At 61.2% G+C, this 916423-nt stretch carries 864 protein-coding genes, 14 tRNA genes, 3 rRNA genes, 1 other RNA gene, 10 pseudogenes and 2 riboswitches (2 of these 894 cut by a window edge); of the genes and pseudogenes, 491 read left to right on the top strand and 401 right to left on the bottom strand.

The window, feature by feature from the left end; genetic code table 11:
* Positions 1–1160: the 5' portion of a cytochrome P450 gene (locus tag R1T45_RS19305; protein WP_317389956.1), read on the bottom strand. 82 nt of this gene lie to the left of the window's left edge; the window shows 1160 of its 1242 coding nt (coding positions 1–1160); its start codon is at positions 1158–1160; the stop codon falls past the left edge of the window.
* 224 nt (positions 1161–1384) lie between these two features.
* Between R1T45_RS19305 and R1T45_RS19300 the strand changes: the two genes are divergently transcribed.
* From R1T45_RS19300 to R1T45_RS19270, 7 genes are all read left to right on the top strand, one after another.
* The gene (locus R1T45_RS19300; protein ID WP_317389955.1) at positions 1385–2146 is read left to right on the top strand and encodes an SDR family NAD(P)-dependent oxidoreductase; all 762 of its coding nucleotides are present in this window, start codon (positions 1385–1387) and stop codon (positions 2144–2146) included.
* Positions 2143–3336 carry an acyl-CoA dehydrogenase family protein gene (locus R1T45_RS19295; protein WP_317389954.1) on the top strand — a complete coding sequence of 398 codons (1194 nt, stop codon included), beginning with the start codon at positions 2143–2145 and terminating at the stop codon, positions 3334–3336. The genes R1T45_RS19300 and R1T45_RS19295 overlap by 4 nt, the downstream gene beginning before the upstream one ends.
* 60 nt (positions 3337–3396) lie before the next feature.
* Positions 3397–4158 (top strand): SDR family NAD(P)-dependent oxidoreductase, encoded by a 762-nt coding sequence (locus R1T45_RS19290; protein WP_317389953.1) that lies wholly within the window; start codon positions 3397–3399, stop codon positions 4156–4158.
* Between the two features lie 194 nt (positions 4159–4352).
* The gene (dctP, locus tag R1T45_RS19285) at positions 4353–5393 is read left to right on the top strand and encodes a TRAP transporter substrate-binding protein DctP (protein WP_317389952.1); all 1041 of its coding nucleotides are present in this window, start codon (positions 4353–4355) and stop codon (positions 5391–5393) included.
* A gap of 3 nt (positions 5394–5396) precedes the next feature.
* On the top strand, positions 5397–5936 hold the full coding sequence (locus R1T45_RS19280; protein ID WP_317389951.1) for a TRAP transporter small permease: 540 nt from the start codon (positions 5397–5399) through the stop codon (positions 5934–5936).
* Positions 5936–7240 (top strand): TRAP transporter large permease, encoded by a 1305-nt coding sequence (locus R1T45_RS19275; protein WP_317389950.1) that lies wholly within the window; start codon positions 5936–5938, stop codon positions 7238–7240. Before R1T45_RS19280 ends, R1T45_RS19275 begins: the two co-directional genes overlap by 1 nt.
* 77 nt (positions 7241–7317) lie before the next feature.
* Entirely contained in the window at positions 7318–8520 is a 1203-nt protein-coding gene (locus R1T45_RS19270; RefSeq protein ID WP_317389949.1) for an NAD(P)/FAD-dependent oxidoreductase, read from the top strand.
* 111 nt (positions 8521–8631) lie between these two features.
* Here R1T45_RS19270 and R1T45_RS19265 read toward each other — a convergent pair whose 3' ends face one another.
* On the bottom strand, positions 8632–9324 hold the full coding sequence (locus R1T45_RS19265) for a hypothetical protein (RefSeq protein WP_317389948.1): 693 nt from the start codon (positions 9322–9324) through the stop codon (positions 8632–8634).
* 253 nt (positions 9325–9577) lie between these two features.
* On the opposite strand from R1T45_RS19265, the pseudogene R1T45_RS19260 reads away from it, so the two are divergent.
* Positions 9578–9782 (top strand): annotated as a pseudogene (locus tag R1T45_RS19260) (transposase); the annotation flags it as partial.
* Between the two features lie 269 nt (positions 9783–10051).
* Here the strand turns inward: R1T45_RS19260 and R1T45_RS19255 are convergent.
* Together R1T45_RS19255 and dinB are read right to left on the bottom strand one after the other, a co-directional pair.
* Positions 10052–10999, bottom strand: coding sequence for a hypothetical protein (locus tag R1T45_RS19255; protein ID WP_317389947.1), 948 nt, complete (start codon positions 10997–10999; stop codon positions 10052–10054).
* A gap of 116 nt (positions 11000–11115) precedes the next feature.
* Positions 11116–12195: a DNA polymerase IV gene (dinB, locus tag R1T45_RS19250; RefSeq protein WP_317391134.1), complete on the bottom strand. Its 1080-nt coding sequence runs from the start codon at positions 12193–12195 to the stop codon at positions 11116–11118.
* Positions 12196–12796: 601 nt separating this feature from the next.
* On the opposite strand from dinB, the gene R1T45_RS19245 reads away from it, so the two are divergent.
* The 4 genes from R1T45_RS19245 (at position 12797) to R1T45_RS19230 (ending at position 17761) form a co-directional block, all read left to right on the top strand.
* Positions 12797–13306, top strand: a complete 510-nt coding sequence (locus tag R1T45_RS19245; protein ID WP_317389946.1) for a DUF6634 family protein — start codon at positions 12797–12799, stop codon at positions 13304–13306.
* A 272-nt stretch (positions 13307–13578) separates the two neighbouring features.
* Entirely contained in the window at positions 13579–14442 is an 864-nt protein-coding gene (locus R1T45_RS19240) for a hypothetical protein (RefSeq protein ID WP_317389945.1), read from the top strand.
* Entirely contained in the window at positions 14439–16802 is a 2364-nt protein-coding gene (locus R1T45_RS19235) for a Mu transposase C-terminal domain-containing protein (RefSeq protein ID WP_317389944.1), read from the top strand. Before R1T45_RS19240 ends, R1T45_RS19235 begins: the two co-directional genes overlap by 4 nt.
* Positions 16799–17761: an ATP-binding protein gene (locus R1T45_RS19230; RefSeq protein WP_317389943.1), complete on the top strand. Its 963-nt coding sequence runs from the start codon at positions 16799–16801 to the stop codon at positions 17759–17761. Before R1T45_RS19235 ends, R1T45_RS19230 begins: the two co-directional genes overlap by 4 nt.
* Positions 17762–18796: 1035 nt before the next feature.
* Here the strand turns inward: R1T45_RS19230 and R1T45_RS19225 are convergent.
* The 7 genes from R1T45_RS19225 to R1T45_RS19195 form a co-directional block, all read right to left on the bottom strand.
* Complete coding sequence (locus tag R1T45_RS19225; protein ID WP_317389942.1) at positions 18797–19141, bottom strand: hypothetical protein; 345 nt, start codon at positions 19139–19141, stop codon at positions 18797–18799.
* 294 nt (positions 19142–19435) lie between these two features.
* On the bottom strand, positions 19436–20782 hold the full coding sequence (locus R1T45_RS19220; protein ID WP_317389941.1) for an NAD(P)/FAD-dependent oxidoreductase: 1347 nt from the start codon (positions 20780–20782) through the stop codon (positions 19436–19438).
* Between the two features lie 48 nt (positions 20783–20830).
* On the bottom strand, positions 20831–21187 hold the full coding sequence (locus R1T45_RS19215; RefSeq protein ID WP_317389940.1) for a hypothetical protein: 357 nt from the start codon (positions 21185–21187) through the stop codon (positions 20831–20833).
* Positions 21188–21190: 3 nt separating this feature from the next.
* Positions 21191–22600 (bottom strand): mercury(II) reductase, encoded by a 1410-nt coding sequence (gene merA / locus R1T45_RS19210; RefSeq protein ID WP_317389939.1) that lies wholly within the window; start codon positions 22598–22600, stop codon positions 21191–21193.
* 12 nt (positions 22601–22612) lie between these two features.
* Complete coding sequence (gene merF / locus R1T45_RS19205; RefSeq protein WP_317389938.1) at positions 22613–22843, bottom strand: mercury resistance system transport protein MerF; 231 nt, start codon at positions 22841–22843, stop codon at positions 22613–22615.
* Positions 22840–23136: a hypothetical protein gene (locus tag R1T45_RS19200; RefSeq protein WP_317389937.1), complete on the bottom strand. Its 297-nt coding sequence runs from the start codon at positions 23134–23136 to the stop codon at positions 22840–22842. Before R1T45_RS19200 ends, merF begins: the two co-directional genes overlap by 4 nt.
* Positions 23137–23149: 13 nt before the next feature.
* Positions 23150–23536 carry a mercuric transporter MerT family protein gene (locus tag R1T45_RS19195; protein WP_317391133.1) on the bottom strand — a complete coding sequence of 129 codons (387 nt, stop codon included), beginning with the start codon at positions 23534–23536 and terminating at the stop codon, positions 23150–23152.
* 83 nt (positions 23537–23619) lie between these two features.
* Here R1T45_RS19195 and R1T45_RS19190 point away from each other — a divergent pair, with 83 nt between their 5' ends.
* A complete protein-coding gene (locus R1T45_RS19190; RefSeq protein ID WP_317389936.1) occupies positions 23620–24075 on the top strand; it encodes a helix-turn-helix domain-containing protein in 456 nt (151 codons plus the stop codon).
* Between the two features lie 920 nt (positions 24076–24995).
* On the opposite strand, the gene R1T45_RS19185 is transcribed toward R1T45_RS19190, so the two are convergent.
* The 6 genes and pseudogenes from R1T45_RS19185 to R1T45_RS19160 form a co-directional block, all read right to left on the bottom strand.
* Entirely contained in the window at positions 24996–25580 is a 585-nt protein-coding gene (locus R1T45_RS19185; protein WP_317389935.1) for a gamma-glutamylcyclotransferase family protein, read from the bottom strand.
* On the bottom strand, positions 25577–26842 hold the full coding sequence (locus R1T45_RS19180) for an MFS transporter (protein WP_317389934.1): 1266 nt from the start codon (positions 26840–26842) through the stop codon (positions 25577–25579). Before R1T45_RS19180 ends, R1T45_RS19185 begins: the two co-directional genes overlap by 4 nt.
* On the bottom strand, positions 26835–27953 hold the full coding sequence (locus R1T45_RS19175) for a lysylphosphatidylglycerol synthase transmembrane domain-containing protein (protein ID WP_165935565.1): 1119 nt from the start codon (positions 27951–27953) through the stop codon (positions 26835–26837). Before R1T45_RS19175 ends, R1T45_RS19180 begins: the two co-directional genes overlap by 8 nt.
* A gap of 203 nt (positions 27954–28156) precedes the next feature.
* Positions 28157–29139, bottom strand: a pseudogene (locus tag R1T45_RS21040) (IS1595 family transposase).
* Between the two features lie 193 nt (positions 29140–29332).
* Positions 29333–29737 (bottom strand): GFA family protein, encoded by a 405-nt coding sequence (locus R1T45_RS21035; protein WP_411041349.1) that lies wholly within the window; start codon positions 29735–29737, stop codon positions 29333–29335.
* 237 nt (positions 29738–29974) lie between these two features.
* Positions 29975–30862, bottom strand: a complete 888-nt coding sequence (locus tag R1T45_RS19160) for a LysR substrate-binding domain-containing protein (RefSeq protein ID WP_165935566.1) — start codon at positions 30860–30862, stop codon at positions 29975–29977.
* Between the two features lie 197 nt (positions 30863–31059).
* On the opposite strand from R1T45_RS19160, the gene R1T45_RS19155 reads away from it, so the two are divergent.
* From R1T45_RS19155 to R1T45_RS19075, 17 genes are all read left to right on the top strand, one after another.
* On the top strand, positions 31060–32589 hold the full coding sequence (locus R1T45_RS19155; RefSeq protein ID WP_317389933.1) for an ABC transporter substrate-binding protein: 1530 nt from the start codon (positions 31060–31062) through the stop codon (positions 32587–32589).
* A gap of 133 nt (positions 32590–32722) precedes the next feature.
* Positions 32723–33640: an ABC transporter permease gene (locus R1T45_RS19150; RefSeq protein ID WP_317389932.1), complete on the top strand. Its 918-nt coding sequence runs from the start codon at positions 32723–32725 to the stop codon at positions 33638–33640.
* Between the two features lies 1 nt (position 33641).
* Positions 33642–34556 carry an ABC transporter permease gene (locus tag R1T45_RS19145; RefSeq protein WP_317389931.1) on the top strand — a complete coding sequence of 305 codons (915 nt, stop codon included), beginning with the start codon at positions 33642–33644 and terminating at the stop codon, positions 34554–34556.
* Positions 34556–36274: an ABC transporter ATP-binding protein gene (locus R1T45_RS19140; protein WP_348429706.1), complete on the top strand. Its 1719-nt coding sequence runs from the start codon at positions 34556–34558 to the stop codon at positions 36272–36274. Before R1T45_RS19145 ends, R1T45_RS19140 begins: the two co-directional genes overlap by 1 nt.
* A complete protein-coding gene (locus R1T45_RS19135; protein WP_317389930.1) occupies positions 36271–37875 on the top strand; it encodes a choline dehydrogenase in 1605 nt (534 codons plus the stop codon). The genes R1T45_RS19140 and R1T45_RS19135 overlap by 4 nt, the downstream gene beginning before the upstream one ends.
* Before the next feature lie 36 nt (positions 37876–37911).
* The gene (locus R1T45_RS19130) at positions 37912–39102 is read left to right on the top strand and encodes a mandelate racemase/muconate lactonizing enzyme family protein (protein ID WP_317389929.1); all 1191 of its coding nucleotides are present in this window, start codon (positions 37912–37914) and stop codon (positions 39100–39102) included.
* Positions 39099–39896, top strand: a complete 798-nt coding sequence (locus tag R1T45_RS19125; RefSeq protein ID WP_317389928.1) for an SDR family oxidoreductase — start codon at positions 39099–39101, stop codon at positions 39894–39896. Before R1T45_RS19130 ends, R1T45_RS19125 begins: the two co-directional genes overlap by 4 nt.
* 122 nt (positions 39897–40018) lie before the next feature.
* Positions 40019–41254 (top strand): acyl-CoA dehydrogenase family protein, encoded by a 1236-nt coding sequence (locus R1T45_RS19120; RefSeq protein ID WP_317389927.1) that lies wholly within the window; start codon positions 40019–40021, stop codon positions 41252–41254.
* Between the two features lies 1 nt (position 41255).
* On the top strand, positions 41256–42128 hold the full coding sequence (locus R1T45_RS19115; protein WP_317389926.1) for an NAD(P)-dependent oxidoreductase: 873 nt from the start codon (positions 41256–41258) through the stop codon (positions 42126–42128).
* A complete protein-coding gene (locus tag R1T45_RS19110; RefSeq protein WP_317389925.1) occupies positions 42125–43297 on the top strand; it encodes a CoA transferase in 1173 nt (390 codons plus the stop codon). Before R1T45_RS19115 ends, R1T45_RS19110 begins: the two co-directional genes overlap by 4 nt.
* A gap of 36 nt (positions 43298–43333) precedes the next feature.
* Positions 43334–43729, top strand: coding sequence for a carboxymuconolactone decarboxylase family protein (locus R1T45_RS19105; protein WP_067627552.1), 396 nt, complete (start codon positions 43334–43336; stop codon positions 43727–43729).
* Between the two features lie 17 nt (positions 43730–43746).
* A complete protein-coding gene (locus R1T45_RS19100; RefSeq protein ID WP_317389924.1) occupies positions 43747–45207 on the top strand; it encodes an aldehyde dehydrogenase family protein in 1461 nt (486 codons plus the stop codon).
* Positions 45208–45230: 23 nt separating this feature from the next.
* Positions 45231–46421 (top strand): acetyl-CoA C-acyltransferase, encoded by a 1191-nt coding sequence (locus R1T45_RS19095; RefSeq protein WP_317389923.1) that lies wholly within the window; start codon positions 45231–45233, stop codon positions 46419–46421.
* A gap of 20 nt (positions 46422–46441) precedes the next feature.
* Positions 46442–48565, top strand: coding sequence for a 3-hydroxyacyl-CoA dehydrogenase NAD-binding domain-containing protein (locus tag R1T45_RS19090; RefSeq protein ID WP_317389922.1), 2124 nt, complete (start codon positions 46442–46444; stop codon positions 48563–48565).
* Entirely contained in the window at positions 48562–49617 is a 1056-nt protein-coding gene (locus R1T45_RS19085) for a phosphotransferase family protein (RefSeq protein ID WP_317389921.1), read from the top strand. Before R1T45_RS19090 ends, R1T45_RS19085 begins: the two co-directional genes overlap by 4 nt.
* 104 nt (positions 49618–49721) lie before the next feature.
* Positions 49722–50876 (top strand): CaiB/BaiF CoA-transferase family protein, encoded by a 1155-nt coding sequence (locus tag R1T45_RS19080; RefSeq protein ID WP_317389920.1) that lies wholly within the window; start codon positions 49722–49724, stop codon positions 50874–50876.
* Positions 50877–51214: 338 nt separating this feature from the next.
* The gene (locus R1T45_RS19075) at positions 51215–52147 is read left to right on the top strand and encodes an IS5 family transposase (protein WP_317389919.1); all 933 of its coding nucleotides are present in this window, start codon (positions 51215–51217) and stop codon (positions 52145–52147) included.
* Between the two features lie 58 nt (positions 52148–52205).
* Here R1T45_RS19075 and R1T45_RS19070 read toward each other — a convergent pair whose 3' ends face one another.
* The 5 genes from R1T45_RS19070 to R1T45_RS19050 all read right to left on the bottom strand — a co-directional run bounded on the left by R1T45_RS19070 (position 52206) and on the right by R1T45_RS19050 (position 56918).
* Complete coding sequence (locus tag R1T45_RS19070; RefSeq protein ID WP_317389918.1) at positions 52206–52628, bottom strand: glucokinase; 423 nt, start codon at positions 52626–52628, stop codon at positions 52206–52208.
* A 123-nt stretch (positions 52629–52751) separates the two neighbouring features.
* On the bottom strand, positions 52752–53849 hold the full coding sequence (locus tag R1T45_RS19065; protein ID WP_132444857.1) for an ABC transporter ATP-binding protein: 1098 nt from the start codon (positions 53847–53849) through the stop codon (positions 52752–52754).
* A gap of 4 nt (positions 53850–53853) precedes the next feature.
* The gene (locus R1T45_RS19060; protein ID WP_120350314.1) at positions 53854–54753 is read right to left on the bottom strand and encodes a carbohydrate ABC transporter permease; all 900 of its coding nucleotides are present in this window, start codon (positions 54751–54753) and stop codon (positions 53854–53856) included.
* The gene (locus tag R1T45_RS19055; protein ID WP_120350315.1) at positions 54746–55618 is read right to left on the bottom strand and encodes a carbohydrate ABC transporter permease; all 873 of its coding nucleotides are present in this window, start codon (positions 55616–55618) and stop codon (positions 54746–54748) included. The genes R1T45_RS19060 and R1T45_RS19055 overlap by 8 nt, the downstream gene beginning before the upstream one ends.
* A gap of 55 nt (positions 55619–55673) precedes the next feature.
* Positions 55674–56918, bottom strand: coding sequence for an ABC transporter substrate-binding protein (locus R1T45_RS19050; RefSeq protein WP_120350316.1), 1245 nt, complete (start codon positions 56916–56918; stop codon positions 55674–55676).
* A gap of 225 nt (positions 56919–57143) precedes the next feature.
* Here R1T45_RS19050 and R1T45_RS19045 point away from each other — a divergent pair, with 225 nt between their 5' ends.
* The 8 genes from R1T45_RS19045 (at position 57144) to R1T45_RS19010 (ending at position 65269) form a co-directional block, all read left to right on the top strand.
* Positions 57144–57881: a response regulator transcription factor gene (locus R1T45_RS19045; RefSeq protein WP_120350317.1), complete on the top strand. Its 738-nt coding sequence runs from the start codon at positions 57144–57146 to the stop codon at positions 57879–57881.
* Complete coding sequence (locus R1T45_RS19040) at positions 57878–59326, top strand: HAMP domain-containing sensor histidine kinase (protein WP_317389917.1); 1449 nt, start codon at positions 57878–57880, stop codon at positions 59324–59326. The genes R1T45_RS19045 and R1T45_RS19040 overlap by 4 nt, the downstream gene beginning before the upstream one ends.
* Positions 59327–59941: 615 nt before the next feature.
* Complete coding sequence (locus R1T45_RS19035) at positions 59942–60931, top strand: DctP family TRAP transporter solute-binding subunit (RefSeq protein ID WP_120350319.1); 990 nt, start codon at positions 59942–59944, stop codon at positions 60929–60931.
* Positions 60928–61302: a cupin domain-containing protein gene (locus R1T45_RS19030; RefSeq protein ID WP_240791598.1), complete on the top strand. Its 375-nt coding sequence runs from the start codon at positions 60928–60930 to the stop codon at positions 61300–61302. Before R1T45_RS19035 ends, R1T45_RS19030 begins: the two co-directional genes overlap by 4 nt.
* A complete protein-coding gene (locus tag R1T45_RS19025; protein ID WP_120350320.1) occupies positions 61299–61772 on the top strand; it encodes a TRAP transporter small permease in 474 nt (157 codons plus the stop codon). Before R1T45_RS19030 ends, R1T45_RS19025 begins: the two co-directional genes overlap by 4 nt.
* Entirely contained in the window at positions 61769–63052 is a 1284-nt protein-coding gene (locus R1T45_RS19020; protein WP_317389916.1) for a TRAP transporter large permease, read from the top strand. Before R1T45_RS19025 ends, R1T45_RS19020 begins: the two co-directional genes overlap by 4 nt.
* A 28-nt stretch (positions 63053–63080) precedes the next feature.
* Positions 63081–64325 carry a Zn-dependent hydrolase gene (locus R1T45_RS19015; RefSeq protein WP_317389915.1) on the top strand — a complete coding sequence of 415 codons (1245 nt, stop codon included), beginning with the start codon at positions 63081–63083 and terminating at the stop codon, positions 64323–64325.
* Positions 64322–65269 carry an ornithine cyclodeaminase family protein gene (locus tag R1T45_RS19010; RefSeq protein ID WP_317389914.1) on the top strand — a complete coding sequence of 316 codons (948 nt, stop codon included), beginning with the start codon at positions 64322–64324 and terminating at the stop codon, positions 65267–65269. Before R1T45_RS19015 ends, R1T45_RS19010 begins: the two co-directional genes overlap by 4 nt.
* Here the strand turns inward: R1T45_RS19010 and R1T45_RS19005 are convergent.
* Complete coding sequence (locus R1T45_RS19005) at positions 65251–66183, bottom strand: LysR family transcriptional regulator (protein ID WP_317389913.1); 933 nt, start codon at positions 66181–66183, stop codon at positions 65251–65253. The two genes, R1T45_RS19010 and R1T45_RS19005, sit on opposite strands and share 19 nt — an antisense overlap.
* Positions 66184–66349: 166 nt before the next feature.
* On the opposite strand from R1T45_RS19005, the gene R1T45_RS19000 reads away from it, so the two are divergent.
* The 7 genes from R1T45_RS19000 to R1T45_RS18970 all read left to right on the top strand — a co-directional run bounded on the left by R1T45_RS19000 (position 66350) and on the right by R1T45_RS18970 (position 72790).
* Positions 66350–66694 (top strand): RidA family protein, encoded by a 345-nt coding sequence (locus R1T45_RS19000; protein WP_317389912.1) that lies wholly within the window; start codon positions 66350–66352, stop codon positions 66692–66694.
* A 108-nt stretch (positions 66695–66802) separates the two neighbouring features.
* On the top strand, positions 66803–67417 hold the full coding sequence (locus R1T45_RS18995; protein WP_317389911.1) for an RraA family protein: 615 nt from the start codon (positions 66803–66805) through the stop codon (positions 67415–67417).
* A 54-nt stretch (positions 67418–67471) separates the two neighbouring features.
* On the top strand, positions 67472–69004 hold the full coding sequence (locus R1T45_RS18990; RefSeq protein ID WP_317389910.1) for an ABC transporter substrate-binding protein: 1533 nt from the start codon (positions 67472–67474) through the stop codon (positions 69002–69004).
* Between the two features lie 72 nt (positions 69005–69076).
* Positions 69077–69997: an ABC transporter permease gene (locus R1T45_RS18985; RefSeq protein ID WP_120350328.1), complete on the top strand. Its 921-nt coding sequence runs from the start codon at positions 69077–69079 to the stop codon at positions 69995–69997.
* Positions 69997–70869: an ABC transporter permease gene (locus R1T45_RS18980; protein WP_132444870.1), complete on the top strand. Its 873-nt coding sequence runs from the start codon at positions 69997–69999 to the stop codon at positions 70867–70869. Before R1T45_RS18985 ends, R1T45_RS18980 begins: the two co-directional genes overlap by 1 nt.
* Before the next feature lie 5 nt (positions 70870–70874).
* Positions 70875–71849, top strand: a complete 975-nt coding sequence (locus tag R1T45_RS18975) for an ABC transporter ATP-binding protein (RefSeq protein WP_120350330.1) — start codon at positions 70875–70877, stop codon at positions 71847–71849.
* Entirely contained in the window at positions 71846–72790 is a 945-nt protein-coding gene (locus tag R1T45_RS18970; RefSeq protein ID WP_317389909.1) for an oligopeptide/dipeptide ABC transporter ATP-binding protein, read from the top strand. Before R1T45_RS18975 ends, R1T45_RS18970 begins: the two co-directional genes overlap by 4 nt.
* Before the next feature lie 160 nt (positions 72791–72950).
* Here R1T45_RS18970 and guaD read toward each other — a convergent pair whose 3' ends face one another.
* From guaD to xdhA, 5 genes are read right to left on the bottom strand one after another with little or no spacing between them, the layout of a single operon-like run.
* A complete protein-coding gene (gene guaD / locus R1T45_RS18965) occupies positions 72951–74294 on the bottom strand; it encodes a guanine deaminase (RefSeq protein WP_317389908.1) in 1344 nt (447 codons plus the stop codon).
* A gap of 59 nt (positions 74295–74353) precedes the next feature.
* Positions 74354–75955 carry a xanthine/uracil/vitamin C permease gene (locus tag R1T45_RS18960; protein ID WP_317389907.1) on the bottom strand — a complete coding sequence of 534 codons (1602 nt, stop codon included), beginning with the start codon at positions 75953–75955 and terminating at the stop codon, positions 74354–74356.
* Positions 75956–75996: 41 nt separating this feature from the next.
* Positions 75997–76878, bottom strand: coding sequence for a xanthine dehydrogenase accessory protein XdhC (gene xdhC / locus R1T45_RS18955; protein WP_317389906.1), 882 nt, complete (start codon positions 76876–76878; stop codon positions 75997–75999).
* 3 nt (positions 76879–76881) lie between these two features.
* Positions 76882–79200, bottom strand: coding sequence for a xanthine dehydrogenase molybdopterin binding subunit (gene xdhB, locus R1T45_RS18950; RefSeq protein WP_317389905.1), 2319 nt, complete (start codon positions 79198–79200; stop codon positions 76882–76884).
* A gap of 17 nt (positions 79201–79217) precedes the next feature.
* Positions 79218–80681 carry a xanthine dehydrogenase small subunit gene (xdhA, locus tag R1T45_RS18945; protein ID WP_317389904.1) on the bottom strand — a complete coding sequence of 488 codons (1464 nt, stop codon included), beginning with the start codon at positions 80679–80681 and terminating at the stop codon, positions 79218–79220.
* Between the two features lie 157 nt (positions 80682–80838).
* Between xdhA and R1T45_RS18940 the strand changes: the two genes are divergently transcribed.
* Positions 80839–81741: a LysR family transcriptional regulator gene (locus tag R1T45_RS18940; RefSeq protein ID WP_120350337.1), complete on the top strand. Its 903-nt coding sequence runs from the start codon at positions 80839–80841 to the stop codon at positions 81739–81741.
* 144 nt (positions 81742–81885) lie between these two features.
* Here R1T45_RS18940 and R1T45_RS18935 read toward each other — a convergent pair whose 3' ends face one another.
* Positions 81886–83118, bottom strand: a complete 1233-nt coding sequence (locus R1T45_RS18935; protein WP_317389903.1) for a urate hydroxylase PuuD — start codon at positions 83116–83118, stop codon at positions 81886–81888.
* Positions 83119–83218: 100 nt separating this feature from the next.
* Between R1T45_RS18935 and R1T45_RS18930 the strand changes: the two genes are divergently transcribed.
* Complete coding sequence (locus tag R1T45_RS18930; RefSeq protein WP_120350339.1) at positions 83219–84118, top strand: LysR family transcriptional regulator; 900 nt, start codon at positions 83219–83221, stop codon at positions 84116–84118.
* A 24-nt stretch (positions 84119–84142) separates the two neighbouring features.
* On the opposite strand, the gene uraH is transcribed toward R1T45_RS18930, so the two are convergent.
* Positions 84143–84496 carry a hydroxyisourate hydrolase gene (gene uraH, locus R1T45_RS18925; RefSeq protein ID WP_067628535.1) on the bottom strand — a complete coding sequence of 118 codons (354 nt, stop codon included), beginning with the start codon at positions 84494–84496 and terminating at the stop codon, positions 84143–84145.
* A gap of 150 nt (positions 84497–84646) precedes the next feature.
* Between uraH and puuE the strand changes: the two genes are divergently transcribed.
* The 3 genes from puuE to R1T45_RS18910 are packed head-to-tail and all read left to right on the top strand — an operon-like array spanning position 84647 to position 88020.
* Complete coding sequence (puuE, locus tag R1T45_RS18920) at positions 84647–86059, top strand: allantoinase PuuE (RefSeq protein ID WP_120350340.1); 1413 nt, start codon at positions 84647–84649, stop codon at positions 86057–86059.
* Positions 86056–86538 carry an ureidoglycolate lyase gene (locus R1T45_RS18915; protein WP_120350341.1) on the top strand — a complete coding sequence of 161 codons (483 nt, stop codon included), beginning with the start codon at positions 86056–86058 and terminating at the stop codon, positions 86536–86538. The genes puuE and R1T45_RS18915 overlap by 4 nt, the downstream gene beginning before the upstream one ends.
* 57 nt (positions 86539–86595) lie before the next feature.
* Positions 86596–88020, top strand: coding sequence for a nucleobase:cation symporter-2 family protein (locus R1T45_RS18910; protein WP_317389902.1), 1425 nt, complete (start codon positions 86596–86598; stop codon positions 88018–88020).
* Positions 88021–88393: 373 nt separating this feature from the next.
* Here the strand turns inward: R1T45_RS18910 and R1T45_RS18905 are convergent, their stop codons facing one another.
* The 6 genes from R1T45_RS18905 to bhcA form a co-directional block, all read right to left on the bottom strand.
* Positions 88394–89395 carry a type I glyceraldehyde-3-phosphate dehydrogenase gene (locus R1T45_RS18905; RefSeq protein WP_317389901.1) on the bottom strand — a complete coding sequence of 334 codons (1002 nt, stop codon included), beginning with the start codon at positions 89393–89395 and terminating at the stop codon, positions 88394–88396.
* 2 nt (positions 89396–89397) lie between these two features.
* The gene (locus R1T45_RS18900) at positions 89398–89904 is read right to left on the bottom strand and encodes an AmiS/UreI family transporter (RefSeq protein WP_132444889.1); all 507 of its coding nucleotides are present in this window, start codon (positions 89902–89904) and stop codon (positions 89398–89400) included.
* Positions 89905–89970: 66 nt separating this feature from the next.
* On the bottom strand, positions 89971–90936 hold the full coding sequence (bhcD, locus tag R1T45_RS18895; protein WP_120350345.1) for an iminosuccinate reductase BhcD: 966 nt from the start codon (positions 90934–90936) through the stop codon (positions 89971–89973).
* A gap of 169 nt (positions 90937–91105) precedes the next feature.
* A complete protein-coding gene (gene bhcC, locus R1T45_RS18890) occupies positions 91106–92269 on the bottom strand; it encodes a 3-hydroxy-D-aspartate aldolase BhcC (RefSeq protein ID WP_120350346.1) in 1164 nt (387 codons plus the stop codon).
* Between the two features lie 36 nt (positions 92270–92305).
* A complete protein-coding gene (gene bhcB / locus R1T45_RS18885; RefSeq protein WP_120350347.1) occupies positions 92306–93277 on the bottom strand; it encodes a beta-hydroxyaspartate dehydratase BhcB in 972 nt (323 codons plus the stop codon).
* Complete coding sequence (gene bhcA, locus R1T45_RS18880; RefSeq protein ID WP_317389900.1) at positions 93277–94467, bottom strand: L-aspartate--glyoxylate aminotransferase BhcA; 1191 nt, start codon at positions 94465–94467, stop codon at positions 93277–93279. Before bhcA ends, bhcB begins: the two co-directional genes overlap by 1 nt.
* A 169-nt stretch (positions 94468–94636) precedes the next feature.
* Between bhcA and bhcR the strand changes: the two genes are divergently transcribed.
* Positions 94637–95485: an HTH-type transcriptional regulator BhcR gene (gene bhcR, locus R1T45_RS18875; RefSeq protein ID WP_317389899.1), complete on the top strand. Its 849-nt coding sequence runs from the start codon at positions 94637–94639 to the stop codon at positions 95483–95485.
* Here bhcR and R1T45_RS18870 read toward each other — a convergent pair.
* The 4 genes from R1T45_RS18870 to R1T45_RS18855 all read right to left on the bottom strand — a co-directional run bounded on the left by R1T45_RS18870 (position 95466) and on the right by R1T45_RS18855 (position 98560).
* Complete coding sequence (locus tag R1T45_RS18870) at positions 95466–96335, bottom strand: bifunctional allantoicase/(S)-ureidoglycine aminohydrolase (protein ID WP_120350349.1); 870 nt, start codon at positions 96333–96335, stop codon at positions 95466–95468. The genes bhcR and R1T45_RS18870 overlap by 20 nt on opposite strands.
* 264 nt (positions 96336–96599) lie before the next feature.
* Entirely contained in the window at positions 96600–97235 is a 636-nt protein-coding gene (gene maiA, locus R1T45_RS18865) for a maleylacetoacetate isomerase (protein ID WP_132444897.1), read from the bottom strand.
* A gap of 4 nt (positions 97236–97239) precedes the next feature.
* On the bottom strand, positions 97240–97491 hold the full coding sequence (locus tag R1T45_RS18860; protein ID WP_411041348.1) for a homogentisate 1,2-dioxygenase: 252 nt from the start codon (positions 97489–97491) through the stop codon (positions 97240–97242).
* Between the two features lie 283 nt (positions 97492–97774).
* Positions 97775–98560: an IclR family transcriptional regulator gene (locus tag R1T45_RS18855; protein ID WP_317389898.1), complete on the bottom strand. Its 786-nt coding sequence runs from the start codon at positions 98558–98560 to the stop codon at positions 97775–97777.
* Between the two features lie 123 nt (positions 98561–98683).
* Between R1T45_RS18855 and R1T45_RS18850 the strand changes: the two genes are divergently transcribed.
* The 3 genes from R1T45_RS18850 (at position 98684) to R1T45_RS18840 (ending at position 103297) form a co-directional block, all read left to right on the top strand.
* Positions 98684–100543, top strand: coding sequence for a TRAP transporter fused permease subunit (locus tag R1T45_RS18850; protein ID WP_317389897.1), 1860 nt, complete (start codon positions 98684–98686; stop codon positions 100541–100543).
* 18 nt (positions 100544–100561) lie between these two features.
* The gene (locus tag R1T45_RS18845; protein WP_317389896.1) at positions 100562–101593 is read left to right on the top strand and encodes a TAXI family TRAP transporter solute-binding subunit; all 1032 of its coding nucleotides are present in this window, start codon (positions 100562–100564) and stop codon (positions 101591–101593) included.
* A 75-nt stretch (positions 101594–101668) separates the two neighbouring features.
* Positions 101669–103297 carry an alkaline phosphatase family protein gene (locus tag R1T45_RS18840; protein WP_317389895.1) on the top strand — a complete coding sequence of 543 codons (1629 nt, stop codon included), beginning with the start codon at positions 101669–101671 and terminating at the stop codon, positions 103295–103297.
* Positions 103298–103398: 101 nt separating this feature from the next.
* On the opposite strand, the gene R1T45_RS18835 is transcribed toward R1T45_RS18840, so the two are convergent.
* The 10 genes from R1T45_RS18835 to R1T45_RS18790 form a co-directional block, all read right to left on the bottom strand.
* Positions 103399–103824, bottom strand: coding sequence for a c-type cytochrome (locus tag R1T45_RS18835; RefSeq protein ID WP_269343479.1), 426 nt, complete (start codon positions 103822–103824; stop codon positions 103399–103401).
* Positions 103821–105119 (bottom strand): multicopper oxidase family protein, encoded by a 1299-nt coding sequence (locus tag R1T45_RS18830; RefSeq protein WP_317389894.1) that lies wholly within the window; start codon positions 105117–105119, stop codon positions 103821–103823. Before R1T45_RS18830 ends, R1T45_RS18835 begins: the two co-directional genes overlap by 4 nt.
* A 175-nt stretch (positions 105120–105294) precedes the next feature.
* The gene (locus R1T45_RS18825; protein WP_317389893.1) at positions 105295–105744 is read right to left on the bottom strand and encodes an ion channel; all 450 of its coding nucleotides are present in this window, start codon (positions 105742–105744) and stop codon (positions 105295–105297) included.
* A gap of 41 nt (positions 105745–105785) precedes the next feature.
* Positions 105786–106358: a helix-turn-helix transcriptional regulator gene (locus R1T45_RS18820; RefSeq protein ID WP_132444915.1), complete on the bottom strand. Its 573-nt coding sequence runs from the start codon at positions 106356–106358 to the stop codon at positions 105786–105788.
* A gap of 67 nt (positions 106359–106425) precedes the next feature.
* Positions 106426–107160, bottom strand: coding sequence for a copper-binding protein (locus R1T45_RS18815; RefSeq protein ID WP_317389892.1), 735 nt, complete (start codon positions 107158–107160; stop codon positions 106426–106428).
* A gap of 45 nt (positions 107161–107205) precedes the next feature.
* Positions 107206–108564 (bottom strand): copper oxidase, encoded by a 1359-nt coding sequence (locus R1T45_RS18810; RefSeq protein WP_317389891.1) that lies wholly within the window; start codon positions 108562–108564, stop codon positions 107206–107208.
* A gap of 17 nt (positions 108565–108581) precedes the next feature.
* Positions 108582–110045 carry a TolC family protein gene (locus R1T45_RS18805; RefSeq protein WP_132444921.1) on the bottom strand — a complete coding sequence of 488 codons (1464 nt, stop codon included), beginning with the start codon at positions 110043–110045 and terminating at the stop codon, positions 108582–108584.
* Entirely contained in the window at positions 110045–110335 is a 291-nt protein-coding gene (locus R1T45_RS18800; RefSeq protein ID WP_120350362.1) for a hypothetical protein, read from the bottom strand. Before R1T45_RS18800 ends, R1T45_RS18805 begins: the two co-directional genes overlap by 1 nt.
* Before the next feature lie 82 nt (positions 110336–110417).
* A complete protein-coding gene (locus R1T45_RS18795) occupies positions 110418–110798 on the bottom strand; it encodes a hypothetical protein (protein ID WP_317389890.1) in 381 nt (126 codons plus the stop codon).
* Positions 110799–110940: 142 nt separating this feature from the next.
* A complete protein-coding gene (locus R1T45_RS18790; RefSeq protein WP_317389889.1) occupies positions 110941–111843 on the bottom strand; it encodes a DUF305 domain-containing protein in 903 nt (300 codons plus the stop codon).
* 199 nt (positions 111844–112042) lie between these two features.
* On the opposite strand from R1T45_RS18790, the gene R1T45_RS18785 reads away from it, so the two are divergent.
* Both R1T45_RS18785 and R1T45_RS18780 read left to right on the top strand, forming a co-directional pair.
* Entirely contained in the window at positions 112043–112321 is a 279-nt protein-coding gene (locus tag R1T45_RS18785; protein WP_067630970.1) for a metal-sensitive transcriptional regulator, read from the top strand.
* 315 nt (positions 112322–112636) lie between these two features.
* On the top strand, positions 112637–113491 hold the full coding sequence (locus R1T45_RS18780) for an SDR family oxidoreductase (RefSeq protein WP_317389888.1): 855 nt from the start codon (positions 112637–112639) through the stop codon (positions 113489–113491).
* A 134-nt stretch (positions 113492–113625) separates the two neighbouring features.
* On the opposite strand, the gene R1T45_RS18775 is transcribed toward R1T45_RS18780, so the two are convergent.
* Both R1T45_RS18775 and R1T45_RS18770 read right to left on the bottom strand, forming a co-directional pair.
* Entirely contained in the window at positions 113626–114642 is a 1017-nt protein-coding gene (locus tag R1T45_RS18775) for a cation transporter (RefSeq protein ID WP_317389887.1), read from the bottom strand.
* Positions 114639–115394 (bottom strand): transporter substrate-binding domain-containing protein, encoded by a 756-nt coding sequence (locus tag R1T45_RS18770; RefSeq protein WP_317389886.1) that lies wholly within the window; start codon positions 115392–115394, stop codon positions 114639–114641. Before R1T45_RS18770 ends, R1T45_RS18775 begins: the two co-directional genes overlap by 4 nt.
* Positions 115395–115710: 316 nt before the next feature.
* On the opposite strand from R1T45_RS18770, the gene R1T45_RS18765 reads away from it, so the two are divergent.
* The 5 genes from R1T45_RS18765 to R1T45_RS18745 all read left to right on the top strand — a co-directional run bounded on the left by R1T45_RS18765 (position 115711) and on the right by R1T45_RS18745 (position 121409).
* A complete protein-coding gene (locus R1T45_RS18765) occupies positions 115711–115857 on the top strand; it encodes a hypothetical protein (protein WP_162931808.1) in 147 nt (48 codons plus the stop codon).
* 484 nt (positions 115858–116341) lie between these two features.
* On the top strand, positions 116342–117913 hold the full coding sequence (locus R1T45_RS18760) for an ABC transporter substrate-binding protein (protein WP_132444933.1): 1572 nt from the start codon (positions 116342–116344) through the stop codon (positions 117911–117913).
* Positions 117914–117995: 82 nt separating this feature from the next.
* Complete coding sequence (locus R1T45_RS18755; RefSeq protein WP_317389885.1) at positions 117996–118952, top strand: ABC transporter permease; 957 nt, start codon at positions 117996–117998, stop codon at positions 118950–118952.
* 2 nt (positions 118953–118954) lie between these two features.
* A complete protein-coding gene (locus tag R1T45_RS18750; RefSeq protein WP_206054308.1) occupies positions 118955–119773 on the top strand; it encodes an ABC transporter permease in 819 nt (272 codons plus the stop codon).
* 19 nt (positions 119774–119792) lie between these two features.
* Positions 119793–121409, top strand: coding sequence for an ABC transporter ATP-binding protein (locus tag R1T45_RS18745; RefSeq protein ID WP_317389884.1), 1617 nt, complete (start codon positions 119793–119795; stop codon positions 121407–121409).
* Between the two features lie 12 nt (positions 121410–121421).
* Here the strand turns inward: R1T45_RS18745 and R1T45_RS18740 are convergent, their stop codons facing one another.
* Genes R1T45_RS18740 through R1T45_RS18720 form a run of 5 tightly spaced genes read right to left on the bottom strand, consistent with a single transcriptional unit; the run spans position 121422 to position 127761 of the window.
* Positions 121422–122753 carry an aspartate aminotransferase family protein gene (locus tag R1T45_RS18740; protein ID WP_317389883.1) on the bottom strand — a complete coding sequence of 444 codons (1332 nt, stop codon included), beginning with the start codon at positions 122751–122753 and terminating at the stop codon, positions 121422–121424.
* Between the two features lie 3 nt (positions 122754–122756).
* Positions 122757–123869: a phosphotransferase gene (locus R1T45_RS18735; RefSeq protein ID WP_317389882.1), complete on the bottom strand. Its 1113-nt coding sequence runs from the start codon at positions 123867–123869 to the stop codon at positions 122757–122759.
* Positions 123866–125155 (bottom strand): ArgE/DapE family deacylase, encoded by a 1290-nt coding sequence (locus R1T45_RS18730; RefSeq protein ID WP_317389881.1) that lies wholly within the window; start codon positions 125153–125155, stop codon positions 123866–123868. The genes R1T45_RS18735 and R1T45_RS18730 overlap by 4 nt, the downstream gene beginning before the upstream one ends.
* 18 nt (positions 125156–125173) lie before the next feature.
* Complete coding sequence (locus R1T45_RS18725; protein ID WP_317389880.1) at positions 125174–126736, bottom strand: acetolactate synthase large subunit; 1563 nt, start codon at positions 126734–126736, stop codon at positions 125174–125176.
* The gene (locus R1T45_RS18720) at positions 126733–127761 is read right to left on the bottom strand and encodes a histone deacetylase family protein (RefSeq protein ID WP_120350376.1); all 1029 of its coding nucleotides are present in this window, start codon (positions 127759–127761) and stop codon (positions 126733–126735) included. The genes R1T45_RS18725 and R1T45_RS18720 overlap by 4 nt, the downstream gene beginning before the upstream one ends.
* Before the next feature lie 123 nt (positions 127762–127884).
* Here R1T45_RS18720 and R1T45_RS18715 point away from each other — a divergent pair, with 123 nt between their 5' ends.
* From R1T45_RS18715 to R1T45_RS18640, 16 genes are all read left to right on the top strand, one after another.
* The gene (locus tag R1T45_RS18715) at positions 127885–128544 is read left to right on the top strand and encodes a GntR family transcriptional regulator (RefSeq protein WP_317389879.1); all 660 of its coding nucleotides are present in this window, start codon (positions 127885–127887) and stop codon (positions 128542–128544) included.
* Positions 128545–128643: 99 nt separating this feature from the next.
* Positions 128644–130218: an ABC transporter substrate-binding protein gene (locus R1T45_RS18710; RefSeq protein ID WP_411041347.1), complete on the top strand. Its 1575-nt coding sequence runs from the start codon at positions 128644–128646 to the stop codon at positions 130216–130218.
* 75 nt (positions 130219–130293) lie between these two features.
* Entirely contained in the window at positions 130294–131265 is a 972-nt protein-coding gene (locus R1T45_RS18705; RefSeq protein WP_120350379.1) for an ABC transporter permease, read from the top strand.
* Positions 131262–132101: an ABC transporter permease gene (locus R1T45_RS18700; RefSeq protein ID WP_082849458.1), complete on the top strand. Its 840-nt coding sequence runs from the start codon at positions 131262–131264 to the stop codon at positions 132099–132101. Before R1T45_RS18705 ends, R1T45_RS18700 begins: the two co-directional genes overlap by 4 nt.
* Positions 132098–133720, top strand: coding sequence for an ABC transporter ATP-binding protein (locus R1T45_RS18695; protein WP_317389877.1), 1623 nt, complete (start codon positions 132098–132100; stop codon positions 133718–133720). Before R1T45_RS18700 ends, R1T45_RS18695 begins: the two co-directional genes overlap by 4 nt.
* A gap of 39 nt (positions 133721–133759) precedes the next feature.
* Positions 133760–134506, top strand: coding sequence for an SDR family oxidoreductase (locus R1T45_RS18690; RefSeq protein ID WP_317389876.1), 747 nt, complete (start codon positions 133760–133762; stop codon positions 134504–134506).
* 149 nt (positions 134507–134655) lie between these two features.
* Positions 134656–135126: a (2Fe-2S)-binding protein gene (locus R1T45_RS18685; protein ID WP_317389875.1), complete on the top strand. Its 471-nt coding sequence runs from the start codon at positions 134656–134658 to the stop codon at positions 135124–135126.
* Positions 135119–137431, top strand: coding sequence for a xanthine dehydrogenase family protein molybdopterin-binding subunit (locus R1T45_RS18680; RefSeq protein WP_317389874.1), 2313 nt, complete (start codon positions 135119–135121; stop codon positions 137429–137431). The genes R1T45_RS18685 and R1T45_RS18680 overlap by 8 nt, the downstream gene beginning before the upstream one ends.
* A 244-nt stretch (positions 137432–137675) precedes the next feature.
* Positions 137676–138011, top strand: a complete 336-nt coding sequence (locus R1T45_RS18675) for an Hpt domain-containing protein (protein ID WP_120350384.1) — start codon at positions 137676–137678, stop codon at positions 138009–138011.
* 12 nt (positions 138012–138023) lie between these two features.
* A complete protein-coding gene (locus tag R1T45_RS18670) occupies positions 138024–139967 on the top strand; it encodes a cellulose biosynthesis cyclic di-GMP-binding regulatory protein BcsB (RefSeq protein ID WP_317389873.1) in 1944 nt (647 codons plus the stop codon).
* Between the two features lie 6 nt (positions 139968–139973).
* Positions 139974–141866, top strand: a complete 1893-nt coding sequence (locus R1T45_RS18665) for a glycosyltransferase family 2 protein (protein WP_132444961.1) — start codon at positions 139974–139976, stop codon at positions 141864–141866.
* A complete protein-coding gene (locus R1T45_RS18660) occupies positions 141863–143278 on the top strand; it encodes a hypothetical protein (protein ID WP_317389872.1) in 1416 nt (471 codons plus the stop codon). Before R1T45_RS18665 ends, R1T45_RS18660 begins: the two co-directional genes overlap by 4 nt.
* A 4-nt stretch (positions 143279–143282) precedes the next feature.
* Complete coding sequence (locus R1T45_RS18655) at positions 143283–144248, top strand: PleD family two-component system response regulator (RefSeq protein WP_317389871.1); 966 nt, start codon at positions 143283–143285, stop codon at positions 144246–144248.
* Positions 144235–146238 carry an ATP-binding protein gene (locus R1T45_RS18650; protein ID WP_317389870.1) on the top strand — a complete coding sequence of 668 codons (2004 nt, stop codon included), beginning with the start codon at positions 144235–144237 and terminating at the stop codon, positions 146236–146238. The genes R1T45_RS18655 and R1T45_RS18650 overlap by 14 nt, the downstream gene beginning before the upstream one ends.
* Entirely contained in the window at positions 146235–146594 is a 360-nt protein-coding gene (locus R1T45_RS18645; protein WP_067630899.1) for a response regulator, read from the top strand. The genes R1T45_RS18650 and R1T45_RS18645 overlap by 4 nt, the downstream gene beginning before the upstream one ends.
* A 47-nt stretch (positions 146595–146641) precedes the next feature.
* Positions 146642–147355 (top strand): hypothetical protein, encoded by a 714-nt coding sequence (locus R1T45_RS18640; RefSeq protein WP_317389869.1) that lies wholly within the window; start codon positions 146642–146644, stop codon positions 147353–147355.
* A gap of 18 nt (positions 147356–147373) precedes the next feature.
* Here the strand turns inward: R1T45_RS18640 and R1T45_RS18635 are convergent, their stop codons facing one another.
* A complete protein-coding gene (locus tag R1T45_RS18635) occupies positions 147374–148279 on the bottom strand; it encodes a LysR family transcriptional regulator (RefSeq protein ID WP_317389868.1) in 906 nt (301 codons plus the stop codon).
* 157 nt (positions 148280–148436) lie between these two features.
* On the opposite strand from R1T45_RS18635, the gene R1T45_RS18630 reads away from it, so the two are divergent.
* The 11 genes from R1T45_RS18630 (at position 148437) to R1T45_RS18580 (ending at position 162840) form a co-directional block, all read left to right on the top strand.
* Entirely contained in the window at positions 148437–149423 is a 987-nt protein-coding gene (locus R1T45_RS18630) for a zinc-dependent alcohol dehydrogenase family protein (protein ID WP_317389867.1), read from the top strand.
* A 287-nt stretch (positions 149424–149710) separates the two neighbouring features.
* Positions 149711–150691: a TAXI family TRAP transporter solute-binding subunit gene (locus R1T45_RS18625; protein WP_317389866.1), complete on the top strand. Its 981-nt coding sequence runs from the start codon at positions 149711–149713 to the stop codon at positions 150689–150691.
* 88 nt (positions 150692–150779) lie between these two features.
* Positions 150780–153020 (top strand): TRAP transporter fused permease subunit, encoded by a 2241-nt coding sequence (locus tag R1T45_RS18620; protein ID WP_317389865.1) that lies wholly within the window; start codon positions 150780–150782, stop codon positions 153018–153020.
* A 110-nt stretch (positions 153021–153130) separates the two neighbouring features.
* Complete coding sequence (locus tag R1T45_RS18615) at positions 153131–154042, top strand: AEC family transporter (protein WP_317389864.1); 912 nt, start codon at positions 153131–153133, stop codon at positions 154040–154042.
* A 118-nt stretch (positions 154043–154160) separates the two neighbouring features.
* Positions 154161–154751: a helix-turn-helix domain-containing protein gene (locus R1T45_RS18610; protein ID WP_317389863.1), complete on the top strand. Its 591-nt coding sequence runs from the start codon at positions 154161–154163 to the stop codon at positions 154749–154751.
* Positions 154752–154753: 2 nt separating this feature from the next.
* Positions 154754–155833 (top strand): efflux RND transporter periplasmic adaptor subunit, encoded by a 1080-nt coding sequence (locus tag R1T45_RS18605; RefSeq protein ID WP_132444973.1) that lies wholly within the window; start codon positions 154754–154756, stop codon positions 155831–155833.
* 4 nt (positions 155834–155837) lie between these two features.
* Positions 155838–158888 (top strand): efflux RND transporter permease subunit, encoded by a 3051-nt coding sequence (locus R1T45_RS18600; RefSeq protein ID WP_317389862.1) that lies wholly within the window; start codon positions 155838–155840, stop codon positions 158886–158888.
* Between the two features lie 190 nt (positions 158889–159078).
* Complete coding sequence (locus tag R1T45_RS18595) at positions 159079–159993, top strand: ABC transporter substrate-binding protein (RefSeq protein ID WP_317389861.1); 915 nt, start codon at positions 159079–159081, stop codon at positions 159991–159993.
* Positions 159994–160010: 17 nt separating this feature from the next.
* On the top strand, positions 160011–161177 hold the full coding sequence (locus tag R1T45_RS18590; protein ID WP_317389860.1) for an ABC transporter permease: 1167 nt from the start codon (positions 160011–160013) through the stop codon (positions 161175–161177).
* A complete protein-coding gene (locus R1T45_RS18585) occupies positions 161174–162109 on the top strand; it encodes an ABC transporter ATP-binding protein (protein WP_067935691.1) in 936 nt (311 codons plus the stop codon). The genes R1T45_RS18590 and R1T45_RS18585 overlap by 4 nt, the downstream gene beginning before the upstream one ends.
* Entirely contained in the window at positions 162106–162840 is a 735-nt protein-coding gene (locus R1T45_RS18580) for an ABC transporter permease (protein ID WP_120350400.1), read from the top strand. Before R1T45_RS18585 ends, R1T45_RS18580 begins: the two co-directional genes overlap by 4 nt.
* Before the next feature lie 3 nt (positions 162841–162843).
* Here the strand turns inward: R1T45_RS18580 and R1T45_RS18575 are convergent, their stop codons facing one another.
* From R1T45_RS18575 to R1T45_RS18565, 3 genes are all read right to left on the bottom strand, one after another.
* The gene (locus tag R1T45_RS18575) at positions 162844–163539 is read right to left on the bottom strand and encodes a haloacid dehalogenase type II (RefSeq protein WP_317389859.1); all 696 of its coding nucleotides are present in this window, start codon (positions 163537–163539) and stop codon (positions 162844–162846) included.
* Positions 163540–163611: 72 nt separating this feature from the next.
* Positions 163612–164916 (bottom strand): FAD-binding oxidoreductase, encoded by a 1305-nt coding sequence (locus R1T45_RS18570; RefSeq protein ID WP_317389858.1) that lies wholly within the window; start codon positions 164914–164916, stop codon positions 163612–163614.
* A complete protein-coding gene (locus R1T45_RS18565) occupies positions 164916–166265 on the bottom strand; it encodes a glutamine synthetase family protein (protein ID WP_120350403.1) in 1350 nt (449 codons plus the stop codon). Before R1T45_RS18565 ends, R1T45_RS18570 begins: the two co-directional genes overlap by 1 nt.
* A gap of 124 nt (positions 166266–166389) precedes the next feature.
* On the opposite strand from R1T45_RS18565, the gene R1T45_RS18560 reads away from it, so the two are divergent.
* The 3 genes from R1T45_RS18560 (at position 166390) to R1T45_RS18550 (ending at position 169298) form a co-directional block, all read left to right on the top strand.
* Complete coding sequence (locus R1T45_RS18560) at positions 166390–167106, top strand: GntR family transcriptional regulator (protein WP_317389857.1); 717 nt, start codon at positions 166390–166392, stop codon at positions 167104–167106.
* A 98-nt stretch (positions 167107–167204) separates the two neighbouring features.
* Positions 167205–168287 (top strand): alpha/beta hydrolase, encoded by a 1083-nt coding sequence (locus tag R1T45_RS18555; RefSeq protein WP_317389856.1) that lies wholly within the window; start codon positions 167205–167207, stop codon positions 168285–168287.
* 93 nt (positions 168288–168380) lie between these two features.
* Entirely contained in the window at positions 168381–169298 is a 918-nt protein-coding gene (locus R1T45_RS18550) for an MYG1 family protein (RefSeq protein ID WP_317389855.1), read from the top strand.
* Positions 169299–169328: 30 nt separating this feature from the next.
* Here the strand turns inward: R1T45_RS18550 and R1T45_RS18545 are convergent, their stop codons facing one another.
* From R1T45_RS18545 to motA, 4 genes are all read right to left on the bottom strand, one after another.
* Positions 169329–169667, bottom strand: a complete 339-nt coding sequence (locus tag R1T45_RS18545; RefSeq protein ID WP_132444995.1) for a peptidoglycan-binding domain-containing protein — start codon at positions 169665–169667, stop codon at positions 169329–169331.
* A gap of 176 nt (positions 169668–169843) precedes the next feature.
* Positions 169844–170269 carry a hypothetical protein gene (locus tag R1T45_RS18540; protein WP_067629259.1) on the bottom strand — a complete coding sequence of 142 codons (426 nt, stop codon included), beginning with the start codon at positions 170267–170269 and terminating at the stop codon, positions 169844–169846.
* On the bottom strand, positions 170266–170529 hold the full coding sequence (locus tag R1T45_RS18535) for a hypothetical protein (protein ID WP_317389854.1): 264 nt from the start codon (positions 170527–170529) through the stop codon (positions 170266–170268). Before R1T45_RS18535 ends, R1T45_RS18540 begins: the two co-directional genes overlap by 4 nt.
* Entirely contained in the window at positions 170526–171392 is an 867-nt protein-coding gene (gene motA / locus R1T45_RS18530) for a flagellar motor stator protein MotA (RefSeq protein WP_317389853.1), read from the bottom strand. The genes R1T45_RS18535 and motA overlap by 4 nt, the downstream gene beginning before the upstream one ends.
* Before the next feature lie 93 nt (positions 171393–171485).
* Between motA and R1T45_RS18525 the strand changes: the two genes are divergently transcribed.
* The 6 genes from R1T45_RS18525 to R1T45_RS18500 all read left to right on the top strand — a co-directional run bounded on the left by R1T45_RS18525 (position 171486) and on the right by R1T45_RS18500 (position 177242).
* Positions 171486–172586, top strand: coding sequence for a hypothetical protein (locus R1T45_RS18525; protein WP_317389852.1), 1101 nt, complete (start codon positions 171486–171488; stop codon positions 172584–172586).
* A gap of 186 nt (positions 172587–172772) precedes the next feature.
* The gene (locus tag R1T45_RS18520; RefSeq protein WP_120350411.1) at positions 172773–173240 is read left to right on the top strand and encodes a MucR family transcriptional regulator; all 468 of its coding nucleotides are present in this window, start codon (positions 172773–172775) and stop codon (positions 173238–173240) included.
* Positions 173241–173282: 42 nt separating this feature from the next.
* Positions 173283–174212 carry a flagellar motor protein MotB gene (locus tag R1T45_RS18515; RefSeq protein ID WP_067938892.1) on the top strand — a complete coding sequence of 310 codons (930 nt, stop codon included), beginning with the start codon at positions 173283–173285 and terminating at the stop codon, positions 174210–174212.
* 275 nt (positions 174213–174487) lie between these two features.
* Complete coding sequence (locus R1T45_RS18510; RefSeq protein WP_067938894.1) at positions 174488–175120, top strand: hypothetical protein; 633 nt, start codon at positions 174488–174490, stop codon at positions 175118–175120.
* Positions 175121–175173: 53 nt separating this feature from the next.
* Complete coding sequence (locus tag R1T45_RS18505; RefSeq protein WP_317389851.1) at positions 175174–176562, top strand: flagellar hook-length control protein FliK; 1389 nt, start codon at positions 175174–175176, stop codon at positions 176560–176562.
* 11 nt (positions 176563–176573) lie between these two features.
* A complete protein-coding gene (locus R1T45_RS18500; RefSeq protein ID WP_317389850.1) occupies positions 176574–177242 on the top strand; it encodes a flagellar hook assembly protein FlgD in 669 nt (222 codons plus the stop codon).
* Between the two features lie 19 nt (positions 177243–177261).
* Here the strand turns inward: R1T45_RS18500 and R1T45_RS18495 are convergent, their stop codons facing one another.
* The 5 genes from R1T45_RS18495 to flgF all read right to left on the bottom strand — a co-directional run bounded on the left by R1T45_RS18495 (position 177262) and on the right by flgF (position 180900).
* Positions 177262–177831, bottom strand: a complete 570-nt coding sequence (locus tag R1T45_RS18495; protein WP_067629242.1) for a hypothetical protein — start codon at positions 177829–177831, stop codon at positions 177262–177264.
* Between the two features lie 80 nt (positions 177832–177911).
* Positions 177912–178682: a flagellar basal body L-ring protein FlgH gene (locus R1T45_RS18490; protein WP_120350413.1), complete on the bottom strand. Its 771-nt coding sequence runs from the start codon at positions 178680–178682 to the stop codon at positions 177912–177914.
* Positions 178679–179338, bottom strand: coding sequence for a flagellar basal body P-ring formation chaperone FlgA (gene flgA, locus R1T45_RS18485; protein ID WP_317389849.1), 660 nt, complete (start codon positions 179336–179338; stop codon positions 178679–178681). The genes R1T45_RS18490 and flgA overlap by 4 nt, the downstream gene beginning before the upstream one ends.
* Positions 179338–180123, bottom strand: a complete 786-nt coding sequence (gene flgG, locus R1T45_RS18480) for a flagellar basal-body rod protein FlgG (protein ID WP_317389848.1) — start codon at positions 180121–180123, stop codon at positions 179338–179340. Before flgG ends, flgA begins: the two co-directional genes overlap by 1 nt.
* A gap of 33 nt (positions 180124–180156) precedes the next feature.
* Positions 180157–180900, bottom strand: a complete 744-nt coding sequence (gene flgF / locus R1T45_RS18475) for a flagellar basal-body rod protein FlgF (RefSeq protein ID WP_067629234.1) — start codon at positions 180898–180900, stop codon at positions 180157–180159.
* Between the two features lie 99 nt (positions 180901–180999).
* On the opposite strand from flgF, the gene R1T45_RS18470 reads away from it, so the two are divergent.
* The 11 genes from R1T45_RS18470 to R1T45_RS18420 all read left to right on the top strand — a co-directional run bounded on the left by R1T45_RS18470 (position 181000) and on the right by R1T45_RS18420 (position 191248).
* Positions 181000–182766: a hypothetical protein gene (locus R1T45_RS18470; protein WP_317389847.1), complete on the top strand. Its 1767-nt coding sequence runs from the start codon at positions 181000–181002 to the stop codon at positions 182764–182766.
* A gap of 98 nt (positions 182767–182864) precedes the next feature.
* Entirely contained in the window at positions 182865–184133 is a 1269-nt protein-coding gene (locus tag R1T45_RS18465; RefSeq protein WP_317389846.1) for a flagellar hook protein FlgE, read from the top strand.
* 12 nt (positions 184134–184145) lie between these two features.
* Positions 184146–185561, top strand: coding sequence for a flagellar hook-associated protein FlgK (gene flgK / locus R1T45_RS18460; RefSeq protein ID WP_317389845.1), 1416 nt, complete (start codon positions 184146–184148; stop codon positions 185559–185561).
* Positions 185562–185568: 7 nt separating this feature from the next.
* Complete coding sequence (locus R1T45_RS18455; RefSeq protein WP_132445012.1) at positions 185569–186630, top strand: flagellin; 1062 nt, start codon at positions 185569–185571, stop codon at positions 186628–186630.
* 15 nt (positions 186631–186645) lie between these two features.
* The gene (locus R1T45_RS18450) at positions 186646–187746 is read left to right on the top strand and encodes a flagellar basal body P-ring protein FlgI (RefSeq protein ID WP_260011716.1); all 1101 of its coding nucleotides are present in this window, start codon (positions 186646–186648) and stop codon (positions 187744–187746) included.
* A gap of 9 nt (positions 187747–187755) precedes the next feature.
* Entirely contained in the window at positions 187756–188058 is a 303-nt protein-coding gene (locus R1T45_RS18445; protein ID WP_317389844.1) for a rod-binding protein, read from the top strand.
* Positions 188059–188084: 26 nt separating this feature from the next.
* Positions 188085–188432 carry a hypothetical protein gene (locus R1T45_RS18440; RefSeq protein ID WP_162931812.1) on the top strand — a complete coding sequence of 116 codons (348 nt, stop codon included), beginning with the start codon at positions 188085–188087 and terminating at the stop codon, positions 188430–188432.
* 107 nt (positions 188433–188539) lie between these two features.
* The gene (locus tag R1T45_RS18435) at positions 188540–189481 is read left to right on the top strand and encodes a flagellin (RefSeq protein ID WP_120350422.1); all 942 of its coding nucleotides are present in this window, start codon (positions 188540–188542) and stop codon (positions 189479–189481) included.
* Between the two features lie 105 nt (positions 189482–189586).
* Complete coding sequence (flaF, locus tag R1T45_RS18430; RefSeq protein ID WP_260011719.1) at positions 189587–189991, top strand: flagellar biosynthesis regulator FlaF; 405 nt, start codon at positions 189587–189589, stop codon at positions 189989–189991.
* 1 nt (position 189992) lies between these two features.
* Positions 189993–190418 carry a flagellar biosynthesis repressor FlbT gene (locus tag R1T45_RS18425; RefSeq protein WP_269343615.1) on the top strand — a complete coding sequence of 142 codons (426 nt, stop codon included), beginning with the start codon at positions 189993–189995 and terminating at the stop codon, positions 190416–190418.
* Positions 190415–191248, top strand: a complete 834-nt coding sequence (locus R1T45_RS18420; protein ID WP_317389843.1) for a DUF1217 domain-containing protein — start codon at positions 190415–190417, stop codon at positions 191246–191248. Before R1T45_RS18425 ends, R1T45_RS18420 begins: the two co-directional genes overlap by 4 nt.
* Positions 191249–191254: 6 nt before the next feature.
* Here the strand turns inward: R1T45_RS18420 and R1T45_RS18415 are convergent, their stop codons facing one another.
* From R1T45_RS18415 to fliF, 5 genes are read right to left on the bottom strand one after another with little or no spacing between them, the layout of a single operon-like run.
* Positions 191255–192304 carry a flagellar motor switch protein FliG gene (locus R1T45_RS18415; protein ID WP_067629210.1) on the bottom strand — a complete coding sequence of 350 codons (1050 nt, stop codon included), beginning with the start codon at positions 192302–192304 and terminating at the stop codon, positions 191255–191257.
* A 22-nt stretch (positions 192305–192326) separates the two neighbouring features.
* Positions 192327–193163 (bottom strand): flagellar type III secretion system pore protein FliP, encoded by an 837-nt coding sequence (gene fliP, locus R1T45_RS18410; protein WP_269343619.1) that lies wholly within the window; start codon positions 193161–193163, stop codon positions 192327–192329.
* Complete coding sequence (locus tag R1T45_RS18405) at positions 193150–193608, bottom strand: FliM/FliN family flagellar motor switch protein (RefSeq protein WP_317389842.1); 459 nt, start codon at positions 193606–193608, stop codon at positions 193150–193152. Before R1T45_RS18405 ends, fliP begins: the two co-directional genes overlap by 14 nt.
* Complete coding sequence (locus R1T45_RS18400; RefSeq protein WP_317389841.1) at positions 193595–194257, bottom strand: FliH/SctL family protein; 663 nt, start codon at positions 194255–194257, stop codon at positions 193595–193597. Before R1T45_RS18400 ends, R1T45_RS18405 begins: the two co-directional genes overlap by 14 nt.
* A complete protein-coding gene (fliF, locus tag R1T45_RS18395) occupies positions 194254–195957 on the bottom strand; it encodes a flagellar basal-body MS-ring/collar protein FliF (RefSeq protein WP_317389840.1) in 1704 nt (567 codons plus the stop codon). Before fliF ends, R1T45_RS18400 begins: the two co-directional genes overlap by 4 nt.
* A 182-nt stretch (positions 195958–196139) precedes the next feature.
* Between fliF and fliL the strand changes: the two genes are divergently transcribed.
* Genes fliL through R1T45_RS18375 form a run of 4 tightly spaced genes read left to right on the top strand, consistent with a single transcriptional unit; the run spans position 196140 to position 198625 of the window.
* Positions 196140–196673, top strand: coding sequence for a flagellar basal body-associated protein FliL (gene fliL, locus R1T45_RS18390; RefSeq protein WP_317389839.1), 534 nt, complete (start codon positions 196140–196142; stop codon positions 196671–196673).
* Positions 196670–197617: a flagellar motor switch protein FliM gene (locus tag R1T45_RS18385; protein WP_067938964.1), complete on the top strand. Its 948-nt coding sequence runs from the start codon at positions 196670–196672 to the stop codon at positions 197615–197617. Before fliL ends, R1T45_RS18385 begins: the two co-directional genes overlap by 4 nt.
* Positions 197598–197999: a flagellar motor switch protein gene (locus R1T45_RS18380; protein WP_317389838.1), complete on the top strand. Its 402-nt coding sequence runs from the start codon at positions 197598–197600 to the stop codon at positions 197997–197999. The genes R1T45_RS18385 and R1T45_RS18380 overlap by 20 nt, the downstream gene beginning before the upstream one ends.
* The gene (locus R1T45_RS18375) at positions 197996–198625 is read left to right on the top strand and encodes a hypothetical protein (RefSeq protein WP_317389837.1); all 630 of its coding nucleotides are present in this window, start codon (positions 197996–197998) and stop codon (positions 198623–198625) included. Before R1T45_RS18380 ends, R1T45_RS18375 begins: the two co-directional genes overlap by 4 nt.
* An 11-nt stretch (positions 198626–198636) precedes the next feature.
* Here the strand turns inward: R1T45_RS18375 and flhB are convergent, their stop codons facing one another.
* Genes flhB through flgB form a run of 8 tightly spaced genes read right to left on the bottom strand, consistent with a single transcriptional unit; the run spans position 198637 to position 204938 of the window.
* A complete protein-coding gene (gene flhB / locus R1T45_RS18370; RefSeq protein ID WP_132445027.1) occupies positions 198637–199755 on the bottom strand; it encodes a flagellar biosynthesis protein FlhB in 1119 nt (372 codons plus the stop codon).
* A gap of 3 nt (positions 199756–199758) precedes the next feature.
* The gene (locus tag R1T45_RS18365) at positions 199759–200514 is read right to left on the bottom strand and encodes a flagellar biosynthetic protein FliR (protein ID WP_120350435.1); all 756 of its coding nucleotides are present in this window, start codon (positions 200512–200514) and stop codon (positions 199759–199761) included.
* 2 nt (positions 200515–200516) lie between these two features.
* Positions 200517–202601: a flagellar biosynthesis protein FlhA gene (gene flhA / locus R1T45_RS18360; RefSeq protein WP_132445029.1), complete on the bottom strand. Its 2085-nt coding sequence runs from the start codon at positions 202599–202601 to the stop codon at positions 200517–200519.
* Positions 202598–203428 (bottom strand): lytic transglycosylase domain-containing protein, encoded by an 831-nt coding sequence (locus R1T45_RS18355; protein ID WP_132445031.1) that lies wholly within the window; start codon positions 203426–203428, stop codon positions 202598–202600. The genes flhA and R1T45_RS18355 overlap by 4 nt, the downstream gene beginning before the upstream one ends.
* Positions 203425–203694 carry a flagellar biosynthesis protein FliQ gene (fliQ, locus tag R1T45_RS18350; RefSeq protein ID WP_067261035.1) on the bottom strand — a complete coding sequence of 90 codons (270 nt, stop codon included), beginning with the start codon at positions 203692–203694 and terminating at the stop codon, positions 203425–203427. The genes R1T45_RS18355 and fliQ overlap by 4 nt, the downstream gene beginning before the upstream one ends.
* Before the next feature lie 3 nt (positions 203695–203697).
* Positions 203698–204030 (bottom strand): flagellar hook-basal body complex protein FliE, encoded by a 333-nt coding sequence (locus R1T45_RS18345; RefSeq protein ID WP_120350438.1) that lies wholly within the window; start codon positions 204028–204030, stop codon positions 203698–203700.
* Between the two features lie 11 nt (positions 204031–204041).
* Positions 204042–204452: a flagellar basal body rod protein FlgC gene (gene flgC / locus R1T45_RS18340; RefSeq protein WP_067630405.1), complete on the bottom strand. Its 411-nt coding sequence runs from the start codon at positions 204450–204452 to the stop codon at positions 204042–204044.
* A 9-nt stretch (positions 204453–204461) separates the two neighbouring features.
* Positions 204462–204938 (bottom strand): flagellar basal body rod protein FlgB, encoded by a 477-nt coding sequence (gene flgB / locus R1T45_RS18335; protein ID WP_317389836.1) that lies wholly within the window; start codon positions 204936–204938, stop codon positions 204462–204464.
* On the opposite strand from flgB, the gene R1T45_RS18330 reads away from it, so the two are divergent.
* On the top strand, positions 204937–206277 hold the full coding sequence (locus R1T45_RS18330) for a FliI/YscN family ATPase (RefSeq protein WP_243265342.1): 1341 nt from the start codon (positions 204937–204939) through the stop codon (positions 206275–206277). The genes flgB and R1T45_RS18330 overlap by 2 nt on opposite strands.
* Positions 206278–206283: 6 nt before the next feature.
* On the opposite strand, the gene R1T45_RS18325 is transcribed toward R1T45_RS18330, so the two are convergent.
* The 6 genes from R1T45_RS18325 to R1T45_RS18300 form a co-directional block, all read right to left on the bottom strand.
* Positions 206284–207432 carry a lytic murein transglycosylase gene (locus tag R1T45_RS18325; protein ID WP_317389835.1) on the bottom strand — a complete coding sequence of 383 codons (1149 nt, stop codon included), beginning with the start codon at positions 207430–207432 and terminating at the stop codon, positions 206284–206286.
* Between the two features lie 116 nt (positions 207433–207548).
* Entirely contained in the window at positions 207549–208013 is a 465-nt protein-coding gene (locus R1T45_RS18320) for a CreA family protein (protein WP_317389834.1), read from the bottom strand.
* A 61-nt stretch (positions 208014–208074) separates the two neighbouring features.
* On the bottom strand, positions 208075–209796 hold the full coding sequence (locus tag R1T45_RS18315) for a sulfate permease (RefSeq protein ID WP_317389833.1): 1722 nt from the start codon (positions 209794–209796) through the stop codon (positions 208075–208077).
* 54 nt (positions 209797–209850) lie between these two features.
* A complete protein-coding gene (locus R1T45_RS18310) occupies positions 209851–210768 on the bottom strand; it encodes an MBL fold metallo-hydrolase (RefSeq protein WP_317389832.1) in 918 nt (305 codons plus the stop codon).
* Entirely contained in the window at positions 210768–211208 is a 441-nt protein-coding gene (locus R1T45_RS18305) for a YeeE/YedE family protein (protein ID WP_132445045.1), read from the bottom strand. The genes R1T45_RS18310 and R1T45_RS18305 overlap by 1 nt, the downstream gene beginning before the upstream one ends.
* 1 nt (position 211209) lies before the next feature.
* Positions 211210–211644: a YeeE/YedE family protein gene (locus R1T45_RS18300; protein WP_067628499.1), complete on the bottom strand. Its 435-nt coding sequence runs from the start codon at positions 211642–211644 to the stop codon at positions 211210–211212.
* Positions 211645–211738: 94 nt separating this feature from the next.
* On the opposite strand from R1T45_RS18300, the gene R1T45_RS18295 reads away from it, so the two are divergent.
* Entirely contained in the window at positions 211739–212044 is a 306-nt protein-coding gene (locus tag R1T45_RS18295) for an ArsR/SmtB family transcription factor (protein WP_067628498.1), read from the top strand.
* 27 nt (positions 212045–212071) lie between these two features.
* On the opposite strand, the gene R1T45_RS18290 is transcribed toward R1T45_RS18295, so the two are convergent.
* Positions 212072–212530 (bottom strand): beta-lactamase hydrolase domain-containing protein, encoded by a 459-nt coding sequence (locus R1T45_RS18290; RefSeq protein WP_317389831.1) that lies wholly within the window; start codon positions 212528–212530, stop codon positions 212072–212074.
* 279 nt (positions 212531–212809) lie between these two features.
* On the opposite strand from R1T45_RS18290, the gene R1T45_RS18285 reads away from it, so the two are divergent.
* From R1T45_RS18285 to R1T45_RS18265, 5 genes are read left to right on the top strand one after another with little or no spacing between them, the layout of a single operon-like run.
* Positions 212810–213256, top strand: coding sequence for a hypothetical protein (locus R1T45_RS18285; RefSeq protein WP_317389830.1), 447 nt, complete (start codon positions 212810–212812; stop codon positions 213254–213256).
* Entirely contained in the window at positions 213256–213942 is a 687-nt protein-coding gene (locus tag R1T45_RS18280) for a MotA/TolQ/ExbB proton channel family protein (RefSeq protein WP_317389829.1), read from the top strand. The genes R1T45_RS18285 and R1T45_RS18280 overlap by 1 nt, the downstream gene beginning before the upstream one ends.
* A complete protein-coding gene (locus R1T45_RS18275) occupies positions 213935–214312 on the top strand; it encodes a biopolymer transporter ExbD (protein ID WP_132445053.1) in 378 nt (125 codons plus the stop codon). Before R1T45_RS18280 ends, R1T45_RS18275 begins: the two co-directional genes overlap by 8 nt.
* 2 nt (positions 214313–214314) lie before the next feature.
* On the top strand, positions 214315–214704 hold the full coding sequence (locus R1T45_RS18270; RefSeq protein ID WP_120350451.1) for an ExbD/TolR family protein: 390 nt from the start codon (positions 214315–214317) through the stop codon (positions 214702–214704).
* The gene (locus R1T45_RS18265; protein WP_317389828.1) at positions 214701–215666 is read left to right on the top strand and encodes a TonB family protein; all 966 of its coding nucleotides are present in this window, start codon (positions 214701–214703) and stop codon (positions 215664–215666) included. Before R1T45_RS18270 ends, R1T45_RS18265 begins: the two co-directional genes overlap by 4 nt.
* A 13-nt stretch (positions 215667–215679) precedes the next feature.
* On the opposite strand, the gene R1T45_RS18260 is transcribed toward R1T45_RS18265, so the two are convergent.
* Entirely contained in the window at positions 215680–217014 is a 1335-nt protein-coding gene (locus R1T45_RS18260) for an aspartate aminotransferase family protein (protein WP_317389827.1), read from the bottom strand.
* A 174-nt stretch (positions 217015–217188) separates the two neighbouring features.
* Here R1T45_RS18260 and R1T45_RS18255 point away from each other — a divergent pair, with 174 nt between their 5' ends.
* From R1T45_RS18255 to gap (R1T45_RS18230), 6 genes are all read left to right on the top strand, one after another.
* A complete protein-coding gene (locus R1T45_RS18255; RefSeq protein ID WP_317389826.1) occupies positions 217189–218196 on the top strand; it encodes a BMP family protein in 1008 nt (335 codons plus the stop codon).
* Complete coding sequence (locus tag R1T45_RS18250; protein ID WP_317389825.1) at positions 218196–219743, top strand: ABC transporter ATP-binding protein; 1548 nt, start codon at positions 218196–218198, stop codon at positions 219741–219743. Before R1T45_RS18255 ends, R1T45_RS18250 begins: the two co-directional genes overlap by 1 nt.
* Complete coding sequence (locus R1T45_RS18245; RefSeq protein WP_317389824.1) at positions 219733–220782, top strand: ABC transporter permease; 1050 nt, start codon at positions 219733–219735, stop codon at positions 220780–220782. Before R1T45_RS18250 ends, R1T45_RS18245 begins: the two co-directional genes overlap by 11 nt.
* Complete coding sequence (locus R1T45_RS18240; RefSeq protein ID WP_132446521.1) at positions 220782–221726, top strand: ABC transporter permease; 945 nt, start codon at positions 220782–220784, stop codon at positions 221724–221726. Before R1T45_RS18245 ends, R1T45_RS18240 begins: the two co-directional genes overlap by 1 nt.
* Positions 221727–221782: 56 nt before the next feature.
* Complete coding sequence (locus tag R1T45_RS18235; protein ID WP_132446523.1) at positions 221783–223063, top strand: amidohydrolase family protein; 1281 nt, start codon at positions 221783–221785, stop codon at positions 223061–223063.
* A gap of 145 nt (positions 223064–223208) precedes the next feature.
* Positions 223209–224210, top strand: coding sequence for a type I glyceraldehyde-3-phosphate dehydrogenase (gene gap / locus R1T45_RS18230; protein ID WP_132446525.1), 1002 nt, complete (start codon positions 223209–223211; stop codon positions 224208–224210).
* Between the two features lie 44 nt (positions 224211–224254).
* Here gap (R1T45_RS18230) and R1T45_RS18225 read toward each other — a convergent pair whose 3' ends face one another.
* Complete coding sequence (locus tag R1T45_RS18225; protein ID WP_120350460.1) at positions 224255–224782, bottom strand: winged helix DNA-binding protein; 528 nt, start codon at positions 224780–224782, stop codon at positions 224255–224257.
* A gap of 191 nt (positions 224783–224973) precedes the next feature.
* Here R1T45_RS18225 and R1T45_RS18220 point away from each other — a divergent pair, with 191 nt between their 5' ends.
* A complete protein-coding gene (locus R1T45_RS18220) occupies positions 224974–226047 on the top strand; it encodes a Hint domain-containing protein (RefSeq protein WP_317389823.1) in 1074 nt (357 codons plus the stop codon).
* A gap of 36 nt (positions 226048–226083) precedes the next feature.
* Here the strand turns inward: R1T45_RS18220 and R1T45_RS18215 are convergent, their stop codons facing one another.
* Positions 226084–226653 carry a TlpA family protein disulfide reductase gene (locus R1T45_RS18215; RefSeq protein WP_317389822.1) on the bottom strand — a complete coding sequence of 190 codons (570 nt, stop codon included), beginning with the start codon at positions 226651–226653 and terminating at the stop codon, positions 226084–226086.
* Between the two features lie 23 nt (positions 226654–226676).
* Between R1T45_RS18215 and argH the strand changes: the two genes are divergently transcribed.
* From argH to R1T45_RS18185, 6 genes are read left to right on the top strand one after another with little or no spacing between them, the layout of a single operon-like run.
* A complete protein-coding gene (gene argH / locus R1T45_RS18210) occupies positions 226677–228068 on the top strand; it encodes an argininosuccinate lyase (RefSeq protein WP_317389821.1) in 1392 nt (463 codons plus the stop codon).
* Positions 228065–228244 (top strand): hypothetical protein, encoded by a 180-nt coding sequence (locus tag R1T45_RS18205; protein ID WP_067628460.1) that lies wholly within the window; start codon positions 228065–228067, stop codon positions 228242–228244. The genes argH and R1T45_RS18205 overlap by 4 nt, the downstream gene beginning before the upstream one ends.
* Positions 228241–228399: a hypothetical protein gene (locus tag R1T45_RS18200; RefSeq protein WP_161487440.1), complete on the top strand. Its 159-nt coding sequence runs from the start codon at positions 228241–228243 to the stop codon at positions 228397–228399. The genes R1T45_RS18205 and R1T45_RS18200 overlap by 4 nt, the downstream gene beginning before the upstream one ends.
* Entirely contained in the window at positions 228399–228716 is a 318-nt protein-coding gene (locus tag R1T45_RS18195) for a DUF2834 domain-containing protein (RefSeq protein ID WP_317389820.1), read from the top strand. The genes R1T45_RS18200 and R1T45_RS18195 overlap by 1 nt, the downstream gene beginning before the upstream one ends.
* Positions 228717–228744: 28 nt before the next feature.
* Positions 228745–230010: a diaminopimelate decarboxylase gene (gene lysA, locus R1T45_RS18190; protein ID WP_120350465.1), complete on the top strand. Its 1266-nt coding sequence runs from the start codon at positions 228745–228747 to the stop codon at positions 230008–230010.
* A 35-nt stretch (positions 230011–230045) separates the two neighbouring features.
* Positions 230046–232595: a DUF4175 domain-containing protein gene (locus tag R1T45_RS18185; protein ID WP_317389819.1), complete on the top strand. Its 2550-nt coding sequence runs from the start codon at positions 230046–230048 to the stop codon at positions 232593–232595.
* Positions 232596–232601: 6 nt separating this feature from the next.
* Here R1T45_RS18185 and R1T45_RS18180 read toward each other — a convergent pair whose 3' ends face one another.
* Positions 232602–233681, bottom strand: a complete 1080-nt coding sequence (locus R1T45_RS18180) for a zinc-ribbon domain-containing protein (protein ID WP_317389818.1) — start codon at positions 233679–233681, stop codon at positions 232602–232604.
* A gap of 156 nt (positions 233682–233837) precedes the next feature.
* On the opposite strand from R1T45_RS18180, the gene R1T45_RS18175 reads away from it, so the two are divergent.
* From R1T45_RS18175 to R1T45_RS18165, 3 genes are read left to right on the top strand one after another with little or no spacing between them, the layout of a single operon-like run.
* Positions 233838–234515 carry a cell division ATP-binding protein FtsE gene (locus tag R1T45_RS18175; RefSeq protein WP_317389817.1) on the top strand — a complete coding sequence of 226 codons (678 nt, stop codon included), beginning with the start codon at positions 233838–233840 and terminating at the stop codon, positions 234513–234515.
* An 11-nt stretch (positions 234516–234526) separates the two neighbouring features.
* A complete protein-coding gene (locus R1T45_RS18170) occupies positions 234527–235420 on the top strand; it encodes a cell division protein FtsX (protein WP_067942216.1) in 894 nt (297 codons plus the stop codon).
* Positions 235417–236154 (top strand): lysophospholipid acyltransferase family protein, encoded by a 738-nt coding sequence (locus R1T45_RS18165; RefSeq protein WP_317389816.1) that lies wholly within the window; start codon positions 235417–235419, stop codon positions 236152–236154. Before R1T45_RS18170 ends, R1T45_RS18165 begins: the two co-directional genes overlap by 4 nt.
* Before the next feature lie 326 nt (positions 236155–236480).
* Here R1T45_RS18165 and lpdA (R1T45_RS18160) read toward each other — a convergent pair whose 3' ends face one another.
* The 15 genes from lpdA (R1T45_RS18160) to R1T45_RS18090 all read right to left on the bottom strand — a co-directional run bounded on the left by lpdA (R1T45_RS18160) (position 236481) and on the right by R1T45_RS18090 (position 250178).
* A complete protein-coding gene (gene lpdA / locus R1T45_RS18160) occupies positions 236481–237869 on the bottom strand; it encodes a dihydrolipoyl dehydrogenase (protein WP_317389815.1) in 1389 nt (462 codons plus the stop codon).
* Between the two features lie 93 nt (positions 237870–237962).
* The gene (locus tag R1T45_RS18155; RefSeq protein WP_317389814.1) at positions 237963–238358 is read right to left on the bottom strand and encodes an MAPEG family protein; all 396 of its coding nucleotides are present in this window, start codon (positions 238356–238358) and stop codon (positions 237963–237965) included.
* Positions 238355–238618, bottom strand: coding sequence for a hypothetical protein (locus R1T45_RS18150; RefSeq protein WP_120350472.1), 264 nt, complete (start codon positions 238616–238618; stop codon positions 238355–238357). The genes R1T45_RS18155 and R1T45_RS18150 overlap by 4 nt, the downstream gene beginning before the upstream one ends.
* 12 nt (positions 238619–238630) lie before the next feature.
* Positions 238631–239014, bottom strand: coding sequence for an MAPEG family protein (locus R1T45_RS18145; protein ID WP_317389813.1), 384 nt, complete (start codon positions 239012–239014; stop codon positions 238631–238633).
* Positions 239015–239093: 79 nt separating this feature from the next.
* On the bottom strand, positions 239094–240680 hold the full coding sequence (gene odhB, locus R1T45_RS18140; RefSeq protein WP_317389812.1) for a 2-oxoglutarate dehydrogenase complex dihydrolipoyllysine-residue succinyltransferase: 1587 nt from the start codon (positions 240678–240680) through the stop codon (positions 239094–239096).
* Positions 240681–240684: 4 nt separating this feature from the next.
* Positions 240685–243645 carry a 2-oxoglutarate dehydrogenase E1 component gene (locus R1T45_RS18135; RefSeq protein WP_317389811.1) on the bottom strand — a complete coding sequence of 987 codons (2961 nt, stop codon included), beginning with the start codon at positions 243643–243645 and terminating at the stop codon, positions 240685–240687.
* A 60-nt stretch (positions 243646–243705) separates the two neighbouring features.
* The gene (locus tag R1T45_RS18130) at positions 243706–243840 is read right to left on the bottom strand and encodes a hypothetical protein (RefSeq protein ID WP_317389810.1); all 135 of its coding nucleotides are present in this window, start codon (positions 243838–243840) and stop codon (positions 243706–243708) included.
* Between the two features lie 111 nt (positions 243841–243951).
* On the bottom strand, positions 243952–244839 hold the full coding sequence (gene sucD / locus R1T45_RS18125; RefSeq protein WP_317389809.1) for a succinate--CoA ligase subunit alpha: 888 nt from the start codon (positions 244837–244839) through the stop codon (positions 243952–243954).
* Positions 244840–244891: 52 nt separating this feature from the next.
* Positions 244892–245578: a hypothetical protein gene (locus R1T45_RS18120; RefSeq protein WP_317389808.1), complete on the bottom strand. Its 687-nt coding sequence runs from the start codon at positions 245576–245578 to the stop codon at positions 244892–244894.
* A gap of 73 nt (positions 245579–245651) precedes the next feature.
* Entirely contained in the window at positions 245652–245945 is a 294-nt protein-coding gene (locus R1T45_RS18115) for a hypothetical protein (RefSeq protein WP_269343722.1), read from the bottom strand.
* A gap of 147 nt (positions 245946–246092) precedes the next feature.
* Positions 246093–247286 (bottom strand): ADP-forming succinate--CoA ligase subunit beta, encoded by a 1194-nt coding sequence (gene sucC / locus R1T45_RS18110; RefSeq protein ID WP_067630482.1) that lies wholly within the window; start codon positions 247284–247286, stop codon positions 246093–246095.
* Positions 247287–247509: 223 nt separating this feature from the next.
* A complete protein-coding gene (locus R1T45_RS18105; RefSeq protein WP_317389807.1) occupies positions 247510–248541 on the bottom strand; it encodes a MaoC family dehydratase in 1032 nt (343 codons plus the stop codon).
* Positions 248541–248744, bottom strand: a complete 204-nt coding sequence (locus R1T45_RS18100) for a DUF1737 domain-containing protein (protein ID WP_067630476.1) — start codon at positions 248742–248744, stop codon at positions 248541–248543. The genes R1T45_RS18105 and R1T45_RS18100 overlap by 1 nt, the downstream gene beginning before the upstream one ends.
* Before the next feature lie 13 nt (positions 248745–248757).
* Complete coding sequence (locus R1T45_RS18095; protein ID WP_317389806.1) at positions 248758–249315, bottom strand: NnrU family protein; 558 nt, start codon at positions 249313–249315, stop codon at positions 248758–248760.
* On the bottom strand, positions 249312–250178 hold the full coding sequence (locus R1T45_RS18090) for a CoA ester lyase (protein ID WP_317389805.1): 867 nt from the start codon (positions 250176–250178) through the stop codon (positions 249312–249314). Before R1T45_RS18090 ends, R1T45_RS18095 begins: the two co-directional genes overlap by 4 nt.
* A gap of 302 nt (positions 250179–250480) precedes the next feature.
* Here R1T45_RS18090 and R1T45_RS18085 point away from each other — a divergent pair, with 302 nt between their 5' ends.
* The 10 genes from R1T45_RS18085 to R1T45_RS18040 all read left to right on the top strand — a co-directional run bounded on the left by R1T45_RS18085 (position 250481) and on the right by R1T45_RS18040 (position 259121).
* Positions 250481–250807, top strand: a complete 327-nt coding sequence (locus R1T45_RS18085) for a hypothetical protein (protein WP_067630467.1) — start codon at positions 250481–250483, stop codon at positions 250805–250807.
* 166 nt (positions 250808–250973) lie between these two features.
* Complete coding sequence (locus tag R1T45_RS18080) at positions 250974–252059, top strand: PRC-barrel domain-containing protein (RefSeq protein ID WP_132446568.1); 1086 nt, start codon at positions 250974–250976, stop codon at positions 252057–252059.
* 154 nt (positions 252060–252213) lie between these two features.
* Entirely contained in the window at positions 252214–253176 is a 963-nt protein-coding gene (gene mdh / locus R1T45_RS18075; protein ID WP_120352152.1) for a malate dehydrogenase, read from the top strand.
* Positions 253177–253429: 253 nt separating this feature from the next.
* Complete coding sequence (gene sdhC / locus R1T45_RS18070; RefSeq protein WP_317389804.1) at positions 253430–253813, top strand: succinate dehydrogenase, cytochrome b556 subunit; 384 nt, start codon at positions 253430–253432, stop codon at positions 253811–253813.
* A gap of 11 nt (positions 253814–253824) precedes the next feature.
* On the top strand, positions 253825–254196 hold the full coding sequence (gene sdhD, locus R1T45_RS18065; protein ID WP_132446572.1) for a succinate dehydrogenase, hydrophobic membrane anchor protein: 372 nt from the start codon (positions 253825–253827) through the stop codon (positions 254194–254196).
* Between the two features lie 29 nt (positions 254197–254225).
* The gene (gene sdhA / locus R1T45_RS18060) at positions 254226–256031 is read left to right on the top strand and encodes a succinate dehydrogenase flavoprotein subunit (RefSeq protein WP_067630456.1); all 1806 of its coding nucleotides are present in this window, start codon (positions 254226–254228) and stop codon (positions 256029–256031) included.
* Positions 256031–256366: a hypothetical protein gene (locus tag R1T45_RS18055; protein WP_132446574.1), complete on the top strand. Its 336-nt coding sequence runs from the start codon at positions 256031–256033 to the stop codon at positions 256364–256366. Before sdhA ends, R1T45_RS18055 begins: the two co-directional genes overlap by 1 nt.
* A gap of 10 nt (positions 256367–256376) precedes the next feature.
* The gene (locus R1T45_RS18050; RefSeq protein WP_317389803.1) at positions 256377–257156 is read left to right on the top strand and encodes a succinate dehydrogenase iron-sulfur subunit; all 780 of its coding nucleotides are present in this window, start codon (positions 256377–256379) and stop codon (positions 257154–257156) included.
* 42 nt (positions 257157–257198) lie between these two features.
* On the top strand, positions 257199–257414 hold the full coding sequence (locus tag R1T45_RS18045) for a hypothetical protein (protein ID WP_317389802.1): 216 nt from the start codon (positions 257199–257201) through the stop codon (positions 257412–257414).
* A 54-nt stretch (positions 257415–257468) separates the two neighbouring features.
* A complete protein-coding gene (locus R1T45_RS18040) occupies positions 257469–259121 on the top strand; it encodes an FAD-binding dehydrogenase (RefSeq protein WP_317389801.1) in 1653 nt (550 codons plus the stop codon).
* Positions 259122–259211: 90 nt separating this feature from the next.
* Here the strand turns inward: R1T45_RS18040 and deoD are convergent, their stop codons facing one another.
* From deoD to R1T45_RS18025, 3 genes are all read right to left on the bottom strand, one after another.
* On the bottom strand, positions 259212–259916 hold the full coding sequence (gene deoD, locus R1T45_RS18035) for a purine-nucleoside phosphorylase (protein ID WP_120350486.1): 705 nt from the start codon (positions 259914–259916) through the stop codon (positions 259212–259214).
* Positions 259917–260134: 218 nt separating this feature from the next.
* Positions 260135–260479, bottom strand: a complete 345-nt coding sequence (locus tag R1T45_RS18030; RefSeq protein ID WP_120350487.1) for an H-NS family nucleoid-associated regulatory protein — start codon at positions 260477–260479, stop codon at positions 260135–260137.
* A gap of 83 nt (positions 260480–260562) precedes the next feature.
* A complete protein-coding gene (locus tag R1T45_RS18025; protein WP_317389800.1) occupies positions 260563–262530 on the bottom strand; it encodes a protein meaA in 1968 nt (655 codons plus the stop codon).
* A 164-nt stretch (positions 262531–262694) separates the two neighbouring features.
* On the opposite strand from R1T45_RS18025, the gene R1T45_RS18020 reads away from it, so the two are divergent.
* The 5 genes from R1T45_RS18020 to R1T45_RS18000 all read left to right on the top strand — a co-directional run bounded on the left by R1T45_RS18020 (position 262695) and on the right by R1T45_RS18000 (position 268186).
* A complete protein-coding gene (locus tag R1T45_RS18020; protein WP_317389799.1) occupies positions 262695–264092 on the top strand; it encodes a 1-acyl-sn-glycerol-3-phosphate acyltransferase in 1398 nt (465 codons plus the stop codon).
* A 125-nt stretch (positions 264093–264217) separates the two neighbouring features.
* Positions 264218–265498, top strand: coding sequence for a crotonyl-CoA carboxylase/reductase (gene ccrA / locus R1T45_RS18015; protein ID WP_067630432.1), 1281 nt, complete (start codon positions 264218–264220; stop codon positions 265496–265498).
* A 195-nt stretch (positions 265499–265693) separates the two neighbouring features.
* A complete protein-coding gene (locus R1T45_RS18010; protein ID WP_317389798.1) occupies positions 265694–265900 on the top strand; it encodes a hypothetical protein in 207 nt (68 codons plus the stop codon).
* Entirely contained in the window at positions 265848–266567 is a 720-nt protein-coding gene (locus tag R1T45_RS18005; RefSeq protein ID WP_317389797.1) for a LuxR family transcriptional regulator, read from the top strand. The genes R1T45_RS18010 and R1T45_RS18005 overlap by 53 nt, the downstream gene beginning before the upstream one ends.
* A gap of 80 nt (positions 266568–266647) precedes the next feature.
* Entirely contained in the window at positions 266648–268186 is a 1539-nt protein-coding gene (locus R1T45_RS18000; protein ID WP_317389796.1) for an ATP-dependent RecD-like DNA helicase, read from the top strand.
* On the opposite strand, the gene R1T45_RS17995 is transcribed toward R1T45_RS18000, so the two are convergent.
* The 12 genes from R1T45_RS17995 to R1T45_RS17940 all read right to left on the bottom strand — a co-directional run bounded on the left by R1T45_RS17995 (position 268183) and on the right by R1T45_RS17940 (position 278464).
* The gene (locus tag R1T45_RS17995) at positions 268183–268950 is read right to left on the bottom strand and encodes a TIGR02186 family protein (RefSeq protein WP_067628105.1); all 768 of its coding nucleotides are present in this window, start codon (positions 268948–268950) and stop codon (positions 268183–268185) included. The genes R1T45_RS18000 and R1T45_RS17995 overlap by 4 nt on opposite strands.
* Positions 268947–269861: a sulfite exporter TauE/SafE family protein gene (locus tag R1T45_RS17990; RefSeq protein ID WP_120350492.1), complete on the bottom strand. Its 915-nt coding sequence runs from the start codon at positions 269859–269861 to the stop codon at positions 268947–268949. Before R1T45_RS17990 ends, R1T45_RS17995 begins: the two co-directional genes overlap by 4 nt.
* A 114-nt stretch (positions 269862–269975) precedes the next feature.
* Positions 269976–270944 carry an ABC transporter permease gene (locus R1T45_RS17985; protein ID WP_120350493.1) on the bottom strand — a complete coding sequence of 323 codons (969 nt, stop codon included), beginning with the start codon at positions 270942–270944 and terminating at the stop codon, positions 269976–269978.
* A 35-nt stretch (positions 270945–270979) separates the two neighbouring features.
* A complete protein-coding gene (locus tag R1T45_RS17980) occupies positions 270980–272140 on the bottom strand; it encodes an ABC transporter permease (RefSeq protein WP_067916375.1) in 1161 nt (386 codons plus the stop codon).
* Between the two features lies 1 nt (position 272141).
* Positions 272142–273779: an ABC transporter ATP-binding protein gene (locus R1T45_RS17975; protein WP_260011832.1), complete on the bottom strand. Its 1638-nt coding sequence runs from the start codon at positions 273777–273779 to the stop codon at positions 272142–272144.
* A 135-nt stretch (positions 273780–273914) separates the two neighbouring features.
* The gene (locus tag R1T45_RS17970) at positions 273915–274916 is read right to left on the bottom strand and encodes a BMP family protein (RefSeq protein ID WP_120350495.1); all 1002 of its coding nucleotides are present in this window, start codon (positions 274914–274916) and stop codon (positions 273915–273917) included.
* A 107-nt stretch (positions 274917–275023) separates the two neighbouring features.
* The gene (locus R1T45_RS17965; protein WP_317389795.1) at positions 275024–275479 is read right to left on the bottom strand and encodes a GNAT family N-acetyltransferase; all 456 of its coding nucleotides are present in this window, start codon (positions 275477–275479) and stop codon (positions 275024–275026) included.
* Complete coding sequence (gene tsaB, locus R1T45_RS17960) at positions 275476–276099, bottom strand: tRNA (adenosine(37)-N6)-threonylcarbamoyltransferase complex dimerization subunit type 1 TsaB (RefSeq protein ID WP_317389794.1); 624 nt, start codon at positions 276097–276099, stop codon at positions 275476–275478. Before tsaB ends, R1T45_RS17965 begins: the two co-directional genes overlap by 4 nt.
* Positions 276092–276652, bottom strand: coding sequence for a NifU family protein (locus R1T45_RS17955; protein ID WP_067942740.1), 561 nt, complete (start codon positions 276650–276652; stop codon positions 276092–276094). Before R1T45_RS17955 ends, tsaB begins: the two co-directional genes overlap by 8 nt.
* A 136-nt stretch (positions 276653–276788) precedes the next feature.
* Positions 276789–277247 carry a universal stress protein gene (locus R1T45_RS17950; RefSeq protein WP_040700546.1) on the bottom strand — a complete coding sequence of 153 codons (459 nt, stop codon included), beginning with the start codon at positions 277245–277247 and terminating at the stop codon, positions 276789–276791.
* A gap of 97 nt (positions 277248–277344) precedes the next feature.
* Positions 277345–278223 (bottom strand): branched-chain amino acid aminotransferase, encoded by an 879-nt coding sequence (locus R1T45_RS17945; protein WP_067942742.1) that lies wholly within the window; start codon positions 278221–278223, stop codon positions 277345–277347.
* Positions 278224–278233: 10 nt separating this feature from the next.
* Positions 278234–278464 (bottom strand): hypothetical protein, encoded by a 231-nt coding sequence (locus R1T45_RS17940; protein ID WP_317389793.1) that lies wholly within the window; start codon positions 278462–278464, stop codon positions 278234–278236.
* A gap of 138 nt (positions 278465–278602) precedes the next feature.
* On the opposite strand from R1T45_RS17940, the gene R1T45_RS17935 reads away from it, so the two are divergent.
* Positions 278603–279337 carry a M48 family metallopeptidase gene (locus tag R1T45_RS17935; protein ID WP_409202624.1) on the top strand — a complete coding sequence of 245 codons (735 nt, stop codon included), beginning with the start codon at positions 278603–278605 and terminating at the stop codon, positions 279335–279337.
* Positions 279338–279341: 4 nt separating this feature from the next.
* Positions 279342–279698, top strand: coding sequence for a YigZ family protein (locus R1T45_RS17930; RefSeq protein ID WP_120350499.1), 357 nt, complete (start codon positions 279342–279344; stop codon positions 279696–279698).
* On the opposite strand, the gene trhA is transcribed toward R1T45_RS17930, so the two are convergent.
* The 3 genes from trhA to R1T45_RS17915 all read right to left on the bottom strand — a co-directional run bounded on the left by trhA (position 279695) and on the right by R1T45_RS17915 (position 281798).
* Positions 279695–280315 (bottom strand): PAQR family membrane homeostasis protein TrhA, encoded by a 621-nt coding sequence (trhA, locus tag R1T45_RS17925; protein ID WP_259949973.1) that lies wholly within the window; start codon positions 280313–280315, stop codon positions 279695–279697. The genes R1T45_RS17930 and trhA overlap by 4 nt on opposite strands.
* Positions 280316–280384: 69 nt before the next feature.
* Positions 280385–280768 carry a hypothetical protein gene (locus R1T45_RS17920; RefSeq protein WP_132446849.1) on the bottom strand — a complete coding sequence of 128 codons (384 nt, stop codon included), beginning with the start codon at positions 280766–280768 and terminating at the stop codon, positions 280385–280387.
* Between the two features lie 139 nt (positions 280769–280907).
* Positions 280908–281798: a LysR family transcriptional regulator gene (locus R1T45_RS17915; protein ID WP_317389792.1), complete on the bottom strand. Its 891-nt coding sequence runs from the start codon at positions 281796–281798 to the stop codon at positions 280908–280910.
* A 95-nt stretch (positions 281799–281893) separates the two neighbouring features.
* Here R1T45_RS17915 and R1T45_RS17910 point away from each other — a divergent pair, with 95 nt between their 5' ends.
* A complete protein-coding gene (locus R1T45_RS17910; RefSeq protein ID WP_317389791.1) occupies positions 281894–282388 on the top strand; it encodes a lactoylglutathione lyase family protein in 495 nt (164 codons plus the stop codon).
* 17 nt (positions 282389–282405) lie between these two features.
* Here the strand turns inward: R1T45_RS17910 and rimO are convergent, their stop codons facing one another.
* Positions 282406–283779 carry a 30S ribosomal protein S12 methylthiotransferase RimO gene (gene rimO, locus R1T45_RS17905; protein ID WP_317389790.1) on the bottom strand — a complete coding sequence of 458 codons (1374 nt, stop codon included), beginning with the start codon at positions 283777–283779 and terminating at the stop codon, positions 282406–282408.
* 62 nt (positions 283780–283841) lie between these two features.
* Between rimO and R1T45_RS17900 the strand changes: the two genes are divergently transcribed.
* The 6 genes from R1T45_RS17900 to R1T45_RS17875 all read left to right on the top strand — a co-directional run bounded on the left by R1T45_RS17900 (position 283842) and on the right by R1T45_RS17875 (position 289154).
* Complete coding sequence (locus R1T45_RS17900) at positions 283842–285782, top strand: AsmA family protein (RefSeq protein WP_317389789.1); 1941 nt, start codon at positions 283842–283844, stop codon at positions 285780–285782.
* Between the two features lie 88 nt (positions 285783–285870).
* The gene (gene trpB / locus R1T45_RS17895) at positions 285871–287103 is read left to right on the top strand and encodes a tryptophan synthase subunit beta (protein ID WP_067625961.1); all 1233 of its coding nucleotides are present in this window, start codon (positions 285871–285873) and stop codon (positions 287101–287103) included.
* Positions 287104–287537: 434 nt separating this feature from the next.
* On the top strand, positions 287538–287804 hold the full coding sequence (locus R1T45_RS17890) for a tryptophan synthase subunit beta (protein ID WP_317389788.1): 267 nt from the start codon (positions 287538–287540) through the stop codon (positions 287802–287804).
* 40 nt (positions 287805–287844) lie between these two features.
* A complete protein-coding gene (locus tag R1T45_RS17885; protein ID WP_317389787.1) occupies positions 287845–288111 on the top strand; it encodes a tryptophan synthase subunit beta in 267 nt (88 codons plus the stop codon).
* Positions 288112–288150: 39 nt separating this feature from the next.
* Positions 288151–288417 carry a tryptophan synthase subunit beta gene (locus tag R1T45_RS17880; protein ID WP_317389786.1) on the top strand — a complete coding sequence of 89 codons (267 nt, stop codon included), beginning with the start codon at positions 288151–288153 and terminating at the stop codon, positions 288415–288417.
* Between the two features lie 203 nt (positions 288418–288620).
* Positions 288621–289154: a helix-turn-helix transcriptional regulator gene (locus tag R1T45_RS17875; protein WP_067625949.1), complete on the top strand. Its 534-nt coding sequence runs from the start codon at positions 288621–288623 to the stop codon at positions 289152–289154.
* Between the two features lie 15 nt (positions 289155–289169).
* Here R1T45_RS17875 and R1T45_RS17870 read toward each other — a convergent pair whose 3' ends face one another.
* From R1T45_RS17870 to trpA, 8 genes are all read right to left on the bottom strand, one after another.
* Entirely contained in the window at positions 289170–289748 is a 579-nt protein-coding gene (locus R1T45_RS17870; RefSeq protein WP_120350507.1) for a DUF4893 domain-containing protein, read from the bottom strand.
* A gap of 2 nt (positions 289749–289750) precedes the next feature.
* Positions 289751–290134, bottom strand: coding sequence for a DUF2237 family protein (locus tag R1T45_RS17865; protein WP_120350508.1), 384 nt, complete (start codon positions 290132–290134; stop codon positions 289751–289753).
* Positions 290135–290150: 16 nt separating this feature from the next.
* The gene (locus tag R1T45_RS17860) at positions 290151–291326 is read right to left on the bottom strand and encodes a serine hydrolase (protein WP_317389785.1); all 1176 of its coding nucleotides are present in this window, start codon (positions 291324–291326) and stop codon (positions 290151–290153) included.
* A gap of 105 nt (positions 291327–291431) precedes the next feature.
* Positions 291432–292145 carry an aminoacyl-tRNA hydrolase gene (gene pth, locus R1T45_RS17855; protein ID WP_317389784.1) on the bottom strand — a complete coding sequence of 238 codons (714 nt, stop codon included), beginning with the start codon at positions 292143–292145 and terminating at the stop codon, positions 291432–291434.
* 181 nt (positions 292146–292326) lie between these two features.
* Positions 292327–292983, bottom strand: a complete 657-nt coding sequence (locus R1T45_RS17850) for a 50S ribosomal protein L25/general stress protein Ctc (protein ID WP_317389783.1) — start codon at positions 292981–292983, stop codon at positions 292327–292329.
* Positions 292984–293095: 112 nt separating this feature from the next.
* Positions 293096–293737 carry a hypothetical protein gene (locus R1T45_RS17845; protein ID WP_240791681.1) on the bottom strand — a complete coding sequence of 214 codons (642 nt, stop codon included), beginning with the start codon at positions 293735–293737 and terminating at the stop codon, positions 293096–293098.
* The gene (locus tag R1T45_RS17840; RefSeq protein ID WP_120350513.1) at positions 293710–294900 is read right to left on the bottom strand and encodes an alpha-hydroxy acid oxidase; all 1191 of its coding nucleotides are present in this window, start codon (positions 294898–294900) and stop codon (positions 293710–293712) included. Before R1T45_RS17840 ends, R1T45_RS17845 begins: the two co-directional genes overlap by 28 nt.
* A 139-nt stretch (positions 294901–295039) precedes the next feature.
* Positions 295040–295831 carry a tryptophan synthase subunit alpha gene (gene trpA / locus R1T45_RS17835; protein ID WP_317389782.1) on the bottom strand — a complete coding sequence of 264 codons (792 nt, stop codon included), beginning with the start codon at positions 295829–295831 and terminating at the stop codon, positions 295040–295042.
* Between the two features lie 154 nt (positions 295832–295985).
* On the opposite strand from trpA, the gene R1T45_RS17830 reads away from it, so the two are divergent.
* Together R1T45_RS17830 and ychF are read left to right on the top strand one after the other, a co-directional pair.
* Entirely contained in the window at positions 295986–296177 is a 192-nt protein-coding gene (locus R1T45_RS17830; protein ID WP_067261693.1) for a hypothetical protein, read from the top strand.
* Positions 296178–296236: 59 nt separating this feature from the next.
* A complete protein-coding gene (gene ychF / locus R1T45_RS17825) occupies positions 296237–297334 on the top strand; it encodes a redox-regulated ATPase YchF (RefSeq protein ID WP_067623025.1) in 1098 nt (365 codons plus the stop codon).
* A gap of 85 nt (positions 297335–297419) precedes the next feature.
* On the opposite strand, the gene R1T45_RS17820 is transcribed toward ychF, so the two are convergent.
* Complete coding sequence (locus tag R1T45_RS17820; protein WP_317389781.1) at positions 297420–297722, bottom strand: hypothetical protein; 303 nt, start codon at positions 297720–297722, stop codon at positions 297420–297422.
* Positions 297723–298157: 435 nt separating this feature from the next.
* Here R1T45_RS17820 and R1T45_RS17815 point away from each other — a divergent pair.
* Both R1T45_RS17815 and R1T45_RS17810 read left to right on the top strand, forming a co-directional pair.
* A tRNA-Ser gene (locus R1T45_RS17815) sits at positions 298158–298247 on the top strand.
* A gap of 597 nt (positions 298248–298844) precedes the next feature.
* Positions 298845–300431 carry a gamma-glutamyltransferase family protein gene (locus tag R1T45_RS17810; RefSeq protein ID WP_317389780.1) on the top strand — a complete coding sequence of 529 codons (1587 nt, stop codon included), beginning with the start codon at positions 298845–298847 and terminating at the stop codon, positions 300429–300431.
* A 69-nt stretch (positions 300432–300500) separates the two neighbouring features.
* Here R1T45_RS17810 and R1T45_RS17805 read toward each other — a convergent pair whose 3' ends face one another.
* Positions 300501–300803 carry a DoxX family protein gene (locus tag R1T45_RS17805; RefSeq protein WP_206054348.1) on the bottom strand — a complete coding sequence of 101 codons (303 nt, stop codon included), beginning with the start codon at positions 300801–300803 and terminating at the stop codon, positions 300501–300503.
* Between the two features lie 275 nt (positions 300804–301078).
* On the opposite strand from R1T45_RS17805, the gene R1T45_RS17800 reads away from it, so the two are divergent.
* Positions 301079–301153, top strand: a tRNA-Asn gene (locus R1T45_RS17800).
* Between the two features lie 150 nt (positions 301154–301303).
* Positions 301304–303547 (top strand): hypothetical protein, encoded by a 2244-nt coding sequence (locus tag R1T45_RS17795; protein WP_317389779.1) that lies wholly within the window; start codon positions 301304–301306, stop codon positions 303545–303547.
* A gap of 343 nt (positions 303548–303890) precedes the next feature.
* Here R1T45_RS17795 and R1T45_RS17790 read toward each other — a convergent pair whose 3' ends face one another.
* The 7 genes from R1T45_RS17790 to R1T45_RS17760 all read right to left on the bottom strand — a co-directional run bounded on the left by R1T45_RS17790 (position 303891) and on the right by R1T45_RS17760 (position 310186).
* Positions 303891–304415, bottom strand: coding sequence for a hypothetical protein (locus R1T45_RS17790; protein ID WP_317389778.1), 525 nt, complete (start codon positions 304413–304415; stop codon positions 303891–303893).
* Positions 304412–304801 carry a hypothetical protein gene (locus R1T45_RS17785; RefSeq protein ID WP_317389777.1) on the bottom strand — a complete coding sequence of 130 codons (390 nt, stop codon included), beginning with the start codon at positions 304799–304801 and terminating at the stop codon, positions 304412–304414. The genes R1T45_RS17790 and R1T45_RS17785 overlap by 4 nt, the downstream gene beginning before the upstream one ends.
* Before the next feature lie 435 nt (positions 304802–305236).
* On the bottom strand, positions 305237–306661 hold the full coding sequence (hydA, locus tag R1T45_RS17780; protein WP_317389776.1) for a dihydropyrimidinase: 1425 nt from the start codon (positions 306659–306661) through the stop codon (positions 305237–305239).
* The gene (locus R1T45_RS17775; RefSeq protein ID WP_317389775.1) at positions 306658–307914 is read right to left on the bottom strand and encodes an aminotransferase class V-fold PLP-dependent enzyme; all 1257 of its coding nucleotides are present in this window, start codon (positions 307912–307914) and stop codon (positions 306658–306660) included. Before R1T45_RS17775 ends, hydA begins: the two co-directional genes overlap by 4 nt.
* Before the next feature lie 17 nt (positions 307915–307931).
* Positions 307932–308669, bottom strand: a complete 738-nt coding sequence (locus R1T45_RS17770) for an amino acid ABC transporter ATP-binding protein (RefSeq protein ID WP_317389774.1) — start codon at positions 308667–308669, stop codon at positions 307932–307934.
* Positions 308669–309340, bottom strand: a complete 672-nt coding sequence (locus tag R1T45_RS17765; RefSeq protein WP_317389773.1) for an amino acid ABC transporter permease — start codon at positions 309338–309340, stop codon at positions 308669–308671. Before R1T45_RS17765 ends, R1T45_RS17770 begins: the two co-directional genes overlap by 1 nt.
* Before the next feature lie 63 nt (positions 309341–309403).
* Entirely contained in the window at positions 309404–310186 is a 783-nt protein-coding gene (locus R1T45_RS17760) for a transporter substrate-binding domain-containing protein (protein WP_317389772.1), read from the bottom strand.
* A gap of 168 nt (positions 310187–310354) precedes the next feature.
* On the opposite strand from R1T45_RS17760, the gene R1T45_RS17755 reads away from it, so the two are divergent.
* The 8 genes from R1T45_RS17755 to R1T45_RS17720 all read left to right on the top strand — a co-directional run bounded on the left by R1T45_RS17755 (position 310355) and on the right by R1T45_RS17720 (position 319244).
* Complete coding sequence (locus tag R1T45_RS17755; RefSeq protein WP_317389771.1) at positions 310355–311047, top strand: FadR/GntR family transcriptional regulator; 693 nt, start codon at positions 310355–310357, stop codon at positions 311045–311047.
* A gap of 337 nt (positions 311048–311384) precedes the next feature.
* On the top strand, positions 311385–312461 hold the full coding sequence (locus R1T45_RS17750; protein WP_317389770.1) for a transporter substrate-binding protein: 1077 nt from the start codon (positions 311385–311387) through the stop codon (positions 312459–312461).
* Positions 312461–313060 carry an ANTAR domain-containing response regulator gene (locus R1T45_RS17745; RefSeq protein ID WP_317389769.1) on the top strand — a complete coding sequence of 200 codons (600 nt, stop codon included), beginning with the start codon at positions 312461–312463 and terminating at the stop codon, positions 313058–313060. The genes R1T45_RS17750 and R1T45_RS17745 overlap by 1 nt, the downstream gene beginning before the upstream one ends.
* A complete protein-coding gene (locus tag R1T45_RS17740; RefSeq protein WP_317389768.1) occupies positions 313047–313937 on the top strand; it encodes an ABC transporter permease in 891 nt (296 codons plus the stop codon). Before R1T45_RS17745 ends, R1T45_RS17740 begins: the two co-directional genes overlap by 14 nt.
* The gene (locus R1T45_RS17735) at positions 313934–314854 is read left to right on the top strand and encodes an ABC transporter permease (protein ID WP_317389767.1); all 921 of its coding nucleotides are present in this window, start codon (positions 313934–313936) and stop codon (positions 314852–314854) included. The genes R1T45_RS17740 and R1T45_RS17735 overlap by 4 nt, the downstream gene beginning before the upstream one ends.
* Before the next feature lie 40 nt (positions 314855–314894).
* Entirely contained in the window at positions 314895–316535 is a 1641-nt protein-coding gene (locus R1T45_RS17730) for an ABC transporter substrate-binding protein (protein ID WP_317389766.1), read from the top strand.
* Complete coding sequence (locus R1T45_RS17725; RefSeq protein ID WP_317389765.1) at positions 316525–317472, top strand: acetamidase/formamidase family protein; 948 nt, start codon at positions 316525–316527, stop codon at positions 317470–317472. The genes R1T45_RS17730 and R1T45_RS17725 overlap by 11 nt, the downstream gene beginning before the upstream one ends.
* On the top strand, positions 317469–319244 hold the full coding sequence (locus tag R1T45_RS17720) for an ABC transporter ATP-binding protein (RefSeq protein ID WP_317389764.1): 1776 nt from the start codon (positions 317469–317471) through the stop codon (positions 319242–319244). The genes R1T45_RS17725 and R1T45_RS17720 overlap by 4 nt, the downstream gene beginning before the upstream one ends.
* Positions 319245–319520: 276 nt before the next feature.
* On the opposite strand, the gene R1T45_RS17715 is transcribed toward R1T45_RS17720, so the two are convergent.
* Together R1T45_RS17715 and R1T45_RS17710 are read right to left on the bottom strand one after the other, a co-directional pair.
* Positions 319521–320891 carry a hypothetical protein gene (locus tag R1T45_RS17715; protein ID WP_317389763.1) on the bottom strand — a complete coding sequence of 457 codons (1371 nt, stop codon included), beginning with the start codon at positions 320889–320891 and terminating at the stop codon, positions 319521–319523.
* Positions 320888–322993 carry a site-specific integrase gene (locus R1T45_RS17710; RefSeq protein ID WP_317389762.1) on the bottom strand — a complete coding sequence of 702 codons (2106 nt, stop codon included), beginning with the start codon at positions 322991–322993 and terminating at the stop codon, positions 320888–320890. The genes R1T45_RS17715 and R1T45_RS17710 overlap by 4 nt, the downstream gene beginning before the upstream one ends.
* Positions 322994–324613: 1620 nt before the next feature.
* Between R1T45_RS17710 and R1T45_RS17705 the strand changes: the two genes are divergently transcribed.
* Genes R1T45_RS17705 through brxL form a run of 8 tightly spaced genes read left to right on the top strand, consistent with a single transcriptional unit; the run spans position 324614 to position 338804 of the window.
* Positions 324614–325012, top strand: coding sequence for a hypothetical protein (locus tag R1T45_RS17705; RefSeq protein WP_317389761.1), 399 nt, complete (start codon positions 324614–324616; stop codon positions 325010–325012).
* A complete protein-coding gene (locus R1T45_RS17700; protein WP_317389760.1) occupies positions 324991–325491 on the top strand; it encodes a WYL domain-containing protein in 501 nt (166 codons plus the stop codon). The genes R1T45_RS17705 and R1T45_RS17700 overlap by 22 nt, the downstream gene beginning before the upstream one ends.
* Complete coding sequence (locus R1T45_RS17695; RefSeq protein ID WP_317389759.1) at positions 325488–326102, top strand: DUF1819 family protein; 615 nt, start codon at positions 325488–325490, stop codon at positions 326100–326102. Before R1T45_RS17700 ends, R1T45_RS17695 begins: the two co-directional genes overlap by 4 nt.
* Before the next feature lie 14 nt (positions 326103–326116).
* Complete coding sequence (locus tag R1T45_RS17690) at positions 326117–326707, top strand: DUF1788 domain-containing protein (RefSeq protein WP_411041400.1); 591 nt, start codon at positions 326117–326119, stop codon at positions 326705–326707.
* 4 nt (positions 326708–326711) lie between these two features.
* A complete protein-coding gene (gene brxC / locus R1T45_RS17685; RefSeq protein WP_317389757.1) occupies positions 326712–330233 on the top strand; it encodes a BREX system P-loop protein BrxC in 3522 nt (1173 codons plus the stop codon).
* Positions 330234–330235: 2 nt separating this feature from the next.
* Entirely contained in the window at positions 330236–334225 is a 3990-nt protein-coding gene (gene pglX, locus R1T45_RS17680; protein ID WP_317389756.1) for a BREX-1 system adenine-specific DNA-methyltransferase PglX, read from the top strand.
* Positions 334226–334238: 13 nt separating this feature from the next.
* Positions 334239–336734, top strand: a complete 2496-nt coding sequence (gene pglZ, locus R1T45_RS17675) for a BREX-1 system phosphatase PglZ type A (protein WP_317389755.1) — start codon at positions 334239–334241, stop codon at positions 336732–336734.
* 9 nt (positions 336735–336743) lie between these two features.
* Positions 336744–338804: a BREX system Lon protease-like protein BrxL gene (gene brxL / locus R1T45_RS17670; RefSeq protein WP_317389754.1), complete on the top strand. Its 2061-nt coding sequence runs from the start codon at positions 336744–336746 to the stop codon at positions 338802–338804.
* 174 nt (positions 338805–338978) lie between these two features.
* Here brxL and R1T45_RS17665 read toward each other — a convergent pair whose 3' ends face one another.
* Together R1T45_RS17665 and R1T45_RS17660 are read right to left on the bottom strand one after the other, a co-directional pair.
* The gene (locus R1T45_RS17665; RefSeq protein WP_317389753.1) at positions 338979–339554 is read right to left on the bottom strand and encodes an IS630 family transposase; all 576 of its coding nucleotides are present in this window, start codon (positions 339552–339554) and stop codon (positions 338979–338981) included.
* On the bottom strand, positions 339551–339859 hold the full coding sequence (locus R1T45_RS17660; RefSeq protein WP_317389752.1) for a hypothetical protein: 309 nt from the start codon (positions 339857–339859) through the stop codon (positions 339551–339553). The genes R1T45_RS17665 and R1T45_RS17660 overlap by 4 nt, the downstream gene beginning before the upstream one ends.
* On the opposite strand from R1T45_RS17660, the gene R1T45_RS17655 reads away from it, so the two are divergent.
* From R1T45_RS17655 to tnpC, 4 genes are all read left to right on the top strand, one after another.
* Positions 339858–340901 (top strand): IS5 family transposase, encoded by a 1044-nt coding sequence (locus R1T45_RS17655; RefSeq protein WP_317389285.1) that lies wholly within the window; start codon positions 339858–339860, stop codon positions 340899–340901. The genes R1T45_RS17660 and R1T45_RS17655 overlap by 2 nt on opposite strands.
* A gap of 227 nt (positions 340902–341128) precedes the next feature.
* Positions 341129–341497 carry a transposase gene (locus R1T45_RS17650; protein WP_317389751.1) on the top strand — a complete coding sequence of 123 codons (369 nt, stop codon included), beginning with the start codon at positions 341129–341131 and terminating at the stop codon, positions 341495–341497.
* Positions 341494–341841: an IS66 family insertion sequence element accessory protein TnpB gene (gene tnpB / locus R1T45_RS17645; RefSeq protein WP_209274002.1), complete on the top strand. Its 348-nt coding sequence runs from the start codon at positions 341494–341496 to the stop codon at positions 341839–341841. The genes R1T45_RS17650 and tnpB overlap by 4 nt, the downstream gene beginning before the upstream one ends.
* Before the next feature lie 62 nt (positions 341842–341903).
* Entirely contained in the window at positions 341904–343541 is a 1638-nt protein-coding gene (gene tnpC / locus R1T45_RS17640; protein ID WP_317389750.1) for an IS66 family transposase, read from the top strand.
* Here the strand turns inward: tnpC and R1T45_RS21030 are convergent.
* The 6 genes from R1T45_RS21030 to R1T45_RS17615 all read right to left on the bottom strand — a co-directional run bounded on the left by R1T45_RS21030 (position 343468) and on the right by R1T45_RS17615 (position 348436).
* Positions 343468–343779 (bottom strand): helix-turn-helix domain-containing protein, encoded by a 312-nt coding sequence (locus tag R1T45_RS21030; RefSeq protein WP_411041346.1) that lies wholly within the window; start codon positions 343777–343779, stop codon positions 343468–343470. The two genes, tnpC and R1T45_RS21030, sit on opposite strands and share 74 nt — an antisense overlap.
* Before the next feature lie 190 nt (positions 343780–343969).
* The gene (locus R1T45_RS17635; RefSeq protein ID WP_317389749.1) at positions 343970–344632 is read right to left on the bottom strand and encodes a hypothetical protein; all 663 of its coding nucleotides are present in this window, start codon (positions 344630–344632) and stop codon (positions 343970–343972) included.
* On the bottom strand, positions 344629–345252 hold the full coding sequence (locus tag R1T45_RS17630) for a 7-cyano-7-deazaguanine synthase (RefSeq protein WP_317389748.1): 624 nt from the start codon (positions 345250–345252) through the stop codon (positions 344629–344631). The genes R1T45_RS17635 and R1T45_RS17630 overlap by 4 nt, the downstream gene beginning before the upstream one ends.
* The gene (locus tag R1T45_RS17625; RefSeq protein WP_317389747.1) at positions 345249–346577 is read right to left on the bottom strand and encodes a nucleoside 2-deoxyribosyltransferase; all 1329 of its coding nucleotides are present in this window, start codon (positions 346575–346577) and stop codon (positions 345249–345251) included. The genes R1T45_RS17630 and R1T45_RS17625 overlap by 4 nt, the downstream gene beginning before the upstream one ends.
* Entirely contained in the window at positions 346574–346960 is a 387-nt protein-coding gene (locus R1T45_RS17620; RefSeq protein WP_317389746.1) for a hypothetical protein, read from the bottom strand. The genes R1T45_RS17625 and R1T45_RS17620 overlap by 4 nt, the downstream gene beginning before the upstream one ends.
* Before the next feature lie 576 nt (positions 346961–347536).
* A complete protein-coding gene (locus R1T45_RS17615) occupies positions 347537–348436 on the bottom strand; it encodes a hypothetical protein (protein ID WP_317389745.1) in 900 nt (299 codons plus the stop codon).
* A gap of 547 nt (positions 348437–348983) precedes the next feature.
* On the opposite strand from R1T45_RS17615, the gene R1T45_RS21025 reads away from it, so the two are divergent.
* The 5 genes from R1T45_RS21025 (at position 348984) to R1T45_RS17590 (ending at position 351848) form a co-directional block, all read left to right on the top strand.
* A complete protein-coding gene (locus R1T45_RS21025) occupies positions 348984–349418 on the top strand; it encodes a DUF6538 domain-containing protein (RefSeq protein WP_348409828.1) in 435 nt (144 codons plus the stop codon).
* A gap of 456 nt (positions 349419–349874) precedes the next feature.
* Positions 349875–350006, top strand: a complete 132-nt coding sequence (locus R1T45_RS17605; RefSeq protein WP_317389743.1) for a hypothetical protein — start codon at positions 349875–349877, stop codon at positions 350004–350006.
* Positions 350007–350667: 661 nt separating this feature from the next.
* Entirely contained in the window at positions 350668–351096 is a 429-nt protein-coding gene (locus R1T45_RS17600) for an MFS transporter (protein ID WP_317389742.1), read from the top strand.
* A 136-nt stretch (positions 351097–351232) separates the two neighbouring features.
* On the top strand, positions 351233–351460 hold the full coding sequence (locus R1T45_RS17595) for a hypothetical protein (protein WP_317389741.1): 228 nt from the start codon (positions 351233–351235) through the stop codon (positions 351458–351460).
* A gap of 169 nt (positions 351461–351629) precedes the next feature.
* The gene (locus tag R1T45_RS17590; RefSeq protein WP_317389740.1) at positions 351630–351848 is read left to right on the top strand and encodes a hypothetical protein; all 219 of its coding nucleotides are present in this window, start codon (positions 351630–351632) and stop codon (positions 351846–351848) included.
* Positions 351849–352048: 200 nt separating this feature from the next.
* Here R1T45_RS17590 and R1T45_RS17585 read toward each other — a convergent pair whose 3' ends face one another.
* The 8 genes from R1T45_RS17585 to R1T45_RS17550 form a co-directional block, all read right to left on the bottom strand.
* Positions 352049–355153 (bottom strand): ABC transporter transmembrane domain-containing protein, encoded by a 3105-nt coding sequence (locus R1T45_RS17585; protein WP_317389739.1) that lies wholly within the window; start codon positions 355151–355153, stop codon positions 352049–352051.
* 105 nt (positions 355154–355258) lie between these two features.
* On the bottom strand, positions 355259–355996 hold the full coding sequence (locus tag R1T45_RS17580) for a polysaccharide deacetylase family protein (RefSeq protein WP_317389738.1): 738 nt from the start codon (positions 355994–355996) through the stop codon (positions 355259–355261).
* Between the two features lie 17 nt (positions 355997–356013).
* Complete coding sequence (locus tag R1T45_RS17575; RefSeq protein ID WP_317389737.1) at positions 356014–357150, bottom strand: glycosyltransferase family protein; 1137 nt, start codon at positions 357148–357150, stop codon at positions 356014–356016.
* Positions 357147–357731: a histidine phosphatase family protein gene (locus R1T45_RS17570; protein WP_317389736.1), complete on the bottom strand. Its 585-nt coding sequence runs from the start codon at positions 357729–357731 to the stop codon at positions 357147–357149. The genes R1T45_RS17575 and R1T45_RS17570 overlap by 4 nt, the downstream gene beginning before the upstream one ends.
* Positions 357731–358807, bottom strand: coding sequence for a glycosyltransferase family 4 protein (locus R1T45_RS17565; protein ID WP_317389735.1), 1077 nt, complete (start codon positions 358805–358807; stop codon positions 357731–357733). Before R1T45_RS17565 ends, R1T45_RS17570 begins: the two co-directional genes overlap by 1 nt.
* A complete protein-coding gene (locus R1T45_RS17560) occupies positions 358804–360048 on the bottom strand; it encodes a glycosyltransferase family 4 protein (protein WP_317389734.1) in 1245 nt (414 codons plus the stop codon). Before R1T45_RS17560 ends, R1T45_RS17565 begins: the two co-directional genes overlap by 4 nt.
* Positions 360045–361268 carry a glycosyltransferase family protein gene (locus tag R1T45_RS17555; protein WP_317389733.1) on the bottom strand — a complete coding sequence of 408 codons (1224 nt, stop codon included), beginning with the start codon at positions 361266–361268 and terminating at the stop codon, positions 360045–360047. The genes R1T45_RS17560 and R1T45_RS17555 overlap by 4 nt, the downstream gene beginning before the upstream one ends.
* A gap of 11 nt (positions 361269–361279) precedes the next feature.
* The gene (locus R1T45_RS17550; protein ID WP_317389732.1) at positions 361280–362560 is read right to left on the bottom strand and encodes a nucleotide sugar dehydrogenase; all 1281 of its coding nucleotides are present in this window, start codon (positions 362558–362560) and stop codon (positions 361280–361282) included.
* 163 nt (positions 362561–362723) lie between these two features.
* On the opposite strand from R1T45_RS17550, the gene R1T45_RS17545 reads away from it, so the two are divergent.
* Positions 362724–365141 carry a mechanosensitive ion channel family protein gene (locus R1T45_RS17545; protein ID WP_317389731.1) on the top strand — a complete coding sequence of 806 codons (2418 nt, stop codon included), beginning with the start codon at positions 362724–362726 and terminating at the stop codon, positions 365139–365141.
* A gap of 12 nt (positions 365142–365153) precedes the next feature.
* Here the strand turns inward: R1T45_RS17545 and R1T45_RS17540 are convergent, their stop codons facing one another.
* Genes R1T45_RS17540 through R1T45_RS17525 form a run of 4 tightly spaced genes read right to left on the bottom strand, consistent with a single transcriptional unit; the run spans position 365154 to position 371002 of the window.
* On the bottom strand, positions 365154–366308 hold the full coding sequence (locus tag R1T45_RS17540; RefSeq protein ID WP_317389730.1) for an ABC transporter permease: 1155 nt from the start codon (positions 366306–366308) through the stop codon (positions 365154–365156).
* Positions 366305–367333 carry an ABC transporter permease gene (locus tag R1T45_RS17535; protein ID WP_317389729.1) on the bottom strand — a complete coding sequence of 343 codons (1029 nt, stop codon included), beginning with the start codon at positions 367331–367333 and terminating at the stop codon, positions 366305–366307. The genes R1T45_RS17540 and R1T45_RS17535 overlap by 4 nt, the downstream gene beginning before the upstream one ends.
* A complete protein-coding gene (locus tag R1T45_RS17530) occupies positions 367330–369240 on the bottom strand; it encodes an ABC transporter substrate-binding protein (RefSeq protein ID WP_317389728.1) in 1911 nt (636 codons plus the stop codon). The genes R1T45_RS17535 and R1T45_RS17530 overlap by 4 nt, the downstream gene beginning before the upstream one ends.
* On the bottom strand, positions 369233–371002 hold the full coding sequence (locus R1T45_RS17525; protein WP_317389727.1) for an ABC transporter ATP-binding protein: 1770 nt from the start codon (positions 371000–371002) through the stop codon (positions 369233–369235). Before R1T45_RS17525 ends, R1T45_RS17530 begins: the two co-directional genes overlap by 8 nt.
* Before the next feature lie 203 nt (positions 371003–371205).
* Here R1T45_RS17525 and R1T45_RS17520 point away from each other — a divergent pair, with 203 nt between their 5' ends.
* Both R1T45_RS17520 and R1T45_RS17515 read left to right on the top strand, forming a co-directional pair.
* Positions 371206–371976, top strand: coding sequence for a polysaccharide deacetylase family protein (locus tag R1T45_RS17520; protein ID WP_317389726.1), 771 nt, complete (start codon positions 371206–371208; stop codon positions 371974–371976).
* 12 nt (positions 371977–371988) lie between these two features.
* Positions 371989–372843 carry a GNAT family N-acetyltransferase gene (locus R1T45_RS17515; RefSeq protein WP_317389725.1) on the top strand — a complete coding sequence of 285 codons (855 nt, stop codon included), beginning with the start codon at positions 371989–371991 and terminating at the stop codon, positions 372841–372843.
* A gap of 28 nt (positions 372844–372871) precedes the next feature.
* On the opposite strand, the gene R1T45_RS17510 is transcribed toward R1T45_RS17515, so the two are convergent.
* The gene (locus tag R1T45_RS17510) at positions 372872–373873 is read right to left on the bottom strand and encodes an NAD-dependent epimerase/dehydratase family protein (RefSeq protein WP_317389724.1); all 1002 of its coding nucleotides are present in this window, start codon (positions 373871–373873) and stop codon (positions 372872–372874) included.
* Positions 373874–374157: 284 nt separating this feature from the next.
* On the opposite strand from R1T45_RS17510, the pseudogene R1T45_RS17505 reads away from it, so the two are divergent.
* Positions 374158–374836: pseudogene (locus R1T45_RS17505) on the top strand (IS3 family transposase); the annotation flags it as partial.
* A gap of 194 nt (positions 374837–375030) precedes the next feature.
* Here the strand turns inward: R1T45_RS17505 and R1T45_RS17500 are convergent.
* Entirely contained in the window at positions 375031–376212 is a 1182-nt protein-coding gene (locus R1T45_RS17500) for an MFS transporter (RefSeq protein ID WP_317389723.1), read from the bottom strand.
* A gap of 84 nt (positions 376213–376296) precedes the next feature.
* Between R1T45_RS17500 and R1T45_RS17495 the strand changes: the two genes are divergently transcribed.
* The 11 genes and pseudogenes from R1T45_RS17495 (at position 376297) to R1T45_RS17445 (ending at position 387854) form a co-directional block, all read left to right on the top strand.
* Positions 376297–377193, top strand: a complete 897-nt coding sequence (locus R1T45_RS17495) for a LysR family transcriptional regulator (protein WP_317389722.1) — start codon at positions 376297–376299, stop codon at positions 377191–377193.
* A gap of 584 nt (positions 377194–377777) precedes the next feature.
* Complete coding sequence (locus R1T45_RS17490; protein WP_317389721.1) at positions 377778–378530, top strand: FadR/GntR family transcriptional regulator; 753 nt, start codon at positions 377778–377780, stop codon at positions 378528–378530.
* Positions 378527–379513, top strand: coding sequence for a D-erythronate dehydrogenase (gene denD, locus R1T45_RS17485; RefSeq protein ID WP_317389720.1), 987 nt, complete (start codon positions 378527–378529; stop codon positions 379511–379513). Before R1T45_RS17490 ends, denD begins: the two co-directional genes overlap by 4 nt.
* Before the next feature lie 71 nt (positions 379514–379584).
* Positions 379585–380556: a TRAP transporter substrate-binding protein gene (locus R1T45_RS17480; protein ID WP_317389719.1), complete on the top strand. Its 972-nt coding sequence runs from the start codon at positions 379585–379587 to the stop codon at positions 380554–380556.
* Positions 380557–380626: 70 nt separating this feature from the next.
* Complete coding sequence (locus R1T45_RS17475) at positions 380627–381133, top strand: TRAP transporter small permease (RefSeq protein ID WP_317389718.1); 507 nt, start codon at positions 380627–380629, stop codon at positions 381131–381133.
* Positions 381130–382410 carry a TRAP transporter large permease gene (locus R1T45_RS17470; RefSeq protein WP_317389717.1) on the top strand — a complete coding sequence of 427 codons (1281 nt, stop codon included), beginning with the start codon at positions 381130–381132 and terminating at the stop codon, positions 382408–382410. Before R1T45_RS17475 ends, R1T45_RS17470 begins: the two co-directional genes overlap by 4 nt.
* 3 nt (positions 382411–382413) lie before the next feature.
* Positions 382414–383298: an L-threonate dehydrogenase gene (ltnD, locus tag R1T45_RS17465; RefSeq protein WP_317389716.1), complete on the top strand. Its 885-nt coding sequence runs from the start codon at positions 382414–382416 to the stop codon at positions 383296–383298.
* Positions 383298–384542, top strand: a complete 1245-nt coding sequence (gene otnK, locus R1T45_RS17460; protein WP_317389715.1) for a 3-oxo-tetronate kinase — start codon at positions 383298–383300, stop codon at positions 384540–384542. The genes ltnD and otnK overlap by 1 nt, the downstream gene beginning before the upstream one ends.
* Positions 384539–385183, top strand: a complete 645-nt coding sequence (locus tag R1T45_RS17455; RefSeq protein ID WP_317389714.1) for an aldolase — start codon at positions 384539–384541, stop codon at positions 385181–385183. The genes otnK and R1T45_RS17455 overlap by 4 nt, the downstream gene beginning before the upstream one ends.
* On the top strand, positions 385183–385950 hold the full coding sequence (locus R1T45_RS17450) for a hydroxypyruvate isomerase family protein (protein ID WP_317389713.1): 768 nt from the start codon (positions 385183–385185) through the stop codon (positions 385948–385950). The genes R1T45_RS17455 and R1T45_RS17450 overlap by 1 nt, the downstream gene beginning before the upstream one ends.
* 777 nt (positions 385951–386727) lie before the next feature.
* A pseudogene (locus R1T45_RS17445) lies at positions 386728–387854 on the top strand (IS3 family transposase).
* Between the two features lie 952 nt (positions 387855–388806).
* On the opposite strand, the gene R1T45_RS17440 reads toward R1T45_RS17445, so the two are convergent.
* Genes R1T45_RS17440 through R1T45_RS17420 form a run of 5 tightly spaced genes read right to left on the bottom strand, consistent with a single transcriptional unit; the run spans position 388807 to position 394141 of the window.
* Entirely contained in the window at positions 388807–390318 is a 1512-nt protein-coding gene (locus R1T45_RS17440) for an aldehyde dehydrogenase (NADP(+)) (protein WP_317389712.1), read from the bottom strand.
* Entirely contained in the window at positions 390315–391322 is a 1008-nt protein-coding gene (locus R1T45_RS17435) for a 4-hydroxythreonine-4-phosphate dehydrogenase PdxA (RefSeq protein ID WP_317389711.1), read from the bottom strand. The genes R1T45_RS17440 and R1T45_RS17435 overlap by 4 nt, the downstream gene beginning before the upstream one ends.
* A 2-nt stretch (positions 391323–391324) precedes the next feature.
* Positions 391325–392056 (bottom strand): GntR family transcriptional regulator, encoded by a 732-nt coding sequence (locus R1T45_RS17430; protein WP_120350525.1) that lies wholly within the window; start codon positions 392054–392056, stop codon positions 391325–391327.
* A gap of 1 nt (position 392057) precedes the next feature.
* Positions 392058–392969 carry a dihydrodipicolinate synthase family protein gene (locus R1T45_RS17425; RefSeq protein ID WP_120350526.1) on the bottom strand — a complete coding sequence of 304 codons (912 nt, stop codon included), beginning with the start codon at positions 392967–392969 and terminating at the stop codon, positions 392058–392060.
* Positions 392966–394141: an L-rhamnonate dehydratase gene (locus R1T45_RS17420; protein WP_120350527.1), complete on the bottom strand. Its 1176-nt coding sequence runs from the start codon at positions 394139–394141 to the stop codon at positions 392966–392968. Before R1T45_RS17420 ends, R1T45_RS17425 begins: the two co-directional genes overlap by 4 nt.
* A 243-nt stretch (positions 394142–394384) precedes the next feature.
* Between R1T45_RS17420 and R1T45_RS17415 the strand changes: the two genes are divergently transcribed.
* The 7 genes from R1T45_RS17415 to R1T45_RS17385 all read left to right on the top strand — a co-directional run bounded on the left by R1T45_RS17415 (position 394385) and on the right by R1T45_RS17385 (position 401592).
* Positions 394385–395365 (top strand): TRAP transporter substrate-binding protein, encoded by a 981-nt coding sequence (locus R1T45_RS17415; protein ID WP_120350528.1) that lies wholly within the window; start codon positions 394385–394387, stop codon positions 395363–395365.
* A 59-nt stretch (positions 395366–395424) separates the two neighbouring features.
* Positions 395425–395988 carry a TRAP transporter small permease gene (locus R1T45_RS17410; RefSeq protein ID WP_120350529.1) on the top strand — a complete coding sequence of 188 codons (564 nt, stop codon included), beginning with the start codon at positions 395425–395427 and terminating at the stop codon, positions 395986–395988.
* Positions 395985–397265 (top strand): TRAP transporter large permease, encoded by a 1281-nt coding sequence (locus R1T45_RS17405; protein WP_132445639.1) that lies wholly within the window; start codon positions 395985–395987, stop codon positions 397263–397265. Before R1T45_RS17410 ends, R1T45_RS17405 begins: the two co-directional genes overlap by 4 nt.
* 405 nt (positions 397266–397670) lie before the next feature.
* On the top strand, positions 397671–398732 hold the full coding sequence (locus tag R1T45_RS17400; RefSeq protein ID WP_317389710.1) for an extracellular solute-binding protein: 1062 nt from the start codon (positions 397671–397673) through the stop codon (positions 398730–398732).
* A gap of 61 nt (positions 398733–398793) precedes the next feature.
* A complete protein-coding gene (locus tag R1T45_RS17395) occupies positions 398794–399879 on the top strand; it encodes an ABC transporter ATP-binding protein (RefSeq protein ID WP_317389709.1) in 1086 nt (361 codons plus the stop codon).
* Entirely contained in the window at positions 399879–400736 is an 858-nt protein-coding gene (locus R1T45_RS17390; protein ID WP_067623229.1) for an ABC transporter permease, read from the top strand. Before R1T45_RS17395 ends, R1T45_RS17390 begins: the two co-directional genes overlap by 1 nt.
* A gap of 4 nt (positions 400737–400740) precedes the next feature.
* Positions 400741–401592 carry an ABC transporter permease gene (locus R1T45_RS17385; protein ID WP_317389708.1) on the top strand — a complete coding sequence of 284 codons (852 nt, stop codon included), beginning with the start codon at positions 400741–400743 and terminating at the stop codon, positions 401590–401592.
* A gap of 37 nt (positions 401593–401629) precedes the next feature.
* Here the strand turns inward: R1T45_RS17385 and R1T45_RS17380 are convergent, their stop codons facing one another.
* From R1T45_RS17380 to R1T45_RS17360, 5 genes are all read right to left on the bottom strand, one after another.
* Complete coding sequence (locus tag R1T45_RS17380) at positions 401630–402196, bottom strand: poly-gamma-glutamate hydrolase family protein (RefSeq protein WP_317389707.1); 567 nt, start codon at positions 402194–402196, stop codon at positions 401630–401632.
* A 36-nt stretch (positions 402197–402232) separates the two neighbouring features.
* A complete protein-coding gene (locus R1T45_RS17375; RefSeq protein WP_317389706.1) occupies positions 402233–403168 on the bottom strand; it encodes a class II glutamine amidotransferase in 936 nt (311 codons plus the stop codon).
* Positions 403169–403409: 241 nt separating this feature from the next.
* Positions 403410–403697 (bottom strand): SH3 domain-containing protein, encoded by a 288-nt coding sequence (locus tag R1T45_RS17370; RefSeq protein WP_120350536.1) that lies wholly within the window; start codon positions 403695–403697, stop codon positions 403410–403412.
* Positions 403698–403758: 61 nt separating this feature from the next.
* Positions 403759–406158: a PAS domain S-box protein gene (locus R1T45_RS17365; protein WP_317389705.1), complete on the bottom strand. Its 2400-nt coding sequence runs from the start codon at positions 406156–406158 to the stop codon at positions 403759–403761.
* Positions 406159–406367: 209 nt separating this feature from the next.
* Positions 406368–407516, bottom strand: a complete 1149-nt coding sequence (locus R1T45_RS17360) for an alpha-D-ribose 1-methylphosphonate 5-triphosphate diphosphatase (RefSeq protein ID WP_317389704.1) — start codon at positions 407514–407516, stop codon at positions 406368–406370.
* 47 nt (positions 407517–407563) lie between these two features.
* Between R1T45_RS17360 and R1T45_RS17355 the strand changes: the two genes are divergently transcribed.
* Positions 407564–408241: a DUF1045 domain-containing protein gene (locus R1T45_RS17355; RefSeq protein WP_317389703.1), complete on the top strand. Its 678-nt coding sequence runs from the start codon at positions 407564–407566 to the stop codon at positions 408239–408241.
* Here R1T45_RS17355 and phnN read toward each other — a convergent pair.
* The 7 genes from phnN to phnG all read right to left on the bottom strand — a co-directional run bounded on the left by phnN (position 408217) and on the right by phnG (position 413319).
* Positions 408217–408765 (bottom strand): phosphonate metabolism protein/1,5-bisphosphokinase (PRPP-forming) PhnN, encoded by a 549-nt coding sequence (gene phnN, locus R1T45_RS17350; protein ID WP_317389702.1) that lies wholly within the window; start codon positions 408763–408765, stop codon positions 408217–408219. The genes R1T45_RS17355 and phnN overlap by 25 nt on opposite strands.
* Positions 408762–409445, bottom strand: coding sequence for a phosphonate C-P lyase system protein PhnL (phnL, locus tag R1T45_RS17345; RefSeq protein WP_317389701.1), 684 nt, complete (start codon positions 409443–409445; stop codon positions 408762–408764). Before phnL ends, phnN begins: the two co-directional genes overlap by 4 nt.
* A gap of 71 nt (positions 409446–409516) precedes the next feature.
* Entirely contained in the window at positions 409517–410287 is a 771-nt protein-coding gene (phnK, locus tag R1T45_RS17340; RefSeq protein WP_317389700.1) for a phosphonate C-P lyase system protein PhnK, read from the bottom strand.
* A complete protein-coding gene (locus R1T45_RS17335) occupies positions 410284–411153 on the bottom strand; it encodes an alpha-D-ribose 1-methylphosphonate 5-phosphate C-P-lyase PhnJ (RefSeq protein WP_132445850.1) in 870 nt (289 codons plus the stop codon). Before R1T45_RS17335 ends, phnK begins: the two co-directional genes overlap by 4 nt.
* Positions 411154–411200: 47 nt before the next feature.
* Positions 411201–412301, bottom strand: coding sequence for a carbon-phosphorus lyase complex subunit PhnI (locus R1T45_RS17330; protein WP_317389699.1), 1101 nt, complete (start codon positions 412299–412301; stop codon positions 411201–411203).
* Positions 412301–412861, bottom strand: coding sequence for a phosphonate C-P lyase system protein PhnH (gene phnH / locus R1T45_RS17325; protein ID WP_317389698.1), 561 nt, complete (start codon positions 412859–412861; stop codon positions 412301–412303). Before phnH ends, R1T45_RS17330 begins: the two co-directional genes overlap by 1 nt.
* Positions 412861–413319, bottom strand: coding sequence for a phosphonate C-P lyase system protein PhnG (phnG, locus tag R1T45_RS17320; RefSeq protein ID WP_317389697.1), 459 nt, complete (start codon positions 413317–413319; stop codon positions 412861–412863). Before phnG ends, phnH begins: the two co-directional genes overlap by 1 nt.
* Positions 413320–413420: 101 nt before the next feature.
* Between phnG and phnF the strand changes: the two genes are divergently transcribed.
* Positions 413421–414134, top strand: a complete 714-nt coding sequence (gene phnF / locus R1T45_RS17315) for a phosphonate metabolism transcriptional regulator PhnF (protein WP_317389696.1) — start codon at positions 413421–413423, stop codon at positions 414132–414134.
* A 9-nt stretch (positions 414135–414143) separates the two neighbouring features.
* Here phnF and phnE (R1T45_RS17310) read toward each other — a convergent pair whose 3' ends face one another.
* The 4 genes from phnE (R1T45_RS17310) to phnC all read right to left on the bottom strand — a co-directional run bounded on the left by phnE (R1T45_RS17310) (position 414144) and on the right by phnC (position 418145).
* Positions 414144–415379 carry a phosphonate ABC transporter, permease protein PhnE gene (phnE, locus tag R1T45_RS17310; protein ID WP_317391123.1) on the bottom strand — a complete coding sequence of 412 codons (1236 nt, stop codon included), beginning with the start codon at positions 415377–415379 and terminating at the stop codon, positions 414144–414146.
* Positions 415380–415444: 65 nt separating this feature from the next.
* The gene (phnE, locus tag R1T45_RS17305) at positions 415445–416323 is read right to left on the bottom strand and encodes a phosphonate ABC transporter, permease protein PhnE (protein ID WP_317389695.1); all 879 of its coding nucleotides are present in this window, start codon (positions 416321–416323) and stop codon (positions 415445–415447) included.
* A gap of 73 nt (positions 416324–416396) precedes the next feature.
* A complete protein-coding gene (phnD, locus tag R1T45_RS17300) occupies positions 416397–417305 on the bottom strand; it encodes a phosphonate ABC transporter substrate-binding protein (protein WP_120350548.1) in 909 nt (302 codons plus the stop codon).
* Positions 417306–417350: 45 nt separating this feature from the next.
* The gene (phnC, locus tag R1T45_RS17295) at positions 417351–418145 is read right to left on the bottom strand and encodes a phosphonate ABC transporter ATP-binding protein (RefSeq protein ID WP_317389694.1); all 795 of its coding nucleotides are present in this window, start codon (positions 418143–418145) and stop codon (positions 417351–417353) included.
* 434 nt (positions 418146–418579) lie between these two features.
* Between phnC and R1T45_RS17290 the strand changes: the two genes are divergently transcribed.
* The 6 genes from R1T45_RS17290 (at position 418580) to R1T45_RS17265 (ending at position 420985) form a co-directional block, all read left to right on the top strand.
* Entirely contained in the window at positions 418580–418834 is a 255-nt protein-coding gene (locus R1T45_RS17290) for a hypothetical protein (protein WP_067623293.1), read from the top strand.
* The gene (locus R1T45_RS17285; protein WP_317389693.1) at positions 418831–419592 is read left to right on the top strand and encodes a ChaN family lipoprotein; all 762 of its coding nucleotides are present in this window, start codon (positions 418831–418833) and stop codon (positions 419590–419592) included. The genes R1T45_RS17290 and R1T45_RS17285 overlap by 4 nt, the downstream gene beginning before the upstream one ends.
* An 11-nt stretch (positions 419593–419603) precedes the next feature.
* Entirely contained in the window at positions 419604–419921 is a 318-nt protein-coding gene (locus R1T45_RS17280; protein WP_120350552.1) for an antibiotic biosynthesis monooxygenase family protein, read from the top strand.
* Positions 419922–420083: 162 nt separating this feature from the next.
* On the top strand, positions 420084–420260 hold the full coding sequence (locus tag R1T45_RS17275) for a hypothetical protein (protein WP_161487453.1): 177 nt from the start codon (positions 420084–420086) through the stop codon (positions 420258–420260).
* A gap of 5 nt (positions 420261–420265) precedes the next feature.
* Positions 420266–420430 carry a hemin uptake protein HemP gene (locus R1T45_RS17270; RefSeq protein WP_082849466.1) on the top strand — a complete coding sequence of 55 codons (165 nt, stop codon included), beginning with the start codon at positions 420266–420268 and terminating at the stop codon, positions 420428–420430.
* A gap of 126 nt (positions 420431–420556) precedes the next feature.
* On the top strand, positions 420557–420985 hold the full coding sequence (locus R1T45_RS17265) for a YqaA family protein (protein WP_120352159.1): 429 nt from the start codon (positions 420557–420559) through the stop codon (positions 420983–420985).
* Between the two features lie 3 nt (positions 420986–420988).
* On the opposite strand, the gene R1T45_RS17260 is transcribed toward R1T45_RS17265, so the two are convergent.
* Positions 420989–421510: a cell wall hydrolase gene (locus tag R1T45_RS17260; RefSeq protein WP_317389692.1), complete on the bottom strand. Its 522-nt coding sequence runs from the start codon at positions 421508–421510 to the stop codon at positions 420989–420991.
* Positions 421511–421694: 184 nt separating this feature from the next.
* Between R1T45_RS17260 and R1T45_RS17255 the strand changes: the two genes are divergently transcribed.
* A complete protein-coding gene (locus tag R1T45_RS17255) occupies positions 421695–422384 on the top strand; it encodes a UTRA domain-containing protein (RefSeq protein WP_317389691.1) in 690 nt (229 codons plus the stop codon).
* Positions 422385–422418: 34 nt separating this feature from the next.
* Here R1T45_RS17255 and hutU read toward each other — a convergent pair whose 3' ends face one another.
* From hutU to hutI, 4 genes are read right to left on the bottom strand one after another with little or no spacing between them, the layout of a single operon-like run.
* Positions 422419–424086, bottom strand: a complete 1668-nt coding sequence (gene hutU / locus R1T45_RS17250) for a urocanate hydratase (RefSeq protein ID WP_317389690.1) — start codon at positions 424084–424086, stop codon at positions 422419–422421.
* Positions 424083–424883, bottom strand: a complete 801-nt coding sequence (gene hutG, locus R1T45_RS17245) for an N-formylglutamate deformylase (RefSeq protein ID WP_120350555.1) — start codon at positions 424881–424883, stop codon at positions 424083–424085. Before hutG ends, hutU begins: the two co-directional genes overlap by 4 nt.
* On the bottom strand, positions 424880–426418 hold the full coding sequence (gene hutH, locus R1T45_RS17240) for a histidine ammonia-lyase (protein WP_317389689.1): 1539 nt from the start codon (positions 426416–426418) through the stop codon (positions 424880–424882). Before hutH ends, hutG begins: the two co-directional genes overlap by 4 nt.
* Positions 426415–427623, bottom strand: coding sequence for an imidazolonepropionase (gene hutI / locus R1T45_RS17235; protein ID WP_317389688.1), 1209 nt, complete (start codon positions 427621–427623; stop codon positions 426415–426417). The genes hutH and hutI overlap by 4 nt, the downstream gene beginning before the upstream one ends.
* Before the next feature lie 86 nt (positions 427624–427709).
* Between hutI and R1T45_RS17230 the strand changes: the two genes are divergently transcribed.
* The 4 genes from R1T45_RS17230 (at position 427710) to R1T45_RS17215 (ending at position 431839) form a co-directional block, all read left to right on the top strand.
* The gene (locus tag R1T45_RS17230) at positions 427710–429068 is read left to right on the top strand and encodes a formimidoylglutamate deiminase (RefSeq protein ID WP_317389687.1); all 1359 of its coding nucleotides are present in this window, start codon (positions 427710–427712) and stop codon (positions 429066–429068) included.
* A gap of 115 nt (positions 429069–429183) precedes the next feature.
* The gene (locus R1T45_RS17225) at positions 429184–429402 is read left to right on the top strand and encodes a hypothetical protein (RefSeq protein ID WP_067935872.1); all 219 of its coding nucleotides are present in this window, start codon (positions 429184–429186) and stop codon (positions 429400–429402) included.
* 122 nt (positions 429403–429524) lie between these two features.
* Positions 429525–430514, top strand: a complete 990-nt coding sequence (locus R1T45_RS17220) for an ROK family protein (RefSeq protein WP_132445717.1) — start codon at positions 429525–429527, stop codon at positions 430512–430514.
* Between the two features lie 47 nt (positions 430515–430561).
* The gene (locus R1T45_RS17215) at positions 430562–431839 is read left to right on the top strand and encodes a glycerate kinase (protein WP_317389686.1); all 1278 of its coding nucleotides are present in this window, start codon (positions 430562–430564) and stop codon (positions 431837–431839) included.
* A gap of 17 nt (positions 431840–431856) precedes the next feature.
* On the opposite strand, the gene R1T45_RS17210 is transcribed toward R1T45_RS17215, so the two are convergent.
* The 6 genes from R1T45_RS17210 to R1T45_RS17185 form a co-directional block, all read right to left on the bottom strand.
* Positions 431857–432945: a zinc-binding dehydrogenase gene (locus R1T45_RS17210; protein WP_317389685.1), complete on the bottom strand. Its 1089-nt coding sequence runs from the start codon at positions 432943–432945 to the stop codon at positions 431857–431859.
* 72 nt (positions 432946–433017) lie between these two features.
* The gene (locus R1T45_RS17205; RefSeq protein ID WP_317389684.1) at positions 433018–434238 is read right to left on the bottom strand and encodes a TCR/Tet family MFS transporter; all 1221 of its coding nucleotides are present in this window, start codon (positions 434236–434238) and stop codon (positions 433018–433020) included.
* 120 nt (positions 434239–434358) lie between these two features.
* Positions 434359–435162: a 3-oxoadipate enol-lactonase gene (gene pcaD, locus R1T45_RS17200; protein WP_317389683.1), complete on the bottom strand. Its 804-nt coding sequence runs from the start codon at positions 435160–435162 to the stop codon at positions 434359–434361.
* A 107-nt stretch (positions 435163–435269) separates the two neighbouring features.
* Complete coding sequence (locus R1T45_RS17195) at positions 435270–436241, bottom strand: threonine/serine dehydratase (protein ID WP_317389682.1); 972 nt, start codon at positions 436239–436241, stop codon at positions 435270–435272.
* Entirely contained in the window at positions 436238–437059 is an 822-nt protein-coding gene (locus tag R1T45_RS17190; protein WP_317389681.1) for an alpha/beta hydrolase, read from the bottom strand. Before R1T45_RS17190 ends, R1T45_RS17195 begins: the two co-directional genes overlap by 4 nt.
* Positions 437059–437745, bottom strand: coding sequence for a haloacid dehalogenase type II (locus R1T45_RS17185; protein ID WP_317389680.1), 687 nt, complete (start codon positions 437743–437745; stop codon positions 437059–437061). Before R1T45_RS17185 ends, R1T45_RS17190 begins: the two co-directional genes overlap by 1 nt.
* Positions 437746–437939: 194 nt before the next feature.
* On the opposite strand from R1T45_RS17185, the gene R1T45_RS17180 reads away from it, so the two are divergent.
* Together R1T45_RS17180 and R1T45_RS17175 are read left to right on the top strand one after the other, a co-directional pair.
* On the top strand, positions 437940–438368 hold the full coding sequence (locus tag R1T45_RS17180) for a peptidylprolyl isomerase (RefSeq protein ID WP_120350568.1): 429 nt from the start codon (positions 437940–437942) through the stop codon (positions 438366–438368).
* Between the two features lie 107 nt (positions 438369–438475).
* Entirely contained in the window at positions 438476–439591 is a 1116-nt protein-coding gene (locus R1T45_RS17175; protein WP_317389679.1) for a class I SAM-dependent RNA methyltransferase, read from the top strand.
* 186 nt (positions 439592–439777) lie between these two features.
* On the opposite strand, the gene R1T45_RS17170 is transcribed toward R1T45_RS17175, so the two are convergent.
* Both R1T45_RS17170 and fabB read right to left on the bottom strand, forming a co-directional pair.
* The gene (locus R1T45_RS17170) at positions 439778–440569 is read right to left on the bottom strand and encodes an enoyl-ACP reductase (RefSeq protein WP_317389678.1); all 792 of its coding nucleotides are present in this window, start codon (positions 440567–440569) and stop codon (positions 439778–439780) included.
* A gap of 9 nt (positions 440570–440578) precedes the next feature.
* A complete protein-coding gene (gene fabB / locus R1T45_RS17165; protein WP_132445741.1) occupies positions 440579–441808 on the bottom strand; it encodes a beta-ketoacyl-ACP synthase I in 1230 nt (409 codons plus the stop codon).
* 163 nt (positions 441809–441971) lie between these two features.
* On the opposite strand from fabB, the gene R1T45_RS17160 reads away from it, so the two are divergent.
* Positions 441972–443351, top strand: a complete 1380-nt coding sequence (locus R1T45_RS17160; RefSeq protein ID WP_317389677.1) for an NAD-dependent succinate-semialdehyde dehydrogenase — start codon at positions 441972–441974, stop codon at positions 443349–443351.
* Between the two features lie 67 nt (positions 443352–443418).
* Positions 443419–444021, top strand: coding sequence for an SDR family oxidoreductase (locus R1T45_RS17155; protein ID WP_411041344.1), 603 nt, complete (start codon positions 443419–443421; stop codon positions 444019–444021).
* Between the two features lie 68 nt (positions 444022–444089).
* On the opposite strand, the gene fabA is transcribed toward R1T45_RS17155, so the two are convergent.
* Positions 444090–444599 (bottom strand): bifunctional 3-hydroxydecanoyl-ACP dehydratase/trans-2-decenoyl-ACP isomerase, encoded by a 510-nt coding sequence (gene fabA / locus R1T45_RS17150; protein ID WP_120350573.1) that lies wholly within the window; start codon positions 444597–444599, stop codon positions 444090–444092.
* Positions 444600–444762: 163 nt separating this feature from the next.
* Between fabA and irrA the strand changes: the two genes are divergently transcribed.
* Positions 444763–445182: an iron response transcriptional regulator IrrA gene (gene irrA / locus R1T45_RS17145; RefSeq protein WP_120350574.1), complete on the top strand. Its 420-nt coding sequence runs from the start codon at positions 444763–444765 to the stop codon at positions 445180–445182.
* Between the two features lie 31 nt (positions 445183–445213).
* On the opposite strand, the gene R1T45_RS17140 is transcribed toward irrA, so the two are convergent.
* The 4 genes from R1T45_RS17140 to R1T45_RS17125 all read right to left on the bottom strand — a co-directional run bounded on the left by R1T45_RS17140 (position 445214) and on the right by R1T45_RS17125 (position 448458).
* Positions 445214–445831: a class I SAM-dependent methyltransferase gene (locus R1T45_RS17140; protein WP_317389676.1), complete on the bottom strand. Its 618-nt coding sequence runs from the start codon at positions 445829–445831 to the stop codon at positions 445214–445216.
* Between the two features lies 1 nt (position 445832).
* Positions 445833–446612 carry a CDP-diacylglycerol--serine O-phosphatidyltransferase gene (gene pssA / locus R1T45_RS17135; RefSeq protein WP_259948618.1) on the bottom strand — a complete coding sequence of 260 codons (780 nt, stop codon included), beginning with the start codon at positions 446610–446612 and terminating at the stop codon, positions 445833–445835.
* Positions 446613–446622: 10 nt separating this feature from the next.
* A complete protein-coding gene (locus tag R1T45_RS17130) occupies positions 446623–447315 on the bottom strand; it encodes a phosphatidylserine decarboxylase (protein ID WP_317389675.1) in 693 nt (230 codons plus the stop codon).
* A 273-nt stretch (positions 447316–447588) separates the two neighbouring features.
* Positions 447589–448458, bottom strand: a complete 870-nt coding sequence (locus tag R1T45_RS17125) for a hypothetical protein (protein WP_317389674.1) — start codon at positions 448456–448458, stop codon at positions 447589–447591.
* Positions 448459–448580: 122 nt separating this feature from the next.
* On the opposite strand from R1T45_RS17125, the gene miaB reads away from it, so the two are divergent.
* The gene (gene miaB, locus R1T45_RS17120; protein ID WP_317389673.1) at positions 448581–449885 is read left to right on the top strand and encodes a tRNA (N6-isopentenyl adenosine(37)-C2)-methylthiotransferase MiaB; all 1305 of its coding nucleotides are present in this window, start codon (positions 448581–448583) and stop codon (positions 449883–449885) included.
* Positions 449886–449938: 53 nt separating this feature from the next.
* Here miaB and R1T45_RS17115 read toward each other — a convergent pair whose 3' ends face one another.
* Entirely contained in the window at positions 449939–450283 is a 345-nt protein-coding gene (locus R1T45_RS17115) for a hypothetical protein (protein ID WP_067627307.1), read from the bottom strand.
* A 457-nt stretch (positions 450284–450740) separates the two neighbouring features.
* Between R1T45_RS17115 and R1T45_RS17110 the strand changes: the two genes are divergently transcribed.
* The 7 genes from R1T45_RS17110 (at position 450741) to metK (ending at position 456969) form a co-directional block, all read left to right on the top strand.
* A complete protein-coding gene (locus tag R1T45_RS17110; RefSeq protein WP_386283763.1) occupies positions 450741–451283 on the top strand; it encodes an OmpA family protein in 543 nt (180 codons plus the stop codon).
* Between the two features lie 34 nt (positions 451284–451317).
* Positions 451318–451620 (top strand): hypothetical protein, encoded by a 303-nt coding sequence (locus tag R1T45_RS17105; protein WP_386283760.1) that lies wholly within the window; start codon positions 451318–451320, stop codon positions 451618–451620.
* 147 nt (positions 451621–451767) lie between these two features.
* Complete coding sequence (locus tag R1T45_RS17100; RefSeq protein WP_067627305.1) at positions 451768–452757, top strand: PhoH family protein; 990 nt, start codon at positions 451768–451770, stop codon at positions 452755–452757.
* Entirely contained in the window at positions 452732–453277 is a 546-nt protein-coding gene (ybeY, locus tag R1T45_RS17095) for an rRNA maturation RNase YbeY (protein WP_317389672.1), read from the top strand. Before R1T45_RS17100 ends, ybeY begins: the two co-directional genes overlap by 26 nt.
* A gap of 27 nt (positions 453278–453304) precedes the next feature.
* Positions 453305–454207 carry a hemolysin family protein gene (locus tag R1T45_RS17090; protein WP_007120802.1) on the top strand — a complete coding sequence of 301 codons (903 nt, stop codon included), beginning with the start codon at positions 453305–453307 and terminating at the stop codon, positions 454205–454207.
* Positions 454204–455703, top strand: coding sequence for an apolipoprotein N-acyltransferase (lnt, locus tag R1T45_RS17085; RefSeq protein WP_317389671.1), 1500 nt, complete (start codon positions 454204–454206; stop codon positions 455701–455703). Before R1T45_RS17090 ends, lnt begins: the two co-directional genes overlap by 4 nt.
* Positions 455704–455734: 31 nt before the next feature.
* Positions 455735–455783: riboswitch (SAM-SAH riboswitch) on the top strand.
* A gap of 4 nt (positions 455784–455787) precedes the next feature.
* Positions 455788–456969 carry a methionine adenosyltransferase gene (gene metK, locus R1T45_RS17080; protein WP_067627299.1) on the top strand — a complete coding sequence of 394 codons (1182 nt, stop codon included), beginning with the start codon at positions 455788–455790 and terminating at the stop codon, positions 456967–456969.
* A 47-nt stretch (positions 456970–457016) separates the two neighbouring features.
* Here the strand turns inward: metK and R1T45_RS17075 are convergent, their stop codons facing one another.
* The 4 genes from R1T45_RS17075 to trmB all read right to left on the bottom strand — a co-directional run bounded on the left by R1T45_RS17075 (position 457017) and on the right by trmB (position 460309).
* On the bottom strand, positions 457017–457652 hold the full coding sequence (locus R1T45_RS17075) for a d(CMP) kinase (protein ID WP_317389670.1): 636 nt from the start codon (positions 457650–457652) through the stop codon (positions 457017–457019).
* The gene (locus R1T45_RS17070; RefSeq protein ID WP_317389669.1) at positions 457649–458152 is read right to left on the bottom strand and encodes a hypothetical protein; all 504 of its coding nucleotides are present in this window, start codon (positions 458150–458152) and stop codon (positions 457649–457651) included. The genes R1T45_RS17075 and R1T45_RS17070 overlap by 4 nt, the downstream gene beginning before the upstream one ends.
* Complete coding sequence (gene aroA / locus R1T45_RS17065; protein ID WP_317389668.1) at positions 458149–459501, bottom strand: 3-phosphoshikimate 1-carboxyvinyltransferase; 1353 nt, start codon at positions 459499–459501, stop codon at positions 458149–458151. The genes R1T45_RS17070 and aroA overlap by 4 nt, the downstream gene beginning before the upstream one ends.
* Before the next feature lie 106 nt (positions 459502–459607).
* Positions 459608–460309 carry a tRNA (guanine(46)-N(7))-methyltransferase TrmB gene (gene trmB, locus R1T45_RS17060; protein ID WP_120350584.1) on the bottom strand — a complete coding sequence of 234 codons (702 nt, stop codon included), beginning with the start codon at positions 460307–460309 and terminating at the stop codon, positions 459608–459610.
* A gap of 130 nt (positions 460310–460439) precedes the next feature.
* Between trmB and R1T45_RS17055 the strand changes: the two genes are divergently transcribed.
* The 5 genes from R1T45_RS17055 to R1T45_RS17035 all read left to right on the top strand — a co-directional run bounded on the left by R1T45_RS17055 (position 460440) and on the right by R1T45_RS17035 (position 464901).
* A complete protein-coding gene (locus tag R1T45_RS17055) occupies positions 460440–461201 on the top strand; it encodes a response regulator (protein WP_317389667.1) in 762 nt (253 codons plus the stop codon).
* Between the two features lie 180 nt (positions 461202–461381).
* Positions 461382–463325: a 30S ribosomal protein S1 gene (rpsA, locus tag R1T45_RS17050; RefSeq protein ID WP_260012292.1), complete on the top strand. Its 1944-nt coding sequence runs from the start codon at positions 461382–461384 to the stop codon at positions 463323–463325.
* 284 nt (positions 463326–463609) lie between these two features.
* Complete coding sequence (gene ihfB, locus R1T45_RS17045; protein ID WP_067626061.1) at positions 463610–463894, top strand: integration host factor subunit beta; 285 nt, start codon at positions 463610–463612, stop codon at positions 463892–463894.
* Positions 463894–464244, top strand: a complete 351-nt coding sequence (locus R1T45_RS17040; RefSeq protein WP_067626059.1) for a lipopolysaccharide assembly protein LapA domain-containing protein — start codon at positions 463894–463896, stop codon at positions 464242–464244. Before ihfB ends, R1T45_RS17040 begins: the two co-directional genes overlap by 1 nt.
* A gap of 9 nt (positions 464245–464253) precedes the next feature.
* Entirely contained in the window at positions 464254–464901 is a 648-nt protein-coding gene (locus R1T45_RS17035) for a phosphoribosylanthranilate isomerase (RefSeq protein WP_120350586.1), read from the top strand.
* A 77-nt stretch (positions 464902–464978) separates the two neighbouring features.
* Here R1T45_RS17035 and R1T45_RS17030 read toward each other — a convergent pair whose 3' ends face one another.
* From R1T45_RS17030 to R1T45_RS17010, 5 genes are all read right to left on the bottom strand, one after another.
* Entirely contained in the window at positions 464979–466475 is a 1497-nt protein-coding gene (locus tag R1T45_RS17030; RefSeq protein ID WP_317389666.1) for a phosphomannomutase/phosphoglucomutase, read from the bottom strand.
* Positions 466476–466502: 27 nt separating this feature from the next.
* Positions 466503–467336, bottom strand: coding sequence for a 3-deoxy-8-phosphooctulonate synthase (gene kdsA / locus R1T45_RS17025; protein ID WP_067942157.1), 834 nt, complete (start codon positions 467334–467336; stop codon positions 466503–466505).
* The gene (locus R1T45_RS17020) at positions 467333–469069 is read right to left on the bottom strand and encodes a capsule biosynthesis protein (protein WP_260012303.1); all 1737 of its coding nucleotides are present in this window, start codon (positions 469067–469069) and stop codon (positions 467333–467335) included. Before R1T45_RS17020 ends, kdsA begins: the two co-directional genes overlap by 4 nt.
* Positions 469047–469706 carry an ABC transporter ATP-binding protein gene (locus R1T45_RS17015; protein ID WP_067628983.1) on the bottom strand — a complete coding sequence of 220 codons (660 nt, stop codon included), beginning with the start codon at positions 469704–469706 and terminating at the stop codon, positions 469047–469049. Before R1T45_RS17015 ends, R1T45_RS17020 begins: the two co-directional genes overlap by 23 nt.
* Before the next feature lie 244 nt (positions 469707–469950).
* On the bottom strand, positions 469951–470544 hold the full coding sequence (locus tag R1T45_RS17010; RefSeq protein ID WP_317391119.1) for an acyl-homoserine-lactone synthase: 594 nt from the start codon (positions 470542–470544) through the stop codon (positions 469951–469953).
* A 495-nt stretch (positions 470545–471039) separates the two neighbouring features.
* Between R1T45_RS17010 and R1T45_RS17005 the strand changes: the two genes are divergently transcribed.
* On the top strand, positions 471040–472443 hold the full coding sequence (locus R1T45_RS17005) for a sensor histidine kinase (protein WP_240791632.1): 1404 nt from the start codon (positions 471040–471042) through the stop codon (positions 472441–472443).
* Positions 472444–472466: 23 nt separating this feature from the next.
* On the opposite strand, the gene R1T45_RS17000 is transcribed toward R1T45_RS17005, so the two are convergent.
* Genes R1T45_RS17000 through R1T45_RS16990 form a run of 3 tightly spaced genes read right to left on the bottom strand, consistent with a single transcriptional unit; the run spans position 472467 to position 473972 of the window.
* Positions 472467–472607, bottom strand: coding sequence for a hypothetical protein (locus tag R1T45_RS17000; RefSeq protein WP_165935589.1), 141 nt, complete (start codon positions 472605–472607; stop codon positions 472467–472469).
* On the bottom strand, positions 472607–473638 hold the full coding sequence (locus R1T45_RS16995) for a permease (protein WP_317389665.1): 1032 nt from the start codon (positions 473636–473638) through the stop codon (positions 472607–472609). Before R1T45_RS16995 ends, R1T45_RS17000 begins: the two co-directional genes overlap by 1 nt.
* Complete coding sequence (locus R1T45_RS16990) at positions 473631–473972, bottom strand: ArsR/SmtB family transcription factor (protein WP_120350593.1); 342 nt, start codon at positions 473970–473972, stop codon at positions 473631–473633. The genes R1T45_RS16995 and R1T45_RS16990 overlap by 8 nt, the downstream gene beginning before the upstream one ends.
* A gap of 109 nt (positions 473973–474081) precedes the next feature.
* On the opposite strand from R1T45_RS16990, the gene R1T45_RS16985 reads away from it, so the two are divergent.
* Together R1T45_RS16985 and R1T45_RS16980 are read left to right on the top strand one after the other, a co-directional pair.
* Complete coding sequence (locus R1T45_RS16985) at positions 474082–474681, top strand: uracil-DNA glycosylase family protein (RefSeq protein WP_209217339.1); 600 nt, start codon at positions 474082–474084, stop codon at positions 474679–474681.
* A gap of 28 nt (positions 474682–474709) precedes the next feature.
* Positions 474710–475492 (top strand): SseB family protein, encoded by a 783-nt coding sequence (locus R1T45_RS16980; RefSeq protein ID WP_317391117.1) that lies wholly within the window; start codon positions 474710–474712, stop codon positions 475490–475492.
* 74 nt (positions 475493–475566) lie between these two features.
* On the opposite strand, the gene R1T45_RS16975 is transcribed toward R1T45_RS16980, so the two are convergent.
* Entirely contained in the window at positions 475567–476181 is a 615-nt protein-coding gene (locus R1T45_RS16975; protein ID WP_120350595.1) for a GcrA family cell cycle regulator, read from the bottom strand.
* 363 nt (positions 476182–476544) lie between these two features.
* Between R1T45_RS16975 and R1T45_RS16970 the strand changes: the two genes are divergently transcribed.
* The 3 genes from R1T45_RS16970 (at position 476545) to R1T45_RS16960 (ending at position 479728) form a co-directional block, all read left to right on the top strand.
* Positions 476545–477720 carry an aspartate aminotransferase family protein gene (locus R1T45_RS16970; RefSeq protein WP_120350596.1) on the top strand — a complete coding sequence of 392 codons (1176 nt, stop codon included), beginning with the start codon at positions 476545–476547 and terminating at the stop codon, positions 477718–477720.
* Between the two features lie 71 nt (positions 477721–477791).
* A complete protein-coding gene (argF, locus tag R1T45_RS16965) occupies positions 477792–478697 on the top strand; it encodes an ornithine carbamoyltransferase (protein WP_132445797.1) in 906 nt (301 codons plus the stop codon).
* Entirely contained in the window at positions 478694–479728 is a 1035-nt protein-coding gene (locus tag R1T45_RS16960; RefSeq protein ID WP_317389664.1) for a 2-dehydropantoate 2-reductase, read from the top strand. Before argF ends, R1T45_RS16960 begins: the two co-directional genes overlap by 4 nt.
* Positions 479729–479747: 19 nt before the next feature.
* Here the strand turns inward: R1T45_RS16960 and R1T45_RS16955 are convergent, their stop codons facing one another.
* Positions 479748–481229, bottom strand: coding sequence for an inorganic phosphate transporter (locus R1T45_RS16955; protein WP_120350598.1), 1482 nt, complete (start codon positions 481227–481229; stop codon positions 479748–479750).
* Positions 481230–481393: 164 nt separating this feature from the next.
* Positions 481394–481855 (bottom strand): NUDIX hydrolase, encoded by a 462-nt coding sequence (locus R1T45_RS16950; RefSeq protein WP_120350599.1) that lies wholly within the window; start codon positions 481853–481855, stop codon positions 481394–481396.
* Between the two features lie 136 nt (positions 481856–481991).
* On the opposite strand from R1T45_RS16950, the gene gndA reads away from it, so the two are divergent.
* On the top strand, positions 481992–483440 hold the full coding sequence (gndA, locus tag R1T45_RS16945) for an NADP-dependent phosphogluconate dehydrogenase (protein WP_317391115.1): 1449 nt from the start codon (positions 481992–481994) through the stop codon (positions 483438–483440).
* Between the two features lie 175 nt (positions 483441–483615).
* Here the strand turns inward: gndA and truA are convergent, their stop codons facing one another.
* Positions 483616–484389: a tRNA pseudouridine(38-40) synthase TruA gene (truA, locus tag R1T45_RS16940; RefSeq protein WP_317389663.1), complete on the bottom strand. Its 774-nt coding sequence runs from the start codon at positions 484387–484389 to the stop codon at positions 483616–483618.
* 89 nt (positions 484390–484478) lie between these two features.
* Between truA and R1T45_RS16935 the strand changes: the two genes are divergently transcribed.
* From R1T45_RS16935 to R1T45_RS16925, 3 genes are read left to right on the top strand one after another with little or no spacing between them, the layout of a single operon-like run.
* Complete coding sequence (locus R1T45_RS16935; protein WP_120350601.1) at positions 484479–485906, top strand: YcjX family protein; 1428 nt, start codon at positions 484479–484481, stop codon at positions 485904–485906.
* Positions 485903–486367: a GNAT family N-acetyltransferase gene (locus tag R1T45_RS16930; RefSeq protein WP_132445809.1), complete on the top strand. Its 465-nt coding sequence runs from the start codon at positions 485903–485905 to the stop codon at positions 486365–486367. The genes R1T45_RS16935 and R1T45_RS16930 overlap by 4 nt, the downstream gene beginning before the upstream one ends.
* The gene (locus tag R1T45_RS16925; RefSeq protein WP_067942646.1) at positions 486367–487371 is read left to right on the top strand and encodes a YcjF family protein; all 1005 of its coding nucleotides are present in this window, start codon (positions 486367–486369) and stop codon (positions 487369–487371) included. Before R1T45_RS16930 ends, R1T45_RS16925 begins: the two co-directional genes overlap by 1 nt.
* A gap of 4 nt (positions 487372–487375) precedes the next feature.
* Here R1T45_RS16925 and R1T45_RS16920 read toward each other — a convergent pair whose 3' ends face one another.
* Complete coding sequence (locus R1T45_RS16920; RefSeq protein ID WP_317389662.1) at positions 487376–488155, bottom strand: sulfotransferase; 780 nt, start codon at positions 488153–488155, stop codon at positions 487376–487378.
* A 146-nt stretch (positions 488156–488301) separates the two neighbouring features.
* On the opposite strand from R1T45_RS16920, the gene R1T45_RS16915 reads away from it, so the two are divergent.
* The 4 genes from R1T45_RS16915 to R1T45_RS16900 are packed head-to-tail and all read left to right on the top strand — an operon-like array spanning position 488302 to position 493577.
* Positions 488302–490353, top strand: coding sequence for an HAD-IIB family hydrolase (locus tag R1T45_RS16915; protein WP_317389661.1), 2052 nt, complete (start codon positions 488302–488304; stop codon positions 490351–490353).
* Complete coding sequence (locus R1T45_RS16910) at positions 490350–491507, top strand: glycosyltransferase (RefSeq protein WP_317389660.1); 1158 nt, start codon at positions 490350–490352, stop codon at positions 491505–491507. The genes R1T45_RS16915 and R1T45_RS16910 overlap by 4 nt, the downstream gene beginning before the upstream one ends.
* Complete coding sequence (locus tag R1T45_RS16905) at positions 491479–492423, top strand: glycosyltransferase family 2 protein (RefSeq protein ID WP_317389659.1); 945 nt, start codon at positions 491479–491481, stop codon at positions 492421–492423. Before R1T45_RS16910 ends, R1T45_RS16905 begins: the two co-directional genes overlap by 29 nt.
* On the top strand, positions 492420–493577 hold the full coding sequence (locus R1T45_RS16900; RefSeq protein ID WP_317389658.1) for a glycosyltransferase: 1158 nt from the start codon (positions 492420–492422) through the stop codon (positions 493575–493577). Before R1T45_RS16905 ends, R1T45_RS16900 begins: the two co-directional genes overlap by 4 nt.
* Here the strand turns inward: R1T45_RS16900 and R1T45_RS16895 are convergent.
* Positions 493574–494323 (bottom strand): Crp/Fnr family transcriptional regulator, encoded by a 750-nt coding sequence (locus tag R1T45_RS16895; protein ID WP_132445830.1) that lies wholly within the window; start codon positions 494321–494323, stop codon positions 493574–493576. The two genes, R1T45_RS16900 and R1T45_RS16895, sit on opposite strands and share 4 nt — an antisense overlap.
* 371 nt (positions 494324–494694) lie before the next feature.
* Here R1T45_RS16895 and ileS point away from each other — a divergent pair, with 371 nt between their 5' ends.
* Positions 494695–497616: an isoleucine--tRNA ligase gene (gene ileS / locus R1T45_RS16890; RefSeq protein ID WP_317389657.1), complete on the top strand. Its 2922-nt coding sequence runs from the start codon at positions 494695–494697 to the stop codon at positions 497614–497616.
* Positions 497617–497853: 237 nt separating this feature from the next.
* A complete protein-coding gene (locus R1T45_RS16885) occupies positions 497854–498309 on the top strand; it encodes a methylated-DNA--[protein]-cysteine S-methyltransferase (protein WP_120350611.1) in 456 nt (151 codons plus the stop codon).
* A 15-nt stretch (positions 498310–498324) separates the two neighbouring features.
* Here the strand turns inward: R1T45_RS16885 and R1T45_RS16880 are convergent, their stop codons facing one another.
* Positions 498325–499020 carry a CDP-alcohol phosphatidyltransferase family protein gene (locus R1T45_RS16880; protein ID WP_120350612.1) on the bottom strand — a complete coding sequence of 232 codons (696 nt, stop codon included), beginning with the start codon at positions 499018–499020 and terminating at the stop codon, positions 498325–498327.
* 268 nt (positions 499021–499288) lie between these two features.
* On the opposite strand from R1T45_RS16880, the gene rpmB reads away from it, so the two are divergent.
* Together rpmB and R1T45_RS16870 are read left to right on the top strand one after the other, a co-directional pair.
* Positions 499289–499588, top strand: coding sequence for a 50S ribosomal protein L28 (gene rpmB / locus R1T45_RS16875; RefSeq protein ID WP_067625199.1), 300 nt, complete (start codon positions 499289–499291; stop codon positions 499586–499588).
* A 256-nt stretch (positions 499589–499844) separates the two neighbouring features.
* Complete coding sequence (locus tag R1T45_RS16870; RefSeq protein ID WP_067625202.1) at positions 499845–501497, top strand: BCCT family transporter; 1653 nt, start codon at positions 499845–499847, stop codon at positions 501495–501497.
* Positions 501498–501518: 21 nt separating this feature from the next.
* Here R1T45_RS16870 and R1T45_RS16865 read toward each other — a convergent pair whose 3' ends face one another.
* Positions 501519–502217: an NAD-dependent deacylase gene (locus tag R1T45_RS16865; RefSeq protein WP_317389656.1), complete on the bottom strand. Its 699-nt coding sequence runs from the start codon at positions 502215–502217 to the stop codon at positions 501519–501521.
* Positions 502218–502223: 6 nt separating this feature from the next.
* A complete protein-coding gene (locus tag R1T45_RS16860; RefSeq protein WP_317389655.1) occupies positions 502224–503219 on the bottom strand; it encodes a LysR family transcriptional regulator in 996 nt (331 codons plus the stop codon).
* 191 nt (positions 503220–503410) lie between these two features.
* Between R1T45_RS16860 and R1T45_RS16855 the strand changes: the two genes are divergently transcribed.
* The 7 genes from R1T45_RS16855 to R1T45_RS16825 all read left to right on the top strand — a co-directional run bounded on the left by R1T45_RS16855 (position 503411) and on the right by R1T45_RS16825 (position 506959).
* Complete coding sequence (locus R1T45_RS16855; RefSeq protein WP_269344085.1) at positions 503411–504286, top strand: carbon-nitrogen hydrolase family protein; 876 nt, start codon at positions 503411–503413, stop codon at positions 504284–504286.
* An 81-nt stretch (positions 504287–504367) separates the two neighbouring features.
* Positions 504368–504586, top strand: a complete 219-nt coding sequence (infA, locus tag R1T45_RS16850; protein WP_005978431.1) for a translation initiation factor IF-1 — start codon at positions 504368–504370, stop codon at positions 504584–504586.
* An 89-nt stretch (positions 504587–504675) separates the two neighbouring features.
* Positions 504676–505254, top strand: a complete 579-nt coding sequence (locus R1T45_RS16845) for a Maf family protein (protein WP_317389654.1) — start codon at positions 504676–504678, stop codon at positions 505252–505254.
* Positions 505251–506285 carry a ribonuclease E/G gene (locus R1T45_RS16840; RefSeq protein ID WP_260012334.1) on the top strand — a complete coding sequence of 345 codons (1035 nt, stop codon included), beginning with the start codon at positions 505251–505253 and terminating at the stop codon, positions 506283–506285. Before R1T45_RS16845 ends, R1T45_RS16840 begins: the two co-directional genes overlap by 4 nt.
* Complete coding sequence (locus R1T45_RS16835) at positions 506282–506473, top strand: DNA gyrase inhibitor YacG (RefSeq protein ID WP_317389653.1); 192 nt, start codon at positions 506282–506284, stop codon at positions 506471–506473. The genes R1T45_RS16840 and R1T45_RS16835 overlap by 4 nt, the downstream gene beginning before the upstream one ends.
* Positions 506474–506588: 115 nt before the next feature.
* A tRNA-Phe gene (locus tag R1T45_RS16830) sits at positions 506589–506663 on the top strand.
* A gap of 122 nt (positions 506664–506785) precedes the next feature.
* On the top strand, positions 506786–506959 hold the full coding sequence (locus tag R1T45_RS16825; RefSeq protein ID WP_082849461.1) for a CsbD family protein: 174 nt from the start codon (positions 506786–506788) through the stop codon (positions 506957–506959).
* Positions 506960–507022: 63 nt separating this feature from the next.
* Here R1T45_RS16825 and R1T45_RS16820 read toward each other — a convergent pair whose 3' ends face one another.
* Positions 507023–507181 (bottom strand): YqaE/Pmp3 family membrane protein, encoded by a 159-nt coding sequence (locus tag R1T45_RS16820; protein ID WP_120350618.1) that lies wholly within the window; start codon positions 507179–507181, stop codon positions 507023–507025.
* A 185-nt stretch (positions 507182–507366) separates the two neighbouring features.
* On the opposite strand from R1T45_RS16820, the gene R1T45_RS16815 reads away from it, so the two are divergent.
* The 10 genes from R1T45_RS16815 to R1T45_RS16770 all read left to right on the top strand — a co-directional run bounded on the left by R1T45_RS16815 (position 507367) and on the right by R1T45_RS16770 (position 518446).
* Positions 507367–508227 carry a mechanosensitive ion channel gene (locus R1T45_RS16815; RefSeq protein ID WP_317389652.1) on the top strand — a complete coding sequence of 287 codons (861 nt, stop codon included), beginning with the start codon at positions 507367–507369 and terminating at the stop codon, positions 508225–508227.
* Positions 508228–508881: 654 nt separating this feature from the next.
* A 16S ribosomal RNA gene (locus R1T45_RS16810) occupies positions 508882–510345 on the top strand.
* A 145-nt stretch (positions 510346–510490) separates the two neighbouring features.
* A tRNA-Ala gene (locus R1T45_RS16805) sits at positions 510491–510566 on the top strand.
* Positions 510567–510800: 234 nt separating this feature from the next.
* A tRNA-Ile gene (locus R1T45_RS16800) sits at positions 510801–510877 on the top strand.
* A 432-nt stretch (positions 510878–511309) separates the two neighbouring features.
* Positions 511310–514168, top strand: a 23S ribosomal RNA gene (locus tag R1T45_RS16795).
* A gap of 119 nt (positions 514169–514287) precedes the next feature.
* A 5S ribosomal RNA gene (gene rrf, locus R1T45_RS16790) occupies positions 514288–514402 on the top strand.
* Together the 16S, 23S and 5S rRNA genes with 2 tRNA genes alongside form the textbook arrangement of a ribosomal RNA operon.
* 213 nt (positions 514403–514615) lie before the next feature.
* Positions 514616–515437 carry an SDR family oxidoreductase gene (locus R1T45_RS16785; protein WP_120350620.1) on the top strand — a complete coding sequence of 274 codons (822 nt, stop codon included), beginning with the start codon at positions 514616–514618 and terminating at the stop codon, positions 515435–515437.
* 30 nt (positions 515438–515467) lie between these two features.
* The gene (locus R1T45_RS16780; protein ID WP_132446996.1) at positions 515468–516460 is read left to right on the top strand and encodes an NAD(P)H-dependent flavin oxidoreductase; all 993 of its coding nucleotides are present in this window, start codon (positions 515468–515470) and stop codon (positions 516458–516460) included.
* On the top strand, positions 516457–517491 hold the full coding sequence (locus R1T45_RS16775; protein ID WP_317389651.1) for a phosphotransferase family protein: 1035 nt from the start codon (positions 516457–516459) through the stop codon (positions 517489–517491). Before R1T45_RS16780 ends, R1T45_RS16775 begins: the two co-directional genes overlap by 4 nt.
* An 85-nt stretch (positions 517492–517576) precedes the next feature.
* A complete protein-coding gene (locus tag R1T45_RS16770; RefSeq protein WP_317389650.1) occupies positions 517577–518446 on the top strand; it encodes an acyl-CoA thioesterase II in 870 nt (289 codons plus the stop codon).
* A gap of 58 nt (positions 518447–518504) precedes the next feature.
* Here the strand turns inward: R1T45_RS16770 and R1T45_RS16765 are convergent, their stop codons facing one another.
* Positions 518505–519281, bottom strand: a complete 777-nt coding sequence (locus R1T45_RS16765) for an SDR family oxidoreductase (RefSeq protein ID WP_317389649.1) — start codon at positions 519279–519281, stop codon at positions 518505–518507.
* 1 nt (position 519282) lies between these two features.
* Positions 519283–520557 carry an acyl-CoA dehydrogenase family protein gene (locus R1T45_RS16760; protein ID WP_409202467.1) on the bottom strand — a complete coding sequence of 425 codons (1275 nt, stop codon included), beginning with the start codon at positions 520555–520557 and terminating at the stop codon, positions 519283–519285.
* Positions 520558–520731: 174 nt separating this feature from the next.
* On the opposite strand from R1T45_RS16760, the gene R1T45_RS16755 reads away from it, so the two are divergent.
* Positions 520732–521145 carry a CoA-binding protein gene (locus tag R1T45_RS16755; protein ID WP_317389648.1) on the top strand — a complete coding sequence of 138 codons (414 nt, stop codon included), beginning with the start codon at positions 520732–520734 and terminating at the stop codon, positions 521143–521145.
* Positions 521146–521147: 2 nt separating this feature from the next.
* Here the strand turns inward: R1T45_RS16755 and R1T45_RS16750 are convergent, their stop codons facing one another.
* The 3 genes from R1T45_RS16750 to hisA are packed head-to-tail and all read right to left on the bottom strand — an operon-like array spanning position 521148 to position 522937.
* Complete coding sequence (locus tag R1T45_RS16750) at positions 521148–521456, bottom strand: phosphoribosyl-ATP diphosphatase (RefSeq protein ID WP_120350626.1); 309 nt, start codon at positions 521454–521456, stop codon at positions 521148–521150.
* Positions 521453–522214, bottom strand: coding sequence for an imidazole glycerol phosphate synthase subunit HisF (gene hisF / locus R1T45_RS16745; protein ID WP_120350627.1), 762 nt, complete (start codon positions 522212–522214; stop codon positions 521453–521455). The genes R1T45_RS16750 and hisF overlap by 4 nt, the downstream gene beginning before the upstream one ends.
* A 3-nt stretch (positions 522215–522217) precedes the next feature.
* Positions 522218–522937, bottom strand: coding sequence for a 1-(5-phosphoribosyl)-5-[(5-phosphoribosylamino)methylideneamino]imidazole-4-carboxamide isomerase (gene hisA, locus R1T45_RS16740; RefSeq protein WP_120350628.1), 720 nt, complete (start codon positions 522935–522937; stop codon positions 522218–522220).
* 129 nt (positions 522938–523066) lie between these two features.
* Between hisA and R1T45_RS16735 the strand changes: the two genes are divergently transcribed.
* Positions 523067–523456, top strand: a complete 390-nt coding sequence (locus R1T45_RS16735) for a DUF2147 domain-containing protein (protein ID WP_317389647.1) — start codon at positions 523067–523069, stop codon at positions 523454–523456.
* Positions 523457–523709: 253 nt separating this feature from the next.
* Positions 523710–524796, top strand: a protein-coding gene (locus R1T45_RS16730) for an IS3 family transposase (RefSeq protein ID WP_317389646.1) whose coding sequence is annotated in 2 segments (ribosomal slippage) — positions 523710–523966 and positions 523965–524796 — 1089 coding nt in all. Because the reading frame shifts where the segments join, the coding sequence is not laid out codon by codon here.
* Positions 524797–524835: 39 nt separating this feature from the next.
* On the opposite strand, the gene hisH is transcribed toward R1T45_RS16730, so the two are convergent.
* Together hisH and hisB are read right to left on the bottom strand one after the other, a co-directional pair.
* Complete coding sequence (gene hisH, locus R1T45_RS16725) at positions 524836–525474, bottom strand: imidazole glycerol phosphate synthase subunit HisH (RefSeq protein ID WP_120350630.1); 639 nt, start codon at positions 525472–525474, stop codon at positions 524836–524838.
* 4 nt (positions 525475–525478) lie between these two features.
* A complete protein-coding gene (gene hisB, locus R1T45_RS16720) occupies positions 525479–526066 on the bottom strand; it encodes an imidazoleglycerol-phosphate dehydratase HisB (RefSeq protein WP_067629332.1) in 588 nt (195 codons plus the stop codon).
* Positions 526067–526225: 159 nt separating this feature from the next.
* Between hisB and R1T45_RS16715 the strand changes: the two genes are divergently transcribed.
* Together R1T45_RS16715 and R1T45_RS16710 are read left to right on the top strand one after the other, a co-directional pair.
* On the top strand, positions 526226–526465 hold the full coding sequence (locus R1T45_RS16715; protein ID WP_007120503.1) for an Lrp/AsnC family transcriptional regulator: 240 nt from the start codon (positions 526226–526228) through the stop codon (positions 526463–526465).
* 1 nt (position 526466) lies between these two features.
* Positions 526467–526832, top strand: coding sequence for a hypothetical protein (locus tag R1T45_RS16710; RefSeq protein WP_120350631.1), 366 nt, complete (start codon positions 526467–526469; stop codon positions 526830–526832).
* Positions 526833–526881: 49 nt separating this feature from the next.
* Here R1T45_RS16710 and R1T45_RS16705 read toward each other — a convergent pair whose 3' ends face one another.
* Together R1T45_RS16705 and R1T45_RS16700 are read right to left on the bottom strand one after the other, a co-directional pair.
* The gene (locus R1T45_RS16705; RefSeq protein WP_120350632.1) at positions 526882–527859 is read right to left on the bottom strand and encodes a PleD family two-component system response regulator; all 978 of its coding nucleotides are present in this window, start codon (positions 527857–527859) and stop codon (positions 526882–526884) included.
* A 608-nt stretch (positions 527860–528467) separates the two neighbouring features.
* Positions 528468–531869, bottom strand: a complete 3402-nt coding sequence (locus R1T45_RS16700; RefSeq protein WP_317389645.1) for an indolepyruvate ferredoxin oxidoreductase family protein — start codon at positions 531867–531869, stop codon at positions 528468–528470.
* Between the two features lie 124 nt (positions 531870–531993).
* Between R1T45_RS16700 and R1T45_RS16695 the strand changes: the two genes are divergently transcribed.
* Together R1T45_RS16695 and R1T45_RS16690 are read left to right on the top strand one after the other, a co-directional pair.
* Positions 531994–532455: an Lrp/AsnC family transcriptional regulator gene (locus tag R1T45_RS16695; protein ID WP_067629340.1), complete on the top strand. Its 462-nt coding sequence runs from the start codon at positions 531994–531996 to the stop codon at positions 532453–532455.
* Between the two features lie 124 nt (positions 532456–532579).
* Entirely contained in the window at positions 532580–533692 is a 1113-nt protein-coding gene (locus R1T45_RS16690) for an S-(hydroxymethyl)glutathione dehydrogenase/class III alcohol dehydrogenase (RefSeq protein ID WP_120352167.1), read from the top strand.
* A 32-nt stretch (positions 533693–533724) separates the two neighbouring features.
* Here R1T45_RS16690 and R1T45_RS16685 read toward each other — a convergent pair whose 3' ends face one another.
* The gene (locus tag R1T45_RS16685; protein ID WP_317389644.1) at positions 533725–535182 is read right to left on the bottom strand and encodes a cobyric acid synthase; all 1458 of its coding nucleotides are present in this window, start codon (positions 535180–535182) and stop codon (positions 533725–533727) included.
* Between the two features lie 60 nt (positions 535183–535242).
* Between R1T45_RS16685 and R1T45_RS16680 the strand changes: the two genes are divergently transcribed.
* Positions 535243–535821, top strand: a complete 579-nt coding sequence (locus tag R1T45_RS16680; protein ID WP_132446978.1) for a cobalamin biosynthesis protein CobQ — start codon at positions 535243–535245, stop codon at positions 535819–535821.
* Positions 535822–535894: 73 nt separating this feature from the next.
* Here the strand turns inward: R1T45_RS16680 and R1T45_RS16675 are convergent, their stop codons facing one another.
* Entirely contained in the window at positions 535895–536215 is a 321-nt protein-coding gene (locus R1T45_RS16675) for a DUF6280 family protein (RefSeq protein ID WP_007120494.1), read from the bottom strand.
* A 222-nt stretch (positions 536216–536437) separates the two neighbouring features.
* Here R1T45_RS16675 and efp point away from each other — a divergent pair, with 222 nt between their 5' ends.
* Positions 536438–537001, top strand: a complete 564-nt coding sequence (efp, locus tag R1T45_RS16670) for an elongation factor P (protein WP_067629376.1) — start codon at positions 536438–536440, stop codon at positions 536999–537001.
* Between the two features lie 93 nt (positions 537002–537094).
* Positions 537095–537852 (top strand): IS5 family transposase gene (locus R1T45_RS16665; protein WP_317389643.1). Its coding sequence is split into 2 segments (ribosomal slippage): positions 537095–537431 and positions 537431–537852, totalling 759 coding nucleotides; the frame shifts between segments, so codons are not numbered across the junction.
* A gap of 60 nt (positions 537853–537912) precedes the next feature.
* Here the strand turns inward: R1T45_RS16665 and R1T45_RS16660 are convergent.
* Positions 537913–538659, bottom strand: a complete 747-nt coding sequence (locus R1T45_RS16660) for a YgfZ/GcvT domain-containing protein (protein WP_120350636.1) — start codon at positions 538657–538659, stop codon at positions 537913–537915.
* 64 nt (positions 538660–538723) lie between these two features.
* Between R1T45_RS16660 and R1T45_RS16655 the strand changes: the two genes are divergently transcribed.
* A complete protein-coding gene (locus R1T45_RS16655; protein WP_317389642.1) occupies positions 538724–539407 on the top strand; it encodes a TIGR04283 family arsenosugar biosynthesis glycosyltransferase in 684 nt (227 codons plus the stop codon).
* Positions 539408–539440: 33 nt separating this feature from the next.
* On the opposite strand, the gene R1T45_RS16650 is transcribed toward R1T45_RS16655, so the two are convergent.
* On the bottom strand, positions 539441–541297 hold the full coding sequence (locus R1T45_RS16650) for an ABC transporter ATP-binding protein (RefSeq protein WP_067938537.1): 1857 nt from the start codon (positions 541295–541297) through the stop codon (positions 539441–539443).
* 233 nt (positions 541298–541530) lie between these two features.
* Between R1T45_RS16650 and R1T45_RS16645 the strand changes: the two genes are divergently transcribed.
* Complete coding sequence (locus R1T45_RS16645; protein WP_317389641.1) at positions 541531–542739, top strand: pyridoxal-phosphate-dependent aminotransferase family protein; 1209 nt, start codon at positions 541531–541533, stop codon at positions 542737–542739.
* On the opposite strand, the gene R1T45_RS16640 is transcribed toward R1T45_RS16645, so the two are convergent.
* A complete protein-coding gene (locus R1T45_RS16640; protein ID WP_317389640.1) occupies positions 542736–543854 on the bottom strand; it encodes a pyridoxal phosphate-dependent aminotransferase in 1119 nt (372 codons plus the stop codon). The two genes, R1T45_RS16645 and R1T45_RS16640, sit on opposite strands and share 4 nt — an antisense overlap.
* Before the next feature lie 119 nt (positions 543855–543973).
* On the opposite strand from R1T45_RS16640, the gene R1T45_RS16635 reads away from it, so the two are divergent.
* Positions 543974–544765 (top strand): crotonase/enoyl-CoA hydratase family protein, encoded by a 792-nt coding sequence (locus R1T45_RS16635; RefSeq protein ID WP_120350640.1) that lies wholly within the window; start codon positions 543974–543976, stop codon positions 544763–544765.
* Between the two features lie 204 nt (positions 544766–544969).
* Here R1T45_RS16635 and R1T45_RS16630 read toward each other — a convergent pair.
* Both R1T45_RS16630 and R1T45_RS16625 read right to left on the bottom strand, forming a co-directional pair.
* A pseudogene (locus R1T45_RS16630) lies at positions 544970–547904 on the bottom strand (valine--tRNA ligase).
* A 90-nt stretch (positions 547905–547994) separates the two neighbouring features.
* Positions 547995–548435 carry an Lrp/AsnC family transcriptional regulator gene (locus R1T45_RS16625; RefSeq protein ID WP_317389639.1) on the bottom strand — a complete coding sequence of 147 codons (441 nt, stop codon included), beginning with the start codon at positions 548433–548435 and terminating at the stop codon, positions 547995–547997.
* A gap of 100 nt (positions 548436–548535) precedes the next feature.
* Here R1T45_RS16625 and R1T45_RS16620 point away from each other — a divergent pair, with 100 nt between their 5' ends.
* The 3 genes from R1T45_RS16620 (at position 548536) to R1T45_RS16610 (ending at position 553133) form a co-directional block, all read left to right on the top strand.
* Complete coding sequence (locus R1T45_RS16620) at positions 548536–549696, top strand: type III PLP-dependent enzyme (protein WP_317389638.1); 1161 nt, start codon at positions 548536–548538, stop codon at positions 549694–549696.
* A 70-nt stretch (positions 549697–549766) separates the two neighbouring features.
* Entirely contained in the window at positions 549767–552064 is a 2298-nt protein-coding gene (locus tag R1T45_RS16615) for a xanthine dehydrogenase family protein molybdopterin-binding subunit (protein WP_317389637.1), read from the top strand.
* Complete coding sequence (locus R1T45_RS16610; protein WP_120350645.1) at positions 552042–553133, top strand: DUF2235 domain-containing protein; 1092 nt, start codon at positions 552042–552044, stop codon at positions 553131–553133. Before R1T45_RS16615 ends, R1T45_RS16610 begins: the two co-directional genes overlap by 23 nt.
* Here the strand turns inward: R1T45_RS16610 and R1T45_RS16605 are convergent.
* The 4 genes from R1T45_RS16605 to putA all read right to left on the bottom strand — a co-directional run bounded on the left by R1T45_RS16605 (position 553130) and on the right by putA (position 558932).
* On the bottom strand, positions 553130–553516 hold the full coding sequence (locus tag R1T45_RS16605) for a GFA family protein (RefSeq protein WP_317389636.1): 387 nt from the start codon (positions 553514–553516) through the stop codon (positions 553130–553132). The genes R1T45_RS16610 and R1T45_RS16605 overlap by 4 nt on opposite strands.
* On the bottom strand, positions 553513–554256 hold the full coding sequence (locus R1T45_RS16600) for a rhomboid family intramembrane serine protease (RefSeq protein ID WP_120350647.1): 744 nt from the start codon (positions 554254–554256) through the stop codon (positions 553513–553515). Before R1T45_RS16600 ends, R1T45_RS16605 begins: the two co-directional genes overlap by 4 nt.
* 85 nt (positions 554257–554341) lie before the next feature.
* Positions 554342–555493, bottom strand: a complete 1152-nt coding sequence (locus tag R1T45_RS16595) for an amidohydrolase (protein WP_317389635.1) — start codon at positions 555491–555493, stop codon at positions 554342–554344.
* Positions 555494–555515: 22 nt separating this feature from the next.
* Positions 555516–558932, bottom strand: coding sequence for a bifunctional proline dehydrogenase/L-glutamate gamma-semialdehyde dehydrogenase PutA (gene putA / locus R1T45_RS16590; protein WP_317389634.1), 3417 nt, complete (start codon positions 558930–558932; stop codon positions 555516–555518).
* A 107-nt stretch (positions 558933–559039) separates the two neighbouring features.
* Between putA and R1T45_RS16585 the strand changes: the two genes are divergently transcribed.
* Positions 559040–559516: an Lrp/AsnC family transcriptional regulator gene (locus R1T45_RS16585; protein ID WP_067622609.1), complete on the top strand. Its 477-nt coding sequence runs from the start codon at positions 559040–559042 to the stop codon at positions 559514–559516.
* Positions 559517–559578: 62 nt separating this feature from the next.
* Positions 559579–559665 (top strand) — tRNA-Leu (locus R1T45_RS16580).
* A 14-nt stretch (positions 559666–559679) separates the two neighbouring features.
* On the opposite strand, the gene R1T45_RS16575 is transcribed toward R1T45_RS16580, so the two are convergent.
* Positions 559680–561221 (bottom strand): MHYT domain-containing protein, encoded by a 1542-nt coding sequence (locus tag R1T45_RS16575; RefSeq protein WP_260012510.1) that lies wholly within the window; start codon positions 561219–561221, stop codon positions 559680–559682.
* A gap of 400 nt (positions 561222–561621) precedes the next feature.
* On the opposite strand from R1T45_RS16575, the gene R1T45_RS16570 reads away from it, so the two are divergent.
* Positions 561622–562143, top strand: a complete 522-nt coding sequence (locus R1T45_RS16570) for a PAS domain-containing protein (protein ID WP_317389633.1) — start codon at positions 561622–561624, stop codon at positions 562141–562143.
* A 70-nt stretch (positions 562144–562213) separates the two neighbouring features.
* Here the strand turns inward: R1T45_RS16570 and metG are convergent, their stop codons facing one another.
* Positions 562214–563926, bottom strand: a complete 1713-nt coding sequence (metG, locus tag R1T45_RS16565) for a methionine--tRNA ligase (RefSeq protein ID WP_317389632.1) — start codon at positions 563924–563926, stop codon at positions 562214–562216.
* Positions 563927–563997: 71 nt separating this feature from the next.
* A complete protein-coding gene (locus R1T45_RS16560; protein WP_132446148.1) occupies positions 563998–565221 on the bottom strand; it encodes an MFS transporter in 1224 nt (407 codons plus the stop codon).
* Positions 565222–565375: 154 nt separating this feature from the next.
* Between R1T45_RS16560 and R1T45_RS16555 the strand changes: the two genes are divergently transcribed.
* The 3 genes from R1T45_RS16555 to R1T45_RS16545 are packed head-to-tail and all read left to right on the top strand — an operon-like array spanning position 565376 to position 567935.
* Positions 565376–566419: an aldo/keto reductase gene (locus tag R1T45_RS16555; RefSeq protein ID WP_317389631.1), complete on the top strand. Its 1044-nt coding sequence runs from the start codon at positions 565376–565378 to the stop codon at positions 566417–566419.
* Positions 566419–566967, top strand: coding sequence for a lipocalin family protein (locus R1T45_RS16550; protein WP_317389630.1), 549 nt, complete (start codon positions 566419–566421; stop codon positions 566965–566967). The genes R1T45_RS16555 and R1T45_RS16550 overlap by 1 nt, the downstream gene beginning before the upstream one ends.
* A 47-nt stretch (positions 566968–567014) precedes the next feature.
* The gene (locus R1T45_RS16545) at positions 567015–567935 is read left to right on the top strand and encodes a DMT family transporter (protein ID WP_067937832.1); all 921 of its coding nucleotides are present in this window, start codon (positions 567015–567017) and stop codon (positions 567933–567935) included.
* On the opposite strand, the gene R1T45_RS16540 is transcribed toward R1T45_RS16545, so the two are convergent.
* The gene (locus tag R1T45_RS16540; protein ID WP_317389629.1) at positions 567932–568627 is read right to left on the bottom strand and encodes an NUDIX hydrolase; all 696 of its coding nucleotides are present in this window, start codon (positions 568625–568627) and stop codon (positions 567932–567934) included. The genes R1T45_RS16545 and R1T45_RS16540 overlap by 4 nt on opposite strands.
* 42 nt (positions 568628–568669) lie before the next feature.
* Positions 568670–569086: a DUF983 domain-containing protein gene (locus tag R1T45_RS16535; protein ID WP_132446142.1), complete on the bottom strand. Its 417-nt coding sequence runs from the start codon at positions 569084–569086 to the stop codon at positions 568670–568672.
* 219 nt (positions 569087–569305) lie between these two features.
* Between R1T45_RS16535 and R1T45_RS16530 the strand changes: the two genes are divergently transcribed.
* From R1T45_RS16530 to R1T45_RS16510, 5 genes are all read left to right on the top strand, one after another.
* Entirely contained in the window at positions 569306–569908 is a 603-nt protein-coding gene (locus R1T45_RS16530; protein ID WP_317389628.1) for a calcium sensor EFh, read from the top strand.
* 46 nt (positions 569909–569954) lie between these two features.
* Positions 569955–570551, top strand: coding sequence for an RNA polymerase sigma factor (locus R1T45_RS16525; protein ID WP_067626641.1), 597 nt, complete (start codon positions 569955–569957; stop codon positions 570549–570551).
* A complete protein-coding gene (locus R1T45_RS16520; RefSeq protein WP_317389627.1) occupies positions 570544–570933 on the top strand; it encodes a hypothetical protein in 390 nt (129 codons plus the stop codon). Before R1T45_RS16525 ends, R1T45_RS16520 begins: the two co-directional genes overlap by 8 nt.
* Before the next feature lies 1 nt (position 570934).
* On the top strand, positions 570935–571453 hold the full coding sequence (locus R1T45_RS16515; protein ID WP_317389626.1) for a periplasmic heavy metal sensor: 519 nt from the start codon (positions 570935–570937) through the stop codon (positions 571451–571453).
* A gap of 125 nt (positions 571454–571578) precedes the next feature.
* Entirely contained in the window at positions 571579–572085 is a 507-nt protein-coding gene (locus R1T45_RS16510; protein WP_120350661.1) for a hypothetical protein, read from the top strand.
* Here R1T45_RS16510 and R1T45_RS16505 read toward each other — a convergent pair.
* Genes R1T45_RS16505 through R1T45_RS16495 form a run of 3 tightly spaced genes read right to left on the bottom strand, consistent with a single transcriptional unit; the run spans position 572082 to position 574596 of the window.
* A complete protein-coding gene (locus R1T45_RS16505) occupies positions 572082–572630 on the bottom strand; it encodes a TadE/TadG family type IV pilus assembly protein (protein ID WP_120350662.1) in 549 nt (182 codons plus the stop codon). The genes R1T45_RS16510 and R1T45_RS16505 overlap by 4 nt on opposite strands.
* Positions 572630–573169: a TadE/TadG family type IV pilus assembly protein gene (locus tag R1T45_RS16500; RefSeq protein ID WP_120350663.1), complete on the bottom strand. Its 540-nt coding sequence runs from the start codon at positions 573167–573169 to the stop codon at positions 572630–572632. The genes R1T45_RS16505 and R1T45_RS16500 overlap by 1 nt, the downstream gene beginning before the upstream one ends.
* A complete protein-coding gene (locus R1T45_RS16495) occupies positions 573166–574596 on the bottom strand; it encodes a Tad domain-containing protein (protein ID WP_317389625.1) in 1431 nt (476 codons plus the stop codon). Before R1T45_RS16495 ends, R1T45_RS16500 begins: the two co-directional genes overlap by 4 nt.
* 357 nt (positions 574597–574953) lie before the next feature.
* On the opposite strand from R1T45_RS16495, the gene R1T45_RS16490 reads away from it, so the two are divergent.
* The 11 genes from R1T45_RS16490 to R1T45_RS16440 all read left to right on the top strand — a co-directional run bounded on the left by R1T45_RS16490 (position 574954) and on the right by R1T45_RS16440 (position 587622).
* Positions 574954–576384, top strand: a complete 1431-nt coding sequence (locus R1T45_RS16490; RefSeq protein ID WP_120350664.1) for a Glu/Leu/Phe/Val family dehydrogenase — start codon at positions 574954–574956, stop codon at positions 576382–576384.
* Between the two features lie 151 nt (positions 576385–576535).
* Complete coding sequence (locus R1T45_RS16485; protein WP_317391114.1) at positions 576536–577789, top strand: sarcosine oxidase subunit beta family protein; 1254 nt, start codon at positions 576536–576538, stop codon at positions 577787–577789.
* A gap of 12 nt (positions 577790–577801) precedes the next feature.
* A complete protein-coding gene (locus tag R1T45_RS16480) occupies positions 577802–578074 on the top strand; it encodes a sarcosine oxidase subunit delta (RefSeq protein WP_317389624.1) in 273 nt (90 codons plus the stop codon).
* On the top strand, positions 578071–581007 hold the full coding sequence (locus tag R1T45_RS16475) for a sarcosine oxidase subunit alpha family protein (RefSeq protein WP_317389623.1): 2937 nt from the start codon (positions 578071–578073) through the stop codon (positions 581005–581007). The genes R1T45_RS16480 and R1T45_RS16475 overlap by 4 nt, the downstream gene beginning before the upstream one ends.
* A complete protein-coding gene (locus R1T45_RS16470; RefSeq protein ID WP_317389622.1) occupies positions 581000–581536 on the top strand; it encodes a sarcosine oxidase subunit gamma in 537 nt (178 codons plus the stop codon). The genes R1T45_RS16475 and R1T45_RS16470 overlap by 8 nt, the downstream gene beginning before the upstream one ends.
* A 51-nt stretch (positions 581537–581587) precedes the next feature.
* Positions 581588–581896, top strand: a complete 309-nt coding sequence (locus R1T45_RS16465; protein ID WP_259948929.1) for a hypothetical protein — start codon at positions 581588–581590, stop codon at positions 581894–581896.
* A gap of 114 nt (positions 581897–582010) precedes the next feature.
* Positions 582011–584011: a DNA primase gene (gene dnaG / locus R1T45_RS16460; RefSeq protein WP_317389621.1), complete on the top strand. Its 2001-nt coding sequence runs from the start codon at positions 582011–582013 to the stop codon at positions 584009–584011.
* A gap of 136 nt (positions 584012–584147) precedes the next feature.
* Positions 584148–586130 carry an RNA polymerase sigma factor RpoD gene (gene rpoD / locus R1T45_RS16455; RefSeq protein ID WP_120352171.1) on the top strand — a complete coding sequence of 661 codons (1983 nt, stop codon included), beginning with the start codon at positions 584148–584150 and terminating at the stop codon, positions 586128–586130.
* A 101-nt stretch (positions 586131–586231) separates the two neighbouring features.
* On the top strand, positions 586232–586645 hold the full coding sequence (locus tag R1T45_RS16450; protein WP_259948932.1) for a hypothetical protein: 414 nt from the start codon (positions 586232–586234) through the stop codon (positions 586643–586645).
* Positions 586646–586724: 79 nt separating this feature from the next.
* Entirely contained in the window at positions 586725–587204 is a 480-nt protein-coding gene (locus R1T45_RS16445; RefSeq protein WP_317389620.1) for a hypothetical protein, read from the top strand.
* A gap of 1 nt (position 587205) precedes the next feature.
* Complete coding sequence (locus tag R1T45_RS16440) at positions 587206–587622, top strand: secondary thiamine-phosphate synthase enzyme YjbQ (protein WP_120350670.1); 417 nt, start codon at positions 587206–587208, stop codon at positions 587620–587622.
* A gap of 18 nt (positions 587623–587640) precedes the next feature.
* On the opposite strand, the gene R1T45_RS16435 is transcribed toward R1T45_RS16440, so the two are convergent.
* Positions 587641–588312, bottom strand: coding sequence for an SDR family oxidoreductase (locus tag R1T45_RS16435; protein WP_120350671.1), 672 nt, complete (start codon positions 588310–588312; stop codon positions 587641–587643).
* 186 nt (positions 588313–588498) lie between these two features.
* On the opposite strand from R1T45_RS16435, the gene nrdR reads away from it, so the two are divergent.
* Positions 588499–588966: a transcriptional regulator NrdR gene (nrdR, locus tag R1T45_RS16430; RefSeq protein WP_067264800.1), complete on the top strand. Its 468-nt coding sequence runs from the start codon at positions 588499–588501 to the stop codon at positions 588964–588966.
* A 29-nt stretch (positions 588967–588995) separates the two neighbouring features.
* Positions 588996–590075 (top strand): bifunctional diaminohydroxyphosphoribosylaminopyrimidine deaminase/5-amino-6-(5-phosphoribosylamino)uracil reductase RibD, encoded by a 1080-nt coding sequence (gene ribD / locus R1T45_RS16425; protein WP_317391112.1) that lies wholly within the window; start codon positions 588996–588998, stop codon positions 590073–590075.
* Between the two features lie 3 nt (positions 590076–590078).
* On the opposite strand, the gene R1T45_RS16420 is transcribed toward ribD, so the two are convergent.
* The 3 genes from R1T45_RS16420 to R1T45_RS16410 form a co-directional block, all read right to left on the bottom strand.
* Complete coding sequence (locus R1T45_RS16420) at positions 590079–592103, bottom strand: capsular polysaccharide biosynthesis protein (RefSeq protein WP_120350672.1); 2025 nt, start codon at positions 592101–592103, stop codon at positions 590079–590081.
* Between the two features lie 9 nt (positions 592104–592112).
* Positions 592113–593246 (bottom strand): polysaccharide biosynthesis/export family protein, encoded by a 1134-nt coding sequence (locus R1T45_RS16415; protein ID WP_317389619.1) that lies wholly within the window; start codon positions 593244–593246, stop codon positions 592113–592115.
* Between the two features lie 114 nt (positions 593247–593360).
* On the bottom strand, positions 593361–594653 hold the full coding sequence (locus R1T45_RS16410) for a capsule biosynthesis protein (protein WP_260012537.1): 1293 nt from the start codon (positions 594651–594653) through the stop codon (positions 593361–593363).
* A 128-nt stretch (positions 594654–594781) separates the two neighbouring features.
* On the opposite strand from R1T45_RS16410, the gene R1T45_RS16405 reads away from it, so the two are divergent.
* The 4 genes from R1T45_RS16405 to nusB all read left to right on the top strand — a co-directional run bounded on the left by R1T45_RS16405 (position 594782) and on the right by nusB (position 597605).
* On the top strand, positions 594782–595369 hold the full coding sequence (locus R1T45_RS16405) for a riboflavin synthase (protein WP_317389618.1): 588 nt from the start codon (positions 594782–594784) through the stop codon (positions 595367–595369).
* 81 nt (positions 595370–595450) lie between these two features.
* Entirely contained in the window at positions 595451–596575 is a 1125-nt protein-coding gene (gene ribB, locus R1T45_RS16400) for a 3,4-dihydroxy-2-butanone-4-phosphate synthase (protein ID WP_132446112.1), read from the top strand.
* A 5-nt stretch (positions 596576–596580) separates the two neighbouring features.
* Entirely contained in the window at positions 596581–597132 is a 552-nt protein-coding gene (locus tag R1T45_RS16395) for a 6,7-dimethyl-8-ribityllumazine synthase (protein ID WP_120350677.1), read from the top strand.
* Positions 597129–597605: a transcription antitermination factor NusB gene (nusB, locus tag R1T45_RS16390; protein WP_120350678.1), complete on the top strand. Its 477-nt coding sequence runs from the start codon at positions 597129–597131 to the stop codon at positions 597603–597605. The genes R1T45_RS16395 and nusB overlap by 4 nt, the downstream gene beginning before the upstream one ends.
* A gap of 58 nt (positions 597606–597663) precedes the next feature.
* Here nusB and ssrS read toward each other — a convergent pair.
* From ssrS to R1T45_RS16375, 3 genes are all read right to left on the bottom strand, one after another.
* Positions 597664–597818, bottom strand: a non-coding RNA gene (ssrS, locus tag R1T45_RS16385) — 6S RNA.
* Positions 597819–597894: 76 nt separating this feature from the next.
* On the bottom strand, positions 597895–598671 hold the full coding sequence (locus R1T45_RS16380) for a hypothetical protein (RefSeq protein ID WP_317389617.1): 777 nt from the start codon (positions 598669–598671) through the stop codon (positions 597895–597897).
* Positions 598668–599996 carry a hypothetical protein gene (locus tag R1T45_RS16375; RefSeq protein WP_317389616.1) on the bottom strand — a complete coding sequence of 443 codons (1329 nt, stop codon included), beginning with the start codon at positions 599994–599996 and terminating at the stop codon, positions 598668–598670. Before R1T45_RS16375 ends, R1T45_RS16380 begins: the two co-directional genes overlap by 4 nt.
* A gap of 89 nt (positions 599997–600085) precedes the next feature.
* On the opposite strand from R1T45_RS16375, the gene R1T45_RS16370 reads away from it, so the two are divergent.
* Positions 600086–600562, top strand: a complete 477-nt coding sequence (locus R1T45_RS16370; protein ID WP_240791651.1) for an MmcB family DNA repair protein — start codon at positions 600086–600088, stop codon at positions 600560–600562.
* A gap of 96 nt (positions 600563–600658) precedes the next feature.
* Here R1T45_RS16370 and R1T45_RS16365 read toward each other — a convergent pair whose 3' ends face one another.
* On the bottom strand, positions 600659–600847 hold the full coding sequence (locus tag R1T45_RS16365; RefSeq protein ID WP_067624462.1) for a DUF6324 family protein: 189 nt from the start codon (positions 600845–600847) through the stop codon (positions 600659–600661).
* A 362-nt stretch (positions 600848–601209) separates the two neighbouring features.
* On the opposite strand from R1T45_RS16365, the gene R1T45_RS16360 reads away from it, so the two are divergent.
* Together R1T45_RS16360 and R1T45_RS16355 are read left to right on the top strand one after the other, a co-directional pair.
* Positions 601210–601286, top strand: a tRNA-His gene (locus R1T45_RS16360).
* A 180-nt stretch (positions 601287–601466) separates the two neighbouring features.
* Positions 601467–601922, top strand: a complete 456-nt coding sequence (locus R1T45_RS16355) for a PRC-barrel domain-containing protein (protein WP_120350682.1) — start codon at positions 601467–601469, stop codon at positions 601920–601922.
* An 80-nt stretch (positions 601923–602002) separates the two neighbouring features.
* On the opposite strand, the gene R1T45_RS16350 is transcribed toward R1T45_RS16355, so the two are convergent.
* Positions 602003–602485 (bottom strand): PaaI family thioesterase, encoded by a 483-nt coding sequence (locus R1T45_RS16350; RefSeq protein WP_120350683.1) that lies wholly within the window; start codon positions 602483–602485, stop codon positions 602003–602005.
* 81 nt (positions 602486–602566) lie between these two features.
* On the bottom strand, positions 602567–603433 hold the full coding sequence (gene metF / locus R1T45_RS16345) for a methylenetetrahydrofolate reductase [NAD(P)H] (protein ID WP_317389615.1): 867 nt from the start codon (positions 603431–603433) through the stop codon (positions 602567–602569).
* Positions 603434–603527: 94 nt separating this feature from the next.
* On the opposite strand from metF, the gene R1T45_RS16340 reads away from it, so the two are divergent.
* Positions 603528–604433, top strand: a complete 906-nt coding sequence (locus R1T45_RS16340; RefSeq protein ID WP_067624470.1) for a LysR family transcriptional regulator — start codon at positions 603528–603530, stop codon at positions 604431–604433.
* A gap of 111 nt (positions 604434–604544) precedes the next feature.
* On the opposite strand, the gene R1T45_RS16335 is transcribed toward R1T45_RS16340, so the two are convergent.
* Entirely contained in the window at positions 604545–605585 is a 1041-nt protein-coding gene (locus R1T45_RS16335; protein WP_317389614.1) for an NADP-dependent oxidoreductase, read from the bottom strand.
* 166 nt (positions 605586–605751) lie between these two features.
* Here R1T45_RS16335 and R1T45_RS16330 point away from each other — a divergent pair, with 166 nt between their 5' ends.
* The gene (locus R1T45_RS16330) at positions 605752–606537 is read left to right on the top strand and encodes an inositol monophosphatase family protein (protein WP_317389613.1); all 786 of its coding nucleotides are present in this window, start codon (positions 605752–605754) and stop codon (positions 606535–606537) included.
* On the opposite strand, the gene R1T45_RS16325 is transcribed toward R1T45_RS16330, so the two are convergent.
* On the bottom strand, positions 606538–606828 hold the full coding sequence (locus tag R1T45_RS16325) for a DUF6476 family protein (RefSeq protein ID WP_300056525.1): 291 nt from the start codon (positions 606826–606828) through the stop codon (positions 606538–606540).
* On the opposite strand from R1T45_RS16325, the gene R1T45_RS16320 reads away from it, so the two are divergent.
* Both R1T45_RS16320 and rpoH read left to right on the top strand, forming a co-directional pair.
* A complete protein-coding gene (locus R1T45_RS16320) occupies positions 606827–607873 on the top strand; it encodes an RluA family pseudouridine synthase (RefSeq protein WP_120350689.1) in 1047 nt (348 codons plus the stop codon). The two genes, R1T45_RS16325 and R1T45_RS16320, sit on opposite strands and share 2 nt — an antisense overlap.
* A 173-nt stretch (positions 607874–608046) precedes the next feature.
* Positions 608047–608943, top strand: coding sequence for an RNA polymerase sigma factor RpoH (rpoH, locus tag R1T45_RS16315; RefSeq protein WP_067624486.1), 897 nt, complete (start codon positions 608047–608049; stop codon positions 608941–608943).
* Positions 608944–608993: 50 nt separating this feature from the next.
* Here the strand turns inward: rpoH and R1T45_RS16310 are convergent, their stop codons facing one another.
* Positions 608994–609632 carry a GntR family transcriptional regulator gene (locus R1T45_RS16310; RefSeq protein WP_317389612.1) on the bottom strand — a complete coding sequence of 213 codons (639 nt, stop codon included), beginning with the start codon at positions 609630–609632 and terminating at the stop codon, positions 608994–608996.
* A gap of 89 nt (positions 609633–609721) precedes the next feature.
* Between R1T45_RS16310 and R1T45_RS16305 the strand changes: the two genes are divergently transcribed.
* The 3 genes from R1T45_RS16305 (at position 609722) to R1T45_RS16295 (ending at position 611402) form a co-directional block, all read left to right on the top strand.
* A complete protein-coding gene (locus R1T45_RS16305; RefSeq protein WP_317389611.1) occupies positions 609722–610282 on the top strand; it encodes a hypothetical protein in 561 nt (186 codons plus the stop codon).
* Between the two features lie 203 nt (positions 610283–610485).
* The gene (locus tag R1T45_RS16300; RefSeq protein ID WP_317389610.1) at positions 610486–610872 is read left to right on the top strand and encodes a hypothetical protein; all 387 of its coding nucleotides are present in this window, start codon (positions 610486–610488) and stop codon (positions 610870–610872) included.
* Positions 610873–611132: 260 nt separating this feature from the next.
* A complete protein-coding gene (locus R1T45_RS16295; protein WP_317389609.1) occupies positions 611133–611402 on the top strand; it encodes a DksA/TraR family C4-type zinc finger protein in 270 nt (89 codons plus the stop codon).
* Between the two features lie 2 nt (positions 611403–611404).
* On the opposite strand, the gene R1T45_RS16290 is transcribed toward R1T45_RS16295, so the two are convergent.
* Genes R1T45_RS16290 through R1T45_RS16265 form a run of 6 tightly spaced genes read right to left on the bottom strand, consistent with a single transcriptional unit; the run spans position 611405 to position 617418 of the window.
* On the bottom strand, positions 611405–611647 hold the full coding sequence (locus tag R1T45_RS16290; protein ID WP_317389608.1) for a hypothetical protein: 243 nt from the start codon (positions 611645–611647) through the stop codon (positions 611405–611407).
* Complete coding sequence (locus R1T45_RS16285) at positions 611647–613467, bottom strand: M3 family oligoendopeptidase (protein ID WP_317389607.1); 1821 nt, start codon at positions 613465–613467, stop codon at positions 611647–611649. The genes R1T45_RS16290 and R1T45_RS16285 overlap by 1 nt, the downstream gene beginning before the upstream one ends.
* Positions 613468–613523: 56 nt before the next feature.
* Positions 613524–615122, bottom strand: coding sequence for an ATP-dependent DNA ligase (locus R1T45_RS16280; protein WP_317389606.1), 1599 nt, complete (start codon positions 615120–615122; stop codon positions 613524–613526).
* Complete coding sequence (locus R1T45_RS16275; RefSeq protein ID WP_317389605.1) at positions 615119–616123, bottom strand: ligase-associated DNA damage response exonuclease; 1005 nt, start codon at positions 616121–616123, stop codon at positions 615119–615121. The genes R1T45_RS16280 and R1T45_RS16275 overlap by 4 nt, the downstream gene beginning before the upstream one ends.
* Positions 616124–616180: 57 nt before the next feature.
* Positions 616181–617128, bottom strand: a complete 948-nt coding sequence (locus R1T45_RS16270; RefSeq protein ID WP_317389604.1) for an alpha/beta hydrolase — start codon at positions 617126–617128, stop codon at positions 616181–616183.
* The gene (locus R1T45_RS16265; protein WP_067262473.1) at positions 617128–617418 is read right to left on the bottom strand and encodes an SCP2 sterol-binding domain-containing protein; all 291 of its coding nucleotides are present in this window, start codon (positions 617416–617418) and stop codon (positions 617128–617130) included. Before R1T45_RS16265 ends, R1T45_RS16270 begins: the two co-directional genes overlap by 1 nt.
* A 74-nt stretch (positions 617419–617492) precedes the next feature.
* On the opposite strand from R1T45_RS16265, the gene R1T45_RS16260 reads away from it, so the two are divergent.
* From R1T45_RS16260 to R1T45_RS16240, 5 genes are all read left to right on the top strand, one after another.
* Positions 617493–618050 (top strand): tetratricopeptide repeat protein, encoded by a 558-nt coding sequence (locus R1T45_RS16260; RefSeq protein ID WP_317389603.1) that lies wholly within the window; start codon positions 617493–617495, stop codon positions 618048–618050.
* A 15-nt stretch (positions 618051–618065) separates the two neighbouring features.
* Entirely contained in the window at positions 618066–621050 is a 2985-nt protein-coding gene (locus tag R1T45_RS16255; protein WP_317389602.1) for a helicase-related protein, read from the top strand.
* Complete coding sequence (locus tag R1T45_RS16250; protein WP_317389601.1) at positions 621051–621434, top strand: RNA-binding S4 domain-containing protein; 384 nt, start codon at positions 621051–621053, stop codon at positions 621432–621434. It abuts the gene before it with no gap.
* Between the two features lie 52 nt (positions 621435–621486).
* Complete coding sequence (fdxA, locus tag R1T45_RS16245) at positions 621487–621822, top strand: ferredoxin FdxA (protein ID WP_067262482.1); 336 nt, start codon at positions 621487–621489, stop codon at positions 621820–621822.
* Positions 621823–622136: 314 nt separating this feature from the next.
* Positions 622137–622649, top strand: coding sequence for a CarD family transcriptional regulator (locus tag R1T45_RS16240; RefSeq protein WP_007120274.1), 513 nt, complete (start codon positions 622137–622139; stop codon positions 622647–622649).
* A gap of 52 nt (positions 622650–622701) precedes the next feature.
* Here the strand turns inward: R1T45_RS16240 and cobS are convergent, their stop codons facing one another.
* On the bottom strand, positions 622702–623508 hold the full coding sequence (gene cobS / locus R1T45_RS16235) for an adenosylcobinamide-GDP ribazoletransferase (RefSeq protein WP_317389600.1): 807 nt from the start codon (positions 623506–623508) through the stop codon (positions 622702–622704).
* A 79-nt stretch (positions 623509–623587) separates the two neighbouring features.
* Here cobS and cobT point away from each other — a divergent pair, with 79 nt between their 5' ends.
* Positions 623588–624601, top strand: a complete 1014-nt coding sequence (gene cobT, locus R1T45_RS16230) for a nicotinate-nucleotide--dimethylbenzimidazole phosphoribosyltransferase (RefSeq protein ID WP_317389599.1) — start codon at positions 623588–623590, stop codon at positions 624599–624601.
* A gap of 44 nt (positions 624602–624645) precedes the next feature.
* Here the strand turns inward: cobT and R1T45_RS16225 are convergent, their stop codons facing one another.
* Both R1T45_RS16225 and R1T45_RS16220 read right to left on the bottom strand, forming a co-directional pair.
* Positions 624646–626559, bottom strand: coding sequence for a monovalent cation:proton antiporter-2 (CPA2) family protein (locus tag R1T45_RS16225; RefSeq protein ID WP_317389598.1), 1914 nt, complete (start codon positions 626557–626559; stop codon positions 624646–624648).
* A gap of 18 nt (positions 626560–626577) precedes the next feature.
* On the bottom strand, positions 626578–627033 hold the full coding sequence (locus R1T45_RS16220; protein WP_067626139.1) for an Lrp/AsnC family transcriptional regulator: 456 nt from the start codon (positions 627031–627033) through the stop codon (positions 626578–626580).
* A gap of 138 nt (positions 627034–627171) precedes the next feature.
* On the opposite strand from R1T45_RS16220, the gene hppD reads away from it, so the two are divergent.
* Positions 627172–628266, top strand: coding sequence for a 4-hydroxyphenylpyruvate dioxygenase (hppD, locus tag R1T45_RS16215; RefSeq protein ID WP_317389597.1), 1095 nt, complete (start codon positions 627172–627174; stop codon positions 628264–628266).
* Between the two features lie 78 nt (positions 628267–628344).
* Here hppD and R1T45_RS16210 read toward each other — a convergent pair whose 3' ends face one another.
* Positions 628345–631212: a hypothetical protein gene (locus R1T45_RS16210; protein WP_317389596.1), complete on the bottom strand. Its 2868-nt coding sequence runs from the start codon at positions 631210–631212 to the stop codon at positions 628345–628347.
* A 169-nt stretch (positions 631213–631381) separates the two neighbouring features.
* Here R1T45_RS16210 and R1T45_RS16205 point away from each other — a divergent pair, with 169 nt between their 5' ends.
* Positions 631382–632083: an SIMPL domain-containing protein gene (locus tag R1T45_RS16205; RefSeq protein WP_317389595.1), complete on the top strand. Its 702-nt coding sequence runs from the start codon at positions 631382–631384 to the stop codon at positions 632081–632083.
* 51 nt (positions 632084–632134) lie between these two features.
* Here R1T45_RS16205 and R1T45_RS16200 read toward each other — a convergent pair whose 3' ends face one another.
* The gene (locus tag R1T45_RS16200; protein WP_317389594.1) at positions 632135–633427 is read right to left on the bottom strand and encodes an O-acetylhomoserine aminocarboxypropyltransferase/cysteine synthase family protein; all 1293 of its coding nucleotides are present in this window, start codon (positions 633425–633427) and stop codon (positions 632135–632137) included.
* Positions 633428–633504: 77 nt separating this feature from the next.
* A complete protein-coding gene (locus tag R1T45_RS16195) occupies positions 633505–634509 on the bottom strand; it encodes a hypothetical protein (protein WP_317389593.1) in 1005 nt (334 codons plus the stop codon).
* Between the two features lie 93 nt (positions 634510–634602).
* Between R1T45_RS16195 and R1T45_RS16190 the strand changes: the two genes are divergently transcribed.
* The gene (locus tag R1T45_RS16190) at positions 634603–635178 is read left to right on the top strand and encodes a hypothetical protein (protein WP_317389592.1); all 576 of its coding nucleotides are present in this window, start codon (positions 634603–634605) and stop codon (positions 635176–635178) included.
* 585 nt (positions 635179–635763) lie between these two features.
* On the opposite strand, the gene R1T45_RS16185 is transcribed toward R1T45_RS16190, so the two are convergent.
* Positions 635764–635847 (bottom strand) — tRNA-Tyr (locus R1T45_RS16185).
* Positions 635848–635959: 112 nt separating this feature from the next.
* Here R1T45_RS16185 and rlmB point away from each other — a divergent pair.
* Entirely contained in the window at positions 635960–636736 is a 777-nt protein-coding gene (gene rlmB, locus R1T45_RS16180; RefSeq protein ID WP_067626569.1) for a 23S rRNA (guanosine(2251)-2'-O)-methyltransferase RlmB, read from the top strand.
* 257 nt (positions 636737–636993) lie between these two features.
* On the opposite strand, the gene R1T45_RS16175 is transcribed toward rlmB, so the two are convergent.
* From R1T45_RS16175 to R1T45_RS16150, 6 genes are all read right to left on the bottom strand, one after another.
* Positions 636994–637068, bottom strand: a tRNA-Gly gene (locus tag R1T45_RS16175).
* 156 nt (positions 637069–637224) lie between these two features.
* Positions 637225–637299, bottom strand: a tRNA-Gly gene (locus R1T45_RS16170).
* 133 nt (positions 637300–637432) lie between these two features.
* Positions 637433–637801 carry an MAPEG family protein gene (locus R1T45_RS16165; RefSeq protein WP_317391111.1) on the bottom strand — a complete coding sequence of 123 codons (369 nt, stop codon included), beginning with the start codon at positions 637799–637801 and terminating at the stop codon, positions 637433–637435.
* A 122-nt stretch (positions 637802–637923) separates the two neighbouring features.
* A complete protein-coding gene (gene ctaD / locus R1T45_RS16160) occupies positions 637924–639597 on the bottom strand; it encodes a cytochrome c oxidase subunit I (protein WP_067622408.1) in 1674 nt (557 codons plus the stop codon).
* Positions 639598–639783: 186 nt separating this feature from the next.
* Positions 639784–640464, bottom strand: coding sequence for a lipoyl(octanoyl) transferase LipB (gene lipB / locus R1T45_RS16155; RefSeq protein WP_317389591.1), 681 nt, complete (start codon positions 640462–640464; stop codon positions 639784–639786).
* A gap of 46 nt (positions 640465–640510) precedes the next feature.
* Positions 640511–641194 carry a DsbA family oxidoreductase gene (locus R1T45_RS16150; RefSeq protein ID WP_317389590.1) on the bottom strand — a complete coding sequence of 228 codons (684 nt, stop codon included), beginning with the start codon at positions 641192–641194 and terminating at the stop codon, positions 640511–640513.
* Between the two features lie 220 nt (positions 641195–641414).
* Here R1T45_RS16150 and R1T45_RS16145 point away from each other — a divergent pair.
* The 3 genes from R1T45_RS16145 (at position 641415) to R1T45_RS16135 (ending at position 647950) form a co-directional block, all read left to right on the top strand.
* Positions 641415–641500, top strand: a tRNA-Leu gene (locus R1T45_RS16145).
* 295 nt (positions 641501–641795) lie between these two features.
* Entirely contained in the window at positions 641796–643610 is a 1815-nt protein-coding gene (locus tag R1T45_RS16140; protein WP_317389589.1) for an autotransporter assembly complex family protein, read from the top strand.
* Positions 643610–647950: a translocation/assembly module TamB domain-containing protein gene (locus R1T45_RS16135; RefSeq protein ID WP_317389588.1), complete on the top strand. Its 4341-nt coding sequence runs from the start codon at positions 643610–643612 to the stop codon at positions 647948–647950. Before R1T45_RS16140 ends, R1T45_RS16135 begins: the two co-directional genes overlap by 1 nt.
* A gap of 36 nt (positions 647951–647986) precedes the next feature.
* Here R1T45_RS16135 and R1T45_RS16130 read toward each other — a convergent pair whose 3' ends face one another.
* Positions 647987–648523 (bottom strand): flavin reductase family protein, encoded by a 537-nt coding sequence (locus R1T45_RS16130; RefSeq protein ID WP_411041316.1) that lies wholly within the window; start codon positions 648521–648523, stop codon positions 647987–647989.
* A 263-nt stretch (positions 648524–648786) separates the two neighbouring features.
* Here R1T45_RS16130 and R1T45_RS16125 point away from each other — a divergent pair, with 263 nt between their 5' ends.
* Positions 648787–649293: a DUF992 domain-containing protein gene (locus tag R1T45_RS16125; protein WP_120350712.1), complete on the top strand. Its 507-nt coding sequence runs from the start codon at positions 648787–648789 to the stop codon at positions 649291–649293.
* Between the two features lie 86 nt (positions 649294–649379).
* On the opposite strand, the gene R1T45_RS16120 is transcribed toward R1T45_RS16125, so the two are convergent.
* Both R1T45_RS16120 and acs read right to left on the bottom strand, forming a co-directional pair.
* On the bottom strand, positions 649380–649952 hold the full coding sequence (locus R1T45_RS16120; protein WP_317389587.1) for an MOSC domain-containing protein: 573 nt from the start codon (positions 649950–649952) through the stop codon (positions 649380–649382).
* Between the two features lie 58 nt (positions 649953–650010).
* Positions 650011–651966: an acetate--CoA ligase gene (gene acs / locus R1T45_RS16115; RefSeq protein ID WP_317389586.1), complete on the bottom strand. Its 1956-nt coding sequence runs from the start codon at positions 651964–651966 to the stop codon at positions 650011–650013.
* Positions 651967–652317: 351 nt separating this feature from the next.
* Here acs and R1T45_RS16110 point away from each other — a divergent pair, with 351 nt between their 5' ends.
* The 3 genes from R1T45_RS16110 to R1T45_RS16100 all read left to right on the top strand — a co-directional run bounded on the left by R1T45_RS16110 (position 652318) and on the right by R1T45_RS16100 (position 655459).
* The gene (locus tag R1T45_RS16110; RefSeq protein ID WP_260012581.1) at positions 652318–653334 is read left to right on the top strand and encodes a C4-dicarboxylate TRAP transporter substrate-binding protein; all 1017 of its coding nucleotides are present in this window, start codon (positions 652318–652320) and stop codon (positions 653332–653334) included.
* Positions 653335–653429: 95 nt separating this feature from the next.
* Entirely contained in the window at positions 653430–654059 is a 630-nt protein-coding gene (locus R1T45_RS16105; protein ID WP_120350716.1) for a TRAP transporter small permease subunit, read from the top strand.
* Positions 654059–655459 (top strand): TRAP transporter large permease, encoded by a 1401-nt coding sequence (locus R1T45_RS16100; protein WP_317389585.1) that lies wholly within the window; start codon positions 654059–654061, stop codon positions 655457–655459. Before R1T45_RS16105 ends, R1T45_RS16100 begins: the two co-directional genes overlap by 1 nt.
* Positions 655460–655465: 6 nt before the next feature.
* Here the strand turns inward: R1T45_RS16100 and R1T45_RS16095 are convergent, their stop codons facing one another.
* From R1T45_RS16095 to R1T45_RS16085, 3 genes are all read right to left on the bottom strand, one after another.
* The gene (locus R1T45_RS16095; RefSeq protein ID WP_082849525.1) at positions 655466–656572 is read right to left on the bottom strand and encodes an AI-2E family transporter; all 1107 of its coding nucleotides are present in this window, start codon (positions 656570–656572) and stop codon (positions 655466–655468) included.
* A 95-nt stretch (positions 656573–656667) separates the two neighbouring features.
* Positions 656668–659268, bottom strand: a complete 2601-nt coding sequence (locus R1T45_RS16090) for an AAA family ATPase (RefSeq protein ID WP_317389584.1) — start codon at positions 659266–659268, stop codon at positions 656668–656670.
* Positions 659265–660395: an exonuclease SbcCD subunit D gene (locus R1T45_RS16085; protein WP_317389583.1), complete on the bottom strand. Its 1131-nt coding sequence runs from the start codon at positions 660393–660395 to the stop codon at positions 659265–659267. Before R1T45_RS16085 ends, R1T45_RS16090 begins: the two co-directional genes overlap by 4 nt.
* 423 nt (positions 660396–660818) lie before the next feature.
* Between R1T45_RS16085 and R1T45_RS16080 the strand changes: the two genes are divergently transcribed.
* The 3 genes and pseudogenes from R1T45_RS16080 (at position 660819) to R1T45_RS16070 (ending at position 668215) form a co-directional block, all read left to right on the top strand.
* Positions 660819–663695 carry a response regulator gene (locus tag R1T45_RS16080; protein WP_317389582.1) on the top strand — a complete coding sequence of 959 codons (2877 nt, stop codon included), beginning with the start codon at positions 660819–660821 and terminating at the stop codon, positions 663693–663695.
* A 308-nt stretch (positions 663696–664003) separates the two neighbouring features.
* Positions 664004–665130: pseudogene (locus R1T45_RS16075) on the top strand (IS3 family transposase).
* Positions 665131–665857: 727 nt separating this feature from the next.
* Complete coding sequence (locus R1T45_RS16070; protein ID WP_317389581.1) at positions 665858–668215, top strand: polysaccharide pyruvyl transferase family protein; 2358 nt, start codon at positions 665858–665860, stop codon at positions 668213–668215.
* Between the two features lie 109 nt (positions 668216–668324).
* On the opposite strand, the pseudogene R1T45_RS16065 reads toward R1T45_RS16070, so the two are convergent.
* A pseudogene (locus R1T45_RS16065) lies at positions 668325–668456 on the bottom strand (integrase core domain-containing protein); the annotation flags it as partial.
* Between the two features lie 88 nt (positions 668457–668544).
* Between R1T45_RS16065 and R1T45_RS16060 the strand changes: the two are divergent.
* A protein-coding gene (locus R1T45_RS16060; protein ID WP_317389580.1) for an IS3 family transposase occupies positions 668545–669896 on the top strand; the annotation gives its coding sequence in 2 pieces (ribosomal slippage) (positions 668545–668881 and positions 668881–669896; 1353 coding nt in all).
* Here the strand turns inward: R1T45_RS16060 and R1T45_RS16055 are convergent.
* Positions 669841–670722 (bottom strand): hypothetical protein, encoded by an 882-nt coding sequence (locus tag R1T45_RS16055; protein WP_317389579.1) that lies wholly within the window; start codon positions 670720–670722, stop codon positions 669841–669843. The genes R1T45_RS16060 and R1T45_RS16055 overlap by 56 nt on opposite strands.
* Positions 670723–670996: 274 nt before the next feature.
* Between R1T45_RS16055 and dusA the strand changes: the two genes are divergently transcribed.
* Entirely contained in the window at positions 670997–672004 is a 1008-nt protein-coding gene (dusA, locus tag R1T45_RS16050; protein ID WP_317389578.1) for a tRNA dihydrouridine(20/20a) synthase DusA, read from the top strand.
* Between the two features lie 2 nt (positions 672005–672006).
* Here the strand turns inward: dusA and R1T45_RS16045 are convergent, their stop codons facing one another.
* The gene (locus R1T45_RS16045) at positions 672007–673194 is read right to left on the bottom strand and encodes a multidrug effflux MFS transporter (RefSeq protein ID WP_317389577.1); all 1188 of its coding nucleotides are present in this window, start codon (positions 673192–673194) and stop codon (positions 672007–672009) included.
* Positions 673195–673378: 184 nt separating this feature from the next.
* Here R1T45_RS16045 and R1T45_RS16040 point away from each other — a divergent pair, with 184 nt between their 5' ends.
* Together R1T45_RS16040 and R1T45_RS16035 are read left to right on the top strand one after the other, a co-directional pair.
* On the top strand, positions 673379–674200 hold the full coding sequence (locus R1T45_RS16040; RefSeq protein WP_317389576.1) for a sulfite exporter TauE/SafE family protein: 822 nt from the start codon (positions 673379–673381) through the stop codon (positions 674198–674200).
* A gap of 151 nt (positions 674201–674351) precedes the next feature.
* Entirely contained in the window at positions 674352–674606 is a 255-nt protein-coding gene (locus tag R1T45_RS16035) for a hypothetical protein (RefSeq protein WP_120350741.1), read from the top strand.
* A gap of 7 nt (positions 674607–674613) precedes the next feature.
* Here the strand turns inward: R1T45_RS16035 and R1T45_RS16030 are convergent, their stop codons facing one another.
* The 3 genes from R1T45_RS16030 to ccmI are packed head-to-tail and all read right to left on the bottom strand — an operon-like array spanning position 674614 to position 676545.
* On the bottom strand, positions 674614–674853 hold the full coding sequence (locus R1T45_RS16030) for a DUF1289 domain-containing protein (RefSeq protein ID WP_120350742.1): 240 nt from the start codon (positions 674851–674853) through the stop codon (positions 674614–674616).
* Positions 674846–675319 (bottom strand): Holliday junction resolvase RuvX, encoded by a 474-nt coding sequence (ruvX, locus tag R1T45_RS16025; protein ID WP_120350743.1) that lies wholly within the window; start codon positions 675317–675319, stop codon positions 674846–674848. Before ruvX ends, R1T45_RS16030 begins: the two co-directional genes overlap by 8 nt.
* On the bottom strand, positions 675316–676545 hold the full coding sequence (ccmI, locus tag R1T45_RS16020; RefSeq protein WP_132443690.1) for a c-type cytochrome biogenesis protein CcmI: 1230 nt from the start codon (positions 676543–676545) through the stop codon (positions 675316–675318). The genes ruvX and ccmI overlap by 4 nt, the downstream gene beginning before the upstream one ends.
* Positions 676546–676741: 196 nt before the next feature.
* Here ccmI and R1T45_RS16015 point away from each other — a divergent pair.
* The 9 genes and pseudogenes from R1T45_RS16015 to rarD all read left to right on the top strand — a co-directional run bounded on the left by R1T45_RS16015 (position 676742) and on the right by rarD (position 684981).
* A pseudogene (locus R1T45_RS16015) lies at positions 676742–677986 on the top strand (sarcosine oxidase subunit beta family protein).
* Between the two features lie 103 nt (positions 677987–678089).
* Positions 678090–678380, top strand: a complete 291-nt coding sequence (locus R1T45_RS16010) for a hypothetical protein (RefSeq protein WP_067630669.1) — start codon at positions 678090–678092, stop codon at positions 678378–678380.
* Between the two features lie 111 nt (positions 678381–678491).
* Entirely contained in the window at positions 678492–678821 is a 330-nt protein-coding gene (locus tag R1T45_RS16005) for a sarcosine oxidase subunit delta (RefSeq protein ID WP_317389575.1), read from the top strand.
* A gap of 63 nt (positions 678822–678884) precedes the next feature.
* Positions 678885–681902, top strand: coding sequence for a sarcosine oxidase subunit alpha family protein (locus R1T45_RS16000; protein ID WP_317389574.1), 3018 nt, complete (start codon positions 678885–678887; stop codon positions 681900–681902).
* The gene (locus tag R1T45_RS15995; RefSeq protein ID WP_317389573.1) at positions 681895–682473 is read left to right on the top strand and encodes a sarcosine oxidase subunit gamma; all 579 of its coding nucleotides are present in this window, start codon (positions 681895–681897) and stop codon (positions 682471–682473) included. Before R1T45_RS16000 ends, R1T45_RS15995 begins: the two co-directional genes overlap by 8 nt.
* A gap of 122 nt (positions 682474–682595) precedes the next feature.
* Positions 682596–683195 carry a superoxide dismutase gene (locus tag R1T45_RS15990; protein ID WP_067942327.1) on the top strand — a complete coding sequence of 200 codons (600 nt, stop codon included), beginning with the start codon at positions 682596–682598 and terminating at the stop codon, positions 683193–683195.
* Positions 683196–683332: 137 nt separating this feature from the next.
* The gene (locus tag R1T45_RS15985; protein ID WP_067630683.1) at positions 683333–683542 is read left to right on the top strand and encodes a hypothetical protein; all 210 of its coding nucleotides are present in this window, start codon (positions 683333–683335) and stop codon (positions 683540–683542) included.
* On the top strand, positions 683539–683994 hold the full coding sequence (locus tag R1T45_RS15980) for a host attachment family protein (RefSeq protein ID WP_120350750.1): 456 nt from the start codon (positions 683539–683541) through the stop codon (positions 683992–683994). Before R1T45_RS15985 ends, R1T45_RS15980 begins: the two co-directional genes overlap by 4 nt.
* A gap of 66 nt (positions 683995–684060) precedes the next feature.
* On the top strand, positions 684061–684981 hold the full coding sequence (gene rarD / locus R1T45_RS15975; RefSeq protein ID WP_317389572.1) for an EamA family transporter RarD: 921 nt from the start codon (positions 684061–684063) through the stop codon (positions 684979–684981).
* Here rarD and R1T45_RS15970 read toward each other — a convergent pair.
* The gene (locus tag R1T45_RS15970) at positions 684918–685466 is read right to left on the bottom strand and encodes a TIGR00730 family Rossman fold protein (RefSeq protein ID WP_132443684.1); all 549 of its coding nucleotides are present in this window, start codon (positions 685464–685466) and stop codon (positions 684918–684920) included. The two genes, rarD and R1T45_RS15970, sit on opposite strands and share 64 nt — an antisense overlap.
* A gap of 104 nt (positions 685467–685570) precedes the next feature.
* Here R1T45_RS15970 and R1T45_RS15965 point away from each other — a divergent pair, with 104 nt between their 5' ends.
* The 3 genes from R1T45_RS15965 (at position 685571) to R1T45_RS15955 (ending at position 690789) form a co-directional block, all read left to right on the top strand.
* On the top strand, positions 685571–687856 hold the full coding sequence (locus R1T45_RS15965; protein ID WP_317389571.1) for a LysM peptidoglycan-binding domain-containing protein: 2286 nt from the start codon (positions 685571–685573) through the stop codon (positions 687854–687856).
* 216 nt (positions 687857–688072) lie between these two features.
* Positions 688073–689857 carry an ABC transporter ATP-binding protein/permease gene (locus R1T45_RS15960; RefSeq protein ID WP_317391108.1) on the top strand — a complete coding sequence of 595 codons (1785 nt, stop codon included), beginning with the start codon at positions 688073–688075 and terminating at the stop codon, positions 689855–689857.
* Positions 689858–689973: 116 nt separating this feature from the next.
* Positions 689974–690789: an ion transporter gene (locus R1T45_RS15955; protein ID WP_317389570.1), complete on the top strand. Its 816-nt coding sequence runs from the start codon at positions 689974–689976 to the stop codon at positions 690787–690789.
* A gap of 21 nt (positions 690790–690810) precedes the next feature.
* Here R1T45_RS15955 and R1T45_RS15950 read toward each other — a convergent pair whose 3' ends face one another.
* Positions 690811–691260, bottom strand: coding sequence for a DUF302 domain-containing protein (locus tag R1T45_RS15950; protein WP_132443683.1), 450 nt, complete (start codon positions 691258–691260; stop codon positions 690811–690813).
* Positions 691261–691408: 148 nt separating this feature from the next.
* Between R1T45_RS15950 and R1T45_RS15945 the strand changes: the two genes are divergently transcribed.
* The 3 genes from R1T45_RS15945 to der all read left to right on the top strand — a co-directional run bounded on the left by R1T45_RS15945 (position 691409) and on the right by der (position 695105).
* On the top strand, positions 691409–692113 hold the full coding sequence (locus R1T45_RS15945) for a tetratricopeptide repeat protein (protein WP_120350756.1): 705 nt from the start codon (positions 691409–691411) through the stop codon (positions 692111–692113).
* Between the two features lie 67 nt (positions 692114–692180).
* Positions 692181–693563: a PQQ-like beta-propeller repeat protein gene (locus R1T45_RS15940; protein WP_120350757.1), complete on the top strand. Its 1383-nt coding sequence runs from the start codon at positions 692181–692183 to the stop codon at positions 693561–693563.
* A gap of 60 nt (positions 693564–693623) precedes the next feature.
* A complete protein-coding gene (gene der, locus R1T45_RS15935; RefSeq protein WP_067630706.1) occupies positions 693624–695105 on the top strand; it encodes a ribosome biogenesis GTPase Der in 1482 nt (493 codons plus the stop codon).
* Positions 695106–695111: 6 nt separating this feature from the next.
* Here the strand turns inward: der and R1T45_RS15930 are convergent, their stop codons facing one another.
* The gene (locus tag R1T45_RS15930) at positions 695112–695828 is read right to left on the bottom strand and encodes a hypothetical protein (RefSeq protein WP_317389569.1); all 717 of its coding nucleotides are present in this window, start codon (positions 695826–695828) and stop codon (positions 695112–695114) included.
* Between the two features lie 151 nt (positions 695829–695979).
* Positions 695980–697272, bottom strand: a complete 1293-nt coding sequence (gene serS / locus R1T45_RS15925; RefSeq protein ID WP_317389568.1) for a serine--tRNA ligase — start codon at positions 697270–697272, stop codon at positions 695980–695982.
* A 217-nt stretch (positions 697273–697489) separates the two neighbouring features.
* Here serS and yajC point away from each other — a divergent pair, with 217 nt between their 5' ends.
* The 10 genes from yajC to R1T45_RS15875 all read left to right on the top strand — a co-directional run bounded on the left by yajC (position 697490) and on the right by R1T45_RS15875 (position 704309).
* Entirely contained in the window at positions 697490–697768 is a 279-nt protein-coding gene (gene yajC / locus R1T45_RS15920) for a preprotein translocase subunit YajC (protein WP_067627241.1), read from the top strand.
* A 35-nt stretch (positions 697769–697803) separates the two neighbouring features.
* Positions 697804–699453 (top strand): protein translocase subunit SecD, encoded by a 1650-nt coding sequence (secD, locus tag R1T45_RS15915; protein ID WP_317389567.1) that lies wholly within the window; start codon positions 697804–697806, stop codon positions 699451–699453.
* A gap of 1 nt (position 699454) precedes the next feature.
* Positions 699455–700423, top strand: a complete 969-nt coding sequence (gene secF, locus R1T45_RS15910) for a protein translocase subunit SecF (protein WP_120350762.1) — start codon at positions 699455–699457, stop codon at positions 700421–700423.
* 16 nt (positions 700424–700439) lie between these two features.
* A complete protein-coding gene (locus R1T45_RS15905) occupies positions 700440–701177 on the top strand; it encodes a sulfite exporter TauE/SafE family protein (protein ID WP_317389566.1) in 738 nt (245 codons plus the stop codon).
* A gap of 12 nt (positions 701178–701189) precedes the next feature.
* Complete coding sequence (locus R1T45_RS15900; protein WP_317389565.1) at positions 701190–701543, top strand: Mth938-like domain-containing protein; 354 nt, start codon at positions 701190–701192, stop codon at positions 701541–701543.
* A gap of 7 nt (positions 701544–701550) precedes the next feature.
* A complete protein-coding gene (gene ccmA / locus R1T45_RS15895) occupies positions 701551–702168 on the top strand; it encodes a heme ABC exporter ATP-binding protein CcmA (protein WP_317389564.1) in 618 nt (205 codons plus the stop codon).
* Entirely contained in the window at positions 702165–702821 is a 657-nt protein-coding gene (gene ccmB, locus R1T45_RS15890) for a heme exporter protein CcmB (protein WP_300056251.1), read from the top strand. The genes ccmA and ccmB overlap by 4 nt, the downstream gene beginning before the upstream one ends.
* Positions 702822–702887: 66 nt before the next feature.
* Positions 702888–703622, top strand: coding sequence for a heme ABC transporter permease (locus R1T45_RS15885; protein WP_132443674.1), 735 nt, complete (start codon positions 702888–702890; stop codon positions 703620–703622).
* A complete protein-coding gene (gene ccmD / locus R1T45_RS15880; protein WP_067627937.1) occupies positions 703622–703777 on the top strand; it encodes a heme exporter protein CcmD in 156 nt (51 codons plus the stop codon). The genes R1T45_RS15885 and ccmD overlap by 1 nt, the downstream gene beginning before the upstream one ends.
* Positions 703778–703790: 13 nt before the next feature.
* Positions 703791–704309: a DsbE family thiol:disulfide interchange protein gene (locus R1T45_RS15875; RefSeq protein WP_162931897.1), complete on the top strand. Its 519-nt coding sequence runs from the start codon at positions 703791–703793 to the stop codon at positions 704307–704309.
* On the opposite strand, the gene R1T45_RS15870 is transcribed toward R1T45_RS15875, so the two are convergent.
* From R1T45_RS15870 to acnA, 3 genes are all read right to left on the bottom strand, one after another.
* The gene (locus R1T45_RS15870) at positions 704299–704889 is read right to left on the bottom strand and encodes an NAD(P)H-dependent oxidoreductase (RefSeq protein WP_132443673.1); all 591 of its coding nucleotides are present in this window, start codon (positions 704887–704889) and stop codon (positions 704299–704301) included. The genes R1T45_RS15875 and R1T45_RS15870 overlap by 11 nt on opposite strands.
* Positions 704890–704952: 63 nt before the next feature.
* Positions 704953–705765, bottom strand: coding sequence for a hypothetical protein (locus R1T45_RS15865; protein ID WP_132443672.1), 813 nt, complete (start codon positions 705763–705765; stop codon positions 704953–704955).
* Positions 705766–705911: 146 nt separating this feature from the next.
* Entirely contained in the window at positions 705912–708686 is a 2775-nt protein-coding gene (acnA, locus tag R1T45_RS15860) for an aconitate hydratase AcnA (RefSeq protein WP_120350772.1), read from the bottom strand.
* Between the two features lie 251 nt (positions 708687–708937).
* On the opposite strand from acnA, the gene R1T45_RS15855 reads away from it, so the two are divergent.
* Complete coding sequence (locus R1T45_RS15855; RefSeq protein WP_317389563.1) at positions 708938–709648, top strand: DUF1223 domain-containing protein; 711 nt, start codon at positions 708938–708940, stop codon at positions 709646–709648.
* A gap of 13 nt (positions 709649–709661) precedes the next feature.
* On the opposite strand, the gene R1T45_RS15850 is transcribed toward R1T45_RS15855, so the two are convergent.
* From R1T45_RS15850 to R1T45_RS15835, 4 genes are all read right to left on the bottom strand, one after another.
* Positions 709662–710570, bottom strand: coding sequence for a lysophospholipid acyltransferase family protein (locus tag R1T45_RS15850; RefSeq protein WP_317389562.1), 909 nt, complete (start codon positions 710568–710570; stop codon positions 709662–709664).
* A gap of 179 nt (positions 710571–710749) precedes the next feature.
* The gene (locus tag R1T45_RS15845) at positions 710750–710908 is read right to left on the bottom strand and encodes a hypothetical protein (protein WP_317389561.1); all 159 of its coding nucleotides are present in this window, start codon (positions 710906–710908) and stop codon (positions 710750–710752) included.
* A gap of 74 nt (positions 710909–710982) precedes the next feature.
* Positions 710983–712287: an adenylosuccinate lyase gene (purB, locus tag R1T45_RS15840; RefSeq protein ID WP_120350775.1), complete on the bottom strand. Its 1305-nt coding sequence runs from the start codon at positions 712285–712287 to the stop codon at positions 710983–710985.
* Positions 712288–712592: 305 nt separating this feature from the next.
* Positions 712593–713804, bottom strand: coding sequence for a bifunctional alpha/beta hydrolase/OsmC family protein (locus R1T45_RS15835; RefSeq protein ID WP_317389560.1), 1212 nt, complete (start codon positions 713802–713804; stop codon positions 712593–712595).
* 168 nt (positions 713805–713972) lie between these two features.
* Between R1T45_RS15835 and R1T45_RS15830 the strand changes: the two genes are divergently transcribed.
* The gene (locus R1T45_RS15830) at positions 713973–715127 is read left to right on the top strand and encodes an aminotransferase class I/II-fold pyridoxal phosphate-dependent enzyme (protein ID WP_317389559.1); all 1155 of its coding nucleotides are present in this window, start codon (positions 713973–713975) and stop codon (positions 715125–715127) included.
* 80 nt (positions 715128–715207) lie between these two features.
* Here the strand turns inward: R1T45_RS15830 and ligD are convergent, their stop codons facing one another.
* The 11 genes from ligD to R1T45_RS15775 all read right to left on the bottom strand — a co-directional run bounded on the left by ligD (position 715208) and on the right by R1T45_RS15775 (position 725833).
* Positions 715208–717667, bottom strand: coding sequence for a DNA ligase D (gene ligD, locus R1T45_RS15825; protein WP_317389558.1), 2460 nt, complete (start codon positions 717665–717667; stop codon positions 715208–715210).
* The gene (locus tag R1T45_RS15820; RefSeq protein WP_317389557.1) at positions 717667–718503 is read right to left on the bottom strand and encodes a Ku protein; all 837 of its coding nucleotides are present in this window, start codon (positions 718501–718503) and stop codon (positions 717667–717669) included. Before R1T45_RS15820 ends, ligD begins: the two co-directional genes overlap by 1 nt.
* Before the next feature lie 11 nt (positions 718504–718514).
* On the bottom strand, positions 718515–719462 hold the full coding sequence (locus R1T45_RS15815; protein ID WP_067623518.1) for a YihY/virulence factor BrkB family protein: 948 nt from the start codon (positions 719460–719462) through the stop codon (positions 718515–718517).
* Between the two features lie 78 nt (positions 719463–719540).
* Positions 719541–720812, bottom strand: coding sequence for a DUF3618 domain-containing protein (locus R1T45_RS15810; protein WP_317389556.1), 1272 nt, complete (start codon positions 720810–720812; stop codon positions 719541–719543).
* Positions 720802–721200, bottom strand: a complete 399-nt coding sequence (locus R1T45_RS15805; RefSeq protein ID WP_120350781.1) for a phage holin family protein — start codon at positions 721198–721200, stop codon at positions 720802–720804. The genes R1T45_RS15810 and R1T45_RS15805 overlap by 11 nt, the downstream gene beginning before the upstream one ends.
* Entirely contained in the window at positions 721197–721814 is a 618-nt protein-coding gene (locus tag R1T45_RS15800; protein WP_120350782.1) for a hypothetical protein, read from the bottom strand. Before R1T45_RS15800 ends, R1T45_RS15805 begins: the two co-directional genes overlap by 4 nt.
* A gap of 283 nt (positions 721815–722097) precedes the next feature.
* Entirely contained in the window at positions 722098–722898 is an 801-nt protein-coding gene (locus R1T45_RS15795) for a lytic transglycosylase domain-containing protein (protein ID WP_067625783.1), read from the bottom strand.
* 96 nt (positions 722899–722994) lie between these two features.
* Complete coding sequence (locus R1T45_RS15790) at positions 722995–723225, bottom strand: hypothetical protein (RefSeq protein ID WP_120350783.1); 231 nt, start codon at positions 723223–723225, stop codon at positions 722995–722997.
* Positions 723226–723308: 83 nt separating this feature from the next.
* A complete protein-coding gene (locus R1T45_RS15785; RefSeq protein ID WP_317389555.1) occupies positions 723309–723899 on the bottom strand; it encodes an exopolysaccharide biosynthesis protein in 591 nt (196 codons plus the stop codon).
* Between the two features lie 139 nt (positions 723900–724038).
* Positions 724039–725445 carry a type I glutamate--ammonia ligase gene (glnA, locus tag R1T45_RS15780; protein WP_132443664.1) on the bottom strand — a complete coding sequence of 469 codons (1407 nt, stop codon included), beginning with the start codon at positions 725443–725445 and terminating at the stop codon, positions 724039–724041.
* A gap of 49 nt (positions 725446–725494) precedes the next feature.
* Positions 725495–725833, bottom strand: coding sequence for a P-II family nitrogen regulator (locus R1T45_RS15775; protein ID WP_067266338.1), 339 nt, complete (start codon positions 725831–725833; stop codon positions 725495–725497).
* 211 nt (positions 725834–726044) lie between these two features.
* On the opposite strand from R1T45_RS15775, the gene R1T45_RS15770 reads away from it, so the two are divergent.
* On the top strand, positions 726045–726899 hold the full coding sequence (locus R1T45_RS15770) for an NAD(P)H-hydrate dehydratase (protein ID WP_317389554.1): 855 nt from the start codon (positions 726045–726047) through the stop codon (positions 726897–726899).
* Here R1T45_RS15770 and R1T45_RS15765 read toward each other — a convergent pair.
* Positions 726896–727417 carry a Hint domain-containing protein gene (locus R1T45_RS15765; RefSeq protein ID WP_067625769.1) on the bottom strand — a complete coding sequence of 174 codons (522 nt, stop codon included), beginning with the start codon at positions 727415–727417 and terminating at the stop codon, positions 726896–726898. The two genes, R1T45_RS15770 and R1T45_RS15765, sit on opposite strands and share 4 nt — an antisense overlap.
* Positions 727418–727551: 134 nt before the next feature.
* Between R1T45_RS15765 and R1T45_RS15760 the strand changes: the two genes are divergently transcribed.
* Positions 727552–727635, top strand: a tRNA-Leu gene (locus R1T45_RS15760).
* 50 nt (positions 727636–727685) lie between these two features.
* Here the strand turns inward: R1T45_RS15760 and R1T45_RS15755 are convergent.
* The 7 genes from R1T45_RS15755 to R1T45_RS15725 all read right to left on the bottom strand — a co-directional run bounded on the left by R1T45_RS15755 (position 727686) and on the right by R1T45_RS15725 (position 734251).
* Entirely contained in the window at positions 727686–728615 is a 930-nt protein-coding gene (locus tag R1T45_RS15755; protein ID WP_067939491.1) for an AEC family transporter, read from the bottom strand.
* A gap of 63 nt (positions 728616–728678) precedes the next feature.
* Positions 728679–729488 carry an MBL fold metallo-hydrolase gene (locus R1T45_RS15750; RefSeq protein ID WP_317389553.1) on the bottom strand — a complete coding sequence of 270 codons (810 nt, stop codon included), beginning with the start codon at positions 729486–729488 and terminating at the stop codon, positions 728679–728681.
* Positions 729488–730294, bottom strand: coding sequence for a TatD family hydrolase (locus tag R1T45_RS15745; RefSeq protein ID WP_317389552.1), 807 nt, complete (start codon positions 730292–730294; stop codon positions 729488–729490). Before R1T45_RS15745 ends, R1T45_RS15750 begins: the two co-directional genes overlap by 1 nt.
* 13 nt (positions 730295–730307) lie before the next feature.
* Complete coding sequence (locus R1T45_RS15740) at positions 730308–731420, bottom strand: DNA polymerase III subunit delta' (protein ID WP_317389551.1); 1113 nt, start codon at positions 731418–731420, stop codon at positions 730308–730310.
* A 47-nt stretch (positions 731421–731467) separates the two neighbouring features.
* Entirely contained in the window at positions 731468–732112 is a 645-nt protein-coding gene (tmk, locus tag R1T45_RS15735; protein ID WP_132443659.1) for a dTMP kinase, read from the bottom strand.
* Positions 732109–733299 (bottom strand): D-alanyl-D-alanine carboxypeptidase family protein, encoded by a 1191-nt coding sequence (locus R1T45_RS15730; protein WP_317389550.1) that lies wholly within the window; start codon positions 733297–733299, stop codon positions 732109–732111. Before R1T45_RS15730 ends, tmk begins: the two co-directional genes overlap by 4 nt.
* A gap of 22 nt (positions 733300–733321) precedes the next feature.
* Positions 733322–734251, bottom strand: coding sequence for an SPOR domain-containing protein (locus R1T45_RS15725; protein WP_317389549.1), 930 nt, complete (start codon positions 734249–734251; stop codon positions 733322–733324).
* Between the two features lie 247 nt (positions 734252–734498).
* Here R1T45_RS15725 and R1T45_RS15720 point away from each other — a divergent pair.
* The 5 genes from R1T45_RS15720 (at position 734499) to R1T45_RS15700 (ending at position 738298) form a co-directional block, all read left to right on the top strand.
* A tRNA-Ser gene (locus tag R1T45_RS15720) sits at positions 734499–734588 on the top strand.
* A gap of 124 nt (positions 734589–734712) precedes the next feature.
* On the top strand, positions 734713–735588 hold the full coding sequence (locus R1T45_RS15715; protein WP_317389548.1) for a putative phage abortive infection protein: 876 nt from the start codon (positions 734713–734715) through the stop codon (positions 735586–735588).
* A 343-nt stretch (positions 735589–735931) separates the two neighbouring features.
* Positions 735932–736705 (top strand): ParB/RepB/Spo0J family partition protein, encoded by a 774-nt coding sequence (locus R1T45_RS15710; protein WP_317389547.1) that lies wholly within the window; start codon positions 735932–735934, stop codon positions 736703–736705.
* A 311-nt stretch (positions 736706–737016) separates the two neighbouring features.
* Positions 737017–737523 (top strand): hypothetical protein, encoded by a 507-nt coding sequence (locus R1T45_RS15705; protein ID WP_317389546.1) that lies wholly within the window; start codon positions 737017–737019, stop codon positions 737521–737523.
* 142 nt (positions 737524–737665) lie between these two features.
* Positions 737666–738298 (top strand): recombinase family protein, encoded by a 633-nt coding sequence (locus R1T45_RS15700; protein ID WP_317389545.1) that lies wholly within the window; start codon positions 737666–737668, stop codon positions 738296–738298.
* Positions 738299–738339: 41 nt separating this feature from the next.
* On the opposite strand, the gene R1T45_RS15695 is transcribed toward R1T45_RS15700, so the two are convergent.
* The 14 genes from R1T45_RS15695 to R1T45_RS15630 form a co-directional block, all read right to left on the bottom strand.
* Positions 738340–739737 carry a tyrosine-type recombinase/integrase gene (locus R1T45_RS15695; RefSeq protein WP_317389544.1) on the bottom strand — a complete coding sequence of 466 codons (1398 nt, stop codon included), beginning with the start codon at positions 739735–739737 and terminating at the stop codon, positions 738340–738342.
* Positions 739738–739770: 33 nt separating this feature from the next.
* Complete coding sequence (locus tag R1T45_RS15690; RefSeq protein WP_317389543.1) at positions 739771–740523, bottom strand: ABC transporter permease; 753 nt, start codon at positions 740521–740523, stop codon at positions 739771–739773.
* Positions 740523–741260, bottom strand: a complete 738-nt coding sequence (locus R1T45_RS15685; protein ID WP_317389542.1) for an ABC transporter ATP-binding protein — start codon at positions 741258–741260, stop codon at positions 740523–740525. The genes R1T45_RS15690 and R1T45_RS15685 overlap by 1 nt, the downstream gene beginning before the upstream one ends.
* Positions 741257–741940 (bottom strand): TenA family protein, encoded by a 684-nt coding sequence (locus tag R1T45_RS15680; protein WP_132443654.1) that lies wholly within the window; start codon positions 741938–741940, stop codon positions 741257–741259. Before R1T45_RS15680 ends, R1T45_RS15685 begins: the two co-directional genes overlap by 4 nt.
* Positions 741937–742884: an ABC transporter substrate-binding protein gene (locus R1T45_RS15675; protein ID WP_317389541.1), complete on the bottom strand. Its 948-nt coding sequence runs from the start codon at positions 742882–742884 to the stop codon at positions 741937–741939. The genes R1T45_RS15680 and R1T45_RS15675 overlap by 4 nt, the downstream gene beginning before the upstream one ends.
* Before the next feature lie 36 nt (positions 742885–742920).
* Positions 742921–743883, bottom strand: coding sequence for a HesA/MoeB/ThiF family protein (locus R1T45_RS15670; protein WP_317389540.1), 963 nt, complete (start codon positions 743881–743883; stop codon positions 742921–742923).
* Positions 743880–744476 (bottom strand): thiamine phosphate synthase, encoded by a 597-nt coding sequence (locus tag R1T45_RS15665; protein WP_317389539.1) that lies wholly within the window; start codon positions 744474–744476, stop codon positions 743880–743882. The genes R1T45_RS15670 and R1T45_RS15665 overlap by 4 nt, the downstream gene beginning before the upstream one ends.
* On the bottom strand, positions 744473–745234 hold the full coding sequence (locus R1T45_RS15660; RefSeq protein ID WP_317389538.1) for a thiazole synthase: 762 nt from the start codon (positions 745232–745234) through the stop codon (positions 744473–744475). Before R1T45_RS15660 ends, R1T45_RS15665 begins: the two co-directional genes overlap by 4 nt.
* Positions 745235–745237: 3 nt before the next feature.
* On the bottom strand, positions 745238–745435 hold the full coding sequence (thiS, locus tag R1T45_RS15655) for a sulfur carrier protein ThiS (protein WP_317389537.1): 198 nt from the start codon (positions 745433–745435) through the stop codon (positions 745238–745240).
* On the bottom strand, positions 745425–746405 hold the full coding sequence (locus R1T45_RS15650; protein ID WP_317389536.1) for an FAD-dependent oxidoreductase: 981 nt from the start codon (positions 746403–746405) through the stop codon (positions 745425–745427). Before R1T45_RS15650 ends, thiS begins: the two co-directional genes overlap by 11 nt.
* On the bottom strand, positions 746398–747201 hold the full coding sequence (thiD, locus tag R1T45_RS15645; RefSeq protein ID WP_317389535.1) for a bifunctional hydroxymethylpyrimidine kinase/phosphomethylpyrimidine kinase: 804 nt from the start codon (positions 747199–747201) through the stop codon (positions 746398–746400). The genes R1T45_RS15650 and thiD overlap by 8 nt, the downstream gene beginning before the upstream one ends.
* Positions 747202–747267: 66 nt before the next feature.
* A riboswitch (TPP riboswitch) is annotated at positions 747268–747364 on the bottom strand.
* A gap of 111 nt (positions 747365–747475) precedes the next feature.
* Positions 747476–750805, bottom strand: coding sequence for an error-prone DNA polymerase (locus R1T45_RS15640; RefSeq protein ID WP_317389534.1), 3330 nt, complete (start codon positions 750803–750805; stop codon positions 747476–747478).
* Positions 750805–752292 carry a Y-family DNA polymerase gene (locus tag R1T45_RS15635; RefSeq protein ID WP_120352185.1) on the bottom strand — a complete coding sequence of 496 codons (1488 nt, stop codon included), beginning with the start codon at positions 752290–752292 and terminating at the stop codon, positions 750805–750807. Before R1T45_RS15635 ends, R1T45_RS15640 begins: the two co-directional genes overlap by 1 nt.
* Positions 752240–752974, bottom strand: a complete 735-nt coding sequence (locus R1T45_RS15630; protein WP_317389533.1) for a hypothetical protein — start codon at positions 752972–752974, stop codon at positions 752240–752242. The genes R1T45_RS15635 and R1T45_RS15630 overlap by 53 nt, the downstream gene beginning before the upstream one ends.
* Positions 752975–753109: 135 nt before the next feature.
* On the opposite strand from R1T45_RS15630, the gene R1T45_RS15625 reads away from it, so the two are divergent.
* Positions 753110–753748 carry an SOS response-associated peptidase gene (locus tag R1T45_RS15625; protein ID WP_317389532.1) on the top strand — a complete coding sequence of 213 codons (639 nt, stop codon included), beginning with the start codon at positions 753110–753112 and terminating at the stop codon, positions 753746–753748.
* On the opposite strand, the gene R1T45_RS15620 is transcribed toward R1T45_RS15625, so the two are convergent.
* Entirely contained in the window at positions 753745–755175 is a 1431-nt protein-coding gene (locus R1T45_RS15620) for a UdgX family uracil-DNA binding protein (RefSeq protein WP_317389531.1), read from the bottom strand. The two genes, R1T45_RS15625 and R1T45_RS15620, sit on opposite strands and share 4 nt — an antisense overlap.
* On the bottom strand, positions 755175–756410 hold the full coding sequence (locus R1T45_RS15615) for a putative DNA modification/repair radical SAM protein (RefSeq protein ID WP_317389530.1): 1236 nt from the start codon (positions 756408–756410) through the stop codon (positions 755175–755177). Before R1T45_RS15615 ends, R1T45_RS15620 begins: the two co-directional genes overlap by 1 nt.
* A gap of 226 nt (positions 756411–756636) precedes the next feature.
* On the opposite strand from R1T45_RS15615, the gene dctP (R1T45_RS15610) reads away from it, so the two are divergent.
* The 14 genes and pseudogenes from dctP (R1T45_RS15610) to choV all read left to right on the top strand — a co-directional run bounded on the left by dctP (R1T45_RS15610) (position 756637) and on the right by choV (position 771948).
* Positions 756637–757608 (top strand): TRAP transporter substrate-binding protein DctP, encoded by a 972-nt coding sequence (gene dctP / locus R1T45_RS15610; RefSeq protein ID WP_120350809.1) that lies wholly within the window; start codon positions 756637–756639, stop codon positions 757606–757608.
* Between the two features lie 7 nt (positions 757609–757615).
* Positions 757616–758110 carry a TRAP transporter small permease gene (locus tag R1T45_RS15605; protein ID WP_007120055.1) on the top strand — a complete coding sequence of 165 codons (495 nt, stop codon included), beginning with the start codon at positions 757616–757618 and terminating at the stop codon, positions 758108–758110.
* A gap of 1 nt (position 758111) precedes the next feature.
* Positions 758112–759428: a TRAP transporter large permease subunit gene (locus tag R1T45_RS15600; RefSeq protein ID WP_120350810.1), complete on the top strand. Its 1317-nt coding sequence runs from the start codon at positions 758112–758114 to the stop codon at positions 759426–759428.
* Between the two features lie 175 nt (positions 759429–759603).
* Positions 759604–761121 (top strand): malonyl-CoA synthase, encoded by a 1518-nt coding sequence (locus R1T45_RS15595; RefSeq protein WP_317389529.1) that lies wholly within the window; start codon positions 759604–759606, stop codon positions 761119–761121.
* A gap of 174 nt (positions 761122–761295) precedes the next feature.
* A complete protein-coding gene (locus tag R1T45_RS15590; RefSeq protein WP_317389528.1) occupies positions 761296–764154 on the top strand; it encodes a monovalent cation/H+ antiporter subunit A in 2859 nt (952 codons plus the stop codon).
* A gap of 2 nt (positions 764155–764156) precedes the next feature.
* The gene (locus tag R1T45_RS15585; protein WP_120350813.1) at positions 764157–764504 is read left to right on the top strand and encodes a Na+/H+ antiporter subunit C; all 348 of its coding nucleotides are present in this window, start codon (positions 764157–764159) and stop codon (positions 764502–764504) included.
* Positions 764501–766045, top strand: a complete 1545-nt coding sequence (locus tag R1T45_RS15580; RefSeq protein WP_317389527.1) for a monovalent cation/H+ antiporter subunit D — start codon at positions 764501–764503, stop codon at positions 766043–766045. The genes R1T45_RS15585 and R1T45_RS15580 overlap by 4 nt, the downstream gene beginning before the upstream one ends.
* 1 nt (position 766046) lies before the next feature.
* On the top strand, positions 766047–766547 hold the full coding sequence (locus R1T45_RS15575) for a Na+/H+ antiporter subunit E (protein WP_067630869.1): 501 nt from the start codon (positions 766047–766049) through the stop codon (positions 766545–766547).
* Complete coding sequence (locus R1T45_RS15570) at positions 766544–766831, top strand: K+/H+ antiporter subunit F (RefSeq protein WP_067630872.1); 288 nt, start codon at positions 766544–766546, stop codon at positions 766829–766831. Before R1T45_RS15575 ends, R1T45_RS15570 begins: the two co-directional genes overlap by 4 nt.
* Positions 766828–767223, top strand: a complete 396-nt coding sequence (gene mnhG / locus R1T45_RS15565) for a monovalent cation/H(+) antiporter subunit G (RefSeq protein ID WP_067630875.1) — start codon at positions 766828–766830, stop codon at positions 767221–767223. Before R1T45_RS15570 ends, mnhG begins: the two co-directional genes overlap by 4 nt.
* A gap of 119 nt (positions 767224–767342) precedes the next feature.
* Positions 767343–768962, top strand: a complete 1620-nt coding sequence (locus tag R1T45_RS15560) for a caspase family protein (RefSeq protein WP_317389526.1) — start codon at positions 767343–767345, stop codon at positions 768960–768962.
* A 128-nt stretch (positions 768963–769090) separates the two neighbouring features.
* Positions 769091–770012 (top strand): annotated as a pseudogene (locus tag R1T45_RS15555) (choline ABC transporter substrate-binding protein).
* Between the two features lie 86 nt (positions 770013–770098).
* Complete coding sequence (gene choW / locus R1T45_RS15550) at positions 770099–770932, top strand: choline ABC transporter permease subunit (protein ID WP_067626912.1); 834 nt, start codon at positions 770099–770101, stop codon at positions 770930–770932.
* Complete coding sequence (gene choV / locus R1T45_RS15545) at positions 770929–771948, top strand: choline ABC transporter ATP-binding protein (protein WP_259949408.1); 1020 nt, start codon at positions 770929–770931, stop codon at positions 771946–771948. Before choW ends, choV begins: the two co-directional genes overlap by 4 nt.
* Before the next feature lie 74 nt (positions 771949–772022).
* Here choV and cueR read toward each other — a convergent pair whose 3' ends face one another.
* The gene (gene cueR, locus R1T45_RS15540; protein ID WP_120350818.1) at positions 772023–772418 is read right to left on the bottom strand and encodes a Cu(I)-responsive transcriptional regulator; all 396 of its coding nucleotides are present in this window, start codon (positions 772416–772418) and stop codon (positions 772023–772025) included.
* Positions 772419–772427: 9 nt separating this feature from the next.
* Complete coding sequence (locus tag R1T45_RS15535) at positions 772428–774935, bottom strand: heavy metal translocating P-type ATPase (protein ID WP_317389525.1); 2508 nt, start codon at positions 774933–774935, stop codon at positions 772428–772430.
* Positions 774936–775265: 330 nt separating this feature from the next.
* Here R1T45_RS15535 and R1T45_RS15530 point away from each other — a divergent pair, with 330 nt between their 5' ends.
* A complete protein-coding gene (locus R1T45_RS15530) occupies positions 775266–780485 on the top strand; it encodes a DUF6923 family protein (RefSeq protein WP_317389524.1) in 5220 nt (1739 codons plus the stop codon).
* Positions 780486–780604: 119 nt separating this feature from the next.
* On the opposite strand, the gene egtB is transcribed toward R1T45_RS15530, so the two are convergent.
* Positions 780605–781867 carry an ergothioneine biosynthesis protein EgtB gene (gene egtB / locus R1T45_RS15525; protein ID WP_317389523.1) on the bottom strand — a complete coding sequence of 421 codons (1263 nt, stop codon included), beginning with the start codon at positions 781865–781867 and terminating at the stop codon, positions 780605–780607.
* A 222-nt stretch (positions 781868–782089) separates the two neighbouring features.
* On the opposite strand from egtB, the gene purU reads away from it, so the two are divergent.
* Positions 782090–782974 (top strand): formyltetrahydrofolate deformylase, encoded by an 885-nt coding sequence (gene purU, locus R1T45_RS15520; RefSeq protein ID WP_317389522.1) that lies wholly within the window; start codon positions 782090–782092, stop codon positions 782972–782974.
* A gap of 138 nt (positions 782975–783112) precedes the next feature.
* On the opposite strand, the gene R1T45_RS15515 is transcribed toward purU, so the two are convergent.
* A tRNA-Thr gene (locus R1T45_RS15515) sits at positions 783113–783188 on the bottom strand.
* A gap of 127 nt (positions 783189–783315) precedes the next feature.
* On the opposite strand from R1T45_RS15515, the gene R1T45_RS15510 reads away from it, so the two are divergent.
* Positions 783316–784191 (top strand): hypothetical protein, encoded by an 876-nt coding sequence (locus R1T45_RS15510; RefSeq protein ID WP_317389521.1) that lies wholly within the window; start codon positions 783316–783318, stop codon positions 784189–784191.
* On the opposite strand, the gene R1T45_RS15505 is transcribed toward R1T45_RS15510, so the two are convergent.
* Positions 784188–785594, bottom strand: coding sequence for a pyridoxal phosphate-dependent decarboxylase family protein (locus tag R1T45_RS15505; protein WP_317389520.1), 1407 nt, complete (start codon positions 785592–785594; stop codon positions 784188–784190). The two genes, R1T45_RS15510 and R1T45_RS15505, sit on opposite strands and share 4 nt — an antisense overlap.
* A 186-nt stretch (positions 785595–785780) precedes the next feature.
* Between R1T45_RS15505 and hpaR the strand changes: the two genes are divergently transcribed.
* Positions 785781–786251 (top strand): homoprotocatechuate degradation operon regulator HpaR, encoded by a 471-nt coding sequence (gene hpaR, locus R1T45_RS15500; protein WP_236627358.1) that lies wholly within the window; start codon positions 785781–785783, stop codon positions 786249–786251.
* A gap of 11 nt (positions 786252–786262) precedes the next feature.
* Here the strand turns inward: hpaR and R1T45_RS15495 are convergent, their stop codons facing one another.
* Positions 786263–787141 carry a 2-dehydro-3-deoxygalactonokinase gene (locus R1T45_RS15495; RefSeq protein WP_317389519.1) on the bottom strand — a complete coding sequence of 293 codons (879 nt, stop codon included), beginning with the start codon at positions 787139–787141 and terminating at the stop codon, positions 786263–786265.
* A gap of 181 nt (positions 787142–787322) precedes the next feature.
* On the opposite strand from R1T45_RS15495, the gene R1T45_RS15490 reads away from it, so the two are divergent.
* The 14 genes from R1T45_RS15490 to R1T45_RS15425 all read left to right on the top strand — a co-directional run bounded on the left by R1T45_RS15490 (position 787323) and on the right by R1T45_RS15425 (position 801520).
* A complete protein-coding gene (locus tag R1T45_RS15490; protein ID WP_132443590.1) occupies positions 787323–789614 on the top strand; it encodes a bifunctional salicylyl-CoA 5-hydroxylase/oxidoreductase in 2292 nt (763 codons plus the stop codon).
* Positions 789611–790342: an SDR family NAD(P)-dependent oxidoreductase gene (locus R1T45_RS15485; RefSeq protein ID WP_317389518.1), complete on the top strand. Its 732-nt coding sequence runs from the start codon at positions 789611–789613 to the stop codon at positions 790340–790342. Before R1T45_RS15490 ends, R1T45_RS15485 begins: the two co-directional genes overlap by 4 nt.
* Complete coding sequence (locus R1T45_RS15480) at positions 790339–790800, top strand: MarR family winged helix-turn-helix transcriptional regulator (RefSeq protein WP_067627975.1); 462 nt, start codon at positions 790339–790341, stop codon at positions 790798–790800. Before R1T45_RS15485 ends, R1T45_RS15480 begins: the two co-directional genes overlap by 4 nt.
* On the top strand, positions 790790–791590 hold the full coding sequence (locus tag R1T45_RS15475) for an enoyl-CoA hydratase family protein (protein ID WP_317389517.1): 801 nt from the start codon (positions 790790–790792) through the stop codon (positions 791588–791590). The genes R1T45_RS15480 and R1T45_RS15475 overlap by 11 nt, the downstream gene beginning before the upstream one ends.
* A gap of 43 nt (positions 791591–791633) precedes the next feature.
* The gene (locus R1T45_RS15470; RefSeq protein ID WP_132443588.1) at positions 791634–792785 is read left to right on the top strand and encodes an acyl-CoA dehydrogenase family protein; all 1152 of its coding nucleotides are present in this window, start codon (positions 791634–791636) and stop codon (positions 792783–792785) included.
* Positions 792782–794404 carry an AMP-binding protein gene (locus R1T45_RS15465; RefSeq protein WP_317389516.1) on the top strand — a complete coding sequence of 541 codons (1623 nt, stop codon included), beginning with the start codon at positions 792782–792784 and terminating at the stop codon, positions 794402–794404. The genes R1T45_RS15470 and R1T45_RS15465 overlap by 4 nt, the downstream gene beginning before the upstream one ends.
* On the top strand, positions 794401–795228 hold the full coding sequence (locus R1T45_RS15460; protein ID WP_120350831.1) for a tryptophan 2,3-dioxygenase: 828 nt from the start codon (positions 794401–794403) through the stop codon (positions 795226–795228). The genes R1T45_RS15465 and R1T45_RS15460 overlap by 4 nt, the downstream gene beginning before the upstream one ends.
* On the top strand, positions 795229–796416 hold the full coding sequence (kynU, locus tag R1T45_RS15455; RefSeq protein WP_317389515.1) for a kynureninase: 1188 nt from the start codon (positions 795229–795231) through the stop codon (positions 796414–796416).
* Positions 796417–796503: 87 nt separating this feature from the next.
* The gene (locus R1T45_RS15450; protein ID WP_317389514.1) at positions 796504–797649 is read left to right on the top strand and encodes an ABC transporter substrate-binding protein; all 1146 of its coding nucleotides are present in this window, start codon (positions 796504–796506) and stop codon (positions 797647–797649) included.
* A 98-nt stretch (positions 797650–797747) separates the two neighbouring features.
* Positions 797748–798665, top strand: coding sequence for a branched-chain amino acid ABC transporter permease (locus R1T45_RS15445; RefSeq protein WP_132443585.1), 918 nt, complete (start codon positions 797748–797750; stop codon positions 798663–798665).
* Between the two features lie 3 nt (positions 798666–798668).
* On the top strand, positions 798669–799652 hold the full coding sequence (locus R1T45_RS15440) for a branched-chain amino acid ABC transporter permease (RefSeq protein WP_317389513.1): 984 nt from the start codon (positions 798669–798671) through the stop codon (positions 799650–799652).
* Positions 799653–799656: 4 nt separating this feature from the next.
* Entirely contained in the window at positions 799657–800412 is a 756-nt protein-coding gene (locus R1T45_RS15435) for an ABC transporter ATP-binding protein (RefSeq protein ID WP_120350835.1), read from the top strand.
* Positions 800409–801098, top strand: a complete 690-nt coding sequence (locus tag R1T45_RS15430) for an ABC transporter ATP-binding protein (protein WP_067626269.1) — start codon at positions 800409–800411, stop codon at positions 801096–801098. The genes R1T45_RS15435 and R1T45_RS15430 overlap by 4 nt, the downstream gene beginning before the upstream one ends.
* A gap of 23 nt (positions 801099–801121) precedes the next feature.
* Positions 801122–801520 carry a RidA family protein gene (locus R1T45_RS15425; RefSeq protein ID WP_317389512.1) on the top strand — a complete coding sequence of 133 codons (399 nt, stop codon included), beginning with the start codon at positions 801122–801124 and terminating at the stop codon, positions 801518–801520.
* An 18-nt stretch (positions 801521–801538) separates the two neighbouring features.
* Here R1T45_RS15425 and R1T45_RS15420 read toward each other — a convergent pair whose 3' ends face one another.
* The 3 genes from R1T45_RS15420 to R1T45_RS15410 are packed head-to-tail and all read right to left on the bottom strand — an operon-like array spanning position 801539 to position 803584.
* Positions 801539–802345 carry a metal ABC transporter permease gene (locus R1T45_RS15420; protein ID WP_317389511.1) on the bottom strand — a complete coding sequence of 269 codons (807 nt, stop codon included), beginning with the start codon at positions 802343–802345 and terminating at the stop codon, positions 801539–801541.
* Entirely contained in the window at positions 802338–803108 is a 771-nt protein-coding gene (locus tag R1T45_RS15415; protein ID WP_317389510.1) for a metal ABC transporter ATP-binding protein, read from the bottom strand. The genes R1T45_RS15420 and R1T45_RS15415 overlap by 8 nt, the downstream gene beginning before the upstream one ends.
* The gene (locus tag R1T45_RS15410) at positions 803105–803584 is read right to left on the bottom strand and encodes a Fur family transcriptional regulator (RefSeq protein ID WP_067628380.1); all 480 of its coding nucleotides are present in this window, start codon (positions 803582–803584) and stop codon (positions 803105–803107) included. The genes R1T45_RS15415 and R1T45_RS15410 overlap by 4 nt, the downstream gene beginning before the upstream one ends.
* 83 nt (positions 803585–803667) lie before the next feature.
* Between R1T45_RS15410 and R1T45_RS15405 the strand changes: the two genes are divergently transcribed.
* Positions 803668–804801, top strand: a complete 1134-nt coding sequence (locus R1T45_RS15405) for a zinc ABC transporter substrate-binding protein (RefSeq protein ID WP_317389509.1) — start codon at positions 803668–803670, stop codon at positions 804799–804801.
* An 84-nt stretch (positions 804802–804885) separates the two neighbouring features.
* Here R1T45_RS15405 and R1T45_RS15400 read toward each other — a convergent pair whose 3' ends face one another.
* The 4 genes from R1T45_RS15400 to R1T45_RS15385 form a co-directional block, all read right to left on the bottom strand.
* Complete coding sequence (locus R1T45_RS15400; RefSeq protein WP_317389508.1) at positions 804886–806907, bottom strand: PhoX family phosphatase; 2022 nt, start codon at positions 806905–806907, stop codon at positions 804886–804888.
* 65 nt (positions 806908–806972) lie between these two features.
* Entirely contained in the window at positions 806973–808031 is a 1059-nt protein-coding gene (locus R1T45_RS15395; RefSeq protein WP_317389507.1) for a YeeE/YedE family protein, read from the bottom strand.
* Positions 808024–808362: an ArsR/SmtB family transcription factor gene (locus R1T45_RS15390; RefSeq protein WP_067628371.1), complete on the bottom strand. Its 339-nt coding sequence runs from the start codon at positions 808360–808362 to the stop codon at positions 808024–808026. The genes R1T45_RS15395 and R1T45_RS15390 overlap by 8 nt, the downstream gene beginning before the upstream one ends.
* Positions 808359–808721, bottom strand: a complete 363-nt coding sequence (locus R1T45_RS15385; RefSeq protein WP_317389506.1) for a hypothetical protein — start codon at positions 808719–808721, stop codon at positions 808359–808361. Before R1T45_RS15385 ends, R1T45_RS15390 begins: the two co-directional genes overlap by 4 nt.
* 97 nt (positions 808722–808818) lie before the next feature.
* On the opposite strand from R1T45_RS15385, the gene R1T45_RS15380 reads away from it, so the two are divergent.
* The 12 genes from R1T45_RS15380 (at position 808819) to R1T45_RS15325 (ending at position 819340) form a co-directional block, all read left to right on the top strand.
* Positions 808819–809556, top strand: a complete 738-nt coding sequence (locus R1T45_RS15380) for a cytochrome c biogenesis CcdA family protein (protein WP_120350843.1) — start codon at positions 808819–808821, stop codon at positions 809554–809556.
* Between the two features lie 25 nt (positions 809557–809581).
* A complete protein-coding gene (locus tag R1T45_RS15375; RefSeq protein ID WP_120350844.1) occupies positions 809582–810166 on the top strand; it encodes a thioredoxin family protein in 585 nt (194 codons plus the stop codon).
* Positions 810167–810302: 136 nt separating this feature from the next.
* On the top strand, positions 810303–810776 hold the full coding sequence (gene soxX, locus R1T45_RS15370) for a sulfur oxidation c-type cytochrome SoxX (RefSeq protein WP_386279657.1): 474 nt from the start codon (positions 810303–810305) through the stop codon (positions 810774–810776).
* A 115-nt stretch (positions 810777–810891) separates the two neighbouring features.
* Positions 810892–811311, top strand: a complete 420-nt coding sequence (gene soxY, locus R1T45_RS15365; protein WP_067628363.1) for a thiosulfate oxidation carrier protein SoxY — start codon at positions 810892–810894, stop codon at positions 811309–811311.
* Between the two features lie 33 nt (positions 811312–811344).
* A complete protein-coding gene (gene soxZ, locus R1T45_RS15360) occupies positions 811345–811674 on the top strand; it encodes a thiosulfate oxidation carrier complex protein SoxZ (protein ID WP_120350845.1) in 330 nt (109 codons plus the stop codon).
* Positions 811675–811717: 43 nt separating this feature from the next.
* Positions 811718–812566 (top strand): sulfur oxidation c-type cytochrome SoxA, encoded by an 849-nt coding sequence (gene soxA / locus R1T45_RS15355; protein ID WP_132443576.1) that lies wholly within the window; start codon positions 811718–811720, stop codon positions 812564–812566.
* Positions 812567–812653: 87 nt separating this feature from the next.
* Complete coding sequence (soxB, locus tag R1T45_RS15350; protein ID WP_317389505.1) at positions 812654–814354, top strand: thiosulfohydrolase SoxB; 1701 nt, start codon at positions 812654–812656, stop codon at positions 814352–814354.
* 73 nt (positions 814355–814427) lie between these two features.
* On the top strand, positions 814428–815693 hold the full coding sequence (soxC, locus tag R1T45_RS15345) for a sulfite dehydrogenase (RefSeq protein ID WP_317389504.1): 1266 nt from the start codon (positions 814428–814430) through the stop codon (positions 815691–815693).
* Positions 815677–816732, top strand: a complete 1056-nt coding sequence (locus R1T45_RS15340) for a c-type cytochrome (protein WP_317389503.1) — start codon at positions 815677–815679, stop codon at positions 816730–816732. Before soxC ends, R1T45_RS15340 begins: the two co-directional genes overlap by 17 nt.
* A gap of 121 nt (positions 816733–816853) precedes the next feature.
* The gene (locus R1T45_RS15335; RefSeq protein WP_067939572.1) at positions 816854–817510 is read left to right on the top strand and encodes an ATP-dependent Clp protease proteolytic subunit; all 657 of its coding nucleotides are present in this window, start codon (positions 816854–816856) and stop codon (positions 817508–817510) included.
* Between the two features lie 123 nt (positions 817511–817633).
* Positions 817634–818902 carry an ATP-dependent Clp protease ATP-binding subunit ClpX gene (clpX, locus tag R1T45_RS15330; protein ID WP_067939575.1) on the top strand — a complete coding sequence of 423 codons (1269 nt, stop codon included), beginning with the start codon at positions 817634–817636 and terminating at the stop codon, positions 818900–818902.
* 63 nt (positions 818903–818965) lie between these two features.
* Entirely contained in the window at positions 818966–819340 is a 375-nt protein-coding gene (locus R1T45_RS15325) for a RidA family protein (RefSeq protein ID WP_317391106.1), read from the top strand.
* Here R1T45_RS15325 and R1T45_RS15320 read toward each other — a convergent pair.
* On the bottom strand, positions 819337–821112 hold the full coding sequence (locus tag R1T45_RS15320) for an FkbM family methyltransferase (RefSeq protein ID WP_317389502.1): 1776 nt from the start codon (positions 821110–821112) through the stop codon (positions 819337–819339). The genes R1T45_RS15325 and R1T45_RS15320 overlap by 4 nt on opposite strands.
* 124 nt (positions 821113–821236) lie before the next feature.
* On the opposite strand from R1T45_RS15320, the gene R1T45_RS15315 reads away from it, so the two are divergent.
* Positions 821237–821620, top strand: coding sequence for an NADH:ubiquinone oxidoreductase subunit NDUFA12 (locus R1T45_RS15315; protein ID WP_067628344.1), 384 nt, complete (start codon positions 821237–821239; stop codon positions 821618–821620).
* Positions 821621–821675: 55 nt separating this feature from the next.
* A complete protein-coding gene (locus R1T45_RS15310; RefSeq protein WP_067628342.1) occupies positions 821676–822038 on the top strand; it encodes a DUF2155 domain-containing protein in 363 nt (120 codons plus the stop codon).
* Here the strand turns inward: R1T45_RS15310 and aat are convergent.
* The 8 genes from aat to R1T45_RS15270 all read right to left on the bottom strand — a co-directional run bounded on the left by aat (position 822002) and on the right by R1T45_RS15270 (position 829950).
* Positions 822002–822637: a leucyl/phenylalanyl-tRNA--protein transferase gene (aat, locus tag R1T45_RS15305; RefSeq protein ID WP_120350851.1), complete on the bottom strand. Its 636-nt coding sequence runs from the start codon at positions 822635–822637 to the stop codon at positions 822002–822004. The two genes, R1T45_RS15310 and aat, sit on opposite strands and share 37 nt — an antisense overlap.
* A 5-nt stretch (positions 822638–822642) precedes the next feature.
* Entirely contained in the window at positions 822643–823995 is a 1353-nt protein-coding gene (accC, locus tag R1T45_RS15300; protein WP_120350852.1) for an acetyl-CoA carboxylase biotin carboxylase subunit, read from the bottom strand.
* 9 nt (positions 823996–824004) lie between these two features.
* A complete protein-coding gene (accB, locus tag R1T45_RS15295; protein ID WP_260012684.1) occupies positions 824005–824505 on the bottom strand; it encodes an acetyl-CoA carboxylase biotin carboxyl carrier protein in 501 nt (166 codons plus the stop codon).
* Positions 824506–824701: 196 nt separating this feature from the next.
* Positions 824702–825454, bottom strand: coding sequence for an ABC transporter ATP-binding protein (locus R1T45_RS15290; protein ID WP_067628335.1), 753 nt, complete (start codon positions 825452–825454; stop codon positions 824702–824704).
* Positions 825455–825487: 33 nt separating this feature from the next.
* Entirely contained in the window at positions 825488–826252 is a 765-nt protein-coding gene (locus R1T45_RS15285) for an ABC transporter ATP-binding protein (RefSeq protein ID WP_120350854.1), read from the bottom strand.
* A 10-nt stretch (positions 826253–826262) separates the two neighbouring features.
* On the bottom strand, positions 826263–827468 hold the full coding sequence (locus R1T45_RS15280; protein ID WP_120350855.1) for a branched-chain amino acid ABC transporter permease: 1206 nt from the start codon (positions 827466–827468) through the stop codon (positions 826263–826265).
* Positions 827469–827471: 3 nt separating this feature from the next.
* On the bottom strand, positions 827472–828500 hold the full coding sequence (locus tag R1T45_RS15275) for a branched-chain amino acid ABC transporter permease (protein ID WP_317389501.1): 1029 nt from the start codon (positions 828498–828500) through the stop codon (positions 827472–827474).
* A 103-nt stretch (positions 828501–828603) separates the two neighbouring features.
* Entirely contained in the window at positions 828604–829950 is a 1347-nt protein-coding gene (locus R1T45_RS15270; RefSeq protein WP_067628327.1) for a substrate-binding protein, read from the bottom strand.
* Between the two features lie 234 nt (positions 829951–830184).
* Here R1T45_RS15270 and R1T45_RS15265 point away from each other — a divergent pair, with 234 nt between their 5' ends.
* From R1T45_RS15265 to R1T45_RS15250, 4 genes are all read left to right on the top strand, one after another.
* Complete coding sequence (locus R1T45_RS15265; RefSeq protein ID WP_317389500.1) at positions 830185–831477, top strand: helix-turn-helix domain-containing protein; 1293 nt, start codon at positions 830185–830187, stop codon at positions 831475–831477.
* A 114-nt stretch (positions 831478–831591) separates the two neighbouring features.
* Positions 831592–831960: a response regulator transcription factor gene (locus R1T45_RS15260; RefSeq protein WP_067628389.1), complete on the top strand. Its 369-nt coding sequence runs from the start codon at positions 831592–831594 to the stop codon at positions 831958–831960.
* Positions 831961–831966: 6 nt separating this feature from the next.
* The gene (locus R1T45_RS15255) at positions 831967–832269 is read left to right on the top strand and encodes a hypothetical protein (RefSeq protein ID WP_317389499.1); all 303 of its coding nucleotides are present in this window, start codon (positions 831967–831969) and stop codon (positions 832267–832269) included.
* Positions 832269–835019 carry an ATP-binding protein gene (locus R1T45_RS15250; protein WP_317389498.1) on the top strand — a complete coding sequence of 917 codons (2751 nt, stop codon included), beginning with the start codon at positions 832269–832271 and terminating at the stop codon, positions 835017–835019. The genes R1T45_RS15255 and R1T45_RS15250 overlap by 1 nt, the downstream gene beginning before the upstream one ends.
* Here R1T45_RS15250 and R1T45_RS15245 read toward each other — a convergent pair.
* Together R1T45_RS15245 and R1T45_RS15240 are read right to left on the bottom strand one after the other, a co-directional pair.
* A complete protein-coding gene (locus tag R1T45_RS15245; protein ID WP_317389497.1) occupies positions 835016–835438 on the bottom strand; it encodes a TIGR01244 family sulfur transferase in 423 nt (140 codons plus the stop codon). The genes R1T45_RS15250 and R1T45_RS15245 overlap by 4 nt on opposite strands.
* Positions 835439–835505: 67 nt before the next feature.
* On the bottom strand, positions 835506–835745 hold the full coding sequence (locus R1T45_RS15240; protein WP_150120219.1) for a hypothetical protein: 240 nt from the start codon (positions 835743–835745) through the stop codon (positions 835506–835508).
* A gap of 108 nt (positions 835746–835853) precedes the next feature.
* Between R1T45_RS15240 and R1T45_RS15235 the strand changes: the two genes are divergently transcribed.
* Positions 835854–836138: a DUF2312 domain-containing protein gene (locus R1T45_RS15235; protein ID WP_067938722.1), complete on the top strand. Its 285-nt coding sequence runs from the start codon at positions 835854–835856 to the stop codon at positions 836136–836138.
* A gap of 670 nt (positions 836139–836808) precedes the next feature.
* Here R1T45_RS15235 and R1T45_RS15230 read toward each other — a convergent pair.
* Positions 836809–837923 (bottom strand): IS3 family transposase gene (locus R1T45_RS15230; protein ID WP_317389496.1). Its coding sequence is split into 2 segments (ribosomal slippage): positions 836809–837674 and positions 837674–837923, totalling 1116 coding nucleotides; the frame shifts between segments, so codons are not numbered across the junction.
* A gap of 424 nt (positions 837924–838347) precedes the next feature.
* Here R1T45_RS15230 and R1T45_RS15225 point away from each other — a divergent pair.
* On the top strand, positions 838348–839214 hold the full coding sequence (locus R1T45_RS15225; protein WP_317389495.1) for a hypothetical protein: 867 nt from the start codon (positions 838348–838350) through the stop codon (positions 839212–839214).
* Between the two features lie 254 nt (positions 839215–839468).
* Here R1T45_RS15225 and R1T45_RS15220 read toward each other — a convergent pair whose 3' ends face one another.
* The 4 genes from R1T45_RS15220 to R1T45_RS15210 all read right to left on the bottom strand — a co-directional run bounded on the left by R1T45_RS15220 (position 839469) and on the right by R1T45_RS15210 (position 842476).
* Positions 839469–840068 (bottom strand): GTP cyclohydrolase II, encoded by a 600-nt coding sequence (locus R1T45_RS15220; RefSeq protein ID WP_317389494.1) that lies wholly within the window; start codon positions 840066–840068, stop codon positions 839469–839471.
* Positions 840034–840567 carry a DUF4231 domain-containing protein gene (locus tag R1T45_RS15215; RefSeq protein ID WP_317389493.1) on the bottom strand — a complete coding sequence of 178 codons (534 nt, stop codon included), beginning with the start codon at positions 840565–840567 and terminating at the stop codon, positions 840034–840036. Before R1T45_RS15215 ends, R1T45_RS15220 begins: the two co-directional genes overlap by 35 nt.
* Before the next feature lie 475 nt (positions 840568–841042).
* Positions 841043–841228 carry a DUF559 domain-containing protein gene (locus tag R1T45_RS21020; RefSeq protein ID WP_411041285.1) on the bottom strand — a complete coding sequence of 62 codons (186 nt, stop codon included), beginning with the start codon at positions 841226–841228 and terminating at the stop codon, positions 841043–841045.
* Positions 841229–841234: 6 nt separating this feature from the next.
* The gene (locus R1T45_RS15210; protein WP_317389492.1) at positions 841235–842476 is read right to left on the bottom strand and encodes a hypothetical protein; all 1242 of its coding nucleotides are present in this window, start codon (positions 842474–842476) and stop codon (positions 841235–841237) included.
* A 74-nt stretch (positions 842477–842550) separates the two neighbouring features.
* Here R1T45_RS15210 and R1T45_RS15205 point away from each other — a divergent pair, with 74 nt between their 5' ends.
* From R1T45_RS15205 to R1T45_RS15170, 8 genes are all read left to right on the top strand, one after another.
* Positions 842551–842733, top strand: coding sequence for a hypothetical protein (locus tag R1T45_RS15205; protein WP_317389491.1), 183 nt, complete (start codon positions 842551–842553; stop codon positions 842731–842733).
* A 563-nt stretch (positions 842734–843296) separates the two neighbouring features.
* Complete coding sequence (locus tag R1T45_RS15200) at positions 843297–844217, top strand: calcium/sodium antiporter (RefSeq protein WP_120350860.1); 921 nt, start codon at positions 843297–843299, stop codon at positions 844215–844217.
* Between the two features lie 154 nt (positions 844218–844371).
* Positions 844372–845703 carry a trigger factor gene (tig, locus tag R1T45_RS15195; protein WP_120350861.1) on the top strand — a complete coding sequence of 444 codons (1332 nt, stop codon included), beginning with the start codon at positions 844372–844374 and terminating at the stop codon, positions 845701–845703.
* Between the two features lie 797 nt (positions 845704–846500).
* Positions 846501–848912 (top strand): hypothetical protein, encoded by a 2412-nt coding sequence (locus R1T45_RS15190; protein ID WP_317389490.1) that lies wholly within the window; start codon positions 846501–846503, stop codon positions 848910–848912.
* A 171-nt stretch (positions 848913–849083) separates the two neighbouring features.
* Positions 849084–850670, top strand: coding sequence for a hypothetical protein (locus R1T45_RS15185; RefSeq protein WP_317389489.1), 1587 nt, complete (start codon positions 849084–849086; stop codon positions 850668–850670).
* A 107-nt stretch (positions 850671–850777) separates the two neighbouring features.
* Entirely contained in the window at positions 850778–852346 is a 1569-nt protein-coding gene (gene istA / locus R1T45_RS15180; RefSeq protein ID WP_317388942.1) for an IS21 family transposase, read from the top strand.
* Positions 852276–853004 carry an IS21-like element ISPkr1 family helper ATPase IstB gene (gene istB, locus R1T45_RS15175; protein WP_317388941.1) on the top strand — a complete coding sequence of 243 codons (729 nt, stop codon included), beginning with the start codon at positions 852276–852278 and terminating at the stop codon, positions 853002–853004. Before istA ends, istB begins: the two co-directional genes overlap by 71 nt.
* A gap of 123 nt (positions 853005–853127) precedes the next feature.
* A complete protein-coding gene (locus R1T45_RS15170) occupies positions 853128–855515 on the top strand; it encodes a PIN domain-containing protein (protein ID WP_317389488.1) in 2388 nt (795 codons plus the stop codon).
* 222 nt (positions 855516–855737) lie between these two features.
* Here the strand turns inward: R1T45_RS15170 and R1T45_RS15165 are convergent, their stop codons facing one another.
* The 6 genes from R1T45_RS15165 to rpsF all read right to left on the bottom strand — a co-directional run bounded on the left by R1T45_RS15165 (position 855738) and on the right by rpsF (position 860077).
* Complete coding sequence (locus R1T45_RS15165; RefSeq protein WP_317389487.1) at positions 855738–857696, bottom strand: bifunctional 2',3'-cyclic-nucleotide 2'-phosphodiesterase/3'-nucleotidase; 1959 nt, start codon at positions 857694–857696, stop codon at positions 855738–855740.
* Between the two features lie 72 nt (positions 857697–857768).
* Complete coding sequence (locus R1T45_RS15160; protein WP_240791532.1) at positions 857769–858254, bottom strand: lytic transglycosylase domain-containing protein; 486 nt, start codon at positions 858252–858254, stop codon at positions 857769–857771.
* 127 nt (positions 858255–858381) lie between these two features.
* A complete protein-coding gene (locus R1T45_RS15155) occupies positions 858382–858672 on the bottom strand; it encodes a hypothetical protein (protein ID WP_317389486.1) in 291 nt (96 codons plus the stop codon).
* A 157-nt stretch (positions 858673–858829) separates the two neighbouring features.
* On the bottom strand, positions 858830–859456 hold the full coding sequence (gene rplI, locus R1T45_RS15150) for a 50S ribosomal protein L9 (protein ID WP_120350864.1): 627 nt from the start codon (positions 859454–859456) through the stop codon (positions 858830–858832).
* Between the two features lie 11 nt (positions 859457–859467).
* Positions 859468–859695: a 30S ribosomal protein S18 gene (gene rpsR / locus R1T45_RS15145; RefSeq protein ID WP_005852865.1), complete on the bottom strand. Its 228-nt coding sequence runs from the start codon at positions 859693–859695 to the stop codon at positions 859468–859470.
* A gap of 28 nt (positions 859696–859723) precedes the next feature.
* Complete coding sequence (gene rpsF, locus R1T45_RS15140; RefSeq protein ID WP_007119975.1) at positions 859724–860077, bottom strand: 30S ribosomal protein S6; 354 nt, start codon at positions 860075–860077, stop codon at positions 859724–859726.
* A gap of 214 nt (positions 860078–860291) precedes the next feature.
* On the opposite strand from rpsF, the gene fabD reads away from it, so the two are divergent.
* The 25 genes from fabD (at position 860292) to cysE (ending at position 881890) form a co-directional block, all read left to right on the top strand.
* Positions 860292–861224, top strand: a complete 933-nt coding sequence (gene fabD / locus R1T45_RS15135) for an ACP S-malonyltransferase (RefSeq protein WP_317389485.1) — start codon at positions 860292–860294, stop codon at positions 861222–861224.
* A 17-nt stretch (positions 861225–861241) separates the two neighbouring features.
* Positions 861242–861646 (top strand): hypothetical protein, encoded by a 405-nt coding sequence (locus tag R1T45_RS15130; RefSeq protein ID WP_317389484.1) that lies wholly within the window; start codon positions 861242–861244, stop codon positions 861644–861646.
* Positions 861643–862212, top strand: a complete 570-nt coding sequence (locus R1T45_RS15125; protein WP_317389483.1) for an alpha/beta hydrolase — start codon at positions 861643–861645, stop codon at positions 862210–862212. Before R1T45_RS15130 ends, R1T45_RS15125 begins: the two co-directional genes overlap by 4 nt.
* 22 nt (positions 862213–862234) lie before the next feature.
* The gene (gene fabG, locus R1T45_RS15120) at positions 862235–862972 is read left to right on the top strand and encodes a 3-oxoacyl-[acyl-carrier-protein] reductase (protein ID WP_067626654.1); all 738 of its coding nucleotides are present in this window, start codon (positions 862235–862237) and stop codon (positions 862970–862972) included.
* A gap of 202 nt (positions 862973–863174) precedes the next feature.
* Positions 863175–863408, top strand: coding sequence for an acyl carrier protein (locus tag R1T45_RS15115; RefSeq protein WP_067261852.1), 234 nt, complete (start codon positions 863175–863177; stop codon positions 863406–863408).
* A gap of 159 nt (positions 863409–863567) precedes the next feature.
* Positions 863568–864101 carry a GNAT family N-acetyltransferase gene (locus R1T45_RS15110; protein ID WP_317389482.1) on the top strand — a complete coding sequence of 178 codons (534 nt, stop codon included), beginning with the start codon at positions 863568–863570 and terminating at the stop codon, positions 864099–864101.
* A gap of 155 nt (positions 864102–864256) precedes the next feature.
* Positions 864257–865516: a beta-ketoacyl-ACP synthase II gene (gene fabF / locus R1T45_RS15105; protein WP_317389481.1), complete on the top strand. Its 1260-nt coding sequence runs from the start codon at positions 864257–864259 to the stop codon at positions 865514–865516.
* Positions 865517–866701: an endolytic transglycosylase MltG gene (gene mltG, locus R1T45_RS15100; RefSeq protein WP_132443559.1), complete on the top strand. Its 1185-nt coding sequence runs from the start codon at positions 865517–865519 to the stop codon at positions 866699–866701.
* 618 nt (positions 866702–867319) lie between these two features.
* A complete protein-coding gene (locus R1T45_RS15095) occupies positions 867320–868546 on the top strand; it encodes a DNA-packaging protein (RefSeq protein ID WP_317391105.1) in 1227 nt (408 codons plus the stop codon).
* A gap of 129 nt (positions 868547–868675) precedes the next feature.
* Positions 868676–869851 (top strand): phage portal protein, encoded by a 1176-nt coding sequence (locus R1T45_RS15090; RefSeq protein ID WP_317389480.1) that lies wholly within the window; start codon positions 868676–868678, stop codon positions 869849–869851.
* On the top strand, positions 869841–870068 hold the full coding sequence (locus R1T45_RS15085) for a hypothetical protein (RefSeq protein WP_386283658.1): 228 nt from the start codon (positions 869841–869843) through the stop codon (positions 870066–870068). Before R1T45_RS15090 ends, R1T45_RS15085 begins: the two co-directional genes overlap by 11 nt.
* A gap of 24 nt (positions 870069–870092) precedes the next feature.
* Positions 870093–870701: an HK97 family phage prohead protease gene (locus R1T45_RS15080; RefSeq protein ID WP_317389479.1), complete on the top strand. Its 609-nt coding sequence runs from the start codon at positions 870093–870095 to the stop codon at positions 870699–870701.
* 36 nt (positions 870702–870737) lie between these two features.
* Positions 870738–871916 carry a phage major capsid protein gene (locus R1T45_RS15075; RefSeq protein ID WP_317389478.1) on the top strand — a complete coding sequence of 393 codons (1179 nt, stop codon included), beginning with the start codon at positions 870738–870740 and terminating at the stop codon, positions 871914–871916.
* A gap of 166 nt (positions 871917–872082) precedes the next feature.
* Positions 872083–872682 carry a head-tail connector protein gene (locus R1T45_RS15070; protein WP_317389477.1) on the top strand — a complete coding sequence of 200 codons (600 nt, stop codon included), beginning with the start codon at positions 872083–872085 and terminating at the stop codon, positions 872680–872682.
* Positions 872679–873017, top strand: coding sequence for a phage head closure protein (locus R1T45_RS15065; RefSeq protein WP_317389476.1), 339 nt, complete (start codon positions 872679–872681; stop codon positions 873015–873017). Before R1T45_RS15070 ends, R1T45_RS15065 begins: the two co-directional genes overlap by 4 nt.
* A complete protein-coding gene (locus R1T45_RS15060) occupies positions 873014–873424 on the top strand; it encodes a DUF3168 domain-containing protein (RefSeq protein ID WP_132443554.1) in 411 nt (136 codons plus the stop codon). Before R1T45_RS15065 ends, R1T45_RS15060 begins: the two co-directional genes overlap by 4 nt.
* A 35-nt stretch (positions 873425–873459) precedes the next feature.
* Positions 873460–873882 carry a phage major tail protein, TP901-1 family gene (locus tag R1T45_RS15055; protein ID WP_067624345.1) on the top strand — a complete coding sequence of 141 codons (423 nt, stop codon included), beginning with the start codon at positions 873460–873462 and terminating at the stop codon, positions 873880–873882.
* 2 nt (positions 873883–873884) lie between these two features.
* A complete protein-coding gene (locus R1T45_RS15050) occupies positions 873885–874199 on the top strand; it encodes a gene transfer agent family protein (RefSeq protein ID WP_067938697.1) in 315 nt (104 codons plus the stop codon).
* The gene (locus tag R1T45_RS15045) at positions 874196–874408 is read left to right on the top strand and encodes a rcc01693 family protein (protein WP_317389475.1); all 213 of its coding nucleotides are present in this window, start codon (positions 874196–874198) and stop codon (positions 874406–874408) included. The genes R1T45_RS15050 and R1T45_RS15045 overlap by 4 nt, the downstream gene beginning before the upstream one ends.
* Positions 874401–875060, top strand: coding sequence for a phage tail tape measure protein (locus R1T45_RS15040; protein WP_317389474.1), 660 nt, complete (start codon positions 874401–874403; stop codon positions 875058–875060). Before R1T45_RS15045 ends, R1T45_RS15040 begins: the two co-directional genes overlap by 8 nt.
* 27 nt (positions 875061–875087) lie before the next feature.
* Positions 875088–875720, top strand: coding sequence for a DUF2460 domain-containing protein (locus R1T45_RS15035; RefSeq protein ID WP_120350880.1), 633 nt, complete (start codon positions 875088–875090; stop codon positions 875718–875720).
* Positions 875720–876607 carry a DUF2163 domain-containing protein gene (locus R1T45_RS15030; RefSeq protein WP_317389473.1) on the top strand — a complete coding sequence of 296 codons (888 nt, stop codon included), beginning with the start codon at positions 875720–875722 and terminating at the stop codon, positions 876605–876607. Before R1T45_RS15035 ends, R1T45_RS15030 begins: the two co-directional genes overlap by 1 nt.
* The gene (locus R1T45_RS15025) at positions 876604–877050 is read left to right on the top strand and encodes an NlpC/P60 family protein (RefSeq protein WP_317389472.1); all 447 of its coding nucleotides are present in this window, start codon (positions 876604–876606) and stop codon (positions 877048–877050) included. The genes R1T45_RS15030 and R1T45_RS15025 overlap by 4 nt, the downstream gene beginning before the upstream one ends.
* Positions 877050–880979, top strand: coding sequence for a glycoside hydrolase/phage tail family protein (locus R1T45_RS15020; RefSeq protein ID WP_317389471.1), 3930 nt, complete (start codon positions 877050–877052; stop codon positions 880977–880979). The genes R1T45_RS15025 and R1T45_RS15020 overlap by 1 nt, the downstream gene beginning before the upstream one ends.
* Positions 880980–881077: 98 nt before the next feature.
* Positions 881078–881890, top strand: coding sequence for a serine O-acetyltransferase (gene cysE / locus R1T45_RS15015; RefSeq protein ID WP_120350884.1), 813 nt, complete (start codon positions 881078–881080; stop codon positions 881888–881890).
* A gap of 71 nt (positions 881891–881961) precedes the next feature.
* On the opposite strand, the gene R1T45_RS15010 is transcribed toward cysE, so the two are convergent.
* From R1T45_RS15010 to R1T45_RS14990, 5 genes are all read right to left on the bottom strand, one after another.
* Positions 881962–883320, bottom strand: coding sequence for a pyruvate dehydrogenase complex dihydrolipoamide acetyltransferase (locus R1T45_RS15010; RefSeq protein WP_317389470.1), 1359 nt, complete (start codon positions 883318–883320; stop codon positions 881962–881964).
* A 10-nt stretch (positions 883321–883330) separates the two neighbouring features.
* Positions 883331–884722 carry a pyruvate dehydrogenase complex E1 component subunit beta gene (locus R1T45_RS15005; RefSeq protein ID WP_317389469.1) on the bottom strand — a complete coding sequence of 464 codons (1392 nt, stop codon included), beginning with the start codon at positions 884720–884722 and terminating at the stop codon, positions 883331–883333.
* 4 nt (positions 884723–884726) lie between these two features.
* Positions 884727–885734 carry a pyruvate dehydrogenase (acetyl-transferring) E1 component subunit alpha gene (gene pdhA, locus R1T45_RS15000; protein ID WP_120350887.1) on the bottom strand — a complete coding sequence of 336 codons (1008 nt, stop codon included), beginning with the start codon at positions 885732–885734 and terminating at the stop codon, positions 884727–884729.
* A 196-nt stretch (positions 885735–885930) separates the two neighbouring features.
* Positions 885931–886230 (bottom strand): FtsB family cell division protein, encoded by a 300-nt coding sequence (locus R1T45_RS14995; RefSeq protein ID WP_067265383.1) that lies wholly within the window; start codon positions 886228–886230, stop codon positions 885931–885933.
* 121 nt (positions 886231–886351) lie between these two features.
* A complete protein-coding gene (locus R1T45_RS14990; RefSeq protein ID WP_317389468.1) occupies positions 886352–887530 on the bottom strand; it encodes a phosphoglycerate kinase in 1179 nt (392 codons plus the stop codon).
* Between the two features lie 127 nt (positions 887531–887657).
* Here R1T45_RS14990 and R1T45_RS14985 point away from each other — a divergent pair, with 127 nt between their 5' ends.
* The 3 genes from R1T45_RS14985 (at position 887658) to R1T45_RS14975 (ending at position 889744) form a co-directional block, all read left to right on the top strand.
* Complete coding sequence (locus R1T45_RS14985) at positions 887658–888164, top strand: peptidylprolyl isomerase (RefSeq protein WP_317389467.1); 507 nt, start codon at positions 887658–887660, stop codon at positions 888162–888164.
* Positions 888157–888711, top strand: a complete 555-nt coding sequence (locus R1T45_RS14980; RefSeq protein ID WP_067623546.1) for a peptidylprolyl isomerase — start codon at positions 888157–888159, stop codon at positions 888709–888711. Before R1T45_RS14985 ends, R1T45_RS14980 begins: the two co-directional genes overlap by 8 nt.
* A 64-nt stretch (positions 888712–888775) precedes the next feature.
* Positions 888776–889744 (top strand): DUF3179 domain-containing protein, encoded by a 969-nt coding sequence (locus R1T45_RS14975; RefSeq protein ID WP_317389466.1) that lies wholly within the window; start codon positions 888776–888778, stop codon positions 889742–889744.
* Positions 889745–889825: 81 nt separating this feature from the next.
* Here the strand turns inward: R1T45_RS14975 and R1T45_RS14970 are convergent, their stop codons facing one another.
* The 4 genes from R1T45_RS14970 to R1T45_RS14955 form a co-directional block, all read right to left on the bottom strand.
* The gene (locus R1T45_RS14970) at positions 889826–890326 is read right to left on the bottom strand and encodes a polymer-forming cytoskeletal protein (RefSeq protein ID WP_067623551.1); all 501 of its coding nucleotides are present in this window, start codon (positions 890324–890326) and stop codon (positions 889826–889828) included.
* Positions 890316–891644, bottom strand: a complete 1329-nt coding sequence (locus R1T45_RS14965; RefSeq protein ID WP_067623553.1) for a M23 family metallopeptidase — start codon at positions 891642–891644, stop codon at positions 890316–890318. Before R1T45_RS14965 ends, R1T45_RS14970 begins: the two co-directional genes overlap by 11 nt.
* Positions 891645–891849: 205 nt before the next feature.
* The gene (locus R1T45_RS14960; protein ID WP_120350891.1) at positions 891850–892668 is read right to left on the bottom strand and encodes a ferritin-like domain-containing protein; all 819 of its coding nucleotides are present in this window, start codon (positions 892666–892668) and stop codon (positions 891850–891852) included.
* Positions 892665–893138, bottom strand: a complete 474-nt coding sequence (locus R1T45_RS14955) for a peroxiredoxin (RefSeq protein WP_317389465.1) — start codon at positions 893136–893138, stop codon at positions 892665–892667. The genes R1T45_RS14960 and R1T45_RS14955 overlap by 4 nt, the downstream gene beginning before the upstream one ends.
* 108 nt (positions 893139–893246) lie before the next feature.
* Between R1T45_RS14955 and R1T45_RS14950 the strand changes: the two genes are divergently transcribed.
* The 8 genes from R1T45_RS14950 to uvrA all read left to right on the top strand — a co-directional run bounded on the left by R1T45_RS14950 (position 893247) and on the right by uvrA (position 906064).
* On the top strand, positions 893247–896621 hold the full coding sequence (locus tag R1T45_RS14950) for a DUF3971 domain-containing protein (RefSeq protein ID WP_317389464.1): 3375 nt from the start codon (positions 893247–893249) through the stop codon (positions 896619–896621).
* A gap of 44 nt (positions 896622–896665) precedes the next feature.
* On the top strand, positions 896666–897730 hold the full coding sequence (gene queA, locus R1T45_RS14945) for a tRNA preQ1(34) S-adenosylmethionine ribosyltransferase-isomerase QueA (RefSeq protein WP_132443541.1): 1065 nt from the start codon (positions 896666–896668) through the stop codon (positions 897728–897730).
* Positions 897731–897802: 72 nt separating this feature from the next.
* Positions 897803–899137, top strand: a complete 1335-nt coding sequence (locus tag R1T45_RS14940) for an MFS transporter (protein ID WP_067938394.1) — start codon at positions 897803–897805, stop codon at positions 899135–899137.
* Positions 899138–899202: 65 nt separating this feature from the next.
* Positions 899203–899802, top strand: a complete 600-nt coding sequence (locus tag R1T45_RS14935) for a DUF924 family protein (protein WP_317389463.1) — start codon at positions 899203–899205, stop codon at positions 899800–899802.
* Positions 899803–899899: 97 nt separating this feature from the next.
* Positions 899900–901294 carry a dihydrolipoyl dehydrogenase gene (gene lpdA / locus R1T45_RS14930; RefSeq protein WP_132443540.1) on the top strand — a complete coding sequence of 465 codons (1395 nt, stop codon included), beginning with the start codon at positions 899900–899902 and terminating at the stop codon, positions 901292–901294.
* Between the two features lie 72 nt (positions 901295–901366).
* Positions 901367–901930 carry a methyltransferase domain-containing protein gene (locus R1T45_RS14925; protein WP_317389462.1) on the top strand — a complete coding sequence of 188 codons (564 nt, stop codon included), beginning with the start codon at positions 901367–901369 and terminating at the stop codon, positions 901928–901930.
* Positions 901931–901936: 6 nt separating this feature from the next.
* Positions 901937–903112, top strand: coding sequence for an MFS transporter (locus R1T45_RS14920; protein WP_317389461.1), 1176 nt, complete (start codon positions 901937–901939; stop codon positions 903110–903112).
* Between the two features lie 66 nt (positions 903113–903178).
* Positions 903179–906064: an excinuclease ABC subunit UvrA gene (uvrA, locus tag R1T45_RS14915; RefSeq protein WP_317389460.1), complete on the top strand. Its 2886-nt coding sequence runs from the start codon at positions 903179–903181 to the stop codon at positions 906062–906064.
* A 37-nt stretch (positions 906065–906101) separates the two neighbouring features.
* Here uvrA and R1T45_RS14910 read toward each other — a convergent pair whose 3' ends face one another.
* From R1T45_RS14910 to R1T45_RS14885, 6 genes and pseudogenes are all read right to left on the bottom strand, one after another.
* Positions 906102–907175, bottom strand: coding sequence for a transketolase (locus tag R1T45_RS14910; RefSeq protein ID WP_317389459.1), 1074 nt, complete (start codon positions 907173–907175; stop codon positions 906102–906104).
* Positions 907176–907255: 80 nt separating this feature from the next.
* Positions 907256–908233, bottom strand: coding sequence for a 3-hydroxyisobutyrate dehydrogenase (mmsB, locus tag R1T45_RS14905; protein ID WP_236627378.1), 978 nt, complete (start codon positions 908231–908233; stop codon positions 907256–907258).
* Complete coding sequence (locus R1T45_RS14900) at positions 908137–909180, bottom strand: enoyl-CoA hydratase/isomerase family protein (RefSeq protein WP_317389458.1); 1044 nt, start codon at positions 909178–909180, stop codon at positions 908137–908139. The genes mmsB and R1T45_RS14900 overlap by 97 nt, the downstream gene beginning before the upstream one ends.
* Before the next feature lie 7 nt (positions 909181–909187).
* Positions 909188–910331 (bottom strand): annotated as a pseudogene (locus R1T45_RS14895) (acyl-CoA dehydrogenase family protein).
* An 81-nt stretch (positions 910332–910412) separates the two neighbouring features.
* Positions 910413–911522, bottom strand: coding sequence for a carboxylate-amine ligase (locus tag R1T45_RS14890; protein WP_317389457.1), 1110 nt, complete (start codon positions 911520–911522; stop codon positions 910413–910415).
* Between the two features lie 52 nt (positions 911523–911574).
* The gene (locus tag R1T45_RS14885; RefSeq protein WP_317389456.1) at positions 911575–913074 is read right to left on the bottom strand and encodes a CoA-acylating methylmalonate-semialdehyde dehydrogenase; all 1500 of its coding nucleotides are present in this window, start codon (positions 913072–913074) and stop codon (positions 911575–911577) included.
* Between the two features lie 110 nt (positions 913075–913184).
* Between R1T45_RS14885 and R1T45_RS14880 the strand changes: the two genes are divergently transcribed.
* From R1T45_RS14880 to coaD, 3 genes are all read left to right on the top strand, one after another.
* Positions 913185–914105, top strand: a complete 921-nt coding sequence (locus R1T45_RS14880) for a LysR family transcriptional regulator (protein WP_132443533.1) — start codon at positions 913185–913187, stop codon at positions 914103–914105.
* A 61-nt stretch (positions 914106–914166) separates the two neighbouring features.
* The gene (locus R1T45_RS14875) at positions 914167–914601 is read left to right on the top strand and encodes a CBS domain-containing protein (protein WP_067941819.1); all 435 of its coding nucleotides are present in this window, start codon (positions 914167–914169) and stop codon (positions 914599–914601) included.
* Positions 914602–914733: 132 nt separating this feature from the next.
* On the top strand, positions 914734–915231 hold the full coding sequence (gene coaD / locus R1T45_RS14870) for a pantetheine-phosphate adenylyltransferase (RefSeq protein WP_067629160.1): 498 nt from the start codon (positions 914734–914736) through the stop codon (positions 915229–915231).
* A gap of 318 nt (positions 915232–915549) precedes the next feature.
* Here coaD and R1T45_RS14865 read toward each other — a convergent pair whose 3' ends face one another.
* Both R1T45_RS14865 and gap (R1T45_RS14860) read right to left on the bottom strand, forming a co-directional pair.
* Complete coding sequence (locus tag R1T45_RS14865) at positions 915550–915693, bottom strand: hypothetical protein (RefSeq protein WP_162931831.1); 144 nt, start codon at positions 915691–915693, stop codon at positions 915550–915552.
* A 59-nt stretch (positions 915694–915752) separates the two neighbouring features.
* Positions 915753–916423 carry the 3' portion of a type I glyceraldehyde-3-phosphate dehydrogenase gene (gap, locus tag R1T45_RS14860; protein ID WP_317389455.1) on the bottom strand. It continues 331 nt past the right edge of the window, so 671 of the gene's 1002 nt are visible here — the last part of the coding sequence; its start codon lies beyond the right edge, outside the window; the stop codon is at positions 915753–915755.

Below are 916423 nucleotides of genomic sequence, written 5' to 3'. Positions count from 1 at the left end.
AACGAAAGATCGGGAAAGCGTTCAAACAGCTTACTCACGGCGATACGGCCTTCCTCACGGGCAAGCTTGGCACCGAGGCACAGGTGGATCCCCTGTCCGAAAGTCAGATGCCGGTTTTGTTTCCGAGTAATGTCAAACTTCTCGGCGTCCTCGAACATGCGCGGATCGCGGTTAGCTGAATTGACCATGACGAAGACCCGTTCGCCCTCACGCAGCCTGCGTCCATGAAGTTCATGGTCCTTTGCCACCACCCGGACCAGACCGTTGGTCGGCCCATCAAAGCGGAGGACTTCCTCGATCATGCTGTCGACAAGTTCAGGAGACTCGCGCAGTTTCGACAGTTGTTCAGGATTGCTCAGCAGCAGCAGGGTGGCGTTTCCGATTAGGTTGGTGGTCGTCTCATGGCCCGCAAACAGAATGAGAATGCAAGTGGCCACGAGTTCATCGTCGCTCAGCTTGTCACCCTCATCTCGGGCATTGATGAGGTCCATAAGGAAGCCGGGTTTCGGGTTGGCCGCCCGCTCTTCGATCAATTTACGGAAATAGGCCGACATATGACGGCAGCCGCGCGCTGCACGTTCATATTTGTCACCGGAATTGCGCGCACCTCCAATGAAAACGGCCATATCATCCGACCATTCCTTGAATTCGTCGAGCATGTCACGCGGCACATCGAGCAGATCCATGATGACGAAGGCCGGCACTTGCAGCGCGTATTCGCGGATTAGATCAACGTCATTGGTGCCAGAAGCTTCAAGCCGGTCAAGCAACAGGTCGCTGATTTCGGCGATTTTTGGCCGCATTTCGGCGATCGCGTCAGTTGTGAAGGCATGGCGCATGATACGGCGGACCCGCGTGTGGTCTGGCGGGTCGCGGAACGCAAGCCACAGGCTGAGATAGCGAATAATGTCCTTAAGCAGCATCGCGTCCGCAGGTGGGAGCGATTTATAAAACTGCAGTAGCCGATTGACCGACAGCGTGTCGGACAAGAGCAAGTCGCGAACGTCAGTATAGCGGGTGATGATCCACGATTTGAGCGACGGGCTCCAATGCACAGGGTCTTCTTCGCGCAGCCGCGCGTAGGTGGGGAAAGGATTGGCCATCACCGAAGTGTCGGTGGGGTCGTAGACAAGATCCTCGGTACGCGGTGCTTCTGACATGAGCAGACCTCTCGATCAATGTTGACATCAACCAAACGTTCGTTTGATAAAGACAGGTGTACGCCGTGGCGTTTGAGATTTCAAGCGCGTTTGCGATAAGCAGTTGAGCGGGCGGTTTGTAGAGTGGCATGGCCAAGGGCTGTCAAAAAGAGACCGGCCAGCCTGGCGCTATGATCGAAGGAAGGTCCGCAGGTAGGATGACCCGGTCCAATGAGGAGTTGAAAATGAAGATAGAAGAGCAAAGCGCTATTGTGACCGGCGGCGCTTCGGGGCTGGGCGGTGCGACCGTCGACATGCTTGCGGAAGCTGGTGCCAAAGTTTCGATTTTTGATATGAATGAGGATCTTGGTAGAGCAAAAGCCAAAGCGGTGAACGGGGCATTTTTCAAGGTTGATGTTACCGATGCAACAAGCGTTGAGAGCGCAATTGCAGAGGCCGAAGGCCTGCACAGAACGGCCCGCATATTGGTAAACTGTGCGGGGATCGGTCCTGCCGCAAAGGTGATTGGGCGAGATGGGCTTGCCGCATCTCTCGAGACGTTCAATTCGGTGCTCAACGTCAATTTGTCAGGCACGTTTAACGTTTTGTCGAAGTTCGCCGTAGCCCTGCACAAGGCTGACCCGCTTGGGGAAGAACGGGGAATCGTCGTGAATACGGCCTCTGTCGCTGCTTTTGACGGGCAGATCGGTCAGGCGGCCTATTCCGCATCTAAAGGGGGGGTCGTAGGAATGACGCTGCCCATCGCGCGGGAACTGGCGCGTTATGGTATTCGCGTGATGACCGTGGCTCCGGGGTTGTTTCTGACGCCTATGCTGGAAACCCTGTCCGACGAAATACGAGCCTCCCTTGGCGCGCAAGTGCCGTTTCCAAGCCGCCTTGGCGCGCCTGCAGAGTTCGCGCAGCTTGTCGGTTCGATCATCTCTAACCCTATGCTGAACGGCGAAACGATCCGCCTAGACGGCGCAATCAGGATGGCGCCCAAATGAGCTTTGAAATGGAACGCCGCGGTATCTCGGACCGCGCTCTCGAAATCGCTGACCGGGTCGAAACCTTTGTTCGGCAGCAGGTCGTGCCCTATGAGCGCGACGACCGGCTTGGCGCGCATGGACCTTCGGAGGAGCTTTCGGACGAGTTGAAGGTGCTGGCTCGCGAAGCGGGGCTAATGACGCCGCATATTTTGGACGATGGCGACCACCTGACGCAGCGCGAAACCGCCGCAGTGCTGATCCGCTCGGGCCTTTCCCCATTGGGGCCATTGGCGGTGCATACTTGTGCGCCCGATGAGGGGAACATGTTTCTTTTGGGCAAAGTCGGTGCGCCGCACCTCAAGGGACGGTTCCTTGACCCGATGGTGCGCGGCGACATTCGTTCGGCGTTTTTCATGACTGAACCGGCCCAAGAGGGCGGTGCGGGCTCGGACCCGTCGATGATGCAAACCACCTGTGTGCAGGATGGCAATCATTGGGTCATCAATGGGCGCAAGACGTTCATCACCGGAGCCGATGGCGCCGGTATGGGGATTGTCATGGCGAAGGGTGCAGAGGGCGCCTGCATGTTCCTGGTGGACCTGCCCCATCCAGCCATCCGTATTGAGCGGGTACTGGATACAATCGACAGTTCCATGCCCGGTGGTCATGCCGAGATCACGATCGACAACCTCCGGCTGCCCGCCGACCAGATGTTGGGTGAGGCAGGCGAAGGCTTCAAATACGCGCAGGTTCGTCTGGCACCAGCGCGGTTGAGCCACTGTATGCGCTGGCTTGGCGCATGTATTCGATCGCACGAAATCGCTGTGAATTATGCCACGCGACGCCATGCCTTCGGCAAGCCCTTGATCGACCATGAAGGCGTGGGCTTCATGCTTGCGGACAACATGATGGACCTCAAGCAAGCCGAGTTGATGGTATATTGGTGCGCCGATGTGCTGGACAGCGGTGCAAACGGTTCTTCCGAAAGCTCGATGGCAAAGGTCGCTGTGTCGGAAGCGCTGATGCGTGTCGCTGACCGCTGTGTGCAATGTATGGGAGGGCAGGGCGTGTCAGGCGACACGATCGTGGAGCAAGTGTTCCGCGAAGTTCGCGCCTTTCGGATCTATGACGGCCCTACAGAGGTGCATAAGTGGAGCCTCGCGAAGAAAATCAAACGCGACATGAGGAACGCAGAGGGTCAGTCGTGATCTTCGCAAAATTGTTTCTGCAACCGTTCGGGCCCGCCGTATTTAGAAAGGTGACCCGTTATGCCTAGCCTAGAAAACCGCATAGCCTTTGTTACCGGGGCCGCTTCCGGTATCGGTCGTGCCATTGCGCTTAAACTTGCATGTCAGGGTGCGAGGGTTATTTGTTCAGATATCGATATCCAAGGCGCGCAATCTACTGCCGTGCTAATCAAGGATGGCGGTGGGCTCGCCTCGTCAGAGGATCTGGATACATCTGACGAAGATGCGGTCGAGGACGCCCTTGAACAGGTCGTTGCAAAGTACGGTCGTCTGGACATTCTAATTAATAACGCTGGTGTCGGTGGAAAGGATTGGGAGACGACAAACGCGATCAATCTTTCGGGCGTGTACTACGGATCGGTTCACGCATGTCCCATCATGGCCCGGCAAGGCGGTGGGGCAGTGTTGAACACATCTTCGATCGCGGGTCTAGGCGCGGTCAGTTGGGCTGATGAGTACCACGAAAACGAAGGCATTCTTGGCTCGCTCAGCGCTTATACCGCGAGCAAACACGGGATAATCGGTCTTACCAAGCAGTTTGCGGTGGCTTTCGCCAGGTCCAAGGTGCGGGTGAACGCGATATGTCCCGGCTATATCAATACCCCGATCATCACCGAGTTGCGCAGTAAAAAGCAGCAAAGCTTTCTGGAATCGCTGCATCCGATGGGGCGGCTTGGTGAGCCACAGGAAGTGGCCGAGGTCGCTTCTTTTCTTGTCAGTGACGCGGCGAGTTTTGTCACGGGTGCGGCGGTACCGGTCGATGGGGGATATACAGCAAAGTGAGCGCGGCGCGGGACGCTGAACTCGGCGCGCGCCGGTAAAATCATTGCATGCTAATTCTATACAAACAAACGTTTGGTTTTATGTGGACAAGTGATATTGCATCTGTAATCGTTGAGGTCTGATGTCCGACCCGCCGCAGTGAGGAACTTTATGGTGCGTAAGGTTGGGCCGCGCTTGATATACGGGAGGTACACATGCGCTCGATAAATAAGCTGACCCTGGGTGGGGCAATTCTTGGAATACTTGCGGCGTCGCAGGCGTTTGCGCAGGACTATCCTTCGCTGTCGTTGCGTATGGCGCATCCGCTGCCCGAGACGTGGCCCGCGGTGAGTTGGGATAAATGGTGGGCCGAAGAGGTCGAGCGCCGCAGTGATGGCAAGATCGACATCGAAATTTTCTGGTCCGGCCAGCTGGGCGGGCTTACCGAGATCAAGTCACTAGTCGGCGACGGTGCTGTTGAACTGGGCGTTTTTGCGCAGGCCGTCCATGCCGAAGAGTTGCCGATGATGGCGGTTTCGGCAGGTCTTTTAAACCGTGTTTCGGCAAATGCAGCGACCGCCAATACCTTGACCGGTGAAATGTATCAGCAAGATCTGGTAAAGGCCGAAACAGATGCCGCTGGCATCGTTCCGATCAAGTGGACTGTGCCATCGACCTACACCTTGCTGTGCAACAAGCCGGTGAACGAAATGGCCGACCTTAAAGGGCTGCGCGTCCGCGCCGTGGGTGGCGCCTATGTGCCAATTTGGATGGAAGAATATGGCATGGTGCCTACACGGGTTCAGGCTCCCGAATTACGCGAAGGACTTGAGCGGGGCACAATCGATTGCAACTTCGGCCCGATTGAATGGGCAACCTTCTCAGAATTGGAAGAAGTGGCGCCCTACTGGTCCGATATCAACACCGGTTCGTTCACTACCTTCCAAATGATCGCCTCCAAAGAGGCATGGGACAGTTGGCCACAAGAGGTCCGCGACCTGATGACCGAAGTCGCGCAGGAAGCGATGGACAAGGGGCAGGCTGAACTGGCTGAGGTCGAGCAGACAGCGATCAAAGAGTTTCAGGAAGCAGGCGGCCAAATCGTAAGGCTGAGCGATATGGACGCTTTTGTTGAACGGTCCCCTGATATGATCGCAATCTGGAAAGAGCGCACGCTGGAAGCAGGTGTGAGCGAAGCGGATATTGCCCCGATCATCGAGCTTCAGCGCAAAGCTGAGGCATCCTTCGAGAACTAAGACGTGCCTGACGTTACGAAATCTGCTAGCCCCGCTGCGTTTCAGACAGCGCTGCGGGGCGTGTCACTCGCCTTAAAGGTCGTGACCTTTGGCAGTGCGGTCGCGATCTTTGTTGTGATGGTGGTCGGGGTGGTCGATATCGTATTGGGCGAAACCCTTGGTTTCTACCTGCCGTTCAAGGTCGATATGTCCGGCACTCTAACGGCAGCGGCGGTCTTTCTGACTTGGCCTTTGGTGCAGTGGCGCAATGCGCACATCAGCGTTGATCTTTTCAATCCATTCATGTCGCCAGGTGTCGTACGGTTCCGCTGGTGGGTCGCCCAAGGAGCTGGGTTGGTCTTCGTTGCCCTGCTGACCTACGGAAGCTGGATTCTGGCCTTGGAAAGCATGGCAATCTGGGAGCAGTCCGCTGCAACGTTGGGCTACGCGATCTGGCCGGCAAAGCTGGCTTGCGCAATAGGGGCATCTCTAACCTGCCTGATCGTCTTGGTGCAGATGATTGCGCGCGCCACCGGCAATGACCAATCAGAGGATCTAGTTTAATGAGCGGATTGGCCGAAGGTAGCATCGGATTTGTAGCGCTGCTTTTTATGCTGGGGATCGGCGTGCCTGTGGCCTATGCAATGGGTTTGGTTGCGGCTGTAGGGATTTACCTCTCGGTCGGAGATCGTTTTCTGCTCACGACCTTCAAGTCGATGCCCTATGCGTTGACGAGCGACTATAATTTCGTCGTTATTCCGATGTTCGTGCTGATGGGCGCTATTGCCGGGCGCGCGGGTATCATTCGCGACCTATATACCGCCGCACAATACCTGATGAGCAGACTGCGCGGCAGCCTGTTGATGGCAACGATCTTTGCTCAGGCCGGATTTGCAGCTGCATCCGGCTCGACTGTCGTGGCCTCGAGCGTATTTACCCGCATGGCCCTCCCGGAAATGCTGCGGTTTGGGTATAACGGGGGCGTTGCCGGGGGCTGTATCGCCGCTGCCGGCACGTTGGCAGGGCTGATCCCGCCCTCCATCGCGATGGTTCTCTTTGCCATGCTGACGTCAGAGCCTGTTGGACAGCTGCTCGTTGCTGGCATCGTCCCGGGCGCGCTGACTGCATTCAGCTATGCGATCGGCATTCGCTTGTTTTTGATCGTCCGCCCCGAGTGGGCACCTAATGCCGATCAAAACGTCACCTGGGCCATGCGCGGGCGGGCGTTGTCGAAAGTGTGGAGCGTGCTGCTCTTGATGTTGCTGGTTATGGGGGGCATCTACCTCGGGTTTTACCCTCCTTCGGCTGCAGGCGCAGTCGGGGCAGCCGGTGCCTTAGTCATCGCGCTCTCCATGCGGCGAGTTAATGGAAAGGACATCTGGGACTCACTCCTCGAAGCTGTGCGGATGTCAGCCATCATCTTTGCGATTGTTATTGGCGGTCTTCTGTTCAGCCGGTTCCTGTTGATCAGCGGTTTTATTCCTGAGCTGCGCGGTGTGATTGTTGCGACCGAAATCGGCCCCTTTGGGTTCATCGCGATTACCATCGCCATCTTCATGCTGCTTGGGATGTTCGTCGATTCCGTATCACTCTTGGTGATCGCAGTACCTTTCCTCTATCCCATTTCACAATCTCTTGGGATCGACGCGATCTGGTTCGCGGTGCTCGTCGTCAAACTGATTGAGATCGCAGCAATCACCCCACCGGTAGGGCTGAACCTCTATGCCGTGCTGGCCGCTGCCGACGGTAAGCTTCGTGCCGGGGCTTTGTTCAAGGGCGTGTTGCCCTTCATCGCAATAGAGCTTGTGATACTTGCGCTGATTATCACCTTCCCCGAGATCGTCCTGTACCTGCCGCGCCAGATGTAAGCCGCAGCGTCGTTCGGCAATTGGCGGGCGACGCGTAGCCGCTCCAATCAGTTATCATTCAGAAGAGGGCATACCGCATGAGAAAGATTGTAATCATCGGTGGCGGGCAGGCGGGGGCCGCACTGGCCGCGAAGCTGCGTAAATTGGGGCATGAGGGTAGCATAACCTTGGTCTGTTCAGAGCCAGCCCTGCCATACCAACGGCCACCGTTGTCGAAAAAGTACCTGATGAAGGAAATGTCAGTCGAACAACTGTTCCTGCGTCCCGAACGCTTTTATGCCGAAAACGGGATTGAGGTGATCCTCGGCCAGCCTGTGACACAGATTGACCGGGCGCGCAGGGTAGTGTGGCTCGGCGCGCAGCAACTGGACTATGATGCACTGGCGATCACCACCGGTTCATCGCCCCGGCGTCTGCCAGCCGGGATGGGGGGCGATCTGGATCATGTCTATGGGGTGCGCAGCATCATTGATGTCGATCTGATTGCATCGGAGTTCGTACCGGACCGTCGGCTGCTAGTGGTCGGAGGGGGATACATCGGGCTTGAGGCCGCGGCGGTGGCTACAAAGCTAGGATTGCGGGTCACTTTGGTCGAGATGGCGCCGCGGATCCTGCAACGTGTCGCTGCACCCGAAACTTCCGACTTTTTCCGCAATTTGCATGAAAGTCATGGCGTTGAAGTCCGCGAAGGCATCGCCTTGGACAGCTTGGCGCCCGGACAATCCTTGAAGGCCCAGTTCACGAATGGTGACGCGCTTGAAGTGGATTTCGCAATTGTGGGGATAGGGGTAAGTTCCAATGACGCACTCGCGGAAACGGCGGACCTTCGCTGTGATGATGGCATTGTTGTCAACGCGCAGGGGCAGACCTCGGACCCGAATATCTGGGCGGCGGGGGACTGCACGCGGCTTCCCTACCGGGGGGCGTTGATACGTCTTGAGAGCGTGCAAAACGCCATCGATCAAGCCGAGGCGGTGGCGATGAATATGATGGGGCAGCAAGAGGATTACGTGCCAAAGCCGTGGTTCTGGTCAGATCAGTTCGATGTGAAGTTGCAGATCGCGGGGCTGAACGCAGGGTATAACCGGGTGGTCACACGCGAAGGGGCCGTGCCGACCAGTCGTTCTCACTGGTACTATGTCGACGACAAACTGCTCGCTGTGGACGCTATGAATGATCCGCGCGCCTATATGGTTGGCAAGCGGCTAATTGAAAGCGATCGGTCTCCGACGGCAGCGGATGTGGCGAATGGCGAGATCGATTTGAAATCGTTGCTTTGACCTGACGGCACATATCGCAGCCTTGTCCGCAGAGCTCAAACTGAATGGAAACGCGCCCCTAGAAGGTTTCCAGGGGCGCGCATCTGCGAAGCCTTGCCGCTGTCGTAGAGGTCAACGGGTGAAAGAGAACGTGCCGTCCTTCAACTGGCCGCCGCCGAGCATTTTGCTGACTTTCACCTGCGACAGTGCGGAGCCTTCGGGACCGGAGATATCTATCGACACAGGTTTGCCGGGGCAAAAGTTGCCGATGAACGGAATAACCATGCGGGTCATTTCACCATCGAGATAATTCAACACTCCGCCCCCGGCGGCGCAGTCATCAGAAGGCTCGATAACAATCTTGATCGAGCCGGTATCGTCTCCGCCTTCTCCGACCCAAGTATTTCCTTCAGCTTTCTGCTCGGAACTCCCGGGCTTCACAGGCGCACCGAAATGTTTATCCATCGCCGCGCTGACCTTTGGATCCGGTCCGTACCACCCCCCAAGAATATGGCGCGCAGTCGCCCCTTCGTTTTCCGGGTCTTTAACGTTGATATAGGCATAGGCGGATGAATAAACGCTCAATCCGACGGCATCGCCTACGTAATAGACGTTGATACCGCCAGAAAGATCTTCGGCGGCTGTCAGCGTTTCCGGTACTAGGTTTTTCACGCTCGCTTCTTCCCATTCAAGCGCGATAGTAACCGTATTTGCGCCTGTCATAAGATAAGGGGGGGCCTGCAGGCTTTCGGCTTGGGTCACGCTTGGCATCAAAGGCAAAACGCCGGCGACCATCGCGGCTTTCAAGAAATTATGTCGATACATCGTAAATCTCCTCCATGGGTTCCAAAGTGTCTCAGACCCCGCCCTCCGCGGAGACCGACACACAATAAAGACTACAGGTCGATAGAAAATAAAACAAACGATCGTTTTTTTAGTTTATAGTTGATGGTGATTGGAAGAGACAACAGATGCAAACTGATGTGCTTCGTGACTGAAGTCGTCCGGTAATCCCCCCCCCAAATTAGTGGTATTCAAAAGTAGAGTTTTCTCGGCAAGATATCCGAGGAGATTTACGATGAAGAACGGACGATACAGCGACGCGCAGATTATGGCGGTGTTGAAGCAGGCTGAGGGCGATGTGCCGGTCTCGGAGCTTTGCCGCGAGCATGGGGTGAGTAGCGCCATTTCTACAAATGGCGGGCCAAGTTTGGCGGCATGGAGACTCTTTGATGTCTGAGATGAAAGAAATGGCAGAAAAGAACCGTCGTCTGAAGCGCATGCCATGAGCAGATTTGCCTGGGACCGGGAGAACGCTCTGCCATTCATCGAGCGCGATCGGACCTCCAGGTCCTTCTCGGTCAACTTCTGACAGGAAGCCTATGTGCCAGTGGACAGCTCCTTCGCCAGTTACGTCGAGGGCAACCAGAAGGCAGATCTGCGCGTCGGTGTGAGATGGTACGCCATGTGGGATCCCGATACGCCTTTGAGCAGCTTCATTCGGTAGCCTGCGCTCCCACAAGGGGGCGGGGCGACCTCCCCAAGCCAGGCATCAGCAAATCCTCTGGACCCATGTCGCCACTTTAGGCGCACAGAAGTCGTCGAGAGCGGGTTCATACATCTCTTTCATCCCGGACCTCATCATCCAACCCAAGACGGGCACCGGATCGACTCCCATGGCCACCATGTATTCCGAGAGATGTCTGTAGACTTCGTCATCGAGCGGGACCTCGCCCGCGGGGGTGTAGACACGGTGAAAGCCAAGGTGCGGGCCCGGGCCCATCCAGATCGTCCGGGACTCTCCTCCCATGAAAACAAGCGGGCAGGCTGAATAGCAGGGGCCATAAAGGGTTGTGCTCAAACCGCGCTTTCGGATCTCCAGCCCAGACAGGAGAGCGCCCATGACATTGCCGCCGGCGCTTCCGAGAGATACTTCGGTAACCGCTGGATTTTTGTCGAGGGCCTCGACAAAACGCTCGTAAAAACCGAGATCGATGTCGCCATAGACCATCAATCTCTCCCCATCGACGGAGAAGTCACCCTGCAATTCTGGGTCGTCGATAAAAGCGGTTGTCGGAATTCCATGTTTACCTGGGCATTCGAGATTCCAAAGGCTCTTCCTTTGGGTTTCAGTCATCCCAAGCGCTGTACGTGCGGATGCAACCCATGCATCCAGAAACACGCTGTGCTCCATGAGCGCGAAGGGGTCTGCATCAGTTGTCATGGCAGGGCTGTCAAAGTTTTCAGCCTCATGGATCTCATCATGGAAGCCGAGCATACGACCGGTGATTGCACAGATGTGCCGATCAGATCCGATGCCGTTGAGCGCAGTGCCGGGATATCCGGACCCCAGCTCAAAGGCGTAGTCGAAATATTCCGATGACTTTGCCTCTACGGCTTCGATTGCCTTCTCCCAAGATGTCTCGGCGGTGGCGGCGGCAGGGGATTGAAGACCCAAGACCACCAGAAGGATCCGGGCGAATGGGGTAAGGGTCTTCATGTCATGTCCTGTGATCGAGCGGTGGTGCGAGGGTCGCTTGGCCTGTATTACGCTCCGCCCAAAAGAAAGAAACGGCCTTTCTGGGTTTTCGGAACGACAGGCTGATTTTATCGCAGTCAAAACAGCTCGAGCTGTGCCTCATCCTGAGAATCACGCACCTCAAACCCGGACATGCTCACCCCGAGAAGGCGGATGCCTTTCCTGAACGGGAATTCCCCGACCAGCAACTCGCGGGCGACTGCCATGATTGTCGCTGGGTCCCGGATCGCTGCGCTCAGCGTCATTCGTCGGGTGATTTGCTCGAAGTCGGCGAATTTGATCTTCAAGGTCACTGTCCTTCCGGCCACATCCTTTTCGCCGCAGCGCTTGACGACCTTAGCGATAATCGGCGCGAGGCGGGCGACGGCTTCATCGAGGTCGGTCAGGTCTTCGGCAAAGGTGTTCTCGGCGCCCACCGATTTGCGGATCCGGTTCGGCCGCACGGGGCGCGGATCTATGCCGCGCGAGATCGCGTGGTAATGCTCGGCCGAAGAGCCGAAGTGCTCAGCGAGGAAGGTCAGCGACTTCTCTCGAAGATCCGCACCGGTCAGGATGCCCAGCTTCTTCATCTTGGCTTCGGTGACGGGGCCGACCCCGTTAAAGCGCGCGACGGGGAGGGACGCCACGAAATCCGCTCCCTTGCGCGGCGTGATGACCGTGAGCCCATCTGGCTTGTCCTGATCCGAGGCCAGCTTGGCGAGGAACTTGTTGAAGCTGACGCCGGCCGAGGCCGTCAGCCCGGTCTCTGACTTGATGCCTTGTCGGATCGCCTGCGCAATCTCCGTGGCAGTGACGCCGGAGGCGCAGGCTTTGGTGACATCGAGATAGGCTTCATCGAGTGAAAGCGGCTCGATGAGATCAGTGGACCGTCGGAAGACCTCATGGATCTGCGCCGAGACCGCGCGGTAGACCTCAAAGCGGGGTAGGGCGAAGATGAGATCCGGGCATTGCCGGCGCGCAGTTACCGAAGGCATGGCAGAGCGCACGCCAAAGACCCGGGCTTCATAGCTCGCGGCCGCCACCACGCCACGCGCCTGGTCGCGGCCGACCGCCACAGGTTTGCCTCGCAGCTCTGGATGATCTCTCTGCTCAACCGATGCGAAAAAGGCATCCATATCTATATGTATGATGCGGCGTGCGGTCGATGGATATTGGATGTCGGTCAGCGAAATGCTCCATTTTGATACTAAATGGAGATAAGAAGTCGCAGCATTCGTTCAAATCGAAAATTAGATAATAGCGTAAGAGTTCATAGCTGAAACGCTATAGGCGGCACAGCCAAGATAACGCGATTAGCTCTTCAGCCCAGCGGGAGGTCAAAGAGTCGTTGGACGCTGAAAGCGACGCGGAATGGGAAGCCAGCGTCATCAAATCGAGCGGTCCTGAGATTGATGCCTCATGGGTAGCATTAGCGAATCAGGATCAAGATTTCGAGGCTGCGACTAGCTGAAGAAGGGCGTCTTTAGCTTTTCTATCCAAATATGCTTGCGAATTGCATGAGCTCACCGCAACTCAGGATTGCAAAATGCTTTGCGAATAAGTCCTTCAGAATCCGGTTATCCCCAAGAATCGCTCATCATACCTATAACAGATTGTTTTCATTGTGGTGTTTTTCGCATCGCTATCTGCTTTACGTTCTTTTCCGGCTGTCGTTAGAGCCGCCCTCGAACACGCGCGTTCATCCTAAAACTCTCGAACGTCCCCCCGCCCCGGAGCATGCCCGGAACGGGGCGACCCTTATTTGGACAGATGAACAAGATGCACGATGACCTGTACTACAACCTGCTGACGCGCAGTATCACCGCGTTCCAAGCTGCGATGAAAGGGCCGGACCCTCACGGCAAAGAACGTGACGCGCCAATGGTGGACGACTACCTGATCGTTCTTCAGGGGCAGAAGATGAAACTGCATGGGTGGGGGGCTAAGCACCCAAACCTTGGAACAACCTTTATCCAGACTTCATTGCTGATCCATGTGACCGAGAACCAAAAGTGGGCACATACATTGTCGCGGTGGTACCGGCTGGCCAACCCAGTAAAGTTGGACACTTCGCAGCTATCACCTGACATCGACCTCGCTGGATATTGTGTTCCAGTGGGCTTGGGTGGCGTCAGTGTTCCACTACATTTGGCACGTCGTGTAATGGCGCAGCAACCGACTCGCCTGTCTCGAATCGCGGAAGAGAAGGGGTTCAATGCACTGTCAGAGACCTTATCTGAAATCGCGAGGATTTGGCCTCCGAAAGGGGCGTTTAGCGTAAGTGACTGATAGTATATATTATTTTAGATACATATTTTTTCGAATATTTTCGCTCAGAACTTTCACGACCTCCGCTTACCTCTTGGTGAAGAAGAGATGAATAAGAGGAACGAGTAGAGATGAAATCCGGAATCCCCTGATTGATGCCCGGAGGACTGGGGCGCTCAAGTGAGCGCCCCGGTTAGCCCAGGAAACGATCAAACTTCAGCCAACGAGAGCACATGCCACTCGGCCGCCCTGCGGTTCGAGGCCAGCTAAACTGTGCCATCAAGCGAGACCAAATGACGATTACACATGAACATCGCGATACTCAGGAAATCGCAACACACACCACAATCGCGGCGCATGACCGCGCAGCTTCAAGCAACGGTGACGCAGTTAAGCAGCTGAATTTTTCTGATGCCGAGGGGATTGAAGGCCTCATTACCTTTGAAGGCCAAGTACACGTTGATGGGTATAGCGGCCTGGAGGATCTGCTTCCGTTCGATGGGAAAAGGGGCGTAGTCCACCGCAGTGCCTGGGCGAAGACCGGGCTGCTCGTCGGGTGGACAGCAGAAGATGGTCACCGTCCTCGCGTGATCGGTCATGAATCCGGTCTCGAACGGTCGGTGTCGCTTGATGCGTTGCTCCATCCCAACACCTACGGTTTGAAATGCCAGCCGAGGAAAGTTGAATTCTCGGAGCCCGTCGGAAAAGTAAAAAGCAATACGCTTGATTTTTTAGTAACACTGCGCAACGGGCGCCAAATCTACCTTTACGTGAAAAACGAAGACAATCTCAGCCGCCCCCGGCATGCGCTGATCTGCCAACAGGTTCGATTGGCTTTGCCGGAAGGTGTTGGGTTCGCAGCAATTTCCGAGGTTTGTTTCCCGGCCTGGCGGCGCGGCAACCTCGAACGGATGTTTCTGGCGAAACGGTTCACTGATCCAGAGGCTGATGCCCGATTGGTTGCCGTACTGAACGACAACATTAACACGCCCGCGTTCACCGTCGAAGAACTGGTGTTCCGTTGCGAAATGGGGCCCCGGAATGTGGATAAGGGTCGAGCGTTCGACGCGGTGCTGCGGTTCGTTGCGGACCGCCGGTTGATGCAGAAGCACCCGAGCATGATCGACTACCCCACCGTCATGGAGCGTGCCGCATGACCATACACGTTCAGCATTTCTCGCTCCCGACAGGCGCTTTGATCGAATACGAGGGCCAGTCGGTCGTGGTCGCCGGTCTGGCAAAGGACGGGATAATTGTGCGGGACCGGTATGTCGGTGACTCAGAGGAGGCGCGCTATTTTGTCATACAGGACAGCAAGGTACGTGAGCTCTTGTCTCGTCTGGATGTCACCATCGACACAGATTTCTCAAGCGACACAGTTGATCGAGAAACCAATACAAACGTTGCTGATGATGGGTGGCTTCACGCCAAATATACGGAACATCGGCTCGCGCAACAGCGCGAGGCGTGGTGTCTGGCAGCCCAGTCCATCCTCAAGGGCGGGTCGTACACGCCGACGTCAATAATTAAGAACTATGACAAGATTCGGGAGCGGGCGTTTGATCGTCAGCGCCTTTTGGCCTTGGGTTCCGACAAGGACGGTGAATTCCCGGCAAAAACCTGGGGGGCAAAGAGCGTCAGCAACTATTGCAAGCTGTACTTTGGCATGGAGAAGCCTCACCCGAAGGTATTCTTGCCGAAAAAGTTGAAAGGGAACACGCTTCCGCGTCTGACGCTGGCAGAAGATGTTCTGCTTGATAAATGCTGCCAGAAATACCTGAGCAAGGCACAGCCATCAAAGACGTCCATCGTCAAGCTTGTGACCATCGTTTTCGCAAAGGAGAATTGTGAGTTGCTTGAGCAAGGCCGCGGCACGCAGCTCACGGTTCCGCACCCAAATACAGTCTATCGACGGCTGAATAAGTTCAATGCTTTGCAGCTGGTACTTGGTCGGGAAGGCGTTCGCGCAGCGCAGAAGGAGTTCTCACCGACCCAGCACGGCGTCCGGGCTCTCAAAATTGGAGAAATGGTCGAGCTGGATTTTTGGACTGGCGACGTAATGACCTTCGCCAAAAAATCCGCCTTTTGGGATCTGCTAACCCCGGATCTACAGAAGGACCTTGCGAACGCCAACATGGCGAAGAAGGCAAAGGGGAAAGGTAGGCCGAGAACACGGCAAAGGCTTTTCATCTGCGCGGCCATCGACGTGGCGACCCGCGGCGTTCTGGGCGTCGGCGTATCTGAAAAACCGAACGCTAGGACGGTGATCGAAGTGCTTGATATGATCGGGCGTGATAAATCAGACATTAGCTGTTTGGCAGGCTGCCGCATGCCTTGGCACCAGCACTCCGGTATCGGGACAATTATCGTTGATACAGGGCCTGAGTTTTTCAACGAGGAGGTTCAGGCCGCCGTCGTCGCTTTGGGCGCATCCATTGTTTACGGACGTGCGGGTGTACCGACCGACAAGCCTTTCGTCGAGCGCTTGTTCGGTGGGTTCCGCACGCGTTTCGCAAACTCTTTGCCGGGCAAAACCGGTTACTCTGTTGACTGTCTTGTTGATTATGACAGCGAAAAGATGGCTGCCTTCAACGCAGATGAGCTGCGCCATTTGATCATCAGGTTCATCGTCGATGAATATCATCTTGAGCCCCATTCGGGATTGATGAACAAACGCCCGGTTGATGCGTGGAAACACCATGAACGTTACGGCATCGTGCATCCTGCGCCTCCTCGCATTCGGCGCAATGCAACTGGCGTGCGGATGCAGCGGATGCTGTCCAAGGAGGGGCTACGTATCTGTGGTATCCCCTTTGGTGATCAAGAAGCACTTTCAGCTGTTCTCAAGCGGAAGAAGCGCAAGGTCGAAGTGCGCATAGATCCGAACGACTTGCGGGAAGTTACTGCGATCGTCGATGGCAAGCCCGTGCATCTGACGAACCAGCGTCAGGATCTTGCCAAATTCACACTTCGGACCTGGATGGCGGCAATCAAGGAAATGACCCGTACCCGGCCTCAGGACCGCGTTTTCTACGAGCACGTTCTGCTCGAGCATACAAAGTGGTTCCAAGGCAAAATCGCATCGGCTGTCGAGAAACATGGTTTACCGTCTACCGAAATTGATGCGGACACTTTGTCTTGGTTTGAAAATAGCTTCTGTTTCAAGCTCCAGATTGACGCGGACCCTGAAGCCGTCTTTTCAGCTGATCTGGAAACATTGTTGGCCGATGGTGAAGGCAACGGCATTCACACGGCTGAGGATATTGCTGCTGAGAAAGCGGCCTATTTTGCTAAGCGCTCCAACTCGACTACAACTTCAAACCTTGAACCGGGCAGCATGAACCTATTCGCAGCTGAAGGTGGACAGGAGGCTCAGGAGCTCCCGCCGACTGCTGCTGCAGGTGACCCTCCAACCTCGTGGTCTGATTCGCCAACCAATGTATCTTCGGTAACCGACCAGTCATCAACTAGCTCTCGTTTCTCTGGCGCACCGAAAGGCAAAGGAACTCTTACATGACCGACCTTCTTATTCCGCGCCACCTTTCGATGGTTCAGCGGCGCGCGAAACTAAAAGCTCTGTTTTTTCAGATGTCGCGCGCGAACACTCTCGATGAAAAGCTGCGTGCCGTGATCCATGACTTCGACGCCGGTGTCCTCTCTGGCGAGCATTGGGAAGGCAACGGTTTGGTGGTGGTGGTCGGAGAAAGTAACTCCGGAAAGACGCGCGAAATTAATCGCGCGTTGAAGCGCTTCGCCGAACACACGACGAAGCTGGAATGCGGAAGGGACGTGAAGTTTCTGCAGATCGCACTTGATGGCGAGACTACATGGAAGGCGCTGGGGCTTTCCGTGGTACGCGAAGTTGGATACGAGATGACAGCCCGGAAGACCGAACACGAGATCTGGTCGCAAGTCCGCCGCCAGCTTGAACGGACGGGCACTTGGCTCATCCATATTGATGAATGTCAGCACATGTTCGAGACGCTTGGTGAGAAGGAGGCCCGCAAGGTTATTAACTCGATCAAGACCTTCATGAAGCATCGGCACTGGCCGGTCGTGGTCGTGCTCAGTGGTATCAACGACCTGCTCGACAAGGTGAACCTCGATCCTCAGTTCCGAAACCTGATGACTGCGTTCCACATGGGGACGATCAACCCGATGTTGGACACCGATCTCGACGAGGTGGACACTGCGTTTGTTGGCTATGCTGCCGCGGTTGGCATCGTCATTGACCAGGTTCGAAGCGAAGACATCTATCGCAGGCTCTGCTACGGCCACGGAAACCTGTTCGGTCGCGTTTTCAAGTTCATGGTCGACTTGTTCGCGAATTTGTCACCGGACTGCAATGAATTGACGCTCGAGATGCTAGCCAATCGATACGGCGCACGTACCGGGTGCATGCCAGGTCACAATCCATTCCTGCGGGAAGATTACCGTGCATGTGATGTCGATCATCTCTTGGCAGGCGTAGACTGACCTGCCTTTATTACCGTCTCGACAGCTCATTAAGGCCCCGGCTTGCAATAGCCGGGGCCTTTTTGTATTTCAGGACTTAGGAAAATCTTTTTCCTGCGTTTTTCGCATTCCAGACCACGGCCCCAAGAAAAGGTATGGTGGAATCCGGAAAGCCTATGCTGGTACCCAAGAAATGAAAATCCAATGATTTCAATGGGCCGAATTGGCGATTTGGAAAGTGGATGGTGTAACTGACAGTTGAGTTAGTGTGTCGCCAAGCAAAGTTTGCACTTTTTGGGCAATTTCGCGCACATTTTACAAGATATCGGCGCACATTGGCGATCTTGGAGTAAACCGGGAGAGCTGGCACCGCATCACCTTGCAGATGTAGGCCGGGGCCATGATCAGAACAAGTCACCTCTTCCGAGCCCGAATAACACGAAAAAGGGCCGCGGATTATCCGAGGCCCTTTCCGGTTTCGGTGCCAGCTTTAGCAGGCCCATGGGCCATCTCGAAAAAACGGCGTCTAAGTCTCGCAGTCAGGTGATGACGACGCCGATGGTTCCGCAGCGGCAACCACATGACGAGTTGCGAGCACCGCCCGCGCCGTGAGCAGATCGATGGAGCGCCACGCCCGGCAGCGGAACTCGTCGAGGCATTGAAGCAGGATTTCGACCCGTCGTCCGGATTCGGTCCCGTCTATGGTATAGGATCACCTTCCTCCGTATGGCACAGCATGGGGCCCTTCCCAACCCTCGAACCAAGGATCGAAGTCGCGACGATCTCTCTCTGGCCTCCTGCAAGCCAGATGGTGTCAGGAGCTTCTCCCGAGGCACATTGCATGCGCGATCTAAGGCGAAGCGCATCGAGAGGGGCAGATCATCGCGGACATCGAAAACCGCGTCTCGAAGCCGACGCTGCCATCCAATCGGGTCTGCCCCTTGGTTCCCCATCTCCGTTACGTTTGCCGTGGAAATGAGCTGCATATTGCTTGTCTTGTCTGGTGCCGACAACAAGCCGACACATCAATCTGGCGCGTGCATGCGCCAGATTGGCTCAGGCGGCCATGTCCGCCGATTGCGCTCGGGCTTGCCGCAAGCCGTCGAGGAGCAGGCAGATTTCCTCGACGACAGGAGCGCAGGGATCGATGCGTGCGAAGTGCTCCGCTTCTACGCTGTCGATATCCTGAACGTTCTCCAGGCTAAGCAGGTCTTCCAAAGCATTAAGCTCTCGTTCCATCCGGCTGGTGAGCGGTGATGCAAGGCTCACATCGTCGATGAGACGATGGACGCGCGCTTCGGCGACTGGTCCGCCCAAGAGCGAAGCCGACGAGCAAATTGCCGCAGCGTTGGTGACGATGAAGGCGGTGTGGGGAGGCGTGAAACAGAAGTCACGGGGCATAGGAAGTCTCCTTGCGGGTGCCGACCCAGCACGGTCGGCGTCAAGTTCCCCACGCCTCAAATCGGCGCTATAAAAAGAAGATTGGCCATTTTTCCGAGAGCGAAATATTTGGCTCTATTTTTTCACTTATAGCCGAAGAGGGGTTTCCGCCCGCTATCCCATGCGACCCGAGCTATGATTTATATAACGCCTCATCAATGCGTGCACGTGAACCAAAAGTTTCCTCTCAGCAATGAACGCTTCCGGCCCTCAGCTGCTGTTGAAATACTCCGCAGCGGAGGACCGCTGTTCGTTTCAAAACATTGAGCCGATGTCCGATGCCCCCGTCGGATAGGCGGCGGGCATCGACTTCACCTGGGCTGCCGTCAGCCCCAGCTTGATTGCCAGGGAGAAGACATTGATCAATTCGGCGTAGTCCGGGCCGAACATATGCGCGCCAAGGATCTTGCCGTCCTCGCCGGTAATGAGCTTCGCGCCCGCGTGACTTTCGCCCAACCGCTTCTGCGAGAACCAGCCCGAGGTGTTTGTGAAGCTGATGTCGACTTCGCCCTTTTCTCGTGCCTCGGCCTCGACGAGGCCGACCCGCGCCAGCTCGGGGATCGTGAACACGACGCTTGGCACGCCGGTGTAGTCGGGCTCGGTGCGCTTGTCTTTCAGCATGTTGGATGCTGCGATCTTGCCTTCGAACACCGCCACGGGGGTCAGCGGCTTACCCGGCGAGGCGGCGGCGTCGCCCGCTGCGAAGATGCGCGGGTTCGACGACGATTGCAGCCAGGGAGTGACCTTCACGCCGCCATGCTCGGTTTCGATGCCCGCAGCGGCGAGGTCAAGATGATCGATGGCAGGCACCCTTCCGGCGCCGTGAACGACGAGGTCGGCCTCAATGGCGTCAATGTCGTTCCCCTTTCGGTAGCTGACGCGGTGGGCTGCTTCCACATCCTCGACCCGCTCGATCGCGGCCTCAGGGATGATCTCGATCCCCGCGGCTCGGCTGCGCTCGAGCAGCATGTCGACCAAGTCCGGGTCGAACATCTTCAGCTGCCGCGCGCCACGGTCGAGGATTGTCACCTCCGCCCCCGCCCGCGCCGCGATATGGGCGAACTCGAAGGAGATGTAGCCGCCGCCGACGAAGACGATCCGGCGGGGCATCTCCGCGAGGTTCAGGAAGTCCGTGCTGTCGATCAGCTTCTCGGCGCCGGGAAACTCCAGCAGGCGTGGCTTCGCTCCCGTGGCAATAAGTGCATGGCGAAAGGCGATCTCGCCATGACCTTCGATCTCGATCCGGTCTTCAGCGGTGAACCGGGCGCGGCCATGCAGCGTTTGCACCCCGGCTACTTTGAGCCCGCTTTCCATGCTCTCCGGCACCGGGTCGGTGAAGCTCTCCTTGTGTTTCATCAGGGCAGGCCAGTCGATCCGGGTCACGCCCGTGATGCCCTTGCCCTCAAGACGCCGAGCGGCCTCGACCGCCTCGGCACCAGCACGCAGCATCTTCTTCGGATCGCAACCCCTGAGCGCGCAGGTGCCGCCGTAAGGTAGTTCATCGACAATGGCGACCGACCAGCCGGCCTTGCTGCATTTCTTCGCAGCGTTGATCCCGGCCATGCCGGCGCCGATGACGATCAGGTCGAGTGTTTCGGTCATACATGCTCCTCGTTTCTCACGTGTTGGGCTGGGGGGACTCTGGGCTTTTCAGCGGTATCTGCCCATGAAGCGCTCGCTCAGCTCCCAGATCGCCGCGGTGCCTCCGCCGACCGCGAGGCCGAGCCATCCCTCGTCGCCCAGCGGCATCAGCCCGGTGCCGTAGCCAAGCACTGGCAACGTCATTGCCAGCAGATAGGGCCCGGTGTAGCGGCAATGGACACGCCCGCAGCGTCGGGCGTTGAGCAAGCAAGCCCCGCCCATCCAGACCAGCGCCAATAGCCAGATCACCGTCTTGGGGCTATCGGACAACGGGATCGCCAGGAGCATAGCCCCGATGGGCAGCCACCAGGCGATGACCGAGCCGGTGGCGGAGCCGAGGAAATCTTGCGAAGACTTGTCACTCATGAGTCACCCTGCGCAGCAGCTAAGCGCGGCCACGTCCTTCTCGAAGGTCTGCGCAGCCAGCTTCAACCCCTCGACTGTGGTGAGATAAGGCATGATGGTGTCGCCCAATTCCTCATAGGTGAGCCTCGCCTTCAGCGCCATCGCTGCCGTCTGGATGCTGTCGGCCCCCTCGGGAGCGAGGATCTGCGCGCCCAGCAGCCGCTTGCTGCCCGCCTCCGCCACCAGTTTGATCAGCCCACGCACGTCACGGGCGGCAAGCGCACGGGGCACGGCGTCCAGCGGCAGGACCGAGGTAATCACCTCGTGCCCGGCAGCCCGCGCCTGCGCCTCGCTCAGCCCCACGCCCGCCACCTGTGGGTCAGAGAAGACTACCCAGGGCATCGTGGCGTTGTCATAGCTGCGCGCCTCGCCTGCCACCGCGTCCCGGGCCGCGAGCTTGGCGCCGTAGGCCGCCATATAGACGAACTGGTCGCGCTCGGTGACGTCGCCTGCGGCCCAGACCTTCGGATTGGCGGTGCGCATCTGCTCGTCCACGACGATCCCGCCATGCGCATCGGTTTCGATCCCGGCGGCGCCGAGGTTCAGACCATCGCTGTTCGGCACCCGTCCGGTGGCCAGCAGCAGCCGCTCGGCGTCGAAGGTTTTTCCGTCCGTGGCGGTCAGGCGCATGGTATTACCGGCGCGGGTCACGCTCTCATAGCCCATGACCCGCGCCAGTCGAATGGCTTCTTCGGCGAGGTAGCCCTCCAGCGCCTCGGAGATCTCTGGCTCGGCCTCCGGCAGCACGCCACGACGGCTGACCAGTGTCACCGCGACACCGGCGCGGGCGAAGAGTTGTGCCAACTCCACGCCGATGTAGCCAGCGCCAAGAACCAGCATGGAGGTGGGCAGCGTGGTCATCTCCAAGGCCGAGGTGCTGTCGAGCGCATCCACCCTTTCGATGCCGGGGATCGTCGGCACATGCGGGCGGGCGCCGGTCGCGATGATAATCTTCGCCGCCGGAAAGACCGCGCCGTCCACCGTCAAACGCCCCTCGTCGTCGAAGCGGGCGTGGCCCTCAATGTATTTAACACTCTCGTGCCGGGGCAACACGTCGGCGTATTTCGCTTGACGTAGCTCTTCCACCAGCGCCTGTTTCTGCGCCACTGTCGCGGCCCAATCGGTCACGCGGGCCTCGGCCTCGATGCCGTCGAAGCGGCTCTCGGCGCGGGCATGGTGCAGGCTCTCCACCGCACGGATCAGCGCCTTTGACGGCACGCAGCCCACGTTGACGCAGGTGCCGCCGATGGTCCCGTCGCCGATGAGTGCAACCCGCGCTCCGGCTTCGGCGGCGGTTATCGCGGCCGAGAACCCGGCCGAGCCGGCGCCGATCACGGCGAGGTCATAGGCACCGCCTTTACAGTAATCTTTCATATCAGTTTCACTTCAGTTGATGCGCCCGCGCCGCCAGAGCGCGTAGAGGGTTATCCCGATGAACACCGCAAGGGCCGGCAGCAGCACGAGGTCAAGCCATCCCAGCATCGCCGACAGCCCGACCACGCCCAACAGGATGACGAGGACCGGGGTGAAGCAGCACAGCGCCACGAGGACGGTGCCGATCAGCCCGTATTTCAGAAGGCGGTCGTTATTGCCCGAGGATGTCTCGGGCTCGGTCACGATCCGCTCCCGGCGGCGAGAGACGCGCCATAACCGACGCCAGTCACAACCGAGACCAGAGTTTCGGGATCAGTGACAGCGTCATCATAGCGGAGCAGGTAAGTGCCATCTTCGGCCTGACCCTGGGCGAATTCCGCGATCTCGACGCTCTCCACCTTTTTCAAAGCGGTGGCGACGATGTAGCTGCATGAGGGGCAGGTCAGGCCTGTGACATGCAGCCGGGTCTCGGCCTCGCCCGCCAACGACATTGCGGGAGCGAGCATAAGCGTCGCGGCAAGAAGGGTTCGTTTCATCGAAGTCTCCGTTTCAAAAGGACAGAATGCGCGGGGCGACATAAGGAAATGCCAGGGCGATCAGCACGATGGCGAGTGCGCTCCAGAGCAGCGTCCGCATCACGCCGCGATCCACTGGTCGTGCGCAGGCGCCGGTGCCGCAGGAATCGGCGGGCACCGGGCGATAGGCCTTCCAGAAGCCATAGCCGAGCGCCAACGCCGCGAGGGAAAAGGTCACCCATTTATAGGCGTAAAGCGCAGTAAGTTGGCCGATGAAGACGCCAGTGACGCCGAGGCTCACCAGCACAAGCGGCAGGATGCAACAGGAGGTCATTGCCAAAGCGCCGAGCACACCTGCGCCCGTAGCGGCCCAGCCCGACTTGTCCGGGTGGTCTCCTGCCTGTCGCTCGGTCTCTATCATTTCGCTCACCGTGTCACCTTGGTTGTCTCTCGATGACAGGTAAGATAGGGTCTGTAGTAACTACAGGATCAAGAGGTTTTCTTATGCCCGACGATCACGCCATCGCGAGCGACCTGAAGCGGTCGGATCTCGCGCGCCTGACCGGGTGCAATCTCGAGACGATCCGCTACTACGAAAACGTGGGCCTGATGCCCGATCCGCCCCGCACGGCGTCGGGCCATCGCCGCTACGGCGCGGCGCACGTGGAACGGCTGAACTTCGTCATGCGCGCCCGGGATCTTGGCTTCACCTTGGAAGAGATCCGCGGTCTGCTGTCCCTCGTCGATCGCGGAAGCCACACCTGCGCCGAAGTCGAGCGGATGGGGCGCCACCATCTTGACGTGGTCCGCGCCAAAATTCGCGACCTTCAGGCGATCGAAACCGTTCTCGCCGGAATCATTTCATGCTGCACAGGCGCCGACACCCCTGACTGCCCATTGCTTGACGTGCTCAATGAGGGGTCGACCAAGCCAGAATGGGTATTGAGCGCGTCCGAATAGCTGCCGTTCACGCGAGGTGCGGCAATAGCCCGTTTCCCCCCCAATTTGTATCGGCGGAAAACAAACGGTCCTTTCTGGAACTTCGTAGCAGAAGCAGCCAAGGTCAGCAGTGCGCTATGAGCGTCGGTAGACAGTGTGTGGGGGCTCGCGGGATGAGATCGCTCTGCTTGTGCCAAGTTGCCCAGCTTCGGCGCTCCTTTATCGGACATGTATTAGGCCATGAACGTGGCCACGCCGCCTTCTAACAGACCAGGCGCCTCGGTCTACTGATCGAGGACACATTGCCGAGAGGGAAGAAAGTGATCGCCGCGCTCATATGGCCCTCGTGAAATATATCCTGCAATACCACACGATGTGGGAATGGGGGGAGGGAAACACAAGGGAGTGTGTGTGGTTTCTTCTGTTCGAGCATGCATCGATCCGGGAGGTCTGTTGGCGGCTGCCAATCTCGAGCTTCAAATGACTGCGGCACATGTCGCTCGCCCGAGAGCTGATGGCTCCACAATGCGAGCACCTCGTGCAGCGCATCTCTTCTCCCCATCCAAATCAGTGACTACATGATTGGCCGATTCCCAGTAGACCGTGAGTGAGCGGGATGCTGCGACGGCGATATTAGCGCCTCCGATGCAATCTTCGGGAAAGGCTGCCCAGACATCAAGCAGATAGAAGTGATTGTTGTTCAAGTTGCCTTCTGTAAGGACAGAAAAGCCGACCAGTCGCTTACCCTGCTGGCTCGCATGCGTCGGTATCGTGAGAGGGGCGGGGCTTTCTTCTCCTGACGGAAGTTTCCTTGGGGTTTCCGGCCTTTCGATTACATCGAAGTCCTCTCCATCGGTCAGGATGACTGTGGGAGGCAGCGTCTTAGCTCCTTCGGCTTGGAGCACAACCCAAGTCTACAATCATCCTTGTTCCGATTCCGACTAACGCATGACCTCGGCGTGCCGGACGGCGTTCAGCTTCTCGATCCAGGGTTCAGGCAAACCGTGCTGGACGGCCCCCTCGCGGATCAAAGTGATATAGCGCAGCGACGGATTGCCGTCCTCGGGCAACCCGTCGGCGATCAGGCTGAAGGTGCGGAGCCTGTTGCCCTCACGATCCTCGACATCGAGCCAGACAGGATAGTATCGCCAGCCCGGCACGCCTTCGGTCGAGTGCAGCCAGACCATGTCGCGGCGGGTCATGCGGTAGAGCACGCCCCAGACCTCCGTCTCCGGGTCCGGCGCGATATTGGCCGGGGCGGACAATCCCTTGGGCCGCCCGTGCAGGTTGAAGCGCAGCCGATAGCCCGGCAGGCGGCCGACGCGCCATTCCAGGGGCGTCATCTTCCGCCGGTCCAGAAAAACGCTGTCGTTCATGTTGGCGCCGAAGGCGAAATACCAGACCTCGTCGTCTGGATGACCATCAAGCTGCAAGCCCCAGCCGCGATACCAGAGCCGCGCCAGCGGCCAGCTCCGCAGAATAATCGGCAGCCACAGGCGCTTGAGGAAACGGCGGAAGGCGATCATCGGGTTCCATTCGGCGCAAGTTTAGATATGCGCAGAAGCAGCACCAGTTGCAGCAGCGCGGCGAGGATGGCGGCGACGAACACCGCCTGGATCGAGACCAGCGAGACGAGCCCTGCGCCAAAGAGCGGCAGCAGCGCCGCGGGCGAGGCCATGGCGTTGAAATAGGCGGAATAGGCGGGGCGGCGATCGTCGGGAGAGATCTCCATCAAATAGCCGAGATAGCCGATGGTCACGCCGTTCATCATCGCGCCGATCACCACGAACAACGCCATGTAGCCGACAACGCCCGCCCCCAGCCCGAGCAGGACAAGGACGATCAGTGGCGGCAGCAATCTGATGGCCGCGACGGTTTGCAGCATTCGAAGTTTGCCCGCGCTGTCGCCGAGCTTGCCCCAGACCGGGTTCGAGGCAAGAGCGCCGGCGGTCTGCGCGCCAAGCAGCAGTCCCACATCCGCCGGTGTGACGCCGCTTTTGTCCGCCGCGACGACGTAGAAGGGCAGCGCCATCAGCGTCGCGCCCCCCAGCCATTGCGAATAAAGAAAAAGGCGGAAGCGGCCATCGCTGCTCAGAACATGCCAGCCGCCCCTGAGAAACGAGCGCACGTCCCCGGGTGTCTCTTGCCCGTCCTGGCGCGGCGGCATGGGCGGCTCTCCGGCCGAGACGAAGAGCGTCGATGACAGGATCAGGAGCATCGCCGCGAGCCCAAAGATCAAAGCATAGGCCTGAAGGTTCGGGAGGATGTCGAGGCTGAGGCTGACGAAGGCCGCGACGCCAAGAGCGAAGATCCCGCCGCCGAAGAACCGCCAGGCCAGCATCCGGCTGCGCGCCTCGGAGCGGATCGAACGCCCGACGATATCATTGTAGGGCACGGCAACGACGCCGCTCACGAAGGCGTAGACCGTCCAGAGCGCCAGGAACGCCACCCCCAGAAGGGCCGGGGACAGGCCGCCACCGAACCAAAGCAAAAGCGCGATCAACCCGGCCATGAGCGCCCGGCCATAGGCGCCGAAGACGTAGAACGGCATCCGCCGCTCGGCCCGCTCGGCAAGAAAGCCCACGACGAGCTGCGGCAGAAGCCAGCCCAGGCGCAGCACGGCGCTGGCGAAGCCCACGGCAAAGGCGCTGCCGGTCAGCTGGAAAACAAGGCTCGCCACGATGGTCGCGGAATCGATCGCCGAGGCGCCGGCCTGAAACGCGGCGCCGGCGCCGGCGATGCGCCAGAAGCGGCCACGCTCGCCGGGATGGGGGGCGGCTTCAGACACGGATATCGGCGGCCTCCGCCTCAATGCGCGCGCGGCGGATGTCGATGCCCGATTGCCAAAGCACGATGAGCCCGACTCCCACGACGAGGATAATCGACATCATCCAGTTGAACAGGATCATCAGCAAGGCCTGTTCCTCTGGCACGCCGAGGAGATCGAAGGCCAGCGCCGAGCCGATGACGAAGCCGCCGGGCACCCGCACGAAACGCGAGAGCACCAGCGAGAAGCCGGCGAAGACCATCAGGAAGAGATAGTCGAACGGCGCCAGAACCACGCCCACAGCCAGCCCCGCCCAGAGGTAATGTGTGGCCGAGACCAGCTTGGCCGCCACCGCGCCGATCAGAACGTTCAGCCGATGCCAACGGCTTTGCGGCCACACCACGCCGTCGCAAAGCGATCCGCGCAGGGCGGCGCCGTTCGCGCGGAACCACTTCGCCACCCAGTCGAAGAGCCGGCAGATCAGCGGCCCCTCGCGCGCGAAGAGCGCGCGGAACCGGAACATCGCCCAGAGGAGAGTGCCGAAAAGTGCGAAGTTCAACGCGCCGGCGACGGCGAGGCCGAGCTCGAGGTTGCCCGCGATCTGCGGCATCTTTCCCGCCATCGCCACCAGCCCGGCGAAAAGCGCGAAGACGACACCGTCGATGAACCGCGCGAGGACCGTGGTGGTCAGCACCGTGCCCATCTTCAGGTCCTCCATCCGCGCGATCAGCCAGGAGCGCACCAGCGGGCTGATCCCGAGCGGCACCAGCACATTGGCGCCGTAACCCGCGAGCAGCGCGCTGGTCAGCCGCAGTGTCCGCACCGGCTTGACGTCATGCAAGATCTGCCGCCACTTCCAGCCGTTGACGAGTTGCTCGAGCAGGATCGTCAGCCCCAGCATCGCGATCCAGCCGGCATGGGCCGCGCCGAGCCCTTCCACAAAGCGACCGAAGTCGAGGTCGCGATAGAGCCAGAAGATCAACGCCAATGCGACGACGCCGCCGACGAACGGAGGCAGCCATCGCGAGACAAGACGGCGCGTCCCGCCTTTAGACCGGGTGCTCGGCTCCATAAGGCGGGATTTGCGACCGGACCAGCCCGGCAGGTCATGATGTTCTATCTTTTCCGGCAAGTCAGCCCCCTGAAAAGGGACAGAATATCTTCTGTAGTATGCCGTCAAGGTGCTCAACGGGGCGCTCGCGATAAAGTTAACGTGTCGACTGAAGAAAAGAAGGTCTCTCGCAAATGTTGTTAAAAGGCTCGACGCCGACACCGCGCTTCGATTCTCTGACACGCTTATCGGGATATCTCGACCAACAGTGCATAGGGCAGCCATCACTGCCAGCATGGCCCGTATTCCTTCGAGCGCCGGAGTTGCTTATCGGCAGTTCCCCGAAGCAAGACGCGGATCTGGTCGAACGCCGGGATCGGCTCCCAGATCGTCGTAGATTTCTACCGCCCTGCACCGGCTTTCGTGGTCCATTGCTTGACCACTTCCCGGACGGGGTCGCGATGGTTTCACCGCCAGACGATCTCGTCGAGGTATCGCTGGAGGTGCTGTCGCCCCATGTTGTGGTAGATGCCGAACAGAGCACGCTGCATCTGGGAGATCTCCGCGTCGACCGTGTTCGCGTGGGTGCCGGTTTCCGGGTTGGCATATTCTTTCTGGCTGTGGATCACATACTGGTGGTCGGCCATGGTTTTTCCCAGGCCCCGGTAGCTCTTGCTTCCATCGGCCATTAGCCTCGTTGTCCCCGGGGCAAACCATTCCAAGAGAACCGGCTCGAGCGTTGCCCTTTTGTCATCAGAAACGGCCTTGACGCGCGCTTGCCCGTCCCGAGAGGCTGCTACGAAAATCATCGGCTTACCGGTGCCCTTGCCGCGTGGATAGTAGGCCCCTGAAAGGGATTTCGGGGCTCCCCCGACATATGCCTCGTCCACCTCGACGATGTCCTTTAATGGCAGTAGCTCGGCGTTGCACTCGTCCATCATTTCCCTGATGTCGTGTCCCCATCTTCCAGGCGGTCTTCTGGTTCACCCCGAGCAGCCGTGCCATCACGACCGAGGAGATGCCCTTTCTCGATGTTAGCATAAGGAACATCGAGCAGATACAGATATGCAGATCGAGCTCAATGCCGTGCATCGGGGTGAGCGTGGTGACCGTAACTGGAGCCAGCAGTCTCGGCACTGGAAGAGCCCGGTCGGCAGGTCCGGCCGCTTAGCGCCGAGTTGCCTATCGACCCACAATGCGGACAGTGCCTGCCAGTCGACCATATGATACCTTCCAGGAAGTTTCGCGCGTGCATCTCGCTCGGCATCCGCTTCCAGGTTTCTGGAATAAATTTCAGTTCGGTGATCAACAGGACTCTCCGCTCGTTCCGCCTGTCGTGCAATATTGGCCCGGTGCGTGTTCGGCGAAGAATAAACGTGAAAAATCGCGCAAAATGCGGCGGAATGGCGGAAAAGATCAGCTAAGTTTTCCATATAGGTGCGCAGGTAGATCAAGCCCTATCATCGACCATTCGACCATTCGACCATTCGACCATTCGACCATTCGACCTTTGACTGACACCAGCTCTCGTGTGTTGGTAGAACATAGGATTGATCGTCAATCACACCAGCTTTCACAAAAACGGTTTGGGGAAGGTGTTTAGATGTTCCGAATAGTGGAGCACCGCATCCGAGGCAAAAGTTACGGGTTAACTCTCTTCCCGCGTCCGAAACCTTAGTGAACGAACTAATTCTACCGGACATGACTTGAAAGCCGCTTGCTTCGAAAGGGACGGCGACACTGAATGCAGCGCCAGTGGATTTACGACAATCCGTGCAGTGGCAATAGCTGCCCGTTCCCAATGGACGGCCACATATCAGTCGTGCCTCGCCACAGAGGCAGGTAGCCGTAATTTCATCTGCCATATTACCCTCAAGCCTTCAGGACTTTACCAATATCTCACAGGCCTTCCTCTGTGACTATGGGCTCCAAGCGGACCTTTGCCGCGCTCACCACGAAGGGCCGCTAAGGACCGGAAACGGGCGATAGGCGTTAACGATGCTGCGGCAACGGATTATCTTCTATTGCGGGTAATCTGGCGGGCAGGATCGAGGTGGCGCGAAAGGCGGGCTTAGACCTATAAAGGCGGTAATCGCGCCCGCTCAGCGGGCACTTTCCATCAGTATCTCCACGAACGCTTGCGCGGGCGGCGCCAGCACCTGCGACTCGGGTAGCACCAGCTTCAATTCACAGGGTATACTGGGGCTGAAGGGACGTATTTCGATCTCAAGGTTCGAATAGGCGTCTGCTGTCAGAATGTCCATGATCGACACGCCCATCCCGCTCGCGACCAAGCTGCAGATTGGGCCTGTGTAGGTGGAGTCCAGAATGACGTTTGGCGTGACATTTGCCTCGTTGAACGCTTTCAGCAGTCGCTTTCGCATTAGGCTGCTCTCCGAAATCAGTAGCAGAGGGGTCTCTTTGAGATCCTGCGGCGCAACGGAGTTCAATTTGGCCAGAGCGTGGTCCTTTGGCATTACACAGACAAGGTTGGTCTCGGGCATCGTCTTGATGGCCACACCGTGGACATTAAGCGGCAAAAGCGCCAACCCGATGTCGCATCTGCCTTTTTCCACATGTTCGACGACCTCAGGCGATGGCCCGCTAACCAAGCTGATCACCACATCTGGCCAGCGCGCGTGAAAAGTCTTGATGACCTCGGGGAGAAAAAAATACGAATGCCCGACGGTAGAGGCGAGGCGCAGTCTCTTTTTGCGGTGAGCGCCGAGTTCAGTGGCGAACTTGACCATCTGTTCCAGTTCTCCATAACAGCGTTCGACTTCCGCATGGAGAGCAATAGCATCCTTGGTCGGGTCGATGCGGCCGGCATGACGGGCAAACAGCTGTAGACCATACTCTTCTTCAAGGTCGCGGATCAGGCGGCTGATGGCGGGCTGGGTGACGCCAAGCACTTCGCCCGCTTGCGTCATATTTCCAGTTTCAATCACTGCGCGAAACGCTTCGATCTGCCGAATGTTGAAACGTAGCATGAAATCCGACCCCATCAGGTTTTGTTATGATGTGATGCTAATTTAGAATTTGCTTTATGCCCAGCCCTAAGCAAAGTTTCTATCAGATCGACCGGTCAGATAAATATCAGGCGGTCGCACAGGCACAAATCGGGAGCTGCAGGGAGGCAGCTTTCGGTAGGAATGAGTGCCAATATATCTCTGGGAGGAGACCGCTGATGAGACCGATGTACCTTGCGCTTTCTGCGAGCCTTTTGGCCAGCACCGCCATGCCGGCGATGGCCGGTAAGGCGGATGACACATTGAATTGGGCCACCGACAAGGAAGTCGCCGTTGTCGACCCCTATTTCAGCGTGACCCGTGAACTCGTCATCATGGGGCATATGGGGTGGGACGGCCTTGTCCTTTTCAACAATGAGACCGGCGAGTTTGACCCGCTGTTGGCCACCTCGTGGGAGTGGAAAAGCAACACTGAGGTCGAGTTCGATCTGCGTGAGGGCGTCGTCTTCCACGATGGCAGTACCTTTGATGCGGATGACGTTGTCTATACGATCAATTTTTTGGCGGACGAAGCCAATGGCGTTCCTGCACAGTCTGTCGTCAACTGGATGAAAGGCGCGACCAAGATCGATCAGTACAAGGTTCGTCTGGAATTGGTTCAGCCTTTCCCGAACGCCTTTGCCTATCTGGCGAATGAAATCTCGATCATGCCCGAAGGCTACTACGAAAATTCAACAATCGGTGCAGATGGCACTCGGGATCTGTCGAAGGTGACGCCAATCGGGACGGGCCCCTATACGGTCAGTGATGTGAGAACAGGTAAATACGTCAACTGGGGGAAGAATGACCAGTATTTTGCCGACGGGCCGAAAGGCACTCCTCAAATTGGCAACATCAACTTCCGGACAATTGGCGAGTCGAACACGCAACTGGCCGAACTAATGACAGGCGGGCTCGATTGGGCATGGGACGTGCCGAAAGAGCAGGCTCTGCGCCTTGAGGAAAGCGGACAGGTGCAGGTGGTCAACGAAAAGACGCTGCGGATTTCTTATCTCGCCTTTGACGTCGATGGCAGTTCTGGTCAGGACTACTTTACAGATCAAAAGGTCCGCGCCGCTTTTGCCCATGCCATCAACCGCGAAGCCATTGCAAAAGAACTGGTCGGCCCGGCCTCTGTCGCCATCCATTCCGCCTGCCACCCTGAGCAGTTTGCCTGTTCTCAGGATGTGCCGCACTATGACTATAACCCGGAAAAGGCCAAAGAGCTGTTGGCTGAGGCGGGATACCCGGACGGTTTCAAGTTCGACCTTTATGGCTATCGGGAGCGCGAGTTCACCGAAGCGGTGATCGGCGACCTTGCGGCGGTTGGCATTCAGGCCAATCTGAACTGGCTGCAGTACAGCTCGCTGCTTGAAAAAGTTCAGAACGGCGAGACCCCGGTGAACCACATGACTTGGGGTTCAAGTTCGATCCCTGATGTCGCGGCGATCACCAGCCATTTCTTCTCGGGCAGCAGCGATGATCCGGCCAAGGATCCGCGTACTGCCGAAGCGCTGGCGCGCGGTGATACCTCGGTCGATCCCGAAGTGCGCAAAGAGGCCTATCAAGAGGCGCTGAATATCATCGCCGAAGAAGTCTATTGGCTGCCGATGTTCACCTACGCCAAATACTACGTGTTCTCCAATGATCTCAACTTCACGCCCACCGCGGATGAGATCCCCCGTCTCTATGAGGCGAGCTGGAAGTAACACGCCGCTTGAGGGCGGAGCCGTATGGGCTTCGCCCCATTAAGGCGCCCCCAAACCTGCGGGTACCCAGAACCTGGGTATCCGCAGACGGGGCAAACCCAATATCCACAGCATTAACAATCGAGGTTGACCGGTGCTTGCATTCCTTCTCAGGCGAATATCGACGGCTCTACTCGTCGCTTTGACCGTGTCGTCGCTCACCTTTTCGCTCAATTTCCTTTCGGGGGATCCGGCCATTGCCCTTGCGGGCGAAAGCGCCACCCAAGAGGACCTACAGACCATTCGCGAGGCTTATGGCTACGACAAACCTATCCCGGTCCAGTACTTCAACTGGCTGACCGGGGCGTTGCAGGGGGACTTGGGCCAGTCGCATTACCTCAACCAGCCGGTTGCAGATGAGATCTTCCAACGCCTGCCCACCACCATGACACTTGGGCTGAGCGCACTTGTCTTTGCGCTGGTCCTCTCGATCCCCTTGGGGGTGTTGGCCGCGATCCGACCCAACAGTCTGTTTGACCGATTTGCCCTGACCGTGGCCGTGGTGGGGCAGGCGATGCCCAGCTTCTGGTTCGCGCTGACGATGATGCTGTGGTTTGCCATCAACTGGCGCATCCTGCCGGTCTCTGGCAGCGATACCTGGCTGCATTTCGTCATGCCCTCCATTGCCCTTGGCTACTACATCACACCGGGCGTCATGCGCCTGACCCGAGCAGGAATGCTGGAAGTCCTGCGTTCCGACTACATTCGGACTGCCCGCGCCAAGGGGGTCAGTCGCTTCTCGCTGATGTTCAAACATGCGCTGCGCAACGCAATCATCCCGGTGGTATCACTGGCGGCCGTGCAATTCGGCTTCATGCTGGGCGGGTCCATCGTGATCGAGACGATCTTTGCGATCAACGGCCTTGGCTTCTTGGCTTGGGAGTCGATCCAACGGGCGGACCTGCCGATGATGCAGGCCATCGTGCTGGTTCTCAGCTTTTTTTACATCGCACTCACCTTCCTCGCCGACGTTCTGAACGCTTGGCTGGACCCGCGGATTAGGATCGGATGATATGAGCACGCTGCAAAACAACGCCCCCACGATGCCCAGCGAGGCGATCGTTCGCTCCCCACGGCAAATGATGTTCCAACACGCGAAGACCCATCGTGGCCTAATGCTCGGCGGGTTTGTCATCGCGGTTATTGTTCTGGTGGCCCTTCTTGCCCCGCTGATTGCACCGCATGATCCCTATGCGCAGATGCTGTCGCGCAAGCTGATCCCGCCGGTCTGGTTTGACAGCCCGAAAACAACTTGGGACCATATCCTTGGCACAGACCATCTGGGCCGCGACTACCTTTCCCGTCTGATGTATGGCGCGCGGATCTCGCTGATGATCGGCTTCTCCGCCATGCTGATTTCGGGTGTGATCGGCACCATCCTGGGCATCTGTGCCGGTTATTTCGGCGGCCGGGTGGATATGGTGATCAACTTCATCATCACCACGCGCCTGTCGATGCCAGTGGTGCTGGTGGCTCTGGCTGTCATCAGCATTGTCGGGTCTTCGCTGACGGTGGTGATCTGGGTGATTGGCCTTTTGATCTGGGACCGTTTCGCGGTGGTGGTGCGCAGTGCGACCCAGCAGGTGCGGGGGCTGGATTTCGTGGCCTCGGCGCAGGCTTTGGGAAGTTCCACACCGCGTATCCTTTTCAGTGATGTCCTGCCCAATATCTCTAACCATATCATCGTGATCGCCACCCTTGAGATGGCCCACGCCATCCTGCTCGAAGCGGCGCTGTCCTTCCTCGGGTTGGGGGTGCAGCCGCCCACACCAAGTTGGGGGCTGATGATCTCGGACGCCAAGGGGCTGATGTTCTTTGACGGGTGGCTGATCGCCGTGCCGGGGACTGCGCTCTTTATGTTGGTGCTGGCCATCAACCTGCTCGGCGATGGGCTGCGCGACGTGACCGCCCCGGAGGACCGCAGCTGATGGGCAATCTGATGAAACACTCTGGCAAGATCGGTGAGCACATGACCAATTCGACCAAGCCAATTCTTTCGATCCGCAACCTCACGGTGGCCTTGCCGGTTCAGGTGGAACGCGCCAACGCGGTCGAGAACCTGACCTTTGACGTCCGGCCCAAGGAAATCCTCTGCGTTGTGGGTGAATCCGGCTCCGGCAAGTCGATCACGTCGCTGGCCACGATGGGGCTCTTGGCCTCCAGCCTGAAGGTGACCGGGGGGGAGATCGAGTTTGACGGACGCGATGTTCTGAAACTCAGCGAAAGCGAGCATAACAAGCTTCGCGGCGACCGTATGGCGATGATCTTTCAGGAGCCGATGACCGCCCTCAACCCGGCCTATACCGTCGGCAACCAGATCGAAGAGGTCTTGCGCGTCCACCGGTCCTTTGATGCGGCAGAGCGGCGTGAGCGCACGTTGAAGCTGCTGGATGAGGTGCGGCTTCCGGACCCCGAGCGGCTGTTCAACTCATACCCACACCAGCTCTCAGGTGGCCAGCGGCAGCGGATCATGATCGCCATGGCGCTGGCGCTCGACCCCAAACTCCTGATCGCGGACGAGCCGACCACCGCGCTGGATGTCACGACGCAAAAGCAAATCCTGCATCTGCTGAAACAGCTCAACGCCAAACACGACGCCGGCATCATGTTCATCACCCATGACTTCGGCGTGGTGGCCGAGATCGCCGACCGTGTGGTCGTCATGCGCCACGGCCAGATCGTAGAGCAGGGCACCGCCGACGAGGTGCTCAACAATCCGCAACATCCCTACACCCGTGCGTTGATCGACGCGGTGCCGCGCCGTGCCGAAGACCGGGAGATGACGATCTCGGAAAACCCTGTTGTCGTTGACGTGCAGGGGCTGATGAAGACCTTTCACACCTCGGGCGGCATGTTCAAGAAAAGCCGGACCGTCGCCGCCGTGAACGATATTTCCTTTCAGGTGCGCCGGGGCGAGACACTGGGCATTGTGGGCGAATCCGGTTCGGGCAAGACCACGCTGGTGCGCTGTCTGATGCGTCTCATTGACCCCGACAGCGGGGCAATCAACATCTCGGGTGTGGACTTTGCCAGCAAGACCGCTGCCGAGTTGCGCCGCCACCGCAAGGACATTCAAATCGTCTTTCAGGACCCCTATGGCTCGCTCAATCCGCGCCGCACCATCGGCAGCCAGTTGATCCAAGGCGCGATCAATTTCGGAATGCCGCGCGAAGAAGCGTGGAAGCGAGTTTATGAACTGCTCGAAATCGTGCAGATGCCAAAATATTCCGTTCACCGCTATCCCAGCCAGTTCTCAGGCGGGCAGCGCCAGCGCCTGTGCATCGCACGCGCACTTGTGGTTAATCCAAAGGTGCTGATTGCGGATGAAGCGGTGTCGGCGCTGGATGTGTCGATCCAGCGCGAGGTGCTCAAGCTGATCAACGATATCCGCGACCGGCTTGGCCTTACCGTCATCTTCATCACCCATGATCTGCGGGTCGCGGCGCAGATCTGCAACGAAGTGCTGGTGATGAAACACGGCGAAGTGGTGGAGCGGGGCGGCGTTGGCCGCATCTTCACGGCTCCGCAACATGAATACACCAAGGCACTGATCGCCGCGCAGCCGGGGCAGGGATGGGAGATCCCGGACATGGCCGAATTCGCGCCCCAGACGCTGTCGGCTGGACATAAGGTGGTCAAGATATGAGCGACGCGGCTTATGACTTCATCATCGTCGGCGCGGGCTCGACCGGCTGCGTGCTGGCGAACCGGCTCTCGGCCAAACCGGGCTTGCGTGTTCTGCTACTCGAAGCCGGTCCGCGCGATTCAAATCCCTGGATCCACATTCCCATCGGCTACTACCGCACGATGGATGACACGCGCATCAACTGGCAGTACCAGACCGAAGACGTGCCGCAATCTGCCGGTCGGCGCTTTGACTGGCCGCGGGGCAAGGTGCTGGGCGGCTGCAGTTCGATCAACGGGCTGGTCTATGCCCGGGGGCAGGCGGCGGATTTTGATCATTGGCGGCAGCTTGGCAATCCGGGTTGGAGCTATGCAGATGTGTTGCCTTACTTCCGCCGGGCCGAGGGTGCGTCGATCGACGATATCGACGAGGAATTCCATGGTCGCGACGGCCCGCTCGGTGTCAGCCGCGCAAGTGCGAACCCGCTGTGCGACGCCTATATCGCCGCGGCGGATGAGGCGGGCATTCCACCAAATCCCGATTACAATGGTCGTGAGCAGGAAGGTGCCGGATACTTTCAGGTCACCACCCGTAACGGCTGGCGCAGCAGTGCAGCGACAGCCTATCTGAAACCCGCCCGCAAACGGCCCAATCTACATGTGCAGACCGACACGCTTGTACGCCGTCTGATCCTCGAAGGCACCCGCGTGGTTGGGGTCGAGGTCGAACAGGGCGGCAAGGTCGAAACCCTGCGCGCCGGGCGCGAAGTGCTGCTGGCGGCGGGGGCGATAAACTCGCCGCAGATCTTACAGGTTTCGGGCATCGGTGACGCCGAGATGCTGCGCAGGGCTGGCGTTGATGTGGAGCATGATCTGCCAGAGGTCGGTGAGAACCTTCAAGACCACTACACCTGCCGCAGCACCTACCGCTGCGCGCAGCCTGTCACCGTCAATGACGAGGTCCGCAGCTGGCCGCGCAAGGTCGGGGTCGCGCTGCAATGGCTAAAGGACCGCAGCGGCCCGATGTCGCTCAGCGCGGGGCAGGTCGGCGTCTTTGCCAAGACCCGCCCGGAATGCGCCACCCCGGATGTGCAATTCCACTTCTTGCGCTACAGCGCGCAGAAACGCGGCCGCACGCTGGACCCGTTTTCAGGCTTCACCGTGACCATGTGCCAGCTGCGCCCGGAAAGCCGTGGCCATGTGCGGATCACAGGCCCGGATCACCGGGCGAAACCGACGATCCAGCCAAATTACCTCGATACAACCACCGACCGCGACACCATGGTCGCTGGTATGAAACTGGTCCGCAAAGTCGCGGCGCAACCGTCGCTGGCCAATTACATCAGCGAAGAAATGTTGCCCGGTCAGGAGGTGACCAGCGATGACGCCCTGCTGGACTACGTTCGCGCCAATGGCTCGTCGATCTTTCACCCCAGTTCCACCTGCCGCATGGGGGTGGACACGGGCGCCGTGGTCGACCCGCGGCTCAGGGTGCATGGTCTGACCGGCCTACGGGTGGCGGACGCTTCGATTATGCCGACGTTGGTTTCGGCCAACACCAATGCCGCCTGCATCATGATTGGTGAAAAAGCCGCTGACATGATCCTCGAGGACATCGCCTGACATGACCCACATCGAACCCAAGAAGCGAGCAAGAAGATGAAGATCAAGGATATCAAGACCTTCGTGGTCGGCAATAAATCCATTCACCGGGGCGGTCCTTACTGGGTCTTCGTCAAGGTCACCACCGATTGCGGCACAGTGGGCTACGGCGAAATCTACGGCGTGGCGTTTCATCCCAAGGCGCTGACCGCGATGATCGACGACATGTTCGAGCGCCATTTCGCAGGCACGGATCCTTTCAAGATCGAACGCCACTTCCGACTGGTCTATTCGGCAGGCTTTTCCCAGCGTCCGGATCCGACGGTCATGGGCATCTTCAGCGGCATCGAGATGGCCCTGTGGGACATCATCGGCAAGGCGCTCGACAAGCCGGTCTATGAATTGCTCGGCGGGCAAGTGCATGAACGCCTGCGCAGCTACACCTATCTTAATGCCGCCCCCGATGCCGCGTCGAACCAGAAGGTCTATGACGATCCGGACGCTGCGGCAGAGCGGGCACTGGAATATGTCGCCCAAGGATTCACGGCACTGAAATTCGATCCGGCGCGGCCATATACTGCCTTTGATCCCCGCCAACTTTCGATGGAGACACTCGATTTTGCCGACCGCTACACTGCCCGTGTCCGTGAGGCGGTGGGCGCAAGCTGCGATATCCTGATTGGCACACATGGGGAGATGTCCCCCTCGGGCGCACTGCGTCTCGCGCGCAAGTTGGAGCCCCACGATCCGCTCTGGTTCGAGGAGCCGACACCGCCTGACAATATCTCTGGCATGGCCCTTGTCGCCGCCGGGACCCGCATCCCCGTGGCAACAGGCGAGCGGCTGACCACCAAATACGAATTCGCCGATCTGCTACGCCAGAATGCAGCGTCGATCCTGCAGATGAACCTAGGCCGCGTCGGTGGCATTCTGGAGGCCAAGAAGATCGCTTCCATGGGCGAGGCCTTTCACGCCCAAATCGCACCGCATCTGTTCTGCGGCCCGCTGGTCGGTGCGGCGAACATTCAGGTTTCTGCCTGTAGCCCGAACTTCCTCATCATGGAGGGGATCGAGCAATGGGGCGGCTTTCAGGCCGAAATTCTCAAGACCCCGATCCACTGGGAAGACGGCTATGTCATCCCGCCAACTGCGCCGGGATTGGGTGTCGAACTCGATGAGGCCGTGGCCGAAGCCAACCCCTACACCGGCGAACGTCTGCAATTGCGGATGAAGGACACGCCAGCATGACCCAACCGACTGGAGACAAACCCATGAAGAACCCATTCTCGCTTGAAGGCCGGGTCGCCATCGTGACTGGCGGCAGCAAAGGGATCGGCCTGTCCATCGCGCACCACCTTGCCGCCATGGGCGCCAAGGTCGCCATCGCCAGCCGCAAGATTGAGGCCTGCGAAGCCGCCGCACAGGAAATCCGCGATGCCGGGGGCGAGGCGATGGCCGTGGCTTGCAACATCTCGCGTCGCGACGAATGTGAAGCCTTGGCGGCCAAGACCCATGACACATGGGGCCGTCTGGACATTTTCGTCGCCAACGCGGCGGTGAACCCGGTCTATGGCCCGCTCGCCGACCTAACTGACGAGGCGTTCAACAAAGTAATGACCTCCAACGTCCACAGTGCGATCTGGTTCGCCAACGCCGCCATGCCGCATATGGCCGAAGCGGGTGGCGGGGCGTTCATCATCGTCTCCTCCATCGGCGGGCTGCGTGGCTCGGCCACCCTGGGGGCTTACGGCATTTCGAAAACGGCGGATGTCGGTGTCACGCGATCCCTCGCGGTGGAGTGGGGGCCGAAGAATATCACCGTCAACTGCATCATGCCGGGGCTGATCAAGACCGATTTCGCCCGCGCCCTTTGGGAGAACGACAGCCTGCGCGACGACCGTATTGCGCGGACCCCGGTCCGGCGACTTGGCGCGCCGGAAGACATCGGCGGGGTGGCGACTTTCTTGGCCGGACCATCGGCCCGGTTCATCACCGGCGAGGTCATCGTCGTGGACGGGGGGACAACCATCGTCGGGCCATAAGGCCGCGTTTCTGAGCAAAAACTGAACCCAAGCTGCAGGAGGTAGCGCAACGGCCGACTTTAGGCCGCGGCCTCTTGCACCTTGAAAACGGCCGCGGGCCGGAAAATAAAGGAGTAATATCAATGGATTTCGATCACAGCCCCAAGGTGAAAGACCTCTGCGACAGGCTCAACGCCTTCATGGAAGAGCACATCTACCCCAATCAGGAGCTTCACAATCAGCAGCTCCAGGAAATGGGCCACGGCATCGAGCACTGGGAAAACTGGGGCGGCGTACCGATCATCGAAGAGCTCAAACCCAAGGCCCGCGAGGCCGGGTTGTGGAACCTCTTTCTGCCCGAGAGCCGACGGGGTGGCGGACTGACCAACCTCGAATATGCACCGCTTTGCGAGATCATGGGGCGCGCACCTTGGTCGGCGGAAGTGTTCAACTGTTCCGCACCCGATACCGGGAATATGGAAACGCTGGAACGTTTTGGCACCGAGGCGCAGAAGAAAGAGTGGATGGAGCCGCTTTTGGCGGGCGAAATCCGCTCCTGCTTTTCCATGACAGAACCCGATGTCGCGTCCTCGGACGCGCGTAACATCAGCCTGACCATCACCCGCGAAGGCGATGAATACGTCATCAACGGGCGCAAATGGTGGACCTCAGGTTCGGGCGACTCGCGCTGCAAACTGTTCATCGTGATGGGTAAAACTGACCCAGAGGCCGAACCTTATCGCCAACAGAGCATGATCCTAGTGCCGCGTGACACACCGGGCCTGACGATCAAGCGGATGATCCCTGTCTTTGGTTTTTCCGATGCGCCGCATGGGCATGGTGAGATCATTTACGACAATGTTCGCGTGCCTGCGGAAAACATCCTGCTGGGCGAAGGGCGCGGCTTTGAGATCGCTCAAGGGCGGCTTGGACCCGGACGCATCCACCACTGCATGCGCATGATCGGGCAGGCCGAAGTGGCCCTTGAGAAGATGTGCAAACGTGCGCTTGAGCGGCGGCCCTTCGGCAAGCTCCTGTCTGATCAAGGCGTGACGCGCGAGCGGATCGCGGAATCCCGCATTATGATCGATCAGGCGCGTTTGCTGACGCTCAAGGCCGCGGACCGGATGGACAAGGTCGGAAACAAAGAGGCCCGCAAAGACATCGGCATGATCAAAGTCGTCGCCCCGCGCATGGCCGCACAGGTCATCGACTGGGCCATCCAAGTCCACGGTGCCGCCGGTATCTCCAGCGATTTTGGTCTCTCCTACGCCTATGCACGGGCCCGCGCGATCCGCTTGGCGGACGGGCCGGATGAGGTCCACCAGAACCAGATCGCCCGGTTGGAACTGAAGCCTTACACCAATGAAAGGGTTTGAAATGAGCGCTCCTAAAACCATCGGTTTCATCGGGTTGGGCCAAATGGGCGAACCCATGTGCGCCTTCATCTGCAAGGGGAACACCCCCGTATTGTGCTATGACCGGGTGCCGGACCGAACCCCTAAGGGCGGCACCGCCAAAGATAGCCTTGCCGAGGTTGTTGCGGGTGCCGACACGGTCTTCCTATCACTGCCCGACGGAAAGATCGTGAACGCCGTCGTTGAAGAGATCGCCGCCCTAACAAACGTCGCGGGCAAGGTCATCATCGACATGTCCACCATCGGCCCCGCCGCCGCAAAACAGGCCGCCGCCACCATCGAAGGCGCGGGCATGACTTATGTCGATGCGCCGGTCAGCGGCGGGCGGCAAGGCGCGCTCAAGGCTGCGATCACCATCATCTGGTCCGGTCCCAAGACCGAAATGGAGCGGCATCAGGCAATCCTCGATCTGTTCAGCAAGAATACTTTCCATGTCGGTGAAACGCCCGGACAGGGGCAGGCGGTGAAGCTTTTGAACAACTTCCTGTCGGCCACGGCCATGGCGGCCTCCTCCGAGGCGGTGTTGTTTGGCTTGGCGCATGGGGTCGAGATGAAAACCATCCTCGACGTGGTGAAGGTCTCGACCGGTAATAATACGGCCATTGAGGACAAGTTCCCCAATCGCGTCCTGCCCGGCACCTATGACGCAGGCTTCTTCGCGGAACTGCTAAACAAGGACGTCCGCCTCTACAACGAGTTCGTGAAAGAGGCGGGCACCTCCAACCTGATGGGCGAACGCGTGGCCGAGGTCTGGAACCTTGTTGAAGACAGTCTGCCACCGCAATCGGACTTCACCCGCGTGTTTGAGGTTTTGGAAAAGAGGAACCGGTCATGAGCTATGAAGGACCATATGAAGGGCTGAAGGTCGTTGACCTCTCCCAAGGACTGGCAGGGCCCTATTGCGGCATGCTGATGGCCCAGCAGGGCGCTGACGTGATCAAGATCGAACCGCATGGGGGCGATTGGGCCCGCCTGATCGGAGGCGTTTTTGGCGATCACACGGCCTATTCCATCGTTGCCAACACCGGCAAGCGGGCCCTGGCGATGAACCTCAAGAGCGAACCCAGCGGCGAGATCGTCGACAAACTGATTGCGCAGGCGGATGTCTTTATCGAAGGCTACCGCCCGGGCGTGGCCGAACGGCTGGGCTACGGCTACGAACGGCTGCGCGCGCTCAATCCGGGGCTGATCTATGTGTCGGTCTCTGGCTTCGGGCAATGCGGCCCCATGCGCGACCGGCCCGCGATGGACCCGATGTTGCAGGCGTTCAGCGGCTTTGTTGCAGAAAACACCGGCACCGACGGTACGCCTCACCACACACCGGTCAGCTATTTCGACATGTCTACCGGGCTTTATGCGCAACAGGCACTGGCCGCTGCACTTTACGCCCGACGCGATGGGGCGGAGGGCCGCAAGATCGAAGTGAGTCTGCTTGAAGCGGCCGCCAGCATCCAGGCCGTGCGCCTGCTTAGCGGCTATCGCACCGGGCCGCGCCGGGCCTCAACCGCGCCGTCGGGGACCTTTCAGACCAGCGATGGGCATATCCAGATCAACATCGTGCGCGACCGCGAGTTCAAGGTGTTCTGCGACCTGCTGAAGCTGGACGATCTTTGGGCCAACGAGAAGTATCACACCATTGCCGGACGCTTGGAGGATATCGACTTCCTCTACGACTACGTGCGCCGCTTCACCGCAAGCTGGAAAACGGCGGAACTGTCGGACCTGCTGAGCAAGGCCGGATTGCAGAACGAGGTCGTGCAGACCTACCGCGAGCTTGTACACCATCCGCAGGCCGAGGCTGTTGGCGTCTTCTCTTGGCTGCAGCAGGCCGGTGCCAATGATCCTTGGCCGGTGCCGAATATCCCCGGCCTGCCGGCCTTCGTTCCGGGCGATGATCGCGCCCAATCCCCCACCGTCGGCCAGCACACGCGCCAGATCCTCACGGAGCTGGGCTACGGCAACGACCAGATTGACACACTCTATGCGGATGGCGTGGTCGCCTGACCACCCCTGCAGGCACAAAGCAAAAGGAATAGACAAATGGACGAGAAACTTTTCGAACTGGGCCTTCAGCAACGCAAGAAGGTCGTCGGCGCAGAGTATGTCGAGAAGAACCTCGCGGCAGCCGATGACTTTTCGCTGCCGTTTCAGGAAGCGATGACCGCCTGGTGCTGGGGCTTTGGCTGGGGCGATGACACCATCGACCTCAAGACCCGCTCGATGCTCAATCTCGTGATGCTGGCCGCTTTGGGCAAGATGCACGAATGGGAGATCCATTGTAACGGCGCGATCAACAACGGCGTCACGAAGGAAGAGATCCGTTCGATCTTGCACATCATCGGCATCTACTGCGGCGTGCCCCAGTCGCTGGAATGTTTCCGCCATGCCCGCAAGGTACTGGAAGAACGCGGTCTTCTGGAGGTTGCAGCCAAGTGAACGGACATCAGGACGGCATGATCACAGTCGATAAACATTACATCGACGGCGCGTGGGTCGCAGGGCAGGGCGGCAAGCCCTTCCCAATTATGAACCCCGCCACGGAGGCGCAGTTCGGCACCGTCACTCTGGGCAGTGCCGCAGATGTTGACCATGCCGTCGCCGCCGCCACACGCGCGTTTGCCAGCTTTTCGCTGAGCTCCAAGGCCGAACGTCTGGGATATCTGCGCGCGCTGCAAAAGGCGCTGGAAGACCGCACTGACGACATGGGCCGGGCGATCAGTCAGGAGATGGGCGCTCCTATGACATTGGCGCGCAACGCGCAAGCCGGCTGCGGGCCGCGTCATGCCGCCGCCTATATCGCAGCGCTAGAGGTGCATGAGGAAGAATACACGCTGCCAAATGGCGATATCATCCGCAAAGAACCCATCGGTGTCTGCGGTCTGATCACGCCATGGAACTGGCCAATTAACCAGATCGCACAAAAGGTCATGCCGGCGCTTGCCGCCGGGGCGACCTGCGTGCTTAAACCGTCTGAGCACACGCCACTGTCGGCGGTTATCTTTGCCGAGTGCGTGCATGAAGCAGGCTACCCCGCCGGCGTGTTCAACCTTGTCTTTGGTGATGGGGCCGATGTGGGCAGCGCCATGTCGCGCCACCCGGATGTAGCGATGATGTCTTTCACCGGATCGACCCGCGCCGGGGCCATGGTATCGCGCGACAGTTCCGAGAGCGTGAAGCGCGTGGCATTGGAATTGGGAGGCAAATCGGCCAATCTGGTCTTTGCCGATGCCGATCTGGAAACGGTTGTTCCGGCGTCGGTCACGCGCTGCTTTCTCAACACAGGTCAGGGCTGCAACGCGCCGACGCGCATGTTGGTGGAACGCAGTTGCTATGACAAGGTCGTCGATCTAGCGCGCCAGACCGCCGAGGCGCAGGTGGTGGATGATCCGGCCAAGGAAGGCAGCCATATCGGCCCGCTCTTTGATGAGATGCAGTTCAATCGGGTGCAGTCAATGATCCAGCTTGGCATTGACGAGGGCGCACGGCTCTTGGCGGGCGGACTGGGGCGGCCAGAAGGGTTGGCCAAAGGCTGGTTCGCCAAGCCGACTATCTTTGCCGATGTGAACAACGACATGCGCATCGCTCGCGAGGAAATCTTTGGCCCCGTGCTTTCGATCATCCCCTTTGAAACCGAAGAAGACGCCATCCGCATCGCCAATGACAGCGACTACGGCCTTGCAGCCTATGTCCAAACCGGCAGCGCCGCTCGGGCGCAGCGCGTGGCCAACCAGTTGCGCGCGGGGGTCGTGGCGATCAACGGACAGGGCGCGGCCTATGGCTCGCCTTTCGGGGGCTTCAAACTTTCCGGAAACGGACGCGAAGGCGGTGCCTTTGGGCTGGAGGAATATCTTGAAGTCAAAGTGATGCCCTCGATCGATGCGATGGCCGAAGCTGGCCGTTTCACCACGGCCTGAGCCAATACCGCAAGGAGCAGAAGATGTTGGACGCCTATATCTATGACGGACTCCGCAGCCCCTTCGGACGGCACGGCGGGGCGCTAGCGGCGATCAGGCCCGATGATCTGATGGCACAGGTCATCAATGCACTGATGTCGCGCAGCACCTTGCAGGCCGAATGGGTCGAGGATGTGGTGCTTGGGAATGTTTGCCAATCCGGCGAGGACAGCCGCAATATTTCGCGTTTCTCGGCACTGCTCGCCGGCCTGCCGGAAGCGGTCGGCGGACAGACAGTGAACCGGCTGTGTGGATCGAGCATGTCTGCCGCGCTGGATGTGGCGCGGGCGGTGACCGTCGGTGAGGGTGAACTGTTTGTTGCAGGCGGTGTTGAAAGCATGACCCGTGCGCCTTTTGTCATGGGGAAGTCTGCGACCGCGTGGTCGCGTCAGGGCGAGATCCACGACGCGACTGCGGGCAAACCCTTTCCCAACCCACGCTTCCAAGCGGCCTTTGGCAGCGACAGCATGCCGCAAACGGCCGATAACCTCGCCGCCGATTACGGTTTGACACGCGCGGCCTGCGACGCTTTTGCCGCCAACAGCCAGCGCCGTTTTGAAACCGCTCGCAAAGGTGGGTTCTTCGACGGCGAGTTGATCCCGATTGAGATTGCTGGACGCAAAGGCGCGGTCACCACCGTGGCCGAGGACGAGCATCCGCGCCCGGACACCACGCTGGAAAAGATGGCCAGCCTGCGGCCGCTGGACCCGGCGGGTGTCGTGACCGCCGCGAATGCGTCAGGCATCAATGATGGCGCTGCGGCTTTGCTGATTGGCCAGAACGGCCTTGGCCCCGCGCCACGCGGGCGCATCCTCGCCGGGGCTGTATCGGGTGTGGCCCCTCGAGTGATGGGCATCGGCCCCGCGCTGGCCATCCCTAAGGCGCTCAGCCGGGCAGGGCTATCCCTTGAGCAAATGGATGTGATCGAGATCAACGAAGCTTTCGCGTCGCAGGTGCTTGCCTGCTGCAAGGCGCTCGACCTCTCGCCCGACGACAGTCGGCTCAACCCAAACGGCGGCGCCATCGCCGTGGGCCATCCGCTTGGTGCGTCAGGGGCGCGTCTCATGCTCACTGGGCTTCGACAGCTTGAAGCCAGCGGCGGGCGCTATGGCTGTCTGTCGATGTGCATCGGATTTGGTCAAGGCATTGCCGTGATCATCGAACGGTTGAAATGAACGCGGAAGGGGCACAGGCCATGAAAGATAACGTCAACAGATTGGTGGTCATCGAGACAGAGGGTGAGATCGGGTTGATCCGGCTGGCCAAGCCGCCCGTCAACGCCATCGGGCTGGCGCTGCGCAGCGCGATCTATGAGGGCTTCAAAACGCTGCAACAAGATCCCGCAGTGCGGGCCATCGTGCTCTACGGCGAAGGGCGCTTTTTCTCCGCAGGCGCCGACATCAAAGACTTTGGCAAGGCTGATATCCAACCCACTCTTCCGCACATCCTCAAGGCGCTGAATGACAGCGAAAAGCCAGTGATCGCGGCGCTGCACGGTGTGGCTTTTGGCGGTGCGCTGGAAGTGGCACTGGCCACCCATCTGCGCGTCGGCGTCGGGGATTTGCGCATCGGCCTGCCGGAAGTGAAGCTGGGGCTGCTGCCCGGCGCCGGGGGCGCGCAGCGACTGCCGAGGCTCTCTGGGCTGGCAGGGGCGATTGATATCATCTGTTCCGGGCGCGACGTGTCTGCGCGTGAGGCGCTGGACCTTGGCATTCTGGATCGACTTGCCGAAGGCGCGCCACGCGAGGCGGGCATCATCGCCGCGCGCGACGTGTTGGCCGGAAAGCTTGCTGCCCGCCGGACAGATACGCGCGATGTGGCCGAAGACCTTGCCGCAGTGAAGGCCGCAAAAGCGCGCTTGAAGGCTAAGCGCCCTGCCTTGCAAGCACCGCTCACAGCACTGGAGGCCGTCTGCGCCGCCACCCTGCCGATTGACGAAGGGCTCGCCAAAGAACGGGCGCTGTTCATGGAATTGATGGCGGGAGAGGAACGTGCCGCGCTGGTGCATGCGTTCTTTGCTGAACGCGCCACTGTCGATATTCCTGAGAAGGCCGCGCACCCCCGGCAAATAGACCGCATCGCCGTGATCGGCGGCGGGACGATGGGGGTCGGCATTGCCACGTCCCTGCTCATCGGCGGTTACCACGTCGACCTGATCGAAGCGCAGAGCGAACGAGTTGCGCAGGCGCGTACCGGGGTGGAGAGCAATCTTGCCGGCGCGCTGAAACGCGGCAAGCTGACCGAACAAGCGCATGATGCCGCTCTCGCTGCGCTGGACTGCGCTGACAGTCTGGATGCCGCAGGCCGGGCCGATCTGGTGATCGAGGCGATCTTTGAAGATATGTCAGCCAAGACGGCACTTTTCACCAAGCTGGATACGATCTGCAAACCCGGCGCGATCCTCGCCACCAACACCTCCTATCTCGATGTGAACGAGATCGCAGCCGCGACCAATCGGCCCCAAAGTGTGATCGGTCTGCACTTCTTTTCGCCCGCCCATATCATGCGGCTGATCGAAGTGGTGGTCGCGAAGGAGACCGCGCCGGACTGTGTTGCCTCGGCCTTCGCCTTCGCACGCAAACTCGGCAAGGTGCCGGTGCGCGCAGAGGTCTGCGACGGCTTCATCGGCAATCGCATTCTGACCCAATACCGCCGAGCGGCCGACTATTTGCTGCTCGACGGTGCCAGCTTCACAGAGATCGACGGCGCATTGGAGGATTTCGGCTTTGCCATGGGGCCTTTCGCGGTGTCAGACCTTGCGGGTCTCGACATCGCCAAGGGGACCCGCGATCGAAAGGCTGCCACGCGGCCGACGGAGGAACGCTATTCCCGCGTTGCTGATCTGATTTGCGATCAGGGTTGGTTTGGTCGAAAGACCGGGCTGGGCTATTACAACTACGAGGGTGGGAAGCAGCACGGTGGCAACCCCGGAACATTAGAGATTGTTGCAGCGGAGCGCCGCGCTCTGAACCTGCCCAAGCGCAGCTTCACCAGCGAAGAGATCGTTTCCCGCTGCCTCACGGCTATGATCGCCGAAGCTGTCCGCGTGCTCGAAGAGGGCATCGCCCTGCGCCCGGTGGATATCGATGCGGTCGAGCTGTTTGGCTACGGCTTTCCCCGCCATCGCGGCGGACCGATGCATCAGGCGGACCTGTTCGGTCCTACGGATCTGATCCGGCGGATCGAGCTTTATGCCAACGAAGACCCCCAGTTCTGGCAAGTGCCGCAATTGCTGCGCGAGATGGCACGGGAGGGCCGCAGTTTCGCGGATCTGAACGGCGCACTAACAGGACACGTCACAAAAGGAAGCACAAAATGAGCGAGAATGGTGGCCCCCCCCTTATCACCGTCAGCGAAGCCCTCAGCTTTGACGAGGTCGCGCTGAAGGCCTATCTGTCCGATCATCTGGAAAGATTTTCCGGCGACCTGCAGGTGCGTCAGTTCAATGCGGGCCAAAGCAATCCAACCTATCAACTGTCCGCCGGTGGGCGCAAATACGTCCTGCGCAAGAAACCCCCGGGCACGCTACTGCCTTCTGCCCATGCCGTTGATCGCGAATACCGGGTGATGGATGCCCTGCGCGACACGCCGGTCCCGGTGCCGAAGATGCTGCATCTCTGCACTGATCCATCGGTGATCGGCACTGATTTTTACGTGATGGAAATGGTCGAAGGTCGGGTCTTTCACGATCCCAGCCTGCCGGGATTGACCCCGTCTGAGCGCCGTGCCTTTTACGAAAGCTTCATCAAGGCTTTGGCTGACTTGCATGCGGTCAAGCCCGAGGCTGTGGGGTTGGGTGATTTCGGCCGTCCCGAAGGATATCTGTCGCGTCAGGTCGCCCGCTGGACCAAGCAATACAAAGCGACAGAAACCGAGACCATCATGGCGATGGACAAGCTGATGGAATGGCTGCCAGCCAATCTGCCTGCCGATGACGAGGCCGCGATCGTACATGGCGACTTCCGCCCTGGAAATGCGATCGTGCGCGACGGCACGCCCGAGGTAACTGCGCTGCTGGATTGGGAGCTTTGCACGCTGGGCCACCCGCTCGCCGATCTGGGGTATGTCTGCGCGAATTATCACGCCGACAACCTGCCCACGGGGCAGTTCAAGGGGCTGGACTTCGAGGCCTTGGGGATTCCGACCGAACAGGAGTTTCTTGATCTTTACTGCAGGTACTCAGGGCGCGACAATGTGTCGAACCATTTGTTTTTTGTGGTGTTTTCCTTCTTCCGCAGTGCCGCGATCATTCAAGGGGTCTACAAGCGCGGGCTCGACGGCAATGCCGCGTCGCAAAAGGCGTTGAAACTGGGCCATCTCGCCCGTGTGCGAGCCGAAAACGCATGGCGGATCGTGGAGCAGAACCTGTGATCTCTGCCCCGCAAAAGAGTGATCGGCAATGAAATACACCTCAAGATGAGTAGGGCTAAAATCATGCCATCCCTGTCCCACATCCATTCCGAGCCTCGCACCTGATGTCTGGGTTGGCGCCTCTGGCCGGGCTCAAGGTCGTCGAACTGGCGCGAATTCTCGCAGGGCCTTGGATCGGGCAAACGCTCGCGGATCTCGGGGCGGAGGTAATCAAGGTCGAAGCCCCGGAGGGCGACGATACCCGACGTTGGGGCCCGCCGTTCATTGAACGGATCCGGCCCGATGGCAGCACCGAAACGGTATCGGCTTATTTCCAATCGGCAAATCGTGGCAAGACCTCACTGACCTGCGACTTCACCAATCTCGCGGATCTGGCGGAACTGAAAGCGCTGATCGCGGAGGCCGATGTGGTGATCGAGAACTTCAAAGTCGGGGGGCTGGTCAAGTTTGGCTTGGACTACGCGTCAGTGGCAGCTGAGAACCCGGGTCTGGTTTATGCCTCAGTCAGTGGCTTTGGTCAGGACGGACCACGTGCCAAGGAGGCGGGTTATGATTTCCTGATCCAAGGCATGTGCGGGATCATGGACCTGACAGGCGAGCCAGACGGTGCGCCCCAGAAAGTCGGCGTGGCATGGGTGGATGTCTTTACCGGGCTTTACGGCGTGATCGGCATTCAGGCGGCGCTGGCCGAGCGTGCGCGGTCGGGGCAGGGGCAACATGTCGATCTGTCGCTGCTGGATTGTGGGGTTGGCGTTCTGGCCAATCAGGCGAGTAATTACCTCTTGGGCGATGCCGCCCCCAAGCGGCTCGGCAATGCGCACCCCAACATCGTACCCTATCAGGTGTTTCCGACCCAAGAGGGGCATTTGATTATTGCCTGCGGCAATGACCGGCAGTTCCGCAAACTCTGCGAGGTGCTGGATATGCCCGAGGCGGCTGGCGACACGCGATACGCGACAAACCCCGCCCGGGTTCGGCACCGGGATACGCTCTGTCGCCTGATTGCGGAACGCACCGCTCATCACACGAAAGCGTCTTTGATCGAACGGCTCACCGAATGCGGGGTGCCTGCCGGCCCGATCAATACGGTCGCGGAGGCGTTGAACGAGCCACAGATCGTGGCCCGCAGCATGCGGATTGACCCCGAGGGTATTGATGGGCTGCGCACGCCGGTGCGTTTTTCTCGGAGCCAACTGGCGCTGGATCGGGCAGCACCAATGTTAGCCACTGGTAGCCGCGGTTTTGGGTTTCGCAGGTAGATCAGATCTAATGCCAAGAAGCCATTCGCGACGTGACTGTTTCGCAAGGCGCGCCTTCTGCGGTTTTTATGAGCATGTCATGCCGATGATATCAAACGGCAATGTGGATACTGAGCAAAGTCGGATGCGAACCTTCTGTTGCGTACCGGTCTCAAGCTTCGCGGGTCCTGCGTTCTCTTTTGCGAATTTACTAGCTACCAACCCTATTCACGAGCGCCTGGATTGCGGAGAACAGCGGAAAACCCCTCTGGATGCCCACATTAGGCTGGAATACGGCTTTGTTGCACAAATCCTCGGGTGGGATTCACTGTATGTATCCAGCATGATAACTGGAAGGCATGAGCAGTTGGGCCCCTACCAAATATAAGACCACGAATTGGTCATCCTACAATGACAGCTTGAAGCAGCGCGGATTGTTGTCGATCTGGTTTGATCCTGAGATGGTTTGGACGCCTCCGCCGAGCGGCAAGCGCGGTCGGCAACAGCAGTTCAGTAACGCCGCCATTCAAACTTGTCTGACGCTGAAGGTCTTGTTTGGTATGCCGCTTCGGCAGACAACTGGGTTTGTCCAGAGCCTGTTGCAGTTGGTGGGACTGGACTGGGCAGTGCCGGACTTCAGCACCTTATGTCGCCGCCAGCGAACACTGAACGTGAGCTTGCCGTATCGCGGATCCGAGGGTCCGCTGAACCTCCTTATCGACAGCACCGGTATCAAAGCCGAAGGAGAAGGCGAATGGAATGCCCGTAAGCATGGTGGCACCAAACGGCGCATCTGGCGCAAGATACACATTGGGATCGATGAGAAAACTCTGGAAGTTCGGACGGTCGAGGTCACCAGCAGCAACGTCGGAGACGCTCCCATGCTGCCCGAACTCTTGAACCAAATTCCGCCCGATCAGGACATCGACAGCGTCACCGCAGATGGGGCGTATGACACGCGTAAATGCCACGAGGCGATTGCCGCCAGAAACGCCCATGCAGTGATCCCGCCGCGCAAGAATGCCAAGCCCTGGAAACCGACGAGCGCCGGAGCTAGTGCCCGAAACGACGCGGTCAGTGCGCAGCGATACCTGGGTCGCACTCTGTGGCGACGCTGGAGTGGATACCACCGCCGAAGTCGCGTCGAAACGAAGATGCATTGTATAAAACTACTCGGCCAATCGCTGATGGCGAGGGACTTCGAAAGGCAGGTTGCAGAGATCCACGTCAGTATCTCCGTCCTCAACAGCTACACTGCGCTTGGCATACCCGTCACCGAACCCGTAGGATAAATCCGTCCGGGGAAAGGGGAAGCCTGCCTAACATCGGGTTTGTGCAACAAAGCCGGGATTACCCATCCAGCGACACCAGCATGTCCGCGGTACCTTTTCCCAGATCAAATCGCACGCGGTCGCCGGTTTTCAAAAGAGCCAAGCCGCCGCCCTCCGCCGCTTCGGGTGAGGCTTTAGCGACGTTAAAGCCAGTCCCGATGCCTACCTCCAGTGACTGTCTATGGTCTGAACGTCTGGCGGCTCCGGCGCTGATTTCGCCAAGCTGCTCAGCTCGCAAGTATGGCATCGCATAGCCAAGCGCGGTCAGGTCGTTCAACAAGCGGACATGAGGGCAAGCGAATTGTCGGGCCAAGTCCTCGGCTATGATTGACCAGCCGCGGTTGGTCAATCTGGCGCTGCCCTCATGCACCGGACCCGCAACCGCGATGACAATTTCGGAAGGGGAGGCGGTGACCTGTCCTTGCAGATAGTCCTCAATCACCGCGTCGATGCTTGCCTAGTCCGTATTCGCCTATCTTTTGACGGAGCCAGCCTTCAACGCCCGTCTGGCAGAGCGCCAGACGGGCGTTGGTGCCGCCGATATCCGCAACAAGACGCAGGGACATCAGTTCAGACGCAGGCCGGTGTCGGGCGCAAAATAGGAGACTTTGCCCAGATCGAATGCCAACCGCTGTGTCACGCCGGGTGAAGCGGTGGTTTCGGCGTGCAACCGCGCGGTGACATGTTTGCCGCCCAACTCCATGACGGCATAGGTGTCAGCACCAGCAGGTTCCACAATGTCGATCACGCAGTCGGCTTCCTGCGAGTCCGAGCCGGATTGCGCCTTTGCATCCGCAATGTTCTCGGGGCGCACGCCGATGATCACATCCTCCGGCAGGCTGAGGTTCTTGCGGTCCGTTAGTACCATCGGCCCGCCCGACTTGCGGGCAATTTCGATCCGAGTTCCGGCACTGTCTGATTTGGCCTTTGCCGGGATCAGGTTCATCGCCGGGCTGCCCATGAAGTCCGCCACAAAGAGGTTCGCCGGGTGGTTATAGATCTCTGCCGGCGTGCCAATCTGCTGAATGATTCCGCCTTTCATCACGACGATCTTGGTGGCAAGGGTCATCGCCTCAATCTGGTCGTGGGTTACATAGACCATTGAGGCGCCCAAACGCTGGTGCAGGGACTTGATCTCGGTCCGCATTTCGACGCGCAGCTTTGCATCAAGGTTGGACAACGGCTCATCAAAAAGGAACAGCTTCGGATCGCGCACCAAGGCGCGGCCCATGGCCACCCGCTGGCGCTGGCCGCCCGACAGATGGCCGGGTTTGCGGTTGAGCAATTGCTCGATCTGCAACTGTTGCGCTACATAGGCGAGCTTCTTGTCCTGCGTCGCCTGATCCACACCGCGGACCTTCATGCCGAAGGTGATGTTCTTGGCCACGGTCATCGTCGGGTAGAGGGCGTAAGATTGGAACACCATGGCGATGTCCCGGTCCTTGGGGCTGACATTGGTCATGTCGCGCCCCCCGATATGGACTTCGCCGCCGCTGATCGGCTCAAGCCCGGCGATACAGTTGAGCAAAGTCGATTTGCCGCAGCCGGATGGGCCGACCAGTACAAGGAAGTCACCCTGTTCGATCGACACGTTAATGTCTTTGAGGATCTCAATCGAGCCATAGCTCTTGTAGAGGTTGTTGATTTCGAGAATCGGAGCCATTGGTTTATCCTTTCACGGATCCAGCGGTCAGACCGCGGACAAAGTATTTCCCGGCAATCACATAGACCAAGAGGGTCGGCAGACCTGCGATGATCGCGGCGGCCATGTCCACGTTGTATGCCTTGATGCCAGTGGTCGAATTGACGATGTTGTTGAGCGCCACGGTGACGGGCTGGGTGCCTGCCTGACTGAACGAAACGCCGAAGAGGAAGTCATTCCAGATTTGGGTGAACTGCCAGATCACAGTCACCACGATGATCGGCAGCGACAGCGGCAGGAAGATCGACCAGAATATGCGGAAGAACCCCGCGCCATCCACTTTGGCCGCCTTGGTCAGTTCGGACGGGATCGAGACATAGTAATTGCGGAAGAACAGCGTGGTGAAGCCGAGCCCATAGATCACATGAACGAAGATCAGCCCCGGAATGGTGCCCGCCATGCCCATCAGCCCCAGCACCCGCGCCATCGGCAAAAGCACCACCTGAAAGGGGATGAAGCAGCCGAACAACATCAGCGAAAAGAACAGGTTCGCGCCGCGAAAGCTCCATTGTGCCACGACATAGCCGTTCATCGCACCAAGCAGCGTCGAGATTGCCACCGCCGGAAGGGCGATCAGCACAGAGTTCCAGAAGAATGGCCGCACCCCTTCGCATTGGATGCCGGTGCAGGCTTCTGACCATGCCGTGCGCCATGCGGCGAAAGTCACCTCGCGGGGCAGGGCGATCAGATCACCGGTGCGGATCTCCTCAAGGCTTTTCAGCGAGGTCGTCAACATCACGAAAAGCGGCAGCAGGTAGAACAGTGCGAAGAGCACCAGTACGATGTAAAGCACCCACCGTAGGACGATCTTGCCTGTCTGGCGATCCGCCGGGGCCTGCGCCTGAGACATTGAGAGCTCAACCATCTTTGGACCTCAATTCCGAATAAAGATAAGGGACCACGATCGAGAAGACGACGAGCATCATAATCATGGCGGAACTGGCCGCTTGACCGATATCGCCGCGCGAAAACGCCATGGCATACATGTAGGTGGCAGGCAGATCGGTTGCATATCCCGGGCCGCCGCCGGTAAGCGCGATGACCAGATCAAAGCTTTTGACGGCAAGGTGTGACAGCACGATGAAGGCCGACAAGAAGATCGGCGCCATCGCCGGAATGATAATCGCGGTATAAACCCGCCATGTCGGGATACCGTCGACCTGAGCGGCCTTGATGATCTCGCCATCGACGGAGCGCAGACCGGCGAGAAACAGCGCCATCACGAAACCGGAGCTTTGCCAGATTGCCGCGAGGACGATCGTGTAAATCGCCATGTCGGGGTCAACAAGCCAGTCAAAGGTGAAATCTTCAAACCCCCAGCCGCGCACCATGGCCTCAAGACCAAGCCCCGGATTGAGGATCCATTTCCACGCCGTGCCGGTGACGATCATCGACAGCGCCATGGGGTAGAGGTAAATCGTGCGGATCGCGCCTTCGGTGCGGATGTTCTGGTCGAGTAAGATGGCCAGCGCGAGGCCCAGCACCATAGCGATTACGATAAACAAAATACCGAAGACGAAGAGGTTGCCAAAGGCCGTCTCCCAGCGGGGCGACGCAAACAGCCGCTCGTATTGAATGAAGCCTTCGATTTCATATTTTGGCAGCAGGCGCGAGCGCGTCAGCGAGACCCATGCGGTCCAGGCGATGAAGCCGTAGACGAAGATCAGAACTGCGATGAACGAGGGCGCCAGAACCAATTTGGGCGTGTTTTCTTCAAGCCACTTGATCATTTGATTGTCCCGGATTTGGCCTGCCCCCACGAAAACGCGGGGGCAGGAGCAGGCGTTACATGCTGTTCGCGATACCGTCTGCGAGCATCTGGACCGCATCGGCAGAGGACATGTCCGAGTTGAAATGCGCCGTCACCACATCGGTGATCGCACCGGCCTGCGCGCCGCGCAGGGCCATGCCATGTGCATAGCTTGGCAGCAGCGCATCACCGTCGGAACTGGCTTGCATGTCATCGGCGGAAAGACGGGCGCAGTCGTCGAATTCATCCAGCGCTACATCGGTGCGGGCGGGGATCGACCCTTTGTTGAGGTTGAACACCTTTTGGAAGTTCTGACCGACGACCAGTTCAGCAAGCAGTTGCTGCCCGGCTTTCTTGTCTTCGCCATCCACGTCGAACATCGCGAAGCTGTCTACGTTGTAGAGGAAGCCTTCGCCCGGCGCAGAGGCGCAGAGGAAGTCTTCGCCCGGCACTTTGCCTGCGGCCATAAACTCACCCTTGGCCCAGTCGCCCATGATCTGGAAGGCGGCTTCGCCGTTCATCACCATCGAGGTGGCGAGGTTCCAGTCACGGCCCGAGAAGTTGCTGTCGACAAAGCCACGCATGATGCGCATCTGGTCGAACACCGCAATCATAGCATCGGAAGTGAGTGTCTCTTTGTCGAGCTCTACAAAGGCCTTGCGATAGCCTTCTGGCCCGAGGATGCCCAGAGCCACAGCCTCAAAAACCGTGGCGTCTTGCCAAGCCTGTCCACCATGCGCCAGCGGGATGATCCCGGCCTCTTGCAGTTTCTCGGCGGCGGCGTTGAACCCTTCCCAAGTCGTCGGCATCTCAATGCCATTGGCGCTTAGTACTTCTGCATTGGCCCAGATCCAATCGACCCGGTGCACGTTAACGGGTGCGGCACACCATGTGCCTTCACACTTCATATGGCCGGCGATGGAGGCGGGCAGCACCGCGTCCCAGTTGTTGGCTTCAGCAACATCAGAGATATCGGCCAGAACGCCTTCTTCGTACCATTCCTGAATTGCGGGGCCTTTGAGCTGCACCGCCGTCGGCGCATTGCCCGACAGCACGCGGGCGCGCAGTGCGGTCATCGCCGCGTCACCACCGCCACCGGCCACTGGCATATCGGTCCAACTGCCGCCTTTGTCAGCGAATTCTTTTTGCAGAACGGCAACAGATTTGGCTTCGCCGCCAGATGTCCAATAGTGCAGCACTTCGGCGGTCGGTTCGGCAACAGCCGAAGTTGCTACAATCATCGACAGAGCAGAGACTGCCCCAGTTACATAGGCTTTCATTAGATGTCCTCCCGTGGAAATTACGGCCCTCCCAGACCGGATAACGGGAGACTGAGCCTGAAGGGCAAAGCATGCAATGCGGACATAGCGGGTATCTGCGCCCGACATGCATTTATTCCCGCCGCCCGTTACAGCTTGTTACTTAGCCGTGGATTTTGTTGCATCATATTACATAAACGAGGGGCGAGGCAGCGGTATCCCGCGCCAGCCTAAGGAGGAGAGCGGTTGACGATTCCCCGAATTCTGGTGGTCGATGACGACCCCGAAATGCGTCAGATGATGACGCAATTCCTCCGTAAACACGGGACAATCGCGCTGCCCGCTGCCACGGAAGCCGAGGTTGCGGCTCATCTCGAAGGCGGGCGGGTCGATCTGATTTTGTTAGACGTCATGCTGGGGGACGAAAACGGGCTCGATATCTGTGGGCGGCTGCGACAGGAGCAGGACGTGCCGATCATCATGGTGTCGGCCCTTTCGGCAGATCACCAGCGCATGGAGGGCTACGCGGTGGGGGCCGATGATTACATCGCCAAGCCTTTTAACCCCGAACTCCTGCTCGCCCGCGTAAAGGCCGTGCTGCACCGAACGCGGCGGTCGTCTTCGCTGGTGCATCGCCGCAACACCAAGACGTTCACCTTTTCCGGCTGGACCTATGACGCAAAGCACAACGAGGCGCGCTCTCCTACCGGGGTGCAGGTGTCCCTTTCCCGGCGCGAGACTGCCTTGCTGCGGGTGCTTCTTGCAAATCCCCACATACCCCTGACCCGCGAGGAGATCGCCGTCGCGCTTGACGTCACCGGCGAGGCAGAACCGCAGGGCGAAGGACTTGGTCGCGCCATCGACGTGCTGGTCGGGCGGCTGCGCTCAAAGATTGAGGCAGACCCCAAGCACCCCAAATTCCTCAAAACCGAACGCGGGGTCGGCTACGTTTTTGCGGTCGACGTGATGGAACAGGACACGTGATCAAGCGCCGCAGCCTTCGGACGATCGGCAGCCTCCTCGTTATCGCGGCCTTCATAGCGGGCGGGCTTGCCGTCTGGCTTTGGAGCAATTCAAATGCAAGCTGGCGGGCGCATCAGGAGCGGGCCTATGTCGCGGGCATCAACCTTTACTACGCCGTGCAAAACGGCACCGTCCCGGCCGAAGAGGTGCAAATTCGTGCCCTGTCACCGGAAGATCAGGTCCACGCCGCTAACGGGGCCTTTCGCCAGATTTCGCAGGCCCCTCACGCCGCGCGGGTGACCATCGTCTTGATCTCTGCCGACAGCGCCAACAGTCAGACCGGTGCGCCCCTCACCATGGCGATCCTGTCGCCCGACCTTACCTACAAACTGGCCGAGATTCCTAACCGGGCCTATCAAACGGCAGCGGAAAAGGCTGGCGAGGTGTTTCGACTGGTAGCCTCCTATTGCACCGATCCGGTCGTGCTTGCCCAGATGGGCAGCGCCCCGTGGTTTGAGATTGACGGCGCTTCGGTGCTCAACTGCGACGCAGCGCCCGCCGACCATCGCATGTGGGCAGTTCTGCTGGCCGCACTTTCCATGGGGGCGATCCTCACGGTGATCCTGAACCTCTCGGCTGAGTTTTCTCAATTCGCCGAACAATTGCGCAGCCGCCGACGCATCGGTGGCCCGGCGAGCTATGAGTTGCCCGGACCACAAGAATTGCAGGAGATCGTCGCCGCCGTGAACAGTTTCCTCGAAGATGAGCGCCAGCAATTGTCCAGCCGCGCTGCCGTCCTTTCAGGGGTCAGTCACGACCTTGGAACACCCGCCACGCGGCTTCGGCTGCGGACTGCGCTGATCCCGGATTCCGAATTGCGCCAGAAGCTTGAGGCCGATATCGACAGCATGACAGGCATTATCGAAAGCGTGCTGACCTATACGCGGGCCGAGATGAATGTCGAAGCGCCCCGCAAGCTCTCGCTCGGCTCGCTGATCGATTCAATCGTCGCGGACTATCAGGATATGGGCAAGGATGTGACCTTCCGCGAAGGCTCTGACATTATTGTGCAAGGCGCGCGCTCGGTCTTCACGTCGCGGCAGGGCCAAAGCGTATTCGCACCTGACCGGGATGTTACAGTGATGGGGCGGCCGATCTCGCTTGAACGTGCGGTAACAAACCTCATCGAAAACGCCCTCAAATACGGTCGACGCGCCACCGTCGCGTTGGAAGCCGATGCCCAGACGGCAACGATCGTTATCGAAGACGAGGGCTCGGAAAGCTCTGCTGCGGATATGGAAGCTCTGATGGCGCCATTCCAGCGCGGTACCAACACAGCAACGATCGACGGTTATGGCCTTGGCCTTACAATCGTCGCGGCGATTGCGAAAATGCACGGTGGATCGCTGTCGTTCAAGGACACGCCCGTCGGCCTATCCGCCTGCCTTTTGATCGATAGAGGGTGATTAAAGAGGTTAATTGGTGCCGCGTTTGGAACATTCACAGTGACGAAATGCGCGCCGTTGCAATCGCTGCACTTTATCGCGATTGGCAGCATCGCCATAGGCGCAGGTATCTCAACGCCGTTGCGCATTTCATTGCGTTTTATGATGGCGTATTGGTCGATGTCACAAGAGTTCCCAGCACTGATTTCAATCGCGTCCATTGGGGTGGGCACCGCGAATTGACGTTTCGCCCGATCTGTCGACCTTCACTCTTCGGAAATGTTGCGCCATGCATGGCCGGTTTGGTGAAGCTACACTGCAGCGCTCGGCCGTGAAGCGAACGGCAGGTAAGGGCCGGTATTACCTATCAAAGCGAGTAGAAAGTGGCTTGCCAACGTGACACTCGGCAGTCGAATACCCCGCAAGGGCTGGCATTGGCGGCGTGCTTGGCAAACCGGCCCTGAGGAAAATGGTTGCGACGATAGGCGGTGGGCCGATATTCCGACTAACTGGCGCGGCCCCAAGCGTTGAGGAGCATTGGCAAAAGCTCTCCCAACCATAGGCTGGGCCTATTTGCTTGGAATCCGTGATCGGTATTTCTTCTGCGGCAATCAATGCTCAACAGGAGAGACCCAAATGAAAGCCCCCACCACCCTTATCAAAGGCGGCCTGCTGGCGGTTAGCCTTGCGGCCTTTGCACCGGTTGCCGCCTTGGCTGCCGATGTGTCCATCCGACTTGGCCACGTTCTGCCGGAAAGCCACAGCTGGCACACCGCTGCAAGCGGGTTCGCGGACGAAGTGAACAGCCGCACCGAGGGCCGCGTCGCGATTGAGGTCTTCCCTTCAGGCCAACTTGGCAGCGAAAAAGAAGTGATCGAGGGCCTACAATTCGGCTCGGTTCAGGCCGGACTGATCGGCTCAGGCTCGTTTCAAGGGATTGAGCCACGCATGGGGATTATCGAGATGCCCTACGCATGGGGCGCCCGCGAACAGGCGTTTGCCGCGCTTGACGGCGATCTGGGTGCCGCGCTGGCCGAGATGATGGACGCCAAAGGCATCAAGGTTTTGGGTTGGTGGGAAAACGGCTTCCGCAACATCACCAATAATGTCCGCCCAATTGAAAATCCGGAAGACCTCGCCGGTCTAAAAATCCGCGTCACACCAGACAAGGTGCGGCTTGCTACGTTCGAAGGACTGGGCGCTGAGCCCGCACCGCTGTCCTTCGGTGAGCTATATTCAGCGCTGCAACAAGGTCTGTTCGACGCGCAGGAAAACCCGCTGGCGATCATCTACTCGGCCTCTTTCTTTGAGGTGCAGAAGTACGTCTCGCTGTCTGAGCACATCTGGGGGGCCGCGACGCTGACCATGTCGAGCGCGACGTGGGACAAAATCTCGCCCGAGGACCAGACCATCGTGATGGAGGCCGCCACTACTTGGGGTCTGAAACAGCGTGATATGGTTGCCGCCGCGAATGACGAGTTGATTGCGCAGCTTGAAGCGAAGGGCATGGCGTTCAACGAGGTCGACAAGGCTGCCTTTATCGAAGCGGTCGCGCCGATCTGGGAAAGCCAGAAGGACGTCTATGGCGAAGATCTTCTGACCATCCTTGACCAGTACCGCAAATGACCCTGCGGCCTGAAATCACAGAAGTTGCATCGGTGGAGCCGGTGCAACTTTTCGACTTTACACAGAAAGTGCTGTTTTCACCGGCGGCACGCGGAGAGGGCTTTATCAAGCTTTCCGTGACCACCGGCCGAAAGGGGGCGAAGTCCACCGCGCACAGCCATCCCCGTGACGAGGTTACGCTGACACTTAAAGGAGAGGCGATCCTACGGGCAGGGGGCGAGGAATACCATATGACCGAAGGCACCGCCGTACGCCTGCCGCCGGGGCTCGATCACACGGTCGAGGTGATCTCAGACGAATGGGTCGTTGTCGCGGCCTATTGCGACGAATGCATGCTCTGTCGCGGACCGGAAGGATTTCTGAAACCATGACACTCGGGACCGGGTCGCTGCGCGCGGCCACTTTGATCGACCGTGCTGCGCGCTGGTTTGGCGCCGCTCTGGTGGCGGGGTTTGCCGCGATGGTCGTCTACGTCGTCATCTCGCGCTACCTGTTTTCCTCCACACCGCGTTGGGCTGAGGAACTGCCCCGGCTGGCGTTGGTCTGGCTCACCTTCGTGGGCGCGATCTCGGGCTTTGTGCGCGGCTCGCATTTTCGCGCCGGGCTGCTCGACCTGATCGTCATGCCGCCGATGCTGCGCCGTGGGCTGGCCGTTCTTGCCTGGCTGGCGAGCTTTGTTTTTCTGGTGGTGTTTATCTGGACGGGCTGGAAACTGACCGGGATCACTTGGTCACACCAGACGACCGCACTCTCGCTACCCGTAGGTCTGTTCTACCTCTCCCTGCCGGTCTGCTGCGGTCTCGCCCTTCTGGGCCTCATCCTGAAAGGGGGCCGGACTTGAGCCTTGCGCTTGCTCTTCTTCTCGTGGTCTTCGTTGTATTGGTGCTGCTGGACGCGCCGATTGCCGTCGCGTTGGGCTTGTCGTCGATGTTCTACCTGCTGATTGCCGATGCTGCGCCGATGATCGTTGTGGCCCAGCGGGCCGTGGCAGGGATCAACAGCTTTACGCTGCTGGCAATCCCACTGTTTCTTTTGGCCGGGCTGTTAATGGTCCATGGCGGGCTCGCACCCCGGATCATTGCACTGTGTTCGGCGCTCATCGGGCGGCGCACCGGCGGGCTGGCGATGGTCATGATCATTGCTTGCATGATGTTCGGCTCGCTTTCCGGGTCTGGCGTGGCCGATGTGGTGGCGATCGGGACGATGATGCTGCCTGCAATGCGCGACCAAGGCTATGCGCCGGGGTTCAGCGCGGCAGCTCTGGGCTGCGCGGGGTCGCTCGGCACCGTGATACCGCCTTCAATCGTGCTGATCGTCTATGGCACCGCCACCAACAGCTCAATCGGCCAACTTTTCGTGGCCGCGATCATACCCGGCATCCTTCTGGGCCTCGGGCTGATGTTGGTAGCGTGGTGGATTTCGCGCCGCAACGGATGGCAGGGCGGAGAGCCGTTTTCTTGGGGTGAACTTGGCCGTGCCGCAAAGGGCTCGATCCTCGCGATGCTAGCGCCGATCATCATTGTCGGTGGGATCCGACTGGGGATATTTACCCCGACCGAAGCTGCGGGCATCGGCGTGGCCTATGCGCTTTTTATCGGCATTTTTGTCTATCGCGTGCTGAGCCTCAAGATGCTGGCCCAACTCTTGCGTGAGACTACGGAAATGACCGGTGTGATCTTGCTGGTGATTGCCGCGGCGTCGGTCTTTGGCTGGATCCTCGCTGCCGAACAGGTGCCGCAGATGGCCGTTGCAGGGATCACGCAGGCGACCGAAAGCGGCACTGTTGCCTTGCTGATGATGATGGCGGTCTTGTTGATCCTCGGCACGTTCATGGAAAGCATCGCGATCATTCTGATCCTCGCGCCGGTCTTCCTGCCAATCCTTGGCCACTACGGTATCGACCCCGTCTACTTTGGCATTTTGCTGACCATCAACCTTGCCATCGGCGCGAACACCCCACCGCTTGGCATTGACCTGATGGCCGCCTGTCGTGTGGGGCAAATTCCGCTTAGCGACTCGTTTAAATACCTCGTGCCGCTGCTTGGCGTGATGGTCGGCGTGTTGCTGCTTCTTGTCCTGTTTCCTGCTCTAATTACCGATCTTCCGGGCCTCCTGTTCTGATCCCGGCTCTCAAGAAAGAAAGTTTCTCATGTCAATAACTCCCGATACCCGCGTTGACCTCGATCGGTTCTGGTCGACCATTGAAGCCTCGGCAGAGATCGGCAAAGGCCGCCCGGGCGGGTTGTCGCGCCTGACGCTGAGCGATGACGACCAAGCCATGCGAGACCTGTTTCGTAGCTGGTGCGAAGAGGCAGGGCTGAGCGTCGAGGTGGACGCCGTCGGCAATATCTTTGGTCGCCGCGACGGCACCGATAACGACCTGCCGCCGATCCTGATCGGCAGCCATCTCGACACCCAGATTAACGGCGGGCGCTTTGATGGCATCGCAGGCGTGCTGGCCGGGCTGGAAGTGATCCGCAGCCTCAACGATGCGGGCCATGTCACCAAACGCCCTATCGTCGTTGTCGATTGGACCAATGAGGAAGGCGCGCGGTTCTCGCCGCCGATGGTCGCGTCGGGTTGTTTCATCGGAAAATACGATATCGATTGGGTGCATGACCTAGTCGGCGACGATGGCGCGCGCTTTGGGGATGAGCTGGAGCGGATCGGCTACAAGGGCGACCGCGCCTGCAATGCGGGGGAGATCGACGCCTATTTCGAGCTGCATATCGAGCAGGGGCCGATCCTTGACGCAGAAAATAGGCAGGTCGGAATCGTCACCGGCGGTTACCCTGTGCGCGGCATGCGGGCGTCTTTCAAGGGCCAGACCTCGCACACCGGGCCGACGCCGATGGATCTGCGCAAGAACGCACTGGCGGCAGGGGCGCGCTGGCTGACGGCGGTGGACGACATTGGCTGGGATTTCGCGGTTCATGACGGCAAGGCCACCGCCGCACGGTTGACCGCCTGGCCCAATAAACCGGGCATCCTGTCGGACAAGGCCGAGGCGGTTTGCGACGTCCGGCACCCCGATCCGATCACGACCCGTGCGATGGCGGAAAAGATGCGCCGTGCGCTTTATGAATCCGCTGCGCGCTGTGGTTGCGAGGCGCAGATCGAAGATGAATGGGAATGGGGTGGCGACATCTTCGATCACGAGATGATCGACGGCATCCGCGATGAGGCGATCCGAATGGGTTTCAACTGGCGGGATATCCATAGCCAAGCAGGCCATGACGCCTATTTCCTTGCCACCCATTGCCCGACCGCGATGATCTTCACGCCCTGCGAAAACGGCATCACCCACAATAACGAAGAAGATTGCACGCCCGAGAATTTCGTCGCCGGGCTGAATATCTTGCTGCATGCCGTCGTCAATCGGGCCGATCGATGAGCGCATTGATCGGACATGAGGCGCTTGAAGCCGCGCTGGGCTGGCCCGATCTGATCGGGCAATTGCGCGACTGGTACTGCGGCAACGCGGTGCAGGCCCCGGACCGGCAGGTGCTGAGCATCGCTCAGCCCGATGGCAGCGAAGCCTCGCTTCTGATCATGCCCGCATGGGTTCCGGGTGAAAGCATCGGCGTCAAGGTGGTGACCTTTTTTCCCGGCAACGCCGCCAAAGGGTGCCCGACGATCAATGCAGGGTATCTGTTGTTTAATGGCGAAACCGGACAGATGCAGGTGGCGCTGGATGGCGACGCATTGACCGCGCGGCGCACGGCGGCGGCCTCGGCACTGGCGGCGGATTTCCTCGCACGTAAGGACGCCCGTCATTTGCTGATCGTCGGCACCGGGCAGCTTTCGCTCGCCGTGGCGGCGGCGCATTGTGCGGTGCGGTCTTACACAACGGTGTCGATATGGGGGCGCAGCCGCGAAAAGGCGGTGGCTGTCGCCGAAGCGCTCCGCGCACAGGGTCTGCCTGCGCAAGCCGCGCGTGACCTCGAAGTGGCGTGCCGAGCCGCGGATGTGACCAGCACAGTCACCGCCTCGACAGCGCCGATCATCCATGGCCACTGGCTCAAACCCGGCAGTCACCTTGACCTGATTGGTGCCTTTAAGGGTGATATGCGCGAAAGCGACGATCAGGCGATCACGCAGGCGGAGCTGTTCGTTGATCTGCGCGCCGGGGCCTCGCTGGCGGGTGACCTTGCTCAGCCGCTGGACGCAGGGCAGATCACGCCGGGCCACATCCGTGCCGATCTGGCCGAATTGTGCCAAAGGGCGCATCCGGGCCGGAGGGATGACACAGCACGCACCGTTTTCAAATCCGCAGGCATGGCGCTTCAGGACTTGGCTGCGGCCAACCTAGCGCGCGATCACGCCATATCGGGGTAAAGCGCCAGTAGTTCCTCCGCGATATCGACGAATTTCTGCTCCGAGGGCGACAGCTTCTCTCTCGGGGCATGCACGAGATAGACATCGGCGCCGATGGCCTCATCGGTGATCTTGAGCGGCCAGAGATCGCCGCGCCGGATGTCGTCCTGCGCGGTCATCAGCGGCAGGATGCCAACGCCAAGGCCGGCCACGATCATCCTGCGAACCTCTTCGATGTTGGTGCTCAGCCCGTTGATGCGGCTGCCCAGCCGGGTGCCTTCGCGCAGAACCGACATCGGCTCGAGCCCCATGCCTTCGGTGGCGCAGGCGAAGCTGATGAAGGGCTCGTGCCTGAGATCCCGCAGTGCCACGGTCTCCTGCCCGAAGAGCGGATGCTCGGCACCGCAGAAGACAAGGAACTCTTCTCGAAATAGGCGGATCGACGGCAGATTGACCAACGGTTTGGCCAAGAGGCAAAATCCGATCGTGCCGCGCCCCTGTTGGATCGAGCGGACGATGGACTGGCTGTTCTGGACCTCGCTTTGAAAGGCCACGGAAGGATAGCGCTGATGATAAAGCCGCAGCAACTCGTCCAACATCGGTGACACCAGATTGCTGATGATCTGATACCGGACCTGCCCCCGTTCCTCTTCTTCAGCATTGCGCACCAGAAGGTTGATCCGCTCGGCACTGTGAAAGATATCGCGGCATTCCTGAAAAATCTTGTCGCCGCGTGTCGTCAGTTCGAAATGGCGGCTGTCGCGGAAGACCAACTGGCAATCGAGTTGTGCTTCGAGCTTTTGCAGCGCATTGCTGACCGAAGGCTGGCTTAGGCCCAGCTGCCTGGCCGCCTTGGTGATGCTCTGCTCTTTCGCAATCATGTAGAACATGCGCAGCAGGTTCCAGTTCAGGTCGGATTGCGATTGGGTGATCATGGGGGCGACTCGATTTTGTTCGGGTTGGCTGAGAATGCCCTATTTTTGGTCACTGGCCACATAGTCAATGCGAATGCCTGTGATTGACAGCGCCTATGTGGCGCAACTGTGCGCTTCGCCCGCCGTCGGATAGGCTTGCCGCTCATTTAATCGGAAAGCGAAAAGCATGAGCATCATACGACTGCACCCAGGCCCGCGCATGAGCCAGGCCGTCATTCACAACAACACCGTCTACCTCGCCGGCCAAGTCGGCACCGCCGGTGCGGATGTCGCCACCCAAACCCAGGACTGCCTGAATGCCATCGACCGCCTGCTGGATGAGGCAGGCAGCAGTAAATCCAAGCTGTTGCAGGTTATTATCTGGCTGGACGACATGGCAGATTTCCAAGAGATGAACGCGGTTTACGACGCATGGATTGATCCTGCCAATCCGGCCGCGCGCGCTTGTGGCGAGGCCAAACTGGCCACGCCTGACTACAAGGTGGAATTCATCGTCACCGCGGCGGTCTGAGCACCGCATCCCGGCCCGGGGGTTATGCCTGTCATAACTCCCGGCTATTTGACCCATTAGCTCTCTCGCCGCCATCCTTTTCCTAGAAAACAGGCGACAGGACAGAGCATGACATCCCAACTCGACCTCTCGGACATCGAAACGGCGACGCTGGGCCATTTCCTTGAAACCGGCTTCATGGCGCCGTCGCTGCAGGGGCTGTTGCCCGGCCGTCGGGTATTTGGCCCGGCGCTGACCGTGCGCATACAAGGCGACGATGGCGCGATGCTCACCGATGCACTCTCTGCCGCGAAACCCGGTCAGGTCATTGTCATCGACCGTTGCGGCGATCTGCGCCATGCCTGCTGGGGCGCGGTTACCACCGCCGCCGCCAAGGCGCGCGGCGTGGTGGGCGCGGTGATTGATGGCTTTGTCACCGACCGGTCCGCCATAGAGCACGAAGACTTCCCCGTCTGGTGCCGCGGTCGCTCGCCAATCACCACCAAGCCGCGCCGGCTTGGCGGCGACTTCAACGTGACCGTGGGCTGTGGCGGTGTCTCCGTCCGGCCTGGCGACATGATCCTCGCCGACGAAAACGGCGTTGTCGTGCTGGACAAGAAACAGGCCGCAAACCACGCGGCGCGCGCCCGCAAGATGCAGGAAGACGAGGTCGGGATTCTCGAACGCCTGCGCGCGGGCGAGACACTGGCCGACATCACGCGGGGCGCAAAGCAGCCTTCCTAGAACCGGAAAACCGGCACCACCTTTCTTCACTTCACTCAACCGACAGAGAGACCCATGATTCAAACTGTATCTAGAAAACGTTTCACCGGGATGGCGGCGCTTGCCGCCAGCACAGCGCTGATGCTGGGCACGCCCGCATTGGCCGACAAGGCATCCAATACGCTCAACGTGGCCTTCGCCGCCGAACCCGAGCCGCTTGACACCTATAAGATCGCCGGTCGTCAGGGCCTGATCCTCGCGCGGCACATCTATGACGGGTTGCTTTACAAGAACCTCGACACGGGAGAGATCGTGCCCGCCTTGGCGGAATCTTGGGAATTCACCGGCCCGCTGACGATGGAGTTCACTCTGCGTCAGGGTGTGAAGTTCCACAATGGCGCCGATTTCACCGCCGCCGACGTGGTCGAAACGCTCAACACCGTGATCACCCCGGAATACGGCACCCGCTATTCGATTTCGGTCGACTGGATCGACAACGTCGAGATGCTGGGCGATTACAAGGTGCGCATCAATATGTCCAAGCCCTTTGCCGGCGCGGTCGAGATGCTGGCCGATGCGCTTCCGATCTATCCGCATGAGTTCTTTGCTGAAAACGGGTCTGCCGGGATAGCCGCCACGCCGATCGGCACCGGGCCGTACAAGCTGGTGAGCCAAGAGCCGGGCATTCGATACGAGATGGAGCGGTTCGAAGATCACTACGCCGGCAGCCCCAAGGGTGGCGCGACCATCGACAAGATCACCGTCCGTACCATCCCCGAAATGAACACCCAGTATGCCGAGCTGATGTCGGGCTCGCTTGACTGGATCTGGCGCATTCCCCCGGATCAGGCGTCGCGTCTGGAAGGCCGGGTTCAAATCATCAGCGCGCCGATCATGCGCATCGGATATGTGGGTTTTGCTCCAGAAGCGATGGCAGGCGACACGCCGATTGCCGACAAGAAGGTACGTCAGGCGCTAATCCATGCCACCAACCGAGGCGCGATTGTCGAAGCTTTCGCGGGCGGCGCCTCCGAGGTGCTGAATACCCCCTGCAACCCGGCCCAATTCGGGTGCGCGCAGGACGTTGCGGCCTATGAATACGACCCGGAGAAAGCCAAGGCTCTGTTGGCCGAAGCAGGCTATGAAGACGGCTTCGAGATGGAAATGGTGTTTGCCGCCATGCCCCGCCCGACGGCCGAGGCTGTGGCTGCGGACCTCGCGAATGTCGGCGTGACGCTGGAGTTGAACGAACAGCAATATTCCTCGGGTATCGGCAAGTGGCGCGCCAAGGAGCTTCCGGCGTTCTTTTCGAACTGGGGCAGCTACGGCATTGGCGACACGGCGTTTATCCTGTCGAACTTCTTTGGCGGCGGCGCGGACGATCTTGTGCAGGACGCCGAACTGGCTGAATGGCTGACCGAGGCCGATACCGCATCCGACCGCGAGGTGCGCGCCGAGAACTACGCCAAGGCCGTCAAGAAGGTCGCGGACGAGGCCTATTGGATGCCGATGTACAACTTCAACGTCAACTACGGGCTGTCCAACGATCTGAACTTCACCCCGCACCCCGACGAGTTCGCCCGTTGGTGGGCGGCCAGCTGGAAATAGGCTGACCCCTCCTGCGGAACAGGGCCGGGCGGACCGCTCCCCACTGTCCGGCCCCTATTAATGGAAAGACCGATGCTCTCTTTCATCTCCAAACGCTTGGCCGTGGCGCTGCTGGTCTGTTTGACCGTTTCAGCGCTGAGCTTCGGGCTGATGTTCCTGTCGGGCGACCCGGCGATTGCCATCGCGGGCTCCGGCGGCAGGGCCGAGGACGCCGAGGCGGTCCGTATCGCCTATGGCTTCGATAGGCCGCTGATTGTGCAATATCTCGATTGGATCGGCAGCGCGCTGACCGGAAATCTGGGGCAGAGCATTTATTTCAACGTGCCGGTGACCGAAATCATCGGCAACCGTGTCGGCGTCACCCTGACGTTGGGGTTCGTCTCCTTCATCGTTGCCTTGGTGATCGCCGTGCCCTTGGGCGTCGCGGCGGCGCTGAGGCCGAATGGCTGGATTGACCGCCTCGCGCTGGTGATCGCCGTCTCGGGACAGGCGATCCCGAGCTTCTGGCTGGGGCTCATGGCCATCGTCGTCTTCGGCGTCTGGTACGGCATGGTGCCGATTTCAGGTGCGGACACGTGGCAGGGCTACATCCTGCCGGTAATCGTGCTGAGCTATTACGCCATTCCAGAACTTATGCGGATCACCCGCTCGGGCATGATCGATGTGCTGGCCACAGAGTACGTCCGAGCGGCCAAAGCCAAAGGGCTGCCAATGCACTTGGTGATTTCACGCCACGCGCTGCGCAACGCGGTGCTGCCGCTGGTATCGCTGGCGGCCGTGCAACTGGGCCAGCTTCTGTCCGGGTCCATCGTGATCGAGAGCGTTTTTGCGCTGAACGGGCTGGGGCGGCTGGCTTGGGAATCGCTGCTGCGCAGTGACCTGCCGGTGATGCAGGCGATTATCCTGATCCTGTCGCTGCTCTACGTCGTTCTGACCACACTGGCCGACATTCTAAACGCTGTACTTGATCCGCGCCTGCGGGGGGCTTCCTGATGTCCGAAGTCACCATGGAAACCGCACGGCCCAGCCTTTGGCGCAAGATGCGCGGCAATACCGGGGCGCTGATTGGCGGCACGCTGCTGGCGGGGATCATTCTGATCGCGCTGTTGGCGCCGTTGCTCGCCCCGCATGACCCGATCGCGCAGGACCTGACGCGCCGCCTTCTGCCGCCGTTCTGGCATGACCGTTCCGTGCCCGAACACCTTCTGGGCACCGATCACCTTGGCCGCGACTACCTGTCGCGCCTGATCTATGGCGCGCGGGTGTCTCTGGGTGTGGGGCTGGGGGTTATCCTCGTCTCGGGTGCCATCGGCATCACGCTGGGCCTTCTTGCAGGTTATTTTGGCGGCTGGATTGACATGGTTATCAGCTTTGCCATCACAACCCGGCTGTCGCTGCCCATCGTGCTGATCGCACTGGCGGCGGTGGCACTTGGCGGCGCGTCGCTGATCACGCTGATCACGGTTCTGGGTCTGCTGCTCTGGGATCGGTTCGCCGTCGTCACCCGCGCTGCCGCACAAAGCCTTCGACATCAGGAATTCATCATGGGCCTGCGGGCCATCGGGGCGAGCCGAACCCGCATCCTATTCCTCGAGATTCTGCCCAACATGCGCGCCACGATCCTTGTCGTCGTCTCGCTGGAGGTCGCAAACGTGATCCTTCTGGAAGCCGCGCTCTCCTTCCTCGGGCTGGGGGTGCGCCCACCGACGCCAAGCTGGGGGCTGATGATTTCCGAGGGTCGCGACAATATTCTGTTTGATCCGTGGCTGATCGCCCTTCCCGGATCGGCGCTCTGTCTGCTGGTGCTGGCTGTGAACCTCTTTGGCGACGGACTGCGCGATATAACGGGACCTGCACGGAAATGACCGAGATGATGCTTGATATTCGCAACCTGCGCGTTTCGATCCCCACCGACCGGGGCATCTTGAACGCGGTTCGCGGGGTGGATCTGCAAATTGCCAAGGGCGAGACGCTCTGCCTTGTGGGCGAGTCGGGCTGCGGCAAATCGCTGACCGCGACCTCGATCATGGGACTGCTGCCGCGCTACGCCAAGGTCACATCCGACCGCTTTCAGATGGCGGGTCAGGACCTGACCACGAGGACCGATGGCAAGCTGGCAAAGCTGCGTGGCCGTGACGTTGCGATGATCTTTCAGGATCCGACCAGCGCGCTGAACCCGACGCTGACCATCGGGCGACAGCTGACCGAAGGCGTCGTGCGCCACGAAAAGCTGAGCCGTAAGGACGCTGACACCCGCGCCATCGAGATGCTCGACCGCGTGGGCATCGCCAATCCGGCGGCGCGCCTGACGCAATATCCGCACGGGTTCTCCGGCGGCCAACGCCAGCGCATCATGATCGCTTCGGCGCTCATGGGGCGGCCCGGACTGCTGATCGCGGACGAGCCGACGACCGCGCTGGATGTAACCATTCAAGCCCAGATCTTGGCGCTTCTGGGCGAGCTGCAAAGCGATCTTGGCCTATCGCTTTTGCTAATCACGCATGATCTGGGCGTGGTCGCGGCCATCGCTGACGATGTCGCGGTGATGTACGCCGGACGCATCGCCGAACGCGCGCCCGCCGCTGACCTCTTTGCCGCGCCGCGCCACCCCTATACCCAAGGCCTACTTGCTGCGATCCCGGTGCCGGGCGTCACCCCGCGCGGGAGCGAATTGCCCGCCATTCCGGGGCGCGTGCCGGGGCTGATCGGCACAATGCAGGGCTGCGCCTTTCGCGACCGCTGCGCCCTTGCGGGACCGGGCTGCATCAATGACCCGGTGCCGCGCGTCGACACCGGTCCCGGCCATTTCGTTGAATGTGTCAAGGCAGCGGAGGTGGCAGCATGACGCCCCCCATGATCCGAATGACCAACATCCGCAAAGCCTACCGTCTGCGCCGCGGCATGTTCGCTCCGACCGAGGAGCTGGTGGCGGTCAACGACCTGTCGCTTGAGGTGTCCGAGGGCGAAACGCTTGGGCTCGTCGGCGAATCCGGTTGCGGCAAAAGCACGGCGGTCAGCATTATGCTGGGCCTGTTGCAGCCAGACCAAGGCGAGGTCGAGATCGCGGGCCAGAAGATCGGCGCCATGCCGGTGGCCGACCGCGTGCGGCTGATCCAACCGGTGTTTCAGAACCCCAATGCCTCGCTCAACCCGGTCAAGCGCATTCAGACCCTCGTCGGCCAGCCGCTGCGCCTGCACGGCGGCACAAATGTCGACGCCGAGGTCAAGCGAATGCTCGATCTGGTGGGGCTGCCCGCGCGATTGGCCGATGCCTATCCCGGCGAGCTTTCGGGCGGGCAAAGGCAGCGTGTCGCCATCGCCCGCGCGCTCATCCTCGGCCCACGTGTGCTGATCTGTGACGAGCCTACCTCGGCACTTGATGTCTCGGTACAGGCGCAGATCATCAATCTGCTGCTTTCGCTCAAGAAAGAGCTTGGCCTCACGATGGTTTTCGTCAGCCACAATCTGGCCGTGGTCGAGCATTTGGCCGACCACGTGGCTGTCATGTACCTTGGGCAAAAGATTGAAGAAGCCGGAACCGATACACTTTTCGAAAATCCCTGCCATCCCTATACACGTGCCCTTCTTGCCGCGACCTTGTTGCCGGACCCACAGGTAGGGCTGCCGGAACAAAAGCTGGGCGCGGCGGCGGCGGACCCGTTTGCCGCACGCCGCGGGTGCCTTTTCGCGCCGCGCTGTCCGGATGTGCGGGAAGGCTGCGTCAAAGGCCCGCAAGAGCTCCGGGAGTTGCGCGACACCCATGTCAGGTGCGAGCGGGCGGCATGACGTCGTGTTCCTTCTGCGGCTGAACCACGCCGGTGAGCATTTCGGCAAAGCGCTGTTTTGCTTTGCATGCAGGAACGAGACCCGCAGCCCCGAGCCCTTCGCCAAACATAAGGGCAGGCTGCGGTAAATCGCGATCAATCGGCAGAACCTGCGCGAGGCGCTAGGCGGTAATCCCCCCACTGAAGCGGACCACCCCTGCAGGCCGGTCTTGGCAAGCTTTTTGAGCAACGCCACTCACGTAGACTTCTTCGACAGCGCGGTCGTCCCCCATGATTTGCAGCACGAACAACTCCTCCGCGAGGCTCTCGGCGCGCTCCATGCGCAGGGCCATCGCGCTTGTGGCAGATGAGTTCAAGATCACAACGTCTGCCTCTGTTCCCGATGCCAACGTACCGATTTTGTCCTCCAGACCCAGAACATTGGCGTTGCCTCGTGTCGCCCAATCGAAAGCTTGGAGCGGATGCATAGATTGCCCCTGTAGCTGCAGAACTTTATAGCCCTCCTTCAGGGTTTGGAGCATCGAATAGCTTGTGCCCGCGCCCACGTCCGTCGCAATCCCGCTCTGAACGCCACGCGCAGTTAGGTTGGGATGATCAAACAGACCGCTGCCGAGAAAAAGGTTCGAAGTGGGGCAGAACACGGGATGCGCGCCGGTTTCCGCCAGCGCGTCAACCTCTCTAGGTTCGAGATGAATGGCGTGCCCTAACAGTGTGTTGTCCCGCAACAGGCCGTAGGACTGGTACACATCCAAATAATCACGCGCCTGCGGATAGAGCTCTCTGGTGAAGGCGATTTCATCTTTGTTTTCGGACAAATGCGTCTGGATGTGGCAGTCAGGATGCTCCGCACCGAGCGCCATCGCCGTTTCCATCTGCTCTGGCGATGACGTGATGCCGAACCGGGGCGTTATGACATAGCCGTTCCGGCCTTTGCTGTGCCATTCGGAGATCAACGCCTTTGTTTCATCATACCCTTTCTGCGGCGTGTCGAGAAGATCGGCTGGCGCATTGCGGTCCATCAAGACCTTACCGCCCAGCATCCGCAAATTGCGCCGCGTCGCTTCTGAGAAAAAAGCATCCGCCGAGGTCTTGTGAACCGAACAATATGCGGCGGCGCTGGTCGTGCCATGCGCAACCAACTGGTCAAAGAACGCCTGTGCCATGCGGTGACTGTGGTCTTCGCAGGCAAAGCGCGTTTCTTCCGGGAAAGTGTAATTGTTGAGCCAGTCCAGCAGTTGCGAACCCCATGAGGCGATCACCTGCACCTGCGGAAAGTGAATATGGGTGTCGATGAAACCTGCCATCATCAAATGAGGGCGGTGATCCGTGATCGGCACATCGGGGGCTTTGGCCAATATACTGTCCAAGGGACCACTGCCTTGAATGATGCCATCGCTGATCAACAAACCGGCATCTTCAAGGTAGGTGTAAGCTTGGGTATCAGAGCCATCTTGCGGCGCGCGGTGAAAGGTCAACAGGCGACCGCGAAGCAGTTTTTGGGTCATAGGTTTCTCAAATCTAGGGAAGAGTTTAGAGGGGCGGCGACCTGCCGCCCATCGTTTGGTTACGCCTGATGGGCGGGCATATCTTCGTCCATGAAGTCTGGCTCATCGGGCACAACAATGCGGTGCTCTAGGTCCTCTTTCGGTGCGACCAACGGATATAGGTACATGAAGGCGCCGACGATCAAGTAGCCTATGGTGATCGGGTCCAGCTGCGGCAGTTGCAGCTTGTAGGAATGAATGATCCCGACCGACGACATCAAAGACGCTGCGATTGCAAAACCGCCTGCCATTTTGAAGCGGCCGTCAATGATGTCAGCGACGATCGCACCCCAGATAAGTCCGGTGATAATCGCCCCCTGACTAAGCGCCAGATGGCCTTCGTAATGCGCGCCTTCCATCAAAAGCGCAGCGGTGAGCGCTTCGTCACCCAAAGATGGCAGACCCTCAACGCCGGAACTGCGCAGGGCATTCATCAACGAACCCCATTTGGTCACCAAGAAGGCCGAGATATGCGGCAGGATGGCGAAGGACACGGCGGCCATATGCATCGGCTTTACCGCCCATGCCGTATTGGTGATCAGGCTGACGGATACGAAGACCAAGACCGGTGCGGCCGCGGCAACCGGGATCAGACCCGCAAGGAACGACAAGAGCCCGACAAATGCGGCAGCGGCGATGACGACAGCAACACCAATGATATAGCCCGCATGTGCATCAAGCCGTTTGTAGGCGGGATGGCCGATGTAGACAGTCGTCGGAAAGGGCGATCCAAAGAGTGCGCCCAGCATCGTGCCCGCCCCATCGGTAACCTGACACAGACCGACCGGATAGTGGTCGCCTGCCGCTTCCGCAGATTCCACGTTGTTCATGGTTTCGATGAAGTTGTAGATCTGCACCGGGATCAGCACGAGGAACAGTTCAGGGTTCGCGAACAGGTACTGAATGCCGGCAAGCAGATCGCCGATGTAGGGAACCGGCGGGTAGAACCCGATTCCGCTCACGTCAACTTTGGACTCCCCCAAGACAATGGCGATCACTGTACCCGCAGCGATTGCCACCAGACCGGCAGGCAAGTTGCCCGGAAGGCGAAACCGTCCGATCAGCCCCCATAGGATGAACAACAACGACGTGAAGGCGATGATCGGGCTTTCGAAAATCTGCGCCAAGGGCACCGAGCCGATAAACACAAGCGCGATGCCGCATAGGGTGCCCAGCATGCCCGCGCGCGGCGTGATCTCTTTCAACCACGGCCCGACGATAGCCCCAAGTGCAGCGACGACACCGCCCATGAAGCCAGCCCCGATGCCGACCTGCCATGCCAGCAACGGGTCGTTCGTGGCCCAGTAGATTGGCCCGATGACTCCGAACAGATAGACGAACATCACGGGTGTCGAGATGCCATAGGGCAGGGCGGTCACGTCTTTGCCCTGTTTGTTGGCTGCCCATTTGGCCATATAGGTATAGACCGCAACACCGGCCAAAATGGCGATGGCCGCGCCGGGTACGATGCGGCCAAAAACGATCTCGGGTGGCATCTGAAACACGAACTGGCAAACGCCAGTCAGGATCAGCAAGTTCACAAGGTTGTCGGTAAATAACGCCCAAAAAGCGTTGAAATCGCTGCGTGCAAACAGCTTGTAGTTAAAAGTCCTCCCGTCCATGACGGTCTCCTCCACTGATAGGGCGGAACGCCTCTGGCCAATCAGGCCAGTCTCCCCGTTCGGCCCAGATATGCGCGCCCATGGGGCGCTTCTATTGCCCCGATCGGGGCGGTTGCGGCAGTTTCAGTGGTCAATTCAGCGATCACCTCGGCAACCACGAAGGCTGCAATGACGCTGGGCCGCTTGTCGCGGCTACCGCATGCCCCAATGGGGCAATTCAAATCTTCGATCGTTTGGCCGTCGCAGTGCATGCGCGCCCAGTTTTTAAATTTTGCGCGCTTGGTCGCTGAGCCGATCAGACCGACGTACAAGGCATCACCCCGTTCCAACGCGGCGGAGGTCAGCAGAAAGTCTAACGCATGATCATGGGTCAGAACGATAAAGGCACTGCCTGCTGGCGCGCTCCAGATATCGGCCTCTGGCAGCACGCTGATACGGGTCTCTACCGCTGCCGTATTGAGAGCGATCTCCTCGGTTCGGGTGTCAATCAGGATGCATCTGACGGGCAAATGTTGAAACAGGTCGGCCAAGGCCCGCCCGACATGACCGGCCCCCATGACATAGACCTGAGGCAGGGCGGCTTTTGTCTCGCGAGCCCGGTCCGCTGCGGCGCGCTTGTCTGATGACCGCATCCGTGTCAGGCGGATTTCGACCCTTCCCCCGCAGCATTGGCCGATCTCAGGGCCAAGCGGCACGTCCAACTCTCGCACCAAATCTCCACTCTGCAGCATGTCCCGCGCTGCTTGGATGGCCAGAAATTCCAGCTGGCCACCGCCTATCGTTCCCCAAAGCCCTTGGGCAGAGGCAAACATCTCAGTTCCCTCGTTCCGGGGGGAGGAGCCACGTACGCGGGTCAGTGCGACGCGAATGACCGATGCATGTGCCGCAAGAAATTCATCCAAAGAAACGGCGTTATTCGACATGGTTCACCCCTCGGCCTGCAACCGTGCCACAGCCAGCAACACCCGTTCCGGCGTGGCCGGCGCATCAAGACGCGGACACGCGCGGTAGTTGGCCACCGAAGCGACGGCCATCGACAGCGCTTCGAACACCGAAATGCCAAGCATGAAGGGCGGCTCTCCTACCGCCTTGGAGCGCTTCACGGTCAGTTCGCGGTTCTCCGACCAGTCGGCGAGGTTCACGTTGAATATGCGGGGGCGGTCGGAAGCGAGGGGAATTTTGTATGTAGAGGGCGCATGGGTCCGCAGTCGTCCGGCATTGTCCCACCATAACTCTTCGGTTGTGAGCCAGCCCATGCCTTGGATGAAGGCGCCCTCAACCTGACCCCGATCAAGTGCCGGATTAAGGGACCGGCCCACGTCATGCAGGATGTCTGTGCGCTCAACACGATATTCGCCCGTCAGCGTATCGATTGTCACCTCAGAGCATGCCGCGCCATAGGCATAGTAATAGAACGGGCGCCCTTGGCCTTTGCTGCGGTCCCAGTGGATCTTTGGTGTCTTGTAGAATCCAGCCGCCGAAAGCTGCACGCGGGCGAGATAGGCCTGTTTGATAAATGCATCAAAAGTCAGGATTTCTTTGCCGATGAACACTTTATTGGCGTGGAAACTCACCTCTTCTGCAGGAACATCCCAAGTTGTTGTCGCAAATTCGACGAGCCGCGCCTTGATCTGTTCTACCGCGTTGAGCGCGGCCATGCCGTTCAGGTCGGTTCCGCTGGAGGCGGCAGTCGCTGACGTGTTCGGCACTTTCTCAGTGGTGGTTTTGGTAATCTTGATCTGCTCAAAATCGACCTGAAACGCCTCGGCGACAATCTGTGCCACCTTGGTGTTCAACCCCTGACCCATCTCGGTGCCGCCATGGTTCAGGTGGATCGACCCGTCGTTATAGACATGTACTAATGCGCCGGCCTGATTGTACCACGTCGCCGTGAAGGAGATCCCGAACTTAACCGGGGTCAGCGCAATCCCCTTTTTAAGAACCGGCGAGGTCTTATTGAAGGCAATGATATCCTTTCGGCGCTGGCGGTAGTCGGAGGTGGTTTCCAACTCCTCGACAAGCCGTTCGAGAATGCTGTCTTCGACTTTCTGATGATAGGGCGTGATGTCTCGCCCTTCGCCGCCGTAGAAGTTCGCCTTGCGCACGTCCAGTGGATCTTGGCCTGTGGCATAGGCGATCTCTTCGATAATTCGTTCAGCCGCCACCACACCCTGCGGGCCGCCAAAGCCACGAAAAGCCGTGTTGGAGACTGTGTTGGTCTTCATCGGATGGCTTTCAAGCCGCACATTCGGGTAAAAATAAGCGTTATCGGCGTGAAAGAGGGCACGGTCGGTCACGGGGCCCGAGAGGTCGGATGAAAAACCGCACCGTGCAGCAAAGCTGCCATTCACCGCTTCGATGCGTCCCGCTGCGTCGAAAGACACATCGTAATCGATTACAAAATCGTGGCGTTTCCCCGTAGCCGTCATGTCTTGGTCCCGGTCGGGGCGGATCTTCACGGCGCGGTTCCACTTTTTCGCCGCCATTGCGGCAACAGCGCAGAACAGGTTCATCTGGCTTTCCTTGCCGCCGAACCCGCCGCCCATGCGGCGCACGTTCACCACAACCGCATTCGAGGGCACGCCGAGAACTTGAGCCACCATATGCTGCGCCTCGGAGGGGTGCTGCGTGGAGGAATGCACGATGATATCATCGTCTTCCCCGGGAATGGCCAAGGCGATATGCCCTTCGAGGTACATGTGGTCCTGTCCGCCTACAGCGATCCTGCCCTTGATCCGATTGCTGGCGGTTTCAAACGCCCCATCGACATCGCCGCGTTCGAGTTTCAACGGAGCGGTGACGTGTGGGTATCCCGCCTGTTGCGCCTGAATGGGATCAAGCGCATGGGGTAAAACATCACAGTTGATCTTGGCTTTTTCTGCGGCGTGGCGCGCAATGTCCCGTGTCTCTGCGATCACCGCAAACAGGGGTTGGCCATGAAATTGAATCAAATCAGTGGGGAAAACTGGCTCATCATTCAGTTCCGTGGGGCTTAGGTCGTTGACGCCTGGCACATCCTCGGCGGTTAGGATGCCGATCACGCCCGGAGTTGCCAGAACATCGGTATAGTCGATGTCCAAAAGCGTCGCATGGGCAACATCCGAGACACCTAGATAGGCATGCAACGTGCCTTCGGGCAGCGTAATGTCGTCGGTGTAGTCTGCCGCGCCCGTGACGTGTTTTGACGCGCTGTCATGAATGCGGTCGCTGTGGGCGGTGCCGGTAATGGAAACGTTGTCTTTCATTTTTGCGTCTCCTTGCTTTAAGCGTTGATGAGTTGAACGGGAGCGGCGCTTTGCGCATCCTGTTCCAGATAAAAACGGCGCAGAAGATTCTGAGCAGAGAGCTTTCGATACGCCGCGGAGGCGCGCCAGTCCGTAAGCGGTTCGAAATCCTCGGCCAGCGCTGCTGCGGCGGCCTCGAAGTTTTCTCGCGTCCAGCGCTGACCATTCAGCGCAGCTTCTGCCGCCGTCGCACGTTTGGGTGTCGCGGCCATGCCGCCAAAGGCAATGCGGGCATTGCTGATGACGTTTCCGGTTACCGTCATATGGATGCCAACGGCCACCGACGAGATATCCTCGTCGCGCCGTTTGGAGATTTTATAGGCGGCGTTCAAATCATCGGGGCCGGGCAGGGGAACCTGAATGCTCTCGACAAATTCCGCCGGTGCGCGGTCCTGCTTGCCATAGTCTATAAAGAACTTTTCAAGAGGCACGTTTCGACGGGCAGCACCGTGGCGGAGCGTGATCTCTGCGCCAAGCGCGATCAGGACGGGCGGGGTATCACCGATAGGAGAACCATTGGCGATATTGCCCCCGACCGTGCCCATGTTTCGCACCTGCCATCCCGCGATACGGTTCCAGTAGGGGAGAAGATGAGGCAGGTGCTCTGACAGAATGGCCTGACAATCGGTGTAGCTGGCCCCGGCCCCGATTTTTAGCTGCCCTCCTTGACGCTCAACTGTTTTCAGCGCGTTCAGATGGCCGGTGAAAATCGCGGGCCCGATTTTACGCAGAAATTTTGTCACCCAAAGCCCGACGTCTGTGGACCCCGCCACGATGGTTGCGTTCGGGTAGCTCAAAAGGCAATCGGCCAGATCATCCACGTTAGCCGGGATGATGCTCAGGTTGTCTTTGGGTCCGGAGACGATGCGCCTGCCATGCTGAAGCGCTTGCAGTTGCGTCGTTATCTGCGCGCGTTCGGCATTCAGAAGATCCGATGATGGCGTGCCATAGCGCGACACGGCCACCGCTGCCTTGATGATGGGCTCATAGCCGGTGCAGCGGCACAGGTTCCCCTGTAGGGCCGTCTCAACCTCTTGCGATGTTGGTTCGGGCGCCTGCATCCAGAGCGCATAAAGCGACATGACAAATCCGGGCGTGCAGAAACCACATTGGCTCCCGTGATGTTCAATCATTGCTTCCTGAACAGGGTGCAGCCGACCTTTCGGGCCGGAGAGATGCTCGACCGTGACCACATGACAACCGTTGATCGAGGCCAGAAACCGAATGCAGGCATTGATGGGCTCATAGACCAGCCCGGCATTGCCAAGCCGGCCCACCAGTACGGTACAGGCGCCGCAATCGCCTTCGGCGCAGCCTTCTTTTGACCCGGTCAGACGGCGTTCGAGCCGAAGAAAGTCCAAAAGCGTTTGGCTGGCTGAAACGTCGTCCAGCGCCACGTCTGTGCCGTTGAGAATGAAACGGATGTCGCGTTGATAGTCCAAGGGGTGCCTCCCAATCGCCAGTCTGGCTGTGATCGTCGCCGCTACGATAGACACAGTTGTTTAGGTAAAAAAATCACCGGAAACGCTAAATACTTTCAACAGAACGTTGAAAATTCATCGGACCTTGGGCATGTTATGTGGAAGGAGGGAGCGCTGTATGTCTTATATCGAAAGCTTGCGCGTCTTCGTTCGCGTGATGGACTTGGGAAGTATCACAGCGGGCGGGCGGGACCTGAGGCTGACGCCAGCAGTCGCCAGCAAGCGTTTGAAAGAGCTAGAGAAACATCTCGGCGTGCGCCTGTTTAACAGGACGACCCGCTCGATAACCCCGACAGAGGTCGGTACCGTTTTTTACGATGAGGCCCATGCTATTTTGCAGGCGCTGGATAACGCCGAGGCCCGGGTCGCCAGCTTTTCCGACGCCCCGCGAGGGGCCCTGCGGATCACGGCACCGCTTGGGGTCGGGCGTCGAATAGTTGCACCTTTGGTCCCGGAATTCTCTGAAACCTATCCTGACACTGAGATAAGGATGCGGCTGTCCGACCGACGGGTAGACATCATGGCAGACGGGCTCGATATCGCCTTCTTCATCGGGGAGCCGAGTGATTCCACGATGAAGCTGCGAAAGTTCGCGGATTGCGATCGGGTCTTATGTGCCTCTCCGGATTATCTTTCGCGTTGTGGAACGCCGATGACGCCTGACGATCTTCACGATCAGGCGCACAACTGCCTTTTGCTCCGGTATCCAAGATCGCCAGAGTATTATTGGACACTTCAGACCGATATGGGCCCCCGAAAGCTGGAGGTTCGCGGTCGGTTCGATGCCGATGACGGTGATGTACTGACCGATTGGGCGCTGGCCGGGCGTGGGATCATCAACAAGCCGCGCTTTGATGTGCGTGAACACCTCAAGTCGGGACGACTTGTCGAGGTATTACCGCACACTCCGCCAAAGCCGACCATTTTTGGCTGCCTGTATCCCCACAAAAAGCTTCAGGATCCAAAGGTTCGTCTGTTCGTTGATCACATCGCACGAAACAGCAAACGCTTCTTCGTCTGAGTTCGACGCCCGTTCAGCGTTGCACTCTGGTGTGACGGATGGCCGGGTGCCTGCCGCCGCGCCAAAGGTTTTTTGCCAATTGCAGTAGTGAACGCGCGCTGTCGGTGCCGATAAATCTTTGAAATAAATGCGGAATGCGGAGCGTTACTGGTTACGCACTTCGCGCACCCAAGCGACAATATTGCGTCGCGCTTCCTCGTCCATTTGTACGGCATTTGGCGGGGGCATGGCGTGGCTCACGCCCGCTTGGAGATAGATCTGGTCCGCATGACGCGCAACGTCGCCGGGGGTCTCAAGGTAGACCCCCTTTGGCGCCCACTGCATGTTGCCCCAGACTGGTTCTCGGGCATGGCACATAGAGCAATTGCCGATGACGGTATCGTAAGCGCTCTCGAACCCCTCAGCAGAGGCATAGGCCTGCTCATATGCCGTCAGATCTCGGGCTTCTGCGTCCTCCCATGTCTCCCCCGTTCTGATGGTGGAAAGCCATGCGATCAAAACCATAAGCAGCACGGTCACCGCCCAAGTCCAATGCGGACCGGAACCGGTTTTGTGCATCGTGTTGAAGTAGTGGCGAATGGTGACACCGGTCAAAAAGATCAGGCTTGCAATGATCCAGCTGAACTCTGTTCCAAATGCCAGCGGGTAATGGTTCGACAGCATCAGGAACACCACCGGCAAGGTAAGGTAGTTGTTGTGGGTCGAGCGCACCTTGGCGATCTTGCCGTATTTCGCGTCAGGTGTGCGACCGGCCTTAAGGTCTTCGACAACGACCCGTTGGTTGGGCATGATCTGGAAAAACACATTGGCGGTCATGATCGTCGCCGTGAAAGCGCCGAGATGCAACAACGCCGCCCTGCCGGTGAAAATTTGGTTGTATCCCCATGACATGATCACAAGGATTACGAACAAAAGCAGCATCAGAACTGTGGGGTGGTCGGCCAATTTGGATTTGCACATCGCATCATAGAGCAGCCAGCCAATCGTTAAGGAGCCGCCGGAGATCAGGATGCCCTGAAACAGCGAAATATCGGCTTTGGTGGGGTCGAGTAGGAACAATTCACCGCCGACCCAGTAGATGATCATCAAGAGCGCCGCCCCTGACAACCAAGTGCTGTAGCTTTGCCATTTGTGCCATGTCAGGTGCTCTGGCATCCGGGCGGGCGCGACCAGATATTTGACTGTGTGATAAAAACCCCCGCCATGTACTTCCCATTCTTCGCCGTAGGCGCCGTCGGGCAGGGCGTCGTTTGGTTTAAGCATTAGATCGAGCGCGATAAAATAGAACGACGCACCGATCCACGCCATTGCAGTGATCACATGTAGCCAGCGGACGCTGAACGCGATCCAGTCCCACAGAATTGCCAAATCGTACATGGCTGGTCTCCTTAGATTCGAATTTTCTAACACCCTAGGCGAGACGGGTTTGTTCTGGTATCGCCGTAAAGGACCAAGCAGCATCAAAAAAGACAGAATAATGTCCTACTTCGATAACATCCGCACTTTTGTGCGCGTCTATGAACTGGGCAGCATGTCTGCCGCGGGGCGGGATTTGCGGATATCTCCAGCTGTTACGTCATCACGGATTTCACAATTAGAAGAACGGCTTGGCGTCAGACTTTTTCAACGGACGACACGCAGTCTATCCCCGACCGAGCAGGGCAAGTCGTTCTACCGCGGGGCGACTGAAATCCTCGAAGCCGTCGAAAGCGCCGAGGCGCAGATCGTCAACATCACCGAGAACCTGAAAGGATCGCTCTATGTTGCGGCGCCTTTAGGTGTCGGTCGTAGGTTAATCGCCCCGCAGGTCCCGGGTTTCTTGAAGAACTATCCCGAAGTCAGCGTGAGGTTGCGTTTGTCCGACCGGAAAGTGGACTTGACCACAGAGGGTCTGGATTTGGCATTCTTTCTGGGGCAGCCCGAGGACAGCAATCTGCGCATCCGAAAAATTGCAGACGTGGAGCGGGTGCTCTGCGCATCGCCGGACTATATTGCGCGCCGTGGCATGCCCGACAGCGGAAGCGCGCTGGTGGCGGAGGGGCATGAATGCCTGAGCCTTCGCTTTCCGGGGGCGACCGAATTTCAATGGCGGCTAACGACACCGGACGGCCCCAAGCGATTTCGTGTCTCGGGGCGCTATGAGTCAGATGACGGGGACGTGCTCACCGATTGGGCACTTGCCGGTCATGGCGTCGCAATGAAGCCGGTTTTCGAAATTGCAGAACACTTGCGGACCGGCGCTTTGGTGCCTGTCGCTGAAAAGACGCCTCCCGAGCCGATTCAGATGGCGTGCCTATTTACGCATCGCCGTAGACAGGACCCGAAAACGCGCCTTTTCATGGAGTTCATGGTTGATCGCATCGCCGCGACAATCTAGCGAAGCAATCAGTGGGCCGAAGCCTCAGCTTCCGCGATATGTTGAGTATCCGAAAGGAGAAAGCAACAAGGGCACGTGGTAGTGCGATTGCTCGGACATCCCAAAGCGGATCGGTATGACGCCTAGAAACCGGGGGTCTTCAGGCGGCGTGCCGCTTGCATCCAGATAAGGGCCTGCGTGGAACACCAGTTCATATTCGCCCACTTCGAACTCTGCTTCAGGCAGGATTTGTTCGTCAGTGCGCCCGTCGTTGTTCGTCGTAAGCGTTTTCAACAGATGCCGTTCAACACCGCTGATGCGAAACAATTCAATTTTCAGCCCTTCGGCGGGGCACCCAAGGGCGGTGTCGAGGACATGGGTTGTAAGATAGCCGGCCATTTTTAACTTCTCCTGAAACGCTGTCTGTTTCTAGGCTGAATGCCTTTAAGTGACAAATCTCCACTAACAGAAGGCTCCTTTAAAATTTTTTTGAAAAACAGATCCATTTTTCCTGTTTAGGTTGGGTTTTAGAAGAAAAGGAATATTTGCGTGAAACGTTACCCAAGAGATATGACCGGCTATGGTGGCGCTGTACCAGCGGCGCAATGGCCGAATGGCGCAAAAATCGCCGTTCAGATCGTGCTGAACTATGAAGAAGGTGGGGAAAACAATATTCTCCACGGTGATGCTGCGTCTGAAGCGTTCCTATCGGAAATCACCGGGGCCGCTCCCTGGCAGGGTCAACGCCATTGGAACATGGAATCGATCTATGAATACGGCAGCCGCGCCGGGTTCTGGCGTGTTCACAAACTGCTCAAAAACACGCCAATTACTGTTTATGGTGTAGCAACCGCTCTTATGCGGGCGCCCCAGCAGCTCAAGGCGATGAAGGAGGCGGGCTGGGAGATTGCCAGCCATGGTCTGAAATGGATCGAACACAAGGATATGGAGCCGCAGGAAGAGCGCGCCCAGATCCGCGAGGCAATCCGCCTCCATACCGAAGTGGTGGGGGAGGCCCCGCGCGGCTGGTACACCGGACGCTGCTCTATGAACACTGTGGACCTTGCCGCCGAGGAGGGCGATTTCGCCTATATCGCCGACAGCTATGCTGATGATTTGCCCTACTGGGTGCGGGCTGGTGGTAAGGACCAGTTGATCGTGCCTTACACGATGGACTGCAACGACATGCGCTTTGCGATTCAAGCGGGATACACGAACGGTGATCAGTTTGAGAGCTATCTCAAGGATAGCTTTGACATGCTCTATGCCGAGGGGGCCGAAGGTGCGCCCAAGATGCTTTCGATCGGTTTGCACTGTCGTCTTATCGGGCGTCCGGGGCGCGCAATGGCGTTGAAGCGCGCCTTGGAACATTTCGCGAAACACGACGGGGTCTGGTTCGCCACAAGGGAACAGATCGCCGATCACTGGGCAAGCCTGCACCCGCCTGCCGAGGGGACCGCGCCATCTGATATGGACAGGGGAACCTTTGTCGCGGAATTTGGTGGCATGTTCGAACACAGCCCTTGGATTGCCGAGGGTGCCTTTGATCTTGAGCTTGGTGCGACCCATGACAATGCAGCAGGCATTCACAACGCACTGGCGCGTGTGTTCCGTAACGCATCCGAAGAACAGCGGCTGGGTGTGCTGACTGCCCACCCTGACTTGGCGGGAAAACTGGCGGCAGCCGGGCGCCTCACAAAGGAAAGCACCGCCGAACAGGCGGGTGCCGGACTGGATTTGCTGACCGACGAAGAACGGGAGACCTTCCAGAACCTCAACGCTGAATACGTTGAGCGGCACGGCTTTCCTTTCATCATCGCCGTGAAGGACAACACCAAATCGAGCATTCTTGAGGCATTTCACCGCCGTATCAAAAATGACCGCGATACCGAGTTCTCCGAAGCCTGCCGACAGGTTGAGCGAATTGCAGAACTGCGCCTGATTGAGAGGTTTGCATCATGAACAACGTTTTGACGGCAACCACAATTAATTCCGATGCCATTGCGGGGCTAGCAGAACTGATCGATGCATCAGACACGCCCGACAAGTTCATAAACCAAGGGCGTTGCGGACGTTTTCATGATCGGGCGACCCTCGACGTTGATGGTCGCGTAGGGGTCAGCGTCTTTCAATCCACATCGTTCTCCATGCCTTTCAAAATGGAAATGATGGAGCGTCATCCTTTGGGCAGCCAAGCTTTTCTGCCGATGCAGGAAGGCGAATATCTGGTCGTGCTAGCCGAAGATAAAGACGGTGCTCCGGTTGCGCCCCGGGCCTTTATTGCTGGGCCGGGGCAGGGCGTAAACATCGGGCGCAACGTCTGGCACGGGGTTTTGTGTCCGCTGTCCGATCCGGGGCTTTTCATGGTCGTCGACCGCGTCAGCGAGGGGCCAAATCTGGAGGAACATTGGTTCGATGAGCCATTCATCATCGAGCGATAATAAATAACTCGGCAAAAAAAGCGCCGGCTCACGCATCCATAGGGAGGGACAATTATAATGTCTGATGCATCCATCGGAACGCCGGACCAACTCCGCGATCCAAATTACACCCCGCCGCTCACAAAAGCGGTGCCGCTGGGGATCCAGCACGTGCTGGCGATGTTCGTATCGAACGTCACTCCGGCGATCATCGTGTGCGGCGCTGCAGGTTTCGGCTTTGGCTCAAACAGCCCTGATTTCTCGCAAATGATCTACATGATACAGATGTCCATGTTCTTTGCCGGGGTCGCGACGCTGTTTCAGTCGATCGGCGTAGGTCCGATTGGCGCGCGCTTGCCGATCGTGCAGGGGACATCGTTTGCCTTTATTCCAATTATGATCCCGCTTGTCGCCGGGAAGGGCGTGGACGCGATTGCGGTCCTGATGGGGGGTATCGTCGCCGGTGGCCTGTTCCACGCCTTTTTGGGGCTATTCATCGGCAAGCTTCGTTTTGCACTGCCGCCGCTGGTCACTGGCTTGGTCGTGACCATGATTGGCCTGGCTCTGGTCAAGGTCGGTGTTCAATATGCGGCAGGGGGTGTGCCTGCAATCGGCACCGAAGAATACGGCTCCGGGCTCAACTGGTTCATGGCAGGTACCGTGATTTTGGTGACCCTTGGCCTGAAGTTCTTTACCCGCGGCATGCTTTCTGTGTCGGCCGTTCTGATCGGCCTTTTGGTTGGCTATGTCGTCGCCTTTGCGCTTGGTCAGGTCAATCTTGGCAATGTAGGTCAAGCGGCAAGCTTTGCGCTGCCGAACCCGCTACACTTTGGCATCGAATTCTCGGCCGCCGCGGTCATCGGCTTTTGTGCCATGTCTTTCGTCTCGGCCATCGAAACTGTTGGCGATGTTTCCGGGATCACCAAAGGGGGCGCAGGCCGGGAGGCGAGCGACCGCGAAATCCAAGGGGCGACCTATGCAGATGGGATCGGCACGGCCATCTCGGGCATGTTCGGCGCGCTGCCCAATACGTCGTTCAGTCAGAACGTAGGTCTCATCGCCATGACGGGTGTGATGAGCCGGATGGTCGTTACAATCGGGGCGATTTTTCTGATCATATGCGGTCTTGTTCCCAAAATCGGTGCGGTGATCTCTTCGATCCCGATCGAAGTGCTGGGCGGTGGTGTCATCGTGATGTTCGGCATGGTGGTCGCGGCTGGTATCTCGATGCTGTCCGATGTGAACTGGAACCGTCGCAACATGGTCATTTTTGCCATCGCGCTGTCACTTGGTCTGGGCCTGCAGCTTGAGCCGGATGCGCTTCAGTATCTGCCGGGCACGCTGAAAGTCCTAGGGACTTCGGGCATTCTGCCTGCGGCCCTCATCGCCATCGTTCTTAATCTGGTACTGCCCGAGGAGCTTTCGGGTGAAGCCACCGAGGAAGTCTCTGGTGGTATGGCAGGACAGGGGAGCGGATCACTCGCGCAGAGTGACCGCGTCTGATGTCGCTTTCGCGGTGAGATGATTGCTGCGGAATAGGAATAGCAAATGCGGCGCAGGTCTCTGCGCCGCATTTTTTTCGTGGGTAACTGCTAGGGCTGGAAGAAGTGCGCGCCGAGATCGCCGGGTTCATTTCGGGACTTGGCCAGCCCGACGGAGAGCAGCGTCAAAGGGGGCGGCTCAAACAGATAAAGGATATATGGGGGTTTCAAAACACTAGGCGATGCCACCTCCAAAGGCCGCAACGATAGCTGCACCTGTGCCAGCGTGCAGCTCGCCTGCGCTGGTTTGCCCAAGGTTCAGACATAGCTCACAGAGCGGGGCCCTCATCTGAAATACATCTTCAACCTTTCAGAGGTGCGTCATTCCCGGCAGATCACCGGCTTCTCGCCGCGAGGCGTTCCGCCATTTCAAGCATGCGTGCTGAGAAGCCCCATTCGTTGTCGTACCACCCAAAGACGCGCAGCTGGCGCTGTTCGATCGATTGCGTTTCGGGAAGGGCGATCACCAGAGATTCAGGGCGGCTCCGAAAATCGGTCGAAACACAGGGGTCTTCTGTCAGACCAATGAGGGTCGAGTCTGCAAAGGCTTCGCGCAAGAACTCGACAAAAGAACCTTCGGGCCTTTCCAAGATTTGCAGCGTCGCATCGATTGCCGAAACTGAGATGCAGGGAACCCGGACGGCGCTGACACTGAGGCGTCCGTGAAATTCTGGCAAGACGTTAAAGATTTGATTAAGCGCGCTGGTTGTTGTCGGAACCATTGAGACAGCAGCAGCACGGCTTCTTTCAAGACTGGCACCGGGCTGGTCAACAGTCGGTTGGCTCCCGGTGTAGCAATGAATGGTCGTGACATGTGCTCTGGAAATTCCAAGCCCTAGATCAATCGTGCGGAGGAGGGGGGCGATCGCATTGGTCGTACAAGACGCATTGGACACGATCCGCGCATCGCCAAGTTCTTGTTCGTTGGCGCCTAAGACAACCGTCTGGTCGGCGACCTCGGACGGGCCGGAAATCAGAATATTCGATGCCCCAGCGTCGATGCCTGCTTCTGCAAAGTCTCTATCCCTGACCCTTCCGGTGCATTCCAAAACAACATCCACACCGCGTAAATCCAAGGCCCGCAGGTCCGGTTCGCAGGTAAATGGGATGGGGCGACCGCCAATTGTTATCTGGCGATCTCCCGTTTCCACTTGGAGAGGTAAAGGACCGAAAACACTGTCGTAGCGCAGCAGGTACGCGCAAGTTTCGAGTGGCGCGATATCGTTGATGCCAACGACTTTGACGGCGGACTGGCTTTCATTTTGTAAAATCTGGCGCAACAAAGTCCTGCCGATGCGACCAAAACCGTTGATAAAGACACTTAGCTGGCGGGTCACGTTCAAGCTCCGTACATCAGGAAAAGGGCGGGCAGCCAGGCGGTCAGCACGCCGCTTAGGAGTGTGGCAACTGCTGTTTGATCTTGAACCGGTTTCTTCAACGTCAAAGTGACGAAATACATGAACCAAAGACCCGACCAAATAAGCCAGCAAATGCCCAGCCAGATATCAATGAATTTCGCTGCAGAGGCGAGGGCTAAAAAGGCCTGAGGCAACACGGAAAGAGAGACAAACAGGCTGAACCATCCCAAACCGCGGCCATCGGCGCCATTCAACCGGTTAACCGCCACCCAAAGGTAGGTCGCGCTGAACAGCAGCGTCAGGGCAACAGAGCGGATTTCATCCCCGGTCGTGGCGCGCACGAGTGACACAGCGGCGACTGTGGCGGTAATTGCCGCTGTGGCAAAGTTGATGACAACAATCTCTCGATCCGAGATGCGCCCAGACATCCAAAGACCATTCAACACAAGAACTGCCCCCACAAACAGCAGGGATATTGGCAAAAACATGAAACCTACCGTTTGTGCGCTGAAAGAAAGTCTTTCGGTTTCTGGGCCAGTTCAATGTGCCTTGGCTTAGAAGTCCACGTCGATTGCGACGCCCTGTTCAACGGCCAAATCAACGACTTTGGCCGCCACCGCGAGGTCCTGAAGGCCCACGCCGGTCCCGTCGAACAGTGTGATTTGATGATCCGACGTGCGGCCCGGATTGGTCCCATTGATGACCGCGCCAAGCTGGGCGACATCCGTGTCCTTGATAAGCCCTTCAGCAATGGCATGTTGCGCCTCGCCGATGCTCACGGACTGTGCGACCTCATCGGTGAACACCGAGGCCCGTGCCAGCAAGGCCGCTTCGACCTCCTGTTTGCCTTTGGTGTCGGTGCCCATGCAGGCGATATGGGTTCCGGGGCTGACGTGATCGGCCATCAAAGACGGTGAAAAGGCGGAGGTGATCGAGATGATGACGTCGGCTTCGGTCATGCCGGGCAGATCGACGGCTTCAAAGGGAACCCCAGCCTCATGCGCGACTTTCTCGATATTGGGTAGCATCTCTGGGTGGTAGTTCCAGCCGATCACCTTCTCGAACTTTCGCTGCTCCAATGCGGCACGTAGCTGGAAGGTGGCTTGGTGGCCTGCGCCTACCATGCCGATGACGGTCGCGTTTTCACGTGCCAAGTGCTTGATCGAAACCGACGAAGCCGCCGCCGTACGCAACGCTGTCAGCAAATTGCCACCGACCATCGCTTTGACCTTGCCGGTGTCAGGATCGAACAGGAATACGGTGGACTGGTGGTTGATAAGGTTGCGTTTTTCAAGATTGTTCGGCCAGTATCCACCGGCCTTCAATCCCAAGCTCAACCCGGCGCGATCAAAACCGCCTTTGAACCCGTAAAGCGCATCTTCGTGCCCAATCGCTTCGCGTACGACGGGGAAGTTGTAGGCGTCGCCGGAGGCCATTGCGGCAAAGACTTTCTCGATAGCATCAAAAGCTGCCTCGCGGGTCATTAGGTTGGCGATCTCACGTTCAGGTACGATCAGCATGTGTCTCTCCAAATATTTCGTTTCAGAAGACTCCGAGAGGTTCGCCAATGGCTTGAGAACGTCGCGCCGCAGGTTGGGGCGGAAAAGAGTATTCTGACACGCTTCAAATCAGTTCGCCCATGTGCCCGCCGGAAGCAGACACATGGGGCAGTTGTCTTACATCGCTAGATCAGTAGGCGTGACCGCGTGCCGAAACTGGCCAGAGGCATTCAACCTTGCCGTTCCGAACACCAACATACCAATCATGGACGTTGGCGGTCGGATCGCAGTGACCCGGAACCAGCTTCAGCTTGTCGTTGACCTTCAACGCGCCGTTTGGGTCCATCACCACCCCATGCTCGTCCGAACACTTGATATATTCGACATCATCGCGCCCGTAGATCACTGGCAATCCGCTATCAACAGACTGAGCCTTGAGGCCAGCGTCGACGATCGCCTTGTCCGCCTTTGCATGGCTCATGACGCTTGTGAGGATGAAAAAGGCATTCTCCCATTCCCCTTGGTCGATGCGTTTGCCGTCTTTGTCGAGGATGCGCCCATAGTCCGCGTCCATGAAGGCATAGGAGCCGCACTGCAGTTCGTTATACACACCCGAGTTGGACTCGAAATAGTAGGAGCCAGTGCCGCCACCGCCGACGATGTCACAGTCCAAACCTTCGGCCTTCAACGTATCGACCGCATCTTTGACCATCGCCACGGCGATATCGATTTTCGCCTTGCGTTCGTCATAGCTGTCGAGGTGCTGCATTGCGCCTTGATAGGCTTGCAGGCCGGAAAACTTAAGCCCCTCGGCACCGTCGATGGCCTTGGCAATCGCCACCACGTCACGCGTGGTGGTCACACCGCAGCGCCCCGCGCCACAATCGATTTCGACAAGACATTCGATCTCGGTGCCATGTTTTTGCGCCGCCGATGACAGATCAGCCACATTGGCAAGGTCGTCAACGCAACAGATCGTGCGGGCGCCAAGCTTGGGCAGACGGGCGAGGCGGTCGATTTTGGCGGGATCGCGTACTTGGTTCGAGACGAGGATATCTTTGATGCCGCCCCGCGCAAAGACTTCGGCCTCTGAGACTTTTTGGCAGCAGACACCGCATGCACCGCCGAGCTTTTCTTGAAGCCTTTGGACATCGACCGACTTGTGCATCTTGCCGTGGGTCCGGTGGCGCATGCCGTGCGCCTTGGCGTAGTCTCCCATTTTCTTGATGTTGCGCTCCAGCGCGTCAAGATCAAGCACAAGGCTCGGGGTTTGGATGTCGGCCTCGTCCATGCCCGGTTTTGCCGGGATATCGTAGCCCACTTCGAATTCGTCGAGATTGGTCATATCTTTCATGTCCGTGCTCCTTCGTTTTTCAGTCGATATTTGAGATCAGGCGGCGTTCAGCCACGGCAGCTTGTCGAGGTCGACATTGCCGCCCGTGATGATCAGGCCGACGCGCTTGCCCCTAAAGGCTTCGGGGTTCTTGAGAACTGTCGCAAGCGGCACAGCAGAGGATGGCTCCATGACCACGCGCAGATGCTTCCAGGTCAGCTTCATCGCCTCAATGATCTCTTGCTCGGATGCCGTGTAGATTTCGGACACGTGGTTTGAGACAAAATGCCAAGTCAGGTCCTTGAGCGGGACCAGAAGCCCGTCGGCAATGGTCTTGGGGGCATCGTCGGCGATGATATGACCCGCCTTGAAGCTGCGGTAAGCGTCGTCTGCCTGTTCAGGCTCGGCCGCGATGATATGAGTTTCGGGCGCGAGGGTCGCGAGGGTGAGGCAGGTGCCCGATATCATGCCGCCACCACCGATTGGCGCCACCACAGCATCAAGGCCATCCGTCTGCTCAATGAATTCTTTCGAACATGTGCCCTGTCCGGCGATCACTCGGGGATCGTTGTAGGGGTGTACGAAATCGCCCCCTGTCGCAGCTTGCACCTCGGCAAAGGTCGCCTCACGGGAACTGGTCGACGGCTCGCATTCGGTAATGACACCGCCAAAACGGCGCACCGTATCCTTCTTTGCCTGAGGGGCTGTGCGGGGCATCACCACGTTGCATGGAATGCCGCGCTTCATAGCGGCATAAGACAGGCAGGATGCATGGTTGCCTGAGGAATGTGTTGCGACGCCTTTGGCCGCCTGCTCCTCGCTAAGCCCGAACACCGCGTTCGAGGCGCCCCTCACCTTAAAGGCACCCGGCTCTTGAAAGTTCTCGCATTTGAAGAACAGCTCGCAACCGGCAAGTTCGTTGAGGTAGTCCGAGGTGCGGATCGGCGTGCGGCGAATATAGGGGCCGATCCGCGCGTGGGCGTCCAACATGTCCTCGTACGTCGGGATGTACATCTGGTAATCCTTCATCACGCCGCGTCTTTTTGCGCTGCCGCGGTATGGCCGCGATAGTATTCTTGGGCCGCCGCGACCCCGGAGCCGAGTTTGATGTCCAATCCAAGATCGACCATGCACATTTCTGCGGTCGCGATGCCGGAGAGTGCCATGACATCCGTCAGGCTGCCGAGGTGGCCAATCCGGAAGACCTTGCCGGCGACCTCACCGAGCCCCACACCAAAGGCCACGCCATACTTGTTGGCGGCATGTGTCACGATATCGGTTGCGTTGAAGTCTTCGGGCGTCCGAATGGCGCTGACAGTGTCAGAGTAAACCGAAGGGTCCGTGGCGCAAAGTTCAAGGCCCCAAGCGCCCACCGCCGCGCGCACACCCTCCGCAATCCGGAAGTGCCGGGCAAACACGTTCTCCAGACCTTCGGTCAGCAGCATGTTGCAGGCTTGGTTCAGACCGTTCAGCAGTCCCACAGCAGGCGTATAGGGATAGGCGTTGTTTGCGTAGCCTTTGGCCATGTCGTGTGCGTCGAAAAACGTGCGGGGCAGAGTGGCGGTTTTGGTGGCCTCCATTGCCTTGGGTGAGAAGCCAACAATGGCGAGGCCAGCGGGCAGCATGAAGCCTTTTTGTGACCCGGTCACGGCAACATCCACGCCCCATTCGTCGAAACGGAAATCCATTGAGGCAATCGACGAAACACCATCCACCAACAGCATCGCTGGATGGCCCGATGCGTCCAGCGCACGGCGCACGGCCGCAATGTCTGATTTCACGCCGGTGGCTGTTTCATTATGCGTGGCGAGAACGGCCTTGATCTCATGGCTTTTGTCAGCGGTCAGGATCTCTTCGTAGCGATCCGCCGGGATCCCTGCGCCCCATGCGGTTTCGACTGTCTGCACAGCAAGACCATGACGCTGGCACATATCGATCCAACGATGGCTGAACATGCCGTTGCGTGCCGCAAGCACTTTGTCACCCGATGAGAGCGTGTTGGTCAGCGCAGTTTCCCACCCCCCCGTGCCGGTGGACGGAAAAATGAAGATTTCTGCGTTGTCGCTTTTGAGGATCTTACGAACACTTGCGCGAGCGGGATGTAGAATTTGCCCAAACAGCGGTGACCGGTGGTCGATCGTAGGCATGTCGCAAGCCTTGCGCAGGCTCTCGGGAATGTTGGTCGGGCCCGGGATGAAAACGGGATTTTGAAAGCTCATGGACGGTCTCCTTCCGTTGTTGGCTTCACAATAGACGGAACCAGCGCGAACCGATATTTTTTTGAAATAGGGTTTCAGTTTTTGGGTTCATGCGTAAAGATGAATGTTGTCAGTGCGTTATATTTTTCACATGGTGATTTCGTCTTTCACATAGAAACGAAAGGTTCTTATGGAATCTCAAGACAATGGTTCAGGAACTGGTCGGAAAGCACGCGGAAGGCCCCGTGGCTGGACGGACAAGACCGCGCAGAACACGATCAAATCGCTCGACCGGGCCATGGAGGTGTTCGAGTATCTCAGCGAAGCGCAGGGCAAGCCGCTCTCTAAGCTGGCAGATGAGATGCGCCAATCGCCAGCGACCGTCTACCGTATCCTTGTAACCCTTGAGGGCAGGGGGCTGGTCGAATTCGATCACGAAGAGCAGGTTTGGTACATTGGTCCGCGCGCGTTTGTGATCGGCGCGCGTTTCCTTCGGCGCACAAGTCTTGTCGATCGAGCGCGACCCATCATGCGAAAGCTGATGGAAACGACCGGTGAAACAGCTAATATCGGCGTCGGAAAAGAAGAGGCGGTCCTGTTTCTGAGCCAAGTGGAGACACATGCGAACATCCGCGCCTTTTTCCCGCCCGGCAGCCTTTCTCCGATGCATGCATCCGGCATTGGCAAGGCGTTGCTCGCATATATGGATCCTGAGCGTTTGGACAAACTACTCTCGAAGGGGCAGATGACGCGGTTTACCGCACATACGATCATCAATCCGACGGCCCTGCGCCAGAATCTCGAAGCCATTCGGGAAAGCGGCTTTTCAGTTGATAATGAAGAGAGGAACGAAGGCATGCGCTGTATCGCGGCGCCGGTATTCGACGTGAATGGCGAAGCTGTCGCGGGAATTTCGATATCCGGGCCAACCAGCAGGGTCGGCGCGTCCGAGGTCGAAGAATTGAGCCGCCCCGTCATCAAGGCGGCTCACCAATTGAGCTTCGCAATCGGGGGCAGCGTTACTCGGCCGCAGCCTTGAGGCGCTGATGTTGAGGGTATGACGCGGCGCCGGGACGGAGCGCCATATGGCGATTTACGTCCTTGTAAAGCAGGTACCGGAACCGCCCCGGGCCACCCGCATAGCATGCCTGGGGGCAAAAAGCGCGGAGCCACATGTAATCGCCAGCCTCGACCTCGACCCAATCATTGTTTAGATTGTAAACGGCTTTGCCCTCCAACACATAGAGCCCGTGCTCCATCACATGTGTCTCAAGAAAGGGAATGACGCCGCCCGGTTCGAATGTCACAATCGTGACATGCATGTCGTGGCGCAGGTCGGATGGGTCGACAAAGCGGGTCGTCGACCATTTGCCATCTGTGCCCGGCATGGGCGTCGGTTCGATGTCGTTTTCGTTCAGGACCAACACATCGGGCATATCCAACCCTTCGACGGCCTCATATGCCTTGCGCACCCAATGGAAGCGCAAGACTTCATCGCCTTCGTTTCGCAGGGTCCAGGCGCTCGACGGGGGCAGGTATGCGTAACCGCCCGGGCTCAGCTCGTAAGTCTCGCCCCCGACACGCAAAGTGGCCGCGCCTTCCACAACGAATAATACGCCCTCGGCTTCCGGATCCAATTCAGCCTTTTCAGAACCGCCTCCGGGCTGTACCTCCATGATGTATTGCGAAAATGTCTCGGCGAAGCCGCTCATCGGGCGCGCGATGACCCACAGGCGCGTATCCTCCCAAAAAGGCAAAAAGCTGGTGACGATATCCCGCATCGTACCTTTTGGGATGACCGCATAGGCATCCTTGAAAACTGCGCGATCAGTGAGAAGCTGCTCTTGCCCGGGATGTCCCCCGTGTGGCGCGAAATATTTGGTGCTCATGGATGCTCCGGAAGAAAAAGACTGTTTATGCGAGGGTATTCGATGCGGCTAGGGGGCGACCACCAGCAAAGTGACGACAACTCTATTCGGTGAGATTTGAAAATAGGCGTGATAGGGCCAATGTCGATTGCTTCAGGTTAGATGCCCGCCTGTTTTCAAGATCGCCAGAGGCGTTCGAGGTGTCGCCCCGGACGTCCATTGAGACACGCAGCATCAGTCCCGGCGGTATTGCCGCTTTCAGCCCATGAAGGCATGAGCTGCCCTTCAATTGGCGTCCGGCTGATTTTCGGGGCGTGCGGCGTCAAAGGCCGGGAGGCGCAGGGCCTGCTGTTCGATCTCAAGCAGCCGCGCGAAGGGTGTCATCTCAACGCCCCACCGGTGGGCGTTGTAAAGCTGCGGGATAAGGCAAAGGTCGCAAAGCAGCGGTTGATCGGCAAAGCTGAATTTCGGGCCGTCCGGCAGCAGCGCTTGATAGGCGTGCAGCCCTTCAGTCATCCAATGGCGCATCCATGCTGTTCCTTCATCCGCGGTCAGTCCGTGATGGGTTTTCAGGTGGCTGACCACCTTGAGGTTGTTGATCGGATGAATGTCCGTCGCGATCAACTGAGCGGCGGCCAGTACCTGAGCCCGCTCAAACGCAGGCTCGGGCAAAAGGGCAGGGTCTGGCGCGATCTCGTTCAGATAGGCCATGATTGCCAGCGATTGGGTCAACGCCCGCCCGTCTTCAAGAAGCAAGGTTGGCACCCCCTTGATGGGGTTCTTGGCCACATAGTCTGGGCTGCGTTGGTCCCCGGCCACGAGGTCCACCGGAACCACCCGATAGGGCAGGCCCTTGAGATTTAGCGCTATCCGCACGCGGTAAGATGTGGTCGAGCGCCAATAGGAATAAAGCGTAAGCATCGCGTTATTTCATGCCCGGCGTGCTGTCGAACTTCATTTTCATATCCGCCCAGCCGTCGATGTAATCATCCTGAGGCTGTGCCTCTCCTCTGGAAAGCGGCACCCCGTAAAGGCCATAGCTGCAGTTCTGCGGGCTGTTCATGATTTGGGGCAGGGCATCGGGGAGCGCTTTGGGCTCGAAATAGTCGCCACCGGGCATACAGCTGGGCCTGTCCCCTCTGGCCGGATTGAGCCCGTTTTTGTCAGTGCCAGTCATCAATCTTTCCCCTCCCCTCGATCCTTCATGCGTCGGCCATAAACCATGCCAGAACCGCCGTTTCAGAATCGTTACAATTGCAACTAATAGGGAGCCGTGGGACAATCCGTCAAGAAAATTCCAGGTGCAACGATCGCGGGAGGGCCATTCCGGATGGCATCGGATGACTTCAAACTATCGGATTTCCTCCCCTACAGACTGTCCGTATTGGCCGCGCACAACCCGGTTGCAGGGCGCTTTAGATGAACAAACGGACGAGCTCTGAACGGCAGGCCAACGCAAATTAGCCGACGTTGGCCGCGTGGAGCTTGCCGATTTCCTCTGCCGTCTCGGTCAGTTTTTTCAAATGCGCTTTGGCCACGGCGGCGACGCTATGCTGTTCGGCCAGCCAAATCAGGCTAACCGCGCCGACAGCATGACCCTGTGACCCTATGGCGACCGCAATCGCGCTTGGAATGCCGCCGTAATCCACCGCACGCCCCCAATAGCCGTCCTCTCGGATGGCGAAACCCTGCGCGCGCACCTCCCGCAACTTTGCTGGCAGCGCCAAGGCAGCGGTGCGGTCTTTGCCGGTGGTGTGGACGGCCAAACGGGCGGAATATTCTGCCTCCTGCTCAGGCTCCAGTGCCGCCAGAAAAGCGCAGCCCAGTGCAGAGCGGAAAGGCGAGGGCCTGTAGCCGATGCAATCGGGAAAGATACCGTGGGTGGAAAAGGTCCGCGTCGTATCCACAATCTCGACCCGGCCATTGCCGATGGGCGCGGCAAGGTCCACGCCAAGTCCCGTGGCATCAGAAAGGGAAAGGATCGCAGAGGCACCTGCTTCGACCAGCGTGTCTACCGACGTAGGGCGGGAATTCACCCGCGGGAAACGGGAGCCGACCCTGTAGCGGCTGTCGCTCCTGCTTTGGGTTAGCCAGCGCTGCTGAACCAATGTGGCGCATATTCGCAGGATTGTCGGCTTAGGCAAGCCGGTGCGCTCGGCCAGAAAGGCCAAGGAACACACGCCATTGCTGGAGATAACTTCGAGGATGTTGAGCCCGCGTTCAACGGAGCGATTTAATTTCGTCATAGCGTTCCACCTAGTGAAATCCATGTTGGACCGTTACCCCTTCGCTGTCTAGTTTTTGCGCAATCACGGCAGGGGCGGAGGAGGTCTTTGCCGGGGTGCCGCATTTAGGGGGGATGAGGACCGATGCAAAACCTGCTTTCAAAATCCGTGACCGGATTGAACCTTGCGCTATCGGGACTGATCATCGCCGTCGTTTTCTACGTTTCCGTCTTTGGCGTGTTCAGCGAGTCCTATCTGCGCGTCGGGATGCTGCTGGTCGGAGGGTTGTTGATCCTGTTGACCCAGATGGAACGCGGCCAAACTGGCGCAGAAAAACCTTTGGCCCTGCTTACGGCGGCGCTATTGGGGGTCTCGGTCTTTCAATACTTTCGCGCAGCGGCAGAGATCGAAACCGGGCTGTATTTCCTAACCTCCACCGACATTTGGCTGGGCACTTTGGGGCTGATCGCCGTGATCGACCTCACGCGCCGGTCTGTTGGCATGGTCATGGCAAGCGTGGCGGCCCTTGTGCTGCTTTATGGGGCCTTTGGGCAATATGCGCCGGGGTTCATGCGCCATGCGGGCATGACCTCAGAAGAGTTGATCCAAGTTCTATGGTATTCCTTTGACGGTGTGTTTGGCCGCCCCATGGCGACGGTCGTCTCGACCATCCTGATCTTTATCATTTTCGGCGCTTTCCTTGAGTTTCTCACGATCGATCGGGTGCTGGTAAAGCTGGCGCTTGCGGCGACCGGGCGGGTCCGCTCGGGGCCAGCGGCGGCGGCGACCATTGCCAGCGGATTGTTCGGCACGATTTCCGGCAGCGCGGTGGCCAATGTCGTCGGCACCGGCGTCATTACGATACCGCTGATCAAGAAACGCGGGTTCAAAGCGCATTTTGCCGGAGCGGTCGAAGCGGCGGCCTCAAGCGGGGGGCAGATCACGCCGCCCATCATGGGGGCCGTGGCCTTTATCATGGCCGATGTCACCGGTGAGCCCTATCTGACCATCTGCGCGGCGGCCGCCGTTCCGGCGATCCTTTATTACGTTGGGTTGTTCATGGCGACCTCAAGTGCGGCGCGGAGCATGGATCTGGACGTTTCCGAACAGCCAAAGCCCAGTTTCGTTTGGCGTGAGCTTGCGCAGATCATTGTCTTTATGCTGTCGCTGACGGCCATCGTCGTTGCCATGGTCGGCGGCTCTTCTCCGGCCTATGCAGGCTTTATCGGCGTGGCCTTTGCCGTCGTGCTGGGTTTCGCGATCAAGCCGGGCCTTTTGACCGATCTATCGTCGTGGGTCAGGTTCATTCGCTCGGCGGGCCTGATCTCAGCCCAGCTTGTGGTGATCGTGGGCGCGGTTGGTATCATCATCGGTATTTTGAACCTGACCGGCGTCGGCCTGCGGTTCGCGTCGCTGGTGGCGAGCTATGCGGATGGGCAGTTGGCGATTTCGCTGTTGCTGATGGCCGTGGCCTGTCTGCTTTTGGGCATGGGGATGCCCACCGTGCCTGCCTATCTGATCATCGTGCTGGTCATGGGGCCAGCGCTGCAACGGCTCGGCGTGCCGATCATTCACACGCATATGTTCGTGCTCTATTTCGGCGTGCTCTCTGCGGTGACGCCGCCTGTGGCGCTTGCGGCCTTTGCCGCGGCACCCATCGCGAGGGCAGGGGCCATGCGCACGGCGATCGAGGCGTCACGACTGGCAATGCCCGGTTTCGTGATCCCTTTCGCCTTTATCTACCAGCCGGCCATGCTGCTTGGGACGGGCTACCCGCTGGCACAATCCGCGCAGTCAATCCTGTTCGTTACTTTGGCGGTGCTGCATATCTCGCGCGCCTGCTACCCGGCGAAAGGCAAGGCGGGCTATGCGCCCTTGGGCCTCGGGATTGCCTTTGCCCTTTTGTTTTTCGGACCGCTGGTGTCGTGGATTGCCGTGGCAGCCACCGTGGCGCTTTGGTCCGCCGTTCGGTTCGGGGCGTTTTTGACACCCGAAGTTTCATAATCCAGAGGAGGACAACCCATGACCAACCCAACATTCTCACGCCGTGGTTTTCTAGGCACCGCCACAGGTGCTGCCGCGCTTGCCGCTTTGCCGGGCGCGGCTTTCGCAAAAGACATTCTGCGCATGTCGACGCTGGGGCCGGGCACCAGTCCGAACCTCGTGATGACCACCTTCGCGAGCATCGTGAACGGCGCGCTGCCGGATTATGAAATTCAGTTGAACGCGACCGGCGCGGCCACGCGCCATGTGCTGGAAGTGGCGATGGGGCGCAGCGATTTCTGCATGTCCTCGCCCGTGATCCATTCGTTGATGCGCCGTCAGGCGGCCATGTATGAGAAGATCGAACAGGCACCTGAACTGGTCAACAACCTGCGCACCGTGCTGAACTTCCCGATGGGCGTCTATCACATCGCGGTTTACGACTCCTCCGGCATTACGTCGATGGATCAGATCGCTGGCAAGCGCGTCTTCCTTGGCCCCCCCGGCGGCGCGGCCTACACCACCATGGCACGTCTGTTCAAAGCCGTGGCCGGGCTGGAAGAAGGCACCGATTACGAAGCCGTCAAGCTCGGCTGGGATGCGGCGGCAGCGGCTTTCCAAGACGGCAACCTCGACGTGTACTGCAACCCGACCAACGCGCCCAGTCCTGCGCTGACCCAAATCGCGGTGACCAACAAGATCCGCTTCCTTGGTATTCCTGCCGATGCGCTTGAAACCGAAGGCGTTCAGGCGCTTGTTGGCCGCCCGGGCTTCAGCGCGGCCACGCTGCCTGCGGGCATCTATGGCGACAATCAGGCCAATGAGGGGGATGTCACGACACTGGGCGTAATCGTTGGGATCGTAACCAACAAGGACGCGGACGAGGAGATGATCTATCAGATGACCAAAGCCTTCTACGACGGTGTCAAAGAGGCGGGCGAAAGTGCACCTTGGCTGCGGGCAATCACGCCAGCGGGCGCTGTGCAAGACATCAACCTGCTGCTGCACCCCGGCGCTTTGCGTGCCTTGACCGAACTGGGGGTCGAAATCCCTGACGCGGCGAAAGCCTAACCTCAAGGACCGGGGCGCGCCCAGCCCCGGTCCCCTCTGCTATAGCTTAAATACACCTCGGACCCGGACGCCATCATGACAAAAAACGTACTCTTCATCATGTGTGATCAACTGCGATGGGATTACCTGTCCTGCGCAGGGCATCCGGGGCTTGATACGCCGCATATTGACGCCTTGGCCAAACGCGGCGTGCGGTTTGATCGCGCCTATGTGCAGTCGACGATCTGCGGCCCATCGCGCATGTCTTTCTACACGGGCCGCTACGTCAGTTCGCATGGATCGACGTGGAACAACGTGCCGCTGAAAGTAGGCGAGATGACCCTGGGCGACCATTTGCGCCCCCTGGGCGTGCGCACGGCACTCTGCGGCAAGACCCATATGAGCGCCGATGCCGAGGGGATGAAACGCCTCGGTTTGGCCCCCGACAGCACCATCGGCGCTTTGGTGTCTGAATGTGGTTTCGAGCCTTATGAGCGCGACGACGGGCTGCACCCAAGCACCAGTTACGGCAAGCGCAACAAAGCCTATGATGACTACATGAAAGACCGCGGCTGGGAGGATGAAAATCCTTGGGACAGCGTCGCCAACAGTGGCGAGGATGCAGACGGCAACATCCTGAGCGGCTGGTTCCTCGACAATTCGGACGCCAAGGCCCGCGCCTCGGATGAAGAGAGTGAGACCCCCTATATCACCCGCCGTGCGATGGACTTCATTCAAGAGGCGGGCGACACGCCATGGTGCCTGCATCTTAGCTATATCAAACCGCATTGGCCCTATATCGTGCCGGAACCCTACCACGATATGTACCCGCCAGAGACCCATCAGCCGGTGCTGCGCAGCGACGCGGAACAGACGGACCCGCATCCGGTGTTTGGTGCCTTCATGGAAGAGCGGGTGTCTAAAGCCTTTACCAATGACATCACCCGGACGAAGGTGATCGGCGCCTATATGGGGTTGATCAAACAGATCGACGATCAGATGGGCGAACTCATGGCGTTTCTGGACGCCAAGGGTTTGACCGATGAGACGATGATCGTCTTCACCTCGGATCATGGCGACTATCTGGGCGATCACTGGCTTGGCGAGAAGGAGTTGTTTCACGACCCTTCGGCACGCATTCCCCTGATCGTTGTCGACCCCAGCAAAGAGGCGGATGCCACACGCGGCACGGTGTCAGACGCGCTGGTCGAAGCGATTGATGTGGTCCCGACCATCCTCGACTATTTCGATGGGGCCGCCATTCCGCATATCATCGAGGGCAAGTCCCTGCGTCCGCTCATGCAGGGCAAGGCGGACTCCTTGCGCGATTTTGTCATCTCCGAATATGACTACTCTTTCCGGCAAGCCCGCCGTCGTCTGGGCGTGAGCGTTGCCGAGGCCAAACTGACGATGCTTTTTGATGGACGTTGGAAATACGTCTTTGCCGAAGGCTTCCGCCCGATGCTGTTCGATTTGCAGGCTGATCCGGATGAGTTCAACGATCTGGGCGATGATCCGCATTCCGCGCAAGAATGCGAACGGCTGCAAAACCTGTTCTTTCAATGGACCCGCCGCATCAGCCAGCGCACCACGATGTCCGACGCTGAAATTGAACGGCGCGGGATCGACCTCAACGAAGCGCGGGCGGGTGTGCTGATCGGCTTTCCGACGGAGGCCGACCTTGAAGCTGCCTTTGCAGCGGCAGGCGAGAAGCCCAAGGGGTAGGGGCGGCTGCGCATGCCATAACACCGCGAAGGTCTGTGGCATGCGCACTTGGTCTGGGCCATTAACGCCACTGCTGGAGCTGGCGTTCTGAGGCTGGGGCCTCAATGTGGCCGGTTGCGACCTGCCTGAGCGGCCTGTTCGCGGGGCGGCCAAGTTGATCGGATGTAGGCGAGAATGTCCCAGATGTCCGCGTCCGACAGCACCCCTTCAAAGGCGGGCATTCCGCTGGCGAAATCATCAATCCCGCGCGCGGCCAATGCGGCGCTGCCGCCGCGCTTGGTATATTCAAAGAGCAGGGCATTGTCGTGGTGCCAGGTATGGCCTGTGGCATCATGAGGGGGTGCTGGCAGAATGCCGTCCTCATCCGGTGTCCGCCAGTCAGGCTGGCCTTCGAGGTTGGCGCCGTGACAGGCCGCGCAGGTCTCGGCATAGAGCGTGCGACCCGCATCGATGTCGCGGCCCTCAAGCTCGTGGCCCGCCTGCGCCGTGGTCGCCCAGACAAGGGCAAGCAGTGAATATCGTATCATGTGACCTCTACCCATGTTCGCATCCCTCCGATGGCATGGCTTAGCATATGGCAGTGGATCAGCCAGCGTCCCGGATTGTCAAAAACGCAAAGCACATCCCGGCTTTCACCTGCCGCCACCAAAGTTGTGTCGCGCAGATCACCAAGGCTGTCATCGGCGGCAAGTTCATAGAAATGATGGCCATGCAGATGGATGCCATGCGGAAAGGCGGTATCATTCACGAATGTGATCCGTACCGTTTCGCCGCGTTCGATGGCGGCAAAGGGGTCCTGTGGCAGGTCCGAGACATCGTTGAAGGACCAGATGTTGGCACCGCCGTGCCGCCCGCCCATGGCACCGCCCATCATGGTTAGCGTCAGGTGCTGGGCGGGGGCACCCGTTGCCGGGAGGTCCGGTGCCGCCAAGGTCGGCGGAGGCCCCGATTGCCGATCCGTATTCTCGCCAGAGATGGACAATTCGGCCAGACGGTAAGGCTCCTGCCGCGTGGGCATGTCAAAGCCGACCGGGCCGGTGACATCGACGATCAGGTCGGCCCGCTGGGCCGGCGCCAGAACGAGGTCAGAGGCCGCGCGGGGTTGGCGCAGTGCCATGCCGTCCAGGGCGACAACCGAACCAGAAACGCCAGAGATGCTTAGGGGGAAAATACGATTGGTCGCCGCATTGATCAGCCGCAGGCGGATGCGATCACCTTGCCGCACCTCGCTTCGCGATAGGAAGCCGCGGGCGAAATTGCCCATATAGCCCGCATGGGCGACGCTATGCATGTCGGTGAATTCATCAACAAGGCTGCCATCTTCGTCGATGATCCAATCGGACAGGATCACGGTGATGTCATGATCCAGATCGAGGGGGGCGTCGTCTTCGACGATCAGCGGCCCCATCAAGCCGCGCGCCACCTGCTCTTGCGAGATATAGTGCGAATGATACCAATAGGTCCCCGCATCGGGCGGCACGAAGCTGTAGGTCTTGCTGTCCCCGGGGTTGATCAGGTCTTGCGTCAGCACCGGGACGCCGTCCATCCGGTTTTCCAGCCGGATGCCGTGCCAGTGAACGGCGGTGCCCTCTTCAAGCCCGTTCTCGACCTCAATCGATGCCCGCGCACCCCGTTTAAGCCTGATCTCAGGTCCCGGCATCGAGCCGTTGAACCCCAGCATTGCGGTGGAGCCTTCGCCTTCGGGAAGGATTTGCTGGCTTACGGTTTCGGCCTTCAGCTTCAGTGGCGTCTGGCCAGCAAAGCCCGGAAGGGGCAGAACCGCGGCGGCGGAAACGCTGGCGAGGAATTGTCTTCTGTTCATGTCATGCCTTATCGGAATGAATTGCGGTTGATGCTGCCACGGGGGACGGCGCACGCCGATGTCCAAGGCATGTAGGTATGTCCTGCCGGGGCCAATTCCAACTGTCGGTGACGGGGTGGAGGTGGACCGCCTATGCGCTCTCTATCGGGAAAGAGAATGGGCCGAACCATTTGGGTCACCCCTTGTCCGACAGGGGCGCGCGTCCCGCCATGACCTGCAGCACGAAGCTGCCTGACGCCGTAATCATGAGAAAGCCGTGAAATGCCTCTATCCCGGTGATGAAGCGCAGGTGCCCCACGGGGGTCAAGTCGCCGCGCCCCAAGGTGGTGAAGTTGACCAGCGAGAAATAGAAATAATCCATCATCGTGGTGGGCTTGCCCGCCGGGCCGGATCCGTTCAGCGCGCCGATTTGCAAACCCTGCACGGCCCAAAGGAAGAACAGCGTATAGATGAAAGCCTCGATGACATGCGCGATTGTGATTGCGCCGACGGCCAAGCCAAGGTTCTGGCCATGCGCAGCACTTTTGCGCTGCGAGATGGTATCGGAAACCCGTTTGAGCAAGAGATAGTGGATCGCCGTGCAGATGCTGACGACCAGAACGGATAGAAGCATTGCTTGGATCATGAAGGGGCAACCTGTTTTGCGGGGGGCGTTTCCTCAAGCGATTACGCCGGGGCGGCGTTTGATCTGGTTGCAGGGCCTATCGCTGAGCCCTTCACAGCCGCAGTTTGCAGGGCCTCCGCAGGCATCAATGCGTCATCCATCAAATCCTCAATGAAGGTGCTGAGCAACTGGGTGCGCCCGGTAACGGCAGCCTTGCGATAAATCGCGTTTGTCTGCGCTTTGATCGTGCCTTCGGAGGTGCCGCGCAGGTCCGCAATGTCGCGGGTGCTCAGGCCCTTGACCAAAAACACCGCGACATCCCGCTCGGCGGGGGTCAGACGCCAATCCGTGAAATGCTGCGTCATCACCATCGAGAACTCCGAGGTGCAACGGCGCATCTTTTCTTCGGCGAGCCGGGCGCGTTGCAGGCTTGTTCTAAGGGCGATCCAGCCAAGTGCCACGCCGAGGTTCAACCCGATGGCCAGCACGGTCTGCTGATACTCATGGCTCTGCCAGATCAGAAATTCAGGCTCCAGTCCGACAGCGTCCAGCAAGAAGCAGACGGAAAAGAAGATTGCCACAATTGCCTGTAGTGCAGCGATGGCCCAAAGGGCGATGGTTCCACGCGTTCTCATTGCTCGAACTGCCTTTTTTTGGTGGAAAGAGCAGGGCCAGCCCGTTCGCCGGCCCTGCTGTCGGCGCTTACTTCATCGCTGTGACGGTCAGCTTGCCTTTCACACGGTCGGCCACGAATTCGATATTCTGGCCTTCCTTCATATTGGCAATCAGCGTCTCATCGGCTTTGAACACCATGGTCATCGACGGCATGTCGAGGTTTTCCAGCGGGCCGTGGATGATGGTGACCTTCTTGCCCTTGGCGTCGACCTTTTTGATCTTGCCGGTGGAGTAGACCGCGGGCGCTTCTGGCGCCTCATCAGACTGCGCCACGGTGATCGGGCCATGCATGCCGGATTCGTAGTGGCCGGGGATCAAGCAGGCGAACTCGAAGGAGCCTTCGTTGGCGAAGGTCCAGATCACCTCGCCCTCCATGCCGGAGTCGAGACGGACCGAATTCGGGTCGTCATGCTCCATGTCCATCTTGGCCATGGCTTCCTTGTGCTTGGCGTTGCCCTCCATCGTGTCGATCACGAACTCATGCTCGATCTCGCCTTTGTTGGTGACGGCAAAGCGGATCGTCTCGCCTTTCTTGATGTCGAACTCGGCGGGCTCAAAGATCATCTCGCCATCGTCGGTTTCGCGCATGGTCACGTCGATGGTGCGATCGACCGCCTCGGCCTTGCCAGGCATGCCGATGGCCATCTCTTTGTGCATGTCGCCGTGGCCATCATCGTCATGACCGCCGTCATGGGTGCCCGCGGCAAAGGCAGGGGCGGTGATGAGAAGGCTGAGGGCGGTCGAAAGAAGAAGTTTGTTCATGGTGTTTCCTGTATGGGTTGGTTGTCATTGTGGTCCGAGGGCCGCTTAGCCCTCGGAGGTTGGTTTCGGCGTGATTTGGGTTTTTGGGCTGTGGTTCTGCGCGAACTCTGGCAGCTCGCCCGTCCATTCATACGCCTCGGTGCCCGGAGGGTTTTTGTACCAGCCGGGATCTTCGTAGTCGTCCGCGTCGATGCCTTGGCGCACCTTCACGACCGAGAACATGCCGCCCATTTCTAGCGGGCCATGTGGCCCCCAACCGGCCATCATCGACACGGTGTTGTCGGGCAGGGGCATCGACATTTCGCCCATATCCGCCATGCCCGCCGTGCCCATGGGCATAAACTCGGGCTGCACGCGGCGGACCTGACGTGTCATGTTCGAACTGCTGGTGCCGATCAGCGTCGGCACGTCATGGCCCATGGCGTTCATCGTGTGGTGCGACTTGTGGCAATGGATTGCCCAGTCGCCCAGATGGTCGGCCACGAACTCATAGGCGCGCATGGCACCCACAGGGATGTCGATGGAGACCTCGGGCCATTGCGCCGATTCTGGCACCCAGCCGCCATCGGTGCAGGTAACCTTGAAGTCATAGCCGTGCATGTGGATCGGGTGGTTGGTCATCGTCAGGTTGCCGACGCGCACGCGCACCTTGTCCCCTTGATTGACCACCAGCGGGTCAATGTCGGGGAAGATGCGGCTGTTCCAAGTCCACAGGTTGAAATCCGTCATCGTCATGATGCGGGGTATGTAGGTGCCCGGATCAATATCAAAAGCGTTCAGCATGATCAGGAAATCCCGATCGACGCGCATGAAGTCGGGATCCTTCGGGTGGACCACGAACATGCCCATCATGCCCATCGCCATCTGCACCATCTCATCGCCGTGAGGGTGGTACATGAAGGTGCCGGATTTGGTCAGATCGAACTCATAGACAAAGGTCTTGCCCGGCGGAATGCCGGGATGGCTGAGCCCGCCGACACCGTCCATGCCCGAGGGCAGGATCAGACCGTGCCAATGGATCGTCGTATGCTCGGGCAGGCGGTTGGTGACGTAGATGCGCACCCGGTCGCCCTCGACGGCTTCGATGGTCGGGCCGGTGGATTGGCCGTTGTAGCCCCAAAGCCGCGCGACCATTCCGTCGGCCAGTTCACGTTCCACCGGTTCGGCAACAAGGTGGAATTCCTTGACGCCGTTGTTCATCCGGTGGGGTAGGGTCCAGCCGTTAAGCGTGACCACGGGGTTATAATCCGGCCCGCTGGTGGGACGGGTCGGGGCTTGGGTCAGCGCGCTGTCCATCACCGCGGCTTCGGGCAGGCCCATGTTCATGGTCTGGCCCCATGCTTTGGAGGACACGAGCGTTGCACCCGCAGCACCGGCCCCCAGAAGTTGACGTCTGTTGATCATGTGGTTGCTTCCTTGTCTCAATGTCCGGCGCCGCCACCGGCGGCGATTTGGGTTTCTCCACCGGCGCCACCGCCGCCGCTGCCACCGCCGTAGATCGCGGCAGTCAGACCAGCCGAGGCCAGCCAGAATTCACGCTTTGCGCTGGCTGCTTCGAGCTGGCTCGCGATCTTCTCGCGGGCGTCGTTCAGCAGATCGAATGTGCTGGTGATCATGCCGTTGTTGCTGAGCAGTGCTTCCTCGTCGATTGTGCGGCGCAGGGGCAGCACGACGTCTGAGTAGTGCCGCGCGATCTGGTGGCTTGATCGGTAGGCCGTGGCCGCCGCCCGCGCTTCGGAGCGGACGTTCACAGCCTGCTCGGCCAGCACATTGGCCGCCTGAAGATAGCTCAGCTCGGCCTTGCGCAGCCGCGCTTTGCCGCTGTCGAAGATTGGGATCACGAACTCAAACTCGACCTGCGGTGACACGCTGGTCTCAATCTCCCCGTTCTCTTCTTCACGCTCGATCTCGGCTCCGGCGATGACTTCCAAATCGGTCAGGGTCCGGGTGGCATCGGTCAGGCCATAGGCTTTGGCCGTGGCGGCAAGGCCAAGCCGCGCGACTTCCAGATCAACCCGATTGGCCAGTGCCAGCCGTTCGATGCCCCGGTGGCTGCTGACCGTGTTCGGCACACGCGGCAGGGCATCGGGCACGTAATAGGCCACGTCCTGCCCCCAAAGGCCCATAAGCCGGGTCAGTTGCTCCTTGGCCAATTGCGCGTCCAGCCGCGCCTGTGCCAATTGGCCCGCCATTTCGGCGTTGAACGCCTGCTCTCGGGCCTGCGCGGCTTTGTTAAGCGCGCCGGTCTTGCCCAGCTGCTGCGCCAGTTCCGCCGCCGCATCGGTGGTGACGGCCGCGCGTTTCAGATAGCTGACCGTTTCAAAGGCCGCGACCGCATTGACCCAAGCCTCGCGCGTTTCATTGGCCAGCGCCAGCGTGTCGCTGACGGCTTGCATCTGCGCGTGCTGGAACTCGGCCTCGGCAGCGGCGATGCGCTGTTTGCGGGTGCGGGCGTCCAGAAGGTTAACGGCGATCATGCTCTCCAAGGCGCGGTACAGCCCGACCTCGGGCGCACCGATGCCTAAAAGACCAATGGAAACGACAGGGTTTTCTGGCGTGGACTGTTGCCATGCTTCGGCCGCCGAAAGGCCGATCTGCGCATAGGATGCCTGAAGCCCTTTGTTGTTCAAAAGCGCGACCTGCACCGCGGTTTCGGCACTGATCGTCTTGCCCTGCACCATGGCGCGGACCTGTTTGGAGGCCGCGACGGTCTCGGCCTGCGACTGCGCCCAGACGGTGCGCTTGCCGATGGCCTTGGAGGTGCGCGCCTCAACGGCGGCAAAACCGGCATCGCGGGCCGAGTAATTTACCGGCAGCACCGGGGCCGTGCAGGCGCCCAAGATCAGAGGCGTAATGACGGCGGCGGTTTTCAGTTTCCAACGCATCAGTGGTTCATCCCTTGCATTGCGCCCGGCTTGGGGGCCTGTTCCGCATTCAGCCGCCGCCAATCGAGCGGTTCGACGACACCGCGACGACGGTAGCCTGAAAAGGGCTGTTCCTCGGCGGTGGCAGCACTGCCACGTGCGCTGTTGTCGGCGGCGGTCATCGCGGCGACTTGGGGCAGAGGCGTGGGCTGCTGCACATAGGCGGCAGTGACATCAGGAAGAGGCGGGAGCGCCGTGGCGCAGGCGCCAAGGGTCAGGGACAGCGTCCCTGCGATCAGTGGTAATTTCATTGGTATTTTGCCTGAGAAAGAGGTGATCTTACCCGCGGCTCGAAACCGCGGATGCAAAGGCCGTCAGGGGGCCGGGATCAACTCAGGCTCGAGGCGGACGCAATTGGCCCGTGGGCTGGCCAGAGGCGACAGAGTGGGACACGCTGGTATATTCAACGGATCGCACGGCCGTCATCTTGGCGTCCTGCGAAGTGGTCAGCGCTGCCGTCAGACAGATGCCACCACAGCAAGGCTCGCCTTCGAAACTCTCTGGTATGTCTGTCAGATCAGGTAGCGCCGCAACATCCTGTTGCAGGTCTGACGCTGCGGTCATCTGGTGGCCCGCGTGATGCGCCGCCTGCGCGCTTTCGTGCATTGCGCTTTCGGCATGAACCGAAGAGGGCGGAAGCAGCAGCAAACCACAGGCCAGAACCACACCCAGTAGGGCGCGGCAGAGGTTTGATATGTTTGCCAGAGCACGCATGGCCTTAGCAGTGTCGTAAGTCGCGATGCCTGTCAACGCGTCCAGCGCTGGAAGGATTGCAATTAAATCTTCGGCCTTTGCATCAAAGCCGCGAAAGTCGACGGGAGGCCCACCCGGTTCGGCAGGCCCCCCTTTGCGAGGGTCACATCTCGTTCGTGCAATCCAAGAACCCGCGGTAGCCAACGGTCAGCCCGCGGTCGAGATGGAATTTCATCTCGGCTTCCGAGCGGCGCAGGTTGCTTTCGGTATCGGTCCAATCCGCCCCGGCAAGGGGGGTGACGGTCACGTCAACGCCATCGGCGGTGAAACGGGCGCCATCGGCAAGCGCGGCTTGGTCAATGGCCTCATCGGATTGCAATTCGATCAAGGTGCCCGAGAGTTTGATGCCCCCGGCGTTGCCCGCCATCACGAGGCTTGGGTCGCCTTCGTTGGTGCGGCCAAACTCACAGGTGGCGGCGCTGCCAAGCAGGCTTCTGATATCCTCAGGGGTCAGCCCCGCCGGGTCGACTTTTGCGACCTCTGCGGAGGATAGCGCGTCGTCCACCGTACCGACTTCGGGCTGGCTTTCGGCCTCGCCCAGTTCCGGATCAACCGCGTCGCCGTTCTCTTCGATGTCGGCGATCAGGCTGCGCATCTCGGCGATCTCTTTGCGCTGTGCGGCGATGATGCCATCGGCCATCTTGCGCACGCGCGGGTCCGAAAGTTCTGCCCGTTCAGAGGTCATAATCGCGATCGAATGGTGCGGGATCATGGCGCGCATATAGCTGGTATCGCCCACGGTAACTTGGCTGCGCACCAGCCAAAGGGTCAGGGCGAAGACCGCGATGGAGCCGATATAGATGGCGATGTTGATGGCCTTGTTGGAATACATCGACAACATGAAGCTTAGCATGATGACCGCCATCACAGCCCCCATCAGCAGCGCCATATAGGTCCGCGTTTCGCTGAAAAAGACATGCTCAAATGCGTAGGTGTTCAGGTACATCAGGCCAAACATCACGATGGTCGAAGTCGCGATCATTGCGGCGAAACGCCAGTAGGACATGGGGTGTCTCCTCTTTCAAATTTCTGCGCGATTGCGGCGCGCACTGTGGCAATCAAGGGCATGGGGGGCTATGATCGCCAAAGCCAATGCGGGCCTTGCAACGCGCCGGCAAAGTGCGAATGAGGCGGCCCTAGATACCCCCCTATGGTATGTTAACTGGCCACGGTCGTCTTAGTTCCGATAGGTGGAGGCACCAAACGTGGAAGCAAAGCAGAACAAGGCAGCGATCCTTAAGCGACTGGCGCGGCTGGAAGGGCAGTTGCGCGGCGTCACACGGATGGTCGATGAGGGGCGCTATTGCGTGGACGTGCTGGTGCAAACCGCCGCCGTCCGCTCGGCACTGCGCGCGGTCGAGCGATTGGTGATCGAGGATCACGCCAACCACTGTATGGAAGAGGCGATCCTATCGGGCGACCGCGAAGAGCAGCGCCAGAAGTTCCGTGAATTGGTCGCCTTGCTGGAAAAGGCACGCGACTAGGGGTTCGTTTTGGAGGTGGGCGGTTTGCGCTTAATATCCTAGACGCGAGACCCGCGGGGTTGGCCGCGAATGTGATGCGCAAACCGCATGGCGACCGGCAAGCTACGCGGCGAAAGTCAGGCATGTGCCAAAGACGGCACGCGGTAGAGGCGCAGCCTCCCGATTGGCACCTGAGACAGGTGTTCATAATGCGCAAGTTTTCTCTCATCTCTGCCCCGTGGTGAAACCATAGCCATGGGGCGAACATTGGCCCTCTGTAGCCCTAGTTTTTTTGAACGCCCCGCTTTTCGGGGCCGCAACTGTTAGGAATGCGCCATGACAGATCAGAATTTTGATGCCCTCGACAGCCCGCAGAGCCAGCCCGGTCAGGAACATAAGATGGACCCTGCGCCCGAGTACACGCCGCGCTACCCCGGCTCGGATCGGCTCGAGGATAAGGTTGCGCTTATCACCGGGGGGGACAGCGGGATCGGACGGGCCACGGCGCTGCTCTATGCGCGCGAGGGGGCGGATGTCGCCATCGTTTACCGCAACGAAAGCCGTGATGCCGAAGAGACCAAACAGTTGGTCGAGGCCGAGGGCCGCCGGGCGCTGTTGCTGGAGGGCGATGTCGGCCAGAAAGACTTTTGCAAAGATGCCGTGCGCCGCACGATGGAGACCTTCGGCAAGATCGACATTCTGGTCAATGACGCCGGCGAACAGCACGCGCAGGAGCGCCTTGAGGATATCGAAGAAGCCCAGATTGAGCGCACGTTCCGCACCAATATCATTGGCATGATCTTGATGACGCAGGCGACGCTACCGCACCTGAAAAAGGGCGCGCGGATCATCTGTGTCACCTCGATTACCGCCTATAAAGGGCAGGATTTGCTGATCGACTATGCTTCGACCAAGGGGGCGATCCTGTCTTTCTTGCGCGCCATGGCAAGCAAGCTCGCGCCCGAGGGTATTTTGGTCAATGGTGTGGCACCGGGGCCGATCCGGACGCCCCTGATCCCGGCGTCCTTCCCCGCCGATAAAGTTGAGGAGTTTGGCCAGAACGCCCCCCTTGGCCGCCCCGGTCAGCCGAATGAGGTCGCGCCCTCCCTGCTGTTTCTCGCCTGCGAGGATTCGTCCTATATGAGCGGGCAGGTGTTGCACCCGAACGGCGGCACGCTGGTTGGGGGATAGACCAGTTGCCTTATGCCCCGCACAGTATGGCAGTTGCCGTGCGGGGTGATACCGGGGGGCGTTTCAGCGCACCCAGTGGAAAGACAACTGAGCCGGCCTGCGGCTCAGTTCAGCCTCTTTCACAGAGATCGTACTCAGCCCACCGGATGCCGCCGCGCCCCGGATCGCAAAGGCAAAGTGCCGTCATCGACGCCTTCAATCGTGACCGATGCCTCGATCTTGGTCCGTGGCATGATCGAGATGTCATGGATGCGCCAGTGCAGGTCCAGCAGCTTTGCCTCCGCCGCCTCGATCCTTTCCGCAGAACAACCGTTCTCATGGGCCACGACGTAGATCGTGCCGGTCAGAAAACGCCCTTCCTCATGCAGACGCAGGCGGCTTTCGCGCACCCACGGCAGCGCTCCAAAGGTCTTTTGAACCTCTTCGATCAGGGGATCGAACTCTTTGTCTTCGATCGTCCGGGGCATCTCATCGCTGAGGTCGCGGACCGCCGCGCCGGTATGCTTGAAGCCGTCGTGAAGCACGTCCAACGCAATCACGATGGCCGCGACAGCATCGGCCCACCACCAGCCCATCCCGATCCCGAGGATGCCCACGATCCCGGCAAGCCCCGTCATCCAGTCCGCCTTGTTCATCATGGCGTCCGCGTAGAGGGTCTTGTCATGCAACATCTTGGCGGGCTTCATCTTTAGATGGCCGAAAATGACCGGCATCACAACGCTATAGGCCAGCGCCGCGATCATCACCCAGCCGAACCAGATGGTGGCACCAAAGAGTTCGACACTGCCGATGGTCGGGTGCTCTTGTTTGATCAAGGCGATGGAGGAATCGACGATGAGAAATATCCCCACGCCGCCAAGGGCCACCGCGCTGATCAGATACGCGATTGAGGTGACACGGATATACCCCAGCGGGAAGTGGCGGTTCGGTTTCCACCCCTCGATCCACGATCCCACGAGAAAGGCGATGGGCGGTACAAAGCTGAGCAGGTCTTCGATCCATGCGGTTTTCATCGCTTGGCTGCTGCCCACCGCAAAGTAAATCGCGGCCACGATGGAGGCCAAGACGGCGAGCCAGATGGCCTCCAACCAACGGGCCCGGTGGAGCGCCTTCTTTTGCGCCTCGGGCATGGTGCGGATGGAACGGGTCACGGTGCATAGGCGCGCAAACGCGCCTCGATGGTCCCGGCCTCGCGCCGGAAGAAATCCTCGATCTTCATCAGCCAAGCGTTCTCGCCTTGCTGCACGGCGACGACATGTTCCGCCCGGTCCAGCGTCGTTTCGGTCGCGGCAAGGTCTTTCACCGCAAGTTGCCAATGCGGAAGGGCGGCGAGGGTCTGATCCTCGGTCCATTGGTCTACCGGAATGCCGCCTTCCTCCGCCACCAGTGCGGCGAGGGGGAGGTGGGGTGGTACGAAAACCTGCTGATCTTCGATGTCATGGGGCCGGGCGTTTGGCGTGCGGCTGCCTATGACAAAGGCTTCTTCGAAATAGGTATAGCTTGGCGCAGCACCTTTCACCGGGGTCACGTCTTTGCGGGCAAAGCCCCCGATGGCGAGGTCGATGTCGCCCTTTTCCAACCCCTCCAGCGCCGCGAATGCGCCGAGAGGCTTCCATTCGATGGCGACCCCTAATTCCGCGGCAAAGGCGCGCGCCAGATCGGCTTCGACACCCTGTGGCGGGCCACTGTCAGGCAACACGACCCATGGCGGGTTTTCCGATACCGCGACGGTCATTTCTTGGTCGGAGAGAACGGTTTCGAGGGTTCCTTCCACATCGCGAGGGAACCGCAGATCGTCGCAGGCGGCAAGCAGGCTCACCCCCGCGAGGAGCATTGCAGTCGTAAAGTTGAGTGGGTTTCCCACGCCTTTGGCACCGTGTGGCGTGGCTTTGCGGGGCGTCATCTCTTTATTCCTTAGGGCCGGATCGCAAGGGGATAACGGGCGGTTTATCAAAAGGTTCCGGGGCAGGAGGGCGGCCCGGGGCGGCGCTTAGGTCTCTGCGCACATCAACCACAGGTCGGTCATTTCCTGCCGGTAGGGGGGCGCTGACCAACTCTTTCGGAACACCGACCCCGATGTGGCGATTTATACCTTAGGAATGCCGCCCCACGGTGCCGCGCCCGATGAGTGACAACGCGCAGTAGATGGTCGGCGTCTATGCTGATGAAGCCTCGAATGCAGGCCGCTGACCGCATTAACAGCCCGAAAGGAGAACGTCATGCCAAACGAGCCAGATCACGCCAAAGAGAAACGCCCACCCCACCGGGAGCGCCACAATGCGCAGGATGACCACGAAGGCGCGGCGCACCGTCCTGAGGAGTTCGATCCAAAGAACCCGCAAAAGGCGGTGAAAAAAGAGAAGTGAACGCGAAAGCTGTGCGAAATTCCCGCGCTGCTTTCTCGCATCGCCCAGTTATTATTGTCGGGCGAAAAATACCCTAAGCGGTGCCGCGGACGGGGCGGGATCAGCCCCACGGTCTTGCGGCGCTCGCGGCAAAGGTCGATGCGCTCGGCGCATTCCTAGTCCGGCCACAACACTTTGTTCTCCCCGAAAAACCTCTCTAGCCGTAGCGTAACTTCGCGACACGCGCGCCGGGCATCTATACCCCGGCGGTGGAACCGGCTATGCCTATGACCAAGATCGTTGCGGCGGGCAAACTGCCGCGGCTGATCGCATTGCAGGCAGAGACGCGCTGTCGTTCAGCGATGGCGGTGTTTCGACCGCGATAGCAGGCGGGGCGACTGGCCCATGCCTCTGCGAGAGGCGGCGGCAAACGCCGCGTAACCGACCATTACGCCGAGCGCTTTGTCAGAGCGCTTGACCAAGAAAACAAACATAGGGGGATACAATGACCAATTTCACAAAACGTCAAAACGGACCGAGCCGTCGCAGTTTTCTAGCCGGGAGCGCGGCTGCGGTGGGGGCAGGGCTGATCTTGCCACAGGGCGCACGGGCACAGGCTCAGCCCAAAAAGGGTGGCACGCTGCGGGTTGGCTTCACCCAAGGGTCGACCTCCGACAGCCTTGATCCCGCAACCTTCAACAACGACTTCATGTTTGCCAGCGGCTATGCGGTCTTCAACACTCTGACGGAAATCGCCCCCGACGGCACCGCCCAGCCCGACTTGGCTGAGAGCTTTGAGGCCAGCAGCGATGCCGCCACATGGACCTTCCGCCTGCGCGACAACGCGCAATTCTCGGACGGCAAAACGGCGACAGCGAATGATGTGATCGCCTCGATCCGTCACCACATGGGGCCAGAGTCCAAATCCGGCATCAAACCGCTGCTTGAGCAGATCACCGACATCCGTGCCGATGGCGACAAGGTCGTGATCTTTGAACTGGCCGCAGGGAACGCGGATTTCCCGTTTATCTTCAATGACTACCACCTCGGGATTCGCCAAGACACCGGCGATGGCACGATCGACCCCAACAGCCGCATCGGCACAGGCGGCTATGTGATCGACGTTTTCGAGCCGGGCGTACGGGTCGAACTGACGCGCCGCGATGACTACTGGAAAGAGGGCCGCGCGCATTTCGACAAGGTCGTGATCTTGAAAGTCGGCGATCCGGCGGCCCGGATGAACGCGCTGATGACCGGCGAGGTTGACCTGATCGACCGGCCCGACCTCAAGACGATCAACCTGCTGGGCCGCGCGCCCAACGTGAAGATCCACACCCAAGACGGCACGCTGCATTACATCATGCCGATGCAGACCAACACGGCCCCGTTTGATGACGTGAACGTGCGGATGGCGTTGAAATACGGCATCAACCGCGAAGACATGATCGAAAAGGTTCTGCGCGGCTATGGTACCGTGGGCAACGACCAACCGATCTCGCGTTCCATGCCCTATTACAACGACGACCTTGAGCAGATCACCTATGATCCGGAGCGGGCGAAGTACCACCTGAAACAGGCGGGGCTTGAAAGCCTTGATGTGACGCTGTCCACCTCGGATGCTGCCTTTAACGGGGCGGTGGATGCCTCGGTTCTCTTTGCCGAAAACGCGCGGCCTGCGGGGCTGAACATCGAGGTGAAGCGTGAGCCGGATGACGGCTATTGGTCGAATGTCTGGCTGCAAAAGCCCTTCTGCTGCTCCTATTGGGGTGGCCGTCCGACGCCTGACCTGATGTTCTCGACCGGCTATGCCGCCGATGCGGAGTGGAACGAGACCAAATGGGACAACGAGCGCTTTAACGAGTTGCTGTTGCAAGCGCGGCCTGAGCTGGACCAGACCCGCCGCGCCGAGATGTACGGCGAGATGCAAAAGATCGTGAAAGAGCAGGGCGGCGCGCTGATCCCGGCCTTTGGTCAATATGTCTCGGCCATGAGCGAAAGCGTTCAGATGCCTGAGGAAGTGTCCGAGATGTGGGATCTCGACAGCCAGCGCTTCATCGAACGCTGGTGGATGTCCTAAGCCACAGCCTCATCCGGGCGGCCCCAAGGGGCCGTCCGTTTCCCGCACCAATGGCCCGATCCGGGCCGGAGAAAACCTTAAAATGTCCCGGCTTCAGAAGCTTGTTATCGGCCGAGTGTCCCTCGGCATTCTGACCCTCTTTGTCGTATCCGCCCTCATGTTCGTTGGCATCGAACTCTTGCCCGGTGATCTGGCGCAGCAGATCCTTGGCCAATCAGCGACCGAGTTGACCCTCGCGGCATTCCGCGCCGAACTGGGCCTCGATCAGCCCGCGCATCTTCGTTATTTCGATTGGCTGAGCGGCGTGCTGCGCGGTGATTTTGGCACCTCTTTGGCCTCGGGGCGCGAGGTGTCCGAGCTTTTGGGGCCGCGCCTTGCCAATACCATGTTCTTGGCCACCTATGCCGCCGTCATCGCCGCGCCGCTGGCGGTGATCTTGGGGCTGTTGGCCGCGCTGTGGCGCAACACGCTGTTTGACCGGGGCGTCAACCTGACCGCGCTTTCGGCGATCTCCATGCCGGAGTTTTTCGTGGGCTACGTGCTGATCCTGTTTTTGTCGATCAAGGCCGGCGTCTTTCCGACGCTGGCGCGGATCGACAGCGCCACGGGGCTGTGGGACGCGCTTTACCGCAGCTTTCTGCCCGCGCTGACGCTTATTCTGGTGGTCGTCGCTCATATGATGCGGATGACGCGGGCGGCCATCATCAACGTGCTCGCCTCGCCCTATATCGAGATGGCGCGCCTTAAAGGTGTGCCGCGCTGGCGCATCATCGTGCAGCACGCGCTGCCTAACGCATTGGCTCCGATCGTCAATGTCGTGGCCCTGAACCTTGCCTATCTGGTGGTCGGCGTGGTGGTGGTAGAGGTCGTCTTTTCCTACCCCGGTCTTGGGCAGTTGTTGGTGGATGCGGTCTCCAGCCGGGATTTCCCGGTGGTGCAGGCGGTGGGGCTGTTCTTTGCCGCTGTTTATATCACGCTCAACGTCTTGGCCGACATCATCTCGATCATGTCGAACCCGCGTCTGCGGCACGGGAGATAACGATGAAATCTTTGCTGAAATCCGCGCCCCCCTCGGCGATCTTTGGGATGGTGGTGCTGGCCATCGTCGCCTTTACGGGGATATTCGCGCCCATCGTCGCGCCCTATGGCGAGACGCAGGTGGTGGGCGATGCCTATTTGCCATGGAGTGCGGCGCATCCGCTGGGCACCGACAATCTGGGCCGCGATATGCTGTCGCGCATGATCTTTGGGGCGCGCAATACGGTCGGGCTGGCGCTGCTGACGACGGCTATTTCCTTTTCGGTCGGGTCAACGCTGGGGATGCTGGCCGCGCTCAAAGGCGGCTGGCTGGACGAAGTCCTGTCGCGCTTGGTCGATGTGCTGATGGCCGTGCCGCCGTTGATCTTGGCGCTGATGCTCTTGGCCATCGTCGGCCCGTCGATCCCGAATATGGTCGGGGTGATCGCGGTGATCTATGTGGCGCCGGTCTACCGGTTGTCGCGGGCTGCGGCGATGAATGTGGTCGGCCTTGATTTCGTCGAAGCCGCAAGGCTGCGCGGAGAGCGCACGCCATGGCTGCTACGGCGCGAGATTCTGCCCAACATCTGGTCGACCCTGATCGCCGAGTTTGGGGTGCGCTTTTGTTTTGTGTTCCTCTTTATCGCGGCGCTGTCCTTTCTTGGCATCGGGATCCAGCCACCCACGGCGGACTGGGGGTCGATGGTAAAGGAAAACGCCACCTTGATCAGTTTCGGGGATATCACCCCGCTGATCCCGGCGGCGGCCATCGCCTTGCTGACCGTTGCGATCAACCTGATCGTCGATTGGATGCTGCACCGCGCCAGCGGTCTGAAAAGTTAACCGAGCAGGGGCCAAGCATATGGGAAATCTTCTGAACATTCGCGGTCTCCGGCTTGAGGCAGGCAGCCGCGCGCGGCCCAGTGTGATTATCAAAGGGCTCGATCTGGAACTCGACCGAGGGGAGGTGCTGGGCCTTGTCGGTGAAAGCGGGGCGGGCAAAAGCTCAGCCGGGTTGGCGGCGATGGGCTATGTCCGCGACGGGGTGCGCTTTGCCGGGGGCAGCGTCGAATTCGACGGGACCGAATTGATCGGCATGGCGGGCGGGCAATTGCGCCGTCTGCACGGCAAGCGGATCGCCTATGTCGCCCAGTCCGCCGCGGCAAGCTTTAACCCTGCCAAGACGCTGATCGACCAATATACCGAAGCGCCGCGACTGCACGGTGTCTCTGGCCGCGCGGCGGCAGAGCAGGACGCCGTCGCACTCTACCGTCAGATGCAACTGCCCAACCCCGAAGAGATCGGCTTTCGCTATCCGCACCAAGTGTCGGGCGGCCAGTTGCAGCGGGCGATGACGGCCATGGCCATGGCCTGCCGCCCCGACCTGATCATCTTTGACGAGCCGACGACCGCCTTGGACGTCACCACCCAGATCGAAGTGCTGGGCGCCATCCGCGATATTGTCGAGCAATATGACACGGCGGCGATCTACATCACGCATGACCTTGCCGTGGTCAGCCAGATGGCCGACCGCATCTGCGTGATGAAAGACGGTGAGGCGGTCGAGACCGCGCCGACCAAAATCATGCTGGACGCCCCGCAAGAGGATTACACCCGGTCGCTCTGGGCCGTGCGGTCGTTTCGCCGCCCCGATGCAGAGGCCGGGGAAGCTCCGGCGCTGATCCGCTGCGAAGGGGTCTCGGCGGCCTATGGGCCGATGACCGTGTTGGACAATCTCAACTTCACCTTTCCGCGCGGCCAGACGACGGCGGTGGTGGGGGAAAGCGGGTCGGGGAAATCCACTCTCGCGCGGGTGATCGCGGGGCTGCTGCCCCCCGCCTCGGGGCAGTTTTTCTGGAACGACGCGCCGCTGGAGCCGCGGTTGGCCAAACGCGGGGCCGAGACGCTGCGCAATATCCAGATGATCTATCAATCGGCGGATACCTCGCTGAACCCGCGCCACAATATCCGCGAGATTTTGTCCCGCCCGGTGCGCAAGTTCACGGGCCGCAAGGGCCGGGTGCTTCGGGCGCGGGTGGAGGAACTGATGGATCTGGTCGACCTCGACCGCGCCTTTCTTGATCGCAAACCCAGCGAGCTTTCCGGCGGTCAGAAGCAGCGCGTTGGCATCGCCCGCGCGCTGGCCGCCGAGCCTGAATTCATCATCTGCGACGAGGTCACCAGTGCGCTCGATCAACTGGTGGCCGAGGGGATTCTGCGGCTGCTGGTGCGTTTGCAAACCGAGCTGGACCTGACCTTTATGTTTATCACCCATGACTTGGCCACGGTTGAGGCGATTGCCCATAAGGTGATCGTGCTCAAGAACGGCCAGATCGTCGAACAGGGCGGGCGCGATGAGATCTTCGGCGCGCCAAAGCAGGCCTATACCAAACGGTTGCTGACATCGGTGCCGCAGATGGATCCGGAATGGCTGACCGAGGCCCGCGCGCGGGAGCGGTCCTTGCGCGAGGCGGAGTAGGGCGCTGGCGGTTTATATACCCGCGGCGCGCGCCGCGGCAAAGGCGGCCTCTGCCACGTCGAGAAACAGAGCGGCTTCGGGCTGCTGCAACACAAGGGGCGGGCGGATCTTCAGCACATTGGCCCCCGGCCCGGTGGCGCTGATCAAGACGCCATTCTGGCGCATGTGGTTCACCACGAATTTCGCGCGGGCGGCGTCGGGGACATTGGTCGCGCGCGAAGTGACGCATTCAACGGCCAGAAACAGCCCCGCGCCGCGCACATGGCCGATCTCGGGGTAACGCGCCGCGATATCCTGCAGGCCGTTCTTGAGGGCCCCGCCGACCGTGGCAGCATTGTTCTGCAACCGCTCATCCGCGATCACGTCTAGCACCGCCATACCCGCAGCCGCGGCCACCGGGTTGCCACCAAAGGTGTTGAAATACCGCGCCTTTTCGCCGAACTCTTGCACCAACTCTGGCCGCATAGCGGTGCCGGAGAGGGGGAAGCCATTGCCCATTGGCTTGCCCATCGTGACCATGTCAGGCACCAGCCCGTGGCGCTGAAACCCCCAGAATGCGTCGCCCGTGCGGGCAAAGCCGGGTTGCACCTCATCGGCGATGAAAAGCCCGCCTTCGGCGCGGATCAGGTCGACCGCCGGTTGTAGGAACCCCGCCGGATCAGGGTGCAGCCCGTCGCTGGAAAAGATCGTATCGACGATGAAGGCCGCAGGCTCGATCCCATCGGCGCGCATTTCGGCAATCGCTTGAGACAGATCAGCGGCGAGTTTCGCGCCCTGCTGCGCCTCGGGGATGCGGAGCGTGTCGGGCGCGTCGATCAGACGGATGCGCGGGCTGCGCGGGGTGAAATCGCCCAAGGATGGGGACAGTTCCGCCACCGCCTCGGTCAGCCCATGATAGGCAAGGCGGGTGACGATGACCCCTTCGCGCCGGGTATAGCTGCGGGCGATGCGCAGGGCGATGTCATTCGCCTCGGACCCGGTGCAGGTGAACATCACATGGCCGAGTGCGTCGGGCATTGTGGCGAGCAGCCGTTCGGCGTAAGTCACCACGTTTTCATGCAGATAGCGGGTGTGGGTGTTGAGCACGCCCAATTGGCGGGTGATCGCCTCAACCACGCGCGGGTGGCAGTGACCGACCGAGGCGACGTTGTTATAGGCATCAAGGTATTTGCGCCCGTCCTTGTCCCACAGCCAGACGCCTTCGCTGCACTCAATGTGCAGCGGTTGGTCGTAAAACAGCCGGTAGGCGGGGCCGAGCGCCTTGGCACGGCGGTCGATCAGGGCGCGGTCGTCCGGGCTGAGGGCCTCGGCTTGGGCGCTGTCATAGGCGTTGATCATGGTCATCGGTCACTCCGTTCCCGCCGCACGGTGCAGGGCTTTGATCGCGGCGGCGTCGCCAATTTCGTCGAGTGCTGCCAGCCCGCGTTGCGAGGCGGCGGCGTTGCGCAGGATATAGGGGGCGTTGTCGGGATAGCGCCGGGCGCGGGAAGCGCCGATTGCCAAGGTGGTGGCATGGCGCAGGCGGATCAGACTGGGCAGAAGCGCGATTTCCTCGGCCTCCAGCGGCAGCCGTGCGGCAAAGCCCGCGACCATCTCGCAGACGTTTTGTAGCGGCTCAGCGCCTTGGCCGAGTTGATAGGAGCAAGCCACCGCCAGATCGCAGGCCAGCGGCGTATGCACCATGTCACCGAAATCAATCAGCCCGACGGGATGCCGGGCCTCCGGCCCATCGACCAGAATATTGTGCGGATTGAAGTCGTTATGAACGACCTGTGCCCGCAGATGTGGAAGCTGGGGCGCGACTTCTGCATCAAAGTGATCGAGGGTTCGCCCCAGTTGGGCGCGCAGGGCTGCGTCTTGCACATCCGCCAGCAGCGGGCGCAGATGGCCCGCCTGTTTGATGTCCCACTGCAGGAAATGCCCCCCCGCCGGATGGAAAAAACCGCGCAGACCCAGTGCCACCCGCGCGTGAAAATCCCCCAAAGCGCGGTGAAGGCCGGGCCGGGGCGTGGCATTGCTGAGGACAGTGCCGCCAAGGAAGGTCATGAGCCGCACGACATGGGGCTGACCGTCAGCCGCTGTGGCAACCTCGGCCGCCTTGCCATTGAGGCTGGCGCAGATGCGCTGCACCGGCAGATCGGGATCAGCAGAGGCCAGATGCATCAGGGCTGCGGTCTGCATATCGGTCACGGCACGCTCTTCGGCGGCATTGGTGATCTTCAGCAGCGCCTGTTGCCCGGTGGGCAGGGTGATCAGGAAATTCGCATCCTTTTCCGCCGCAAGCGGCTTGATTTCGCCTGAGATACCATAGCGCTGCAAGGCAACCTCTGCCGCGCGCGCCGCGTCAAAGGCGGGCGGATCTTGCGCAAGCAGGTCGGTTTTGTTTCCGCTCTCTTCGACCAACACGCCACTCAGGAGCGGGGGCAGGCCGCCCTGAGGCGTGATCCCGACCTCGGTCATGGGGTGATGTCCTCGGTCCCGCACCATTCGGCGATAAACAGCGCCATGGCTTGGGTGATTTTCTTGACCGAACTCAGGCTGACGGATTCATTGATCCCGTGGATGTTGCGCGACTTCGGCCCGTAACAAAGCGCCGGTATCTTGTTATACAGCGCATAGACCCGTGTATCGAGATAGCCCGCCGTCATGAAAGACTGCAGCGGCGCGCCGATGGCGTCTTCGTGGGCGCGTTCCAGCACCGCTTCGGCCTCGCTGCCCGGCTCCAGCACATAGCCTTCGGCGTGAAAGCCGTTAAAGACCACTTCGGGCGGGTTGTTGGACAGGAAGTTGTCGGTCTGGGCAAAGGCTTTGACCCGCTCGGTAATCTCGCGCGCGGCATCCTCGGCGCTTCGGCCCGGATAGATGGAAACGCGGCAGTCGATGTTGCACCATGACGGCACGGAGGACGCCCAATCGCCGCCTTCAATCTTGCCGATGTTGAGGTTGATCGGATGGGCTTCGTCTTCAAAATGCGGGTGGTCGCCTTTCTCGGCGTTCCAGTCCTCCTCCATCTCACGCAGGGCGGTCATCACGCGCGTGGCCGCGTCGATGGCGTTGGCGCCTTCGCCCATCTCGCGCACATGGACGGGTACGCCGCGCACTTGCACTTGAAACCAGATGACGCCGGTATTGGCGCGCACCAACATTTCTTCTTCGGGTTCGGGAATGAAAACCGCATCGGCGGTGTAGCCTTGTAGGAACGTCTGCAACGCGCCGTTGCCGGTGGATTCCTCTTCGACCACGGATTGCACATAGACGGTCGCCGCTGGTTGCAACCCAATGCGGCGCAGCGCGTCTAGGGCAAAGATATTCGCCGCAGCACCCGCCTTCATATCGCCTGCGCCCCGGCCATACATCCAGTCGCCGTCGATCTTGGCCGAGTAGGGCGGATCATCCCACATGTCGTGCAGCCCTTCGGGCACCACGTCGAGATGCGATTGCAGGATCAGCGAGCGGCCCGCCTCATCGCGCGGGCGGTGGATGCCCACGACGATGGGGGCGTCGGAGTGATCGTCAGAGTATTTCGAGCCGCCGGGATGTGCCTCGATCGCGGCGCGGTCCATCTTGAAGCGGTCCATCGCATAGCCACGGTTTTGCAGGTTGCGAAACAGCAGGTCTTGGATCGCATGTTCATGGCCGCGCAGGGAAGGGGTCTGCACCAGCTGCTGGGTAAAGCTCACTTGCTCAGCAAACCCATCTTCGACAGCCTGAAGGATGCGGGATTTCAGATCAGGATCGAGGGTCATGTCGTGTCCTTTCAAGGGTTAAAGCATCGCTTCGATGAGGAAGGGGCCGGGCTCTTTCGCCGCGTCCTCAATGGCACGCATCAGTTCGGCGATGTCTTCGACACGTTTGCCCGGTACGCCCATGCCCTTGGCCATGGCAACGAAATCCAATTGCGGACGGTCGAGGTTCAGCATGCTCAGCGCGTCGGGGCCGGGCTGCGCGCCGACGTTGTGCAGCTCACCCTTGAGGATCTCATAGGACTGATTGGCGAGGATGATCGTGGTGACGTTGGAGTTCTCGCGCGCTTGGGTCCAGAGTCCTTGGATGGTGTACATGGCCGAGCCATCTGCCTGCAGCGTGATGACCGGACGGTCGGGGCAGGCGATGGCCGCTCCGGCAGAAAGCGGGATACCGATGCCGATGGACCCGCCGGTCAGGGCCAGCCACGTGTTCGGCGCCGCACTGTCGCCCGCGGGGAAGGTGGCTCCGCCGGAGGAGACGGCTTCATCCACCACAATCGCGTCTTCCGGCAGCGCATTGGCCAAAGCCGCGCCGAGGTTTTGCAAGGTGATGCCGCCCGCCTGTGGTGCCGCGGGCCGTGCGTGGTCGCGCGGGGTGGCGGGTTTCGCGCCGATGCGGTCTGCGAGTGCGGCCAAAGCCGTAGGGCCGTCCGCATCGACGGCGGCCAATGTGACGGTGTGGCAATCGGCCGGCAGCAGCAGGCTCGGTTTGCCGGGATAGGCAAAGAAGGCCACGGGAGGTGGCGTCTCAATCAGGATCGCGCGGCTGTAGGGAGCAAGGCATTCAAGGGCCGCGTTGATCGGGTAGGGGACTTTGTTGATCGCAAAGCGGCCCTGTCCGCGCTCCATCCGGCGGTTCGAGGTGGGCGCGAGGATGTCGGCCCCGGTCTTGTCTGCGATGCCGTGCAGCAGGGCCATCGCCTCTTGGTTTTTCAGCACCTCGCTGCCGACCAGCAGAACGGTTTTCTCGCCGCTCTCCAAAGCGTTGATCGCGGCATCTAGCGCGCGTTCATCCAGCGGGGCAGGGGCAGCGGGGGCCACGGCCTCGGCCATCTTGCCGCCCGCGTCCCAGCCGATGTCCGCAGGGGCGATCAGTGTGGCGACCTTGCCGGGCTTGCTTTGCGCCACGGCGAGGGCGGTCATCGCATCCGCCGCAAAGCTGCCAGCATCCCGGCCCGAACGCACCCAATCGCTGAAGGGCGCACAGGCGCCTTCGACATCTGCCGAGAGGGGCGCGTCATACTTTTGGTGCCGCAGCGCGTGGTCGCCCACAAGGTTCACCATCGGCACCCGTGCCTTGCGGGCGTTGTGCAGGTTGGCGGCGGCGTTGGCAAAACCGGGCGCGAGGTGCAGCAGGGTCACCGCCGGTTTCCCGGCCATGCGCGCATAGCCATCGGCGGCACCGGTCACCACGCCTTCGAACAGGCCCAAGACGCAGCGCATCAGTTTGGTCCGGTCCAGCGCGTCGACAAACTGCATCTCGGAGGTGCCGGGATTGGCGAAACAGACCTCCACCCCGCCCGCGTGCAGGCTGCGGACAACGCTTTCAGCGCCATTCATCTCTTTGGGTGTCTTGCTCATGCTGTGGCCTCGCGGAATGTCGTGAGAAATGATTTTGCGTTATCGGCAAGGGAGGGGCCAAGGTAGCCGCCCTCTTGGATCAATGCTGTGGGAAGGTTGAGCGCCGCCAAGCGCCGCGCCATTTCGGCAAAGCCGTCGGGGTAGACGTTTACGGCGGCCAGCGGATCATCGGCGGCCATGTCAAAACCCAGTGAGACCACGAGCGCCTCGGCTCCGAAATCACGGATCGCGGCGATGCCTTTGTCGAGCAAGGCCAACACGTCATCTTGGCTCGCGCCCTGTTCCAGCAGCAGGTTCAACGATTTGCCCGCCCCGTCGCCTTCGCCCGTTTCATCCGCATGGCCAAGGTAGAAGGTGGGGTAGGTGGCCGGGTCGGGGTGCAGCGAGCAAAAGAAGATGTCGCCGCGTTCGTAGAGGATGTCGAGCGAGCCATTGCCGGTGTGCACGTCGATATCGATCAGTGCGACCTTTTTGTAGGTCTGGGTCAGATGCTCCGCCGCAATGCAGGCGTTGTTGAAAAAGCAAAACCCGTTCGCGCAATCGCGCATCGCGTGGTGGCCGGGCGGACGGCAAAGCGCATAGGCGGCGCGGGCACCGGCCGCCACGGTCTCGGCGGCCTCCACGGCGGTTTGGGCCGACCAATAGGCCGCGTCCCATGACCCTTCGGTCAGCGGGGTCGATGTGTCGGTCATCCACCAGCCCAACTGGCCGTGAATGTCTTTGGGTTCTTTGCCGCGCCGCACGCCGGGGTGCATGGTGGGAATGGCCAGCGCCTCTGGCCCCGCGCTTTCGACGAAGCGGGCATGGGCGTCGGGCAGGAAATCAACGTAATCGGGGTTGTGCACCGCCTTGATCGGGGCAAGCCCGTGGTCGTGGGGTTTGGCAATCTCAAACCCTTCGCCGATTAACATATCGCGTAGAATTTCAGCACGTTGTGGCTGTTCTTGATGCGGCATGGCCGCGCCGCGCCGAAAGTAGTGGGTCGGTGCGTGGCCAAGCTGGCGTTCGTCGAAAAAGACTTTCATCACATTCCCTGTGGTCTGATGTCGCTGCGGCGGAGCATTGCAGTTTTAATTTGCAGGCTCAATAGAAATGATGCATCATGCATCAAAACTGGCCACGGTTTGGTCGGTAAGGACGAGGGCGCGATGGCCGAGATCAGTCAAGTTTCATTGGGCGATGCGATCTATGATCGGGTCTGTCAGGACTTGGTGGAAGGCAAGCTGCGCCCGAATGAAAAGGTCACCATTCGCGGGTTGGCTGAGCGGTTGGGCACCAGTTCGACGCCAGTGCGCGACGCGGTGCAGCGGCTCTTGCGGGATGAGGCTTTGATCCAGCGCAGCATGCGCGACGTGCGCGTGCCGGTGCTGACAGAGGCGCAGTATCTTGAGATCGCAAGCATCCGGCGCGAGTTGGAGGGGTTCGCCGCAGGCCGCGCCGCCGAGATGGCGGGCCCCAAGGAAATCCGCCGCCTGAAAAAGATCGTGGAGCGGAATGAGGCCGCAGCCGTGGCCGGGCGTTGGCCGCAGGCGGTCAAGTACAATCAGGAGTTCCATTTCGCATTGGTGGAGGCGGCTGAGATGCCCATTCTGCTGGCGATACTCAGCGGGCTGTGGCTGCGCATGGGGCCGCTGATTGCCGGGTACTATGCGCGGGAGCAACTGGGGCTGGTCCGGCATCATCAGGCGATCATTGCCGCCTGTGAAAGTCGCGATCCTGCGGCGGCTGCCGCGGAGATGCGCGCAGACATAGATGACGCAAAGGAGGGGATCATCAGATACATCCAATCGTTCACCATAGACGAATGAGCAATTCAAGCGCTGCGCATCGCGCGGCCATCACCCGAGCGACTGCAAGAAGCCGACACCAGAGCGGACGCTGTCACTGGGCGAGTCAAAGCAAAACCAATGGGGATTTACATGCTACACACCACTAAATTAACCGCAGCCGTTCTGGCGCTGGCACTGGCCGGGCCACTGGCCGCGCAGGATGGCGAACCAAAGTCCGGCGGCACGCTCAACGTTGTGATCCAGCCCGAACCGCCCAGCCTGATGATCGGCCTTGTGCAGAACGGCCCGACACAGATGGTCGGCGGCGATATTTATGAAAGCCTGCTGCGCTATGATTTCGATCTGAAACCCGAAGGCCAATTGGCTGAATCTTGGGAGATTTCAGAGGACGGCAAGACCTATACCTTCAAGCTTCGCGAAGGCGTGGTTTTCCATGATGGAGAACCGTTCACCTCGGCGGATGTCGAATTCTCCATGGATAAGTTCCTGCGCGAAAGCCATTCGCGGATGCGCACCTATATGGAGCATGTCGAGAGCATCGAGACGCCCGACGATCACACGGTTGTCTTTAACCTAAAGCAGCCCTTCGGCCCCTTCATCGGTATCTTTGAGCCCGGCACCGCGCCGATGATCCCAAAGCACATCTACGAAGGCACGGATTTCGCCAACAATGAGGCGAACAACACGCCCATCGGCACCGGCCCGTTCAAGTTCGACGAATGGGAAAAGGGCAGCTTCATCCATCTGGTGAAGAACGAAGACTACTACATGGAGGGCAAGCCCTACGTCGACGAAGTCTATTACCACGTGATCCCCGATGCGGCCTCGCGCGCGGTGGCCTATGAGACCGGCAAGGTCGATGTGCTGCCCGGCGGCTCGGTCGAAAACTTCGACGTGGCGCGCATTCAGGCGATGGACAACACCTGCATCACCGACAAAGGCTGGGAATACTTTGGCCCGCTGTCTTGGATGTGGGTGAACAACGACAACGCGCCGCTTGATGATGTGAAGGTGCGCAAGGCGATCATGCATGGCGTCGACCGCCAGTTCGCCAAGGACGCGCTGTGGAATGGTTTGGGCAAGGTCTCGACCGGACCCCTGTCGTCTTCCACACGGTTCTATGATGGTGAGACACCGGACATCACCTTTGACCCGGAAAAGGCCAAGGCCCTGCTGGAAGAAAGCAGCTATGACGGCGAAACCATCCGCATTCTTGGTCTGCCTTACGGTGAGACTTGGCAGCGCTGGGCCGAAGCGGTCAAACAAAACCTGAGCGAGATCGGCATGACGACCGAGATTGTGCCCTCGGACGTAGCGGGTTGGAACCAGAAGGTTGCGGACCGTGACTATGATCTCGCCTTTACCTATCTCTACCAATACGGCGATCCGGCACTTGGCGTTTCGCGGACCTATATGGGCGACAATGCCGCTCCCGGTTCGCCTTGGAATAACGTGGCAAACTATCAAAACGCCGAGACGGACAAGCTGTTTGCCGAAGCGGCGCTGATGGCCAGCCCCGAAGAGCGCAAGGCGGCTTATAAGGAAATCCAAGACAAGATCGTCGAAGACGTGCCGAACATTTGGCTCTTGGAACTGGGTTTCCCCACGATCTACCGCTGTGACGTCAAAAACCCTGTTAACACCGCCTTTGGCGTGAACGACGGTTTCCGCGACGTGTGGCTCGACAAGTAAAAAAAGCGACAACGCTCAAGGCCCGAGCCGTTTCGGCGGCTCGGGCGGATCTTAGAACAACACGGGGCGGATAGCGTGATACGTTTCATATTGGGCAGGTTGGTCAAGGCGGTGTTTATCCTGCTGGCGATCCTTGTCTTCAATTTCCTGCTGATCCATGCGGCACCGGGTGACCCTGCGGCGGTCATGGCGGGCGAAGCCGGGGCGGCGGATGAGAAATTCCTTGCAGATCTGCGGGCGCGTTTCGGGCTGGACCAACCGCTCTACATGCAGCTTTGGCTCTATATCAAAGGCGCGGTGCAGCTTGATCTGGGCTATTCCTTCCGCCAGCAGATGCCGGTGGCCGAGATGATCGGCGACCGTCTGCCAGCGACGCTTTTGCTGACCGGCGTGGCCTTTGTGCTGTCGCTGGTCTTGGGTGTGACCGCCGGTGTCGCGGCCTCGGCCCGGCAGGGGCGGTGGGGTGACACGCTTATTTCGACCTTCGCGCTGCTGTTTTATGCCACGCCGCTGTTCTGGGTCGCGCTGATGGCGACGCTGGTGTTTTCAGTCTGGCTCGAATGGTTGCCGGGCTTTGGCTACTCGACCATTGGCGCGGGCTATACCGGTATGGCCCATGTGCTGGACGTGGCCAAACACCTCGTCCTCCCGGCCTCTACCTTGGGGCTGTTCTTTACCGCGATTTATATGCGCATGACGCGAGCTTCGATGCTGGAAGTGTCGCGGCTCGATTTCGTCAAAACCGCCCGTGCCAAGGGGCTGACCCGCGGCGTGATCCAGCGGCGCCACATCCTGCGCAACGCGCTTTTGCCGGTCATCACGCTGGCCGGGCTTCAGGCGGGGCAGATCTTTGGCGGGGCGATCCTGACCGAGACCGTCTTTGCATGGCCCGGCATCGGGCGGCTGATGTTCGAGGCGATCAACCAGCGAGATTACAACGTGATCCTTGGGGTCTTTTACATCTCGGCGGCCATGGTGCTGCTGTTCAACCTGATCACGGATGTCATCTATGTCATTGTTGATCCGCGGATAAGGCTGACAACATGATGAGCTTTTGGAAACGTTTTAGCTATAACCGGGGCGCGGTCATTGGTCTGGTCATCCTGACCTTCGTCGTGGCCGCGGCCATCCTCGCGCCCATCCTTTTCCCGCAAAGCCCGTGGAAAATGGTGCAGCGCCCCTTTCTGCCGCCATTTACCCAAGATGGGCTGATGTTGGGCACAGATGCGCTTGGCCGCAATGTGCTGGCGGGGCTGGCCCATGGCGCTTATGTGAGCCTGCTGGTTGGCTTGGTCTCAACCATCGTGGCGCTGGCCATCGGGGTGCCGGTCGGGGCGGCGGCGGGGTATTTCGCGGGGCGGATTGATGATGCGCTCATGCGCTTTACCGAGTTCTTTCAGACCATCCCCAGCTTCGCCTTGGCGATCGTGCTCTTGGCGATCTTTCAGCCCAGCCTGACTTTCGTGATCATCGCGATCTCCATCGTGTCATGGCCCCCGGTGGCGCGTCTGGTGCGGGGCGAGGTGCTGTCGCTCAGAACCCGCGAGTTTGTCGAGGCGGCAAGCCTGTCGGGCCTCGGCAACCTTCAGATCATCACCCGCCACATCCTGCCCAACGCGCTGCCGCCCATTATCGTGCTGGCCTCGCTCATGGTGGCGCAGGCGATCTTGCTGGAAAGCTCGCTGTCTTTCCTAGGGCTGGGCGATCCGAACATCATGTCTTGGGGCTATATGATCGGGGCCGCGCGGACTGTGATCCGCACCGCATGGTGGCTGTCGTTCCTGCCGGGGATGGCGATCCTTTTGACCGTGCTGGCGCTGAACCTGATCGGCGAGGGCCTGAACGACGCGCTGAACCCGCGATTGACGAGGAAATCCGAATGACCCTGCTTAGCATCCGTGATCTGTCTATCGCTTTGCCCGTGGGGGCGGACCGGCTCTATGCCGCCAAAGACATCAACTTTGACCTCGCACCGGGGGAGATCCTCTGCATCGTTGGCGAAAGCGGGTCGGGCAAATCCATGTCGGCCAATGCGGTGATGGGGCTGCTGCCGCAAGGTGTTGAACCCGACAAGGGCAGCATCACCTTTGACGGGCAGTCGATCCTCAACCTGTCTGAGAAAGAGATGTTGAAGCTGCGCGGTAGCCGCATTTCGATGATCTTTCAGGAACCGCTCAGCGCGCTGAACCCGCTGATGCGCGTCGGCGCGCAGATCGCTGAGGTGTTCGAGGCGCATGGCGCGCTCAACAGCTCGGAACGGCGTGCGCGGGCGTTGAAACTGTTGGAGGAGGTCGGCATTCCCGACCCGCGAGCGGCGATCCGGGCCTATCCCTTCCAACTGTCGGGCGGGCAGCGGCAACGGGTGATGATCGCGATGGCCTTGGCGCTGGAGCCTGATATCCTGATCGCGGATGAGCCGACGACGGCGCTTGATGTAACCACGCAGGCGCAGATCCTCACGCTGATCGAAGACCTGCGCCGCAAGCGTGGCATGGCGGTGATTTTCATCACCCATGACTTTGGCGTGGTGGCCGATATCGCCGACCGGGTCATCGTCATGAAAAAGGGCGAAATCGTCGAAGCTGGTCCGGCCCAAGAGGTGCTGCTGAAACCCCAGCACCCCTACACCCGCGCCCTGATCGACGCGATTCCCCGGTTGACCCAAACCGACGCGCCCGAGCAGGTAGAGCGCGCGCCGCTGCTCAAGGTCGAAGGGCTGCAAAAGACCTTTTCGACCGGCTCTGGCACGCTCTTTGGCAAGCGCCGCGTGGTGAAAGCCGTGCAGGACGTGAGCTTTGAGCTCTACGCAGGTGAAACCATCGGCATCGTCGGCGAGTCCGGTTCGGGCAAATCCACCGTTGGGCGTTGTCTGGTGCGCCTGCTGGACCCAGATGGCGGGCGGGTGCTGATGGATGATGTCGACATCGCCCATATGTCCGGCGCGGAATTGCGCGCGCAGCGGCGCAAGTTGCAGATGATCTTTCAAGACCCGTTCTCGTCGCTCAACCCGCGCGCCCGTGTCTCGCGTATCCTGACCGAAGGGCTGATCGCCTATGGCACGCCGGATAAAGAGGCAAAGGCCAAAGCGCGTGAACTGCTCGAACTGGTTGGGCTGGATGAAAGCGCGATGAAGCGTTTCCCGCATGAGTTCTCAGGCGGGCAGCGGCAGCGGATCGGCATTGCCCGTGCATTGGCGCTAGAGCCGTCGATCATCATCGCGGATGAGGCCGTCTCGGCGCTCGACGTGTCCATTCAGGCGCAGGTGCTGGACCTGCTGGCCGAGTTGAAAACACGGCTGAACCTATCAATGCTCTTTATCACCCACGACCTGCGGGTCGCGGCGCGGATTTGTGACCGGATCATCGTCATGCAAAAGGGCCAGATCGTCGAAGCCGGGCCGGTCAGCAAAGTGTTGCACGATCCCGATACCGCCTATACGCGCAGCCTGCTCGACGCTATTCCGGGGCAGGATTATGAACGCGCGCTGGCGGCTGCCGACTAGGGCGCTATGTCAGGCGTTACGCCAGATTTGGATCAAGCGATGGATACTGCGGTTCAAGACCAAAAGACGCTGCTTTTGACGGGGGCGAGCCGGGGCATCGGCCATGCCACGGCCAAGGCTTTCGCGGGCAAGGGCTGGCGGGTGATCGGTTGCTCGCGTCAGGCGTTTTCGCCCGAATGCCCTTGGCCCGGTGGGGCGCAGGATCATGTGCAGGTCGATCTCAGCGACCCGAACCAGACGATTGAGGCGGTCGCGCAGGTCAAGCGGCTGCTGAACGGTAACCCGCTGCATGCGCTGGTCAACAATGCAGGCATTTCGCCAAAGGGTGAAGATGGCGCGCGGCTCAGCACGCTCGACACCGATCTGCGGACGTGGGGGCAGGTGTTTCATGTGAATTTCTTTGCCTCCGTGGTGCTGGCGCGGGGGCTTCAGGATGAACTCTCTGCCGGGCGCGGATCGGTGGTGAATGTGACCTCTATCGCCGGGTCGCGGGTGCATCCCTTCGCCGGTGCGGCCTATGCGACATCCAAGGCGGCGCTTGCCGCGCTGACCCGTGAAATGGCCCATGATTTCGGCCCGCTGGGCGTGCGGGTGAACGCAATCGCGCCGGGCGAGGTGGAGACGGCGATCCTCAGCGAAGGCACCGACAAGATCGTGCGCGACATCCCCATGCGCCGCCTCGGCCAGCCGGATGAGGTGGCGCGGGCGATCTATTTCCTGTGTAGTGAGGAAAGCTCTTATGTCTCGGGCACCGAGATTGAGGTTAATGGCGGGCAGCACGTCTAAGGGGCGGCCCGGTTGATCTGACAATCGCGTGATCAGCGCAGTCTTGCGCTGTCATCTCAGGCCATTGGAACTATGTTCAGCCGTTCACATCAGGGCAGCTATACGCGCGCTCCCCTCAGGCAAATCATACCCCAAGGGACAATCACTTCATGATAAAATTCGAATTGAACGGGCGGCAAATCTCTGTCGACGCAGACCCGGACATGCCCCTGTTGTGGGCGATCCGCGATGAAATCGGTCTCACCGGCACCAAGTTTGGCTGCGGCATCGGCGCCTGCGGCGCTTGTACCGTGCATATCGACGGCACGGCGACACGGTCCTGCATCACCTATCTGGCGGATGTTGAGGGCCTGTCGGTCACCACTATCGAAGGGCTGGACGAGCAGGGCAACCACCCCGTTCAAGAAGCATGGCGCAACCTGCGCGTGCCGCAATGCGGCTACTGCCAGTCGGGTCAGATCATGCAGGCAGCATCGCTGTTGCAAGACACGCCCAACCCCAGCGACGAAGATATCGACGCGGTGATGACGGGCAACCTTTGCCGCTGCATGACCTACCCCCGTATCCGTCAAGCCGTGCGCGACGCCGCCACCGCAATGGGAGGCTCCGACAATGGCTAATCTTATGTCCCGCCTGAAAGGCTCCAACACTCAATCGCAGATGACCCGCCGTGGGTTTTTGGTGTCCATGACTGCCGCGGGCGTTGCCTTTGGCTTCCCACAGGCGTCGAATGCCGCGATGAACCCCGCCGTGCCGGATGGCACACCGATCGCGCCCAACGGCCAGCCCTTCGAGCCGTCGATGTGGTATTGGATCGACGCCGAGGGTCAGGTCAACGTCAACATCATCCGCGCCGAAATGGGCCAGCACGTCGGCACCGCCATCGCGCGTATTCTGGCGGATGAGTTGGAAGTCGCCTGGGAGAATGTTCACATCACCCACGTTGATACGGCTGAGAAATGGGGCTTGATGGTCACCGGCGGCAGCTGGTCGATCTGGCAAAGCTGGCCGGTCTACCGTCAGGCAGGCGCTGCGGGCCGTGCCGCGCTAATCGAAGCGGCGGCGGCCAAGTGGGGCGTTGATGCCTCTGGCCTGACCGCACGCGACGGTGCTGTGACCGATGGCACGCAAAGCATCAGCTACGGCGATCTGGTGGCCGAAGGGCTCGACCGGAGCTTTACCGAAGACGAATTGGCAGCCCTGCCGTTGAAACCCCATGCCGATCTGCGCCTTGTGGGCCAAGACGTGCATCCTCTTGATCTGGATACGAAGACCACCGGTCAGGCGATCTATGGCTTGGATGCCAAGGTCGATGGCATGGTCTACGGCGTGCCGATGCTGCCGCCGACGCGCTATGGCTCCAAGGTCAATTCAGTCGATGACAGCGCCGCGAAAGAGGTCAAAGGCTACCTTGAGACCGTGGTGCTGGATGACCCATCGGGCACCGTGCCCGGCTGGGTTGTGGTGCTGGGCAAAACGCTCCACGCCGCGCGGATAGCCACCTATGAGATCAGCGTCGATTGGACCGCAGGCGAAACGGCTGATGTGTCCGAGGACGATATCCAAACCCGTTCGCGCGAGTTGATCGGAAGCGATGCCGGGTCGATCCTGCACACGGAACAGCCCGAGACCAGCGCCGTTTTCGACGCCGCCACCGAGACGCTTGAGGCCGAGTACACCACGCAATCCGTGCTGCACTTCCAGATGGAGCCGGTGAACGCGACCGTCTTCCAGAACGCCGATGGCGTCTGGGAAACTCACGCGGGCAACCAGTGGCAGTCGTTGATCCTGCCGACGCTGGCCGTCGCGTTGGAGGTGCCCGCCGATAAGATCGTGATGCGCAGCTACATGCTGGGCGGGGGCTTTGGCCGCCGGTTGAACGGTGACTATATCGTGCCTGCAGCGCTGGCGTCCAAGGCTGTGGGCAAGCCCGTGAAACTGGTCTTCTCCCGCGAGGAAGACGCCCAGTTTGACAGCATTCGCTCGCCTTCGGTGCAGAAATTGCGCATGGCGTTTGACGATGGCAAAGCCGTCACGGGCATGGAACACCACGCCGCCGCCGGTTGGCCGACACAGGTGATGGCACCGGGTTTCATGCCCAAAGGTGTCAACGAAGAACCCTATGATCCCTTTGCCATCGACGGTGCGGATCACTGGTACAGCGTGGGCGCGCACCGCGTGCGGGCGATCTCCAACGATCTGGCGAATGCGACCTTCCGTCCGGGTTGGCTGCGCTCGGTCGGGCCGGGCTGGACCAACTTTGCTGTCGAAAGCTTCATGGACGAGGCCGCGCATAAGGTCGATGCCGATCCGTTGCAGTTCCGTTTGGATCACCTGAAGGCCGAAGGCATCAACGCGGGCTCTGCGCCCAATGCGGTTGGCGGTGCGTCGCGTCAGGCGGCTGTCTTGCAGCGCGTGGCCGAGATGTCAGGCTACGGCAAGACCGACTTGCCCGAGGGCACGGCAATCGGGATCGCCACCACCTTTGGTCAGTCGCGGACCATGCCAACTTGGACCGCAGCCGCGGTCAAACTGGCGGTGGATGCCGAAACGGGCGAGGTCGCTGTCGAGAAGATGTGGCTGGCCTTCGATTGTGGCACCGTGGTCGACCCCGACGGGGCGCGCGCGCAATGCGAAGGCGCGGCGCTCTGGGGCCTGTCCATGGCTCTGCATGAGGGCACGCGGATCGAAGACGGCAATGTCGTTGATCTCAACCTCGGGTCTTATACGCCGTTGCGGATGGTTGATGTGCCGGACATCGAAGTGGCCTTTGTCGAGAGCACGGAAGCGCCCGTCGGTCTTGGCGAGCCGGGCACCACGGTCATCGCGCCGGCGGTTGCCAACGCGATCTTCAACGCCACCGGGGCGCGGGTACGGCATCTGCCGATCACCGCTGATGCGGTCCTCGCGGCGCTGGAAAGCTGATACCAAGAGACGGGCGCGACATGCCGCGCCCGTCTTTCATCTTGGCCGGGGGCGTCGTCGTCTTGAGCGGGAGGTGCATTCGGCGGGCAGCACAGAGACTGCCCAAATTCAACGGCCCAAATTTTGCGCGTTCTCTCTTAAAAACGTGGGGATTTACCCTCCACGCCATAATTCTGACAGGTTTCGAACAATAATCTAAACGCGCGATCTATGCCCGGTTGCGGGCTGGTACGAAGGACAATCTGTGGCACCTACCGAGACATATGAGCAGCGCGTTGCCGCCACGCGAAAACGCTTTATCGAAGGGATCCCGGATCGCCTGCAGGCCGTCTCTGACGCACTGCGCGAGACGGACGGGGCCGATCCGCGCGAGACGAAAGCGCGCAAGGTCCACCGCATGCTGCACGATCTGGCCGGGAACGCCGCGATGCTGGAATACCTTAAGATTGAAGATTGTCTGCGCAAGGGGCTGCGCGTCGCCGAAGATGCCGATGAGTCCTCTTCGCCCTTGTCAGCCGATGATGTTCGTATAATTGAGACGGCTCTGGCCGATGCCAATAGCGTCGTCGAAAATATCTAAGAAAGCCTTTCCATGAAGTATCCCGCAATTGGTTTGTTGGCGGCCTTGCTGCCGTTTCAAGTTCACGCTCAAACGACCACGGGTGAGGACGCGGCGCGTGCCCCCGCGGAGCAGGTTCAAGAGGGGCTGATCGCACGGACCTTCGATCTGGCGGAGCTTGGGTTTCAAAACGGCATTTCTTTCCGCCAACTGTCTGGAAATGCGACGATCTATATTCCGCTGCCCGACGCGGATGCGCTGAACTCGGGCAGTTTGCAGCTAGAGCTTGAACACGCCTCCACCACCGAGGTGGACCGCTATTTGCAAGTGTCGGTCGCGGGCCGCCCCGTGACTTCGCAGGCGCTGCCGAATGGGGCAGGGCGCCTGAGCCTGCCCGTGCCGCTCAGCCCCGAAGACGTCTCTGGCGGGTTTATCGCCGTGGGCCTGTCTTATTCCGGCGCCCTTAGTGATCGGGTCTGTGTGGACGAGCGTGCCTCGGGGGATTTCCTTGAGATCACGGCGGCGTCTTCCGTGACGTTGCAACTGGACCCCTCGGAAATCGACACATCGGCTGCCTTCGCGGGGCTGCGTCCTGCGAATACGCGCCTTGCGATCAACGGAAACGATTCCCTCGCCGCTCTGGCTGCCGCGACCCGCGCCGCGGCGTTGTTTGACGCCGAGGCAGGGCGACTGACCTTTGCTGAGGAAACGGCAAGCCCGGCGGGCGCATGGTCCGAAGGTGTCATCCAGCTTGACGTGACTGCCTCTGGCGTGGCGAGTGAGATGGCCGTGGACACCCAAACGGGCCTGCCGGTCTTGACCCTGCGCGGCAGTGATCCGCAGGTGGGGCTGTGGCAGATGATGTCGGAATGGTCGGCCCTGTCGAACACGGATGCGACCGTGGTCGATGTGGCAGGGGCTCAGGCTCTGTTCGATGACCGCTTGCCGCTCTCTGCCTTGCAGGCCGATCTCACCCCGCGCGCCGTGGTTTCGACCGAAGACTTCTTTGTTCCGTTCCAGTCCTCGGACCTTCCGGCGGGCAAGGGCGTGGCCGGTGTTAACCTGCATGTGGCCGCAGCGCTTGATCCCGAAGGGCGCGGGGCGACGGCCTCGGTCTTTCTGAATGACACGCTTTTGGGCAACCGCCCGCTTGGCAGTGGCAAGCCCGAGCAATTGACCTTTTCTGTGCCCAGCGGCCTGCTGGGGCGCGACAACCTGCTGCGCGTGTCGATCCAGCGTCAGCCCACGGGCGGCGAATGCCGGTTCAAACCGCAGGGCTATCCGGCGCAGATCCTGCCTGGCAGCGCCTTGTTGCTTTCCGATGCCGCGCCGCAGGATCAGGATTTCTTTGCCCTGCGGCAAGAGTTCGGCAATGGCGTTCAGGTCGTGCTCGACCCCGATCTATCGCTGGATTTCGCGCAAACACTGCCGTGGCTCGCAGGCGTTGCGGGCAGTGTGATCCCGGACCGTGCCACCATCCTGCCCCGCGCCTCGGTCGACGCGCTTGAAGGGGACGAGCCTTTCTTTGTGATCTCTGAGCAAAACCCCGGAGATGGCGACCCGCTGATCACCTTTGATCAGGGCCGCATTGAGGTGCGCGACCGTCAAGACAACTTGATCTATTCGGGCGAAGACCTGTCGCGCCTTGGTGTGGTGCAGATCGTCACCCGTGGCGATACCCGTGGTCTGTGGCTGCGTCCGGGCAACGGCCCGGCACCGGAACTGACGCCCGAACGTCCCATGATGCTGGACCGGGGCGATCTGGCCCTCATCGGGCAGGACGGGGTGATCCTTGCCACTGCCACTGACCGCAGCCCGCTTGTTGATGTCGTCTACCCTGACCGCACCAGCCTTGCGGAGATGTTGGCCAAGTACCGCCCTTGGATCGTTGGGGCCATCTGGGTGCTGGTGACGCTGCTTGTGCTGATCGTCTTCCAGCGCGTCTACCGCGCGCGTCGCGGCAAAGACGAGACGTAAGTCACCGTGGCGTTGGATGCCGAAAGCGAAGCCATTGGTTCGCTGCTGCTTGACCGTGGCGCGCTGACGGCTGAACAACTCGACGCGGCAGAGGATTTGGCCGAAGACTGGAACGTCTCTCTGGTCAAGGTCCTACTGTCGCGGCGCTGGCTGACCACGCAGACACTCTACCGGGAGATCGCCTTTTACCATGGGCTGACGCTGGTCGATCTGATCGAAGACCGCGCCGATGATGATCTGATCCGGCGGTATGATCCGGTGGTGATGAACCAGTTTATGACGGTGCCGATTGGCCGGGCAGAGGATGGCACCCTGACGGTGGCCACCTCGCGGCCCGGGCCGCGCACACTGCTGCACATTCGCGAGGTCTACGGCACCGGCGTGACCATCGTGGTGGCATCGCATTTCGATGTGTCATGGCAGCTACAACGCGCCTTCCGGGAGAAACATTCCCATGAAGCGGTCTTTGCTCTGGCAGAGCTTGACCCGGATATGTCGGCGCAGAATGTCGTGACCCCGCCGCAGATCTTGGTGATTTACCTCTTGGTCTCGGCCCTGTTGCTGGGGCTGGCGTTTTCGCCAGTGATCACGCTGATCGTGCTGAACGTCTTTCTGACCGTTTTCTACACCGGAAACTTCTTGTTCAAGGCGCTGCTTGTCTGGCTGGGCGGTGCGGCGCAGGAGACCTCATCGCGGGCCATCGCGGCTGAGGCGTCGCTGCTGCGCGACGAAGACCTGCCGATCTATACCGTGCTAGTGCCGATGTTCCGCGAGCCTGAGGTGCTGCCGATCCTTGCCCAAGCGCTGCGCAACCTCGACTATCCGCTGGCCAAGCTCGACATCAAGATCGTGCTGGAAGAGGGTGATCACGAGACGATCGACGCGGCGCGCAAGCTCGACCTCGAAGGCGTGTTTGAGATCATCCGCGTCCCGGCCTCCCACCCGCAGACCAAGCCCAAAGCCTGCAACTTTGCGCTGCGCTATGCGCAGGGCGATTTCCTCGTGATCTTTGACGCCGAGGACAAGCCAGAGCCGGATCAATTGAAAAAGGTCATCGCCGCCTTCAACCAATCCGCGCCCAATACCGCCTGCATCCAGTGCCGGTTGAACTATTACAACGCGCGGGAAAACTGGCTGACGCGGATGTTCACGCTGGACTATTCGCTGTGGTTCGACCTGATGCTGCCGGGGTTGGAGCGTTTGGGCGTGCCGATCCCGCTTGGGGGCACCTCGAACCACTTCCGCATGGATGTGCTGCGCGAGTTGAACGCATGGGATCCCTTCAACGTGACCGAAGACGCCGATCTGGGCATTCGTCTGACGCAAAAGGGCTACCGCGTCGGCGTCATCGATTCCACGACCTTTGAAGAGGCCAATGTTTCGATCCCGAACTGGGTGCGCCAACGCTCGCGCTGGATCAAGGGCTATATGCAGACCTTCCTTGTGCACAGCCGCAGACCGATTCACCTGTGGCAATCGGTCGGCAGTGCGGGGGTCTTTGGCTTTATCTTCTTCATCGGGGGCACGGTGCTGTCGGGCCTGTTGAACCCGGTGTTCTGGTCGATCTTTGCCATTTGGCTGATCTTCGGGACCGAGGTGATCACCCCCTATTTCCCGCTGCCGGTGCTGTATCTTTCGCTGGTCAACCTTTTGGCGGGCAATGGGCTGCTGATCTACCTCACGATGGTCGCGCCCTTCCGGCGCAGATGGACCGATCTGGCCCCTTGGGGGATCACGGTGGTGGGCTATTGGGTGTTGATGACCGTGGCCTCTTACAAGGCGCTGTCGCAACTGATCTTCAACCCGTTCTACTGGGAGAAGACCCAGCACGGCCTGTCCAAACACACCGCCAATGAGGTCGCCGAAGCCAGCGCCGAAGCGACGGAGGCCACGCAATGATCCGCGCTGCCTCTTGGTCCTTTGGCTTTGTCGTGTTGGCGCTGGTGTTCTTGCTCAGCCTCGGCTGGACCGAGGCGCATGGCTTTCTGTCAATGGATGTGACCGACCTCTGGGCCAAGTCCATCGTGCAGATCGACGGGCCGGTGCAGTTCAAGGCCACGGATGCCTTCTATCCGCCCGTGCCCTATGCGCTTTCGCTGTTGGGGCAGGCGGTCTTGCCTGACACACAGGTGCCAGTGCCCTTCGTGCTCTCTGCGCTGGTGGGGGCGGGGCTGCTGGTTATGTGGTTCCTCAATCTGCGCGATACGGGTCAGTTTTCGGGTGTGACTGCGGCTCTGGTCGTGCTTCTGCTGGCGTTGAACCCCTTTTTCCTACGCGCCTTGGCCGATGGGCCTGAAACGATGTTCTGTATCTTGGGCACATGGTTGTTCGCGCGCGGCATCGTTAATCTGCGGCTGACGGGCAACGCGCCGGACATGATGAAAGTGGCCGTGGGGCTGTTGGTGGTGGCGCTTTCGGACAGCTACGGTCTGATGCTCTGCCTGGGGGCGATGCCCTTCATGATCGTGGCGGCGCGGCCCAGCATGATTGCGGCCTCTTCCACGGGGTATCTTGTGGCGATGTTCTATCCGGTGCTTGCCGCCGTGGGGTCGCTGATGTTTGTCAGCATGATCTTCGACAGCCGCCTTGTCCCGCTTTTGTCGGAAACCGCGACGCCGCTGACCCTGCGCGAGCATTTGGTCATTCTGGCCGGGCTTGGCCCCGCGGCCTTTGTCGCGATCCTGCGCAACATCCTGATCCCGCGGCTGTTCATGCCGCTGCTGGCCGCCGTAGGCGCTGTGCTGGGCGGGTATACGCTGAACACATTCTTCCACGTCGAAGGCGACCCGGCCATGGCGCTGGCGCCCATGCTGGGCGTCTTGGTCGCCGCGATCCGCTTTTGGCCCAACCTGCCACTGCGCGAACCCATTGCCATCACCCTGATGGCGCTGTCGCTGCTGACCTCTGCGCTTGTCATGCGCCATGTCGCCCATAACGAAACCCGCGTTTGGACCAATGCAATGCTTGGGAAAGAGAACGCAGCGTCGCGCCCCACGCAGGAAGTTGTTTCATTCTTGCGCGACAAGTCTGAAATTATGGTAGATGTTGAAAAAAACCCCCAGATCGTGGTCGGTTTGGGGAATATAGACCGGCTGGTGATCGCCGGAGAGCCTGCCTACGACTGGGCGCTTGAGGGGGGCGTGCCGCGGACAAACTATATCGTCGTCCCGCGGCAGGCCGAGGGGCAGATCACAGCAGACAGAATTCTGCGCAGGTTCCCGCAGCTGAGACTATCGCAGCTGCCGGGGTATGAGGAGGTTTTTCAAAACAGCCAATGGCTTGTTTTTGAAAGAATTAACGAGTGGAATTAAAATCATGAGCCCACGAATTATCGCAGTTGACGACTCGGACATCGCGCAGGATTTCATCAATGCCACGCTTTCGGAGCTTGGGTTCGACGATGTCGTCAGCTTCATCGATCCCCGCGCGGCACTTGACGCGATCGAAAGCGATGAGGCCGCCGCAGACCTGATCCTGATGGACATAATGATGCCCGATATCGATGGTATCGAACTATGTGCCCGTATCCGCGCCCTAGACAGATGGAGCGATGTACCGATCATTATGCTGACCAGCCGGACAGATATGGGCTCCCTTTCCGAAGCCTTCATGGCAGGGGCCAATGACTATGTCACCAAACCCTTCAACCAGATCGAGCTTCAGGCCCGAATGCGCAGTTGCCTGCGCTTGAAATCAGAGTTGGACCGCCGCCGGTCGGGCGAAAACCGGGGCGCGCGCCGCCGTGCCGTGCAGAGCTTTTCAGAGGCCACGGTGCCCAGCCTTTTTGGCAGCAAGGGCGGCTTTCAGGGCAACCTCATGTCGCTGTCCCCCGCGATGCAAAAAGACCTTGGCCTGATCGTGTTTAGGATCGACGGTGACCGCGATCAATCAGACGCGGCGCGTGGCCAGCGGCAAGAGCTTCAGCACCTTGTGGCTGGGCTTTTTGGCAAGGTCGATATCCCCGCACGGGACGGTTTTTCCCATTGGGAGGATGACCTGTTCGTCTACGGCTCGCTTCATGCCGATCACGCGCAGCTTGAAGCGCGGGCCCAGCAGTTTATCTCTGCCGTGGCAGAGGCGTCGGCCTCTGTGAAAGAAGGCTGGACATCCCGTCCTTTGAGCGTCAGTGCCTGTGTCGTACCGCCCTCCGACGCGGCTGTCGCCACGTCGCTTGCGCGGGGCATTCAGGGCGTCGAAAGTGCTGGAAAAACAGGCGCGACGGGCACAATCTGCCTTGCCGCCAACGATATAGGACATCTGCCAAGGAATGGTCAGCACTGAGCCCACCAACAAAGTCGACGCGGAGCCTTCCTCGCGCTCGCAAACCCTGTTTTGGGGACTGATCTCAACGGTCGTTCTGATCTATTTCGTTGGGCTCGCGTTTCTCACGTGGTCCGACTACAACCGCGCCACGACCCGTGCGGAAGTGGAGCTGGAGCATTTCGCAGAGCTTTATGAGCAGGCGGTCGATGCCTCCCTTTCGGTTGCGAATGTGCGGATGTGGGGGCTCATCGACGAGCTGTCGACCGCGCGTCTGAGCGACCCGGATCAATTCGAAGCGCAATATGGCGCGTTGATGAATTCCGCCGTGCAAGAGACCAAACAGGTCGATGCGCTGGTGCTGATCGGTGCGGATGGGGTCGTGCTTTGGGCCACGATCAAACCTCTGATGGGGCAGTACCTTGGGGACCGGGCCTATTTTCAGGCAGCGATCGGGCTTGATGTTGATGAATACACCGTTGGGGTGCCTATCGTATCGCGCGCCACAGGGCGGCGGCTGACGCCGATTGCATGGCCCTTGATCGGCATCGACGGTCAACCGCGCGGGGTGCTGGCGTCGTCCTTGGGCGAAGACTACTACTCCCAGCTGCTTGCGTTGGACGGGCTGCAACAGGACATGTACGTCGAGGTGGTGACCTCCAACGGAGAGCGCGCCTTTGCCTCGGGGCGGCCCCAGCGTGACCCCGACACGCCGGTGTTCCGTGCGCGCAAGGAGATCCCGGCGCTTGACCTTTATATCGACGTGACGCGCAGCAAAGCGGCGGTCATGCAAAGCTACTGGCAGCGCACGGTGGCGTTTGCGGGCCTTGCGACGATCCTGTTCTTGACGGTGATCAACGCGGCGATCCGCGCCAGACGGCAGTCGACCCAACTGGCGCAGGCCCTGCGCAATTCCGAACGCGACCGCGAGCGCATTCGTGTGGCGCAGAGCGAATTCGACGCGATTTTCGAGAATGTCGGCGACGGGCTGATCGTCTACAATGACAACAACAAGCTGCACCGCTCCAACCGCAAGGCGCGGCAACTGATGGGCGTCTCATCAGATATCGATGCCGTTCAAAAGCTGCGCGGCATGGTCCCTCCCTTCTCGCAGATGGACGAAGACGTGGCCGTTCACCGCGTTCAGATCCCCACGGCAGAGAACGAGAGTGTGGCGGTGCAATGCCGGGTGATGAAACTGCATCTGCATGGGGATTATATCGCCTATAACGTGCTTCAGGATATCTCTGCCGAAGAGCGTCTGGTGGCGGCGCGCACGGCCTTTGTCACCTCGGTCAATCACGAATTGCGCACGCCGCTTACATCCCTTGCCGGGTCGCTTGAAATTCTGCATGACCGCTTTGGCGATACCATGCCAAAGAACGCGGGCAAACTGTTGTCGATGGCCACCCGCAACGCCGACCGGCTTTTGGTGCTGGTCAATGACATCCTGACCCTTCAGGCCATCGACCAACGCCAACTCAGCATCCAAGCCGAGCGGGTCGCGGTGTCGGAAGTGCTGTCAGAGGCGATTGCCGCCAACACCGGCTATGGGGTGAACCGCGATGTGCAACTCGACATTCACGCAGGGCCAAACGCGGCGCAAGAGGCCTATGTGCAGGTGGACACCGTGCGCATGCAGCAGATCTTTTCCAACCTAATCTCGAACGCGGTAAAATATACGCCGCGCGGCGGGACGGTAAAAATCGGCGCCGAGGTGGACGACCAATGGGTCACGCTCTATGTCTGCGATGCGGGGCCGGGCATCCCTAGAACCGCGCATGATCGTATGTTCAAAAGGTTCGCTGACCCTGTGCATTCTCGCGAAAACCAAGCGAATGGCACGGGGCTGGGTTTGGCCATCACGCGGGAGTTGGTGTTGCGACAAGATGGCGATATAAGCTTTGAGACGCGCTCTGAAGAAGACGGAGACGAAAACCCCGGCACCACATTCTATGTGCGGTTCGCCCGTGATACTGGTGCCACGTCCGAGCAGGGGGGTGCGGCATGAGAGTGTTGTTCGTCGATGACGAGGATGACATCCGCGAGTTGATCGAGTTTGCGATCATGACCGAAGATGACATCGAACCGACATTCGCGGCCACCGGGCTGGACGCGATTGCCACGATGGAAACCCAGTCTTTCGACGTGATCATGCTGGATGTGATGATGCCACCCCCCGATGGCATGGAGGTGCTGCGCTGTGCGCGGGCCAATGCGGATTTGGACGACACGAAGATCGTGATGTGCACCGCCAAAACCTCGCCGGAATCGGAAAAGAAGTTTCGCGCCCTTGGGGCCGACTACATTCTGCACAAACCGTTCAAACCGCTAAAGCTGGCGGATTTCATTCGGTCGATCGCCTAATACCTCATCGCGCAGCCCCTCGCGGCCTTGATTAAGCGGAACTTATCATGCCCAAAACAGCACAGATGCCCACACAATCCACGCGGCGCATATGGTCGGGCCTCGTCTTCCTCTCGGCCTTTGCGGCGTTGACCGTGCCGGCAAGCGAGGTGACTTCGGCGGCTTGGCCACGGGGCGAGGACAAAAGCTTTGTAACGCTGTCATATGAAACGACGGTAGATGGCCCCGACTTCGGCGATTACGGCGCGTTTTACTATGAATACGGTGTCACCGAGAAACTGACCTTCGGTCTCGACATCGGCAAAAGCCAAGACGCCGGTCAGGTCAACGCCATCGCCTTTTTGCGCTATCCATTGGGGGCACCTGAGGGGGACAACGTTTTCGCCGCTGAACTTGGTCTTGGCTGGGCCGAGCGCGATGGCAGCGCGGTGGCGGCCCTGCGGCCCGGCCTGTCATGGGGCCGCCCGGTGTCGGGCGCATGGGGCAACGGCTGGCTGGGGGTGGAAAGCACCTATGCCCTCTACGAAGACGGCGAAGGTCTGGGCAAGATCGACAGTTCCTTTGGCATCAACCACGCCAATGGCAACCTGTCGATTTTCAAGCTGGAATTTGCGGCCCCCACTGACGGCGATGACACATTGGCCTTCGCGCCCTCGCATGTGGTCAAAGTGTTTGAGAACAGCTTTCTGGAGTTCGGCCTGTCCCATGAATTCACCGATAGCGTGACCAAGGTCAAAGTCGGGGTTTGGCACAGCTTCTAGGGCGCACGCCGGGCCCTCTCAATCGCGCCAATCGGGGCGGTTGCCAAGGTGGGCGATCAGAAAGTCGATGAAGAACCGCGTCTTGGGGGTCAGCACGTTCGAGCGCGGGTAGACCAGCCAAAGCACCGAGCGGTCATTCATCCGCCAGCCCGGAAGTAGCCGCAGCAGCTGGCCCGAGGCAAGTTCATCCGCCACGCTCCACAGCGAATTGACCGAGATGCCAGCCCCCGCGCGTGTCGCCTCCCGCTGGGCGTCGCCATCGTCCATGATGACGCGGCAGGTCATCTCGCTGGGGGCTAGCGTGGCGGCCTCGCCCTCCGGCCCGATCAGCGCGCGCGGTTCAAGATCGCCCCATGCGATAAAGTGATGACCCCGCAGGTCGGCAGGGGTGTCGGGCATCCCATAGGTCTCCACATAGGACGGCGCGGCACAGAGAACGCGGGTGTCATCGGCCAGCTTGCGCCCCCGCAGGCTGCTGTCGGTCAAAGGCGCGCTGCGCAGGGCGAGGTCGAAACTGCCTTCGATCGCGTCAAATCGGGTGTCGGAGAGGCGCAGATCGAGGGTCAACTCAGGGTAGGTTTCGTGAAACTTTGGCAGCAACGGCATGATATGGCGTTGGGCAAAGCTGCTGGGGGCGGCGAAGCGCAAAATGCCCTTCGGCCCCGCCTTGGTCCCGCCCAGAATGGCCCGCGCGGCATCGGCCTGCGCCAGTATCTCCCGCGCATAGGGCAGAAAGTCGGACCCATCCAGCGACAGCGACACCTTTCGCGTGGTGCGACGCAAAAGCTCAACCCCGAGTTCCTGTTCAAGCTTGGCCAAACGCGCGCTGGCCACGGCAGGGGCCATCCCCAAGGCGCGCCCGGCGGCCGAGATGTTAAGCCGTTCGGCAGCCATGACGAAAAGGCGCAGGTTGTCGATGTCCATGGGGCTGTCCTTGCTGCGGGCTATCCGCAGAGCCAGCATACAGGTGGCTTATATTGTATTTAATATCAAGAAACTGAACTTAGCTCCCGCTGGATTATCTGGCGTATCCCGCTGGTCTATATCTGCCTCAACGCAACATTCAACGAAAGATAGACCGATGAAATCCATGACCCTCACCAGTTACGGCGCTGATGCTCCCTTTGTCGAAGCCGAACTGCCGCGCCCATTGGCCACCCCCGGTCATGTGGTGCTGCGCGTCAAAGCGACGAGCGTGAACACCATCGACACCATGATCAAGGGCGCGGGCAAAGACCTGCCCCTGTCGCCCGATCTGCCTGCCGTTTTGGGCATGGATTTCGCCGGGATTATCGAAGAACTGGGCGAAGGCGTCACCGGTTTCGCTGTTGGTGACGAAGTCTATGGCTGCGCCGGTGGGTTGGCTGATCTGCAAGGGGTCTTGGCCGAATTCATGCGCGCCGACGCGCGGCTGATCGCCCATAAACCCAAATCGCTGTCGATGCGCGAGGCGGCTGCCCTGCCGCTGGTGGGCATCACCGCTTGGGAAGGGCTTCACCGGGCGGGCGTCGGGGCCGGGCAGAAGGTGCTCGTCCAAGGCGGCGCAGGCGGCGTGGGTCATCTGGCGATCCAACTGGCCCGGCATCTGGGGGCCGAGGTTTCTTCGACCGGTACCGGGGATGACCAGCTTGCGGTGATCGAAGGCTATGGCGCGCGGGCGATCGACTTTAAGACCCAGAAAATCGAAGATTATGTGGCCGGGCAAACCGAGGGTCGCGGGTTCGATGCAGTGTTTGACACCGTCGGCGGGGACAATCTGACCAACTCTTTCGCTGCCACTGCGCTGAACGGCCATGTGGTGACAACCGTGGCCCTTTCGGAAATCGACCTGACCCCGGCGCACTTCAGCGGCTTGTCCCTGCACGTGGTCTTCATGCTCTTGCCGATGCTGCACGACGTGAACCGCACGGTACATGGGCAGATCCTTGGCAACCTCGCCACGTTGGTGGATGAGGGCGCGGTGAAACCCTTGTTGGACGAAAAGACCTTTGATCTGAGCCAAGTTGGCGAGGCCTATGCGCGGCTGCAAAGCGGGCAGGCCCTCGGCAAGGTGGTGATTGAGGTCTGACCCGGCCCGAAATCCTCCCGCCCCGCCGCGTATCTTTTGCGGCGGGGTAGGGACTGTTTGCTGCCCTAACTTTCCCTCTGAAGAGGGAGGGTGGGCGGCGAGCGCTAAGGAAATCGTTTTTGACCTAACGGTAGCCTGCCTCTTTCTTCCTCATCTCGCGCTTGGCGGTAAATTCGGTCTTGCCTCTGCATATCAGAGTACAGTTAATTGGCCGGGCAAGCTGAATACAGCAGCGGCGCGCGGCACCCTGTGCCGACGCCCGTTAAGAGCAACCAAGGGAGAGAGACATGAAATTCACAGCAATCCTCGCTGCAAGCACCATTCTGGCAGGCGCTGCCGCCGCTCAGGACGTTGATAAATCCGACTGGCCCAGCAGCTTTACCGTCGGCACAGCCAGCCAAGGCGGCACCTACTTCGCCTATGGCTCCGGCTGGGCGAACCTCGTGGCCAAAGAACTGGGCCTGACAGGCGGCGGCGAAGTCACCGGCGGTCCGATGCAGAACATGGCGCTGGTCCACACCGGCGAGGCGGCCTTCGGCATGACCACGATGGGTCCGGCAGCGGAATCGCTGGCTGGCACCAACCCCATCGCACCCGGTCTGGAAATGACCCAAGCCTGCGCGATGTTCCCGATGTATCAGACACCTTTCTCGGTGACCGCGCTTGCGTCCTCGGGCATCGAAACCGTGGCTGACATTCCGGCGGGCGCCAAGATCGGCTTTGGTCCGGCGGGCTCCACCTCCGACACCTATTTCCCGCGCATGATGGACACGCTGGGCGTCGAGTATGAGCGCCGCAACGGCGGCTGGACCGATCTGGGCGGCCAGTTGCAGGACGGTCTGCTGGACGTGATCGCCTTTGCTGCCGGCGTGCCGGTCCCCGCGGTAAGCCAGCTCGAAGTGCAGACGGATGTGAACATCATCGAGTTCACCGAGGAAGAGCAGGCCAAACTGCTCGAAGAATTCCCGGTATCTCAGTTCGACATCGCATCCAGCACCTACACCACGCTTGAAGCAGATGCGCGATCGGTCTCCATGTGGAACTTCGCCATCGCCAACTGCGATCTGCCGGAATCCTTCGTCAAAGCGGCTGTGGATGTGGTCATGTCCGACAATGAGCGGATGAAGGGCATTCACAAGGCGGCTGCGTCCTCCCTGCCAGAGAACTGGGAAAAGAACACCGTTCTGAAATGGCACCCCGGCGCGGCGGCATGGTTCAAAGAGAACGCGGATGCCGATATTCCTGACGACATGATCTACGGCAACTAAGCTAACGCCTAGACAAACTTGCATGCCGTCCCTAATCGGGGCGGCATCTTGCCATCATCCCGCATGATCGTCGGGAAAGGGAGCTTCCATGACAGACCAGCATAGCGCCGACCCTCAAGGCCCGATTGTCGCTGAAGGGGTTGATGACGAACCCGTAGAAAGCAACCGTCGCATATTCACCGGACGCACCTATCTGGTCGTCGCGGCCATGTCGGCCATCTATGCGTTCTTCCACATGGCCGCGTTGAACGGCATGTCGATTGGCGAGTTGACCGGCATCCGCATCCCGCTTTTGCCGACCTTCCCGATGGAGACATGGAACTTCCGCATCGTGCACATCGCAGGCGCGCTGATCCTTGGTTTCACGCTCTATTCCGCGCGGGGATTTGTCGATGAGGGCACAGGGCAGGGCCGTCATCCGCTGGATTTCGTGGCATGGGCTGCAATGATCCCCGCGCTTTATGCCATCTGGACTGCCTGGGGCATCGCAAGTCAGATCAACTCTGGGGTGCAGTGGAACGGCATGAGTCCCGAGTTCAAGAACCTCGAAATTTACCACTACGGTCTGCCGCTGGTGGGCGCGACGGCCATCGGCATCGTCGTCGGTTGGCTGCGGGGCCGTGAGCGGGGGCAGGTTTCGCCTGCGGATCTGTTGCTGTCGGTCTGTGGCATCGCCGTGGCGATCTATCTGATCACCATGTACAGCACCTTGATGCGCAACTCGACGGGCACGCCCTTCGCGCCCATCGGTATCTCCATCGCCGCTGTCGCAGGCACCGCGTTGATCATGGAACTGACGCGCCGGGTTGCGGGGCTGGCACTGATCGTGATTTCGGGCATCTTCCTCATCTACGTCTTTGTGGGGGACATGCTGCCGGGCTTCCTGAATGCGCCCAACATCCAGTGGACGCGGTTCTTTAGCCAAGTCTACACCGATGCGGGCATCTTGGGGCCGACCACGGCGGTCTCTTCGACCTATATCATCCTGTTCATCATCTTCGCGGCGTTCCTTCAGGCCTCAAAAGTGGGCGACTACTTCGTCAACTTCGCCTTTGCCGCGGCGGGCCGCTCGCGCGGTGGTCCGGCCAAGGTTGCGATCTTTGCCTCGGGCCTCATGGGCATGATCAACGGCACCTCGGCGGGCAATGTGGTGGCGACAGGCTCGCTGACCATTCCGCTGATGAAGAAAGTCGGCTACCCGGCCCGCACCGCCGGCGCGGTCGAAGCCGCCGCCTCGACCGGTGGGCAGATCATGCCGCCGATCATGGGCGCAGGTGCCTTTATCATGGCCGAGATCACGGGCATCCCTTACACCGACATCGCCGTCGCCGCGATCATCCCGGCGGTGCTTTACTTCGTGTCGATCTACTTCATGGTGGATTTCGAAGCGGCCAAGCTGGGCATGCGCGGCATGCGCTCCGAAGAACTGCCCAAGCTCAAGGACATGCTGCGCCGGGTGTTCCTGTTCATCCCGATTATCATCCTGATCTATGCGCTGTTCATGGGCTATTCGATCATCCGCGCGGGCACGCTGGCGACGGCGGCGGCGGCGGTGGTGTCGTGGTTCACGCCCTTCCGCATGGGGCTACGCAGCATTGTCAAAGCCTTTGACCTTGCCGGGATCATGTCGATCCAGATCATCGCGGTCTGTGCCTGTGCCGGTATCATCGTTGGCGTCATCAGCTTGACCGGCGTCGGCGCGCGTTTCTCCTCGGTGCTCTTGGGGTTGGCCGAGGCAAGCCAGTTCCTCGCGCTGTTCTTCGCCATGTGCATCGCGATCCTGCTGGGGATGGGCATGCCCACCACGGCGGCCTATGCGGTGGCGGCCTCGGTCGTGGCACCGGGGCTGGTGCAACTGGGTATTCCGCTGCTGACGGCGCACTTCTTTGTCTTCTACTTCGCTGTCGTCTCGGCCATCACGCCCCCCGTGGCGCTGGCCAGTTATGCAGCGGCGGGGATATCGGGCGCCAACCCGATGGAGACCTCGGTGGCGTCCTTCAAGATCGGCATCTCGGCCTTCATCGTGCCCTTCATGTTCTTCTACAACGGCGCGATCTTGATGGACGGCACATGGTTCGAGGTGATCCGTGCAGGCATCACGGCGATCTTTGGGGTCTATCTGCTGTCTTCGGGGATGCAGGGCTGGTTTGCGGGCAGCAGGGCCGCGTGGTTCATCCGGTTGGGTCTGATCCTTGCCGCGCTGTGCATGATCGCGGGCGGTTTGGTGACCGACCTCATCGGCATCGCGATAGCGGCGTTGATCTTTGCCATCCAGTGGAAGTTCCGCCCCGCGCCCGACGCGCAGATTGCCGTGCACGGCAGCGACTGATCCACGCCCCGGCCCTTCGGGGCCGGGGTGCCCTCAATTGAGGCAGCGGCCCCTGTTGCATCCGGGCCAAGCGCCGCCTAGGGTCCGCGCGATCCTTCCGGGCGGTTAATATGTTCACTATTTTTCTGGCGATCGCGCCGGTCTTTGCGCTGATCCTGATGGGCTATGGCCTGCGACGGGGCGGTATTCCGTCGACCAAGTTCTGGAACCTGAATGACCGGCTGGTCTATTGGGTGCTGATGCCCGCGTTGTTCTTTGCCAAGATCTCGGCGGCGGACCTCAGCGGGGGCTTGGGCGATTATGCCCTGCTGCTCTATGCCGGGTTCTTTGCAGCGATCTTTTGCGGGTGCCTCTTTGGGCGGGCCTATGCCGCGCCGCAGGCCAGTTCGCTGATGCAGGGAAGTGCGCGGTTCAACACATTTATCGGCCTTGCGATTGCCGAGGCCGTCTTTGGCACCGCGGGGCTACAAATCGCCGTTCTGGGCTCGGCGCTGCTGGTGCCAGTGGTGAATGTGACGGTGGTGACGCTGATGACCCGGCAATTGGGCGGCGGTGGCAAGTCTATCCTCAAAGGCTTGGTCAAGAACCCGCTGATCCTTGGCATCCTTGCGGGGGTGCTTTTCAACTTTGCGAGTCTCCACGAAGTGCCCGTTCTGCATGAAAGCGCGCGGATCTTGGGCGATGCGGCCCTGCCGATCATGCTGCTTTGCGTGGGGGCCAATCTGCGACTGCGGGGGCTTTCTGGGTCTGTCTCGGTCATCGGGCTCTCGATCATCGGCAAACATCTGGTGAACCCGCTGGCGGTGCTGCTGGCGGCGCTGGTGTTGACGCCTGCGCCACTGACACTGCAAATCGCGCTGATCTTCGCGGCCCTGCCGACCGGGGTGGCAAGCTATACGCTGGCGCGTGAGATGCGGGGCGATGCGCCACTGATGGCGGCCATCATCACCACGCAGACATTACTGAGCTTTTTCACTCTGCCGCTCACGCTCTATCTGGGAAGCCTGATTTCCGCGCCCTAGGCCCGGACCATGTGTGAAACGCGAATGTGATCTGCGCCTGCCGCATGGCCAAGTATTTACAGGTTGACATATTCGGTCCAACTGTCCAATTGCCCTTGACGACAGCCAAGGAGCCCGCATGACCGAACTTGAAAAGACCGTGCTTGACGCTGCGTTGCATGTCTTTTCCCGCTATGGGGTCAAGCGCACCAGCATGGGCGATCTGTGCGAAGAGGCCGGTGTCTCGCGCCAGACGCTCTACAACCGGTTTCGCAACAAAGATGACATTCTGCGCGGGCTGATCGCACGCTACACCGAATTGGCACTGCAAGAGATCGCCGAAGAGATGCCCAATGCACCCGATCTGGGGGCACAGCTGGACCTGATCTTTGACCGGATGGCGGTGCGCGGCTATGACACCATGCAGGCGATGCCCAACGCGCAGGATTTCATCGCCGGAGCCAATGCGGTCAGCCAAGAGGCGCTGCAATGTTCCGCAGGGCGTTTCCGTGGCGCTATCGCCGAGGTGTTGCAGCCCCATGAGGCGGCGCTCACCCGCAATGGCCTGACCGTCGAGGCACTTGCCGATTTTATCCAGCGTTCTGCCAAAGCCGCCGGCATGCATGCGCTGGACCGTGACCATTTTCTCGCGCAGCTGCGCACCCTCAAACAACTTAGTCTGACCGCCGCCCTTGGGCCCGTGCCGGATGCTATTCATAAGGAAGACTGACCATGGCCAAGTGGCTTGTTAAGACGATGCGCGGTTCGGGCGCAGGGCGGCTATTGGGATTTGCGCTGGCCTTGGCCGGCGGCGTGGCCGCGCCGATGGCCACGGCCGCCGAAATCCCGGTGGTTAAGCTGCAGACGGTCAAAGTCAGCGATGCCGAGATGGAGCGCGTGTTCTTCGGCAAGGTGGTTGCACGTGAAACCGTGGACCTTGCCTTTCAGGTCGGCGGCCAGATTGAGCAATTTTCGGTCGAAGAGGGGGCCACGGTCAGCAAGGATTCAATCGTCGCTCGAATGGATCTAGAGCCGTTTGAACTGGCGCTAGAGCAAGCGCAGGCCAATGACGCGCAGGCCCGCCGGACCATGGAACGCTATCAGAAATTGGCGGGGTCTTCGGTGGCCGAGGTCAATCTGCAAGACGCCGAAACCGCCGTGACGGTGAACGATATCGCCGTGCGCAACGCCGAGCGTGATCTTGAGAATGCCACCCTGCACGCGCCTTTCGATGCGATCGTGGCCTCGCGCTTGGTGCCCAACTACTCGACCGTCAGCGCGGGCACGCCGGTGGTGCGTCTGCATGACATGTCTGAGCTTCGCGTCGAAATTGACGTGCCCGAAACCCTGTTCCTCCGCGCAGGGCGCGATCCGAACGTTCGGTTCATGGCCAAATTCCCGGCGAACGCCAATAGCTACCCGATGCAGATCCGCGAATACAACGCCGAGACGGCGGATGTCGGCCAGACCTACAGCATCACCCTTGGCGCGGACTTGCCCGAGGATTTCTTGCCGCTGCCCGGCGCTTCGGTTGAGGTGCGCGCCACGCTGAACATCGGCGGGTCGAGCATCATCGTCCCCGATTCCGCCATCGTGGTGGGCAATGACCGCGGCACCTATGTCATGGTCTTTGACCCCACCGGCGCACGCGAGGGCACGGTCGCCCGCACGGCGGTTGAGATCACCCCCACCGCGCGCGGCGATGTCAAAGTCGAGACGGGCCTTTCGGATGGGCAAGAGATAGTGGTGAGCGGCGCAAGCCAGCTTGAAGACGGTGCCGCCGTGCGCCGCTTTGTCGGCTTTGGAGACTGAGCGCATGGATATCGCACGTCTGTCGATCAACCGCCCGATCTATACTTGGATCATCATGCTGATCTGTCTTTTGGGCGGCATCTGGGGCTTTGCAACCCTTGGCCGCCTCGAAGACCCGGCTTTTACCATTAAAACCGCCGTGGTCGTGACCCAATACCCCGGTGCCTCTGCCGAGGAGGTGGCGCTAGAGGTCACCGAACCGCTGGAATCGCAAATCCAGAAGATGTCCGAGATCAAGGACATTCAATCCATGAACCAGCCCGGTCTGTCGTGGATCACGGTCAATATGCAGGACACCTTTGACGGGTCCGAATTGCCGGAAATCTGGACCAAACTGCGCAACCGCGTGAACGAGGCCGCCATGCCGAGCGGGGCGACGCAGCCCTATGTGAACGACGGTTTCGGCGACGTTTACGGGCTTTACTACGCCGTCACCGCCGAGGGCTACTCCGATGCCGAGGTGAACGAGCTGTCCACCTATCTGCGGCGCGAATTGCTGCTGGTCGATGGCGTGTCGGATGTGGCGCTCTCGGGCGTGCCTAATGAGGTGATCTATGTCGAGCCGCAGCTTGCGCTGAGCACCACGCTTGGCATCCCACCCACGGCAATCGTCGGCGCGGTATCCAGCGCCAATGAGATCGTCGACGGGGGCGCCATTCAAGACGCAGACGGGCGCACTTTGATCCAGCGGCCCGAAGGATCTGACAGCGTGTCTGAGATTGCGGCGCTGTCGGTGGGGGTGGGCGGTCAGGTCATCAACCTTGCCGATGTGACCAATATCTACCGCACCCGCGAAGCCGACCCTGATCTGGTGATCCGCCACAATGGGCAGGAGGCCTTTACCGTCGGTGTTGCCGGGATCGCGACCGAGAACATCGTCGACATCGGCAAACGGGTCGACGACAAGCTCGCGCAGCTGCGCGAAACGCTGCCCTTGGGCATCTCGATTGAATCGATCTACCGCCAGCACACGGTCGTCGAAGAGGCGTCAAACGCCTTTTTGCTAAACCTTGCCATGTCCGTTGCCATCGTGGTGGCCGTGCTGGCCGTCTTCATGGGCTGGCGCGCGGCGATCGTGGTGGGCTCCACCTTGTTGCTGACGGTGGTGGGGACGCTCTTTTTCATGGCACTCGGCGCGATTGAGATGGAGCGTATCTCGCTCGGGGCGTTGATCATCGCGATGGGGATGCTTGTCGACAACGCCATCGTTGTGGCCGAGGGGATGCAAATCTCGATGCAGCAGGGCAAAAGCTCTCGCGATGCGGCGACCGAGGCGGCAAGCAAGACACAGATCCCGCTTCTGGGGGCGACGGTCATCGGGATCATGGCCTTTGCCGGGATCGGCTTAAGCCCTGATGCGACGGGCGAATTCCTGTTCTCACTCTTTGCCGTTATCGCGATCTCGCTGCTGCTCTCTTGGCTCTTGGCCATCACCGCGACGCCGCTTTTGGGGCATTACTTTTTCAAACGCGGGGCCGAAGGCGGGGCTGGCGGCTATGACGGGGCGATCTTCAAAGGCTATGCCGCCGTGCTGCGCGCCTCGCTCAAGCTGCGTTGGCTGGTGATCGTGGCGCTGATTGCCGGGACGGCGGTGTGCTATGCCCTCTTTGGGCAGATCAAGCAGCAGTTCTTCCCCGACAGCAACACACCGCTGTACTTCGTGCATTACAAACTGCCGCAGGGGTCGTCGATCCACCAGACCTCCAACGATCTGGCCGTGCTCGAAGACTGGCTGGTCGCGCGGGACAATGTTGAGGACGTGACCTCTTACGCAGGGCAGGGGGCGGCGCGTTTCATGCTGACCTATCAGGCCGAAGACCCCAACCCCAGCTATGGGCATCTGATCGTTCGGGTCGCCTCGCTTGACGTGATCCAAAATGAGATGGAGGCGCTGGAGGCATTCGCCATCGATGCGGTCCCGCAAGGAGAGTTCCGAGCCAAGCGTCTGGCTTTCGGCCCCGGCGGCGGTGCCCCGATTGAGGTGCGCTTCTCAGGCCGGAATCCCAATGTCCTGCGTGATCTGGCGGATGAGGCCATGGCGCGGATGCAGGCGGCATCGGACAATATCATCACCCCGCGGCAGGATTGGCGCGAGCGTGAATTGGTGCTGCGTCCGATCTATGCCGAGGAACGTGCACAGGACGCGGGCATCTCTCGGACCGAGATCACGGAGACCCTGAAGTTCGCCACCGAAGGCACCAGCGGCGGCACCTTCCGCGAGCGGGATCGTCAGATCCCCATCGTGATCCGCGCCCCGCAGGATGCCGATCTGGCGCTGACGGACCATGTTCTTTACGAGTCGAACACCAACGCGCTGATCCCGATGGAGCAGGTAATCGACGGTTTCCGCTTCGAGCCGCAGGACACGCTGCTCTACCGCCGCGACCGGGCCGATGTGATCACCGTGGGGGCCGATATCCCGCGCGGTGTCACGGCGGCACAGGTGCAGGCCGAGGTACAGGAAACCATCGAAGCGATGGAAATCCCCGAAGGCTATGCCATGGAATGGGGCGGCGAGTTGGAAAGCGCGGGCGAGGCGCAGGCCGCTTTGGGCAAACAGTTGCCCTTCAGCATTATCATCATGGTGCTGATCTCGGTCCTGCTGTTCAACGCGCTGAAACAGCCGATCATCATTTGGCTTTTGGTGCCGATGGCGGTGAACGGCGTCAGCCTTGCGCTGCTCGGGACGGGGTTGCCGTTTACCTTCACCGCGCTTCTGGGCCTGTTGTCGCTCTCGGGGATGTTGATCAAGAATGGCATCGTGCTGGTGGAAGAAATCGACCTTACCCGTGCTGCCGATCCGACGTTGGAATTGAAGGACGCCATCGTGCTTGCGTCGACCTCGCGTTTGCGTCCGGTTTTCCTTGCCGCGGCGACGACCATTCTGGGGATGCTGCCGCTGTTGTCGGATGCCTTCTTTCAGTCCATGGCGGCAACGATCATGGGCGGGCTGGCCTTTGCCTCGGTCTTGACCCTGATTGCGGCACCGGTGCTCTACTTCATCTTCTTCAAGCGCAGCGCCGCGCGGGAAGCTGAGGCTGCGCGCGCGGCCTAGCGGGGTGTGTCGCAGCAATACGAAGGGCGCGCCCGGTCACTCCGGGCGCGCCCTTGGGCGTACCGGCGGGTGGTAAAAATTCCGCGCCGCCGTGCAATCCTTCCTTGGTTTCGCAAAAATGCCAGCTACCTTACCATTTTCAAACGGCGCGTCGCCGTGTCTGGCCATTGTTTCAAGGAGTTCTCCGCCCATGGGTCCCCGCATTCTTTCTACCGCTGCCGCCGCTGGTCTTGCCGCCGCTCTGGCCTCTGCCGCCTCTGCCGAGATCACCGTTTCGTCCAAGATCGACACCGAAGGCGGTCTCTTGGGCAATGTCATCGCACTGGCGCTCGAAGATGCGGGCCTGCCGGTTGAACGCCGTCTGCAACTGGGCGGCACACAGGTGGTACGCGAAGCGATCCTGTCGGATCAGATCGACATTTACCCAGAATACACCGGCAACGCGGCCTTCTTCTTTAACGAAGCGGAAAGCGATGTCTGGAAAGATGCGGCCAAGGCCCATGCCCGGGCCAAGGAATTGGACGGCGGTGAGAATAACGTCACATGGCTCGATTCCGCCCCGGCCAACAACACTTGGGCCATCGCCGTGACCGGCCCGCTGGCCGAGGAAAACAACCTCACCACCATGTCCGATTTCGGCGCATGGGTGGCCGAGGGCGGTGAGGTGAAGCTTGCCGCCTCGACCGAGTTCGTGTCCTCCCCGGCCGTGCTGCCCGCGATGCAAGAGACCTATGGTTTCTCGTTGACCCAAGACCAGACCGTGATCCTGTCGGGCGGTGACACGGCGGCGACCATTCAGGCGGCGGCGCGTGGCACATCGGGTGTGAACGCGGCGATGGTCTATGGCACCGATGGCGGTGTCGGTGCGACCGGCCTTGTGGTGATGGAAGACGACAAGGGCGTGCAGCCTGTTTATGAGCCCGCGCCCATCGTCCGCGCCGAGGTGCTGGAGGAATACCCCCAGATCGCCGAGGTGCTGAACCCGATCTTCGCCGGGCTCGACATGGCGACCCTGCAAAAGCTTAACGGTCGCATTCAGGTCGGCGGGGAGCCAGCCGAGGCCGTGGCCCGCGCTTATCTGACCGAGACCGGGGTGCTGGACTGATCTCCGCCACGCGGACTTTGACCGGCCCGGGCGCAGGGTTTTCTGCGCCGGGGCTTTTGTTCGCCGTGCTGGGCGCGGCGGCGCTGTTGACCCCCTTCATGACGCTGGCGGCCAACCGCATCGTTGCGGGCGATGGGGTGATGGCATGGCGCGTGGCCGACCTGCCGGTGGTGCTGCCCGGCCTTGCCGCGATTGGTGCAGGGCTTGTCATGGGGCTGCCTGCGGGCCGAAACGCGCTGCGCATTGGCGGTGCGATTTTGGGCTTGGGCGGGCTGCTTTGGCTGCTGACCCAAGGCGCGTCCGGCCTGCTGGCCGAAGCTGGTGAATATGCGCGCGTTTCGCCCTCAGTTGGGTTTTGGTGCCTGCTCATCGTCTTCATGCTGCTCATAGCCGATGCGCTGGCCGCGATGGCGCCAGGGCCGCTGATGCGTGGTGGCGTGCTGGCGGCAGTGCTTGCGATGCTTGGGGTGATCCTGTGGTCGGGGGCGCTGTCGGACCTGTCGGTCATGCAGGAATACGCCAGCCGTGCGGATGCTTTTGGGCGGGAATTCTTGCGTCATCTCGGGCTGGCCTTCGGCTCGCTTGCCGCCGCAGCGGTAATTGGCTTCCCGCTTGGGGTGCTGTGCCACCGCCTTGCCAGTCTGCGCGGTGCCACTTTGCCGGTGCTGAGCTTTTTGCAAACCATCCCTTCGCTTGCCATGTTCGGCTTGATGATCCCGATCCTCAGCTGGGTTGGGGCGAACTTGCCCGGCGCGCGGGCGCTTGGCATTGCGGGCATCGGCTTTGCGCCCGCCTTTCTCGCACTGGTGCTTTATTCGCTGCTGCCCGTGGTCGGCAACACGGTTGCGGGGCTCGCATCCGCCCCGCCTGCGGCGCTTGAGGCCGCGCGAGGCATGGGGATGACGCCGCTGCAGCGTCTGTTGCGGGTAGAGTTGCCGCTGGGCTTGCCGATCATCCTGACCGGGCTGCGCATTGTATTGGTGCAGAACATCGGGCTGGCGGTCATCGCCGGGCTGATCGGCGGCGGCGGGTTCGGCACGTTCGTCTTCCAAGGGCTGAACCAGACCGCGACCGATCTGATCCTGCTGGGTGCTTTGCCGACGGTGGTGCTGGCGCTTACGGCAGCCATCGTGATGGACATATTGGTCGAACTGACCCGCAAGACCCCAAAGGACAGCACATGATCGAGATCGACCGCATTACCAAGACCTATGGCGATATCCGGGCGGTGGATTCCGTGTCGATGACGGTGGAGACGGGCACGATCACGGTGATCGTCGGCACCTCTGGGTCAGGGAAAACGACGCTTTTGCGGATGATCAATCGGTTGGAGGAGCCGACCTCGGGGGAGGTACGGATCAACGGGGAGTCCACCCTTTCGGTCAAGCCGCATATCCTGCGGCGGCGGATTGGCTATGCCATCCAAGGGCACGGGCTGTTCCCGCACCATACGGTGGGGCGCAACATCGGCGCGGTGCCGCAACTGCTGGGCTGGCCGCGCGACAAGATCGCGGCGCGGGTGGATGAACTGCTGGCGCTATTCTCGATGGACCCTGCGCAATTCCGCGACCGCTATCCGGCGGAACTGTCGGGCGGGCAGCAACAGCGTGTCGGTGTGGCGCGGGCCTTGGCCTCGCGGCCCGATCTTTTGTTGATGGACGAACCCTTTGGCGCGCTGGACCCGATCATTCGCACCCGCGCGCAAGAAGACCTGCGGCACATCCAGCAGCGGCTTGGCTCGACCATCATGTTGGTTACCCATGACATGGAAGAGGCGATCCGGCTCGGTGACCGGGTGGCGGTGATGGACGGGGGGCATCTGGTGCAGCACGGCACCCCCGCCGAGATCATCGCCGATCCTGCGACGGATTTCGTCGCGGATATGGTCGGCGATGTGGAGCGGCCCTTGCGCCTGCTCTCTCTGATCCCCGTGGCTGATTTGGTCGAAGAAGGCACCGCCGAGGGCATACCGCTGGCTGCCGACGCCAGCCTGCGCGACGCGCTCTCGGCCTGTCTGTGGTCGGGGCGTGGGGCGGTGCCGGTCGCGAGAGATGGCGTGCCATTGGGCCGCGTGACGCTGGATGCGATCCGCGCGCGGGCCGGACAGCACGCATGAGGATCGGGTGGATCCTGCGGCCCTTTTTGGTGGCAGTATTGCTGGCTTTGGTCCTGCGGCCTGAGTGGTTCACGCCGCTGCTTGCGCCCTTGGCGCCGGCTAATGGTCCGGTGATCTACACGCGCGCCTCGCTTTTGTCGCTCTCGCTGAGCCATCTGGCGCTGGTCGCGATGGCCTCGGCTGCGGCGACGGTGGTGGCGGTGACGTTGGCGATCCTTGTGACCCGGCCTGCGGGCGCGGCGTTCCGCCCGCTGTCTCGCACCATCACCAACATGGGGCAGACCTTTCCGCCCGTCGCGGTTCTGGCGCTGGCCGTTCCCGCTTTGGGCTTTGGCGCCGGGCCAACGCTGGTGGCGCTCTTTCTTTATGGGCTTCTCCCGATTTTTGAGAACGCGGTGACGGGGCTGACCAATCTGCCGCCCGCAACGATGGAGGCCGCGCGCGGCATCGGGCTGAGCCGTTGGCAACGGCTCTGGCGGGTGGAACTGCCGCTTGCCCTGCCGGTGACGCTGACGGGCATCCGGCTGTCGGTGGTCATCGCACTTGGCACGGCGACCATCGGCTCGACCGTGGCGGCGCGGACCTTGGGTGAGGTGATCATCGCGGGGCTGCTGACGAATAACACCGCTTTCGTGGTGCAAGGCGGGCTGGCGGTGGGGCTGTTTGCGGTGCTGATCTATGACGCGATGGTGCAGCTTGAAACGCGGCTGGCGCGGCGCATGGGCGGCTGAGGCTCAGCCCCCGTTCGCGGCGATGATCTGCTCGGCCAAGTCTACCAGATCGTCCGAGAGGTAATGCGGCTGCGGCACGTTTTCGGCCTCGATCAGGTTGTTGTTGGGGCGGGTCAGGAACGCCCCCTTACAGCCCGCCGCCTGCGCGCCGATGGTGTCCCACAGATGGCAGGCCACCATGCAAAGGTCATCGGTCTGTAGGTCCAATGCATCGGCCACCATCTGGTAGGTTGCCGGATGGGGTTTGAATTTTTCCACCTCATCAACGCTAAAGCTGCGGTCGAAGAAGTCAGCGATGCCGGCTTTCTCCAAAGGTGTCGGCGCGGGAGAGGGGGGCGAGTTGGTCAGCGTGACCAGCCGGAAACCTGCTTCGCGCAGCTTGCGCAGGGCGGGGGCGACATCCGGATGGGCGGGCATGGAGCCGATGAGAGATTTTAACTCGGCCACGTCCTCATCACTGATCGTCACGCCCTTGTTTGCGCCGACCATCTGCAAGACACCCCCCGCCAGCGCACCGAAGGGGGCATAGCGTCCCGAGAGGGTCATGGTCTGGGAATAGAGGATCAACTCGGCAAACCATTCGCGCAGGACCGAGGCGTCGCCGAACACCCGCGCGAACAGCGGCTCAAGCGTCGTGATGTCGAGCAGGGTTTCGTTCACGTCGAAGACGATTGTAGAGACGGGCTTTTGATCGGGCATGGGGGTCCTTCCTGTCACGGCGGGCGATGCGCCCGGTCATTGTGAAGAAACCCCCAGCCCTGTCAAAAGGTTTCAGACCCCCAAGCGGTCGCGCAGCCCGTACCACCATGAACCCATCACCGAATAGGGCACGCGCAACATGCGCCCGCCGGGGAAGGGGAACCACGGCACATTGGCGAAGACATCAAAGCGGGTGAGGTCGCCGTCGATCGCCTCCGAAAGGATGCGCCCGAAGGTATGCGATCCGGTCACGCCGTGGCCGCTGTAGCCATGGGCGAAATAGGTGTTGTCTCCGATCCGGCCCATCTGCGGAACACGGCTGAAGGACAGGGCAAAATTGCCGCTCCAGGCATAGTCGATCTTCACGTCTTTGAGTTGGGGGAAGACCTTGTCCATGTTGCGCTTGAGCTTGGCCTTGATGTCGCGCGGGTCTGCGCCGCCATAGACGGTGCCGCCCCCGAAAAGCATGCGTTTGTCGCCCGACAGTCGGTAATAATCGAGGATATAGCGGATGTCTTCGACGCAGGCATCGGTGGGCAGCAGCGCGTGGGCTTGTGCCTCGCTCAGCGGTTCGGTTGCCATGACTTGGGTCGAGACGGGCATCACGCGCGGGGTCAGCGTGGGCACCACATGGCCAAGGTAGGCATTGCCGCAGAGCACCAGCGTTTTGCAGGTCATTGTGCCCTTGGCGGTTCTGACCACGGGGCGTGGGGCATCGTGATCGACATCCGTCACGGGGGACATCTCATAGATCGTGCCGCCGTTTTTCTCAAACGCCGCCGCCTCACCGAGGGCGAGGTTGAGCGGGTGCATATGGCCGCCCGAATGGTCGATCAGCCCGCCTTCATAGAGGTCGGAATTGATGTGGGCGCGCAACTGGTCCTTGTCCAGCATCTCTTGATTGTCGATGCCGTAGCTTTGCCAGAGCTTCTGCCGCTCTTCCAACTCGCGCATATGCGCAGGCGTGAGCCCGGTGAAGATGTTCTTTTCCTTGAGGTCGCATTTGATGTCATAGGTGCGGACCCGCTCGCGGATGATCTCGCCACCTTCTTGCACCAACCCGGCTACGAAAGTCGCCGTGTCCTGACCATAGCGGCGCTTGATCGTTTGCAGGCTGGCGTTCAGCCCGTTGACGATCTGCCCGCCGTTGCGCCCCGAGGCCCCCCAGCCGACGCGCGCGCCTTCGATGATGGCGACTTTATAGCCCTTTTCGGCCAAATGCAGGCCCGTCGACAGCCCGCTGTAGCCCGCGCCGACGATGCAAACGTCGATCTGGTGATCGCCCCGCAATTCTGGGCGCTCAGGCGAGGGATTGGCCGAGGCCGCGTAGTAGCTTGACGTATGGCTGCCGTCACCGGCGTAGGGGGGACGAGACATCAGACGATCTCCAGATAGGTATCATATTCGAAATGGGTCACTTGCCGCGCGAATTTGCGCAGCTCTTGGGTTTTGCATTCGACCATCATGGTCTGCAACCGCGATGAGAAAATGCCGGGAACATCCGGCCCTTTGCGGAAGGCATCAATCGCCGTGGCCCAGTCGAGCGGCAGGTTGTCGAGCTTCATCGTATAGGCGTCGCCAGTGATCGGGGCGACGGGCTGCATGTCTTGCTCGATCCCCAAAAGCGCGCCGCCCAAGATGCTGGTCAGTACCAGATAGGGGTTCGCATCGGCCCCGGCGACGCGGTGTTCGATGCGCCGTGCCTTGGCATCTCCGCCGGGGATGCGGATCGCGGCGGTGCGGTTCTCGTAGCCCCACGCGACATTGGTCGGCGCATGGGCACCCGGCAGCAAGCGGCGATAGGAGTTTTCATGCGGCGCGAAGGTCAGCGTGTTTTGCTGCATCGTTGCCAGCAGACCGGCCACGGCGTTGAGCATCAGGGCCGTGCCCTCATCCCCGCCATTGTCGAAGACGTTAACGCCGTTTTCGTCCACCAGCGAGAAATGCACGTGAAAGCCACTGCCCGCCAGATCGCCATAGGGTTTGGCCATGAAGGTTGCGGCAAAGCCGTGTTTGCGGGCGATGCCGCGCACCAGCCGTTTGAACAGCACCGCGTCATCAGCCGCGCGCAGCGGGTCATCCACATGGCGCATGTTGATCTCGAACTGGCCCGCCCCATTTTCCGAGATCGCCGCATCTGCCGGGATGCCCTGCAATTCGCAGGCGTCATAGACCTCGTTCAGGAACTCATCGAAGTGCTGCAACTCGTCCAGCGACAGTGCGCCGTCGGAATCCAGCCGCTTGCCAGTCACCGGAGAGCAGGGCGCCTGCGGGTGATCCTCGGACGGATCAACGAGGTAGAACTCCAACTCGGTCGCAACCACGGGGGTGAGACCACGTGCCTTGAACTTGGCCGCCACTTCGGCCAGCGCCCGGCGCGGATCGCCGGGGAAGGGGGCGCCGTTTTCCTGACGCATCCAGAGCATCGCAAGCGCGGTCGGGCGCGAGGTCCATGTGATGGGCATCAAGGGGCGGCCCGTGAAATCACAAAGGCCATCGGAATCCCCGGTCTCAAACACCAGTTCGCTGTTTTCGACATCTTCGCCCCAGATATCCATGCCAACGATGGACAGGGGCATGCGCAGCCCGCCTTCGACAACCTTGGAGACTTGATCCGCTGGCACCCGCTTGCCGCGCATGGTGCCGTTAAGGTCGCAGACACAGGCAAAGATGGATTCGATTTCGGGATGTTGCGCCAGCCAGGCTTCGGCTTTGCTCTGAGACATGGGGTTCCTTTCGATATCGAACCTGAAAATGTGATACCATTTAGGGAAACGTCATACCACTATTCGCTTGTCTGTCAATCGCCCCGGAGCGTATGGTCAGCGGCGAAAGACCAAAGGCGGCCCGATGACCGACACCGAAAACGACGCGCTCAACATTCCCGAAATCCCAGAGATTCCGGGCGGGACGACGCAGGAATATGTCTATGAGCGGCTGCGCAATGCGATCATGCTTGGCGCGATCACGCCCGGCACCTCGCTGACCATGCGCGGCATTGCAGAGCGTCTTGGCCTCAGCCCGACCCCGGTGCGCGAGGCAGTGCGGCGGCTGAGTTCGGAACACGCCATCCAGATCAAGGACAACCGCCGCCTGACCGTGCCGCTGATGACCTCTGACCGGTTCGAGGAACTGGTCGCCCTGCGCATCGCGGTCGAGACCCACGCCGCCCTGCGCGCCTTGCCCTATATCTCGGACATCGTGATCGACAGGCTGACCGAGATTGACGGCAGCATGGATCGGTTTGTGGCGGAACGGGACTCGGACCAACTGACGCTGCAGAACCAAGCCTTTCACCGGATGCTGTATTCGGTGAACCCGGCGCAGGCGTCCTTGCCGATGATCGAAAGCATCTGGCTGCAACTCGGCCCCTTTCAGCGGCAGGTCATCACTGAGGTGGCGGAATACTATCAGATTGACCGACATAAAGAGGTGTTAGCGGCACTTTCCGCACGCGATGGCGCAGCGCTGAGCGCGGCGATTGCCAATGACATCGTCGACGGGGTGCTCGACACGGGCCGCAAGCTGCTGGCGGCAGAGGCTGACGGGGAAGCGGGCCAGATCTAGGTCCAGAGCGGCGTCTGGCCTTTGATCTATGAATTCCTTGGGTGATCAGGCTAGAACTGCGCCGAACGATGCGGGAACGATGGGGGCTGGGGCGCGACATGCAAAGACATAGCATCGGGGGCAGGGGGGTACAGTCGCTCTGCGCGGTTTTGGTCGTCCTGCTGTCGGCCTGCGCGCCGCGCCCGGGCGGAGAGACTTTGACCGTCGTGCCGGCAGACGGCTCCGCGCGGTCTTTGGCGATCACCGTGGCCTCTACCCGAGGCCGCGACGCGCAGTCGGGGCATTATACCGATGCCCGGGCCCGTGGGCTCAATTATGAGCGGTTTACCATCGCCATCCCGCCAAATCATGAGGCCAGCAAGATCGAATGGCCTGACGAAGACCCCGACCCGAGCCGCAGCTTTGCGGTGACGGCGCGTGATCCCCTGCGCGGGCTAGATATCCGCCGATCAGGGCGGGCGCGGCAGGATGTGATGGTCTTTGTCCATGGCTACAACCAGACCTTTCCCGAATCGCTGTTCCGTTTGGCGCAGGTGGCGGCAGACGGGCATCTGCCCGAACAGCCGATCCTGTTTGCTTGGCCCTCTGCCGGAACAGTGGTGGGCTATGTCGCCGACAAAGACGCAGCGGCCTATTCGCGCGATGAACTGGTCGCCATGCTCGGCACCCTCGCCGCCGATCCCGATGTGGGGAAGATCACGCTTTTCGGTCACAGCATGGGCGGCTGGCTGGTGGCCGAGGCGCTGCGGCAATTGCGCCTGTCGGGGCAAGATGAGGTGATCGCACGGCTGAGCGATGTCGTGCTTGCGGCCCCCGACATCGACGTGGATGTCTTTCGCAAACAGATTGAGGTGATCGGGCCGCTTGATCCACCCATGGCCATCCTCGTCGCGCCGGATGATCGGGCGCTGCGCATCTCGGCGGGTCTTGCCGGGGCGCGGCCTCGGATCGGGCGGACCAACGCCAGCACGCCTGCGGTGCAGGCGCTGGCCAAACGCTATGGTGTTTTGCTGGTCGATATCTCGGCCATTGGCGCGGTGGATGGCACCCATCACAACCGCTTTGCGTCTCTCGTGCAGTTGATGCCGGAAGGGGGCGATAGGCTGGCGGAGGCCCGGGCACAGGTCGGTGCCTTCATCCTTGATCCCGTCTCGGCCACGCTGGTCGCGCTGTCGCGCTAAGGCGGGCGGCTTGCACTTGGCCCGCGCCGCGCAGTATGGGGGCGCGAGCCACCACGAAAGACCGATTTCCCCAGCCCGAGCGGAGCCAGCCCCATGACCATCACCCATCTCGTCACCCATTCGGGCGGCTTTCACGCGGATGAGCTTTTGTCCTCCGTCATTCTGACGCGGCTCTACCCGGAAGCGACGCTGCTGCGCAGCCGTGACGCCCAGTGGATCACGCCGGGCGCGGGGCGGATCATCTATGACGTAGGCCGCGATTATGACGCCGAGGCGTTGATCTTTGACCACCACCAGCGCCCCGGCCCGCTGCGCGAAGATGGCCAGCCTTTCAGCTCTTTCGGGCTGATTTGGCAGCACTATGGCCGCGACTATCTGCGCAGCTTTGACCTGCCCGAGGCCGACCTTGAGGATATTCACCGCAGCTTCGACCAAGGTTTCGTGCTGCCGGTTGACCTGATCGACAATGGCGCGCTTGAGCCGTCGGTGGCGGGGCAGCTGGCAGGCATGACCCTGCCGGTGCTGTTGGAGACACTAAAACCGGTTTTCGATGAACGGGGCGAGGGTGCCGACGACCGCGCGTTCATGGCCGCTTTACCAGTTGCCCGCGCCTTTGTCGAAGCCGCGATCAAAGGCAAGGCCGCCAAACGCCGGGCCGAGTCGATGGTGATGCAGGCCATTGAGGCGGCAGGCAGCGGGCGCGTGTTGGAACTGCCGACGGGCATGCCCTTCCGCTCGGCTGTGGAAAAGGCCGGAGCGGACCATTTGCTTTTCGTTGTGCACCCGCGTGGGGACGATTGGGCTCTGACCACGATCCGCAAAAGCGGCGATGGTTTCGAGGCCCGCGCCGATCTGCCCGAAGCTTGGGCCGGGCTAACGGATGCCGAATTGGAGGCTGCAAGCGGCGTGCCGGGGGCAAAATTCTGCCATAACGCGCGCTTCATCGCCGTGGCGGCAACCCGAGAGGCAGCGCTGCGCATGGCCGAACTGGCGGTCGCGGAAGCCAGCTAAGGCCGAGGCCCCAAAAAGCCCCGGCAGAGGTCACATATAGGCGTCGGAGGTCAGGAAAAACATCGTTTCGCTGACCTGTATCTCATGGGCGAAAGTCCATGTCGGCGCGTGGCGCTGGTAGCGGTCGGAGGCCATGAGCGCGCGAAAGCCCTCTGCGGTCCCCGGCCCCCATGCACCGTCGATGGCCCCCGTGTAATAGCCTTCGTGTTTGAGGCTGTTTTGCACCATCCGGCGCGCGCCCAGATCGCGGCTTTGAAACAGGGTCTGCACCTCGGCAAGGGTCACCTCCGCCGATTGCGCGTAGAGCGGGCTGACACGCAATGACGCAGCACCGATAGCGGCGGCGGTGAAAAATCCTCTTCGCTTCATCGTAATTCCTCTCAAACTATACCGAAGCCGAAATACGAACTCATCGGCCTCGGCGCCCCTCCCCGGGGCGGCATATACAATGCGGTTTTGATGGAATCGAATTGCGGTTTTTTCTTGTCCGATATTCGCTATTTAGGGGAATTTTCGGAAATAGTTCCCGTAAATGGGTAGACCCGCTAGCGCTGATCGTCGAGCCAGATCGACAGGAATCCTTCGGCTTGGGCAGCCGTTTCGGCTTCTTGCAAAGCCTGCTTGCGGGCCTCGGCGCGGCGGTTGCGGATCAGGTCAATGCGCTTGGCCTCGGCGAAGAGCCCGTTCAGCCTGTCGTGGATGCCCGCGCTATCGGCGCGCAGCCGCTCGGCCTCGGCCTCTTTGCGGTGGATCGTTTCCGAGACGTTGCGGATGAAGGCCGAGACCACGCGCGTCGATTCCACGGCATCGGGGTCGCCACGATCGTTGAGCTGCTCCATCAGACTGTGCCGTTCGTTTTCGATCTGGGTCAGGGCGCGGTTCACCTCGGCCATCTCCAGCGCCACATTTTCCATCTCGAAGCGTTTGAGCCGCGACAATACGGCCAGCCCGTCGCCGCGCCGCGGTTTCACGGCTTGGCGCCCTGCGACAGAACAATGAGCCGCTCGCGCATCCGTTCCAGCACCTCAGGATCAAGCAGCGGCAGTCCCGCCATCGGGGGAACATGGCCGATCACCCCGTGCCGACGCATGGAATTGGGCAGGCGGGCTTCTGCTTCGGCGGCCTTGTCGACCTTTTCTGCGCCCTTTTCGTCGTCCGTGCTGGCAGCCAGCCCCGGCCCGGCAAGAAGCGCGACGAGCGCGATCAGGGGCAGGGGCAGGGCGCGCATCATACCGCGGGCAGTTCGCGCTGCGAGGCCTCCACGGCGGAGAAGTTCGGCTGTTTCGTCGTGGGGATGTTGCCGCGGCCCAATTCGATGCAGATGCCGGGGGGGTGGCCCGCCACGATGGCCACGATCACGTCGCGGATCACGGTATATATCGCGCCGTCTTCCTCTTCGATCTGCTCCAACCGGCCCGCGATGGGCTGTACCATGCAGTAGGCAAGGAAGACCCCAAGGAAGGTGCCCACCAAGGCCCCGCCGATCATCGCGCCAAGGATCTCTGGCGGCTTGTCGATTGAGGACATGGTTTTGATTACCCCCAGCACCGCCGCGACGATGCCGATGGCTGGCAGCCCGTCGGCCATGCTCTGGATCGCGCTGGCAGAGACGAGCAATTCATGGTGGTGCTTCTTGATCTTGCGGTTCAACACGTCTTCCATTTGAAAACGGTCGTCGAATTGCATCGACATCATGCGGAAGCTGTCGGCGATGAGGTCGGTCAGAAAATGGTCTTTCATCAGCTTGGGGTAGCGTTGAAAGATCGGGCTGGCCTCGGGGTTTTCGATATGCTCGTCCATCGCGACAATGCCCTTGGTCTTATAAAGACGCGCCAGCTCGAACATCAGCGCCAGCAGATCGTTGTAATCCGCCGCCTTCCAACGCGGCCCCTTGATCACGCGCATCACGCCGACCAGCGATGACTTCACCACCGAGAAGGAGTTGGCGATCACGAAAGCCCCGAGAGAGGCGCCGCCGATCATCATGCCTTCATAGGGAAGGGCGTGCAGGACGATGTCCATATTGCCCCCTGACAGCATGAAGCCGCCAAAGACCAGACCGAAGACCATTACAAGACCAAGCAAGAGTGTCATTGCTGCACACGCCTCCAAAAAGAAACTATTCTTACTTTATCCTTGAGTGAATGGGTCTATACAAGTATTATCTAGGAAAGAACTTGGGTTTCTATGATGAATAGTGGTTTTTCGGTCAAAGAAGAGTTGAGGAATGATGTCGACGCTCTGCAAGAGCCCGACGCCTTCGCCTATTTCGTCGACCCCTCTGAACTTTCAGTGCTCGTGCAGGGCTGGCCCGAAGAGATGCGGCTGCTGCTTTGCATGGATGCGGGTGGCCTTTGTGAGTTCGTGGTCTTTCACAATGACGAAGAGCACGCGGTTTTCGACCGGGTTGCGGATATCCTTGATCGTCCCGTGGGCAGCTTTGCCGTCAGCCCTGAAGTTGAGGGGCATCCCTGCCGTAGGTTGTTGTTTTCTGAGGAAAACGCGCTGTTGAAGGCAATTCAGGAAAGCAAAACACTGGAAGAAACAGCGGCGGATTACCTGATCAACTACAACTTCGCCCGCGAAGAGGGCTTGGATTTCGACGAGCTGATGCGCCAGCGCCCCGAGTTGGAGCAGTTCCAGCGCGTCAGCACCAACAAGATCTTTCCTATCGGCACCCGCAAGCGCCGCAAGCTGCGCACGGGCCCGCCCGAAGGTTATATGCCCTCCGCCGAGGTGCAGCCGGGTGAGTGTTTCTACGTGCGCCTTGAAATGTGGCTCGCCGGGGGGAGGATGCGAATCGCGGCCAGCCCGGAAAAGCCGCTGCCCATGGTGCCGACCTTGGTGCGTGACATTGCGTTCCGTGACGATTTTGCATCGGTCTACATTCCCCGCGACACGCTCGCGGCGGAGTGGCGGCCCAAGGATAACATGGTGATCGACATCCCGGCCGAGCTTTTCCCCGCCGGGTTCAGCGACAGTTGTGAGCGGCGCGAAGTGAAGGTCGCGGTCATGCCCCGCGGTATCTTTGTCGAATTCGGCGCACCGATTGACGTGCCCCAGGCACCCGAGCCTGAGTTGCTCGACCTCGCGACGTTGACACCGCAGCCGCCCGCTCCGCGCAAGAGCCTGTGGAAGTCGCTGCATATCCCGCTGATCGCGGTGGCAGGGCTGGGGGTGACCGGTCTGTTCAGCACGATCATTGCGCAGACGACGGGGAATGACGTGGCCCCCGATCCGGCCCCGAAAAGCGCGATTTTCAAAACCGTCGCGCAGATGGAGCCGTGATGCATTCTGCACAATATGGCGGAAAAGTGCTTGCCAATGCTTGCGCGGGTTCCAAATACAATTCGAATCGTGATAAGAATAAACGGCAAAGAATTATTTATCTTTGCTGCGTCCCTTGCGAAGCGCTTCTTGAATGCTTCGCGAACCTTGCAGAAGGCAAGATTAACTTAACAAGGAAGTTGCTTCATGCCTAATGTACCCCCCAAGCAGAATCTAAGCGATACCGCGATTGCGACCATCGTTTCGGGTTTCGCCAGCCGCAGCGACGTGACGATCGACGATATCTTGACCTTGGTCGAACGTCTGCGCGCCACCCCGGCTGATGCCCCTGCCACCGCATTGGCCAATATCCCCGCCGCCGTTGCGCCCATCGCGCCCAAGGCCCAAGGCATGACTGCCGCGCCGGGTGAGCAACCGATGACCGATGACACGATCTTTTGCCTGTGCTGCGGCAAGGGGTTCAAAATGCTCAAGCGTCACCTCGGGGCCGAACATGGGCTGACCGAAGCGGAATACCGCGTGATGTTCAGCCTGCCCGCCGACGCGCCGCTGGTCGCGCCGAGCTACTCCAAGCGCAAGGCCGAATACGCGAAACGCGCCGGGCTGGGCAAATACAGCCGCGACAAGTCGGACAACAACGCAGAGCTTTCCTGATCTGGCCCCGGGCCCGATCTTGCGTAGTCGGGAGGCCGTGTGATGGCTGACAAAAAGAACGCGATGATCATCATCAAGCGCTACGACGCGGAGGGCGGCCATGCCCACCACGGCGGCGGTTGGAAGGTGGCCTATGCGGACTTCATGACCGCGATGATGGCGTTTTTTCTGCTGCTGTGGATCCTCGCCGCCTCGGATGAGGAAAAACTGCGCGGTCTGGCCAATTACTTTACGCCGACGGTGTCGGATGGGGGCTCCTCATCGGATGCGGCGGCGGACCTGCGTCCGCTGATGGCCGCCGGGGTGATGACCGGCGCGGTCGACAACACCGGCAATGTGCAAAAGCCGACCTTTGGCCGGGACAACCCGATGATGGTTTTCGACAGCCGGCTGCGCGACAAACCGGCGGCAGTGGTCGTGGAATATGCCGAAGCGCCCGAGCCCGCAGCAGCCGCCGATCCCGCCACATTGGCCGCGATTGAGGAATCCGAGCGCCGCCAGTCCGAGATTGACCGCATGGCCGAAGACATCGCTGAGCGGATCACATCGGATAGCGCGCTGAATGATCTGGCGCGCAATGTCCGGTTGGAGAAATCGAACGGGGCGCTGACGGTTCAGGTGCTGGATCAGGACGAACGGTCGCTCTTTGCACGGGGCAGTGCTGATGTGACGCCCAAGACCCGTGAATTGCTGCTGGCCATCGGTGATGTGATCGCCGATCAGAACCAGCCGGTTGAGATCGTGGGCCATACCGATGCCGCCGCCTTTGGCGCGAACAACGGCTACACAAACTGGGAATTGTCGGCGGATCGTGCCAACGCCACGCGTCGCACGTTGATGGCCGCAGGCATCGCTGGCGCGCGCTTCATGCGGGTTTCCGGTGTGGCCGACACACAACCGATCAACACAATCGATCCCTTGGCTTCGGAAAATCGCCGCATCTCGATTCGCTTGGTGTACCAGGCCGAGTAGCCCTTGTTTTCAAGGCTCTATCGGCACGGTTGTGCGCAATTCAAGCCTCGGCAAAAGTGCGACATCCCTGCCGCTGATTCCCAAAAATAATATCCGGTCTTGAAAAATTGTTGACGGTCAAGGTCTTGCGATCTAGACCTAAAGCAATAAACGAGCACCGGGCACCTAAAAAACTTTTAAAAAACGCCCGGATAAACCATGGACAGAACGTCCTGAACGAGGCGGAAATGCAGGTAAACTCACTTATAGGTGGCATCTGGAAGGGTGCCTGCCACATGGATTCATCGGCCGATGGCCGTCATTTCAACATGCTGATCCGGGCGCTTATTCCGGTTCAAGCTTCGGTCTTTGAGATGCAGGATTGGGCCGGTCACCCGGTGGCAATGCCTGATTGCATCGAACCGATCCCGGGCATCTGCCTTGGCGATATCCTTGCCGAAGAACTCGACGCCGATGTGCCTTATGGCTCGCTCGTCGTCATTCGCAAAAGCGACAATTTCACCAATATCTCCCAAGCCGCCGGTGCGCTGGTGGGCGAAGTCTTGATCGGGATCATCGGGCGCGGACTGTTCCCGATGATGGACGAAGACAGCGTTCTGCATGCATTGGGTCAGGCATATCATCACGCGGCAGAGGCGGATGAGCTGCTCAAGCTGGGGCTTGAGCCTGCGGCCTTCCGCATGGGGCTGAGCGCGGTTCTGGGGCAGTACTGGGGCCGTCCGGTCGACAGTCACTCGGTCTTTGCAGCACAGCCCGCCGAGAGCGCGCAGATTTCGCTGCGGGCCCTGACCGGCACGGAGACACCCGTGACCCTCAATCAGTGGACTTTGCGGTTGAAAGCCCTTGTTGAAGGCCGCAGCGCGCGCCGCGCCTTCGAAGATCAGCGCGGAAACGTGCGGATCTCCTGATCCCAAAAGGGCCTTCGGATTCCCTTGCGAAGGCCCAAGTTGGAGGACGCGAAATGATTGCTCAGCTTCAGGTAGCACCTGCGGTGCAGACAGCCGCAGGTCTCGGGCAGCCGTCCCAAAAAGGGGCGGCCGAAGGCTTTGCTGCGCTGATGCAGGGCATGGCGGGCCAAGAGGCTGCGTCAGAGCCGCAAGTTCAGGGCATGCAAACCCCCTTGCCGGAAACAGACACCGCCGAGGATGCGCTGCCCGAGGGGATCAACCTTGAGACGGCAGAGGGGCTGATGGCCCTGATGGATCGCACCATCGCGGGGCTGGAGGAGACCGACAACCCGGTCACCCCAAAGGCCGCACTCGCCGCATTTGCCGAAGCCTTGGGCGCGGCGCCGCCCGACAGCGTCGGCGCGTTGGAAGCGGTGGCCCAGTTTGACGACCCCAGCCTTGAGGCCGCGCTGGAAGAAAAACTTGGCCGTGCCATGCGCATCCCGACGCCGACCAGCCAGCTTAGCATCGCGTCGGCGGTGGTGCCGGTCGTCGGGCGGATCGCCATCGTTAAGGGGCAGGCCTTAGGGATGGCCGAAGGGGCAGCGCCGGCTTTGCAAATTGATGGTATCGTCGGTCAAGTGGCCGCCAAGCCGGTAACCTCGGGCGACACGCAGGTCCTGCGGTTGACGCCTGCTTCGACTACAGAAATGGGCGCCGCGCCCACCGCGCCCACCGCGCCCGTTGCGGCTGCTGAGTCCGCCGCCCCCGTTGCGGCTGCCGAGGCCAGTACAATTTCCGCCGCGCAGGTGGACTTGAGCGCGGAAGCCGCAGATCCCCGCATCACCGCCGCCGCCGACAGGTTCAGCGCCTCTGTCGATGCCGCCAAGGCGCCCCAGCCCGGCACGAATGCCCCGGCAGCCGAGGCCGCGCTGCGCGAAGTCGCCGCTTTGACCGCGCCGCAGGCCCCGCAGAGTGAGGGGCTTCGCCTCAGCCCGCCACAGCCGACACCCGCGCCCGCGCCGAACCCCGCCGCCGCGCCTGATGAGCAACTGCGCCAGCATGTCAGCCAGCAGATCCGCGGCCTCGACACCGCCGACAACAAGCTGCGCTTCTCGCTCTCGCCCTACGGCATGGGCGAGATCGAGATCGAAGTCGTGCGCAGCGAGACGGGCCGCATGCAGATCGCCATGACCACCGAAAGCGCCTCGGTGCTGAACATGTTGCGGCAAGACCGCGAACAACTGCTGGATGCGCTGCAGTCGCGCGGCATCAGCGCCGATAACGCCGACCTTGATTTCCAGACCTTCGACGACCGGGGCCGCAACGGCGGGCAGCAGCAGGGGCCAGAGTTCACCCAAAGAGCAGTGCAGGCCGATGACGCGCCGGGCAGTGACGCCCAGCCCTTGGCCCAAACCCCCAGCTCAAACTTGAGCGCCGGGCAGTTGGATATCCTCACCTGAAAGGCGAGACCATGATTGACGCGACCACAGCAAGCACCCTGAGCACCGCCAACACCTCGGCGGCGGCGACCTCTTCGGCTGAGCTTCAAGAGAGCTACAACAGCTTTCTGACTCTGCTGACGGCGCAGATTTCAAACCAAGACCCGCTGAACCCGGTGGATTCGACGCAGTTCGTTTCGCAACTGGCGCAATTGACCCAAGTCGAGCAGAGCATCGCTACCAACGCGAGCCTTGAGCAGATCAGCACGATGCTTTCCACCGTCGGCGCGATGTCGGACCTGCAATTGATCGGGCGCGACGTGCTTGTCCCCTCGACCCAAGTGCGCATGACCGAAGATGAATTCCCGCTGAGCTATCAGCTCAATGCCGGGGCGGAGGATGTGACCGTCCGCATCTATTCCCAAGACGGCAGCCTGATCCGCGAGATGCCCGGCCCCTCTACCGCAGAGGGGGAGGTGATTGACGTGGATTGGAACCGCCTCGATTCAGTGGGCCTGCCGGTGCCGCCCGATACTTTCCGGGTTGAGATCACGGCGACGGATGCCGCTGGCAATGACGTGGGGGGGACCCCGTTGACCCGGTCCGAGGTGACGCGGGTGAACTTCACTGCCTTGGGGCCGGAGTTGGAGTTAGATAACGGGGAATCCGTGCTGTCGAACGTGGTGCGATCGGTTCTGTAAACCTTCGGCGCGGCGCGGGTCAGAGCCGCGCCACATCCTGTTTGTAGAGCGATACGAACATCACATCGTCGACGCCCTTATGCTCTTTGCTGATCAGATCGCGCAGCAGCCGCGAGAGGGCTTCGCTGTCAATCGCCACCCCGCGCAGCACAGCGCTTTCGGCGGCGAGGTTCATCGCCTGCAAAAGGGAATCGCGCATCCGCGTCGCATCCTCGACCCGGCGGTAGCGTTCGGCCAATTCCAGTGTTCCCATCTTCAGCGCGAAATCCGCCACGATATAAGAGACGCTGTTGGTCTTCTCCACCGGGATCGTCATCTGACCAAGCCGCACCACGGTGCGGTCCTTGGCCAGTTCATAGCTGTCCATCGGCGCTTGGGCTTCATCCTTGGCGGATGCCTCACCATGGGCGTCTTTCTCGGGGGTATGGGCTGCGTCTTTTGCCGCCTCATCCGCGCCATGGGGGGCGTTTTCATCAATCTCTGTTCCCGCCGCTTCGGCTGGGGCAGGGGCAAGGGCCAGACCGGCGCCATAGCCTGCACCCATGCAAAGCAAGGGGAGTGCTACGAATGCGATTGCTGCCTTTTTCATGTTCGACCTTTCCTGAGCTTTCGTCAGGTTTAACGGTCGATTGCGACGGCAATGGTCTCACTTTGTGACCAAGTCAGGAATTAATAGGGCAGGATCACATCCATCGCATCTTCGCCGTAACTGCGCTCTTGGGCGCGCGAAAGCGTGCCGCGACCGCCATAGGCGATGCGGGCTTCGGCGATCTTGTCGTAAGAGATGGTGTTGTCGTCACGGATGTCGGCAGGGCGCACGATCCCGGCCATGCGCAGCTCACGCAGCTCTTGATTCACCATGATTTCTTGGCGTCCCGCGACCACAAGCGTGCCGTTGGGCAATTTGTCGATGACCAAGGCGGCCACTTTAAGCTCGATCTGTTCGTTGCGCGAAATGGCGCCAGAGCCGCTTGCCTCGGAGGCCGAGCCGATCTCGACGACATCGCCGCTCGGGAGGTCGGCTGCGCTGATTCCGGGCAGAATTGCGGCAATTTTCGCGCCATAGCCAAAGAATGTCGGGAAACCGATGGAGCTTGCGCCCTCGCGTTCGCGGTCGGTGGAGTTGCGCAATTGCGCGCGGTCGTCGATTGAGATCACGACCGTGACGATATCACCGATATCATCGGCGCGCTGGTCCGCAAACAACGCTTCGCTGCGGGCCGAGAAGAGCGAGGCTTTGGCGCTGCCGCGGCGTGGCGGCTCCATCGCGACGGCGGGCATCGGCACTTGAACGCGGGCCACTTCAGGGATGGTTTGCCCATCCACCACGATCGGCGAGGGCTGCGGATCGCGGTCGAAGTGATCTGCGGTATCACAGGCGGTCAGGGCAAGGGCCGCGCCCAACATCAAGACAGAGGGGCGCGCGAAAGCGGTGGTCATCGAATGATCTCCACGGTCCCTTCGCCGGTGGCGATGCCGGTGACCGTTTTGTTGCTGACAAGGTTCACGATACGGATTTCCTGCCCCTCATGCGCATCATCAAGTGCGCGCCCCGGAGAGGAGAGGGCCAAAAGCCCGTCGCTGAAATAGATATCCACCCGTTCGCCTCGGTTGATGACCAGCGGGTGAATGATGGATTGCGTTTGAATCGGGCGGCCCGGCGTCAAGACGCGGCGCACCTGTTTGCCGACGACCTCTTCCATATCCGTCACCACATAGGTGCCGATGCGGCCCACGGGCAGGCGCATGACGGTCAGGTCGTCTTCCATGATGATATCATCGGGCAGCAGGCGCGTGACGGGGACAGGGACCGGCATGGTCACAAGGGCATAGCCGCCGATGCGCTGCACCTCGCCCGTCTCAAGCACCGCATTCGCCAGAAACTTGCCGCTGCGCGGGTCCATCCAGAACTCTGCCAGCGTCAACACGGCGTCAGCTGGGGCGTCCTTGACGGTGATCTCGAACTCGCCGTCTTGCGGCAGGCTGTCGGCGTAATCCGTGCGCGCGCGTTCCTCGACCAACACGCCGATGGGGGCCGAGAGAGCAGGGCCCGTCAGCACCATCAGGCCAAGGAAGAGGGCGGCGAGCCGTTTCATTAGCGGATTTGGTTCGCAGCCGAGAGCATCTGGTCTGCGGTCTCGATTGACTTGGAGTTCATCTCATAGGCGCGCTGCGCCGAGATCAGATCGGTAATCTGTTGGATGACATTCACGTTGGACGCCTCAAGATAGCCCTGACGGATCATCCCCGCGCCCGGATCACCAGGGTTCACCACCTGCGCTTCGCCCGAGGCTTCGGTTGCCAGCAGGAAGTTGTTGCCCACCGGGCGCATCCCCGGCTCGTTGACAAAGGTGGTCAGGCTGAACTGGCCCAGCTCCACCGGCACGGGATCGTTTTCGACATAGGCCATCACGACGCCCTGTTCGTTGATTTCGACCGCTGTGGTGTTTTCGGGCACGACCATGCCCGGCTCGACGCGGTAGCCCTGCATCGTGACGATCTCCCCCTCGGGGGAAAGCTGGAACGACCCGTCGCGGGTATAAGCGGTGCCGCCATCGGGCAGCGTGACCGAGAAATACCCACGCCCGTCGATGGCGACGTTAAGCTGGTTCTCGGTGGCAACCATGCCGCCTTGAGTATTCAGCCGCACGGTGCCTGCGGTCTGCACGCCCATGCCGATATCGATGCCCACGGGGCGGGTCGATCCGGCCTCGGAAGTGACGGCGCCCTCGCGCTGTATGGATTGATAGATCAGATCCTGAAAGGCGGCGCGGCTGGCTTTGAACCCGGTGGTGTTCGCGTTGGCGATGTTGTTCGAGATCACATCGACATTGGTCTGCTGCGCCATCATGCCGGTTGCGGCGATGCTAAGTGCCTTCATTGTCTCGTTCCTTCCGTTTCACGGATGTCGGGGTCAGACCGCCTGCGCGATCCGTTTGAGCGAGTCGCGGCGCAGGTCGTCCGCATTGCCCATCATGGTATTGGTGCGCTCATATGCGCGTTGCACGTCGATCAGGCGGGTCATCTCGCGCACCGGGTTGACGTTGCTAAGCTCCAGCGTGCCTTGGCGCACCTGCACGGCTTCGGCCACGGCGGGATTGGCAGCGCCCTCGGGCGCAACCAGCATGCCGCCGCCAAGGCGCTTGTAGCTTTGGATTTCTGGGATATTAAAAACGCCGATACGGCCCAGCGGGCCGGTCTCACTGCCCGAAATCGTGCCGTCTTCGGAAATGTTGATGTCGCCCAGGCCTGCGGGTGGCAGTTGGATCGGCGCACCGCCCGCGTCGAGCACTTTTGCCCCCGACAACAGGGTCAGATTGCCCTCTGGGTCGAGGACAAAGCTGCCATCGCGGCCAAAGGCCTGCTGCCCGTCGGCGGTTTGATAGCTGAACCACCCCTCGCCATGCAGCGCCACATCCAGCGGGTTGCCAGTCTGCGACAGCGCGCCGGGGCGGGTGTCGATGTAAGAGCCCGTGTCGCTGACGAAAGCCGCCTGATCGTCGCCAAGCGCGGTGTTGTCCTGCAGCAGCGCTTCGAACACCACATGTTCGCCCTTGTAGCCTGCGGTGCTGGCGTTGGCGATGTTGTTGGCGGTGATGTCGAGTTGGCGCTGAAGGGAAGTCGCCAGCGACATGCTGATATGGCTGGTTTCCGTCATGGCGGGCCTCAGTTTGGGCAAGGATGGCGTGACTTTATTGAGGGTCAGTGTGAAATAAAGAATGGATCTTTACAAGAATAAAGTGCATCTATTCATAGAATGAAGCATCTGCACAACATTGTCCTTGGTCTCTCTTTGATCTTGGCCGCGCCTGTGGCGGGGGAGGTAGGCGCTATCTTTGCGCCTCTATCCTTGGTGGAACATGGGCAGGAGGATTTCCTTGCCGCCCGTGAGACGCTGATGACGCAGCTTCTCGCCGCGACCGATCCGGATGCCCCTCAGCGGGCCGCGGCGCTGCTGGACCTTTCGGAACTGCACCTTGCATGGATGATGCGCCCTGAGGCGGCAGGCTTTCTGGCGGCACTCGACGCCGAGGCCCTCAAAGGTGACGCAGCACGGCGGCATCGAACATTGAACCTCGCCCTTGCTTTGTTGGAAGAGGACGCGGGCGCGGGCGGAGATTTGGGGCAGGCGGTGTCTTGGTCCGTCGGGTGGAGCGAGGGGCAGGCCCTGCGGGCAGCGGCCTTTGCCCGGCTGGGGGCGGCGGAGGAGGCGGCGCGTTTGATGCCGCGCACGTTGGAGAGTCTCGGCGCCCTGTCACCCGCGATCCAAGCCGCGGTCCTGCCGGACCTGCTTGAGGCGGCTTTGGAGGCCGAGAATTGGGATGTGGCGCAGGCACTGGCCGCGCAGTTTCCCAAACATGCAGAGTTGCGCGATGGCCCCGCCTATCGCTACCTGCTGGCCCGCGCGTCAGAAGTGTCGGGCGATCTTTTGATGGCCTTTGAGGGGTATGTCCAAGCCGCGCAGGGCCGCGATCTCTATGCGCAACGGGCGCGGCTCGCGCTGGTTCGGATGGGGCGAGAGACCGAGACCTTGCCGGGGGAGGATGCGCTGTCCCTGCTCAAAGCCGCCCGCTGGATGTGGAGCGGGGATGACCTTGGCCGCGAGGGCGCGGTGCTGCTGGCCGAGGTCGCGACAGAGCAGGGCGATACCGATACCGCCCTTTGGGCCTTGCACAATTTGCTGCGCAGCGCCCCTGATGATGAGGCCGACGCGCTACGCGCGCAGGCGCGGGACATCTATGGCGCATTCTACGCCGCGGGCGCTGCAGGTGAGCTCGATCTGGGGCCGTTCCTTGAGGGGCACGCCCGCATCAGCGCCCGCTGGCGCTTTGATCCGGGTTTTGTGGAACATGCCGCCGCCGTGCCGCAGCGCCTGCTGGACACCGGGATGACTGCCCTTGCTGCGCGCGAGTATCGCGCGTTGCGTGAAATGGTGGAGGCTCTGGAGGGGGTCGGGACGAATGCCCCCGATGCAGCCCTTTTGGCCGATCTGCGCCGCGGCGAGGCCCGTGCGCTTTTGGCAGGCGGGCAGGCGGATGCGGCCGTAGATTTACTAAGCGGCTATGCCGACGATCAGGGGGCCGAGGCCGAAGCCCTTTTGGTCGAAGCCTTGGCGCAGGCGGGCCGCACGGATGAGTTGGCCGCCCTGCGCCTGCGCGCCCAAGACATGGACCTGCGCCGCAGCCGTGCGGTGGCTCTATACGAGACCGGCAAATGGGGCGCGGCCCGGCAGGCCTTTCTTGAAATGTGGGAGGCCCATCCCCCGCAGTTCGCCTTTGCCGATGCTACGCGCCTGACCCTTGCCGCCTATCAAGCGGGCGACAGCGAGACCGTCGCCCGGGCCGCCGCGGCCTTTCCCGCGCTTGCCGAATTGCCCGGCTGGGCAGACCTCGCCACCGGGCTCGGCGCACAGCCCCGAGGGGAGGGGCCGCTGGGATCAGACGTGATGCGGCTGAGCATGGAAAGCGCGGACCGTATCCTTGATGCCGTGACCAAAGTAACGGATGTCAAGGAAAGTCAGTGACATAAATATCAAATTCAAATTTTATTCTTGCTTTGGTCATGAAGAATCGGCTTTCTCATGTATAGGTCAAGAATAACAAGAACGAGCAGGATCAAGTCATGAGCATTACAAGCGCCCTTCAGATCGGGGTCAGCGGGTTGCAGGCCAACTCCTCCCGCGTCCAAAACATCTCTAGCAATATCGCCAACGCCAATACGGTTGGCTATCGGCGGACCTTCTCGGAATTCGTGACGCAGAATACCGGGGCGACGCAGGCGGGGGTGCTGACGGATGTGCGGGCTGATATCTCGGCCAATGGCAACATCATGGGCACGGGTCGCTCAACGGATCTGGCGGTGCAGGGCGATGGCTTTTTCGTCGTGTCGCGCAACCCAAATGATCCTGTCGAATCCAACTACTACATGACCCGTGCGGGCTCCTTTACCCCGGATCAGGACGGCAACCTGCGCAACTCTGCGGGTTATTTTCTGTCGGGCTTTCCCACCGATGCAGCCGGGGCCACCGGCAGTGTCAGCAGCACCAGCTACAATGACCTCAGCACCGTGAATGTGGCCAGCTATCAGGTTCAAGGTACGCCCACTGCGCGCGTCGGCGTGTCGGGCAATGTGCCTGCGCAAGAGACCGGGGCTGGCACCACCGGCACGGCCTTCGAATCCACCCTGCGCTACGTCAATCAACTGGGCGGCAGCGACGCGCTGACCCTGTCTTGGGCTCCGGGCACCACGGCCAATGAATGGACCGTCAGCATCAGCGATGAGGCAGGCAACAACTATGGCGATGCGAGGGTGAACTTCACCGACAGCGGCGTCAACGCGGGCAGCCCCGAGAGCTACACGCCCGGCACCCTGCCGATTGACCCCGCGACCGGTGTTGTGACGCTGCAGATCAACAACGGCGGCACTCCACAACCGCTTGAGATCGATTTCGGCGCGCCCGGCACCTTTGAGGGGATGACCCAGTTCTCGGGCGATTACACGCCTCCGGCTTTTGCGGATGACGGCACTGAGACCGGCAGCCTTGAGCGGGCCGAGATGAGCGACAGCGGCATCCTTTATGGGGTCTTTGACAACGGTCAGCGCCGTGCGCTGTTCCAAGTGCCGCTTGCCAATGTTGCCAACCCCGACCAGATGCGCTCGGTCGATGGCAACGCCTATGTTGCCACCCGCGATTCCGGCGCAGTGAGCATCGGCAATCCGATGCTGAACGGTCTGGGCAGCATCAACAGCGGCGCGCTGGAAGGCTCCAACGTGGATATCGCCCAAGAGCTGACCGACCTGATCCAAACTCAACGGGCCTATTCCTCAAGCGCCAAGATCATCACCACCAGCGACGAGATGCTGAGTGAAACGCTAAGTATCAAACGTTAACCCGGTGCATGAATGAGCATCTCATCCGCCTTTAGCATTGCCCGCAGCGGGCTGAGCACGACAGAGGGTCGCGCCAGCCTTGTTGCGGGCAATATCGCCAATGCGCAAACCGAAGGTTATGTCCGCCGTGAAGCGGCGCAGGTCTCCACCAACGGTCAAAGCGGAACGGTCGAGCTGCGCATCGCGCGGCAGGTGGATGAACGCCTTGCAGGCATGTCGCGGAATGCTTCGGCCGAACTGGGCCACGCCTCTGCCACGAGCGAGATTCTCAGCAGCTATCTGATTACCTTGGGCGAGCCGGGCGATGAGGTTTCCCCCGCCGCCCGTCTGGCGGAGTTTCAGGCCGGTCTCGACCTTCTGGCCAATAACCCCTCCGATCCTGCGGCGCAGAACGACCTGCTCTCGCGGACCGAGACCTTGGTGCACAGCATCAACAAAGCCGCCATCGAGCTTGAAGCCAGCCGCGGACAGGCTGGCGATAGCCTTGTGTCGAGCGTGGGTGAGGTGAACGCGGCGCTGTCGGATATTGCCGAACTGAACGAACGTCTGGCGCTTGCCGGGACCGATCCCACCGGCACCAGCGGGCTGATGGATGAGATGAACCGTCGCCTTGATGCGTTGAGCACGCAGATGGATTTCCAAGGCCGATGGGAAGCGGACGGAACGCTGACGCTGCACACCACCGGCGGCACGGAATTGGTTCATGGAGAGACAGCCGTCAAGCTAAGCGCCAACCGCGATACCGGGCGGCTGATGGCCGGGGATGTCGATATCACACCAAACAGCGCCACCGCGCGCGGGTCCGACAGCGGCCGCCTTGCGGGGCTGAGCGGGTTGATCGCCAATGATTTGCCGCAGATGAAACTGCAGCTGGATGAGCTCGCCCGCGGGCTGGTGCAGAGTTTCGAGGCCGCCGATGCCTCAGTCGGGGCCGGGCAGCCGGGGCTGTTCACCGACGCGGGTGGCGCGTTTGACCCGGCGCAATTGGATGGGCTGGCCGGGCGGCTTTCGATCAACAACAGCGTTCAGCCCGACAAGGGCGGCGCGCTGTGGCGTCTGCGCGATGGCGTCGGGGCCACTCTCCCCGGAGAGCCGGGCGACACCACGCAATTGAACGCCTTCGTCGATGTCCTTGAAACGGGGATGACCTTCGACGCGGCGACCGGCCTTAGCACCAATGCGCGTCTGGGGGATTTCGCCGCTGATCTGGTCAGCCAGCAGAACGTCCTGCGGGTCAGCGCCGACGCGCAGGCCGAGACGGCCCGCGTGCGGTTTATCACCTTTGAGGACAACCGCAGCAGCATCGAAGGCGTCAACGTCGACACCGAATTGCAAAAGCTCTTGGAAATTGAACAGGCCTACGGCGCCAATTCGCAGGTGCTCAGCAGCCTGAGCGACATGCTCGATACCCTTTTGGCCAGCGTGTGAGGATAGAATGACCGAGATTTCTCGCACCGTCTCCACCGCCCTGCAAAGCCTGCGCCAGCGCGAGCAGACCAGCCGCCTCGCCGCCGAGATCTCGGATGTGTCGAAAGAGGTGACAACGGGGCTGAAGGCCAACCCCTATGACGATCTGGGCCATCGCTCTGCCGATGCCATCGCCATTCGGATGCAGATCACCCGCAACGATGGTTTCCTGACCTCCAATGCGCTTTTAGATCGTCGCTTTCTCGCCGTGGAAACCTCGCTTGGCGCCATGCGCGATGTCGGGCAAGAGGTGCTTGAACAGGCTTTCACCGCTGACAGCGCGGGCGGGCTTTCGACGAGCTACCTGTCTCAGGCGGCGCGCACGGCGCTTGACCGGGTGTTGGAACGAGCCGCGGTCAGCGACAGTTCCGGTTTCCTGATGTCCGGCACCCGCACTGACACGAACCCGCTTCAGGCATGGGACGAGATCAACCCGCGCACGGGGGAATCCCCGGCCATCGCAGTGGATCATATGATTGGCGGCCCCCTGACGGATATGGCCGATGTGCAGCGCGCCATCGACGATCTTAAGGCGGGGTTTGGCGATAGTTCAGTGTTCCCAAACCATAATTTCGAAAACACCTTTTACAACGGCGCACCGACGGGCAATCCGCCGCTGACCTCGCGCACCTCTGAGACCCAGACGCTGACCCAAGGCGCGCAGGCCAACGACCCGGCGATCCGCGATCTGATGCGCGGTCTGGCCATGCTGAGCGCGGTAAACCCCAGCGATATCCCTGATGAGGCCGCCCGTGATGCGTGGCTAACTGAGGCCCGCAGCGCCATCGGCGCCGGGCTCGAAGGGCTGACCGATCTGGAAACCCAGACCGGCCTGAAACGGGCGCAACTGGCCGATACGATCTCGGCTCAGGAAAGCCGGGCGCTGTTTCTCGACGCCGAAGTGATGAACCTCGAAGGCGTCGATCAATATGACGCAGCCACCCGTCTGACCCAATTGCAAAACCAGCTCGACTCCAGCTTTGCCGTCACCGCGCGCCTCTCGCGCCTGTCCTTTTTGAACTACCTTTAACCGGAACCGCCGCCCATGAACGCCCTGTTTAAACTCCTGCTGATCGGCCTCACCTTCGCGCTTGCCGCGCCGGCGGCTGCACAGGTGCGGATCAAGGATATCGTCACCGTCGAAGGCGTGCGGTCGAACCAATTGGTCGGCTACGGGCTGGTTGTGGGCCTCAACGGTACGGGCGACAGCCTGCGCAACGCGCCCTTCACCGAACGCGCGATTGAAGGCATGTTGGAGCGGCTCGGCATCGGCAACCTGACCGAGGACCAGATGCGCACGGCGAATACTGCCGCGGTCATGGTCACCGCATCCCTGCCGCCCTTCGCGCGGATGGGCAGCACCATTGATGTGGTCGTGTCCTCCCTGGGCGATGCGTCTTCGCTGCGCGGCGGCACGCTGATCGTCACACCGCTGACCGCCGCCGATGGTGAGATTTACGCCGTGGCCCAAGGCCCGATCGCCGTTGCGGGTTTCGCGGCGCAAGGTCTCAATGCCTCGATCGTCGAAGGCGTGCCAACCGGCGCGCGGATCGACAACGGCGCCATCGTCGAGCGCGAGGTCGACTTTGATTTCAGCGAGATGACCAGCATCAAACTGGCCCTGCGCAACGCCGATTTCGTCACCGCGCAGCGGGTTGAGGCGGCGATCAACCAAGCCATGGGCCCGGTCGCCACCGCCATCGATTCGCGCACCATCACTGTATCCGCCTATGGCAAAGGATCATTGATGGAGACCATGGCCCTGATCGAGCCGCTGCAAGTTCAGCCGGATCAGGTCGCGAAAGTTGTCATCGACGCCCGCTCTGGCACCATCGTCATCGGCGCGAACGTTCGCATCGACCGCGTGGCGGTCAGCCAAGGCGGTCTGACGGTCACGGTCCGCGATGATTTCAACGTCAGCCAACCTGAATCGCTGTCGATTGGCGGGACCACCGTGGTGGTGCCGAATTCTTCGGTCGGCGTCGAAGAGAAAGACGCGAAATTTGCCGTCATCGACGGGTCGGTGAGCCTGCAACGGCTGGTCGACGGGCTGAACGCCATTGGCGTCGGCGCGACCGAGACGATTTCAATCCTTCAAGCCATCAAGGCGGCGGGCGCTCTGCATGCCGACCTTGAGATCATCTAGGGGCAGGTCATGGAATTCGCTTCTCTCCCAATCCCCGCGCGGACCCCGGCAGCGAAGCCTGCAGTGACACAGGCCGATGCCGTCACCGCCGAAAAAGCGCAGGAGTTCGAGGCGATGTTCCTTGGACAGATGGTCGATGAAATGCTCTCGACTGTGGACATCGGCAGCTTTGGCGGCGGCCATGCCGAAGAGACATGGCGCAGCTTTTTGTCCAACGCGATTGGCGAAAGCATCGCCGAGCAGAACAGCACCGGCATCGCCCGCAGCATTGAAACCGCCATGCAGCGCTATCAAACGGGGGCAGACCGATGAGCGATCCGCGCAAAGCACTCGCCGCCGTGGATGCATTGGGCAATCTGCTGCGCCGCGAAATCGCCGCGGTCGAGGGGGGGGCGTTCAATCAATTGGTCGAGTTTGCCAGCGAAAAAGCCCGACTCACCGCCGTGTTGGAAGAGCAACTCAGCCACGACCCCGAAGCGGTCAGCAAAGATAAATTGCGCGATCTAAAAGATCTGATTGCGCGCGATCATCACCACCTGCAATTGGCCCGCCAAGCCACGGCAGAGATGATCAAAGAAGTTTCCGGAATCCGGGAAAAGCACAGCATTGCAGGCATTTACGGCCGAAGCGGTGCGAAGCGTGACAACCGCGCAACACTGATGACAACCGTGGACAAAAGTTTCTGAATTGCCTCAATGTTGCCAGTTTTTCGCGTAAAAACGTAATCAAGCGGGTTCGCCCCGCAGTTGTCAGAACGACGACATAACGAACTAGAATAGTCTGGAATAAGAACATGTCTTCGATCAACACAAACACCTCCGCAATGAATGCTCTCGCAACTCTGCGGAACGTCAACTCGAACCTTGGGACAACCCAAGACCGTATCTCGACCGGTCTGAAGGTTTCTTCGGGTAAGGACAACGCAGCTTACTTCGCGATTTCCGAAACCATGAAGGGCGACAGCGGCATGACCAAAGCCGTGAATGAGAGCCTGACACTGACCAAGAACTCGGTTGCGACCGCGCGTCTTGGCGCAGAGCAGTTCTCCGAGCTTGCATCGGAATTCCGTGACAAGGTTGCATTCGCCCAAGAGAACAAGGGGGGTCTGACCGAAATCGAAGCCGACCTGACCCGTCTCGTGGCCGACATGGACGCGATCATTTCGCAGTCGACCTTTAACGGCGACGACTTGGTTAACGCAGAGGGCACAGCAACGGACGGGACCGCGGCCACCGCGTCAACGATTGATCCCGCAACTGGTATAATCACGGATGGCACCAGCGGCGCAAAAGCGGCGCGTGAAGTCGTAAGCGGTATCAGCCGTGATTCTGCTGGCAACCTGACCACGACTAAGATCAGCGTCTCCCCGGTCGACCTGAACGGTCAGCGCGAGCAATTCGCCCTGATCGCGACAGGCTTTGCGACGAACGCGGGCAACGCCACCACAGGTGAAGCTTTCCTTGCGCAAGTGCTGACCGAGGCCGATGAAGCCAAAACAGCTTCCGTAAGTGCCTCCACAACTCTGGGTCAGGCCGAAAAGTCGATCGAGCGTCAGCAGGAATTCCTGACCAAGCTCTCCGACAACCTCGACACTGGCGTTGGCGCGATGGTTGACGCCAACATGGAAGAAGAAGCCGCCCGTCTTCAGGCGCTTCAGGTTCAGCAGCAGCTGGCATCGCAGTCCCTGTCGATCGCCAACCAGGCGCCGCAGAACATCCTGAGCCTGTTCCGTTAAGGATTAGGGTTTTCGGGGCCAGAGCCTAGCGCTTTGGCCCCGGTCCAACCGCCTCAGAATTTGCGGTTGGCAGGCAGCAAACTATAAAAACAAGGAAGAATTCCTATGGGGCTGGCAGCATACAAACGAACAATTCGCGAAAGCGAAACCCCGCGGCAGATCGAGCGCCGCATCCTGAGCCGCGTCACACATGACCTTGCCGAAAAGGGCCAAGGCTTTGATGCGACCGAGGATAAAAGCGAGCGGTTGAACATCCTCGCCTCCGGTCTGCGCGATGCAATCTACGAAAATCAACGGTTCTGGTCGGCCCTGCGCCATGACCTATCTGAGCCGGAGAACAAGATGCCTAATGCGTTGAAAGCGTCGCTGATCTCCATCGCACTTTGGGTGGACCGTCACAGCACCGCGCTGATGGCAGGCGAGGGGCGTCTGGCGGGTCTCGTTGAGATCAATGGCAACATTGCCGCAGGTTTGGCCGGGCAGGCCGCGCCGCAGATGCAGGAGGTGTAAGATGCTGAAACTCACCCTCCGCCCCCGTGAACGTGTGGTCGTGAACGGCTGCGTCATCCGCAACGGCGACCGCCGTCAGGCGCTGACCGTCGAAAACCGCGCCGACATTGTGCGCGAGTCCGATCTGTTGAAGCCGGATGCGGAATCCACGCCTGTTTCCAAGGTCTATTTCTTGGTGCAAACGGCGCTGATCCGTCCCGATACCCGCGATCAAATCTTGCCAATGATCCAGCAAGGCTTGGCCGATCTCGCCTGTTGCTTTGGCGCTGAGATGCGCAGCCGGATCATGGAAGCGGCGAACTTCGTCTCTATGGCCGACTTCTACAAAGCGATGAGCGAATTGCGCGCGGTGCTCAAATACGAGACTGAGCTGATGCAGCTTCGCCCGGCGCCTCCGGCGCCTAACCATGAGGCCGCGCACGCATGATTTCGCTGGGCGGCATCGGCACGCAGGTGGCGGTTAAGCTGTTTGACGCAACGCGCGACAAACAGCTCGACCTTGCCGCCAACAATGCCTTGAACGCCCGGCAGATCGAAGCCTTTAAAGAGCGTATCGGCGACATCAAATCTGCAAAGGAATTTGTTGCCGATACCGAAGTTTATACTTTTGTCATGCGGGCATTTGATCTTGAGGATCAGATCTTCGGTAAGGCAATGATCCGCAAAACGCTAGAGAGCAATTCCGATGAGTCTTCGGCCCTGGTGAACCGGCTGAGCAACCCGAAGATCAAAGATATGTACGATACGTTGGGCTTTGCCCCCGATGGTGGGCGGAGCTTTAACTTCAATCGCACGGGCTGGCAGGATGAGATGATCGACCGGTTCAAAGAACGGGTCGTTCTAAACTCTGCCGGGGAAGACAACGAAGGCGCCCGGATTGCCTTGGAGTTCAAATCCAAAGCCTCTGAAATCAACACTTGGCTCGACGTGTTGAAAGACGAAGACCTCGGCAGCTTTATGCGCCGTGCGCTTGGCGTACCGGATGAGGCGATTGGGGTCGATCTCGACCGCCAGATCGCGCTTTTTGAACAGAAGTTCGACATCGAAAAGCTGAAAGACCCCGCCGAGGTCGACAAGCTCGTCTCGCGGTTCTCGGCGATTTACGATGCGGTAGAGGGTGTCTCGTCGTCGTCGAACACCGTGCTTTCGCTGATGCAGGGGGCCGTCTCTATCGGGCAGGGCAGCACCTTCACGGCCATCACCATCGACATTCCCACGATCACCGGCGGCTACAGCGCGTCGAGCGCCTACCGCTAACCCTCTTTATTCGATGAATTCGTCGTCATCGGCTGCCGAAGGCAGTTCGATCACGCCCTCGTCGGCGAGGGTCTTGGCATATTCCACCATAGCGGCCTGTGCGGCGCGCACGTCGCGGCCCCGGACTGGACCGGTGGCGGCCATCTCGTCCATCAGCATCTGACGCGAGCGTTGTGGCAGGCATTCCATCAGGTGATCGCGCTGCTCTTTCTTGGCGCCGCGCATCGCCATGGGCAGGGTGGCCCCATCCAGCCCGCGCATCACCTGCGCCAAGTCCTGCATCGGCAGTTTGAACAGATCGTCAAAGACGAACATACGCTGTTTGATGGCTTGGAAAGCGTCGGGAATACGCGCGTCCAGCGCACCGGAAAGCTCTTCGAATGCCTGCACATCCAACTGGTTAAACAGGTCCGCCATGCGCTGATGCGTTTCGACCGAATTGGTGTGCATCGCGTTCGACAGAATGTCTTGTTTCAACGTCTCTTCGATCTGCTGCATCATGTGCAGCGGCACGGCCTCCATCGCGATCATGCGCTCGGCGATGTCTTGCATCCGCTCAGGGCCCAGCAGCGGCAGCACTTTGGCGGCCACGCTGGTGTCGACGTTGTTGAGGATCGCCGCCGCAGTCTGGTCGTGCTCGCCCTTGAGATAGTTGGCGATCACCGTCTCATCCAGCGCGCCAAAGCCGCGCCACATGGCGTTCTCGCGCTCGCTGTCCTTGAGCCCGGCCATGATGCTGGTCACCTGTTCTTCGGGCATGAACTTGCGCAGCATGGACTCTGCCGTCGACAGCGACCCTACGACCGATCCTGTGCCGCTGACCACCTTTTGAGTGAACTCTTTAAGCACATGTTCCACCACCTCTGCGGGGATCGGGCCAAGGCGGCTCATGGCGCTGGTGATGCGTTCAATCTCGGCGGTGCCGAGCTTTTGCATGAGTTCCGAACCGGTCTGCTCTCCGAGGCAGAGAAAGGTGATGGCCGCCTTGGTGGGACCGTTCAGATCCTCCACCGTGATGGGCTTTCTGCGGGTTTTGGAAAGGGCATTGGTCGACATGGTTAAATCCTTTCAGTGCAGGTCAGCCACCGGCAAGCGGCACATAGCTTTCGATCAGCGATCCTGCCAGCATGTACCAACCGTCGATCAGCACAAAGAAGATCACCTTGAACGGCAGGGAGATCAACACCGGGGGCAGCATCATCATGCCCGCACTCATCAAGACCGAGGCGATGATGAGGTCAATGGCGACGAAGGGCAGGTAGATCAGAAAGCCGATGGTAAAGGCGCGGCGCAGTTCCGAGATCATGAAGGCCGGAACGAGATGGCGAAAGGTGGCCTCCTCTGCCGAGGCGGGCAGGGGGGTCTCTTCGGCCTCTTCATCCGCCGGGGCAATGCGCAGGAACAGGGCGTAATCCTCGGGCCGGGTGTTGACGTACATGAAGTTTTTGAAGGGCGTGGCGATCCGCTCCAGCGCCTGTTCTTCGCCGATGGCATTTTCCAACAGCGGCTCGACCCCGGCCTCATAGGCGTCCTCGAACACTGGCTGCATGACGAAGAAGGTCATGAACAGCGCCAGCGAGGTCAGCACGATATTGGGCGGGGTCTGGTTCAGGCCAAGGGCCGAGCGCAGCATCGACAGGACGATGACAAAGCGCGTGAAGCTGGTCATCACCACCAAAAGCCCCGGCGCGATGCTCAGCACGGTGACCAGCGCGATGAACTGAACAATGCGGCCCGACAGATTGGCGTTTTCGTCACTGCCGGGCGCGGTGTCGCCAATCACATCCGACAGCGTGGAGAGAAACCCGCCGTCTTGGGCCATGGCCATGCCGCCACTGGCGAGAAGCACCAGCAGGGCAAGGCCCATGCGGCCCGACGCATAGGCGCGCAGAGAGGGGAGGTCAGTCAGGGACATAGTCCTTGACGATCTGGGTCAGGGACACGCCAAGCCGGTCTTCGCCGACCTTCACAAGATCGCCGCGCGCCACGAGACGGTCAGAGACCATGAGGTCGACCGGCGCGCCGATTTTGCGGTTCAGCTCTACAATGGAGCCTCGGGTGAGTTCCAGCAGGCGCGAGATCGGCATGCGGGCTTGGCCCAGCACGATCTGCACATCAAGGCCGACGTTCAGCATGGCGTTGATGCCAGCGCCACCGGCCTCGGGGCGGGGGGCAAGGGCGTTGCGCAAGTCTTCGGTGTCGAGTTGCGGGAAGACGCCCGCGTCATCGCTGCCTGTGCTGGCGGTATTGCCGAAGGCGTCAGCGCGCGGCTGTTCTTGCGCGCCGGGTGTGGCGTCGGGCGGGGTGCCTTTCGCGGCGTTGTTGTCATCTTTGGGCGATTGCAGGTCAGGCTTGTCCATTTCCGTCCTTCTCCTTTTGTGCTGTCAGCGCCCGCGCATGGGTGTCGCGCAATTCGTCGAGCAGGCGGTCGCAAATCTTTTTGAACCCGTAATCAAGACTGCCGTGATCCCATTCCATCCGGGCATCCCCATCGGGCAGGTCGGCATCGGCGCGCAGGTCCAGCACGCCGTCGCATTTGTAGTAAACAGCGCGTTGGCGCAGGTCTGGGCCGATCTGGTCAAGCGTGGCGGGCGACAGGCGCACTTTGATCTGGCTCGACCCGATGGCCATTTTCAGCGATTGGGTCACGGTCTTTTTCACCCGCGCGGTCGACAGGCGTTCGATCACCTCGGGCAGGACGATCTCGCAGGTTTGCAAGGTAAAGCCCACGATCTGCGCCATCAGCGCCTCTTGATGGGCCTGCATCGCCTGCGACAGCCGCGCCAGTTCCTGTGCCAGCTTTTCAGCCATCACGGCATGTTCGGCCTGCATGGTCTGGTGCATCTCGGCCCGGCCCGCGTCGGCCCCGGCCAGATAGCCTTCGATATGGCCTTGCTTATGGGCCTTTTTGATCTTCGCTTCGATTTCTTCGGGCGTGGGTAGCGCCGGATCCTGTGGCTTGCTTTTGCCGTCTTCGTCGAAGTTTTGCAGGTTGAGGGTCGTGATCACAGATCATCCCCTTCCGACAGCCATTGGCCCAGAACCCGCAGGGCGTCTTCGGTGTTGTCTTCGGCCAGTTCGGCTACGGCGCGCAACTGGCTGTGTTGCACCGCGCCCTCGACCGAAGCAAGTTGCACCATGTCGCGGGGCATCTCGTCCATTGGGCCAAGCACCGCACCGGTCTGGACGCCCGCCGGGGTGGGCAGGCGGTTTGGCGGGGTTTCGTTCTGGGTGCCGCCGGTCAGCGCTTTTGGCGCGTTATCCTGCTCAGGACCGTCTAGCAGGCCCGCGTCTGCGCCAGCACCGGCCAGCGCGGGCTGGGGCAGGGTGGCATCCAGCACCATGCGCAGCGGGCGCGCGCCCAGCACCATGATGATCGCCACCAGCGCCAAGGCAAAGAGCGACCGCAGGATGGTCATGGCGTTATCGGCCAGTACCGCGCCCAAGCCACGGCCTGCGGGGCTGCTGAACTCGGAATCGAAATCAAGGAACTGAAGGCTGTCGACCTGCACCTGATCGCCGCGTCCCTGATCAAAACCGATGGCCGTGCTGACCAGTTGGCTCAGACGTTGCATTTCTTCGGGGCTGCGCTCGATATAGCCCTCGGACCCGTCGGGCAGGGTGCCATAGCTGCCGTTCACCAGCACCGCGACCGAGATACGCTCGATATCGCCCGGCTCGCGCACAAGCTCGCTCTGGATCGAGCCGATTTCGTAGTTGATGATCTCGTCGTTCTCAGAGCGGGTGGACTGCCCCGCGCCGCCGCCCGCATCGTCGCGCAGCTCATCGGGGATGTTATTGGCCACATCCACTGTGCCCGTCGCCGGATCGGTCTCATTGGAGTTGCGCACGCGGGTCTCGATCGACCGGGCAACCTGCTGGGCGGGATCAAACGTGCGGGACACACGCACCTCACGCTCGGTCGTCAGATCGACACTGACCCGCACGCGGGCATTGCCCGGCCCGACGCGGGCGTTGAGGATCGATTCAACCTTTTGCGCCAGTTGCTCTTCGATCATGTTGCGCTGACCTTGGAGGGAGAAGTCAGAGCTGCCGCCTTCATCCTTGGCCAAGATCGTCTCACCCGAGGCCGACAGGACGGTTACGTTCTGCGCTTCCAAATCTGCTACTGCAGAGGCCACCAGAGCCTGGATCGCCTGCGCTTGGCTGCGGGTCATGCTGGCGTTGGCCTGCGAGCGCACGATGACCGAGCCGCTGGCCTCGGCCCGGCTGCGCGAGAAGGCGGCGCGTTCGGGCAGCACCAGATGCACCCGCGCGGCTTTGATGCCGCTGATGGTTTGAATCGACCGGGCCAGCTCGCCTTCCAGTGCGCGCAACCGGTTCACCTTTTGCATGAAGGAGTTCATCCCCATGCCGGACATATTGTCGAAAATCTCCCAACCCGGCACGCCCTCGCCCGGCAGCCCCGCATCAGCCAGCGCCATGCGGGCACGGGCGATATCGGTCTCGGCCACCGAAATGGTATCGCCATTGCGCGACAGATCGACCGTGAGCCCCGCCTGTTCCAACGTCTGCATCATCTGCGATGCGGTGCCGGGGCTAAGCTGGCTGTAAACCGGAACATAGGTGGGGGCGAGGATGGTCCGCGCGCCGATAAAGATGGCCGCGGTGATCGCCAGACCGATGCCGCCCAGAAGAGCCAGCCGCTTTGGACCTAAATCCTTAAGGTTTTCAACGATCTGATTCACGGGCCCTCACTCGATTGGATAGTCCGAGCATTCCCCGCTCGGTCGCCACTATGCAAGCATATATCGATTTATACTTGCACGATCCAAAAAATAAACAGGTTTCTGTTGCAATAAAGCTTGTTTGGGGATGTATTTGTTCTTGCATATGGCGCTCCGCGCAGGATCTGACTAAGAGTTGAAGAATGAAAAAGCCGCTCGCTATCCTTGCTGTTGTCCTGCTCTGCCTTCTTGCTGGCGTGGGCGGGGTGACGCTGGCCATTGGCCCCTCAGGTCTGTTGAAAATGGCCGGGTTGGGCGGGGATGAGGCCGCAGAAGAAGTTGTTGAGACCGCCGACAACACCCATGGCGAAGAGGCGGCGGACGATGGTCACGGCGGCAAGCCTAAGACCGAAGTGAAAATGCCGGTCATGCCCTTCCCTGAGATCATCGTGAATGTCACCGATACCGGGCCACAGGGCGGGCAGACCAGCCGGTTTCTCAAGCTGAACATGCTGATGGTCTATGACGAAACCGCCGAGGGCGCGGACCGCCTGATCGCGCGTGAGATTTACCTGCGCGACAGTTTCCAAGACTTCCTGCGGCAGTTGCATGTCAGCGACCTGACTGGCAGCTATGGGCTGGCGATGCTGAAAACCGAACTGCTGCGCCGGGCGCGGGCGGTGGGCCACACCGACGCGCCGCATGAAATACTGATTGCCGATATGGTGGTGCAATGACGATAGCGGATTCCTCCGATGCGCTAAGCCTCGAAGAGACGATGATCCGTCAGGCGCGCGAAAGCTTTCAGCGCCTGCCCACGCTTGAGATCATCATCGACCGTCTGTTGCTGGCGCTGGTGCCCGACCTCAAATCCTATTGCACCGTAGCACCTGAGATCGAGCTTAGCTCGCTGGAATACATGCCCTATGAGGACGCGATGGAGAGCATTCAGGCGCCCTCGCTCATCGCCATCGCCAATGCCGAAGGCTGGGGCAGCCAGATCGCCTGTGTGGTCGAGCCGGACCTGCTGTTTTCGGTCCTAGAAATCATGCTGGGTGGCCGCCGCGCCACGAGCCAACAGTGGAAGCCCCGCGGGTTGACCGCGATTGAGCAGAAACTGGGCCGCAGGCTGGCGGAACTGTCGCTTAAAGGGCTGGCGCATTGCCTGCAGGATGTCAGCCCCGTGCAATTCGACATCCAATCGTTGGAGTCCAATCCCCGGTCGGTCATGCTGGCCGCGCCGCGCACCGCGACGGTGCTGGTCCGGATGCATCTGCAGTTCGAAGACCGCAGCGGCCATATGGCCTTGGTGCTGCCCTATGGCACGCTTGATGAGGTCAGCGCGCAGTTGGCGCAGCCTTTCCTTGGCGGGCGTTCGCCCACCGACAGCAACGCGCGCAAGGATATGAACAGCCAGATATCAAGCACCACGGTCACCATCACCGGCGTGCTCCAAGAGGTGACGATCCCGCTGCATGAGGTGCTGGAATGGAAGCCCGGTCAGGTGATTGATCTGGGCATGACGGTCGATACCCCCGTGGTCGGCATGGTGAACGCGCAGCCGATGTTCCAAGCCGCCTTTGGCCAGCGCAGCAATGGCGCTTTGGCGCTGCGGGTGATCCAGTCCTTGCTGCCCAAGGAAAGTCAGGAGGACAGCGACGATGATGCCGGCCTTGATTGATATCCTCATCATCGTGCTGCTGGTCGGCACGCTGGTCTATGCCTTTATCCTTGATCGCCGGGTTCGCGCGCTCATGACCACCTTGAAGGAAATGGAGCCGATGGTTGGGGCCTTTTCCAGCGCGGTTGATCAATCCGCCAAATCGGTCGAAGACCTGCGCGATCTCAGCACCAAGGTGCAGCGCCCCGAGCCACCCGTGCAGCGCGACGCCCCGCAGCCGCGCCAAGCCGCGACTGAGCCTGCCGCCGCAGGCCAAAGCCCCGCACAGATGCGTGCCGCGCGTCTCAAAGGGCGTTCCCAAGTGCGGGGGCAGGCGGCGGTGCAGGGCAAATCCGAGCTGGTCCGCACCTTTTTCGACATCACCAAGGAGCGTAAGGAATGAGCCGTATCTCCCTACCAAAGATCGCGCTTTTTGGCCTTGGCGTCGCCGGGGTGCTCAAGCTCACGGTTGAGTTCATGCCAATGATGGCCATCGCCGAGACGCCGGGTGACACACCCCCGGTACCGGTCGAGCTTGCCGCAGCCCCCGCGCCGCCCAGCTATGACGCCAGCGCCCCGGGGCAGAGCGGCATGTGCGAGCCGAGCCATCTGATCGCCGAGGCCATCGCCGAAGAGCGTGCCCTGCTCAAAGACCAACGCGACACGATCGCCGACCGGGAAGCCAAGCTGGCGCTGGCCGAAGAAAGCCTCAAGGCCGAGCAGACCCGACTTGCCAGCCTGCGCGATGAGATCGGCGCGCAATTGAAGGTGATCGAAGAGGCCGACAACCAAGACATGACCAAACTGGTCGAGCTTTATCGCAACATGAAGCCGCAGGTGGCCGCAGGCATCATGGATGAGATCGACGTGGAAACTGCCGTGCAGGTGATCGGTGCCATGCCCGAACGGGACGCCGCGCAGATCATGGGCTCGTTCAGCCTTGTCCGCGCACGTTTGATCACCAAAATCCTGCTGGAACGCTCCAAACTCCCCGCCGACCGCAACCTCGAAGGGCTGCGCCTACGTTAAGCGGGCAGGGCTTAATCCTCGCGGATCGACGACCCTGCAGGCGGTTTACGACGGACATTGCGGCGCAGATCCATGACAAAGCCGATGATCTCGGCCACCGCTTGCCAATGCTCCATCGGGATACGGTCATCCACTTCCACCGCTGCATGTAGCGCGCGGGCCAGCGGGCGGTTTTCGATCATCGGAATGTCGTGCTCTTTGGCCAGTTCTCGGATGCGGTGGGCCATCACATCGGCCCCCTTGGCCACGCAGACTGGCACATCATCGACGCCCTGTTCATATTTCAGCGCCACGGCGTAATGGGTCGGGTTGGTCAGGATCACACTGGCATTGGGGATGGCCTGCGCGATGCGCTGGCGGGCGCGGGCGCGGCGCAATTCGGCACGGCGGCCCTTGATCTGCGGATCGCCCTCGCTGTCTTTATGCTCGTCGCGGATTTCCTTGAGGCTCATCATCTGCTTTTTCTTCCACTGCGCACGCTTCCAGATGATGTCGGCAATGGCGATGGGCACCAGCAGCACGGTGGTGACCAGAAAGATCCAGCGCACCTTTTGCAAGGCCGCATCCAGCAATGTCTCGGGGATGAAGGCCTGTGTCTGGCCCAGCGATTGCGCAATATCGCGCACGGCCCAGACGGTGATGAAGCCGATCACCAGCACCTTGGCGGTGTTCTTGGCAAACTCGACAAAGGCCTCGGCCGAGAACAGCCGCTTAAAACCCGATAGCGGATTCAGTTTGGAAATTTTCGGCTTGATCCGTTCGGCGGAGACCACGGTCTCCCCTTGGATCAGCACCCCAAAGAGGGCCGCCAACACCATGATCCCCGCGACCGGCATCATCGCCAGCCCCAGCGTAAACCCCAGTGACTTCAACACATTCCCGGCCTCAACGACCCCGGTGCCGCCGGTGCCAATGGCGGTGACACCAGCGTCCAGCAGCGGGCCTTGCAGCGCTTCGACGATCCGGCCAATCGAACTTGGCAGCACGAAGATCAGGATCATCAGCAGGGCAAAGACCAGCATCGCCGTGCCGGTCTCACGCGATTGGGGCACGTCGCCTTTCTTGCGCGCGTCGCGGAGCTTTTTCTCCGTCGGCTCTTCGGTCTTACTGCTCTTGTCCTCGTCTGACATGGCCTAGAATCCGTAGGTGGTGAGCCAATTCGCGAAGGGCTCAAGAAACCCGCGCATCATGGTCGGAACCGCCAGCACCATCAAGGCCAGCCCCGCGGCAATCAGCAAGGGCTGGGCAATAAAGAAGACCTGAAGGCTCGCCATCATGCGGTTGGCCAGACCCATCCCGACGTTCAGCACCAGACCCGCCACATAGAAAGGCGCGGCGATCGACAGCCCAAGATACAGGCTGACCTGCGTCGCGCGGGCAAACTGATCGGTCAGATCGGCCAACATGAAGGTGCCGGGGATGAAAACCTGATAGGACATCAGCAAGGATTCGATAATCAGGTGGTGCAGGTCAGTGATGAAAATCAGCGCCGTGGCCCCGATCAGCAGCATCGCCGCCATGCTCGTGGCTCCCTCAAACGCGCCAATGTTGGGGGCCAAGGCGTTGGCCAGCCCCGACATCAACGCCATCTGATAGCCCGCGAATTGCAGCGCCGAGAGCAGGGTGCGCGCCACCAGCCCGATCCACAGCCCCACGGTGATCTCGGACCCGAAGATCAACAGCAACGCGCCGGGGCGATCCTCGGCCACCGGGCCAAGGCCGGTGACCGGATAAAGCGCGGCACTCAGGATCAGACCAAAGAACAGCCGGTGCCGCGTGGGCACCGAGGTTTCAGCAAAGCCCGGCATGAACAAAAGCGCGCTGCCGATGCGGGCGAAGACGACGAAATATCCCATCAGCGCGTCGGTCAGGAGGGCGGAGAGGTCCATCCCTAGCCCCCGATGGTGGCGACGGTCCGCAGGGATACCTTGCGATGAATTTCGGCGTTGGAAATCACCGGCGTCATCGGGCTGACCCGCTCCAGCATGGAGCGCACATAGGACCGCGCCTCGGGGTTGACCATCAGCGCGGGCCAGCTGTCCTCGGAGGCGAAGCGCTGGATCTGCTGGCGGGCTTGCAGCACGAATTCCTGTACCCGTTTGGGGGACATGACGAATGTGCGATCCTCGCCGACGATCTTGACCGCCTCGATGAACTCGGCCTCCCAAGAGGGCGACAGGGTGATAACAGGCACGAAACCCTGACCATCGGACAGGCCTTGGCAAATCTGGCTCGACAGGCGGCGGCGCACGTTCTCAAGCACCAGCGCGGGTTTGGAGGTCTGGCGCGTGGCTTCGGCCATCGCCTCTACGATCAGCGGCAGGTTGCGGATCGAGACACGCTCGAGCAGCAGTTCCTGCAACACCTGCTGCACCAGAATGGCGGGGGAGGGGACGGGCAGGTCGTTGACCAGCTTTTGATAATTCCGGTCCAGCCCCTCAATCGCCTCTTTCGCCGAACCGTAGGTGAGCAGTTCAGACATGTTTTCCTTGACCACTTCGGTCAGGTGCGTGGTGATCACGCTTTCGGGGTCCACCACCGTATAGCCCTGCGCCTCGGCCTGATCGGCAACCTTGCTGTCGACCCAAAGCGCGTCCAGCCCAAAGGTGGGTTCGCGCGTGGCCTCACCCGGCAGTTGCAGCGGCGCGCCCTCGGGGTTGATCACCATCATCTGATTGGCGCGAATGTCGCCCTTGGCCACATCAACGCCGTGGATTTGGAAGGAATAGCTGTTGATCGGCAGGCTCACGTCATCCTTGATCCGGACCGAGGGCATGGGAAAGCCGAACTCTTCGGCGAAATGCTTGCGCAGGGATTTGATCTTGCTCGGCAGCACCGCGTCGGGGCGGTTGGCCAGCGCCACCAGCCCTTCGCCCAGAACCAACCGCAACTCATCGAGGTGCATCGGGTTGCTGTCGACCTCTGGCATGTCCTGCTGTTTCTGCGCTTCTGCATCGGCCTTTGCCTTGGCTTCTGCCGCCTCTGCCGCGCCGCGCTGGATCACCACGCCCAAGCCCACCATGGCAGCGGCCAGAAGGGCGAAGACCAGCAGCGGAAAGCCGGGCAAAAGGCCGATGCCGAACAGCAGCAAGGCCGCCATGTAAAGCGCCTTGGGGAAGTTCGAAAGCTGGTCAAAGACAGCTTCGTTCGCCGCGCCCCGGGTGCCGCCCTTGGTCACGATCAGACCGGCGGCGAGCGAGACGACCAATGCCGGGATTTGGCTCACCAGCCCGTCCCCGATGGTCAGCGAGGTAAAGACGTTAAAGGCATCGCCTACACCCATGCCGCGCTGCACGACACCGATCAGAATGCCGCCGATGACGTTGATCAGCGTGATAATCAGCCCTGCCACCGCATCGCCGCGCACGAATTTTGACGCACCGTCCATCGCCCCGAAGAACGCGCTTTCGTCTTCCAGTTCCTTACGGCGGCGACGGGCCTCATCTTCGTCGATCAGCCCCGCCCCCATATCGGCGTCGATCGCCATCTGCTTGCCCGGCATCGCATCCAGCGAGAACCGCGCGGCAACCTCGGCGATACGGGTCGAACCCTTTGTAATCACGACGAAGTTAATGATCACGAGAATGGCAAAGATCACCACACCGATGACGAAATTACCCGCCACGATGAACTTGGAGAACCCTTGGATCACATCGCCCGCCGCATGCAGACCTGCATGGCCTTCGCTGAGGATCAGCCGGGTTGAGGCCACGTTGAGCGACAGGCGCAACATGGTCGTGACCAGCAGCAGCGTCGGGAAAGAGTTGAACTGCAACGGTGAAGGGATCCAGAGCGCCACCATGAAGATCAACACGCTGAGCGACAGTGACAGCGCCAGCCCGAAATCGAGCAAGATCGGCGGCAGCGGCAAGAACAGAACCGCCAGCACTAGCGCCATGCCAACGGCAAAGCTGACGTCTTTGTTGGCGCTGAACATGCTCAGCTGCGGCAGGATGGTGTTGGGTTTCGTACTCATCCCGCATCCTCCGCGCGGACGGTGGTGAACTGCGGCAAAACCGGCTGCATCTCATGTGCCGAATAGAGCGAACGGCGCGCATTCGCCGCCCCGCCGATCTGCGCGCCCCATGTGGCCTTGGCCGCTAACCTGTCATAACTGCCCGAGGTGCTGCGGGGCGTCTTGCGCGGACGCGCGGGAACGGGGCTGGCACTGGCCAGCGCCTGAAACTCCGGCAGCCGCGCATTGGCGGCGGAAATGTTCTTTTGCAGACGGTCAAGGTAGGTGTCGCGGTACTCAGGCTCGAAAGAATGGTACGACCCCGCGGCCTGCATCCAACTGCCCGTACGCCGGTGCAACCGCTTGAGGAACCGCGCCGCGTAGTCGACATTCACCCGCGGATCGAACCCTTGGGCGGGGTTGTCGAAAGCATCCGGGTGCCAGCGCATGTTGATCTGCATACAGCCCACGTCAATGGAGCGGATGCCACTCGCCTGCCGCTCTGCGATCCAATCAAGCGCGGCGTTGCGGCTGTCGAACAGCCGCCCTTCGCCCGCCGCGTTGACCGCATAGGGCCAGACCGTGAAATGCCCGTTGCGCCGGGTGCCCGCCTCTTGCAGTCCAATGGCCAGCAGCAGGTTATCTGGGATGCCATGCCGCGTTTGTGCCGCCAGAATTTCGCGGATGCAGACGCCTTCCGGCCCGCCCTTGGCCGCCAGCGTCTGTGCGGTCGCGGTCACTTTGTCCTTGCGCGTCGGCTCATAGAACGACCCCCAGCCTTGGGCGAGGGCAGGGGTGGCGAGCGCGGCCGCCAAAAGCGCCGCTGCGATATGCCGCCAGCCCCTCACAGCCCACCGTTCTGCACAAGGTCAAAGATGGTGTCCGACAGGTTCTTCAGCGTGGCATACATGAACGGCGTTGCGGCCAGCAGGGTGACAAAGATCATCACGATCTTGGGCACGAAGGTCAACGTCATTTCCTGAATTTGCGTGAGCGCTTGGAAAAACGCGATCACCAGACCGATCGCCAGCGCCACCCCCAACACCGGACCCGAGGCCAAAAGCACGGCCCAGACGGTAGCAGAGATGATGTCATAGGTCTGGGTTTCGGTCATGGCCTAGATCGGCATCCGCAAGATTTCCTGATAGGCTTCGACAAAGCGGTCGCGCACCGACACGGCGACTTTGACTGTGCTTTCCATCGCCAGCATCGCTTCGACCACCTGCTGGGTATCCGCCTCACCGCGCAGCCCGGCTTGGGCCACGGCCTCGCCCTCGCGCACTGTTTCCAGCGCGTTTTCCGAGGCTTGCTGCACCATATTGGTGAAGCTATTGGCGCTGGCGCCTGCCTCTTCGGCGATAGCTTCGCCTTTTTGCGCCGTTAGCGATTGCGAGGTGCGATAGGCACCGCGAACCGCGGCGGTCGAGATCAGGGAGGCGGGATCGCTCATCTCAGGTTACCTCACTTCAACAGGTCGAGCATCTGGCCGCGCATCCGGCGACCGGACTCGAACATGTTCATGTTGGCCTCGTAGTTGCGCGATGCCTCGCGCATGTTGGCCATCTCAATGATCGGATCGACATTGGGCCGATTGACATAGCCGGTGTCATCCGCTGCTGGATGCGACGGGTCATAATCGCGGCGAAACGGCGACTGGTCGCGCCCGATGCGGTCAACCTCAACCAAAGAGCCGCCGCCGTTGCGATCAATCAACTCGGAAAAACTGATGGTCTTGCGGCGGAACGGGTCGGCGCCCGGCGTGGTGCCCGTGGAATCTGCGTTGGCCACGTTTTCCGAGATCACCCGCAAACGCGCGGTCTGCGCGGTCATCCCGCTGGCGGCGATTTTGGCGATAGACTGAAGCGGATCCATGCGTTTTCCTTACCTGTTTCCGGTGACGGCCATGGTGAGCATGTCATAGCTCTTGCGATAAAGCTGTGCGGCCAACCGGTAATGATCGCCGATCTCGGCGGCCTTCACGGCCTGTTCTTCAAGGTTCACGGTATTGCCATCCAGCGTCGCGCCAGCAGCGCTGCGGTCCGTTACCTCACGCACGCCGGGCGTACCTTGGGCGACGCCGGTGAAGTGTTTGTCATGGGTGGTCACCAGCCCATTATCACGCGACAGCTCTCCGCTGAGCATTGAGGCGAAGGACGACACATCGCGCGCCTTGAAGTTCGGCGTCGCCGCATTGGCCACGTTTTCAGACACGACCTTTTGCCGGGCCGAAAGCCACTGCATCCGGTCCGAAGCGAGTCCAAGAATAGAAAGATTAGACAAGTTCATTTTTTTGCCTATAGCCTGTTTAATCCTTGTATAGTAAATATTAGCTTGCTCTCCTAGAGGAAATTTATCCATGCAGACACTCTTTTCCGAGCTGACCAGCTTTGCCCGCGAGGCGGGCGAGGCCGAGATCACCGGCGAAGTGCGCGCGATCACCGGCATTACGCTGACCGCCGTGGGGCTGGAGCGGGTGCTGGGCATCGGCGAGCGCTGCATCGTGCATGGCTCTGACGGGCCGGTCCATGCAGAGGTCGTGGGGCTGGGCACCCATGGCACCGAGTTGCTCCCTTTTGGGTCGTGGCGCGGGGTCGCGGCGGGTGACCGGGTCGAGGTCGCCGTTGGCCGCGATGTGATCCGCCCGGATGAAAGCTGGAAGGGGCGGGTGATCAGTGCCTCTGCCGCACCGCTCGACGGGAAGGGGCATCTGCCCGAAGGCAACCAACCGCGCCCGCTGCGCGCCGCCCCGCCGGGTGCGTTCGACCGCAAACGCATCGGCCCGAAACTGGCGACCCATGTGCGCGCGCTCGATGTCTTTACCCCGCTTTGCCAAGGCCAGCGCTTGGGCATTTTTGCGGGCTCTGGTGTGGGTAAATCGACGCTGATGGCCATGCTGGCACGCTATACGGACTGTGATGTGGTGGTCATGGCGCTGGTCGGCGAACGGGGCCGCGAGGTGCAAGATTTCATCTCGACCGACCTTGGCCCCGAGGGGATGGAGAAGGCGGTGCTGGTGGTCGCCACCGGAGATGAGCCGCCGCTCACCCGTCGCCAAGCCGCTTGGACCGCCATGGCCGTGGCCGAACATTTCCGCGATCAGGGTCAGCATGTGTTGCTGCTGATGGACAGCGTCACCCGTTTTGCCATGGCGCAGCGCGAAATCGGTCTCGCCTCGCGCGAGCCGCCCACCGCCAAGGGCTATCCGCCGACGGTGTTTTCAGAGCTTCCGCAGATGTTGGAGCGGGCTGGGCCGGGGCCGGTGGGCAAGGGCGATATCACGGCGATCTTCACCGTTTTGGTGGATGGCGATGACATGAATGACCCCATCGCTGACGCCGTGCGCGGCATCACCGACGGGCATATCGTGTTGGACCGCAAGATTGCCGAAAAGGGGCGCTATCCGGCGATTGACCTGCTCGCATCGGTCTCGCGGACGTTGCCGGATTGTCACAGTGATGTGGAGTATACGTTGCTCACCGCCGCCCATAAGGCGCTGGCGGCCCATGCCGATATGGAGGAATTGATCCGCATCGGCGCCTACCGCAGCGGCAGCAATCCCGAACTGGACCGCGCGATTGCATTCGCTGGGCCGTGCGAGACGTTCCTTAGCCAGCGCAAGGCCGAGCACACCCCGCCGCAGTCCTCATTTGCTGAGGTGGCAGGGATGCTCGACCGTGCCGGGATCAGCCCCGGCTGATACCGCCTATTGCAGGCGGCGCAGCAGATCGACCGAAGGCTCGCCGGTCGCGGGCAGGCCCACGCTGGCCTGATAGGCGCTGATCGCCTTGCGGCTGTTTGGCCCGATCACCCCGTCGGTGCCATCGGTATCAAACCCCCGCGCGGTCAGCCGCTGTTGCAGCGCCATCCTGTCGTCCTTGGTCAACCCATTGGCGTCGGGGGGGAAGCTGCCGCGCAGCGGTCCGCCCCCGGCGATGCGGTCGGCCAGATGGCCCACGCCAATCGCGTAGCTGTCGGAGTTGTTATAGCGTTTCAGCGCCCGGAAGTTGCTGGTTACCACAAACTGCGGCCCGCCTGCCTGTGGCTGGATCACGGACCCGGCGCTGGCGGGGATGCTGCCCACTTCGCCGCCCCATTTCACGCCGCGCGTCCAGCTGTTGCGCGACAGATACGCGGCGGTCGAGGCTAGTGCATCGCTGGGGTCTTCCGACCAGATGTCGCGTCGCCCGTCGCCGGTGAAATCCACCGCGAAAGCTTGATAGGAGGTGGGAATAAACTGCGTATGCCCCATGGCCCCGGCCCAAGACCCGGTCATGCGATCGGCGGTGATATCGCCGTTTTGCAGAATTTTCAGCGCCGCGATCAGTTGCTTCTCAAAAAACGCCCCGCGCCGCCCGTCATAGGCCAGCGTCGAAGTGGCCGAAACGACGGGCACATTCCCGCGCCGCTCACCGAAATAGCTCTCTAGCCCCCAAACTGCCGCGACGATCTCTGCCGCCACGCCGTAGCGGTTCTCAATCGCGCTCAGCGTGCTGCGGTGCCGTGCAAAAGCCGCGCGCCCCTTTGATACACGCTCGTCCGAGGCCGCGATGGCGAGGTAGTCTTCCAAGCTGCGGCTGAATTCCGTCTGGTTACGGTCCCGTTTCACGACGCCGGGCAGGTAGCCCGCGCCGCGAAACCCTTGAGCCAAGGTGTTGGCGGAAATCCCTTGTGCCGAGGCACGGCCCTTAAACGCCGCGACCCAAGCGTCATATCCCGCGTTGGGCACTGGGCGCAGATCGTCCGGCACCCCTGCCGCTGCTGCGGGGCCAAGCGCGCCGCCCCCCGTAGAGCAAGCCGAGGTCAGCCCCAGAGCGGCGAGGCCGAATGCGAATGTTCTGCGTGAATGTCTCATAAACCTGCCTGTCGCTGCTTGTTGCGTTTTGCGCAGCATATCGCAGGCAGGTCGCCCGGCAAGGCGAGATCACTAAGCTGGCAAGGCTTTGCCGAGGAAAACTTGGCCGCTGAGGCTTATTGTCCGGGCTGGTAGAGCGGCACAGTCGACATCGACATCTTGGCCGACCCGTCCTGCACCTGCTGGCTGTGGCTGATGTAGATCAGCGTATTGTTCTCTTTGTCGAAAATACGCTTCACCCGCAGGGTTTTAAAGATGATCGAGCGGCGTTCGCTAAAGACATTCTCGCCTTCATCATCCATCTCGATATCGCCAACTTCAATCGGGCCGGTCTGGCGGCAAGAGATGGAGGAGTTCGACGGGTCTTCGAACCAGTTGCCCTTTTGCAGCCGGTCAATCAAACCGCGTTCGAAATAGGCCAGATGACAGGTCACGCCCTTGACCTTGGGGTCGGCCACGGCTTCGACGATGATGTCATTGCCCAACCAGTCCACATCGACATTCCCAACCTGTTCGGCAGGGGCGGCAGTGGCGAAAAGGCAGGCGGAAAGGGCGGCGGCGCGCGCGAATATCTTGTTCATGGCAGGCAAACGCGCGACGGGCAGGGCGGTTCCCTAGGCTCCGCCAAATTTTCGACAGTCTCTACCGCCGCTCTGCCAAGGCGCAAACGGCTTCGTGCTGGCTTAGAAAGACCTCGCCGGTGAGGTCATCCAGAAAATGACTGCGCTTCAGCCGGTCCATCACCGGGCCCTTCACCTCGCTCAGATGCAGCCGGATATCGGCATCCCGCAGCCGTGTGTTGATCGCCTCAAGCGATTCAAGCGCCGACAGGTCGATCTCATTCACCGCCGGGAACATCAGGACCACATCGGTCAGTTCGGGCTTTTCGGCGGCATGGCGTGCCAATTGGTCTTCAAGGTACCGCGCATTGGGAAAATATAGGCTTTCGTCCACCCGCAGCGACAGCACATGGGGCTGGGTCTCAACCTCATGGCGCAGCACATTGCGGAAATGCTCAGTCCCCGGCACCCGGCCCACCACGGCCATATGCGGGCGCGAGGTCTTGTAAAGATGCACGAGGATCGAGGTGATGACCCCTGCGCTTACGCCCGCTTCCACGCCGAAGATCAGCGTGAGCAGGATCGTCACGCTCACGGCAGCGAAATCGGCGTGGCTGAAGGCCCAAGCGCGTTTGAGGATCGAGAAATCTACGAGGCTCAGCACCGCGACGATGATCGTGGCGGCCAGCGTGGCTTTGGGCAGGAAATAGATCAGCGGTGTCAGAAACAGCGCCGCGAGCGCGAGCCCGACGGCGGTAAAGGCTCCCGCGGCGGGCGTCTCGGCCCCCGCGTCGAAGTTCACCACAGAGCGTGAGAACCCCCCGGTGACCGGGAAACCCCCGGTGAAGGCGGCCCCAAGGTTCGCACTGCCCAGACCGATGAGTTCTTGATCCGGATCGATGCGCTGGCGTTTCTTGGCGGCCAATGTCTGCGCCACGCTGATGCTCTCCACAAAGCCGATGATAGAAATCAGCAGCGCGGGAATGAACAACTGTGACAGCAGGTCAGGCGAGAAGGAGGGCAGGGTGAGCGGCGGCAGGCTTTGTGGAACGTCGCCCACGATGGCCACGCCGCGACTGCCCAGATCAAAGGCCCAAACCGCCAGTGTGGTGCCGACGATCGCCAGAACCGGGCCCGTTTTTGCCCCGATATCGGCCATGCGTGACCCCAGCCCGATACGCAAAAGCAAGGTTTTCAACCCGCCCCGCACCCAGAACAGGAAAGCCGTCGCGGTAACGCCCAGCAGAAGGGTGATGGGGTTCACCTCCCCCAGATGCGCCCAAAGGCTGGCGAGGATTTCGACCAGCGTATGGCCTTCGCCTTCGACCCCCAGAATATGGCGCAACTGGCTGGCGGCGATCAGAATGCCCGAGGCGGTGATGAACCCCGCGATCACAGGGTGAGACAGGAAATTCGCCAAAAACCCCAGCCGGAACAGCCCAAGCGCCAGCAGCATCGCGCCCGACAGAAACGCCAACGTTAGCGCCGCGGTGACATAGCCCGCCGTGCCAGCTTCGGCGATGTTGCCCACCGCCGCCGCCGTCATCAGCGACACCACCGCCACGGGCCCCACTGCCAGCGCCCGGCTGGTTCCGAAAATCGCATAAAGCACAATCGGCGCGATGGAGGCGTAGATGCCAGCCTCGGGCGGCATCCCCGCAAGCAGCGCATAGGCCAGCGATTGCGGGATCAACATGATGGTGACGATCACCGCCGCCACCAAATCTCCGGTGAATTGGCCACGGTCATAGCGGCGCCCCCAGTCGAGGATCGGCAGATATTGCGCAGGGGGCCGCAGGGTCATGTCAGGCAATCCGTCAAGGGGAAGGGGCCGCCCCGAAGGGCCGCCCGGTCTGGTTTAGTCGAAGCGGTTCACCGGCAGTTTGAGGTAGTGATTGCCGTCATCCTCTGCCGGGGGCAGGCGCCCGCCGCGCAGGTTGATCTGCAAGGCCGCAAGGATCCGATTGGGCAGCGAAAGCGTCGCGTCTCGCTTCTGGCGGCGCTCGATATAGTCCTCGCGTTTCGTGCCGTCCTTGACGTGGATGTTCTTGGCCTTGTGCTCATCAACCGTGGCTTCCCACGTCGGTTCCTTGCGGTCATCGGTGCCGTAGTCATGGCCGATGTAAAGCCGCGTGTCGCCGGGCAGGGCGAGGATGTCTTGGATCGAGTCCCAAAGCTCTGCCGTTCTGCCACCCGGAAAATCCGACCGCGAGGTGCCCGCATCGGGCTGCATCAATGTGTCATGCACGAAAGCTGCATCGCCGCAGACGTAGGTGATCGACCCCAGTGTGTGACCGGGCGACAGCATCACCTTGGCGTTTAGTTCACCGATCTTAAACGTTTCGCCCTCTTCAAACAGATGATCAAAATCGCGGTCGGGGTCAAAGGCGTTTGGCAGGTTGTAGAGGTCCGCCCAAATCTTGGCGATCTCAGGCACCAGCGCACCGATGGCATTGGGCGCTCCGGTCCGTTCCTTCAGATGGGCAGAAGCCATGACGTGGTCCGCATGGGGATGCGTATCAAGCACCCATTCCACGCTCAGGCCATGCTCTTTCACAAGGCCCAAAACCTGATCCATGCTCTCGGTCGTGAACTTGTAGTTCTTCGGGTCAAAGTTCCAGACTACGTCAATCAGCGCGGCCTTCTTGGTCGCCGGATCGGCGCAGATGTATTGGATCGAGCCTGTGTCGGGCTCATAGATGCCCCAGACATCGGGGCTGCCCGCACCGGTTGAAGGGGAATGCCGCACGACGGGTGTATTCAGAGGGTCGCTCATCAGGCAGGTCCTTTCTTGGTTTTGGTCATCAAATCAGGGGTGTGGCGGGCGATCCACATGCCGCCCAGCATGAAGGGGACAAAGATCAACGTGCCACTGGCCGCCAAGGGCAGGGCAGTCAACGCAGGGCCGGGGCAAAAGCCGCCCAAGCCCCAGCCGATGCCAAAGATCGCAGCGCCGGTCAGCAGTTTCGGCTCAAGATCGTTGCGGGTGGGAACGCGGAACGTGGTGTCGAAATAGGGGGTCTGACGGCTGCGGAACAGCCATGCAAAGCCCGGTGCTGTCACTGCGATCGCACCGCCCATGACAAAGGCGAGGCTGGGATCCCATGTGCCAAAGACGTCAAGAAAGTTCAGCACCTTGGCAGGGTCCGCCATGCCAGAGACGATAAGGCCAATGCCGAAGACGAGGCCGGAGAGGAGGGCGAATATCTGTTTCATATCAAGCCCCTAACACATGCCGCATGACAAACACGGTCACGAAAGCCGTTGCCATGAAGGTCACCGTTGCCACGATCGACCGCGCCGAGCCACGGCTGATGCCGCAGACCCCATGGCCCGAGGTACACCCATTGCCATAGGTCGCGCCAAAGCCGACCAGCAGCCCGGCCAGAGCCATCAAAAGCGGGTTCGAAGGCACCCACTGCTGCGGCCACCCGCCCGAGACAATCAACCAAAGCGGTGCTGCCAGCAAAAGCCCCAGCACGAAGAAGAACGAAACGCCCCGCGCTTCGCCGTCACTGCTGCGCGCAAATAGCCGTGAGGTCAGCCCGCTGATGCCCGCGATGCGCCCGTTCGTCGCCATCAGCAGTACTGCCGAGGCTCCGATCAGCGCGCCGCCGCCCAGCGACAGCCAAGGTGTGAATTCGGTTTCCATCTCTCAACTCCTTACGCGCCCGCCTTGGCGGCTGGCTTGTCTCAGACTGTCATTTAGTATATATTACCCATTCCTAATATTCAATGATGCTAATATGAAAAACTCGGACGATTTCTTGGACGGTGACATTGCCGGAGCGGCTGCCCTGATGACGATGCTCGCATCAGAGGCGCGGTTGCAGATCTTGTGCCGGCTGCTGGGCGGAGAGCGTTCGGTTGGGGATTTGGCGCAGGCCTGCGGGTTGTCGCAATCCACCATGTCACAGCAGCTTAAAAAGCTGAAAGAAGCGGGGCTTGTGGACAGTCGCCGCGCGGGGCAGACGATCTTTTACCGGGTCAAAGGGCAGGAGGCCGTGGCCGTTCTGGAAACGCTGCACGGCCTCTACTGCGCGCAAAAATAATGCGCCCGGTAAAACCGGACGCCTCTTTCACGCTTTGCTATCCGCGTAGGATTTGACGAACTGGCCGATCTTCTCTTCGGTCAGGTCAATGCCGCGTGATTTGCCTTCTTGCAGGGCCGTGTCACCGTCCCATCCCTTGTCTGCCGCAAGGGCCATCAGCGTCATCGCCCCGGCCCGTTTGCCCGAGGCGCAGTGCAGGAACACCGGCTGCGGCAGGTCGTCCAGTGACTTGCGGAATTCGTCCACCGTCTCGGGGCCAAGCGTATCGGGCGTGACCGGATGGTGCAGGTAGTTCAGCCCCAGCTTCTCGGCCACCAGCCGCTCTTCATCGGGGGAGAGGCAGCCTTTTTCATCCGAGGCGCGGAAGTTTACCACTGTTTTCATCCCGGCCGAGGCCGCCTGTTCCAGTGCTTTGGCATCTGGTGTGAACGGGGCCACGTTATGCGTGGGGTCGATGGTCGCGATCTTCTGGCTGTCGTCGGTCATTCTGGCCTCCTTCTCTGCGCGGGTGTCGTTTTCCCGCAGGCAATGGTTTCAGCAGCCTAACACCAGATCGACGCAACTGTTCCCTGCTCACCAAGTGGGCAGGGCGGCGGCCGCCTTATCCGAGTATTAAAGTCAGGATTGTCACTGCCGCCCGATTTTGTTAGGCAGCAGGCAGAAATTCCGCTTGGCGCGAGAGGTGCTGCGACGATTCTGCCCAGCCGTGGCAGGCGCCCCAGCAGCGCGCCGTGATCAAAGATAAACCCATCGGGAGCCACCCCCATGCCGCATTTTCGTTCCGCGTTCCTCGCGGCCCTGTCCCTGACCATTGCCCAAGGCGCCGCCGCCGAGACGCCTGCCGCCGCAGCGGCGGCTGCGGCCCCCTCGCTCAAGGTCGAATTGAACGCCGCCGACACCACGGAGGCCAATTGCAAGCTGACCTTCCTCATCACGAACGACCTCTCCGCCCCCTTGGACATGGCAGTTTTTGAAACCGTGCTGTTCGACCGCGAAGGCACCGTGAACCGGCTGACCCTTTTCGACTTTGGTCAATTGCCCGTAGGCCGCCCGCGCGTGCGCCAATTCGTGGTGCCGCAGACCACCTGCGAAAACCTTGGCCGTATCCTGTTTAACGGTGCGCAAAGCTGCGAAGGCGCGGGGATCGCGGCGGGCACTTGCGAAAACGCGCTGGCCCCAGCAACCCGGACCGAGATCGAGGTGCTGGGCTGATGGATCAACTGGATGAACTGCTGACCCCTCTGCGGGGCATTGCCGAAACCGGTGGCCCGGTGGTGGTAATCCTCATGGCCGTGGCAGTGCTGACCCTCGCCGTGGCACTTTATAAAACATGGCAGTTCCGCGCCGCCGCCGTGGGCCGCCACCGGGCGCTGTCCGAAGCGGTCAATGCTTGGGAGCGCGGCGATGCCGCCGCTGCGCGCTCTGCGCTGGGCCGGTCGAAAAGCTACCTCGCCCCGGTGATCGAACTGGCCATGTCTACGCCCGACGCGGGCGCTTCGCGCTTGCAGGCCGAGGCCGAGTTGCGCTTTGCCAAGCTGGAGCGCGGCTTTCGTCTGCTCGATTCCGTGGCGCAGCTTGCCCCGCTCTTGGGCCTCTTCGGCACGGTTCTGGGCATGATCGAAGCCTTCCGCGCCTTGCAGGATGCAGGGTCGCAGGTGGATCCTTCGATCCTCGCGGGGGGCATCTGGGTGGCGCTTCTGACCACTGCGGTGGGCCTCGTCGTTGCCATGCCGACCGCGCTGGTGCTCAGCTGGCTGGAGCAGCGGATGGAGACCGAGCGCGTCATCGCCGACAAGGCGATCCTCACCGTGCTGCATCCCGGCCAGAACGCGGCCCCCGCCGCCACACCTGCCGCGACCCAATTTGCCGCCGCCGCGCCCCGGCCAGCCCATGGCTAGGCCACGCCGGCGGCGCAACCGCCTCTCCATGACCTCTCTGATCGATGTGATCTTTCTGCTGTTGTTGTTTTTCATGCTGACCTCGACCTTCTCCAAATTTGCCGAGATCGAATTGGCCGCAGCGACATCCGGGGCAGGGGCCGAGACGGGGGCGAAACCGTTCTTTTTGCAACTGACCACCGAGGGGCTGCGCCTCAATGGCGATGCGCTGGCGCTTGACGCGCTGACCGCCAGCCCCTTGGCCGAGGCCGAGAAGGGCACGCCGCTTCTGGTCTCGCTCGGGGCCGAGGTCGAGGCGCAGGCGCTGGCCGATCTGCTCATCGCGCTGCGCGCCCTGCCGGGGCTCAGCGTCTCGGTTCTGGAGGGCTGACCATGCGTCCTATCGCCAAGGCCAAACCGCAACGCGAACCGACCATCGCGCTGATCAACATCGTCTTTCTGATGCTGGTCTTCTTCATGGTCGCGGGCACCCTGTCGCAGCCGCTGGATTCCGATCTGAACCTCGTGGAAACCCGTGAGCTTGAGGGCCGCGCGCCGCCCAATGCGCTGGTGGTCCACGCCGATGGCCGCATGACCTTCGCAGGCCAAGACCGCGCCAGCGTGGCTGAATTCATCGACGCGCTCCCCGAGGAAGAGCGCGACACCGTGCGGCTGCTGCCTGACCGCGCGCTGCCCGCCCGCCGCCTTGTGGAGCTGACCCGCGAGCTGCGCGGGGCGGGGGCAGAGCGCGTCATGCTTGTCACCGAAAGGGCGCTGCAATGATCCCCCGGTCCGGTCTTGTCAAAACATTCTCCGTCGGTATCGCCGCCAGCCTTGTGGTGGGCGTGTCGCAGCTCGCGCAAATTGACGACAGCGCCAAGATCGCGGGCGGCGGAGCGCCCGCCGCGGCCCAGCTTGGCACCCGGTTTGAGGATATGGCCGTCGGCACTCTAGAGGCAGAACCGGTGGAAGAGATCACGCCGACCCCCGAGCCCGAACCCTTGGAGACCGCCGAGGCGCCGCCGCCGACCCCCGCGCCAACGGTTACGCCCACGCCTGCCGCCGAGCCAATGCAAGCGGTGAAGGCAGAGCCCATGCACGTGGCCCCACCTCCCGCCACTGCGGCGCAGACACCCGTCTTGCCTGCCCTGACCCCGGTCGAAACCCCGCCCGAGACCACCAGCGCCACGCCGACCATCACAGCCACGGCCCCGGTGCCCCCGATCGAAACCCTCACCGCCGAGGCCGAGGACGATGCGCCACGCCTGTCGCAGCGCCCACAGCGCCGCGACCCCGAACGCGCCGCCGAGGCCGCCAAGAAGGCCAAGCCCAAGCCGCAGCCGAAACCCCAGAAAACCAAGCCCAAGCAAACCAAGCGCGGCAATGCGAAGCGCGACAACACCAAGGGCGCGCAGACTGCCAGCCGGGCGGGCAACGCCGCGCAGTCCGGCACCCGTCAGCGGGCCGCAGCACCTGCGGGCAACGCGGCGGCCAGCAACTATCCCGGCCAAGTGATGAGCCGCATCGCCCGCGTCGGCAAACCGCGTGTTCGCTCACGCGGGACCGCCGTGATCGCCTTTTCCATTGGCGGGGGCGGGCAGTTGGCTGGCGTTCGGGTGGCGCGCAGTTCCGGGTCGGCGGCGCTGGACCAAGCGGCGCTTGGCATCATCCGACAGGCCGCACCCTTTCCGCGCCCGCCCGCCGGGGCGCAGCGCAACTTCTCGATCCAGATCAAAGGCCGATGAGCGGGCGGAGGGCTCAGCCCTCCGCAATCACCCCGTCGACGGCCTTGCCCAGCATCTCGACCGTCATCTCGATTTCTTCGGGCGGAGAGGTAAAGGCCGGAGCCAGCAGAACGTGATCCCCCGCCGTGCCATCGGCACAGCCCTGCGCGGGATAGCAGATCATCCCGGCCTCCATCGCCGCCCGCTGAATCTTGCCCGCAAGGTTGCGGCTCACCTCAAAGGGCGTCTTGCTGTCGCGCTCGGCCACCAATTCGATGGACCAGAACAACCCGCGCCCGCGAATGTCACCGACATGGGCATGCTGGCCGAACCGCTCGCGCAGCGCCGTTTCCAACTGCTGCCCCCGCGCGCGCACCGCGCTCAGCAAATCGCGGCTCTCGACCTCTTGCAGCACAGCCAGCGCCCCCGCCGTCGCCACCGCGTGCGACATATAGGTATGCCCGTTCCACAGATTGCCGCTGCCCGCCATGATCGCGTCGATCACGCTTTCGCGGGCCATCACCGCCGCGATGGGCTGGTAGCCCGCGCCTAGCCCCTTGGCCATGGTGGTGATGTCGGCACAGATACCTTCCTGCTCAAGTGCGAAAAGGCTGCCGGTGCGCCCCATGCCGCACATCACTTCGTCGGCGATGAGCAGCACGCCGTGGCGGTCACAAATCTCACGCACCCGCTTGAAATACCCCGCAGGCGCGGGTTGTGAGCCGAGCGATGCGCCCACCACCGGCTCAGCCACAAAGGCGGCGACTGTCTCCGGCCCCAGTTCAACGATCCGCGTCTCCAACTGATCCGCCAAGCGTTGCGCGAAATCTGCCTCGCTCTCGCCCTCGCGTTGCAGGCGGTAGGCATAGGCCGCGTCGATATGTTCGACATCCATCAGCATCGGCGCAAAGGGCGCGCGGCGTCCGGCATGGCCGCCCACCGCCAGCGCGCCCAGTGTGTTGCCATGATAGCTGGGCTTGCGCGCGATGATTTTCGCCCGCGCTTTGTCGCCCCGCTCCAGATGATACTGCCGCGCGAGCTTCAGCGCGGCTTCCATCGCCTCGGACCCGCTGCCCAGATACATCACCCGCCCTTCGCCAGTGCCCTCAGGCGCGCGGGCGATCAAATGGTCGGCCAAAGCCTCTGCCGGGGTGTTGGTGAAGAGGCCGGTATGCGCAAAGGCGAGCTGGTCCATCTGCGCGGCGACAGCGGCGCGCACGGCGGCGTTGTCATGTCCAAGGCTCGACACCGCAGCGCCGCCGCAGGCATCCAGATAGCGCTTCCCCTTGTCATCAATAAGGAAATTTCCCTCTCCGCGCACGATCACAGGTTGCGTGGCGCGCAGGTTACGGTGCAATACATGGCTCATCGTAGAATCCGATCCTTGGGGTCGACCCTATTTACCGCTTCGCTTGCTGACTGCCACATTAATCAGCACACCGCGCGTATTCGGAAAAGCTTGGGCTGACCTAGGGTCAGGAGAAGCTTGACAGGTAAATTATTTTATCAAACGGTAAAATACCTAACCAACGGGGGATATAATATGACACAACGCAATCTCACACGCCGCTTCCTATTGGGCACGGCGGCCATGCTGGCCGGGGCCAGCCTTTTGCCACAGGGCGCGCTGGCTGCCGAGCCGCTTAAAGTGGCTGGCGTCTATACCGTGCCTGTCGAACAGCAATGGGTCAGCCGCATTCACAAAGCTGCCGAAGCCGCACAGGCGCGCGGCGATATCGAATATACCTTCACTGAAAACGTCTCCAACACCGACTACGCCCGCGTGTTGCGCGAATATGCCGAGGCCGGGAACCAGTTGATCGTCGGCGAAGTCTTTGGTGCCGAAGCCGAGGCGCGCGAGGTTGCCGCCGATTACCCAGATGTGGCTTTCCTCATGGGCTCCAGCTTCAAGCAAGATGATGCGCTGCCCAATTTCGCGGTCTTCGACAACTACATCCAAGATGCGGCGTATCTGTCGGGCATCATCGCCGGTGCCATGACTGAGAGCGGCAACATCGGCATGGTCGGCGGCTTTCCCATCCCTGAGGTCAACCGCCTGATGCATGCCTTCATGGCGGGTGCCGCGGAAATGAACCCCGATATCAAGTTCCAAGTGAGCTTTATCGGCTCTTGGTTCGATCCGCCCAAAGCCAAGGAAACCGCATTCGCCATGGTGGAGCAGGGGGCCGACGTTCTCTATGCCGAGCGTTTCGGCGTGTCGGACGCGGCGCAGGAAAAGGGCATTCTGGCCATCGGCAATGTGATCGACACGCAAGCCGAGTACCCCGAAACCGTCGTCGCCTCGGCCCTGTGGCATTTCGAGCCTACGCTGGATGCCGCCATCGCCGCGGTCAAAGCAGGCGAGTTCATGGCCGACGACTATGGCCGCTATTCCTTCATGTCCGAGGCCGGGTCTTCACTGGCTCCGCTTGGCACCTTCGAGGGCAAGATCCCGCAAGAGGCGCTTGATCTGGTCAAGGAACGCGAGCAGGCGATCAAGAATGGCTCCTTCACCGTCGACATCAACGACGAAGAACCGAAGTCCTCTTAATGACCGATCCAAGACCCGAGGCGCAGGTTGTCCTGCGCCTCGATAATATTACCAAACGATTTGGCAAGCTCACCGCCAATGACGCGATCAGCTTTGATCTGCGGCAGGGCGAAGTCATTGCCCTGCTGGGCGAAAACGGCGCGGGCAAGACCACGCTGATGAATATCCTGTTTGGCCATTACACGCCCGACGAAGGCCATGTCGAAGTCTTCGGCCAAGGTCTGCCCGCGGGCAATCCGCGCGCCGCGCTGGCCGCAGGCGTGGGCATGGTGCACCAGCATTTCACGCTGGCCGACAATATGACCGTGCTGGAAAATATCGTGCTCGGCACCCGCTCGATCTGGCGCCCCGGTTTTGGCCGTGCGCAGGCGCGTCAGCGGATTGTCACGCTGATGGAGGACTACGGGCTGAGGGTGGACCCTGATGCACAGGTCGGCAGCCTGAGCGTGGGTGAGCGGCAGCGGGTTGAGATCCTCAAAGCCCTTTACCGCGAGGCGCGTATCCTGATTTTGGACGAGCCCACCGCCGTTCTCACCCCGCAAGAGACCGACGATCTTTTTGCCACCATGCGCAAAGCCGTGGCGCTTGGCCTCTCGGTGATCTTCATCTCGCATAAACTGCATGAGGTCATGGCGATCTCGTCCCGTGTCGTGGTGCTGCGCCATGGCAAGCTGGTGGCCGAAGCCAAGACAGCCGAGACTGACCGCGCGCGGATGGCGCAGATGATGGTGGGCTCAGAAGTCGCCGCTCCCGTGGTGCGCCGCGCCGATCCCGGCGAGGCACTGGTCACGCTTGCAGGTGTCACCACGCCCGACATCGGCTCTGCGCCGGGGCTGAAAAACGTCGACCTCGAACTGCGCGCAGGTCAGATCACCGGCCTCGCTGGGGTCTCCGGCAACGGCCAAACCGCCCTTGCTGACCTTATCGGCGGGCTGCTCCGCCCGGCCTCTGGTACGTTTCACGTGAAAGGCGATGCGCCCCGCGGCTGGTCGCCCCATGCCGCGATCAGCGCCGGCATCGCCCGTATTCCCGAAGATCGCCATAAGACCGGCACCATCGCCGATTTCGACCTCACCGAAAACGCGGTGCTCGAACTCTATTCCCGCCCCGGTTTCTCCCGCCACGGCTGGATGAATTGGCGCGCCGCGCGTGATTTTGCCGCCAAGATCATCCAAGGCTACGACGTGCGCTGCCCCGGTCCCGAAACCCGCATTCGGCTGCTTTCAGGCGGGAACATGCAAAAGCTGATCCTTGGCCGCGTGCTGGAGACCGCGCCCGCCGTGGTGCTGGCCAACCAGCCGGTGCGCGGACTCGACATCGGTGCGCTAACTTACGTCCACGAACAACTCCTCGCCGCTCGCGATCGGGGGGCGGCAGTGCTGCTGATCTCCGAAGACCTCGACGAGGTCACGGCGCTCTCGGACGTGATCCACGTGATCTCGGAAGGCCGATTGTCGCCCGGTTTCTCTCGTGGCGAACTCACGCCCGCCGAGCTTGGCGTCTGGATGGCCGGGGACGGTTTCGAGGAGACATCCCATGCGGCTTGAACCCGTCGCCAACCCGACATGGACCCGCTCGCTGGGCCTGCCCGCGCTGGCGCTTTTCGCTACGGTGGTTGCCGCGTCTTTGCTGGCGATGGTCGCAGGCGCGCAGCCGTTTTCAGTGCTCGGCCTGATCGTTAAGGGCGCCTTCGGCTCCAAATTCGCCACGCTGGAGACGCTCAACCGCGCCACGCCGTTGATCTTTACCGGTCTCGCCGTGGCCGTCGCCTTTCGCGCGAAACTGTGGAACATCGGGGCCGAGGCGCAACTTTACATGGGCGCGGTGGTCACTGTGGTCTTGGGCACCGGCGCGCTGGCATGGCCCGCCTTTGCCCTGCTGCCCACCATCGCCGTGGCTGCCATGCTCGGCGGTGCGCTGGTGCTGCTGGTCCCGACCTTTCTGAAAACCCGCTTCGGCGTCGATGAAGTCGTCACCACGCTTTTGCTCAATTTCGTCGTTCTGCTTTGGGTCTCTATGCTGCTCGAAGGGTCATTGAAAGACCCGATGGGCCTCGGCTGGCCCAAATCCGCGCGGCTCATTGGCGAGGCGCGGCTGCCACGCATGGTCGACGGGCTGCGCCTGCACTGGGGCTTTGGCCTCGCACTGATCTCTGCCCTTATTGTCTGGGTCATCCAGCGCCGCACCACGCTCGGCTACGAGATGCGCGCCGTGGGCCTCAACCCCGCAGCGGCACGTTTCGCGGGCATCCCGGTGAACCGCGTGCTGATCAAAACCGCACTGCTGTCGGGTGGCCTCGCGGCCCTCGCAGGGTTTTCCGAAGTGGCAGGGCTGAAGGGAAGCCTCACGTTGGATATTTCGCCGGGCTTTGGCTACACCGGCATCATTGTCGCCATGCTGGCGCTGCTGAACCCGCTTGGCGTGGTGGTCGCCGCACTCTTCGTCGCGGGCATCTTCGTTGGCGCTGACAGCATGAGCCGCGCAGCCGGGGTGCCGACGTATCTGGCTGACATCATGCTGGCGCTGGCGCTTCTGGCGATGGTGCTGGCGATCATGCTGACCAAATTCCGGGTGAGGCGCGACTGATGGATATTCTCGACATTCTCCTTCAGGCGAGCTTTTGGACCGCCGCCATCCGCATCGCCTCGCCGCTGATCTTTGCCGCTCTGGGCGAGTTGATCTGTGAGCGAGCAGGGGTGCTGAACCTCGGCATCGAAGGCATCATGGTCGTCGGCGCTTTTGCTGGCTGGCTTACCGTCTATCTCGGCGGCGGGCTGTGGTTCGGTGTGGCGGTGGCGATGCTTTCGGGCATGGCCTTCGGACTTGTGCATGGGGTGCTGACGGTGCCCTTTGGCCTCAGCCAGCATGTCGTCGGCCTTGGCATCACGCTGCTGGCCACATCGCTGACCTACTATTGCTACCGTCTGGTGCTGCCCGAGGTCACCTCGCCGCCGAAGATTGAAGCCTTCCAACCGCTTGAAATCCCGATCCTCTCCGATATCCCCGTGATCGGCCCTGCGCTTTTTAACCAAACGCCGCTGACCTATCTCGCCTTTGTGCTGGTCGTCGCTGTGACGTTGGTCCTTTACCGCACGCCCATGGGCCTTGCCCTGCGCGCAGCGGGCGAAAACCCGGCCGCGGTCGAGGCGCAGGGCCTCAGCGTTTCCGCCATCCGCATCGGCGCGGTCATGGTCGGCAGCGGGTTCATGGCCGTGGGCGGGGCGTTTCTGACGATGAGCGCGTTCAACTCCTTCTTCTTTGAGATGGTCAACGGACGCGGCTGGATCTGCATCGCACTGGTGGTCTTCGGCTCATGGAAACCGGGCAAGACGCTCTTGGGCGCGGTGCTGTTCGCCGCTTTCGACGCGTTGCAGATCCGCGTGCAGCAGACGCCACTCGGCGCGGATATTCCCTATCAAATCTTCCTGATGGCGCCTTATATCCTGTCGATCCTCGCGCTGGTCGTGATGTCCCGCCGGGCACAGGTGCCAGCGGCGCTGATGGTGCCGTTCAACAAGGGGGAGCGCTGAGTTGGCACTTCCCATCACGCCCTTCGCCGGGCCAAATCAATCACACGAGTAACCCCATGTTCGACCTCATCATCAAAGGCGGCACACTCCCCGATGGCCGCAGCACCGACATCGGCATCAAGGCCGACAAAATCACCGCCATCGAAGACCTCTCTACCGCTGAAGCGCGCGAGACCATCGACGCCAGCGGCGACCTCGTCAGCCCGCCCTTCGTCGACCCGCATTTCCACATGGATGCCACGCTCAGCTACGGCACCCCTCGGATCAACGCCTCCGGCACGCTGCTCGAAGGCATCGGCCTCTGGGGCGAACTCAAAGAGGTCATGACCCAAGACGAGGTCAAAGCCCGCGCGCTGGAATATTGCGACTGGGCGGCCTCGCTCGGCCTGCTGGCCATCCGCAGCCATGTCGACACCTGCGATGATCGTCTGCTGGGCGTCGAAGCCCTGCTCGACGTGCGCGAAACCGTCAAAGACTACATCGACCTGCAACTCGTCGCCTTCCCCCAAGACGGGCTCTACCGCGACCCGACGGCGCATGAGAACACCATTCGCGCCCTCGACATGGGCGTCGACGTTGTCGGCGGCATCCCGCATTTCGAGCGTACCATGGCCGATGGTGCCCGTTCCGTCACAGCACTCTGCGAACTCGCCGCCGAGCGCGGCCTGATGGTCGATCTGCATTGCGACGAGACCGACGACCCCCATTCGCGTCACATTGAGACGCTGGCCTATGAGACCCAACGCCTCGGCCTACAGGGCAGGGTGGCTGGCTCGCACCTCACTTCAATGCATTCGATGGACAACTACTATGTCTCGAAACTGTTGCCGCTGATGGCCGAGGCTGAGGTCGCCGCGATTCCCAATCCGCTGATCAACATCACCCTGCAGGGCCGCCACGATACCTATCCCAAACGCCGTGGCCTGACCCGCGTGAAAGAGATGCAGGCCATGGGCATCGACGTCGGATGGGGGCAGGATTGCGTCATGGACCCGTGGTATTCCATGGGCACGGGCGACATGCTCGACGTGGCCTTCATGGGGCTGCATGTGGCGCAAATGACCTCGCCCGAGGAAATGCACCGCTGTTTCGACATGGTGACGAATGTGAACGCGCGGATTCTGGGCTTGCAGGACTATGGCCTCAAGGTCGGCGCGACGGCCTCCATGGTGGTGCTGGACGCGGGCAACCCGATTGAGGCGCTGCGCCTGCGGCCCGACCGTCTGTGCGTGGTGGCCAAGGGGCGGGTGATCTCACGCCAGTCGCGCAATGATGCGCGGCTCAGCCTGCCCGGGCGGCCGGACAGCGTACGCCGCCGCCACAGCGCACATTCGTAAAACCGCTCTCTAGCTGACTTTTGATCGGCCCCTCTCACCGGGGGCCGATTTCGCATCTAAGGCCGATTGAACTCCGCTGCATCCAATGCTATGTTAGCGCTAACCGCGCCAATCCGCCCGAAACCGGGCCACCGGAGGACCCACCATGACCACAAAAATCGCGATCAACGGCTTTGGCCGCATCGGACGTTGCGTGCTGCGCGCGCTGATCGAGAACGGCTTTGACGGGATCGAAGTCGTTGCCATCAACGATCTGACCGATGCCGAAAACCTGTTGCACCTGCTGAAATACGACTCCGTCCATGGTCGCCTGACCGCGGACGCGGAATTGAAAGACGGCAGCCTGCATGTCGCAGGCCAGACCATCCGCATGACGGCGGAACGTGACCCGGCGAAACTGCCTTGGGGCGATGTCGATGTGGCCTATGAATGCACCGGTTTCTTCACCACGCGCGATGCGGCGGCGAAGCATTTGGAAAACGGCAGCAAGCGGGTGCTGATCTCGGCCCCCGGCAAGGGCGTTGACCGCACCGTGGTCTACGGGGTGAACCATCAAGAACTGACCGCCGAAGACGTGATCGTCTCCAACGCCTCTTGCACCACCAACTGCCTCGCTCCGGTGGCCAAGGTGCTCGACGACACCTTTGGGATCGAGACCGGCTATATGACCACGATCCACGCCTATACCGGCGACCAGCCGACCCACGACAGCCCGCACCGCGATCCGTATCGGGGCCGCGCCGCTGCCTTGTCGATGGTGCCAACGTCCACCGGTGCCGCTGCCGCGATTTCCGAGGTAATCCCGCATCTTAAAGGCGTGCTCGAAGGCTCTGCCGTGCGGGTGCCAACGGCCAATGTCTCGCTCGTTGATCTGTGCATCATGCCCAAGAAAACCGCCACGGCAGAGGCGGTGAACGCGGCGATGCAAGAGGCGGCCAACGGTGCGCTGAAGGGCGTGCTGGCCTATGAACCCGCGCCATTGGTTTCGGCTGATTTCAACCACGATCCGCATTCCTCGACCCTTGCCCCCGAGCAGACGCGGGTGACCGATGGCGGCATGATCCGCGTGGTCAGCTGGTACGACAATGAATGGGGTTTCTCGAACCGCATGAACGACACCGCGCGTGCGCTTGCCGCGTTGATCTAAGCCGAGAGTTCTGGGGCGCGGGGAGGTCCTTCCCGCGTTCCACTCTACAGCGACGCCGCCGCTCGGCTCGCTTGGTCATATTGCCCCGACATCGCCCGAAGCTGCGCTGCTATCTGGCGCAATTCCTCGCCCGAGATATCGGTGCGCGGCAATCCATCGAGAAAGCAGGCCTGCCGGATCGCGCGATAGGCTTCGCAAAGATCGGACCCCGCGGCGGAGGTGCGATAAAACACCTCCTTCCCGCGCTTTTCGGCACTCAGCAGTTCGGCCTTTACCAATTTGCGCAGCGCATAGTTCACCGTATGCGTGTCTTCGATATTCAGCAGAAAACAGATATCCGTCAGCCGCTTTTCCCGGCCCCGGTGATTGGCGTTGTGCAGTACGAGGATTTCCAGCGGCGTCAGATCTCCATTGCCCGCCGCCGCCATGCAGCGCGACATCCAGCGGGTGAAAGCATTGTAAGCGATGATCATCCCGTATTCGAGTTCAGAGGCTTCCCAACCATCGCCCTCGGCCAAGTGGCGCGAAGAGACGATCCGGCGTGACGGGGTTGGGGGTACTTCTTCCGACATGCGGTGCCTCCGGTTGTTTTATCCGGATAACGTTACCAAGACGCTGACGAGTTACAAGCGTTCCGGCCTGTGCTGCGGTGGGAAGATCAAATTGCAACAGGTTGCACTGCCACATTCATGCCATCTTCCGTGAGGGCAGCGGCTTTGTTAGGCTGGCGTTAATAAAAATACGTGAGGCAGGCAGGGCAGCAATGAAAACGGGCTTTCGAGGCACGTTTGTCATCAGCTGGTCGCAAACAGAGATCGACGGTCTGGAGGCCGCGCCGGTTCAGTCGCTCGAACTGGGCTCGGCTTGGTCGTGGCGCGGGGATACTCTCCGTGTGGATGGGCCGAACGATGTGTTGCGGCTGGATATGGCGGACGGGGCAGAGCAGCTGCGTAAACGCGCGGCCCGCAAGGTGCAGCGCCTGATCGGCGCGGCGCTGGAGGAGGGCGGCGTGATGTCTTCCAAACCCCAGCGTGGAGACCATACCGCCCCATCGCTCGACAACAGTTTCATGGTCACCAACGGCGCGCGGACCTACACGGTTACGCTGATTGACGCAGGCCGCGGGCGCACGCCGCTGTTGATGTTTGTCGATGAATTGCCGCCGCGTGATTGCGAGCTTTGGGTGATGCACAGCAGCCTAAAGCCGCTACGCGATGAGCTTTCAGAGGCCGAAAGCGGTGGTGTGATTTGCTTTACCCCCGGCACCCGCATCCGCACGCCCATGGGCAGCGCCCTGATCGAAGATCTGCGCGAGGGGGTGCTGATCCAGACCAAGGACAACGGCCCGCAACGGTTGGAGTGGATCGGCAGCCGCCGGATGAGCGGCGCGCGTCTGCACGCCATGCCGCATCTGCGCCCCGTGCGGTTCCGCTCCGGCGCTTTGGGGATCGCGCAGCCAGACGCTTCACTGCTGGTCTCGCCGGATCACCGGATCGTGCTGAAAGGCCCGCAGGCCCGTGATCTGTTCAATTGTGACGAGGTGCTGGTCGCGGCCAAAGACCTGATTGACGGGCGCAGCGTGGCCAGCGATATGTCCCTGCGCGAAGTGACCTATATCCATGTGCTGCTGGCCGAGCATCAGGTGATGTGGGCCAATGGGGTCGAAACCGAGAGCTTTCATCCCGCCGCAGCCCCGCTCACCAGTCTTGGCGCGCAGGATCGGGCGCGGCTTTTGGCGGCGCATCCGCTGTTGGAGGCTGATCCGCACAGTTACGGCGCGTTCGCGCGGCGCAATCTCAGCACGTCAGAGGCAGCGATCCTGCGGCATGTGGCCTGAGGGCCGGGCGCTGACGCCCGACCTTACGTTTGGGGTTTAGCCCTCGGCGTCTTCTTTGATCAGCGCCGCGATAATCGCCCGCGCGCTCTTAGAGTCCCATTCCGCATCGCCCTGCAACCGGGCGATCTCACGCCCTTCACGGTCCAGTAGCACGCTGATCGGCAGGCCGAAAACGCCCATTTGGCTGGCGAGCTTCTGCTTCGGGTCTTGGTGGCGGGGCAGGCTGTCGACGCCGGCCTCTTCAAAGAAACGCTTGATCCCTTCTTCAGAGTTACGCCCCGTAGCGATGGTCAGCACCTGAAAGTCATCGCCGCCAAATTCCTTTTGCAGCGCGTTCAACTGCGGCATTTCCTTGCGGCAGGGCGCGCACCATGTGGCCCAGAAGTTCACCAGCACGATCTTACCTTCGTAATCCGCCAGCGACATCGCCTCGCCATCGTCCTCACGCTCAAAGGTCACGTCAGAGGCCGCTTGTGGCGCGTCATGGATCACAAGTTTCTTCATGTCCCCGTCGCGCAGCCCCGCGATGTCAGCCGTTCCGGCAAGGGCGGGGTTTGCACCTGCGACAAGCAGCGTATAAACGAAGCCGAGCACGAGATTTTTCATACGTCCCTCCAAGGGTATTCAACATGACCGACACGACCTCGAACAAAATGTGGGGTGGCCGTTTCGCCGCCGGACCGGACGCGATCATGGAGGCGATCAACGCCTCGATCGGGTTCGACAAACGGATGGCCGCACAAGACATCGCCGGGTCGCGTGCCCATGCCGCCATGCTGGCAGCCACGGGCATTCTGACTGATAACGACGCCGACGCGATACGGGAAGGGCTTCTCACGATCTTGTCAGAGATCGAAGAGGGCCGGTTCGAGTTCTCTGCAGCACTCGAAGACATTCACATGAACGTCGAAGCGCGGTTGAAAGATCTGATCGGGGAGCCCGCAGGCCGCTTGCACACGGGCCGCAGCCGGAACGACCAAGTCGCCACCGATTTCAAACTTTGGGTGCGCGACCAGTTGGACGCCGCCGACGAGGGGCTCCAAGCCCTAATCCGCGCGCTTTTGTCTCAGGCCGAAGCGGGCGCTGATTGGGTCATGCCCGGTTTCACCCACCTGCAAACCGCGCAGCCCGTGACATGGGGCCATCACATGATGGCCTATGTCGAAATGTTTGGCCGCGATCTCTCGCGCATCCGCGATGCGCGTCGCCGTATGAACGAATGCCCGCTGGGGGCCGCCGCACTGGCTGGCACCTCCTTCCCGATTGACCGGGACATGATAGCAGAGGCGCTCGGCTTTGACTGCCCCGCGGCGAACAGCCTCGATGCCGTCAGCGACCGCGACTTCGCGTTGGAGTTCATGGGGGCCGCCAGCATCTGCGCCATGCATCTGTCGCGCTTTGCCGAGGAATTGGTGATTTGGTCGTCGGCACAGTTCCGCTTCGTGGCGTTGTCGGACCGTTTCTCGACCGGCTCAAGCATCATGCCGCAAAAGAAAAACCCCGACGCTGCCGAGCTGATCCGCGCCAAAGTGGGCCGTATCTTTGGGGCGAACACCGCGCTGATGATCGTGATGAAGGGCCTGCCGCTGGCCTATTCCAAGGACATGCAGGAAGACAAAGAGCAGGTCTTTGACGCTGCCGACAACCTGATGCTGGCGCTGGCCGCGATGACCGGGATGGTGGGCGACATGACTGCGGAGCGCGAGAACCTCGCCGCCGCTGCGGGCTCGGGATTCTCCACCGCCACCGATCTGGCCGACTGGCTGGTGCGAGTGCCGAACCTGCCGTTCCGCGACGCGCACCATGTGACCGGCACGCTGGTCGCCATGGCCGAGGCGCAGGGCTGCGATCTGCCGGACCTCACGCTGGAACAGATGCAATCGGTGCACGCCGAGATCACTAAGGACGTTTTCGATGTGCTTGGCGTCGAAAACTCGGTAAACTCGCGCATGTCCTATGGCGGCACCGCCCCTGCGCAGGTGCGTGCCCAAGTCGAGCGTTGGAAGGAAATTCTGAAGTGAAACGCGCCCTCGCGACCCTTGCTTTGCTAAGCCTTGCCGCCTGTGGCGCGGATGGCGAACCTGTGAAACCGACAGCCAGCAGCACAATCACCATGTCGTCTTCGGGCGTGTCGGTCGGCACTGCTGTCGGGCTGCGCCGCGGGCCGTTTTCGCTGGCGCTTGGGGTCGGGTCGTGAGGCCGCTTTTGCAGATTGCTCTGGTGGTCGGGACACTTAGCTTGGCCGCCTGCACCCCGCCGCAGCCATCGGCGCGGCAAGATGCGCCGCCGCCAGCCGAACCGGGGATCAGCCTGTCGGGCTATGCCACCGTCGGCGTGGCAAAGACTTTCTGATGTCGCCCCTGCGCATGCTCTACCTCGCCCTCGCGGTCTGGGGCACGGTGCATCCGATGTACTACTTCATCACTTGGTTCAACGCCGAGGGTTGGAGCCTGAGCGCCATGGTCGATGCCTGGCACGCCAATGCCGCCGCCAGCGGGCTGGTCTGGGATCTGACCATCGCTGCCGTCACATTAACCATCTGGATCATCGCCGAGGTCGCCGTGCGCCGGAATTTCAGCGCGCTGATTGCCATTCCCGCCACGTTCTGTATTGGGGTGAGCTGTGGCCTGCCGCTCTATCTGTTTCTGCGGACAGCGCCGATCAAATAGGGCCGGGACGACATAAGGCGACGCGCAAATGGATCATTTTCTCTATAAAGACGGTGTGTTGCACGCCGAAGACGTAAGCTTGGCCGAGATCGCCGCCGCTGTCGGCACGCCGGTCTATGTCTATTCCACCGCGACGCTGCTGCGCCATTTCCACCTGTTCGACGATGCGCTTTCGGGCATGGATCATCTGGTCTGCTACGCGATGAAGGCCAATTCCAACCAAGCCGTGTTGCGCACGCTGGCGCAGGCGGGCGCGGGGATGGATGTGGTCTCGGGCGGGGAATACCGCCGGGCCAAGGCGGCAGGCGTGCCGGGCGACAGGATCGTCTTTTCCGGCGTCGGCAAAACCCGCGAAGAGATCGAATTGGCTTTGACGGGCGGCATTCGTCAGTTCAACGTCGAGAGCGAGCCGGAGATGATCCTGCTTGATATCGTGGCGCGTGAATTGGGCAAGGTCGCGCCGATCACCATCCGCGTGAACCCCGATGTCGATGCGAAAACCCACGCCAAGATCGCCACTGGCAAAAGCGAAAACAAGTTCGGCATCCCCATCGCCCGCGCCCGCGAGGTCTATGCCATGGCGGCCAATCTGCCGGGGTTGGAGATTGTCGGCATTGACGTGCATATCGGCAGCCAACTCACCGATCTCGCCCCCTTTGAGCAGGCCTATGGCAAGGTCGCGGAACTGACCGAAGTGCTGCGCGCCGATGGTCATAACATCCGGCGGCTGGACCTTGGCGGCGGCTTGGGCATCCCTTACGAGCGCTCCAACTCTGCCCCCCCATTGCCGACAGATTACGGCGCGATGGTGCAGCGCACGCTGGGGCATCTGGGCTGCGAGGTCGAGATTGAACCGGGCCGCCTGATCGCGGGCAACGCGGGTGTCTTGGTCAGCGAAGTGATCTACCTCAAATCCGGCGAGGGCCGCGATTTCCTGATCCTTGATGCCGCGATGAACGACCTGATCCGGCCCGCCATGTATGACGCATGGCATGACATCGTGCCGCTGAATGAACCCGCTCCGGGGGCCGAGCCGCGTCCGGTGGATATCGTCGGCCCGGTTTGCGAATCCGGCGATACGTTCGCCAAACAACGCATGATGCCGGTGCTGGGTTCAGGCGATCTGGTGGCCTTCCGCTCTGCCGGAGCCTACGGCGCGGTGATGAGCAGCGAATATAATTCGCGGCCTCTGATCCCCGAGGTGCTGGTCAATGGCGATCAATTCGCGGTTATCCGCCCACGGCCAAGCTTTGACGAAATGATAAACCGCGATACCATCCCTGAATGGCTTTGACGGCATCCCGCCGCCGGGCCACCGGAGCGTGACGCATGGAAACATCCACTGACAAGGCAGACGGGCTGCGCGTATTGCGCGGGCCATTGCGGCTGACTTGGGCGGGGATGCTGGCCGAGGCGCTGGTGCAGGCGCTTTGGCCGATGCTTGCGCTGGCGCTGGCGGTGCTCGCGGCGCTGATGATGGGGGCGCAGGACGGTCTGGGCGGTAATCTGCTTTGGGCCGTATTTGCCGTTCTCGGTATCGCATTTCTGGGCACCTTGGTGTTTGCGCTGCGGCGTTTTCGGGTGCCCTCACGCGCCGATGCGCTGGCCCGGCTGGATGCCAGCCTGCCGGGGCGGCCCATTCGGGCGCTGTTGGACGATCAGGCAATCGGCGCGGGTGATGCGGCGTCGGCGGCGGTCTGGAAGGCCCATCAGAAACGGATGGCGGCACGGGCGGCGGCAGCCAAACCGGTAAAGGGTGATCTGCGTGTGTCGCGGGCTGACCCCTATGCGCTGCGCTATCTGGCGCTGCTGGCGTTCACTGTGGCATTGGTCTTTGGTTCGGTCTGGCGGCTGGGTGAGGTGACGCAACTGACCCCCGGCGGCGCGGGCGGCGCGTTGGCCTCTGGTCCGGTTTGGGAAGGTTGGGCCGAACCGCCGCGCCATACGGGCAAGCCAACGCTTTATCTAAATGACCTTGAGGCCGGGGCACTGTCGCTGCCTGCGGGCACCTTGATCACCCTGCGGCTTTACGGCGAGTTGGGCGCGCTGACGGTCGCGGAAAACGTCTCGGGCCGGGAGGGGGCGGCGTCGTCAGAACCCGCGCAGGATTTCACCCTGCGCCAAAGCGGCGTGATCAGCATTGAGGGTCCGGCCGCGCGGGCATGGCAGATCACGATGCTGCCCGACGCCGCCCCGCAGATTGAGCGGTTGGGCCCCCCCGAGGTGACTGCCTTGGGCGAGATGAGCCTGCCGTTTACCGCGCGGGATGATTACGGCGTCGAAGCGGGCGAGGCGCGGATCAGCCTTGATCTGGCCTCTGTCGACCGGCGCTATGGGTTGACCATCGACCCTGACACACGGCCCGAGATCGTCGTGCCGCTGCCCATGCCGATCACCGGTGACCGGCGCGATTTTGAAGAAAGCTTGATCGAGAATTTCTCTAAGCACCCTTGGGCCAATCTGCCGGTATCTCTAGAGCTTTCCGTGCTCGACGCTGCCGAACAGCAAGCCGTGACCGAGGTGAGCCAATTGACCCTGCCGGGGCGGCGCTTTTTCGATCCCGCGGCGGCAGCAGTCATCGAGATGCGCCGCGATCTTTTGTGGTCGCGGGCCAATGCGCCGCGCATCGCGCAGGTGCTTCGCGCTGTGACCTATGCGCCGGGGGAGGATCTGCGCTCGGATGTGACGGTTCTGCGGCTCAAGCAGTTGATCCGCCGTCTGGAAATCCGCGCGCGTTATGGGTTGGACGAAGAGGTCCAGACCGAGATGGCCGAAGACCTCTGGGCGCTGGCGATTGAACTCGAAGAAGGCGTGTTGGCCGATGCGCTGGCGCGGATGCGCCGGGCACAGGATCGGCTGAATGAGGCGATGAAGAACGGCGCGTCGTCGGCAGAGATTGCCGAGCTGATGGAGGAATTGCGCCGCGCCACCGAAGAGTACCTAGAGCAACTCCAGCGCCAACAGGCCCAAGAGGGCGAGGGCGAAGGCCAGCAGCCCCAAGGCGAGTCCATGCAGATGACCCAAGACGATCTGCAACGCATGATGGACCGCATTCAGGAGTTGATGGAGCAGGGCCGCATGGCCGAGGCCGCAGAGGCGCTGCGTCAGTTGCAGGAAATGATGGAGAACATGCGCGTCACCCAAGGTCAGCCCGGCGAGGGCGGCAATTCACCGGGTGAGCAGGCGATGGAAGGGCTCTCGGAAACCCTGCGCGAGCAACAGGGGCTTAGCGATCAGGCCTTCCGCGACCTGCAAGAGCAGTTCAACCCCGGCACCGGGGCGGGCGAGAATGAAGGCAACGAAGGCCGCAATGGCGGTCAGGGCCGCGGTCAGAGCCATGAGGGCCAGCGGGGGCAGGGCGGCCAATCGGGCGAAGAGGGGGCCGAAGAAGGGCTGGCCGGGCGTCAGCAAGCGCTGCGCGACGAGCTGCGCCGTCAGGAAGGCCGTCTGCCGGGGCAAGGCACGCCCGAAGGGGATGCCGCGCGTGATGCACTGGACCGCGCCGGAGAGGCGATGGGCCGCGCCGGAGACGCCCTGCGCCGCGATGAGTTGGCCGAGGCAATCGACAATCAAGCACAGGCCATGGAGGCGCTGCGCGAAGGGATGCGGTCGCTTGGCGATGCGATGGAGCAAGAACAGGGCGAGGGCCAGCCCGGTCAAGGCACTGCCGAAGGCGACCGCCGGGCCGAGGCGCGCGATCCGCTGGGGCGCGAGCAGGGGGGCAATGGGGCGAATAGCTCAGACGCGCCGCTGGCACAGGGGCCAGACGATCAGGGCCGCGCGCGGCGTCTGCTGGACGAAATCCGCCGCCGCTCGGGCGAGGCGGAGCGGCCCGAAGTTGAACGCGATTACCTCAACAGACTTTTGGATCGGTTTTAAGCGGGGTCAGCCCTGCGATTGGGTCGCCACGGTGTCGAGCCAGACCAGCAGGTCCTGTAACTGCCCATCGAGCCAAATGCGTGCGTCGTCCATCCATGCCACATAGGACGATAGGTAAGGATCGGCCTGCGGCAAGGATTGCGCAATCTGCGGCGCATAGACATAGACCGCCGCCAAGATGGCCGCCAAGGCGATCATCACGGTGAAGCCGCGCATGAACCCGCCCGATTTGCGCGGTTTTTCAGGGCGGTCGAGCGCGGCGGTGGGCGTTGGCCCCGCCTGCTGGCCCTGCGTGCGGTCGTGGCGCAGGGTTGAGTTAATCTCTTCGATATCGGGCAGCAGATCCCGGCGCGACGCGCTGCCGTAGGCGTCATTCTCGCTTTCGGGAACCGGCTCTCCGCGCATTTTGGCCATGCGCAGACGGGCGTCATGGGCGCGGCGGGCGTCTTCGTCCTCGGGCACGTGGTCATCTTCGGCGATGTCGGGATGGGGGGCTTGTTTGGGCGCGGGACGGGGCGCGTCGTCAAGCCCGAGGTCCGGCTGGCTTTCCAATGGCTCTGACGGACGGCGACGGCGGGCTTCCTGCTCTGCCGCGGCCTCCTGACGCAGGATTTCCGCGATGGCAGGGTCGAGCGAGCGTCTGACGGGCGCGGCGGCGGGGGCCGGGCGCGCGTTTTCCTCCTCCGGCGCGACGGCAGCGTTTTCGAAGGCGTCGGTATCAGAAGCGTCGTTTTCGAAGTCGCCCTCTTCAAATGCCCCCTTTTCAAATCCGTCGTCTTCGAAGCCCTCGTCTTCGTAATCCTCATAACCCTCATCCCCGAAGGGCTGCAGATCAGGTAGGCTATTGGCCGCAGACTGCTCTTCGCCGGTGTCATCCGACGCGCGTTGCTTCATATGCATCACGTCGTCATCGAAATCCGGGTCGTCGAATTCACTGTCGTCCTGTTCGGGCGCATTGTCTGGGTGATGCTGAAACCACGTCTGCCCACAGTTGGAACATTGCACGTCACGCCCTGCCACCGGCATCACCTCATCGGGGACTTCGTATTGCGCGTCGCAGTTGGGGCAGATCAGCCGCATGGTCATTCCTGGGTTCGTTCGGTGCTTTCGGATCGTAACGGACAGCATATGTCCTAGAATAACGTAGGAAAAGTGATATCTGGACAGGGTGCTGGGGTTCTGAGTGATTGAATCCTTTCCGGTGCTGAGGCACAACAGGTCGAAGTGTTTTAAGGTGGTTGCGTGATAGAGCTCGAAAATGTGGCCTACAGCTATGGCGGGGGCGAATTGCTGTCCGACATCACGCTGAAACTCGCCCCCGGATCGTTCCATTTCCTCACCGGCCCATCGGGCACGGGCAAGACCACATTGATGAAGCTCTGCTACGGCGCTCTGCTGCCCACGGCGGGGCACCTGCGGATGTTCGGGGCCGATGTGCGCGGGCTGGGGCGTGATGACATTGCGCTGATGCGCCGCCGCGTTGGTGTGGTGCATCAGGATGTAAAATTCCTCGACCATCTGCCGTTGACCGAAAATATCGCGCTGCCACTGAACGTCTCAGGCCGTCAGGCCGAGGCCGGAGGTACGGATTTGGAAGAGTTGATGTCTTGGGTTGGGCTGACCCACCGCGCCGATGCCCTGCCGCCCGAGCTTTCGGGGGGGGAGCGGCAGCGTGCGGCCCTGGCGCGCGCAGTGATTATGTCGCCGGATGTAATCTTGGCGGATGAGCCGACGGGGAACATTGACTGGGAGATGTCGCAACGGCTGCTGCGCCTGTTGATCGAGTTGAACCGCATGGGCAAGACCGTGTTGATCGCCACCCATGATCTGGGCTTGATCCGCGCTACCAAGGCGCATGTCCAAGCCCGCGTGCTGCGGATCGCCAACCGGCGCATTCAACTGGCGGGGGCGGATTTGTGAAGCGGTTCGACATGGGCGCCCTGCGCGCGATTTTCAAAGGCGACAGGCAAGCGGACCGCGTGGTGCCGCCCTCGGGTTTCACGGCGCAGCTCACCTTGTTTGCCGCCGGGGCGATGGCCTTTCTCGCGGTATTTGCCTTGGCGCTGTCGCTTGCTTCGGGCCGGTTGGCGCAGGTTTGGGGGCAGGAGTTGGCGCAGTCGGCTACGGTCCGCATTGTCGCGCCATTGGACCAACGCGCGGCCCAGACTGAGGCCGCGTTGAAGGTGTTGCAGACGACCAAGGGCGTGGCCTCGGCCCGCGCGCTGACGGATGCGGAGCAGGAAGAACTGCTTGCCCCATGGTTCGGCCCTGAACTGGCGATGGAGAGCTTGCCGGTGCCGCGTTTAATCGAAGTGGTTGAGGAAGGCGAGGGACTGGACCCGGTGGGCCTGCGCCTGCGTCTCTCTGCCGAAGTGCCCGGAGCCGTGCTGGATGACCACAGCCGCTGGCGCGCGCCATTGGTTGCGGCGGCAAGCCGGTTGCGCCTGTTGGGCTGGATTTCGACCCTGCTGATCGGGGCTGCGGTGGCGGCCATGGTGACGCTGGCCGCGCAGGCGGCCCTTGCGGCGAATGCGCAGGTGATCGCGGTGCTGCGGCTGGTGGGGGCGACCGATGACTATATCGCCCGAGCCTTCATTCGGCGCTTTACCCTGCGCGCGCTTTTGGGTGCGGCGGCGGGCACGGTGCTTGGCATGGTGGCGGTCGTTCTGTTGCCCGATGCTGGCGAGGCGGGCGGCTTTTTGACCGGCTTGGGCTTTCGCGGCTGGCACTGGGTGGTGCCGCTTATGGTGCCGATCTTGGTCGGGGCGGTGGCCTTTGCCGCCACCGGGGCTGCGGCCCGGCGTACGTTGAGGGAACTGACATGAAGCTGCTGCAATGGGTCCGGTCGATCCTCTTTATCGTGCAGGTGACCGTGGCGATGCCGGTGCTCGGGTTGGCCTTTGCGCCTTGGGCGATGTTTTCGAAACGCGGGGCCTATCGGGCCTGCAAGACCTATGCCGCTTGGGCCATGTGGTCGGCCCGCTGGCTGATCGGGCTGCGCTGCGAGGTGCGTGGCACGGTACCGGATGGTGAAGTTTTGGTGGCCGCAAAACACCAATCGTTTTTGGATATCTTGATGATCTTTCACGCTCTGCCGCGTGCAAAATTCATTATGAAACGCGAGGTGCTTTGGACCCCGGTGATTGGCCAATACGCCAAGCGGATGGGCATGATTGCCGTCAACCGTGGCAAACGCGGGCAGGCGATCACCAAGATGATGGCCGACGTGAACGCCGGTCGGGTCGAGCCGGGGCAGTTGGTGATCTATTCCCAAGGCACCCGCGTGGCACCGGGCCTCAGCGCACCTTACAAGGTTGGCACGGCGGTGCTTTACGACCAGATGGGGCAGGTTTGCGTGCCGGTAGCGACCAATGCGGGCCACTTCTGGCCACGCCGGGGGCTCTACCGCAAACCGGGTTTGGCGGTGGTCGAGTTTCTTGAGCCGATTGAGCCGGGGCTGGATAAGCGAAGCTTTATGGCGCGGTTGGAGGAAGAGGTCGAGAGCCGTTCGAACGCCTTGCTGCATGAAGCTGGATGGCGGCCTGTGGTCACGGCTTAATGCTTTCGGCATGATCTGTGCCTTCTAAGCCGCTGCCCTTTGTTATCTACCAGCACAGGTAGAACCACCGCCGAAGCCAATGCTTCGCGGGCTATCGTTATTTTATACTGGGAAGCCGTTAAAGTGGCGGCGCCGCCTTGGGGAGGTGGAAAAGACAGGCGTCACCCTGCATGTCTCTACGTATCGACATGACCCGCGAAGGGCCTCGTCTTCCGTGTGTGTCGCGACGGGAGAGGTTGTAGAGCAGGGGTGTTAACGCTTGATACGCTCGCCGCGCGCACCCTGCGCAACGAAAAAGGGCGGACCTTTGGTCCGCCCCCTCGGTCCTACATGTGGATCGGCCCGTCACCGCAGGCCAGTGCGGCTTCGCGCACGGCTTCGGAATAGGTCGGGTGCGCGTGGCAGGTCATCGCCAAATCCTGTGCCGAGGCGCCGAACTCCATCGCCACGCAGACCTCGTGGATCAGATCGCCCGCGCCGGGGCCGATGATGTGGCAGCCGAGGATGCGGTCGGTTTCCTTGTCGGCGATAAGCTTGACAAAACCGTCGCCGGCAAAGACCGCCTTGGCCCGCGCGTTGCCCATGAAGGAGAACTTTCCGACTTTGTACTCGCGGCCTGCTTCCTTGAGCGTCGCTTCGGTTTCGCCGACGCTGGCGACCTCCGGATGGGTGTAGATCACGCCGGGGATGACGCCGTAGTTCACATGGCCATGTTTGCCCGCGATCACCTCTGCGGCGGCCATGCCCTCGTCCTCGGCTTTGTGCGCCAACATGGGGCCTTCGATCACGTCGCCGATGGCATAGACGCCTTTGACGGAGGTCTCCCATTGGTCATTCACGGCGATCTGGCCGCGCTCGGTCATCTTGACGCCGAGCTGATCCAGCCCCATGCCTTTGATCACTGGCTTGCGGCCTGTGGCGACGAGTACGGTGTCGGCTTCAATCTGATGCTCGCTGTCGTCTTTGCGCAGTTTGTAGCTGACCGTGGCCTTGCCCTTGGCCACTTCGGTCTTTTGCACGGCGGCGCCCATGACGAAGTTGAAGCCCTGCTTTTTCAGCATCCGCTGGAAGGTCTTTTGCACCTCGGGGTCCATGCCCGGAGTGATCTTGTCGAGGAATTCAACCACGGTGATCTCGGTCCCCAGACGCGCGTAGACGCTGCCCAGTTCCAGCCCGATGACGCCCGCGCCGATCACGACCATCTTCTTGGGAATTTTGCCCAGTTCCAGCGCGCCGGTGGAGGTCACGACGGTTTTCTCGTCAACCTCGACGCCAGGCAGGCCCGCAGGCTCGGAACCGCTGGCGATAATGATGTTTTTGGCCTCATGGACCTCATCACCGACCTTGACCTTGCCCGCTTCCGGCACCGATCCCCACCCCTTGAGCCAGTCGATCTTGTTCTTTTTGAACAGGAATTCGATGCCCTTTGTGTTGGTCTCGATGGTCTTGTCTTTGTAGGTCAGCATCTGCTTCCAATCGACGGTCGGCGCTTTGGCCTTCAGACCCATCTCTTCGAAGGTATGCTCAGCCTCATGCAGCATATGCGTGGCGTGTAGCAGCGCCTTGGAAGGGATGCAGCCCACGTTGAGGCAGGTGCCGCCGAGGGTCTCGCGGCCCTCCACACAGGCGGTTTTCAGGCCCAGTTGCGCGCAACGGATGGCGGCAACATAGCCGCCGGGGCCGGAGCCAATCACGATGACATCATAGCTCGACATGGGGGGTCTCCTTAGCAGTCGGGTGTTACAGGCAAGGTAGGAGGCGCGGTTTTCAGGTGCAAGCGCCGCTGCCTGCGGGTGTTGGGGAAAGGGTTAAATAAGGGCCGCCAGCAGCATCAACATGGTTGCGGCAAAACCGATGACCCAGATGAGCGACCGATGCGGGCGCAGGCCCATGGCATAGGCGGGGACGTAGAGCACGCGCGCGATCAGATAGACCCAAGCGCAGGCGGCGGTAAAGGCGGTGTTCTGCGCCGACATCTGCACCACGCCCACGGCAATGCCGAAAAGGATCAGCCCTTCGAAATGGTTATCAAGCGCGCGGCCCAGACGGGCGGTGCGGTCCGACAGCGCACGGCTCGGATCGCGGTCGCGGGCGGACATCGTGTAACCGGGGCCAAGCTCACGGTTGGCGGGCACGGCGTAAAGCACGAATTGCAGCCCTTGCAAGAGTGCTGCAAGGGTCAGAACGGTCAGCTCAGCACTCATGCGTTCTTCACGAAATAAGCAGTGGTGCTGGTTACGGTGCCTTGGTCATCGCTGCTCAGCGCGTTGGACCGGGAGAGCCATTCGTCGGCCTTTTTGCGGTCGTTCACGTCGAGCAGCACAGTGGCTTTGGTGTTGCTGTCGGTGTGTTTCCAAACCTGCATGACCGTGAGACCCGCATTGCGCCGCGATTCCGCATCGGCGTCAAAGGCGTTTTTCCATGCGGTAAAATCAGTAACTTCGAGATGGCAGATCATCTGCATTTGAATGCCCTTTCAGAGCGCGTGGAAATAAAGGACCGCTGTCGCCGCATAGCCGGCGAGCCATGCCAGCGTGCGGATTGTCGGCACGCCGAGCGCATATACGATCACATAGATAATCCGCGCCAGCAGGAAGACTTGGGCGGCCAGCAGCGTGGCGCTGTTGTTGCGGCCCAGCATCTCGATCAGCAGCACGGCAGGCGCAAAAAGCGCCATGGCCACGACGGAATTATCAACCGCGCGGCCCAGACGGGCCGTCATGCCGGTGGTGGTCCGCGTCTCATCCCGCGAGGACATCAGGTAGCCCATTGAGAGCTGCCGGGTCGCGCCCAGCACCTGCAGTAGGATCGTCAGCATGACCAAGAGGCCATAGGCGGCGAGGAGGGTGGTTTCACTCATGGTTTGGCCCTTTCAGTTGGTGGGACGCCCCACCCGGTCTGCGGGTATATAGGGCGGGGGTCTCCCCCCGCCCATGGTATCACAAATCCATCAACAGACGGCGGGGATCTTCGAGCATCTCTTTGACGCGGACGAGGAAGGTCACAGCGCCCTTGCCGTCGATGATCCGGTGGTCGTAGCTGAGCGAGATATACATCATCGGACGGATCACGACCTCGCCGTTGATCGCCATCGGGCGGTCCTGAATTTTCGCCATGCCGAGGATACCGGACTGTGGCGGGTTCAAGATCGGTGCGGTCATCAGCGAGCCGTAGACGCCACCGTTGGAGATGGTGAAGGTGCCGCCGGTCATGTCGCCCATGGTCAGCTTGCCGTCACGGGCCTTTTTGCCCATGGCGTTTACGGCCTTTTCGATCTCGGCAAAGGACATCGCGTCGGCGTCTTTGATCACCGGCACCACAAGGCCCGTGGGCGTGCCTGCAGCGACACCCATGTGGACGTAGTTCTTGTAGATGATGTCGGTGCCGTCGATCTCGGCGTTGACCTCGGGGATTTCCTTCAGCGCGTGGCAGCAGGCCTTGGTGAAGAAAGACATAAAGCCCATACGAACGCCGTGTTTCTTCTCGAAATCAGCCTTGTAGGTGTTCCGCAGCTCCATGACCTCGGTCATGTCGACCTCGTTGAAGGTGGTCAGGATCGCAGCGGTGTTTTGGGCTTCTTTCAGGCGGCGCGCCATGGTCTGCTTGAGGCGGGTCATCTTGACTCGCTCTTCGCGCGACGCGTCATCGGGGGCGGAAGCGGGCCGCGGTGCGGCGGGCTTGGCCTCGGCCTTGGGCGCGGCAGAGGTGCCAGCGGCCACGGCTTTGGCCACGTCTTCCTTCATCACGCGGCCATCGCGGCCCGAGCCTGTGACCTGATCGCGGCTGATGCCAGCTTCGGCCATAGCTTTCTTGGCCGACGGCGCGTCTTCAACATCTTTGCCATCGGCAGATTTGGTTTCAGCTGCAGCACCGGCACCGGATTTCGCGTCTTCGCCCTTGGGGGCAGCAGCGCCTGCACCGGAGGTCAGGACGGCAAGTGTGGCGGAGGCTTCAACGGTGGTGCCTTCGTCGGCGAGGATTTCAGCTAACACGCCAGCGGCAGGCGAGGGCACTTCGACGCTGACTTTGTCGGTTTCCAGCTCGCAGAGCATTTCATCGGCTTCGACCTTGTCGCCGACTTTTTTGAACCATGTGCTGACGGTCGCTTCGGTGACCGACTCGCCCAGTGTGGGCACTTTGACCTCGATGGTTTCGCCTTCGCGGGCAGCCACATCTGCCGAGCCTGCGTCGATCGCCTTGGGCGCATCGCCGCCCCGGTCGGACTGGGACACGGCCTCATCATCCTCGGCGGCTTCCTTGGCTTTCGGCGCGGCCGCAGAGCCGCTGTCGCCTTCGCTGACATTGGCCAGCAGGGCATCGACGCCCACGGTTTCGCCTTCTTGCGCCACGATCTCGCTCAGAGTGCCCGCAACGGGGGAGGGCACTTCGACGGTGACCTTGTCGGTCTCCAATTCACAGAGCATTTCATCCACCGCGACGGTATCGCCGGGCTTTTTGAACCATGTGGCAACGGTGGCTTCGGTGACGGATTCGCCCAGCGTGGGTACGCGTACTTCGCTTGTCATGGTCTTAGTTTCCTTTGATGGTCAGCGCCTCGTCGACGAGGGCGGCTTGTTGTGCTTTGTGCTGGCTGGCCAGACCCGTGGCGGGCGAGGCGGCGGTGGCGCGGCCCACATAGGAGGCGCGGCCATGTTTGGCGTCGATGCGGCCCAGAACCCATTCGATGTTGGGCTCGATGAAGGTCCAGGCACCTTGGTTCTTGGGCTCTTCCTGACACCAGATCATTTCGGCCCCTTTGAACCGCTCCAACTCTCTGACCGCGGATTGCGCGGGGAAGGGGTAGAACTGTTCGAACCGCAGGATGTAGACATCGTCGATGCCGCGGGCGTCACGCTCTTCCAGCAGGTCGTAATAGACCTTGCCCGAGCACATCACCACGCGCTTAATTTTGTCATCCGCGACCAATTTGGTGTCGGAGTTGCCTTTCTGCGCGTCATCCCAGAGCACCCGGTGGAAGCTCGACCCGGTGGTGAATTCATCGGCCTTGCTGACCGCGAGCTTGTGGCGCAGGAGTGACTTGGGGGTCATCAACATCAGCGGCTTGCGGTAGCTGCGGTGCAGCTGGCGGCGCAGGATGTGGAAGTAGTTGGCGGGCGTGGTGCAGTTCGCCACGATCCAGTTGTCGCCGCCGCACATGGTCAGGAAACGCTCCAGACGGGCAGAGGAGTGCTCAGGCCCCTGACCCTCATAGCCATGCGGCATCAGGCAAACGAGGCCCGACATGCGCAGCCATTTGCTTTCACCTGATGAGATGAACTGGTCAAACATGATCTGCGCGCCGTTGGCGAAGTCACCAAACTGCGCTTCCCAGAGCGTCAGCGCATTCGGCTCGGCCAGCGAGTAGCCATATTCAAAGCCCAGCACCGCGTATTCGCTGAGCATGGAGTCGATGACTTCATACTCGGCCTGACCTTCGCGGATGTGGTTCAGCGGGTAGTAGCGGTCTTCGTTGTCTTGGTTAACGAAGGCCGAGTGGCGCTGGCTGAAAGTGCCGCGCGTGCTGTCCTGACCCGAGAGGCGCACTTTGTAGCCTTCGGTCAGCAAGGAACCGAAGGCCATCGCCTCAGCCGTGGCCCAGTCAAAGCCTTCACCGGATTCAAACATCTGCTTTTTCGCTTCGAGCAGACGCCCGATGGTCTTGTGCAGCGGGAATTTGTCCGGCGCGGTGGTGATCGCCTTGCCGACGTCTTGCAGTGTTTCAGGCGCGATGGCCGTCTTGCCACGCTGGTAGGACTTCTTCTTTTTGTCCATGCCGGACCACTTGCCGTCCAGCCAGTCGGCCTTGTTCGGGCGGTAGTCCTTACCGGCCTCGAACTCATCGTTGAGCTGGTTCTGGAAGGCGGTCTTCATGTCTTCGATCTCACCCTCGGGGATCAGACCGTCGGCCACCAGACGTTGGGTATAAAGGCTGAGCGTGGTTTTCTGTTTCTTGACGCTCTTGTACATCACCGGGTTGGTAAACATCGGCTCGTCGCCTTCGTTGTGACCAAAGCGGCGGTAGCAAAAGATGTCGATGACCACGTCCTTGTGGAACTTTTGGCGGAACTCTGTCGCCACGCGGGCGGCGTGCACAACCGCTTCGGGATCGTCGCCATTGACGTGGAAGATCGGCGCCTCAACCACCAGCGCGTTGTCGGTGGGATAGGGCGAGGAACGCGAGAAATGCGGCGCGGTGGTGAAGCCGATCTGGTTGTTCACCACGATATGCATGGTGCCGCCGGTCTTGTGGCCTTTGAGACCCGAGAGCGCGAAACATTCCGCCACGACGCCTTGGCCCGCAAAGGCCGCGTCACCGTGTAGCAGGATCGGCATGACGGCGGTGCGGTCCTTGTCGTTCAGCTGGTCCTGCTTGGCGCGGACCTTGCCCAAAACCACGGGGTTCACCGCTTCGAGGTGGCTGGGGTTCGCGGTCAGCGACAGGTGGACAGAATTGCCATCAAACTCACGGTCCGACGAGGCGCCGAGGTGGTATTTCACATCGCCCGAACCATCCACATCGTCAGGCTTAAAGCTGCCGCCTTGGAATTCGTTGAAGATCGCCCGGTAGGGCTTTTGCATCACATTGGCCAGCACCGAGAGGCGGCCCCGGTGCGGCATGCCGATGACGATGTCCTTGACGCCCAACTGGCCGCCGCGTTTGATGATCTGCTCCATCGCGGGAACAAGGCTTTCGCCGCCATCAAGACCGAAGCGTTTGGTGCCCATGTATTTGACGTGGAGGAACTTCTCAAAGCCCTCGGCTTCGACCAGTTTGCTCAGGATCGCCTTGCGGCCTTCCTTGGTAAAGGCGATTTCCTTGCCATAGCCTTCGATTCGCTCTTTCAACCAACCGGCCTGCTCGGGGTCGGAAATATGCATGTATTGCAGCGCGAAAGTGCCACAGTAGGTCGAGCGGACGATGCCGACGATCTGCTTCATTGTCGCGACTTCGAGGCCCAGCACGTTGTCGATAAAGATCGGGCGATCCATGTCGGCATCGGTGAAACCGTAGGATTTCGGGTCAAGCTCGGGCTGGTTGCCCATGTCGCGCATGCCTAAGGGGTCGAGTTGCGCGGCGAGGTGCCCACGGATGCGGTAGGCGCGGATCAGCATGAGCGCGCGGATGCTGTCGAGCACGGCGGCGCGGATTTGGTCATCCGAGACGGCAACGCCCTTTTCCTCGGCCTTTTTCTTGATCTTGTCGCCAGCGGCTTTTGCTTCGGTCGGTTCGGGCCAGACACCGGTCAGCGCGCCCATCACCTCGCTCTGGGGGGCGGGGGGCCAATCGGGCCGCGCCCAAGAGGGGCCAGCGGCCTCGGCCTGTGCGGTTTCGGCGTCATCGCCCATCGCCGCGAAAAACGTCTGCCATGCCTCGTCGACCGTGTTGGGGTCGTTGGCATAGCGGGCGTACATCGCCTCAAGATATTCCGCGTTTTCGCCTTCCATGAAGGAAGAGGCGTGGAACTGTTCGTTGGCGGGTTGGTCGGTCATTGGGTCACCTTTGTTCGGCGGGGCAGACGGGACAGGGTCAGAATCAGGGTCGGTCTATAGTCAGGCCCGGGGCGGGGGGCCATAGGTATTGAGGGCGGGGTCGCGAGGGCCATCCAAGGCCGCCGGTTCGGGCGTTTGCCCAAGGGCCAGCGCCACGCGGGGGCGGGAGGGAGTGAGCGCGGTCTGAATGTGCATCTTACCCTCCTTCGCAAGCGGGCGGCGCCGGGTGGTTCTTTTCAAGACCCCGCAAAACGTAGTGCTTTGCAGAGTGGGTCAATGGGCGGGCCAAGGCCCGCCCGACGGGCATCAGCCCTTGTCGATCGCTTCTTTGACCGCTTCGCCCAGTGTCGCGGGGCTGTCTGCCACAACGATACCGGCTTCTTTCATCGCTTCGATCTTGCTCTCCGCGTCGCCTTTACCACCGGCGACAATTGCGCCTGCGTGGCCCATGCGGCGGCCGGGAGGGGCCGTGCGGCCCGCGATGAAGCCAGCGGTGGGCTTCCAACGGCCTTTTTTCTTCTCATCGGCAAGGAACTGTGCCGCTTCTTCTTCGGCGGAGCCGCCGATTTCGCCGATCATGATGATCGACTGGGTCTCGGGGTCGGCAAGGAACATTTCCAGCACGTCGATATGCTCGGTCCCTTTGATGGGGTCGCCACCGATGCCAACGGCAGAGGATTGGCCAAGGCCCATGTCGGTGGTCTGCTTGACCGCCTCATAAGTCAGCGTGCCCGAGCGCGAGACAACGCCGACGGAGCCGCGGCGGTGGATGTGGCCCGGCATGATGCCGATTTTACAGGCGTCAGGCGTGATCACACCAGGGCAGTTGGGGCCGATCAGGCGCGACTTGGAGCCTTCGAGCGCGCGGGCGACGCGGGCCATGTCAAGCACCGGAATGCCTTCGGTGATGCAGACGATCAGCTCCATCTCGGCGTCGATCGCCTCAAGGATCGAATTTGCCGCGAAGGGGGGCGGGACGTAGATCACGGAGGCGTTCGCCTCGGTCACGTGCTTGGCTTCGTGCACGGAGTTGAAGACCGGCAGGTCGAGATGCGTCTGACCGCCTTTGCCGGGCGTGACGCCGCCAACCATCTTGGTGCCATAGGCGATGGCCTGTTCGGTGTGGAACGTCCCCTGCGAGCCGGTCAGACCCTGACAGATGACTTTGGTGTTTTCGTTGACTAGTACGGCCATGATTTCTTCCTTGGTCGGTGATATTTAATCCCGGGGGCGGGCCCCGGGGGCGTCAGGCGCGGTGCGCCCGGTTGGTGGGATGCGCCGTGGCAGGCGAAGGGCCGGGCCACAGCAGGATGGCGGCGAGGAACATGACCGGGATGCCAAGCTCCCCGATCTCCTCGACGACGAAAGCGGTGCGTTCGGCATCGGCGGAAATCTCGATCCCTAAGGGGGCGAGTTTGCGGGCGATGCCGTCGAGCAGTTTGTAAGCGACGGTGAAACCGATCCCCATCAGGACGGCCCCGGCCCATGCACGACCGTGCCAGAGGGCCGAGAGATAGGGCCGAGCGTGACGCCAGAGCATGAGGAAAATCGCGGTGACGATCGACGCAAGGATCAGCGCTGCGATCAGCCGTTCGGCCAGCGGGACGCCCTCACCAGTATATTGCCGCGCTTTGAAGAGCCCGCGGGTGAAAAGGCTTTTGTCGAGGTCCAATTCACGCGCCGCCATGACCGCCAGCACCAGCGGCAGATACCAGACCCGCAGCACCGCGCCGCGCAGCGTCCAGACCAGCGCCACAATGCAGAGCAGGTAGCCCACGACCGAAAGGTTTTCGTAAAAACCGCCTTCGGCCAGCAGGGTGGTTTGCGTGGCAACCGGGAGGGCGTTCACGACCACCATCTGCACGGCAAAAGCCACGATAAGGGCGAGGATCACCCACCAGCCGGCGCGAGAGGAGGAAAGTGCCCGCGTCATAGAACCACCTTTAGCGGGGCGCGGTCGCGCTTGGCCGCTTGGGGGGTAAGGGGAGCGGGCGACAGGACCGGCATCAGTAAAGCTGCTCATCTTGATCGGCCAGCAGATCCAGCAGTCGCAGGGTTAGCAGACCCGCGCCCATGATCATCAGGCTGCGCCCAATGGAGCCGGTGAGGTTCGACGGCAGGATCATCGCCAGCCCGTTGCGCGACTTGCGCGCGGCGCGCCGCAGACCGCGGTCGCGGCGGTGATGGTTGGCAGGCTCAGGCAGACGCAGGGCGTTGGGTTGCCATTGCCGGATCAGAATGCCGGCCCCCAATAGCGCAATGCCCGTCAAGACGGGGGAGGATTTGGGAGATTGATCCATACTGACCTCATTGCTCATCGGGGCATCATTGGGTGGGCGCGGCGCAGCGTCGTCGCATTTGCCCCTGCCGCACGGGGGCGGCAAGAACGGTGATATCGGCCACCCCCGACCGGCGCGAAAGCCGTGGGGGGATGGCCGGGGAAGGGCTTAGCCTTTGACAGCTTTCACGATCTTCTGTGCGCCATCTTTCAGGTCGTCGGCGGCGATGACATCAAGACCGGAGTTGTTGATGATCGCTTTGCCTTCTTCGACGTTGGTGCCCTCAAGGCGAACAACCAGCGGCACTTTCAGACCGACTTCTTTCACCGCAGCGACAACGCCCTCGGCGATGACGTCACAGCGCATGATGCCGCCGAAGATGTTGACCAAGATGCCTTTGACGTTCTCGTCGGAGGTGATGATCTTGAAAGCTTCGGTGACTTTCTCTTTGGTCGCACCGCCGCCCACGTCGAGGAAGTTGGCAGGCTCGGCACCGTAGAGTTTGATGATGTCCATCGTCGCCATCGCAAGGCCCGCACCGTTCACCATGCAGCCGATTTCACCGTCGAGCGCGATGTAGTTCAGGTCATACTTGGAGGCTTCGAGTTCTTTCGAGTCTTCCTCGGTCTCGTCGCGCAGGTTGGCGATGTCGGGCTGGCGGTACATGGCGTTGCCGTCAAAGCCGACTTTCGCGTCGAGCACTTTCAGGTCGTTGCCGGGCATGACGATCAGCGGGTTGATCTCAAGCATCTCCATGTCTTTGTCGACGAAGGCTTGGTAGAGTTGACCCATCAGTTTGACGCACTGCTTGACGGCTGTGCCTTCAAGACCCAGCGAAAAGGCAACGCGGCGGCCGTGGTAGGGCTGGTAGCCGGTGGCCGGATCGACAGAGAAGCTGAGGATTTTTTCGGGTGTCGCTTCGGCGACCTCTTCGATGTCCATGCCGCCTTCGGTGGAGCAGACAAAGGAGATGCGGCTGGTCTGGCGGTCAACCAGCAGAGCGAGGTACAATTCGCGCTCAATGTCGGAACCGTCTTCGATGTAGATGCGGTTGACCTGCTTGCCTGCGGGGCCGGTCTGGTGCGTGACCAGCGTTTTGCCCAGCATCTTTTTAGCTTCTTCAGCGGCTTCTTCCACGGATTTGGCAAGGCGCACACCGCCTTTTTCGCCAGCGGCGGCTTCTTTGAAGCTGCCTTTGCCGCGACCGCCTGCGTGGATCTGCGCTTTGACAACCCAAAGCGGTCCGTCCATTTCGCCGGCTGCGTTCTTGGCATCTTCTGCCTTTAGCACAACGCGGCCGTCGGAGACAGGGGCGCCATAGCTGCGCAGGAGGGCTTTTGCCTGATATTCGTGGATGTTCATGAAAACGGTCCCGTTTCTGTTCCAGTTGCCCCGTAGTATGGGGATGACTTTCGTTCCTGTAAGGGTTTTTTCGGAGAAAGCCGGGATTGACCAGCTAAAAATGCGTTTTGTGATCACACGATAAATACGTGTGATCACAAATGCGCTCAACGGCTCCGAATCGGCTGATTTTTGCTTGTATTGCGGGGGATAGCTGGCCCGGCCAAAGGGGCGGGCCAGCGCTTTAGCGGGGCATGAGCGCCCAGTAATCGAGGTCAAGCAGAACCTCGGGGCGGTATTTGCCCGCCGCGTCACGCAGTTCGAACGGCGCGCCGCCTTTGGTCGCGACCAGCCGCAAACGCACAGCGCCAACACCGGGGGCTGAGGTCTCGGCCTTGTCGAGCACTTCGGACCAAGCGCGAATGGTATCACCGGCAAGGCAGGGGTTGGCATGCGCCCCGCCGTTGAGGCCCACGACCAACTGCGCATTGGCCAGCCCGTTGAAGGACAGCGCCCGCGCCATTGAGATCACGTGACCGCCATAGATCAGCCGCGACCCATCCGGGCGGGCGGAGGTGTCGAAATGCACTTTGGCCGTGTTCTGCCACAGGCGCGTGGCCATCATGTGCTCGGCCTCTTCGATCGTGACGCCGTCAACGTGGTCGATCTTTTCACCCACGGCGTAGTCGCCCCAGCGGTGCGGCTCTCCGGCTTGGGCGAAGTCGTAGTTGGAGAAGTCGAGGCCCTGCGGGATGTGCAATTGATCCACGGACAGGGCGTCGGGCAGATCGGGCACGATGGTCTCGGGCGCGGGGGCGTCGATTTCGCCTTTGCGGACCATGACCCAGCGGACATAGTCGAGCACCTTTTCGTCATGCTGGTTCAATCCGGTGGTGCGGACCCAGACGACGCCGGTCTTGCCGTTGGAGTTTTGCTTGAGGCCGATGACCTCGCTTTCCGCGCGCAGCGTGTCACCGGGCCAGACGGGCCGCAGCCAGCGGCCCTGGGCATAGCCCAGATTGGCCACGGCATTGAGCGAGACATCGGGCACGGTTTTCCCAAAAACGATGTGAAAGGCGATCATATCGTCGAGCGGGCTGGCCTTCAGCCCGCAGGACTGGGCGAAACTATCGGCAGAATAAAGCGCGTGCCGCGCGGGGTAGAGCGCGTGATAGAGCGCGCGTTCGCCCGCGCCGACGGTGCGGGGCACCGCGTGATGCAGCACCTCGCCCAGTTGGTAGTCTTCGAAAAAGCGGCCGCGGTTGGTCTTGCTCATCACTGCTCGCCCAGTTTGGTGTCGGGCGAATAGGTGCCGGGGGCGTCTTTCACCACCGCTTGGCCGCAGCGCATGACACCGGCCTTGTGGTCCCATGTCTGGGTCGGGGTGCCGTAAAGCTCCCAGCCTTTGTTCAGCGCGTCGGTGACCTTGTGGCAAAAGGCGGACGTGTCTTCTTCGGAAAGGAAGCGGTAAACTTTCATGGAAGGCTCCGGGTCAATGAGGGAAGGGAATAACGCCGAGCCAAGTGTGAATGCCGGCGACGAGGACAAAGAGGATCGTGGAGATCACGATCAGACGGATATAGGTGGCGCGGCCTGCGTGGGGCGGGGGCGTCCAGCCCGGCTCGGCCCGGTTGATGAGGATTACTTCGCTCACCGCCCAGCCCAGCATGGTGCCGAAGAGCAGGATCGAGGCGAGATCACCGTTCACCAGTAGGTGTGCAGTGGCCCAGATTTTCACGGCCAGCAGCTGCGGGTGGCGGGTTTTATAGGCGGGCCACGCTTTGGCCCCCTTGGCGGCGCTTGAGCCGAAGACCCAGAAGGCCAGCAGCATCAGAAGGTTGTTAAGGTGCGTCAGGAAACTCGGCGGGTTCCAGACCGGCATGAACTCCGCCGCGCGATAGCCCCAGATGATGAGGGCCAGCGCCACGACCAGTGCGGCGGCCACCGCGCCTCGGCCCGCGGTGCCCATCTGCGCCCGTTGGGTGGGCATCAGGCGTTTGAAAAGATGGGCACCGATCCAGAGGATCAGACCGAGGATAAGGATTGTCATGGCGAGGGCTCCGGGCTCATGGCTGCAATTGCCGCCAGTTTTGCCAGTGTTTCGCGGGCGGTGGCAACATGGAGATTTTCCACGATCTTGCCATCAACGACCGCCACACCTTGGCCCGCCGCCTGTGCCTCTTCATAGGCGTCGATCTGACGGCGGGCGAGGGCGGCTTCGTCTTCCGACGGGGTGAAGGCCGCGTTGGCGATGTCGAGCTGGGCGGGGTGGATCAGCGTTTTGCCGTCAAAGCCCATGTCACGGCCCTGTTGGCATTCGGACTGCAGCCCGTCGTCGTCCTTAAAGGCGTTATACACCCCATCGATGATTGCCACGCCATGCGCCTTGGCGGCCAGCAGGCAAAGGCCAAGCCCTGTGATCAGCGGCAGGCGGTCGGGGCGGAAGCGGGTTTGCAGGTCTTTCGCCAGATCATTGGTGCCCATGACCATGGCCTGCAACTGGCGGTGTCCGGCGATGGCGGCGGCGTTGAGCATGGCACCGGGGGTTTCCATCATCGCCCAGAGCGGGATGTCGCCCACAATCTCGGTCAGCGCTTCGAGATCGGCGGGGGATCCGACCTTGGGCAAGAGAATCGCGTCGGGCTTCATCGCGGCGGCGGCACGGGCGTCATTGACGCCCCATTCGGTGTCCAGCCCGTTGACCCGCACCACCCGCATCCGCGCGCCGTAGCCGCCTGTGGCAAGCGCCTCGGCCAATGTCTCGCGGGCGGCGACCTTTTCCTCGGGGGAGACGGCATCTTCGAGGTCGAAGATCACCGCGTCGCAGGCCAATCCGCGCGCTTTGTCGAGCGCGCGGGGCTTGGAGCCGGGGATGTAGAGAACGGAACGCAGCGGGCGGGTTGTGGCGGTCATGTAAGGCTCCTCGGGCAGGGCGGCGCATTGGCCGCCTAACATTGTTGCGCACAGAGGGGCATTTTTGTGCGAAAACTTCAAGGCAAAACATGCCGCGACGCAGCGAACCCGTTGCGCTGTTTTTGCGGGCGGCAGATTAACCAGTCCTTCAGGCTTGAGGCGCAGTCTTTTGCGCATCGCATCTGCCGCACCCTTTTGCAAAGCGGATGCAGTCATTTCAACCAAGGCTGCCTAAGGGCCGGTGCGAAAGACGCGCATTGTCATCCCCAAGGGTCACGCCTTTTGATGCAAAGGCAGATGCTATGTCAGGTTTTGTTAAATTTATCCACCTCGCGGCACTCACCGCCGCCTCTGCAATCGTGCTGGCCACGACGACAGAGGCGCAGACCCCGCGCAACTGCGCGCCGCGCGATCATGTGGTGCTGCGGCTGGCCGATGGGTATGGGGAGACGCGCCAGTCGATGGGGCTGGGCGGCGACAACGCGGTGATGGAGGTTTTCGCGTCGGATCAAACGGGCAGCTGGACGATCACGGTGACCGGGGTCAATGGGATCACCTGTCTGGTCGCCTCGGGGCAGGGGTTTGAGGCATTGGCCGAAGCATTGCCTGCCAAGGGCGAAGACGCCTGAAAAGGGCGATATTGACTGAACGCGCGGGCGGCCATTGGCCGCCTTTCCTGTGTCTGGGCCAAGGTGGCGCGATCTATTTATTTGCGTGGCAGTGGAACTGGATAGGGCCATCCGGGTTGTGGTTCCAGAAGAGCAATTAACGCTCAATTTTGGAAGGAGTACTACAATGAAACGTTTTCTGAGCACCACGGCCATCGTACTGACAATGACCGGCGCAGCCTTTGCGGAAGCGCATTCCGAAGGCTTTGGCAACGTTGCTGTTGAACAAACAGACTTCCTTGCATCCGACCTGATCGGCATGCGCATTTACAACTCTGAAGCCGAAGTCGATGCGGCCACCCCCGTTGCCAATGGCGCAGAGCAGGAATGGGATGACATCGGCGAGATCAACGACATCATCGTGTCGAAAGACGGCGAAGTGACTGCCGTTATCCTCGGCATCGGCGGTTTCCTTGGGCTGGGCGAACGTGACGTTTCCATCTCCATGGACAAGATTCGCATCCTGAACGACGAAGACGGCGACCGTTTCCTCGTTGTGAACACCTCGAAAGAGATGCTGGAGCAAGCGCCTGAATTCGAACGCCCCATGATGGACGGCGAAGCGATGGAAGGCGAAGCGATGACCGAGACTGACGACAACGTCACCGTCGTCACCAACGGCGAAACCGAAACCGAGGAAATGGCCAATGAAGTAGAGGCCGAGACCGAGGAAATGGTTCAAGACACCGAGAACGCGGCCGAGAACCTTGAAGCCGAAACCGAAGAGATGGCCAACGAAGTAGAGGCCGAATCCGAGGAAATGGAGCAAGAAGCCGAAACCATGATGGAGAACGCCGAAGCTGAGACAGAAGAAGCTGTCAACGAAGCGGATGCCAACACCACCGTGATCACCGGCGACGAAACTGTTGAGCGTGAACTGCTGCCGCGCCCCGAAGTTGAGCGTGAAGGCTATGCCGCTGCCGAAGCGGACATGATCCAACAGATGAGCGCTGACGACCTCGAAGGCTCCTATGTCTATGGTGCCAATGACGAAACCGTAGGTGAGATCGACACGCTGCTGATCGGCGACAACGGCCAGATCGACCGTGTTGTCATCAACGTTGGCGGCTTCCTTGGTCTAGGCGAAAAGCCAGTGGCCGTGACATTTGACGAACTGCAGGTTCTGAAAAACGTCGAAGGTGATGATGTACGTATCTACATCGACAGCACCGAAGAGCGTCTGGAATCGCAGCCTGAGTACCAAGGCGACTAATATTTCGCCTTAAGTTTCAGCAATTGGCCGCCCCACGGGGCGGCCTTTTTCGTGGCGAGGGCAGGGGTTAGCCGCTGTTCAATGCTGCAACTTGCACGGGACCGTGCATTTCGGTATCTCCGGCGCAAATGAAACCTCTGTCGGAGACATGACCATGGCCAGACCCAAGATCGCGCTTATTGGCGCGGGGCAAATCGGCGGCACTCTCGCCCATCTCGCAGCGTTGAAGGAATTGGGCGATGTCGTCCTTTTTGACATTGCCGAGGGCACACCCGAGGGCAAGGCTCTCGATATCGCGTCGTCGGGCCCCTCGGGCAAGTTCGACGCCACCATGTCGGGCACCCAAGATTACGCGGATATCGCAGGCGCGGACGTCTGCATCGTCACCGCCGGGGTTGCGCGCAAGCCGGGCATGAGCCGCGATGACCTGCTGGGCATCAACCTCAAGGTTATGAAATCCGTGGGCGAGGGCATTGCCAAACACGCCCCCGACGCTTTCGTGATCTGCATCACCAACCCGCTCGACGCGATGGTGTGGGCGCTGCGTGAATTCTCCGGTCTGCCGCACAACAAGGTTTGCGGCATGGCAGGCGTGCTTGATAGCGCGCGTTTCCGTCACTTCCTCGCGACTGAGTTCAACGTCTCGATGAAAGACGTCACTGCCTTCGTTCTGGGCGGCCACGGCGACACAATGGTGCCGCTGGTGCGCTACTCCACAGTTGCCGGTATCCCGCTGCCCGATCTGGTAAAAATGGGCTGGACCACGCAAGACAAGCTCGACGCGATTGTGCAGCGCACCCGTGATGGTGGCGCCGAGATCGTTGGCCTGCTGAAGACCGGTTCGGCCTTCTACGCGCCTGCGACATCGGCAATCGAGATGGCTGAAAGCTATCTGAAAGACCAAAAGCGCGTGCTTCCTTGCGCCGCTTATGTTGACGGTGCCTACGGCTTGAATGGCTTCTATGTGGGCGTGCCTACAGTGATCGGTGCCGGTGGTATTGAGCGCGTGGTCGAGATTTCGATGAACAAAGACGAACAGACCATGTTCGACAACTCCGTCAACGCGGTCAAAGGTCTGGTCGAAGCCTGCAAAGGCATCGACGAGAGCCTCGCGTAAGCGCCAGAGCATACCAATTGGAAAGCGCGTCCCTAGCGGGGCGCGCTTTTTCGTTCCGGGGAGATGCAGAATTTGTGATCACACGATAATCTGCTGTGATCACAAAAGTGGGCATGACCACATCAGTCTGCCATTTTTCCACCGAAACACTGGCCAAACCTCGCAGATTCCCCGCACTTACCCGTGACAGTCCTGTAAAAACCGCTATCAAGATGCAAAGCACAGGACAAAGCACAGGACAAAGGACCGCGCCATGGCCGATGTGAACCGGGGTAACCGCCCGCTTTCCCCGCATTTGACGATCTACCGCCCACAATTGACCTCTATGACGTCGATTCTCACCCGGATCACCGGCAACGCGATGTTGATCACCGCGCTGTTGATCGTGTGGTGGTTCCTCGCTGCGGCGACCTCGGCGGAGTATTTCGATACCGTGAACGGGATCATGACCAGCTGGTTCGGTGATCTGGTGTTCACCCTGTCGCTCTTGGGCCTGTGGTATCACACGCTGGCCGGTATCCGGCACCTGATCTGGGACACGGGCCGCATGCTCGACGTGCCGACTGCTGAAAAGCTAGGCATCGCGGCACTGATCGGGTCGGTCGTGCTGACCATCCTGACCATCATTATCGTTTGAGGAGCGACACCATGGCATACATGACAGATCGCAAACGCGCCCGCGGCCTTGGCTCGGCGAAAACCGGCACCGCGCATTTCTGGGCGATGAAAGTCTCTTCGCTGGCGCTGCTGGTGTTGATCCCGCTGTTCGTCTTCACCTTTGGCAGCGCGCTTGGCGGCACATACGAAGAGATCCTCGCCTATTACGCGCGGCCTTTCCCGGCCATCGTGGCGGCGCTGACGCTGATCGTGGGCTTTAAACACTTCAATGATGGCGTGCAGGTGCTGATCGAGGATTATGTCCACGGGCTGGCCAACAAAGTCGCCCTCATCGTGATGACCATCATCAGCTACGGCGCAGCAGCGGTTGGCGTTTTCGCCATCGCCAAGCTCGCCCTGTAAACAATACGCCCAAACGGGAGACCGATTAAATGGCAGCATATGAATATGAAACCCACGAATATGACGTTGTCGTGGTGGGGGCAGGCGGTGCTGGTCTGCGCGCGACTTTGGGCATGGCGGAGCAGGGGCTGCGCACGGCTTGTATCTCCAAGGTTTTCCCAACCCGTTCGCACACCGTGGCGGCGCAGGGTGGCATCGCCGCGTCCTTGAGCAACATGGGCCCCGACAACTGGCAGTGGCATATGTATGACACGGTCAAAGGCTCTGACTGGCTGGGTGACACCGACGCGATGGAATACCTCGCCCGCGAAGCGCCCAAGGCGGTTTATGAGCTTGAGCATTACGGCGTGCCGTTTTCGCGCACCGAAGAGGGCAAGATCTATCAGCGTCCCTTCGGCGGCCACACCACCGAATTCGGCGAAGGCCCGCCCGTGCAGCGCACCTGTGCCGCCGCCGACCGGACCGGCCACGCGATCCTGCACACGCTTTACGGCCAGTCGCTTAAGCAAAACGCGGAATTCTTCATCGAATATTTCGCCATTGACCTGATCATGTCGGACGACGGCGTCTGCCAAGGCGTGCTCTGCTGGAAGCTCGACGACGGCACTATGCACCTGTTCAGCGCCAAGATGGTCGTGCTGGCGACCGGCGGCTATGGCCGTGCCTATTTCTCGGCGACCTCGGCCCACACCTGCACCGGCGACGGTGGCGGCATGGCAGCCCGCGCGGGTCTGCCGCTGCAAGATATGGAATTCGTTCAGTTCCACCCCACCGGCATTTACGGCGCGGGCTGCCTGATCACCGAAGGTGCGCGCGGCGAAGGCGGGTATCTGACCAACTCCGAAGGCGAGCGTTTCATGGAACGCTACGCGCCGACCTATAAAGACCTCGCGTCGCGCGACGTGGTCTCGCGCTGCATGACGATGGAAATCCGCGAAGGCCGCGGTGTGGGCGAAAACAAAGACCACATTCACCTGCACCTGAACCACCTGCCGCCAGAAACGCTGGACCTGCGCCTGCCGGGCATCTCTGAATCCGCGCGCATCTTTGCCGGGGTGGACCTCACGAAAGAGCCGATCCCGGTGCTGCCGACGGTGCACTACAACATGGGCGGCATCCCCACCAACTATTGGGGCGAAGTGCTGAACCCGACCGCCGACAACCCCGACGCCATCGCACCCGGCCTGATGGCTGTGGGCGAGGCGGGCTGTGCTTCGGTCCACGGTGCGAACCGGCTTGGCTCCAACTCGCTCATTGACCTCGTGGTCTTTGGCCGCGCCGCCGCGATCCGCGCCGCCAAGATTGTCGACGCCGACAGCCCGGTGCCTGCGCCGAACCTCAAATCGGTGGAAAAGGCATTCGATCGTTTCGACGGTCTGCGCAATGCCAAAGGCGGCACGCCCACCGCCGAGCTGCGGCTTGAGATGCAAAAGACTATGCAGGCCGATGCCGCCGTCTTCCGCACCGATAAGACGCTGGAAGAGGGCCGCGAGAAGATGATCGAAGTCGCCGACAAGCTGAACGACCTGCATGTCACCGACCGCAGCCTCGTGTGGAACTCGGACCTGATGGAGACGCTGGAGCTGACCAACCTGATGCCCAACGCCACCGCCACGATCACCGCCGCCGCTGCGCGGAAAGAGAGCCGTGGTGCCCACGCGCATGAGGACTACCCGGATCGGAACGACGACGAGTGGCGCAAGCACTCGCTGGCGTGGTTCGATGGCAATGACGCGAAACTCACCTACCGCGCCGTGCACCTCGACCCGCTGACCAAAGAAGACGAAGGCGGGATCGACATGAAAAAGATCGCCCCCAAGGCACGGGTGTATTGATGGTTCGCACAGCACTCATCGCGGCCACGTTGTTCGCTCTCTCGGGCTGTGTCGAAGTCCAGCAGGCGGTGGATGACACCGCCCGCCAAGGCTCCAAAGGGGTGGTGACCGAAATCTTGGCCACCCGCTTCCCGCAGGTGCCCAAAGAGCTGATCACGCCCTTCACCGACTGCATCATCGACAATGCCGACGCGCTGGAACTGCGCGAATTGGCCCGCGCCGCCGTGGTCGGCGTGGATGACACAACAGCGGGCACCGTGCGCACGATCCTGTCGCGCCCCGAGACCCGTACCTGCCTGCTGGCCGCCGCGCCTGCAGCCGGTCTGACGCTTTAGGAGACGCACAATGGTTCAACTGACGCTTCCGAAAAACTCCCGCATGACCAGCGGTAAAACATGGCCCAAGCCCACTGGTGCCACCAACCTGCGTGAGTTCCACATCTATCGCTGGAACCCCGATGACGGCAAAAACCCGGCGCTCGACACCTATTTCGTCGACATGGACGATTGCGGGCCGATGATCCTTGATGCGCTGATCAAGATCAAAAACGAGATTGACCCGACACTGACCTTCCGCCGCTCCTGCCGCGAAGGCATCTGCGGCTCTTGTGCTATGAACATCGACGGCATCAACACGCTGGCCTGCACCTACGGCATGGAAGAGATCAACGGCGTGGTCAAAATCTACCCGCTGCCGCACATGCCGGTGGTCAAAGACCTGATCCCCGATCTCACGCATTTCTACGCCCAGCACGCCTCAATCCAGCCTTGGCTCGAAACCGAGACACCCGAGCCGCGCAAAGAGTGGAAACAGTCGATCGACGACCGGGCCAAGCTCGACGGTTTGTACGAGTGCATCATGTGCGCCTGCTGCTCGACATCCTGCCCCAGCTACTGGTGGAACGGCGACCGCTACCTTGGGCCAGCCGCCCTGCTGCACGCCTACCGCTGGATCATCGACAGCCGGGATGAGGCCACGGGCGAGCGTCTGGATGACCTCGAAGACCCGTTCAAGCTCTACCGCTGCCACACGATCATGAACTGCGCCAAGACCTGCCCCAAGGGGCTGAACCCGGCCGCTGCGATTGCCAATATCAAGAAACTGATGGTCGAACGGACCGTCTAAAGACAACAAGGCCCGGCCAAGCGCCGGGCCTTTGGTTATCTTATGATCCTGCCCTTCATCATCGTTATCGTCTTTGTGATCGTGCTGATCTTTGCCCACCGCAACGCGCCGACGCGCGATTGCCGCTGGCGCGAAGACCGGACCGGCGACAAGGGCGCTTTGCGCAAATACCACTGCGTCGCCTGCGGGGCCGAAGCCTACCGCAGCGAAGGCCCGCCGGACCGCTGCCTCAAAGGGCTCGACACGCCGCGCCTGTGACATTGCCTTTGCCGTGAACTCGCCGCACACTCGTTTCAAAAGGGGAGAGGTGCGATGGGCAGTGAGACTTTCAACGCAGATGTGATCGTGGTCGGCGCGGGCTTGGCTGGCATGGTGGCCGCTCACGAAGCGGTGCTGCGCGGGCGCCGGGTTCTGCTGCTGGATCAGGAAGGGCCGCAAAGCCTTGGCGGACAGGCGTTCTGGTCGCTTGGCGGGCTCTTCATGGTCGACACGCCCGAGCAGCGCCGCATGGGCATCCGCGACAGCCCGGAACTGGCCTATCGCGACTGGATGGGGTCCGCGCAATTTGACCGGCCCGAAGACGCCAATCCCCGCGCGCTGGCGGTGGGTTTCCTCGAATGGGCCGCGGGCGACATGCGCGACTGGCTGCAAGGTTTCGGCATGCGCTGGTTCCCGGTCGTCGGCTGGGCCGAACGCGGCGGGGCAGGGGCAGAGGGCCACGGCAACTCCGTCCCGCGCTTCCACATCACATGGGGCACCGGTACCGGCGTCGTCGCCCCCTTTGCGCGGCTCATGCAGGAACATGCGGCCAAAGGCCAACTACGTCTCGGCTTCCGCCACCGGGTGACCCGTCTGATCACCACCGACGGCGCCGTGACGGGCGTCGCGGGGGATGTCCTCGACGACAGCAGCGCCCCACGCGGCCACATCACCTCGCGCTCCATCAAAGCCGATTTCGACCACAGCGCCGAGGCGGTGATCCTCACCACCGGTGGCATCGGCGCGAACCATGATCTGGTGCGAAAACACTGGCCAACCGACCGCCTCGGCCCCGCCCCGCGCCAGATGGTCAGCGGCGTGCCCGACTACGTCGACGGCAAGATGCACGCCATCGCCGCAAAAGCCGGGGCAGGGCTGATCAACGAAGACCGCATGTGGCACTATTGCGAAGGCGTCCAGAACTGGAACCCGATCTGGCCCAACCACGGCATCCGCATCCTGCCCGGCCCATCGTCGATGTGGTTCGACGCCACGGGCAACCGGATGGAGGCCCCCTGCCTGCCCGGTTTCGACACGCTCTCAACCCTGCGCCGCATCCTGCAAGCGGGCGAGCACAGCTGGTTCATCCTCACACAAAAGATCATCGAAAAGGAATTCGCCCTCTCGGGCTCTGAACAGAACCCCGACCTCACCTCCGGCAGCTGGCGCGAGGTGCTCAAAGCCCGCCTTGGCAAAGGCGCCACTGCGGCAGTTGAGGCGTTCAAGGACAAGGGCGCAGACTTCATCGTCGCTGACGATCTCGACACCCTTGTCACCCGAATGAACGCGCTCACCCCCGACGCGCCCGTCCGCCCTGACCACATCCGCGCCCAGATCGAAGCCCGCGACGGTCAACTGGACAACCCCTTTGCAAAAGATGCCCAGATCACCGCAATCCGCGGAGCCCGCGCCTACCGCGGCGACCGGCTGATCCGGACCGCCAAACCTCACGCTATCCTCGACCCTGCCAACGGCCCGCTGATCGCCGTGCGCCTCAACATCCTCACCCGGAAATCCCTCGGCGGGCTGCACAGCGATCTCCAAGGCCGCGTGCTCACCCCCGAAGGCACGGTCCTGCCCGGCCTCTTCGCCGCCGGGGAGGTCTGCGGCTTTGGCGGCGGCGGCTACCACGGCTACAACGCCCTCGAAGGCACCTTTCTGGGCGGCTGCCTCTACTCCGGGCGCCTCGCCGGTCAAAACGCCTGATACCAGCCCCACAAAAGCAAAAGGCGCGACCCCCGCCGCGCCTCTTCATCCTTTTTCAAATACCGTCCGCACTCTCAGCGGACGCGACGGTCAGGCAAAGGCCGCTTCCAGCGCAATCTCAACCATATCACCAAAGCTTTTCTCCCGGTCTTCCGACGGCAGCGCCTCACCGGTCTGCAAATGGTCGCTCACAGTCAAGACCGCCAGTGCCCGGCGCTTGTGCCGCGCGGCCAGCGTGTAAAGCTCCGCCGCTTCCATCTCGACACCCAGAATACCGTGGCGCACCATCTGCTCGTCCAGATCGGGGCGTTCGGCATAAAAGACGTCCGAAGAATAGATCCCGCCGACATGGGTTTTCGCCTCCAGCTTCTCGGCCGCTTGCACGGCGGCACGCAGCAGGCCCCAATCGGCGCAGGGGGCGTAGTTTAATTCGCGGAAAATACCGGAGGAGGGCGAGGTGATGGTGCTGGCGGTCATCGCGATGATAACATCGCGAATGCCGACATGGCTCTGCATCCCCCCACAAGAGCCGATGCGGATCAGAGTTTGCGCGCCATATTCCGTCATCAACTCATTGGCGTAGATCGACAGCGAGGGCATGCCCATGCCGGAGCCTTGGATGGTGACGCGGTTGCCGCGCCATGTGCCGGTGAAGCCCAGCATGCCGCGCACTTCGTTGACCAGCTCGGCCCCTTCCAAAAAGGTCTCTGCCGCCCATTTTGCGCGGTAGGGGTCGCCGGGCATCAATACGGTGTCGGCGATATCGCCGGGTTTCGCGCCAATATGGACGGTCATTTCTGTCTCCTGATGTTTGGCGCATTTTGCCTGCCCGAGGCGGGCTTCACAAGGGCCGCGATGGGGGAGGGGGCGTGACGTAAAGGAGGGGGCGTGACGTAAAGCGGACGGGCGCACGGCAATTGGGACGGCTACCCAATTCGCTTTCCCTCAAAATAAAAAAGGCGCCGGTGAATTTCCATTCACGCGGCGCCAAATTCCCGTAATTCGGGAAATGGTTAAATTCGCATCGTTTCCGGATCGGCACCATTCTCTACTTGGGCGCGAAACCAATTCGGCTGACGGCCTTTTCCTGTCCAAGTCTGGGACGGGTCTTCGGGGTTGGAAAACTGAGGTTTCGATTTAGGGCCCGCCGCCGCTTTGTGCGGTTTCTTTGCCTTCTTGGGTGCGGGTTGTTCATCAGCTAACTCATTCAGGGAAAAGCCATATTCCGCCGCTGCCTTCTCGGCCGCCTTACGTGCCGCCCGGCGTTCGCGGGCCTGCGCGGCCTGCAATGCCTTTTTGACATCCGACAGAAGTTTCTCCAATTCCTTGCGGCTCATGGATTTCAGGTCTTTTTCCATATCTGATATTTCCTTTCCAGATTGTGCTGGTACGGGGAATTATAGATCCAATTGGTTAATTGCACGTTGTATTTTGTGTCAGCCTATTCTGCGGCCACCGCTTTGGGGTCGGCCAGCGCAATGATATCTTCCATGATCACGTTCAATTCGAAATCTTTCGGGGTATAGACCTGCGCCACTCCGGCAGCGCGCAAACGTGTTGCGTCTGCCTCGGGAATGATGCCGCCGACGATGACCGGGATATGGTTCATCCCTGCCTCGGTCATGCGCTGCATCAGGTCTTCGACCAATGGCACATGCGAGCCCGAGAGGATCGACAAGCCGACCACATGGGCGGCTTCCGTTTGCGCAGCTTCGACGATTTCCGCGGGCGTCAGGCGGATGCCTTCATAGCTGATGTCCATGCCGCAATCGCGGGCGCGGACGGCGATCTGCTCTGCCCCGTTCGAGTGGCCGTCGAGCCCCGGTTTGCCGACGAGGAATTTCAGCCTGCGGCCCAGTTTATCGCTGACCGCATCCACCGCGTCGCGCAGATCGTCCAAGCCTTCGGTCTTGTTGGACTGGCCCGCGGAAACCCCTGTCGGGCCACGATATTCCCCGTGAACGGCACGCATCTGCGCGGCCCATTCGCCGGTGGTGACGCCCGCCTTGGCGGCGGCGATGGAGGCGGGCATGATGTTGTCGCCCGCGCTGGCGGCGGCACGTAGGTCGGCCAGTGCCTGTTTAACGGCGCCCTCGTCACGAGCGCCGCGCCATGCTTCGAGCCGTGAGAGTTGATCGGCCTCAGCCCCGGGGTCTGATTGCATGATATCGCCCGCGCCGGTCATCAGCGGCGAGGGCGCGCCTTGTTGCCATTTGTTCACACCGACAACGACTGTTTCGCCGCTTTCGATGCGGCGCAGCCGGTCGGCGTTGCTTTCGACCAAGCGGCCCTTCATGTAATCGATCGCGGAAATCGCGCCGCCCATACCGTCGAGGTTTGCCAATTCAGCGCGTGCGCCTTCTTTGAGCAATTCGACCTTGGCATCGACCGCCGGATTGCCGTCGAAAAGATCGTCGAATTCCAGAAGGTCGGTTTCATGGGCCATGATCTGCTGCATCCGCATCGACCATTGTTGGTCCCACGGGCGGGGCAGGCCGAGGGCTTCGTTCCACGCGGGCAATTGCACAGCACGGGCGCGGGCCTTTTTCGACAGGGTCACGGCGAGCATTTCAATGAGGATACGGTAGACGTTATTCTCGGGCTGTTGTTCGGTCAGACCCAGTGAATTGACCTGAACCCCATAGCGGAAACGACGGAATTTGGGGTCTTCGACCCCATAGCGGTCGCGGCAAATCTCGTCCCAAAGGTCTACAAATGCGCGCATTTTGCACATCTCGGTGACGAAACGGATGCCCGCGTTCACGAAGAATGAGATGCGGCCCACCAATTTCGGAAAATCCTCTGCCGGGACGCGCGGTTTCAGCGCGTCGAGCACGGCGGTGGCAGTGGCAAGTGCAAAGGCCAATTCCTGTTCCGGTGTCGCACCTGCTTCTTGCAGGTGGTAGGAACAGACGTTCATCGGGTTCCATTTCGGCACGTTGGTATAGCAGTATTCAGCCACATCCGCGATCATCTTGAGTGAGGGCGCAGGCGGGCAGATATAGGTGCCGCGGCTGAGGTATTCCTTGATCAGATCGTTTTGCACCGTGCCTTGCAGGGCGGAAATATCCGCGCCCTGTTCTTCGGCCACGGCGATATAGAGCGACAGCAGCCAAGGAGCCGTCGCGTTGATCGTCATGGAGGTGTTCATCTGTTCAAGGGGGATGCCATCGAAAAGCGCGCGCATGTCACCGAGGTGATTCACCGGCACGCCGACCTTGCCAACCTCGCCACGGCTGAGCACATGGTCGCTGTCATAGCCGGTCTGGGTGGGCAGGTCGAAAGCCACCGAAAGCCCGGTTTGCCCGCGCTCCAAGTTTGACCGGTAGAGCGCGTTGGACGCGGCGGCGGTGGAATGGCCCGCATAGGTGCGAATGAGCCAGGGGCGGTCTTTCTGCGGTTGGGTCATCTTGGCCTCTTGAATCTGGTGGCAATAAAGTTGCGTCATGACGTTGATAGGGGAAATAATATGCCTCTGTCAATTCGCTGCGTTGCGGCATCGCGCGCGCCCGGCCAGTGGGCAGAAAACAGATAATTATTGTCCTCTCGCCTGCGCGCTGTAAGGGTTAAGCCATGACGCAGACTGTGCAATTGCCCCTTTGGCTGTTCATCCTCATCGTGGTTTTCGCAGCCGTCACGGCGCTGAGCCATTTTCTGCTGCCTTCGGTGCGTTGGTTCTTTCGCCGACGGCTGGAACGGGCAGTGGAGCGGCTGAACAAGCGGCTGACCCGGCCCATTGAGCCCTTCAAGCTGGCCCGGCGGCATGACATGATTCAGCGCCTCATCTATGATCCGGAGGTCAGCCAAGAGATCGTAAACTACGCCCGCAGCAATGGCGTGCCCGAGAACGTCGCCTTTCAAAAGGCCCGCGAATATGCGCGCGAGATCGTGCCGCGGTTTTCCGCCTTTGCCTATTTCAGCTTTGGCATCCGGCTGGCGCGGTTGTTGACCAACACGGTCTACCGGGTCGAGACGGCCGTGAGCAACGAGTCGACATTCACCGCGCTGCCGCGTGATGCCACGGTGGTTTTCATCATGAACCACCGGTCGAACATGGATTACATGCTGGTGACCTACCTCGCCGCGCGGTCTTCGGCGCTGAGCTATGCGGTGGGCGAATGGGCGCGGGTTTGGCCGCTGAGCACGCTGATCCGTTCCATGGGCGCTTACTTTATCCGGCGCCGTTCGCGCGGGGCGCTCTATCGCAAGGTCTTGGCGCGCTACGTGCAGATGGCCACGACGGGCGGGGTGACGCAGGCGTTTTACCCCGAGGGGGGGCTGAGCCTCACCGGGGCTTTGCAGCCGCCAAAGGTGGGCTTGCTGTCTTATGTGGTGGAGGGGTTCGACCCCGAAGGGGAGCGTGACATCATCTTTGTGCCCGTGGCGATTAACTATGACCGGATCTTAGAAGATCGCGTGTTGATCGCCGCCGGAAAGCGCGGCGACCGGCGTTTTGGCGCGCGGATCACGGTGGTGGTGGGCTTTGTGCTGCGCAAGATTTGGCGGCGGATGCGCGGGCGGGACACGCGCTTTGGCACGGCGGCGGTAACCTTTGGTGATCCGCTTTCGCTGCGCCGCACGGGGGCGGATGTGCCGGTCTCGGATCTGTCGGAGATGCTGATGGACCGGATCGCGCAGGCCATGCCCGTGTTAACCGTACCGCTGATCGCGCGGGTGATGCTGCAGGCAAAAGGGTCATTGAGCGAGGCGGAATTGCTGGCGAAAGTGGCCGCCACGCTTGAACAGATGCCGCTGCGCAACCGCGTGCCCAAGCCCGACGTTCTGCCGGACCGCGTCGCCCGTGCCACGGCCCGCCTTAAGAAACGTGGCGTCATTTCCGAAGACGCGCAGGGGCTGCAAATCGTGGCGGGGCAGGAACCTGTTTTGGCCTTCTATGCGAATTCCATTGCGCATTTCCCCAGCGAGGATGCTGCACCTGCGGCGGAAATTGCTGCGACTGCTGGGTCATAAAATTACAAAAGTAGACTTGTGGGGGTTGCAATGTTGCGCGGTGGGTCATATCCCAAAGGGGAGCCGCCGCGATTCTGCAGTGCGGCACAGACCTTGTAGACACCGATCACCGGCAGGAGGCCCACATGGCACTGGATACGAAACACGCCGACTATGACGCCCCGCAAAAAGACCTGTATGAAGTGGGTGAAATGCCCCCGATGGGTCATGTCCCGAAACAGATGTATGCTTGGGCCATCCGCCGCGAGCGGCACGGCGACCCGGATAGCGCAATGCTGCAGGAAGTCGTCGATGTGCCCCAACTCGACAGTCAGGACGTGCTGGTCTTGGTCATGGCGGCGGGCATCAACTACAACGGTGTCTGGGCCGCGCGCGGCGTGCCGATCAGCCCCTTTGACGGCCATGGTGAGCCCTATCACATCGCAGGTTCCGACGCTTCTGGCATCGTCTGGGCGGTGGGCGACAAAGTGACCCGCTGGAAAGTCGGCGACGAGGTGGTGATCCACTGCAACCAAGACGATGGCGACGATGAGGAATGCAACGGCGGCGACCCGATGTATTCGTCCAGCCAGCGCATCTGGGGCTATGAGACGCCCGATGGGTCGTTCTCTCAGTTCACCCGCGTGCAGAGCCAGCAGCTTATGCCGCGCCCCAAGCACCTGACATGGGAAGAAAGTGCCTGTTACACGCTGACGCTGGCCACTGCCTATCGGATGCTTTTCGGTCACGAGCCGCATGACCTGAAGCCCGGCCAGAACGTGCTGGTCTGGGGTGCGTCGGGCGGCCTTGGCTCCTATGCGATCCAGCTCATCAATACCGCGGGCGCCAATGCGATCGGCGTGATCTCGGACGAGAGCAAGCGGCAGTTCGTGATGGATCTGGGTGCCAAGGGCGTGTTGAACCGCAAGGATTTCAACTGCTGGGGCCAGCTGCCAACGGTGAACACGCCGGAATATAACGAGTGGTTCAAAGAGGCCCGCAAGTTCGGCAAGGCGATCTGGGACATCACCGGCAAGGGCGTGAACGTCGATATGGTGTTCGAACACCCCGGCGAGGCGACTTTCCCAGTTTCGACCTTCGTGGTCAAAAAGGGCGGCATGGTGGTGATCTGTGCCGGGACGAGCGGCTTTAACCTGACCTTCGATGTGCGCTATATGTGGATGCACCAGAAGCGTTTGCAGGGCAGCCACTTTGCCCATCTGAAACAGGCGAGCGCGGCGAATAAGTTGATGATGGAACGCCGTCTTGATCCCTGCATGTCCGAAGTCTTTAGCTGGGCCGATTTGCCCGAGGCGCATATGAAGATGATGCGCAATGAGCATAAGCCGGGCAATATGTCGGTGCTGGTGCAGGCCCCCACGACCGGACTGCGCACACTCGAAGACACGGTGATGGCGCGCGACTGAGCGATACCGATAGTCTGAGACAAGATCCCCCCCGTGGCCCCGGCCGCGGGGGTTTTTCGTTTGTCCGCAACCAGAACAAAGACTTACCGCAGCCAACCCCGCCATTTCTGGGGGGACGAAAAGCGCGGATGGTGCGAAATCGTGCACATGCTATGGTTGTATTAATCTGCCATTAACCAAAGCTGGGCGACCCTCATGCAAGATGATTGGATATTGGACGTATTGGCCGATCTCAGGGCTTTTGCCATGGCGAACCAACTGCCGCGCACGGCGGAACAGTTGGACGACGCGGCGCTGATCGCTCTGGCCGAGATGTCCTTGCAACGCGAAAGGGCCAGAGGCCGGACGCATGAGGATAGAGCCGCATCTGGAACGCATTTGGGAAAGGCTGGCACAGGCTGACGGCCAACCCGATCTTGGCCAAGCCTGCGAAGACCTGCGCGATCACTACGGCATTTTGCATGTGGTCTATCACTGGGTCGACACGGCGGGCGTGCAATATGGTTGCGGCACCTATGGGCCGCTCTGGTCCGAACGCTATCAGGCGCACAACTACCTCCGCATCGATCCGGTTGTCGCTGGCTGCTATCGCCGGTTTGAGCCGGTGGACTGGAAAGACCTCGATTGGTCCTCCCGCGCGGCGCGGAAATTCCGGCGGGACGCGCTGGATCATGGGGTGGGCGATCAGGGGTTTTCGGTGCCTATTCGGGGGCCACATGGGCAGTTTGCGCTGTTCACCACGAACCATAGCTGCACGGATGGGGTCTGGGCCGCCTTCACCGCGCGGCACCGGCGCGATCTGATCTGGGCGGCGCATTGCTTTAACGAAAAAGCGCTGGCACTGGCCCCGGACCGCGCGCCCTGCGCGGTACAGTCGCTGTCTCCCCGTGAGGTCGATGCGATGACGCTGTTGGCGGTGGGCTATAGCCGCGCGCAGGTGGCCGACCGGTTGTCGATCTCGGAACACACGCTGCGGGCCTATGTGGAAAGCGCGCGGTTCAAACTGGGCGCATCGAACACGACCCATGCCGTCGCACGCGCGCTCAGCCGGGGGCTGATCGTCGTCTGAGGTGGATAATTCGCGTGAATCGCGGGCGGGCAGGGCAAAGCGATCTGGCCCCCGGCGCGGGGCTCAATTAGGGTCGCCCAATGACATCTACCGCGCTTACCTATTCCGAAGACCAAGCCGCCGCCCATGACAAGGTGGCCGAAATGCTGCGCTCTGCGGGCATAGATTTGGACGATTCATTGCTAATGCCGCCAGCGGGCGGGCCGGATCAGGTGATGGCGGTGACGGGCAAGGCCGGATCGGGCAAAACGTTGCTTTTGGCCGAGCTGTACCGCGCCTTGGAAGCGGCAGGTGTCGACATCGTCTCAGGCGATTACGAATCGCGCAAGAAACGTGAGAAACGCACGCTGGCGATCCTTGCGCCGACCAATAAGGCGGCGAGCGTTTTGCGTCTGCGCGGCGTGCCCGCAACGACGATCCACCGCATTCTCTACACGCCGGTTTACCATCCAGAATACGAGCGCATCGCCGAATGGCTGACGGGCAACGGTGAAAAACCGGATATTGAAGGTCTCAGCGATATAGCGCTCGACCGCGCTGCTGCGTTCTTTGCCAACAACAAATCGGTGCCGGGGGCCTTGGCGGCGGCAGGCTTGCGGGGCAGTGATTTCATCACCGGGTGGAAGCGCCGCGAAGACCCGCTGGATATCGGCTTTGTCGACGAAAGCTCAATGCTGGACGACAAGCAGTTCGAGGACCTGAAAGAGATTTTCCCGACGCTGCTTCTGTTCGGCGATCCGGCGCAGTTGGCCCCGGTGGGGCAATCCGGCACGATGGTGTTTGAAAAACTGCCCGAAAAGCGGGTGTTGAACCTCAACCGTATCCACCGACAGCAAGCTGACAATCCGATCCTTGATCTGGCCCATGCGCTGGCCGACCCGCAGCTAGAATTTCATGACTTTGAGCGGATGATCGAAGACGCGGCACGCAAAGACGACCGCGTGGTTTGGGGCCAGCGGGTTGAGGTTGATCTGATGGCGCGCAGCCCCGTGCTGGTCTGGCGCAACGCCACGCGCATTCGGTTGATCAACGCCTTCCGCGCCGTGCATGGCGCGCCCGAAGATGCATTGTTGGCCGGCGAGCCGCTGATCTGCGACGGGATTGAACTGCCGTTGAAGCACCGCAAGAAACGCCTCGACCTAGAAGCGCGCGGCCTGATCAAGGGCGCGCAGGTGGTCTATCTGGGCGAGGGGCGCAAGCCGGGGTTCAGTCGGTTGCACGTCATCGGTGCCGAAGACCCGCAGGTCAGCGCGGCGTCGATCGTGAAAATCGAAAAGCCGGATGAGGAAGAACCCTTTATTCCCTTCGCCGCGCGTATGGGGGCCACGTTTCTGCACGGCGCTGCTGTGACGATCCACAAGGCGCAGGGCAGCCAGTGGGAGAACGTGCAGGTCTTTGCGCCCGATCTTTATGCGGCCGCGCGGATGGGGCGCTCTGAGGCCGGGCAACCGCTGTGGAAACGGCTTGCCTATGTCGCCATCACCCGCGCGCAGGAGCGGTTGATTTGGGTGGTGCGCAACCGCCTAAGCAAACCATCCGGCCCGCTGCGCGTCGACGATCTGCGTGCCGCCCCGGCAGCCGCGCTGACGCTTGAGGCGACCGAGGATGGCGCGGCTTAGCGGCGCAGCAACCCGAAGACGGCAGAGGCGCCCCAGCCTGCAGAAATGGCGATAAAGAGCGACAGCAGCCCGTAGATAAACGCCTGCTCATGGGCGAGGTTGAACAGCCACCGTTCCATCCCGACTTTGCGCACGTCGATCACCGTCTCATATTGCGCCACCACATCGCCGCCACGGGTCAGGAAAATCCGCGTGTCATAGGCGCCCTCGGTGAGCGAGGCAGGCAGCGCAACGGCGGCGCGAAAGAGGGTCTGTTCATCGACCTTCACGCCGTCTTCGATGACTTGGTAGAGGTTGGCATCCTTGCGCACGCGGATCAGCGCATCGGTGAACTGGGTCGGGTCCGCGATCTCCATCGGGGCGCCGACAGAGCGGATGGCGCGGGGGATGGAAATGCGGTGGCGCAGGTCTTCGATGCGTTTGAGCACTTCGGACAGCGGACCAGAGGTGACTACGGCATAGAAACTCGGCGCGCGGTCGACCTCAACCGCGTCGGTGTTGACCCAGATGCCAAAGCGCCGTTCCTTGCGCCGCACCATGATCGGGGTCGAGGGGCCAGAGACGGTCACGACCACCTCAAGCGGCGCGCCCTCAGGGATTGGCGTTTCACGTTTGACAGCGCCGTAGACAAGGATTTCGGACCCGTCGAAATTGGTGGTGATAGAGACTTCGGCTTGGCTGAGGCCCAGCACGATCTCCTCTTCCGCCGCGGCGGTGAGCGCGGTGAACATCAGGCCAGCGAATGCGAGAACTGCGCGGATCATTCTGCCGCCACCGGGCTGAGGGAATAAAGCTCGGACGGTTCCAGCAGCAGATCGAGCGCCAGCTTGCCGCAGACCGCGAGGACCAGCACCGCCAGCAAGATGCGCAACTGTTCGGCCTGCATCCGCACGCCGATCCGTGTGCCAACCTGCGCGCCCAGCACGCCACCGACCAGCAAAAGCACCGCCAGCACGATGTCGACCGTCTGGTTGGTGGTGGCGTGCAGCATGGTGGTGAAACCGGTCACGAAAATGATCTGCAACAGCGAGGTGCCGATCACCACTTTGGTGGGCATGCCGAGCAGGTAGATCATCGCGGGCACCATGATGAACCCGCCGCCGACGCCCATGATGGCCGAGAGCATCCCAACCGCCGCGCCGACAAGCACCGGGGGGATCACCGAGATATAAAGCCCCGATACCCGAAACCGCATTTTGATTGGCAGGCCGTGGACCCAGTAGTGTTTCTTGCGCTGCACGCGCCCGCCCTTGCGGGTGCGGCGGATCGCGCGGAGCGATTCAAAGAACATCAGCCCGCCGATGATGCCCAGAAAGATCACGTAGCAAAGGGTCACCAGCAGATCGACCTGACCCAGCGATTTCAGGTAGTTAAAGATGAACATGCCGATGCCCGAGCCGACAAGACCCCCGGCCAGCAGCACCCAGCCCATTCGGAAGTCCACCGTGCGCCGTTTGAGATGCGCCAGCAGGGCCGAAAAAGACGAAGCGACGATCTGGTTGGTCGAGGTGGCCACGGCCACGGCAGGGGGGATGCCCACAAAGAACAAAAGCGGCGTGATCAGAAACCCGCCGCCGACGCCGAACATGCCCGACAGGATGCCCACAATGCCGCCCAATCCCAGAAGGAGAAAGGCGTTAACCGAAACTTCGGCGATGGGCAGGTAGATTTGCATGACGTTTCCTAGCCCCGAACGGCCGCGCTTTTCAACATAGCTTGCCGCGATGAGGCGACCACTGAGATAGGTTGCGCCGATCCGGCCCTCGGGTGCAAGGGCCGGAGGGGGATGTCAGCGTTCTTTCACATAGGGTTCGCCGCCCGCGCGGGGCGGGATCGCCTTGCCGACGAAGCCTGCGAGGATCACCACCGTCATCAGATAGGGTAGTGCGCCCAGAAGCTGGCCCTGCACCTTGATGCCGATGACCGACTGGATCACGTCAGGCCGGGTTTCCAGCGCGCCGAAAAGGCCAAAGAGCAGCGTGGCCCAGAGCGCGTACCAAGGGCGCCACTTGGCAAAGATCAGCGCGGCCAGCGCGATAAAGCCACGGCCTGCCGACATGTCTTTGACGAAGCCCGCCTGCAACGCGGTGCTGAGGTAGGCCCCAGCCACGCCACAGAGCAGCCCGGCGATGGCCACGGCGGCATAGCGCAGACCGACGACCGAGACGCCAGCGGTGTCCACGGCGGCAGGGTTTTCACCCACCGCCCGCAGGCGCAGGCCAAAGCGGGTGCGGAACAGGATCCACCATGTCAGCGGCACGGCGAGGAAGGCGGCATAGACAAGGATCGAATGGCCCGAGATCAGCTCTTCGTAGAAGGGGCCGATGAAGGGCACGTCGGCCACGGCCTCGGCAAAGGGCAGGGTGATCGGCTCGAACCGTGCGCCGCCAAAGAGCGAGGGTGTGCGGCCGCCTTGGGCGAACCAGTCTTGGGCAATCAGCACCGTCATGCCCGCGGCGAGAAAGTTGATCGCCACGCCAGAAATGAGCTGGTTCCCACGGAAGGTGATCGAGGCCAGCCCGTGGACAGCGCTGAGTGCCAGCGAAGAGGCGATGCCCGCCGCAAGGCCAAGCCAGACCGACCCGGTGAGCGATGCCACCGCGGCGGAAAAGAACGCCGCCGCCAGCATCTTGCCCTCAAGCCCGATGTCAAAGACGCCCGCGCGTTCGGAGAAAAGACCGGCAAGACAGGCCAAAAGCAGCGGCGTGGCCAGCCGAACGGTGCTGTCGAGCAATTGGATGAGCGTGATATAGTCCATAGGTCAGACCCGCTTTCTCAGGGGGGTATAGGGGCTCATTCCGCGCTCTCCGACTGGGCGCTGCGGGGGCCGGGTTTGGGCTCGCTGTCAGCGGAATTGGCAGGGGGGCCGGGGCGGCGGAACATAAGGAAAAGACGCTCCAGCGGCATCCGCACCATGTTGTCGAGCGCGCCAGTAAAGAGGATCACCAGCGCTTGGATCACGACGATCAATTCGCGCGGGATCGAGGTCCAGAGGGCCAGTTCGGCACCACCTTGATAGAGGAAACCAAAGAGCAGCGCTGCAAAGAAGACGCCAACCGGGTGGCTGCGGCCCATCAGCGCGACGGCGATGCCGATAAAGCCTGCGCCCTCGGTCGCGTTCAGCACCAGACGTTCGCTTTCGCCCATGACGTTGTTGATCGCCATCAGCCCCGCCAGCGCGCCCGAGATGATCATCGTGACCATGGTGATGCGCACGGGCGAGATGCCCGCGTATTTGGCGGCAGGTTGCGAATGGCCATAGGCGCGGATTTCATAGCCCAGACGGGTGCGCCAGATCAGCAGCCAGACCACGATACAGGCCGCGGTGGCGACGAGCAGTGAGACGTTGGCGGGGGCGGACTTGGAAAAGGCAATGCCAAGCGGGGCCAGCAATTCATGCAACGTGGGCAGATGCACGGCCTCGGGAAAGCGCGCGCTGGCCGGGTCCATGCTGCCGGGCGGGCGCATGACGTTGACCAGAACGTAGTTCAGCAGGGCGGCGGCGATAAAGTTGAACATGATCGTGGTGATCACGACGTGGCTGCCGCGTTTGGCTTGCAACCAGCCGGGGATCGCGGCCCAGATCGCGCCCAAAAGCCCGGCCATCACACCGCAGCCGATCAGCGCCAGCGTCCAATGCGGCCAAGGGATATAGAGCGCGGCAATGGCGACGCCCAAACCGCCCAGCATTGCCTGACCTTCGCCCCCGATGTTGAACAGCCGCGCGTGAAAGGCCACGGCAACGGCAAGGCCGGTGAAGATGAAGTTGGTCGCGTAATAAAGTGTGTAGCCCCAGCCATAGGTTGAGCCGAGCGCGCCTTTGACCATCAGTGTCACGGCGGCAATCGGGTCTTCACCGATGGCAAGGATCACCAGCGCCGAGAGCAGGGCGGCCAGCAACAAAGAGATCAGCGGCACGAGGATCACCTCGGCCCATTTTGGCATCACGTCCATTTCAGACCTCCTTGCTGGCGTCGCCGCCGGCGCGGGCGAGATTGGCTTCGACCTCGGCCACGCTGTGTTCGTTTTCGGTGTCGGTGATGCCAGCCATGAGCAGCCCCAGTTCTTTCTCGTCGGTCTGGTCGGCGGCGCGTTCGCCCATGATCTGCCCGTCGAACATCACTGCAATGCGGTCCGACAGGGCAAGGATTTCTTCGAGTTCGACCGAGACCAGCAAGATCGCCTTGCCTTGATCGCGCAGGGCGATGATCTGCTCGTGGATGAACTCAATCGCGCCAATGTCGACGCCGCGTGTGGGCTGGCCGATCAGCAACAGGTCGGGGTTGCGCTCGATCTCCCGGGCCAGAACGATCTTTTGCTGGTTCCCGCCCGAGAAGTTCTTGGCCGCCAGCGTCGGGTCGGGCGGGCGCACGTCAAAGCGTTCCATCTTGTCTTCGGCATCGGCACGGATGGCCGCGTGGTCCATCAGCAGCCCGCTGTTGAAGCGGTCGTCGTGGTGGTAGCCGAAGACATTGTTCTCCCACGCCTGAAAATCCATGATCAGACCCTCGCGCTGGCGGTCTTCGGGCACATGGGCCACGCCGCGGGCGCGGCGCGATTGGCCGTCGGATTTCTTGCCCGAAAGGTCCAGCGGCGTGCCGTTTAGCGTGACGCTGCCGGTGCCATCGGCATAGCCGCCCAGCACTTCGAGAAGTTCGGATTGGCCGTTGCCCGCAACACCCGCAAGGCCCAGCACTTCGCCCGCGCGGATCTGCAGGTCGATGCCGCGCAGACGCTCGACGCCCTTGTCGTCAACCACGCGCAGACCTTTGACATCAAGGATCACATCGCCCGGTGTGGCAGGCTTTTTATTCACGCGGAGCAATACCTTACGCCCGACCATCAGCTCGGCCAGTTCCGGCGGCGAGGTCTCGGCGGTTTTCACGGTCGCGGTCATCTTGCCCCGGCGCATGACCGACACGGTGTCGGTGATCTCCATGATCTCGCGCAGCTTGTGGGTGATGAGGATGATGGTTTTGCCCTCAGATCGCAGGCGCCCGAGGATGCGGAATAGCTGGTCGGCTTCGGCAGGGGTCAGCACGCCGGTAGGCTCGTCCAAGATCAGAATGTCGGCCTGCCGGTAGAGCGCCTTGAGGATTTCCACGCGCTGCTGCATGCCGACGCCGATGTCCTGCACCAGCGCGTCGGGATCGACATTGAGGCCGTAGTCCTCAGACAGGCTGATCAGTGTTTTGCGGGCTTTGGAGAGCGAGGGCTTCAGCAGGCGGCCATCTTCGGCGCCCAGAATGATATTTTCCAGCACGGTGAAGTTCTCGACCAGCTTGAAATGCTGGAACACCATGCCGATGCCCGCCGAGATGGCGGCTTGGCTGTCGGGAATCTCGGTCTTTTTGCCACTGATGAAAATCTCACCCGCGTCGGCTTTGTAAAAGCCATAGAGGATCGACATCAGCGTCGATTTGCCCGCGCCGTTTTCGCCGATAATCCCGTGGATCGTGCCGGGCATCACGCGGATCGAGATGTCTTTGTTTGCCTGCACAGGGCCGAAGGCTTTGGAGATGCCTTTGAGTTCGATCGCTGGCGCGGTGCCGGTAGCGGGGGCAGTGCCGGTTGCGGGGGCGGTATCGGTCATATCAAAAGGTCCTGCGGGCGTGGCGGCCCTTGATCTGGAAATGAGCCATCTTTGTCCGTGTCACGCTGTCATGTTCGGAAAGGGCCGCGCCGGTGGAACGGCGCGGCCCTTGTGGTCATTTTGGTTAATCTAAGTTCAGAAGTCCAGCGCCGGGCAGCTGTCATTCTCGTAGTAGGAAACCACTTTGATCTCGCCGTCGATGATCTTCTGGCGCGCTTCGTCTACGGCAGCCTTCATTTCTTCGGTCACGAGATCGGCGTTATGCTCGTCCATGGCGACGCCGACACCTTCTTCGGCAAGGCCGAGGGTCACGACTTCGCCAACTTCGAGGTCTTCGCCCGCCATCATCGCGTCATAGACCGCGACATCGACACGTTTCAGCATCGAGGTCAGGACTTTGCCCGGGTGCAGGTGGTTTTGGTTGCTGTCCACGCCGATCGACAGGATGCCTTCGTCGGCGGCGGTTTGCAGCACGCCCACGCCGGTGCCGCCTGCTGCGGCGTAGACCACGTCAGCGCCTTGGTTGATCTGGGCTTTGGTGATCTCAGACCCCTTCACCGGGTCGTTCCAAGCGGCGGGGGTTGTGCCCGTCATGTTGGCGATGACTTTGGCATCGGGGTTGGTCGCCATGACGCCTTGGGCATAGCCGCAGCCAAAGTGGCGGATCAGCGGCACGTCCATGCCACCGACAAAGCCGACGGTATTCGACTCAGATGCCATCGCGGCCATCACGCCGACAAGGTAGGACCCTTCATGCTCAGCAAAGCTGACCTGACGGACGTTGGGCAGGTCGAGCCAGTTCACGTCGACCACGGCGAATTTCGTGTCGGGATAATCAGGGGCCACTGTCGAGAGCGGATCGGCCATGGCGAAACCCATGGTGATGATCGGGTTGGCACCGGATTCGGCGAAGCGGCGCAGAGCCTGCTCACGCTGCGCTTCGGACTGCATTTCGATCTCGGCGAATTTGCCACCGGTTTCTTCGGCCCAGCGGGTCGCGCCGTTGAAGGCCGCTTCGTTGAAGCTTTTGTCGAACTTGCCGCCGAGGTCAAAGATCAGCGCGGGTTCGGCCAGCGCGGCGCCCGATGTCAGGGCCAAGCCTGCGGCTGCGCCGAGGAATTTCGTCATGAGGGTCATTTATCGTCTCCCGGTTTGTGGTGCCGGGCGGTCGGGCAGGTGCTGCCGCCACGGCGTTTGTGGATCATATGATCAGGTGTAATTTAGGGCGCAGGCAGGGGGTAGGGTCAACCGCTTTTTGCGGGCAGGGCGGCGGGATCGCCACAGTGACCACGGGTCAACATGCGCCGCAGAATGCAGGCATCGACCGCCGCCACACCCCTGCGCGCATAATAGGCACGGCGGGTGGCAATTTGGGCAAAGCCTTCATTCGCATAGAGCGCGCGGGCGGGCAGATTGTCGGCGGCAACCTCAAGAAAGGCGCTGTCACAGTCGGCCGGCAGGGCCGCCAACCAGTCGTGCAGAAGGGCGCGGCCCAGCCCTTGGCGCTGCCGGGCAGGGTCGACGGCGAGGGTGAGCAGTTCAGATTCGCCCGCGATGGTGCGGGTCAGGGCAAAGCCACCGGGGCGGGTGAAAAGCTGCACGAAGGGGCTGTCCAGCAGGCTGGCGAACTCTGCCTCCTGCCACGGCCTGTCTTGGGTAAAGGCAGCGGCGTGGAGGGCCGCAAGCGCGGCTGGTGTCACGGCAGCAGCACCGGGGCCGCGTCGCGCGCCGGGGCGGCATCGGCGGGGCGCAGGTAAAGCGGCGCGGGGCGGGCTGGACTGTCGGCGAAACGGCGGGCCGTTATGCGGGCGATGGCTTCGGCCACCGGCATGGCGGGGGGCTCTCCGCCCGCGCCGATGAGGGGGCCGGTGAAGGCCGGAAGACCGGATGCGTCGTAAAGGGCGGGGGCGGAAATGCCTGCGTTGTCATAGCCTTGGAGGAAGACTTGATCGCGCCGTGCATCCACAGCGCAGGCGCAGGGGCCATCGTGACCCTCGCGCAATGCGTCAAAGGCATCGACCCCGACCGCCGGAATGCCAAGGCCAAGCGCCAACCCACGCGCGGCGGAGACGGCAATGCGGATGCCGGTGAAATTGCCCGGACCGATGCCAACGCCAAGCGCGTCAAGATCGGCGTAGGCCACCCCCGCGTCACTCAGCAGTTCCTCGCAAAGCACCAACAGCCGTTCGGCTTGGCCCTTGGTCATCGGCTCCACGCGCGCCGCCAATACCCGGTCGCCCGACAGCAAAGCGGCCGCGCAATGCGCGGCCGATGTGTCGAAGGCCAGAATGAGCGGCCCGCTTGCGCGATGGTCAGGCAACCGGACGAACCTCTGTCACCTCGGGGATGTAGTGGCGCAGCAGGTTTTCGATGCCCATTTTCAGCGTCAAAGTGGACGAGGGGCAGCCCGCGCAGGCGCCTTGCATGTGCAGATAGACAACGCCACGCTCAAACCCGTGAAAGGTGATGTCGCCGCCATCTTGGGCCACGGCAGGGCGCACGCGGCTGTCGAGCAACTCTTTGATCTGACCGACGATTTCACCGTCCTCGCCATCATGGGCGGCGTGGCCCGATGTGGGCTGGTGGTCAGAGGCCATGACCGGCTCACCGGATTGGAAATGTTCCATGATCGCGCCCAGCAGGGCGGGTTTCACATGGTCCCATTCCACCGCGTCTTGCTTTGTCACGGTGACGAAATCGGTGCCGAAGAACACGCCCGTCACACCCTCAACGGAAAAGAGCCGTTGGGCCAGCGGCGATGTCGCCCCGGCATCGGGGGTCGGGAAATCGGCGGTGCCCATCTCCAGCACGGTCTGACCCGGCAGGAACTTGAGCGTTGCGGGGTTCGGAGTGGATTCGGTCTGGATGAACATGGGGTGTACCTCGCTTTCGGCGTGGGTTCTGATATGCGCCTGCGCGGGCGGCAAGTCAAGGTTTAGAACCGTTCTAAATTGTGTGTGGCCCACACGGAGGGGCGGGATGCAGGGCTGGGTCAGGCGTGGGCGGCGGTCAAGTGATCGCTTCGAGCCGTTCCTTGCTGAGATCGCCGGGCACGATGGTGATCGGCACAGGCAGAGCCCCGGCAGAGCGCGACAATTGCGTAACAAGCGGGCCGGGGCCTTTCTTGCGGTCGCCGCTGGCGCCGAGCACCAGCACGCCGATGTCTGGGTCATCTGAAAGCTGTTGGATGATCTCATCCGTGGGCTCACCTTCGCGGATGATCAACTCAGGATCGACGCCTTGTTTGTCGCGCATCCATTTGGCGAAGACCTCGAAATGCACCTCGATCCGCTCACGGGCCTCTTCGCGCATCAGGTCGCCGACGCCGATCCAATGGTTGAACTCTTCGGGCGGGATCACCGACAGGACGGCCACGCCGCCCCCGGTGCGCGCCGCGCGCAGAGCGGCAAAGCGCATGGCATTCAAACATTCGGTGCTATCGTCCAGCACCACTAGGAATTTCCGCATCAAACCCTCTCTCCGCACCTCCTCCCGGTGCGGTACGATCATGGCGCGGGCGGACGACGCTGGCAATTGGTTTCGCGCGCCGCTGCCGCCCGGACCTTCAGCCGCGCTGACTTGCGGCCCAATCCCAATACATTTCGCGCACGCGGCGGGTCACCGGGTTCTGGTTGTCCCCGGTGCCATATTGCGTGTCGTCAAAGGCGCGGACGGGGGTGACCTTCATCATATTGCCCGACAGGAACACCTCATCGGCGGCATGGAAATCGTCAAAGCTGAGGACGGTCTCATGCACCTTCATGCCCGCGTCGCGCATGTTCGACATATGCCGTGCGCGGGTGATCCCGGCAAGGAACGTGCCATTTGGAATGGGGGTGAAGACCTCGCCATCCTTGACCATGAACACGTTCGCACTGGCGCTTTCGGCGACATTGCCCATGGCATCGGCCACCAGCGCGTTGCCGAAACCTTTGGACCGCGCCTCGACCATCATCCGGGCGTTGTTGGGATAGAGACAGCCTGCTTTGGCGTTAACCACGTTGTCCTCCAGCACCGGGCGGCGGAAGCGGGTGCGGGTGAGGGTGGTTGCGGCCTCTGGCGGGGCCATGGGGATCGCCTCAAGGCTGATGGCGAAGCCGGTCGCACCTTCGCGCGGCACGATGCCCAACTCATCGCCCGCCAGCGCCCAATACATCGGGCGGATATAGACCGCCTGATCGCGCGAATAACTCTTCAGCCCCTCGCGGCACATCTCGATCATGTCCTCGGTCTCGACCGTGGGGGTGATCATGAGGGCCCGGGCAGAGCGGTTGATCCGCGCGCAATGCGCCTCAAGATCGGGGGCCAGCCCGTCAAACAGCCGCGCCCCGTCAAAGACGGTGGTGCCGAGCCATGCGCCGTGATCGGCAGCCTTGATGGTGGGCAGATCGCCGTCGTGCCATGCGCCGTTGAAATAGGTCTTGATGTCTGTGCCGGTGGCCATGTGACGATCCTTAGGAATTGCTGCGGTAGATGCCCTCGGGCAGGTTCAATGCCGCCGTCAGATCGCTCAGCTGCGCGGGGGACAGGGTGATCTTGACCACACGGTCAGTGCGCGCGTCCCATTGCTCGATCGTGATCTGTCCTGCAAAAGCAGAGACAATCACGTCCTCGCGCAGGGGGGCGTCGGATTCGTCGATCAGGGTGATGACGGTGGCGTCGAATTCGTGCTCGATGGTAAACATGAGGGCACATTAGGCTTTGTGCTCGCAAGCGCAAGACCGCCGTTGGGACGTCAAAGCTCTGTGAACGGGGGTGGCAGCGCCGGGGCGTCATGATAGACAGGTGGGCGAGGAAAAACCGAGCGAGGACTTGCCGTGAAATTGTTGAATGCCCTTGGCGCATTTGCCGTCATCGCCCTGCTTTCGGCCTGCGAGGTGGCACCGGTTCAGACAGGGCCGATCCAGGTCGACCGGCCGCAGACCACCGGGCAGCAGACCACTGGGCAGTCGGGCCCACGGCTAAGCGCGAACGCCGCCGCGCGGAGCTTTGTGCAGGTGGTTCGCACGCTTGAGCCCGTGGCCGAGCGGGAGTGCCGCAACCGCACCACGGGGATGAATTGCGACTTCAATATCGTGGTCGATGATCGCCCCGGCCAGCCTGCCAACGCCTTTCAAACGTTAGATAAAAACGGCCGCCCGATTGTCGCCTTTACCTTGGCGTTGATTGCCGATGCCCGCAACGAAGACGAGCTGGCCTTCGTGCTGGGCCATGAGGCCGCGCATCACATCGCGGGCCATATTGGCCGCCAGCAGCAAAACGCCATGGCGGGCGCGGTGATCTTTGCCGGGATCGCCACGCTAAGCGGTGGGGACGCGACCGCTGTGCGCACGGCGCAGGAACTGGGTGCTGAGGTCGGCGCGCGGCGGTACTCCAAGGACTTCGAGCTTGAGGCCGATGCCCTTGGCACGATCATCACCGCGCGGGCGGGCTATAATCCGTTGCGGGGGGCGGAATTCTTTACCCGCATTCCCGATCCCGGCGACCGTTTCCTTGGCACGCATCCGCCCAACAGTTCGCGGATCGATATCGTGCGGCGCACCATGGCGGGGCTGTGACGGTTTGCGCAAATTGGGACAGGTACTGAACGACCGCGGATCGAAATACGCGGTGTCGGGCTGTTCCGCGCGCAATCGTGCCGAGGTCGACGCCGCGTTAAAAGACCTCAAGCGCGAGAAATCCTACGCCAAGGCCACGCATAACACATGGGCGGTGCTGTTCTCAGACGGCGGCCCGCTGAAAGGGGATGATGGCGAATCCGGTGCCGGGATGGTGATCCTGCGCATGCTGGAGCGGGAAGGGCTGGAAGATCACCTTATCGTCGTCACCCGTTGGTACGGCGGCAAACATCTGGGCGGAGATCGGTTTCGCCATGTCCAGACCTGCGTGCGGGCCTATCTGGATGCGGTGGCGGCCTAAAGGCTCAGTGCAATCGCGGCAAAGAAACAGGCCGTGGCGATCAACACAAAGACATGCCAGATCGCATTTTGATAGCGCATGCCGGGGTGGGCATAGATCAATGTGCCCGCCGAATAGGTTAGCCCGCCCGCGGCCACCAGCGCCAAGGCGGCACCGGGCAAATTGTGCCACATCGGGTAGATCAACAGGACCGAGAGCCACCCCATCCCGAGGTAGAGCGCCAGTGACCCCCGCGCATCGGTGCGCCAGAACCAGAGCTTTGCCACCGCGCCGATCACCGCGAGCGCCCAGACCACGCCCAAAATGCCGTAGGCAAATCCCGAGCCGATCACCATGACAAGCGGCGTGTAAGTGCCCGCGATCTTGAAATAGATCGCCGCGTGGTCGACACGGCCCAGAAAAGCGCGACTGCGGTCGAAGGGCAGCAGGTGGTAGACGGCGGAGGCGGTGAAGGAGGCAAGGATACACGCCGCATAGATCACGGTGGCGGTCAGCGTGCCCTCCTGACCTGCGGCGTGCATCATCAGAAAGATGCTGGCAGGGATAGCAAATCCGAGGCTGAGCAGATGCACTGTGCCATCAGCCAAGGTCTCAGAAGTGGAAGTCGGATAAGCCATGCCGAAAAGGTAGCAGCGTCGTTCTGCCATGCCATAGGTGACGCCGCGTCAATCGGGCGGCCCGACGGATCAGCGCGGTTTGTTGCCGTCGATCCAGCGCGACATCAGGGTTTTGTCGCGAAAACACTCCTGCGGCACATCGCGGCGTTTCAAGCGCGCGATGCGTTCGGCAAAGGCGACCTGTTTGGCAGACGGGTAGGCGGCGAAAGGCCCCTCTAGCGCTTGCGGTTTATGGGCGTCGATCCATTCTGACACCGCCGTGCGGTCACCCTCGATCCCTTCGGGCAACGCGCTGCCCGTTTTCTTGGCAAGGGTCCGGGCGTATTGCATCTGCTTTTCGGTCGCGGGCATGCGGCGGTCGGCCTGTTTGGGCTGTGCACTGTCGCTGCCGCGCGGCGGGCGACCCTGTTGGTCGGGGTCGAAGATGCCGGGAAACTGAGGTTGAAAAGACATGTGGTCATTCCTCTGCTACTGCGTTCTACATATAGAACAGAAAGGGAACAAGTTCAAGTCTCTCCGTAGTCGCGCCCTTCCTTGATGGTATATCTAGTAGCGGGGTGGTTTGGTTCCACAATATCGGCGAAATGTAAGCCTATTGGAGTGTCGCTGCGGCCTCGCCGATAAGCTCTGCCGCTCTGCGCATTCGGGCAGGCAAGGGCCGTCCGCGACGCGAAGCGAGCCAAAGATCATGCCAGCGCCGTTTGGGCAGAGGCAGCAGCCGAAGCTCGTCCTTCGCGGCAAAAGTCTCGACCCCGCTGCGGGGCAAAAGCGTGTAGCCCACCCCCCGCGCCACCGCCGCCGGAATCTGGCCGATTTGGTTCACGTAGCCGCGCAGGCGGATCCGGTCGGCCCCCGGATAGCTGCCCGGAAAATTCAACTGCAACAGATCGTCGGCATAGGCAAAGCCATCGGGATGCGCGATGAAGCCGTGCGCTTCAAGATCGGCGAAACTTTCTATCTGTTCCAATGCATTAACCGGTAGAACAAGGCAAAGTTCCTCGCGTCCCAGGTGCTGGGCTTCCAGTCTGGCATGGGCGGGATCATCGGCGAGCACGCCCAGATCGAACCGCCCATCCAGCAACCCGGCGCGGATCGTGGCTTGGGGTGCGGCTTCGAGGTGCAGGGAGAGGTCCGGCGCGTTGGCCATCCACTCTAGCAGCAGGGGCTGGAGCAATATGGCGAAACTGCCGGAGCAGGCGATATGCACCACGCCGCAGTCGGGCAGATCGGTGGCGATCCGTTCGCGCAGCCGCTGCTCTTCGCGGCGGCGGGCAAGGCCGGTCTCCAACAGCGCTTCACCGGCCGGGGTCAGGGTGAAACTTTTCCCCTCGCGCGCGATCAGCGGCTGGCCCAGTTGATCCTCAAGCTTGCGCAGATGCTGCGACACGCCGGGCTGCGTCATGTTGAGCCGCTCTGCCGTGCGGGTGAAATGGCCCGCCTCGCAAAGGGTGGTGAAGGTCTCAAGCCAAGTGGCATTCAGCATATCAAACGTTTCGTTATGATTTAGATGAGGTTTGATAATTTCATATGTGGGGCGTGCCTGTCTATCTCAAGCTCAACGCAAACAGGAGATACCCCATGACCACCCCCCGTACCTTTTCCCACATCGGCCTATCCGTGCCGGACCTCGACGCTGCGGTTAAATTCTATTCCGAAGTGTTGGGCTTTTACATCGTGATGCAGCCCACCGAAGCGGTAGAAGAAGACACGGCCATCGGCGTCATGTGCACCGATGTTTTCGGCCCCGGCTGGGGATCGCTGCGCATTGCCCATCTTGCCACGGCAGATGGCATCGGCATCGAAATCTTTGAATTCCCCGGCAATTACGCCCCCGAAGAAAAGATGGAGCACAAGCGCCACGGCACGTTCCATTTTGCCATCCAAGACCCGGATGTTGAAGGGTTGTTGGAGCGGATCGTCGCGGCGGGCGGCAAGCAGCGGATGCCTGTGCGGGAGTATTTCCCGGGCGAGAAACCCTACCGCATGGTCTATGTCGAAGACCCCTTTGGCATCGTGTTCGAGCTTTACAGCCACAGCTATGAGCTAACCTATTCGGCGGGCGCCTACGCCTGATCGGCCACCGGGGGGCGTCAGGTGATCTGACGTCCCCAAAGGTCGTATTCGCCTGCTTCTTCGACTTCAACGGTGACGATATCGCCGACTTTGAGGTTCTGGAAATCCTCGTCGATGAAAAGGTTGCCGTCGATCTCAGGCGCGTCGGCCTTGGTGCGGCAGGTGGCAGCGTCTTCGTCGATCTCGTCAACGATCACGTCGATGCGCTTGCCGACCTTGGCGGCGAGCTTGGCCTCGGAAATGGCCTGCGCCTTTTCCATGAAGCGATCCCAGCGGTCTTGTTTGACCTCTGGCGCGACATGGTCGGGCAGGGCGTTGGACCGCGCGCCTTCGACGTTTTCATATTGAAAGCACCCGACCCGGTCGAGTTGCGCCTCATCAAGCCAATCGAGCAGGGTCTGGAACTCGGCCTCAGTCTCGCCCGGATAGCCGACGATGAAGGTCGAGCGCAGGGTGATGTCGGGGCAGGTATCGCGCCATGCGGCGATCTCATCCAGCGTCTTGGACGCCGCCGCAGGCCGCGCCATGCGCTTCAGCACATCCGGGTGGGCATGTTGAAAGGGAATATCGAGGTAGGGCAGCACCAGACCTTCGGCCATGAGCGGGATCAGTTTGCGCACATGGGGGTAGGGGTAGACGTAGTGCAGGCGTACCCAAGCGCCAAGCGAGCCAAGATCACGCGCGAGATCGGTGATATGCGCACGGTGCCCACGGTCTTCGGCGTGTTTGATGTCGACCCCGTAGGCGGAGGTGTCTTGGCTGATGACCAGAAGTTCCTTCACGCCATTGTCGACCAGCCGCTCGGCCTCGCGCATCACCGCATGGGCGGGGCGGCTTTGCAGGCGGCCGCGCATGTCGGGGATGATGCAGAATTTGCACTTGTGGTTACAGCCCTCGGAAATCTTGAGGTAGCTGTAATGCCGCGGGGTCAGCGAGACCTGTTGCGCGGGCAGCAGATCGATAAACGGGTCAGGGCTGGGCGGCACCGCGCCGTGCACCGCGTCGAGTACCTGTTCATATTGATGCGGGCCGGTCACGGCGAGGATCTTGGGGTGGTGTTCGCGGATATAGTCAGGCTCGGCCCCCAGGCAGCCGGTGACGATGACCTTGCCGTTTTCCTTGAGCGCTTCGCCGATGGCGTCGAGGCTTTCCGCCTTGGCGCTGTCGAGGAAACCACAGGTGTTGACGATCACCGCATCCGCGCCCGCATAGTCAGGCGAGACGCCATAGCCCTCGGCGCGCAACCGCGTGAGAATGCGTTCTGAATCCACCAGCGCCTTGGGGCAGCCGAGGCTGACCATGCCGATTGTCGGCTGGCCGGGACGGGCGGGGTTGCTGATCTTCGCCTGTGGGGCGAGGTCGGGGCGCAGATTGGGTGGGTTTGTGCTCATGCATTGCGCTATAAGGCATGCAAGTGAGCGGGGAAAGAGCCGCCGGGCAGGAGGAGAGAGCCATGAGATGGATTATACGCGGTATCGGCGCGCTGTTGCTGATCATTGTGGTCATGCTGGGGTCGCTGTTCTTGCTGCCGGGTGACCGGATCGCGCGGATCGCAAGTGACCAACTCAGCCGAATGACGGGGCGCGCGGTGTCGATCACCGGCGATGTGGGCGTGACGCTCTGGCCGGTGCTGGGGGTGACCGCGGGCGGGCTTGAGGTCGGCAATGCGGATTGGACCGATAAGGGCGCGATGCTGACGGCGGCGAATGCGGCGATTGGGGTGGATGCAGGCGCGCTTTTGCGCGGCGAGATTCGGATTACCAATATCGCGGCGCAAAGCCCGGTGATCCGGTTGGAGCAACGCCTTGATGGGCGGGCGAGTTGGCAGTTCACCGACAGCAGCAGCGGTGCGCGGATTGAGACGCAGAGCGAACCGACCGCCAGCCGCCGCCGCCCCCTGAGCATTCAGAAGCTGACGGTGACCGATGCCACGCTGATCTATGACGCCGAAGGGGCCGATGTGCTGCGCTATGAAGGTGTCGATCTGGCGCTCGATTGGCCCGAGCGGGGCGGGGCCGCGGATATCACCGCCAGCATGGCCCCGGCGGGGGAGGCGGTTCAGCTTGCCGCGCGGATCGAAGGCTTTGCGGATTTTCTGGAGGGCGGCGTGCAGCCGCTGCGCGCGGATGTTGCGACGCGCGGGGGCGAAATCTCTTTTGACGGGCGCGGATCGCTCAATGGTGCACTGGCGGGGGATCTGCGGGTCGATAGCCCCGATACGGCGCGGTTTCTGGCGTCTTTCGGGGCGGGCGGTGTCACGCTGCCACGGGGGTTGGGCCAGTCAGTCGATCTGCGCAGTGGGCTGACATTGACGGCGGATCGGCGTTTGGCGCTGCGCAATATCGCGGTGGACTTGGGCGGCAACAGCCTGACCGGGCAGGCCGATCTGGCGCTGAATGGCACGCCGCGCATCACCGCCAATCTGCGCACCGGGGCGTTGGACCTCTCGGCCCTGTCGGACGAAACGGCAGAGACGGGCGGCAGCGGTAGCCCGACAACGGCGGGTCTGGAGGGGTGGTCTCGGCAGGAAATCAACGCGGATTGGCTTGCGGCTTTCGACGGCGACATCGCGCTGAGCGCTGAGAGCATTGATCTCGGGCAACTCGCTCTTGGGCCCACACGGGCCGTGCTGCGCAATGACCGTGCGCGGATGGTGTTCGATCTGCAGGATATGAACGCCTATGGCGGCAAGGTCGCAGGCGAGTTCGTGATGAACAACCGCAGCGGCCTGTCGGTGGGCGGCAAGCTGACGGCGCAGGGCGTCCAGATGCGCGACCTGCTGGAAGATACCGCCGGGGTGACGCGCTTTACTGGGGATGGGACAGCGGCGCTGTCTTTCCTCGGCTCCGGGCAATCGCTGGACGCGATCATGCGCTCGCTCAGTGGCAATGGGACGCTGAGCATGGGGCGCGGCACGATTGCCGGAATCGATTTGGATGCGCTCTTGGGCTCGGTCGATGCCGAGGGCGGCAGTACGGTGTTCGATTCCGTTGAGGCGACATTCGACATCGCCGGGGGCGTGTTGCGCAATGACGATCTGCTGATGCTGCTGCCGAACTTCAACGCGACCGGGGCGGGGCAGGTCAATCTGGGCGCACGGACGCTCGACTATACCGTCACCCCCAAAGCGCTGCGCGTCAATGCCGCGCGCGGCGGGCTGGCGGTGCCGGTGCGGATCACCGGGCCATGGGCGGACCCTGAGATCAAGGCCGATCTGCGCGCCGCGATCGACTTGAATTTCGCCGAGGAAAAGCAGCGGGCCGAGGATGTGGTGCGCGAGAAAATCCAAGAAGAGTTGAGTATCTCGCCGGATGACAGCCGCTCAACCGAGGATATCGTGAAGGATGAGTTGGAGAATGCGTTGAAACGCGAGCTGTTCAAACTCTTCGACTAGCCGCCGACCGCAGCCGCTTGGCGAAACTCATGGTGGCGCATGGGGGCGGGCTGCGGTAAGGCTGACGCGACATTCTAGGAGAGGCGCAATGGCCAACGATCTTTTCAACAGCTTCATGACCGGCCCCGACGAACAGGGCCGTTTCGGCGATTTCGGCGGGCGCTTTGTCTCGGAAACGCTGATGCCGCTCATTCTTGAGCTAGAAGAGCAATATGAGAAGGCCAAGACCGACGACAGTTTCTGGGCCGAGATGCATGATCTGTGGACCCACTACGTCGGTCGCCCCAGCCCGCTTTATCACGCCGAACGGCTGACCGAGCATCTGGGCGGCGCCAAGGTCTATATGAAACGCGACGAGCTGAACCACACCGGCGCGCATAAGATCAACAACGTGCTGGGCCAGATTATTCTGGCGCGCCGCATGGGCAAGAAACGCATCATCGCGGAAACCGGGGCGGGCCAGCACGGCGTGGCAACGGCGACGGTCTGTGCCAAGTTCGGGCTGAAATGCGTGGTCTATATGGGCGCGCATGATGTTGAGCGTCAGGCGCCCAACGTTTTCCGCATGCGCCTGCTGGGCGCCGAAGTGGTGCCGGTGACTTCGGGCCGTGGCACGCTGAAGGATGCGATGAACGACGCGCTGCGCGACTGGGTGACCAATGTGCGCGACACCTTCTATTGCATCGGCACCGTGGCCGGGCCGCACCCCTATCCGGCGATGGTCCGCGATTTCCAAAGCATCATCGGCAAGGAAGTCCGCGAGCAGATGCAGGAGGCCGAGGGCCGTCTGCCCGACACGCTGATCGCCGCTATTGGCGGCGGGTCGAACGCGATGGGCCTGTTCTACCCGTTCCTTGACGACAAATCGGTGAACATCATCGGCGTCGAAGCAGGTGGTAAGGGTGTGAATGAGAAGATGGAGCATTGCGCCTCATTGACCGGGGGCCGCCCCGGCGTGCTGCACGGCAACCGCACCTATCTGTTGCAGGACGACGATGGGCAGATCCTCGAAGGCTTCTCAATCTCGGCGGGTCTCGACTATCCCGGCATCGGGCCAGAGCATTCGTGGCTGCACGACATTGGCCGCGCGAAATACGTCTCGATCACCGACCGTGAGGCGCTGGAAGCGTTCCAGCTGTGCTGTTCCCTCGAAGGCATCATTCCGGCGCTGGAGCCCAGCCATGCGCTGGCGCATGTGATGAAGATCGCGCCGGAACTGCCGAAAGATCACCTGCTGGTGATGAACATGTGTGGCCGTGGCGACAAAGATATCTTCACCGTCGCCCGGGCATTGGACTTCGACATGGGTGAATTCGCCTAAATCCGCTTCCGAATCTGATTAGAATTTGACGGGCCCGTGTGAAAACGCGGGCCCGTTTTTTTGGGCCGAAGCCAATCGCGCGATTTTCGCATAAACTTTGCGCCGGGGGCGAAGTTCTTTGCCAAAAAAAAGCGAAAAAACTTTCACATTGAGAAAAGACCCGCTAGCCTCCGCCTACAGCCCGCGCGCCTGCCCGCGAAACTCTGTTTCGCCCTTGCAGGCTTGACGCTAAGGCATCTTCCCTTCGTTTTTCGCTCTGCCATGGCTCCGTAAACCAAAGTTTATGACGCTCTTACAGGGGTTTAGATCGGCCGATTTAAACCCGGGGCAGATAGCCAATACCCCCTCGAATGCCCTTTTCCATGTCATCCCAACGACGCCGCGTCACTGATGATCGGCTCGCAACCCACCCCGGGACTGAAAAGGAACACGATATGAAAAACGCATTCGCAACCGCCGCACTGATCCTTGCCACAGCAGGCACAGCCGCCTTCGCACAGGGCATGGAAGGCCAGCGCATCGGCTACAACGACGAGACCGACAATGGCGTTTCCTACTCCAGCCGCAGCGAAGCTGTGGATGAGGCCAAACTGGAAAACTTCAAAGACGGTATCCTGCGCGCCGAAGACCTGTCCGATGTGACCATCACCGTCTTCCCGACCGCGCAGAGCGACGCTTCGGTCAACCGCTTCCCGCGCTAAACACCGCGCGACCCCAACTTTCCCCCGAAAGGCTAAGACTATGAAAAAGACACTCGCAACAACCGCCCTGATCCTCGCCACAGCAAGCACCGCTGCTTTCGCTCAAGGCATGGAAGGCCAGCGCATCGGCTACAACGACAAGACCGACAATGGCGTTTCCTACTCCAGCCGCAGCGAAGCTGTGGATGAGACCAAACTGGAAAACTTCAAAGCCGGTAACCTGCGCGCCGAAGACCTGTCCGACGTGACCATCACCGTCTTCCCGACCGCGCAGAGCGACGCTTCGGTCAACCGTTTCCCGCGCTGATCACTGCGCGACCCCAACTTTCCCCCCAAAGGACACGACATGAAAAAGACACTCGCAACAACCGCCCTGATCCTTGCAACAGCAGGTTCCGCTGCTTTCGCCCAAGGCATGGAAGGCCAGCAAATCGGCTATAACGACAAAGCGGATGCAGGCGTTTCCTACTCCAGCCGCAATGACGCGGTCGACAACGTGAAACTGGACATCTTCAACAGCGGCAGCTTCCGCGCCGAAGACACATCCGACGTCACCGTCACCGTTTTCCCCGCCGCGCAAGACGCCGCGAAAGTGAACAGCTTCCCGCGCTAAATACGGGCTGATGCCATCTAAGGCATTGCGCTAAAAAAATCTTCCGGCCAGCGAAGCCTCCCTTATACTGGCCTCAAGACAATGCACTCGCCCTTCGGGGCGGGTGCCAAATCACTAAGGGTTGATCATGGCGCATGGCCGCCATCCCTTGCACTTCGGTGTGCCGCGGTTAGATACGGCGGATACCAAGGCAAGGCTTCACCATGAATAATAAGAAAAAGATCGCACTGTGGGTTATCGCCGCTCTACAGTTTAACGCCACTGTCTATTTCGTGCTCGTTTTTGCACTGGAGGGTCGGGGCGTAACGCTTTTTGGCACCCCTCTGGCTGACATTGGGCCGAACAAAGGGATCCAGGTTTTGGGTCTGATCCTTGGGGTCGTTCTGGGCTGGATGGCCCTGCGAATGAGCCTCCAGCGCGCCGAGCGGGCAGAGACGGCGCTGCGTCATTGTACGGTGGAATTCGCTGATGTGCTCGAAGAACACTTTCGCGAATGGCACCTCACCCCGGCAGAGCGGGACGTGGCTATTTTCCTGACTAAGGGTTTGAATACACGCGACATTGCTGAGATGCGTGGCACCTCTGAAGGGACCGTGAAGGCGCAGACCAATGCGATTTATCGCAAGGCCGGTGTCACCGGGCGGACCCAGCTTTTGAGCACATTTATCGAAGACCTGATGGACGACGCGCTGATGCCGCGACCGAAGTCCAAGCTACAACTCTGCCACGCGGCCTAAGGGCGGCGTGGCGCCTTAGCGCGTTAGTTCCAGAATATCGAAATCGCTCTCAATAGCCGGTGACGGAAACAACAGCCGCGCCCGCGTGGGGCTGACCCGCTGAAAGACCGCCACGTCGCTTTGCACCTTGCCGCCAGAGGTGAAATCTTCGGGCAGGTCGGCATAATCGGGAGGTGTTTCGCCCCGGACATAGCCCACCCCAGCATAGATCGCACGGCCCGCGCGCAGGGTGATCTCCCCCCGCGTCAGTTGCGAGCCGGTAAGCTTTTCAAAGGTGAACCCGCGATCACTGGCGGTGAAGCGGCATTTGAACGGGGAATAGGCCACCAGCGGGCTGATCCCGCCAAGCTTGATCGTGCGGCAGGACCATTCCCCCTGCAAATCGGCGGAAAAGGCGACCTGTGGTTGCCCGGAGAGCGCGCGCGTCAGGGCCGCCACGTCCCCCGCTTCGCCCCCCGCCAAGCCCTGCATCATGGCATCGCCAAAGGCAGCGTCAAAGTTGTCCAGCCGGGCGCTATCGGCGGGGCGGAGCGTGGTTTCCGCCCATGCGGAGACAGGCAACAGCAGCAGAAGGGGCAGGAGGCGCAGGCGCATGATTATCCCTCGCTTTCGTCGATGGCATGGTCGCGCAGCACGTCCAGCGGCACAATATCGAGCGCGCGCAGATGCGTGGCGGCCAAGTGCACCCGCGGCGCGCAGCCCTCATCCGCGGCCTGCAAGAAACGCGCGGCACAAAGGCACCAAGGATCGCCCGGCTTGAGCCCGACAAAGCCGAATTCGGGGCGCGGGGTGCTTAGATCATTGCCGACATATTTCGAATAGGCCAGAAACTCTGCCGTCATCACCGCGCAGACCGTATGACTGCCCTGATCCTGCGCGCAGGTGTTGCAATGCCCGTCGCGAAAGAAGCCCGTCACCGGGTCGGTCCCGCAGATCACGAGGGGCTGGTTCAGGACGTTGATGCTGCTGTCGGGTGTCATATCTTCCCTTTCTGCCTTAGGTCCCGCCAGAGACGGAGGTCGCGATCGCGCGGAAAATCTCAATATTCTGCTCCGCCACCCCGGCCTCACGGAATTTACGGTCGGCGGCGTTGGTGGCGATGACGACATCGCGGGCGGTGTCGACATAGATGTACTGCCCATAGATGCCGCGCGCCATATATTCCCCCTCTGCCGCGCCCACGGGGATCCACCATTGGTAGCCGTAACCGATCTGCCCCTCCGCAGTGGGGGCGGTGGGGTTGGTTGATGCTGTCACCCAGTCTGCGGGCACGACCTGCTTGCCGTTCCATTGGCCACCTTGGGCAAACATCTGGCCAAAGCGGGCATAGTCGCGTGTGGTCATGTTCAGCCCGCCCAGCACGAAGGCAGTGCCTGAACCATCAACGATGTAATAGGGCGCATGTTCCAGACCCAAGGGCGCGATGACCTTTTCGCTCAGCAACTCCGGCACGCTGCGTCCGGTGGCGCCGCGCACCACCATGCCGATGACATGGGTGTCGATCGAGACATACTGCCACTGGCTGCCCGGCTGGGTGAAAGTCTCGGTCAATTCGGCAGTGAAGTCATCCAGCCTGCCGCCCAAGGCGACGACCCGGCCCATGCGGTTGATGTCTGAATCGTAGTCGAGATAGTCCTCGTCGAAGGTGACGCCGCTGGCCATATGCAGCACGTTGCGTAAGCTTGCCCCGTCATAGGCGCTACCTCTGAGATTGGGCGCGTATTTCGTGACCGGATCGTCGAGGGATGCGATCTGCCCTTCCTCCAGCAGGATGCCCACCAGAGCCGAGAGATAGCTTTTCGCCACCGACCAGCTGATCCGGCGGTCTTCGGGGCCGGTGCCTTTGAAATAGTTCTCATAGACGATGGCACCGTCTTTCAGCACCACCAGCGCGGTCACATCGCGCGCCGCGATCCAGTCGTCGACGGCATCGGGCAGTTCGGTCTCAGGGCCGTAGGCAAGTTCGCTGGTCAGCCCGTCCCCGCGCGAAATCGAGGCAGAAAGAAACGCGCCGTCCATATGGCTGAAGTTCTGCACGATCTTCTCTTCGGAGAAGAGAGAGTTCACCGCCAGAAGCCGCTCAATCTCTTCGCGCTTCCAAAGTCCGATGACCACTGCCGCGACCAAAAGCGCGAGAAAGACCCGGCCAAGCCATTTTCCGAATGTATGCATGATGTCCCCCTGTTCAGTTTCAGTGAACCACGGCGCAGGGGCGGGGGCCAGCCCGACATTGCGTCAGTCAGGCTGGGCGTCAGGCTGAACGTCAGACTGGGGCGCTCAGCGAAAGCGGTGCATCAGCTTTTGCAGCGGCGATTGGGCCTCTGCCTCCGGCTCGGGCTTGCTGGGGACGGGCTTGCTGGGGGCGGGCTTTGGCTGTGCTTCGGCGGGTTTCTTTGGCCCCTTGCTGCCGGTGCCCGACCGTGGTGGGGCCACGCGCAGCGCCACGGCATTCATAAAGCGCCCGGTGTCGCCTCGCGCCAGATCGGCGGCCCCGTCCGAGACGCCGCGCAGCACATCGTCCAGCCAGCCTTCGTCCGCTTTGGGGAAGTCGCGCAGCACATAGCCCGCGACCGCGTCCTTGTGGCCGGGGTGGCCGATGCCCATGCGCACGCGGTCATATTCTGCCCCGATATGCGCGTGGATCGAGCGCAGGCCGTTGTGGCCCGCATGGCCGCCGCCGGTCTTGCATTTCACGCGGCCCGGGGCGAGGTCGAGTTCATCATGAAAGACGATCACATCCACGGGGTCGATCTTGTAAAACTTCATCGCCGCCTGCACCGATTGGCCAGAGTTGTTCATGAAGGTTTCGGGCTTAAGCAGCACCGCCCGGTCGGAGCCGAAACGCCCTTCGCTGACACTGCCCTGAAACTTGCCCTTCCACGGGGCAAAGCCGTGATCGTCGGCAATGCGGTCCAGCGCCATGAAGCCGATGTTGTGGCGATTTCGGGCGTATTTCGCACCCGGATTGCCGAGGCCGACGATCAGTTTCATGGGCGGGGTCTCCTGTGGTTTTGCGGCAGTTTAACAAGCGGGGCAGGGGGATGGAATGGCCTGCTGTGTGCCGGGCTTTTTCGAAAATTCCGCAGTGATTTCTTTTAAAGAAATCACCCCCTAAACGCAAAACGGGGCCGCGTGATGCGACCCCGTTCCAGCATTGCCTTGCGGCTGATGCTTATTCTTCACCGTCGGGCGGACCCATTTCGGTTGTCGGTACTTCGTCCGCTGCAGTCTCGTCTTCGTCGTCATCCGACGCGGCAAGGCCAGCAGGAGCCGAAATCGTGGCCACAACAAAGTCGCGGTCGATTGTGGGCTTGGCACCTTCGGGCAGGTCAACGCGGCTGATGGTTGCGCTGTCGCCGATTTCGAGGCCGGTGATGTCCACGGTTACGAACTCAGGGATGTCCGCAGCAGTCACGACCAGTTCAACTTCCGGACGAACCAGAGTGAGCACGCCACCCTTTTTCAGGCCGGGGCATTCTTCTTCGCCTTTAACTTCGACGTTGATGAACAGGTTGATCTTGGTGGTCCGCTTCAGGCGCATCAGGTCGATGTGCGTGGGCAGGTCTTTGACAACATGGCGCTGAACGTCGCGGCAGATCACACGAACGTCGTCGTGGCCTTCAACCTTGAGGTTGAACAAGGTCGCTTTGAAGCGGCCCTGACGCAGACGGGTCAGCAGCTTGTTGAACGGGATATTGATCGGCAGCGGCTCGTTGTCACCACCAAATACGATACCAGGAACCATGCCGTCACGACGTGCTTGACGAGCGGCGCCCTTGCCTGTCCCCGTACGTACCTGGGCTTCAAGATCAGGAATCTCTCCGGCCATTTTAGTCTCCAATTGATTAGGGCGGGAATCCTCCAAGGCTGTATTCCCGCGTGAAGCCGCGCGTATAGACCGGTTTTGCCCGGCTGGAAAGGGCAAAAGGGCAGCGGGGGCGCTATTCCTGCGGGGTCTGCAGGTAGCCACCCTCTGCCATGAGGCGGTCATAGAGAGCGAACTCCTTGGCGCGCGCGGTGCGGAGCCGAGATTCGACCTCGCCTGACAGGGGTGCGGGCAGATCGGGGGAGACGTTCTTGGGCTTCAGCTTGACCTCGCGCCCCAGCCTGTCGGCCAGAAAATCGCGAAAGGCCGGCTGGCGTTCATAGGCAAAGAGGTGCTGCACCAAAAGGTCATCTTGGTTCGAGGTCAGAAAGTCAAACTGGCTGCCGATCTGCGCGCGCGGCGGTGGCGCGTCAGAGATCACTTCCAACGCGTACGCCTCGAAGGTCAGCCCCTTGGTGCTGAGCTTCTTGCCATCCAGCCGGGGCTGGCTGCGGTAGCGGTACCAGCTTCGGATCTGCTCTACGGGATCGCGCATCACGGCCAAGGGTTCGGGCGAGGCTGAAAAGGTCTCTTGCAAAAAGGGCAGCACGCGGCGCCGATAGCGCAGCGCGGTCAGATGCTTGCGGCTGCGCGAAAAGACGATCTCGGCCTCGGGTTTCAGCGCCATTTCAACGGCGGTGGTCCCGGTTTTCGGCGTGGCGAGAAAGGTGAGGTTGCGGTTGAGAAAGATCAGCATTTGCCCGGATCGCGCGGCCATTCCTGCCAGTCGCCGCCGAAATTACGCGGGATCAGCAGATTGTGCCGCCCGAGGTTGGCGATTTGGGTTTCCCCGCAAAGCGCCATGGTTAGGTCCAGCTCGCGGTGGATCACCTCAAGCGCCCGGGTCACGCCCGGTTGGCCCATCGCGCCCAGCCCATAGATAAAGGCGCGGCCGATGTAGGTGCCTTTGGCGCCCATCGCCATGGCTTTGAGCACGTCCTGACCCGACCGGATGCCGCCATCGAGGTGGACTTCGATCTGGTCGCCCACAGCGTCGAGGATTTCGGGCAACATGCGGATCGAACTCAGCGCCCCATCCAACTGTCGCCCGCCGTGGTTGGAGACGATGATCGCATCTGCCCCGACTTTGAGCGCCATCCGCGCGTCTTCGGCATCCAAGATGCCCTTGAGGATCACCTTGCCGCCCCATTGCTCTTTGATCTTGGCGATCTTGTCCCAATCAAGCGAGGGGTCGAACTGTTCTGCCGTCCATGCGCCAAGGTCGGCGTTGTCGGTCACCCCATGCACATGGCCGACGATATTGCCGAAATGCCGCCGCTTGGCGCCCAGCATCTCGCGGCCCCAGCCCCATTTGGTGGCAAGGTTGGCAAGGGTTTTCACCGTCAGTTTGGGCGGGGCGGAAAGTCCGTTTTTCAGGTCTTTATGCCGCTGACCAAGGATTTGCAGGTCGAGTGTAATCACCAGCGCGGAGCATTTGGCGTCCTTCGCTCGCTGGATCAGGCGGCTGACATAGTCCTGATCGCGCATGGTATAGAGTTGAAACCAAAAGGGTTTTGTCGTCGCCTCGGCCACATCTTCGATTGAGTTGATCGACATGGTCGACAGGGTGAAGGGCACGCCAAAGGCCTCTGCCGCGCGGGCGGCTTTGATCTCTCCGTCTGCGCATTGCATGCCGGTCAGCCCAACCGGAGCAAGTGCCACCGGCATGGCCACATCTTCGCCGATCATCTGGGTTGCGGTGCTGCGGCCCGACATATCCACCGCGACCCGTTGGCGGAGGCGAATTTGGTCAAAGTCGCTGCAATTTTCGCGAAATGTCTGTTCTGTCCAGCTGCCCGATTCCGCATAGTCGTAAAACATCTGCGGGACACGGCGTTTGTAGATGCGTTTGAGATCGTCGATGCTGGTGATGACGGGCATGGGCCACCTGTGCTGAATGGGTTAACTTTTGGTAGCAACTGGCGGGGGGCTTGGCAATTGGGAAGGCCGCAGCAATGAAAAAGCCCGCGCGGCCAGTGGGGCAGCGCGGGCTTTTGGTCATTGCTTGAGGCGAAGGGGTTTACGCTGAATGCGCGCCGTCGGCGAGGGTTTTGACGAAGGCCAAAACATCCTCGGGGCTGTCGCCATTGGCGATACGGTTCACGATGGCCGAACCGATCACCACGCCGTCTGCCACTTCGGCGATGGCGCGGGCTTTTTCTGGGGTGTTCACGCCAAAGCCCACGATCACGGGCAGGCCGCTGGCCTTTTGGATGCGCTTAACCTCGGGCGAAACATCCGCGGCATTCGCCTCAGCTGAGCCGGTGATGCCGGTGATTGAGACGTAGTAGACAAAGCCAGAGGTGTTTTGCACCACGCGCGGCAGGCGTTTGTCATCCGTGGTCGGCGTGGCAAGGCGGATGAAGTTCAGACCGGCATCCTGCGCAGGCAAGCACAGTTCGATGTCTTCTTCAGGTGGCAGGTCTACCACGATCAACCCGTCGATCCCGGCGTCTTTGGCTTCGGTTAGGAATTTCTCAACACCCATGGAATAGATCGGGTTGTAATAGCCCATCAGCACGATCGGGGTCGTGTCGTCATTCTCGCGGAAGGCGCGGACCATTTCCAGCGTGCGGTTCAGCGTCATACCCGCTTCGAGGGCGCGTTGACCGGCAAGCTGGATCGTGGGGCCGTCGGCCATTGGATCGGTGAAAGGCAGGCCAAGTTCGATGATATCCACCCCGGCGGCAGGCAGGCCGCGCACGATCTCAAGGGAGCGGTCGAAATCCGGGTCGCCGGCCATCACATAGGACACAAACGCCTTTTTGCCGCGGGCGCGGAGGTCTTCGAATTTGGCGTCGATACGGGTCATGTGGCTTGCCTCATTTGGTGCTTTCCTCGGCAATGCCGAATGTCGCGGTGAAAATCAATCCACCGTGGGGCAGGGGGCGGCAAAATTCCCCTATCAGGGGCGCGTGGCAGGCCGCGCCCTTCCATTTTGCGCAAAGCCGCCTATCTCATGGCGCATGAACTATGTACTCGCCCTTTTCCTGCCGCCGCTGTCGATCCTGTTGATCGGTCGGCCGATCCTGTCCATCGTGGTCTTCCTGATCTGGCTGCCCGCGATCATCTTTTCAGGTGGGCTGACACATCCGATGTTTATCCTGCTGGCTTGGATCTTGATCTATCAGGCGCATCAGGACCGCCGCGCGCGCTGAGCCTTGCGCTTTGCGCCCGCTACCCCTAACACACGCGCAGCTTTTATAGGGGTATCGTCATGGGTTTCAAAATGGGCATCGTCGGTCTGCCGAACGTCGGCAAATCGACCCTTTTCAACGCGCTGACCCGCACCGCAGCGGCACAGGCGGCGAATTTTCCGTTCTGCACCATTGAGCCCAATGTCGGCGAAGTCGCCGTGCCCGACGCGCGGCTCGACACGCTGGCCGAAATCGCCAAGTCGAAAAGCATCATCCCAACACGCATGACCTTTGTTGATATCGCTGGTCTGGTGAAGGGCGCGTCGAAAGGCGAAGGCTTGGGCAACCAGTTCCTCGCCAATATCCGCGAAGTTGACGCCATCGCCCATGTGCTGCGCTGCTTTGAAGACGGCGATGTGACCCATGTCGAAGGCCGCGTGGACCCGGTGGCGGACGCCGAAACCATCGACACCGAACTGATGCTGGCCGACATTGAAAGCATCGAGAAACGCTTGCAAAACATCGTGCGCAAAGTGCGCGGCGGGGACAAGGAAGCGGTGCAGCAGGAACGTCTGATGCGCATGGCGCTTGAGGCATTGGAAGCTGGCAACCCCGCGCGTGTAGTCGAGGTCGACGAAGACGACGCCAAAGCGTGGCGTATGCTGCAATTGCTGACCACAAAGCCGGTGCTCTACGTCTGTAACGTGGGCGAATCCGAGGCCGCCGAGGGCAACGCCCATTCCGCCAAAGTGGCCGAGATGGCCGCAGCGCAGGGCAATTCGCACGTGGTGATCTCTGCCCAGATCGAAGAGGAAATCAGCCAGCTTGAGGCCGAAGAGGCCGAGATGTTCCTCGAAGAAATGGGCTTGAAAGAAGCTGGCCTCGACCGTCTGATCCGCGCGGGCTATGAGCTTTTGCATCTTGAGACCTATTTCACCGTTGGTCCTAAGGAAGCACGGGCTTGGACAATCAAAACCGGCACCTCGGCGCCCAAAGCAGCGGGCGTTATCCATGGCGATTTCGAGAAAGGTTTCATTCGCGCCGAAACCATCGCCTATGATGATTTCGTAGGCCTCGGCGGGGAAGGCCCCGCGAAAGAGGCGGGCAAGATGCGCGCCGAAGGCAAAAGCTATATCGTCAAAGACGGTGACGTGCTGCACTTCCTGTTCAACACCTGATCGATTTCGCAGGGGTCTTTGACCCTGCCAACAAAAAAGCCCGACAGCTTGCGCTGCCGGGCTTTTTTTGTTGGCAGGTGACAGCTTATTTGCTGTCGTTGCCCGGGCCAAAGCCACCGTAGACATAGCCTTCACCGGGGCTGCGCAGGGCGTTGCGCGTGCTCATCACGGTGTCGCGGTTCTTATCGGCGTCGGCGGTGTTCAGCATGATGTCATTCGCTCTGGTCGAAGCGTTCGGGTTCCGCATGCGGTCATTGTTGCCATAGACATCGGCTGTCTCAGCAGTCACCGAGGTGTCGAGAAAAATGTCGTTGTAGCGGGTGGAGTTGTCGGCAACGGCAGCGGTGGAAATCAAAGCGGCGGCGGCGGTGGTCATAATCAGTTTCATAATGTGTTCCTTTGGTTTTCTCTTAAATCGCGTCATTGCGATGTCATCGTTTGTGGTGAAGTAACGGGTGTCCGGTCATGAAAGTTTCGCCCCTGCAGCGAGATTGGGTGCGATCTGGGGCATTTGAGCGGCGCAGGGATCGGTTTTCGCAGAGATATATGTTATATATCAATTGGTTATCGTGATTACCGCGGCGTTTTCACAAGTCATTCACGCTCCTGTGTTAGTTGCTACAGCCGCTCCCCATGCCCGGGAAACGGCCTCATACAAAGCAGCGCAACAGCCATCTTTCTGCAAAGCAGCACGACCAAGCGCGCTTCACGGCGGCTCGGCCTCGCACGCCAGCCAGATGAAAAGAAACCAACCTAGAAAAATGCAGAAATACCTGTGAATTTCGCCTTGTCACCCGGGCGCGACCTCTCTAAACGGGTCGACGGAGACGTGGCCGAGTGGTCGAAGGCGCTCCCCTGCTAAGGGAGTAGGCCCGGAAGGGTCTCGAGGGTTCGAATCCCTTCGTCTCCGCCACCCCGACCAAACCTGTGGCACTGCGCCCCGCGTGGGCCTTCATCCCCCCCCGATTTCACCCAGCGCACCCTCGCTTTGCGAATTCGTTACATTTGCGCGGCACGGTTTTGGCAGCCCTCCGCCTTATTCTCGGCAGATTTTTAGGCGAGCATTTTCACCATCCGGGGGGACCAAATCCTAGGCGGTTGCAGTGGCGCGATGCCCTGTCGCCATGCGAAAGGGAGGTTCCAGATGTTGGTTAACGTTAGAGACTGGTCTCGCATTCTGCACAATTGCATCTTTTCCGATGCCGACCAGTCGCTTTGTGCAAGGGCATGGCAATATCGAGAGGCGAGCCGTCTTTGGGCCCTCTGGGTCGTGGTTTTCACCCCCTCTCATTGCGAACGAAGTTTCCGTCACCATCGCAAAATACTGCGGCTCAAGGCGCGCAGGTCGCAAGGCAACCGCGGTTGGCGCGACAGCAATCGGCCCACTCTCTGACCTCGGAATTATTCTGCTGGGCAGTTGCATGCAGATGCATTCACGTTCACTTTGCCGGCAACGCCACAGGCGGCCGGTTTGACCGCGCCGCTGGCCTTACCCAAGCAAAGGACAGCTATGCTTCGTCACGATCCCATCTACCCGTCCCACCGATCCCCCGTGGTTGCCGACAATGTCGTGGCGACTTCTCAGCCTTTGGCGACACAGGCCGGTCTTTTGATGATGCAGCAGGGGGGCAATGCGGTGGATGCTGCAATCGCCACCGCCGCGGCGCTGACGGTGGTGGAGCCGACGGGCAATGGGCTGGGGTCTGACGCCTTCTGTATCCTGTGGGATGGCGAGAAACTGCACGGGCTCAACGCCTCGGGTCGGGCGCCTGCGGCATGGTCGCCCGAGCGGTTTCCGGATGGCATGGTCGAACATGGTTGGGACAGCGTGACCGTGCCGGGCGCGGTCAGTGCTTGGGTCGAGTTGATGGAGAAGTTCGGCAAGCTTGATCTGGCGACCGTGCTGGCCCCGGCGATCCGCTATGCCGAAGAGGGCTTCCTCGTTTCGCCCACCATCGCGACGCTTTGGGCGCGCGGGGCCGAGGTTTTGGGCAAGCAGCCGGGCTTTGCCGAGACATTTCTGCCCGAGGGCCGCGCCCCGCGCGCGGGCGAGCGGTTCCGCAACCCCGGCGCCGCACGCACCCTGCGTCTGATCGCCGAAACCAATGGCCGCGCCTTTTATGAAGGTGAGATCGCGCAAGAGATTGTGGCCCATGCCAAGGCCAATGGCGGCGCGATGACCATGGACGATCTGGCGGCCAACAAGCCCGAATGGTGCGGCACGATCAGCCAAAGCTTCGACGGTGTGGATCTGCATGAGATTCCGCCAAACGGGCAGGGGATCGCCGCGCTCATGGCGCTTGGCATTCTGGAGCATAGCGACATTCGCACCCACGGGGCCGACGACCTGATGGCGGCGCATTTGCAGATCGAAGCCTGCAAACTGGCGTATAGCGATCTGCATGCCTATGTGGCGGATCGGACCGCCATGACGCAGGTCGACGAAAAGGCGCTGCTTGATCCGGACTACCTCAAGTCGCGTGCGGCGCTGATCTCAACAGAGAAGGCGCAGGACTTTGGTGCGGGTGCGCCGAAACAAGGCGGTACTGTCTTGATGAGCACGGCGGATGCCTCGGGCATGATGGTCAGTTTCATCCAGTCGAACTACGCGGGCTTCGGCTCGGGCGTGGTGGTGCCGGGAACGGGCGTGTCGATGCAGAACCGTGGCTTTGGCTTCACCACCGAGCCGGGGCATCAGAATATCGTGGCGGGGGGCAAGCGGCCCTTCCATACGATCATCCCCGGTTTCGCGATGAAGGACGGCAAGCCTTTGATGGCTTATGGCATGATGGGGGGGCCAATTCAGGCCCAAGGCCATATGCAACTGCTGCTGCGCACACAGCTTTGGGGGCAGGACGTTCAGGTGGCCGCCGATGCGCCGCGCTGGCGGATCCTATCGGGGTTGGAGGTGGCCTGCGAACCGGCAATGGCGCCCGATCTTTTGCAAGGGCTGCGCGATCTGGGCCATGTCGTCCATGTCGAAGCGCCTGACAATGCTTTCGGTTTCGGCGGGGCGCAATTGGTGCAGCGCTTGCCCGAAGGCGGCTATTCCGCCGGGTCCGATCCGCGCAAAGACGGGCAGGCGGCGGGTTTCTGAGCCATAGGGCATCTGCCCACGTAGGATGGCATGGCTCGGTATCGGGCCATGCCATCCTACTTTAAGCGCTCAGCCCTGAGCGCGTTTCGCATCAACCGACCACGGCCCCGGACCGGCAGCTGCAAGGTAGAGGAAGCCAAGGCTGTAAAGCGCGGCCATCAGACCGCTGAGGATGAAGGCCGGCAGCCGCGAGACGCTAAAGATCAGTTCAGTCACGCCCGCGATGCCACCCAATGAAGCGATCGACACGCCGCTCATCTGGCTGGTCGGGAAGCCGAGAATTTCGCTTGTGCTATGTTGCAGGATCAACAGGCCCGACATGATGCGGAAAAGCGATAGTATCTGCGGCCGGTATGGGGAGAGGAAGGTCAAGATTTTCCCTTTCAGGGCTTCTTGTTGTGCTCACCGGGCCAGTATCAATCCCAGTCCACGCGACCCGCTTAGCCTCAAGCGCGGGGGAGGGGGATATGCCACGTATCTGTGATTTGGGCGCGCCCGAATTCGCGGGCGACGGAGGCAAATTTCAAGCGGAGGCAAATAATCGAAAAAAAATCGTCACAAAGGCCCAATTGCACTTGCGCACCCCGGACTGCCCGCGTTAAAGAGCCGCTGTCCGAGGGCGTTGCCCGAAAGACAGACATAGGCATTCCGGCGTAGCTCAGCGGTAGAGCAGTTGACTGTTAATCAATTGGTCGTAGGTTCGATCCCTACCGCCGGAGCCAATTTCCCCTAAGTGGTTGATTTTATTGGAAAGGCCCCGATCAGAGTCGGAGCCACCTGTGCACGTGCACAAACTGGTGCACAGATGCGTGCCCATACTGGTCCACACCCTCGATTCCTGGATGCCCTGAAACCGTTTCGGAGCTTCCGCTATGACCAGAGTCGCACATATCCCCTACCTTGAAAAACGCCCCTCCGGTTTCTTCTTTCGACGCCGCTTCCCCAAAGCCTACTTTGAGATAGAGAACCCAGGTCCAACTTCTGCACTCTGTCTGTCGTTGCGAACCGATGTCCTCTCCGAAGCGACATGTCTTGTCCGCGCGCTAACCGCGCTTACGGACCTGGCCGTCGCGCTGACGACGGAGAGACCAGTGGATCATTTGAGTTCTGAGCACGTAACGTTGCTGACTGAGCTGGCGCGCTTTCAGATTGCCGCCCACGAGGCTGTGCGTGCCTCGGCGAACCCGCGTTCGGAAGGGGCCGCAAATTTCGCAGCTAAAGCCGAACATACTACCCAAGAGATGTTACGTCGCGCCCTGGCCCTCGGGGACCGAACACCAGCTGTCGAACCTTTGCGTCAGGTTGCCCAACGTATGGGGGTGTCGCCGGATGAAACCAGCGCTGACTGGCGCAAACTGGCCTTTGAAGCCTTGCGAGTGATGTTGGACGTGTCCCGGGAGCGCGAACGGCGCGAAGTCGGAACCTACGAGGAGTCGACGCCGATCTTCCGTTCGGTCATGGCGAGCCATTCTGCCTCTCCAACTGCAGCCTTGCCAGCGCTCTCAGTGCAAACGGCAGCGTCTGCGCTTGTCGTTCCGGCTGTCAACGCTCCACCCCCACCACCCGCACCTCCTTCAGTGTCGAAGATCATGCCGTCCGTCACGGCACCGGTCGAGACCGACGTGGTCCCTGCATCGCAAGACAAAAGTGAGCCGCAGACACTCCTGCCAGCCACCCAAGGTACTGCGCTGAAACCACAAACGCCTTCCAGCCCCGAGGCGCCGCTCTCCAACGACGCGTCGCTGGATGATGAAACCGCATTCCGGGTCAAATTGCGCCCGCCACGTCTCAAAAACATCGACCTGCGAGACCTTTCGCCCGAAATGCAGGAGGTTCTGAAGAACAAGCCGCGCGGGATCAGCCTCCTCGAGGGTATTCAGCTTATGAAAGAACTCAAACTCGCAGGCTACGGTGACGATTTCTCATCTAAGCAGAGCGGAGAGGAAAAGGCAGGCAAAAGGTGGAAGTCCAACAGCGGCAGTAAAGCAAATGTTTGCGAAAAGTTCTGGGTGGAGTTTGTCGGCGATGTCCCATTTGAGAAAGTAGAAGAAGACGCCATTCGTGATGCCATGAAGATCCTGCCACAACTGCCTTACCAACACAGTAAAGGCACCGACAAATTCGTAGCCAAGAACGGCTTCAGGGCTCTTATCGATGAGCTCGACGCCGAAGAGGAACGCGCTGAAAAAGACGCCTTGAAGGCATTGGGCAATGACCCTGACGTGACCGAAGCAGACCGGGAAAAAGCGCGCCTGGACGCACGGATTCCGCGTCTTCGTGCGGAAACCCGCGCCAAGCATCGCGGTTACGTCAAATCAGTGGGGAAAATGCTCTACGACCTCCAGCTCATCGATCAGAATCCCTTCGAAATTTGCGGTGTGACCAACAAAAAGAAGGCTCAGTGGAAAAAGGACGAGGCCAAGCGCAAGCGGATCTGTTGGGACGACCGCATCTTTACTCTCTTCGGATCACCCGCGTTTCAGGGCCCCTTCGTGGATCCAGGCGATCCCTTCTATTGGGTTCCGCTGCTCGCCCGTCTTATGGGCCTGCGCGAAGAAGAGGCATGTCAGCTCGGTCCAGACGACTTTGGCACCGACGGGGGCATTGCTTATCTCGATGTGAAGGTCCTCGATGGCAATAACGTCAAGACCCTTGAGTCTCAGCGCCGACTACCGGTCCATCCAATTCTGATTGAGTTAGGGCTTCTTCGGCTCGTTGAACTTCGCCGACGGGCAAGTCAGCACCGCTTGTTCCCCAATCTGACACGCGGCAAGACCAAGGGGACATTCTCGGAGAACTTTACCAAGAATTGGGGTTATTATCGCAAGAAGCATGTGTGCTACTGGGAAGGGCTCGATCTTCACGCCATGCGGACGTCGTTCAACAGTGATCTGATGAACAGAGATAAGTCCGATGCAATCCGCTGTGTGCTTATGGGGCATGATCCGGTCGATGAAGGAGCAAGATCTTACTCGCAGGGATTGAAGCTCGAAACACTCTATGAGCGGATCTGCGATGTTGAGCTTGATGTTTCTATGATCGCCCACCCTTTTGGCGATCCTAATAGCGCAGCACAGCGCGGCAAAGTCGTTGGCATCCGAAGCGTGGCTCCCTGAACATTCCATCATCCGGCTTGCGAGGCATGCAATTCTATTGCGTCAAGGCTATTGCACAATGGTGACTTACACTTCGGGTGCTTTGAAAAGAGAAAGCGCAGTTCGCAAGCCGGCCTCCTGCAGAATTGCACTACGAAAATGGCTTGCTGGTTCGATTGAGTTATTTGGAAAGACAGACAAACAAGGTTATTTGTCTGTCTTTCTATGCCTTTACGTAATTGATTGATACTGGTCCTGCGATGGCATGCACAGACAGGTTCGTCGTGAAACAGTTTAGCCTAAGAAGCTGAATCCTCTCAGATAAGCGTAGGATACATGTGTCCTGACCCAGGGGGTAAGACTGCTACATGGCCCGGCCTCTTCTTTGAGAAGACACAGCTTGCTCTGCTGCCAGTCGCGCGTCGATTACCTGCAACATATGCCGCAGGCAGCGAAGGCGGTCATACCACTGCATAATGTGCTCTCCTCTTTCTGTGAGAATAGGCATCAGGACGACGTCTCCCATATCGCCCGCCTCTGGGTCAATCGACCCGCGAAAGGCATTGTAATAACCTGCCGTCTCGCCTTCAGTTTCACGCTCAAGCAACGCAATGATTGGTGTCAGTGCCGAGGCGGCTTGGCGAAGATCAATATCCCCGCCCACGCTTGCTGCCCACGCTGCCAATCTAAGCCGACCATGGGCGCTTGCTGCAAGGTCCGCCGAGGTTATACGTTCCCCTGCAGCCTTGAGCTCAAAGAGGGCTTTCGCGCAAAGCGTCTCAAGAGGCATTTCGAGATAATGTTTATGCATGACCATTTTCTCCGGTCTTCGCGCAGCACCATGCTGCGCTTCAAGCTCCCCGGCACGGATCGCCGGGGATTGGGTCATGCGAGCTTTGTCAGCATTCTGCTGGTATCGATTGGTGCCCGATCAGGGCCAATTCTCTGCAGTAGACTTTCGAGCTGGACGGCCATTTGGTTGATAGCCTCCAGATCATGATCGTTCAGGCGTTCAGGCCGAAGCTCGTCTGCCTCTGCCTGTGCCAGGGTCAGCAGCTCCTGGAAGCGCTTGAACTCAGACCGCATAGGACGCGTCAGCTTTTGCGCCTGCGCAACATCACAAAACAGCTGAAGGCAATTTTGATGGGCGCGCGGTCCGCCCGCTGCCGCGACCGCGCCAAGCAGCGAATGTCCATTCTCATGGACGAACCTCTTTATCGCAGCGATAGGGTCCTCTTCCCCGCTGTATTCAGGGGTGTTGATCATTGGTAACATATGATGCTCCTTGCCGAGCTGTCGTTCGTGACAGCAGCTTCAAGCACCCAGATCGTCTCCTTTCATGAACGGGTGTTCTGTCTCTGCCCGACATCTCGGTAGCAGCGGAGTAATTTCCCGCCGGTCAGAGAACTCTTTATTTGTTGAAGCGTCCTATCGCCTTTTGACCGCGCTCTCGTCAGCAAGAGCGCGGTCAAAAGGCGATAGGACCAGTACATTCTCAGAATATCAAATTGTCGGTGGCATCGAGAGTAAATGCCTAATCATTGGCTGTTAAGTCTGACAGCAGAGGACTGCAGCGTGATTGTTTGGACGGCGGTGGGTTCGATCACTTCGATCAATAGGATCGTTTTTGGTCAGGGAAATGTTCTTTCAGCATAGCCAAGCTTGGTGGCGGCAAGGTGCTATATGGAGTTGCCCTCCCTAAGATTCTCTTTACGGATAGCCCATACCGCTAAAGTCGCGTTTTAGATGCGCACCTCTGGTCCGATCACCAGTGATCTTTCCCTCATGCATAATCGTTTCCCCCCGCAAAATCGTGCGGACAGGCCAACCCGTTACCTGCATGCCCTCATAGGGCGTGTAGTCTGATCCGTGATGTAGAATGTCTTGCCTGATCGTGACTTTCTTATTCGCATCCCAAATTGTGAAGTCAGCGTCGGATCCAACCGCGATCGTGCCCTTTTGCGGATAGAGCCCGTAGAGCTTGGCCGGGTTGGAGGATGTCAGCGCGACGAACCGCTCGATGCTGATCCGCCCGTTGGATACCCCTTCGGAGAACAGGATTGGCATCCGGGTTTCGACGCCGGGAATACCATTGGGCACCCATTTGAATGAAGTACGGGCGCGGGCATTGTCTTTGCCAGTGTCCTGCGGCGCGTCAAAGTAGAACGGGCAGTGGTCCGACGCAAAGATATCGAACGTCCCGTCGCGCAGCCCTTCCCAGATTGCGGCTTGGCTATCGCTGTCGCGGGGCGGCGGGGAGCAGACGTATTTCGCCCCCTCGAAGTCCATGTTCAAGCCTTTTAGGTCGTCTTTGGTTAGGGCGATATACTGCGGGCAGGTTTCGGCGAAGACCTTCATGCCACGTTTCCGCGCCCATTGAATTTGCTCCATGGGGTCGCGGCCCGAGACATGCACGATGACCACCGGCACATCGGTCAGCTGGGCATGGCTGATGGCGCGGTGGGTGGCTTCGCGTTCGGCGATCTGGGCATGGGCCTCGGCGTGGTAGTAGGGGGCGGTTTTGCCTTCCGTCTCCAGCCGTGTGGTCATGTATTTGATCGCGTCATTGCCCTCGGCATGGACCATGACAAGCGCCTTTTCGCGACGTGCCACGTCAAAGACCGAAAGCAATTCGGCGTCATTCAAGACCAGATCGTCATAGGTCATGAAGACCTTGAAGGAGGTATAGCCGTCGCGCACCAGCGCGGGCAGTTCTTGGCCCAACACCTGCGGGCTGGGGTCCGAGACGACCATGTGAAAGGACACATCGGTATAGCATTTGCCCTCGGCCTTGCGGTGATAGTCCTCCACACAGGCGCGCAGGCTGCTGCCTTTTTGCTGCATTACGAAGGGCAGCACCGTGGTATTGCCCCCTGCCGCCGCTGAGCGGGTGCCGCTTTCAAAATCATCGGCCATCTTGGTGCCGTCGGAGGTGGGTTGGTCAAGATGCACATGGGCGTCAATGCCGCCGGGCAGGACCATGAGGCCGCTGGCGTTGATCTCCTCCGCGCCCGTGGGCAGCTTGGCGGCCAGCGCGGTGATGACGCCACCCACCACACCGATGTCGGCGGTGAACTGATCCGCGGCGGTCACCACTGTGCCGCCGCGGATCACCAGATCATATTGCGCGCTCATACCGCGGCGCTGTTGCTGGTGATCTCGGTCAGCGCTTGGCACAGGCGGTCCACTTGCTCGGCGCTGTTGTAATGCACCATCGAGACGCGGATTACGCCACTGTCGCCGTCCTCGCCCAAGTATTCGACCAGACGTCGGGCGTGGAAATCGCCAAAGCGGATCGCGATGTCATGCGCCTCGACCGCCTTGGCCACCGCGCCGGAATCCTGCCCGTCAAGCTTGAAGGAAATGGTCGGCACGCGGGTCGAGCCGTCATTGCTGTCAGGGCCAATGATGCGACAATCGTTGCGCTCGCGCAGATAGGTCAGCAGGCGATCAGTGAGCATGTCTTCTTGGCGGGTGATTGCGGCATAGGCAGAGAGGATCTTGTCGCGGACGCTGCCCTGCGTGCCCTCATGCTTGCCGAGCGCCATGAGGTAGTCGACGATCCCCGTGGCGCTATAGGCCAGTTCGTAGTTCGGGTTGCCCGGCTCCAGCTTGCCCGGCACTTTGTCCTTGCCGTAGAAGTAGTGATACTGCCCGTCCAATTCCGCCAGCAGGTCATATTTGCCGTACATCACCGCGTTGTGGGGCCCGTAGCATTTGTACAAGCTGAAGACATAATAATCGACGTCCCAGCCGGTCACATCAATGGCGCGGTGCGGGGCAAAGGCGACCCCATCGACACAGATTTTCGCCCCGCGTTCATGCACGAACCGTGCATAATCGGCGACTGGGTTGGCTTGACCGAGAATGTTGGAGACATGGTGCACACAGACCAGCCGCGTGCGGTCTGTCATCAGCGGCTCAAGGTCTTCGAGCCGGGGTTTCTGGGTCTCTTTGTCGATTGGCCAGAACTTGATCTCGACCCCGAACTCCCGCAGCCGGTCCCATGGGCCGATGTTGCTCTCGTGGTCGCCGATGGAGATGATGATCTCATCGCCCGGCGCAAACTGGCTGCGCATGGAATTGGCGAGGATCTGCACCAGCGCGGTGGTGGAATGGCCAAAGACGATCTCTTCGGGACGCTCGGCATTGACCAGCGTCTGGATCGCGCGGCGTCCCGACATCAGCGCCTCTGCGGCGGCGACAGAGGTGTCATAGGTGCCGCCGATTTGGACGTTGCGATGGGTCAGAAACTCGGTGATCCGGTTCATCGCGCCCTGCAGGATTTGCGAGCCCCCGGCATTGTCGAAATAGGCCCATTTGCTTTGCAGACCGGGGAAATGGGGACGCACGAAGTCGAGGTCGATCTGATTTGTTGTGGCAGTCATCTGGTGTCTTTCTTGAATCAGTGGTTGAGGACGGCGCTCAGGAAATTCTGGGTGCGCGCTTCCGTCGGATTGGCAAAGATCGCCTCGGGCGTGCCGGTCTCGATCACCTCGCCGCCATCCATGAAAATTACGCGGTCGGCGACCTGTCGGGCAAAGCCCATCTCATGGGTGACAACGATCATGGTGACCCCGGTGCCTGCGAGTTGTTTCATCACGTCGAGCACTTCGCCGACCATTTCGGGGTCAAGCGCCGAGGTCGGCTCGTCAAAAAGCATCACCCGCGGCTCCATCGCCAGTGCCCGGGCAATCGCCACGCGCTGTTGCTGGCCGCCGGACAGAAAGGCCGGGTATTTGTCGGCCTGCTCGTATATGCCAACGCGGCGCAACAAGACATCGGCGCGCTCCGCCGCCTCTGCCGTGCTGGTGCCGCGCACCCGCATCGGTGCCAGCATCACATTGCGCCGCACGGTGAGATGCGGAAACAGGTTGAAGGACTGAAAGACCATGCCGACTTCGGCGCGCACCTTGGCCAAGGCAGGGCCGGGTTTGACCGGAGTGCCGTCGACGGTGATCTCACTTTCATCGGCAAAATCTTCAAGCTGATTGATGCAGCGGATCAAGGTCGATTTGCCCGAGCCTGATGGGCCGACAACACAGACGACTTCGCCCTCGGTGATGTCGAGGTTGATGCCCTTGAGCGCCTCAAAGGCCCCGTAGTATTTGCGCAGATTGCGGATGGATACAAAAGCGGACATCAGCGTTCTCCCGCGCCAAAGCGGCGCTCAAGACGGGACACAGCGGCAACCGCCGGCCAGAGGAACATCACATAGATCACCGCCGCACCGATCAGCGGGCTGGGGTTGGCCGCCAGCGCTTGCGCTTGGGTTGCCTGTTTCAACAGGTCAGGCATCGCCACGACCGAGGCCAGCGCAGTGTCTTTGATCACGTTGATCGAGTTGTTGGTCAGTGGCGGAATGACGATCTTGACGGCCTGCGGCAGGATCACATCCACCATCGTGTGGCGGTAGCTAAGACCCAAGGCCGCGGAGGCTTCAAACTGGCCATGCGGAATGGCTTGAATGCCGGCGCGAAAAATCTCTGCCGTATAGGCGCCGGAGACCAGCGTCAGGGCCGACATGGCCGACCAGAAGGGGGACAAACGCAAGCCCACAAAGGGCAGGGCGTAATAGACGATAATCAGCAGCACCAAGAGCGGCAACGAGCGGAACACGTCGATATAGACGCGCGCCATCAATTGGCCGGGGCGCGGGGCGTAAAGGCGGATCAGCGAGAGCACCAGCCCCAGGATCAACCCTGCGACGATGCTGACCAAGCCTAATTTGAGGGTGATCCAAAGGCCTTTCATCAGCATGGGGAAGGCGCGGCGGAGTACCTCCATATTGAAGAAGGTGTCGAATAATTCCATGAGGTACCTGCAAGGTCAGCCAGCCCGACCCTCAATGAGAGCCGGGCGGCGTAGTGTTAAAGATCAGGGCATGTCCATGACGGTGACGGTCGAGGTGGTCTCTTCTGGGGCCGCCCCGAACCACTTCTCGTGCAGATCGGCGACGAAGCCTTCCTCTTTCAGTTCTGTCAGAACCGCATTTGCTTCGCTCGCCAAGGTGCTGTCTTTCTTGAACATCATCGAATAGCGCTCCCCGGTCTCCAGCCGCGAGACGACCTTCAACTTCGGCTTGTCTTTGACGTAGTAGAGCAGGGCGGGGATGTCGGAGATATAGCCATCAATACGGCCTGCGGCGAGGTCGAGCATTGCGGGTGCCAGGCCTTCATAGCGACGGATCTCGGTCACACCGATCTCAGCTTCGCGTTCGCTGGCCCACATGTCTCCTGTCGATCCGGTGTCTACACCAACGACCTTGCCCTTCATCTCATCAATCGAGGCAGGGCCGCCCTCAGACACGGTCAGCGACTGGTCGCTGTCGTAATAGGGCTGGGCAAAGGACACTGACTGCAGCCGTTCGTCAGTGATGGTGATCGAAGAGATCGCAATGTCGATGCGGCCCGATTGCACTGCTGAGAACAGGCCATTGAACGGGATGTTGTTGATCTCGACGTCATGGCCAAGGCGCGAGGCGACCTCATTCACCAGGTCGATTTCAAAGCCCACATTGGCGCCAGTTTCATCTTGGAACTCCCAAGGCACATTGCCGATGTTCGCCCCGACTTGCAGCGTGTCAGCCTGCGCAGCGCTGACGAGACCTCCCGCGAGCGCCACGGCTGCAGCAAGGCTTTTCACTTTGGTTGATAGCATGATTTTTTCCCTCCCTGGGAAACAGGCTTGATTGTTAGCCGGCAAATTGGTCATACCGGTCTTACCAGTTGATAGGAGCATTTGCTGAGCCGATCAACAAAATATTCTGCATTTGATTTGCAGGGGTGTTAGGGAAGGGCCCGATGGCCGTGACACAGGACCAGTATCATGATTGACCGTACGCCCGTTTCGCAGGCCGTCGCCCGCAAAATCCAATCGCTGATACAAAGAGGTGAGTTTCCCGCCGGCGAGCGTCTGCCGTCGCAGCGCACTCTGGCCGAGCAATTGGGGGTCTCGCGGCCGTCCCTGCGCGAAGCGCTGATGACGTTGGAAACCCTGGGGCTAATCCATACCTATCCTGGTAGGGGCACATTAGTGGTGGATCACGCCAGCGAGCCCGGACTGCCAGATAGCAGCACCTGGCGCTATTCCGAACGTTTCGCAATGCAGGACGTGTTTGAAATAAGGATGCTTCTGGAGGGACAACTGGCCCGTCATGCTGCACAGATGGCAACATCGGATGACATTGCGGTTTTACTTACAGCAACCGACGCGATGGAAGCGGCTTGGGCGCGAGAAGACTTGATCGCCAACGTTGAGGAGGATTTATTATTCCATCGTCATATCGCGAGCAAAAGCCGCAACGTCTTGTTGTTGCAGCAATATGAACAAGTTTCAGCATTTCTAATTGAAACACAGCGCCAGCCCATTCCGTTTACTGCTGTGAACCGTATGGCGGAATCCATCGCTGAACACCGTTCGATCATTCAAGCAATACAGGTCCGCGATGCTGATGCCGCTGAGGACGCGATGCGAAGGCATATTCGCAATACCGCAGCCTGCGCAGGTGTTACGGTATGATGCTGTGAGCGCGACCTTGTTTATCCCGATCTCATGGCTACAGCTGAGATTGCTGTGTCCTTGACCCTGTGCCTTCTATTGGCAGCTCTCACTATGACACTCGCGCAGCGGTTTCGCGAATGCTGCTTTCAGGAAGATAAGTAACGTTCGCCTAAGATTCATGCAAACTGGCGCCCGCATTGGGTTCTTAATTACAAAAAGATGGCAAATGACTCGACAAGGTGGAAAGCATTGGGTTAATCCTTGTGCATCACGGTTAAATCCGTTCGGCAATCAGGCCTCATGTCGCACTTTGTAGTGCGCGTGAGGCCTTTTTTGTTTGTCAAAGGGGAATGAGTTGAAAACAAGCGTAGATCTTGGCGTGCTCTATTCAAGCTCGGGCACCTATGCGGCAATTTCGCGTGCTGTTTTGCGCGGAACGCTGGCCGGGATAGATGAAGTGAACGCGAATCCGAAATCTGCGGTCAGTTTTCGTCCTGTCGTGCGCGACCCCGAGGGGCAGATTGACCGCTACGCCCCGCTCTGTGCGGACATTCTGGCAAGTTCAGACGCGCGTCACGTGTTTGGCTGTGTAACCTCATCTTCGCGCAAGGAAGTGATCCCTACGCTCGATCGGACCAACGCGATGTTGTGGTACAATCTGCCCTTCGAGGGATTCGAGACCTCAAACCGGGTGATCTACAATCATGCTTGTGCAAACCAGCATCTGCTGCCGCTGTTGAGCTGGTGCTTCGGTAACTTCGGCACCAACCCCTATCTGATCGGGTCGAATTACATTTGGGGCTGGGAAACCTGCCGCGTCGCACGGATGCGCGTCGAGGAGGCCGGGGGGCGGGTTCTGGGTGAACGCTATCTGCCCCTGGGCGACGAAGACATTGCCACGCTGATCGCCGAGATTGAAAGTCTGCGACCCCGTTTCATTTTGAATTCACTGGTAGGCGCCAGCTCTTACGCCTTTCTGCGCGCCTATGCCGAACTGGGCCGGCGGGATACACATTTCAGCGCAGAGACCTGTCCAATCGTTTCGTGCAATCTGACAGAGGCGGAGTTGCCGCTGCTCGGGGATGCTGCCGAAGGGCTGGTTTCCGTCGGCCCGCATTTCTGCCCCTCGCCCAGTCCGGAAGGGCGGGACTCATCCTTCGAGATCATCTCCCGGCAGTCGGTGCATACACTGGCTGCGATGCTTGCCGCACAAGGCGATAACCCATTCGAACGCTTTATCGCACAACAAGGTGACCGTTACGGAATAGACCCCGCGACCCATCACAGCACATTGGGGGTCGATGTCGCGCAGGTGCGCAGCGGCGTTTTTGAAGTCTTGCACCACTGGTCCGACGTTGCCCCCGATCCATACCTGACCAGACCCGCCCGCCACCCGCGTATTGATCGGCCCCGGCTGAGTGTAGTGTCCTGATGTCCGGTCTGCTGAACATTCCCAATCTCGATCAGGCCTGCGCACTGGTTGTGCATCCAGTGCCGGATCACGCGGCGGCCCTGATGCGCCAGCTAAACGCAATCGGCCTGACCGTTAGTCACGCGTGGCCTGATCTGCCGGCCTCGGCGATCACGGCGGATTTCATCTTTTATGACACCGATATGGGCCATGATGCCCAGTTCCCGTGGGACCCGGGCCAAGCGCCGATGCCGATGATTGCGCTGGTTGGCTCCGAAGCGCCTGGGCGGATCGAATGGGCCGCCCGCATGGGGGCCGATGCGTTGCTGCTCAAACCCGTGGGATCAAGCGGTGCCTTCTCGGCCCTACTGATGGCGCGCCATTCGTTTGAACTGCGCCAGAGCCTGAACGCCGAGATCAAACAGCTGCGCCACCGCATGTCCGCACGTCAGACCGTGGTGCAGGCCGTGGCGCTGCTGTCGGCGCAGGGCAAATCCCAAGACGCCGCCTATGACCAGCTGCGCCAGATGGCGATGGCATGGCGCATCAATGTCGAGGATGCCGCCCTGCGCATCGTCGAAAATTCCAATGACGAAGGAAGTTTGCGTGACAGCAATTGAACCCGCCACACTGCGCAGTGCTGCGCCCTCGGTCTGGACCCGCCTGCGCCGCCGCAAGCTGGCGCTGATCGGGCTGGCACTGATCGCGATGACCTTCATCGGGGCGATTTTCGCGCCGTGGCTCACCCCCTATGACCCCAATGACCAGATGTTCGACGGGCTGACGTTGCAGGGCGCGCCGATGCCGCCAGGTGCGCAGTTTCCGCTGGGCACTGACCTTCTGGGCCGTGATCTTCTGACCCGCATTCTTTATGGTGCGCGCACCTCGTTGATCATTGGTCTGGTTGCCAATGGCGTCGCGCTGGTCATCGGCACGCTGATTGGCATCACGGCGGGCTATTTTCGGGGCTTCATCGGTGGTGTGCTGATGCGCCTGACCGATTTGATGATGGCTTTCCCGGCGCTGTTGCTGGCAATCTGCCTTGCCGCAATCTTCCAGCCGTCGCTGTGGATTGTGGCCCTCGTCATCGCCACGGTGAACTGGGTGCAGACGGCGCGGGTGATCTATACTGAGACATCGTCGCTGTCGCAGCGCGAGTTCATCGCGGCGGAAAAGACCCTCGGCGCGGGGCATCTGCGCATCCTCTTTCGCCACATCCTGCCACATCTGGTGCCGATGATCATCGTCTGGGGTACGCTGGGCATTTCGACCACCGTGCTGCTGGAAGCAACGCTGAGCTATCTCGGCGTGGGCGTGCAGCCGCCGACCCCAAGTTGGGGTAACATCATCTTTGAGAACCAAACCTATTTTCAGGCCGCGCCTTGGCTCGTCTTCTTCCCCGGCTTGGCCATCGTGATCTTGGCGCTGGCCTTCAACCTTGTGGGTGACGCGCTGCGCGATGTGCTGGACCCGACCCAAAGAGGGCAGGACCAATGATCAACTTCCTCGGCCGCCGCCTGCTGCAATCCGCGATGATCTTGCTGGGCGTGTCCTTCATCACCTTTGCGCTGCTCTATCTGCTGCCATCGGACCCGGTGCGCCAAATCGCCGGGCGGTCAGCCACTGCACAGACAGTTGCCAATATCCGCGCGCAACTGGGCCTCGATCAGCCGTTCATCGTGCAATATTGGCGCTATTTGATGAACCTGCTACAGTTGGATCTTGGGCGCTCCTACCTCCAAAAGACGGAAGTCAGCACCCTGATCGCCGCCCGACTGCCCGCCACGCTGCTTCTGATGGTCGGCGCGATTACGGCGGAATTGGTGGTTGGGCTGACAATGGGCGTCGTGGCCGCGCTGCGGCGCGGGACCACCACCGACAACAGCCTGATGATCGCTTCTTTTATTGGGGTCAGCGCGCCGCAATTCGTGGTGGGTCTGCTGCTGCTCTATGTCTTTGCCGTGCAGCTTGGCTGGTTCCCGATCGGCGGCTACGGCACCTTTGCGCATCTGGTCTTGCCCGCGATGACTTTGGGCATCCTCGGCTCGGGTTGGTACAGCCGGATGATGCGCTCCTCGATGATCGACGTGCTGCGCCAGGATTTCATCCGCACCGCGCATGCCAAGGGCCTGTCCCGCGCCCGGGTGCTGCTGCGCCATGCGCTGCCCAATGCGATCCTGCCGGTGATTGCGATGATCGGCATCGACATCGGCATCTTCATGGGCGGCATCGTCGTCGTTGAATCCGTCTTTGGCTGGCCCGGCATCGGACAGCTCGCGTGGCAGGCGATCCAGCGTGTCGACATCCCGATCATCATGGGCGTCACGCTGGTCTCAGCCTGCGCCATCGTCCTTGGCAACCTCGTGGCCGATATCGCCACGCTGTTCGCCGACCCGCGGATCAAGGTCCGCTAATCCATCAAACCAAGAAACGACCTAACAAGGAGAAACGACAATGAAGAAGTTCCTGACCTCTACGGCGCTGGTCGCCGCACTGGCCCTGCCGGGCACAGTGTTTGCCGATGCCCATTCCGACATAGACCCGAACGCCAAGTCGGGAGGCAATATCACCATCACCTACAAAGATGACGTAGCCACTCTCGACCCTGCCATCGGCTATGACTGGCAGAACTGGTCGATGATCAAATCACTCTATGACGGACTAATGGACTATGCCCCCGGCACCACGGATCTGCGCCCCGGTCTGGCCGAAAGCTATGAGATTTCCGACGACGGCAAGGTCTTTACCTTTAAGCTGCGCGAGGGCGTGAAGTTCCACAACGGGCGCGAGATGACCGCGGAGGACGTGAAATATTCCCTCGACCGCGTGACCAACCCCAAAACACAAAGCCCCGGCGCGGGGTTCTTCGGCTCCATCGCGGGCTTTGATGCCATTTCCAACGGCGAGACCGAGACCCTCGAAGGCGTCAAAGTGATTGACCCGATGACCGTGGAGATTACCCTGTCGCGCCCCGATGCGACCTTCCTGCATGTCATGGGCCTGAACTTTGCCGCCGTCGTGGCGAAAGAGGCGGTCGAAGAAGCGGGCGCTGATTTCGGCAAGACCGCGATGGGCACCGGTGCCTTCAAACTGGGCGAATGGACCATCGGTCAGCGTCTGGTGTTTGAAAAGAACGAAGACTACTGGCGCGAGGGTCTGCCCTATCTCGACAGCGTGACCTTTGAGGTGGGCCAAGAGCCGATCGTGGCGCTGCTGCGCTTGCAAAATGGCGAAGTCGATGTGCCCGGCGACGGCATCCCGCCCGCCAAGTTCCAAGAAGTCATGGGCGACCCCGAGCAAGCGGCCCGCGTAGTTGAAGGCGGCCAGTTGCACACCGGCTATATCACCCTGAACACCAAGATGCCGCCCTTTGACAATGCCGATGTGCGCCGCGCGGTGAACATGGCGATCAACAAGGAGCGCATCACCCAAGTCATCAACGGCCGCGCCGTGCCCGCGACCCAGCCGCTGCCGCCCTCCATGCCCGGTTATACCGAAGGCTACGAAGGCTATGCCTATGACCCCGAGAAGGCCAAAGAGATGCTGGCCGAAGCAGGTTTTGCCGACGGGTTCGAAACCGAGCTTTACGTCATGAACACCGACCCCAACCCGCGCATCGCCCAAGCGATCCAGCAGGACCTGAGCAAGATCGGCATCAAGGCGTCGATCCAATCGCTCGCGCAGGCCAGCGTCATTGCCGCAGGCGGTGAAGAGGACCAAGCGCCGATGATCTGGTCGGGTGGCATGGCTTGGATCGCCGACTTCCCCGATGCGTCGAACTTCTACGGCCCCATCTTGGGCTGTGCGGGCGCGGTGCAGGGCGGCTGGAACTGGTCGTGGTACTGCAACGAAGAGGTCGACAAGATGGCCACCGAGGCTGACAGCATGACCGACCCCGATGCAGTCGAGGCCCGTCTGGAGAAATGGTCCGACGTCTACATGAAAGTCATGGAAGACGCGCCTTGGGTGCCGGTGTTCAACGAGCAGCGCTACACCATGAAGTCCGAGCGGATGGGCGGCGCAGATGCGCTCTATGTCGATCCGGTCTCGATCCCCGTTAACTATGACTATGTGTTTGTAAACGATGTGCAATAAATGTCCTGACTACACGATCCACGGACGCCATCACCATTTCGGTTGGGACAACTCGTTTGTCCCGGCCGAGACGGTGGCTCCGGGGTCAACGCTTGAATTCCACTGCCATGACAGTTCTGCCGGTCAGTTGACCAAAGACAGCACCGTCAAGGACGTGGAGACGCTGGATTTTGGCAAGATCAACCCGGTCTCGGGTCCGATCTATGTCGAAGGGGCGGAACCGGGCGACGCGCTTAAAATCACCATCGAGGGGTTCACCCCCTCGGGGTTCGGTTGGACGGCGAATATTCCGGGCTTTGGCCTTTTGGCCGACCAGTTCACCGACCCGGCGCTGACAATCTGGGACTATGACCCGGATACGTTGGCCCCGGCGCTTTTCGGCAAACATGGCCGGGTGCCGCTGAAGCCCTTTGCGGGCACCATCGGCTGTGCGTTGGCGGAAGACGGCTTGCACTCCGTGGTCCCGCCACGGCGCGCGGGCGGCAACCTCGACATCCGCGATCTGGCAGCGGGCACCACGCTCTATCTGCCGGTCGAGGTGGCGGGGGCGCTCTTCTCCATCGGGGACACCCATGCGGCGCAAGGTGACGGCGAGGTTTGCGGCACCGCAATCGAGAGCCCTATGAACGCCACGGTGACGCTGGATCTGGTCAAGGATGCGCAGCTTAAGATGCCGCGTTTCACGACGCCGGGGCCGGTGACCAACCACCTTGACGCCAAGGGCTATGAGGTGACGACGGGGATCGGGCCGGACTTGATGACCGGCGCGCGTGATGCGGTGAGCCAGATGGTCGATCTGCTCTGTGCGACCCAAGGGTTGGCGGCAGAAGATGCCTATATGCTGGTCTCCACCTGCGGCGATCTGCGCATCTCCGAGATCGTGGATATGCCGAACTGGATCGTGTCCTTTTACTTCCCGCGCTGTGTCTTCGAATGATGCTCGCTGAACAAACCTCCTCCCCTGCGGCGCAATCCGCGGGGGCCGCGCCGGTCCTGACGGTGGAAGGTCTGTCGATTTCGGTGCGGACCGAACAGGGCATGATGCCGCTGGTGCAAGATCTGTCCTTCACGCTGCACAAGGGCCGGACCCTGGCCATCGCGGGCGAAAGCGGGTCGGGCAAATCGCTGACCTCTTTGGCGATCATGGGTCTGTTGCCGCCGCCTGCGGTGCGGGTCACGGACGGCGCAATCCATTTTGATGGGCAAGATCTGACCACACTGGCTGAAGGCAAGCTGAAACAACTGCGCGGCAATCGCATTGCGATGATTTTTCAAGAGCCGATGACGGCCCTCAATCCGGTGATGCGCATAGGTGTGCAACTCATTGAGGCGATCCGGGCGCATGAAGACGTGTCCAAAGCCCATGCCCGCAAACGCGCCCTTGAGGCCGTACGAGCCGTGCGCTTGACCGAGCCGGAGCGTCGGTTGCAACAATACCCGCATGAACTGTCTGGCGGCATGCGGCAAAGGGTGGTGATCGCCATGGCCATTGCCCTACGTCCCGACATCCTGATCGCGGATGAGCCGACCACTGCGCTTGACGTAACCGTCCAGCGTGAGGTGCTCGATCTGCTGCGTGATCTGGCGCGTGATATGAACACGGCGCTGATCCTAATTACCCATGATATGGGTGTGGTGGCCGAAATGGCCGACGACGTGCTGGTGATGCAGCGTGGTCAGATGGTCGAACGGGCCCCCGTGCGCAAGCTTTTCTCCAACCCCGACCAACCCTATACTCGCCAACTGCTGGCCGCCGTGCCGCGCATGGGGCAGGGACATGGGGCGCATCCTGACGCCGGCATCGCGCCACTGGTGTCTTTGCGCGAAGCCCGCGTGGCCTATGATCTGCACGGTGGCCTTTTTGGCCGCGTGGTGCAGCGGGTGCATGCGGTTGAGGCGGTGTCCTTTGACATTTACCCCGGCGAGACTTTTGCGCTGGTTGGCGAAAGCGGCTGCGGCAAATCTACCATCGCACGCGCGTTGGCCGGACTGGTGCCGCATACCGGTGACATCCGCTTTCAGGGCAAACCGCTGGGGCACGATGCGGCCAGCCGCAAACAGGTCAGCCGCGAATTGCAGATGGTGTTCCAAGACCCGATGGCAGCGCTCAATGGGCGCATGACCGCAGGCGATCTGGTGCGCGAACCCTTAGTCATCCACGGCATTGGCACCGCCGCCAGTCGCCGCGAGAAAGCCGCCGCTCTCTTTGCGCGGGTGGGCTTGGGCGAGGACGCGCTTGACCGATACCCGCACGAATTCTCGGGTGGTCAGCGTCAGCGTATCTGCATTGCCCGCGCCCTCGCGTTAGAGCCGAAACTCATTATCGCGGATGAAAGCGTCTCGGCGCTGGATGTGTCGGTGCAAGCCACAGTGCTGGACCTTTTGGCCGAGCTAAAACGCGAAATGGGGATGTCCTATCTGTTCATCAGCCACGACATGGCTGTGGTGGAGAATATCGCAGACCGCGTGGCGGTGATGTATTTGGGCCAAATTGTTGAGATGGGTACTGGTGCTCAAATATTTGGTGATCCGCGCCATACCTATACCCAACGTCTGATCGAAGCAGTGCCACATGCTGATCCTGAACGCGCTTTGCCTTCACGAGTGTTGGCCGCCAGTGATCCGCCAAGTCCAGTTCGCAGTGTTGGGGACCCGCCGAAAGTCGTGAAGCTGGTCGATGTGGGCGCGGGACACCTCGTTGCAAAATGAAGCCTATTAGCACTTGAGCGAAGGAGCAGTTTACTCACGATCCTCATCACTAAAAGCAACGGTCTTACCAAACTTCGGGATGCCTATAGTCCAACAACTAATACCGAAATTGATTTCGATGGCGCTACAGATCGGCGATTGACGGAAGTTAAAGAAACCCACAGAAAATGTTGAGAAGGGGGGTACTCCATCCCGTGCGGGTGATGTTGCCCCTTTCTCAACACGCCACGGAAGCAACGGAAAGCACGGCAATCGGCCGAAGTGGGTGGAACAGATTCAGAGGATCAATTCCGCAGTGACCGTGCGGCGTTTTTCGATGAAATCGTCGAATTCACGGGCAGCCTTGAGCCCCTCAGATTGGTCATAGTGCCGTCGCGTGATGGACTCGTCCACATGACGAAGCAGCGTTTTTGCGGCGAAGGCCCCACCGATGAGGTTTTCCGAGGCTTCCGTGGCGACGTTGTCACGCAGCCTGTGGATCGGGATGCGCACGCCGAACTCGCGCTCTGTGATGTCCCCGGTCAAGCGGCCGAGATGAGCCGATGTGATCGCGCCGAGCTTTCCATGGACCGACGGGAAGAGATGAAGACCGTCGTCGAAAAGCGGCCGATAGATCGAGCGATAGGCGTGCAGCGCTTCAGCGAGCCCGGCATTCTCGAAGATGACGTTATAGCCTTCGTGCGCTTTGCGTGCTTCCGGATACTTAAGGGCTTCCCCCGGAAGTTCGATATTTATGTGGGTTCGGTCGATCAGCGTCAGCGTTCGGTCGAATTCGAGCCATGTCAGAGCGCGGGCGCGCTCCGGTAGCGCGGCCCCGACGGCGAGGACGAGGCCGTTGCGAAATAGTGTGGCGGCGCGGATGCCGCGCATTGGACGCGCGTTGGCCTCGGCCATCAGGCGAAAACCGAAGCCGTAGATGGCGCTCGCACCGACGAGCTGACTGCCGGTCTTTGTCGATGCGCCTTCCACCCTTGAGCGTTCCCGCCAGTCTGCAACAACGAAATCACAGGCTTTGGATCGAAAACGCCCTCGTGTTGCCATCGAAAGGCCAGCCATGATCCGCTGAAGATAATCCGCCGCCGTCCCAGTTGTGGTCGGCTGACCATCCGCATCCGGACGGACGAGATGACGGCCGTAGGTGTAGAGCGAGGTTGCCGTCGGGACACTGTCCTTACCTTGCGATGCGCAGTATGCAGCCCAGCGGCCGAGCGCAGCGAGAACCGATTTCGTGTAATCGGCACTCCAGATCGTCCGACCGAGAACAGCATGTCCCTTCCTCGAGATGGCAATCTGCTCAAGCAACGGCGCTCGCCACTCGACCGGTAGTGATCCGGCCAGACGCTCCGCCTTCCGCCAGGGGCACTGGTCGTGTGTCTTTGGCGAAACCCGTGCGTCTCTTAGAACGCGCGCGAAATGCGCGGTTTTTTCTGCACCCCAGATTCTGGCTGCTATCATTTGCAGGTAGGCGAATTCCGCAAAGGCCGTGGCACCGACCTCATCGACTCGTGCGGCCAGTTGGTCGGTCAACGCCTTGCGCGACGGTACGGCGTCCAAGGGCGATGCTTCGCGAAGCTTGCTCAGGAGGGCAAGGTGATTGTTAATCATGTGATGTCCGGGAATTCGAAGGATGGTGGCACGGCCGCTCACGCGGCCGCCTTGGTCTTGGTTTCGAGAAGTGTCTGCCAGCCATCCATGACCAGCGTTTCGTCGAGCTCGGCATAGTATTCGACGGTCGTCTTCAGGCTCTTGTGACCGAGCAGGCGTTGGACGCGGGGCAGGTTATCCATACTTTCCTTAAGCCAGATCCATCCTATCAGGTGTCGGTAGAGATGCGGATTGATCTGTACGCCGACATTCTGTTTAAGCAGCCTCGTGACCCGCTTCAAAATGCCGCGATATGGCGCGTTGAACTTGAACTTGCCGCCTTCCTGACGAGGGAACAGATATGGATTCTGTTTATCGTCAGGATGAAGAAGTTTTGGGCGAATTTTTTCTATGTAGTTACGCATCAACCGGCTGGCGCGATCTCCGAGCCGAACGACATAATTGGAATCACCCGCCTTTCTCCCCTTAACCTCTGCTGCCGGTATAGTAAGAACCGCCTTTCCATCTTCGTGCGCAATCCAATCGAGTCGTGCTCCAATGACGTTGGCGCTACGCGGCGCCCGCGTGAGTAATATTTCATGCGCGAGGATGGCTGCGATGTCGCGTGCCAATTCGATATCGATTGCACTAAGGCGATCTAACAAGAATCCGGTTTTCTTCCCCTTATCCTTCCGCCGCCGATCGATTTCGGCATTTATTTTCGTCATCACGTTTCCGGACAAGTCGATCGTGGACTGGATGCGGGCCTCAGTAAATTCCCGTAGTTTTATTTTGTTCTTTGGGGCTATGCCTCGACGCCCAGTATCGTAAAAGCGGATCAGGGCCCGGATGTCCTCGACGTTTTGTTCGGACGCCGCGACGTAGCCGACTGCAATTTTCTTCATGGTCTTGAGTACGGACACAAGATATCCCGTGTCCTTTTGACCACCGTTAAATTCGGCAAGAGCTGCGGCAGCGGCTTTGAGAACCTGGTAGTCCGCAAGGGTGCGCATGTCGGGAACGATGACATTATGAGCTGCTGCCAGAGCTTTTCCAAGAGAGATAACGTAACCGCGACGGGTCGCGATAGTGTCTTCGGACCAGCGGTCATTGAACGTCAGGAACCCATATTCTCGCATTTTTAATTCCCGGCGTTCCACCCGCTCCGAATCTGGGGGCTGGCCAGGCAGCTTAGACTTTTCGGCGATGCTTTTCTGCAGCTGGGCGTTGAATTCGGAAAGCGATCCCGCTTTCTGTTGCTCCTCTCGATCCAATTCCTCGAGAAAAGCTTGGTAGGTCAATCCATCGCGGGAGATCTCTCCCGCAGCCCAAGGCGCCAATTGTGTGTCGAACTCGGTTAGCAGATTTTTTAAAGTGCTCGTGTCGATACCAAATTTGTCGCGACGGTCTGAGAAGGGCGATGCGACCGCTACAAAGCCGAAATGCGCAGTCGCTGAGTTGGATTGCAAATGTCGAAGCAGAGTGACGATGTTGCTGACATGCTTGCGGCATTTGGCCTCTGTGACAACGCCGGCTTCAAGCCGATGTGCGTAGTAGTCCGCAAGTGTAGAAGTCGTGATTTCTTTGGGCCCGATCCCGCGGTCAAATAGATAGACGATGAACGGCCCTGCTTTTAGTCGACAGTCGTCGGGTATATCCAATTCCTTCGCAGCTTTGTAGGCCTTTGACCAAACGCCGCTGATGTCGACGACACCACGGGTACGATTTCGAACGCAATTGTTGTCAATGGCGGCCAGAATGTCGCATTTGTAAGTCGACATACTCCCCCGTGTGAGCCCAAGGCTGGCGGCGTTGTAGCATGCGAAGAAATCGATGACATCGTGTCGGCAGATCGGCCGATTTGCATACCAGTCTGCTTTGCGCATGATCCAGCGGACTCGACTTGCTAAGGTTTTCTGGCCAGCAGCTTCGAGCTTCTCGACCAGTTCACCGAAGGTCAAAGGCGTCGAGCCAGTTGCGACACTGACGAGGTCTCGCCCCGTCGCCTTCGAGAGAGCGGCGAGGTTCTTATGCCGTGGCTTTAGGCCCTCGATCGAAAGGACATCCGATACATATTTCTCATTTAGCCCTGCTCTTAGCGAAAGGGCGCGCATACTCTCGTCCGTTTCATGTAAATAGGCTTGCAGCTCATCACGAATGGTCATTGTCTTGTCCTCTGGTGAAACTATGACCGTCACTCGTCATCGAGCTCGAGATCCGGCCTTCCGCCGTCTGAAGGCCGGGATCGATGCTCGAAGAGAAGGACGTCTTCCTCGGTGGCAAACCAGCGACGTCCAAGCTTTCGAGCTGGCAGCTTCACCCGCCGCTTCTCAACGGGACAGCCTTTGCGGATCCAATCGGTGATGCAACGTGGCGTGCACCTAAACCTGGCCGCAAGTTCCTCTGTCGTATATATCTTTCTTGCCATTTTCTGTTTCTCCTCGTCCGGCAAAACCGGAAGTAGGTAAACAGGTACGGCATCCCAAATGCCGATTGGAGAATTTTGGGGTCCTGTCGATGATCGGTTTAGGCGATCAAATATCAAATGCCACTCTTTAGTTCTTTTCGTCGCTGACAAATCTAAGATTGGCCGGATCGGGAAGAGACGAAAAAGATTATCTGAAAAACCTGAGACCGGAAGCTGCACCACGGATTCTCATTGTTTCCTCAAATCAGTGCGTTTCTCAAGCGATTGGTATGTAAAAATTCATTATAATCAGAGCCTTGCGGTCCTGCGGGGAAATTGCGTCAAGTTGCGGGGAAATTGCGTCAAGTTGCGGGGTTTTTGCGTCACAACGCGGGGAAATTGCGTCAAAGTCCCGGCTTTTTGCGTCATAACGCGGAGAAAATGCGTCATAACACCCCACAGGGCATTGTTAATAAATAAGAATTCGGACCCAGAATTAAAGAATTTTGAATCCCCTGAAAGAGAAATAGGCGGCATTTTTGTGATGTTTCGGAAGGGGTTCTCTCCAGCCGCCCAAGGTCGTCGGAAAAAATTCCCCGTGGTTAGCAGAATAATTTTTTTGTTGGTGCGAAAAGATCCATATGACTCCTGTGTCAGGTACATTTGCTGCTAAGCAAACGCCTGTCAGTGCAGAGTATCTGCGGCGCGCAGCAGGTGGTCTGTAATGACAGCGAGAGTTTAGATCGGCGACACGGGTCGAACACGTGCGGCCCCATGAAAACGCATCGCGCTGGGTTTCCCTTGGCGCAGTGCAGCTGTCGACACCCGGGATCGGCGGCAATCCCACATCATCTTCGGGTGGCCGTGAAACGGGCTTCCTGCTGCGGCGCGCAGTAGTGGGAGGTTCGGGACGCAGCCATCTGAAGTTGGTAGCGGAAATGTAAGACCAGTCTGCAGAAACACAAAGCTAACAGTCAAGCCAAGACCTTTTCTGCTCAGCGAGATTAAGAAGGAGTTCGAAGCCGGTACACACTGGACATTCATAAAAAATCCCTTGTGCAGGTTCCGGCGAAGTACAGAAGGCGCACATCCAGCGTCACGATCTCAGCGAGATGGCCCTCTTCCCTGGGGGCGAGCAACCACATCTCGTCGGGTATTATGTCCCGCGCTATGCAAGGATTAGCGATTATGCGAAACTTGGTTTTATTGGCCTCGCACACTCCCATGACTTGCATGTTAAGTGCAAAAGATTGCTTGATCTGGCTTTCGGAGTACGCCTTTAGATTAAATGTATTCGATTCCTGCATCAGGTGAGGAGTTGTCCCACCAAGGTTCCTTTCTCTGGACCCTTCGAGAAATGCTCACTACCTATGGGTGCATGACCGCACGTGACGCTCACCAATTGATCCAAAGGCAACGCGACTGGCGGGCGTTTGCCGAGCACGGACGATACTTGCATAGCTCAATCGGGCTTGCCGATTTGAAGGATGTCATAGGGATCGGCCGTGCGCAGGCCTCCAAGGTTCTGAACGAATATATCTCGGATTATCTAACGCGTCTTTTTTATGACAAGAGTGTCCCGACGTATGTGACGGGCGACAATTTCGATGCACACTACCTGTCGATAGTTCCGTCGGAGTATCTGGCTGACCCCGCCGCAATTGCGCGTGGTGCGGCCGTTGCCAAGTCGGAATGGGATGTCGATCTTCCCCAAATTCCGCCCTCGTCACTCCCAGCACGGGAGGCCTCTCCGCTATGGCAGTGCGCAACGTGTTGATGGCATGTGCGCAGCGACGGACCTTAGCGATCGAATACCAATCTATGTCGTTCGTCCGACCCCTTACGCGGGGCATCGCTCCGTATGGGATCGCTGATGACGGCTTTCGTTGCCACATAAGGGCCTACTGCATCAAAGGTCATGTTCTTAAATATTTCGTTCTGAGCCGTATCCTGAACAGTGAGCTTGCCGGGCCGGCGGAAACTGCTCCAGTTTCAGACGCCGACTGGATGGAGGCTATTACCCAAAATAACTCGGCTCCTCCTTTCCTATCTGAAGATCAGAAACGGATGGCCGAACTGGACTGCTGGATGACCGATCGCACCGCACAGGTAGCCGTGAGAAAGTGGCACCTGTTTTACAGCCTCAAGAAGCTTGGGCTGAACACCGAAGTTTGCGCCCGTGCCCCCCAAGATCAGCACGTTGTGCTGGTCAACATGTCAGAGGTGCAACCAATACTTGGACGGAAAATAGCATGAGCGATCCACCGCAAAAGAAGTATCTGATGTCATTTGGTGTCGGTGGTCTGCTGCTAACCGAAAGCGTGTCAGTCGCGCGAATTCACGTCGAAGGCGAGGCCTGGGAGCAGACCATGCTACGTGCCTTGGACCAAGGTGCGACTTCCCTCCCAAAAACCGCTTCCAATCGGCGTACGCTGCGCGAAATCACTAATCGGCTGCGGACCTTGTCTGCGCAAGAGCGGGCATTTCTGTTGGATGAAGCTGATCGTACCGATCAGCAGGCGTTGCTTTGGCTGTCCTCCTGCCGCGCCTACCGATTTGTCCGTGAATTCGCGCTCGAGGTCATTCGAGAACGGTATCTATCGTATCAGATCGACTTGCCTCTGGAAGCTTTTGACATTCTATTCGAGGCCAAGGCGGAATGGGACGACGGTTTAGCTGATCTCAGCACCTCCACCCGCAAGAAGCTACGGCAGGTCCTGGTTCGGATGATGCGTGAGGCGGGAATTCTATCCGGCGAAAACCGCATACAAACCGCGATCCTGTCACAGCGCTTGATTGCGATGATTGAAGATAAAAATCCGGTGGAGCTCGCCCTCTTTCCCGGCGTGAAGAGTGACGGAGAGTAAGTGTGAAGTCTGAGTTGAGCCGCAAAGAACGCGCCGAACATCTTTATCACGTGATTACCAGCGAGCGCTTTCTGGAAAAGCAGGGGTTAGGCAACGAGGTGCCATTCTTCATTTGCCCATTCCCGGCAGAAGAAGGCCTCTCTATGGTCGATGACCGAAAGGACCTCGTGACCCGCATTGCCCATACTGGCACCAATGTCCTTGATCTCAACCTATACGATCTGGCCCTTGATATCCTGAATGAGCGTGACATCCTTGAGCAAGTTTTAGAGGCTGAAGCTGACAGTGAAAAGGCTGAGATCAAAGAACTTCTCCAAGGGGTACTGGACCCGCAGGCTCACCTCATACCGCAGATCGCGGAGGCGATTGACGCTATCTCGCACGATGTCATCTTTTTATCGGGCGTTGGCGAAGTCTATCCCTACATCCGCTCACATAACGTATTGAACAACCTGCAAAGCACCGCGAAAGAGGCTCCCACAGTGCTGTTCTTTCCCGGAAGCTATACCCATGCTCTGGCGACCGGCGCGTCATTGGACCTGTTCGGTCGCCTGCATGACGACAAGTATTACCGTGCCTTTAACATTTTGAATTATGAGGTCTGACCCCATGGCCCAGTTGCTAAAAGATATTTTCGAGAAGCCTGTAGACCGGGCAATTGATGGCGTAATCAAAGCCGACGACGAGGCCAGCCTTCGTATTGAGTTGGATGAATACGTCATCACCGGCGAAATCGGACGCAAGCTCGAACATTTCCTGGAAGCGTATAACAATTACGACACCTCGAATGGGGTCTGGATTTCCGGCTTTTTCGGTTCTGGTAAATCCCACCTGCTAAAGATGCTCGCACTCCTACTCGAGAACCGGGAGGTCGATGGTGCCAAAGCCCATGACATTTTCGCCGAGAAGCTGAAAGGCGAGCCGATGTTAGCGGGCGCCTTGAACAAAGCTGTCTCAATTCCGTCCAAGTCCATCCTGTTCAACATCGATCAAAAGGCCGACGTCATCTCCAAGTCGGATGTTGATGCGCTGTTGGCGGTCTTTCAGAAGGTCTTCGACGAGACCTGTGGTTTTTATGGCAAGCAGCCTCATATCGCGCAGTTCGAACGGGACCTGCATGACCGCGAGCAGCTTGAGGCGTTCAAGGCGGCCTTTCAGGAGGCCTCTGGAAAGCAATGGGAGCGCGGCCGGGAACAGGCGCTGCTGGAGGCAAAGAACGTGGCGGTTGCCTTCGCTTCGGTCACGGGGGGAGATCCCGCCGACGTCAAGGATATCTTAAGCCAATACCGCAAGGACACCCGCGTCTCGATTGAGGACTTCGCGGGTACCATCAAAGCCTGGATCGACGAACAGCCCAAGGGGTTCCGCCTTAATTTCTTCGTCGACGAGGTTGGTCAGTATATCGCCGACAATATCAAATTGATGACCAACCTTCAGACTATTGCGGAAAGCCTGAACACGAAGTGCAAGGGCCAAGCATGGATCATCGTCACTGCGCAGCAAGATATGGCGTCGGTAATCGGCGACATGACGCAGAAACAAGAGAATGACTTCTCGAAGATCCAGGCGCGTTTCGGCAACCGTGTGCCGTTGAACTCCGCCGATGTTGCCGAGGTCATCCAGCGCCGTCTGCTGTCGAAAACCCCAGAAGCCGCCGTGACCTTGGGCAATCTTCATGACCGCGAAGAGAACAACCTCAAGACATTGTTCGACTTCGCGGATGGGTCGATTAAGCTCAAGAATTATCGTGACCGCGATCACTTCATCGCAAGCTACCCGTTTCCACCTTACCAATATACGCTGTTCCAAATGGCGATCACCTCGCTGTCGCAACACAATGCCTTTGAGGGCAAACACAGCTCCGTCGGCGAACGCTCCATGTTGGGGGTATTTCAGGAGGTTTCCAAGAAGCTGAAGGGCCAAGAAGTCGGTGGTCTGGCGACCTTTGATTTGATGTTCGAAGGGATACGCACCGCGTTGAAATCCTCGGCCCAGCAAAGCATCCAGATCGCCGAGAAAAACCTCGACGATCCTTTCGCAGTCCGGGTGCTCAAGGCGCTGTTCCTGGTCAAGTACGTGAAGGAATTCAAACCTTCGGTTCGCAACATCTCGATCCTGCTACTTTCGGAATTCGACGCGGAGCAATCGCAACAGCGTCGACGCATCGAAGAAGCCTTGTCTCTACTGGAGCGGAATACGCTGATCCAGCGTAATGGTGAAGTGTACGAGTTCCTGACCAATGAGGAGAAGGACGTCGAGGCCGAAATCAAATCCATCGACATCGACCCATCCGAACTTACCAGAGAGCTTGAGACGATTGCCTTCGATACCATCCTGCGCCACCGGAAAATCCGGCATCTGGCGACGAACAGTGAATATCCGTTCACCCGCAAACTGGACGATCATGCGGTCGGCCGAGAATATGAGCTGGCCATCAACATCGTCTCTCCCTTCGGCGAGGATGCAGGTAGCCCTGAAGCCGTGCGCATGAAAACCATGTCGCGCGAAGAGCTCGCTGTCGTAATGAAAGCGGATTCAAATTTCGTCAAAGATCTAATCTTATTCAAACAGACAGACAAGTTCATCCGCCAATCGCGGAGCGGTTCGCCCCAACCCGGTAGGGATCGGATCGTCTCGGAAAAAGGAGAGCAGAACAGCCGCCGGGCCAAAGACCTTGAAATGCGGCTGCGCAAACTGATGGGCGAGGCGCGTCTGTTCGTTCGGGGAGACGAGCTCGACATTGGCGGAGAAGAACCTCAAGACCGGATCATCAAGGCGTTTCAATCGCTCGTCGATAAGGTCTACACAAACCTCCCGATGTTGCGCGGCGTCAGTTACTCGGAAGCAGACATCAATAAAGCCGTACAGGCCGAAAGTAGTCTCTTTGGGTCCGAAGGCACTGGGCTCGGAGAGGCCGAGCAAGATGTGCTGGGCTTCATCAACGCGCAGGCTCGCAATGGCGTGAAGGTGTCCGTCAAATACCTCGCAGAGCGGTTCACGGCAAAACCCTATGGATGGCCTGCCACTGCCGTTTTCTGTCTTGCAGGCAGCCTTGTGGCGAAGGGCTCGATTGAGGCGCGGGTGGACAGCACTGTTACCGAAGGGCTCGATCTGGCGAAGGCGCTGAACAACAGCCATGCCCTGCCCAATATCTTGCTCACGCCCCAGCAAGAGTTCTCGGCTGCCGAGATCCGCAAGGCGAAGGACCTCTATCAGGAACTCTTCTCTAAACCGGCGGCAGGCAGTGATGCGCGTAGTCTCGGCGCGGAATGGGCGGCGAGCGTTAAGGAGCTCGAAGCCGAGGTAGACAGGCTGACCCGGCAGGCTCACGACTACCCGTTTCTGACCGCCCTTGAGCCATTCCAGCAACACTTGCGCAGCATGATGAATAAGCCCGCGGCTTGGTACATTATTGAGGCGCCGAAACGCGAAGACGAGCTTCTGGATGCCAAGGAAGACCTGTTCGATAAGGTGAAGACCTTCATGGGGGGCGCGCAGCGCGGTATCTATGACGATGCCCATGAGGCGATCGCCAGCCAGTCGGCCAATATCGATCATGTTGACGCCAAAGCGGGCCAAACGCTGCGTGCAGCTCTGGCAGATCCCGATTGTTTCAAGGGCACGGCCATTCAGGATCTGAAAGCCGACCTTTACGATCTGAAAACCAAGGTCGAGCTGAAGGTACTGGAAGAGCGCAAGGCGGTTGCCGCCGCGGTGGAGGATGTTGCCGCGAAGATCACGCAAATGCCGGAGTTCCAGGCGCTGGATCCCGCGAAACAGGCGCGCATCACCGCGCGGCTGGAAAACCAGCAGACCGGCCTCAACAGTGTCAACCTGATTCCACTGCTGCAGAATAAGACGATGTACGCCCGCAATGACCTCACGGGGGAGATCATCGCCGAGATAGACCGCCTCACCCAGCCACAGCAGGAACCTTTCAGGCCAGGGCCTGGGGGGGAAGAGCCAACTGTTCCCGCAACCACGCTTCCGACAACGGTTAATGTTCGGCAGATCGCCGTATCGTTCCCGAAGGTCTACCTTTCCGACGACACGGACGTTGCCGACTACCTCGAAGAATTCAAGAAGACCCTGCTGGAGCAAATCCACGCGGGCAAGAAAGTGATTGTCTGAAAATGGATACCAACGCTCTGAAGAAGTTCGCGCAAGCGGCACGCAATCTGCTGATTGATCAGGTCACGGCGAAACTTGACCTTGTGCTCAATGATGCGGCACCGGCGCGGCGCGAACACCCCAAAGCTGTTAACGATCTCGAAAACGCCATCTCCAAGGACGGCAACAAACAGGTCATAGAACAGGTCGCCTACACCTGGTTCAACCGCTTCACCGCCCTGCGCTTCATGGATGCCAACGGCTATACGCAGGTGCGGGTGGTCTCTCCCGCCGAAGGTGCTACCCGCCCTGAGATCCTGTCAGAGGCCATGGCCGGCAACCTGCCTGATGGCGCGCCCGCGACCATCGCGGCGCTGCTGGAAGGTCGCACGCCCTCTAATGACCCGCAGGCCGAGGCCTATCGCTTGCTGCTCGCCTACGCCTGCAACCAGTGGCACGGCCTCATGCCCTTCTTGTTCGAGGAGATCGACGACTATACCGAACTCCTGATGCCTGAAGATCTTCTGTCCCAAACCTCCGTCCTCGCCGAGTTGCGCAGGGTCATGACCGAGGACGCCTGCCGCGACGTCGAGATCATCGGCTGGCTCTACCAGTTCTACATCTCTGAGAAGAAGGATCAGGTCTTCGCGGGCCTCAAGAAGAACCAGAAGATCACGCCCGAGAACATCCCCGCCGCGACGCAGCTATTCACCCCGCACTGGATCGTCCGCTATCTGGTCGAAAACTCGCTGGGGCGGCTCTGGCTGCTGAACCGGCCGCAAAGCCGTCTGGCCGAGGGGATGGACTACTACATCGCGCCGGAAGAGCCCGAGACGGATTTCCTGAAGATCACTAAGCCGGAAGAGATCCGCATCTGCGATCCCGCCGCAGGCTCGGGGCATATGCTGACCTATGCCTTTGACCTGCTCTACTCAATCTACGAGGAAGAGGGCTATGACGCGACAGAGATCCCCGCGCTGATACTGACGCACAACCTGACCGGGGTAGAGATTGACGACCGCGCGGGCGCGCTGGCCGCCTTTGCGCTGGCGATGAAGGCGGCGGGCAAGCTGGGGCGGCGGCGGTTTCTGCGGATGGAGGCAAGGCCCGACATCTGCATGTTGCAGCCTTCGGGAGTTACGCTTGACGAAGTTTGGCTCCTCTGGTCCCAACTACCGGGATCATTCGATGACAGTGTCGCTGACCTGAAAGGCAACCTCCGAAGTCTCCCCGGCTTCACCGACGAAGTCGAAACCGCGCTCGACTATGCTCATGGGCGGCTCGATCATGCCTCTTCGGCCGATGCCATTATGGCGCTATCAGCGCAATTCAAAGCCTCGCTCGAAAGTAGTCTCGCCTTTTTTGAAGAACTTGCCTCGAACCCGAAGATCGCCAAGGCGTATGAAAAAATATCCCGAGATCTATGGGGTGCAGTCGTGAACCGACACTCTTGGGATGGTGTCGAACGGGCCTTGAAGGAATTCAAAAAAGGCACTGGAGCCACAGTGACCAGCCGGCGCCTCGAAGACATCATGCTCAATTTGATGAAACCGGCTGGGCCGACAGATGTTGCGATGAATGCCCTCTCGCACTTTCAGTCACGGCTAAAATACGCATCCGGCCAAGCTGAGAAGCTTTCGTTCTATAAGGAAAAGATCGAAATGCTCCTCGACAGCATGCAATCTTGCCTGCAACTTCTGTCCGATATTCATCAGTTCGAGCAAGCCAAGAACTTCGGCTCGCTGATCGTGCCTAAGCTGCGCGATCCGGCTGAGACGCTGCGGGTGGTGGAGGCGCGGGATTTTGCTGACGATCTGCTGCTGAAAGAGGTGCAGGCGCGCGTCGTGGCCGTGCTGCGCATGGCCGAGGCGCTTTCGCCGAAGTATCATGTGGTGGTGGCCAACCCGCCTTACGCTGGTGCGAAGGGGCTAAACGAACACTTAGTAGATTTTGCGAAAACAGCATATCCGGATAGCAAGTCCGACTTGTTTGCAATGTTTATGGAGCGGTGCTTGGAGCTTCTCCGTCCCAACGGTCAAATGGGAATGCTCAATCTGCCCTCTTGGATGTTTCTTTCTTCGTTTGAAAAATTGCGCATCAAGCTACTCGCCAACGCATATTTTTCTTCTTTGGTTCATTGTGGTCGCGGCTTGTTCGGATCTGACTTTGGCACCGTCGCATTCTGCATGGAGAAAAATTCTTTCAAACAGGAGGCGATTGGCGTCTTTAGGCGCCTGTTTGAAAAACACGTAGACGTTAGAAAACCAGAAGTTATTGAAGACCTGTTCCGACAGAATGACTATGGCCGCCACTCAGCATCGACAAATGATTTTCAAAAAGTTCCCGGATCGCCAATCGTTTACTGGGCAAGTCCGGAGTTTCTTGCATGCTTTGGTGAACAAGAAAGCCTCGAAGAGATCGCCGAGCCTCGCCAAGGTATGGCGACATCCGATGTAGGTCGTTTTCTGAAGTTATGGTTCGAAGTGTCCAACGATAATTCGATGTTTGGCGCTGAATCACGCGAGGTGGCCAACGCATCTGGCAAAAAATGGTTCCCGACCAATAAAGGTGGCGGCTTTAGAAAGTGGTTTGGAAACAATGAATACTTAGTAAACTGGCAAGATGATGGGCGAGAAGTTCTCGGATACGCCGCTGAACTTTATGGCTCTCCAACGCGAACAATCAAGAATATGAGTTATTATTTCAGACCTTCAGTGACTTGGGGGATGGTCACGTCTTCTTCGTTTTCGGCTCGAGTTTCCCCGAGTGGCCACTTGTTCGATGTTGGCGGACCATCTGCCTTCCCGCGCGAGGATTTCATCCTTCCTATAGCAGCATTTCTAAACTCGAGTGTATTTCAAAAAATAATCACCACAATAAATCCAACAATGAACTTCAACTCTGGAGATTTGGCGAAAGCTCCTTTCAAATCAGGCCTCGCCGACGACGCGCACGCTATTAAAGGTATCAATGCCGTCGTCGAAGCGCATCGCTCCGACTGGGACGCCTACGAAACCTCTTGGGATTTCACCACGCTCCCACTGCTGCAACCCGACCACCATGCCGAGACGCTGGAGGCCACCTACACCACCCTCCGCACCCATTGGCAGGGCATGACGGACGAAATGCAGCGGCTGGAGGAAGAGAACAACCGCATCTTCATCGACGCTTACGGCTTGCAAGACGAGCTGCCCCCCGAGGTGCCGCTGAACGAGATCACCCTCACCTGCAACCCTGCCTATCGCTATGGCATAAAGAACGACGCCGCCGCCAACGAGACCCGCCTACGCGCCGACACCATGGCCGAGTTCCTCTCCTACGCCGTTGGCTGCATGTTCGGGCGCTACAGCCTCGACGCGCCGGGCCTGATTCTCGCCAATCAGGGCGAAACGCTGGCCGACTACCTCGCCCGCGTCCCGGAGCCCACCTTCATGCCGGACGAAGACAACGTAATCCCCGTGCTCGACGCCGACTGGTTCCCCGACGACATCACCGAACGCTTCCGCCTGTTCCTGCGCGTGACCTTCGGCGAGGCGCATTTCCGCGAGAACCTGCGCTATATCGAGGACGCGCTTGGCAAGGACATCCGCAAGTATTTCACCAAGGATTTCTACGCCGACCACGTAAAGCGCTACAAGAAGCGCCCGATCTACTGGATGTTCTCCAGCCCCAAGGGCACTTTCAACGCGCTGATCTACATGCACCGCTATCGCGGCGACACGGTTTCGGTGCTGCTCAACGACTACCTGCGCGAGTTCATCACCAAGCTGGAAGGCGAACGCGCCCGGCTGGACAAGCTGGCCGATGACGCAACCGCGACCCAAGGCCAACGCACCAAGGCGCTGAAACAGGTCGGCGTGGTCGCCAAACAGATCGACGAGCTGCATGAATGGGAACGCGAGGTGATCTTCCCGCTGGCCCAGCAAAAGATCGAGATCGACCTCGATGACGGGGTGAAGGTGAACTATCCGAAGTTCGGCACGGCGCTGAAGAAGATACCGGGTTTGTCATGAGGGGGCTCAGCTGATGTCGGATCGCATCCAAGCCGGGCTCGCGCGGCTGTTCGAGGAACACCGGATCGTGTTCTGGTACGACGCCGCCCGCGACATGCGCGCGGCCTATGAGGCGGCGGATCTGCCGGGGGTCGAGAAGGTCGAGATCGCCAACAATGAATTCGGCCTGAAGTATCGGATCCTCCGACAGGAGCCCAAGCAGAAGTTCCTGATCTACAAGGACGGCCCGGAGCCGGAAATGACCGACAACTGGCTGCTGGATGTGCAGCTCGCCACGGCGGTGTTCAAGGCCGACCAGGCTGCGATCTGGCTGGCCGAACTGGGCCTGCCTACACAGTTCGAGGAGGTGGTGCGCGATCATATGGAGTTCTACCGCTCCAAGGGGCGCATTGAGCATCTGAAACGGCTGCTCGCACCGTCAGACACTAAGACCGACGTCCTGCGCCGGATGCTGACCGTCTGCGCGGGCGCAGAAGGCGCGCTCGACACCGTCATCGAAGCGCTTTTGGGGGAGTTGGCTTCGGGGCGCGACGACGCGCTGCGGCTCATGGACCGGGCTGGCCTGACAGCATTCTTCTGGACGCAGGTTGAGAAGGCCTATGGCTATCTATCCGACGAGCCCGATTTCGAGGATTACGCCATCACCCTGTTCCAGTCCTGCTACTGCCGGGCGCTGGACGAAGATGGCAAGCTGAATGCCGAGGCCCTGCTGGTCTTCCGTCGCTGGAAGAACAACCGCCATGACGCTGAGGTCTTTGAGGCCTTGAGCCGGAAGTATCAGGAGATCCTACAGATCCCCGAGGACCTTAAGAGCCGGGAGATCAAACCTCTGCGCGCTATCGACCATTTCGAAGAGATTGATCGTTGGATAATTCGCCAGCTTGAGGCCAAGATGTCGAGTCAGACGGTGTCTTCCACCGAGGTGTTGAAAACCGTCAGAGAACGCCGTCAAAGCCACTGGTACCCGATCTACCGCGATGTCTATGAGGCCATCGGCTATGCCGCGGAATTCCAGCAGGCCCTGGCCGAGGCGACGCTATCCATGACCTCCCCTGCCGAGGGGGTGAAGCGCTATGTGTCCAGCTGGTTCAAGATCGACCAGCTCTATCGCAAGTTCATCTACCACATGCAGAAAAGCGGCCAAGCGTCGCTGTTGGGGTCTTTGTTCGAGAGCGTCGAGAACCGCTATACCACCAACTTCCTTCTAACAGTCAACGACGCTTGGCAAGACCAGATTGCAAAGTTGGGCGACTGGTTGGTGCCGGGATATGCGAAGCAGGCAGACTTCTACCGCGATCAGGCGGCTGAGTACCGGCGCCGAGACCAAAAGGTCGTCGTGATTATCTCGGATGCGCTGCGCTATGAGGTGGCCGAGGAATGCCAGCGCGAGATCCGCAAGCTGCCCCGCTACGATGCGGAACTGAAGCCGATGATTTCGACACTACCCAGCTACACGCAGCTCGGGATGGCCGCACTGCTGCCGAACCAGGAATTGAGCCTGTCGGGCGACAGCGTCGTGTCGTCCTTTGGCGAGCCCACGCAAAGCACCGCGAACAGACAGAAGATCCTTGGGAAAGGTCGCTCTGGCGATCAGGCAAAGGCCATGAAAGCGGAAGACTTCATGAACATGAAGGCCGATGAGGGCAAGGCGCTCTTCCGCGATCATGATATCCTGTACCTCTATCACAACCGCATCGATATCATTGGCGACAAGCTGGCAACCGAACACAGCGTGACCGAGGCCGCTGAAGTGGCGATCGAGGATCTGACGAAGCTGGTCCGCAAACTGACGACCGCGAACTTCTCAAATATCTTGATCACCGCGGATCATGGTTTTCTTTATCAGCACCGCCCGTTGGACGAGACCGACTTCTCTGCTGCCGACCCTACAGGTTCGGAAATCCTGTTTACGAACCGGCGTTTCGTCATTGGTCGCGGACTGAATGAAACCGCTGGGATGAAAAAGTTCTCGTCGACAGAGCTTGGTCTGTCTGGTGACCTGGACGTACTGATCCCCAACTCGATCAACCGCATGCGGGCAAAAGGCGCTGGAAGCCGATTTGTTCATGGGGGCGCATCGCTGCAGGAAGTTGTCATCCCAGTATTGAAGGTCGGAAAACGGCGCGAAGCGGATGTGGGCGAGGTCGATGTCCAGATCATCGTCCCTGGTCGCAGCTTGATCTCATCTGGCCAAACAGCCGTCACGCTCTACCAGGTACAGGCCGTTTCGGAGAAACAGCAGCCGCGTGATCTCTTGGCAGGCATATACGCCAACGGCGGAACGCTTATCTCCGATGAACACGATCTCACGTTCGACTTCTCCTCGGAGAATGCCCGAGAGCGAGAGCTGCCGCTCAAGTTCCTCCTGTCCCGCGAAGCGGATCAGTTCAACGACCAAGACGTCTTCTTGAGACTGCGCGAGCGGATCGGCAAGACCAGCCACTACGAAGATTATGCCAGCCACCGCTTCCAGTTGCGTCGCGGCATCACCACAGATTTCGATTTTTGAGGAGCGGACATGGGGTCTCTCGACGACAAGATTAACGAACATTTCGCAGGCTATGTGGTCCGCAAGGATCTGGTGAAAGCCGTTAAGGGCAATGCGATCGTCCCAACCTATGTGCTGGAATACCTGCTCGGCCAATACTGCGCGACCGATGACGAGGCTTCGATCCAAAGTGGCATCGAAACGGTCAAGGACATCCTGCGCAAGCACTATGTCCATCGTAACGAAGCCGGCTTGATCCAGTCCACGATTAAGGAAAAAGGGCGCTACAAGGTCATTGACCAGATCAGCGTATCGTTGAACGAAAAGACCGACAGCTACGAGGCGGTCTTTGACAACCTGGGCATCAAGAAGGTCGCCGTCGACAGCGGCACAGTTAAGGCCCACCCCAAACTACTGGTCACGAGCGTTTGGTGCATCGCAGATGTGCAGTATGAGTTTGCTGAAGACGCTCGGACCTCTCCCTGGGTGTTGGAAACCATTAAGCCGATCCAGATCGCACGTGTGGATTATGACGGCTATAAAGAGGTCCGCAGTCAGTTCAGCAAGAATGAATGGATTGATCTGCTCATGCAATCTATCGGGTTCGATCCTGAAGCCTTCGGCCGCCGCAGCAAGCTCTTGCAACTGATGCGTCTCATCCCGTTTGTCGAACGCAACTATAACATCATCGAGCTGGGGCCCAAGGGAACCGGCAAGTCGCACATCTATTCTGAGTTCTCACCCCACGGACAGCTGATATCCGGGGGCGAGGTGACAATCCCGAAGCTGTTCGTGAATAACTCCAACGGGCGTATTGGCCTTGTTGGCTATTGGGATGTGGTGGCTTTCGATGAGTTCGCCGGGCGCGAGAAAACCGCAAACAAAGCGCTTGTCGACATCATGAAGAACTACATGGCCAACAAGACTTTTTCCCGCGGGGTCAACCCCATGGGAGCCGAGGCCAGCTTCGCCTTTGTGGGCAACACCGATCACAACGTGCCCTATATGCTGAAGAACAGCGACCTGTTTGAGGCTTTACCCCCACAGTTCCACGACAGTGCCTTTATCGACCGCCTTCACGCCTATTTGCCGGGCTGGGAGATCGATGTGATCCGCGGCGAAATGTTCACCAGCGGATACGGGTTCATTGTCGACTACCTTGCCGAAATCCTGCGCCATCTGCGTCAGGAAGACTTCTCCAACCGCCCCGACAAGCATTTCAGTGTAAGTGAAAAGATATCCACTCGAGATCGGGATGCTATTTATAAAACCATGTCGGGCATGCTGAAGGTCATCTTCCCGGCCGGTGGCGAAAGTGCCGAAGACGTCGAGGAGCTGCTCCAGCTGGCCATGGAAAGCCGGAAAAGGGTCAAAGACCAACTTTTGCGGATCGATGCGACCTATCCAGATGTGGACTTCTTCTATTCAGGCAGAGATGGCAAAAAGCAACATATTCAGACTGTTGAAGAGCAGGAGTTCCCACAGTTCTATCACCACAAACCGGCGCCCGATCCGGGACAACTGGAAAACTGTGAGACAGACGAGGTGGTTGTTGAGCCTGCCGATACGTCTTTAGAGCCGACGAGCGCCCCAGAGAAACCGCTGCCCGAGGAAGGACATCACGTCTTTGCCGAAAACCGTAAAGGTGTCAGCTACGACAAGCTTTTCGGCCCCTACACCGATGGTGCTACACGCATCATCGTGACAGACCCGTATCTTCGCTATTTCTATCAAATCCGGAACATGATGGAGTTGGTCGAAATGGTCATTCGCCGGAAGGCTCCGGAGGACCAAGTCTCCATTCATCTTGTGACGGGACCACACGATGGGGACATTCAGAAACAGCGTGAGTTACTGGAAAGCATCGCTGAAGCCTGCACAGGCTCCGGCGTGGATTTTACATGGGCATTCGATACCTCAGGCACCGCTCATGCCCGCGACATTGTGACAAACTCCGGCTGGAAAATCATTCTTGATCGCGGACTGGATATCTTCCAGGCACCGCTACGCCGAGAAGTTTTCAATCTCGGCGACCGTCTTCAAGAACATCGTATGTTGAAAGGTTTCTATGTGACGTATGTAAGGAAGTAGACGGCCCTAAGCCGCTATCCCAGAATAAGACATGATCTGCGGCGCAGTATCATGAAACCGAACATTCAAACAGTGTGCTGCAAATCAGTCGACGCGAAGGTCGGCGGTACGTAAGGTGCTTCATTACCCTTGGATGGAGGGCCTCGAAGAAAGGCAGTTTAAAGCATTTCTAATTTAACCTGAGGCATATCCGGCAGCCTGAAAGTAGTTTGAACACTCCTGCGGGGAGTACATTGCGCAGATATCGCCAAGGGCTTCGAACACCGAGGTGAATGATCGCGCACTGATGCGTCTGAGGTGAGACTTCAATTTGGAGAAAGCCAACTCAATCGGGTTCAGATCTGGTGAATATGGCGGCAGATAGAGGAACCAGCACCCATGAGCCTTGAGCGCCTCAGCGGCTTCTTTGTTGCGATGGGTCGCGAGGTTGTCGAGAACGACTGCCGTGCCTGGCGCGATCTCGGGGATCAGGACCTTTTGCACATAGGCCGCGAAGGCAGGGCCATCCATCGCGCCTTTGATTACCCAAGGTGCGATCAGAGCCTCATGTGTCAGCCCCGCAATCAGGGTTTGGGTTCCCCAACTGCCGAAGGGCGCATCCATCGTCAGGCGTTCGCCACGCGGAGCCCAACCGCGCAGCCGGGTGAGATTCGTTTTGACCGCTGTTTCATCAAGAAAGACAACGCGTTCCGGCATCCGCGCAATGGCTGGCAAACGGTGTGTGAACCAGTCCTCACGTCGTCGTCTCACCTTGGCACGGTGACGTTCGGTAGCGACCAGTGACTTTTTTTGTGCGTGAACCCGAGGCGCTTTAGCAAATGCCCGATAGCAGAGTGCTGGACCTGCAGTCCGGTTGCATCAGCAAGCGCATCACGCAGCTCAAACAATGTGATATCAGGGTCTTGAGCAATCAACTCTTCGAAAAAACGTAAGCGCCCGATTGTTACCGCCTGCCGCGTGAACTCATACTCTCTTAAGGGCACCTCTAAAAATTGCGCTGACCTTGGCGCTGCTTTATGATTGAGGCGACGGATCGGCACAGGGGATGCAGCCATGGCGCAGATGGGTTTTTTCGATCTTTCCGACCGCTATGCGAGCTTGGATGTCAAGAGGGACCCGCTGGTCGCGATCGACGCCGTGGTGCCATGGGAGGAATTCCGGCCAACGCTTGAGGGGGTTTGGCGCAAACCGGATTCAGAGCGTAAATCGCGCGCGGGGCGCAAGCCGATCGACGCGATCGTGATGTTCAAGGCGCTGGTTCTGAGCGCGCTCTACAACCTGTCGGACGATCAGATTGAATATCAGGTGCGCGACCGGCTGTCGTTCATGAGGTTCCTGGGCCTCGGACTGGAGGACCGTGTGCCGGACGCCAAGACGGTCTGGCTCTACCGCGAGGCGCTGGCTCAGGCGGGCATGGTGGAGGCGCTGTTCAAGCAATTCGACGGCCATCTGGCGCGGCAGGGCTACATCGCGCGGGGCGGACAGATCCTGGATGCGTCCATCGTGCCGGTGCCGAAGAACCGCAACACCCGCGAGGAAAACAAGACCATCAAGAGCGGCGAGGTGCCCGAGGACTGGGAAAACAAGCCCGCGATGCGCTCACAGAAAGACTTGGACGCGCGCTGGACGAAAAAGCACGGCAAGAGCCATTACGGTTACAAGAACCATGTGAATGTGGACCGCAAGCACAAGCTGGTGCGGCGCTATGACGTCACTGACGCAGCCGTGCATGACTGTCAGGCGGTGGATCACCTGCTGATGCGGGGCAACACCGGCGCGGGCGTCTGGGCGGATTCTGCCTATAGGTCCGAGGAGATGGAGGCGAAGCTGCGAGCGCGCAAGCTGACCAGCCACATTCACCGCAAGGGCAAGCGGGGCAAGCCGCTGACCGAACAGGCCAAGGGCAGCAACCGAACCAAATCCACGGTGCGGGTCCGGGTCGAACATGTCTTCGGCGCGCAGACCAACGACATGGGCGGCACGCTGGTGCGCACGATCGGCATGGTGCGGGCCAAGGCGAAGATCGGAATGAAAAATCTTGCCTATAACATGCGCCGCCTCGTCCAGTTGCGCCGCATCAACCCGTGCCCGGCATGAAGACCGGGCAAACCAGCGACCAGATCAGGCCGCAAGGCCGTAAAAGCCAGGCGTGAAAGGCGCCGCGCCGTGACCGTCCCGGGGCGCCAGGCACCAACCGACTGCCTACCTCCCGCTTCTAGCCACACGCACTGCTGTGCGGCTACGAAAATGGTTAAAAATCGAGGTGCCCTTAAGTACTGTTGTTATTGTCGTCGTTACTGACGTCGTATGAGATGGGACGAGCTATGCGTCATGAAGTGATTGTGGGCGTTGAGCGAAGGCGCCGTTGGCGCGAAGAGGAGAAGTTATCGATCCTCGGAAAAGTTGGCTTAAATGGCGCGACGGTCAGTGATGTTGCGCGATGTCATGACATTACACGCCAGCATATCTACCAGTGGCGCCAGGAACTTCGGCGTAAAGGGGTTTTGCCGCGGACTTCGGAGACGGTTTTTCTGCCGCTGCCTTCGCCTTCTTGCGAGGAGCCCGGGCAGTCAAGAGATCGGCAAGACTTGGAGATCGAAGTCGTGCTTGGAAATGGTCGCAAGCTGCGCTGTGCCAGTGATCTCCCATTAGAGCGCGTCCAGCAGCTCATTCGGGCGGTAGAAGCAGCATGATCGGGCCCGGCACCGGCGTTCGTGTGTATCTGGCATGCGGCGTGACGGACATGCGCAAAGGGATCGCAGGTTTGTCCGCTATGGCTCAAGATGTATTGCGCCAGAAGCCCACAGGCGGTGCTGTGTTTGCCTTCCGGGGTCGGCGCGGGGACCGGGTGAAGCTTCTGTACTGGGACGGTCAGGGGTTTTGTCTCTATTATAAAGTTCTCGAACGCGGCCGATTTCCTTGGCCGAGCGCGGAAGACGGTGCCTTGCGTTTGACCTCTGCGCAGCTTGCAATGCTCTGGGAAGGCATTGATTGGCGGCGTCCGGCTTGGGGCGCTCCGCCTGCGCGCGTGGGGTGATTATAGCTTCTGATCTGCTATATTTATATGGTGTTTGCGCCTGAATTTTGGTAATCAGGCGCATGTCCAACCCAGCCAAAAGCTTGCCTAATGATCCTGCCGAATTGAAGGCGATGATCGCGGTATTGCAGGCTGAAAATGCTCAGATCGCGGCGGAAAACGCCAAGATGTCAGCCACGCTGCGGGCCCATGATCAATTGGTGCAGGCGCTGCGCCTGCGGATCGCCAAGTTGCAAAAGCTGGCGTTTGGTAAGTCGTCGGAGAAGGTCGAGCGCGAGATTGAGCAACTGGAACTGGCGCTGGAAGACCTGCTGGTTGCAGTGGCTGAGAAGGACGACACCCCTATCGACGAAGGACTGAACGAGCCAGTTCCAGAGGGGGCGTCAGCCCCTGTTTTGCGCCGCCGCCCGCGTGTGTCTGATGCGACCCTGCGGGAACGCCGTGAGCTTGACCCAGGTGCATGCTGTCCAGACTGTGGGGGCGATCTGCGCGTGGTGGGTGAGGATGTCAGCGAACTGCTCGATATGATCGCAGCCCAGATGAAGGTGATCCAAATCGCTCGGATCAAGAAATCCTGTCGGCGCTGCGAGCGGATGGTGCAAGAACCTGCGCCCAGCCGTCCGATCCCAGGCAGCATGGCCGGGCCGAACCTCCTGGCGCATGTGCTGGTCTCGAAGTTCGACGACCATCTGCCTCTTTACCGCCAGCATGAAATCTTCGAGCGGATGGGGGCCGACATTCCCGAAAGCACCCTCGTAGGTTGGTGCGGCCGCGCCATGAAGACACTATCGCCGCTGATCGAGCGGATCGATGCGGACATCCTGAGCAGCGACCTTCTACACGCGGACGATACCCCAATCCGGGTATTGGACCGTTCCCGAAGAGACAAAGGATTGGGGAAAGGCGTGAAGCAAGGCCGGATCTGGGCCTATGTGCGTGACCAGCGCCCGTGGGCGGGAGCCGCGCCACCTGGCGCTGTCTATCGGTTCGCACCCAACTGGAAAGAAGAGCACGTTCTAAGCCATCTGGCCGATGCCCGCGGCATTCTGCAAGCGGACGGCTACAAAGGCTATGCCAAGCTCTACGAGCCCAAATCCGATGGCCCGCCGCGTTTGCGCGAAGCGGCCTGTTGGGCGCACCTACGACGAGACTTCCACGACTTTTGGACCTCAACCAAGTCCGAGATTGCGCGTGAGGCGCTCGACCAGATCGGTAAGTTCTACGATATTGAGCGCGACATCAACGGCCAGGCCGCAGAGGCCCGCCTTGCGGCCCGTCAAAGGCTGAGCCAACCAAGGGTGGAGGCCTTTTTTGATTGGTCCGAACAGCAACTCCTGCGCATTCCCGGCAAGAGCGATCTGGCCAAGGCCTTCCGCTATGGCCTCAGTCGAAGGGATGCCTTCAGCCTGTTCCTGTCCGATGGTCGGGTAGCCATCGACAACAACCCAGCAGAGCGGGCTCTGCGCCCTATTGGTATTGGGCGAAAGAACTGGCTCTTCGCGGGGGCCGACACAGGTGCGGAAACTTTGGCTCGCGCCATGACCATCATCGAAACAGCCAAGCTAAACGGCCTCGATCCACAGGCCTATCTCGCGGACGTTCTCGACCGCATCCACGACCACAAAATCAACAAGCTGGATGAGCTGCTGCCGTGGAACTGGAAGACGTTGCCACGAGAAGCCAACAGTCAAGCCGCGTAAACTGCGGTACCAATGGCGCGGTTACGAAAAAACCAACATGGGGTGCCAATTTCCCTGACCCTTTTGGACGGCCCTGTACGGCAGGATCAGCCCGGCCCGTCGTTTGGATCTGATGCCGCCATCGTGCGCCCGTTGCTGGCGACAGCTTCAAGCGCGCTGCCGCCGCTCGCCCGCTTAACCCTTCCTCAATATATCTCTGAAACCGCGCCCGAAGCGCTGATGGCAAAGGTGCTGACATAGTTCATCCTCCCAAACAGGATGAATCACAATCAGACCAGTTTGGGAATCCCCGGCGATTCAGGTTTTGTTAGAAGCGCTTTAGGACCCCAAAAGGGGAGCGGGGTGCCCTCGTCTAAATCAGCCCAATCGACGGTTGCCGCTGTCTTAGAATTGTTGCTGCATGGCGTATAGCAATTGTGTCGTCGGACTTAAAACGCGAGATCAAAACTCATTTGTCTGGAAGTCCGGCTTTTCTCTCGCTCCCAAACCCATGAATCAAAAGATCGACGGGAAACGGATAACAGGTCTGCGGCAAAACAAAATACGCGCTTTAGATAAATGTAGCTATCGTCTGCAACACCAGCGCGCCGTGCGTATGTTCTGATGTGCCGATCAACAGCGATTGACTCTATTCCGACCAAGCAAGACATGTAATCGAAAGTCTTTGGACCAACCCCATTGATGGTAAGTAGGAAGCTCTCGAAGTCTTGAGTTACCAAACGACTGCGCAAATCATCAACAGAATTTACAGAGCATCTGTCTGCTGCCCTAACAAGAGCCTCAAAACGTTTGATTTTTGTTTCATGTGTCCAACTTAGAAACGAAGATGTTTCACCCACATCAATTATCTTGATAAGTGCCGCGACGTTGTCTGCGAGGGGAAAGTCTTTCAAAATACGATCAACTCTTGGACGCACCACGGTGGCGTAGTTCAAGCCGGCTTGAAGGATCGAATCCGCAAAAACCGCTCCGATGTGTCCATAAGTTGGGCGGCTCCATGCCGAATCAATCTTGATGCCTTCGAAAGCGGCAAGATTCGCAACCTTCCGAGCTGAAATGAGAATTTCAAAATTATTCACATTTGCAGTCATGCTAAAAGTCCTGTTGCCCGCAGCGCTGTTAGCCTTTCAACGCAATTTGGGCAAGCTCCGCATGGAAGTTTGCTTGCCGCTTGGCACGAAAACGTACGACCAATAGGCACATTCAAGCGCAACGCTTCCAACGCCACATCGGCCTTCGAGGAATAGCGAAACGGCGAAGAAAACCTTACTGAGCCGATGTTTTCGGTAAGCGCGTCCAATCCGTTCAAAAAGTCGGCCGAACAGTCGATCTCTTTCGCATGATTACTGTTGATAAAGCCAGTATAAACTTCAGAGACACCAACTGATTGAGCGCGGGCTGCTGCCGCTGAAAAGAAAAACATTGTTCGGTATGGCACGTACAAATCATCGTCTGAAACGCTGTCAGACCATAAATCCGCCTCGTTCAATAGGCGAGATTTCGAGCCTTTGAAAACACCCGAAATGTCAATTCGTTCTGGAGCCTCTGCGTGGGCAGGCATGACTTCCAGTAATCGCTCCCACTCCGTTTCAACGCAATGCTGACCGTAATCAAAGAAGATGGGCTGAGGAAAACATCCCTTTTCCACGAGTTGGTACGCCACGGTCGTTGAATCCAGCCCACCTGAAGCCAGCAATAGTACGCGCTTCATGTTGATTGCCTCCGAACTTTTGCCAAAATGTCGAACATGCCATTGAGGCATTCATCAAGGTCCGGAGAATAAATGGTGCTTCCACAGATACACATTGTATTTTTGTTTTCTTCCCTCGGATCGAAGGTAACTACGGGAATATCCATTGCAATGGCCATACCAACCTCAACGAGAGTTCCGGGGTCACGATCGAGTGGGACAGCGAATACTGCGGAGCAATCTTTGAGAATAGAGACGTCTTGGCTATAAAAGTGGTGCAGATCACTGAAAGCCGTACCGACTTTAGCCTCGCCGTTCTCCTGAACCGGCCTTCGTACCAAGAAATTATGGTACTCAAGAGCAGCAACCGCGTTATCAACTTCGGGTTTCGCAACGTATGAAAAATCTGGCGCTGCCAAATAGATTTGAAAATTCGGTCTCTCGTGCCAAGTCAATGAAGTTCCGCCCAGTCGCCTCACAACATCAACAGACAGCTTGAAGTCGCGGGATATGTTGCGGCGCAAATCGTCGGGGTAGGTGGTTTGGGCGTAGCGAGTAGCAACCTGCATTCCTCGCAGCGATGCATCCAACAATCCATCGTGTTTCAAAGCTGAGAGTACAGCAGTGAATGCATCACCAACACCTACTGAATTTGTGGTAGGCCCAAGCACCGCCGGTATCCTATGAACTTCGTCGGCTTCCAAATCGAAGAGGCGGCTACCCCCCCGGTTTTCTTTCAAAAGCAGTGCTTTGACCCCGAGACCGGCTGCTGCTTCCAAAAGTGTAGATACGTTACTCGTCGCAGTTTTTAGAAATAAGTCGGAAGACGTTGAGGTCGCAAGAAAATGGAGCTTGCTTCCAAAACTTGCTAACTCGTCCATACTTTCGATCCCGTACGCGAAATCTAATGTAACTTCGGCATCGTCAGAAAGATTCTGGGCAAAAGTACCAAGGTCAAATGAGCCGGGAAAAACGACGATATTCCGATAGTTTTTCAAGAAACTGATATCATCTTCGATCTTGAAGTCCCGATCATCCCTAAGTATGTCTTCATACCCTTGATGACCGACTTCCTGCACATCATTGATGATGAATACATTAGGCGCGCCGGTAATGTCGCTTAGCAGGAAGAACGAAGTGCAACCATGTTTTTGGAGGTACTCTTCTGCGCGGCTTGCAAGGTAGGATGGACATGCGACTGCAACAGAGTATGGAATTCCACAAGCCCAAAGTGCACGCGCTGCGTGGACCAACCCACCTAATCGCATTTTTGGTTCGACACCCAATTTGTTAACGGTGAAGTCAACGCAGACGTCGCCGACGAGAAGTACTTCTGACGGGGTCATTGCGGAGCGTTAGGCACGATATCGACTTGGACTTGCGGCATACCGTCTAAGCTCGATGAACGCACCACACCTGCATAGGAATAACCGTCCGCAAGGCAGGCGGCTATGTAATTTTTCGATGTGGGCAACGCGCCAATGACGAGGCCATCGCCTGTAACAGCAACAACTCTTGTGGAGAGAACAATTTCGAGCACTGTACCCTGAGGCGGAACTCCGTCGGTAGTTGTGAAAAAATCGTAGTCTCCGACGTCTTCCAAACCAACAGTGAATGCTTGGCCGCACTGATCTCCGCCACTGCTTCCTCCTGATGCACCACCGCCATTTCCGGACTGCCCAGAACGACCTGAATAATCGGAAAAGTTCCCTGAACCCGTGCTCCCCATAACCATCCCCTGTGAATCGTATTAAAAAAATGAATTAAAACTCTTGCGAACCTAAAGCGAGTTTCTCAGGACAATCAAGAATTGATTTTGTTTCGAGTAGATGTCGTTGCGCCGTGCCGGGCGGGGCAAGACGTCGGTCACGACCGTATCGTGCGTGCTACTCAAGCAACGTAAACGTACACGCGTATTGGCAGGTGCCTTAGCGGCACGCCCCAAAGCGCCGAAACGAGGGTCACCCGCGATGGATTTCGCTCCCGATTTTTCCGACTCCGACTTCAGTAATTCTTATCATGGCCAACTACCGGGTCCGTACAACAATTCAGTCGCCTCTAAACTATCGATATGAAGGGAAAATGCGCTGGCGAGGGGGAGAACGTTTGGTTTTGCGCTACCCTCACGCGTGCAGCGAGTATTCATTGTTCGTCTCGACTGTCGGGCAGTTCCAGCTGACCCTAATTCGCTACCCCTCTTACATATAGCGAGTGGTTGCTCATAGCACCCGGTTGATCGTCCTGAGTCGTTTTGCAAAGATCAGCGGTAGCTTGTGGAAAATGAAGAGGCAGGGATCAAGTTGCGTCAAACAGCCATCTCTTCAGCATCCGCAGCGATGCCGATCTCGATGGCTTTCGAGTAAAGCGCATTCAGATCGCGGCTCGAAATACCGATCAGGAACTCTGAGTGGTCGTCAGATCCATACCCAGTCTTCTTTGCTTCTAACAGAATATAATCTTCCGCTGCTCGGGCTCCGGCAACTGTGGCAAACTGGGTCGATGACCTCTCGGACCATTTTGCCTCTCCTTGGGTCAGACGACGGTACCGATTTAGGTCGTCAATCCTGTCCTCGGCCTTTCCGGAGCCAACTTTGAATGTCAAACCATGGGCGTCGTAGATCTGCGCGATGTAGAGATCCGTTCCGGGATTGATGTTCGCCGGTTCGCGCATCCCAGCCTTTTGGCGCCAAGGGCGATGAAGTGAACCTTGGAATGGCAGTTTTGCAGCGGCTTCATCCTTTACCTGTTCACGGACATTGAGCGACATAAGGCGGCCGATCTCTTCGGGTTGCATTTCATGGATGCTTGTCGCGCCCTGCATACGCTTGTCCGCGTGGTCAGGAATCAGCGTATCGTTGCTTTCCTGCTCGATAAAAGTCCAAGTCCGCGAAACTGCGATGCCAAAGGGCCAGCGAAACCGCCCGTCTCCTTGCCTATAATGCTCTGACGGTCGCCTCACGTCTGGACGCAAAAACTCGACATCGACCTGCTGGACAGGATCGGCAATCTCGACGGCACCAGCAAGTCGCCCGCGTAACATAGGATCGGATTCTTTCGCATCACTCGTCAGATAGACAACGATGTCTCCAGGCTGAATGTAGCTCAGTATGCGTTGACGCGTGCCTTCGTGGCTGAGGGCCAGGGCGTCGTATTCTGGGATGTCGGGTGCACCCCAAGTCTTGGTCCAATAATACCGGCGGTTCATGCATTCAGCCTCTCGGATCTATTGAAGGGGACCGTAATCATACAAAAGAATAAGGGCCAGAAAAGCCTCCAAGTAATCGGTATTTTCCTGTCCATCAGAATTGGCGCAACCATCGTAAGACCCCTGCGCATTGCAGCAGTTCACCCGAGCGCAGTGACAGCAAGAAGGCCGACCACGTTTTCCGGGAACGCAGGCGGCAATCCTGGTACGCGGTGAACTAAATCTAAGAAGATGTCCGAAGTAGAGAGTGAGCCGTGGTAAAGGCAGAGCTTTCAGGGCTATCGAGCGGAACGGACCATCACGGCAATTGGAGAGTGTCGGATCACCTTGTTGGCAAATCTTCTTTCGCTAAACAAGGTGCTTGAAACGAGGCGCAAAGTACGGCACGTTTCCGGGCACATCCCGGAGTCGGGTAAGGATCACTGTGCAGTCGCGCACAAATTATCCAGTAAAATCAATGGTATTGGTCTATGCGGTGAGCCCCCTACCGCCGGAGCCAATTTTCTGGTAAGCATCTGAGAATAAACACATTTCGTGTTTGGCTCCGATGTTGTTCCCCCGAGTTGGCAGATTTGGTTGCACACGAGGTTGCACATCGGGTTGCCTCTGCTCCTTTTCACCCATCGAAGCAGGCTCTCCGAAACCCGGAGATTGCATGCCCCTCTCGAGTTACCTCTACCAGCAACGCGGACAATACTATTTTCGTCGGCGTATCCCTGAGTTATCCACATCTCGTTCGCCCGTTTTGGTCTCGCTAGGGACGAAAGACCCGAATCTTGCGCTTACATGTGTTGGGATGCTGACCATGGAGTTCGAAAACGTGCTGGATGCGTTTACCTTTGTTCTGGACGAGATCCCAGAAGATCTGCTGCACCGTTACATGAAGGTGCGGTTGACGCAGTCGATTCAGGAATCGCGTCGTCAGCGGCGACTTGAATGGGTCTTGGGCTGGTCCGGTTTTGCCGCTCCGGAAAAACCGTGAGCCTCTCCGGAGCGCATTGGCTTCTCTCTTGCAGAACGGCATTCGAAAAGCGTTTCCGCCAAGCCAAATCAATCCGGAATGGTCGCCCGACATGCTGGCGAACGTTATGCGGTGTCACCAAGCAGAGGCCCATGCCCTCTCGACAACGGAAACGATGACTGCACTCACAGAGGAGTTTACCAGGGCGACAGGAATGTTTCCGGAGTCGATGGAGCATCGCGCTCAAATGAAGGAGGTCTATCTGCAGGCGCGGCTTGCCTCTCTGGACTGCCTCGATACGGACCAGGTGTCTGTTCGTGAAACGCACCAGAGCATGCTCCGCGAGATCGCGAAGCCCGTGTCCCAAGGCTTCCCCATGCAGGAGGCCGCTAATCCGCAAACTGCAACCCGAAAGGTCTCGATGGCCACAGTCTGCGCCACAGGTTCAACCAGTCGCTCAAGACGCGACCAGAGGTCATGAAGGACGTTCGCCTTGATCTCCTCGGGCATGCCGGTGAGAACCCGAACGAAGAGGTTTATGGGGATGTGAATGGGATGCCGTTCGACCTCAAGAAAGCAGCGATCGACCTCTTGCCCGGGGTGTTCTGAATCAGCACAGTTCTTAGTGCCGCCGCCCCAACGATAGGGTCGGGTTCGAACGGGCGATTGGCAACGTGGGCGCCTACCATTACGCAGTATCGATCCGCTTCAGGGGGGGCTTTGACAATGCCACCAGTGAAATTGACCAAATGGTGGCTTTCCCTGCAATGCTTTCGGTCAAGCTAGGTAGCTTCTGCAGCTTCTCGCGGCAGAGGGCAACCCGACGGTTGGATGGGCCAATCTTCTCGTTCTTCAACGCCGATGGTCGTTCTAGGTGAGCGCGATCAGTTTTCGAGACCTATCTTGAGGAATGCACGCAATTTTCCTATTTGGCCCTGTTGCGGACTCTTGATCCGCGGGGAACGCTGATCGTTTATCTAGCAAAACCAAAATCACTCCGAGCGTTGCCCCGAGAAAGGGTCGCCGAAGTATCAGGTGTGGATAACCACGGCTTGAGCTGGGCGCACCAAACCCGCAAGACGCTTAGAAAAGCAGTGTTTTATACGCTTGGAGCTCATTCCACGGCGGTCTCCGAACGGGTCAGCAAACCGCAGAAAAATGGCAGCGGCCTGCCCTCAGCAATGAAGAGAAGCACTAAAATATTTGGCGAACTTTCCGCGCGTTGTGGCACGTTTGGCTGAACCATGGGGCAAGACCTGCATAACTATTTTTGGTTGGCAGGTATCGTGCAGGCCTCGGCACGACCAAATTCGTCATCGTCGGCCTGATCCCCACCATCGCCGCCGACCTTGGCGTCAGCCTGCCCTCTGCCGGCCTATTTGTCAGCCGCTACGCGCTTGGCGTCACCATTGGCGCGCCGGTGCTCACGGCGCTGACCGCAAGCCTGCCGCGCAAGACGTTTCTCTTGGCGTTGCTGGCGCTTTTGATCGTCGGCAACGCCTTTGCCGTCTTCGCGCCGGGTTATGGCAGGTTGATCGCCGCGCGGTTCAGCACTGGGCTGGCACATGGGGTGTTCTTTGCTATCGCCTCGACCATCGCCACCGGTCTGGTGAACCGCGAGAAGAAAAGCTCCGCCATTGCGCTGGTATTCCAGGGTCTGATCGTGGCGCTGGTCACCAGCGTGCCGCTGAGCCCCTAGATCGGGCAGGCATGGGGCTGGCAGTCGACCTTCCTCGGGGTCGTGGCGCTTGGCCTGATCGGGCTTGTGGCCTCAGCCCTGCTGTGCCCGCCAACCTGCCGCAGGGCCGGCCCCCAGTCTTCGCGCACAGGCCCGGGTGCTGACCTCGCCCCGCTTGCTGCTGGTCTATCTGATCACGGCCATCGGTTATGGCGGCAACTTCATCGTCTTCACCTATCTCGCTCGAATGCTCACCGATGTGACCGGGTTCGGCGCGATCAGCGTAAGCGTCATCATCCTGCTCTATGGCGCCTCGGTCGCGGCGGGCAACATCCTCGGCGGCAAGCTATCGATCGCAACGGGCCGGTGCCGGCGCTCACGGTGATCTTCGCGGGCCTGTCTGTAGTGCTGCTGGGCCTCGATCTGGTGCTGACTTCGCCGGTGGCCACGGTGGCGGCGGTCGCGGTCTGGGGCGGCTTTGCCTTCGCCAATATGCCGCCGCTGCACGCCAACGTGGCGCAGATCGCTCCTGAGGTGGCCCGGAAGCAGTCGATGTGGCCGCGGGCCTGCACATCGGCGCCTTCAACCGCGGCATCGCCCTTAGCGCATGGCTCGGCGGGCTGATCGTAGAAGGCATTGGCCTTGCCGCTGCCCCCTATTTCGGCGGGCTGATCGTGGCAATGGGCATCGCGCTGACCCGCCTGTCGGGGCGGCTGAACGCTACTGTAACCCCGCGGCGCACTGTCGCGGCTGAACGAAGGGACATAGCATGACAATTGAACATATCGGCCCCGCAGGGATTCCCGCACTAACTCTAGCACCTTTAAGATGAACGCGGGCGAGGCGCGCGAGATCACCAAAGCGGCGCTGGCCGAAGGCTACCACCATATCGGCATTCGCGTTGAAAACAAAAGCACCGGGTAAAAATGCGCCCAGATGCCTCTTTGGACGTTAACGCTTGCGTTGGGAGCCACTAACGCCGCTCCATCGTTCTTGTATTCAATTCCGCAAGGTCCACCCCTTGTTCGACCGCGAACACCCGCGTTTCTCGCAACCTTTCCGCCGCGCCTGTCAGATGGCTGGCAACGGAGCGCAGCAGGCTTGTGGCGACTGCAGCATCGTTTTCGATCACTGCCAGCAGTTCCTGCGCGCCAATCCGCAGAAATTTGCTGTCTTCGAGAGCGACCAGATTCATCGTGCGGTCTTCGTTCATGATCACGGAAAGATCGCCGATCAGCCGTCCGGGCACGATTTCAGATAGAAGGACATTCGATGTCTCGCTTTCAGGCCAATACAACCCAGCAGAGCCTGACACGCAGAGATAGGCGGCGTCTGCTTTTTGCTCTGCGCTGAAGATTACCTGTCCTGTCTTTGGTTCATACCACTGCGCGCTGAATGCCAGAAGGCGTTGCTGCTTGCGGTCCAATCCCTGGAAAAGCTCAGCTTGGGCGACAGCCCGCAGCTTGCGGTTCAAATCCTTACGCGCGTCTTCGTCCAGTCTTTCGTCATCACGGGTCGCGCCGTCTATGCGGCCATCCTCAATCTCAACGAAAAGGTCATAGTATTCCGGATTAGAGAACTTCTTTTCGATGAAGACCTTGGTCGCATCGGGCAAAAGTTCACTGATCCGTTCCCGCATTTTGGAGCGCATGTCGCTGTCATGATTGGCCATGGCGTTTTGCAGGATCAGAATGTCTGGCTTCTTGATCCCCGCACGGCTGAACGAGATCCGCTCGCGGAAAACGGATGGGATGTTGTCGCCGCCTGGGGTGGTCGGCAGATCGAAGATGCTTTGGGCGACAAGCCCCCTTAGCCCATGTTCATCAAGCACCGCGACAACGATGTCCTCAACCTGCTTTTCCCGGGCACCAGCCAAGCTTGAGATTCTTCCGAAAATTGCATTGCCCAAGACCGACATCACGGGGATGTATTTTTTCGGGTCGATTTTCTCGAATAATCCATCAAGGTCAGTGACCATCTGCGCGGCGCTTTCCCTGCGGATATCAAGAATTCGTTCACGCAAAGCATCGCGGAATGTGGGGCCGATCTGCTCTGCGGAAAACGCAAAAGGCACCGTCAGCATCAGGGCAAAATCCTCTGGTGGCAGCCCAGCATCGCCGACTTCTCGTCGCTTTGTCGCGATCTCACCCAGACGGAGGTACAGTTCATCCGACAGATTAAGACGTCGGAACAGCGGGTGGTTCATATCCTCTGTTCCAAAGGTCGTGGTCAGCCCTTCGATAACCCCCGCCGAAATCTGAGCCAGTTCATCGACAAGCCCATGGCCGCGCAGAATCTGGATGAATTTCTCCTCTTTTGCCAACGATTCCTGAGGGAGCATGCGGGTCGGCAGCGCATAAAGAAGGTTGGTGCCTAGCGGCGAAACCGGGCTGAACTTGGCCGGGTCAAAGGCGTCTACGACATCGTTAAGCCCCGCCTCAGACAGCCGTTTTGCGATCTTTGGGCGAAGCCGGACAATCGCATTCGTCAACTCCCATTGGGTGTGGGGGTCCACGCAAGAGCTTAGGGCGCGCCGCACCATAAAATCGTCGATGCCCATGGCCTCGACCAAGTGAAACCACCAGTCGCGGATTTCGTTTGAGGTGGTCAGACCCGCAAGGCCGGGCTCAATCCAATCCATGCCGAACGGATCGGTACTGTTGCCTGTCAGGGCGGCTTCTGCTTGCCAAAGGGCTATGTCATCCAGAAAGGGTTCAACGGCGACGGGCTTGTTTTTGAAAGGCATCAACAGGTTTTCGCCAATTGTCCCTTGAAAGATATAGGGGGTCGAACTGGCATAACCGATCTTGTTGGCAATAGTGGCTTGATGCAGGTCATTCAGCGCCTGCCCGGCGATCCGCACCTCACCACGAGAGGGGATAACCTCGCGCGTTAGGACATCAGCGAGCGCCAATGCGGCCGTTTCATTCCGGGCTTTGATGGCAATGCGCGCGCCTTTGGGCAGAACGAGGTTGATGTCTTCGAGAACCGGGAAGCCGTTGTCATTCAGCACAGTCACATTGCGCAGTTCAATATCGCCATTTAGATCCGGTAAGGTGTCGGGCGTGCCTTCGAACAATGCTTCGTCTACAATCGTATCTTGGGCGAATTTTTCGGTGACGACTTCCCAACGCAGAGACATATCTTGGGTTTGGTTGTAGTAGGTAAGCACCTCTTTCCACGGCGACGACAGGTCTTTGTAGGCCGCCAATGCCGCGACAAGCGCGCCAACGGTGATTTCCCCGATGATCGCGAGGTATCCCCCGACAGAATAGAAGAAAAATGGCGTCAGCTGATTGATGAAGTTGTTCAAAAACTTCATGAAAAACTTTTTTTTGTACAGTTCTAGGCGGATGCTGAACAAAAAACCAAGCCGGTTGGAAAACAGCGACATCCTGTGGCGCGCGCCACCATTTCTGCGAATGTCGCTGACACCGGCTGCCGTCTCACCGATCTCGGCGGCCAGTTTGCGTACTTCTTGAATTCGGTCTTTATTGAGCAAGCTGACCTGACGCTGCAATCTTGGAATGATCCAGGCTTGCAAGGGGATAAGGGCGATGGACACCAGCCCGAACCAAAAGCTTTGGGCGAAGAGGAACACCAGAATCGTAAGCATCTGCCCGATCTGAAAGACGGGTTGCGAAAGCATATCGCCCATCAAGCCGCCCATCGGCTCGGCTTCTGATGTCACCATAGACACCAGTTCGCCCTGGCTGGTCGAACGGAAGAATGGGCGCGGAAACTTTAGCATCCGGGATAAAAGCTGAAACCTGAACCGCCGCAGCAACCGCTCGGATAGGACACCTTTCATCGTGTTGAGCCGCATTTTCAGCAGCCCGTTCGCCAGTACAGATAGAAGAAACCCGACACAGAGAACCAAGAGAAATTCCACTTGGGTCAGGGTGATCCCCAGAACATCGATATCCGCGCCAGTGCCGCCAATCGCATCGTTGATGATACGCTTGGGCAGCTCTAGCGAGATATAAAGCAACGGAAACGTCAGCAACGTGATGGCCAGCAACACAAACTGGTTTCGTTTGGAGTTTTTCCAGATGAACTGAAAGAGGCTCTTATCCATCAAGGCCATCCGTTATTCGAGGGTCAGAAGTATATACCGATTTTTCCGGCTTAGGGGCAGAGCTGTTTAGCCAAGCGTGCGGGAAGCGGCGTTAGTCATGAAAAACTAAGGCAGGTCAATAGGCTGCCGTAGAAAGTCACAAGGTTTTGCGCCGCCATCCAGCAGCTCGGTCAGGAACTCGCGCGAGAAATCCCAGATCGCTTTGTCATGAACCAGATGGTGACTGAGAAACCCCAAGGGTTCAGTGTCATCCGCCCGCCCCGCGCGCCGGTCTTGCAAGAGCGCGACCGTCTTAGCGATCACCTCGTTCGGTGGCACCAGCCCCCCGCCTGCGCGCCAAGCGATCGGGTCGACATGCGTGTTGATCTGTACCAGCCCCGCTACGTGTCGGGCGCGGCGGGGCGTGAAGGTCGAAAGCGCCACATAGCCTTGCGCGGCGAGGCCCGCTGTCACTTCTGCGTCAATCCGGTTCCACGGCGGGACGAACATCGCCAGCATATCGTGGCCGAAAAGCTGCCGCATGCGCGCCAAACCGGCCTGGGTTTTGGTGCTTGCATCTGGGTGTGGGTGGCCAAACTCAGCCTTCTTAGACCCCTCTGGCGCAAGATTTTCATGCGCCCAGCCATGGACGACGGGGATCATGGAACGCCTGTCTTTTGCAATCTCGGCCAGCGCGGGCGTGGCTGTTTTGGGGATCACGGCAATATGTACGGGCAGGCCGATTTCTTCGCTGATCCCCAACAGCTTGTGCAAAGCGGGGGTGGGGGCGGTTGCATCATCGTCCCGCCACCAGATCGGCAGGCTCAACCCCTCCGCGCGATAGCGAGCCAGTTCCGTCCTCAAGGGGGACCAGTCAACCGTCACGCTGTCTGTGCCCGCATCATCGCAACATGCCGAACAGTCTCAGCCGCCCCATCGAAACCGGTCCTCACCCCTGCGCGTTCGGGCAAAGGCGCAAGACGGCTAAGTGCGTTTAGCAAGCTGTCGGGCGTCAGGTCGCCACTGGCCAGAACCTCAATGCCCGGCAATTGGGCCAGCGCGTTTGCCCGGATGGTTTGCTCAACCTCTGCCCCTGCATCGAAGGGGATGAAAACGGTCTTGCACCCGGCCTGCAATACGTCGATCGCGGTGTTATATCCGCACATCGAAACCGATGCTGCAGCATGAGGGAGCAGCGACCGAAAATCAGGCCGTGCGGCTTCAATAATGACGTTGGCAGGCGCGTCTGCGCGCCATTGGGCGATGCGTCGGTCTGCCTGTGCCCCACCAATCAACAATCGCCATACCCGCCCGCCGCTCAGGGCAGCGCGCAGAGCCGCAAGAAAGATATGCGCGCCAACGTCGCCGCCCCCCGCGCTGACGATGATTTCATCTTTGCCGACCTGTTCGCTGTGCCGAGCGGCGGCGGTTGGAGCGATGAAACCTGTGTAATGCAGCTTTGTACGTAGGCCATCGGAAACAGGCCAAGATGCGTCAAGCTTCATGACCTGCGGGTCGGCATGAACCAAAACCGCATTATAGAACCGGTCAACAATGTTATGCGTTTTTTCAGCTTTTTCCGGTGATGAGGGCGGCGCCAAGATGTCGCGCACCGAAGCACAAATGAGCGGGCGGTCGGCCCGCGCATCGGCTGCTTCAAGCAACGCGGAGAATTCGGGGCGTAGAATGCGGCGACCGAAGGGGAAGAGTTCGGTTATCAAAACATCGGGGCATAGTTGCTCAAATTCGTCGAGTATCTGGGCCTTGCGGGCATTCAGCAATGCAGGATCAGCCGGAGTGCCATCTGCGTCCAGCAGCCGGGAGAAATTCACGCCATCCGACCGCAGCGGGGGGAGTTGTAAGAGGGGCACATCGCCGCGATCGAGCAAAGGTACCGGCATGCCGCCCGAGACGACAGTAACCGCGTGCCCCGCATCCTGAAACGCGCGGGCAAGGTTCAATGCGCGGGCCAGATGGCCCGTTCCTAGCAGATGGGTGACGACGATCATCACGTTCATAAGGCACGCTCCACAAGGCGGGTGAAACCGTCCTCAAGCTGCCAGCTGCCCTTTGCAATGTGTATGGTATAGAGCCGATTGCGCTTGATCTGAAACGGGGCCGGGCCGTCGAAATCCCAGCCCGTTGCCTGCGCGATCAAGACACGCATCACACCAATATGGCAGACCGCAAGCGCGTCTTCCGTCAGTGCCTCTGCCCAACGGTTCAGGCGGTTTTTCACGTCTGTTAGGCGCTCGCCCCCCGGCGGGGAAAACTGCCAGCCCCAGTCCTCAATGTGGCGAAACCCGGAAGTGGTGTCTGCGAAGAGGTCATGGCTCTTGCGTCCTTCCCAGTCTCCGAAATCCATCTCAATAAGAGCTGGATCAGTCACTGGGTGTTGGTCGCTGACAATCTGGGCCGTTTCAAAGGCGCGGGCCAGCGGGCTTGACCAGACCTTTGCGCTGTCCCATGGCGCAGGCAGGCAAAACCCTTGCAATTGCGCGCGCGCCGCATCGTCGAGCGGCACATCCGTCCGGCCTTGTATCCGCCCCTCCCGGTTCCAAGGGGTATGCCCATGACGCAAAAGTGCCAAACGGGGCATCAGGCGACCCCCACGCTGGCAAGGCCTCGCGTCAAGGTTGCAACGGCAGTGGGCAGCAGGTGATTTTCGGCCACGTGTTTGTGCGCGGCACGTCCTGCAATACGGCGGGTTTCAGGATCATCTAACAGACGCGACAGATTGGCGGCGAGGGCTACGGGGCCATCTTCTGCGGATGGATAATTTCTGTGTGCCAGCACCTCTCGCACACCGGGGCGATCCTGTGCCACAACCGGCAGCCCTGCGGCCTGAGCCTCAAGATAGACAAACCCAAAGGCTTCGTTCACCCCCGGCCAGAAAAGCAGTGACGCACGGGCATATGCCGCGTCGAGTTCTGCGGCGTTTAGGTTGCCAAGGAAAGTCACCTTCTTGCCAAAGGGGGCCATCAGGGCCATTACCTCATCCCGCGCGGGGCCATCACCTGCAATTTCAAGCCGCCAAGTATCATCCGGCAGCAGCGCCAGTGTCTGGGCGATGATGCGGTAGGAGGCGATCTTGTCGCCTTGACGCATCATGCCCACGCTCAGCATCGGGCCATCTGGGGCAAAGGGTGCGGCAGGCAGGGTGTCACCTGTCAAAAAGGGGGCCAAGTGGATCAAATTCTGCGCAGGCGGCGCGTCTTTCCGCAGGGCTTCGGCATCGCGGGCGGTAAGATAAAAGATAACATCCGCCAGATCGCAGGCGCGTTCGGCGGCCATTGCATACTGCGCCCACGGCCCGCTAAGCCGCTTGGCCGCGCGGGTGGCTTCGACAAGCACATAAGGAATGCCAAGCGCCTGTGCCACCGGCCCGCCGATCAAGTCAGGGGCTTTGTAGTAGGTGTGGTAGGTGATCCACGCGCGCCAACCTTCGGCATGGCCGCGTGCGATCAGGGCGGGCAGGGTGGCATCCGCCTCTGCCATGATCCGCTGTTGTTGCGCCGCATCGCCTTTGCCGTCGCGGCTGCGTAAGCGGCTGGCAAGGATGACGTTATGCCCCGCGCTTTCTAGCGCCCGGATCAGCGCGCGCGCCATTGTGCGATCACCAGACGGCACCGGATGGTCCGGTGGCTTCATCGGCGCATAAAAGGCGAGGGTCATTCGGTCGCTTGGCCTAGCATGGCCCGCAGACGGTGATCAAGCTGTGCAATGCCGGGCGCCATGGTGAAGTCTTGGATCAAGCGCCGATGTGCAGCCTCGGCCAGACGGGGCCCGGTGGAAGGGTCGGCGGCAAAGGCGGTGATGGTCTGTGCCAGCAAGATCGGGTCGTCGCTGCGCAGCAACCCGTGGGTGCCATCCTCAATGAACTCTGGAATGGCGGAAACCGGCGTGCTCAGAATAGGGAGTTTCTGGCTTGCGGCTTCCATCAGGACATTCGGCAGACCATCCCGATCGCCATCTTCGGCCACCCGAGACGGAAGAACGAACAGGTCATGGGCGCGCATCGCTTCAATCACCTCAAGTTGGTCACACGCGCCCCGCCACGTGATACGGTCTGCGACACCCCGGTCGGCGGCGCGGTCGCGCATCTGCACATCCAGAGTGCCACCGCCGATATGGGTCCAATGCCAATCAAGGGTGCCCCGCAGCAGCGCAAGCGCATCGATCAGATTGTCAAAGCCCTTCTTTTCCACCAGCCGACCGACTGACATCAACCTGATTGGGCTGTCATCCGTGCGCATAGCGCGATCTGGCGGGTCAGGAAAACGGGCAAGGTCCAACCCGTGATACACAAGGCTGACGCGGCTCGGAGTGTCGGCCAACCCTTGCAGGTGCTCTGCTCCGAAACCAGTACAAGTCGCGCCGAATGTCGCGCCATAGTGGTCCGGCGACAGCTTCTCGCGCAACTCCCATTCAGGAGAGGTCCAGATGTCCTTTGCGTGAGCCGAAAAAGACCACGGCAAGCCACGCAGGATCGACACATAGCGCGCCACCGATGCGGGCGTGTGCAGGAAATGCGCATAGAGACCAGCGACATCATGGCCCATCTCATGTGCCATGACGCAGGCCTGCCCCCAGCGTCGCCGCCGGTTTGGCGTGTCATCGCGGGCGACGTCCCGAGCATAGGCCTCGGCGGCAGCATCAAAACCGGGCAGGGCGACTGCGGCGCCGATGGCCTCTGCCACCCGGCGCGGCTCGTCTCGGAGGTATTCCGGCAGATAGCGCACTGGCGCCTGCAAGCGGGCATGGAGCGGATGTGTCTTTACATCCGTGGGGTGGCGCAGCGACCAGATGTCCAGTTCAAGGCCCGCTTCCTCCAACGCCACAAGTTCTTGCGCGATGAAGGTTTCTGAAAGGCGGGGCCATCCTTTGACGACGACGGCAAGGCGGGGCTGGGTCATCGTGGCTCTCTTTTGCTCATCAGCGCATCGGCCCGCGCGATCACTGTCTCAAGCCCGCCGAGCACATCATTGGCCCCGGCCTCAGAGGGTTTGCCCTGCTGCGGCAGATTGCGGATCGCATCAATCATGGTCTGCGGGGTCATGCCGTCACGGGTCTCGTCCAGCATCCGCACCAGACCCATCTCCTCGGCCCGGCTGGCGCGCAGCCATTGTTCGAGACGTGGGGTGGTGCGCGGCACGATCACGGCGCGTTTGTCAAAGGAAAGCACCTCGCAAAAGGTGTTGTAGCCGCCCATGCTGATCACGCCCTCGGCGCCGACAAAGAGGCCTTCGATATGCCTGTCAAAGCCGATTGCCGTGACCCGCCCGCCCAGTTTGGCGACCCGCGCCTCAAAGCCTTCGCGCAGATCGCCTGACAGGAAGGGCCCATAGACCAGCACGGCGTTTGGTTTCAAGGTCGGGTCTTGCTCATAAGCCGACAAGACAAGCGAGACCATCGCGGCCCCATCGCCGCCGCCGCCGGGGGTGATCAGCACATAGGGGGTCGCGGGGATCTCTGCCTCATCCGCGATCTCGCGCCGAAGATAGCCGGTCCAATGCATTCGCGCTCGGGTTTCTTTCGACAGCGGCAAGCCTTCGGTCGGGTCATACATCTCGCGCATGCCGTAAACCCAGATCTCGTCATAAAGCTCCTCGGCCGCACGCACTGCGCCTTTACGCTCCCATTCGGCGGCCAAGGCGGTCGGTTCGTCCAACACATCGCGCAGCCCTAGAACGCAGTGGGTCTGACCCCGCTGGCGCAGCACCTCAAGCGAAGGCAGCAATTCGCCGCGAAACCCTGTTGGTTCCTTGTCCACCACCAGTAGGTCAGGCTCGTAGCGTTCGATCGCGGCCTGTATCAGACCTGCGCGCAGTGAGGTCGTGTCGTCGATGCCGGTGCCGAGGGATTGGCTGATGTAGCTGCCATCGGGCAGTTTGGTCACCCCCGGCAGACGGATGTGATCGACACGTTCGGGAAAGGTGAAACGCCCGGCCACTGGAGAACCCGTCAAAATGATCGCCGAGGCGCGGGGAACACTTTGCGTCAGCGCGGTCGCCAAGGTGCGAGAGCGGCGCAGATGGCCCAGCCCAAAAGTGTCGTGGCTGTAGAACATGATCCGGCGCGGCGGCAAGTCTTCACGGTGATGTTGGGCAGCCTCTTGGTCCGCGCGTTTATCCATCTGAACTGCCTTCAAAGCCGCAAGTCACTACCGGACTTTCCGAAAATTCCCTTGATGTCAAACAATACCGCGCTGGGTTTGCCTAATTTTCGCAGGGCGTCGCTGCCCAATTCGACAAACTCTGCGTGCCCCACTGCCACGATCACGGCGTCATAAACGCCAGCTTCTGGGGTCTCTATCGCGTTCACGCGGTGCTCTGATTGCAGTTTCTCTACCCCGACCCACGGATCATGCACATCAACGCTGACAGAATAGGCAGCAAGCTCTGACGCGATATCGGCGACCTTTGTGTTGCGGGTGTCGGCGCAGTTTTCCTTGAAGGTGTAGCCCATAATCAAAACCCGGGCGCCGCGCACGCCAATATCGCGACCTAGCATCGCCTTTACCAGCGTCTGGGCCACATGTACGCCCATCTGGTCGTTAATGCGCCGGCCTGCAAGGATCACCTGCGGGTGATAGCCCATCTGCTCGGCCCGGTAGGTGAGGTAATAGGGATCGACCCCGATGCAGTGCCCGCCGACAAGGCCGGGGCGGAACGGCAGAAAGTTCCACTTGGTGCCTGCCGCCTCAAGGACTTCCAGGGTATCCAGGCCAAGTCGCGAAAAGATCAGCGAAAATTCATTGACCAGCGCGATGTTCAAATCGCGTTGCGTGTTCTCGATCACCTTGGCCGCTTCTGCCGTCGCGATCGATGAGGCGCGGTGCAACCCGGCTTTGACCACGGGGGCGTAAATCGCCTCGACCCGGGCCAGAGTGTCGGCGTCTTGCGCGGCAATGATCTTGACGACATTTTCCATCGAATGTTCGGCATCGCCGGGGTTCACCCGCTCGGGACTATAGGCGAGCTTGATCTGGCGCCCCACGTCCAGACCGCTGCCCGCCGCCAGTGCCGGGCCGCAGACCTCTTCGGTCACACCGGGATAGACAGTGCTTTCCAAGATCACCATCGCCCCGTCGGTCAGATGCGGGGCAATGGTGGCGCAGGCGTTCAGGATCGGGTGCAGGTCGGGGGCTTTGGCGTCGGTGATCGGGGTTGGGACGGCAATGATGAAAACGCTGCATCCCTCCAGATCGGCGGCATTATCGGTATAGGTTGCGGTGCTTTCGGCCACGGCAGCGTCAGACACTTCGCCGTTGGGATCATGTCCTCCGCGCAGAGCCTGCACTGTTGCAGCGCTGGAATCGAGCCCAACTACGTCAAACTGGTTTCTGGCCAGCGCCAGTGCGAGGGGAAGGCCGACATATCCAAGGCCCAAAACAGCGATGCGGGTATCAGGAGCGGGGCTGGGCAACGGTATATCCTTGGGGTCGTGTCAGTCCGCGCAGCCCAGTGTGACAGAGGCAAAAAGCGGGTCGCCGCGCGCAATAACGGATAGATTGGCACCTGCAGAATTGCAAGGCCGGTCGCTCTGGCATAGCCTGATAGTGGTCTGGGTGGATCTGGTTAGGAATAATATGCGCACCATTTTCAATGCCGGCCTGTTGTGTTTAGCGCTATTCCTAATGCTGCCGATTGCAGGGCAGGCGCAGGGCGTCAGCTCGATGTTCTTTGACAGCAAAGCGGCAGACGCCGCGCCTGCCTCTGAGATCGACCAGCTGATGCGCCGCGCGGCCGAGACCGGTGTTGGCGTGGTGGTGATCGACGGCACAGGGCAACTCTTGAGCGACGCGCTCGGGACTGAACCCGCCTTGGCCGAGGCCGACAGCCCGTCTTCACTGATGCGCATGCAGGACAACGCGGACAAATTTCGCGACGCGCTTGTGCAGCGAGTGCTGACACTCCCGGTCGCCTTTAACGAAGTGCTTTACATTCTGCGCGCCGCCAGCCCCGACGGTACGCTCTGGGCCTTTGTCGAAGCCCTGTTGCTCAGTCTACTGATGTTTAGCGTCGGCGTCCTTGTGGAGCGCGAGATCTATGGAAAACGCCTGATGCGGGGGCTGGTCACGCGACGGGTGAACGAAGACCCACAGGGCTACCGGGATAAAATCCCCTTTCTCGTCCTGCGCTTTGTGGTCGGGCTGGGCGGCGTGCTCGTGTCCATGGCGGTGGCCTATCTGCTGGGCGCGGCAATTTTTGGCCCGCTCACCGACACGGCAATGCAATATACCGTGACCCTGATCAACATCGGCTATTTCACCTGCCGCTTTGTCGCTGGCCTGTGGCGCATGATCTTGTCGCCCTTCCTCTCCCAGTACCGTATTCCCGCGCTGAACGACCGCGACGCCAAGAGGTTGCACCTCTGGCTCTGGCTAATGGGGTCGTTCGACATCTGCGCGCTGTTGTTCAGTTTCTGGATTGCGGAACTTGGGCTGAACTACGAAGCCTATGCGTTTTTTGCCTCGGTCTTGTCCGCCGTTCTGGTGATTTTGAACATGCTCTTGGTGGTGGTCAATGGTCGCGCCATCAGCAGCGCGCTGCGCAACGGCAAGCCACCTGAGGAGACCTCGACCATCGTCCGCCTGCTGTCGCGGGCCTGGGCGCCGTTTGTATTTTTCTATGTCATCTTTGCTTGGTTTGAACTGACCGTTGATCTTGTCTTGGGCAACCCCAGTTCGATCCCGCTGATCGCAGGCGCTTACGGGATTTTGATCACAATCATCGTGGTTTACGGGCTGATCAACTTTGTAATCGAACGCAGCTTTGCACGCTCCCGCGCCTTGGCCCGTTTGAACGCCGAGCGCGACAAGAAAGGCACGCTGCCACGCGAGGCTGCAGCCGACCAAAGCGCGCCGGGGACTTTGGGCTCTGAGCCTGAGCCCTCAAGACCCACCCAAGACGAGCTAAGGGCGGAGGCGCGGGCGCAGCAGCCGTCCCTGACGACGTTTGAAGAACTGGCCCGCCGGGTGGCAGGCATCTTGTCCTTTGTCGCGGGCACCTATGCGTTTTTCTATATCTGGGACAATGACGGCGCCGAGATGGTGGAGAATTTCGCCACCCAGCTTCTGGACATCATGGTCGTCATCTTTATCGGCTATGTGATTTATCACGCCTTCCGGATCTGGATCGACAGCAAGATCAAGGAAGAAACCCCTGAAGAGGCCGAGGTCCAACCGGGCGACGAGGGCGGCGGCTCGGGCGCCAGCCGTTTGGCGACCCTGTTGCCCTTGTTCCGCAATTTCACCCTGATCCTTGTGATCATCACGATCCTGCTGATTGTGCTGATGGAGATTGGCGTCAATGTCGGCCCCTTGTTCGCCGGTGCCGGGATCATTGGCATCGCCATCGGTTTTGGCAGTCAGGCGCTGGTGCGCGACGTCTTTGCAGGGGCGTTTTTCCTATTTGATGATGCTTTTCGCAAAGGCGAGTATCTGGATGTCGGCGATGTCAAAGGGACGGTCGAGAAAATCTCGGTGCGGTCTTTTCAACTGCGTCATCATCTGGGGGCGCTGCACACCATTCCGTTTGGCGAATTGCAGGTGATCACCAATTACTCGCGCGACTGGGTGATGATGAAACTGCCGTTGCGGGTGACCTATGACACTGATGTGGAGCAGGTGCGCAAGCTGATCAAGAAACTGGGGCAGGAGCTTCTGACTGATCCTGAAATCGGAGAGGCCTTCATCCTGCCGTTGAAATCTCAAGGCGTCATCGAAATGCAAGACAGCGCCATGATCATCCGGGTCAAATTCATGACCAAACCGGGGGACCAATGGCTGGTGCGCAAAAAGGTCTATCAAGAAATCCGGGATTTGTTTGAGCGCGAAGGCATCAAGTTTGCGCACCGGGAGGTGACGGTACGTTTGGCCGATGCCAAGGCGGAGGATTTGACCGAGGCGCAAAAGCACAAAATTGCGGCGGCTGCCCATGCTTCGCTCGACGAGGACATGTTGGAGGATGACGATGTGGGCGAAAGCAGCGGTGACGACCGCTGAGCGGCGCCCGGATCAATTCTTGTAAGGGTCCAAAGAGGCACGGAGCCCATCGCCGAGAAAGTTGAACGCCAGGACCACGACGATGATCGGCAGCATCGGAATGGCCGTCCACCAGTAGATCTCGATGCTGGCGAGGTTTTGGGCATCATTCAGCATTACGCCCCAGCTGACGGCGGGCGCACGCAGGCCGAGGCCAAGGTAACTCAGCGCCGTTTCACCCAAGATCATGGCGGGGATCGACAGGGTCGCACTGGCAATCAGATGCGACATGAAGTTGGGCAACAAATGGCGGCGAATGACTCGACCCGGCTTGGCGCCCATCATCTCGGCGGCCTTGACGTATTCCTCTTCGCGCAGCGACAGAAATTTGGCCCGCACCGACCGCGCCAGCCCGGGCCAGTCGAGAATGCCGAGAATGATTGAAATGATGAAAAACACCGCCACCGGCCCCCAACTGGAAGGCACCGCCGCCGAGAGGGCCAGCCAGAGCGGCAATTCGGGCAGGCTGCGCAAGATCTCGATGGCGCGGTTGATGATCCAATCGGTCTTGCCGCCAAAATAACCCGCCATTGCCCCAAAGCTTATCCCAAGTGCGAAGGACACGGAAATGCCAATCAGCCCTACGGTGAGCGACAATTGCGCGCCGTATAATATCCTGCTGAACACATCGCGGCCCAGCCGGTCAGAGCCCCACAGAAACAGGCTTGCGCCCTCGGGTGCACAGACAAGATGAGTGTCCGAGGGGATCAGGCCAAAAAGCTTGTAGCTTTGGCCCTCGCAGAAAAACCGCAAGGGCAGGGGCTGGGCCTCATCGGTGGTATATCGCCAGCGGTAATTCTCCAGATCGGCCTCAGCAGTGATCGGATAGATATAGGGACCAATGAAAGACCCCTCATGCCAAAGGTTGATGCTTTGCGGCGGGGCGTAGAGGTAATCGGCGCTGCGTTCGTTGGGTGTATAGGGCGCGATAAATCCCGCGATGGGCAGGATCAGATAGGCGCAGAGCAGGAAGATGCCGGAGATCAGCGCCAGTTTGTGACGGCGAAAACTGCGCCACATCAGACGCCATGCGGGCGCGTCCATATCCGACCGCTCTGGCGCCGAGATGTCTGGGCTATCGACCCAAGGTGTCGTGTCGACAAAACGATTGGAAGGCTGGGTACTCATTTGGCGCGCCCCCCATAGCGAATGCGCGGATCAAGCAGCACCAGCAGCATGTCAGAAACCATCGTGCCGATCAGCGTCAGTAAGGCCACAAACATCAGCACAAAACCGGCCAGAAACTGGTCTTGCGACTTGAGCGCAGTCAGCAGGAACGGTCCGATCGTCTGCAGGCCCAGCACAACCGAGACCAAGACCGACCCCGAGACCATCGCGGGCAGCAGGTTGCCGATATCCGCCACAAAGGGATTGAAGGCCATGCGCAGCGGGTATTTGGCAAGCAGACGCGCTGGGCCCATGCCCTTGGCCTTGGCGGTCTCGACATAGGGTTTGCTCAGTTCATCCAGCATATTCGCGCGCAGCCTTTGCATCATCGCAGCCGCACCTGATGTGCCGATGACAAAGGTGGGAACGATCATATGCAACAGGATGGATTTAACCTTGGGCCAAGACATCGGAGCGCCCTCGAACGCCGGGTCCATCAGCCCGCCAATCGGCAGGTCGAGGTATTTATGACCGTAATAAAACAAGATCAGCGCCAAGAGGAAGTTCGGCGTCGCAAGGCCCAGATAGCCAACGAACCCTGCCGTGTAATCGGCCCAAGTCTCGGCCTTGGCGGCAGCAAAGACACCCAAGGGCAAAGCCACGGCATAGACAAAGAGCACAGCGGCCAGATTGATCAAGACCGTCAGCCACAGCGCATCCCCGACGATCTCGCCGACGGGGCGATCAAATTCAAAAGACCAGCCAAAATCGCCTTGAATCAGACCGGAAAATCCCTGCGGGCCGGGGGCAAAGCCCACCCAGATCAGGTATTGCTCCCAAAGCGGGCGATCGAGCGCATATTCGCTGCGCAGGAATTCCGCCTTGGCAACGCCTTCGGCCTGACCGGTTGCGCGCAATTCGGCGATCTGGTTGGACAGGAAGTCGCCCGGCGGCAGGTTGATGATCACAAAGATCAGGACCGAGACTGCCAATAGGGTAAGCAACATCGTGGCAAAGCGGTAGAGTGCGTAGCGGAGGAACATCATTGGACAACCTGCTGGAATGGTTCCTCGAAATAGAACTCGTCGATCCGGTGAACCCCGAAATGGGCGCCCGGATCATAGGCCCAGACCCCCTGTTCGGGGACATTGCGCAGCAATTTTGAGACAACCACGGGCTGGGGTGCGTCCGAAAGAATGCCAATGCCATAGACTTGCTCGGCGTGAATCTGGAGCATCTCGCGCCATATAGCGGTCCTTGTGGCCGTGTCGGTCGCGCGGTTCCAGCGGTCAGCTAAGGCCAGCAGATGGTTCGGCGCTGTGCCCTGCGGTCTCTCGCCCAATTCGCCCTTGGATTGGTAATATTGCCCCCACATCGGCCAAGCGAAAAACTCTTGATGGGTGGGCGCAAGATACATCGGAGAGGTTTCGGCGGTGGGCAAGCCATTGTCCCAGCCGAACCAGACCGAGGCCATGCTGAGGCCGGCATAGACCCGGTTGCGCAGGATATTGCGGTCCAGTGGCCGCATCACCAGTTTGATCCCCAATTCCCGCCAAGTGTCGGTGACGATCGCCAAGGCATTTTCTACCTCTTGTCGCTCGCCTGCGGTCTCAATGACAAATTCCATTGGACGGCCATCGGGCAGCTTGCGGATGCCAGCTTGGCTGCGTTGGGTCAGGCCCATTTCATCGAGTAAAGCGTTTGCCTTGGCGGGCGCATATTCGGCGTAGGCAGAGGCATTTTGGGGATCGTGCAGAGGGCTAGTCGACAGCGCCGTCATACCGGCTTCTTTAGCCAGTCCGAAATAAAGCGCGCGGTTGATCATATGCCGGTCAATGCCGTGGCTGAGGGCGCGGCGAAACCTCACATCGCGCATCACCTCCTGCCAGACCGGGTCGGCGAAGTTGAGGTTTGGAAAAATCGCGATTTGGCTTGCCGCCCCGTTCTCCCACAGCAACGTGCGGTAGTTGCCGCCATCCGCCTCACCCTTTTTAAGGATCGAGATATCGGGGAAATCGAGGCCACGTGCCTGCAAATCCGTTTCACCCGCGTTGGCCTTTGCGGCGATCAGACCGCCTGTGGCGATCGTCATTTCGACCACATCAATATAGGGCAGCTGCACCCCGCGCGCGTCAATGCGGTGGTAATATGGATTGCGCACAAACAACTGCCGGGACCTGCCCGAAGCCGTGGCATTGATCCAAGGCTGCAAGGTCGGTTGCTTGGGATTGTCGAATTTGCCCATATTGTCGCGCTTGTTGTGCAGCGCCGCCCAGCTTTTGACGCGCGCTTTGGTGATGGCCTCGTGGAGCGCCTCGGGGCCGGTGAATCTCTGGTGGAACTGCCTTAGGTAATGCGCGGGGCGGTAGATGAACGGCGGGCTAGCTTGGGCCAGCTGCGGCAGGAAATTGGGGTTTGCGTTCGCCCATTCAAAAACCACTGTATGAACATCGGGGAAGGTGACTGTCCCCAAGACACCATCGACATACATAAAGTCCGGCGGACCAGAGGGCGTGATGTCGGGGTCCTGCGCCACGTTCTCCCACCAATAGCGGAAATCTTCGGAGGTAAAGGCGGCGCCGTCCGACCATCGGTGACCGGGGCGCAGATGCAGGGTGAACCTGCGGTTTTCGGTCACTTCGACGTCGCGCAGGATATCCGGGGCGAGCGTATAGTCAGCTGCATAGCCCACAAGCCGGGCATAGCCATAGGCCGACATCAGACGCACATCTTTAGACCGCGTGCCAAAGGTCCGCAGGGTGCCGCCTTGGGTGCCAAAACTGCGCCCCTTGGCTTCCAGATCCACAATCAGGGGCTGCTCTGGCAGGCGTTCGGCGATCGGAGGCAAATTGCCTTCTTTCACTTCGGCCGCCCAAAAGACCGTTTCTTGCAAGGGCGGCGCGGCCCATGCCGGTGCGGCCAGACAGACCAACAAGGCGAGAAGCCTAGACATGACAGCGGACCTTATGGCCAGCGCCGATGTCTTGCAGGCCCGGCACGCTCGCCCCATCAATGCGGAACATCTCGGGCCAGGTCGAGGGCGCCCCGGCCCCTTTGGCGACCAAATCGAGGTCAATCGGTCGCGCCATGTCCGGTTCGGGCTGTGCTGCGATCAATGCCTTGGTATAGGGATGGCGCGGGTCATAAAACAGCGTCTCGGGCGGGGCCTGTTCCACAATCACGCCTGCGCGCATCACCACGACCTCGTCCGCGATGCGGGCCACGACGGCTAGATCATGGCTGATGAACAGATAGCTCAGCGCGGCGCGTTCACGGATCTCCTCCAGCAAGCTGAGAATTTGCTCCTGCACGGAGACATCCAAAGCTGAGGTCGGCTCGTCACAAATCAATAGTTTGGGGTCCAGCGTCAAGGCGCGGGCAATCGAGAGACGTTGGCGTTGTCCGCCTGAGAACGCATGCGGATAGCGGGTCATCATATCGGGGTTGAGGCCCACCAATTCCAGCATCTGGGCCGCCTTGTCGCGCCGGTCACTGCGTGTACCGATGCCGTGAATGTCCAGCGGTTCGGTCAGCGCGGCCCCGATGCGCATTCTCGGCGACAGCGAGGAATAAGGGTCTTGGAACACCATCTGTGCTAGACGCTGAAAGGCGGTGCGTTGCGCCTTGGACATATCGTGTACCGGCAGGGGCGGGGCGCCCGGTTCGGGGTAGAACAGAACCTCGCCGCCGGGATCGGGAAGCTCGGCACCAAGCGCAATGCGCGCGCAGGTCGTCTTGCCCGAGCCGCTTTCCCCGACCACTGCCAGCGTCTTGCCCCGGACCACCTGCAGATTGACATCCTTGCAGGCGGTGATTGCAATCGGTTTGCGCCATCCGCCGCTGCGCATGGCATAGGTTTTGTTCACCCCTCGCAGATCGAGGATCAGGTCTTCATGGGGCAGCGCACGGGCCGGGGCTGCGACTTCAGGGATCATGGTAGCGGCGGCAAAAAGCTTGCGGGTGTAGCCATGTTGCGGGCTGCCCAGCACCTCGGCTGCGCTGCCGCTTTCCATGACCCGGCCGCCGTTCATGACCACGACCCGTTGGGCCATATTGGCGACCACGCCAAGGTCATGGGTGACCAAAACCACCCCCATGCCGGTTTCCGATTGCAAGGTCTTGATCAGACCCAGCACCTGCGCCTGTGTTGTCACATCAAGCGCCGTCGTAGGCTCGTCGGCGATCAGCAAGTCGGGTTTGGCCACCATCGCCATGGCGATCATCACGCGCTGGCGCATGCCGCCGGACATTTCAAAGGGATAGCTCCGCCAGACCCGCTCCGGATCGGCAAAGCCGACGCGTTCGAACTTGGCGAGGACGGCGCACTTGGCCTCCGCGCGCCCCATGGAGCGATGCAAACGCAGCACTTCGGCCACTTGGTTGCCCAAACGGTGCAGCGGCGAGAGCGAGCGCATCGGCTCTTGAAAGATCATTGAGATGCAGTTGCCCCTGATCTGGCGCATCGCGGGCTCTGCCAGCGCCAGCATATCGACCGGCGCGTCATCGCCTGCAAAGACAATCCGGCCGCTGCGGATGTCTGCGGCATCGGGCAGGATCCGCAGCACGCTGCGGCAGGTCAGGGTCTTGCCCGAGCCGCTTTCTCCGACCAAGGCCAGCGTTTCCCCAGCGTTGAGCGAAAAGCTAACGTTACGCACGACCGGGTCGGCTTTGCCAAAACCGATCGTCAATCCGTCAACTTCCAATAAAGGTGCCATCGCAGTCCCATTCTAGGTCCGCAAGAGCGCGGTCCGCAAAAGGAGTGAAGCCGATTTGCGGGGGGCCGTCCAGTCTCACGAGGCTGTTGGCTCCATCTTTCACTTTAACGGGCGCCGAAAGGGTCAGCGGGGAAAAGTGAGTGTACATTGAGCCGCTTGGATGGTTCAATTGCTCTGCAGATAGCACCTGAAAGGGGCACCTCTTGGCGACCTGGGCGGACTTAGACGTAGAACTTGAAACGTGGGCCGCGCAGGGAGAAACGCCGACATTCTGGTGGCGCGACGATGACACCGAGGCCTGCACGGCCGACTTGGAGAGGTTGATTGCTCTGTCTGAGCGCTTTGGCGCGCCCTTGCACCTCGCGGTTATCCCGGTTGCGATTGATCCCGGTCTTGCGGATCGCCTGCGCGCCTCCCCGCAGGTCTATTGCTTGCAGCATGGCTATGCGCATAAGAACCACGAACCCAAAGGCACCCGCGCCTCCGAGGTCGGCAGGCTGCGCGATATGGCCTTGATCGAAACGGACCTGCGCGAGGGCTGGCGGCGTATGCAGCAAGCGCAATTGCCAAACCTGCTGCCGATCTTTGTCCCGCCGTGGAACCGGATCGGCGAACAGGTCCTCCCCCTTTTGCCTCAATGGGGCTATGCCGCCTTTTCGGGGTTCGACGCGCGCCCCCATCCCGAGCCTGTCGCGGGGTTGCAACATTTCAACGGCCACATCGACCCGATCCGATGGAAAGAGGGGGCCAAGTTTGCAGGTGTCGAAAAGACATTGGAGCAATGCGTCCGCCATTTGCGAAAGCGCCGCATGGAAACCACATACAAAGACGAGCCAACGGGGTTCGTGAGCCATCACCTGCAAACCGATGCAGACACGTGGGAATTCACCGAAGCCTTGATGCAGCGACTGACACGGGATGCCGGGACCCGGTGGATATCCTTGGACCAACACATATCTTGGACCAACACATAAAATGAGCCCGACATGCTAGACATTGCCTATGCATCCCCCGCTGAACGCGAGGAAGTTGCCCAGTTCATGAACGCGGTCTTTGTTCGCGCAAAATGGGGCATCGAAAGCTGGCGCGGCTTGCTGGCCGGCAGATGGTGCGGCCCGGAGGGGCGCTATGCCATTACAGTGCGTGATGCCGGAAAGCTGATCGGTGTTTTGGGATTGGTCTATGCGGAGCGTCAAACTTCGCGGGGGCCAAGAACCACGGCCGATATGACCTCATGGTATGTGCTCAAGGATTACCGGGGGCAGGGGATCGGCAAAAAGATGATCGCTTTGGCGACCCAAGACCCGGATGTGACGGTGACCAATTTCTCCAGTGCAAAAGCGGCGGTCAATGTCTTGGAAAAGGCAGGGCTGAAGGAGTTGGATCGGGAACGTCTGGTCTGGCTTCCTTCGCAAGGGGCGGGCTTTCAAGTGCATGAAGACCCGCTACCTTTAGGCGACCGTTTGCCCGCAAAGGACCGCCGGATCATTGCTGACCATCAAGGGCTGCGGCTGCGGCATTTGGCGGTGGAGACCCCTGAGGGGCTTTGTACGATGGTGATTTACCCGCAGAAAAAGCATGACGACTATGTGACCCATGAAATCATGTATCTTGCGGATCAGCCGCTTTTTGCCCAGCACGCAAGACAGATCGCCCGCTCGGTCCTGCCTTCAGAGGCTGCAATTTTGTCCTTGGATCGCCGTTTTGCGCGCGAGGGTATTGTCTGCGACGAGGTCAGGGCGTTCGCGACGCCCAGATATTGTCAGCAGGGGCTTTTGGACCCAAGCGAGATCGACATGCTCTATTCGGAATGCGTGTTGCTCAACATCAAAATTCATTGACGCGCCTCAGCCTTCGCCTTTGGTCCGCTCAAACGTTGTAAAACGCGCGATACCAATCGACAAAATGCTGCAGCCCTTCACTGACCGGTGTCGAATGCTGCTTGCCGATGAGGGTCTGTAGCAAAGTGGTGTCGGCCCATGTCGCGGGCACATCACCGGGTTGGATCGGGTGGAAGGTTTTGAACGCCTCCAACCCGCAGGCGGCCTCGGTCGCTGCGATGAAATCCATCAGGGAAACTGGGGCAGCATTTCCGATGTTTACGGTGCGAAACGGCGCGACAGGCGAGACGCTGTCATTGGTGACCGGGTTGTGCGGATCGGGGACGGCATCAATCAGGGCGATGATCGCGCGCACAAGATCATCCACATAGGTGAAATCGCGCTGCATCTTGCCGTGATTGTAAACGTCTATCGGGTCGCCGTTCAGAATGGCTTTGGTGAATTTGAAATACGCCATGTCGGGGCGGCCCCAGGGGCCGTAGACAGTGAAAAAGCGGAACATCGTCGTCGGCAACTGGTAAAGATGGGCGTAGGAATGCGCCATATTTTCCGTCGCCTTCTTGGTCGCCGCATAGAAGGACATCTGCGTATCTACCTTGTCCGCCTCCTTGTAGGGCATCTCGCTATTGGCCCCGAAGATGGAAGAGCTTGACGCCATCAGCATATGAGCCGGCGGGAAGGCGCGCGCCGCTTCCAATAGTTCAAAGGTGCCGATGATATTTGCGTCCAGATAGGCCCGCGGTACATCAATCGAGTGCCGTACACCTGCCTGCGCCGCCAGATGGATCACCACCTCCGGACGGTGCTCCTTGAAGAGAGACATCAGCGCTTGCGGCGTTTCGATCTTTTCGTTCACGATGCTGAACTCACCGTACGCGCAAAGCTGAGATTGACGCTCCAGTTTTAGATTGGGGTCATAATAATTCGAAAGGCTGTCGATACCGACGACACGCCAACCCGATCTAAGAAGGGCCAGAGAGACAAAATACCCTATGAACCCGGACGACCCGGTAACAAATGCGGTTCTCATTTAAAGCGCCTCGTTGCTGAGAACTCAGGAGTTCTGGGGCGAGAGAAGAGTGAAGTGCATGAGGCTATGCTAACTTCGGTGTCACGGGGCCCAGAGGAGGGCGAAGAGGTTGCGATTTGCATGCACCCTGACAGTTGTTACTAATTGAGTGGTGGGAAGGCAACAAAGCTCAATACCTATACGAGGCGACAAGGACCGTGACTGTCAGGAAAGCTCGTCAGAACCCTTGGCACAGATTTGAAAATTTGCAGAAGGGAGGATTTCTGGTCCATCTTATCGATTGAGAGATTGGTTGTGAACGTCGCCCTGGTCGTTACGGAGGGAAGCCCGCTGTCGTTGCTGACAATACCTTGGATCGGCAGTTTGAAGTTGATGCGCCAGATCGAGTGTGGGTGACCGACATCACGTGTATCAAAACGCATGAGGGTTGATCATATCTGGCTGTTGTAATCGATCTGTTCTCAAGGCGTGTCGTTGGTTGGTCAATGCAGTCACGCATGACATCCGAACTCGCATTGCAGGCATTACTGAGCGCGGTCTGGCGGCGCAAACCTAAGGCCCAGGTCATGATCCATTCCCCCTCTCGGGACATTGCTGCGTAATACCCCGCCGGGCAGTGGATTAAGGTTCGCAATTCACTGGGAAAGATTGGCAGTCGTTTCTCACTAAGCACGATCTAGTTGTCAGCCTTCCCGGCAGCATGCTTTGCATGCGCCTGACAGGTAATACATGAGCAGGCGTGGGAATTGCCATGAAAATGCGGTTGCGGGAAGTTTCTTCCATCTTTTGAAGCGCGAACGGATCAGGCGACAGACCTACCTCACACGCGACGCAGCAAGGCAGGACATGTTCGACTAGATTGAGATGTTCTGCAATCCAACACCCAAGCCCACAAACAACGGCATGCTGTCACCGGTTGACTATGAAATAAAACGACAGAAAATGAATGAGGCAGGTGTCTAGGAAATTATGGGCACCCCAGGGCGACCCTCAATGCGGGCACGGCGTTGGCCGACTTCACTCCGATCGCGGTCCAGTGGCAATTCAATGCCAAAAGTCATGCGGTCTTTGTAGATCAGATTTAGGGCAGACATGCTATGAACCTCCTGTTCAATGGTCTGCCCCGCCGCACATTGGATGCGGCGAGGCAAGTGAGGTTATTCAGCAGCAACAGCTTGGGGTGTTGTTGCGTTCAGGCGGCCAGACAGGCGCACCAGAACGATCCCGACAAATACCACACCAGCGGCGATGTAAGGAGCTGCGGCAAGGCCGACGCCTTCCACGACAAGTCCACCTGCCCATGCCCCGCCTGCGATGCCAAGATTGAACGCACCGATGTTCAGGCCGGACGCCACATCCACCGCACCGGGGGATACTTCGCGCGCAATTTGCACGACGTAAGACTGTAGCGGCGGCACGTTGGCGAAGGCAAAGCCGCCCCAGAAGGCCGCAACCGCGATGGCTGCAATCGGGTGTGTAAGGAAGGCACCAAGTGCGACCAGTGATATCGCAAGACCAGCAAAGATCACTGTGAGGGACGCCACTGCACCGATGCGGTCAGCCAGTTTGCCGCCGGCGATGTTCCCCACTGCGACAGATGCACCGTAGAGCAACAACACCACACTAACCGCGCCTGCGGATAGGCCGGTCACTTCGTTCAGCATGGGCGCGAGGAAGGTAAAGGCGATGAAGTTACCGCCATAGCCGACAGCCGTGATTAGATAGACCAGCAGAAGGCGGGGTGAGGTCAGAACCTGCAACTGCGCGTTGATTCCTGCCGAGGCAGCTTTGGTCAGATTGGCGGGCACCAAGATGGCAGAAGCGATGAAACCGATGACGCCCAAAGCGACGACGCCAAGGAAGGTTGACTGCCAGCCAAAGTTCTGGCCGATGAACGTCCCCAAGGGCACACCCGTCACCAGTGCGACCGTCAGACCAAGAAACACCAGCGCAATGGCCGAGCTTTCCTTTTCCGGTTCCACAAGATCGGTGGCGATGGTCGAGGCGATGGCAAAGAACACGCCGTGCGCGAGACCGGTGATAAAGCGCGCAGCGACAAGGCTGCCGTAATCCGGCGCAAAGGCAGCATAAGCGTTCCCAAGTGTGAACAGCCCCAGCAAGAGCAGCAACAGCGTTTTGCGCGGCACACGATCGGCCATGGCGGTTAGCACTGGCGCGCCGATGGTCACGCCAAGCGCATAGAGGCTAACCAACAAGCCAGCGGAAGGGATAGAAACGCCAAGATCGGCGGCGATGGTGGGAAGCAAGCCGACGATAACGAACTCGGTCGTTCCGACGGCAAAAGCGCTGATGGTCAGCGCCCAAAGGGCAAGTGGCATCGGTTTTCTCCAATAAATTTGATGTCGACGCCGTATATGCCAGCCGCTATCTGTTGCGAGAACAGGCAAGTTTGGAATGGATCGTTGCAAAAACTGCACGAATTGCTGCGCATGGGGGATTTGGCCGCCTTTGTCGGGATCGTCGATGACGGGGGTTTTGCAGAATCTGCCCGGCGCAGAGGAGTATCGGCCTCAACTCTCAGCCGGTCAGTGACGCGGCTGGAAGAGCAGCTGAAGGTCACACTCCTGCGCCGCACCACCCGGTCCATCGAGATCACCCCCGAAGGCTCTGCTGTTCTGGCTGAGGCGCGCGAAATCTTGGACCGCAGCGAGGCCCTGCAAGAGATAGCAACCAGCGGACAAGCCCCTGCCGGACCATTGCGTGTGAATGCGCCTGTGCCGTATGTCCTGCATGTCCTCGCCCCGCGGCTGGCCGAGTTCCGCACCCGATATCCCGATATCCAGCTGTCGATCGACATGACAGATACGCTGGTGGACCTGATCGGCAGTCACGCGGACGTTGCCATCAGGCTTGGCCAGCTACCCGATAGCGACATGTTGCATCGTCCCTTGGGGCGCACAGCTTGGAAATTAGTTGCTGCGCCGGAGTACCTTGATCGCAAAGGCTGGCCAAAAACACCAACCGACCTCGCAAAGCTGGAGCAAGTGCGCTTCGCGGCACCAGATCATATCAACACATTGCGCTTCGCCGGTCTGGTCGCACCAGTATCGGTGCCGCCCGCCGTGACCGCGGGCAATGGAGTGGCCGTGCGCCAGTTGGTAATAGGCGGCCTGGGCATCGCGCGTTTTTCCGATTTCATGATCGCTGACGATATCCGCATCGGGCGTTTGGTTGAACTGTTCCCCGGTCAGCTTTCAGCGGAGCCACTGAATATCTCAGCGCTTTACCTTACCCGCGTTTCGGGTCTTCGGCGTCTGGGGGCCTTTCTTGATTGGGTGGGGAAAATTGGTGGAGGCTAAGTCATGCGAGCGCCTTTCATCATGTATAGCGCTTCCGAGCAAAGCGTGGCTCCCAGAAGGTTGTTCCCCGTCAGTCTTGTATAGGCATATTTTCAGATGTCCGCTCCCTGGAAGCGGCACCGCGGCAGCGCGGTGCCATGCTAGCGGCTGGTAAGGGCCGGAAGCGGCACACTAATAGATAAGGCGGAAACCGAAACTACGCTGCAGATGCTCGACACACGGCCAGAAAATGAAAATACGGCCAATCAGGGGCCAATGATCTCTCCGCCAGTGCCGCGCCGTTCGTTACGCGGCAATGCGGGGGAAACTGGCTTCGAAAGACGAATGCCGCATTGCACATAGACACGCCGGGCCCGGTGCAAAGCCGCCTTTAGCGCGAGCTACCGTGGATGGAGCCCGGCCCAAAAGGCCATGGCAGATACGTGGCCCCAATAAAATGTCTGATCCCAGTCAAAGGGCCTGAACGCGCTGCGCAAACGCTCGCAAAAATAAAGTTGACAAAATACTGGTATGGTCGTCATACCAGTATACCAAAGTGGCTCAGTTTTTTCGCTAGGGTTAAGGCCGTATTCCAGGAGGGATGAATGGGAAGCGCGACGTTTCTGGATAACAGCAATACGACTTTGGAAAAGGTGGCGCATCGCTCTGTTAAGGACGAAGTTGCTGAACGGATTGCGACTTTAATCGCTTCAGGCGTTCTGAGTGTTGGCGACACCCTCCCCAGTGAACGGGATCTGGCCACCTCCATGGGGGTCAGCCGCGAGACCATTCGTGGTGCTTTGTTGATCCTGTCGACCAAGGGGGTCGTGTCCATCGTGCAGGGCGCACGCACGAAGGTCGTCTCGGGGGATGTGGGTGATCTAGGCATGTCTGCGCTGTCGAATGGCCGGGTTACAGACTATTCGCTCGAGGATGTGCATGAGGGGCGGCTCATGGTCGAGGCACGACTGTCAGTGCTTGCCGCCGCCCGCATTGATGCCGAAGCATTGGATGCACTTTCCGATATGATAAAGATGCAGGAAAAGGCGACGGATGACCCGGTCAACTTCTTGATCGCGGACCGGGCCTTTCACATCGCGATCTATCAGTCCTGCGGCAACGCGCTTTTGTCTGATCTCGCCGCGACGCTTTATTCCTATCAGTTGAATGATCGGCGCCGCGCGATCGGCAAGCCGGGCGCCATCGCGCAGAGCATCGCAGACCACCGCCGGATTCTCGCAGCGCTCATGACGCGCGATGCGCAGGCGCTGGCCGAGGCGATGGGCGTCCATGAGCGCCGGATTTACGACAGCACCCGCGCGTTGCTGGCAAACCCTACAAAAGAGGCGAAAATATGAGAGTTGCCATCATTGGTGCGGCGGGCATGATTGGCCGCAAATTGGCGGAACGCATTGCGACAACAGGCCAGATCGGCGGTCAGGGCGTGGATGCACTGACATTGGTCGATGTGATCGCCCCGCAAATGCTCGAAGGTTTCGCAGGTGCGCAGGATGCCTTTGCGGCGGACCTCTCCGCGCCAGACGTCGCACCGCGTGTGATCGCGGAACGCCCAGAAGTGATTGTCCATCTCGCTGCCATCGTCTCGGGTGAGGCAGAGGCGGATATGGAAAAGGGCTACCGCGTCAATCTTGACGGCACGCGCGCGCTGTTGGAGGCGATTGCCAGCGTTGAGGACTACTGCCCCCGCGTGATCTATGCATCTTCGCTGGCTGTGTTTGGCGCGCCCTTCCCGGACAAAATCCCCGATGACTATCATCTGACGCCGCTGACCAGCTATGGCGCGCAAAAGGCGATGGGGGAGTTGTTGCTAAACGACTATTCCCGGCGCGGTCTTCTGGATGGTGTGGGTGTCCGCTTCCCCACGATCTGCATCCGCCCCGGCAAGCCCAACAAGGCCGCCTCAAGCTTTTTTTCAGGCATTCTGCGCGAACCGCTGAACGGCCAAGAAGCGATATTGCCCGTGGGCAATGACGTGCGCCATTGGTTCGCAAGCCCGCGTGCCGCTGTTGGTTATATCGAACATGCGGCAACGCTGGATACCACGCCAATGGGCGCGCAACGCTGCATGACCATGCCGGGCGTGAGCGCCACGGTTGGAGAGCAGATCGAAGCACTGCGCGCTGTGGCGGGCGAGGAGGCCGTGGCGCTGATCCGCCGTGCGCCTGACCCTGCTGTGGCGGATATCGTCGCAGGCTGGCCCCGCGATTTCGATACGGCACGCGCCCTGTCTTTGGGCTTTCGTGCAGAGCAAACATTCGGAGAGATCATCTCGGTCTATCTGGAGGACGAAATGGGCCAAAAGGCTCAGATCAGTGCCTGACAACAGGCACACCCCCTGCGCAGATGCGAAGGGATACGACAGGACGACTTAACACCTTGGGAGGAACCTACATGAAACATACTATTTTTGCCTTTGCGAGCACGCTCGCTGCACTGGCCGCCAGCACCGCTTATGCTGAGCGCAATATCGTTGTCGGCCACGCGTTGTCCGAAGCATCGCACTACGGCATCGGCGCGCAGGCCTTTATTGACACCTTGACCGAGCTATCGGGCGGTGAATTCACCGGCTCTCAGGCGCCCGCAGGCCAGTTGGGCGGCGAGCGTGACATGATCGAAGGGCTTCAGATTGGCTCGATGGATGTGGTGGTCACATCGACGGGTCCTTTGGGCAACTTCGTGCCAGAGGTCTATGCCCTCGATCTGCCGTTCCTATTCCGCGACTATGACCATGCGCGCAACGTGCTGGACGGCGAGATTGGTCAGGAACTGCTGGAGAAAATCGGCGAAAACCAGTTGGTCGGCCTTGCGTGGTCCGAGAATGGCTTCCGCCATGTGACCAACTCGCAGCGCCCTGTGCGCGCGCCTTCCGATCTGGATGGGCTGAAGCTGCGCACAATGGAAAACAAAGTGCATATGGAAGCGTTTTCGCTGATGGGCGCCGCTCCGACGCCGATGGCATTCCCCGAGCTGTTCACAGCTTTGCAGCAGGGTGTTGTCGACGGTCAGGAAAACCCTGTCACCGTGATCACCGCCTCCAAATTTTGGGAAGTGCAGGGCCATGTTTCGCTGACCGGTCACGTCTATTCGCCTGCGGTGGTGCTGGGTTCGCCCATTTTGCTCGACGGTCTGACGGACGAGCAGCGCGGCTGGTTCATGGAAGCGGCCAAAGCCTCCGCCGCGGCGACGCGCGCAGAGGTGAACCGTCTCGAAGAGTCCGGTGTGGCACTGCTGATCGAGAACGGCATGGAAGTCATCACCGACATCGACAAGGCCCCCTTTGCCGATTTGGCGCAGGCGTCCTACACGATCTACACCGATCAGTACGGGCCTGAGTTGGTCGAGCGCATTCAAGCGGTCGAGTAATCTCCTAAAGCAGCAGGCGCGGATCTGGCGCGCCTGCTGCAGCCTTTTTCCTACATCAAAAGGACGTACCATGCGCTATTTCCTGCGTCTCGAAGACTTCACCACGGGCGTAGCGCAACGCCTGTCCATCGGTTTTCTCGTTATTGCGGCCGGTCTTGCGCTGTATCAGGTGATCACACGCTTCGCCTTCGGCGCGCCGTCGACGTGGTCCGAAGTCATCACCCGCTCTGCAATGATCTGGTCGGTGTTTCTGGGCGTGGCTGTGGCGTTCCGGCACGGGGCCATGATCTCGGTCGATGTGATCCAAAACGCGCTGCCACCTCGCCTTGGGATCGGCGTCTATCTCTTTGCCAATGTTGGCTCATTGATCTTTTTCTCGGTCCTGCTGTGGCAGGGCTATCTGATGACGCTGCGCGTTGTCCCGCAAAGCCTGTCCGCCCTCGATATTTCGATTGCGTGGGTCTACGCGGCGCTGCCAGTTGGATCGGGCTTTATCCTGATCGCCGTCGCCGCCTCGATGGTGCGCGCCATGCAGGGTGACTGGCTGATCGCACGCAATGCGGAGGACGCAGCATGAACAGCGCACTTGGTTTTTCGCTCGCAATTCTTTTTGTCCTTGGCGTGCCCATCGCCGTGGCTATCGGCCTTGCCTCTGTCATTGGCATTGAAGCGCAGGGCAGCCTGCCGCTTTTGTTGGTGGCGCAACGGATGTTTACCGGGATCGACAGCTTCCCGCTGATGGCGATTCCTCTGTTTATTCTTGCCGGTAATCTCATGTCGGCCGGGGGCATTTCCCAGCGGCTGGTTGAGCTTGCCAAATCGCTCGTGGGCGGCATTCAAGGCGGGCTGGCCTGTACCTGCGTGCTAACCTGTATGCTCTTCGCCTCGGTCTCTGGCTCCTCTGTCGCGACCACTTTCGCCATTGGTGCGATCCTCATTCCGGCGATGGTCAAACACAACTACCCCAAGCCGCTTGCGGCCTCTATTCAGGCGTCCTCGGCGGAACTGGGCGTTCTGATCCCGCCGTCCATTCCCCTGATCCTTTATGGCGTCTCCACGGACACCTCGATCGGTAAGCTCTTTGTGGCGGGCCTCGGCCCCGGTATCGTCGTTGCGGGCTCGCTCATGGCGCTGGTGCTGGTGATTTGCCGAATGCGTGGCATCGGTAAGGATGACGGCATGGGGCGGGCTTCCCCCGGAGCGGCGCTCAAATCGGCCCTGCCTGCGCTGCTCGTGCCCGTGGTCATTCTGGGCGGCATCTACTCGGGCATTTTCACCCCGACCGAAGCAAGTGCCGCCGCCGTGGCCGCCGCGCTGATTGTCGGGATGCTGCTGTATAAGGAACTGAAAGTCAGCGCGCTGCCGGACATTCTGAAAAGCACGATCATCTCCACCTCGGCGATTATGATCATCATCTCGGCGGCGGCGCTGTTTTCCTTTCTGATCACACGCTCCGGCCTGCCCAATGAAATCGCGGCATGGTTCAAAGATATCTTCGAGAGCCGGATCGCCTTTCTGCTCGCGGTGAACATCCTGCTGCTGATCGTCGGCATGTTCATTGAAACCTCTGCGGCGATCCTTGTCTTGGCGCCGATCCTGACGCCCATCGCGATGAGCTATGGCGTTGATCCGGTCCACTTTGGCCTGATCATCGTGGTGAACCTCGCGCTTGGGATGATCACGCCACCACTGGGTGTGAACCTTTTTGCAGCCTGTTCTGTGGCGAACCTGCGGGTGGAGAAGATCATTCCGCAATTGGTGTGGTTCGTCCTCACCGTATTCGCCGCCTTGATGGTCATCACCTACGTTCCTGCCATCACGCTCTGGCCGGTCGAATGGGTCTTTGGAGGGTAAGCTATGTTGATTGATTTTGTTGGCCTCGGCTCAATGGGGCTTGGGATGGCGGTGAGCCTTGTAAAAGCAGGCCATACCGTACGCGGCTTTGACCCCGCCGAGGCGCGGGTGGAGATGCTGGTCGCGCAGGGCGGCAGCCCCTTTGGGGAAGCGGCGCAAAAGGCTGACGCGGTCGTCAGTGCGGTGCTCAATGCCGACCAGACGCGGACGGTCCTTTTCGGAGAACAGGCTGTCGCCGAACGGCTTCGGCCGGGCGGGGTGATCATTTCTTGCGCCACTGTTTCTCCCGCCTTCGCGGCCGAAATGGAGGCGCAGGCAGAGGACGCTGGCTTGATCTACCTTGATGCCCCGATCTCTGGCGGCGCGATCAAGGCCGCCGCAGGGCAGCTGTCCATCATGGCGTCGGGCAGGGCTGCTGCCTTTGATGTCGCGGGGCCCGCTTTGGAGGCGATGGCGGAGACCGTCCACCGTTTGGGCGATCATGCGGGGCCGGGCTCGGCCATGAAATCCGTGAACCAATTGCTTGCGGGCGTTCACATCGCCGCCATGGGCGAAGCGTTGGCCTTCGGTGCGTCCCAAGGGCTGACGCCGCAGCAAGTGGTGGATGTTGTCTCAGTCTCGGCCGGGACGTCTTGGATGTTCGAAAACCGCGCGCCTCATGTGGTGGAGGGCGATTACACGCCCCGGTCTAAGGTCGACATCTGGCTGAAAGATCTCGGCATTGTGGCCGAGATCGCGGCGGCCGCAGACTTACCAGTGCCGGTCTCTTCCAACGCGCTGGCGCAGTTTCGCGGAGCGTCCGAGGCGGGCTTGGGCGATGAGGATGACGCCGCCATCGCCAAATACTTCGCCCGCGCAGGTGGCGTTACTTTGCCGGGTGACAGCTGATGCTGCTGGGTTGTATCGGAGATGACTTCACCGGGTCGAGCGATCTGGCCAATACGCTGGCCAAAGCGGGCATGCGCACGGTGCAATACAGCGGCGTGCCAACCCATGCCGCAGATGCCGATGTGCAGGCCGGTGTGGTCGCGCTCAAGACGCGGTCGATCCCAGCGGCAGAGGCGGTTGCCCAATCGCTCAAAGCGCTTGAGTGGTTGCTGGCGCAGGGCTGTGAGCAGATTTATTTCAAGTATTGCTCGACTTTCGACAGCACGGCGGAAGGCAATATCGGCCCTGTTGCCGAAGCTTTGGCAGACGCTCTGGACGCCCGCGCGGTCATCGTCTGCCCGGCCTTTCCGGGCACGGGGCGGTCGATCTATCAAGGCCATCTGTTCGTAAAGGACGTTCTCTTGAGCGAAAGCGGCATGCAGAGCCACCCACTGACCCCGATGACGGACCCCGACATCAGGCGGGTGCTGGCCGCGCAGTCGAGAGGGTCGGTGGGCCATGTGGACGCGGCCACGGTCTTGTCCGGCGCACCCGCCATCCGCGCAAGATTGGAGAGCGAAGCCGAGGCGGGCAGGCGGCTTATTGTCGTGGACGCCCTGCAGGACGCGGATCTGATGCAAATCGGCGCGGCGGCCAAGGGGCTCAAGCTGATTACTGGCGGCTCTGGGGCCGCGCTTGGCTTGCCCGCCAATTTCGGCATTGCGTCGCAGGACCAAGCATCTTGGACAGGCGCCACGGGAAAATGCGTCATTCTGTCAGGCTCCTGTTCGATCGCGACACGCGGCCAGATCGCGCATCACAAGGTCGCGCATCCGTCGCTGGAAGTGAGTGCCGACATGCTGTTCGGCGGTAAGGTCACCGCCCAATCCGCCGCAGACTGGGCCCTGCGCACTGAGGGGCTGCCGCTGATTTACAGCTCCGCCGATCCTCAGGTGGTGGCCGCGGCGCAGGATACATACGGGCGCGAGGAAAGCGCGGACAGGTTCGAACAGTTCTTTGCTGAAGTCGCACGAATCCTCACTGCCAACGGGATCAGCAAACTGCTGACCGCCGGGGGGGAAACCTCTGGCGCGGTGGTGGAGGGCCTGTCCTTAAAGCAGCTTGAAATCGGGCCAGAAATTGATCCCGGCGTGCCTGCGCTACGCGCGGGCGAGGGGCTCGTACTGGCGTTGAAGTCAGGCAACTTCGGCAGCGTCGATTACTTTGAGAAAGCCGCCCGCGTATTGGACGGAGCCACCCCATGACCACCGCCCTACGCGAACAGATATGCCTTTTGGCGAAATCCATGTTTGACCGGGGTTTGACGGGCGGCAGCACCGGCAACATCTCTGCGCGCACCGAAGACGGCGGGCTTTTGGTCTCCCCTACAGGGACCAGTTTTGGCAGGCTGGACCCGGCGCGGCTGTCGCATTTTGACGCGAGCGGCAGGCTGATTGACGGCGACCCCCCGACCAAGGAAATGCCCCTGCACGCCGCATTCTACGAGACCCGCAGCACGGCCGGGGCGGTTGTGCATCTGCACACTTGCCATTCGGTGGCCTGGTCGATGATGCCGGACGTGGACGCCGATAACTTCCTGCCGCCCATGACCCCCTATGCCATCATGAAGCTGGGGCGTGTGAAGCTGCTGCCCTTCTACCGCCCCGGTGACCCCGCCATGGGCGAGGCTGTGCGCGGGCTGGCGGGCAAGAGGTCTGCGGTGATGCTGGCCAACCACGGGCCCGTGGTCGCGGGCAAGGACGTCGAAGCCGCCTGCAACGCCATCGAAGAGCTTGAGGACACAGCGCGCCTTGCCATGCTGATGCACGGCATCCCTGCGCGGATGCTCGACGCCGCGCAGGTGCGGGATTTGGTGACACATTTCGACATCGAATGGGACGATTAATGCAGTTTTCCGCGAACTTAGGTTTTCTGTGGACCGAACTGGCTCTGCCTGACGCCATCCGCGCTGCAAAAGCGGCTGGGTTTGACGCCGTCGAATGCCATTGGCCCTATGACGCAGACAGCGCGCAGGTCAAAGCGGCCCTGGTCGAGACCGAGATGACGATGATTGGGTTGAATACAGCGCGAGGCGATGTCTCGGCGGGCGACAACGGCCTGTCAGCGTTGCCCGACCGTACCCCCGAAGCCCGCGCTGCCATTGAGCAGGCAGTGGCCTATGCCACCGACATCGGCGCGCGTAACATCCATGTTATGGCGGGGTTCTCGGCGGGGACTGAGGCGCATGAGACCTTCGTGGCGAACCTGACATACGCCTGCGCTTTGGCGGCACCCGAGGGGATTACTATTCTGATCGAACCGCTTAACCGCTATGATGCCCCTGGATACTTTCTGCAAACCACAAAGCAGGCCATGACGATCATTGCCGAAGTGGGCGCCCGAAACCTAAAGCTTATGTTTGACTGCTACCACGTCCAGTTGATGGAGGGCGATCTCACCCACAAGCTGGCCGAGTTGCAAAGTCACATCGGCCACATCCAGTTTGCCAGCGTCCCCGACCGGGGCGCGCCGGATCATGGGGAAATTAACTTCGACCATGTTTTTCGCGTGATCAAGGAGTTTGGATTTTCCTCCCCCATCGGGGCAGAATATAAACCCGAAGGGGCGACGTCCAGGTCTCTGAACTGGTTGAAACAAGCGCAGAAAATTTAGTCGTCTAGGCCAGCGATTTTGTACCGAGTGAAGCCGGGAAATTAGAGCCTTCCAACTTCATTTCGGCAGTAGTCTTTCATATCACGGAGACTTCCGACCCGATTGCGGGCATTGATCTATCGGATTTTCAGCCCGCGCTCACCAACTCTGTTGCAATGCTGGCCATTAAACACCGCCCCACGTAAGATGATCTAAGTTTCTTCGGTCCTCTCGGAAGAACGATCAGCTGTTTGTTCCTGGACGGGATTGAACGCGCGGATTGAGCCAGCCCTATCCATAGTGACCTAACTGAATGCCAGATCGCCTGTTGACTCCGTACCATGGTACGGAAGGTACCTTGCGTCATAATGTCGGGCGGCAATGGTCGACCGAAAGGTTCATTTTGGCCGGACCGCCGGCCTTAAACACAGGAGACATTCGATGCCGACCAGTGCATCAAGGACTGCACCCAAGCCAGCCTCGACTGCACGGCCGCCTCCGAGGCCTGCGTCGATTGTTGCATCGGCGAAACGGCGATGGCCGAGTGCCTCAGGCTCTGCCTTGACTGCACGGAGTTCTGCCAGTTTTGCGCGCGGTTCGCGATTCTCGACAGATTGGACCGCGCTCTGCGCGAAGATCTGCGAAACTTGCGCCGAGGAATGCGCAAAGCACGACAAAGAGACATGTCAGCGGTGTGCGGAAGCCTACCGTCGCTGTGCTGCGGCCTGCAAGTGAAGTGGTCCCAGAAAATCGGACAGTCGGCTAAGGTGTATCCAACCCTTTTGGAAGGATACGAACATGGCAAAGCGCCGGAACTTTACAGATCAGTTTAAGGCCAAGTTGGCGTTGGAAGTGCTGCTGGGCGACAAGACCGTGCAAGAGATTGCCGCGAAGCATCAGCTGCACCCGAACCAGGTCAGCACGTGGAAGCGGCAGGCCATCGACGGCATGGCGGACGTGTTCTCGGGCGGCAACCAGAGCGGCCCAACCGAGGCAGATGTGAAGGAGCTACATGCCAAAATTGGGAGGTTGGCCGTTGAGAACGATTTTTTGTCGAAAGGGCTCAAAAGGTGAGCCCTTTCAAGAAACGGTCGATGATTCAGCGCGACCATCCTAGGCTGAGCGTCAGCCAGCAATGCAAGCTGGTGAACCTGAGCCGGTCGGGGTTCTACTACACGCCGGTCGGGATTGATGCAGCGACGCTGGAAATGATGAAAGCGATTGATCGGGTGTTCACCAAATATCCGTTCTTTGGGTCACGCTAGTTCGCGGCATATCTGCGCCGGGAGAGCATCATCGTGGGACGCCACCGCGTGCGACGTCTGATGGCAAAGATGGGCTTGGAGGCAATCTATAAACGCCCCAGAACCAGCCAGCCACACCCACAGCATCCGGTCTATCCTAATTTGCTGAGGAAGATGGTGATCGACCGCCCCAACCAGGTCTGGTGCGCCGACATCACCTTCGTGCCAGTCAAGAATGGCTTCCTGTATTTGGTGGCGATTATGGACTGGGCAACCCGGAAGGTGCTGAGCTGGCGGCTCAGCAATACGATGCATGCCAACTTTTGCGTCGAGGCTTTGAAGGAGGCAATCGCCAAACACGGCCCGCCAGAGATCATGAATACGGATCAAGGATCGCAGTTCACCGGATCGGCCTGGACCACCACGCTGAAAGACGCCGGGGTCTGCATCTCGATGGACGGGCGCGGCCGATACCTCGACAACATCTTCATCGAACGCCTCTGGCGGTCACTGAAGCAGGAAGCCGTCTACCTTGAGGAAATCCAAGATGGGTTCCAAGCTCGCAGGGTGATTAGCAACTGGATGAGATTTTACAACACCGAGCGGCCCCATTCCGCGCTTGATCGGCTGACGCCCGACGATGCATATTGGGATAGCGTGCGACGAGCGAAAGCAGCATGAAACCTAAACACGATACACCTTAGAGAAGCTGCAAACCTGTCCGAAAAGATGGGACCACTTCAGATCCGCTGGCAACTGATCTATATGCGGTCATCGAGGAATCGGAAAAGGATCTTGTAGGCCGCCGGAGGCCGAGTGCAAACCTCCAACGACGACGAGAAAAGTGGTTGCCAATCTTACGAGATCTGAAAGCGGAGTTACTTGGTAAGGGGTCCAACCCAGACCTTCTCCTGGATGTATATAGCGCGAGTAGTGCATGAAGTCAGAAGGAGATTATAGTGCAGTTTTAATAATTTCGCTCATAGTTCATGACTGATAGTCAAAAGGTTGCGCTGACAGCGCGTCGAAAGGTGAGACTTGCACTTATGTGCCGTTAAGCACGATGAAATATATGACAGCGCTTAGCTTCAACCGCGGAGCAGTAAATGAAGCGTTTTGTCAATTTTTGAAGAACATACTATTGCGCCGGTGCACAGGTTACGGCACACTTTGTTACACACCGCCGGAATCGATCCGGAATTTGTGGAAATTTCCTTTATTTACATAGGTCTTTGCTGCCTGGCACCTGCCCCTACCGCCGGAGCCAATTTTTCTACTCATTAAAGATTTACGAGCTAAGCCCCCTTTCGGGGGCTTTCGTCGTTTTGGGCTTGGGGCAACATTTGGGGCGGCCCGAATTTACTTGCGATCGACCCTTTGGAGTGCTCCCGCCCGGTGGTCAATCCAGCAACGCGTTGCGTCGGGTTGCCCGACCGCAAGCTGTCCTCCCGGATTCCTGCAAGGTATCATAAACGGGTGTCGGTCAACCCAGCGATCAGATCGGCCAAGCGGTGTGAACCCGCTTGGCTCAGGAACCGCCCATCGCGCCAATGCCACCGAACCAGCAGCCAATGCCGCACGCCTCAAGAGTTCATAAGCGGTGTGGCCCGCCCGAACTGGGTGAGCCTCTTGATCAGAAACCTTCAGGCAAAAGGCCTGCTGGCATGTTCTGATAGCACACCGGGCGCAGGAAACGCCGGATCGACAGGGTGCCGACCGAGGTTGCTCCGAAGTTGGTCGAGGCCGGGTAGGGCCCGCCGTGAACCATGCTGTCGGCCACTTCGACGCCGGTGGGGAAGCCGTTGACCAGCAGGCGCCCGGCTTTGCGTTCGATGATTGGCATCAGACGCCGTGCAGTCTCAGTATCCGCGTCGTCCATTTGCAGCGTGATCGTAAGCTGGCCTTCCAGCCCTTTCGCAAGGCTTTCCATCTCTTCGATTGAGCTGGTCCGAACGACGAGGCCAAGCGGCCCAAAGACCTCTTCCCCAAGCTCGTGATCCTGCAAATAGGCCGCGCTATCCGTTTCATAGAGGTTCGGCAGGGCGCTGCGGCCTTCGCTTTCGGTGGACAAGCGCGGCTGGACGGCATTGCGCCGATCAAACCGGGCCTTGCCGTCGCGGTACGCCTGCGCGATCCCGTCAGTCAGCATCACCTGCGCAGGTGCGTCTTGCAGGGCTGCGGTCGCGGCTTCGACAAAACTATCGCCTTCCGCGCCTTTCGGCACAACTGCGATGCCGGGGTTGGTGCAGAACTGGCCCGCGCCCATCGTCAGCGACCCGGCCCAGCCTTCGCCAAGGGCTTGGCCGCGCGCTTTACACGCCTCGGGCAGCACGAACATCGGATTGACCGAGCCGAGTTCGCCGAAAAACGGGATCGGCTCGGGCCGGGCGGCGCAAAGGTCGAACAATGCGCGGCCCCCGCCAAGCGAGCCGGTGAAGCCCACGGCTTTGATAAGCGGATGCTGCACCAGTGCTTGGCCGACCGTGCGGTTGCCGCCTTGGATCAAGGAAAAGACACCTTTTGGCATGTCGCATTTTTCAATCGCGGCATGCACGGCCTCGGCCACGATCTCGCCCGTGCCGGGGTGGGCGGAGTGCCCTTTTACGACGACCGGACATCCTGCGGCCAGCGCCGCGGCGGTGTCGCCCCCGGCGGTGGAAAAGGCCAACGGGAAGTTCGACGCGCCGAAGACGGCAACAGGGCCAATCGGGCGCTGGACCATGCGCAGCTCCGGGCGGGGCAGGGGCTGCCGGTCGGGCAGGGCTGGATCGACCCGCGTATCAAGGTAGTCGCCCTTTAGAATATGATCGGCAAAAAGCCTCAGCTGCCCCGTGGTGCGCCCGCGTTCACCGTTCAGCCGCGCTTCGGGCAGGCCGGTTTCGCGCGTGCCGATATCGGTGATCGCCTCGGCGCGGGCTTCGATTTCGTCGGCGATGGTGTTGAGGAATGCGGCCCGCGCCTCGCGGGTGCTATAGCCGTAGGACCAGAACGCAGCCTCGGCCGCTTCGCAGGCCTGATCGACGAGCGCCGTTGTCCCGACGCTGAAATCATGCGCCGGACCGCTGGCGGGTTCGGAAGCAAAGGTCTGCTCTGCGCCGACCCATGTGCCGGCGATCAAATGTTTACCATGCGGGGTGAAGCTCATGCTGCTGTCTCCTTTTGCGAATTTCTGACCATCTTGCAGGCAATCTCGAAAGCGGCGCGGGTGGCGCCGAGGTCGGCTGTGCCTTGGCCTGCGATGTCAAATGCCGTGCCATGCGCCGGGGTGGTGACGGGCACCGGCAGCCCGCCTTGAACGGTCACGCCGCGGTCAAACCCCAGCAATTTAAGGGCGATCTGGCCTTGGTCGTGATACATCGTGACCACGGCGTCGATCTCGCCTTTCGTGACTTTGAGAAAGACGGTGTCAGACGGCAGCGGACCCGTGACAGCCATCTGACCGCCTGCCATGTGACGCACCGCGGGTTCGATCACGTCGATCTCCTCCCGGCCAAAGTTGCCGCCGTCCCCGGCATGGGGGTTGAGCGCTGCAACGGCGATGCGGGGCCGCGCGTGACCGGCTTGCCGCAGGGTGCGGTCGATCAGGCGGGTGGCTTCTTGGATGCGGTCGGGGGTGATCGCGTCGGCCACGTCCCGCAGGGCGATATGGCTGGTGACCCGGCTGGTCCACATATCGTCGAGCGTGTTGAGTTCGGAAATATAGTTGGTCACGCCGAGTTTTTCGGCGATGTAATGCAACTCATCGGAATGCCCGATCCCGGCCATATGCATCGAGGCCTTGTTGAACGGGGCGAAGACAATCGCGTCGATCACCCCCTCCTGAACAAAGGCGAGCGCTTGGTCGAGGACCCGTAGCGTGGACCGGCCCGAGGCTTCGGTGCTTTGGCCAATGACGACATCCTCGGCCGCGATGGTCTCCATCTCATGCAGGGCGATTGGCGCATGCGCCGTCCAATCCTGTGCCGTCGCGTCCACCGCCGTCATTGTGTGGTCGCACCCGGCTTGGCGCTGCCCCATCTCAAAGACGTGACGGTCGCCGATCAGCAGGATCTGCGCCTGATCGCAGCAGTCATCGGCCAGCAGCCGGGCGACAAGTTCCGGCCCGATGCCGCTGGGGTCACCGGGGATAACACCAATTCTTGGGGTCATGTTCACTCCGTTTCTGTATTGTGGTCCTTGGCTTTGCCGTCTTCTTGCAAAGCGTTTTTGGTATTGGTGACGGCCGAGGCGAGGTGATGGCGCAGCGCCTCGGATGTGGCTTTGGCGTCGCGCCGCGACAGGGCGTCGACGATGGCGCGGTGTTCGGCCAAGGTTTGGCCGCGGCCCGAGCGACGTTGCGAGGATTGAAACCGCGCCCGCCACAGCCGCGCATTGAACTTGAGATGCGTATCGATCAGCGGGGCGTTGCGGCTTGCCTGCACAATGGCTTCGTGCATCTGCATATCGAGGCGAAAGGATTCCAGCGGGGAAAGGGTGCTGTCTCCGGCCTCAATCTGGCGCTGATACTCGGCCACTTGAGCGATCTCGGCATCGGTGATGCAGGCGCAGGCCAACTCCCCGGCCAAGGCTTCGAGTGCGCCCATGACGATCAGGTTCTGTTCGATCTCATCCAGCCGGGGGTTGGCCACTTGCGGGCGACGGGTGACCGAATATTCGATCAAACCGTCCTGTTCGAGAATGGTCAGCGCACGGGTCAGGGGGGTGCGGCTGATGCCCAAGGCAGCGGCCAGATCACGCTCCGAGATATGCGCCCCGGCGGGCAGTTTCTCTAGCAAGATCAACTCGCGCAGCTTGTCGGCGGCGACCTCTACCAATGTGGCGCGGGGCCGCGCGAGGGCAAGCTCGCCCGTGTCGAGGTCCGTGATGTCGGTCTTCTTGCTCATGTCATTTTCCCCAGCTCAGCACCACCGGCTCAAGCGGCCGGATCAAGCGGAGTAGGGACTCTCGTGTCTGAGGATGCAATGGGGCAATCGGGTGACGACAGAATTCCGACCGGATCACGCCGCCTTCGACCATCGCTGCCTTGGCCGAGCGGAAGCCGCATTGACGGTTTTCATGGTTCACCGCAGGCAAGACGCGGGCATAGGCATCGGTCGCGGCCCGAAGATCGCCAGCCGCGAAATGGTCAATCACCGGCTTGATCTGGTCGGGGATCATGGCGCTGGTCATGGCGCCGGTGGCCCCGGCTTCGAGATCGGCGAGCAGCGTGATCGCCTCTTCGCCGTCGAAGGGGCCTTCGATGGCGTCGCCACCTGCCGCGATCAAGTCACGCAGCTTGGTCGCGGCCTGCGGGCATTCGATCTTGAACAGACGCACCTCTTCAATCTCGCGCGCCATGCGCACCAGCAGGGGCACCGGCAGATCGACCCCCGAAAGCGGCGCGTCTTGCACCATGATCGGGATGCCGACGTCGCCCACTTGGGCAAACTGCTCAAAGCTTTGCTCTGCGGAGCCCTTCAGCAATGCGCCATGGTACGGGGGCATCATCATGACCATCGCGGCACCATGGTCTTTGGCGTGCTGCGCGCGGGCCACCGCGATTTGGGTTGCGTAGTGGCTGATGGTGACGATGACGGGCAGCCGCCCCGCCATATGCTTGAGCGAGACCTCGGTCAAAAGGCGGCGTTCCTCATCGGTGATCAGGAACTGTTCAGAGAAGTTGGCGAGGATGCAGATGCCATCGCTGCCCTGATCGACCATACAGTCGATCACACGTTTCATGCCCTCATAGTCGACCGTGCCGTCATCGTTGAACGGGGTAGGGGCGACGGGCCAGATGCCGGAGTATTTAGTCATTCTGTGATCTCGAAATTGGAAAGATGTTTGTCGGAAATGGTGATGCCGAGGCCGGGTTTGTCGTCGTCGAGCTGCAAGAACCCGTCCTGCGCCTCGGGGTCGCCTTCGAAGATGTAGTAGAACAGCTCATTGCCGACCTCGACATCGAAGACCGGGAAGTATTCGGACATCGGACAGTTAATATTGGCCATGGTCAGGTGATAGTTATGCATCTGCCCGGCATGTGGGATGACCGGGATCTGCGCCGCCTCGGCGATGGCGTTGATCTTTTGCGCCGCCGTGATGCCGCCAACGCGGTTGGTATCATATTGCAGCACGCTGACTGCGCGGCGGTTGATCAGTTCGGCGCAACCGATCACGCTGTATTCATGTTCGCCGCCTGAGATTGGGACGATCCCCATGGCGTTCAACTCGGCATAGCCTGCCACATCGTCGGCGATCACCGGTTCTTCGAGCCAGCGCGGCTCGTATTTCGCCAGTTTGGGCAGCATCCGCTTGGCATAGTCGAGGTTCCAACCCATGTAGCATTCGAGCATCAGGTCTTTGTCGTAGCCGATCACTTCGCGCAGCGCTTCGACCCGTTTGAGGTTCTCGCGCATGCCTGCCATGCCGTCCTTCGGGCCAAAGCCAAACCGCGTTTTAAAGCCGGTGTAGCCGTGCTGCATCGCCTCTTCCGCTTCGGCTTGCATGCTTTCGACAGAACCCGCGTAAAGCTTGGAATAGTAGACCGGGATTTTCTCTTTGGTGCGCCCGCCCAAGAGTTTGAACACGGGTTTGTCGACCAGTTTGCCCATCAGATCCCAGATCGCGATGTCGACGGCCGAGATCGCGGTCATCCCGACCCCCTTGCGGCCCCAAGCGTGGCTGCGGCGGTACATTTTCTCCCACAGATAGGCGTAGTCGAAGGGGTCTTCGCCGACGACCAGCGGGGCGAACCATTCGTCGATCGCTTGTTTCACCAGCGTCGGGGCCAAGGCCGCATTGCCGATGCCGATCGTGCCGTCTTCGGTCTCAATCTCGCAGGTCAGCCACTGGTGAAAACGAAAGCTCGCCATGGCATCGCCCTTAATCCAAAGGGCATCCGACGCATTGGTGCAGAAATTCCCCGAGGGGGGCACGGTCGGCCCTTTCCAGTTCCAGACACGGGTGCGGACGGATTTAATCTTAGTCATCAGGGCCTCTCTTTTTTCACTGTTTCTCGTTCTGCCGGACACTTCCGAAGACGAATCATGTTGACATCACTCTTAGCATCATATTGGAGTTTTGGAATGCCAAAATGCTAAAGCGCCAAATTACGGAGGGGAGAAATGAAAAATGAACGACTGCACAAGCTGCCGTGCGTTCGTGGCTCATTTCCCGATAGGCAAAGGTGCAATGGATGCGGCAGAACTTTCTTAACCAACGGAGGAGATACGATGAAAACCCTTACAAAGAGCCTGAGCGCCAGTCTGGCCGCTGCGACCTTTGCACTTGTGACACCCGTGGCCGCGGACACCTATGTGGTGGCCGTGGGTGCGGCGTCGAACAGCCTGCAGGGCAAAAGCGCCGCACGCTTTGCCGAACAACTGCAAGAGCAACTGGGCGACGCCCACACGGTGGAATTCTATGCCGATGCACAGCTCGGCAACGAAAAGGAACTGATGCAGAAGCTGCGTCTGGGCACCGTGGATTTCACGCTGATCTCTTCCATCATGACCAACGTTGCGCCCGAATTTGCGCTATTTGACATGCCGTTTTTGGTACAGGATCGCGCGCACCTAAAAGCAATCGACGCCGAGATCGTGCAGCCCGATTTGGCCCCACTGGCGCGCAAAGTGGGGCTTGAAGTGCTCTCCACTTGGGAAAACGGTTTCCGCCAGATCACCAACAATGCCCGCCCGATCAACACCCCCAGCGATTTGGATGGGCTCAAAATCCGCACGCCGTCTTCTGAATGGCGGGTTTCGATGTTCAAAGAATGGGGCGCAAACCCGACGCCGATGTCTTTCTCTGAAGTGTTCGTCGCCCTTCAGACCGGCACAATGGACGGGCAGGAGAACCCGCTGACCAATATCGTCGGCGCGAATTTCCAAGAGGTGCAGGGCTACCTGAGCCTGACTGGCCACGTCTATTCACCTACCTATCTGACCACCGGGGCCGAAACCTGGTCGAAACTTCCCGATGAGGTCAAAACCGCCGCGACCGAAGTTGCCGCATCCGTTCAGGACTGGTCGCTGGACCAAGGCGAAACCGCCGACGGTGAATTGGTCGAGAAGGTCCGTGCAGCGGGGGTAGAGGTCAATGAGGCCGACAAGGCCGCCTTTATCGAAGCCTCCGCGCCGATCTACGCTGCCTTCTCCAGCCAAGTGCCGGGGGGCGACGCGCTCGTCTCGCGCGCGCAAGAACTGGCCAAGTAAACGCAGCTTCGCCCCGGTTGGCATGGGCTGGCCGGGGCCACTCAGAACAGGAGACAGGCATGGTCGCTAAGATCGAGCGTTTACTTCTTTGGGCAATCGAAACGGTTTGCCTCGCGCTGTTGGTGACACTGGCGGGAGCGGTCGTTTATTCGACCACCATGCGCTACCTCGGTGCATCGCCCGCATGGTACGATGAGATTGCCAGCGTCCTGCTGGCTTGGCTCACCTATTTCGGCGCCGCCTATGCGGTGTTCATGCGCCAACACATGGGCTTTTCGGGCATCGTCATCGCCTTGCCGAAATCTGCGGCCATCGTGCTGACTTTATTTTCCGAGCTGCTCGTCATCATTTATTTCTCCGTCACAGCTTATTACGGCAATGCCGTCCTGGCGGTGGCGAAATGGGATTCACTGCTGTCCTTGCGCTGGATGACTTTGGACATCGTGCAATCGGTGATCCCGATCGCTTCGGTCTTGATGATCATCGGCACCCTGTTGACCCTGCCGCGCGCCCTGCGCTTGGCCGCGCAAGGGATTGATCCCGAACATGCAGAAATCGACAAAGCCATTGCCGAGGCCGAGGCCGAAACCGCCACGCTCGACCTAAAGGACACCGCCAAATGATCCTCCTTTATACCACCATTGCCCTGATCACCCTGATCTTGATCAACGTGCCCATCGCCGTCGCGATCGGGGTGACCTCTATGGCGGGCTTTCTGCTGACTTCCGGGCCAGACGCCTTCTATGACATGGTGATCAAGCTCTATTCCGGCTCGACCTCCTTTCCGCTGATTGCCATTCCGTTGTTCATTCTGGCGGGCAATCTGATGAACACCTCCGGTATCTCTCTGCGGCTGATCAACTTTGTCACCGCGCTGATCGGTTTTATCCGCGGCGGGCTTGGTATGGTAAACATCGGCGTCTCGATGGTCTTTGCCGAGATCTCTGGCTCGGCTGTGGCCGATGTGGCCGCAACCGGCACCGTCCTGATCCCCGAGATGAAGCGGCGCGGCTATTCACGGACATTGGCGGCGGCGATCACATCCTCTTCGGCATCGCTTGCCATCATCATCCCGCCCTCGATCCCGATGATCCTCTACGGGGCCATTGCCGAAACCTCGGTGATCAAGCTTTTTGTCGCGGGGGTCGTGCCCGGCCTTTTGGGGGCCTTTCTGTTGATGACGGTGACCTATGTGCTGGCCGTTCGCTATGACCTACCGCGTGCCGAGAGCTTTGATCTGGGCCATGTGGGCCGGACCTTCAAAGAGGCGTTCTGGGCCTTGACCATGCCGGTCATCATCCTTGGCGGTATCTTTTCTGGTTTGGTCACCGCCACCGAAGGCGCGGGGCTTGCGGTCATGGCGGCCTTGGTGATCGGGCTGTTCATCTACCGTGATCTGGATGTGTCCCGGCTCCGCAAGACCATGCTCGAAGGCGTCAGCCAGACTGGCGTGGTGATGCTGCTGGTGTCCACCTCCGCCGCCTTGGGGTTGTTCCTGACCCAAGCGCAGGTGCCGCAAACCTTGGCGGCCCAAATCACCGAAGTCACCACGAACCCGCTGATCGTTCTGGCGCTGTTGAACCTGCTCTTGCTGGTCTTGGGGATGTTCCTGCATGGGGCCGCCGCGATCATCTTGGTCGTGCCGGTGGTGATGCCGCTGGTCAATGCGGTGGGGATTGATCCGATCCACTTCGGTATCATGGTAACGCTGAACCTTGCCATCGGTCAGCAGACCCCGCCTGTGGCATCGGTGCTTATCACATCCTGCTCCATCGCCCGCGCGGGCATCTGGGAAACCTCGCGCACCAACTTGCCGTTCATCGCCGTGCTGGCGTTTGTCCTGCTCTTGGTGACCTATGTGCCCGAAGTCTCCCTCGCGCTGACGCACTACCTTGATTGAGCAAGATCAATGCATTCTCGGGTGGGTGATCCTGCCCGAGACTGCATGCGTTTTGCTGAGTCTACGACGGTTTCGCCTCCCGGCGCGGCCATTATCCCTGCGGTGATTGCCCACGTATGGGAAAGGGTTTGGCCGAAGGGCAGCCCCCGACTTCGCCCCCCAGCAAGGCTGGTTTGCAGTACCGCCGCTGTGGCGTCCGGATGAACAAGGCCGCCGTAGCTTTGGGCCCACGGCGCGCCTAGGCCCGCAGCAACCCTGCCAAAACAAACGGCATTTTCCCCCTCTGTCACAAATGTTTTGCATTGTCGGGCCACAAGGGGCCGCAATGCGTCGAAGTATAAATTGACCAAATGGTCTAACGCGCGCATTCTGCCGACAATTAGTACACTAGAAAGAGGATTTCCCATGACACGAACCATTCTGCTGGCCGGCACCATGCTGGCGGGTCTCGCCTCCGTGGCTCAAGCCGACACGCTGCGTCTTTTGACATGGGGCGGCTACGCACCTGAGGACGTGGTCGCGAAATTCGAAGAAGAGACCGGCCATACCGTCGAAGTCACGAAATCCAACAATGAAGAGATGATCGCCAAGCTGCGCGCCACGGGCGGCGGTGGTTTCGACCTCGCTCAGCCATCGCAAGACCGCATCATGGGCCCGCAGATGGAATTTGGCATCTACAAACCGATTGATGTCTCCAAGCTGAACAAAGAGCTTTTCATCACCTCCATGCTCGACTCGACCATGGCGAACACCACCGTGAACGGTGATGTCTACGGCGTGCCGCATGTCTGGGGCACCTCCGGTCTGGTGATAAACACTGCCGAAGCGGGCGAGACGGTCAAGGATTACACCGACCTCTGCGCGCCGGAAGTGGCGGGTAAGGTCTCTTACCGTCTGAAACGCCCGACGCTGATCGGTTTCGCCTTCGCCATGGGCGAAGACCCCTTTGCCGCCTATGGCGACGAAGCCAAATACGCCGAGATCATGGGCAAGGTCGAAGCCAAGCTGATCGAATGCAAAGAGAACGTCAAAACCTACTGGGGTGGCGGTGATGAGCTGATGAACCTGCTGCGCTCGGGCGAAGTGACCGCGTCGATGGCATGGGACACCGGCGGTTGGAAGCTGAACGACGACAACGCTGACCTGACATTCGTGGCCCCGGCCTCGGGTGCTTTGGGCTGGATCGACACCTTCGTTCTGCCCGCCAAAGGGCAGGCCGATGATGTGGCCTATGAGTGGATCAACTTTGTCATGCAGCCCGAAGTCGCGGCGATGATCACCGCAGCGGCGGGCAACTTCACCGCCTCTGCCGGCGCAGATGAGTTTGCCGAAGACAGCCTGAAAGCCAAGTATCAGGCCAGCTTCCCCCAAGAAGCCATCGACAACATCAAATGGTATCCGCCGGTGCCCGCCGGTCTGGAAACCATCGAAGGCGAAGTGCTGGACCGCGTCCAAGCTGCCAACTGATAACTGACCCTACGAGCGGCACCCTCACGCTGAGGGTGTCGCTTCTTTATACGGAATTCACATGACCCCAGATCTGGAATGCGTCGACCTCGTTAAGCGGTTCGGCGATACCACCGCTGTTAACAACGTCTCCTTCACGGTGCCGCCGGGCAGTTTCTTCTCCATCCTCGGGCCTTCGGGCTGCGGCAAGACGACGATCATGCGGATGATCGCGGGGTTTCTTGACCCAACATCTGGCGACATTCGGATCAAGGGCGGATCGGTGCTCGACACGCCGCCGAACAAGCGCCCCGTGAACATGGTGTTTCAGCATCTGGCGCTTTTCCCGATGATGACGATTGCCGAGAATATCGGCTATGGCCTGCGCCGCCGTGGCATGGCCAAGGGAGAGATCGCGCACAAGGTTGATGAGGCGCTCGATCGGATTGGCCTGCCGGGGATCGGCGCGCGCAAGGTGGATGAGCTTTCGGGCGGTCAGAAACAACGGGTCGCCATCGCGCGCTGCATGGTGTTGGAGCCTGACGTGCTGCTGCTGGATGAGCCGCTGGGCGCACTGGATCTGAAACTGCGCGAGCATATGAAGGTTGAGCTGAAATCGCTGCAAGCTGCCTTTGACACGACATTCGTCTATATCACCCACGACCAGTCCGAAGCGCTTGTGATGTCGGATCAGATCGCCGTCATGAGCAACGGGCAGTTTGAGCAGGTCGGCAAGGGGCAAGACCTCTACTATCGCCCCGAAACACCCTTCGTGGCAGGCTTCATCGGGGAATCGAACCGCTGGAAGGGCCGGATCGAGCGGGTTGAGGGCGACGCGCTGCAACTGCGCACCGACAGCGGACTGGCGATGCGGGCGACGGGCGCGGGCCTTGCCCAAGGCGCACGCGCCGAGATTTTCGTGCGGCCTGAATCCATTCGTCTTGCCGCCAGCGCCGATGCGCTCTCAAGCTTCGACAATCGACTGACGGGCACTGTCACCAGCCTGCTGTTCAACGGCGCAGCTTCGCGCGTGTTGGTGCAGGATGACGTGGGTGAAATGCTTGAAGTTACGCTGCCGCAATCGGGAGAATTCTCAAGCCTGCAACGCGGCGACGCGGTGCATATCGGCTGGGGCGCGGGGCAGGCGACCTGCTTTGGGACCGCGTGATGCGCAGCCAGTCCCGCATTACGTTCTACCTGCTGCTGACGCCTTTGGTGCTTTGGCTGGGCCTGCTCATCATCATCCCGCATATCGACATGCTGCTGATTTCGCTGCGCGAGCGGATCAGCTTTGGCGTCTATGAAACCAGCTTAGCGCAATACGAAAAAGCGCTGACCGAACCGCTGTATCTGCGGACCTTCTGGCGCACGGCGGTGATGTCGGTGCTGGCAACCGCGCTGACGCTGCTGATCGCTTTTCCGGTGTCTTATTACATCGCCAAGATGGCGAAGGGGCGCTTGCAACAGGTGTTGTTCCTGCTCTGTCTGATCCCGTTCTATGTCTCTGAATTGGTGCGTACTTTCGGCTGGATGATCCTGCTGCGCGAGACCGGTCTCGTCTCGAACCTGCTGCAATGGGTGGGTCTGGCGGATCGCCCGGTTGAGATGCTTTATACCGATGCCACGATGATGGTGGGGCTGGTCTATACCTCGATGCTCTTTATGGTGGTGCCGCTTGTCACCACGCTGGAAAGCCTCGATGACAGTGTGATTGAGGCGGGATATGATCTGGGCGGCAGCGGGCTTTCGGTCTTGCGTGAGATCATCATACCCCACGCCATGCCCGGCATCGTGTCGGGCTGTATCGTGGTCTTTATGCTGAGCTTGGGAAACTACCTGACGCCGACAATGCTGGGCGGCAAGGACAGCCTGTGGTTCACCGAAATGATCTATAACCAGTTCATCGTGCGCTCGAATTGGGAGCTAGGCGCCGCTTTTGGCTTTATGCTGTTGGTGCTGTCTTCGGTGATCGTCTGGGGGATGCTCTGGCTTACGGGCCGGACCCTCAAGGAAACGATGGGGTGATCCAATGATCCCGACAATCCCGCAATCGCGCAGCTTTCGCATCCTCTATGGCGGCTATGTGGCGCTGTTCTTTCTCTATCTGGCTCTGCCGCTGACCGTGGTCGCGGTCTTTGCCTTTAACGACAGTCAGTTCCCCTCCCTCCCGTGGGAGGGGTTTACGTGGAACTGGTTCTTTGGCGAGGAGCGCCCACAGATCGGCGTCTTTCATGAACGCGGAATTCTGCGGTCGGTCGGCACATCGGCATTCGTGGCGCTTTGCGTGGCGTTCATGTCGGTCTGCGTGGGCACGACGAACGCCTTTTTGTTCAACCGCTATGAGTTTCGCGGCAAGGGGTTTCTCTATGTGCTGATGCTGCTGCCGCTGGTGATCCCCGGCATCGTGCTGGGCATCTCGGTGCTGGTGTTTTCCTCCACGCTGGCCAACGGCGTCTGGGACATGGCGCAGATCGACATTCAAGCGCTGCGCCCCGGTCTATTGTTGGTGATCTTGGGGCAGTTCAGCTTTATCACCACCATCGCCACGCTGGTGATCTCGGCCCGGTTGCAAAAGTTTGACCGCACGTTGGAAGAGGCGGCGCTGAACCTTGGTGCAGATCGCTTGACCGCCGTGCGCACGATCACCCTGCCGTTCCTTGCGCCTGCAATGGTCGGAGCGGTCGTGGTGGCGTTTCTCATGAGCTTTGAGAACTTCAACACGACGCTGATGCTGGTGGGCTCTGACGCGCCGCTGACCATCGCCATGTTCGACCGGTTAAAAGAGGGCTCGACCCCGCTGTTGAATGCCGTGTCGCTGCTGTTGATGCTGGGCTCGTCGCTTCTGGCGCTGATGGTGATCTTGTTTCAAAAACGAAGCTAAGACCTCGGCAGGCCCGTGCTGGGCCTGCCGCCTTTGGCTAAAGCGTCCCGCGCACCGCCAGACAAAACCTCTCTAACATATCCGCCTCTTCGGCGAGCGCACGCCGCAGCGACCGAGGCAGTTCAAGCTGCACCCCCTCGCCAGAGCGGGTGCGGTTGCAGATGTTCGTCTCATGCACGCCGGGCAGGGTGGTGTTGGGTGCCGCGTCAAAGCCCGCGTCGCGCAGGGCTGCGCCGATGGCATCGCGTAGCGCCTCGGCGCGCCCACCAAGCCAGACCGTTTCGGTGCCATCATCCCTGCGCCCATGGATCGCCACGGCCACCGTCGCCTCCGCCACAAGCTCCAACGCCTGCGGCTCGTCAAAGCGGTGCGAGGTGATGTGGAAATCCCCATGCGCCCCGGCTTTCAGCGCCTCGAACAGATAGTAGGAATAGTCGCTTCCCGCGATGGCCTCGGCGATCAGGCTGGTCTCAGGCTCAATCGTGCCGCCGTGGGGCGCCAGAATGATCACCGCGCTGCCCCGATCCTCGGCGCGGATGCGATAGTCGAGATCCGCTGTCATCTCGGCAGAGAGGTCGGCGAAATTGTCGAAACGATCTGTCATGGACTGGCTCCTATCAGTTGGGGGCAGGGGCGGCGCTTAAACGTCGAGCTTGCGCACCGTCTTGCTGATCCGCCCGTCTTTCCGCTCCAGAAGGACAATCTCACCGAATTCGATTTTCAGCCACTCGTCCCCGTCTTCGGTCAGCGGCTCTGACGCGAGTATGGCCGAGGTGGCCTCCCCCTCGGGGCAGGGGTCGATGTCGTAAGAATTCGCATGGTCCTCAAAATTCGCGCCGGTAAGGAGGTAGATCGGCTCAAGCAGCATCGAAAGGGGCAGGTCCTCCTCTCGCAGCTTTTTCCAATCGCCCGTCACATCGGTTTCGCCCTCATGGCCGCAGCCAAAGTTCACGCCGATGATCCGATCCGAACTGACAAGCGCGATCTTGAGTTTGGTCAGCGCCGCAAGATCGAGGTCGCGCGCGGCTTTGCAGATCACCTTCAGTAGTTTTTCAAACCCGCGCTGCACATCGTCATCGCTGTCGCCTTCCAGCAAGGACAGCAGCAGCACATAGAGAAATTCCGTATCCGTCGTGCCGCGCATCTGGGTGAGGTATTGATCTTTGCAATGGGGCAGGAGCTCACGTTGCAACTGCCGCCAATGGGGCAGGGCACCGTTCTGGGCGATGATCCACGGGGTATGGTCAAAGGAAAACGGGTGGCAGTTTTCATCGGCCTGCACGACGCTGGCGTCATAAGAGGCCGCGCGGATATGCGACAGCATCGTATGGGCCTGCAGGCTGGGGATCAGGGTCTTGGCATTGTCGTCGTGAAAGGCCGCTTTGGGTCGGTGATAAAGCAGCGGGGCGTCGGGTTTCAGCAGATGCGCGCTCCAGGCGGCAAAGCCCCAACCGGCCAGTTGCAGGCTGGGGTGAAGTTCCGGATCAAGGCTCTGATTCAGCAGGCTGTTCTCAGGCGCAAGGAGCAGCGACTCGATTGGCAGTTCAGGTCCGATATAGGCGAGGAAGCGGCACATGGTTTTCCTTACTCTTGAGATATTTCAGCGGTTTCACGAAGGGTGTGAAGGGCTGAGATAGAGCGGTGCACGCGGAAATCGACAGGTGGGCCGAACAGGGGGGGCGACAGGGGGCTTGCAGGGGGCGAATGCCCCACCCTGTCGACGACAGGCGCCGCCAACTGGGCTGGGGCGCGGTGGCTTGACCAAAGAGCGCCGCGGGCGGCATCAGATGCGCGCCACCCGCAGTCTGACCTATTGATCAGACGTCAGAGATATAGTCCGCCGAGACATAGCCCTGCACCTCTGGCGCATCGGCCAAGGACACCCGACACCAAAGCTGGCCAATCTCGGTCACGCAATCGCGGCGGTTCAAGATGGTGCCATCGGGCAGCCCCATGATGACCCCAAAATCTAGCCCGGGCCCAGACCGCAGCTTCAAAAGCTCATCCGGTCCGGTGCGGTGGACCATCACCTGATCGGCGGCGATGCCCGCACAACCTGCGGCGAAAATAAGGGTGGAAACGGCTGCGAATGTGATCCTGCGCATGATCTGCCTCTCTCTGGTTTTCTCACGTCATAGATCGAAAACGGGGCTGATCCTAGCCGCCTTATCCCGTAGGCTCTTTGCACTGCTCCAAGGCGCGTTTCAAAGAATGCTCGTCATAGGGCTTCATCAAGCTGACATAGCGCGTGGGCTCGGTCTCGCCTTCGGCATATTCTCGCGGATCGGCCCCAGAGGCGATGATAACCGCGATCTCGGGGCGTAGTTGCGTGACGTGCTGCACCAGATCCATGCCAGAGCCGTCGGGCAGGCCGAGATCGGTGAACATGATGTCGAACCGCTCGGCCTCAAGGCTGCGCTCGGCGGCGGCGACGCTGTCGGCTTCGGTCACGGCATAGCCCAGATCGGCAAGCATATCCGCGGTCGCCATGCTGATCAGCGCGTCATCTTCGACCAGCAAAACCTTGAGCGCGTCATCGGGGGCGCTGTGCGCGTCTTCCTGCGCCCCGTGGGCGGCATCGCTGCCGGATTGGCGAGAGAGAATCTCATGAATTTTCAGGGCCAGCCGCTCGCGGGTGTAGGGTTTGCTCAGCAGATCGACCCCTTCGTCCAGCCGTCCGGCGTGGACAATCGCATTCTGGGTATAGCCCGAGGTAAAGAGCACGCCGACATTCGGCAGATGCGCCTTGGTCTCGCGGGCAAGCTCGGGGCTGCGGATTTTGCCGGGCATGACCACATCGGTGAACAGCAGGTTGATCTTCACCCCGCTTTTGACGATTGCCAACGCGCTATCGGCATTCTCGGCGGTGAGCACGCCATAGCCAAGATCGCGCAGCTGATCGACGGCGGTTTCGCGCACGGCGGCGTCGTCTTCGACCACGAGGATCACCTCACCGCTGCCCGTGGGCGTTTCGGTGGTGGCAGGCAACGGGGCGCTTTCTTCCTGGCGCTGCGTGCGCGGCAGATAGACCCGCACGGTCGTGCCTTGGTTCTCTTCGCTGTAGAGTTTGATATGCCCGCCGGACTGTTTGATGAAGCCGTAAACCATGCTGAGGCCAAGCCCCGTGCCTTCGCCCGTGTCTTTGGTGGTGAAGAAGGGATCAAAGACCTTTTCCATGATCTCCGGTGCGATGCCTGCGCCGGTATCGGTGATCGCCAGCATGACATATTGGCCGGGGGCCACATTCGGGTGACTTTGGGCATAGGCGTCGTCAAGGGCGGCGTTGCCCACTTCGATTGTCAGCTTGCCATGGTGGGCCATCGCGTCGCGCGCATTGATCGCAAGGTTCAGGATCACGTTTTCCAACTGCGCCGGATCGACAAGACAGTTCCACAGCCCGCCCGAGATCACCGTTTCGACCTCGATCCCTTCGCCAAGGGTGCGGCGCAACATGTCGTCCATGCCCCGCACCAATCGGCCAAGGTTTTGCGGCTTCGGCTCCAAGGGTTGCTGCCGCCCAAAGGCGAGCAGTTGCGCGGTCAGCTTTGCGCCGCGCGACACCCCCGCCATGGCGTTGTCGACAAACCGCCGCTTGGCGTCGACCTCGGCCAGTTCCTTTGACAAAAGCTGAAGGTTGCTGCCCACCACCTGAAGCAGGTTGTTGAAATCATGCGCGATGCCGCCAGTGAGTTGGCCCACGGCTTCCATCTTTTGCGCCTGTACCAACTGCGCCTCAAGCCGGTCCCGTTCGGCCATGGCCTCTTCGACCTTGGTTTTCAGCGCATTGCTGAACTCAAGCTCCGCATTGCGCGCGCGCAGTTCCTCGCGCAGGTCGCGGACCTCGATCACGGTGCCCACGGTTTTGCCGGTCTCATCCTTCATCGGCGAGGCGGTGAAGCCCACGGGATAGAAACTGCCGTCCTTATGGACAAAGGTTTCCTCACCCTGCGTCTGGTGGTTTTCCGGAAAAGCGCGGTCGATGGCGCAGTCTTCGATCGGGAAATGCCGCCCGTTGGGGTGGGTGTGGTGGATCACGTCATGCAGCGGTCTGTTGATGGTTTCCTCGAATTTATAGCCGGTCAACTCTTCGGCTGCGCGGTTCATAAAGACGCATTGCTGTTTGTCGTCCATCATGAAGATGGCCATCGTGGTGTTGCTCAGGATCGCGTCCAGCCGGGCCGAGACTTTGGTCAGCGCCGCGTTGGTCTCTTTCTGTTTGGTGATGTCCTGAATGGCCGCATAAAGGACCTTTTCGCCTTCGGTTGAGATCAGCTGCAAATGGGTCAGAACGCAATACCGCGAGCCGTCCTTGCGCTGGTGGACCGTCTCATATTCAATCGTTGTCGTCTTGCCGTTGATCAGCGGCTCGACGAGGTCCAGAAACGCCTCGCGCGTCAGTTCGGGCTTGATGTCCCACGCCGCCATGCCGCGCAGCTCTTCCATCGAATAGCCAAGGTTCTCCCGCGCGCCGCGATTGGCGAGGGTGAAGGTAAAGTCTTCGACTGAAAACAGGTAAACTTCGCTTGCCGCGTCTTCGACGATCTGCCCAAGGCGATCGCTCGCCAATCTCAATGCTTCTTGCACCATTTTCCTCAAGCTTGTCGGTCGTTGGACCCGGCTAAATTCAACCTGCAAGTTGCAGGGTATATGTAACCTAGTCTTATGAAGCGGCAAGACGAGCGCAAGAAGCACATTCTTTCAAGGGGCGGGTTTTTGCGCAGAAAAACGCGGGCCAGCACCCGCCAAGATTGGCGGATGCCGGAGAGGATGAGAGGCTACGCGACGCGGTGGCCCATGGCATAGACCGACCGCAGGATCGGCGCATCTTTCATCACCTCGAACAGGATCAGATCGGCCCGCGCACCTAAGGCAATCTCGCCCCGGTCGGTCAGGCCTACGTGATGCGCGGGCGTGCGGGTGACGGTCGCCAGCCCCCGCGCCATATCGCCCCATAGATTGCCCAGTTGCACCGCGCCCAACAGCAGAGCGGCGGGGACATAGTCCGACGAAAGGATGTCCAGCAGGTCCAGTTCAGCCAATTCCTGAGCGGCCACATTGCCCGAATGCGACCCACCGCGCACGAGGTTGGGCGCCCCCATGATCGTGGCGATGTCTTGGGCATGGCAGGCCTCTGCCGCCTCGCGGGTGGTGGGAAATTCGGCCAAGCGCACGCCATGGGCGTGGCTTGTAGCGACCTGCTGGGCCGTGGTGTCATCATGACTGGCCAGCGCCGCGCCATAGTGCATGGCCGCTGCCACCGCCGCCGCCTCATGTTTCGCGCCCAGCCGCTCCTGCAACCCGTGCAGGAAGGTGACGTAGTCGCCGAAATCCTCACGCGGCAGACCGTTTTTGCCGCAGACGTAATCCTCGAATTTTTGCACATCGCGGAATTGCCGCTGGCCGGGGGTGTGGTCCATCAGGCTGACAATGCCGACTTTGTCGTCGGGGCCAAACTCGGCCAGTTCTTCCACCAGCGTTTCCGAACAGATCTCGGCGCGCAGGTGGATGTGGTGGCTGATCGACAGCGCCCCGCTGTCGCGCATCATCAGGATTTCATCGGCCATGTCGCGGGCATATTTGCCATAGCGCTTGCGCCCCGCGTCCGACAGGATCGACCCCACCCGGATCGCGTCGAAAACCGTGGTGATCCCGGTGCCCGCCAACTCGCGGTCATGGGCGATGATCGCCGCGCGGTGCGGCCAGTCGACCTTGGGGCGCGGTTTCATATGGCGCTCAAGGTTGTCGGTGTGCAGTTCCACCAGACCGGGGGCGAGGTAGCGGCCTGCGCAATCGACCGCCCCCTGTGGCACGGCGGTGCCTTCGGCGATATCGGCGATCACCCCGTCGCGCAGCACCACGCTGCCGGGGATTACCGCATCGGGCAGAATGATTTTGGCATTGGCGAGAATGGTTTCTTTTGTCATGTGAACGTCACGCTTGTTGCGCATCCATGGATGCAGGGAGAAGATGAATGAAGTTCCACCGCTACGCGATCTATTACACGCCGCAGGGCAGTTTGGCCGAAGCCGGAGCCGCTTGGCTGGGCTGGGATGTGGCGCGCGGGCGCGCCGTGGAGCATCCCGAGGTGGCCGGGCTGGACGTGGCCGCCTTGACGGAAACGCCGCGCAAATACGGGCTGCATGCGACGATCAAACCGCCTTTCGTTTTGGCCGAAGGCGCATCGGCTGATGAGTTGCAAGCCGCGTTCAAGGCGCTTTGCACGCAGCTTGCGCCGGTCACACTGGACAGGCTCACGCTGACCCCGCTGGGCCGCTTTCTGGCGCTGACTCCCGAAGGAGACACCACCGCGCTGAACGCCATGGCCGCCGAGGTGGTGCGGGGCCTTGATCCCTTCCGCGCGCCCCCGGCTGAGGCGGATTTGGCCCGCCGCCGTCAAGCCAACCTGACCCCGGCGCAAGAGGCGAACCTGACGAAATGGGGCTATCCTTACGTGATGGAGGCGTTTCGCTTTCACATCACACTGACCGGCAAGCTCCCGAAAAGTGATCTGCCACAGGTCACCGCGGCGCTGGCCCCCTATATCGCGCCGCACCTGCCGCAGCCCTCCACGCTGGGCAGTCTGACGCTGGTGGGGCAGGCCGAAGACGGTATGTTCCACGAGGTTCACCGCGCCGCCCTCTCGGGATAGAGCGCCGCCAACGCCTGCGCCACGGTCTGCTTGAGCGGGCCGGAGTTGTCGATCTTGATCGCCGCGATATGGTCGGGCAGGGCGCGCTCGGCCCGTGCCAACCGGGCGGAGATTTCCGCCTCGGTTTCGCGCCCACGGCCCCGCAGCCGGTCTGCCAATACGTCGGGCGAAGCGGTCAGCGACAGCACTTCGAACCGCGCAAACCGCAGCTTTGCCTCGGTCAGCATGCTGCGAGAGAGGTTCGCCAGCACGTCGCGCCCCTCGGCTAGGGCAGTCTCCACCGCGATGGGGATGCCATAGCGCAACCCATGCGCGGCCCAACTCAAGGCAAAGGCGCCATCTGCCTCCAACCGCAGGAACGCGGCCTCATCGATCCCGTCAAAGTCTTCGCCCCCCGCAGCACTTGGGCGGGTGATGGCACGGCGGGCGAGGAACAAATCGGGCTGCGCTTCCGCCAGCGCCGCCATCACGCTGTCCTTGCCCACACCCGACGGGCCGACCACCGCGATAAAACGCCCGCTCATGCGGCCAGTCCGGGGGTGAAACGGGTCACGTCCACTTCGCGGTCGCAGATTTGGTCGCGGGCGGCCTCATCATGGAAGATGCCCAAGATCGCCGTGCCGCGGGCCTTGGCTTCTTCGATCAGCGCCAGCACCGTGGCGCGGTTGATGGCATCAAGGCTCGCCGTCGGCTCATCCAGCAGCAAGACGGGGTAGGGGTGCGCAAAGCCGCGCGCGATGTTCACCCGCTGCTGCTCGCCGCCCGAAAAGGTCGTGGGGCTGAGCTGCCAAAGCCGCTGCGGGATGTTGAGCTGCGCCAGCAGTTCTCCGGCCCGCGCCCGTGCGTCGGCCTCGCTGCTGCCCACCGCGCGCAGCGGTTCGGCCACCACGTCAAGCGTCGCCACCCGTGGCACCACCCGCAGGAACTGACTGACATAGCCCAGCACGTTGCGGCGCAGGTCCAATATCTCACGCGGGGCGGCGCGGGCGACATCCAGATCGCCCACCATGATCCGGCCCGAAGCGGTCAGGTAATTGCCATAGATCATCCGCATCAACGTCGATTTTCCGGCACCCGACGCCCCGGTTAACGCCACGCATTCGCCGCGCGCCACGGTCAATTCACCGCCGCGCATCACCGGGATCACCGCAGCACCTTGATTGTGCAGGGTAAAGGATTTGCTCACATTTTCCACGCGTATCATGGGTTCAGCCTTGTTTAACCTATTGTTAACTTTTGTCATTTGTTTCGCATGCGAAACATTTCCCTGCACCGTCAAACCTGTAGCACGCTAGAGACCAAAAGCTGCGTATAGCCATGCTGCGGGTCGTCCAACACCTGATCGGTTAGCCCGGTTTCCACCACATGGCCGTCCTTCATCACCATCAGCCGGTCCGCCAGCAGCCGCACCACCGCCAGATCATGGGTCACGATAATGGCGCTCAGCCCCATCTCGCGCACCAAGCCGCGCAGGAGGTCGAGCAGCCGTGCTTGCACGCTCACATCCAGCCCGCCGGTGGGTTCGTCCATGAAGACCAGCCGCGGCCCGGTCACGAGGTTGCGGGCAATCTGCAAACGCTGCTGCATCCCGCCCGAGAACGCCGAAGGCCGGTCATCGATCCGATCTTCGTTGATCTCCACTCGGCCCAGCCAATCGGTGGCGCTGGCGCGGATGTCGCCGTAATGCCGTGCGCCCACGGCCATCAGCCGCTCGCCCACATTGCCGCCCGCGCTCACATTCATGCGCAGCCCGTCGCGGGCGTGCTGGTGGACAAAGGCCCAATCGGTGCGCGACAACATGCGGCGCTCCGGCTCGCTCATGGTTACTGTGTCGCGCAGCCCATCGGCGCGGGTGTTAAAACGCACCGCCCCGCGATCCGGTGTCAGATGCCCCGCCAGCGTGTTCAGCAGCGTGGATTTGCCCGAGCCGCTTTCGCCGACAATGCCCATCACCTCACCGGGGTAGAGGTCAAAGCTGACATCGGTGCAGCCGATCCGCGCGCCATAGAATTTCGCGATGTTTTCAACTTGCAATAAAGGGGTCATGCCATGCCCTCCAACACAGGGGCCGCATCCGCGCCGCGATGTCCGGCGGCCTGACGGGCCGCGCAATAATCGGTGTCGGAGCACATGAACAAGCGCCCGCCTGCGTCATCGACGATCAACTCATCCAGATAGCTGTCCTCGGCCCCGCAAAGCCCGCAGGGGTGGTCTGCCTTGCTGGCCTCAAAGGGGTAGTCCTCAAAATCTAGCGACACGACCTGCGTATAGGGCGGCAGCGCATAGATACGCTGTTCGCGCCCCGCGCCGAAGAGCTGGATCGCGGCCATTTCCAGTTTCGGATTGTCGAATTTCGGGATCGGCGAAGGATCCATCACATAGCGCCCTTCGACCTTGACCGGATAGGCATAGGCCGTGGCAATCGCGCCGTGTTGGGCGATGTCTTCGTAGAGTTTCACATGCATCAGCCCGTATTCCTCCAGCTCGTGCATTTTGCGGGTCTCGACTTCCGAAGGTTCAAGAAAGCGCAGCGGTTCGGGGATCGGCACCTGATAGACCAGAACCTGATCTACGCGCAGCGCGGCTTCGGGAATGCGGTGGCGGGTCTGGATGACGCTGGCCTCGGTCGTGGCTTCGGTCACCGCGACACCGGCGGTCTTTTGAAAAAAGCGGCGGATCGAGACGGCGTTGGTCGTGTCATCCGCGCCTTGGTCGATCACCTTGAAAGTATCCTCGGGCGTCAGCACGGCGGCGGACACCTGCACCCCGCCCGTGCCCCAGCCGTAGGGCATCGGCATTTCGCGGCTGGCAAAGGGCACCTGATAGCCGGGGATCGCCAACCCTTTCAGGATCGCGCGGCGGATCATCCGCTTGGTCTGCTCATCTAGATAGGCAAAATTGTAGTCGTTCATGCCCCGGTCCTCATTCGTGTATTGTTCGCTCGGTGTCATGGCGGGGCTCATTCTGCGGCCTCCCGCGGCGCGTCTTGGGCCGCCGTTGCCTCGCGGCGCAGCTTGCGGATCAGTTCAAGTTCGGATTGGAAATCGACGTAATGGGGCAGTTTGATATGCTCCAAGAACCCCGTCGCTTGGATGTTATCCGCATGATAAAGCACGAATTCCGCATCCTGCGCAGGCGCGCCGAGGTTGTCTTCGCCCAGTTCCTCCCAACGCAATGCCCGGTCCACCAGCGCCATGGAGATCGCCTTGCGCTCGGACATGCCGAAGACCAGCCCATAGCCACGGGTGAACTGCGGCGGCTCGGACTTGGAGCCCGTGAATTGGTTCACCGTTTCGCATTCGGTCAGCTCAACCTCGCCGATCTCGATGGCGAAACCCAGTTCGGGAATGTCCATCTCGACCGCCATTTTGCCGATGCGCAGTTCCGCGACGAAAGCGTGGTTGCGCGCATAGCCGCGCTGGGTGGAGTAGGCCATGCCAAGCACGAAACCTTCGTCGCCGCGGGTCAGCGCTTGCAGGCGCAGGTCGCGGGTGGCAGGCAGTTCCAGCGGCTCGCGGGTCAGATCGCGCGGCGGGGTGCTGGTATCCGTGTCGCGCTGCATCAGCCCTTCGCGGTCGAGGAATTCCATGATGTGCGGCGTGTCTTTAGAAGGCTCGGCATCGGCCACTTCGGGCGCGGACGGCACCTCACCATTGGCGGCCAGTTTGAAATCAAGCAGCCGGTGCGTGTAGTCGAAGGTCGGCCCCAAGATTTGCCCGCCCGGCGCATCCTTGAAGGTGGCCGAGACGCGGCGGTCGCAGGCCATTGAGCCAGTCTCCATCGGGCGCGAGGCGCCAAACCGGGGCAGGGTGGTGCGATAGGCGCGGATCAAGAACACCGCTTCGATCAGATCGCCCCGCGCCTGTTTGATCGCCAGCGCGGCGAGGTCAGGGTCATAGAGCGAGCCTTCGGCCATCACCCGGTTCACCGCCAGCGTCATCTGTTCGCGAATTTGCGCAACGCTCAGCTCGGCCACGCTTGCGTCACCGCGCCGCTCTTCGGCGAGCCATGCGTGGGCGTTGTCGATCGCCCGCTCGCCGCCTTTTACCGCTACATACATCAGGACACCTTTGTGCTTCGGGGCAGCGCCGCCAGACGGTCGCCGCAGGTGAAAATGAAATCCAAACCGCGCGGGAAGAGCGCCGCGTTTTGTTGGAAGGCCGCGCGGTCGGGCAGCGACAGCGCGGTGCGGTCTCTGATGCCGGGGCCGGTGAGGGTTGCGCCGTTGGCCTGTAGATCATCCACCTCGACGATCAGCGTTGCGGAACGGTCGGGGTAGGCGGCGCTGCCGAGAGGGAAGTCGCTGAGGGGCAGTTCTGCCCAAGTGCCCAAGGCGAATTGAGCGGCGCTGGCCGGGACGAAGGGAGCGCCGGTGTGGAAGGTAATCCAGTCGCGCACTTCGGGCCGGTCAAAGCCGGGCGCGAGGTAGAGCGGCGTTTCGGGGTCGCAGAGTGTCAGCAAGACGACCCCGGCGGCGGTGGACAGGCCCGCAGGCGGTTCGGCCCCGGTCACGCTGTTGATCTCACCCGGTTTGGCCATGGCGTTCATCACCGCGCGAAAGGCGAAAGCGGCGTCTTTGGGCGCGTCGCGAAACCCGCCTGTCAGCGATAGGGTCTGCATCAGTCTTCTCCTCTGACCATGGTGAAAAAATCGACCTTTGTGGCGGCGGCCTTGGCAGCGCGGCTGGCGCGGCGTTGGCTTTCGACCTCGGCCAGTGGGGCGAGCAGTTTGCTGCGGACCTCATCGGCGGCATCACTTTGCATCAGGGCATCAACGAGGGCGGCTTGCAGCGCCTTGTCGCGGCTGCGGCCTTGGACATAGGCGTGGCCGTCAGGGCCTTCCGCCAGCCGCACCGAACAGCGCGTGACCGACATTTCGCCCATGTTAAAGGCATCGCCCACGGCGCCCATCCGGCCCCGCAGCATGACGCCACCGATCTCGGGCGCGCGGAGCAGGTCATGGGCTGGAACCGCGCCGTAGCGGGCCCAGAGCCGGGCCAGATCAGCGGCCTCGGCCCGCGCGAGCAGGCCCATCCAAGCCTGCCGATCGCGGGTCTTTTCTTTGATTTCAACCGTCATCTAGACACCTTGTGCATTTGTCTAATATACTATACAACTAGACAAGTATTAGCCGCTGGCCTCCCGCTGGCGCAAGCATGGATATGTGAAACTTCTGCGACATGGCCCGAACTGCGATCTGGAAAACCATCACCGCCACGCTCACCCATGACATCGCCACGGGGAAATACGCCCCCGGCGATCGGCTCCCGACCGAGGCGCAATTGGCGGCGCGGTTTGGGGTCAACCGTCACACGGTGCGCCGGGCGATCAGCGACATGAACGAGAGCGGGCTGACCTACAGCCGTCGCGGAGCGGGGGTCTTCGTGGCGCAGCGGCCCACGGATTACCCCATCGGCAAGAGGGTGCGGTTTCACCAGAACCTCGCGGCGGCGGGGCGGGTGCCGGCCAAGCAGATTTTGATGCTGGAGACCCGCGCGGCTTCGGCCCATGAGGCCGAGCAGCTTGGGCTAGAGGGAGAGGCGCTCGTGCATGTCTATGAGGGGCTGTCGCTGGCCGATGACCAGCCCATCGCGATTTTCCGCAGCCTGTTTCCTGCCGCGCGGTTCCCTGATCTGTTAAAAGCGCTTGAGACCAGCCGCTCGGTCACCTCGGCCTTGGCGCAGGGCGGGGTGGCAGATTACACCCGCGCCTCGACCCGACTGACGGCGAAGCTGGCCAATGCCACGCAGGCGCTACATCTTCGTTTGAGTGAGGGCGCGCCGATCCTGCGGTCTGCTGGGATCAACGTGGACCCGGACGGGGTGCCGGTGGAATATGGGGTGACGTGGTTCGCCGGGGACCGCGTGACGCTGACGCTGAACCCCGGCGATTGATACGCGGCCTTAATGGCCGTCTGAGGTGCCCGCGATCAGCTTACGGCGGAGCCAGCCCGAGAAACTGTCCATCGCCACGACCATTAGAATGATCAGCACGATGTAATAGCTCACTTCCTCCCAATCCTTCTGGGTGATGATCGCTTGGGTCAGCAGCAGGCCAATGCCGCCGCCGGTGATCGCGCCGATGATGGTGGCCGAACGGGTGTTCGATTCCAGATAGTAGAGGACTTGGCTCAGCAGCACCGGGGTGATCTGCGGGATGACGCCAAAGCGGTAGCGCTGCACGGGTGCTGCCCCGGTGGAGGCGATACACTCGATCTGCTTGTCGTCCACATTCTCCAGCGCTTCTGAGAAGATTTTGCCGAAGGTGCCGGTATCCGTCAGCAGGATCGCCAGTGATCCGGTCAGCGGGCCGGGGCCAAAGGCGCGGGAGAGAACGATGGTCCAGATCAGCCCGTCGACCCCGCGCAGGAAGTCGAACAACCGCCGCGCGGCAAAGCGCAGACCGCCTAAGGGGGAGAAGTTCTTGGCCGCGAGGAACCCCAGCGGCAGGGCAATCATCGCCGCGCCAAAGGTGCCGAGAAAGGCCATGAGAATGGTCTCAACCAGCGCCCAAGCGACATCGCCGTGACGCCACATTTTGTTGGTCCAGAAATCCTGCCAGATCGCGCCGTATTCACCGCTGCGCAGCAGCTCTAGCGGGGACATGCCATGGTAGGGGCTGTCGAGCGTGAAGAAGAACAGCTCCCAGCCGTTGAAATAGCGAAAGACCTCGGCACGGTTGCGGGTGATCGTCAGGCGGCCCGCGTCCGTGGTGATCGCAAGGCGGTTTTTAGAGGCGTTGATCCACTCGGGCAGGGGGCCGTCGGGCAGGGTGGCATTGACGCCGCTGCGCCCCGGCGTGGCGGTGATCAGGCCGTAGCCCGGCACGTCATAGCGCACCTCCGGCCCCAGTTCGACGGTATGGCCGTTGCCAAGCTCGACAAGCGTCGTCTCGCCCAAGGTGACCCAATCGGGGGCGGTGCCCGGCGCATAGCGGCCCTTGCGCTCGCCTTCGATGGCGATCTCCATCTCGCCGTTGCGGTTGTCGCGGGCGACATGGGTTTTGTAGCTATAGCTGTCGGCCACCAGCGTCTTCATGTTCGACACGTTGATGCGATCACCTAGCCCGGCCACGTCGAAGGCGAAGAAGACATAGGTGAGGTAGACAAGGATCAGCACCGGCGCGGCGAGGCTCGCCATACGCTTGCGGCGGAAGCTGCGGCTGGCGACCTGCTGGGCAGGGAGGGTGGAAGCGGTAAGGTCGGTCACAGGATGGCTCCCTTGTCCTTATAGGCGCGGCCATGGGTCAGCCGGTCGCGGAAATGGCTCGAGACTTGGTCAACGATGATGATAGTGCCGAAGAGCAGCAGAAAGTTCGCCGCTGCTTCGTCGAATTTGCCTTGGCCCCAAGACATCGTGTTGCGCAGGTCATAGCCGATGCCGCCTGCGCCGACGAAACCAAGGATGGCTGAGGCGCGAATGTTGATCTCAAACCGCAGCAGCGCGTAGGAGAGATAGTTGGGCGCGACCTGTGGCACGACGCCCAAGACCATCCGTTGCAGCCAGCCCGCCCCGACAGAGGCAAGCCCGTCGACGGGCTTGAGCGACGCGTTCTCGTTCACCTCAGAGAAGAGCTTGCCAAGCGCGCCCACGGTATGCAGCGCGATGGCGATCATCGCAGGCACCGGGCCACCACCGAGCAAAAAGATCAGCACGAGGGCGACGACAATTTCAGGCACGGCGCGCAGCACGTCTAGCAGGCGGCGCAGCGGGCCGACGAGCCATGGCGCGGGGGCAAGGCCGCGTGTGGCCAGAAGGGCGGCGAAAAACGCGAAAAGCGCACCGATCAGCGTGGCGGCCCCGGCGATGTTCACCGTTTCGATGAGAGAGGGGAGGTATTTCACGAAATAGCCGGGCAGCAGATGAATGCGCTCCCATGCCTCGCTCAGCACATCGGCGGGGAAATCAAAGACATTGGGCAGCCCGTTCCAGAACCCGCCAGCGTTGCGGGCATTGGCGGTGCCGAAACCGCCGATCAGCAGGGCCACGAAAACGACCAGCAAGATCATATTCATCACCCGCTTTTGTCGGGTATGGGCAAGGTAATCCGCCGTGATATCAGGCGCGGTGGTGGTCTGTTGCATCTGTCGTCCCCCTATGACGACAGGCCCCGACAATCGTTGCCGGGACCTGCCAGATGTCTTTTGTCCCTTAGGATCAGTTAGATTTCGCCTTGCGCGCTTCGACGATCGAGACATAGGCGTCATGGGCAATCGGATCGAAGCCGAGGCTTTCGCCCGCGGCCACGCCATAGGCGCAGTCGGCGTCCATCTCGTGGAGCTCATCCACCAGTGCGGTCATGGTTGTTTTGACCTCTTCGGGCAGGTCTTTGCGTAGCACGACCGGGCCTTCGGGGATCGGCTTGGAACGCCAGATTTCCACCAGATCGTTCATGTCAATCAGGCCCGCATCCACGGCTTTGCGCAGCGCGCCGGAGTTGTAGCCGTCTTCCCAATTGCCCTGACCGTCGGCCCATGTCACGCCGCCCGCGACATCACCGTTGTTGACCGCGACGATGGTCTGCTCATGCCCGCCGGTGAATTTCACTTCGCCGAAGTAGTCGCCGGATTCCATGGTGGCACCGGTTGTCTGGGGGATTTCGATGGAGGGGATCAGGTAGCCAGAGGTGGAGTTCGGATCGCCAAAGCCAAAGACTTTTCCCTGCATGTCTTCAAGCGTGTTGATGCCCGCATCTTTGCGCGCGAAGCCGATGGAGTGGTAGCCGTAGGAGCCATCGAGGTTGATCTTGACCAGCACCGGCTCAACCGCTTCGGGGTCTTGCAGGTGAACGGCGGCATAGGCCGAGGCACCGAGCCACGCCATGTCGAGCGTGCCGCCCAGCAGACCTTGGATCACGCCGTTATAGTCGGCAGGGGCAAAGAGTTTGGCCGGAACGCCAAGGCGCTCTTCGGTGTAGCCGCGCAGACATTCGTAGGAGTTCATCCGGTCCTGCGCGTTTTCCCCGCCAAGGATGCCGATGCGAAATTCGGTGACATCTGCGGATTGAGCCAGTGCAGCGCCGGTCAGGGCCGTGGTTGCCAGTGCGGCGGCGATGAGCTTCTTCATTTTGTCGTCTCCAGTTTGAAAATATGCCCATTGGGGCGGGTCGTGTCAGGCTGGCACCTTGTCCAGCGTTTCGATCTCGGTTGAGGTGGCGGCTTCGGAGAAGCTGCTGTCTGCACCGTAGATTTCGCGGGCCATGCTGGTGGTCAGTTGCGCGGGCGTGCCGTCAAAGACGATTTTCCCGTCGCGCATCCCCACCACGCGGTCGCAATAGCGGCGCGCGGTATCCAGCGTGTGAAGGTTGGCGATGACCATACGGCCGTCTTCCTCGTGAATGCGACGCAGCGATTGCATCACCACCTGCGCGTTCATCGGGTCGAGGCTGGCGATCGGCTCATCCGCCAGAATGATCTGCGGGTCTTGCATCAGGGCGCGGGCGATGGCGACGCGCTGCTGCTGGCCACCCGAGAGCGCCTCGGCCCGTTTGGGCGCATGTTGCGCGATGCCCAGACGGTCGAGGATTTCAATCGCGCGGGTGATGTCAGCATCGGGGTAGAGGTTGAAGATGCTGCTGAGCGTCGAGCGGCGGTTGAGCGTGCCGTGCAGCACGTTCGACACCACATCCATCCGCGGGACGAGGTTGAACTGCTGAAAGATCATCGCACATTCCGCCTGCCAGCCGCGCCGGGCCGCGCCGCGCAGGGCGGTCACATCGCGCCCTTGAAACAGGATCTGCCCAGAGGAGGCATCGGTCAGTCGATTTAACATCCGCAGCAGCGTGGATTTCCCTGCGCCGGAACGGCCGATGATTCCGATCATCTGCGGTTTGTCGACCTGTAGATTAGCGCGGGCCACGGCTGTGTTCGCGCCGAATGTTTTGGTCAGTTCAGATATGACGAGCATAAGTCCCCCGGGGTTTGCGGGGCGAGCTATCGCAGCGGTGAATGTCACGAATGTTTAAGTTTGACGAAGCTTTTGTAACGCGCGGTTTTTTCGGGAACGGCTGTCTGGGGGCAGGCGTTTGTGCTTGTTTTATAGGCGGTTGGGCGGCGCGGCTGCCCCCGCGCGGAGCAGTCCGTAGGCTAGGGGATTTGCGGCGCGAAGGCCAGCCAACCTCAATAGAACAAGGGCCAGTCAAATAGAGCTTGCGGAACAAAGCCCCCGGATTAATGCTTTCTCTTACAGGGCGGTTCGGATAGGGCCGCATCGGGTCAGACCGCGCAGCCCCGCGCGGCGGACCGTAATATCTTTGGCCGGATCACCGGTCGCGCAGTGCCACCCCGCCGCGCCCCCTTCGGTGATACAGGCCCCCGACAAGCATCTAAAGGAGCGCGTTTATGGACGCCCAGATTATCGCATTTTTGATTCTGTTGCCGATCACATTGGTTTTTGTCTACGCAGGCATCCACGAATTCCGGCGCTACAAAAGCGAGGGCAAGGCGAACTATGGGCTGGTTTTCGATGAGGAAAGCGGCACCACCCATGTCAGCGGCATCGCCGAAGACGAAGACCCCTTCGACCCCGACGATTTTGACCCCAACGACTATAACGATCCCGAAGTGAAAACCGACGCGGATGAGCGCAAATCGTGAGCGGTAAGACCCGCAGCGCCGCTTTGCTGCTCTGGCTCGCGCTGCCCGCGGGCGCCGACCCCCTCGCCGAGATCGTGATTTTGGGGGAGGTGCATGACAACCCCCATGCCCATCTCGAACAGGCCGCCGCGCTGGAGACGCTGCGCCCCACTGCTGTGGTGTTCGAGATGCTCACCGCCGCGCAGGGGGCGAAATCCGATGCCGATCGCAGCCAGATTGCGCAGGCTTGGGCGGCAAGTGGTTGGCAGGATTTCGACATCTACGCGCCGATCTTCGATGCTTTGGGCGAAGCCCGGATCATCGGTGCCGCCGCCCCCCGCGAGGCGGTGCGCAGTGTGTATCTTGAAGGCGCAGCCGCGCTTTTCGGGCCGGAAGCGGCGCGCTTTGGCCTTGATCAACCGCTGCCCGACGATCAGCAGGCGGCCCGGATCGAGGTGCAGTTCGCCGCTCATTGCCGGGCCATGCCGCGCGACATGATGGGGGGCATGGTCGCCGTGCAACGCTACCGCGACGCCACATTCGCGCGCGCGGCGCTCAAGGCGCTTGAGACCTATGGCCCGCCCGTGGCCGTGATCACCGGCAACGGCCATGCCCGCACCGATTGGGGCATTCCCGCGCTGATCGCGCAAGCGGCCCCCGAGGTCACGACCCATGCCATCGGCTTTGTCGAAACACAGACAGAGATGCCATTTGACGAGACCCGCCTGATCCCGCCCACCAAGCGCGAAGACCCCTGTAACGCCCTGACCAAGAATTAAAGGACCCGCCCATGTACCTTGCCATGAACCGTTTCACCGTACTGCCCGAGAATGCCGCCGCATTCGAAGAGCTTTGGCTGAACCGCGAAAGCCATCTGAAAGAGACGGAGGGGTTCGTGTCCTTCCACATGCTCAAAGGGCCAGAGGAGGAGGGGACGATCCTCTATGCCTCGCACACCATTTGGGAAAGCGAAGCGCATTTTCGGGCATGGACCACCAGCGACGCCTTTCGCGCGGCGCATGCGCGGGCGGGGCAAACCCGCAAGCTGCACGAAGGCGCGCCGCGGTTCGAGGGCTTTCAGACTATTCAGCAAATCGAAGCAGTCTGACGCGGGGCAGGCGGGACTTTCTATACTTGACTAAAATAATCGGATTAAGTAGCCGTTATAAGAGCCCGGTATTTTGGCCGGGGTATGAACGACTTTACGCCGAAACCGTCCAAGCCACCGCGCGTCGGAAGCCCGGATGTCAATGGAAAGGAGCCCGCCCCCGTGAGGACACCCGTGACCACGCCCGAGCCAATGGCCCATGCCCGGCTACAGACGCAATCCAACAACAGCTGGCGCGATATCGCGCTTGGCAGCAACGATACCGCGCCCTGCGATGGCTTTGGCCTTGAGCACCTCATCGATCTGCAACGCGCCCGCCAGATGGGGGACGCAGGATGAGCCTGATGCAAAAGCTGCCTGATCCCTCGCCCGCAGGCCAACCGGTCGAAGACGCCGTGCATGATGCGCGTGCCTTGGTGCCCAATGGCTCGACGGCCAACATCGTGCTGGACGGCCAAACCTATACGCTGCGCATCACACGGGCAGGGAAATTGATCCTGACGAAATAGGCCGCGCGGCTGCCCAAGTGTGGCGCGGAACGCCTAAGGCGCGGCTGCGGCTTGCCCTCACGCCACGGCGTCTTTACTGACGCGGCATGCCCGGCCTTTTCGCCTTTTCCGTCCTTCGCCGCTGACATGCTGGCCCTGCTGAGCCTGTTCTTCGCGGCCCTGCTGGCGGCGACGCTGATCCCCGCGCAATCCGAAGCGGTGCTTTTGGGGCTGATGTGGTCGGGTGCCCATGCCACGGCGTTGTTGTGGCTGGTGGCGACGCTGGGGAATGTGCTGGGCTCGCTGCTGAATTGGCTGCTCGGGCGCTACCTCAGCCATTTTGCCGATCACCGCTGGTTTCCTTTCTCGGCGCGGCAGATGGGGCGGGCCTCTGGCTGGTATCAACGCTGGGGGTATTGGAGCCTGCTGGCCAGTTGGGTGCCGATCATCGGCGATCCGCTGACCTTGGCCGCGGGCATGATGCGCGAACCGCTTTGGCGCTTCTTGCTGATTGTCACCCTTGCCAAAGGCGGGCGCTATCTGGTGCTGATCCTGCTCGCGCGCGGGGTTCTGTGACGCTCAGAGCGGGGTGATCCCTTCGAGCGGCGGCAGCGGGTTGGGCGTGGTCACGAGGGCCGGACGGCGCTTTTCGTAAAAGGCATTGCCGCCTGCGGTCACCACGTAATGCATGTTGTTGTAATTGGCATTGTACCACGCGGCGTGGAAGAATTTCGCGCGGGTGACCTTGGGGTGCCGCTCGCCCTGAAGCACCGCCAGCGCGGTGGCGCGGGCCAGCGGGGCCCCGCGGTCGCTCATCGGTTTCGTCATCACGCCCGGTGCGAACTGATTGCGCTGGCCGACCACCCCGCAGACCGTATCGGGGAAGGCTTCGGAATGGACGCGGTTCAACACCACCGTGCCCACGGCGACCATCCCGTCGCGGCTGGAGCGGTTGGATTCGAAATACATCGCCCGCGCCATACACTCCACCTCACCCACCGGGATCGCGACCACTTCGGTCTGCTTACCGCCACAAGCGGCGAGCAGGCCAAGGCCCAGCATCAAAGCGGCGGTGCGGATTTTCGGGGGCTGAACGCGCATGGGCGGCCTTTCTGGGTGAGGGGGCAGGTGGCGCGTAATTTTCCAGCAAACGCGGGGCGAGGCAAGACCCGCGCCCCGGCTCAGGCGGTTTCTCTCCGGGTGGGGCGCGCGGGGGCGCTTGGGCTGACGATTGATCTAGTGTAATGCTTGATAAAACAGTCATGAACCCAGCAGGGCCGTTCTTATGAAAGTCACCTACCGGGATGTGAAAACCGACATCCTGTCAAAGATCACCAAGGGGGAATGGCCTCTGGGTAGTCTTGTGCCCAATGAGGTCGATCTGGCCGAGACCTATGGCTGCGCCCGCGCGACGGTCAACCGTGCCATGCGCGAATTGGCCGACGAAGGGTTTATCGAGCGCCGCCGCAAAGCCGGGACGCGGGTGCGCATGGCCCCGGTGCGGCAGGCGCGCTTCGACATTCCGCTGGTCCGGGCCGAGATCGAAGAGAAGGGCGCTGATTATCGCTATTCGCTGGTGAGCCACGCGGTTGAGCCTGCGCCGGACTGGTTGCGCGCGCGGCTGAAACTGACCGCAGGCAGCGAGGCGCTGCATCTGGTCTGTATGCATTACGCCGATGGCGATCCCTATCAATATGAAGACCGCTGGATCAACCTTGCGACCCTGCCGCAGGCGCGGGAGGAGGATTTTGCAGAGCTGGGGCCGAACGAATGGCTGATCTCGGCAATACCTTTTTCGGATGTTGAGATCAGCCTCTCCGCCGGACTGGCCGATCAGCGGCTGAGTGAGTATCTCGCCTGCGCCTTGGGTGATCCGGTTTTCACGGTCGAGCGTTCGACATGGTGGGAGGGGCAGGCGGTGACCTATGTGCGCCTGTCGCATCGCCCCGGTCACCGGCTGACGACCCGCTATTGATGCACCGCCACGCTAAGGCGGCGGCGCGTGAGGTTCAAAGGATGCCCGGCAGGTCCAGCCCATGCGCGCGGGCGCAATCAAGCGCCTCGTCATAGCCCGCATCCGCATGGCGCATCACACCCGTCGCCGGATCGTTCCACAGCACCCGTTCGATCCGGCGGTCGGCGTCTTCGGACCCGTCACAGCAGATCACCATGCCGGAGTGCTGCGAGAAGCCCATGCCGACCCCGCCGCCGTGGTGCAGCGACACCCAAGTGGCCCCCGAGGCAGTGTTCAAAAGCGCGTTTAGCAGCGGCCAATCCGACACGGCATCAGAGCCGTCTTTCATCGCCTCTGTCTCGCGGTTGGGCGAGGCGACGGAACCACTGTCGAGGTGGTCGCGCCCGATCACGATGGGCGCGCTTAGCTCGCCAGTGCGGACCATCTCGTTGAAGGCGAGACCGAGCTTGTGGCGCACACCCAGACCCACCCAGCAGATCCGTGCGGGCAGACCTTGGAAGGAAATACGCTCGCGGGCCATGTCGAGCCAGTTGTGCAGGTGCGTATCTTCGGAGAGGATTTCTTTCACCTTGGCATCGGTCTTGTAAATATCCTCCGGATCGCCTGACAGCGCCGCCCAGCGGAACGGCCCCACGCCCCGGCAAAACAGCGGGCGAATGTAGGCGGGGACAAAGCCGGGGAAATCAAAGGCGTTGTCTAACCCTTCCTCCAGCGCCATCTGGCGGATGTTGTTGCCATAGTCGACCGTGGGGATGCCCGCCGCGTGAAAATCGACCATCGCTTTGACTTGTACCTTCATTGAGGCGCGGGCGGCGCGTTCGACCGCCTTGGGGGCACTCTCGCGCTTCTCGCGCCAGTCGGCCATGCTCCAACCCTGCGGCAGATAGCCGTTCACCGGGTCATGGGCGCTGGTCTGATCGGTCACGATATCGGGGCGCATGCCGCGTTTCACCAGCTCGGGAAAGACATCGGCGGCATTGCCCAAGAGGGCCACGGATTTCGCTTCTCCGGCAGCGGTCCAACGCTCGATCATCTCCAGCGCTTCGTCGAGCGTTTCGGCTTTTTCATCGACGTATTTTGTGCGCAGACGGAAATCGATGCTGTCGGGATTGCACTCCACCGCGAGGCAACAAGCGCCTGCCATCACCGCCGCCAAAGGCTGGGCACCGCCCATGCCGCCAAGCCCGCCGGTGAGGATCCATTTGCCGGTCAGATCGCCGCCATAATGCTGGCGGCCCGCCTCGACAAATGTCTCATAGGTGCCCTGCACGATGCCTTGGGAGCCGATGTAGATCCACGAGCCTGCGGTCATCTGGCCGTACATCGCCAGACCCTTTTTATCGAGCTCGTTGAAGTGGTCCCAATTCGCCCAATGCGGCACGAGGTTTGAGTTCGCGATCAGCACGCGCGGGGCGTCTTTGTGGGTCTTGAATACACCGACAGGCTTGCCCGATTGCACCAGCAGCGTTTGGTCGTCTTCGAGCGCGCGGAGCGAGGCGACGATCTGGTCGTAATCTTTCCACGTCCGCGCCGCACGGCCGATGCCACCATAGACGACGAGCTCATGCGGGTTCTCGGCCACGTCTGGGTGCAGGTTGTTCATCAGCATCCGCAGGGGCGCTTCGGTGAGCCAGCTTTTCGCCGAAAGCTCGGTGCCGGTGGCGGGATAGACGTCACGGGTGTTCTTGCGCGGATCGCTCATGCTGTGCCTTTCAGGGTCGGGGCCATCGCGGCCAGAGTTGTCAGAATGTCGGTCAGGTGCCTGCGCAGGCGCGCAGACTTTTCGGGATCACAGGGCCAGGGCGGGGCTTCGGCGCTGAGGTAGCTGCTCTGCGCCAGTTCCATCTGGATTGCGTGAAACCCTTCGGCGGGGCGGCCATAGTGGCGAGTGGTCCAGCCGCCTTTGAAACGGCCATTGATGACAGAGGTATAGCCGGGGGCGGCGGCGCAGATATCCGCGACGGCGGCTTCGATCTCAGGCGCGCAGGTGGTGCCGAGGTTCGTGCCGATGTTGAAATCGGGCAAGGGGCCGTCAAAGAGGAAGGGGATCAGCGAGCGGATCGAGTGGCAGTCATAGAGGATCGCCACGCCATGCAACGCGCGGACGCGGGCCAATTCCGCCTCAAGCGCCGCGTGATAGGGGGCGTGGAATGCCAGGCGGCGGGCCTCGATCTCGGCTTCTTCGGGCGGGGTTGTCCAAATGTCCTGCCCGTCGAAATCGGTCAGCGGCACCAGCCCGGTGGTGTTTTGGCCGGGGTAGAGCGATGCGCCCGAAGGGTCGCGGTTGGCGTCGATCACATAGCGGTGGAAGGTCGCGCGCACGGTGGTCGCGCCGGGCAGTAACCCTTGGTAAAGTCGGTGAATATGCCAGTCGGTGTCCGCCAGTTCGAGCCCGCGCGGGTTCAGATCGCGGCGCACTGTGTCGGGCAGATCGGTGCCGGTATGCGGCAGGCCAAGCACGATGGGGCTGTCGCCGCGGGTGATCTCAACCGGGGTCATGTGGAAATCTCCGGCATCTCGATGGCGGCGGCGCGGCTAATCTCGCCTTCGGCCACCATCTGTGCCGCGCGTTCCAGATCGGGGGCGAGGTAACGGTCCTCATCCAGCGTCGCGACATCCTTGCGGACCCGTTTCACCACACGCTGCAACGGCTCGCTGGTGGTCAGCGGGGCGCGGAAATCAATGCCCTGCGCCGCGCAGAGCAACTCGACCCCAAGGATACGGTTTAGGTTGTCGATCATCTGCCCCAGCCGCCGCGCACCATGGGCGGCCATGCTGACGTGATCCTCTTGGTTGGCCGAGGTCGGCGTGCTGTCGGTGACGCACGGATTGGCGAGGTGCTTGTTCTCGCTCATAAGGGCGGCGGTGGTGACTTCGGCGATCATATAGCCGCTGTTGAGGCCGGGGTTTGGCGTGAGGAAGGGCGGCAGGTTGAAGCTGAGCACCGGGTCCACGATCAACGCCACGCGGCGCTGCGCGATGGCTCCGATTTCGGCCACGGCCAGTGCGATCATATCGGCGGCAAAACCCACCGGTTCGGCATGGAAATTCCCGCCTGAAACGATCAGGTCCGCGCCGACCAGCACCAGCGGGTTGTCGGTGGCGGCGTTGGCTTCGACCTCAAGCGTGCGGGCGGCCATGCGCAGCACATCCATCGCGGCCCCGGTCACCTGAGGCTGGCAGCGGATGCAGTAGGGGTCTTGCACGCGGGCGTCATTCGCCACGTGGCTCTCGCGGATTTCCGAGGCGTTGAGCAGGGCACGCATCGTCTCGCCCGCTTCGATCTGGCCTCGATGGCCGCGCAGGGCGTGGATTTCGGGTTGCAGCGGCGCGGTGGAGCCCATGATCGCGTCCGTCGACAGGGCCGAGATCACCAACGCCGAGTTTGCCGCCCGCCATGCGTCAAACAGCCCCGCCAGCGCGAAGGCGGTCGAAAACTGTGTGCCGTTGATCAGCGCCAGCCCTTCTTTCGGGCCGAATTCCAGCGGGGTGAGACCCGCGGCGGTCAGCGCCTCTCCGCCGGTCATGACGCGGCCCTCAATTTCCGCCTCGCCGTGGCCCATCATCGCAGCGGCCATATGGGCCAAGGGGGCCAGATCGCCTGAGGCACCGACCGATCCTTGCGCCGGGATCACCGGGGTCACGCCACGCTCCAGCATGCCTTCGATCAGATCGACGACCTCAAGCCGCACGCCTGAGGCGCCGCGCCCAAGGCTCAGCAGTTTGAGCGCCATCAAGAGCCGCGCATGGCCGCGCGGGATCGCCGGGCCGACGCCGCAGCAATGCGACAGGATCAGGTTGCGTTGCAGGGTGGCCGTGTCATCTGAGGCGATCTTGACCGAGGCGAGCTTGCCGAAACCGGTGTTCACGCCGTAGACGGCATCCTCGCCCGCCACCGCTTTGGCAATGCGCGCGTGGGCCAGTTCAATCGCTGGGCGGCAGGCGGGGTCGAGCCTCACCGATGCCTCTTCGCGGTAGATGCGGGCCAGATCGTCCAAGGTGGCCGCGCCGGGGGTGAGGGTCAGGGTGGTCACGATTGGCCTCCGAAAATGCGAGAGTGAAGCGGGTTGAAGCCGATGCGATAGGCAAGCTCGGCAGGGTGTTTGATATCCCAAACGGCGAGGTCGGCGCGCAAGCCGGGGCGGATCATGCCGCAGCCGTCCAGCCCAAGCGCGCGGGCGGCATGTTGCGTGGCACCGCGCAGCGCCTCTTCGGGCGTCATGCGGAACAGGGTGCAGCCCATGTTGAGCGTCAGCAGCAGGGAGTTCAGCGGCGACGACCCGGGGTTGATATCCGTCGCCAGCGCCATCGGCACGCCGTGTTTGCGCAGCAGATCAATCGGGGGCGCTTGGGTTTCGCGCAGGGTATAAAACGCGCCGGGGAGGATGACGGCGACGGTGCCCGCCTTGGCCATCGCTTTCACGCCGTCCGCGTCAAGGTACTCAATATGATCCGCCGACAGCGCGCCATAGGAGGCCGCGAGTTTCGCGCCGCCAAGGTTCGACAGTTGCTCGGCATGGAGTTTCACCGGCAGCCCCAATTCCCGCGCCACGTCAAAGACCCGCGCGATTTGGGCGGGCTGAAAGGCGATGCCCTCGCAGAACCCGTCGACCGCATCGACCAGCCCCTCGGCATGGGCGGCGCGCAGGGCGGGGAGGCAGACTTCGTCGATATAGGCGTCAGCGCGGCCTGCGTATTCGGTAGGCGTGGCATGGGCGCCGAGGAAGGTGGTGCGCACTCGGATCGGGCGCTGCTGGCCCACGGCGCGTGCGGTGCGGAGCATGCGCAGCTCGGTGTCGATATCCAGACCGTAACCGGATTTGATCTCGATCCCCGTGACGCCTTCGGCGATCAGCACATCGACGCGGCGCAGGGCTTCTGCCAGCAGATCGGCCTCACTGGCGGCGCGGGTGGCGGTGACGGTTGAGACGATGCCGCCCCCGGCGCGGGCGACGTCTTCGTAGCTGGCTCCTTCAAGGCGCATTTCGAACTCGCGCGCGCGGTCGCCTCCGTGGACGATATGGGTGTGGCAGTCGATCAGACCGGGGGTGACGAGGCGGTGGCCCAGTGATTCTGTCGGCTGGTGGCGGTAGGCCCGTGGCAGGTCAAGGCGCGGGCCGACCCATGCGATCTGGCTCCCGGCAATCGCAATCGCTGCATTCTCAATCATTCCATAGGGTTCTGCGCCGTCTAAGGTCGCGGCGGTGAGGTCGATCAAAACTCGGTCGTGCTCTGCCATCTCTATCGCCCCCTCCTGAGGTTTTACTTTTCTAACGCGGTTTTAATTGTTATATGTCTATACATAAAAAACCGAAAGGCCGTCAAATGATTTTCGCAAAACACGCAAGACTGCCGCAGGGCTGGGCGCGGGACGTTCGGATTACGGTTGCTGAGGGCCGCATCACGGCGGTGCAGACCGGACAAACGCCCCATCCTGACGACAGCCGCGTCGATACCCTGCTGCCTGCGCTGGCCAACCTGCACAGCCACAGCTTTCAACGCGCCATGGCCGGGATGACCGAGGTGCGGATGGCGGGGAAAGACAGTTTCTGGACGTGGCGGGACCTGATGTACCGCTTTACCGCCCATCTCACGCCCGCGCATATTGAGGCCATCGCCGCCTTTGTTTTCCTTGAGATGCAAGAGGCGGGTTTTGCCAGCGTGGGCGAGTTTCATTACCTGCATCACCAGCCCGACGGCACGCCCTATGATGATCTGGGTGAGCTTTCGGCCCGGATCGCGGCGGCGGCGGCGGAGACGGGGATCGGGCTAACCCATCTGCCGGTGCTCTATACCTACGGTGGCGCGGGGCAGGTGCCCTTGCAGCCGGGTCAGGCGCGTTTTGGCAATGGGGTGGCGCAGTTCAATGCGCTGGTGGAGCGGGCGAAACGGGCGGTAGTTGATCTCCCCCCAGACTGCCGCGTCGGCATCGCGCCGCATTCGCTGCGCGCCACAGCCCCGGCGGAACTGGCCGAGGTGCTGGCCGCGCATCCCGAGGTGTCGACCCATATCCACATCGCCGAACAGCCCAAGGAGGTCGCAGACATCTCGGACTGGCTCGGCGCACGGCCGGTGGACTGGTTGCTGGCGAACGCTGAGGTGACGGAGAACTGGTGCCTGATCCATGCGACCCACATGACCGAAGCAGAGACGGCAGCCTTGGCCCGGACCGGCGCGGTGGCGGGGCTCTGCCCGGTGACAGAGGCGAATTTGGGCGATGGGCCGTTCAACGGGCCGGGCTACCTCGCTGCCGGGGGGCGGTTTGGCATTGGGTCGGATTCCAACGTGCTGATCTCATTGACCGAAGAGTTGCGCACCTTGGAGTATTCCCAACGCCTGCGCGATCTGGCGCGCAACGTGATGGTGCCGGGCGAAGGCTCGGTCGGGGAGGCGCTTTATACCGGGGCCGCGCGCGGTGGTGCGCAGGCGCTTGGCCGGGGCCGGGGCGAGATTGCGGTGGGCACATGGGCCGACCTGATGGCGATCGACAGCCAAGACCCGGCACTTTGTGCACTGCGGCCCGCGCAACTGCTCGACGGTCTGGTCTTTGCGGCGAAGGATCGGGTGGTGACGGACCTGTGGTCGGCGGGGCGCCATGCGGTGACGGGCGGGCGGCACCGGCAGCGTGACCGGATCGTGGCAGGCTACCGGCGCGCCATGGCAGAGTTGACGGCGCTTTTGTGAAACCTTCCAGCTTCCGGGAACTTTGCCGCGGCCTGCCGGGTTTGCCCCCTAACAAGGGCCGCGCGCGGCGTGGTGTTGCGCGGCATAGCCCGAAGCCAGCGAAAGGGAGCGGATCATGAGTCCACCAGACACAAATCTGAAAAAGCAGGAAAGCCGTCACAAGTGGCCGCTGATCGGCATGGCGATTGTCGTGATCTTTGGCATCGGCATCATTGTCTTCTGGACGGGCGAGGAAGTCGCCACCGCCCCCGGCACCGAAGACGAGGTGATCGTTGACGATGGCACCGCGATTGAGGGCGATGATACGGCAACCGTGCCTGTCGCACCCGATTGACTCCCAGCCAACAGCATTGACCGCCAAGACCCGGAAGCCTTTGCTTCCGGGTTTTTTGTTGTTTGCCTTGGTCGCGCGGGCGGGCCATCTTGCACCGGTAACAAGGGAATTGGGGCAGACATATGTGGTATCTTGTAGGGGACATTGGCGGCACCAACCTGCGGCTTGCGGCGGTGGACCCGGCAGGCGCGGTGGTGCGGCGCTGCACGCATCGCACCGATGGGCTGACCACATTGCCAGACGCCTGTGCGGCGCTTTGTAGCGAGATGGGCGGCGCGCCCGAGGGGGTCGCGATGGCGGTGGCCGGGGTGGTTGTCGACGGGCAGGTGCGCATGACCAACGCCGCGCGCAGCATCTCGCGCGATGATCTGGCGCGGGCCTGCGATGTGGCGCCCGGCAAGGTACTGCTGCTCAATGATTTCGAGGCGGCGGCCTGGTCCTTGGCCACGCTGGACGCGGCAAAGGTGAGCTTTCTTCAGGGCGGCCCTGCGCCGCAACCGGGCGCGCGGGTGATTGTCGGGCCGGGAACGGGCTTGGGCGTGGGGTCTTTGGTCTGGCAAGGGGCGCGGCCCACGGCGGTGCCGGGCGAAGGCGGGCATCTGCGGCTGACCCCTCATAGCGCCGAGGAAGTGGCCTATTTTGAAGCCCTGATCGCGCTTTGGCCCGAGGTCCAGATGGGCGACGCGCTGGCGGTCGAGGCCGAGGCGATCCTGTCGGGCACCGGCATCCCCTATTGGTACCGCGCCATCGCAACCGCCCGCGGCGAGGCGGCGCATCTGGAGGGGGCGGCGGCGATCTTTGCCGCGGCCAAGGTTGGGGAGGACACGAGTGCCTGCCGGGCGGTGGCCTTGATGGCGCGATATCTTGGCGGGGTTGCGGGGGACTTGGGGCTGGTCTTGGGTGCGCGCGGTGGGGTTTTCATCACGGGGGGCGTGGCGCAGCAGAACCCTTGGATGTTGGATGAGGCCTTCCTCGCTGCCTTCAACGCGGGCGGGCGGCACAGCAAATGGCGCGCGGCGCTGCCCTTGGGTCTGTGCAATGACCCCGACTTTGGCCTCATGGGTGCGCGCAACTGTCTGTTTGTGCAGCACGAACGCCCCCTGCCGGATTGACAGCAGGCAGCGGGCCGCCATGATCGCCACAGCAGCCGGAGTGCCCTATGTCCAACCTCAATGATCCGAAACGCCAGTTCTTGGCCAACCTGTTCGACACCGCCGTCGCCGCCGCCGATCCGCGGCTGATCTTGAAGGACAGGCTGCCGCCGCCCCCCAAGGGCCGAACGGTGGTGATCGGCGCAGGCAAAGGGGCGGCGCAATTGGCGCAGGCGTTCGAGGCGCTCTGGCCGCATCCCTATGACGGTGTCGTGGTCACCCGCTATGGCTATGGCGCGCCCTGCCAGCGCATCAAGGTGTTGGAGGCCGCCCATCCGGTACCCGATCAGGCCGGGATCGAGGCCGCCCGCGCCTTGCAGGATGCGCTGCGCGGGCTGGGGCCGGAGGATCAGGTGATCGCGCTGATCTGCGGCGGCGGGTCGTCGCTTTTGCCCGCCCCACCCGAGGGGCTGACGCTAGAGGATTTGCAGGCGTTGAACTCGGCGCTTCTGGCCTCAGGCGCGCCAATCTCGGTGATGAATGACATCCGCAAACAGTTCAGCACGGTGAACGGCGGGCGTCTGGCGGAACTGGCCTATCCCGCGCAGGTGGTGAGCCTTGTCGTCTCGGATGTGCCGGGGGATGATCCGGGGGCCGTGGCCTCTGGCCCTACGGTGCCGGGGCGACGGGCCGCGGCGAAGGTGTTGGAGGAGGTGGCCGCGCGGGGGCTGGAACTGCCGCCTCGTTGCATGGCTTTTCTGCAAGAGGCCGCGCAGCAGCCTGCGCAAGACGCGCCCAGCAAGACGGTCACGCATGTTATTGCCTCTGCGGGTCTGTCCCTCACCGCGGCGGCCGAGGCGGCACAGGCGCGGGGGGTGACCGCATGGATACTGTCGGACGCGATCGAAGGCGAGGCGCGCGAGGTGGCGCTGGTGCATGCCGCACTTGCCCGGCAGGCGCAACAAAGCGGTTTCCCGCATCCCGCGCCGCTGGTGCTGCTCTCAGGCGGAGAGACGACGGTCACCCTGCGCCACAAGGGGCGCGGCGGGCGCAACAGTGAATTCGCGCTGTCCTTGGCGCTGGCACTCGACGGGCAGGAAGGCATCACCGCCTTGGCGGCGGACACCGACGGCATCGACGGGTCCGAGGACAACGCGGGCGCATTCGTCACGCCGGGCACGGCGGGCGCGATGCGCGCGGCAGGGGTGGACCCGCGCCGCGCCTTGCAACACAACGATGCCTACGGCGCGTTTGCGGCGGTAGACGCCCTGTTTCACACCGGCCCCACCGGGACCAATGTGAATGATTTCCGCGCCCTGCTGATCGGCGATCTACCCGAAAGCTGAGCCGGTTCTGGGTCCGCCTAGGTGCGGTCGAAGATAATCACGTTGCGCTTCGCAGCGCCGGTCTTGGTGTCGGCAATCGCCTCGTTGATCTGATCCAGCCGCCAGCGCCCGGAGATCAGGTTGTCGAGTTGCAAGCGGCCCTGAAGGTAAAGGTCGACCATCCACGGGATATCGCGCTGGATCACCACGTCGCCCATTTTGGAGCCGACCATACCTTGCCCCAAGGCGGCAAGGACCACCGGCTCATAGCTGGCCTCGGCCCCGCTGTGGGGCATGCCAACCATGATCACCCGGCCCCCGGCCGCAAGGTAGCGCGGCGCGGTTTCATAGGCGGGGATCGCGCCGACGGTGACGATCACGGCATCCGCCCCGCGCCCCATGGCCTTGAAGGCCGCGCGCCACGGTTTCGCCTCGGTCGCGAGCACGGTGTCGGTCGCGCCGAATTCGCGGGCGATGGCGAGTTTTTCTTCGGTCATGTCCACCGCCACGATCCGCCGTGCGCCCGCGATGCGCGCCCCTTGGATGGCATTAAGGCCGACCCCGCCCGCGCCGATCACCACCACATCTTGGCCTGCGCGCAGGCCCGCTGCATTGACCACGGCACCCACGCCGGTGATCACGCCGCAGGCGATCAGACAGGCGGCGTCTTTGGGGATGTCGTGTGAGATTTTCACGGCCTGCGAGCGGTCGACTACCACTTTTTCGGCGAAACCGCCGGTGTTCATGGCTTGAAAAAGCGGCGCCCCCTCTGCGGTCTGAAGCGGCCCTTCGGGCGCTTGCGGTGTTTCGCAGATCGTCGGCTGACCCGAGGCACAGTTGGGGCAGCTGCCGCAGGCGCGGATCAGGGTGACCACCACGCTGTCGCCCTCGACCAGCCCCTGTACATTCGGCCCTACGGCGCTGACCCGGCCTGCGGCCTCATGGCCATAGACGGCAGGCAGGGTGCCGCCCCAGCCGCCTTCGGCAAACAGGATGTCGGAGTGGCAGATCGCCACGGCATCCAAGGTCACTTCGACCTCGCCGGATTGTGGTGCCTGCAGGCGGATGTCTTCGACGCTCAGCGGGCTGTCAAAGGCATGGCAGACGGCGGCTTTGATGATTTGCAATGGCCTGTCCCTTTCACTTGGTTTTCGCCAGCCTGACGCGGAAGGGCCGGTGGCGCAAGGCGGGGAATGGGCCTAATGCGGCGAAGTGCCGGTTTGTGACGTGAGGGGAGGGCGGCTGGCAAAGATCACCAGCCCGCCGAGGGTCAGAAACAGCGCCAGCAGGAAGGGCGCGCCGGGCAGGTAGAGCGCGGTATCGGGGGCCGTGAAATACGCAAAGACCGCGGTCATCGCCAAGGGAGAGATGATCATCGCTAGCGCGGTGGAGGAACTGAGCGCGCCGTGCAGCTCGCCTTGGGCATCAGCGCTGACGCGGGTCGACATGATGCCTTGAAGCGCCGGGGGGATGACCCCGGCAAGGGCGGCAAGCGGGGTCATGATCAGCGCCCAAGTGCCTGAGGTCAGCACGGTCAGCGCGGCAAAGGCGGCAAGGGCAAAGACATGGCCCAAGATCACCGTGGCACGGGCGCCCAAGCGGCGGATCACGGGGCCGATCAGCGCGCCTTGGACAAGGGCCATCTGCACGCCAAAAAGACCCAGTGACAGGCCGATCATCGTAGGGGACCAGCCAAACCGCTCAACCCCGAAATAGGCCCAGACCGCCGGATAGGCGGCAAAGCCCACGTGGTAGATGAAATAGACCGCCAGAAGCCTGCCGATCTCGGGCAGGCGGCCAAGGGCACGCAGCGCACCCAGCGGATTGGCCCGCCGCCAATCAAAGGCGCGGCGTTGCGTCTGGGGCAGGGTTTCGCGCAGCACAGCCCAGCCGAGGGCCGCATTGCCCGCCGCCAGCACCGCCGCCGCCCAAAACGGCGCGCGGGTGCCATATTCGCCCAAGATGCCGCCCATCAGCGGCCCCAGAACAAAGCCCGCGCCAAAGGCCGCGCCGATCAGCCCGAAACGCGCCGCGCGGTCCTGCGCCGGAGAGATATCGGCCATATACGCCGAGGCCGTGGCATGGGTTGCCGCCGTCACACCGCCCACCAGCCGCCCGATCAGCAGCAGCCAGACACTGCCCGCCAGTGCCATGACGCCGTAATCCACCGTCATCACGACCAGTGCCAGCAGCAAGACCGGGCGGCGACCAAAACGGTCGGAGAGCCCCCCCAGCACCGGGCCGAAGAGGAATTGCATCGCGGCAAAGCCCGTGGCCAGCACGCCACCCCAAAGGGCCGCATCGCTCAGCCCGCCGCCGCGAACTTCGCGGATCAGGTCGGGCATGACGGGCAGGATCAGGCCGACGCCCATGGCATCGATCATCACCGTCACAAGGATAAAGATCAGTGGCAGCGGCATTCGGTCAGATCTGGTCCGCGCAGGGGGCGAAGGCAAGGGTGGACGTCGCGATAGGGCGCGAATGCGGCAGGCGTTGCGGGCGCATGGCCCGCTTGCCGCCAGAGACACCTGCCGCCACGCTCAGCCCTGTGCCTTCGGGATATGCCCGACACTGGCAAGAAAATCGTTTAGCGTATCAGCGTATTCCTGCGGCTGCTCCACACAGGGCAGGTGCCCCGCGCGGCGGATCAGTTTGAATTTCGAGGCGGGGATCAGGTCCATCAACTCGCGCACCAGGTCGGGCGGGGTGGAGCCGTCCTCGGACCCTGCGATGCCAAGCGCGGGCAGGCGCAGGCCGGAGGTGGGGGTCATGAAATCGCTGTGCGAGATCGCCGCCGAACAGCCCGCATAGCCCGCGTCCGGCTGGCGGGTGAGCATGTTGCGCCACAGCGCCAGCTCCGGCGTCGCGCGGAATTGTGCGGAGAACCAGCGCTCCATCACCGCATCGGCAAGGCTTTCGATGCCGCCCTGTTCCACGGCGGCGATGCGCGTGTCCCAGATGTCGCGGTTGCCGATCTTGGTGGCGGTGTTGCTCAGCACCAGCGCGCGGATCATGTCGAGCCGTTTGACAGCCAGCCCCTGCGCGATCATGCCGCCGATCGAGAGCCCGACGAAGACGCAGTTGCGCACCTGCAGGTGATCGAGCAGCCGTTCGGTATCGGTAATGAGCGACCCCATCGAATAGGGCGCGGGCGGGCAGGATGAGAGGCCATGGCCGCGTTTATCAAAACGGATGATGCGCAGACCGGGGGCGAGCAGTGGCAGAATGGGATCCCACAGGCGCATATCGGTGCCGAGCGAATTGGCAAAGACCACAGGCGCGCCGTCTTCGGGGCCATCGACGCGGTAGTGAAGTTGGACGTCACCGGTATCGAATATCTGCATGGGGGGTCTCCTGTGAGCGGCGGTGGTGGCCAGCATATAGCGCGCGCGGCGCAGGTCAAAGGCGGGACAGATCAAAAATGCCCCCTAGGCCGGCGCTGCCCTTGTCTTTACCCCAACGTCTGCAGCGCCCGCGCGAACATATCCGCATCCACATTCCCGCCAGAGATGGTGACGATCACATCGTCGCCCTCAATCTCTGCCCCACGGAACAGTGCCGCCGCCAGCGCCACGGCACCGCCCGGCTCGGCGACAACCTTCAGCCGGTTAAAGGCATGGCCCATCGCCTTCAGCGCCTCGTCGTCGCTCACCACCAGCCCCGGCCCGACAAGCCGTTGCATGATCGGAAAAGTCAGCTCGCCCGGCGCGGGTGTGACGATGGCGTCGCAGATTGATCCCAAAGCGCTTGGGTTCTGCTCGATCTTGCCAGAGGCCAGTGACCGGGCCGCATCGTCAAAGCCTTCCGGCTCTGCCGGGCGCACGCGAAAGCTGGGGGCCTCGGCCTCCAACGCCAAGGCGATGCCAGAGGTCAGGCCACCGCCGCCGCAGCAGACGATGACTTCGGCAGAGTGGATCCCCGCCTCGGCTGCCTGCTGCGCGATCTCCAGCCCCGTGGTGCCTTGGCCCGCGATGACCTGCGGATTGTCATAGGGTTTGATCAGTGTTAGGCCGCGTTCTTCGGCCAGTCGCGCGCCGATCTCCTCGCGGCTCTCATTCGCGCGGTGATAGAGCACGACCTCGGCCCCATAGGCGCGGGTGTTGGCGATTTTCAGGCGCGGGCTGTCTTTGGGCATGACGATCACGGCGGGGGCACCGTGCATTTTCGACGCCAGCGCCACGCCCTGCGCGTGGTTGCCGCTGGAATAGGCGATGACACCCTTCGCCCGCGCGTCAGGATCCAGCGATGACAGCGCCGACCACGCACCGCGAAACTTGAAACTGCCGGTATGTTGCAAGCACTCTGGCTTGACCCAAATGCGACGGCCCGCGATCTCGTCCAGAAAGGGCGAGTTCAACAGGGGCGTGCGCCGCACATGGCCCTCTGCCCGGGCGGCGGCGGCGCGGATCATGTCGATGTTCATTGCAATTGTCCTATCCATTCGTGCAACGCGGCCAGCGCCTCGGGTTCGTCGAGAAACGGCACATGGCCGCGATCCGGCACCTCGGCCACGATCATATCCGGCCGCCGCGCCTGCATCTGCATCAGCGTTTCGCGGCTGAGCAGGGTCGAATTGGCCCCCCGGATCGCCGCGAGCGGCATGCCCTGAAGCGCGTCGAAAAACGGCCAGAGGTCGGGCGTCGGCTGCCCTGCTGTGGCGATGGCATCGCGCAGATGCGGGTCATAGGTGATTTTCAGCCCGTCGTCGGTGGCTGTGTAATGGCGCTGCACCTCTTCCAGCCAACGGCCTTCCGGCACGCCGCGAAATTCGGGAAAGGCCCGGGCCATGGCGGCGGCGGCCTCTTCATAGGTCTTGGCGGCGGGGTTGCGGCCCAGATAGCCCATGATGAACTCGACGCCCTTTGCGTCCAGCTCTGGCCCGACATCATTCAGCGCCACGCCCAGCAGGTGATCATGGGCGATCATCGCTAGTCCCATCGCATTAAGCCCGCCGCGCGAGGTGCCGATGATGGCGACCTTGTCCAACCCCAGATGCGCCAGCAGTTCCAGCACATCACGGCATTCCACCGGCAGCGTGTAGTTCTGCCAATTCTGGTCAAAATCCGAACGCCCTCGGCCCCGGTAATCCATGCGGATCAGGCGATGATCCGCCAGATGCGGGGCCAGATAGTCGAAATCCGCCCCGGTGCGGGTGAGGCCAGCAAGGCAGAGGATCGGCAGGCCGGAGCCTTCGTCCGTGTAGTGCAGGGACAGTCCGTCGGAGGTGGTGAACCGCGCCATCAAAGCCCCGCCAATGCAGGGATGCCGCTGAGGTCTCGCAACTGATGCGCCGGTTTCCATGGCAGCCGGTCCACCGGATCGCCGCCCCGGTTCACCCATGCGGTCGTGAAACCATAGCCCGTCGCTGCCGCTGCATCCCAGCCGTTGGAGGAGACGAACAGCACCTCGTCTTTGGCGCAGCTGTAGTGCGCCCCCACAAGATCATAGACCGATGCATGGGGTTTGAAGACCCCGACACTTTCGACCGAGAGCGACACATCCAAAAGGTCACTGATTCCCGCAGATTGCACCGCGCCGTCCAGCATGGCGGGCGAGCCGTTGGATAAGATCGCGGTGTTCAGGCCGCCGTCTTTCAGCGCACGCAGCATGGCGGGAACTTCGGCAAAGGCCTGAAGCTCCCAATAAAGCGCCAACAGGCGCTTGCGCAGGGCAGGGTCGTCAGCGACGCCCATCTTCTCCAACGACCAGTCCAGACCCTCTTGGGTGACCTGCCAGAAATCGTCATGCGCCCCGGTTACGGCGCGCAGCCATGAATACTGCAACTGCTTGAGGCGCCAGTGTTCTGCCAGTTGCGGCCATGTGTCGGCGATGGCGGCAAAACCGGGTTCATTTGCGGCTTGCCGGGCAGCGGCGGCCACGTCGAACAGGGTTCCGTAAGCGTCGAAAACGCAGGTGGTGATGGGCATCTGACAGGCTCTCCCTTTCCGTGTCGCGGCAGAGTGGCACGCGGACGCAGCGGCGGAAAGGGGCGAATTCCCCAATCGGCCGGGACTGGGGGTTTACTCTCGGGATCACAATCTTCATGCTGTCGCGGAATTTGGAGCACCCGCGCAGATACGCGGCCTCCTTCCCTTTTTCCCCTGACAAATTGGAGACAACAATGGCTGAGGTCAAATCCGGCGACACAGTACAGATTCACTATACCGGCACGCTGCAGGACGGCACCACTTTTGATAGCTCTGAGGGCCGTGACCCGTTGGAATTCGTTGTGGGTTCGGGTCAGATCATCCCCGGCCTCGACAGCGCGCTGCCCGGCATGACCGAAGGCGACAAGAAGGTCGTTCAGGTGCCCAGCGAAGAAGCTTATGGCCCGGTGAACCCCGAGATGCGCCAATCGGTGCCGCGCGAAGGCATTCCGGCGGACATCCCGCTTGATCCCGGCACGCAGTTGCAGATGCAGACGCCCGAAGGTCAGGCGCTGCCCGTGACCGTGGTGGAAGTAGACGAGACCACCGTGACCCTCGACGCCAACCACCCGCTGGCAGGCAAAGACCTGCAGTTCGACATCGAACTGGTCAAAATCGCCTAAGCGATCTGACACTGCCTGCCGGGGGGATGTCTCTCCGGCGGGCCTACAAGGCGCGATCTGCGTCTTTTCCCCTCGCACCGCAGCGCGCAGGCGCTTATGCAGGGGCCATGGATACCCCAGATACATTCGAGATTTTCCTTGTCTGCCCGCCCGGGCTTGAGGATTTGCTCTGCGCCGAGGCGCAGGAAAAAGGTTTTGTCGAAGCGCAGGCGCAGCCCGGCGGCGTGACCATTCAGGGCGGCTGGCCCGAGGTATGGCGCGCGAACTTAGAGCTACGCGGCGCGGGCCGGGTGCTGGCGCGGATTGGCGGGTTTATGGCCTTCCATCTGGCGCAGTTGGACAAACGCTGCCGCAAGTTTCCCTTTGGTGACGTGCTGCGCGCCGATGTGCCGGTGAAGGTGCAGGTGACGTGCAAGGCGTCGAAGATTTACCACGCCGGGGCCGCGCAGCAGCGGGTTGAGACCGCGCTGCATGAAAGCCATGGCATCACGGTGGATGCCGAGGCAGCATTGGTGCTCAAGGTGCGCATCCACGACAATGCGGTGCAATTCAGCCTCGATACCTCTGGCGAGGCGCTGCACAAACGCGGGCATAAAGAGGCCGTGGGCAAGGCGCCGATGCGCGAGAATATGGCGGCGCTGATGTTGCGGTCATGTGGGTACACGCCGGGCGAGCCGGTGGTGGATCCGATGTGCGGCTCGGGGACGTTTCTGATCGAAGCGGCGGAGATTGCGGCGGGGGTGAAGCCGGGGCGCAGCCGAAGCTTTGCCTTTGAGGATTTGGCGAGTTTCGATGCCGGGGTTTGGGAGGAGATGCGCAGCGGTGGGGCGGTGGCCGAACCTGCGGCGCGGTTCTACGGCTCGGACCGGGACGCGGGCGCGATCCGCATGAGCACGGCCAATGCCGAGCGTGCGGATGTGGGCGCGTGGTGTCATTTCGCCTGCCACGGGGCAGGGGAGGTGCAGCCGCCCGAGGGACCGCCGGGACTGGTGATCGTGAACCCGCCTTACGGAGGGCGGATCGGGAATAAGAAGCTGCTTTATCCTTTGTATGGGACGCTGGGCGAGACGCTGAAGACGCGGTTCCGCGGTTGGCGTGTGGGGCTGGTAACGTCAGAGCCGCCCTTGGCGCGGGCGACTGGGTTGCCGTGGAAGCCGCAGGGGCCGGCGATTGCACATGGGGGGATGAAGATTTGGCTCTGGCAGACGGATGTGTTGCGGTAGAGACTAAGGGCCAGCGCCTGCCCGTGGGGTGGCGATTGCAGCGGTGATCCGTGCCACTTTATGGTGCAGCGGTAACGCGCCCTCGCGAAGGCGCGCCCAGTCTTGCCAAATCGCCTCCCCGTGGGGACGGGCAGGCGATGGCCCGGCGCCTGCGGCTTGTTTCCGGGCCTAGGATGTCAAAACCCTTTACAGATGCTCCGCCTGCGGCATCCCCAGCACATGAAAGCCCCCATCGACCCGGACAATCTCGCCCGTGGTGCAGGCCCCCGCATCCGATGCCAGATAAACCGCCGTGCCACCAACAGCCTCCAACGTCGCATTCGACCGCAGCGGCGCGTTTTGATCCGTGTGCTTATACGTCTTGCGCGCGCCACCGATGGCAGCCCCCGCCAGTGTCTTCATCGGCCCCGGTGAAATCGCGTTTACGCGGATGCCTTCCGGCCCCAGATCATTCGCCAGATAGCGCGTGGCACTTTCCAACGCCGCTTTGGCCACACCCATCACGTTGTAATTCGGCGTCACGCGGTTCGACCCCATGTAGGTCAGCGTCATCAGCGTGCCGCCGTTCTCAACCATCAGCGGATGCGCGCGGCGCGCCACGTCAATGAAGGAATAGGCCGAGATATCCATCGAGTTCTTGAAGTTCGCCCGACTGGTGTTCAGAAACCGGCCCGTCAGCTCGGATTTATCTGAGAAAGCAATGGCATGCACGACGAAGTCAATCGTCGGCCAGCGCGCGCCCAGCTCATCAAAAGCACGGTCGAGCGAGGCGTCATCGGTCACATCGACATCGACCATGAAGTCCGATCCGACGCTCTGCGCCAGCGGCTCAAGGCGTTTGCCAAAGGCTTCGCCCTGATAGGTAAAGGCCAGTTCGGCCCCGGCCTCGGACATCGCTTTCGCGATGCCCCAAGCGATAGACCGTTCGTTGGCCACGCCCATGATAAGGCCGCGTTTTCCTTCAAGCATACCTGACATATCGCGCCCTCAGCCCTTATACTTTGACAGGATCATCGACCCATTGGTGCCACCAAACCCGAAGGAGTTGGTCATCACGGAATCGAGGCCCGCGTTGTCGACGCGCTCCAGCGCAATCTCCGAAGGATCGAGCGCGGGGTCGAGGTTTTGCACATTGATCGACCGGGCGATGAAATCGTTGTCGAGCATCAGCAGGCTGAAGATCGCCTCCAGTGCGCCCGCAGCGCCCTGCGCGTGGCCGGTCATCGACTTGGTCGAGCTTACTGGCGGCGTGCTGCCTTGGCCAAAGACCCGGCGGACGGCTTCGATTTCGCCCACGTCGCCGACGGGCGTCGAGGTGCCGTGCGCGTTGATATAGCCGACCTTGCGGCCTTCGGGCAGGGTGTCGAGCGCCAGACGCATCGCACGCTCGCCGCCTTCACCGCTGGGGGCCACCATGTCGTGGCCGTCGCTGGTGGCGGCATAGCCGGTCACTTCGGCATAGATTTTCGCACCGCGCGCCAGCGCGTGGTCAAGGTCTTCGAGCACGAGCATACCGCCGCCGCCGGAGATCACGAAACCGTCGCGGTCGGCGTCGAAGGCGCGGCTCGCCGTTTCGGGCGCGTCATTGTACTTGGACGACATCGCGCCCATCGCGTCGAAGAGGCACGACAGCGTCCAGTCCAACTCTTCGCCGCCACCGGCAAACATCACGTCTTGCTTGCCCAGCATGATCTGCTCGGCCGCGTTGCCGATGCAATGCAGCGAGGTGGAACAGGCGGAGGTGATGGAATAGTTAATTCCCTTAATCTTGAACGCGGTCGAAAGGTTCGCGCTGACAGTCGAAGACATGCATTTCGGCACGGCAAAAGGCCCGATGCGCTTGGTCGCCCCGGTGTCTTTGACGATGTTATGCGCGGCGAACATGGCGCTGGTCGACGGCCCGCCGGAGCCTGCCACCAGACCGGTGCGCGGGTTGCTGATCTGATCTTCACTCAGCCCGGCATCCTTGATCGCCTGATCCATCGCCACATAGGCATAACCCGCGCCCGGCCCCATGAAGCGCAGGGTGCGCTTGTCGATATGATCGGCCAGATTGATCTTGAGCGTGCCGGCGACGCGGCTGCGGAACCCGTGTTCGGCCATCTCCGGGCTGGCTTCGATCCCGGATGTGCCGTTCTTGAGTGCTTCGAGCACTTCTTCGGCGTTATTTCCGATGGATGAGACAATCCCCAACCCTGTGACGACGACGCGGCGCATGCGCAGCACTCCTTTGTTTTGGCAGCCCCGGTGTATGCCAGCACGCCCATACGGCGCAAGCGGTTTGCCGGTCCTGCGGGCGCGAAGTTCGCGGTCAAGGTTCTGTGATGGAACGCGCGCTGGACGGGCTGTGTTTGCCCAGCGAGACATAAAGGAGAACAGAATGCCCGAGATCAAGACGGTAAACCCCGCCACCGAAGAGGTACTGAACACCTACAACGTCATGTCCGAAGCCGAGGCGCTCCGCGCGGTCGAAGCCACGCATGAGGCCTTTAAGGACTGGCGCAAGCTCTCCCATGATGAGCGCGCGCCCTATCTGAAAAAGATTGCTGAAAAGCTGCGCGATAATAAAGAGGAACTGGCTGAGTTGATGACCCGCGAGGTGGGTAAGCTCTATCAAGACAGCCTTGACGAAGTTGACCTCTGCGCCGCGATCTTCGACTGGACCGCCGATGCGGGCCCGGAAAAGCTCAAGGACGAGACCCGCGAGTTGATGGATGGCAAGAAAAACGGCGTGGTGACCTATCAGCCGATAGGCGTGATCTATTCGGTCCAGCCTTGGAACTTCCCCTTTTACCAGCCGGTCCGCGTTTTGGCGGCAAACCTGATGGCAGGCAATGGTAACGTCCTGAAACATGCCCAGATTTGTACCGGCAGCGCGCTGCGTCTTAAGGAAATTTGCGAAGAGGCGGGCCTGCCGAAAGACCTGTTTAACGTCGTCATCATCGACCATGACACCAGCGACAAGCTGATCGCCCATGATCTGGTGCGCGGCGTGACCATGACAGGCTCTGACAAGGCGGGCAGCCACATTGGGTCGCTGGCGGCAAAGCATCTCAAGAAATCGGTGCTGGAGCTGGGCTCGAACGATGCCTTCATCGTGTTGGATGACGCGGATATCGACACGGCGGTGAAATTCTCTGTTGCTGGTCGGATTTACAACAACGGCCAGACCTGCATCTCGGCGAAGCGCTTTATCGTGACCGACAAAAACTACGATGCCTTCGTGAAAGCTTTTGTCGAGCAGATGAAATCGATCGAGATGGGCGACCCGATGGACAAAAGCACCGGCCTTGGCCCGTTGTCGAGCCAAGAGCAGTTCGAAACAGTGCGCGATCAGGTTAAGGAAAGCGTCGAAAAGGGCTGCGAACTGCTCTGCGGTGGCGAAGTGCCTGATCGTACCGGTGCCTACTATCCATCGACCGTGTTGGGCAATGTGAAGCCCGGCTCGCCCGCCTATGACGATGAAATCTTCGGCCCTGTCGCCTCGGTGATCCGCGCGAAGGACGATGAAGATGCGATGCGCATTGCCAATGACAGCCGCTATGGTCTTGGCGGCGGTATCTTCTCGAAAGACGAAGACCGCGCACTTGAGTTGGCTCGGGCCGAGTTTGACACCGGGATGATCCGGATCAACGGTTTTGGGTTGGCGGATCCGAATATGCCCTTCGGCGGGGTCAAGAACTCCGGTTATGGACGTGAACATGGCGGTTTTGGCATGAGCGAATTTGTCAACGCCAAGGCGATTTTTCTGCCGTCCTAAATGGCAAAGGGCGGGCGATGCTGCATGCCGCTCGCCGATTTGAACGATAGATTGCAAGAGGTTCTAGATGACTATGAAAGTACTTGTCGCCGGTGCGACCGGCAAAACCGGGCGTTTGCTCGTCAGTGAATTGAAAGACCGAGGAGCCGAGCCCATCGCGCTGGTGCGCGACGGTTCAGACACGTCGGTTTTGCCGGAGGGCACCGAGCAGCGGAAGGGTGATTTGACCAATCTGCAGGCGGGTGTCTGTGACGGCGTCGATGCGGTGGTTTTTGCTGCCGGGTCTGGCGGTAGCTCAGGGCCAGAGATGACCGAGAAGGTCGACCGCGAGGGCGCGCAACATCTGGTCGATCTGGCGCGCGAGGCCGATGTTGAGCGTTTCGTCATGCTGAGCTCTGTCGGTGCCGACAATCCGCCGGAGGACAATGAGATGACCCATTACCTGAAGGCGAAGCAGGCAGCAGACGCGCACCTGCAAGCCTCTGGGTTGACCCATTCGATCCTGCGGCCTGTGGCGCTGACCGATGACCCCAAGACCAATGCGATCAATCTCGGCGAAGGTGTCGATCAGAAAGGCAAGGCACATCGCGCTGATGTCGCCGCCGTTTTGGCCGAGGCTGCAGTGACCGGGCGCCACGATGGCAAGGTGCAAGAGATGCAGACGCTCTGAACGGGTGATGCAAACGCAAAAGGGGGCCACGCGGGCCCCCTTTTTTCTTGTCGGAATGTCGCTTTGGCTCAGCTTTCGCTCAGCGCGACTTTCATGTCTTTCACCTGATAGATCACCTCGCCATCGGCTTCGACGATGCCATCGGCCACGCCCATGGTCAGGCGGCGGGTCTGGATCGCCTTGGTGAAATCAATCTTATAGGTCAGCATCTTGCGCTCAGGGCGCACCATGCCCGTCAGCTTTACTTCGCCCACGCCAAGCGCATAGCCGCGCCCCTGCCAGCCGCGCCAGCCGAGGTTGAAACCGGTCAATTGCCACAGACCGTCAAGGCCCAGACAGCCGGGCATGATCGGGTTGCCGGGGAAGTGACATTCGAAAAACCACAGGTCGGGCGTGATGTCGAACTCGGCGATGATATGGCCCTTGCCATGGGCGCCGCCATCGGCCGAGACATCGGTGATCCGGTCCATCATGAGCATCGGCGGGGCGGGAAGCTGTGCGTTCCCGGGGCCGAAAAGCTCGCCGCGGGCGCATTTCAGCAGATCTTCCTTGTCGAAACTCGTGGGGTAGTCGGCCATCCTGCGGCTCTCCTGCTGCTCTGTTATAACATCGGCCCCGTTTAACATCGCGTTCCGGCATGCTGCAAGGCCCGCGCGCGGGGGGCTGCGACGATTGGCTTGAGGTTTTCAATTGAAAACCGGGGATTTCCTCCTTTATATGACCCTGAAAGGCAGGGAACTGATGTCCGAACAGGAACAAGAGGTCGGAACGCGCTGGCTGGCTCAGGCCGGGCTGCGCCCTACGCGCCAACGTGTCACGCTGGCGAGCCTTCTGGTGGGCGATGGCCAAGATCGCCACGTCACCGCTGAAAGCCTGTTTGAGGCCGCAAAGGGGCAGGGCGAGGCCGTGTCGCTGGCCACGGTCTACAACACGCTGCGCGCTTTTTGTGATGCGGGGCTGTTGCAGGAAGTGACCGTGGATGGCTCCAAAAGCTATTTCGACACCAACACCCACGACCACCCGCATTTCTTTTGGGAAGACGACAGCAAGCTGACCGACGCGCCTTCTGAGCAATTGGTGATCGCGCAGCTTCCCGATGCGCCCGATGGGGCCGAGATTGCCTCGGTCGATGTGGTGATCCGCCTGCGCCGGAAATCCTGAACGGGCGGGGCGCGCCCCGCCGCGTGAGCGATCAGCCGCGTTTGCGCAGCACCAGAAACGTCATCATGCCCATTGGCGGCAAGGCGCGTTCGTCTTCGACCTGCAGCGCGTCTTGTTGCAACACGGTCTCCATCTCGAAATCTGAATGCCAGCCAAGCGTATTGGCGAAGGGGGCCGAGACCTTTTCAAGAAAGCCCAGCACGCCGGTGGTCCGCATGAAGTGGTTGGCGATGACCACCTGACCGCCGGGTTTGAGCACGCGGGCGATCTCCTCCATCACGCGCTCAGGTTCGGGCACGACCGACAGCACATGCATGGCGGCGACGGTGTCGAAACTGGCGTCGGGAAAATCAAGGTCACGGGCATCCATCTGGCGCAGGCCGGCTACATGCGTCAGCCCTTCGCGCGCAACGCGCTGGCGGGCCTTGGTGAGCATCTCATCGCTGAAGTCCATACCTGTGACCGAAAGATGTGGCGCGTAATGCGGCAGCGATAATCCGGTGCCAACGCCGACTTCGAGCACTGTACCTTCGCCCTTGTTGATATGGGCGACCACATGGCGACGGCCACCGCTGGTGAGCGCGCCAAAGGTCTTGTCGTAGATCGGCGCCCAGCGGGCATAAGAAGTCTCGACCGCCTTGATATCCATCTTAAATCCTTTTGGTTTTATTCGTTTTCTTCGCCCGCAATAGGCCCCAGATCACCATGCCGATATAGGCCACACAGAGCACGACAAGCGTGGTCCAAGCATAGGTCGCCAGTGCGGCGGCAAAAATTGCCACACCCACCAGCAGGTACTTTACATGGCGGCGCGAGACTTTGGTGGTCTTGAACGACCACGTGGGGATGCGGCTGATCATCAGAAAACCGATCAGCACCATATGCAGGCAGATCAACCAATCCGGCACGATGGGCCGGTTGTGAAAGGCAAAGGAGGCGGTCATCGGCAGCAGCACCAGCAACGCACCGGCAGGCGAGGGGATGCCGGTAAAGAACGAGCCGCTTTCGCCCACCGCGTCGCCGTTCTTGGCCTTTTCGGCTTCGGCTTTGTCGTTCACGTTGAACCGCGCCAGCCGCACCACGCAGCAGACCGCATAGATCAGCACGGAAATCCACGCCGCGCTGCGCATGTCTTGCAACGCCCAGAAGTAGAGGATCAGCGGCGGGGCCACCCCGAAGTTCAGGAAATCGGCCAGCGAATCCAGTTCCGCGCCCATCGGGCTGGAGGAGCGCAAGAGCCGCGCGAGCCGTCCGTCCAGCCCATCGAGTACACAGGCCAGCAGGATCAGCTGCACCGCCAGCACATAGTTGCCCTGCACCCCAAAACGGATTGCCGAAAGCCCTGCGCAAATCGCGGTGATCGTCAGCGCATTGGGCAGGAGCTGGATCAGCGCAAGGTCTGCGCCGGTCTTTTCAGAAGGGGGGCGCATGGAGGCTTTCCTAAAGTGGGGCGGTGTGGATCACCGGTTGTTTCAACTCGGCCAGCACGGTTTCCCCGGCGACCATGGTCTGCCCAATGCGCACCATCGGGTCGACGCCTTCGGGCAAGTAGACATCTAGCCGGGAGCCGAAGCGGATCAAGCCAAAGCGTTCGCCGGTTTCCAAACCGTCACCGGATTTCACGAAGCAGACGATCCGTCGCGCCACGAGCCCCGCAATCTGCACCACGGCCAGATCGCGCCCGTCGTCCATACGGATGCACAGGCTGTTGCGCTCATTGTCGCCGCTGGCTTTGTCGAGCGAGGCGTTAAAGAATTTGCCGGGGCGGTAGGCCACAGCCTGCACCTTGCCCGCGACGGGGGCGCGGTTGATGTGGCAGTTGAACACGCTCATGAAGACGCTGACGCGGGTCAGCGGCACATCCGGCATGCCCAGTTCGGCGGGCGGCACCGCAGGCTCGATGAGCGAGACGATGCCGTCGGCAGGGCTGACGATCAGGTCGGGCCTATCCGGCGTGACACGCTCTGGGTCGCGGAAAAAGTAGTAGCACCAGATGGTGAGACCGACGCCGATCCAGCCCAGCACCTCTTCGATGGCGAAGAGCACCAGTGTGACGGCGGCGAAGATCGCCACGAATTTGATGCCCTCGCGGTGCATCGGTTTGATGAATGTGTCGAGCAAGTTGACGGACATCGGACCCTCCCGTTCAGGCTGTCTTCCGTCATAGGTGCATGGCGGGTGAGTGCAAGGAGGTTTTGATCTTGGGGACGGCATCGGCGGGTCGGTGCAAGGGGGAATGCTGAGGGCATCGCCCTCCCTGGTGGGCGATCGATGGTCACGTGGCGCGGGGCGGGTGTTCTTGGACCTAGCGTGTCTCGTTGGTGAAGCGTTGCGAAATCGCCCTCCGGGGGGAGGGAGGGCGATGCCCGGTGTGCCACCGGGCGGTGTGGTGGCGAAGGAAGCTTTTCAAAACCACTGCCCCGGCTCCATCAGACCCAAATCCATCAACTGCCGGGAATGCCACTCGAACGGCTCGGAATTATGCCACTGGAATGTCGGGATATCATAGCGGCTGCCGGGATTGCGCTTCAGCGCCTTGGCCGTGCGGAAAGAGCAGACCGCCGCGGTGACATTATGGTGCCACGCGCAGGCGTAGGTATTGTATTCCTCGTTGTTGAACGTGTGATCGCCGCGCAGCAGCAGCCCCGGTTTGGCGCGAAACAGGGGGATGCGGTCGATCTTGCGGCTCTGCGGTGGCACATGTTCCTCAAACCGCCAACGCAGCCCGCCAAAGAAATCAAGCTGCCGTTCCTTGGGATGCCCCTGCCGCGATGGATCCTTGCGCGCCAGCGCGTAATAGCCCGACCGGTCCAGATGCGCCTGATCGAGTGAGACGGCATCGGGATGCATTTGGAGGTCCAGCGCATAGAGGTCGACCACATAGGCCAGCATGGCATCGCGCCGCTCTTCTCCGTGAAAGGCCAGCAATTCCTTGACGTTGCGCGTCTCGCTGAAGGGGTGGAACAGATATTCGGCGTTGTAGCAATAATAAAGCCATTGCCCCGGCACCGCGGCGATCATGCGGTTCACGGCCCCTTCCAGCGCGGCTTCGGCGGTGGTGTCATAGTCCACCCGCAGCACGCTTTGCTGCAAGTCGCGGGGCAGGTCAAAAGCGGGGGGCATCAGCGCCACCACACTGTCAAAGCCCGCTTGCTGGTGGTGGCGCAGGGTGGTGTCGACCTCGACCTCATCCTCGACCAAGATCATGGCGATGGGGGCTGCCTCCAGCGCCGGGCGGGCCTCTTTGATAAGATGATCTAGATCGCGATACCGCATAGGCCCCCGCTGGTATTTCCGTGCCGCAAGGTCGGTCAATTCCGGGTCCATTGCAAGACGCGGCCACCGCTGTTAGACGACGCCATCTGCCCGAAATCCGTCAAAACCCTTGGATGCCCGCCATGACACAACCGAAAAAGCTGTTTATCAAGACCTATGGTTGCCAGATGAACGTCTATGACAGCGAACGCATGGCCGAAAGCCTTGGCGGTCAGGGCTATGTCACGACCGACCGGGCCGATGATGCGGATATGATCCTGCTCAATACCTGCCACATTCGCGAAAAGGCGGCTGAGAAGGTCTATTCCGAACTGGGCCGCCTGAAGCCGTTGAAAGACGCGCGCCCCGATCTGAAGATCGGCGTGGCGGGCTGCGTGGCACAGGCCGAGGGCGAAGAGATCATGCGCCGCCAGCCGGCTGTCGATCTGGTGGTCGGCCCGCAAAGCTACCACCGTTTGCCAGAAATGGAGGCGAAGGTGCAGAGCGGGCAGAGCGCGCTCGACACTGATTTCCCGGCCGAAGACAAATTCGACCACCTCAAGGGCCGCCCTAAGATGAAACGCGCGCCCGCGGCCTTCCTCACCGTGCAAGAGGGCTGCGACAAGTTCTGCGCCTTCTGCGTGGTGCCCTATACGCGGGGGGCCGAAGTCTCTCGCCCCGCCGAGAAGGTGCTGGAAGAAGCCCGCGATCTGGTCGAGCGCGGCGTGCGCGAAGTCACCCTGCTGGGCCAGAACGTAAACGCTTACCACGGCGGCATGACGCTGGCCGGTCTGATCCGCGCGCTGGCCAATGTCGACGGGTTGGAGCGTATCCGCTACACCACCAGCCACCCCAACGACATGGGCGACGATCTGATTGCGGCCCATGGTGAGGTGCCCGAGTTGATGCCTTACCTGCACCTGCCGGTGCAGTCGGGCAGTGATCACATCTTGAAACGGATGAACCGCAGCCACACCGCCGAGAGCTATCTGAAGCTGCTCGAACGCATCCGCGAGGCGCGGCCTGATATTGTGCTGTCAGGCGATTTCATCGTCGGCTTCCCCGAGGAAAGCGATGCCGACTTTGAGGCCACGATGGAGCTCGTCCGGCAGGTGCGCTACGGCTATGCCTATTCGTTCAAATATTCCACCCGCCCCGGCACCCCGGCGGCCGAACGCCCGCTGGTCGATGCAGCCGTGGCCGACGATCGCTTGCAGCGCCTGCAAGGGTTAATCACCCAGCACCAACAAGAGATCCAGCAGTCGATGATGGGCCGCGAGGTGTCGGTTCTGGTTGAGAAGAAGGGCCGTTTGCCCGGTCAGATGCTTGGCAAGTCAGAGTATCTGCACGCGGTTCATATCGAGAACTGCACGGCGCAGATCGGTGACATTCAGCGCGTAAGGGTGACCGAAGCCAAGACAAACTCTTTGGCGGCTGTCTTGGTCTAACGGGCCGCCACTAGGGCCGTTGCGGGTGCGCGTTGCCGCGCACCCTAAGCTTGTCAGTAGTTGTGCTTGCGATGCGAAGCGGCATCCGCAAAGATCCGTTTCATCGTCGCTTTCAGCCCCTCAGGGTTGCCCACCAGCGTGTGATCCCGGCAGACACGCTCGGCCACGGCATGGGCGGTGGAGAAGTCATAGCCGACGGCCACGAGGCTATCCACGAAGACCGAGTTTGGCCGGTCCCAGATCACATCATTCCACGGGCCGCGGTAGCAGCTGACGTGGATCACATTGCCCGTTGGATGCGCCTTGCCTTGGTTGTGGTAGGCGTATTTCACACCCCCGGCAAAAGCAGGCATGGCAAGCAGGCCGGTGACGGCGGTGGCGAGTAGCATTTTCATCATGAGTTGGTCCCCCAGTTATCATTGCAGCAATCAAGATCGGCAAAGCCACGCGAAGTCCCACCCTCGCGATCCGATGGATAGAGGTTTAGGTCTAAAGGTGCGTGTTTCAAGAAGATTCGAAGGCACTGTCAGGGGGTTGAGAACAATCTCAAGGGCTTGCCGAGGATTGTCGCCAAGGCATAGGCAATAGGGTAATTTCAGTCTTTCCGGTGAACAGAAAACGGCCGCCGCAGTCATCGGTTTCACCGTTATTGCGCGAAGGATTCGTTGTAATCGGTCAAGGCTCGGCCACAAAATGTTGATTTCACAGCTTCACAGCAGGGCAGTTTTTACCTAACCTAACCCTATACTAACAAGGCGCGGGTCCGGGGAGGGGTCGCATTTGCCAAAAATAAGAATCAATATTTAGAATAGGACAAAAGCTGTGGGACCCACTATTTCCAAAGCACTGCGCGCCATGGCCAGCCTGACGATGGCGGCGGCGCTGACTGTGGCCAGCACGTCGGCCGATGCGCAGACACCCTCGCAACAGGGCCGTGACAAGGGCGTCTACACGCCGACCATCTGGGTCGATCCCGATGGCTGTGAGCATTGGGTCATGGATGACGGGGCCGAGGGTTATATGACCCCGCATACGACCCGTCAGGGCATCCCGGTATGCCGCCGTGGCGATGTCTGCGGTGTGATGGAAGCGGACCAGTTCTTTGCCACCGACAAATACAACATCTCGGCCCAGGGTCGCGCGCGTCTGGCGAATTTCTTCCAGTCGACCGGCGCGGTGTCCTACATCATCACCGGCCATACCGACAGCCGTGCCTCGGATGCGTATAACATGCGTCTGTCCTACAACCGCGCAAACTCGGTGGCGCGTGTCGCCAACCAAGTCGGGGCCAAGATCGCTGATGTGCGTGGCTATGGTGAACGGATGCCTGCCGTGCCGAACAATTCCGCTGCGAACATGGCCAAAAACCGCCGTGTCGAAATTATCTGCATTCGCTGAAGGGACCGTAAAAGTGATTAAGACGAAACTTCTCATGGTCACCGCCTGTGCCGTCGGCCTGTCGGCCTGTACCGATTACGAAGGCGGTCTGGGCCGGGGGTATCCTTCGGACAAGACCGTTGACCGCGGCATCGACACAAAGCACCTCAGCACCCTTCAAGCGGGCATCTGGGTTGATCCAAACGGCTGCGACCACTGGATCATTGACGACGGGGTCGAGGGCTATCTCTCGGCGCGGCTTGATAAATTCGGCAAGCCGGTCTGCTCGGGCGTGGCGCCGCCGACACATACCGCGGGCCACTTCAAAGGTGGCTCCAAGATCAAAGACCCGAACTGACCTTGGCGGGCCATATCAAACACACCGGGCCGGAGCGCGTTGCGCTTCGGCCCTTTTTGTCGCTACGGGTTGGTAAATCCTGCCCGCCTGACTATCTCACCATTTAGTGCTTCACAAAGGATACGCGCATTGCCTTCAACTGATCTGATGACACCGGAAACCGCGGCCGAACGGGTGGTGGAGTTTCCCGATAACCGCCTTTTGATCGACCTCTGCGGCGCCTATGACGCGCATCTGGCTGCCATCGAGAAATCGCTCGAGGTGCAGATCATCCGGCGCGGCAATCACCTGCAGATCTTGGGTGAGGGCGAGGCCGTCGAGAAAGCAGAAAGCCTGCTCAACGCGCTTTATGTGCGGCTGGAAAGCGGGCGCTCGGTTGAGCCTGCAGATGTGGACGGAATGTTGCGCATGGGCAATTCTAGCGCGGGCACTGGCGTGCGTCAGGGCGATCAGTTGGAAATGCCGATGGGCGACGCGATTGAAATCCAGACCCGCAAGAAACGGGTAGAGCCGCGCACCGACGCGCAGAAGGCCTATGTCCAGTCGCTGTTCGACAATGAACTGGCCTTTGGCATCGGCCCTGCGGGCACCGGCAAAACCTATCTGGCGGTGGCGGTGGGCGTGTCGATGTTCATCGGCGGCCATGTGGACCGGATTATCCTTTCCCGCCCTGCGGTCGAAGCGGGGGAGAAGCTGGGCTATCTGCCGGGTGACATGAAGGACAAAGTCGATCCCTACATGCAGCCGCTCTATGACGCGCTGAATGACTTCCTGCCGGGCAAGCAACTGGCGAAACTGCTAGAGGAAAAGCGCATCGAGATCGCACCGCTGGCCTTTATGCGGGGGCGGACGCTGTCGAATGCTTTTGTCGTGTTGGATGAGGCGCAAAACGCCACGTCGATGCAAATGAAGATGTTCCTGACACGTCTGGGGCAAAACTCGCGCATGGTAATTACTGGCGACCGCACACAGATCGACCTGCCGCGCGGGGTGCAGTCGGGGCTTCAGGATGCCGAACGTTTGCTGAAAACGATCCCAAGTATTAGCTTCAACTACTTCACCTCGAAGGACGTGGTGCGCCACCCGCTCGTGGCGGCGATTATCGAGGCTTATGAGGCGGATAGCGGTGCCGCTTGACGTAATGCTTGAAGATTTCGATATCGTGATTGAGGACGACCGCTGGGAGGCGGTCGACCTTGAGCCGCTGGCGCATGCCGCCGCGCAAGCCACGCTTGGGCATCTGGGGCTGGACGCGGAAACCGCTGAGATGACCCTGCTGGCCTGCGATGATGCGCGCATTGCTGTGCTGAACGAAGATTTTCGTGGCAAGGCGCGTGCCACCAATGTGCTCAGCTGGCCTGCGGAAGAGCGCGGCGCGGCCATACCGGGCGGCGATCCGCTGCCCGTCGCCCCCGGCATTGACGGAATGCTTGAACTGGGCGACATCGCCATGGCTTATGAGACATGTGCCGCCGAGGCCAATGCGGCGGCCAAGCCTTTGAATGCGCATGTGACCCATCTCATCGTACATGGGCTGTTGCATCTTCTGGGCTATGACCACGAAAATGACCCCGACGCCATGTTGATGGAGGGGTTGGAGCGCGAAATACTTGGCAAAATGGGTTATGATGACCCATATAAGGAAAATGGGCCTTAAGGGGCTTTGCAACACAGACGGGACCCAATGGGCGATACAGACGGATCATCTGAGGCGGCGCAGAGCGCGCTTGCGGATGAAGATAGACATGAGCTGCCGGACGATAGCGCAATGCGCACCGGTAATTTCTTTTCTCGGGTGTTCGAGGCGCTAAGCCCATCGGACAGCGAAGATGACACCCCAGAGGCATCGGCAGAGGCCGAGCGGCCCACGGGTCACGGCATGATCAATCTGCGCCGGATGCGGGTCGATGATGTGGCGGTGCCCAAGGCGGATATCACCGCCGTGCCGGTCAGCGCCACGCTGGATGAGCTGGTGGCGGTGTTTAAGGAAAGCGGCATGACCCGCCTGCCGGTTTACGACGGCACGCTGGACACGCCCGTCGGCATGGTCCACCTGAAAGACCTTGCGCTGAACCACGGTTTTAACGGCAAAAACACCAAATTTGATCTGCGCGCCATGCTGCGCCCCTTGGTCTATGTGCCGCCGTCGATGACCATCGGCGTGCTGCTGACCAAGATGCAGGCGGAGCGGCGCCATATGGCCTTGGTGATTGATGAATATGGCGGCGTTGACGGTCTGGTCACCATCGAAGACCTGATCGAACAGGTCATAGGCGAAATCGAAGACGAACATGACGTCGACGAGGGCACATATTGGACGGTCGAAAAACCCGGCACCTATCTGGCACTGGCCAAGACACCATTGGGTGATTTCGAGGCTGAGATCGGCCATTCCCTGACCGACCATGAGACCGTCGACGAGGAGGAGATCGACACCCTTGGTGGTTTGGTCTTTATGCTGTCGGGCCGGGTTCCGGCGCGCGGCGAAGTGGTTTTGCACCCCGATGGCCCTGAGTTCGAAGTGATCGACGCCGATCCACGCCGCATCAAAAGGTTGCGGGTCCGCACCCAAGGGGCCGGGGGATGAGGCAACGGCTGGCGATGCGGGGCCGGATGTTGCTGGCTCCGATCGCCGGCGCCGTCGCAGCCTTCGGGCAAGCACCCTATGAACTGCCGCTTATGCTCTTTGCCGGGCTGGTGGCGGCGTTTTGGCTGTACCGTGCGCAATCTGGCGGCCCGTTTCGCGCGGCGCTGTTGGGTTGGGGCTTTGGCTTTGGCTATTTCCTGCACGCGCTGCAATGGATCGTGTCGCCCTTCTTGGTCGATGTGGCCCGCCACGGCTGGATGGCGCCCTTTGCGCTGATCCTGCTGGCGGCGGGCATGGCGCTGTTTTGGGGGCTGGCCTTTGGTCTTGCCCGTTGGATTGCACCACGGCGCGGGCTGGCCTTGGCGCTGGCTTGGGCGGCGGTGGAACTGCTGCGCGCCTATATTTTCACGGGTTTTCCATGGGCCATGCCCGCGCAGGCGCTGGTCGGCGTGATGGCCGGGCAGGGGTTGGCTTGGGTCGGCCCCTATGCGCTGAACCTCTGGCTCTTTGCCATCGCCGCGATCTTGCTGCTGCGCGGCCCTTTGGCGCTGCGATTGGGGCAGGGGACACTGGCGCTGTCGACCGTTCTGCTCTTGCTGCTGCCACCGCAAGCGCCGCCAGCGGTTCTGACTGATCATGTGGTGCGGCTGGTGCAGCCCAATGCGACCCAGCGAGAGAAGTGGAACGCCGACAAATTCGAATTCTTTTTCACACGGCAACTCGACTATACCGCCGCCGCGCCGCAAGACGGGGGCCAAGCGCCTGATCTGGTAATCTGGCCCGAAACCGCGATCCCATGGGCGCTGGATATGGCGGGCAGTGCGCTGGCCGAGATTGGAGCCGCCTCTGACGTGCCGGTGGTTCTGGGCGTGCAGCGCCGGTCGAACATGCGCTATTACAATTCGCTGGTGGTGCTGGATGCCGATGGAGCGGTCGGACAGGTCTATGACAAACACCATCTCGTTCCCTTTGGCGAATATATGCCGCTGGGCGATCTGATGGCGCGTTTCGGGATACACGGGCTCGCCGCGCAGGAGGGCAACGGCTTTTCCAGCGGGCCGGGTGCGCAGCTTTTGGATATCGGACCGCTCGGCGCGGCATTGCCGCTGATCTGCTATGAGGCCGTCTTTGCCCATGACGTGAACGCCGCCCCGGCGCGGCCCGCGTTTCTGATGCAGGTCACCAATGACGCATGGTTCGGCAAGGCGGCAGGCCCGCGCCAGCACCTTGCCCAAGCGCGGATGCGGGCGATTGAGCAGGGGCTGCCGATGGCCCGTGCGGCCAACACTGGGATATCGGCGATGATCGACCCGCAGGGGCGTGTGACTGCATCGCTGGCGCTGAACACCGAAGGGTTCATCGACGCGCCACTGCCCGCGCCCTTGCCGCCCACACTCTATAGCCGGAGCGGAGATTTGCCGCTTTCTGTGCTCTTGGCGCTGTGCCTTGCGGGGCTTGCCGTGGCCCGCCGCCGCAGCCCCGGGAATGCCGATTGACCATCCATCAGCGGTTGTCTAAGCCGTTGGCAGAGCACCACAACGGCTTCCTGACGTGGTGCGTAATTTTTATTGGAGCACTACATGTCCCGTCAGAACTATACTTTCACTTCGGAATCCGTTTCCGAGGGGCACCCGGATAAGGTCTGCGACCGGATTTCCGATGCGATCCTCGACGCTTTCATCAGCGAGGAACCCGAAGCGCGGGTCGCCGCCGAGACCTTTGCCACCACCAACCGCGTCGTGATTGGCGGTGAGGTCGGTCTGGCCAACAAGGCCAAGCTTGACGAATATCTGGCCGGTGTCGAAGACATCGCCCGCGCCTGCATCAAAGACATCGGCTATGAGCAGGATGAGTTCCACCACGCGACATGTGAGATCACCAACCTGCTGCACCCCCAATCCGCCCATATCGCCCAAGGCGTTGATGCGTCGGGTGAAAAGGAAGAGGGCGCAGGCGATCAAGGCATCATGTTCGGTTTCGCCACCGACGAGACGCCCGAGCTGATGCCCGCTCCGATCCACTACGCCCATGCGGTGCTGCGGCGTCTGGCCGAAGTGCGCAAGGACGGCACCGAGCCCACCCTGCGGCCCGACGCCAAAAGCCAGCTTTCGGTGCGCTATGAAAACGGCAAACCAGTGGGGGTCAGCTCCATCGTGCTCTCGACCCAGCATGAGAGCGAACGCCAGACCAGCGCCGATATCCGCGATATCGTTGAGCCTTACATCCGCGAAGTGCTGCCCGAGGGCTGGATCGACGATGACACCGTCTGGCACGTGAACCCCACGGGCGTTTTCGTCATCGGCGGGCCGGATGGCGACGCGGGCCTCACGGGTCGTAAGATCATCGTCGACACCTATGGCGGAGCCGCGCCCCATGGCGGCGGTGCGTTCTCAGGCAAGGACCCGACCAAGGTTGACCGCTCCGCCGCCTATGTGGCGCGCTATTTGGCCAAAAACGTCGTGGCAGCGGGGATGGCCAAGAAATGCACCATTCAGCTTAGCTATGCGATTGGCGTGAGCGAGCCGCTGTCGATCTATTGCGACACCCATGGCACCGGCGATGTGCATGACGCGGCGATTGAAAAGGCGATCCGTCAGATCATCGACCTGACCCCGCGCGGCATTCGCGAGCATCTGCAGTTGAACAAGCCGATCTACCAGCGCACGGCGGCCTATGGCCACTTTGGCCGCGCGCCTGATGCGGATGGCGGTTTCAGCTGGGAGCGCCGCGATCTGGTCGATCAGCTTAAGGCGGCCGTATAACGATATCGGGGTGGGCGGTCGCGCCCACCCTCTCGGCTGCGCGGCACTTAGCCCCGCTCGGCCTGTTTGGCCTCAATGAGAGCGACCGCAGCGGCCACCGCATCTTCAATCGCCATCTCAGTCGTGTCGATTTGCTTGGCATCGTCGGCCGGTTTCAACGGCGCTTGGTCGCGGCTCATGTCGCGAAGGTCGCGCTGTTTGACGTCTTCCAACACGGTTTCATAGGTGATCGCGATGCCTTTGCCCGCAAGCTCTGCAAAGCGGCGCTGCGCGCGCACTTCGGGGCTGGCGGTGATAAAGAGTTTTACCGGCGCATCGGGGCAGATCACCGTGCCGATGTCGCGCCCGTCCAGTACGGCACCGCCCGCGCGGGTGGCAAAGCTGCGCTGGAACCGCACGAGGGCAGCCCGCACCGCTGGGATCACCGCCACTTTGCTGGCCTCTTGTGCCACGTCGGGGTTGCGCAAGCTGGGGTCTTTGAGATCGACAGGGGCGAGGGTTTGCGCGGCCTCTTCGGCGTCCATCCCGGTAAGGGTTTTCGCGGCCACCGCGCGGTACAAAAGCCCGGTGTCGAGATGCGCAAAGCCGAAATGCGCCGCGACAGCCTTGGCGACCGTGCCTTTGCCCGCCGCTGCGGGGCCGTCGATGGCGACGGTCATGCCGCCGCTGGTGTTCTTCGTCATTGCAGGTTCCTTTCGTTGCGCGCCCGTAGACCAAGCAGCAGGGCTGCTCCGAAACAGGCCGCCAGTATCATCCATTTCGCCTGCGTAAACAGGCTGGCGGTCGCGACCGCTTGTGCCGTCAGCCGTTCTGGCCCCAGTTCAATGAGCCGCCCGATCAGCATGTTCTCGGTGTAATCCGCCCCGAGGTAGAGCGCGACGGCCAGCGTCAGCGCCAGCGGAAGCCCGCCCGCCGACCAACGCCGAAACCACAGTAACAGCGCCAGCGCCAAAAGCGCGGGGAAGGCGGTGTCAGCCAGCCGGAACTGGCCGAGGTAGAGTGCGGTCTGCCTCGGGTCGAGAGCGACAAGATAGGCGCGTGCCTCGGCCAGATCATAGCCCAGAAGCCGCCCATCCAAGACCCCCATGCCCCCCGCGCGCAGGTAGGTTTCGGCAAAGCCCGCAAGGGCTGCAAAGGCCAATGCGGCGCAGAGGCTGAGCCAGATGAGCCGGTCGCCTATCACGCAGGCAGCCGTTCGACCTGCGCCCCCAAGGACGCCATCAGCGGTTCGAAAATCGGGAAAGACGTGGCAATGGGCCCGCCGTCATCCACCTGCACCGGGTTTTGCGCGACCATGCCGAGGATCAGGAACGACATGGCGATGCGGTGGTCGAGATGGCTTTGGCAGGTCGCGCCTCCGGGAATATTGCCGTGGCCCAGCCCTTTGACGATCCACCAATCCGGCCCGTCTTCGACCTCAACCCCATTCGCGCGCAGCCCGCTGGCCATGGCCTCGATCCGGTCGCTTTCCTTGACGCGCAGTTCCTTGACGCCGCGCATCACCGTTTCGCCGGTTGCACAGGCCGCCACGACCGAGAGCACGGGGTATTCGTCGATCATGCTCGCCGCCCGCGCGGGGGGGACTTCGATGCCATGGAGATTTGGGGAGAATTTCGCGCGCAGGTCGGCGACAGGCTCGCCCCCCTCGGTCCGTTCGTTTTCATAGGTCAGGTCCGCGCCCATCTCGCGCAGGGTGGTGAACAGGCCCGCTCGCGTGGGGTTCAGCCCAATGCCCGGCACCAGCACATCCGATCCGGGTACGATCAGTGCGGCGCAAACGGGGAAGGCGGCGGATGAGGGGTCGCGCGGCACGTCGATATGTTGCGGCTTCAACTCGGGCTGGCCAGTCAGGGTGATGACGCGGCCCTCGTCCGTGTCCTCAACCGTGATTTCGGCGCCGAAGCCTGCCAGCATCCGCTCGGTATGGTCGCGCGTGGCTTCCGCCTCAATCACGACGGTTTTGCCGGGGGCATTCAACCCGGCCAGCAGCACGGCGGATTTGACCTGCGCGGAAGGGACCGGGACAGTATAGCGCACCGGCACAGGTTCAGCCGCGCCCACCAATGTCATCGGCAGGCGGCCCCCGGCGCGGCCCACGGATTGCGTGCCGAATAGCGCCAGCGGATCGGTCACCCGCGCCATCGGGCGGCTGTTGAGGCTGGCATCGCCGGTGAATGTCACGCTGATCGGAGAGGTCGCCATCGCCCCCATCAACAGCCGCACGCCGGTGCCGGAGTTGCCGCAGTCGATTACATTGTCAGGTTCGGCAAAGCCGCCAACGCCAACGCCATGGACGGAGTAGGAGCCGCCGCCGTGGTCAACCACCTCGGCCCCGAAAGCCCGCATGGCTTTGGCGGTGTCGAGCACGTCTTGCCCCTCCAATAGCCCGGTGATCGTGGTCTCGCCCACGGCCATGGCACCAAGGATCAGGCTGCGGTGCGAGATCGACTTGTCGCCGGGCACCTCGGCGGTGCCGCTAAGCGGCCCGCAGGCGCGCGATGACATGGGAATGGGGCTGCCGTGACTGGACATGAGGTACCTCTAATCTGCTTGAGGCCCCTATTATCGCAGGCGGGCGGCAGCGTCCATCGCCGCGCGTGCAATGGATTGTAATCAGGGTGGTATCAGGCGCTCGGGCTCAGCGTTTGCGGAAGGTCAGGTAATGCGGGGTGCGCCCTTCGCGCAGCGCCTTCTGCTCGTAGCGGGTCGAGATCCAATCATCCCAAGGCGCACGCCAGTCCTCCGGCCCTTCGGCCAGCCAGTCAAACCCGTGCTGCGGCACCTGTTCAAGGGTCTGGCGCACGTAGTCTTCGATATCCGTCGCCACGCGGAAAATCGCACCGGGTTTCAACACGCGGGCCAGAGGCTGCAGATGCTCGGGCGTGACGAAGCGGCGGCGGTGGTGGCGGGTTTTTGGCCAAGGGTCGGGATAGAGCAAAAACGCCCGGTCGATGGAGGCTTCGGGCAGCACATCGAACATATCGCGCACGTCACCGGGATGGATGGCAAGGTTATCCACGCCCGCCCGCCGGATTTTGCCCAGCAGCATCGCAACACCGTTGATGTAAGGCTCGCAGCCGATGATGCCCACGCCGGGGTTTTGCCCCGCCTGATGTACCAGATGCTCACCACCGCCAAAGCCGATTTCCAGCCAGACCTTGCGCCCGTCAAACAGCGTGTCGAGGTCCAGCGGCGTGCGGTCGGGATTGTTCTCCCAATCGACGGCCCCCGGCGACAATGCGTCGAGATCCTCGTCGATATAGGTCTTTTGCGACTTCTTCAGGGATTTGCCTTTGAGGCGGCCATAGAAGTTGCGGCGGGGGCGTTCTGTTTCACTCATGGCGGCTCATGTAGCCGCCCCGCCCCGTCACCGCAACATTCCTCTGCAGGGGCGGTGGCGAATAGGTGGGGGTTAATCATTTATTAGGCTCCCTGCGCCTAGATGTCGGGGCAATGCAGGGGGACAGCTGATGAGCGTGGCAAGGCATGAGGCCGGCGCGGGCGATACGGCAGGCGGTACGACTACACCGGGAACTGTGGCGCGTATCCTGATCGTGGATGATCAGCGGTTTGATCGCATGCGGATCAAACGGCTTTGCGGTGGGCTCGACTTTCCCATCCGAATGTCCGAGGCGGAGAGTATCGCCGCCCTTGCCCAGCAGTTGGATGAGGGGGAGTTTGACCTGATCTTGCTGGATTACAACCTGCCCGATGGGAACGGGTTGCGCGGGCTGCAGATGATCCGGGCGCATCCGCAGAATGGTGCCGCGGCAACCGTGATGGTCACCGGGACGGATCAAACCGAGGTGGCGATCGAGGCGCTGCGCGGCGGGTGTAGCGATTACATCGCCAAGGATGAGCTTTCGCAAAGCACTTTGCGACGCTCGGCTTTCAACGCCCTGCAAAAGACAGCACTGCAACTGGGCATCACCACGCAGGAGCAGAAACGCTCTGAGGTTCAGAGTGTTCTGCGGCGCTTTGCCGGGGAATGTGCGCAGGAGATAAAGCCGATGGTCGGCGACGTGATGCGCGACCTGCGCGCGCTCGACCGGTCGAACCCGGCGCTGGTGGAGGAAGAGCTGGCAAAGGTCGATTATACTTTCCTACGCCTGTGGGAGTTTGTAGAGGATCTGGCCAGCTTTCAAGGCAGCGAGCTTGCCGAAGGCGATCTTGCCGATCCGCCAAAACCGACACCGGGTCTGGGTGCCGGATGGGGTGGGGCAGTCGGGTGACGGGGCTGTCCACGGTGAGGCTGTTCGCGCAGGCGTTGTAGGGCGCGCTTGGTGGCGCGTTAGCGGGGCGGGCCCCGCCTGCCTTTTCCGCTCGCGTGGATCGTGCCGAGCATCCCTGATTTTTGCCAGAGCCCACAGCGCCTCCACCCGGCAGACCCCCGCATATCACCCGCCAAACGTATGCATAGCCCTTGCAGGAGCGGCAAAATTGGCCTATACGCGCCCTGTCTAAGGGGCGGTTACAGCTTCGGGCGCGATATAACGGGCAGGGTCGGTACCAACCGGCCCTCTTTTGTTTGCGTTCGGCTGCGGGTTTACCGCTGTGCCTTTGCTTCGGAGCTTCTCCGGCGTGATCTGCACGGTGCCACCACAACGACCAATTGCAACTCCAGACCGGCGGAGACAACCGCGCGGCCAGAAACATTTGATAAGGATACGAAAAGCTACATGACTAAAGCAATGGACGAATTCGAAGCGCTTCTGAACGAAAGCTTCGAAATGGACACGCCCCAAGAGGGCACAGTCGTCAAAGGCAAGGTGATCGCTGTCGAAGCGGGCCAAGCCATCATCGACGTCGGCTACAAAATGGAAGGCCGCGTTGAGCTCAAAGAATTTGCTGATCCCGGCGAATCCCCCAAGATCGAAGTTGGCGACGAAGTCGAAGTTTTCCTTCGCCAAGTCGAAAACGCGCGTGGCGAAGCTGTCATCAGCCGCGAAATGGCCCGCCGTGAGGAAGCCTGGGATCGTCTGGAAAAAGCCTATGCTGCAGAAGAGCGTGTCGAAGGCGCGATCTTTGGCCGTGTCAAAGGTGGCTTCACCGTCGACCTCGGCGGCGCAGTTGCGTTCCTGCCCGGTTCGCAGGTCGATGTCCGCCCCGTGCGCGACGCGGGCCCGCTCATGGGTCTCAAGCAGCCGTTCCAAATCCTCAAGATGGACCGCCGTCGTGGCAACATCGTTGTATCGCGCCGTGCGATCCTCGAAGAGTCCCGCGCCGAACAGCGTGCCGAAGTCATTGGCAACCTGACCGAAGGTCAGACCGTCGATGGTGTGGTCAAGAACATCACCGAATACGGCGCGTTTGTTGACCTTGGCGGCGTTGATGGCCTGCTGCACGTCACCGACATGGCATGGCGCCGCGTGAACCACCCCTCTGAGATCCTGTCGATCGGCGAGACCATCAAGGTCCAGGTCATCAAGATCAACAAAGAGACGCACCGCATCAGCCTCGGCATGAAGCAGTTGCAAGAAGATCCGTGGGATCTGGTTGGCGCGAAATACCCGCTTTCCTCCGTGCACAGCGGTCGTGTGACCAACATCACCGATTACGGCGCATTTGTTGAGCTGGAGCCGGGCGTTGAAGGTCTGGTTCACGTGTCCGAGATGTCTTGGACCAAGAAGAACGTGCACCCCGGCAAGATCGTGTCCACTTCGCAAGAAGTCGAAGTCATGGTTCTGGAAATCGACAGCGCCAAGCGTCGTGTTTCCCTTGGTCTCAAGCAGACCATGCGCAACCCATGGGAAGTGTTCGCTGAAACACACCCCGAGGGCACCGAAGTCGAAGGCGAAGTCAAGAACATCACCGAATTCGGTCTGTTCGTTGGCCTGCCCGGCGACATCGACGGCATGGTTCACCTCTCCGACCTCAGCTGGGACCAGCGCGGCGAAGAAGCGATCCAAGACTACCGTAAAGGTGACGTGGTTCAGGCCGTCGTCTCCGAAGTCGACGTTGAGAAAGAGCGCATCTCGCTCTCAATCAAGAACGTTGGCGGTGACAAGTTCGCCGAAGCCGTTGGCGGCGTGAAGCGCGGCTCGATCGTGACCGTTACCGTGACTTCCATCGAAGAAGGTGGCATCGAAGTCGAATACGAAGGCATGAAGAGCTTCATCCGTCGTTCCGACCTCAGCCGTGACCGTGCCGAACAGCGCCCTGAGCGTTTCTCGGTCGGTGACAAGGTTGACGTGCGTATCACCAACGTTGATGCCAAGGCACACCGTCTGGGCGTCTCCATCAAGGCGCGCGAGATCGCAGAAGAGAAAGAGGCGGTACAGCAGTACGGTTCCTCCGACTCCGGCGCGAGCTTGGGCGACATCCTTGGTGCGGCGCTGAAAGGCGACGACGAGTAAGCACATTCCACGTTGAATGTGTGATCTTAGCGAAGGCCCCGCATGGCAACATGCGGGGCCTTTTTGCCTTCGCGCCCCGCAGTCGAATCGCAAAGCGGGATTAGGGATGTGCGCCCAATCCCTGTGCATCAGAGCCTTTGCGGGCAGTATGCGGCGGAAAAAAGCCGAAATAACAGGGGTTTCGCTGCGAAAAATCTATCGCAGCGCTGGTGGAACACCTTCCCGTGTGGGGCGTTATTTCCTATAGTCGGTTAAGACATCAATAAATTCTCGGGGGACGTGCCATGATCCGGTCGGAACTGATCCAGAAGATCGCTGACGACAATCCGCATCTTTATCAACGTGATGTTGAGCGGATCGTAAACACGGTCTTTGACGAGATCACGGGCGCCATGTCGCGTGGAGACCGGGTTGAACTGCGCGGCTTTGGCGCTTTTTCGGTTAAAAAGCGCGATGCCCGCGTGGGGCGCAACCCGCGCACCGGTGAGACAGTGAATGTCGAAGAAAAGCACGTGCCCTTCTTCAAGACCGGCAAGTTACTGCGCGACCGGCTGAACGGGAAAAGCTGATGCGTTACATTCGTTATGCCTGCATCGCGCTGTTCGCGGTGGCGCTGGTTTCCGTTGCCTTGGCGAACCGAAATATCGTGACACTTCAGGTGCTTCCAACCGAGATTTCAGGTTGGTTTGCGGTGAACCCATCCGTGGAACTGCCGCTCTTTATTGTAATCCTTGGCGGGATTATCGTGGGTCTCTTGGTTGGTTTTGTCTGGGAATGGATCCGAGAGCACGGCCACCGGGCAGAACTGGCGCGACAGGCCCGCGAGCGGCGTCGCCTAGAGCGCGAAGTGATCCGCCTTAAGGAAGAGAAGCATCAGGGCAAGGATGAGGTGCTGGCGCTGCTGGACGAAGCAGGCTAAACCCCTCCCATGCCCGAGAATGTTAACGTAAAAATTTGCGGTTTGACCGACCCCGCGGATGTGCCCGCCGCCCTTTTGGCGGGCGCTCGGACGCTGGGCTTTGTCTTTTTCGAAAAATCCCCGCGCCATCTGTCGCTTGAGGCCGCAGCCCATATGACGGAAGCGGTGCCAGATGGCATTTGCAAAGTCGCACTGACCGTCAACGCGGATGATGCAGCGCTTGATGCGCTGCTCGCGGCGGTGCCGTTTCTCGACATGCTACAGCTTCACGGCAGCGAAAGCCCCGCGCGGGTGGCCGAGGTCAAGGCCCGCTATGGGCTGCCGGTGATGAAGGCCATCGGCGTGGCGGACCGCGCTGATTTGGCGGTGCTGAACGACTATGTGACGGTCGCGGATCAGCTTTTGGTTGATGCCAAACCGCCGAAGGACGCGGTCCTGCCCGGTGGGAATGGTTTGGCATTTGACTGGCGGCTGATCGCAGGGCGGCGCTGGCCGAAGCCTTGGATGCTCGCCGGTGGTTTGAATGCAGACAACGTCGGAGAGGCGATTGCCCTTACCGGGTCGCGGCAGGTCGATGTGTCCTCTGGCGTTGAAAGTGCGCCGGGTGTGAAGGATGCGGAGCGTATTCGCGCCTTTTGCGAAGCGGCACTGAAGTAAGCCCTTTCAGATCAAAAGAAGAAAGGCCCGGTGGCAATGCCCCGGGCCTTTCATATTCAAGTCGCCGAAGGGCCGGATCAGATCGATTGATCGTAGTCGCCGACGCCCGGCTCGGTCCGGATCACTGCGTCGATATCGGCAAAGATGGCGCGCATTTCGGCTTCGGATTCGGGGCTTTCGCAAACCACGACAAGGTTCGGCGTGTTGGACGACGCCCGCACGAGGCCCCAGCCGCCGTTGTCGAGCATGACGCGCGCGCCGTTCACGGTGATCACCTCGGCAATAGCGCGCCCGCCAATCTTGTCTCCGGCCTCTGCTTTGGCGACCAGCTTTTCAACCAGACGGTCGAGGATGTCGTATTTCTCGGTGTCCGCGGCGTAGGGCGACATGGTCGGCGTGGCCCAAGTCTGGGGCAGGGCGCGGCGTAGGTCAGACATGGACATGTCAGGGTTGCGGTCCATCAGCTTGCAGATTTCTACCGCGACGCGCATGCCGCAGTCATAGCCCCGGCCAATCGGCTCGGCCAAGAAATAGTGGCCGGATTTCTCAAAGCCCGCCAGCGCGCCCAGTTCTTTGACGCGGCGCTTCATGTGGCTGTGGCCGGTTTTCCAGTAGTCGGCCCTGGCCCCGTGTTTTTGCAACTCAGGGTCAGAGGCAAAGAGCCCGGTGGATTTCACATCCGCGACAAAGGTGCTGTTGGGGTAAAGTTTCACCAGATCGCGGGCCATGATGACGCCCATCTTGTCGGCGAAGATTTCTTCGCCCTCGTTGTCCACCACGCCGCAGCGGTCGCCGTCACCATCAAAACCAAGCGCCAGATCGGCGCCGGAGGCGCGCACGCTGTCGGCCATGTCGTGCAGCATTTCCATGGCTTCGGGGTTCGGGTTGTAATGGGGGAAAGTGTAGTCCAGCGTGTTGTGGCTATCGACAACCTCGACCCCCAGCCGGCGGAACAGCTCAGGCGCGAAGGCCGAGGCGGTGCCGTTGCCAGTGGCGCAGACGACCTTGAGCTTGCGGGTCATTTTGAAGTCCCCAACAAGGTCGTCGAGGTAGGCTTCGCGCACACCGTCGACAAATTCATAGGCACCGCCCGGACGCCGCTCGCCCCGGCCATTCAGGACGATGTCGCGCAGCTCGCCCATCTCATCGGGGCCGTGGGTCAGGGGGCGTTGGAAGCCCATTTTAACGCCGGTCCAGCCGTTCGGGTTGTGGCTGGCGGTGACCATGGCGACCGCCGGAGCATCAAGGTGGAACTGCGCGAAATAGGCCATGGGGGAAAGGGCGGGGCCGATATCCTTGACCGTGATCCCGGCCTGCATCAGCCCAAGCATCAGAGCATTTTTGATCGACAGCGAATAGTCGCGATAGTCATTGCCCACGGCGATGACAGGCTCGATCCCGCGCGCGTGCATTTGCGTGCCAAGGCCAAGGCCAAGCGCGGTGATGCCGGGCAGGTTGATGTCGTCGGGATATTTCCAACGCGCGTCATATTCGCGAAAGCCTGTCGGGGTGATCATCGCATCGCGAAGAAATTCCCAAGTGTTCGGGGTCACGGTGGAGGCCGGTTTACTCACGTCAAATACTCGCTTTTTGGGATAAATTTAGAAAGTCAGCGGATGGCTTTTTGCCAGCGCATCGAATTGCATCAGCAGATTGATCAGCCCTGGCATCTGGTCGAGGTAAATCATGTTGGGCCCATCGCTCGGCGCGCGATCGGGGTCTTCGTGCGTCTCCATAAAAATAGCGGCGACGCCGATGGATGCGGCCGCGCGCGCCATGACGGGCGCAAATTCGCGCTGACCGCCCGAAGAGCCGCCCTTGCCACCCGGCTGCGCGACGGAATGTGTCGCGTCCATCACCACCGGATAGCCGGTTTGGGCCATCTGCGGCAGGCTGCGCATGTCGGCAACCAACGTGTTGTATCCAAAGGTCGTGCCGCGCTCGGTCAAGAGGATGTTCTTATTGCCGGTGCTTTCGATCTTGTCGACGATGTTTTGCATTTCCCAAGGGGCGAGGAACTGGCCCTTCTTGACGTTCACGGCCTTGCCCGTTTCGCCAGCGGCCAGCAGGATATCGGTCTGGCGGCAGAGAAACGCAGGGATCTGCAGCACGTCGACCACTTCACCAGCTTGGGCGCATTGCGCTTCGTTATGCACATCCGTCAGCACAGGCACATCATTGGCGCGGGCCACGGATTGCAGGACTTGCAGACCCTTTTCAATGCCCAAACCACGTTTGCCCGAGAGGGAGGTGCGGTTGGCCTTGTCATAGCTGGCCTTGAAGATGAACTGCGCGCCAGCCGCGTCACAGGCTTCTTTCAGGATGCCTGCGATCATCTGCGCGTGGTCTTCGCTCTCCAACTGGCAGGGGCCAGCGATCACGGTGAGGGGACGGTCGTTGCCGACGGTCAGGTTGCCAATGCGCAGCTGGGTCATGAAGTTACCTGTTCTCTTAGAATGGACGCTGTCAGGGACAACATCAGGTAGATGCCTGCAAAGATAAGAAAAGCCAATATCGTGTTTTCGAACTTGCGGGGGTAGGTTGCCTCGTCCGGGGCCACGGGGTTTACGGCCACGGTGAGGTAGCGTACCTGCCGCCCGGCCTCGGTTCGGGCTTGCTCCATTGCGGTTTGCGCGCTTTGCAGCACCATGTCGGCGGCGGCCAGATCGGCCTGCGCAAGCTGCGCCGCGACCGCCTGTTGCGCCAGCGAGTTTTCGCCTTCGTTGGCGGCGGTCATGCGTTCGCGCAGTTTGGTCAGCTGTTCGCGAAGCCGCCGCACATCGCCGCGCGCGCCGTCGACCTTGGCTTGGTTCGGGCGCTGGTTGTCGAGCAGAGCGGCGAGTTCGAGTTCTTTCTCAATCAACAGGGTTTCGTAATTGGTGATCTGGGTCCGGATCGAGGCGATCATCGCTTCGGGATCGACGTTGTTGTCGACCTGCAGTTTGATCAGCGCTTCCTGCGCCGCGCGGCGGTTTGTCTGCGCGGTCTCATAGCCTTCGAGCGCGTCACGCATGCCGTCTTCGCGCTTTTGCTTGCTCAGGTCGTTGACCCGCTCTTCGGCATAGGTGAGCAGGCGTTTCGAGAATTCTTCCGACACCTCTGGATCGGCGGCGATGACCTCCATCCGGATCACGCCTTCGGTCGGGTCATAGCCGATTTTGACGTTCTTTTTGTAGGTCTTGTAGGATTCCTCATTGGTGGGGCTTTCCGAAAGCCGCTGGATCGCGTCGATCTGCGGGTCTGCGAAATGCGTGCGAAAGCCTGCGTCCTCATCAAGGCGCAGCATTGCGTCTTTCGATTGCAGATAGGCCTGCGTGGCGATGCTGTCTGCGCTATTGGCGAATTGCGTGGGCAGTAACCCGCCAAAGGGGCTGGTGCCGCCGCCGCCTTCGTTCTGGATGATCAGAAACTGGCTTTCAGTGGCATACATCGGCGTGGCGATTTTGTAGAAATAATAGCCCGCCGCGAAGGTCGGCAGCATGACAAAGAAGGCAAGCCGCACCATCAGCATGGCCGCTTTACGGCGACGGCGGCGGGTGATGTCGCGCTGAATGTCGGAAATCTCGCGCTGGCGGCGCTCTGCGGGGCTCACATCGGTCGAGGGCAGGCCGCGGGGGCCGCGCGGAGTGGTCTGCGGCAGCTGCACCTTTGCGTCGCCGGGCTGCCCACGGGTGGCGGGCAGATCGCTGCCGCCCTGATCTCCCGATTGCGGCACCACGAGTTCCAGCATGTTGGACCGCTGAAACGGGTCGATCCCCTTGGCGCGCAAAAGGCGCACGGCGTCGAAATCCGAGGTCGGTGCCAGCCCGTGTTTCTGCGCCACGCGGCGCGCCATGCGCAATTGGCGGCCCGTCAACCCTTCGCGGCGGATCGCGTCGATATCCTGCTCGGCCGACACTTCCTTGGCCGACGACACCTCTCCGCTGCGGGGGCTTTCAGGATCCGAGGTTTTGCCGCTGCGCGCGGCATGTTCCAAGGCTTCCTTGCTGTACGACGGTTCTACCTGCGTTGCATCGGCCACGGCGCGCAGCTTGGCCGTTCTCTCGGCCTTTTCGGCATCGGTCTGCGGTGCCTGCGCTTTCGCTGCACTGCTCGGCGATGCGCCGGAGGCGGCGGGCGGCGGTGCCTTGCGGATGCGGAATTTCCTAGCCTTGGGTTTCGTAGTCATAGAGCTGTTTCGCTTCTTCCAAGGTGTCGAACATATGTAATTTACCATCCAAAAGGACAGCGGCGGAGCGGGCGAACTTTTCAAGCGTATGGGCCTGATGCGAAACGATGATGATCGTCGTGGTTTGCAACCGTTCTTTCAGAATGTCGCCCGCCTTGCGGTTGAACTCTACGTCTGTCGTGCCGGGCATGCCTTCGTCAATCAGATAGATATCAAAATCCAGCGCCAACATCAGCGCGAAAGAGAACCGCGCCCGCATCCCTGCGGAATAGGTGCCAAGCGGTTGGTCGAAATATTCGCCCAAGCCGCACAGCCAGCGGCAAAAACTCTCGACGTAATCCGGGTCGAGCCCATAGAGCCGCGCGATATAGCGGGCGTTTTCCATGGCTGAGACTTTGTTGACGACGCCGCCCATAAAACCCAATGGAAACGAGATGTTACAGCTGCGCCTGATCTCACCATCATCCGGTTTCTCAAGCCCGGCCATCATGTTGATCAGGGTGGTTTTGCCGGTGCCGTTGGGGGCCAGAATGCCCAAGGACTTGCCAAGTTCCACGCGAAAAGACACCCGGTCAAGGATGACCTTGTGCTGCGATCCCGTCCAAAAGGACTTGGACACATTTTCAAATTCCAGCATTCCCTGCTCCGGTTGGTGCTGAGCGCGGCCTCTCGGCGCCTCTTGTATCAGAGGTACCTTAACCGTTTATGCGCCGAATTTGACCACAATATGTCGAAATGCAGGCGATGGCCGCCGCAAGTCGCCGTGCGGGCAGGGCACGAGCAGCGCTGCGGCGGCTCAAACCGCCGCCTGTAGCGCGGTCGCTGGGCAAGCCGCCGGGGCGATGTCGGCTTGCCTATCTGCGCAGCGGTCGGTGCGGTGGTCAGTGCAGCGTGTGGGTGCTTTCGGTCGGGGTCATCTCGCCGATGTAGCTGACGTTCATCAAGGCTGCCTGCGTGCGGTCGCCGTCGATGTTTTGCACAGGGCCCACAGGCACGGCGCTCATCAGGCCAAGCCGGGTCATCCACCGGCTAAAGGTGGCAGGCACAATGCCCAAAACGTGGCTTGCGCCCATGGCATAGGCGGCACCGGCCATCTGGTTCATGAGCATACGTTGCACGGCAATGCGGCGCTGCGCGGGGACCGCGCTGGTCAGGAAAAGGCGGGTCGCTTCCCAAATGTCATCGCGGACGGGCGCTTTGAAAAACAGCACGTCCTGCGGAATGTCCGGCAGCATCCCGAGCTGCGCATCGCGCAGCATGTAGCTGTACTGCGCGCAGGTCGAGGTGGTGGGCATCAGACGCACGCCGCCCATGACCTCTCCATACTCGTGCAGAACGATCCAGCGCGCGCGGGGCGTGTCGTACTGGTCAAACTCCATCCCATCAACCTGAGGGAGATCCCATTGCTTGTCATCGATAAAGATTCGGCGTCGGGCCCGGAGGAAATTGACGAATAATTCACCGTGCTGATGCATGTTTAAAAACGACAAAGTTGTGGCGCGCATGTACGGATTGGCCCGGGCGAGGGCCTCTGGGCTGTAGGGATCAGGTTCAGCCGCTTTGGGGCCAAGGAGTTTACGGGGAAAACGATTATTTTTAACTTCCAACGCTTTAGCGTCTTGTGGCGTCAGTTCGGGAAGAACATCCTGCCAAGATTTCCCACTGAAGCTCCGTCCTTGCAGACTCATGTTTGACCTCGAAAATTCGCTGTAAAAATAACTCTTATCAAGAGGCTAACCTCTAGTTGCATGAAATGGCCATACTTATGTCCCATTTCCGGGTGTAGAAGTGGGGAAGATCGCGTCTAACATGTGCGACGATGCCGAAATGCAACATGTTAAGGGCGTTTGTCGGCAGAATGCTGACATTCGAGCAGCCGACCGAAGAAAACGAGAGCGATGTCGCAGGAAAAAGTAACATACGGGCCGATTCATACGCCGCATCTCGCTGACGCGACTAAGGTGCAGCAGATGCGGGATTATTCCCAAGTCGGCGTTAACCTGTTCTGGCAGCGGCAAATGATTTTTGCGGCGGCCATTTGCCTGTCCGCTTTCTACTACGAACTTTGGCTGTCGATCACGACGTTGATCTTTATCGCGATTTCCGAGACCTTTGACTACCTTCTCTTCTTGCGCATCACCCGGTGGCGCGGGCGCAGCCCCCGTTTGGCGCGGTTGTTCATGAACCGCATCTACCTCGGGACGGTGCTAAGCGCCGGGGTGATCAGCTATTTCGCGCTTGGGATTGCGCTTCAGCAGGGGGCGACGACCCATTTTCTGCCGCTGTTCTTCCTATTCGCGGCAGCGCTTTTTGCGTCGATGAACAACCATCATATCCTGCCAGTGTTGATGCTGCGGCTTGCGATCTATGGGGCGACATTCCTGTTCATACCAATCTGGGACATCGTCCGCACCGGGGCGAGCATAGAGTCCGAGCTCTGGACCCAGTTGTTCACCGTGGTCTTCGTGCTTTATTTCATCGTCGATTGCTCGCGTATCTTCATGAAAATGTACCGCACCAACCTGCGCCAGTTGGAAGAGTTGAAAGCAGAGCATGAGAAAACCAAGATCGCGTTTAAGGTAAAAACCGAATTCGTTTCGACCATTAGCCACGAGCTGCGCACGCCGATGACATCGATCAAAGGGTCGCTCGATATGGCCTGCGCCGGGGTTCTGGGTGAAATGACCCCGCAGATGGAGAAGGTCTTGAAGATCGCGCAGCGCAATTCGGCGCGGCTCACGTCGATCATTAACGAGATTCTCGACCTGCAAAAGTTCGAGGCGGGCAAGGTGAGCTTTGATATCGAACCGCTTGAAGTGCAAACGATTATCGAAGACGCGATTGAGCTTAATCAGGCTTTTGCAGGCAACTTGGGCGTGACGCTGCGCTATGCCAAGCCTTCGGATGCGGCGGGCATTGCCACCGATGAAAAACGCCTGCAGCAGGTGATGTCCAACCTTCTGTCCAATGCGGCCAAATTCTCGCCCGCGGGGTCGACGGTGAAGGTCACCTCCGTCAAGCACGAGGATAAGGTGCGGATCAGCGTGATTGACGAGGGGATCGGCCTTGCGGAATCCGAGCGGGAGAAGGTCTTTGACGAATTCTCGCAGATCGACTCGTCTGACCAGCGCGCCGTGGGTGGCACCGGTCTGGGCATGAACATCTCCAAGCGGATCATCGAAGCCTTGGGCGGTCAGATCGACTACTTCAAAAACGCGGGCCCCGGCACGACGTTCTATATCGATATGCCGTTGGGCAATGGGTCCGGGCGCGAGTTGGCGCATGGGATACATGTCAAAGATATGGTCAACGGGGACGGGCCGATCGGCGATGAAGAGCCCCAGAAACCCTCCGGGGATCGGGCCGCGGCCTAGGTTCGCGGCGGCCCGGCCCGTCGTCAGTGGCCAATCACTTTCGTCTCGGCGCAGCTTTGTTGTGCGTCTTTCGTGGCCTGCGTGCCGTGGTGCGGGTCAAAGCGGTCTGCCAACACCGCTTTGACCTGATCGCGGATATGCGCAGGGGGATGCCCGTGCCCCATTAGGCCACCAATTGCCAAGCCATGCCCGCGAAGATGGCTCCGACAAAGGCAAAGGCAAGATAGGCGGCAAAGACATGCGGTTTGACCAGCGCCCAGACAGCAATGGCCGCCGGGATGCAGCTGACCCCGCCTGCGATGACAAAGGACATGGCCGCGCCTTGGGTCATGCCTTGGGCCAACAGCGCGTCGATCAAGGGGACCGCGGCATAGCCGTTGAGATAGGCCGGTGCCCCCACCAAAGCGCCGAGTATGATGGGCATGATCCCGGTGCCGCCCAAGATATTGGCGATCCATTCTGCGGGCACGTAGGTCAGCATCAAGGCTTCGACCACATAGGCGAGCGTAAGCCATTTCACGAGGAAAACCGCGTTGGTCAGCGCCGTGTCGCTAAAGCTCGCGCGGCGCTCGGCCTCTTGCCAGAACTTCCAAACCGGCGCGCCGGAGAAGGGTTTGGCCGAAGAACAGCAGCTGCTTTTCGCGGGCTGGGCGCGCAGCGGATCATTAAAGAGCGGGGTCCGCGATAGGGCCAAGACGGTGAAGCCGCCGAACATGCCAACGCCGAGTGCTGCGATGGTTTTCGCCACGGCGAAATCGAACCCCAGCGTGCCGGAGGTGATCGCGAACATCGCCGGATCCATCAAGGGGGAGGCAAGCCAGAAGGCCATAACCGCACCCAGCGGGGCGCCAACGGCGAGCAGGGCAGCGATAAAGGGGATCACCTCGCAGCTGCAAAAGGGCGACAGCCCGCCAAGGGCGGCGGCCATGACCACCATCCGGGCCGGATTGCCCTCAAATGCGCGGGCGAGCAGGCTCTCGGCGCCGCTGGCTTTGAGATATGCCACGGCCAGCACGGCGAAGGCGATGAACGGGGCGGTGCCCAAAAGCGCCTCGGCGGTGAAGGTAACGGTCGGCACGATTTGCGGGGGATCCAGCAGGGCGATGAGGGCAAGAAGAGCCAAGGTGATGCCCCAAGCGCCTTTCAAGAACGCCAGTCGATGGAGCACGGGAGGGGATTGCGTGGTTTCAGCCATGATCGTGCTCCGTACATTCGTTGATTGCGTCTGCGCAGCATTCGGTGAGCAGGAAATTCGCCAGCGCCTGCACTTCTTCATAGGCGACGGCGGCGCAAATTGTGCTGCGGCCTTGCTTTTCTTGTTTCACCAATCCGGCAGAGGCCAAGAGTTTCAGGTGATGCGTCAGGGTCGAGCCGGTCACCCCAGTGCGTTCGCCCAGCGTGCCGATGCTCAGCCCCGCCGATCCGGCGCGCACCAAGGTGCGCAGCACCAAGAGGCGCTGTTCCGATCCAAGTGCTGCAAAGCTGCTGGCGGCGAGGGTGAGGGCGGGGGTTGCGGATTCTTGTTTCATGATTCTAGAAATATCGAAATGTCAGCCTTACGCAAGCTTTATTTCGATATTTGTCGAAGTGATCTGTTGCGGCCCTTTATCTTTCGGCCCTACCGCTTATCTCCTCCTCATGAAGGATATCCGAGATGATCTGGCGGCCTGCCGCCTTTGTGCCGAGCGTTTTGCCGTGACGGCGACCCAGCATCGCCCACGGCCCATCGTCTGGTTCAAACCCGGCGCGCGGCTGCTGATTGCCAGCCAAGCGCCCGGCAAACGGGTGCATGAGGCGGGCAAGCCGTTTTGGGACATGTCCGGCACCCGTCTGCGCGACTGGTTGGGCTTGGACGAGGCGACATTCTATGACCGCAACCGTGTTGCCATCGTGCCGATGGGCTTTTGCTTTCCGGGCTATGACGCCAAGGGCAGTGACCTGCCGCCGCCGCGTATCTGTGCCCAAACTTGGCGCAAGCCCGTGCTCGAGATGCTGCCCGACCTGCGTCTGACGGTGCTGATCGGGGCCTATGCGATGAAGTATCACCTGCCCGGATTCCGCAATGTGACCGAGGCCGTCGCGGGGTGGCGGGATCATCCACCGGGGGTCTTTGCCTTGCCTCATCCGTCTTGGCGCAATACCGGATGGTTGAACAAGAATCCCTGGTTCGCGGAAGAGGTCTTGCCCCGTCTGCGCGCCGCCGTGTCCGAGGTGATGAATGACCGACCGCCAAACTGACCCCCAAGCTGACCTTAAGACAGCCCGGTTGATTGAGCCGACCCCGCTGGACCAAGCCCATGCCGCGATGATGGCCGCTCCCGACGATGATGCTGCCCGCCTGCGCTTTTACGAGCGTATCGCGGATGTTGAGCTTTTCATGTTGTTGGAGGATGAACCGCAGGGCGATCAGATCAGCCCGGTGTTGCTCGAGGACAGCTATGTCATGGTTTTCGACCGCGCCGCGCGGCTCTCGGCCCATGTGGGGGAGGCGTCTCCCTATGTGGCGCTTTCGGGTCGGTCGATTGCCGCGATGTTGGAGGGCCAGCCGCTTGGTATGGCGGTGAACATCGGCGTGGCCCCGTCGGAAATCCTGTTGCCTGCCGAGGCGTTGGACTGGCTGCGCAGCACCTTGGCCCATGCCCCGGGTGAAGTGGAGGCGGGCATCGATCAGGTGTTCCCCCCGCAGGGGCTGCCAGAGACGCTGATCGCCGCGATCGACGCCAAGCTGGCAACAGCGACCGGCATGGCGGCAGGGGCCTTCCTCGTTGGGGTCGAATATACCGGCGGCGGGCGCGGGCATCTGCTGGCCTTCGTCGGCGCGATCCCCCGCGCGCAGGATGCGCTGGTGCGGGCAGCCTCAGAGGCGCTGACCTTTTCGGGGATCGAGGCAGGGGCGATGGATGTGGGCTTCTTTGGTCCCAACGATGCGGTGGTCGAAAAACTGGCCCGCGTTGGCCTGCGCTTTGACCTGCCGCAGATGGAGCCTTTGCAGAACACGCCACGGATGGCCCCGGGCAGTGATCCGGCGAAACCGCCGAAACTGCGCTAATTTTGCCTTGAGGCAAAGAAAAGGCGGGCAGGGCAATCACGCCCGCCCGCCTTTTTCATTGCATCTTGCCAGTCTTAGCGGCGGCGGTCGCGCCGGGCGCTCATGGGTTGGAAAGCGACGCCGACGTGGGCCTCGCAATAGGGTTTGCCCTGTTGTACGGGCAGGCCGCAGAACCAGAAGTCATCGGTCGCGGGGTCGCCGACGGGCCATTTGCAGGTCCGCTCGGTCAGTTCCATCAGGCCGATCTTCTTGGCCTTCTTCTCGATTTCGCTGACCTTGGCGAGCGCCTCTGGGCTGATCTCATTGGCCGAAGGCTGCGGCGGCAGCGGTTGGCCTGCGGGGATGATCTGTTTGCGCGCGGGCAGGTTGGGCTTGGGCGCCGGGGCTGCGGCGGGCTCTTCGGCTTCGGGCGCAGGGGCGGCTTCGGCCTCGGGTTCCGCTGCTGGCTTGGCGGCGGGCTTTGGCTTGGCCTCGGCTTTGGGCGCTGCGGGCTTGGCCTTGGGCTCTGGCTTGGCAGCCGCTGCGGCGGCGGGTGCCCCGGCGGTACGGTTCGACAGGCCCAGACGGTGCACCTTGCCGATCACGGCATTGCGCGTCACCCCGCCCAGTTCTTTCGCGATCTGGCTGGCGGACTGGCCTTCGCCCCACATCTTTTTAAGTGTCTCTACGCGCTCATCAGTCCAGGACATACGGGGTTCCCCAGTTAAAAAGCGGCCCCATAGCCCGGACCGCTTTGTCAGTGTATCGGCCCCCATTTTATCTTCTGGGGCCGCAGGTGCAAGCGCCGATGCCCCTTGAGGGCGGCGCGCTGCGATTGGGGCTTTACGTGGGGGATGAAGGGCGGCTATGCAAGGCCCATGATCAAATGTGCCACATATTCCATCCGACGACGCTTCGTTCGATAAACATGGCGCCCTTTAGGGGGCGGCGTGATGGCCTGATCTCGCAGCAGACATGCTGCACCCTTTCAAAAACAACCAAATCCCATTGACCCTGCGCCAGCCCCATGCCCTTTTACCGGCGTGACGCGGCCCTCTTTCAAGGACAAACAGATGATCCCTTCCGTTCTGCCAACCTACAATCGCGCCCCTTTGACCTTTGTCAAAGGCGAAGGCACATGGCTGATCGAGGCGGATGGGCGACGTTTTCTCGACCTTGGCGCGGGGATCGCAGTGAACGCGCTTGGTCATGCGCATCCAGCGCTGGTGAAGGCGCTGACGGATCAGGCCCAAGCGCTGTGGCACACGTCAAACCTTTACCACATCCCGCAGCAAGAGGCGCTGGCTGACCGGCTGGTGGCCGAGACTTTTGCCGACACGGCATTTTTCTGCAATTCAGGGACCGAGGCTTGCGAGTTGGCCGTGAAGATGGCGCGCAAGTATTTCTATGAAGCAGGCCAGCCCGAGCGGGTTGAGATCATCACTTTCAGCGGGTCGTTCCACGGCCGTTCATCTGCCGGGATTGCCGCGGCGGGGTCTGAGAAAATGACCAAAGGTTTCGGCCCGCTGCTGCCGGGTTTCGTACATCTCGATCTTGGCGACAGTGACGCGCTGGAGGCCGCCATCACCGATAAAACCGCCGCCATCATGGTGGAGCCGGTTCAGGGCGAAGGCGGCATCCGCGCCGTGCCGGATGCCGAGTTGCAGCAGATGCGCGCGCTTTGTGACCAACATGGGCTGTTGCTGATTATGGACGAGGTGCAATGCGGCGTTGGCCGGACCGGACGGCTCTTTGCCCATGAATGGGCCGGGGTGACACCCGATATCATGATGGTCGCCAAGGGCATCGGCGGGGGCTTTCCGTTGGGCGCGGTGCTGGCCAACGAAAAGGCCGCGTCGGGCATGACTGCTGGCACCCATGGGTCGACCTATGGCGGCAACCCGCTGGGCTGTGCCGTGGGCTGCGCCGTGCTGGATGTGGTCGCCGACGCGGGCTTTCTGGCAGAGGTGAACCGCAAAGCGGGGCTGATGCGTCAGCGCCTTGAGGGGCTGGTGGCAGAGCATCCGGGTGTCTTTGAAGAGGTCCGTGGCGCGGGGCTAATGCTGGGGCTGAAATGCAAAGTGGCGAATGCGGATGTGGTCGCCTCGGGCTATGACCATGACCTGATCACCGTACCCGCCGCGGACAATGTGATCCGCCTTCTGCCGCCGCTGACCATTTCCGACGATGAGATCGCCGAGGCCGTGACCCGCCTTGATGCCATCGCGCGTGCGCTGACCCCGGCCTGAACGCCATTCACCTAAAATATTCCTCGGGCACCGGAGGCCGTGGCCTTAAACCCGCAAGACAGAGACGACAGATGAACCATTTTCTTGATATCCACCAAACCGACCCCGCCGATTTGCGGCAGATCATCGACAACGCCGCCGCCATGAAGGCCGCGCGCCAAGGCCGCCCGCGCGGCGCGGCGGATGAAGATCAGCCGCTGAAAGACCACATGGTCGCGCTGATCTTTGAAAAACCTTCGACCCGGACGCGCGTGTCTTTTGACGTGGGCGTGCGTCAGATGGGCGGGCAGACCATGGTCCTTTCGGGGGCGGACATGCAGCTTGGCCATGGAGAGACCATCGCCGACACCGCCCGCGTGCTGTCGCGCTATGTCGACATGATCATGATTCGCACCTTCGAAGAGCAGACGCTGCTTGATATGGCCGAACATGCCACCGTGCCGGTGATCAACGGGCTGACCAACCGCACGCACCCCTGCCAGATCATGGCCGACATTCAGACGTTTGAGGAACACCGCGGCCCGATCAAGGGGCGCAAGGTGGTCTGGTCGGGCGACGGCAACAATGTCTTTGCCAGCTTTGCCCATGCGGCGAAACAGTTCGACTTTGATCTCGTCTTTACCGGCCCCGAGCCGCTGGACCCTGAAGCGGCGCTCGACGGGCTTTATACCGTCGAACGCAATCCGCAAAAGGCTGTCGAGGGCGCCGATCTGGTGGTGACCGACACATGGGTCAGCATGCATGATCCGCAATCGGCCCGCGAACGGCGGCACAACCAGCTGCGTGGCTATCAGGTGAACGACGCGCTGATGGCGCTGGCGAAACCTGACGCGCTCTTCATGCATTGCCTGCCCGCCCACCGCGATGATGAGGCGACAAGCTCGGTCATGGATGGCCCACATTCGGTGATCTTTGATGAGGCCGAAAACCGTCTGCACGCCCAAAAAGCCGTCATGCGCTGGTGTCTGGGGGCATGAGCGACGGCCCCCGCATCGTTGTCGCGGGCGCGGGGGCGATCGGTTGTTTCATCGGCGGGTTGCTGGCCGGGGCGGGGCATTCCGTAACCCTGCTGGCCCGGCCTCGTATTCAGGCCGAGATCCGCACCCACGGGCTGACGTTGACCGATTTTGGCGGCATGGCCCGCTACCTCTCGGCGGATGATCTGACCCTTGCGGGTGATGAGACCTGTCTGCGCGATGCCGATATCGTGTTGGTCACGGTCAAATCGCGCGACACCGAAAACATCGCCCGGCAGATCGCCCGCCACACGGCGCAGGGCGTGCAGGTTATTAGCTTGCAAAACGGCATGGGCAACCGGGCGATTTTGGCGCAGCATCTGTCGCAGCATGATCTGCGGGCGGGGCTGGTGCCCTTCAACGTCGTGGCCATGGGGCAGGGGTGCTACCACCGGGCAAGCTCGGGCGATCTGGTGATCGAGGGCGGACCGGCGGATCTGGCGGCGCGGCTGTCGTTGCCGGATCTGAAGGTGGTGGAACACGCGGATATCACGGCCCTGCAATGGGGTAAGTTCCTGATGAACCTCAACAACGCGCTGAACGCGCTAAGCGGTCTGCCGTTGCAAGCCCAGTTGCAGGATCGGGCGTGGCGGCGGCTGATGGCCGATCAATGGGCCGAGGCGCTTGCCATTCTGCGGGCAGAGAAGATCCGCCCTGCTATGACCACGCCAATCCCGGCGCGGCTGGTCCCGGCTCTGTTGCGCCTGCCGACACCGCTGTTCACACGCATCGCCTCTGCCATGTTGCAGATTGATCCGCAGGCGCGGACCTCCATGGCGCAAGACCTTGCCGCCCTCCGCCCGACCGAGATCGACGCGTTGCAAGGCGAGGTGCAGCGCCGCGGGCAGGCGCTTGGCCGGGCGACACCGGTAACGGATATGGTCTTGCGGGTGATGGGCTGGGCAGAGCTTGCAGGCGAGGGGCTGCCGCATTTGCCGGTCACCGCCCTGCGGGCCGAGATGGCAGCAGGGCAGGACCAGCAAGAGGGGTAAGGCGCGGACGCGCCTGACCTCAGTTCACGAGGGTGTTGAGCACCCAAAAGACCATGGCAGAGAGCAGGGCCGCGGCGGGCACGGTAATTACCCAAGCCGCGACGATGGTCATGAAATGCGACCGGCGCACCAGCTTGCGGCGGCGGCGCTCTTCCTTGGCGATGCGTTTCACTTCGCTGGTTTGGCCGCCGATCCGGCGCAGGCGCCGCTCCATATGCCATTCGCGGTAAAAGCCCACGCCAAATACCCCGCCCACAGCGATATGGGTGGAGGACACAGGCAGGCCCAGCCAGCTTGCCACGATCACGGTGATCGCCGCCGAAAGGGCCACGCAATAGGCGCGCATCGGGTTCAGCTTGGTGATCTGGCTGCCGACCATGCGGATCAGTTTCGGCCCAAAAAGGAACAGACCAAAGGAGATGCCGAAGGCGCCGATGATCATGACCCATGTGGGAATGCTGACCTTATCCTCAAAGCCGCCGAACTCTGTCGCATGTACGATCGCAGCCAGCGGCCCCACCGCATTGGCCACGTCATTGGCCCCATGCGCAAAGCTGAGAAGGGCGGCAGACAGCACCAGCGGCAGGCCAAAAAGCGTTTTGACCGAGCGGTTGCGGTTCTCCATCCCCTCGGACGCGCGGCGGATCAACGGGGCGGAGATGGCATAGACCACCAGCCCCGTCACCAGCCCGATGATCAAGGCCATGGGCATGTCGATACTGATGATTTTCTTGAGGCCCTTCAGCGCCAAATAGGCCGCAAAGACCCCGGCCATCAGACCCACGAGCACCGGCACCCATGTGCGCGCGGCGGCGATTTTGTCGTCTTGATACAGGATCCGTGCCTTGATGAACGCAAGGAACATCGCCGCCACGGCACCGCCCAACACGGGAGAGATCACCCAGCTTGCGGCGATCATGCTCATCGAGCTCCAGTTGACCGCGCCAAGGCCCGCAGCTGCGATGCCCGCGCCCATGACACCGCCCACGACCGAATGGGTCGTCGACACCGGCGCGCCGACCCATGTGGCAAGGTTTACCCAAAGCGCGGAAGACACCAGCGCTGCCATCATCGCCCAGACAAAGATGCGCGTGTCGGCCACGCTGGCCGGGTCGATGATGCCCTTGGAAATGGTCGAGACGACATCGCCCCCCGCCAGCAAGGCACCGGCGGATTCGCACAAGGCCGCAATCACGATCGCCCCGCCCATGGTCAGCGCATTGGCGCCCACGGCGGGGCCCATGTTGTTGGCCACGTCGTTCGCGCCGATATTCACCGCCATATAGGCGCCGAAGATCGCCGCCGCGATCACGACAAAGCTAGAGGGCTGATGCCCGAAGAAGACCGCCGCAACGGCACCTGCCACCACGATAAAGGCCAGCGCAATGCCCGGCGCCACGAGGGGGCGGGCGACATAGGTCGCGGCCAGTTCGACTTGCGAAATGCGGTTGAGGTCCTTGTCCAGCGTCTTCCACTGGCTGCCCTGCGGTTCCGTTGCCATTCCTGTATGATCTCCCAACGATCCTAACGTTAAGCGGGGGGTGACATAAGGCTATCGAGGGCGCAAGTCACCCTGTCACAAAATTGTAACATTCGGCGGAGGGCGGCATTGGCTGTTGGGGAAGGGCAATGGGGCACCGGGCCGAGACCCGATGCCATTAGGCTTTAGTGAAAGGCAGATAAGATTGCTTTAAGATCAGGCTCATCCACCAGTTCCGCCGCCTCTTGGGGCGTGAACCACGCGCGCTTGCGCATGCCCGCTTCGGGGTATTCCTCGCTTAGATCGCGCACGCGAGTGAGATAGACCTGTGTGGTCACGGGCACGGTCAAGCCTTCGCCGAGGCCCTTGTCATAGTCGAAAATGCCCATCGGATCGGATTCGATGTCGGCTTTTGTCACCCCAGCCTCTTCCCATGCTTCTTGCAAGGCGGCTCCGGCACCGTCCAACCCGTCGATCGGCCAGCCCTTGGGCAAAATCCAGCGGCCCGTGTCACGGCTGGTGATCAGCAGCACCTTTTTGCCTGCCTCGGACTCGCGGTAGCAAAGGGCCGCCACCTGCACGCGGCGGGGACGTTTGAAAATAGGAAGGACCATATCCTCCCAAGCGCGTCTAAATACTTGTGTCATTACAGAACTATGCCTCGGTCGGGTGTTTTTCTTGTTATCCCCGCATTATATAGTGTTCCCGAACGCAAATCAAACTGCGGCGCGCCGGATCGGCGGGCTTGGCAGTATGACCGGCTAGAAATGAGGCATGATCGTTATGGCAACTGGCACGCAGGCGGACGGGGGCGCGGCACGGGGGGCAGGCGCCGATATCGGGGTATACGGGCTGGGCACCATGGGCTCTGCTCTGGCGCTGAACTTGGCCGACAACGGCTTTACCGTGGCGGTGAGCAATCGTGAGGCAGAGTGGATCGCGCCTTTCCTTGACGAAGCCGGCCCGCTGGCCGAGCGCCTGATCGGGACCGAGCGACTGGAAGATTTCGTCGCCGCCATCGCCCGCCCGCGCAGCATCTTGTTCATGATCCCCTCTGGCGCACCGGTCGATGCGATGATCGAGACGATCAAACCGCTGCTGGATGAGGGCGACACCTTGATCGACGGCGGCAACGCCGATTTCCACGACACCCGCCGCCGCAGTGCCGCATTGGACGGCACCGGTCTGCACTTCGTCGGCATGGGCGTGTCGGGCGGAGAGGCCGGGGCGCGTAATGGCCCGTCGATGATGGTGGGCGGCAGCGATCATTCTTGGACCCAGTTCAAACCGATGGCCGAGACGATTGCCGCCCATTTCGAAGGCTCCCCCTGCGTGGCGCATCTGGGCCCCGACGGGGCGGGGCATTTCGTCAAGACGGTGCATAACGGTATCGAATATGCCGACATGCAGATGATCGCCGAAGTCTACGGCCTGCTGCGGGATGCAGGCGGGCAGGGCGCGGTGGAGATCGGCAACCTTTTCGCCGACTGGCGCAAGGGGCCGCTGAATTCCTATCTGATCGAAGTGTCGGCAGCCGCGCTTTTGTCGGTCGATGCCCAAAGCGGCACGCCGATGGTCGACGTGATCCGCGATCAGGCGGGGCAGAAGGGCACCGGGCGCTGGACCTTGATCGAAGCGCTCAAGATGGGGCAATCGGCCAATACCATCGAAGCCGCCGTCGGCGCGCGTGGCTGGTCGAGCGAAAAGGCCGTGCGCGAGATGGCCGAACCGTTGCTGGCCGAAGGCGTGCAAGACGCGCCACTGCCTGAGGTGGACGATCTGGAAATGGCGCTTTTGGCGGGGCGGATCATCGGCCACGCGCAGGGCTTTCGCATTCTTTCTGCGGCCTCGGAGGAGTTCGACTGGTCCCTCGACATGGCGCGGATTTCCGAGATTTGGCGGGCGGGCTGCATCATCCGCTCGGCGCTGTTGGACGAGTTTGCCGACGCCTTCCGGGGTGAGTTGCCGGGCGGGCATCTGATCCTTGCCCCCGCCATGCGCAAACGGCTGGAAGAGAGCGTTCCCGCGTTGCGGCGTGTGGTGGCGGCGGGCGCGCTGCTCGGCGTGGCGCTGCCTGCGCTGTCGGCGGCGCTCGCGTGGTATGATAGCATGCGCCGGGCGCGCGGCACGGCCAATATGATCCAAGCTCAGCGCGATTTCTTCGGCGCGCATGGGTTCGAGCGGATAAGCGAAGAGGGCAAGTTCCACGGGACGTGGACGCCTTTGCCGTAAGGGTGCTTACGGGTCCGGAAACAAGCCGAAGGCGCCGGACCATCGCCTGCCCGCCCGGTCGGGGAGGCGATTTAGCAACGGGCGGAACACGACGAAAAGCCCACCCATGGTTGCGCCATAAAGTGGCATGAAATTAGCGTAGCATCGCCACCCCGCGGGGAGGCGATGGACCTCGTTAGGCTTTGGCAAACGGGTCCACCGGATAGCTCACATGCGCCAGATAAAGCCCCTGCGGCGGGCAGACCGGCCCACAGGCCGCACGGTCCTTTGCCGCAAGCGCCGTCCCCATATCCGCCACGCTCCAAGAGCCCGCGCCGACACGCTCCAGCGAGCCGACGAAGCTGCGCACCTGATTGTGCAGGAAAGACCGCGCGCGCACGTCGAAATGATATTCCGTCCCGGCCATGGTCTCGACCTGAGAGACCTGCAAGCGGTCCAGCGTTTTCACCGGGCTTTCCGCCTGACAGACGGTTGAGCGGAAGGTGGTGAAATCATGTTTACCCACCAAGAGATCCGCCGCCGCCTGCATCGCCTCTACATCCAAGCCATGTTTGATCTGCCAAACCAGCCCCGCCTGATGCACCGCCGGGGCACGCCGACTGAGGATGCGGAAGTGATAGCGGCGCTCTAGCGCCGAGAAACGGGCGTGAAAATTTTCGGGGGCCAGCACGCAATCGGTGATCGCAATGGGCTGCGGTTTCAGGTGATAACTCAGCGCTTCGCCCAGACGAAAGGGCCGCCAGTCGCGGGCCATGTCGCAATGGGCGACCTGCGCCAGCCCATGCACGCCGGTATCGGTGCGCCCGGCGGCGGCGATGGTATGCGCGCCCGGCTCCAACTTGGCCAAGGCGGCCTCGATCGCGCCTTGTACCGTGGGTTGGTCAACCTGACGTTGCCACCCATTGAAGGGCGCACCGTGGTATTCGATTTTCAAGGCATATCTGGGCATGGACGGGGCCTTAGCGCGGGCGGGCGCTTCTGGCAATCCCCGGCTGCCGACCCTATGTTAACGGCAAAGGCAAGGGGACGGGCGCAGCTTTGGGTATCACAGGCATTGCCGACGGCATTTGGCGGCAGTTTGAGAATGTCACCGACACGGTGGGAGAGACGTTTTTCGAGCCGGTAATCCGGCTTGGGGTCACGGGTCTTGCGCGCTCGGGCAAGACGGTTTTCATCACCTCGCTGGTGGCGAACCTGCTGGACCGGGGGCGGATGCCGGGGCTGTTGGCGGCCTCCGAAGGGCGGATAGAGGCGGCGTTTTTGCAGCCACAGCCCGACGATACCGTGCCGCGTTTTGACTATGAGAACCACCTCGCCGCGCTGACCGGCAAGACGCCGCATTGGCCGGAAAGCACGCGGGCGATTTCGGAACTGCGGCTGTCGCTCAAGGTGCGGCCCAATGGGCTGCTGGCGGGGCTGCAAGGGCCGCGCACGCTGCATCTGGATATCGTGGATTACCCCGGCGAATGGCTGCTTGATCTGGCGCTGATGGATGTCTCCTACGCCGAATGGTCGGCGCAGGTGATTGAGCGTATCGCCTCGCGTGAGGAGGCGGCGGGCTACCGCGCGTTGGCCGAGCAGACCGACCCCCATGCCGAGTTGGAAGAAACCACCGCCCGCAGGCTTGCCGACAGCTTTGCCGATTATCTGCAAACCGCCCGCGCCAATGGCTATTCCGACTGTACGCCGGGGCGGTTTCTGCTGCCCGGTGACCTTGCAGGCTCACCGGTGTTGACCTTCGCGCCGCTGCCGGGCTCAGACGGGGCACCGCGTAAGTCGCTGATCCGCGAAATGGCGCGGCGGTTCGAGGCCTATAAGAAACAGGTGGTGCAGCCCTTCTTCCGGGATCATTTTTCTAGGATCGACAGGCAGGTGGTGCTGGTCGACGCGCTTGGCGCGATCCACCAAGGGCCGCGCGCGGTCGAAGATCTGCGCGGCGCGATGGCTGATATTCTGGGCGCCTTCCGTCCGGGGACAAACAACTTCCTGACCAGCCTGCTGCGCGGCAAGCGGGTTGAGAAAATCCTGTTTGCGGCCACCAAGGCCGACCACCTGCACCACAGCCAGCACCCACGGTTGAGCGGCATCATGCAGGCGCTGATCCGTGACGCGCGGGACCGGGCGCAATACGCAGGCGCGGGCACGCGGGCGATGGCCATCGCCAGCCTGCGCGCCACGACCGAAGACGTGATGACCCATGGTGGAGAGCCGCTCGACGTGGTGCGCGGCACGCTTTTGAACGACGATGAAACACGCGGGCGGCAGGCGGCATTCTACCCCGGAGAGTTGCCCGAAGACCCGGCGCATTTGCTGACCCCCGCCCGGCAGGGCGCGCAGGAATGGCTGGGCGCGGATTACCAGATCATGCGTTTTGCGCCGGCGGTGTTGGACCTGCGCCCCGGCGACGGCCCGCCCCATATTCGGCTCGACCGCGCGGCTGAATTTCTGATCGGGGACCGGCTATGACCGCGGTGCTGACCCGCCCCGCCACCCTGCGCCTCGCGCAACCCCTCGACGCTGGCGCGGTGGGCGGCATCATGAGCGATTTTGCCCGTGATACCAAATGGTTGCCGCGCATTCATACGGCGGCTGAGGATATTGCCCACGCTGACGCAATGATCGCCCGCGGCTGGGTCACGGTGGCCGAGCAGTCAGGCCGGATCGCCGGTTTCGCGGCCTGTGAGGGCGGCGAGTTGGATGCGCTTTATGTGTCGCAGGCGGCGCGTGGACGGGGCATTGGCTCGGCCTTGTTGAAAAGGTTAAAGACGCGCCATAAGGCACTGACTTGCTGGACATTTCAGGCCAATGCAGAGGCCATCGCTTTTTACCGCCACCACGGGTTTGCCGAAACCGCACGCGGCGATGGCAGCGCCAATGACGAAGGGCTGCCCGATCTAACATTGCACTGGCAAAGGGAGGCCGCCTGATGGCCCGGGGACCGATCCTGTTCGACCTAGAAGAAGACGCCAAGCCCCAGCCCTCGGTCGCCGACGCGCCTGCTGTGCCAGAGTTGGACGTGGAAGCGCCGCCGCCCAAGGGCCAAGCGATGCAGATCGCGGCACGGCTCGCCGCGCGCAAACCCTCGCGGCTGGTGCGGATGTTCTGGGCGCTGGCCGGGGCGCTGGTGACGGCGCTGGTGTCAATCGCGGCTTGGACCTTCGTGACCGACCTGATGGCGCGCTATCCGCTGCTGGGCTGGGCGATGACGCTGCTGATCGGGGCGTTCTTGCTGGTGCTACTGCTGCTGTCGCTGCGCGAAATGGCGGCCTTTGGGCGTCTGGCGCGGCTGGACGGGCTGCGCCATGACGCGGGCGAGGCGCTGGCACAGGGGGATTTGGCCGCCGCACGCAGCGTGACGGATCGGCTGGAAACGCTTTACAAACACCGTGAAGACACCCGCTGGGGCCGCGACCGGCTGACCGAACTGCGCGGCGATCAATTCGATGCCGAGGCGCTGCTAGGGCTGGCCGAGAGCGAGGTTCTAGCCCCCCTCGACCGCGCCGCCACCCGCGAGGTCGAGGCCGCCGCCCGGCAGGTCGCCGCCGTCACCGCGCTGGTCCCCTTGGCGCTGGCTGATGTGGCCGCGGCGCTCAGCAGCAACCTGCGGATGATCCGCCGCATTGCCGAGATCTATGGCGGGCGTTCGGGCTTTTTCGGCTCGTGGCGGCTGACCCGCGCAGTGCTGTCGCATCTGGTCGCCACCGGGGCCGTGGCGGTGGGCGACGACCTGATCGAGCCGCTTTTGGGGGGCTCCATCGTGGCCAAGCTGAGCCGACGTTTTGGCGAAGGGCTGGTGAACGGCGCGCTGACCGCGCGCGTGGGCGTGGCCGCGATCGAGGTCTGCCGCCCGCTGCCCTTTGCCCGCGAAAAACGCCCGGGCGTGCGGGGCATCGTCAAACGCGCGCTGACCGGGGTGTTTGGCAACGGCTAACGGATCAGGCCGCTGCGACCGCCTCCCGCACGGCGCGCAGCGGGTGTTGGATCAGGCCGGGCCAAGGTGAGACCTGCAACCCGGGGGCATAGCCCCACCGCGCGGCTTCCTCCGCCTGTTCCGCCGTCATCTGCGGGACCCCGGTATAGCTTTGGTTGCCATCCGCGATGCCTTCGGGCTGCGCCGCCTCGGAGAGGTCAATGAAACGCGCGATCCGGCGCAGGGCGCGGGGGGCGTCGGCGACGATATCCTCGTAGCGCAGCACCATCACCGCATGGAGATAGGGCAGGTCGCCCAACATCTGCGCCTGCGCCGCGATCCAGTGATCGATCAACGCCTGTGGCGGGGCATCGACCCATGCGGCGACGGAGGCCGCGACCGCTTCGGGGTGGCGCAGGACCACGATGAATTGCGACATCGGAAAGAGGTGCTGCATCAACCGCATGCGGGTCAGGTTCACCGGCGATTTCTCAACCCGCCAGCGCAGGTCGGGGGCGAACCACGGCGCCCAGTCCTGCGTCAGCCGGGTCTTTGTCTCCAAAGTGTTGAGCGGGTGGGCCTCGGTCAGATGTTCCTGTGGATTGGTGGCGAAATGCATGGGCCGCCCGGATTGCGCCGTGTGGGGGATGGCCCCTTGCAGATAGACGCCTTCATTCTCGGGCGCTGCCGATCCGGTGATGCCGCCCGCGCCGGGCAGGGCATTGGCCAGCCGATTGACCAACGACGTGCCAGAGCGGTGCAGCCCGCCGATGAACAGATAGCGCGGAGGGATCTGGGAAGGCATTGGCGGGCTCTGATTGGGGCTGGGCAGGGTACAGTGGCTAGAAGCTAGGACCGCCATGCCCGCCGTCGAGAAATGTATGCATTAACATTTGTTATCGGAACGGAGCGGGCGCGAGGGGGGTCACCTCTCCATAAGGAGACCCATTCATGTTCATTTGCCACATTGCCCTCGGGGGCTGCCTCACGGCGCCGTCTGTCAACTATGGCGTGACCGAAGATACCGGCGGTCACATCGCCTATATCTTGGGGGCCGCCCGCGCGCAGGCGGCACGGGGTGATGTGGATTTGGTGCAGATCGTGACCCGTGCTTTCGATGAGCCGACGCTCGGGGCGGTTCACGCGCAGACCGAACAACAGGTCAGCCGCAGCCTGTCGATCCGGCGGCTTTGGACCGCGCAGCGGGGGTATCTGAGCAAAGAAAACCTCGCCGCGGAAATTCCCGCACTGGTGGATGCTTTTCTAGAGGATTTGGCGCAGACGCAGCGGTTGCCGGATGTGATCCACGCGCATTTTGCCGATGCGGCGCAATTGGCACTGGAGGCGCGCGCGCGGTTCGGCATCCCGGTGATCTATACCCCGCATTCGCTGGCGCTGAGCAAATCGGGGCCTGCAGTAGATACCGACCGGGTCGCGGCGGAACGGCGCGCGCTGCTAGAGGCGGATGCGGTGGTGCTGTCTTCGCGCGATGAGGCAGAGGTGCAGGTCGCCGCCTATGGGGCGGATGCGCAGGCGCGGGTGCACCGTGTCTCTCCGGGTGTGTCGCTGCGCCGCCCGGCAGAGCCCGGGGCGGGCCGCGCCTTGCTGGCGGATAGGCTGAGCGATCCCGACCGCCCTACGCTGCTGGCCGTGGCGCGCCCCGTAGCCCGCAAGAACCTTGCGACCTTGGCGCGGGTCTATGCGGACAGCCCTGCGCTACAGGCGCGGGCGAACCTTGTGATCCTCGCCGGGCAGCACGGCGATGCGCTACAGGCGAATGCAGAGGCCCATGCGGAACTGCTCGGCCTGCGCGAGACGCTCGAGGTGCCAGCGTTGCGGGGCAAAGTGGCATTGCCGCCCAGTCATACGCAGGGCGATGTGGCCGCACTTTATGACCGCGCGGCGCAAACGGGCGGGGTTTTCGTGAACCTCGCGCTGCATGAACCCTTTGGCCTGACCATGTTGGAGGCGGCCTCTCATGGGTTGCCGGTGGTGGCGACGCAAGAGGGTGGGCCTGCCGATATAGTGGCGGACCTTGGCCATGGCATCTGTGTGCCGCCCCGCGATGTGGAGGCGATAGAGGCGGCGCTGTTGAAGCTTTTGGACGAGCCTGCGTTCTGGTCCGATGCAGCGCATGCCGGGCGTGCCCTTGTCGGGCGCTACGATTGGTCGAAATGGGCCGAAGAGGTGCAGCAAATCTGCGAGGATATTTGCAACCCCGCGCCAGTGACGGCGCAAGCGTCGGTCATGCTGGCCAGCGACATCGACAACACGCTGACCGGCTGCGCGCCTTCCGCTGCTTTGTTCAACGCATGGATCGCCCGCGACCGTCCGATGTTTGCCGTGGCCACGGGCCGCAGCCTGCCGGAGGCCCGCCGCATCCTGCGCGATTGGAACCTGCCAAGCCCGCGCGTTTTCATCACCTCTGTCGGCACTGAGGTCTATTTGCCCGATGCGGAAGGGCGGCTTTGTCTGGATGAGCGTTTCGCCCAAAAACTCGACTCCGGATGGCAGCGCGAAAGGGTGGAGCGCGCCCTGAAGGAGTTCGGCTTTAACTGGCAGGCACGGGTCGAACAGCGGCGCTGGAAGCTCAGCGGTTTCGGCGACATGCGCACCGCGCGCCGGTTGGAACGCCATCTGGCACGGCGTGGTGTGGCGGCGCAGATCGTGGCCTCTCACGGGCGGTTGATCGATGTCTTGCCTTTGGCCGCGGGTAAGGGCCCTGCGGTCTGTGCCGCGGCGCGGCGGTTGGGCATGCCAATGGACCGGGTCGTGGTGGCCGGGGACAGTGGCAATGATTTCGATATGCTGCAGGCCGTGGAGGATGGGCCGGGCCGGGGCATTTTGGTTGGCAATGCGATGGACGGGCTGCGCGAACGTCTGAGCGGCAGGCGGCTCTACCATGCCCGCGCGGCCCATGCGGCGGGGGTTTTGGAGGGGCTAGAGACCTTTGGTTTCGCCCTCAACGCGATGGAGCCGCCGGTCAAGATGGTGGCGCAATGACGCGGCCCATCGGTTACTTCGTTCACCATCAGGGCCGGGGCCATGCGGAACGCTGCGCCGCGGTGGTCAACGCGCTGCCGGAAAGCCAGCCGGTGGCCGTCTTTTGCGCCAAGCCCGATATCTTTCCCGCCTTCACCCGGCAGGTTGAGCTTATTGCCCTGCCGTCGCTCTTTGAGCCCACAGGATACGAAGACATCAACGATACCACCAGCGCGCCGGACACGGTGCATTGCGCGCCGCTCGGCTGGCCGGGCATTCGGCAGGCCATGGCGCAACTGGCCTCTTGGTTTGCCAGCGCCAACCCGGTGCTGATGATCAGCGATGTCTCGGCGGAGGTGGCCCAACTGGCACGGATTTGTTCGGTGCCGCATGTGAAAGTGTTGCAACACGGCCAGCGTAGCGATCCGGGGCATCAGGCGGCCTATGACGGGGCGGTTGGCTTACTTTGCCCCGCTGCAAAGGCGCTGGCGCAGCCTGATTGGCCCGCGCGGCATATGGGAAAGACGCATTTTGCCGGGGGTTTGGGGGTCGACGTAAAACGACCTGATCCGGCGCGGCGCGCGATGTTGCGCGACCAGCTTGGCATCGCGCCGGATCAGCGCATGGTGGTTGTCATGTCAGGCGGGGGCGGCACCGGATTTGCCTCGGCGCCCTTTGGCATCGCGGCGCGGGCGCTGCCTGAGACGGCTTTCGTCACCATCGGTCGGATGGCGCGGGATTGGCATGCGACCGAACCTGCGAACCTGCACCATCACGGTTGGGTCGATAACGCGGCGGATTATCTGGCGGCGGCGGATATGGTCGTGGCCTCGACAGGCAATACCACCTGTCATCAGATCCTCGCCGCCGAGACGCCGTGGCTGGCCGTGCCGGAGTGGCGCTATTTCGATGAACAGATCGAAAAGGCTGCGGCGCTGCACCGCGCGGGGGCGGCGCATCATCTGCCGCATTTCCCGTCCTCTGCCGGGGCATGGCGCGCGGCGATCCAACGCACGTTCGATACCCATGACCCGGCCCTGCAACGCGCTTTGGTCGACGAAGATGCCGCGGCTAAGACCACCCGTTGGCTGACCGGCCTGACCGATCAGTTGCTATCCGAAAAATCCAATGAAACCGGAGATTTACATGACATCGTTCACCCTATCCGTGCCTGAAACCACCACAGTCAGCGCGCTGACGCTTGCGCGGGGGCGGGCGGCGCACCTGCGCAATGTGATCCTTGGCCTGACCCGTCAGACCCGGCAGCCGGATGAACTGGTGATCGGGGTCATGCAAGACAGGCTTTATGACGATCTCCCGCAGACCGATTTCCCGATCCGGCAGGTGCAGATCATGGGCCGTGAACTGCCGCTGTCACGCGCGCGCAATACCGTCGCGGCAGAGGCCATGGGCGATTGCCTTGTCTTTCTCGACGTGGATTGCATTCCGGCCCCAGAGTTGATCGCCGACTATATGGGCTATGCGGTGCCGGGCAACGGGCTGATCATGGGCGAGGTCAATTACCTCCCCGCGGGCACGGCGACCGAGGGATGGAGCTATGACACGCTGAAAGCCGTGGCCGTGCGCCATTCCGACCGCCAAGGACCGCCCGCAGAAGGGCTGAAGCGCTGCAACGATTACCGCTGCTTCTGGTCGCTGAACTTTGCCATTCACCGCGCGGATTGGGACCGCTCCGGCGGGTTTGACGAACGTTTCACCGGCTACGGGGGCGAGGATACCGACTTTGGCCGCGAATTGGACGAACGCGGCGTGCCGATTCACTGGGCAAAGGGGGCGAAGGTCTTTCACCAGCATCACCCGCATTGCATGCCGCCGATCCACCACATCCCATCGATCCTGCGCAATACCGAGATCTTTGCCGACAAATGGGGCCACCGTACCATGAACCACTGGCTCACCGCTTTTCGCCTGATGGGTTTGGTGGGGGCTGATGGCGATGCGCTGGTGCAGCTGCGCGAACCGGATGCAGATGACTTTGCGCTTTGTGAGCAGCAGTCAGACCAGCCCTATGCCAATACCGCGCGTGTGCTCCGCTATCTGCGGGGCGAAGAGCGGATCGCGGCGGAATGACCCTGCGCATCGCCATCGTCGGCCATATTCGGCACCCCATCGCCCCGCCGTTCAGGGGCGGGATGGAGGCTTTTACCCATAGCCTTGCCCGTATGCTGGCCGAGCGGGGCCATGACGTGACCCTATTGGCCAGTGGGGACAGTGCAGCGGGTTTGCCGCCGGGTGTCAAACTGCTGCCGATTTGCGAGGCGCATTACGACGCGCGCTATCCGTGGCATGAGTTTCACGGCACCGATGCGCTGAACGACCACCTCGATGCCTGCTATGCTCGCGCCGCGCGGCTGCTGCTGGAGGGGCGCTTTGACGTGGTGCACAACAACGCACTGCACCGCTACCTGCCGCGGCTCTCGCGGGCAGAACGTCTGCCGATGGTCACTTCATTGCATATTCCGCCCTTCAAAGTGCTGCGCGGCGCGCTGATGGATGGGGCGGCGCCATGGCATCTGTCCTCTGTCGTGTCGGCTCGGCAGCGCGGCATCTGGTGGCCCGAGGGCGCGCCGAAAACGGCGCATGTGGTGCACAACGGGATCGACCTATCCGAATGGCCCCAAGGCGGGCCGGGCGACGGAAGCGCTGTCTGGGCCGGGCGCATTACCCCGACCAAGGGCACCCATCTGGCGGCAGAGGCGGCGCAGATCGCCGGGGTGCCGCTGCGCATCTACGGCGTGGTGGAGCATCAGGACTACTTTAACGATATGGTAAGACCGCATCTTTATGACGATGTGGCCTATGTTGGGCATTTGAATACACAAGCCCTTGGGCAGGCCTATGGCAGGGCGTCGGTGGCGCTGTTTACCCCGCAGTGGGAGGAACCCTTTGGCCTCGCGGCGGTAGAGGCGATGGCGACGGGCCTGCCAGTGGCCGCGACGCCGCATGGGGCGGTTGAAGAAGTGTTGGGCGAGGCGGGCGTTATTGCTGTGGATGACAGCCCCGTGGCCTTGGCTGAGGCACTGCGACAGGCGCTTGCGATCCCCGCCGAGGTGCCGCGCGCCCGTGTGGCGCGGCTGTTTGATGCGCAGGCGATGGTGACAAAGTTCGAGCGGCTTTATCACGCGGCCCTAGCGCAGAGCGACGTGGCCGTGCCGCACAGAACATATCCGGCGATCGCCCTGCATGTGGAGGGTGCGGATCGGCCTCTGGCAGAGGCAGGTTAAAGGGCCGCTTCGGACTGCGGCATATAGAGGTAGGCAGGCTCGAACTGGCCGACCTTATGCAGCCCCGCGCGGTCATGGATCAGCAGTTTGCCGCCCGTTACGGCACAGCAGCCGTGTTCGCGCAATTCGCGCAATGTCCGGCTGACATGCACCGAGGTGAGGCCGGTAGCATCGGCGATGTCGGTCTGGCGCAGGTCGAAGGGCAGGCTTTGACGCTCCATACCGTAGGCGGCGGACATGCGGGCATCAAACTCGCTCAGGAAATTCGCGACCCGGGCGAGCGCGCGCATGGCGCTGTTGCGCATCACCCAATGGCGGTGGATGGAGGCATCGACCAAAGTCATGAGCCAGAGGTTCCGGGCCATTTCGACATCGCCATTCAGCAATTCGCGCAGCGGCTCATGCGCGATCATGGCGACCCGCGTATCGGTCAGCGAAATGACATCATGGTCTAGCCGTTTGAGCGGGAAGGCATGGAGATCGACAAACTCTCCGGGGAACTGCAGGGCGACGAACGTGCTCCGCGCGCGCTGCCCGCGGGGCACGCTGCGGGCGATGAGCCCATCCAGCAGCAGCAGGCTATAATCCAAGAAATCACCCCTGCGGCTGATCACGGCGCCCGGCGTAAATTGCTTGTGCTGGGTCAACAGCGGCGCAAGCCTAGCCCATTGCGCACCGTCTAGATGGTCCACCATGCCACAGGGCTTGACCGACATATCGTTGTAAAAGGAGTCTTTGATCGTCACACGTAAGTCTTTCGCCCAATGAAAATGACGCGGGTCCTTAAATGCAGGGTCCGCGGGCTAAATCTTTTATCGAAAGGCTTATGATGCTGTTTTTGCCGAAAAATTCAAGGGAAGGCCGGGGATCATAAAAAATGTTAAGTTTGGCGGGCGGCGCATGTGGCAGGATTTTCAGCACGGATTGTTGCGCTTCTTCCGGGGCTTGTCGGGGCAGGGGGGGCTGTTTATAAGCGCCCCTATGACACGCCTCACCGCGATCATTATTCGAATTATATCCCCGGCGCTCTGAGCAATTGAGACGCCGGGCCGAGGTGCTTGAGCCATTCGCACCGACCGAGATTGAATAACCCCCATATGCCTAAAGGACGCTCCCCATGTGCGCCGAGACCCCCGACTACAAAGCCACGCTGAACCTGCCCAAGACCGATTTCCCCATGCGCGCCGGATTGCCCAAGCGCGAGCCCGGCTGGTTGGAGCGGTGGGAAAAGATCGGCGTCTATGACCGCCTGCGCGAGAAAGAGGGCCGCCAGCCCTTCACGCTGCATGACGGCCCCCCTTACGCCAACGGCAACCTGCACATCGGCCACGCGTTGAACAAGACGATCAAGGACATGATTGTGCGCAGCCATCAGATGATGGGCTTTGACGCGCGCTACATCCCCGGTTGGGATTGCCACGGTCTGCCGATCGAATGGAAGATCGAAGAGCAGTACCGCAAGAAGGGCCGCGACAAGGATCAGGTGCCGATTAATGAATTCCGCGCCGAATGTCGCGAGTTCGCCCGCGGTTGGGTCGACGTGCAGCGCGAGGAATTCAAGCGTCTGGGCATCACCGGCAATTGGGAAAACCCCTATCTGACCATGGATTTCCATGCCGAGCGTGTCATCGCCGAGGAATTCATGAAGTTCCTGATGAACGGCACGCTTTATCAAGGCTCGAAGCCCGTGATGTGGTCGCCGGTCGAAAAGACCGCGCTGGCCGAAGCTGAGGTCGAGTATCACGACAAGGAAAGCCACACGGTTTGGGTGAAGTTCATGGTCGTCGGCACAGAAGGCGATCTGGACGGCGCGCAGGTGGTGATCTGGACCACGACGCCTTGGACCATGCCCTCGAACAAGGCCGTGGTGTACGGCGAGGACATTTCCTATGGCCTTTACGAAGTGACCAGCACACCGGACGAATGCTGGGCCAATGTGGGCGAGCGTTTCCTGCTGGCCGATGATCTGGCGGCGGATGTCTTTGCCCGTGCCCGTCTGGAAGACGGTATGTGGAACCGTGTGCGCGGTGTCGAGAATGACGAATTGGCCAAGATTTCGCTTTTGCACCCGTTGGCCGGTGCCGAAGGGGCGGAGGGCGAGTGGGATGACCTGCGCGATTTCCGTGCCGCCGATTTTGTGACTTCGGACGAGGGTACGGGCTTCGTGCATTGCGCCCCGTCCCACGGTCTTGAGGAATACGAGCTTTACCGCGATCTGGGCATGCTGCCGCAGGTCATCACCTATAACGTCATGGAAGACGGGCGTTTCCGCGACGATCTGCCGTTCTTTGGAGGCAAGGCAATCCTCAAGCCGAACGGCAAAGAGGGCAACGCCAACAGCGCGATCATCGACAAGCTGGTTGAGGTCGGCGGGCTGCTGGCGCGTGGCAAGATCAAGCACAGCTACCCGCACAGCTGGCGCTCCAAGGCGCCGGTGATCTACCGCAACACGCCGCAGTGGTTTGCCGCGATCGACAAGGTTGTCGGCGACGGGCTGGACCAGAACGGCAAGACCATCCGCGAACGCGCATTGACTTGCATCGACAAGGTTAACTGGGTGCCGAAATCCGGCCGCAACCGCCTGCATTCGATGATGGAAGCACGGCCCGACTGGGTGCTCAGCCGCCAGCGCGCCTGGGGCGTGCCGCTGACCTGTTTTGTGCGCAAGGGCGTCGCTCCGACGGATGAGAGCTTCCTGCTGCGCAATCCTGAGGTCAATCAGCGTATCGTTGAGGCCTTCGAGGCCGAAGGCGCGGATGCCTGGTATGCGGAAGGCGCGAAAGAACGCTTCCTTGAGGGCATCGTCGATCCGGCAGAGTTCGATCAGGTGACCGACATCCTCGACGTTTGGTTTGACAGCGGCTCGACCCATGCCTTCACCCTGCGCGACCGTGAAGACGGGACCGAGGACGGCATCGCTGACGTTTATATGGAAGGCACCGACCAGCACCGCGGGTGGTTCCACTCCTCGCTGTTGCAGTCTGTGGGCACCACGGGCCGCGCGCCTTACCGCAACGTGGTGACGCACGGTTTCACGCTGGACGCGAAGGGCATGAAGATGTCCAAATCCATCGGCAACACCATCGTGCCCGAGAAGATCGTCCAGCAATATGGCGCCGATATTCTGCGGCTTTGGGTGGCGCAGACCGATTACACCGCCGACCAGCGGATCGGGGATGAGATCCTCAAAGGCGTGGCCGACAGCTATCGCCGCTTGCGCAACACCATGCGCTATATGCTCGGCGCGTTGAATGATTTCAGCGAGGCGGACCGGGTTGATCCGGCAGATATGCCGGAGCTAGAGCGGTGGGTGCTGCACCGGGTGGCGGAACTCGACAAGGTGGTGCGCGACGGCTTTGCGCGCTTTGACTTCCAAGGTGTGTTCCAGGCGGTGTTTACCTTTGCCACGGTCGATCTCTCGGCCTTCTATTTCGATATCCGCAAGGACGCGCTTTATTGCGATGGCGATACCCTGCGCCGCCGCGCCGCGCGCTCGGTGCTGGATATCCTGTTCCACCGTTTGACGACATGGCTGGCGCCGGTATTGGTCTTCACCATGGAAGAAGTCTGGCTCGAGCGCTTCCCCGGTGACGCATCTTCGGTGCATCTGGTGGATATGCCCGAAACGCCCGAGGCATGGCTGAACCCGGAACTGGCCGCGAAATGGGCCAAGGTCCGTGCCGCGCGCCGTGTGGTGACGGCGGCGCTGGAGGTGCAGCGGACCGAGAAGGTGATCGGTGCCTCGCTCGAAGCAGCCCCCGTGGTGCATGTCGACGACGCGGCGCAGCGCGACGCATTGGAGAGCGTGTCTTTCGAGGATGTGGCGATCACCTCGGACATCACTGTAACCGGTGACGCGGCCCCGGCTGAGGCTTTCCGCATGCCTGAGGCGCAAGGCGTCGCTGTGGTGTTCGAAAAGGCCGAAGGCGCCAAATGCGAGCGTTGCTGGAAGGTGCTGCCGGATGTCGGCACCCATGAGCATCCCGGCGTTTGCGGGCGCTGTGATGAGGCGGTGCGTGAGGCTTTGGCGGACGCCTGAGCCAGCATTAGAACTGAATATGGCGGGCGGCGGTTTATCTGTCGCCCGTTTTTCTTTGCGCCACCCTGATCATATGTCCTGCCCGGTGGCACACCCGCTGGAGGGCAATTTTGCAGCGTTTCCACAGATCGCACCTTCAGCGCCTCTTGGGCGCCCATGCCCGCCGGAAAGATGTCCAGGGAGGGCGATGCCCTCAGCGCTCTTTCGCACATGTGATTTCTGGCGCAGAGTGGCGCGATGAAACAAGCCTCCCTCTCCACGCCCTTCGGCGATCTGACCCTGACCGAAGAGGACGGAGCGATCACGGCGCTTGGGTGGGGGCAGGCAGCGCGGCAGGATCGCTCGGATCTGCTTGATGCCGCGCTGCGCCAACTCAAGGAATACGCGACAGGCGAGCGTCAAAGCTTTGACCTACCGTTGCGCGTTATGGGGAGCGATTTCCAGCGTGCGGTCTGCACCGCGATTCTTGCGATTCCCTTTGGCCACACCCGCACCTACGGAGAGATTGCCCGCGACCTCGGCGTGCCTGCGCAAGCGGTCGGCGGGGCCTGTGGCGGCAATCCGATCCCGGTCATTATCCCATGCCACCGAGTGATGGGGGCGAAGGGTCTGACCGGCTTTAGCGGGGCGGGCGGGGTTGAAACCAAGGTCGCATTGCTGCGCCATGAGGGCGCGGCGGGGCTGCTGATTTAACCCCGCGAGGCAGGCTCAGTCTTCGGCGAGGGGGATCAACTGCTGCGCAGCACCAGCGCAGATCAGGTAGATCGAGGTGATCACCAGACCCCAATGGGCCCAGCTTTCGGGGTGAAAGTTCACCCAAGCCGACCAGCCCGCGAAGAAGGTCCATGCCAGCGCCATGGGCAGCGTCACGGGGCGCCAACGCTCGGTCCGGACGGGGTGCACGAATTTGATCGGCAGAAACATCGCTGCGGCAAGGATCGTGACAACAATCAGGCTGATCCACCATTCGGGCTGCAACGCAAAGAGCACCAGCACCAACATGTTCCAGCAGCCGGGAAAACCTTTAAAGGAATTGTCCTTTGTTTTCATGCGGGTGTCGGAGAAATACATGACGCTGGCAAAGGTGATGATAATGATCATCGCCCAGCCGCTCCAGCCATCCATCAGGCCCGAGGTGAACAGCGCGAAGGCCGGGATGAAGACATAAGTGAGATAGTCGATGATGAGGTCCATCAAGACACCATCGAATTCCGGGGCGTTGGTCTTCACATCGTATTTGCGCGCCAGCGGGCCGTCGATACCATCGACGAAGAAGGCGATCACCAGCCAAAGGAACATCAGGTCCCATTTCTCTTCCACGGCGGCGAGCATGGCAAGCATTGCCAGCACCGCACCGGTGGCAGTGAAAAGGTGAACGAAAAGAGCGCGCATCTGTATGGTCATGTGTCTGCATCGCAAATCCGCCGGGGGGATGCAAAGGAAACTCTGGCGTGGGCGGCAAAAACCAGCGTAGCAAAGGCGGGTCAGCGGGGGCGCAGTTGACGGGGCCGGGCGTTGCGCAGGAAATATGCCCAAGTCCCGCGCTTCGGGTTGACGGCTACCGCGATTCCCCTTAAAGCCAGCGAACCAATTCAGGGTCGGCTCTGCGCGGCCCCCACGTTATGTGTTTTTCCGGATCGCTGGAAGGACACAACAGCAAAAGGATGAACCCATGTCGCGCCGTTGCGAATTGACCGGAAAAGGCCCGATGACGGGCAACAACGTAAGCCACGCTAACAACCGTACACGCCGTCGGTTCCTGCCGAACCTCAACGACGTGTCGTTGCAGTCCGAAGCACTGGGCCGCGCGTTCAAGCTGCGCATCTCTGCCGCAGCCCTGCGCAGCGTCGACCACCGCGGTGGTCTGGACAAGTTCCTGGCGAAAGCCAAGGACGTTGAACTGTCCGACAATGCGTTGAAAATAAAAAAGGCCATCGCGAAAACCAGCGCGACCGCCGATGTGCTGAGCTAAGGCTTACCACAGACCAGATTGGGGCCTCGATCCGAAAGGATCGGGGCCTTTTTCGTTTTGGGCTTAGGTCTTTCTTAAGGGTTTCCCGGCTATCAGGATGGCACCCCGCGCTGCCATTGGCGGTTTTGTTGCGCAGGGGTATGTTTTTATTCGGGAAACCTTGGAAATGCGCGCTAATTGATCCTCTGACATTTGTTGTTCTGGCCATGCTACCTGCCAAGCGGGGCTCAGACCGTGCATCAAGATCGGAGATTTCATGACTGACCCCACCCCCGGCACGCCAAACTCTAGCCCGCCCTCGGGCACGCCCGCCGACACGAATGAGATCGAGACTGATTTCGAGGTTGGCCAAGACAACATCGACGGGACATTGGGCCCGCTGGGCTTTGACATCCACAACCCGGTCTTCATGGTGTCCGGCCTGACGGCAGTGGCCTTTGTGCTGCTGACGATGCTTTTCCCGGATCAAGCCGGGGTGGTCTTCCTTGCTGTTCGGGATTTCGCCACCACCAAGCTGGACTGGCTGTTCATGATCATCGTGAACATCTTCGTTATCTTTTGTATCGTGCTGATTTTCTTGCCCATCTCCAAAGTCAGGCTTGGCGGGAAAGAGGCCGTGCCAGAGTATTCCTACCTTGCTTGGTTCGCCATGCTTTTCGCCGCGGGCATGGGCATCGGGCTTTTGTTCTTTGGCGTGCTTGAGCCGGTGTATCATATGAACGTCTCTGGCCCCTTGGGGGTGCCCCTGCCGATTGCCGAAGATGGGTCGATCATACCTGAGAATGTCGAGGCCGCCCGCGCCATGGGGCTCGCGGCGACCTTTTACCACTGGGGGCTGCATGGCTGGGCGGTCTATGCGATCATGGCGCTGGCCTTGGCCCTGTTTACCTATAACAAGGGGCTGCCATTCTCGATCCGGTCCTGTTTCTATCCGCTTCTGGGCGATCGGGTCTGGGGCTGGCCGGGACATATCATTGATATCTTGGCGGTTTTCGCGACGCTTTTTGGGCTTGCCACATCGCTTGGCTTGGGCGCGCAGCAGGCCAACGCGGGGTTCAACTTTGCCTTCGGACTTGAGATTTCGACCAACGTGCAGGTGGTCATCATCCTTTTGGTCACTGCCGTGGCACTGGTGTCGGTCTGGCGCGGGTTGGACGGCGGGGTAAAGATCCTGTCGGAGGTGAACATGATCGTGGCGGTCCTGTTCTTCCTCTTTGTGCTGTTCGTGGGCCCAACGTTGGTGGGGCTTGATGGCTTTTGGACCGGCTTGGTGGCCTATACGCAAGAGATCATTCCGCTTTCCAACCCCTTTGGCCGCGATGACGACGGCTACCGCGAAGGGTGGACGGCGTTCTATTGGGCGTGGTGGGTATCTTGGGCCCCTTTCGTGGGCATGTTCATCGCCCGGGTCTCACGCGGGCGCACGGTGCGGGAATTTATCATCTGCGTGCTGCTGATCCCCTCCCTCATCATCTTTATCTGGATGGGCGTCTTTGGCGGTATTGCGATTGATCAAATCCTGACCAGCCCCGAAACATCGTTGGTGAAGGCCAATGTGATCGACAGCTATTCGCCGGAACTGTCGCTTTTCGGGATGTTGAATGAACTGCCTTTCACCAAGGTGGCCTCGACCATCGCGATTCTCTTGGCGCTGGTGTTCTTTGTTACCTCGTCGGATTCGGGGTCGCTGGTTGTCGATACGATCACGGCGGGGGGCAAAATCGACGCGCCGGTCCCGCAGCGTATCTTTTGGTGCATCGTCGAAGGGTTGATCGCCATCGTGCTGTTGATCGGCGGCGGGCTCTCGGCCCTGCAGGCCGGGGTCACGGCGACGGGTGTGCCCTTTGCAATCTTGATGCTGGTGATGTGCTATACGGTCTACAAGGGTCTGCGCAGCGAACCGCGCTGAGACTATCTGGCGCGCCGTAACTTAGCGGCGCGCCGCCAAAACCTCTGCCACCCATTCGGGGACCGTCTGGCTGGCTGGCCCGATGCGATGCTCCGCGAACTGATTGCCCACGGCAGAGCGTTCGAGATTGAATTCAATCGTATGCGCCCCGGCGCGGCGGGCCTCGGCGACGAAGCCGGCGGCGGGGTAGACGTTGCCGGAGGTGCCAATCGCGGCAAAGACATCCGCCTCGGCCAGATGATCAAAAAGTGCGTCCATCTCATAGGGCATCTCGCCAAACCAGACGATATCGGGCCGCGCGGCGGGGGCGTTGCAGGCGGGGCAGGGATCGCCCGGTGCCATGACCATGGGCGCAGGCCAGCGGTGATCGCAGGCGGCGCAGAGCGCGCCTTTGAGGGCGCCATGCATGTGCATCACCTGTCGCGAGCCGCCCTGTTCGTGCAGATCATCGACATTCTGGGTGATGACGACCACCTCGCCGTCAAGCTCGGCCTCTAGCCGGGCGAGGGCACGATGTGCGGCGTTGGGTAACACCTCGGCCGCCTGTGCGCGGCGGGCGTTGTAGAAATCGACCACCAGTTTTGGATTACGGGCGAAGCCTTCGGGGGTGGCCACGTCTTCGACGCGGTGCTGCGCCCAAAGGCCATCGGAGGCGCGGAAGGTTTCAAGCCCGCTTTCGGCAGAGATGCCCGCGCCGGTAAGGATCACGATCTTGGTCATGGGGTATTATTCTCCGATCGGGTCTTCGGCTTCAAGCAGGTGAAACCCATCCGCCAGCCACGGCAGCTGCGCGATGGCAGGGGCGATCATATGCGTCTGCATCAACTGCTGCATGGTCTGGGCAATGTCGCGCGGCACCGGGCCGGACCATTCGGCCCCGGCAAAGAGCGAAATGGTTCGCGCGGGCAGCGGGGTGTTCAGGGGGGCGGGCAGGGGATGCGCGGCCAGCCGGTCGTGGAAACGGGCGGCGCGCATGTAGCCCAAGGGCGTCGTTATCGCCCAGCCAATGCCCCGTGCCACCATGGCCATTAGTGCCAGATGGCTGCCGATCTCGAACCGTGCGCGCAGGTTGTGGCCCTGAGCGGTAAGATGTGCCTCGATCTGTCGCGCGATCAACTGGTCGGCGGCGTAGCGCAAAAAGGGTAGGTCGGTGCTGCCGCGCAGCAGGGCCTCGGGGGCATAGGGCGCGCCCGCAGGGGTAACGAGGATGAAGGGGTCGCGGGCCAGCGGGTATTCCAAAACCCCGTCAATCGGTCCGTCGATCTGCGCCGAAAGCGCCATATGCAGGCTTTGATCGCGGAGCGCCTGGGCCAGTTCGTTGCTGCCTGCGGTGATCATGCGAAAGCGGCACCCGGTCAGGCTGTCGCCAAGGATTGTGGCAAGGCGCGGGGTCAGGTCATCGTCGAAATCATCAATCACACCGAGGTTCAGCGCCTCCAGATGGGCCAGATCCATCACCGTGACTTCGCTCTGCGCTTGGCGCAATTCGCTGAGCGCCTGTTCGGCCCGGCGCAGAAACATCTGCCCGGCTTGGGTCAATCGCATGGGGCGGCGGGTGTGATCGACCAGTTCCGCCCCGATGGCGGCTTCGAGGTTGCGCATCTGCTGGCTGACGGCGGGCTGGCTGAGCCCCGTGGCCTCTGCTGCCTGCGCCACCGATCCGCTGCGCGCGAGCGCCTCAAACACTTCGATGCCCCGAAGGGTGATGCCTTTGTTCAGCATGTGGTCCCAACTCTTTCGGATCTTGTGAAACCACGGGCGGCTCAGGTCAAGCATTTGCCCATCGAAGTGGCAGCATATCTGTTGATTTCGGGAAAGCGACGGGAGGCGCTTCGGGCCCACGGGCCGCCCCCTTGAAGCCGCCGCCAAAGCTGCGCAGACTGCGGGCAAACAGCCCTCAGGAGCCTCTCCGAATGAAAATCGCCACAGCTGCCTATCCGCTCGATGTTCTGACCTCATGGGCGCAGTACGAAGACAAACTGGCCCATTGGGTCGCCGAGGCCGCGGTGCAGGGGGCGGAACTGCTGGTTTTTCCCGAATATGCCGCGATGGAATTGGCCACGCTGGATGGGGCCGAAGTGGCCGCCGATCTGGAGCGCTCGCTTTTCTCGGTCTCGGACAAGCTTGAGGAAGCCGACCGGCTGCACGTGAAGCTCGCCGCCGAGCACAATGTGCATATCGTAGCAGGCTCTGGCCCCGCGGCGACCGAGAGCCGTCCGGTCAACCGCGCGCGGCTGATCACGCCTACGGGGCAGGTGGGGGTGCAGGACAAGCAGATCATGACCCGTTTCGAGCGTGAAGAGTGGGGCGTGATCGGAGGCAATGCGCTTCAGGTTTTCGAGACCGCGATTGGCAAGATCGGGATTTTGATCTGTTATGACAGTGAATTTCCCCTGCTGGGCCGGGCGCTGAGCGATTGCGATGTGATCTGCGTGCCCAGTGTCACCGAAACGCTGGCGGGCTATTGGCGGGTACGCATCGGATCCATGGCCCGCGCGTTGGAGAATCAGTGCATCACGGCGATGTCTTCGGTGGTGGGCGCGGCGGATTGGTCCGAGGCTTTGGGGCAGTCTTTTGGCGCGGGGGGGATTTTCTGCCCGCCGGATCGCGGCTTCCCGCCGACGGGCATTTTGGGCCTGCGCGAGGTGAACGCCCCCGGCTGGACCATTGCAGAAGCCGATTTGGCGCAGGTCGCCGAGGTGCGCGCAGATGGCATCGTTTTGAACCGAAGGGACTGGCAAGACCAGATTGGCCGCGACGGAAAGGCGATAAACGTCGCTTTGCGCTGAATCCCCCTTGAAAAAGCGCAAAAATGCGCCCATTTAAGCCTGCGCCCTCAGATTGGAGGGTTTTGTGCTCAAGGAGAGACCATGGCCAAGGAAGATACGCTCGAATTTCCCGGTGTCGTGAAGGAACTCCTGCCTAACGCGACGTTTCGGGTCGAGCTGGAAAACGGCCATGAGATCATCGCGCATACGGCAGGCAAGATGCGGAAAAACCGCATCCGTGTTCTGGCTGGCGACAAGGTTCAGGTGGAAATGACACCCTATGATTTGACCAAAGGTCGGATCAACTATCGCTTCAAGTAAGCGGCACCGCGTTCGCGCGTTGCGCGGCGCAGGCGGGGCCGTGCGCGGCCCCGACCGGGCTGCCGGCCTCAGGCAAAGAGGCCCATAAGATGCAGTTCATTCTCGGATCAGGATCACCGCGCCGGTTGGAGCTTTTGGCCCAGATCGGCGTGGTCCCCGATGCCATCCGCGCCCCCGACATTGACGAGACACCCCATAAGGTCGAACTACCGCGCCCCTATTGCGCCCGCATGGCGCTTGAAAAGGTGGCGGCTGTGCCCGCTGGGGCGGATGACATCGTGCTCTGCGCGGACACCACTGTGGCGCTCGGGCGGCGCATCCTCGGCAAGCCCGAGGATGAGGCTGAAGCCGAAGCTTTCCTGCGGTTGATGTCGGGCCGTCGGCATAGGGTGGTCACTGCCGTTGCCGTGAAGCGGGGCGACAAGCTTTGGCAGCGCGATGTGCAAAGCAACGTGAAGATGAAATCTTTATCCGAGCCTGAGATTCGCCGCTACCTCGCCACCGGCGATTGGCGCGGCAAGGCGGGTGGATATGGCATCCAAGGCCCCGCCGGCGCGCTGATCCCATGGATCAGCGGCTCATTCACCGCAATCGTCGGCCTGCCATTGGCCGAGGCTGCGAACCTGCTGCAAGCGGCAGGCTACCCATTTGACGGAGGTGCCGCATGAAGGGCCGTACGATCATTCTTGACCATCTTGGCGATGTTGAAGCTGCAGCACTCATGGTGGATGGCAAGCTGGACGATTTTCTGGTCGACAGCGATGCGCCGCGCGTTGGCACCGTGTATCGCGCGATTGCCGACCGCCCGGTAAAGGGGCAGGGGGGGATGTTCCTAAAGACCCCCGATGGGGCGGCTTTTCTGCGTCAGATCAAAGGGATGGCCCCCGGCCAGACGATCCTTGTGCAGGTCTCGGGCCATGCTGAGCCGGGCAAGGCGATTCCGGTGACCAATAAGCTTCTGTTCAAATCGCGTTATGCCATCGTGACGCCAGATGCGCCGGGGCTGAACATCTCGCGCTCTATCAAGGACGAAGAAGAACGTGACCGGCTGCTTGAAATCGCTCATGAGGCCGCAGGCGGTGCTGATCTGGGTCTGATTCTGCGGTCCTCCTGCGCCGGGGCCGATGGCGAGGATATTGCCGAGGATATCGCGAATATGTTGGCGCTTGCGGATACTGTGGCCAATGACGACGCGCAGGAGATGGAGGTGCTGAGCGAAGGCGATGGGCCGCATCTGCTCGCATGGCGCGATTGGACCGCGCCCGCCGAGGTGGTGACCGAAGCCGGGGGCTTTGCCGATCATGGGGTATTGGAAGAGCTTGACCGCGTGTCCTCCTCCCAAGTGTCGCTTGGTGGCGGGGCGTCGATCTTTGTTGAGCCCACCCGCGCGTTGGTGGCCGTGGATGTGAACACGGGCAGTGACGCCTCGCTCGCGGCTGGGGTGAAAGCCAATATGGCCTGCGCCAAGGCGCTGCCCCGCGCGTTGCGCCTGCGCGGGCTGGGCGGGCAGATCACGCTCGATCTGGCCCCCATGCCCAAGAAAGACCGCCGCACCTTCGAAAGCGCGCTGCGTGCGGCCTTCCGCGCCGATGACGTGGACACGACGCTGGTCGGTTGGACGCCTTTGGGTCACTACGAATTGCAGCGTAAACGCGCCCGTCCGGTGCTGGCGGAGGTACTTGCAGGGGCAGGACTATGAGCTGCCCGATCTGCAAAGCCGAAACCATCAAGGCACACCGCCCCTTCTGCTCGCGCCGCTGCGCCGACATCGATCTGGGCCGCTGGTTCAGCGGAAACTACGCCGTCCCCTCGCGCGAACCTGAAGACGTTGAAGCAGCCATCGAAGCCGCCGAAGCAGCACAAGACCGCCCCGCAAAGCCCCATTAAGACAGGATAATTTGCGTTTCGTGAAAAGAAGTGGGTTTCGGGGCAAAATGGGGCTGGACACCCCGCGCTACAGGTCCTAGAACCCGCTCACCCGATCTCGAAAGAGGTGACCCGTGCCCGGGTAGCTCAGGGGTAGAGCAGTGGATTGAAAATCCTCGTGTCGGTGGTTCGATTCCGCCCCCGGGCACCATTTGTACCAAACCAAACAAATCGCACCCTCCGCCCCTGCCGCGCGCGCGACTTCCGCACCCGGCCCGGAACCTCCGCCAGCTTTCTGACGTTGTCCCTCTACCCATATAGAGGAGAGCAACCATGGCGAATGACGACCAAGCTAAAGGCAAGGCGAAAGACATCGGTGGCAAGCTGAAAGAAGAAGCTGGCGATGCCACAGGCAACGACGACCTCAAGCACGAAGGTCAGGCCGATCAGGCTGAAGGCAAGGTGCAAAAGGGCGTCGGCGACGCCAAAGATAAGCTATCAGACTAATCGCAAAAGCGCGCCTCTGACCGGAGGCGCGCTTTTCTGTCTGAGCCGCAAGGCTAGGCGCGCTCACTTCTTGATAATGATATAGATCGCATGGACGATCCCGGGGATGTAGCCCAGTAGCGTTAGGATGATATTAATCCAGAAGTGCTTTCCTAGACCTTCCTGCAAGAACACCCCCAGAGGGGGCAATAGAATAGCGATGATAATGCGAATGATGTCCATAGTGTCACGCCGGGGCCGCCGGGCTCCTTTCTAGGTGGGTTAGTGGCTGGTCTAAGCTAGCCCTCATCAGCCAAGCGGCCAGGGATGCCGTGACAGGCGCGGGCAATTTACACTCGCCGCAGCAAGGGTTTTGCGGCACTCTATCGAAAAGCAGGAGGAGGGGCAGGGTGGAGCCAGTTAGGATTATGTGGCGCCAGATCATGGAGATGGCGCGGGATACTATTGCGCTTTTGCCGCAGATTGCCGTCGCCACCCTTGTATTGATATTGACTTGGGCGATCGCCGCGCTTGGCCGTTCGCTGGTCACTAGAACCCTGTCGCGAACCAAACTCCGCCCAAGCCTGCAAGACCTCTTTACGCTCCTGACGTCTATCCTCATTTGGGTCTTTGGCATCATGGTCGCGGCCGTGATCGTCTTCCCCGGCCTTACTCCCGCCAGCATTCTGGCTGGCCTCGGCATCGGGTCGGTCGCCATCGGCTTTGCCTTCAAGGATGTCTTTGAGAACTTCCTTGCTGGGATCATCATCCTCTTTCGCCGCGAGATGCGTATGGGGGATCATATCGAATGCGAGGGGATCGAGGGCAAAGTCGCCCACATCGCCATCAGAGAGAGCCACATTCGCCAGACGGACGGGCAACTTGTGATCGTCCCGAACGCGATGCTGTTCAAAAACCCAGTTTATGTTCGCACGGATCAAAAACACCGCCGTCAAACAGTGATCTGCGGCGTGGCCTATGATGTGGATTTGAATGAGGCGCGCACTGTCATCTCCAAAGCGGTCGAGAGCTGTGAGACAGTAGAGCAGGGGGATCACCCCATTCATATCTTCGCCCAAGAGTTTGGGGATTCCTCTATCAATTTCGAAGTGACTTGGTGGACAGGCTCGGCTCCGCTGGAACAGCGCCGCTCCCGAGACGAGGTCGTGACGGCGGTGAAGCGGGCGCTGGATGACGCCGGGCTTGAGATACCATTCCCTTACCGTACGCTCACCTTCAAAGAGCCGCTGCCGCTCAGCCGTTCAGAGGATGATGAAGCAGAGGGGTGAGGATTGCGGCATTATGAAGGGGTGCTGGCTTTCGATTTGATTCACCCAATAGGTGCTTCGCGGCCGTGAATCGTGGGTGATTCACTGGAATCTGGCCGATCTACCGTCGGAGCCGGGGCAGGGCGGCTGGAACCTGCCCTTCGAAAGCTTGAAAATAGCGCATAATTTCAGCCGCTTGCCGAAAGGTTCCCCGAAACCTTCACTTTTCTCAACTTTCCGCTTGCGGGTTTCTGTCACTCGCCTTAGAACCCCCTCTACCGGCGGCGCAGAGATGCAGCGGCGGGGCGCCAGACGGGGCGGACGGGAGCGGAGACGCTGAGTTCGGTTCGGAAGGTGGATAAAAATTCGAGGTATTAGGGCGGGGCGCGCCAAGAAGTTAGGGCGCATCTCAGTTTCTTTTGTCTCAACGCTGTTTGAAAATTTGATATCTGAAGAGATATGTGGGCGGTTTGGTTCATTCGATGGATCAACGTCTGTATATCGCGCTCTTAGGGTTTAGGCCCGATGATAGAGTGTCAGCTTCACTGTTTGGACGGCTTTCGACTACTTTGTAGTCTCAAGCACAACAAACAGAGAATGGCTTGTATCTTTCAGTAAGGGATACAGGTCGATGTGCAGAGGTTCGACGTCAAGGATAAGCTAGCAATAGCTTTTCAACTTGAGAGTTTGATCCTGGCTCAGAACGAACGCTGGCGGCAGGCCTAACACATGCAAGTCGAGCGAGACCTTCGGGTCTAGCGGCGGACGGGTTAGTAACGCGTGGGAACGTGCCCTTCTCTGCGGAATAGCCACTGGAAACGGTGAGTAATACCGCATACGCCCTTCGGGGGAAAGATTTATCGGAGAAGGATCGGCCCGCGTTAGATTAGATAGTTGGTGGGGTAATGGCCTACCAAGTCTACGATCTATAGCTGGTTTTAGAGGATGATCAGCAACACTGGGACTGAGACACGGCCCAAACTCCTACGGGAGGCAGCAGTGGGGAATCTTAGACAATGGGCGCAAGCCTGATCTAGCCATGCCGCGTGTGTGATGAAGGTCTTAGGATCGTAAAGCACTTTCGCCAGGGATGATAATGACAGTACCTGGTAAAGAAACCCCGGCTAACTCCGTGCCAGCAGCCGCGGTAATACGGAGGGGGTTAGCGTTGTTCGGAATTACTGGGCGTAAAGCGTACGTAGGCGGATCAGAAAGTAAGGGGTGAAATCCCAGGGCTCAACCCTGGAACTGCCTCTTAAACTCCTGGTCTTGAGTTCGAGAGAGGTGAGTGGAATTCCAAGTGTAGAGGTGAAATTCGTAGATATTTGGAGGAACACCAGTGGCGAAGGCGGCTCACTGGCTCGATACTGACGCTGAGGTACGAAAGTGTGGGGAGCAAACAGGATTAGATACCCTGGTAGTCCACACCGTAAACGATGAATGCCAGTCGTCGGGCAGTATACTGTTCGGTGACACACCTAACGGATTAAGCATTCCGCCTGGGGAGTACGGTCGCAAGATTAAAACTCAAAGGAATTGACGGGGGCCCGCACAAGCGGTGGAGCATGTGGTTTAATTCGAAGCAACGCGCAGAACCTTACCAACCCTTGACATCCTGTGCTAACCCGAGAGATCGGGCGTTCACTTCGGTGACGCAGTGACAGGTGCTGCATGGCTGTCGTCAGCTCGTGTCGTGAGATGTTCGGTTAAGTCCGGCAACGAGCGCAACCCACATCCTTAGTTGCCAGCAGTTCGGCTGGGCACTCTAAGGAAACTGCCCGTGATAAGCGGGAGGAAGGTGTGGATGACGTCAAGTCCTCATGGCCCTTACGGGTTGGGCTACACACGTGCTACAATGGCAGTGACAATGGGTTAATCCCCAAAAGCTGTCTCAGTTCGGATTGGGGTCTGCAACTCGACCCCATGAAGTCGGAATCGCTAGTAATCGTGGAACAGCATGCCACGGTGAATACGTTCCCGGGCCTTGTACACACCGCCCGTCACACCATGGGAGTTGGTTCTACCCGACGGCCGTGCGCCAACCTTTCGAGGAGGCAGCGGACCACGGTAGGATCAGCGACTGGGGTGAAGTCGTAACAAGGTAGCCGTAGGGGAACCTGCGGCTGGATCACCTCCTTTCTAAGGATGTTCCTAGCAGCGAGACTTGTCTCACTCGTGGAACACTTAGCAAGTCGGCAAACAAAGCCGACTATATTAGAACCGAGCCGTCCTCATATCTCTTCAGAAATAGGTCCTGCGCTGACGGCGTAGGTCTCAAAAGTTTGGGGCCTTAGCTCAGCTGGGAGAGCGCCTGATTTGCATTCAGGAGGTCAGGAGTTCGATCCTCCTAGGCTCCACCAAGCCTTTTGCAGAGCAAAAGGCGTCGCCCTGGCAGTCGTTGCGCAGCAACGATGAGAAGGGCAGCGTATAAGGCCCTTATTACCTCAACCACTAAGGGCTGGTTCCTCTCGGGCCCTTCCTTCGGAATGCCCTTCCGGAACGACGAGTTTTGCCTTAGGCAAAATCTCTTGCACAACTCGCACATTGCTTCGCAATATGCTGTTTGTGCGACGTGCGCGCCTCCGGCGCACACTGGGTCGGTAGCTCAGGTGGTTAGAGCGCACGCCTGATAAGCGTGAGGTCGGAGGTTCAAGTCCTCCTCGACCCACCATCTTCCCTAAGGTGGTACACGGAACATACCTTCAAGCACATACAGTGTGTTTGAACGTCTGTTCCCGGATGAAGCATCGCTTCGTCCTTCAGACGAATTGACATCGTAAAGAGAGATACTAACAACATGTTTGATCGCCCCGCGTTAGGGGATGATCTCGGTTGCTGCCCTTCGGGGCCGGTGTTTGACGGGCTGTTTCCTCGGCCTTTCTGACATATCGCGATCGAAACGAATATGTTGTCCAAGTCAAGTACACTAACCAGAGCGATGACGCGGACCTCCTGCACGGACGGTTCGCTATCTGCATCGCTCATTGTCCAGACGATAGTCTGGGCGGGTAAAAGTATGCTTTTGATACAGGATAAAGAGGATCAGTTTCTTACCAGCTTCTGATCTTCGCGCGAGACGCTAAGTCTTGCTTTTTCTGGATCAAATCAAGCGCGAAAAGGGCGTTTGGTGAATGCCTTGGCAGTAAGAGGCGATGAAAGACGTGATACTCTGCGATAAGCCATGGGGAGCTGAGAATAAGCTTTGATCCATGGATTTCTGAATGGGGCAACCCACCTGATACTTTGTTATTACTGCACTTCGGTGCAGCTAATAACTTGGTAAACCAGGTATTTTTAGGCTGAATATATAGGCTTAAAAAGGCAAACCCGGGGAACTGAAACATCTAAGTACCCGGAGGAAAGGAAATCAATATGATACTCCCCTAGTAGCGGCGAGCGAACGGGGACCAGCCGAGCCATGAGTGTGGTTAGAATGCGTTGGAATGCGCAACCAAAGTGGGTGATAGTCCCGTATAAGAAGCATGATTGGACGTATTAAGTAGGGCGGAACACGTGAAATTCTGTCTGAAGATCGGAGGACCACCTTCGAAGGCTAAGTACTCCTTACTGACCGATAGTGAACCAGTACCGTGAGGGAAAGGTGAAAAGCACCCCGACGAGGGGAGTGAAACAGTACCTGAAACCGAACGCCTACAAACAGTTGGAGGGACCTTGCGTCCTGACAGCGTACCTTTTGTATAATGGGTCATCGACTTGGTCTCACGAGCAAGCTTAAGCCGTTAGGTGTAGGCGTAGCGAAAGCAAGTCTTAATAGGGCGTTGAGTTCGTGGGATCAGACCCGAAACCGAGTGATCTAGGCATGGCCAGGTTGAAGATAAGGTAACACTTATTGGAGGACCGAACCCACATCTGTTGAAAAAGATCGGGATGAGCTGTGCCTAGGGGTGAAAGGCCAATCAAACTCGGAGATAGCTGGTTCTCTGCGAAATCTATTTAGGTAGAGCGTCGACCGAATACCCTCGGGGGTAGAGCACTGGATGGGTAATGGGGCCCCACAGGCTTACTGATCCTAACCAAACTCCGAATACCGAGGAGTACTAGTCGGCAGACACACGGCGAATGCTAACGTCCGTCGTGAAGAGGGAAACAACCCTAACCTCCAGCTAAGGCCCCTAATTCATGGCTAAGTGGGAAAGCAGGTGAGACGACCAAAACAACCAGGAGGTTGGCTTAGAAGCAGCCATCCTTTAAAGATAGCGTAACAGCTCACTGGTCTAAATAAGTTGTCTTGCGGCGAAGATGTAACGGGGCTCAAGCCATGAGCCGAAGCTGAGGATGCATTTATTGCATGGTAGCAGAGCGTAGTGTGACATAGTTCCATGTGTCCTTACCTACACTTGTTCGTTTGGTTTACCCCAACCGGACCGTAGGATTGGACACAAGGAGCTTTCTGTGAAGCTGGCGCGTGAGCGATCCGGTGGAGAGATCACTAGTGAGAATGATGACATGAGTAGCGACAAAGAGTGTGAGAGACACTCTCGCCGAAAGTCCAAGGGTTCCTGCTTAAAGCTAATCTGAGCAGGGTAAGCCGACCCCTAAGGCGAGGCCGAAAGGCGTAGTCGATGGGAACCAGGTTAATATTCCTGGGCCAGATGGAAGTGACGGATCTCGAGGGTAGTTCATCCTTATCGGATTGAATGGGCTGCTTAGAGGTCCCTGGAAATAGCTCCATCGCTAGATCGTACCCTAAACCGACACAGGTGGACAGGTAGAGAATACCAAGGCGCTTGAGAGAACTATGTTGAAGGAACTCGGCAAAATACCTCCGTAAGTTCGCGAGAAGGAGGCCCGGTTTCTAGGCAACTAGAGGCTGGGGGCACAAACCAGGGGGTGGCGACTGTTTATTAAAAACACAGGGCTCTGCGAAGTCGCAAGACGACGTATAGGGTCTGACGCCTGCCCGGTGCCTGAAGGTTAAAAGGAGGGGTGAGAGCTCTGAATTGAAGCCCAGGTAAACGGCGGCCGTAACTATAACGGTCCTAAGGTAGCGAAATTCCTTGTCGGGTAAGTTCCGACCTGCACGAATGGCGTAACGACTTCCCCGCTGTCTCCAACATAGACTCAGCGAAATTGAATTACCGGTCAAGATGCCGGTTACCCGCGGTTAGACGGAAAGACCCCGTGCACCTTTACTACAGCTTCACACTGGCATTAGGCCGAACATGTGCAGGATAGGTGGTGGGCTTTGAAACCGAGACGCCAGTCTCGGTGGAGCCTCCCTTGAGATACCACCCTTGTTCTGCTTGATGTCTAACCGCGGACCGTTATCCGGTTCCGGGACCCTGTGTGGCGGGTAGTTTGACTGGGGCGGTCGCCTCCTAAATCGTAACGGAGGCGCGCGAAGGTTGGCTCAGAGCGGTCGGAAATCGCTCGTTGAGTGCAATGGCAGAAGCCAGCCTGACTGCGAGACTGACAAGTCGAGCAGAGTCGAAAGACGGCCATAGTGATCCGGTGGTCCCAAGTGGGAGGGCCATCGCTCAACGGATAAAAGGTACGCCGGGGATAACAGGCTGATACTGCCCAAGAGTCCATATCGACGGCAGTGTTTGGCACCTCGATGTCGGCTCATCTCATCCTGGGGCTGGAGCAGGTCCCAAGGGTACGGCTGTTCGCCGTTTAAAGAGGTACGTGAGCTGGGTTTAGAACGTCGTGAGACAGTTCGGTCCCTATCTTCCGTGGGTGTAGGATACTTGAGAGGAGTTGCCCCTAGTACGAGAGGACCGGGGTGAACGATCCACTGGTGGACCAGTTGTTATGCCAATAGCAGTGCTGGGTAGCTATGATCGGACAGGATAACCGCTGAAGGCATCTAAGCGGGAAGCCCCCCTCAAAACAAGGTATCCCTGAGAGCCGAGGTAGACCACCTCGTCGATAGGCCAGAGATGTAAGCGTGGTAACACGTTCAGTTGACTGGTACTAATTGCTCGATAGGCTTGATTTGATCCAGTAGAAGCAAGACTGCTTAACTGGTCAAAAGCATACACATACAATCAGTTGTACATGACTTGGAACACGCTCTGCGTCGCAACGCGCAGAACGCTTTATCAGGAATTTATTTGGTTTGGTGATCATAGCGCGAGCAAAACACCTGGTCCCATCCCGAACCCAGCCGTTAAGTGCCGTAGCGCCGATGGTACTGCGTCTTAAGACGTGGGAGAGTAGGTCATCGCCAAACCTAATAAGTTCCTGATAAAAAAGTATCTCTCGACGACTAGAAAAATAACAAAACCGCCGCAGCTATAAAGCTGCGGCGGTTTTGTCTTTGTAAAACTACACTTTTGTCGAGTTGTTATGACGCCCGGTTACTGCACCCGCGGCATCCCATCCGCTTGACCCCGCCCAAGGCCCTGTCACAGTGGCGTCAAAGTCGGCGGCTGGGAGGCAGGACATGGATATTGAGACGCTCTTTGGGCTTGAGGGGAAAACCGCACTGATCACTGGCGGCGCCACGGGCATCGGGCGCATGGCGGCTGAGGCCTTGGTACGGGCGGGCGCGCGGGTTTTGCTGGCCAGCCGGACCGGAGAGGCCTGCCAAGCTGTCGCAGAGGAGTTGAATGCGCTAGGCGCCCGGGGCAGTGCCGAAGGTTTCGCCGGGGATGTCGGCAGCGAAGAGGGCGTTGACGCGCTTGTGGCCGAGGTTCAGGCGCGCGGCGACCGGCTGCATATTCTCATGAACAACGCGGGCGTGACATGGGGCGCGCCGCTGGGGCAATTCCCCTTCCGGGCATGGGATAAGGTCATGGGCGTCAATGTTGCCGGCCTTTTCGATTTGACGCAAAAGCTGCTGCCCCTACTACGGGCCGGGGCCACGGCGGATGATCCGACACGGATCGTAAATTTGGGCTCGGTCATGGGCGAGCGCGAGATGGGCGACGGGGCCTATAGCTACGCCGCCTCCAAAGCGGCGGTGATCCACCTGAGCAAAATCCTCGCCAAAGAACTGGCCGGGGAGGGGATCACAGTGAACGCGCTGGCGCCGGGGCCATTTGTGTCGCGTATGACGGCCTTTGCCACCCAAGATGAGACCACACGCGAAGCCGTGGGCAAAGATGTCCCGCTTGGCCGTGTCGGCCGCGATGAAGATATCGCAGGCTGCATGCTGTTCCTTTGCGGGCGTGGCGGGGCTTATGTCACCGGTGCGGTGATCCCGGTCAGCGGCGGCATCAACGTGATGTCAGGCCCCAATATTTTTGAAAGAGCATTGTCATGACACATACGAAAACTCAGACGGAGACCACCCATGCGTGACGACAGCCATCTACCCCAAGCCCTGCGCGGGCTGCGCCTGCCGCTGGTCGCCTCACCGATGTTCATCCTTTCGGGGCCTGAGTTGGTCATCGCACAGTGTAAGGCCGGGATCGTCGGCTCTTTCCCGGCATTGAATGCCCGCGAGGCCGAGGGCGAGCCGCCGCTGCTTGATGCGTGGTTGACCCAGATCACCGAGGCTTTGGACAAGCACAATCAAGAGAACCCGGACCGGCCTGCGGCGCCTTTTGCGGTGAACCAGATCGTGCACCGCTCCAACAGCCGGTTGGAGCGCGACCTTGAGATTTGCGTAAAGCATCGGGTGCCGATCTGGATCACCTCACTCGGCGCGCGGGTGGAGGTGAACGAGGCCGCGCATTCCTGTGGCGGCGTGGTGCTGCATGACATCATTAACAACCGCTTTGCCCGGAAGGCGATTGAGAAGGGCGCCGATGGGCTGATCGCCGTGGCCGCCGGGGCCGGGGGGCACGCGGGGCCACAGTCTCCCTTTGCGTTGATCCGCGAAATTCGCGAATGGTTCGATGGCCCGGTACTGCTCTCTGGGGCTTTGGCCACGGGCGAGGGGCTCCTGGCCGCGCGTGCCATGGGGGCGGATTTGGGCTATATGGGGTCGGCCTTTATCGCCACGCGAGAGGCCAACGCCGTGCCGGGTTACAAAGACATGATTGTCGCTGGCGGCGCGGATGACATCGTGACCTCCTCGCTCTTCACCGGGGTGTCGGGCAACTATCTGCGGCCTTCGATTGAGGCGGCGGGGATGGACCCGGACAATCTGCCATCGGCGGATGCCTCTTCAATGAACTTCGGCTCCGGCTCCTCAAAGCCCAAAGCGTGGAAGGAAATTTGGGGCGCGGGGCAGGGCATTGGCGCGGTCAAGCAAATCGGCGGGGTGGCTGAACTGGTGGACCGGATCGAGACCGAATACCGCACCGCTGGGGCCCGGCTGGCCGCGGAGTTTGCGCAATGAGCACGGATACGCAAACCTTGGACGAGGCGGCTGTCTGCCACTGGTTGGAAGCAAACCTGCCGGGCTTTGCCGGGCCGCTTGAAGTGACCAAGTTCCAGGCGGGCCAATCAAACCCCACCTTCCTCCTTTCGTCCCCTGCGCATGACTATGTTCTGCGCCGCAAGCCCCCGGGAATGCTGTTGAAATCCGCCCATGCGGTGGACCGGGAGTTTCGGGTGCAAAGGGCGCTGGCCGACAGTCAGGTGCCGGTCGCGCGGATGCATCTGCTCTGTGAGGATGAGAGCGTCATCGGCTCGATGTTCTATGTCATGGATCATGTCCCGGGCCGCAATTTCAACGATCCGACCCTGCCGGAACTCACCCCGGCCGAGCGCGGCGCGGTCGTGGATGAGATGAACGGCGTGTTGGCCGCCTTGCATGAGGTCGATATCGACGCGGTTGGCCTGTCGGACTATGGCCCGCCGGGCAACTATTTTGAGCGGCAGGTGGGGCGCTGGTCAAAGCAGTACCGCGCGTCTGAGACAGAGCCACAGCCCGATATGGATGCGCTGATGCAGCGCTTGAGTGCCGAGTTGCCCGAAGATGACGGGCAGCGCACGTTGGTGCACGGGGACTACCGCATCGACAACATGATCTTTGATACCAATGGCACGGCCTGCCGCGCGGTTTTGGATTGGGAGCTTTCCACAATCGGTCACCCCTTTGCCGATCTCGCCGCCGTCATCATGCAATGGCAGATGCCCGTGGGGGCCGAGGGGCGCGGCTTGGCCGGGGTGGACCGCAAGGCGCTTGGCCTGCCGACCGATGCGGAGTTTATCGCCGCCTATTGCCGCAGGCGCGGGCTAAAGGGGATCGACAACTTCGGCTATTACCTCGCCTTTTGCTTTTTCCGCATGGCCGCCATCATCCAAGGCGTGCTGAAACGCGCGTTGGAGGGCAATGCCTCAAACCCCGAATATGGGCTGAAATTAGGGCAATATGTCCCGGTTTTTGCGCGCCACGGGCTAGAGGCGCTGGATCGCGACCGCTGACCGGGCGGCGGGCATTTTGGTGCTTGAGCTTTGGGGCGAAAACCTGTTGCTAGGGCCGGAACACCCCGGCCTGAAAGGATGACCCATGACCAATGCTGCGCGGCAATTGCTTGATCTGTTGGATATCGAACAGCTTGAGGTCGATCTGTTTCGGGGCACCGGTGCGGGGGGCGAGACCTCGATGCGGATCTTTGGCGGCCATGTCATCGCGCAGGCATTGATGGCCGCATATCGCACGGTGCCCGAGCGCGCGTGCCATTCGCTTCATGCCTATTTCATCCGGCCCGGGGATCCGAAGATTCCGGTGATCTATCAGGTCGACCGCGCCCGGGATGGGGGCAGTTTTACGACCCGGCGGGTGGTGGCGATCCAGCATGGCAAGCAGATCCTGAACCTGTCGGCGTCTTTTCAGGTGGAGGAAGAGGGGTTCGACTGGCAGCATGAGATGCCGCAGGTCTCCGCCCCCGAAAATTGGCCAGACCGACCTGAGTTGCGCGAGGCGTTTGCTGAGAAACTGCCCGAAAAATATCGCGGGGACTTCCTGCGCGAGCGACCCATCGAGATCCGGGAGGTCGAGCCGCGCGATTTCATGACGCCCGAAAAGGTCGACGACCGCAACTACCTGTGGTTCCGCATGGCCGCCGCCGAAGGCCAGAACCCGGTCATGCAGCACGCGCTTTTGGCCTATGCCTCTGATATGAATCTGCTGGGCTCGTCGCTGCGGCCCCATGGGCTCACGTGGTTTCAGGGCAAGGTGATGACGGCAAGTCTGGATCACGCCATGTGGTTCCACGCGCCGATCCGCTTTGACGAATGGCATCTCTACGCGCTGGATGCGCCGTTTACTGGTGGTGCGCGGGGGTTCAATCGCGGGATGATCTACAATCAGAACGGTCAGTTGGTGGCGAGCGTGGCGCAAGAGGGGCTGCTGCGGCCGATACGGCCTAAGGGTTAAAGCTAAAGGCAGCACCCTCCCCTGAGGTTGGGGCGCTGTGCCACCGGACAGGCGTTTTCTAGCTGTCGTTTGGCGCCCCGAACCGCCGGTTCAGCTTGCGCATTCCACCAATCCAGCGGTCATAATCCTGCGCCTTGCTTCGGATATAATCGCGCACCTGTGGATGCGGGAGCACCAGAAACACCTCATCGCGGATCGCCTGCACGCAGGCGTCGGCCACGGGTTCCGGCTCAAGCATGCCGTCGATCGCGGCGACATGATCCTCCAGCCCGCGCATCATTTCGGTCCGCACCGCCTGCGGGCAAAGCACGGAAACCTTGATCCCATCATCGCCATAGGTCATCGCCAACCATTCAGCGAGGCCAACGGCGGCGTGTTTCGTCACCCCGTAAGGCGCGGCCCCGACCTGATTGAGCAGACCCGCTGCCGAAGCGGTGTTGAGCAAGTAACCTCCGCCCCGCGCGCGCATCAGCGGCACCAGATGCCGCGCGGCGCGCACATGGCTCATCACGTTGATCTCCCAAATGCGCTGCCAATCGGCATCCGGCACCTCGACCCCGCCCTCGACCGAGATGCCAGCGTTGGAGCAGAATAGATCAATCGGCCCAATGTCACGCTCGACGGTTTCGATCAGCTGGGCGATCTCGGCCTCGTGTGCAACATCAACGCGAAAGCCCGTGCCGCCGACCTCGGTCGCCGTCGCCTCGGCCCCCGGGCCGTCGATATCCACACAGACCAGATGCGCTGGCGCTTCCTTGGCAAAGCGCAGGGCCATGGCCCGCCCGATGCCGCTGGCCGCCCCGGTGATGACGATGACGCGCCCCGCGAAATCCATATCAGCTGTCGCCGTCAGAGCCGCGCGTGTTCGACGCCTGAAACGCCTTCACCTCGGCCCGCGCGATGACCTGATGGTGCACCTCATCCGGCCCATCGGCAAAGCGCAGCGCGCGCTGCCACGTGTACATGCCCGACAGCGGGCTCCACTGGCTCATCCCCGTGGCGCCATGCACCTGCATTGAGGCGTCGATGATCTCACAGGCTTTTTCCGGCACCAGCGCCTTGATCATGCTGACCCAGATGCGGGCCTCTTTGTTGCCCAAGACATCCATCGCTTTGGCCGCTTTCAGCACCATCAGCCGCATCGCTTCGATGTCGATCCGCGCGCGGCTGATGGTTTCCATGTTCTTGCCCAGATCAATGATCTTTTTCCCGAATGCCTCACGGCCCAGCCCGCGCTCAATCATCAGGTCCAGCGCTTTTTCCGCCGACCCGATAGAGCGCATGCAGTGGTGAATCCGCCCCGGCCCAAGCCGCACCTGACTGATCTCGAACCCGCGCCCTTCGCCCCAAAGCACGTTTTCACGCGGCACCCGCACGTCGGTAAAACGGATGTGCATATGCCCATGCGGCGCGTCGTCATGGCCAAAGACATGCATCGGGCCAAGGATCTCCACCCCCGGCGTGTCCATCGGCACGAGGATCTGGCTCTGCTGGCGGAAGGTTTCAGCCTCGGGCGAGGTTTTCACCATGACGATCATAATCTTACAGCGCGGATCGCCCGCACCGGAGATATAGAATTTCTCCCCGTTGATCACCCAATCGTCGCCATCGAGAACCGCGCTGGTAGAGATATTGCGCGCGTCCGAAGAGGCGACATCAGGCTCCGTCATCGCAAAGGCCGAGCGGATTTCGCCCGCGAGCAGGGGCTTCAGCCATTGCTCCTTTTGCTCAGGCGTGCCGACACGCTCCAGCACCTCCATATTGCCGGTATCGGGCGCCGAGCAGTTCAGCGTTTCCGGGGCTAGGGGGCTTTTGCCCAGTTCGGCGGCGATATAGGCATAATCAAGGTTTGCCAGCCCTTCGCCGGTTTCTGCATTGGGCAGGAAGAAGTTCCACAACCCCGCCTCTCGCGCCTTCTGCTTGGCCCCATCAAGCAATTCCAATTGACCCGGCGCATAGGACCAACGGTCGGCGCGGCCTTCGCCAAGGCGAAAAAACTCCTCGGTGATCGGATCGACATTCTCGCGGATGTGCTTGGTAACAGCTGCCAAAAGCGGTTTGGCCTTTTCCGAAATATCGAGATTGTTCATGTCCAAGGTCTGATCGATCATCCTATGCTCCCGGTGATGATGGTTCGCGGTGCCGCCCGGCTCCTCCGCTGGGCGTTCCTTTGGGGCAAGCCTATGCAATCGCTGCAGGCTTGCCAATCACGGGCAGGGGGCACCACGCTTTACGCCGCGTCATTATGGCGTTGAAACCCGCGCGCAGGCGCTTAAGTTCAGCATATGACAGATGCATTGATCAAAGACGTTCTCACCCGCACCCGCCGCATCGCGGTGGTTGGCGTCTCTCCCAACCCGGCGCGATCCAGCCACTATGTCTCTGAATACCTTGCACAAAAGGGGTATGACGTCGTGCCGGTGAACCCCGTGCACGCGGGCAAAGAAGTCTTCGGCAAGACCATCGTCGCGACATTGGCCGAGATTGATCCGCCGGTCCAGATGGTCGATATTTTCCGCCGGTCCGAGGATGTGCCCCCCGTCGTGGATGAGGCGCTCGCGGCGTTTCCCGATCTGGAAACGATCTGGATGCAAGTGGGGATCACCAATGCCGAAGCCGCGGCCAAGGCCGAAGCACGCGGCGTGGATGTGATCCAAGACCGCTGCCCCAAGGTTGAAATCCCGCGCCTGCTGGGCTGAGCCTAGTTTCGTGCGGCCTTTTCTGCGATGCCCGATGTCGACTGGCGCCGCGCCAGTTCGTCCAACACATCGCTAAGCGGCACATCCCGCGACGCCAGCATGACGAGCAGGTGATAGAGCACATCCGCCGCTTCCGAGGTAAGCCCCTTCGGATCGTTCTTCACCGCCTCAATGATCGCCTCAACCGCTTCTTCGCCAAACTTCTCAGCGCATTTTTCGGGTCCTTTGGCCAGCAATTGCGCCGTCCAACTGCTTGAGGGATCAGCGCTTTTGCGGCTCAGGATGGTGGCGTAAAGGTCATCAAGCGTCATGAAAGCCTCATTGGAATGCCTGCTGCTGCCATATGCTGCTTGGCCTCATGCACGGTATATTCACCGAAGTGAAAGATCGACGCCGCCAGCACTGCCGACGCACCGCCTTCGATCACCCCGTCAACGAGGTGATCCAGATTGCCGACCCCGCCCGAAGCAATCACCGGCACTGAAACCGCGTCCGAAATTGCACGGGTCAGCGGCAGGTTAAAGCCCTGTTTGGTGCCATCGCGGTCCATGGATGTCAGCAGAATTTCCCCCGCGCCCTTGGCCGCCACGGTGCGCGCGAATTCGACCGCGTCGATGCCCGTGGGCTTGCGCCCGCCATGGGTGAAGATCTCCCATTTACCGGGGCTGACTGTCTTGGCATCAATCGCGCAAACGATGCACTGGCTGCCGAAATGATCCGCCGCTTCGGCAATCACATCCGGGTTCGCCACGGCGGCGGAGTTAAAGCTGACCTTGTCGGCCCCTGCCAAGAGCAGCGCCCGCACATCTGCCACGGTCCGCACACCCCCGCCCACGGTCAGCGGGATGTAGCAATGCTCGGCCGTGCGGGTGACCAGATCAAACATCGTGCCGCGGTTTTCATGCGTGGCATGGATGTCGAGAAAGCAAAGTTCATCCGCCCCCGCCGCGTCATAGGCAATGGCGGCATCCACCGGATCGCCCGCATCGCGCAGGCCGACAAAGTTCACGCCCTTGACAACGCGCCCATCGGCCACGTCGAGACAGGGGATGATGCGGGTCTTCAGCATGGCTCAGCCCTTCAACATCTTCATGGCTTCGGTCAAATCGATCGCGCCGTCATAAAGCGCCCGGCCCGAGATCGCGCCCTCGATCACCCCGGTGTCGCGCAGCGCCGCCAGATCTTCGAGCGACGAAACCCCACCCGAGGCGATCACAGGGATCGAAACCGCCCGCGCCAGATCGGCCGTCGCCTCGACATTCGGCCCGCCCATCGCGCCATCGCGCATGATATCGGTATAGATAATCGCGGCCACGCCCGCGTCCTCAAAGGATTTCGCGAGATCGGTGGCCATGACATCGGTCTCCGTTGCCCAGCCCTTGGTCGCAACCCGGCCGCCCCGTGCATCGATTCCCACGGCAACATGACCGGGGAAGGCGGCGGCGGCCTCGCGGACCAGTTCAGGGTTCTCTACTGCAACGGTGCCCAGAATGACCCGTGCCAAGCCCTTATCCAGCCAGCTTTCGATCGTCGCCATATCGCGAATGCCACCGCCCAACTGCGCGGGCACCTTGCAGGCCTTCAAAATCGCCTCGACCGGGGCGGCGTTCACCGGTGTTCCGGCAAAGGCGCCATTAAGATCAACCAGATGCAGCCATTCGCAGCCCGCCTCGACGAAACTCAACGCCTGCGCGGCAGGGTCGTCGTTGAAAACGGTAGCGCGGTCCATATCGCCATGCACGAGGCGCACGGCCTGACCGTCTTTGAGATCAATAGCGGGGTAGAGGATCATGGCCGGGCCCTTGTTCTGAACGTTGGTTTCCTTTTGCACGTCGCCAAGGATTTTGCAACGCGACCCTAGGTCAGTCTTGCCCGAAAGAAAGTTGTGTCTAACACTAAACCCAGATCGGGAGGAGAGATCATGAAACAGTTTTTTGCAGCGGCCCTTCTGGGCCTTGGCCTGACCGGTGCCGCCCATGCGGCGGATCCGGCAGTCGGTACATGGCAAACTCAGGTGGATGACGGCGCATACGCCCATGTGAAAATGGCCCCCTGCGGCGGGGCGATCTGCGGCACTATCGCGCGCACGTTCAACGACAGCGGTGAGTATAAATCACCCAATATCGGCAAAACGCTCGTCATCGATATGAAGCCCCAGGGCGGCGGCAAATACGCCGGTAAAGTATGGCGCCCGTCGAACGGCAAAATCTATATCGGCAAGATGGACGTCTCTGGCAAATCGCTCAAACTCTCGGGCTGCGTCGCGAGCGGGTTGATTTGTTCGAAACAGACCTGGGCGCGCATTAAGTAAAGCCGTTGCCTCAATACGAAAGTCAGAAGGCGCGAGGGACGATCTCCGCGCCTTCTTTGCGTTTTGCGGAAGGCAAGCGCAGCGCAGAGGTATTTGTAAAAGGATGAAGTTGAAGAGGGTCTTTCTTCAACTTCATCCTTTCTTAAATACCGTCCGACGCTTCGGCAGGCGCGGCGCTGGTTAGGTAATCCCCCCGGAGCTTAAGGGGATGCGGAAGTATAATTTTCTCGGCAGGATGAACGAGGAGATTCCGATGAAGAAGACACGATTCACAGAAGCCCAAATCATGGGAGTGCTGCGCCAGATGGAAGGCGGTGTGCCGGCAGCCGAGCTGTGCCGCGAGCACGGGATGAGCAGCGCCACGCTGTACAAATGGCGGGCGAAGTATGGCGGCATGGACGCGAGCCTCATCAGCGAGATGAAGGCGATAGCGGAAGAGAACCGGCGCCTGAAGCGCATGTATGCTGACGTCAGCATGCAGAACGACCTGCTGAAGGAGGCGCTCGGAAAAAATGATCCGGCCAGCTCAACGCCGAGAGTTGGCCGTGAAAGCGGTGGCGATGAAGGGCGTCAGCATTGCGCTGGCATGCCGAGCATTCGATATCAGTGAGACGTGCTATCGGTACAGCCCGAAGCTGGACGGGGAGAACGAGCAAATCGCCGACCTGCTCCTCGGCCTGACGGCTGCAAGGAAGACCTGGGGCTTTGGCCTGTGTTTCCTGTATCTGCGCAACGTGCAGGGTCACAGGTGGAACCACAAGCGTGTCTACCGGATATACCGTGAGCTGGAGTTGAACCTCAGGATCAAGCCGCGCAAGCGTCTGAAGCGGGAAAAGCCGGACGAACTGGCGGTACCTGAGGCCCCGAATGAGGTCTGGTCGATGGACTTTATGGCCGACAGGCTGGGGGATGGACGGCAATTCCGGCTGCTGAACGTTCTGGACGACTTCAACCGCGAAGGACTGGGCATTGAGATCGACTTTTCACTGCCTGCGGAACGGGTCGTTCGAGCCCTGAACCAGATCATCGAATGGCGTGGCGCCCCTGAGAAAATTCGAGTCGATAACGGACCGGAATATGTCAGTGGCACCCTCATGAAATGGGCGGAGGACCGGGGTATTGCCTTGGCATACATCCAGCCCGGAAAGCCTCAGCAGAACGCTTACGTCGAGCGCTACAACCGGACGGTCCGCCACGAATGGCTGGACTTATACATTTTCGAAAGCATCGAAGAGGTCCAGAAGATTGCCACCGAGTGGCTCTGGTCCTACAACATCGAACGCCCCAACATGGGCAACGGCGGGATGACCCCCGCACAGAAACTGAGAATGGCTGCGTAAATTCTACGACCGAGCCCCGCAAAAACGGGGGGAATACCGTTAAGGCGTCCAGTTCAAAAAGTTCGAGATCAGCCGCAGGCCAGTGGTTTGGCTTTTTTCAGGGTGAAACTGCATGCCCAACATCGTATCGCGGCCGATAATCGCCGTGACCTCGCCGCCGTAATCGACATGGGCCAGCCGTTCGGCAGGGTCTGCTACGGCCATGTGGTAGCTGTGCACGAAATAGGTATGATCACCGGTGTGCAACCCGTCGAAGACCGCATGGTCATGATCGATCACCAAGTCGTTCCAGCCCATGTGGGGGACTTTAAGTTTCGGGTCCGCGGGGGTGATCTGGGTCACCTCTCCGCCGATCCAGCCCAATCCCGGGGTGTCTTTGTATTCGCGGCCCATGCTGGCCATCAGTTGCATGCCGACACAGATGCCAAGGAAAGGGCGCCCCTTTTCCTCAACCGCTTCGACCATGGCGTCATAGAGGCCACCGGCGCCTTTCAGCGCTGCCATACAAGCCGGGAAGGCGCCATCGCCGGGCAGCACCAGACGGTCGGCGCGGGCGACGACCTCGGCGTCTGAGGTCACCGTGACTTCGCCTGCGTCGTTTTCGCGGGCCATACGCTCGAAGGCTTTGTGGGCCGAGTGTAGATTTCCGGATTCGTAGTCGATGATTGCTGTCAGCATTGGCTTACAAGGCGCCCTTGGTCGAGGGGATGGCATCCGCTTTGCGCGGGTCGGTTTCGACCGCCTCGCGCAGGGCGCGGGCGACCGATTTAAAGGCCGCTTCGGCGATATGGTGGCTGTTGAACCCGTGCAGCGCGTCGACATGCAGGGTGATGCCGCCGTGGGTGCTGAGTGCTTGGAAGAACTCACGCACCAGTTCGGTGTCGAATGTGCCGATGCTGCTGGTGGGGAAATCCACGTTCCAGATCAGAAAGGGCCGCGCAGAGAGGTCGAGCGCGCAACGGATTTGCGCGTCGTCCATCGCCAATAGGCAAGACCCGTAGCGGCGGATGCCGCGTTTGTCGCCGAGCGCTTGGGTCAGTGCTTGGCCCAGCGTGATGCCTACGTCTTCGACCGTGTGGTGATCATCGATGTGCAGATCGCCTTTGGCGCGCACCGTGATATCGATCAGCGAGTGGCGCGACAATTGGTCGAGCATATGGTCAAAGAAACCCACGCCGGTCTCATTGTCATAGCGGCCACTGCCGTCGAGATTGATCTCGACCGTGATGTCGGTTTCGGCAGTGGTGCGGGTCAGGGTGCTGCGACGCATGGGGCATCTCCGAAGGCAATTGCTGCGCCCTTATAGCAGGGCATGCCGCCACGCCAAGCCCAAGCGGTGAAGCACCTTTAGCCCGGGCTGACGCGATCGGGGATTGCGGGGGCAGGGCCCATATGTCAGCTTGAACCAAATCCCAGAAAGAGGCGCGACATGACCACCTGCGTATTCATCCAGATCCGCTGCCGACCGGGCACGACCTATCGTGTGGCCGAGGAAATCGCCCTGCGCGAAATCCATTCCGAGCTTTATTCCACCTCTGGTGAATATGACCTGTTAATGAAGCTTTATATCCCCAAGGGGGAGGATGTGGGCGTCTACATCAACGACAACCTATTGGACATCGAAGGCATTGAGCGGTCCTTGACCACGATGACCTTCAAGGTCTTTTGAGGTGCCGCGCAGGTTCTCTCTAACGGCGGTTGCGGTTTTTGCTTTGTCCTTTGGCGCGCTGGCCCATCCCGGCATGGCGACAGCGGGCACACGTATCTATGAGGGGCGCGAGGCCGCCGCTTTGCGCTGCGCCAACACGCTGGCCCTGACGGCTGTGGCGCTTTCTTCGGCGGAGCTGATCGGCGAGGGGGAGAAAAACGTGATGCTGGGCGTCACCGTGCGCATCCTTGACCGACATGTTGAGGGCAGTTGGGCCCAGAAACGTGCGGCGATGGAGGTGATGCGCGACCGACGCAGCGTGCCGGACACATTGGAGGATTACCGCCGCATCGCCGAGCGTTGTCTGGTGCAATTCCCCATCAACTGAATGCAAAAACCCGCCAGTGAGGCGGGTTTTTCATGAGGTCTCTTTTGGCTCAATGCGCGGCAGAGACGGAGGGTTTCTCGGTCGGGGCGGTGTCGAGTTTCACCTTCTGGCGCATCGCCACACGGCGAATGGCGCGATCAAATGTCTTTCTGACCCGCTGGGTGCGGCTGGCATTGGGCTGGATCGGGCCGCCCACGGAAAGCATTACCGACAGTGGGCTGTTGTCGTCGTAGCGCAGGTCCATCCCGTCAAGCTCGCCTTGAATGAGCACTTCGATCTCGGGCCATGCGGGCAGGCTGTCGCCGGTCACGATGCACAGCAGCGTGCCAGACCCATTGTGGGTCATCAGCAGTTGCGGGCAATCGACCACCCGCGCGATCGCTTGGGCGGCAGAGGTAACGGCGCGGGCGAATTCGCGGGTGTTGCAGGTCGCGTAAAGCTCATCAATATGTTCGATCTTCACGGCGAAAACCTGACAGATATCAAGGTGCTGGCGCGACAATTGCGACAGGTAATTGCCCAAAGAGAAGGGCAGCACCAACTGCTCGACCCCGTTGATATGCACAGGATCGGCCAGCGCGAAATCATGGGCGCCGGGCTCTCCTGCTTCTTTCAGATGATGCGGGTCAAGGCGCGGGGCACGCTGGGTGTTTTCCAACATCCGCTCGGCGATATGCACGCGGGTTGCGATGTCTTTCACATCGAAAGGTTTGGTCACATAGTCGTTGGCCCCAGCGGCAAAAGCGCTTTCGATCGCGGTCGCGTCGGCGCGCGAGGTCACCATCAAGATCGGCGTGTCTTGATAAGCCTCCAGCGTGCGGATGCGGCGGCATAGGGTGATGCCGTCCATTTCGGGCATTTCGATATCCAAGAGCAGGCAATCAAAATGGTCTTTGGTGGTTTCGAGCAGTTCCAAAGCGGCAGCGCCGGAATCGGCCAGTGTCAGATAGGGATAATCAGCTTCGCGGAAAACGACGGGCAGCAATTCGCGGATAAAAGGGTCATCGTCGACGGCAAGAATTTTCATTTTTGGCACCTCTTTCGTGGGGCAGACGGGCAGTCCGGGTGTCTTTATAATCTGTTCACATTTAGTCGTATAAACCCGGCGAAATTGTGACGTTGCTGCACCAATAGTTTGTGCCGTTCCGTTAATTATTAACCATATTTTGAAGTTCCGGGAAACCATTGAATTCGCAGCCTGTGGCAGCCTCGCGCCCTTGTTTTCCCGCGTCGCGGGAGGTGATTTGGCGGATATCGTGCGGAATTTTGGGCGCAGAGAAGCGGAATAAAGAGCCAAAACAGGGCGAGAATATGCGGTTCTTGTGAACCAGAGGGGTTTCGCACTGCAACTCGTCTTCACGCTTAGGTGATTGAGGGAAACTTTATCGGATGTCGTACGTTGCGCGCAGTAAAAGCCTGCCGCGCCTGTGCGCTCAACTACTGTAAGAGCCGTGAGGGGGACCATGTTGAAGCGCTTGCTGGACGATCTTGGCGGAACCTGTGCAAGCACTGCGCAGGCGGGAGGCGGGCGACGCTTTCGTCATCCCCCCGGGGATGGTGGCGCACTTTGCCCATTGTTCGCCCGACCTCGAATTGTATGAGGCCGGGCTGCGCGGTGATTTCTCGAAGGCGCTCTTAGCCTAAGCGCGCAGCGACTTCGGCCTGCACCTTTTCGGCCGCGGCCTCTTTCACGGGGCCGTAGCCGCGGATCTCCATCGGTGCGGAAAGCACCGCGAGCGCCTCGTCATGGGGCAGGGCCGGGGCCTTGGCCATAACCGCCTCGTACCAGTCGATCAGCCCGACCTCCAGCTTGCGATCAGCGCCATAGCTGAACGGGTCGGCCCATGTGCCGCGCAGGGGTTTCATCGCGGCCAATAGGTCAAAGGCACGCCCCATCCATGGGCCAAACTTGCGCTTGTTGGGGCGTCCGCGGCCATCGCGGCCGGTGGGCCATGCGGGCGGGGCGAGGTGGTAGTGCACCTTGTAGTCGCCCTCGAAACTATCGGCGATGCGATCCTCAAAACCGCTTTGGCGGTGCAGGCGGGCGACCTCGTATTCGTCCTTGTAGGCCATGAGTTTGAACAGCGATTTCGCCGCGGCGCGCAGCAGGTCTTCGGAGCCGTCTGGCAGCGCGTTTGTCAAAGCATCAAGGCGGGATTTATAGCGCTCGGCGTAGGCTCGGTTCTGGTAGCCGGTAAGGAACTCCATCCTCCGCGCGATTAGGCTGTCGACACTGTCATCGGGGGCGGGCGCCGGGGCAAAATGCGCCGCAATCGCCTCGGGGTTTGCGGCCATGACCCGGCCAAAACCAAAGGCGGCGCGGTTCTTGTCGGGCACCACGCCATTCAACTCGATCGCCTGCTCCAGCGCGGTGAGCGAGACCGGCACAAGGCCCTTCTGCCAAGCATAACCCAGCATCATCACATTGGCGAAGACCGCGTCGCCCATCAGTTTTTCGGCCATGGCGTTGGCGTCAAAGGCACTGAGGTTCTCAGCACCCACAGCCTGCGCGATTACCGCCTCGCGGTCGTTGATGCGCAACTCGGCGTCGCGGTTCAACACCAGATCGCCAGTCGGCATCTCGGCGCGGTTAAGCACGATCCGCGTGCCGCGCCGGTAGTGGGCCGAGGCTTTGGGCGCGGAGCTGACCACCATGTCGCAGCCGATCACTGCGTCGGCGCCGCCCTGATCGATGCGCACCTGATGCACCTCCTCGGGGGTTTGGGCGAGCCGCACATAGCCCAGCACGGTGCCAAATTTCTGAGCAAAGCCGGTGAAGTCGAGCACGCTGGAGCCCAGCCCTTCGAGATGCGCCGCCATGGTGATGAGCGCGCCCACAGTGACAACGCCGGTGCCGCCTACGCCGGTCACCAGCAGGTTAAAGGGCTGGTCGAGCCTGGGCAGTTCGGGCATCGGCAGCTGCGCCGAAAGACCCGCCACGTCCAGCCCGGCCCCAGAGCGTTTGCGGCGGCTGCCGCCCTCGACGGTGACGAAAGAGGGGCAGAACCCGTTGAGACAGGAGTAATCCTTGTTGCAGGTCGATTGGTTGATCTGCCGCTTGGTGCCGAATTCAGTCTTCTTCGGTTCGACGCTTAGGCAATTGGATTCCAACGAACAATCGCCGCAGCCCTCGCAGACCAGATCGTTGATCATGACGAATTTCTTAGGATCGTCCATCAGCCCGCGCTTGCGCTTGCGGCGCTTCTCGGTGGCGCAGGTCTGTTCATAGATCAGCACTGTGACGCCCGGAATATCGCGCAGCTCGCGCTGCACGCGGTCAAGCGCGCTGCGGTGATCAAATGTGGTGCCGTCGGGGAAATCACCCTTCTCCAGCAGTTCGGGCCGGTCCGAGACCAGCGCGATCCGCGCCACGCCTTCCGCGCGGCAGGCCTGCGCGATGGCGGCGACTGAGACAGGGCCATCGACAGGCTGCCCGCCGGTCATGGCAACCGCGTCGTTGTAGAGGATCTTGTAGGTGATGTTCGTCTTTGCCGCGACCGCTTGGCGGATGGCGAGCGAGCCGGAGTGGTACCATGTGCCCTCGCCAAGGTTCTGGAACACATGTTTGCCCCCGTTGAACATCGAGGTGGCGATCCACGGCACGCCTTCGCCGCCCATCTGGGCAAAACCGGCGGTTTCACGGTCCATCCACGAGGCCATGACATGGCAGCCAATGCCGGAGTTGGCCTTTGATCCTTCGGGCAGTTTGGTCGAGGAGTTATGTGGGCAGCCCGAACAGAAGTAAGGCGTGCGGGTGGCGCCGGGGACGTTCAGCAGCACGGGCGGCTGGTCAGTCAGGGCGCGGGCCTTTTCCAGCAGGTTCTCTTCGGGAAAGAAGGCACTGAGCCGCGCGGCAATGATCGGGAGCAGCTTGAGCGGCGACAGCTCGCCGGTCCAAGGCACCAACTCCTCAAGGTTTTCGTCATGTTTGCCCACCATCCGCGCAGGTTTGGAGCCGGGCCAGTCATAGAAGGCCTCTTTAAACTGGCTTTCGATGATGCCGCGTTTCTCTTCGATCACAAGCACTTCGCGCTTGCCCTTGACGAAGTCGAGCGCGTCGTCCAGCGCCAGCGGCCAGACCATGCCGATCTTGTAGATGTCGATGCCGAGACGGCGGCAGGCGGCCTGATCAAGGCCAAGAAGCCGCAGCGCCTCCATCGTGTCGAGGTGGCCTTTGCCGGTGGTCACGATGCCGAAAGAGGCGTCCTGCGTGTCGTAGACATGCCGGTCAATGGGATTGGCGCGCATGAAAGCCTGCACCGCGTCGAGCTTGTGATGCAGCCGCGTCTCAATCTCGGGCGAGGGGAGATCGCCAAGCCGCACGTGCAGCCCGCCCGGAGGCGCGGTGTAGTCGGGCTGGTTGAACACGCGGTCGGGTGTCAGTGTCACCGATGCGCCGCTTTCCACGGTTTCCGAGATCGCCTTGAAACCCACCCAAGTGCCCGAGAAGCGTGAAAGCGCGATGCCGTATTCGCCAAACGCCTGATATTCGGCCACGCTCGCCGGGTTCAGCGTCGGCATGAACCACGACATGAAGCCCACATCGGATTGATGCGGCATGGAGGACGAGACGCAGCCGTGATCGTCGCCCGCGACCACCAAAACGCCGCCCCTGGGGGCCGAGCCGTAAGCGTTGCCATGTTTCAGCGCGTCGCCCGAACGGTCCACCCCTGGCCCCTTGCCGTACCACATAGAAAAGACGCCCTCGACCTCCGCCTGCGGGTCGAGGTGGGCCTGTTGCGCGCCCAAGACCGCGGTGGCACCGAGGTCTTCGTTCACGGCGGGCAGGAATTTCACCCCCGCCTTGGCCACGCGGTCTTTGATGCGCCAGTATTCCAGATCGAGCCCGCCCAAGGGGGAGCCGCGGTAGCCCGAAACGAAACCGGCGGTGTTCAGCCCCGCCTCGCGATCGCGGCGGGCCTGATCCAGCATGATGCGCACCAGTGCCTGCGTCCCGGTCAGGAAAACGCGGCCTTCGGTCTGATCATAGCGGTCGTCGAGTTTATAAGTGGTAAATTCGCGCGGTTGTTCTGTCATGGGGGTCTCCTCACTTGGGAGTATACCGCAGGGGGTCCGAATTTTCGCTCCGGTTTTGCTGGCGATATGGGTAAAGGCCGGGTAAATTATCCATCATAGTCCCGTATGTTGAAAGAATTACCCGATGAGCGAGATGGATGCGACGGACCGACAGCTTGTATTCCTACTTCAGCAGGATTCGCGCCTGCCCAATGCGCAACTTGCCGAAAAGCTGAATATCTCGGCCTCTGCCTGCTGGCGGCGGGTCAAGGCGTTGGAGCAGGCGGGGGTGATCAAACGCTATGCCGCGGTGGTCGATCCCAAGGCGATGGGGCTGGGGTTTGAGGCGATGGTGCATGTGCATCTGACCCGGCATGATGCCTCGGCCCTTGCCAGTTTCATCCGTGCGATCCAAAGCCGGACGGAGGTGACGGAGTGTTTCGCCACCACCGGCCAAGCGGATTATCACCTGCGCGTTCTTTGCCGCGATATCGACGCCTATAACGCCTTTCTAGAAAGCTTTTTGTTCCTACATCCGGCGGTCAATTCGGCCACCACCAATGTGATCTTGCGGCAGATCAAATCCGACGCGCCGATCACCGGCTAAGGTGAACGCCGCGTGCACCACTGGCGAAACGCGCGCGAAGTTGCGGTGTCGTTCTGAAATGGACATTTGACGCCCGCGTGCGCCATATAGCACCAAGTGATTAACCTCGAAGGAGAGACCCATGATGAGAACCCGTGCCGCCGTTGCCGTGGAAGCTGGCAAACCGCTTGAAATCATGGAGGTGAACCTTGAAGGGCCGAAACGCGGTGAGGTCTTGGTTGAGATCAAGGCAACCGGCCTGTGCCACACCGATGAATTCACCCGCTCGGGAGATGATCCCGAAGGCATCTTCCCCGCGATCCTCGGCCACGAAGGAGCGGGCGTGGTGCTGGAAGTGGGCGAAGGCGTGACCACGCTGGAGCCGGGCGACCATGTGATCCCCCTCTACACGCCAGAATGCCGCGAATGCGAATACTGCCTGTCGGGCAAAACCAACCTCTGCCAAAAAATCCGCGTGACCCAAGGCCAAGGCTTGCTGCCCGATGGCACAACGCGGTTTTCGATGCTCGATGGCACGCCGATTCACCACTATATGGGCTGCTCAACCTTTGCCAACCACACCGTGGTGCCGGAAATCGCGCTGGCCAAGGTCCGCAAAGACGCGCCCTTTGATAAAATTTGCTACATCGGTTGCGGCGTGACCACGGGCATCGGTGCGGTGATCAACACGGCCAAGGTCGAACTGGGCGCGCGCTGCGTGGTCTTTGGGCTGGGCGGCATCGGGTTGAACGTGATCCAAGGGCTGCGGATGGCAGGCGCGGATCAGATCGTCGGTGTCGATCTTAACGACGACAAAGCAGAGGTCGGGCGTTATTTCGGGATGACCGATTTCGTGAACCCTAAGAACGTCGAGGGCGATTTGGTGGCGCATCTGGTCGAAGTAACCAAAGGCGGCGCGGATTATTCCTTTGACGCGACTGGCAACACCAAGGTCATGCGCGACGCGCTGGAATGCGCCCACAAGGGCTGGGGCGAAAGCATCATCATCGGCGTGGCACCTGCGGGAGCCGAGATTTCGACGCGGCCATTCCAATTGGTCACCGGCCGGGTTTGGCGCGGGACCGCTTTTGGCGGGGCCAAGGGGCGGACGGACGTGCCCAAGATCGTTGATTGGTACATGAACGGCAAAATCGAGATCGACCCGATGATCACCCACAAGTTGACGTTGGATCAGATCAACGAAGGCTTCGAGCTGATGCACAAAGGTGAATCGATCCGCGCGGTCGTCGAATTCTAAATATTGGGCTGGAGGGCTGCGCGCTCTCCAGCCTAGACCTCTGCCGCGAGGGAGAGGAACAGGTCGACATCGATATAGGTCTCGACATGATCGGCCAGCGCGTCGAGCGCATCATCCACGCCGCTTTCGAAATCCAGCGATGAGGTCACGCCAAAACCGCCAAGGTAGGCGCGGCGGAAGGCGTCTGAGCTGAAAATTCCATGCATATAGCAGCCCTGCACCCGGCCAGAGGGGGAGGCCGCGCCCTCGGCTGTGTCATCGAAGGTGAGCCAAGCGCGGGCGCAATCGGGGCCGGTGGTTTCGCCGATGTGGATTTCATAGCCCGTGAGATCGGTGCCACTGGCGGGGTGCTGGCCGGTCTTTTCCGACAGATGTTTCAGCGGGGCCATCGTGGTTTCCACGTCCAGATGCCCCAGCCCCGCCACCCGCGCTGCCGGACCTTCAATGCCCTCTGGGTCGGTGATCGCCTTGCCCAACATCTGATAGCCACCGCAGAGCCCCAGCACATGACCGCCGCGCCGGATATGCGCGGCAAGATCGATGTCCCACCCCTCGGCGCGGAAGGCTTCGAGATCGGAGATCGTGGATTTCGACCCGACCATCAGCACCAGATCGGCGTCGGCGGGCAGGGGGGTGCCGGGCATTATCATCCGCAGGTCCACGCCCGGCTCGGCGGCCAATGGATCAAGATCGTCGAAATTGGCGATACGCGGCAGGCGCGGCACAGCGATGACACAGCCCGAGCCACCGGAACGGGCGCGGGCGGGTAGATCCATCACATCTTCGGCGGGCAGGCGGTGGGCGGCGTCGAACCATGGGATCACGCCAAGGCTCGGCCATCCGGTGCGCGCGGCGATGTCGTCTCTCCCTGCGTCGAACAGGCTGCGGTCACCCCGGAATTTGTTCACCGCAAAGCCCCGGATCAGCGCGTTGTCTCCGGCATCCAGCACCGCCTGCGTTCCGACGATCTGCGCGATCACCCCGCCACGGTCAATGTCGCCCATAAGTACCACCGTCACCCCGGCGGCGCGGGCAAAGCCCATGTTGGCGATATCGCCCGCGCGTAGATTGGTTTCTGCCGGAGAGCCTGCGCCTTCAATAACAATCAAGTCGCAGTTTTCGGCCAAACGGTGAAAGGATTGCAGCACGGCGGGCATCAGACTGGCTTTGTTACGCCCAAACTCTCGCGCCTCTTGCTGGCCTGCGATCTGGCCTTGCACCACGACCTGCGCACCCGTGGCGCTTTGGGGCTTCAACAACACCGGATTCATGTCCGTATGCGGCGCCACGCCAGCGGCACGCGCTTGCAAGGCCTGCGCGCGGCCAATCTCGCCCCCGTCCTCGGTGACGGCGGCGTTGTTGGACATGTTCTGCGGTTTGAACGGGCGCACGCGCAGCCCGCGCCGGGTGCAGGCGCGGATTAATCCGGCAACGATCATCGACTTGCCGACATTACTGCCGGTGCCCTGTATCATGATGGCTTTGGTCATGTCATTCTGCCCCTGTTTCGCGCAAACTGGCGCAAAATGATCCAAGGGGAAAGAGCCGCGATGAACACGCCTGCACATTTGCTTTTGGGCGCTGCCGTGATGGGGCGGGAAGGGGCCAAGCCGTTAATTTGGGCAGCACTTGCCGGGGCGCTGCTGCCGGACTTGTCGCTCTATCTGATGGCGGGTTTTGCGCTCTATGTCCAAGGGCTGCCGGGGAGTGTGGTCTTTGGGGAGCTTTACTATTCCGACCTCTGGCAGACGGTTTTTTCCATCGATAACTCTTTCATCGTCTGGGGCGCGCTTTTGGGACTTGCGGTCTGGCGGCAAACGGGCTGGGCCGTGGCGCTTACCGGCGCGGCGCTGCTGCATCTGATGTTCGACCTGCCGCTGCATCACGATGACGGGCGTGCGCATTTCTGGCCACTAACGGGTTGGATTTTTGAAAGCCCCATCAGCTATTGGGATGTGCGTCACGGCGCGGGGTGGGTCGCACCCGTTGAGGCACTGGTGGGCGCGCTCGCCGCTATTACGCTTTGGTGGCGTAGGCCGGGCTGGGTGCTATCCTGCGTGACATTGGCGCTGCTGCTGGCCGAAGGTTTAGCCTTGCGCAACTGGATCTTCTTTTTCGGGGCAGATTGACCGCGCGAGAAACAGCAGACACAAAAAAACGCAGCCCGAAGGCTGCGTCAATTGCTCCGCTTGGCGGATATTCTCAGGCGGCTTCGGCCTGAAGCGCGGCATTGCGGCGCTCGGACTCTTCGCGCGACAGGGCGACGGAGGTCCGCACGCCTTTGCCGACAAATTCCATCAGGCCTTCGACGACCCGCTCATTGGGGTCGATCCCGGCACAGCTCAGCACTTCGCGGCCATCGCGCGAACGGGCCCAGCGGGCAATCTGTTCTGGGCCGTTGCCATATTTCTTGTCGTCGGCAATTGCGTCATCCAAAGCAGCAAGCACCACAGCAGCAAAGAGCTTGCGTGCGCGGTTGCCTTGCTCGTTGTTGAAAGCGGTGCCATCAACGAAATCTTTCATCTCGTCGTCCTTTCGATTATTCTTGCTCTTGTCATTCGGGCGTGGAGGCCCTTATGACGGATATCCTTTGATTCGGATACCTCTATTTAGCATACCTCCCATGCAACTTGCGCATATCTAGTTGCCGCAGCGACGCTCGGATATCGCCCGCTTGCAGGGGACCATCCCTCCCGATATAGACCCGGTCATCTTATCATCAACCTTATGTCGTGGTTTTGTCACATGCCCAAGATTAACGGAAACGAGATCCGCCCCGGAAACGTCCTTGAACATAACGGTGGCCTTTGGGCGGCCGTGAAGGTCGATCACGTGAAGCCCGGCAAGGGCGGTGCCTTTGCCCAAGTCGAAATGCGCAACCTGCGCAACGGCTCCAAATTGAACGAACGCTTCCGCTCTGCCGATAAGGTCGAGCGCGTGCGACTGGAGCAAAAAGACCAGCAATTTCTGTATGAAGACGACGGTATGCTGGTGGTAATGGACACCGAAACCTATGAGCAGGTGCAGCTTGATGCCGAGCTTTTGGGTGACACGCGCCCCTTCCTGCAAGACGGCATGATGATCGTGGTCGAGTACCATGACGCCGAGGCGCTGAACGCCCGTCTGCCGCAAAAAGTGGTCTGCAACATTGCCGAGACCGAGCCGGTCGTCAAAGGCCAGACAGCGGCGAATTCCTTCAAACCAGCCATTCTGGAAAACGGTGTGAAGATCTCTGTTCCGCCCTTCGTAGGGCAGGACGAAGCGATCGTGGTGAACACCGAAACCATGGAATATGTCGAACGCGCTTGACGCAACGTCATCCAACGTAAGCTAGGGCCTGTGGACATTGAGGATTTTCAAATCACCTGAGGTTTGATTCAACCTTCCAAAAGGGAGGTTTGAATGGACGAGCAGAGGTTTGTGATTTCCGATGACGTCTGGGGGCGGTTGAGGCCGCTTTTGCCTGGCAAGCCGGGCGACAGCGGAGCGACGGGCAAAGACAATCGGTTGTTTCTGGAGGCTGTTTTATGGCGGGTGCGGACGGGGTTGCCGTGGCGTGATCTGCCAAAGGCATTCGGCAATTGGAACAGCGTGTTCCGGCGTTTCCGAAGATGGGCTGAAGCCGGAGTTTTCGAGCGTGTTTTCAAAGAGATAAGCGGCTGTCCCGATTTCGAGTATGCACTGATCGACGGCACCATCGTCCAGGCTCACCAGAAGGCGAGCGGCTCAAAAGGGGGACTCAGCATCAGGCCATCGGACGCTCGCGGGGCGGACTGACGACCAAGGTCGTGGCGCTCGTCGACGCCTTGGGGAACTTGTTTGATTTTCTTCTTCTGCCCGGGGAGGCGCATGACATGAAAGGCGTCGCGCCGCTGATCGAAGGCGTGGATTTCGATGCGTTGTTGGCCGACAAGGCATTCGACGCCGATTGGCTGCTCGCCGAGCTTGATACACGCGGAGCGAAGGCGATCATCCCGCCCAAGGCAAACCGAAAGGTTACGCGCGACTACGACAAACATGCCTACAAGTGGCGGCACCTCGTCGAAAACTTCTTCGCGAAGATCAAGGAATTCAGGGCAATAGCCACGAGATATGAAAAGACCGCGTCCAGCTATGCCGCCAACTGGCACCTCGCCGCAACGGTCATTGCCTCAAAGTGAATGTCCACGGACCCTAGATCAGCCCCGGTTTTGCCGGGGCTTTTTCTTGTTTTGGGGTGCTCAGGCGGCTGGGCCGGGCCATGTGACTTGCGCCTCATCGGCCTGCATATGCCCGTTGGCGCGGTCAAAGCGGAGATGCGCCAGCGCCTGGTCCCCCGCTTGAGTGAACAGCGTGCCCGCCGGTTTGCCCTCTGCCGTGATCGCCGTGCCCGGCGCGGCGCTGCCACTGACCTCAACTCGCGTCAGCCCCTTGCGCAACTCGGTCTTGTGTTTCATCCGCGCCGTGACCTCTTGGCCCACATAGCAGCCCTTGCGGAAGTCGAGCCCGTTGATCCGATCAAGCCCGGCTTCGAGGATAAACGTATCAGGCGTCAGTTCCACACCGGTTTCGGGGATCAGATGCGCCACGCGCAGGGCGTTCCAATCGGTAGTGTCATCTGTCTGCGGCGTGTCGCGATAGGCGCGCCAGCCCATTTCCGAATGACGCGGGTCGGACACGGCATCTTCGGGTGCGGGGCCGGTGCCACGGTGCAGGTGCAGCCCGCTCGGCTCAATCGTCACCTTGGCGCGCAGCTTATACATCGACAGCCGTTGGCTCAGCATGTCGCCAAGGCTTTCGTCCACATCAAGCAGAACGCTATCGCCGTCAGCGATCAGAAAGAAATCGGCCATATATTTGCCCTGCGGCGTCAGCAGGGCGGCGTAGACCGGGCCTTGGTCCAGTTTGCCAACGTCATTGGTCACGATGCCTTGCAGGAAATCGCGGGTGTCGGGGCCGGAGAGGCGCAGAATGCGGCGCGTGGTCATGCGGTTGTCCTTTGATTGCTGGCCATGACATATAACCTGTCAAACCCATCCAAAAGGGGCAACCATGCGCGCGCCGATCTCTGTCGTCATTCCCAGTCTCAATGCAGCCGCCGCGCTGCCTGCCTGCCTTGCCGCGCTTGTCGAAGGGTTGCAGGCCGGGCTGATCCGCGAGGTGATCCTGAGCGATGGGGGATCGGCAGATGGCACGCCTCAGCTGGCCGAAGGCTGGGGGGGCGAGGTGATCTCGGGCGCGCCCTCGCGGGGGGGGCAGTTGCGCCGCGGATGCGAAGCGGCACGGGGGGAGTGGCTCTTGGTGATCCATGCCGACACGGTGCTGGCGCCGGGGTGGACCGATGCGGTGCAGGATCACATGGCGCGCGGGACAGGGGCTGCGGGGTGGTTTCGCCTCAGGTTCGATCAGCGCGGGCCGGCACCACGATTGGTCGCAGGTTGGGCGAACCTGCGCAGCGCTTGTGGCTTGCCCTATGGTGATCAGGGGCTGCTGCTGCCCCGCGCGCTTTATGACGCGGTCGGCGGTTACCCCGATCAGCCGCTGATGGAGGATGTCGCACTGGCCCGCGCCCTGCGGGGCCGTTTGGCGCGGCTTGAGGGCATCGCGGTGACCAGTGCCGAGAAATACCGCCGTCAGGGCTGGCTGCGCCGCGGTGGGCGCAACCTGTGGACGCTGATGCGCTATGCAATGGGCACCAGCCCCGAAGCCCTTGCGGTAAGCTATCGGCGGTCGTGAAAACGGGCGCGGGTCGCCCCCACGCCCCTGCACTCAGTTAAAGAAGACCGCCCCGATCCGTTGGAACAGATTGGGCTGGCGCGCCCTTTCGCGGCGCTTTTTTGCAGAGAGGGCGCTGAGGCCGCGTGCATCCGACACCGTCTTTCCGTCGCGGAATTGCAGGCGGTAAAGGTCGGCATAGATGCCGCCGCGCTCCATCAATTCGTCGTGGGTGCCTTCATCGGTGACTTGGCCGCGGTCCATCACCACGATCTTATCCGCGCTGCGGATGGTCGAGAGCCGATGCGCGATCACGATGGTGGTGCGCCCCTTGGCGAGCCGATCAAGGGCATCCTGCACAACCTGTTCAGATTGCGCATCCAAGGCGCTGGTGGCCTCGTCCAACAGCAGAATCGGCGTGTCGCGCAGCAGGGCGCGGGCGATCACCACACGCTGACGCTGCCCGCCCGACAGGGCCGAGCCGCGCGGACCGACGCGGGTCTCTAGCCCCTGTTCAAGCTGCGGCAGGAAATCGGCCACATGGGCGGCTTTCAACACCCGGTCGAGTTCTTCGTCGCTGACGTTCTCGCGGCCCAGCACGATATTCTCGCGCAGGGTCTCATCAAACAGCAGCGCCTCTTGCGTCACGACAGAAAACAGGCCCCGCAGGTCTGGGATGGTCATCGACGTGGTGTCGACCCCGCCGATTTGAACCGTGCCGCTTTGTGGATCCACCAGCCGCGTGAGCAGGTTGAAAATGGTCGATTTCCCCGCGCCCGAGGCGCCGACAAGGGCGGTCGTCTGGCCCGCTTGCGCGGTCAGGTTCAATGCATTCAGCACCTTCGTATCGCCGTAGGAGAGCGAAACATCCGCCAAGGTAACGTCAGGCGGGCCATCGGGCGCGGCCACGGGCTTGGCCGGGCTGCGCAGGTGCAGGGGCGCGTCGAGCAACTCCTTGATCCGCTCCAGCGCGGCGGCGGCCATCTGCCACAGGCCGCTGATCGCGCCGAGGCGACGCAGGGGGGAGAACATGAACCCGAGCGAGGTAAAGAAGGTCATGAACTCGCCAATGGTCTTGTTGCCCGCGATGATCTCGGACCCGCCGTAGACGATCACGGCCATGAAACCGATGCCTGACATGATGTCGATCATCGCCGGGATCGCGGAATTGCCAAAGGCGGCGCGAACTTCGGTGCGAATAAAGGTGCGCGTCAACTCGCGGTATTGTCGGGCCTGATAGTCTTCCAGCGCGTTCAGTTTGATCTGCACGATGCCGTGAAAGACCTCGTCCAGACGTGTCGAGAGGCTGGCGCCGATGTCGCGCGCCTCGCGCGAGCGGGCGCGGACGAACCGCTGGGCGATGGCGGCAGGCAGCACCATCAGCGGCACGCCGACCATCGCCAAAAGCGCCCAGATCGGATCAATCGCGATGGCGACGCCCATCAGGATCACCAGCCCCACCAGATCGCGGCCCGCGCCGGTGATGACCGCGCGCCAGACATCGCTGACCGCGTTCACATCCGATTGCACGCGCTGCACAAGAAAACCGGGCGGATGGTTTTGGTGAAAGGCGCCGTCTTGCTGCATCATCCGGTCCAGCAGGTCGATGCGCAGATCCGCCGCCGTGCGTTGCGCCACGCGGGTCAGCAGCACCTTTTGCACCACCGTGGCCAGCGCGCGCAGCGCAAAGATCGCCACCAGCACCAGCCCCACCCAAACCAGCGCACCTTGGTCGCCGCCGACAAAGACGCGGTCGAACATCGGCTCCATCAGCTTGGCCAGCACGCCCAAGGTCGAGCCTTCGATGATCATGAAGATCACCGCGATGGCCATCAGGCCGGTGTGTTTCTTTAGATAGTCATGCCAAAGCCAACGCATCAACTGCGCGGAGGTGTAACTGTCATCATTCATGCCGGTGCCTGATCCTTTTGGGCAGTCGGATCCCGTGTACGAAAGCCGCGCAGGCAGGGCAAGCCGTCGCAGGGCGCGCGTGGGACGCGCATCCGGGCCGGAGCGGGGCGGGGTAGGGGCGTCCGGGGCGCGGCTTACCTTACGTCCGATCGCGTGTTGACCCCGGCCCGGCGGGCAGTAAGCTGCGCTCGACCGCAGCCCGGTCACGCATTTTCAAAACGGCAGCCAATATCATGACAAAGCAGAATAAACTCGTCCAAGGTCGTTCGTACCTTGCCATTCCCGGCCCCTCGGTCATGCCCGACGCGGTGCTGAGCGCGATGCACCGCGCCGCGCCCAATATCTATGAGGGTGAGTTGGTTGAGATGATGCCGGCACTGGCGGCCGATTTGAAGCGTGTGGCGCGTACAGATCGTCATGTGGCGATGTATATCAGCAACGGCCACGGCGCCTGGGAGGCCGCGCTGAGCAATGTCATAGCACCGGGCGACCGCGTGCTGGTCTTGGCGACGGGGCGTTTCGGCCATGGTTGGGCCGAGATGGCAACGGGGCTGGGGGCGGAGGTGGATATCCTCGACTTTGGCCGCAATGCGCCGGTTGATCTGGCGCAGGTGGCCGAGCGTTTGAAGGCCGACACGGGCCACCAGATCAAGGCGCTGATGGCGGTGCATGTCGACACCTCAAGCTCGGTGCGCAACGATGTCCCCGGCCTGCGCCGCCTGTTGGATGAGGCAGGCCACCCCGCGCTTTTGATGGCCGATTGCATCGCATCGCTTGGGTGCGAGCGGTTCGAGATGGACGCGTGGGGCGTCGATGTCATGGTCACCGCTTCGCAAAAGGGGCTGATGGTGCCGCCGGGCATGGCCTTCGTGTTTTTCAACGACCGTGCCGAGGAAGCCCGCGCGCGTCTGCCGCGGGTGAGCCGCTATTGGGATTGGTCGCCGCGCGCCCATGCGCAGGAATTCTATCAATACCACGGCGGCACCGCGCCGACGCATCACCTTTATGGCCTTCGGGCCGCCCTTGATATGATCCATGAAGAGGGGATCGAGCAGGTCTGGCAGCGCCATGCCACCTTGGCCCGCGCGGTTTGGGCAGCGTGCGAGGCATGGTCGGCAGAGGGCAGCCTGCGGTTCAACATCGAAGACCGCGCCCTGCGCAGCCATGCCGTCACCGCTCTGCGGCTGCAAGCGCCCCATGCGACAGAGTTGCGCGATTGGGTACAGAGCAATCTGGGCCTGACACTGGGCGTGGGGCTGGGCATGGCCCTGCCGGGGGAGCCTGCGTGGCATGGTTTTTTCCGCCTTGGCCACATGGGCCATGTGAACGGCCATATGGTCATGGGGCTGCTCGGCGGGATCGAAGCCGGGCTTTCGGCGCTAAAAATCGACCACGGGCCCGGCGCGCTGCAAGCGGCGGCGGAGGTGATCGGCGGGGCCTAAGCCCCGCGCGCTTCGGGCTTGCGGGCTTCGGCCAAGGCCTCGGGCAATGCGGTGGCGAAGTGATCCAGTTCCTCAGCCGTACTGCAACTGATGCGGATGCAGCGGTTTTGCGGCGCGGCAAAGGGCATCCGCACAAAGATGCCCCGCGCCACTAGGGCATCCAGCACCGCCTTGGCGAAGGCGCCATCGCCGCCACAGTCGATCGCGACGAAATTGGCTGCGGAGAGCAGGGTGCTCAGCCCGTTCTTTTCAGCGATTTGAGCGATCCTGTCGCGGGCCTCGGCGATCTGGGTCTGAACTTTCTTGAGGTAGTCTTGATCCTGTACCGCCGCCAAGGCACCTGCCTGTGCTGCGCGGTTGAGACCAAAGTGATTGCGAACCTTGTGAAAGGCCGTGATCAAGTCGGGCGCTGCAATCGCATAGCCGATCCGCGCCCCGGCGAGGCCGTAGGCTTTGGAGAAGGTGCGCATCCGGATCACCCGCGGGTCATCGGCGGAAAGCTGGGGTGCTGTGCCCTCGGGGGCGCATTCGATATAGGCCTCATCCAGCAAAAGCAGGCTGCCTTGGGGCAGATCGTCAAGCGCGCGCGCCAGTGCCGTGCCCTCATGCCAAGTGCCCATCGGATTGTCGGGATTGGCGAGGTAGACGAGCTTGGCGTCGACCTCTGCCGCTTTGGCGAAAAGCGCTGCCGGGTCTTCGTGATCGTCGCGGTAGGACACTTTGTGCAGCACGCCGCCAAAGCCCGCGACATGGTAGTTGAAGGTTGGGTACGCGCCTTCCGAGGTTACCACCGCATCGCCTTCGTCCACCAGCAGACGGACGAGATAGCCCAGCAGCCCGTCGATGCCTTCGCCGACGATGATATTGTCGGGCGTCACGCCATGCAATTCGGCCAATGCCGCGCGCAGCTCCACGCTTTCTGAATCGCCATATTTCCACATCTCCGTCTCAGCCATTGCCGCGATGGCACGGGGCGAGGGGCCAAAGACGTTTTCATTGGCGCCAAGCCGCGCTTTGAAGGGGCGGCCAAGCGTGCGCTCCTGCGCTTCGGGGCCCACAAAGGGGACGTTGGCGGGCAGGCTTTGGGCGAGGGGGGTGAGGCGTGCATATGTCATGCGCCAAGGTGTAGGGTTGCGCCGTTGAGAGGGCAAGGGTCGCAGCACCTGCCGCCACGTTTTGCTGGTGCCGCGCGTTGATCTGCGCTGAACTGCGCCAAACATTCAGGAGAACAGCCATGCCCCGCGTCACCACCCGGATCGAAGACCATATCGCCCATGTGACCCTCACCCGCGCCGACAAGATGAATGCCGTAGACGATGAGATGATCGAAGCGATTATCGCGGCAGGTCAGGAGGTTGCGGCCTCAGACGCTCGCGTTGTGGTGTTGTCGGGCGAGGGCAAAGGTTTTTGCGCGGGCATCGATATCGGCGGGCTTTCGGGGATGCTGGGGCAGGATGTTGAGGCGCTGATCATGCCGCGCACCCATGGCGAGGGCACAACGAACAAATGGCAGGAGGTGTCGATGGTCTGGCACCGTTTGGAAATCCCGGTGATCGCGGCGCTGCATGGCGTGGTCTATGGCGCTGGGATGCAATTGGCGCTTGGCGCGGATATCCGCATCGCCGCGCCGGATACCAAGCTGGCGGTGATGGAGATGAAATGGGGCATTGTGCCGGATATGGGAGGCATGGTGTTGCTGCCGCGTTTGGTGCGCTCGGATGTGCTGCGGCGGTTGACCTATACGGCGGCACCCGTGGGGGCCGCGCAGGCCGAGCGCTGGGGGCTGGTGACCGAGGTCGCCGATGACCCGCAGGCGGCGGCTTTGAAACTGGCGCAGGTGATTGCGGGGAAGGGGCCGACTGCCGTGCGGGCGGCCAAGCGGTTGATTGGATATGCGGAATCCGGGGCGTCGGATGTGGATGTACTGGAGGCCGAGTCGCGCGAGCAGGCGGCGCTCTTGGGCAGGCCAGAGCAGATGGAGGTGATCGCGGCGGAGTTCGGCAAGCGGCCTGCGGTGTTTAAGTAGGCTGGTGGCGTTCTCCGGAACAGCCCGGAATCAAGGCCGTAAGGCCGCCGGGCAGCGCCAGACCGCCCGAACGGGCTGGCGCTTTTGCAATCGAAGCGATGTCCTGAAAGCTGATCATATGTGCGGCAGGGATAAACTGCCCCACTGAGAAGAGGCGAGCGCCAACCCGCGGTCTGGCGCTGCCCGGCTCCGTCGCGTTTGTCGTCAGCCCAGTTCGGCCAAGCGATCCAAAGCCGCCTGCAATTGGTCCGCTTCTTCCTGACGCGCATCCAGATTGGCCTGCGCTTCGGCGACAACCTCTTCCGGCGCTGAGGCCGCAAACTTGGGGTTGTTCAAACGCCCCTTCAGCCCGCCGATCTCCTTGCCCAGCTTATCGAGCGACTTTTGCAGACGCGCCTTCTCGGCATCGATGTCGATCAACCCAGCCAGCGGCAGGCCGAAGCTTGCCCCCGGTGCCGCGATGGACACGGTGCCTTTGGGGAAACTGTCGGCACGCTCAAGGCTCTCGACCCGCGCGAGGCGTTTGATCATCACCTCGTTGCGGTTCCATGCGCCCTGTGCAGCCTCGTCCATCTCTGTCACCAGCATCGGCACCTTCAGCCCGGCGGGTACATGCATCTGCTGGCGCGCGGAGCGGATGCTCTCAATGAGGCCGATGACCCAGTTGAGCTCCCGGTCAGCTTCGGCATCCAGCAGATCGGCGGTGGTGTAGGTCGGCCAATCGGTCAGGGCGAGCAATTGGTCGCGCTTGGTGGTGGTCTGCCACAGTTCTTCGGTGATGAAAGGCATGATCGGGTGCAGCAGCACCAGACATTGCTCTAGCACCCAAGCCATCGTCGCGCGGGTCTCTTCGGCCTCGGGCGCGTCGTCTTGCAACAGCGGTTTGGAGAGTTCCACATACCAGTCGCAGACCTTGCCCCAGACAAAGGCATAAAGCGCATTGGCCGCGTCGTTGAAGCGGAAGTTGCCGAGGGCGGCGTCCACTTCTTCGCGGATGCGAGCGGTCTCGCCCACGATCCACTTGTTCAGCGTGGCCTGCGGCTGCGGCATCGCGGCGGGCATGCTGTCGAAGACGTTGTTCATCTCGGCAAAGCGGTGCGCGTTCCACAGCTTGGTGCCGAAATTGCGATAGCCCGCGATGCGTTGCGTGCTGAGTTTCAGGTCACGCCCCATGGCGGCCATCGAGGTCAACGTAAAGCGCACCGCATCCGCGCCAAAATCGTCGATCAACTCCAGCGGGTCGAGCACGTTGCCCAAGGATTTCGACATCTTTTTGCCCTTCTCATCGCGCACCAGCGCGTGGACATAGACGGTGTCGAAGGGCTTTTGATCGACCACGGCGTATTGCATCATCATCATCCGGGCGACCCAGAAAAAGATGATGTCAAAGCCGGTGACCAGCACGGAGGTGGGGAAGTATTTCTCAAGCTCCGCGGTCTGCTCGGGCCAGCCCAGCGTGCCGATGGGCCAGAGGCCGGAGGAGAACCATGTGTCGAGTACGTCGGGGTCGCGGCGCAGGGTTTTGCCGGGGGCCATGGCCTGTGCTTCGGCCTCGGTCGGCGCGCAATACTCATTGCCCTCATCGTCGAACCACACCGGAATTCTGATGCCCCCACCACAGCTGGCGCGAGATGCACCATGGCTCGATGTTCTCCAACCAGTGGAAGTACACTTTGCGGTCCTGTTCGGGCAGGATCGTGACTTCGCCAGAGCGCACCGCATCAATGGCGGGCTGCACGATCTTATCGGTGGCGACGAACCACTGGTCGGTCAGCATCGGCTCGATCACCACTTTGGAGCGGTCGCCGAAGGGCTGCATGATCTTCTTGGCCTCGACGAGCGGCACGAGGTTCTCTTCCTCGGTGCGCATCTCGCCGCCTTCGCCGGGCTCGACGGGGGCCTTCTTGGCGGCGCGGCCGAGGCGCGGGTCGGTCGCCTCGGTCATCACGGCAAGGCCCTCGGCGGTCACGTCCTCGACCACGCGCTTGCGGGCCTCGAACCGGTCGAGGCCGCGGTAGGCTTCCGGCACGAGGTTGATTTCGGTCGCATCCTCTGGCGCGGCCTCGCGGCCCTCGGCAATGGCCTGCGCGCGGGCGGCGGCCTGATCGTAGGGCAACCCGTCGGCGCGCATCTGGCCTTGGGTGTCCATCAGCGCATAGAGCGGGATGCCGTTGCGCTTGGCGACGCCGTAGTCGTTGAAGTCATGCGCGCCGGTGATCTTCACAGCACCAGAGCCGAAGTTCTTGTCTGGGTATTCGTCGGTGATGATCGGGATCAGGCGGCGCTGCTCTTTCGGGCCCACGGGAATTTCGCAGAGTTTCCCGACGATTGAGGCGTAACGCTCATCTGATGGATGAACCGCCACCGCGCCGTCGCCCAGCATGGTTTCGGGCCGTGTGGTGGCGATGGAGATATAGTCGCGGGTCTCTTCGAAGAGCGTGTTCCCGTCTTCGTCTTTCTCGACGTAGGTATAGGTCTCGCCCCCGGCCAGCGGATACTTGAAGTGCCACATGTGGCCGTCGACTTCGGTGCTTTCGACCTCCAAATCCGAGATCGCGGTCTCGAAATGCGGGTCCCAGTTGACCAGCCGTTTGCCGCGGTAGATCAGCCCCTTGTTGTACATGTCCACAAAGACCTTGATCACGGCATCGTGGAAGTTGCCTTCCTCACCCTCGGGCGCACCGGGCGCGCCGGACATGGTGAAAGCGTTGCGCGACCAGTCGCAAGAGGCGCCCAAACGGCGCAGCTGGTCGATGATCGTGCCGCCGGATTTCTGCTTCTGCTCCCAGACCTTGGCAGTAAACGCCTCGCGGCCCAACTCGCGGCGGCCGGGCTGTCCGGTGGCGGCCAATTCGCGTTCCACCACCATCTGTGTGGCGATGCCCGCGTGGTCTTGGCCGGGCTGCCAAAGGGTGTCGAAGCCCTGCATGCGGTGCCAGCGCACGAGGATATCTTGCAGCGTGTTGTTAAAGGCATGGCCCATGTGCAGCGAGCCGGTGACATTCGGCGGCGGGATCATCACCGAGAAATGCTCGTCGCGCTGCGCATTTGCGCCCGCTTTGAACGCGCCCTTGGTCTCCCAATCGGCGTAGATGCGGCTTTCGGCCTCAGCGGCGTTGAAGGTCTTTTCGAGTGCCATGGTCATGATCCCTTTTGTTGCGCCCCGTTTAGCGGTCTGGCGCGGTGAGGGAAAGACCTATGGCAAAGCGGATTTGGGGCGGGAAGCGGCTTAGCCGCGCCGGTCGATCTTGGTGCTAAGGTGAATGAGGCTCTCACTGCCCTTCACGCCGCGCGTCTCGCCAATACGGTCGAGGGTTTCGTCCAACTCTTGCGTGGTCTGCGCCGCGATCTGCACCAGCAGGTCGAAACGGCCCGACGTGGTGTGGACCACCTGAACGCCCGGCAGGCTGCGCAACCGGGCCAGCACGGCGGGGCCAGCGCGCAACTCAATATTAACCAGCGCCGTGGCATGAAGAGGCGCGCGGGCTGCCTCGCCCAAGCGCAGGGTATAGCCGACAATAGCACCGCTGCGTTCCAGCCGTTCCAGCCGCGCCTGAACGGTGGTGCGGGCAAGGCCCAGACTGCGCGCGAGATCGGCCACCGGCAATCGGGCGTTGCCCTGCAGTGCCACGATCAAAGCGCGGTCGGTGTCGTCAAGTTGTACTGGCATCTCGTCAATCCGCCGAAAGTTCGCATCACTTTAGGCGGTTTGACACGATGAATTGACTGAAATCGCGGGTTTACTGGAGAAAAGCAAACAAGAGGCCCCCATGCAGCATATCGCCCCCCTTTCCGACAGCCCCGCCGCCTATCTGGCCAAACACAGCCCCGACGCGCCGGTGTTGTTCCTGGCCCCTTCGGTGCTGCAATCCACGGCGCGGCGCTTTCAGGCGGATTTCGAAGGGTTGGTGACCTATGCGGTCAAGGCCAATGACCGGCCCGAGGTGCTCTCGAACCTTGTCGCGGCGGGGATCACCACCTTCGATGTGGCCTCTCCGGCAGAGATGGCGGCGGTCCGGGCGGTCTGCCCGCAGGCGGTGCTGCATTACAACAACCCTGTCCGCTCGGCGGCAGAGGTGCGGGCCGGGATCGCGGCGGGCGTCTATAGCTGGTCGATCGACGATATGTCGGAACTGGCCAAGCTGCGCGACGTGCCGCGCGACAATGAAGTTGCGGTGCGCTTTGCCTTGCCAGTGAAGGGTGCGGCCTATGATTTCGGGTCGAAATTCGGCGCGGCCCCTGAGCAGGCGGCGGAGCTGTTGCGCGCGGTGGCTGAGATGGGGTTCACCCCGTCAATGTGTTTCCACCCCGGCACGCAGTGCAATGATCCGCAGGCTTGGGTGCAATATGTCCACGCGGCGGCGGATATTCTGCATGCGGCGGGTGTCTCGATCAAACGGATGAATATCGGCGGTGGGTTTGCTGTAGATCGCGGCTTTGACGCGCCGGATCACCGGGCGGTCTTTGCCGCGGTGAAGGCGGCGCTTGCCGAGAGTTTTGGGACGGATGCGCCCTCGCTTCTTTGCGAGCCGGGGCGCGCGATGGTTGCCGATGCCGCCGTGCTGGCGACCCGTATCAAGGGGATGCGCAACGCCGGGCGGACGGTCTTCCTGAACGACGGTATCTATGGCGGTCTGCCCGATCTGCGGGACATGGGCCTGTCTGGGCTGGTGGATGTGGTCGGCCCTGAGGGGGCGCTGCGCCAAGGGGCGCCGACACCGCGCGTGGTCTTTGGCCCCACTTGCGATTCGTTGGATCGCTTGCCCGACGGCCTGCCGCTGCCCGAAGATGCGCAGACGGGGGATTATCTGTTGTTCGGCGGCATGGGGGCTTATTCCATCGCCATGTCCACCGCCTTTAATGGCTATGGGCTGGCAGGGATCACGCTTGTTTCGGACCTTGGAGCCGTGCCCAAACGCAAGGCGGCCTGAGCCTCTGGACACTGGCGGTTCGCCCGCTACTGTTGCGCTGGAATAGGCAGGGCAGCAGGGGCAGCGTCAGATGGAAAAGTTCGGGAAAAGCCAGCCGGTCAAACGGGTGGAAGACCACCGTTTCCTGACCGGCGATGGCCGCTATGTCGATGACATCGCCCCCCAGGGGGCACTGCACGGCGTGTTCTTCCGCGCGCCGGTGGCGCATGGGGTGATCACTGAATTGGACGTGAGCGATGCCCGCGACGCGGAGGGCGTGCATCTGGTGCTGACCTGTGCCGAACTGGAAGCGGCGGGTATGAATATCGCCCTGCCGCATATGGTGGTCGACAACCGTGACGGCAGCAAGGGGGCGGCACCGCTGCGCCCGATGTTGGCGAAAGACCGGGTGCGCTATGTGGGAGAGCCGGTCGCTCTGATTGTGGCCGAAACCTTGCAAAAGGCGCGCGATGCGGCTGAACTGATCCTTTTCGACGCTGATGACCTGCCCGCCAAGATGGACCTCACCCCCGGAGGCGAGACCCTGCATCCTGAGGCCCCCGACAACCGCGCCTTTGATTGGGGCATGGGGGATGAGGCCAAGGTTGAAGCGGCATTTGCCAAGGCTGCGCGCCGCGTCAGGCTGGAGGTCGGCGACAACCGCATCATCGTCAACTCCATGGAGCCGCGCGGCTGCTATGCCGAATGGGCCGATGGCCGGTTGCATGTGGCGCTGGGCGGGCAGGGCGTCTGGGCGCATAAGGGCTTCTTTGTCAAAGCTTTTGGTCTCAGCGAAGACAGCGTGCGCGTAACCAACCCCGATGTTGGCGGCGGTTTCGGCATGAAGGCGATGACGTACCCTGAGTATTTCTGTGTCGCCCAGGCCGCGCGGGCGCTGGGCCGCCCGGTGCGCTGGATGTCAGAGCGGACCGAAGCCATGCTCACCGACAATGGCGGGCGCGATCTGGTGTCTTGGGCCGAATTTGCGTTTGACGATAACCACAAGATCACCGCCTACCGTGTCGACACGCGCTGCAACCTCGGGGCCTATAACAGCCAGTTCGGCCAGCCGATTCAGTCGACGCTGTTCTCTAAGGTTTTGATGGGCGTCTATGACGTGCAAGACACCTATCTGCATGTCGAGGGCTATTACACCAACACCGTGCAGGTCGATGCCTATCGCGGCGCCGGGCGGCCCGAGGCGATCTATGTGTTGGAGCGGTTGATGGACCGCGCGGCCCGAGAGTTGGGCGTCGATCCGTGGGAATTGCGGCGGATCAATTTCATCAAGCCCGATCAGTTTCCCTATACCACCGCCACGGGAGAGCTTTACGACGTGGGCGATTTCGCGCGCCTCCTGACCCGGGCGGCAGAGGAGGCCGACCGTGAGGGGTTCGCTGGCCGCCGGGCGGCAGATGCCAAGCGCGGCCTGCTGCGGGGGCAGGGCTTGTGTTACTATATCGAAAGCATTCTCGGCGATCCTTCCGAAGGGGCCAAAGTGGTCTTTGAGGAGGATGGCCACGTGACGATCTATGTCGGCACCCAAAGCAACGGGCAGGGGCATGAGACGGTCTATGCGCAGTTCCTGTCGGATCAGACCGGCATCCCGGCGGAGCGGATCAGCGTTGTGCAGGGGGATAGCGATTTGATTAAAAAGGGCGGCGGCACCGGCGGCTCACGTTCGGTCACCACGCAGAACACGGCGACCTTGGCGACCGTGGCGAAGATAACCGAAGTCTTCACCGCGTTTCTGGCTGATGAACTGGGCGTTGCGGCGAGCGATATCACCTTTGACGATGAACGCTTCCGCGCCGAGGGGTCAAACGCCACGCCCACCATGCTAGAGGTGGCCGAAATGGCCCGCGCCAAGGGCCGGGATGATCTGCTGTCTCACCACGAACGCGCCAGCCTGCCGGGGCGCAGCTATCCCAACGGGGCGCATGTGGCCGAAGTGGTGATCGACCCTGAAACCGGGGTGGTGACCCTCGACCGCTATACGGTGGTCGATGATTTCGGCAACCTGATCAACCCGATGCTGGCCGAGGGGCAGGTGCATGGCGGGGTAGCCCAAGGCATCGGCCAAGCGGTGCAAGAACGGGTCGTCTATGACGAAGACGGGCAACTGCTGACCGCCACCTTCATGGACTACGCCATGCCCCGCGCCGCCGACCTGCCGATGATCTCTTTCACCTCTGAGCCTGTGCCCTCGACCGCCAATGCCATGGGCATGAAGGGCTGTGGTGAGGCTGGGACTGTGGGCGCGCTGGCGGCGGTGTCGAACGCGGTGCAGGATGCGCTTTGGGAACGCGGTGTGCGGCAGGCGGATATGCCTTTCACCCCGCATAGGGTCTGGGAGATGCTGCAAGGTGCCGCAATCGCAGCCGAGTAAAAGCCTGTTCCAACGGCTCTTTGGGCGGTTATGGCGACGGCCTGAAAGTGACTTCGGCCCGCGCCGGGGGGCGGTGACCCACGTCATTATCCTTGATGGGACCATGTCTTCGCTCGAACTGGGGCGAGAGACCAACGCCGGCATCGCCTATAGCCTGTGCCGCGAGATGGGCAGTGCTCTCTCGATCTATTATGAACCGGGTCTGCAATGGCGTGATTGGCGCAGCGCGCGCGATGTGATCATGGGGCGCGGGATCAACCGACAGATCCGCCGCGCCTATGGCTATCTCGCATCGCGCTACCGACCCGGGGACCGGATTTTCCTGATGGGTTATTCGCGTGGCGGCTATGCCGTGCGTTCGCTCGCCGGGGTGATCGACCGTGTGGGCCTTCTGCGCGCCGAGGTCGCGACAGAGCGTAACATCCGCGATGTCTACCGCCATTACGAGGCGCATCATCTGAGCAAGGCGGGCGAATTGTTTGCGCGGGCCAACTGCCACCCCGAGGTGGAGATCGAGGCGATCGGCGTTTGGGATACGGTCAAGTCGCTGGGTCTGAACGCGCCACTGTTCTGGCGGTTCTCGCAGCCGCTGCACATGTTCCACAACCACGATCTAAGCCGCAATGTGAAGAACGGCTTTCAGGCGCTGGCGCTGAACGAAACCCGTGTCGCCTATGCCCCGGTGATGTGGACCACGCCCGAGGGCTATGCCGGGCGGCTTGAGCAGGTCTGGTTTCCGGGCACCCACGGCGATGTCGGTGGGCAGTTGGGCGGTGATGAGGCCGCGCGCCCCTTGGCAAATATCCCGCTTGTCTGGCTGTTGTCGCGGATGGAAGAAAGCGGTCTGCCGCTCCCCGACGGCTGGACCACACGCTTTGATCAAGACCCCGCTGCACCCTCCATCGGGCGCTGGCGCGGCTATGGCAAAATGCTTGTGACCCGCCGCCGCCGTCTGGTGGGCGCGGACCCGTCAGAGCGGCTGCACGAAAGCGTGGATCAACGCCGTGCGCACGCCGAGCCGCAGCCGGGGCTTCTGGCGCGGATGCAGGGGGTGATCTCCAGCCTTTAGCTGCCCTTGCGGTCCGAGGGGTGATTGACCCCGTCGCTATAGGGCAGCGGCTCCATCTCCCAAGGCAAGGCCCCTTCGATCGCGCCAAGGTTCACGCCGCATTCATCGGGGTTCGAGCGGCGGCGGTGGTGGGTATAGATGCCACAGGTCTTGCAGAAGTAATGCTGCGCCGTATGGGTGCCCCATGTATAAAGCGTGAGGTTCTCGGCGCCTTTCAACACGGTCACAGTCTCGGCCAGTGCGGTCACCGTGGCCGCCGCGCGACGGCGACAGAACGTACAGGTGCAGCGCGAGGCCGAGGCCAGACCGCGCGGGAACAGGGCTTCGATCAGTACCGCCCCACAATGGCAGGAGGCGCGGCGGGTTTCTGAGGTTTCGGTCATTTGCGTCTCACTTTCGGAATGCGACTTTCGCTGAGGTCATAGTCGGCAGCGGCATGGGGCGGATGGCCGTCGGTCTGCCGCCAAAAGGCAAAGCCGCCCCGGCGCAGCCACAGCGGCAGGGTCAGAACCAGCCCCGCGATAAACCCGCCCGCATGGGCCCAATAGGCCACGCCGCCGGTGCCCGGTGTGGCGCCGATCCCCCCGATGAACTGCATGCCGAACCACAGGCCCAGCATGATCCAAGCCGGGATCGCGAAGATGCGGAAAAACACGATAAGGATCACCAGAATGTCGACCTTGGCACGGGGGAACAGCAGCAAATAGCCCCCCATGACCCCCGCAATCGCGCCCGAGGCGCCGACCATGGGCACCCATGAGAGCGGCTCTGTTACGACTTGGCCCAGCCCCGCCGCGATACCGCAGGCAAGGTAGAACAGCAGGTAGCGCCCGTGGCCCATCTCATCCTCGACATTATCGCCGAAGATCCACAAAAACAGCATGTTACCGGCCAAATGCATCCAGCCGCCATGCAGAAATTGCGAGGTGATGAGGCCGAAATACCCCTCTCCATGGCTCAGCCGCGCGGGCAGCAGAGCGTAGGTGTAGTAAAACTCTGCCAAGGCACGCTCATCCGCCATCAGCGACAGGGAAGACAGGAACACCCCGATGTTCACCGCCATCAGCGCATAGGTGACATAGGGCGTGCGGCCCGAGGGGTTATGATCGCGGATCGGGAACATGCGGGCCAGCCTTTGCCAAGTCGCGCGCAGCGTCAAGCGGCACGGGGGGAACTTGCATGTTTAGCTGCGCCCGCCGGGGCGTCTGTCAAGCAGAACCGAGCAAATCCCGTGCGATCCGCTCAAAAATACCCGTGCCGATGGGGATCAGATCATCGGGGAAATCGTAATCGGGATTGTGCAGCGCGGCGTAATCTTCTCCCGGCCCGAGGCAGAGCATCGCCGCCTTGGCGTCGCGTCCGAACAGGCCGAAATCCTCAGAGGCGCGCATCGGCAGATTTCTCTGCCCGTGCGACACGCCAAGCGCGTTCATCGCCGCGGCGGCGATCTCATAGGCTTCGGGATGATTGATTGAGGCGGCGAAATGGTCGGACCCTGCGAATTCCGCCCTCAGCCCATGGGCCTTTGCGCTGCGGGTGACCTCGGCGCGCAGGGCGGCTTCGATCTCGGCCAGTGCATCGTCGCGGGTGCTGCGCAGCGTGGCGTAGAGCACGGCTTCGCCGGGGGCGATGCCAAAGGTCGGCTCGCCCATGCGCAGGTGGGTCAAGGTGACAAGGCGGAAGTCATCGTCGAGCGGCCCGCCGGGGCCGAGGGCTTGCAGCGCCGGGATCAACTCGGCCAGCGCAGACGCGGGCGATCTGCCGTCTTCGGGGCTGGCGGCATGGGCGGTCTTGCCGCTGAGGGTCAGGGCGATGCCCTTGGAGGCGCAATTGATCAGGGCGGGGGCTGTATCCACATGGCCGAAGGGGCGGCCCGGCTCGACGTGGATGGCAAAGGCATAATCGGCGGCGATCTCGGCATAGGCGGGGTCGTTCACCACGGCGCGTGCGCCGCTGCCGTCTTCTTCGGCGGGTTGAAACATCAGCACGACGCGGCCCTTTGCAACCGGCTGTCGTGCGACCAATCGCCCAAGCGCCAGCAGCATGGTCATATGTCCATCGTGCCCGCAGACATGGCTTTTCCCCGGCACTTTCGAGACCCACGGAATGTCGTGCTCTTCGGGGATCGGCAGAGCGTCCAACTCGGCGCGGAACAGCACCGTGGGGCCGGGGCTGCCGCTGTCAAAGACCGCCGCGACACCGTGCCCGCCGAGGCCGGAGAGAATGCGGGTGGGGCCGAGTTTCTCCAGTTCCGCCGCGATGGTCCGGGCGGTCTCAATCTCTTCGCCCGAGATTTCGGGATATTGGTGGAGCGCCCTGCGAAACCGCGTCAGGTCTTCGATGTCGCTGTTCGTCAGCATGGCGCTCCTCCGATTGTCTGCTTTAGGCCATCATGCCCAAGAGCTGTGCATTGCCGCCCGAGGCCGTGGTGTCAACACAGACATGCCGTTCGGCGCGGACGCGGGCGGTGTCGGGTTTGCCGCGCAAAAGCGGGATGATCGCGCCCTCGCGGGCCGCCAGCGCCTTCTCGATCTGCCGCGCCGTCGCATCCTCGCCCCACCAAAGCACGCCGCCATAGGCCGGGCCGGTGGTCAGCGCCTCAGGGTCGATCCGGCCAGAGGCCGTGACCGCAACACCGCCGAGCGCCCGCACGGCCTTGGCCTGCGCCTCTGCCGTTTCGGCGCCCGGTCCCATGCACAACAGTGCGGGGCGCGGCAGAGTCGACAGGCGGTTGCTCTCACCGGTCGGGCCGGGCATCGACTGGGTTTCCAGAACGGTCGGATGCTGGGCGGGCAGGGTGGGAAGCTTGGCCTCTGCGCTGTCCCAAGTGCCAGCGGCGTCCTGATGGTCAGGTGCCGAGAAACGCGGCAGATAGTTCGGCCCGCCCGCCTTTGGCCCGGTGCCCGAAAGCCCCTCGCCGCCGAAGGGCTGGCTGCCGACGATGGCGCCGATCTGGTTGCGGTTGACGTAGATGTTGCCCGCCTCGATCCGTTCCGAGACATGCTGCACCCGGTCGTCGATGCGGGTGTGCAGACCAAAGGTGAGCCCGTAGCCTGTGGCATTGATCGCGTCGATCACGGCGTCGAGTTCGTGGCTTTTGAAGGTCGCGACATGCAGCACGGGGCCGAAAATCTCGCGTTTCATCTCGCTGATGCTGCCCACCCGCAGGATCGCCGGGCCGACGAAAGTGCCGCCCTCGGGGGCCGTCATCTCGGCGATCAGCCGCCCCTCGGCGCGGGCCGCTTCGATATGATCCACGATTGTCTTGCGCGCCTGCGCGTCGATCACCGGGCCGACATCGGTCGACAGGTGCCACGGATCGCCCATGTTGAGGGCCTGCATGGCCCCCGTCAGCATGCGGATCAGGTCTTCGGCGATGTCCTCTTGCACATAGAGGCAGCGCACGGCGGAGCAGCGTTGACCCGCCGATTGGAAGGCGCTTTCGACGATGGCCTGCACGGCCTGCTCGGGCAGGGCGGTGCTGTCGACGATCATGGCGTTAAGGCCACCGGTCTCGGCGATCAGCGGGGTGCCGGGGGCGCAATGTTCGGCCATGTTGGCGCGGATGCGCAGGGCGGTGGCGGTGGAGCCGGTGAAGGCCACCCCGTTGATGCGGGCATCGCCGGTCAGCGCCGCGCCCACCTTGCCGCCACCCGGCAGGAGTTGCAGGGCAGAGCGCGGCACCCCCGCTTCATGCAGCACTTCGACAGCGAGTTTGGCGATTAACGGGGTCTGCTCGGCCGGTTTGGCCAGCACCGCATTGCCAGCCGCCAACGCCGCTGTGACCTGCCCGCAAAAGATCGCCAGTGGGAAGTTCCACGGCGAGATACAGGTGAAGATGCCCGCGGGCGGCTCGTTGGTGGCCTGTGCTGCGTAGTAGCGCAGGAAATCGACGGCTTCGCGCAACTCGGCCACGCAGTCGGGCAGCCCCTTGCCTGCTTCGCGGGCAAGGATGGCGAAGATCTCGCCGTAGCGGTCCTCCAACATGTCAGCGGCCCGCAAAAGCGTTGCGCGGCGGGTGTCCAGCGGCGCGTCCCAAGGGGTGGCATTGTCGAGCGCCGTGGCGACATCGGCCTCGGAGGCGGGCTGCACCGTGCCTGGCGAGGTGCAGCCGGTCGGGTTGCTGACGGTCTCTTCGGCCTCGGGCTTGGCGTCGCCTGCAAGGATCGGCGTGGCGGTCCATGTGGCATCCGCAAAGGGCGCACGAGCCTCTTCAATGGCGGCAAGGGTCGGGCTATGGGCCAGATCAAAGCCCTTGGCGTTGGCGCGTTGAGGCAAGAACACCTCCGGCCCGCGCGGGATCGTCGGGGCGCTGTCTTGCAACTGGTCAAACGGGTCGGCGGCCACCACTTCGGGCGGCACGTTCTCATCGACGATCTGATTCACGAAGCTGGAGTTCGCGCCGTTCTCAAGCAAACGCCGCACCAGATAGGCCAGCAGATCGCGGTGCGCGCCAACGGGGGCGTAGATGCGGCAGCGGGTGCCGTGTTTCTCCATCACGATGTCATGCAGGGTCTCGCCCATGCCGTGCAGGCGTTGGAACTCATAGGCCTCGGGGTCGTCGGCCATATGCAGCACGGCGGCAACGGTATGCGCGTTGTGGGTGGCGAACTGCGGATAGATGCGATCCGTCATGTTCAGCAGTTTGCGGGCGTTGGCGATATAGCTCACATCGGTCGCGGCCTTGCGGGTGAAGACCGGGAAGCCGTCGATGCCTTCGACTTGCGCCTGCTTGATCTCGGTGTCCCAATAGGCGCCCTTGACCAGACGGACCATGATGCGCCGATCGTGACGTTTGGCCATGTCATAAAGCGTGTCGAGCACCACGCCCGCGCGCGGGCCATAGGCCTGCACCACCACGCCGAAACCGTCCCAGCCTGCCAGCGCAGGCTCGGCCATCACCGTGTCGATCACTTCGAGCGAGAGCGCGAGGCGGTCGGCTTCTTCGGCGTCGATGTTCAGGCCCATGCCCGCGGATTTCGCCAAGAGCGCCAGCGCCCGCAGACGCGGCACTAGATCGCGCATCACCGCCTTTTCCTGCGCCAATTCATAGCGCGGGTGCAGGGCCGATAGCTTGACCGAGATGCCGGGGTTCTTGCGGATATCGTCATGGGTGCAGGCATCGGCAATGGCCGAGATCGCACGGGAATAGCTGAGGTGATAGCGCTTGGCATCCGCCTCAGTCCGCGCCGCTTCGCCCAGCATGTCGTAGCTATAGGTGAAACCCTTTTTCTCCATCCCCTTCGCGCGTTTCATCGCGGCGTGGATGTCTTCGCCCAGAACGAACTGACGGCCCATCTCGCGCATGGCGCGGCTGACGGCGGTACGGATCACCGGCTCGCCCAGACGTTTGATCGCGGCGCGTAGGTGGCGTACCGGGCCGGGCTGGTCATCGTCGAGCACGCGGCCCGTCAGCATCAGCGCCCAAGTGGAGGCGTTCACCAAGCTGGAGGTCGAATGGCCCATGTGGCGGCCCCAGTCCGAAGGGGCGATTTTGTCTTCGATCAGCGCGTCAATGGTCTCGGCGTCTGGCACCCGCAGCAGCGCCTCGGCCAAACACATCAGCGCCACGCCTTCGTCGGTGCTAAGACCGTATTCAGCGAGGAAGACTTCCATCATCCCGGGCGCGGAGGTGCCGCGAATGTCACGGACAAGACCCGCCGCATCGGCGGTGATCTGGGCGCGATCTTCGGCAGAAAGATTGGCCTGCGCCTTGAGCTCGGTCAGCAGCGCATCCGGGTCGGCATAGGTGCGCGCGTCAATGGTTTGGCGAAGGGCGGGGGCGTGATCGAGGGGCATGGCAAGCTCCAGTTGATGTTTGACCCAGAATACCTGATGATCGGCGGGATATTCGACTGAAGATAATCCATACTTCAGTCGATCAGACTGAAGTATGGGGTAATCACATGGCAAATGAACTTTTCGATCTGGACCGGTTCGACAGCGCGATTCTATCGGTGCTGGCCGAGGATGGCCGCATCAGCATCACCGACCTTGCCCGCCGCATCGGCCTGTCGAAGTCACCCACCCAAGCGCGCCTGCGCCGGTTGGAGGAAAGCGGCGTGATCCTCGGCTACCGCGCGCTTTTGGATCCGATCCGGCTGGGGCTCGACCATGTGGCCTTTGTCGAGGTCCGGTTGAACGACACGCGCGAGGCGGCGCTGAGGGCCTTCAACGTCGCCGTCGCCAAGGTGCCAGAGATCGAACAGGCCCATATGATCGCCAGCCATTTCGATTATCTGATCAAGATTCGCACGCGGAACATGTCGGAATATCGGCGCTTTCTGGGGGAGGTTATTTCGACCCTGCCGCATGTGGCCAGCACATCGACCTATGTGGCGATGGAGGCGGTGAAAGAAACCATGCTGGCCGATACGGCCTAAACCGCGGGCCGGGGCATTCCCCCATTTACACCGCCCACGTGATGCTTATTGTGCGCCCCGATGCGGGCGTGATGGAATGGTAGACATACCAGACTTAAAATCTGTTGGGGCGTAGCCCCGTGTGGGTTCGAGTCCCACCGCCCGCACCACCTTTTTCAAAGACTTAGCTTGCTTGGGCCAGCGTCGCAGGTTCCGCCATCTGCGTGGCGCCGGGGATGAAGACGGTAAAGATCGTGCCCTGGCCAAGGGTGCTTTTGACCGTGATGTCGCCGCCGTGCGCGAGCGCCAGTTTCTTGCAGATCGCCAACCCCAGACCTGTGCCGCCTTCGGCGCGGTCGTCGGCGTCTTCAATCTGGGTGAAGGCTTCGAAGATGCGGTCGAAGTCCTGCGCGGCGATGCCGACGCCGTTGTCTTCGACCTCAAAAACGAACCCGCCTGCATGCGGGCGGGCGCGTAGGTGGATGTCGCGCGCCTTGGAGAATTTCAGCGCATTGCCGACGATATGGCCGAGCAGCTGCAGGCTGCGTCGGCGGTCGGCGGTAACGGTGAGCGGGGGGGTGTCGATATGCAGCGTGGCCGTCTTGTCATGCGCCGCCCCATGGTGCTGCTCGACCACTTCCTCCAATAACATGCGCGTATCAAAGGGGGTCTTATCCAGCGCGAGGTCGTTCAACTCCATATTCGTGTAATCGAGGATGTCGTTGATAATGGTCAGCAATTGCCCGCCCGCAAATTTGATGCGCTGACCGTAGAGTTCCGCCTGATCGCCCATCTTGGTGAAATGCTCTGATGCCGGTTTCTCCTCCGGTTCGAGCTTGGCAAGGTTGTGACGCTTGAGTTCCGACAGGAAGCTGGCGTAGCCGATGACGATGGTCAGCGGGGTGCGCAATTCGTGGCTGAGCACGCTCATGAATTCCGATTTCGCGCGGCTGGCGCTTTCGGCGGCATCGCGGGCCTGACGCAGTTCCTCGACGCTTTCGTTGCGTGTCCGGTTTTCGACCACATAGCTGAAAAGCGCGGCCAGCGCGATGATGGCGGCGGTTCCGGCGATGATCAGCGCGATGAGCCGGTATTCGACAGGATTGGCATAGAGAGGCTGCGCGGCGAGCGGCGTCACCTGAAAGGCGGCCATCCCAGTGAAATGCAATAGGATAATGGCCAAGGCCAAAAGCCCGGTCATCCACAACACGCTGCCCTTTCCGCCACGACCGGCAGCGCCGAGCGCAAGGGTGGCGAGGGTCACCGCTATGATCACAGAGGCGGCCAGATAGCCCATGTCCCATTGGATGGTGCCCTGCACACGGTAGGCGATCATGCCGGTGTAATGCATGGCCGAGATTGCCAAGCCGAAGATCGTCCCCCCCAAAACCGTGGCGCGGCGCGATTTTAACAGACCCGCGATGACGACACCCAAGATCGATCCAACGATGGCGATGATCAGGGACAGGAAAGTCAGGGAGAAATGGAAGGTTGCTGGCGCGTCGAGCTGATAGGCAAGGATCGCGATGAAATGGGTGCACCAGATCGTGACCCCGGCGGTCATCGCGGTCAAATAGCACCAGATCATTGCCTGTGCGCGCGGCTGCTCAAGCACATGCTGATAAAGCCGCGACACCACCCAGCTGCCAAAGATACAAAGCAGCGCCGCCAGCAGCACGAGTCCGAGGTCGTGATCATGATGAATACTGTGGGCGACCCGGAACATCTTAATCCTATCAAATACTAAGATTTAGTTAATTGCTGGCCGAATAAGGCCAAAATAAGGCCCCCGCAAGTTCACACTATGCTGCAGTTTTAACTCGCTCTTAAGGGCAGGGCGCTAAACCTCAGCCATGATCGGTATTGCGGCGAGATGAGGAAAAGGCGGGGGTATGGTAGAGTTAAACGAGCGGGTGAAACCGTCTAACCCATTGCGGCGATTTGTTTTTCGCTTGTTTCGCCATGTCGGGCAGCTGATGGGGCGGGCGCGGCAGCGTCGTGCGTTTGGGCGAGGAAGGCAGTGCGAAAACAGGCTGGTTTTCCGCAAGGACTTAACTGGTTCAGAGGGACCGCTTACCTTAGGGCAATTCCCGCTTATCTCCATCGTTTTCGCGGCAGAGCGGCGCATGTTTAGGCACAATCACGATGGCGTCACAGGCGGGGGGGCGCCCAAGGCGCGGCGCTGCGGGGGGCTTTTCCGCACTTTCTGTCACGCGGCGCTGACGGGGGCTGAAGGTGCGCGCATCCTTTCCAACGTCAACGTCGATATGGCTGAGATCGAAGTGGACTTTGCGCCGGACGGGCGCGTCCGCCACGCGAATGAGGCGGCCTGCGGCGTCACCTACGGGCTGGGGGATTGTCTGAACGGGCAGCATATCTACGATCTTTTTGGCCCAAGGCTTTGCGATGGGGCTGAGATCGGCAAACTTTGGACGCAGGTCCTGCGGGGGCAGTGTCCGCAGGGGCGTTTTCAGATGCACCCGGGAGAGGACACAGCCCGGATCGTCGACGGACAGTTCAGCGCGGCGTGCGGCCCTGATGGGCGGGTTCAAACCATCCGGTTTCGGGGCGTGGAAGCCGCGGCGAACGATGTGGGACCGGTGCGCGCGTTGGGGAAGGGGGCTTCGCGGCGCGCCATGGGCAGCTAGCCGCGAATGCCCATCAGCGCATAAAGAAACAGCGGCGACTTACGCGGCGCCGCTGATCCGTCGGTTTCTATCAATCCCGCTTGCCGGCGAAGCGTTCGGCCCAGCTTTCGCGGTCCTCATCGCTGATCTTGCCAAAAAGCACCTCGGGCACGTCAAAGCCATGACCGGGGGCTAGTTTGCCCAAGGCCGCTGGCACATTATCGGGCCAAGGCATGTCTTCGACCTTCATCGCCTCGAGCATCGAGGCCGAAGCCGCAGGGATGAATGGGGCCGATAGCACCGCATAGAGCGGGATCAGGTTCAGCGCCAGCCGCACCTGTGCCGCCGCTTTGTCGGGGTCGGTCTTGAAGGTGGTCCAGGGCGCTTGGGCCTGCAGGTATTCGTTGCCAGCCGCCCAGATGCCGCGCAGTTCGGCGGCGGATTTACGGACTTCCATCGCCTCCATCAGCGCCTCGTAACGCGCGACGCGGGCGGTAATGTCTTCGATCAAGGCGTGCTCCGCCGCACCGTATTCCCCGGCCTCCGGCACGGCTTCGCCGAATTTGGAGCGGCAGAATTTGGTGATGCGGCTGACGAAGTTGCCCAGCACGTCTGCCAAGTCTTTGTTCACCGAGGCTTGGAAGTTTTCCCATGTGAATTCGGCATCCGAAGTCTCGGGTGCGTGGCTGAGCAGCCACCAGCGCCAATAATCCGCGGGCAGGATCTCCAACGCCTGATCCATAAAGACCCCGCGCCCGCGCGAGGTGGAGAACTGGCCGCCGTCGTAATTCAAGTAGTTGAAGGATTTAATGTAATCCACCAACTTCCACGGCTCGCCCGAGCCCTTGATCGTGGCCGGAAAGCTGAGCGTGTGGAAGGGCACGTTGTCCTTGCCCATGAACTGGGTATAGCGCACGTCGTCGGCGCCCTTGTCGGTGCGCCACCAGCTTTCCCAGTCAGAGCCTTTGCCCGTATCGACCCATTCCTGCGCGCAGGCGATATATTCGATCGGCGCGTCGAACCAGACGTAAAAGACCTTGCCTTCCATGCCGGGCCAATCTTGATCGCCGCGCTTCACCGGCACGCCCCAGCTAAGATCGCGGGTGATACCACGGTCTTGCAGACCATCGCCGTCATGCAGCCATTTCTTGGCGATTGAGGTGGTCAGTACGGGCCAATCGGTCTTGGAATTGATCCAGTCGTCCAGCTCGTCCTTCAGCTTGCTCTGCCGCAGGAACAGATGCTTGGTCTCGCGCATCTCCAGATCGGTCGCGCCTGAAATGGTGGAGCGCGGATTGATCAGGTCTTCGGGGTCCAATTGCTTGGTACAGTTGTCACATTGGTCGCCGCGCGCGTCCTCGAACCCGCAGTTGGGGCAGGTGCCTTCGACATAGCGATCCGGCAGGAAGCGGCCATCAGTGGGGGAGTAAATCTGGCGCTGCGAAACTTCTTCGATCAGCCCCTGATCCGCCAGTGCGCCTGCGAAATGCTGGGTCAGCTTGCGGTTTTGCGGGCTGGAAGAACGGCCAAAGTGGTCGAACGACAGGCCAAAGCCTTCGGCGATGCGGGCCTGTGTTTCATACATCTCGGCGCAGTATTCCTCGACCGGTTTGCCCGCTTTGGCGGCGGCGAGTTCGGCAGGGGTGCCGTGTTCGTCGGTGGCGCAGAGGAACAGAACATCCTGCCCCCGGCCACGCTGGTAGCGCGCATAGAGGTCCGCAGGCAGTTGGCTGCCCACAAGGTTACCCAGATGTTTGATCCCGTTGATATAAGGGATGGCGGAGGTGATGAGGTGGCGTGTCATATCAATATTCCCGGTGCTTGGCGCAGCCTTATCGCAAGGGCTGCGCTGTTGCCAGCAAAAGACGGGATCGGCTAGTCGCGGTCTCGGGTGCGGCCCAGCAAGCGCCCGATAAGAAAGGTGGTCCGGGGGGCATAGACATAGGGCGTACGCTCTGCGCGCGTGGGCCGGGCGCGCATCCGGGCAAGGCCAAAGACCACCAGCACCCCATGGGCCGCCGCGATCATCGCGAACAACGCCGATGCACCGAAACCGTCGATCAGCACAGAGGCAAGGTAGGGCGCGCCGATGGCGCCCACGGCGAAAAAGAACATCAAGGCGGCAGACAGTTCGACACGCTCGTCAGAGCTTGCGAAATCATGGGCATGGGCGGCAGAGACGGAATAGATCGGGAATGTCGTGGCCCCAAAGAGCCCTGCCGAAAGCATGATCCCCGCCGTGCCATAGCCCGCGCCCATCATCGTGACAGCGCAGCCACCCATCGCCGCGACCGACAGCCAGATCAACACCCAGCGGCGGTCGTATTTGTCGGCGAGAATCCCCATCGGATATTGCGCCAGCGCCCCGCCGAGCACGAAAGCGGCAAGGAACCAAGCGATCTGTGGGGCGCTAAGACCCACTTCTTGCCCGTAGATCGGCCCGACCATCCGGAACGACGCGCTTGAGACCGCCGCCACCACGACACCCGCCGCCGCCAAAGGCGAACGGTCAAAGGCGAGGCGCGGGCGCAGCCGTGGTTGGTTTGGCGTCTCTGGCGGGCGGACTTTGGTCAGCGTCAGGGGCAAAAGTGCGGCACAGCAGCCGATGGCGAGCAGATTATACGAGACATATGACGCCGGGGCGAGCACGCCGACGATCAACTGCGCGGCGAGCGAACCGCTCATGTCGACCACCCGGTAAACCCCCATGGTGCGCCCGCGCGTCTCATTGGTGACCTTGGCCTGCATCCACGCCTCGATCACCGTATAGCACCCGGCGACGCACATGCCCGACGCCACCCGCATCAGGCCCCATGCGTAAGGATCCACCACCATCATATGCGCCATCAACCCGATTGACCCGGCGGCGGTGAAGGCGGCAAAGGCGCGGCTGTGGCCGACGCTGCCCATCAGCCGCGGGGCCCACCAGCAGCCGATGAAAAACCCTAAAAAATGCGCCGAGCCGAGCATACCGATTTCCTGACGGCTAAACCCAAGCTGCACGCCAGAAAGCACATCAATTGGCCCCACACCCCCGGTGGAGAGTTGCAAAAGGATGACCGAGAAAAACAGGGCGGCGAAGGAAATGAGCAGGCGCATGAGGGCACATTGCGTCCATTGCTGCCCGAACGGAAGCGCGAATGCGCCGGGTCCGCATTTTTGCCGGGACCGTGGGATTGGCGCTTGGCAATTGCCCTTGCGAAGGCCGGGCAGGCGGCTAGGTTGCGGGCAAATCACAAGCGAGGACCACAAGATGAAGATGAAAAAGCTCGGCTCAAGCGATATCGAGGTCTCGCATTTCTGTCTGGGCTCCATGACATGGGGCACCCAGAACACCGCCGAGGAAGGCCATGCGCAGATCGACCGCGCGCTGGAGGCCGGGATCAACTTTATCGACACGGCCGAGATGTATCCGGTGAACCCGATCAGCGCCGAGACGATTGGCCGGACAGAAGAGATCATCGGCCAGTGGTTTGCCCGCGACAACCGCCGCGATGATGTGGTCTTGGCCAGCAAACATTCCGGCGAGGGGATGCAACACGCCCGCAATGGTGCTCCGATTTCATCCGACACGATCCCCGGTGCCATCGAAGGGTCGCTGAAGCGGTTGCAGACGGATTACATCGACCTTTACCAATTTCACTGGCCGAACCGGGGCAGCTATATGTTCCGCAAGAATTGGACCTTTGACCCCTCAAGTCAGAACCGGGCCGAGACCATCACCCATATGGAAGACGCCCTCGGCGCGCTGCAGCGCGAGGTTGAGCGGGGCACGATCCGCGCCTTTGGTCTGAGCAACGAAAGCGCATGGGGGCTGACCCAATGGGCCGCCGTGGCCGAGCGCACGGGCGGGCCGCGCCCGATCTCGGTGCAGAACGAATATTCGCTGATGTGCCGTTTGGCCGATACCGATGTGTCGGAAACATGTGTGAACGAACAGATCGACATGCTGTCTTTCTCACCCCTCGCCGCAGGGCTGCTGACCGGGAAATATCAGGGTGGCAAAGTGCCCGCTGGATCGCGTCTGTCGCTGAACGAAGACCTGGGCGGCCGCGTCACACCCCGCGCCTTTGAGGCCGTTGCCGCCTACCTTGATGTGGCGCAGAAACACGGGATCGACCCGGTGCAGATGGCGCTGGCATGGTGCGCGACGCGGCCCTTCATGGGCTCGGTGATCTTTGGCGCGACCAGCCTTGAGCAGCTTGATGTGGCGCTCGGCGGGTCCGACCTGACCCTGAGCGATGAGGTGATGGCCGACCTTGATGCGGCGCATAAATCCCATCCGATGCCCTATTGATGGGCCGTTTCGCATCTTCTGGGGCGCGCCGTGTCGCTGTGCTGGTGTTGCTCGGCGCACTGGCCGCCTGCAACCGCAGCGCACCGCCGCCCGCGCAGACCGGCTTTCGCAATGCCGAGGCGCTGATCGGGGCCACCAGCCGCTATGACGCGGCGCGGTTTGGCGGCGATTGGCAGGTCCGGGCGGCCTTTCCCAATGATGCCAATCTGCGCGCGGTGACCTTCGCACCGCAGGGGCCAACGCTGTTCGAGCACCGCCAAGTCTGTCATGCTGCTGGAGCTTGCACCGACCGCCGTGACCTCTGGGCGCTGAGCGAAGAGGGGCCGGCGCGCTATACCATGCGCGCCGCCATGGGTGGGGCCGAGCGTGCGTTCTGGGTGCTTTGGGTCGATGAGGGGTTCCGCACCGCCGTCATCGGCAGCCCCGAGGGGGGGTACGGCTGGATCCTTGACCGTCAGGCGACAGGCGGCGAAGACCGGATCACCGCGGCGCAAGAGATTTTGGATTTCAACGGCTACAACCTCAGCGCGCTGCAAATGAGGCGCTGACCACGACGGCGCTGGCACTGCCGCCCGGCTTCGGCCTATAGGCTGTTATGGACAGTATTTTCGCGCCCGATCTGTGGATCCTCGTCACCCTTGCCGCCGCCACGTTTCAAACCGGGCGCTTCATGCTGCAAAAGCATTTGGCGACCGATACGCTGTCGGCGGGCGGGGCGACGTTTTCGCGGTTTCTCTACTCCGCGCCCTTTATCGCGCTGCTGTTGCCGCTCTATCTGGGCCTTAGCGGGCAGGCGCTGCCGGCGCTAGGGCCGGGGTTCTGGCTGTACGGTGCGATGGGCGGCACGGCGCAGATCATGGCGACGGTCTGTGTGGTGCTGCTGTTCAAGCAACGCAATTTTGCCGTCGGCATCACCTTTAAGAAGACCGAAGTGATCCAGACCGTGCTGATGGGCTGGATCGTGCTGGGCGAAGGTGTCTCGGGCGCGGGGTTTTCCGCCATTGCGCTTGGCGTGGTGGGGCTGCTGCTTCTGTCCGGCGGGGCCGAGGCCAAGGGGCTGCGGTTGGCCGATCTGCGCAACCGCGCGGCGGGGCTGGGGATTGCTTCGGGTTTTTTGTTCGCCATCTCGGCGGTCTGCTATCGCGGCGCGTCGCTGGCCGTGGTCTCTGACGATCCGCTGCTGCGCGCGGGCGTGACGCTGGCGGCGGTGGTGCTGATGCAGACGCTGATCATGGCCGTTTGGCTGCGGCTGCGCGAACCGGGACAGATGCGCCGGGTTTGGGCGGCGCGGCGGGTGGCGGTCTGGATTGGGCTGACCTCGATGGGTGGCTCGCTGTGCTGGTTCATCGCCTTCACCCTGCAAAACGCGGCCTATGTGAAGGCTTTGGGGCAGGTGGAGTTGATGCTGAGCATCGCCGCCTCAACTCTGTTTTTCCGCGAAAGGATCTCGCGCCGGGAATGGGCGGGGATGGCCGTGCTGGCGCTGTCGATCCTGGCGCTGGTGCTGGCGACTTAGCCCGTCATCGGGCGGCCATGCAGACGCAGGAACAGGCTCTCTTCGTCGTTGTTTTTGAAAAACGGGACCGAGGCGGGCGGATTGGTATCGCGCGCGCGGGCGGCGACTTCGGCCAGCACGACCTCGGTGATGAAGGGCATGTCAAACGACCGCGCCCGGCTGAGCGGCACCCATTGCAGATGCGAAAGCTCATCACAGGCGGCATCGAAATCATCCGGATCGCTGGCGATGTCTTCGGCGTCGACCAAAAAGAACCGCGCATCAAAGCGGCGCGGACGGCCCGGAGGTGTCAGCGCGCGAAACACGAATTGCAGGGCAGAGGCGTCGGGCAAGTGCCCCGTAGCGGCAAAGGTCTGCCAATCGGCGGGCACGTCGCCCTCCCACGCGCCCTTGCGGCCCAGCACCAGACCGGTCTCCTCCCACAACTCACGAATGGCGGCGACGGCGATGGCATGGGCCAAGGACGGTTCGGCGTCATCGCAAAGCCTGCCGTGACAGAGCGCGTTCACCGGCGCGACCAGCGGCACCTGCGCATCGGTCGCATCGACTGCACCGCCGGGAAAAACGAATTTATTGGGCATGAATGCCGCCTTGGCCCCACGTTGCCCCATCAGGATATGCGGGGTCACATGGCGGTCGCGCAGCACGATCACCGTGGCGGCGTTGCGGATTTTGGTCTTGTCGATGGTCATGCGGCGATGCTCCGGCGGTCAGGGGCCGAAGGGCGGGCCGCGCTAGGTGGTGCCGCCGAAGCCGCCCATCCTTTTGGCCCATTGAAAGCCGATCATGGCCCCCTTCAGTCTGGGCAGAAGGTAGAGGGACAGCGCCGTGCAGCCAACCGCAAAAATGGTGAACAGGGTCAAAGGCTCGGGCCGCCAGACGACGAAAGCGATGTGCAGCCCCGGTGCCAGCAGGTGACCGACCAGCAGAATGGTCAGATAGGCCGGGCCGTCATCGGCGCGGTGGTGGTGGAACTCTTGGCGGCAGACGGCGCAGTCGTCATTCACCTTAAGATAGCCGTGCAACAACTGCCCGCCCCCGCAAGAGGGGCATTTGCCACGCCAGCCGCGCAGCATGGCGGGCAGGCGAGGCCGCTCTTCGCTGTCTTGCGTCTCGGCAGTGTCGGGGGCCAATTGCTGTGTCTGTGACATGGGGGCGATCCTTTGGTTGAGGGGTAGATGCAGGCTGGGGCGTGAAATGAAAAGACTTGAGGACGCCGTTGCGGCGCCATGTCGCGCAGGGGGCGGGGCTTTGCCGATTTTTTGAAAAAACTTCGGGTTCGAGCGACGGAAGTTCTGGCGCCAGCCGTTTGACCCTGTGATCGCGGCGCAAAAGCGTGAGACGATCTTTAAAAAACGAGGAGTATCAAGATGACCATTCGTACCAATATGAAGATCGCAGCCCTCAGCGGATTGTTGGCCATCGGTGCCGTCGCCGCCACCGCGCAGCCAAGCGGGCAGGACCGGTTCCAGCAGCTTGACGCTGACGGCAACGGCGAGATCACACAGGCAGAGTTTCAAGCCCACGCCGAGGCGCGTTTCGCCAAGGTTGATGCCGATGGCGACGGTTTCGTGACTGGCGAAGAGTTGAAAGCCGCAGGCGAGGCACGCAAGGCCGAGCGTTCGGCCGAGATGCTGGAGCGGTTCGACACCGACGGCAACGGCAGCCTTGATGCCTCTGAACTGGAAGCCATGGGTGACAAACGCGGTGACAAGCGCGACGGCAAAAAGGACGGCAAGCGCGGTCACAAAGGCGGCGAGCGCATGATCGAGCGTATGGACGCCAATGACGACGGCAAGCTGTCGATGGAAGAGATGACGCAGCGCCACGACCCCGCCAAGATGTTCGAGCGTCTGGACAAGGACGAAAACGGCAGCATCAGCGCCGAAGAGTTCGAAGCGGCGAAGAAAATGCATGGCAAGCGCCACGGCAAGGGCCAGAAGATGGACCATGACAAGCCGCAGCGCGACTAAATGATGCGTCGGGCGCGCTTGATCATGGCGCGCCCGGGCCTTAGCGATGGACGGGATGCAGGATTTGTCCGACGAGCAGCACGATGCGGATGCCGAGTTGTTGCAGCGCTACGCCAGCGGCGATGCGGCGGCGGCGCGGCTGTTGACGGCCCGGCTGGTGCCGCGCATTCACGGCCATGCGCTGCGGGTGCTCGGCGACCGTGCCGAGGCAGAGGATGTGGCCCAAGAAGCGATGCTGCGGCTGTGGCGTCAGGCGCCAAAGTGGCGCGCAGGTGAGGCCAAGGTCACCACATGGCTTTATCGCGTCGTGGCCAACCTTTGCACTGACCGTCTGCGCCGTCGTGGCGCGGGGGCGGCAGGGCTTGATGACGTGGCCGAGCCGGTCGATCCGACGCCGGGTGCCGCACAGAAGATGCAGCAGGCCGCCCGTGTGGATGCGCTGCAACAGGCGCTGGCCAGCCTGCCCGACCGGCAGCGTCAGGCGGTGGTGCTGCGCCACATTGACGGTATGGCAAACCCCGAAATTGCCGAAGTCTTGGGCATTGGGGTCGAAGCGGTGGAGAGCCTGACCGCACGGGGCAAACGGGCGTTGGCCGCGCAGCTATCTGCGCAACGGGACGCATTGGGGTTTGAAAATGAATGACTTTGACGACGCATTAAGTGATGGGGCATTGAGTGACGCCGCACTGGAAAATTTCTTTGCCGCAGCCCGGGCTACTCCGCCACAGGTCTCTGCCGATCTGCAAGCGCGGGTTCTGGCCGATGCCGAAGCGCATATGCCCAAAGCAGCGCGCCAGCCGTGGCACCAAGCACTTTGGCAGCTTTTGGGTGGTGCGGCGGGGCTAAGCGGTCTTGCCACTGCCGCGGCGGTTGGGATTTGGGTCGGCGTCGCCCCGCCCGAGGGCATGCCGGATCTCGCCGGACAATTCGTCTCTGGCACATGGACGGCCGAGACATTGGACACGGGCGAAGCCGATACAGGCACAGAACTGGGTGGTTTTGGCTGGGACATGGAGGAAAGTTGAGATGACACAGGTTCCCACACCACGGCGCAGGCGACTGATGCGCTTGGCGCTTGGTCTGTCGCTGGCGCTGAACGTGATGATCCTCGGCGCGCTTGGCGGTGCGATGTGGCGTCATGGCGGGCCGGGGCCGCGCGGCGATGGCGATCTGCCGGGGCTGCGCAGCTATGCTTCGCCCTATGTGCAGGCGCTGCCGCCCGAAGCGCGGCGCGATCTGCACGGCAAGATGCGCAGCAGCGGCAAGGCGCATCACCTCGACCGGGCGGCACGGCGCGCGCTTTATGACGAGATGCTTGCCGCGCTGCGGGCAGAGCCGTTTCAGGCGGATGTGGCCGCGGCGGTGCTCGCCGCGCAAGGAGAGGCTGCGGCCAGTGTTCAAACCGTGGCCCATAACGCATGGCTGGCCGAGGTCAGCGCGATGGATGCCGCCGCCCGCAAAGCCTATGCCGACAAGCTGCAAGAGCGGTTGCAAGCCGGGCACGCCCGCAAAAAAGACAAGCGCGAGGGCAAGGCTGAGCGTTAATCGGGCAGGGCGCCCCCGGGCGCGCGGTCTTGCCCTTTGCGGGGCGGCGGGCTAGGCCGAGGGCGAATGAAATCGGCAGGCGGCGGCAGGCGTGCGGCCCCATTGCCCCTCAGAAAGCCCGGCCGATGACCGATACCCCCCAGACGATGCACAGCGGCGCGGAAACCGTGCTGGCCAGGGCCAAAGCCTCTCCCGCGCGGCGCGGGGTGGGGCTTTTGTCGCTGGCGGGGCTGGGGCTGTTGCTGATCTATTCCGCGCTCACCCGTTCGCCCGATCCGGGGTGGCAGATCGCGCTGGCGCTGGTGGGGCTGGGCTTCATCGGCATTGCCGAATTGATGCGCCGCTCAACCGCCAGCGGCGTGGAACTCACCAATGAGGCGCTGCGCGATGCCGATGGCCGGGTGATCGTCCGCATCGACGAAATCGCCCGCATTGATCAGGGGGCTTTCGCGGTCAAACCCTCAAACGGTTTCCTGCTCAAGACCAACCGCCGCGTGGCGCGGGGCTGGCGCTTGGGCCTGTGGTGGAGCCTTGGCCGCCGTATTGGTGTTGGTGGCATGACCCCGGCCAACGAGACCAAGCTGATCGCCGAGATCATCCGCGCCAAACTGGCCGAGCGTGACGCGGCTTAACCGTCTGACCAGACCGTGCGCGGCGCATAGCGCGGACGGGTGAAGACGAAGTTATAGATATCGCGGCGCTCGAGCCCGGTTTTGAACAGTGGCTCGAAATCGCGCCATGTCTCGACCAAGGTGACACGTTCGTTGTTGGGCATCACCGGCAGCTTGTCGTGCCAATTGCGCACGTCATCGCTGGTCAGAGGGGTGGGGGTGCCGCGCACCTGCGACCAATCCGTATGGTAGCGGTTGTTGGCCTCATCATACCAAATCGAGCTGACCCGCATGTCGGTTTGCCCTGTGCCACGGGTGAGATATTCGAAAAGTTGCTGCATTCCTTGCAGGTAGTCTGGGTCAATCGCCTGCGTCTCCCGCGAGATGGCATCGCCCACGGTATAGGCCGCCGTCTGGTTGAGGTTATACATGCGGAAGGTGTCAAAGGTCGAATACATGGCCAGATAGGCCCAGAACATCAACGGCAGCATGATCACCGTTTCAACGGCGATCGAGCCGTCTTCGCGCCCTTTGAACCGGGCCAGCAGAGAGATGAGCGTACGCATCAGTTCGGCTCCTGTACGAAGGCCGCGCTGGAGACCATGGAAACACGGCCCGCGCCGTCTTTCTCAAGGGCATAGCCAAGGCCGGTGGTCGGAAAGAAGGGTTTAAACCGGGCACAGGCGCGCAGCAGCATCAACTGATGCTCGACCCCGAGGGTCCAGCCGCGCACCGGTTTGGGGTCTTCGGAGGTGTCGACGCAATCGGGTGACTGATCGAAACTTGCAAAATTGCGCGGATCCACTTGGATCATCTCAAGACGCAGGACTTCGCTGCAGTCTTCCAAGTAGATCGCCGATTCACAGATTTTGTCCTTGATGGTTTGATGCGTCATCGGTGTGTTGGTGTTTAGCCGGACATAGCGCACCGTCATGTCCAAGCCCCGATCAAGGAGCATGTGGCGGATGGCGTAAAAGCTCATTTCGACCGACATAAGCAGACAGCCAAACAGCAGCGGCGACAGGATGGCGAATTCTATCAGCATCGCCGATCCATCCTCATCGCCGCGAAACCGGCGCCATGCTTTGATGCTGCGTTGTATCATTGCGTCAGCCTCAACTGGTTGATTTGCCGGGCGATGGCCTCAAAGGCGCTGACGATCTCGACCCCTTCGACGCGGAAGAAATGGCTGTCGGAAGAGGCGCAGTTTTTCATGACCGACGCGCCATGGTCGGTCACCTCAAAGCCGATCGACCAGATCACGATGCCCTTGGCCTTGGCCGCGTCGCAGATGTTGTCCAACAGGGCGTCGGCCCGCGAGGCGGTGTATTTGGTGTAATACCAGCGGTATTGCTCGCTTGAGCGGACATTGCGGTTGAGCCACCAATAAAAGGGGTAATCGCTCCAGTGGCGGTAGTGGTCCATGTTGGCATAGACCTGCGGGTTGATCCGGCGGGTGGTCACGTTCACGCCGTCAGTCATCAGGATCACTGTCTTAAGCGTCTCGATATCATCATAGGCCGCAGGGCGATCTTGAAATGCAGCCTCGCCACCCGTGGCCTGGTTGATCGCCCGGAAGGACGGGTCGAGCAGGGCCACGCCCCATTTCATCCCCAGATGGATGGCAGTATTCGCGCGGGGCTGGAAATTTGAGATACGGGCCTTCAGCGCGGCGGCGTTCTGCGAGAAGGCGGCCACCTCTTCATAGCTTTGTTTCGGGCAGCCGGGATTATAGATGTTGTCATAGCGCCCGGTGTTCTCGCGGTCATAGCCGTTCCAGCTATATCCCGCCTCGAAATGCTGCATATGCTCATAGCTGCGGGTCTGGCTGATGGCGGTGAGATCAAATTCGCTGTCGTCAAAATCAACGCAGTGCGAAAAGGAGTGCAGTTGGGTGACGTTCAGCTCATTCATGATGTCCTGCCCGACGTTCACCTGCGCGGTATAGGGCACCACCGAGATTGAGATCAGGTCGGCGTTCTCGGGTTTGATCACCGTGTCGATGAAGGCATCGCTTGCATCGTGTAGGTTGGCCATTTTGCCGTTCTCCCGCATGGAGCCGGAGATATCGAGCACCATGGAAATCTCGACCTTGTTCACCTTTTCCTCGGCTTGGGATTTGGCGGGGACCCGCAGGTTGTCTTGGCCGAATTTGCTCATGAACATGGTGTTCAGGGTATGGGAGGCATCGACCGTGACGCGGCGGTAGTTCAGCCCTTCTTCGACCGTGACGCTTGAGACATATTCGGCCAGCCCTGCCTTGTCGAAATAGTCGCGGGCCACAGCTTCGGGGCTGAGCGTCTGATCAAGGTCAGCTGCCGCCAGCACGGCGCGGTCGGCCACGGCCTGCACCCGAGAGCGTTCACGTTCATGGCGCATCAGGTCCACCCCGACACCGCCCAAAAGGATCATCAACAGGATCATCAGAATGGCGAAAAGCGTGACCAACCCGTCTTCTTCCCGCGCAAAACGCCGAAGCAGCGCGGGCAGGGGCCGCGGGGAACGTTCCGAACTGTGAGATGTCTTGCGCATCGTCATCAACCTTTCTTCCTGTGGCGTCCTGCGGGCACCAAAGGGAATGGGCGGCATTTGCCTTGCCCTTGTTGTGCTGTGGGAAAGTGTCCAGAGTTTGGCGCATCTGGGGCAATAGGCAGCGTTCCGGGCAGGTTTTCATGGAAATGACCCACCTAGCGCCGGCTGATTTCCACCGAACGGGGAGGGCGTGTTTCCCGGCCCTACCCAGGGTTGATAAAGTTTTGCAATTCGCGCTGAATTAGGTCGCACCCCGTCATGAGGCGTCCTACGGTGCGGCAGCATGCCCCTAGGGCAGCCAGATGAGTCGCGCCCCGCAACAGAGGTAACGCGGCCAGACAAGAAGAGGAGAGACCGATGAATCCAGCCAATGAGCCGAGTTTCCGCGACAGTGTGGACCTGATGTTCAACCGCGCGGTCGCGCTGATGGATTTGCCACCCGGTCTTGAAGAGAAAATCCGCGTCTGTAACGCCACCTACACGGTGCGTTTCGGCGTCCGCCTGCGGGGCCGTATGCATACTTTCACCGGCTACCGCTCGGTGCATTCGGAACATATGGAGCCTGTGAAGGGCGGCATCCGCTACTCCATGGCCGTGAACCAGAACGAGGTCGAAGCGCTGGCGGCGCTGATGACCTATAAATGCGCCTTGGTCGAAGCGCCCTTTGGCGGGTCCAAGGGCGGGCTTTGCATTGATCCGCGCGACTACGACGAGCATGAGCTAGAGTTGATCACCCGGCGTTTTGCCTATGAGCTGATCAAACGCGACATGATTAACCCCGCGCAGAACGTGCCCGCCCCCGACATGGGCACTGGCGAGCGTGAGATGGCGTGGATCGCGGATCAGTACAAACGCATGAACACCACCGACATCAACGGTGTCGCCTGTGTCACTGGCAAGCCGATCAACGCGGGCGGCATCCAAGGCCGGACCGAGGCGACGGGCCGGGGCGTGCAATATGCGTTGCAAGCCTTCTTCCGTGATCCCGAGGGGCTGAAGAAAGCCGGTCTGAGCGGTAAGCTTGAGGGCAAGCGGGTCATCATTCAGGGTCTCGGCAATGTGGGCTATCACGCCGCCAAGTTCCTGAGCGAAGAGGATGGCGCAAAGATCACCGCGATCATCGAACGCGATGGCGCGCTGCACAGCGAAGACGGGCTGAACGTCGAAGCCGTGCACAAGTGGATCGAAAAGCACGGCAGCATCAAAGGCTACGCCGATGCGAAGTTTGAGGAAGATGGCGCCAAGTTTTTGGAAGCAGAATGCGATATCTTGATCCCTGCCGCGCTTGAAGGTGTCATCAACCTCAGCAATGCCGAGCGTATCCAAGCGCCGCTGATCATCGAGGCCGCCAACGGCCCTGTGACCGCCGGGGCGGATGAGGTGCTGCGCAAGAAGGGCACGGTCATCGTGCCGGATATGTATGCCAACGCGGGCGGTGTGACGGTCTCGTACTTCGAGTGGGTCAAGAACCTTAGCCACATCCGCTTTGGCCGTATGCAGCGCCGCGCCGAGGAATCGCGTCACCAACTGGTGGTGGACGAGCTTGAGCGGCTGAGCGCGGACAAGCAACTGGGTTGGACGCTGAGCCCGAACTTCAAAGAGAAGTACCTGCGCGGCGCGGGCGAGTTGGAGCTGGTCCGCTCTGGCTTGGACGACACGATGCGCACGGCCTATGAGGCGATGGCGCATGTCTGGCACAGCCGCGACGACGTCGATGACCTGCGCACGGCCGCCTATCTGGTCTCGATTGAAAAGGTCGCGGCCAGCTATCACGCCAAAGGGCTTTGAGGGGGCGTATCTCCCCTTAAGTGAACGAAAAAGGGGCGCAGTGCGCCCCCTTTTTGCTGACCGGGCCCACGATGGGGGCAGAGGGCGTTTTCGGTCATTGATACTTGCGCCCCAAGTTGCTTGACTGCGGCAAGACCGGGGGAGGCGAATGATGCGATTTTCAGGACTGCGGGTGTTGCGCGAAGGTTTGACCGGCAATCGCGGTTGGACAGCGCAATGGCGCGATCCAGAGCCGCAGGCGGAATATGACGCCATCATCATCGGCGGCGGCGGCCATGGGCTGAGCACGGCCTATTACCTCGCCAAAAACCACGGGATGACCAATATCGCGGTGCTTGAGAAAGGCTATCTGGGCGGCGGCAACGTGGGGCGCAACACCACGATTGTGCGGGGCAATTACTTTTTGCCGGGCAATTCCGAGTTCTACAGCCATTCGCTGAAGCTCTGGGAAGGGCTGTCGGAGGAATTGAACTACAACGTCATGTTCAGCCAACGCGGGGTGATCACGCTGTTTCACTCCGACGCACAGCGCGACGCCTCGGCCCGGCGCGGCAATGCGATGATCAACCAAGGCGACGACGCGGAACTCTTGGGCCGCGACGACTTGCGAAAATTGCTGCCTTATCTGGACTGCGACAACGGCCGTTTTCCCATCCATGGCGGGTTGCTGCACCGGCGCGGCGGCACCGCGCGGCATGATGCGGTGGCATGGGGCTATGCGCGCGGCGCGGACCAGCGCGGCGTCGATCTGATCCAGCAATGCGAGGTCACCGGCATCGACATCGAGAATGGCAAGGTGCGCGGCGTAGAGACCACGCGCGGGCCGATCCGGGCCAAGAAGGTGGCGATTGTGACAGCGGGGCGCTCGGGCCAAGTCGCCGCGATGGCCGGGATGCGCCTGCCGATTGAGAGCCATGTATTGCAAGCCTTCGTTACCGAGGGGCTGAAGCCGGTGATCGACCATGTGGTGAGCTTCGGCATGGGGCATTTCTATATCAGCCAGTCCGACAAGGGCGGATTGGTCTTTGGCGGCGATCTGGATTTCTATGCCTCCTACGCGCAGCGCGGCAATATGCCGATGATGGAACATGTGATGGAGGCGGGGATGACCCTGATGCCGATGCTCGGCAAGGCCCGTGTGCTGCGTTCTTGGGGTGGGATCATGGACATGACCCCCGATGGCAGCCCGATCATCGACAAGACTGATACGCAAGGTTTGTTCATCGATTGCGGCTGGTGTTACGGCGGCTTCAAGGCGGTGCCGGCCTCGGGCTACGCGCTGGCGCATCTGATGGCCACCGGGCAACACCATGAGACGGCGGCGGGCCTTAGGCTCGACCGTTTCCGCTCGGGCGAAGGTCTGATGGATGAAGAGGCCACCGGGTCTCAGCACAACTTGCATTGAGGGAGGGCGACCATGCGGATTGAATGCCCCATTTGCGGCAGCCGGGACCGGCGAGAGTTCTATTATCGCGGCGACGCCATCGCCTTGGCGCGGCCTGCACCCGAGGCCGGGGATGATGTCTGGGACGCCTACCTTCACCTGCGCGACAACCCAGCAGGGCAGACGCGCGACCTGTGGCAGCATGAGACTGGCTGCGGCGCGTGGCTGGTCGTCACCCGCGATACGGTGACCCATGTGGTGCAGGCCGTGGAGCTGGCATCGGATGTGAAAAGGGCCATGGCATGAGGAGCGCAGGGCGCGGATTGATTGACCGGGACAAGCCGGTCAGATTCACCTTTGACGGCCGGCGCTATGACGGCTTTGCGGGCGATACGGTCGCCTCGGCCATGCTGGCGAACGGGCAGCGGCTGATGGGGCGGTCGTTCAAATACCACCGCCCGCGCGGGGTGCTCAGCGCGGGCAGCGAAGAGCCGAACGCGCTGGTGACCACAGGTGTCGGTCCCGCGTCAGAGCCTAACGTTCGCGCCACGATGCAAGAGATTTACGAGGGGCTTGCGGTGCGCAGCCAGAACGCTTGGCCGAGCCTCGATTTTGATCTGATGGCGGTAAACGACCTTGGCGCGCCCTTTCTGGGGGCGGGGTTCTATTACAAGACCTTCATGTGGCCGCGTCGGTTCTGGCGACATGTCTACGAGCCAGTGATCCGCCGCGCAGCTGGGCTGGGGCGGCTGAGCGGTCAACCCAATGCCGATGCCTATGAGAAAGCCTATGCCTTTTGCGACCTATTGGTCATCGGCGCGGGGCCGGCGGGGTTGATGGCGGCGCTGACGGCTGCGCGGGCTGGGGCCGATGTGATCCTCGCCGACGAAGACGCGCTGATGGGCGGGCGGCTCAATGCCGAGAACGAGAGTATCGGTGGCCAACCGGGTCACACATGGGCAGCGGGAATGGTGGCGGAACTGGCCGCGATGGAGAACGTCCGCCTGATGCCGCGCACGACGGTCACCGGGGCCTATGACGGCGGCATGTTCGGCGCGCTCGAACGGGTCAACCAACACCGCGCGCGGCGCGGCGAGGGTGCGCCGCTGGAATGTTTCTGGCGCATCGCGGCCAAGCAATCGATCCTTGCGGCAGGCGCGTTAGAGCGCCCCGTGGCCTTCGCCAACAACGACCGCCCCGGCATCATGACGGCAGGCGCGGTGCGGGCCTATCTCAACCGTTGGGGCGTGGCACCGGGCAAGCAAGTGGCGGTCTTTGGCAACAACGACGACGCCCACCGCACAGCGCGCGATCTGGCAGCGGCGGGGGTGCATGTGGCTGCATTGATCGACAGCCGCGAGGGGGGCAGCATTGAAGGCGCGGATTTTCCGGTGCTGCGCGGTGCCGTGGTCTGCAACGCTTCGGGCCGCAAGGAATTGGAGGCCGTGACCATCCGCACAGCGGGCGGAGAGCACAAGATACAGGCTGACTGTCTGGCCATGTCGGGGGGCTGGAATCCTTCGGTGCATCTGACCTGTCATCTGGGCGGGCGACCGACGTGGGAGCCCGATATTCACGCCTTCGTCCCAACCCCCGGCGCTGTGCCGGGGATGCATGTGGCGGGGGCCTGCAACGGCACCTTCTCGACCCACGGCTGCCTTGCCGCGGGTGTGGCCGCGGCCGGGGACGCGCTGGAGGCGCTGGGCTGCAAAGCAGAGGCCGTGGACCTGCCGCAGGCCGATGATGCGCCATACACTCTCAAACCCCTCTGGGCGGTGCCGGGCAAGGGCCGGGCGTGGCTCGATTTTCAGAACGATGTCTGTGTGAAAGACGTGCAGCAGGCGGCGGCAGAAAACTTCCGCTCGGTCGAGCATATGAAGCGCTACACGACCCAAGGCATGGCACCCGATCAGGGTAAAAACTCAAACGTTGCGGCGCTGGCGGTGCTGGCCGATGCCACGGGGCGCGGCATTGCCGAGACGGGCACGACCACCTTCCGCCCGCCCTATACTCCGGTTGCGATTGCAGCGATGGGCGCGGGCGGGCAGGGCAAGGGCTTTGCGCCCGAGCGGCTGACCACCAGCCATGCGGCCAGCCTTGCCATGAACGCCCCGATGGTGGAGGCGGGGCTGTGGTATCGCCCCAGCTATTTCCCGCGCGGGCAGGAACGCAACTGGCGGCAGTCCTGTGACCGGGAGGTCGGTTTTGTGCGCAACACGGTTGGGGTCTGCGATGTCTCGACCTTGGGCAAGATCGACATTCAAGGGCCGGATTCGGCCAAGCTGCTCGATCTGGTTTATACGAATAAGTTCAGCACCTTGAAGGTCGGCAAAGTGCGCTACGGGTTGATGCTGCGCGAGGATGGTTTCGTCATGGACGACGGCACCTGCGCGCGGTTGGGGGAGACGCATTACCTGATGACCACCACCACCGGCGCTGCCGGTGAGGTGATGCGCCATCTGGAATTCGTGACGCAATGTCTGCATCCCGAATGGCAGGTGCATCTGTCTTCGGTCACCGAACAATGGGCCCAATTCGCCGTGGCGGGGCCGAAGTCTCGTGAATTGCTGAATGGGCTGCTGGGGCAGCCGATCGACAATGACAGCTTTCCCTTCATGGCCTGTGGTGACGTGTGGCTCGGCGGTGTCGCGGCGCGGCTGTTCCGCATCTCTTTCTCTGGCGAACATGCCTATGAAATCGCGGTGCCCGCGCGCTATGGCGCGGCGCTGTTCGATCTGCTGGTCGCGCGGGCCGAGGCGCTGGAGGGCGGCGCCTACGGGATGGAGGCGCTCAACGTGTTGCGGTTGGAAAAGGGCCATATCACCCATGCAGAGATCGACGGCCGCGCCACGGCGGAGGATATCGGCATGGGGCGGATGCTGTCGGACGCCAAGGATTGCATCGGCAAGACCATGTCCGAACGCCCCGGCCTGCGCGATCCGGAGCGGGGGCAGTTGGTGGGGCTGCGGCCCGTGGGCGCGGTGAAGCAGTTGACGGCGGGGGCGTTTTTGTTTGAGGCCGGGGCCGAGGCGCGCCGCGAGAATGCGCAGGGGCATACGACCTCGGTCGGCTTTTCGCCGGATATCGGCACCTTTATCGGGCTGGGTTTTGTCACGCGGGGCCGTCAGCGGCACGGAGAGGTGATGCGCATGGTCGACCATCTGCGCGAAATCGAGGCGGAGGTGGAGATCTGCGCCCCAGTCTTTGTCGACCCCGAAGGAGGGCGCGCCCGTGGTTGAGTTGAAAGCACAAACGCCCTTTGGCGACCTGCTCCCGTTAAAGATTGGCGGCATGACGGTGGCGGCCTGTGACATGGGTCAGTTGACCGTCCTGGGCGCTTTCGATCGTGCGGGCCTGTCAGAGGCGCTTGAGGCGACCCATGGCCTCGCCTTGCCTGACCCGCTACGCAGCACCGCAAAAGGCGATGCCCGCTGCCTGTGGTTTGGTCGGGATGAAGTGCTGCTCGTCGGTGTTGCGCCGGGCGAGGCGCTGACGAAACATGCGGCCCTCGTCGATGTCTCAGACGGATGGGCGGTGGCGGAATTGCAGGGGCCGGGGGCCGAGGATGTGCTGGCGCGATTGGCTCCGGTGGATCTGCGCGATGCGGCGTTCAAATCCGGCCAGACCCTACGCAGCCAGTTGCGCGACATGCCCGTTTCGATCACCCGCACCGACACCGGTTTTCTGCTGATGGTCTATCGGTCGATGGCCGCCACTTTGGTGCAGGAGTTGCGCCGCGCTATGGAAGCGGTGGCATCGCGGCGCTAGGTTGTCCGGCGGGGGCCCGAATCCCCGTTTGGCAAACAACGGAGCATAGACATGAACAAAACGATTTTCGCCGCTTTGGCCGCGATCAGCATGGCGGTCTCGGGCCCGGCGCTGGCAGCCTCGAAAAAAGAAGACAGCTGTATGCATCAGGCCGCCGTGGTCGCCGCCGTGCAGCAGGCGCGGCTTGATCGCGTGAAGGAACGCGAAGTGCCTGCCGCCGTGAAGGCCAAGGCGACATGGCCCGAGAGCTTTAACACTGCGATCCCGCTGGTGACCCCTTGGGTTTATGAGATGAAAATGCGCGACGTGAAAAAGAACGATCTCTCCGCCGCGTGGAAAGAAATGTGCCTCGCGCAGTAAGCTAACAAACACCATGCCGGGCAGGGGCGCTGCCCGGCATGGAAAGGCGCTTTGCCGCCCGTGGCTGACCTGCCTCCTCTGGACTCTGATCCGCCCCAGCCGGTATATGAAACCATGAGCCTGCCCCCTGGATTTTTGGAAGAACTGCGTGACCGCGCCAGCCTGTCTCAGGTGGTGGGGCGCAAGGTCATATGGGACAACCGAAAGTCCAATCAGGGCAAGGGCGACATGTGGGCGCCATGCCCTTTCCATCAGGAAAAATCCGCCAGCTTCCACGTCGATGACCGCAAGGGGTTCTACTACTGCTTTGGCTGCCACGCGAAGGGGGATGCGATCTCTTTCGTGCGCGAGACCGAGAATGTGAGCTTTATGGAGGCGGTAGAGATCATCGCCCGTGAAGTCGGCATGCCGGTGCCCAAGCAAGACCCGCGCGCGCAGGCTAAGGCTGACAAGCGCACGCAACTGGCCGAGGTCATGGAGCAAGCGGTGCAGTGGTTCCGCCTGCAATTGCGCACCGGCGCGGCGGGGGCGGCGCGGGACTATTTGATCAAGCGCGGCCTCTCGGAACAGGCGCAGGCGCATTGGGAGATTGGCTTTGCGCCGAACAGTTGGCAGGGGCTTTGGGATGCCCTCAAATCTAAGGGCGTGGCGGATGAGTTGATCCTTGGTGCGGGGCTGGCGAAACCCTCGTCCAAGGGGGGAAAACCCTATGACACTTTTCGCGGGCGCATTATGTTCCCGATCCGCGATGCGCGGGGGCGGGCGATTGCTTTTGGCGGTCGCGCGATGGACCCAGAGGACAAGGCGAAATACCTCAACTCGCCTGAGACAGAACTCTTCGACAAGGGCCGCAGCCTTTACAATGTGAAAGACGCCCGCGCCGCTGCAGGTCGGGGGCAGGCGTTGATCGTGGCCGAAGGCTATATGGATGTGATCGCCCTGCATGGGGCGGGGTTTGAAGGCGCCGTGGCCCCGCTTGGCACTGCGATTACCGAGAACCAGTTGCAGATGCTTTGGCGGATCGCGCCCGAGCCGATTATTACGCTGGATGGCGACGCGGCGGGCCAGCGTGCTGCGCTTCGCCTGATCGATCTGGCGCTTCCGCTGCTAGAGGCCGGGCAAAGCCTGCGTTTCGCGGTGATGCCCGAGGGGCAAGACCCCGACGATCTGCTGCGGGCCCAAGGGGCCGGGGCCTTGCAAAAGCTCTTAGACAGCGCCCTGCCCATGGTGCGCCTGCTGTGGCAGCGCGAGACCGAGGGCAAAGTCTTTGACAGCCCCGAACGAAAAGCGGCGCTGGATAAAAGTCTGCGTGAAAAGATCAAACTTATCCGCGATCCGTCGATCCGCAGCCACTATGGGCAAGAGATCAAAGACCTGCGGTGGGACCTCTTCCGCCCGCAAAAACAGCGCCCTGAATTCCGCCCCGTGGGCGGCAGGGGGCCGGGCAAGGGCGGGGGCAAAGGGGGCAAGGGTGCTCCATGGGGCGCGCCGCTGGCCCCTTTGGCGAGCACGAAAGCCTCGGCCCTCGTGGCGATGAGCGATGAACAGGTGGGCATGCATCTGCGCGAGGCGGTGATCCTCGTGGCCCTCGTGGACTGCCCGCAATTGGTCGAGACTTTCGAGACCGGGTTAGAGGCGATGCGCTGCGACGATCCCGACCACGCCCGGCTGCGCGATCTGCTGCTGCGCTTTGGCCATGCGGGTCAAGAGACGCTGCGCGATGAGATTTCCTATTCGCTGGGCTGGGAGACACTTGAAAACATGAGGGGGCAACGCCACGTTGCCATCACGCCCTGCATTCGCAATCCCGGCAACGTGGACATGACCCGCCTGACTGTGGCCGAGGAACTGGCCAAGCTGGATGCCGCCCGTGGGCTGAACGAAGAGATTGCCGAAGCCGTCGAAGACCTAAGTGGCCCGGCGGACGAGGGGGTAACCTGGCGTCTGAGCGAAGCGGCCCGCGCCGCCGACCTTGCCCGCCGCAGCGCGCAGGAAGAAAGCAACGGGGAATTCGACGTGGGCGACAACGGCATGACCATGGACCGCGATGAACGCAGCGCACTGGATGCGCTCTTGGGAACGATTAAATATGAGAAGTCGAAGGGTCGCGGATGAGGCATCAGCGTGGCCCATTTGCAGGACTTTTTGAAAATGCTGGGCAACGGGTTTAAGAATCACCAATAACCCCGCATGATTCGGAAAACCGAATCGTCTGCGGATGATTCGCGCTGACGCGCTGAAGGAGCATGAGATGGCTGCCAAAGATACGAATGACGACGCAAAGAGCAACGATTCAGAGGCTGGCCACTCGCTCGACATGAGCCAAGCCGCCGTGAAGAAGATGATCGGCGAGGCCCGCGAGAAGGGCTATATCACCTATGATCAGCTCAACACAGTGCTGCCGCCCGATCAGGTAAGCTCGGAACAAATCGAAGACGTGATGTCGATGCTGTCGGAAATGGGCATCAACATCATCGAAGACGAAGAGGCCGAAGAGGAAGAGAACAAAGGCTCGACCGAAGTCACGACCACCGAGTCCAACCGTGATGTGGCGTTGTCCTCTGGCACCTCTGAAAAACTCGACCGCACCGATGACCCGGTCCGCATGTACCTGCGCGAGATGGGCAGCGTTGAGTTGCTTAGCCGTGAGGGCGAGATCGCCATCGCCAAGCGGATCGAGGCCGGCCGCAACACGATGATCGCGGGGCTTTGCGAAAGCCCGCTGACGTTTCAGGCGATTACCATCTGGCGCGACGAACTTCTGTCCGAAGACATTTTGCTGCGCGACGTGATCGACCTTGAGGCGACTTTTGGCACGCAGATGGGCGATGAGGAAGAAACCACGCCGGTCGTGGCCCCTGCCGCCGGGACCGAGACCAAGAGCGAAGAAGCCAAGCCCGAGTACGACGCCGACGGCAACCCGATCTCATCCGACGACGACGACGATGAGGACGAACAGGCCAACATGAGCCTTGCGGCCATGGAAGCGGCGCTGAAGCCTCAGGTTCTCGAAGCGCTCGACATCATCGCCGACGACTACGAAAAGCTCAGCGCGATGCAGGACAGCCGCATCTCGGCCACGCTGAACGAAGACGGGTCTTTCACCAAAGATCAGGAAGCGATGTACCAAAAGCTGCGGTCCGAGATCGTGCTGTTGGTGAATGAACTGCACCTGCACAACAACCGTATCGAAGCCCTGATCGACCAGCTTTACGGCATCAACCGCCGCATCATGCAGATCGACAGCGCGATGGTAAAGCTCGCCGACCAAGCGCGCATCAACCGCAAGGAGTTCGTCGACAACTACCGTGGCTACGAGCTTGATCCCAACTGGATGGAGCGGATGGCCGAGAAGTCCGGTCGCGGTTGGCAGATGTTTATCGAACGCTCTAGCGACAAGGTCGAAGAATTGCGCGCTGACATGGCGCAGGTCGGTCAGTATGTCGGTCTTGATATCTCTGAATTCCGCCGTATCGTGCAGCAGGTCCAGAAGGGCGAAAAAGAAGCCCGTCAGGCCAAGAAGGAAATGGTCGAAGCGAACCTGCGCCTCGTCATCTCCATCGCCAAGAAGTACACGAACCGCGGCTTGCAATTCCTTGATCTTATTCAGGAAGGTAACATCGGCCTGATGAAGGCCGTGGATAAGTTCGAATACCGCCGCGGCTACAAGTTCTCCACCTATGCGACATGGTGGATCCGTCAGGCGATCACCCGTTCGATCGCCGATCAGGCGCGCACCATCCGTATTCCGGTGCATATGATCGAGACGATCAACAAGCTGGTTCGGACCGGTCGTCAGATGCTGCACGAAATCGGCCGCGAGCCGACGCCAGAGGAACTGGCCGAGAAGCTGCAGATGCCGCTCGAAAAGGTCCGCAAGGTGATGAAAATCGCCAAAGAGCCGATCAGCCTTGAGACGCCCATCGGCGATGAGGAAGACAGCCAACTGGGCGATTTCATTGAGGACAAGAATGCCGTGCTGCCGCTCGACAGCGCCATTCAGGAAAACCTCAAGGAAACCACGACGCGTGTGCTGTCTTCGCTCACCCCGCGGGAGGAGCGTGTCCTGCGGATGCGGTTTGGTATCGGCATGAACACCGACCACACGCTCGAAGAAGTCGGTCAGCAGTTCTCGGTCACCCGCGAACGTATTCGCCAGATCGAAGCCAAGGCACTGCGCAAGCTCAAACACCCGAGCCGTTCGCGCAAGCTGCGCAGCTTCCTTGATCAATAAAACGATGCGCGGCCCCGGTGGCCGCGTTTCCTTTTGCGGGGTGGGCCTTTGACCTGCCGCGCGCGCCGCTTACATCAATGGGATATCCCAAGGAGGATCCCATGATGCGCAAAACTCTCCTTACCCTTCTGTGCTTGGTGCTGCCGCTGCAAGCCGCCGCGCAGGCCTATCGGGCCGAGAATTGGTTGGTCGTCGTGCCCCTCACGGCGCGTGATTTTGAAGTGATCGAAGACCACGGCGCAGGCGCGCGTCACGTCTGGTGCGCCGCTGCGGAGTTTGCGCAGGATGTTTTGGGCCTGCCGCGCAGTGAGCGGCTTTTCATCAAAACGCCCCGTGGACCGTCGCTCAGCGGTGTGGGCCGAACCGGCGTTGTTTTCACCACCGATCCCGAGCGGGTGAACGGCGATATCCGGCAGTCCTATTCCGTCACCCTGCGCCGCGCGGGAGAGAACCTGCCCAGCCACCATGCGCGCCAGTTCTGTTTGGACCACCTGATCGAGTTGGAAGATTTCTAGAGCCACACTCTGACCCAGACCGTTGTTTGCGCGGCACCTCGGGCCTATCCTGCGTGGGATGTTGCGGTGGATCAATCTCATGCGTCTCGTTCTTGCCAGCCTGTTTCTGACCCTCGGCGTCAGCCAAGCCGCTGCCCTTTGCGACGCAGGCAGCACCACGGTTTTGAGCTGTACGACCGGCAGGGGCACCAAGCAGTTGGATGTCTGTATCACCGGGGATCGCGTGACCTACCGCTTTGGCCCTCACACCGCGCCTGACCTGAGGCTGAGCGCTCCGATCAAGGAGGTCGCGCATCAGCCTTGGCCGGGGATTGGTCGCGCCATTCGGGAGAGCACGACCTTTCGCAACGGGGCGTTTTCCTATGAGGTCTACGGCGCATACGACAAGATTGATCAAACCAGCAATGGCGGTGTGACAGTGACCGAGCAGGGCCGAGAGATCGCGGCGCTTACCTGCGACAGCGGCACGGCGGAACTGGGGCTCTTTGCGCTCAGCGATGCGAAACAGGCGGCGGGCCAATGCTGGGACGCTGACGCGCAAAATTGGGGAGCCTGCTAAGATGCAGACTGTATTTACCGTCGAAACGCGCGGGCAGGCGCTCTACGAATTCACCGATGATGTGGCCCGCTGGCTTGCCGGGCAGGGGGATGGGCTGCTGACGCTCCTTGTGCGGCACACCTCTGCCTCGCTGTTGATCCAAGAGAACGCCGATCCAGACGTGCAGCGCGACCTCTTGGCCTATTTCGCGCGACTGGTGCCGCCTGCGGATGCGCCGCAAATGGGCTATCTCACGCATCTGTTGGAAGGGCCGGATGACATGCCTGCGCATATCAAAGCCTCGGTTCTGCCCGTCAGCCTCAGCATCCCCGTGGGGCGGGGGCGGATGATGCTGGGGACATGGCAGGGCATCTATCTGTTCGAGCACCGCAACGCCCCCCATCACCGCCAAATCGCGGCGCATTTCCGGCCCGACTGACGCCGGACCGGACCGGGCTTAGCCCGTCGGCATCAGATGGATTTCACGCACCGCCGCCCGCGCAGGCGCGTCGAGCGCATGCATGACGGCATTTGCCACGTCCTCAGGTTGCAGCTTGTCGGGTTTGGCCTCATCGAAAAAGGCCGTATCGACCATGCCGGGGGACACCACCATGCAGCGGCCACCCCATTCGGCCATCTCATCCGCCAGATTGCCCGCGAAGCCGTGGATGAACCATTTGGTGGCGCTATAAATCGAGCCTTGGATATGGCGCCGTCCTGCGGCAGAGCCGGTGACGACATATTGCCCGGTCGTTTTGCGCAGATGCGGCATGGCGGCATGAGCGGTATAGAGCGCGCCCATGATATTGAGGTCTACCATCGCCTTCCAATCCTGCGGATCGCCCTTTTCGGTGCCCGCCGGGCTGGTGCCACGTCCGGCATTGGCGAATGCCGCATCGACCCCGCCAAAGTGATCGGCGAGCTTGTCGAGCGCCTGTTTCTGCGTGTCGTAATCGGTGGCGTCGCCCACGAGCACCAGCGCCTGATCACCGATCTCATCGGCGAGGGCGTTCAGTTTCTCTTCGCTGCGGGCGAACAGGCCGATGTTCCAGCCCGCCTTGGCTGCGGCTCGCGCGGTGGCCGCGCCGATCCCGCTGGAGGCACCGGTGAGGAAAAGTGTCTTGGTCATAGCATACTCCGTTTATGTCCTTGGCTGACCAACGCAGGGGCATGGCGTTGGGTCCATGACACATTTTTGAACGCAACATCTAGCTGTGGAAATCTTCTCTACCCAAAACCTCGCGGCTCCCCTATAAGTTTTGACAAGAGGGCCGCGCGCCCCACAAGTGAGGCAGGATGAAGAGGGGGACGGCCCATGCGCTGCCCGTTTTGCGGAAATATCGACACCCAAGTGAAAGACAGCCGCCCGGCCGAGGATCACGTCTCGATTCGGCGCAGACGGTTTTGCCCGGCCTGCGGGGGTCGTTTTACCACTTATGAACGGGTGCAGCTGCGCGATCTTGTGGTGATCAAAACCTCTGGCAAACGCGAAGACTTTGACCGCGACAAGCTGGAACGCTCGATCCGCATCTCCATGCAAAAACGCCCCATCGATCCCGAGCGTATCGATCAGATGATCTCTGGCATCGTGCGGCGGTTGGAAAGCATGGGCGAGACCGACATCAGCTCGAAACACATCGGCGAGATCGTGATGGAGGCGCTCGCCCGTATCGACACCGTGGCCTATGTGCGTTTCGCCTCTGTTTACAAGAACTTCCAAGCCGCGGATGATTTCGATAAATTCGTCCAAGAACTGCGGCCCGACGCCCTGCCGGAAGAGTGACCGGCGATCGGGTGAGCGACGCGCGGTTCATGGCGCTTGCGCTGTCCTTGGGGCGGCGCGGGCAGGGCAATGTCTGGCCCAACCCGGCGGTCGGCTGTGTCATCGTGCAAGGCGCTCGGATCGTTGGGCGCGGTTGGACCCAGCCCGGCGGGCGCCCCCATGCCGAGCCGCAGGCGCTGGCGCAGGCGGGCGCTGCGGCGCGCGGGGCGACGGTCTGTGTCACGCTTGAGCCCTGTTCCCACCACGGTAAGACACCGCCCTGCGCGCAGGCGCTGATCGACGCGGGCGTGGCGCGGGTGGTGATCGCGACGCAAGATGACGACGCGCGGGTGAACGGACGCGGCATCGCGATGTTGCGCGCGGCGGGGATCGAGGTCTCAGTCGGGCTGCACGAAGACGCGGCCCGCGCGGATAACGCGGGTTTCTTCTGCCGTACCGATTTGGGCCGTCCGATGCTCACGCTGAAGCTGGCCAATTCCTTTGACGGGCGCATCGCCACCGGTACGGGCGAGAGCCAGTGGATCACCGACGCCCCGGCGCGGCGGTTGACCCATGCCATGCGCGCGCGGCACGACGCGGTGATGGTCGGGGCAGGCACCGCGCGCAAGGATGATCCAAGCCTCACGGTGCGCGGTCTTGGCGTCGCCCAGCAACCGGCCCGCGTCGTCGTCTCGCGCAGGCTTGACCTGCCGCTGATGGGGCAGTTGGCGCGGACGGCGGCAGAGGTGCCGTTGATCCTCTGCCATGGCACGGATGCCGATCCGGCCTTGGTCAAAGCGTGGTCCGATCTGGGGGCGACGCTGCTGCCGTGCGCGGCGCGGGGGGCGCAATTGAACCCCACTGATGTGTTGCGGCAACTGGCGGGCCATGGGCTCACCCGTATCTTCTGCGAGGGCGGCAGCGCCTTGGCCGCGTCCTTGATTGAGGCGGATCTGGTCGACCGGCTGGTGGGCTTTACCGCTGGGCTGGTGATCGGCGCCGAAGGTCTGCCGGGGATCGGAGCGCTCGGTCTTTCGCGGCTGGCCGAGGCGCCGCGCTTTGCCCTGCAATCGAGCCAGCAGATCGGGCCGGACTTGCTGCACGTTTGGCGTCGGAACGCGGCCGACTAAACGCTACCGCCGCCAGAGGTGGCTCTGGCTGGCAAAGACCCCTTGAAGTTTCGACAGCAGCCGGTTGCCCAGCCCGGCGCGGGGCAGGCTGCCGGAAGCCAGCCGTTCGACCACCACTTCGACGGGGCAGGGCAGGCCGCTTAGCGGATCGCGGTAGCGTGGGTAGTCGATGAGGGCAGCATGGACCAGCCCTTCCAACGTCGGTTGCGCCCGGCGGCGGGGCGGCACATCGCTCCGGTCTTCGGTCAGCCCCCAGCCTGCGTAAAAAGGCGCGCCCAAGGTCACGACCGGCACGCGGCGCAGCAGGGCTTCGAACCCCAAGAGCGAGGTCATGGTCCAAACCGCATCGACCTGATCCAAAAGCGCCATCGGGTCGGCGTGGTGCAGGATCAGATCGGCGTCGCCCGCCTCGGTCGCGCCTTTGCGCAGGCCCGCTTCGACATCGGGGTGGGGTTTGTAGAGGATCACGGCATCCGGGTTGGCGGCACGGGCGGCGGCCAGCAGGGCCGCGTTGCTGCGCACGGTGTCTGTGCCAGTGAGGATCGAAGCGTCATCTTCCACCTGACCGGGCACAAGGATGCGGCGTCCCGCTGGCAGATCGGGCGCGGCGCCGCCAAGGTTGTATTTACTCAGCCCCGCGCCGGTGAGCCTGTCGATCAGCGCGCGGGCGCGGGCCAGTTGATCGGGGCGCAGCTCGGCGCGCTTTTCGATCCATTTTTCCAGACGGCTTGGCCCTTGGGGGTCGTAGTAGATGCCCAGATCATCGCAGACCAGCGACAGGGGCGGGACCAGTTCGGCCCCCAGCCCGCGGGAGCGGAGAAAGCCATCCTCCACCCTCAATGCGCCTTGGGGCGCGGTCTCTGCCTGGTTGGCCCAGACCATGGCGCGGCGGGGCGGCTGCGGCGTCTCTGCAGCGCCTTTGCGAAAGCGAAGCGGCGTTGACGCGCCAAAGAATTGCTGCAGCGGACGGCGCTTCCACAGGCGCATGCCCCATGCGTCCCAACCGGCATGATCTTCTCGCCACGCGCGGGCCTGCGCGGCGAGGCAGGCGAGGGCCGTCTCGAAATCCCCGAGCCGGTCGCGATAGGGATCGTACCACGCCGGATAAAGGATCATCGCCGCCGCGAAGAGTTGCGCTCGGGTAAGGAGGCGTTGGCGGCGTTGGACAGGGAATTCATCCTCCGTCAGCCCCCAACCGGCGTAGAAGGGCTGGCCAAAGACACGCGGCTTATGACCTGCAAAAATCGCCTCGAACCCCATTTGCGAAGAGACGGTATAGACACCCACCGCCCCCTCAAACAAGCTCCAAGGGCTGACCGGATCGGTCAGCAGGGTGATCCGGTCGTTGCTGTCCTCGGGTCTGTAGTGGCCGGGACGAAACCCCTGGGCCGTTTCGGGGTGGGTTTTGATGATGACCCGCGCGCCGGGGTGTTCCTCTTGGGCGAAAACGAGCATCTCTAGAAACCGTGCGCGATCCGCGCCCGAGGCGGTGACTGATGCATCGCCGCGCGTCTGGTCGATCACCAGCACATAGCCCGGATCAGGCGCAGGCGTGGCAGGGTCAAAGCCCGCGTATTTGGTCAGATGCGCCTCGGCCAACTGCGCCATGCCGCCCCGCGCGCGGTCCAGAAGGGCGGTGTCGTCCAAAGGGTGACGGGCCAGAAGTTCTTCAAGGTCGGAAGGTTGGGCAGGGTCGAAATGCGCCCCCCGGCTGTCGATCAGTAGCCCCAAGGGCGGCTCCCCTGCGCGGCCCGGATGGAGCGAACGCAGCCACGCGTCTTCAACCCGGATCACCGGCACATCGCGTTTCGCGGCCACCGCCAGCCCGCGGTGCGCGGTGGGGGAGTTGCCCCAAACCGCCACGGCATCACCAGGGCCAGGCAGGCCAAGACGCAAGGAATGGCCCGACAGCTGCAAAATGCGCCGCACCCGCCGCTGCGTCAGAAACCCGCCGTTATATACGAAAAGCCGCCGGCTCCTTTCGGGACCGGCGGCAGGGTATTGGTATGGGTCAGCTTCAAAGGCCACCGGCGTGGATCAGCCGCTGGTGAGCGATGAGATGCTGTCGGCCGAACTTGCCGTGCCTGTGATGGCCGAAATCACCTTGCTCCACTGGGTGAAGGGGGCTTCGGTCACATAGATCGTGTCACCGTCGCGGATCACAAAGTCACGGGCCATGAACATGCCGTTGGGCTTGGTCAGATCGGTCACATAGACCAAGCGCTGCGCGCCGGTCAGATCACTGCGGCCCAGCACCTGCTCGGCGACCTCTTCAGGCTCATTGCGGAAGACGAAAACGCCGGTGGGATCAGCCGAGATCGGGCTCAGCCCGCCGACCTGCGCGATGCCTTCCAAAAGCGAGAGGTTCTGCGATTCAAAGGGCACGCGGGCCTGACCGCCGGTGGCGCCAAGGGCGGTGAAAGAACGTGTGTCTTCCTCGACCAGAATGCGGTCGCCGGGGCGCAGCGCGATATCAAGTTCGGGGTGGTCATAGAGGTCTTGGAACCAGATTTTGCCCCGCTGCCCGCCACGGATCACGGTGACCTGAGCGATTTCGGGAATGATGGTCACACCGCCTGCGCGGGCCAGCATGGCGGCCAGCGTGCGGGTGGGGCGCTCAATCGGGTAAACGCCCTGCGCGCCGATGGAGCCAATCAGCGACACGGTTGAGCCATCGCCTGCCGCGCGGCGCACTTCGACCTGCGGGTCGGGGGTCTGTTCGCCCAATTTTTGGGTGATGATGCGGCGGATGGCCTCGGGCGTGTTGCCCGCGGCGCGGATGCGGCCTGCGTAAGGAATAAAGATAAAGCCCGCGCCATCGACCTGCACTTCTTCCAGCAGGGTGGCAGGGGCACCTTCGACACCCAGCAGCGGATCGTCGACGTTCTCGTAAACGGTGATGCCGAGGATGTCGCCCGGTTGGATCGTGTCAGAGCCGACCCGGCCTGCGTTTTTAAAGCTTTCGGAAAAGCCAAGCGCGGGGGCCACGGCGGTGGCACGGGTGACGCGGTCGTTCACGCTGATGACAAAGGCATCGCCCTCGCGCTGAACGGAGCCTGCATAGATTTGCCGCTTGTTCGGCCCGACCTGCGGCAAACCACAAGATGAGATGACGGCCACTGCCGCCAGTGCTGCGACGGGACGCGCCCACCGGAAAGATACGGATTTCACTGCCCGGTCTCCTCGACCTGAAATATCTGCCTCGAAATCGCCAATTGTTTTGGCGTATTACTATGCAACTTAGCGCAGCCTAACGAAAAAATCTACAGGCCGGAATGGGTTAACTCAGGTGACGACCCGCAACTGTTGCCGAGGGGCCGCGGTGCCCTGTTCCAGCGCGTCATATGGGTCGTCGGGCGCGAGCATCATATCGACCACTTGGCGCAGCAATTGCCGCCGCCCCCGCGCGGCATAGAACCCGCCCGGAACCTGAGAAGTTTCAAGGAGATAGCGGCGGTAGTCCTTATAGGCGCGGTTGTCGGGGCGGCTGGCCGTGGCAAAGAAATCCGGCAAAGGCTGGTCCGACACGAATTCTGGCTGGGAATAGACCGCCCGGCCAAAGACCTTGAGGGGGATGCCGCGCCAAAGCACCTGTTGCCCGGCGGTAGAGTTCACCGTGACCGCGCTGCGGGTGTCGTTCAAAAGCTGTGCCAGCTTGCCGCCGCGGACAAAATGCACCCGGTCTGAAACGCCGAAGGCACGTGCCAGCCGTTTGACATCGCGCCGCACGGGGACGCGGCCATCCTCCAGCGGATGCGCCTTGATGACGAGATGGTGGTGCTGCGGCGCGCCCTTGGCAAAGCCTTCGATCACCAACTCTAGGAAATCGGCCATCGTGTCGAAGGGTGAATGCTTTTGGAAAGAGGAATCATGCTCAAGTTGCAGCAGCGCCAGATGATAGGGAAAACCGCCCAGCCGGATTTTTAGCGTCGCCAGCAAACGGTCGGCGGCCAGCACCGGCATCAGCAGCAGGCGCTTGAGGTAGAGGCGGAATTCCTTGGTCACCGGCAGGCTGCGGTGGGGTTTGAAATTGCGGTAGTCGCCGTTTCGGAACATCACGAACCAATGGTAAAGCGCGCCGTAAAAGATGTGGTGCCGCATGTCGCCCCAGTGGCCGGGGGGCAGGGGGGCTTCCATGTCCGAGCGCGCCAGCGCTGCCTGCATCTGCGGAATGGTCATCTCCATCAGGCGCGAGTTGCCGTTTGAGCCGCCGCGCTCATAGGTGACCCAATAGGGCCGCATATAGCCTTCCTCGAAAACATGCACGGTGATGCCGCGGCGCTTGGCCTCGGCCACCGCTTCGGCGTGGATGGGCCGTGTGTCACCATAAAGCACGATGTCGGTGACCTGTTTTTGCTCTAACAGGGTGGCGAAAACGCTCGGCCAGTCCTCAACCGTGCCGCGATAGGGGATGTAGGTCGACGGATGAAACCAAAAGGCCCGGTCGCCCGCGTTGAACCCTACGCGCCAGACCTCAGCGCCCGCCCGGCGCAGCATCTTGCCCAGACTGTTGAAGAAAGGCCCATGCGGGCCTTGCAGGAACAAGAAGGTGCGGGCGGGGGCAGCGGTCACGGTCATACGGGTCCTAAATCGGCGTGTTTTACCCTAAACCACCATATAATAGGGGCGACAATGTGGCGTCACCCGCTCTTGCCTGTGGCGGTGCGCGGGTTTACCACTGCGCCAAACAGCAAAGGAGCCTATCCATGTTCACCGGCATTATCACAGACGTTGGCAGCGTGACCAAGCTGGAACAGGAAGGCGACCTGCGCGCGCGCATTCAGACCGGCTATGACACCAGCAGCATCGACATGGGCGCGTCAATCGCTAGCGACGGGGTCTGCCTGACGGTCGTGGGGCTGGGCGATGATTGGTACGAGGTACAGATCAGCGCCGAGACGGTGGCCAAGACCAACCTAGGCCAGCGTTGGGCCGAAGGGCGGCGCGTGAACCTTGAACGCGCGTTGAAGGTGGGCGATGAGCTGGGCGGGCATATCGTCTCGGGCCATGTCGATGGCGTGGCCGAGATTACCGAGATGAAAGATGAGGGCGACAGCACCCGCGTGACGCTGCGCGCGCCGAAGGATTTGGCGCGGTTTATCGCGCCCAAGGGTTCCGTGGCGCTGAACGGCACCTCGCTGACGGTGAATGACGTCGAAGGCTGGGATTTTGGCATCAACTTCATTCCGCATACCAAAGAGGTGACCACTTGGGGTGACGCCAAGGTTGGCGATCTGGTCAACCTCGAAATCGACACGCTGGCGCGCTACGTCGCGCGGCTGAACGAGATGTGACGCGGCGCCCTTCGGGGCGCGCTCTGGCCAAGCGGCGCAGGTCAGGCTAAGAGCCGGGCAACAGATAGATGGAAGCAGCCGATGCAATTTGACAAACCCGGACCGGTCGAGACAGGGCTGAGCGACGCGATTTCGCCGATCGAAGACATCATCGAAGACGCGCGCCAAGGTCGCATGTTCATTCTGGTGGACCATGAGGACCGCGAGAACGAAGGCGATCTGGTGATCCCGGCGCAGTTTGCCGATGCCGCGGCGATCAATTTCATGGCGACCCACGGACGCGGGCTGATCTGCCTGCCAATGACGTCGGCACGGGTTGATCACCTCGGTCTGCCGATGATGGCGGTGAACAACTCCTCGCGGCATGAAACGGCCTTTACCGTCAGCATTGAAGCGCGTGAGGGCGTGAGCACCGGCATTTCGGCGGCGGATCGTGCGCTGACCGTGGCGGTGGCGATCTCAGAGCAAGCTGGTTCGGCAGATATCGCGACGCCCGGCCATGTCTTCCCCCTGCGTGCCCGCGATGGTGGCGTGCTGGTGCGTGCCGGACATACCGAAGCGGCGGTCGATATTTCGCGACTTGCGGGGCTGCACCCTTCGGGCGTGATCTGCGAGATCATGAAAGATGATGGCGAAATGGCGCGTCTGCCGGATTTGGTGGAATTCGCCGCCGAGCATAAGCTTAAGATCGGCACGATCAGCGACCTGATCACCTACCGCCACAAACACGACAACCTGCTGGTGGAACGTGACAGCCGCACCGTGACCTCGGCTTATGGTGGAGACTGGCAGATGCGGGTCTTCTCTGACGAAATCACGGGCACTGACCATGTGGTGCTGACCAAGGGCGATATCTCAACCCCCGAGCCGGTGCTGATCCGGACCCATGCGATCAACGCGCTGGAAGACATTCTGGGCCTTGGCCCCAGCCCGGCGGATGAATTGCCCCGCGCGATGCAGATCATCGCCGATGAAGGGCGGGGGGCCGTGGTGCTGTTCCGCGACCCTTACCCGCGCCTGCGGCTGGATGCCGAAGATGATGAGCGTCCGCGCACCATCAAACGCACCGGGCTGGGCGCGCAGATCCTGTCGTCGATGGGGCTGCATGAGTTGGTCCTGCTGACCGACAATCCCGACACGCGCTATCTGGGCCTTGATGCCTATGCGCTGGAAATCGTGGGCACCCGGCCCATCACCACGGAGTAATCGCCATGGCTTCCGCCGAAGAACACACCATCCTGCCGCGCCCGGAATTTGATGAGCCGGTGAAGCTGCTGATCGTTGTCTCGCCCTATTATTCGGACATTGCGAACGGCATGCTGACCGGCGCCAAGGCCGAGCTTGAGGCCGCCGGTGCGACCTATGAGATCATCGAGATGCCCGGCGCGTTGGAGATTCCCACCGCCATCGGCATTTCCGACCGAGGCAGCAATTTTGACGGCTATGTCGCGCTTGGCTGCGTGATCCGTGGCGAGACGACGCATTATGAAACCGTCTGCAACGACAGCAGCCGCGCCTTGCAACTGCTTGGTCTGCAAGGGCTTTGCATCGGCAATGGCATCCTGACCGTCGAGAACAAGAAACAAGCCGAGGTCCGCGCCGACCCTGAGGGGCAAAACAAAGGTGGCGGGGCGGCGGCTGCGGCCTTGCATCTTATCGCGCTCGCTCGTAAATGGGGCCGCCAGAGCAAGGGCATCGGGTTCAAGCCATTCGGGCAGGACACTTTGATGGCCGGCGATACGGATGGATCAAACCTCGCATGACCAGCAACGCGCTTTCGGGCAATCAGAAACGTAAGATGAAGTCGGCCTCGCGGCTCTATGCCGTGCAGGCGCTGTTCCAGATGGAGCATTCCGCGCAGACGGTCGATGTCGTGCGTCACGAGTTCATCGACCACCGTTTCGGCGCCGTCTATGAGGGTGACGAAATGCAGGAGGGGGATGTCGATCACTTCTCTCGCGTGCTTGAAGATGCGGTGAACTACCAGGCACCGATCGACCAGATGGCCAACCGTGCAATCGTCGCCAAATGGGCCATCGCCCGGATCGACCCGACCCTGCGCGCGCTGTTCCGCGCCGCGGGTGCCGAGCTCCGCCATGACGATACGCCGCCGCGTGTGGTGATCAAGGAATACGTCGACGTGGCGCATTCGTTCTTCCCCGAAGGGCGCGAGCCGAGCTTTGTGAACGCCGTGCTCGACCATATGGCCCGCGAGGCCCGTCCCGAAGCGTTTTAAACGCAAGGAAAAGTGGCCCCGAGGGGCCATCAACCACATCATTATCTTGGGAAAAGTGACGGGAACCGCGCCTGCCGCTGCTGTTTTATATTCCCGAGGACCTGTATGTACAGGTGGGCGCCAGGTAACCGAACCAGGGCTCGGACAGAGCCAGCTCCCTCGGATTTGCTTAAGGCCACTGGAATGTAACGTTCACGAACAGGGCAGAACCCGTCGACCCCCGATGTAGGGTCCATGGGGGGCTGCGGCAAGGGGGCGAAGGTGGATTTGCAAAACTACTGCGCTCCGCTCAGTCCTCAGAAGGGATAAAGCCATAGCGGCGTAACTCTTCCGGCAGCAGCACGTAGATTTCATCGGGCGGGGTGACCAGCGCATGCTGCATCACCAGCGGGTCTACCCCCATGTCATCCAGATAGCGCATCACCTCTCCTTGGCCGCGTTGGATATCCTCAACGGCGACAAAGGCGGGCAGGATCGTGCTTTCGCCAAAGTAATGCTGATGTACCCCGACCGAGGCGCTGTCGGGGACCGTGCGTGCCTCGCCTGCGGCCAGCAGGTAGGGGCAGGCGGAATAGCAGATGTCGCCCTCACGCAGCGCGGTATCGAACCCTTCGCGGCGCAGGTAGCGGCCCAGTTCCAGCGCATCGCGGACCGACCCGCCGGGGGAGTTGAGATAGATTTCCTCGGGCGCGGGGGAAAGCTCGGCCAGTTGCTTGGCGATCCGCTCTGCATCGCCTGCTTCGATGGTGCCTTCTAACAATGCCGCGCGACCGCCAGAGACGGGCGTCAGGATCAGCCGGTCGGGCAGGGCGGTATCGGGCATCGGCTGGCCGGGATTTGGCGCGCGTTCGGGGCGAAAGCGGCGGGTCTGGTCGCCGGGGCGGATGGGCTCGGTCAGTTCCGGTGCGCGCGGGCCAAAGCCGGGCAGGCGCAGTCCTTCGCCCAAATCGCCCCAGAACAGCAGCACCGCGAGGCCCAGTTGAAAGATCAGCACGCCGATCAGCACCCGCCCGACGATGGGCGGGCGGCGGGTGCCTTCCAGTTTCTCCGAAGTCTCCTCGCTCATGTGCTTTTTATCGGCGTGACGTGGCCGGGGGCGTCTTCAAGCACGCTCTCATCGGGCAAAGGGGCGGCTTCGGCGGTGGGGCGTTTGTGGGCGGGGCTTTCTTGCATCGCCACATCGACATCGCGCACGGCGGCCAGTGCTGCGCGCAGCTCGGCAAGGGTCAGCGTGTCTTCGACCGCGGCCCCCTCGCGGCCAGAGCGGATCGCGCCTTGGGTAATGGCGAGGATCATCACCAGCACGGCGGGCAACAGGTCAATCGCAATCGCCCCGGCCCAAGAGGGCACGAAGTTGCGCGCATAGAGGATCACGGCATCGGCGCTGGAGATCGGCGTATAGGTCGTGTCGGCGGCGGGCGGCATGGCCTGCACATCCTGCGCCGCGCGTTCCAATGTCGCTGCACGCTGCGCCAGCACTTCGAGCACCGAGGTGATCGTTGCGCCCTGCGCGCCGCGCTGTTCTTCGTTGCTGCCGTCCAGTTCCGGCAGCACGACGGAGGCCGCCAAATCCTGCGCCGCGCGTTCAACCAGTGGTGCGACCGAAAGTTGCCGCAAACGGGTAATCAGACCGGCAAGGCGCACGGCCTGTTCGGAAAACTCGACCGAGCGTGCTTGGACCGGGCCGGGCTCTACCGTCAGCGCGCGCATCCGGCTGAGGATTTGGTTGCCCTCTGCAAAGGCGTCATTCACCAGCGGGGTCTGCGTGGCGATCTGCGCCTCTAGCCCTGCCAATTCCGCCGATTTCTGCCGCAGGACACGGAACACCGCGCCGCGTCCGGCAAGGCCCGAAAGGCTGCCCGCGGCCTCTTGTTCGCTCAGGTCCTCGAAGCTCTGTCTAACCCGCGCCACGTCACGCTCAAGCCCTTGAGCGGAAAGGGCAATTTCATGGGTGCGTTCTAGCGCGCCTTGGTAGTCTTGCACCGTTTCGGCCAGATGCTGTTCGACCGCCGCCGACCCGGCCAGCGCCGCGGCGTTCAGCCAACTCGACATCGCGATGATCGCCACGGAGCCGAGACCCATCGCCCCCAAAAGCCCCATCCGCGCCCGTGTCGTGCGCACGGCAGGGAAGAGCCGCAGGAGATAGGACCAAAAGACGAAGATACCGACCGAAACCGCCACGGAATAGGCAATCGCGGCAAAGGCCGACATGGCGCCGTTGTCATCAAGCAGTGAGGAAACGCCAAGGTAGGTGTAGATGCCCGAGGCCACGGCGAGGACACCAAGCGCCGTGCCAGAGAATGTGTCGAGCCATGTCAAATGGCCCTCCAATTCACGGGCATAGCGCACCCCGCGCGCCTGTGTCTCACTCATCGGTTCGCGTTGTGCCATGGGCCCCCCTCGCTTTGCTTGTTTGAAGATAGGGGGTTGTGGGGGAAATACCAAACTTTCCGGTTTGGGCTCTTGCGAATGTTCACCAAATGTTCATATTTGTCGCTATGATGGAAAACGAGATACGACAGTTCCAACCCGGTCAGCTTCTGGCGCGGGGGGTGATGCGGCATTTGGCCGATCTGGGTTTCGCCTCTGTTGAGGAACTGGTGCCAACGCGCGGCCTGCGGGTGGACGTGATGGCACTTGGCCCCAAGGGGGAGATTTGGATCGTCGAATGTAAATCCTGCCGCGCCGATTTCATGGGTGATGCAAAATGGGAGGGCTATTTGGAATGGGCGGACCGGTTCTTTTGGGCCGTCGACAGTGATTTTCCGGTCGAGCTGCTGCCGGAGGACAGCGGCCTTATCATCGGTGACGCCTATGGGGCCGAGATCGTTCGGATGAGCGATGAGACCAAGCTTGCGCCCGCCCGGCGCAAGGTGATGGTGCAAAAATTCGCGACCCATGCCGCCCGGCGCCTGCATCGGCTGCGCGATCCAGATATGGTGCCGAACTGGTCTTGATTGTGGGGCCGGGCGCAGTTTTTGCTTCGAAAGGGTGCCTTGGCAGAGTGCTGGAAGAACGCAATGCCCTGCAGGCTACCGTTCCCTCAAAGGGGCTTAGCGCCCCTTTTTGCCCGCGCGGTTCGCGGCGGCCATGATTTCTTCGGCGATTTCGCGGGCTTCCTCGGGCGTGAAATCCATCGGAATTTCAACGCCGTCCCCTTCGACAAAAAGGCGGACCATGCCTTTGTCGGTCGGGCCGATTTGCAGGTTTGCTTCGATATCGCGTTCGGTGTCGATGCCCATGGGAGCCTCCGGTTTGGTGGGGCTTATCGCTAGCGCGGCGTGGCAGAAAAGGCAAGGGATCTTGCGGTGTTCCGGGGCTTTGGGGACCGGGATTCGGCAAGGTGCGGATGCCTGCGGGAAACGCTGACCTTCTATGCGGCGCGTGGTGGGCTACAATGCCGTTTTCTGGCACACCTCTGAGCCGAAAGGACTGAAGAAGGCGAGGTTTAAGGGCAGGGGCGCAAGAACCAATGGTCAGCCGCCGAAGTTTCCCCCGGAAAAGGTGACGCTCGGGATGACGCGAAAATTCTGCCCAAAACCGACCATTCTTCTGTCCCTGAGGTCTTGCATTCCTCTGCCACGGGCGCTAAATCCGCCCCAGTGCCGCCTTAGCTCAGTTGGTTAGAGCGCTTGATTGTGGATCAAGAGGTCCCTGGTTCGAGACCAGGAGGTGGTACCATCCCCCCCCTTTAGTACATCGGTCACTCTTTCCAGCGAGGCTGGCACCTGTCCGCGAGGGCTGGCCGCGCGGTGCCGCGCCAGCGTTTCCGCCCTAATCCATAGTTAATTTTAGCTTTTTCTGGAACGTTAATTCGCAGCTTTCGTTGTGACCACAGCAATTAACGAAGAGGAGAGAGACATGAAAACGCTCACAGCCAGCACCCTTGCCCTAACAATCGCAGGCACCGCCGCTTTCGCAGAGGCCCATATGGTCGACCATTCCAACCTCGACAGTGTGGCGATGAACGAGATGCGCGGCGATCTGATCCGCTCGCGGGATATCACCGGTGGAGAGATCTTCACCATCAACGAAGCCGGCGACGAATGGAGCCCCAACACGGCATATGCCGAAATCGGCACCGACTGGAACGAGATCGGTGAGATCGAAGACATCGTTCTGTCCAAAAACGGCCAAATGGTCGGTATCGTGGCCGAAGTCGGTGGTTTCCTCGATATTGGTGACAAACATGTCATGATTTCCACGCCCGACGTGAACCTCGTGGCGGTCGACGACCAAACCTATGCCTATGTCACCCGCCTGAGCGAAGAAGAACTGGAAGCGCTGCCCAGCGTTGACGAAGGTTTCTGGGACTAATCTGAACGGTTAACTCTTTGCCGAAAGAGTTTTGACCCCGGCGTGGCGCCGTCCACGCCGGGGTTTTTTCATGGATGGCGTTAGCCCAACTTCATCACGATGCAGGTGGTTGAGCCGGTGGCATAGAGTTTGCCATCCTCGACCCCGCGTATTTCACCATGCGCCACACCGGTGGAGCGGCCTACGTGATCGGTCACGCCGATGCAGTCGATCTCCATCCCCAAGGGCAGGCCCCGCAGGATATTAATCTTGTATTCCAAAGTGGTATAGACCGAGCCGCGCGGCACTTTCGTCATCACCGCGCAGGCCATCGCCGAATCGAGCAGCGTGCCGTACCAGCCGCCATGCACCGTGCCCATCGGGTTGGTCATGGCGAAGCTCGGCGCGCCGCGAAAGATGATGCGGCCCTCTTCGACCGAATGCAGCGCATAGCCCATGGTTTGGCCGATGGGCGGGCCGGGGTTGGTGCCGTCGAGGATGGCCTGCATGAACTCCAGCCCCGACAGTTTCAGGGCCTCGGATTGGGACAAAAGGTCAGCAGGGCTTTGGGCGATGCGGGGCATGGTCTTCTCCGGCAGATGAATTTCGCCGGAGGATACGCCCGAGGGGGGCAGGGGCAAGCCCCTGCGCCCGAGGTGCCAAGTTTACGCGACGTCCGACAGATCAACCTGCGGTGTCACACCGATGGCGCGGCAAACATCGCGGGTCAGTTCGGCGCGGTTGAGCGTGTAGAAATGCAGTGCGTCCACGCCCTCGTCGATCAATTCGCTGCACAGTTCGGTGCACATGGCTTGGGCCAGCAGGTCATGACGGTCATCGCGGATCGCCGCTTCATAGGCTTGGTCGACCCATTCCGGGATGGGCGTGCCACATTTGACGGCGAATTTGCGGGCTGAGGTCCAATTCACCACTGGCAGGATGCCCGGCGTGATCGGTTTGTCGATGCCTGCTTTGACGCAGGCGTCGCGGAAGCGCAGAAAGGTATCGGCTTCAAAGAAGAACTGGGTCAACGCCTCGTCCGCGCCCGCGTCGAACTTGCGTTTCAGCCAATCGATATTGGCCTGCTGGTCGGCCGCTTCGGGGTGCGGGTCGGGGTAGGCGCCCACTCGGATGGTGAATTTGCCGGTTTTCGCCAGCGCCTCGATCAACTCGCAGCTATCGGCAAAACCGTCTGGATGCGGCTCGAACTTGTTGGTGCCCGCCTGCGGATCGCCGCGCAGGGCGACGATGTCTTTGATGCCCGCTTCGGCGAATTTATCGGCGACTTCCATGGTGTCCGCGCGGCTGGCCCCCACGCAGGTCAGGTGCCCGGCGACAGGCAGGCCGGAGGTGCGGTGCAGCACATGTGCCGAATCATGGGTCAGATCCCGGGTCGTGCCACCCGCGCCATAGGTGACCGAGAAGAAACGCGGCGCCAGTGGGGCCAGCGCCTGAGCTGCATCCCACAGTTTGAACGCCGCGCCGACGGTGCGGGGCGGGAAGACTTCGAAGGAAACGGCAGGCGTGGTCATTGAGAGATCCTTTTGGCGGTTTCACGTCTTGTCTCACATCTAGCCTTGTGAGACAAACTCATAACATTCATCTTGAACATGAGTAATGCCTCACATGCACATTGAGTTCCGTCACCTGCGCACAATCAAGGCCATTCACGAGGCGGGCGGGCTGGCCCGCGCGGCGGATCAGATGAATATCACGCAATCGGCGTTAAGTCATCAGGTGAAGGGCTTGGAGGATCAGGCGGGGGTTGAGTTGTTTGTCCGGCGCTCAAAACCGTTGAAGCTGTCGCCCGCCGGGCAGAGGTTGTTGAAACTGGCGCAGCAGGTCTTGCCACAGGTCGAAGCCTTGCAAGATGAATTCTCGGGGCTGCGGGCAGGCAGCACGGGGCGGATGCATATTGCCATTGAATGCCACGCCTGTTTCGAGTGGCTTTTCCCGGTGTTGGAGCAGTTCCGGCGGCATTGGCAGGATGTTGATGTCGATATCCGCCCCGGTCTGGCATTTGACGCGCTGCCCGCTCTGCTGCGCGAAGAGGTTGATCTGGTGGTGTCATCGGATCCCGAAGAACTGCCGGGGGTCGAGTTTGTCGAACTCTTTGATTACAATCCGGTTTTCGTGGCATCGCAAAGCCACCCTCTGGCCGAGAGACCCTTTGTGGAGGCGGCTGATTTTCGTGGTGAGACGCTCATTACCTACCCGGTGGAACGGACGCGACTGGATGTGTTCAGCCAGTTGTTGATCCCCGCCAAGGTCGAGCCTGCAGCGATCCGGCAGGTCGAGCTAACGGCGGTGATCTTGCTGCTGGTGGCGTCCAATCGCGGGGTGTCGGTCCTGCCCGATTGGGTGGTGCGCGAGGTGAAATATTCGTCGGATTACGTCACGCGGCCTTTGACGGCACAGGGCATAACGCGGCGGCTTTATGCGGCGGTGCGCAAGGATGATCTGGGCAAACCGTTTATGGATGAGTTGTTGAAACTGGCCGGGCAAGAGGCGCGGAAGTTGCAGCGGGCCTAGGCGGCGTTCTGAGGGGCAGCACCTAGCCTCATCAAATCGCCTACCCGGGGGACGGGCAGGCGATGGCCCGGCGCCTGCGGCTTGATTCCGGGCCAAAGGTAGGCGCAAGGCTTACTTCACCTTAACGATAGCCTTGCCAGTGTTGCCGCCATTCAGCATGTCGATGAACGCCTGCGGCGCATTCTCCAGCCCCTCGGTGATGTCCTCTTTCACTTTTACACGTCCAGCCGCGACCATCGGGGCCACCTCGCGGTGGAACTCGGGCATGCGGTTCCAGTGGTTCGAGATGATGAAGCCGCGCACGGTGAGGAAATTCACCAAAATTGTTCGCCACAGCCGCGGCGCGGTGAGGCCAGCCCCTTCGGCGTCGGCACCAAGCCCGCCTGCGTTATACCACGCGATCATGCCGCAAAGCGGGATACGGCCATGCGGGTTCATCAGCGGCAGTACCGCATCCAGCACTTTGCCGCCGACGTTTTCGTAATAGATATCAATGCCATCCGGCGCGGCCTCTTTCAACGCGGCGCGCAGGGATTTGGCGTCATCATAGGCGCGGTGGTCAAGACAGACATCAAAGCCGAAGTCGCGCGTGGCGATCTCGCATTTCTCAGCCCCGCCCGCGATGCCGACGGTGCGCAGCCCTTTGGCCTTGGCCAACTGCCCCACGATCGACCCGACAGGCCCCGTGGCGGCCGCGACGACAAGCGTCTCGCCCTCTTTGGGCTGACCGATTTCGTTCAGCCCGTACCAACCGGTCAATCCGGGCATCCCCAGCACACCAAGCGAGGCGGTGATCGGCATGGCTTCGGCATCGACCTTTTGACACTGCTTGGCCGGCGCAACGCCGTGGGTCGCCCATCCAAAGGCACCAAAGGCAAAATCGCCAACGTTAAAGCTCGGATCATTGGAGGCGATCACCTTGCCGACGCTGCCGCCCTCCATGAGCCCGCCAATAGGAACCGGCTGCGCATAGGATTTCGCATCATCCATGCGGCCCCGCATATAGGGATCAAGCGACATGTAGTGCACTTCGACCAAGATTTCCCCGTCGCCCGGCTGGGGTATATTCGCGCTCTCTAGGCGGAAGTTCTCAGGCGTTGGCGCGCCGTCAGGGCGGCTGGCGAGGACGATTTTTTGCATCTGGTCAGACATGGGATTTCCTTCGGGCTGATTGCTTTGGGTCCAAGGTGTCACCTTGTGCTTTTAAAACAACCCGCACGCTGCGTAAGAATGCCCCAGCGGCCTAGGTTTCTGCCCCCTTGGCAATTGCGCTCTTGCGCCCTATACGTCCCGCCTTATCCATCAGAGGGCGCGAACAATGATCGGCAGTGCGAATCTTAACATCATGATCAAAGCGGCACGCAAAGCGGGGCGTGCATTGGTCAAGGATTTCCGCGAGGTCGAGAACCTTCAGGTCTCGGTCAAAGGCGCGGGCGATTTCGTGAGCAAGGCCGACATTGGCGCCGAGAAGATCATCAAAGACGACCTGATGGGCGCGCGCCCGACCTACGGCTGGCTGGCCGAAGAGGGCGGCGAGGAAGAGGGCCAAGACCCCACGCGCCGTTGGATTGTCGACCCGCTGGATGGCACGACCAACTTCTTGCACGGTCTGCCGCATTGGGCAGTCTCCATCGCGTTGGAGCATAAGGGCGAAATCGTTGCCGGGGTGGTTTTCGACCCCGCCAAGGACGAGATGTTCTTTGCCGAGAAGGGCACCGGCGCTTGGATGAACGAAGGCCGTCTGCGGGTGTCGGGCCGTCACCGGATGATCGAGTCGATCTTTGCCACGGGTCTGCCTTTCGGCGGTCGCGCCGACCTGCCCGAAACGCTCAAAGATCTGGGCCGACTTCTGCCCGTTTGCGCCGGTGTGCGCCGCTGGGGTGCGGCTTCGCTTGATCTGGCTTACGTCGCTTCGGGCCGCTACGATGGTTTCTGGGAACGTCGTTTGAAACCGTGGGACGTGGCCGCAGGCATGTTGATCGTGAAAGAGGCCGGTGGCCTTGTCGAGGCGATCCGTCCCGAGCGCAATATCCTGCAGCACGGCGAGATTATCTGCTCCAACGAGCCGATCTATTCGACCTTCGCCAAAACGATCCGCGGCTGATTATTCGATCGGGATCGTCTGGCGCAATTCGCCGGTCAACTGGTCAAAGATCAGGATTTCATCTGCGTCCGTCACCACCGCATACCAGCCGCGTCCTTGAGTAAATGCTTGGGCGCTGCTGCCATCGGGCAGGGTGATGCTGCGCGGCATGGTCGGGCCTTGATCGCTCAGACGGGTGACAAGCACGAAGATCAGCACTAGAACCCCGCCAATCATCACGACGGTCAAGACCGTCACCATCCGCCGCAGAAACCGCAGGTTCGCCGGTTCATCAGGGTTGTCCGTGTCCATGTCTCACCGCCGCATTGATTTCATTCTGGGCGATAGCCCGCCCGCCCGTCTTGATAAGGCGCTGGCCCGCGATGTGCCAGAGGAAGCGAACCTGTCGCGCACGCGATTGGGCCGGTTGATCGCCGACGGGGCCGTGACGCTGGACGGTGTCAAAGTCCAAGACCCCCGCGCCAAAGTGGCCGAAGGGCAGGTGGTGCAGATCACGGTCGAAGAAGCGGCAGAGAGCCACATCCTGCCCGAAGATATCCCCCTGTCGGTGGTGTTCGAAGATGACGACCTAATCGTGATCGACAAACCAGCGGGCATGGTGGTGCATCCCGCTCCGGGGTCGCCTTCCGGCACGCTGGTTAACGCCTTATTAGCACACTGCGGCGATGATCTCTCGGGCGTGGGCGGAATGAAGCGGCCCGGCATCGTGCACCGGATTGACAAGGACACCACGGGGTTGCTGGTTGTCGCCAAATCCGACGCGGCGCATCACGGGCTGGCGGCGCAGTTCGAAAAACATACCGTTGAGCGGTATTATCAAACCCTCGTCTACGGGGTGCCCGATGCCAATGACCCGCGTCTGCGCGGCGTCAAAGGCGCGTCCTTTGAGGCGGGGAATATCCTGCGCATGACCACCCAGTTGGCGCGGCACAAGACCGACCGCCAGCGGCAGGCGGTGCTGTTCCAAGGCGGCCGCCACGCCGTAACCCGCGCCCGCACGGTTGAGCGTTTCGGCACGCCACCCGTTCTGGCGCTGCTGGAATGCTGGCTGGAAACGGGGCGCACGCACCAGATCCGCGTGCATATGTCTCACGCAGGCCACGGTCTGGTGGGGGATGCGACCTATGGCGGGCGGCGCAAGCTGGCCAAAGCGGCCTTGCCCGAGGCCACCGCCGACGCCATCCGCGCCTTCCCCCGCCAAGCGCTGCACGCCGCTGTTTTGGGGTTTGAGCATCCAGTGACGGGCGAAAGCCTGCGTTTCGAAGCGCCTTTGCCATCGGATATGGCAGCGCTGTTACAATTGCTTCGTGAAGGGCCAGCAACCCCGTCGGCGTGACCCCGCCACCTCAGGGAACCGCCCTAGGATTGGTTACGTTTTGTTCACAGAAGCTGTGCAACCATGAACAAAAGCGTGAAGGCTTCTGTCTTGAAAGCACGAAGGGGGCCGCCCATATTGCATGTTAAGCGAAATAACATAGGCCCCGATCAAACTGGGGAAAGGGACAAGACATGGCAAATTATGCAAATCTGCCCGCACCGACACCAGAAGGCGGGCTGAACCGCTATATGCAAGAGATCCGCAAGTTCCCGCTGTTGGAGCCTGAGGAAGAATACATGCTGGCCAAACGTTGGGTCGAGGAACAAGATACCGAAGCCGCGCACCGCATGGTCACGTCGCACCTGCGTCTTGCCGCGAAAATCGCGATGGGCTACCGGGGCTATGGGCTGCCGCAGTCCGAGGTGATCTCGGAGGCGAATGTCGGCCTGATGCAGGCGGTCAAACGTTTCGATCCGGAGAAGGGCTTCCGCCTTGCGACCTACGCGATGTGGTGGATCCGCGCGTCAATTCAGGAGTATATCCTGCGGTCGTGGTCGCTGGTGAAACTTGGCACAACCTCGGGTCAGAAAAAGCTGTTTTTCAACCTGCGTAAGGCAAAGAACAAGATCGGTGCCCTGGAAGAAGGCGATCTGCGCCCCGAGAATGTGACAGAGATTGCGACCCAACTGGGCGTGACTGAAGCTGAAGTCGTTTCGATGAACCGGCGGATGTCGGGCGGGGATGCCTCGCTCAACGCCACCGTCGGATCCGAAGGCGAAGGCACGATGCAGTGGCAAGATTGGTTGGAGGACGAAGACGCCGACCAAGCGGGCGACTATGCCGAACGTGACGAGTTGGAAACCCGGCGTGAGATGTTGGCCGAAGCCTTGGACGTGTTGAACGACCGTGAAAAGGACATTCTGACCCAACGCCGCCTGTCGGATGAAACGGTCACTTTGGAAGACCTGTCGTCGCAATATGATGTCAGCCGCGAACGTATTCGCCAAATCGAAGTACGTGCTTTTGAAAAGTTGCAGAAGCGCATGCGCGACTTGGCGAAGGAAAAAGGCATGATGGCGGCCAGCTAATTCTAGGCTAACTTAACATAGATGGCCCCGCTCCCAGGAGCGGGGCTTTTTTACGTCTGGCTCGGTTCGGCAACCCTGCTTTCAATTTCGGCAATCTGTTCAAAGCAGGCGGCAAGGGTGCCGCTCTTCATCGCGCGGGCCGCGGTTTGCAGCACCTCACGCAGATGCGCAATCTGGACCTGTGGCTGGGTTTCAAAATCCCGCAGCGACCACCTGATCAGACGCCAATAGGCCGCGCGAAAAGCATCACTGAGGATCGGGTTCTCGATCATCTCGGATAGGGCATTCAAAAGCTGGGCGCGTATCTCGAAAAACGCCTCGGCTTGGTCCAGCTGGCTGATGTCCATCATCCCCAAAAGCCCGGCCAGCGACATGAATTGCGTGGGCGGCGCAGGGCTAGAGGGCGCGCATTTGGCTGCGGCCTCAATAATCGCCGCTGCTGCGCAGATATCGTCAGCGCGCATCGACTCCTCCAAGGGCGTCACGACAGAGCCTACACCGGATTTAACGGCGATCATCCGCTCATAGGCCAACCGTTGCAGCGCTTGTCGGATGGGCGTGCGGGAGACGCCAAACCGCTTCGCCAAGGCCACCTCGTGCAACATACCATCCGCAATGTCGCGATTCAGGCAGATATCCGCCCGGAGCGTGTCAGCAATCGCAGCGCTGGATTTGACTTGGTTGAGCATTGCCCGGCATCCTTCGGTCTGTTCACATCTTGCCTGACTAACATGTATACAGGCGTCGCTGCGCTTACTCAAATTTTATGGATGCTGTCATGTCTGTCGATCTGCCTTTTTTCGATCCCGAAGCGACCTCGATACGCGCCGTCATCCCGACCCCGCGTGGGGGGCATCTGGCGATGACTGGCTTTCCGGGGCTGCTGACCCATGTCGATGGCTCTGCCTATCTTGATCCGCATCAAATGGCCGAAACCTTGGAAGGGTTGCGCGCGACCGGCGCCCGTCAATTGCTCATCCTGACTGAGGAAGCAGAGCTTCCCGAGGGGGCGTTTCCTTTGATTTCCAAAGTTTCTCAACCCCTTGGCCTGAGGCTTTCTTTCGCGGCGATCCAAGATTTCAATGTGCCCGGCGACGCTTTCCTGACGCAATGGCCGGAACGTCGGGCCGGTTTTGAGCAGGCGTTGGATGCGGGGGAGACGGTGGCCCTGTCGTGCCAATACGGGGCGGGCCGTAGCGGACTTATTGCGGCTTGGTTGCTGATGGGGGCCGGGCTTCCGGCAGGCGACGCCATTGCCCTAGTGCGGGATCACTTCCCTGAGGCAATCGAGAACCGCCTTCAGGAGACCTGGCTCCTAGAGGTCGAAAAGGCGGGTTAAGCGCTCCATTCGCATAGATCGTGTGAAAAAAGATTGTCGAATTATACGATTGCCCAATTGTCGGCAAATTGTTGCCCCATTCTTGCCTCAATTGGATCGGACAACATGTATACAGGTTGGGCAACAGCGGAACCTCCCGAGGGAACGCAACAGCCCACAGAAAGGGAAGACTAACGAACAGACGAGTAGAAAGAGGATTAGACATGCAAAGCCGCTCCATCGCGCCAGAAACATCCGGCCCCATCGCGTCCCTCAATGCAGGTGACATTATCCGCCGTAGGCGCAGCTATGAACCCGTTACCGTCTGTCATCCTTCCGATGAATTTCCCGCTGTTCTAAACATTTGCAGCGCGCGTTTCCACAGTGTCCACCATGACCGCGACTTTGGCAGGGTGGAGGCGGTGGTCGAGGTGACCTATACGCACCATCCGCGCGCCATGCCGCAGACCGTGTACCTGCGCACCAACGTGCCGCTGCGCCCTGCCGGGCAGCGCCAAGAGCTTCGCCAACGGCTCATTCAAAGTGCCATTACCCTGTCCGTCCTGATCAATCGTCAAAATGAAGGAGATACGACCCTGCGTGCTGCTTGACTCACAGTCCAATGCCTAGCAACTGCACCCCCTTATGGGGGTGTTTTTTTATGTCGGGCAGGCGGTACGGTCGCGTTTCGCGCAATTATCCTCCGGCGCATCGGCTCGGCCTTTGAACCTTGTATATTCGCGCAGGCCCCCCCATTTGTTACACTCTGATGAGGGCAGCGAGGGCTTGGCATAGATGTCGGGCGCAGATCCGTGACATGCGGCCCGCGGGCGCCATATCAATGATGAGCATAGCAACAGGAGGGCGTGACATGGCAGGCGGATGGGCGCGTGATGGCGCGGTAAGCGAACAGATCGAAGCATCCATATCGGACGAATTGGCACGGCTGAAAGCCCGCCGCGCGCCGGTGGGTGAGAGCCTGACCCATTGCGCGGAATGCGAAGAGCCTATCCCCGAAGCACGATGTATCGCTCTGCCGGGGGTGAAACTTTGCATTGATTGCGTGCGCGAGCGGGACGGGCAGGCGCAGATGCGCGGCGGGATAAACCGGCGCGGGTCGAAAGACAGCCAGTTGAAGTGAGGTTAGGAGCGGATTGCCCGGCGCCGACGCCGAAGAGAGCGCCAGCGCCGATACAACCGCACATCCATCGCCGCCACCATGAAACCAAGCGGCAGCATCCAAAAGCCGAGGATCGGCAAGAACCCAAGGATGCCGCCGCAGATCAGCAGCAGGCCGAGCGCAAACCTGAATCCGGGCGGGACCCGCCTTTGGACCCAAGCAAAGAACGGCGCGAACCTGCCCTTCATGCGCTCGGCGAGGGACATCAGTCCTCCATCGCTTCCAATTCGTCGATCATGTCAGAGATCATCGACAGCCCCTTGTCCCAGAAGGCGGGGTCAGAGGCATCAAGCCCGAAGGGGGCCAGAAGCTCCTTGTGGTGTTTCGAACCGCCTGCTTTCAGCATGTCGAAATACTTCTCTTCAAAGCCTTCCTCGCCCTCGGCGTAGACTGCGTAGAGCGCGTTTACCAACCCGTCGCCAAAGGCATAGGCATAGACGTAGAAGGGCGAATGGACGAAATGCGGGATATAGGCCCAGAAGGTCTCGTAGCCGTCCATATACTCGAATGCTGGCCCAAGGCTCTCGGCCTGAACGCTCATCCACAGCGCGTTGATGTCGTCGGGCGTAAGCTCCCCGCCGCGGCGCGCTTCGTGCAATTTGCACTCGAAATCATAAAAGGCGATCTGGCGCACGACCGTGTTGATCATGTCCTCGACCTTGCCAGCCAGCAGCACCTTACGCTCTGACTGCGTCTTGGCCTTGTCGAGCATTTTGCGGAAGGTAAGCATTTCGCCAAAGACCGAGGCCGTTTCGGCCAATGTCAGCGGGGTCGAGGACAGCATCTCGCCCTGATCGGCGGCCAGCACTTGGTGCACGCCATGGCCCAACTCATGCGCCAGCGTCATCACGTCGCGCGGTTTGCCGAGGTAGTTCAGCATCACATAGGGATGCACGTCGGTCACGGTGGGATGCGCGAAGGCGCCCGGTGCTTTGCCCGGTTTCACACCCGCGTCGATCCAGCCCTTGGTGAAGAACGGCTTGGCCAACTCGCCCATGCGCGGGTCAAAGGCGGTATAGGCTTCCATCACGGTCGCTTCGGCCTGCGCCCAGTCGACCACCTTGGGGTCTTCCATCGGCAGCGGCGCGTTGCGGTCCCAGACCTGCATCACATCAAGGCCGAGCCACTTGCGCTTCAGCTCATAGTAGCGGTGGCTCAGCTTCGGATAGGCTTCGACCACGGCGTTGCGCAGCGCTTCGACCACCTCGGGCTCGACATGGTTGCTGAGGTGCCGCCCGGTCTGCGGTGTCTCCATCCCGCGCCAGCGGTCGATGACCTCTTTCTCTTTTACCTGCGTGTTATGGACGCGGGCGAAGGTGCGGATGTTGCGGCCCAGCACATCGGCCAGTTCTCGCGCGCCCGCTTCGCGCTTGTTGCGGTCGGGGTCGGTCAAGAGGTTCAGCGTGCCTTCGATGTTGAGCGTCTCGCCGTCGACTTCGAATTCCAGCCCGGCGATTGTCTCGTCGAACATCCGCTCCCAAGCATCGCCGACCACGCCGAGGTCGTGCAGAAATTTCTCCATTTCATCCGACAGTTGATAGGGCTTCATGGCGCGGATACGGTCGAAGACGGGTTTGTAGCGTGCCAGATCCGGGTTTTCGTCCAAGAGCTTGGCAAGGTGATCGTCGGGCAGTTTGTTCAGTTCCAGCGTGAAAAAGACCAGCGGCGTGGTGTAATCGGTGATTTTCTCTTGGCAGTCGGACATGAACTTGGCCCGGCCTGAGTCCGTCGTCTGCTGGTAATAGCGCAGGCCCGCGTAGGACATGATGCGCCCCGCGACCTGATTGATCTTTTCGTTGCGCAGCACACAGTCGAGCAGCCCTTTGGCGTCGAGCGCGGCCAGATTGCCTTGGTAATCAGTGGCAAAACGCGCGCAGGCTTCCTCTAGCCAGTCGAGGTCGCGCTTCAGTTCGGGCGCGTCTTCGGCGGTGTAAAGATCGCTCAGATCCCATTCCGGCAGATCGCCGAGGTTTTTGCCCCCGGCGCTGGCGTTGGCATCGTGAAGCGGGAAGGGAAGCTGAAACATCGGTGTACCTCATTTGCGTTTCGTCACATCTATGCCTCCGGGCGGGCCGGAACAACCTATCCGTAGATGCGCAGCATTTCTTTCAGATCGTCGAGGGTGTTGGCCTCTTGCAGCGGCTTGTCCTTGCGCCAGCGCAACATGCGCGGAAACCGCAGGGCGACGCCGGATTTATGGCGCGGGCTGGGTTGAATGCCTTCAAAGGCGATCTCGAATACATGATGCGGGGTCACCTGCCGCACGGGGCCAAAGCGTTGCTGTGTGTTCTTGCGCACCCATGCGGTGATCTGGCGGAACTCGGCATCCGTCAGGCCGGAATATGCCTTGGTTAAGGGCACCAGATCATTGCCGTTCCAGACTGCAAAGGTGAAATCGGTAAAAAGGTTCGCCCGGCGGCCCGAGCCCGATTGCGCATAGATCATCACCGCGTCGATGGTGAGCGGATCAAGCTTCCATTTCCACCAGTCGCCCTTTTTGCGGCCCGACAGGTAGGGGCTGTCGGCGCGTTTCAGCATCAACCCCTCGGCCTGCGCTTCTCGCGCGGTGTCGCGCAGGGTGGCCAGCTCGGCCCAATCGGTGAATTGGTGCTGCGGCGACAGGCGCACGGGCGCGTCGGCGGGCAAATCGGCTGCGGCCTGCTCCAACAGCGCGCGGCGCTCGGCAAAGGGACGGTCGCGGATGTCCTCGCCCTGCCATTCCAGCAGGTCGTAGGCGTGCAGCACCACGGGCGCTTCCTTTAGCAGCTTTTTGGGCACAGTCTTGCGTCCGATGCGGGCCTGCAATGCGTTGAAAGATGAAGGGAATTCGGCCCCCGGCTGCCAGACCAGCAACTCGCCGTCGAGCACCGTGCCCGGCGGCAGGTGATCGGCGGCGCGGGCGAGTTCGGGGAAGCGGTCGGTCATCAGTTCTTCGCCGCGCGACCAGACGAAGTAGTCGCCATCGCGCAGGATAAGCTGGCCGCGGATGCCGTCCCATTTCCATTCCGCGCGCCAGTCTTCGGGGGTGCCTAGGGCTTCCGGTCCGTCTTCCAATGCATAGGCGAGGTAGAAAGGGTAGGGGCGCGAGGCGTCGGCGCTGGCGTCTTCGGCCTCAATCAGGCTGTGCCATGTCACGTCATCGGGGTGCCAGTTACCCATCAGGCGGTGCGCCATTTCCGGCTCGGGGCGGCCACTGGCGCGGGACAGGGCGCGGGTCATCAGCTTTTGGCTGATGCCGATGCGAAAACCGCCGGTGATAAGCTTATTGAACAGGAAACGCTCGGTGCCGCCAAGCTGTTGCCAAGCCGAAAGGACGAATGCCTTGCGCGCCGCGTCGTCTTCGTCTTTCAGCCCGCGCAGGGCGTTGATCCACGAGGTCAGCGTGCCGGTGTCGTCGTTCTCTACCGGGGGGAGGACCAGCGCGATGGTCTCGGCCAGATCGCCGACGATGGCGTAGCTGTCTTCGAACAGCCACAGCGGCACACCGGACGCCTCGGAGGCCCATTCGCGAAGCTTGGTCGTGGTGACGGCGCGTTTCGGGCGGCGGCCCGAGAAAAGCGCCACGGTCCAAAGGCGGTCCTCTTCGGCCGCGGTGGTGAAATACTCGGCCAAAGCGGCGACCTTTACCGTGGTTTTGGTGGTCTGGTCGACGGCATTGAAAAGAGCGGCAAAGTCCTTCATTCGCTGTCGCCTCCATCGCTGTCGAACTGGGTCGGGACGACCTGCGCGTTCCAGCCCTCGTCGTTAAGGTAACGCGTGAAGATATCGGTGTAACCATGGGTTACGTATATGTTTTCCGCGCCAGTCTCACGGATGGCCCAAAGCAGCCCATGCCAATCCGCATGGTCCGAGATGACAAATCCACGATCCCCCGCGCGCCGTCTGCGCACCCCGCGCAGCGCCATCCAGCCCGAGGCAAAGGCGCTCTCCTGCGGTCCAAAGCGCCGCGCCCATTGGCTGCCCAAGGCCGAGGGCGGCGCCAGCACCAACGCGCCGGGATGCTCCTTTGGCACCAACTCGGGCGTCACAAGTGTGGTCTCGGGCAGGGTGATGCCCTGTGCGCGCAGCACCGCATTGGTATTTTCCACCGCCGTATGGGTCAGGATCGGTCCGATCGCGGGATCGAGCATCGACAGGAGCCGCTGCGCCTTGCCCAGCGAATAGGCCCCCAGAAAAGCCATCTTGCCAGCGGCCTTGCAGCCCGCCCACCAGTCGTTGATCTGGCCCGCCACCTCGGCTTGCGGCGCCCAGCGAAAGACCGGCAGGCCAAAGGTGCTCTCGGTAATGAAATGGTGGCACTGGACCGGCTCAAAGGGCTCTGACATGCCATCGTCGATCACCTTGTAATCGCCCGAAGCGACCCAGACCTCGCCCGCGACCTCGACCCGGATCTGCGCGCTGCCGGGCACATGGCCCGCCGGGTGGAAAGAGACCATCGCCCCGCCAATCTGGCGCGTTTCGCCATAGGCGATGCCCTCAATGGCAATCTCGCCCAAGCGGTGGCGCATGACGGGCAGGGCAGCGTGGGTGGCAAGGTAACTGCCCATCCCGTCGCGGGCATGGTCGGCATGGCCATGGGTGATCAACGCCCGGTCAACGGGGCGCCAAGGGTCGATGTAAAAGTCACCGGCGGGGCAATAGATGCCGTTTTCGGTGAAGGTAAGGACGGGTTCACGTGTCATTCCAAGCAATCTAGGCGGCGCGGGCCGATTGCACAGAAAAATGACGCCTGGGCCGGGTTAACCGGCGATATTGCCCAGATAGAGCTTTTCCAACCCGTCGAAGATCGGCTTGCGCAGCTCCGGCCTCTCCAACAGCACCTCATGCTCGCCGCCCGGAACAATCTCTAGCCGCCCGCCTTTCCACTGCGCCATGCGCCTGTGCACCCGGTCGGTGGCGACGATACGCTCGTTGCTGCCAAGGTAGGTAACGCAAGGAATGTTGGGCGCGGACCGCCCGGCGAGGTGCTTCGTCTCGGCCAGCGCCTCGCGCAGCCAGACGAAGCTGGGGCCACCAAGGCTAAGCTCAGGATGGGCGGCCAGTTGATCGCGCATCATGTCGTACATCTGCGGGTCGGTGGTCAGCAGGTTGTCGTCGAAAGGGGCGATGGCGGGGTAGGCTTCGATCTTGGTGCCCGGCGGCAAGCGGTGGCCCTGTCCGACCCGGGGCATGAACTGCGCCAAGGACCAAGCAACGGCGCGCAGGTGCGGGACAACATAGATGCCCCACATCGGGCCCGTGAAAGCGACGGCCTGCACCGGCAGCCCCTCCATCACGGCGCGCAGCCCGATGCAGCCCCCCATGGAGTGCGCCAGCAGGAAATAGGGCCGCGGCAGGTTCAGGCTGCGCGCGGCGCGCAGCATGGCGGCAACGTCTTTTTGATAGTCGCTGAAAACATCCACATGGCCGATGCGGGTATCTGGCAGTAGCCGGTCCGACAGACCCTGACCGCGCCAGTCAATCGCCATGGTGGCAAGGCCGCGCCGCGCGAAGTCGGCGGCGCAAAGCCCGTATTTTTCAATATATTCGGTCCGCCCGGGGAACAGCAGCACCGTGCCGCGCGCCCCGGCGCAGGGCCAATGACCCAGCCTGATCCGCTTGCCATCCGATGTCTCGGCCCAATGGGCTTGGCCCCCCTCGGGGCCGGGGGCGATATCGGTAAAAAGCGGGGCCGGGTCCAGCTGCATCAGCCGAGCACAGCAGCGAGCTTCATCGCCATGCCCATGTCGCCGTCGATCTTGAGCTTACCGGTCATGAAAGCGGAGGTCGGGTTGGTGTCGCCTTCGAGGATGGATTGGAAGGTTTCGGCGTCGGCGCTGAGCGTCACATCCGCTTCTTCGTCAGCAGCGCGGGCGCCGTTTTCGTCCATCATCACGGTGCCTTCGCCTTCGATGTCGAACTTGGCCGTGCCGTCAAAATCGCTGCCGGCCAGCTTTTCGTTCAGCACTACAACCGCTTCGTTCACAATATCGCTCATCGCTCGCCCTTTTTTGGCATTTGGCCCCGCTACGTCTGGAATTGCGGCGGCAGCCTGTTACATTCAGTTTTGTTATGCGCATCATACCCGTCAACCTCAAACATACCGTTGCGGCAGTTGGTGGCTTTGTGTTGCTTGCGGGCATGGCCGTGGCCGAGGGGGCGCTGCCTGAGCTTATGCAAAAGCTGCGCGAGGCCCCGGCGGCCGAAGCCCCCAGAATCGCCCATGAGATCGAAGCGCATTGGCAGCGGTCCGGCTCGGCCTCGATGGATTTGCTGCTGTCGCGAGGGCGCGAAGCGATGGCAAATGGCGACAGCCGGTTGGCGATTGAGCATTTGACTGCGCTGACCGATCACGCGCCCGAGTTTGCCGAAGGGTTCCACACGCGGGCGCAGGCCTATTATGCGGCCAACCTCTATGGTCCCGCGCTGGATGATCTGGAACGGACGCTGGCGCTGAACCCCAACAACTACAACGCGATCTTCGGGCTTGCCGTGATGATACAGGAGTTCGGAGATCTGGGCCGCGCGGCGGAGCTGTACCGCAGGGCGCTCGCCCTCAACCCGCATCACGATGACGCTCGGTCGGCCCTTGAGGGGCTGCGCAGGGACGGCATCGGGCGCGAGCTTTAATTCAAGGATAAACAGGTGGCAGGCAATAAGCGTGTCGTGGCCGTTCTCGGCCCGACAAATACCGGTAAGACGACCTATGCAATCGAGCGGATGCTGGCGCATCGCACCGGGGTGATCGGCCTGCCGCTGCGGCTGTTGGCACGCGAGGTCTATGACCGGATCGTCAAGGCGCGGGGCCCGTCGGTCGTGGCGCTGGTCACGGGTGAAGAGCGGATCGTGCCGCCGCGCACGCAATACTGGGTCTGCACCGTTGAGGCGATGCCCCAAGAGATGGGCGCGGATTTCGTGGCCATTGATGAGATCCAGCTCTGCGCCGACCCCGAGCGGGGCCATGTGTTCACCGACCGCTTGCTGCGGGCGCGTGGTCTGCATGAGACCTTGTTCATGGGGTCTGATACGATGCGCGGCACCATCGCGGCGCTGGTTCCGGGTGTCGATTTCATGCGCCGCGACCGGATGAGCGAATTGGTCTATTCTGGTCAGAAAAAGATAAGCCGAATGAAGCCGCGCAGCGCGATCGTGGGGTTTTCGGTTGAGAATGTATATGCCATCGCCGAACTGATCCGCCGCCAAAAGGGCGGTGCAGCCGTGGTGATGGGCGCACTTTCCCCGCGCACGCGCAATGCGCAGGTAGAGATGTACCAGAACGGAGAAGTCGACTATCTGGTCGCCACCGATGCCATCGGCATGGGGCTTAACCTAGACGTTGATCACGTGGCCTTCTCGGCGCTTTCCAAATTCGACGGGCGTCGCATGCGGCCGCTGGCCCCGAATGAGTTGGCGCAGATCGCGGGCCGGGCGGGGCGCGGGTTTAAGTCCGGCACCTTCGGCACCACCGGAGATGCGCCTGCGCTGGACGATCACGTGGCCCGCGCGATCATGGATCACAACTTTACCCCGCAGAACAAAGTGAACTGGCGCAACCACGCTCTGCAGTTCGGCAGCATCGATCGGCTGATCCAGACGCTGGAATTGCCCCCCGAGGACGAGCGGTTGGTGCGGGCGCGTGAATCCGATGATCTGCGGGCCTTGAAAGCGCTGGCGCAGGTCGACGAAGTTTTTGCCCGCGCCACCGACGGCGCTTCGGTGCGGCTACTTTGGGATGTCTGCCGTATTCCCGACTTTCGCGGCATCAGCCACGCGGAACATGCGGGGCTTTTAGAGACCATTTTTAACGACCTGCACCAGCGCGGATATATCCCCGACGATTGGCTTGGGCGACAAATCAAGAGAATTGATCGAACCGATGGCGACATTGATGCGTTGTCCAAACGACTCGCGTTTATTCGCACATGGACCTACGTTGCGCAGCGCAAAGGCTGGACAAAGGACGAAAGCCATTGGCGCGACACGACGCGTGTCGTAGAAGACCGCTTGTCGGACGCTCTGCATGAGCGTTTGACTCAAAGATTTGTAGATCGGCGCACATCCGTATTGCTGCGCCGGCTTGGACAGAAGGAAGCCATGGTGGCCGATGTAAACGAGACCGGTGAAGTCACCGTTGAAGGTGAATTTGTAGGCAAGCTGGACGGGTTCCGCTTTCGGGTGGACAAGGGCGCAGGCGCGGCCGAGGACAAGACGGTGAAAACCGCCGCATTGCAGGCCTTGGCTCCGCAGTTCCATCTGCGTGCCGACCGGTTCTACAACGCACCCGATACCGAGATCGATTTCACCGAACAGGGCGGCCTGATGTGGGGCAGCGCTGCGGTTGGTAAACTGACCGCTGGCAGCGACGCGCTGAAGCCGCAGGTCGAGGTTTTCGTCGATGATATCGCCGGTCCCGAAGTGGCGGAGAAGGTGAAGCGCCGTCTGCAGCACTTCATCGACCGCAAGGTTGCCGCATTGTTCGAGCCGCTGCTGGGGCTGAGCAAGGATGAGACGCTGACCGGCTTGGCCCGTGGCTTTGCTTTCCAACTGGTTGAGAATTTCGGCATTCTGCCGCGCGCCCAAGTGGCAGAGGACGTGAAAGCGCTGGATCAAGACGCCCGCGGCGCATTGCGTAAACATGGCATCCGCTTTGGCCAGTTCACTATCTTTATGCCGCTGATGCTCAAGCCTGCGCCGACACGTCTGCGCTTGGTGCTATGGTCGCTCAGCAAGGGCCTGAACGAGTTCCCGGAATCGCCCCCTCCCGGTCTGGTGACCATTCCGGTCGAAACCGGCGCGCCCGAAGGGGCCGACACCATGTCGGGCTACCGCAATGCAGGCAAACGCGCGATCCGCATCGACATGCTGGAGCGTTTGGCCGACATGCTGCGCGCCGAGGATTCCCGTGGTGGGTTCGAAGCCAAGCCTGACATGCTGTCGATCACGGGCATGACGCTTGAGCAATTCGCCGACCTGATGGAGGGCTTGGGGTACAAGGCGGAAAAAGACGAGCGGACCAAGGTGAAACCCGTTGATGTCGTGATGCCGAAAGATGGCAGCCATGATGCAATGGACCCCTCTGCCGATACCAACGTGCCCGAAAAGCTCGACAGCGATCTGCCCGGCGATGACGCGGCAGACAAGCCAATCATGGATGTCGCCGCCGAGGAGCCCGCAGGCGGTATCATCGAAACCCCATCGGATGAGACCAACCCCGACGACCGCCCGGCGGACGTGGCCCAGATGCCCGACGATGGCATTGCGCCTATGGCCGATGTTGCGGCGGAAGACCCCGAGGTCGATACCAACATCCCTGAAGTACCGGCCGAAGAAATTCCGCAGGGCACCGCACCTGACGCCGATGTCGCCGGGCCGGAGTTGGAGACCTATTATATCTTCACTTGGGCGCGCAGCCCGCGCGGCAATGCCGGTGGCAACCGCCGCGGGGGGGACCGTCCTCAGGGGCAGGGCAAGCCGCGTGGCAAGCCCGCCAAGGGCAAGGGGCGCAAGCCCGGTGGTGACAAGGGCGGCAAATCGCAAAACTTCTCTGCGCGTCCGCCGCGCAAGGAAAAGCAGATTGACCCTGATAACCCCTTTGCCGCCGCGCTGATGGGGCTGAAGGACGACAAGTAAGTGGAGGCGGGCGCGAAACTGCGGCTGGACAAATGGCTGTGGCACGCCCGCTTTTTCAAGACTCGCTCGCTCGCTGCCGCTCAGGTGGCGGGCGGCGCGGTTCGGATCAATGGCACCCCCACCCAGAAACGCGCCAGCAATGTTGGCCCCGGTGATGTGCTGACCTTCAGCCAGGGTGATCACGTTCGTGTCATCCGGATCGAGGCAATAGGCCAGCGGCGGGGTCCGGCCCCTGAGGCGCAGGCGCTTTATACCGATCTGTCCCCACCGCAGCCAAAACCAAAGGACAGACAGCCCGAAAATCCCGGTTTTAAGGGAAAGGGCCGCCCGACCAAGCGCGACCGCAGGCAGCTTGATCTTTCTAAGGCACGCCACCTTGAATGATCCCGCGCCCCGGTTTAGCTAGTCCCTCACATACCCAGCCAGAGTTTCCCGCATGACCTATATCGTGAATGACGCCTGCATCGCCTGCAAATACACCGACTGCGTCGAAGTATGTCCGGTGGATTGCTTCTATGAAGGCGAGAACATGCTGGTGATCCACCCCGATGAATGCATCGACTGCGGCGTCTGCGAGCCTGAGTGCCCCGCCGATGCGATCCGCCCGGACACCGAGCCGGACATGGAAAAGTGGGTTGAGTTTAACCGCAAGTATTCCGAGCTTTGGCCCGTCATCATCACCAAGAAAGACCCGCTGCCCGAGGCAGAGGAGATGGACGGCAAAGAGGGCAAGATGGAGCTCTTCTCGGAAAAGCCGGGCGAGGGCGGCTGAGGCCCAACCGATTCGCGCTTTGTTGCCGCTTTGTGACCTCAAGATTTCGGGTTAAACCGCTGGAATGACCGGGAAACCGCCAAGTAGGACTTGGTGTAGCTTTCGGACGGCGTGATTCTGTGCTATGATGTCTTCAAGCTGTAACACACGAGCCTGATAATGTTTCGACCCTGCTGCCAAGGTTGACCTCACATTTCTAAATTAAACGCACCCGATCGCAGGCCGCTCAGGCTGCGCTTCGCATGCGTTTTACGTGCTGTTCAGGTGTCTGAGTTAATGGCGGGGCTTCCCCCGCGCGCCAAGGAGCGACCTATATGACCAAATCGAAAAAGCTTGATTTCCGCCCCAATGAATTCGTCGTCTACCCTGCGCATGGCGTGGGGCAGATCGTCTCGATTGAGGAGCAGGAAGTTGCCGGCATCGCGCTGGAGCTGTTCGTGATTTCCTTTGAGAAAGACAAGATGACCCTGCGGGTGCCGACCCATAAGGCGACCGAAATTGGCATGCGCGCGCTGTCCACGCCCGACGTGATCAACCACGCGATGAAGACCCTCAAGGGCAAGGCCAAGGTCAAGCGCGCCATGTGGTCCCGCCGCGCGCAGGAGTATGAGCAAAAGATCAACTCCGGCGATCTGATTGCTATTGCCGAGGTGGTGCGCGACCTGCACCGCACCGACGACCAGCGCGAGCAGAGCTATTCCGAGCGTCAGCTTTACGAAGCCGCACTTGAGCGTCTGACCCGCGAAGTGGCCGCCGTTTCGGGGGGCGACGAACTCGCCGCCGCGAAACAGGTGGGCGATGTGCTGGAAAGCCGCGTCGCCGCTTAAGAGCGCCGCAGGTTGAGATCATGCCGCGTCCCCTAGGGGCGCGGTTTTTTCGTTAGGGGATGGCCTGCCAGCCGTAGGCCATCATCTGACAGCCTGTTAGCAGGGCAATCTCTGTCACCTGTTGAGACGCGCCCAGAACATCGCCGGTCTGCCCGCCGATCTTGCGTTTGGCGATCTGCCGCACCACCAGCGCCCCGAGCAGCCCCAAAAGCGCCAAGCGCCATGCTGAATAGTCCGGCGCAACCACGATCACCACCACCCCGATCAGCACCGCCACCGCCGTCGCCAATTCGCCGGGGCGGCCGGTGCGGTTTGACAGCCCGTCGCGGCGCACCGTCGGCAGGCTGTCCATCACCCAGACCATCGCGGCGCGTGACCCGCAAGAGGCGATGACCAGCGCCCAGATCAGCGCCTCATCCGTGATCAGTTCGCTGATCAGATACCACCGCAGCAACAGCGACAGCACCAGCGCCACCACGCCGTAGGTGCCGATCACGCTGTCTTTCATGATGCGCAGCCGTTTCTCTGCCGTCCAAGCGCCCCAGAACCCATCGGCGCAATCGGCGAGGCCGTCTTCATGCATCGCCCCGCTCAGCATCACCAACGCAAGCAGCACGAAAGCCGCTGTCAGCGGCGGGGTTGCCCCCATCCGCGTTAACGCCAGCCCCACGGCCCCCGCGATCAGCGCCAGCACAATGCCTACCAGCGGATAGGCCCAAGCGCTGCAGGCCGGTGGGCGCTGCGGCTCGGTCGGGAAGTGGAAATGCGGCAGGGGCAGGCGGGTCAGCAGGGCAAAGGCCACCGCGATGTCGCGAGCGCGAAAGGCGTGCCTTAGGGTGGTGATGTCGGGAATGGCCATTATTTCGCCCCTTCGGCACTTTCAGCGCCGACAGGCTAAGGCTAGAAACGATTGAATATCAATCCGCAAAGGGCCGCATATGAACACGTCTTTCGCCAGTCTTTCCGAATTTCGCAGCCTTCTGCGCGCGATGCCCGATTGCGACAGTACCGCGATGGAAGAGGCGCGCGCCCATGATAGCATCCTCACGAAACCTCCCGGTGCGCTAGGCCGGTTAGAGGAACTGGCGATCTGGTACCGAGGCTGGCGCAGCGGTGCCCGGGCCGAGATTGCAGCGCCTCAGATCATCGTTTTTGCGGGCAACCACGGGGTTGCCGCGCGGGGTGTTTCGGCCTTTCCGGCAGAGGTGACCGCGCAGATGGTGGCGAACTTTCAGCACGGCGGGGCGGCGATCAACCAAATCGCGCGGATGAATGGGGCGAGCCTTGATGTGGTCCCGCTGTCATTGGACAAGCCGACCAAGGATTTCACCGTTGAGCCCGCGATGGACGAGGATGAATTCCTCGAAGCGCTGCGCGCAGGTTGGGAGGCGGTGAACTCCGAGGCCGATCTTTTGGTCGTGGGCGAAATGGGCATCGCCAACACCACCTCTGCCGCTGCCCTTGCCAGCGCGATCTTGGGCGGCGGGGCCGAATTCTGGACCGGGCGGGGCACCGGGGTGGATGATGCGGGCCTGTCGCAGAAAACCGACGTCGTGGCCGAGGGCGTTGCCCTGCACGCGGACAAGGGTGACGGGTTGGAGAGCCTGCGCCGCCTCGGTGGCCGCGAACTGGCCGCGATGGCCGGGGCCATGGCGCGGGCGCGGCAGCTGCGCATTCCGGTGATCCTTGATGGTTTCATCTGCTGTGCCGCCGCGCTTGGCCTTGCGCGCACCACACCGGGCGCGCTGGATCACTGCGTCGCGGGCCACCTCAGCGCGGAAAGCGGCCACCGGCGTCTGCTGGGCGCGATGGACAAGGAGCCGCTGCTGGAGTTGAACCTGCGGCTCGGCGAAGGCTCTGGCGCGGGCTTGGCGATCGGCATCCTTAAGACCGCCCTTGCCTGTCACGCAGGGATGGCCACCTTTGCCGAAGCGGGCGTCAGCGACGCATAGCGCGGTGCCGGGCAGCCCCCCGGAAAGGGGGCTAGCTGCCCGGTTCAGGCGCTTTCCTTGCCCTTGCTTTCACCCAGATTGAGAAAGGCCGTTTCCAAGTCTTTCTGCAATTCTTTCGCCCGGGCGACATAGGCGGCGTTCTGCGAAGGGGGCACATCTGGGCGCCAGAGGGCCGCCAATTCGCGGACCGAATCCCGGTCATGGGCATAGAATAGCTTTTGCGCCTCGTTCGCTTCGAAATCCGAAAGCCCCATGTTTTCCAACACATATCGCCCGGCCCTGAGGGAGCTGTCGAACATCTCGCGCACGATGTCATTCGACCCGGCCTGATAGTGGCGATAGACCTCTTCGCGGTCGCGCGCGCGGCTGACGATATGCACATGCGGGTTCTCCTTGCGCGCGTAGGAGATCAGAGAGACCGCCGATTTCGGGTCATCAAGCGCCACCACCAGCACGCTGGCCTCTTGCAAACCCGCCTTGCGCAGGATGTCGGGCCGCGTCGGATCACCCAAAAAACCTTTGAAGCCAAAGCGCCGCATGACGGCGATGGTCTCGGGGTTGTGGTCCAACACGACGGTTTGAAAGCCGCTGGCCTGTACCATCCGGTTCACCATCTGCCCAAAGCGCCCCACGCCCGCGATGATCACCGGACCGCTGCTGTCGATCTCATCGGCGATGACGGGGGCGCTGTCGTCAAGGCGTCGGCTGATCAGGTCGTGCAGGATAAACAGCAGCGGCGTGATCAGCATGGTCAGCGCCACCACCAGCAAGAGCGTCTCGCCAATCGGGTCGGGCATGACACCGGTGGCGAGGGAGAAGCTGACCAGCACAAAGCCAAACTCCCCGGCCTGCGCGAGTGCCAGCGTAAACAGCCAGCCATCGCGTCCTTTCAGACGGAACAGGCGGCCCAGCACCATGAGGATCAGCGCTTTGACGATGATGACCAAAAGCGCCATGCAGATCAGGATTAGCGGTTTTTCGAACAGCAGGACAAAGTTGATGCCCGCGCCGACGGTGATGAAAAACAGCCCCAAGAGCAGCCCTTTGAAGGGCTCAAGGTCGGTCTCTAGCTCGTGGCGGAATTCGCTGCTGGCCAAGACCACACCGGCGAGGAAGGCACCGAGCGCGGGTGAGAGCCCGACCACCGTCATCAGCGAGGAAATCCCCACCACGATCAGCAGCGCCAGCGCCGTGTACATCTCGCGCAGTTTGGCAAGGTGGATATAGCGGAACACGGGCCGGGTCAGGTAGATGCCGACGAGGATGATCGCCGCTACGGCCCCAATGGTTACCAGCGTCACGCCCCAGCCGGGCAGGCTTTGAACAAAGGTCTGGGCGGCATGGGCGGCGTCATTGCCGTGGCTGGCCTCCGCGCTCAGATGCGCGTTCTCGACCTCTTGGGGATCAAGTGAAATCGCCCCGTTGGGCATGATCCCCCCGGCAAGCCCCGTGGCCAGCAGCGGCAGGAAGGCGAGGATGGGGATCACCGCGATATCTTGGGTCAACAGCACCGAGAAGACGGATCTGCCCCCCTGTGTTCGCATCAATCCCTTTTCCGACAGGGTCTGCAACACGATCGCCGTGGAAGAGAGCGCGAGCGTCAGACCAATCGCCAGCGCCACGCGCCACGGCTGGTCATAGGCCATGGCGATGGCCATCAGCGCCGCTGTCGACAGCAGCACCTGCAGCCCGCCCAAGCCCAAAAGCCGATGCCGCATGTCCCAGAGCGCACGGGGCTCCAGTTCCAACCCGATGAGGAACAGCATCATCACCACGCCGAATTCCGCGAAATGCTGCACGTCCTTCGTCTCGGACCCGACGAGGCCCAGCACCGGGCCGATCAGAATGCCCGCCGCGAGGTAGCCCAGCACCGACCCAAGCCCCAATCGCGCGGCAATCGGCACGGCGATCACGGCGGCAGCCAGATAGACGGAGGCTTGGAACAGGAAACCTTCCATTGCGGTCCTCTCTCAATGTCAGGTGGGCAGCGGCCCGTCCTGTTTCAGTTGGTCCATGACAATCTGGCTATGCACCCGGCTAACGGCCTGATGGGGCAGAAGAACGTCGTGAATGAGCCTGTTCAGGCTCGGCAGATCGTCACAATAGACCCTCAGGAGATAGTCCGCATCCCCCGTCATCGTCCAAACGCTCACAATCTCGGGACGGGTGGCCATAAGCCGCGCAAAGCTGGCCGAATGCTCTGGCCCGTGGGTGCCCAGATGCACCTGCACGAAGCCCTGCACATTAAGCCCCATCCGCACCGGATCGAGCCGCGCATGATAGCCGCGAATATAGCCCTCCGCCTCCAACCGCTGCCGCCTGCGCCCGGCTTGGCTGGAGGATAGGTTGAGCTCTTGGCCCAGTTCCTGCGCCGTGAGGTGGGCGTTTTTTTGCAGTGCCGTCAGCAGCCGCCGATCTGTTTCATCCAACATGATGCGTATTTCCCGCATGGTTTATGGGTAATATGCTCTTCTTGCGCGAAAATTACCAGAACCATGCCGCGAAACGCGCAAACAGCGCGGAACGTGCATCGTATCATGGGCCAAATCCCAAAAGCAGAGGAGACTGACATGGGCCCTTTCCCACATGACGCCCCGAAATCGCAGATCACGGCAGAGAACCCCGCCGGCACCGATGGTTTCGAGTTTGTCGAATTTGCCAGCCCCGACCCGCAGGCGCTGCGCGATGTCTTTACCAAAATGGGCTATGCCCATGTCGCCAATCACAAGACGAAAAAGATCGAACTTTGGCAGCAGGGTGACATCACCTATGTGCTGAACCACGACCCCGAAAGCTTTGCCGCGCGTTTCGTCGAAGAGCATGGCCCCTGCGCACCCTCGATGGGCTGGCGTGTGGTCGATGCACAAAAGGCGTTGGAACATGCGGTCGCCAAGGGGGCCGAGGAATACAAAGGCGATGGCAAGGTGCTGGACGTGCCTGCGATCATGGGGATCGGCGGCTCGCTGATCTATTTCGTTGATCAGTATTACGAAACCTCGCCCTACAATTGGGAATACGACTGGATCGCGACCTCCAAACCCGAGGGCGTTGGGTTCTACTACCTCGATCACCTCACGCATAATGTCCACAAGGGCAATATGGATGTCTGGTTCAAGTTCTACGGCGATCTGTTCAACTTCCGCGAAATTCGCTTCTTTGACATCGAAGGTAAGTTCACCGGCCTCACCAGCCGCGCGCTGACCTCGCCCTGTGGCCGCATTCGCATCCCGATCAACGAAGACCGCGGCGAGACCGGGCAGATCGTGGCCTATCTGAAGAAATACAACGGCGAAGGCATCCAGCATATCGCCGTGGGCGCGCGCGATATCTATGACGCCACGGATGCGATTGCCGACAACGGGCTCAAATTTATGCCCGGCCCGCCCGAGACCTACTACAAGATGAGCAAGGACCGCGTGACCGGCCATGAAGAGCCGCTGGACCGGATGCAGAAACACGGCATCCTGATCGACGGCGAAGGTGTCGTCGACGGGGGCGAGACGCGCATCCTGTTGCAGATTTTCTCGAAAACGGTCATCGGCCCGATCTTTTTTGAGTTTATCGAACGCAAGGGCGATGACGGGTTCGGCGAAGGCAACTTCAAAGCGCTGTTTGAATTGATCGAGCAAGAGCAGATCGACAACGGCGAGCTTGAGACCTCGTAAACAAAGCACATCCGGGAAGGGGTGAAGGGGCGCTTCGGCGCCCCGTTTTGCGCGCGGTTGCGGGCAGTCGAACCGGCGTTAGTTCGGCATCTTCAGCACGACATTGCGGCCCCGGCGGACATAGCGCAACTCGCTGTCGCCGATCGCCGAGACGCGGCCCCCATCGATCCGGTCACCCACCTCAACCTTTTGATAGCGCCCATTGCTGAGCCGGACCAAGGCGCGGCGGTTCGATGGTTTGCCGTAGACCCCGATCAGATTGACGTCCCGCAGGTTGATCGCATTCTTCACCGTGGCCTGTTTCGCGACCGAGGTTTTGGACGGAAAGCGCGGCTGCACCGCTTTAGGGGCGACGCTGGCGACCTGTGCGGGGGCCGAATTGCGGGCGGCGCGTCTCACGATCCGGTCAAAATTGCGGGGCCGCGTATCGGGGCGGCGTGATTGGGTGGTGGCCTGTTTCGTGGCGTTCTGGATCGCCGGAGGCGTGGCAAGTGCGGCGGCAACGGCGCCGCTGGTGTCAATCGGATCAACGGTCACTTCGGGCGGGGCGGCCGCGACAAGCGCTTCTTCTGCCTCTTCCTGAACCGACTTTGGCCGCAACTGCGGGCGCAGGCCCGCCAGTTCGGAGCGCGTCAGCCCATCAAGCTGCGCACGTTCGGTGGTTTCTTCCAGATCATCGGGCCGGTCGCGGGGCCGGGCCTCTGCCAAGGCGTTATCGACCTCCGGGGCCACCGGTTCGGCCTCTGGCCGGGTCAGTGTGGCGGGCGGCTCGGCGGAGGGGCGACCAAGGTAGACCAGATGCCCATCGGGGCTGAGCGCCCCTTGCGCTGAGGGTTTGACCAAACCGCGGGCGTCCAGCGCAAATTGTGTGCCTGCCGCTACGGGTGAGCTGACCGCGCCGGGGGCCGTATCGGTGCCAAAGGCATCGACCGAGGGCAGGGCCACGGCATCTGTCGTGCTGCTGATCGGGTCGATGCTGGTGAGGTAAAGATCGTCGATATCAATTGCCGCCGCCGGGGCCGGGGGCACGTCCGGTGCGCGGGCCCAGATGCCGGTGGTGGCATATTTGGCGTCAATCTCGGCCTCGGTCATCTCGGTCAGGGGGCGCGGCTCGGGGTCGCGCAGGGCGTCGAGCACGGCACCGTCTTCATCGGTCAGACCGGCGTCCAACGCGGCGGTTTCAATCGCGTCCGGCTCAGCTGGTTCAGGGGGCAGCACGGCGATTTCTTCGTCGATGCTGGGCGTTTCCGCAGGTGCCAAGGCTTCGGCGGTGCTGCGCGGGCTGCGATCGCCAAAGAGCCGCGAAAGGGCGCTGCCCTCGTCAAGGAAGATCGAGGCCCAAGCGGCGACACCTGCAAGGAAAACCAAGAGCGCCGCTGTCAGGATCAAGCCAAGGAAACGCGGCTTGCCGCCGACTTCGTTGCGGCGGCGGGCGCCGAAAACGGTCATTCGATCGGCTTCTGACGCGGGGGGGGCGGTGGCCGCGGCGGCGGAGGCCGACCGACGGTCTTTCGATGCCTTGGGCTTACGACGGCTGAGGAAGGCCCCACCGGAGGAGGGCGCTTCGGGCGTCAGAGAACTGCTGTCGGGCTGGGGGGCTGCGGCCACTGCCGCGGCGGCGGTGGCTGCCGGTTCGACGGGCATCTGTGGCGCCAGCGGGGCCGCGGCGGGCGAAGGCGCGCCGACGGGCAGCGACGGTGTGCTGGGCGCGGGTGCGGGCGATGGTTCCGGCTTCGCGGCGGGCGGAGGCGGCGGTGTCGCGCGGCTCGCACCACCAAGGCTGGGTGCACTCTCACTCCCGCCACGGCGGCTTGCGAAACCGGCAGCAGGGGCGCTGCGCGACGGCGGGGCAGAGAAATCGACCCTGCGCGAAGGCTCAGACCGCGGGGCGGCGGGCGGCTTGGCCTGTGCTGCGGCCGCTGCGGCCAGTGGCGCAGCGGAGGCCGCAACGCTGCCGCTGGCGGGGGGCGTCGATAGCGGCGCAGCCTCAGCCGGTTCTGCGGCGGGCGCAGGGGCATCCAGCGCGGGTAGGTCCTCTTCCACTGGCGGTGGCGTTTCTTTTGGCGTGGGGGCCAGTTCAGCCTCTGCCGCGGGGGCTGACGCTTCTGTTTCCTCTGCCGCAGGGATCACTGCCGCGTCCAGTGCGGGCAGGTCTTCCTCAAGGGGCGGGGGCGTCTCTTTGGGGGTCGGCTCCAACGCCGCCGGGGGTGTTTCCGGCGATTCCTCGGGGGTGGCCAACTCGGGCAGGTCTTCCTTTGCCAGCGGCGGTGTCTCTTCGGGCGTAGCTGCGAGATCAGGTTCCGCCACGGGCGTATCGGCCACCGGTGTGTCTGCCACTGATGTGTCGGCCACGGGCGTCGTCTCATCCGTGTCCACGATCGGCCCCGCAGGCGCGCTCATCACGCCGGAGATCACGATGGGCTCCGCTTCGGGAGTCACGGTTTCGCCGGGGTCCAAAAGCGCCGATGCGGCTTGGGTCATGCCGAAATGCGGCACGCCTACAAACGCCTCGGCGGCAGGGGCGGCGGCAAAGCTGACAGGGTGGAAACGGTGCTCCACCGCAAAGGCTTCGGCCTCTTCCAAGGTTTCGCGGGCCACGGCGGCCACATGGCTTTGCGCGCCATCGGCGTGGACGTCGAACACCAGATCAGCCACCGGATAGGGCGTTGCCCCCTCAAGCGCCTCAGCCGCTGCGGCATGGCGGGCGGCGGGGTCCATTCCGGTGGTGTCGATGGCCAGATATTTGATCTGCGCGTCGGGGATCAGGAGCAGGCTTCGCAGCCCGCCGGGCTCTAATGCCGTCGCGGTTTTGCGCAAGACCGCCAGTTCCGCCGCCAGATCGGCGCTGTCGAGCGCCACTTCACCAACAAGCTGCCAGCCGCCCGATGTGCGGTGGAGCAAACGAATGCCGTCGAACGACAGGGAGAGGGTAAAATTCGGCTTCATCGGGGTCGACTTTAGCATGGGGTCGGGCGCACTTACAGACGCGCCGCAGTCTTCGCGAAGGATAGAGCAGGAGTTCGCCCAAGGGAAGGGTGCGCGCCGCGCAGGTGCTTGTCAGCGGGGGCCCGCAATGGGCAAATGGCGGCGCATTGATGCACGGAAAGGAGCGAACATGCGACTGATGAATTGGGTGGCACTGGCGTGGATGGCGGGGGCGGGGCTGGTCTCGGCCCAGCAGGGACCGGAAGAGGGGATTATCGTCACCGGCCAAGGCAGCATCGCCGCCGTGCCCGACATGGCGACGATCACGCTGGGCGTGACCGAAGAGGCCGAGACCGCCAAAGCCGCGATGGACAAGGTGACCGAAGCGGTATCTGCGATCCTGACCCAGCTTGACGCGCAGGGCATCGCGGCGAAGGACCGTCAGACCAGCCGCTTCTACCTGCGCCCCGTGCATGACCGCCGCCCCGTCGAAAATGGCGCCCCGCCGCGCATCACCGGCTATCAAGCGGGCAATTCGGTGACCGTAAAGGTCCGCGATCTGGACCGGCTTGGTGCGATGATGGACGCGGTGATCGACGAAGGTGCGAATGATTTCAACGGCTTGGAATTTGGTCTTCAAGATCCGAAAGACGCGCTGGCAGAGGCGCGCAAAGCCGCGGTTGCCGATGCCACCGAACGCGCCCGGCAATTGGCCGATGCCGCGGGGGTGAAGCTGGGCACGCTGATCCGCATGACCGAGAATTCGCATTCCCAGCCTAAGATGTTCGAGGCCGCCCGCATGGGCATGGCGATGGACAGCGCTGTGGCCGAAGGCGAGGTCGAGCTGCAGGCCGAGGTCTCCATGACCTTCGCGATTGCGCCGGGGCAGTAAGCCGCCTTGGATGGAAAATCCCCCGCCGAGGTGATCGGCGGGGGCAAAGGTTTAGCTGGTCGCTTTGGTCAGCGCCTGATCCAGATCGGCGATCAGATCGTCGGCGTCTTCTGTCCCGATTGAGATCCGCACCACGCCCGGCCCGGCCCCTGCCGCTTCTTGCTGCTCTTGCGTCAGCTGGCGGTGGGTGGTCGATGCCGAGTGGATGATCAGCGAGCGCGTATCGCCCAAGTTCGCCACATGGCTAAAGATTTCAAGGCTGTTGACCAGTTTCACGCAGGCGTCATAACCGCCTTTGACCGCAAAGGTGAAAAGCCCGCCGGCGCCCTTGGGGCAGACCTTTTGCATCCGCTCGTGATAGGGCGAGGATTTCAGCCCGGCGTAGGTGACGTAATCAACGCGGTCGTCCTGTTCGAGCCATTCGGCAACCTTGACCGCGTTTTGCACATGGCGGTCCATCCGCAGTGACAGGGTTTCGATCCCCATCAGCGTGTAATGCGCCGCCTGTGGGTTCATCGTCATGCCCAGATCGCGCAGCCCGATGGCGATGCCGTGGAAGGTGAAGGCCATAGCGCCAAAGGTCTCGTGGAACTTCATCCCGTGATAGGCTTCCTCGGGCTGGCTAAGCGAGGGGAATTTGTCATTCGCGGACCAGTCGAACTTCCCCGAGTCCACCACGCAACCGCCCATCACGGTGCCATTCCCGGTGAGGTATTTTGTTGTGGAATGGACGACCAGCGTGGCCCCATGCTCAATCGGGCGGCAGAGGTAGGGCGTGGCGCTGGTGTTGTCGATGATCAGCGGAATGCCAGCTGCATCGGCCACATCGGCGATGGCACGTACATCCATGATATAGCCGCCGGGGTTGGCGATGGCCTCGCCAAAGACCGCGCGGGTGTCATCGTCGATCGCATCGGCCACGGCCTGCGGATCGTCGAAGTCGACAAACTTGCAGGACCAGCCAAAGCGTTTGATCGTATGGCTGAACTGCGTGACCGTGCCGCCATAAAGACGGGTGGAGGCGACGATATTCTTGCCCGGTCCCATCAGCGGGAACAGCGCCATGATCTGCGCCGCGTGACCCGAGGAGCAGCAGACCGCCCCCACACCGCCTTCGAGCGTGGCAATCCGCTCTTGCAGGACGGCGTTGGTGGGGTTGGTCAGGCGCGAATAGATATAGCCGACTTCTTGCAGGTTAAAGAGCGCCGCCGCGTGATCGGCATCGCGAAAGACATAGGCCGTGGTCTGGTAGATCGGCGTCTGCCGCGCACCGGTGGCCGGGTCGGGTGTGGCGCCTGCGTGAATCTGCAACGTGTCAAAATGATGATTGGGGCTATCGGCCATCGGTCTGTCCTCTCAGAAAAATGGATTTCGCGCAGCCTAGGCGCAAAGATCCATCCAGACAACGGGGGACGGTTCGCTCAGCGCATCCAAAAGCCGTTGGATTTGATCCGGTTGCGGATCGCCTGTTCGCGGCGCGGCAGGTTGTCTTGATCAAAGAGCGCGCGCACCTTTGCGCCGCGCCCCTGATAGACCATCCGCTTGAACGCATCGCGCTGCTTGAGCAGCTTTTTCATCTGGTTGGGGGCGGTGATGGTCTCTAGAACCTCAATCGCATGGTCGCTTTCGCGGGCATAGAGCAGCGGCAGAAACCGGTAGTGGCAGGTCACCGTGCCATCCAGCAAGCCAGAGGGCAGGGCATCCCGCCCGCCGCCGAGGGCGTGGATCACCAGTGGCAGCACGATTTGGTCGAGCCATGGGTCGAAGCTCTGCGCGCAGAGTTCCACAGGAGGATCATCCCGTACCGCCAGCGCATAGCGCAGAAACAGCGCGCCAAATTCATGCGGGCAGCGGTAGTAGAAGAACCCGGCGTTAAAATAGAGGTAACGGCGCCAATATTCATCCGGCTGGCTCAGGTCGAGGCTGCTGGCGAAGTTGAGGTCAAACTTGTCGTAAAGCGACTTCCAGAGCGCGGTATAGCCCGGTCCGTAAAGCTGCGGCTCGGGCCATGTCCCTTCGCGCCGCAGGGAGGCCGAGGGCCGGTCGAAATCAAAAGGCACGGCGGCCAGATCGCCAGTGATCAGCGTGTCTGTGTCAAAGAAAACAAAGGGTTCACCCGCGGGCAGGCCGCTGAGCATCTCGATTTTGTTGCCATAGGGGTAGGCGCTGCCGAAATGCTGGCTCTCGAAGGGGATGAACTCTGCTCCGAGGTCGGTCAGCGCCTCACGCAGCGCGGTGTCGATGATGCGCGGGTCGTTGTCCCAAAGCGGTCCGGGCTGCGGCTCGGCGATCAGCAGGCGGCCTTGGAACTGCGGGCAAGAATGGCGCAGGGAGGCGGCAAAAAGCAACGCTTCATAGGCCAGCCGGCCCTGCTGCCCCACGATGACGACGTTGAAAGTTTGCGGGATACGCGAATTGCGTGTCATACTTGGGCAAGGCCTTTTGGTTTTCGGCCAATATAGGGGCAGGCGTCTCTTGGCAAAAGCCAGCAATTTGAGCGGCCTGCGGGAGGGTTCGGAATGTTCGATTTTGTCTTCGCCGTGATCGCGATCAGCCTTGGCGGACCAGCCGCCCCTTTGGAGGGGGTTGGCCGACCGGATGCACCGATGACGGTGCAGGCCCCGGCGCGGCCCGCAGCACCGGCCAGTCCGGCGGCGCCTCTCGCACCCGCAGAACCGCCGCGGGCATTTCACATGGCTGCCGTGCCCCCCGGATTGGTTGCCGAAGATCAAACCCCCACGGGCCGGTTCACAACCGCCGCAGAGGTGAAGCCGATCCTGAACGCGACGCGCGGCAATTGGATCGCGGTGCGGGAGTATGATGGGCAGGACCTCGTCTATGTCACCCATCTGTGGAGCTGGCGCTGCGGGCTGGCCGCCATGGCAATCGCGGTCAACGACGCGCCGATGCAGAATTGGCCGATGCCCCCCTGTCACGAGGCGCTGCCTTCGCCCAATGCGATTCTGGATGATGATCCGCAGCCGTATCTGACATTCGACCTCGGGTCTGTTCAGACGGTTCGGGTTCAGTTGGTATACGACGATCTGAGCATGGAGCTTGAGGCGTTTTCGCGGGGGGACGTGCTGATCCCGTGAGGCGGTTACGTTGCCGTCGCGCGCAGGATCGATCCGGGGGATCGATCGGTGGCCACGGGCGTTACGCTCGCGTGGTTCCGGGGTCATCTACGGAGGAGAAAGTGGTGGGCGACCCTGGAATCGAACCAGGCGTGCGTCTCCGCGAGGGAGCCGCAGGCGGGCCCTGCCACATGGCTGAAGCACGCAGGATCGATCCGGGGGATCGATCGGTGGCCACGGGCGTTACGCTCGCGTGGTTCCGGGGTCATCTACGGAGGAGAAAGTGGTGGGCGACCCTGGAATCGAACCAGGCGTGCGTCTCCGCGAGGGAGCCGCAGGCGGGCCCTGCCACATGGCTGAAGCACGCAGGATCGATCCGGGGGATCGATCGGTGGCCACGGGCGTTACGCTCGCGTGGTTCCGGGGTCATCTACGGAGGAGAAAGTGGTGGGCGACCCTGGAATCGAACCAGGCGTGCGTCTCCGCGAGGGAGCCGCAGGCGGGCCCTGCCACATGGCTGAAGCACGCAGGATCGATCCGGGGGATCGATCGGTGGCCACGGGCGTTACGCTCGCGTGGTTCCGGGGTCATCTACGGAGGAGAAAGTGGTGGGCGACCCTGGAATCGAACCAGGCGTGCGTCTCCGCGAGGGAGTTACAGTCCCCTGCCACACCTTGCGGCCTGTCGCCCACTTTGTCCTGTGCATTGCACCTGACGTGGGGGCGTGATTACAAGCGACCCAAAGAAGCGTCAAGGCGAATTCCTGAGAAATGTTGGGGAAATCGCACGAAAGGATAAAGAGATGAAGAAACCCAAATGGGTCGTGCAAAAAGAGCAGGACAAGAAGGCCGAAGCGGCGCAGACGGTCTGGCTTTTTGGCCTGCATGCGGTGCGCGATGCGCTGATGAACCCGAACCGCGAAAAACTGCAGCTGATGGTCACGCCGAATGCCCAAGCCAAGTTGGAGGATGCCATCGCAGAGGCGGGAATCACGCCGCAGGTCGTCGACCCGCGCAAGTTCCGCCCGCCGCTCGATCCCAACTCCGTCCACCAAGGCGCGGTGCTGGAAGTGAAGCCGCTGAACTGGGGCCGGTTGGAGGATGTCGCCATCGGTGATTCCGCACCGCGGCTGCTGTTGCTCGACCGGGTGACCGATCCGCACAACGTCGGCGCGATTCTCCGCTCGGCTGAAGTCTTGGGCGCTTCGGCGGTCATCGGCACCAAGCACCACTCCGCGCCTGAGACCGGCGCGTTGGCCAAGACCGCCAGCGGCGCGTTGGAGCGTCAGCCCTATCTGCGGGTGCGCAACCTCGCTGATGCGATCCGCGCCCTGCAGGATATGGGGTATCTGGTGCTGGGGCTGGATGGGGAGGCCACCCAGACCATCGAGGGCGCGGTAGAGGGCCGCCGTGACCGCCCTGTGGCGCTGGTTCTGGGGGCCGAGGGGCCGGGGCTGCGTGAGAAGACCCGCGAGACCGTGGATGCGCTGGTGCGGATCGATGCGGCTGGCGGATTTGGGTCGCTCAATGTCTCTAACGCCGCGGCGATTGCGCTTTATGCCAGCCGGGTCGGGGGCTGAGAATCGGCAAGAACTGGCTCAAAACCGGGCAGGGGGCGGGGCCGCAGGGTCCGGCCCCTTTGAAAACGGCCAAGGGTTCCTAAATTTAAAGGTGACCGCAGGCCCGGAACGCCTGCCGGCCACCTACTGTCCCTCGTTCCGTACCTTACGCCCCGTGTTCGTCATGGGGCGTTTTTTTATGTCATGGTGGACGCGAGATACACAAAAGCCGCCCCGAGGGGCGGCTTTGCGTTTCCTACGGGGTGGTAGGATCAACCTGGAGCGGGCGAGGCGATTCGAACGCCCGACCCTAACCTTGGCAAGGTTATGCTCTACCCCTGAGCTACGCCCGCATCCGGTTGGTGAGGGGGGAATACCCATTCGCGCGGGGGGCTGCAAGAGGTAAAATGCGGCGGCTTGGCCGGGTCCATGCGATTTTTCTGGCATTCGTCACGGGCCTGAAAAACACAAAGGGCCGCATCCGAGGATGCGACCCTGTGAAGACCAGATGGAGCGGGCGAGGCGATTCGAACGCCCGACCCTAACCTTGGCAAGGTTATGCTCTACCCCTGAGCTACGCCCGCTTACCGTCTGGTGAGGGCGAAATACCCATTGGGGCAGGGGGCTTCAAGAGGGAAATGTGGTTTTTGGCGGAAAAAGTTGCGCAGGGCGGGGGCGCTGCCCCCGGACCCCCGCGGGTATTTGAAAAAGGATGAATTAGAAGAGGGCGTGACCCAGTAAACCGAGGGCCGAGGCGGCGATCATGGCGAGGGTCAGAACCATACCGACCTGGCGCAGGATGAATTTTTGCGGGGTGGCGGCAAAGCCTAGAGGATGCAGGATGCGGCCTGTCAGCAGCGCGAGGCCAAGGGCGTGGACAGCCAGTGCGGGGGCGCCATTGGCTTCGGTCAGCGCCAGCAAGATCAGCGCGATGGGCATGTATTCTGCGGCATTGGCCTGTGCGCGCATGCGTTTGAGCAGCGCCTTGTCTCCGGTATCGCCGAGAGAGATGCGATTGACCCGCCGGTAGGCAATCACATGCCAGCTGAGGCCGAGAAAAACCAGCGCACAAAGGGCGGCGTAAATCGGAGTGAGGGTGAGAGGCTTGGGGTGACCTTTGTCTGGGGCTTTCGCTGAGTGTGACAGTGCAGCGGTGCAAAAGAAAAGGCCCCGCGTGTGGCGGGGCCTTTGAAATTGTGACGCAGCGCTTAGTGGCTGTGCTGTTTGTCCCAGTCTTCCTGCTTTGGAAGCTGCTCGAACGTGTGTTCGGGCGGCGGGCTGGGCAGGGTCCATTCTAGCGTATCCGCGAACTCGTTCCATGGGTTGTTCGCCGTGGAGCGGGCGCCGCGTGTCAGCGTGTAGGCCATGATCCCGAAGAAGAACAGGAAGGAGGCGAAGCTGAGGAAGGCGCCGATCGAGGACCACTGGTTCCAGTAGGCGAATGCCTCGGGGTAGTCGATGTAGCGGCGTGGCATGCCCTGACGGCCCAAGAAGTGCTGGGGGAAGAAGGTCAGGTTGGCGCCGATGAACATCGCCCAGAAGTGCAGTTTGCCTGCCCATTCGGGGTACATACGGCCTGTCATCTTGGGCAGGTAGAAGTAGATGCCTGCAAAGATGGCGAAGACGGCACCGAGCGACATCACGTAGTGGAAGTGTGCCACGACGTAGTAGGTGTCGTGATAGGCACGGTCCACAGCGGCCTGGCTCAGCACGATGCCGGTGACGCCACCAACAGTAAAGAGGAACAGGAAGCCGAAGGCCCAAAGCATCGGAGTTTTAAACTCGATAGAGCCGCCCCACATGGTGGCGATCCAGCTGAAGACCTTCACCCCTGTTGGCACCGCGATGACCATGGTGGCCAGCATAAAGTAGGCCTGCTGGTTCAAGGTCATGCCCACGGTGTACATGTGGTGCGCCCAAACGACGAAGCCCAGAGCGCCAATCGCGATGATCGCCCAGACCATCGGCAGGTAGCCGAAGACCGGTTTACGCGAGAAGGTCGCGATGACGTGGGAGATGATGCCAAAGCCGGGCAAGATGATGATGTAAACTTCGGGGTGACCAAAGAACCACAGGATGTGCTGGTAGAGGATCGGGTCACCACCGCCTGCGGGGTCAAAGAAGGCGAATCCGAAGTTGCGGTCCATCAGCAGCATGGTGATCGCGCCCGCCAGTACCGGCAGGGACAGAAGGATCAGCCAGCTTGTGACGAAGATCGACCATGCAAAGAGCGGCACTTTGAACAGGGTCATGCCGGGGGCACGCATGTTCAGGAAGGTGGTGATCATGTTGATCGCACCGAGGATCGAAGACGCACCCGAGACGTGGACCGCAAAGATCGCGAAGTCCATCGACATGCCTGCTTCACGTACCGAGAGCGGCGGGTAGAGCACCCAGCCCACGCCGGACCCCAGTTGGCCATTGCCGCCCGGTGTCAGCAGCGAGCAGACCGCCAGCGTTGTACCGGCGACATAGAGCCAGAAGCTGAGGTTGTTCATCCGTGGGAACGCCATATCCGGCGCGCCGATTTGCAGCGGCATGAAGTAGTTGCCGAAACCGCCAAAGAGGGCGGGAATCACGACGAAGAACATCATCAGGATGCCGTGGCCGGTGATCAGCACGTTCCACAGGTGGCCGTTGGGCGTACAGGCGGCAGAGCTATCCGCGATGAAACGCGCGCCTTCCATACACATGTATTGAACGCCGGGGTTCATGAGCTCAAGGCGCATGTAAACGGTGAATGCCACCGAGATAAGACCGACCAAGGCCGAGACGATCAGATAAAGGATACCGATGTCTTTGTGGTTTGTGGACATGAACCACCGGGTAAAGAACCCCCGGTCGTCGTGATGATCTTGGCCGTGAATGGCTGCGTCTGCCATGCGGTGCCTCCTGCAAATGAATTGGACACATGGCGCCATAGGCGGCACATGCGGTGTTGCGCCCGTTTTAGAGCGACCGTCTCGCGGGGGCAATGGGCGCGATGGTCGCAGGGAGGGTATTTTTTCCGCTGCGGCTATCGACGTATAATCGGGTTCTAACGCCGCTTGGCGCGCGCTTTGCCTCTCTCAGGAGGCGATGTCGCAGCTGCCAGAGGGGTCATTGGCAAAGACATCATCGAAGGTGGCGCGCAGGGCCAGATCGACATCGTCCATCGTCACGGGCAGACCCAGATCGACCAATGAGGTCACCCCATGGTTCGTGATGCCGCAGGGCACGATGCCGCCAAAATGGCTGAGATCCGGTTCAACATTGATGCTGATGCCGTGAAAGCTGACCCATTTTCGCAGCCTGATTCCAATCGCGGCGATCTTGTCTTCGGCGGGGCTGCCATCGGGCTGGGCGGGTTTCTCGGGCCGCTGTACCCAAACGCCGACACGCCCGGGGCGAACCTCGCCGCGCAGGTTGAATTCATCCAATGTGGCGATCACCCAATTTTCAAGCTGGCGCACGAAACAGCGGACATCGCGGCCCCGTGCGGCGACGTTCAGCATCACATAGGCCACGCGCTGGCCCGGTCCGTGATAGGTGTACTGCCCGCCGCGCCGGGTGGGATAGACGGGAAAGCGGTCCGGCTCTGTCAGGTCTTCGGCACGCGCCGAGGTGCCCGCGGTGTAGAGCGGGGGGTGTTCTACCAGCCAGATGCATTCCTCGGCTTCGCCCGCGGCGATGGCGGTGGCGCGCGCCTCCATCCACGCCTCGGCGGTGCGGTAATCGGTCAAGCCGTCGCTGATGATCCATTCAACCATAGGGATGCCTTAGCAAGACCCGCGCCGCACCGCCAGAGGCTCTGCGTTAGGCGGCGGCGTCACGTTCTTCCAGAACCTTGCGGAGCATCTGGGCATAATTATCGGCCCCCTGTGCTCCGGTAACGAGGTATTTGCCCTCAAAAATCATCGACGGCACGCCGGAAATGCCGCGGGAGGTCCAGAATTGCTGTGCTTCGCGGGTTTGTTCGGCGAAGCTGCCGCTGCTAAGCACCTCCAGCGCCTCGGTGCGGTCCAGCCCGACGGAGGCCGCGACATCGGCCAGCACCTCGGGATCATTCACATTGTGCCCTTGCGTGAAATGCGCATCGAAGAGCGCCATTTTTAGCGGGTGTTGCAGCCCCTTGGCCTGCGCCCAAGTGAGCAACTGATGCGCGGCGAATGTATTTTGCATCCGCGTGTCGTCGGAAAAGTTGAAGGCAAAGCCCAAGTCGCTGCCCATCTGAGCCAGCCGCTTGCGATTCTCGACCGATTGCGCGGGGGTGGATCCATATTTCTCGGCCAGATGTTCGGCCATGTTTTGGCCTTCGGCTGGCATCTGCGGGTTCAACTCAAAGGGATGCCAGCGCAGATATGCGCCCACGCCGACCGCGCCGAGCGCTTGTTCCAGTTGTTTATAGCCAACGATACACCAAGGGCACATGACATCCGACACGATGTCGATCTGCACGGTGGGGGCGTCAGTTGAAGGCGTGGCGGTATCTGCGGGCATGAAGTGTTCCTTGTTGCTTGGTCCACAGATGGCTTGCCGGACGCGGCGTTTCAACGTCTGAGGTGTCAGATTGCAGGGCATTAAAGGGATTGTGATCAGCGAAGTGGCCGCGGGAACGTAGGGGCTTAACCCGCTTTCTGAAACTCACTGAAAAATTTTGCCGATTGCCTCTTCACAAGCCCTTGGTCTTTGGCTAAACCCCGCCCACCAACCATGGCGTGCGGTCGTGGCGGAATGGTAGACGCGCAGCGTTGAGGTCGCTGTGGGGTAACACCCGTGAGAGTTCGAGTCTCTCCGACCGCACCACCATGCTTTGCAATGGCAAAGCGATGGTTGGATCACCCAAAAAAGAAAACTCGTTTCAGCCCTCGTCTCTCGTCGCGTGCAGACTACACTTTGCTGCGCGGTATTTTGCCGATTTTGCGGTCCGCTTCTGTGCGAGACGGGCGAACAGGGCTCTCATACCGCTATTGCCCCGGCAGAATGTTTGCAGCCAAGGCGGCAATGCCGTTTAACGGTTGATGAGAAAAAGGCTCGTGCTGAGCGGGCTAAGGAAAACCGGCGCGAAAACCGGGGTGACGAAACGCAAGGAGGGTAGCGCGTGGCGCAACAAGGGCAGACTCAAGGGGCGGCGTATTGTCTCGCTCTTGGACTTCTTCTTGGTGGGGGGGCTGCGGCGCAGGCGGCAGAACTGGCCATCACCGGTATCGACGATGATTCAGAGCTTTATGCCACCCTGCGCGACGGGTCGCTGCTGGCCGAGCAAACCGATGAAGATGCCGAACCGGCCACGCCGCAGGAATTGGTCGCCGCAGCGCAGGCGGACTATGGCAGGCTTTTGGCGCTGCTTTACGACAATGGGTATTTCGGGCCGACGCTTAAAATCACATTGGACGGCGTCGATGCCGCCGCGATTCCCCCGGTGCAGCCGCCGCGCCGCATCGACCGCGCCGTGATCACCGTGGACCCGGGGCCAAAGTTCCGCTTTGGCGCGGCCCGTATCGCGCCTGTTGCCCCCGGTACCGAACTGCCGGAGGGTTTCGCCAGCGGCGAAACTGCGAGCCTTGGTGTGCTCAAGGAAACCGTCTCGGCCGGGGTCGGCGGCTGGCGCGATGTGGGCCACGCAAAGGCGGAATTGGCCGATCAGGATCTTGTGGCCAAACACCGTGAACGGCAGATCGACGCTGCCTTGCGGATCGCCCCGGGACCAAAGCTGCGCTTTGGTGCGCTGACCGTGACCGGCAACGAAGACGTGCGCACCGCCCGCCTGATTGAGATCGCGGGCCTGCCGGAGGGAGAGGTCTTCTCTCCCGAGGAGTTGGAACTGGCCACCGAACGGCTGCGCCGCACCGGCGCTTTTGATGCCGTGGCCCTGATCGAAGCGGATCGGATTGGCCCAAATGACACGCTGCCCATTGCCGCGCAGGTGACAGAAGCGCCCAAGCGCCGCTTTGGGTTTGGCGCGGAACTGTCTTCGCTCGAAGGGCTGACGTTGAGCACCTTCTGGCTGCACCGTAATCTGTTGGGCGGAGCCGAACGGCTGCGCTTGTCGGCAGAGATCGAAGGCATCGGCGGCAACTCGGGCGGCGAAGACTATACGCTCTCCGCTCGGTTCGAGCGTCCGGCGACCTTTAACGAAGATACCGATTTCTATGCGCTGGCGACGCTAGAGCAGCTGGATGAGGTGAATTACTTCTCCCGTCAGTTGGATCTGGAAGCGGGGATCGAGCGGATCGCCAACCAAAACCGCACCTATTCTGCGGGCCTTGGCCTGCGTGTGGCCGAGACAGAGGATGCCTTTGGCACCAACCAATACACCCTGCTGACCTTGCCGCTGGGGGCTGAGTTCGACTACCGCGACAAGGAACTGGACGCGACCGAGGGCTATTACATCGACGCTAATATCACGCCCTTCGTCGCGCTGTCGGGGTCTGAAAGCGGTCTGAGGACCTATTTTGATGCGCGTTACTACCGCAGCTTTGGAACCGAGCGCCCCGTGACACTGGCCTTCCGGGGGCAGCTTGGCTCCGTCGCTGGGCCGGACCTTTCCGAGGCGCCTGCGGATTACCTGTTTTACTCTGGCGGGGGCGGCACCGTGCGCGGGCAGCCCTATCAGTCGCTGGGGGTTGATCTGGCAAGCGGCGACACCGTGGGCGGGCGCAGCTTTGTCGGCCTCTCGGCAGAGGCGCGCGTGGCCCTGACCGAGAAGATCGGCGTCGTGGGCTTTGCCGATGCGGGCTATATCGGGTCAGAAGAATTCTACGACGGATCAGGCACTTGGCACTCCGGCGCGGGGCTGGGGCTGCGCTATGCCACGGGCATCGGCCCGATCCGTCTGGATGTGGCCGTGCCCACCTCGGGGCCGGAAGTTGATGAAGATTTCCAAGTCTATATCGGGATTGGACAGGCGTTTTAATGCGACAGTTTTTGCAGATTCTCACCGCCAGCTTTGTCTATCTGGCCTGCCTCACTCCGGCTTTTGCGCAGGATGACGACAAGGGTTTTCTCACCCGGACCATTCAGGATGCGCTGAGTGGCGCGGGCCGCACCGTCAGCATCGACGGGTTCTCGGGGGCGCTGAGTTCAGCAGCCTCCTTTGATCGGATGACTATTTCGGACGACGATGGCATCTGGCTGACGTTGGAAGAGGTGGTGCTGGATTGGAACCGCTCGGCCCTGCTGCGCGGACGGCTGGAGGTTGAACAGCTCACCGCCGGGCGGCTGGATGTCGAGCGTCTACCGGTCAGCAATGAGGTCGATCTGCCCGATGCCGAGGCCAAACCCTTTGCCTTGCCCGATCTGCCCGTCTCCATTGAAATCGCAGACTTTTCCGTTGATGAGATCAATCTGGGCGAGCCCATTTTGGGCGAGGCTGCGCAGCTTTCGGTCCGCGCCAATGCGCGGCTGACCGATACGGTTGGTATTGTCGATTTTCAGGCCCGCCGGACCGATGGCAAAAAGGGTGAGTTCGACATTCAGGCAGATTTCGACCGCACGGAAAATGTGCTGGATCTGCTGCTGAACCTGACCGAAGACCCCGAAGGCATCGCCTCGAAACTGCTGAACCTGCCGGGGCAGCCTTCAGTGCAGATGACCGTCGAAGGCGCGGGCCCGCTGGATGATTTCGCGACCGATGTGACCATCGCCACCAATGGCGAGGAGCGTTTGGCCGGACAAGTGACCCTTGGCACGCAGGCCCCACGCCGCGCCAGCGAAACCCCTGACCGTCGCATTCAGGCCGATATTGGCGGCGACATCACCGCGCTGCTCGCTCCTCGCTACCGCGAATTTTTCGGGGAAGACGTGCGGCTGGCGCTGGATGCGCTGCTTGAGAGCAACGGTGCTGTTGAGGTCAGCAGCTTTGCCCTTGCGGCGAATTCCGTCGATCTTGAGGGGCAGGTCACGCTGAACCAAGAGAAGTGGCCGACCCTGATCGACATCTCTGGCCGGATCGCAAACCCCGATGGCACTTCGACCCTGTTGCCGATTTCGGGTGAGGGCACGCGGGTAGAGGCCGTGACCCTGCGCGTGGATTACGATGCCGCCGATGGCGACCGCTTTGAAAGTGCGTTCGACATCACCGGGCTGGACACGGGCGCGCTGCAAATCGCGCAAACGCAACTGGCGCTTGATGGGATCCTCGAAGGCAACCTTGGCAGTTTGGGCCAATTCCTTGGCGATGTGACCTTTGCCACCGAGGGGCTGTCGCTGACCGATCCGGCCAGTGCCGAGGCCATTGGGGACGCGATCACCGGCAGCGCCGAAATCCGTTTCGTCGAAGGAGAACCGATTGAGATCAACGGGCTGACCCTGTCGGGAGAAGACTATGGCCTGACCGGCGAGGCGGCGATCGACGGGGTGGATACCGGGCTACTCACGCAGTTGAAGATGACGCTCGAAGCGCAGGATATCAGTCGCTTTTCCGCGCTGGCGGGCCGCGATATCGCGGGCGCCACGGCGCTTGCGCTGAACGGGACGGTCACGCCTTTGGGCGGTATGTTTGATCTGGCGATTGCGGGCGGGACGGATGACCTTGAGATTGGGATCGAACAGGCTGATGCGGTTCTGGCGGGGCGCACCAGCCTCAGCATGGTCGCAAAGCGCAATGAGACCGGGACTTATCTTCGTGATCTGGACCTCAAGAACGACGCGATTGATTTGACCGGCAATGTCGAGTTGCGCAGCGAAGACAGCCGCGCGGCTTTGGACTTTACGCTCGCCGATGTCGGGCTGGTTCTGCCGCAATACGAAGGCCCCATCGCGGTCAAGGCGACAGCGGTGCAAGAGACGCGCGGCTGGGTTGTCGATGCGGTCACCGATGGCCCCTATGACGCGGCGCTGACCGTGTCGGGCTTGGCCACGGGCGAGGACGCGCAGATCGATTTCACCGCAGATATCCCGCGGATCGAAGATTTCATACCTGACGCGGATATCACCGGGCCTGTCACGGCCAAGGGCGAGTTGCGCCAGACACCACAGGGCTGGGAGATCAACACCGACGCCAGCGGCCCGCTTGATGCGCAGGCCTCGGTCAGGGGGCTGGTCACGCCGCGCGTGGATGTGGCCTTTGACCTTTCGTTGCCCGATATCCAACCTCTCGTGCCGCAGATCAACGGCGGGGTTGAGGCCAGCGGCACGCTGGAGCAGACCGAACAGGGGTTTGTCGTCGATACCATCGCCAATGGCCCCTACGATAGTCGCGTTGCGCTGGAAGGGCTGGCAACCGGCCCTGACATGGCGCTGCGCTTTGACCTGACCTTGCCGGATGTCAGCCCGCTGGCCCCCGGCGTCAACGGGCCGCTTGCCGCGCAGGGCACCGTCCGCCAGCAAGAGGATGGCATTGCCGTGGATGTCGCCGCGACCGGCCCCTACGGCAGCAGCGCCGTGGTCGAAGGTCTGGCAACCGGCCCGAATATGGCGCTCAGCTTTGATCTGTCGGTACCCGACCTTAGCCCCATCGCCCCCGGTGTGAATGGCCCGCTTTCGGCCACCGGCGACATCCGTCAAACAGAAGACGGGATCGCCGTGGATGTGAGCGCCAACGGCCCCTATGGCAGCAATGCCATGGTCGAAGGGCTGGTCACCGGTGAGGTCTCAATGCGGTTCGACGTCTCCGTTCCCAACGTGAACCCGCTGGTGCCCAGCGTCACGGGTTCTTTCGCCGCGAATGGCGTGGCGCGCCAGACCGAAGCAGGTGTGGTGCTTGATGCAAGCGCCAGCGGCCCCTACGGCGCGCGGGCGACGGTCGAAGGCTTGGTGACCGGCCCCAATGCGGCGGTCGATTTCCAGCTGAACATGCCGGACATCGGCGCATTGGTGGAGCAGGTGAACGGCCCGCTGAGCGTCGCAGGCTCGGCCCGGCGCGAGGGGGAGGCATGGCGCATCGACACTAATGCCAACGGCCCCGCTGGCACGCAGGCGACCGTGGCTGGGTTGGTGAACCCCGATGGGACGCTGAACCTTGATATCGCGGGCAACGCGCCGCTCGGCCTGTCGCGTCCCTTCCTTGCCCCGCGCAACTTGCAGGGGCAGGCGCAGTTTGACTTGCAAATCAATGGCCCGGCGGCGCTGTCGTCGGTCAGTGGGCGCATCACCACCAGCGACGCGACGTTCACCGCGCCGAACCTGCGCGTGGCGCTGCGCGGGATCAATGCGGATATCCAGCTTGGCAACAACCGGGCGCAGTTGAACGTGACCGGTCAGGCAGTCGACGGCGGAGAGCTGCGTGTGGCGGGGGCGATCACCCTGACACCGGCCTTGCCTGCGGATATCAGCGTGACCCTGCGCAATCTCGTCTATGCAGACCCAAGCCTTTACAGTACCACGCTGAACGGCGACCTGCGGCTTGCAGGCCCCTTAAGCGGTGGGGCGCAGATCACCGGGGTGATCAACGCGGGCGAGACCAATATTCAGGTGCCCGCAACGGGGCTGACCTCAATCGGGGACATTCCGCAGATCACCCATGTCAACGCGCCCGCCGATGTTCTGGCAACGCGGCGCAAGGCCGGGCTGGAGGGGGCCGAGGCGGGGGAAGACCCTGCCGAGGATGCTTCTAGCCCCGGCTTTGGCCTGAACCTGCAATTGAACGCGCCCAACCGGATTTTCGTGCGCGGGCGCGGGCTTGATGCGGAACTGGGCGGCTCGCTCAACCTCAGCGGCACCACCAACCGCATCATCTCTGCCGGGCGGTTTGAACTGATCCGCGGGCGGCTGGATATCTTGGGCAAACGCTTCTTGCTCGACGAAGGCTCGGTCCAGTTTCAGGGCGATTTCATTCCCTATATCCGCTTTGTGACCTCGACCGATACCGAAGCGGGCGAGGTGCGTGTCATCGTCAGCGGCCCTGCGAATGAGCCAGAGGTGACCTTTGAATCCACCCCCGCCGCACCGCAGGATGAGGTGCTGTCGCAACTGCTCTTTGGTCGCAACATCTCGGAAATCTCGGCCTTCCAAGCGCTGCAATTGGCCAGTGCGGTGGCGACCCTTGCGGGCCGTGGCGGCGAAGGGGTGATCGGCAACCTGCGCGAAGGCTTTGGCTTGGACGATCTGGATGTGACCACCACCGACGACGGTGCAACGGCGCTGCGGCTTGGGAAATACCTGACCGACAATGTCTATACCGATGTCACGGCGGCCTCTGACGGGACTGGCGAGGTTTCCCTCAATCTCGACATTACCGAAAGCCTGACGGCCAAGGGCACGCTTGGCTCGGATGGCGACAGCAGCATCGGCATCTTCTTTGAGCGGGATTACTGAGAACGGGGGCGCCTTGCGGGGCGCCCTTGGCCGCGTTCAATCTGCGTCGCGCGGGGTAAATTGGCCATAGCGGCCTTGGTCGAACATCAGACCCGCCGCGCCATCCTCGCGCAGGGCGACCTGCTGCACATGGCCCAAAATCAGCGAATGATCGCCCGCCGGATGCACGGCGTAGGTGTTGCAGTGAAACCGGGCAAGGCAGCCCGAAAAGGTCGGCACGCCTGCGGCATCTTCGGTCCAGTCGAAACCGGAAAAGTCGTGACCTTGACCAGCGAACTGCTGGGCCAAATCCTCTTGATCCGCGCCAAGGACATGGATGCAGAACGATGCAGCCGAGGTGAAACTGTCGTGCCGTTTGGATGAGATCGCAGGCGACCACAGCACCAAGGGCGGCTCAAGCGAGACCGAGGCGAAGGAATTCGCGGTCATCCCCAAGGGGCCCTGTGCGGTTTTCACGGTCACCACGGTCACGCCGGTGCCGAAACGCCCAAAAGCACGGCGCAGGGCTGGGGCATCGCCGCTGTCGGGCGAGAAGGGGATCAGATCATCACTCATAGCGACAAGCGGTGCCATGTAGCGGCTGATTTGTCCAGCGGTGCCGGGGCGTTGCGCGCCCCGGCACCCTGCGCGGTATTTCGCCTCTGTGGCCACGGGCAGGAACCCCAGCCGGGGATGGGCGTTGGGTCTGCGATGAGAGGCATCATCGGCCCCTATCTGGTGTCGATGCTGGCTGTCTGAAAGGGGCGGGGCAGGTCATCTGCGCCGCCTGTCCAAGGCACCCGAATGCCGTTCAAAGCAGAAAAGGCGCGCAACGCCGCGCCGGAAAGTGACAAAAGATGATGCATGCAACCAAACTGACCCTCGGCGCCGCCCTCTTGAGCGCCACCGCTTTCGGTTCCACCGCGATGGCCGATGACAATGAGACCGTAGACCACGCTGAGATCGGGTCGCTGTCTTGCGATGTGGGCGATGGCACCGGCTTTATCTTTGGCTCCACCCGCGAGCTGACCTGTACCTTCAACCCCATCGAAGAAGGTCTCGAGGATGAGACCTATGTCGGTGAGATCAACCGCTGGGGCGTCGATATCGGCAAGACCCAGAACGGCCAGATGTCTTGGCTGGTGTTGGCCCCAACTGAGCAGGAATATTACGAAGGCGGTCTGAACGGCAGCTACAAGGGTGTCTCTGCTGAGGCGACCGTTGGTGTCGGCGCAGGCGCCAACCTGATGACAGGTGGCTCGGAAAACACGCTGGCGCTTCAGCCGCTGAGCGTGAACACCCAGACCGGCGTGAACTTTGCTGTGGGCGTGGGTGAGATCAACCTGCAGCGCGTCGAAGGCTAAGCCCGCGCAAGGCGAGAGCCGAGCTTACAAATATGAAATGAACGTAAGGCCGTCCCATGGGGGCGGCCTTTGCTCTTTGCCAAGCCTCAAAGTTTAACGAGCTGATCGCCGACCCGCACGGTGCCATCTTGCACGATCTTGCACAGAATACCGCGCAGGCGGTGGGGGCGGTTTTCCTTTCGGTTGATCCAGCGCAGGCTGTCTTGGCCATATCTGTCGCGCCATTTGATGCAGCCGGTATTGAACTTGTCGCTCACCTCGAGCACCGCCGATCCGGCCTGTAGCCGTGTGCCGACGGGCAGATTCTCATGGCTAAGGTCCATGTCAACGATCATCGTATCGCCGGGGTGGGGCGTGTTTGCGCGGTCGCGCCAGCACAGGTCCATGATGCGTTTGGGCAGGATCGAAACCTGTATCCGCGGGTCGGGGCTGCCATCGGGCAGGGTCAGCCAAGGTTTCTTGGTCCAACGCTCGCCACGGATGCCTTCGCCGACGGTCAGGTCCAGCTGATCGGGGTGGTCTCGCAGGCCGTAATCAGAGCGGAAACAGAGCTGCTCTATGACGGCGCCATCCTTGGGCGCGGCGAGGATATCCGGCAGGGCGGCGTCACATTCCGCTGCTGTGGCGGGCGGCAGTATCTGGGGGGCGGTTTGGTCCATGTCTCTCCTTCTTAGGGCATGGCGCGGGGGCGGGCAGCCACCCGCGCCGTGCCAAGCTTTAGCGGTTCATTCTGTTGTCGATAAGATCATCCACCACGCTGGGATCCGCCAGCGTCGATGTATCCCCCAGGGCGCCATAATCGTTTTCGGCGATTTTGCGCAGGATGCGGCGCATGATCTTGCCCGAGCGGGTTTTTGGCAGGCCGGGCGCCCATTGGATAAGATCGGGCGAGGCGATGGGGCCAATCTCTTGCCGGACCCAGTTGCGCAGTTCGCTGCGCAGATCATCGGAAGGCTCTTCACCGCTCATCAATGTGACATAGCAATAGATGCCCTGACCTTTGACCTCATGCGGGTAGCCGACCACGGCGGCTTCGGCGACTTTGTCATGGGCGACCAGCGCGCTTTCGACCTCGGCGGTGCCCATGCGGTGGCCTGAGACGTTGATCACATCATCGACGCGGCCCGTGATCCAGTAGTCGCCATCGGCATCGCGTTTGCAGCCATCGCCGGTGAAATAGTAGCCGGGATAATCCGCAAAATAGGTTTTCTCGAACCGCTCATGATCGCCCCAGACGGTGCGCATCTGGCCCGGCCAACTGTCCGCGATGCAAAGCACGCCTTCGGCTGGATTGCCCTCAATCTCTTGACCCGAGGTTGGGTCGAGCACCACGGGTTTGATCCCGAAGAACGGTTTCATCGCGGCCCCCGGTTTCATGTCATGAGCGCCGGGCAGGGGGGTCATCAGATGACCGCCTGTTTCGGTCTGCCACCAAGTGTCGACAATGGGACAGCGGCCTTGGCCGACGACCTCGTGATACCAGTTCCACGCCTCGGGATTGATCGGCTCACCCACGGTGCCAAGGATGCGCAGCGACGACAGATCGCTTTTGGTGACGAATTCTTTGCCCTGCCCCATCAGGGCGCGGATTGCTGTGGGGGCAGTGTAGAACTGGGTGACCTTGTGCTTTTCACAGACCTGCCAGAAACGGCTGGCGTCTGGGTAGGTCGGCACCCCTTCGAACATCAACGTGGTCGCGCCATTGGCCAGCGGGCCATAGACGATATAGCTGTGCCCGGTGACCCAGCCCACATCAGCGGTGCACCAATAAACATCGCCATCGTGGTAATCAAAGGTCACCTCATGGGTAAGCGCTGCATAGGTGAGATAGCCGCCGGTGCTATGGACCACGCCCTTGGGCTGGCCGGTGGAGCCAGAGGTATAGAGGATGAACAGCGGGTCTTCGGCCCCCACGGCTGTCGGCTCGCAGGTGTCGGCGGCCTGCTCGGCCAGTACGTTGTAATCGCGGTCGCGGGCGTCGTTCCATGCCACATCCCCGCCGGTGCGGCGCACCACGAGGCATTGCACGCTGGCGTCGCACTGCGCCAGCGCCTTGTCGGCATTGGCCTTGAGCGGGGTGGCCTTGCCGCCGCGCGGGGCCTCATCCGCGGTGATGACGACCTTGGCCTCAGAACCATTGACGCGGGCGGCCAGCGCATCCGGGGAAAATCCGGCAAAGACAATCGAGTGGATCGCGCCGATCCGCGCGCAGGCCAGCATCGCATAGGCGGCTTCGGGGATCATCGGCATGTAGATGATGACCCGGTCGCCTTTGCCCACGCCCAGATCGCTTAGCACATTTGCCATGCGGCAGGTGGCGCTGTGCAATTCGCGGTAGCTGATGTGTTTGGCGGCGTCCTCGGGGCTGTCGGGCTCCCAGATGATCGCGGTCTGATCGCCGCGCGTCTCAAGGTGGCGGTCGATGCAATTGGCGCTGACGTTCAATTCGCCATCCGCGAACCAATTGATGCTGACTGACCCAAGGTCAAAGTTCACATCGCGCACTTGGGTAAAGGGTTTGATCCAGTCGATCCGCTGCGCCTGTTCGCGCCAGAACTCCTCGGTGTCGGTGACCGAGGCGTGGTACATCTTGTCATAGGTCTGCGCATCCACATGGGCGCGGGCGGCCATGTCGGCGGATGGCGGATAGGTCTTTGCGGTGGCGTCGGACATGGTGGTTCCTCCCTTGATGTTCGCGTCTTGCCACGGGGCGCAGATCTCACCCGGCTGCCGTGGCCTCCTCCTGAGCTGGATCATAGCGGCCCGTGAAAAGAAGTGAATAAGCAACTGGAATACAAGGGCTTGCCTGTAAAGGTTTTTCCCAATTGGCGGGGTATCTGTAAATTTTCCGATCTGTGCCGGGGAATGACGCGCTTTTTCAATGCCTTGGCAGTCAAACCCTGCCCAACTGTCTTGCGGCTGTCGTATTTGCGCGGCATGACGGGGTTGGCAGGCCTGTCCCCTCGGGGTAGCCTGTGCGCCAATCCGCCCATCCAAGGGCGGCAACAATGGGAGAGAGACATCATGAAAAACCTGCTGAGCGGTGCCGCCGCCTGTGCGCTGAGCGTTGCCTTTGTCGGCGAAGCTGCCGCGACCGAATGGAACGCCTCCGTCTGGGGCAAGCGCCGCGCCTTCACCGAGCATGTCGAAAAGATCGCCGAACTGGTGAGCGAAAAGACCAACGGCGAATTCACCATCAACGTCAGCTACGGCGGCCTGTCCAAGAACCGTGAGAACCTCGACGGTATCTCCATCGGTGCCTTCGAGATGGCCCAGTTCTGCGCCGGCTACCACGCCGACAAGAACCGCGCGATCACCGTGTTGGAACTGCCCTTCCTTGGCGTCAGCAACCTTGAAGAAGAAGTCGCGGTCAGCCGTGCCGTCTATGCGCACCCCGCCGTGGCCAAAGAGATGGCGCAGTGGAACGCGAAGATGCTGATGACCTCGCCCATGCCGCAGTACAACCTTGTCGGCACCGGCGATCCGCGCACCACATTGGAAGATTTCGATGGCATGCGTGTGCGCGCCACCGGCGGTCTGGGCAAAGCATTCGAAGCCGTGGGCGGTGTGCCGACATCCGTGACCTCTTCGGAAGCCTATAACGCGATGGAATCCGGTGTTGTCGACACTGTGGCCTTCGCCCAGCACGCGCACCTCAGCTTTGGCACGATCAACAAAGCCGATTGGTGGACCGCGAACCTCAACCCCGGCACCGTGAACTGCCCCGTTGTGGTGAACATCGACGCCTATGAGGCGCTGAGCGACGCAGAGCGCGAAGCGCTTGATGGGTCCGTCGATGAGGCGCTGGATCACTACCTTGCCAACTACGGTGAACTGCTTGAGCGGTGGGATTCCGTTCTTGAAGAAAAGGGCGTCGAGAAGGTCGAATTCTCCCCCGAGGTGATCGCCGAGTTCAAAGCCAAAGCGGCTGATCCTGCGCGCGAAGCATGGATCAAAGACATGGAAGCCCAAGGCATTCCGGGTCAGGAACTCTATGACCTCGTGATGGAAACGCTGGAAAAAGAACGCGCGTCGAACTAAGCCTTGCGCGCATGACTTAGAGGGCCGTGCGGCAAACCGCGCGGCCCTTTCGACTTTAATGACGTAACAAACAGACTTTCTGAAAAGGAGAGCCGATGGCCGGATCATCCGCCGTGCTGGAGGACAGCAGCCTCCTCAGCCGCCTCGACCGGGGCCTGCTGAAACTGGAGACCTTCTTTGCCCTGATCTCGGGGATTGCCGTTTTCATGTTGATGGTGCTGGCCGTTTGGTCCGTGGGGGGGCGCAAGTTCTTTTCCACGCCACTGGCGGGCTATGTCGACTGGATCGAAGCGGCGATGCCGTTCATCGCCATCATGGGCATCGCCTATACCCAACGTATGGGCGGGCATGTGCGCATGGACATTCTGATCGGCCAGCTTAAGGGCCGCGCGCTTTGGGCGGCGGAACTGCTGTCTGTGGTGCTGATCCTGCTTTTGATGCTGGCACTGACGTGGGGCGCTTGGGCGCATTTCGACCGCAGCTTTGACATGGCCGCCCCGATGTGGAGCCGTGACAGTTCGATCGACATCGGCCTGCCAATCTGGCCCAGCAAACTGGTGGTGCCGGTGGCCTTTGCCGTGATCAGCCTGCGGCTTTGTCTGCAGATTTGGGGCTATGGCCGGGCCTTGGTGCTGGGGCTGGAACGCCCCGTGGCCGTGCCGCTGGTGCAATCGGCGGCAGAACAAGCAATGGCCGAGGCCGAACAACTGGATGGACGTGACTGATGGATCCTATTGAAATCGGCCTTTGGGTCTCGGGCGGCATGCTGCTTATGGTGGTGCTTGGCATGCGGGTGGCCTTTGCCGCCGCTATGGCCGGGCTTATCGGTCTTATCTGGATTTTCTGGGCCAAAAAGGGCATGGAATGGGACCAGTTGGGCTGGGCGCTGACCGTGGCGATCAAGACCGCCGGGCAGGTGCCTCACTCGAAAGTCTCGAGCCAGACACTCTCACTCATCCCAACCTTCATTCTGATTGGCTTTCTGGCCTATTACGCGGGTCTGACCAAAGCGATCTTTGAGGCCGCGAAACGCTGGTTCGCTTGGGTGCCGGGTGGTTTGGCCGTCTCGACCGTATTTGCTACGGCGGGCTTTGCGGCGGTCTCCGGCGCCTCGGTGGCCACCGCAGCGGTTTTTGCCCGTATCGCCATCCCTGAGATGCTCAAGATCGGTTATAATAAGCAGTTCGCGGCGGGTGTCGTGGCGGCAGGGGGCACGCTGGCCTCGCTGATCCCGCCCTCGGCGATCCTCGTGATCTATGCGATCATCGTAGAACAGGACGTGGGCAAGCTGCTGCTCGCAGGCTTTATCCCCGGTGCTTTCTCGGCGGTGGTCTATGCCATCTTGATCATTGGCATCGCCATGATCTGGAAAAACGTCGGCCCGCCAGTGACCGGTTTTACATGGCGTGAACGCTTTGCCTCATTGCCAGCGGCCCTGCCGATTGTGGCGGTGGTCGTGATCATCATCTTCTTCGTCTACAACCCCTTTGGCGATGCCTGGGGCACCCCGACTGAAGGTGGCGCCGTGGGTGCGTTCATCGTCTTCTGCATGGCGGTTTTCCGTGGGATGCGTCTGGCGGAGTTGAAGGACGCGCTGTTGGAGACAGCCAAGCTGACAGTGATGATCTTCACCATCATCTGGGGCGTGTTGATCTACGTGCGTTTCTTGGGCTTTGCCGATCTGCCGGGCGCGTTTGCCGATTGGATCTCCTCGCTCGAAACCTCTCCGATGATCATCTTGATCTGCATCCTGCTGGCCTATGCGGTGCTGGGGATGTTCATGGACGCCATTGGCATGCTGCTGCTGACCCTGCCGGTGGTTTACCCGGCGGTGATGGCGCTCAACGGGGGCGAGTTCGTCTCTGCGGCTGACAGCGCCTTTGGCATGTCGGGGCCAATGTGCGCGATCTGGTTTGGCATTCTGGTGGTGAAAATGGCGGAGTTCTGTCTAATCACCCCGCCCATCGGCCTCAACTGCTTTGTGGTCGCGGGCGTGCGCCCCGACCTCAGCGTGCAGGACGTGTTCCGCGGCGTGATGCCTTTCTTCGTCGCCGACGCGGTGACCATCGGTTTGCTTGTGGCCTTCCCGCAGATTGTGCTTTGGCTGCCGTCCCTCGCGGGCTAGGCGGCTTTAGCCACCGGGCTTTTCCGCGGCGGGTTCATCCGCCGCGGTTGCCGCCACATCGGGGGCGGATTTATCCAGAAAATGCCCGATCATGTTGAGCGCGGTAACGTTCTCGCAAATCACCTTGAAGACCACGAGGAAGGGCACCGCCACGAGCGCGCCTGCAATCCCCCAAAGCCAGCCCCAAAAGACCACGGTGAGGAATACGGCAACGGTGTTCAACTCCAACCGACGCCCCACAAGGTAGGGCGTGATGAACTGCCCCTCGATCCCGGTGAGGATCTGATAGCCGATGGGGGCAAGGATCGCATAGCCGACGCTGTCGAATGTGGCGATGGCATAGGCCCCCACCAGCACCGCGCCGATCACCCCGCCGATATAGGGCAGGAAGTTCAGCAAGAACGCCGCCAAGCCCCAGACATAAGGAACGGGCAGCCCAAGCGCGAAAAGGTAAAGCCCAACAGAGACGCCAAGCCCCGCGTTGATGATGGTGATGGTCAGCAGGTAGCGCGACACGCGGCGCTCAACGTCATAGACCGCCTTTAGCGCGCGCTTCTTGCCGGTGAAGGTCTGGAAGGACTGAACCAGCTTGAGGTAAAACAGATCGCCCGAGGCCAGCAGGAACAGCGCCAGCACAAGGGCGACGGCCACCGTGCCGCCAATCCGCGCGCCGGTGTTCATGGCATTGTCGAGCAGGCCCGGCTGTTTGACCACCACCTCTTCGGGTTTGCTGGCGCCGTTATCTGCGCCGATCTTTTCGACCTGTTCTGTGGCAGAGCGGACATCCTCTACCGTCTTCATCCAGCCTTGCAGCTTGCGCTGTATCTCATTGCCCATTGAGGGGATTTCATCCGACCACGTGGCCACGGTGCCCGCCGACAGCCCGGCCAGCACAAAGATGATCAGCCCGACAAAGCCAATCAGCAGCACAGCCCCCAGCGGAGGCGAGATGCCGAATTTTTCAAAGGAGCGGATCAGCGGGCTAAGCGTCAGCGCGAGGAGGAAACCAAGCAGGATCGGCAGCAGCAAATCCTTGGCGAAATAGGCAGTCACGAAGAGGGCGATCAGTACCAGCACTTCCAACAGCCGTCTGATCGCGGCGATATCGTTCAATGTATTCCCCCCAACATGCCCTGCGCAGATGCTACGAAGCCAACGCGGGACGGGGGGAAAAGTTCATTCACGCTGGGCACTTGATGCCGTTATTTCTATCGGTCCACCGTTTGCAGCCGCAAAGCCTGTCCGCCAAGGGCACGAAAGGCGCGTTGGCGGCAGGTCAGAACGATGATCTGCATATCGCTGGCCTGCCGGTGCAACGCGTCGAACATCCGCTCGATCCGGTCGTCATCGGTAAAGACCAGCGCGTCGTCCAAGATCACCGGCGCGATGCGTCCCGCACGGGCCAGCATCCGCGCAAAGGCCAGCCGTACCAAAAGCGCCACCTGTTCCTGGGTGCCGCCTGAAAGGACGTCGATCGGCTCTTCGCGACCTTCGCGGATCAGCGCATGGGGCAGCAGCGATTCCTCGCCCCATGTCAGCTCAGCATCGGGCCAAAGGAGCTGCAGCAGCGGTTTGAGTTCTTTGACGATGGGGGTGAAGTACCGCTCTCGCGCCTCGTTCCGCGCGTCTTGCAAAGCGCCTTCCAGCCGGATGAGCACCGCAACCTCATGGGCGATCCGCGCGAGGGTCTCTTCGGCGGCCTGCAATTGGTCTTCGGTCTCGGCGAGCCGTTCCTCCACCGCGTCGCCAGAGGCGCGGGTGATGCGTTCGCTGAGCCGGGCCAGTAGGGGACGCAGGCGGGCGACTTCCTCTCGGGCTTGCGCCTCAACCGATTCCGCGCGGGTGAGGGCGGCCCGAAGGCTGGCCGCATCTGGCGCGTCTTTGGCCTTTTCGGCGTGGGACAGGCGTGCGGCCTCCAGCGCGGCGGCGGTGCTGGCGGCTTGGGTGGCAAGCGCGTCTTCCGTGACATCGCCCAGCTTGGCCTGCTGCGCCTCGGCGCGCTGCAACCGGTCACTGAGCGAGGCAAGCTGTGCGTCTTTGACCGCGGCATCGGCCTTGGCATCGGCCAGCGCCTCGGCTGCCGTCTCCCGCGCGATCCGGCACGTCTCATGCCCGGCCTGCGCTGTTTCGAGGGCGTCTTCGGCGCGCGCAAGATCAGGTGCGTCGGAAACCTCCTCCGAGGCCGGAATGGCGGCGAGGGCTTGGTGCAGCGCGTCGATCCCCTCAGGGGCGAGGCTGTTGAGAACGGCCTTGGCCTCTCCCTGACGCGCGGCGGCCTCCACACGGGCCGCGGCGGCGGCGCGGGCCCCGGCCAGATCAGCCGCGCCAATCTGGTCGAGCGCGGCTTGCAGGCTGGCGGCGGCGGTTTCGACTGTGCCGTCCTCTGCGCCCTCCGCGCCGGGGTGGACTTCCAAACTGCCGATACCGTCGATCCGCAGGGTGGTGCTGCGCGGAAGCGGCAGGGGGGTGCCCTCCGCCAACGGCCCGCTGTCGCTGTGGATGCTGCCCGATTGGCCGGGGGTGTAGCGGACAATCACTTGGGGGGCTGCGGCATCGCGGGCGGCGCGGCTGGCGGAGAGTTCTGCAGAGAGGGTTTCTAGCCGTTGCATCGTGGCGGCGTCCGGGCCGGATTGGGCGGCGGCACCGGCGGTCTCCATCCGGCGGCGGGCCTCTTCGGCCTCTTTGATGCGATCCTCAAGCGCGCGGCGACGGTCAGCGCCGTCCCGCGCGGCGCGCGCCCGCAAAGCGTGGCGGTGTTGGTCCTCGGCGGTTTTGAGGGCGGCGCGGGCTTCTGTCGCGGCGGCCTCTGCGGTGTCCAGCGCGGCGCGGCGTTCAGATAGGGTGCTGTGGGCGGTCTCTGCCGCTTTGCGGGCTGTGGCTTCGGCGGCGCGGGCGGCCTGTTGCTCGACCTCTCCGGCGCGGTAGCTGTCGAGCCGCGATGTGGCGCTTTCAGCCGTGAGACGCGCGAGGTCCACGGCCCGGTCAAGGGTTTCCAGTTCTTCCGCGTGGCGGGTGGCGGCGTCATGGGCGGTGCGGGCGGCCTCAAGCTTTTGGCGGCGTTCTTCGACCAGCTCGGGCGCTTCGAGGTCGGCCAAGGCCCGCCGTGCCCGCTGACGCTGGGCCAAGGCGTCCTGCAACTCTCGCGCGGTGGCGGTCAGTTGGTCGCGCGTGGCCTGTAGCGCCTCCACTTGATCTTGGGCCTCTTTCCACGCTCCGCCGGTGCGCGGGCGTCCGGTGCCGGTGGCATACTGGGCAAGCTCGTCGCGGCATTGTGCCAGCGCCTTGTCCATGCGCCGCCCGCCGGTCATCGCTTCGACCTCGGCCCCGACCGAGGTCATCAGATCACGCCGCGCCTCCAGCGCCAGTTTCTCCTCTTTGGTCGAGCCACCGGTCAGCGCGGTCATGCCCTGCCGGACCCAGATCAGCCCCGACGGCCCGCCCGCATCCCCGCCCAAAAGCTGCGCGATCCATGCCTCGGCCTCATCCGCCTGTGCGATCAGCCTGCCATCGCGGTGCACGGTGGCAAGGGGCTTTTGGAACCACCGCTTGTGAACGGCAAAGCGCCCCTCGTCGGTTTCGACCTCGATGGTCACCTCCGGCGCACCGCCCGCATGGGGGCGCAGGGCGGCGACCTCTTTGTCGCGAGAGCCGAAGGGTTTGAAGAACAGCGCCTGTATCGCGTCGAAAAGCGTGGATTTGCCGTGCTCGTTCGGCTCGCTCAAGACATTGATCCCGTCGCCTATTCCGGTCACTTGCGCGGGGTCGGTGAAGCGGCGGACGTTGTTGAGGGTGATGGCGCGGATTTTCATGCTTTCGCCCCCTGCACATAGGCATGAAGCCGGGCGAGGGCATCGGCGGCCACATCACGCTCGGACTGGGGCAGGGTGTCGGATTGCGCCTCGTTCACCAAAGCTTCCGCCGCCATGCGCAGGGCACCGCCGCGGTCGATCTCATCAAGGTCTGCGGCCTCATATTGCGTGCCCAAACCTTCGGTCACCAGTTCGAAATGCGCGAAATCGGGGGCGCAGGCCTCGGCCGCGCGGGCAAGCGCTGCGCGATCGGGAAGGCCCGCCCAGCCCCCTGCTTTGACGCGCAGCAGGTGATCCCGGCGGCCCGCAGCGGGCAGCAGGGCCTGCAATGCCGCCGCCGCGTCTTGGCGGGGATGAAGCGTAAGCTCGGCCTCGGACCAAAGGAAGCTGCCGGTTTCGATCTCATCCACCTTGGGGGCAGCGCCGGGGCCTGCAACCTCAACCGCAAGACAAACGCCGCGTCGCCCGTGTTTGAAACGATCCTGCTCCGGCGTGCCGCAGTATTGTACTCGGTCTGAAACGGCCATCCGCCCGTGCCAATCGCCAAGGGCGAGGTAGTCCAACCCCGCGCGCTGGTCCCGGTCAGGCGCAATCGCCTCTCCGCTGTCGGTGAAATCGGTGACGCCGCCGTGGGCGAGGCCGATGCGCAGATGCCCCTCGGGGCTTTGCATCTTGTCCAAAGGGGCGCTCGGATCGCTGGCGCCCGCGCGAAAGGCCACGGGGCAGGGCAATAGGCTGGCATCCGTGCTGATCTCAACCGGGGCAGCATCCAAGAGAGCGCGCAGATTGGCAGGGGCATCGCGGTGGATCACTTCCCACAGGGGTTCGGCATCGCGCAGATTGTCGTGGTTGCCGGGCAGGATCCACCATGTCACCTCTGCCGCCTCGCCCATGGCGGTCAAGGCCTGCCGCAGCACAGCGGCCGAAGGTGTCGCAGTGTCGAATGTATCGCCCGCCAAGAGCACATGCGCCGCCCCGTGATTCCGCGCGGCTTGGGCCAGTTTAGCGATGGCCCCATGCCGCGCTTCCATCAGACGCCCCCGGATGTTGCCATCCGCCGCTTGCGGGATATTGGCGAACTTGCGCCCGATGTGCAGGTCAGACGCGTGGATGAAGCGGAATGTCATGCGGTGGTCCTGAATAGCTTTGGGAAAGGGGCGCGCAGGCGGAAATGAGGAAATGTGCAATGGCTGATCGGCTGCGCGGCCCGTGGGGCATGGTAGGCGCAGCGGCTCCATTCATCGCAAACTCAGCGCAGAGTGCAAGACGTTGCAAAATCTGCGCGAGGTTCTGGTTCCGCAGGGATTGCGGGCTACATATGCGTGATGCGCGGTTGAGACGCAGCGGCGCCGCCGCCCAGACCTAAAAATTCCGAGATACGATGAAATCTAGAGCAGCCTCCGAAAACCTCCCTGCCGTAGCGGGCCAAGCCAGGCCAGCCGCGAGACACGGCGCTGCAACCGTCCTTGCCTGACACCTCAAATCAAGATTGAATGCGCGGCTGAGACTGCTGACCCGCACGTTCCAATAGATAAGAAGATCAACACACGATGACCCATGACTTTGAAAGAATCCTCCAGGCCGCGCCGTCGCCCTTCGTGTTGTTGGACAGTGAGCTTCGGGTGGTCTGGGCGAATGATGCCTACCTACAGGTGACTGATCGCCAGTTAGAGCGGCTTATCGGGAAGGACTTGTTCGAGGAATTTCCATCTGACCCCGAAAGCGAGTTGGGCCGCATGCTGCGCGCGTCTTTCGCGCGGGTGTTCCGCGATGGCACCACCGATCACCTGCCGGTCATCCCCTATCCAATCGCCAGTGCTGAGGGCAAAACCGAAGACCGTTATTGGAGCGCGACCCATACGCCGATCCTAGGTGCGGACGGCGAGGTCGAGTTCATTTTGCAGCACACGCAGGACATCACCGAAGTCTATACCGCCGAAGCCCCGGGTGAGGCGCGCGCAGGCCCGGCCCAAGCTGCCGTGCTGCGCCGTGCCCATGAGGTGACGCAGCAGAATCTGGAACTCGATACCGGGATCAGACTTTTCAAGCTGATCTTTGAACAGGCGCCGAATTTCATGGTCACCCTCATGGGGCCGAACCACGTCTTTCGCACGGTCAACGCCGCCTATTTACGGATGATTGGCAAGCGCGATCTTATTGGCAAACCCGCGCGCGAGGCTTTGCCCGAAATCGCGGGGCAAGGCTTTTTCGAAATGCTGGACGAGGTCTATCGCACCGGCGAGGCCGTGAGCCAACAGGGGGCCGAGGCATGGGTGCAACGCAGCCCCGGAGGTCCGACTGAACGGGTCGTCGTCGACTTCGTGTTTCAACCGCTCGACAACGTGCGGGGAGAAACCATCGGCATCGTGATCCAAGGCAATGACGTCACCGCGCATAAGCTTGCCGAAACCAAGCTGCGCGAGGCGGAGGAACGGTTCCGCACCATGGCCCATACCATGCCGGTCCATGTCTGGACCGCCACCGCCGATGGGCGTCTGGATTGGGTCAGCGATCAGATATATGCCTTTTCGGGCGCGGCGCCGGGCAGTCTGGTCGGGGATGCTTGGCCCGCGATCATTCACCCCGAGGACCGCGCCGAGGCGATTGCCACTTGGGCCGAGGCGGTGGAAACCGGGGCGGTCTACGAAAGTGAATTTCGCCTGCGACGGGCCGATGGTGCCTATTGCTGGCACTTGGTGCGGGCAGTGCCGACCAGAGATGACCAAGGCGCGCTGATGCGCTGGGTCGGCACGAATTCCGAAATCCACGAGCAGAAAGAACTGTCCCGCCAACTGGCCGATCTGAACACGACTTTGGAAGAGCGTGTCGAGAAACGCAACCGTGAGTTGGAAGAGCTTCACGACCGGTTAGCCCAAAGCCAGCGGGTCGAGGCGGTCGGCAATCTTGCTGGCGGCGTTGCCCATGATTTCAACAACCTGCTGCAGGTGATGACCGGCAGCCTGACCATGGCCGCGCGCGAAATTGCAGCCGATTCCCCGGCGCGGGTGCGGATCGACGCGGCCATGCGGGCGGTGGAGCGCGGCGCGTCCCTATCCTCGCAACTGCTTGCGTTCAGCCGCCGTCAGCCATTGCAGCCGCGCTCGATCGACCTGCGCGATCTGCTCAGTGATATCGACGACATCATGCGCAGCGCCTTGGGCGAGGGGATGGAGGTCGAACTCGACACGCCCGATGCCCTGTGGCCAGCCTATGCCGATGCGGCAAGCACCCAGAACGCCGTGCTAAACCTCGTCATCAACGCGCGCGACGCGATGGAGGGGCGCGGCAAGTTGAAAATCGCGGTCGAAAACCGGCATATCGGCCCCGAAGAATTGCTGGGTGAGCCTGACATGGTGGCGGGCGACTATCTTGAGGTCAAAGTCATCGACCACGGGCCCGGCATCCCGGCGGATACGCTGGCCAAAGTGTTCGATCCGTTTTTTACCACCAAACCGGTGGGCAAAGGCACCGGGCTTGGGCTCTCTACCGTTTATGGCTTCGCGCGGCAATCGGGCGGGCGGGCCACCATCGCCAGCCATCCCGGCGCGGGCACGACGGTGACGCTTTTGCTGCCGCGCGCCGAGACGGCGGCGGAGCCTTTGCAATGGCATGACCCCTCAGATATCGCGGGCGGGAACGAGACCCTTCTGCTGGTCGAAGACGACGCCGAGGTGCGCGACGCCACCGCCGCCTTGCTGTCGGATTTGGGCTACCGCGTACGCACCGCAGAAGACCCCGCCACCGCCCTCAAAGCCGCGCGACAAGCGCCGGAATTCGATCTGTTGGTCTCGGACGTGGTCATGCCCGGAGAACTGAGCAGCCGCGACATGGCCGAAACCCTTCAGGCCGAGCGGCCCGACCTGCCGATCCTCTTCATCTCAGGCTATTCACGCGATGCGATCGTGCGCGATGGCCGGGTGGATGCCGGGGTGCAGTTCCTCGCCAAACCCTTCACCAAAGACGCTTTGGCGATCAAGGTCCGCGACGCGCTGTCCTCGGCTCCCGCTGCAAAAACAAAGGCTGACGCAGTCCAAGAGCAGCCAGACCGGCCCCGTCATGTTCTGCTCTGCGAAGACGACGCGCTGATCCGGCTCGATCTGGCGGATATCCTCAGCGGGCTGGGCACCGAGGTCACCGAAACCGCGTCGGGGCAGGAGACATTGGACAGGCTGCAAGCCGGGCACTTCGACGCGCTGCTGATCGACGTGGGCCTGCCGGATATTTCGGGCGAGGAGGTCGCCACCCGCGTGCGGGCGCAGCATCCCGATATGCCCATCATCTTTGCCACCGGCCAAGCGGAAGTGCCCTCCGCCGCGGCTTTGGGTCGCTGTGCCGTTATTCAGAAACCTTTCGGTGACCGCGATCTGGAACGTGCGTTTGCAAGCTTGGGCATTCTGTCACAGACGGAAACGGCCACAGCGTTTTGACGGAGCGTTGCGACCTTTGCGACATCGTGGCGCGCGGGACGTTGCTATTGCAGGCAAACAAGGTTTGAAAGGGGGTATTCGACCCGGCCAACGGCGCCCGCCTTGTGGATGTTCCGCCCGCTGTGTTGGGCTGGACTTTCTCGGCCGAAGCGGCTTGGAAATCAACGGAGGTTACCCACCGCCCCAACCGAGCGAGTTTTGGGCTTGGCCAACAAGAAGACCCGCCGTGGTACGCAATCCTGTGAAGTGGTCCCAGAAAATCGGACAGTCGGCTAAGGTGTATCCAACCCTTTTGGAAGGATACGAACATGGCAAAGCGCCGGAACTTTACAGATCAGTTTAAGGCCAAGGTGGCGTTGGAAGTGCTGCTGGGCGACAAGACCGTGTAAGAGATTGCCGCGAAGCATCAGCTGCACCCGAACCAGGTCAGCACGTGGAAGCGGCAGGCCATCGACGGCATGGCGGACGTGTTCTCGGGCGGCAACCAGAGCGGCCCAACCGAGGCAGATGTGAAGGAGCTACATGCCAAAATTGGGAGGTTGGCCGTTGAGAACGATTTTTTGTCGAAAGGGCTCAAAAGGTGAGCCCTTTCAAGAAACGGTCGATGATTTAGCGCGACCATCCTAGGCTGAGCGTCAGCCAGCAATGCAAGCTGGTGAACCTGAGCCGGTCGGGGTTCTACTACACGCCGGTCGGGATTGATGCAGCGACGCTGGAAATGATGAAAGCGATTGATCGGGTGTTCACCAAATATCCGTTCTTTGGGTCACGCTAGTTCGCGGCATATCTGCGCCGGGAGAGCATCATCGTGGGACGCCACCGCGTGCGACGTCTGATGGCAAAGATGGGCTTGGAGGCAATCTATAAACGCCCCAGAACCAGCCAGCCACACCCACAGCATCCGGTCTATCCTAATTTGCTGAGGAAGATGGTGATCGACCGCCCCAACCAGGTCTGGTGCGCCGACATCACCTTCGTGCCAGTCAAGAATGGCTTCCTGTATTTGGTGGCGATTATGGACTGGGCAACCCGGAAGGTGCTGAGCTGGCGGCTCAGCAATACGATGCATGCCAACTTTTGCGTCGAGGCTTTGAAGGAGGCAATCGCCAAACACGGCCCGCCAGAGATCATGAATACGGATCAAGGATCGCAGTTCACCGGATCGGCCTGGACCACCACGCTGAAAGACGCCGGGGTCTGCATCTCGATGGACGGGCGCGGCCGATACCTCGACAACATCTTCATCGAACGCCTCTGGCGGTCACTGAAGCAGGAAGCCGTCTACCTTGAGGAAATCCAAGATGGGTTCCAAGCTCGCAGGGTGATTAGCAACTGGATGAGATTTTACAACACTGAGCGGCCCCATTCCGCGCTTGATCGGCTGACGCCCGACGATGCATATTGGGATAGCGTGCGACGAGCGAAAGCAGCATGAAACCTAAACACGATACCCTTAGAGAAGCTGCAAACCTGTCCGAAAAGATGGGACCACTTCAATGATCACCATGACGAACCCCGACACCCCCGAAGACTTCAAACAGGGCCTGCTTGGCATGAACGTGAGGGCTGCGGGAGCTACAAGCGAGCTTATGAAAGCGCAACTGGCGAGAGTTTTCTCTTGGCCTATGGCGGCTATGCATATGATACGGTGCTGTTCGCGGCGGAGGCGATCAACCGCGCTGGTTTGGCCGACCGTTAGGCGGTTGAAATTCGAAGATAACGATCTGGTCACAGTGGACTGATCACCTGCGATGAACGGACGGGCAGGTCCGATAGGATTTTTCCCTGCTTCCTTGCCCCCCTAGGGGATCGGCAAATAAACCGGGGGAACCATGCTGCAGTTTATTCTCGATACGCTGATCACGCTGTTCAACATTGGCTGACAATGGGCTATCGACGGGACGCCGACTGGCCAGAGTATTTCAAGGACAAAGGGTTTGATCTTTGTCGGTTCGAAGTCGGGACTGAAAGATTTTACTGTCAACCCCCTCCGTAAATGTGGTGCACAAAGGCGATGCGTTATAGATGCGACAACATCCGCATTGAGTGGTGTGCTGTGAAGGTAGCCAGAAAGAAAGCAGGCGATTTGAAAATACATCGAGTATTCCGCGTTCTCGGTGGGGGCCGTATTCGAGGGGGCTCACCTTTTAAGGTTGTAATTCGTGGAAATAGAAAAATACTTAAGAAAGGGAGGTATGATGATGGCCCCAGAGCGTGCTAAGTCTCAGAGAGTTTTCTTGTCAGGTGACCATAGTCAATACCATGGCGGAAGCGCAGCAGTGATTTTAGCAATAAGGCGAATGTTGCCCGATGTCACGTTTGCAGAAACGGGGAGCCCCTTTGACACTCTCATTGTAAATGGCGAGGGATCTATGCACCATGATTCCGCCCATTTTGTTGCAAAGATGGAGCAGCTAGCAGCTGCCCAAATGCTTGGAAAAAAAACCTGTTTGGTGAATGCAGTCTGGCAGGAAAATAGTGGAAGGTTCGATGATGTTCTAAGAAATCTTGACGTGTTGACGTTGCGCGGTCCGGCCAGTGCTGCCGATATGTTTGAGCGACATGGCGTGGCTGCGTTCCACCATGCGGACTTGTCATTATTTGCCCCTATTGAGCCACGCGAGCCCGTCGTTGATTTCGGTGGCGCAACAGTTGTCACTGATTTTTTCAACAAGGACTTTGGCGGCTTCGTCAGAAGCACGTCGGGGCCATTTTCAAAGCTCCCCTATTTCAATCTTGCAGATTATGATTGGTCGGACGCGATTGCGACTTTGGCAACAGCAGGTGCGGTCCTGACGGGGCGTCATCACGTGATGTTCGCTGCGGTTCGTGCTCGTGTACCATTCATACTCATGGATGCTAATACACACAAATTGGCGGACCTCTTAGATGCCGCATCCGCAAAGCTTCCCGTTTGTAAGACACAAAGTGAAGCGGTGATTGCATTGAATAGAATTAAGACAAACCGTATCATTTACGATCGACTTTTTGATTGGGCTGAAAAACAAACCCCACCAAAATTACTTACCCAAACGCCGCCACAGCAACCGGCCAGTGTTTTGCCAGTGCATGAGCGCTTGAAGGACGCACGCTTACACTTACAGTTTAACCGCCCCCGAATTGCAATGGATGTAATCGCTGACCTTCTTGAAGAAGGGGGCGTTGTTCCAGATGCGCAATTGATTGCCGTGTCGCAGGCAAGCGGCGAAGGCTGGCGGGCTGCTCAACTTGTTGCTGACAGAATTGTATCAAGTGTTTCGCCGTTGCGTTGGCTTTCATCGATTGGCCGTTTTGGAGCCGATGCTGCGGGATGGGACAGATTGATCCCCGACAGCAAAGCTCCAATTTGGTGGCAGTCGGCCGTCGAGTTATTTCGCAATCTGAAAAGCCCTGAGGTTCTCGTCAATGAGGAGCAGATTCTGAACGTTCTGAGTTTAACCAATACCGCAGTTGAATATGAAGCGGCTCGGTTGGCAATGGAAGAAAGAGCCTCAAAGCTGTGGAGGATGGACGTTGCGGGTATCCTCAACAAACATGTCCACAAAGAGGAACTTCCAATGGCGTATGTCGAACATGTCTCAGCGATTTTTCCAGCGCGGTTTCATTTGTTTGGCGATGCAGAAATGAACGCTGCCCGTGAGCAGTTGGTAAATCCAGAGTTGGTTTGTCAAATTCGAATTTCGTACCTAGTCGAATATCTAAGGCGCAGTTCGAGCGATAAAAAACAATTATTGCGTGACGCGACTAGTGCATTGGACAGAGTGGTAGGCGCGAGACATCTGTTGCAAGTACGTGTGGCCGCAGTCGCATTGGCTGTGGAAGACAACGAAGCGGCGGCGAAAGCTTTGTCTAAAGCTGCTATTCCACAAAGCATTATTCAACAGTGTCTGGTGGTATCAAATTTCGCGAATAAATTGGTTTCCCCGACACTCGCCGGTCTTGCTGGAGTAGACGCTACCGATCTAGGTTTTTCACGGAGGGTTGGCACGCAGAAAAACCGCATCGCGGTTGTTGGAAATGGACCTCTTTCTTCAGATATATCACCAGATGAAATTGATGATCATGATCTCATAATAAGGATTAATGATTTTCTTCTCGGTGAAGCGTGGGGCAATAATGTTGATTATCACGTTACAGTTTTGACGGGCATGATCGGTTTTGGACAAGCAAACCTATCCAGAGTTCGGTTTGGAACGCTTATTAGAAAAGCTGACCTACCTTTCCAATTAACCAACTGGAAACCTACTGCACAGATTCTGGAATTCGGTCACAAAGTCGGTTTTTTGCCAAGGCTTTCCCGTGCTTCTCTTCAAAAGCGTATTGGGACGGAGGTAAGCACTGGTCTAGCCATCTTGTCAGAAATCGCTCATTTGCGCCAAAGTATGGCGGGGGTTTCAGTCTTTGGCATGCCACTTTTGTGCGGCGATACTGATAGGAGGCGCGTACAAAGCAGCGTTTCTCATTCCCGCCATTTTTGGGAGAGTGAGGCATTGGAATTCAAGCGACTAAGAGCTAAATGACCCTATGTGCTTCCCCGTGTGTATACATGATTAAGAGTAGTGCGTTTTTACTAACCAACCCGAGTGCCTGGGTAATCCCCCCATTTTTAATGGGGTCCAGCCGTAGAATTCACGCAGCCGTTTTCAGTTTCATTGCGGGTGTCATGCCGCCGATGCCCATGTTGGGTCGCTCGTTGTTGTAAGTCCAGAGCCATTGTGTTGCTTGGTCTTGTGCCTCCTCAATGGTTTCGAAGATGTATTGCCTGTCTGACGTCAGCGCTTATGGGTCCAAATAGCGTTATTTGATAAGAGAGAGTTCTTGGCTCATCGTAACCCCTCAGGAGTGGAAGATGAGACAGACAACTGGAACACGCAAAAGTCCTGGCGAGAAGATCGTCAAAGACATCAAGCGAGCGACCCGCAAGCACTATTCATCTGAAGAGAAGATCAGGATCGTCCTGGACGGCTTGCGTGGTGAAGACAGCATCGCTGAGCTGTGCCGCCGTGAGGGTATCTTTCAGGGCATTTACTACAAATGGTCTAAGGACTTCATGGAGGCAGGAAAGCGACGCCTTGCTGGCGACACGGCACGTGCCGCAAACACTGACGAGGTGAGGGATCTGCGCCGCGAAGCTCGTGATCTGAAGGAGGTGGTTGCGGAGCAGACGTTGGAACTCCGCTTGCTTAAAAAAAGCATGCTGGGAGATGGGGGCGAGCACGAATGAGATACCCCGCATCTGAGAAGTTGGAGATCATCCGCTTGGTTGAGGAAAGCCACCTGTCGGCTCGGCTAACGCTGGCCAAGCTCGGCATCCCCCGCACGACGTTCTACCGTTGGTATGACCGCTACCTCCAGCGCGGCGAGGCTGGGCTGCAGGATCAATCTCCCAAGCCCAAACATGTGTGGAACCGCATTCCTAACGAGGTGCGGCGCAAAGTTGTCAAACTGGCGCTACAAGAAACAGAGTTGTCACCGCGAGAACTGGCGGTGACCTTCACTAACAAGGAAAGCTATTTTGTATCAGAGGCTTCGACATATCGTATCCTGAAGGCACATGATCTGATCACCAGCCCAGCCTTCATCGTCATCAAGGCGGCCAATGAGTTCAGGGACAAGACCACAGCCATCAATCAACTTTGGCAAACCGACTTCACCTATCTCAAGGTTCTGGGCTGGGGGTGGTTCTATCTCAGCACGATCCTCGACGACTACAGCCGCTACATTATCTCGTGGAAGCTCTGCACAAATATGAGGACCCAAGATGTCACTGACACGCTTGATTTGGCCCTTCAGGCGTCCGGTTGCGATCAGGTTCATGTGCTCCACAAACCGCGACTGCTCAGCGACAACGGATCCAGCTATGTCTCTGGCGAACTGGCTGAATGGTTGCAGGACAAAGGCATGAAACACTCTCGCGGAGCGCCGTATCATCCGCAAACCCAAGGTAAGATCGAAAGGTGGCACCAGACCCTAAAGAACCGCATCCTGTTGGAAAACTACTTCCTGCCGGGTGATCTCGAAGCCCAGATCGAAGCCTTCGTCGATCATTACAACCATCAGCGTTACCACGAGAGCCTGAACAACGTCACACCCGCCGACGTCTACTTCGGACGCGACAAAGCCATTCTGCAAGAAAGGGAAAGGATTAAACGAAAGACGCTCGAAAGGCGGCGCTTGCATCACACACAACGCGCCGCATAATCACACCAATCAGATGAGCCAAACACTCTCTTAGTTTAGGCCGCGATTGGTCCCAAAAACCCTGACGACGGACAAAATCGAGTTCCGCCATTTGGGGGCGCCGGTTCCGCTCCTCGGATCGAGCCAGAATTTCGTCTTCCCAAAGGGTTTCCATGGCCAAGGACACAGCCTCGATCGGGAGCAAAGTTCCGCGCCTGTAAGCCCATTTCAAGGTTGCGGCCAAATGCGTCATGTATCCCGCCACAGTTTGCGGTGTTCTATCGCCATCCAAGAGCATCTCGGCAAAGTCATAGAGCTGCTTCTGCGTAAGCAATGAGACCTTGGTCTTCCCGAACTCGTGACCTCGTATATACTTGACGTTCTGCAGAGCAGACTTGCCAAGTTTTTTGCCGCGCTTCAGCCGATCGGCAATCACATCCGCGATCGTGGTGTCCGTGACGATCTGCAGGGGGAAACCGTGCAACTCGATCTCGGCGAGCTTCTTGTTCCGCCACTTCTTTACGTTTGCCAAGTGCTGGAAGGTTTCGCAGAGACTGCGGGACTTCCCATTCACCGTGCGTCGGATTTGGACCCGATATGTAACACGGCTGCCAGTAGTTTGAATGCGAGTGATGTTCAGTTCTTTGAAGTCGTCAGCTTTCTTTGACTTCTTGGCCTTAGCTCTCTTTTTGCTTGCAGACTCTGCGGAGGCAACGTTCTGCGTCGGCAAGGGGGTGATTGCTGGGTTCGAAACCTGTTCCCAAGCAGGGGCATTGTTACGGCAGGCGGCTCGCTCCGCGGTGATCATAGCCAAAACGTTCTTGGTGCTGTCGTCGATGGTGGTCATAAAGAAAGTTCCTTCTGTGCTGTTGTGAGAAGGAAGTCGGCGCTTCCGCGAAAAAAGTGTTCTCGGTTTGATTCCCGACTTCCTTGCTTGAGGGACAGCGCGAAGGGGCGGACCGCGGGGCGAACCAGGCCGGATGAAGTGGCGGTGTTCTGGCAATGCGGATCTGCTACACGGTAGCAATGCAGAATTGAAAACCCCGGATAATCGGGGAAAACCCCCGGAAATCCACGCATAGCGTGCTACATGAAGTTCATTCGGAGCTGAGGTTAAGAGATTGAAAAATAAGGTTGAAAAATCAGCCCGCCTGAGCGTGGCACCCATGATGGACTGGACCGACCGCCACTGCCGCTACCTCCACCGGCTGCTAAGCCGTGAGACGCTCCTTTATACCGAGATGGTCACCGCCCCCGCGCTGGTGCGGGGTGGGGCGTTGCATCTGCTGGATCATGACCCTTCGGAACATCCCGTGGCCCTACAACTTGGCGGGTCGGACCCCGCAGAGCTGGCACGGGCAGCACGGTTGGGGGCTGACGCGGGCTATGATGAGATTAACCTCAATTGCGGCTGCCCGTCTGATCGGGTGCAATCGGGCGCCTTTGGCGCGGTCTTGATGCAGCAGCCGGGGCTGGTGGCAGACTGTGTGGATGCCATGCGCGCGGCCTGCGATGTCGAGGTGACCGTGAAATGCCGTATCGGCGTGGACGATCAGAACCCTGAGGAAATCTTGCCCGAGTTCCTCGCGCGTATCGTGGCGGCGGGCTGCACCCGGGTCACGATCCATGCGCGCAAGGCGTGGCTGCAGGGGCTGAGCCCCAAGGAAAACCGCGATATTCCGCCGTTGGACTATAATCTCGTGCATCAGATGAAGGGGCTGTTTCCGAACCTGCATATTTCGGTCAACGGTGGGGTCACATCGCTCGATCAGGCCGAAGCTTTTCTGGATGCCGGGTTAGATGGCGTCATGGTGGGGCGCAGCGCCTATCATGCGCCGACCGATATCCTCGCCAGCGCTGATCGGCGCATCTACGGGCGGGGTACTGACAGGAGTGCAGAGGCCGCGGTGCAGGGGATGTTGCCCTATATCGAGGCGCATCTGGCCAGCGGCGGGCGTCTGGGGCAAATCACCCGGCATATGTTGGGGCTTTTTGCCGGGCGGCCCGGCGCGCGGCAGTGGCGGCGAATCCTGTCCGAAGGGGCGCATAAGCCCGGCGCGGGGCCGGAACTGGTTGAGGGCGCCTTGGCCGAGGTCGCCGCGGCGCAGGAAATCGCCGCGGCGGGGTAGGGTTAGACCGTGGGCTCTGCCACCGGGCGGGGCCGCAGCAGCGCCAGCGTGAGCAGGGCGGCCACCAGTCCGCAGGCCGCAATCGCCCCCAGCATCGGTGTGACAGTCCCGTCAAAAAACGGCCCGGCCAGCGCAATGGAGAGGCCACCCGCCACCATCTGCAATGTGCCGCCCAGCGAAGAGGCGAGACCAGCGATATCGCCGTGATCGTCCAGCGCCACGACCATCACTGTCGGCACCACGACGCCAAGGCAGGCATTGGCGCAAAACAGCCCCGCCATCACCAGATAGAGGCCCGGATCGGTTGCCAGCGCCGTGACAAAGATCGCGGCAGAGAAGAAGACGAAGCCCGCCACCCCGCGCCGCACAAGGCTGCGCATGCCCCAGCGTTCGCCCAGCCACCCCGCCAGTTGCGAGGCCGAGAAGAAGCCGACCGCGTTGACCGCAAAGGCCAGCGAAAACCCCGTCGGCCCCAGCCCGTATTGCCCGGTATAGACAAAGGGCGCAAAGGCGATGAAGACAAAGAATGACCCCATGGCAAAGCCGCCGATAAAGGTCAGCCCCATGAAAATCGGATCGCTCAGCAGCACTTTCGCCCCACGCCAAAGGTTGCGCGGGTTGATCCGCACGCGGCGTTTGACGGGCAGCGTCTCGGGCTGGGCGAAGGCGGTGAGTGCCAGCGCGGCGATGGCCAACACGCCCAGAGTCACGAAGATCGCGCGCCAATCGGCAAGCGCCATCACCGCGCTGCCCGCCAGTGGGGCCAACATCGGCGAGATCGAGATCACCAGCATCAACATCGCCATCAACCGCGTGGCCTGCGTGCCAGTATATTGGTCGCGGATGATTGCACGCGGCACCACCATCAGCACCGCACCGCCAAGCCCTTGCAGCGCCCGCCAGCCGATCAGCGCCGTCATCGTCGGCGCAAAGGCGGCCCCGAAGGAGGCGATCAAGAACAGCACCAGCCCCACCATGATCGGCAGCTTGCGCCCCGCCTGATCGGCCCAAGGACCGTAGAAAAGCTGGCCCAGACCGAAGGCGATGAAATAGGCAGTGATGGTCGCCTGAACCGCCGTCTCTGACGCGCCATAGCTGGCGGCGATGGCAGGCATGGCGGGAAGATACATGTCGATGGCGAAGGGGCCGACCAGCCCCAGCAACCCGAGAATGAGCGCTGAACGTAGCACGTGATGTCCTTTCGGATGGGATGGCCGGGGCCAAATGGGCAAGGCGGCAAGCGCAGACCGATGTCTGGGGCCGACTTTCGCGCGCAACCTAACCCCCCTTGGGGGAAGTGCAACCCCGGCGTTATCGCTTGAACCCCCGGCGCGAAAGGGCTTGATAGGCGCATCGACAGCCGGGAGGGGCCACATGCCAGAGTTGAACGATCTTTTGCCGATGCTGGTGCTTATCGCCCTGATCGGAGGCTTTGCCGGTGTTCTGGCAGGGCTGCTGGGTGTGGGCGGGGGGATCGTCTTGGTCCCGGCGTTTTTCTACGCGCTGCAGTCGCTGGGCTATGACGGTCCACAGCTGATGCAGATTTGCCTTGCGACATCACTGGCGACGATCATCGTCACCTCTGCGCGCTCGGTTCATGCGCATAACAAAAAGGGCGCGGTCGATTGGGAAATCCTGCGCACTTGGGCGCCGGGGATCATGGTGGGGGCCATCTTGGGCGTGCTGCTGGTGGCGCAATTACGCACCCAGACGCTTCAGGCGATCTTTGGCGGACTGGCGCTGATTGTCGGGCTCTACCTAGGGTTCGGGCGCAGCGATTGGCGCTTGGGAGAGACCATGCCGCGTGGCATCAAACGTGCGATCCTGTCGCCGATGGTCGGGTTTCTGTCGGTGCTGATGGGGATCGGTGGCGGCAGCTTTGGCGTGCCGCTAATGACGCTCCATGGTCGGCCCATTCACCGGGCCGTGGCCACGGCGGCGGGCTTTGGGCTTTTGATCGCCGTGCCCTCGGTGATTGCCTTTCTCTTCGTTGATATCGCGCAAAGCCGCCCGCCCTTGACCATCGGCGCGGTTAATCTAGGTGCCTTCGGGATCGTCGTGACAATGACGCTCATCACCGCGCCTTGGGGCGTGCGGTTGGCCCATGCGATGGACCCCAAGCCGCTCAGACGGGTCTTTGCCGTGTTTCTGGTGCTGGTGGCGCTAAATATGTTGAGAAAAGCACTTTGGGGCTGAGTTGACCCGTTTTTGACCTTAAACCTGCCGGAATGTGACGGTTTCTGCCCAATTTCGGACAATGTTCATCAAATTGCCGCAATCTCGACACAAACAACTGGCTTACTGCCTTAACAAACGCAGAATCATCCGAACCAAGGGACGTGACGAGATGCGCCGAAGCGGGACCAAAGCGATCATCCTCAAAGGGCAGGGCAGTGACCTCGCCTATTGGAAACCTGCGCGCCGTGGCCGTCGGGCATTTCGCTTTGACGGGATGTTCACCCGCGAAACCAGCCTGACATTTGCCCGTGCCTCGGTGCCCGCGGCCAATTACAACGCGACCCCGATGGGCCTCCACGATGCCACGAACGGCGAAGCGGCTCTTATTTTCCTGAACGAGATCGTCCAGCGTCGCGGCGCCTAAGGCCGCGCTAGTCGCGCCGTCGTGCCAGTTTCGCCGCGCGGCCCCCGCGCCGTTTTGCGTGGGCGCTTTCACGTTGGGGCAACTCCGCCATGATGGCGCGGCGTTCCTCCGCGCTCATCGCCGACCAGCGGCCAATCTCATCAATCGACCGCAGACAGCCCGTGCAGAGTCGGCTTTCGGGGTGCACCACGCAGATGTTGATGCAGGGGCTTTCGACCTCATTGCGCTGCCAGAGCTTTTTAGTCACGGCGCATCACCTGCAAACGGTCCAGCAGCCCCTGAAGGATATAGCCCGCGGCCACATGGTCGATCACCTCGGCGCGGCGTTTGCGGGTGGTGTCGGCCTCTAGCAATGCGCGTTCGGCGGCCACGGTCGACAGCCGCTCGTCCCAATAGGTGATGGGCAGCGGCGTGAGCCGGTCGAAGTTGCGGGCGAAAGCGCGGGTCGATTGGCAGCGCGGCCCTTCTGAGCCGTCCATATTGCGCGGCAATCCCAAAACCAGCCCACCGATACGGCGCTCGGCGATGATCTCGGCCAGACGGGCGGCATCCACGCCGAATTTCTTGCGCCGCACGGTTTCCAGCGGGGTGGCGACGGATTGGAAGCTGTCGCTCACCGCGACGCCGATGGTCTTTTCGCCCAGATCAAGCCCGATCAGCGCTTGCATCGGGGGCAGGGCGGCGATGAAATCTGCCGTGTCGTCGTAAATCATCCTGCCACTCCTGCACGTTCTCCGGCGCTGCGGATCATGTCCAGCGCCGCATTATCGCCTGAAAAGACCTCAAGCGCGTTGTCATAGACCGCGCGGGCCTGATCGGTGTCCCCCAAAACGCCGAGCGATGTGATCAGCCGCGCCCAGTCCTGCGGGGGGCCTCCTTCGCTGGCCAGACGATCCGACAGGCCAGCCACCATGCCGCCGATCATTTCCATCCGGTCGTCCGCGCTCATCTCCGAGGCGGCTTCAATGTCTTCGGCGGATGGCCCCCGCGCAGGGGCGCCGGTGCCGATCTGAGGCATTTCGTAATTCACCCCGGCAAGGCTGGCGACCTGCGAAATCTGCGCGCGGATCGGCTCGATCCATGCCGCATCCGCAGGCCCGCGCCGCAACAGCGCGTCCCAAATGCGGAAACCGACATCCGGCCGCCCAGTCTGCACCATCATCAGGCCAAGGTAATAGCGTGCGCGGCCATCCTGCTCATCGCGGTTGAGCACTTCCCGCAGGGCGGTTTCCGCCTCGGGAGAGACATAGCCCCCCGCTGCCAGCACCAAAAGTTCGGCGTAATCTGCGATATCCTTCGCGGTCCGGTCCGCGCCCTTGAGACGCAGCACATTGCCCTGCGCCTCGGCTGCGGCGGCGAAATTACCGACACGGGCCTCGTTCTGCGCCAACAGGGTCTGGCCCTGCAAATCCTCGGGCCGTTCTTTGACCGTGGCGCGAAGCTGCTGCATCAGCGCGAGGTAATCCGCGCTCAGCCCCTCGGTACTGGGGCTGGCAGGCAGGCTTTCCACCGCGCTTTGCTGGCTGGGGCGGTTGCGGCGCATGTCTTCGGCAAAGGCGATGCGGTCGGCCAAGGCCAGATCGCCATAGCCGGGCTGCCCCAGATGCCAGTAGAGCGCCAGTGATCCGGCACCCAAGACCACGACCCCTGCGATCAGCACGACGGGCGCGGGCCGCGAGGTGTTTTGCTTGCCCCCATCCTGCGCGGCATCGGCGGCAAGGATGCGGCGCGAAATCTCGGTGCGGATCCGGACGGCATCGGCCTCAGACACCACACCGCGGGCCAGGTCACGCTCGACCTCGTCCAATTGGTCGCGGTAGACCTTGAGATCATAATCCGCCTGTGCGGGGAGGGGCGTATCCGCACCGCGCCACGCGGCCCGCGCTAGAAAACCGCCCACGACAAGCGCCATCGCGCCAGAGAGAAACCAAAATATCATGCCCTCTACCTAACCTTTGACCGGCCCCGACAAAAGACCGCAAATGCCGCGCCCCCTGCGGCATTTTTCACCAATCGCGCCACATGTCGCAAAACCGCATCCAAATGCCGTGGTGGTCATTTCGAATATCTGCTCCTAGGCTCAGAAAAGACCTCAGCCGCCCGCGCGGCCCGAATCCTTGCCGGGAAGTGACGTGATGAAGAAATACTCCGTTTTCGCAGTGGCCCGAGAGGCCATGCGCCATCATACGGGCTGGACCCGCGCCTGGCGCGATGCGCAGCCCAAGAAACGCTATGATGTGATCATCGTCGGCGCAGGCGGGCATGGGCTGGCCACGGCCTATTATCTGGGCAAGAATTTCGGCATCACCAATGTAGCGGTGCTTGAAAAGGGATGGCTCGGCGGCGGCAACACCGGGCGCAACACTACGATCATCCGCTCGAACTATCTCCAAGACCCTTCGGCCGCGATCTATGAAAAGGCGCGCAGTCTCTATGAGACGATGAGTTAGGATTTGAACTACAACGTCATGTTCAGCCCCCGCGGGGTGATCATGCTGGCGCAGACCGAACATGAGGTGCGCGGCTATCAGCGCACGGCGCATGCCAACGCGCTTCAGGGCGTCAGCACCGAATTCATCGGGCCGGACCGGGTTAAACAACTGGTGCCGATCATCAACATCGACGGGCCGCGCTATCCGGTGCTCGGCGGGTTGTGGCAAGCGCGCGGCGGCACGGCGCGGCATGATGCGGTGGCTTGGGGCTATGCGCGGGCCTGCTCGGATATGGGCATGGACATCATCCAGAAATGTGAGGTCACCGGCGTGCGCCAGACGGGCGGTAAGGTCACCGGCGTCAGCACCACGCGCGGCGATATTGAGTGCGATAAGCTGGGCATGGTGGTGGCCGGGCATTCCGGGCAGTTGGCGAATATGGCGGGCTTCCGTCTGCCGATGGAAAGCGTCGCCCTGCAAGCGCTGGTCAGCGAGCCGATCAAACCCTGTATGGATGTGGTCGTGATGGCCAATACGGTGCACGGCTACATGAGCCAGTCCGACAAGGGCGAGATGGTCATCGGTGGCGGCACGGATGGCTACAACAACTACACCCAACGCGGCAGCTTTCATCATATCGAAGAGACCGTGCGCGCGCTGGTTGAGACCTTCCCGATGATTTCACGGCTCAAGATGTTGCGGCAGTGGGGCGGGATCGTGGATGTGACCGGCGACCGCTCTCCGATCCTCAGCAAGACCCCGGTTGAGGGGGTCTTTATCAACGGCGGCTGGGGCACGGGCGGGTTCAAGGCGATCCCCGGGTCGGGCTGGGGTTTTGCCGAGTTGATGGCCAAGGGGCATTCACCGCTGACCGACGCCTTTGGGCTAGAGCGGTTCGCCGAAGGCCGCTTTATCGACGAATCCGTGGCCGCCGGGGTGGCCCATTGATGTTGCGGATCGGCCACAAATCGCTGAAGCGTTGTATTGCGCGGAACGATTTCGCCCGCGCTGGAGTTGCCTGTTCAGACATTGAATATAACGGAGCTGAACAATGGCAACCCCGGAAAACAACCGCACAGACCACGTTGATCACACCAACACCACCACGACCACAACCACGACTGACCGTGGCGGCAGCAGCGGCCTTGCCTTTATCGTTGGCGCGGTTGTCGTTGTCGTGGCTCTGCTGGCCTACTTCCTCTTTGCAGGTGGCGACATCGACGGTGCGAATGACGTTAACGTCAACGTCGAAGGCGCAACCGAAAGCACAGGCGAAGCCATCGAAGGCGCAGCCGAAAGCACAGCGGACGCCGTCGAAGAGACAGCCACACCGACTGAGTAAACCGACTTTGGCAGCGTCCCGCGTGGCGCTGCCCTCTCACGACCGACGCCGTTCCGCGCTTTTGCGCCGGGGCGGCGTTTTGCCGTTCTCCATACGACAAGGAGCCTGCCCATGCTGATCCTCACCTGTCCTTGCTGTCATGTCACCGCCGAGGAGACAGAGTTTCACGGCGGCGGTGAAGCGCATCTGAAACGTGTCGGCCCCGGCGGCGCGGACGACGATTTCGAGAGCTATCTGTTCATGCGCGAGAACCCGAAGGGAGTGCATCTGGAGCGGTGGCGCCATGTCTATGGCTGTGGCAAGTGGTTTCACATGGCCCGTGATACCGCTACGCTTGAGGTCTTTGGCAGCTATGCGGCCCAGACCTTCGCCCCGCCCGATCACATCCGTGATGCGATCCGCAAACGCCATCCCGACTGGCAGTGGCGCAGCGCCAACTAGCCCCGTTCGGTTCCGATCCCCACATCGGCATCCCTCTTTCTTCAGCCCGCAAGGTTTTCCAAGATGAGCACAAGACTGGCCACAGGCGGCCGCCTGCTGAACAAAAGCAAACCGCTGAGTTTCACCTTCAACGGCAAGCAAATGCGCGGCTATGAGGGCGACACACTGGCCTCGGCTCTGCTGGCCAACGATCAGGTGTTGGTCGGGCGCTCGTTCAAGTACCACCGCCCGCGCGGCATCGTGACCTCCGGCCCCGAAGAACCCAACGGTTTGGTGGGGCTGGGCCAAGAGGGGCAGTTCGAGCCCAATGCCCGTGTTACGACGACCGAACTGCATGAAGGGTTGGAAGCGGCGAGCCAGAACCATTGGCCGAGCCTTGAGTTCGATGTCGGCGCCCTTAACAATCACCTCAGCCGCTTTCTGCCCGCGGGGTTCTACTACAAGATGTTCATGCATCCGCGCCCACTGTGGAAGCATCTCTACGAGCCGATCATCCGCCATTCCGCAGGCCTGGGCAAAGCGCCAAAGGCGGCGGATGCGGATACCTATGAACACTTCCACGCCTTCTGCGACGTGCTGGTCATCGGCGGCGGGGTCGCGGGGCTGCAAGCGGCGCTGGCGGCGGGGCTGAGCGGCGCGCGGGTCATCGTGATGGAGCAATCCGCCCATTGGGGCGGGCGTGCGCCGGTCGATGGGGGCACGGTGGATGACGCACCGGTTGAGGATTGGATTGCCCGAACGCTTGACCGTCTGCGCGGCATGGAGAATGTCGACCTGCGCGACCGGACCATGGGCGCGGGTGTCTACGATCACGGCTATGTGCTGGGCTATGAACGGCTGCGGGATCATGTGCCGGAGGATGCCGGACCACGCCACCGGCTGTGGCGCGTTCGGGCCGGGCATGTGATCACCGCGACAGGCGCGATTGAGCGGCCTTTGAGCTTTGCGGGCAATGACGTGCCCGGCGTGATGCTGGCCTCGGCCATGCGCGACTATGTGGCGAATTACGGGGTCTCGCCGGGGGACCGCACTGTTCTGGTCACCAATAACGATAACGCTTATCTCACCGCCATTGCGCTAAAGCAGGCGGGGCTGGATGTGCCTGCCGTGCTAGACGCCCGGGTATTGCCGCAAGACAGCGAATTGGTCGCAAAGTCCAAGGCGCTCGGCATTCGGGTGGTCATGGGCCATGCGGTTTCCTCGGTTCAGGGGGGCAAGCGCGTGACCGGCGTGGCGGTCTGTTCGCAGGCGGGCGAAGGCGCGGTGCTGGAAGAGATCGCCTGCGACGCCGTCGCCATGTCGGGCGGCTGGTCGCCCGTGGTGCACCTGTGGTCCCATTGCGGCGGCAAGCTGACATGGGACAAGACGCATGCCTGTTTCCGCCCCGATCAGGATCATCCGCCCACCGGCGCAGATGGCCACGGTTTCGTCACGCCCGCGGGGGCTGCGGCGGGGGTCTTCGCGCTCGACGACGTGTTGCACGACGCCCATGCCGCCGCCGATGGGGTGGCCACCTCGCTCGGGTTCAAGATGCCGCGCGATTTCACCTCGCCCGAGGCCGTGCGCCGCGAGGAAGCGCCGATGATGCCGGTCTGGCAAATGCCGCAGGGCGCCAGCGTCAAACTGCGCGAGAAGACCTTTCTCGATTACCAGAACGACGTGAAAGTCTCAGATGTGCGTCTGGCCGCGCAAGAGGGCTTCGTCTCGGTTGAACATGCCAAACGCTATACTACGCTCGGCATGGCCACGGATCAGGGGAAGCTCAGCAATATCAACGGGCTGGCCACGCTAGCAGGCGCGCTGGACGCCGAGATTCCCAAGGTTGGCACCACCACCTTCCGCCCGCCTTATCACCCGATCTCGATGGGGGCGATTGCGGGGTCGGCGCGGGGCGATACCTTCCAACCGATCCGCCGCACTCCGCTGCATGATTGGCACGCGGCCAATGGCGCGGTGTGGGAGCCGGTCGGCCAATGGCGGCGGCCCTATGCCTATGTGCAAAGCGGCGAAAGCACCCATGACGCGGTGATGCGCGAGGTGTCGAATACGCGGCAAAACCTCGGCCTGCTGGATGCCTCGACACTGGGCAAGCTGATCGTGCGCGGCCCGGATGCGGCGCGGTTCCTCGACATGATGTACACCAATATGATGTCGACGCTGAAGCCCGGCAAATGCCGCTATGGGTTGATGTGCAATGAAAACGGTTTCCTGATCGACGACGGCGTGGTCGCGCGGCTGGATGAGCAGACCTTCCTTTGCCACACCACCACTGGCGGCGCCGACAGCATTCACGCGCATATGGAGGAATGGCTCCAGACCGAATGGTGGGACTGGAAAGTGCATGTGGTCAACGCCACCGAACATTACGCGCAAGTTGCCGTGGTCGGTCCTAACGCCCGAAAATGTCTTGAGAAACTCGGCGGGATGGACCTGAGCCGTGAGGCGCTTGGCTTCATGGAATGGACCGACGGTGAGCTTGGGGGGTTCAATGTGCGCGTCTTCCGTATCTCTTTCTCGGGCGAGCTGAGCTATGAGATCGCGGTCGAGGCCGGGCAGGGGCAAGCATTCTGGGACGCACTGCTGATTGCTGGGCATGACTTGGGCGTTATGCCCTATGGCACGGAATGTTTGCATATCCTGCGCGCCGAGAAGGGTTTTATCATGATCGGGGATGAGACCGACGGCACGGTGATCCCCCAAGACCTTGGCCTCAACTGGGCGATCTCGAAAAAGAAAGACGACTACCTTGGCAAACGCGCCCAGCAGCGCAGCCATATGCAGGACCCGACACGCTGGAAGTTGGTGGGGCTGGAGACCACGGATGGCAGCACCCTGCCGGATGGCGCATATGCGCTTGGCGAAGGAGAGAATGAGAACGGGCAAAAGGTGATGCAGGGGCGTGTGACCTCGACCTATCATTCGCCGACGCTCGACCGCGGCATTGCGATGGGGCTGGTGCTGAACGGGCCAGATCGCATGGGCGAGGTGCTGACCTTTCCCGGCACTGATGGCAAAACCTATGAGGCGATGATCGTCGACCCGGTGTTTTATGATCCCAAAGGGGAGAAACAGAATGTCTGAACCCGTGACCGCGTTGAAGAACGCCCGCTATGACGCTGGTATCGCTACGATTTCCGAAGTCGCGCCCTTGGGTATGATCACCATTCGCGGCGATCTGGATGCCCCCTATGTGCGCAAGGTGACCAAAAAACTCACCGGCGTTGACCGCCCGGAGCACGGGCAGTGCCAGTTCGAAGGCGCAGCCGGTGTGGCTTGGATGTCGCCCGACGAACTGCTGCTTTTATGTCCGCATTCGCAGGTGCCAGAGGTGCTGGCGCGGCTGCATGCGGCCTTTGAGGATACCCATACCACGGCGGTGGATGTCTCTGGCGCGCGGGCGGTGTTTCGCGTCGAAGGCCCCCATGCGCGCGAGGTGCTGGCCAAGCTGGCGCCGGTCGACCTCGCCCCCGGTCAGTTCACCTCCGGCATGTTCCGCCGCACCCGCATGGGGCAGGTGCCAGCGGCCTTTTGGCTGCGCGAAGACGGTGCCTTTGAGGTGATCTGCTTTCGGTCGGTTGCCCAGTATATGATCGACCTGCTCAGTGTCGCGGCCCAGCCCGGCAGCGAGGTGGGCCATTTCCAAACGGTATAAGTCGGGAGAAAAACTGACTATTTCGCTTGGAACGGATGTGATTTGCAGACGTTGACCTTGACGTTGGCGCTTGATCCCCATCAAGTGGCCGCAGCGAAATTCCCAAATGAGGAGGCCCAGAAATGGCTTTTGAACTTCCCGATCTCCCCTATGCCCACGACGCGCTTGCATCCAAAGGCATGTCCAAGGAAACGCTGGAATACCACCACGACAAGCACCACAACGCCTATGTGACCAACGGCAACAAGGCGATCGAAGGCACCGAGTGGGAGGGCAAGACCCTCGAAGAGATCATCAAGGGCACCTATGACCCGAACGCCGTGGCGCAGTCCGGCATTTTCAACAACATCAGCCAGCTGTGGAACCACAACCAGTTCTGGGAAATGATGAGCCCCGAAGACAACAAGCTTCCCGGCGAGCTGGAAAAAGCGATCACCGAGAGCTTTGGTTCCGTCGACAAGTTTAAGGATGAGTTCAAAGCCGCAGGCGCGGGCCAGTTCGGCTCGGGCTGGGCGTGGCTGGTTAAGGATAAAGACGGCAGCCTGAAGGTCACCAAGACCGAGAACGGCGTGAACCCGATCTGCTTTGACCAAACGGCACTGCTGGGCTGCGACGTGTGGGAACACTCCTACTACATCGACTTCCGCAACGCGCGCCCCGACTACCTTTCGAACTTCCTCGACAATCTGGTGAACTGGGACAACGTCGCCTCGCGTCTGTGACGTGACCCTCCGGCCTTCAGGCTGGCCCCGAGTGACAGACAGAACCCCGCAGCCTGCTGCGGGGTTTTTTCGTTGGAACCCAAGCCCCTTCGCGGATGTTTTTCCCCTGAGACTTCACGTCAAAAAAGGAGGACAACATGGCCGAGCGGAAACGATCCAACGACGGTACCAAGGAAACGGAAAAATTCCTCTCCGAGACTGAGACGCCAGACCAAGGTGGCCGCGCCGGGGGAGACCTGCAAAAGGACGTGGGCACCCAAGACGCCATGCGCCGCGCCGAGAAGGGCGAAGACGGCGTGACCCGTGTCACCGGCGAAGACAAACGCAACCACGGAGAGCCTTCATGACCAAACTCAGCCAAGATACATGGGTGCTGATCGCGGACGGCGAAAAAGCCCTTTTCCTGCAAAACCACACGGATGGCGAAGACCCTTATCTTCAGGTCGTGCGCAAGGAAGAGCAGGAAAATCCCCCGACGCGGGAACAAGCCGCCAACCGCCCCGGACGTATGAGCGACGGGCCCAGCGGGCACCGCTCTGCCTTTGACGATACCGATTGGCACGAGCTGGAAAAAGAGCGCTTTGCCAAAGACTTGGCGGACATTCTTTACAAGCTTGCCCACAAGGGACGTTTCGAGCGGATCGTTCTGGTGGCGCCACCCGCCGTGCTGGGTGATCTGCGCGATGATCTTCACAAAGAGGTGCGGAACAAGGTCGTGGGCGAAATCCCCAAGACCCTGACCAACCACCCCATTGATGAGATCGAAAAGATCGTGGCCGGGGAACTGGCCCAGGCCTGACTTTTCCCTTGGCGCGGGAATTGATTGCCTTCACAAGGAAGCAGTCTACCGCGCCAAGGATTTCCAATGACCGACACCACCAAGGGTTTCGCCGCCATGATCGCGGCCTGCTGCATCTGGGGGCTGTCGTCGATCTTCTATAAATTGTTGTCGCATGTGCCCGCCGCCGAGGTGCTCGCGCATCGTACCCTATGGTCGCTGGTGTTTTTCATCATCGTCTTGACGGTACAGCGGCGTCTGCGGGCGGTATTCGACGCGATGGCGGGGCCGCGGGCCTTTGGTCTGCTCGCCTTCGCGGCGCTGGTGATCGCGACGAACTGGTATCTTTTCATCTCAGCGGTGCAGAGCGGGCAGGCGACCGAGGCCGCTTTGGGCTACTACATCTTCCCGCTGGTCTCCGTCCTGCTGGGGCGGCTGGTCTTTGGCGAGCGGCTGAGCCCTGTGCAGCTCTTCGCGGTCGGTTTGGTCACCGTGGCCGTCTCATTGCTCACCTACGGGCTGGGCACCGCGCCCTGGCTCGCCCTGGCGCTGGCGGCCTCCTTCGGGCTTTATGGGCTGGCGAAAAAGCGGTTGGCGGTGGGGCCGGTGGTCTCCGTCACGGCGGAGGTACTGCTTTTGTCGCCCCTCGCGGTGCTCGTGCTGTGGCAAACGGGTGACAATGGGGCCGGGGCCTTTGGTGCGTCGTTTCGCGATACGGCGCTTTTGATACTGGCCGGACCGATCACGGCCACGCCGCTGATCCTGTTCAGCTACGCCGCGCGGCGCCTGTCGATGGCGACGGCCGGATTGCTGAGCTACATCAATCCGACCTTGCAGTTTTTCTGCGCCGTGGTCCTGTTTCGCGAGCCTTTCACTGGCTGGCATGTGCAGGCTTTCGTTCTGATCTGGTGCGCGTTGGCGGTCTATTCCGTCAGCAGCTTCCGTCAGGACAAGGCGCGGCGCAGGGCGCTGAGAGCGGCATCGGCATCCGCCACTACGGTGACGTAATTCAATAGCGTCGCATCGGCAAAACCATGAGCCACGACATGGTTCATCAATGACATGAACGGATCCCAGTATCCGTTTGTGTTCACAAGGAAAATCGGTTTTTCATGTAGGCCCAACTGGCGCCATGTCAGCACCTCGAAAAGCTCATCCAGCGATCCCGCGCCGCCGGGCAAAACGGCTACGGCATCGCAGTTCATGAACATCACTTTTTTGCGTTCATGCATCGTCTCGGTTACGATGTAGCGGGTCAGATCGGTCTTGCCGACTTCCCATGCAACAAGATGCGCGGGGATCACGCCAAAGGTGTCTCCGCCAGCCGCTTGGGCGGCACGGGCGACGCTGCCCATCAGGCCGACATCGCCAGCGCCATAGACCAGCCGCAGCCCGGCTTCGGCCAGACCACGGCCCAGCGTTTCGGCGTCTTGGGTGAAGGCATCGTCATCGCCGGGGCGGGAGCCGCAATAGACACAGACAGAATGTTGCATGGTAAAGCGTCCTGATGATTAGGAAAATTCGGCGCGGATCGTCTGCGCTTTTGACCCCTGTTAGCCTGCTTGCTAAAAAGGCTCAACCACAGGGGAAGTAGAAGATGTTCAAGGGATTTGGCCGGTTTGGCGGCATGGGAGCGATGGCGGCGGGCGCCTTTGCGGCGGCGGTGCTGGCGCTTGGTGCTTGGATCGGCAGCAAGCGCAGCGGGCCGGAGGAGGCAGGACAAACCACGGTGGCCGTGCTCCCCGAACGCGATGCCACCCCAGAGAACGCCACGCTTGTGCCAAATGCCGTGCAGGGCGTTTCCGTGGGCCCCGAAGACGCGGCAGCGACGGAGCCCAAGGTCACACAGCAAGCGACAGAGCCGCAAGTGTCAGAACCGCAGGCCCCGGCCTTTGACGAAGTGCGCCGCGAAAGCGATGGGATGACCGTGATCGCAGGCCGCGCGGCCCCCGGCAGCAGCGTGGCAGTTTTGAAAGACGGCAAGGAGATCGCCACCGCCACCGCCGATGGGTCCGGAAAGTTCGCGACCCTCGCGATGATCCCCCCCGACGGCAAGGGCCATGTGCTGACGCTTTTGGGGCAGGACGGTGAGACCAAGCTCGCCTCGGAAGAAGAAATCATCCTCACGCCGAACGCAGCGCCTCTGCAGATGGCAGAGGCGGACACCACGCTCGAGCAAAGCCCGCTTGGGATTGCGGAGGAGGGCGCGGACCCCGGTGGCGAGGCGGCAGCAGACGAGGGTGCCGAGCCTGACCCCGCATCGCCGGGCGACGCGCAGGTTGAGTCTGAAGCCTCTGACGTGACCTCGCTTGCCGAGGCGGAGATGACGCGAGAGACGCCTGCGGATCAGACGGCTTCGACCGATGCACCTGCCGAAGAGCGGGACGAGGCCGCAATCGAGCCCGCCGCGACCGCTCCGGAGCAGGCGACCCCGCTGGCCGGGACCGCGACCGCCGAGGCTGCCGAAAGCCAGCCAACATCTGACGACGGTTCGCCAGCGCCCGCCGCTGCAAGCGAGACGGCCACAGCGGAGCAAGAGACCATTGAGGGCGGAGGCCAATCCGAGCCTACGGAAACCGGCGGGGCTCAGGGCAGCGCATCAGAGCAGGAGCCTGCCGCGGGTGAAGGAGCGATTGCCAACATATCCGACCCCACCCAAGCCACACCGCTTTCCGGAACTGGCACGGCGGAGGGCGTGAACGCCGCCCCAGAGCAAGAGGCTGCCGCGGGTGAAGGAGCGATTGCCAACATATCCGACCCCACCCAAGCCACACCGCTTTCCGGAACTGGCACGGCGGAGGGGGTGAACGCCGCCCCAGAGCAAGAGGCTGCCACGGGCGAAGGAGAGACTGCCACCGTCTCTGACCCCACTCAGGCCACACCGCTTTCCGAAACCGGCACCGCGGAGGGAGCGGGCTCCGCACCGGAGCAGGACCAAGCCACCGAGGCGGGGGAAGACCTTGCCACCGGCACCGCGCCCTCTCAAGCGACTCCGTTGGCCGGAACGGGCACTGGCGCGGGGTTGGCCGGAACGGGCACTGGCGCGGGGTTGGCCGGAACGGGCACCAGCGCGGGCGACAATACTGCGCCTGACCAAGGGCAACAGACGACCTCTGACACCCCAGCCCAAGCCACGCCGCTGGCGGAGACCGGAACGGCGGATCCCGCCACTGGCGCTGCCGACGGTACCGCTTCCCCTGCGCAGGGGGCCACGACGCCAAATCCCACAACCGATGCCCCCAGCCTCGCGGAACGCGACGCGCCCAGCCCTGAGACCACAAACCCGACGCCCACGAAAGAAACCGACACCACCGCCGCCCCGGCTCAGCCATCTGCGCCAGCCCCGGTGCTGAAATCCACGGCCGAGGGGGTGGAGCGGCTCGACACCGCGCCACCGCAAGTCATGACCAATGTGGCGCTCGACACTATCGGCTATTCCGATCAGGGGGACGTGCAACTCGCAGGCCGTGCGCAGCCGGACACCAGCGAAGTGCGCGTCTATCTCAACAACAACGCGGTGATCAGCCTGCCGGTCGATCAGGAGGGCCGCTGGCGGGGCGATCTGCCCAATGTCGATGAGGGCGTCTATACCCTGCGGGTGGATGAGCTTTCTCGCGCAGGCGATGTGACCAGCCGGGTAGAGACACCCTTCAAACGCGAATCCCCCGAGGTGCTGGCCGCCGCCACCGAAGGGCTGAGCGGCCCGCTGAGCGCTGTGACCGTCCAGAAAGGCGACACGCTCTGGGCGATCTCACGCGAACGCTACGGTGATCCGTTGCTTTACGTGAAGGTGTTCGAGGCCAATAGCGGCAACATCCGCGACCCCGATCTGATCTACCCCGGACAGGTTTTCGATTTGCCCGAAGAACCCGCATCGGAGTGATCCGACGCCCGACCTCAGGGGCCCAAACCGGGGCGGCATTCGCAGCGCGCAGACCGGCTGTGCGCCGCCTCACACTGGCAACCTCGGCGCATGGGGCCTATGTAGCCTGTAATCACTTCAGGAATTCCCATGCCAGCCGATACAGACCAATCTCCCGCCGCGCGTCGGCGCGACCGCAAAACCCCCAAGCCTGACCGCATCCCCACAGAGGCCGAGATGATCGACGCTGCCGAGCGTCAATCGGGCTTTTTGGTGCTGCGCAAGGTGGCGCCCTACCTTTGGCCCAAGGATATGCCATGGGTGAAGCGCCGGGTGATCTTGGCTATGCTGGCGCTTTTGGTGTCGAAACTGATCATCGTCGCCACGCCGTTTTTTTACCGCGACGCGGTGGATGCGCTGGCGGGCGAGGGCGCGCCGATGCTGGCGCTTGGGGCGATTGGTCTGACCGTGGCCTACGGCATGGCGCGGCTGATGGGCGTGGGCTTTCAGCAGGTGCGTGATGCGGTCTTTGCCCGTGTCGGGCAGCGCGCCCTGCGGATGTTGGCGCTTGAGACCTTTCAACACATCCACAAACTGTCGATGCGCTATCACATCACCCGCAAGACCGGGGGCCTCAGCCGGATCATCGAGCGTGGTGTCAAAGGCGTCGATTTTCTGCTGCGCTTCTTGCTGTTCTCCATCGGGCCGCTGATCCTTGAGCTGATCCTCGTCGGCGTGATCCTCGCCGTTTTGTTCGACATTTGGTATCTGGCGGTCGTGACCGTGACCATCGCGGTCTACGTCTGGTTTACCTTTGCCGTGACCGAATGGCGCGTGCGTCTGCGGCGGCAGATGAACGACAGCGACACCGAGGCCAACCAACGTGCGATCGACAGCCTGCTGAACTATGAGACGGTGAAATACTTCGGCGCCGAGGGCCGTGAGGCCGCGCGTTATGACTTGGCAATGGCGGATTATGAAAACGCGGCAATCAAGACGAACTATTCGCTCGCTTTCCTGAACTTTGGTCAAGCGCTGATCATCACCGCGGGGCTGGTGGGCGTCATGGTCATGGCGGCGATGGGCGTGCAAAGCGGTGAACTCAGCGTCGGTGACTTCGTCATGGTGAACTCCTACATGATCCAATTGACCGTGCCGCTGAACTTCCTTGGCACCGTTTACCGCGAAATCCGTCAGGCGCTGGTGGATATGGGCCAGATGTTCGGCCTGCTCGAACAACCGGCAGAGATTGACGACAAGCCGAATGCGCCGGACCTCAAGGTAACGGGGGGCCATGTGACGCTGGAGAATGTGCGCTTTGCCTATGACACCGACCGGGAAATCCTCAAAGGCGTCTCGCTTGAGGCGCGGCCGGGAGAGACGGTGGCGATTGTCGGCTCGACCGGCTCGGGCAAATCCACCATCGGGCGGCTGTTGTTCCGCTTCTACGATGTCGCCGGGGGCGCGCTGAAGATCGACGGGCAGGATGTGCGTGATGTAACACAGCATTCGCTGCATATGGCGATTGGCGTGGTGCCGCAGGATACGGTGCTGTTCAACGACACCATCGGTTACAACATCGCCTATGGCCGCGATGGGGCGACGCAGCAAGAGGTCGAGGATGCCGCCCGCGCTGCACAGATCCACGATTTCATCATGGCGCTGCCGCAGGGGTATAAGACCACGGTGGGCGAGCGGGGGCTGAAGCTTTCAGGCGGCGAGAAACAGCGCGTGGGCATCGCCCGGACGTTGCTGAAAGACCCGCCGATCCTGCTGCTGGACGAGGCGACAAGCGCGCTTGACAGTGAGACGGAGCATGAGATTCAAGACGCGCTGCGCCGGGCCGGGCAGGGGCGCACGGTGCTGACCATCGCCCACCGTCTGTCGACCATCGCAGAGGCGGATCGCATCGTCGTGCTAGAGAAGGGCGAGATCATCGAGCAGGGCAGCCACGAGATGCTCTTGGCCCAAGGCGGGCGTTATGCCCAGCTATGGCAGCGCCAGCAGGCGGAAGAAGAGTAAACGCCGCGCAGGCCCCGCCTTCTGTTTCGGCAGACGGGCGGGGCATTGCCGCCGATGGTGCAAACCTTGCTGATCTGCTCTTGCGTTGTGTCAAGCGGCACACGATATCTACCGCCATGACCGATCTCTCCCCTCCCTCGCCACAATCGCTGCGCGCCCGCGCGGCGCGACTGGCTGACCGCGCATCGTTTCAGAACTTCATTCTGGGCGTGATTCTTTTCAACGCCTTGATCTTGGGGCTGGAAACCTCGGATGAGGTGATGGCGGAGGTGGGGTCGCTGATCCTGCTGCTCGACAAGGTCTGCCTTGGCATCTTTGTCATTGAGATCGCGATTAAACTCTACGGTCGGGGGATGGATTTCTTCAAACGCGGCTGGAGCATCTTCGACTTCGTGATCGTTGCCATTTCGCTGATCCCGGCGACCCAAGGGCTCAGCGTGTTGCGTGCCCTGCGTATCCTGCGCCTGCTGCGCGTGGTCTCCGTCGCCCCCTCGTTGCGCCGTGTGGTTGAGGGGTTGGTGAACGCGCTGCCGGGCATGGGGTCGGTTTTCCTGCTGATGGGGGTGATCTTTTATATCGCTTCCGTGATGGCCACCAAACTCTTTGGCGCGGATTTCCCGCAGTGGTTCGGCACGCTGGGGCGCTCGGGCTATTCGCTGTTTCAGATCATGACGCTCGAGTCGTGGTCGATGGGCATCGTGCGCCCGGTGATGGAGGTCTATCCCTATGCGTGGATGTTCTTTGTGCCCTTCATCATGGTCACGACCTTCGCGGTGGTGAACCTGCTGGTCGGTCTGATCGTGAACTCAATGCAAGACGCGCATCATGAGGAAAGCAACGAGCAGACCAATACCTACCGCGATGAGGTCATGTCGCGGCTGACCGATCTGGAAAACCTGATCAAAGCGCAGAACACCCCGCCCAAACGCTGAGGTCCGGGCGGGGGAGAGGGGTTACTCTTCGCCGATCGCCTTGGCGGTGAGGTTATCCAGTGCCTCGGTCATCTTAGTGATATATTCGGCCTCTTCCGGCAGACCATGCGCCGTGACCAGCGTCTCGGGCGCGGCATAGGCGACGTGCACCGCGCCTTCACCATCAGCATAGACCAGCACCCGCATCGGCAGATCCAGCCCGGCCGTCTGGGCGTCCTGCATCGCGGGCGTGCCGAGCTTGGGGTTGCCAAAGATCAAAAGCTGCGTTGGGCGCAATTCCATCTCGGCCTTCTCGGCCCCTGCGGCGTGATCGACGCGGGCGAAAACCTCGGCCCCGGCCTCTTCGACGGCGCTTTCCAGCCGGTCCATCGTCGTCACCACGTCATGGGGTGAGACTTTGGCCACCAAATCCTGGGCCAAGGCGGGCACCGCCGCCATCACCAGACCTGCCGCCATTGCAATCGCTCTCATCATCGTCTCCTTTCGCTGCATCCTGCCTCTGACTTAGCGTGACCTCGGCCCGCGCCAAGCGCTCAACACCGTGCTGCGGTTCGCTGGGTCTTGGCTTGGCTGCTCACGCGCGGTAAGAGGGGCAAAATCAGGCCGGGGGCAGGGCGCGATGAGCGATACCGACAGTTTTATTGACGAAGTGAACGAAGAGGTCCGCCGCGACCGGTTTTATGGCCTGCTGCGCCGCTATGGTTGGATCGCTGTGGTCGCTGTGGTTGCCATCGTCGGCGGTGCCGCGTGGAACGAATATAGCAAAGCGCAAGAACGCGCGCAGGCCGAAGCCTTGGGCGATGCCATGCTCGAAGCGCTTGAAGCGGATGCCAGCAATGCCCGCGCCGAAGCGCTTGCCCCGATTGAGGCCGAAGGCCCCGGTGCCCGCGCCGTGTTGAATTTCATGCGCGCCGATGCCTTGGCCGAGGCCGGCGAGATTGACGCCGCCGTTGAACAGCTCGACGCCGTGGCGCTCGACGGCGATCTTGCGCCGATTTACCGCCAACTGGCGCAGTTCAAAGCCGTGACCCTTCAGGGCCAATCGGTGCCCGTGGCAGAGCGGCGTCAGGCGCTCGAAGCACTGGCCCAGCCCGGTGCCCCGCTGCGCCTACTGGCCGAAGAGCAACTGGCCCTGATCGACATCCAAGAGGGTGAGACCGACAAGGCCGTGGCGCGCTACCAATCCATTCTCTCCGATGCGGAAACCACCCCGGACTTGCAACAACGCGCCCTTCAGGTGATTGTGGCCTTGGGTGAAGAACCGGGGGTCGAAGACGCTGCTGCAGCGGCTGAGCTGGAGATCCCCGAAGCAACGGGTGACTGACACATATCCACCCGCCGAAAACGGCGGGGGCGTGAAGGTTGAGGAAAGACAGAAAGTGAGCAGGTCCATGACGAAGCATCGCGAATCCGAACCCGGCCATGCGGGTCTGCGGGGGCTGGGCGTGGCGGGGGCCATCGGTGCCGCGCTGTTGCTGACGGCCTGCGCGGATGAGCAGACCTATCTGCCGGGCAAACGCGAAGACGTGCGCGCGGTGCTGCAAAACCCCGGTGTGCAAGACCCGGCCTTTGACGCCATCGACGGCCCGGTGCCAGAAAACACCAGCCGCGCCATCGCTTTGGGCGGCGCGGTAAACAACGCAAACTGGACCCACAGTGTCGGCACCCCCTCGACCCGCGTGGGCCACCCCGCGTTGCGCAGCACACTGCAGCCGGTCTGGAGCGCCAAGATCGGCGCGGGCGACAGCCGCAAACAGCGCATCACTGCCGATCCGGTGGTTGCGGGCGGGCGCGTCTTTACGCTCGATGCAGGCGCGCAGGTCACTGCGACCTCGACCTCCGGGCAAACGCTCTGGACCCGCGACCTCACCCCCGCATCCGACCGCGAAGGCCAAGCCACCGGTGGCGGGCTCGCCGTGGACGGCGAAACGCTCTACGTCTCTGTGGGCTTTGGTGTTTTGGCCGCGCTCGACGTGACGACAGGCGGAGTGCGTTGGACGCAAGACCTCGACGCCACGGGCTCCGGCACGCCGACCGTCTCGGGCGATCTGGTCTATCTCACGGCGGGTGACGATACCGGCTTCGCGCTCGACAAAACCACAGGCCGCATCCAGTGGCAGACCGGTGCTGTCACCAGCCTCAGCAACGTGTTGGGCGCACCGGCGCCCGCCGTCACCAATGATCTTGCGATCTTTGCCTTCGGCTCGGGTGAGGTTCAGGGGCTGTTCCGTCAAGGCGGGCTTGAGCGGTGGGCGACCTCTGTTCTGGGCAAACGTCAGGGCCGCGCGCTGAGCTTTGTTGGTGACGTGACAAGCGCGCCCGTGGTCTCGGGCGGGACTGTCTATGTGGGCAACCATTCGGGCCGTCTGGCCGCGCTCGACGTTAACAGCGGGGACCGTAAATGGGTCGCGCGCGACGGGGCGATCGGCCCGGTCTGGCCTGCGGGCGATTCTGTTTTCGCGGTCACCGACCTCAATGAACTTGTGCGGCTCGACGCCAGCACGGGCCGCCGCATCTGGGGCACGCCACTGCCGAATTTCGTCAAGGACCGGCCCAGAAGGCAATCCGAAGTCGTGGCGCATTACGGCCCGATCATCGCCGGAGGCCGCGTGATCGTGGCGTCCAACGACGGGGTGCTGCGCAGCTTTGACCCCGTGGGCGGCGGGCTGACGGGCACCACCCAAATCCCCGGCGGGGCGACCACTGCCCCCGTCGTGGCAGGCGGCACGCTTTATGTCGTCTCCACCAAGGGGCAATTGCACGCTTTCCGTTAGGCCGCAAATAGGCTAAGGCGCGTGTCTGAACTGGCCCAACCGGGGCCCGGAGCCTGAATTATGTCCTTTACCCTTGCCATCGTGGGCCGTCCCAATGTCGGGAAATCCACGCTGTTCAACCGCCTTGTCGGCAAACGCCTTGCGCTGGTCGACGACCAGCCCGGCGTGACCCGCGATCTGCGCGAAGGGGCGGCCAAACTGGCCGACCTGCGCTTTACCGTGATCGACACGGCCGGTCTCGAAGAGGTCACCGACGACAGCCTCCAAGGCCGGATGCGCCGCCTGACCGAGCGTGCCGTGGATATGGCCGATATCTGTCTGTTCATGATCGACGCCCGTGTCGGCGTGACCCCGTCGGATATGGTCTTTGCCGAGATCCTGCGCAAAAAATCCGCCCATGTGATTCTCGCCGGTAACAAGGCCGAGGGCAAAGCCGCCGATGCTGGCATGATCGAGGCCTATTCGCTGGGTCTGGGCGAGCCCATTCGCATGTCCGCCGAACATGGCGAAGGTCTGACCGATCTTTACTCCGTGCTGATGCCGCTGGCCGATGAATATGAGGACCGCGCCACGCAGGACGCGCCCGAGACGGATGTGGACCTGCCTGAGGATGACGCCGATCTCGAAGCCGAATCCGTGCCGATGCCCACGCGCGCCAAGCCTTTGCAGGTTGCTGTGGTGGGCCGCCCCAATGCGGGCAAGTCGACGTTGATTAACCAGATTTTGGGCGAGGACCGCTTGCTCACCGGGCCGGAGGCGGGGATCACCCGCGATGCGATCTCTCTCATGACCGAATGGGCCGGGCCGGATGGCGATCCGGTGCCGATGCGGATTTTTGACACCGCCGGGATGCGCAAAAAGGCCAAGGTACAGGAGAAGCTTGAAAAGCTCAGTGTCAGCGATGGTCTGCGCGCGGTGAAATTTGCCGAGGTCGTTGTCGTCCTGCTCGACGCCGAAATCCCGTTTGAGCAGCAAGACCTGCGCATCGCCGATCTGGCCGAACGTGAGGGCCGCGCGGTCGTTGTGGCCGTGAACAAATGGGACATCGAAGAGAACCGTCAGGAAAAGCTGCGCGATCTCAAGGAAAGCTTCGAGAGGCTCTTGCCGCAGCTGCGTGGCGCGCCGCTGATCACTGTTTCGGCCAAAACGGGAAGGGGGCTTGACCGTCTTCAGGCCGCGATCATGCGCGCCTATGAGGTCTGGAACCGCCGGATCACCACCGCACAGCTCAACCGCTGGCTCTCGGGGATGATGGAGGCGCATCCGCCCCCCGCACCGCAGGGCAAGCGCATCAAGCTGCGTTACATGACCCAAGCCAAGACCCGTCCGCCGGGCTTCGTTGTGATGTGCAGCCATCCCGACAAGGTGCCGGACAGCTACACGCGCTATCTGGTTAACGGGTTGCGGTTGGATTTCGACATGCCCGGCACGCCGATCCGTCTGTGGATGCGCGGCCAGTCGGATGCCAACCCCTATAAAAACCGCAAAAAGGCCGCGCCGTCGAAGCTGCGCAAGCACACCGACGGCCGCCGCCGGGACTGACCTCGGTCAGCCCCGCCGAAACGCACTGAGCGTGGGCAGCGCCACAAGGATGCTGCCCCCAAGGGCCAGATAGGCGACCAAGGGCGTTTCGCCCCAATTGGTCACGATCACGCCCACCAGCCCCCAGATCACCGCGATACCGTAGGTGGGGGTCCGGCCAAGGGCGGTTTGCACGATGGCCCCAATCGCCCCTGCGAGCCCGACAAAGACCACGGCTGCCGTCTGCTCTTCCAGATAGCCATAGCCCGCCGCAAGCAGCGCCAGCGACACACAGGATGCGGCAGAGAGCCAGCCCGCGTAGAGCCCCACCGGGGCCGCGGCCCAGAGCGGGTCTTCGACCGGGGCGAGGAACAGGGCGATCAGGGCGGTGATCAGCATGACCCAGATCAGTACCGCCGCCCAGATCGGGCTCATGGTGGCCACCGCGAGCCATGTTGTCCCCACGGCGAGCGACAGGCAGAGCGGCACGCGCATGTCATGCCACTGCCCATCCCGCGGCGCGCGCAAAAGCCCATAGGCCAGTCCGATGATCAGCCAAAGATAGATCACGCCCCAGATGGAAAACGCATAGCCCGCAGGCTGCGCGGGCGGGTTGTCTTGCGGGATCGGGAATTGGTTTGGGTCAAAGCCTGAAAAGCTGGGCACGAAGAAGGGCGAAATCGCGAAGGCGATGCTGAGCAGCAGTGCGAGCGCTGCGATCAGGGTGCGGGAGGATTTGGGCAAGCGGGGGCCTCGCGGGATTAGCTGTTGCGGTACAGCTAATCTTAGAGCGGGCGGGAACCATGGCAACCAAGGGCCATCGCCTACCCGTCCGGGCTGGCAGGCGATGGCCCGGCGCCTGCGGCGCGGATCGGGCCTAGTGGATGCCCCATCCTTAGGCGAGCACACCTTCCGCGGTCAGCGTCGTCTTCCCACCCAAATAGGGCGCCAGCGCGTCCGGCAGTTTCACCGACCCATCCGCCTGCTGGCCATTCTCCAACACCGCGATGAGGCAGCGTCCGACGGCCAAACCAGAACCGTTCAGCGTATGCACGAACTGCGGCTTGCCGCCGCCTTCGGGCTTGAACCGCGCATTCATGCGGCGCGCCTGAAAATCCCCGGTGGTCGAGACCGAGGAAATCTCGCGGTAGCAATTCTGCCCCGGCACCCAAGCCTCGATGTCATAGGTGCGGCGCGCGCCAAAGCCCATGTCCCCGGTGCAGAGGATCACCGTGCGGTAGGGTACGCCGAGTTTTTCAAGGATACCTTCGGCGCAGCCAACCATGCGCTGCTGCTCGGCGTCGCTTTCATCCGGGTGGGTGACCGAGACCATCTCGACCTTCTCAAACTGGTGTTGGCGCAGCATGCCAGCGGTGTCTCGGCCAGCACTCCCGGCCTCGGAGCGGAAGCAGAGGGTATGGGCGGTCAGCCGGATCGGCAGGGCGCTTTCCTCTAACGTGTCGCCGCCCACCGAATAGGTCAGCGGCACTTCGGAGGTCGGGACCAGCCACCAGCCATTGGTGGTTTGATAGCTGTCCTCGCCGAATTTGGGCAGCTTATCCGTGCCATACATCGCCTCGTCGCGCACCAGCACGGGGGTGTTGACCTCAGTCAGGCCATTTTCGTCCACATGGGTGTCGATCATGAACTGCGCCAATGCCCGGTGAATACGGGCCACGCCGCCTTTCAGCATGACAAAACGCGCGCCCGATGTTTTCGAGGCCGTCTCGAAATCCATCCCGGGTTTGACGCTTGCGATCTCATAATGCTCAACCGGGGTGAAATCAAAGCTGGGTTTGTCGCCCCAAACCTTCACCTCGACATTGTCATCCTCATTCGCGCCCTGCGGCACGTCATCGGCGGGGCTGTTGGGGATGCGGGCCAACATGTCGGTCAGCTGTGCATCCAGCTCCTGCGCCTCAGCATTCATCGCGGCGACTTCGGCCTTTTTGTCGCTGACCAGTGCGCGCAGACGCTCAAACTCGGCCTCATCGCCCTTTGCCTTGGCGGCCCCGACTTCCTTGCTGGCCTTGTTCTGCTCGGCCTTGGCGGTTTCGGCGGCGGCGATCTTAGCGCGGCGCGCGGCATCGAGCGACAGCACCGCCTGCGACATCGCAGCCTCGCCCCGGCGGGCGAGAGCGGCGTCAAAAGCCTCGGGATTGTCGCGGATGGCGCGGATGTCGTGCATGGGTTTGTCCTCAAAATCGGGTGAGTCGGTTTTGCTGCCTTATGCCTCAATGTGCTGCGCGGCGGTAGGGGCCGCAACCGTGCGGCGATTGGCCCCGCGCAGGCGGCCATGCGGCGGCGGCTTTCCACCTTGCACCCCGCTGCCGCCGCGCATAGGTTCTGGCCAAATTCTCAGGGCCCATCCTGCGGCCCAATACCCATCGAAAAGGACGACCCCCATGGAAGGCATCCAGCAATTTGTGCCGCTGATCCTGATCTTCGCGATCATGTATTTTCTGCTCATCCGACCGCAGCAGAAGAAGGCCAAAGAACATCAGGCCATGGTGGCCGGCCTGCGCCGCGGCGATCAGGTCGTGACCCAAGGCGGGATCATCGGCAAGGTCTCCAAGGTCAAAGACGACGGCGAGCTTGAGGTGGAAATCGCCGAAGGCGTGAAAATTCGCGTGGTGCAGGCCACCATCGCGACCGTCGTTTCCAAGACCGAACCGGCGAAATAAACCCTACCCCGAGGCCGCAACCCAAAGGCGGAACTATGCTACAGATTGATCTGTGGAAGCGGATTGTCATTGTCCTGACCTGTTTGGCAGGGCTTTGGCTCGCGCTTCCCAATGCCTTTTACGCTCCTGTCGAAAAGCACAATGACGCGGTTGCGGCCATCGACGTGCAGGGCAGTACGCCTGAGTTGGAAGCGCAGCGCGCGCTTTGGCCTGAGTGGATGCCCTCGGGGCTGGTGAACCTTGGCCTTGACCTGCGCGGCGGTGCACATCTGCTGGCCGAAGTGCAACTGGCCGATGTCTATGCCTCGCGCATGGAAGCACAATGGCCCGAGGTTCGTGACGCTCTGCGCAGCCTGACTCCGGTCCGGCGCGAAGAAGCGCCAGAGGGCGAATTGCGGGTGCGTCTGAACGATCCGTCCAAAATGGAAGAAGCTCTGCAGATCACCCGTGATCTGGCCCGTCCCGTCACCACGGTCACCGGGGCAGGCGGCAGCGACATCAACGTGAGCGGCGCCAATGGCACCATCACCATCACCCTGTCGGATGCCGAAAAACAGGCGACTGACGAGCGCACCATGCAGCAGAGCCTCGAAATCGTGCGCCGCCGCATTGATGAGGTCGGCACCCGCGAGCCGACGATCCAGCGTCAGGGGGCGGACCGCATTCTGATTCAGGTGCCGGGCATTGGCTCCGCTGCCGAGTTGAAAGCGATCATCGGCACCACGGCGCAGCTGACCTTCAACCCGGTGGTCAACCGCGGCTCGAATGAGAACGACAACCCCGGCATCGGTAACGCGATCCTGCCCGCAGCGGATGAAGAGGGGGTCTTTTACACGATTGAAACCGCCCCTGTCGTCACCGGCGAGCAATTGGTCGACGCGCAGCCGAGCTTTGACCAGAACGGGGCACCTGCTGTGTCCTTCCGCTTTGACACTTCCGGCGCGCGCAAGTTCGGCGATTACACGGCGGAAAACATCGGCTCGCCCTTTGCCATCGTGCTCGACAACGAAGTCATCAGCGCGCCGACCATCCAAAGCCATATTCCCGGCGGGTCGGGCATCATCACCGGGCGCTTCTCGGTTGAGGAAAGCACTAACCTTGCCGTGCTGCTGCGTGCCGGTGCCCTGCCTGCGGGGCTGAGCTTTGTCGAAGAGCGCACCATCGGGCCGGAACTGGGCCAAGACAGCATCGACGCGGGCAAGATCGCGACGATGGTGGCCTTTGCCGCTGTGCTGTTCTTCATGTGGGCGTCTTATGGGCTCTTCGGGTTCTTTGCCAATATCGCGCTGATCATCAACGTCGGGCTGATCTTTGGCCTGCTGAGCCTGATCGGGGCCACGCTGACCCTGCCGGGCATTGCCGGGATCGTGCTGACGGTCGGCATGGCGGTGGATGCCAACGTGCTGATCTTTGAGCGTATCCGCGAAGAGCAACGCAACGCCAAGGGTGCCGCGCGGGCGATCTCGCTGGGCTATGAGCGCGCACTCAGCGCCATTCTGGATGCCAACATCACGACCTTCATCGTGGCGGTCATCCTCTTTGCCCTAGGCTCTGGCCCGGTGCGCGGCTTCGCCGTAACGCTGGGACTGGGCATCATGACATCGGTCTTCACCGCCTTCTTCGTCACCCGCTTGCTGGTGGTGATCTGGTTTGAACGCCGCCGTCCCAAGACAATCGAGGTTTGACATGCGACTGAAGCTGGTACCCGACAACACGAACTTCGATTTCTTCGGCTATGCCAAGATCACCTTTGGCGCGTCTGTGGTGGCGATGATCCTATCGCTGATCGCATGGGGCGTGATGGGGCTGAACTTTGGCATCGACTTCCGCGGCGGCACGACGTTGCGCACCGAAAGCTCTGAGGCCATCGACGTGGGCGCTTACCGCGATGCCCTCGGCCCTCTGGAACTGGGCGACGTGACGATTTCCGAGGTCTTTGACCCCGGTTTCGGCGCGGATCGCCATGTGGCGATGATCCGCGTGCAGGCCCAAGAGGGCCAAGAAGCGGCGACCACGGAAACCATCCAAACCATCGAGGCCGCGCTGCAAGGCGTGTCCCCCGACATCAAGTTCACATCGGTGGAATCCGTTGGGCCCAAGGTCTCGGGCGAGCTGATCCAGACGGCGTTCCTCGCCGTGGGCGGGGCGCTGGCGGCGATCCTGATCTACATCTGGTTGCGGTTCGAATGGCAGTTCTCGGTGGGCGCGGTGGTGGCGCTGTTCCATGACGTTGTGCTGACGATCGGCCTGTTCTCGATCCTGCAAATCCGTTTCGACCTGCCGGTGGTGGCCGCGATCCTGACCATCATTGGCTATTCGATCAACGATACGGTGGTGATCTTTGACCGGCTGCGGGAGAACCTGCGCAAATACAAAAAGCGCCCTCTGCGTGAGGTGATGAACCTCAGCGTGAACGAGACGCTCAGCCGGACACTGATGACCTCGGGCACCACGCTGCTGGCGCTGATCGCGCTGCTGATCTTGGGCGGCGATGTGATCCGGGCCTTTGTCTTTGCGATTACATGGGGCGTGATCGTCGGCACCTATTCCTCGGTCTATGTGGCCAAGAATGTGGTGCTGTACCTTGGCGTGAAACGCGACTGGTCCAAGCCCGACGCGGGCGCGGGCACACAATTCGCCAATATTGATGCCTGACCTGCTGGCGCAGGCCATGGCCACCCCCGGGGTGGCTTGGCTTGCGCTGGCCGTGATCGTTGCGGGGCTGGTCCGCGGCTTTGCGGGATTTGGTTCTGCCATGATTATCATGCCGGCGGCGGCCTCTGTGCTCTCTCCGGTCGAAGCGATCCTGTTCATGACAGCAGCCGAGTTGATCGGCCCCCTGCCAAACCTTCCTGACGCCCTACGCCAAGGTTCACCGCGCGAAGTGGGGCGTTTATTGCTGGGGGTGCTGATCGGCATGCCGCTGGGCCTTTGGGGGCTGTCGATGATGTCGCCCGATGGGTTCGGTTGGATCGTTTCGGGCGTGGTGCTGACGCTCTTGGTGCTTTTGCTTGCCGGTTGGCGTTACCATGGCCCCCTAGGCGCGCGGTTGGTCGCCGCAACGGGGGCTTTGGGCGGCTTTATGACCGGCTTTGCCGGTATCGCCGGGCCGCCTGTTATTTTGCTTTATATGGCCAGCCGCAGGCCCGCTGCGGTGATCCGCGCCAATTTCCTGCTCTATCTTCTGGGGATCGACTTACTGCTGTTTGCGATGTTGGCAGCGACGGGGCAGGTGGTTTGGTCGGTCTTGGTTCTTGGGCTACTTGCTGGGGTGCCGAATATCCTCGCCAATATCATCGGGGCGCGGTCATTTGATCCCAATAAGGAGCAGCTTTTTCGCGCCGTGGCCTATATCGTCATCGCCGCTTCGGCTATCATCGGCCTGCCGCTTTGGAATATCGGCGCCTGAGAGGGACAGGATATGCGTTTGAACGAGATCACCTATACCGACGCCAAGCCGATCGACGGCTATGGCCCCGGCTTCTTCCGCATTGGCGGCGAGGTCGTGCAAGGCCCGCAGGTGATCGGTCCCGACGGTATTACAGGCTGGGGGGGCTTGGCTGACGCGGCCCCTGTGCTGGCCTTGGCAGGCAAGGTCGATGTTGTCTTTCTCGGTACCGGGGCGGATGTAGCGCATATTCCCGACGACCTGCGTGAAACGCTGGAGGAGGCCGGTTTGGGGATTGAGGTCATGTCCTCTCCCGCCGCCTGCCGCACCTATAACATTCTGCTCAGTGAAGGGCGGCGCATCGCGTTGGCCCTGCTGCCGGTCTGAGCGCGCATTGACCTTGCAGGTAAGCGATCTGAGCGTGGCGCGTGGCGGAGTGGCGGTGCTCTCAGGCGTGTCGTTCACGGTTGGGGCGGGCGCTGCATTGGTGCTGCGCGGCCCGAACGGGGCGGGCAAAACGACGCTGCTGCGCTGCATTGCGGGTCTGCAGAAACCCCTTTCAGGGCGGATCGATGAGGCGGAGGACCGCGTGGCCTATGCCGCCCATGCGGACGGGTTGAAATCCATGTTGACGGTTCAGGAAAACCTGAGCTTTTGGGCGCAAGTCTTTGGAAATTCGGATATCTCTGCGGCGCTTGATGGTTACGCGCTGCGTCCTTTGGCGGATCGTTTGGCGGCAACACTTTCGGCCGGGCAAAAGCGGCGTTTGGGGCTGGCGCGGTTGTTGGTTACGGGCCGTCCGGTTTGGGTGCTGGACGAGCCTACAGTCTCGCTTGATGCCGAAGCTGTGGCCCTTTTTGGTGCGGTGTTGCGCAGACACCTCGTGGCGGGAGGCTCGGCGCTGATCGCCACACATATCGATCTAGGGGTCGAGGCACAGTTGCTTGATATCAGCGGGTTTCGCGCAGCCCCCGATGCCGATGTTGGCGCAAGCGATGCGGCGTTCCTATGAAGGCGCTGCTGCTGCGTGATCTACGTCTGGCGTTGCGGGCAGGCGGGGGCTTTGGCCTTGGCCTAGCGTTTTTTCTGATTGTCACGATGTTGGTGCCCTTTAGCGTTGGGCCCGAAGCCACATTGCTTAAGGCGATTGCCCCCGGTGTGCTCTGGCTCGGGGCGCTGTTGGCCTGCTTGCTGTCGCTTGATCGGCTGCTCGCGCTGGACCTAGAAGACGGCTCGCTGGAACTGCTGCTCACCGCGCCTTTGCCGTTAGAAGGAGCGCTGGCGATTAAGGCTTTGGCGCATTGGTTGACGACGGGTCTGCCATTGGTGCTGGCAGCCCCGTTCCTTGGCGTGATGCTGCAATTGGCGGCTCCGGGTCATTTGTGGTTGCTGGCATCCCTGGCGCTTGGCACCCCGGCGCTATCGGTCATCGGCATGTTCGGCGCGGCGCTGACGGTGGGGATCAAACGCGGTGGGTTGCTGCTGTCGCTGCTGGTACTGCCGCTCTATATCCCCACGCTTATTTTCGGGGCCGAGGTCGCGCGGCGCGGGGCGGCGGGGCTGGATGCCAGCACACCGCTCTTGATGCTGGCGGGACTGACACTGGCCGTTGTGGCTTTGATGCCATTTGCCGCAGCGGCGGTGCTTCGGATGGGGTTGCGATGACCCAAGAAATCGTGCCCCAAGTATTTGTGCATTGAGCACCACCCACCCGCGCGATAGGTAGTCCGCATGTCCCTTTGGCAATACGCAAACCCGGTCAAATTCCTTGCGCTTTCAGAGCGTGTGCAGCCTGTGCTTTGGGCGCTTGCGGCTGTTTTTGTAAGCCTCGGCCTGCTCTGGGGGTTCTTCGGCACGCCCGATGACGCGCGCCAAGGCAGCACGGTCAAGATCATCTATTTGCATGTGCCTGCCGCCCTGATGGCGATCAACGCATGGTTCATGATGCTGGTCGCCTCGCTGATCTGGCTGATCCGTCGGCACCACGTCAGCGCCTTGGCGGCCAAGGCCGCGGCCCCCGTGGGGCTGGTCATGACGTTAATCGCGCTGGTGACGGGGGCGATCTGGGGTCAGCCGATGTGGGGCACATGGTGGGCGTGGGATCCGCGGCTGACGTCGTTTCTGATCCTGTTTTTGTTCTACCTTGGCTATATCGCGCTGTGGCAGGCGGTCGAAGACCCAGACACCGCTGCCGATCTGACATCGGTCCTCTGCCTTGTGGGCTCGGTCTTTGCGGTGCTGTCGCGCTATGCGGTGCAGTTCTGGAACCAAGGGCTGCATCAGGGCACGTCGATCCCCGTGGCCACGGGCAACCGCAGCGTGGCGGATGTATTTTTCTATCCTTTGGTGCTGGCGATGATCGGCTTCGGCCTGCTGTTTCTGGCGCTGGTGGTCTACCGCACGGGCACCGAAATTCGCCTGCGCCGCACGGCGGCGCTGCGGGCGCGGATGAACAGGGGGGCGTGATGCCGGAACTTGGAAAATATGCGGCCGAGGTGCTCTCGGCCTATGGGGTGTCGCTGCTGCTGTTGGCCGCATTGGTGGGGCTGACCCTGCTGCGGGGCCGGGCGGCACGCCGCGCTTTGGAAGAGGTCGAAGCGGAGGCCGGACGCCGTGGCTAAACTCTCTCCCATGATGATCGCCCCGCCGCTGATCTTCGCGGCCTTCGTGGCGCTGGCGGCGGTCGGCATGTACCGCGATGACCCTGAGGGGCTGCCCTCTACGCTGGTTGGCAAACAGGCGCCCGCCATGCCCGAGGCCGCGTTGCCCGGCTATCCGCAGGCCACCGACGACATGCTGCGCGGGGGGGAGGTGAGCCTTGTGAATTTCTGGGCAAGCTGGTGCCCGCCCTGCCGTGCTGAGCATCCCAAGCTGCTGGAATTGCAGGCCGAGGGGATGAACATCATCGGCGTGAATTTCAAGGATACCGAGAAGAACGCCAGCGCCTATCTGGAAGACGAAAAAAGCCCCTTTGCCGGGGTTGGTTTCGACCCCCAAGGGCGGGTGGCGATCGACTGGGGCGTGACCGCCCCGCCAGAGACGTTCATCGTAGGCGGGGACGGGACGGTGCTGTTTCGCTTTGCCGGGCCGCTGGTCGGCAGCGATTACGAGCAGCGGTTCCTCCCGGCATTGCAAGACGCGCTTAGCCGCTGATCTTGCCTGCGAATTCGACCAGACGTTTGGCCTGAAAGGCGACGGATTTCTTGCCCGTTTCACCCAGCGGGCCGGGCTCGCAGGAATAGCCGTAAGGGTTGCCGCCGTCTTCGAACTTCACCCCATCGGCATAGCCCGGCGGCACGATGATCGCGCCCCAGTGCATGGCGGTGACATAGATCGATTGGAGTGTGGTTTCCTGCCCCCCATGTGGGTTCTGCGCAGAGGTGGTCGCGGTGACTGCCTTATTGGCCAGCGCGCCTGATTGCCACTGCGGCCCCAACGTGTCGATAAAGGCGCGGAACTGGCTGGCGGCGACGCCAAAGCGCGTCGGGACAGAGATGAAATAGCCATCGGCCCATTCCATGTCTTCGGGCTTGGCCTCGGGAATGTCTTTCATCTTGTCCAACTGTTCGCGCCACGCATCTTGTCCGTCGACAACGGCTCTTGGGGCGGTTTCGGTACAGCGGCGGAGGCGAACCTCGGCGCCTGCCTCTTTGGCGGCGCGGGCGGCTTCCTCAGCGATGGCGTGGTTTGTGCCATAGGTGGAATAGAAAAGAACGGTGATCTTCGGGCTCATGAGGTGTCCTTTCGCTTGGGTGCGTCAAGATCAACGACTCGCAGGGTGTTCTGTTCCTCCCGCTCAAAGCGAATACTGCCGCGCCCAGTCTCGCAGTCGGGCGATGAACTGCGCATCGGTCAGTTGATCCAAGGTGCCCTCAGGCGCGGTAAAATCGGGCAGCGGCTCTAGTGCGATGCGCAGGCGGCGCATCTGTTCGGGGTAGGGTGCGACCCGCTGGGCCATCTCGACCATCGCCGCGGGCACGCGGCGGGCAGGGTGTTCGGCACTGTAGTAGAGCGCGAATTGCATCGCGTTGAGGTTCGACACCAGATCGGCAAGCTCAGGCAGGATGATGGTGTTCATCTCGTTGCTATCGGCTGCAAACATGGACGCTTTGGTCAGCAGTCCGCGCGCTTGGGCCACGGTGGTGGTGGTCGACAGCACAAAGCTGACTGACAGCGTGAGGATCACCATACCGTTGACCCCAGCAAGGACCGACAGCACCAGCCAAAAGGGGTTTTCGGTCTGAAACGGCCCGCCGCCGAGGGTTGAGAGCAGATGGCCGACGAATGCGAAATCGCGCAGAAAGCCCGCCGGGCGTTCGCTTTCGGTCATCACCACGGCCTCGCGGCTTATCTGAAAGACCAAGGTCCAGCCAAGCGAGACGAGTATGATCCACGTCACCGCAATGGCTGTCATCACCACCGGGCCAGAGAGGCGGTGGCGGGCGTTGCCCTCTGGCATGATTTTGGAAAAGACGAAGAACGCCGCCCGTGCAACCCGCTCCGACAGGGGCGCGACAGGGGCGGCACCGATGGCGGTATAGAGAAAGTCCAGCAGCACGATAGCTAGGATCAGCGCGCCCAAAGCGCCAAGCGCGTAACCTGCTATCATTGCTTTGCCTTCCCCGAACGCGATCGTCTTACAGGGGCAACCCGTGATCGGCAGGCAGGTTCCCGCGCAGGGGCTTGGGGCAAAAAGAAAAGGAGCGGCCCGCTGGGGGGCCGCTCCTTGGATCAGTTCGCGAGGGCGATCGGCGCTTAGGCCGATTTCGCCAAGTTGCGCAGCACGTAGTGCAGCACGCCGCCGTGTTCGATGTATTCGATCTCAATCGCGGTATCGATGCGGCACTTCAGCGTGATCTCTTTGGTGCTGCCATCGGCCATTGTGATCGTGCAGGGCACTTCCTGCAGCGGCTTGATCGTGTCCAACCCGCTGATCGACACGGTTTCTTCGCCGGTCAGGCCCAGCGATTTGCGGGTGTCGCCGCCGGTAAACTCAAACGGGATGACGCCCATGCCGACGAGGTTGGAGCGGTGGATACGCTCGAAGCTCTCGGCGATCACGGCCTTCACACCCAGCAGGGCTGTGCCCTTGGCGGCCCAGTCACGCGAGGAGCCCGCGCCGTACTGTTCGCCACCGAAGATCACCAGCGGGGTGCCGTTTTCCTGATGCGCCATGGCGGCATCAAAGATCGAGGTCTGCGCGCCATCGGGGCCTTTGGTATAACCGCCCTCAACGCCGTCCAGCATCTCGTTCTTGATGCGGATGTTGGCGAATGTGCCACGCATCATGACCTCGTGGTTACCACGACGGGAGCCGTAGGAGTTGAACTCCCGCACCGGCACCTGACGCTCTGTCAGGTACTGACCCGCAGGGGTGGTTTCCTTAAAGGAACCGGCGGGCGAGATGTGGTCGGTGGTGATCATGTCACCCAGCACCGCCAGCACTTTCGCGCCGTCGATGTTGGAGATCACGCCCGGCTCTGGCGACATGCCTTGGAAGTAGGGCGGGTTCTGGACGTAGGTCGAGGTCGGCGGCCAGTCGTAGGTCTTGCTGTCTGTGGTTTCGACCGACTGCCACTTTTCGTCGCCTTTGAAAACATCGGCGTATTTCTCTTGAAAGGCTTCGCGCGTCACGGTCTGTTCGACCAGCTCCGCAACTTCCTGCGTCGAGGGCCAGATGTCTTTAAGGTAAACGTCGTTGCCGTTCTTGTCCTGACCCAGCGGGCTGTTTGTCAGGTCGTGGTTCATGTCACCCACCAGCGCATAGGCCACCACGAGGGGCGGGGAGGCGAGGTAGTTGGCACGTACATCAGGGCTGATCCGGCCTTCGAAGTTACGGTTGCCTGAGAGGACCGAGGTGCCGATCAGGTCATAATCGTTGATCGCCTTGCTGATCGGCGCTTCCAGCGGGCCGGAGTTGCCGATGCAGGTGGTGCAGCCATAGCCCACGAGGTTGAAGCCAATCGCATCAAGGTCTTCTTGCAGGCCAGCGGCCTCAAGGTAATGCGACACGACCTGCGAGCCCGGCGCCAGCGATGTCTTGACCCAAGGCTTGCGGGTCAGGCCCAATTCACGCGCTTTGCGTGCCACGAGGCCCGCGCCGATCATGACGTAGGGGTTCGAGGTGTTGGTGCAGGACGTGATCGAGGCGATCACGATGGAGCCGTCGTGCAGCTGGTAGTTGCCATCATCCGTGGCGACATAGCCGCGGTTGTGGTGGCCTTCGTCACCGGGGATGTCGCGCGGCTCGGGCTGGCCGCCTTCGCCTTCCCAACGGATTTCCGAGTTGGCCGAAGTGTCTTTGCCTTCGCGGATGCCTTTGACGTATTCGGCGAATGCAGTGTGCGCACTGTCGAGAGCGATGTAATCCTGCGGGCGTTTCGGGCCCGAGATCGCAGGCACGATGGTGCCCATGTCGAGCGACAGCGTGTCGGTGTAGACCGGCGCATAGTTCGCATCGCGCCACATGCCGTTCTCTTGGGCATAGGCTTTGACCAGCGCCACACGATCCTTGTCGCGGCCTGTGTTGGTCAGGTAACGCAGGGTCTCGTCGTCGATCGGGAAGAAGCCACAGGTCGCGCCATATTCAGGTGCCATGTTGGCGATGGTCGCGCGGTCGGCCAGCGGCAGGTGATCCAGACCTTCGCCGTAGAACTCGACGAATTTGCTGACCACGCCTTTTTCGCGCAGCATTTCCACGACTTTCAGCACGAGGTCGGTACCGGTGGTGCCTTCCATCATGCGGCCAGTCAGCTCAAAGCCGATGACTTCGGGGATCAGCATGGAGATCGGCTGCCCCAGCATCGCGGCTTCGGCCTCAATCCCGCCAACACCCCAGCCCAGAACGGCAGCGCCGTTGACCATGGTGGTGTGGCTGTCGGTGCCGACGAGCGTGTCGGGGTAGGCGACTTCCTCGCCGTTTTGGTCCTTGTCGGTCCAAACGGTCTGGCTGAGATACTCAAGGTTCACCTGGTGGCAGATGCCGGTGCCGGGGGGCACAACGCGGAAGTTGTTAAACGCCTTTTGGCCCCACTTGAGGAAGGTGTAGCGCTCAATGTTGCGCTCATATTCGCGGTCGACGTTCATCTGGAACGCGCGCGGGTTGCCGAATTCGTCGATCATGACGGAGTGGTCGATGACAAGATCAACGGGGTTCAGCGGGTTGATCTTGTCGGCGTCGCCGCCCAAGGCCACCAGACCATCGCGCATCGCGGCAAGGTCAACAACGGCTGGAACACCGGTGAAGTCCTGCATCAGCACGCGGGCCGGACGGTAGGCGATTTCACGGGGGTTCTTGCCGCCTTTGGTCGCCCATTCGGCAAATGCCTTGATATCGTCCTGAGTGACGGTCTTGCCGTCCTCGAAACGCAGCATGTTTTCCAGAACGACTTTCAGCGCCGCTGGCAATTTGGAGAAATCGCCCAAGCCCGCGGCCTCGGCGGCGGGGATGGAGTAATAGGCGACTTTCTGGCTGCCAACGGAGAGGGTCTTGCGGGTCTTGGCACTGTCGTGACCAACTTGGATCGTCATGGCGGGCTCCCTTCGGGGTCTGATGGGTGGCTAGATTGCCGTCTCAATGCCACTAGAGGCGCGGCGGTTCAACTGTTATCAAGCGGGTTCGCGTGAATTTGTATACCATTGTGTACCGAGATTAAAGGGGGCAGTCTGCGCAAAGCCCGCTGGGGGCGCTAACGGGCGTCTCAACAAAGGTTGATTGGTGTTTCAGCCACCAAGCCGTTAGACCAATGCCATCACCGCGATATTGATCCGTCTGGAATTTTATGAAGCCCCTGATTTATCCCGTTCTCGCCGCGTTTTCGCTGCTGGCCGCCCCGTTGCAGGCCGAGCAGGATCAGCCTGTGGTGGTCGAACTCTTTACCTCTCAGGGCTGTTCCTCTTGTCCCGCCGCCGATGAAATGCTGGCCGAACTGGCCGAGCGGGAGGATATCATCGCCTTGGCGCTGCACGTGGATTACTGGGATTATATCGGCTGGAAAGACCCGTTTGGCGATCCGGCCCATGCGGAGCGTCAACGTGGCTATGCCGCCGTGGGCGGGCGGCGCAGTGTCTATACGCCGGAGCTGATCGTGCAGGGGCAGACCGACATTGTGGGCGCCAAACCGATGAAGCTGATGGACGCGGTCGAGAAACACGCTGAGGCCACGCCGCGCGTAGCGCTGGCGATCAGCCGCTCAGGCGATGCCGTTCAAATTGAAGCGGAGCCGTTGGCCACGACATCAGAGCCGATGCATGTGCACATGCTGCGCTACTCTCCGATGGAGCGGACCAAGGTCACCCGCGGCGAGAATGCGGGCCATGTCATGGAGCACAGCAATGTCGTCCAAGACTGGCAAGTCTTAACCGATTGGGACGGGTCGGCACCCCTGTCGCTGAGCGCGAAGGTCGAGGGTGATTTGCCTGTTGTCGTGATCATTCAACGCCAAGAGAAGGGCGGTCCGGGCGCGATTCTTGCGGCAGCGCGCAGCAAATAAGCCGCGGCAGCCGTTACTTCTCGTGCGGACGCCAGCGGCGGTGAACCCAGAACCACTGCTCAGGTGTCTTGGTGACCTGCGCGGTCAGGCTGTCGTTCAGCGCCTGCGTCATGGTCATCGGATCGCTATGCGGGACCGGCGCTTCAAGCACCACGTCAAAGCTGACCCCATCGTCTTGGCGAATGCCGTAGAACGGGATCAACAGCGCGTCATAGCGCAGCGCCAGCTCTGCCGCCGAGATCGCGGTGCGGGCAGGTTTGCCGATAAAGTCGAGGATCGGCGCGCGGATGACATGCTGGTCAAACAGCAGCACCAGCCGACCGCCCTGTTTCAGATGCCGCACGAACCCCGCCGTGCCGCGCCGCCCTTGCGGAAACACCGGCCCGCCGAAGGCTTCGAGCGTTTTGACGTAATGCGCGTTGAAATAAGGGTTCTTCATCTCGCGGTAGAGCCCGCCGATGTCATAGCCCCGCGCCACGAGGGACGCCCGCGCCGCTTCGTAATTGCCATAATGCCCGGTCACCAAGATCACCGGCTGGCCACTGCGATTGGCCTCCTCCAGCGCCGCCATGCCGGGGCCCCGCGGCTCGGCATCGGCCATGCGTTTGGGGAAATCATCGGCCGAGTAATTCTCGATGAAAGACCGGCCAAGGTTGTTAAGACAGCGCGTGGTGATTTCCTCGCGACGGGCGAGCGGCATCTCGGGCCAGACGTGTTCCAGATTATCAAGCGCGCGGCGGCGGTAGCCCGCCAGCGGGGCCAAGACATGCTGCACCAAGCTGCCGACAAAGCTGAGCCGCGCCTTATAGGGCAGGGCCAAAGCCGTGCGAATGATCCCGACGATCAGCAGATTGCTCAGGTAATGGCGCGCCCGGCGACCGAAGGGATAGGGATTTTTGACTTGGGGGGCTTGGTCCGACATGGGCTCTGACAGGCTGTTAAAGTTTTCCTGACATAGCCTGCGCCGCCCCGCGCAACAAGCCATCCCGCGCGTCATAGGCCGGGGTCAGCCGTCGAAGGCCCGCGCAGTCGCAGCCGCGGGGGCCGCCAGGGCGCGGCCCTCTGATCCAGCAATGAGAAACCCTGCCGCCGTTGAAAACCTCAGGCGGTGGCGTCTGGCACGCAGGTTTCGCTGCTGATGTCGAGTTTCATCCCCTTGGCGCAGGTCATGATCTGTTTGTCATGATCGCAGCCCGATGCAAGGGCGAGGGAGGGGGCCGTGAGCGCCATGAGGGCGCCGAGTGTCAGTGCGAGTTTCATGTCGTTTGCTCCTTTGACAGGCGCAGACAGGGTACACCCGTCCGCGCCAATCTCAAAGCATTACGATGATCGCATCACGCGCCGAAGACGCGCTTGAAGATCGTGTCGACATGTTTGGTGTGATAGCCCATGTCGAATTTTTCGTTGATGCCATCTTCGCCCAAGGCCGCGACGACCTCTTCATCGGCGAGCAGCAATTCGCGGAAATCAAGACGTTCTTCCCAGACTTTCAGCGCGTTGCGCTGCACCATGGAATAGGCATCCTCACGGCTTACGCCCGCTTGGGTCAGGGCCAGAAGCACCCGCTGGCTCATGACCAAGCCGGGGAATTTGTTCATGTTCTCCAGCATGTTCTCGGGGAAGACGAGCATTTTGTCGATCACCCCTGCCAGACGGTGCAGGGCGAAATCAAGTGTGACGGTTGCGTCAGGGCCGATACCGCGCTCGACGGAGGAATGCGAGATGTCGCGTTCGTGCCAAAGTGCTACGTTCTCCATCGCCGGAACCACGGCCATGCGCACCAAACGGGCAAGCCCGGTGAGGTTCTCGGTCAGCACGGGGTTCTTTTTATGCGGCATGGCCGAAGAACCTTTTTGCCCCATGGAGAAGAATTCCGCCCCTTCGAGCACCTCGGTCCGCTGCATGTGGCGAATTTCAGTCGCCACGTTTTCGATGCTGCTGGCGATAACGCCGAGCGTGGCAAAGAACATCGCATGACGGTCGCGCGGGATGACTTGGGTCGAGATCGGCTCAGGGTTGAGGCCCAGTTTCTCGCAGACATGCTCTTCGACGCGCGGGTCGATATTGGCGAAGGTGCCGACAGCGCCCGAGATCGCGCCGGTGGCGATTTCCTCACGCGCGGCGACAAGACGAGCGCGGTTGCGGTCCATTTCGGCATAGAAGCGGGCAAAGGTCAGGCCCATGGTTGTCGGCTCGGCGTGGATGCCATGGCTGCGGCCGACGCGGACGGTGTCTTTATGCTCAAGCGCGCGTTTCTTCAGTGCGGCCAGCAGCTTGTCCATGCCGACCAGCAGCAGATCAGCGGCGCGGGTCAGTTGTACGTTGAAACAGGTATCGAGCACATCCGACGAGGTCATGCCCTGATGCACGAAACGCGCTTCGTCGCTGCCGACATGTTCGGCCAAGTGGGTCAGGAAGGCGATGACGTCATGTTTGGTGACGGCCTCGATCTCGTCGATACGGGCCACGTCGAATTCAACGTCTTTGGCTTTCCACACGGCGTCGGCATTCTCGCGCGGGATGGTGCCCAGATCGGCCATCGCGTCGCAGGCATGGGCCTCGATCTCGAACCAGATGCGGAATTTCGTTTCCGGCGACCAAACGGCAACCATATCGGGACGGGAGTAGCGGGGGATCATGCGCGCACCTTTTTAGGACAGGGGATGGGTCAGGGGCGGCATAGACTGACTTGGGGTTAAGGACAAGTGTGAGGAGGGCGGGTCAGTGTCTGCCCGTGGAGTGGCGATGCTCAGGTGGCTTCGTGCCACTTAATGGGGCAGCCTTGGGGTGACCTCGAAGACGGACGCCCAGCCTCACCAAATCGCCGGCCCGTCGCACCGCAGGTGCACCGCAATTATTCGGCACGCCTCCGGCGTGACGGTACGGGCAGGCGATGGCCCGGCGCCGACGGCTTAATTCCGGGCTGTGACCGGTTTCATCCTTCTTACAACAGTTCGGTCAGCACCGTCGAACTCCGCTCCAACGTCCGATGCACCGGGCATTTATCCGCGATCTCCAACAACCGTTGGCGCTGTTCTTCACTCAGATCCCCCTCCAACCGGATACGTCGCCGCCACGTGTCAATCTTCTCCGCTGCCCCAGTCCCCGCGTCCTGCGCATGGACCTTGTCATGGCAGACATCCACGCTGACATCCGTCAGCGGCCAGCCCTTGCGCCGCGCATACATGCGGATCGTCATTGACGTGCAAGCGCCCAAGCCCGCAGATAAAAACCCATAGGGCGACATGCCGCGATTGGTGCCGCCATAAGCCAGCGGCTCATCCGCCAAAGCGTGGTGGTGGGGGCCTGCGTTCACGTCTTGCAAGAACCCATCGGCGTCGGCTTCGGTCACGCGCACGATTCCCTCCGGCGCGCCGGGGGGCGGGGCGGGGGATTTCAGTGTCATATAGCGATCCGCCCATGTGGCGATGATCTCGGCTGCATATTCGGCATCGCCCGCGCGGGTGATCAGGTGATCGGCATCGTCCAGCGTGACAAAGCTTTTCGGATGTTTCGCGGCCAAGAAAATTTGGCCCGCGTTGTCGATGCTGACAATCTCATCCCGCGGGGCGTGGAGCACCAGCAGCGCGGCTTTCAGCTTGGCGATATCAGGGGCGAGGGAGGCGCCCTGCACATCGTCGATAAAGCCCTGACTGATGGTGAAAGGCCGCCCGCCAAGATTGACCTCAGCACTGCCATTGGCCGAAATCTCGGGCAGGCTTTCAGCGAAATTATGGGTGACATGGGCCGGATCGAAGGGCGCGCCGAGGGTGGCGACGGCTTTGACATGGGCAAGTTGCGCCGCGGCTTTCAGTACCGCCGCTCCGCCCAGAGAATGACCGATCAACAGCGCCGGGGCCATGTCGCGGCTCGATAGATAGCTGCAGGCAGCGATCAAGTCGTCGACGTTGGAGGAAAACGAGGTGTTCTCAAACTCACCGCCCGAATGGCCCAGCCCGGTAAAATCAAACCGCAGCACGGCGATGCCCATCGCCGCCAACCGCCCGGCGATACGCCGCGCGGCGGGGATGTCCTTGCCACAGGTAAAGCAGTGCGCAAATAGCGCGGTCGCCAGATGCGGCCCTTCGGGCATGTCCAGCCGGGCGGCCAGTTCCGTGCCATCCGGGCCGGGGAATGTGATGCGTTCAGTGGCCATGGGGCGCTCCAGTTTGGGGTGCGTCAAAGGTGACATGTTATGCCGGTGGATCAAGGGCCGCGGCTCTCTGCTCACCCAAGCGTTACGTGAAAGCACTGGCCGTGATCCCATTTGCCCCGGCTTGTTGCTTTGTATACCACTTGAGAAAACATCTGTTGGAGAAACCACTTGGCACAGCCTCCCAAACCCCAATTGCACCCTGCCACCATCGCGGCTCAGGCCGCAGGCGCCGTCGATCCCGCTTCGGGCGGGGTGGTGCCGCCGGTGCAATTTGCCACCACCTATCTGCGCGATGAGAACTACGATCTGGTCAATCCCGACAACGTCTATCTGCGCTCGCACAATGAAAACACCCGTGTGGCAGAGCGTATTCTGAACGCGCTCGAAGGGGCCGAGGAGACGCTCATTTTCCCCTCGGGCATGGCCGCCATCGCGGCGGTCTTCCGCACCGTGCCCAATGGCGCGAGCGTGGTGGTGCAAAGCCAGATTTACTGGGGCACGACGAAATGGATCCGCGATTTCTGCACCCGTCGGCAGATTGCGCTGCATGAGGTGGACGCCAGCGATCTTGATGCCTTTGCAGCACTTTGCAGGGCCGAAAAGCCTGACCTGTGTTTGATCGAGACCCCTTCGAACCCATGGCTGCGGATCACCGATATCGCCGGGGCCGCCGCCGCCGCGCATGAGGTCGGCGCGACGCTAGTGGTCGATAGCACGGCGGCTTCGCCGGTGCTGAGCCACCCGCTCGAGCATGGCGCGGATATCGTGATGCATTCGGCCACCAAGGGGATCAACGGCCATTCCGATGTTTTGGCCGGCTCGCTTGCCACCAATGACGCAGGCGCGCCGCGCTGGCAGATGATCCGCGATGACCGGAACGAGGCAGGCGCGGTGATCGGCCCGATGGAGGCGTGGTTGCTGGCGCGCGGCATGCGCACCCTGCCGCTCAGAATGCGCGAGATGTCCCGCAATGCCATGACATTGGCGGAGTTTCTGGCGGATCACCCTCAGGTCGAACAGGTGATGTATCCCGGCCTGCCGGACCATCCCGGCCACGCCCTTGCTGCGCAGCAGATGAGCGGGGGCTATGGCGGGCTGTTGTCATTTGTCGTCAAAGGCGGGGCGGGAGCGGCGCTGAAAGCGGCAGGGCGGTTGCAGCTTTTCCACCGCGCCACGTCGCTTGGCGGTGTGGAAAGCCTTGTCGAGCATCGCCACACGATTGAGCCGCACACCGGGATCCCCGAAGGGCTGCTGCGGCTCTCGGTCGGGATTGAGGATGTCGAAGACCTTGGTGCTGATCTGGGGCAAGCGCTCGGCCAGTAACCTCATTGGCCGCGGGCCTCCGCGGCCAATCTCGCGCAGGGCACGATGTTGTGCCCGTCCCGGTGCGCGAAAGATAACCGCTAGGTTTCAGACCAAGCCTGCAGCTTCTTGATCACCCCATCGGTCAGCGATTGCAGATCGTCTTGGACCGCCAGCGCGGGGCAGGGCCGATCCAGCCGCGCGGCGATATCGCCCATGCGGAACCCGTTGGCGCTGTCGAGGTTTCCCAACTCTTCCCACGTTACCGGCACGGCGACCGGCGCACCGGGGCGCGCGCGCAGGGAATAGGGCGCGATGGCCGTAGACCCGCGTTCATTGCGCAGCCAATCGATGAAAATGCGGCCCTTGCGCTTGGCCTTGGACATGGTCGCGACATAGCGATCAGGGTTCTGCGCCGCCATGACATGGGCAAAGGTCTTGGAGAACAGCTTGACCGTCTCCCAGCCGCGTGTCCGGCGTAAGGCCAGCCAGACGTGCACGCCCTTGCCGCCGGTGACGATGGCACCCGACTGCAGGCCCAGAGCCGCCAGCGCGTCGCGCAGCTCAAAGGCTGCCGCGCGGACATCGGGCCAGTCCAGCCCCTCATCGGGGTCAAGGTCAAAGACCAGCCGGTCGGGGCGGTCCAACCGGTCAACCCGCGCGCCCCAGATATGATATTCCAGACTGCCCATCTGCGCGGCCGCGATCAAGCTTTCGGGCCGCGTGGCATAGAGGTAATCCGCCGCGTCGCCATCGCTTTCCTCAATCGATACCCGCGACAGTGCATCAGGCATCCCGCCACTGTCGTGTTTTTGAAAGAAACATTGCCCGTCGATCCCCGAGGGGCAGCGGAACAGCGACAGAGGGCGATGGCCCATGAGTTCAATCATGCGCGGGCCGACACGCGCGTAATGCCGCGCCACGTCACCCTTGGTGCAACCGGAATCGGGGAAAACCTTGCGGTCGGCGTTGCTGATCTGCACGCCGCCGATTTGGCTGTCATCGCCCATCTTCGGCTCCTCCTGCGGTTCCTCCAATGTCACTTGGCCGGCGTCCTTGTCCTGACGCAGGCCCAGAAAACTGCCGTGGCGGATCACGCCATCGGCGGTGAATTCGGTAAAGTCGACCTCGGCCACCAGATCGGCGCGGACCCATTTGGCATCCCGCGCAACCTCGGCTGGCACGTCGCTGGCGGGCGGGGTTTTGCGGGCGGTCATGGCACGGGCAAGATCGGCCATCACCGCTTCGGAAAACCCCGTGCCGACACGGCCTTTATAGCGCAATTCACCCCCCTCATGACTGCCCAACAGGAGCGAGGCAAAGGCGCGGCCCTTTTTGTCAGAGGGGGAATAGCCGATGATGACGAATTCCTGCCGCCGGGTGCATTTGACCTTGAGCCAATTCTTGCTGCGTCTGCCGGAGTAGGGCGCGTCGATACGTTTGCTGATGATCCCCTCGGCCCCGGCTTTGCACGCGCGGTCAAAGACTTCGGGGCCATGACCCACAACATGTTCGCTCAGCCGCAACGGCCCGCCCGCTGGCACGCCGGAAAGCAACTTTGCCAGACGCGCGCGGCGGTCCTTTTGTGCCTCATCCCGAAAGTCATCGCCATCAAGCGACAGCAAATCGAAAGCGTAAAAGACCAGCGGATGCCCCTCTTTCAGCGCCTTTTGCAGCGATGAAAACGCAGAGCCATTGATCTTGGCCGCCATGACCTCTCCGTCCAGCAGGGCGCGGTCGCAGGGCAGCGGATCAAAAGCATGGCCGAGCCCGTTGAATTTGTCGGTCCAATCCTTGCCCGAGCGGGTAAAGAGCCGCGCACCGCCCTTGCCGAGTGAGACCAGACAGCGGTAGCCGTCGAATTTCGTCTCATGCATCCAATCCTCCCCCTCGGGCGCGTCGGAAACGAGCGTGGCAAGCTGTGGTTTGACGAAGCTGGGGTTCTTGCCTTTGGGCTTGGGCTGTGGGTCCGCGACATCTCTCGCGGGGGCATCCTTGGCGATTTCCGCCATGGTGCGGCCTGTGGTGATCGACCGGGCGGTGCCCTTGGTCAGCCCATCTGGCACATCGCGGGCATAGTCGTCTCGTTCCTTGATCAGCAGCCAGTTCTCGCGTTTTTCCTGGCCCCGCATTCGGACCAGTGTCCAACCGCCCTGCATCTGCTGGCCTTGCAGCGTGAATTTGAGCTTGCCGTCCTTCAACCCCTTGGCGACATCGCCCTGCGGCATCCAAGTGCCCCGGTCCCAGAGCATCACAGTGCCGCCGCCATATTGCCCCTTTGGGATCGTCCCTTCGAACCCGCCGTAGTCGAGGGGGTGATCCTCTGTCCGCACGGCAAGACGCTTTTCGGATGGGTCGGGAGAGGGGCCTTTGGTGACGGCCCAGCTCAGCAGCACCCCTTCCCATTCAAGACGAAAGTCATAGTGCAGGCGGGTGGCGTCATGTTTTTGGACAACGAAGCTTTGGCCCGCGCCGCTGCCGATCTGGCCACGGGGTTCGGCTGTCGTCTCGAAATCGCGCTTGGCGTTATAATTGGCAAGCCTGTCGGGGGATTTGGCCATCACGAGGCCTTCTTGCGCGGCGCCTTCTTCTTGGCGCTGGATTTACCGCCCGCTTCCTTCAGGCTCTCTTTCAATGCGCCCATCAAGTCGATGACATTCTCGCCCTCGGCAGGGCCGTCATCCCCGGTTTGCACGCGCGGGGTTTTCTTGTTCTTCACCTTCGCATCCAAAAGCTTTTGCATCGCTTCGGCATATTTGTCGGTATAGGCGGAGGCGTCGAAGGGGGCTGTTTTCTTGTCGATGAGCGATGTCGCCACATCGAGCAGGTCCTTGTCGGTCTTCTCATCCTCGATATCGGTGAAAATCTGATCCGCCTCACGCAGCTCATCGGCGTAGTGCAGCGTCTCCATCAGCAGCCCGTCGCCACAGGGTTTGACGCAGGCCAGATATTCTTTGCCGCGCATGGTGACCTGCCCCAAACCGACCTTGCCCGCTTGGCGCAGCGCGTCGCGCACCACGCGGTAGGCATCTTGGGCCAGATCGTCGGAGGCGGTGATGTAATAGGGTTTGTCAAAATAGAGCGGGGAGATCTCGCAGGCGTCGACGAATTGCACCAGCTCAAAGGTCTTCTTCGTCTCGAGTTTGATCTCATCCACCTCGTCGGGGTCAAGCAGGATATATTCGTCACTGCCGACCTCATAGCCTTTGACGATATCTTCTGCCTTGACCGGCCCGATTCCGGGCACGGATTTCTCATAGCGAACCCGCTTGCCCGAGGGTTTGTGGATCTGCCGAAAAGAGACCTTGGAACTGGTCTTGGTAGCCGAGAATATCTCGACCGGGATCGACACCAATGAGAGGCGAAGCTGACCTTTCCAGAGTGCGCGCGGTGCCATTGGATCCCCTCCTATTTACCCTTGGCGCGGCCCAGCCTGTCGGCCTTGACCGCGTCGCGGTGGCCCATCGGCTCTTCTGGACCGGTGGTGCTGTCCTTACGGGTCTGGGCTTCCATTTCGGAGTTGAACTCGGCCCCCAAGAGCACGATGAAGGCCGAAATCCACAGCCACATCAGCAGGATGATCGCCCCGGCCATGCTGCCGAAACTCTCGTTATAGCTGCCGAAGTTGCTGACGTAGATCGAAAAGCCGACAGAGGCGACGATCCACAGGATGCAGGCAATGACGGAGCCGGGGGTGAGCCATTTCCACTCTGCGTCATCGCGGGCGGGGCCATAGCGGTAAAGCACGGCCAGCGCGAGCGTTGTGAGCGCGGCAAGCAATACCCAACTGCCATAGGTAAGCAATGTCTCAACCCAATCCGGCAGGGCGAGGAAGGCGACTACCGCAGGCACCGCCAGTGTCGCGGCAAGACCCAAGAGCAGCACACCGATCAACATCACAGTGAGGCCCAGTGTCCAGATCAATTTGGTGACGAAACCACGGGTTTCATTCTCATCATAGGCCACGTTGAGACCTTCCATCAGGCTGCCAACGCCCTTGGAGGCAGAGTAGAGCGCAAGACCCAGACCGATGAGAAAGGCCCAGCCGAGCCCCGTCTCTTCCGACCCGGTCACGGCAACGGCCTGATCGAGAATGATGGTTGCAGCTTCTTTGGGAATGAGGTTGGTGAGCGCTTCAAGCTGGGCGGTGACCTGTGCAGGCTCCATCACCAGCCCGGCCAGCGCCATCAGCGCGGTGACAGCGGGAAAAATCGCCAGCAGCGCATAAAAGGCAACACCGGCGGCAACGAGCGACACGTGATCGGCGGCGATTTCATCCTTGACCCGAAACAGGATGTCTTTCCATCCGGGGGCCGGTATCTCCATCGGCGTTTCCGCTTCACGTCCGCGCGCCATAATCGTACCTCTGACTTGCAATTATTGTCGTAAAAAAGGAGCCCACCCCCGGGTACCGGGAGCGGGCAATGGTATCGCTTAGCTCTTCACGTCGCCGAGCTTTTGCTTGTCGGCTTCGTTTTTGGCAGCATCTGCAACGCGCTGACCGCTTTCCTTGGCCTTTTTCACGGCGGCGTCGGCGGCGGTCTCTTCGTCGGCTGCGGCATCGGCGTTGGCTTTCGTCTCTTTCAAGACTTTGCCTGCCTCATCCGTGGCGGCCTTGGCTACTTTGCTCAGCTTGTCACGCTCTTCCACGTAGATACGCTCGGCTTCGTTAAAGAGCGCATCGCTGTGCTCGCCCAGATAGGCGTCTTCGGTGCGGCTGCGGGGCAGGGCGGCACCGATGGCAGCACCCACTGCGAGGGCCAATGCACCAGCAACCATCGGATGCTCTTCGAACATATCCGAGGCACGCTCACCGCCCTGACGGGCATAGCGGCCACCGGCATTCCACGCATCGACGGCACGAGCACGGGCCATCACGATGCGCTCACGCGCTTCGGCGGTCATGTTCTCGGTGCCTTCCGACAGACGGTCGCGCAGCACATGGGCACGCTCGTTGGCAGCATTGGCGCTGTCACGCACGCTATGGGCGGCGCCGCTGGCGGTGCTGCGGATGCTGTCTACGGCAGAGCTTGCACCATAAGACGCGCGATCACGGGCATAGCGGGCACCGCTGGCAACCGACGACCCGGCAGAGCGGGCACGACCAGCAGCCGAGCTTGCAGCGCCTTTGACGCTACCGGCGGCGGAGCCTGCGGCACCGGACACACCACTCGCGGCGGAGCCTGCGGCCCCCTTTACGCTACCAGCAGCAGAGCGGGCACGGTCGCCCAAGCCACGGCTATCATCGTCATCATGATGCACATCACGGGCCCATGCGGGCACATTGTCACCTGCGCCACGCTCGGAGCCATAGCTGGAGGCATAGGCGCTTGCAGGGGCGGAGGAGCGGCGTGCGTCACGCACGGCGGGACGGCTTTCGGTGTTGGTCACCGGCACCGGCACGGGATGTGCGCGGTCGCGGTCCAGCCCTTCGTAGCCACGGCGGTCACGGCTGTTGCCGCTGCCGAACATCATCCACGCCAGACCAGCACCCGTCAGCGCCAGAGCAACCGGGTTGCGCTTGGCCGCGTCAGAGATGGAGCGACCCCAGTCGCCGCCATGTTCGCGGAACTGGTCAGAAAACTGACGCGCGATGCCTTCGACCGAGAAGCGGTCTTGCAAATCGTCCAGCGTGTCGGCCAGACCGGCGCGCTCCCGTTCGATTTCGCGTTCAATTTCTTCGGGGTTTCTGGAGTCATTTGTCATCGTAGACCTCCTTCATGGTTGCTGCGTCACGCTTGACGTTTTTGGCGGTGCGGGTCGGCGCAAGGCTGCTGAGTTTCAGATCACTGGTGCCTTTCTGGACCATCACATAGGCGACGATGGCCAGAAGAACGCCGACGATCACGGCGGACCAGCCAGCGGCGATGCCAGCTTCGGTCAGGGCGGCGACGAGGGCGGCGCTCAGCACATTCAGTGCAGTGAGGGCCACGACAACGGCGCCGACGATCAGCCCAATGGCCACGCCCGCATGTTTCAGGTTCTCGTTCACTTCGGCGCGGGCCAGATCGACCTCTTTGCGCATCAGGGAACTGACGTGGGAGAGTGCTTCGGTCAGCAGGCTCCCGGCGGATTTATTGCTTTCGGTGGTCATGCTTTCTCTCCTGTTACGACGTTGGGCGCGGCAGGCTGCGGGGTCGGCTGTGCGGCGGTGCGGCCGGGCACGGTGCTTGCGGCACCTGTGGGCGGCGTACCGGGCATGGGCCGGTCGATGCGGTCGTCGTCGTCATATTCGACGCCGCTGCCGCCATAGCCGCCCTGAGGCCGGTCGCTGGACGCTTTGGCAAAGCGGGTCGCCACAAAGCCCAGAAGGGCAGCGCCACCAAGGAAGACCAGCGGGTTGCGCTTGGCAAAGCCATTAAGGTCGCCCATCATCTCGCCCAGATCTTTGTCGCGCATTGTGTCTGAGACATCGGCAAGGCCATCGGCGAGTTGGCTAAAGCTGCGCTCCTGGGGGGAGCCGCTGCGCAGCTCATCGGCTGCGGTGCGCAGTGCGGATGCGACGCCTTTGACTTCGTCGGCGGCGGTGTCACGCGCTTGGTAGGCATAGTTGGTAGCTTCGGCAGATACGGTGTCGGCCACGTCCCGGGCCTGTGCCTTGGCGCTCTCGGCAGCACTGCTGGCGGCAGCGGCGGCTTTGTCTTTTGCAGCGGTCGCCTGCTCTTTCGCGGCGGCGGTTTGGGTCTGTGTGTTTTTGTCGTCGGGCATGGTGACCTCCTTTAAAATACGAGATTCAGGATCGCGAGAACGACCACGATCAGGCCGATGAGGTAGAAAATTCCGTGCATGGGTCCCTCCATTCGTCTGCAGTAATTATCTTATCTACAGTCCAACGACTGACGCTGCGGGCGGTTCCCCGGTCAGACCAAAAGATTGCAGGGAACCCGTTGGCCTGTGGGAATTAAACGGGCTCAGAGGCCCGCTGAGCCCACAAACGCAAGCGGCGCGCCCCAAGGGGACGCGCCGCGGCTTAACAAAGGTTAAGTGGTTCTTAGCCGTCGATGCGGCTGGCCATGATGGCGATGGCCTTTTGATAGACGCCCGCCGCGTTCCATGCCTGAATGACGCGGAAGTTCGGCTGCCCCTCCTGATAGCCAGCCCCCGGCTGCCAGCCTTTCTGGCGCAGGAAATTGGCGGTCGAGGCGAGCGCGTCGACTTCGTTATAGAAATCCACGCGGCCATCACCATTGCCATCGACACCATAGGTCAGCGCGTTGCCGGGCAGGAATTGGGTGTGGCCAAGCTCACCGTGTTTCGCGCCTTGGGTGTTGGGCGTGATCGCGCCGCGGTCCACCAGCTTTAGGGCACCGATGGCGTGGGGCACGAAAAAGTCGGAGCGGCGGCAATCATAGGCCAGCGTCGTGATCGCCGAGACGACCGCGCTATTGCCCATGAAACCGCCAAAGCCTGTTTCCATCCCGTGAATCGCCAGCAAAACCCCCGCGGGCACGCCATAGCGCTGCTCAAGCGCGTTAAAGAGCCCCGCACTGCGGGCTTTACGCTTGCGGCCTTGGGCCACGATCGTATCCGCGCCACGCACCTGCATGAACTTGGACAGGGAATATTTAAAGGATTTCTGGTTCCGGTCAGCGGCGATGGTCCCATTGGCGTAGCGGGCGCTGGCCAAGGCATCCAGTCCGCGCTGGCCTACTCCGGCGGCGCGGGCCTCTTGGGCGAAAGCGCCTTTCCAGGCCTCAAAGCCATTGGCCGTATTGCCGCATTGGGCTGCCAATGCGGGCGCGGCCATAAAGGTGCAGATGGCCGCGGTGGTGGTGAAAAGTGATTTGAACATGAGTTTGACCCTCTGCGTCTGTGTGCCGATCAGAGGTTAGCCCGTCTGGACAACGGTTCAACTCAGTTGGTGAAGGAAAGGTATAATCTTTGACCCTCAGCGCGGCAGCAGCGCGCGGACATATTCGATCGCAGTGCCTGCCCAGGCATTGACCTGCGGGGCACTATCTTGGGCAAAACTCGCCCCGCCGAACAGCAAACCGAGGGTCACCAGAAACATCAGCCCTTTTCGGCTGCGTTTGGCGCGGCGGTGCTTGCCTTCCGCGCGTTTTGCGCGCTGTTCAATGCGGGTCAGCCGCTCGTTGAAGGTCGTCGTGGAAGTCGCCATCTTATCTGCTTCCTTTGCAGGGTCTCGTTAAAGATTGCTTAGGTCCTGTGGCCCTTTTATGGCGATGGTGGGGCGGGTTGCGGTCAGCCGCCTAGAAAATAGGACGCGCCGGCAAGTCCCGCAATGCCCGCCCCGATGAAGGCCAGCAGCATCAGCAGGCCGTCACGATAGAGCAGCGCCAGCCCGAAGATCGAGATCACGATCATCGGTGCCGAGGTGGCAAAGGGCACCACCTCAAGCGGCGGGACGGAGAAGCAAAGGCAAAGGATGACGACACAGGCGACCTTTTGACCGGTGGGGCCTGCAAAGCGGGACAGCCGGGCATGCAACTTGTCGTCGATCCATTCTGACACGGGCCGCAGCCACTCAACCGACTTTAACACCTTTTCGGATTTCAGAGATCGTTCGCGCAGCCAGTTCGGGGCCCAAAAATGCTCATAGCCCAGCAGCAGCCGCAACGCGAGGATGCCGACCAACAGCGCCAGAACGGTTGGGAAACCGGGAATGCCGCCCAAGGGGGTAAGCTCCATCAGCGGAATGACAGCAAGGGCAGGGCCGTAGCCCCGTTGGTCTAGCGCGTCGATCAATTGGCCGACTTCAACGGTGTCTTTCCCCTGGGAGGCGTCTTTCAGCTCGTCAACAACATCCGTCAGCGCCGTTAAATCCTCGGCCATGATCCGCACCCCTCTCTCGCTGCTCTGCCAAGCCAACGCGGCACGGGAGGCTCTGTTCCGGGGGGGGGCCATGCAAAAGGGCGCGGAATGAACCGCGCCCTTTCTAATTTCTCCAATCGCCCGGTAGGGCGGGGATGGATCAGCAGCTGTAGTACATGCCGAATTCGACGGGGTGTGGGGTCTGTTCGAATTTCAGAACCTCTTCCATCTTCAGCCCGATATAGCCTTCGATCTGGTCGCGGGTGAACACGTCACCGGCCAGCAGGTAGTCCATGTCCTTGGACAGTTCGTCCAGCGCTTCGCGCAGCGAACCGGCCACTGTCGGGATGTCCGCCAGCTCTTCTGCGGGCAGGTCATAGAGGTTCTTGTCCATCGCCTCGCCCGGATCGATCTTGTTCTTGATGCCGTCAAGGCCAGCCATCAAGAGGGCCGAGAAGGCCAGATAGGGGTTCGCCGCCGGATCGGGGAAACGGGCCTCAACGCGCTTGGCTTTGGGGCTTTCGGTCCATGGGATACGTACGCAGCCCGACCGGTTGCGCGCGGAATAGGCGCGCAGAACGGGGGCTTCAAAACCCGGGATCAGACGCTTGTAGCTGTTGGTCGTCGGGTTGGTGAAGGCGTTGAGCGATTTGGCGTGGGTCAGAATGCCGCCGATGAACCACAGCGCTTCTTGGCTGAGGTCGGCGTATTTGTCGCCTGCAAACAGCGGCTTGCCGTCTTTCCAGATCGACATGTTCACGTGCATACCAGAGCCGTTGTCGCCAAAGATCGGCTTGGGCATGAAGGTGGCCGACTTGCCATAGGCATGAGCCACGTTGTGAACCACGTATTTGTATTTCTGGATTTCGTCCGCCTGTTCGGTCAACTCACCAAAGATGAGACCCAGTTCGTGCTGGCAGGACGCAACTTCGTGGTGGTGCTTGTCGACCTTCATGCCAAGGCGCTTCATCGTCGAAAGCATCTCGGCGCGCAGGTCTTGGGCTTCGTCCACCGGGTTCACCGGGAAGTAGCCGCCCTTGAGGCCCGGGCGGTGGCCCATGTTGCCCATTTCATAATCGGTGTCGGAGTTCCACGAGCCGTCGGATGCGTCAACTTCGTAAGATACCTTGTTGATCTTGTTCGAGAACTTGACGTTGTCGAAAAGGAAGAACTCGGCCTCGGGGCCAAAGTAGGCATTGTCGCCGATGCCGGAGGAGCGCAGATAGGCTTCGGCTTTTTCGGCGGTGCCGCGGGGGTCACGCTCATAGCTTTCGCCGGTGTCGGGCTCGGCGATGGAGCAATGCAGACAGATCGTGGTTTCTGCATAGAAGGGATCGACATAGGCGGTGCTGACGTCGGGCATCAGCTTCATGTCGGAGGCTTCGATGCTTTTCCAACCTGCGATGGACGAGCCGTCGAACATGAAGCCTTCTTCGAGGAAATCTTCGTCGACCAGATCGCTTACGATGGTAACGTGCTGCAAGGCGCCGCGGGTGTCAGTGAAGCGGATGTCGACATATTCGATGCCTTCATCTTTGATTTTGCTCAGGAATTCCTGGGTATCCATCGTGTAGGTCCTTTATGGTCTATTCGTAGTCTGGGCCCGAAGGCCGATGTCAAAGTGCGTCTGAACCGGATTCACCGGTACGGATGCGAATTGTTTGTTCTACAGGGGAAACGAAGATTTTGCCGTCACCGATTTTCTCCGTTTTGGCGGCGTCGACGATGGCCTCAATAGCGGCATCGACCTGATCGTCATCCAATACCACTTCCACCTTCACTTTGGGAAGGAAATCTACAACATATTCCGCACCACGGTAGAGTTCGGTGTGGCCTTTTTGACGGCCGAAGCCTTTTACTTCAATCACGCTGAGGCCTTGAACGCCCACATCTTGAAGGGCTTCTTTGACTTCGTCGAGTTTGAACGGCTTGATGATGGCTTCGATCTTTTTCATGGTATTCCCCTGACAATTCCCGCGCATTTATGCTCTGGTTTCGACAGAGCATCCTGCCCGCGTAACGTCCAGCGCCGGGCAGGGGGTAACATGGCGCGGCGGATGCATTTGCCAAGGGGCGCTGAGAATTTGCGCACCTCGCCTAAAAAATAAGCATTCGTGAATCGGTCTCAGGCTGTACCTTTGGGCGGCAGTTGCTAGATCCCATTGCATGACCATTTCCGAGATCACCCGCGAGAGCCTTGATGTTGCACTGTTGCGCAAGCAGCCGGGGCATAAATACGACTACGGCCATGCGCTGATCCTGTCCGGCGGCCCGGGCCAGACCGGTGCCGCACGGATGGCGGCGCGCGCGGCACTGAGGATCGGCGCCGGGGCTGTGACATTGGGCGTGCCGCCAGCGGCGCAGCTTGAAACGGCGATGCAAGTCACGGCGATCATGCTGCAAAGAGTGCCGGATGGCGCGGCGCTGTCGGAGGCGTTGAAAGACAGCCGGATCAATGCGCTTTGCCTTGGTCCCGCCTTGGGATTGGGGGCGCGTGCGGCGGACATGGTCAAGGCCGCCCTTGCCGCGCCCCAAGTTGTTCTGGACGCCGATGCGATCACCCTGCTGTCACAAGACGCCGATCTGCGCGCCGCCCTTCACCCCGGCTGCGTCCTGACCCCCCATATGGGAGAGTTCGCCCGGCTGGCCCCCGATTTGGCGGAGGCCGCCAAGGCTGAGGGGCAGGGCGCCAAAGCGCAGGCCGCCCGGGATGCTGCCGTGCGATTTGGGTGCGTGGTCTTGCTGAAAGGGCCCGAGACGATCATCGCCACGCCAGAGGGGGACCTGCGGCGTCACCGTGCGACCCAAGACCGCGCGACGCCGTGGTTGTCCACTGCGGGGGCGGGCGATGTGTTGGCGGGGCTTATTACCGGCCTGCTCGCGCGGGGGGTCGCACCGGTAGAGGCGGCCACCCTCGCCACATGGATGCATGCGGAGGCGGCGTTGCTGCACGGGCCGGGGCTGATCGCTGAGGACCTGCCGGACCTGATGCCACAGGTGTTGCGCGACTTGGGGGTCTAAGCGGCGTGCAGCACCGCGCCGCGGGCGCGGGCGGCATCGGCGGTGCCAAGCTCCAGCCCATCGGCATAGATGATATGCGGGCCGTTGCAGAAAATCTGGATCAACGTCGTCTCTTCCTCACCCAGATCGGTGATGAATTCCTCGTCGACCAATGCGCGCGCTGCGACCAAGGCGCGTTCGGAGTTGAAAAGCGCCCGCGCGCGCCAATCGCGCACCAGCAGCATCTGATCTCCGGCGAGCTGCACATCGCGTTCGGGCCGCGTGTGGCCCAGCGATCCTGCCGCCAGCGCGATGCGCCGCACCTTGCGGGTCGTGCGTTGAATATGGAGGATTTTGGCAAAGCCACTGTCGCGCGTGATGACCCGATCCCCGACCGAGAGGAACTCAACCGGGATTTCACCGTCCAGCGTCAGAATAAGGGCGCCCTGCACAAGACCGGTGTCCAGCGCAGCAAATGGGGAAAACTGCCCCCCACGGCGATCGTTGTCGCCTACGCACCCGACCGTATTCGGTTTCATGGGCGTCTCTTTCTATTGTACCTGCCTCAGGTATCACCAACCATATGCAAACATCTGGTTAATGTCTTGTGCTTTTTTGCTCTCGCATCTGCCGCGCGGGTTTGCTAATCAGCGCGGGCACCGGTTGGTGCAGTGCGGGTGTGGCGGAATTGGTAGACGCACCAGATTTAGGTTCTGGCGCCTATGGCGTGGGGGTTCGAGTCCCTTCACCCGCACCACTTCTCCTCTTAAATGACGGATATTTCAGGCTTTTCGCGGACGCTTTCGTTCAACCCAGAACCGTCAACCAAAGCCATACCGTCAAGATCGAACTGCCCGTCGCGATCAGCACGGAGCTTGCCGCGACACGGCGCGCGCGGCCGTACATATTGGCGAAAATATAGGCGTTGAACCCCGGTGCCATGGCCGCCGTTAGCACGCCGGACCGAAATCCCGCCTGCGGCAGGTCAAACATGGTGCCAAAGCTCCAGACCAGCGCGGGATGTACCAAGAGGGCGATGGCGCAGACCATGAGGATCGCTTTCATGTCGCCTTCGGGCTTGTATTGCAGCAGCACCCCGCCAAGCGCAAAGAGGGCGGCAGGCAGAGCGGCGCGGACAATGAGCGACAGCGCGTCATCCACCACGCCGGGGATCGGCAAGCCGCTGAGGTTGACGGCAAACCCCCCGAGGATCGCAATCACCAGCGCGTTGCGGAACATCGCGCGGCTGACGTTGCGCAACAGCGACAGGCCCGATTGCCCGCGGTTGCGCACGAATTCCATGACCGTGATGCCCAAGCCATAGCAAAAGGGCGCGTGGAACGACAGGATCGCATAGTTCCCGGCCAGCGCCTCTGGCCCATAGGCGCGTTCGGTGATCGGCAGGCCCAAGAGGATCGAGTTCGAGAACAGGCAACAAAACCCGATCGCCACACTGTCCTCCCAATCGCGGCGAAAGAGCACCCGCGCGCCGAGGATGCCAAGCGCAAAGCACAGCGCCGCCCCGCCGTAGAAACTGCTTAGAAGACGCGGGTCATAGCTGCTGGAAAGATCAATGCGGGCAATGGCTTGGAACAACAGGCAGGGGATGGCGAAATTTTGGGTGAATTTCATCACCCCGTCGATGCCAGAGACGGGGAACAGCCCGCGCCAGACTGCCACGTAACCAAAGCCGATGACCAGAAAGACCGGCAGAATAACGTCTAAAAGAGTTTGCACTTAAAAGGGGCCTTTTGGGGGCTCGCCGGGGGCGCCGACCCTCTGGCCTGCGCCCGGCGCCGCCTAGTCTGAATGAGGAAGGGGGAAATGAAGGGTCAGCCCGTCATAGGCCGGTTGAATATGATCCGGCGTCTCTGCGGCGACGGTGTGGTAATCAAGATCGTTGTGCATATTGGTCAGAACGGCGGTTTGTGGGGCCACCCGGTCGATCCACTCCAACGTCTGCGCCAAATGGCTATGGGTTGGATGCGGGTCACGGCGCAGCGCATCGACGATCCAGCAGCGCAGGCTGTCCATCATCGGCCAGCAGTCCTCGGGAATGGCCGAGACATCGGGCAAATAGACGATATCGTCAAAGCGAAAGCCAAGCGCGTCGATATTGCCGTGGGTCACGGTAAAGGGCGCGAATTCGAGCGTGCCGCCGGGGCCGTCGATGCGGACTTCGCCCGTGATGTCATGCATGTCGAGGATGGGCGGATAGCTGGACCATTCGGGCTGCACGAAAGCATAGCCGAAGCGCTCGATCAGCGCGTCCCGCGTGGGCGCATCGGCCCAGACCGGCAGGCGGGCGCGCATGTTCATTACCACCATGCGCAGGTCATCCAGCCCGTGCACGTGGTCCGCATGGGCATGGGTGTAGATCACCGCATCAAGCCGTCCGACGCCCGCGTCGAGAAGTTGGCTGCGCATGTCGGGGGAGGTGTCGATCAGAACGGTGGTTGTGCCCGCATCCGTCACCCGCTCCACAAGGATCGAGCAGCGGCGGCGGGCGTTTTTGGGCTCATTCGGGTCGCAGTCCCCCCAGTGGCCGCCGATCCTCGGCACGCCCCCGGAAGAGCCGCTGCCCAATATGGTCACCCGCAGCTCAGCCATCAGCGCGCGGGCTCCCAAGCGGCGGCTTTCGCAAAGAGCCGCTCGAAATTCGCCTGCGTGCGGGCCGCGAAATCGGCGTAGTCGAGGCCAAAGGTCTCTGCCGCGCGGCGGGCGGTATGGGCGGTGAAGGCGGGCTCATTCGGCTTGCCCCGATGCGGGGGCGGCGCGAGGTAGGGCGCGTCGGTTTCCACAAGGATGCGGTCGAGTGGGGCTTGGCTGAAGATATCACGCAAGTCCCGCGACTTGGGAAAGGCGGTGATGCCCGACATCGAGAGGTAAAACCCCAGTTCCAGCGCCGCGCGGGCCAGTTCAGCCGAGGAGGAGAAGCAATGCATGACACAGGAATAGGCACCTTGCGCATGTTCCTCGCGCAGGATGCGGGCCATGTCGTCATCCGCATCGCGGGCGTGGATGATCAACGGCAAGCCACTTTCCCGCGCAGCAGCGATATGGATGCGCAGAGAGGTCTTTTGCACCTCGGCACTCTCGGCGGTGTAGTGATAGTCCAGACCCGTCTCACCGATGCCGACCATCTTGCGGTGTTGGGTCAGGGCAAGGAGTTCATCAACCGATGTGAGCGGCTCTTCGGCGGCGGACATCGGGTGGGTGCCCGCGGCGTAGAACACCGGATCATGCGCCTCGGCAATGGCGCGCACGGCGGGCTCATTCTTTAGCCGGGTGCAGATGGTGACCATGCGCGTGACGCCTGCGTCAGCGGCGCGGGCGATGACGGCGGGCAGGTCTTCTTGCAGGCTCTCGAAGTCGAGGTGGCAATGGCTGTCGGTGATGTGGGGCGTGTCGGTCATGCTGTCCTTTCGGCTATCGCGGCGCCGTCTGGCCTATCTGCCGCAGGGTATCTAGGACCAGCGCGGCAGGGTCAAGGTTCACCGCCAGCCCATGGCGGGCGCGGTCGGATATCTGTTGCGCGGCATCGGCCCAAGCGCGGCCCTGTGCGGGACTGGGCGAGAGACGTTGCAGCACGGCGATCTCATCGGGGCAGGCGGCTCGCGCAGGCGGCGCACCAATGGCCCCGGTACGTGCCAGACGGACCAACAGCAGGTCGAGCAGGGTAAAAAGCAGGTCGAGCTTGGCTTCGGCCCCGCGCTGTGCTGCGGCTTCGGCCAGCTTGATGGCGCGGCCCCGGTCGAGTTGCGGCAGCGAAGAGATCAGCCCCACAAGATCGGCATAGGTCTTGACCCCACCCATCAGCGACAGGCGCAGCGCCCCGCCGACAGAGCCGCCGGAAAGCTCGGCCAGCGCTCCGGGGTCGCCTTCGACCTCCACCCCCGAGCCGGCCAACGCCTCGGCCATCTGGTCCGCGTCGAGCGTGCCAAGCCGCAGCGTCCGGCAGCGCGAGCGGATGGTGGGCAGCAGGCTCGAGGGTTGGTGGCTCAGCAGCAGCAGAATGGCCCGTTCTGGCGGTTCTTCCAGCATCTTGAGCAAGGCATTGGCGGCGTTGGGGTTCATCTCATCCGCGTCGTCGATGATGACCACGCGGCGGCCCCCGTCGGCGGCGGACATCTGGAAGAACCCGTTTAGCGCGCGGATGTCATCGACGACGATCTGCTTGCGCATTTTCTTGGTGTCGGGGTTCAGCGTGCGGGTGACGGATTTCAGCCCCGCTTCGGCCCCGGCGGCCACACGGCGGGCGACAGGATGCTCGGGGTCGATCTCAAGCGTGTCAGCCGGGGGCAGGTCGAACATGCCGCCATCGGGGTCGGGCGTGGCCAAAAGGAACCGCGCGATGCGCCATGCCAGCGTCGCTTTGCCGACGCCGCGTGGGCCGGTCAGCATCCAGGCGTGGTGCAATTTTCCGCTGTTAAACGCGTCGAGAAAGGCGGCCTCGGCTGCGCTTTGGCCGATCAGTTTCGGCGTGTCGCGCGGGTGGCGGGCACCTTCCACACGGTCTGGCTGGGGGGCGTCGTCTGTCATGGTCTCGGTCTAGCATGTTTCGCCGCAGAGGGAAGCGGGCAGGGCGATCACCCCAAATGGGCGGTCACGGTCGTGGTCACATCACGCGCAACGCTGTCAATATCGCGGCCCCCGTCGATCACTTGGAAACGGTCGCTGAATTCTTCGGCAAGGCTCAGAAAACCGGCCCGCATCTTCGCTTGGAGTTCCACGCCGAAATCCTCAAACCGCTCCTCCGCCGTCTGGCGCGAGAGGGCACGCTCCAGCCCATTGGCCGGGTCCATGTCGATCAACAGGGTCAGGTCAGGCTCGACCCCGATCATCAGCGCATGCAGATCGTCCACCATCTGCCGCAGATCACCGCGCGAGAGGCCCTGATACATCCGCGTGCTGTCAGCAAAACGGTCGCAGATGACGATCTTTCCTGCCTCCAGGGCGGGGCGAATGGTCCGCTCCAGATGGTCGCGGCGGGCGGCGGTAAAAAGCAGGATTTCGGTCTGAGCCGACCAGCGATCGGGATCGCCCTGCAACACCAGCGCGCGGATTTCTTCGGCCCCCGGGCTGCCGCCCGGTTCGCGGGTCAGCACGACGTCATGGCCCTGCGCTGTCAGATGGTCTGCCAAAAGCCGCGCTTGGGTGGATTTGCCGGACCCGTCGATGCCTTCGAACGTCACGAAGAGGCCCGGCGCGCGGGCCTTCTCTACGCTGGTCACGAAGCTTCCGCTTCCACGTCAGGGGTCGCCTGCGGCCCCGCGTTAAGGCGGTTCATCAGATGCAGCGCGGCGGCGGTCATTTTAACCATGAACCCCCCCGGCGCGATGGAGGCGGAGGCCACCAGCGGCACGCGCATGGCGGGCAATTCGCCCCGGTCGACCACCAGTTCGCCCAATTCGTCGCCCTTGCTGATCGGCGCTTGGAACGGGCCAGTATAGATCACCTCGGCTTCGATCTCATCCCCGCCGGTGACGGGCACCAGCATCGACAGATCGTCCTTCAGCTCAAGCCCGACCGATTGGGTCGTGCCAAGGGCAACAGGCGCCTCGGCGATGCGGCTGCCCGCCGCGCCCAGATCGCGCTGCGTGAACTGACGGAAGGCCCAGTTGACCACCAATTCAGCCTCCTGCGCGCGGGCAGCGGCGCTGTCGAGGCCCGACAGCACAAAGATCACCCGGCGGTCGCCCTGTTTGGCCGAACCGACGAGACCATAGCCCGCTTCGCTGGTGTGGCCCGTCTTCAGACCGTCCGCGCCGATGCCGAGACCCAAAAGCGGGTTGCGGTTGGTCTTGTTCTGCGGCGCACGGCCATCAAAGGCAAACTCACGTTCGGCAAAGAGCGGGTAGAACTGCGGGTAGTCCGAGATGATCCGGTTGGCCAGCAACCCAAGGTCGCGCACCGACATCAGATGCCCCGCCTGCGGCCAGCCGTTGGAGTTGGCGAAAGTGGAATTGGTCATCCCCATCTGCTGCGCTCGCTGTGTCATCAGCCGGGCAAAGCCGTATTCCGTGCCATCGGGGCTCAGCGCCTCTGCGATCACGGCGGAGGCGTCGTTGCCCGAGAGCACGATGATGCCCCGGATCAGGTCTTCGACAGAGACGCGGTCGGTGGTGTCCAGAAACATGGTCGAGCCGCCATAGGACATGGCATGTTCGGACACGGGCAGTTTTTCGACAAGGTCGAGCCCGCCGTTCTGCTTGCCGCGTTCCACGGCCTCAAAGGCCATGTAGAGCGTCATCAGCTTGGACATCGACGCAGGCGGCAGCGGCTCATCCGCGTTTTTGGCCAGCAGCACGGTGCCGGTGGTCTGGTCCAGCACATAGGCGGCAGTGGCGCGGGTATCGAAGGCGGCGGCAGGCTGGAGCGTCAGCACCAGCGCCACGGCGGCAGCAAAAAGGCGGATCATAGGAAGCATTTCCTCCGGTTTGTCAGTTCGACACGGCGTAGGCGTCGGTAAAGCCCTCGGCCTTGACCTTTTTAAGAAGGGCGTCGAGTTCGGATTGGCTGGTGGCGGGGCCGATGACCACGCGCCAGAAGGGTTTGTTGTTGATCGCGCTTTGTTTGACGGTGGGCACCATGCCCGCGCCGCGCATCTGTTTGGCAGTGCGGGTGGCATTGGCCTCAACGCTGAAGATGCCCAGTTGCACGAAGGGTTTGGACAGTTTGGCACCGCTCGCCGTTCGCGCCGGTTTCGGGGCCGCGGCGACTGGCGGTTTGGCCGCCGGGGTGGTGCTGGCTGTGGCGGTGGACGTTGAATTGGCCGCCGTGCTGGCCGCCGTACTGGCCGACGCGGTCGCGGCGGGCTCCAATGCCGTGGCCGTCACGGGGGCAGGGGCGGCAAGCGTGCCAGCGGCATCGCCGGTGTTTTCCGCCAAAAAGCTCTCCTCAGAGGCGGCGCTTTCCTCGCGGCGCAGGGCGGTCACGTTCAGCGGGGCCGGGGCGCCCGCCAGAATGCCAAGTGCTGCGGCAGCGTCCGAGGAAATCTGCAATTTCGGGCCGGGCAGTTCCCGCTCACGGCGAAACAGCGCGCCGATCACGAATTTGCCGTTCGCCTCATTGCGCACGATCACGCGCTCAGGCTCGGTCACATCTGGATGCGCGACCCAGACCCCGCCAAGCGAAGGGCGTCCGTCCCACAGACCCTCATCCGTGGCCGAGAACACTTCAGGCGCTTCGACATCGCGCTCGACCAGTTTGGTTGAGGTGCTGCGCGGGGCGCTGGCACCCTCATTCGCGCCGAAGGGAAGTTTGAAATCGCCGCCTTCACAGCCAGCCAGCAAACCAAGCGCCAAAATGCCCACGCCCAAGCCCGCTGCGCGGCTTTTCTTGATGCGCAACGGTTGATTGTCCCTGCTCATGCCTTCGATGTCCTTGCCTGCTGTCGTCGCGCGCCGCGACCCATGTCCCGCGAGAATGTCGCGCCGTTGGATCGGCACGCCCTTCGCCCCCCTGAAAGGGGCTTTGGCGCAGAGTAACCCGACCGAGCGGCCCTTGAAAAGACCGCGCAGGGCAGATCGGCGAATTTCCCCAAGGGGCAGCGGGCGTCTGGCCGCGAAAATGTGCATTTGCCGAATCAATCTGGGCGCACTAGGAGGAGCGTGCTGCGGAGGAGTGGCAGAGTGGTCGAATGCACCGGTCTTGAAAACCGGCGTGCGTGAGAGCGTACCGTGGGTTCGAATCCCACCTCCTCCGCCATCTTTGTGGTGATCATCTAATATACTGTTATTGCTGCAGAAAAGTTAAGTATCGATCAAGGCCACCACACACGCTTCCCACACACGTCGCCTTGTCGGATGTAATAAGGAAGGCAAGGTCGGCAATGAGTGAGAAGACATCCAAATCAAAGACTACATCAGTATTAATGATCTTCTGTGCTACATCGGTGGCGTTCCTGACCGTACCTTTGTTATTAATACTTTATGCATTTTTCGTCACATACAGCTTTGGCTGGGAAAATGGCGATGCTTCCCCCGGCACATTTGGCGACATGTTTGGAGGAGCGAACGCGTTGTTTTCGGGGTGGGCTTTTGCGGGCTTGCTGATCGCTCTCTTCATGCAGCGGAGTGAACTTGCCCTCCAGCGCGAGGAATTAAGTCGGACGCGTGAAGAGCTGTCGGGACAAAAAGAACAACTTGCGAAGCAGTCCCTTGAAGGAAAGCTGTTTGGTATGCTGCGGCTTTTGGAAAGCCACATTGATTCCATTTCTTTCACGCACACTGGAGGGCATGGGCCTGAGAGAATGGCAGGCAGCCGAGCGCTTAGGCTCTTGGTCGAAGCATGGGATCGCGACGAGCTAAAGCGGCCACAAGAAACTGACAGGTTCGGGCGAGTTGTTGGAGAAGGACCGCTCGAGCCGACAGGTTACAATCTCTGCGATCAAATAGACGCTTTCGAAAGCTTCTTTACGTTACGACAGGATCGACTTGGGCCAGTTGTTCGACTCCTTTTTGGGGCACTGATGCTAGTTGAAGAAACAGACTTACCTGACGAGGAAAAGAAGCGGTACGGCGCTATCGTAAAGGCAAGAACAACCTCAGCCGAGTTGAAGCTAGTTCTGCTTTTCGCCCAATCTGACCTTGGCCAGAACTACAAGACTTTAGTCAATAAGTACGGCCTACTCTGCCATCTAGAGGAGACTGTGAAGTTGGCTAATCCACAACTCGTTGCGCAGTATGAAGCATCGGCATTCAAGTAGAAGACAAAGGTAGACGTCCAATCTACCGTTCAGGCCATCATACTGGCCCCGATAGGTTAGAAAAGGGCCACCATTGAGGGAGACGACGAGATGATGCCGCCTATGCGCAACTAAGGCAGCGTCCCAAGTCTCTCCTTTGACTGGTCCGTAGTCACGTCCCTGTGGTTCTCTTTGGAGGACTGCGTGGGCGCAACGGCGCTTCTCGGGTTGCCCTGAGTGCCTGCGGTTTGACGACGAGAAGCTGCCTCCTTTAAGGCGGCTCTTTGGTGCAATCCTCTGTACGGTGCAAATGCACCTCCTCTGGACCAGTGAAACTCTAACACAGACCAGTGGAAGTCATTGTATGACAAAGGAAAAGATGGGCCTGCCGCGCCCAACCAAGCGGCGTGTCAAGTTGACAGAATTGACAACAGACGAAATCACCTTCCAGCCCCGTCCCGGAGGGACAGGCGAGCGTCAGCTAGCGACCCTGTGTGATGTCTTGAAACGAGGGCAGGAGCTAGACCCAATGGCGGTCTGGGAGAACCCTGAAACAGGGGAGCTTGTGATCGCAGATGGTCACCACAGGCTCGAGGCACATCAGCGAACTCATCCAGATGCACGGGTAAGAGTGGAGGTGTATCGCTGCGATCTAAAGACAGCCATGGCCCTTAGTATGCTGGATAATACCAAGGAGCGTGTGAGTCTTCCTCGTGAGGACCGAGCGCAATGGACGTGGGCTAGACTGCTTGAGGGCGGATGGCGCGTGGTAGACCTCTACAAACTCGCAGGGATCAGTAAACGCACGGTATTGTACCAGAAGTCGTTGCTGAAGAAGCTGGAGGACGAACAAAAGCCCATTCCGGATACATGGAAGAAGGCGCTGATGGGCAACAGGGAGGTCCGGGACTTTGACGCGGAACTCAGTCATGAAGCCCTTCTTGCTGCTGTAGATAAAGCTGATCAGGCATTCGGCTCAAGTCTGGCTGAACTATGCCAAAGGCGACCTGAGGCAGCGGCAGAGCTAATCAAGCGTTGCGCAGGGCGCCAGAACCTAGACTACATCGCCCGACATCTGGAGTGGAGGAAGATGACTAAGGCCGAGCGTGAAGCAGAGCAGGCGGCAATGCCATTCTAAAGTGGAGGCTAAAATTGGGTCGAATATCTGAGCGGTTTATCTATATCGGCGGCAATCGCAGCGTTCCCCCATAGGCTCCGAGGGGGGGCATACCTGCGATCATTAGAGCGCTACAGCAGAGATCCACAGAGGTTACCAGCGAGGCAGCAGGGGGCGTGTAAGGTTGATTGAGCCACCGAAGGCAGAAACCCTCAGCTCGCTACCCTGAAGGTCAAACAGGCGCTCTGCGGCAGGGGTTGCCGGGGATCGACACAGTCACAACTACCTGACAAGATATCCTTGATTAGCATTCAGGTTCGAGGCGTTAAGTGGTGATTGACATTGGCATTGCTGGCTTGTTTGACAAAATTGAACAGACTATCGGGCGGTTCCTAACCAAGGCGCTTTTGGTCCTGATTGGGTTGGCGGTTGCAAGCGGCTGCCTTGGAATAATCGGTAATTTTATCGGCCCTCTTTGGGCTTGGGCATTAGTCTATGATGATCCTACAGCTACAGATGTTGCGAGAGCTGCTAATCTGCTGATGAACATCGTGGGGCTTGTGGTTTTAGCGGCTATCGTAGCCTCCTTTATCGACCACAAGATCTATTTTCATAGGCGTATCTTCGAACTTGAAAGAGTGACAAAAGAGGGCGAAGAGGCGCTTAAAACCCTGCTTGGCTATAAAGATCAGTCCGAAGTGAATGCAAAGATAAGAATCCTGAGGAATGCGCTGGACACGGGTGCGCTTGAGAAATTCCTTGCAGAATATCAGGACGTTCCGGATGGCGAACGCGGTAAGACCGACATATCTTCAGATGCGCAGGATTTGAACTCATAAGGGTAACTTCGAAGTCCGACCGTTAAGGTCTACCTCATCGGACATCTCTGGAGGTGCGGTTAAGCGTGTCCGTAAGGGTTGACATGAATCAGCGGACGCCGTTACCAACGGACATAACCTTAACGAACACCTGCGAGGACTTATGTCTCAAACCATTCTCTACGCCCGCGTCAGCACGGCAGACCAGAACATTGACCACCAGAAGACACAGGCTGAAGCCGCAGGCTTTGTCATCGACGCGGTCATCGCAGATCACGGCGTGTCGGGCGTTAGCAGCAAGTTAGCAGATCGACCCGAAGGCAAAAGGCTCTTTGACAAGCTGAGGAGGGGGGATGTGCTGGTGGTGCGCTGGGTGGATCGGCTGGGTCGTGACTATCAGGACGTCACGGACACGATAAGAGCGTTCATGCGACAGGGCGTCGTCGTCCGCACGGTGATCAATGGGATGACCTTCGATGGAGCTACCACAGACCCAATGCAGGAGGCTGTGAGAGACGCTCTCATTGCGTTTATGGCGGCAACGGCTCAGGCGCAGGCGGAAGCTACCAAAGAGGCCCAGAGGGCTGGGATAGCCGCTGCCCAGGGCGACCCTGTGAAGTATCGTGGCAAAAAGCCCAGCTATGATCGAGAGGCGCTTACCATAGTGCAGAGTATGGCGGCGATGGGCGAGGGGACATCGGCGATAGCTAAGGCGACAGGTTTATCGCGTCAGGCTGTCCTAAGGATCAAGGGTGACCCTGTGGCTGCTCAGGCTGCGTTAGACAGGTGGTCATAGACGTGACGCAAGCCTGTAAAGTCGAACCTGTCTCTTGGGATTTATGTCTTCTCAAAGTCGAATAGCTTCTCAACTACCTCGGTTTGCAACGGATAGCGCAGGTTCTCGATAGCTGCTTGTTTCACCTCAAAAGGTGCGCCGCCAGAATAGACACCATAGGTCATGGTTTGGATTTCATGACCAACAATCCGCGCAGTGACAGCTTCGGGTACGCCTGCGGCATCAAGCTGTGTTGTGACCGTGTACCGAAGAGAGTGAAAGACATGGTGTTTACCATGCCCCAACTTTGTCTTAAGTCTACCGAACCGTTTCCCAATTGCGTTTGAACGATCATCATACTTGTTGGTCCCAAGTCCATCGAGAAGGAACGCATCAGTACTGTGGGCGCGAAGCCATTCAATAGCAGGGGCCAAAGAGGAGTGAACGGGAACTTCTCTCCAGCCTGCTTCAGACTTTGCATCGGTGATCCTAAGACGGTCTGAGGCTGTCTCCTGAAGGCGCAATGAACATAGTTCCTCTATGCGGCAGCCTGTCCACATACCTAACCAGATCAACCTTGCTAGGGGCATGTCACCAAGGTCTACAGCTTCGCGAAGCAAGCGGACGACATCTTCATTTGAGAACGGCTTGCGCAAGTCAGCGACTTCACCTTTCGATCTTCGTTTGCTCTTCGGCACGACGTCACGAAATGGCTCAACGTCATCTGGCACCACGTCAAGACGCTGCAGGTGAGACCAGTAGCCACGGCAGGCTGAAATGATACGGCGAATAGTCGCTAGTTTTAGACCTTCCTCATGCTGAAGATCATAGACCCACCTTTGAACTTCTTTGCGGCCCACTTTGCTGGTCAAGCGAAAGCGAGAAGAGAAACGCGAAAGGTCACTTCGCTTCATGTCTTTGGTCTTCGGCTCATTATCGAGGGTCGATAGCCACTCCTCGACATGTTCACTCGTATCCACCCACTGGCGTGTGGCGAACCTGTACAGGGCGACTCCAGAGCCGGGTTCTGATCGTTCTGCCATTTCGACCTGATCAGACAGGACGTGCTGAATAGCGTCTCGTTCGTCATCAGTGGAGCTATCAATCGCGTCCCGCCAGCCCAGAGCGCGTTCTTTTACATCCATCTGTTGCCGTGGCGTTCCAGAACGAACATCGTCGAGTTCTGCTTTCCACCGTGCAATGACTAAAGGAACAAGGCGCTCCGCTTCTGTAAGGCTTTCTGTCTGCAAACTCTCAACGAACCGAGGGGTGCCACCCAGCGCTGGGCGCAGCGCTTTCGGAACGTCGAGGACGGCATACCAGCGACGGCGACGTTTCTGTAAGTAGCGAGGCACAATTTCTCCCGAGAACCACACACGTTTCCCACACACGATTTGATGTACAAGACGTTGGCAGTCAAGGAATAAAGGTAGTTTTGGGTGTTGGGCGGAAAATCCCACCTCCTCCGCCACCATACCCCAGATCGCAGCCCCTTACAGATAAAACCGCCGTGCAGCCCAGCGGGCCAGTACTTCGACCGCGGTCCACAGCAGCAAGGACAGCGCCGCCAGCACGATCAACGCCGCGAACATCAGAGCGGTTTGGCCGCGGCCATTGGCCATGAGCATCAGATGCCCCAAGCCGCGGGAGGAACCGACCCATTCGCCGATCAGCACGGCGAGGGGGCCGTACACCACCGCGAGGCGCAGGCCCGAGATCAGGCCGGGCACCGCATGGGGCAGGCGCAGCAGCAGCGTTTCGCGCCAACGGTTGGCGCCGGAGAGATGCGATAGATCGCTCAGGCCCGCAGGCAGCGCCATCAGCCGGTCGAAGAGAGCAGAGGCGATGGGGAAATAGGTGACAAGCGCGATGGTGACGATTTTGGACGGCATGCCGTAACCAAGCCAGAGGGTGATGACCGGGGCGAGCGCGAAGACAGGCACGGCTTGTGCCACCACCAGCATCGGGCGCAGCAACCAGCGCGCGCGGCGCGAAAGGGTCAGCAGCAGCGCCGTCTCAATGCCCAAAAAAATCCCCACGCCCAACCCAAGTGCCAGATTGCCCGCCGACCACAGCGCATTCTGCCACAGCAGCGCGGCATTCACGCCCAGCGCCTGCACGACAAGCCATGGCCCCGGCAGGATGAAACGCGGCACCCCGCTGAGGGTGACCACAAGCTGCCAAATCGCCAGAGCAAGCGCAAAGCATACCGCGCCGCGCCATAGTCTATGCCCCACTTGCGCCATCAAGCGACCTGCGCGGGTGCGGCCAGCCCCATCCGGCGGAGGAGATCGGCTTGGGCTGCGAGGGTCTCAGGCGCGTCGATCTCGCGCGGTGGACGCGCTTCGGGCAGGCTGCAGGGGGTGATCCCTTGGCGGCTCACGACCCACGCATGATCGGCCAGCCGTAGGGCTTCGGCAGGGTCATGGGTAATCAGCACGACAGTCCGCCCGCAAAGCAGCCGCGCCGCCAAGTCTTGCATTTTAAGGCGGGTCACCACGTCGAGGGCAGAGAAGGGTTCATCCAGCAGGACAACGGGGCGATCTTCGTAGAGGGTACGCGCAAGGGCGACGCGCTGGCGCTGACCGGCGGAAAGCTCGGCGGGTTTGCGGCCCCCTTCGGCGGCGAGGCCCACTTCGGCCAAAAGCGCAGTGGCGCGGTCAGGAACCGCGCGCTCTCCACGCAGGCGGGCGGGGATGGTGACATTTTCCATGGCGCTCGCCCATGGCAGCAACTGATCATCCTGCGCCATCATCGCGACTTGGGGCGCGAGGGGCCGATCGTCATCGGCTGCGATGCGCTCGTTTAGACGGGCGGCAGAGGGCAGGCTCGCCAGAAGTCGCAACAGCGACGTTTTTCCAACACCGGACGGGCCGAGCAGCACGTTCCATTGCCCCGCCCTGAGGGTGACATCGAACCTGTCGATCAAGGGGGCAGCGGCCCCCTGCAGCGCGCCTGACAGATGAATTGCAGGCGCTGTCATGGTGCGGCGGGCGCAAGCGCCATGCCCCAGAAACCAACCTCAAGCCGGGTCGCGGTATTGAAACGCTCTTGCAGGGTTTTGGCGCGCGGCAGTGTTTTCCATTCCGCGCTCAGACGCCGCCGCAATGCGCCGTCGATCAAAGCACCAACATCCCGGCAAAGCGCTTGGTAATCTTCGCCGCCATAGACGGCGCACCAATCGGCATAGGGGCCATCATTGCCCCGAAGGCTCAGCCCAATCTCACCATAGCCCAACACACAGGGCGCAAGTGCGGCCATCAGATCAAGGAAATCACCGGAATAGCCCGCCTCTAAAACATAGCGTGTATAGGCGAGGTTGCCCGGTGCCTCTGCCGTGGCCTCAAGCGTGGCGCGGTCGATGCCTTGGCGGGCACAGGTTTCCACATGCAGTGGCATCTCTACATGAACAAGCGCATGAACCGTGGCACTGGCTGCGGCCATCTCATCCAGCGTTTCCGCCTTGGCTGCGGCCAGCGCCCATGCGCGGGCGAAATGGATCAGAAAGACATAGTCCTGCCCTAGATAGTGCAGATAGCTGGCCTGTGGCAGCGTCCCCGCGCGCAGCTCTTCGACAAAGGCATGGCGGGTGTAGTCCCGCCACGCCTCTCCGGCGCCGCTGCGCCATGCGGCAAAGGCATCGCCGTAGTCGGGTGCCGTCATGGCTTGGCCTGCGCGGTGACATCGACCACCAGATCAGCGGCGGGGATCACGGTCTCGACCACACCGCTTTCCTGCATGAAAGCCTCGAACCGGTCGTAGCGCCCATGATCCACGGCGGCGGGGCGGGTGGCGAAACGCGGCCATGTGTCTTCCCAGGCGCGGGTGTTCAGCTCGTTGCGCAACTCGGCATCGGAGGCAAAAAAGGTCTCACCGCTGGCAGCCGGATCGTTGACGATATCGGCCGCGGCACGTTCGGTGGCACGCAGGAAGCGCGCGATCATCTCGCGGTCCATATCCTCGGCATGGGCGACATAGATCAGCTCGTCATAGGCGGGCACGCCTTCGGCCTCGGGATAAAAGCAACGGCCCTCATGGCCTTCGATCTGCATCTGGTTCAGCTCGAAATTGCGGAACGCGCCGATCACGCCGTCGACCTGACCCGACATGAGCGCGGGCGAGATCGACCAGCCGATATTGATCTGCTCAACCTCAGAGGGGGCCACGCCATGGTGGCTCAGCATCGCGTCCAACAGCATCTCTTGCACGCCTGCCACGGCGAAACCCACTTTCCGGCCCTTGAGGTCGGCCATCTCTTTGACCGGCCCGTCGGCGCGCACCACGAGGCAGGTCAGCGGGGTCTCGACCAAGGTGCCCACGCGGCGCAGGTCCAACCCCTCGCGCTGGGCGAGATGCAGTTCCGGCTGGTAGGAGACCGCCAGATCGACTCGGCCTGCCGCCACCATGCGCGGCGGATCGTTCGGGTCAGCGGGAGAGATCAGTTCAACCTCCAGCCCCGCTTCGGTGAAATAGCCCTTTTCCTCGGCCAGAATGATCGGCCCGTGGTCGGGGTTGATGAACCAATCCAGCATGACTGTCATCTTGTCTTGGGCCAAGGCCGGGGCGGCGATCAATGTCAGGGCGAGGGGAGTAAGGATGTGTTTCACGAAAGGCTCCATTTTGTGGTTTTGTTCAAGAAAGGGTCAGGCACCGGGCAGGGCCAGCAGGGCGATTTCTCCCGGCCAGCGGGCGCGGAGGGTGTTGGCCGCGTGATGCGCGCGCAGGCCGGTGCGGCAGGCGAGCACGATGCGCGGTGTGTGTGGGGGCAGCGGCAGGTCCGGCAGCGCCTCGGGGGGGACATGGCGCGCTTGGGCTGAGAAGGGCGCGGGCGCTTCGGCGCGCAGGTCGATAACCATATCGCGCGGGGCGATCTGGCTCTCGGCGATGAAATTTACGGGCGACGCAGGTTCGGGAGCGCTGTCAAAGCGAAAGCCCGACATCCGCCATTGTGCGGCGTCCCAGATCATCAGCTGCCCGAGCGGAGAAGGCGACAGCCCCAGCAGCACCGACAGCGCCATCTGCGCTTGCGCCGCGCCGATTACTCCCACCACGGGGCCCAAAACGCCCGCCGTGGCACAGGTGGCCGCCGTCTGCGGCAAATCTGGGAAAACCGCGCGGAGAGAGGGGGCAGGCCCACAAAAGCCGCCAACATAGCCCGACATCCCAAGCGCCGAAGCCGAGATCAGCGGCTTGCCTTGCGCCAAAGACAGATCCGAAAGCGTCAGGCTGGCGGCGAAAGTGTCCGCGCAGTCGAGGGCAATATTGCACTCCGCCAGCAATCCGGGGGCGTTGGCGGGGGTAAGCCATTCGGCACGCGGGGTGAGCGTCACCTCCGGGTTCAGCGCCGCCATCGCCTCTGCCGCGGCGGTGACCTTGGGCCTGCCGATATCGCCCATTTGGTAGAGCGGTTGGCGGTGCAGGTTACTCTCGGCCACCACATCGCCATCGACCAGCGTGATGCGCCCCACACCGGCCCCGACGAGGTATTGCAGCACCGGCACCGCCAGTGCCCCGGCACCGACAACGAGCATACGCGCGGCGGCAAGCCGTTCCTGCCCCTCGGCACCGACCTGCGGCAGAAGCGTCTGGCGGGCGTAGCGGCTCATGCCGTCACCTTGAGCCATTCGCGCATCCGCGCGTCGGGGTCGGCGTTCAGTGTGATATCCGTGACCGCCGCCACCGTGTCGGCCCCGGCGGCAAAGGCCCCCGGCGCACGGGCGACCGACATGCCGCCAATAGCGCAAAGCGGGATGTCTCCGATCCGCGCCTTCCATTCGGTCAGCCGGTCGAGGCCCTGTTCGGTCCATTTCATCTTTTTCAGAATGGTCGGATAGACCGGACCAAGGGCGATGTAATCGGGGGAGAGGGCCAGCGCGCGGTCAAGTTCGGCGTGGTCGTGGGTGGAGAGGCCCAGTTTCACTCCCGCGCGCCGGATCGCGGGGATGTCGGCTGTGTCCAGATCCTCTTGACCCAGATGCAGCCAGTCGGCCCCCAGTTCAATCGCCAGTTCCCAATGGTCATTCACCACCAACTGCGCGCCGTATTGGCGGCAGAGGTCAAGCGCGGTGGTGATCTCGGTCCGCAGCAGGTCATACGGCGCGTCTTTGATGCGCAGCTGCACCAGTTTCACGCCCAAGGGCACCGCCCGCGCAACCCATGCAGCACTGTCAAACACGGGATAAAAACGCGGCAGGGTCATAGCCAAGCCTTTCCGATCACGGGGCTGGAGGGCACCGCCATATCGCGCTGGCCCATCGGGCCGGAGGCGGCGGCAAGCGCGCCCGCGCGGCAGGCCAGCGCAAAGGCCTCGGCCATGGCGGCGGGGTTGCGGGCTTCGGCGACGGCGGTGTTGAGGAGCACCGCGTCGAACCCCATCTCCAACGCCTGCGCGGCATGGCTGGGCATGCCAAGGCCCGCATCGATCACCATCGCCACCTCCGGAAATGCCGCCCGCAGGCTGCGCAGCCCGTGCAGGTTGTTCAGCCCCAGCCCTGACCCAATCGGCGCGCCCCAAGGCATCAGCACCCGGCAACCCGCATCGACCAGCCGCCCGGCCAGCACCTGATCCTCGGTGGTGTAGGGAAAAACCTCGAACCCATCGGCGCAAAGCGCCTCGGCGGCCTCAACCAAGCCGAAGGGGTCAGGCTGCAGGGTGTCGGCATGGCCGATAACTTCCAGCTTAATCCAATTGGTCCCGAAATACTCCCGCGCCATCTGTGCCGTGGTGATCGCCTCCCGCGCCGAATGGCAACCGGCAGTGTTGGGCAGCAGATGCACGCCGAGCCCGCGCACCATATCCCAAAACGCCTGACCCGCACCCTGTTCGCGGCGCAGGGAAACGGTTGCCACCGGGGCGGCACTTTGGCGAAAGGCGGCCTCCATCACCGCGGGCGAGGGATAGCGCGCGGTGCCCAGCATCAGCGGCAGGGGCAGCGAAATGCCGTAAAAGTCGCGCATCGCTTAGCCCCCCTGCATGGCGCTGAGCACTTCGAGCTGGTCGCCATCGCTCAGCGTCGTCGCGCCCCGCGCGCCTGCGGGGACGAAATTGCCGTTGAGTGCGGTGGCGACCTTGGCTTCGCCCCAGCCAAGCTCCACCAAGACCGCGTTAAGCTGCGTGGCAGTGACCTCACGCGCTTCGCCGTTCACTTCAATTTTCACGGAATAAATCCCCTGTTGTCGCTGTTGCAAGAAAGGCCGCGGCCTGTTCTGCCAAGGCCGGTGCCATGAGAAACCCGTGCCGAAACAATCCGTTAAGATGCAGCACTGCGCCGCGTTGCACGATGCCGGGAAGGTTGTCGGCAAAGGCGGGGCGCAGGTCGGCGCCCATCTCAATGATCTCGCCTTCGGCAAAGCGCGGGTCGAGCGCATAGGCCGCCGAGAGCAGTTCCAGCGCCGAGCGCGCGGTCATTTGGGCGCGACTGGCGCTTTCGATCTGGGTCGCGCCCAGCATATAAATTCCGTTCCCGCGCGGCACCACATAGAGCGGGTGGCGCGGGTGCAGCAGGCGGATCGGGCGGGTGAGGGTGATCTCAGGCGCGCGCAGCAAGATCATCTCGCCGCGCACCGCCCGCAGGCCGGGTAGGTCGGCGCTGGCGGCCATGCCACGGCAGTCGATCACCGGGCCTGCGACCTTGGATGGGGTGAGGGGCGTGGGCTCGACCTTCACCCCATGGGCGGCGAGCGTTTGGGTAAGATCATGCAGGGCTTGGCGCGGGTTCAGGTGCGCTTCCTCCTCAAAGAACAGCCCGCGCCGATGACGCCCGGTAAGCTCGGGCTCGACCGCCGCGATGGCCTCGGCGTCGCAAGGGGTGTGGCCGTCGGTCCGGTCGGCGAACCGCTGGATTTCAGCGCGGTCCCGTTCCGGGGCGAGGACCAGTGTGCCCCTATGGGTGACCTCGGTGATCTCAGACCAGAGCGCCGCGGCACGCCGCCCGTTGGTCACCACCGCAGGCTCGCTCAGCGCGCCTTCGCAGAAGGGCGCGAGCATCCCGCCCGCCCACCATGAACAGCCATGCGGCCCGGGCGTGCCTTTGCGGTCGACCAACCGGGGCCGCAGCCCCTGCGCCAGACAGGCCCGCGCGGCCCAAAGCCCCGCAACGCCTGCGCCGATGATGGTGACGTCACTCATGGGGCCAAACCGCGTGGAAATGATGCACCGGGCCGTGGCCACTGCCGATGTTGAGGGTGTCGGCAGCGGCAATGGCGCGTTGCAGATAGGCATGCGCAGCCTGCACGGCCTGCGGCAACGTTTGCCCCCGCGCCAGCCCCGCGGCGATGGCGGCAGAAAGGGTGCAGCCGGTGCCGTGGGTGTTGGCGGTGTGCTGGCGGGGCGCGGAAAGGCGCAGGGTGTCGGCCTCTGAAATCAGCAGGTCCACACAGGTTTCCCCCTTGCCATGCCCGCCCTTCATCAGCACCGCGCCGGGACCGGCAGAGAGCAGGGCGCGGCCCTGTTCCAACATGGCGGCCTCATCGGTAGCTTCCGGCCTGTCCAGCAGCCGTGCGGCCTCGGGCAGGTTTGGCGTTAGTACATGGGCCAAGGGGAGCATCCGGTCACGCAGGGTCGCCACGGCCTCGGCAGAGAGCAGCGCATCGCCGGATTTTGCCACCATCACCGGGTCGAGTACCACAGGCGCGGCGCAGCCCGTCAGCCCCTCGGCCACGGCGGTGATCGTTTCAGGATCGCCCAACATGCCGATTTTCACCGCACCGATCGCCAGATCGTCAAAGACCGCCGCCATCTGTGCGCGGATCATTTTGGGGGAGATCATCTCGACCCCGGTCACCGCGCAGGTGTTCTGCGCGGTCACGGCGGTGAGCACGCTGGCCCCGTAAACGCCAAGCGCGCTGAAGGTCTTGAGATCGGCCTGAATCCCCGCCCCGCCGCCGCTGTCGGACCCCGCAATCGTTAGTGCTTGAAACGCCATTTGGCCCCCATGTGTTAGATGGGCCAAGGGCGTGTGGATACGGGATAAACGACGGGCCGCATGGGGCCGATGCTTGGTTCCGTTCCCTACGCCGGTACGACCCGGATCAGGTTCGATGGGTCGGTTTTCACCTCTCAGCCTTGCGGCACCCCAACGGATTTCGGGCAGGCTAGCGAGGCGGGCTGGCAGGGTCAACTGGTGATGGTTAATTTATTGGTTGTCGTTTTATGTCAACTATTTGCGACTCATACTTCATCAAAGAAATGAAGATTCGTTAATGAAAATCCCGCGACTTCGGGATCACACGCGCGTCGCGCGGATGGCTATGCATCGCCACCTGACCGGGCAGCGGATGGGTCGGGTGATCACCCCGCGTGGTGATGCCGGGCATCGGTGCGTCCGACAGCGATGCAAGCCTGTCAGAGCGGTCCTCAAGCCGGTCGGCCACCACATGGATCACCCGCCCGTCGGTCTGCACGCGCCCTTCGACCACCAGCAGCCGCGCGGCCATGATCGTGGGGCGGTAAAGCTTGAACATATTGGGCCAGATCACGAGGTTCGCCACGCCGCATTCATCCTCCAGCGTGATGAAACAGACCCCCTTGGCGCTGCCCGGCTTTTGCCGCACCAGCACCAGCCCGGCGAGCTTGACCCGCCGCCCGTGGCCCATTCGCCCCAAATCGCGGGCCGAAGCAAACCCCTGCGCGGCGAGGCTGGAGCGGTAAAAGGACATCGGATGCGCCTTCAGCGACAGGCGCAGCGTTTGGTAGTCGGCCACGACCTGTTCGGCTTTCGGCATCACTGGCAGCGTCACCTCAGGCTCCGGCCCCTGAGACGCGGCTTCGGCATGATCAAAGATCGGCAAGGCGGGCGCGTCGCGCAGCCCTTGGGCCTGCCACAGCGCCTGACGTCGGTCGATCCCCATGCTGCGCATCGTGTCGGCGGCGGCCAGTTGACGGATCGCCTTGGCATCGAGCCCGGCGCGAGACTTGAGGTCTTCGACATCCGCAAAAGGCGCCTCGCGCCGGTCCATGATCCGCGCGGCGGCTTTTTCCTGCAACCCGTCCACCATGCGCAGCCCCAGCCGCAGGGCAAAACCGTCGCCGCAGGGCTCCAGCGTGCAGTTCCAGTCGGAGTAATTCACATCAACCGCGCGCACCTCGACCTGATGCTCGCGGGCGTCGCGCACGATCTGGGCGGGGGCGTAAAACCCCATCGGCTGCGAGTTCAGCAGCGCGCAGGCAAAGGCCGCCGGGTAGTGGCATTTCATCCAAGACGAGACATAGACCAGCTTGGCAAAACTCGCCGCATGGCTCTCGGGGAAACCATATTCGCCGAACCCCTTGATCTGGTCAAAACAGCGCTGCGCAAAGACCGGGTCATAGCCGCGGTTGGTCATCCGGCCCACCATCTTGTCTTGTAGCTTTTCAATCGTCCCGCGCGAGCGGAAGGTGGCCATGGCCTTGCGCAGCTCATTGGCCTCGGTCGGGGAAAACTGTGCCGCGTCGATGGAGATTTTCATCGCCTGTTCTTGAAAGATCGGCACGCCCAGCGTCCGGCTGAGGATGCTGAACAGCTCATCCTGCGGATAGGCCGGGCCGGGGGCGGGGTAGACGACGCTCTCCATCCCCTGGCGGCGGCGCAGGTAGGGGTGGACCATGTCGCCCTGAATGGGGCCGGGGCGGACGATGGCGACTTCGATCACCAGATCATAGAACACGCGGGGGCGCAGTTTTGGCAGCATGGCCATCTGCGCGCGGCTTTCGACCTGAAAGACGCCCAGACTGTCGCCGCGGCAGAGCATGTCGTAGGTGGGTCGCCCGGTGGCGTCGTCCTCGTGATCCTCCACCGGGACGGTGGCCAGTTCCAGCGGGCGGTCGTAATGCGCCTCGATCAGATCAAAGCATTTGGCGATACAGGTGAGCATGCCAAGGGCGAGGATATCGACCTTGAAGATTTGCAGCGCGTCGATGTCGTCCTTGTCCCATTCGATGAAACTGCGCTCGGGCATGGCGCCGTTGCCGATCGGCACGATCTCGGTCAGGGGGCGCTCGGTGAGGATGAAACCGCCGACGTGTTGGCTCAGGTGGCGCGGCATGCCGATCATCTGGGAGGCCAGTTTCAGCACCATGCGCAGATAGGGATCTGACAGGTCCAGCCCCGCCTCGCGGGCGCGGTCATCGTCCATCTGGCCCTCGAAACTGCCCCAGATCGTGCCCGCAAGTTTCGAAGTTACGTCCTCGCTGAGCCCCATCGCCTTGCCGACCTCGCGAATGGCCGAGCGTGGGCGGTAGTGGATCACCGTGGCGCAAAGCCCGGCGCGGTGGCGGCCATATTTGCCGTACATGTATTGGATGACCTCTTCGCGCCGCTCATGCTCGAAATCCACGTCGATGTCGGGCGGCTCATCGCGTTCTTCGCTGAGGAACCGCTCGAACAGCAGGTTGTGCACCGCCGGGTCGACCGAGGTGATGCCGAGGCAGAAGCAGACGGCGGAGTTGGCCGCCGAGCCGCGCCCTTGGCAGAGGATCGGCGGCTCAGCTTCCTCGCGGGCAAAGCGCACGATGTCGTAGATGGTCAGGAAATAGCGGGCGATCTTTTTGGCGGAGATGAGCGCGAATTCCTTTTCGATCGTTTTGATCACCGCCTCGGGCACGCCTTGCGGGTAGCGCCGCGCCGCGCCCTCCCATGTGAGGCGGGCGAGTTCCTCCATCGGGCTGCGGCCTTCGGGGACGATCTCATGCGGGTATTCGTAAGCCAGATCGGTGAGGCGAAAGGTGATCCTGTCCGCCAGACGCCGCGTCTCGGCGATGGCATGGGGCCAGTCGGCGAAGAGGCGCAGCATCGCCTCGGGCGATTTCAGGTGCCGTTCGGCATTGGCGGCCAAGAGATAGCCCGCCTTGGGCACGATCACGCCTTCGCGGATCGCCACCATCACATCCTGCAAGGGCCGCCGGTGGCGCGCGTGGTAGAGCACATCGTTGGTGGCCAAAATCCTCAGCCCATGGGCGCGGGCCAGTGCGTCCAAGCGGTTGATCCGCGCCCGGTCATCGCCACGATAAAGGAAGCTTGCGCCCACATGCCGCATGTCCGGCAGTGCTTTCACCAGACGCGGCAGGCCGGCGGCAAAGACATCAAGGTTTTCGGGTGGCATGACGATGAGGTGCAGCCCTTCGGCATGTTGCGCCAGCATCTCCAGCGTCAGATGGGTCTCACCCTTTTGCTGCCATTCGCCGTCTATAGATTGCATCTTGCCCGCCGACAGCAGCGTCGAGAGCCGCGCATAAGCGGCGCGGTCTTGCGGATAGGCCAGCAGTTCGGTCCCACAAAGCAGCACCAGACGCGCGCCGATCAGGGGGCGGATATGCGCCTTTTCCGCCTCCACATGCAGCCGCACCACGCCCGCCAGCGTGTTGTGATCGGCGATGCCGAGGCTGTCATAGCCGTGGTGATAGGCCATCTCGATCAGATCCACGGCGTCCGAGGCGGCGCGCAGGAAGGAAAAGCAACTGGCCAGCCCAAACTCCACGTACTCCGCCCGCGGCGGGTCGGCAAAAGCGTCTTCGCCCAAGGTGCGGCGCTTATGTCCTTCCTGCTCGGGCATCAGGCAAAGAGCCCATGCAAAAACCAGCGCGGCTCGGCCCCGCGACCGTCATAGATCACCCCCTCGCGGTAGAGCCAGAAACGCTGGCCGCCCTGGACCTCGACTTTGTAGTAATCGCGCAGCCGGGTGCCGGGGCGGTCGCACCACCATTCCGGCGCGATGCGTTCCGGCCCGGTGTGGCGCATGGTTTTATAGGTGACGCGCCGCCAGTTGAACTGCGAGGGCGGGCCTTCGGGCACGGCATAGATCACGCGCACCTCCTCGGCGGGGGTCAGCAGACGCAGCGGACGGTCGCGCAGCAAGGCGGGTGCGGCTGTAGGCGTGCCGTGCAGGGCGTCGACACGTTGCTCCACCCGTTCGGGCTTATGGGTCTCGCGCCACTGCGGCCAGTTGACCTTGTCCGCGCCCAGCTTCGCGGCGAGCCGGTCGAGCAGCCCGGCCACATCCGCCGAAGGGTCGCGTTTGCCGTCGAGGTGGTCTTGCATCAGCGGCAGCGGTTCGCTGGTCAGCGCCTCCAGCGTCAGCAGGTCAAAGCCGAAGCCGCTGTCGATGTTTTCCAGCTTGCCGTCGAACAGCCTGCGCAGATGCGCGGGGTCACGGCTGGCCCGCGCCGTGGCGACCCCAAGCGCGCGCCAATCGCCGTCGATGCGGTAGATGGTCAGGCGCAACCGCCGCGCGCCAAGCTCGGCGCGGGCCAGAAGGGTGCAGAGGTCATCGACCAGCGCGGGCAGATGCGGGGCGGGGTCGATCACCGGCTCAGGCAGGCGACTGCGGGTTATGAAATGGCGGTGGTCCGGCGGGGCGTTCAGCGGGTCGGGGGCCTTGCCGAGAGCTTTGTCGAGCAGGATCAGCGGGTTGCGATCGGGCTTGAGGCTGGCAAAGCGCCGCATCAGCGCGGCGCGGGGCAAGTCGCTCAGCGCGCCGATGGTCTTGAGGCCAAGACGGTCCAAGAGCCGTGTGGTCTGGGCATCCAGCCGCAGGGCGGCGACGGGCAGGGGGGCGAGGGCGGTGGCCACGTCCTCAGCCCCGCAGATCTGCGCGCCGGAGCCGAAGCGTGCCAGTGCCTGCGCGGCACCGGGAGTGGGGGCCATGGCGACCCGCGCGGTCAGCCCCTGTAGCGCAAAACGGCTGCGGATGTCGCGCAGCATGGCGACCTCTCCGCCGAACAGATGGGTGCAGCCGGTCACGTCCAGCAGCAGGCCATGGTCCTGATCCCGCGCCGTCCAAGGGCACCAGCGCCGCGCCCAATGCACCAGCCGCTGGATCAGCGCCTCATCGCCCTCCAGATCGGCGGGTTCCACATGCAGATCGGGGTGGATCGCTTGCACATCGACCACCCGCGCGCCCGCCTCGATTCCGCGCATCGTGGCGGCAGCGCTCAGCCCATGGACCACCGGCCCATGGGTTCCGTCGCGCGACAGGACGACCGGCACCTCATCCCCCGGAACGCTGCGGTATTGGGCGATCACCCGGCGCCACCGCTCCATCGTCAGCATAGGGAACCAGACGGAGACGATCCGCGGCGCGGGGGCTTTGGCTTTTGTCGGGGTCATGGGCAGCCACCCAACGCCCCGGCGCATGGCCACGCGCGCGAAACAGTTCCAAATCCCAGCGGGCTGCGCCGGGGGCCTGTGCATCGTATGGATGGGCCTGAGAGGGCAGCGAGGAAATGCGCCAACGCATGCGCGCCGCGCTCAAGCCGCCGGGATCGCCGCTGCGAATGAGATAGAGCGGCACGTTTGAGGTCTCGGCCCGAAGCGAGAGCCGTTTGGTGGCGGTGAAATCCAGCACCTCCGGCCCGCCGTGCACCTCGCCGATCACGGCAGAAAGCCCCGCACAGGCGGCCCCTTCCTCCATCGTCCAAAGCACGTCGCGCGGGTGGTTGACGGTGACCAGCAGCACCGGTTGTTCCAGCCCGAAACCGCGCAAGCTGGGCGTATAGGGTGCCCCATTCTCGCGCCGCGACAGAAAGTCCTGCACCCAAAGCACCGGCCCCTTGCCACGCGGCAAGAGCGACAGCACGAAGGCACTGGCCGGGGCCGTGGCGAAGGCCCCCGGAAAGACATCCGTCAGCGGCGCATGTGCGGCCAGAACCCCCGGTTCGGGGGGTGTCGACGGACGGCGCCGCGGCAGGGTAAGGACCTGCCCATATGTAGAATCGGTTGTCATGCACGACTCCATATGTTCACATTTTGTTCTGGTTATAAATCATCAATTGCGGTGCTGTCAAAGATCCTGTGGCCCTTGCCGGACGCGGGCAAAACCGCATCTAATGGGCCAAGATGACGGCAAGGGGGCCAACCGATGTGCAATCTCTATTCCCTGACCAAGGGGCAGGCCGCAATCCGCGGCTGGTTCGACGGCATCGACGACCAAACAGGCAACCTGCCGCCGATGCCCGGTATCTACCCCGACTATGCCGCCCCGGTGGTGCGCCACGGCGATGGCGGTCCGGTGCTGGAGATGATGCGGTGGGGGATGCCCTCTCCGGCCTTCGCGCTCAAAGGCAAGAAGACCGACCGCGGCGTGACCAACATCCGCAACATCGCCTCGCCGCATTGGCGGCGCTGGCTGGGGGCCGAGCATCGCTGCGTGGTGCCCTTCACCGCCTTTTCCGAACCGCTGAACCGCCCCGGAGAGCGCTCGCGCCCGGTCTGGTTCGCGCTTGGCGAGGACCGTCCGCTGGCCTTTTTTGCGGGCGTTTGGACCGAATGGACGAGCGTGCGCAAACTGAAGGACGGCGAGACCACTGATACCCTCTATGGCTTTCTGACCACCGAAGCCAATGCCGAGGTCGGGGCCGTGCACCCCAAGGCGATGCCGGTGATCCTGACCAACCCCGACGACGTGCAGCGCTGGCTTACGGTTGAAACGGCCGAGCTGCCCAGCCTGCAACGCCCCTTGCCGGACGGCACGCTCCAGGTCATCGACCCCGAGGATTAAGCCGCCTCTGCCATCATCCGTGCCGCCATCGCCAGATCGGAGCGGAACTGCGCCGTGGCCTCTTCGCGCAGCGCCGGATCCGGCACGCGCAGCAGATAGGACGGGTGCAGGGTGATCAGCACCGGGATGCCTTCTGGCCCCGTCTCGATCGTGCCACGGCGTTTCAGGATGCCCGTGCCCTTGCCCGTCAGGCTTTGCGCCGCTGTGGCGCCCATGGCGAGGATCAGCTTGGGCTGCACCTGCGCCACCTCGGCGTTCATCCACCAGCGGCACTGGTCGATCTCGGGCGTCTCGGGGCGCTGGTGAATGCGGCGTTTGCCGCGGGCGGTGAACTTGAAGTGTTTGACGGCATTGGTGACGAAAGCCGCCTCGCGGTCGAGCCCGGCCTCGGCGGCCACGCGGTCGAACATCTGTCCGGCTGGGCCGACAAAGGGACGGCCCGCGAGATCCTCCTGATCGCCGGGTTGTTCGCCGACCACCATCAGATCGGCACGGGCGGGGCCTTCTCCCGGCACGGCTTGGGTCGCATGGCAATGCAGCGGGCAGCGGGTGCAGGCGCGGATCGCGGTGGGCAGGTCCTCCATCGGGCCGTCCCAAGCGGATGAGAAGGCCGAAAGCTGCGCCTGCACGCGGTCCATGCGCACCGGCGGCAGGGTTGGTGCTGCCTCGGCCATGGCGCGGGCGCGGGCGGGGGCCTCGGCGATCATCTGGGGGATGAAGGCGGCCTCGGGCATGTTTTTCCAGTATTTCTTGGGCATCTCGGACTGCATCGCCTTCACCATCAGGCGGGCGGGGTTAAAGATGTTCTGGAAGTAGGTGATCCAAAGCTGCTCGCCCGCGTCCTCGGGCAGGTCGGGCTTGGCGTGGCCCTCTTGGAACGTGAGTTTGCCGTTCTCGAAAATGGCCGAGACATCGGGCGTCAGGATACGCCAATCCATGTCGGAAAATCGCCGCACGAAGAAATCCGCCGTGGGCTCCACCGTGTGATGCGTCGGCTCGAACCACGCGGCGAAGCTGCGGCGCGGGGCATCGGGCGCGCCGATCTCGCGGAAGCGGACGAAGGCCTTCATCTTGTGCTGGCAACGGCGCACGTTCTTCTCCATCCCGCGCAGCACGGCGAGGTCGGCATCGCCCCGGTCCGACATCAAATGCGGCGCGTCTTTCACGCGCCAAAGAAAGGCATAGAGCCGCGCGAAACGCTCCGGATCGCTGTGCCAAACGGCGGTTTCCGCCATGGAGACGAAGCTGCGCGGCACCGCGACGCGGCCCGTGGCGGTGGGGGCGGCCTCGCCGCCAAAAAGATTGGGCACGGCGGCATGGTCGCCCCAGAGGATCTGCTCGGGCGGGATACCGGCGGCCAAAAAGCCGCGCGCCGCCTCGCGCCATGCCTTGGCGGTGCCAATGGGGGGCAGGGAGACGCGGTGCATCAGAACAGGGTCAACTGCTCGGGCGGCGGCGCGAAACGTGCGCGCAGGTCGGCGCTGTCGGTCAGCCCACCGGGCGTCCAGCCGCCCGCGATGACAAAGGCGCGGGCCTTTTTCATCGACGCGCCCATGCGGGTCAGGTCTTCGTAGCGCAGGGACCGATGGCGTCGGGCGGCGAGGATGCGGGTCACCGTTTTCACGCCAAACCCCGGCACCCGCAGCAGCATCTCGCGGCTGGCGCGGTTCACATCGAGGGGAAAATGTTCGCGGTGCACCAGCGCCCAAGCGAGCTTGGGGTCGATTTCAAGATCAAGATTGCCGTCGCGGGTGACGGAGGTGATCTCGTCCAACTGGAAATCATAGAAGCGCAGCAGCCAGTCGGCCTGATAAAGCCGATGCTCGCGTTGCAGGGGCGGGCGGATCAGTGGCAGCTTGGCAGAACTGTCGGGGATCGGCGAGAAGGCGGAGTAATAGACGCGCTTCAACTTGTAGCTAGAGTAAAGCCGCGTCGATTGCCCTAGCACGGTGGCATCGTTTGACCCATCCGCGCCGATGATCATCTGGGTGGACTGGCCCGCAGGGGCAAAGCGGGGCGGGCGCTTGCCGGTGAAGGATTTCTCTTTGCTGGCGTCCTTGACCATCCGCACATTGGCCATGGCGCGGCGGATCTGCTCGGGCTTTTTCTCGGGCGCGTATTGCTGCACCGCCGTGTCGGTGGGCAGTTCGACATTGATCGACAGACGGTCGGCCAGACGGCCCGCTTCCTCGATCAACTCGGGGGAGGCATCGGGGATCGTCTTGAGGTGGATATAGCCACGAAAGTTCTCTTCGTGTCGCAGCTTGCGCGCGATCTGCACCATGTCCGACATCGTCGCATCGGGCGAGCGGATCACCCCGGAGGACAGAAACAGCCCTTCGATGTAATTGCGGCGGTAGAATTCGATGGTGAGCTTAACCACCTCATCCACGCTGAACCGCGCCCGGTCGACGTTCGAGGACACGCGGTTGATGCAATAGCTGCAATCGTAGATGCAGAAATTCGTCATCAGGATCTTGAGCAGGCTGATGCACCGCCCGTCGGGGGCGTATGCGTGGCAGATGCCGCTGCCTTCGTTTGAGCCCAGCCCCTTACCATCGCGCGAGTCGCGTTTGGTCGAGCCGGAGGAGGCGCAGGAGGCGTCGTATTTCGCCGCGTCGCTGAGAATCGCCAGTTTTTGATCGAGTGTCTGTTTTGCCATGCGTTCTATATATGTTCTCATGGCGGGGGTGTCATTAAACTATCTTACTGCCGCGACAATCTGCGCAGGGCACCGCCTGTGCGATGGCGCGGGCAGGGGGTGAGAGTTTAAATTGACGTGGCGAATTCTTGTCGCTACGAATTACATGCAGATACATATTATGCATATGCATGCGAGAGCACCGGGGCAAAGATCGCGGGCTTTTGATCACAACTGGGAGACGATCATGAAAACAACAACCACGCTCAGCGCGGCGCTCTTTGCCGTCAGCACCCTTGCCACCACCAGCACCGCCAGCGCCGACGAAGTGACGCTGCGCGCCGTGTCGGCCTTTACCCTTGGCACCGCCTTTAGCCGCGAGTTTGAATCCTTTGTCGAATGGATCAACGAGAACGGCAAGGGGGTCGTGCAGATCAATATGGTCGGCGGGCCGGAAGCCGTGCCGCCCTTTGAATTGGGCAACGCGGTGCAATCTGGCGTTGTCGACATCGCCAATAACACCACGGCCTATTACCCCAACCTGCTGCCCACGGGCGACGCGCTGCATCTGGCGGAAAACACCATTCAAGAACAGCGCGAGAATGGCTGCTATGAACTGGTCGACCGCATCCACCAAGAGCAGATGAACGTCAAATACCTCGGCCATGGCGGCGACGGGATCGGCTATCACCTCTATCTGACCAAACCGGTCGAGGGGCCGGACCTGAGCGGTCTGACCATCCGCACCACACCGGTTTATCAGGCGATGTTCACGCAACTGGGCGCGAATCTGGTGCGCACCGCGCCGGGCGAAGTCTATAGCGCGCTGGAGCGTGGGGCGATTGACGGTTACGGCTGGCCCTCGCAGGGTGTGCTTGATCTCGGCTGGGACGAGCAGACGAAATACCGGGTCGACCCGAGCTTTTACAACGTCGACGTGAACCTGCTGGTGAACCTCGACACATGGAATGGCCTGACCGACGAACAACGCGCCAAACTCGAAGAGGGCGCGGCTTGGATGGAAGAGCTTAACAACGACAATGCCGACCGCAACGCGACGGAATACGCCGCACAGGCGGATGCGGGGATCGAGACGATCACCTTCAGCGAGGCCGATGCCGAAGCGTGGACCAATGCCGCGCGCGATGCCGGTTGGGCGGCGGTCGAAGAGGTCGATGCCGATCTTGCGCAGCAGATGCGCGCCTGCATGACCAAGTGATCGCCCCATGATCTCAACATTGTTTGACCGGACACTCCGGGGGCTGGCCGTTTTCTCGGCCGGTATCCTCGGGGTGATCGCGGTGTTTATCGCGATCAACGTGGTGCTGCGCAATCTGGGGCTGCCGGTGGTCTATGGGGCACTGGATGCGATCCAATATGCGCTGATGATCGCCACCTTCCTTGGCGCGCCTTGGGTGCTGTCGATTGGCGGGCATGTGAAGGTTGATCTGATCACCAGCAACCTGTCGCAACGCACTGCCTATGCTTTGACCCGCCTGACCAGCGCCATTGGCGCGGTGACGGCAGGGGTGCTGGGCTGGTACGGGTTGCAAGCGGTGCTGGCCTCTGCCGCACGCGGGTCGATGATCCGCACGTCTTTCGTGATCCCAGAGTGGTGGATGCTGGCCTTTGTGCCGCTATCGCTGGCGCTTTGCACGATCATCTTTATTCGCCGTCTGCTCTATCCGGAAACGGCCGAGCGTAGTTTGAGTGGTCTTTGAGATGGATTGGGGCCTGACACTGACCTTGATGCTGGGCGGATTGGCGGTTTTGCTGCTGATCGGCTTGCCGGTCGCATTTGCTTTCATCGCCGTGACGACCGTGGGCGCGTATTTCGTGCTGGGCGGAGACCGGGGCATTCTGCAACTGGCGCGCAACTCGGCGCAATCGGTGGCGAATTTTCAGCTCGCGCCGATACCGCTGTTTATCCTTATGGGAGAGATACTCTTTCAAACCGGGGTCGCGCACCGCGCCATTGACGCGATTGAACGGGTGGTGACGCGCATCCCGGGCCGCATGTCGGTCGTCACGATCTTTGGCGGCACGATTTTTGCAGCCCTTTCCGGCTCGACCATCGCCAATACCGCGATGCTGGGCGGCACGCTGCTGCCGGGGATGCTGAAACGCGGCTATCACCCGTCGATGGCGATGGGGCCGATCATGGCGTCCGGCGCGATTGCCATGCTGATCCCGCCTTCGGCGCTGGCGGTTCTGGTGGGCTCGCTCGCGGGGATTTCCATCGCCGGGCTGCTGATTGCGGGGGTGCTGCCCGCGCTGCTGCTGGCGGTCCTGTTCGTGGCCTATGTGGTGGGGCGGAGCCTTTTGGACCCGAAAGTTGCGCCGCCCGATGTCTACGAAGAAATGCCGCTGCGCGAACGTTGGACGCCTTTCGTGATCTATGTGCTGCCGCTGTCGGTGCTTTTCGCGGTGGTGATCGGCTCGCTGCTCGCGGGCATTGCCACGCCTACGGAAAGCGCCGCCCTTGGCAGCATCACCGCCGTAATCATCGGGGCCGCCTATCGCGCCCTGAGTTGGGAGAAGATGGGCCGCGCGCTGATGGAGACGCTGAAGCTGTCGGTGATGATCCTGTTCATCATCGCGGCCAGTCAGACATTTGCGCAGGTGTTGTCGTTCTCGGGCGCCACTAATGGCTTGATCAATGCGATCAACGCGGTCGATCCGACGCCGCTGATGGTGCTTCTGGGGATGATCGCGATCCTGCTTTTTCTGGGCTGCTTCATTGATCAGGTGTCGATGCTGATGGTCACCGTGCCGGTCTTCGTGCCGTTGGCGGGTGCGATGGAGATCAATGAGCTGACCCTCGGCGTGGTATACTTGCTGACGATGGAGATCGGCCTGCTGACGCCGCCCTTCGGTCTGCTGCTGTTTGTTATGCGCGGGGTCGCCCCGCCTGAGATTCGGATGCCGCAGATCTATGCCTCGGTGATGCCGTTCTTGCTGATCAAGCTTTTCGTTCTGGCCCTGATCGTCTGGCTGCCGGGTATCGGCACTTGGTTGCCCAGTTTGATGGGCCGCTGAACCTTGGGGCGGCGCGCCTCAGCGCCGCCCCGCAAGCTATTGCCATAATTCGACATTTGCCGACTATGCCGCCGCGCGCGGGCTTTGGTCGGCTTGCATTACCCCGCGTAATGCGGTTGTAATCCCGCAAGGAGGCAGTCGGCTTTCCCAAGAACAACACGCGAGGAGCACCGTGATGGCAAACCCCCTTTATGACACTCTGTTTGGCCGTCACGCTGGCAAAACGACGGCCTTTCTCCATCTCGAAGGCGGGGTGACGCTGACCCATGCGGGTTTTCTGGGCCGGGCCGCCCGTTTTGCCCATGTGCTGACCGAGTTGGGGGTGAAGCCCGGCGACCGGCTGGCGGTACAGATCGACAAATCCGCCGATGCGCTGGCGCTTTATGCCGCCTGCGTGCAGACGGGGGTGATCTTTTTGCCGCTCAATACCGCCTATACCGCGGATGAGGTGCGCTATTTCGTGACCGACAGCGGGGCCGCGGCCTTTGTCTGCCAGCCCGCGCGCCGCGATGAAATGGCACCGCTGGCTAGGGATACAGGGTGCCAGCTTGAGACGCTTGGTACGGAGAACGATGGCAGCTTTGCGGATCGCGCCACCTCGGCTTCCGATAAATTCGAGACCGTCGCGCGGACGGCGGATGACCTTGCGGCCTTCCTCTATACCTCCGGCACCACGGGGCGCTCTAAGGGGGCGATGCTGACGCAGGCGAACCTTTTGTCGAACGCGCAGACGCTGGCCGATCTGTGGCGTTTCACCAACGCGGACGTGCTGCTGCATGCGCTGCCGATCTTTCACACGCACGGGCTGTTCGTGGCGACCAATGTGACGCTGGTGGCGGGGGGCGCGATGATCTTTATGCCCAAGCTCGACATCGACCGGTTGATCGACCGGATGCCCCATGCCACCGTGATGATGGGGGTGCCGACCTTTTATACCCGGCTTTTGGATGACGCCATTTTCACCCGTGAGACGACGGCGAACATGCGGCTGTTCATCTCGGGGTCGGCTCCGCTTTTGGCCGAAACCCATGTCGATTTTGAGGAACGCACCGGCCACCGTATCCTTGAGCGTTACGGCATGACCGAGACCAATATGAACACCTCCAACCCCTATGAGGGCGAGCGCCGTGCGGGCACCGTGGGCCTGCCGCTGCCGGATGTGGAGTTGAAAATCACCGACCCCGAAACCGGCGCGACCCTTCCGGACGGAGAGATAGGCAGCATCGAAGTACGTGGGCCGAATGTCTTCAAGGGCTATTGGCAGATGCCCGAGAAAACCGCCGCCGAACTGCGCGAAGATGGCTTTTTCATCACCGGCGATCTGGGGCGGCGCGATGCGGATGGCTATGTGACCATTGTGGGCCGCGACAAAGACCTGATCATCTCGGGCGGCTATAATATCTACCCTAAGGAGGTCGAACTGCTGCTCGACGACCAACCGGGCGTGTTGGAGAGCGCGGTGTTCGGCGTGCCGCATCCCGATTTCGGGGAAAGCGTGGTGGCGGTGTTGGTGGCGCGGCGGGGCGCGGAGCTGGATCTTGCGCAGATCGCCGGGGATGTGGCCGGATCGCTGGCCAAGTTCAAACGACCCGCCAAGCTGATCGTCCTGCCGGAATTGCCGCGCAACACGATGGGCAAGGTGCAAAAGAACGTGCTGCGCGACACCTACCGGGACTTGTTTCAACCGGGGTAGGGGCGCCCGAGGGCCATTCTAGCGGGCATAGGGGCGGCGGTATCGCCATCCCACGGGGCAGGACTGCGGTGTAACCTGCGACAATCTGGCGTTTAATGCCCGGTTTCGCTTGAGGTGCCGGGAAAATTTCTACAGAACGTGGTGACCTTTCAGTCCGCCAGATCAGGAGTTCGCGTGTCCCTCTTCCTTATCGTTGCCTTGCCCTTCTTGGGCGCATTGTTACCCGGACTGATGAATTCCGCAGGGCGTCAAGCCTGCGCCGGGGTGACCTTTATGGTGACCCTCGTGGCGCTGGTGGGGTTGCTGACGCATCTGCCTGCCGTGCTGGCGGGCGAATTGGTCACCGCGCGGGTTGACTGGATCCCGCAGCTTGGCCTGAACCTGACCTTGATGTTCGACAGTCTTGGGTTTTTCTTTGCCTGTCTGATCCTTGGCATCGGTCTGTTGATCATCGCCTATGCGCGGTCTTACCTGTCGCGCGATGATCATATGGGCGAGTTTTTCACCTACCTTCTGCTGTTCCAAGGCGCGATGGTGGGTATCGTTCTGAGCGATAACGTGTTGATCCTACTGATCTTCTGGGAGCTGACCTCGCTTTCGTCCTTCCTGCTGATCGGCTATTGGAAGCACCTTCCCGAAGGCCGCCAAGGCGCGCGAATGGCGCTGACGGTTACGGGCATGGGCGGCCTTGCGATGATCGGTGGCATGTTGCTGCTGGGTCAAATCGTCGGCAGCTATGACCTGAGCGTGATCCTCGACAACCGCGAGATGATCCAAGCCTCGCCGCTCTATCTGCCCGCGCTGATCCTGATCCTCTTGGGCTGTTTCACCAAATCGGCGCAGTTCCCGTTCCACTTCTGGCTGCCCCACGCGATGGCAGCACCAACGCCGGTCTCGGCCTATCTGCATTCCGCCACCATGGTGAAGGCGGGGATTTTCCTGATGGCGCGGATGTGGCCGGTGCTGTCTGGCACGCCGGAATGGTTCGTCATCGTCACCACGGCGGGTCTGATCACCATGGTGCTGGGCGCGGTGATTGCGCTGTTTAAACATGACCTGAAGGCGCTGCTGGCCTTTTCGACCGTCAGCCACCTTGGTCTGATCACCATGCTTTTGGGCACCGGCACGGCCTTTGGCGCGATGGCGGCGGTGTTTCACATCTTGAATCACGCGACCTTTAAGGCCGCGCTCTTTATGTCGGCGGGGATCGTGGATCACGCGGTGCATACCCGTGACATCCGCCGTTTGGGCGGGCTGCGGCATCTGATGCCGGTGACTTTTGTCATTGCCACGCTGGCGGCGCTGTCGATGGCGGGGATCCCGCTGCTCAACGGCTTCCTGTCGAAAGAGATGATGCTGGAAGAGACCCTGCACACGACGCTCTTTGACATGCCTTGGCTGGTGCCGGGGCTTGCGACCTTTGGTGCGCTCTTCTCGGCGGCCTATAGCTTCCGGCTGATCGGCCATACCTTCCTTGGCAAAGAGCGTGACGACTATCCCGACCATCCGCATGACCCTAAGCCCGGCCTGTGGCTGCCGCCTGCGCTGTTGATCATCCCCGTGGTGGTGATCGGCCTTGCGCCTTTCCTCGCCGAGCCTTTCGTGAAGCTGGTGACCGCCTCCGTCCTCGGCGGCGCGGCCGAGATGCCTTCGGCGCATTTCAAAATCTGGCACGGGCTGGGTCCGGCGCTTTATATGTCGATCATCGCCGTTGTCGGTGGCCTGATCCTGCTGGCGCTTTTCACCCCGCTTCTGCGTGTTTGGGATGCCACGCCCCGGCCCGAGGCCAAGTCGATCTTTGACCGCGTCATCGCGGCCTTTGTCGGCCTGTCGCAGGCGATTTCGCTGCGTCTGCACGACGGGGCGTTCTCGCGCTATGCCGCGATCATGGCGGTGACCGTGGTTGTGGTGGGCTATTTCGCTTGGGCCACCGGCACCGTTGGGGCCGCGACTCGGGCGTTGCAGCCGACCAATGCAGTGCAGATCGCGGGCTGGCTGATGCTGGTGGCGGCGGCCTGCGGATTGGTGTTCTTGCACCGCAACCGCCTGTTGTCGCTGATCTTGATCGGCATCGTCGGGCTGATCGTCTCGGCTGGCTTCGTCTTCTTCAGCGCGCCCGACTTGGCGATGACCCAGCTGACGGTTGAGGTGGTCACGATTATCCTGCTGCTCTTGGCGCTGAACTTCCTGCCCAACCGCACACCGATTGAAAGCAGCGTGCTGCGTCGGACGCGCGACGTTGTGGTCTCCCTCGCGGCGGGGGCGGCGACCATGGCGCTGTCTTATCACTACCTGCTGCGTGACACCGTCGCGCCGAGCATTTCCGAATTCCACCTTGCCAACTCCTACAAAGGTGGCGGCGGCACCAATGTGGTGAACGTGATCCTTGTCGATTTCAGGGGCTTTGACACCTATGGTGAGATCATCGTTCTGGGCATCGCGGCGCTGCTGATCTACGCCCTGACCGAGACGCTGCTCTCGGGCCCGGTCCGCGCGCGCTTGCTGAACCGCAAGCCGGACCAGCCGCGGGCAGGGGACCGGCACCCGATGATGATGGTGGTGATGACCCGCGTCATCATGCCCGTCGTGCTGATGGTGGGTTTCTACATCTTCCTGCGCGGCCATAACGAGCCGGGCGGCGGGTTTATCGCCGGTCTGATCGTCTCGATCGCCGTGGTGATGCAGTATATGGCCAGCGGCTTTGCATGGGCTTCGGCGCGGCTGCGCTATCCCTATCACGGGATCATCGGCACCGGCGTCTTGATCGCGGGGCTGACGGGGATCGGGTCGTGGCTCTTTGCCAAACCTTTCCTGACTTCGGATTTCACCTATGTGCGCATCCCGCCTTTCGACAAGTTCGAACTGGCAACTGCCGCGCTCTTTGACCTTGGCGTGTTCCTTGCCGTTGTCGGGGCGGTGATGCTGTCGCTCGAAAGTTTCTCGCGGCTGGCCCGCCGGGCGCATGTGCCTGAGGCCGATCACCCGATGGACATCGACCCATCGCGCGAAGACACCACCAAGGCGGAGGCATAAACATGGAACTTCTCGTCGCATCCGCCATCGGCATCCTGACGGCCTCTGGCCTCTATCTTGTGCTGCGCTTGCGGAGCTTTCCCGTCATCATGGGCACATCGCTGCTAACCTATGCGGTGAACGTGTTTCTCTTTGCCTCGGGCCGTTTGACCGTGGGCGCGCCGCCGATCCTCACGGATGCCGCGCGCTATACCGATCCGCTGCCCCAAGCGCTGGTGCTGACCGCCATCGTGATTTCATTCGGCATGACCGCCGTGGTGGTGATGATCGCCCTCGGGGCCTATCTGGGCAACAATGACGACCATGTCGACGACCCGCTGACCGATACCAAGGCGGAGGACCGCACATGACCCATTGGCTGATCCTGCCCATCGTGCTGCCCGCATTCATTGCGCCCTTCATCATTCTGGCCGCACGCTATCACATCACCATCCAGCGGGTGCTGTCGCTGTTCGGGGCGCTGGCGCTGGTCGCCGTGGGGCTTGGCCTGTCGGTCGAGGCGTCGGGCGGCGATGTCATGCTCTACCGTCTCAGCGATTGGGCCGCGCCCTTTGGCATCGTGTTGGTTGGCGACCGTCTGTCGACGCTGATGGTGACGTTGACGGCGGTGCTGGCGCTCTTCGTGCTGCTCTATGTCATCGGCTCGAAATGGGACGAACGCGGGCGGCATTTTCACGCGCTGTTCCAGTTCCAGTTGATGGGCATCATGGGCGCTTTCCTGACGGGCGACCTTTTCAACCTCTTCGTCTTTTTCGAAGTGCTGCTGATCGCTTCCTACGGGTTGATGATCCACGCCGGCGGCACGCCGCGGCTGCGGGCCGGGGTGCAATATGTGCTCTATAACCTCTTGGGCTCGACGCTGTTTCTCTTTGCGCTTGGGGCTATCTATGCCGAGACGGGGACGCTCAACATGGCCGATCTGGCACAGCGGGTGGCCTTGATTGATGCAGGCGCGACCGTGGGTATCCGCATCGCAGCGGTGCTGCTCTTGATGGTCTTCGCGGTCAAAGCGGCCGTGGTGCCGCTGCACTTCTGGCTGCCATCCAGCTATGCCGAAGCGCCCGGCCCGGTGGCGGCGCTCTTCGCCATCATGACCAAAGTCGGCGCCTATGCGATCATCCGCGTCTATACGCTGATCTTCCCGCCAGACCTTGCCGCCACGGCGGACCTGCACACCACATGGCTGCTGCCTGCCGCGCTGCTGTCGCTGGCGCTTGGCATGATCGGCGTGCTGGCGGCAAAGCAGTTGGACCGTATGGTGGCCTTTTCGGTGATCGGGTCGATGGGGATGGTGATGATCTCGATTGCGCTGTTTACCCCCGAGGGGATCGCGGCGGCACTTTACTATATCGTGCATTCGACACTGGCGGCGGGCGCGCTGTTCCTGATTGCCGATCTGGCGCGGGCGGGGCGCGATAACCTTGATCTGACGGCGCAGCCGCAGGTGGCGGGGGCCAAGCTGACCTCGGCGCTGTTCTTCGTTGCTGCCATCGCCATGGTCGGCGTGCCGCCGCTTTCGGGCTTTCTGGGCAAATTGCTGATCATGGATGCCGCTGCCGAGAATGATTACTGGGTCTGGATCTGGGCCGTGATCTTGGGTGCGAGCCTTTTGAGCCTCGTGGGCTTTGGCCGCGCGGGCAGCATGGTTTTTTGGAAGTCGCGCAGTGTCGCGCCACCAGACGGGGCCACCCCAGCCGAGGCACCATCGGCACTGAGCTATGTGGCCGTGGGTGGCCTGCTGGCCCTTTTGGTTGCGCATACGCTGCTGGCCGGCCCCGCCACACAATATGCCACGGCGATCTCGAACCAATTGTTCGGGCCAGAGCGTTACCTGAGCACCGTGCTGGAGACCCCCGGCAAGCTGTCGGACGGCAAAGAGGAGGCCCATTGACATGATGCGACCGATCCGTTGGCTTTTGCCGCACCCGTTTCTGACCCTGTTGCTCACCGTTGTGTGGATTCTGCTGCAAAACAAGTTCAGCGCAGGCATGCTTGTCTTTGGTCTGATCCTCGGGATCGTGATCCCGGTGCTGACCGCGCGGTGGTGGACCGACCGGCCCCAAGGCATTCGCCCGCTGCGCATGATCGCCTATGTGATCTTGGTCCTGTGGGATATCATCATCGCCAATATCCAAGTGGCGTGGATCATCCTGACCAAATCCAACGCCAGCATGTCGCCCGCCTGGGTTGTCGTGCCGCTGGACCTGAAAGAACCCGAAGCGATCACGATCCTTGCGGGCACCATCACCCTGACCCCCGGCACCGTTTCGGCGGATCTGTCGGACAACGGGCGCTACCTGCTGGTACACGCGCTGGACGCCACTGACCCCGACGCCGTGCGCGATGAGATCAAAGACCGCTACGAACGCCGCTTGAAGGAGATTTTCGTATGACCCAAGCGACCGACCTTTTGACCCTTGCGCTTTATGGTGCCCTGACCTTGGTCGCCATCGCGCAGTTCATGGCGATGATCCGGCTGTGGATCGGCCCCGGCACCGGGGACCGCATTCTGGCGCTGGACACGATGTTCATCAATGCCATCGGCATCATCGTGCTTTTGGGCATCCTGCAAGGCACGCAGATCTATTTCGAGGCGGCGCTGATCATCGCCATGCTGGGTTTCGTCTCAACCGTGGCCTATGCCCGGTTCGTCTTGCGCGGAGATATCATCGAATGAGCCCCGACATCATCGCCACCTATTTTATCATCGTGCTGCTGGTGATCGGCAGTTTCTTCGTGCTTGTCGCCGGGATTGGCTTGCTCAAGCTGAACGACCCGATGACCCGCCTGCATGCGCCGACCAAGGCCGCGACGCTGGGGATCGGGGCCTATCTGTTGGCGGCCATGGTGAGTTCGTTTCTGTCTGGTACGGGGTCGCTGCATGAACTGCTGATCATGGCCTTCATCTTTGTCACGGCTCCGGTTTCGGCAAATTTCATGGCCAAGGCGAATATCCACCGGCGCGATTGCTTGCCGCATCCGCCGGAACTGCCGGATGGCGATACGTGGGCCACGCTCAATGTGCCGGAAGAAGACCGCGAGATCGAAGAGACTTCGCCCAACGCCTAAACCACGGCAGCAAGGGTCGGATTCATTTCAAACTGTTACGATGGTGGAAACCTTTTCCTGCCAGCATAGGTTAATGGGCGGCGCCGCCCAACCGAAGCTGACCGAAAGGAGCCCGCCATATGCGTTTGACCGCGATCCTCTTGATGTTGTTTCTGCCCTTCGCTGCAGCGGCCCAAGACCGTGTGGCGATGGTGATTGGCATCTCTGCCTATGAGGATGCCGCCCCGCTTGACGGGCCGCGCGCCGATGCCGCGCTGCTGACCCAAACGTTAGAGGGGCAGGGGTTCGATGTTACCACGCTGATCGACACGGATAGCGCCACGTTCAAACGGGAACTCTCTGATTTTGCCTTTCAGGCCGAAACGTCGGATATTGCCTTGATCTACTACGCGGGTCGCCGCGTCGCCTCGGGCGGGCAGAGCTATCTGATCCCGGTCGATGCGCCCTTGGCCCCGGCCTCGGCGCTGCGGCAACAGGGGGTGGCGCTGCCTGCGCTGCTGCGTGCGGCGGGCAAGGCGCGACAGATACGGCTTGTTTTGCTTGATAACTGCCATGCCGCCCCGCGCCAGTCGACCGCCCCGCTGCCGCCGCCCGAGCCGCGCCTTGGCACGCTGGTCGTCACCTCCGGTGAGGTGGGCGCCTGTGACAAGGGCGGTGAAAACGCGGGCCTTTTCGCGGCCACATTGGCCGAGGTTTTGACCGAGCCGGATGTCGAAGTCGGCGCCATGCTGGACGAATTTCGCGCCACGCTGCGCAGCCGTAGCGGCGGCAGCCTCTCCGCCCGGCGCTTTGGGCGGCTGACCCCGACGCCAGCTTTCATCGCAGAGACGGACAGCGCGGATGCGGCCCCGCAGACATGGGGGGATTTGGACCCCGCGCAAAGCCAGCGCTTGGCCGAATTGGCGCGGCAAGGGGACACCCGATCCCAACTTGGTCTCGCCGCGCTGCAAAGCGACCCTGACGATCCGCGCTATGACCCGGAAACCGCTGTGGCCCAACTGATGCGGGCGGTAGAGACCGGCTCTGCCGAGGCGCGGTATCAGCTTGCACAACTCTACGAAGAAGGGCGCGGCGTCGGTCAGGATGAGGCCCGCGCCATGGCCCTTTATCGCGACGCCGCCGAGCGGGGCCATGCCGGCGCGCTGAACGATCTGGGGTTCATCCATCTGCAGGGCGAATTGGGGCAGGAAACCGATTCCGATCTGGCGCTGGACTATTTCCGCCGCGCAGCCGATAGGCGACACCCGGCGGCGATGTTCAACTTTGCCGCGATGATCGACGATGGCAAAGTGCCCGGTCGCGGGGCGGCGGATGCGGCGCTCTATCTCTATCGCGCGCTGCGGGCGGGGGACGGCACGCTCCTGGGGCTGATGCAGGATGAGCCCAAACTTTTCAACAGCGAGACCCGCAAAGCCCTGCAACGCAAACTTTCGGATTTCGGATTTTACGACGGCGCGATTGACGGGCTTTACGGCGAGGGAACCCAAGCCGCGATCCGTGCGGCATTTGGGATGAAAGCGGCAGAGGGGCAGGGAGAAGCCCCTGAAACCGTTGAGGAAACGCAAGGGACCGACACCCTCGAAGCGCCCCCGTCAACGCCCGCCACGCCCGTGGCTGCGCCTGCTCAGACGCCCGCCGCCCCCGCCGAAGAGACCCCGAAGATTGACGCCGAACCCGAGCCGGGTGCGGACCAAAATGTCACCCCGGTTCTGCGCCCGAAACAGGCCGCGCGGGAGTGAGTTTTGAAACAAGTAGTATTGCTTTTTGCCCTCCAGTAAGTTGGCGAAATTAATCCGGTTGCAATATCGCGGCCGATGGCTTTTGATTGGCGCATCAGTCAATAAAAACTTCTCTGGGGAGAACACCAATGAAAAAACTGCTTATGACATCCGCTCTGGCGACGGTCGCCGCGACCTCGCTGGCTGCTGCTGAATGCAACGAAGTCACCTTCTCCGACGTGGGTTGGACCGATATCACAGCGACAACCGCCGCCGCCTCTGTTGTGCTGGACGCGCTTGGCTATGATACCGAGACCAAGATCCTCGCCGTGCCGGTGACCTACACCTCCATGGCCTCGGGCGACATCGACGTGTTTCTGGGCAACTGGATGCCCACCATGGAAGGCGACATCGCGAAATACCGCGAAGAAGGCAGCGTCGACACCGTGCGCGCCAACCTTGAAGGCGCGAAATACACGCTGGCTGTGAACAAAGCCGCCGCCGACATGGGCATCAAGACCTTCGCCGACATCGCCGCCAACGCGGATGCGCTGGAAGGTGAAATCTATGGCATCGAGCCCGGCAATGACGGCAACCGTCTGATCCAGTCGATGATCGACGAGAATGCATTTGAACTGGGCGAGTTCGAGGTCGTTGAATTCCTCCGAGCAGGGGATGCTGGCCCAAGTCCAGCGCGCCACCCGCAAAGAAGAGCCCGTCGTCTTCCTCGGTTGGGAACCGCACCCGATGAACGCCAACTTCGATCTGACCTATCTGGAAGGCGGCGATGACTATTTCGGCCCCGATCTGGGCGGAGCGACGGTCTATACCAACACCCGCGCCGGTTTTGTTGAGGAATGCCCGAACCTTGGCAAGTTCCTGAACAACCTCGAGTTCACGCTTGAGATGGAGAATGAGATCATGGGCGCGATCCTTGATGACGGCGAAAAGCCGGAAGAGGCAGCCGCCGCTTGGATCAAAGCGAACTCCGACGTGCTCAGCACTTGGCTGGACGGTGTGACCACCGTCGATGGTGGCGACGCGATGGAAGCTGTCGCTTCGCTGAAGTGATCATCGCGATATGATGGAAAAGACCCGCCCCAAAGCGATGGGGCGGGTCATTCTCATGCGCAATTCTCCAATCCTGAAGGACTGACATGGACTGGCTGACAGAAAACAAGATCCCCGTGGCCGATGTGGCCGAAGACGCGCTGGATTGGTTGCAAACGAACGGAGCGTGGTTCTTTGACGGGCTGTCGGACCTGATGGAACGGCTGATCGACGCGATCCTCTGGGTGCTGCAAACCCCGCACCCGCTGATCCTCATCGCCGTGTTTGCCGCGATCACATGGGGCATCCAGCGGAACTGGAAAACCGTGGCCTTTGTGGTGCTGGGCTTCCTGTTCATCCTCAACCAAGACTACTGGGAAGAGACGATGGAGAGCCTGACGCTGGTGCTCTCGGCCTGTGTGGTCTGTATGGGTGTGGGCGTGCCGATTGGCATCGCCGTGGCGCATCGGCCCCGGCTGTATGCTTGGGTGGCCCCGGTTTTGGACCTGATGCAGACGCTGCCGACCTTCGTCTATCTGATCCCCGCAATTGTCTTTTTCGGTATCGGCATGGTGCCGGGCCTGATCGCCACGGTGATCTTTGTTCTGCCCGCGCCGATCCGGCTGACGCAATTGGGCATCTCTTCGACGCCCAAGGCGCTGCTTGAGGCCGCGCAGGCGTTTGGTGCCAAGCCGCGCCAGACCCTGTGGAAGATCGAACTGCCCTATGCGCTGCCGCAGATCATGACGGGTCTGAACCAGACCATCATGCTGTCGCTGTCGATGGTGGTGATCGCCGCACTTGTCGGGGCAGATGGGTTGGGCGTGCCTGTGGTGCGTGCCTTGAACCAAGTGAACACAGGCTTGGGATTTGAATCCGGGTTGGTGATCGTCGTCGTGGCGATCATGCTCGACCGTATCCTGCGGGTGGGACGGAAATGAATAAAGCAGTAGAATTCGACAATGTATCCATCGTCTTTGGCGACAAGCCTGAAAAGGCTTTGCCGCTGATGGACGAAGGCCAAAGCCGTGCCGAGATTGAAGCGGCGACCGGGCAGGTGCTGGGCGTGCATGATTGCTCACTCACCGTCGAGAATGGCGAGATCCTTGTGCTGATGGGTCTTTCGGGCTCGGGCAAATCGACGCTTTTGCGCGCGGTGAATGGGCTTAACCCGATGGTGCGCGGCACGGTGCATGTGCATGACGAAAACTGGTCTTGTGACATCCACGCCAGCAATGCCGCAGAGCTGCGCCGCGTGCGCCGTGAATGCGTGTCGATGGTGTTTCAGCAGTTCGGCCTACTGCCATGGCGCACGGTGCGCGACAATGTGGCGCTTGGGTTGGAACTGTCGAATGTCCCCAAGGCTGAGCGGTTGGAGCGGGCCGAGCGGCAATTGAAACTGGTGAGCCTCAGCGATTGGGCCGACCGCAAGGTGGGCGAGCTTTCGGGCGGGATGCAGCAGCGTGTGGGGCTTGCCCGCGCCTTTGCCACCGAAGCGCCGATTTTGCTGATGGATGAGCCATTCTCTGCGCTCGACCCGCTGATACGCACGCGGCTGCAGGACGAACTGCTGGACCTGCAGCGCGAATTGAACCGCACGATCATCTTCGTGAGCCATGACCTTGACGAAGCCTTCAAGCTGGGCGGGCGCATCGCCATCATGGAAGGCGGGCGGATTGTGCAGATCGGCACGCCGCGTGAAATCTTCTCGAACCCCGCCTCGGACTATGTGGCGGAGTTTGTGGCCAATATGAACCCGCTGGAGGTTCTGACCGCGCGCGACGTGATGGGCGTGGTTGACGGCGCTCCGACGCAGGGCGAAACCACGGCAGAGACCCCGGTGCGTGCGTTGATGGAGCGGCTGCGCGGGGCGGATGCGGCGATTGCGGTGATGGAAGACGGCACGCAGATCGGGACGGTCACGGCGCATAGCATCGTGGACCGGCTCAAGGCCTAGGCCGGGATCTGACAAAACGCAAAAGGCGCCGCCCGGCTTGGCTGGGCGGCGCCTTTTGCTATTGAAAGCGGTGGTTATGTGGCCGCTGCGGTGCCCAAGGTCTTTAGGATCGGACAGTCGGGTCGATCATCCCCGGCGCAGTCGCGGACCAGCGTGCTCAGCGTGTCGCGCATTTCTTGCAGGCCGCTGATCTTGGCCTCGATCTGCGCCAGATGCTCTTTGGCGATGGCGCGCACGTCGGCACTGGCGCGGTTTTTGTCCTCCCAGAGGGCCAGCAGGTTGCGGCAATCCTCGATGCTGAAACCCAAGGTTCTGGCGCGGCCCAAAAAGGCCAGCTTGTGCATCTCGCTTTCGCGAAAGGCGCGATAGCCGTTGGCATCCCGCAGCGGTTTGACCAATCCGATATCTTCGTAATAGCGGATGGTTTTCGGCGGCAGGCCCGTATGTTGTGAGACTTCTCCGATGTTCATGGTGCGCTCCTATTCTGCGGCCACGGGGGCGGTGGCCCGGGGGCCGTGTGAGGGGGTTGCGTTTTCTGCCAAGGGGGCGGCAATCCAGCGCAGGCGCAGGGCATTGCTGAGGACAAAAACGCTCGACAGGGCCATCGCTCCGGCGGCCAGAGCGGGCGACAGAAGCCAGCCGGTCAGCGGATAGAATGCACCCGCGGCGACCGGGATCAGCAGCACGTTGTAGCCAAAGGCCCAAAAGAGGTTCTGTCGGATATTCGCCATGCTGCGCTGGCTCACGTCGATGGCATTGACCACGCCGCGCAGGTCCCCGGACATCAGCACCACATCTGCGGCTTCGATCGCCACATCGGTGCCGGTGCCGATGGCGAGCCCGACATCGGCCTGGGCGAGGGCGGGGGCGTCATTGATGCCGTCGCCCACGAAAGCGATGCGGTTGTCGCCCTCTCTGAGCTTGTCGATGGCGGCCACTTTGCCGTCTGGCAGCACTTCGGCGATGACCCAATCGATGCCCAGTTGCGCCGCGATGGCGTCTGCCGTGACCCGGTTGTCGCCAGTGATCATCGCCACGTTGAGATTGAGGTCATGCAGCCGCGCGATGGCTTCCGGCGTGCCGGGTTTGATCGGGTCGGCCACGGCGATCACCGCCGCCAGCTGACCGTCTAGCGCGGCGTAGAGCGGGGTTTTCCCGGCCTTTGCCAATTCCGCCGCGATCCGCCCGGTGTCGCCCAGATCGATCCCGTCGCGGGTCATAAGGCGGTCCGCACCCAATGTGACCCGGCGGCCCATGACCGTCGCGCTGACGCCAAAACCAGTGTGGGATTGGAAATCGCTGACCTCGCTCGGTACTGGGCCCGCAGCTTCTGCACGCCGCAGGATGGCTTGGGCGATGGGATGTTCCGAGCGCGCCTCGACCGCGCCGATCAGGGGCAGTAACTCAGCCTCGGGCAGGTCGTTCATCATCACCAGATCGGTCAGTTCGGGCGTGCCCTTGGTCAGCGTGCCGGTCTTGTCCAGCGCCACGGTCTTGACGCCTTGCAGGCTTTGCAAAGCATCGCCCTGCCGGAAGAGCACGCCCAGTTGCGCCGCGCGCCCGGTGCCGACCATGATCGAGGTCGGCGTGGCCAGACCCATGGCGCAGGGGCAGGCGATGATCAGCACGGCCACTGCCGCCACTAATGCGTGGCTGAGCGATGGGCCAAAGGCGAGCCAGACCCCAAAGGTCACCAGCGCCACGGCGATCACCACCGGGACGAACCACAGGGTGATGCGGTTGACTAAGTCCTGAATGGGCAGCTTTGCGCCTTGGGCCTCTTCGACCATGCGGATGATCTGCGCTAATACAGTGTCACCGCCCACTTTGGTGGCGCGGTAGGTCAGGCTGCCGGTGCCGTTGACCGTGCCGCCGACAACCTCCGTTCCTTTGGCCTTTTCCACCGGCACAGGCTCGCCGGTGATCATGCTTTCGTCGACATAGGATTGCCCGTCGACGACGATGCCATCGGTGGCGATCTTCTCGCCCGGGCGGAGGTAGATGATGTCGCCCGCGACGATCTTGTCCAACGGCAACTCAACGACTGTGCCATCCCGCTCGACCCTTGCGCTGCTGGCGCGCAGGCCCATAAGCTTGGTAATCGCGGCCCCGGTTTGCCCCTTGGCGCGTGCCTCAAGGTAGCGGCCCAGCAAGATCAGCGTCACGATCACGGCGGCTGCTTCGAAATAGACCACGCGGCTGCCCTCGGGCAGGGCCCCCGGCGCAAAGAGCGCGGTGACCGAGAAAAGCCATGCCGCGCCCGATCCAAGTGCCACGAGAGAGTTCATGTCCGGCGCGGCTTTCGCCAGAGCGCGCAGGCCATTGCTATAGAAATGCCGCCCCGGCCACGCCAGCACGAGGGTGGTGAGGATGAATTGGATGAACCAGCTTGTTTCCATTCCGATGTTTGCGGCGATCCAGGAGTGAAATGCGGGGATCAGATGGCCGCCCATCTCCAGCACGAAGACCGGCAGGGTGAGCGCAGCCGCCAAGAGAGTCATTCGTTTGAGATGGTTGGCCTCCGCTGCTTTGCGCGCGGCCGCGTCGGGGCTGCCGGCGTCCGGCGCGTCGATGCTCGCGGGATAACCCGCCTGCGCCGCCGCTTCACGCAGGGCGGGCAACAAATCGGCATCCTCCAAGGTCTCGACTTGCGCCTCTTCGCTGGCAAGGTTCACCGAGGCCGAGATCACACCAGGCACCGCCAAAAGCGCCCGTTCCACACGGCCCACGCATGAGGCGCAGCTCATGTTAGATAGCCGCAGGCGGTGGGTGGTCTTGCGCGGGGGGTAGCCCGCCTGCGCCAGAGCCGCATCTATCTTTGCCGCGTCAAAACCCGGTTCTGTCGTCACCCGCACATTCTCTGCCGCTAGGTTCACCCGTGCCTCGTGCAGCCCATCCAGCGCGTTCAGCGCTTTCTCCACACGTCCGACACAAGACGCGCAACTCATGTTTTGCACGCCAAAAGTGAGTGTATCTGCTTTGCCCATTTCACGTCCTCTATCCGTCATATGCCGAATATGGGGCTTCCAGTCGCTGGAGGGTCAAGGGGGGATTTTGAAAAAATGAGCAAGGGGCCGAGGGGGAGGCGAATCACGGTTAACAGCAGGCCGAAGCGGGGCAGGGGCTGGGGCCGTTTTGGGGAGCGGCTAAGGCGTAGCGGTATATGCGAAGGTAGTATCGGCGCCTAGTCTTCTGCCACCTGTCTGACCGGAAGCATATCTTAATACCTTTCTGCGTAAGTCCTCCCAACCCGCTTCGTCGCTAAGCTGTTTTAAAGGTTCATTGCTAGGCTGCTTTAAAAGATTGTGAGCAAAGATATGCATTTTTATTTTCATTTTCTCGGCTTGTTCGTGGCGCAGGGTTTGCGCTCTCTCTCCGCTTGGGGCGGGCGGGAGACAGGGCTGCGGGTGATCTCGAAGGCGCTCTTTTCCCTGCTTCCGTTCGCCTTGCTGACCAAGGTCGCCGTGGCCCAGCAGTTGATCCTAAATCCTGTCGCCGCCCCCACTGTGGTCGGGGCGGGCATTGGTGAGCGGGCCTTGTGGCGCAACGCGGGCACGGTTGGCGGGGTGACGGTCGATATTGTTGGTGAGATGATCTTTACGGGTCGGGATCATGTTTTCGCCACTGGCAATGGACAGATCCAGATCACCTCGACCGGGCAAGATCCGCATTTCATGGATTTCTTCATCTATGAGGCAGGCACCCATAACATCTCGACCAACACGGGCGGCGTGCCGGTGGTGGCGGATGTCTTCTTTCAGATCAATGACATTGATGGGCCGCTGAATGAGCAGGTCTATGTAAATATTTGCGACGGGACGGTCGAATATGTTCGGATTGACCGCAGTGCGACCACCTATCGCGGCTATATCGAAGGGCCGGACGCGAACCTCGGGACAGAGGTGTTCTATCTCGCTGGGGATCGCAATTATAGCAACCAGCCGGTATCGGGTTTGGAAATCTTCTACCCGCAGACCTCGACCTTTCGCTTTGGCCGGACCGCCAACAACGGCTTCCTCGTCCGGCTTGCTAATCCAACCTATGACGAAGCGCAGACCTATGACCTGAAATGTGGTGACTTCAAAGCACCGGTTCTGCAGGACGACGTGAAAGAGCAGGTGCTGAGCGAGCCTGTGGTGGTGAACATCCTGTTCAATGACAGCGTCGCGACCGAAAATAACAATGCGCCCGCCAATAATTCCGGGCAGCCCAGCGAATATTCCAAACAGGCCATCGATCTGATCCCGCCCGCCGGGGCGCAGAATATCGTGACCGATTCCGAAGGCCATCGGGTGGGTTTCGATGTCTTGGGAGAGGGCACGTGGAGCTATGATGATCTGACCGGAGAGTTGACCTTTACCCCCTTCGTGGCCTTTTTTGCCGCGCCGACGCCGATCGGCTACCGCTATCAATCGCCCATCATCCTGCCCAATGAGCCGCGGGCCTATTCGGCCCCGGCGCAGGTCTCGATCGATGTGGGCTCTGTCGGTCTGCTGAAACTTGCGCAATTGGTCGATGCCAACCTGAACGGCTATGCCGACCCGGGAGAGACGATCGCCTATGTCTTTACCGCTGAGAACTTTGGCAATGTCGATCTGACCAATGTGCAGCTTGCCGAAACGCAGTTCAGCGGCAAAGGCGTGCCGCCCGTGATCACCTTTCAGGCCGCGACATCGCTGTCGCCCGAAGGCACGCTCTTGGTTGGCGAAAAGGCCGTCTATACGGCGACCTACACATTGGTGCCCGAAGATTTGGACACCACGATCAGCAACCAAGCGGAGGTCACTGCCGAGACGCCGGGCGGGACGGTTGTCTCGGACCTGTCGGATTCCGAAAATCCCGGCGACGGGGATGGTGTCGCGTCCAACGGGCCAGGCGAGGGGCGCGATGACCCCACGACGATCTACGCAGGCTCCGGCCCCGACCGGGGCGATGCGCCGGTCACCTATGGCGATCCGCAGCACGCGGATACCGCGCAATACTGGATCGGCGTGCTCAACGGTGATGGCGACGGGTCGGCACAGCATTCCGTCGATGGCACGGGCGATGACCTCGACGGCAAGGATGACGAGGACGAAGAGAGCTTTCCCCAGCTCTACGGCGATCTGACCCGCACCGTAACCGTGGTGGTGAACGAGCCCACGCCCGGCACCGGATATTTGCAGGCCTTTGTCGATTTCGGCGGCGATGGCCTCTTTCTTGGCGATCAGGTCGCGACCGATATCCAAGACGGCGGGGCGCAGGATCTCGATGGGCTGGTGAATGGTGAAATTTCATTCCCCGTCAGCGTGCCGGTCACGGCGGTGCTGACCCCGACTTTCGTCCGACTGCGCTGGTCCTCAACGCCTGGGCTGGACGCGATCACCCCCGCCCCCGATGGGGAAGTCGAAGACTATGGCATTACCATCAGAACACCGCCCGACGCCGACCGCGGCGATGCCCCTGCCAGCTATGGCGATCCGCAGCATATCATCGAAGGCCCCGGCGCGCCGGAGGTCTATCTGGGCAGCACAGCGCCCGATATCGATCTTTTGGCGCAGAACTCCATCGGGGCCACGGGCGACGATACCGATGGGTCGGATGACGAAGACGGGGTGACCTTGCCACAGTTCTATCGCGGCGGGTTGGCCGAGATCACAGTGGCGGTCAGCGATCTGGCCGGAGCGCCGGGGTCTTCTTATCTTCAAGCCTTCATCGATTTTGATGGCGACGGCACCTTTAACCAAGCCGGAGAGCAGGTCGCGCTGAACCTGCAAGACGGCGGTCTTCTGGATAAGGATGGTCTGACCAATGGGACAATCCTTTTCGAGTTGGCGGTGCCCGCAGGGGCGACCACATTGCCCACCTACGCCCGTTTTCGCTGGTCGACGGACAGCACCGGCCTTGCCACTGCTTTCGAAGGGGAGGTGGAAGACTACACGCTGACTATCTCCAGCGATCCGCCACCGCTGGTCTGCGATGCCTCGCTCTATGCCATCGTCGACAGACCTTCTACACTGGTGCGTATGACCTTCCGCGATAGCGGCGGCAGCTACGCCACGACGGTTGAGGCTTCTGGCAGCACCGGGCAGAACCGCGATGGCGCTTGGGGCTACAACGCGCTGGATGGCTATATCTATGGCGTGGAGCAGAACACCCGCAGGCTCTACCGGATTGATGGGGCTGGCGACATCACGGATTTCGGCAACATCCCCGGCGCGGACGATGCGCTGAACGCCGGGGATATTCTACCCAATGGGCGACTGATCTACGAAGTTGACCCAAATACATGGCAGATCGTTGATCTGACCAACCCTGCCGCACCGATTGTATTGGGTGACATCGCACTCACCATCGGAGTCAATGCGGAAGACCTTGCCTTTAATCCCGTTGATGGCATCATGTATGGGATCGACAGGAACTCAGGCTTTTTGTTCCGCGCGGCGGTCAACAACGGCACACCGGGGAGCGTGACACCGCAGGCGATTGGTCCCGCCGTCTATGCGGGCATGTTCGATGCGCTGTGGTTTGACCGCGATGGTATGCTATATGGCTATTCCAACACCACCAACAACCTTTTCGTGATTTCGACAGCGACGGGTGTGCCGCAGCTGGTTTCCGGCATTCCCTTTGACGAAGGCGGGCGCAGTGATGGCATCTCCTGCCGGGGGCCAGCACCGATCCCGCTGGGGGGCATTTCGGGCAACATCTATGAGGACGCGGATGCATCGGACGTGAAGGACAATGGGGAGACCAATTTCGGGGCGGGCGTGGGCATCTCGGTCTTTGCCGACAATGGCACCCCGGCCAATACCGCCGATGATATCTTTCTTGTCACAACGGATACCTTGGCCGATGGCACCTATGCGGTGGGTGACCTGATGGTGAACACGACCTACCGCGTCGCGCTGGATGAGGCGGACCCTGATCTGCCCTCGGGGCTGACCATCGGCACCTCTAACCCGCTGATTGGCGTCCCGGTTTCCGGCAATAGCGTGACCAGTGACCAAGACTTCGGGTTCGATCCGGCGGGCAGTGATCTTGAACTCAGCAAAATCGCCGCCGCGACCGGGACGACGACGCCGATCACAAATGTCTCGGAAGGGGACACGATTGATTGGATCATTACGATCACCAATGTCAGCGGCGGCTCGCCCTCGGGCGTCAAGGTGATTGACCAAATACCAAGCGGCTTTGCCTATGTCTCGGACGATGCGCCCGCGACCGGGGATACCTATGAGTCCGATACCGGGTTGTGGTTCGTGGATGAACTGCTCAGCGGGGCGAGCGAGACCCTGACCATCACCACCACGGTGCTTGGCAGCGGTGATTTCACCAACCAGGCCGAGATCATCTATAGCTCGCTGCCCGATCCCGACAGCGATCCCAATACGGGGCCGTTGACCGATGACCTGTTCGACCAGCTGCCCGATGACGACGAAGCGTCCTATTCCGTGAACCTTGTGACAGGTGAGCGGATCCTGACGGGCCGTGTCTTCATCGACAATGGGGCGGGCGGCGGCACCGCGCATGACGCGCTGCGCAATGGCAGCGAAGAAGGGGCGTCTTCGGCGGTGTTGGAGATCCTCGACAGTGGCGGCGCGGTGCTGGCCACCCCCGGGCTGGCGACGGATGGCACGTGGAGCTATGGGCTCTCCGGCGCCTATAGCGGTCCGATCACGATCCGTGCGATCCCGGCCAATAACTACCGCGCGATTTCCGAAGCCGCGGCAGGTCTGCCCGACCTGGTGAACGCCAACCCCCATGACGGTGAATTTACTTTCACCCCTGAGGCTTTCGGCAATCGCATGGGACTGGATATCGGCCTGTTGCAACTGCCCAGCCTGACCAACGACCAAACCACGACGGTCGCTCAGGGGCAGGTCGCGACCCTGCCGCATATCTATACCGCAACCTCCGAAGGGCAGGTGACCTTCTCCTACGCCGGTGCCACCTCGACCCCAACCGGCGCGTTCAGCGCGGCACTTTTCCAAGACATCGGCTGTGACGACAGTGTCGATGGGCCGATCACCGGTCCCATCGCGGTCACGACGGGGCAAACCGTCTGTATCGTCTCGCGGGTTTCTGCCGGGTCTGGCGCTGGGCAGGGCAGTACCTATGTCTATCAGGTGCTGGCGGCCACGGCCTTTGCGCGCACCACGGTGACCAGTTCGGCCAGCAACACCGACGAAGTCTTGGTCGGGGGGCAATCGACCCAGATCGAGCTGCGCAAAACGGTGGAGAATGAGACCCAAGGCACCGGTGAAGGGACCATCAACCTTGGCGGTGTGAATGATATCCTGCTTTACCGAATATACCTGCGCAACAATGCGACCACCCAGGCATCGAACGTCAAGATTTACGACATGACCCCACCCTATACGGAGCTGTCGGAATCCATCGTCGATCCGCAACAGGTCTCACCCAACCTCAGTTGTGATTTGGTGCGGCCAGCAAGCAACCTGGCAGGCTATGCCGGGGCGATCGAGTGGAACTGCACCGGGCAGATGTTGCCGGGTGAGACCGGGGCAGTGCAGTTCAGGGTTGGCATTCAATAGGCCGCGGGCCCAGCGGCAAGGCTCATGCCGGGGCGCCGCGATGCCCCGGCGTTTCGGCCTTTTCCGCCCGGTCTTTCCCGCCGGGGCTTTTCCCGCCGGGGCCTTACTCCGCTCAGGCCTTAATCCGCGTCGCGCGCCAACCGCAGACCCATCATCTGCCAGCGTTGATGCGGATAGAAAAACGTCCGGTAGCTCGGGCGCAACTGTTGCTTTGGCGTGGCGCACGATCCGCCGCGCAAAACGCGCTGGTTGACCATGAACTTGCCATTGTATTCGCCCAAAGCACCCTCAGGCGGGCGGAAACCGGGGTAGGGTGCAAAGTCAGAGGCGGTCCACTCCCAGACATCGCCCCAAATGCCCTTGCCGGGCAGGGGGCGTAGGGCACCGATCGCATCGGCATCGCCCATCAGGTTGCCCTTGATCGGCACATCGCGAAAGGCAACTTCATGCTCGGCTTCGGTGGGCAAACGGCCCCCGGCCCAACGGGCAAAGGCTTCGGCCTCATAATAGCTGACGTGGACCACCGGCGCATCAAGCGCGACAGGCTGCGGCCCGCGCAGGGAAAAGGTCCACCATGTGCCATCCTGCTGCCACCAGTAGAGCGGATGCGCCCATGCTTCGCGCTGCGCTACGGCATGGCCTTCCATCAGCCATAGCCGCGCGTCGCTGTACCCGCCGTCCTCCATGAAAGCGATCCATTCGCGGTTGGTCACCGGACGGTCGGCAATCTCAAAGGGGTCGAGCCAGACCCTGTGGCGCGGCCCTTCGCAATCATAGGCAAAGCCGCCCCCCTCATGGCCAATCTCAACAAGACCGCCCCTGTGGCGGCTGAAGTTGAGTGGCATTTCGTCGGTGACCGCCAGCGGCTCGGGGTCTTTGTAGGTGGGCAGCAAAGGGTTAAAACTCAGCCCGTGAAGCAGGTCGGTGATCAACAGCTCTTGATGCTGCATCTCATGGTGGCAGCCCAGTTCAACCAGTTGAGCGATCTCATCGGTATCGTCGCGGCTGGCGTTCATAAGATCGTTCAGGCTGTTCTCCACATGATCGCGATAGGCCCGCACCGCAGCGCCATCGGGGCGCGAGACCAATCCGCGTTTGTCACGCGCGTGACGCGGTCCAGCCTGCACATAGTAGGAGTTGAACAGCACCGCGAAACGGTCATCGGGCGAGCGATAGTCAGCGACCCGGGGTTTGATGATGAACTCCTCAAAGAACCACGTCGTATGGGCCAGATGCCATTTCACCGGAGAGGCATCCTCCATGCTTTGCAGCATCATGTCTTCGGGACAAAGCGGCGCTGCCAAAGCCTGCGTCCGGCTGCGGGTGGTGGCGAAAAGGCTCAAGGCCTCATCAGGGGACATCGGCTGGGGTTTGGCGTTCATTTCGGGCGCTCCTTTGATGGTCCGCAGACAGGGTCCACTATGGGCAAATTTAAGGCCGCCGCGTAGATTTCAAGCGATAACAGATGCTCACCATTTGGTATGGGCCGCTTTGGCGGCGCCGTGAGCCCGCTATCGCTTGCCTTCCCGCGTGGAGCCTGCAATCCGTTGCGTAAGCAAAACAGGCCCCGTGCCGCCACGTACAACCGCCCAAAGGACCACCCCATGACCCAGTTCTGCCTGACCGTGACTTGCCCCTCGAAACGGGGGATCGTCGCCGCCATCGCCAATTACATCGCCGAAACCGGGTGCAATATCACCGACAGCGCGCAGTTCGACGACACGGAGAACGGCCAGTTTTTCATGCGCATCAGCGCAGAGGCGGAAACCGGGGCCACGCTTGAGAGCCTGCGCGACGGGTTTGATGCGGTCGCAGAACCCTTTGGCATGACCTATGATTTCCACGACCAAGACACCACGATGAAGGTCGTGGTCATGGTCTCTCGCTTTGGCCATTGCCTGAACGATCTGCTCTACCGGGTGCGGATCGGAGCCCTCCCGATTGAGATCGTCGCCGTGATTTCGAACCACATGGACTATCAAAAGGTGGTGGCGAACCATGACATTCCGTTTCACTGCATCAAGGTAACCAAGGACAACAAGCCGCAGGCAGAGGCGCGGATCATGGAGGTGGTAGAGGATACCGGCGCGGAACTGGTCGTGCTGGCGCGTTACATGCAGATCCTGTCGGATGCAATGTGTCAGAAAATGTCGGGCCGGATCATCAACATCCACCACTCTTTCCTGCCGTCTTTCAAGGGGGCGAACCCCTATAAACAGGCCTATGAGCGGGGCGTGAAATTGATCGGTGCCACGTCGCATTACGTCACCGCCGATTTGGACGAAGGACCGATTATCGAACAGGACACCGTGCGGGTCACCCATGCGCAAAGCGCCTCTGACTATGTGTCGCTGGGCCGTGACGTTGAGGCCAGCGTCCTGGCGCGGGCGATCCACGCTCATGCCCATCACCGGGTCTTTCTGAACGGGAATAAAACCGTGGTCTTTCCGGCATCGCCGGGCAGCTATAGTTCCAAACTGATGGGGTAAGCGCCACGGCCCCGCGTTCGCCGAAACTGGTGTGATCGCGGGGCCTTGGGGGCTGGGCAATGCGCACAGGCATCCGTAAACCGCGGGCGGCAGGTATCGGATCAGCGTGAGGATAAGTGTATCATCTGGCGGGAAAAATGGTGCCCCCACACGGACTCGAACCGCGGACCTACTGATTACAAATCAGTTGCTCTACCAGCTGAGCTATAGGGGCACTGAGGGCTCATTTAGAGAAATGGCGCGGGGGGTGCAAGAGGGGAAATGAGAGTTTCTTTCGGATTTTACACGCGGCGCGGGACGGGCTATTCATCGCCAAGATTTTCAAGGTTGAGCGGAGTATCATGCAACTCGTTTTGCACACAGGTGTTCATTTCACGGAAGACGAGCGGCTGCTGAAATGCCTGCTGCGCAATCAGGATGATTTTGCCAAAACCGGCGTCAAAGTGCCCGGGCCCAGCACCTATCGCAATCTGTTTCGCGATACGCTCAATGCGATGCACAAGGCAGAGCCTTCTGAGGTGGCGCGGGATGTTCTGCTTGATGCGATTCTCGATGAGGACGCAGCCAGCCGAGTGATCCTGTCGGATGCGAATTTCTTTCGCTCGCCGGCCACGGCGTTGCAAGAGGGGGTGCTCTATCCCGCGGCCGCCGTTCGGATGTTACGCATGGCGCAGCTGTTCCCCGAGGACGAGATTCGCATCTTTATGGCGATCCGAAACCCCGCGTCGCTGGTGCCGGTGCTCTATGACAAAGCGGCCGACAAGACTTCGGCGGCCTTCTGGGGGGAGCGGGGGCCGGAAGACCTGCGCTGGTCTGAGACGATTGCCCAATTGCGCGAAGCGGCGCCGGGCATTCCGATCACGGTCTGGTGTAACGAAGACACGCCGCTGATCTGGGCGCAGATCATCCGCGAGATGGCCGGATTGGAGCCGGAGACAAAGATCAAAGGCGGCTTTGATCTGTTGCACGCCATCATGTCCGAAGAAGGGATGCGACGGTTCCGCAGCTATCTCGACACCCATCCAGAGATGTCCGAGGCGCAGAAACGGCGTGTGATCACGGCGTTTCTCGATAAATACGCGCTGGAAGAAGAGATCGAAGAAGAACTCGACATGCCCGGCTGGACCGAGGAATTGGTCGAGCGGATGACGGCGCTTTATGACGCGGATGTCGAAGTCATCCGCGCCATGCCGGGCGTCAGCCTGATCGCGCCTTAAGTGCCAGCGGCGGCCAATTCGGTGATCACATCATAGGCCATGGCCACATCCTCGGCCGTGGCGGTGAAGGCACCTGCCTGAAAGCGGATCACCAAAGCCCCGTCGATGCGGGTCTGGGTCAAGTAAATGCGGCCATCGTCGTTGATGCGATTGAGCAGGTCTTGGTTATGCGCATCAAGGTCTGCGGTCGCGAGGTGGCGGAAGGTGAAGAGCGAGAGCATCGGCTGGGTCACGACCTCAAAACCCTCAGTCGCCTCCAGCCGCGCGGCCAAATCCTGTGCCCATATCACATGGTTTCGGATCATTTCGCGCAGCCCTTCCAGCCCATGGGCGCGGATCAGAAACCATAGTTTCAGGGCGCGAAAACGGCGGCCCAGTGGGACCGACCATTCGGAATAGTTCACGATCCCATCCGCGCCGTGGGTTTTCAGGTATTCCGGCTGGATCGCCAAAGTCCTGACCAAATCGTCGGGATTGCGCAGAAAATGTGTGGTGCAATCAAACTGCGCGCCGAGCCATTTATGCGGGTTCATGACCACGGAATCGGCCCGCTCGACCCCGGCCCAGAGGCCGCGGAACTCAGGGCAGATCATCGCCGATCCGGCCCAAGCGGCATCAACATGGGTATAAAGCCCCTCGGCCTCGGCCACATCCATCACGGCGGCGATATCATCGCTGGCCCCCGCGCTGGTGCCGCCGGTGCAGGCGATGATGCCCGCGGGCTGATGCCCCGCCGCGCGGTCGGCGGCGATGGCGGCGCGCAAGGCATCGGCATCCATCGCGCGGGTTGGGCCGTGGGTAGGGATGCGCACAAGGTTCTCTTCGCCCAGCCCCGCAATCCAAATGGCGCGGTCGACCGAGGTGTGTACCTCTGCCGAGCAATAGACCCGCAGGCGCGGCTGGCCCGACAGACCTGCCTTGTTGCCCTGCCAATCCAATGCCCGCTCACGCATCGTCAGCACGGCGCAAAGCGTGGCGGAACTGGCGCTGTCTTGGATCACGCCGGTGAACCCATCAGGCAGGCCGATCGCTTGGCGCATCCAGTCGCAGACGCGGGTTTCCAACTCGGTCGCCGCCGGAGAGGTCTGCCAGAGCATGCACTGTGCCGCGATGGCCGAGACGAAATATTCCGCCAGCACCGAAACGGGTGCCGCGTTGGCCGGAAAATAGGCAAAAAAACGGGGGTGCTGCCAATGGGTCATGCCGGGCAGGATGGTTTGTTCGAAATCGTCGAAAATCGCCTGCATCGCCTCGGCCCCTTCGGGCGGGGCGTCGGGCAGGGCAGAGAGCACGGCACCGGGGGCGACCTGTGCGCGGACGGGTTCATTGCGCAGGCCCGCGTGGTAGTCTGCGGCCCAATCGGCCGCACGGCGGCCCCACTGGCGGAAATCCTCCCAGTTCATCCGCGGCTCCGTTGGCCTATAATCTTGGTTGTCATACGTGATCTGTGCCCCATGTTGTTGTATTGTCTCACTGTTGTTCCGCGCGGCTTGGCCTCTTCAAGAATGATGCAGCAGCGGTTATGGTGATCGTCACGCCCTTTTGGGCGCTCTTTGACTTGGTAAGTAGCGATCAGGAAACCGTCAAGAATGGCCACAATGCCCCCCCTGCGCCGCACTGCCCGCTCCCTTCCGATTGCGCTTTTGCGCGCGCGGGAAAGGGTGATGGGGCCGATCCGGGAAATCCTGAACGAAAGCGGCATCTCGGAACAGAAGTTTCGCGTTCTGCGCGTGGTCGAGGAATCCGGCCCGATGGAGCAGACAGCGCTGGCGCAGCAAGCCTGTCTGCTGCTGCCGAGCCTGACCCGCATGCTGCGCGCGATGGAGCAAGAAGGTTTGCTGAGCCGTGCCAGTGATCCCGACGACGGGCGCAAATCTATCGTCACGATCACCGATCAGGGCCAGCAGGTGCTGCAAGACCACGCGGGCGACGCCGCCGCGCTGTTTTCGGATTTCGAAGCCCGTTTCGGCAAGCAGCGAATGGAAGACCTGCTGGATATGCTCGAAGACCTTGTTAATCTGGACATGCAGAAAAAGACTGACGGGCCAAAGAAAGACTGACGAGCAGGGGGTTAGCCCCCCTTTACTGCCCGCCGCACCGCGCAAATTCCGGCCAGCGCCATGCGGCTGCCCTCGGCCTCTGTCGCCGGGGCGCCCTGCTGGGTCAGAGCCCGCAGGTAAAGCTGCGCCGCGCCGCCCGTGCCGATCACCGCCAGCGTTTGCCCCAGCCAATAGGCCCGCGCCGCCGCAAGTTCCGCGCCGATCAGCGTTCCAGCTAACCGCGCCTCTGCCGTGGGCGGCGGGATATCCTTCAAAGCCAGATCAGCCCGGATGGAGGCCAAACGCCCCGCCAGCCGCTCGGGCCGCGACAGCCCATCGCTGAGCGCGTCGTCAAAGGCCGTGTCGTCCAGCGCCGTGCCCTCGGCTGGGGTGCCGTCGCCCAAAAGGTCCAGCAATTCCCCGGTCAGGAAAGTCTGAAAGCTCACCACTTCGCCCGCGCTGATCTGCGCCCAGACCGAAGTCGCGCCTGGCAAGCAGATCACCCCGTCCCAGTCTTTGTTGAGGCTCAGAAAGCCCGCGATCCGTGTCTCGGCCCCTCGTAGCAGCCCGCTGGGGCTTTGCTGCCGCAGGGCGGGGATGACCTGAAGGTCGAAGTTATCCGTGGGGAGAGGCGTCGCACCTTCGGCAGTGGCGGTGCAGGGCACCATGCGGGGCGCGGCGGCGGTCCAGCCTGCGGGCAGGCCCGCCACGAAGACCCGCAAACGCGGCAATTGCCACGGCGCAGTGAGTGTCTTGAGCGCGGCGTCAAAGGCCGAGGCGCTGGTCAGGCCCGCCGGGTCGCACTCCGCCGTGGCGGTCTCAAGCGCCGATCCGCCCTGCATCGCCCAGATCTGCAACCGCGCGTCTTGGACCTCAACCGCCAGCCAGTCTGCTTTGCTTACATCGGTCATCGCACCGCCTCTCTTCGTGAATTTCCGTCTGGCATAGGCCCTGTGGGCTGCGGGTTCAATGCGTCCGATGCCCTGTCAGCCGTGAGACTGCCCGATTACTTCAAGCCTAAAATATTTATCCTTGAACGAAAAAGCGACTCAGCCTAGGCTCCGTTCCAAAGCGAACCAGAGGGGAATTTCGATGCGTGCAATCTGTCTTGGCGGCGGTCCTGCGGGGCTGTACTTCGCGATTTCGCTGAAACTGCGCCAGCCCGAGGCCGATGTGACGGTGCTGGAACGCAACCGCGCCGATGATACCTTCGGCTGGGGCGTTGTGCTGTCGGATGAAACGCTGGATAATCTTGAGGTTAACGACCCCGTCTCGGCACGCGAAATCCGCAGCCATTTCGCCTATTGGGACGATATCGCCCTGCACCACAAGGGCAACGTGATCCACAGTACCGGCCATGGTTTCTGCGGTATTGGGCGCAAGCGGCTGCTGCTGATCTTGCAAGAGCGGGCGCGCGCGTTGGGCGTGAACCTGCAGTTCGAGACCGAGGTCAAGGATGCCTCCGAATACATGGATGACTACGATCTGGTGGTCGCCTCCGACGGTCTGAACTCCAGAACCCGGATGGAATTCGAAGAAACCTTTAAACCAGACATCGACGTGCGCCGCTGCCCCTTCGTCTGGCTCGGCACGCATCAGAAATTCGACAACGCTTTTACCTTCATCTTTGAAAAGACAGACAAAGGCTGGATCTGGGTCCACGCCTATCAGTTCGACAAAGACACGGCGACTTTCATCGTCGAATGTAGCCAAGACACCTTTGACGCCTATGGATTTGGCGAAAAGACCCAAGAAGAGACCATCGCGATCTGCGAAGAGATCTTCAAGGACCACCTCGACGGCCACAAACTGATGACCAACGCCAGCCACATCCGCGGCTCGGCTTGGATCAAGTTCCCCCGCGTGCTTTGCGAAAAGTGGAGCCACGAGAATGTCGTGCTTCTGGGCGATGCCTCGGCCACGGCGCATTTCTCGATCGGGTCGGGGACGAAACTGGCGCTGGAATCTGCGATCTCGCTGGCGAAACATGTCAGCGACGACAAAGACCTGACCACGGCGTTCGAGAAATACGAAGAAGCCCGCCGCCTTGAAGTGCTGCGTCTGCAATCGGCGGCGCGCAACTCGGTCGAATGGTTTGAGGATGTTGAGCGTTACCTCGATCTGGACCCGGTGCAGTTGAACTATTCCATGCTGACCCGCAGCCAGCGGATCAGCCACGAAAACCTGCGCGAGCGTGACCCCAAGTGGCTGGAAGGAGCCGAGAAATGGTTCCTCGACCAAGCGGGTGCCGACAGCAATGGCCCCGTCCGCGCGCCGATGTTCGCGCCGTTTCAACTGCGTGACATGAAGCTTGAAAACCGCATCGTCGTCTCGCCGATGGCGCAGTACAAGGCCGTCGATGGCTGCCCGACCGACTGGCATTTCGTGCATTACGCCGAACGCGCCAAGGGCGGCGCGGGGCTGGTCTATACCGAGATGACCTGCGTCTCGCCCGAGGGCCGCATCACGCCGGGCTGTCCGGGCCTTTATGCACCCGAGCACGAGGCCGCGTGGATGCGCCTGACCGATTTCGTTCATGCCGAAACCGAGGCGAAGATTTGCTGCCAGATTGGCCACTCGGGCCGCAAGGGCTCCACCCAACTGGGTTGGGAAGAGATGGACGCGCCGCTCAAGGCGGGCAACTGGGACATCATCTCGGCTTCCGCGATCCCGTGGTCGGAAAACAATGCCCTGCCCAAAGCGGCGACACGCGCAGACATGGACGCGATCCGCGACGAATTCGTCGCAGCCACCCGCATGGCCGAGCGGGCCAACTTCGACATGGTCGAACTGCATGCCGCGCACGGCTACTTGATCTCGTCCTTCATCTCGCCGCTGTCGAACCAGCGCGAGGATGCCTATGGCGGCAGTCTTGAAAACCGCATGCGCTACCCGCTTGAGGTCTTCAAAGCGATGCGCGACGCTTGGCCCGGGGGCAAGCCGATGGCGGTGCGCATCTCGGCCAACGATTGGGTCGAAGAAGACGGCGTGACCCCCGACGAAGCCGTTGAAATCGCCCGTATGTTCAGCGACGCGGGGGCCGACATCATCGACGTCTCGGCAGGCCAGACCTCGAAACAGGCCAAGCCCGTCTATGGGCGCATGTTCCAGACCCCGTTCAGCGACCGCATCCGCAACGATGGGGGCATCAAGACCATGGCCGTGGGCAACATCTATGAGGCCGACCACGTCAACTCGATCCTGATGGCGGGGCGTGCCGATCTGGTCTGCCTTGCCCGGCCACATCTGGCCGATCCCTATTGGACCTTGCACGCCGCCGCCGCCATCGGCGACCGCCACGCCGCTTGGCCGCTGCCTTACGGCCCGGGCCGCGATCAGGCATGGCGTCTGGCAGACCGCGCGGCGGAGATGGAGAAAGTATGAGCCATATCGTCATCACCGGCGGCGGCACCGGCGTAGGGGCCGAAATCGCCCATACGGTGGCCGGGACCGGCGCCAAGGTCACGATCATGGGCCGCCGCGAAGCACCCCTGCGCGAGCAGGGCCTGCCGTTTCAGACCTGCGACGTGACCGATGCGGATGCCGTACAAGCGGCCTTCGCCGCCGCCCGCGCCGAGAATGGCCCGATCACCGGCGTCATCGCCAATGCGGGGGCGGCGCATTCCGCACCTTTCCACAAGATCAACGCGCAGGACATGACTGACATGATGGCGGTGAACGTCACCGGCGTCTTTAACGTCTGGCAGGCCGCGCTGTCGGAGATGAAAGACGCCGGGCAGGGGCGTTTGATCGCCGTGGCCTCCACCGCGGGGCTCAAGGGCTATCCTTACGTTGCGGGCTATGTCGCGGCGAAACATGGGGTCGTCGGTCTGACCCGCGCGCTGGCGTTGGAACTGGCGCGCACGGGCATCACGGTGAACGCAATATGCCCGGGCTTCATCGACACGCCGCTCTTGGAACGCTCGGTCGAGAATATTACCGCCACCACCGGCAAAAGCGCCGAGGAGGCCCGCGCCTTGCTGAAACGCGCAAGCCCGCAGAACCGCTTTGTCGAAACCTCCGAGGTCGCAGGTGCCGTGCTCTACCTGCTGTCGGACGCCGCGGCTTCGGTCAACGGCCACGCGCTGGCGCTATCGGGGGGCGAAGTATGAGCGACGTGGCCAAGGATCGCGTGCGCCTCTGGCTGCGGCTGCTGAAAGTCGTGCGCGGGTTGGAGCAGGAATTGCGCGATACGCTGCGGCGCGAGCATAACACGACGCTGCCGCGGTTCGACGTAATGTCGGCCCTCTCGCGCCATCCCGAAGGGCTGAAGATGAGCCAGCTTTCGGGCGTGCTGCGCGTGTCCAACGGCAATGTCACCGGCATCGCCGATCGTCTGAGCGAGGAGGGGCTGGTCGAACGCATCCCGGTCCCCGGCGACCGCCGCGCGATGATGCTGCGCTTGACCCCCGCGGGCACGGCGCAATTCGCCCGCCAAGCGCAGGCGCATGAAGACTGGATCAACGAAAAACTGCGCGGAATCTCCTCCGAGGAAGCCCGCGCCATGGCGGCCCGCCTGCAGGCTTTCGCCGCCCAAACGGAAGAAAAGGAAAAAGCCAATGCGCAGTGATGTGACGCATTTCCAATGTGAAATCAAAGACCGGATCGCCACCGTGCGGCTTGACCGGCCTGACCGCAAGAACCCGCTGACCTTCGACAGCTACGCCGAGCTGCGCGACTGGTTCCGCGATCTGGTCTATGCCGATGATGTCGATGTGGTGATCTTCGGCTCCAATGGCGGTAACTTTAGCTCTGGCGGAGATGTGCATGATATCATTGGTCCTTTGACCCGCATGAACATGAAGGAACTGCTGCGTTTCACCCGTATGACCGGCGATTTGGTCAAGGCCATCGTGAACTGTGGCAAGCCGGTCATTACCGCCGTCGATGGTGTCTGCGTGGGCGCGGGCGCGATCATCGCCATGGCCTCGGACCTGCGGCTGGCAACGGCAGAGGCCAAGACCGCCTTTTTGTTCACCCGCGTAGGCCTTGCGGGCTGCGACATGGGCGCCTGCGCGATCCTGCCGCGCATCATCGGCCAGACACGGGCGGCCGAACTGCTCTACACCGGGCGCGCCATGTCTGCCGAAGAAGGGGAACGCTGGGGTTTCTACAACCGGCTGGTGACAGGTGAGACGCTGGAAGATGAGGCGCTTAAACTGGCGCAGAAAATCCAAGCCGGCCCGAATTTCGCGCATATGATGACCAAGACGATGCTGGCCCAAGAATGGGCGATGTCCATCGAACAAGCGATCGAAGCCGAGGCGCAAGCACAGGCGATCTGCATGCAAACGGGCGATTTTGAACGCGCCTACAACGCTTTCGTCGCCAAGGAACGCCCGGTCTTCGAAGGGGACTGAGATACGAATAGCCAAAAGATAAACACGCGGGGAGGCGTAAACCATGGCTGACAAAAGTTTTCTCGACTGGCCCTTTTTTGAGCCGCGGCACAAGGAGTTGGCGCTGGCTCTGGACGAGTGGGCGGCACGCGAGTTGAAGAACGTGGATCACGGCGACACCGATGGGGCCTGCCGCGATCTGGTGACGATGATGGGCCAAGACGGCTGGCTGCGCCACAGCGGCGCGGAGGGGGACGAGGTGCTTGATGTGCGCAGCCTTTGCCTGATCCGCGAAACGCTGGCGCGCCATGACGGGTTGGCGGATTTTGCCTTTGCTATGCAAGGGCTTGGCACCGGCGCGATCTCACTTTTCGGGAGTGATGAGCAAAAGGCCGAATGGCTCCCCAAGACCCGTTCGGGACAGGCGATTTCGGCCTTTGCCCTAACCGAGCCGCAGTCCGGCTCAGACGTGGCAAACTCCACCATGACAGCCACGTCAGACGGCAACGGCTATGTGCTCGACGGGCGCAAGACGTGGATTTCCAACGGCGGCATCGCGGATGTCTACACCGTCTTCGCCCGCACCGGAGAGGCACCGGGCGCCAAGGGGTTGTCGGCCTTCATCGTGCCCGCCGACACACCGGGGCTTAGGGTCGAGGAACGGCTAGAGGTTATGGCGCCGCATCCACTGGCCACCTTGCATTTCGATGGCGTGAAACTACCCGGCTCGGCGCTTCTGGGTGAGGCGGGGCGCGGCTTTGCCATTGCCATGTCGGTGCTGGATGTCTTCCGCTCCACCGTCGCCGCCGCCGCCCTCGGCTTTGCCCGCCGTGCGCTGGACGAGGCGCTTTTGCGCGTCACCAGCCGTCAGGTACAGGGCGCGCCGCTGAGCGAATTGCAACTGGTGCAGGGCCATATCGCGGACATGGCGCTTGACGTCGATGCTGCCGCTTTGCTGGTTTACCGCGCCGCTTGGACCAAAGACAGCGGCGCGCCGCGCGTCACCCGCGAGGCGGCGATGGCCAAGCTTTTCGCCACGGATCAGGCGCAAAAGGTGATCGATAAGGCCGTTCAATTGCACGGTGGCGACGGCGTGCGCAATGGCGAGGCAGTGGAGCGACTTTACCGCGAAATCAGGGCCTTGCGCATTTACGAGGGCGCGTCGGACGTGCAACGTATTGTCATCGCCCGCCAGACTTTGGGAGCCATGTCATGAAGCTGCACCCGACCGGACATGAAGACACCTTCGCCCGTGAAAACCTGCCGCCCTTCGACCAGTGGCCGGACTTGCTGTTGGACCGCTTCGACTATCCCATTCGCCTGAACGTCGGCGTCGAACTCACTGACAAGATGGTGGAAAAAGGGTTTGGCGACCACACCGCACTGATCGGCAACGGGCGGCGTCGAACCTATAAGGAACTGGCTGACTGGACCAACCGTCTGGCTTCCGCGCTGGTCGATGATTTGGGGGTGAAACCCGGCAACCGGGTGTTGATCCGCTCGGCCAACAATCCTGCGATGGTGGCCTGCTGGTTGGCGGCGACCAAGGCGGGGGCGGTTGTGGTCAACACCATGCCGATGCTGCGCGCGGGCGAGCTTGCGGCCATCGTCGACAAGGCCGAGATCACCCACGCGCTCTGCGACACGCGGTTAATGGATGAGATGACGGCCTGCGCCAAAACCTCCAAATTCCTCAAAACGGTCGCGGGTTTTGACGGCACCAGCAACCACGACGCCGAGTTGGACCGGTTGGCGCTGGAAAAACCGGTGCAGTTCGAGCCGGTGGACACCGCGCAGGACGATGTGGCGCTCTTGGGTTTTACCTCAGGAACCACCGGTAACCCTAAGGCAACAATGCATTTTCATCGCGATCTTCTGATCATCGCAGATGGCTATGCGCGCGAAGTGCTGAACGTCACGCCAAGGGATGTTTTCGTCGGCTCGCCGCCCTTGGCCTTTACCTTTGGCCTTGGTGGCCTCGCGGTTTTCCCGCTGCGCTTCGGGGCCGCCGCGACGCTTTTGGAGACCGCCAGCCCGCCCAACATGATCGAGATCATCGAGAAGTACAAAGCCACCGTCTGTTTCACCGCGCCCACCGCCTATCGCGCGATGTTGCAGGCGATGGAAGAGGGCGCGGACCTCAGCAGCCTGCGTGCCGCCGTTTCCGCCGGAGAGACGCTGCCTGCACCGGTTTATCACGAGTGGCAGGAAAAGACCGGTAAACCCATGCTTGACGGCATCGGCGCGACGGAAATGCTCCATATCTTCATCTCGAACCGCTTCGACGACCACCGCGCCGCTTGCACCGGCAAGCCCGTCACGGGCTATGAGGCGCGGGTGATTGATGCGGACGGAAACGAGGTGCCGCGCGGCGAGGTAGGCCGTCTGGCCGTGCGGGGTCCAATCGGCTGCCGCTATTTGGGCGACAAGCGGCAGGCGGATTATGTCAAGGACGGGTGGAACATCACCGGCGACAGTTTCACCATGGACGAGGATGGCTATCTGCATTTCGCCGCCCGCAACGACGATATGATCATCAGTTCTGGCTACAATATCGCCGGGCCGGAGGTCGAGGCGGCGCTGTTGAGCCATCCTTGTGTCAGCGAATGTGGGGTGGTGGCCGCCGCGGATGACGCGCGCGGCTCTATCGTGCAGGCGCATGTGGTTCTGGTTGACGGAACGCCCGAAGACGCCAATACTATCAAGCTATTGCAGGATCATGTTAAAGCGACCATCGCACCCTATAAATACCCGCGCGACATTCGTTTCATCAAAGAACTGCCCAAAACCGCGACCGGCAAGATCCAGCGTTTCGCGCTGAGAGAGGATACATGAGCAGTTTCGACGAAGCCTCCAAGGGCGCCAAGATGAATTTCGCCAAGGACAAGTCCTATGGCGATTACCTTGGGCTGGACCAAATCCTGACCACCGAGAACCCGCTCGACATGGCGCATGACGGGCTGCTTTTTATCATCCAGCACCAGACTTCGGAGCTATGGATGAAGCTGGCGATCCATGAGTTGACCGCCTGCCGGAAGGCACTTCAGGCAGGGGAATTGCGCCAGAGTTTCAAGATGTTGACCCGTGTGGCACGTATCTTCGAGCAGCTTAATTCGGCTTGGGACGTGTTGCGGACCATGACGCCGAGCGAATATACCCAGTTCCGTCCGCACCTTGGTGCCTCTTCTGGGTTTCAGTCCTACCAGTACCGTCTGATCGAATACCTGCTGGGCAACCGGATCGCGGCGCTGACCAAACTGCATGAACACACGCCCGAACCCCATGCGGCGCTGGTGGCGGAGATGCAGCAGCCGAGCCTCTATCAGGTGGCGATTGATCTGCTTTGCACACGGCTGGGGGAGCCGTCGCTTGCCGGCAGCCCCGAGCCGCAGGCTTGGCAGCCGAAGGCCGAGGTTCAAGCCCTGTGGAAACAGGTTTATGAAGACCCGACAACTCATTGGGAACTCTACGAATTGGCGGAAAAACTGGTCGATCTCGAAGACTACTTCCGGCGTTGGCGGTTCAACCACGTGACCACCGTGGAACGTATCATTGGTTTCAAGCGCGGCACCGGGGGCACCGCTGGGGTGACCTATCTGCGCAAAATGCTTGAGGTGGAGCTTTTCCCTGAGCTTTGGCATGTGAGAGGAGCACTGTAAGTGTCTGTTTTGAAAAAAGATCAGTTCATCCTACCGGAGGGCGTCATCTACCTCGACGGCAATTCGCTGGGGCCATTGCCCAAGGCCGCCGCCGCGCGGGTGCAGGAGACGATCACTGCGGAATGGGGTGAGATGTTGATCCGAGGCTGGAACCAAGCCGGTTGGATGGAACAGCCCGCCCGCGTTGGCAATATGGTGGCCGGGATCGTTGGCGCGCCGGAAGGTTCGGTCGTTATGGGCGACACCCTGTCGATCAAGGTTTTTCAGGCGCTGGCCTCGGCGCTGAAGCTGCGCCCGAACCGCAAGGTGATCCTGTCGGACAGCGGCAACTTCCCGTCGGACCTCTACATGGCCGAGGGGCTGGTGGGGCTTTTGGAGCAGGGCTATGAGCTGCGCACCGTGGCGCCAGAAGAGGTGACGGGGGCCATCGGCGAGGACATCGCCGCGGTGATGCTGACCGAGGTCGACTACCGCACTGGCCGCAAGCACGACATGAAGGCGATCACCGAATTGGCCCATGCCAATGGCGCGGTGATGATCTGGGATCTGGCCCATTCAGCGGGCGCGCTGCCGGTGGACCTTGCGGGCAGCAACTGCGAGTTCGCGGTGGGCTGTACCTACAAGTATCTCAACGGCGGGCCGGGTGCGCCGGGCTTCATCTACGTCCGCCCCGATCTGGCCGACGAAGTGCAACCTGCGCTGGCCGGTTGGCTGGGGCACCGCCAGCCATTCGCTTTTGAGCAGAGCTACCAGCCCGGACAGGGGATCGAGCGGATGCGCGTCGGCACCCCGCCGGTGATCCAGTTGACCGCGCTTGAAGTGGCGATGGAGCTTTGGGCGGATGTGGACATGCAAGAACTGCGCGCGGCCTCTATCGCGCTGCAAGAGCAGTTTATCAAAGAGATCGAGCGCGACGTGCCGCAGCTGACCCTGGCCAGCCCGCGCAACAGCGCCGAGCGGGGCAGTCAGGTGTCGTTCCGCTTTGACGAAGGCTATGCCGCGATGCAGGCCGTGATCGACCGCGGCGTGATCGGCGATTTCCGCGCGCCTGACATCATGCGTTTTGGCTTCACGCCGCTTTATATCGACGCCGAAGATGTCTCCAAAGCGGTCGCGATTATCCGCGATGTGATGGAGAACCGTCTCTGGGATAACGAAAAATACAAGACCCGCGCGCGGGTGACCTGACAGCATCAGGCGCAGGCGCTAAGCTGGCAAGACGACCCAATTGAACGGGCCCGGTAAAGAGGCCCAAACCAACCAAGGGAGACTGAAATGAAGATGAAATCACTTGTGATGGCGGCCTCGGTCGCGGCACTGGCGGCAGGCGGCGCATGGGCCGAAGAGGGAAAGGTGAAGGTCGGCATGATCACCACCCTCTCGGGCGGCGGCGCGGGCCTTGGCATCGACGTGCGCGATGGCTTTATGCTGGCCACAAAGATGGCCGGGAACGAGAACCTTGAGGTCGTGGTCGAAGACGACCAGCGCAAGCCCGAGATTGCAGTGCAACTGGCCGACAAGATGATCCAGTCCGAGAAGGTCGACGTGATGACCGGCATCATCTGGTCCAACCTCGCCATGGCCGTGGTGCCCGCGGCGACCGCGCAGGGCAAATTCTACCTCTCACCCAACGCGGGCCCTTCGGCGCTGGCGGGCAAGGGTTGCAACCCGCTTTACTTCAACGTGGCATGGCAGAACGACAACCTGCACGAAGCGGCGGGCGCTTATGCCAATGACACGGGCTATGAAAACACATTTATGCTGGCGCCGAACTATCCTGCGGGCAAGGACGCGCTGACAGGCTACAAACGGACCTATGATGGCGCAGCGGCGGGCGAGATCTATACTGATCTGGGCCAAACCGACTATGCCGCCGAGATCGCGCAGATCCGTGCCTCGGGCGCTGACAGCGTGTTCTTCTTCTTGCCCGGCGGAATGGGGATTTCCTTCCTCAAGCAATATGCCAACTCGGGCGTGGATCTGCCTGTTGTCGGCCCGGCCTTCAGCTTTGACCAAGGCATCTTGCAGGCCGTGGGGGAGGCCGCTCTTGGGATCAAGAACACCAGCCAATGGAACAAGGATCTCGATAACGAAGCCAACAAGACCTTCGTCGAAGCCTTTCAAGAAGATTACGACCGTCTGCCGTCGCTCTACGCCAGCCAAGGCTATGACACCGCGAACCTGCTGCTAAGCGCGATGGAGAAGGCGGATGTGTCGGATGCCGAAGCCTTTGGCGCGGCGCTGAAAGAGGCTGATTTCGACAGCGTGCGGGGCAAATTCTCGTTTGGTAACAACAACCACCCGATCCAAGACTACTACGTGCGCGAAGTGGTCAAAGAGGGTGATGTCTATACCAACAAGCTGATCGGCCCCTCGTTGACCGATCACGCGGATGCCTACGCGGCTGACTGCAAAATGTAATCCCGCGCGGCCCCGGGCGCTGAATTGGCGCGCCGGGGCCGACGTATCAACGCTTTCACGCCGGTCCTCGCGTCCGGCGCGCCGGGAGGCTTTGCCAAATGTCACTCATCCTGCTGATTGAACAGGTGCTGAACGGAGTCCAATCCGGGGTCATGCTGTTTTTGATGGCCGCGGGGCTCACGCTGATCTTCGGGGTCATGGGGCTCATTAACCTCGCCCATGGTTCGCTCTACATGGTCGGTGCCTTTGCCGCCGCGGCGGTTGCGGCGGCGACGGGGTCGTTTCTCTTGGCGCTGGTGGCGGCCTTGGCCGCGGCGGCGCTGGCGGGCTGCTTGATCGAGATGACGGTGATCCGCAGGCTCTATGACCGCGACCACCTTGACCAAGTGCTGGCGACCTTTGCGCTGATCCTGATTTTCTCAGAAGGCACACGGTTTCTCTTTGGCTCCTTCCCGCTGTTTCTCGACATTCCGGCGGCCCTGTCCGGCCCGGTGACCCTGCCGGGGGGCATCCAGTATCCGCTCTACCGCCTTGTCATCATCGGCGTCGGGCTGGTGATTGCTGCAGGTCTGTTCCTGCTGATCGCCCGCACGCGCATCGGCATCCAGATCCGCGCAGGTGAGGCTGACCGCGAAATGATCGGGGCGCTTGGCGTCGATATCGCCAAACTCTACACGCTGATCTTCGCCCTTGGGGCCGCCCTTGCGGGTCTCGCCGGTGCGCTGGTGGGCGCGATCCAGTCGGTGCAGGTGGGCATGGGGGAGCCGGTGCTGATCCTTGCCTTTGTGGTGATCGTTATCGGCGGCATCGGCTCGATCAAGGGCGCGCTGATCGGGGCGCTGCTGGTGGGGCTGACGGACACGCTTGGCTCTGTCCTGCTGCCGCTCTTTTTTGCGAATTTCATGGAGGCCTCGGCGGCCACGTCCGTCGGCTCCTCGCTCGCCTCCATGTCGATTTACATTCTGATGGCGGGGGTCTTGCTGTTCAAACCCACCGGCCTCTTTGGGGAGGCCTGAGCCATGATGCGCGAAAAACTCGTAAACCTCTTTCTCTTCCTGCTCCTGCCGGTCACGGCGCTGGCGGCTTTCGCGTTGGACGAGCCATTCATCATCACGCTGGCCACCAAGGCGGCGATCCTCGCCCTTGCGGGCGTGGGGCTGAACATCGCGCTCGGCCTCGGCGGGCTGGTGAGCTTTGGTCATGCAGCATTCTTTGGGATCGGCGGCTATGCCATGGGCATTCTCGCCGCCCATGCGCAGAGCTACACACCGATCATGGAGAGCCCATTTCTGATCGAAGGCACCAAGTCGATGCCGGTGATCTGGCTGGTGGCGATTGTGGTCTCTGGCCTTGCTGCGCTGCTGATCGGGGCGCTGTCTTTGCGCACCTCGGGCGTCTATTTCATCATGGTCACGCTCGCCTTCGGGCAAATGCTGTTCTACTTTTCGATCTCATGGCCCGCCTATGGCGGCGAGGACGGGCTGTCGATCTATGTGCGCAACGGCTTTCCGGGGCTGAACACGCTTGATCCGCTGACTTTCTTTGCCATCACCTTTGCGGTGCTGGCGCTGGTGCTGCTGTTTGCAGGGCGTCTGGCGCGGGCTCCTTTCGGCCTTGCGCTGTCGGCGGCGCGGCAGAACGCCGAGCGGGTCGAAGCCGTGGGCCTCGCGCCCTTCCGGCTGCGGCTGGTGGCCTTTGTCATCTCGGGGGCGGTGACGGGGCTGGCGGGCGCGCTTTTTGCCGATCTCAACCGTTTCGTCAGCCCGACGATGTTCTCGTGGCAGACCTCTGGTGAGATCATGATCTTCGTGATCCTTGGCGGGGTTGGGCGGCTCTTTGGCCCGGTGGCCGGGGCGGCGCTGTTCATCTTGCTTGAGCATGTCTTGGGCGGGCTATCGGAGTTCTGGCACATCTATCTGGGGCTGTTGCTGTTGCTGGTGGTGCTCTTTGCGCGCGGCGGCATGATTGGCCTCGTTGCCGGACGGGAGGTGGCCCATGACTGAAGGGATGACAGATGTGCTGTTGGACGTGCGCAACCTGCACAAAAGCTTTGGCGCGTTGAAGGCGACTGATGATGTCTCCCTCACCCTGCGGACGGGCGAAATCCACGCGCTTATCGGCCCCAACGGGGCGGGCAAGTCGACGCTGATCAAGCAGATTGCGGGCGGGCTGCGCTCGGACAGCGGGTCGGTCCATTTTGCCGGGCAGGACGTGACACCGATGACCACCGTGCAGCGGGCGCGGGCGGGGCTGGGGCGAACGTTCCAGATTTCGTCGCTGGCGATGGAATACACGGTGCTGCAAAACGCGGTGCTGGGCGCGCTTGGCCAATCGGGCCGGGTGATGCGCTTTTTCGCGCCAGTGATGCGGCAGCAGAAGTTGCGGGAAGAGGCGATGCGCGCCTTGGAGTTGGTAGGGCTTGCGGATCACGCGGCCAAGCGCACCGCGGACCTGTCGCATGGGCAACGTCGCCAGCTTGAGGTCGCCGTGGCGCTGACCCTACGGCCCAAGGTGTTTCTGATGGATGAACCGATGGCGGGGCTCGGGGCCAGCGGCTCTAAGGAGATGACAGGCTTTCTCGACGGGCTGCGCCGCGAGGCGCCGATCCTGCTGGTGGAACATGACATGGACGCGGTTTTCGCACTGGCGGACCGCATTTCGGTGCTGGTCTATGGCCAGATCATCGCCAGCGGCACGGCGGCCGAGATCAAGGCCGATCCGCAGGTCCGGGTGGCCTATCTGGGCGAGGAGGACGCAGCATGAGCTTGCTGGAGTTGAACGACATCACCGCCTCCTACGGGCCGACGCAGGCGCTTTTTGGCGTCGATCTGTCGCTGGAGGCGGGCGAGGTCTGCGCGCTGATGGGGCGCAACGGGATGGGCAAATCCTCGACCATCAAGGTGATCTGCCGGATGCTGAAACACGATGGCGGTGGGCTGCGCTTTGACGGGCGCGACATCGCGGGCCTGCCCAGTTTCCGGGCCGCGCAGGCCGGGGTGGGTCTGGTGCCCGAGGGTCGGCGCTGTTTCGCGCCGCTGACGGTGCACGAAAACCTCATCGCCGCCGCTCGCCCCGGTGCATGGGACGAGGCGCGGGTCACGGCGCTTTTCCCACGGCTGGGGGAGCGGCGCGATCAGGCGGCAGGCTCGCTTTCGGGCGGGGAGCAGCAGATGCTGGCGATTGGCCGTGCGTTGATGACCAACCCGAAATTGCTGCTGCTGGATGAAGCGACCGAGGGCTTGGCCCCCGTGGTGCGCCAAGAAATCTGGGCCGCTGTGGCGCAGCTTAAACGCGACAGCGGGCTGGCGCTTTTGGTGGTGGACAAATCCCTCGCCGAGCTGCGCCGCGTGGCCGATCACGCCGTCATTCTCGAACGTGGCCGCTCGGTCTGGTCTGGCCCGATGCCCGCGCTCGATTCCCAAATCGCCGATCAATTTCTCGGCGTGTGACTGTTAACAAAAAGGAACACGACATGTCGCATCAAATCATTCAGCCCAAGGGCTGGGCCCCCGCGAAGGGCTATGCAAACGGCGTGCTGAGCGCGGATGGTCACCTGTTCGTCGGCGGTCAGATCGGCTGGACCGCCGATCAGAAGTTCGAATGCCATGACTTTATCGGCCAGATGAAACAGGCGTTGCAAAACATCCGCGAGGTGGTCGAAGCCGCTGGCGGCACGCCCGAAGACATCACCCGTCTGACGTGGTATGTGACGGATAAGAAAGAATATCTTGCCGCGCAAAAGGACGTGGGCCGTGCCTATCGTGAGGTCATGGGCAAGCATTTCCCGGCCATGGCGATGGTGGTCGTCGCCGGATTGGTCGAGGATGACGCCAAACTTGAGATCGAAGCCGATGCGGTGATCTCGCGCTAAGCGATCCCGCCGCCGGGGTCAGCCCCGGCGGCGCAACGCCGGAAGCGCCGCCGAAAAGGCCGAGGAGAGCGCAAAGAGACCTGCGGCGATGCTGACGATGCTGGGCCCTGTCGGCGTGTCGAATTCCAGTGATGCCATCAGCCCGCCCAACGCCGCCAGAGCGCCTAGTACCATCGCCCAAATCGCCATAGTCTCAGGCGTGCGGGCAAAGGGGCGCGCGGTGGCGGCGGGGATGATCAGCATGGCGGCGATGAGCAGGGCGCCCACGACCTTGATCGCCACGGCGACCATGATCGCCAGTGCCAATGTCAGGATCAATTGCTCGCGTTTCGGGTTCCCGCCAGAGGCTTGGGCAAGATCGGGGTTCAGCGTGGCGGCCAGCAGCGCCGACCAGCGCCACGCCAACAGCAGCGCCACGGCCAGCGCACCGCCCCAAATGACGGCAAGGTCAAATCGGGTGACGGCGAGGATTTCCCCAAAAAGGTAAGACGACAGATCAACCCGCTGCCCCGGCAGCAGGGACACGGCCACCAACCCAAGCGCCAGCGCGGAATGGGCCATGACGCCCAAAAGCGCATCGGCGCTGACATTGCGACCCGAGAGCGTGCTGATCACCAGCGCCATCACCAGCGCCACCAAAAGCACGCCTGCGGTGATCGGCAGATCGGTCGCCAGCGCCAAGGCCACGCCCAGCAAGGCCGCGTGGCTGGTGGCATCGCCGAAATAGGCCATGCGCCGCCAGATCACGAAACAGCCCAAGGGCGCGGCGGCCAGCGCCACGCCAAGCCCGGCAAGCGCTGCGCGCAGAATAAAATCGTCAAGCATTCTCGGTCTCTTTGTGGTGCCCATCACATGCGTCGCCGTGGTGGTGGGTGTGATGGTGGTGGTGATGGTCGTGATCATGGCGGTAAAGCGCCAGCGCCCCTTGGGTGCCGCTGCCAAAGAGCGCGCGGTATTCAGGCGCGTCGGCCACGGTTTCGGGCGTGCCTTCGCAGCAGACATGGCCATTGAGACAGAGCACCCGGTCACTGGCGGCCATGACGACGTGTAGATCATGGCTGACCATCAGCACGGCACAGCCCAAATCTTGGCGCACCGCTTCGATTTGGCGGTAAAAGGCGGCAGAGCCGGGTTGATCCAGCCCTTGGGTCGCCTCATCGAGGATCAGCAGGTCAGGTTTTTCCAGCAGCGCACGGGCCAGCAAGACGCGCTGGAACTGCCCGCCGGAAAGATCGACCATCTGCCGTTCGGCCAATTCCGGCACGCCAGCGGTGGCAAGGGCATCGCGGATCGCCTCGGGCTTTTGGCGGCGCGGCAGGTTGACGAAACGGCGCACGGTCAGCGGCAGGGTGGCATCGATCTGCAACTTCTGCGGCACATAGCCGATGCGCAGCCCCGCCTTGCGGGTGACTTTGCCCGCCGCCGGTTTCAGTGCCCCGATCAGCGCCCGCAGCAGGCTGGATTTGCCCGATCCGTTGGGGCCGACGATGGTGACGATCTCCCCCGGTTCGATGTTGAAGTTCACATCGCGCAGGGCGGTTTGCCCGTCGTGGCGCAGGGTCAGGCCACGGGTCTCAATCAGGCTCATGCGCCGGTCTCCTGACAGGCGGGGCAAAGGCCCTCGGCCTCGACCACGCTGCGCTCGATGCGGAAGCCTGCGGCCCGGGCGGCATCGCCAAGGCGGCTTTTGGTGGGGGAGGTTTCGGCCTCTGCCACCGACCGGCAACTGCGGCAGATCAGAAAGGCGGGCGCGTGGTCTTCGCCCGGATGTACGCAGCCCACATAGGCGTTGAGCGCTTCGATCTTATGGGCCAGCCCGGCTTTGACCAGAAAATCCAAGGCGCGATAGGCCACGGGGGGCTGCGCGCCCAAGCCTTCGGCCGAGAGGTGGGCCAAGAGGTCATAGGCGCCCAAAGCGCGGTGCTCTGACAGCAAAATTTCAAGCGCGCGGCGGCGCACCGGCGTCAGCCGCAGCCCGCGCGCGGCGCATTGTGCTTCGGCGGCCTGCATGGTGCTGCGCATACAGGCGGCATGGTCGTGATCGCGGAATTCGATGGCGCTCATGGGGGACCTCAATTCGTTTGGGTATTGATATGTTATAACAGCGGTGTTAGCAAGGTGATACTATAACATTTTGAAGGTCTGCCATGTATCGTTTCACGCTCCCCGCTGCCATTCTTGCCTCTGCCGCATCGCCGCTTTGGGCGGATGTGCCCGCAGTCGCCACGGATATCGCCCCGGTTCACGCGCTGGTGTCTCAGGTGATGGAAGGGGTTGGCACGCCCGACCTCATCGTGCCGCCGCGCAGTTCGCCACATGGCTATGCGATGCGCCCTTCCGAGGCGCGGGCGCTGAGCGGGGCGGACTTGGTCGTCTGGGTCGGCCCGTTGCTGACCCCTTGGCTGGCCGATCCGCTGGAATCTCTGGCCAGCAGCGCGAGCCATCTGGCCTTGCTGGAGCAGCCGGGCACCCGCGTCTTGGCGTTCCGTGAGGGGGCGACATTCGAAGCCCATGATCACGGCGATGAGGGAGATGAAGACCACGGGGCGGAGGAGCATGCCGAAAAGGGGGATGATCACGAAGCGCATGGTCACGACGCGCATGGTGACGAGGCGCATGAGGAGCATGATCACGAAGGGCATGACCATGAGCAGCATGACCACGACGCGCACGGTCACGCAGGGCAGGACGACGCAGGACATGACGCGCCAGCGCCTGACGAAGACCATGACGATCACGGGCATGATGAGGCTCATGCGCATAGCGGCGTCGACCCGCATGTCTGGCTTGATCCGCAGAACGGTCAGCTTTGGCTGGGCCAGATCGCCGAGGCGTTGGCCGAGCTAGACCCCGACAACGCCGCACAGTACCGTGAGAACGCCGCCGCAGCGCAGGCCGAGCTTGCCGCCTTGGAAGAGGACATCGCCAAGACCCTCGCCCCGGTTAAAAGCCGCCCCTTCATCGTTTTCCATGATGCCTACCACTATTTCGAAGCGCGTTTTGACATCGAAGCACGCGGCGCCATCAGCGAGAATGACGCCCGCGCGCCCGGCGCGGCACGGGTTTCTGAACTGCGCGACTTGGTGGCCGAAAGCGGCGCGAAATGCGTCTTTGCCGAGCCGCAGTTCAACCCCGGCCTGATCGCCGCCGTGACCGAAGGGCAGGGCACCGGGACCGGCACGCTCGACCCGCTGGGGGCTGATCTGGAACCGGGCGCAGCGCTCTATGCCGATCTGCTGCGCGGCATGGCAGAGAACATGGCCGCTTGCCTGTCGGATTGATCTTGGCGCCGAAACGAAAAAGTGGTGCAGCCGGGGAAGCTGCACCACATCTTACATGCTAAAATAACTTTTATAGAATTCTGATCAGACGGCGATTTTACCGCCGCCTTCTTTGGTGATGACAACCACCGCCGGGCGCGGAGGCATCTTGGGGTCGAAGTCGGGCCAGCGGGTGGCTGGGTCTTCGAAGGTGCTTTCCCGCTCGAAACCGGGGATGTCCTTGGTCCCGTCCGTACCGGGGTGTTGCACCGCGACGAAAAGCGTCTCGCCATCCTCGGTGAAGTAGGGGCCGCACATCTCACCGCCCACGGGGCAGCGGAAGAAGAGCTTTGAGGTGCCGCGCGCCTCGCCTTCGGTCTCTAGCGCGTAAAGCCCGTCGGATTTGCCTGTCTTGCCCCAGCTGCTGCCCTGATCGGTGCTGATCCAGAGCCGCCCGTCGGCGTCCATCGCGGCGTTGTCGGGGCTGCCGAACCAGCCGTTTTCGGACGTTTCGGGGTTCCACTGCGCGCCGACCTCGGCAACCTTTGGGTCACCGCATTGCACGAGGATCGACCAAGTGCCGCTGGTGGCGGCGTGGTCGGCGTTTTCTTCCTTGATCTCGATGATATGGCCAAAGCTGCTCTCGGGGCGCGGGTTTGCGGCGTTGGTGTCGCCTTCCTTGCGCTTGGTGTTGTTGGTCAGCAGGATATAGGCCGTGCCATCGCCGCGCGGCTGCGCGTCTTCGGGGCGGTCCATGGGGGTGGCACCCAGCAGGTCGGCAGCGATGCGTGTGTCGATCATCACGTCGCCTTGATCGTTGAAGCCGTTTTCGGCGGTCAGCGGGCCGGCGCCATGCACCAGCGGCAGCCAATTGATCGTGCCATCCTCCTCAAAGCGCGCGACATAGAGGGTGCCCTCGTCCAGCAGAGCGCCATTGGCCGCCGGATCATCGGAAACGGTGCCTTCGGAGACGTATTTGTACTGATAGTCAAAGCGGTTGTCGTCGCCCATATAGACCACCAGCTTGCCATCTTTGCTGACCGTGGTCTCGGCACCTTCGTGGCGGAAACGGCCCAGAGCGGTGCGTTTGACGGGGGTTGAGGTCGGGTCCATTGGGTCGACCTCGACAACCCAGCCGAATTTGTTGGGCATGTTGGGTTCGGCATCCACGTTGAAGCGGTCGTGCTTTTGGCCCCAAGCGTACCACATGCCCGGCACGCCGTAGCGGTCCCAAGATTTCTCTTCCGGGGCACCGGTGATGTCGGGATGGCCATCGGCATCCAGCTTGTCGGTCCAGAAATAGCCGTGGAAGTTCTCTTCGGCCATAAGCCATGTGCCCCAAGGGGTCAGCCCGCCCGCGCAGTTATTGAGTGTGCCGATGACCTGGGTGCCGCTGGGGTCGTCGTTGGTTTTCAGCCGCGTGTGACCGGCGGCAGGGCCGCTCAGCGTCATCGCGGTGTCGAGCGGGGTGATACGACGGTTCATCTTGCCATCACGCACCACCTGCCACTTGCCTACCTCATCGCGGGCGATCTCGACGACCGAGCCGCCGTGGGCGGCCATCTCAATGTCGATCAACTCAGGCGTCATGCCTTTGAAGTCGACTTTGTCCTGACGGCCAAGGCCGGGGAACATGACCTCTTCGTTGGTGTATTCATGGTTCACGCACAGGAGGCCACGGCTGCCGTCTTCGTTTAGGGGCACAAAGCCCACGTAGTCGTTGTTGTAGCCGAATTGTTGTAGCTGCGCGGCGGCGGTTTGGTTCATCACGTCGAATTCGGGCGCGTCTGCGGTGATCGGATCGCCCCATCGCAGCAGGATCTGTGCGTCATAGCCGGGGGCGACGTGGTGGGTTTCATCATTGCCCCACGCCAGTTCATCAAAGACATAGCGGCTGGTGGCGGCATTGGCCTTGGACGGGGCGATGGCGGCAGCGGTGCCGAAAAGTGCTGTGGTGGCGGAAACCCCAAGCATGCCGCGCAGGATGTCGCGACGGCCATAGCGGGCGTTGATCACATCGCCGATGGTGCGCGAGAGGTTCGCATTCGTGGGGATGTCGTCGAAAGCTTCAAAGGCTTCGGCTTTGTTGCCAATGGCGGGGTCGTTGAGAATGTCGCGGCGGGTCATCATGCTTCCTTTGGTGACTTAGCTGGCCCCCATCTGCACGATGACTGTCACGGTTTTATGACGCGCTAGATCGGGTTGTTGCGAAATCCGACGATGAGTTGACGCAGACCAATCGCAGCCCCGGCAAAGATCGACGCCAAGGTAACAGGTCCGCTGAAAGCCAAGACCGATATGGCGGAGATGCCTTGCCCGATGGTGCAGCCCATGGCGATCACCGCGCCAGCGCCCATAAGCCCCGCGCCGAATATCTGGCGCCGCAGCTCGCGCGGGTCTTCGCAGGCCTCCCAGCGAAAATGCCCTTGCCAGAGAGAGCCGAGGAAAGCGCCGACCCAAACGCCCGAGACGGAGCCAATGCCAAAGCTCAGAGGGCGGACAGAGCCTTGCATGGCGTAGAGCAGTGTCTCTCCCACGGGGGCGGCATAGCTGTGAGACATGAGCGTCTGTGCGCCAAAGCCGGTTTGCGCCAGCCACGCCGTGCCCGCCCAGCCTGAGACGATGGCGAGACCGGCGATTATGCCCCAAAAGACCATACGGAAATCACGGCGAAAGCTGCGGGCGCTCAGCATGAGGGCGCAGATCACGAGGCCCAGAGCCACACCGATCATTGGCACCGACCCGCCCGTGAGCGCAGAAAGCGTATGGGCAATGCCATCGGGCGGGCCTGCGTTTAACTGCCGGGGGAAGAGAAACGCACGCGCCGGGGCAAGGGGGCCGGAGAGCACAGCAAAGGCCGCCAGCCCCATGACCAAGACAATGACGAAGGCCCGCAGATCACCACCGCCAAGCCGCGCCAATGCGCCAAAGCCGCAGGTGCCTGCCAGCGCCATGCCGTAGCCGAAAATCAGTCCGCCGAAAATCGCAGGCGCCCAAGAAAAAGCGATGGTCAGGTGAAAGGCGCGGTCGATGTTGATCAGGCCAAGACCGCCGAGGGTGAAACTGCCCAGCATCGCCACGCCGATGGCCAAGCCCCACATGCGCATCCGGTGGCTGGAGCCACCATAGAGCAGGTCTTCGATGGCGCCCATTGTACAGAACCGCCCCAATCGTGCGGCAAGGCCCAGCAATACGCCGCCCAATCCACCCAAGACGGCGGCGGTCAGCGGCTGGCCCAGAAGTTCAATCATCCTTGCAGAATAATTCGTAGACCAGTTCCAGCATTTTGCGGGGCCGATCATCGGCAAGTCGGTAGTATATCGTTTTACCGTCGCGCCGCGGTGTCACCAAACCTTCGAGCCTGAGCCGCGAGAGTTGCTGCGATACCGCCGCCTGCCGGGTCGAGAGCAGGGCTTCCAACTCGCTCACCGATTTCTCACCCGAAACAAGGTGACACAGGATCATCAACCGCCCCTCATGGCTGATCGCCTTGAGGAAATTCGATGCGGTCACGGCATTGGTCAGCATGCGGTCCATGTCCTCTTCGGACATGTCGGGTGTCATCACGGGCAGGGCTGTCATTCGGTTGGTTCCTCGAATTCGGTCTTGTCGCGCAATAGCATGTTCAGCATGGGCCAGAAAAATTCCGCGCCGGGGTAGCCTTCGAGCCGGCCCAGTTCGGTGTCATCTTCAACCAGCAGGAAGGTCGGCGTAAATACCACCGCGCGCTGGGGGGTGACGCTGTCTTCGACGACAGAGATATCGACGCGGCGCAGCGGGGCAAACTCCCCTTCGGCGGTTTTGGGATAGGCGGGGGCGATCTCTTTGTCCCAGCGTTCGCAATAGATGCAGCCGGGCTGTTCGACCATGACCAGTTCCACCGCCCAAACGGGCAGGGCGGTAAAGGCCGCGAGGCTCAGGGCGGTCAGTGTGCGGATCATTGGCTTGCCTGATTGACGTTTGGACAACACTCAACGTAATTTGAATATGTGAATTGTTCAAGCGCGGCGGATTTCGTCGGCGCGGGCAGGGGGTAACATGTTCGACATCACCTATGCAGGTGCGCTTCTGGCGGGGCTGCTCAGCTTCTTTACGCCCTGCATTCTGCCTATGGTGCCGTTCTACCTCAGCTATATGGCGGGGCTCAGCGTGACCGAGTTGCGCGGCGATGGCGCGATTGCGCCGGGGGCGCAGCGGCGGTTGGTGCTGTCTTCGGTGCTCTTTGCGCTTGGGGTCTCGACGATCTTTGTGCTCTTGGGCATGGGGGCCACGGCCTTGGGGCAAGTGTTTACGCAATACCTTGAGCCGCTGAGCTGGGTGGCGGCGGCGATCTTGTTGGTCTTTGGTCTGCATTTTCTGGGCGTCATCAAAGTGCCGCTGCTCTACCGCGAAGCGCGGTTAGAGGGGGGCGGCAAGCCCACGTCGATCTGGGGTGCCTATGTGATGGGGTTGGCCTTTGGCTTTGGCTGGACGCCCTGTGTGGGCCCGGCGCTGGCGGCGATCTTGATGATTGCCTCGGGCATGGGTGACATCACGCGGGGTGGGCTGCTGTTGGCGGCCTATGGCGCGGGGATGACCGCGCCCTTCGTGGTCGCGGCGCTGTTTGCAAAGCCGTTTCTCAACTGGGCCGCGCGGCATATGGCGCTGGTGCAAAAGGTGGAAAAGGCGATGGGGGTCATGCTGATCCTCTTTGCCGTGCTGATCGTGACGGGCGGGGTGCAATTGATCGCGGATGCGATGATCCGTTGGTTCCCCAGCTTCACGACGTTAGGGTAACCGCAACAAGGAGGAGGACGCCAAGATGATTATCTCAAGGATAGGGGCCGCAGTGGCGGCAGCGGTGCTGGCATGGCCATTGGCCGCGGCGGAACTGGGCGACGACGGGCTGCACAAGACGGCATGGATGCGCGACACCTTCAAAGACCTGCGCGAGGATCTGGAGGAGGCCGGGGCCGAGGACAAGCGCTTGATGCTGATGTTCGAGCAGCGCGGCTGTATCTACTGCACCAAAATGCATGAGGAAGTCTTTCCCGCCGCTGAGATCGCCGATTACATCGAAGAAAACTACTTCGTTGTGCAGCTAAACTTGCATGGCGATATCGAAGTGACCGATTTCGATGGCGAGACCCTCTCGGAAAAGCAGATGGCGCGGAAATGGGGGATTCTCTTTACCCCGACGATGATGTTCCTCCCGCCTGAGGTGGCCGAAGGCGCGACAGCGCCGCAAGCCGCGGTGGCAGTGATGCCGGGCGCATTTGGCAAGGGCACGACGCTGGATATGCTGACGTGGGTCAATGAGGAACGCTACGCCCTTGAGGGGGCAGAGGATTTCCAACGCTATCATGCGCGGATGATCCAAGAGCGCAACAATGGCAGCACGGATTGACCGATGAAAAGCGGCGCTGCGCGGGTAAAGCTATTCAAAAGTTTGAATTTGTTGTTGCGCCGCGCCGCATCCCTGTCTTAGGGTCAGGTAAACCGGATCACACATCACCGTGATCGGCACTGGGAGGAAGTTTTCGATGATGAGATGGATCGCCGCCGCAATTGTGTCGGGCGCGCCCGTTCTGGCCGCCGCTGAAACCGTGGCACCTGCCGACGTGACCTATGATGACTATGGTTCGGTTGAACAATCCTTGACCGGCACGGCCGGAGACGCCGCCAGCGGTGCCGCCATCGTCGGCAACAAAAAGGCGGGCAACTGCGTGGCCTGCCATCAGATCGGCGCGCTCAGCGATGTGCCTTTCCAAGGTGAGATCGGCCCGATGCTTGACGGGGCGGGCGACCGCTGGACCGAGGCAGAGCTGCGCGGCATCGTCGCCAACAGCAAGATGACCTTTGAGGGCTCGATGATGCCGTCCTACTATAAGACGAGCGGGTACATCCGCCCCGGCGACGGTTTCACCGGCAAGGCCGGGTCTGAGCCGCTGCCACCTCTGTTGGACGCCCAGCAGATCGAAGATATCGTGGCGTTCTTGGTCACGTTGAAAGAGTAACGCGGGGCCCGTCCCAGCCAAGGGGCGGCGGAAGGCTCGACAGATTATCGCGGTCAGCGCACCGCGGCAATGGAATGACGGCGCAGAGCGCCGCTGACGCATAAGGAGATTAGAGATGAACTTCTCAAGACGTGAAACTTTCGGCCTCGGCCTTGGTGCCGTGGCGCTGACCATGCTGCCCGTGGGGGCCTCTGCCGCCACGGTCGACGAGCTGATCGCGGAATTCACCGGCGGGGCCGATATGGCCGACACCGGCGTGACCCTGACCGCCCCCGAAATCGCTGAGAACGGCAACACCGTGCCAATCTCGGTCGAAGCGCCGGGTGCTTCCGCGATCATGGTGCTGGCCACTGGCAACCCGACACCGCCCGTCGGCACCTTTAACTTCGGCCCCTTGGCAGGGAGCCGCAGCGCCTCCACCCGCATTCGTTTGGCCACGACCCAAGACGTTGTTGCCATCGCCAAGCTGGAAGACGGCACATTCGCCCGCACCAGCGCAGAGATCAAAGTCACAATCGGCGGCTGCGGCGGCTAAGCCCGCGCGCCCCTATTTTCAGGAGTTTTCAAAATGGCAGAAGGTGTAACCCCTCGCGTCAAAGTGCCGAAAAAAGCCGAGACAGGTGAGGTCATCACGATCAAGACCCTGATCAGCCACCCGATGGAATCGGGCCAGCGCAAAGACGGCGACGGCAACGTCATCCCGCGTTCGATCATCAACCGCTTCACCGCCGAGTTCAACGGCGAGAGCGTGATCGACGTGAAGATGGAACCGGCGATGTCGACCAACCCCTATTTCGAATTTGACGCCACCGTGCCAGAGGCCGGCGACTTCAAATTCACGTGGTACGATGACGACGGTTCGGTCTACGAAGAAGTCAAATCCATCACGGTCGGCTGATCCCGCATCAGCCAGCACCATGCGTGGAACAGGGAGGAAAGACATGAAATTCAAGGCAATGACCGCTGTCGCGGCGCTTTTGGTGGCCGCCCCCATGCTGGGGATGGCCGATGAGGAGGCCGAGCTTGTCGTCAACGGCGAGATCGAGATGGTGACCAAGACCGATGCGCCCGCACATCTTGAGGGGGTTTTGCCGGAAATCATGTCTGGCTGGCGCTTTCGTTCGGCAGAGACGCAGCAAACGCAGATGGACGACTTCGACAACCCCGGCATGATCTTTGTCGACCAAGCCCAAGCGGCTTGGGACACGGCAGAGGGCAGCGAGGGCAAGTCCTGCGCGTCGTGTCACAATGACGTGGAATCGATGGAAGGCGTCCGCGCGGTCTATCCAAAGTGGAACGAAGAGGCGGGCGAAGTGCGCACGCTTGCGATGCAGATCAACGACTGCCGCGAGAACCAGATGGGCGCAGAGCCTTATAAATACACTGGCAACGACATGACCGCGATGGAGGCGCTGATCTCGGTCCAGTCACGCGGCATGCCGGTCAATGTGGCGATCGACGGCCCGGCCCAAAGCACTTGGGAACAGGGCAAAGAGATGTACTACACCCGCTACGGTCAACTTGAGCTGAGCTGCGCCAATTGTCACGAAGACAACTACGGCAACATGATCCGCGCCGACCACCTGAGCCAAGGTCAGATCAACGGCTTTCCGGTGTACCGCCTGAAAAACACCAAGCTCAACAGCAGCCACGCGCGTTTCAAAGGCTGCGTGCGTGACACCCGAGCCGAGACTTTCAGCCCCGGCAGCCCCGAGTTCGTGGCGCTTGAGCTTTACGTCGCCAGCCGCGGCAACGGCCTGTCGGTCGAAGCGCCTTCGGTGCGTAACTGATATCATATTCGGGCGTTTTGCCTGACCTGATCCCGCCCCTCAAAAGGGGGCGGGACCTTTCCCTGTTTTCAAGTGATGGAGCGTAACATGCTGTCTCGCCGCGATTTTTTGCAAATGTCCATGGCTGCGGCCTCCATCTATGGCGGCTCGGGCTTCGGCAACTGGGCGCGGCTGGCGGCGCAGGACCGTTTCGATCAGGACGCGCTTCTGGAGTTTGAGAAGTTCGGCAATGTCACCCTGATGCATGTGACCGACATCCACGCGCAGCTGAAGCCGATCTATTTCCGTGAGCCATCGGTCAACATCGGCGTCGGCGACAACCGCGGCAAGGTGCCCCATATCACCGGCGAGGATTTCCGCATTCGCTATGGCATCGGCGGCGGCACGCCGCTGGATTACGCGCTGACCTATGATGATTTCGTCGCCCAGGCGCAGGCCTACGGCAAGGTCGGCGGGCTTGACCGCGTGGCGACCGTGCTGAACGCGATCCGCGCCGACCGGCCTGATGCGCTGCTGCTCGACGGCGGGGATACGTGGCACGGCTCGATGACCTGTCTCAAGACCCAAGGGCAGGACATGGTCAACGTGATGAACGCGCTGAAGCCCGACGCGATGACCTTCCATTGGGAGTTTACGTTGGGGTCGGAACGTGTGCAGGAGATTGTCGAGGGGCTGCCCTTTGCCGCCCTTGGCCAGAACATCTTTGACCGCGAATGGGACGAGCCTGCGGAACTGTTCAAACCCTACGAGTTTTTCGAGCGCGGCGGCGTGAAGATCGCCGTGATCGGGCAGGCTTTCCCCTACATGCCCATCGCCAACCCCAGCTGGATGTTCCCCGAATACTCCTTTGGCATCCGCGATGAGCATATGCAGGAGATGGTCGACGAGGTCCGCGCGCAAGGCGCCGAACTGGTCGTCTGCCTCAGCCACAATGGCTTTGATGTCGACAAGAAGATGGCCGGGATCGTCAAGGGGATCGACGTGATCCTTTCGGGTCACACCCATGACGCGCTGCCCGAACCGGTGTTGGTGGGGCAGACGCATATCATCGCCTCTGGCTCGAACGGGAAATTCGTTTCCCGCGTGGATCTGGACGTGCGCGATGGCAAGATGATGGGCATCCGGCACAAGCTGATCCCAATTTTCTCGGACCTCATCACACCCGATCAAGAGGTGGCCAAACTGATCGACGCGCAGCGTGCGCCTTATCTGGATGAGTTGACCCATGTGGTCGGGCAGTCCGACGCGCTGCTCTACCGCCGGGGTAACTTCAACGGCACGTGGGATGACCTCATCTGCGACGCCCTGCTGAGCGAACGCGATGCCGAGATCGCGCTGAGCCCCGGTGTGCGGTGGGGGCCGTCGATCCTGCCGGGCCAAGACATCACGCGCGAAGATATCTTTAACGTTACCTCGATGACCTATCCCAATGCCTATCGCACGGAAATGACAGGGGAATTTCTGAAGGTCGTGCTGGAAGACGTGGGCGACAACCTGTTCAACCCCGACCCCTATTACCAGCAGGGCGGCGACATGGTGCGCGTCGGCGGCATGGGCTTTAAAATGGACATCGCCAAGCCGCAGGGTGAGCGGATCAGCGACATGACCTTGCTCAGTTCCGGTGAGCCGATTGACCCGCAGCGGAACTATGTCGTCGCCGGATGGGCCTCTGTCAACGAGGGCACCGAAGGGCCGCCGATTTGGGATGTGGTCGAAAGGCATATCGCTAAATTGGGAACGGTTTCCGATGGCGCACGCACGCCAGTGGAAATCGTTCTGCCAGACTGAGAAAAAGCAGAATAGGGGTTCTCACGCACCAACAAATTCAATAAAATGAATTTGAATATGTGAGGGCCACGACATGACCGACGAAAACCAAACTGGGCCATCGCGCCGTGCCTTTCTGACAGGGGCAGGGGCAGGGGCGGTGGCCGCAGGGACGCTGGCGGGCCGCGCCAGCGCCCAGACGGACCCGGCAATTGCCATTCATCCGTGGATGCAGGAATTGGGCGACGGCGTTGATGCCGCGCCTTACGGGATGCCATCACCGCATGAGGCGGATGTGAAACGCCGCACAGTGGAGTGGCTCACTGCCGATCCGGTAAGCTCGATCAATTTTACGCCGCTGCATGACCTCGACGGGACGATCACCCCCAATGGTCTGTGTTTTGAACGTCACCACTCGGGCGTTGCCCGCGTTGATCCGGCCCAGCATCGGTTGATGATCCACGGGTTGGTCGACAAGCCCTTGGTGCTGACCATGGAAGACCTCAAACGTTTTCCCCGGCAGAACCACGTCTACTTCCTTGAATGCGCGGCGAATTCCGGGATGGAGTGGCGCGGCTCACAGCTTAATGGCTGCCAGTTTACCCACGGCATGATCCATAACGTCATGTACACCGGCGTGCCGCTGCGGCTGGTGCTGGAAGAGGCGGGAATCAAGCCCGAGGGCAAGTGGCTGCTTGCGGAAGGGGCCGATGCCGCCGCCATGACCCGCTCGATCCCGATGGAGAAGGCGCTCGACGATTGCCTTGTCGCCTTCAAGATGAACGGCGAGGCGCTGCGCCCCGAACAGGGCTACCCGGTGCGGCTGGTTGTGCCCGGCTGGGAAGGCAACATGTGGGTCAAATGGCTGCGCCGCCTCGAAGTGGGCGATCAACCTTGGCACCACCGTGAAGAAACCAGCAAATACACCGACCTCATGGCCGATGGCGTGGCGCGGCGCTTCACTTGGGAGATGGATGCGAAATCCGTCGTCACCAGTCCCAGCCCACAGGCGCCGATCACCCACGGACCGGGGCCGACCGTGCTCACCGGTCTGGCGTGGTCGGGTCGCGGCACCATTCCGCGCGTTGATGTGACCCTTGATGGCGGTATTACATGGCATCAGGCGCGGATGGACGGGCCAAGCACGCCCAAGGCGCTGCACCGTTTCTACTATGATTTCGAATGGGACGGAAAACCGCTGCTTTTGCAAAGCCGTGCGCATGACAGCACCGGTTATGTCCAGCCCACCAAAAATGCCCTGCGCGAGATCCGGGGTGAGAATTCGATCTACCACAACAATGGCATCCAAACTTGGGCTGTTGACGCTGACGGAAAGGCCGAAAATGTCGAGATTTCTTAAACTTGCGCTGCTGGCCAGCGCCATGGCCAGCCCCATTGCCGCCGAGCCTCTGGGCCTAGGTCGCGCCGCCACGCCCGAGGAAATCGCTCTATGGGACATCGATGTGCGCCCCGACGGTCTGGGCCTGCCTGCGGGCAGCGGCGACGTGATGACCGGCGATAAAATCTACACCGAGAAATGTTCGGCCTGTCACGGGGTCTTTGGCGAAGGCACGGGCCGCTGGCCGGTGCTGGCGGGCGGGCAGGGCAGCTTGACCAATGCGCGCCCGGTCAAGACGATCGGCAGCTATTGGCCCTATCTGTCAACGGTTTACGACTACATCAACCGGGCGATGCCCTTTGGCAACGCGCAGTCGCTGACCGATGATGAGGTCTATGCCATCACGGCCTATCTGCTTTATCTCAACGATGAGGTGGACGAGGATTTCGTGCTCTCTTCGGACAACTTTGCCGAAGCGCGTCTGCCGAATGAGGAGGCGTTCAAGCCCGATGACCGGGCAGAGGTGGAGTTTGCGGCCTTTAAAGAAGAGCCCTGCATGAGCGACTGCAAACCATCGGTCGAAATCACCATGCGCGCCGCCGTGTTGGATGTGACGCCCGAAGAAACCGCCGCCAAAGCCGCCGCCAAGGCCGAAGAGGCACAAGCCGCCGAACCCACCCCCGAAGCGCCGCCCGCCGAGGCACCGGCGGTTGAGGTCGCCGAGGCTCCTGCCGCCGACCGGGCGCTTATCAAAGCCGGCGAAAAGGTGTTCCGCAAATGCAAATCCTGCCACCAGATCGGCGCCAAGGCCAAGAACCGGGTCGGCCCGGTGCTGAACGGCATCGTGGATGGCCCGGCGGGCGCGGTCGATGGGTTCCGGTATTCCAAGCCGATGGCCGCCGCCGCCGAGGCCCGGCTGGTCTGGACCGAAAGTGAGCTGAGCGCGTTTTTGGCCAGCCCCAAAGGCTATATGAAAGGCACGAAAATGTCTTTCCCCGGTGTGCGCAAAGAAGAAGACATCGACGCGCTGATCGCCTACCTGCGTGATGCGTCGGAGTGATTGCGGCGATTAGAGAAAACTGACGTGCCTGCCCCCCTTGAACCCCCATACCGGGGGGACTAATCTCTGGGTAACAGTTTTGCGGGTATGGTCCCGCGAACAGGAACTGAGGCAGGCACGCATGAACGATCCGATCAACACCTATATGAATACGCTTGTCCCGATGGTGGTTGAGCAAACCAGCCGGGGCGAGCGGTCCTACGACATCTTCTCGCGTTTGCTGAAAGAGCGGATCATTTTCGTCAACGGCCCGATCCACAGCGGGATGAGCCATCTGGTCGTCGCCCAGCTTCTGCACCTTGAGGCGGAGAACCCGACCAAGGAAATCAGCATGTACATCAACTCGCCCGGTGGCGAGGTGACGGCGGGTCTGTCGATCTATGACACGATGCAATACATCAAACCCAAGGTCTCGACCCTGATCTGCGGCATGGCAGCCTCCATGGGGTCGGTCATTGCGATTGGCGGCGAAAAAGGCATGCGTTTCGCGCTGCCCAATGCCGAAGTGATGATCCACCAGCCGTCGGGCGGCTCGCAGGGCATGGCCGAAGACATCCTGATCTCGGCCCGCCATATCGAGCGGACCCGCGAGCGGATGTACCAGCTTTACGTCAAACATTCCGGCCAGCCGCTGGAAACCGTTCAAAAAGCGCTCGACCGTGACCTGTGGATGACCCCCGAAGAAGCCAAAGAATGGGGCCACTTGGATGAGATCGTCGAAAGCCGTGGCAAGGCCGATGATGCCGCCGCCAGCGGCAAAGACAAGAAAGACAAGTAATAGAGGGGCCCGGCGCTGCATATTTTGCGATTGTAGCGCCGGGGTCACTGGCCTAAGCTTGAGGCCAAATCTCGCAGCCTCACGTTCGGGGCGAACATACACGACAGACCTGAAAGGTTTGAGATGGCGAATAATTCCGGCAACGACAGCAAAAATACGCTCTACTGTAGCTTCTGCGGCAAGAGCCAGCACGAGGTGCGCAAGCTGATTGCGGGGCCGACCGTGTTCATCTGTGACGAATGCGTCGAGCTGTGCATGGACATCATCCGAGAAGAGACCAAAGCCTCGGGTCTCAAGGCGACCGACGGCGTGCCGACACCCCGCGACATCTGCGGCGTGCTGGATGATTACGTGATCGGTCAGGCGATGGCCAAACGCGTGCTCTCGGTGGCGGTCCACAACCACTACAAACGGTTGAACCACGCCCAGAAGGGCGGTGATATCGAATTGGCGAAATCCAACATCCTGCTGATCGGCCCCACCGGCTGCGGCAAGACGTTGCTGGCCCAAACGCTGGCGCGCATTCTGGATGTGCCTTTCACCATGGCCGATGCGACCACGCTGACCGAAGCCGGTTATGTGGGCGAGGATGTGGAGAACATCATCCTCAAGCTGCTGCAATCGTCTGAATACAACGTGGAACGTGCGCAGCGCGGCATCGTCTATATCGACGAGGTCGACAAGATCACGCGGAAGTCCGAAAACCCCAGCATCACCCGTGATGTCTCGGGCGAGGGCGTGCAGCAGGCGCTGCTGAAACTGATGGAAGGCACCGTGGCCTCTGTGCCCCCGCAAGGCGGGCGCAAGCATCCACAGCAGGAATTCCTGCAGGTGGACACGACCAACATCCTCTTTATCTGCGGTGGTGCCTTTGCGGGCCTCGACAAAATCATCGCGGCGCGGGGCAAGGGTTCAGCCATGGGCTTTGGCGCTGACGTGCGTGACAATGACGCGCGCGGCATCGGTGAGATTTTCACCGATCTTGAGCCGGAAGACCTGTTGAAGTTCGGTCTGATCCCGGAATTCGTCGGTCGTCTGCCGGTTCTGGCGACCCTCGAAGATCTGGACGAAGACGCGCTGGTCACCATTCTGACCGAGCCGAAGAACGCTTTGGTCAAGCAATACCAGCGTCTGTTCGAACTGGAAGACACGCAGCTGACCTTCACCGATGACGCGCTGCAGGCGATTGCCAAACGCGCGATTGAACGGAAAACCGGCGCGCGGGGTCTGCGCTCTATCCTCGAAGACATCCTGCTCGACACGATGTTCGAACTGCCGGGGTTGGAGACGGTGACCGAGGTGGTCGTCAACGAAGAGGCCGTCACATCCGAGGCCAAGCCGCTGATGATCCACGCCGACAGCGAAAGCAAAGAACCAGCCAGCGCGGGCTAAGACGCGACGCTAGGCAGAAAGATAGAGGGCGGGCCAAAGGGTCCGCCCTTTTGCATGAAAGGGATGATCATGAAGCGGATTTCATCGGGCGGCGCCTATGAGGAAAAGATCGGCTACAGCCGCGCCGTGATGGCGGGCGGCATGGTCTATGTTTCGGGCTGCGTCGGTGAAGGGGCTGATGTCAAAGCGCAATGCGCAGCCGCATTGGCGACGATTGAGCGGGCACTGGCAGAGGCGGGCAGTGATTTCGCCCATGTGGTCCGCGTCACCTACATGCTGCCCGACGCTGCGGAGTTTGAACCTTGCTGGCCGCTTTTGCGCGCGGCATTTGGCGCGACCCCGCCTGCGGCGACGATGATCGAATGCGGGCTGATCGACCCCAAATACCGCATTGAGATCGAAGTCACCGCGATGCTGCGCACGGGGGTAGAAGGCTAGTCTTTCTCGGGCACCAGTTCAAAGTAATCCCCCAGCCGGGCGCGCACCTCTGCGGGATCAAGGTTTGCCCAAAGCGGCCCGCTGTCGTCGATAAAACCCGTCTCCCGTAGGCTATCCTGCAACGCGGGCATATCAAGCTCGCCCATCCAAAGCCGCGCCTTGGCTTTTCCGAGCGGTTTCCACGAGCGGGTAAGGTGGCAGAGCGTGGCGGTGGTGATCCCCGCAAAACTCTGCAGGTGCTGTTCCAACCCGCGCGTGGCAGAGGACGGGCGGCGCACGACGATGGCCACTTGCTGCGCGGGCCGGGCGACCATTCCCAAAAGGTGCAAGGCCGACCCTTCGGCGGCGATGATCTGCCTTGCCGCCTTATAGACCGCGATCTGTTCACGCAGCCCATGCTTTTCGGGATGAAAGACGGTGTAGCCCTGCGCCGCCAGATAGGTTTCCAGCGCCTCTTCACCGATCAGGTTGCCGCGCCCTGCGGGCAATTTACTGCGGCTGATATAGAGCTTCTCTGGCCCCTCGGGCGCGATCTCTTGCGCGAACCGATTGGCGATGGTGTTGCGGTAAGGCGCTGTGCCGGTGATCAAACTTCCCAGACCAAAGCCTTGCCCCGGTACGATCAACCGCTCGACCCGTGTCGGTGCGTCTAAACTCACCAGCGGCTTATCGCAGCCCAGAAGGGCAAGGAAATCACGCTGATACCCTGCCACCTCTCCGCCGTTGCGGGGGCGTTTGGGGATAAAGAGAATGCCGTCGATCTCTTCTTCAAGGTGATCCAGCGCCCAAAGACGCGCGGTGCTTTCAACCAAGAAATGCCCGAAATGCAGCCAGAGGACACCACCCCAAAGCCATGTGCCCCTGCGCTCAGCCACCTTGCCCTGCGGTGCTTCTGGCGGCGTGGTCAGCGCGCGACCGTTGCGCCAAAGTGCGGCTTGAGGGCAGGGGCGGCCATCTCTGTGCAACACCCCGGCGGGCTGCACCAACCCGCTGTCCTCAGGCAGGATGACCAGCGCATTATCCAAGGCCGTGATCTCGGTCGACCAGCCCCCCTCTGGGACGGGCGGGCGCTCGGCGGGATCAAAGGTACAGGCCCAAACCTGCCGGGTGCAATGCCCGGGTGATTTGCGAAATCCGGCGCGCTCAAGGATGCGTTTGCATTCGCGCATCCCCTCGCGGCCATAGGCCTCGGGGTGGAATTCCATCACCACGGCGCGCAGCCCGTCGAGCGCGGCATGGCGCAGAAACTCCAACTCGCCGCCTTCGATATCCATCAACAGCACGTCGGGTTTAAAGCTGCGGCGGATGTCATCAAAGCTTGCGGTGGGCACCTGAACCTCCGTCGTCTCACGCATGTCGCTATCGATGAGAAAGGAGCCGAGGAAAGAGTTGCGCAGGTGAAACGGCAGGGTTTCTGGCTGGTCGGGGGCAGAGATCACCACCTGATTGCGAAGAGTGATTTTTTCTTGAAGTCCGTTGAGCGCATAGAGCGCGCGGATGTGGGGGATCAAGTTTGGGTTTGCTTCGAACGAGAGCACCGCTTCGGGCGCGGCCTTTTTGGCGACGATCGCACCCACCAGTCCCAGACCCGCGCCCATCTCAAGCACCCGGTCACCGGGGCGGACGACCGCCAACGCGCCATCGATCTCTTGGCGCTCATAGCGGCCTGCATTGATCCGCTGGATGCGCGTCTCGTTCAGAAAGGGGGACTGGGGCACCTTGATGCCATGACATTCCGCCGCTGCCGGTGCGGCCCCTCTTGCCTCAGTCATCGCTGCCCTCTTTCGTTTTTCTAACCCTAGCCAGAGGTCGCCCGCGCGCCAAGCTCCTTTGCGGCGAGGCTGGACGCCAAAGCCTCCATGGTGCATATAACGGACAACAGGAACGGAGACCTCGATGGGCATTCTCAATTCACTTCTGCGCGGCGTCACTTGGTGGAACGGCCAGACGCTGAACACCCAGCTTTTCACTTGGCGCAAGGGCAGCAAGGTGGGCGAAGACGCGCAGGGCAATATCTATTACCGCAACGCCGATGACAGCAAACGCTGGGTCATCTTCAACGGTGAGGCCGAGGCCAGCCGCGTGAGCCCCGATTGGCATGGCTGGCTGCACCGCACATGGGACGAGCCGCCAACCGACAAGCCGCTGATCCACAAGCCGTGGGAAAAGGCGCATGTCGAGAATCGCACCGGCACCGCCATGGCCTATGCGCCCGCCGGGTCGCTGCGCCGCGCCGAACCTGTCGAGCGTAAGGACTATGAGGCCTGGCAGCCTGAATGATCGGTTGGCCGCGCCTGAGGTGCGGCCCCAAGTTTCACGCAATCCGGGTGGATGAATGAAAAAGCTTCTCTTGGCCGCGCTTTTGCTGGCCGCGCCGCTGCATGCCCAAGAGGGCGCACAGATCGCCAGTGCCACGGGTGGCGTTTTGCGCGCTTTGGACAAGATTTCCGGCGATACGATCGATCTGGAGATTGCCAAGGGCGACAGCCTTTCTTTGGGCAATTTGCAGATCTCCATGGTCGATTGCCGCTATCCGGCGGGCGATCCGGCGGCCAATGCCTATGCCGCGCTTGAGATCACCGAAGAGGGCAGCAGCGGCGCGCTTTTTTCTGGCTGGATGATCGCTTCGGCCCCGGCGCTGCACGCGCTGGAGCATTTTCGCTATGACATCTGGGTCATGCGCTGCAGCACGTCCTGAAAACTGACTAAACCCCCCGCGTCGAACCGTGCAGTGCCGCGTTTGGCCACATCGAGCTGCGCGTGATATTCCGCGCGGCTGATCTCTTGCGCCCCGAGAGAGGCAAGGTGATCGGTCAGAAACTGCGTGTCAAAGAGGGTAAAACTCGCATGGCGAAGCCGATCCACCAGCGCCGCCAGCGCCATTTTTGAGGCGTTGGTCCGGCGGGAGAACATGCTTTCGCCGAAAAACGCGCGGCCCAGCGTTACGCCATAGACCCCGCCCACCAGTGCTGTGCCATCCCAAACCTCAAGCGAATGGGCGTGGCCTGCGTGGTGCAGTGCGGTGTAGAGGGCGGTGATCTCGGCGTTGATCCATGTGTCTTCGCGGTCTGCGCAGCCGGCGACGACCCCATCGAAATCGCGGTTGATCGTGTGGTGAAAAGTGCTGCGTCGCATGGCGCGGGTGAGCGAACGCGAGATGTGGAAACCATTGAGCGGCATCACCCCCCGACGCCGCGGATCGACCCAGAAAATCTCTGGGTCGTCGCGGTGTTCGGCCATGGGGAATATCCCGATGGAATAGCCGTGGAGCAGGATCTCTGGTGTCAGATCCGACATCGGTGTCAGGCGTTACCGAGGTTGGTTTCCAGCCAATGCTCAAGCCAGTGGATGTTGTAGCCACCCGACTGGATGTCTTCTTCGGCCAGCAGCGCGTGGAACAGCGGCACGGTGGTATCGACACCATCCACGATTAGCTCACCCAAGGCCCGACCAAGACGCGCCAGTGCTTCGGGGCGGTCGCGGCCATGCACGATCAGCTTACCGATGAGACTGTCGTAATAGGGCGGGATCGAATAGCCGTCATAAAGCGCCGAATCCATCCGCACGCCAAGCCCGCCGGGGGCGTGATACTGCGTGATTTTGCCCGGGCAGGGCGCGAAATTCGGCAGTTTCTCGGCGTTGATGCGGACTTCGATGGCATGGCCATTGATGGTCAGATCGTCTTGGGTAAAGGACATCGGCAGCCCTTCGGCCACGCGAATCTGTTCGCGCACCAGATCGACGCCAAAGATCGCCTCGGTCACCGGATGTTCCACCTGAAGACGGGTGTTCATTTCGATGAAATAGAACTCGCCATTCTCATAGAGGAATTCGATCGTGCCCGCGCCGATGTAGTTGATATTGGCCACGGCGTCGGCGCAGACCTTACCGATCCGCGCGCGTTCCTCTTCGGTGATCGAGGGGCCGGGGGCCTCTTCGAAAACCTTCTGGTGGCGGCGCTGAAGCGAGCAGTCGCGCTCGCCCAGATGGACCGCGTTGCCCTTGCCATCCCCAAAGACCTGAATCTCGATGTGGCGGGGGGTGGTGAGGTATTTTTCAATATAGACTTCGTCATTGCCGAAGTTCGATTTCCCCTCGGCCCGCGCAGTCTGGAAGGCTTTTTCCATGTCTTTGGCGGTTTGGGCGACTTTCATGCCCTTGCCGCCGCCGCCTGCCGTGGCCTTGATAATGACCGGATAGCCGATTTCTTCGCCCAAGCGCTTGGCGTCTTCGAGCGATGCGACGCCACCATCCGAGCCGGGCACGCAAGGCACGCCGAGCTTTTTCATCGTGTCCTTGGCGGTGATCTTGTCACCCATGACGCGGATGTGTTCGGCGGTGGGGCCGATGAAGGTCAGACCGTGGTCTTCGATCACCTGCACAAATCCTGCGTTTTCCGACAGGAAACCGTAGCCGGGGTGAATCGCTTCGGCCCCGGTGATTTCACAGGCCGCGATGATCGCGGGGATCGAGAGGTAGGATTGGGTGGAGGAGGGCGGGCCGATGCAGACGGATTCGTCGGCCATGCGCACATGCATCGCGTCGCTGTCGGCGGTGGAATGCACCGCGACTGTCTGGATGCCCATCTCGCGGGCCGCGCGGATGACGCGCAGCGCGATCTCTCCCCGGTTGGCGACTAGGATTTTGCTGAACATGTCCGGCCCTTATTCCAGGATCACCAGCGGGGCACCGAATTCAACGGCATCGCCGTCGCCGACGAGGATGCGCTTGACGGTGCCGGCGCGGGGCGCGGGGATGTGGTTCATGGTTTTCATCGCCTCGACGATGAGCAGCGTGTCGCCTTCGGAAACCGAAGCGCCAACGGAGATGAACGCAGGCGCGCCCGGCTCACCCTGCAGGTAGACGGTGCCGACCATGGGCGATGTGACCGCACCGGGGTGATCGGCCGGATCGGCGTCGGCGGCAGGGGCGGCGGGAGCGGCAGCTGCGGGGGCCGGTGCGGCGGCAAGCGCCGGGGCGGCTTGGTATTGCTGCTGGGGTGCGGCCATGACCTGCTGCGGCGGCTTGCGGCTGACGCGCACGTTCAGGCTGTCATCCTCGGCATAGTCGCGTTTCACCTGAAGCTCTGTCAGGTCGTTTTCATTCAGCAGCTCGGCGAGGGCCTTGATGAAGGCCACGTCACTGTCATGGGTGTTTTTTGTCATTGGATCCTCGAAGATTTCGACAGGCCAACAGCCCGTCGCTGCGCGATTGATTGGCTCGCTTATAGGGCATGGGCAAAGCCATGAAAAGCCAACTGTTGTCTAGGGGGTAGGATCGGTTTTTTGCCGCGCAATGGCCCCGGGGCGCAAGAATGAGGCCGCGCCACATCTTCGCGCACCGGGTCAAGGTCACCTAGGGTCAGATCGCGAGGTATTCCGCCCGCAGTTCCGCGTTGTCCAACACCTCTGCCGCGGTGCCGTCAAAGACCACGCCGCCGGTATCAAGGATCACCGCACGGTCGGCCAGTTTCAGGGCGCGCACGGCGTTCTGCTCAACCAGAATGGTGGTGATGCCCTGCGCCTTGATCAGCCCCAGCGTCTTTTCGATCTCATCTACGATCACCGGGGCAAGACCTTCGTAGGGTTCATCCAGCAGCAGCACCTTGATGTCGCGGGCCAAGGCGCGGGCGATGGCGAGCATCTGTTGCTCCCCGCCCGAAAGGGTCACCCCCTCTTGGTTCCGCCGTTCGCGCAGGCGCGGGAAGAGATCATAGAGCCGGTCGAGTGACCAGCCGATGGGCGGGGCGATCTGGGCCAGCTTGAGGTTCTCTTCAACCGTGAGGCCAGAAATGATGCGCCGATCTTCGGGCACCAGCGCCAGCCCCGCAGCCGAGGCTTGGTGGCTGGCCATATTGTGCAGCGGTTGATGATCGAGCCAAATCTCGCCGCGCTTGAGTTCCGGGTCACTGACCCTTGAGATGGCCCGCAGGGTTGAGGTCTTGCCCGCCCCGTTGCGGCCCAGCAGCGCGAGAATTTCGCCTTCGTGGACGTTAAAGCTCACCCCCTGCACGATATAGCTCTCGCCGTAATAGGCGTGAATGTCCCAGACCGAGAGGAAGGCCGGGGCGGTTTGGGCGTGGTTGGCGTTTTTGTCTAGCGTGTCGGTGCTCATCGGGGTGTCCTTGGGGTTCGGCAACAGGATAGATCAGGCGGCGTCTTGGCTCTCGCCCAAATAGGCTTCGCGCACCTTGGGGTGGCCCTTGATCCGGTCGGGGGTGTCTTCGACCAGCGGCGTGCCTTGGGCCAGCACGGTGATCCGCTCGGCCAGCGAAAAGACCACATGCATGTCGTGTTCAATGATTGCGATGGTAATATCGCGCTCGTCCTTGATCTGTTTCAGCAGGTCGATCGTATTGTTGGTATCGGCCCGCGCCATCCCCGCGGTAGGTTCGTCCAGCAGCAGCAGGCGCGGATCTTGGGCAAGGCACATCGCGATCTCCAGCCGCCGCTTGTCCCCCCGCGAGAGGGACGCCGCATGCATATGCCGCTTGTCGATCATGTTCATGTCGCGCAGCATTTCCTCGGCCTTGTCGATCACATCTTGTTGGCCCACGACGCGCGACCAACCGTTGAGCTGGAATGCCCCGTCGCGTTTGGCAAGACAGGGGATCAGCATGTTCTCCATCACCGTGAGATCGCCAAAGATTTCGGGCGTTTGGAAAACGCGGGAGATGCCCATCTGGTTGATCTCATAAGGCTTGCGCCCCAGCACCGATTGCCCGTCGAACATGACCGATCCGGTGTCCGGGATCAGCTTGCCCACCAGACAATTCAGCAGCGTGGATTTGCCCGCCCCGTTGGGGCCGATGATCGCATGGACGGAGTTCTCCGCCACGCTCAGGTTCACATCGCTCAGCGCCTGCAGACCGCCAAAGCGTTTGCCGACATTTTTGACTTCGAGAATGGACATGATGTCTCTCCTATTCTGCGGCTTCGCTGCGGCGTTGGGCGGCGTCGGCCTCGACCGAGCCTGCATTCTTGTCCCGGCGGCGGAAGACACGGCCCAGACGTTGGCCACCTTCGACCAGCCCACCGGGCAGGAAGATCACGACCAGCATGAACAGCAAGCCCAGCGTCAGGTGCCAGCCCTTGCCGACGAAGGGGTGGATGATCGCAACCATCGCGTCTTCGATCCCGTCGGGCATGAAGGCAAACCAGCCGTGCAGCACGTTGTCGTTGATCTTGGCAAAGATGTTTTCAAAGTACTTGATGAACCCTGCGCCCAGCACCGGCCCGATCAAGGTGCCTGCGCCGCCAAGGATGGTCATCAGCACCACTTCGCCTGAGGCCGTCCACTGCATCCGCTCAGCCCCGGCAAGCGGGTCCATCGCGGCCAGCAGGCCACCGGCCAGCCCGGCATACATGCCAGAGATCACAAATGCCGCCAGCGTGTAGGGCCGGGTGTTCAGGCCCGTGTAGTTCATCCGCTGCTGGTTCGACTTCACCGCCCGCAGCATCATCCCAAAGGGCGAGCGGAAGATGCGGATCGCCAGATAGAAGGCGAGGATCAGGAAGATTGCGCAGAAGTAGTAGCCAACGGAAAAGGTAAAGGTCCATCCGCCGAAGAACAGCGTCGTCGAAGAGTTCATCGCCGCGCCGAAAAGGTTGGGGAATGACGGTGCATCGACAGACTGAAGATACTGCGGATCAGAGTTGTAGATCTGCAATCCCGTCTCGCCATTGGTGATCGGTGTTAGCACCGAATAGGCGAGGTTGAACGACATCTGCGCAAAGGCCAGCGTCAGGATGGAGAAGTAGATGCCCGACCGCCGCAGGCTGATAAAGCCGATGAGCGCCGAGAACAGCCCCGCCATGATGACGGCCAGTACCAGCGCGGGCACGACATTGTAGCTGAGCAGTTTGAACATCCAGACGGCAGAGTAAGAACCGACACCCAGAAAGGCCGCGTGACCAAAGGAGAGATAGCCGGTCAGCCCAAAGAGGATGTTAAACCCGATGGCAAAGATGCCAAAGATCACAAAGCGTTGCATCAGGTCGGGGTAGCCTGCGTTGAATTGCGCAAGGCCCGAATCCGCCGGAAAGGGGTTGAGGATGAAGGGGGCAAAGAGCGTGAGAACGACCACGACCCCCAAGAGAAGCGTATCGCGTTTTTCCAGTCCGAACATGTCTTATTCCTCCATCACGCCGCGGCGACCCATCAGACCGCGCGGGCGGACCAGCAGGATCACGATGGCAACGACGTAGATGATGATCTGGTCGATACCGTAGATGATGCTTTTGATTTCATTCATGGAGGCGAGACTTTCGAGGATTCCCAGCAGGAACCCCGCCAGCACCGCGCCGGGCAGAGAGCCCATGCCGCCGACCACGACGACGACGAAGCTCAGCACCAGAAAGTCCATGCCCATGTGATAATTGGGTGAGTTGATCGGCGCATACATCACGCCCGCAAGCCCCGCCACGGCGGCGGCGATGCCGAACATGATGGTAAAGCGGCGGTCGATGTCGATGCCCAAAAGCCCAACGGTTTCGCGGTCTGCCATGCCGGCGCGGACAACCATGCCGAAGGTGGTGAATTGCAAGAAAGCAAAGACGGCGGCGATGATAACCGTGGAAAAGCCGAAATAGACCAGACGCCAGTAGGGGTAGGCCAGCGACGTGTCCAAGCCCAAGAGCGGCGCGAAGTCAAAGCTGCCTTTGAACACTTCGGGCGCGGGCGTGGGGATCGGATTGGCGCCGTAGAAATACTTGACCACCTCTTGCAACACGATGGCGAGGCCAAAGGTCACAAGGATCTGATCCGCATGGGGGCGTTTGTAGAAATGCTTGATCAACCCACGTTCCATGACAAAGCCGATCAACAGCATTACTGGGATCGCAAAGAGGATCGCCAGCGGCACCGACCAGTCGATAATGGCCTGCCCCATCTCGGGACCGAACCAGTTTTCGACATAGGGGGTTTTAACCTTCAGCGGATTTCCCAGAAAATCCTTCTGGGTCTCGCTGACAGTCTCAAAACTCAGCGTCAGCAACCGTTGCAGCGTGACCGAGCAGAAGGCCCCGATCATGAACAGCGCCCCATGAGCGAAGTTAACTACGCCAAGCGTGCCAAAGATCAATGTGAGCCCAAGCGCAATCAGCGCATAGGCCGAGCCCTTGTCGAGCCCGTTAAGTATTTGCAGAAGAACAGCGTCCATGGACCCCACCTGTTAGGGATGCGTTCACATGAGGGCGGGCCCCATGTGGTGAGAAAAGGGGGCGCGCGGCGCAAGGCCGATGCGCCCCCAAAGGTTCAGTGGATCAGGCGCCCGGGTTGCACTTGCCCAATTCGCCGCCGGCGAACATGGGGTGATCCGGGGCGTATTCGACCTGTGCACGCGGGGTGACCTCGACGATCTCCAGCGTGTCATATTCGTTGGTCGGGTTTTCCTTGCCTTTCATGACCAGCACGTCTTTGAAACACTGGTGGTCGTCGCCACGATACAGCACCGGACCGTTGCCCAGACCGTCGAACTCGAAATCTTCGAGCGCTTCAACGACACCGCAGGGGTTGAAGGTGCCCGCGCGTTCCACCGCATCCGCATAGAGCAGCGTCTGCACGTAGCAGGTGTGCGCGGAGTTGGAAGGCGGACGGCCATATTTCTCACCAAAGGATTTCACGAAGGCTTTGGAGCCTTCATCCTGTAACTGCCAGTTCCAGTTCATCGAGCCGATAACACCTTGCACGTTGGCACCGGCACCCGCGGCCATAAGCTCGGAATAGAGCGGCACGACGATCTCGAATTTCTTGCCGTTCACTTCTTTGTCCAGCAGGCCGAACTGCACCGCGTTGGTGAGCGAGTTCACCATGTTTCCGCCGTAGTGGTTCAGCACCAGCACATCGGCACCGGAGTTCAGAACCGGCGCAATGTAGGAGCTGAAATCCGTGCTCGCCAGCGGCGTCAGCACGTTGTTCACGGTCTCCCAGCCCATCGCTTCGGTCGCGGCGGCGATGGATTCCTGCTGGGTCCAGCCCCATGTGTAGTCGGCTGTCAGATGGTACGCGCGGCGGTCTTCGCCGTAAGCGTTTTTCAGCACCGGTGCGAGGGCGGCGGCGGACATGTAACCGTTAAAGAAGTGGCGGAAACCATTGGCCTTTTTGTCTTTGCCCGTGGTGTCGTTGGAGTGTGTCAGTCCGGCCATGAAGATCACGCCCGCTTCCTGACACAGGCCCTGAACCGCCACGGCCACGCCTGAGGACGAGCCGCCGTTGATCATCACAGCGCCGTCTTTTTCGATCATCGCCTTGGCGGATGCGCGGGCGGCGTCGGATTTGGTCTGGGTGTCGCCGGTGACATATTCGACCTTCTTGCCCAGAATGCCGTTCCCTTTCAGCGCCTTGGAGCTGAAGGTGTTCATCATGCCGCCGTCGCCCCCGCCATTAAGGTGCTCGACCGCAAGCTCTTGGGCGCGCAACTCGTCCAGCCCTTCTTCGGCATAGGGGCCGGTCTGGGGCACGTTAAAGCCCAGCGTGACCGTGCTGCCCGTGGGGGCATTGGTAAAGCCCGCGTGCGCCTCGGCGCGCAGATAGGTCGGCAGCGCCAACCCTGCACCGGCAACCGCGCCGGTCTGAATCAGCCCGCGGCGTGTCAGTTTCGTAAACGACATGAAGTCCTCCCATTTTTGTAAGTCGCGGCACCGGAACCTCCCCCCGATGCCACAACACGCAATAGTGCAAAGAAACTATGGCGCGGAAACTGAAAACCGATCAATAAGGCGCTTGATCGAAACGATTTTTTTGTAAATATATTCGCAACCGTCCAGGGAGGTTTGTAAAGAATATGATGTTGCGCCGCAGAAAGACCTTGAAACAACGCATGAATTATCGCGCGGCGCGGTCCCATGCGTGAGGGGCTGACCGGCAGCCGCATCCGCGAGCGGCGCGTGATGGCGGGGCTGAAACAGGCCGAGCTTGCGCAACAAAGTGGGATCTCGGCCAGCTATCTGAATTTGATCGAGCATAACCGGCGCAGAATCGGCGGGAAGCTGTTGCTCAATATCGCCCATGCGCTTGATGTCGAGCCGCAGGCGTTGACCGAAGGGGCCGAAGCTGCGCTGATCGCCACCCTGCGCGAAGCGGCAGAGGATGCAGCGCTGACCGGGCCCGAGAGTGACCGGGCGGATGAATTTGCCGGGCGGTTTCCGGGCTGGGCCAAGGTGCTTGCCAGCAGCCAGCGTCGCATCGCGGCCCTAGAGCAGACGGTTGAGGCGCTGTCGGACCGTTTGGCCCATGACCCGCAGCTTGCCACGTCGATGCATGAATTGCTGAGTACGGCCGCCGCCATCCGCTCGACCGCCTCTATCTTGGCAGAGACGGACAGTCTGCAACCCGAATGGCGCGACAGGTTTCATACGAATATCCACCAAGACAGCCGCCGCCTGTCCGACAGCGCGCAGGCGCTGGTCACCTATTTCTACAATGCCGCCGAGACCCGTGAGATGGCCCATTCCCCGCAGGCGGAGGTGGAAACCTTCCTCGCCGCGCATGACTACCGCTTTGACCCGTTGGAGCAGGCCCGCGCCCCGCAAGAGGCAATCGCGGCGCTTGTGGCGCAGGCCGATGCGCTCAAGACCAAGGCCGCGCAGCATATCGCGACGGGGGTGTTGCAGCAGATCGCGCGGGACGCGGCGGCGTTGCCCTTGGCGCGTTTGGAGCGGACCGTTGAGGAGACGGGCCATGACCCAGCCGAATTGGCGCGCCGGTTGGACCAGCCGATGGGCCGGGTGCTGCGACGCTTGGCCTCACTGCCCGATCTGGGCGCGGGGCTGGTGGTTTGTGACCGGTCGGGCAGTGTGACATTCGCCAAGTCGATTGATGGCTTCACCGTGCCGCGCTTTGGCGCTTGCTGCCCGCTTTGGCCGCTGTTCGCGGTGCAGGGCCAGCCGGGGCTGGTAGTGAAATCCCGCGTCATGCAGATGGGCCGGGGGCAGGCGCAGTTTGAGGCCATTGCGACCTGCGAGGTTCAGGCTGCCGCCGCCTATAACACGCCGCCCTTGAGCCAATCGGTAATGCTGCTTCTGCCGGTGCCTTCGGGTGCGGCCCCCGCGCAGCCCGTGGGCGCAACCTGCCGTATCTGTCCGGTCGAAGGATGCCGCGCGCGGCGGGAACCGTCGATCCTGCGCGACGGAATCTAGCAGGGGTTCAGGCAGTTTTTGACAGGGCTGCCAAACCGATGCATGCTCGCCCCGGTGCGCGTGACCCCGCAACAAGACGGGGCGAACGTACACCGAGGGGGAGATTTTTTGCCGATGAGCAAACTCGTAGTTCTGGTGGAGGACGAGGTGAATATCGCCGAGGCCATCCGCTTTTTGTTGGGCCAAGAGGGCTGGCGGGTGGAGACGCTGGCCAATGGATCGGGCGCGGTGGAGGTGATCCGCAAGGCATCGCCTGATCTGGTGATGCTGGACGTGATGCTGCCGGGCAAGAGCGGCTTTGAGATACTCGATGAGCTGCGTGGTGACCCGGCGATGGGGGAATTGCCCGTGCTGATGCTGACCGCGCGCGGCCAAAGCCGGGACCGCGCCATGGCCGAGAAGGCCGGGGTCAGCCGCTTTATGACCAAGCCGTTTTCGAACTCAGAGATGCTGGACGCGGTGCGCGACCTGATCGCCAGTTAACCCGCCATGCCACGCCCTCCGATCTTTCTGGAAAAACGCGGCTACCGCCAGCGGCGCATGATGGATGCGGTGCGGTTGCTGCCGTTTCTGGGGCTGATGTTGTGGATGGTGCCGCTGCTCTGGCCCGTGCCAGAGATCCTGCCTGACGCCACCGCCGAACCCACCGAGCCGACAATCGCGATGAGCGTGGCACTGCGCTATCTCTTCGGGGTTTGGGCGTTGCTAATTTTGGCGACATGGGCGCTCTGGCGGCGCACGCGCGATGTGGCGTCGGACGGGGGTGCCGATACCAAAGACGGGCCGCGCTGATGGTGTCGCTCAACCAGTTGGTCGCGGTCTGTCTGATGTATGTCGCGGGGCTGTTCATCGTGGCCTTTGCCGCCGAACGCGCGGCCCTGCGCGGGCAGGGCGGCTGGCTGCTGCGCTCACCGTTGGTCTATACCCTGTCGCTGTCGATCTACTGCACCGCTTGGACCTTTTACGGCGCGGTCGGCTACGCCGCGCGCTCAGGGTTGGAGTATGTGACGATCTACCTCGGCCCGTCGCTGGTGATGATCGGCTGGTGGTGGGGCTTGCGACGGCTGGTGCGCATCGGGCGGAGCCACCGGGTGACCTCAATCGCTGACCTGATTTCGTCGCGCTACGGCAAATCGAACACGCTGGCGATCGTGGTAACGATCATGGCCGTGATCGGCGTGACACCCTATATCGCGCTGCAATTGCAATCGGTTATCCTGTCGCTCTCGATTTTCGCCGCCCCCGATGTGCCTCTGGCCGAGGCAGGGGGCGATGTCATCAACCGCGGGCAGGCCGCCCTGTGGGTGGCGGCGGGGCTGACGCTGTTTACGGTGCTTTTCGGCACACGGAACCTGAACGTGAACGAGCGGCACCACGGCGTCGTCATCGCCATCGCGGTGGAGGCTGTGGTCAAGCTGCTGGCGCTGGTGGCGGTCGGTATCTACGTGATCTGGGGGCTTGCCGGAGGCTTGGGTGAGACCTTGGCGCGGATCGATGCCTCGGACATTGGCCAGTGGGAGGTGCAGGGCAGTCGTTGGGCCGCGCTGACGGTCCTTTCGGGGGCCGCGCTTTTGTGCCTGCCGCGCATGTTTCAGGTGATGGTCGTTGAGAATGACGACGAGCGCCAGTTGCAGATCGCCAGTTGGGCCTTCCCGCTTTATCTGATGCTGATGAGCCTTTTCGTCGTGCCAATCGCGGTTGTGGGGCTGGACTTGATGCCTGAAGGCGCGAACCCCGATCTGTTTGTCCTCAGTCTGCCGCTTAGCCAAGGGCAGAACGGGCTGGCGATGCTGTCCTTCTTGGGCGGTTTTTCCTCGGCCACGTCGATGGTGATCGTCGCCACGCTGGCGCTATCAACGATGGTCAGCAACCACATCGTCATGCCGATCTGGCTGGCGCTGCGGCGCGATGGGGCCACGCAATCGGGAGATGTGCGCAATATCGTGATCCTCGCGCGGCGGCTGTCGATCTTTTGCGTGGTAGGCTTGGGCTATCTTTACTACCGCGCCTCGGGCGGCAGCGGGGCGCTGGCGGCAATTGGCACGATCTCTTTCGGCGGGGTGGCGCAGTTTTTGCCAGCGATGCTGGGCGGCGTGCTCTGGCGCGGTGCCACGCGGGCAGGCGCGCTTTGTGGGCTGGGCACGGGTTTTGTGCTCTGGGTTTTCACCATGCTGCTGCCCAGTTTCGGCGCGGATGTGGCATTGTCGAGCGCGACCTTGGAGAGCGGGCTTTGGGGGCTGGCATGGCTGCGCCCCGAGGCGCTGTTCGGCATCGCCGGGATCGATCCGACCGTGCATGCGGTGGTCTGGAGCCTTGCGCTGAACACGCTGGTTTTTGTGGTCGTCTCACTTTTCAGTTTCCCCGCGCCGCTGGAGCGGCTTCAGGGCGCGCAATTCGTCAATGTCTTTGACCACTCCGGCCCGGCGCGGGGGTGGACGGCATCGGTCGCGGGCAGCGAAGACCTGATGATCATGGCGCAGCGGATCTTGGGCGCGCGGGAGGCGCAGGCGTTTTTCACCCGTGAGGCCGAGCGGCAGGGGCAGGGACAGCGGTTGCCGGAACCCACACCGCGATTCGTGCAGGCGTTGGAGCGGGAGTTGGCGGCCTCTGTCGGGGCGGCGACGGCCCATGCGATGGTGGCGCAGATCGTCGGCGGGGCGTCTGTTTCGGTGCAAGACCTGCTCGCCGTGGCCGACGAATCCGCGCAGATGTTGGAGTATTCCAGCCAGCTTGAAACCAAATCGCGGGAGTTGACCGAAACGGCGGCGCAGCTGCGCGCGGCGAATGAGAAGCTGACTCAGCTGTCGCTGCAAAAGGACAGTTTTCTGAGCCAGATCAGCCATGAATTGCGCACGCCGATGACGTCGATCCGATCGTTTTCGGAGATTCTGCGCGACGCGCCGGGCCTCACGGATGCGGATAAGAATCGCTACGCCACGATCATCCACAGCGAGACGATCCGCCTGACCCGGCTCTTGGACGATCTGCTGGACCTGTCTGTGCTGGAGAACGGGCAGGTGACGCTGAACCAGCGGGAGGGCAAGCTGCGCGATCTGCTTGATCTGGCGGTGACCACTGCGCAGGCCGGGGCCACGCGACCGCTTAAAGTGCTGCGCGATCCGCAGGCTGAGGATATCACCCTGACCAGCGACCTCGACCGGCTGGTGCAGGTGTTCATCAACCTTGTTACCAATGCGCGCAAATACTGCGCTGCAGATCAGCCGCAACTGGTGATCTCGGCACAGGTCACGGCGCAGGGGCTGGTGATCGATTTCGTCGACAACGGCCACGGGATCGACGCGGGCTCAGAGGCGCTGATTTTCGAGAAATTTTCGCGCATCACCGGAGAGGGCGATGGCGCAGGGCTCGGCCTTGCCATCTGTCGCGAGATCATGTGCCGCTTGGGCGGCGAGATCAGCTTTTTGGGGAATGTGCCCGGCACGGCGTTCCGGGTGCAATTGCCGCAGAGCGTCCTGACACCGCCTGCAAAGGACACCGGCCCAGTAGTCGGCCCCGTGGTCGGGGCCGATACGCGGTCTTAGCTGTAGCTCTGGCCCAGCATCGGGCGCATGTTCTCAAGGTCATAGCCCCCCTGACGCGCCGCTTCGATGATCGCGTCGCTGTCCATCTCCCCGGCCTGACCCAACGCCCAGGCGATGGTCGAACGGGTTCCGGAGGCGCAATATGCCAGCACGGTGTCATCCGTCTCGACCCCAAGGGCGCGGTTGTTGGCAATGACATCGGGGGTCATGGTTTGATGGGTCAGCGGCTGTTCGGCAAAGGCGATGCCTGCGGCCTCGGCCGCCTCGCGCATGGCGGCGGCTTGGTGGCTGGGCGGCACTTCCGCATCGGGGCGGTTGCACAGGATGCGGGTGATGCCTTGGGCGCGCAGGTTTTCCATGTCACCGGGCTCGATCTGCGGGGCGACGAAATAGCGGGGGGTGATTTGGCGAATATCCATGCGTCGATTTAAGCAGATGCAGCCGCTCTGTCCAGCACCGCTAAGACATGCTGCCATAGCCTGCCGATCAGGCCAGCGAAATTCCGAGGATCACCATCATCAGGCCGATGACGGATAGAAACAGCGCGCCCATGTTCAACGGCACCACTTTGCGCAATACAACGCGCATCGCCTCATCGTCCAGCTGCGCGCGTTTGGCACGGCTCACTTTGACGATGCACCAGCCAAGACCGAGCAATCCCAGAAGGGACAGACCCGCGCCGCCCCAGACCATGAGATCGAAAATAGATGTGTTTGCGCTTTCCATGGCGGCAGAGCTACGCCAAACCGCCAAGGGGGGCAAGTCCCGCTTGCGGGCTGGGCATCCAGCCTGTAGTCACACCCGCCAGAGCCAGCCAATCCGTGAGGACTTTCCATGAGCGATACCAGCACCAACCCCGATGTCGTCGAATCCCAAGGCGATGCGACCTACCGGGTCACCGCCAATGAGCTGCGCCAGTTCGTCGAGCGGATCGAGCGTTTGGACGCCGAAAAGAAAGACCTCGCCGAGCAGCAAAAAGAGGTGATGTCCGAAGCGAAATCGCGCGGCTACGACACCAAAGTGCTGCGCAAGGTGATCGCCCTGCGCAAGCGTGACAAGGACGACATCGCCGAAGAAGAAGCGGTGATGGAGATGTATAAAGAAGCTCTCGGGATGTAGTCAGAGGTTTTTAAGTGTCTGATATGTAGCGATAAAAATACGGGTGTTGTGCAGGGCTCCAAAAGTGTTGTGCAACGCCTGTTTTTTTAGGGAAAACATGATGCCCGAGGGGGCTTCATAGAGACGTAGTGGGCAAATTAGTTAAAGTTTCGTAACTTATTGAAATTTAATATAAAAAATAGATCCATTAGATTTTGGAATGGATTTTTCAAAGAAAAAATATTTGATTTCCAGTGGCTTAAGCGTTCCGGGTGAGTGTGCCGTTCGTACCTCTTTTTGTGCCATGAAGCTTGTGCCATTGAGTTTTTCCGGAACGTTCCAAAGCAGTTCTATGGAACACTTGAAGCAACTGTTTTTTAACAACAAAAATGATCCTGTGCCGTCGTGTCAAATAGATGGCCACCTGCGCATACCTTGCGGGTTTACAGAAGTTTTTCCGACAACGACGGCCCCAGAATGTTAAGGCAATAGGAGATTCCGACCGTCGGAAATTTCTGTGGCTATTGTTGAAGCGTCAAGATGCAACTTTGATACGTTCACATTCGACTAAAGAAAAAACTCCAACGTTTGAGAACTTTGTTTGCTCAGAATTCCTATGCGGGGGGGGGATGGGCCAACAAAGCGACTCTTCGCGGGCATCTTTTCCGTGACCTGCTCCCCATTGAGTCCGCTAATTTAGGTTAGCTCTGTTCAGGTTTTGGTCCTCTTCTGACCTGTTAGCATATTCGACTGGCGTCAGGCCAGCGAGGCTTGTGTGTGGGCGGTGGTGGTTGAAGTCGGTACGCCACGCAGCGATCAACTGGCGGGCATGGCGCTGGTTGTCGAACAGGTGCTCGTTTAGACATTCATCCCGCATCCTCCCGTTGAAGCTTTCCACGAACCCATTTTGCATGGGCTTGCCCGGTGCGATGTAGCGCCAGTCAACCTTTCGTTCTTCCTGCCATTTCAGGATCGCATTCGAAGTTAGCTCTGTGCCGTTATCGCTGACCACCATGCAGGGGTAGCCGCGCATCTCAGCAATGCGGTCCAGCTCACGACCCACACGGTCGCCTGAGAGCGATGTGTCGACCACGGCAGCCAAACATTCGCGGCTAAAGTCGTCGATCACGTTCAGAATGCGGAGCCGGCGACCGCAGGACAGGCTGTCGGACACAAAGTCGAGCGACCACCGTTGGTTTGGCCCCTGCGGGATCGCCATCGGCGCTCGGGTGCCCACTGCACGCTTGCGACCGCCACGTATACGGACTGTTAATCCCTCTTCGCGGTAAATCCGGTACAGCTTTTTCCAGTTTACTTGCCAGCCTTCGCGTTTGAGCAGGATGTGCAGACGACGATAACCAAACCGCCGCCGCTCAGACGACAGATCCTTCAACCGATCTCGCAGATCAGTATCCGCTGGCCGCTTCGACGTACGCCGATAAACACGCGGGTCGATCCCAGCCAAGGCGCACGCCCGCTTCTGATTGTATCGTTTCTCTGTCATGGCCCAGGTCACCGCGCTTCTGCGTGAACCGGGCCTCAAAAGTTTTTTCCCAACATCTCCTTGAGCGTTGAGACATCCATCATCTGTTCCGCCAGAAGTTTCTTCAGTTTCGCATTCTCAGCTTCCAGCGCTTTCAACTTCTTCGCGTCGGACACCTCCATGCCGCCATACTTAGATCGCCATTTATAAAACGTCGCATCACTGACGCCATGCTTGCGACAAAGCTCCTTCGCGCCAAGCCCAGCCTGATGCTCCTTCAATATCACGATTATCTGCTCTTCGCTGAAACGGCTTCTCTTCATCGTCTGTCTCCTTTTGAGAGAACAGGCTAACTCAAAAACCGGACTTTTCAGGGGAGCAGGTCACATGCAGCGGATGCTCGGCATGCCACCCAAAACCAACCGGACAGCGAAGGGCAGGCGAGCAAATCGTAATGAGGCATGGCTACGATCAGGTTTCGCATTGAAGCTGCAGTGATCTCTATTTCCGTCAAAAGACATGATGCGACCTCCATGCGTTCTTGGTTGTCAGAACACTTTTTTGTAAGTTAGGCTGTGCCGCCGGAGTGAAATAGAAAAACAAGCTTTAACAGCATCTTCCGCGATAATGGGGCTTGTATTTCCTTCCTTAGCAACAATGTATGGCGTTATAATATTCCGAAAATCAGGCCAGCAATTTCGCGCGGCAAGTTTCCTCGCGCACGTCATGAAGTATCAAGGAGAATGCATGAAGGTTCGCACGGGTGAGATAGGCGACATGGTCACCGACATGAGCGCCGCCGAACTGGAACGCGAGATCGCCTCACCCGACAAGCTTAGCATCTGGGAGGGAACGGCCGGGTGGAGGAACTTGCAGGTGGCTTGGGCGCCCTTTGATACCGTCGAGAATACGGCCCGCATCGCGATCTTTGGTGTGACTCCTGGGCGGGAGCAGATGGGCAATGCCCTGCGCGCCTATCACAAAGCACGTCTGTGCGGCTCGGACCACCTGGCCGCAGTGCGCTACGGCAAAGGCACCGGTGCCTTCTCGGGGGAGATGCGAGACACGCTCATCCGTCTCCTCGACGAGGTCTCGATCCCGCGCCTCCTTGGCGCAAATTCGAGTCATGCCCTTTGGGGCGCGCAGGCCAAACAAGTCCACTTCAGCTCAATACTGCGCTGGCCCGTCTTCTGCGACCGAAAGGACAAGCATAAGATCCTGCATCCTCTGCAGAATTACACCGGTGGAACCCCGTCGATCACCGGCCAGAGGATCTTCATAAGCATGCTGAAGAATGTGCTTGTTCCGGAGATCCTTCGCTTGCCAGAGGACTGCCTCATCGCGCCATTGGGCTCGGCGGCCCAAAAGGCCATGACTTATGCCCTGTCTGGCGTCTCCGGCTTTGATCGGAAGCGGCTCCTCATCGGGCTTCCGCACCCCAGCGGTGCTGCGCGCGACGTTTCAAGCCAGTTTCTTGGCGATCCGCCGAGCCACACACGGACGAAACCGCTCAACCCGGCGTACCGGGAAGATGCAATGCGCCTGCGCCGTCAGGTGGAGGGTTTGATCACGGACGATCAACGGCCGACATGCCTCGCCCCCATACCTCTCTGAACATGCAAAGGCAGATTTAGCTCTCGTCTGTCAGCTCCATGTTGAGCCGGGCCATCCAGTCATTGTCCATTAGCGACACATCCTGTCAGCATACCATGGTGCCGGATTCCGTTTTGACGGTGACTTTGGCCCGCCACCTGCTGATCCCTCAATCATACCGGGGCTCCGCGCGCGCAGTGGAGGGATTGAAGCGCAGAGAATCCTGCCGAAAGTGGACAGTCCGAGGGGCGCATTTGATGCCTGAAAAGCCCGACTCAGTTGTCAGTCCCAAACGGCTTCATCATATGGCCCAGTTTCTCAGCTTTGGAGCGAAGGTAAGGCTCATTCAGCGGAGTTGGTTCGCTCATATGCTCCTCACGGAGGACATTGATTCCGCAACTATTCAGCCCCAACACTTTTCGCGGATTGTTCGTCAGAAGTCGACACGATGCCACGCCGAAATGATTTAGGATAAAAGCAGCCCTTTCGTATTCGCGAGGATCAGCGGGTGAGCCAAGTCTATCGTATGCTTCTGCAGTGTCCAAGCCTTCCGTCGCGGTCAAGTTCATACCTCTAATCTTGGTCAGCAAGCCCGCGCCGCGCCCATCGCAGAGCATGTAGATGAAAATTCCTCCCTCTTCCTGAATGCGATGGAGGGCGGTTTCCAACTGCCAATGACAGTCACAATCCGTGCTTTCAAAAATTTCACCTGTGTAGCAAGCGCTTTGGACACGGACTAACGGATTACCATCTTCGAATTTGGAAACCAACGCGAGCACGTTATCTTGCTCGTTGTCGGACCAAGCGAAGTCGTAGAGTTCAAAAGAACCGTATTTGGTACTAAGCGGTGATTTGGCTATCTTTGGCTGCAGCATCTTCTGTCCGTTTCTCCAATACTTTATTTCCATTTTCACCGGAGAGCATATCAGGCTCAGGAATTAACCCTTCCCAAGAGTTATGCACCGAACGGGCGACGTGCGTGACCTTCCGAGCAAGCAGTTTGTCCGGTTCCGCTGCATTGGCGAAGTCCTCGTCCTTGAAGTCGTAGTTTGCCTTCTGCTCTTCCAGTTCGCGCTGCGCTCGCCTATACAAAACCCACAGACGCTGCGGTTTTCTGAGCTGCAACCAGCTTGTAAGTCCGCCTGCGGTCACTGATAAAATCGATGGTAGAACTTTGGCCAAGAATACCCCTTCACCCAGGGTAACGAATAAGGGTGCAAGCAATGTAAATGCTATGATAGTCGCAAAACAGATTTGAGCTTCCATCTTGTTGTGATTGGCTTTTTCGCGCATTCCCTTCCGCACTGACTTGTAATATTCGAGTGCAGAATCGAACTTATCTTCGGGGACGGTAACGTCTTTTCGCCAGCCCATACAAATCCTCTATACGATGAATTGGCTCCGTTCTGGGCCAACCGCTTCCAACGGCTTTATGCCGCAATTGGCAGGTTCTTCAAGTATGCGGCAACGTAGAATGGCCTTGAAACGTCTTTTTCAACAGTACTGAGCGAGACCTGTTTCAGAACCTGCCCGGTGTCGACTTCGAATTTATTGGAATGCTCACCTCGTTCGCGCAGCGAAGGTGCGGAGTCCTCTGTCAGAGTCGATCATGTCGGCGCCGGCCGGGCCGGCTTGGTTGAAAGTCTGCTTCCGTAGTGAATCCGTAGACCGTTCGCGGCTGCGGGGCGCATCGGATGACCGGTCCCAGCCCAAAGCCGTCATCGATGAACCGCACAGCGGACTGTAGCTCGATCATGGTTGTTGCAGCGAGAACAATCGCCTTAGACTTGATGGATTTCAGGGATTACCTATCAGCGCAAACCTATGAGGAGCACCTTAGATTCGAAACCTATCTCCGTATCCGGGCCCTGGCTATTTCGACCTGACGCAGGGCCAAGTTAGGATTGTCGAAGACGATCTGGGCCGGAATGCGCAAGGTACTGTAACCATCACTTGCCAAATCTTCGTCTCGCTTCTTGTCACGTGCGACTGCCTCGGGTGAGGAATGATAGGTGGCACCATCGATTTCTACCAAGAGCTGCTAATCAATCAGAAAATCGGCACGATACTGATGTGACGCATTGCTCCCGTGGATCCGAAACATGCCAAGGCCCACTTGGCCGCGCAAGCGCATGCCTTTGCCGACAAGTGCTCCTGGTCCGGTCTGGAGGTCGTAAACATCTACAATGGCATCAAGAAAGGCTGTCTCGGCAGGCGAGTCACAGCGCCACCTGATATCATCCACAGACACAGGAGCGTTTTTTCTGGCCTCGATCTCGGTCTCGTGAGCGCGGTTCTGCTCGGCGTTCTTGATGTCATCAAAGACACTCCAGCCCGTAAACGCGGCCAGCCCCCAGACAAGTGGAAAGATGAAGCCTATTCCTATGCAGGTGACAGTGATGAGAATTCGCCAGAGGAGGCTTAGCTGTTTGACGTCTTCTCCAGGTAATCTCTTACCACGGTCGTGCCCATAGGTTATCTTAAGTGGTGGGTCATTATCGGCTAAGGCATCTTCAGCACTATGTCCAAGAGGAGCTTCGAGAACGGCTGGTATTTCGCGGGCTGACTCGCTCCCGTGTGCGGCAGATTCACTGCGTTCCTCCTGCTTTGCAAGATTTGGGGATTTAGGAGCCTTTGCCAATGTATCCGTTTCATCTTCTACTCCTCCCATAGCGAGATTGAGACCCGTCAGGCCGTTGACAATCTCCAGATGCGTCGCAAGCTCTTTGGAAATGTCGTGAAAATGGATGAGGGCTTTGTGGTTGCTCGGCGAGGGGAGCGCGTAGACGTCGCCAACAAGTGGCTGTGAAGGCGTTTCGCTGTGCGAGGGGTGCCGTCTCTCGAGGGCCACGTCAAGGTCTTCGACTTCGACCGCCATCAGAATGGTGCAGTTCGGAAAGTAAAAGACCGGCATCCTCCCGTCGTCACAAATACCAAAATCCTTGGCCCTTCCTTTAACAAATTTCGGTATCTTGCTGGCTTGAAGAAAGAAGGAGGAGAGGTACCTTGCTGCCGGTCCATCTTCGTATTGGTGGTATTTTGCCAGTGATCCGTCGTGCAGTCTAAACCAAATATCAGCACCGAAGATTCTGTGCATCATGAGTCCTGTGTGATCATCCTTACGGATATCGTCTTCAATGCATATGAATTGCCCAAACTCCGGCGGGTCAGCGATAAAGACATTTTCCAGTCCCGGTGGTCGCAACTGCGGTGTCACGCAATCTGGCGTGCGGCCTGAGTTTTCGTCGAGCCGGTGAATCGTTCGGGAGATATTCAGGGGCATACAGCCTCATTTCTGTATTGCTGACCGTCAGCTTTTATAAAAACGAGGCAACTTTCAGTTCAAATGGAATAATTGTGCAAGACAAGCTGCACATTCCGGAACATCCGGGCACATATGTCTCCATTTTTTCGAAAGAATTGGCCCTCGAGTTTGAGGCGATGGGTGTTGCGCACGAGGCGGTCAAGGATGGCCTCTGCAAAGGTTTGCTCACCGATGAGGTCATGTCAGGTTTTGAGTGGCAGTTGGGATATGATTAGGATTGAGCCTGCGCTGTAGCAATCTTCGACGATTTCCATCAGGTCGTTCGCTGGGCGCGGTGCCACCGCGACTTTGCATAGGGCGCTATCTGCGCATCGCTGCCGTTCGTCGAGGCCGCAGCGAAGGTCAGCTGTCCTCCTTAAGCGGCAGCATTCATGGAGGACGGGTTACTGTTCAGGCGGTATTGGGACTACTGTGAGAAATCAGAGGAAAAATCAGTGGTTCTGATCAGAATGAATTTCATTAGAGGCAAGTGGGCAAGAACGATCAGGATGTTCGAAAAGGATCATCTGTAGCTTCTTACACAACAATTCTGATAAGCATCAGGCACCAAAAAACGTTATCTAATGATTTCAAGGGCTTATATGGAGCCAAAAAACCCTCTGCACAACATACTGCCGTCCTTGAGATGTATAAAGAAGCCTTGGGCATGTGAGCGCCCGGCCGCAGCGGAACTGAATTTTCCGCGCGGCCTTGAATGCCTGTCACCCGTGCCCATTTGCATCGGGCGTCTGCGCGGTCTCCGCGACGCCCGATGGTCTGAGACCGGTGAGTTTTTCTCGTGAACATTCTGTTTGTCCTTAGCGGTTTGCTGGGGCTCGTGCTCGGTGGTGAGTATCTGGTGCGCGGTGCGGTGGCGCTGGCGCAGCGGGTTGGGCTATCGCCACTGGTGATCGGTCTGACGGTCGTGGGGTTTGGCACTTCGGCGCCTGAATTGGTGACTTCTGTTCAGGCGGCTTTGCTGGGGGCACCGGACATCGCGCTTGGCAATGTCGTCGGGTCGAACATCGCGAATATTCTGCTGATTCTCGGCCTTGCCGCACTAATCGCGCCGATTGGCATCGCGCGGCGCAGCTTTGCGCGCGACGGGACAGTGATGCTGGCGGCAAGCTTGCTTTGTCTGGGCCTCGTGATGCTGGGCCGCATCGACCGGCTGGCGGGGATTTTGGCCCTCGTGGGGTTGGCGACCTATCTGATTTATACCTTTCGCAGTGATCGAAACAGCCAGCAGGCGGCGGAGCCTTTGCCGGATCAAGCACGGATCGGGCTGGCGTTATTGTGGTTGTTGGGTGGGCTGGTTCTAACCATCGTCTCGGCTCGGTTTTTGGTCACGGGATCGGTCGCCTTGGCGCAGGCCGTGGGGCTCTCTGAGGCGGTGATCGGGTTGACCATCGTGGCAGTGGGGACTTCGATGCCGGAATTGGTCACATCGGTCATCGCCGCCCGGCGCGGGCAGAGCGATGTGGCTTTGGGCAACGTGGTCGGCTCCAATATCTTTAACATCCTTGGTGTGCTGGGGGTCACGGCGGTGATCCAGCCGGTCAATGTGGCCGCTCAGATCGCCACACTCGACATCTGGGTGATGCTGGGGGCCAGCGTGGCGCTGATCGCCTGCGCGGCCTTTGGCGGGCGCGTGACGCGCGGTCAGGGGGCGGCCTTTGCATTGGCCTATGCGGGCTATATTGCGGTGCTCTTGGTCTGAGGTCTGGGCGGGTTCCGCCATAGGGGCGGGGGCGTTTTCTGCGGATGTGGTGCGATGGGCCGCGGACCCCCTTGCGCAGGCGGTTCAACCCCCATAGAAGGGCACAAATTTTCGCCCGCGCCCCCGCCGCGCGGCCTTACCCTATGGAGCACACATGCAGGTCAACGAGACGCTGAACGAAGGTCTGAAACGCGGTTACAACATCACCGTGACCGCCGCCGAACTCGAAGCCAAGGTCAACGAAAAGCTGGCCGAAGCGCAGCCCGAAGTCGAGATGAAGGGCTTCCGCAAGGGCAAGGTTCCCATGGCGCTGTTGAAAAAGCAGTTCGGCCAGCGGATCATGGGCGAAGCGATGCAGGAAAGCATCGATGGCGCCATGGCAGAGCATTTTGAGACGTCCGGCGACCGCCCCGCGATGCAGCCCGAGGTCAAAATGACCAACGAGGACTGGAAAGAAGGCGACGACGTCGAAGTCTCCATGGCTTACGAAAAGCTGCCCGAAATTCCCGAGGTTGATCTGAGCAAGATCGAGCTGGAAAAGATGGTGGTCAAGGCCGATGACGCCGCCGTCGAAGAAGCGCTGGCAAGCCTTGCCGAAACCGCACAAGACTTCAAAGCCCGCAAAGAGGGCGCCAAGGCGGAAGATGGCGATCAGGTTGTGATCGACTTCAAAGGCTCCGTCGACGGTGAAGAATTCGAAGGTGGCGCTGCCGAAGATTACCCGCTGGTTCTGGGTTCTAACTCCTTCATCCCCGGCTTCGAAGAGCAGCTGGTCGGCGTTAAGGCGGGCGAAGAAAAGTCCGTCGTCGTGAACTTCCCCGAAGAGTATCAGGCCGAGCATCTGGCCGGTAAGGAAGCGACCTTCGCTTGCACCGTCAAAGAAGTGAAAGAGCCCGTCGCTGCTGAAGTGAACGACGAGATGGCAAAGAAATTCGGTGCCGAGGATCTCGACGCGCTGAAAGGTCAGATCGCCGAGCGTCTGGAAGCGGAATACGCCGGTGCCTCGCGCGCCGTGATGAAGCGTAACCTGTTGGACGCGCTGGACAAAGAAGTCAGCTTTGACCTGCCGCCCTCGCTGGTTGACGCCGAAGCCAAGCAGATCGCACATCAGCTGTGGCACGAGGAAAACCCTGACGTAGAAGGCCACGATCACCCCGAGATCGAGCCCTCAGACGAGCACAAGACACTGGCCGAGCGCCGTGTGCGTCTTGGCCTGCTGCTGGCCGAACTGGGCCAGAAGGCCGACGTTCAGGTGACCGACGCCGAGATGACCCAAGCGATCATGAACCAGGCGCGTCAGTACCCGGGTCAAGAGCGCCAGTTCTTTGAATTCGTTCAGCAAAACCAACAGATGCAGCAGCAGATGCGCGCGCCGATCTTTGAGGACAAGGTTGTCGATCACGTGGTCGAACAGGCCAAAGTGACCGAGAAAGAAATCTCGAAAGAAGAGCTGCAGAAGGCTGTTGAGGAACTGGAAGACGAATAAGTCTTACCGGATCGGATTACGGGGCAGGGGCGACGGGCAACCGTCGCCCTTGTTTCGTTTGGGGGGTGTTGTTGTTGAAATGGGCCGTCCGGCGGGATGGCGGGCATCACCCTCAGTTGCAGAGGGCGGTTTCGCTATGTCCAAACTTGGCAGTGGTGAGAGTCGGTTTGCTGGCCTTCTTGCCGCCTCCAATGACTGAGCCAGAAGGTTTACCGAACCTTGGCAGGAACATCAGCCACGGATCACAGATGTCCCGCCCCGGTGGTACACCGGGCATCGCTTTCCCTCCGGAGGGCGATTTTGCAACGTCAGATGGTTGGCGCGTTAGCGGTTTCGGCATATTACCGGGGAACCCAAGCGTAGCAACGCCCCCCGGGGAGGGTGATGCCCTCTGTGGCAACGTCGAAACTTGAGTGGCGGCGGAAAGAGGCGGCCCGCTCTAGTGACGCATTCCGTCTGGTGGGAGCTTCAAACAAACAGACCTGTCGCGTGATGCGCGGCAGGTCTCTGTTTTAGTTCTATAAATCTCGTCTTCTAAAGCAGGAAAATGATATCGGAAATCCGAGAAATTCTTCTCGGAGTTACTACCGGCTCGCTTCGGCGAAGAAAAATTTAGAACTTTAGATATTTCTTCTTCTGATTCTGAAAATACGGCCAATATCCTTTGATCACAAGCTTGACCTTCGCAAGAGGCGAAGATTGCGGACAATCGTTCGCTTCGACTTCAATCCAAGCGGTTTTTCTGGTCTCTGGTTGAAAAACGACACGAGGCGGAACCGCGGATATGCGAGGTTCTGATGACAAGCTTGGCGAAATTTAACTTCAAACTCTCTCAGCTCTATCCGGGCGCGGGGAAACATCTCATCAACACATGCGGAAATCCGGACTGTTCGAACTTCGGGCAGCCGCTGACTGGTCGTGCCGATCGCAAGTTCTTTTGGAAGCAGAAGTATCCGGACCTCAGCCCAGAGCAACTAAAGCTGATTGAGATGCATGGGCCAGGTGCTTACAAGCTCGCAGGAGCTGACAAGAAGCATCGTCGCGTCTCTCGCGTGTTCGCTTACGAGAACAACCCGCATGGGTGGTCCGATCAACGCACGGTCCGGTGTCAAGGTCAAACCCACGACGGATACCTCTGCGACACAGGTTTCTCCATCCTTTCCCCGGATCATCTGAACGAGGAAATCGACAGGCTCCGTAACTTTAATGGGATCCTCGACGGGCCTTCTTGTGGAGCCTGCGGCAAGCGCTTCTTGGATGATCCGGACGAGTTCGCCCTCGATGGCGTTCACGAGCGATCGAAGGACCGCGAAGGAAAGCTACTTCGCAGAAAAAAGACGCCTTCGTCGCTCCGGGTGCTTCACAAGCCCTGCCGGGGACAGAAGGGTGCGCGTTTTTCCATCTCGCTGCCTCATGCAGGACAGAAGACAACTGCCGACAATCTTCGGATACTCGGAGCGGTGCTGAACAGCGCCGGGATCGTCGATATCCAGCGGATGATCGGAACTGCCACCACCGGCAAGAAAATCGGTATGTCCCGGATCTACGACCGCATAGAATGGCTCGAAGCGGTTTTTCTCGCTTATGAACGCGAGATGCTGCGACGATGGAAGGACAAGATCGAACGCAGCGGTGAAACCGTCGAACACCTTCTCAGCCATGATGACATGGTCCTTTCGGTGAACTGGGAAACTTCGACCGACAGGCGGAACACACAGCTCAACTGTGCGATCACTGCGGATGCCCGTAGTGGATATGTCTATCGGCTTGATGTCGACTTCGACCCTCGTGCCACGCCTCTCGACCTGTTTAATGCCACATACCTCGATGAGGCTGGCATGCCGAAGAACCTTGAACAACTCTATCCGAACAGCAAAGTTCAGTCGGCTCCGAAATTCTCATGGCAACGGCCAACTGGCCGGTATCATGAGTCGCAGTTCTTCGCTGCCTGTGTCAATGAAATCAAGGCATTCCAGAGCCGCGCGAAGCGCCGAATGCCGAAGAAAGACAAAAGTCAGCAGGCCGCACGATCCGCTCTTATTCAGCGGACAAAAGGAATGATCACCAACATCCGTATGATCTCCGAGGGGTGGTTCGGCTTCCCGATCGACGAATCCGAAGAACGGGGTTCGTTCAAAGGCATGACAACGAGGGACATCTACACAAAAGGAGCGCATTTCGCTCTCTTGAAGGAAATGCTCCCGCGAGGGTCGATCGTTTTGACCACCGAACAAGAAGCAACCTTACCTCCCCTCCTACCGCACATCTTCGACAAGGAAATCCGGGAGGACCGGTTCACTTGGCTGGCTATGAGTTTCAATAAGAAAGCAACGAAGCCGGAAAAGCTCGGCAAGGTGAAGGAATACCGAAAGGCCCGAAAGCAGTTCCACAACGACGGCATGTATGCCGGACGCTTCGACTTCGAAACTGATGCGCAAACAGTCAGTGAGGCATTTATCGCCGAGCACATGGAGACCGCCCTTCGTGGAAACGGTGCGCCGTTCCAGATCTCAAACTATCAGTCCGAAGTTTTTCCTTCGCTCTGGGTTCGGTCCTCGACCCAGGCGAGCGGAGAGATCGACAAGACCGTCGGTTTTCCCATCCTGCCGCGCAATCTGCGCAGGACAATGAAGAAGCTGGCGTTCGACCAAGAAGAGCTGAGCCAGGACCTGCGCGAAGAACTGGCACCGTGGGTCTACAAGGCGACGCTTCAGCCCGTCAGCTCCTTTATGAACTCTCTCCGCGAGAGAATGAGCGTCGCCGCCCGAGCTGGGAGTGGAGGTGCCCGGGTCGGTGGCTCATACATTCAGGGGGCGATCTTTAACCCTCGAACATTGATCGCACTCTTGAATATTTATCGTGTTCATTACAACTTCTTCGAGCCACGGCCCTACGCCTGCCCCTACGAAGCGATTGACGACCTGGTCGATCCGCCCAAGCTGACTTCGCGTGCGCTGCGGATACCGGGCACAGAAGAGTTCGTTGATCTCCCACCGCGGGCGCGGCGTCCTCGTCCCCGCATGACGCCGGCTATGCGCCATGGCATGGACGCCTTCACAAAGCGGAAGGATGGCACACAGGATCCTCCAGACATCTACCGGATGCTGTATCGCCCATGGCTCTACATGGGAACAAAGCTTGGGGCGAGGTTCGAGCGATCAAGAAGAAATATCAAAACGAAGGCGATTACAAACCATGAGAAAGGTTGAAACAAATAGAGAAAACGGCAACGCTGCATCTTTAAGGAAAGCCTATAGCAGCTAACATTTTACGCTTCTCTCTAAAGTAATCCGTCTGACTGATCGGCCACGAGGCCAACTTCCGGATAGGATCAAACAAACCCATATATTTCGTATCTATAATCTTTTGCCAGGCATTTTATGACAACTATCACCAGTAGAGCACTCGCCCCGCCAAATAACTGGCAAGATTTTGAGGCACTTACTTTCGATCTCTTCAAGCGGGTCTGGAAAACCGATGATGCTCACATGCATGGCCGGTCCGGACAAAAGCAGAATGGAGTCGACGTTTATGGGACTGATCGGGTTCACAACAAATGGGTCGGTGTTCAATGCAAAGGGAAAAATGGCGACTACCATGCCGAAGTAACGAAGTCAGAGCTTCAGCAAGAAGTTGAGAAGGCCAAAAAATTTGAACCGCCACTGAACCGCTTCGTGCTCGTGACTACCGCTCCCAACGACCAAAAGATCCAGCAGGAAGCCCGCAGGCTAAATCAAGAGAACATTAAACGCGGTCTTTTTGAAGTCGACATAATGGGCTGGGAAGAGATCAAGCACCTCATACAGGACCACCCAGATGTTCTTGAGACTTACTATGATGGGTTGGCCCCCGGCTTGCCGAAAAAGTTCATCGACGCGTTTAATGACACCCGTGAGCACATAACGAATGAACTCGAACGACGGTTGCCTGCCACAAAGGGTGATGTGAGGGCGTCCTTTGCAGCCGCTGCCATGGACGCTGAATCCAACGACCACCTTGGACAGCGCATCACCGACATTGCAGGCATGCTGAACAAGAATCCCGAACACGTCCTTAATCTGCTTTCGACAGTTTGGGAAGCGGAGGCGCCTTCCGCATCAGATCGAAATCGCTACCGTATTAAAGCGAATATGGCTTCCGCATACTGGATTTTGGGTAAGCGCTCGGATGCTGGCCGTCACTTTCGACAAGCTGGCGAGGAAATACCGGAAGAAGCTGACGGCTTGGCGGTGCTTGCAACTGCCAAAATGATCGAAGGAGACTACGTCGCCGCGGTAGATCTTTCCCGGCAAGCGCTCGATCTGAAACCAGATTGCGAACGCGCTGCGGGGGTCCTTCTCGAAAATGCCCCCAAAGATGCTTCGTGGGAAGATCTTCAGGCGAGTCTGTCTAAGGACCTCAAGCAGCGCGCAGAGGTGCTTGTAGCGCTCGCCGAGCGCGCTGCATTGCAAGGGGAAACCAAGGAATCAAATCAACTCTTGAAGTCAGCTATCAGGCGTGACCCTGAAAACTGGCTCGTGCTCGCTCGGGCAGGCCTGATAGAGTTTGGTAAAGTCGCTGACAAAGAAGAAATCCGTTTCCTCCGAATGCTTCGTGATCAGGATAGGAAGGTCGTCGAGGAGGCCTCGGATCTGTTTGGTCGATCCTGGGAAGCCATCAAGAGCACTGGCTGGGCCCCTCAAGGAGACTGGGTAGCTGCTAACCGTGCATCCACGCTCTTACTGCTGTCAAACGAGACCGCCGCCGACCAAGTATTACAAGATGCCCTCTCAAAGTGCGGTTCTACGCCTGGCCTTCTCCATGTCAAGGCGATGCGCCACATGGATCGTGAAGAGTGGGCCGACGCTCTGTCGGATCTTTCAAGCATCCCTGAGGAGAACCTGGACGCCAATGACCGACTGATGCTGATCCAAGCTGAAGTTCGGGGCGGCGATCCGCACATAGGACTGGAGGCGGCCAAAATGTGAACAAGCATGCAATTTTGACCCCGTAGAGGGGTGATCGGCGTCCAAAAATGACCCCCTTACACCGATGTGGATAATGCCCCCGAGGCTATCGGGGAGCACAGTTTGGGATGTTGGTTGTGGAGACGATTGCGAAGATCCGGCGGGCGTATTTTCAGGACAAGAAGCCGATTAAGCAGATTTGCCGGGAATTGCGGGTATCGCGGAACACGGTGCGCAAGGTGATCCGATCCGGTGTGACGGAGCTCACCTACGAGCGGACGGTCCAGCCACAGCCGAAGATTGGGCCCTGGAAAGACAAGCTCGACGAGATGCTGTCAGTGAACGCGCGAAAGCCCAAGCGTGAGAGGCTGACCCGGATTAGGGTCTTCGAAGAACTCAGAGCCCTCGGATATGACGGCGGCTACGATGCTGTCCGGCGCTACGCGGCCTCATGGTCCAAGGACGAACAGGCGGCATCGGCCGCTGCCTATGTGCCGCTGACCTTCGATCCCGGTGAGGCCTATCAGTTTGATTGGAGCCATGAGATCGTGGTGATCGATGGCGCGACGACGACAGTGAAGGTGGCGCACGTCCGCCTTTGCCATAGCCGAATGCTGTTCGTGCGAGCCTACCCGCGCGAGTCACAGGAGATGGTCTTTGACGCCCACGACAAAGCTTTTGCCTTCTTCGGCGGAGCCTGTGCTCGGGGGATTTACGACAACATGAAGACGGCGGTGGATACGATCTTTGTCGGTCGCGACCGCGCCTATAATCGCCGGTTCCAGCAGATGTGCGGACATTACCTGGTCGATCCGGTCGCCTGCACCCCCGCCTCGGGCTGGGAGAAGGGACAGGTCGAGAACCAGGTCGGCGTCGTCCGGCGGCGGTTCTTCGTGCCGCGACCGAAGTTTAAAAGCTATGCCGAACTGAACGCTTGGCTTGAAGACCGGTGCGTTGCCTGGGCTCAGTCCAACCCGCACCCCGAGCTCCGGGATCGAACAACTTGGGAGGTGTTCGAGCAAGAACGAGCCAGCTTGGTGCCGTATGTCGGCCCCTTCAATGGCTTCCACGCCCTGCCTGCCTCGGTGTCCAAAACCTGCCTCGTTCGGTTCGATAAGAACCGCTACTCGGTGGATGGTCGAGCCGTCGGTCGCCCAGTTGAGATCCGTGCTTATGCCGAGCGAGTCGAGTTCTGGCAGGACGGTAAGATTGTGGGGCAGCACGACCGAGCCTTCGGCCGCGACAAGGCGATTTACAATCCGCTGCATTACATCCCTGTCCTGGCTCGAAAACCGGGCGCGCTCAGGAATGGTGCGCCCTTCAAGGACTGGGAGCTGCCGCCAGCAATCAGGCGTGTGCAGCGCAAGCTTGGTAAGGTGCCGAACGGCGACCGCCAGATGGTTCAGATCCTGAGCATGATCCCAACCGACGGGCTGGATGCGGTGGATGCCGCTTGTGCCGAAGCCCTGAATGAAGGGGCTCACGCCGCCTCCGTCATCATTAACCTCTTGGCCCGACATCGTGAGCCGCCGCCGCCGTTGACCATCGATACGCCGGACGCGTTGCGGCTGACTTGCCAGCCCGTGGCCGATTGCCAACGTTACGACAGCCTCAGGAGACCCAACCATGGAAAGATCACAAGTGCTGGACGCGATGAGCCAGCTGAAGCTCTACGGCATGAAGGCCGCCTACGATGAGATCATCACGACAGCAGTGAAGCGTCAGCACGAACCGCAACAGATCGTCGGCGACCTCCTGCACGCCGAGATCAGCGAAAAGCAGGCGCGTTCGATCAGATACCAGATGAGGATTGCTAAACTACCACTGGCCAAGGAGGTCGATGAGTTCAGCTTCGAGAACACGCCGGTCAACGAGACGCTGGTGCGCGATCTGGCCTCCGGAGAGTTCCTTGAGCATCAACGCAACGTAGTGCTGATCGGCGGCACCGGGACCGGCAAATCCCATCTTGCCGTGAGCATCGCCAGGGCCTGCATCCGCCGTGGTAAGCGCGGCCGCTTCTTCAACATCGTCGACCTTGTGAACAAACTCGACGCAGAAGCCCGCGCTGATCGCCAGGGGCGCACTGCGGATCTCTTGTGCCGCCTCGACTTCCTGATCCTCGACGAGCTCGGCTATCTCCCATTCGCCCAGACCGGCGGTCAGCTGCTGTTCCACCTCGTCAGTCGCCTCTACGAGCGCACGTCCATCATCGTAACGACCAACCTCGACTTCGGTGAATGGCCATCGGTCTTCGGTGACGCCAAGATGACGACAGCACTACTCGATCGCCTTACCCACCACTGCGACATCGTCGAAACCGGCAACGAGAGCTGGCGCTTCAAGACCCGCGAATGACCTAAACCCCGCTGGCCCGATACGGCTGCGCTGTATAAAGGCTACACCGCATCGGGCCAGCTACCGAGCGCCCAAAGGGGGGTCACTATTGGATGCCGATAAGGGGTTATGATTGCTTGCCGATTGACAGCCAAAACGCTTTACGAGAAAAGCGACGAGGATGATCTCCGTATTGCCGCAGCAACAGCGCGCCTAATAGCTGCTGCTGCGATTTCCGAAGTCGCTGCAGATGAAGAAGCATCCTCGATCTTTGATGACTACTCAGGGTCACCGATCTTAATCGCTACCTATTTAGGCATCAGGCCGGACGCGCCAGAGAAAGATATTCTTAAAGACCGGCTGCTCACAAACCTTCCCCAAGATGCGGACACGTTTACAAAAGACCGAGTGGCACATGCTCTCTATGGCGTTGAAGAATACTCCCCGGCTGCCGACCTATTCCTTTCGTTATGCAATCCCGAGACGGACGATGTTCACCTCCGCTTGGCGCTCAGGTCACTTGGTCACTCCCGGCGCCTGAAAGATGCCCGAAAGCTCTACGGGAAGCTCGGGTCCGACGTGCTGAAAAATCCAGAAATCCGACGCCTCGGGATATGGATTTTCGAAGAATCCGGTCATCTCGATAAGGCTCGAGATCAGTTTGTGGAATACGCAAAACTTGCCCAACCAGATCTGAATGATCGTTTGATATGGTTAAACCTTTGCCTGCGAATTCCAGACATCGAAAGCGCTGCTGCTTACCTTAGGGAGGTTGATGTTGGTATTGAGGGCTCCCCTGACGCGCGAATGCGCTTGGCCCACTTTATGGACAGGGTGATCGAGGATCCTTTCAAAACCTTAGAAATGGGCTATCGCGCACTTCGAGATGGATATGAAGACGCGAAAATGCACGCAGGCTTCGTCATTGGTCTTTTCTTCATGGGGAGGGCCGGCCGTAGTGCGGACCTAACAAGAGATGTCGTCGGAGCAGATACTGCCGTAGTTCTTAGCGCAGATGGAAGAAATGATCTCGTCCGCGTCATCGAGACTGCTCCGAATCTGCAGGGCCGTTTCAATGAGATTGCTGTAGATGATCCATTCGCTAAACGCCTTCTCGGCAAACGGGTTGGTGACCAGATCGAAATCAAAAGCCTGATGGGCGGCCAAACATTAACGGTTAAAGAAATCGTTAGCAAATACGTCCACGCGCAAGCCCGATCTTTGAATGATTGCGAAGAAATGTTTCCAGAGAATAAGTTTCTGGGCGGGCTCAGGATACACGATGAGGATTTACTTGGTAGCATTCAGCCAATGTTAGACAACCTCCGTGAAAAAAGGGAGATGGGTGAACGCCTCGAAGATGCTTACCGAAAGGGCATTGCTCCCTTGTCAGTTCTTGCCCAGTTTGGAGGAGGGACGGTCTTCGATTTCTGGGACCATGCAAGACACCATCCCGATCTTAACGTTGTAGTTTCGGAGGGCAGTCATGTTGAGCGGCAGAGGGCATTGGCCGGTCTAAGTGGTAACGACGGGTGTGCAATCGTCGATCCGGCAACTCTATACGGGGTGGTTGGCCTGGGCCTGTCGGATACTGTTCTTCTGGCCTTGCCGAACTTAATGATTACTCGAAGCAGTGTGGACATGCTTCAATACGCGCTGACCGAGCGCCAGGATTCCTTGGGTGACCCTAATAAAGCAGGCGTGATGGTGGCCTTGGAAGAAGGTTATACCATGATCGAGCGAAGCCAAGCGCAGACAGACGCGCTCATAGATCACCTTTCTCGAACGGTCGATCTTGCAAGGCAGCTCGAAATCGTAATGCCAGAGGAAGGTTTCGCGCTGCCTGCTGAGGTAAATGAACTCTTTAGTAAGGTCGGACCGGCATTTACCGACACCATGATTGTTGCCAAGGAGCGGGATATTCCTGTCCTTACGGACGATCTCGCCCTACGCAGGGTGATCTGGGCCGAAGATATTCGATCCACGTGGACCCAGGTTGCGCTTCAGAAGGCACGGACAGCGGGAAGGATACAGGTCGGTGCGTATGTCGATGCTACCCTTGCCTTCTTAGATGCAACCTACGGCTACACAACCGTTGACATCGCGGCTGTGCTACATGAATGGGGCGCTTCCCGCGCAGATCCGAACCCCCGCCTGGACAGGCTTATTGAACACGTTGCGTCGCCAAACAATGAAAGACACAGTGTCACCCGACTTCTTGCCGGACTATTTATGGAAGCTTGGGGAAAAGGTGAGCAAGAGGATGCTTGCAAGCGGTTGATCAAACAAGTGTTTCTGACATTGAAAACTCATCAAGGCGACGAGAGCGCAAGAAGTATCATGCTTGAAGCTCTCGCCAAGGCTGTTGATCGGAATCAAAGAGCTGGACGCAGAAAATTTCTTCCGGCGCGCCTTAGGTCGTCAACGCATCTCACAGCCCCTGAGTATCTGACGCCGGATTCGGACAAAGCTACTAAACAGCAAATCGACGACACAATCGGTCGGCACATCCGGGAAGCCATCTTGAGCTAAAACTGCCTGTCGGAAACGGCTGTTCCTTAGCAGGAGGCTGTTGGCTGCTTAATCACGACAGATAAACGCATCTTCACTTGTTTGCTAAGGTAGCCCAAGAAGCTTAGAGATAAGGCCGCATCCCTACGGGAAACGGCCTTATCTTCCTGGGGGTTCAACAGCTAACCGCCTCCCACCATGCGGAATGCGTCACCGCTCTAGACCGCCCCCAATTCGTACAGCTTACAACGTGATCCGGAACTGGGCGAAGCCGTTTTCCGTATCGCTGACCTGCTCCATCACCACGCCGGTCACCTCATCCATGTAATCCGCGGCCTTCGGTCCGGTTTCGAACATCACGCTGGTGCCCTCCATCGGGGCAAAGCGCCAGTTGCCATCGGCGCGGGGGCTGATGGTGCCTTTTTCGACGATATAGCGTACGATCACGTCGCGGTTGGTGTCGGGCCCTTCAAAGACGATGGTATCGCCCTTCGCGCCGGGGAATGCGCCGCCACCGCTGGCGCGGTAGTTGTTAGTGGCGATGATGAATTCGGCATTGGGATCAAGCGGTTGCCCTTCGAACTCAAGGTTCACGATCCGGTTCGCCTCAGAGTTCGCCACGGTTCCCTTGGGGCCGAATTTGGACGGCTGGCTGAGGTCGATCTGATAGCTTACGCCGTCGATCACATCGAAGTTGTAGCTGGGGAACTCTGGGTTCAGCAGCGGCTGGTTGGCCTCGCCGGGGGTGATCTGGTTGAACATGCCCGCTGACCGCTCAAGCCAATCCTTCACCTGCGCACCGGTGACGCGCACGGCGCGGGCGGTGTTGGGATAGAGGTAGAGGTCAGCCACATTCTTGATCGCCACATCGCCCTTGGGCACATCGGTGTAATACTCTGGCCCGCCCCGGCCACCGGCCTTGAAGGGGGCGGCGGCAGACAGGATCGGCAGCCCCTCATGCTCGGTCCCTTTCAGCATCTGTGCGATGTACCAGCGCTGCGCGTTTGAGACGACCTGCACCGACGGATCATCGGCCACCAGCGCGAAATAGCTGTGTAGATTGGCGTCGGTCTTGCCCACGGCGCGGCGGACATAGGCGAGCGTTTCGTCATGGTCTTGCTGAACCGAGGCCAGAACCTCTGCGTCGCTTTCCACCAGCGGCATGACCGAGCGGTCTTCGTTGCGCTGCGAAATGGCCCGCGCCTCGGCGCTGTGGCTGGCGATGCGCCAACCGCCCGCGTCGCGTTCCAACATCAGGTCGATAAGGCCCAGATGGCTGCCCCAGAAGCCGCCCATGGTGGCGGGCTTGCCGTGGATCGTGCCGGCGCTCACATCCACGCCGGGATAGTCCGCATAGCTGCCCGAGGGGAAGACGAGGTGGCTGTGCCCGGTCATGATGGCGTCGATCCCGTCAACGGCGGCGAGGGGGACGGAAGCGTTCTCCATCATGTCTTCTTCTTTGGCGGCCCCAATGCCCGAATGCGACAGCGCGATGATGATATCGGCGCCAGCCTCTTTCATCTGCGGCACCCAAGCGCGGGCGGTCTCGAGGATGTCGCGCGCCTGCACTTTGCCTTCGAGATGGCGGCGGTCCCATGCCATGATCTGCGGCGGGACAAAGCCGATGATGCCGATCTTGATTGGATGGGCCTCGCCCGCGCCATCGGTCAACATTCGGTCCAGTATGACATAGGGTTTGACCAGCGTGTCATCGTCACTGGGCTTGGCCCCGACCTTTTTGACGACATTGGCGCTGACCACCGGGAAGTCGGCCCCGGCGAGGGATTTCATCAAGAAATCAAGCCCGTAGTTGAATTCATGATTGCCCAAGGTCGAGGCGTCAAAGCCAAGCGTATTCATCGCTTGGATCACCGGATGCATGTCGCCTTCTTTCATGCCGCGCTCATAGGCGATGTAGTCGCCCATCGGGTTGCCCTGCAGGAAGTCGCCGTTGTCGAGCATCAGCGTATTGGTCGCCTCGGCGCGGATCGACTTGACGATGCTGGCGGTGCGGGAAAGCCCGACGGTGTCGACCTCTTTGTCGGCGTAATAGTCATAGGGAAAGACATGCACATGGAGGTCCGTCGTCTCCATCAGTCGCAGGTGCGCTTGATTGGCGGCAGCGCGGAGAGAGAAGGGGTGAAGGGCCAGCAGTCCGGCAGAGCCGGCGAGAAAGTGACGACGGTTGAGGCGGAGGGTCATGCGGCGTTCCTTCTTAACGTGATTAACACCTACCTGCGGCGAAGCGAGAGGCCGCGCAAGCCTAAAAATTAATCACCCGCCCCTCAGGCCGGTTTCCACCAGCATACCGCGTTTCTTGGCTTCGTAATAATAGCCGCGGGCGTACCACTTGATGGCGGTGCCGTGGTCTCCGTCGGACAAAAGCCAAGCGCCGCGCAGGTATTTCAGGGCGTATTTCAGATTGGTGTCGGCGTCCAAAAGGTCAGACGCGCTGCCTTGGAACCCCATGGAGCGGGCGGTGGCGGGCAGGATTTGCAGCAGGCCGTAATATGGGCCGTTGCGGGCGCGCGGGTTATGGGTGCTTTCGCGGATGGCCAGACGATGAACCAGAGGGCGCGGCAGATCGTAGAAGTCGGCCCAGTGGTTGATCTTGCGCCGCAGGTCGGGCGTCTCATTTGGGTGCAGGGGCAGGGCCGGGCGCTGCGGGGGCGTGGGGGAGACTTCGGGCGCAGCGCTGCACGCGGTGATCGTACTGGCAGCGATGAAAGAGAGAAACATGCGGCGTGTTGTCTGAGGCATGGTGCACCGAGGCTTGTTATATCGGCGCGAAGATCACCGCTGCGGGCCTTTCGGGCAAGCGGGTCGCCAAAATATACGCGGCCCCTTGCCCAGCGGTTGGGGCGCAAAGCGCGGCTTTCCGCCACGCTTAGACGTCGGCGACGATTTCGCCTTTCATTTCACCGGTCATGCGGGTCTGATCTTCGCGCTTCACCGAGCGGCGAACCTCGTCGATCTTGAGTTCGGCAGCGTCGCGCGTGGCCTTGTCGGGCCATTCGGTGATTGCGGCACTGGTGCGCTCAGAGGTGCGGACCACGGTAATGCGGCTAGCGCCAAAGCTTTTGAGGGCGGGCAGGCGCTTTTCTTCGATGGCGCGTAGGGCCACGTCGTAATCCGCCCCGTCGGCGATCTCCCAGGTGGTGATGGTGATGTAACGCATGTGTCATCCTCCATGCTGAATGGAGGTAGCATAGCACAGAATGGACTGTTTTTACAGGATTTCGCGCGAGAGGTGCAGACGGGCCTTGCGACAGGCTAGCGCATAAAAAAACGCCGCGCGGAAAGCCGCGCGGCGTTTCATGTCAAATCGGGTCGGATCAGCTGTTGCTGTCGTCCTGCGCGTCGCCCTCAGGGGTGCGCACCACGTCCGAGTCGCCGTCTTCGTCAGCGGCAGAGCCGATGTCGTCGAAGAGTTCGGAGATCTCGAATTCAGCTGCGGCTTCCTCTTCGGCGGCCAGTTCCTGAATCGATTTGCCCGACGCCTGAAGCTCGGCCTCTTCGGGCGAACGTGCAACGTTCAGCTCGATTGTGGCGGTCACTTCGGGGTGCAGAACAACCTGAACTTCGTGGACACCCAGATCTTTGATGGGCTGCCCCAGAACAACCTGCTTGCGATCGACCGAGAAACCTTCGGCTGTTGCAGCTTCGGCGGCGTCACGTGTGGTGACAGAGCCATAAAGCGCGCCAGCGTCGGAAGCAGAGCGAATCACGACGAATTGCTGACCGTTCAGCTTTTCCGACATGGCTTCGGCTTCTTTTTTGGTCTCGAGGTTTTGCGCCTCAAGCTGGGCTTTCTGACCTTCGAAGGCTTCGACGTTGGCCTTGGAGGCCGACAGCGCCTTGCCTTGGGGCAGAAGGTAGTTGCGAGCGTAGCCCGACTTCACGTCGACGACTTCGCCCATCTGGCCCAGTTTGGCCACACGTTCCAGAAGGATAACTTGCATGTGCTCTCTCCTTACTTAACGGCGTAGGGCAGCAGGGCGAGGAAACGAGCGCGTTTGATGGCACGGGCCAGTTCGCGTTGCTTCTTGGCCGATACGGCGGTGATACGGGAAGGAACGATCTTGCCACGCTCAGAGATGTAGCGTTGCAGCAGACGTGTGTCCTTGTAGTCAATCGCAGGTGCGTTGTCGCCCGAGAAAGGGCACACTTTACGACGACGGAAAAATGGTTTTGCAGCCATGATTTAAGTCCTTTTCTTCAAGCGTTGATCAACGGCGTTCGCGGCGGTCGGGCCGCTCGTCACGCTTTTGCATCTGTACGGACGGCAGTTCTTTGTGCTCATCAACTTTGATGGTCAGAACGCGCATCACGTCATCATGCAGGCGCATCAGGCGTTCCATTTCCTGCACGGCGGTCGCAGGGGCGTCCGAACGCAGGAAGGCATAGTGGCCCTTGCGGTTTTTGTTGATCTTGTAGGCCATCGTTTTGACGCCCCAGTACTCGCTGTCGACGAGCTTGCCGTCGTTGTCCGCGAGGACGGTGCCAAAGTGTTCGATGAGGCCTTCTGCTTGCGTGTTGGACAGGTCCTGACGCGCAATCATAACATGCTCATATAGCGGCATGTGCACTCCTATATTTATATCAAGGCGCATTTCATAGGCGGGGCAATATCCTTGCGGCCCCACCACGAGAGTCTGCGCGGTTCATATGCTTTGCAAGGAAGCGCCCGTATACACGGTTTGCGCCGCACGGCAAGCCCTAAGCGCCTGCGGCAAGGCTTGTTCGGCTGGGGCGCAGAGGATACATCAGGCAAAACGCATAAGAGAGGCCGCAACCATGAGCATTGCATTCGTTTTCCCGGGCCAGGGTGCCCAAACCATCGGCATGGGCCGCGATCTGGCCGAAGCCTATCCTGAAGCCCGCGCCGTTTTCCAAGAAGTCGATGACGCCCTTGGCGAAAAACTGTCTGACCTGATCTGGGAGGGGGACATCGAGACGCTGACCCTCACACAGAACGCCCAGCCTGCGTTGATGGCCACGTCGATGGCGGCGATGGCCGCGCTGAAGGCCGAAGGGATCGAGGTTGGCAAAGCGGCCTTTGTGGCGGGCCATAGTCTTGGCGAATATTCCGCGCTTTGCGCCGCAGGGTCGCTGTCGCTTGCCGACACCGCACGGCTGCTGCGCATTCGCGGCAAGGCGATGCAGGCCGCTGTCCCAGTGGGCGAGGGTGCCATGGCGGCGATCCTTGGCCTTGGCATCGAAGAGACCGAGAAACTGGCCGAAGCCGCCGCCGAAGGCGAGGTCTGTCAGGTCGCCAATGAAAACGACCCCAGCCAGAACGTATTGTCGGGCCACAAAGCCGCAGTGGAACGTGCCGTGGCCATGGCCAAGGATGCTGGCGCCAAACGCGCGTTGCTGCTGCCGGTCTCTGCGCCTTTCCATTGCCCGTTGATGGGGCCGGCGGCGGATGAGATGGCGCGCGCTTTGGGTGAGGTTACGTTTAATGATCCCGCCGTGCCGCTGGTCGCCAATGTCACTGCGCAGGCCGTCACCGATGCCGCGAAGATTCGCGAGTTGCTGGTCGAGCAGGTCACAGGCCGGGTGCGCTGGCGGTCTTCGGTTGAGTGGATGGCCGCGCAGGGTGTCACCGAAGCATGGGAGATCGGCGCGGGCAAAGCGCTGACGGGCATGATCCGCCGGATCGATAAATCCGTCGCCACCCGCAGCATCGGCACGCCGGATGAGGTCACAGCCGCGAAAGAGGCGTAACGCCCCGGAGGGCCGAGATGACGATGCAAGAAACCCTGACGCTGCTGCCGGAATGGCTGATCTGGTGGTTCAACTGGCTGGTCTTTGCCGTGGCGATCTTGCCCTTGGCGCTGCTGATCTGGCCGCAGAGCCGCAAGGTCGGGGTGATTGCCGTGGCCGCCAGTATCCTTACCGGGGCGGCAGTCTACGGCATGTTCCGGCAAATGGGATACGTCAAACTTCTCGGTCTGCCGCATCTGCTGATCTGGGGGCCGCTGGCGTTCTATCTGTTCCGCAAACAGGCCAAGGATGCCATGCCCATCGCGGCGCGGTGGATCATCCGGGTGATCTTGGTCACCTTGCTGATCTCGCTGGCCTTCGATGTGGTGGATGTGCTGCGTTATATCTTGGGCGAGCGGACGCCGCTGGGGAGTGACGCATGAGGCGGCTGATTGCCGTCTTTGCACTGCTGCTTTCGGTCGTGGCCTGCGGCACGCTTGAGAATGCCAGCGATGGCACGCGGATGCAGGTTCAGGGGCCGTATCTGTTGATGTCCGGCACGATCACCAGCCGGACGCCTGCGGCTTTCGCGCGGCATCTGGCCGAGAATCCGCGGATTGATACGGTGGTGCTGGGGCGGATCGACGGCTCTATTGATGCGGCAGCGACGCACCGTATGGGGCGACAGATTCGCAGATTGGGACTGGCGACCGAGCTGCGGTCGGGCAGTGTGGTTGATTCTGGCGGTGTGGAGCTCTTCATCGCGGGGGCCGAGCGGCGCATGGCACCGGGGGCGGCGCTCCGGGTGCATTCATGGCGCAATGGCTACCGCGAGGGCAGCAGCTATCCACGGCAATCGCCCGAACACCAGATGACACGGCGCTATATGGCCGAGATGCTGGGCAATGACGGCTTTTACTGGTTTACCTTGCAGGCCGCGCCATCTGACGGGATACACAAGATGACAGCGGATGAAATCCGCCGCTACGGGCTGCTGACGCGGCCCTGACTGATAGAATAAAGGAAGAGACATGTTCGATCTTACAGGAAAGAATGCCCTGATCACTGGCGCTTCGGGCGGCATTGGCGCGGATATCGCCCGCAAATTGCATGCCCAAGGCGCGACCGTCGGGCTGTCGGGCACGCGGACCGAACCGCTGGAGGCGCTGAAGGCCGAATTGGGCGAGCGGGCGCATGTGCTGCCCTGTAACCTGAGCGACATGGAAGCCGTCGATGCTCTGCCGAAACAGGCGGCTGAGGCGATGGGCTCGGTGGATATCCTGGTGAATAACGCCGGGATCACGCGCGATAACCTGTTCATGCGGATGTCGGATGATGAATGGAATTCGGTGCTGAATGTGAACCTGACCGCGACGTTTAAGCTGTGCAAAGGCGTGATGCGCGGCATGATGAAGGCGCGTTGGGGCCGGATTGTGAATATCTCCAGCGTGGTGGGGGCCACGGGCAACCCCGGTCAGGCGAACTACGCGGCCTCCAAAGCGGGTGTTGTGGGCATGTCCAAGTCGCTGGCCTATGAGGTGGCAAGCCGTGGGATCACGGTGAATGCCGTGGCACCGGGCTTTATCACCACCGCCATGACAGACAAGCTGACGGACGAGCAAAAGTCTGGAATCATGGGGCAAATTCCCGCCGGTCGCATGGGCGATCCGGATGAGATCGCCGCCGCCGTGGTCTATCTTTCCAGTGCCGAGGCCGCTTATGTGACAGGGACCACCTTGCATGTGAACGGCGGTATGGCCATGTTGTGACCCTGCGCTGCAATAGCGTTTGCCAAGCCTTCGGCATGTGCTAAAGGGGGCGCAGAATCGAAACGAAGGGTGCTTGATTGCCCCCTCCGCCTTGTGCGAACAAGGAAAATAGCCGCCCCTTTTGGGGCATCCTCCAAACGCTGATCATCGGCGGGCGGAAACCAAAAGGGGCCTGAATGGCCCGAAGACATGAGGACTTATTATGAGCGACGTCGCAGACCGCGTGAAAAAGATCGTTGTAGAACACCTGAGCGTGGAAGAGGACAAAGTGACTGAGAATGCGTCGTTCATCGACGATCTCGGCGCTGACAGCCTTGACACAGTGGAACTGGTGATGGCGTTCGAAGAAGAGTTCGGCATCGAGATCCCCGATGACGCCGCTGAGAACATCCAGACCGTTGGCGATGCGGTCAAGTTCATCAAAGAAGCCTCCTAAGGCTTTGCCGGGCAACCGGCAGAATTGAGATTTGAAAGCGGCGTTGTTCCTAGCGGAATGACGCCGTTTTTATTTGCCGCAACGGGCTGGGCTTGTCCCTCTGGTGCTGAGGCCGCATGTCTTCGCCAAGAAGTTTCAAGTGTGAAGGCAATTCACCCCATGTCCCGAACGATCCCGACCATCAACACAGCCAGACTGACATTGCGCGCCATGCGGGCCGAGGATTTTGAGCGTTACGCTGAGATCTGGGCGATGCCGGATGTGGCGGACCGGATACTTGATCGGCCTCGGGCGAAGGCGCAATCTTGGGACGCCTTCCTGCGCAATGCAGGCCATTGGCAGATCACGGGATTTGGGCAGTGGGCGGTGCAACTTCATCGGCAGAGAGAGATGTTGGGCCAAACCGGTTTCGTCTTTGGCTCGCGCAATTTTGGTGAGGATTTCGATATTTACCCCGAAGCGCGACTGGTGTTGGCCCCACAGGCACAGGATCAGCGTTTAGGGGTTGAAGCGGCGCGGGCAGCGCATGAGTGGTTTGATCGGGTCATCACGGGGCGGACAGTTTGTGTGATCTCTGCCAAGAACGAAGCGGCATTGCGGATCGCGGGCGCACTTGGATATCAGCCGCTACGCGAGGCAAGCACTGAGGGCGGCCCGGTACATTTGTTAACACGGCGCGGCCCGCCGGGGTGAGCCTGCCGCGATCCCATCATTCGGGGCAATAGCCGCGTGAATCTGAGGATCGGCGTTTTTGTGCTATGCCTGCGGACCACCGCCGATATGCTTGTGCCTACAGGCTTTTGCAGGGTAAGAGGTTCGCCGAGAGATTATCGGCAAGGGGCACTAAGATGCGCAGAGTTGTAGTAACGGGTTTGGGTTTGGTTACCCCCCTCGCGGACGGCGTGGAAGAAAGCTGGAAACGGATCCTTGATGGGCAATCCGGGGCCGGACCGATCACCGGCTTTGATCCCAGCAAATTGGTGACCCAATACGCCTGCGAAGTGCCATTGGGCGATGGCAGTGATGGCACCTTTGACGCCAATAAATACATGGAGCCGAAAGAGCAGCGGAAAGTTGATACTTTCATCCTGTTCGGCATGGCCGCCGCCCAGCAGGCGGTTGAGGATTTGGGGTGGTTGCCGACCGAGAAGGAAGATCAGGAGCGTACTGGCGTGTTGATCGGCTCGGGCATCGGCGGGTTGAACTCCATTGCCAATACCGCCGTGATGATGGCCGAAAAGGGTCCGCGCCGCGTGAGCCCGTTCTTCGTGCCCGGCGCGTTGATCAACCTGATCTCGGGTCAGGTCTCGATCCGCTACGGTTTCAAGGGGCCGAACCATTCGGTCGTGACCGCCTGCTCCACCGGGGCGCATGCCATCGGTGACGCGGCGCGTCTGATCAAATACGGCGATGCGGATGTGATGATCGCAGGCGGCGCAGAGGCGGCGATTTGTGAGATTGGGATGGCGGGTTTCAACGCTTGTAAGGCGCTGTCGACCAAACGCGGCGACGACCCCAAGAAGGCCAGCCGCCCCTATGACATAGACCGTGACGGTTTTGTCATGGGCGAGGGCGCGGGCATCGTGGTGCTGGAAGAGTATGAGCACGCCAAGGCGCGCGGTGCGAAAATCTATGCCGAAGTGCTGGGCTATGGCCTGTCGGGCGACGCGCATCACATCACTGCACCGTCGGAAGACGGCGAAGGTGGCGAACGTTCCATGCGTGCGGCGCTGAAGAACGCGGGTCTTGAGCCAGCGGATGTGGATTACATCAACGCGCATGGCACCTCGACCATGGCCGATACCATCGAGTTGGGGGCGGTTGAGCGTTTGATGGGCGATGCGGCGGACAAGGTCACCATGTCTTCTACCAAATCGGCGACAGGACACCTTTTGGGGGCTGCTGGCGCGATTGAGGCGATTTTCTGCATGCTCGCGATCCGCGATCAGGTGGCACCGCCGACCATCAACCTTGATAACCCAGCGGTTGAGACACCGATTGATCTGGCGCCGAACAAAAAGGTTGAGCGCAAGATCGACGTGGCGCTGAGCAATTCGTTCGGCTTTGGCGGCACAAACGCATCGGTACTGTTTGGGAAAGTCCGCTAAATGTGGCGTCATATCGCTTCTAACGCCGTGACGTTTCTGTTGGTCGGCCTGTTTCTGCTTGGGGGGATCATCCTCTGGGGCAAGACGACCTATGTCTCCGAAGGGCCATTGGAGCAGGCGATCTGTGTGCAGGTCGAGCGCGGCTCGAACATGCGGCAGGTCAGCCAGAGCCTTGAGGAACAGGGCGCGGTCTCTTCGCCCGCGCTCTTTCGCATGGGCGCGGATTACGAGGAGAAGTCGAGCAGCCTGAAAGCGGGCAGCTTTCTTGTGCAGCCCGGCACGTCGATGCAGGGGATCGTGGATATCGTGACCCAAGGCGGGGCCAGCACCTGCGGCACCGAGGTTGTGTACCGCGTGGGCGTGAACCGCGTAAGCGTGCAGGTCCGCGAGTTGGACCCGGTCACAAGCCGGTTTGTTGAGCGCGCGGAGTTCACGCCGGGTGAGGAAGAGACCCCTGAGGCATACTCCGAAATCTCTAGCAAGAACGACACGCGGTTTCGTGTGGCATTGGCCGAGGGCGTGACAAGCTGGCAGGTTGTCGAAGCGCTGAAACAGGTCGAGCAATTGACCGGTGAGGTTGAAGACCTCCCCGCTGAGGGCAGCCTTGCGCCAGACAGTTATGAAGTGCGTCCCGGTGATGACCGCGCCGAGGTGATCGCGCGGATGACGGCAGCGCAGCGGGTGCTGTTGGCGCAGGCCTTTGAGGCACGTGACCCTGATCTGCCCATTGAGACGCCGGAGGAACTGTTGATCCTTGCCTCGATCATCGAAAAGGAAACCGGTGTGGCGGCGGAGCGTGAGCAGGTGGCGAGCGTTTTCGTGAACCGTCTGAACCAAGGCATGCGTCTGCAAACGGACCCGACGGTAATCTATGGTGTGACCGAGGGTAAGGGCGTGTTGGGCCGCGGTTTGCGCCGCTCTGAGCTGCGGGCAGAGACGCCGTGGAACACCTATGTAATCAACGGTCTGCCGCCGACCCCTATTGCCAACCCAGGCCGTGCAAGCTTGATGGCTGCGGCGCAACCGGCGGAGACGGATTTCGTCTTCTTCGTGGCGGATGGCACCGGGGGGCACGCTTTTGCCGAGACCTTGGATGAGCATAACCGCAACGTGGCGCGTTGGCGTCAGATCGAGGCGGAGCGTGGCGCGGAAGCGGCGGGGAATGCCTCAACAGGTGGTAACTGAAACGACTAGAGACCCCGCTGGAGACAGCGGGGTTTTTGCTTGCCGATGGGTTCTCCGCGCGGCGGCGTAAGGTCTTGTTAACACAGTTTTTCTTGACTTTGCGCACGGCCTGACGTAGAACTTGTGACACGCTAGAAGACATGGGCGAACGGCCCCGGGGTGACCCGGTGGTCGTTTTTTTGTGCCTGCTTGGTTGGGGAAAACCAACGAGAGGTAAAGCGATGACGATAATTACCCCGGAGCAAGAAACGGAAGACAGCGCGGAAATTCTGCGCGGTCTCCAAGAAGCAATCGGCGCACTGCGTCGGGAAATCGAAGGTCTGACGGAACAGACCCGGTCCGGGGGGGAACTCAAGGAAACTGCGGTGTCTGGCAACACGTCCAAAGTGGCGGGATTGCTGGCGCATTGCCTGAAAGCGGAGAACACGCTGAATGACTGTCGAAACCGACAAGCTGGAATCGCGCGCGGGGGCTATGCCCTCGACATGGATAAAGCGCGGGCTGACATCGGGTGCAAGCTGGATCGCCTGCGCCGATGCTCTGACCCAGGCGCAGTTTCTGAATGACTTAGATGAGGGAGAGCTTCTGGCTCTCCCTTTTTTGTTCGAGTTCTGGGCCTTGGACCATCAGATGCCGCCTGAGGGGGATTGGCGGACATGGGTGATCATGGGCGGGCGCGGTGCGGGCAAGACCCGTGCCGGGGCGGAATGGGTGCGTAGCAAGGTTGAGGGGAGCCGTCCGTTGGATGCGGGCGCGTGTAGCCGCGTGGCGCTGGTGGGGGAGACCATCGAGCAGGTACGCGAGGTGATGATTTTTGGCGACAGCGGGATACTGGCCTGTAGCCCACCGGATCGGCGGCCCGATTGGGAGGCGACGCGCAAGCGCTTGGTTTGGCCCAACGGGGCGATTGCCACGGTGCATACGGCGCATGACCCCGAAGGGCTGCGCGGGCCGCAGTTTGATGCGGCTTGGGTGGATGAACTGGCGAAATGGAAGCGCGGGCAGGAGGTTTGGGACCAGTTGCAATTTGCGCTGCGCTTGGGCGAGCGGCCTCAGGTTTGTGTGACGACGACCCCGCGCAATGTGGACGTGTTGAAGGCGTTGTTGAAATCGCCGTCGACAGTCACGACCCATGCGCCGACGGAGGCCAATGCGGCGAACTTGGCGGGGTCGTTCCTTGAGGAGGTGCGGGCGCGGTATCGGGGGACGCGGTTGGGGCGCCAGGAGTTGGATGGGGTTTTGCTGGCGGATGCAGAGGGGGCGCTGTGGACGTCGGCTTTGCTGGAGGCGGGTCGGGTGCGAGAGGTGCCGGATCTGGACCGGATCGTGGTGGGTTTGGACCCGGCGACGACGAGTGGGGCGGGCTCGGATGAGTGCGGGATCGTTGCGGTGGGCGCGCAGACCAAGGGGCCGCCGCAGGATTGGCGGGCAGTGGTCTTGGCTGATTGCACGGTGCAGGGGGCCACGCCCAATGGCTGGGCGCAGGCGGCGATTGCGGCGATGACGCGCTACGGGGCGGACCGTTTGGTGGCCGAGGTAAACCAAGGGGGGCAGTTGGTTTCCGAGGTGCTGCGGCAAGTTGATCCGCTGGTATCGCTTAAGACGGTGCATGCGGCGCGGGGCAAGGTCGCGCGGGCAGAGCCGGTGGCGGCGCTTTATGAGCAGGGGCGGGTGAGCCATTTGCCGGGGCTGGATGCATTGGAGGATCAGATGTGTCTGATGACCGCGCGGGGCTATGAGGGCAAGGGCAGCCCGGACCGGGTCGATGCGCTGGTCTGGGCGCTGCATGAGCTGATGATTGAGCCTGCATCGCAGTGGCGCAGCCCGGGGGTGCGGAGCCTGTAAGGCGGGCGTTGCGCAGGGGAGCGTGCGGTCGGTTACCCGGCCGTTAAGACTTAATTGAGAAAGTCTGACAACGCCGAGCAGCATGGGGCACAGGCCGCTGCCAAGGCCGAGCAGAATGAGGAGCGACAGATGGTATTCGATTTTCTACGGCGCGGCGCGGCTGAGACCGTTGAGCAGAAAGCTTCGGCGACCGGGCCGGTCGTGGCCTATCAAACCTCTGGTCGTGTCGCCTGGAGCCCGCGGGACAGTGTGAGCCTGACGCGCTCGGGCTTTTGCGGCAATCCGGTGGGGTTTCGCTCGGTCAAGTTGATTGCCGAGGCGGCGGCGGCGCTGCCGCTGGTCGTGCAGGACGCGGCGCGGCGCTATGATGAACACCCGCTGATGGAATTGATGCGCCGCCCGAATGCGGGGCAAGGCCGGGCAGAGTTGCTTGAGGCGCTTTACGGTCAGATGCTGTTGAGCGGCGACGGCTATGTCGAGGCCGTGGGCGGCGAGGGTGGTTTGCCGATTGAGCTGCATGTGCTGCGCTCGGACCGGATGAGCGTGGTGCCGGGGGCGGATGGTTGGCCGGTGGCTTATGAATATGCGGTGGGCGGGCGCAAGCACCGCTTTGATGCGAGCGGTTCGGTGACGCCGATCTGCCATATCCGGAATTTTCACCCCCAAGACGATCACTATGGGTTCAGCCCGATGCAGGCGGCAGCGATGGCGATGGATGTGCATAACGCCGCGAGCCGTTGGTCGAAGGCGCTGCTGGATAACGCGGCGCGGCCCTCGGGGGCGATTGTGTACCGCGGGGCCGAGGGGCAGGGCAAGCTGAGTGAGGATCAGTATGACCGGCTGGTGAGCGAGATGGAAAGTCATCATCAGGGGGCGCGCAATGCCGGGCGACCGATGTTGCTGGAAGGTGGGCTTGATTGGAAGCCGATGGGGTTTTCGCCCTCGGACATGGAATTTCAGAAGACCAAGGAGAGTGCGGCGCGTGAAATTGCGCTCGCCTTTGGGGTGCCGCCGATGCTGATCGGGGTGCAGGGGGATGCGACCTATGCCAATTATCAGGAGGCGCATCGGGCATTCTATCGTCTGACCGTTCTGCCGCTGGCGACACGGGTGACGGCTGCGCTGGCGGAGTGGTTAAGCGGGTATCTGGGCGAGCCGGTGAGTTTGAAGCCGGACTTGGACCAAGTGCCGGCCTTGGCGGCCGAGAGGGACGCGCAATGGTCGCGGGTCTCGGCAGCGGCGTTCTTGAGCGATGCGGAAAAGCGCGCCCTGTTGGGGCTGCCTGCGGTGGCGAATGATGCCTGAGTTGCGCGAGATCGAGCGGTTCGAATGCGCGCCGGGATTGCGGCTTCAGGCGCATGAGACGCTGAGCGCGGTACACCGCGAGAACATGCAAAAGCGGCTCGACCGGATCGAGCAGATGATGGAACGGCTGGAACGGCGCTTGTGGTTGACGGTTTACGGCGTGGTCGCGGTGATCTTGGCGCAGGCGGTGCAATCCTTTCTGGTGGTGGCGCCGTAGCGGGCTGAAAAAGAGGAAATAACAATGGGTTATCAGATAATAAACTCCGGCGCTCTGCCGGAGAACGGGGAAGGTCTGTGTGCTGGGGCCGCTTTGGAACATAAGTTCGCCCGTTTCGGCACGGTGGCTGAGGTGGAGGGCGGGCTGGAGATCAGCGGATACGCCAGCCTTTTTGGTGCGGTGGATCAGGGGGGCGACGTGGTGGAAGCCGGCGCCTATGCGGCGAGCCTTGCCCAAGTCACGAAAGCCGGGCGCAGCGTCAAAATGCTGTGGCAGCATGATCCCGCCCAGCCCATCGGGGTCTGGGACGAGGTGCATGAGGATGGCCGGGGCCTGTGGGTCAAGGGGCGCATCCTGAGCAGTGTTGCCAAGGGGCGGGAAGCGGCCGCGCTGATTGAGGCAGGAGCCATCGACGGGCTCAGCATCGGCTACCGCACCGTGAAGGCGGGCAAGAATACCAAGGGGCAACGGCTGCTGACGGAGTTGGAGCTTTGGGAGGTGTCTTTGGTGACCTTTCCGATGCTGCCCTCGGCGCGGGTGGGGTCCAAGGGGGATTTCAAGGCTGTGGGTGATGTTCTGCGGGACGTGGCGGCGGCCTTTGACGCGGCGCGGCGCGATATGGCGCGCGGCTGAGCCTGAGTTTGACTGAGCAAGATCAGAGGAAAAGCAATGACCAAGAGCGAGATGAGCACAAAGGCGGGCGCAGACCTGTCCCCGGCGGAGGAAGTGCGGCAGGCCGTGAGCGGTTTTGTCAGTGACTTCAACGGCTTTCGGGCCGAGATCAATACGAAACTTCAACAATCAGAAGAGCGAATTGCCATGATGGACCGCAAGATGACCCTGCCTGCCCGCAGCCCTTTGGGCGGCGCAATTGAGCAAGATGCACCGCATAAGAAAGCCTTTGACGCCTATCTGCGCAATGGCGATAACGATGGGCTGCGGGGGCTGGAACTGGACGGCAAATCGATGTCGACGGCGGTGAATTCGGATGGCGGCTATCTGGTGGATCCGCAGACATCGGAGCGGGTGCAATCGGTGCTGAATTCCGGCGCATCGATCCGCGCGATTGCAGCGGTGGTGCAGGTCGAGGCCACGTCTTATGACGTGCTGGTCGATCATGCCGATGTGGGGGCGGGCTGGGCCACCGAAAGTGGTGCGCAGGCCGAGACGGACACGCCGCAGATCGACCGGATCACCGTGCCGCTGCATGAGTTGAGCGCCCTGCCCAAGGCAAGCCAACGGCTGCTGGACGACAGCGCCTTTGATATCGAAGGCTGGCTCGCGGGCCGCATCGCCGACAAATTCGCACGGGCCGAGGCGGCGGCCTTTGTCAGCGGTGATGGGATCGACAAACCGACCGGTTTTTTGAGCCATCCGGCGGTCGATAACGACGTCTGGAGCTGGGGCAATCTGGGCTATGTCCCCAGCGGCACCAACGCCAATCCCGAGGCGGATGCGATCATTGAATTGGTCTACGCCCTTGGCGCGGCTTACCGCCAGAACGCGGTCTTCGTGATGAACTCCAAGACCACGGCCAAGGTGCGCAAGTTGAAAGACACCGACGGGCGCTTTCTGTGGTCGGATGGGCTGGCCGCGGGAGAGCCTGCGCGGTTGATGGGATATCCGGTGCTGGTGGCCGAGGATATGCCCGACCCGGCGACGGATGCGATGGCTATCGCATTTGGTGACTTCTCGGCCGGGTACACGGTGGCTGAGCGCCCCGATCTGCGGATCCTGCGCGATCCCTTCAGCGCCAAGCCGCATGTGCTGTTCTATGCGACCAAACGTGTCGGCGGTGACGTGAGCGATTTCGCGGCGATCAAGCTGATGAAATTCGGCCTGGCGTAAGCCGGTGCCGAAGCCGGGGCCGGGGCAACTTGGCCCCGGTCCGGACGTGCGCCTGCAAGGTTGTGTTGTCTAGCTGCTCCCCTCCGACCGAGCAATGCAACCGGTGCGCGTCCGGGAATAAGCGCATGGCCCCATGGGGCGAGGGAGCGAATTTTGGAGACTTTCGATGATGTTGATCGAAGAGACAAATGTGCCGGATGCGGTCTTGCCGGTTGAGGCCTTCAGAATGCATCTGCGCCTTGGCAGCGGTTTTGGGCAGGACGGCCTTCAGGATCCGGTGTTGCGCAGTTTCCTGCGCGCGGCAATCGCGGCGGTGGAGGCGCGGACGGGGAAGGTGTTGATCACCCGGCGTTTTGCCCTGTCGCTGACCTTTTGGCGCGATGCGGCGGCGCAGGTTTTGCCGGTGGCGCCCGTGCAGGAGGTCGCGCGGGTGGCATTGGTCGCGCGTGATGGGGCAGAGACGCTGGTTGACCCCGACCGCTATTGGCTGGAGCGCGATGCGCAAGCGCCGCGGTTGCGCGCCAGCACAGCCGCCTTGCCCCGCATCCCGAGTGCCGGGGCCGCGCTGATCAGTTTCGACGCAGGCATGGCCGCCGATTGGGCCGGACTGCCGGATGATCTGGCCCAAGCGGTGATGCTGCTGGCGGCACATTATTATGAATACCGCGACGATACGGCGCTTGGCGAAGGGTGCATGCCCTTTGGTGTCAGCAGCCTGATTGAGCGCTACCGCCGCGTACGTGTCGGCTTTGGTGGTGCGGCATGAGCCGCCCGAATTTGAACCGCCCGTTGGTCTTGGAAGCCCCAGAACGGGTGCGCGATGGCGCGGGGGGGCATACCGAAGTCTGGCAGACTTTGGGCACCCTTTGGGCAGAGGTTCGCGCGCGGACGGGGCGGGAAACCACCGCAGGCGGGGTGGCCGTCAGCCGGTTGGGGCTCAAGATCACGGTCCGCGCGGCACCGCAGGGCGCGCCCGACAGGCCGACGCCGGATCAGCGGTTTCGGGAAGGCACGCGGGTTTTCGTGATCCGGGCGGTGGCCGAGAGCGATGCAAGCGGGCGGTATCTGACCTGCTTTGCCGATGAGGAGGTGGCGGTATGACCTACGCGCTTTCAGGGGCTTTGCAGGCGGCGGTCTATGACCTGTTGCAGAGTGATCCGGGGCTCACGGCCATGATCGGCGATGCGGTCTATGACGCGGTGCCGGGGGGGAGCTTGCCCGAGACCTACGTTCTGCTTGGGCAGGAGATGGCGAAGGATGCGTCTGACCCCGAGGGCGCGGGCGCGGACCACCGCCTCACCCTGTCGGTGATCACCAGCGCGCCTGGGTTCAGCACGGCGAAGGGCTGCGCGGCTGTGATCTGCGATTTGCTGCATGGGGCGCAGCCAGCGCTTAGCCGCGGGCATGTGGTGGATATGGCCTTTCTCAAAGCGACGGCACGGCGGATCGACGGGGCCGCGGGGCGGCAGATCGACCTGCAATTCCGCGCCCGGGTCGCGGATGCGTAAGACTTCAGATTCTAGATTGGTGCGAGGAGATAGAGATGGCAGTGCAAGCGGGCAAAGACCTTTTGGTCAAAGTGGATATGACCAGCGATGGTCAGTTCGAGACGATCGCCGGGCTGAGGGCCAAGCGGGTGAGTTTCAACGCCGAAACGGTGGATGTGACCTCGCTCGATTCAAGCGGGGGCTGGCGGGAGTTGCTGGCGGGCGCGGGGGTACGCTCGGCCGCGATCAGTGGCTCGGGGGTGTTCCGTGATGCGGGCACGGATGAACGGGCGCGGCAGTTGTTCTTTAACGGGCTGACGCCGGATTTTCAGGTCATCATCCCGGATTTCGGTGTGGTGCAGGGGCCGTTTCAGGTCTCCGCCCTGGAATACGCGGGGTCCCTGAATGGGGAGGCCACGTTTGAGTTGAGCCTGCAATCTGCGGGAGAGCTGGTCTTTACCCCCGATGTGGTGGTGTGACCATGGCAAACCCATGGCGCGGCGAGGTGAGCCTGGTGATCGATGGCAAGCGGCATCAGGCGCGGCTGACCCTTGGCGCCTTGGCCGAGTTGGAGGCGACGTTGGAGGCTGACAGCCTTGTCGCCTTGGTGGAGCGGTTTGAAAGCAATCGCTTTTCCAGTCGCGATGTGCTGGCCCTGCTGCTTGCCGGGCTGCGCGGGGGCGGAGCGGTGATGGACGCCGCAACGCTTGAACATGCGCAGATTGAGGGCGGGCCAATGGCGGCGGCACGAGCGGCGGCGGAATTGCTGGCGCGGGCCTTTACGGTGCAGGCGTGAGCACGGCGCAGGGCTTTGACTGGCCCGCCCTGCTGCGGATGGGCCTGTCACGATTGCGCCTGCCGCCGGATCAATTCTGGGCGCTGACGCCGGCGGAGTTGCAGTTGATGCTGGGCCCACCGTCCGCGGCAGCGCCGCTGCTGAGTGAGGGCCTCGCCGCGCTGATGGCCGCCTATCCAGACAAGATGAAAGGGGCCGATGATGGCTGACTTTGATGATTTCGAGAACCTTGAGAGCCGCGCTGACGGGCTGAATGAGACGCTGGCTCAAACCAGCGGTTTGGTTGCCGGGTTCGATGGTGAGTTGCGGCGCATGCGCAGCGCGCTTTCCGCAACGGGCAAAGATGTGGCGACCCTCGAAAAAAGGCTGAGCCGTGGGCTGCGCCGGGCGTTCGACGGGGTAGTTTTTGACGGCGCCAAACTGTCGGACGCGCTGAGCGACTTGGCGCAATCGATGATCCGCACGACCTACAACGCCGCGATGCGCCCGGTGACCGATCATTTCGGCGGGCTGATCAGCGAGGGGGTGGGCAGTGTTGTGGAAGGCATTTTGCCCTTCGCCAATGGCGCACCCTTTTCCCAAGGCAAGGTCATGCCGTTTGCGCAGGGCGGGGTGGTGACTTCGGCCACCGCGTTTCCGATGCGCGGCGGCACGGGGCTGATGGGAGAGGCCGGGCCAGAGGCGATCATGCCGCTGGCCCGGGGGGCGGATGGCAAGCTGGGGGTGCGCGGCAATGGCGGGGGTGCGACCACAATCGTGATGAACATCACCACGCCCGATGTGCAGGGGTTTCAGCGCAGCCAAAGCCAGATTGCCGCTCAACTAAGCCGCGCTCTCAGCACGGGCAACCGCAACCGATAAGCCGCGCGGCGGTTAAAGGAGCAGATCATGCAATTTCACGATGTCAGATTTCCGCCTTCGCTGAGCTTTGGATCAGTCGGGGGGCCGCAGCGGCAGACGGATGTGGTCACGCTGGCCAACGGTCATGAGGAACGCAACACGCCTTGGGCCCATTCTCGGCGGGTCTATGATGCGGGGCTGGGGATGCGCTCTATTGATGACCTTCAGTTGCTGATTGCTTTTTTCGAAGCGCGACTGGGGCAGATGTACGGGTTTCGCTGGAAGGACTGGGCCGACTATAAAACGGGCAAGACGGCGCTTCAGGTGGCCTTTGACGACCAGAGCATCGGTTATGGAGACGGGGTTCGGGCGGCGTTTCAGCTGACCAAGACTTACCGCTCCGGCGCGCATTCCTACCGGCGTCCGATCACCAAACCCGTGGCCGGAACGGTGCGTGTGGGGGTGGAGCAAGACGAGCTGCGCGAGGGTGTCGAATACGAGATCGACGCAAGCACGGGGATTGTAACATTTGCCCATCCGCCGGACCCTGAGATGGAGATCTTCGCGGGCTTCGAATTCGACGTGCCCGTGCGCTTTGACACGGACCGCATTCTGATCTCAGTCGAGAGTTTTCAGGCCGGGCAGGTGCCCGACGTGCCGGTGATCGAGGTGCGGGTCTGATGGCGGGGCTCAATACAGGGTTTGCAAACCATATTGCGCCCGGTGTGACAACGCTTTGCCATTGCTGGCAGGTGACGCGGGCGGATGGGGTGGTGTTTGCCTTTACCGATCACGATATGCCGCTGGCATTCGCGGGGGTCGCGTTTCGCGCTGATACGGGGCTGAGTGCGCGGGCGCTGGCCCAAACCAGCGGGCTGTCGGTCGACAACACCGAGGCGCTTGGCGCGCTAAGCGATGATGCGATCCGCGAGGATGAGATCGAGCAGGGACGTTTCGATGGGGCCGAGGTTCAGGCGTGGTTGGTGAACTGGGCGGAGCCTGCGCAGCGGGTGCTGCAGTTTCGTGGATCGATCGGCGAGTTGCACCGCACGGGCGGCAGCTTTCGTGCTGAACTGCGCGGGCTGACGGAGCCGCTGAACCGCCCCTTCGGACGGGTCTTTCAAAAGCCCTGTTCGGCGGTTCTGGGGGATGGCGATTGCCGCTTCGATCTCACCACGCCGGGCTATGCCGAAGAACGCGCGGTTGAGACTGTGGCAGAGGCGCAGTGTTTCCGCTGGGCCGCATTCCCGGGATATGATGAGGGCTGGTTCGCCCGTGGGCGGCTTGACGTGTTGGATGGCCCGGCGGCGGGGCTCTGGGGCATGGTCAAACGTGACTACCATGAGGACGGGCAGCGGGTGATCGAGCTTTGGGAGCCGATCCGCGGAGTGGTGGCGGAGGGCACCCGCGTGCGGCTTACGGCAGGCTGCGACAAGCGGATGGAGACCTGCCGGCTAAAATTCAACAACCTGCTGAACTATCAAGGTTTTCCGGATCTGCCGGGTGAAGATTGGATGATGGCCGTCCCGCGCTCAGACGGTGCGAACGCGGGCGGGTCGCGCAGATGAGCGCCGGGGGGGAACCGTTGCTGCATGCGGCGCGCGGGTGGATCGGCACGCCTTATGTGCATCAGGCTGCGGCGAAGGGGGCGGGCTGCGACTGCCTCGGCCTCATCCGGGGGCTTTGGTGTGAACGGATGGGGGCTGAACCCGAGGCGGTGCCGCCCTATTCGATGGACTGGTCCGAGCCGCAGGGGGAGGAACAGCTTTGGGCGGCGGCGCTGCGGCATATGGCGGTGAAGAACAGCGGTGCGCCCGCGCCCGGTGATGTGCTGCTATTCCGAATGCGCCACGGCGCTGTGGCAAAACACCTTGGGTTGCAGGCGCGCATCGGCGCCAGTCCCAGTTTTATTCACGCCTATGCACGGCACGGGGTCGTTGAAAGCCCCCTTAGCCTGCCATGGCAGCGGCGCATCGTGGCGCGATTTATATTTCCTGAGGAGGTCTCCTGATGGCGACGATTGTTCTTTCGGCAGCGGGTGCCGCGGTTGGTGGCTCCATCGGGGGCACGCTGGCGGGGCTGTCTTCTGTCGCAGTGGGCCGGGCGGTGGGGGCGAGCCTTGGGCGACTGGTCGATCAACGCTTGCTGGGCCAAGGTGGGCAGGCGGTCGAGACCGGCAAGGTCGATCGCTTTCGGCTGACGGGCTCGGGCGAGGGGGCGGCGATCTCGCAGCTTTATGGCCGGATGCGACTGGCTGGGCATGTCATCTGGGCGTCGCAGTTCCAAGAGGTCACCCATGTCAGCGGGGGCGGCAAGGGCGGTCCCCCGACGCCAAAGACGACCGAGTACAGCTATACCGTCAGCCTTGCCATCGCGCTTTGCGAAGGGGAGATCACCAGCGTCGGGCGCATCTGGGCGGATGGGGAAGAGATTGCCCCGGACGATCTGAACATGCGCGTCTACAGGGGCGAGGCGGATCAGCAGCCCGACCCGACCATCGCCGCGATTGAGGGTGCGGACCGGGTGCCAGCCTATCGCGGCACGGCTTATGTGGTGATGGAAGACCTCGCCTTGGCGCAGTTCGGCAACCGCGTGCCGCAGTTCTCTTTCGAGGTTATGCGCCCCGAACAGCCGCAGGCCCCGGGGTGGGAACATGCGCCTGCCTTTGGTGTGCAGGGGGTCGCCTTGATCCCCGGCACGGGGGAATATGCGCTGGCGACCACGCCGGTCCATTATACCGATGGCCCCGGCAGCCGCTGGAGCGCGAATGTGAATTCACCGGCGGCCAAGACTGATTTCTCGGTGTCGCTGGAGACACTGACAGAGGAACTGCCCCGGCTAGAAGCGGCCTCTCTCGTTGTGTCATGGTTCGGCAGCGATCTGCGCTGTGGCGATTGCCGCCTGCGCCCCAAGGTGGAAGATCCGGACATTGACGGGGAGAACATGCCGTGGCGGGTGTCTGGGGTGACGCGCGGCACGGCCGAGGTCATCACCCAGCACGGCGCGCGCCCGATCTATGGCGGCACGCCAGCCGATGCCGCGGTGGTTGAGGCCATTCACGCGCTGAAGGCGGCGGGCAAGGCGGTGATGTTCTACCCGTTCATCTTGATGGATCAGACCGAAGGCAACGGCTTGCCGGACCCCTATAGCGATGCCGAGGATCAACCCCGCTTGCCGTGGCGCGGGCGAATCACCCTTTCGGTCGCACCGGGGCGGCCGGGCAGCCCGGATGGGTCAGCGGCGGCGGCGGCAGAAGTTGCCGCGTTTTTCGGCACAGCCACTGCGGCGGATTTCACGGTGACCGAGGGCGCGGTGAGCTACGATGGCCCAGCGGAATGGACCCTGTCGCGGTTCATCCTGCACTACGCCGCACTCTGCGCCGCGGCGGGCGGGGTCGAGGCCTTTTGCATCTCTTCTGAAATGCGAGGCCTGACCCAGATACGCGCGGCGGGGAATAGCTTCCCTGCGGTCACCGCGCTGCGGGCCTTGGCCGGAGAGGTGCGTGGCTTGCTCGGGCCGGATGCGAAGATCAGCTATGCCGCTGATTGGTCGGAGTATTTTGGCTATCAGCCGCAGGATGGCAGTGGTGATGTTTACTTTCACCTCGATCCGCTGTGGGCCGATCCGCAGATCGATTTCATCGGGATCGACAACTACATGCCGCTGGCCGATTGGCGCGATGAGGAGGGGCATGTCGATGGGGAAGACTGGCCCGCGATTTACGATGTCGGCTATCTAAAATCCAACATCGAAGGCGGTGAGGGGTATGACTGGTACTACCATTCGCCCGAAGCCCGTGCGGCGCAGATCCGAACGCCGATCACTGATGGCGCCCATGATGAACCTTGGGTCTATCGTTACAAAGACCTGCGCCGTTGGTGGCAGAACCATCACCATCCGCGCATCGGTGGAGAGCGGCAGGCAGCACCCACGGAATGGCAGCCCATGTCCAAGCCGATCTGGTTCACGGAATACGGCTGTGCCGCCATCGACAAAGGCGCGAACCAACCCAACAAGTTCCTCGATCTGAAAAGCTCGGAAAGCGCCTTGCCGCATCATTCCTCCGGCGCACGGGACGATTTGATGCAGATGCAATATCTGCGCGCGCTGTCGGAATATTGGCGTGATCCAGCGCGCAACCCGATCTCGGACGAATATGGCGCTCCAATGCTGGATATGTCGCGCGCCTTCGTTTGGGCTTGGGACACGCGGCCCTTTCCCTTCTTTCCCAACAATGTCGATCTATGGAGCGATGGGGAGAATTACAGCCGGGGTCATTGGCTGAACGGACGGGTCTCGGCGCGTTCGCTGGCCTCGGTGGTCGGGGAGATTTGCCGCCGTGCGGGTGTGATGCATTTCGATATCTCTCAGCTTTTCGGCTATGTCCGCGGCTACACCGTGGACGTGGTCGGAGAGGCGCGCGCCGCCTTGCAACCTTTGATGCTGCGCTATGGGTTCGACGCGATTGAACGCGATGGGGTTTTGCAGTTTCGGATGCGTGATGGGACGGATGCGGTACCACTTGACCCCGGCAAGCTGGCCATTCACCCCGACCTCGGCGGGCTGACAGAGCAGCAGCGCGAGGCTGAGGCCGAAGTCTCGGGCCGTGTACGGCTGCGGTTCATTCAGGCTGATGCGGATTTCGACGCAATCGCGGAAGAGGCGGTTCTACCGGATGAGGCGACCCATGCGGTCACCGGGACCGAACTGAACATGGCCCTGACCCGGGGCGAGGGGCGGCAAGTAGCCGAGCGCTGGTTGACCGAGGCGCGTGTCGCCCGTGAGACGCTGCGGCTGGCGCTGCCGCCATCGCAGATGGCTATCGGGGCGGGGGATGTGATCGAACTGCCGGGCGATGGCGCGGAGGGGTCGGGGTGCTACCGCATTGACCGCGTCGAACAGGCCGGTTCCCTGCTGATTGATGCCGTCCGGATTGAACCCGAAGTCTATGACCCCGCGCCGCTTGAAGAAGAACTGGCGTCCCTGCGGCCTTTCGCGCCGCCGCTGCCGGTCTTTCCCCAGTTCATGGACTTGCCGCTTTTGCGCGGGGATGAGGTGCCGCATGCGCCGCATCTGGCGGTGACGGCAACCCCTTGGCCGGGGTCAGTCGCCGTTTATCGCTCTACGGTTGATGCTGATTATGCGCTCAACGGCGTCGTTTCCAGTCGGTCCATCATGGGGGTCACCCAAACGGCCCTGCGCGCGGCGCGGCCGGGGGTGATCGACGCAGGACCGGTGCTGCAAGTCAAACTCAGCAGCGGCAGCCTTGAATTGGTCAGCAAAGAGGCGCTTTTGAATGGGGCGAACCTTGCCGCGATCGGCGATGGAAGCGCGGACCGATGGGAGTTATTTCAATTTCAGGAGGCGCAGCTTGTCGCCCCTGCGACCTATTGGCTGACGGGTCGTCTGCGCGGGCAGGCGGGAAGTGATGGGCTGATGCCGGAGGTTTGGCCCGTGGGGTCGCGCTTTGTGCTGATGAATGGGACACCGCAACAGGTCGAGTTCAGCCCGCATCTGCGCCGCGTGGCCCAGCACTACCGCATAGGTCCTGCCCGGCGCCCCGTGGATGATCCGTCCTATCTGCATCAGGTACATGCGTTTGACGGGAATGGCCTGCGGCCCTACAACCCGTGCCATCTGCGGGCCGAGGCGCTGCCCGGTGGTGATATTACCTTTAGCTGGGTCCGACGCACGCGGATCGACGGGGAAGCTTGGGACGGGCCAGAAGTGCCGCTTGGCGAAGAAAGTGAGCGGTATCTTTTGCGCGTTTTTGCAGGCGGTCAGCACCTGCGGGACGTACTGCTCGATACGCCCGGGTGGACCTACAGCACTGCGGCACGGGCGGCCGATGGGCTGACCGGGGCGTTTGAGGTAACGGTGGCGCAGGTCTCTGCCAGCTACGGCGCGGGGCTTGCCGCAGGTTTGGTGGTGCCCGGATAGGCCCGCGCGTTATCACGATTTTGAGCATGTGCGGATTTACAAATGGTCCTACGCTATTGCATGAGCTACCCTAGCGGCAGAGTGAAGGAGCCCGTGCCATGGCGCAGACACACAGAAATATCTCGAAAGTGGACCCGGTCTGGGATCAGATTCAGCAAGAAGCTGAGGATGCGGTGCGTGATGAGCCGCTGATCGGCGGCTTTGTTCACGCCTGTATCCTGCACCATAAATCCATCGAGAACGCGCTTTCCTATCGCATCGCTGCGAAGCTGTCGTCGAATGAGATGTCGATGATGGTCGTGCGCGAAATGGTCGAGGAAGCCTATGCCGAAGACCCGGACCTCGTCGCCGCGGCGCGCGCCGATCTGGTGGCGATCTATGACCGTGACCCGGCCTGCCATCGGCTGTTGCAGCCGATCCTGTACTTCAAAGGCTATCAGGCCGTGCAGGCCTACCGGGTTGGTCATTACCTCTATGCCAAGGGCAAACGCGATTTGGCCTATTTCATCCAAATGCGGGTGAGCGAGATTTTCGGCGTGGATATCCACCCGGCGGCCAAAATGGGCAAGGGCATCATGATCGACCACGCGCATTCCATCGTCATCGGTGAGACGGCGGTGGTGGGCGACAACGTCTCGATGCTGCATTCGGTGACCCTTGGCGGCACCGGCAAGGAAGAAGAAGACCGCCACCCCAAAATCGGGAACGGCGTGTTGATTGGCGCAGGCGCAAAGGTGTTGGGCAACATCACCATCGGCCATTGCAGCCGGATCGCCGCGGGCTCGGTCGTGCTGGAGCCTGTGCCTGCCTGCAAAACTGTCGCCGGGATTCCGGCGCGGATCGTGGGAGAGGCGGGCTGCGATCAGCCGTCGATGTCGATGAACCATCTTTTTGGGCCAGACGCCGAGTAGGCGCAGAAGCCAGCGTTGCAATAAAAAAAGCCGGGGCATGCCCCGGCTTTTTCGTTTCGAGGGTGCGGGCTTTAGGCCAGCATGATCATCGGATTTTCGAGGTTCTCGACAATCGCATTCAACAGCTGCGCACCGAGGGCACCGTCGATCACGCGGTGGTCGACCGACAGGGTCACGGACATGACCGTCGCTGCAGTGATCTCACCATCCTTGCCGATGATCGGCTTTTTGACACCAGCGCCCACGGCAAGGATCGCGCCATGCGGCGGGTTGATGACCGCATCGAAATTGTCGATGCCGAACATTCCCAAATTCGAAATCGCAAAGCTGCCGCCCTGATACTCATGCGGCGCCAGTTTGCGGTCGCGGGCGCGGGTGGCAAGGTCTTTCATCTGCGCCGAGAGGGTCGAGAGCGACTTGGTGTCGGCGTCCTGCAACACGGGGGTGAAGAGACCGCCTTCGATCGCCACGGCCACGGCCACATCCGAGGGTTTCAGCTTGAGGATGCGATCACCGGCCCAGACGGCATTGGCATCCGGCACCGATTGCAGGGCCAGCGCGCAGGCTTTGATGATGAAGTCGTTGACCGAGAGCTTTACCCTCCGCGATTCCAACTGCTTGTTCAGATCGCTGCGGAAGGAAAGCAGCGCGTCGATCTGAATGTCGCGGCGCAGGTAGAAATGCGGCACGGTTTGCTTGGCCTCGGTAAGGCGCGCGGCGATGGTCTTGCGCATGCCGTTGAGGGTGACTTCCTCGTACTCCCGGCCCTCGTACATCTTGGCGACCGCATCGGCAGAGGGGCCGGTGGCCGCGGCTTGAGCGACCGGGGCGGCATCTTTGGCAGTCGCTGCGCTCTCGGATTTCGCCGCAGTTGGCTGTGCGTTTTCGACATCCGCTTTGACGATCCGACCGCGCGGGCCGCTGCCGTCGATTTGCGACAGGTCCAACCCCTTGTCGGCGGCGATCCGGCGGGCGAGGGGGGAGGCAAAGATACGCTCACCCTTCTGGCTTTTCGGGGCGGCGGGGGCTTTGCTGTCGCTTTTGCCCGTCGCCTCATTCGCATCCGTCGCACCGCGGCCATAGCCCGCTTCGGGCGTCTCAGCTTCGGCGGCTTTGGGCGCTGCTTCGGCCTGCGGTTTTTCTTCCTTGGCCGGAGCGGCGCTGCTGTCGATGTCGTCGGCGCTTTCGCCTTCTTCGAGCAGTACGGCGATCGGGGTGTTGACTTTCACCCCCTCGCTGCCTTCGCTGATCAGGATCTTGCCGATGGTGCCTTCGTCGACGGCTTCGAATTCCATCGTGGCCTTGTCGGTCTCGATCTCGGCCAGAATGTCACCAGAGGAGACTTCGTCGCCTTCCTTGACCAGCCATTTGGCAAGCGTGCCTTCCTCCATCGTGGGGGATAGGGCGGGCATGAGAATTTCTGTGGGCATGATCCGCTCCTTACCGGTAGGTGACTGATTTCACGGCTTCGATCACCTCGTCGGTGGTGACCAGCGCGTGTTTTTCAAGGTTGGCGGCATAGGGCATGGGAACGTCCTTGCCGGTGCAGGTGATGACCGGAGCGTCGAGGTAATCGAACGCCTCTTGCATGATCACGCCGCTGATGTAGCCGCCGACCGAGCCTTGCGGCCAGCCTTCTTCGACCGTCACGCAGCGGTTGGTCTTCATCACGGATTTCAGGATCGTGTCGGTGTCCATCGGGCGCAGGGTGCGCAGGTCGATAACCTCGGCCTCGATGCCCTCTGCGGCCAGTTTCTCAGCCGCTTCCAGCGCATAGGTCATGCCAATGCCGAAGCTGACGATGGTCACGTCCGACCCTTCGCGCCAGATGCGAGCCTTGCCGAAGGGCACGGTGTAATCCTCAATATCCGGCACGTCGAAGCTGCGGCCATAGAGGATTTCGTTTTCAAGGAAGATCACCGGGTTCGGGTCACGGATGGCGGTTTTCATCAAGCCTTTATAATCGCTCGCCGAATAGGGCATCGCGACCTTCAGGCCGGGGATCTGCATGAACCACGCGGCATAGTCCTGAGAGTGCTGCGCGCCAACGCGGGCGGCGGCACCGTTGGGGCCACGGAAGACCATGGGCGCGCCCATCTGGCCGCCGGACATGTAGAGCGTCTTGGCCGCGGAGTTGATGATCTGATCCATCGCTTGCATGGCGAAGTTGAAGGTCATGAACTCAACAATCGGGCGCAGACCGCCGAAGGCCGCACCAACACCGATCCCGGCAAAGCCATGTTCGGTGATCGGCGTGTCGATCACCCGTTTGGGGCCGAATTCGTCCAACATCCCTTGGGTGATTTTATAGGCGCCTTGGTACTCCGCGACTTCTTCGCCCATGAGGAAGACATCTTCGTCGCGGCGCATCTCTTCGGCCATGGCATCACGCAGCGCTTCGCGGACGGTCTGCTGCTTCATCTCGGTGCCTTCGGGCCAGTCGGGGCTGGTGTCGGGCTCGGGCTGTTTCTTGCCTTCGGCGGGGGTGGCGCGGTCGCTGTCGTCGTTGTCGCCCGACTTGGCTTCGGCGTCGTCGCTTTTGGCCTCGGCGGGGGCGGATTTTGCCGTGTCGATGTCGGAGGCATCTTCGCCTTCTTCCAGCAGCACGGCGATGGCGGTGTTCACCTTGACGCCTTCGGTGCCCTCGCTGATCAGGATCTTGCCGATGGTGCCTTCATCGACGGCTTCAAATTCCATCGTGGCCTTGTCGGTCTCGATTTCAGCCAGAATGTCTCCAGAGGAGACTTCGTCGCCCTCCTTGACCAGCCATTTGGCCAGCGTGCCTTCTTCCATGGTGGGGCTGAGGGCGGGCATGAGAATTTCGGTTGCCATTGCTTCAGGCCTCCTGCGGAACTTCGGTTGCGTAGATATCGGTCCAGAGCTCATCAAGCGCGGGCTCCGGACTTTCCTTGGCGAAATCGGCGCTCTCGTTCACGATCTTCTTGATCTCTTTGTCGATGGCCTTGAGGTCCTCTTCGCTGGCGTGATTGCCTTCCAGCAACAGGGTGCGGACCGATTCAATCGGGTCACGCTCGTCGCGCATTTTCTGAACCTCTTCACGGGTGCGGTATTTCGCGGGGTCGGACATGGAGTGGCCACGGTAACGGTAGGTCTTGATCTCCAGAATATACGGTCCGTTCTCACGGGCGTGGGCCACGGCCTTTTGACCGGCCTCTTTCACCGCCAGCACGTCCATCCCATCGACGGCCTCACCGGGGATACCAAAGGCTTTGCCGCGCTCCCAAATCTCGGCAGAGGAGGTCGAGCGCTGCTGCGATGTGCCCATGGCGTATTGGTTGTTCTCGATCACAAAGATCACCGGCAGCTTCCAAAGGGCGGCCATGTTAAAGGTCTCATAGACCTGACCTTGGTTCGCCGCACCATCGCCGAAATAGGTGAAAGTGACGCGCCCGTTGCCCTTGTACTGATCGGCAAAGGCCAGCCCCGCGCCGAGCGGCACCTGCGCTGCGACAATGCCGTGGCCGCCGTAAAAATGCTTTTCTTTCGAGAACATATGCATGCTCCCGCCCTTGCCCTTGGAGTAGCCACCCTCGCGGCCCGTCAACTCGGCCATGACGCCGTTCGGGTCCATGCCACAGGCCAGCATATGGCCGTGATCGCGGTAGGAAGTGACGCGCTTGTCGCCTTCTTCGGCGGCGGCCTCAAGGCCGACAACAACAGCTTCTTGCCCAATATAGAGGTGGCAGAACCCCCCGATCAGCCCCATGCCGTATAGTTGTCCGGCTTTCTCTTCAAACCGCCGGATCAGCAGCATGTCGCGGTAGTAGCTGGTCAGCTCCTCCGCAGAGACATTGGGTTTCTTGCTCGATTTCCTCGCGGCCATGGACGTCTCCTCCGTCGGCTTTGGTCAGGTGCCAAAAGTAGTTTAGCGTTAAACTATTCCCTAGCGCATTCCGGAATGGATTGCGAGAGACTTTGTGACGTGGCGCGCGCGCCACGGCTGACAAGGCGAAGGAGGCCAGAGATTTTAAGTGATTGCAAGGCCGCAGGCGCGGGGCAGGGCGATCAGGGGCGAAAGGTCAGCGAATGACGATCTCATCGGTGCGGACCATGCCCAGCACCTTGCGCGCGCGTTCGTCCAAGAGATCAAGATCAAGGTAATCGTCCGACAGGCGACGGGTCAGGTTCTCCATCCGCGCAACCTCGGCGCGGACCTCGGCCAGACGGTCGCTCAGCTTTTGGTTCTCGGCCACGATCTCGGTCCGGCGGAACAGGCCGAAATCCCCTTGCACGGCGGCAAAGGTGAAATACAGGCTCAGCGCAAAAGCGATTGCGAAAAACAGCAATGTGCCGAAAGCCGGACGGGTGTTGCGTGTCATGGTTCTGCCTCTGCGTCTCTTGGCGGACGTGACATCAGTATGACACAGGCGATTCGACATGGGAATCCCACAATTGCGGGAAACCCGTTGTTTTTAGCGCGAAATCACGATTTTGCGCGGCTTAGCCGCCCAGAGCAGCAACGCCGGGCAGGGTTTTGCCTTCCATCCACTCAAGGAAAGCGCCCCCGGCGGTTGAGATATAGGTGAAATCGTCCGCCACGCCCGCTTGGTTTAGCGCGGCAACCGTGTCACCGCCCCCGGCGACCGAGGTCAGCGTGCCTTCGCGCGTCTTGGCCGCTGCTGCGCGGGCCGCGGCGACGGTGGCGGTATCGAAAGGCGGAATTTCAAAGGCCCCCATCGGCCCATTCCAGATCAAGGTCCGCAGCCCGGCAAAAGCCGTTTCGACCAAGGCGACCGTATCGGGGCCCGCATCCAGCACCATCTGGTCTTTGGCGAGGCTGGCATCGGGGCCGAGCTGGGCCACCTCATGCGCGGCCCCTTTGGCGAACTCACGCGCGACCAGACCGTCAACCGGCAAGATCACCCGGCAGCCCGCCTTTTCGGCCTGCGCCATGATGTCTTTGGCCGTGTCGTAATAATCCGGCTCTTCCAACGACTTGCCCAGATCAGCACCGAGCGCGGCAAGGAAAGTGTTCGCCATGCCGCCGCCGATCACCAGAACATCCAGCCGGTTCACGAGGTTTTCTAAGAGCGCGATTTTGGTCGAGACCTTGGCCCCCCCAACGACAGCGCCAACAGGACGCTCAGGCTTAGCGAGCGCTGCCTCAAGCGCCGAGAGTTCCGCCTGCATCAAACGGCCCGCGCAGGCAGGCAACAGCCGCGCCAGCGCTTCGGTCGAGGCATGGGCGCGGTGCGCGGCAGAGAAGGCATCGTTACAATAGATATCGCCAAGCGCGGCCAATTGGCGGGCGAAGCCTTCGTCATTGGCTTCTTCGCCGGGATAAAAGCGGATGTTTTCCATGAGTTGCAGATCGCCTTGTGTCTCCGCTGCCGCCTCAAGCGAGGGGACGAAAGCCACGTCACGGCCCAAGGCCTTTTCCAGCGCGGGTAGGACTTGTTTCAGGCTCATCTCGTCCACGACTTTGCCCTTGGGCCGGCCGAAATGCGCCAGCAGCGTGACCTTGCCGCCGTGAGAGAGAATGTCGTTCACCGTGGGCACAATCCGCTCGATCCGGGTGGCATCCGTAACGCGGCCATCTTCCACCGGCACGTTGATGTCCACGCGCAAAAGCACGCGTTTGCCGTTCAGGTCCATGTCGTCCAGTGTCTTCCAGCCCATCGGTCTTCTCCCAATCCAATCCGTTGCGCTGTGTTTTGCTGTTATCTTGGCTCAGGTCAATGCGCGGCTTGGCAATCGCGGCCAAGCTCCTTAGGTATCTGGCAAAGACAAACCAAAGGATTGCCCAATGGCCGAGATCAAAGACCCCGAAAACACCATCCTGATGGAACTCAAAGGCGGCACCGTCACTATTGAGTTGATGCCCGACCTTGCGCCCAAGCACGTCGAGCGCATGAAAGAACTGGCCCGCGCCGGGAAATACGACAACGTGGCTTTCCACCGCGTGATCGAAGGTTTCATGGCCCAGACGGGCGATGTGGCCAACGGCAACATGGAAGACAACTTCAACCTGCGTGCGGCTGGCACCGGCGGCTCCGACCTGCCGAACCTGCCTGCGGAATTCTCCAAGGTTCCCCACGCGCGTGGCACCATCGGCGCCGCTCGTTCGGCCAACCCCGACAGCGCCAACAGCCAGTTCTTCATCAACTTCAAGGACAATGATTTCCTCAACGGTCAGTACACCGTTTACGGGCAAGTCATCTCGGGCATGGAATATGTCGACGCGCTCACACGGGGCGAGCCGCCTGCGAACCCCGACCGCATGATCTCCGTCAAGGTGGCCGCAGATGCGTAAGCTCGTAGGCACCAGCGCCGTTTTGGCGCTCCTCGGTTCGGCGGCCATGGCCACCGGGCTTGAGATCGAAGTTGCGGGCGAGGCCAATGGCACCGTCAAGATCGACCTGCTGGAAGATGTGGCACCCGCCCATGTCGCGCAGATCACCGAACTGGCCGAAGAAGGCGCCTATGACGGGGTGGTCTTCCACCGCGTGATCGACGGCTTCATGGCGCAGACCGGCGACGTGCAGTTTGGCCGCGCCGATGGCGACACCGCGCGCGCTGGCATGGGCGGCTCCGACAAGCCCGACCTTGAGGCGGAGTTCTCGGACATCGCCTATGAGAAGGGCGTCGTAGGCATGGCCCGCAGCCAGAGCCCGAACAGCGCCAACAGTCAGTTCTTCATCATGTTCGACGAAGCCCCCTTCCTTGACGGTCAGTACACCGTCGTGGGCAAGGTCACCGAAGGTCAGGACGTGGTCGATGCCATTAAACGCGGGACCGGCCCTAACGGTGCCGTTGTCGGCACGCCGGACGTGATGCAAAAGGTCACTGTGACCGAGTAACATCTGTTCCCGATTGCGTGGGGTGGGCTTGCTTGCTCACCCCCGCATGCGGCACGCTCGGGCCATGATAAAATTAAGCGCCATCGTTCTGAGCCTTGGCCTTGCGGCCAACAGTCTTCTCGCCGATCCCGCCCGCTGGCAGGGGGAATGGCCTGAGACCGATTTTTCCAAAACAAGCATCACAGATTGGTCCGAGATCATCTCGGGCGGGCCGCCCAAGGATGGCATCCCGGCACTCGATGCACCGGGTTTTAAAGCCGCGCGCGCCGAAACCCGCATCGCCCCGCGCGAGCCAGTCATCACGGTCGCGATAGAGGGTGCCAAACCGCGCGCCTATCCGATCCGCTATCTGACATGGCATGAGATTGTTAACGATAGGGTCAATGGCCAGCCCATCGCCGTGACCTTTTGCCCGCTGTGCAACTCTGCGCTGGTCTTTGACCGCCGCGTCGCGGGGCAGGTGCTGCGCTTTGGCGTATCAGGGAAGCTGCGCCATTCCGACATGGTGATGTATGACCGCGAGACCCAAAGCTGGTGGCAACAGGCCGAAGGCCGCGCCATCGTGGGGGCGCTGACGGGCACCGAGCTAAAGCACCTCCCAAGCTGGCTGGAAAGCTGGGCCGATTTCACCGCGCGATACCCCGACGGGCTGGTGATGGAGGAACCTTCCTACAACCGCGACTATGGCCGCAACCCTTACCGGAACTATAATTCTTCGGCCAAACCCTTCCTCTACGACGGCGCGCAGCCGCCGCACGGAATTGCACCGCTAGAGCGCGTGGTGCGTGTGGGAGACCGGGCGTGGCGGCTCAACCGCCTGGCCGAGGAAGGCGAGGTGCGTGAGGCCGGTGTGACGATCTCGTGGCGGGCAGGGCAGGCCTCGGCGTTGGACGCGGGGCAGATCGGCCAGGGGCGTGACGTGGGCAGCATCCGCGTGCGTGACAGCGCCGGCAGCGACGTGCCGCATGATGTGATGTTTGCCTTCGCCTTTGATGCCTTCTGGCCAGATGGTACTTGGATGCTGGGGCGTTAAGCCCGCGCCGCAAGCCCGAAATGAGAACGGGCGCCGCAGTTTCCTGCGACGCCCGTGAATGCTGTAAACCGACCGCGGGTCTTAGGACGCCGGGTTCGGCTTCTGCGCCGGAGCGGATTTTGCGCCGGGGTTCAGCGGATCGTCCTGACGCTGCACCGAACCTTCGAAATGCGCGCCGGATTCGATCGCGATGGTCTTGTGGATGATGTCACCCTCAACCCGTGCGGTCGATGTCAGACGTACCTTGAGGCCACGCACGCGGCCCACGATACGGCCATTGATCACCACGTCATCGGCAACCACCTCGCCTTTGATCGTCGCCGTTTCACCGATGGTCAACAGATGCGCGCGGATGTCGCCCTCAACAGTGCCTTCAACCTGAACATCGCCCGTCGTCTTCATGTTGCCGGTCACATGCAGGTCCGAAGACAGAACGGATGCGGGCGGCTTCGCCTTGGGGGCACTGGCCTTGAACTCGCTCTGCTTGGAGGGCGCAGGGGCCGCCGAAGCGCTGGAAGGTGCCGGTTTGGACGCATCTGCATCCTGGGGCGCGGGATCGTTGATTTTGCTTTTAGAAAACATCGTTTGCAGCCTTGATATAGATCATGGGGTTAACAGCCTTGCCACCTACGCGGACTTCATAGTGGAGATGGACACCGGTGACCCGTCCTGATGCTCCCATATCACCAATATGCTGCCCGCGCGAGACTCTTTGACCAACTTTCACGCGCAGCTTGGACATGTGGGCATAACGGGTCTCAATCCCGAACTCGTGTTGGATCTTGACCAAACGGCCATAGCCCGAGGACCAGCCGGCGTGAATCACCACACCATCGGCGGTCGCATAAAGCGGCGTGCCCATGCCAGCGGCAAAGTCGACGCCCTTGTGCATCCGGCGGCCACCTGTCTTGGGGTCGCGGCGATAGCCGAACTGGCTGGTGAAGCGGAAAGCGTTTTTGACCGGGTTCGCAAAAGGCGCTTTTTCGGCGGCGATGCGGTAAAGGTTCAACCGGTCCATCTGGTTCAGCAGACGGTTTGCGCGCAGCGTATCGGGGCTAAGCTCTTCGCCGCGGGTGGTGAAGGACAGCGGCGTCATCGGGCCACCTTGGCCGGAATAGCCGCGGCGCACGGTGGCGAGGATACGGTCGGTCGGCATACCCGCGCTGCGGAACATCTTATCGAGCGGGGCGACAGAGACGCTCATCGCTTCTTCAAGCTGGCGGAAGATCGCGTCGTTCTGATCGCGCATCAACGCGATCTCTTGCGCCATTTCATCGGCCTGCAGCAGCGCATCCTGCGCGTCGACCACAACTTTGTCGCGCTCTGCCGCGGTGCGTGCCAGAGCTTGGGCAAGGAAATCGACCGGCGCTTGATCGGCATCGGCGCGCAGGCTGCCCGCTTCACCGTTCTCAAGGCTGCCTTCCAATTCGGCCAGCTTCAGCCGGGCCTTTTGGCGGTCTTTCATCGTGTCGCGCAGAGTGGATTGGATCACGTCGATCCCGGTCTCCAACTCACGGCGGCGGGTCTCTGACGCCAGCAGTTCGGATTGCATGACGGAAATTTGTGTGAGCGCGGCGTTAAAGCGGTCTTGTGCGGCCAGTGCTTCTTCGGCCCGCAGGTCACGCTGCGCGGAAAGCTCGTTCAGACGCGCCTGATAGGTGCGCTGATCGCGTTTGGCCTGCTCGCGAAAGTTGCCCGAGCCGATGCTGTCCATCAAAATGATCGCCGTGGCGATGATGGCCCAAGACACGAGGAAGGCCGACCCCGCCAGCCCGATAATCTGGGTGCCGGGGCGCAGGCGGATGAAACGTGTATCGCTGTCGGATTTCAAAAAGACGCGGCGTTCGGGAAAATAATGCTCAAGCAGAGCATGCGTCTTGATGGCAATCCGTGTGCGCACGTTGTCGTCCTTTGTCCCGTCCCGTCGGCGCGGAGGGCTCGCCCAGCCCGCGCCCAACGTCAATAGCCAGTGCCCGCGAATGGGGCAACCCTATTGACCCGCAGCGACCCGCGCCTGCGCGGCAATCCCCCATTCGCCCCGGAAAAAGCGCTTTGCCATTGGCAAAAAACCGCCGATACCAAGCACTTGGTGTTTTATGGCCGGATCAGCTTGGGCCCCCGTCCGCCGTGAGAGGCCAGTAGAAATCGGGCGGGATTCCCGCCTCGGCGCGTTTTTCTTCGTTGAAAGGCGGCTTGAGATCGCCGTGAAAATACTTGCGCACGAGGGCGTGAAACCGGTCTTTCGGGTCTTCGTCATGGCGCCCACAAAGGAAGTGAAACCACTTGCTACCATAGGCGACATGGGCGACTTCTTCGGCGTAAATAGTCTCAAGGGCTGCCACGGCACTGTCGGCCTTCGCATTGCGGAAAATCTTGATCATGCCCGGCGTCACGTCCAGTCCGCGCGCCTCCAGCACCATGGGCACCACGGCAAGGCGGCCCATCAGATCGTCCACCGTGTCTTCGGCTGCGCGCCACATGCCAGCATGGGCGGGCATGGCGCCGTAATGACTGCCCATTTCCTCAAGACAGTCGCACATTAGGTTGAAATGTTTGGATTCGTCATCCGCGGCTTTGACCCAGTCGTCAAAGAACCCCAAGGGCAGCGGCACATGCGAAAACCGCGCGATCACGTCCCAATGTAGGTCCACGGCGTTCAATTCGATATGCGCCACGGCATGCAACAGCGCCGCGCGCCCCTCAGGCGTGCCGGGGCGGCGGCGAGGCACTTCGCGCGGGCTGAGCAATTCGGGCTGGGCGGGGCGGGCAGGGTGCAGCGGCGGATCGGCACGGCCCACCTCGGGGCGCGCTCCCTCGGCCCGGGCTGAGAGCCATTCCGCTGCGAATTTCCGCGACAGTGCGGTCTTTTCGCGCCCATCCGCTGTGCGCAGCACCGCCTCGGCCATTTCCGCCAGCGGCATCATGCGCCGCGCACCGCGTCGAGCACCGCATCCACATGGCCAGGCACCTTCACCTTACGCCAGACCTGGGCGATCTGCCCCTCGGCGTCGATCAGATAGGTCGCGCGTTCGATGCCCATGGATTTCTTGCCGTACATGTTCTTCTCGACCCAGACCTCATAGGCTTCCGTCACCGCGCCATCGGTGTCTGACAACAGCGGCACGGTCAGCGCGTGTTTGGCGGCGAACTTATCGTGTTTGTCCATGCTGTCGCGCGAAATGCCAAAGACCTGCACACCGGCCTCGGCAAACTCCGACAGCCGCTCGGAAAAGCCGATCAATTCCTTGGTGCAGCCGGGCGTGTCATCGCGCGGGTAAAAGAACAGCACCACGTGGCCGCCTTGCTGCGCAGACAGCGTAATCTCGCCACCGCCAGTCACGGGAAGGGTGAAATCCGGGGCCGGTTGGCCGGGCTGGGGTCCGATCTGCGACATGGGGCGGTTCCTTTGGCTTGTGAAGGGTCGTTCAGGGCTGTCATACTGCATCTGATTTGACAACGTCAAAGCCGCCCCCGAAAGCCGCCCTATCCGAACCGGAGCCCGATGCGCGACCCATCCCCTTCCAGCCCCCCTGCGCCAGACGGCGAAGGGTCGTCCCGCCGCAGGCCGCGCCGCCGCGCGGGGATCGCATTGGTTGTGGTGTTGGTGCTATTGGCGGCGCTGGCGACGGGGGCGGCGGTCTATTTCACCGGGCGTCCGATCCCCGCGCCGCTTTGGGTGCAAGAGCGGATCGAGGCGCGGATCGCGACTGCGCTGCCGCAGGCGCGGGTGGATTTCGGCGCGATGGAATTCGTCGTCGACGAAGGCTGGCGGCCGCGCGTGCGGCTGCAAGATATCTTTGTCACCACCCCCGAAGGCGACGAGATCGTCAGTTTCAATGAGTTCAAGGCCAGCCTGTCGATGCGGTCACTGCTGCGCGGTGTGGCACAGCCGCGGGCGATTTCCCTTTCAGGCGTGGTGGCAAACCTGCGCCGGGGGGCGGATGGCCGGGTGAGCCTCTCTGCCGGGGCCGGGATCGCCCCGCCTGAGCGTGAGGCCGCGACCCTGCCGCAACTCATCGGTCAGATCGACGAGGTGCTGGCCGCCCCCGCGCTCTCGGCCCTACGCTCGGTTGAGCTGCGCGCCCTGACCCTGCGGTTCGAGGATGCCCGCGCGGGCCGGGCTTGGACCGGCGATGGCGGGCGGCTGCGCCTGTCGCGCAGCGGCGATCAGCTTGACCTGTCGGCCGATCTTGCGGTGCTGAGCGGTGGGGCCGATGTGGCCACGCTCACCGCGAATTACAGCAGCCGCATCGGCCAGAATGCCGCGAATTACAGCAGCCGCATCGGCCAGAATGCCGCGACCTTTGGTGTGACATTCGACGGGATCGATGCGCGCGACATCGCAGCACAGGGGCCTGCGTTTTCATGGCTAGAGGTGCTGCGCGCCAATATTTCGGGCGCGGTGCGCAGCGGGATCGACAGCGCGGGCCGCTTTGCGCCGATCAACGCATCGCTGCAAATCGGCAAAGGCGTGTTGCAGCCCAACTCGCAGACCAAGCCGATCCCTTTTGATGGGGCGCAGAGCTACTTCAGCTATGACCCCGCGCGCCAGCTTTTGCGCTTTGACGAGATGTCACTCGACAGCCCTTGGGTGTCGGGCAACATCACCGGCACTTCACAACTGGGCGATGTCACGGGGGGCATTCCGGGGCGGATGGTGGGGCAGTTTTCCTTACGCGATCTGCGCGCCAATCCGGCGGAAGTCTACCCCGAGACGGTGGCCTTGGATCAGGCGGATATCGACTTTGAACTCAGCCTCAACCCGTTTCGCCTGAAACTGGGCCGTTTGGAGATCAGCGATCAGGGCCGTAGCCTGTGCCTTAATGGGGCGCTTGTGGCCGAGCCTGAGGGCTGGAACCTGTCGCTCGACGGGCGCATGGACAGGCTGAGCCCGGAGCGTCTGCTGGCGCTCTGGCCCGAGGGGGTGAAACCCAAGACCCGCAAATGGCTCGCCGAGAACCTTCATTCAGGCCGGATGCGCAACCTTGATCTGGCGCTGCGCATGGCACCGGGGCAGGTGCCGCAGACCTATGTGGCCTTCGACTACGCCGGGGCCGAGGTGCGGTTTTTGAAAACCCTGCCGCATATCACCGACGGCAGCGGCCATATGAGCCTGCTCGATAATCGTCTTGTCGTCACGGTGGACGCAGGCGAGGTGATCGCGCCGCAGGGCGGGGCGGTGACGCTGGATGGGTCGTCTTTCATCATCCCGGATGTGCGCGTGAAAGACGGCAGCCCTTCGGTGATCCGGCTCAATACCCGGTCAACCCTGACCGCCGCGCTGTCGCTGCTGAACCAGCCGCCGATGCGGGTGATGGAAAAGGCCGGGCTGCCGGTGACGCTTGCGGATGGGGAGGCGGTGCTGAAAGGCACGCTGGCGCTGCCGTTGAAAAAGGGCGGCAAGCCCGAAGATGTGCGCTATCACTTCGCGGGGGATTTGCTGTCGCTTTCGACCGATACGCTGGTCAAGAACCGCAGCCTTCAGGCCAGCAAACTGGCCATCACCGCCAGCAATGATCGGATCACCATCGGCGGCGAAGGACGTATCGATGGCGTGGGTTTCGACGGGGAATGGTCGCAGGCGATTGGGCCCGGCTCTGACGAAAGCAGGCTGACTGCCCAAGTGGCGCTGACCCCTGCGGGGCTCGAAGCTTTTGGCGTCGCACTGCCCCCCGGCAGCCTTCGCGGGGAGAGCAGCGGACAGATTGCGGTGGACCTCAAGAAAGGCGCGGCACCGCGGTTTTCACTGCGAAGCGATTTGGCGGGCTTGGGCGTCTCCGTGCCGCAGCTATCGTGGTCCAAGGCACCGGAGGTCAAGGGCGAGCTGCGGCTGGTGGGACGGTTGGGCGAGACGCCGAACATCGACGCCTTTCAACTGAACGCGCCGGGGCTGCGGGGGGCAGGCTCCATCGACCTGAAACCCGGCGGCGCGTTGGACCGCGTGCGGATCGACCGGCTGCGGCGCGGCGACTGGCTTGATATCCCCGTGCAACTGATCGGGCGTGGCAAGGGGAATCCAGTGCAGGTGGTGCTGGGCGGCGGCACGCTGGACATGCGCCGGGCGGAGTTTGGCGGGGCCGGGGGGCAAGCCGGACCGCCGATGCGCGTGGCGCTGGACCGGTTGCAGATCACCGATACGATATACCTCACGAACCTTGCAGGCACCTTTGACACGGCCAAGGGGATGGACGGATCCTTTACCGCGCGGCTCAACGGCGGCACGCCTGTACAAGGGCGGGTCCTGCCCCAAGGCGGGCGCAGCGCGGTGCGCGTGGTCTCGGATGATGCGGGCGGGATACTGCGCTCGGCCGGGCTGGTGAAACAGGTCGTCGGGGGCAATCTGTCGCTTACCCTGCTGCCTGTCGGGTCAGGCGGGGCCTTTGATGGGCAGCTTGAGGTCAGCAATGTCGCCATTCAAGACGCGCCGGGGATCGCGGCGCTGGTCAATGCCATTTCGGTCGTGGGGCTGATCAACGAACTCAACGGCGATGGCATTTACTTTGACGATGTTGAGGCGAAGTTTCGCCTGACCCCGAACCGCCTGACCCTGACCGAGGCCAGCGCCGTGGGCGCGTCCTTGGGGCTGTCGATGGATGGGGTCTATGCGCTCGACAGTGGGTTGATCGACATGCAGGGCGTGATCTCTCCGGTCTATATGTTCAACGGGATCGGGTCGCTGTTCACCCGCAAAGGCGAGGGGCTGATCGGGTTCAACTACCGTCTGACCGGTGCCGCGAAAGAGCCGAGCGTCTCGGTCAATCCGCTCTCGGCGCTCACGCCCGGCATGTTCCGCGAGTTGTTCCGCCGCCCGCCCCCAACACCCCCGGCGGTGCAGGGCCAAGCGAATCCGGTTGCCCGGGTGCCAGAGGACCGCTAAGCGCCGGGCGACCTATGCTGCCAGACCAATAGGAACGCCGACCGATGAAGCTCTCCGATTTCGATTTCGACCTGCCCGAGGAATTGATTGCCACGCGCCCCGCCAATCCGCGCAGCTCTGCCCGGTTGTTGGTGGCCGCGGGGGATCAGTTGCATGACCGCCGCGTGACCGACCTGACAGACTGGCTGCGCCCCGGCGACCGTTTGGTGCTGAACGACACCCGCGTGATCCCGGCGCGGCTTTCTGGGCTGCGCCACCGTGCCTCGGCCCAAGGGGCGGTGCAGGCCAAAATCGAAGTCACGCTTTTAGAGCCGCGCGGCGATGGCACGTGGTCGGCGTTGATCAAACCCCTGCGCAAGCTGAAAATCGGCGAAGAAGTCGTCTTTTCCGACGATCTGCGCGCCACGCTTGAGGCGGTGGAAGACGGGCAGGGGCATCTGCGGTTCAACTGCACAGGTGATGATTTCGATGCTGCGCTGAATGCGGCCGGGGCCATGCCGCTGCCGCCCTATATCGCCGCAAAGCGCGCGGCTGACGCGCAGGATATGACGGATTACCAAACCGTCTTTGCCCGCCACGCAGGCGCGGTCGCGGCCCCCACGGCCTCGCTGCATTTCGACGAGGCGCTGCTCGGGGCGCTGGCGGCCAAGGGGGTCACCTTTAGCCATGTCACCCTGCATGTCGGGGCGGGCACCTTCCTGCCGGTCAAGGTCGATGACATTTCCGAGCACAAAATGCACGCCGAATGGGGCCGGGTGAGCGCCGAGGCCGCCAAAGAGATCACCGCCACCCGTGCCGCCGGAGGGCGCGTGATCCCCGTGGGCACCACCGCGCTGCGCCTGATCGAAACAGCGGCGCGCGGCGGGCAGATCGCGGCGTGGGAAGGGGATACCGATATTTTCATCACGCCGGGGTTCGACTTCAACGTGACCGACGGGCTGATGACGAATTTTCACCTGCCCAAATCCACGCTGATGATGCTGGTCTCGGCCCTGATGGGCGTGCAGCAGGTAAAAGACATCTACGCCCATGCCATCGCCGAAAAATACCGTTTCTTTTCATACGGCGATTCCTCTCTTCTGCTGCCTGAGGCGCAAAAACCCGCTTGAATGTCGTTCTAGGGGGTGACTAGCCTGCGATTGCCGTCCATGGGAGGGCTTGGGCGAACAAGGAATTGACCGATGATTCAAGTGGTTTCAAGCGCATGGGCGCTATTGCTGGGCATGTGCCTGTTGATGGTCGGCAACGGCATGCAGGGCACTTTGCTGGGTATTCGCGGCGGCATCGAAGGGTTTTCGACCCTGCAAATGTCGATCGTCATGTCGGCTTACTTCGTCGGTTTTTTAGGCGGGTCGCGGATGGCGCCGGGGATGATCCGGCGTGTGGGCCACGTGCGGGTCTTTGCGGCGCTGGCCTCGCTGATCTCGGCGGTGATGATCCTCTACCCGACATTCCCCAATACCATCGTCTGGTCGCTGGGCCGGGTGCTGATCGGCTTTTGTTTCTCGGCTGTTTACGTGACCGCTGAAAGCTGGCTCAACAATGCCGCCACCAACGAGAACCGGGGGCAGGCGCTTTCGGCCTATATGATCGTGCAAACACTCGGCATCGTCATCGCCCAAGCGCTGTTGCTGACGGCTGACCCGTCGGGCTTTGTGCTCTTTGTTATTCCTTCGGTTTTGGTGAGCATCGCGGTCACGCCGATCCTGCTGTCGATCAGCCCCACACCGCCCTTCGGCACCACCAAACCGATGAGTTTGAGCACCCTGATGGAGACTTCTCCGCTCGGCTGTGTCGGTATGTTCCTTTTGGGCGGTGTTTTCTCGGCGCAGTTCGGCATGGCGGCGGTTTACGGTGCCGAGGCAGGTCTGAGCGTCGCGCAGATCTCACTTTTCGTGGCGGCCTTCTTTGTCGGTTCGGTGATCCTGCAATATCCCATCGGCTGGATTTCTGACCGGATGGACCGACGCAGCCTGATCGTCATCACCGCGCTGATCGGTGGCGCGGGCTCCATGGTCGGCATGATGCTGGGGCATATTTTCCCGATCTTGCTCGCCACGGCCTTTGTTGTGGGCGGCATGTCGAACCCGCTTTACTCGCTGATCATGGCCCATACCAACGATTTCCTCGAACAAGAGGACATGGCCGCGGCCTCGGGTGGGATGTTGTTTATCAACGGCTTAGGTGCCGTCCTTGGCCCGGTGATTACCGGTTGGATGATGGGCACGGCTCTGGGGCCGGGGGGCTTTTACCTCTTTACCGCCGTGCTCTTTGCCGCGCTGGCCGGCTATGCTTCCTACCGTAAGACGCAGCGTGCTGCGGTTCCGGTGGACGAAACGGGCAACTACGTGCCGATTTACCCCTCTGCCACCGCTGTGGCCGTGGAAATCGCGCAAGAGTATGCCATTGAATCGGAACAGGAAGCCGCCGAAGAAGCTGCCCAAGAAAACGCCGAAGCTGACAAAAACGCCCCTGATAGCGATAACGATGTCGCGGATGACATAAAACGTGACTAGGCTTTTGGGGTAAGACGTTCTTAACTTTAACGAAACGCCCAGATGACGGCAAAGGAGTGTGCGGGATGGCTGCCACAAATGCAGAACCCCAAGATGTACTGAATTTCTGGCTCAAGGACGTGGGTCCGGCGGGATGGTACAATAGTTCCGATGCGCTGGACGCCGAGATCCGCAGCCGTTTCGAGGGGCTCTGGAGTGAGGCAGAGGCGGGCAAGCTGAACCATTGGCTGACCAATCCTACCGACGCGCTGGCCTTTTTGATCGTGACCGATCAATTCCCGCGCAATATGTTCCGCGATACCGGCAAGGCATTTGCCAGCGATCGTATCGCGCTCGCGGCCGCGAAGCTGGGGATCGAGAAGGGCTGGGACATGCGCGTGGAAGCGCCCGAGCGGCAGTTTTTCTACCTGCCGCTGATGCATTCAGAGAACCTCTGCGATCAGGACCGTTGCGTGCGTTTGATGTGCGAACGGATGCCGGAAAGCAATGGCAGCAACCTGCTGCACGCCCGCGCGCACCGCGAAGTGATCCGTCAGTTTGGCCGCTTTCCCTACCGAAACGCGGCGCTGTCGCGCAGTTTCACCGCGCAGGAGACCTCTTATATCGACCAAGGCGGATATGGTCGGACCGTCAAACAGCTGCGTGAAAAGCTGCAAGCGGCCTGAGCTTCGGCAGGGCAGGGTAAATTCGCGTGGTTGTGGCGATTGCAAATATGGTTTAGCGGTAAACTATATTTGCAAACCCTAACGCGAGGTCCTTGCCATGGCTGCCAAATCCTTTGATCTGATCGTGATCGGTGCGGGGCCGGGCGGCTATGTCGCCGCCATCCGTGGCGCACAGCTAGGCCTGAAGGTCGCGGTTGTTGAGCGAGAAAATCTGGGCGGCATCTGCCTCAACTGGGGCTGTATCCCCACCAAGGCGCTGCTGCGCTCTGCCGAAGTGTTTCACCTGATGCACCGCGCCAAGGACTTTGGTCTGGCAGCGGATAAGATCGACTATGATCTCGAAGCGGTGGTCAAACGCTCGCGTGGCGTCGCCAAGCAGATGGAAGGCGGGGTCAAACATCTGCTGAAGAAGAACAAGGTCGACGTCTTCATGGGCGAAGCCTCGATCCCGGCAAAGGGCAAGGTCTCTGTCAAAACTGACAAGGGCAGCGAAGAGTTGACGGCCAAGAATATCGTTTTGGCAACCGGCGCCCGCGCCCGCGAACTGCCGGGGCTCGAGGCGGATGGCAAGCGCGTCTGGACCTACCGCCACGCCTTGCAGCCCGTCCATGATCCCAAGAAGCTGCTGGTCATCGGCTCCGGCGCCATCGGGATCGAATTCGCCAGCTTCTACAACACACTCGGCGCTGACACGACCGTGGTCGAGGTGATGGACCGTGTTCTGCCAGTAGAAGATGAAGAAATCTCTAAATTCGCCAAGAAGGCGTTTGAGAAGCAGGGCATGACCATCATGCAAAAGGCCACGGTCAAGAAACTCGACCGTGCGGACGACAAGGTTACCGCCCATATCGAACGTGACGGCAAAGTCGAAAAGCTTGAGTTCGACACCGTGATCTCTGCGGTTGGCATTGTCGGCAATACCGAAGGTCTGGGCCTGGAAGAACTTGGCGTCAAAGTTGACCGGACCCATGTGGTGACGGACAAATATTGCCGCACTGGTGTCGACGGGCTCTATGCCATCGGCGACATCGCTGGTGCGCCGTGGCTTGCGCATAAAGCGAGCCATGAAGGGGTGATGGTGGCCGAACTCATCGCGGGCCAGAAACCACATCCCGTCAAACCCGAAAGCATCGCCGGTTGCACCTATTGCCACCCGCAGGTCGCCTCTGTCGGCCTGACCGAGGCGAAGGCCAAAGAGCAAGGCTATGACATCAAGGTTGGTCGCTTCCCCTTTATCGGCAATGGCAAGGCCGTGGCCTTGGGGGAGCCGGAAGGGCTGGTGAAAACCATCTTTGATGCCAAAACTGGCGAACTTCTGGGCGCGCATATGGTCGGGGCCGAGGTGACCGAGCTGATCCAAGGCTACGTCGTGGGCCGCCAGTTGGAGACCACCGAAGAAGACCTGATGAACACCGTCTTCCCGCATCCAACACTCAGCGAGATGATGCACGAATCCGTGCTCGACGCCTTTGACCGCGTGATCCACATGTAACGCGGGCGGGGCAGGGTGCATTGACCGCGCCTCGCCCCGCCGCAATTTGGCCAATCCGTCGGGAGCCATGTCGTGGTCAGCCTTAACCGTGTCGTCATGCACCGCCGCAGCCGTCGGCTGATTGGCCGTTTGAACCCGGCGACGCTGGATGCCGCCGAAATCTCTGGCAGGTTCGGTAAGCGCTTCGCATTCAAGAGCTATATCCAGTTTGGCTACCCGGCTTATGACATCTGCGCAGGTCCATTTACCGACCCCGAAACCAGTGCCGTGCGGCAGTTTGATCTGATCCTCGCCAATCAGGTCTGGGAGCATCTTGACCGGCCTTATACGGCGCTGGCCCATGTGCAACAGATGCTCAGAGCGGGCGGGTATTTCTGGATCGCTGTTCCGTTTTTCATCCCCTTTCATGCGGCCCCCAATGACAATTCGCGCTGGTCCGCACGGGGGCTGAAGAACTTGCTGATCGAAGCCGGCTTCGACGAGAGCCGGGTCATCGCGCGACAATGGGGTAACCGTGCCGCCGCCGCCCGCAATCTTGAACCCGACTGGCCGCCGCGTTTCGATAAAAACACGGATGACCTGACTAACGATCCCGAAATGCCGCTTTGCGCTTGGGCGCTGGCCCAGAAGAACTGAGAGCTAATGGCTGACCAAACCTCCTTTCCGCGCGTGTTCGCGCTTTGGGCCGCGGGCCTGGGGGCGGCGGCGCAATATGGGAAGATGAGCGTCATCTTCGACCTGCTTCCAAAGATTTATCCGCAGGCCGGAGCGTCGCTGGGCTTCTTGGTTTCAATGGTGGGCGGTGTCGGTATCCTCCTTGGCGTTGTGGCGGGGCTGGTGGTCGCCCGTATCCGCTACCGTCGCGCGCTGCTATTTGCCCTGTGGCTTGGCGCGGCTGTATCGGCTTTTCAGGCAGTGCTGCCGGATTTCGGTTGGATGCTGGCCAGCCGCGTGGTCGAAGGGCTGTCGCATCTGGCCATCGTCGTTGCTGCGCCGACGTTGATTGCGCAACTCAGTACCGTGAAGGACCGTGGGTTTACCCTGACCCTCTGGGGCACCTTCTTTGGCGTGGCTTTCGCGATCCTGACCCTCATAGGCCGCCCGCTTGCGCTGACATGGGGCGTGCCTGCGCTTTTCGCCGTCCACGCGCTCTATATGGCGGGCTGTGCGCTGGTGCTTTCCGGCAGCTTACGCAGTCTGCCGGACGAGGGCCCTCAGCCGCCATTCTCTTTGCCGCAGATACTGCGTGATCACCTCGCGATCTACCGCTCTCCCTTCCTTTCCGCCCCGGCGGCGGGTTGGCTGTTCTATACATTCAGTTTCGTTTCCATCCTCACTGTCTTGCCGCCCTACCTCCCGGAAGCATGGCGCGCGCCCGCGATGGCGGCCATGCCGCTGACCAGCATCGCGGTCTCGATGACCATCGGCGTCGCGTTGCTCCGCCGTCTACCGGCGGTCTCTGTTGTGCAAACTGGTTTTGCCCTTTCCGCCCTTTCTATGCTTTGGCTCTGGCTCGCGCCCGGCGCGCCCTTGGCCTGTTTGGCACTGGCTGGGGCCATGGGCCTGATCCAAGGCGCAAGTTTTACCGCGGTCGCGCAACTCAACAGCGGCCCCGCCGCGCAGGCGCAGGCAAACGGCGCAGTGGCGCAGATGGGGAACCTTGGAAACAGCCTTGGCACACCGGTCATGGCGTTCGGGTTAGCGAGCTTTGGCGGCGCGGCCTTGCCTTTATTGGCGGGTGGGGCCTTTGTTATGGGGCTGGTGGCACATCTCCTCCTTGGTGCGGCCCGACGTCGCAGTCGGTGCGTTCCTGTTTAGTTCTCACTTTTCCGTTGGAAAACACTGCATCAGCACCTATGTACAAACCGTTAAGAGGGGCATGTCATGGCTGAGCTGAAGAACATCGAAGTGCGCGGCGCGCGCGAGCACAATCTAAAGAACATCGACGTGGATATTCCGCGTGACCAACTGGTTGTAATTACCGGGCTTTCCGGCTCGGGCAAGTCGAGCCTTGCCTTCGACACGATCTATGCCGAAGGGCAGCGGCGCTATGTGGAATCACTGTCGGCCTACGCGCGGCAGTTCCTTGATATGATGCAAAAACCGGATGTGGATCACATTTCCGGTCTCAGCCCCGCGATTTCAATCGAGCAGAAGACCACCTCAAAGAACCCCCGATCCACCGTCGGCACGGTGACCGAGATTTACGACTATCTGCGGCTGTTGTTCGCCCGCGTCGGCACTCCCTATAGCCCGGCCACCGGCAAACCTATCGAAGCCCAGCAGGTGCAGGACATGGTCGACCGGATCATGACCATGGAAGAGGGCACGCGGGCCTATCTGCTGGCGCCGATTATTCGCGACCGCAAAGGCGAATACCGCAAAGAGTTCATAGAATTGCGCAAGCAAGGCTTTCAACGGGTCAAGGTGAACGGTGAATTCTACGATCTGGATGAGCCGCCGACGTTGGACAAGAAATTCCGCCATGACATTGATGTTGTCGTCGACCGGATCGTGGTGCGCGAAGGGCTGGAAACGCGCCTGGCGGACTCGCTGCGCACGGCGCTCGACCTTGCCGATGGCATCGCCATTCTCGAAACGGCGCCCAATGAAGGCGAGCCCGAGCGTCATACGTTTTCGGAAAAATTTGCCTGCCCTGTCAGTGGCTTCACCATTCCTGAGATTGAGCCGCGACTGTTTTCCTTCAACGCGCCTTTTGGGGCTTGCCCCTCTTGTGATGGCCTTGGTGTCGAGCTCTTTTTTGACGAGCGTTTGGTGGTGCCGGATCAGAACCTGAAAATCTATGACGGGGCCTTGGCGCCTTGGCGTAAGGGGAAGTCCCCGTACTTTAAGCAAACCATCGAAGCCATTGCGAAACATTATAATTTTGACCAAAAGACCCGCTGGAAAGACTTGCCTGAGAAGGTGCAAGAGGTGTTCCTTCGTGGTTCCGGCAAGGAAGAGATTACCTTCCGCTATGACGAAGGCGGGCGCGTTTATGAGGTCAAGCGCGTGTTTGAGGGGGTGATCCCCAATATGCAGCGCCGCTACCGCGAAACGGACAGCAACTGGGTCCGCGAGGAGTTTGAACGCTATCAAAACAACCGCCCCTGTGGCACCTGTGGCGGCTATCGCTTGCGGCCCGAAGCGCTTGCGGTACGGATTGGCCCCACGACTGGCAATGAGAACGAGTTGCTCCACATCGGTAAGGTGGTGGAGATGTCGATCCGTGAAGCCTTTGACTGGTGCAAGGCGGTACCAGACCATCTGACCCCGCAGAAGAATGAAATCGCGAAAGCCATTCTAAAGGAAATCCGGGAACGTCTTGGGTTTCTAAATAACGTGGGTCTTGAGTATCTTACGATGTCGCGTTCAAGTGGTACTTTAAGTGGTGGCGAGAGCCAGCGTATCCGCTTGGCAAGCCAGATTGGCTCTGGCCTGACGGGCGTGCTTTACGTGCTTGATGAACCGTCGATCGGGCTGCATCAGCGCGATAATGACCGATTGCTGGATACCTTGAAGAACCTGCGGGATCAGGGAAATACGGTGATCGTTGTAGAGCATGACGAAGAGGCCATCCGCGAGGCTGATTATGTGTTCGACATCGGGCCGGGTGCTGGGGTTCACGGCGGGCAAGTGGTAAGCCATGGCACGCCAGAACAGGTGGCGAATGATCCGAATTCTGTTACTGGTCAGTATCTTACCGGCGTTCGTGAAATCTCGGTCCCGGCGAAGCGGCGCAAGGGGAACAAGAAGAAGCTGCAGGTCGTGAAGGCCACCGGCAACAATTTGCAGAATGTGACAGTAGATTTCCCGCTGGGTAAATTCGTCTGTGTTACGGGCGTGTCGGGGGGCGGCAAATCCACCCTCACGATCGAAACCCTGTTCAAAACCGCTTCGATGAACCTGAATGGCGCGCGGCAGACACCTGCGCCTTGTCAGACCATCAAAGGGTTGGAACATCTCGACAAGGTCATCGATATTGACCAGCGGCCCATCGGTCGGACTCCGCGTTCGAACCCAGCGACCTACACCGGGGCATTCACGCCGATCCGGGATTGGTTCGCCGGTTTGCCGGAAGCGAAAGAGCGCGGCTATAAGCCCGGGCGTTTCTCTTTCAACGTCAAAGGCGGGCGTTGCGAGGCCTGTCAGGGTGACGGGGTCATTAAGATTGAGATGCACTTCCTCCCGGATGTTTACGTGGAATGCGAGACCTGCAAAGGCGCGCGCTATAACCGCGAGACGCTGGAGGTGAGGTTCAAGGGTAAGAGCATCGCCGATGTTCTCGATATGACGGTGGAAGATGCGCAAAGCTTCTTTGCCGCCGTGCCGTCGATCCGTGAAAAGATGGATGCGCTGATGCGCGTGGGGCTGGGTTATATCAAGGTCGGACAGCAGGCCACGACCCTGTCGGGCGGTGAGGCGCAGCGGGTGAAGCTCAGCAAGGAGTTGAGCAAACGCTCCACCGGACGCACGCTTTATATCCTTGATGAACCGACAACGGGTCTGCATTTCGAAGACGTGCGCAAGCTGTTGGAAGTGCTGCACGAATTGGTCGATCAGGGCAATTCCGTGGTTGTGATTGAGCATAACCTAGATGTGGTGAAAACCGCCGATCATATTATCGATATCGGCCCTGAGGGTGGTGACGGCGGTGGCCGGGTTGTGGCTACAGGGACGCCCGAAAAGGTCGCGGACGTGGCCGAAAGCCATACCGGCAAGTACCTCAAGCCGATGCTATATAAGCAAACAAAAGTGGCGGCGGAATAACCGCCGCCACTTGGTTGGCTTGGCCTGCGGCGTGTCCTTACAATACGGCGCGGGCGATGCGAATCAGTTGCAGCGTCTCATAAGCGCTATCGCGCAGCGAAATCACCTGCCCATTCAGTACCGCGTAGTTATAGCCTTCTTCCGGCTCGGCCAGACGGTAGAGATTGATGAGGTCCGCCTGCGTCAGCGCGGCGGTCGGAGCGATGTTCACACCTGAGCCAATGGTGGGCACCCGCGCCAATTCGTTGATACGCAGCAGGGCGGTGTGATCTTCGTTGCTGAGCAGCACCGGCTGACCATCGATCAGCGCGTAGCGATGGCCAGCAGGCGCGGCATCAAGGCTGTAGAGCTGTGCGATCTGGTTGGACTCCAGTAGGAGCAACTCGCGTTCGGTCAGCGGATCGGCCTCAAGATAGGGTTGGCGGCGCTCTTCCAGCAGAGTGTCCAGCTCATCGTCGGAATAGCTGGCCCATTGTTCATAAGTCACGCCCTGTTTTGCCAGTCCGGGGGGCACGCAGGGCGGGTCTTTCTTGGCCAGACCGGGGGGGCAGTTGCGATAGGTAATCAGCTCGTCCTCGGGCACGGCGGTTGCGTTCAATTCAGGCGCGGCCAAGGCAAGCGCCGCCGCACCGAGGATAGCGGCCATGTCACGCCCTTCGGGCGCCGGGGTGTTCAAAAGACGGGTGACCACAGTCTCGCGGTCCTGCGTAAAGCGGGTCACGCGCTCATCAAAGTCGGCGCGGTCCATGCCCTTGGGCAGTTTGACCTCATCGCCTTTGATCTTGACCTTATCACCGTTGATTTTGATCTCGATCTTATCGTCTTTCTTGTCTTTTTTGGCCTTCTTCTCTTTGTGCTTCTCGGCCTTTTCCTCGCGCTTTTCTCTCTTCTTCTCGGCCTTCTTTTCCTGCTTGTCCTTCTTCTTGGCCTTTTTGTCTTTCTTGTCTTTGCCCTTATCGCCCTTGTCGTCTTTGGCGAGCCAAAGCGTCTCAGGGCCGCTGCTGTCAAAGGCAACCGCGGGCTGGGCCGGGGCAAAGCCGGTTCCGGCGGCGGCCAGCGGGCCGGTCGCGCAGGCGGTGGTCAGGATTGTGGTAATGAGCAGGCGTCGCATCAGGTGATCTCCTCAGATGGGGTCATTCTGAAGTTAACGCCTGCTCGGGTCATGTCGTTCCCGCGTGGGGGGCGGTCGGCTTAACCTTGCCAGCCGCGCTGCTCAAAACGGGGCAGCATGGCAGAGAAGTCTTTGCCCTTGCCGCCTTCTTCCTCGACGAAACGGGTGTAGAGTTCCTTGGCCAGCGCGCCCATCGGCGTGTCGGCATTGGCCATTTCCGCGGCCTGTTGGGACAGCCCCAGATCTTTGAGCATCAGCTCTGCCGCGAACCCCGGTTTGTAGTCGTTGTCGGCAGGCGATTGGGGGCCGACGCCGGGGGCCGGGCAATAGGCGTTCATCGACCAAGAATAGCCCGAAGACGTGCTGACCACATCGAACATCCGTTCGCGATCAAGGCCCAGTTTGTCAGCCAGTGCAAAGGCTTCGCAGGTGGCGATCATCGTGGCGCCAAGGATCATGTTGTTGCAGATTTTCGCCGCTTGGCCTGCGCCCGCATCGCCGCAATGAACGGCTTTCTGACCCATGATGTCGAACAGCGGTTTGGCCTTTTCAAAGGCCGCCTCCGCGCCGCCCGCCATAAAGGTGAGCGTGCCGCCCTGCGCGCCGCCGATCCCGCCAGAGACGGGGGCATCCACAAAGAGCAATCCGGCCTTCTGCGCCGCCTCTGCCGCGAAACGCGCGCTTTCGACGTCGACGGTGGAGCAATCGATCAGCAGCGCGCCCGCTGCCATATGTGCGACCGCTTCTTCGGCCACTTGGCGCAGGATTGCGCCGTTGGGCAGCATGGTGATGACCACATCGGCATCCCCGACCGCCTCGGCGATGGTCTTGGCCTCGGCGACCCCTTCGGCGGTGGTGCCGGCCACGTCATTGCCGCGCACGGTATGACCAGCGGCGGCGAGATTGGCGGCCATGGGCCCGCCCATATTGCCCAGACCGATGAAACCGATTGTAAGATTGCTCATGAATTTTCCTCCAACTTCAATTCGTTGTCGCCCAAGGGGGCGAGCATGGCGTCGATATCGGCCTGCGGCACGTCCCAGTCGGCGTGTTGCCATTTGGGGCTGCGGTCCTTGTCGATGATCGCGGCGCGCACACCTTCGATGAAATCGCCTCTTTCCAGTGACCGCGCGGTGAAACGGTATTCCTGTTCCAGTGCCGGGACCATGCCGATGTCGGGGCCGCGCAGGCGGCGCAGCATCTCAAGCGTGCAGGCCATCGACAGGGGGGAGTTGCGGCGCAGGGTTTTCACTGTTTCTGCGGCGAAACCGCTGTCGGACATAGCAAGCGCCGCGTCGATTTCACTGAGGCTTTCGGCATGAAAGAGGCGGTCCACCTCCTCTTGAACCTCTGCCAGCGTGGACGGGGGCGGGGTGCTTGCCGCGCGGTCGAGAATGAAGGGATCACCGTTCTCTTCCAGTTGCGCGATAAGATCGGGCCATTCGGCTTGCGCGATAAAATAATCCGCGAAACCGGCGTGGAGCACGTCGCCCGCGCCCATCCGCGCACCGGTGAGGCCAAGGTATTCGCCCATCCGTCCCGGTGCCTGTGCCAGCAGCAGTGTGCCGCCCACGTCGGGCACCAGACCGATGCCGCATTCGGGCATGGCGATCTTGCTGCTTTCGCTCACCACCCGGTGCGAGCCGTGGCAGCCGATGCCGACCCCGCCGCCCATGGTGAAGCCCTGCATGAAGGAGATCACCGGCTTGGGAAAGCCGTGCAGCTTGTTATTAAGCCGGTATTCATCGGCCCAAAAACGACGGGCGAAGTCGAAATCCCCATCCTTGCCCGTTTGGTAGAGCTGTGCCACGTCACCGCCCGCGCAGAAGGCTTTTTCACCCTCGGCATCCAGCACGATCACGGCGACCTCGGGGTCATCGCGCCAGTCGTCGATCGCCTTTTCGATGGCGATGCACATGTCGTAGCTCAGCGCGTTCAGCGCTTTGGGCCGGGTGAGCGTGATGCGTCCGGCGCGGCCCGCTTTGCGGATGTGGATATCACTCATGGGGGCCTCAGCGGTTCTTGAGCATGTCGCGGGCAACGATCACGCGCATGATCTCATTCGTGCCCTCAAGGATTCTGGTGCACCCGTAGGTCGCGGACCAGTTTCTCGATCCCGTAGTCGGCAAGGTAGCCATAGCCGCCGTGCAACTGCAGACATTGGTCGACGACCTTGCTGCCGGTCTCGGTCACGAATTTCTTGGCCATGGCGCAGAACTTGGTCGCATCCGGCGCGCCAGTGTCGAGCTTCCACGCCGCTTGGCGCAGGAAGGTGCGCGCAGCTTGCAACTCGATCTCCATATCGGCAAGGCGGAATTGCAGCCCCTGGAACTGGTCGATGCTCTGGCCAAAGGCTTTGCGGTCGCCCATGTACTCCAGCGTCTTGGTCAGCGCAGTTTGCGCGGCCCCGAGCGAGCAGGCCGAGATGTTCAGCCGCCCACCGTCGAGGCCCGCCATCGCGTATTTGAAGCCTTTGCCCTCTTCGCCAACAAGGTTCTCCGCACCGACCTTGCAGTCATCAAACTGCACCAGCGCCGTCGGTTGGCTGCGCCAGCCCATCTTGTCTTCCAGCCCGCCAAAGCTGAGACCCGGCGTGCCATCCTCGACATAGACTGTCGAGACACCCTTAGCGCCGTCATCCGACGTACGCACCATGGTGACATAGGCATCCGAATAGCCCCCGCCTGAGATGAAAGCCTTGGTGCCGTTCAGCGTGTAGCCGTCGTTTGTGCGCGCGCAACGGGTCTTGAGCGCCGCCGCATCTGAGCCGGAGCCCGGTTCGGTCAGGCAATAGCTCAGCACGGTTTCCATCGTGAGCACCTTGGGCATCACGCGTTCTTTCATCTCGTCACTGGCAAAGGTGTCGAGCATCTTGGCGCACATGTTGTGGATCGACAGGAACGCCGCGACCGAGGGGCAGGCCATCGACAGCGCCTCAAAGACCAGCGTGGCGTCCAGACGTGTGAGCCCCGCGCCGCCGGTCTCTTCAGAGACATAAAGCCCGCCGAACCCCAATGCGCCGACCTCTGGCCAAAGCTCTTTGGGGATGGTGCCGTCTTTCTCCCATTGGTGGGCGTGGGGCGCGATATTCTCCTGCCCGAATGCATGGGCCATGTCGAAAATGGCGGTCTGTTCCTCGTTCAATGCGAAATCCATCGCGGCTCCTCCCTGAAGTCATGTGTCCTTGGAACTGAACACTTGTTTAATTCTATCAGCCGAAAGGTGCCGCAACAAGCGTCACAGATCGGCGTGGTATTCCTCGATCAGATGGCGCACGACGGCCTCGCCGCCCTTGCCCTCGGGCGCTTCGGCCCAGACTTTGCGCTGACGGTCGGCCGATGTGCCCTTAGCGACGACATCGCGCAGGGCGCAGACCTCATCGAGACAGCGAAGCGCTTCGGCGTCCTCGGCCAGCAGTTCGACGATCTCTTCGAAAAGGGTGTCAAAGCCCTTCATCTTTTGATCGCCAAAATCGATTAGGCTGTCACGCGTGCCATACCGTTGGGCACGCCAGCGGTTTTCGGAGATCAGAAAACGGTCATATTTGCGCCAGCTCTGGTTCGCGTCGCGCAGCCTAAGGAGCATTCGGCACAGCGCTTGGGTCAGTCCGGCCAAGCCCAAGCTATGGGCCATGCGCGGCTGCACGTCGAAAATACGCGTCTCCAGCGTCGGGTAATGAACCGACGGGCGCAGATCCCACCAGACTTTCGAAGCGTCTTCGATAATATCCAAGTCAACGAGCGTATCGGTCGTGCGCTGATATTCCGCCCAGCTGTCAAACTGCGGCGGCAGCCCGGTGCGGGGCATGTTGTCCATCACCGACATGCGGTAGGAGGCAAGTCCGCTGTCTTCGCCCTGCCAAAAGGGGGAGGACGCGGAAAGCGCAAGCAGATGCGGCAGGAAATAGGAAAGCTGCGGCATCAGGTCGATCCGCAGATCGTCGCCTTCGAGGCCAACATGGACATGCATGCCACAGATCAGCATCCGCCGAGCGATGTTTTCCAATTCGCTTTCAAGCTGGGTATAGCGTTGTTTTTCCGTAGTTTCCTGCGCCTTCCAATCTGAGAACGGATGGCAACCCGCGGCAATCGGTGCGAGATTGTGCTTGTCTGACAGTTCGGCAATTGTGCGGCGCAGGTGGCGCAAATCTTCGCGGGCCTCGGCCACAGTCTCGCAGGGTTTGGTGCCGATCTCGATCTGGCAGGCAAGAAACTCGGGGCTGACCTGATCTTGCAGCGCCTCTCGGCAGGCGGTCATCAGAGCGTCGGGCACATCGGCCAGTGCCAATGAATCCTTATCAACGAGCAGGTATTCTTCTTCGATTCCGATGGTGAACGTGGACTGCATGGCTCTGGCCTCCGGCAGAGGCCGGCCGCCCGAAGGCGGCCGGCGGGATGGATCACTCCATCACGGGGATGGAGAACTCGCCACCCTCTTTAATGCCCGACGGCCAGCGGGCCGTCACGGTCTTGGTGCGGGTGTAGAATTTAAACGCATCCGGGCCGTGCTGGTTCAAATCGCCAAAGACGGATTTCTTCCAGCCGCCGAAGGTGTGATAGGCCAGCGGCACCGGGATCGGTACGTTGATGCCGACCATGCCGACGTTGATCCGGTTGGCAAAGTCACGCGCGGCGTCACCGTCGCGGGTATAGATCGCGGTGCCGTTGCCGTACTCGTGGTCCATGGCAAGGCCGATGGCCTCTTCGTAGGTCTGGGCACGCACACAGGTCAGCACGGGGCCAAAGATTTCCTGCTTGTAGATGTCCATGTCCTTAGTCGCGCGGTCAAACAGGTGCGGGCCGACGAAATAGCCGTTCTCATAGCCCTGCAGTTTGAAGTCACGCCCGTCGACAACCAGTTCTGCACCTTGGTCGATACCGGACTGCACCAAACGTTCGATATTGGCCTTGGCGGCAGCGGTCACAACCGGGCCGTAGTCTACGTCATTGCCGGAGGTGTAGGGGCCGACTTTCAGCTTTTCGATGCGCGGCACCAACTTCTCGATCAGACGGTCGGCAGTCTCATCGCCCACCGGCACGGCCACGGAAATCGCCATGCAGCGTTCGCCAGCGGCACCGTAGCCCGCGCCGATCAGCGCGTCTGCGGCTTGGTCCATATCTGCGTCGGGCATGATGATCATGTGGTTCTTGGCACCGCCGAAACACTGCACGCGCTTGCCGTTGGCACAGCCGGTGGCATAGATGTATTCGGCAATCGGGGTCGAGCCCACAAAGCCCACCGACTGGATCACGTCATGGTGCAGGATCGCATCGACCGCTTCTTTGTCGCCATTGACGACTTGGATGATGCCCTTGGGCAGACCGGCTTCTTCCAGCAGTTCGGCCAGCATCAGAGGGACGGAGGGGTCACGCTCGGACGGCTTGAGGATGAAGGCGTTGCCGCAAGCGATGGCGGGGGCGAACATCCACATCGGGATCATGGCAGGGAAGTTGAAGGGCGTGATGCCTGCGGTCACACCAAGCGCTTGGCGCATGGAGTACATGTCGATGCCGGGGCCGGCGCTGTCGGTGAAATCACCTTTCAGCAGTTCGGGTGCGCCGATGCAGTATTCCACCACTTCAAGACCACGCTGGACGTCGCCTGCGGCGTCGGGCAGGGTCTTGCCGTGCTCACGGCTCAGCGCCTCGGCCAGTTTGTCCATGTCGCGGTTCAGAAGGGCCACGAATTTCATCAGCACGCGGGCGCGGCGCTGCGGGTTGGTGGCGGCCCATTTGGGCTGCGCAGCCTGGGCGTATTCCACGGCTTTGTTCAACTCGTCACCATTGGCGAGCGGCACTTTGGCCTGCACTTCGCCGGTGGCGGGGTTCATCACATCGGCAAAGCGCCCGGAGGTGCCTTTGACATGTTCGCCGTTCAGGTAGTGGGTCATCTCTTGCATGATCGGTCTCCTCTTTGGTTGGCGGTACGATAGCCTTGCAAAAAGCAATGGAACAGAGGAAGGATGGCAAAACCGTCTTGCATTTTTGCAAAGCTCGGGGAGGCGAAGAAATGGATCAGAATTGGGACGACCTGCGGTTGTTTCTAGCCGTGGCGCGCGAAGAGAGTTTGTCGGGCGCGGGCAAGCTGCTGCGGCTTGATCCGGCAACGCTGGGCCGTCGCATGGCGCGGTTGGAAAAGGCGCTGCAGACCGTGCTCTTCGTCAAATCACCCCAAGGCTATATGCTGACCGAAGCGGGCAGTGACCTGATGCAGCGGGCAGAGCGGGCCGAGCAGGCGATGCGCGCCGCCACCGCCGGGGTACCGGTGCAAAGCGATCAACTCTCGGGGCAGATCCGGGTCGGCGCGCCCGATGGGGCGGCGAACTATCTGTTGCCGCAGGTCTGTGCGGCCATCGCGGCAAAAAACCCCGATCTGGACGTGCAGATCATCGCATTGCCGCGCGTCTTTAACCTGTCCCGGCGCGAGGCGGATATGGCGATCGGGGTGAGCGCGCCCACGGCGGGGCGGCTGGTGGTGCAGAAAGTGACGGATTATCATCTCCATCTTGCGGCCGCGGAAAGCTATCTCGCACGCTACCCCGAGGTGACCTCGGTCGGCGATCTGCAAGGGCACCGGATGGTCGGCTATATCCCGGATATGATCTTTGATCGGGAGTTGGACTACCTCGCCGACCTCGGCATCAGCCGCGTGGCCTTGGCATCAAATTCCGTCTCCGTTCAGGTGCGGATGATCCAACAGGGGGGCGGGATCGGCATCGCGCATGACTTCTCGCTTGCCGCAACCCAAGGCGTGCGGCGCATTCTGACGCAGGCCGTCAGCCTCAAGCGGGCCTTTTACCTGATCCGCCATGCCGACGACCGTCGCAACGCCCGGCTGGCGGCTTTTGCCGAGGCGCTGGCCGCCGGGCTTCGGGCCGAGACTGCCCGGCTGGAGGCCGAAGCCGCGCAGAAGACTGCGCCAAAAGCTTGACATGAAAGGATTTCGCGGTGACGCTGGAGGGGACTTTGCCCTGCATCAAAGGAGGCGCCAGATGCTCGTATCGCAGATTCTCAAGACCAAGCCCGATGGCAAGGTGGTCACGGCCAAACCCGGATTGGCGATCTCTGAGGCGGCGGCGATGCTGGCTGAAAAGCGGATCGGGACGCTGGTGATCTCGGCCGATGGCAAGACGCCGGATGGGATTCTGTCTGAGCGGGACATCGTGCGCGAACTGGGCCGTTCGGGCGCGGGCTGCCTGCAGCAGGCGGCTGAGAGCATCATGACCCGCAAGCTGGTGACCTGCAGCCGGGACGATCGCTCTGACGCGGTGTTGCAACAGATGACCGACGGACGGTTTCGCCATATGCCCGTGTTGGAAGACGGGGAACTCGTGGGGCTGATCTCTCTCGGCGACGTGGTCAAGGCGCAGTTGCAGGAACTGTCGATGGAGAAACAGGCCCTCGAAGGCATGATCATGGGCCACTGAAGCGTTTTCAGGAGCCACGACAGGGCGGTTCTGCGGACTGACCGCGGGGCAGTGCTACCGCTAACCGACTTGCGCTTGCGGCGGTGAAATGCTTGGCTGCGCCGCAACGCAGCAGATACGCAGGACAATTACATGCGCATAGCCCTCTACCCCGGTACGTTTGACCCGATCACGCTGGGGCATATCGATATCATCCGCCGCGCCGCCCGTATGGTCGATCGGCTGGTGATCGGCGTGGCGATCAACCGCGACAAGGGGCCGCTCTTTAGCCTTGAGGAACGTGTCGCGCTGATCGAAGCGGAATGCGTGCAATTGGCCGAGGAAACCGGCGTCGAGATCGTGGTGCACCCTTTCGAGAACCTGCTGATCGACTGCGCGCGCGATGTCGGGGCGCAGACCATCGTGCGCGGTCTGCGGGCCGTGTCGGATTTTGAGTATGAGTTCCAGATGGTTGGCATGAACCGGCAGCTGGACGATTCTATTGAGACGGTCTTTCTGATGGCCGAGGCCACCCATCAGGCCATTGCCAGCAAACTGGTGAAAGAAATTGCGCGACTTGATGGGGATGTCAGCAAATTTGTGACCCCAGCGGTGAACGAAGTGCTGATTGAGCGCTTTGCGCGGAAGTAGCGTCCTGAGTAGAGGGCGGGCCGTGTGCGGCGCGGTTCTGCGCGGTATTTTTAAAAGGATGAAGGGGAGGGGCGTGGCGCGTGAGTGGCGGCCGCGTCTTTTTGTCGTCAGCGGCGTTGGGCGGCTATGATAACGGCTGGGGCCAGCATGCCGTGGGAGACGCCCCCTTCGTTGTCAAACCTTGGCAAAACCTACAGTAGATTGCCTTGGTGCAGCGCCGTTTGATCGGTGGCGTGGTGGAAATCGGTTGAGACCAGTTTTCGGTTCGTGACCGATAGCGATGGGACAGAAAAGAAGGAATTTGCGCCGCGGCTTGCCTTACCGCCAGAAGGCAACCCATTCGATCAATTCAAAGAGTTTTTTGCCGAGATAGATCATATGGTCCGCGCCATAGGCATAGAGGTCGACCAGCATCGCCCCGGCGATGACGAGGGCCAGCACGATGGCGATGGAATTGGTCATGGCGCGGCTCCGGGCGGGGGTTGGCCTGATATTACAGCCACGCCCCCGCCGTGCAAGCCTTAGCCCAACCGGCCCATGGCAACGGCCACATCGGCCATGCGGACCGAGAAGGCCCATTCGTTGTCATACCAACCGAGCACGCGCACGGTGCGGCCTGCGACGACGATGGTCTGGTCGGGGGCGAAGATGCAGCTTTGCTCCGTATGGTTGAAGTCGATGCTGACTTTCTGTTCGGGATCATAGGCCAGCACACGTTTCATCGGGCCATCGGCAGCGGCACGGGCGGCGGCGTTGATCTCTTCCACCGTCACGTCGCGGCTGGCTTGGAAGGTCAGGTCAACGGCGCTGACGTTGGGGGTGGGCACGCGCATGGCGGTGCCGTCGAGCTTACCTTTGAGCGCGGGAAGCACTTCGCCTAGAGCTTTGGCAGCCCCGGTGGAGGTGGGGATCAGGGCCATGGCAGCGGCGCGGGCGCGGTAGAGGTCATCGTGGCGTCGGTCGAGCGTCGGCTGGTCGCCGGTGTAGCTGTGGATCGTCGTCATCAGGCCGCTTTCGATGCCCACGGCGTCGTGCATGACTTTGGCCAGGGGCGCGAGACAGTTGGTGGTGCAAGACCCGTTTGAGATCATTCGGTCGGAAGCGGTCAATTGGTCGTCATTCACGCCGTAGACGATTGTCTTATCGACATTTTTGCCGGGCGCGGAGAGCAGTACGCGTTTGGCGCCGTTCT

Origin of the sequence: Sulfitobacter sp. LC.270.F.C4 (assembly GCF_032922545.1) — a bacterium.
Lineage (GTDB): Bacteria > Pseudomonadota > Alphaproteobacteria > Rhodobacterales > Rhodobacteraceae > Sulfitobacter > Sulfitobacter profundi.
The sequence above is the reverse complement of the archived record's forward strand: the minus strand, read 5'-3'. Positions and strand labels throughout refer to the sequence as shown.

Bases quoted from the DNA above. Each gene is read 5' to 3' on its own strand.
- R1T45_RS15980 (WP_120350750.1), top strand. From the start codon at position 683,539: ATGACCAAACTCAGCCAAGATACATGGGTGCTGATCGCGGACGGCGAA.
- R1T45_RS15595 (WP_317389529.1), top strand. From the start codon at position 759,604: ATGGCAAACCCCCTTTATGACACTCTGTTTGGCCGTCACGCTGGCAAA.
- R1T45_RS16100 (WP_317389585.1), top strand. From the start codon at position 654,059: ATGGATCCTATTGAAATCGGCCTTTGGGTCTCGGGCGGCATGCTGCTT.
- R1T45_RS18855 (WP_317389898.1), bottom strand. From the start codon at position 98,560: ATGACGAAATTAAATCGCTCCGTTGAACGCGGGCTCAACATCCTCGAA.
- R1T45_RS18630 (WP_317389867.1), top strand. From the start codon at position 148,437: ATGAAATCCATGACCCTCACCAGTTACGGCGCTGATGCTCCCTTTGTC.
- rlmB (WP_067626569.1), top strand. From the start codon at position 635,960: ATGAAGAAACCCAAATGGGTCGTGCAAAAAGAGCAGGACAAGAAGGCC.
- R1T45_RS16405 (WP_317389618.1), top strand. From the start codon at position 594,782: ATGTTCACCGGCATTATCACAGACGTTGGCAGCGTGACCAAGCTGGAA.
- R1T45_RS17985 (WP_120350493.1), bottom strand. From the start codon at position 270,944: ATGGACTATATCACGCTCATCCAATTGCTCGACAGCACCGTTCGGCTG.
- R1T45_RS16985 (WP_209217339.1), top strand. From the start codon at position 474,082: ATGAAGGATATCCGAGATGATCTGGCGGCCTGCCGCCTTTGTGCCGAG.
- cobS (WP_317389600.1), bottom strand. From the start codon at position 623,508: ATGGCCATTCCCGACATCACCACCCTAAGGCACGCCTTTCGCGCTCGC.
- R1T45_RS16495 (WP_317389625.1), bottom strand. From the start codon at position 574,596: ATGCGCAAGACATCTCACAGTTCGGAACGTTCCCCGCGGCCCCTGCCC.
- R1T45_RS16840 (WP_260012334.1), top strand. From the start codon at position 505,251: ATGAAGGGCCGTACGATCATTCTTGACCATCTTGGCGATGTTGAAGCT.
- R1T45_RS15320 (WP_317389502.1), bottom strand. From the start codon at position 821,112: ATGACTGAGGCAAGAGGGGCCGCACCGGCAGCGGCGGAATGTCATGGC.
- R1T45_RS15535 (WP_317389525.1), bottom strand. From the start codon at position 774,935: ATGGGCAAAGCAGATACACTCACTTTTGGCGTGCAAAACATGAGTTGC.
- R1T45_RS15580 (WP_317389527.1), top strand. From the start codon at position 764,501: ATGACCCATTGGCTGATCCTGCCCATCGTGCTGCCCGCATTCATTGCG.
- R1T45_RS17735 (WP_317389767.1), top strand. From the start codon at position 313,934: ATGATCAACTTCCTCGGCCGCCGCCTGCTGCAATCCGCGATGATCTTG.
- R1T45_RS17950 (WP_040700546.1), bottom strand. From the start codon at position 277,247: ATGCGGAAATTCCTAGTGGTGCTGGACGATAGCACCGAATGTTTGAAT.
- ruvX (WP_120350743.1), bottom strand. From the start codon at position 675,319: ATGATTTACGACGACACGGCAGATTTCATCGCCGCCCTGCCCCCGATG.
- R1T45_RS16690 (WP_120352167.1), top strand. From the start codon at position 532,580: ATGAGAACCCGTGCCGCCGTTGCCGTGGAAGCTGGCAAACCGCTTGAA.
- R1T45_RS18940 (WP_120350337.1), top strand. From the start codon at position 80,839: ATGTCTTATATCGAAAGCTTGCGCGTCTTCGTTCGCGTGATGGACTTG.
- R1T45_RS15070 (WP_317389477.1), top strand. From the start codon at position 872,083: ATGATGTTGATCGAAGAGACAAATGTGCCGGATGCGGTCTTGCCGGTT.
- R1T45_RS17270 (WP_082849466.1), top strand. From the start codon at position 420,266: ATGCAAAAGCTGCCTGATCCCTCGCCCGCAGGCCAACCGGTCGAAGAC.
- R1T45_RS16680 (WP_132446978.1), top strand. From the start codon at position 535,243: ATGAACACGCCTGCACATTTGCTTTTGGGCGCTGCCGTGATGGGGCGG.
- R1T45_RS15710 (WP_317389547.1), top strand. From the start codon at position 735,932: ATGACAAAGGAAAAGATGGGCCTGCCGCGCCCAACCAAGCGGCGTGTC.
- flgB (WP_317389836.1), bottom strand. From the start codon at position 204,938: ATGGATAAATTTCCTCTAGGAGAGCAAGCTAATATTTACTATACAAGG.
- guaD (WP_317389908.1), bottom strand. From the start codon at position 74,294: ATGACCCAAAAACTGCTTCGCGGTCGCCTGTTGACCTTTCACCGCGCG.
- R1T45_RS18150 (WP_120350472.1), bottom strand. From the start codon at position 238,618: ATGCAGATGATCTGCCATCTCGAAGTTACTGATTTTACCGCATGGAAA.
- R1T45_RS17290 (WP_067623293.1), top strand. From the start codon at position 418,580: ATGGACGCCCAGATTATCGCATTTTTGATTCTGTTGCCGATCACATTG.
- R1T45_RS18915 (WP_120350341.1), top strand. From the start codon at position 86,056: ATGAACAACGTTTTGACGGCAACCACAATTAATTCCGATGCCATTGCG.
- R1T45_RS15050 (WP_067938697.1), top strand. From the start codon at position 873,885: ATGGCAAACCCATGGCGCGGCGAGGTGAGCCTGGTGATCGATGGCAAG.
- R1T45_RS17745 (WP_317389769.1), top strand. From the start codon at position 312,461: ATGTCCGGTCTGCTGAACATTCCCAATCTCGATCAGGCCTGCGCACTG.
- R1T45_RS18500 (WP_317389850.1), top strand. From the start codon at position 176,574: ATGATTGACGCGACCACAGCAAGCACCCTGAGCACCGCCAACACCTCG.
- R1T45_RS17870 (WP_120350507.1), bottom strand. From the start codon at position 289,748: ATGCGCCTGCGCCTCCTGCCCCTTCTGCTGCTGTTGCCTGTCTCCGCA.
- rpsR (WP_005852865.1), bottom strand. From the start codon at position 859,695: ATGGCTGCAAAACCATTTTTCCGTCGTCGTAAAGTGTGCCCTTTCTCG.
- R1T45_RS14890 (WP_317389457.1), bottom strand. From the start codon at position 911,522: ATGCAGTCCACGTTCACCATCGGAATCGAAGAAGAATACCTGCTCGTT.
- R1T45_RS17130 (WP_317389675.1), bottom strand. From the start codon at position 447,315: ATGTCCGTCAACTTGCTCGACACATTCATCAAACCGATGCACCGCGAG.
- R1T45_RS17370 (WP_120350536.1), bottom strand. From the start codon at position 403,697: ATGCGCAGGATCACATTCGCAGCCGTTTCCACCCTTATTTTCGCCGCA.
- R1T45_RS18670 (WP_317389873.1), top strand. From the start codon at position 138,024: ATGAAGTATCCCGCAATTGGTTTGTTGGCGGCCTTGCTGCCGTTTCAA.
- R1T45_RS18300 (WP_067628499.1), bottom strand. From the start codon at position 211,644: ATGGAAACCGAATTCACACCTTGGCTGTCGCTGGGCGGCGGCGCGCTG.
- R1T45_RS18685 (WP_317389875.1), top strand. From the start codon at position 134,656: ATGATAAAATTCGAATTGAACGGGCGGCAAATCTCTGTCGACGCAGAC.
- R1T45_RS18050 (WP_317389803.1), top strand. From the start codon at position 256,377: ATGGTTCAACTGACGCTTCCGAAAAACTCCCGCATGACCAGCGGTAAA.
- R1T45_RS16300 (WP_317389610.1), top strand. From the start codon at position 610,486: ATGCAAAGCCGCTCCATCGCGCCAGAAACATCCGGCCCCATCGCGTCC.
- R1T45_RS18080 (WP_132446568.1), top strand. From the start codon at position 250,974: ATGAAACGTTTTCTGAGCACCACGGCCATCGTACTGACAATGACCGGC.
- R1T45_RS18870 (WP_120350349.1), bottom strand. From the start codon at position 96,335: ATGAGCACCAAATATTTCGCGCCACACGGGGGACATCCCGGGCAAGAG.
- R1T45_RS17585 (WP_317389739.1), bottom strand. From the start codon at position 355,153: ATGGATAAGAGCCTCTTTCAGTTCATCTGGAAAAACTCCAAACGAAAC.
- R1T45_RS19300 (WP_317389955.1), top strand. From the start codon at position 1,385: ATGAAGATAGAAGAGCAAAGCGCTATTGTGACCGGCGGCGCTTCGGGG.
- R1T45_RS15950 (WP_132443683.1), bottom strand. From the start codon at position 691,260: ATGAGAGCGATTGCAATGGCGGCAGGTCTGGTGATGGCGGCGGTGCCC.
- R1T45_RS18170 (WP_067942216.1), top strand. From the start codon at position 234,527: ATGGGCGCCCTGCGCGCGATTTTCAAAGGCGACAGGCAAGCGGACCGC.
- R1T45_RS16780 (WP_132446996.1), top strand. From the start codon at position 515,468: ATGCGTGACGACAGCCATCTACCCCAAGCCCTGCGCGGGCTGCGCCTG.
- fabG (WP_067626654.1), top strand. From the start codon at position 862,235: ATGTTCGATCTTACAGGAAAGAATGCCCTGATCACTGGCGCTTCGGGC.
- R1T45_RS16635 (WP_120350640.1), top strand. From the start codon at position 543,974: ATGCCCCGCGTCACCACCCGGATCGAAGACCATATCGCCCATGTGACC.
- R1T45_RS17055 (WP_317389667.1), top strand. From the start codon at position 460,440: ATGAGCGTGGCAAGGCATGAGGCCGGCGCGGGCGATACGGCAGGCGGT.
- R1T45_RS17535 (WP_317389729.1), bottom strand. From the start codon at position 367,333: ATGATGTTCCTCCGCTACGCACTCTACCGCTTTGCCACGATGTTGCTT.
- bhcA (WP_317389900.1), bottom strand. From the start codon at position 94,467: ATGAGCTTTCAAAATCCCGTTTTCATCCCGGGCCCGACCAACATTCCC.
- R1T45_RS16825 (WP_082849461.1), top strand. From the start codon at position 506,786: ATGGCGAATGACGACCAAGCTAAAGGCAAGGCGAAAGACATCGGTGGC.
- R1T45_RS18365 (WP_120350435.1), bottom strand. From the start codon at position 200,514: ATGGACCTCTCCGCCCTCCTGACCGACGCGCTGATGGGATATTTCGTC.
- R1T45_RS14960 (WP_120350891.1), bottom strand. From the start codon at position 892,668: ATGATGCCGCTGGCGGAAATGGCCGAGGCGGTGCTGCGCACAGCGGAT.
- R1T45_RS19080 (WP_317389920.1), top strand. From the start codon at position 49,722: ATGTCTGGGTTGGCGCCTCTGGCCGGGCTCAAGGTCGTCGAACTGGCG.
- R1T45_RS15680 (WP_132443654.1), bottom strand. From the start codon at position 741,940: ATGACGGCACCCGACTACGGCGATGCCTTTGCCGCATGGCGCAGCGGC.
- R1T45_RS15945 (WP_120350756.1), top strand. From the start codon at position 691,409: ATGAGCGATACCGACAGTTTTATTGACGAAGTGAACGAAGAGGTCCGC.
- purB (WP_120350775.1), bottom strand. From the start codon at position 712,287: ATGATCCCCCGCTACTCCCGTCCCGATATGGTTGCCGTTTGGTCGCCG.
- R1T45_RS17575 (WP_317389737.1), bottom strand. From the start codon at position 357,150: ATGAACGTGATGATCGTCGTCACCCATCTGCTAGGAACGGGCCATCTG.
- R1T45_RS19230 (WP_317389943.1), top strand. From the start codon at position 16,799: ATGACCGACCTTCTTATTCCGCGCCACCTTTCGATGGTTCAGCGGCGC.
- R1T45_RS17770 (WP_317389774.1), bottom strand. From the start codon at position 308,669: ATGTCCGCTTTTGTATCCATCCGCAATCTGCGCAAATACTACGGGGCC.
- R1T45_RS16975 (WP_120350595.1), bottom strand. From the start codon at position 476,181: ATGTCCTGGACTGATGAGCGCGTAGAGACACTTAAAAAGATGTGGGGC.
- R1T45_RS16995 (WP_317389665.1), bottom strand. From the start codon at position 473,638: ATGGCTGAAACCACGCAATCCCCTCCCGTGCTCCATCGACTGGCGTTC.
- bhcB (WP_120350347.1), bottom strand. From the start codon at position 93,277: ATGAAGGATTACCAGATGTACATCCCGACGTACGAGGACATGTTGGAC.
- R1T45_RS18045 (WP_317389802.1), top strand. From the start codon at position 257,199: ATGATCCTGCCCTTCATCATCGTTATCGTCTTTGTGATCGTGCTGATC.
- secD (WP_317389567.1), top strand. From the start codon at position 697,804: ATGCTACAGATTGATCTGTGGAAGCGGATTGTCATTGTCCTGACCTGT.
- R1T45_RS15210 (WP_317389492.1), bottom strand. From the start codon at position 842,476: ATGCCCCTGAATATCTCCCGAACGATTCACCGGCTCGACGAAAACTCA.
- R1T45_RS16010 (WP_067630669.1), top strand. From the start codon at position 678,090: ATGGCAACCCCGGAAAACAACCGCACAGACCACGTTGATCACACCAAC.
- R1T45_RS16955 (WP_120350598.1), bottom strand. From the start codon at position 481,229: ATGGCAACGGAACCGCAGGGCAGCCAGTGGAAGACGCTGGACAAGGAC.
- flgF (WP_067629234.1), bottom strand. From the start codon at position 180,900: ATGACGGAAACCAGCCATATCAGCATGTCGCTGGCGACTTCCCTTCAG.
- R1T45_RS17225 (WP_067935872.1), top strand. From the start codon at position 429,184: ATGAGTCCACCAGACACAAATCTGAAAAAGCAGGAAAGCCGTCACAAG.
- R1T45_RS18750 (WP_206054308.1), top strand. From the start codon at position 118,955: ATGAAATCTTTGCTGAAATCCGCGCCCCCCTCGGCGATCTTTGGGATG.
- R1T45_RS18995 (WP_317389911.1), top strand. From the start codon at position 66,803: ATGACATCCCAACTCGACCTCTCGGACATCGAAACGGCGACGCTGGGC.
- R1T45_RS15835 (WP_317389560.1), bottom strand. From the start codon at position 713,804: ATGGCCACTGAACGCATCACATTCCCCGGCCCGGATGGCACGGAACTG.
- R1T45_RS15110 (WP_317389482.1), top strand. From the start codon at position 863,568: ATGTCCCGAACGATCCCGACCATCAACACAGCCAGACTGACATTGCGC.
- R1T45_RS18040 (WP_317389801.1), top strand. From the start codon at position 257,469: ATGGGCAGTGAGACTTTCAACGCAGATGTGATCGTGGTCGGCGCGGGC.
- R1T45_RS16535 (WP_132446142.1), bottom strand. From the start codon at position 569,086: ATGTCACAGACACAGCAATTGGCCCCCGACACTGCCGAGACGCAAGAC.
- R1T45_RS16555 (WP_317389631.1), top strand. From the start codon at position 565,376: ATGAAGATGAAAAAGCTCGGCTCAAGCGATATCGAGGTCTCGCATTTC.
- lpdA (WP_317389815.1), bottom strand. From the start codon at position 237,869: ATGTCGAGCTATGATGTCATCGTGATTGGCTCCGGCCCCGGCGGCTAT.
- R1T45_RS18130 (WP_317389810.1), bottom strand. From the start codon at position 243,840: ATGCACATTCAGACCGCGCTCACTCCCTCCCGCCCCCGCGTGGCGCTG.
- R1T45_RS15185 (WP_317389489.1), top strand. From the start codon at position 849,084: ATGACAACTATCACCAGTAGAGCACTCGCCCCGCCAAATAACTGGCAA.
- R1T45_RS17755 (WP_317389771.1), top strand. From the start codon at position 310,355: ATGATTGACCGTACGCCCGTTTCGCAGGCCGTCGCCCGCAAAATCCAA.
- R1T45_RS18555 (WP_317389856.1), top strand. From the start codon at position 167,205: ATGCAAAGACATAGCATCGGGGGCAGGGGGGTACAGTCGCTCTGCGCG.
- R1T45_RS19240 (WP_317389945.1), top strand. From the start codon at position 13,579: ATGACGATTACACATGAACATCGCGATACTCAGGAAATCGCAACACAC.
- R1T45_RS17705 (WP_317389761.1), top strand. From the start codon at position 324,614: ATGACCGCACGTGACGCTCACCAATTGATCCAAAGGCAACGCGACTGG.
- R1T45_RS17840 (WP_120350513.1), bottom strand. From the start codon at position 294,900: ATGCCCGTCATCACCAGCATCGACGATCTCAAACGCATCTACAAACGC.
- R1T45_RS14985 (WP_317389467.1), top strand. From the start codon at position 887,658: ATGGCCGAGATCAAAGACCCCGAAAACACCATCCTGATGGAACTCAAA.
- istA (WP_317388942.1), top strand. From the start codon at position 850,778: ATGTTGGTTGTGGAGACGATTGCGAAGATCCGGCGGGCGTATTTTCAG.
- R1T45_RS17720 (WP_317389764.1), top strand. From the start codon at position 317,469: ATGATGCTCGCTGAACAAACCTCCTCCCCTGCGGCGCAATCCGCGGGG.
- R1T45_RS15220 (WP_317389494.1), bottom strand. From the start codon at position 840,068: ATGCTGCAGCCAAAGATAGCCAAATCACCGCTTAGTACCAAATACGGT.
- R1T45_RS17335 (WP_132445850.1), bottom strand. From the start codon at position 411,153: ATGAACGACTACAATTTTGCCTATCTAGATGAGCAGACCAAGCGGATG.
- R1T45_RS16365 (WP_067624462.1), bottom strand. From the start codon at position 600,847: ATGGGCATCGACACCGAACGCGATATCGAAGCAAACCTGCAAATCGGC.
- R1T45_RS18740 (WP_317389883.1), bottom strand. From the start codon at position 122,753: ATGACCATGATCAACGCCTATGACAGCGCCCAAGCCGAGGCCCTCAGC.
- R1T45_RS17170 (WP_317389678.1), bottom strand. From the start codon at position 440,569: ATGTCAGGTATGCTTGAAGGAAAACGCGGCCTTATCATGGGCGTGGCC.
- R1T45_RS15325 (WP_317391106.1), top strand. From the start codon at position 818,966: ATGATCATGAAGCGGATTTCATCGGGCGGCGCCTATGAGGAAAAGATC.
- R1T45_RS16515 (WP_317389626.1), top strand. From the start codon at position 570,935: ATGACACAGGTTCCCACACCACGGCGCAGGCGACTGATGCGCTTGGCG.
- R1T45_RS15815 (WP_067623518.1), bottom strand. From the start codon at position 719,462: ATGGCGCGCGGACGTGAAGCGGAAACGCCGATGGAGATACCGGCCCCC.
- R1T45_RS16085 (WP_317389583.1), bottom strand. From the start codon at position 660,395: ATGACATTCCGCTTCATCCACGCGTCTGACCTGCACATCGGGCGCAAG.
- R1T45_RS16120 (WP_317389587.1), bottom strand. From the start codon at position 649,952: ATGGACCAAACCGCCCCCCAGATACTGCCGCCCGCCACAGCAGCGGAA.
- fabF (WP_317389481.1), top strand. From the start codon at position 864,257: ATGCGCAGAGTTGTAGTAACGGGTTTGGGTTTGGTTACCCCCCTCGCG.
- R1T45_RS18765 (WP_162931808.1), top strand. From the start codon at position 115,711: ATGCCAAACGAGCCAGATCACGCCAAAGAGAAACGCCCACCCCACCGG.
- R1T45_RS15425 (WP_317389512.1), top strand. From the start codon at position 801,122: ATGTCGCATCAAATCATTCAGCCCAAGGGCTGGGCCCCCGCGAAGGGC.
- R1T45_RS14935 (WP_317389463.1), top strand. From the start codon at position 899,203: ATGGCTGCCACAAATGCAGAACCCCAAGATGTACTGAATTTCTGGCTC.
- R1T45_RS14900 (WP_317389458.1), bottom strand. From the start codon at position 909,180: ATGAGTGATATCCACATCCGCAAAGCGGGCCGCGCCGGACGCATCACG.
- R1T45_RS16410 (WP_260012537.1), bottom strand. From the start codon at position 594,653: ATGACCGTGACCGCTGCCCCCGCCCGCACCTTCTTGTTCCTGCAAGGC.
- R1T45_RS17615 (WP_317389745.1), bottom strand. From the start codon at position 348,436: ATGAACCGCCGGTATTATTGGACCAAGACTTGGGGTGCACCCGACATC.
- merA (WP_317389939.1), bottom strand. From the start codon at position 22,600: ATGAAAGATTACTGTAAAGGCGGTGCCTATGACCTCGCCGTGATCGGC.
- phnL (WP_317389701.1), bottom strand. From the start codon at position 409,445: ATGATACGCGTGGAAAATGTGAGCAAATCCTTTACCCTGCACAATCAA.
- flhA (WP_132445029.1), bottom strand. From the start codon at position 202,601: ATGAGTACGAAACCCAACACCATCCTGCCGCAGCTGAGCATGTTCAGC.
- R1T45_RS16135 (WP_317389588.1), top strand. From the start codon at position 643,610: ATGCGACAGTTTTTGCAGATTCTCACCGCCAGCTTTGTCTATCTGGCC.
- R1T45_RS16530 (WP_317389628.1), top strand. From the start codon at position 569,306: ATGACCATTCGTACCAATATGAAGATCGCAGCCCTCAGCGGATTGTTG.
- hisH (WP_120350630.1), bottom strand. From the start codon at position 525,474: ATGCTGACAGCAATCATCGACTACGAATCCGGAAATCTACACTCGGCC.
- rplI (WP_120350864.1), bottom strand. From the start codon at position 859,456: ATGCAAGTTATCCTTCTGGAACGTGTGGCCAAACTGGGCCAGATGGGC.
- R1T45_RS14910 (WP_317389459.1), bottom strand. From the start codon at position 907,175: ATGCGACGCCTGCTCATTACCACAATCCTGACCACCGCCTGCGCGACC.
- R1T45_RS15380 (WP_120350843.1), top strand. From the start codon at position 808,819: ATGTTCGACATCACCTATGCAGGTGCGCTTCTGGCGGGGCTGCTCAGC.
- soxC (WP_317389504.1), top strand. From the start codon at position 814,428: ATGACCGACGAAAACCAAACTGGGCCATCGCGCCGTGCCTTTCTGACA.
- R1T45_RS17355 (WP_317389703.1), top strand. From the start codon at position 407,564: ATGAAGTTCCACCGCTACGCGATCTATTACACGCCGCAGGGCAGTTTG.
- R1T45_RS17420 (WP_120350527.1), bottom strand. From the start codon at position 394,141: ATGACTAAGATTAAATCCGTCCGCACCCGTGTCTGGAACTGGAAAGGG.
- R1T45_RS18820 (WP_132444915.1), bottom strand. From the start codon at position 106,358: ATGAGAACGCGTGGAACCATCGCCCTTTGGGCCATCGCTGCACTACAG.
- R1T45_RS21030 (WP_411041346.1), bottom strand. From the start codon at position 343,779: ATGTCAGCACCTTTGCCATCAGCGCTTCGGGCGCGGTTTCAGAGATAT.
- R1T45_RS15650 (WP_317389536.1), bottom strand. From the start codon at position 746,405: ATGAGTGACGTCACCATCATCGGCGCAGGCGTTGCGGGGCTTTGGGCC.
- R1T45_RS15885 (WP_132443674.1), top strand. From the start codon at position 702,888: ATGTCCCTTTGGCAATACGCAAACCCGGTCAAATTCCTTGCGCTTTCA.
- R1T45_RS15870 (WP_132443673.1), bottom strand. From the start codon at position 704,889: ATGAGCCCGAAGATCACCGTTCTTTTCTATTCCACCTATGGCACAAAC.
- R1T45_RS17125 (WP_317389674.1), bottom strand. From the start codon at position 448,458: ATGCGGTATCGCGATCTAGATCATCTTATCAAAGAGGCCCGCCCGGCG.
- R1T45_RS16700 (WP_317389645.1), bottom strand. From the start codon at position 531,869: ATGACAGAACAACCGCGCGAATTTACCACTTATAAACTCGACGACCGC.
- R1T45_RS15730 (WP_317389550.1), bottom strand. From the start codon at position 733,299: ATGATCCGCCTTTTTGCTGCCGCCGTGGCGCTGGTGCTGACGCTCCAG.
- R1T45_RS17425 (WP_120350526.1), bottom strand. From the start codon at position 392,969: ATGACTAAATACTCCGGCATCTGGCCCGTCGCCCCTACCCCGTTCAAC.
- R1T45_RS19090 (WP_317389922.1), top strand. From the start codon at position 46,442: ATGAAAGATAACGTCAACAGATTGGTGGTCATCGAGACAGAGGGTGAG.
- R1T45_RS17455 (WP_317389714.1), top strand. From the start codon at position 384,539: ATGACCACCGCCCTACGCGAACAGATATGCCTTTTGGCGAAATCCATG.
- R1T45_RS15630 (WP_317389533.1), bottom strand. From the start codon at position 752,974: ATGACAACCGATTCTACATATGGGCAGGTCCTTACCCTGCCGCGGCGC.
- R1T45_RS17255 (WP_317389691.1), top strand. From the start codon at position 421,695: ATGAAAGTCACCTACCGGGATGTGAAAACCGACATCCTGTCAAAGATC.
- R1T45_RS18605 (WP_132444973.1), top strand. From the start codon at position 154,754: ATGGCCAAGTGGCTTGTTAAGACGATGCGCGGTTCGGGCGCAGGGCGG.
- phnE (WP_317391123.1), bottom strand. From the start codon at position 415,379: ATGGCGAGCCTCGCCGCGCCGGTGCTGATCCTTGTCTACCTCACCTAT.
- pcaD (WP_317389683.1), bottom strand. From the start codon at position 435,162: ATGCAGATATTCGATACCGGTGACGTCCAACTTCACTACCGCGTCGAT.
- R1T45_RS15690 (WP_317389543.1), bottom strand. From the start codon at position 740,523: ATGGCGCAAGTGGGGCATAGACTATGGCGCGGCGCGGTATGCTTTGCG.
- R1T45_RS18155 (WP_317389814.1), bottom strand. From the start codon at position 238,358: ATGAGTGCTGAGCTGACCGTTCTGACCCTTGCAGCACTCTTGCAAGGG.
- R1T45_RS18825 (WP_317389893.1), bottom strand. From the start codon at position 105,744: ATGATCCAAGCAATGCTTCTATCCGTTCTGGTCGTCAGCATCTGCACG.
- R1T45_RS16330 (WP_317389613.1), top strand. From the start codon at position 605,752: ATGATCGGCAGTGCGAATCTTAACATCATGATCAAAGCGGCACGCAAA.
- serS (WP_317389568.1), bottom strand. From the start codon at position 697,272: ATGCACGACATCCGCGCCATCCGCGACAATCCCGAGGCTTTTGACGCC.
- R1T45_RS18550 (WP_317389855.1), top strand. From the start codon at position 168,381: ATGACCATCACCCATCTCGTCACCCATTCGGGCGGCTTTCACGCGGAT.
- R1T45_RS17850 (WP_317389783.1), bottom strand. From the start codon at position 292,983: ATGGCCGGAGAGATTCCTGATCTTGAAGCCCAGGTACGTACGGGGACA.
- R1T45_RS18320 (WP_317389834.1), bottom strand. From the start codon at position 208,013: ATGAACAAGATATTCGCGCGCGCCGCCGCCCTTTCCGCCTGCCTTTTC.
- R1T45_RS16335 (WP_317389614.1), bottom strand. From the start codon at position 605,585: ATGTCTGACCAGATGCAAAAAATCGTCCTCGCCAGCCGCCCTGACGGC.
- R1T45_RS15605 (WP_007120055.1), top strand. From the start codon at position 757,616: ATGATCTCAACATTGTTTGACCGGACACTCCGGGGGCTGGCCGTTTTC.
- coaD (WP_067629160.1), top strand. From the start codon at position 914,734: ATGCGCATAGCCCTCTACCCCGGTACGTTTGACCCGATCACGCTGGGG.
- R1T45_RS17075 (WP_317389670.1), bottom strand. From the start codon at position 457,652: ATGACGAAGAACACCAGCGGCGGCATGACCGTCGCCATCGACGGCCCC.
- R1T45_RS15620 (WP_317389531.1), bottom strand. From the start codon at position 755,175: ATGCACCGCGTCTCCCTGCCCCCCATTGGCACCGCCAAGGCATGGCGC.
- rarD (WP_317389572.1), top strand. From the start codon at position 684,061: ATGACCGACACCACCAAGGGTTTCGCCGCCATGATCGCGGCCTGCTGC.
- R1T45_RS16585 (WP_067622609.1), top strand. From the start codon at position 559,040: ATGGCAAATGAACTTTTCGATCTGGACCGGTTCGACAGCGCGATTCTA.
- R1T45_RS17795 (WP_317389779.1), top strand. From the start codon at position 301,304: ATGACCAGAGTCGCACATATCCCCTACCTTGAAAAACGCCCCTCCGGT.
- lysA (WP_120350465.1), top strand. From the start codon at position 228,745: ATGGATCATTTTCTCTATAAAGACGGTGTGTTGCACGCCGAAGACGTA.
- R1T45_RS17760 (WP_317389772.1), bottom strand. From the start codon at position 310,186: ATGCTATCAACCAAAGTGAAAAGCCTTGCTGCAGCCGTGGCGCTCGCG.
- soxY (WP_067628363.1), top strand. From the start codon at position 810,892: ATGAACTTCTCAAGACGTGAAACTTTCGGCCTCGGCCTTGGTGCCGTG.
- R1T45_RS15750 (WP_317389553.1), bottom strand. From the start codon at position 729,488: ATGGCTGAGCTGCGGGTGACCATATTGGGCAGCGGCTCTTCCGGGGGC.
- R1T45_RS16510 (WP_120350661.1), top strand. From the start codon at position 571,579: ATGACCGATACCCCCCAGACGATGCACAGCGGCGCGGAAACCGTGCTG.
- R1T45_RS18375 (WP_317389837.1), top strand. From the start codon at position 197,996: ATGAGCCGTATCTCCCTACCAAAGATCGCGCTTTTTGGCCTTGGCGTC.
- R1T45_RS16735 (WP_317389647.1), top strand. From the start codon at position 523,067: ATGAAACAGTTTTTTGCAGCGGCCCTTCTGGGCCTTGGCCTGACCGGT.
- R1T45_RS18985 (WP_120350328.1), top strand. From the start codon at position 69,077: ATGCTCTCTTTCATCTCCAAACGCTTGGCCGTGGCGCTGCTGGTCTGT.
- R1T45_RS15265 (WP_317389500.1), top strand. From the start codon at position 830,185: ATGCGTGAGGGGCTGACCGGCAGCCGCATCCGCGAGCGGCGCGTGATG.
- R1T45_RS15615 (WP_317389530.1), bottom strand. From the start codon at position 756,410: ATGGCAAAACAGACACTCGATCAAAAACTGGCGATTCTCAGCGACGCG.
- fabA (WP_120350573.1), bottom strand. From the start codon at position 444,599: ATGGCCGACTACCCCACGAGTTTCGACAAGGAAGATCTGCTGAAATGC.
- R1T45_RS17560 (WP_317389734.1), bottom strand. From the start codon at position 360,048: ATGACCCAGCCCCGCCTTGCCGTCGTCGTCAAAGGATGGCCCCGCCTT.
- R1T45_RS15385 (WP_317389506.1), bottom strand. From the start codon at position 808,721: ATGATCCGCACACTGACCGCCCTGAGCCTCGCGGCCTTTACCGCCCTG.
- R1T45_RS15990 (WP_067942327.1), top strand. From the start codon at position 682,596: ATGGCTTTTGAACTTCCCGATCTCCCCTATGCCCACGACGCGCTTGCA.
- R1T45_RS15970 (WP_132443684.1), bottom strand. From the start codon at position 685,466: ATGCAACATTCTGTCTGTGTCTATTGCGGCTCCCGCCCCGGCGATGAC.
- R1T45_RS17400 (WP_317389710.1), top strand. From the start codon at position 397,671: ATGACACGAACCATTCTGCTGGCCGGCACCATGCTGGCGGGTCTCGCC.
- R1T45_RS15965 (WP_317389571.1), top strand. From the start codon at position 685,571: ATGTTCAAGGGATTTGGCCGGTTTGGCGGCATGGGAGCGATGGCGGCG.
- R1T45_RS16265 (WP_067262473.1), bottom strand. From the start codon at position 617,418: ATGAGCGATATTGTGAACGAAGCGGTTGTAGTGCTGAACGAAAAGCTG.
- R1T45_RS15600 (WP_120350810.1), top strand. From the start codon at position 758,112: ATGGATTGGGGCCTGACACTGACCTTGATGCTGGGCGGATTGGCGGTT.
- R1T45_RS16990 (WP_120350593.1), bottom strand. From the start codon at position 473,972: ATGAAACAAGAATCCGCAACCCCCGCCCTCACCCTCGCCGCCAGCAGC.
- motA (WP_317389853.1), bottom strand. From the start codon at position 171,392: ATGACACTCTTGCTTGGTCTTGTAATGGTCTTCGGTCTGGTCTTTGGC.
- R1T45_RS16485 (WP_317391114.1), top strand. From the start codon at position 576,536: ATGCGATTTTCAGGACTGCGGGTGTTGCGCGAAGGTTTGACCGGCAAT.
- R1T45_RS17565 (WP_317389735.1), bottom strand. From the start codon at position 358,807: ATGACCCTCGCCTTTTATGCGCCGATGAAGCCACCGGACCATCCGGTG.
- deoD (WP_120350486.1), bottom strand. From the start codon at position 259,916: ATGACCGTCCATATTGGCGCGAAACCCGGCGATATCGCCGACACCGTA.
- istB (WP_317388941.1), top strand. From the start codon at position 852,276: ATGGAAAGATCACAAGTGCTGGACGCGATGAGCCAGCTGAAGCTCTAC.
- R1T45_RS15850 (WP_317389562.1), bottom strand. From the start codon at position 710,570: ATGTCGGACCAAGCCCCCCAAGTCAAAAATCCCTATCCCTTCGGTCGC.
- hisF (WP_120350627.1), bottom strand. From the start codon at position 522,214: ATGCTGAAGACCCGCATCATCCCCTGTCTCGACGTGGCCGATGGGCGC.
- pssA (WP_259948618.1), bottom strand. From the start codon at position 446,612: ATGCGCCCCCCTTCTGAAAAGACCGGCGCAGACCTTGCGCTGATCCAG.
- R1T45_RS17160 (WP_317389677.1), top strand. From the start codon at position 441,972: ATGCCCGAGATCAAGACGGTAAACCCCGCCACCGAAGAGGTACTGAAC.
- soxZ (WP_120350845.1), top strand. From the start codon at position 811,345: ATGGCAGAAGGTGTAACCCCTCGCGTCAAAGTGCCGAAAAAAGCCGAG.
- R1T45_RS16125 (WP_120350712.1), top strand. From the start codon at position 648,787: ATGATGCATGCAACCAAACTGACCCTCGGCGCCGCCCTCTTGAGCGCC.
- R1T45_RS19065 (WP_132444857.1), bottom strand. From the start codon at position 53,849: ATGGCTCCGATTCTCGAAATCAACAACCTCTACAAGAGCTATGGCTCG.
- hppD (WP_317389597.1), top strand. From the start codon at position 627,172: ATGGGCCCTTTCCCACATGACGCCCCGAAATCGCAGATCACGGCAGAG.
- R1T45_RS14970 (WP_067623551.1), bottom strand. From the start codon at position 890,326: ATGTTTTCTAAAAGCAAAATCAACGATCCCGCGCCCCAGGATGCAGAT.
- R1T45_RS18010 (WP_317389798.1), top strand. From the start codon at position 265,694: ATGCAAGATGATTGGATATTGGACGTATTGGCCGATCTCAGGGCTTTT.
- der (WP_067630706.1), top strand. From the start codon at position 693,624: ATGTCCTTTACCCTTGCCATCGTGGGCCGTCCCAATGTCGGGAAATCC.
- R1T45_RS15700 (WP_317389545.1), top strand. From the start codon at position 737,666: ATGTCTCAAACCATTCTCTACGCCCGCGTCAGCACGGCAGACCAGAAC.
- R1T45_RS17405 (WP_132445639.1), top strand. From the start codon at position 395,985: ATGATCCTCCTTTATACCACCATTGCCCTGATCACCCTGATCTTGATC.
- R1T45_RS15430 (WP_067626269.1), top strand. From the start codon at position 800,409: ATGAGCTTGCTGGAGTTGAACGACATCACCGCCTCCTACGGGCCGACG.
- R1T45_RS18265 (WP_317389828.1), top strand. From the start codon at position 214,701: ATGATCCCCCGGTCCGGTCTTGTCAAAACATTCTCCGTCGGTATCGCC.
- ileS (WP_317389657.1), top strand. From the start codon at position 494,695: ATGTGCGCCGAGACCCCCGACTACAAAGCCACGCTGAACCTGCCCAAG.
- trmB (WP_120350584.1), bottom strand. From the start codon at position 460,309: ATGAGTGAAACAGAACGCCCCCGCCGCAACTTCTATGGCCGCCTCAAA.
- R1T45_RS18845 (WP_317389896.1), top strand. From the start codon at position 100,562: ATGACCAACCCAACATTCTCACGCCGTGGTTTTCTAGGCACCGCCACA.
- R1T45_RS15275 (WP_317389501.1), bottom strand. From the start codon at position 828,500: ATGGACGCTGTTCTTCTGCAAATACTTAACGGGCTCGACAAGGGCTCG.
- R1T45_RS18700 (WP_082849458.1), top strand. From the start codon at position 131,262: ATGATGAGCTTTTGGAAACGTTTTAGCTATAACCGGGGCGCGGTCATT.
- R1T45_RS18580 (WP_120350400.1), top strand. From the start codon at position 162,106: ATGAGGATCGGGTGGATCCTGCGGCCCTTTTTGGTGGCAGTATTGCTG.
- R1T45_RS18560 (WP_317389857.1), top strand. From the start codon at position 166,390: ATGACCGACACCGAAAACGACGCGCTCAACATTCCCGAAATCCCAGAG.
- R1T45_RS16960 (WP_317389664.1), top strand. From the start codon at position 478,694: ATGAGCGACGGCCCCCGCATCGTTGTCGCGGGCGCGGGGGCGATCGGT.
- pdhA (WP_120350887.1), bottom strand. From the start codon at position 885,734: ATGGCCGCGAGGAAATCGAGCAAGAAACCCAATGTCTCTGCGGAGGAG.
- R1T45_RS16885 (WP_120350611.1), top strand. From the start codon at position 497,854: ATGAAACAAGCCTCCCTCTCCACGCCCTTCGGCGATCTGACCCTGACC.
- R1T45_RS15495 (WP_317389519.1), bottom strand. From the start codon at position 787,141: ATGACCGATGTAAGCAAAGCAGACTGGCTGGCGGTTGAGGTCCAAGAC.
- soxB (WP_317389505.1), top strand. From the start codon at position 812,654: ATGCTGTCTCGCCGCGATTTTTTGCAAATGTCCATGGCTGCGGCCTCC.
- R1T45_RS15905 (WP_317389566.1), top strand. From the start codon at position 700,440: ATGGCCACCCCCGGGGTGGCTTGGCTTGCGCTGGCCGTGATCGTTGCG.
- R1T45_RS17945 (WP_067942742.1), bottom strand. From the start codon at position 278,223: ATGGCCACCGGCACAGACATCAAGACCTATTTCAACGGCGCATGGCAC.
- R1T45_RS18780 (WP_317389888.1), top strand. From the start codon at position 112,637: ATGACAGATCAGAATTTTGATGCCCTCGACAGCCCGCAGAGCCAGCCC.
- R1T45_RS17990 (WP_120350492.1), bottom strand. From the start codon at position 269,861: ATGCAAATCTACCTGCCCATCGCCGAAGTTTCGGTTAACGCCTTTCTC.
- R1T45_RS18215 (WP_317389822.1), bottom strand. From the start codon at position 226,653: ATGAAAAATCTCGTGCTCGGCTTCGTTTATACGCTGCTTGTCGCAGGT.
- R1T45_RS19030 (WP_240791598.1), top strand. From the start codon at position 60,928: ATGACCCTGCGGCCTGAAATCACAGAAGTTGCATCGGTGGAGCCGGTG.
- R1T45_RS17005 (WP_240791632.1), top strand. From the start codon at position 471,040: ATGCGGGATTATTCCCAAGTCGGCGTTAACCTGTTCTGGCAGCGGCAA.
- R1T45_RS15450 (WP_317389514.1), top strand. From the start codon at position 796,504: ATGAAGATGAAATCACTTGTGATGGCGGCCTCGGTCGCGGCACTGGCG.
- rpoH (WP_067624486.1), top strand. From the start codon at position 608,047: ATGGCAAATTATGCAAATCTGCCCGCACCGACACCAGAAGGCGGGCTG.
- R1T45_RS19225 (WP_317389942.1), bottom strand. From the start codon at position 19,141: ATGCCCCGTGACTTCTGTTTCACGCCTCCCCACACCGCCTTCATCGTC.
- R1T45_RS18090 (WP_317389805.1), bottom strand. From the start codon at position 250,178: ATGACCGCCACAACCCGCCCGCTGCGTTCCGTTCTCTACATCCCCGGC.
- R1T45_RS17195 (WP_317389682.1), bottom strand. From the start codon at position 436,241: ATGAACATCGACATGATCCGCGCCGCCGCCGCCCGGGCAGAGGGCCAT.
- R1T45_RS19195 (WP_317391133.1), bottom strand. From the start codon at position 23,536: ATGATAGAGACCGAGCGACAGGCAGGAGACCACCCGGACAAGTCGGGC.
- R1T45_RS19235 (WP_317389944.1), top strand. From the start codon at position 14,439: ATGACCATACACGTTCAGCATTTCTCGCTCCCGACAGGCGCTTTGATC.
- R1T45_RS17480 (WP_317389719.1), top strand. From the start codon at position 379,585: ATGAAACATACTATTTTTGCCTTTGCGAGCACGCTCGCTGCACTGGCC.
- yajC (WP_067627241.1), top strand. From the start codon at position 697,490: ATGGAAGGCATCCAGCAATTTGTGCCGCTGATCCTGATCTTCGCGATC.
- ribB (WP_132446112.1), top strand. From the start codon at position 595,451: ATGCAATTTGACAAACCCGGACCGGTCGAGACAGGGCTGAGCGACGCG.
- miaB (WP_317389673.1), top strand. From the start codon at position 448,581: ATGACACAACCGAAAAAGCTGTTTATCAAGACCTATGGTTGCCAGATG.
- R1T45_RS15040 (WP_317389474.1), top strand. From the start codon at position 874,401: ATGGCTGACTTTGATGATTTCGAGAACCTTGAGAGCCGCGCTGACGGG.
- R1T45_RS17710 (WP_317389762.1), bottom strand. From the start codon at position 322,993: ATGACCATTCGTGATGAGCTGCAAGCCTATTTACATGAAACGGACGAG.
- R1T45_RS18270 (WP_120350451.1), top strand. From the start codon at position 214,315: ATGCGTCCTATCGCCAAGGCCAAACCGCAACGCGAACCGACCATCGCG.
- R1T45_RS18255 (WP_317389826.1), top strand. From the start codon at position 217,189: ATGACACAACGCAATCTCACACGCCGCTTCCTATTGGGCACGGCGGCC.
- R1T45_RS19125 (WP_317389928.1), top strand. From the start codon at position 39,099: ATGACCCAACCGACTGGAGACAAACCCATGAAGAACCCATTCTCGCTT.
- R1T45_RS18420 (WP_317389843.1), top strand. From the start codon at position 190,415: ATGATTTCGCTGGGCGGCATCGGCACGCAGGTGGCGGTTAAGCTGTTT.
- R1T45_RS17635 (WP_317389749.1), bottom strand. From the start codon at position 344,632: ATGACTGCAAATGTGAATAATTTTGAAATTCTCATTTCAGCTCGGAAG.
- R1T45_RS17820 (WP_317389781.1), bottom strand. From the start codon at position 297,722: ATGAAACTGATTATGACCACCGCCGCCGCCGCTTTGATTTCCACCGCT.
- R1T45_RS15775 (WP_067266338.1), bottom strand. From the start codon at position 725,833: ATGAAAAAGATCGAAGCCATCATCAAGCCGTTCAAACTCGACGAAGTC.
- R1T45_RS14880 (WP_132443533.1), top strand. From the start codon at position 913,185: ATGGATCAGAATTGGGACGACCTGCGGTTGTTTCTAGCCGTGGCGCGC.
- R1T45_RS16225 (WP_317389598.1), bottom strand. From the start codon at position 626,559: ATGGAAGGTTTCCTGTTCCAAGCCTCCGTCTATCTGGCTGCCGCCGTG.
- bhcC (WP_120350346.1), bottom strand. From the start codon at position 92,269: ATGAAAGATATGACCAATCTCGACGAATTCGAAGTGGGCTACGATATC.
- phnE (WP_317389695.1), bottom strand. From the start codon at position 416,323: ATGCAACAGACCACCACCGCGCCTGATATCACGGCGGATTACCTTGCC.
- R1T45_RS17110 (WP_386283763.1), top strand. From the start codon at position 450,741: ATGGCCAGCCTGACGATGGCGGCGGCGCTGACTGTGGCCAGCACGTCG.
- rpsF (WP_007119975.1), bottom strand. From the start codon at position 860,077: ATGCCGCTATATGAGCATGTTATGATTGCGCGTCAGGACCTGTCCAAC.
- R1T45_RS15560 (WP_317389526.1), top strand. From the start codon at position 767,343: ATGCGTTTGACCGCGATCCTCTTGATGTTGTTTCTGCCCTTCGCTGCA.
- mdh (WP_120352152.1), top strand. From the start codon at position 252,214: ATGGCCAGACCCAAGATCGCGCTTATTGGCGCGGGGCAAATCGGCGGC.
- R1T45_RS14980 (WP_067623546.1), top strand. From the start codon at position 888,157: ATGCGTAAGCTCGTAGGCACCAGCGCCGTTTTGGCGCTCCTCGGTTCG.
- R1T45_RS17860 (WP_317389785.1), bottom strand. From the start codon at position 291,326: ATGCATACATTCGGAAAATGGCTTGGCCGGGTCTTTCTCGCGCTTTTG.
- rpoD (WP_120352171.1), top strand. From the start codon at position 584,148: ATGGCTGCCAAAGATACGAATGACGACGCAAAGAGCAACGATTCAGAG.
- R1T45_RS16130 (WP_411041316.1), bottom strand. From the start codon at position 648,523: ATGGCACCGCTTGTCGCTATGAGTGATGATCTGATCCCCTTCTCGCCC.
- R1T45_RS17650 (WP_317389751.1), top strand. From the start codon at position 341,129: ATGCGTCATGAAGTGATTGTGGGCGTTGAGCGAAGGCGCCGTTGGCGC.
- R1T45_RS15490 (WP_132443590.1), top strand. From the start codon at position 787,323: ATGCGTGCAATCTGTCTTGGCGGCGGTCCTGCGGGGCTGTACTTCGCG.
- R1T45_RS15440 (WP_317389513.1), top strand. From the start codon at position 798,669: ATGATGCGCGAAAAACTCGTAAACCTCTTTCTCTTCCTGCTCCTGCCG.
- R1T45_RS15940 (WP_120350757.1), top strand. From the start codon at position 692,181: ATGACGAAGCATCGCGAATCCGAACCCGGCCATGCGGGTCTGCGGGGG.
- R1T45_RS19220 (WP_317389941.1), bottom strand. From the start codon at position 20,782: ATGACCGAAACACTCGACCTGATCGTCATCGGCGCCGGCATGGCCGGG.
- R1T45_RS15770 (WP_317389554.1), top strand. From the start codon at position 726,045: ATGACCATTTCCGAGATCACCCGCGAGAGCCTTGATGTTGCACTGTTG.
- sdhA (WP_067630456.1), top strand. From the start codon at position 254,226: ATGGCAGCATATGAATATGAAACCCACGAATATGACGTTGTCGTGGTG.
- R1T45_RS18145 (WP_317389813.1), bottom strand. From the start codon at position 239,014: ATGAGTGAAACCACCCTCCTCGCCGCCTATGGCCTCTTGGTCATGCTG.
- nrdR (WP_067264800.1), top strand. From the start codon at position 588,499: ATGCGCTGCCCGTTTTGCGGAAATATCGACACCCAAGTGAAAGACAGC.
- R1T45_RS17010 (WP_317391119.1), bottom strand. From the start codon at position 470,544: ATGCATCAGCACGGTGAATTATTCGTCAATTTCCTCCGGGCCCGACGC.
- R1T45_RS16545 (WP_067937832.1), top strand. From the start codon at position 567,015: ATGGACAGTATTTTCGCGCCCGATCTGTGGATCCTCGTCACCCTTGCC.
- hutU (WP_317389690.1), bottom strand. From the start codon at position 424,086: ATGAGCGATCCGCGCAAGAACACCCGTGACGTCTATCCCGCCACCGGC.
- R1T45_RS15805 (WP_120350781.1), bottom strand. From the start codon at position 721,200: ATGACCACCGAAAGCAATAAATCCGCCGGGAGCCTGCTGACCGAAGCA.
- R1T45_RS19115 (WP_317389926.1), top strand. From the start codon at position 41,256: ATGAGCGCTCCTAAAACCATCGGTTTCATCGGGTTGGGCCAAATGGGC.
- R1T45_RS15310 (WP_067628342.1), top strand. From the start codon at position 821,676: ATGAAAAAGCTTCTCTTGGCCGCGCTTTTGCTGGCCGCGCCGCTGCAT.
- R1T45_RS15865 (WP_132443672.1), bottom strand. From the start codon at position 705,765: ATGATAGCAGGTTACGCGCTTGGCGCTTTGGGCGCGCTGATCCTAGCT.
- R1T45_RS15405 (WP_317389509.1), top strand. From the start codon at position 803,668: ATGTATCGTTTCACGCTCCCCGCTGCCATTCTTGCCTCTGCCGCATCG.
- flgC (WP_067630405.1), bottom strand. From the start codon at position 204,452: ATGGATCCGCTTCAGTCTATCGCCAAAATCGCCGCCAGCGGGATGACC.
- R1T45_RS15190 (WP_317389490.1), top strand. From the start codon at position 846,501: ATGACAAGCTTGGCGAAATTTAACTTCAAACTCTCTCAGCTCTATCCG.
- R1T45_RS19265 (WP_317389948.1), bottom strand. From the start codon at position 9,324: ATGTATCGACATAATTTCTTGAAAGCCGCGATGGTCGCCGGCGTTTTG.
- R1T45_RS18020 (WP_317389799.1), top strand. From the start codon at position 262,695: ATGACGCAGACTGTGCAATTGCCCCTTTGGCTGTTCATCCTCATCGTG.
- otnK (WP_317389715.1), top strand. From the start codon at position 383,298: ATGCTGCTGGGTTGTATCGGAGATGACTTCACCGGGTCGAGCGATCTG.
- R1T45_RS15085 (WP_386283658.1), top strand. From the start codon at position 869,841: ATGATGCCTGAGTTGCGCGAGATCGAGCGGTTCGAATGCGCGCCGGGA.
- R1T45_RS17000 (WP_165935589.1), bottom strand. From the start codon at position 472,607: ATGGGGCACGGGCATCCCCCTGCGCATATCCGCGATCAGGTCAAAGCG.
- R1T45_RS18770 (WP_317389886.1), bottom strand. From the start codon at position 115,394: ATGACGCCCCGCAAAGCCACGCCACACGGTGCCAAAGGCGTGGGAAAC.
- R1T45_RS18290 (WP_317389831.1), bottom strand. From the start codon at position 212,530: ATGACCGACGACAGCCAGAAGATCGCGACCATCGACCCCACGCATAAC.
- R1T45_RS16685 (WP_317389644.1), bottom strand. From the start codon at position 535,182: ATGACCAAAGCCATCATGATACAGGGCACCGGCAGTAATGTCGGCAAG.
- dctP (WP_317389952.1), top strand. From the start codon at position 4,353: ATGCGCTCGATAAATAAGCTGACCCTGGGTGGGGCAATTCTTGGAATA.
- R1T45_RS19005 (WP_317389913.1), bottom strand. From the start codon at position 66,183: ATGATCACCCAATCGCAATCCGACCTGAACTGGAACCTGCTGCGCATG.
- R1T45_RS16490 (WP_120350664.1), top strand. From the start codon at position 574,954: ATGAATCCAGCCAATGAGCCGAGTTTCCGCGACAGTGTGGACCTGATG.
- R1T45_RS18625 (WP_317389866.1), top strand. From the start codon at position 149,711: ATGAAATTCACAGCAATCCTCGCTGCAAGCACCATTCTGGCAGGCGCT.
- R1T45_RS18245 (WP_317389824.1), top strand. From the start codon at position 219,733: ATGCGGCTTGAACCCGTCGCCAACCCGACATGGACCCGCTCGCTGGGC.
- R1T45_RS16080 (WP_317389582.1), top strand. From the start codon at position 660,819: ATGACCCATGACTTTGAAAGAATCCTCCAGGCCGCGCCGTCGCCCTTC.
- bhcD (WP_120350345.1), bottom strand. From the start codon at position 90,936: ATGCTGATCGTACCTGAACGTGAGATCGCCAACCTAATGACCCGCGAG.
- R1T45_RS15080 (WP_317389479.1), top strand. From the start codon at position 870,093: ATGGGTTATCAGATAATAAACTCCGGCGCTCTGCCGGAGAACGGGGAA.
- R1T45_RS18180 (WP_317389818.1), bottom strand. From the start codon at position 233,681: ATGACCATGCGGCTGATCTGCCCCAACTGCGACGCGCAATACGAAGTC.
- xdhC (WP_317389906.1), bottom strand. From the start codon at position 76,878: ATGTCGAATAACGCCGTTTCTTTGGATGAATTTCTTGCGGCACATGCA.
- R1T45_RS17435 (WP_317389711.1), bottom strand. From the start codon at position 391,322: ATGACCCCAAGAATTGGTGTTATCCCCGGTGACCCCAGCGGCATCGGG.
- R1T45_RS17490 (WP_317389721.1), top strand. From the start codon at position 377,778: ATGGGAAGCGCGACGTTTCTGGATAACAGCAATACGACTTTGGAAAAG.
- R1T45_RS16505 (WP_120350662.1), bottom strand. From the start codon at position 572,630: ATGCGTACGCTCATCTCTCTGCTGGCCCGGTTCAAAGGGCGCGAAGAC.
- R1T45_RS17970 (WP_120350495.1), bottom strand. From the start codon at position 274,916: ATGACCCTCATGACGAAATTCCTCGGCGCAGCCGCAGGCTTGGCCCTG.
- trpB (WP_067625961.1), top strand. From the start codon at position 285,871: ATGGCCAACGATCTTTTCAACAGCTTCATGACCGGCCCCGACGAACAG.
- fabD (WP_317389485.1), top strand. From the start codon at position 860,292: ATGAGCATTGCATTCGTTTTCCCGGGCCAGGGTGCCCAAACCATCGGC.
- putA (WP_317389634.1), bottom strand. From the start codon at position 558,932: ATGCCCCTCGATCACGCCCCCGCCCTTCGCCAAACCATTGACGCGCGC.
- R1T45_RS16815 (WP_317389652.1), top strand. From the start codon at position 507,367: ATGTGGCGCCAGATCATGGAGATGGCGCGGGATACTATTGCGCTTTTG.
- R1T45_RS16855 (WP_269344085.1), top strand. From the start codon at position 503,411: ATGAAAATCGCCACAGCTGCCTATCCGCTCGATGTTCTGACCTCATGG.
- R1T45_RS16110 (WP_260012581.1), top strand. From the start codon at position 652,318: ATGAAAAACCTGCTGAGCGGTGCCGCCGCCTGTGCGCTGAGCGTTGCC.
- phnF (WP_317389696.1), top strand. From the start codon at position 413,421: ATGGCCCGAACTGCGATCTGGAAAACCATCACCGCCACGCTCACCCAT.
- R1T45_RS15065 (WP_317389476.1), top strand. From the start codon at position 872,679: ATGAGCCGCCCGAATTTGAACCGCCCGTTGGTCTTGGAAGCCCCAGAA.
- R1T45_RS18120 (WP_317389808.1), bottom strand. From the start codon at position 245,578: ATGACGCGGGCACTTTCCTCCTCTCGCGCCGGCTGGTGGGTGATCCTC.
- R1T45_RS17540 (WP_317389730.1), bottom strand. From the start codon at position 366,308: ATGAGTACCCAGCCTTCCAATCGTTTTGTCGACACGACACCTTGGGTC.
- R1T45_RS15485 (WP_317389518.1), top strand. From the start codon at position 789,611: ATGAGCCATATCGTCATCACCGGCGGCGGCACCGGCGTAGGGGCCGAA.
- R1T45_RS18235 (WP_132446523.1), top strand. From the start codon at position 221,783: ATGTTCGACCTCATCATCAAAGGCGGCACACTCCCCGATGGCCGCAGC.
- aat (WP_120350851.1), bottom strand. From the start codon at position 822,637: ATGTCGGATCTGACACCAGAGATCCTGCTCCACGGCTATTCCATCGGG.
- R1T45_RS16435 (WP_120350671.1), bottom strand. From the start codon at position 588,312: ATGACCAAGACACTTTTCCTCACCGGTGCCTCCAGCGGGATCGGCGCG.
- R1T45_RS15745 (WP_317389552.1), bottom strand. From the start codon at position 730,294: ATGACCGACACGCCCCACATCACCGACAGCCATTGCCACCTCGACTTC.
- R1T45_RS16375 (WP_317389616.1), bottom strand. From the start codon at position 599,996: ATGGCACAACGCGAACCGATGAGTGAGACACAGGCGCGCGGGGTGCGC.
- R1T45_RS15665 (WP_317389539.1), bottom strand. From the start codon at position 744,476: ATGACCCTGCCGCGTTTTTATCCCGTGTTTGACAGTGCTGCATGGGTT.
- phnC (WP_317389694.1), bottom strand. From the start codon at position 418,145: ATGCTCGTCATATCTGAACTGACCAAAACATTCGGCGCGAACACAGCC.
- R1T45_RS18790 (WP_317389889.1), bottom strand. From the start codon at position 111,843: ATGTCCTACTGGCGTTTCGCCGCAATGATCGCGACTTCGACCATCGTG.
- R1T45_RS18095 (WP_317389806.1), bottom strand. From the start codon at position 249,315: ATGACAATCCTTATCCTCGGTCTGATCCTCTGGATCGGTGCCCATCTT.
- R1T45_RS16550 (WP_317389630.1), top strand. From the start codon at position 566,419: ATGGGCCGTTTCGCATCTTCTGGGGCGCGCCGTGTCGCTGTGCTGGTG.
- tig (WP_120350861.1), top strand. From the start codon at position 844,372: ATGCAGGTCAACGAGACGCTGAACGAAGGTCTGAAACGCGGTTACAAC.
- cueR (WP_120350818.1), bottom strand. From the start codon at position 772,418: ATGAACATCGGAGAAGTCTCACAACATACGGGCCTGCCGCCGAAAACC.
- R1T45_RS17415 (WP_120350528.1), top strand. From the start codon at position 394,385: ATGAAAACCCTTACAAAGAGCCTGAGCGCCAGTCTGGCCGCTGCGACC.
- R1T45_RS17570 (WP_317389736.1), bottom strand. From the start codon at position 357,731: ATGCCCCGTTTGGCACTTTTGCGTCATGGGCATACCCCTTGGAACCGG.
- hutI (WP_317389688.1), bottom strand. From the start codon at position 427,623: ATGGCAGAGCACGACCGAGTTTTGATCGACCTCACCGCCGCGACCTTA.
- R1T45_RS17995 (WP_067628105.1), bottom strand. From the start codon at position 268,950: ATGATCCGCGCAGTTCTCGCATTCGCTGGCCTGATGTTCACCGCGCTC.
- R1T45_RS18105 (WP_317389807.1), bottom strand. From the start codon at position 248,541: ATGAGCAAGACCAACCGCGGCCGCTTTTTCGAAGACTACCAACTGGGC.
- R1T45_RS15245 (WP_317389497.1), bottom strand. From the start codon at position 835,438: ATGGATATTCGCCAAATCACCCCCCGCTATTTCGTCGCCCCGCAGATC.
- R1T45_RS15900 (WP_317389565.1), top strand. From the start codon at position 701,190: ATGCGTTTGAACGAGATCACCTATACCGACGCCAAGCCGATCGACGGC.
- R1T45_RS16480 (WP_317389624.1), top strand. From the start codon at position 577,802: ATGCGGATTGAATGCCCCATTTGCGGCAGCCGGGACCGGCGAGAGTTC.
- R1T45_RS17510 (WP_317389724.1), bottom strand. From the start codon at position 373,873: ATGAGAACCGCATTTGTTACCGGGTCGTCCGGGTTCATAGGGTATTTT.
- R1T45_RS18405 (WP_317389842.1), bottom strand. From the start codon at position 193,608: ATGGACAAGCCTGACCTGCAATCGCCCAAAGATGACAACAACGCCGCG.
- R1T45_RS15060 (WP_132443554.1), top strand. From the start codon at position 873,014: ATGACCTACGCGCTTTCAGGGGCTTTGCAGGCGGCGGTCTATGACCTG.
- R1T45_RS18990 (WP_317389910.1), top strand. From the start codon at position 67,472: ATGATTCAAACTGTATCTAGAAAACGTTTCACCGGGATGGCGGCGCTT.
- phnH (WP_317389698.1), bottom strand. From the start codon at position 412,861: ATGCAGACCCTATCGCTGACAGGCGGGTTTCGCGACGCGCCCAAAGAC.
- R1T45_RS16655 (WP_317389642.1), top strand. From the start codon at position 538,724: ATGCGCGCGCCGATCTCTGTCGTCATTCCCAGTCTCAATGCAGCCGCC.
- flgK (WP_317389845.1), top strand. From the start codon at position 184,146: ATGAGCATCTCATCCGCCTTTAGCATTGCCCGCAGCGGGCTGAGCACG.
- R1T45_RS18385 (WP_067938964.1), top strand. From the start codon at position 196,670: ATGACGATAGCGGATTCCTCCGATGCGCTAAGCCTCGAAGAGACGATG.
- R1T45_RS15505 (WP_317389520.1), bottom strand. From the start codon at position 785,594: ATGAACTGGGAGGATTTCCGCCAGTGGGGCCGCCGTGCGGCCGATTGG.
- R1T45_RS18165 (WP_317389816.1), top strand. From the start codon at position 235,417: ATGAAGCTGCTGCAATGGGTCCGGTCGATCCTCTTTATCGTGCAGGTG.
- R1T45_RS15155 (WP_317389486.1), bottom strand. From the start codon at position 858,672: ATGCGTTACATCACCATCACCACCTGGGAGATCGCCGACGGGGCGGAT.
- cobT (WP_317389599.1), top strand. From the start codon at position 623,588: ATGAACACGTCTTTCGCCAGTCTTTCCGAATTTCGCAGCCTTCTGCGC.
- R1T45_RS15115 (WP_067261852.1), top strand. From the start codon at position 863,175: ATGAGCGACGTCGCAGACCGCGTGAAAAAGATCGTTGTAGAACACCTG.
- R1T45_RS16195 (WP_317389593.1), bottom strand. From the start codon at position 634,509: ATGACACGCAATTCGCGTATCCCGCAAACTTTCAACGTCGTCATCGTG.
- R1T45_RS18935 (WP_317389903.1), bottom strand. From the start codon at position 83,118: ATGTACGATTTGGCAATTCTGTGGGACTGGATCGCGTTCAGCGTCCGC.
- R1T45_RS15165 (WP_317389487.1), bottom strand. From the start codon at position 857,696: ATGACCCTCCGCCTCAACCGTCGTCACTTTCTCGCCGGCTCTGCCGGA.
- R1T45_RS15010 (WP_317389470.1), bottom strand. From the start codon at position 883,320: ATGCCCACAGAAATTCTCATGCCCGCCCTATCCCCCACGATGGAGGAA.
- R1T45_RS16190 (WP_317389592.1), top strand. From the start codon at position 634,603: ATGTTCGATTTTGTCTTCGCCGTGATCGCGATCAGCCTTGGCGGACCA.
- R1T45_RS16280 (WP_317389606.1), bottom strand. From the start codon at position 615,122: ATGAAGGACTTTGCCGCTCTTTTCAATGCCGTCGACCAGACCACCAAA.
- R1T45_RS17500 (WP_317389723.1), bottom strand. From the start codon at position 376,212: ATGCCACTTGCCCTTTGGGCGCTGACCATCAGCGCTTTTGCCGTCGGA.
- R1T45_RS15625 (WP_317389532.1), top strand. From the start codon at position 753,110: ATGTGCAATCTCTATTCCCTGACCAAGGGGCAGGCCGCAATCCGCGGC.
- odhB (WP_317389812.1), bottom strand. From the start codon at position 240,680: ATGACAAGCGAAGTACGCGTACCCACGCTGGGCGAATCCGTCACCGAA.
- R1T45_RS16570 (WP_317389633.1), top strand. From the start codon at position 561,622: ATGTTTAGGCACAATCACGATGGCGTCACAGGCGGGGGGGCGCCCAAG.
- R1T45_RS15290 (WP_067628335.1), bottom strand. From the start codon at position 825,454: ATGAGCACCGACACGCTAGACAAAAACGCCAACCACGCCCAAACCGCC.
- R1T45_RS19025 (WP_120350320.1), top strand. From the start codon at position 61,299: ATGACACTCGGGACCGGGTCGCTGCGCGCGGCCACTTTGATCGACCGT.
- R1T45_RS18000 (WP_317389796.1), top strand. From the start codon at position 266,648: ATGACATCTACCGCGCTTACCTATTCCGAAGACCAAGCCGCCGCCCAT.
- R1T45_RS16520 (WP_317389627.1), top strand. From the start codon at position 570,544: ATGAATGACTTTGACGACGCATTAAGTGATGGGGCATTGAGTGACGCC.
- R1T45_RS19185 (WP_317389935.1), bottom strand. From the start codon at position 25,580: ATGATCGCCTTCCGCCGTTTCCTCAAGCGCCTGTGGCTGCCGATTATT.
- R1T45_RS17660 (WP_317389752.1), bottom strand. From the start codon at position 339,859: ATGGCTGCATCCCCTGTGCCGATCCGTCGCCTCAATCATAAAGCAGCG.
- R1T45_RS15030 (WP_317389473.1), top strand. From the start codon at position 875,720: ATGGCGGGGCTCAATACAGGGTTTGCAAACCATATTGCGCCCGGTGTG.
- R1T45_RS18645 (WP_067630899.1), top strand. From the start codon at position 146,235: ATGAGAGTGTTGTTCGTCGATGACGAGGATGACATCCGCGAGTTGATC.
- R1T45_RS17205 (WP_317389684.1), bottom strand. From the start codon at position 434,238: ATGCCGCTGCCACTGATCTTTATCCTTGTGACGGTGATGATCGATGCC.
- R1T45_RS17725 (WP_317389765.1), top strand. From the start codon at position 316,525: ATGTGCAATAAATGTCCTGACTACACGATCCACGGACGCCATCACCAT.
- R1T45_RS15090 (WP_317389480.1), top strand. From the start codon at position 868,676: ATGGTATTCGATTTTCTACGGCGCGGCGCGGCTGAGACCGTTGAGCAG.
- R1T45_RS17390 (WP_067623229.1), top strand. From the start codon at position 399,879: ATGCGCAGCCAGTCCCGCATTACGTTCTACCTGCTGCTGACGCCTTTG.
- R1T45_RS16540 (WP_317389629.1), bottom strand. From the start codon at position 568,627: ATGACCATCGACAAGACCAAAATCCGCAACGCCGCCACGGTGATCGTG.
- R1T45_RS19060 (WP_120350314.1), bottom strand. From the start codon at position 54,753: ATGGTTGAGCTCTCAATGTCTCAGGCGCAGGCCCCGGCGGATCGCCAG.
- soxA (WP_132443576.1), top strand. From the start codon at position 811,718: ATGAAATTCAAGGCAATGACCGCTGTCGCGGCGCTTTTGGTGGCCGCC.
- R1T45_RS17090 (WP_007120802.1), top strand. From the start codon at position 453,305: ATGGGCGATACAGACGGATCATCTGAGGCGGCGCAGAGCGCGCTTGCG.
- R1T45_RS18490 (WP_120350413.1), bottom strand. From the start codon at position 178,682: ATGACCACCGCTTTCGCGCGCCCCTCTGTCTTGATGTTGGGCGCGGCC.
- pglZ (WP_317389755.1), top strand. From the start codon at position 334,239: ATGTCGGATCGCATCCAAGCCGGGCTCGCGCGGCTGTTCGAGGAACAC.
- R1T45_RS17980 (WP_067916375.1), bottom strand. From the start codon at position 272,140: ATGGACGTGATGCCAAAATGGGCCGAGGTGATCCTCGTGCCGCTGATC.
- R1T45_RS16450 (WP_259948932.1), top strand. From the start codon at position 586,232: ATGATGCGCAAAACTCTCCTTACCCTTCTGTGCTTGGTGCTGCCGCTG.
- truA (WP_317389663.1), bottom strand. From the start codon at position 484,389: ATGCCCAGATATGCCTTGAAAATCGAATACCACGGTGCGCCCTTCAAT.
- R1T45_RS18525 (WP_317389852.1), top strand. From the start codon at position 171,486: ATGATGAATAGTGGTTTTTCGGTCAAAGAAGAGTTGAGGAATGATGTC.
- R1T45_RS16055 (WP_317389579.1), bottom strand. From the start codon at position 670,722: ATGACCACCATCGACGACAGCACCAAGAACGTTTTGGCTATGATCACC.
- R1T45_RS15510 (WP_317389521.1), top strand. From the start codon at position 783,316: ATGCAACTCGTTTTGCACACAGGTGTTCATTTCACGGAAGACGAGCGG.
- R1T45_RS18635 (WP_317389868.1), bottom strand. From the start codon at position 148,279: ATGGACATCGACAACCTGCGCCTTTTCGTCATGGCTGCCGAACGGCTT.
- R1T45_RS15845 (WP_317389561.1), bottom strand. From the start codon at position 710,908: ATGAAACTCGCACTGACACTCGGCGCCCTCATGGCGCTCACGGCCCCC.
- flgG (WP_317389848.1), bottom strand. From the start codon at position 180,123: ATGAAGGCACTTAGCATCGCCGCAACCGGCATGATGGCGCAGCAGACC.
- R1T45_RS17530 (WP_317389728.1), bottom strand. From the start codon at position 369,240: ATGTCTAGGCTTCTCGCCTTGTTGGTCTGTCTGGCCGCACCGGCATGG.
- R1T45_RS18570 (WP_317389858.1), bottom strand. From the start codon at position 164,916: ATGTCTCGTCCCCCCTACGCCGGTGACGGCAGCCATACGTCAAGCTAC.
- R1T45_RS16325 (WP_300056525.1), bottom strand. From the start codon at position 606,828: ATGGACACGGACAACCCTGATGAACCGGCGAACCTGCGGTTTCTGCGG.
- R1T45_RS16090 (WP_317389584.1), bottom strand. From the start codon at position 659,268: ATGAAAATCCGCGCCATCACCCTCAACAACGTCCGCCGCTTCACCGAC.
- R1T45_RS18225 (WP_120350460.1), bottom strand. From the start codon at position 224,782: ATGTCGGAAGAAGTACCCCCAACCCCGTCACGCCGGATCGTCTCTTCG.
- R1T45_RS19155 (WP_317389933.1), top strand. From the start codon at position 31,060: ATGAGACCGATGTACCTTGCGCTTTCTGCGAGCCTTTTGGCCAGCACC.
- R1T45_RS17875 (WP_067625949.1), top strand. From the start codon at position 288,621: ATGAATAATAAGAAAAAGATCGCACTGTGGGTTATCGCCGCTCTACAG.
- brxC (WP_317389757.1), top strand. From the start codon at position 326,712: ATGGCCCAGTTGCTAAAAGATATTTTCGAGAAGCCTGTAGACCGGGCA.
- egtB (WP_317389523.1), bottom strand. From the start codon at position 781,867: ATGAACGCCAAACCCCAGCCGATGTCCCCTGATGAGGCCTTGAGCCTT.
- R1T45_RS17020 (WP_260012303.1), bottom strand. From the start codon at position 469,069: ATGACTACGAAACCCAAGGCTAGGAAATTCCGCATCCGCAAGGCACCG.
- R1T45_RS17190 (WP_317389681.1), bottom strand. From the start codon at position 437,059: ATGGCGCGGTTCACCACCTCCGACGGACTGTCCCTGCACTACACGGAC.
- R1T45_RS15955 (WP_317389570.1), top strand. From the start codon at position 689,974: ATGACCGATCTCTCCCCTCCCTCGCCACAATCGCTGCGCGCCCGCGCG.
- R1T45_RS17230 (WP_317389687.1), top strand. From the start codon at position 427,710: ATGATTTTCGCAAAACACGCAAGACTGCCGCAGGGCTGGGCGCGGGAC.
- R1T45_RS19255 (WP_317389947.1), bottom strand. From the start codon at position 10,999: ATGAAGACCCTTACCCCATTCGCCCGGATCCTTCTGGTGGTCTTGGGT.
- queA (WP_132443541.1), top strand. From the start codon at position 896,666: ATGAAGCTCTCCGATTTCGATTTCGACCTGCCCGAGGAATTGATTGCC.
- R1T45_RS19120 (WP_317389927.1), top strand. From the start codon at position 40,019: ATGGATTTCGATCACAGCCCCAAGGTGAAAGACCTCTGCGACAGGCTC.
- R1T45_RS17890 (WP_317389788.1), top strand. From the start codon at position 287,538: ATGAAAAACGCATTCGCAACCGCCGCACTGATCCTTGCCACAGCAGGC.
- R1T45_RS18650 (WP_317389870.1), top strand. From the start codon at position 144,235: ATGGTCAGCACTGAGCCCACCAACAAAGTCGACGCGGAGCCTTCCTCG.
- metF (WP_317389615.1), bottom strand. From the start codon at position 603,433: ATGACCACGCCTGCCGTTTCCTTCGAAGTCTTCCCGCCCCGCACCGTC.
- R1T45_RS16260 (WP_317389603.1), top strand. From the start codon at position 617,493: ATGCGCATCATACCCGTCAACCTCAAACATACCGTTGCGGCAGTTGGT.
- R1T45_RS17040 (WP_067626059.1), top strand. From the start codon at position 463,894: ATGCGTTACATTCGTTATGCCTGCATCGCGCTGTTCGCGGTGGCGCTG.
- R1T45_RS15470 (WP_132443588.1), top strand. From the start codon at position 791,634: ATGGCTGACAAAAGTTTTCTCGACTGGCCCTTTTTTGAGCCGCGGCAC.
- R1T45_RS15420 (WP_317389511.1), bottom strand. From the start codon at position 802,345: ATGCTTGACGATTTTATTCTGCGCGCAGCGCTTGCCGGGCTTGGCGTG.
- R1T45_RS18755 (WP_317389885.1), top strand. From the start codon at position 117,996: ATGTCCCGGCTTCAGAAGCTTGTTATCGGCCGAGTGTCCCTCGGCATT.
- R1T45_RS16615 (WP_317389637.1), top strand. From the start codon at position 549,767: ATGGAAAAGTTCGGGAAAAGCCAGCCGGTCAAACGGGTGGAAGACCAC.
- R1T45_RS16220 (WP_067626139.1), bottom strand. From the start codon at position 627,033: ATGTTGGATGAAACAGATCGGCGGCTGCTGACGGCACTGCAAAAAAAC.
- R1T45_RS15160 (WP_240791532.1), bottom strand. From the start codon at position 858,254: ATGCCTCAGACAACACGCCGCATGTTTCTCTCTTTCATCGCTGCCAGT.
- R1T45_RS18535 (WP_317389854.1), bottom strand. From the start codon at position 170,529: ATGATGCGCGCCCTGCCCCTGCCCCTGATCGCGCTCGTCGCGCTTCTT.
- R1T45_RS18730 (WP_317389881.1), bottom strand. From the start codon at position 125,155: ATGACCCTCGATCCTGATCTGAAATCCCGCATCCTTCAGGCTGTCGAA.
- R1T45_RS17440 (WP_317389712.1), bottom strand. From the start codon at position 390,318: ATGAGCTTCACCCCGCATGGTAAACATTTGATCGCCGGCACATGGGTC.
- R1T45_RS18260 (WP_317389827.1), bottom strand. From the start codon at position 217,014: ATGAGCCATGTATTGCACCGTAACCTGCGCGCCACGCAACCTGTGATC.
- R1T45_RS18815 (WP_317389892.1), bottom strand. From the start codon at position 107,160: ATGAACAAACTTCTTCTTTCGACCGCCCTCAGCCTTCTCATCACCGCC.
- R1T45_RS18720 (WP_120350376.1), bottom strand. From the start codon at position 127,761: ATGAAAGTCTTTTTCGACGAACGCCAGCTTGGCCACGCACCGACCCAC.
- R1T45_RS18585 (WP_067935691.1), top strand. From the start codon at position 161,174: ATGATCGAGATCGACCGCATTACCAAGACCTATGGCGATATCCGGGCG.
- R1T45_RS15260 (WP_067628389.1), top strand. From the start codon at position 831,592: ATGAGCAAACTCGTAGTTCTGGTGGAGGACGAGGTGAATATCGCCGAG.
- fliQ (WP_067261035.1), bottom strand. From the start codon at position 203,694: ATGACCGAAACCCAGACCTATGACATCATCTCTGCTACCGTCTGGGCC.
- R1T45_RS18470 (WP_317389847.1), top strand. From the start codon at position 181,000: ATGAAGCATCTGCACAACATTGTCCTTGGTCTCTCTTTGATCTTGGCC.
- R1T45_RS17155 (WP_411041344.1), top strand. From the start codon at position 443,419: ATGACTATGAAAGTACTTGTCGCCGGTGCGACCGGCAAAACCGGGCGT.
- R1T45_RS19245 (WP_317389946.1), top strand. From the start codon at position 12,797: ATGCACGATGACCTGTACTACAACCTGCTGACGCGCAGTATCACCGCG.
- sdhD (WP_132446572.1), top strand. From the start codon at position 253,825: ATGGCATACATGACAGATCGCAAACGCGCCCGCGGCCTTGGCTCGGCG.
- R1T45_RS16440 (WP_120350670.1), top strand. From the start codon at position 587,206: ATGCAGACTGTATTTACCGTCGAAACGCGCGGGCAGGCGCTCTACGAA.
- R1T45_RS18565 (WP_120350403.1), bottom strand. From the start codon at position 166,265: ATGTCTCAGAGCAAAGCCGAAGCCTGGCTGGCGCAACATCCCGAAATC.
- hisA (WP_120350628.1), bottom strand. From the start codon at position 522,937: ATGATCCTCTACCCCGCTATTGATCTCAAAGACGGTCAGGCCGTGCGC.
- phnN (WP_317389702.1), bottom strand. From the start codon at position 408,765: ATGAGCGGGCGTTTTATCGCGGTGGTCGGCCCGTCGGGTGTGGGCAAG.
- R1T45_RS18725 (WP_317389880.1), bottom strand. From the start codon at position 126,736: ATGAGCAAGACACCCAAAGAGATGAATGGCGCTGAAAGCGTTGTCCGC.
- accB (WP_260012684.1), bottom strand. From the start codon at position 824,505: ATGACAAAAAACACCCATGACAGTGACGTGGCCTTCATCAAGGCCCTC.
- R1T45_RS14955 (WP_317389465.1), bottom strand. From the start codon at position 893,138: ATGTCGCAGATCGGACCCCAGCCCGGCCAACCGGCCCCGGATTTCACC.
- metG (WP_317389632.1), bottom strand. From the start codon at position 563,926: ATGACACGCCACCTCATCACCTCCGCCATCCCTTATATCAACGGGATC.
- rpmB (WP_067625199.1), top strand. From the start codon at position 499,289: ATGTCGCGCCGTTGCGAATTGACCGGAAAAGGCCCGATGACGGGCAAC.
- R1T45_RS15395 (WP_317389507.1), bottom strand. From the start codon at position 808,031: ATGATTGAACTTCTGGGCCAGCCGCTGACCGCCGCCGTCTTGGGTGGA.
- R1T45_RS18615 (WP_317389864.1), top strand. From the start codon at position 153,131: ATGTTCACTATTTTTCTGGCGATCGCGCCGGTCTTTGCGCTGATCCTG.
- R1T45_RS15855 (WP_317389563.1), top strand. From the start codon at position 708,938: ATGAAGCCCCTGATTTATCCCGTTCTCGCCGCGTTTTCGCTGCTGGCC.
- R1T45_RS17915 (WP_317389792.1), bottom strand. From the start codon at position 281,798: ATGCTGAATGCCACTTGGCTTGAGACCTTCACCACCCTTTGCGAGGCG.
- R1T45_RS17470 (WP_317389717.1), top strand. From the start codon at position 381,130: ATGAACAGCGCACTTGGTTTTTCGCTCGCAATTCTTTTTGTCCTTGGC.
- R1T45_RS17280 (WP_120350552.1), top strand. From the start codon at position 419,604: ATGTACCTTGCCATGAACCGTTTCACCGTACTGCCCGAGAATGCCGCC.
- choW (WP_067626912.1), top strand. From the start codon at position 770,099: ATGGACTGGCTGACAGAAAACAAGATCCCCGTGGCCGATGTGGCCGAA.
- R1T45_RS18840 (WP_317389895.1), top strand. From the start codon at position 101,669: ATGACAAAAAACGTACTCTTCATCATGTGTGATCAACTGCGATGGGAT.
- lnt (WP_317389671.1), top strand. From the start codon at position 454,204: ATGAGGCAACGGCTGGCGATGCGGGGCCGGATGTTGCTGGCTCCGATC.
- R1T45_RS18655 (WP_317389871.1), top strand. From the start codon at position 143,283: ATGAGCCCACGAATTATCGCAGTTGACGACTCGGACATCGCGCAGGAT.
- infA (WP_005978431.1), top strand. From the start codon at position 504,368: ATGGCCAAGGAAGATACGCTCGAATTTCCCGGTGTCGTGAAGGAACTC.
- R1T45_RS15005 (WP_317389469.1), bottom strand. From the start codon at position 884,722: ATGGCAACCGAAATTCTCATGCCCGCCCTCAGCCCCACCATGGAAGAA.
- R1T45_RS18660 (WP_317389872.1), top strand. From the start codon at position 141,863: ATGATCCGCGCTGCCTCTTGGTCCTTTGGCTTTGTCGTGTTGGCGCTG.
- R1T45_RS16445 (WP_317389620.1), top strand. From the start codon at position 586,725: ATGCGTCTCGTTCTTGCCAGCCTGTTTCTGACCCTCGGCGTCAGCCAA.
- R1T45_RS18005 (WP_317389797.1), top strand. From the start codon at position 265,848: ATGAGGATAGAGCCGCATCTGGAACGCATTTGGGAAAGGCTGGCACAG.
- R1T45_RS16770 (WP_317389650.1), top strand. From the start codon at position 517,577: ATGACCAATGCTGCGCGGCAATTGCTTGATCTGTTGGATATCGAACAG.
- R1T45_RS17975 (WP_260011832.1), bottom strand. From the start codon at position 273,779: ATGACCGATACCGCCCCCGCAACCGGCACTGCCCCCGCTACCGGCACC.
- R1T45_RS19100 (WP_317389924.1), top strand. From the start codon at position 43,747: ATGATCACAGTCGATAAACATTACATCGACGGCGCGTGGGTCGCAGGG.
- R1T45_RS15055 (WP_067624345.1), top strand. From the start codon at position 873,460: ATGGCAGTGCAAGCGGGCAAAGACCTTTTGGTCAAAGTGGATATGACC.
- R1T45_RS17605 (WP_317389743.1), top strand. From the start codon at position 349,875: ATGAAGGACGTTCGCCTTGATCTCCTCGGGCATGCCGGTGAGAACCCG.
- phnD (WP_120350548.1), bottom strand. From the start codon at position 417,305: ATGAAGAAGCTCATCGCCGCCGCACTGGCAACCACGGCCCTGACCGGC.
- R1T45_RS19290 (WP_317389953.1), top strand. From the start codon at position 3,397: ATGCCTAGCCTAGAAAACCGCATAGCCTTTGTTACCGGGGCCGCTTCC.
- R1T45_RS17105 (WP_386283760.1), top strand. From the start codon at position 451,318: ATGGTCACCGCCTGTGCCGTCGGCCTGTCGGCCTGTACCGATTACGAA.
- aroA (WP_317389668.1), bottom strand. From the start codon at position 459,501: ATGTCCAGTCACGGCAGCCCCATTCCCATGTCATCGCGCGCCTGCGGG.
- hisB (WP_067629332.1), bottom strand. From the start codon at position 526,066: ATGCGTCGCAGCACCCTGACCCGCACCACTGCCGAAACCGACATCACG.
- R1T45_RS14940 (WP_067938394.1), top strand. From the start codon at position 897,803: ATGATTCAAGTGGTTTCAAGCGCATGGGCGCTATTGCTGGGCATGTGC.
- flgA (WP_317389849.1), bottom strand. From the start codon at position 179,338: ATGAAACGGCTCGCCGCCCTCTTCCTTGGCCTGATGGTGCTGACGGGC.
- R1T45_RS19105 (WP_067627552.1), top strand. From the start codon at position 43,334: ATGGACGAGAAACTTTTCGAACTGGGCCTTCAGCAACGCAAGAAGGTC.
- R1T45_RS18695 (WP_317389877.1), top strand. From the start codon at position 132,098: ATGACCCTGCTTAGCATCCGTGATCTGTCTATCGCTTTGCCCGTGGGG.
- trpA (WP_317389782.1), bottom strand. From the start codon at position 295,831: ATGACCCGTATCGACGCCAAATTCGAAGACCTCCGCGCCCGCGGCAAA.
- R1T45_RS16310 (WP_317389612.1), bottom strand. From the start codon at position 609,632: ATGCTCAACCAAGTCAAATCCAGCGCTGCGATTGCTGACACGCTCCGG.
- R1T45_RS19035 (WP_120350319.1), top strand. From the start codon at position 59,942: ATGAAAGCCCCCACCACCCTTATCAAAGGCGGCCTGCTGGCGGTTAGC.
- R1T45_RS17655 (WP_317389285.1), top strand. From the start codon at position 339,858: ATGGCGCAGATGGGTTTTTTCGATCTTTCCGACCGCTATGCGAGCTTG.
- R1T45_RS17695 (WP_317389759.1), top strand. From the start codon at position 325,488: ATGAGCGATCCACCGCAAAAGAAGTATCTGATGTCATTTGGTGTCGGT.
- R1T45_RS17630 (WP_317389748.1), bottom strand. From the start codon at position 345,252: ATGAAGCGCGTACTATTGCTGGCTTCAGGTGGGCTGGATTCAACGACC.
- R1T45_RS17865 (WP_120350508.1), bottom strand. From the start codon at position 290,134: ATGACACCCGACAGCAGCATCAACGTCCTGAACCAGCCCCTCGTGATC.
- glnA (WP_132443664.1), bottom strand. From the start codon at position 725,445: ATGGATACCCAGGAATTCCTGAGCAAAATCAAAGATGAAGGCATCGAA.
- R1T45_RS16575 (WP_260012510.1), bottom strand. From the start codon at position 561,221: ATGTTCCGGGTCGCCCACAGTATTCATCATGATCACGACCTCGGACTC.
- R1T45_RS15435 (WP_120350835.1), top strand. From the start codon at position 799,657: ATGACAGATGTGCTGTTGGACGTGCGCAACCTGCACAAAAGCTTTGGC.
- R1T45_RS19110 (WP_317389925.1), top strand. From the start codon at position 42,125: ATGAGCTATGAAGGACCATATGAAGGGCTGAAGGTCGTTGACCTCTCC.
- R1T45_RS15335 (WP_067939572.1), top strand. From the start codon at position 816,854: ATGAACGATCCGATCAACACCTATATGAATACGCTTGTCCCGATGGTG.
- R1T45_RS17810 (WP_317389780.1), top strand. From the start codon at position 298,845: ATGCTTCGTCACGATCCCATCTACCCGTCCCACCGATCCCCCGTGGTT.
- flaF (WP_260011719.1), top strand. From the start codon at position 189,587: ATGGGGCTGGCAGCATACAAACGAACAATTCGCGAAAGCGAAACCCCG.
- sucC (WP_067630482.1), bottom strand. From the start codon at position 247,286: ATGAACATCCACGAATATCAGGCAAAAGCCCTCCTGCGCAGCTATGGC.
- R1T45_RS18220 (WP_317389823.1), top strand. From the start codon at position 224,974: ATGAAAACGGGCTTTCGAGGCACGTTTGTCATCAGCTGGTCGCAAACA.
- R1T45_RS15530 (WP_317389524.1), top strand. From the start codon at position 775,266: ATGCATTTTTATTTTCATTTTCTCGGCTTGTTCGTGGCGCAGGGTTTG.
- fliL (WP_317389839.1), top strand. From the start codon at position 196,140: ATGAAAAAGCCGCTCGCTATCCTTGCTGTTGTCCTGCTCTGCCTTCTT.
- xdhB (WP_317389905.1), bottom strand. From the start codon at position 79,200: ATGAAAGACAACGTTTCCATTACCGGCACCGCCCACAGCGACCGCATT.
- R1T45_RS15235 (WP_067938722.1), top strand. From the start codon at position 835,854: ATGAGCGATACCAGCACCAACCCCGATGTCGTCGAATCCCAAGGCGAT.
- R1T45_RS14995 (WP_067265383.1), bottom strand. From the start codon at position 886,230: ATGACACGCAACACCCGTCCGGCTTTCGGCACATTGCTGTTTTTCGCA.
- R1T45_RS16925 (WP_067942646.1), top strand. From the start codon at position 486,367: ATGGCCCGGGGACCGATCCTGTTCGACCTAGAAGAAGACGCCAAGCCC.
- R1T45_RS15985 (WP_067630683.1), top strand. From the start codon at position 683,333: ATGGCCGAGCGGAAACGATCCAACGACGGTACCAAGGAAACGGAAAAA.
- sdhC (WP_317389804.1), top strand. From the start codon at position 253,430: ATGGCCGATGTGAACCGGGGTAACCGCCCGCTTTCCCCGCATTTGACG.
- R1T45_RS18710 (WP_411041347.1), top strand. From the start codon at position 128,644: ATGGGGATTTACATGCTACACACCACTAAATTAACCGCAGCCGTTCTG.
- tnpB (WP_209274002.1), top strand. From the start codon at position 341,494: ATGATCGGGCCCGGCACCGGCGTTCGTGTGTATCTGGCATGCGGCGTG.
- thiD (WP_317389535.1), bottom strand. From the start codon at position 747,201: ATGGCGTTTCAAGCACTAACGATTGCGGGGTCCGACAGCGGCGGCGGG.
- R1T45_RS18495 (WP_067629242.1), bottom strand. From the start codon at position 177,831: ATGAAAAAGGCAGCAATCGCATTCGTAGCACTCCCCTTGCTTTGCATG.
- R1T45_RS19190 (WP_317389936.1), top strand. From the start codon at position 23,620: ATGCCCGACGATCACGCCATCGCGAGCGACCTGAAGCGGTCGGATCTC.
- R1T45_RS18455 (WP_132445012.1), top strand. From the start codon at position 185,569: ATGACCGAGATTTCTCGCACCGTCTCCACCGCCCTGCAAAGCCTGCGC.
- R1T45_RS15810 (WP_317389556.1), bottom strand. From the start codon at position 720,812: ATGACAAATGACTCCAGAAACCCCGAAGAAATTGAACGCGAAATCGAA.
- R1T45_RS17410 (WP_120350529.1), top strand. From the start codon at position 395,425: ATGGTCGCTAAGATCGAGCGTTTACTTCTTTGGGCAATCGAAACGGTT.
- R1T45_RS19075 (WP_317389919.1), top strand. From the start codon at position 51,215: ATGAGCAGTTGGGCCCCTACCAAATATAAGACCACGAATTGGTCATCC.
- R1T45_RS19160 (WP_165935566.1), bottom strand. From the start codon at position 30,862: ATGCTACGTTTCAACATTCGGCAGATCGAAGCGTTTCGCGCAGTGATT.
- R1T45_RS18600 (WP_317389862.1), top strand. From the start codon at position 155,838: ATGGATATCGCACGTCTGTCGATCAACCGCCCGATCTATACTTGGATC.
- R1T45_RS18025 (WP_317389800.1), bottom strand. From the start codon at position 262,530: ATGACCCAACCGCAGAAAGACCGCCCCTGGCTCATTCGCACCTATGCG.
- R1T45_RS18545 (WP_132444995.1), bottom strand. From the start codon at position 169,667: ATGAAGCGAAGAGGATTTTTCACCGCCGCCGCTATCGGTGCTGCGTCA.
- R1T45_RS17880 (WP_317389786.1), top strand. From the start codon at position 288,151: ATGAAAAAGACACTCGCAACAACCGCCCTGATCCTTGCAACAGCAGGT.
- R1T45_RS19270 (WP_317389949.1), top strand. From the start codon at position 7,318: ATGAGAAAGATTGTAATCATCGGTGGCGGGCAGGCGGGGGCCGCACTG.
- R1T45_RS15025 (WP_317389472.1), top strand. From the start codon at position 876,604: ATGAGCGCCGGGGGGGAACCGTTGCTGCATGCGGCGCGCGGGTGGATC.
- R1T45_RS18970 (WP_317389909.1), top strand. From the start codon at position 71,846: ATGACGCCCCCCATGATCCGAATGACCAACATCCGCAAAGCCTACCGT.
- R1T45_RS17885 (WP_317389787.1), top strand. From the start codon at position 287,845: ATGAAAAAGACACTCGCAACAACCGCCCTGATCCTCGCCACAGCAAGC.
- R1T45_RS15635 (WP_120352185.1), bottom strand. From the start codon at position 752,292: ATGGAGCGGTGGCGCCGGGTGATCGCCCAATACCGCAGCGTTCCGGGG.
- R1T45_RS17115 (WP_067627307.1), bottom strand. From the start codon at position 450,283: ATGATGAAAATGCTACTCGCCACCGCCGTCACCGGCCTGCTTGCCATG.
- R1T45_RS15725 (WP_317389549.1), bottom strand. From the start codon at position 734,251: ATGAGCAGGGACAATCAACCGTTGCGCATCAAGAAAAGCCGCGCAGCG.
- R1T45_RS14950 (WP_317389464.1), top strand. From the start codon at position 893,247: ATGCGCGACCCATCCCCTTCCAGCCCCCCTGCGCCAGACGGCGAAGGG.
- R1T45_RS18835 (WP_269343479.1), bottom strand. From the start codon at position 103,824: ATGATACGATATTCACTGCTTGCCCTTGTCTGGGCGACCACGGCGCAG.
- mmsB (WP_236627378.1), bottom strand. From the start codon at position 908,233: ATGGCAACACGCCGACTGGGACGTGCCGCAGGCCGATATCGACGCCAT.
- R1T45_RS18505 (WP_317389851.1), top strand. From the start codon at position 175,174: ATGATTGCTCAGCTTCAGGTAGCACCTGCGGTGCAGACAGCCGCAGGT.
- R1T45_RS15340 (WP_317389503.1), top strand. From the start codon at position 815,677: ATGTCGAGATTTCTTAAACTTGCGCTGCTGGCCAGCGCCATGGCCAGC.
- R1T45_RS18760 (WP_132444933.1), top strand. From the start codon at position 116,342: ATGACCAATTTCACAAAACGTCAAAACGGACCGAGCCGTCGCAGTTTT.
- R1T45_RS16760 (WP_409202467.1), bottom strand. From the start codon at position 520,557: ATGATCGATCAGACCTTGGACATGAACAATCTCGATATTTCGGAAAAG.
- R1T45_RS18085 (WP_067630467.1), top strand. From the start codon at position 250,481: ATGTCAGGTTTTGTTAAATTTATCCACCTCGCGGCACTCACCGCCGCC.
- R1T45_RS18325 (WP_317389835.1), bottom strand. From the start codon at position 207,432: ATGAGACATTCACGCAGAACATTCGCATTCGGCCTCGCCGCTCTGGGG.
- R1T45_RS19050 (WP_120350316.1), bottom strand. From the start codon at position 56,918: ATGAAAGCCTATGTAACTGGGGCAGTCTCTGCTCTGTCGATGATTGTA.
- R1T45_RS18380 (WP_317389838.1), top strand. From the start codon at position 197,598: ATGATGCCGGCCTTGATTGATATCCTCATCATCGTGCTGCTGGTCGGC.
- R1T45_RS19000 (WP_317389912.1), top strand. From the start codon at position 66,350: ATGAGCATCATACGACTGCACCCAGGCCCGCGCATGAGCCAGGCCGTC.
- R1T45_RS18445 (WP_317389844.1), top strand. From the start codon at position 187,756: ATGGAATTCGCTTCTCTCCCAATCCCCGCGCGGACCCCGGCAGCGAAG.
- R1T45_RS15585 (WP_120350813.1), top strand. From the start codon at position 764,157: ATGGAACTTCTCGTCGCATCCGCCATCGGCATCCTGACGGCCTCTGGC.
- R1T45_RS15035 (WP_120350880.1), top strand. From the start codon at position 875,088: ATGCAATTTCACGATGTCAGATTTCCGCCTTCGCTGAGCTTTGGATCA.
- R1T45_RS17910 (WP_317389791.1), top strand. From the start codon at position 281,894: ATGACCACCCCCCGTACCTTTTCCCACATCGGCCTATCCGTGCCGGAC.
- R1T45_RS16755 (WP_317389648.1), top strand. From the start codon at position 520,732: ATGACAGATGCATTGATCAAAGACGTTCTCACCCGCACCCGCCGCATC.
- metK (WP_067627299.1), top strand. From the start codon at position 455,788: ATGTCCCGTCAGAACTATACTTTCACTTCGGAATCCGTTTCCGAGGGG.
- R1T45_RS16500 (WP_120350663.1), bottom strand. From the start codon at position 573,169: ATGATACAACGCAGCATCAAAGCATGGCGCCGGTTTCGCGGCGATGAG.
- R1T45_RS16395 (WP_120350677.1), top strand. From the start codon at position 596,581: ATGGCTTCCGCCGAAGAACACACCATCCTGCCGCGCCCGGAATTTGAT.
- R1T45_RS16865 (WP_317389656.1), bottom strand. From the start codon at position 502,217: ATGACCAAGATCGTGATCCTTACCGGCGCGGGCATCTCTGCCGAAAGC.
- R1T45_RS15125 (WP_317389483.1), top strand. From the start codon at position 861,643: ATGAGGCGGCTGATTGCCGTCTTTGCACTGCTGCTTTCGGTCGTGGCC.
- irrA (WP_120350574.1), top strand. From the start codon at position 444,763: ATGTCCGAACAGGAACAAGAGGTCGGAACGCGCTGGCTGGCTCAGGCC.
- R1T45_RS16290 (WP_317389608.1), bottom strand. From the start codon at position 611,647: ATGTCCCTCGCCGAGCGCATGAAGGGCAGGTTCGCGCCGTTCTTTGCT.
- R1T45_RS16525 (WP_067626641.1), top strand. From the start codon at position 569,955: ATGGACGGGATGCAGGATTTGTCCGACGAGCAGCACGATGCGGATGCC.
- ctaD (WP_067622408.1), bottom strand. From the start codon at position 639,597: ATGGCAGACGCAGCCATTCACGGCCAAGATCATCACGACGACCGGGGG.
- R1T45_RS18520 (WP_120350411.1), top strand. From the start codon at position 172,773: ATGCCTAATGTACCCCCCAAGCAGAATCTAAGCGATACCGCGATTGCG.
- R1T45_RS19200 (WP_317389937.1), bottom strand. From the start codon at position 23,136: ATGAAACGAACCCTTCTTGCCGCGACGCTTATGCTCGCTCCCGCAATG.
- R1T45_RS17140 (WP_317389676.1), bottom strand. From the start codon at position 445,831: ATGGATATCAAGGCGGTCGAGACTTCTTATGCCCGCTGGGCGCCGATC.
- R1T45_RS19145 (WP_317389931.1), top strand. From the start codon at position 33,642: ATGAGCACGCTGCAAAACAACGCCCCCACGATGCCCAGCGAGGCGATC.
- R1T45_RS19140 (WP_348429706.1), top strand. From the start codon at position 34,556: ATGGGCAATCTGATGAAACACTCTGGCAAGATCGGTGAGCACATGACC.
- R1T45_RS17785 (WP_317389777.1), bottom strand. From the start codon at position 304,801: ATGTTACCAATGATCAACACCCCTGAATACAGCGGGGAAGAGGACCCT.
- R1T45_RS16370 (WP_240791651.1), top strand. From the start codon at position 600,086: ATGTTCATATTTGTCGCTATGATGGAAAACGAGATACGACAGTTCCAA.
- R1T45_RS15215 (WP_317389493.1), bottom strand. From the start codon at position 840,567: ATGGGCTGGCGAAAAGACGTTACCGTCCCCGAAGATAAGTTCGATTCT.
- ltnD (WP_317389716.1), top strand. From the start codon at position 382,414: ATGTTGATTGATTTTGTTGGCCTCGGCTCAATGGGGCTTGGGATGGCG.
- R1T45_RS18715 (WP_317389879.1), top strand. From the start codon at position 127,885: ATGGCCGAGATCAGTCAAGTTTCATTGGGCGATGCGATCTATGATCGG.
- R1T45_RS18285 (WP_317389830.1), top strand. From the start codon at position 212,810: ATGCCGCATTTTCGTTCCGCGTTCCTCGCGGCCCTGTCCCTGACCATT.
- ccrA (WP_067630432.1), top strand. From the start codon at position 264,218: ATGGCACTGGATACGAAACACGCCGACTATGACGCCCCGCAAAAAGAC.
- uraH (WP_067628535.1), bottom strand. From the start codon at position 84,496: ATGGCCGGCTATCTTACAACCCATGTCCTCGACACCGCCCTTGGGTGC.
- R1T45_RS16320 (WP_120350689.1), top strand. From the start codon at position 606,827: ATGTCTCACCGCCGCATTGATTTCATTCTGGGCGATAGCCCGCCCGCC.
- R1T45_RS15240 (WP_150120219.1), bottom strand. From the start codon at position 835,745: ATGGAAAGCGCAAACACATCTATTTTCGATCTCATGGTCTGGGGCGGC.
- R1T45_RS16105 (WP_120350716.1), top strand. From the start codon at position 653,430: ATGGCCGGATCATCCGCCGTGCTGGAGGACAGCAGCCTCCTCAGCCGC.
- R1T45_RS16645 (WP_317389641.1), top strand. From the start codon at position 541,531: ATGACAAAGCAGAATAAACTCGTCCAAGGTCGTTCGTACCTTGCCATT.
- purU (WP_317389522.1), top strand. From the start codon at position 782,090: ATGACCCAGTTCTGCCTGACCGTGACTTGCCCCTCGAAACGGGGGATC.
- R1T45_RS15480 (WP_067627975.1), top strand. From the start codon at position 790,339: ATGAGCGACGTGGCCAAGGATCGCGTGCGCCTCTGGCTGCGGCTGCTG.
- R1T45_RS16200 (WP_317389594.1), bottom strand. From the start codon at position 633,427: ATGGCCGATAGCCCCAATCATCATTTTGACACGTTGCAGATTCACGCA.
- R1T45_RS18100 (WP_067630476.1), bottom strand. From the start codon at position 248,744: ATGAAAGTTTACCGCTTCCTTTCCGAAGAAGACACGTCCGCCTTTTGC.
- brxL (WP_317389754.1), top strand. From the start codon at position 336,744: ATGGGGTCTCTCGACGACAAGATTAACGAACATTTCGCAGGCTATGTG.
- R1T45_RS15790 (WP_120350783.1), bottom strand. From the start codon at position 723,225: ATGGCGACTTCCACGACGACCTTCAACGAGCGGCTGACCCGCATTGAA.
- R1T45_RS15285 (WP_120350854.1), bottom strand. From the start codon at position 826,252: ATGTCCATTCTCGAAGTCAAAAATGTCGGCAAACGCTTTGGCGGTCTG.
- R1T45_RS18975 (WP_120350330.1), top strand. From the start codon at position 70,875: ATGATGCTTGATATTCGCAACCTGCGCGTTTCGATCCCCACCGACCGG.
- R1T45_RS17940 (WP_317389793.1), bottom strand. From the start codon at position 278,464: ATGTTTACCATCGAGCACGAATTCGACGCCACCGTCATCACCCTGATC.
- fdxA (WP_067262482.1), top strand. From the start codon at position 621,487: ATGACCTATATCGTGAATGACGCCTGCATCGCCTGCAAATACACCGAC.
- R1T45_RS18575 (WP_317389859.1), bottom strand. From the start codon at position 163,539: ATGCCCGATCAAAAGCCCGTCTCTACAATCGTCTTCGACGTGAACGAA.
- R1T45_RS16640 (WP_317389640.1), bottom strand. From the start codon at position 543,854: ATGACATATGCACGCCTCACCCCCCTCGCCCAAAGCCTGCCCGCCAAC.
- R1T45_RS15765 (WP_067625769.1), bottom strand. From the start codon at position 727,417: ATGAAACCGAATACGGTCGGGTGCGTAGGCGACAACGATCGCCGTGGG.
- R1T45_RS15375 (WP_120350844.1), top strand. From the start codon at position 809,582: ATGATTATCTCAAGGATAGGGGCCGCAGTGGCGGCAGCGGTGCTGGCA.
- efp (WP_067629376.1), top strand. From the start codon at position 536,438: ATGCCCAAGATTAACGGAAACGAGATCCGCCCCGGAAACGTCCTTGAA.
- clpX (WP_067939575.1), top strand. From the start codon at position 817,634: ATGGCGAATAATTCCGGCAACGACAGCAAAAATACGCTCTACTGTAGC.
- R1T45_RS17100 (WP_067627305.1), top strand. From the start codon at position 451,768: ATGACACCGGAAACCGCGGCCGAACGGGTGGTGGAGTTTCCCGATAAC.
- R1T45_RS16880 (WP_120350612.1), bottom strand. From the start codon at position 499,020: ATGACCATACAGATGCGCGCTCTTTTCGTTCACCTTTTCACTGCCACC.
- R1T45_RS17920 (WP_132446849.1), bottom strand. From the start codon at position 280,768: ATGTCTTTTCAACCTCAGTTTCCCGGCATCTTCGACCCCGACCAACAG.
- R1T45_RS17545 (WP_317389731.1), top strand. From the start codon at position 362,724: ATGCGCACCATTTTCAATGCCGGCCTGTTGTGTTTAGCGCTATTCCTA.
- R1T45_RS18960 (WP_317389907.1), bottom strand. From the start codon at position 75,955: ATGGACGGGAGGACTTTTAACTACAAGCTGTTTGCACGCAGCGATTTC.
- hutG (WP_120350555.1), bottom strand. From the start codon at position 424,883: ATGACCCCGGTTGAGATCACCCGCGGCGACAGCCCCATCGTGCTTGGC.
- R1T45_RS14920 (WP_317389461.1), top strand. From the start codon at position 901,937: ATGGCTGACCAAACCTCCTTTCCGCGCGTGTTCGCGCTTTGGGCCGCG.
- rpsA (WP_260012292.1), top strand. From the start codon at position 461,382: ATGCATAGCCCTTGCAGGAGCGGCAAAATTGGCCTATACGCGCCCTGT.
- R1T45_RS16820 (WP_120350618.1), bottom strand. From the start codon at position 507,181: ATGGACATCATTCGCATTATCATCGCTATTCTATTGCCCCCTCTGGGG.
- R1T45_RS17185 (WP_317389680.1), bottom strand. From the start codon at position 437,745: ATGCCCATCACCACCTGCGTTTTCGACGCTTACGGAACCCTGTTCGAC.
- R1T45_RS15570 (WP_067630872.1), top strand. From the start codon at position 766,544: ATGACCCAAGCGACCGACCTTTTGACCCTTGCGCTTTATGGTGCCCTG.
- R1T45_RS18850 (WP_317389897.1), top strand. From the start codon at position 98,684: ATGCAAAACCTGCTTTCAAAATCCGTGACCGGATTGAACCTTGCGCTA.
- R1T45_RS16560 (WP_132446148.1), bottom strand. From the start codon at position 565,221: ATGCGCCTGCTCATTTCCTTCGCCGCCCTGTTTTTCTCGGTCATCCTT.
- R1T45_RS15740 (WP_317389551.1), bottom strand. From the start codon at position 731,420: ATGACAGACGACGCCCCCCAGCCAGACCGTGTGGAAGGTGCCCGCCAC.
- R1T45_RS18330 (WP_243265342.1), top strand. From the start codon at position 204,937: ATGCAGACACTCTTTTCCGAGCTGACCAGCTTTGCCCGCGAGGCGGGC.
- secF (WP_120350762.1), top strand. From the start codon at position 699,455: ATGCGACTGAAGCTGGTACCCGACAACACGAACTTCGATTTCTTCGGC.
- R1T45_RS18860 (WP_411041348.1), bottom strand. From the start codon at position 97,491: ATGACTGGCACTGACAAAAACGGGCTCAATCCGGCCAGAGGGGACAGG.
- R1T45_RS15475 (WP_317389517.1), top strand. From the start codon at position 790,790: ATGCGCAGTGATGTGACGCATTTCCAATGTGAAATCAAAGACCGGATC.
- R1T45_RS16835 (WP_317389653.1), top strand. From the start codon at position 506,282: ATGAGCTGCCCGATCTGCAAAGCCGAAACCATCAAGGCACACCGCCCC.
- R1T45_RS18610 (WP_317389863.1), top strand. From the start codon at position 154,161: ATGACCGAACTTGAAAAGACCGTGCTTGACGCTGCGTTGCATGTCTTT.
- R1T45_RS15250 (WP_317389498.1), top strand. From the start codon at position 832,269: ATGGTGTCGCTCAACCAGTTGGTCGCGGTCTGTCTGATGTATGTCGCG.
- R1T45_RS19130 (WP_317389929.1), top strand. From the start codon at position 37,912: ATGAAGATCAAGGATATCAAGACCTTCGTGGTCGGCAATAAATCCATT.
- kdsA (WP_067942157.1), bottom strand. From the start codon at position 467,336: ATGACCCAGCTGCGCATTGGCAACCTGACCGTCGGCAACGACCGTCCC.
- ychF (WP_067623025.1), top strand. From the start codon at position 296,237: ATGGGTTTCAAAATGGGCATCGTCGGTCTGCCGAACGTCGGCAAATCG.
- R1T45_RS16910 (WP_317389660.1), top strand. From the start codon at position 490,350: ATGACGCGGCCCATCGGTTACTTCGTTCACCATCAGGGCCGGGGCCAT.
- R1T45_RS16275 (WP_317389605.1), bottom strand. From the start codon at position 616,123: ATGACACGTGAACCCGTCCTTACCTTCACCGAAAACGGCATCTATTGC.
- R1T45_RS17375 (WP_317389706.1), bottom strand. From the start codon at position 403,168: ATGTGCCGCTTCCTCGCCTATATCGGACCTGAACTGCCAATCGAGTCG.
- R1T45_RS17845 (WP_240791681.1), bottom strand. From the start codon at position 293,737: ATGGCCGCGCGATCCGGGCAAATGCTGATCTTTCTCAACCGCAACCTC.
- R1T45_RS15640 (WP_317389534.1), bottom strand. From the start codon at position 750,805: ATGCCCGAGCAGGAAGGACATAAGCGCCGCACCTTGGGCGAAGACGCT.
- R1T45_RS19095 (WP_317389923.1), top strand. From the start codon at position 45,231: ATGTTGGACGCCTATATCTATGACGGACTCCGCAGCCCCTTCGGACGG.
- R1T45_RS17475 (WP_317389718.1), top strand. From the start codon at position 380,627: ATGCGCTATTTCCTGCGTCTCGAAGACTTCACCACGGGCGTAGCGCAA.
- lpdA (WP_132443540.1), top strand. From the start codon at position 899,900: ATGGCTGCCAAATCCTTTGATCTGATCGTGATCGGTGCGGGGCCGGGC.
- R1T45_RS18310 (WP_317389832.1), bottom strand. From the start codon at position 210,768: ATGAGCGACCCTCTGAATACACCCGTCGTGCGGCATTCCCCTTCAACC.
- R1T45_RS16660 (WP_120350636.1), bottom strand. From the start codon at position 538,659: ATGACCACGCGCCGCATTCTGCGCCTCTCCGGCCCCGACACCCGCGAT.
- R1T45_RS19295 (WP_317389954.1), top strand. From the start codon at position 2,143: ATGAGCTTTGAAATGGAACGCCGCGGTATCTCGGACCGCGCTCTCGAA.
- R1T45_RS16765 (WP_317389649.1), bottom strand. From the start codon at position 519,281: ATGGATTTCGCGGGGCGCGTCATCGTCATCACCGGGGCGGCCAGCGGC.
- R1T45_RS17625 (WP_317389747.1), bottom strand. From the start codon at position 346,577: ATGACCCCGTCAGAAGTACTTCTCGTCGGCGACGTCTGCGTTGACTTC.
- R1T45_RS18735 (WP_317389882.1), bottom strand. From the start codon at position 123,869: ATGACCGAGGTCGGGATCACGCCTCAGGGCGGCCTGCCCCCGCTCCTG.
- R1T45_RS18510 (WP_067938894.1), top strand. From the start codon at position 174,488: ATGGATTCATCGGCCGATGGCCGTCATTTCAACATGCTGATCCGGGCG.
- R1T45_RS17775 (WP_317389775.1), bottom strand. From the start codon at position 307,914: ATGACTGCCACAACAAATCAGATCGACCTCGACTTCGTGCGTCCCCAT.
- ihfB (WP_067626061.1), top strand. From the start codon at position 463,610: ATGATCCGGTCGGAACTGATCCAGAAGATCGCTGACGACAATCCGCAT.
- R1T45_RS19015 (WP_317389915.1), top strand. From the start codon at position 63,081: ATGTCAATAACTCCCGATACCCGCGTTGACCTCGATCGGTTCTGGTCG.
- trhA (WP_259949973.1), bottom strand. From the start codon at position 280,315: ATGGCTTATCCGACTTCCACTTCTGAGACCTTGGCTGATGGCACAGTG.
- R1T45_RS15670 (WP_317389540.1), bottom strand. From the start codon at position 743,883: ATGAGCCGCTACGCCCGCCAGACGCTTCTGCCGCAGGTCGGTGCCGAG.
- sucD (WP_317389809.1), bottom strand. From the start codon at position 244,839: ATGGCCGTACTAGTCAACGAAAACACCAAAGTCATCTGTCAGGGTCTG.
- R1T45_RS18465 (WP_317389846.1), top strand. From the start codon at position 182,865: ATGAGCATTACAAGCGCCCTTCAGATCGGGGTCAGCGGGTTGCAGGCC.
- R1T45_RS15075 (WP_317389478.1), top strand. From the start codon at position 870,738: ATGACCAAGAGCGAGATGAGCACAAAGGCGGGCGCAGACCTGTCCCCG.
- R1T45_RS16285 (WP_317389607.1), bottom strand. From the start codon at position 613,467: ATGTTTCAGCTTCCCTTCCCGCTTCACGATGCCAACGCCAGCGCCGGG.
- R1T45_RS16350 (WP_120350683.1), bottom strand. From the start codon at position 602,485: ATGCCCCGCATCGCCCAAAGCCCTGCTGACCTTTTGTCCCAATCCGAG.
- R1T45_RS16380 (WP_317389617.1), bottom strand. From the start codon at position 598,671: ATGAGCGAGGAGACTTCGGAGAAACTGGAAGGCACCCGCCGCCCGCCC.
- R1T45_RS16905 (WP_317389659.1), top strand. From the start codon at position 491,479: ATGACATCGTTCACCCTATCCGTGCCTGAAACCACCACAGTCAGCGCG.
- R1T45_RS16295 (WP_317389609.1), top strand. From the start codon at position 611,133: ATGGCAGGCGGATGGGCGCGTGATGGCGCGGTAAGCGAACAGATCGAA.
- R1T45_RS18435 (WP_120350422.1), top strand. From the start codon at position 188,540: ATGTCTTCGATCAACACAAACACCTCCGCAATGAATGCTCTCGCAACT.
- R1T45_RS18805 (WP_132444921.1), bottom strand. From the start codon at position 110,045: ATGCGTTGGAAACTGAAAACCGCCGCCGTCATTACGCCTCTGATCTTG.
- R1T45_RS16600 (WP_120350647.1), bottom strand. From the start codon at position 554,256: ATGTTCCCGATCCGCGATCATAACCCCTCGGGCCGCACGCCCTATGTC.
- R1T45_RS17700 (WP_317389760.1), top strand. From the start codon at position 324,991: ATGGCAGTGCGCAACGTGTTGATGGCATGTGCGCAGCGACGGACCTTA.
- bhcR (WP_317389899.1), top strand. From the start codon at position 94,637: ATGGAATCTCAAGACAATGGTTCAGGAACTGGTCGGAAAGCACGCGGA.
- R1T45_RS18115 (WP_269343722.1), bottom strand. From the start codon at position 245,945: ATGGATCAATCTCCCAAATCCTCCCCCGTCTTGACGGGCATTGCGCTA.
- R1T45_RS17765 (WP_317389773.1), bottom strand. From the start codon at position 309,340: ATGGAATTATTCGACACCTTCTTCAATATGGAGGTACTCCGCCGCGCC.
- R1T45_RS17260 (WP_317389692.1), bottom strand. From the start codon at position 421,510: ATGCGCGTTCAGCCCCCGAAAATCCGCACCGCCGCTTTGATGCTGGGC.
- denD (WP_317389720.1), top strand. From the start codon at position 378,527: ATGAGAGTTGCCATCATTGGTGCGGCGGGCATGATTGGCCGCAAATTG.
- R1T45_RS18030 (WP_120350487.1), bottom strand. From the start codon at position 260,479: ATGGAAAAAGACCTGAAATCCATGAGCCGCAAGGAATTGGAGAAACTT.
- R1T45_RS16785 (WP_120350620.1), top strand. From the start codon at position 514,616: ATGGATATTGAGACGCTCTTTGGGCTTGAGGGGAAAACCGCACTGATC.
- argH (WP_317389821.1), top strand. From the start codon at position 226,677: ATGACCGACACGACCTCGAACAAAATGTGGGGTGGCCGTTTCGCCGCC.
- R1T45_RS16930 (WP_132445809.1), top strand. From the start codon at position 485,903: ATGACCGCGGTGCTGACCCGCCCCGCCACCCTGCGCCTCGCGCAACCC.
- R1T45_RS18795 (WP_317389890.1), bottom strand. From the start codon at position 110,798: ATGCGTGCTCTGGCAAACATATCAAACCTCTGCCGCGCCCTACTGGGT.
- R1T45_RS18930 (WP_120350339.1), top strand. From the start codon at position 83,219: ATGTCCTACTTCGATAACATCCGCACTTTTGTGCGCGTCTATGAACTG.
- R1T45_RS15445 (WP_132443585.1), top strand. From the start codon at position 797,748: ATGTCACTCATCCTGCTGATTGAACAGGTGCTGAACGGAGTCCAATCC.
- nusB (WP_120350678.1), top strand. From the start codon at position 597,129: ATGACCAGCAACGCGCTTTCGGGCAATCAGAAACGTAAGATGAAGTCG.
- R1T45_RS15020 (WP_317389471.1), top strand. From the start codon at position 877,050: ATGGCGACGATTGTTCTTTCGGCAGCGGGTGCCGCGGTTGGTGGCTCC.
- R1T45_RS18910 (WP_317389902.1), top strand. From the start codon at position 86,596: ATGTCTGATGCATCCATCGGAACGCCGGACCAACTCCGCGATCCAAAT.
- R1T45_RS17395 (WP_317389709.1), top strand. From the start codon at position 398,794: ATGACCCCAGATCTGGAATGCGTCGACCTCGTTAAGCGGTTCGGCGAT.
- R1T45_RS15280 (WP_120350855.1), bottom strand. From the start codon at position 827,468: ATGTTCGGACTGGAAAAACGCGATACGCTTCTCTTGGGGGTCGTGGTC.
- R1T45_RS16920 (WP_317389662.1), bottom strand. From the start codon at position 488,155: ATGCCTTCCCAGATCCCTCCGCGCTATCTGTTCATCGGCGGGCTGCAC.
- R1T45_RS16845 (WP_317389654.1), top strand. From the start codon at position 504,676: ATGCAGTTCATTCTCGGATCAGGATCACCGCGCCGGTTGGAGCTTTTG.
- R1T45_RS16210 (WP_317389596.1), bottom strand. From the start codon at position 631,212: ATGAAGCCGAATTTTACCCTCTCCCTGTCGTTCGACGGCATTCGTTTG.
- R1T45_RS16595 (WP_317389635.1), bottom strand. From the start codon at position 555,493: ATGCTGACGAACAGCGACATCGAAGACCTGACGCGGTTTCGCAGGGCG.
- R1T45_RS15685 (WP_317389542.1), bottom strand. From the start codon at position 741,260: ATGACAGCGCCTGCAATTCATCTGTCAGGCGCGCTGCAGGGGGCCGCT.
- dnaG (WP_317389621.1), top strand. From the start codon at position 582,011: ATGAGCCTGCCCCCTGGATTTTTGGAAGAACTGCGTGACCGCGCCAGC.
- choV (WP_259949408.1), top strand. From the start codon at position 770,929: ATGAATAAAGCAGTAGAATTCGACAATGTATCCATCGTCTTTGGCGAC.
- R1T45_RS19055 (WP_120350315.1), bottom strand. From the start codon at position 55,618: ATGATCAAGTGGCTTGAAGAAAACACGCCCAAATTGGTTCTGGCGCCC.
- R1T45_RS18640 (WP_317389869.1), top strand. From the start codon at position 146,642: ATGCCCAAAACAGCACAGATGCCCACACAATCCACGCGGCGCATATGG.
- R1T45_RS16870 (WP_067625202.1), top strand. From the start codon at position 499,845: ATGACTGACCCCACCCCCGGCACGCCAAACTCTAGCCCGCCCTCGGGC.
- R1T45_RS21035 (WP_411041349.1), bottom strand. From the start codon at position 29,737: ATGGCAGATGAAATTACGGCTACCTGCCTCTGTGGCGAGGCACGACTG.
- argF (WP_132445797.1), top strand. From the start codon at position 477,792: ATGAACCATTTTCTTGATATCCACCAAACCGACCCCGCCGATTTGCGG.
- R1T45_RS16860 (WP_317389655.1), bottom strand. From the start codon at position 503,219: ATGCTGAACAAAGGCATCACCCTTCGGGGCATCGAAGTGTTTGAGGCG.
- R1T45_RS16900 (WP_317389658.1), top strand. From the start codon at position 492,420: ATGACCCTGCGCATCGCCATCGTCGGCCATATTCGGCACCCCATCGCC.
- R1T45_RS16605 (WP_317389636.1), bottom strand. From the start codon at position 553,516: ATGACCGAAACCTCAGAAACCCGCCGCGCCTCCTGCCATTGTGGGGCG.
- R1T45_RS18425 (WP_269343615.1), top strand. From the start codon at position 189,993: ATGCTGAAACTCACCCTCCGCCCCCGTGAACGTGTGGTCGTGAACGGC.
- R1T45_RS16240 (WP_007120274.1), top strand. From the start codon at position 622,137: ATGACCAAATCGAAAAAGCTTGATTTCCGCCCCAATGAATTCGTCGTC.
- mnhG (WP_067630875.1), top strand. From the start codon at position 766,828: ATGAGCCCCGACATCATCGCCACCTATTTTATCATCGTGCTGCTGGTG.
- R1T45_RS17900 (WP_317389789.1), top strand. From the start codon at position 283,842: ATGAGATGGATTATACGCGGTATCGGCGCGCTGTTGCTGATCATTGTG.
- R1T45_RS18900 (WP_132444889.1), bottom strand. From the start codon at position 89,904: ATGTTTTTGCCAATATCCCTGCTGTTTGTGGGGGCAGTTCTTGTGTTG.
- R1T45_RS15410 (WP_067628380.1), bottom strand. From the start codon at position 803,584: ATGAGCGCCATCGAATTCCGCGATCACGACCATGCCGCCTGTATGCGC.
- ligD (WP_317389558.1), bottom strand. From the start codon at position 717,667: ATGGCCAAATCCCCCGACAGGCTTGCCAATTATAACGCCAAGCGCGAT.
- R1T45_RS15875 (WP_162931897.1), top strand. From the start codon at position 703,791: ATGATCGCCCCGCCGCTGATCTTCGCGGCCTTCGTGGCGCTGGCGGCG.
- R1T45_RS18515 (WP_067938892.1), top strand. From the start codon at position 173,283: ATGGCTGACAAAAAGAACGCGATGATCATCATCAAGCGCTACGACGCG.
- R1T45_RS15400 (WP_317389508.1), bottom strand. From the start codon at position 806,907: ATGACCCGCCGCGACATTCTCAACGACCCCGCCATTGGCAACAAAGCC.
- R1T45_RS16270 (WP_317389604.1), bottom strand. From the start codon at position 617,128: ATGCAGCTGGACCCGGCCCCGCTTTTTACCGATATCGCCCCCGGCCCC.
- hpaR (WP_236627358.1), top strand. From the start codon at position 785,781: ATGGCCACAATGCCCCCCCTGCGCCGCACTGCCCGCTCCCTTCCGATT.
- R1T45_RS18315 (WP_317389833.1), bottom strand. From the start codon at position 209,796: ATGACCCTGCGGCCCCCTGCGCAATATCTGCCGATCCTCGACTGGGGG.
- ybeY (WP_317389672.1), top strand. From the start codon at position 452,732: ATGAGGCGGATAGCGGTGCCGCTTGACGTAATGCTTGAAGATTTCGAT.
- R1T45_RS17620 (WP_317389746.1), bottom strand. From the start codon at position 346,960: ATGGGGAGCACGGGTTCAGGGAACTTTTCCGATTATTCAGGTCGTTCT.
- R1T45_RS15575 (WP_067630869.1), top strand. From the start codon at position 766,047: ATGATGCGACCGATCCGTTGGCTTTTGCCGCACCCGTTTCTGACCCTG.
- R1T45_RS16465 (WP_259948929.1), top strand. From the start codon at position 581,588: ATGAACAAAACGATTTTCGCCGCTTTGGCCGCGATCAGCATGGCGGTC.
- R1T45_RS16035 (WP_120350741.1), top strand. From the start codon at position 674,352: ATGCGCCGAAGCGGGACCAAAGCGATCATCCTCAAAGGGCAGGGCAGT.
- R1T45_RS17380 (WP_317389707.1), bottom strand. From the start codon at position 402,196: ATGACAGATCGTTTCGACAATTTCGCCGACCTCTCTGCCGAGATGACA.
- R1T45_RS18250 (WP_317389825.1), top strand. From the start codon at position 218,196: ATGACCGATCCAAGACCCGAGGCGCAGGTTGTCCTGCGCCTCGATAAT.
- ccmD (WP_067627937.1), top strand. From the start codon at position 703,622: ATGCCGGAACTTGGAAAATATGCGGCCGAGGTGCTCTCGGCCTATGGG.
- R1T45_RS14975 (WP_317389466.1), top strand. From the start codon at position 888,776: ATGATAAAATTAAGCGCCATCGTTCTGAGCCTTGGCCTTGCGGCCAAC.
- phnG (WP_317389697.1), bottom strand. From the start codon at position 413,319: ATGACGGTTGAAATCAAAGAAAAGACCCGCGATCGGCAGGCTTGGATG.
- R1T45_RS16650 (WP_067938537.1), bottom strand. From the start codon at position 541,297: ATGAATGATGACAGTTACACCTCCGCGCAGTTGATGCGTTGGCTTTGG.
- R1T45_RS15130 (WP_317389484.1), top strand. From the start codon at position 861,242: ATGACGATGCAAGAAACCCTGACGCTGCTGCCGGAATGGCTGATCTGG.
- R1T45_RS15390 (WP_067628371.1), bottom strand. From the start codon at position 808,362: ATGACAGCCCTGCCCGTGATGACACCCGACATGTCCGAAGAGGACATG.
- R1T45_RS15225 (WP_317389495.1), top strand. From the start codon at position 838,348: ATGAAGGTTCGCACGGGTGAGATAGGCGACATGGTCACCGACATGAGC.
- maiA (WP_132444897.1), bottom strand. From the start codon at position 97,235: ATGCTTACGCTTTATTCCTATTGGCGCTCGACCACATCTTACCGCGTG.
- R1T45_RS15795 (WP_067625783.1), bottom strand. From the start codon at position 722,898: ATGTTCAAATCACTTTTCACCACCACCGCGGCCATCTGCACCTTTATG.
- ribD (WP_317391112.1), top strand. From the start codon at position 588,996: ATGGCGCTTGCGCTGTCCTTGGGGCGGCGCGGGCAGGGCAATGTCTGG.
- R1T45_RS16715 (WP_007120503.1), top strand. From the start codon at position 526,226: ATGACCACCTGCGTATTCATCCAGATCCGCTGCCGACCGGGCACGACC.
- R1T45_RS18800 (WP_120350362.1), bottom strand. From the start codon at position 110,335: ATGAAATTACCACTGATCGCAGGGACGCTGTCCCTGACCCTTGGCGCC.
- R1T45_RS16620 (WP_317389638.1), top strand. From the start codon at position 548,536: ATGCAGCATATCGCCCCCCTTTCCGACAGCCCCGCCGCCTATCTGGCC.
- hydA (WP_317389776.1), bottom strand. From the start codon at position 306,661: ATGAGCGCGCAATATGATCTGGTGATCCGCGGCGGCACAGTGGTGACC.
- R1T45_RS18295 (WP_067628498.1), top strand. From the start codon at position 211,739: ATGAAAAACTCGGACGATTTCTTGGACGGTGACATTGCCGGAGCGGCT.
- fliP (WP_269343619.1), bottom strand. From the start codon at position 193,163: ATGTCCCTGACTGACCTCCCCTCTCTGCGCGCCTATGCGTCGGGCCGC.
- R1T45_RS16040 (WP_317389576.1), top strand. From the start codon at position 673,379: ATGCCAGAGTTGAACGATCTTTTGCCGATGCTGGTGCTTATCGCCCTG.
- R1T45_RS18830 (WP_317389894.1), bottom strand. From the start codon at position 105,119: ATGAACAGAAGACAATTCCTCGCCAGCGTTTCCGCCGCCGCGGTTCTG.
- flhB (WP_132445027.1), bottom strand. From the start codon at position 199,755: ATGTCAGACGAGGACAAGAGCAGTAAGACCGAAGAGCCGACGGAGAAA.
- R1T45_RS17015 (WP_067628983.1), bottom strand. From the start codon at position 469,706: ATGCTGGAATTTGAAAATGTGTCCAAGTCCTTTTGGACGGGATCGCAG.
- R1T45_RS15660 (WP_317389538.1), bottom strand. From the start codon at position 745,234: ATGCGCGACTTTTACGGCATTTCGCTGCCCCTGCCGCTGATGCTGGGC.
- R1T45_RS18345 (WP_120350438.1), bottom strand. From the start codon at position 204,030: ATGAGCGATCCCGCCTCCCTGATCTCGACCGCCGCGGTTCGCGGTGCC.
- R1T45_RS17360 (WP_317389704.1), bottom strand. From the start codon at position 407,516: ATGACAAAAGAAACCATTCTCGCCAATGCCAAAATCATTCTGCCCGAT.
- R1T45_RS16775 (WP_317389651.1), top strand. From the start codon at position 516,457: ATGAGCACGGATACGCAAACCTTGGACGAGGCGGCTGTCTGCCACTGG.
- R1T45_RS17525 (WP_317389727.1), bottom strand. From the start codon at position 371,002: ATGGCACCTTTATTGGAAGTTGACGGATTGACGATCGGTTTTGGCAAA.
- R1T45_RS18810 (WP_317389891.1), bottom strand. From the start codon at position 108,564: ATGATCAACAGACGTCAACTTCTGGGGGCCGGTGCTGCGGGTGCAACG.
- tnpC (WP_317389750.1), top strand. From the start codon at position 341,904: ATGTCCAACCCAGCCAAAAGCTTGCCTAATGATCCTGCCGAATTGAAG.
- phnK (WP_317389700.1), bottom strand. From the start codon at position 410,287: ATGACCCCTTTATTGCAAGTTGAAAACATCGCGAAATTCTATGGCGCG.
- R1T45_RS18980 (WP_132444870.1), top strand. From the start codon at position 69,997: ATGTCCGAAGTCACCATGGAAACCGCACGGCCCAGCCTTTGGCGCAAG.
- R1T45_RS17385 (WP_317389708.1), top strand. From the start codon at position 400,741: ATGATCCCGACAATCCCGCAATCGCGCAGCTTTCGCATCCTCTATGGC.
- R1T45_RS18195 (WP_317389820.1), top strand. From the start codon at position 228,399: ATGTCGCCCCTGCGCATGCTCTACCTCGCCCTCGCGGTCTGGGGCACG.
- uvrA (WP_317389460.1), top strand. From the start codon at position 903,179: ATGGCTGAGCTGAAGAACATCGAAGTGCGCGGCGCGCGCGAGCACAAT.
- R1T45_RS15820 (WP_317389557.1), bottom strand. From the start codon at position 718,503: ATGGCACCGCGCGCACTCTGGAAAGGTCAGCTTCGCCTCTCATTGGTG.
- R1T45_RS17515 (WP_317389725.1), top strand. From the start codon at position 371,989: ATGCTAGACATTGCCTATGCATCCCCCGCTGAACGCGAGGAAGTTGCC.
- R1T45_RS16150 (WP_317389590.1), bottom strand. From the start codon at position 641,194: ATGCCCGCAGATACCGCCACGCCTTCAACTGACGCCCCCACCGTGCAG.
- R1T45_RS16695 (WP_067629340.1), top strand. From the start codon at position 531,994: ATGAGCGAGATGGATGCGACGGACCGACAGCTTGTATTCCTACTTCAG.
- R1T45_RS19135 (WP_317389930.1), top strand. From the start codon at position 36,271: ATGAGCGACGCGGCTTATGACTTCATCATCGTCGGCGCGGGCTCGACC.
- R1T45_RS16675 (WP_007120494.1), bottom strand. From the start codon at position 536,215: ATGAAAGATTTCGTTGATGGCACCGCTTTCAACAACGAGCAAGGCAAC.
- soxX (WP_386279657.1), top strand. From the start codon at position 810,303: ATGATGAGATGGATCGCCGCCGCAATTGTGTCGGGCGCGCCCGTTCTG.
- R1T45_RS18135 (WP_317389811.1), bottom strand. From the start codon at position 243,645: ATGACCGACCAACCCGCCAACGAACAGTTCCACGCCTCTTCCTTCATG.
- R1T45_RS18620 (WP_317389865.1), top strand. From the start codon at position 150,780: ATGACAGACCAGCATAGCGCCGACCCTCAAGGCCCGATTGTCGCTGAA.
- lipB (WP_317389591.1), bottom strand. From the start codon at position 640,464: ATGGTTGAATGGATCATCAGCGACGGCTTGACCGATTACCGCACCGCC.
- R1T45_RS17180 (WP_120350568.1), top strand. From the start codon at position 437,940: ATGGCTGAGGTCAAATCCGGCGACACAGTACAGATTCACTATACCGGC.
- R1T45_RS18415 (WP_067629210.1), bottom strand. From the start codon at position 192,304: ATGTCGACCAATGCCCTTTCCAAAACCCGCAGAAAGCCCATCACGGTG.
- R1T45_RS18745 (WP_317389884.1), top strand. From the start codon at position 119,793: ATGGGAAATCTTCTGAACATTCGCGGTCTCCGGCTTGAGGCAGGCAGC.
- R1T45_RS15255 (WP_317389499.1), top strand. From the start codon at position 831,967: ATGCCACGCCCTCCGATCTTTCTGGAAAAACGCGGCTACCGCCAGCGG.
- R1T45_RS18450 (WP_260011716.1), top strand. From the start codon at position 186,646: ATGAACGCCCTGTTTAAACTCCTGCTGATCGGCCTCACCTTCGCGCTT.
- R1T45_RS21025 (WP_348409828.1), top strand. From the start codon at position 348,984: ATGTTGTTCCCCCGAGTTGGCAGATTTGGTTGCACACGAGGTTGCACA.
- R1T45_RS18240 (WP_132446521.1), top strand. From the start codon at position 220,782: ATGGATATTCTCGACATTCTCCTTCAGGCGAGCTTTTGGACCGCCGCC.
- R1T45_RS15995 (WP_317389573.1), top strand. From the start codon at position 681,895: ATGTCTGAACCCGTGACCGCGTTGAAGAACGCCCGCTATGACGCTGGT.
- R1T45_RS16005 (WP_317389575.1), top strand. From the start codon at position 678,492: ATGCTGATCCTCACCTGTCCTTGCTGTCATGTCACCGCCGAGGAGACA.
- pglX (WP_317389756.1), top strand. From the start codon at position 330,236: ATGGATACCAACGCTCTGAAGAAGTTCGCGCAAGCGGCACGCAATCTG.
- R1T45_RS17175 (WP_317389679.1), top strand. From the start codon at position 438,476: ATGGATACCCCAGATACATTCGAGATTTTCCTTGTCTGCCCGCCCGGG.
- R1T45_RS16625 (WP_317389639.1), bottom strand. From the start codon at position 548,435: ATGCCAGTACAACTTGACGACACCGACCGCGCTTTGATCGTGGCACTG.
- R1T45_RS16705 (WP_120350632.1), bottom strand. From the start codon at position 527,859: ATGAAAATTCTTGCCGTCGACGATGACCCTTTTATCCGCGAATTGCTG.
- R1T45_RS14865 (WP_162931831.1), bottom strand. From the start codon at position 915,693: ATGACCAATTCCATCGCCATCGTGCTGGCCCTCGTCATCGCCGGGGCG.
- R1T45_RS17955 (WP_067942740.1), bottom strand. From the start codon at position 276,652: ATGTTCATCCAGACCGAATCCACTCCGAACCCCGCAACGCTCAAGTTC.
- R1T45_RS15715 (WP_317389548.1), top strand. From the start codon at position 734,713: ATGAGTGAGAAGACATCCAAATCAAAGACTACATCAGTATTAATGATC.
- ccmB (WP_300056251.1), top strand. From the start codon at position 702,165: ATGAAGGCGCTGCTGCTGCGTGATCTACGTCTGGCGTTGCGGGCAGGC.
- R1T45_RS15465 (WP_317389516.1), top strand. From the start codon at position 792,782: ATGAAGCTGCACCCGACCGGACATGAAGACACCTTCGCCCGTGAAAAC.
- R1T45_RS17830 (WP_067261693.1), top strand. From the start codon at position 295,986: ATGAACTATGTACTCGCCCTTTTCCTGCCGCCGCTGTCGATCCTGTTG.
- R1T45_RS16475 (WP_317389623.1), top strand. From the start codon at position 578,071: ATGAGGAGCGCAGGGCGCGGATTGATTGACCGGGACAAGCCGGTCAGA.
- pth (WP_317389784.1), bottom strand. From the start codon at position 292,145: ATGAAACTGATCGTCGGCCTCGGCAATCCGGGTGCGAAATACGCCCGA.
- R1T45_RS18680 (WP_317389874.1), top strand. From the start codon at position 135,119: ATGGCTAATCTTATGTCCCGCCTGAAAGGCTCCAACACTCAATCGCAG.
- R1T45_RS15315 (WP_067628344.1), top strand. From the start codon at position 821,237: ATGGGCATTCTCAATTCACTTCTGCGCGGCGTCACTTGGTGGAACGGC.
- R1T45_RS18690 (WP_317389876.1), top strand. From the start codon at position 133,760: ATGGATACTGCGGTTCAAGACCAAAAGACGCTGCTTTTGACGGGGGCG.
- R1T45_RS19085 (WP_317389921.1), top strand. From the start codon at position 48,562: ATGAGCGAGAATGGTGGCCCCCCCCTTATCACCGTCAGCGAAGCCCTC.
- R1T45_RS18595 (WP_317389861.1), top strand. From the start codon at position 159,079: ATGGGTCCCCGCATTCTTTCTACCGCTGCCGCCGCTGGTCTTGCCGCC.
- R1T45_RS17450 (WP_317389713.1), top strand. From the start codon at position 385,183: ATGCAGTTTTCCGCGAACTTAGGTTTTCTGTGGACCGAACTGGCTCTG.
- ccmI (WP_132443690.1), bottom strand. From the start codon at position 676,545: ATGATATTTTGGTTTCTCTCTGGCGCGATGGCGCTTGTCGTGGGCGGT.
- acs (WP_317389586.1), bottom strand. From the start codon at position 651,966: ATGTCCGACGCCACCGCAAAGACCTATCCGCCATCCGCCGACATGGCC.
- R1T45_RS14875 (WP_067941819.1), top strand. From the start codon at position 914,167: ATGCTCGTATCGCAGATTCTCAAGACCAAGCCCGATGGCAAGGTGGTC.
- gap (WP_132446525.1), top strand. From the start codon at position 223,209: ATGACCACAAAAATCGCGATCAACGGCTTTGGCCGCATCGGACGTTGC.
- R1T45_RS16970 (WP_120350596.1), top strand. From the start codon at position 476,545: ATGATCCCTTCCGTTCTGCCAACCTACAATCGCGCCCCTTTGACCTTT.
- R1T45_RS18055 (WP_132446574.1), top strand. From the start codon at position 256,031: ATGGTTCGCACAGCACTCATCGCGGCCACGTTGTTCGCTCTCTCGGGC.
- R1T45_RS19215 (WP_317389940.1), bottom strand. From the start codon at position 21,187: ATGAGTGACAAGTCTTCGCAAGATTTCCTCGGCTCCGCCACCGGCTCG.
- R1T45_RS15415 (WP_317389510.1), bottom strand. From the start codon at position 803,108: ATGAGCCTGATTGAGACCCGTGGCCTGACCCTGCGCCACGACGGGCAA.
- R1T45_RS15785 (WP_317389555.1), bottom strand. From the start codon at position 723,899: ATGGCCGAGGATTTAACGGCGCTGACGGATGTTGTTGACGAGCTGAAA.
- mltG (WP_132443559.1), top strand. From the start codon at position 865,517: ATGTGGCGTCATATCGCTTCTAACGCCGTGACGTTTCTGTTGGTCGGC.
- rimO (WP_317389790.1), bottom strand. From the start codon at position 283,779: ATGAGCACAAACCCACCCAATCTGCGCCCCGACCTCGCCCCACAGGCG.
- dctP (WP_120350809.1), top strand. From the start codon at position 756,637: ATGAAAACAACAACCACGCTCAGCGCGGCGCTCTTTGCCGTCAGCACC.
- gndA (WP_317391115.1), top strand. From the start codon at position 481,992: ATGGCAACTGGCACGCAGGCGGACGGGGGCGCGGCACGGGGGGCAGGC.
- R1T45_RS18305 (WP_132445045.1), bottom strand. From the start codon at position 211,208: ATGAAACAGATATTCGCCCTCCTCTCCGGCCTCGTCTTCGGCATTGGC.
- R1T45_RS17220 (WP_132445717.1), top strand. From the start codon at position 429,525: ATGTGGTATCTTGTAGGGGACATTGGCGGCACCAACCTGCGGCTTGCG.
- accC (WP_120350852.1), bottom strand. From the start codon at position 823,995: ATGTTCAGCAAAATCCTAGTCGCCAACCGGGGAGAGATCGCGCTGCGC.
- R1T45_RS18280 (WP_317389829.1), top strand. From the start codon at position 213,256: ATGGATCAACTGGATGAACTGCTGACCCCTCTGCGGGGCATTGCCGAA.
- R1T45_RS16000 (WP_317389574.1), top strand. From the start codon at position 678,885: ATGAGCACAAGACTGGCCACAGGCGGCCGCCTGCTGAACAAAAGCAAA.
- R1T45_RS17035 (WP_120350586.1), top strand. From the start codon at position 464,254: ATGCCCGAGAATGTTAACGTAAAAATTTGCGGTTTGACCGACCCCGCG.
- R1T45_RS17330 (WP_317389699.1), bottom strand. From the start codon at position 412,301: ATGTATGTAGCGGTAAAAGGCGGCGAGCGGGCGATCGACAACGCCCAC.
- R1T45_RS16340 (WP_067624470.1), top strand. From the start codon at position 603,528: ATGCACATTGAGTTCCGTCACCTGCGCACAATCAAGGCCATTCACGAG.
- R1T45_RS19010 (WP_317389914.1), top strand. From the start codon at position 64,322: ATGAGCGCATTGATCGGACATGAGGCGCTTGAAGCCGCGCTGGGCTGG.
- R1T45_RS16205 (WP_317389595.1), top strand. From the start codon at position 631,382: ATGCGACTGATGAATTGGGTGGCACTGGCGTGGATGGCGGGGGCGGGG.
- R1T45_RS18185 (WP_317389819.1), top strand. From the start codon at position 230,046: ATGGAAACATCCACTGACAAGGCAGACGGGCTGCGCGTATTGCGCGGG.
- R1T45_RS16950 (WP_120350599.1), bottom strand. From the start codon at position 481,855: ATGACACAAGTATTTAGACGCGCTTGGGAGGATATGGTCCTTCCTATT.
- R1T45_RS17730 (WP_317389766.1), top strand. From the start codon at position 314,895: ATGAAGAAGTTCCTGACCTCTACGGCGCTGGTCGCCGCACTGGCCCTG.
- R1T45_RS16305 (WP_317389611.1), top strand. From the start codon at position 609,722: ATGTCTGTCGATCTGCCTTTTTTCGATCCCGAAGCGACCTCGATACGC.
- R1T45_RS18275 (WP_132445053.1), top strand. From the start codon at position 213,935: ATGGCTAGGCCACGCCGGCGGCGCAACCGCCTCTCCATGACCTCTCTG.
- R1T45_RS16355 (WP_120350682.1), top strand. From the start codon at position 601,467: ATGAAAACGCTCACAGCCAGCACCCTTGCCCTAACAATCGCAGGCACC.
- R1T45_RS17430 (WP_120350525.1), bottom strand. From the start codon at position 392,056: ATGAGCAAGAAGACCGACATCACGGACCTCGACACGGGCGAGCTTGCC.
- R1T45_RS15960 (WP_317391108.1), top strand. From the start codon at position 688,073: ATGATCGACGCTGCCGAGCGTCAATCGGGCTTTTTGGTGCTGCGCAAG.
- R1T45_RS15460 (WP_120350831.1), top strand. From the start codon at position 794,401: ATGAGCAGTTTCGACGAAGCCTCCAAGGGCGCCAAGATGAATTTCGCC.
- cysE (WP_120350884.1), top strand. From the start codon at position 881,078: ATGGCGCAGACACACAGAAATATCTCGAAAGTGGACCCGGTCTGGGAT.
- fabB (WP_132445741.1), bottom strand. From the start codon at position 441,808: ATGCGCCGCGTCGTCGTCACAGGGTTGGGGATTGTCTCATCCATCGGA.
- R1T45_RS14885 (WP_317389456.1), bottom strand. From the start codon at position 913,074: ATGCAAGAGATGACCCACTACCTGAACGGCGAACATGTCAAAGGCACC.
- acnA (WP_120350772.1), bottom strand. From the start codon at position 708,686: ATGACGATCCAAGTTGGTCACGACAGTGCCAAGACCCGCAAGACCCTC.
- R1T45_RS17790 (WP_317389778.1), bottom strand. From the start codon at position 304,415: ATGACCCAATCCCCGGCGATCCGTGCCGGGGAGCTTGAAGCGCAGCAT.
- R1T45_RS17265 (WP_120352159.1), top strand. From the start codon at position 420,557: ATGCTGGCCCTGCTGAGCCTGTTCTTCGCGGCCCTGCTGGCGGCGACG.
- R1T45_RS17215 (WP_317389686.1), top strand. From the start codon at position 430,562: ATGTCCAACCTCAATGATCCGAAACGCCAGTTCTTGGCCAACCTGTTC.
- R1T45_RS15270 (WP_067628327.1), bottom strand. From the start codon at position 829,950: ATGTCGTTTACGAAACTGACACGCCGCGGGCTGATTCAGACCGGCGCG.
- R1T45_RS16915 (WP_317389661.1), top strand. From the start codon at position 488,302: ATGTTCATTTGCCACATTGCCCTCGGGGGCTGCCTCACGGCGCCGTCT.
- R1T45_RS19275 (WP_317389950.1), top strand. From the start codon at position 5,936: ATGAGCGGATTGGCCGAAGGTAGCATCGGATTTGTAGCGCTGCTTTTT.
- R1T45_RS17555 (WP_317389733.1), bottom strand. From the start codon at position 361,268: ATGGATAAACGCGCGGACCAAGAGGCTGCCCAACATCACCGTGAAGAC.
- R1T45_RS16750 (WP_120350626.1), bottom strand. From the start codon at position 521,456: ATGACGCTTGATGACCTTTACGCCACCATCCTGAGCCGCAAAAGCGCT.
- R1T45_RS14990 (WP_317389468.1), bottom strand. From the start codon at position 887,530: ATGGGCTGGAAGACACTGGACGACATGGACCTGAACGGCAAACGCGTG.
- R1T45_RS15800 (WP_120350782.1), bottom strand. From the start codon at position 721,814: ATGCCCGACGACAAAAACACACAGACCCAAACCGCCGCCGCGAAAGAG.